Source organism: Aromatoleum toluclasticum ATCC 700605 (assembly GCF_000378245.1).
In the GTDB taxonomy this organism is placed as follows: Bacteria; Pseudomonadota; Gammaproteobacteria; order Burkholderiales; family Rhodocyclaceae; genus Aromatoleum; species Aromatoleum toluclasticum.
In genome coordinates this window covers 1-654,221 of sequence record NZ_KB899491.1, presented here as the reverse complement: position 1 = coordinate 654,221, position 654,221 = coordinate 1, and the positions used below count along the sequence as shown (strand labels likewise).

The window sequence follows — 654,221 nt, the reverse complement described above, 5'->3', positions numbered from 1 at the left end:
CCCACTCGCCGAGCGAGTTGCTGGTAGCACCAAACACAGCTCGCCTTGAAAGCACTTTCCAGCGTTTGGTCATTGTTCCAGTTGGCAATCTCGTATGGGGTTCCATCCCATTGAAAGATGGCGTCTGCCCCAGAAATGACTCCCTCCTCAAGCGCAATCAAGGTATTGAGTACCTTGAACGTCGAAGCGGCCGTGAAGGGTTGTTTTGAGCGAGGATCGTTATGGACGAAACGCTGTCCCGTGCTGACAGATTCGATCACGATGGTTCCGTCGATACCCGCACTGCGAAACAGTTGTTCGATTGCCGAATCTTCGGCACGCACAAAGAACGAGAGACAGAGGCTACAGGCCAGAAGAATGAGTTTTGCCATTGCGTCAGCAGGGGGTGTGCAACTGAGGATGCGAAATTGTACTGGGTTCAAATGTAACTACCATTGCCCACTTCTTGCCGGGTCGAGCCAAGGCGGTGCCCAAGTTCGCCGCCGGAAACCGGCCATCCACGTGCAGTCGAGTGACGAAGATTCCGAGCCGACCACGAACGGCCGGTTGTGGCCGTAGCCGGCCACCGGCTCGCCGCAAGCCGCAAACCGCAAACGGAACGAAGCAGGAACTCTCCGCTCACCCCGCTACACTCAACCCTTGTCGATTTCGAAGCCGGACGCCCCACCACGATGTTTGCCAACCTGAAGGACCTGTTCAACGCACTCACCGATGCGCCCGCCGCCGCGGCGAAGGCCGGTGGCCCCGATCACGCGCTACAGCTTGCGACAGCGGTACTCCTCGTCGAGGTGATGAGGTCGGATGCGGACTACTCGCCGGCCGAGCGCACGACCGTCGTGCAGGCCCTGCGCGACAAGTTCAAGCTGGGTGACGACGAGATCGCGCGGCTGATGGAGCTTGCCGACGCCACGTCGCGCGATGCGCCCGACCTGTACAGTTTCACGTCGCGGCTCAACAAGGGCTTCAGCATCGAGCAGAAGCTGCGCATGGTCGAGTACCTTTGGCAGGTGGCCTACGCGGATGGCACCTTGAGCCATCACGAGAACCACCTCATGCGCAAGCTCGGCGACCTGCTCTACATTCCCCGCGGCGATTTCGTCGCAGCCAAGCAGCGTGGCCGGGCTGCGGCCGGCGTGGCCGAACCGGAGTCCCCGGCGGAATAGTCTCGTCGCCTGCCGCGCGCGGCGCTCATTGATGACGCTGGCGCGCGAGCGCGTCGCGATCCTGCGCCGACAGCCGCAACCCCAGCGGCGCCAGGCGGCGCAATGCATCGTCGATCTCCCACGGCGCTGCGACCATGCGCTTGTGCCCGTTGCGGAACTCCACGTGCAGCCAATAGGCATCGACGTCCGACGCGTGCCGCAGATAAAGCCGAGCCACGTCCTGCGGCCGGCTCTCCAGCCACGCGAGCCCTTCCTGCTTGCGCGTGCGCCCGAGGAAGCAGGCGGCGGACACGAAGGTCAGCACGGCAGCGGTAACGCCAAGGAGTTCGGACATCGTGGGCCTCCAATTCTGAACGACGAAAATCGAAGTGGAGGATACCGCGCACTCGCGTTATTAGAACCCCTTAATCTTATTGCCAATAGCTATATAACGACATCAGGACGAGACCACGCCCGGGCCGGCGGAATCAGCTTCTCGAATTCCTCGACGGCCAGCGGGCGATGGAACAGGTAGCCCTGGCCCATCTCGCAGTGCCGCTCCTTCAGGAAGGCGAGCTGCGACTCGGTCTCGATGCCTTCGGCGAGCACTTCGATCCCGAGCGCGTGGGCCATCTCGACGATCGCCACGATGATCGAGCGCTTGCCCGCCTCGCCCGCGATGCCCTGCACGAAGCTCTGGTCGACCTTGAGCTCATGCACCGGCAGGCGGGTGAGGTAGGACAAGGACGAGTAGCCGGTCCCGAAATCGTCGATGCTCACCGCGATGCCCTGCCGGGCGAGCCGCTCGAACATCCGCGCCGTGCCGTCGATGTCCTCGAGCAGCGTCCCTTCCGTCAGCTCGAGGCAGATCGCGCCGGCCGGCACGCCCTGCTGTTCGAGCCGGCGGCACAGCTGCTCGACGAAACCCGGCTCGCGTAGCTGCTGCGCGGCGATGTTGATCGAAATGCGCGGCGGCTCCAGCCCACGCATCCGCCACAGCGCGATCTGCGCCAGCACCTTGGCCATCACGATGTCGTTGATCGACACGATCAGGCCGGCCTCTTCCGCCGCCGGAATGAAACGCGACGGCGGCACGTCGCCCAGCTCGGGATCGTGCCAGCGCACCAGCGCCTCGGCGCCGACGAGACGACCGGCCTCGAGGCGGTATTGCGGTTGATAGACGATGCGGAAGCGGTCGCCTTCGATCGCGGCCCGCAAGCCCGTGCCAAGGCTCATGCGGGCGCGCGCCTGATCCTGCATGCCGGCAGCGAAGAAGCGGCAACGATTGCGACCGAGCGCCTTCGCCTCGTGCAGTGCGGTGTCTGCATTCTTCATCAGCACCGACGCGGTGTCGCCGTCGGCCGGGAACACGGCAATGCCGATCGAGGCCGCCGCGAACACGTCCTGCCCCTCGATGCAGAACGACGCGCCCAGATAGTCCAGCGTGCGCGCGACCAGTCCGCCCAAGGCCTCCACACCCTGCCCTTTCAAGACCGCCGCAAACTCGTCGCCGCCGATCCGGGCAAGCGTGTGCGCATCGGCCAGGCAGCGTCGCAGACGGTCGGCCACCTGTTCGAGCAGCAGGTCGCCGAAGTCGTGGCCGAGGGTGTCGTTGATGTCCTTGAAGTTGTCGAGGTCGATCAGCAGCACCGCCACGCCCTCCGCCGGATTGAGGTCCTGCGCGAGCGAGTCGGCGAGCCGCTGCGCGAGCAGCCTGCGGTTCGCCAGGCCCGTGAGGCCGTCGTGCGTCGCCAGGAAAGCGAGCCGGCGCTGCAGGACCTCGACGGCGTCGCCCATCCGTCCGCCGCTCCCGGACACCGGACGCACTGCCGGCGCCCCCGGCACGACGGTCCTTGCCGACGGCGAGGACGCCCGGACGCCGGCATCGACTTCACCGCCGACCGGCGCGCGCATCGGCGGCTCGGGCAGGGAGACGACATAACCCAGCAGGCGCCGCCCGCGGAACACCGGCTCGAGCCGGTCGGCGAGCAGCCGCGCCGGCAGGAAGCGGTCGGCCTCGGGCTCCGGCACCGCACGCCCGGCGACGGGGATGCGGGTCTCGGCGCTCAGCACGACGCCCTCCGCGGCGAGCACCGGCGCCGCACGCGCGTTGGCCTTCACGAGCCGACCGCGCGCATCGAAGAGCACCACGCCGCTTGCCGCCCCGAGCGCCGCGACACTCGCCTCGAGCAGCTGGAAACGCTCCTCGAGCGCGATCTGCGCGAGCCGGTTCTCGATGCTGTTGGCCGTCGTGACGACGAGCGGCAGCGAGTGCGACGAATAGTCCCGGCTCATCCCCGAGATGTCGAGCGCGCCGACGACCGAGCCGTCGACCGGATCGCGGATCACGGACGCGGAACACGTCCAGCGCTGGATCGGCTCGCAGAAGTGCTCGGCGCCATGAACCTGAATCGGTTGCGCAAGCGCGAGCGCAGTGCCGATCGCGTTCGTGCCGATGCCCGATTCGCTCCAGCTCTTCCCCGGCGTCATGCCGAATTCGCCGATCGCCGTGCGCAGGCGCGGATCGCCCTCCACGTCGAGGACAACGCCCATGGGGTCGGTGAGGACCATCACCGTGCCCGTCTGCGCGAGCTGATCGCGCGACTGCATCAGGAAGGGGGCACTTGCCGCGATCAGCCGCTCGTTGGCGGAGCGCAGCGTGTCGAGATCATCGTGCTCGACGCGCGCCGGCGCCTCGCCGCACGCCGGATCGACCCGCCCCAGCAGACAGCGCCGCCACGACTCGCCGATGACGTCCCGCAGCACCCCGTTCGCGGCATGATGCGCTCCGACCAGCAAGTCGTGCCAGGCGGTCTTCACCTGCGGATTGTTCTCCGGCCGGGATAGTCCAGTCCCTCGCACGCACGTCTCCCAATGACTCGCGAGCTCGGCGGCCCGCTTCACACCCTCGCTCTCGGTTTAGCACCGGCCATGCCGGCACGAAACCCTGTTGCAAGCCGGGAGCAATTACGGAGCCGGGCGCGACTGGCTAGGAGACTGCCGCGATCGCGGGCAGCGCCGACATCACCAGATAGGCACCGATCGCCATCAGCAGCATGAACACGAGGCGGCGCATCGTGCGCGCCGCGAGCGGCGGCGGGTACCGGCGCCCGACGATCGTCATGAGGGCCACCACCGGCAAGGCGAGCGCGAACACGACCCAGATCTCCGCATCGAGCCGGCCCTGCACGCCGAGGTAGACCGAGCGCGTCGCGGACGTGACCGAAAAGAGCAGCAGGAGAATGTTGCGCACCGCCACCGCATTCATCGGCTGGCGATAGAACTGGAAGATCAGCGGCGGCCCCGCGACGCCGAAGAGCCCGCCGCTCAGCCCGGAGAAGAAGCCGCTGGCGACGAAGCTGAAGTCCGACGAGCGCTCGTCGAGTTGCACCGGGCGCAAGGCGAAGCCGATGCTGCCCTGCACGATGACGATGCCGAGAAGAAGCTGCAGGATGCCGGCCGCCGTGGTGCTCAGGAAATCGAGCAGCACCACGCCGGCAACGATCGCGGGCAGGATGCCCAGGGTAGCCGCCCGTGCCGCGCGCCAGTCGATGCCGTGCATGCGCCCGGGCAGCGCGACGACGCTGTTCGCGAGCGACACCAGGCTCACGACCGCCGCGACCGTCGCGACCGAGGCGAGCTGCATGCCGCTGGTGGCCCCCATCACGATCATGCCGAGGCCGAAGCCCGTGATCGTCTGGAAATAGGTGGCCACCGCGACGATCAACAGCAGCGCAATCAGCGTCCCGCCGTCCATCTCACACCGCTGCCGCCGTCTCGCGCCGCCGCGCTGCGTCCGACGCGTGAGCCTGCACGACCGTCACCGCGATCACGTAGAAGATGTCCTCGGCGCTGCAGCCACGCGACAGGTCATTGGCCGGCTTGTCCAGCCCCTGCAGCAGCGGCCCGATCGCGACCGCGCCGCCGACCCGCTCCGCCAGCTTGTAGCCGATGTTGCCCGCTTCGAGGTTGGGGAACACCAACACGTTCGCCCGCCCCTTCACCTGCGAGCCCGGCAGCTTGCGGTTCGCGATCTCCGCGACGATTGCCGCATCGAGCTGCACGTCACCGTCGATCGCGAGCTCCGGTCGCATCTCGCGCACGCGCTGCGCGGCGGCCACCACCTTGTCCACGGCCGCGTGCTTCGCGCTGCCGCTGGTCGAGAAGGACAGCATCGCGACGCGGGGCTCTTCCATCAGCAAGCTGCGCGCGCTGTCGGCCGCAGCCAGCGCGATCTCCGACAGCTCCTCGGCATCCGGGTCGACGACGAGCCCGCAGTCCGAGAAGATCAGGCCGCCCTTCAGGCTGTGGAAGGGTTCGCACAGCATCATCAGGAAGAAGCTCGACACGAGCTTGAACGCCTTGTTCGGGCCGATGATCTGGATCGCGGTGCGCACCACGTCGGCGGTCGTGCGTACGGCGCCCGATACCGTTCCGTCGGCGTGACCGAGGCGCACCATCAGGTTCGCGAAACACAGCGGGTCGAGCACGTCGCGCTGCGCCTGCTCCAGCGTCATGCCCTTGTGTGCGCGCAGGCGCAGCAGCACCCGCACGAAACCCTCGGTGAGATGCGAACGCGCCGGATCGACCAGCTCGATGCCCGCCAGATCCAGCCCCTCACGGAAGGCACAAGCCTCTATCGCGGCGCAGCTGCCGACGAGGACGATCTTCGCCGTACCTTCGCGGGTCGCGCGCACCGCGGCCTGCAGCACGCGGGGGTCGTCGCCCTCGCTGAGAACGATCCGTCGGGGCTCCGCGCGTGCAGTCTCGATGATGCGGTTGATCGCTTTCATTCCATTCACCAAAAAAATGCCGGAACCGCAGGGGTTGGGAGAAGACTCGGTTCCGGCCAGGTAGCGGCCCCGTCCGGGTATGCGGGGCCGTGGAGGAAAATACCAAGGATGGAGCACCGTCGGACAAGCGACGCAGGTCACGCGCCCGCCGACGTCGCCAACCGCATGCCGGTCTGGCACGAGGGCGGCAACACGCATCAACAACTTCAATTACGAAAATTTCGATACGTTTAGTTCCGTTATTCGAAACTAAGTCGAACTCTAGATACAAAGCCGAGGGCAGTCAACTAACATTCTTATAAACCGGTACGTGGTGTATTATTTATCGAAACTCATCCCCGCGAGATCATCATGAAGATCACCCGCAGCTCCGGCCCGGAGCCCGCCCGCATCGATGGCGACACCCCGACCATGCGGCTTTTCAGCCTGCTGGAAGTCATCGCGGCCAAGGATCAGACCTTCTCGCTGCAGAGCCTCGTCGAGGAGACGGGACTGCCCAAACCCACGCTGCACCGCATGCTGCAACAGCTTGAATCCGAGGGCCTGCTGCATCGCGAAGGCGATGGCCGGCACTACAGCACCGGCGTGCGCCTGCGCCGCCTCGCGGAGAACCTGCTCCTCAACAGCACCACCCACGGCGCGCGCCATGTCGTGCTGCGCCAGCTGGTCGAAGAGGTCGGCGAGAGTTGCAACATCACGGCCTTCTCGGGCAGCGAAGTGATGTACCTCGACCGGCTCGAATCGACGGCACCGCTGCGTTTTTACCTGCATCCGGGTTCGCGCGTGCCGGCCCACAGCTCGGCCACCGGCAAGCTGTTCCTCGCCCAGATGACGCCCGCCCAGCGCCGGCGCCTGCTCGCCTTCGCGCCCCTGGAAAAGTTCACGCCGAACACGATCACCGACCTGGATGCGCTCGAACGCGAGATCGACGAGGTCAAGCACAACGGTTACGCGCTCGACAACGAGGAATTCCTGCCCGGCCTGCTATGCATAGGCGTACTTGTTCCGACGCAACGCAAGCAGTCCAACATGGGCCTCGCGATCCAGGCGCCGATCATGCGGCTCACGCGCGAAAAGGCCTTGCAGTTCCTGCCAGCCCTGCAGCGCGCGGCGACGGCGCTCGCCAGCATCGAAGGAAACGGGTCGGACGCACACGAGGCCGACGCCTGAGGCCTTCCCGCTGCGCCGTCACGACGCGCCGGTCCGCAGCCCAGCGCTTTCGAGCCCCCTACCGGAGCGCCCCGGACAGTCAGGATCGCGCAGAAGGATGCCGTCCCGCCCGCGCAGCCCGCCGGCCCCACACCAGCATGTATTGGGCGCCGGACCACACGATGGTGACGAAGGTCGCCAGCGTCAGCACGACGAGCCAGGCCCCGCCATCCACGAGCTCGGCGCCGATGGCGAGGATGCTCGCAAGCAGCAGGAATTCGAGCGCGGTGTTGAGCTTCGACACCACGCTCGGAGCCATCTCCACCGTGCCGATCAGATAGTGGTATGCCAGCGCACCGCCGACGATCACGAGGTCCCGCGTCACGACGGCGGCGGCGAGCCACCACGGCAGCCGCCCGTCGAAGGCCAGCAGCAGGGTCACCGTGAGCATCGTCAGCTTGTCGGCGACCGGATCGGCGATCGCGCCGAAGCGCGTGCGCAGGTTCCAGCGGCGCGCGATCACGCCGTCGGCAAGGTCCGACAGGGCCGAGACGACAAACAGTACCAGCGCGAATCCGAACTCCCCCTGGCGCAGCAGCACGGCAAGCGGCGGAATCAGCGCGACACGCAGCAGCGTGATGGTGTTGGGAACGTTGGGCATCGGGCCGGACCATCGTGGGCTTTGTCGCCCACATTATGCATGGCCGGCCGGCGCGCCCCGCCGACCCGGCGGCGCGCTTCCCGGTACTAACGCACGAAACGCCTGCTTTCGCGCACCACCGCGTCGAGCAACTCCTTCTTGTCGGCCAGCACCTGCTTGCCTTCGTCGCGCCCGACCGGATGATCCTGCGCGTCGAACACGCTGTAGCGGAAGAAGGAGCTGCGCGTGTAGGGGAAGGAGATCTTGTGCTCGCCGTCGGCGATGCCCATGAAGTCGTACTCGCCCAGCACGAGGTTTTCCGCGGTGTGATCGAGCGTATCCGCCGAGCTGTAGCTGCGCGACGGCGCGGTGACGCCGAGGTACTCGAGGAGCGTCGGGGAGATCTGCAGGTGCGAGGTGCGATGCGTGACGACCTGCGGTTGCTGGCCGGGCATGCGGATCACCAGCGGCACGCGGATCTGCTCCTCCGGGAAGGTGTTGCCGTGACCGTGGCCCCAGTGACCCTTTTCCAGGAACTCCTCGCCGTGGTCGCCTGTGAACAGGATCACCGTGTTGTCGAGCTCGCCCTGCGCCCGCAGGTGGTCGAGCAGACGTCCGATCTGCGCGTCGACGTGATGGGCGGCGTTGATGTAGCGCGCGTGGATGCCGTCGATGTTGTCGCGCAGGTTGAGCTTCAGGTAGTCGAGCTCGCGCAGGTAGTCCTGGCGCAGCGCGGTCTCCTCCGGGAAGGTGTAGGGCGCATGGGTCGACTCGAAGAACATGAAGCCGTAGAAAGGCTTGCCCGCGTTGCGGCGGTCGAACTTGCCGATCAGGTCGTCGATGTTCTGCACGTCGCGCCGCCACGGTTCGCCCTGCTTCAGCTCCTGCAGGTTGGCCTCGGGCACGCCCGTGAACAGGGTGTGGCGCAGTTCCGGATAGTCGAAACTCTGGCTCGTGTGGATCGCGAGCTGGTAGTCGTGGTCACGCAGGAAGTTCATCAGCGCCGGTGCGACGCGCTGCTGCTCGAAGCTGTACCAGTACGGCGCGTACAGGCCGTAGAACATCGAGAACAGGCCCATGCGCGTGCGGTTGCCGCCGCTGTAGTGCTGCTCGTAACGCGAGCCTTCCTGCGAGAGCTTCCACAGGTTCGGCGTGATCTCCGGGCTCAGCAGATCCCAGCGGAAGGATTCGCCGACCAGCATGATGAGATTGGGCCGCTTCGCGACCTCCTTCGCGGGCAGGTCATGGCCCGGATACTCAACCTTGCCGCCCGCGAGGCGCAACTCCTTCACGGCGGCCTGCTCGATGCCCATGCGCTTGAACACCTGGCGCGCCCCGGTGTGCAGGTGGAAGGGGATCGCCTCGGCCGCCTGCAGGTAGTCCTCCTTGCCGACGTGTTCGCTGTACGCATACACCACCTCTTCCACCGTGAGCAGCGAAAACAGCACCAGCACGGCCGCGACGAGCGTACGCGGCGACGGCGCCCAGCCGTGCGTCACGTGGCGGTACAGCAGTGCAAGCGCAGCCCCGCACGCGATCGGGAAGATCGACACCTGCATCGCCAGCGAACGCGTCGTCGCCTCGGTCGCACCCAGCGCCTCGATGCCGCCCGACGTCGTGAGCAGGTTCCACACGAAGGCGTTGAAATGGAACTGGTACAGGTCGTACAAGCGGTAGTCCGCGAAGATCGCCAGCAGCACGGCGCTGCCGCCGAGGAAGGCCACCGCGTAGGGCACGCGCACCCGCCATCCGGGAACGCTGCGCAACAGCCGGCCCAGCGCGGAGCTGAGAATCCACAACGGCGCAACATACAAGGCCGCGTAGCCCGCCGTCGCCGCAACGAGGAACAGGCGCGCGCCGGACGTCGCAACCTCGGCGTTCGGCCAGAAGAGCCCGATCATCGCGAATACCGCGACGTAGAGCAGCGCGTAGTAGCGTCTCAGCACGAGCTGGGTCTGGGTGAAAGGCATGGGCGGCTTCCCGTTGCGTGGATAGGACGGTTCTACAATCGCAACAGAATGACGCCGAGGCCGTCAAACACCCGTCGAACACATGTCAAGACACCGTGAAACTCGCCGGCCGCGGGACGCGCGCTATCCCGCCCGGGTCGCCAGCAATGTCAGAGCATGCAGGACCAGGCCGATGGCCCCGCCGACCAGCGTGCCGTTCAGGCGGATGAACTGCAGGTCGCGCCCCACGCTCAGTTCCAGCTCGCGCACCAGGTCCTCGTCCTTCCACCCGCGGATCGTCGACTCGATATGGTCCGCCAGCCCGTCGCGGAAATCGTCGGCGAGCGCGACGACCGCCGACTGCAGGTGATCGTCGAGCGAATCGTGCAGTGCCGGATTGGCGGCGAGCGCCGCCCCGAAGGCCACCGCGGCGCTGCGCAGCCGGGTGGCGAGCAGCGAGTCGGCACGCTGCAGGTCACTGCGCAGCCAGCGCTTCATGTCGTCCCACAAGCCGTTCAGGTACTCCGCCATCGCCGGGTGCGCGAGCATGTCGCGCTTGGCGGCCTCGATGCGCGCGGCCAGGTCAGCGTCCGTCTTCAGGCGTTCGATGAATTCCACGACGGATTCGTCGAACGCCTGCCGGCGCGGATGCTGCGGGTCGTCGCCGATGTCGTGCAGCCAGCCGTTGATGCCACGCACCAGGCTCGCCGCGATGCGACGCGAGAACTCCTCGGTATCGGTCACGAGCCCCACCGCCCGCAGCACCTTCGGATACTCCTTGCCGGCCACCTCGACGATCATCGCCGCGAACGCCGCCTGCACGTCCGGGTCGTCCAGCCATCGCGCCAGGCGAGCGAGCGCGGCATCCAGCACCTCCTGATGGCGATCGTCGGCCGTCATTGCGTCGAGGATCCTGCCCGACACCGCGGACAGATCGACGTCCTTCAGCCGCGCGCGGATCGCCGCGGCGAGGAAGCGGCGCACGCGCGCATCGTCGATGAAATCGAGCCAGCCGGCGAGCGCCGACCCCAGCTTGCCGGCAATCATCGCCGCGTTGTCCGGCTGCTGCAGCCATACCGCCATGCGGCCGGCCGGATCGAAGGCGCGCATCTTGCGCACGATGGTGTCCGTGGCGAGGAACTTGTCGCGGATGAAGGCCGCCAGGTTGCCGGCGATGCGATCCTTGTTCGCCGGAATGATCGCCGTATGCGGAATCGGCAGGCCCAGCGGATGGCGGAACAGCGCGACGACGGCGAACCAGTCGGCCAGCGCGCCGATCATCGCCGCCTCGGCGAAGGCCGCGACCCAGCCCCAGATGCCCGCGCCGTGCTGCAGGCGCGCGAGCACGAACAGCAGCGTCACCGTCGCGAGCAGCGCGAGCGCCACGCGCTTCATCTTCGCCAGCTCGCGGGCCTTGACCGCGGCCCCGTTCATTCGCGCCCCTCGGGTCCGACCCCGGTACACACTTTCACAGTCCTGGAAAGCAGACCTGCCATACTCCCGCGCTCCATGCCGCCGCACCATGCATTCAGCTTACACGCGCACGCACCGAACCGGGCAGCAACCGGTTTTCGCGGCACCGGGACGGATCGCTCGGCGCGCCTTCCTTACGTCGCACGCCGGATGCCATTCGTCGGCGACAAAGTTGTAACAGGAGTCCCGTCGCGATACATAGCGAAGGCTGCAGACCGCGCTTCACATGCATTTCAGGCCTGCGGCAGCGACACCGGAGGGGACACCATGCGGTCGCCGGGAACTTGAAACATTTGCTTGCATTCTCAACTAGCCCCTCTCCGATTGAGGATTACACTAGCACTTGCAAATACGCGGGAATTTTTACCACACGCCTACATCGGCCGAATGGGACCGGCGATCCACGCCACCCGCACAAACAAACAAACAAACGGCCACCACCGGTGAGCGCCCGCAAAGACCAATCGGCATCACCTTTCGAACAACCCTGTAGAACCTTGTTGGGAGACTGCACATGGCAACGATCACCACTACCCTGACCCATGACCAGGTTGAAGATCTGGTCGGCGACATCAGCGCCACTACCGTCCTGTCGTCCTCGACGACGTCGATCACGCTCGGCCTGACCTATCAGGGCGATGACCTGCCGCATGCGAGCACCCTCGTCATCACCGGCACCTTCCCGACCAGCGACTTCACCAGCGGCACCATCACCAGCCTCGACTTCCGCGATGCGGGCGATGCTTCGCTGCTTCTGGTCGCGGATGTGTCTCTGACGACGACCGATTTCAACGCAATGATTGCCGACACGGAGCTGTTCGAGGACTTCATGGACCACCTGGTCCCCGGCCTTGAATTCGAAGACCACGGCGGCCAGCACGATGACGACACCTTCAACGGCACCGGCGGCGACGACACCGTCCACTATGACGATTCCTCGAAGAGGGTGACGGTCGACCTCACGTCCGGCACGTCCCGCGGCCAGGGCAATGACACGCTCGTCAGCATCGAGAACGTCGTCGGCTCCCGCGGCAGCGACAACATCACCGGCAGTGACGTCAACAACGAACTCGACGGCAACGACGGCAACGACAAGATCTTCGGCCTGGGCGGTGACGACGACATTCTCGGCGGCAAGGGCAATGACCACCTCGACGGCGGCACCGGTGACGACGTCATCAGCGGCGGCGACGGTAACGACAAGCTCTTCGGCCGTGAAGGCTTCGACGACCTGATCGGCGGCAAAGGCAATGACCACCTCGACGGCGGCGCCGATGACGACTTCCTCGACGGCGGCGACGGCAACGACAAGCTCACCGGCGGCGACGGCAACGACGAGATCCACGGCGGCAACGGCAACGACAACATCATCGCCGGCAATGGCGCCAACGACATCTTCGCCGATGCCGGCAACGACAAGATCACCGCCGGTGACGGCGACGACGTCATCGACGGCGGCGCGGGCAACGACGTCATCATGGCCGGTGGCGGCAACGACACCATCTTCGGCGGCGACGGCAAGGACAACATCAAGGCCGGCGACGGCAATGACATCATCGATGGCGGCAACGGCGCCGACAACATGGCCGGCGGCGCGGGCGACGACACCTATGTCGTGTCCGAAGCCAAGGACAAGGTCGTCGAGCAGGCCAACGGCGGCAACGACACCGTCATTTCGTCATCCGACTTCAGCCTCGCCAAGTTGGTCAACGTCGAGAACATCACGCTGACCGGGTCGGCCAACAGCGCCGCCACGGGCAACGCCGGCGACAACGTCCTGAACGGTAACGAGGGCGCCAACGTCCTGACCGGCGGCGCGGGGGCAGACACCTTCGTGTTCGACAATCTCGGCGGCGTGGACACCATCACCGACTTCGTCCATGGCACCGACACCATCGCGTTCGACAACAGCGTGTTCACCGCCCTGACGACGGATGGCGACCTCGCGGCCGGCAACTTCGTGAGCGGCGCCGGTGCCGTCGCCCTCGATGCCGACGACTTCCTCGTCTTCGACACCACCAGCGGCGCGCTGTACTACGACGCGGACGGCAACGCCGCCGGCGCAGCGGTGCTCATCGCCAACGTCAACGTCGGCTCGGGCCTCGCATTCGACGACGTCACCGTGATCTAAGTCGCGACAGGCACACTCCGGGGCAAGCCCTCCCGCCACATCCGGCGGAGCGCTTGCCCCGTTTCCGTTCACGGCAGGGCTATCCTCAAGCCCCGCGCTCCTCGCCCGCGGTTTCCGCCGCTCCCGCAGCCCGGCGCAGCGACAGCACGATCGCGCCCCCGATGATCATCGCCACGACGACGAGCGACACCAGTGCCGGAATCTTGATCACGTCGATCAGCAGCATCTTGGTGCCGATGAACACCAGCACCAGCGCGAGGCCGTACTTCAACAGCGAGAAGCGGTCCGCCATGCCCGCCAGCAGGAAGTACATCGCCCGCAGGCCGAGGATCGCGAAGATGTTCGACGTCAGCACGATGAAGGGGTCGGTGGTGATCGCGAAGATCGCGGGAATCGAATCGACGGCGAAGATCACGTCGGAGATCTCCACCAGCACCAGCGCGAGGAAGAGCGGCGTCGCATAACGCACGATCCGCCCGCCTTCGCGGCGCATGACGAAGAAACGCTCGCCCTCGAGGTGGTCGGTGATGCGCATGTGCCCGCGCAGCCAGCGGATCAGCGGGTTGTTCGCAAGATCCGGCTGCGCCTCGGCGAACCACCACATCTTCACGCCGGTGAAGAGCAGGAAGGCACCGAACACGTAAAGAATCCAGTGGAACTTCGCTATCAGCCACACGCCGGCAAAGATCATCGCCGTGCGCAGCACGATCGCGCCGAGCACGCCGAACGCCAGCACGCGCTTCTGCAGTTCCAGCGGCACCGCGAAGAAGCCGAACAGCATCAGCCACACGAACACGTTGTCGACGGCCAGCGACTTCTCGATCAGGTAGCCGGTCAGGAACTCCAGCGCCTTCCGGTTCGCGATCTCTCGCCCCAGCGTGCCATCGAGATAGCCCCACAGACCCGCCGCAAAAGCCAGCGAGACGGCCACCCAGACAGCCGACCACGTCGCCGCTTCGCGAAAGCTCACGCGATGCTGCCGGCCGCCGCCGACGACGAACAGGTCCACCGCGAGCATCGCCAGCACGATGCCGAAGAAGCCCGCCCACATCCACCCTGTACCGATCGTTTCCATGAGTACCCTCCTTGCCGGATCCGCAAGTCCGTCCTGCCGTCGCCGCGGGCGCACAAAACAGAACGGCCCTTTGTCCAGCGAGGACGAAGGGCCGTGGATCTGACACAAGGGACCTCCGCCATCGCGGCAAAGGTCTTGCTCGCAGCCGTATGGAAACGACTGCCCGGGCGCCGGGCACCCCCTGCGCGGGGACTACCGGATTGACGACGCCGCGGCGGAGAGCTACTCCCCCTTGGGACGTAGGAAACATAGAACGCCCGGTGGCATCAGTCAAGCAGCGCCGGCATTGCGCCGTCGACAGGCAGCACGAGTTCGACGGCGAGGCCCGGGTCGGCGTTGCGCGCCGACACGCGCCCGCCGTGGGCTTCGACGATGCCCCGCACCAGCGCCAGCCCGACGCCGGCACCGTCGGCCGCGCTGCGGCTCTCGTCGAGGCGGAAGAAGCGTTCGAAGAGCTTCGGCAGCGCGGCGTCGGGCACCCCCGCGCCATGGTCGCGCACGCGCAGCGCGACATCGCCCTCGCCCGCCGCCAGTTCCAGCGCGATCGTGCCCGCCCCGTGTTTCAGCGCATTCTCGATCAGGTTCTGCAGCACCTGGAACAGCAGGTGCGGGTCGCCGCGCACCGTCACCGGAGCAAGCGTGCCGACGAGCTCCCTGCCCTCGGCCGCGGCGAGCGGTTCGTAGAGCTCGATGGCGTCGGCCACGAGCGCGGCGAGATCGACCGGCTGCCACTTCGGCCCGAGCGCGCCGGCTTCGATGCGTGCGAGGCTCAGCAGCGCCGCGAAGGTGCGCAGCAATGCGTCGGTCTGCGCGCCCAGCCCTTCGAGCCGCTCGCGCAGGATGCGGTCCGCGGCGGCGGCCTCGCGCGCCTCGTCGATTGCCCGCCGCAATGCGATCAGGGGCCGGCGCATGTCGTGCGCGATCGCGCTGGAGACGTGCCGGGACGCGTCGACGAGCCGCTCGATCTCGTCGAAGGCGCGATTGAAACGCCGCGCCAGCGCATCCAGCTCGTCGTTGCGCGCACTCAGGCTCAGGCGCTGCGCGAGGTGCCCCTCCTGGATGCGGGCCGCCTCGCGCGCCAGCGTCTCGAGCCGCCGGTGCAGGTGCTGCATGAAGAACCATCCGATCGAGGCCGCCACGACAATGATCAGCACCGCAGAGCCCCACAGGCGGGCCGTCATGCGCTCCTGGTAGGACTCCAGCGGCGAGTGGCGACCGACGAGCAGGCGGTCGCCACCGAACAGCACGAACACCTGCCCTTCGAGCGTGCCGCCGTCGGCCGTCCGGACGTGGAACCATGCCTCGTCGGCCGCCGGCACGCCGTCGGGCCAGCCGGCCAGATTGCCGACCACGACCCGGCCGTCGCGGTCGGTCAGCAGATACACCGCATCGCGGTCCGCTGCGGAATCGATCCGGCGCTGCAGGGCGTCGCGCAACGCGGTCAGCCCGCGCTCGTGGACCTGCTCGTCCAGGCCGTTGATCTCCAGCGCGATCGCAGCACGCACCTCATTGCGGATATGCCCTTCGGCCTCGCGGAAGAGGGGGTAGAAGATTGCCCCGACGATCAGCGCGATCGCGGCGGGCAGGACGATGGCAAAGCGGTGGAACGGGCTGCTGAACCAGGCGCACAGCGCGCCCCATCGGGCCTCAAGCGACATCGGCACTCAGGCGATAGCCGGCGCCTCGCACCGTATGGATGAGGGGCGACAGCCCCGGCAGATCGATCTTCGCGCGCAGGTTGGAGATATGCACGTCGATGACATTGGTCTGGGGATCGAAATGGTAATTCCACACGGCCTCGAGCAGCATCGCGCGCGTGACCACCTGCTCCGAATGACGCAGCAGGAACTCCAGCAACTGGAACTCTTTCGGCTTGAGGTCGATCTTGCGTCCCCCGCGCGTAACGCTGCGGCGCAGGAGATCCATCTCCAGGTCGGCGACGGCGAGCCGCGTGTTCGGCGTGCCTTCCCTGGACGCCGCCCCCCTTCGCGCCAGCGCTTCCAGGCGCGCGACGAGTTCGATCAGCGAGAACGGCTTCACAAGGTAATCGTCGCCGCCGGCGCGCAGGCCGGCGACCCGGTCATCGACTTCGCCCAGCGCGCTGAGGATCACGACCGGCGTCGCAACATTCGACGCGCGCAGAGTGCGCAGTACCGTGAGGCCATCCACGCGCGGCAGCATGCGATCGAGGACGAGGACGTCGTAGCTTTCGGTGGTGGCAAGAAACAGCCCGTCGCGCCCGTCGGCGGCGACGTCGACGATGTGCCCGGCTTCCTGCAGGCCCTTGCAGATGTAGGCGGCCTGCTGCGGGTCGTCTTCGACGAGGAGTATCTTCATTTGGTCCTGCGCGGTCCGGCGTCGTGGATCAGGCGGACGACCACGCCCCCATCCGGGGTGATCGCACTCGCGCGCAGTTTATTCCGGTCCGCACGCAACAGGCTATCGATCGCACATTCGCCCGCAGGAAACACGATGCGGTCGCGACCGGGAACGAGGTGGTTGTCGCGCAGGACGAGCACCAGAGGCGCCTCCTCGGCGGCCACACTGCAGGCACCCTTGAGCCGGATCACGTAAGGCTCGTCGACTCCCAGCCAGATCACGCCGACATGCGGCTCGAGCGTGCGCCAGCCGTACACGCGAGACACGCGCACCGCCCGCTGGGGGCCGGAACCGCTTGCCGCGAGCTCAGTCGAGCTGGCGGCCGGCTCGCCCGCGACCGGCTCCCATCCGGCCGAAGGGGCGCTCGCCTGAAGCGCGAGCACACCCAGCAGGGCAAGCCTCGACCAGTTGGCCGCAAGGCGCAACGGCCTTGTCGCGAGGCGGGACGGAGCCATGCGCATGCGGCCGGGCACGACCGGACGGACATCCCCACGAGTCCGTACCGGTCACGCCCGAGACGATCAGTTGGCTGCCGGAGCGGTCTTCTTGGCAGCGGCCTTCTTGTGGGTGGCCTTCTTGGAGGTGGCCTTCTTGTGCTTCACGACCTTCTTGGCCGGCGCGGTGGCCATGGCCTGGTCGGCGGGCGCGGCGGCGTCGGCCGGAGCGGCGGAAGCGGACATGGCGAAGGCGGCAGCGCCGGCAACGATCAGGGCTTTCAGGTACTTTGCGTTCATGGTGACTCTCCTGTGCGGTTAGTGACGACGGTTGCGTCGTGAGGAGAGTCTGTGCCCGCGAGCATTAAGCGCGATCTCTCGCAGGATTAAGAAAAAATCATATTCCGGATCACTGCATTCACTGCCGCCGGACCATCTCGCGAATGATCGCGGAAAACTGCTCGGCGGTTTCGTGGCGCACGAAGGACGGGCCGAGCAGCGGCGGCAGCCAGAAGTCGGGTTGCACTTCGGCGTGGTAGCGCAGCAGCGTGCCGCCCTGTTCGGCTTCGAGCCGCATCAGGCTTTCCATGCGCTTCACGTTGCCCCCGACGCCCTGCGCGCGGATCTCGTTCGGCGGCGAGAAACGGATCTCGCGCATCGATTCGAAATTCGTCCAGAACACGCCGTAGCGCGCGGTTCCGGTCTGGTGCACGCGCACGAAGGAATCGCCGCGCTCGGTCACCCGGCTCGTCCGCAGGTTCGGGACGAAACTCGCCATGTGGTCGAAATCGGTCAGGACTTCCCACGCCAGCGACGGTTGCACCGGCGCATGGGCGAGCATGTCGACGGTAAAGCTGCCCGCGGTGCGCTCGACGCGCACATCCTTGTCCGCGACCGCCACGTCGTCGAGCGCCGGAGCGCCCGGTGCCCAGGACAAGCTCAGCATGAGCGGCAGCCAGCGACGGAGAAAACGGTACATGGCGGACATCCGGACAGAAGGTGGGTGGCCCACGACACCGGCCAGGCGTGATTGCAGGCAAGCGTAGCGCAGTGCCCCGATGTGCGGCAGCGCGATCGCTTAGAATATTCGAAAAGCGTCCGCCTGCCCTTCATTCGCGACCATGAGACTGCTGCTGATCGAAGACGACCCCATGATCGGCGCCGGCGTGCAGCAGGCGCTGCGCCAGGACGGCTATGCCGTCGACTGGGTGCGCGACGGCGTGGCCGGCGAACTCGCGACACGCGACACCGCCTACGACCTGTTGCTGCTCGACGTCGGCCTGCCGCGCCGTGACGGCATCGAGTTGCTGCAGCGCCTGCGCGCGGCCGGCCACGCGATGCCGGTGCTCGTGCTCACGGCCCGCGATGCGGTCGCCGACCGCATCCGCGGGCTGGATGCCGGCGCGGACGACTACCTCGTCAAGCCCTTCGACCTCGACGAACTCTCGGCGCGTGTGCGCGCGCTGCTGCGCCGCCAGCGCGGCCAGGCCAGTCCCGTGCTGACGCTGGGCGCGCTGCAGGTCGATCCCGCCAGCCACGCCGTAAGCCTCGCAGGCGAGCCGGTGCGGCTCTCGGCGCGCGAATTCGCGCTGCTGTCGGCCTTGCTGGAGCACCCGGGCCGGCCGCTGTCGCGCAGCCAGATCGAAGAGCGCATCTACGGCTGGAACGAGGAAGTCGAGAGCAACGCCGTCGAGGTGCATATCCACTCGCTGCGCCGCAAGCTGGGCGCCGACTGGATCCGCAACCTGCGCGGCGTCGGCTATTACGTGCCGGAGCGGCCATGAACTCGCTGCGCCGCACGCTGCTGTTCTCGCTGCTCGGTGCCCTGGTGTTCGTGTTCGCCATCGGCGGGGTCGCAACCTACCGCATGGCGCACAACGAGATCGACGCGCTGATGGACTACAACCTGCGCCAGTTCGCGCTCTCGCTGCGCGACCGGCGCCTGTCGGGACCGAACGTCGGCCCCCTCGCGCCGCCCGAGGAGTCGCTGGATCTCGTGATCCAGATCTGGGACGACACCGGCGTGCGCCTCTACCTCTCGCACCCGCACACCGCCCTGCCCGCCCGCGCGCAGCTCGGCTACACGACGGTCACCACCTCCGAGGGCGACTGGCGCGTGTATTCCATTCCGCTGCTCGACCACGTCATCCAGATCGCCCAACCGATGGCCGTGCGCAGCCGCCTCGCCGCACATGCGGCGCTGCGCACGCTGATCCCCCTGGTGGCGCTGATGCCGCTACTGGGCGCGCTGATCTGGTATCTGGTCGGCCGCGGCCTGCGCCCGCTGGAGCGGCTCGCGCTGGAGGTGGGCACGCGCCGTGCCGATTCGCTCGACGCCCTGCCGCTCAAGGGCATCCCCGACGAGGCGCAACCGCTGGTGCGCGCGCTGAACGAACTGCTCGAACAGCTGCGGCACGCGCTCAGCGCGCAGCGTGCCTTCGTCGCCGACGCCGCGCACGAGCTGCGCACGCCGCTGGCGGCGCTGCAGATCCAGCTGCAGCTGTGCGAACGGGCGCGCGATGACACGGCACGCAGCGCGGCGCTCGGGGAACTGCGCACGGGCCTGGCGCGTGCGGCGCACCTGGTGCAACAGCTGCTGACGCTGGCCCGCCAGGAGCCGGGAGAAGGCGTCGCAGCGCAGCACGAGCGCGTCGTGCTCGCCGACATCGCGCGCAAGTCGCTCGCCGACCACACCGCCCTGGCACACGAACGGGACATCGATCTCGGCGCCGACCTGCTCGACGATGCGCTGGCAACGCGGGGCGATCCCGCCGCACTACGCACGCTGGTGGGCAACCTGATCGACAACGCGATCCGCTACACGCCCCGCGGCGGCCGTGTGGACGTCTCGGTGGGCAAGGGCGAAGGGCGGTGCTGGCTGCGCGTCGATGACAGCGGGCCGGGCATCCCGCCCGAGGAGCGCGACCGCGTGCTGGACCGTTTCTACCGTCCGGCCGGCCAGCAGGAATCGGGCAGCGGCCTCGGGCTGGCGATCGTCGACAGCATCGCCCGGCGCCATGACGCGCGCGTCGTCCTGAACGCCTCGCCGCTCGGCGGCCTGCGGATCGCCGCGGGATTCCCGCCCGCCTGACCGGCCGCAAATTCAGCACTTCCTTAAGTTTGACTTAAGTCAAAGTCCCGTAAAGTGCCACCATCGTCCCGCTCCCTCGATGCGGGATGGGAGGAATCGGATCATGAAATTACAGGCGCTCAAGTTTCCCGTCATTGCCGCGGCGATCATCACGACGCTCTGGGGCGGGTATGAAATCGGCCGCTCCGTCGACCCGTCCCCCGCGGCGAGCACTGCCGCGGTCGCACGAAAAGCGGGTCTGCCGCATGTGGCCGAATCGCTGCCTGACTTCGGCAGCATCGTCGAATCCTACGGTCCCGCCGTTGTGAACATCAGCGTCGAGGGCACCGTGAAGACCGCCGCGCGCGGGCGCACGCCCTTCGGCCAGCTCGACCCGGACGACCCGTTCTCCGAGTTCTTCCGCCGCTTCGCCCCGCGCGGCCAGGGCAAGCCGGGCGAGCAGATCACCCACGGCCAGGGCTCGGGCTTCATCGTGAGCGCGGACGGCATCGTGCTCACCAACGCACACGTCGTTGCCAATGCCGATAATGTCACGGTGAAGCTCATCGACAAGCGCGAGTTCACCGCCAAGGTGATCGGCATCGACAAGCCGACCGACATCGCGGTGCTGCGCATCGACGCGCAGGACCTGCCGACCGTGCCGCTCGGCGATCCCTCGGACATGCGCGTCGGCGACTGGGTGCTCGCGATCGGTTCGCCCTTCGGCTTCGAGAACAGCGTCACCGCAGGCATCGTCTCGGCCAAGTCGCGTTCGCTGCCCGACGAGGGTTACGTGCCTTTCATCCAGACCGACGTCGCGATCAACCCCGGCAACTCGGGCGGGCCGCTGCTCAACCTGAAGGGAGAAGTCGTCGGCATCAATTCGCAGATCTACAGCCAGTCGGGCGGCTACCAGGGTTTGTCCTTCGCGATCCCGATCAACGTCGCGGCGCACGTGAAGGATCAGCTGCTCGCGCAGGGCAAGGTCACGCGCGGGCGCCTGGGCATCGCGATCCAGGATCTGAACCAGGGCCTGGCCGATTCCTTCGGGCTGTCCGTCGCCCGCGGCGCGCTCGTGAGCCATGTCGAACCGGGAAGCCCCGCCGCAACGGCCGGGATCGAGCCGGGTGACGTCGTGCTGAAGTTCAACGGCGAGGCGATCGCGTCGTCGGCCGAACTGCCGCCGCGCGTCGCCGTCATCACGCCCGGCAAGCCGGTGAAGCTGGAAATCTGGCGCAAGCGCAAGGCGCAGGAGATCACCGTCACCGTGGGCGAGCAGCAGCCCGACAAGGTGGCAGCCGCGGAAACCCCGCCCGACGACGGCGGACGTCTTGGCGTTTCGGTACGCCCGCTCACCGCGGACGAACAGAAGGAGGTGGAAACGCGGGGCGGACTTCTGGTGCTGGACTCGTATGGACCGGCGGCCCGCGCAGGCATCGAGGAGGGCGACGTGATCCTCGCCGTGAACGGCAAGCGCGTGAATCGCGTGGACGAGCTGCGCAAACAGCTCACCGACGCCGGCAAGCACGTCGCGCTGCTGATCCAGCGCGGTGACGCGCGCATCTTCGTGCCGATCGAACTGGGCTGAGGCCGCACCGCCACGACTCACGATTGCCGACTGTCGCCCTGCGTCAGTGCCCCGGGGGATGACAGCTTGTTAGCCGCAGGGGCACCGCATGGACGGCCGGGCAGGCGTCGCCCCCCCTGACGCCTGCCCGGTCGAGTCCTGCAGCGTGCAAACGGACGGCAGGTACGCACCGGGCCGGAACAACAAACGCCACCGCCTTCCGCCCCCCGCCACGCAACGTCCCCGCAATTTCCCCGCATGCTCGTCGCCCGCATCGAAGCCCTGCTCTATCGCATCCTGCGCTTCGCCGAGGCCGGACATCGCCTGCTGCTCGCCTGCATCGGGCTTTCCTTCCTCGGCACGCTGACGGCGGCCTGGCCCGTAACCGCGGTGGTCGTGCCGGCAACGCTGATGGCCGCGGGGCGCTGGCGCGCAATCGCCGGGGTGTCCGCGCTGGGCAGTGCGATCGGCGCGACCGTGCTGATGCTGGTCTTTCACCACCTCGGCTGGACGCAGCTTTACGAACGCTTCCCGGAACTCGCGACCAATTCGTCGTGGGCACAGGTCGTCGACTGGGGAAGACGCTACGGCACCGCCGCGCTGTTCCTGATCGCCGCATCGCCGCTGCCGCAGACCCCTGCGCTGATTTTCTTCGGCGCGGTACGCCCGGATTACGTCGGCGTGTTCGTCGCGATGCTCGCCGGCAAACTGATGAAGTACGGCACCTTCGCGTGGGCTTCCAGCCACTTCCCCGAGCGCGTGGGCAAGTCGCTCGGCGCCCTGCTGCGGCGCGGCCGCAGGCAGGGCACGGACGACGGCGAAGTGTAGCCCGCCTCAGGGCTTCACGCCCTCCTGCGGATCCTCGATCTCCTCCCAGCCGGTGATCATCGCCTTGAGCTGGCTGCTCCAGGTGTCGCCGGTAGTGATCACATACACATGCACGACGAGGAAGGCCAGCATCAGGAAGGCGCCGATCGTGTGCAGCATCGCGACGAGGCCCAGGTCCAGCCCGAAGCCGGCGGCGTTGATCTCGTTGTAGTAGAGATACGCGAGCCCGCTCAGCCAGATCAGCGGATTGATCATCAGCTTCACGCCGAGGTAGGCGAGGCGCTGCAAGGGGTTGTGCTTCGTCAACCGGGTCGGGTGGAAGGGATGCGGCGCATGCGTGAAGATACCGCTCAGGTAGTAGCGCAGCATCGCGACGAGGTTCTCGGTGGTCGGGATGTACTGCCGCCATTCGCCGGTCGTGAAGTGCCAGAAGATCGCGAACAGCCACAGCGCGATCAGCGCCCACGCCGCGCTGGTGTGCAGTTCGCTGGCGTCGCCATAGCCCAGCAGGGACCAGGAGCCGTGGATCTCGAAGCCGGTGACCATCATCAGGATGATCAGCAGCGCCTGCGACCAGTGCCAGAAGCGTTCGAAGCGCTTGAAGATGTAGATGCGTTCCATGGTGATCTCTCCTTGGCTTCGCTCAGCCATTGCGCCGCACGATGCGCAGCCCGCCGTGCACCAGCGCGCCCAGCAGCGCGCCGCCCGCCATCAGCCAGCCGACGAGGTCGATGAGGGGATTGGCGTCGCGGCCCGGGATGTACACGCCCCCGACCTTCTCCAGGCGCCCGCCCTTCATGTGGCATTCGCCGCAGCGCACCGCGTCTTCCTTCGGCGCGACCATGTGCGTGATCGGCCACGACATCTCGGTGCGGACGAAGTCGACCTGGCCCGAGAACGGCGCGCCTGACACCTGCATGCCGGTCTTGATCGCCTTTTCCCAGCCGAAATTCTTCCAGTAGGCCGTGTCGTCGTTGCCCGCGGTGTGCGGCGTGACCAGCGTGTGGTTCACCGGGTCGTAGGGCTGCACGCCGACGAACACCTTCATCGGCCAGATCAACGATCTGCCGTCGCTCGCGCTGCCGCCCAGGCGGTTGATGCGCGTGACGCCCTCGCCCTGGTCGACCCGGTCGCCCAGCAGCGTGTAGGTGACCTCGCCGTTGAACCAGCGGTATTCGGGCACGACGTTCTCGCCGAGCACGAAATCGCCCTTCTTCGAGTCGTAGATCACCCGCCCCGCTTCGTCCTTCTTGAGCATGGGCTTGCCGTCGGGGCCCATCTGCCCGGCCGTGGACCAGTCCCAGCTCATCTTGGTCGCAACCCCGCCGCGTGCGATCTGCGGGATGTGGCAGGTCTGGCACGCGACGACGTCGACATGGTCGTTGAGCTTCGCCGCATGCCCGCCGCCCTTGTGCGGCACCTGGCCATGGCACGCGGGGCAGGTGGCCGGCAGCGAATCGTCCTGCCGGCCGGGGATGTGTGCGCCCTCCGTGTCGCGCGCGACTGGCGTGTAACGGCTGCCCGGCACATCGTGGCTCGCCGTGCGGTGGCAGGTGCCGCAGGTGAAGTCGAGACCCGTGGCGTCCATGTGCACGTCCAGCGCCTTGTCCGGCGCCGCGAGCGAGGAGTCCATGTCGCCATGCTTGACGCCGTCGCCCCCGCCACCGAAGAAGTGGCACGCACCGCAGGTGTCGCGGCTGGTCTTGCCGACCTTCTGCGCCACCTTGGTCAGGTCCACCGCCTTCGCGAACTTGCCCGATCCCGGCGGGATCTCCGTGTCCTGGTAAGGGGGGTGGCCGGCAAGGCCGGGCAGCTTGCGGTAGCTGCCGGTCGTGTCGTGGCACACGAGGCAGTCGACGTTCTCTTCGGCGGTGAAGTCGAAGTTGGCGTCTTTCCAACCGTAGCCGACGTGGCAGCTGGTGCAGAAGGGGTAGTTCGACGGGATCGAGATACAGAAGTTGTTGATGACGTTCTTCTTGCCGAGCTTCTGCCCGTTCTCGGGATTCAGGAATTCCCAGGTCCAGTGCTTGGTCTTGTGCACCTGCTTCGCCGCCTCGGTGTGGCAGATCAGACAGGCCCTGGTGACCTCGGGGCCGGATGCGAAGCCCTGCTGCAGCTCCTTGAACTTGGCGTGGTCGGCGGTGCTCGCCTTCGTCGCAGCGAGCACCACGCCGCCCTGGAATGCGGCACCGGCGACCGCGGCGGCCAGCAGCGCGGCCCGCCAGGACAAGGCACGCCACGACAAGGCACGCCACGACAAGGCACGCCGATTCGATCGATTCGTCTTCATGGCGATTCCCCGCTGATTAGTTCTTCTCGACCATCGTGTAGCTGCCGTCGCGCGCCCACTTGATGTCGGCATTGAGGAAGAAGGTCTTCAGCGCCGGCTTGTAGAGCTGCACCATGTCGTGCGCCTCGCCGCTCCGTCCGCCGGCGCCGCAGAAGAACACGATGGGCTTGTCGGCCGGCAGCTCGTCGATGCGCTTCTCGAGCGTGTTCACCGGGATGTTGCTCGCCCCCTTGAAGCTGCCCGCGGCAAACTCGTTCGGCTCGCGCACGTCGATCAGGTGGATCGTGTCGGGTGCATCCCTGTAGATCTTCTCGAAGGACGCGACGGTGATCGTGCCGCTCTCCTTGCCCGCCTGGATCGCCGGCTTCGCCGCGCCGCCTTCCGCGGTCGGCCCTGCGCCGTACAGGCGCTCCCATTCCGGGTAGCCTTCGGGCACCACCTTCACCTGCGTGTAGCCAAGCTTCACCGCCTTCGCGGCGGAATCCGAACTCAGCCTGCAGCTGAGCCCTTCGCAGTAAAAATACAGCGGACTCGCCTTGTCGGCAGGCAGGCGGTCGGCAAGCTTGTCGAACTGCGAGTCGGGCAGACTGATGGCGCCGGGGATGTGGCCCTTGTCGTACTTGCGCTCCTTCGGCCGCGAGTCGACCAGCGTCAGCGGTGAGCCTTCGTCCATCAGTTTCTTCAGCTGCGGCACCGAGACCGCCGCCATGTGGCCGTTCTTCACCCAGTCCGGAAAGCCCGCCGCATACACGCGGATGTTGGTGTAGCCGAGCTTCTCCGCGCGGAAGGCCGAGTTGTGGCTCAACATGCACTCCGTCCCGTCGCAGTAGAAGATCAGCAGCGTCGCCTTGTCCTGCGGCAGCTTGTCGGCGAGCTTGTCGAACTGGCTGTCCGGGAGGCTGAGCGCGGTCGGGATGTGGCCCGGATCGTACTTGCGCGCGGTCGGGCGCGAATCGATGATCAGCACGCCTTCCGGCTTGGGCAGCACGGCATGGCGGGCGACGAAGTCGGCGTCGACGAGCTGGCCGTACCAGCCGGCCTTCGCCTCGGAGGTGGCGGAAGGGGCCGGGGCATCGGCGGCGAGGGCCAGCACAGTGGAGAACGGAGACGGGGCGGCACCCAGCGCCGCGAGCATGGCCGCGAAGGCCAAGGTGCGATGGAGTTTCATGATGGCTCCCTGAACGATGGCGGGCGCCTCCCGCGGCGCGCGCGGGCGAGCGTCCGAAGATGCGTGAAAGCGGGTGATCAGCTGCAGCTGGCCGGAGCGTCGCCGTCCTTGGCGCCCTTGATGACGAAGGCCTTGACGTCCTCGAACAGCTCGGCGTCGGGCACGTCGGCGAACTTGTCGGCCGCCTTGTTCTGCGTGCGGATGCTGGCGCGGTATTCCTTGCCCACGTACTTCTTCAGCGAGTCCTTGCCGGCGGCATGCTTGTCGGCCTTCAGGTAGCTCTCCCACTGCGCCATCGTCATCGTGCTGGGGGCGATGGAGCCGCCCGCCTGGGCGGCGTGGCAGGCGGTGCAGACGCTGCGGTAGTAGATGCGGCCGCGCTTCCAGTCGGCGTCGTAGGCGGCAGCGCCGAGGCTCAGGCCGAGCAGGCCTGCCGTGAGGATCATGTGCAGCAGATGGCGGGATTTCATGGCGTGATGCTCCTGTTTGCGGAAACTGTCTTCGCCTGCCCGTCGGCCCGCTTCCAGGTCGCAGCCCGGGGAACCCAAGGGCATACGAAATCTGGAGTCATTCTATCAGCATTAAATTCGCATTTAATTATTCTCTTATTTAACTGTGACCCAGATCACTCGGGCGCGCGTTTTGCCGGCAAACCCGGGGGATCGGGTGTAAAATTTCGGGTTCTTGTGCACCGCAACGAGTCAGCCGGAACCGGCAGCCCGACCCGGCTCATGTGCGCCACCGGCCGCCACCAGCACCGCCCCTTCCATGCGTATCGAACACCTCCGCCAGCGACTGCGCGACCTCGGCGCCAAGCCCTGCCACGAACAGGCGATCCTGCGTGCGTGGGCCCAGGCGCGGCCGCTCGACAGCGGCCGCAAGCGCGCCGACGGCTTCCTCTCGCCGCGCATCCTTAGCGCCCTGCCGGCGCTGAGCGCCGAACTGCAAGGACTGGCGCGGGTGCTCTCGGAGCATCCCGGCGAGGACGGCTCGGCACGCCTGCTGGTGCAGCTCGAAGACGGGCAGTCGGTCGAAAGCGTGCTGCTGCCGCGCGACGGCGTGTGCGTGTCCTCGCAGGTCGGCTGCGCGGTCGGATGCACCTTCTGCATGACCGGTCGCGACGGTCTCATCCGCCAGCTCGGCAGCGCCGAGATCGTCGCCCAGGTGGTGCTCGCGCGTGCGCGCCGCTTCGTGAAGAAGGTTGTGTTCATGGGCATGGGCGAGCCGGCGCACAACATCGACAACGTGCTGGAAGCGATCGACTTCCTCGGCACCGAAGGCGGCATCGGGCACAAGAATCTGGTGTTCTCGACGGTGGGTGACCCGCGCGTGTTCGAGCGCCTGCCGCAGGGGCGCGTGAAGCCCGCGCTCGCGCTGTCGCTGCACACGACGCGCGCGGAACTGCGCGAACAGCTGCTGCCACGCGCCCCGCGCATCACCCCCGAGGAGCTCGTCGAACGCGGCGAGGCATACGCGCGCGCGACCGGCTACCCGATCCAGTACCAGTGGACGCTGCTCGCCGGCATCAATGACAGCGACGAGGAGATCGACGGCATCGTGCGTCTGCTCGCCGGCAAGTACGCGATCATGAACATGATCCCGTGGAACAGCGTCGAAGGCTTCGGCTTCGCACGCCCCGAACGCGAACACGCCGAGGCGATCGCACGCCGGCTGCACGAGCGCGGCGTGCTGACCAAGCTGCGCCAGTCCGCGGGGCAGGACGTCGACGGCGGCTGCGGCCAGCTGCGCGCGCGCGTCGTCGCGCCGCGCACGCCGGCGGTGCTGCGACGCCTTCCCGCAACCGACGCGGACCTGCGGGCGGACTGAGCCGCTCCCGGCGCCTCTGGGCGCTCAGTGCTCCTTGCCGTCCACGCGCGGCGCGAGCAGGAAGGGGATGTAGCGCCAGCCGAGGATCGCGAAGCACGCAAACCACGCCGTGGCGGCGAGATGGATCCAGCCCGTGTAGGCGCCCGGCGCGAGCTGCGGCAGCACGACGCGCGCGAAGAGGCCGGCCATCATGATCCACAGCAGGAGCTTGTCGCCCGCGTCGAAAACGACCTTGCGCCCGGTATGCCCCTTCGAGATGCGCACCAGCATCGCGGGGATGATCAGCCCCATCACGCCGAACGTGAAGACGTGCACCGACAGGCTGCCGACCCAGGCGGGCGATGCATGCAGCGCCGTGAATTCGAGCAGCAGCTGCACGACGATCGCGGCGTAGCCGAGGTACATCACCGCGAGGTCGAGCCGGCGCATTGCGAGCTGCGGCTTCCAGAAGACCAGGCGCGCAAAGAGCAGGAACGCGAGCACCACCAGCAGGGCTCCTGCGATCGCCACGGGCATCCACGCGACGAAGACCAGCAACAGTGCGGTCAGCTTGATCGGGTTGTCCAGCAGCGGATGGCGCAGGATCTCGGCCTGGAACACGCCCTTCATGAATTGCGTCAGCGTGCGTTCGAGCATTACGAGGAAGGCGACGCGAAAGAGCCCGATCGCCATCGTCACGCCGGACTGGAAGCTGTCGCCACCCAGCATCAGCAGCTTCGCGGCGATGAAGAGCGGCAGCGCGACGAGGAAGAAGTAGTTGTCGCGGAAACTATCCTGGCTGCGGTAGCGGATCAGCGTCCATAGCAGCATCGCGACGATGGAGCCGAGAAAGACCGTGTTCGACAGCCAGAACAACGCCGCCGGCCACGCGCCGCCCCAGGCCATGCCGACGCGCTCGAACAGCCACGCCGCGACCAGCCACATCAGCGCGGCCCCGTGGTAGCCGCGGATCTGCACCCAGTTCTTCGACGCCGTCAGCAGGAAACCGCCCATCACCGCCCAGCCGAAGCCGAAGAACATCTCGTGCGCGTGCCACTGCACGGGGGTGAATCGCCCCGCAGGCGCCGCAATCGCCCCGCTGAACATCAAGGCCCACAGCAGCGGCAGGCTCAGGCCGGCGAGGCACGCGAGGCTGAAGAAGGGGCGGAAACCGACGAGCCAGAGGGGGTGGGAGACGAGCTTCATGGGAAGGGGCTGAGGGCGCGGGAGACAGATGACCGGGAGATGACCGGGCGAAACCGCGGCCGATTGTGGACGCCCGGGAAATCCATCTCCTTGATCTGCGACATTTCGCGCGCCTGTCATTTCACCATCCCGTACCGCATGACAGAATGCCGGCAACGATTCGACCCGGTACCGCACCATGAATGACGCATCGCCCGCACCCTCCCCCGCCTCCGTCCGGCCAAAGCTGCCGGCCGCGATCTGGATGCTCGGCTTCGTCAGCCTGCTGATGGACGTGTCCTCCGAGCTGATCCACAGCCTGCTGCCGGTGTTCCTCGTCACCTCGTTCGGCGCCGGCGCGCTCGCGGTCGGCCTCATCGAAGGCGCGGCGGAAGCGACCGCGCTGATCGTCAAGGTGTTCTCCGGCGCGCTGTCGGACTACTGGGGCAAGCGCAAGCCGCTCGCAGTGCTCGGCTACGGCCTCGGGGCGATCTCCAAACCGCTGTTCGCGCTGGCGACGGGTTCGGGCATGGTGCTCGCCGCGCGCCTGATCGACCGCGTCGGCAAGGGCATACGCGGCGCGCCACGCGATGCGCTGGTGGCCGACATCGCCCCGCCGCAGGTGCGCGGGGCGGCCTTCGGGCTGCGCCAGTCGCTCGACACCGTCGGCGCCTTCCTCGGCCCGCTGCTGGCGATGGGGCTGATGCTGCTGTGGGCGAACGACTTCCGCGCGGTATTCTGGGTCGCGATCATCCCGGGCTTCCTCTCCGTCGCCCTGCTGTTCTTCGGCGTGCGCGAACCCGAGCGCCCGGCGGGAACGCCGGTGCTCAACCCGATCCGCCGCGAGAACCTGCGCCTGCTGCCGCGCACCTACTGGTGGGTCGTCGGCGTCGGCGCGCTGTTCGCGCTGGCGCGCTTCTCGGAAGCCTTCCTCGTGCTGCGCGCGCTCGACGCCGGCCTGCCAGTCGCGTACACGCCGCTGGTGCTGATCGGCATGAACGTCGTCTATTCGCTCACCGCCTACCCCTTCGGACGGCTCGCGGACGGCATGAGCCACGCGCGCCTGCTCGCGCTCGGGCTCGTCGTGCTGATCGCGGCCGACCTCGCGCTGGCGCAAGGCGCCGACTGGCCCTGGCTGGTCGCCGGCATCGCGCTGTGGGGCCTGCACATGGGCATGAGCCAGGGCCTGCTCGCGACGATGATCGCCGACACCGCACCGGCCGCGCTGCGCGGCACCGCCTACGGCGTCTTCAACCTCGTCAGCGGCATCGGCCTGCTGCTCGCGAGCGCGCTCGCGGGCCTGCTGTGGGAGCAGTTCGGCGCCGCCTGGGCCTTCGTCGCCGGCGCCGCGCTGGCGGGCGCGACCCTGCTCGTCGTGCTCGTGCGCCGGCGCTGACCCGCGGGGGCGAAACCCGGTTCCGTGGGAGCGGCTTCAGCCGCGAATGGGCGTCTGGTGGGTGCAAGCCGGTTGATTCGCGGCTGAAGCCGCTCCCACGGCCGGACTGCACTGCGCTGGGCGGGACGGGTTTTCAGCCCCACAGGAATTGGTGCGATTGCCCTCCCCCGTGCCGGAACCTTCTCGGGTCGGGCACGTTTCATCGCTACAATCGCGGCCTCAGCCCTGCTCACGCGCCCGACCGATGCATCCCCCCGCCCTGCTCCTCCTCGGCCCCACCGCCAGCGGCAAGACCGCCTCCGCGCTCGCGCTCGCACGCATCCTGCCGATCGAGATCGTCAGCGTCGACTCGGCCCTCGTCTATCGCGACATGGACATCGGCACCGCCAAACCGACGGCGGAAGAGCGGGCGGCCTGCCCGCACCACCTGATCGACCTCGTCACGCCGGAAGAAAGCTACTCAGCCGCGCAATTCCGCGCCGACGCCCTGCGCCTGATGGACGAGATCACCGCGCGCGGCCGCATCCCGTTGCTCGCCGGCGGCACGATGCTGTACTTCAAGGCGCTGCGTGACGGCCTGTCCGAGCTCCCGGCCGCCGACGCCGCACTGCGCGCGGAGATCGACGCCGAGGCGGCAAAGCACGGCTGGCCGGCGCTGCATGCGGAGCTTGCGCGTCTCGACCCGGAGGCCGCTGCGCGGCTTGAACCGGGCGACTCGCAACGCATCCAGCGCGCGCTGGAGATCGTCCGCCTCACCGGCCGACCGCTCGCCGACAGCTACGCGCGGCGCGACATGGCGCCGCCGCCCTTCCGCCTGCTGCCGATCGCGCTCGCGCCGTCCGACCGCGCGGTGCTGCATGCGCGCATCGAACAACGCTTCGATGCGATGCTCGCCGCCGGCCTCATCGACGAGGTGCGCAAGCTGCGCGAACGCTACCGCCTGGAGCTGACGATGCCCTCGATGCGCTGCGTCGGCTACCGGCAGTCGTGGGAATACCTCGACGGCGTGGACGACTACGACACGATGCGCTTCAAGGGCATCGCCGCGACGCGCCAGCTCGCGAAGCGCCAGCTCACCTGGCAGCGCCAGTTCCGCGACACCTGGCCGGAACTGGTCGAACTCGACTGCCTGCGCACGGAACTCGCCGAGACGGTCGCCGCGACGGCACAACGTCTGCTCGACGCCTCATAGCAGCCCGCGCAACGCCCCCACGACAATCAGCCACAGCGACGCCAGCACATAGCTCGCCACGCAATAGCGCAAATTGCCGCGCGCCAGGCCGGGCGCCGACAGGCCGAAGCGCCCCTGCAGCGACAGATGCACGCCCGCCATCGGATTCAGCGCGAGGCCGATGCTCCAGGCCATCAGGAAGATCTGCGCAAGCAGCATCGGATCGGGCGACAGCGGTGCGAACCAGGTCGCGGCGATCACGATGGTGATCACGGTGTGCACGCCGATCGCCGCGAGCGCGACCATCGCGCCCAGCACCAGCGCCGCCTCGACCGGACCGAAGCGATCGAACGGCGTCCAGCCCGTATCGCCCTGCATCAACGCCTGCAGGCCGGTGGCGAAGACGCCCGCCGCGAGGAACAGCATCAGCTCCCCGGACATCGCCGGCAGACGACGCAGCGCATGCGCCGAAAGTCGCTCGGCGCCATCGACCGGCCCGCTCGCCACCAGCACCGACACCACACCGAGCGCCAGTGCCGAGCCGCTGATCACCGCGAGCGACGACCAGCCGGGCAGCCACACGAGTCCCGCCGACACCATCGCCGTCAGCGCCAGCGGCAACCACAGCGAGGACGCGCGCATCGGGAAGCCGACGAATCCGCCCTCCGTCTCACCCGCCGATAGCGGCAGGGTGCGCGTGATCAGCCACAGCAGCACCACGGCGAGCGGCAGCCCGGCCAGCACCAGATCCTCCAGCCGCGCGCCCGGCGCATAGGTCAGCGCCACCGCCATCGCGCCGAAGAACGGCGACCACAGCGCCGCGAGGAGGAAGCCGCGCGCGAGCAGCGCCGCCTGCGCCGCGCTCAGGCGTCCGCCCTGCGCGATGCGCTCGGCGATGATGAACACGACCGACATGTTGATCACCGCCCCGAGCACATGCACGCCTGCGAGCGTCTGCCACAGCGCGCGGCGCCCGCGCGGCAGGGGCCGCTCCCCATCCTTGCCGACACCGACGAGCTGCAGGAAGCTCACGGCCGCCAGCATCCCGAGCAGCGCCGTGTTCTGCGTCAGCAGGCCGCTCCACGCCGGCTGCGCACCGCGCCATACCGCCGCGGCCAGCGCCAGCGCCCCCAGTCCGCACAGGATCAGCGCGAAGCGGCGCTGCCCCGCATCGAGCCGCGGCCACAGCGCGACGCCCGCGCCCCACGCGGCGACGCCCGCCGGCCATGCCGGCAGTCCGGTGCGCGCGCCATGCGCGAACGCCAGCAGCACGAGCCCGGCCATCAGCCACGCGGCGAGGACCGTGCGCGGGCGGGAAAGCGTGTGGAGATGGACGTCGGACACGTCGCGGACGATCAGGCCGAAGCGGGCGCGCCGTCCTCGACCGCGAGCGGATTGCGTTCGCGTCGCGCGAGCAGCGTGTAGACGGTCGGCACGACGAACAGCGTGAAGAAGGTCCCCAACAGCAAGCCGCCGACGATCACCCAGCCGATCTGCTGGCGGCTCTCCGCGCCGGCGCCGGTCGCGAGCGCGAGCGGGATCGAACCCAGCACCATGGCGCCGGTGGTCATCAGGATGGGGCGCAGGCGCAGCACCGACGCTTCGACGACCGCGTCGCGCAGGGCGGCGCCCCGGTCGCGCAGCTGGTTCGCGAACTCCACGATCAGGATGCCGTGCTTGGTGATCAGGCCGACCAGCGTCACCAGCCCGATCTGGCTATACACGTTGAGCGTGCCCCCGGCCAGATACAACGCCGCGAGCGCCCCGGTCATCGACAGGGGCACCGTCAGCATGATGATAAAGGGATCGCGGAAGCTCTCGAACTGCGCCGCCAGCACGAGGTAGATAAAGGCGAGCGCGAGCACGAAGGTCAGCGCGAGGCTCGCCGAGCTGGTCTTGAACTCGCGCGACTGGCCGTCGTAATCGACCGCATAGCCGGCCGGCAGCACGCCCGCGGCGGTTGCGTCGAGCCACGCGAGCGCCTCGCCCATCGCGAAACCGGGCGCGAGGTTGGCGGAGATCGTCACCGAGCGCCGCTGGCCGAAGTGGTTCAGCTCGCGCGGGCTGACCCGGTCCTGCACCTTGACGACGTTCGCCAACGGCACCATCTCGCCGTTCCTGGCGCGCACGTAGATGTCGCGGATGTCGCGCGCGACCGCCCGGCTAGGCGCCGCCACCTGCACGATCACGTCGTATTGCTCCGCATCCCGCTTGTAGCGCGTCACCTGCCGCCCGCCCAGCATCGTCTCCAGCGTGCGCCCGATCACATCGACGGGGATGCCGAGATCGGCCGCCTTTTCGCGATCGACGTCGACCGCCAGTTCCGGCTTGGTCAGCTTCAGGTCGGTATCGGGCGACACGAAGCCCGGCTGCTTGCGCATCTCGTCGAGGATCCGGTCCGTGTTGCGCGCCAGCTCGTCGTAGGACTCCGAGGTCGTGATCACGAAACTGATCGGCCGCGTGCGCGGACTCTGGCCGAAGGACGCCGGCAGCACGGGGAAGACCTGCAGGCCGGGGATCGCCGCCATCTTCGGCCGCATCTCGCCGGCGATCGCGGTCGCATTGCGCTCACGCGCCGCCCAGTCGGTGAAACCGGCAAACGAAATCCCCTGCGACACCGTCGGGTTGCCGGAAATCACGAGGTAACGATCCACCTCGGGAACCTTCGCGTAGATCCCTTCGAGCTGCGTCGCGTAGCGCGCCATGAAGTCGATCGTCGCGCCCTCCGGGCCGGAGAAGATGCCCACGACGCGCCCGCGGTCCTCGACCGGCGCGAGCTCGGTCTTCAGCGTCTTCAGCAGCAGCAGCGACGAGCCCGCGACCAGCGCGAACGCGACCATCACGACCCAGCGCAGGTTCAGCGCGATCCCGAGCACACGCCGGTAACTGGCCGTGAGCCAGCCGAGGAAGCCTTCGATGGCGTTATACACACGGCCGTGCTTCTTTTCGTGGCGCAGCAGCTTCGAGCACATCATCGGCGACAGCGTCAGCGCGACGAAGCCCGACACGATCACCGCCCCGGCGAGCGTCAGCGCGAACTCGGTGAACAGCTTGCCGGTGCGCCCGGTCATGAAGGCCACCGGCGCATACACCGCCGCCAGCGTGATCGTCATCGCCACCACCGCGAAGCCGATCTCCCGCGCTCCGCGGAAGGCCGCCTGCAGCGGCTCCATGCCCTCCTCGACGTGGCGGTAGATATTCTCCAGCACCACGATCGCGTCATCGACGACGAGGCCGATCGCCAGCACCAGCGCCAGCAGCGTCAGCGTGTTGATCGAAAAGCCGAACATCAGCATCAGCGCGAACGCCCCCACCAGCGACACCGGGATCGTCACCAGCGGAATCAGCATCGCGCGCCAGTTGCGCAGGAAGAAGAAGCAGATCACCGCGACCAGCAGCACCGCCTCCCAGATTGTGCTGAACACCGACGCGATCGAGCGGTCGATGAACACCGTCGTGTCGTTGGCGATGTTCATGCGCATGCCTTCGGGCAGCTCCGCCTCCAGCACCGGCAACATTTCCACGAGGCCGCGCTTGAGATCCAGCGGATTCGCCACCGACTGCTTGATCAGCCCGATCGACACCGCCGGCTTGCCCATGAAGCGCACCAGCGTGCGCTCACTCTGCGCCGCGACCTCGACACGGCCGACGTCGCGGATGCGCACCGCGTAGCCGCCGGCCGCCGGCGGCTGGCGCACGACGATGGACTCGAACTCGCGCGGCGTCGCCAGATCGGTCTGCGCGACCACCGCGAACTCGCGCTCGCGGCTCTCGATGCGCCCCGCCGGCAGCTCCACGTTCTGGCGCCGGATCGCATCCTCGACGTCCTGCGGCGTCAGCCGGAAGGCGGCGAGCCGCTCGCGGTCCAGCCAGATGCGCATCGAATAGCGGCGCTCGCCGAACATACGCGCGTCCGCCGCGCCGGACAGCGTCTGCAGGCGCGGCTTGACCACGCGGCTGGCGAAATCGGAAAGTTCCAGCGGCGAATGGCGGTCCGACGAGAACGCGATCCAGATGATGGGGTTCGCATCCGCCTCCACCTTCGAGATCACCGGCTCGTCGATGTCGTCGGGCAGGCGCCGGCGCACGCGCGACACCCGGTCGCGCACGTCCGCGGCGGCGCTGTCGGCGTTGCGCTCGACGCGGAAGCGCACCGTGATCTGGCTGCGCTCCTGGCGGCTGATCGACTGCAGCACGTCGACGCCCTCGATGCCGGCGAGCGAGTCTTCCAGCGGCTTCGTCACCTGCGACTCGACGATCTCCGCGCTCGCACCAGTATAGGTGGTGTCGACGGTCACCACCGGCTCGTCGATATTGGGGTACTCGCGCACGGTCAGGCGCGAATACGACATCAGCCCGATCAGCAGCACCAGCAGCGACAGCACCGTCGCGAACACCGGGCGCTTGATGCAGATTTCCGACAGGATCATGACCGCCCCCTCAGCTCGCCGGCTTGGCGGTGCCCGCTTCGGGCGCGACCGGAGCCTCAGCCCCCACGACCCTCACCGCCGCCCCGTCGCGCAGCTTGAGCTGCCCGGCGGTCACGACCAGGTCGCCCGCCTGCACGCCCTTGACGATCTCCACCCGCGTGCCGCGCCGCGCGCCGGTCTTCACCTCGACGCGCTGCGCCTTGCCGTCGACCACGCGATACACGAACTGCACGTCGCCCGGCGCCGGCACCAGCGCCTGCTCGGGCACCACCGCGACGTTGGCGCGCTCCTGCAGGATCAGCCGCACGCGCGCGAACATCCCGGGGCGCAAGCGCAGGCCGTCATTCTGCAGCGTCGCACGCATCACCACCGCCCGCCCCTGCTCGTCGACGAGCGGATCGATCGCGCTGACCACCGCGGCGAAGCGCCTGCCCTCCACCGCATCGGACGCGAGCTCCAGCTTCTGCCCGGGGCGGATCTGCGCGAGGTAGATCTCGGGCAGCCGGAAATCGACCTTGAGCGTCGCGATGTCCTCCAGATTGACGAGCTCCTCGCCTTCCTTGACGTAATCGCCGACGCTCACGTTGCGGATGCCGACGATGCCGGCAAAGGGCGCGCGGACGCGCATCTTGCCCAGGCGCGCCTCGGCCAACGCCATGTTCGCGTGCGCCACTTCCAGCCGCGACGCCGCCTCGTCGCGCGCGCTCTGGCTCAGGAACTTGCGGTTGAAGAGATCCTCGGTGCGCCCGAAATTGGCCTGCGCCAGCGCCAGGTTCGCCTTCGCCTGCTGCACCTCGGCCCGCTGCACCGCGGCATCGAAGTCGACCAGCACGTCACCGCGACGCACCGGACTGCCTTCACGGAAGCGGATCGCCTCGATGCGCCCGGCGACCTCGGGGCGCAGGACGACGGACTCGTTCGAGCGCAGCGTGCCCACCGCGCTCACGTCGTCCGCCATCGACTCGGCCGCGACCGTCGCCGTCTCCACGTCCGCTGGCCCCTGCGCAGCTGCCGCACCGGCGCCCGCGGCCGGCTTCGCGCCGGACGCCGGCAGGGCCGTGCCGGCACTGCGGTTCGCGAAGTACGCATAACCCGCGAGGGCGGCGATTCCGGCAAGGCTTACGGCGGCAATCAGGCGACGGCGGGCGGGCATCTTCGGCGAGCACTCAAACTGGAACGGGGTCCGGAAAAAAAACGAGCGCACCCCGTTTGGTGCGCTCCCTGCATACAGCTGACAAGCCCCCCGGCACCAAAGTTGCGCGGAAGGCAGGGCCCCGCATCGCGCGCGGCCCCGGCGAAACTCAGGCGACCGTCGTCTGCGCCGCGCCTTCCGCGCGCGCCTCGATGCGGCCGAGGCGATACACCGTCTCGCCTGCTGCCTCGAGGTTCGCGACGGCCGCATCGGCCTGCTCCGGCGACACGATCACGACCATGCCGACGCCGCAGTTGAACACGCGGTACATCTCCTGGTCGGCGACGTTGCCTTCCTGCTTCAGCCACTGGAACAGCGGCGGCAGCGTCCACGACGACGCCTCCAGGCTCGCCGTCAGATGCTCGCCGAGGATGCGCGGCACGTTCTCCAGCAGGCCGCCGCCGGTGATGTGCGCCATGCCCTTCACGACGCCCGGGATCGCGCGCATCAGGCCCAGCATGGACTTCACGTACAGGCGCGTCGGCTCCAGCACCACGTCGCGGAAGGGGCGGCCGTGGAAATCGGCGTCGAGATCCGGGTTCGCGCGCTCGATGATCTTGCGGATCAGCGAATAGCCGTTCGAATGCGCGCCGCTGGACGCCAGCCCCAGCACCACGTCACCCGGCTTGATGGTCGAGCCGTCGATGATTTCCGACTTCTCCACCGCACCCACCGCGAAACCGGCCAGATCGTACTCGCCGTCCGGGTACATGCCCGGCATCTCGGCCGTTTCGCCGCCGATCAGCGCGCAACCCGACAACTCGCAGCCGCGCGCGATGCCGCCGACGACCGCCGCGGCGGTATCGACATCAAGTTTGCCGCAGGCGAAGTAATCGAGGAAGAACAGCGGCTCGGCACCCTGCACGAGGATGTCGTTCACGCTCATCGCCACCAGATCCTGGCCAACCGTGTCATGCTTGTTGAGCTGGAACGCGAGCTTCAGCTTCGTGCCAACGCCGTCGGTACCCGACACCAGCACCGGCTCGCGGTACTTCTTCGACAGCTCGAACAGCGCGCCGAAACCGCCGATGCCGCCCAGCACTTCGGGGCGCATGGTGCGTTTCGCCAGTGGCTTGATGCGGTCGACGAGGGCGTCGCCGGCATCGATATCGACACCGGCATCACGGTAGGAAAGGGAAGGTTTCGGGGAGCTCAAGATCGTTCCTCAGGCTTGCTGGATGCGCATTCGGGCCGCTGCCGCGGACGGCCGAACTTGAGGCCGCCACGCCAAGTGGCTACATTTACGGGTTTCGCGGGTCACCAGGTACCCGCGCCAAGTCCGCGATTTTACTCGAAATGAACCCTTCCCGCGCCGACCGTCTGCAAACTGCCGCTTGGGCCGGCGTCGCGCTGGCGCTGCTCGCGCTGTTCTACGCCCTGTCGCCCATCCTCGCGCCCTTCGCGATCGCGGCCGTCTTCGCCTACATCTGCGATCCGGCAGTGAACTGGATGGTCGCGCGCCGCATTCCGCGCCCCGCCGCCGTGCTGCTCGTGATCCTCGGCGCCGGACTGCTGCTCCTGCTGCTGTTCCTGATCCTCGCCCCCATGATCTGGCGCGAGGCGATCGCGCTGGTCCGGCGCCTGCCCGACCTCATCGAGCTCATCAACACCCACGTCGCGCCCCTGCTGCGTACACGCTTCGACCTCGACTTCCAGCTCGACGCCGCCTTCGTGCGCACCTGGATCGCCGAACACTGGGACAGCGCCCAAGACCTCGTTCCCGTGATCCTCGGCCAGCTGCGCCAGGGCGGCCTCGCGCTGGCGGGCGCCGCCGCCAGCGTCTTCCTCGTGCCGGTCGTGATGTTCTATCTGCTGCAGGAATGGCCGCACATCCTCGGCGGCCTGCAGACCGTCATCCCGCGCCCCATGCTCGAGCGCACGATGCGCATCATCAACGACATCGACCGCGTGCTCTCCGAGTTCCTGCGCGGCCAGCTCTCGGTGATGCTGCTGCTGGCCGTCTTCTACAGCGTCGGCCTGTGGATCGCCGGCCTCAAGTTCGCGCTGCCCGTCGGCGTCATCACCGGCCTGCTCGTCTTCATCCCCTACATCGGCTTCGGCGGCGGCCTGCTGCTCGCCATCCTCTCCGCGCTGCTGCAGGCCGAAGGCTGGCCACCGCTGATCGGCGTCGCCATCGTCTTCGGCCTCGGCCAGCTCATCGAAAGCTTCGCGCTCACGCCCTACCTCGTCGGCGAGCGCATCGGCCTGCACCCGCTTGCGGTGATCTTCGCGCTGATGGCCTTCGGCCAGCTCTTCGGCTTCGTCGGCATCCTCGTCGCCCTGCCCGCGAGTGCCGCGATCCTGGTCGGCCTGCGCGAAGTGCGCACGGCCTGGCTCACGAGCCGTGTCTATCTCGGCGACCCTCCTGCCGACGCCCCCCCGCAATGAAACAGCTCGTCCTCGACATCCGCCCCGACGCACCGCCCACCCTCGACAACTTCGTCGTCGGCGGCAACGAAGAACTCGTCGCCACCCTGCGCGCCATTGCCGCCCCTGCGGAAACACCGCTGCCCGGCCACCTCTACCTGTGGGGCCCTGCCGGCAGCGGCCGCAGCCACCTCCTGCGCGGCACGCTCGCCGCCGCCGGCGGCCGGCCGACGGCCTGCATCGGCGCCGACGAGGTCGGCCACGAACTGCCGCAGACGCCCGGCCTGCTGCTGGCCATCGACGACGTCGACCGCCTCGGCGACGACGCCCAGATCGCCCTCTTCAACGCCTTCAACCGCTCGCGCAGCCTCGGCCAGACGCTGCTGCTCGCCGGCGGGGAAGCACCGCGCCAGCTCGCCCTGCGCGAAGACCTGCGCACCCGCATCGGCCAATGCCTGATCTACGAGGTGCGCCCGCTCGACGACGAATCGCGCGCCGCCATCCTCGCGACGCTGGCCGCGCGCCGCGGCCTGCGGCTGGCCGACGAGGTCATCGACTTCCTGATGCGCCACGGCCGCCGCGACCTGCCCAGCCTGCTCGCGGTGCTCGACGCCCTCGACAATGCCTCCCTCGAACGCAAGCGCGCCGTCACGCTGCCGCTGCTGCGCGAAATGATGCAGGCCGGCCTGGACATCTGAGCCGGCTCCTCAACCCAAGGAAACACAGTGGATCTCGTCCTTTTCGACCTCGACAACACCCTCCTCGCCGGCGACTCGGATTTCGAGTGGGCGCAGTTCCTCATCGCCCAGGGCGTGCTCGACCGCGAAGTGCAGGAAGCGAAGAACGTCCGCTTCTACGAGCAATACAAGGCCGGCACGCTGGACATCTTCGAGTTCCTCGACTTCCAGCTCGCCCCCCTCGCCCGCCATCCGCGCGAGCAGCTCGACACCTGGCACCGCCAGTTCATGGCCAACTCGGTCGCCCCCATGATCACCGAGAAGTCCCGCGCGCTCGTGCGCCAGCACCTCGACAGCGGCGCGCTCGTCGCCGTCGTCACCGCCACCAACAGCTTCGTCACCGGCCCCATCGTGCGCGAATTCGGCATCCCGCACCTCGTCGCGACCATCCCCGCGCAGGAAAGCGGCGCCTTCACCGGCAAGCCGCGCGGCATGCCCGCGTTCAAGGCCGGCAAGATCGAGCGCGTCGACGCCTGGCTCGAATCGCTGGGCCTGTACATGGGAAGCTTCGGCCGCTCGTGGTTCTACAGCGACTCGCACAACGACCTGCCGCTGATGGCGCGCGTCACCGACCCCATCGCCGTCGACCCCGACGACACCCTGCGCGCGCACGCCCAGTCTGCCGGCTGGCCCGTCATCTCACTGCGCTGAACGCCCCCGGCCGGGCGGACCGGAGGTCGCACGCCACCGGAAAGCTGCGCGGCAAGGGAATAATCCCCGGCGCAGGCGTGTTCATGCATCAACAGCCGCATCGAGGACCCCGATCATGAACACGCACCGCCTGCCTGCCGTCATCCGCCCCTGACCGCCGCCCCGCATGTTCTCCGACGACGCCCTTCTCGCCGAAATCCCGCGCCTGCGCCGCTATGCGCGCGGCCTGACGGGCGACGCCGCACGTGCCGACGACCTCGTGCAGGACACCCTGGAGCGCGCGCTGCGGAAAGGCCGTCTGTGGCGCCCGGGCAACCTGCGCGCCTGGCTGCTGACGATGATGCACAACGTGTTCGTAAACCAGTACCGCGCCTCGGGCGCGATGGACTTCCGTCCCCCCGAAGACCTGCCCGAGGTCGCGGTACGCCCCCAGCAACTTGACGGCATCGAACTGCGCGAACTGGAACGCGCGCTGCAGCAACTGTCCCCCGAGCAGCGCGAAGTGCTGCTGCTCGTCGCGCTGGAGGACATGAGCTACGAGGACACCGCCCGCATCCTCGGCACGCCCATCGGCACCATCATGTCGCGCCTGTCGCGTGCGCGCGAGCGCCTGCGCCAGGTGCTCGCCGGGCAATCCGCAGTACCCGATTACCTGAAGGTTGTGAAATAGCCATGCCCCGCCCGATCTGCGAAGACGATCTGCATGCCTGGGTCGACCGGCGACTCGACGCCGCCCGCCGCGCCGAGGTCGACGCATGGCTGGCCGAGGATCCGGCACGTGCCGCGCGCGTCGCGGAATGGCGCTCGGACAGTGATGCGCTGCGCGGCGCCTACGATCCGCTCCTCGACGAGCCCGTCCCGGCGCGACTGCGCGCCTCGCTCGAACGGCGCCGGCCGATGCGCACCCTCCGCTTCGCCGCCGTTGCCGCCTGGATGACCGTCGGCGCGCTTGCGGGCGCGGGTGTCGGCTACCACCTGGGCCAGTCCTCCGCCCCGGACGGCGACACCCTCGCATCCCTGCCGCATCGCGCCGCGGTCGCCCACGCGGTGTATTCGCCCGAAGTCCGCCATCCCGTCGAGGTCGGCGCCGACCAGGAACAGCATCTCGTCGCCTGGCTGACGAAGCGCCTCGGCGCACCGGTGAAGCTGCCCGACCTGCGCGAGCAGGGCTTCGCACTGCTCGGCGGACGCCTCCTGCCCGCAGCCGACGGCCCCAGCGCCCAGTTCATGTACGAGAATGACGGCGGCCGCCGCCTCACGCTCTACCTCAGCGTGCGCGACGACGGCGCCGGCACGACCGCATTCCGCTACGCGCAGCAGGGCGAAGTGGGCGTGTTCTACTGGGTGGACGGGCGCTTCGCCTACGCCCTGTCCGGCCAGTTCGGCCGCGACACGCTGCTGCCGCTCGCGAACAGCGTCTATCACCAGATCGCTCCCTGACGGTCGCCCCGGCACAAGCGGGTCAAATTCCCCGATCGACCGGAACTTCGGCACCCTGCGGATGCCGAACGAACAGCTTTTTCACCCAGAGACGTGACGCGATGCGAATCCTCAGGCCCAGCGACATCCTGCCATCGGAAATCACTCCACGAGCCCTGTTCGAGGACCGGCGGCGCTTCCTCCTCGGCGCCGGTGCGACCCTCGCCGCCGGCGCTGCGATGTGGGCCGGCCTGCCGTCCGAGGCACGCGCCGCCGCGGCGAAGCTCGGCCCGCTGGCACGCTCGCCCCTCAGCAGCGACGAGCCCCAGACGCCCTACAAGTCGGTCACGACCTACAACAACTACTACGAATTCGGCACCGACAAGGAAGACCCCGCGGCGAATGCCGGCAAGCTGGCCGTGCGCCCATGGACGGTGCGCGTCGAGGGGCTGGCCGGCAAGCCGCGCACTTTCGACATCGACGAGCTGCTCAGGCTCGCCCCGCTCGAGGAACGCGTGTATCGCCTGCGCTGCGTCGAGGCGTGGTCGATGGTGATCCCCTGGGTCGGATTTCCGCTGTCGGCGCTACTCAAGCAGGTCGATCCGCAGGGCAGCGCGAAGTACGTCGAGTTCGTCACCCACTACGACCCGAAGATCATGATGCGCCGCCCCGTGCTCGACTGGCCCTACACCGAGGGCCTGCGCATGGACGAGGCAATGCATCCGCTGACGCTGCTCACGCTCGGCCTGTACGGCGAAGTGCTGCCGAACCAGAACGGCGCCCCGGTCCGCGTCGTCGTGCCATGGAAGTACGGCTTCAAGAGCGCCAAGTCCATTGTCGCGATCCGCCTCGTCGAGAAGGAACCCCGCACCGCATGGAACAAGTCCGCGCCGAGCGAGTACGGCTTCTATTCGAACGTGAACCCGAACGTCGACCATCCCCGCTGGAGCCAGGCGACCGAACGGCGCCTCGGCGAATTCCGCAAGCGCCCGACGCTGATGTTCAACGGCTACGCCGAGCAGGTCGCCAGCCTGTACCAGGGCATGGACCTGCGCAAGTCCTTCTGACCCGCGTTCCGCCCCGCGCGCCGACCTGAATGCCGCCCCTGCCCGCCTCCATGACGAAGACCCCGTCCGCCGCCCAACTCACCGCCATCAAGGCCGCCCTGTTCGCGCTGTGCCTCGTGCCGTTCGCGCTCTACGCGCGGCGCTGGTTCGACGACGCCCTCGGCGCCAACCCCATCGAGGCGATCACGCGCGGCAGCGGCGACTGGACGCTGCGCTTCCTGCTGATCACGCTCGCCGTTACGCCGCTGCGCAAGCTCACCGGGCTCAACTGGCTGCTGCGCCTGCGCCGCATGCTGGGCCTGTTCGCCTTCTTCTACGCCAGCCTGCACTTCACGACGTATTTCTGGCTCGACCAGTTCTTCGACCTGCAGTCGATCGCGCACGACATCATGAAGCGGCCCTTCATCACCGTAGGCTTCTCGGCCTTCGTGCTGCTGATCCCGCTCGCCCTCACGTCGAACAACTACGCGATCCGGCGCCTGGGCGGTCGCCGCTGGCAATCGCTGCACCGTTCGGTGTACGCGATCGGCATCCTCGCGATCGTGCATTACTGGTGGCTGGTGAAGGCAGACATCCTCGAACCGATGATCTACGGCCTGATCCTCGCCGCCCTGCTCGGCGTGCGCGGCTGGTGGCGCGAGCTGGAACGCCGCCGCCAGATCGCCGCGAGCATGCCGCGCCCGATGCCGGGCGCGAAGGTCATCCCGCTCGTCGCGAAGTCGCCGCGCTAAGACTGCAACTCAGCCCTGCTTCGGGCGGATCGCGTTCTTCGGTCGGAAGGCCTTGATCACCGCCTCGTCGGTCTCGACGTAGGGGCCGCCGATGAGATCGATGCAGTAGGGAATCGCCGCGAAGATCCCGACATGCGCGACCGAACCGTCGGCGGCACGCAGGCCTTCCAGCGTCTCGCGGATCGACTTCGGCTGCCCCGGCAGGTTCACGATCAGCGACTTGCCGCGGATCACCGCGACCTGGCGCGACAGGATCGCCGTCGGCACGAAGTTCAGGCTGATGCGGCGCATCTCCTCGCCGAAACCGGGCATCTCCTTCTCGCCCACCGCCAGCGTCGCCTCCGGCGTCACGTCGCGCACCGCCGGACCCGTGCCGCCGGTCGTCAGGATCAGCGAGCAGCCCACGGTGTCGGCCAGGTCGACCAGCGTGCGCTCGATCATCGGCCGCTCGTCCGGAATCAGCCGCGTCACCGCACGCCACGGCGAAGTCAGCGCCTTGGCGAGCCAGTCCTGCAGCGCCGGGATGCCCTGGTCCTCGTAGGTCCCGTCGGAAGCCCGGTCGCTGATCGAGACCAGGCCGATGGTGATTTCGTCGCTCATTGCGTCTCCCTCATTGCGTCCTGATCGCTCATTCTTCGGCGTCGTCGTCAACCGCGGCGTCGGCCGCGTCACCACCGCCCGCCCCGGCGTCGAGATCGCGCAGGATGCGGAAGATCTCGCGGAACGCGCGCGGCGGCTTGTTCAGCTCGCGCTCCTTGAGCGCGTTGCGGCGCAGCGTGCGCAGCTGCTGGAAGTCGGCCTCCGGCCACTGCTCGCCGATCGCCTGCAGCGTCTTCTCGTCCTCCAGCAGATCGGTGCGCAGGCGCTCGAGCCGGTGCTGGCGTGCGATCTCCGCCTTCGAGATGCCGTTGAAGACATCGAGCTGCGCCTGGATCGGCGCCGGATCGACGTTGCGCATCAGCTTGCCGACATACTGCATCTGGCGCCGGCGCCCCTCGTGGCTGGTGATGCGCTTGGCCTCGCGCACCGCGTCGGCGAGCGACTCGGGCAGCGGCACCTTCTTCAGCTGGTCCAGCGACAGCGCCACCAGCTCCTCTCCGAGTGCCTGCAGCGCATGCATGTCGCGTTTGCGCTGGCTCTTGCTGGGCGGCTCCGGAACGCCCGAATCGTCGTCCGGAAGCATCTCGTCGTGGTGGGCGTGGCTCATGAAAAGTACAGTCGGTGGGAACGGGGTAAGATTATAGCCTTTGCTCAACGGTCTCCCGCCCATGTCCGATCAAGGCTTCTCCTTTCCCCCCGACCGCCTGCAGGAAATCGCCAGCGACATCCTCAAGTTCGCGAAGAAGCGCGGCGCCTCGGCCTGCGAAACCGACGTCTCCGAAGGCTTCGGCCAGTCCGCGACGGTGCGCAAAGGCGAAGTCGATACGATCGAGTACAACCGCGACAAGGGCATCGGCGTCACCGTCTACCTCGGCCAGCAGCGCGGCCACGCCAGCACCTCGGACTTCTCGAAGGCGGCCCTGAAGGCCACCGTCGACGCAGCGGTCTCGATCGCGCGCTTCACCGCACCCGACCCCTGCGCCGGACTCGCGGACGCCGTGCTGATGGCGAAGGACTGCCCCGACCTCGACCTCCATCACCCGTGGCGCCCCAGCGTCGAGGACGCGATCACCGCGGCGCGCCGCTGCGAGGACGCCGCCTTCGCCATCAGCCCGAAGATCACGAATTCCGAAGGCGCCAGCGTCTCGACGCAGGAATCGCACTTCATCTCCGCCAACAGCAACGGCTTCATGGGCGGCTACGCCAGCTCGCGCCACAGCCTGTCCTGCTCGGTCATCGCCGGCGAAGGCGACGGCATGCAGCGCGAGTACTGGTACGACACGCGCCGCGACGCCGCCGAGCTGATGTCGGCCGAATCGGTCGGCCAGCGTGCCGCCGAACGCGCCCTCGCCCGCCTCGGCGCGAAGAAAATCAAGACCTGCGAAGTGCCCGTGCTGTTCGACGCGGCGCTCGCCGTCTCGCTGATCGGCAACTTCGTCTATGCGGTGAGCGGCGGCTCGCTGTACCGCAAGTCGTCCTTCCTGCTCGACAGCCTCGGCCAGCCCGTGTTCTCGCCCGTCGTGAACATCTCGGAGCGCCCGCACCTGCCCAAGGCCTTCGGCTCCAGCGCCTTCGACAGCGACGGCGTGGCCACGCACGACCGCGAAGTCGTGACCGACGGCGTGCTGCAGGGCTACTTCCTGTCGACCTACTCGGCACGCAAACTCGGCATGGAGACCACCGGCAACGCCGGCGGCTCGCACAACCTCATCGTCAAGCCGGGCGACATGGACTTCGCCGCACTGGTCAAGCACATGGACCGCGGCCTCGTCGTCACCGAACTGCTCGGCCAGGGCGTCAATTACGTCACCGGCGACTACTCGCGCGGCGCGGCCGGCTTCTGGGTCGAGAAAGGCAAGATCAAGCACGCCGTGGAAGAAATAACCATCGCCGGCAACCTGCGCGACATGTTCCGCAATATCGTCGCCATCGGCAACGACGCCCTGCCGCGCGGCGCGAAACTCTGCGGCTCGGTCCTCATCGAGCGCATGAAGATCGCCGGACGCTGAGCGTTTCCGGCGCGTGAACGCCACCGCACGGCGGTGGCAATTTGATCGTGCTGGGCTATGATTCGGCGCGCGATCCGGCGCGACTGCCTCACCCCCCGGATCATCTCAGGGTCATCGTCTCGATTCCAGCACGGATAACAAGGAGAGATCGTGGAACGTCGCAAGTTTCTCAAAGGGGCCGGCATTGCCGGCGTGCTCGCCAGCGGCACCGCACCGGCAATCGTTCATGCGCAGGAAAACATCCGCTGGCGCCTCGCCTCGAGTTTCCCGAAATCGCTCGACACCCTGATCGGTGCCGCCGAAGTGTTCGCCAAGAACGTCGGTGAGGCGACGGGCGGCAAATTCACTGTCACCGTCCATGCTGCCGGCGAACTCGTCCCCGCCTTCGGCGTCGTCGACGCGATCCAGCAGGGCACGGTCGAGTGCGCCAACACCGCGCCGTACTATTTCTTCGGCAAGGACGAGGCCTTCGCCTTCGACTGCGCCATCCCCTTCGGCATGAACGAGCGCCAGCTCAACGCCTGGATGTTCGAAGGCAACGGCATGAAACTGCTGCGCGAGTTCTACGCGCCGTACAACATCATCAGCTTCCCGATGGGCAACACCGGCGCACAGATGGGCGGCTGGTTCCGCAAGGAAATCAAGTCGGTCGCCGACTTCAACGGCCTCAAATTCCGCGTCGGCGGCTTCGGCGGCCGCGTGCTCGCCAAGCTCGGCGTGGTGTCGCAGAACATCCCCGCCGGCGAAATCTACTCGGCGCTGGAAAAAGGCGCGCTCGACGCGACCGAATTCGTCGGCCCGCACGACGACCTCAAGCTCGGCCTCTACCGCGTCGCCCCCTACTACTACTACCCGGCATGGTGGGAAGGCAGCGCCCAGACCACCCTCTACGTCGGCGCCAAGGCATTCAACGGTCTGTCGAAGGAGTACCAGGCCATCGTCCGCCAGGCCGCAGCCGAGTCGCATGTCATCACCCAGGCCCGCTACGACGCGCGCAATCCGCCCGCGCTCAAGCAACTGATCTCGGAAGGCGCCAAGCTCCGCCGCCTGCCGAAGGACGTGATGGATGCAGCCTTCAAGGCTTCGCGCGAAGTCTATGCGGAACTCAACGACAAGAATCCGCACTGGAAGAAGATCTACGACGACTACTCCCGCTTCATGAAGGAGCAGTACCAGTGGTCGGCGATCGCCGAGAGCAGCTACGACCAGTACATGTCGGCACAGAAACTCTGAGCCCGACACAGGGCGCCCCTGACCAGGGCGCCCGAGTGGTGCGCTGTTCAGCGCCGGCCTTGCGACGAAGGCCGCAGCACATCCGCACCACACCATACGGCCGTCTCACCACGGTTTGTTAGGGTTTTCCGCGGCTTTTTCAGTCCACTCCAAACGGAGTACCCTCGCCGCCATTAAAACCAGCAACAAACGTGAGAGGAGACAACTCGTGGAACGTCGCAAATTCCTGAAGAACGCCGGGCTCGCCGGAATCATTGCTGCAGGCACTGCGCCTGCGATCGTCGGCGCACAGCAGGCCATCCGCTGGCGCCTGGCTTCGAGCTTCCCCAAATCGCTGGAAACGCTCTTCGGTGGCGCGGAGACCTTTGCGAAGAACGTGACCGAAGCGACGGGCGGTAAGTTCACCGTCAGCGTGCATGCCGCCGGCGAACTGGTCCCGGCCTTCGGCGTCGTCGATGCGCTGCAGCAGGACACCATCGAGTGCGCACACACCGCGCCCTATTATTTCTTCGGCAAGGACGAGACCTTCGCACTCGACTGCGCCATCCCCTTCGGCATGAACGCACGCCAGATGGCCGCGTGGATGAACGAAGGCAACGGCATGAAGCTGCTGCGCGAGTTCTACGCCCAGTTCAACATCGTCAACTTCATGATGGGCAACTCGGGCGCCCAGATGGGCGGCTGGTACCGCAAGGAGATCAAGTCGGTCACGGACATCAACGGCCTCAAGATCCGCATCGGCGGCTTCGCCGGCCGCGTGATCTCGAAACTCGGCGCCGTGCCGCAGAACATTCCGGCGGGCGAGATCTACCAGGCGCTGGAGAAGGGCACCGTGGATGCCGCCGAATGGATCGGCCCCTACGACGATCTGCGCCTGGGCCTGCACAAGGTCGCCAAGAACTACTATTACCCGGCATGGTGGGAAGGCAGCACGCAGTTCTCCCTCCTCGTGAATGCCAAGGCCTACAGCGGCCTGTCGAAGGAATACCAGTCCATCGTGCGGCAAGCCGCCGCCGACGCCCACATCGAAGTGCTGGCACGCTATGACGCGCGCAACCCCACCTCGCTGAAGCAACTGATCGCCGAAGGCGCCAAGCTCCACCGCCTGCCGAAGGATGTGATGGACGCCGCCTTCAAGGCCTCGCGCGAAGTCTATGCGGATCTGAACAGCAAGAACCCGCATTGGAAGAAGGTCTACGCCGACTACTCGCGCTTCCTGTCCGACGCCTACCAGTGGCAGGGCATCGCGGAAGGCAGCTACGACCAGTACATGGCCGCGCAGAAGCTCTGACATTCAACGCAAACGGCCCGCCTCGGCGGGCCGTTTGCACTTCCGCCGCAGGCTGCAGCACGGTAGCATCCGATCCCCGGCGAGCCCGGCCCGATGGTCGGCATCTTTGCCCCAAACGTTTCAGGCGAATACCCGATGGGAACTCTGCTCAATTTATCAAAATCGATTGACGCACTCAGCCGACTCATCGGCAGGATCGTCATCTGGTTCATCTTCGCCACTGCGGTGATCAGCGCATTGAACGCGGTCGCACGCAAGGCGTTCAACGTCGGCTCGAACGCCTTCCTCGAAATCCAGTGGTATCTGTTCGCCGCCGTGTTCATGCTCGGCGCCGGATATGCGTTCCTGCAGAATGCCCACGTGCGGATCGACGTCCTGGCCGGGAAGCTGAGTGCGCGCATGCGCAACATCATCGACGTCATCGGCATCATCGTCTTCCTGCTGCCGCTGTGCTACTTCATGATCAGCTTCTCATGGCCGGTGGTGCACGGCGCCTACGTCTCGGGCGAAGTCTCATCCAACGCCGGCGGCCTGATCCGCTGGCCGGTGTACGCGCTGGTGCCGGCCGGCTTCGGCCTGCTTGCCCTGCAGGCCGTTTCCGAGCTGATCAAGCGCATCGCCTTCCTGACCGGCAAGGGCCCCGACAGCATCGCCCACTCCGGTGCAGATACGACCGAAGACCATGTTCACGCCGCAGTCGGCGACTCCACCCAGACCAACACTGCCGGCGAGTCACAGAAATGACAGCATTCATTGCCGCCAACATCGCCCCGATCATGTTCGGGGTCATCATCTTCTTCCTGCTTTCGGGCTTCCCGGTCGCCTTCTCGCTGTCGGCCTGCGGCCTGTTCTTCGGCTTCGTCGGCCTTGAACTGGGCATCATTCCCTCGACGCTGTTCCAGGCCCTGCCGCTGCGCGTGTTCGGCATCATGCAGAACGACACCCTGCTGGCGATCCCGTTTTTCACGCTGATGGGGCTGATCCTCGAACGAAGCGGCATGGCCGAGGACCTGCTGGAGACGGTCGGCCAGGTGTTCGGCCCGGTGCGCGGCGGTCTCGCCCTCGCAGTCATCTTCGTCGGCGCCCTGCTCGCCGCCACCACCGGCGTCGTCGCGGCCTCCGTGATCTCGATGGGCCTGATCTCCCTGCCCATCATGCTGCGTTACGGCTACAGCCGCCCGATTGCGGCCGGCGTCATCACCGCGTCCGGCACGCTCGCGCAGGCCATCCCGCCCTCCCTCGTGCTGATCGTCATGGCCGACCAGCTCGGCCGCAGCGTCGGCGACATGTACAAGGGCGCCATGATCCCGGCGCTCTCGCTGGTCGGCCTGTACGCATTGTTCATCGTCGGTCTCGCGATCTTCAAGCCGAAGATGGTGCCGGCCCTGCCGCCCGAGGCGCTCGCCTACCGCGAACCGGATGGCAGTTCCGGCCTGCGCTCGCTCGGCATGCTGGCCGTCGTCGTCACCGGGGCATCGATCCTCCTCGGCTACCAGTACGGAGCGGTCCACGCCTGGCTGAAGGGGGCGGACGCGATCGCACCCGCGCTCGATGAGGTCATCGTCGTCGCACTGACCTTCGGCACTATCCTCGCGCTCGTCCTGGCCCTCATCAACAGGGGCCTCAGGCTCGGCCTGCTGTCGCGCATCGCCGAACGCGTCACATTCGTACTGATCCCGCCGCTGATCCTGATCTTCCTCGTGCTCGGCACGATCTTCCTCGGCGTCGCAACGCCGACCGAAGGCGGCGCGATGGGTGCTGTCGGCGCCATGATCATGGCCGTGTCGCGTGGTCGCCTCGACTTCAAGACCCTCGTGCAAGCGCTCGAATCGACCTCGCGGCTGTCGATCTTCGTGCTCTTCATCCTCGTCGGCTCGACGATCTTCAGCTTCGTGTTCACCGCGGTCGACGGCCAGAAGTGGGTCGAGCACCTGTTCGACCGGCTGCCCGGCGGCCAGCTCGGCTTCCTGCTGTTCGTGAACGCCGTGATCTTCTTCCTCGGCTTTTTTATCGACTTCTTCGAGATCGCGTTCATCCTGATGCCGCTGCTCGGTCCGGTCGCCGACAAGATGGGGATCGACCTGATCTGGTTCGGCGTCATCATCGCACTGAACCTGCAGACCTCCTTCCTGACCCCGCCGTTCGGTTTCGCACTGTTCTACCTGCGCAGCGTCGCGCCGGCCAAGGCCTACCTCGACCGCATCACGAACAAGCGTATCGAAGACTTCAAAACCGGCGACATCTACCGCGGCTCGGTCGCCTTCGTGATCATCCAGATCTTCATGGTCGGCCTGGTCATTGCCTTCCCCGAACTGGTCACGGGCGGCCTCGACGAGAAGTCCAAGGTCGATCTCGATACCATCCAGATCCAGCAGCCGACAGGCGGCGACAGTGGCTGGGGCGAGAGCGGTGGTGGAGGCGCATGGAAGTGAGGCCTACCCGCCTGTGCCTCGTGCGGCACGGAGAGACCGCGTGGAACGTCGAGCACCGCCTGCAGGGCCACCTCGACGTCCCGCTCAACCCGACCGGCGAGGCGCAGGCCCTCGCCACCGCCGCCGGACTCGCGACCGTTCATTTCGCCGCGGTGTACTGCAGCGACCTGCAACGCGCACGCCAGACGGCCGTGGCGATCACGCGGGATCGTGAAGGCAGGGTCGAATTCCAGCCCCGCCTGCGCGAGCGTCATTACGGCGTCTTCCAGGGCCTCACCTACACCGAGGCCGAGGCGCACTTTCCCGACGATTTCCGCCGCTTCAAACAGCGTGATCCGCATTTCACCTTTCCCGGCGGCGGAGAAAGCCTCACCGAGTTCGCAGGCCGCGTCGAACACGTCCTCGCCGACCTCGCCGCCACCCATCACGGCGAACAGGTCCTGATCGTCACGCACGGCGGCGTACTAGACATCGTCCATCGCCTCGCGGCCGGCAAGGCCCTCGACGCCCCGCGCGATTTCGCGATTCCGAACGCCGCGCTCAACTGGATCGAATACGACGGCACGCGCTGGCACCTCGTCAGCTGGGCCGACAAGCGCCACCTCGCCGCGGCGCGCGACGAACTGCCGAACGCCTGAAGCCGTGCTCCACCGCACCAGGTGCCGGCGAGCATCGCAGGCTCCGGCCTGCGTTTCATGCGTACTCCCGTGCGTGCTAATATTCGCCTTTAATCACCCCTTCGAGACCGTTTCATGTTCTCTGCGCAAGACACCCTCGCCAAGGTCGATCCGGAACTGTGGGCAGCCATCCAGGCCGAAAACCGCCGTCAGGAAGACCACATCGAACTCATCGCCTCGGAAAACTATGTTTCCAACGCCGTGATGGAAGCGCAGGGTTCCCAGCTCACCAACAAATACGCCGAAGGCTATCCGGGCAAGCGTTACTACGGTGGCTGCGAGCACGTCGACGTCGCCGAACAGATCGCGATCGACCGCCTCAAGAAGCTCTTCGGCGCCGACGCCGCGAACGTGCAGCCGAACTCCGGCTCGCAGGCCAACCAGGCCGTGCTGATGGCCTTCGCCAAGCCCGGCGACACCATCATGGGCATGAGCCTCGCCGAAGGCGGCCACCTCACCCACGGCATGCCGCTGAACATGTCGGGCAAGTGGTTCAACGTCGTCGCCTACGGCCTGAACGAGAAGGAAGAGATCGACTACGACCAGATGGAGCGTCTCGCGCGCGAGCACAAGCCGCGCATCATCGTCGCCGGCGCCTCCGCCTACTCGCTGCACATCGACTTCGAACGCTTCGCGAAAGTCGCGAAGGAAGTCGGCGCGATCTTCTGGGTCGACATGGCCCACTACGCCGGCCTGATCGCCGCGGGCTACTATCCCAACCCGGTCCCGCACGCCGACGTCGTCACCTCGACCACGCACAAGACGCTGCGCGGCCCGCGCGGCGGCATCATCCTGATGAAGGCCGAGCACGAGAAGGCCATCAACTCCGCGATCTTCCCCGGCCTGCAGGGCGGCCCGCTGATGCACGTCATCGCCGGCAAGGCGGTGGCCTTCAAGGAAGCGCTGGGCCCGCAGTTCCGCAACTACCAGGAACAGGTCATCGCCAACGCCCGCGTGATGGCACGCGTCCTCGGCGAGGAGCGCGGCCTGCGCATCGTCTCCGGCCGCACGGAAAGCCACCTCTTCCTGGTCGACCTGCGCGCCAAGAACATCACCGGCAAGGCTGCCGAAGCCGCGCTGGGTGCTGCGCACATCACCGTGAACAAGAACGCCATCCCGAAGGATCCGGAAAAGCCCTTCGTCACGTCCGGCATCCGCATCGGCTCGCCGGCCATGACCACGCGCGGCTTCACCGAGATCGAAGCCGAACAGATCGCGCACCTGATCGCCGACGTGCTCGACGCCCCCGAAGACGAGGCCGTCCTCACCCGTGTTCGCGGCAAGGTCGCGGAACTGTGCGCCAAGCATCCGGTGTATGGGAAATAATCCGCAGACAACGAGTCCTGCGTGAACAACCGGGGTGTGCCGTCCTTGCACGGCACACCCCGTTTTTTTGTGCGAGTTGAGAAAGGCCGACACACACCATGAAGTGTCCGTTCTGCGGCGACCCGAACACCCAGGTGACCGACACGCGCGAGAACGAAGATGGCGAAGTCGTCCGCCGTCGGCGCCGCTGTGCCCACTGCGACAAGCGCTTCACGACCTACGAGCGCATCGACCTCAAGATGCCGCACATCATCAAGCGCAACGGCATACGCACCGAATTCGACCACGACAAGCTGACGGGCAGCCTGAAGCTCGCGCTGCGCAAGCGGCCCGTCACGCTCGAAGCGCTCGAAGCCTCGGTCGACCGCATCGAGGCGAAACTGCTGTCGATGGGCGAAACCGAAGTCCCGAGCGAGAAGATCGGCGAACTGGTGATGAAGGAGCTGAAGAAGCTCGACAAGGTCGCCTACATCCGCTTCGCATCGGTCTATCGCAATTTCGCCGACGTCGACGAATTCTCCGAAGTGATCCGCGAAGTGCAGACGCGCCCGAAGCGCGGACGCAAGGACAACCCCGACCCCGGCGGTACCGAGAATGACCTTTTCGGCAACTGACCACCGCGCGATGGCCCGCGCGCTGCAGCTCGCCGCACGCGGCCTGGAAACCACCACGCCCAACCCGCGCGTCGGCTGCGTGCTGATGCGCGAGGACGAAATCGTCGGCGAGGGCTGGCACCGGCGCGCCGGCGAGGCACATGCCGAGATCGAAGCCCTCAAGCTCGCCGGCGGCGCGGCACGCGGCGCGACCGCCTATGTGACGCTCGAGCCCTGCGCCCACCACGGCCGCACCCCCCCCTGCGCCGAGGCACTGATCCGCGCCGGCATCACCCGCGTCGTCGCGGCGATGGAGGATCCCAACCCGCTCGTCGCCGGCCGCGGCATGGCCATGCTGCGCGAGGCGGGCATCGCGGCGAGCAGCGGCCTGCTGGGCGACGAGGCACGCGAACTCAACATCGGCTTCATCTCGCGCATGACCCGTGGCCGCCCGTGGCTGCGTCTCAAGGCGGCGAGCACGCTGGACGGCAAGACCGCGCTGAACAACGGCGTCAGCCAATGGATCACCGGCGACGCGGCACGGCGCGACGGCCATCGCTGGCGGGCGCGGGCGTGCGCCGTGCTCACCGGCATCGGCACGGTGCGCGGAGACGACCCGCAGCTCAACGTGCGCGCGGTTGCCTGCGAGCGCCAGCCGCAGCGCGTCCTGGTGGACGCCCGCCTCGACGTACCGCTCTCGGCCAGGCTGCTGCAGGACGGGAAGTGCCTCGTCGCCGCAGCCGTTGCGGACGAAGGCAGGATTGCCGCACTCGCCGAACGCGGCATCGAGGTGGTCGTGCTGCCCGATGGCGCAGGCAAAGTGGACCTGACGGCCCTGATGCTGGAGCTCGGGCGGCGTGGCTTCAACGAGGTCCATGCCGAAGCGGGCTTCAAGCTCAACGGCTCGCTGCTGCGTGAAGGCTGCGTCGACGAGCTCCTGCTCTACATGGCCCCCATGCTCGTCGGCGACGCCGCCCGGGGGCTGTTCAACCTGCCCGAACTCGCGGCCCTCGACAAGGCCGTGCGGCTCGATCTGCGCGACGTGCGCCGCATCGGCGGAGACCTGCGGGTCATCGCCCGCCCGCTCGCAGCCTGACGGCCGCGGGACTCAGGCTTCGCCGCGACCGGCGCACACGGCGCAGTCGGGATCGCGGCCGAGCGTCACGCTACGCCATTCCATGCCGAGACCATCGAGCAACAGCAGCCGGCCGTCCAGCGTCGTCCCGCAACCGACCAGCAGCTTCAGCGCCTCGGCGGCCTGGGTTGCGCCGATGATCCCGGTGAGCGGTGCGAACACCCCCATCACCGCGCAGCGGATCTCCTCCACCTCCTGCCCCTCGGGGAACAGGCAGTGGTAGCACGGGCTCTCGGCCTGGCGCAGGTCGAAGACCGAGACCTGGCCGTCGAAGCGGATCGCCGCACCCGACACGAGCGGCTTGCGATGACGCACGCACGCGCGGTTGATCGCGTGACGCGTGGCGAAGTTGTCCGAGCAGTCGAGCACCACGTCGGCGGCCGCGACCTGCGCCTCGAGCGCATCCCCTTCCAGGCGCTCGGCCACCGTTTCGACGCGGGCAAACGGATTCAGGCGCAACAGCGTGTCACGTCCCGATTCCACCTTCAGGCGCCCCACGCCCTCCGCACTGTGCAGGATCTGGCGCTGCAGGTTGGTGAGATCCACCGTATCGCCGTCGCACAGGACCAAGGTACCGACGCCTGCCGCGGCGAGATACATCGCGGCCGGCGAACCGAGGCCGCCCGCACCGACGACGAGTACTCGCGCGGCAAGAATCGCCTCCTGACCTTCCACACCGATTTCAGGGAGCAGGATGTGGCGGCTGTAGCGGAGAAGCTGATCGTCATTCATCGGGACAATAACCCACACGGTACCGGCTGCACTGCCGGCACATCAACGCCCAATCGTCGGATCGGGCTCACTTGTATTCACGGAATTCCGGCGGCGTATCGTCGTGATCGCCGTGGAGGTGATGCTCATACACCTTCACGTAAACCTCGTTCGACTTCTTGAGCAGTCGCTCCGGCGACTCGACGTTGTGCCGCTGCGTTTCCTCGCAGAAGTACACGACGGCGCGCGTCAATTTCACGTAGAGCGAGTTGTCGAGATGGAACCCGGCATCGCGCAGCGCGTTTTCCAGCACCTCGAGCGAGAGCTCGAGCACAGAATAGGAAACGACGATGGAATACCGGCGTTCATCGTGGGGCGCGGCATGCAGCCCCTTGAGCATGCTCAGAGACCGCAGCGCCTGCTCCGCCTGGCGGGGCGGATATTCGGCGAAGCGGATCTCCCGCTCCTTGTAAAGACCCGCCGCCGCCACAGGGTGGTCATGATGACGGCCGGCCAGTTTGTAGGCGGTTTCTCGGCGCATCCCAGCCTCCCCATCAAATAGGCCTTATAGGCTCATTGTTTTTTATTCTGGACGATCTGCAGACCTTTGAGAAGATTCACGGCCTGGCCGAGCTGATAATCGTCCTTGCCCGCCAGTTCGAAGCGATGGGGCGATGCCGCCTCGTCGTCGCCGGCCGGCGCCTTGCCGCCTTCCGCCGGTTGCTGGCTCGTCGCCTTGGCCTTGCGCTCGGCGTCCGGGTCCTTGTCGTTGCCCAGATGCCCGTCGAGATCGGCCTCGCGCAGACGACGCGAGGAACCGTTGGCGCTTTCCTCGACGACGATGTCCGGCTCGATGCCCTTGGCCTGGATCGAACGGCCGCTCGGCGTGTAGTAGCGCGCCGTCGTCAGCTTGATCGCAGTGCTGGCGTTGAGCGGCAGGATGGTCTGCACGGACCCCTTGCCGAAGGTCTGCGTGCCCATCACCACCGCGCGCTTGTGGTCCTGCAGTGCGCCGGCGACGATCTCGGACGCCGACGCGGAACCGGCATTGACCAGTACCACCATCGGCAGGGTGCGCGCACCCTGCGGCAAGGCCTTGAGGAAGTCGTCACGCGTGCCACGCAGGTAATCCTCCGGGCTCGCACGGTATTCGCGCTTCGCGTCCTCGGTGCGGCCATCCGTCGACACCACCAGCGTATTCGTCGGCAGGAAGGCAGCCGCCACGCCCACGGCGCCGTGCAGCAGGCCGCCCGGATCGTTGCGCAGGTCGAGGACCAGCCCCTTCAATTCGTTGCCCTTGGCCAGTTTGCCGAGGTGCTCGACCACCGCCTGCGCGGTGTTCTCCTGGAACTGCGCGACACGCACGTAGCCATAACCCGGTTCGACGACCTTGGACTTGACGCTCTGGACCTTGATCACCTCGCGGGTGATCTTCAGCACGATGGGCTTCTGCTCGCCCTTGCGCGCGATCGTCAGCGTGATGTCGGTCTTGGGCTTGCCGCGCATGCGCTTGACCGCGTCATTGAGGTTCATGCCCTTGACCGGTGTGTCGTCGAGTTTGACGATGAGGTCACCCGCCCTCACCCCGGCGCGATAGGCCGGCGTGTCCTCGATCGGCGAGATGACCTTGACGAAGCCGTCTTCCATGCCGACCTCGATGCCTAGGCCCCCGAATTCGCCGTGCGTGCCGACCTGCAGTTCCTTGTAGGCTTCCGCGTCGAGATAGGCGGAGTGGGGGTCGAGCCCGCTCAGCATGCCGCTGATGGCGTGATTGATGAGCTTCTTGTCCTCGACCGGCTCGACATAGCCCTGCTTGATCGCGTTGAAGACGTCGGCGAATGCGCGCAGTTCTTCCACCGGCAGGGGTGCCTGCGTGACCTTGTCGGCACTGGCGGAAAAATTGAGGCTGATCAGCACGCCGGCGACTACGCCGGTCATCACCAATCCTGCTTTCTGAAGCTTGTTGCGCATGAGCACTCCATCGAGGAAACGTCGCCCGGCCCACGCCGGAAAATCTAGTTGAACTGCACCCACTTCAGGGGATCGAGCGGCTGCCCCCGATGACGGATTTCAAAGTATAAACCCGATTCGCTGCCGCCTCCGCTGGCGCCCACGCTCGCGATCGGGTCGCCGCCCGCGATGTTGTCACCGAGTACCTTGAGCAGCGCATCGTTGTTGCCATAAATGGTCAGGTAGTCGCCGCCGTGGTCGACGATGATGAGGTTGCCGTACCCGCGCAACCAGTCGGAGAAGACCACCTCCCCGGCCGCTACCGCACGTACCTGGGATCCTCCCGCCGCACGGATGAAGACGCCCCGCCACGTCGTTCCGCCTTCCGCCCTTGGAGCGCCAAAACGCCCCACGAGTTCTCCACGCACGGGAAATCTCATCTTGCCGCGCAACTGCGCAAAGCTCACGCCCGTGGGAGCTGGCCCAGCCGACTGACGGATCTCGCCGACGACGGGCTCGGACCGGGCCGGGCCGGTTCGAGCCTGGCGGCTTTCCCGGGCGGACTCGGCGACGGCCCCGCTCGCGGTGCCTGTGCGAGCGGAAGCCTGTGCGGCCCCATCCCCGGGAGAGTCGTTCCTCGCCGCCTGTTCGCGTGATGCCTGTTCCCGTGAAGCCTTTTCCCGAGCGACCAGCTCACGTGCAGCCTGCTCGCGCGCAGCCTTCGCCGCGGCGGCGGCGCGTGCCGCTTCACGCTCGGCCGCACGCCGCGCCAGCACGGCGACCAGCCGCCCGAGCCGCTCCTGGTCCTGGCGCAGGGTCTGCTCCTCCTTGCGCTGCGAGCGCAACTGCGCCGCGAGGCCGGTCACGGCTTCCTTGCGCCGCGCCTGCACCGCCTCGAGCTCCTTGCGCCGCGCCTGCTGCTCGGCCTCGAGCGCGACCAGCCTGTCCCGGCGCGCGACGATCGCCTCGCCCAGGCGGCTCTTTTCCTTGAGATCCGTGCGCAGGGTATCGATCAGCTCGATGCGGGCCTTGCCGAGGTGTTCGAGATAGTACGCATCGCGCGCGAGTTGGTTCGGGTCCCGCGTCGACAGGAAGGGGGCAACGCCGCCGGCCGCGCCATGCATGTAATGCCGCCGCAGCCAGTCCGCGAGTTCCGACTGGCGTCCGGCGATGCGCTCCTCCACCGCCTGACGTTCGGCCTCCAGCACGGCGAGGTTCCTTTCCGCCGCGACGCGGTTCGACGTCAGCTGCTGCAACTCGCGCTGCACCCGCGAGACGGCCCGCTCGGCCTCCGCGAGCTCCTCGGAGGCGCTCGAACGCGATTCCTCGGTATCGGCGATCTCCTTCTGCAGTTCGCGGATGCGCTGGCGCACCTCCTCGAGGTCGGAGCGCTTCTGCACGACTTCCGGGGCATCGGCCCCGTGCGCGACGGCACCTGCAAACAAGGCGCACGCGGCCAGCGCAAGGCGCAGCCTACGCAGGCGCGAATTTCCCTTCATCGGCAATTGCAGTCTCAGCTCCCGGCCTTGCCGTGGGCAGCCACAGCGGCCTGCGCCGCGCGCACCGCATCCTCGCCGGCCAGGTAATAGCTCTTGATCGGGCGCAGATTCGCGTCCAGTTCATACACCAGCGGCTGCGCCATCGGGATCTCGAGGCCGGCGACGTCCTCGTCCGGAATATTGTCGAGATACTTGGCGAGGGCACGCAGGCTGTTGCCGTGTGCCGCGATCAGGATGCGGCGACCGGCGAGGATCTGCGGGACGATGACGGTTTCCCAATACGGCGCGAACCGGACCAGCGTGTCCTTCAGGCATTCGGTGCGGGGAAACTGCGCTCGCGGCAACGACGCATAGCGCGGATCGTTCATCGTGAGGCGCTCGTCGCCTTCGGTCAGCGGCGGCGGCGCAACGGCGTACGAGCGGCGCCATGCGAGAACCTGATCCTCGCCGAACCTGGCGGCGGCATCGGCCTTGTCCAGCCCTTGCAGCGCGCCATAGCTACGCTCGTTCAGGCGCCAGGAATGCTCGACCGGCAACCACAGCGCATCGAGCTCCTCGAGCACGAGGTTGAGCGTCTTGTTGGCACACTTGAGCACCGACGTGAAAGCGAGATCGAAGGTGTAGCCCGCGCTCCTGAGCAGCCGCCCCGCGGCGCGCGCCTCCTCGACGCCCTTCTCGGTGAGATCGACGTCGGTCCAGCCGGTGAAACGGTTTTCCTTGCTCCAGGTCGATTCGCCGTGACGGAGCAGAACGATTCTGTACATGCGCGCTCAGAGGATGAGTTGGGAGCAAAAAGGGCCAATGCCCCGGGCCGACGCCCCGGGCCGGCACCACGCGGACGCCCGGAACGCGCTGGCTGCGCACGGAAGCACCGATGGCACGCTTTTACGGGCCGCGGTATTTTATACTACTCGCTTGAACTGCACTTCCCGCCATCGTGGACACCAAGAACATCATCGACCTCATCGACAAGCACGAGCACATTGAAACCGCTGCGCGCGCGCTCAAGGCCATCGCCCACCCGCTGCGCCTGAAGATCCTGTGCGTGCTGGGCGAGAGCGAGGTGTGCGTCCAGGACATCGTCGAGGCGGTCGGCACGTCGCAAAGCAACATCTCGCAGCATCTCGCGATCCTGCGCGACAAGGCGGTGCTGCAGACCCGCAAGGATGCCAACCGCGTCTATTACCGCATCTGCGACCAACGCACACTTCAGCTCATCGCCCTGATGCGCGAAGTGTTCTGCAACGACCAGCCCGGCCGGAACTGACAGCCGGGCAGGCGGCGCCCCCTGCCACACACAGGCCGCCACACGACAAGAAAAGAAAACGGAGCAAACCCAAGTGGAATTCCTGCAGCAAAACTGGTACTGGGCCGCGCTCGCGGCAGCAAGCGGCGCATGGCTGCTGTTCGACCTGGCGCGCAGCCAGGGCGACAAATCGCAGCTCTCGCCCGTCGAGGCAACCCTCCTGATCAACCGCGAAGATGCCCAGCTCATCGACGTGCGCGACCAGGGCGAATTCGCCGGCGGCCACATTCCGAACGCCCGCCACATCCCGCTCGCAGAGCTCGAACGCCGCAACAGCGAACTCGAAAAGTTCAAGGAACGCCCGATCATCCTGTGCTGCGCGACGGGCAGCCGGTCCGCGGCAGCGCTCGCCACCCTGAGAAAGGCCGGCTTCGAAAAGATCTTCAACCTGCGCGGCGGCATCGCCGAGTGGGAAAAGGCCGGCCAGCCGCTCAGCCGCAAGAGGAAATGACGATGCAAGCGAAGATCCGGATGTACTCCACCGCAGTGTGTCCCTACTGCGTGCGCGCCGAGCAGCTGCTGAAACGCAAGGGCGTGCAGGACATCGAGAAAGTCCGTGTAGATCAGGATCCCGCCCGTCGCGACGAAATGATCAGCCTCACCGGCCGCCGCACCGTGCCGCAGATCTTCATCGGCGACACGCACGTCGGCGGCTGCGACGATCTCTACGAACTCGAACACCAGGGCAAGCTCGACGCACTGCTGCAGCAGGCCTGAGCGCCCTGCCCTCCAGTTTCATTCACCCTTTTCAACATTCCCCAGGCACTCACATGTCCGAAAACGCCCAAGCCCCCGTCTTCTCGATCGAAAAGCTCTACGTCAAGGATCTGTCGCTGGAGGTGCCCGGCGCCCCGCGCATCTTCCTCGACCGCGAAAATCCGCAGATCAACGTGCAGTTGCGCACCGAGGCAGCCAGCGTCGACGAGGGCGTCTACGAAGTCACGCTGACCGTCACCGTCTCGGCCAAGCTCGCCGACGAACGCACCGTGTTCCTCGTCGAAGTCGCCCAGGGCGGCATCTTCCAGATCCGCAACATCCCCGAAGGCGACCTCGAGCCGGTGACGATGATCGGTTGCCCGAACATCCTTTTCCCGTATGCGCGCGAGGCGATCTCGGACGCGATCACGCGCGCCGGCTTCCAGCCCGTGGTGCTGGCCCCGGTCAATTTCGAGGCGCTGTACCAGGCGCAACAGCAGCAGCAACCCGAAGCCCGCGAACCGGGCGAACTGCCGATCCAGTGATCCCGATGCGCACCCTGCTCCGCTGCATCGCGCTCGCCGCCGCCCTTGCCCTGCCGGCGGCGGGAGCGCACGCCATCGAGTACCGCTCGGTTGCGGAATCCGCAATCCTGTACGACTCGCCGTCGGACAAGGGCAAGCGGCTGTTCATCGTCGCACCCGGCACACCGCTCGAAGTCGTCGTAAACCTCGAAAAGTGGGCCAAGGTGCGCGATGCCGGCGGCTCGATCAACTGGATCGAGCGTCGTGCCCTGTCCGACAAGCGGACGGTGCTGGTGACCAGCGCCCGCGCCGTGGTGCGCCAACGCGCTGCAGCCGACGCCCCGGTCGCATTCGAAAGCGCGAAGGACGTGGTCCTCGAGGTCACCGGAAACGCGAACGAGGGCTGGCTCCCCGTGCGCCACAAGGACGGCGTGAGCGGCTTCGTCCGGGTGACCGAGGTCTGGGGGCTTTGAGCCCGACCCGCATTGCCGTGTTCGGCTCCGGCGCATGGGGCACCGCGCTGGCGCTGGCCTTCTCGGCACAACATCGCGTGATCCTGTGGGGGCGCGACGCCGATCACATTGCCACGCTCGCCGACGCGCGAGTCAACACCCGCTATCTTCCGGACGTGCCGCTGCCGCAGGCGCTCGAACTGACATCGGATTTCGAGGCCGCGGCACGCGGCGCCGACCTTCATCTCGTCGTCACGCCGCTGGCCGGACTGCGCCAGACCGCGCGCCGCCTTCATGACGTCCAGGGACAGACGCCGCTGATCTGGGCATGCAAGGGACTTGAAGCAGGTAGCGGACGCCTGCCGCACGAGATCGTCGCAGCGGAGCTCGGCACGGACGCGCCCTGCGGCGTGCTGACCGGCCCCAGCTTCGCCGCGGAGGTCGCCCGCGGCATGCCGACCGCGGTCACGCTTGCGGCGGCGGACATCGACTTCGCCCGCAAGTGGGTGCATACCTTGCACCAGCCGCGGCTGCGCATGTACGCGAACAGTGACGTCGTCGGCGCCGAAATCGGCGGCGCGATCAAGAACGTGCTCGCGATCGCCGCCGGCGTTTCCGACGGGATGGGCTTCGGCCTCAACGCGCGCGCGGCGCTGATCACGCGCGGACTCGCTGAGATTGCGCGCCTGGCCACGACACTCGGCGGCCGCGCGGACACGCTGATGGGCCTGGCGGGCATGGGCGACCTGATCCTGACCTGCACGGGCGACCTGTCGCGCAACCGCCGCGTCGGGCTCGCGCTCGCCCAGGGCAAGACCCTCCCCGAGATCCTGCACGAACTGGGACACGTCGCCGAAGGCGTCTCCACCGCGCGCGAGGTCGCAAGCCTCGCCGCCCGTCGCGGCGTCGAGATGCCCTTGTGCGCCGCGGTCGACGAACTGCTCCACGGCAACCGTCTCGGGCCGCGCGAAGTGGTCGAGCAACTGCTGTCGCGCGAACCGCGGCAGGAATAGCCCGCGGCGCCTGCGCCGCTACCTAGCGCGCGGCGCCAGCGAACCCCAGCTGCCGCCACGCCTCGAACACGACCACGGCCACGGCGTTCGACAGGTTCACGCTGCGGTTCGACGGGCACATGGGGATGCGCAACGTACTCCCCTGCGGCAGCTTCGCCAACACATCGGCCGGCAGCCCGCTGGTTTCCCGCCCGAACAGCAGCACGTCCCCTTCGCGGTACTCGACCGTGTCGTAACGCTGCGCGCCCTTCGTACTCAATGCAAACATGCGCCGCCCGGCGAGGACACGGCAGCACGCCTCGAAGTCGTCGTGCACGCTGACGTTCGCAAGGTCGTGGTAATCGAGGCCCGCACGCGCCAGCTGCCGGTCTGAGAGATCGAAACCGAGCGGGCGGACCAAATGCAGATGGGCGCCCGTGTTGGCTGCGAGACGGATGGAATTGCCCGTGTTGGGGGGAATTTCGGGTTGGTAGAGGACGATGTGGAGCATGTCAGACCGGCGATGGAGTACGCGCGACGACCCGGTTCTCGACACGGGCAGCGCCGTGCGATTTTAACGTACGCGCGAGCTCGTCGAGCGTCGCGCCGGTGGTCATCACGTCATCGACGACCACGACCGTCCGGCCTGCGAACGAGCCGTGGCAACGAAAGGCGCCGCGCAGGTTGCGCCGCCGCTCCAGCCACGGCAACGAGGCCTGCGGCGCCGTGTCGCGCACTCGCTCGACTGAAGCCGTTTCGAAGGGCAGCCCCCATGCGCGGGCGAGCGGTCGGGCAATCTCGGCCGCCTGGTTGAAGCCGCGCTCGCGCAGGCGGCCCGCGTGGAGCGGCATCGGCACCACGACGGCCGGGCCTTGCGGCGGCGCGAACGGCTCCAGCAGACCGGAGAGGAAACGCGCCAGCGCCAGACGGCGTCCGTATTTCAGCGCCTGGACCAGGCGGTCGACCGGGAACACATAGGGCAAGGCCGCCACCGTCGCATCGAAGGCGGGCTGCGCGCGCTGGCAACTGCCGCAGATCAGGTCTTCGCCCGACGGGATCGCACACACCGGGCACACCGCCGCCAGCTGCGGCAGGCCCGCGCGGCACGCCCCGCAGACCAGCGCGGAACCTGCGCCCTGGCCGCATACGAAGCACTCGTTCGGCATGAGCCGGACCGCGAGGGTTCGCGCCGCCGCTTCCATACGGTGAAGTACGTTTGACAAGTTTTCGCCGAATGAAGGAATATGGGAAGCTTCGTATTACATCCCGGAACCGCTTTCATGACAATGACTTCCGCGTGCCGCAACGTCGACACCCAGCCCGCCGCCAACGCCTCCGCCCGCAGGAAATGGAGCGTCGTCGAGGCCGAAGCATTGTTCGAACTGCCGTTCATGGATCTTGTCTTCCGCGCCCAGCAGTTGCACCGCGAGAACTTCGACGCCAATGCCGTGCAACGCTCGACGCTGCTGTCGATCAAGACCGGCGGCTGCTCCGAGGATTGCAGCTACTGCTCGCAGTCGGCCCGCTACAAGACCGGCCTCGACCGCCAGCAGCTGATGGCAGTGGCCGAGGTCGTCGAGAAGGCCAGGGAGGCCAAGGCCAAGGGCTCCAGCCGCTTCTGCATGGGCGCAGCCTGGAAGGGGCCCAAGGAGCGCGAGATGGAAACGGTCCTCGCGATGGTGCGCGAGGTCAAGGCGCTGGGTATGGAAACCTGCGTCACCCTGGGCATGCTCAAGGGCGACCAGGCGCAGCAGCTCAAGGAAGCCGGCCTCGACTACTACAACCACAACGTCGACACCGCACCCGAGTACTACGACAAGGTGATCACGACGCACTCCCTCGCGGATCGTCTCGACACCATCGACCAGGTGCGCAATGCCGGCATCAACGTGTGCTCGGGCGGCATCGTCGGCATGGGCGAAGGTCGCAGCGGACGTGCCAGCCTCCTCGTGCAGCTCGCGAACATGGATCGTCCGCCGGAATCCGTGCCGATCAACAACCTCGTGGCGATCCCCGGCACCCCGCTCGCCGACGCCGAGAAGCTCGATCCCTTCGAATTCGTGCGCACGATCGCCGTGGCGCGCATCATGATGCCGGGCAGTTTCGTGCGCCTGTCGGCGGGCCGCGAGCAGATGAGCGACGAGCTGCAGGCCCTGTGCTTCATGGCCGGCGCGAATTCGATCTTCTACGGCAACCGCCTGCTGACGACGGACAACCCCGAAGCTGACCGCGACGAGACCCTGTTCGCCCGCCTCGGCCTGCGTCCGATCTGAGCGGTTCGCAAGGGATGACCGGCGACGCCGACTTTGCGCTCGACCGCAAACTCCTGATCCGGCGCTTCGGGCGCGCGGCGGCGAGCTGCGACGAGGTTGCCGTGCTCGCGCGCGAGGTCGCGCGGCGCATGGACGAGCGGCTCGACTACATCCGCATCGAACCGAAGCGCATCCTCGACCTGGGTTGCGGCACCGGAGCCGATCTCGATGCGCTCGGACGACGTTTTCCGACCGCGCAACGCATCGGCGCCGACTTCGCGCTGCCGATGCTCGCCCGCGCCCGCGGCGCGCGCGGCCTGCTCGACCGCCTGCGTGCGCTGGGAAAACCCCAGGGCCCCTCGTTCGCCTGTGCCGACGCCGCGGCGCTGCCCCTTGTGCGTGCGAGCGTGTCGCTCGTGTGGTCCAACCTGATGCTCAACTGGCTCGCCGATCCGCTGCCCGCACTGCGCGAAATGCATCGTGTGCTGGAAGTGGACGGCATGCTGATGTTCTCGACGCTGGGTCCGGATACGCTGCGCGAGCTGCGCGCCGCGCTGCCCGTCGCACAGGGCGAGCGGGTACACCGCTTCATCGACATGCACGACCTGGGCGACGCCCTGGTTCAGGCCGGCTTCTCCGACCCCGTCATGGACATGGAAGTGCTGACGCTGACCTACGCGGACCTCGACGAACTGCTGCGCGACCTGCGCCTGTCGGGCAGCGCCAACGCGAGCGCCGCACGCCCGCGCGGGTTGTCCGGAAGAGGCGGCTGGGATGCCGCCCGGCGCGCCCTCGAAGCGATGCGCCAAGAGGGCCGCCTGCCCGCGACCTTCGAGGTCGTGCAGGGCCATGCGTGGAAGGCCCAGCCGAAGACGACCGAGGACGGCCGCGCCATCGTCCGCTTCCAGCCGCGCCCCGACAGGGGCTGAACGGCACGTGCGAAGACCGTGCGCCGGGCCGGTGTGGCTCTTCGACCTCGACAACACGCTGCACAACGCCAGCGCGCACATCTTCCCGCACATCAATCTGAGCATGACGGCCTACCTCGCGCGGCACCTCGCGCTCAGCGAGGAGGACGCCAATGCCCTGCGAGTGCGCTACTGGCGGCGCTACGGCGCAACGCTGACCGGCCTCATGCGCCATCACGGCGTGAATCCGCACCACTTCCTCGAAGAGACGCACCGCTTCGAACGCCTGCACGCGATGATGGTCTTCGATCGCGCACTCGGCGCGCTGCTGCGCCGCCTGCCGGGGCGCAAGATCGTGTTCTCGAACGGACCGCAGCGCTATGCCGGCGCCGTGCTCGAAGCGATGGGGATCCGCCGCCATTTTGCGGCGGTATATGGCATCGAGCGGATGCGCTTCCACCCCAAACCGCAGCCGCGCGCCTTCCGCCACCTGCTGCACGATCTGCGCCTGCGGCCGCAGTGCTGCATCCTGGTCGAGGATTCTGCCGAGAATCTGCGCACCGCCCGCCGTCTGGGCATGAAGACGGTGCTGGTCGGCCGCGGCATGAAAAAACCGGCCTACGTCGACGTCAGGATCGCATCGATCCTCGATCTGCGCCGCGCGGCCGGCCGCCTGCTGCCCCGGTAGGAAATACCGGGGCCGGGCAGCACCGGCCTCAGCCGGCGGCCTTCATCCAGCGCGCCGCGTCGAGCGCGAAGTAGGTCAGGATGCCGTCGGCGCCGGCGCGCTTGAACGACAGCAGCGCCTCCATCACGCACGCCTCTTCCGCCAGCCAGCCATTGGCGATGGCCGCCTTCAGCATCGCGTACTCGCCGCTTACCTGGTAGGCGTAGGTCGGCACCTGCAACTCGGTCTTCACACGGCGCACGATGTCGAGATAGGGCATGCCGGGCTTGACCATGAACATGTCGGCGCCCTCGGCGATGTCGAGCGCGACCTCGCGGATCGCCTCGTCGGTGTTCGCCGGGTCCATCTGGTAGGTGTACTTGTTGCCCTTGCCGAGATTGCCCGCCGAACCCACCGCGTCGCGGAAGGGGCCGTAGAAGCTCGACGCGTATTTCGCCGAATAAGCGAGGATGCGCGTGTAGATGCGATTGTCGCTGTCGAGTTCGGCGCGGATGCGCGCGATGCGCCCATCCATCATGTCGGACGGGGCGACGACGTCGGCGCCCGCCTGCGCATGACACAGCGCCTGTTTCGCGAGCGCCTCGAGCGTCTCGTCGTTGAGCACGTAGCCGCGCGGGTCGTCCGGGTCGATCAGCCCGTCCTGGCCGTGACTGGTGTAGGGGTCGAGCGCGACGTCGGTGATCACGCCGAGTTCCGGGAAGCGCTCCTTGAGCGCCTGCACGACGCGCGGCACGAGGCCGTCCGGGTTCCACGCTTCCTCGGCGCCCGGCGTCTTGCCGGCGACATCGATCACCGGGAAGAGCGCCAGTGCGGGAACGCCCAGCGACACGGCCTCTTCGGCAACACGCAGCAGGTTGTCGAGCGACACGCGCGTCACGCCCGGCATCGACGGCACGGTCTGCGTGACCTGCTTGCCTTCGAGCACGAACACGGGATAGATCAGATCGTCGGCCGACAGGCGCGATTCGCGCATCAGGCGGCGGGAGAATTCGTCGCGGCGCATCCGCCGCATGCGGGTCGCGGGAAAAATTCCGGTAGGACGCATGTTCAATCCAGCTCCAGTTCAGTTAATCAACACGAAACATAAGGTAACGAAGTCGGGTGGGAACTTATCCAAAGTCCATTTACTCTGAACGTTCGGATGGTGACGAGCCGTCCCCCGCTTCACCTCCCTGAGCGGGTGCCTTAATCCCGTTAAGGCGTTTGACCCCGGGCTTTATCCCCTTTAGCCCGGGGTCTTTTATTTTCCGGCCCCGCCCAGGCGCGCCGCCGCCGGAATCGCAGGCAGCTCCTCCCGAGGCAGATTCAGCCAGCCCGCCACGGTGTGCTCCACCTCCTCCGCCCCGACCTTCTTCAGGCTGGAGAACAGCTGGACCGTGACCTGCGGTCCCAGCGTCGCCAGTTCGCGGCGCACCGCGGCCAGCGTGGCCGCCGCCTCGTTGCGCGTGAGCTTGTCCGCCTTCGTCAGCAGCGCGTGAATCGGCCGCCCGCTCGGCAGGAACCAGCCGATCATCTGGCGGTCCAGCGGCGTCAGCGGGTGGCGCGAATCCATGATCAGCACGAGCCCGACGAGACTCTCGCGCCGGCTCAGGTAGTTCTCCAGCAGGCCCACCCACTGCCGGCGGATCGCCTCGGGCACCTTGGCATAGCCGTAACCCGGAAGGTCGACCATCACCGCCCCGCAGTCGAGACGGAAGAAGTTGATCAGCTGCGTACGCCCGGGCGTCTTCGATACGTATGCCAGACGCGTATGATCGGCAAGCGTATTGATGGCGCTCGACTTGCCGGCGTTCGAACGGCCGGCGAAAGCGATCTCGGGCCCGTCCGGAACCGGTAAATCACCCGGTTTTGCGATGGAAATTTCGAATTTTGCGTTGCGGAAGAGGGACATCGGAAAGGACGGGAAAATGCTGATGGTTATGCCGGACGGCCCACATTGCATCGCGCAAATCCGGCCAGCTGTTATAGAATACCGCGTTTGCAATATCCACTCACGGCTTTCTGAGGACACCATGATCAAGCGTTCCCTGCTGCTCTCGCTGCTGCTGGTTACGGGCGGCCTTCATGCCCAGGACCAGGCTCCCGACCTCGCCAAGGCGAAACAGACTGCAGAAACCCTCTGCGTCGGGTGCCACGGCGCCGACGGCAACAGCCCGATTCCGGTCAACCCGAAACTGGCCGGCCAACATGCCGATTACCTCTTCAAGCAACTGAAGAACTTCAAGGGCTGGAACGGCAAGCCCGCGGAACGCGAGAACCCGATCATGGTCGGCATGGTCGCTGCACTCGAGGAAGCGGACATGAAGGCGCTTGCCATCCACTTCTCGTCGCAGACGCTGCAGCCCGACTCGGCCAAGAACGCCGACCTCGCCAAGCTCGGCCAGAACATCTGGCGTGCGGGCCTCCCGGCCAAGGGCGTTCCCGCCTGTGCCGGCTGCCACGGCCCTGCCGGTGCAGGCCTGCCGGCCCAGTTCCCGCGCATCGGCGGCCAGTATGCCGATTATACCGAGGCGCAGCTGAAGGCCTTCCGCGACGGCGTGCGCAAGAACGACCCGGCGCAGATGATGCAGACCATCGCGCTGAAGATGACCGACCCGGAAATGAAGGCGGTCGCCGACTACGCCGCCGGCCTGCGCTGATCGTCAGACGCTGCACCGGTCTCGAAGGGGGTGGCCAGCGCCACCCCTTTTCTTTTTCCGGCACCGGACGCGTGGTCACCCTCGCGCCGCCGTTCGCACGGCACGCAAGATCGGACGATAATGCGTTCTTCCGCAAGACCGAGCGAACGCCGCATCCAGGAACGAAAACCATGGCTCAGACACCCGGGAACCCGACCTCCGCCCGTTCGCCCAACTACACCGCCGCCCAGGCCAGGCAGGCCATTCTCGACCGGCTGACGCCGGTCGGAGGCTGGGAGCGCGTCAACGTCCGCAGCGCCCTAGGTCGTGTGCTCGCCGAGGACGTGATCGCGCCGTGCAACGTGCCGGCCCACGACAACTCGGCGATGGACGGCTACGCGGTGCGCCACGCCGACCTCGCGCCTCAGGGCGAAAGCACCCTGACAGTGGTCGGCACCGCGTTCGCAGGCAAGCCCTTCTCCGGCATCGCCGGCGCCGGACAGGCTGTCCGCATCATGACCGGGGCGCCGATTCCGGAGGGTGCCGACACGATCGTCGTGCAGGAAGTGGCGCGCGCCGCCGACGGCAAGGTGCATGTACCGGCAGGACAGCGCGCCGGACAGAACCTGCGCCGCGCCGGCGAGGATCTGGCACTGGGCGGCGTCGCCCTGCCCGCGGGCAAGCGCTGCGGTCCGGCCGAACTGGGCCTCATCGCCTCGCTCGGCATCGCCGAGGTCACGGTGCACCGCCGCCTGCGCGTGGCCTTCTTCTCCAGCGGCGACGAGCTCGCGTCGATCGGCAAGCCGCTCGCCCCCGGCGAGGTGTATGACAGCAACCGCTACACGCTCTTCGGCGCGCTCTCGCGCCTGGGCTGCGACCTCATCGACATGGGCGTCGTGCGCGACGACCCGCAGGCGCTGGAAAAGGCCTTCCGCGACGCATCGGCGAACGCCGACGTGATCCTGACGAGCGGCGGCGTGTCGGTCGGCGAAGCGGATTTCATCCGCGAACTCGTGAATCGGCTCGGTGAGGTCGCGTTCTGGAAGATCGACATCAAGCCCGGACGACCGATGGCCTTCGGGCGCGTCGGCGATGCGTGGCTGTTCGGCCTGCCCGGCAATCCGGTCGCGGTGCTCGTGACCTTCTACCAGTTCGTCCAGGATGCCCTGCAGGCCTTGTCCGGCGTGTCGCCCCTGCCCGAGCCGGCGCTGATCCACGTCGAATGCGCGGAAACCATCCGCAAGCAGCCCGGACGACGCGAATTCATGCGCGGTCGCCTGGCCCTCGCCGAGGGCCGCCAGACGGTGCGCCTCGCGGGCGCCCAGGGTTCGGGCGTCCTGCGCTCGATGTCGGAAGCCAACTGCTTCATCGTGCTGCCGGAAGAGCGCGGCGACGTCCTCGCCGGCGAGACGGTGCAGGTGCAGATCTTCGACGGCCTCGTATAAGACCCACCCACAGGAATACCTCATGAATCAGGATGAACTGAAGAAGGCCGCAGCGCACGCGGCGCTGGACTACGTCGAGGACGGGATGATCGTCGGCGTCGGCACGGGCTCGACGGTCAACCATTTCATCGACGGGCTGGCCGGGATGCGCGACCGCATCGCCGGTGCCGTTTCGAGTTCGGAGGCGAGCGCACGCCGGCTGGAGGCGTACGGGATCCCGTTGATCGCGCTGAATGACGTGACTGGCCTGCAGCTCTATGTCGATGGCGCGGACGAGATCGACGGCGGTTTTGCGATGATCAAGGGCGGCGGCGGTGCGCTGACGCGCGAGAAGATCGTCGCGGCGGTGGCCGACCGCTTCGTGTGCATCTGCGACCAGTCGAAGCTGGTGAGCTGCCTGGGCGCGTTCCCCCTGCCCGTCGAGGTGATTCCGATGGCACGTGCCTACGTGGAGCGCCGCCTCGCACAAATCGGCGGCCGGCCGGTGCTGCGCGAGGGCTTCGTGACCGACAACGGCAACCTGATACTGGACGTGCATGGCCTGCGCATCCCCGCGCCCCGGCAGCTGGAAACCGAGATCAACCAGATCACCGGCGTCGTGACCAACGGCCTGTTCGCGTTGCGCGGCGCCGATCTGCTGCTGCTCGCCACGCCCGACGGCGTCGAGCGGCGCGTTGCGGTGACTTCCTGAACTACATGCATCGGTGCAATATTTTCGTCACATTGAACTGCTAGCCTCGCGGACTCTCGGGACCGGAACATGAAAATGAGCAAGCACACCTACACGCAGTTTGACAACGAACTGGAAGCCATCCGCAAGCGCCTGCTGGAAATGGGCGGCCTGGTGGCCCAGCAGCTGACGCGTGCGATCGAAGGGCTCGGGACGGGCAACCACGAATTGCTGGAACAGGTCATCGCGGATGATCGCAAGGTCAACGACGAGGAAGTTGCGCTCGACGACGCCTGCATCCAGGTCATCGCACGTCATGCGCCCGCCGCCGGGGACCTGCGCATGGTCATGACGATGATCCAGATGATCACCGACCTCGAACGTATCGGCGACGAGGCCAAGAAGATCGCCAAGGCCGGGCGCCAGATCATCGACTCGGACGCCGCCTTCGTCCCGAAGGTGGAATTGCGTCACGTGTCGACGATGGTCGTCGAGATGCTGCAGGGCGCGCTCGATGCCTTCGCCCGCATGGACCCGACGGCGTCGCCCGAAATCGTGCGGCGCGACAAGGAGGTCGACGCGATATTCAAGGGCATCATGCGCCAGCTGATCACCTACATGATGGAAGATCCCCGCGTGATCACGCGCTCGCTGGACGTGCTGTTCATCGCCAAGTCGATCGAGCGCATCGGCGACCACACGAAGAACCTCTCCGAATACGTCGTGTACATGGTCAAGGGCCGCGACGTGCGCCACGAGGGCGTCGAGGCGCTGGAACGCGCTTCCGGCCCCAACTGAGGGCCATCACGCCGCCCCGACGCGGCCGATGCAAAAAGGGATGGCCGCGGCCATCCCTTTTTCATTCACGCACGCCGCATTCCGCGGCGGACGCTCACGCCGCCGGCGGGACGTAGCCGCCGACCTGGTCCGCGCCGCCCTCGAAGAAATGCTTCTCCATCTGCTCCGCCAGGTACTTGCGCGCGCGCGCATCCATCAGGTTCAGGCGATTTTCGTTGATCAGCATGGTCTGGTACTTGACCCACTGCTGCCAGGCTTCCTTCGAGACGTTGTCGAAGATGCGCTTGCCCAGCGCACCGGGAACCGGGGGCAGGTCCAGCCCTTCCGCCTCGCGACCAAGCTTGATGCAATTGACCATACGGGCCATCGTTCAGTCCTCTCTTCTGCAATCGGGTTCATCGGATTCGGTGGCGCTCATTCTAGCGGATTCCCCCACGCTGCTCCCGGCCATGGTCCATTGATCGCGGCCACCGCTCTTCGAACGGTACATGGCCTGATCGGCCGCCGCGATCAGTTGTTCTGCGCACGGGGCGTGGCGCGGATAGATCGCGATGCCGAGGCTCGCGGTGATGCCGACGCTGCGGCCGCCGAATTCGAACCGCAGCCCTTCGATCACCTCGATGATGCGGCGCGCCAGCTCGCACAGCTCCTTCTCCCCCGCATCGGGCACCACCACGCCGAATTCGTCGCCCCCCAGACGGCAGAACATCTCGTTGCGGCGGATGACGTCGCCGACCTTGTCCGCCAGGGCGACCAGCACCTCGTCGCCGGCCTGGTGGCCGAACTCGTCGTTGATCGGCTTGAAGCCGTCGAGGTCGATCGCCACGAGCCCGACCTGACTGTCACGGCGCGAGGCGTCCGCGAGCTGCCGGTCGAGCTCCTCGTGGAAACGGCGGCGGTTGTAGAGGCCGGTCAGCGGATCGTGCTCCGCCAGCTCGACCAAGCGTTGCGCGGTGCGGCGCTGCTCGGTGACATCCTCGTAGATCCACACACGTCCGATGCCGCGGCGCCCCTGCACGGCCTCGACCAGCGCGGCGATGTCCGTGACGATGCGGCCATCCTTGAAATGCACTTCGTGGGGCTCGCTGACGACATAGGTGCGCACCACTCCGTCAATGTGTTCGAAGTAGGCCTCGGGCTGCTCGATCAGCTCGGCGACGCGGCTCTGCAGCACGACGTCGCGCATGCCGATGAGGTTCTCGTCGGGGGGGAAGCCCCAGATGTCGAGCATCGCGCGGTTGTAATAGAGCACGCGGTGATCGCGGTCCATGAACAGGATGCCCAGCCGGATGACGTTGAGCAGCGCGGACAGGCGCTGGCGCTCGTCGTTCGAGCGCGCGAGGTAGCGCTCGCGCAGCGCCTGGGCACGCCGCAGCTCGGTGACGGTTTCGAGGAGCTTGTATTCGGCTTCCTTGCGCGCCTGGATGTCCTCGGCCGACATCCTGAGGCCGGCCGGCTGCCCGCCCTCCCGGCCGAGCGGCCGCCAGTGGCAGGCGACCCAGCAGATGTGGCCATCCTCGCGCAACAGGCGCATCTCGAAATCCTCGCCGGGACTTCCCTCGGCGACGCGCTGCGCCATGCGCTGGCAATAGCGGCGGTCCGATTCGTGCACCAGCAGGGCGAGCGCATCGGGCGCCTGGAGGCAGGCAGAGGGATTCCAGCCCGTCAGCCGTTCGATCGAAGGGCTGATCCAGGTCAGCCGCCCGCGCATGTCGAACAGGGCTTCGACGCCATGCACGCCTTCGGCGATCTCGCGCAGTCGGGAAACCCCGACGGCGACCGCATCCAGGCGCTTCGCATAATCCGCGGGCGCCTCGCCGCCGCCCGCTCCGGCCGATAGGCGCACGACGCCGTCCAGCGCATCGAGACGCGACGCGATGGCCGCGTCGTCACCCGTCTGGCGGCGAACGGCGGCGCTGGCCTGGAGATACACGGCCGCGGCACTCAGCCCCCCGGCCGCGAGAATGCCGAGCGCCAGCAGCCCCCATTCGCCGGCAATGCCGAAACGCGCACCGGCCAGCGCGCCAAGGCCCGCGAGGAGGGCTCCGGCCACGCCCGCGAAGACCGGCGCCGCCCGCGATGGGGCGTCCTTCCCGTTCACACGGCCTCCGCACGCACGCAGCGCACACACCGTCGGCCGGACAAGGCGCGCGCGTCCGTCATAGCGTCTTCACGAAAACCTTGGAGCGCCGCTGGTAGTTGTACAGCTCGCGCTTTTTCAGCGGCAGCGCCTCGGGGCCGATCTCGCTGAAACCGCGTTCGCGGAACCAGTGCGCCGTGCGCGTCGTGAGCACGAAGAGGCGCTCGAGGCGCTGCTTGCGCGCGCGCTGCTCGATGCGACGCAGCAGCTGGTCGCCGAGTCCGGCGCGGCGGTATTCGGGCGTGACGGCGAGACAGGCGAGCTCCGCGGCGCGCTCGTCGGAAAACGGGTACAACGCCGCACAGCCGACCAGCACGCCGTCGTGCTCGACGACCGAGAAGCGGTCGATCTCCTGCTCCAGCAGTTCGCGCCCGCGCCGCACCAGGGTGCCGTCCGCCTCCATCGGCGAGATCAGCGCGACCAGCGCGGCGACATCCTCGACACTCGCGTCGCGCAGACGGAACAGCGGATCACGCGACACGACAGTGCCTACCCCGGCGTGGGTGAAGAACTCCAGCAGCAGGCCGCCGTCCTTGTCGTGATCGATGAGGTGAACGCGCGCGACGCCGCGGCGCACCGCGCGGATCGCGCACGGCAGGTAGAGGTCGAGGTCCTCGGTGAGGCCTTCCCCGGCATTGAACATGCGCTCGGCCTCGTCCGCCGTCACCGAATCGATCAGGCGCTGGTCCGCGTCGAGGAGGCCCGGCGCGTCGCACAGGTAGATCAGCTTCTCGGCCTTCACGGCGACGGCGACGGCCTCGGCGACCTCCTCCATGCTGAGGTTGAAGATCTCGCCCGCCGGCGACACGCCCATCGGCGAGATCAGCACGACGTTCTGCTGGTCGAGGTCGGCGTTGATCTCCTCTGCGATGATCTTGCGCACGGCGCCCGTGTATTGATAGTCGACGCCGTCGACGATACCGACCGGGCGGGCCGTGATGAAGTTGCCGCCCGTCACGCGCATGTAGCTGCCTGCCATCGGCGTGTTCGGCAGCCCCTGCGACAGCAGCGCCTCGACTTCGAGGCGCGTCACCGCCATCGCGGCCTTCACGCACTCGAGCGCATCGGCGTCGGTGACGCGCAGTCCGTTGTGGTAGCGCGGCTCCAGCCCGCGGCGGGCGAGTTCGGCTTCGATCTGCGGCCGGGCACCATGCACGAGCACGAGGCGGATGCCCAGCGCGGCCAGCAGGTTGCAGTCGTAGGCGAGGCTCTGCGCGCGCGCGCCGGCCGCGACTTCCCCGCCGAAGGCGATGACGAAGGTGCGGCCGCGAAAGGCATGGATGTAGGGCGCGGCCCCGCGCACCCAGGCCACGAACTGCTCCGTCGACGCCGCGATGTCGGATGCCGCGGGATTGGGGTTGGGGTTGCCGGAGTTGGAATGGCCGCTCAAATCATCACCATCAGGAAATCGGAAAGCTCGCCGGACGCGGCACATGGCACGCATGCCCGGTCCATTCTAGCGGAATACACCACACATCGCGGCGCGACCTCCGCACGCGATCGGGCCATCGGCGCAGTCCCGTTCGTCAGCGTCGCAATGCGGACTCGAGCCGCTCGCACAAGGTACGCAACACCTTGATGCGGGCAAAGAGCTTGTTGTCCGCCTCGACCAGGGTCCACGACGAGTTCTCGGTGCTGGTACGGTCGACCATGTCGCACACGGCGCGGCCGTAGTCGTCCCATCGTTCGCGGTTGCGCCAGTCCTCGGCGGTGATCTTGAAGCGCTTGTGCGCTTCGGCTTCACGCTCGCGAAATCGTTCCAGCTGCTCGTCCTTGCCGATCTGCAGCCAGAACTTGACGACCACCGCTCCGGCGTCGGCCAGCTGATCCTCGAAGTCGTTGATCTCGGAGTACGCGCGCATCCAGTCCGCCTCCGAACAGAAGCCCTCGACGCGCTCGACGAGGACACGGCCGTACCAGGAGCGATCGAAGATCGCCACCCGGCCCTGGCGCGGCAGGTGCCGCCAGAAACGCCACAGATAGGGCTGGGCACGTTCTTCCTCGGTCGGCGCGGCCACCGGCACGACGTGGTACTGGCGCGCGTCGAGCGCGGCGGTGACGCGGCGTATCGTGCCACCCTTGCCCGCGGCATCCGCGCCTTCGAACACGAGAACGAGGGACCGGCTGCGGAAGGCCTCATCGCGCGTGAGCAGCGCGAGCCGCCCCTGATAGCGCTCGAGGAGCTCCTGATACTCCTTCTTGTCCAGCGGCTGCCGCAACTCGAGGCTGCCGAGCAGGTTGCGCGCGTCGGGCGCGGGCGGCAGCGGAGGCGCCGTCTGGCGTGCCACCCAGTGGCGCGCGTCGGCATCGAGACGCTTGCGCAAGGCATTGTGCAGGGTGCGCGCAACGAGGAGCTCGCGATAGCACGGATCGGAACCATCGACGATCATCCACGGCGCATCGCCCGTACTGGTGTGGCGCAGAGTATGTTCGGCCACTTCACGATAGCGGTCGTAGCGCTCGTAGGCATGCCAGTCCTGCTCGGTGACCCGCCAGCGCGTACGCGTATCCTTTTCCAGTGCCTTGAGGCGTTTGCGCTGCCCGTCCTTCGAAAGATGGAACCACAGCTTGAGCAGCAGCACCCCTTCGCGCACCAGCATCGCCTCGAAGCGGTTGATCTCATCGAGGCGCTGGTCGAGGTCGGCCTTCTTCGACACCTTCTCGACGCGCTCGCGCATCGGGTCCGTGTACCAGTTGCCGAAGAGGATGCCGATGCGCCCGCGCGGCGGCAGCGCGCGCCAGAAACGCCACATGAAGGGGCGCTCGGCCTCGTCGGTGGTCGGCGAATCGAAGGCTTGCGTCTGGATATGGCGCGGGTCCATCCACTCGTTGAGCAGATTCACCGTCTCGCCCTTGCCGGCGCCGTCGATGCCGTTGATCAGCACGACGACGGCAAAGGATTTCGCTTCGAGAAGGTCGAACTGCGCGTCGAGCAGCTGCGCGCGCAGCTCCGGTTCGGCGGCGTCGTATTCGTCCTTGTCCACCTTGTGGCCCAGTTCAGCCGATTCGAACATCGCCCAGCTTCCTCAAAAATCGCCCCACACCGCCTGCAGCGCCGCCATCGCGGCCAGCCCCGCAGTCTCGGTGCGCAGTACGCGCGGCCCCAGGCCCATGCCGGCACAGCCCGCGCTGCGACAGGCCGCAAGCTCGTCGTCGGACCACCCCCCTTCCGGACCGATCAGCAGGTGCACCTCCCCCGCCGGACGCCCGGTGTCGAGCAGACGCTGCGTGGCCGCAGGATCGAGGATCAGGCGTACGCCGGCACAGGGGCGGGCGAGATAGTCGCGCAATCCGGCGATCGGCGCGACAGCCGGTACGCGGTTGCGTCCGCTCTGCTCGCACGCCGACACGGCGACCTGCTGCCAGTGCTCGACGCGCTTCGCCGCACGCTCGCCGGCAAGCCGCAGCACGGAACGCTCCGCCTGCACCGGCACGATCGCGGCCACCCCCAGTTCGACCGCCTTCTGCACGATCCAGTCCATCTTGTCGCCGCTCGCGAGGGCCTGCACCAGCACCAGCCGCAGCGGCGACTCGCGCTCGACCTCACGCCGCTCCTGCAACTCGGCGAAGCACTGCTTGCCGCGCAGCCGCAGCACGGCCGCGACCTCGCCGCCCGTGCCGTCGAACAGGATGACGGGATCGCCGTCGCGCAGGCGCAGCACGCGCGACGCATGATGGGCCAGCGCCTCGGGCAGCTGGGTCTCGCCGGAAGCCGGCAGCGGAAGGGGGCAAAAGAAGCGCGAAATCATCGTGGTGTATTATAAGGACACTGCATTCCCGCGAGACCCGCGCGCGACACGGCCATGATTTCCAGCGTTCCCGACCACCCTTCATACGCCGCCCCTGCGCCAGCCGGCACGGCGCGCCGGAATGCATCGCCCCCCAAAACCGCAACCGTCGCGAGGCGCCGCTGATGCCCACGGCCAGCCAACGGCTCGCGCAGGCGCGGGCGCTCGAATCGCTGGCGCGCGACATCGCCCGCGAGGTGATCCTGCCGCGCTACCTCAAGACTGCACGCAACCGCAAGGCGGACGGCACGCTGTTCACCGAGGCCGATCTCGAATCGCAACGCCGCTTTTCCGAAGAGTTGCCCAAGCTGGCGCCCGGCGCCGTGCTCGGCGAAGAGATGAGCGCCGCGGAGCAGGCCCATTTGTGGAGCGAGGGACGACGCGGCATGTGGTGTATCGACCCGATCGACGGCACGACGAACTTCGCCAACGGAATTCCCTTCTTCGCCGTTTCGATCGCCTATCTGGTCAATCACGAGACGCGCTTCGGCGTCGTCTACAACCCGGTCACCGACGAATCCTTCTACGCGGCCAAAGGCGCCGGCGCTTTCCTGAACGGCGTGGAACTGCCGCTGCGGGTGGCCGCGGCACAGCTTTCGGACGCGGTGGCCGGCATCGACTTCAAGCGCATCAGCCACCACCTGGGCGACGAGCTCGCGGTGCGGCCGCCTTATTTCTCGCAACGCAATTTCGGCTCGAGCGCGCTCGAATGGTGCTTCGTCGCCGCCGGACGACTCGACGTGTATGTGCATGGCGGACAGATGCTGTGGGACTACGCGGCCGGCAAGCTGATCCTGGAGGAAGCGGGCGGCACGGCGACCGCGCTGGACGGGGGAACGCTGATCGCGGGACCGTCGATCAAGCGCGGCGTGATCGCGGCCGCCAGCCCCGGGCTGTTCACGGACTGGCGCAACTGGGTCAGCGCCCACTCCTGATCGGCCGATTCCAGGCGCCCCGCCCGCCCCCCCATCCGGACAGACCCATGACTTCGCCCGCCACCGCACGCTCCGGCTTGCAGGAACGCCGCTCGCACCAGCACGTGCGCGAGATCTTCGTCGAAGCATGCGAACTGATCACGCCCTTCTTCGCCCGGGAGAACCGCTGGGGCAACTCGACGCTCGACCACCTCGCCTACCGCGTGCTGCGCGACCATTACCCCGAACTCTCCTTCGAGGAAGTTCACGTGCTCGTCGTCGCAGCCCACCGCGTCCATTCCAGCCGGGGCTCGCGCCCCGCCGACGCCTGAAAGCGGCGCCTTTGTCCACGACCTCCCCGCAACGGCCTCCATCATGTCGACCAAACATCCCATCATCGCCGTAACCGGCTCGTCGGGTGCCGGCACCACCACGGTCAAGCACACCTTCGAGGCGATCTTCCATCGCGAGAACGTGAATGCTGCCATCGTCGAGGGCGACAGCTTCCACCGCTACACGCGCGACGAGATGACCAGGCTGATCGAGGAAGCCGAACGGGCGGGCCAGCGGGGCATCAGCCATTTCGGTCCCGAGGCGAACCTCGTCGAAGAGCTGGAGGCCCTCTTCCGTGCCTACGGCAAGTCCGCAACGGGGCGCCACCGCAACTACATCCACGACGCCGAGCGCGCCGCGCGCACGGGCCTGCCGATGGGCAGCTTCGGTGAATGGGAGGATCTCCCCGTCGGCACCGACTGCCTGTTCTACGAGGGCCTGCACGGCGCACTCGTGACGGACAAGTTCGACGTCGCCCGCCATGTCGATCTTTTGATCGGCGTGGCACCGACGATCAACCTCGAATGGATCCAGAAGCTGCACCGCGATACGCGCGAGCGCGGCTACTCGCCCGAGGCGGTGCAGGACACGATCCTGCGGCGGATGTACGACTACGTGCATTACATCGTCCCGCAGTTCTCGCGCACGCATATCAACTTCCAGCGCGTGCCGGTCGTCGACACCTCCAATCCCTTCATCGCACGTGAAGTCCCCACGCTGGACGAGTCGATGGTCGTAATCCGCTTCAAGGACCCGCGCGGCGTCGATTTTCCCCACCTGCTGCGCATGATCCACGACGCCTTCATGTCGCGCGCGAACAGCATCGTGATCCCCGGCGGCAAGCTCGATCTGGCGATGCAGCTCATCCTCACGCCGCTGATCTGGAAGCTGATGGAGCGCCGGCGCGAAGCGATTTGAGCCCCCGGAGGGCGCGCGCCGGCGCGATATTTGGCCTGCGCGCACAGGGAGTTGGCCCTTTTTGCAGCGCAGCAGACGCTACCCAAGCCCCCCGTTTTTCGGCGATAATCCGGCCTTTTCCCAGCCGGCCAAAGGCCCGAGAGATCCATGCAGGCAGCCCGCAACGACAACCCGCGCAACGTGCGGCCCCCGGTCTTCAACCCCGTCACCGGCGCGATCCGCGCCCTGGCGATGGATGCCGTCCAGCAGGCCAACTCGGGCCACCCGGGTGCTCCGCTGGGCATGGCCGAGATCGCCGAAGTGCTGTGGCGCCATCACCTGCGCCACAACCCGGCAAACCCGACGTGGGCCGACCGCGACCGCTTCGTGCTGTCGAACGGCCACGGCTCGATGCTGATCTACGCGCTGCTGCATCTCACGGGCTACGACCTGCCGATCGAGGAACTCAAACGCTTCCGCCAGCTGCACAGCAAGACGCCGGGCCACCCGGAGTACGGCTACACGCCGGGCGTCGAGACGACCACCGGCCCGCTCGGCCAGGGCATCACCAACGCAGTCGGCATGGCGCTGGCCGAGAAGATGCTGGCCGCGGAATTCAACCGTGACGGCCACGCCATCGTCGACCACCACACCTACGTGTTCCTCGGCGACGGCTGCCTGATGGAAGGCATCTCGCACGAAGCCTGCTCGCTCGCCGGCACGCTGGGCCTGGGCAAGCTGATCGCCTTCTACGACGACAACAACATCTCGATCGACGGCCATGTCGACGGTTGGTTCACCGACGACACGCCCAAGCGCTTCGCAGCCTACGGCTGGCAGGTGATCGCGAACGTGCAGGGCCACGATCCGGGCGAGATCGACGCCGCGATCCGTGCCGCGCAGGCCAACACCGCGCAGCCGACGCTGATCTGCTGCAAGACCGTGATCGGCGCGGGCGCCCCGAACAAGCAGGGCAGCCACGACGTGCACGGCGCCCCGCTGGGTGCCGCCGAAATCGCCGCGACACGCGAGCACATCGGCTGGACGCATGCCCCGTTCGAAGTGCCGGCCGACGTCTACGCCGCGTGGAATGCGCGCGAGAAAGGCAAGACCCTCGAAGCCGGCTGGAACGAGCGCTTCGCCGCCTACGCCAAGGCCTTCCCCGCCGAAGCCGCCGAATTCACCCGCCGCATGGCGGGCGAGTTGCCCGCCGACTGGTCGGCCCACGTCGACGCGGTGATCGCGAAAGTCGTCGACAAGGCCGAGACCATCGCCACCCGCAAGGCGAGCCAGAACAGCATCGAGGCCTTCGCGCCCAAGCTGCCCGAGATCGTCGGCGGCTCGGCCGACCTCGCCGGCTCCAACCTGACCCTGTGGTCGGGCGCCAGGGGCGTCACGAAGGAAGCCGGCGGCAACTACATCTACTACGGCGTGCGCGAGTTCGGCATGGCCGCCATCGCCAACGGCATCAGCCTGCACGGCGGCCTGATCCCCTACACCGCCACCTTCCTGATGTTCAGCGAGTACGCGCGCAACGCCCTGCGCATGGCCGCGCTGATGAAGATCCGCCAGATCTTCGTGTTCACGCACGACTCGATCGGGCTGGGCGAGGACGGCCCGACGCACCAGCCGGTCGAGCAGACCGCGACGCTGCGCCTGATCCCCAACATGGACGTGTGGCGCCCCTGCGACACCACCGAATCGGCCTTGGCCTGGGCCAACGCGATCGAGCGCAAGGACGGCCCCTCGGCACTGCTGTTCTCGCGCCAGAACCTGCCCTTCCAGGCGCGCTCGGCCGAGCAGATCGCGGCGATCCGCCGCGGCGGCTACGTGCTGTCGGAAGCCACCGGCGGCAAGCCGCAGGCGGTGATCATCGCCACCGGCTCGGAAGTCGCCCTCGCGGTCGCGGCACAGAAGTCGCTCGCCGAAGCCGGCATCGCGGTGCGCGTCGTGTCCATGCCCTCGACCAACGTGTTCGACCGCCAGGACCGCGCCTGGCAGGCTGAAGTCCTGCCCGCGGGCCTGCCGCGCGTCGCCGTCGAAGCGGGCGTCACCGACGGCTGGCGCAAGTACGTCGGCCTCGAAGGCGCGGTGATCGGCCTCGACCGCTTCGGCGAGTCCGCCCCCGCCGGCGAGCTGTTCAAGTATTTCGGTATCACTGCAGACGCGGTCGCAGAAGCCGTGAAGCAGATCGTGAAGTAAGCGTCGTCGCCGCGCTCCCGGCGCAGTCGGCGCCGGCAGTCCGCGGCGCCGACTTTCAGATTGTGCTGTTCGTATCATTGCTCCGGGAGAATCCTCGATGACCATCAAACTCGCCATCAACGGCTACGGCCGCATCGGTCGCTGCACGCTGCGCGCCCTGTACGAACTGGGTCTGCGCGACCAGTTCGAGATCGTTGCGATCAACGCCTCCGGCGATCTGGCTACCAACGCCCACCTGACGAAGTACGACACGACCCACGGCCGCTTCGCCTTCCCGGTCGAGACCGAAGGCGACAACGTCATGATCGTAAATGGCGACCGCATCCCCTTCTTCTCGACCAAGGATCCGCTGGGCGTGAACTGGGGCGACCTGGGCGTCGACGTGCTGCTCGAGTGCACCGGTGCCTACACCGCCAAGGCCAAGGCCGAGGTGCTGCTCAAGCAGGGCGCGAAGAAGGTGCTGATCTCCGCTCCCGGCGGCGATGACGTGGATGCGACGATCGTCTATGGCGTGAACCACGACGTGCTGACCGCGGCGATGACCGTCGTGTCGAACGCCTCGTGCACGACCAACTGCCTCGCACCGGTCGCGAAGGTGCTGCAGGACAACATCGGCATCGAGAAGGGCCTGATGACGACCGTGCACGCCTACACCAACGATCAGGTACTGGTCGACGTGCGCCACAAGGATCTGCGCCGCGCCCGCGCCGCCGCGCAGAACATCATCCCGACCAAGACCGGCGCCGCCAAGGCCGTCGGCCTGGTGCTGCCCGCGCTGAAGGGCAAGTTCGACGGCTTCGCGCTGCGCGTGCCGACGATGAACGTCTCGCTTGTGGACCTCACCTTCACCGCCAGCCGCGCGACCTCGAAGGACGAGATCACCGCGTTGATGAAGGAAGCCGCCAAGGGCGCGCTGAAGGGCATCCTGGCCGTCAACGAAGACCCGCTGGTGTCGATGGACTTCAACCACGACCCGCACTCCTCGATCTTCGACGCCACCCAGACGCGTGTGATGGACGGCAACCTCGTCAAGGTGCTGGCCTGGTACGACAACGAGTGGGGCTACTCCTGCCGCATGCTCGACGCTGCGCGCGCATTCCACAACGCGAAGTAATACACCCGTACCAAAGCAATCCGACGCCCTGCCTCAGCGGGGCGTTTTCACATCGGGAACGAATCCATGCAAGTCAAGAAACTCGTCGACCTCAACGTCGCCGGCAAGCGCGTCTTCATCCGCGCCGACCTCAACGTGCCCCAGGATGAAGCCGGCAACATCGTCGAAGACACCCGCATCCGCGCGTCGCTGCCCTCGATCAAGTACTGCCTCGACAACGGCGCCGCGGTCATGGTCACTTCGCACCTCGGCCGCCCGACCGAAGGCGAATGCCGCGCCGAAGACACGCTCGCGCCGATCGCCGTGCGCCTGGGCGAACTGCTCGGCAAGCCGGTGCGCCTGATCCGTGACTGGGTCGAGGGCGGCTTCGAGGTGAAGCCGGGCGAAGTCGTCCTGCTCGAGAACTGCCGCTGCAACAAGGGCGAGAAGAAGGACAACGAAGAGCTCGCGACGAAGATGGCCGCGCTGTGCGACATCTACGTCAATGACGCCTTCGGCACCGCCCACCGCGCCGAGGCGACGACCCACGGCATCGCCCGCTTCGCGCCGGTCGCCTGCGCCGGCATGCTGATGGGCGCCGAGATCGACGCCCTCACCAAGGCCACGGAATGCCCCGCCCGCCCGCTCGTCGCGATCGTCGGCGGCGCCAAGGTGTCGAGCAAGCTGACCATCCTCAAGACCCTGGCCGAGAAGGTCGACCAGCTCATCGTCGGCGGCGGCATCGCCAACACCTTCCTGCTCGCTTCGGGCCACCGTATCGGCGACTCGCTCGCCGAACCGGAACTGGTCAAGGAAGCGCAGGCCGTCATGGACATCATGAAGGCCCGCGGCGCCGAAGTGCCGCTGCCGGTCGACGTCGTCGTCGCCGACGAAGTCTCCGCACTGGCGCGTGCGAACCGCATCCCGGTCGAGGAAGTCGGCCCGCACGACCGCATCCTCGACGTCGGCCCGAAGACCTCGGCGAAGCTCGCCGAGATCATCGCCCACGCCGGCACCATCGTGTGGAACGGCCCGGTCGGCGTGTTCGAGCACAACCAGTTCGCCGGCGGCACGAAGATGATGGCTTCGGCGATTGCGCACTCGGACGCCTTCTGCATCGCGGGCGGCGGCGACACGCTCGCGGCGATCGCGAAGTTCCACATCGCCCAGGACGTCGGCTACATCTCGACCGGCGGCGGCGCCTTCCTCGAGTTCCTCGAAGGCAAGACGCTGCCGGCGATCGCGGCGCTGGAAGGGCGCTTCAACGACTGAGTAAGCCCTCGCGCGAGGCGGGCCCGACAACACCCCGGGCCCGACATGAAAACGGCCACCGCGAGGTGGCCGTTTTCATTGCTGCAAGGGTGCCGGACGCTCAGCCGCAGCTGCAGCTCCCGCAACCGCCGCACTTCTGCTTGCGCGTGACGAGATACACCGCGATCTGCTCACGGTCGAATTCGAACTCGTCGCTGCTCCCGTAACCGATCCCCGGCTGGAAGGTCTGACCGTCGATCACGATGGTCAGCGCGTGCAGGTCGCTCGCGGGATCGTGGGCGACCGAAAGGTCGTAGCTGCCGCCACGCGGCAGGCTGTCGAGCAGGGAGCGGGTAACGTCGTCGATCATGGGCGCTTCATCCTTCAGGGGGTAATCGTTCGCCGAACGGCATGGCACTGCATCCGACGGCGATGCATTCTCCCGGATCGACCTCCGCGGGATATTGTCGGAGGTCAACCGGATGCGTCAGCGCGTGTAGTAACCGACGCCGACCAGCATGTCGTCCACGCGCCGGATGAACGAATGCTTGGTCTCCAGCTTGTCGGTAACCGGGTTGCGCCACGCGTAGTCGAGTTCCCCCTCGCCCTTGCGGCTGACGATATTGACCATGTCGGCAACGATCGCCTTGCCCTTGGGATCCCGCACCGCACGTCCGTCGCTGCCGACCAGCTTGGGCATCGCGCCGTGCGCGAGGAAGCGCTGCGAATTCATGTCGATCGCGAACACATACAGGTCGTCCTGCACGAAGCCGCCGTCGAGCGCGTTGAAGGCCGCCACAGCCGCCTGGGCGCCCTTGTCCTTCACCGCCGCGACCGCGCGTTCCAGCAGTTCCTTCGCCTGAGCGGGCATCGCGCGCGGCACGTAATAGCCGACGGCGATGATGCGCTCGCCGACCTTGCGGAACAGCGTCACCTTCGGCTCCTCGCGGTTGTCGACCCGATTGAGCCAGCGATACTCGACGCGCCCGGCCTCGCTTTTCGCCGCGACATCGAGCATTTCGCGGAAGAAGGGCTTGCCCGCAGCGTCCTGCATGGTCGCCACGTTGCGCCCCACCAGGGCCACCGAGGAACCGCCGCTCGCAAGCATGGTGCCGTCCGTGCCCAAGGCGTACACGTACAACTCGCGGTCCTTGAACTGCGGCGCACGGTTGAACTCGTCGAACGCCGCATCGCCGACTTCGCGGAAACGCGCCACGGCCTTGTCGAGCAGGCGCTGGCTGCGGTTCTCGTCGGCGCGCTGCACGAGGGCGCCCTGTGCCGACGCGGGCACGGGGTCGGCGGCAAGCACGGGTTGCGCCATCAGGACGAGCGCGCACAGCGAAGCGACGGGAGCGAGTTTCATGGTGTTCGGAAGTCCGGTGATTTAATTGATGAAGGTAAAATTATAGGAAGCTTCAGCATATGTCGAGAGGCCGGCGCGGGCGCGGCGGAGAAGCCGCACCACCGCGGGGGTGAACGAGCCCCGCCCGACGGCGAAACGCCGCGCATCGCGGCCACGTCGGCCCCGTCGCCCGGGCGCGCGCAGGTAGAATCGTATCCTCGGATGCATATCGCCACGGAGACAACATGCCGCGCCACACGAAAATCGTCGCCACCCTGGGTCCGGCCTCGTCCGATCCGCAAGTCCTGGAACGCATGGTGCATGCGGGGATCGACGTTGTGCGCATGAATTTTTCGCACGGCAAGGCAGAAGACCACATCGCCCGCGCCACGGCGATCCGCGAGGCATCCGAGCGGGCCGGCCGGCCGGTGGGCATCCTCGCCGACCTGCAGGGCCCAAAGATCCGCGTCGGGAAATTCGCCGGCGACCGGGTCCACCTGCACAAGGATGCGGAATTCATCCTCGACGCGCACTGCGAACTGGGCGACGCGACGCGCGTCGGCCTCGATTACAAGAACCTGCCCAGGGACGTGAAGACGGGCGACGTGCTGCTGCTCGACGACGGGCGCATCAAGCTGGTCGTCAGCCGCGTCGTCGGCGCCGAGATCCACACCACGGTTCGCGTCGGCGGCGAACTGTCGAACAACAAGGGCATCAACCGTCAGGGCGGCGGCCTGACCGCCCCTGCGCTGACCGCGAAGGACATGGACGACATCAAGACGGCCGCCCTGATCGGGGTCGACTTCGTGGCCGTCTCCTTCCCCAAGAGCGCGGCCGACATGTACATGGCGCAGCAACTCCTGCGCGCGGCGGGCAGCGAAGCCTTCCTGATCGCCAAGATCGAACGCACCGAGGCGGTCGCCAACCTCGACGAGATCCTGGACGCCTCCGACGGCATCATGGTCGCCCGCGGCGACCTCGCGGTCGAGGTCGGTGACGCGGCCGTCCCGGCGCTGCAGAAGAAGATGATCCGCGCCGCACGCGACCGCAACAAGCTGACGATCACGGCGACGCAGATGATGGAATCGATGATCGGCAGCCCGGTGCCGACGCGCGCGGAAGTGTCCGACGTCGCCAATGCGGTGCTGGACGGCACCGACGCGGTGATGCTGTCGGCCGAGACGGCGTCGGGCAAGTATCCGGTCGATGTCGTCGAGGCGATGAGCCGCGTGTGCCTCGAAGCGGAGAAGTCGGCCGAGGTCACGCTCGACCGCGAAGTGCTCGACCGCGTGTTCACCCGCATCGACCAGTCGATCGCGATGGCGGCGATCTGGACCGCGTGGCACCTGAAGGTCAAGGCGATCGCCTCGCTCACGCAGACCGGCTCGACGGCGCTGTGGATGAGCCGCCTCAACAGCGGCGTGCCGATCTATGCGCTGACGCCCGAGTTGGCAGCCCGCAACCAGATGACGCTGTACCGCGAGGTCTTCCCGCTGCTGATGTCGCAGACACACCAGGACCGCGACCTGATGCTGTGGGAGGCCGAACAGATCCTGCTCGACCAGGGCGTCGTCGAGCACGGCGACCTCATCGTGCTGACGATCGGCGAGCCGATCGGCGCCTCGGGCGGCACGAACACGCTCAAGATCGTGCGCGTCGGCGAACACCCGGCGCCGCACCTGAGCGACCAGTGAGCGTGCAAATCCACGCACGCGGGTGCTAGACTCGCGCGCTTTGCATGACGCCTCCCGGTGCCTGCGATCCGCAGGAGAATCGGGAATGCGGTGAGGCGGCGCCTTCCGGGGCGCTCCGATTCCGCGACGTGCCCAACGCTGTAAGGGGGACCGCCGCCGCACGATGCCACTGACCCTCGGGTCGGGAAGGCGCGGCGCGGGATGAACCCGAGTCAGAAGACCGGCCGGGAGGCAGATCAACGGCGGACTGGTCCGTTCGCCGTCCACTGCGCTTCACAAGGGGAATCAATGAAGAGCGCCACACCCGGCCACCAGGCCCACCACCACTTCGACGACGCCGAACGCGCCACCGTGTATCGCAACATCCTGGCGCGACGCGATGTGCGCGGCCAGTTCCTGCCCGATCCCGTCGCCGACGACATGCTCGCGCGCATCCTCACCGCCGCGCACTTCGCGCCCTCGGTCGGCTTCATGCAGCCGTGGAGCTTCGTCCTCGTCCGCGACCAGGCGGTCAAGGCGCGCGTCCATGACGCCTTCACGATCGCCAACGCCGAAGCCGCGCAGATGTTCGAAGGCGCGCAGCGCGAAGTCTATTCCGGCCTGCGCCTGCAGGGCATCCTCGAAGCGCCGATCAACCTGTGCATCACCTGCGACCGCGACCGCGCCGGCCCGGTCGTGATCGGCCGCACGCACATCAAGGCGATGGATATCTACAGCTCGGTGTGCGCCGTGCAGAACCTGTGGCTGGCTGCCCGCGCCGAAGGGCTGGGCGTGGGCTGGGTGAGCATCTTCCGCCAGTCGGCGATCCGCGAGATCCTGTCGCTGCCCGAACGGGTCATGCCGGTCGCCTACCTGTGCATCGGCCACGTCAGCCACTTCCTCGACCAGCCGGAGCTGCAGACTGCCGGCTGGCGCCCTCGCCTGCCGCTCGATGAGCTCGTGCATTTCGACGGCTGGGGCGGCGACAGCGCGGACGCCGGATCGCTGCGCGAAGCGCTGCGCGCGGCCCAGGCACTTGCGGCGCAGGGCCTGCCGCCGCTCTGACGGCAGGGCGCGGCGGCGGGTATTTGCATACCGTTTCCTTCGCCGGACCCACCGCCGCCCAACAAACGCTAAAATGCGTGCCAATTCGCAACCCGGCACGCACCCCGTGCCTGCACTTGATACCGGAGAAGGACAATGCCCCTCGTTTCCATGCGCCAGCTGCTCGATCACGCCGCCGAAAACGGCTACGGTTTGCCGGCGTTCAACGTCAACAACCTCGAGCAGGTCCAGGCGATCATGGAAGCCGCAGCCGAATGCGACAGCCCCGTGATCATGCAGGCCTCGGCAGGTGCCCGGAAGTACGCCGGCGAAGCCTTCCTGCGTCACCTGATCGACGCCGCCGTCGAGGCCTATCCGCAGATCCCCGTCGTGATGCACCAGGATCACGGCCAGTCGCCGGCCATCTGCATGGGCGCGATCCGTTCGGGTTTCTCCAGCGTGATGATGGACGGCTCGCTGATGGAAGACGGCAAGACGCCGTCCTCCTACGAATACAACGTCGCGGTGAGCCGCGAAGTGGTGAAGTTCTCGCATGCCATCGGCGTGACGGTGGAAGCCGAACTGGGCTGCCTCGGCTCGCTCGAGACCGGCCAGGCCGGTGAAGAGGACGGCATCGGCGCGGAAGGCACGCTGGACCACTCGATGCTGCTCACCGACCCCGACCAGGCGGCGGACTTCGTCAAGCAGACGGATTGCGACGCGCTCGCGATCGCGATCGGCACGAGCCACGGCGCCTACAAATTCACGCGCAAGCCGACCGGTGACATCCTCGCGATCGACCGCATCAAGGCGATCCACGCGCGCCTGCCGAACACCCACCTCGTGATGCACGGCTCGTCGAGCGTGCCGCAGGAGCTGCTCGAGATCATCCGCCAGTACGGTGGCGACATGAAGGAAACCTACGGCGTGCCGGTCGAGGAGATCCAGACCGCGATCAGGTTCGGCGTGCGCAAGATCAACATCGACACCGACATCCGCCTCGCGATGACCGGCGCGGTGCGCAAGTTCCTGGTCGAGAACCCGTCCAAGTTCGATCCGCGCGACTTTCTCAAGCCGGCCCGCGAAGCGGCCAAGCTGGTGTGCAAGGCACGCTTCGAGGCCTTCGGCTGCGCCGGCCAGGCGAGCCGCATCAAGCCGCTGTCGCTGGAAAAAATCGCCACGCGCTACAAGGCCGGCGAGCTCACGCAGGTCGTCCGCTAAAGCCCTTTGCCCGGCTCGCGCCTTCGGGCGCGGTGCCGCCTGCACCGCCCATGTCCAAGGCAAACCTGAAGCTCACCGTCGGCTTCGAGTTCGAACTCGAGGCGCCTCCCGCTTTTCTCGACGCCAGCCACGAAAAACTGTGCAAGGCCGTCCAGGAATTGCTTGGTGCGATGGTGCTGCAAGGGATGCCGACGGTGACGGCAAAGCAGCTCGGGAAGGCGGGTATCTCGGTGCTTTCCCACCACCATCACCTCGACGTCCTGAACACCGCTGTAGCGGCGGCTCCCCGCCAGGAGCTGGTCGCCGCCGGCCCGCACCTCACCGACGACGAACTCGACCAGCTCGCACGCCGCTCGGCCGGGCGCGTTCCTCCCTCCGACGCCGAGCGCGCGCGCTTCCTGCGCCGGCACGCGCTCGCGCTCGTGGGCGAATTCCGCATGGTGCCCTGCGTGGTCGGGGCGCGCCTGAGTTCGGGCAAGGACGCCACCCTCAACGCACGACTGAATCTCACCAACGGCAGCGTCCTGGTGAGCGAACAGGACCGCCACAGCCGCCTGCAGGCCAACCAGGAAGGGTTGGTGGTGGCGCTCCAGGGATCGGACGTACGTCTGCGCGGCGCCTGTGCCGGACACACCTTGAGCGGCCCGGTGATCGAGGTGGCGCTCGGCGAGCTCTCCGCCCACCGCGACGCCCTCATCGCCATCTGGCAGCAGAACGGCTGAACCCGCCGAGAGGGTAAGGGCCGGCCTGCAGCGGGCGATCCCGCTGCGACACGCCCGTCAGCCGCCGTTCAATACGAGTCGGCGTGCCCTTCCCACATCTCCGACCTGAAGCGCACGACGCGGTTGCGCCCATCGTCTTTCGCACGATATAGGGCCACGTCCGCGAACTTCACGGCCTGCCAGAAGGTTTCGCTGTCCTCGGGGAACATCGCGAGGCCGATCGAAATCGTCTTCTGCAGCACTGCGCCGCCGATCTGGATCTTCAGGTCCTCGACGGTCGCGCGGATGTTCTCGGCGACACGCAGCGCATTCTCGGCCTCGGTTTCCTGCAGGACGATGAGGAACTCCTCCCCGCCGAAGCGGATGACCATGTCGGACGCCCGCACCGAGGTCCGCAGCACGACGGCCAGCGACTTGAGCACCATGTCGCCGGCGTCATGACCATAGGTGTCATTGACCATCTTGAAGTAATCGATGTCCAGCACCAGGAGCGCCAGCTCGATCTTGCGCCGGCGTGCGGTGGCGACCAGGGTATCGACGTATTCCTCGAGGAAGCGGCGGTTGTTCAGGCCCGTCATCGCATCGCGCAGCGAGGACTCGCGCAGCGTCTCGGTCAGGCGCTTGGCCTCCAGCACCGGCGCCATCTCGCGCACATAGACGTTCACGTACGGCACCTGCGCATGGAAGCGCGCGGCCTCCGATTCGCGCACGACGAGCTGGAGGATGCTGCCCACCGAGCCCGACTGCATGATGGGCACGCAGTAGTGGCGCCGCGGCTCGCCGGTATTGTCGGGCTGCTTGAACGCATAGCAGATGCCCGGCTGGGTCAGGCCGTCGACGGTGTGGCCGGAGCGCTTGCCGCGGCACATACCGCTGCGCAGGAGGATCTGCGGATCGCACCAGCGGCAGGGACTGCCCTGCACGCTGTCCACCATGAAGGGTTCGAGCTGCTTCGGCCCGGAAGTCTCGTAGATCGAGAATTCGCGGATGCCGAACTGGTCGGTCAGCACGCGGCCGAAGCGGTCGAATATCTCGGCCTTGGTCTCGTCCTCCTCGATCGCCTGCTTGAAGCTGGACGCGTCGGCCAGGCCGTTGACCATGTCGATCGCGACCTCGAGCTGGTTGTCGTCCTGCCGCAGGGTGCGTCCGGTGAGCTGGACGACGCGCTGGCTGATGCGCGCGAGGCCGTCGTCGAGGAAGGTGAGAAGGTTGTTGGTCTCGCTCGCGATCTGTCCGATCTCGTCATCGGTACGTTTCTCGACACGCCCCTTGAAGTCGCCCTTCAGCGCACGCTGCACGGCGCGCTCCACCGCCTGCGCGGTAGAGCCGACCGGCAGGATCAGACGCCGGGCGAGAACGATCGAAAGCGCCGCGAACACGGCCATCGTGACGCTGATCCAGCTCACCGTCGTGAGCGCCTTCTCCTTGAGTTCGGTGAGCGACAGCTCCATCGTGACGGCGCCGAGCACCGTCCCCTCGCTGACCTTGTGGCACTGCAGGCAGTTGGGCGTGCCGCGCGACGAGGCGGCGAACGGGATGGTGCCGCGGAACACCGACTCGCCGCGATCATCGCGGATCTCGTAGCGGGGCTGGCCGTCGGCGAGGACGAGCTTCTCGATCTCGTCCGCGTTCATTTCGCGGTTCATGCCCACGCCGAACTGCTCGTTCACGTACGACGAGCGCACGACCCGCGCCGTGCGCAGGCCCTGCACCTCGAGCAGGCGGTTGAGGAACTGTTCGCGCTTGTTGATGACCCCCTGGATCATCGACTCGGTCAGATGCACGCGGACCATTTCCGCGGCCGTTCGCACGTGTGCGGTCGACGAGGCGATCGAATAGCTGCGAAAAGCATAAAGGCTGATCAGGATCAGCATCACCAGTGTCCCCACAGCGATGCCGCCGAACAGCAGGGTCATCTTTCGATTCAGATTCATTCGGACTCCGGGGGTGCGCGCCTCCCCGCGTGATGATTTCGCCGGGGTGCAATTATGCCCGGAAAAACTTTGTAACACCCGACAAAGCGGGTACTTATGCTTGCTCATGGCATCGCCGCTGCGCACCCGGTCTTCGGCGAACTCACCCGGACGGTCCGGCCCCCCGCGCTGGAATTTCCACAAGTACGTGGTGGATCGCAACGGCAAGGTGATCGCGTCGTTCCCGAGCCGGGTCGAGCCGGATTCGCGCGAATTGCGCGAGGCGATCGAGCGGGTGCTGCAGGACGGCAAGGCCGCAGTGCGCCCTGCCCGCACCCGATGACCCGTACGGGCAATCGTGACATCATCCCGGGCGCAGCGGGATCCGCCCGCAGGCCACCTCCGCGAGGACGCCCATGTCACCCCCCTCCGCCGCACAGCTCGGCACCCTCGTCGCCGCGTGGGTGCTGTACGGGCTGATCCATTCGCTGCTGGCCTCGTTCATGGTGAAGGGCATCGTCGCACGGCACTGGCGCGCCGCGGCGCGCGGCTACCGGCTGGCCTTCAACGCCATCGCGGCCCTGCTGCTCGTACCCCCCGCGTGGCTCACCTTCGAACTGCGCGGCCCGCTGCTGTGGGAATGGTCCGGCGCGTGGGCGTGGCTGGGCAACGGGCTGGCACTCGCGGCGCTGGCGGGTTTCGCGTGGACGACGCGCCATTACGACATGGGAAGCTTTTCGGGCTTTGCGCAGTGGCGCGCGCGAAGCCATCCGCCGCCGCACGAGGAAGGGCGCCTGCAACTGTCGCCGCTGCATCGCATCGTGCGCCACCCGTGGTACTTCCTGGGCCTGCTGATCCTGTGGACGCGCGACATGGATGCCGCGCGGCTGACCTCGTCGCTGTGCGTCACCGCCTACCTGTGGATCGGCTCGCTGCTCGAGGAGCGCAAGCTCCTCGCCCTGCACGGCGCGCCCTACGCCCGCTACCGCGCCGCCGTCGCCGGGCTGGTCCCGCTGCCGGGCCGATTCCTCACTCGCGAGCAGGCCGAAGCACTCCTCGCGGAAAGCGATACCCCTGCCCCGGCCAAGGCTTTCCGTAATGGGGGAGGGGGAGTATAGTCCGCGGAAATTTCCGTTTTGTTACGCGTTATTACACTTCGCCTCGGGCGTCGGACCGGTCCCCGGCGGTGACTGCGTGCGACGTCCGCAAAAGTCCGGGATCGCCCCACGCAATGACTCCGATCAAGACCATCCGCGGACTCCTGCTGACTGCTGCCGTCGTTTTCTCGACCTTGCTCGCGGTCGCCACCCAGTACGTCGTATCCGGCCTCTACGAGCGCTCGATCCGCGAAGAAGCGATGCGCCATGCGAACACCTTTGCGGAAGTGACCTTCCAGTCGATGTTCCAGCTGATGCGCACCGGCTGGACGCGCACGCAGCTCGAGGAATTCATCCGCGCGATCGAGCGCTCCGTGGACAAGACCCCGCACCAGATCGCGATCTACCGCGCACCGCGCGTCGCCGAACTGTTCGGGGAAATCAAGCAACGCGAAATGGATGCCGCGATCCTCGAGGTGATCGCGAGCGGCGAGAGCCTGCGCCTGGACCGCGGCCCGGAAGTTCGCTTCATCAACGCCCTGCGTGCCGAGGCCGAATGCCGGCAATGCCACACGAACGCAAAACCCGGCGAGGTGCTGGGCGTCATCGACGTGCGGCAGGATGTCCGACCGCTCCTCGAGGCGGGCAATCGCCAGTTCCTGTTCGCCTTCGCGCCGGTGGTGCCGATCGCGATCGCGGCGACCTTGCTGATGGTGGTGTATATCCGCCGCCGGCTGAACAAGGCGATCGCGGGCTTTGCGACGAACATCCGCTCGATCAACCGGCTGTCCGATCTGAAACAGCTCGAAAACGCTTCGCTCGATTTCGGCTTCAGCGAGTTCAGTCCGGTTGCGACCGAGGTCAGGCAACTCACCGAGCGCGTACGCAGCGTGGCCGTAGACAAGGAGATGCTCGAGTTCGAAATCCGCCTGCTGGAGAAATTCATCCTCACGTCCGACGTCGTCAAGGACTGGCGCGAGTATGTGAATCGCCTGCTGATCGACATCGACGGCGTGATGCCGGCCTACGCACTGTTCTCGATCTTCAAGACCGGTGACGACGTCTTCGACCTCGAGGTGTTCTGGCGCTGCACGCCGTCGTCGGAAAGCCGCCAGCTGTTCGAGGAGACCGTGCGCGAATCGCTGCGCCGGAACCCCTACTTCGCCGAAGGCTACGCCGTGACCATCGAGCACAACATCGCCGACAGCACGCGCAACGCACCCGAGCTGGTGCGCTGCGACATCGAGGTACAGACGAAGTCCCTGCTGGTCGAGGCGCCCAAGATCGGCGGCATCGTCGGCATCGGCATGCAGGCCCAGGCCGGCACGGATGCCACGCGCTGGCTGGTGGTCGAGAGCATCCTGTCGACACTGCTGAACGTGGTCGGCTCGGTGAAGGCAATCGACAAGTACACGAAGGATCTCGAGTACTACGCGACGCGCGACCCGCTGACCAACCTCTACAACCAGCGCGTGTTCTGGGAGCTGCTCGACAGCGAGGCCACGCGCTCGGGTCGTCACGGCTACAAGTTCGGGCTGCTGATGATCGACGCCGACAACTTCAAGTCGGTGAACGACACATACGGCCACGGCTTCGGCGACGTGTTCCTGCAGGAGGTGGCAGTGGCCATCCGCCGTGCGATCCGCGAAGACGACCTGCTCGCGCGCTACGGCGGTGACGAATTCGTCGCGATCCTGCCCGAGACCGACCTCGCCGGGACGCTCGAGGTGGCCCAGCGCATCATCGACACCGTCACGTCGCTGTCGATCGAGACGCCCGACGGCGCGCGTGTCAGCGGCTCGCTGTCGGTCGGCATGGCGGTCTATCCGGACCATGCCATCGAGACCAAGGACCTCTTCCTGTTCGCCGACAGCATGATGTATCGCGCCAAGGCCGATGGCAAAGGCCGGGTCGCGGTCCCCACCGAGCAGGACGTGGTCGAGGTGTTCCGCTCGCTGTCCGAGAAGAGCATGCTGATCCTCGCGGCGGTCGAGGCGCGCGGCGTGATCCCCTACTATCAGCCCATCATCGACCCGAAGACGGGCAAGGTCGAGGCGCTCGAAGTGCTCGCGCGCATCCGTCTCGAGGATGGCTCGATCCTGGTCGCCGACGCCTTCGTCGCGATCGCCGAGAAGATGGGTCTGATGCACAAGCTCGACTACATCCTGATGGAGCGCGCGCTGGAGGCCGCCACCGCGGCCAACTACCAGGGCCTGCTATTCCTCAACATGTCGCCGCGCGCGCTGGTGCTGAACGATTTCGTGCAGGAGACGCGGCGCATTGCCAGTGCGTCGGGCTTCGACCCCTCGCGCATCGTGTTCGAGATCACCGAGCGCGAGACGATCAAGAACATGGCGCTGCTCGAACGCTTCATCAACACCTTGCGGAGCGAAGGCTTCCGTCTCGCGATCGACGATTTCGGCTCGGGCTTCTCCTCCTTCCACTACGTGAAGCGCTTCCCGATCGATTTCCTGAAGATCGAAGGCGACTTCATCGTGGGCATGAAGCAAAACGACAAGGACCGCGCGCTCGTGCGCAGCATCGTCGCGCTCGCGCGCGAGTTGGGTATCCGCACCGTGGCGGAGTACGTCGAAGACGCGGAAGTGCTCGACAAGGTCATCGACCAGTCGATCGACCTCGCGCAGGGCTATCACATCCAGCGTCCCACGCCGTCCATCGAACAGGCCATCAGCATCAGCACCTGAACCCTGCACATTTACAATTCGTTATGCTTCCCGGAACCCCCGCCGGGCGGAGGCGCTCAAAATAGGGCTGTTCGCCCTTTTCAACCCAGGAGGCAATAATGAAAAAAACATTGATCGTCACGGCCTTGTCGATCCTCACGGTCGCCGGTTGTGCGCAGAACCCCTTTTACGGCGAAAACGCGCAAACCGCCCGCGGAGCGGCCATCGGCGCCGGTGCCGGTGCGATCCTCGGCAACGTCGTCGCAGGTTCGGGCAACCGCACGACGGGCGGCCTGGTCGGCGCCGCGATCGGCGCGACCGTCGGCGGCCTGGTCGGTCGCCAGATGGACAAACAGGAAGCCGATTTGCGCCAGCAGATGGCCGGCACCGGTGTGCAGGTGCAGCGCCAGGGCGACACGATCCGCCTGCAGGCGCCCGAAAACATCACCTTCGACACCGGCCGCGCCGACGTGAAGCCGCAATTCCAGCCGGTGCTGACGCGCGTCTCCCAAAGCATCCAGCAATACCCCGACACCGTCGTGCAGATCGAGGGCCATACCGACTCGACCGGCTCGGCGAGCTTCAACCAGACGCTGTCCGAGAACCGCGCCGAGGCCGTGCGCAGCTACATGGGCCAGCGCGGCGTGGACGCTAACCGGCTGGTGGCCGTGGGCTACGGCGCATCGCGCCCCGTCGCCGACAACAGCACGCCGCAGGGGCGCGCACAGAACCGCCGCGTCGAAGTGCTGATCGTGCCCGCGCAGGCCCAGCAGCCCGGCACGATGCAGCCGGCGCCCGCACCACGCTACTGATCGCAACGCCCCTGCAGCCCCGCCCTGCCCGCGGCAGCCATGCCCGGTGCGGCGGGGCTTTCGTTATCGCCCCGCGGCAGCTAACCTAGCGCGTCCAACCCCTCCGCCGCTCCATGCCCTTGTTCGACGAATATCCGCTACGCCAGAAACTGAACGACGAAGTCCATGCGCGGCCTCCGGTCACGCTGGAAACGCCGGAGTTCGTCACTTATCTCGCGTTCCTGCACGTCGATGGCAGCGCCGAACGCGAGGCGGACCACCTGCACCTGCTCGCCGAACAGTTCGAATTGCGGCCACCGGACACCTCGTCCGGGCACGTCTTCCTCGATGCCGGCGGATTCCGCCTGAAGTGGGAACGCCACAACGAATTCACCAGCTACACCTTCGTGCGCCGGATCGACTTCAGCGGCGCGAGCGACGACCATCCGCTGCTCGACGTGCCTGCCGCATGGCGACGCGAGATCCCCGGCCAGCTGCTGGTCGCGACGCACGTCGAGCTGCGCGGCGTCGAGGAGGTCGCCCCCGAGACGGTGCTCGCACAGCTTTCGCCGACGGGCACGACCTCGGTCGCATCGCAGATCGCCGACGGCGCGGGCTGGGTCTTCACGGACTTCCAGATCGCCGACGGCTTCTCGCGCTTCCTCGTCCTGGACGCTTCGCTGACTCCGCGCCAGGCGGGCCGCACGGTGCAGCGCCTGCTCGAGATCGAGACCTACCGCGTGATGGCCCTGCTCGCCTTTCCGGTCGCGAAGGAGGTCGGGCGCCTGCTCGCGCTCGCCGAGGACGAACTGGCCGACCTGATGGATGCGATGGGCGCGGCAAACACCCCCGAGGACGACCGCCAGGTGCTCGCCCGCCTGACACGACTCGCCGCGCACGTCGAACGTTCGGTTGCACGCACGACCTACCGCTTCGGCGCAGCGGCCGCCTATTACCGGCTGGTGCGCCAGCGCATCGACGATCTGCGCGAGCTGCGCGTCAAGGGCTACCCGCCGGTACGCGAGTTCATGGAGCGGCGCCTGACGCCGGCGATCGACACCTGCGCGACGGTCGCGCGGCGGCAGGAGGATCTGTCGAGCCGCATCGTGCGCAACTCGCAGCTGCTGCGCACGCGCGTGGAGATCGAGCTCGAGCGCCAGAACCAGGAGCTGCTCGGCCAGATGAACCGCCGCGCGAAGCTGCAGCTGCGCCTGCAGGAGACGGTGGAAGGCCTGTCGGTCGTCGCGATCACGTATTACGGCTCGCAGCTCGTGCAATACCTCGCGAAAGGGGTGAAGGACTACATCCACCCGGCCACGCCCGAGCTCGTGACGGCGGCGTCGATACCGCTGATCGCCGGCCTGGTCGCCCTGGGGCTGCGCCGCATGCGCCGCCAGCTCGCGGCGGAGGAAGGCGGGCACTGAGCGCGCCGGCGCGGCCCGCCGTGGGAGCGGCTATGTGGGAGCGGCTTCAGCCGCGAATCGGCCCCGGGAGCGCCCAGCCGGTGAATTCGCGGCTGAAGCCGCTCCCACAGATACCCCCCAGCGCCGCGTGCGTGCGATTGCCTGGAATCAGCTCACAGAGATCTTTGAGTCTCAGTCTCCCGTCCCGCGTGCGCGCGATCGCCTCGGCTTCGCTGCGGCCGGAGAGACGAGTAGCTTGCAAGCTGTCCTATAATCGCGTTTTGCCCTGAAAGAGCTTCCCATCGTGGCCACTCCCCTGTTCGAATCCTCCATCAAGAGCCTGCAGCTGCTTGGGCGCGGCAAGGTGCGCGACATCTACGCCGTCGATGCCGACAAGCTGCTGATCGTCACCAGCGACCGGCTCTCCGCCTTCGACGTGATCCTGCCGGATCCGATTCCGGACAAGGGCCGCGTGCTGACCGCGATGGCGAACTTCTGGTTCTCGCGCCTCGGCCACATCGTGCCGAACCAGCTCACCGGCATCGATCCGGAGTCGGTGGTGGCCGCCGGCGAGCGCGAACAGGTGCGCGGCCGCGCGCTGGTCGTGAAGCGCCTGAAGCCGCTGCCGATCGAGGCCGTCGTGCGCGGCTACGTGATCGGCTCGGGCTGGAAGGACTACCAGGACACCGGCGCGATCTGCGGCATCAAGCTGCCGGCGGGCCTCAAGCAGGCGGCCAAGCTGCCGGCACCGATCTTCACGCCCGCCTCGAAGGCCGACGTCGGCGATCACGACGAGAACATCTCCTTCGAGCAGGCACAGACGCGCTGTGCCGCAGCGCTCGTCGACGAGCTCGCGGGGACAGGCAAGAACGGCGCCCAGCTCGCCAGCCAGGCGCGCGACGCGGCGATCGCGCTGTACACCGAGGCGTCCAACTACGCTGCGGGGCGCGGCATCATCATCGCCGACACCAAGTTCGAGTTCGGCGTCGATGCGGCCGGTACGCTGCACCTCATCGACGAGGCGCTGACGCCCGACTCCTCGCGCTTCTGGCCGGCCGACAGCTACCGCGAAGGCATCAGCCCGCCGAGCTATGACAAGCAGTACGTGCGCGACTACCTCGAGACGCTGACCTGGAACAAGAAGGCGCCGGGACCGTCGCTGCCCGCGGAAGTGATCGCCCGCACCGCCGCGAAATACCGCGAAGCCTACGAGCGCCTGACCGGCCAGACCTTGTCCTGAGCCTGCGGCCGGCGCCCGGCCCGTCCTTCCCGGCCCACCCTTCCCGGCTCGAGTCCGGGGACGGCGGGCCTTTTCTCGTCCGCCACCCGGCGCGCGAGCCGCACCGTGCCGCTTGCGAACTTGCCCCCCCCCCGGCCGCTCTAAGACTCCACCGGGGGCTTACCCCCATCGCGGCTGCGCTGGACGGCTCCGCCCTCTGGTACTTCCAACCCCAAGGAGGCTGCCATGGACAAGTCCTACAATACCCTCGACCGTCATTTCCACCTGCCCCACGTGCGGCAGGTCGAAGCATCGAGACCGCTCGTGTGGCTGCGCATGGGCTGGGACGACATGCTCGCGAATCCGGGCGCGAGCCTGAGCTACGGGCTGATCTTCGCGGTACTCGGCTACCTGATCCTCGCTTACGCGACGGACATGCCCTATCTGTTCACGGCAGCCGTCTCGGGCTTCTTCCTCGTCGGGCCGCTGGCCGCGGCCGGCCTGTATGAACTGTCGCGCCGCCACGAGCGCGGTGAAGCGGCGGGCCTCATCGACTCGCTGAAGGGGCTGCGCCAGCACGGCGACCATCTGCTGTACTACGGCGCCTTCCTCGCCTTCGTGCTGCTCGGCTGGGAGCGCCTGTCGGCGATCCTGTTCGCGTTGTTCTACCACGGCGACACGCCGGATCTGGCGCACTTCTTCCGCGACGTGTTCCTGTCGGGCAACTACGTGCATTTTGTCGTCTCCTACTTCGTCGTGGGAGGAGCACTTGCCGGCCTGGTGTTCGCACTGTCCGTGGTGTCGGTGCCGATGCTCATGGACCGCAGCAGCGACATGGTAACGGCGATGATGACCAGCGCCCGTGCGGTCGGCTTCAACCTCGGCGCGATGGCGGTATGGGCGGCGCTGATCGTGGCACTGATCGGACTCGGCTTTGCGACGATGATGATCGGCATGGTGCTGCTGCTGCCGCTCGTCGGCCATGCCACCTGGCATGCCTACAAGGATCTCGTCGAGTAAGCCGGCAAGCGCGTTCCCGCGTGCGACGGGGGCGCCGATCCCCGCCACGCCCGCGGGCGCGGCACGGCCCCTGCGGTTAGAATGACCGGCCGGAGCTGTGCGCGCGCCCGACTCGCAGCGCGGCTCCCGCCCATTCCAGAACAATCATTGCGCCAGCCGAGAAACGCATGCCCAATCCCTTGCTCGATTTCACCAGCCTGCCGCGCTTCGACGAGATCCGGCCGGAACATGTCGCACCGGCGATCCGCCAGCTCATCGACGAGGAGCGCGCGCTGATCGCCGAACTCGTCGCCGACGCGGCGCCGCCCACGTGGGCGAACTTCGTCACGCCGCTCACCGAGGAAGGCGAACGCCTGGGCCGCGCCTGGGGCGTGGTCGGCCACCTGCACAGCGTGATGGACGTGCCCGAGTGGCGCGAGGCTTACAACGCGCTGCTGCCCGAGGTGTCGAGCTTTTACGCCGAGGTCGGGCAGAACCTGGAGCTGTTCGAAAAGTATCGCCAGCTCTTCAACAGCGCCGAATACGACCAGCTGCCGCCGGTGCGCCGGCGCATCATCGACCACGAGCTGCGCGACTTCCGCCTCTCCGGCGCGGAGCTGCCCGACGCGGACAAACCGCGCTTCAAGGCGATCCAGGAGGAGATGTCGGCGCTGGCGGCGAAGTTCTCGGAGAATCTGCTCGACGCGACCAACGCCCACGCCGAGTGGATCACCGACGCGGCCGAACTTGCCGGCCTGCCCGCGGACGCAATCGACGCCGCGCGCGACGCCGCCGAGCGCGAAGGCAAGCCGGGCTGGAAGTTCACGCTGCAGATGCCTTCCTACCTGCCGGTGATGCAGTATGCCGACAGCCAGGCGCTGCGCGCGCGCATGTATCGCGCCTACGCGACGCGCGCGTCGGAGCAGGGCAAGGCCGAACTCGACAACGGCCCGCTCATCGGCCGCCTCCTCGCGCTGCGCGCCGAGGAGGCGAGGATGCTGGGCTACGGCAGCTACGCCGAGGTGTCGCTGGTCGCGAAGATGGCGGAATCGCCCGCGCAGGTGCTCGAGTTCCTGCGCGAACTCGCGGCCAAGGCGAAGCCCTTCGCCGAACAGGATCTGGCCGCGCTGCAGGACTTCGCGCGCACCGAACTGGGCCTGGACCCGCTCGAGCCGTGGGACCTCGCCTACGCATCGGAGAAGCTGCGCCAGGCGCGCTATGCGTTCTCCGAACAGGAGGTGAAGCAGTACTTCCCCGAACCGAAGGTGCTGGAGGGGCTGTTCGGCGTGATCCGCAGCCTGTATGACGTCGACATCGTCGCCGAGGAGGCGCCGAAGTGGGACCCGGCCGCGCATTTCTTCCGTATCGAGAAGGCGGGCGAGACGGTCGGACACTTCTACCTCGACCTGCATGCGCGCGAGACCAAGCGCGGCGGGGCGTGGATGGACTCGGCACGCAGCCGTTACTCGAACATGCGCGGCGTGCAGACGCCGGTGGCCTACCTGGTGTGCAACTTCCCCGGCCCGGTCGGCGGCAAGCCGGCGACCTTCACGCACGACGACGTACTGACGCTGTTCCACGAGTGCGGCCACGGCCTGCACCACCTGCTGACGCGCGTCGATGATCTCGCGGTGTCGGGCATCCACGGCGTGGAGTGGGACGCGGTCGAGCTGCCCAGCCAGTTCATGGAGAACTTCTGCTGGGAGTGGGACGTGCTGTCCGGCATGACGGCGCACGTCGATACCGGCGCACCGCTGCCGCGCGCGCTGTTCGACAAGATGATCGCGGCCAAGAACTTCCAGAGCGGCATGCAGATGGTGCGCCAGCTGGAGTTCTCGATGTTCGACCTGCGCCTGCACGGCGAAGTCGATGCTTCCGCCGGTCCCGTGCCGGTCGAACGGGTGATGGCGCTGCTCGACGAGGTGCGGAGCGAGGTCGCGGTGATGTTCCCGCCCGCGTGGCACCGCTTCCCGCACAGCTTCTCGCACATCTTCGCGGGCGGTTATGCGGCGGGCTACTACAGCTACAAGTGGGCGGAGGTGCTGTCGGCCGACGCGTTCGCGGCCTTCGAGGAGGCGGGCGCGGGCAAGGCGACGCTGCTCGACCGCGCGACCGGCGAGCGCTTCTGGCGCGAGATCCTCGCCGTGGGGGGCAGCCGACCGGCGCTGGATTCCTTCAAGGCGTTCCGCGGACGCGAGCCGCGCGTCGATGCGCTGCTGCGCCACAACGGCATGGTGGCCGCTTAAGGGCCCAAGGGGAGCGCTGTGCAGCAGCGCTCCCGGCCCCGCGGATCACTGCAGCGCGGCGTGACCTTCGAACACGCGGTCCTGCACCGGAACGGGAACGCCGCGCTCGGTCATGTTCGTTCGTGCGCTCCCCCGGTCGCCGCCGCGGGCGAGGTACTGGATGATCGTTTCCACGTACTGGCGCATCACCCAGTCGATGCGCTGCTCCGTTCCTTGATGTTCCACGATCGAAATCTCCTGAGGGCAAGCACGAACGCTCGCAGGGCAGGTTGCTGCCCCTCGGCAAGACATGAAGCACGATCTGCGCCACTTGCCGGTAAGTCTTCAGACACACAGATACCAAAAAGTTTCGGGAGTAGAAAGCGAAATGTTTCGGCCTGCGTGCCAAGGTGCGCAGGCAGGCAGCAAAAGCCGCCGGCAGGGCGGATGAGCAGGGGCGCGGCCTCCTCCGCTCCCCGCCCGTGACGGCTCGCACGCCTTACTCAGGCCCGGGCGTCGCCCCAGCGCAATTCGGTGCGGTCGTCGCCGACGTACAACGTCTCGCCCGAGCGGTCCACGCAGTACTGCGGCGAGAGGATCTTCTCGCTGAAGCGCTGCCCTTCGCCCACCCGCGTGTACTCGAACAGGATGCTGCGCTCGACGCGCGAGCCGGCGCGCAGGTGGCTGCCGTGGGCGATCCACGTCGGGCCGATGACGGACACGCCCGGGTCGATGCGCACGCCCGAGCCGATATACACGGGGCCGACGATCTGCACGCTGTCCCATTCGATCGATGTGTTGAGGCCCGCCCACACGCCCGGCCGGACCTCCTTGCCGGGCATGTCCATCTGCGCGACCTCGCCGCGCAGCACGCGCTGCAGCACGGCCCAGTAGTCGGTCAGGCGGCCGATGTCGATCCAGTTGAAGAAGCGGGTCTGCGCGTAGAAGGGGCGCTCCTCGGCGACGAGCAGCGGGAACAGTTCGCTGCCGATGTCGAACTCGCGGCCCGGCGGGATCAGGTCGAAAACCTCGGGCTCGAAGATGTAGATGCCGGTGCTCGCGAGGGTGGACTTCGCGGCGGCAGGCGCGGGTTTTTCCTGGAAGGACTTCACGCGGCCGTTCGCATCGGTGACGACGACGCCGTAGTTCTGCACCTGCTCGCGCGGCACTTCGAGCGTGACCACGCTGGCGAGCGCCTTCTTGTGGCGATGCTCGTCGAGCGCCGCGCCGATGTCGAGGTCGATCAGCGCGTCGCCGCAGATGACCAGCGTGGTCTCGTCGAAGAAGCCGCCGAAGTCCTGGATGCGGCGCATGCCGCCGGCCGAGCCGAGCGCCTTGGGGACGATCTCGCCGTGGTCGCGCACGCCTTCGTAGGAGTAGCCGATCTCGACGCCCCAGCGGTGGCCGTCGCGGAAGTAGTCCTCGATCTTGTGGTGGTTGAAGGCGACGTTGATCATGATCTCCTTCACGCCGAAGCGCGCGAGATGCTCGATCAGGTATTCCAGCACCGGCTTGCCGAGGATCGGCACCATCGGTTTGGGCACGTTCTTCGTCAGCGGGCGCACCCGCGTGCCCTGCCCTGCGGCCAGGATCATTGCTTTTGCCATAAGGGAACCTCTCTCTTGATTGAAAACACGGCCCTCGCCGCGCGGCGGCTTGCGTCGCTCGGGGCGAAGGCTTGTAGCGGATCGACCGGGGACGGGCGGAACGCGCTCAGGCGCGCCCGATGCCGAAGTATTCGATGCCGGCGTCGCGCACGCGCGCCGGCTCGTACAGGTTGCGGCCGTCGAAGATCACCGGCTGGCGCAGGCGGCTGCGGATCGCGTCGAAGTCGGGGCTGCGGAATTCCTTCCATTCGGTGACGATCACGAGCGCGTCGGCGCCTTCGAGCGCGCTCTTCGGCCGCCCGGCGTAGCTGAGGCGCGGGTCGTCGCCGAAGATGCGCTCCGCTTCGCGCATCGCCACGGGGTCGTACGCGGCCACGCTCGCACCGCGGCGGAAGAGTTCCTCGATCAGCACGCGGCTGGGCGCCTCGCGCATGTCGTCGGTGTCGGGCTTGAAGGCGAGGCCCCACAGCGCGAAACGGCGCCCCGAAAGGTCTTCGCCGAAGCGGCGCACGATCTTGTCGACGAGCACGTGCTTCTGCGCCTCGTTGGCCGCCTCGACCGCGGACAGCACATGGAGCGCCCAGCCGTGCTCGGCCGCGGTGCGGATCAGCGCCTTGACGTCCTTGGGGAAGCACGAGCCGCCGTAGCCGCAGCCGGAATAGAGGAAATGCCAGCCGATGCGCGGATCGGAGCCGATGCCCTGGCGCACGAGCTCGATGTCGGCGCCGAGCGCCTCGGCGAGGTTCGCGAGCTCGTTCATGAAGCTGATGCGGGTCGCGAGCATCGCGTTGGCGGCGTACTTGGTGAGCTCGGCCGAGCGCACGTCCATCACGACGAGCTTTTCGTGCTTGCGCTGGAAGGGCGCGTAGAGGCGGCGCATCAGCTCGATCGCGCGTTCGTCGTCGGCGCCGACGACGATGCGGTCGGGGCGCATGAAGTCGTCGACGGCCGCGCCTTCCTTGAGGAACTCGGGGTTGGAGACGACTGAGAACGGCAGCTCCGCCCCGCGCGCGGCGAGCTCTTCGGCGACTGCGGCGCGCACCTTGTCGCCGGTGCCGACCGGGACGGTGGATTTGTCGACGATCACGCGGTAGCCGTCCATGTGGCGGCCGATGTTGCGCGCGGCGGCGAGCACGTACTGCAGGTCGGCCGAGCCGTCCTCTCCGGGCGGGGTGCCGACGGCGATGAACTGGATCTCGCCGTGGCGCGCGGCGCGCTCGATGTCGGTGGTGAAGGCGAGGCGTCCGGCTTCGACGTTGCGCCGCACGATCTCGAGCAGGCCCGGTTCGTGGATGGGGATGCCGCCTTCCTCGAGGATGCGGATCTTGGCGGCGTCGAGGTCGAGGCACAGGACCTCGTTGCCCACGTCGGCGAGGCAGGCGCCGGACACGAGGCCGACGTAGCCGGTGCCGATGACGGTGAGTTTCATTCGGGTCTCCCTGTTATCTGCAATTCATGGATCTGGATTTCATCGCTTCAGCGCCACAGGTCCCACGGGAAGGCGCCGAGGAGCGGGCGCGGATCGAAGGCGAAGGCGGGCATGCCGCCCATCTCCAGCGCCTGCGGGATGGAGCTCGCGTATTCGAAGTCGGTGCGCCCGGTGCCGTAGTAGTAGTCGCGGTACTTGAAGAGGTTCTCGGTTTCGCTGAGGCGCACGTAGCGCGCGGGGATGCCGAAGGCCTCGGCGATCACGAGCCCGTGCAGCGAGCTGGCGAGGACCAGGCGCGCCTTGAGGATCTCGGCGACGACGACGTTCCAGCCTGCGAGCGGCGACACGACGTCGGGCTTGCCGGCGACGAGCCTGAGGTCGTGCAGGTTGGGGACGAACACGTGCGGCTTCTCGCCCGTGGTCCGGAAGCGGCCGGCGAAGAGGTGCGGCACGAGCAGCGCGGGGTCGCCATATACGGACGGTACGCGGTGCCCGCGGCTGCGCAGGAATTCCTCGGTGAGCGGGCCGCGCACCGCGCGGATGTCGAGCCGCTGCGCGGTGAAGGCGGAATCGGGCACCTTGCCGTTGACGCCCGACCCCCACACAACGTCGTCATGGGTCGCGAAGTGCAGGATGGAGCCGATCGCGAGCAGGCGCGCGGACTGCTCGACCTGGTCATCGAGCGTCAGCCCGCGCAGGGCGAGCACGCGCGAGACGAGGACCTGCGCGAGATGGTCGCCGAAGTTCACGCTGCCGTTGGCCGGCCGCCAGTGGAACAGCGAGACGTGGCGGTAGGGCAGCGGCGCGGAGACGGGGGTCTGCGGCACGGGTGCGGGGCCGAAGAGGTTCTTGATCCGTTTGAGCATCGTTCCTTGCGACTGATGTGAGGGTCGGATGGGTGGGGTGGGTGCGCCGAAGGCCCGTTTCTCAGGCGGCACGCAGCAGGCTGCGGCTGCGCAGGACGTCGGTGACGCTGCGGCGGAAGGCCGGCCACAGCGCGAGGAGCAGCAGGAAGGCGGCGAGCATCGTCCCGGCGCCGACCGCGAGGCGGCCGCCGAGCGAGCTCGCCCACGTCAGCGACAGCGCCGCCGAGGCGAGGCCGCACAGTCCGTAGGCGAGCATCGCGCGCAGGGCGTTGCCGCCCATCGCAGCGACCGGCGCGCCGGAGCCGCGCAGCCACACGAGGCCGCCGAGCCACGCGAGCGCGACACCGAGCGAGTAGGCCGTCGCCACCCCCTGTGTGCCCCACTGCGCGCCGAAGACGATGCCGGCGATCAGCAGGACGCGGGAGACGAGCGTGAAGCGCAGGTTGGAGCCGGTCAGCCCCTTCGACAGGAAGACCCAGTAGCTTGCCTGCGCGGCGACCTGGAAGGCGCCGCCGGCGGCGAGGATCTGGAAGATCGGCACTGCCGCGGCCCATTGCGGGCCGAGCACGAGCACGATGAGCGGTTCGGCCTGCGCACAGGCGAAGGCGAAGATCGCCACCGTCGCATGCAGCATCACCGACTGCCCGTGCAGCAGGAAGCGCGCGTAGCGTGCCGGGTCGTCGTTCAGGCGCGACAGCACCGGCAGCGCGATCGAGGTCGCCGGCACGTTGATCTGGTTGAGCGGCAGCATCAGCAGTTGGTAGGCGCGGTTGTAGAGGCCCAGCAGCTCGGCGCCGAAGCGCTGGCCGATGAGCAGCGCGTCGATGTTGCGGCTGGCGTAGACGACGAGCTGGGTGCCCATGAGGTTGCTGCCGTAGCGCAGGAAGGCGCCCATGTCGGCGCCACGGCTTGGCAAGCCGGGGCGCCAGCCGCTCGTCACGGCGAGGAGCAGCAGGGTCGCCAGCGCCTGGCCGAGTTGCTGGGCGACGAGCGCCCAGTGGCCGTGACCGCGCAGTGCGAGCGTGACGCCGGCGGCGAGGCCGAACGCCTGCCCGCCGACCTCGGCCACGGCGAGCCGGCCGAAGCGCATGTCGCGGTTGAGCTGGGCGCGGAACTGGGTGGCGAATCCGTTGAGCAGGAAAGTCGGCGCGAGCGCCTGCGCGATCGGCTGCAGCGCGGGCTGTCCGTAGAAGGCCGCGATCGCCGGCGCCGCCGCGAACACGGCGAGTGCAAGCAGCAGGCCGATCGCGCTGTTGATCCAGAAGAGGTTGCTGCGCTGTGCGGCCGAGACGCTGGGCGCCTGCACGGCGGCCGACGAGAGCCCGAAGTCGCGCAGCACCTCGCCGATGCCGACGATCGCGGTGACCATCGCGAGCAGGCCGTAGTCGCCGGGCGACAGCAGGCGCGCGAGCACGACGATGCCGCCGAACTGCAGCAGGATCTTGCACGCCTGCCCGCTCATCGTGAGCAGCGCGCCGCGTGCGGCAAGCCGGCCCAGCGGGGCGGAGGGCGGGGACGCTGCCACGGTCGCCGCGGCGGAGACGTTGCCGGCGCTCATTCAGCGCTCGACCGGTTCGCCGCCGAGCGCGGCGAGGTAGCTGCGGTAATGGCGCTCACCGGCGTCCACCCAGTCGCGCCGGGAGAGATCGGGCATCGGCGCGCGCGGGGCGTTGCGCACCTGCCACAGCGCGCCGAGCAGCACGTCGCCGTCGAGGTCGCCGTCGTACATGAGCACCCAGCCTGGACCGACCTCCTCGGCCAGTGCCTCGTTGGCCTCGTTGCGCGGCACCAGCACCGGACGGTTGAGGGACAGCGCGAGCAGCAGCGAACCGGAGTTGAGCATGCGCCGGAAGGGCAGCACGACGAGCTCCGCCTGGCCGATTTCCTTCGCCAGGATCGCGTCATCCACATAGCCGAACAGGGCGCCGATGCGCGGGTCGACGTTGCACGCCTCGACGATGTGGCGGCGCAGCGTTTCGGCGGAAACATTCCCGACGATACGCAGCTCGGCCTCGGGCGCGAGCCCGGGGTCCAGGGCGACGAAACTGTCGATCAGGGCCTCGACGCCCTTGTAGGGCCGGATCAGGCCGAAGTACAGCAGACGGCCGGGCACGGGGTCGGGCACCTCGAGCTCCGCGAACCAGTCGCGGTAATGGCCGTGCAGGATCGTCACGGTCTGCGGCGCGCGGTCTGCCGTGACGGCGTTGAGGCGGATCCACATGCGCGTGCGCCGGTCGAGGAGTTCCAGCAGAAAGCGTTCGAACCGGCTCGCGCCCTCGTGCGGCTCGAGGTTGTGCAGCGTGCGCACGACCGGGCGGCCCGACACGGCGATGCGCGCGATCAGCGCGAGGAACAGCGCGTACTGCAGCGGCCGGCGGCGTTCGGGCGAGCGCAGCAGGAACTCGGGCCAATGCACGTGGAACACGTCGTAGCGCCCGAACAGCGCCGCGCGCCAGGAGAACCAGGAAACGTCGGCGTGCCGGGCCACGGCCGCGACGACCTGCTTCACGTAGGGGTTGTCGTCGGCCTGCTGACGCAGTGATTGCAGCACGCGGATGGGCGCTGGAGTGGTGTCGATTGCAAGGCTGGCTCCCATTGATGTCTCCGGATATTGTCGTCCCGGCCCGGTTGCGGGCTCAGAACTGGAAGTAGATGAACGAGGCCCCGCCGGAGGAGAAGGCCAGCAGGACGAGCGCGAGACCGGCGAGTGCCCCGCCCTGCAGCACCACCGGCGCACGCAGGTAGCCGCGCGCGGCATGCTCGAAGAGGCGCGGGGGCAGGTAGTGCAGCAGCACGGCGACGAGCAGGGTCGCGAGGCCGACGGCGGTGAAAGGAGCGGCGCCCGCGGCGAGCGGCTGCAGCATCGCTGCGACATAAGCGGCGGCGCTGTCGAGGTCGGGTGCGCGGAACAGGATCCGCGACAGCGCGACGATCTGGAAGGTCAGGAGCATCGCAACGAGGCGCGCCGCCGCCCCCTGCGGTTCGGCGGGCAGTCCGCGCGCCTCGCGCCGGCCGCGGCGCCAGCGGTCGAAGCACACGCAGCTGCCGTGGATGACGCCGTACAGCACGAAGTTCCAGCCCGCGCCGTGCCAGCAGCCGATCGCGATGAAGGTGATGTAGAGGTTCACATAGACGTTGCCATGTTTGGAGCCGCCGACGCCGAAGTACAGGTAGTCGCGGAAGAAGCCCGACATCGAGGTGTGCCAGCGCTGCCAGAAGTTGGACACGCTGAGCGCCTGGTAGGGGCGGTCGAAGTTCGCCGGCAACTCGAAACCGAGCAGCTTGGCGACGCCGCGCGCGATGTCGGTGTAGCCCGAGAGATCCATGTAGAGCTGGAAGGTGAAGGCGTAGACGGCGACGAGCAGGAACAGCGGCGAGTAGTCGGCCGGCGACGCGAAGGCGGGGTTCACCAGCTGCACGGCGAGCACGTCGGCGAAGGCCATCTTCTTCACGAAGCCGCGCAGGATCAGCACCAGGCCTTCCTCGGCACGCTCGCGGCTGTCCGGCAGCGGCTGTTCGAGCTGCGGCAGGAACTGGCGCGCGCGCGTGATCGGGCCGGATAGCACGGTCGGGAAGAAGGCGACGAAGAGGGCGAAGTCGCGGAAGCTCGCGGTCGCGCGCTCGCGCCCGCGGAAGATGTCCAGCGTGTAGGAGAGGCTCTGGAAGGTGAAGAACGATATCCCGACCGGCAGCAGCAGCTGCAGCACCGGCAGGTCGGCCTCGAAGCCGAAGGACGCGGCAAGGCGCGCGGCGCTGTCGATGAAGAAGTTCAGGTACTTGAAGCAGGCCAGCACGCTCAGCGAGACGGCGAGCGCGAAGGCGAGCCAGCGCTTGCGGCCGCGGGGCGTGGGGCTGTCCTCGATCCCGCGCCCGGCGACGAAGTTCACCGCGCTCATCAGGAGCAGCAGGCCCGCGTAGCGCCAGTCCCAGCACATGTAGAAGTAGTAGCTGGCGGCGAGCAGGACGTTCTTGCGCGCGTCGAGGCGCTGCAGGAAATGCCGGTTCAGCGCGAACACGACGCACAGGAACAGCAGGAAATGCAGGGACTGGAAGGACATTGCGGGATCAGGCGCCGGGCAGGCCGCGGCTCACGAGGAAGGCGAAGATGGTGTCGGCGGCGAGGCGCTCGCCCGCGAGCGTGAAGTGGCTGGCGTCGGCGAAGTACGCGCGCCCGCCGGGGATGCGCTCGTGCAGCGGCAGCACGGGCACGCCCAGGCGGCGGCCGGCGTCGAGAATCTCGCCGTTGTGGCGGTCGTAGAGCGCGTTGAGGCCGGCCACGTCGAAGCACGGGTTGAAATAGCGCGCCTGCTCGGACAGGCGCATCTGCTCCTCGAGCGGCTGCTCGGGGCGGTAGGCGCGCGCGTTGGTCGCGAGCAGCAAGGGCACGCCCGCGCCGCGCGCGGCGGCGACCAGGCCGTCCAGCCGCGCGCGATAGGGGGCGAGGTCGACCTCGGCCGGGTCGCGCATGGCCTGCCTGCCGGGCGAGGCGGCGCGCAGGAACACGGTGTGGCGGCGCACCGCGTCGATGCTGAGCAGCCAGCCGGGCAGGCTCAGCAGCGGCAGGCCCTGGCGCGACGCCGTCGGCGCGGAGGCCGCGTCGCGGCAATAGTCGGCGAAGTCGTTGAAACCGGGATAGACGATGACGAGGTCCGGCCGCAGCGGCAGTACGACCTTTTCCAGCATGCGCAGTTGGTCGGCGAGGCGAGCGCCGGAGATGCCGGCATTCACGACCTCGACCTTGCGCTGCGGGTAGCGTGCGCGCAGGCGCTCGCCGAGCAGGGCCGGGAAGGTGCCTTCGTTGCGCCGTGCGAGCTCGCCCATCACCGTCGAGGCGCCGACCACCGCGACGCGCAGGCTGCCCGGCTCGCGCGCGGGCAAGACCTCGGGGCTGCGCAGGCCGAGGCTGTTGGTCCGGATCTCGACATCCTGCCCCGGGAAGACCCGGTTCGGACGCAGCAGCTTGAGCCCCGTGCGTTCGTCCTCGACGTAGCGCGTCTCGCCGCGCAGCGCGTTGAACACGCTCTGGCCGAAGCGCAGCTGCGAGCGCACCTGCAGCGCGGTCTCGAGGGCGACGAAGATCAGCGCGGCCGAGAGGACCACTGCGCCGATGCGCCGGCCGGTTCCGGCTGCGCGCTTCATCGTGCCCATGCCGCCCGGCAACGCCACGCCCGCAGCATGAACAGCGGGTTGCCGATGACGTAGCGGTGGAACAGGCGGCGCGGTTCGCGCACGAGGCGGTAGGCCCATTCCATGCCCGCGCGCCGTACCCAACGAGGCGCGCGTTCGACCTTGCCGCCGAGGAAATCGAGGATGGCGCCGCCGCACACGATCAGCGGCCCGCCCGTCGCGGTCGCCCGCAGGAGACGGGCGACGCACTCCTGCCGGGGCATGCCCATGCCGAGCACGATCAGCTCGGGCCTGGCGCGCCGCACTGCGTCGCAGTAATGGGCGGGCGCATGGAAACCGTTCTCGCACGACACGATCTCGACACCGAATTCGGCCTCGCAGCGCGCGGCGGCGGCGGCGAGCCAGCGGTCGCGCGTTCCCCACAGGGCGACGCGCCGACCGCGATACGCTTCGAGCAGGCGCGGGATGAAATCGGTGCCGTTCATGTTCAGCCCGGGCTCGCCGCCGAGCATGCGAAACAGCATCGCCATGCCCGAGCCGTCGCGCAGCAGCACGTCCGCATCGCACAGCGCCTTGTAGAACTCGAAGTCGCCGACGGCGGAATTCATCGCGTGGGCATTGACGAAGGCGAGCATGCGCGGCTGCCGGCCGGCGGCCAGTTCGTCGGCGAGCCGGATGGCGTCGTCTTCCGAGGGGATGGTCAGCAGGCGATTCAGGACCTGCGACCAGCGCGCCTGCACGTCGGATGGCGGATTCATGGGACATCCCTGCGGGAGCGCACCCAGTCGACCTGGCGGCGGACGAGGAAGCGCAGGTAAAGCGGGATCTTCGACAGCGCATACAGCGGCGCACGGACGAGATCGGCGAAGGAAACGATGTCGCGCCCGCAGGCGGCCCAGGCCAGCAGCACGGCCGCCGCAAGCAGCGCGCAGGCGAGCGCGGCCAGCGCGAAGGGCAGGACCAGGCCGGACACCGCGGCGAGCACGCCGGTGAGCGCGAAGGCCGCCACGACGGTGAGCGTCAGCAGCGCGAGCGGCGGCACGCACAGGTCGAGCACCAGTGCCGCGAGGCGTCCGTTGCGGCGGGCGAATGCCACGCGCAGCAGGCGCGGCGCGGCGCCGGCGATCATCGCGAGGTGGCCGTGCTCCCAGCGCGTGCGCTGGGAACGTACGCCCTCGATCGAGCGCGGGAATTCGCTGCCCACCCGCGCGTCGGGGCAGAACAGCGGCGCCTGGCCCGCTTCGGCCAGCTCGAGCCCCAGCTTGAGGTCCTCGACGATGTGGCCGCTCGCGAGCTCGGCCGCGCGCAGCGTCGCCCACGGGAAGACCATGCCGGAGCCCATCAGCTGACACGGCAGGCCCAGCCGCGCATAACCGAGCGGGCGCAGATGGTTCTTCACCGCCCACGCGAACTCGGCGATGCGCGCCTTGAGACCGGCGCCGGGCGGCGCGTACATCAGGTACAGCGCCTGCACCGGACGTCCGCTCGCGCCGCAGGTGCGCGCGAGACGGTCCAGCGCCCCGTCGGCGAGGCGGCAGTCGGCGTCGACGATCGCGACCACCTGCGGCGGCGCGACGTCCAGGTAACGCATGCCGAAGTCGAGCGCATAGCCCTTGCCGCGGCGCTGCGGATCCTCGCGCACGATGACCTCGGCGCCGGCCTCGCGGGCGAGCACGGCGGTGTCGTCGCGGCAGTTGTCGGCGACGACCACGACGCGGTCGCCGTCGGCGAGCTGGGCACGGATGTTGCGGACCGTCGCGGCGATGCCGATGGCTTCGTCATGGGCCGGGACCAGCACCGCGGCGCGCGGCCTCGCCGCAGCCGGAACCGGCCGGCGCCGGCGCGGCGGCAGTGCGGCGAGGACCTGCACGAGTAGCAGGGCCACCGGCACGAGGAGCAGCGCGGGGAAGCTTGCGAGGACGGTCGCGAGGAGCGCGGACACGATGCTCATGCGCGGGCCCCGTAGAAGTAGTTACCGAGCTTGGCCGCCTCGCGATCGACGTCGTGACGTTCGAGCACCCGCCGGCGCCCCGCCTCGCCCATGCGTTCGATTTCCGCGGCCGGGGTCGCCAGCACCGTCTCGAGCGCAGCGGCCAGCGCATCGACCGAACCGGCGGGAAACAGCCAGCCGTTCTCGTCGTGCCGAACCAGTTCCGGGATGCCGGCGACAAAGGTGGTGGCGACCGGCCGGCGCAGCGCCAGCGCCTCCATGATCACCACCGGCAGGCCTTCGGCAAAGCTCGGCAGCACCAGCGCGCGCGCGGCGAGGATCTCGTCGCGCACCTGCTCGCTGCTGATCCACCCAGTGACGCGGACGCTGCGCTGCAGGCCGTGCCGGGCGACGAGCGCCTCGATTTCACCGCGCAGCTCGCCGTCGCCGGCCAACACCATCTCGAAGTCGATGCCCTTCTCCGCCAGCCTGGCGAGCGCCTCGACCAGCAGCAACTGCCCCTTCTGCTCGCACAGGCGGCCGACGCACACCAGGCGCGGCGCGGCCGGCAGCGGCGTCGGCGGCACGGTGTGGAAGGCCGGCTCCAGCCCGCAATGCACGATCTTCACGCGATCCCAGTCGCGGTGCGCAGCCCAGCGGAAGAGCTGGCTGCGGCCGAAGGAGCTGATCGCGACGACGAAGGCCGAACGCCGGATCTTCTCGCCGGTGCCGAGGAAGCCCGGCTTGTCGAATTCCTCGGGGCCATGCACGGTGAAGCTGTAGGGCACGCCCGCGAGCGCCTCGATCAGCATCGCGACCTCGGCCGGGTTGGTGCCGAAGTGCGCATGCACGTGGCGCACTTCGAAGTCGCGCAGCGCGGGCAAGGCGCGACAGGCCTCGGCGAGATAGATCAGGTGGTAGGGCCACGGCCGGTCCGCGCGCCGCCCCATGCGCAGCGCGAGACGCAATGCGGCGAAGAAGCGGCCGGGACTGTGCAGCGCGGCCTGCATGACGGCCTTCGCCAGCGCCCCCATGCCGTCCTGCAGCAGGTAGGTCGTGCGTGCCTGCTCGCTGCGATCCTCGGCGTCGACCAGCTCCGCGTCCCAGCCGCGCACGGCCACGCGCAGCACGTCGAAGCCCTGCCGTTCGAGCGCGAGGATCTCGCGGCGGATGAAGCTGTGGCTCACCTTCGGGTACTGGTTGATCAGGTAGGCGATCCTCAACGTCCGCCCTCCGCGACAAGTGCGACGCCTTCCACGCCTTCCACGCCGTTCCTCTCCTGTTCCGTGTCGGGCCGCGGCGCCGCGCGTTCCCTGACGATGCGCGCCGGCGCGCCCACCGCGGTCGCGCCGTCGGGCACGTCGCACAGCACCACCGACAGCGCGCCGATGCGCGCGCCCTTGCCGATGCGCACGCCCCCCAGCACCTGTGCGTAGGCGCCGAACTCGACGTCGTCGCCGATCACCGGCGCCGCGCCACCCTCGTGACGATTGCCGATCGTCACGCCCTGGCGCAGCGTGCAGTTGCGCCCGATCACCGTCGCCGGATGCACGAACACGCCGCCGAAGTGCCAGATGCGCAGCCCGCCGCCGATGCGCGCGGCCTTGGGCAGGCTGATGCCGGCCAGGGTCTCGACAAAGCGGAAGGCGAGCCAGTAAGCCGCGGTCAGCAGCCGCTTCGCGCCCCCCTGCGCCCGCGCATCGACCCTGCGGCCGAAGCGGTACACGGCGACCGCCCAGATCGACTGTTCCTTCAGGAAGGGACGGCGCTGGCCGTAGCGGCGCAGGTCCGCGGCCCAGTCGGGATCCGCATGGATCACGCGCTGCTTCATTGGCCGGTCCTCAGCAGTTCGCCGCGCACCGTCGAGGCGCCCCCCGCACCGCTGATCGCGCTCACCACCGGCGTCACCGTGCCGGCAGGCCACACGAAATCGGCCACTTCGTCGTTGTTGAGCTCCTTGCTGTCGAACAGCGTCGCGCCGCTCGCCTTGTCGCGCAGCTGCAAGCGCAGGCGCGCACCGCCGGTCGCGATCGCGCGCAGCCGATAGCCCTGCCCGGCGACCGGCAGCGCCCACGCGACCGGATGCAGGCTGCGGCCGCTGCTGTTCACCATCACCGTCGTGCCCTCGGCCGGCGCGAACACGACGGCCTGCTCCCAGGTCTCGAAGCTGCCCGACGCCGTGCCGCTCTGGCGCGTCCAGGGGCCGCGCATGGAGAGCAGGTTGAGGTTCGCATCGGGCTCGACCGGGCGCTCGCTGCCATCCACCCAGCCCTCCACCGACACGACCTGCCGCAAGCCCATGCGGATGCGCTCGAGGTCGGCCGCGGCGACGGTGTTCCAGCCGCCGCGATGCAGGCTGAAGCCCGAACCGTTCTCGACGTAGATCACATAGGGCGTGCCGCGGTTGCGGTCGACGATGTAGGCGCCATACGTCTTCAGCGTCTCCGCGACCTTGCGTACGGCCGCGGTGCGGATGGTCTGCACGTCGAACTCCGGCGGCAGCATCACCAGCGCGCCCTCGGGAATCTGGCCGGTGTTGGTCGTTGCGGCGTCGCGGTCGGCCGAGGTGGCCGGGAAGACGTAGGTCGGGTTCGGCGACAGCGCGTTGTAGGTCAAGGACATCGCCAGCGCATGGCGGTAGAGCGGCCGCCCGTCATCGATCTCGTGCTTGCGCATGAGACCGCCCGAGGTCGGCACCGCGGCCGCGCGCGCGCCCTGGAAGTAGTGCGCCGGGTCGCCCCAGCCGCGGCCGTCGAGGCGCGTCCAGGCGTACTGCGCGGCCATCCACTGCCCCTCCGACTGGCGCAGCTTGTAGAAGGAGTGGACGATGCCGGCGAGCGGGTCGACGATGTCGGCATGGCCGTCCGCGGCGCTGGCCGGAATCACCCCTTCCGGCCAGCGCGGAATCGCGACCGTGCGATACACGGCGGCGTCCGGATCCCACACCCCCTTGCTGTTCGGCAGCCCGACCACCGTCACCGGCGCATCGTCGGCGCCGGCGAGGAACACCCCGGTCGACCACGCGCCTTCGGCGATCGACGGGTAGTAGTCCGACTTCGGGATGACGAAGTCGCCGAACCGCGGCCCGACCGGGCGGCTGTTCCACGCCGACGTCGCGGCGAAGGGCGTCTCGTAGCTGCCCCACGCCTGGCCGTTGGATTGCGCCCCCGCGTTGCCGCCGACGACCGCCAGCGCGGCGCCGCACGCGAACAGCCAGGCTGAACAGGCCCGGCGCACGGGCGTGCGCCCGCGGATGATTTCCCTCATGCCCTGTCTCCTTCCATGTGCGTCGTGCCCTTGCCGGTTTCCGCCCGGCTCAGCGCGACGGCACACGCTGCGCCGAGCACGAACCAGACGTACCAGTTGAAGGCGAGATAGGCGAGGACGTTGTCCGACGCCGAAATGATCAGGTACTCGACCACCAGCGCGATCGCGACGAAGGCGCCCAACCGGTCGACCACTGCCATGCGCCGCAGCGTCCCGAACAGGCGTGCGAACAGCCACGCGAAGGCCGCGAGCCCGAGCGCGCCGAGTTCGAACAGGATCTGCACGTAGATGTTGTGCGCGCCGAAATTGACCCCGCCCGAGTAGGGGAAGAACACCGGCGCGAAGTGCTTGAACGCACCCAGGCCGTAGCCGAGCGGCAGGTGATCGGGACGGATCCAGCGCAGGCCGTACTCCCAGATCTGCAGGCGCCACGCGAAGGAATTGAGCTTCGCGTACTGCACGATCTCGTTGCCGCTGCCCAGTTCCAGCACGCGTTCGCGCACGCCCGGCACGAGCAGCGCGAGCGCCGGCGCGAGCATCAGATAGATGAGGTAGCGGCGCTCGAACAGCAACGCATACAGCGCGAAGATCGCGAAACAGGCGACCCAGGCGCTGCGCGTCTGCGTCAGCAGCAGCAGCCCCAGCAGCAGCGGCACGTAGGCCGTAAGCAGCGTGCGGCGCAGCGGCCTCAGCACCACCGCGGGGCTCTTCAGCGCGTACAGCGCCACCAGCAGCACCAGCGTGAGGTAGAACGCGAAGATGTTGGGATGGGCGAAGGTGCTCTTCAGCCGGAAGGCGTGCAGGCCACCGGCCGCCCCATGCAGGCCGAGTTCCACCAAGCCGTAGGCAGCCGGCAGCAGCGAGGACAGCAGCACGAGCTTCACGCACACCTTGAAATCGCCCTCGCCCTTCACAAAGTAAAAGGCGCTGACGAAAACCGCGAAATAGGACAGCAGGCCGAGGTAGCCGCGCACCGCTTCGCCGAGATTGGGCGCAATCCCCACTCCGATCAGCGCAGCGATCAGGAAGGCCGCCCACGGTGCGGCGATGCGCCGCGGGAAGCGGTCCGGCCGCGCCGCGACCAGCAGCACCGCGATCAGGATCACGAAGGCATTCACCAGCCCGCCGAAGCCGATCGCGAGCCCGCCCAGCTCCACGCGGGTGCTCTCGAACACGAGGTCACCCGCCGCGCGGAACAGCAGGACCAGCGCAAGCAGCAGGACCCGGTCGTACAGGAACAGGATCGCGAGCACCAGCAGCGCCGGCAGGGCCAGCAGGCGCACGGCGCTCCCGGACATCGCCTCCGCGTAGAGCGGCAGCGCCATGCCGACCGCCAGCGCGACGATCAGCGCGCCACCGGTGAGCAGGACAGGAGAAGGCGACTGCACCGCGTAGCCCACGTCAGTACCCGAAGCGCCCCGTCATGCGGCGCTTCGCCGCACGCACCAGCGCGACGCCGCACTGCAGGAGCGCCTCCGGGCGGCGCGTCGTCGCGGCCATGCGGCGCCCGAGGCGCAGCACGTCCTCGAACGACCCGGCGCCCGCGAACACGTCGAGGAAGCCCCGCAACGCCTGCGCCGCCTGCCTGCGCGGCAGGCGCGCATAGTCGTCGGAAAACTTCTCCAACATGCGCCGGTGGCCCTGGATGAGCGAGGCGGGATTCGACGAAATGCGGTGCTTGTCCGCGCCGTTGTGGAAGTACGAAACCAGGTAATCCTCGACGCAGCAGATCTTCGTCACGCGGCTCAGGCGGATCGACAGGTCCCAGTCCTGGCAGCTGCGCAGCGTCTCGTCGAGCCCGCCGACGTGCTCGAACACGTCGCGCCGCACGACGATGCTGGAGAAGGTGCCGACATGGTTCGCGACCAGCAGCGCCTCCGCGACGCGGCCGTCCAGGCTGCGGTCCGAGCGCGACACTTCGCGGCCGTCCTTGTCGCGGCCGATGAACCACGTGTAGGCGAGGCCGTACTCCGGCCCGCGCTCGCCCAGCAGCGCGATCTGCCGCTCGAGCTTGCGCGGCGACCAGCTGTCGTCGCTGTCGAGGAAGGCGATGAAGTCGCCCGTCGCCGCCCGCACGCCGGTGTTGCGCGCCGCCGCCCCGCCGCGGTTCGTCTCGTGCGCGACGTAGCGCACGCGCGGATCGGCGATCGCCGCAACGCGCTCGCGCGTGTCGTCGGTCGAGGCGTCATCCACGACGACGATCTCGAAATCCTCCAGCGTCTGCGCCAGCACGCTGGCGATGCACGCGCCGATCGCGTGCCCGCGGTTGTACGACGGGATCACCACGCTCACGAGCGGCGCGGGCGCAGGGCGCAACCACCGCTGCGCAGCGGCGATCCCGGGGTCGTCGGTCAGGCGGCTCACGGCTCAGTCCCCGTTCATCACCGAGCCGGCCAGGCCCACGCCGGACTCGCGCAGGCGCTCCGCGTAGCGGCGCACCGCCGCCATCCGGCTCGCGTTGCGACGGGCGACCATCAGCGCCGCACGCGCCCGCGCCGCGACCATCACGCCGTCGGCGCAGCGCTCGCCCGCGGCGGTATCGAGGATCACGACATCGAAGGCCGTCGTGTACTGCTGCAGCAGCTGGCCCAGCAAGGGGCGCGACAGCAGCTCCTGAGGGTTCGGCGGCACCACCCCGGCGGGCAGCACCGCCAGCGAACGCAGCCCGGCCACGCGCCGGATCGCGTCCGGAGCGTGGCGGCCGAGCAGCAGCGCGGAGAGTCCGCTGCGGTTGTCGAGGCCGAACAGCGCATGCTGCGAAGGCCGGCGCAGGTCGGCATCCACCACGAGGGTGCGCAAGCCCAGCTGCGAGAACGCGACACCGAGGTTCGCCGCCATCCACGAGCGCCCCTCCCCGCGTGCGGCGCTCACCACCGCCAGCAGCTTGCGCCCCGCGGTCGGGTCGAACCAGCGCAGCATCAGCTGGCTGCGCAGCGCGCGCAGCGCCTCCACCTGCACCGAGAACGGGTCGAACGCGGCGACCACGCTGCTCGACACCTTGCTCTCGTCCGCCTGCAAGCAGTCGTATTCGAACTGCCGCGCCATCGCGTAGCGGATGTCGTGCTCGCTCGCGAGGCCCAGCTCGACCGCCGCCTCGCCGAAGCGCAGGCCCTTGTCGCGCTGCAGGCGCACGATGCGTTCGTTCTCGTCCACGCGCAGGCGTCCGGCCGCCATCAGGATCGCGCCGATCGCCTGTTCGCCCTTGGGATCCAGGGTGCTGCTCAGGGGTGCATTCATGGGATCAATAAGCTCCGGCAATTCGATTCGACACTCGCCCCCGGGATACCCGGCGGGTCCCGCTCCGGCCCGGCACGCTGCCGAGCACCGGCATGCCCGGCAGCCCGTCGAGGTCGTCCTCGCCGCGCACACGCCGGTCCATCAGTTCGATCAGCAGGGCGCTGCCCACGCCCAGCACCACGCCCACGACCAGCGCCAGCACGAGCTTGATCAGCAGGCGCGGGCCCGACGGCCACAACGGCGCCGTCGCGGGGGTCAGCACCGCCACGTTGATCTGCTGCGCCTGGCTCTCCAGGTTCGTCGCGGACAGGCGCTGCGCGACCTGGTCATAGGCCTTCTGCGCGCTCTCGACGTCGCGCTGCAGCACCGCGATCTGGTCGCGATGCGCCTGCAGCTGCATCACACGCGCCTTCTGCGCCGCGACCGCCGCGGCCACCTCCGCCTCGCGCGCCGCGCTCATGCGGCTCGAAGTGCCCAGCGACGCGGCGATGCGCTGCGTCTCGGCGCCGATGCGCGCCCGCAGCGAATCGATCACCGCGGCAAGCTTGCCGACCTCGGGGTGGTTCGGCCCCAGCCGGCCGAGCATCTGCTGGCGTTCGCCCTCGCGCCGCGCCAGCTCGCCCTTCAGGTTCGCGATCAGCGGGTTCTGCGTGACCTCGGGCAGGGACTCGGCCGAACCGGACTGGCTGAAGCGCGACCGGCTCTCGGCCCGCTGCCCCTGCACCTGCACGAGCTGCGTCGACAGCTCCGCGAGCCGCGCCGTCTCGACGTCCAGCCGCCCGTCGGCCGAAACGATGCCGTATTTCTGCTGGTAGTCGGACAGGCGCTTCTGCGCCGCCTCCAGCTCCTCGCGCAGGCCGTGCGTGCGCTCATCGAACCACTGCGCGTACTGGCGCGCGGGCTCCACCTTCAGCTCCAGCCCGATCTCCATGTAGGCCTGCGCGAAGGCGTTGGCGATCATCGCCGCAAACTCAGGCTGCGAGGCCGTGTAGCGGATGCGCACGACATTGCTCTCGCGCCCCGGCGTCACGTCCAGGCGCGAAAGCAGCACGTCGGCGATCCACTCGCGGATGTCGCCTGCCCCGCCGGTAGCCTCCTGCCATTGCTGCTGGAACTGCGGCATTGCGGCGAGCCCGGCCGCGTCCACGACGCGCAACGCGACCCGATCCGAGTCGATGATGTCGACCTGCGTGGCGATATGGTTCGCGATCAGCTGCGACGGCATCACCCCGCCCGCGATCGGGTCGGAAGACTTCGCGTCGATGACCAGCGCCGTCTCGGCGAGGTACTTCTGCGGCAGCACGAGACTCACCGCCACCGCGGCCGCCGTGACGACCAGCACGACGGCGCACACCAGTCCGAAGCGCGCACGCAGGATGCGCAGGAATTGTCCAGGATTCATGATTAGCCCCGCCTCAGAACAGGCTTTCCTTCACGTAGATGATGTCGTCGGGGCGCAGGCGGTCTTCCAGCGTGGGCTCGATCACCGCCACCTTGCCGTCGCCACCGCGACGGTGGATGCGCAACCCGCGCACCGTGCCGCGCAGCGTCGGCCCGCCGCCCGTCGCCAGCGCCTGCATCACCGTCATGTTGCGTTCGAGACGGAACGAGCCCGGCTTCTGCACCTCGCCGTAGATGTAGAACACGTCCGCGCGCCGGACATAGATCACGTCGCCCGGCGACAGCATCGTGTCCGCATCGCCATCGCCGCGCTGGAACAGCGCCGGCAGATCCAGCTCCTTGCGGACGCGCTGGCCGTCGCGCGTGCCCACGAGCACGATCACGTCATCGCCGCCCGCGGCAACCCCGCCTGCGTTCGCGAGCATGTCGGTCACGCGCACGTTGAAGGTATCCAGCGGATAACGCCCGGGCTTGTTCACATGCCCCAGCACCGCCACCTGGTTGCCGCGGATCTGCACCGGCAGCACGGTCACCTGCGGCTGCAGCACGAATCCCCCCTGGCGCAGGCGCTCCGCGATCAGGGCCTCGGCGGCCGACACCGTGCGCCCGCCCAGCGGCACGCTGCCGATCAGCGGGAAGGTCAGCGCACCGGTTTCCGACACGCGCCCTTCGGTCGTCAGGTCGGGATTCTGGAACACGCTGATGCGGACGATGTCCCCCGGCCCGAGCACGTACTCGCGCGCTTCGTCGGCTGCCGGAGCGGGCGCGGCCACCGCAACCGGCGGCGGCACAACCGGTTGCGGCGCAGCCGCCGGTGGCATCTGCGCCGCGGCCCAGGCAGGCACGCAGGACAGGCACATCAACAGGGCAATTCGGAACGGTCTCGACAACGGCATGGACGGTGATCCTCGATCAATGGGTTTCGGGCGCGGGCAGCGCCTGTGGCGTCTCCGCTTCGGCAAGCCCGGGCTCCGCCCCGGGCCGGCTCGGCGCCAGCGGCGCATACTCGATGCGTGCGCCATCACGCAGGCGCTCCAGCTCGGCTTTCGCCAGCGCGCTCTTGCGTGCATTCGCCAGGTAACGCTCGATCATCGGCCGCGCAGCCCCCGCGTCGAGCGGCTGCGCACGGGCGGAGACGAGATGAACCAGAAGGGCACCCGCCGGCGTCCGGCTCAGCACCATCTGCCCGTCCCGCATGCGCGCAAAGCCCTTCAGGCTCTCCAGCGGCAGCTGCTCGGCCGGCTTCACGGCAGCGGCGAGCTGGAACTCGATCCCCTCGCGCGTGAGCCACTCCTTCACCTCATGCAGACCCGCCGCGCGTGCACTCACACGCTCGAGCTCCTCGAAACGCTCGGGCGGCAGGCGGATCTCCAGCTCCTGCAGGCTGTAGATGCGGCGCCGCGCGAACAGCTCGGGATTGGCCGCATGGAAGGCTGCGATCTCCTCGTCGCTCGGCGGCGCAACCTGCCCGGTCACCTGCTCGAGGTAGGCCCGCGCCAGGATCTCCCGCTGCGCCGCCTCGAAGGACTGCAACACGCGCGGGTCGCGATCCAGCCTGCGCTCGCGCGCCTGCTGCACCATCAGCTCCTGGTCGATCAGGCGCTCGAGCGCGCCCTCTTCCGGCGTCCCCTGCGAAGAGGCGAGCGCCGCGATCGAATTGAGTTCATTCGCCTGGATTGCCTGCTCGTTCACCTTCGCAATAACCTCGAACGCGGGCTTCCCTTCCGCCTCGCCCTTGCTGCAGGCATTGAGGAAAAAGGCGGAAAGCAGGACAACAGGAAATGCAATGCGTGCCGTCGAAGACATCGACCTGACCGGATGCTGGCTCAAGATTCAAATCGACGATTCATGGCGCAATGCGCCACGCAATCGCCGCAATTGAAGATTCATTGGAATATCGGCGAATGCCGCGAGCGCGACATCGCAGAGATCCGCTGGCGCACAATCAGCGCGAAAAGTGCCAAACCGGCCAACACCAGCGATTCGAATCCACCCTCGCCCGCGCCGGCTCCACCAAGCGAGAACTGCAGGGCAACGCCTTCTGCAAACGAACGCGGCGTCGCTTCACCCCCAAGGCTTGCAACATCCGCGAAAGCCGCGCCCGACGCGGGTTCCCGCACCGCCGCAGTGGAATCGAAGCGGGCACCGGCCACGCTCGCCGGCGACGTCATCAGCCCGGTCGCGATCAGCGACGGCGCACCCGTCACGGCAGACGCCTTGTCCTCGTAGCGGATCGTCACCCCATTGCCCGACAGCGTCACCGTGTCGGCATGGGCGGCGGAAATACAGCCGGACAGGAGCACGGCAAAACCGACCATTTTTCCATTGATCATGGACATGGGCACCACCTCTCTATTGGAATGCAGGCGCTCGCAAAAACCTGCATTAATCGTGTCGTCGTTTGCCCACGACGACCGCTTTATTCAAACCTGTTGATTCAGCGAATCGGCTTTATTGCTGCGCACCATAACGACTTGCGAAAACACCGTCAATAAACCGAATATTCGCTTTCAATTCGAAATCCGACTGTAACGATCATGAATTTTATTCTTTCAATTGCCGCACCTGTTTCGTGCGCCGCCGCACCCCGAACGTGCGCGAACGGCTCGCGCCGGTGCCCCGCTCATTCCCGATAATGCATCGGCAACCCGGGTCATTTTCAAAAGCGGAATCGCATCGACAAATCCGCCGTATTGGCGGAATACCCCCCCAGAGAGCGCGAACCGTCACGCTCCTGGCGCTGCACGCTGAATGCAAAACTCAGCGCGCGCTGCGGCCTGTATTCCGCATGCAGGCCATAGCGGTAGCTGCTGTCGGTCGGCTTCTCGCGCGTCCCCCCTGTCCGCACCAGCTCGGGATCGCCGCGATAGTCGCGCCGGCGCCACTCGAGCCCGGCACCGAGGCTCACCTTCTCGGTCACGTTCCACTTCGGGGCCAGCCGCACCGCCTCGGTCACGGCGTAATTCGCGGCAAGGTCCTGCTGGGCACCGATCTCGCGCCGCACGCTCAGGTCCACCGACGTCTTCGCCGTCGTGTCCCAGACCAGTCCGACGCGTCCGACGGTGCCCCGGAAGTCGCGCTCCGGCGCCAGCCGATATTCCACACGGGTTCGCCCGATGAAACCCGAAACCCGCGTCGCGCCTGACAAACGCCACTCTCCGCCGAGGCGTACCTCCTGCTGCCGGTAGTCGCGGATCGAGCCCGGCGCGGCGGGGCGATTCACGTACTCGCCGTCCGTATCGCGCAGCGTCAGCACCGCGCGGTTGCCCGTCGGCGGACGGTAGGTCAGATTCAGGTCGACCGTGTCCGCGTCGAACTCCGCCAGGTCCGCATCATCGCGATCGAAGCGGCTTCTCGCGTGCGCAAACCCTGCACCGACGGCCCAGCGGGGGTGCCACCAGAAGTCGGCGCTCACATGGCTCCGGGTGTAGGCATTCATGTTGCGCTCGGTACCGCCGGCCTCGTCGAAGGGCGTCAGCGTCTCGCGATACGCATGACCCAGTTCGCCACTCCATCGGTCACCCAATTGCCAGTCCCAGGCAAGTCCGGCGTCAGGCCGGTCATGATCGAGATCATTGTGAATTGCATAACGCGCACTCACGAGATTCAAATCGGCGAGAAAGCGCTGGCGCCCGTAGCGCCGATCGAATTTCATTCCGACGCCCGTCTCGCTCACCGTATCGTGCGCCTTGTTTTCGGGCGCGCGCTCGCCATCGTCGAGCCGAAAAAGATTGCTTTCGTATCGGATCGACTGGCTGACGCTGAAATTCAGCGCGTCTCCTTCATCGGCGGCAGCCCCTTCGTGCAACATGGCCGATGACAGGGCAAGCGCGCACATAATGGATTTGGAAGGTTTCATATCCGTTGCGCCATTCATTCCGGCATAAGCGTAGTCGAATCACATCGCCACGGAAAAAACCTTGTAAGCATATTAAAACGTGCGCGAGCGGCAGGTCGCCGCCAAATCCGCGAAGTGCGGAAGTTGCCACAACCAGCCATTAAACCTCTTCGATATCGTGGTTAATGGAACGAACAATATGATCTGCAACAACTTTTTTACGCCGCGACGCGGCCACCTGGCATGTCACGATACGAACGTCATACTGACGAGAGCCTGCCCGCGAACATTTGAACAAATATGTTTTTTTACACTCGCGCGGGCACTTGCCGGTCCGTTCCGTAAGATCTCCCCCGGCCCCTCCGACAAACGCGCACGCGCCTCCGTTGCGGCACAGAATCCTGCGAACGGACGGCGTTTTGCAACGCACAAATTCAATTCCGTGAATTCATGATTGCAGCCCTGGATAGACAAGGAAGCCTGTTGCGCGGCAGTTTCACGCTGAGTGGCGCGATCGAGGCATTCATCGATCCGCTCACCGTCGTCGCCGTCTTGTATGCCTGCGCCGCCTGGCATGGCGAACGCCTGATGAGCCCGCCGTACATGATCCTGGGCGCACTCTCCTTCGCGCTGACGTTTCCCGGAAATGTCGGCCTGCACGAATCGGCGCGGACCATGATGCGCAAGGTCGCCACCAACTGGCTGCTGTTCGTGGCGGCCACGGGCGCCTTCGGCTACGCGAGCGGCTACCTCCACTACTTCCCGCACACGATGCTGGTGACGTGGGTCGCCACCACCCCGCTCGCGCTGGTTGCGGTCCATGCCGTGGCCCGGCAGGCGCTGCCGACATGGCTGGCGATCGGCGACAACCAGCGCATCGCCGTCGTCGCCGGCGTGAACGACATCGGCCTGAAGCTCGCGCGCGAATTCCGCGACCACCCCTACCTCGGCACCCGCGTCGTGGGCTTCTTCGACGATCGCCCGCGCTCACGACTGCCCGAAAGCGGCGGCATACCGGCGCCGGTACTCGGCCCGCTCTCCGGCCTCGCCGAGTTCGTCAAGCGCCGCCGCGTCGAGGCCATCTACCTGGCGCTGCCGATGGCCCCGCAGCCACGCATCCTCGCCCTGCTCGACGACCTCAAGGACACCACCGCGTCGATCTACTTCGTCCCCGACATCTTCGTCACCGACCTCATCCAGGGGCGGGTCGACAACGTCGGCGGCATGGCCGTCGTGGCCGTGTGCGACACCCCCTTCACCGGCCTCAACAACGTCGTCAAGCGCAGCTCCGACTTCATTCTCGCGCTGCTCATCCTGCTGCTCCTCACCCCCGTGCTGATCGCCCTCGCCGTCGGCGTCAAGCTCTCCTCCCCCGGGCCGGTCGTCTTCAAGCAGCGGCGCTACGGCCTCGACGGCCGCGAGATCCTGGTCTACAAGTTCCGCTCGATGACGGTCTGCGACGATGGCGCTGCCGTGCGCCAGGCCACGCGCAACGACAGCCGCATCACCCCCTTCGGCGCCTTCATCCGCCGCACCTCGCTCGACGAGCTGCCGCAGTTCATCAACGTGCTGCAGGGGCGCATGAGCATCGTCGGCCCGCGGCCCCACGCGGTGGCGCACAACGAGGCCTACCGCAAGCTCATCAAGGGCTACATGATCCGCCACAAGGTCAAGCCGGGGATCACCGGCTGGGCGCAGGTCAATGGCTACCGCGGCGAAACCGAGACGGTTGACAAGATGGAGAAGCGCATCGAGTACGATCTCGACTACCTGCGCAACTGGTCGCTCGGCCTGGACCTGTGGATCATCGCCCGCACCGCCCTGATGGTCGTGCGCGACCCCAACGCCTACTGAGGCGCACGAGCGTGCACGCGGCGCCCAATCCCGGCCGTCGCACGCGCAGGAACCTCCCGCGCCGCCTGCCGTCAAACCGCCGTTTCGAGACGCCCGATCATGATCCGCAGCCGCTATCGCCCCCTCCTCCTCATCCTCGGCCTTGCCGCCACGGGCATCGCCTGCGCGGCCCAGCCGGCCGGCATCCGGCCCGGCCTGTGGGAATTCCGCTCGACCCGGCTCAACATCGGCGGCCTGCCCGACATGTCCTCGCAGATGGCGCAGGCCCAGCAGTACATCCGCAGCCTGCCGCCGGACATGCGCCGCATGGTCGAGCAACAGATGGCCGCGCGCGGCGTCAGCCTCGGCAACGACGGCAGCGCGCGCAGCTGCATCACGCCCGAACAGGCAAAGTCCGACACCGTCTATTCGGGCAAGACCGAAGGCAACTGCACCCTCGACAAGGTCGTGAAGGCCGACGCCACGGTGCGCGGCCACCTCAACTGCACCCGGCCGGACGCAAGCGGCGACTTCGAAGCCCGCATCCAGTCGCCGGAACACTTCACGACCCGCGTCAACATGACTTCCCGCAACGGCAACCTGCAGGTCGACACCGACGCGCGCTGGCTCGCCGCCGACTGCGGCGCACAAGGCCACGGCTGAGCGCGCGGCGCGTTTCCCCACAGAGTCGGCGAGCTCGGGCAGAATGCCTGCATTGCAGGCGCCGCGTCCTCGCGCGCCCCGCGCCAACACACCGTCATCCCCATGAAAATCGCCACCTGGAACGTCAACTCGCTCAAGGTCCGCCTGCCCCACGTGCTCGACTGGCTGGCCGCCAACCAGCCCGACGCCCTGTGCCTGCAGGAGCTCAAGATGGAGGACAAGGTCTTCCCCGCCGCCGAGCTCGAAGCGGCCGGCTACCGGGCGGTGTTCAACGGCCAGAAGACCTACAACGGCGTCGCTATCCTCAGCCCGCAGGCCCCGGATGCGACGATCCGCGACATCCCCGGCTTCGCCGACGAGCAGAAGCGCATCATCGCCGCGACCATCGGCGGCGTGCGCGTCGTCAGCGCCTACTTCCCCAACGGCCAGGCCGTCGGTTCCGACAAGTTCGAATACAAGCTGCGCTGGCTTGCCGCCCTCACCGACTGGCTGCGCGAGGAGCTGAAGAGCCATGAACGGCTCGTGCTCGCCGGCGACTTCAACATCGCCCCCGAGGACCGCGACGCCCACCCGGACTGGAAGGACGAGATCCACGTCTCGCAGCCCGAACGCGCCGCCTTCGCCGCGCTGATCGAACTGGGCTTCGCCGACGCATTCCGCCTCTTCGAACAGCCGGAGAAGAGCTTTTCGTGGTGGGACTACCGCATGGGGGCATTCCGCCGCAACTTCGGCCTGCGCATCGACCACATCCTGGTCTCGCAGGCGCTGCGCGCCAGCTGCCGCAGCTGCGTGATCGACAAGACGCCGCGCAAGCTCGAGCGCCCCTCCGACCACGCGCCGGTCGTCGTCGAGCTGGCCCTGTAGTGGCCCCCGAAGCGCCGTCCCCCATGAGCACGCCGACCCCGGATCCCGCCCTCGCGGCTGCACGCTACCCGATGATCGCAGCGCTGCCCGACGCCGCGCGCCTGCGCCTGCTCGCGGCGGGCCGCTGGGCGCGCGTGCCGGCCGGAACGCTGCTGTTCGACGACCGCCAGGCCTGCGAAGGCTTTCCCTTCGTCGTCGAAGGCTCGGTGCGCGTCGTCAAATGCGCACCGAACGGCCGCGAGCTGCCGCTCTACCGCGTCACGCCGGGCGAGACCTGCATCATCTCCTCGTCCTGCCTGCTCGGACACGAGGACTACAACGCCCGCGGCGTCGCCGAGACCGACACCGTGCTGCTGATGCTGCCCAAGTCCGACTTCGACGCGCTGCTCGGCGAACCGGCCTTCCGCAGCTTCGTGTTCCACCTCTTCGCCGAGCGCATCGCCGACCTGATGCAGCTCATCGAGGAAGTCGCCTTCCACCGCCTCGACCAGCGCCTTGCCGGCCTGCTGCTCGGCAAGGGCCGCCTCCTGCACACCACGCACCAGCATCTCGCCGACGAACTCGGCAGCGTGCGCGAGTTCGTCAGCCGCCTGCTGAAGGGCTTTGCCGCGCAAGGCCTGGTGAAGCTGTCGCGCGAACAGATCGAGATCCTCGACCCCGCGGGCCTGCGCCGCATCGCAAGCGACGGACGCCAGGGCTGAACCGCGGGCTCGGGGCTGTGTAACCAAGGTTACAGACCCACGGGGATGGGGGTGGTGAAATACGCTCACCAACCCGGACAACCCCCACGGAGAAAATCATGAATGCAAACGTCGGCGGCATCGACAAGATCCTTCGCATCGCCGCAGGCCTGGTCCTGATCGCTCTCGCGATCATGGGCGTCGGCACCCCCTGGACCTGGATCGGCGTCGTGCCCCTCGCCACCGGCCTGATGGGCTGGTGCCCGGCCTACTCGATCTTCGGCCTCAACACCTGCCCGATGAAAAAGGCCTGAGCGTCCTTCGCGACTTCGCAAAAAAGCCGGGGCGACCCGGCTTTTTCGTTTCTCCGGCACGGCAAAAGAGCCGCCGCCGCGAAACACCCGACGGGCAGACCGTGGAGCTCCGAACGTAGGGCGGGAGGAGCGCAGCGCATCCCGCCAGCGCGCCTCATGCTTGCGCGAGGCGCGCCTTCCTCGCGACGTGGTTCGCGATGGCGACGTAATCCGCGACGCCGAGGCGCTCGCCGCGCAAACCCGGATCGATACCGAGCGCCGCGAAATCCGCTTCATCCAGGAAATCGCGCAACGTGTTGCGCAGCGTCTTGCGCCGCTGGCCGAAGGCCGCCGCGACGATGCGGCCGAGAAGCTCCTCGTCCTGCGCGCCGAGCTGCTCGGGCGGCAGCGGCACCATGCGCACGATGCTCGATGTCACCTTCGGCGCCGGCCGGAACGCCCCCGGCGGCACATCGAAGAGCCGCGCCATGCGGAAGCGGTACTGCAGCATCACCGACAGCCGCCCGTAGTCCTCGGTGCCCGGCTCGGCCACCATGCGCATCACGACCTCCTTCTGCAGCATGAAAGTCATGTCCGAAACGCTGTCTGCGAAGGCGGCGAGGTGGAACAGCAGCGGCGTCGAGATGTTGTACGGCAGGTTGCCCACCACGCGCAGCGGCGCCCCCAGGCTGCCGAAATCGAACTTCAGCGCATCGCCCTCGTGGATGGTCAGGCGCTCGGGCGTGTAGCGCTCCTTCAGGCGCGCGATCAGGTCGCGGTCGATCTCGACCACGTGCATGTGCCCGAGGCGCTCGACCAGAGGATCGGTCATCGCCGCAAGGCCCGGACCGATCTCGACGATCGTGTCGCCCACGGCGGGGCGGATCGCATCGACGATCTTGCGGATGATATTGGGGTCGGACAGGAAGTTCTGCCCGAAACGCTTGCGCGCGTGGTGCTCGGTCATGTAAGGCTCTGAATTGAAATATGCGGCGCACGGCCGCTCTGCGCTCCGTGCAGGGGCGCGGCTTCAGCCGCGCGCACCGGCCATCGCGATCGCCAGTTCCACGGCGGCGAAGAGGCTGCCGGGGTCGGCACGCCCGGTTCCGGCCAGATCCAGCGCCGTGCCGTGATCCACCGACGTCCGGATGATCGGCAGACCGAGCGTCACGTTCACGCCGCCGCCGAAGCTCGCGTGCTTGAGCACCGGCAGGCCCTGGTCGTGGTACATCGCCAGCACCGCGTCGCCCTGTTCCAGCGTATGCGGCACGAACAGCGTATCGGCCGGCAAGGGGCCGGCGAGCCGCATGCCCTCGCCGCGCAGCTTCTCCAGCACCGGCGTGATCACCTCGATCTCCTCGCGCCCCATGTGGCCGCCCTCGCCGGCGTGCGGATTCAGGCCCGCGACGAGGATGCGCGGCGCCGTCAGGCCGAAATGCCGCATCAGGTCGGCGTGCAGGATGCGCAGCGTCGCCTCCAGCAACTCGCGCGTGATCGCCGCCGGCACCGCCGCCAGCGGCAGGTGCGTCGTCGCCAGCGCCACGCGCATGCCGCCGCCGACCAGCATCATCACGACCAGCGGCGTCGCGGTGTGCTCGGCGAGGTACTCGGTATGCCCGCTAAACGCGACGCCCGCATCGTTGATCACGCCCTTGTGCACCGGCGCCGTCACCATCCCGGCGAACTCGCCGCTGCGACAGCCCGCCAGCGCGCGGTCGAGCAGCGCGAGCACGTAGGAGGCATTCGCCACGTCGAGCACGCCGGCGCGTGCCGGCACGGCCAGCGGAACGTGCAGCACCTCGAGAGCACCGGCCGGCCCCGCGTCGCACGCGGCGTCGAAGGGCACGACTGCGGCACGGTCACCGGCACGTTCGCGGATCAGCCCGATGTCGCCGAGGACGACGGCACGCACCGGCCAGTCGCGTCCGGCCAGATGCGCACACAGCTCCGGTCCGACGCCGCCCGGCTCGCCGCTCGTGACGGCGAGAATTGGCAACCGCGCCGTCAGGCGCACAGGCGATGCCACGGACAGCCCCGGCACGCCGCCTTACTCCTTCTCCGTGCGGTACTCGACGTAGGTGCGGTCGCGCAGCTGCCGCAGCCATTCCTCGTAAGCCTCGTCGGCCTTGCGCTCGCGCAACGCATTGCGCGCGGCGGTGCGCTTGCGCTCGTCGGTGACGTCCTGCATACGGCGCTCCTCGACCATGATGAGGTGCCAGCCGAAGGGGGACTTGATCGGGGGGCTGACTTCACCCGGCTTCAGCGCGTCCATCGCACGCTCGAACTCCGGCACCGTGTCGCCCGGATTGACCCAACCGAGGTCGCCGCCCTTGGCGGCCGACAGGTCGGCCGAATTCACCTTCGCCAGTTCCGCAAAATTCCCGCCGTTGACGACGCGCTCGCGCAGGCCGTTCAGGCGGCTCTCCGCGTCCGCGTCGGTCACGATCTCCGAGGTGCGGATCAGGATGTGGCGCGCGCGCGTCTGCTGCATCTGCTGCAGCCCTGCCGCCGCTCCGCCGCGGCTCTCGATGAGCTTGACGATGTGGAAGCCCGCCGGGCTGCGCATGACCTTGGACACCTCGCCCGGCTTCATCTGGCGCACGGCATCCGCGAACAGCACGGGCATACGATCGCGCCCGCGCCAGCCCAGGTCGCCGCCGCTCAGGCCGTCCGGCGCGTCCGAAACCGAGGCCGCGAGGCGGCCGAAATCCTCACCCGCACGCAGACGCTCGACGGCACTCTCGGCGCGCGCCATGCGCTCCGACTGTTGCTGCATCGTCGCGTTTTCGGGCACACGCACGAGGATGTGGGCGACGTGGAACTCCTCGCCCGACAGTGCGTCGGCATTGTTCGCGAGGAAATTCTCGATCTCCGCGTCGGTCACGACGATGCGGCTGTCGACGTCGCGCTCGCGCAGGCGCGTGAGCAGGATTTCGGAACGGATCTGGTCGCGGAAGCGGTTCCAGGTGATGCCGTCCTTGTCCAGCGCGAGGCGCAGGTCGGTCATGCTCATGCGGTTGTTTTCGGCAATGCGGCCGATCGCGCGGTCCAGCGTCGCGTCGTCGACCTTGAGCGAGGTTTCCGCTGCGAGCTGCATCTGCGCACGCTCGAGCACGAGCCGCTCGAGCACCTGACGCTCGAACACGTCGGCCGGCGGCAGTGCCGTGCCCTGGCGCGCGAGCTGGCGCTGCGCCTGCTGGACGCGCTCGCGCAACTCCAGCGTGGTGATGACCTCGTTATTGACGACGGCGACGATGCGGTCGACCGCCACCGGGCGCGCGGACGCCGCATGCGCGGGAAACAGCGCCGGAGCGCCGGCGAGGCCGAGAATCAGGGCGATGCCCAGGCGCGAGGGGATTCGGATCATGTTTTGTCGTGTGTCGATGTTGAGGCGCTCACTCGGCGCCGAAAACGCGGTTGGAAACGGGATCGTTGATCTTCCCATAACCAGCGACGCTGCGTTTGAGCAAGGTGATCGGGCTGGTACCCAGACTGGTGAGGTCGTTGAGCTCGAGCTGCACGAACACGGCCTGGGTCACGTCGTCGGGATTGGTCGCGAAGCGGTGCACCGCGGTACGCACGACCCAGCAGCCGCCATCGTACTCGATGCCCGCGATCGCCTCGGTGACGCGGTCTTCCTTCAACGAGCGCGTCACGCGCCCGACGCCGTACCAGCCGCCGCCCAGCGGCCACTGGCCGGACAGGGAGAGATCCTTGATCCTGTCGCTCTCGTCGGCAAGCCGGCCGCGCGAATAGCGGTAGGAGAGGTTCAGCGCCTTCGCGAAGTCCGGCTGGTAGCGTACGCCCATGTTGAAGCGTTCGGTCCAGTTGTCGCGCGGGTTGTACTGCACGGTCGAGTCGAGCCAGGTCTTCTGCATCACGTAGCCGCTGAAGAGGCCCAGGACGTCGGCGCGGCGGCCGGTGCGCGGCTCCTCGCCGGGCAGCGTCACGCGCTGATCATCGAAGTAGAAGCGCTGGCCGACGGTCGCACGCAGTCGCTCGCCGCCCGATTCCGGATCGATCAGGCGCGAGGTCACGGCCGCGGTCACCTGGTTCGAATCGGCGATGCGGTCGCCGCCCGAATACTGGTTCTCGGAGAAGATCTGCGCGAGGCCGAAGTCGTAGCGCGACGAGTCGAACACCGGGATGTCGCTCTGGTCGCGGAACGGCGTCTTGACGTAGAACACACGCGGTTCCAGCGTCTGCACGAAGTCGCGGCCGGCCAGGTTGGCGTCGCGCTCGAAGAACAGGCCGCTGTCGACGGAGAAGATCGGCAGGGAACGCGTGATCGACCCTTTCGCGCCGGTGAGGTCGCGATCCAGGTCGTACTGCGTGTGATGCAGGCCGACCTTGGGCGTCACGTAATAGCCGGCACGCTCGAAGGGAAGCGACAGCTGGGGATACAGCGTGAAGCGGCTACCCTCGGGGCGGCTCGCATCCGGGTGGTCGAACTGGACCATCTCACCCTTGAACGCGAACGTCGTCCCCCCCGGCAGTTCGCTGCGGTTCGCGTTCAGCTGCAGCTGCGGCATGAGGCGATAGGGCTCGCCGCCCGACAGCGTCTGGTAGCTCTGGACCGTCGCCGAAGCATTCCACCAATCGCTGCCGGCGTAGGTCAGCACGCCCTTGCGCACCAGGTTCGCGCGCGACGCGACGGAAACACGCGAACTGAGGTCCTCGAAATACTCCTTGTCGCTGACGCCGTTCCAGTCGACCAACGCGAACAGGCTCGGCGTGATGACCTGCGAATGCTGGAACGAGCCGAGCGCGCGCTCCTCGCCGGTGACGTTGTCGCGCGGCAGCCACTCGACGCGGCTCTCGCCGTGCTGCGTCGGCGTCAGGTAGCGGAATTCGGTTGCCAGCTGCACCCCACGCCGGCCCATGAAGCGGGGCGCAATGGTCGCGTCGTAGTTCGGTGCGATGTTCCAGTAGTACGGCGCGGAGATATCGAGACCGACCTTGTTCGACATGCCGAAGGTCGGTGCCAGGAAGCCCGACTGGCGCTGGCCGGCGAGCGGGAATTCCGCCCACGGCCACCACAGCATCGGCACGTCCTGGAACATGATGGTTGCACCGTTCGCGGTGCCGAGGTCACGGTCGTAATCAAGATGCAGGTCGTTGGCCTTCAGGTACCAGTCGGGATCGCTCGCTTCGCAGGTCGTCCAGGTCGCGTTCTTCAGCCGGTATTGGTTCTCGCCCTCGAAGTACATCACGTCCGCACTGCCGCCGCCAGCGACCTCGCGCGGCGCCTCGCCCGGCTGCACGGGCTGGGTCGACTGGCGCTTGATGCGATAAACGGGCGATTCGAACGAACCCAGGTGCTCCTCCAGCTTGAGCCGCGCCTCCGGCCCGCTCATGCTGTCCTGCCCGCTCGCCAGGCGCACGTTGCCTTCCGCATGCGCCTCGTCGTCAAGCTCGCGGTAGGTGATCTTGTCGGCAGACAGCAGCATGTCGTCGCGCTGCAGCTGGGCGTCGCCTTCGGCGAGCAGCTCCACGGAACGCGTGCCCCGGATGCGTTGTGCGCGCACTTCGGTCGCGCCCTGCGGCAACGCGGCACCCGCCTGCGCGGGCGGCTGCTTTGCCGGCGTCTGCGTGGCAGCAGCGGGCGCAGAAGCGGGCATCTTCGCCGCTGGGCGAGCGCCGGCCGCAGGCTGCCCGGACTCGGCCGGCGTGGCGGCGGGTGCGGGCTTCGTCGGCGCACGGGGGCTGCTGCCACCGAGCAGATCCGGCGACACGACCAGCGGCGGCAGTCCGGCCGCCAGGGCCGAGCCCGAGAAACAGCACAGCAGCAGCGGGATCGCCCGCAGCTGCGTTCTCAATCGCATATCGCGCAAAGCGCTTTCCCCAATCCTGGTTTCATCGCCATCAACCCGTGCCCGGCACGGTCCCGGCCTTTTGATAAACTCGCGGATTTTACACGAAGCGTTGCGGAGAACCCGGTGCACAGACTTGCCCAACTGAACGACTGGCTGGCCACCCGAATGTCCGGAAAGGCTTTCGAGCTCACGCCCGCATCGGCCGATGCCAGCTTCCGCCGCTACTTCCGCGTGAACTTCGCCGATGGCAGCCCCAGCCTGGTCGTCATGGACGCGCCGCCCGAGCGCGAGGACTGCCGCCCCTGGCTGAACGTCGAGGAGCTGTTCCGCGCCGCCGGCGCCCACGTCCCGGAAGTGCTCGCACAGGATCTCGACCAGGGCTTCCTGCTGCTCTCCGACCTCGGCAGCACGACCTACCTCGCTGCGCTGAACAAGGACAACGCCGCCCACCTCTACGCCGACGCGCTCGGCTCGCTGATCGCGATCCAGCACGCGAGCCGCCCCGACGTGCTGCCCGAATACTCGCGCGAACTGCTGCTGCGCGAACTGATGCTCTTCCCCGAGTGGTACATCGAGCGCCACAAGGGCGTCACGCTCGACGACCGTCAGCGCGTCACGCTGATGGACACCTTCGACCGCATCCTCGCCGTGAACCTCGCCGAACCGCAGGTCTTCGTGCATCGCGACTACCATTCGCGCAACCTGATGTACCTCCCGGAGCAGGCCAACCCAGGCATCATCGACTTCCAGGACGCGGTGTACGGCCCGCTCACCTACGACCTCGCATCGCTGTTCAAGGATGCCTACATCCACTGGGAAGAGGACTTCGCGCTCGACATGCTCGCGCGCTACTGGGAAGCGGCGCGCAAGCTGGGCCTGCCGGTGCGCGAGGACTTCTCCGAGTTCCACCGCGACTACGAATGGATGGGCGTGCAGCGCCACATCAAGGTGCTGGGCATCTTCGCCCGCCTCTATCACCGCGACGGCAAGGACGGCTACCTGCGCGACATGCCGCTGGTGATGGACTACCTGCGGCGCGCGTGCAAGCGCTACCGCGACCTCGGGCCGCTGCTGAAGCTGCTGGACCACCTCGACCCCGAGCCGGTCGAAGTCGGCTACACCTTCTGATGCGCGCGATGGTCCTCGCCGCCGGGCGCGGCGAACGCATGCGCCCGCTGACGGACGCCTGCCCCAAGCCCCTGCTGCAGGCGGGCGGCAAGCCGCTGATCGTGTGGCACATAGAGCGCCTGCGCGACGCCGGCTTCACCGACATCGCGATCAACCACGCCCACCTCGGCGCGATGATCGAGGCCGCCCTCGGCGACGGCAGCGCCTTCGGCGTGCGCCTCCGCTACTCGCCCGAGGCCGAGGCGCTCGAGACTGCCGGCGGCATCCGCCAGGCCCTGCCGCTGCTGGGCGACGCACCCTTCCTCGTCGTGAACGGCGACGTTTTCTGCGACGCCGACATCTCCGCCCTGCGTGCGGCGGGCGAAGGGCTGGCCGCCGACGGCGATCTCGCCCACCTGCTGATGGTACCGAACCCGTCCCACCACCCGGACGGCGACTTCCGCCTCGCCGACGCGCGCCTGCACCGCGACGGAGCACCCCGCCTGACCTTCTCCGGCCTGGGCGTGTATCACCCCGACCTCTTTGCCTCCCTCCCCGCCGGCACCCGCGCCCCGCTGGGCCCGCTGCTGCGCGACGCGATGGACGCCGGACGCGTGCGCGGCGCGCTGCACGCCGGCTACTGGCTCGACGTCGGCACCCCGGCGCGGCTCGCCGAGCTCGACGCCCGTCTGCGCGGAATCCGCACCTGAACGCGCTCCGGCAGGTCCGGTCGAATCCGACACCAGCCCACATGCCATAATCTGCCGATGAATACGCCCCTCGACCGCCCCACGTTCGACACCGCCCCCTTCCGCGCCCGCCGCGAGCGTCTGCTCGCCCGCATGAACGCACTCGGCGGCGGCATCGCCGTCGTGCCGACCGCCCGGGAATACGCGCGCAACCGCGACACGCAGTACCCGTTCCGCTACGACAGCTATTTCCACTACCTCACCGGCTTCGGCGAACCCGAGGCGGTGCTCGTACTGATCGGCGGCGATTCGCCCCGATCGATCCTGTTCTGCCGTGAGAAGAACGAGGAGCGCGAGATCTGGGACGGCTACCGCTACGGCCCTGACGCGGCATGCGAGCGCTTCGGCTTCGACGAGGCCCGCACCATCGGCGACCTCGACCAGCGCCTGCCCGACCTGATGTCCGGACAGCCTGCACTGTGGTGCAGCCTCGGCCACGACAACGACTGGGACACCCGCGTGCTGCGCGCCCTCAACACCGTGCGCGCCAATGCCCGCGCCGGCGCGATCCCGCCGCATGCGATCCGCGACGTGCGCGCCGAGCTCGACGAGATGCGCATCCTCAAGGACGCATCGGAAATCGCGATCATGCGCCGCGCAGGCGATATCTCCGGCGAGGCCCACCGCCGCGCGATGGCCGCGACCCGCCCCGGCCGCTTCGAGTACGAGATCGAGGCCGAGCTGATCCACGCCTTCCGCCGCGCCGGCAGCCAGGCCCCCGCCTACCCGTCCATCGTCGCCAGCGGCGCCAACGCCTGCGTGCTGCACTACATCGAAAACGACCGCTGCATGGAAGACGGCGAGCTGCTGCTGATCGACGCCGGCTGCGAGCTCGACGGCTACGCCTCCGACATCACCCGCAGCTTCCCCGTGAACGGGCGCTTCAGCGGCCCGCAGCGCGACATCTACGAACTCGTGCTCGCCGCCCAGGACGCCGCGAAGGCCGCGATCCGGCCCGGCGCGCACTGGAACATGCCGCACGACGCCGCTGTCGAGGTGCTCGCGCAGGGCATGCTCGACCTCAAGCTCCTGTCCGGCAGCCTCGCCGAAGTCCTCGAACAGGGCCACTACCGCCGCTTCTACATGCACCGCACCGGCCACTGGCTCGGGCGCGACGTACACGACGCCGGCGAATACAAGCTCGACGGCGACTGGCGGCCGCTGGCACCGGGCATGGTGCTGACCGTCGAACCCGGCTGCTACATCCGCCCCGCCGAAGGCGTGCCCGAAGCGTTCTGGAACATCGGCGTGCGCATCGAGGACGACGCCCTGGTCACCGAGGACGGCTGCGAATACATCACCGAAGCCGCGCCGCGCACGGTCGCCGATATTGAGGACGTGATGCGCGAGGCCGCCGATGGCGCGGCATGACCTGCTGATCGTGGGCGCCGGCCCGGTCGGCCTGTCGCTCGCCCTCGCACTCAAGGACAGCGGCCTCGCGATCGCGCTGGCCGACACGCGCGCGCGCGATGCCGTCGTCGCCGACCCGCGCGCGCTCGCGCTGGCCCACGGCTCGCGCCTCACGCTCGAACGCCTGGGCGTGTGGCACGATCTGCCGGCGACACCCATCCGCCACATCCACGTGTCGCAGCAAGGCGGTTTCGGCCGCACCCGGCTCGAGGCGGACGACTACGGCCTGCCTGCACTCGGCTACGTCGTCCAGGCCGGCGCGCTGGCCGGCGCCCTGCGCGACGCCGTCGATCGCGCCGGCATCACGGTCATGGACCAGACCGAAGTGGCCGGCCTGGCTGCGGGCCCCGACTCGGTGACGGCAAGCCTCGCCGGCACCGGTGCGGCCATCCACGGCACCACCGCCGGCGCACGCCTCGTCGCCTGCGCCGAAGGCGGCCTGCAGGCCGGCGCGCCGGACATCGTCGAGCGCGATTACGGCCAGCACGCGCTCATCGCCCACGTGGGCATCACCGGCAGCCACGGCGACACCGCCTTCGAACGCTTCACCAGCGAGGGACCGATCGCCTTGCTGCCCCATGGCGACGAGTACGCCCTGGTGCATGTCGCCTCGCCCCGGCGCGCCACCGAACTCCTGGCCCTGCCCGACGCAGCCTACCTCGAACACCTCCAGCACCGCTTCGGCAGCCGCGTGCACCTCGCGCGCGTCACCGGCCGGCTGCGCTACCCCCTGGTGCTGCGCTACCGCAGCGATCCCGTCGGCCAGCGCACCGTGTGGCTCGGCAATGCCGCACAGACCCTGCACCCGGTCGCCGGCCAGGGCTTCAACCTCGCGCTGCGCGACGTGTGGGCGCTCGCTCGCACCCTCCTCGATCACGGCGGCGACCCCGGCCTCGCCGGCACGCTCGCCGCCTGGCGCGACGCCCGCCGGGTCGACCGCTTCGGCGCGATCAACTTCACCGACAGCCTCGTGCGCATCTTCAGCAACGACTCCGCGCCCCTGCACCACGCGCGCGGTGCCGCCCTGTTCGCGCTCGACATGCTGCCGCCGCTGCGCCACTTCATCGCCCGCCGCATGATGTTCGGCGCCCGCGCCTGGCCTTGACGCGCGCGGCACCGGCCCCGCCGCCAACCCACCGCCAACCCACCGCTAACCCACCGTTATATGATTGCGTCCGAACAATCGCGGTGCTGACGTTCCATCACATGAACAAAAACATGCGGATTCGCTACAAGATCACCCTCGCGGTCGGCATTGCGGTCACGGTCGTGCTCGTGGCGATGGCGTTCTTCTACACGCACTTCCAGGAACAGTCAGTCCTGAGCCAGAACGAGCGCACGATGGAAAAGCTCACCGAAAGCGTGGCTCAGGGCCTGCAGGCGGTGATGCTGGCGGGTTCCGCGGACATCGCCGAGTCCTATGCGGACCGCCTGAAGAAGGTGACCGACATCATCGACTTCCGCATCCTGCGGACCAACGGCGACGAAGCCTTTCGCGACAACAAGACCATCCACGACGTGAATCGCCGCCGCGGCGAGGAAACCTTCACACCGCGCGACCACGAACAGCAGATCCCCGTGCTGTCGGCCGACGACCCCAACCTGCTCGCAACCGTCAGCGACGGCCGCACGCTCGCCGTGTACGAACCCGGGCCGGACGGCCACCGCAACCTGACCTTCCTCGCACCGATCAAGTACATCGAGCCCTGCAGCAAGTGCCACGGCACCGCGAACAAGGTGCGCGGCGTGATCAAGCTGACGACCTCGCTCGCCGCCGTCGAACGCGACATCTACGAGGTGCGCCAGTACGCAATCGGCGGGCTTGCGCTGGCACTGATGGCGACCATGCTGCTCACCGGCTACATGCTCGGCCGCACCATCGTCGAGCCGCTCGAGAAGGTCACCCACGCGATGACCCGCGTGTCGGACGGCGACCTCGACCATCAGGTGCCGATCCACAGCCGCGACGAAATCGGCACCATGGCCAACAGCTTCAACCGCATGACTTCGGAGCTGAGGACCACCTACGACGGACTGCGCCGCGAGCAGGACAAGCTCACGACCATCATCCACGGCGCAGGCGAAGGCATCGTCGTCACCGACAGCGCCGGCGAGATCGTGCTGGTCAACCCCGCGGCCGAACGCCTGCTCGAAAAGCCCGCGGGCCAGATCGCCAGGGAAGGGTTCTACTCGCTGCTCGACGACGAAGAGCAGATGCGCCTGTGGCTGTCCGATCCCGAGCAGGGCGGCGCGATCACGACCACCTACAAGGAGCGCGTCCTGCAGGTCTTCGCCTCCACGATCTTCGGCAACGACCACAACGTCGTCGGATCGGCCGCGCTGCTGCGCGACATCACCGAAGAGAAACGCCTCGAGGAGGAATTGCGCCGGCTCTCGACCACCGACGGCCTCACCGGCCTCTTCAACCGCCGCCACCTCGACGCCACGCTGGACACCGAATACAGCCGCGCACAGCGCACCGGCAACCCGCTCGCGGTGCTGATGTTCGATATCGACCACTTCAAGAAATTCAACGACACCCACGGTCACGACCAGGGCGACCGGGTGCTGCAGGCGGTCGCGAAGAATTTCCACGACGCGCTGCGCAAGTACGACCTCGCGTGCCGCTACGGCGGTGAGGAATTCGTCGGCATCCTGCCCAACACGACACTCGAGGGTGCGTTCTGCGTCGCCGAGCGCTTGCGTGCCGAAATCGAAGCCACCGAAGTCGACGGCCTCAAGGTCACCATCAGCGTCGGCGTCGCGGCTTCCCCCGAGATTCCCGTCTCGAGCCCGGAGGGCCTGATCGAGGCCGCCGATGCGGCGCTCTATCGTTCGAAGGAAGGCGGACGCAACCGCAGCACGCGCGCGCTTCCTCCCGAGCCGACGACACCACCGACGACGGGCGCGGATACCACACCGGTGTGACGCAGTCGCTGTCCGGGGCGAGCATTCCCCTGCTCGCCCGGCGCGGCATGGGGTAAAATCCCGAACTTTCCCCCGCAACACGCCCCGCCCATGCAGTACGCCGGTTTCACCCTGCGCAACAACCTTTTCGTCGCCCCCATGGCCGGCGTCACCGACCGCCCCTTCCGCCAGCTGTGCAAGAAGCTCGGCGCGGGCGTCGCCGTGAGCGAGATGGTCACGTCCAACTCGCTGCTCTACGGCAGCGCGAAGACGCTTCGGCGCGCCAATCACGAGGGCGAGGTCGATCCGATCTCGGTGCAGATCGCCGGCGCCGACCCTCGGATGATGGCCGAGGCCGCCCGCCACAACGCGGACAGCGGCGCGCAGATCATCGACATCAACATGGGCTGCCCGGCCAAGAAGGTGTGCAACGTGATGGCGGGCTCCGCGCTGATGCAGGACGAGCCCCTCGTCGCCCGCATCCTCGAAGCCGTCGTCGCCGCGGTACCCGATACCCCGGTCACGCTCAAGTTCCGCACCGGCTGGAGCCGCCAGCACCGCAACGCGCCGATGATCGCCCGCATCGCCGAGGAATCCGGCATCCGCGCGATCGCGATCCACGGCCGCACGCGCGCCGACCAGTACATGGGCGAGGCGGAGTACGACACCATCGCGCACGTGAAGACCCTGGTGAAGATCCCGGTCATCGCCAACGGTGACATCACCTCGCCCGAGAAGGCGAAGTACGTGCTCGACTACACCGGCGCCGACGGCGTCATGATCGGCCGCGCCGCCCAGGGCCGGCCGTGGATCTTCCGCGAGACCGAACACTACCTCGCGACCGGCGAGCTGATGCCGCCGCCGCTCGTCAGCGAGATCCTCCACGTGTGCCGCGAGCACCTGGCCGACCTGTACGCCTTCTACGGCGAAGACACCGGCGTCAAGGTCGCCCGCAAGCACATCTCGTGGTACACGAAAGGCCTGGTCGGCTCGGCCGCCTTCCGCCGTGCGATGAACCAGCTCCCCGACGTCCGTTCCCAGACGGCTGCCGTCGAAGACTTTTTCGGCCAGCTGGCCCAGCAGGACGCCCGCCTGCGCTACGAAGAAGACCTCCCGCAGGAACTTGCCGCATGAGCCGCCCCAACGAAATTGCCGATTCGGTGCACCGCACCCTCGACCAGTATTTCCGTGACCTCGACGGCGAGAAACCGGCTGCGATCTACGAGATGGTGATCCGCAACGTCGAACGCCCGATGCTCGAATTCGTCCTGCGCCAGGCCAACGGCAACCAGACCGTCGCCGCGGAGATGCTCGGCATCAACCGCAACACGCTGCGGCGCAAGCTCACCGAATACGAACTGCTGTAACCCGACTCCCCGCGGCGCCGCGCATTGCGGCGGCGCGCCAGGCCTTTCCGACTCCTTCCTGCGACCCGAACGATGAAAGTCTCCCAAGCCCTGATCAGCGTCTCCGACAAGCACGGCGTCCTCGCATTCGCCCAGGCCCTGCACGGCCTCGGCGTGAAGATCCTGTCGACCGGCGGCACCGCCTCAATGCTGCGCGATGCAGGCCTGCCGGTCACCGACGTGTCCGAGCACACCGGCTTCCCCGAAATGCTCGACGGCCGCGTCAAGACGCTGCACCCGACGGTCCACGGCGGCATCCTTGCGCGCCGCGACCTGCCCGAGCACATGGAGACCATCGCCGCGCACGGCATCTCGCGCATCGACCTCGTCGTCGTGAACCTCTACCCCTTCGCGCAGACCATCGCCAAGCCCGACTGCACGCTGGAAGACGCCATCGAGAACATCGACATCGGCGGCCCGACCATGGTGCGCGCCGCGGCGAAGAACCACGGCGACGAGCAGGGCGGCGTCGGCATCGTGACCGACCCCGAAGACTACGCGGCCATCGTCGACGAACTGAAAGCGAACGGCGGCGAACTGAGCTACAAGACGCGCTTCGCCCTCGCGGTGAAGGCCTTCACGCACACCGCACGCTACGACAGCGCGATCTCCAACCACCTCACGTCGCTGACCTTCGGCGACAAGGGCGAAGTCGCGAAGCAGGCCTACCCGGAGCGCTTCCAGATCGCCTTCGACAAGGTGCAGGACCTGCGCTACGGCGAGAACCCGCACCAGTCCGCGGCCTTCTACCGCGAACCGAAGGCGCCCGAAGGCGCCATCGCGTCGTACAAGCAGCTGCAGGGCAAGGAACTCTCGTACAACAACATCGCCGACGCCGACGCGGCCTGGGAATGCGTGAAGGCCTTCGAGGCCGCCACCCCCGCCTGCGTCATCGTCAAGCACGCCAACCCCTGCGGCGTCGCGGTCGCCGAGTCGCCCCTCGCCGCCTACCGCAAGGCCTTCTCGACCGATCCGACCTCGGCCTTCGGCGGCATCATCGCCTTCAACTGCGAAGTGGACCGCGCCGCGGCCGAAGCCGTCTCGGCGCAGTTCCTCGAACTGCTGATCGCCCCGTCCTACACGGCCGATGCGCTCGCGCTGCTGACCGCGAAGCAGAACGTGCGTGTGCTCACTTGCCCGCTCGGCAAGCCCGCGGGCGCGCTGGACTACAAGCGCGTCGGCGGTGGCCTGCTGGTGCAGAGCGCCGACGAGGCCCGCATCGCCGTGGCCGACCTCAAGGTCGTCACCAAGCGTGCCCCGACCGAACAGGAACTGGGCGACCTCCTCTTCGCCTGGCGCGTCGCCAAGTACGTCAAGTCGAACGCCATCGTCTACTGCCGCGACGGCATGACCATCGGCGTCGGCGCCGGCCAGATGAGCCGTGTCGACTCCGCGCGCATCGCCGCGATCAAGGCCGAAAACGCCGGGCTCACGGTCAAGGGCACGGTCGTCGCGTCCGACGCCTTCTTCCCGTTCCGCGACGGCCTCGACGTGCTCGCACAGGCCGGCGCGACCGCCGTCATCCAGCCGGGCGGCTCGATGCGCGATGCCGAAGTCGTCGCCGCGGCCGACGAACAGGGCATAGCGATGGTGTTCACCGGCTTCCGCCACTTCCGCCACTGATCGGAGCGCAGGAAACAGCATGAAAGTCCTCGTCATCGGCTCCGGCGGCCGCGAACACGCGCTGGCCTGGAAGCTCGCGCAATCGCCCAAGGTCACGCGCGTGCTGGTCGCGCCGGGCAACCCTGGCACCGCACGCGAGCCGCTGCTCGAGAACGTCGCCATCACGGCGATCCCCGAGCTCGTCGAACTGGCGAAGCGCGAACAGGTGCAGTTCACCGTCGTCGGCCCCGAGGCGCCGCTGGCCGCAGGCGTCGTCGACGCCTTCCGCGCCGCCGGCCTGCCGATCTTCGGACCGACCAGGGCCGCCGCGCAGCTCGAGAGCTCCAAGGACTTCGCCAAGCGCTTCCTGATCCGTCACAACATCCCGACCGCGAAGTACCAGACCTTCTCGGATGCGGCGGCTGCGCACGACTACGTGAACACGGAGGGCGCCCCGATCGTCATCAAGGCCGACGGCCTCGCCGCGGGCAAGGGCGTCGTCGTCGCGATGACGCTCGACGAAGCCCACGCCGCGATCGACATGATGCTCACCGACAACCGCATGGGCGTCAGCTACGGCGAGGCGGGCGCGCGCGTCGTGATCGAGGAGTTCATGACCGGCGAGGAAGCGAGCTTCATCGTGCTCGCCGACGGCCGGCATGCGCTGGCACTCGCGACCAGCCAGGACCACAAGCGCCTCAAGGACAACGACGAAGGCCCCAACACCGGCGGCATGGGCGCCTACTCGCCCGCCCCGGTGGTCACGCCGGAAGTGCACGCGCGCGTGATGCGCGAGATCATCGGCCCGACGCTCGCCGGCATGGCGGCCGACGGCCTGCCCTACACCGGCTTCCTGTACGCCGGCCTAATGATCGACGACGCCGGCCAGCCGCGCGTGGTCGAGTTCAACTGCCGCATGGGCGACCCCGAGACGCAGCCGATCATGCTGCGGCTCAAGACCGACCTCTCCGACCTGATCGAAGCCGCGATCGGCGGCAAGCTCGACACGGTCGAGGCCGAATGGGACCGCCGCGTCGCGCTCGGTGTCGTGCTCGCGGCCGAAGGCTATCCCGAATCGCCGCGCAAGGGCGACGCCATCACCGGCCTGCCGACGACGGAAGACGAGGACGTGCACGTGTTCCACGCCGGCACCGGCGAGCGCGACGGCCAGATCCTCACCACCGGCGGCCGCGTGCTGTGCGTCACCGCGCTGGGCGACAACGTGCGCAGCGCGCAGAAGCGCGCCTACGATGTCGCCGACGCGATCGTCTTCGACGGCCGCCAGTTCCGCCGCGACATCGGCCACCGCGCCGTCGCCCGCAAGGGCTGAGGGTCCGGCCACAATGAGCGCGCCTGACCGTTCCCTCGTCAAGGATTACCTCCTCGGCCTGCAGCAAGGCATCGTCGCTACGCTGGAAGCGTTCGACGGCGAAGCCTTCCGCACCGACGCCTGGGACCGCCCGGGCGGAGGCGGCGGCATCACCCGCGTCATCGAGGAAGGCCGCTTCTTCGAGCGTGGCGGGGTGAACTTCTCGCACGTGATGGGCGCCGGCATGCCGGCCTCCGCGACGGCGCACCGCCCCGAGCTCGCCGGCCGCTCCTTCGAGGCGATGGGTGTGTCGCTGGTGCTGCACCCGCGCAACCCCTACTGCCCCACCGCGCACATGAACGTGCGCTTCTTCATCGCGCTGCCGCCGGCGAACGAGCCCGATGCAACGCCGATCTGGTGGTTCGGCGGCGGGATGGACCTCACGCCCTACTATCCGTTCGAAGAGGATGTGCGCCACTTCCACCGCAGCTGCAAGGCCGCGGTGCTGCCTTTTGGCGGCGAGACGGAATACCGTCGCCTCAAGGAATGGTGCGACCGCTACTTCTTCCTGAAGCACCGCAACGAGCCACGCGGCGTCGGCGGCCTGTTCTTCGACGACCTGGGCGCTGACGGCAAGATCGACTTCGAGGCCGGCTTCGGGCTCATGAAGAGCGTCGGCGACGCTTTCGTGCCGGCCTACCTGCCGATCCTCGAACGCAGGAAGGATGTCACCTACGGCGAGCGCGAGCGCGACTTCCAGGCCTACCGTCGCGGCCGTTACGTCGAATTCAACCTCGTGTTCGACCGCGGCACGCTGTTCGGGCTGCAGTCGGGCGGACGCACGGAATCCATCCTGATGTCGTTGCCGCCCATCGTGAAATGGCGCTACGACTGGCAGCCGGAGGCAGGCAGCGCGGAGGCGAAGCTCTACGACGAGTACCTCAAGCCGCGCGACTGGTGCTGAGTTCCGGCGACTGCCGGCAGGGATGAACGACGGCCGCTCCGCCCGGGGCGGCCGTTTCGTTTTCAGGCGGCGGAACGCTCCGCCGCGGCGCGGTAGTGCGCCTGGGCCTCGTCGTTCCGCTCGAGCCGTTCCAGCAGCCCCGCCAGCGCGAGATGCGTCTCGACCGAGGGCGCGAGGTTGAGCGAGGCCTCGAGGTAGCTCTGAGCCTTGCCCCACAGCTGCGCATTCAGGCACAGGCGCCCCAGCGCGAACAGCAGGCCGGCGTCCTTCGGATGCATGCGCAGCCATTTCTCGCCGCGGGCGAGGCAATCGACGGCGTCACCCTCGCAGCAGTAGCCATACAGACGTGCGAGGCCGCCGTCCCATTCCGCATCGAGCAGGCGTTCGATCGTCCTGCGGGCGAGCGCCCCCTGCCCGGCGGCGGCGAGATAGGGCACCGCGCGCTCGACCATCCGCCGGTCCACGAGCTCGTCGGCGGGAATCCCCTTCCAGCAGGCCGCCAGCCCTTCGGCGTCGCCGTCGAGCTCGCGCATGCGCTCCAGATGAGCACGCCGCACCACCGAGCGCATCTGCTCCTCGGACATGGCATTGTGCTTGTGCAGCTGGCGCGCCGTGCGCAGCACCTCCTCCCAGCGTGCGAGCGCCGAAGCGACCCGCAACGAAAGGCGCAGCACGGCGATATGGCGGTGCCCTGCGAGGCGCAGGTTTTCCAGGCGCTCGGCAGCCTCCTCGAAACGACGCCCCTCGATCGCCAGCTCCGCCTCCGTCATCAGGCGTGCGACGCGCGACTCGTCTTCCTGCTCGGCGGCCTTGCCCAACCAGATGCGATAACGCGTGTCGTCTCGCATCGCGTGTGCCGACCGGGCGGCGACGAGTGCGGCCATCGAACGGTTGTCGCCGTCGGAAAACGCCGCGCCGGCGAACTTCACCGACTGCGCGAAACGCCCTTCGAACAGCGCCCGCAGCGCGTCGCGCAGCGCGCGGCCGGCCTTTTCCTTGCGACGTCGCTCGCGGTACTGGACGACACGGCCGGGCAGCGCCATTGTCCGGCGAACGATCCGCAACACCGCGTACGCACTGAAGAACGCGACGATCAGTCCGACGATCAGCAGGTTGAGCGAAAGCTGGACGCGCCACGGCGGAACGACGACCAGAACATAGCCTTCATTGATGCTCGCGAGCATCGCGACGCCGGCCGCGAGCGCGAAGATTCCGATGAGCCAGATCAGTGCACGCATGAACGGCTCCTCAGCGCGTGGCGCCGGCAGGCTGGCGGGCAGCATTCCCCTTCGCCGGCTCGTCGGCGGGCGGGACGGCGGCGGCCGGAGCTTTCCGGTTCGCCTCGCCGGCACGCGCCTGCAGCAGGCGCAGCGCGGCGATGCTCTCGGTCGGCGCAGGCTGCTCCACCTTGACCGGCATGGCCGCGAGGCTCGCCAGTTCGGACAGGGTCTCCTGCACCTTGCGGTCGCGCTTGTCGAAGAATCGACCGACCCAGTTCTGCGCCTGGGCGAGATCCGCCGAGAAGGTACGCCCGTCACGCGCCAGCAGCGCCAGGCGGGCGGTCAACAGCCGGATCTTGAGATTCTCGCGCAGATAGGTGCTCTGGGCCGGCGCGAGCAGGATCGGCTCGGGCTGGTCGAGACGCTCGATGCGCACCAGCGCGAGGATCTCGTGCCAAACCTCGTGTGCCACACCCTTGATGAAATCCATCGGCGACGGAGCGGCCGCAGCCGGTGCCGGTGCGACGGCATTGCCGCCATCGACGGCCGGCTGCGCAGAAAGCTCGCCGGCGAACGCCAGCGGCAGGCTGTCTACACGTTCGAGCAGTCCTTCGAGGCGCAGCGCGATGCCCGGGACATCCACCTGCGGCGCGGCTTTCAGCATTTCGATATCGCGGGCCAGCGCGCGCCGCAGCGGTAGCAGCTGGCCGGCATCCTGTGCGGCGATGCGCGCCTCGGCCCCTTGCAGGGCGATCAGCGCGGCTTCGGCATTACCGGCGAGCTGCAGCTGCTGTGTCGCCATCACGACGGCGTATTCCGCCTCGGCGATGACACGATCCTCGCGCGTGCGCGAGAACTGCTGGTATAGCGTTTCGAGCGCCGCGGCCTGGCCCTCGGTGGCTGCCACCTGGGCCTCGAGGGCGCCGAGCTTGCCCTGCAGCGCGGCGATCGTTTCCTGCTGCTGGCGACCGAGCGCGCGATACTCGGTCGCAGCCGACTCGCCCGCCGCGAGGCGCTGGGCGACTTCCTCACGCACGGTGGCAACGCTGCCGCGCATGTCATGGACGTACCAGCCGAGCACCCCGGTGGCAACGAGTGCCATCACGGAGATCGCAGCGGCAAGTCCGCCACTGGCGCTACGGCCGGAGGCGGACGACCTCCCGGCCGCTTCACGATTGGGCGCGGAAGCGGAAGCGGAAGCAGATTCGGACTGGCTGGTTTGGGTGAGCGCAGGTTGTTCTTGGGTCATGGCCTGAGTGTAACCGAGGGGAGCCGAAAATGAGACTCGAGGGCGCCAACCAGCCCCTCGTCGCCCGCCGGCGTTTCGAGGACGAGTTCGAAACCTGCCGTGCGTGCGTGCTCAACGATGCGCGGATGAGGCGCGAAAACGGCGACCGTGCGCAACACCGGCCAGCCGTCGTCACCAGCCATGATGCGCAGGTTGCCGACCCCTTCGCTGCTCGTGAGCGTGATCGCATCAAGGCGTCCGTCGGCAGCGAGACGCAGCAAGGGCGCCGGGTCGATGTCGGGGCAGTAGCGCCGATAACACGTGATGTACTCGACGGTCGCACCCCGTTCACGCAGGGTTTCGCCGAGGAGGTCGCGCCCGCCGTCTCCGCGGAAGATCACGACTCGCCTGCCGACGACCGCGTCCGCCCGGAATTCGGGCAGGGCCAGCACGGACTCGCTGTCAAAGCCGCTCTGCGGCGCAATGACGTCGCGGAAGCCGAATTCCGCCAGCGCCCGCTCGCTGCCCTTGCCGACGGTGGCGACGCGCAGGCCGACAGGCCATGCGCGGCGCGCGAGGATGGGCCCGAGGGCGTGACTCACGGCATTCGGACTGACGAAGAACGCGAGATCGAACCCGTCCAGCCGGGCGATGACCTCATCCAGGGCCCGGCCGTCCTCGGGTTCGCCGATCGCAAGCACCGGAAAGCGCAGCGCGATGCCGCCGCGGGCCTCGATCGCCGCGCACAGGCTGTCGGCCTGCCCGGACGGCCGGGTCACCACGATGTGGCGCCCGGACAGCGTTGCCGTACTCATCCCCTACACCGTCGCAGCCGGCCTCAGCCGATCTGGGCGAGGATTTCCTCGGCCCCCTGCCCGCGCAGGTCCGCCGCCAGCGCCAGACCCAGCGTCTCGCACTCCGCGGGATTGCCTTCCAGCTCGGCGCGCACGATGCGGCTGCCGTCGGGCAGCGCGACGAAGCCGCGCAGCCACAGCTTGCCGGCACGGATTTCAGCGTAGGCGCCCAGCGGCACCTCGCAGCTGCCGGCGAGCGCGCGCGACACGGCGCGCTCGGCGCGCACGCACGCGGAGGTGTCGGCGTCATTCAACGGCGCGAGCCAGGCGGCGACGTCCTTGCGGCTGGCGAGGCATTCGATGCCCAGAGCGCCCTGCCCGGCGGCCGGCAGCGACACCGCAGACGGCAGTTCGCAGCGGATACGGTCGCCGAGGCCGAGGCGCTTCAGGCCGGCCGCCGCGAGGATGATCGCGTCGTACTGGCCCTCGTCGAGCTTGCGCAGACGCGTGTCGAGGTTGCCGCGCAGGCTGGTCACGGCCAGCATCGGGTACATCGCATGCAGCTGCGACTCGCGGCGCAGCGAGGAGGTGCCGACGACCGCGCCCGGGGGCAAGTCGTCGAGACTTGCGTACTTGGGCGACACGAAGGCGTCGAGCGGGACCTCGCGCTCGGAGATGCAGGGCAGCGCGAAGGGCTCGGCGAGCTGCATCGGCACGTCCTTCATCGAATGCACCGCGATGTCGGCACGCCCTTCGAGCAGCGCAGCTTCCAGTTCCTTGACGAACAGGCCCTTGCCGCCGACCTTGGCCAACGGGCGGTCGAGGATCTGGTCGCCGCGGGTCGTCATGCCCAGCAGCTCGACGCGGCAGCCGGGGTACAGCGCCTCGAGGCGGGCCTTGACGTGCTCGGCCTGCCACAGCGCGAGACGGCTTTCGCGGGTGGCGATTACGATGCGTTCGGGCGGGTTGAATTCGGCGGAAGTTGCGCTCACGGTAAACGGACTCGTCGGCAGATGATTTAGGATCCTGAAAGGCGCGGCACATGCCGCGCTGCAGCATCAGGGTTCGCGCCAATGGCGCTGCAGCAAAACAGCATTCTAGCATGGACGTCCGAGCACACCTCTCGCCCCCCGAACCCAACACCGCCACGGAAAAATCATGACCCAGGACAAGGACGCACCACTGCGCGAAGACATCCGACTGCTCGGCCGCATGCTCGGCGACACCGTGCGCGACCAGCAGGGCGAGGCCGTGTTCGGCCTCATCGAACGCATCCGCCAGACCTCGGTGCGCTTCCGCCGCGACGACGACCGCGCCGCGCGCCAGGAGCTCGAAGGCATCCTCGATGCGCTGTCGCGCGAACAGACGATCCAGGTCGCGCGCGCGTTCAGCTATTTCTCGCACCTCGCCAACATCGCCGAGGACCAGCACCACATCCGCCGCAGCCGCGCCCACCTCATCGCGGGCTCGACCCCGCGCGAAGGCAGCCTCGCACATGCCCTCGCACACGCCTTCGCCGGCGGCCACGAGGCCTCGGAACTCGCCGCCTTCTTCGACACCGCGTCGATCTCGCCGGTGCTCACGGCCCACCCCACCGAAGTCCAGCGCAAGAGCATCCTCAACTGCGAGACCGACATCGCCCGCCTGCTCGACCGGCGCGACCGCATGGTGCTCACCCCCGAGGAGCGCGAGCACAGCGACGAAGCCATGCGCCGCGCGGTGCTCATCCTGTGGCAGACGCGCATGCTGCGCCCGGCAAAGCTGTCGGTGGTCGACGAGGTGGCCAACGGCCTCTCCTACTTCGACGCGACCTTCCTGCGCGAAGTGCCGCGCCTCTACGCCAGCCTCGAGGACCAGCTCGCGAAGCGCGACCCGGCGCTGGGCGCGCTCGAACTGCCCGCCTTCCTGCGCGTCGGCAGCTGGATCGGCGGCGACCGCGACGGCAACCCCTTCGTCACGGCCGAGGTGCTCGAACGCGCGCTGGCGATGCAGGCCGGCGCCGTGCTCGGCTTCTATCTCGACGAGCTGCACACGCTCGGCGCGCGCCTGTCGCTCGCGGCAGGCCTGGTGAGCGCCTCCGACGCGCTACTCGCCCTCGCCGCCCGCTCACCCGACCAGTCCCCGCACCGCAAGGACGAACCCTACCGCCGCGCGATCTCCGGCATCTACGCGCGCCTCGCGGCGACCCACCGCATGCTGCTCGGCAGCGAACCGCCGCGCCATCCAGTCGCGGACGCGGCCCCCTACCTGATTGCGTACGAGCTGTCCGAGGACCTCGACATCCTCCACCGCTCGCTCGTCGCCAATGGCTCGGCGGCGCTCGCGCGCGGCCGCCTGCGTCTGCTGCGCCGCGCCGTGCGCGTGTTCGGTTTCCACCTCGCGCCGATCGACCTGCGCCAGAATTCCGACGTGCATGAGCGCGTCGTCGCCGAACTGCTCGCGACCGCCCAGCCCGGCACCGATTACCGCGCACTGGACGAGACCGACCGCTGCGAGGTGCTGCTCAACGAACTGGCGACGCCACGGCTGCTTGCCTCGCCGCACGTACGCTACTCCGACGACACCGAAGGCGAGCTGGCGATCTTCCGAGCAGCCCGCAATGCGCACCTGCGCTTCGGCACGGACGCGATCACGAACTGCATCATCTCGAAGACGGACGACGTCTCGGACATGCTCGAACTCGCGCTGCTGCTGAAGGAAGCGGGCCTGCTGCGCCCGCACGAGCAGGCGCTCGACGTGAACATCATCCCCTTGTTCGAAACCATCGAGGACCTCGCGAACGCGCCCACCGTCATGGACCGCCTGTTCGCGCTGCCGGCCTACATGAGCCTGCTGGAATCGCGCGGCCGCATGCAGGAGATCATGCTGGGCTATTCGGACAGCAACAAGGACGGCGGCTTCCTGACCTCCGGCTGGTCCCTGTACAAGGCCGAGATCGGACTCGTCGAAGTGTTCGCCAAGCACGGCGTGCACCTGCGCCTCTTCCACGGCCGCGGCGGCTCGGTCGGCCGCGGCGGCGGCCCGAGCTACCAGGCCATCCTCGCGCAGCCGGGCGGCGCGGTGCAGGGCCGCATCCGTCTCACCGAGCAGGGTGAGGTCATCGCCGCAAAGTACAACAACCCGGAAGTCGGCCGGCGCAACCTCGAGGTGCTGGTCGCCGCGACCCTGGAAGCCAGCCTGCTGACCGATCGCGCGCCGGCTCCGCGCGCCGAGTTCCTCGACACCATGCAGGCGCTGTCCGACGAAGCCTTCACCGCGTATCGCGGCCTCGTGTATGAAACCGAAGGTTTCGAGCGCTATTTCTGGGAGTCGACGGTGATCTCGGAGATCGCCGAACTCAACATCGGCTCAAGGCCGGCCTCGCGCAAGAAGGGCACGCGCATCGAGGACCTGCGCGCGATCCCGTGGGTGTTCAGCTGGGCGCAGTGCCGCCTGATGCTGCCGGGCTGGTTCGGCTTCGGCGCGGCGGTGAAAGCCTGGCGCGCGGCCCACCCCGACGAAGGGCTCGCGCGCCTGCAAGCGATGTACAAGGAGTGGTCCTTCTTCGCGACGCTGCTGTCGAACATGGACATGGTGCTGGCGAAATCCGACCTCGCGATCGCCTCGCGCTACGCCGGCCTCGTGAAGGATCCCGCATTGCGCGACGCGATCTTCGGCCGCATCCGCACGGAATGGCAGGACACCGTCGACGCCCTGCTCGCGATCACCGGCCAGAAGGAGCTGCTCGACGACAACCCGCTACTCAAACGCTCGATCCGCAACCGCTTCCCCTACCTCGACCCGCTCAATCACGTGCAGATCGAGCTGCTGCGCCGCCACCGCGACGGGCACGACGACGCGCGCGTGCGGCTAGGCATCCACATCTCGATCAACGGGGTCGCGGCAGGCCTGCGCAACAGCGGATAAAGCCGCCACGCGCGCTACAGGCGCAGATCGGTTGCGGCGCGCGGCAGGAGGTACTTGAGGTCGTAGAGCACGTGCGCGGGCTTGCCCGCCGCACGGATGCGCTCCACGCCCATCTGCGCGAACTCGGCGTGGGCCACGGCGAGGACGATCCCCTCGTAGGCCGCCGCGTGAAGCTCGCGGATGGGCGTGATGCCGTATTCGTGGCGGGCCTCGTCCTCGCTGACCCACGGATCGTACACATCCACCGCGATGTTGTAGTCCGCCAGCTCCCTGACGATGTCGACGACGCGCGTGTTGCGCAGGTCCGGGCAGTTTTCCTTGAAGGCAAGCCCCATCACCAGCACGCGCGCGCCATCGACCTGGATGCGCCGCTTCACCATGGCCTTGACGAGCTGGGACGCGACGTAGGCGCCCATGCCGTCGTTGAGCCTGCGTCCGGCGAGGATGATCTCGGGGTGGTAGCCGATCGCCTGCGCCTTGTGCGTGAGGTAGTAGGGATCGACGCCGATGCAGTGGCCGCCCACCAGCCCGGGGCGGAAGGGCAGGAAGTTCCACTTCGTGCCGGCGGCCCTCAGCACGGCTTCGGTGTCGATGCCCATGCGATTGAAGATGATTGCCAGCTCGTTGATCAGGGCGATGTTGAGGTCGCGCTGGGTGTTCTCGATGACCTTCGCGGCCTCCGCCACCCGGATGCTTTCCGCCTTGTGCGTGCCGGCAGTGATGATCTCGCGATAAAGGGCGTCGACGAGCTCCGCCACCTCCGGCGTCGAACCCGAGGTCACCTTCCGGATGCCCGGGAGGCGGTGCTGCTTGTCGCCGGGGTTGATACGCTCCGGGCTGTAGCCGGCGAAGAAATCCTCGTTGTAGCGCAGGCCCGACAGGCGCTCCAGCACCGGCACGCAGTCCTCCTCCGTCGCGCCGGGATACACCGTCGATTCATACACGACCACGTCACCCTTCTTCAGCACCTTGCCGACCGACTCCGACGCACTGATCAGCGGCCCCAGATCGGGACGCTTGTGCTCGTCGATGGGCGTGGGAACCGTGACGATGAAGAAGTTGCATTCGGCGAGGTCGGCCAGGTCGGCCGTGAATCCCAGGCCGGAGGCTGCCGCAAGGTCGTCGTCCTCGACCTCCAGCGTCGCGTCGTGACCGGCCCTGAGCGCCTCGATGCGCCCGAGGTTGATGTCGAAGCCCACCACCGCGCGCCGTTTGCCGAATTCGACCGCCAGCGGCAACCCGACGTAGCCGAGGCCGATGACCCCCAGTTTGATGTTTTCGAGACTGAGCATGCTCTCCCGCTCTTCAGGTTCTTCGTCCGTGCGCGCGACCGCGCGCTTCACAAGCCCAGCATCTGCTTCACCGTCGCCCACTGCCGGCGGCTTACCGGTAGCCCCTCGGCCAGCCCGGCCAGCAGGATGTCCCAGTGCGGCTCTCCCTCATGCTCGCCTGCACGTTCCACGCCGACCACGGCCGCGCGGGCGACGAGGCAGTTGCGATGGACGCGCAGGAAGCGGCCGCAGAATTCCTGCTCCAGCTGCACCAGCGACTCGTCGAGCAGGTATTCGCGCTCCACCGTCCGCGCCGTCACGTATTTCAGTTCCGCACGCAGGAACAGCACCTCCGCGACGGGCACCAGCAGGATACGGCCGCGCTCATTGACGCCGAAATGCTGCCGCGCACCGGGCGCCAGCGCGGCGAGTGCGGCATCCGGCAGCGGCTGGCGGCGGCGCACCTTCGCCAGCGCATCGGCGAGGCGCTGCGCCCGCACCGGCTTCAACAGGTAATCGACCGCGGACAGTTCGAAGGCCTGCACGGCGTACTCGTCGTAGGCCGTCGTGAAGATCACTGCGGGGGGTTTCTCCAGGCGGCCGAGGTGGCGGGCGAGCTCGACCCCGTCCATGACCGGCATGCGGATATCGGCCAGCACGACGTCCGCCGGCTCGCTCTCGAGCAGCCGCAGCGCCTCGACGCCATTGGCCGCGACACCGGCAAGGGCGGTCGGCTGCTCGTGTGCGATGTCGCCGAGCAGGTCGCGCAGGCGCGCGCGCGCGGGGGCCTCGTCATCGACGATCACCACGCGCAAAGGCTGTACCGACTCCATCGAGGAACCTCCACCTTGTTGCCCTCCGACCCAATACCGTTCGGGCTGAGCCTGCCGAAGCCGTGCTGAATCATGGCCTTCGACAAGCACAGGGCGAACGGCCATGGCCCTGCCGTCCCCCGACTCGGGGACAACCCCTGCCCTATCCCAAGCCGTGCAAGGCTTTTGCTTTATAATTTTGGCCTGTTTGCGCGACGCCAGCGACAACCGGCGCCCGCCCCTCGCCGGCCGCAACCGGCCGCGCCATACCATAGACGGACATTATGACAGACACCACCTCCTCGCAGCCGGCCAAGGCCTGGTCGGGCCGCTTCACCGAGCCGGTCTCGGATCTCGTGAAACGCTACACCGCCTCGGTGTTCTTCGACCAGCGCATGGCGCGCCAGGACATCCGCGGCTCGCTCGCGCACGCGAAGATGCTCGCGCGCCAGGGCATCATAGCCGCGCAGGACCTCGCCGACATCGAGCGCGGCATGACGCAGATCCTCGGCGAGATCGAGCGCGGCGAATTCGCGTGGAACCTCGACGACGAGGACGTGCATCTCAACATCGAAAAGCGCCTCACCGCGCTCGTCGGCGATGCCGGCAAGCGCCTGCACACCGGCCGCAGCCGCAACGACCAGGTCGCGACCGACATCCGCCTGTGGCTGCGCGACGCGATCGACCAGATCCTCGCGCTGATCGGCGACTTCCAGAAGAACCTGCTCGACGTCGCCGAAGCCAACGCGGCGACGGCGATGCCCGGCTTCACACACCTGCAGGTCGCCCAGCCGGTGACCTTCGGCCATCACCTGATGGCCTACTTCGAGATGAGCCGCCGCGACGCCGAGCGCTTCGCCGACTGCCGCAAGCGCGTGAACCGCCTGCCGCTCGGCAGCGCAGCGCTCGCGGGCACCAGCTACCCGATCGACCGCGAATTCGTCGCGCAGGAACTGGGCTTCGACGAGGTCTGCTACAACTCGCTCGACGCCGTCAGCGACCGCGACTTCGCGATCGAGTTCTGCGCCGCCTCGGCGCTGCTGATGACGCACCTGTCGCGCTTCTCCGAGGAGCTGATCCTGTGGATGAGCCCGCGCGTCGGCTTCATCGACCTCGCTGACCGCTTCTGCACCGGCAGCTCGATCATGCCGCAGAAGAAGAACCCGGACGTGCCCGAGCTCGTGCGCGGCAAGACCGGCCGCGTGAACGGCAGCCTGATCGCGCTCCTGACCCTGATGAAGGGCCAGCCGCTCGCGTACAACAAGGACAACCAGGAAGACAAGGAACCGCTGTTCGACACCGCCGACACGGTGATCGACACGCTGCGCATCTACGCCGACATGATCACCGGCATCCGCGTGAAGGCGGACGCGATGCGCGACGCGCTCAAGCAGGGCTACGCGACCGCGACCGACCTCGCCGACTACCTCGTCAAGAACGGCCTGCCCTTCCGCGACGCGCACGAGGCGGTCGCGCTCGCCGTGCGCGCGGCCGACGTGAAGGGCTGCGACCTGCCGCAGTTCTCGCTCGACGAGCTGCGGGCCGCGATGGTGCACGTTCCCGGCGCCGCCGAACGCGTGAAGGACGACGTCTTCGGCGTGCTCACCGTCGAAGGTTCGCTCGCCTCGCGCAAGCACATCGGCGGCACGGCCCCCGAGCAGGTCCGCGCGGCGATCGCGCGGGCGCGCACTCAGGGCTGATGGCCGCGTGGCGCCACGCCTGCTCGGGGGTGGCGCCACACAAAACGACAAGCCCGCCTCGGGGGCGGGCTTTGCAACACGCAGCGCGCGGCAACTGCCGCGCGGTTGACGCTTAGTTGGTGCTCAGTTGGTGCCGACTTCGGCGAGCATCGTCTTCAGCTCACCGTTCTCGTACATCTCGCGCATGATGTCGCAACCACCCACGAACTCCCCCTTGATGTACAGCTGGGGAATCGTCGGCCAGTTCGCGTACTCCTTGATGCCGTTGCGGATGTCCTCGTTCTCCAGCACGTTAACCGAGAACAGATTCGTGACGCCGAGATTCTTCAGGATCTGCACCGCCGTCGCGGAGAAACCGCACATCGGGAACTGCGGCGTACCCTTCATGTAAAGCACGACGGGGTTGCCGGTGACTTGTTCGCGGATGACGTTCTGGATGTCCATGTTGCGCGTTCCAAAAGTTGAGTATTTAACTCGGGAAATTCTATGGATTACGGCCTTGCTCGTCAACAGCCAAGCTGCTGACAAACATTCAGCGCGCTTCGCCCCGACCCAGCCACTGGCCACCCGAAACGCGCTCGATACCGCCGAGATCCTTCCACGAGGCAATGGCCGAAAAACCCGCATCGGTCAGTAATCCGCGCACGGCCGCAGCCTGGTCGTAACCGTGCTCCATGAAGAGCCAGCCGCCGGGCTCGAGATGGCGCGGCGCCTGCGCGGCGATCGTCGCCAGGTCATCCAGCCCCTGCGGCCCCGCCGCGAGCGCCGTACCCGGCTCGAATCGCACGTCGCCCTGGTCCAGATGCGGATCACCCGCCGCCACGTAGGGCGGATTCGCCACAATCAGCTGGTAGCGGTCGCCGCCCAGTTGCGAAAACCAGTCGCCGAGCACGAAGGACACGCTCGCCTTGAGGCGCGCGGCATTGGCCATTGCCACCAGCAAGGCCTCGCGCGAGCGATCGACCGCCGTCACGTCGGCATCGGGCAGTTCGAGCGCCAGCGTCACCGCGAGGGCGCCGCTGCCGGTGCCGAGGTCCAGCACCCGCGCCCTCGGCTTGTCGCCGAAATGCGCAACCGCGAGTTCAACCAGCAGTTCGGTATCCGGACGCGGGATCAGGACTGCAGGCCCGACCATGAACGGCCGGCCGTAGAATTCCCGCTCGCCGGTCAGGTAAGCCACCGGCTCGCCGGCCTCGCGACGCTCGATCAGGCTCCGGAACTCGGCCCATTCCCGTTCTTCGAGTTGCGCTTCGGGATAGGCCGCGAGGCGCGCGGCGGAACACTGCAGCACGTGCCGCAGCAGAATGCGCGCATCGACGACCGCGACGCGCGCACGTGCCCAGTTCAGCGCAGCGCCGATACTGGGTGCCGTATCAGGCGTCTCCACCTCAGTCACCTGCGAGCGCCGCCAGCAGCTCGGCCTGATGTTCCGCAGTGAGCGCGCCGATCAGCTCGTCGAGCTCGCCCTGCATGACCGCATCCAGCTTGTACAGCGTGAGGTTGATGCGGTGGTCGGTGACGCGCCCCTGCGGGAAGTTGTAGGTGCGGATGCGTTCCGAACGATCGCCGCTGCCGACGAGGCTCTTGCGCGTCGCGGCCTCGCGGGCCTGTTGCTCGCGCATCTGCATGTCGTGGATGCGCGCGGCGAGCACCGACATCGCCTGCGCCTTGTTGCGGTGCTGCGAACGGTCGTCCTGGCATTCGACGACGATGCCGCTTGGCAGGTGGGTGATGCGCACGGCCGAATCGGTCTTGTTGATGTGCTGCCCGCCCGCGCCGCTCGCGCGGAAGGTGTCGATGCGCAGGTCCGCGGGGTTGATATTGACGGCCGCGAGCTCGTCGGCCTCGGGCATCACGGCAACCGTGCACGCGGACGTATGGATGCGCCCCTGCGTCTCTGTCGCCGGCACCCGCTGCACCCGATGCCCGCCGGATTCGAATTTCAGCTTCGAGTACGCACCGCCGCCCACCACGCGCACGATGACTTCCTTGTATCCGCCGAGATCCGATTCGCTCGCCGACACGACCTCGACCTTCCAGCGCTGCCGTTCGGCGTAGCGCGTATACATGCGCAACAGGTCGCTGGCGAACAGCGCTGCCTCGTCGCCGCCGGTCCCGGCGCGAATCTCGAGGAACAGATTGCGCTCGTCGTCCGGGTCGCGCGGCAGCAGCGCGCGCTGCAGTTCAGCCTCCAGCTCCACGATCCGCTCCGCGCAGGCCGCCAGCTCGATTTCCGCAAGCTCGCGCATCTCCGCGTCGGTCAGCATCTCGCGGGCGCTCGCCGCATCGCCCTCGGTCCTGCGCCATGCGTCGTACAGGGCCACGACGGGCTCGAGCTCCGCGCGCTCGCGCCCGAGTGCCCGAAAGGCATCCATGTCGCGTGCGGCATCCTCGGAGGCGAGCTCGCGATCCAGTTCGACCAGTCGACTGCTCAGGAGATCGAGCTTTTCGCGGATGCTGTGCTTCATCGGGAACCAGGAGGGGAGCACGACGGACGGCAGCGCGCCCGCTGCGGGCGCGCGCTCGCCTAGTCGTGCGAATTGAGATTGAAGAGCTGCTGCACCAGCCGCGCAACGTCGGCCTGGTGCTCGCCCTCTGACTGATTGAGGAAGCGGGTCGGGCCGTGCATCAGCTTGTTGATCAGCCCGTGGCTCAGCGCATCGAGCACCTTGTGCGGATCCTCGCCCTTCGCCAGCAGCCTGCTCGCACGCTCGAGCTCGACGGTTCGCAGCATCTCGGCATGCTGGCGCAGCGCCTTGATCGTCGGCACGGCATCGCGCGCCTGCATCCAGTGCAGGAAACCATCCACGCGCGAATTGATGATCTCCTCGGCCTCGATCACCGCCTGCTGGCGCGACTCCAGGCCGGCGTCGACGACCTGGGCAAGGTCGTCGACCGTATACAGGAAGACGTCGTCCAGCGCGCCCACCTCGGCCTCGATGTCTCGCGGCACGGCCAGGTCGACCATCACCATGGGTTTGTGCCGACGTGCCTTGATGGCCCGCTCGACCATGCCCAGGCCGACGATAGGCAGGGGGCTGGCCGTACAGGACACCACAATGTCGAATTGCGCCAGCACGTCGCCGATCGCATCCAGTCGCATCACCTGGGCGCCGAAGCGGCTCGCCACCACCTGGGCGCGCGCCTCGGTACGGTTGGCGACAACCATCTCCCTAGGGGTCGCCCCGGCGAAATGCGCGGCGCACAGCTCGACCATCTCGCCCGCGCCGATGAACAGCACGCGCTGGTCCGAAATGCGCTCGAAGATGCGCTCGGACAGATGCACGGCGGCGGCGGCCATCGACACGATGTTGGCGCCGATCGCGGTCGTCGAGCGCACCTCCTTGGCGACCGCGAAGGTATTCTGGAACAGCTTGTGCAGCAGGGTTCCCATCGTCCCCGCCTCTTCCGCCCGCCGCGCCGCATCCTTGACCTGGCCGAGGATCTGCGGCTCGCCCAGCACCATCGAGTCCAGGCCGCTGGCGACGCGGAACACGTGACGGATCGCGTCACGCTGCGGATAGGTGTAGAGGTAGGGCGACACTTCCTTCAGCGACAGCTGATGGAAGTTCGCCAGCCAGTCGGCCGCATGCTGCGGCTGCTCGGTGGCGAAGTAGAGCTCGGTGCGGTTGCAGGTCGACAGGATCGCGGCCTCGCGCACCGTGCGCGCATGCGTCAGGTTGTGCAGGGCATCGTCCAGCCGCTCAGGCTGAAACGCCACCCGCTCCCGGATATTGAGCGGCGCGGTGTGATGATTCAGGCCGAGAGCATAAAGTTGCATGCGCGATCGCGAAAGGGAAGCTTGATTTTGCGGATTATAGCACCGCGAAAAACGCCACAAGATTGCGCAAAATCAGACGTTTCTGTTGCGCATATTGCAACGTTAACGAAAACGGGCCGACAAAAGCCGACCCGTTCCTCGAGACCGGTGCCGAGTTTAGCACGGCAAAGACCCCGACAGTACCGCGCCTTTCGTCGCGCGCGCCCTGCACGCCGCCGCGCGGAGAGCATTGCTGTCAGAACACAAGCCAAAAAGCACTTAGCCCAGCTTTTCGGGCTGGGCTAAGTGCTTGAAATCCGTTGGTGGCCAGGGACGGAATCGAACCGCCGACACGCGGATTTTCAATCCGCTGCTCTACCAACTGAGCTACCTGGCCGGTGGAGACGCGCATTATAGCGAGTCTCGGCGAAGTGTCAAAGATATTTTCGCCACGACACTGAAATACCGCCAATACGCAAAAAACATGGGGCAGCCGTGGCTGCCCCGAATCATTCGCCCGGCCACCGGCCCGAAGGCCGGCGGCGTCGCGGATCTTAGTGGCCGGAAGCACCTTCGGCGCCAATGCCGGTTTCCGAACGCACCTTCTGCGCGAGGTAACCTGCACGGTCTTCCTTGGCACGGGCGCTGTTGTCGAGAATCGAGAACAGCCAGATGCCGATGAAGCCCGCGGCCATCGAGAAGAGCGCCGGCGAGGTGTAGGGGAACAGCGCCGAACCCTTCGGGTTGCCGAGCGTGGCTTCCCACACCGACGGCGACACGACGGTCAGGGCTACCGCGGTGATCAGGCCGAGGAAACCGCCCAGGCATGCGCCCTTGGTCGTGCAGTCCTTCCACAGCACCGACATGAACAGCACCGGGAAGTTGGCCGAGGCTGCGATTGCGAACGCCAGGGAGACCATGAACGCGATGTTCTGCTTCTCGAACGCGATACCAAGGATGACCGCGATGATGCCCAGGACGATCGTCGTCATGCGCGAGACACGCAGTTCCGAGGCCGAGTCGGCGTTGCCATGCTTGAACACCGTGGCGTACAGGTCATGGGACACCGCCGAAGCACCCGACAGCGTCAGGCCCGCCACCACCGCCAGGATCGTCGCGAAGGCGACCGCGGAGATGAAGCCGAGGAACACGTTGCCGCCGACCGCGTTGGCAAGGTGGATAGCGGCCATGTTGCCACCGCCCATCAGACCGCCCTTGGCGTCGAGGAACTGCGGGTTGGTCGACACCATCACGATCGCGCCGAAGCCGATGATGAAGGTCAGGATGTAGAAGTAGCCGATCCAGGTGGTGGCCCAGAACACTGACTTGCGGGCTTCCTTCGCATCGGGAACGGTGAAGAAGCGCATCAGGATGTGCGGCAGGCCGGCCGTGCCGAACATCAGCGCCATGCCGAAGGAGATCGCGGAGATCGGATCCTTGATGAAGGAGCCTGGTCCCATGATCGCCTGGCCGATGATGCCGGCTTCCTCGGCGGTCTTGCCGCCGGCCATGGCGACGCCCGCCTTGACCTTGACCGAAGCGGCGAACAGTTGCTCCGGCGAGAAGCCGTACTTCAGCATGACCATGAAGGCCATGAAGGACGCGCCAGCGAGCAGCAGGCAGGCCTTGATGATCTGCACCCAGGTCGTCGCGGTCATGCCGCCGAAGAGCACGTACACCATCATCAGCGCGCCGACGATGACGACTGCGATCCAGTACTCGAGGCCGAACAGCAGCTTGATCAGCTGGCCGGCACCGACCATCTGTGCGATCAGGTAGAACGCGACGACGACCAAGGTACCCGAGGCCGCAAACGCGCGAATCGGGGTCTGCTTGAAGCGGTAGGCGGCGACGTCGGCAAAGGTGAACTTGCCCAGGTTGCGCAGCTTCTCCGCCATCAGGAAGGTGATCACGGGCCAGCCGACGAGGAAGCCGATCGAGTAGATCAGGCCGTCGTAGCCGTTGGCCATGACCGCGGCGGAAATACCGAGGAAGGAGGCAGCCGACATGTAGTCGCCCGCGATCGCCAGACCATTCTGGAAGCCGGTGATGCCACCGCCGGCAGTGTAGAAGTCAGCCGCAGACTTGGTCTTGGCCGCCGCCCACTTGGTGATGTAGAGGGTGCCGACGACGAAGATCGCGAACATGGTGATCGCGGTCCAGTTGGTCGCCTGCTTTTCGGCCTGGCCGAGGTCTGCGCCGGCTGCGAGGGCAGCTCCAGTCGCCAGCGCGAGCAGGAGCCCGGCGCCGATTTGCATGAAGCGGCCGCTCATTTGCTGCTCTCCTTGACGATTTCCTGCGTCAGCGCGTCGAACTCGGAGTTCGCGCGACGGACGTAGATGCCGGTGATGATGATCGTGAACACGATCACGCCGAAACCGACGGGAATGCCCACGGTCATGACGCCCTCGCCGAGGCGCTGCGCGAACAGGCCCTTGTTGAACGCGATGATCGCGATGTAGCCGTAGTACACGATCATCATGATCGCCGTGAGTATCCAGCCATATGACGAGCGCGTGCTCACCAGCTGCTGGTACTTCGGGTTGGCGACGATTTTTGTCACCATATCGTTTTGCATGTCTCCCTCCTTCAAACGGTGGTCGGCCGGGATTTTTCTCCGGTTGCTGCCACCTTAATACGGGAGACTTACGATGCCCTTACGAGCTCTTACATGAGCGCATCCGATCGCAAGCCGGTCTAGCCCAGAGGGAAATCGCCGTACACCTGGATCGGCGGCGGCGGGACATGACCGCGCGGGAAGACGACCTGCACGATCGTACCCCGCCCGCCGGGATTTGGATTGAGCGTGACGGCCGCACGGTGCAGTTCGGCGATCTCGCGCACGATCGGCAAACCCAGACCGGAGCCGTCCTCGCCGCTTCCGAGCACACGGTAGAAACGCTCGAACACGCGCTCGCGGTCGGCCTCGGGGATACCGACGCCGGTGTCCTCGACTTCCAGGATCGGCGCCCCGGCGTAGCGCGTGCGCGCAGTGACGCTGCCGCCGGCGGGCGTGTACTTGATCGCGTTATCGACGAGATTCTTGATCATCTCGCGCAGCAGCACGGGGTTGCCCTCGACCGTCATCGGGTCGGAACCGCCCTCGACGCCGAGGTCGATGTTCTTCGCCTGGGCACGCGGAAAGAGGTCGAGCGCGACGTCACGCACGAGCGCGCGCAGGTCGATGGTTTCGACCGCGTAGAGCTTCTCGAAGCTTGCCTCGGCCCGGGCCAGCGAAAGCAGCTGGTTGATGAGGTGGCTCGCGCGCTCCGTGCTCTGGGCGATGCGCGACAGCGACTCGTGCAACGCGACCGGGTCAGGTTCCTGCAGCGCGAGTTCGGTCTGCATGCGCAGCCCCGTGAGCGGCGTGCGCATCTGATGCGCAGCGTCTGCGATGAAGCGCTGCTGCGCCTGCAGGTTCTCCTCGAGACGGGCCATCATGTCGTTGAAGGCGACGATCAGGGGACGCACCTCCTCGGGCACGCTCGCCGCCGCGATAGGCGAGAGATCCGTGGGGCGGCGGCGGCGGATCAGGCTCTGCAGGCGGTTGAGGGGCGCGATGCCGCGCGAGAGACCCACCCACACCAGTATGACCGCGAGCGGGATGATGGCGAACTGCGGCAGTAGCACTCCGGTAACGACGCGCGACGCGAGGTCGCTGCGCTTGTTGCGCGTTTCGGCGACCTGCACTAGCACCAGGGGACTGGCGGGCTCCGGCCACGGGCGCAGGAACTGGTACGCGATGCGCACCTCCTCGCCATGGATCACGTCATCGCGATAAAGGACGTCCTCGGGGATCAGGACGGGAGGCGCCGGCGTCCAGCCGATTTCGCGATCCCCGGTGACGAGGTCGCCGCCCTCGTGCGCGACCTGATAGTAGACGACGTCGTCCTGGTCGGCCCGGAACAGTGCCCGCGGTGGCGCGGGGAAATGCACCGCGACCTTGCCCTCCTCGACCGACACCAGGCGCGCCAGCGCGCGCACGCTGTCGGCGAGCGCGCGGTCGTAGGGCTGGTTGGCGATGTTGTCGGCGACGTTGTGCGTGACGATGATGGAGATCGGCCACAGGAACAGCAGCGGCGCGAGCATCCAGTCGAGGATCTCGCCGAACAGCGAATTCGGCTGCGTCGACGAGCGTCCGCCCGCCGCCGTCTTGTCAGGCTTTCGCCGCCTGACCCGCATCCACCGTTTCCAGGCAGTACCCCAGGCCGCGCACCGTCACGATGCGCACGCCGCTGTCCTCCAGCTTCTTGCGCAGGCGGTGGACATAGACCTCGATGGCGTTGCTGGAGACTTCCTCGCCCCAGCCACACAGGTGATCGACGAGCTGGTCCTTACTGACGAGGCGCCCTACCCGCAGGACGAACACTTCGAGCAGGCCGATCTCGCGTGCGGAGAATTCGACCACCTGGCCGCCGATCTTGACGACGTGGTCGGCCTGGTCGTAGGACAGGCTGCCGATCTCGATGCAGCGCGCCTGGCCGGTGCCGCGACGGGTGAGCGCACGCACCCGCGCCTCCAGCTCCGGTAGTGCGAAGGGCTTCGTCAGGTAATCGTCGGCGCCGGCATCGAGGCCGCGCACACGATCCTCGACGCCGTCCTGGGCGGTGAGGATCAGCACCGGGATGGTCGACTTGCGCGCCCTCAGGCGCTTCAACACCTCGATACCGGGAAGCCTCGGCAGGCCCAGATCGAGGATCACGAGATCGTAGGGCTGCGATGCCAGCGCGGTATCCGCCTCGATGCCGGAAGCCACATGATCGACCGCAAAACCGCCACGCCTGAGCGCTCGACACAGACCGTCCGCAATGACGGCATCATCTTCCGCAAGCAGGATGCGCATGGAATCAGGATGTAAGTTATATGTAAGCGGGCGCGCCTAGATTTACACCCGCTGTTCTCCTTTACCCGGTCAGAGGAATGGCCGCGCCGCCAGCGCGCCCGCTCCCGGGAGCTTCCGGTCGAATTCTCCGGAAACTCCCGACCGTTTTTTTCCGCCGATTTCATTATCACATGCTTCGAGCGCCGCTGCGCGTCGAGGCCCGCACGCATGCAGACCGCGTGCATAGAATCGGGATAGAGGCGGTCGGGATACCTGGCCGCTCCCCTCCCGCACCACCCGGCATGCGGGTCCGCGCAGGGCGGTTCGAGTAGTTGAGGTCACGAGAGTCGGGGTGCGCCAAGCCGGTCGAAGTAGGCGACAGGCATCGCCCGGTTCAGCCTCAGGCGGCCGTTTCGCCATCAGCACCGACAGTTCGCGGCGACCTTGCCGACATCCGTCTCGAGGCGCGCAGCGCCAACTTCCGATCCACCTCGTCCGGCAGCACGTGGCCAGCAACGGCGACAGCGGGCCGCCTTGCGGCGTCCCCTCATACGGCTGCGGGACCTCCTTTGCTGCACAGCCGCCGGATTCACACCACCTCGCCTTGATCACGAGAGCTTCACGTTTGCTTGCCCGCTTGCCCTGCTCGGCAGTGCCTTCTCTCCGGTTCTTGACCATCGGCTCGCAGCTTACGCTCCACGCGCCCTTCCCACGCTCGCCCTCCCTCACGCATTTGCACTGTAGTCAACTTACGGCGGGACTTGCACTCGCAGGAGTGCGCCCTTGCAGGGCGCACCAAAAAAAAAACGGGCGCCGAAGCGCCCGTTACGATCACACGATCCGGGAAGGATCAGAAGTTGTGACGCAGGCCGACGCCGAACGAGGTGTTGTCCAGACCCAGCCCCGTTCCCGACAGGAAGCTGTATGCGCCACCGCCGTTGTATGCATCGCCGTTATCGATCGACGACTTCTGCTTGTCGTTGTCGATCTTGGTCCACTGCGCATAGACCTTGGTACGCTTCGACAGGTTGTAGTTATAACCCAGCGTGATCTGCTTCGCACCGGTGTCGTTGGTGCTGCTCCAGTCGCGCGCGACGCCGTAGTTCACGTGGAACTCGTTCGCACCGACGGGCAACATCGCGGAAACGCGATAGTGGTTGCGATGGTGGTCGCCGGTGAGGCCGGAGATGTCCTGAAGACCACCGTTGTCCGACTTGTTACGCTCGAACAACCCGCCGATCACAAACGACTTGAAGTCATACACGGCGGCCATGGTCAGAGCGCTGTCCTTGCTCTTCCCTTCGTCGAAGTTGTAGAACTTGTTGGTGCGGGCGTAGCCGAAACCGACATGCAGCGGGCCGTTGTCGTAGTTCACGGTTGCCGAATAGTGCGTCGGGCGAGCGCTGCGATTGAGCGCGACGGAGTCGGTAGCCTGTTCGTTCAGCGCGGAGTATTGCGCCTCGAAGACGAAGCCGCCGCCGAAGGTCGGGCTGGCATAGGTGATCGAATTGCGCAGATAGAACTTCTCAGGATCGTAGGCCGACAGCCACAGGAACGCATCCGACGACGTGCCGGTGTCGTGGTTCGACATACCGAGGTAGTCATGCGTGGCGTAATACAGCGGGCTGGTGATGTAGCCGAGCTTGATCGTGCCGAGGTTGCTCTTCAGGCCGACGAAAGTGTCGCGGGTCGCGAGATTGCCGCCGCCGGCATCGGAGTTGAAGCCGCTTTCGATCTGGAACAGGGCAGACATGCCGCCACCCAGGTCCTCGTTGCCGCGGAAACCGATACGCGAGCTGTTGTTGATCATCTTGGTGACGCTATCTTCACCCTCGATCTTGGTCTGCTCCAGCGAGGTATTCACACGACCGTAGATGGTCACGTTGGATTGCGCCTGAGCGGCGCCGGCAACTCCAATGGCAGCCAGCGCGATGGCCAGCGTCTTGACGTTCTGCATTGATTCGACTCCCCACTTGTAATGGATTAATTGTCGGCTTTCCGCAACAAGGCTAATCCGGAACCCGGGTAGGGATCCGCGGCCGCTGCGGAGGCACGCGGCGATTATAGGGGGGCTTCAAATCCGTGCATCAAGGAGATGCGATCTGCGCAAGGAAACTGTCGCATGCGCGCAACAGCTCTGAAAACAAAGTCAAAACCGGAACGTCCGGCAAGAAGTCCACACTTCCGCCGCAACCCAATTCGGGTAGTCGAAAACGCTCGCACGCCAAGCGTCGTGAACGAAAAAACGGGCGCCGAAGCGCCCGTTTCGGGTAATTCCGGAAAAGCCGGAATTAGAAGGTGTGACGCAGGCCGAGACCGAAGCCGGTCGCATCCTGACCGTCGCCGAGCAGACCGGTCGAGCTGATGCTGCTCAGGTAGAAGTCGGCACCCGAATCACGCTCGTTGTTCAGACGGGTGTAGTACGCCTTGACCATCGTGCGCTTGCTCAGAGCGTAGGTGTAGCCCAGGGTCCACTGCGAGAAACCGGTGCGATTGCACTCGACCACGTCGCAAACGTCGCCCTTCAGGTCACGCGAGCGCGAGTACTGCAGGTAAGCGGCCTGATTGCCAGCGAACTTCTGCTCAGCACCGACCAGCCAGGCGTTACGCTTGACGTCAGCCTTGCCATCAACAGCCGAAACTTCGTACTTGCTGCGATCCCACAGAGCCGACACGGTGGTGTTGCTCGGGAACGTGTACTTGGCAGCAATACGCGCCGTCTTCAGCTTGTCGCTGTAACCACCGATGGTGTCGGCGAGGTCAGCGGCGGGGACGTCCGCAGCCAGTGCAGCAGCGGTAGCGAGCTGAAGGTCCTTCTGCAGCGCGTAGCCGGCCGAGACGTACAGCGGGCCATTCTCGTAGGCGCCAGCAAGCTGATAGCCCTGGGCGTTGATGCTCTTGCCGTCGAGGTTTTGTGCCGACGACTTGCGGTTCTCACCAGCCGTGTAAGCCAGCTGGGCGTTGAAGCCGCTGAAGCTCGGGGTGGTGTACATCACCGAGTTGTTGATGCGCTCATCCACGCCGGTCTTGATGCCGCCGATCGTGCCGTAGGTGGCAGCCTGGAAGCCGATGCCGGTTGCGGCCGGGTTGAAGTCAACCTTGGCGCCAGCGGTACGCATGATCGTGGTCAGCTTGCCCAGTTGCAGCGTACCGAAACCGCCGGTCAGGCCGACGAAGGTGTCACGCGTGGCCAGGCCACTGGTGGAGCTCGACCCGTCAGCAGCGAAGCCGCTTTCGACCTGGAACAGGGCCTTGAGGCCGTTACCCAGATCTTCGGCGCCGCGGAAGCCGAGCAGCGAGCTGTTCGAGGTGACGCGGTTGCGGTTCTTGAGATCTTCGGCATCTCCGCCCTTCGCGCGAACGTTCTCGAGCGTGACGTCAACAACACCGTAGACGGTCACGTTGGTCTGCGCGAAAACCGGAGCGGACGCCAGGCCGGCGATGGCCAGGGCGATCAGTTTCTTTTGCATGTATTTCTCCTCTAATTGAAGCTGAAGCCGCGGTCGCAACCCCGGCCCGACTTACCTCTCAAGCGAGAAGTTGCCACGATTGTGCTTAACCGGCCGGCAGCGGCGCAAGAATCGTTCGCCTCGAACACTGCAAATGGATAAAAGTTGTTGCATGGGTGCAACAAGCACGGGGGCGTGCAGCCACCTGTACTTGCCGGACCTGCACCGACTTCCCCGCAAGACCCTTTCCTGGCACCGGTTCACCCCACGAGACAATCCCGAAGGGATAGCAGGGGGCGGAATTTCCACATGGAAGGCATAGCCGAAAGCATTGTGCGAGGAACTCTTTTCCTCCCTTAGCACTCGGAGTCGTTGAGTGCTAAAATCACGCGCATGGAGGAATACCGTACATGAGCCAAGCCCTGTCCTTCCCCGTCCCGTCGGCCGTCGGCAGCATCGATCAGTACATTCAGTCGGTGAATCGTGTTCCGATGCTTACCGAACGCGAGGAGGTCGACCTTGCGACGCGTCTGCGCGACGAAGGCGACGTGGAGGCTGCGCGGCGCCTGGTGATGTCGCACCTGCGCCTGGTGGTCGCGATCGCGCGCGGCTACCTCGGCTACGGGCTGCCGCATGCCGACCTGATCCAGGAAGGCAACATCGGCCTGATGAAGGCTGTGAAACGCTTCGATCCGGCACGCGGCGTGCGGCTGGTGTCGTTCGCGATCCACTGGATCAAGGCCGAGATCCACGAATATGTGCTGAAGAACTGGCGGCTGGTGAAGATCGCGACGACGAAGGCGCAGCGCAAGCTGTTCTTCAACCTGCGCAGCATGAAGCAGGACTCGACGACCTTGAGCGGCGACGAGATCCACGCAGTGGCGGCGCAGTTGGGGGTGAAGCCCGAGGAAGTCGTCGAGATGGAGACGCGTCTGACCGGACGCGACATCCCGCTGGAAGGCGACAACGACGACGATGACGAGCGCTTCGCGCCCATCGCCTACCTGCCCGACCCGCATGCAGAACCGCTGGAGGTGCTGGAGCGGGCCGAGCTTGCCCACCTGCACGAGGTCGGATTGCATGAGGCGCTCGCGAGCTTGGACGAGCGCAGCCGCACCATCGTGCAGCGACGCTGGCTGACGGAAGGCGGCAGCGCAACCCTGCACGAGCTCGCGGCGGAGTATGGGGTTTCCGCCGAGCGCATCCGCCAGATCGAGGCGAAGGCGATGCAGAAGATGCGCGGGCTGCTGACGGCTTGAGGTCTTGTTGCGGCCGGGATTCGTGGATCGGCCGCAGGCGCGAATCGACGGGGATTGCAGCCGCGGCAAGTCCGCGCGCGGGGCGGGATGTGCTTCGCTCCTCCCGCCCTACGGATCCGTCCCTCCCCATAGGTTTCCACAGGCAATCCGACGACAAGCGCTGATGCGGTCACCCTCCGCATTGAAGGGGACCGAAACTGGCGATCAGCTTCCGGTCATCTCTCGGTGACCGGACTCGACGGCGGCTCGCCGAACCGCGCGAAGGAAGCGGGTTTCCGGTTCATTTCGCGGCGAGCAGCGTGCGGATGTCCGCGGTGATGTTGTCTGCCGTTTCGCCGTGCTTCACATACAGCCGGACGCGGCCCGTGGAGTCGAAGACGTAGGTGCCGGTCGAGTGATCCACCGTGTAGCTGCTGCCCGACGTGTCGCCGCTCTTCTGGTAGAAAACGCGGAATTCCTTGGCGACCGCCGTCGTCTGGGCGGCGTCGCCGCGCAGCGCGATGAAGCGCGGATCGAAGGCCGGGATGTACTGGGCGAGGAGTTGCTGCGTGTCGCGCTCCGGGTCAACGGTGACGAAGAGCACCTGCAGGCGCTCCGCGTCGGGACCGAGCTGGCGCATGACCTCGGCCATCGTCGCGAGATTCGTGGGACACACGTCCGGGCACTGCGTATAGCCGAAGAACAGTGTGACGACCTTGCCGCGGAAGTCGGCGAGCGTGCGCTGCGCGCCGGTGTGGTCGGATAGTGCGAATCCCTTGCCGTAGTCCGCGCCGGTGATGTCGGTGGCGCGGAAGGTGGTCGTGGCGGACGGGTTGGAGCAGGCAGCGAGGCTCGCGACTGCGAGGGTTGCGGCGACGATCAGGGCGCGAAGCATCTTTCCTGGACAAACGGTTAAGGCAGCAATGAAATACGTGTCCGTTCCGCCCCGTCGAAGGGCGATCGCCAAGCCCCGACGGAGCTGTGCTCAGCAGCCTCGAAGGGCTCAGCCCGAACGGTATTCCGGCAGCCGGTTGATAGGGCGTGAATCAGAAACGCAGGTAATGATCCGCCAGCAGGGCCGCGAAGAGCAAGAACAGATACAGGATGGAGAAGCGGAAGGTGCGTCGCGCGCGGGCGTCGCTGTAGTCGACGTACAAGCCCCATGCGCGCCCAAGAAAGCAGCCGCCGAGCGTGATCGCGGCGACAAGGTAGGGAACGCCGCTCATGCGCGTCGCGAACGGCAGCAGCGTGACGCCGAAGAGGATGCATGTATACAGCAGCACCGACAGGCGTGTGAATTCGGAGCCGTGGGTGACGGGCAGCATCGGCAGTCCGGCGCGCGCGTAGTCGGCACTGCGGTAGAGCGCGAGGGACCAGAAGTGCGGCGGGGTCCACGCGAAGATGATGAGGAAGAGGAGCAGCGCATCGGCGCTGACCTCGCCGCTGACGGCCGCCCAGCCAAGCACCGGAGGCATGGCGCCGGAGGCGCCGCCGATGACGATGTTCTGCGGCGTGCGCGGCTTGAGGAAGATGGTGTAGATGACCGCGTAGCCGACGAAGGTGGCGAGCGTGAGCCACATCGTGAGCGGATTGACGAGCTGGTGCAGGATCAAAAGGCCGCTGCCGCCGAGCGCGCCTGCGAACGCGAACGTTTCGCGCGGAGTGAGCTCGCCGCGCGGCAGGGGGCGCCCGCAGGTGCGCGTCATGCGGGCGTCGATATGCGCTTCGATCAGGCAGTTCATCGCCGCCGCGGCACCGGCGACACATGCGATGCCGACAGTGGCGGCAAGCACGATGGCAGGTGACGGCAGGCCGTCGGGGATGGCGAGGAACATGCCGATGATCGCGCAGAAGACGATCAGCGAATTCACGCGCGGCTTCGTCAGCACGTAGAAGGCGTGCAGGCGGGCTGTTGCGGCGTGCGATTCAGGCGTAAGAATTTTCGCGGCCGGCATGGCCTTCCCTCCTGTGCGCAGCCGATGCGGGAACGCGGACCCCGCGGAGGCTGTGGGTGATCCAGACCATCACGATGACCAGCACCGCAGCGCCGGCGTTGTGAGCGACCGCGAGTGGCAGCGGAAGCCCGGACACGACGTTGGCGATACCGAGGGCGAGCTGGGCGGCGAGCGCGGCCAGCAGGACGGCGCCAAGATGACGGGTCACGGAGCGGCGCAGCAGTGATCCGGCAAGCGCCGCGAGCACCGTGGCGGCAAGCAGGGCGCCGATACGATGCGACCAGTGGATAGCGGTGAGCGCCGCCAGCGGGAGCACTTCGCCGTCGGCGGTCATGCCGAGCTCGCGCACGACATGGAAGGCATTCGCGTAGTCGGCCGCGGGCCAGAGGCTGCCCTGGCAGGTGGGGAAGTCCGTGCAGGCGAGCGCGGCGTAGTTGGTGCTGGTCCAGCCACCGAGCGCAATCTGCACCGCGAGCAGGGCGAATGCCGCACGCGCGAGGGTGATCAGTGAGATGGGGCCGCGCGGGACTTCGACTTGCGCCCCCGCGCGGGCGTGCAAGGCAAGCCAGGCGAGCAGCGCGAGGGTGGTGAGCCCGCCCAGGAGGTGGGCCGTGACGATGGCGGGCTTGAGAAGCAGCGTGACGGTCCATTTGCCGAGCAAGCCCTGGAAGATAACGACGCCGACGAGGGCTGCGGCAAGCCGCGGGGCGGCTCCCGGGGCGCCGCGGCGGCGCCAGGCGAGGAGCGCGATGGCGAGGATGAGCAGGCCGAGCGTGGCGGCGAGGTAGCGATGGATCATTTCCTTCCACGCCTTCGGGAGGCTGACCGGCCCCTGGGGGTCGGCGGCGTGGGTCTCGCGGATGTCGGCGGCGGCGTGAAGGGGGCTGAACTGGCCGTAGCAGCCGGGCCAGTCGGGACATCCCAGACCGGCATCGGACAACCGGACGTAGGCGCCGAACACGACGACGAGGGTCGCGAGCGCAAGTGCGAGAAGAATCAGGCGGCGGTAGGCGGTCATCAATCAGCCTCCACCCGTTCGCCCTGAGCCTATCGAAGGGCTGAAGCTCCGCGGGGCGTCGACAGGCTCAGCCCGAGCGGTTTCCGGTTGCCGGGCGGCAAGACGGGACGTTTGCCCCCGCCCGAGGGCGGAATACTTGAGCAGGCGTTGCAAGTCCTTGATGACGCGGCGCGGTTCGGCGCTCTCGGGGAAACGCATCATCACGTTGCCGCGCGGGTCGACCAGATAGACATGGCGTCCGCGCTCGGCGGCGGGCAATTGCGCGAGCCATGCCGGCGCGGCGCGGGCAAGGCGCAATCCGTCGTGCGCCGCGAGCAGTTCGGCAGCAGGCGTCGCGGCGTCGGAGAGCAGCCACAGGCGCGCGACGCGCTCCATCTCCTCGCCCTGCGCAAGGCGCGACTGGCGCATCAGGTACAGGGCATCCGCACAGGCGCGGTCGCATGCGCCGGACGCGGCGAACAGCAGGGTCCAGCGGCCTTCAAGTTCCTTGCGCGCGAAATCGGGCTGACCTGGGACGCCCGGCAACACGGCTTCGGGCAAGGCAGCGGGAACGAGCAGTTCGCCGTAGTTGGCCCGCCCTTCCGGCTGCCAAACGTAATAGGCGAAATAGGAGGCGAGGACAGGCAGCACGCAGACGAAGGCGAGCAGCGCTAGCGTGCGGCGTCCGGCACGGGCGCGCGCGACGACGTCCGGGGCGGGGGCTGGCGAGGGCTCAGAGAGGCTTGCGCTGGTCATGCCGGGGACTCCGGAAGGCGTTCCACAGGTACCACAGGGTGAGGGCTGCCGCGAGCGCCGCGAGGGCGTACCACTGGAGGGCATAGCCGCGGTGGCGCTCGATGCCGGCGTCGGGCTCGGGCCAGTTGCGGATCAGGCCGTCGTCGGCGGGGCTGGTCTGCTGCAGGTAGAAGTCGGCCACGGGCAGTCGCGTTTCGCTACGGTAGCGGGCGAGATCCAGCGTCTGCCAGACACTACCCGAGGGTGAATCCGCAGCGAGCATGAAGGGCTTTTCGCCGGGATGACGCACTCGGCCGGTGACGGCGGTCTCGCCAGGCGGATTGGCGATCCGGGGGGGCGGTTGCGAGCGGTCGGCGCCGGCCCCGATCCAGCCGCGGTTGACCAGCACCACGCCCCCCTGCCCTTTGAGCTGCAGCGGCGTGAAGACATGGTAGCCCGCGCGTCCCTCGTGGACGCGGTTGTCGATCAGGATGCTGCGCCCTGGGAGCCATTCGCCGCGGAGTTCGAGACTTTGCCACTCGGAGGGGGGCGTTGAACCGAGGGGCTGGGCGGGGCGCTCGGCCGCGGCGCGGTATTCGGCCTGCAGTTCGGCCTTTTCCGCTGCGCGGCGCGTCTGCCAGTTGCCCAGTTGCAGCGTGAGTAGCGCAAGCGCCACGCCCGCGAGAAGCGGCACGGGATGCAGGCGGGCGGCAGGACGCAGGCTCATTCGGTGCGGCCGGTTACAGCAGGTAGACGACGAGGAACAGCATCAGCCATACGACGTCGACGAAGTGCCAGTACCACGCGGCAGCCTCGAAGCCGAAGTGGCTGTCGGGCGTGAAATGGCCGGCCAGCGCGCGGCCGAGCATCACCGTGAGCATGATGGCGCCGACCGTGACGTGCATGCCGTGAAAGCCGGTGAGGAAGTAGAAGGTGGAGCCGTAGATGCCGGTGTCGAGGCGCAGGTTGAGTTCGGCATAGGCGTGGCGGTATTCGTAGATCTGCAGGCTGAGGAAGAGCACGCCGAGCAGGATCGTGATCATCAGACCGAGCTTGAGCTGGCCGCGCTTCTCGTGGCGCAGGCCGTGGTGCGCCCAGGTGAGGGTTGCGCCGGAGCTGAGCAGGATGAGGGTGTTGAGGGCGGGAATGCCCCAGGCGGTCATCGGCGTGAAGGGGTCGGGCTTGTCGGGGCCGGCCGTGGGCCAGCCGCCCGCGAAGCCCTGCCACAGCAGTTCCATGGTGTCGCCGGTGGCGAGCCAGGGCACGGCGAGGACGCGGGCATAGAACAGCGCGCCGAAGAAGGCGGCGAAGAACATGACCTCGGAGAAGATGAACCAGCCCATCGACCAGCGGAAGGAGCGATCGACCTTGCGGCCGTACTTGCCGCCCTCGGACTCGTGCACGACCTGGCCGAACCAGCCGAACAGCATGATGACGAGCACGGCGATGCCGAGAAAGAAGATCCACGGCCCGGCCTTGACGCCGTTGAGCCACATCGCGGCACCGCTGCCGAAGAGCAGCAGCGCGATCGAGCCGAAGATCGGGTACTTCGACGGTTCTGGGACAAAGTATTTTTCGAAGGTTTGCGTCATGTGCGTACTCCCTCCTCTTCCATTCCCTAAGAGCCGACCACCAGGCGCACGACGGCGACGAGGGTGAGCACGAACACGAGCCCCGCGAGCAGGCCGGCGACGACTATGGCGCGCGGATCGAGCGAACGGGCGTCGTGTTCGTAGTCGTGGCGGCGACGCACGCCTATGAAGGACCACAGCACGGCGCGCAGCGTCGCGAGGAAGCCGGCGCGCGGCGGCGCGGCGGGATCGTTGCGGGGTGGCGTGGCGCGCGGGTCGAGTTTCTGCATGGCGATCACGAACGGCCTCCCGCGCCGTCACCGGCGACCCGGCGCCCGGCTATTTCGAAGAAGGTGTAGGAGAGCGTGATGATCTTGACGTCCGCGGGCAGGCCGGGATCGACGACGAAGGCGACGGGCATGGTGCGTCTTTCGCCTGCGGCGAGCGTCTGTTTGGCGAAGCAGAAGCATTCGAGTTTGCGGAAGTGCTGGCCGGCAAGTTGCGGACCGTAGCTGGGGACAGCCTGGCCGGTGACGGGTTCGCTGCGGGTGTTGGTGACTTCGTAGGCGACGGTGGCGAGTTCGCCGGGGTGGACCTTGATTTCGGTCTGCAGCGGCCGGAACTGCCACGGCAGGTCGTGGATGTTGGCGTCGAACTGGATGGTGACGGTGCGCGTCAGGTCGACCTGGGTGTTGGCGGCGGCGTCGGGCTTGAGCAGGTTGTTGATGCCGGTGACTTCGCAGATCTTCTCGTAGAAGGGCACGAGCAGGAAACCGAAGCCGAACATGACGACGGCGGCGACGGCGAGGCGCACGAGCAGGCGGCGGTTTTCCGCTGCGATGCGGGTTTGCGCGCTCATGGGGCGAGGCCCTTGAACTTGAAGAGTGCCGCGACGAAGAACGCGAGCGCGACGGCCGCGAGTACCAGGGCGGCACGGCGATTCGCGGCGCGGCGGACGGGGTCGGGATGCGGCATCGCTTGTGGGACAGTCATCGTCGGGACTGACACGGTTATGGCTTTAATCCGCGGCGCGCCGGGTATCCGCTCTGCGGGCTCAGACAGTCCTCGCCCGCGCCGCGGATACCCGACACGCCGCTCGCGTGGGTGCTTGTCCGGAGGGTGGCGAGGCAGAGGGAGCTCATCTCACCACCGGCGCTTCTTCGAAGGTGTGGTGCGGTGCGGGCGACGGGACGGTCCATTCCAGACCTTCGGCGCCTTCCCACGCGCGTGCGGCGGCCTTTTCGCCGCCACGCACGCATTTCACGACGGCGTAGAGGAAGATGAGCTGCGAGAGGCCGAAGCCGAAGGCGCCGATCGAGGCCAGCATGTTGAAGTCGGCGAACTGCAGCGCGTAGTCGGGGATGCGGCGCGGCATGCCGGCAAGCCCGAGGAAGTGCATCGGAAAGAAGGTGACGTTGAAGAAGACGAGCGAGCACCAGAAGTGCACTTTGCCGATGCGCTCGTCGGGCATGTGGCCGGTCCACTTCGGCAGCCAGTAGTAGGCGCCGGCGAAGAGCGCGAAGAGGCTGCCGGCGACGAGCACGTAGTGGAAGTGGGCGACGACGTAGTAGGTGTCCTGCACCTGGATGTCGATCGGGGCGATGGCGCAGATGAGTCCGGTGAAGCCGCCCATCGTGAACACGAAGATGAAGCCGACCGCGAACAGCATCGGCGGCTCGAAGGTCATCGAGCCGCGCCACATCGTCGCGACCCAGTTGAACACTTTCACGCCGGTGGGCACGGCGATGAGCATGGTCGCGTACATGAAGAAGAGCTGGCCGGCTGCTGGCATCCCGGTGGTGAACATGTGGTGGGCCCACACGCTAAAGGAGAGGATCGCGATCGACGCGGTGGCGTACACCATCGATGCGTAGCCGAAGAGGGGCTTGCGCGAGAAGGTGGGGATGATCTGGCTGATGATGCCGAAGGCCGGGAGGATCATGATGTAGACCTCGGGGTGGCCGAAGAACCAGAAGATGTGCTGGTACATGACCGGGTCGCCGCCGCCCGCGGCGCTGAAGAAGCTGGTGCCGAAGTGGCGGTCGGCGAGCACCATGGTCACGGCGCCGGCGAGCACGGGCATCACGGCGATGAGCAGGTAGGCGGTGATCAGCCAGGTCCAGCAGAAGAGCGGCATCTTCATCATCGTCATGCCGGGCGCGCGCATGTTGAGGATGGTCACGACGATGTTGATCGCGCCCATGATGGAGCTCAGGCCCATGATGTGGATCGCGAAGATCGCCATGTCCATGCCCATGCCCATCTGCACCGAGAGCGGCGCGTAGAGCGTCCAGCCCGCCGCGGTGGCGCCGCCGGGGACGAAGAAGGAGCCGATGAGCAGGAGCGCAGCCGGCGGCAGCAGCCAGAAGCTCCAGTTGTTCATGCGCGCGAAAGCCATGTCGCTGGCGCCGATCATCATCGGGATCTGCCAGTTCGCGAAGCCGACGAAGGCGGGCATGATGGCGCCGAACACCATCACGAGGCCGTGCATGGTCGTGAGCTGGTTGAAGAACTCGGGCCGAACGACCTGCAGGCCGGGCTGGAACAGTTCGGCCCGAATCGTCAGCGCCATCACGCCCCCGGAGAGGAACATGATGAAGCTGAAGACCAGGTACATCGTGCCGATGTCCTTGTGGTTGGTCGTCGTGATCCAGCGCATCACGCCGGTCGGGCCGTGATGGGCGCCGTGCGCGTGATCGGACATGACTGCCGCCATGCTGCCTCCTTGACGATTCGGTCCTGCTATCGGATTCGCCTGCCTTCGGCCGGCGTCACTTGCCCCGTGCCGCCGCGATCTGCGAGGGCTGGATGGCTTCACCGGTCTTGTTGCTCCAGGTGTTGCGCGTGTAGGTGATGACGGCCGCGATGTCGGCGTCGGACAGCAGCTTGCCGAAGGCCGCCATCGGCGTTCCCGGACGACCGTTGAGCACCACCGCGATCTGCCCGGCTGCCTCGCCGAGCACGACCTTCGAGCCGTCGAGCGGCGGGAAGGCCGGTGGCAGGCCCTTGCCGTCGGCCTGATGGCAAGCGACACAGTTCGTAGCGAAGACTTTTGCGCCGTGCTCGACAAGTTCAGCCAGCCCCCATTCGCGCGCACCCGCGCTTGCGGCAGCGGCTGTCTCGGCCTGCTGGTCGGCGACCCACTTGCTGTAGGCCTGCTGCGACACGACATGCACCTCGATGGGCATGAAGCCGTGGTCCTTGCCGCACAGCTCGGCGCAGTTGCCGCGGTAGACGCCTTCCTTGTCGGCACGGAACCAGCTGTCGCGGATGAAGCCGGGGATGGCGTCCTGCTTAACGCCGAAGGCCGGCAGCCACCACGAATGGATCACGTCAGCCGCGGTCGTCAGCACGCGGACCTTCTTCCCGACCGGGACCACGACGGGGTGGTCGACCTCGACGAGGTAGTGCTCACCCTTGGCGCTCTTGCCGTCGACCTGCTCGCGCGGCGTCGACAGATTGGACACGAAGCGGATGCCCTGCCCTTCGCCCTGCAGGTAGTCGTAGCCCCACTTCCACTGGTAGCCGGTAGCTTTGATGGTGATGTCGGGGTCGCGCGTGTCCTTCATCTCCAGCACGGTCTTCGTCGCCGGCCAGGCCATGCCGAGGAGGATGAGGATGGGGATCACCGTCCAGGCGATCTCCACCGCGGTGTTCTCGTGAAAATGGGCTGCGACGGCTCCCTTCGACTTGCGGTGATGGACCACCGCCCAGAACATCACGCCGAAGACGATCACGAAGATGAGCAGGCAGATCAGCAACATGAGCGTGTGCATGTCGTAGATCTGCGCGGCGATGCCCGTCGCAGGAGGCTGAAGGTTGTACCGGCTTTGGGCCAGGACGGCCGGCGACGCGAGCGCGAGGGATACGGCGACTGCATGACGACCGGCAAGACTCATGTCCCAACCCCCATCGAATGCGGCGGCTCGTGTGAACCGTATTTCAGCGAATTCGAATTGATCATGCCATAGCAAAATTGGCACTGGCAACACGGATATTGAGTATTATCAATATATTGCAGCGCAATATATGCTAGATCTCGCCACCTGCACGACATTGACCGCGGGATCAGGGTTTTCCCGGACGAGGGCGGCGCCGGCATTCCGGCAGCCCCGCCGCCAGCGACCGAAGCCGCGGCACGGGAAGATACACGTGGCCGAACGGAGCGCTCCCGCACTAGAATCGGCGCAACCTGCGTCATGCGGCAGCGGCGCGCCCACCTTACTTATTTCACGAATCCCGATGAGCTACCCACGCCCCGGCTTTGAAGCCAAGATCTGCCCCCCCGATGCGCTCGCCGCGCGTGCCGCGACGCTGCCCCGCCCGCTGGTATTCACCAACGGCTGCTTCGACATCCTGCACCGCGGGCATGTGACCTATCTCGCGCAGGCACGCGCGCTTGGCGCGGCGATGGTCGTCGCGCTGAATACCGACGCCTCGGTGAAGCGGCTCGGCAAGGGCGACGACCGCCCGGTGAATCCGCTCGAGGATCGCGCCGCCGTGATGGCCGCGCTGGAATGCGTCGATCTCGTGACCTGGTTCGACGAGGACACGCCGCTGCAACGCATCCTCGATGCACGCCCCGAAGTGCTGGTGAAAGGTGGCGATTGGCCGGTCGACAGGATCGTCGGCGCGGGCGAGGTGCGCGGCTGGGGCGGGACGGTGCATTCCATCCCCTTCGAACACGAACGCTCGACAACCGCGCTGCTCGGCCGCATCCGCGGCGCCTGAAGCGCCGCTGCGCTCAGGCGGCCGGCCGGGCTGCGACGGCCTCGGCCGAGTCCTCGACGAGCGGAGCCGTGCACGGCGCGATGCGCGGCAGGCGCACGCGCATCGTCGTACCCACGCCCGGCTCGCTGTCGACCGAAATCGTGCCGCCGAGCACATTCGACAGCAGGCTATGCACGATGGGCAGACCGAGGCCGCTGCCGCCCTTGCCCAGGTGCGACGTGAAGAAGGGCTCGAAGATGCGCCGCTGCAGTTCCGGCGCAATGCCGCAGCCGTCGTCGGTGACTTCCAGCACCGCCCAGTCGGCGTCCTCGGCGCGGCCGACGATGCGCACTTCGCCCTCGTCCCGCCCTTCCAGTCCGTGCAGTACGGCATTATTGATGAGGTTCGTGAGCACCTGACCGAGCGCGCCGGGGTAGCTGTCGAGCCGCAGGGACGCGTCGACCTCGGTCACGAGGCGGAACGGCAGGCGCCTGAGCGACGGACGCAGCGTCATGACGATCTCGTCCACGACCTCGCCCAGGCCGAATTCGCGCCGCTGCGCGCTCGACTGGTCCACCGCCACCTGCTTGAAGCTCGCGACCAGTGCCGCGGAACGCTCCAGGTTACGCTCGATGATCGCGTTGCCCGTCTCGGCGTCTTCGAGATAGCGCTCCAGCGTGGAGCGCCGCAGGCCGGATTCGAGTTCGCGCCGCAGCGCCCGCGTCTGGTCGCGCACGGTGTTTGCAGCGATGAGGCTGTTGCCGAGCGGCGTGCCGAGTTCGTGCGCGACACCGGCAACGAGCGCGCCGAGCGCGGCCATCTTCTCGGAGCGGACCAGTTCCTCCTGCGTCCGGCTCAGGGTTTCGAGTGCCCCCGAAAGCTCCCCGTTGCTCCGGTGCAGTTCCACCGTCCGTTCGGCGACACGCGCCTCCAGCGTCTGGTTGAGCTCGTGCAGGGCTTCCTGGCTCGCGACGATAGCGGCCTCGCGTTCGCGGATCACCTGCCCCATGTGCTGGAACGCCGCGGCGAGGCGATTGAACTCGCGCACCCGCGAAGTCCGCCACGCGAGGTCGTAGCGGCCGCGCTCGACGCCGCGCGCGAAGACGGAGAGATCGCGGAACAGCCGCGCGAAATACCCGGACTGGATTGCGGCACCGACGAGGCCCACGATCCATGCCGTCGCCAGACCCACCAGCATGATCAGCTCGGCCGTCTGCGACGCCCGGAAGGCCTCGCTGCGCGGGCGCATCACGTGGACCTGCCAGCCGATGGGCGACACCGGCACCGAGCTGCCGACCATGTCGATGCCGCCGACACGCAGGCTTACCTGGCGGCTGCCGTCGTCGTGTTCGTGCCCGTCGTCGTGTTCGTGCCCGTCGGGATGGCGCTCATCGACGATCCTGGGGAGCGTCCCCGCGGGCAGGCCCGCGGTGTCCCCGATCACTGCGCCGCGCCGATCCAGCAGCAGGGTGCGCAAACCGCCATCGTCCATCACGCGCGCAACGGCCAGCATGAGCGGCGCGGGCGACAGCTCGCCGAGCAGCGTCACACCGCCATGCCGCACGGCGACCACTGCCGCCACTTCCGCGCTGACCGGGGACAGCGCAACGTCGGACCAATGCACTCCGGGCGCCCCCTGCGCGGCATGGAACAGCGCTTGCGCGGAAAAATCCATACCAGTCAGATCGCCGCGCAGCGCGCGGCGCGAGGCCGGGAGCCCGACCGCGAAGACCCGGCCACGCTCGTCGAGCGCGTAGATCGCCGAGAGGCTCCCGTTGTCATCGACGAGGCGGTCGAGCAGGCCGGATACGGCGTCGGGGCTCCACGGATCGGCCGACACGAGGACGCGCGAAATCGCCCGCACGGCCACCTCGGGGCGCATCACCAGGGCCTCGAGCTGCGCCGCAAGGGCGTGCGCGATCTGGTGTTGCCGCAGGCTCGTATCACGGTCGATCTGCGGCAGCAGCCAGACGTTCATCAGCAGATAGACGACCGCGAACGTCAGCGACGCCACCGCCAGCGAACGCAGGAACAGCAGGCGGGACAGGCGGACGGGACGCATCACCGTACGGTCGGCGTGCGACAAGCGCGGTCAGCGGCCGCCGTGAGCATGCGCATCAAGCCACGCCCGCCAATCCTCGGCCGGCATGGGTCGCGCGAAGTGGTAGCCCTGGCCGAGCTGGCAGCCCATCGCCAGCAGCCGCGCGGCCTGCCCGGCCTGCTCGATGCCTTCGGCGATCAGCTCGATGCCCAACCGGGCGCCCAGCCCGCACACGAGGTCGGCAATGTCGCCGCCCTTGCCCTCGCCGCCGATGTCGTTGATGAAGGCGCGGTCGATCTTGAGGCGATCCACGTTCATGCGCTGCAGGCGGCTCAGGGACGAGAAACCGGTACCGAAGTCGTCGATCGCAATGTCCAGCCCCATCGCCTTGACGCGCCCGAAGAGCTCGATCATGCGGTCACCCTCGCTCATCGCGACCGACTCGGTGATCTCCAGCTCGATCTGCTGCGGCGACACACCGCTGTCCTCGATCGCGGCACGCAGGCGTCCGAGGAAGTGCGGGTCGCGGAACTGGATCACCGAGACGTTGATCGCCATGCGTACCGAAGCGTGGCCGGCCCGCGCCATGCGCGCCGCCTCCTCGCAGGCACGGCGCAGCACCCACTCGCCGATCGCCACGATCAGGCCGGAACGCTCGGCGAGCGGGATGAAGCGGTCGGGCGGGATCATCGTCCCGTCGCCGGTGCGCCAGCGCAGCAAGGCTTCGGCGCCGACGCAGCGGCCGGTCGCGAGTTCGATCTGCGGCTGGAACGCGAGTGAGAGCTCGCTCGCGCCGAAGGCGCCGCGCAGGTTGTGCAGCAGGTTCACGCGCCCGCGGATTTCCTCGCTGACGCCGCGGTTGTAGCGCGCAACAGAACCGCGCTCGGCCTGCTTGGCGCGTTTGAGGGCAAGGTAGCCGTCCTCCAGCGCCTCGCTGCCGTCTCCGGCGACGTCGTCGAGGCGGACGATGCCCACGGTCACGGTCACGATGACGCTCTCGCCTTCGACCTCGAGCGGATCGAAGAACAGGCCGTCGAGGCAGCTCACGTCCGCATCGTGGGCCGTCCAGAACACCGCGAAGCTGTCGCTGCCCACGCGCGCGACGCTGGCACTCGCGCCGCATCCGGCGACGATGCACGCCGCCACCCCCTTGAGCAGCGCGTCGCCGTAGTGATAGCCGAAGGCGCCGTTGATCTCGCCGAAATGGTCGACATCCACGACGGCCAGCACGCCGCGACGGCCGTCACGCTCGCACAGATGGACGTCGAGCAGCTCCAGCAGCTGGCGCCGGTTGGGCAATTGCACGAGCGGATCGAAGTAGGAGTACTCGTTGAGCCGCTGCACGAGGTCTACGTTGTCCAGGCACACCGACACGTTCGCACAGAACACCTCGAGCAGGCTCGGATCGAGCTCATCGGCCAGGTAACCGGTTTCCACGTAGGCGGCCAGATCGCGCCCAGGCCGCGAACCGAAGTACAGTGCGATGCCCAGCCCCGGTTCGACGACGTTCGCACGCTGCATCAGCGCGCGCTCGAGGATAGCGCGGATGGCGGGATCCTGCAGCGCTTCGAGCGGCTGGCGGCAGGCATGGCCGAAGCGGCCGGCCGCCGCGATGACCTCGCACGGCGCGCCGGCGTCGCGGCGCGCGCACACCAGCCCCTCGGGCGGCAAGGCGAGCAGCCCCGCGATCTGCGTGATGACGCCGCCCGCGAAGTCGGCGAGCCCCTCGCAGCGCAGCAGTTCGGCGCTGCCGCGCACGATGTGCGCGAGCCCCGTACGGCTCGCGTTGACGATGCGGATCTGCTGGTAGGCACGGATCGCCGCCGTCAGCGCCGCGTACAGCCGCGTACGGGACAGCTCCGACTTGTTCTTGTAGTCGTTGATGTCGTAGTCGCGGATCGCATCGAGTTCGGGCGCGTACCCGGGCTGGCCGGTGCGCAGGATGATGCGCACGTCGTGCATGTGGAAATGGTGGCGGATCTCGTCGACGAGTCGCAGGCCGGCATCCTGCGTTTCCATCACCACGTCGAGCAGGATCACCGCAATGTCGCGCTCTCCGGCGAACAGCGCGCGCGCCTCGGCGGCGGAACGGGCATGCAGGAAGGCGAGCGGACGCCCCAGGATCTCGGTGTCGGCGAGGCTCAGTTCGGTGCTGCGATGGACGTCTTCGTCGTCATCGACGATCGCGACCTTCCACCGGGTAGAGACGGTGACAGGTGCGAGCTGCGCTTCGGCAGCGAATTCGAGCAGATCGTCATCGGGATGATTCATCTACGGCACGTCACCCCTGGATTCCCCGCCGCAACTCGCCCACGGTGTCGCGCCAGTCGGACGTGATGCTTTCCTCGAACTGGGGAAATTCGTGATCATGCTCCATCAGCAGGAGGAGGATCGTGCGCGCATGGTCACCGGGAAATCCCCTCCGCTGGCCGTCGCGCGTATCGTTCATGAGCCGGTTGATGAACTCGCGGCAGTCACGCGTCCCCCACAACTCGTCGATCCGCCTGAGGTGCGGATAGGCCTCGTAGAGCTTCGAAACGTTAGTCTTCCGCATGGGACCTCCCGCCGTGCAAAACCCGCGACTTTCGTAATAGTGAAACGATAACATCGTCATCGTCCTGCGTCGAATCCCGCCCCGCAACCCCGCCCGCATCGATGCCGAACGCATCACCATGAAGATCGGTGATATCGCTTCCCGGCCTGTTTCGACCCCGGCTGCACCGGTAGAATGGCAGCGATGACCGCGCACACCTCGACTTCCCCGCTCCACGTCCTCGAACACGTCTTCGGCTACACCGCGTTCCGCGGCGAACAGCAGGCCGTTGTCGAGCACGTGACGGCAGGCGGCGACGCGCTGGTGCTGATGCCCACCGGGGGCGGCAAATCGCTGTGCTACCAGGTTCCCGCCCTGCTGCGCCCCGGCACCGCCGTGGTGGTGTCGCCGCTGATCGCGCTGATGCAGGACCAGGTCAGCGCCCTGCAGGAAGCGGGCGTGGCGGCAGCCTACCTGAACTCGAGCCAGGCCGCCGACGAATCCGTCACGGTGGAACGCGACCTGGTCGGTGGCCGGCTGGACCTGCTGTACGTGGCACCGGAGCGCCTGCTCACCGGGCGCCTGCTCGCGACGCTGGACCGCCTGCACGAGGCCGGCCGCATCGCGCTGTTCGCGATCGACGAGGCACACTGCGTGTCGCAGTGGGGCCACGACTTCCGCCCCGAGTACCTGCAGCTCTCGGTGCTGGCCGAACGCTACGCGGGCGTGCCGCGCATCGCACTGACCGCGACGGCCGACGCCGAGACACGCGAGGAGATCGCGCAGCGGCTGGGGCTCGCCACCGCGCGCCGCTTCATCTCCAGCTTCGACCGGCCGAACATCCGCTACCGCATGGTCGACAAGGACAACCCGCGCAACCAGCTGCTCGCCTTCATCCGCGACGACCACGCAGGCGATGCCGGCATCGTCTATTGCCTGTCGCGGCGCAAGGTCGAGGAGACCGCCGCGTGGCTGGAGGAACAGGGGATACGCGCGCTGGCCTATCACGCGGGAATGCCGCAGGACGTGCGTGCGGCGAACCAGAGCCGCTTCCTGCGCGAGGACGGGCTGGTGATGTGCGCGACGATTGCCTTCGGCATGGGCATCGACAAACCGGACGTGCGCTTCGTCGCCCACCTCGACCTGCCGCGCTCGATAGAGGGCTACTACCAGGAAACCGGCCGCGCAGGCCGCGACGGCCTCGCCTCGCAGGCGTGGATGGCCTGGGGGGCGCAGGACATCGTGCAGCAACGACGCATGATCGACGAATCCGAGGGCAGCGAGGACTTCAAGCGCCGCGCGCGCGCCCGCCTCGACACGCTCGTTGGGCTGGTAGAGGCGACCGGCTGCCGCCGACAGCATCTGCTCGCGCATTTCGGCGAGGGGGGCGAGCCCTGCGGGAACTGCGACAACTGCCTGGAGCCGCCCAGCACCTGGGACGCGACGGACGCCGCGCGCAAGGCGCTGTCGGGCGTGTTCCGCACCGGGCAGCGCTTCGGCGCCGGCCACGTGATCGACGTGCTGCGCGGCGAGCTCACTGACAAGGTGCGCGACTGGGAGCACGACAAGGTGAGCACCTTCGGCATCGGCGCCGACGTGGATGAGAAGACCTGGCGCACGCTGTTCCGCCAGCTCGTCGCGCGCGGTTTCCTCGCAGTCGATCACGACCGTCACAATGCACTCACGCTGACCGATCTCGCACGGCCGCTTCTGCGCGGCGAGACCGGGTTCTCCTTGCGCCTTGTGCCCGAGAAGCGCCGCACGAAACGCACGCGCAGCAACCGCATGGAGATCCTCGACGGCGTACCGCTGACGCTGTTCGACCGGCTGCGGGCGTGGCGTGCGGCGACCGCCCGTGAACGCAATGTGCCGGCGTATGTAATCTTTCACGACGCCACGCTGCGCGAAATCGCGCTCGCGCGGCCGGCATCGATCGAGGAACTCGCGCATATCTCCGGCATCGGCGACCGCAAGCTCGAAGCCTACGGGACGAGCATCATCGTCGAGATCGCGCGCGAAATCTGACCCCGCCCGGCTGTCAGGCCGTCAGCAGGGCCGGCCGGGCGAAGAAATAGCCCTGGAAGAGATCGAATCCGAGCTCGATGCAGCGGCGGGCACGCTCCGGCGTATCCACCTTCTCGGCCAGCAGTTTCGCCGGATGCAGCCGCAGGCGGCGGACCAGTTGTTCGAGCGCGGCGGGATCGAGCTGCAGGATGTCGATCTTCACGACATCCACGATGTCCAGCAGCGGCTCCATCTCGCGGCTCACGCCGCAGACGTCGTCGAGGGCGAGGCGGTAGCCGAGGTGCTTCAATTCGGAACAGCGCTCCACGACGGCACAGTCGATCGCGATGGTTTCGAGCAGTTCGAGCACCACGCGATTGCGCGGCAGGCTTTCGATGCGGCCACTCATCAGCATTTCCGCATCGACATTGACGAAGCCGGCACTGCCGCCGATCACGCTGTTCAGCCCCAGGCGTCCGAAGGCATGCGCGATGACCTGCGCCGTCGCCCGGGCATCGTCGGTGACGCGGGCTTCTCCCGACTCGTCCTCGCGGAAAAGCAGCTCGTAGGCGGCAACCTTGCGCTGCCGGTCGAAGATCGGCTGGCGGGCGAGAAAAACGTCGTTCCTGGATTTCATGGCTGCCTCCTCCGCGGGCGAGTTTCGTGCCCCGCAACCGTAACGAGCAAAACTCGTGCCGCACCCCGACCGGCCACGCCGGCCTTGGGCCCCGCCGGGGAGGGCTGCTGCCTGCCCCCGACGCCACCAGCGATTCGGGTCATATTCCCCACCCTTAGTGGGGAACACATCACCCACCTGCGCCTTCGGCAACGGCCCCTGGCAATCTGTTAACGGCTGACCGGCCCTAAAGGATCCGGGCACGCTGGCTGCGATTGGTAAAACTATGTTGCAGAGCCGGCCTTCGGCCGATCTGCCCCGCCTGCAGGCGAGGAATGGGCGCCCGAGGAAACGCACCCGCCATCTCAAGCAGCGCCGCGCCTCACCGCTACAGATCCGGGCGCGCGACCTGTGCCCGTGGCCGTCTCAGTCGGCCGGCTCCACATGCGTCGTCAGGCGCGCGCCGGCCTGCGTCTCGACCGCCCGCTCGACTTCGTCGGCCAGCGCATGGGCGCGGGCAACCGTCCAGTCGCCCGGCAGGCGGATGTCCACATGCGCGAAATGCATCGCGCCGGCAACGCGCGTCTTGAGGTTCGCAAAACGGCAGCCCCGCACGGTGAATGAGGCGAGCACCGCTTCGATACGCTCGATTTCGTCGGCGCCGAGCGCCCGGTCCATCAGGCCGTCCACCGAGCGATGTATCAGCCCCCAGCCCTCGCGCAGGATGTTCAGCGCGACCGCTGCGGCGATGAGCGGATCCAGCCACCCGAGGCCGCTGGCGCTCGCGAGCGCCACGCCGATGACCACGCCGGCGGTGGTCCAGACGTCGGTCATCAGGTGGCGGGCGTCGGCCTCCAGCGCCAGCGAGCGGTGCGCGCGTCCGACTTCGAACAGGATGCGGGCGACGGCGAAGTTGACGAGGCTCGCCCCGACCGACAAGGCTGTGCCGATGCCCAGTTCGCCCAGCGGCTGCGGATGGAGCAGGCGCTCGCCGGCGGCGAACAGGATCGCCAGCGCGGCGATGAAGATCATCACCCCCTCGAAGGCGGCTGAAAAATACTCGGCCTTGCCATGCCCATACGGGTGCTCGGGGTCGGCCGGCGCCCGCGCGAAGGACACCATCAGCAACGCGAAGGACGCGCCGGCGAGGTTGACGAGGGACTCGAGGGCATCCGAGAGATAGCCGACCGAACCGGTGAGCCACCACGCTCCGGTTTTCATCCCGATGGTCGTAAGCGCGGCAAGGAGGGAGATCAGCAGGGCCTGCTGGGGGGTGAGCGTGCGCATGAGGTCAGTAGGAACGCGATGCCCGACATGGTAAACCAAGGGAAATCGCCGCGCCCGGCCATGCTTGCGGAATGACCCGAAAGAGCAAACAATCGTCACCCTGTCGCAAACGCCAGGGAGACCGAAATGGGACTGTTGGACGGATTGGCCGGCCAGGTGCTGGGTAGCGTGCTGGGCGGAGGGCAACAGCAAGGAGAGCAGGGAACGGGCGGCGCGCTGCTGCAGATCGCGATGAACCTGTTGCAGAACCAGCCGGGCGGACTCGCGGGCCTGCTGCAGCAGTTCCAGAACGCCGGGCTCGGCGATGCGGCCGCGTCGTGGGTCGGTACCGGCCCGAATACTGCAATCGACGGAAATCAGCTTTCGAACGCGCTCGGGGCGGACGCGATAGGCGGCATCGCGAACCAGCTGGGCATGCCGCAGCAGGAAGCGGCCGGCGGACTTGCGGCACTGCTGCCGCAGCTCATCGATCAGCTCACGCCGCAGGGCCGCCTGCCGGACGACAATGTGCTGTCGGGAGGCCTGGCGGACCTCGCGTCGAAGTTCCTGCGCGGGTAATCAGGCTCACCGTTGCCGGCCCCTCCGCCATCGGAGGGACCGGCAACGGATGAACGGCCGGTCAGCGCTTGAAGCGCTCTTCGGCGATCGCGTCGGCGACTTCCCCGGTCGGGCGCTCTTCCTTGCGCGCGCGCGCGAAGATTTCCATCAGGTTGTCGTAGATGCTTTCGATGTGCTTGGTGAGCGCCGCGCGGTCGAAGTTGGCGGTGCGCTCGTAGTAGACATCGATGATGCCGCCGGCGTTGATGACGTAGTCGGGCGCGTACAGGATGCCCTTGTTCATCAGCGCGAGGCCATGGCGCGGCTCCGCGAGCTGATTGTTGGCGGCGCCGGCGATGACCTTGGCCTTCAGCAGCGGGAGGGTCTGGTCGTTGATGATCGCGCCCATCGCGCAGGGAGCGAAGACGTCGACGTCGAGGCCGAAGATCTCGTCCGGCGCCACGACCGTCGCTTCGAGCTCCTTGCCGGCACGAATCAGCGGCTCGCGGTGGATGTCGGTGACCCACAGCTGCGCACCGGCTTCCTTGAGCTGGCGGGCGAGGTCGAAGCCGACGTTGCCCAGACCCTGCACAGCGACCTTGAGCCCTTCGAGCGAGTCGCGGCCGAGGCGCTCCTTGACGGCGGCCTTGATGCCGACGAAGGTGCCGTAGGCGGTCGCGGGCGACGGGTCGCCGCTGCGGGTGCCGTTCTCAGCGGGCTTGTCGATGATGCCGGCGACGTGGTCGGTGAATTGCGACATGAACTTCATGTCGTCGACGCCGGTACCGGAGTCTTCCGCGGCGATGTAGCGGCCATTGACGCGCTCGACGGCCTGGGCGAAGGCCTTCAGCAGCTCGGGCGTCTTGTCGGTGCGCGGGTTGCCGATGATCACGGACTTGCCGCCGCCGAGCTTGAGGTTGGCCATCGCCGACTTGTAGGTCATGCCGCGCGACAGGCGCAGCACGTCGCGGATCGCCTCCTCCTCGGAGGCGTAGGGCCACATGCGGCAGCCGCCCAGCGCCGGGCCGAGGTTGGAGTTATGCACCGCGATGATGGCCTTCAGGCCGCTCTTCTCGTCGCTGCAGAAAACGACCTGTTCGTGGTCGGCGAAATCGCTCAGGGAAAAAACGCTCATGATGTCTCCTTCATTGGTCTGGAAAGGGTGCAGCGGGCCCTCCGCCACGACTCGTGGCCGTGACGGAAGGTTTGCTGCGGTGAAAAAAGGGGTTTCGCGGAGCACCGCTTCGCGCCTGTTGAACGGCGGAGCGAAGCGGAGACTCCTATGGTCTTACCCTGGGATGACGGCGATGGTCTTGCGGACATTGCCGGCGGACGTACCGGTCGGACGCTCCTTGCGGCGGAAGGCCGCCAGCAGCTCGCCTTCGCGCATCCTTGCATTGCGCAGGTAACGCTCGCGGATGTGGCCGAAGCCGCGGATCTGCTCGGGCAGGTTCGCGAGTTCGACGGCGGTCTCGAAGTTCGCCTGTTCGAGGCCGACGAGGATCTCCTCGACCACACGCTCGTAGTCGGCGATCAGCTGACGGTCCAGCTTGCGGTCGTGCGTGCGGGCGAAGGGGTCGAGCATCGTGCCGCGCAGGCCCTTCATCTTCGCGAGCTGGCGCATCGCCTTGAGCATCCACGGGCCGTACTTCTTCTTCTGCAGCTCGCCAGTCTGCGGGTCCTTGTCGGCGAGCGTCGGCGGGGCGAGGTGGAAGACGAGCTTGTAGTCGCCTTCGAACTGCTCCTCGACGCGCTTGAGGAAGTCGCTGTCGGTGTAGAGGCGCGCCACTTCGTACTCGTCCTTGTAGGCGAGCAGCTTGTGGTAGCCGCGCGCGACCGCTTCGGTGAGCAGCGTCGTGCCGGGTTGGACCTTGGCTTCGGCGGCGCGCACGCGTTCGACGAACTTCGCGTAGCGCTCGGCGTAGGCGGCGTTCTGGTAGTCAGCGAGGAAGGCCTTGCGGCGGGCGACCACCTCATCGACCGACACTGACAGCTTGTGATGCTCCGGCGTGCCGTGCTGCGGCTTGGCGGCCTTCGCGACTGCATCCGGGTCAACCGCGGCGCGGCGGCCCCACTGGAAGGCGGACCTGTTGGCCTCGATCGCGGCGCCGTTGAGCTCGATCGCGCGCAGGATCGAGTCGCGGGTCAGCGGCACGAGGCCACGCTGCCAGGCGAAACCGAGCATGAAGAGGTTGGTCGCGATCGAGTCGCCAAGGATCGCCGTTGCGAGACGCGAGGCTTCGAGGAACTCGACGTTCTGGTTGCCGACGGCGTCGACGATCTGGCTTTCCATCGAGCCGGACGGGAACTGCGGGTCCGGGTGCTTCGCGACGTTGCCGGTACGCGCCTGAGCCGCGAAGCCGCGGACGAACTCGCTGGTGTTGCTCTGGTCGCGGTTGATGACGACGCGGGTGTGGTTGGTGCGCATCTTCGCAAGCGATTCGTCGCTGGCCGAAACCACCAGGTCGCAGCCGATCACGACGTTGGCTTCACCGGCGGCGACGCGCGCGGCGAAGATGTCTTCCGGACGGTTCGCGATCTTGACGTGCGACCACACCGCCCCGCCCTTCTGCGCGAGGCCGGCCATGTCGAGGATGGACACGCCCTTGCCTTCGAGATGCGCGGCCATGCCGAGCAGCGCACCGATGGTCACGACGCCGGTGCCGCCGACGCCGGTGATGAGGATGCCCCACGGAGCGTTGGTCGCCGGCAGAGTCGGTTCGGGCAGCGACGCGAACACGTCCGCCACCGCGGTCGCGGCCTTGCCCTTCCTGAGCTTGCCGCCCTCGACGGTGACGAAGCTCGGGCAGAAGCCCTTCACGCAGGAGAAGTCCTTGTTGCAGGCGGACTGGTCGATCGTGCGCTTGCGGCCGAACTCGGTCTCGACGGCAGCCACCGACATGCAGTTCGACTTCTCGCTGCAGTCGCCGCAGCCTTCGCAGACGAGATCGTTGATGACGACGCGCATCGCGGGATCCGGGAACTTGCCGCGCTTCCTGCGGCGGCGCTTCTCGGCGGCGCAGGTCTGGTCGTAGATGATCGCGGTCACGCCCGGCACTTCGCGCAGCTCGCGCTGCACCGCGTCGAGCTCGTCGCGATGGCGGATCGGCACGCCGTGCGGCAGGTCGGCCGGACCGTAGGCGCGCGGGCCGTCATTGACGACGATGATGTTGCCGATGCCTTCGGCCTGCAGCTGGCGGGCGATGATCGGCACCGACAGGGTACCGTCGTGCGGCTGGCCGCCGGTCATCGCGACGGCGTCGTTGTAGAGGATCTTGTAGGTGATGTTCACCTTCGCCGCCACCGCCGCGCGGATCGCGAGGATGCCGGAGTGCATGTAGGTGCCGTCGCCAAGGTTCGCGAAGACGTGCGGGGTCTTCGTGAAGGGCGCCTGGCCGACCCAGGGCACGCCCTCGCCGCCCATCTGGCAGAAGGTCTGCGTCGTTTCGGGCGACAGCCAGGTCGCCATGTAGTGGCAGCCGATGCCGGCGATCGCGCGCGACCCCGCGGGGACCTTGGTCGAGGTGTTGTGCGGGCAGCCGGAACAGTAGTGCGGCACGCGCTGGATCGACAGGCGGGGCTTTGCGAGCGCGGCTTCCTTGGCGTCGAAGAAGGCGAGGCGCGCCTTGATTTTGTCCGAGGTGTAGAAGCGCGCGATACGGGCCGCGATGACGCGGGCGATCATGGCCGGGGTGAGATCGCCGGCGGCCGGCAGCATCCACTCGCTGTGCGGCAGTGACCATTCGCCCTTCTCGTCGAACTTGCCGATCACGCGCGGACGCACGTTCTCGTTCCAGTTATAGAGCTCTTCCTTCAGCTGGTATTCGAGGAACTGGCGCTTCTCCTCGATCACGAGGATTTCGTCGAGGCCGTTCGCGAACTCGCGCACGCCTTCGGCTTCGAGCGGCCACACCATGCCGACCTTGTAGAGGCGGATGCCGATCTCGGCGGCAAGTTGCTCGTCGATGCCGAGGTCTTCGAGCGCCTGGCGCACGTCGAGGTAGCTCTTGCCGGAGGTGATGATGCCGAGCTTGGCGTTGGGGCTGTCGATGATGGTCTGGTTGAGCTTGTTCGCGCGGCAGTAGGCGAGCGCGGCATACAGCTTGTGGTGCACGAGGCGCTTTTCCTGCACCAGCGGGGGATCGGGCCAGCGCAGGTTGAGACCGTCGGGGGGGATCGGGAAGTCCGCCGGGATGATGGTCCGGACCGCGAAGGGGTCGATGTTCACCGAGGCCGAAGTCTCGACGGTGTCGGTCAGCGCCTTGAACGCGACCCAGCAGCCCGAGTAGCGCGACAGCGCGAAGCCGTGCAGGCCGTATTCGAGGTAGTCCTGGATGCCCGCGGGGGCGAGCACCGGCATCATCATCGACTTGAAGATGTGCTCGGTCTGATGCGGCAGCGTCGAGGATTTGGCGCCGTGGTCATCGCCCGCAATCACGAGCACGCCGCCGTGCTTCGAGGTGCCGGCGGCGTTGGCGTGGCGGAACACGTCGCCGGTGCGATCCACGCCCGGTCCCTTGCCGTACCAGATCGAGAACACGCCGTCGTACAGCGCGTTCGGGTCGAGGTTCACCTGCTGCGTACCCCACACGGCGGTCGCCGCGAGGTCTTCGTTGAGGCCGGGCTGGAAACGGACGTGATGCGGTTCGAGGTATTTCTTCGCTTTCCAGAATTCCTGGTCGACGTTACCCAGCGGCGAGCCGCGGTAGCCGGTGACGAAGCCCGCGGTGTTGAGCCCGGCGGCCTGGTCGCGCAGGCGCTGCATGATAGGCAGGCGCACCAGGGCCTGGATGCCGGTCATGTAGGCGCGGCCGGAAACGAGCGTGTACTTGTCGTCGAGCGAGACGGTCGACAGGGGGGCGGAAGCCTGCGGGGAGTGAGTACTCGAACGGGTATTCGACATGGCGTGTGAACCGTCGCAGCCCTTGGACGCGCGGCGCTCGTGACGCCCCGCTCCGGCCTGCCGACGTTGTCTCCTGTATGGTTGCTGTTATGTGCGTCCGCGGCATCGAACGCGAGTGAGCATCGTAAGGAGACGGGGTCGGGGAGTTTTTTCTCGTTGCAGCGGAAATCAGCAGACCGGGAAAGAATTTTTCGCAAACCGCCCGTTTCGCGAAATGCGGCACGCACCCACCCGATTGCACCGCAGCATGTGGCGATGCGCGGCAGGGTTTTTCGGCAAAGCTGCCCGGCAGGCCGGCGGCTGATCAGCGTACTGGTTTCGACGATGCGCCCGCCGCAATGCACCAAAACAGTGCAAGTTGCGCAACGGCCTTCAATACTCATCCTCGCAAGCGAGCAATGATGCAAGGAGGAGGTGACGCAATGATAACGATGACGTCTGCACTCGGCTGGCAGGAATTCTGGCTACCCACCATGCTGTTCGCGCTGGCAACCTCGGCCTCGCCGGGGCCGGTCAACATTGCGGCAGCCTCGTCGGGCATCGCTTTCGGGCTGGTGCGAACCTTGCCGCAAGTACTGGGCGCAACCATCGGGTTTTCATCGCTGCTGGTGGCCATGGGACTGGGGATGCATGCGCTCGTTGCCAGCGTGCCGGTCATCCAGTCGGTGCTTAAAGGCGCGGGCAGCGTGTTTCTAGCGTACCTGGCTTGGAAGCTGTGGCATGCGTCCGACACCCCATCCGAGATCGTCACCAGCAAGCCGCCCGGCATGCTGGAGGGCGCAATTGCTCAGTGGGTCAATCCTAAAGCGTGGATCGTGGCAGCGTCCGGCATTGCCACTTACACCTACCCGGGCGAGGCTTATGGCACCAGCGTGATCGCAATGTCGATCGTGTTCCTGGTGATCTGCTTTCCGTCAGTGGGAGCCTGGGCCCTGTTCGGTGCGGCGACGCGCAAGCTGCTGAGAACCGAGCGTGCCGTCAGGCGCCTGAACATGGCGATGTCGATGCTCTTGCTGGTTTCGATCAGCACGTTGTTCCTGTAGCGGGACGCGGGACGGAAACCCCGCCGGTTCAGCGGCGCAGGATCACCTTGCGCAACCGCCCCGGCGTCACCCCGAACACCGCTTTGAATGTCCGTGTAAAGTGGGCTTGATCGGCAAAATGCAGAAGCAGCGCCAGGTCGGATAACGAAGCCTGTTGTTGATTCAGCACAAAACGCGCCTTGAGCGCCCGCAACTGGCGCAGGTACGCGGACGGAGAGAGCCCGGTTTGACTGCGGAAAGTTCGAAGCGTATGCCATCGGCTATGCGGCGAACGTTCGACCAGTTCCCCCGCGTCCACGTCGGACTGCCACAGGCGGTGCATGGCATTTTGGAGCGGATGCAGTTCACGCTCCCGCACGCAGGTTTCCTGCGGCGAAGGCAGGAGTGGGGCGAGTGCCCTCAGCAATGCATTGACTCTGGGCGTGTCGACATGATGCGCGCTCAACGAAGCAATGTGCCCGGCGAGTGCCGGAGCAGTGAATACCCGCGAGCTTGCGTTCGCCAGCGCCGAAAATCGACCGGTGTCTATTTTCTGCAAGCAGGCATCGCCGATGTACAGCACCCTGTATTGCACATCTGACGAAGCCGCTGAACAGGCATGCACCTCGAACGGCGGGATCAGGAACAGGTCGCCTTGCCGGGCCAGATATTCACGGTTGTTGGAGTGAAAACTGCACGTACCGTCCAGGATTGCGCCGATAGACCAGGCATCATGAAAGTGGCTATCCAATCCACATGGCCCCATGCTGGCGCTAACAACCTCTATGTCATCTCGTGCCGGCATTGCCCATTCGGTGATGTGCTTATCGCTCTTGCTCACAATCGTTCCATCGCGAATTCAACCGTAGCGGCGCGCCGCCTCGACCGCCAGCCCGGCGCCGATGCTGCCGTACAAGTCGCCCTCGACGCTGCGCGCCTGCGGCAGCTCGGCAGCGATGCGCGCCCGCAGCTGCGGCACCGCGCTGCCGCCACCGGTGAAATAGATCGTGTCGACCTGCTCGCGCCGCACGCCCGCCTCGTCCAGCAGCGCACGCACGCAGGCCGCGACACGGTCGACCAGCGACAGCGTGGCGCGCGCGAAGTCGGCATCGGTAATCGTGTGGCCGAGGCCCGCTTCGAGACGCTCCAGATCCATGCTCGCCGCCGGCGCCGCCGACAGATCGATCTTCGCCTGCTCGACCTGCAAAGCCAGCCAGTGGCCTTCGCGCGCGCTGATGAGTTTGGCGAGGCGGTCGAGTTCGGTGCGGGCGCTCGCGTCGCGATAGATGTTCTGCAGGTCCCCCCACGCCTGTCGCGTGTAGGCAAAATTGATCGTGTGCCAGGTCGCGAGCTGGAAGAAAACGCTCGACGGCAGTTCCGCGCCGCTCTTCATCCGGCTGCGGTAGCCGAGCAGCGGCATCACACATTCTAGGCTCAGCGCGCGGTCGAAGTCGGTGCCTCCTATATGCACGCCGCCGTTGCCGAGCAGATCCTCGCGTCGGTCGTGCTCGTCGTGCGAACGGCGCGCACGCTCGGGCGACAACCGCAGGAGCGAGAAGTCCGCCGTGCCGCCGCCGATGTCGGCGATCAGCACCAGCTCCTCGCGCGCGAGCGACAGTTCATAGTGCAGCGCCGCGCCGATCGGCTCGAACTGGAAGCTGACATCGTGGAATCCGACCTGTGCCGCGATCTCGGCCAGCGTCTGCTGCGCCTTCAGGTCGGCGGCATCGTCATCATCGACGAAGCGCACCGGACGGCCGAACACCGCCTTGTCGAAACTGCGCCCGGCCTGCGCCTCGGCTCGTGATTTCAGCTCGCCGATGAAACTCGCGAGCAGGTCGCGAAAACGCAGCGCCCGCCCCTGCACCTCGGTCTGCCCGTCGATCAGGCTGCTGCCGAGCAGGCTCTTCAGCGCACGCATCAGGCGGCCTTCATAGCCTTCCAGGTACTCCGCCAGCGCTGCCCGGCCGAAGGCAGTCGTCTCCTCGTCGGCATTGAAGAAGATGGCAGACGGCAGTGCCGACTTGCCATCCTCAAGCACGAGCAGGGTCGCCGCGCCCGGGCGTACCCAGCCGACCGTGGAGTTGGAGGTGCCGAAATCGATGCCGCAGGCGCGGGCGGGTTGGTCCATGAAGCAAGTATCCGCAGGATGGGTCCGCGATGCTACCGGAGCACCGTGCCGGCAGGAACTTTCGGGCAAGGAAATGGCGGCCGCGGAGGGGGGCTTGTTGCACCGCGCCACATCCTTTCAGTACGAATTCCGCCGAAACCGCCACCAACCGGAAAATTTTTCCTCGCTGTCTACGTAAAACCCACAAAAGCCGCAAAACAATTCCGCACTGCCGTCCGTACCATTCATCACCTCGCAACCGCCCCACGAACGGCTGCGAAAAAAATACAGGCAGGAGACAAACCATCGTGAATAGCCCGGTTGCCGCGCGAGCGGCCGGTGTCCCTTCGTCTCCGCCGCGCCTGTACTGCAGTACCCGCGCACCGCCCACAAGGAGGAGACACCCATGAAGCAGAACAAACTGATTTTCGCCCTCGCCGCTGCGAGCCTCGTCGCCGGAGCCGTCCAAGCCAAGGAAGTCGTCGTGCGCATCGGCCACGCCGGCCCGCTGACCGGCCCGGCCGCGGCCTTCGGCAAGGACGGCGAGAACGGCGCGCGCCTCGCGATCGAGGACGCCAACGCGAAGGGCATCAAGATCGGCGGCGACACGGTCAAGTTCGAGCTCGTCAGCGAGGACGACCAGGCCGACCCGCGCACCGCGACCACCGTCGCGCAGCGCCTGACCGACTCCGGCGTGAAGGGCGTGGTCGGCCACGTCACCTCCGGCGCATCGATCCCCGCCTCGCGCATCTACGAGCAAGCCGGCATCCCGGTGATCACTCCGTCCTCCACCAGCCCCAAGCTCACGCAACAGGGCTACAAGATGACCTTCCGCGTCATCGCCAACGACCTGCAGCAAGGCAACGCGCTGGGCAAGTACGCGGTCGATCAGCTCAAGGCGAAGAAGATCGCCGTGATCGACGACCGCACCGCCTATGGCCAGGGCCTTGCCGACGCCTTCGCGAACTCGGTGAAGGTTTCGGGCGGACAGATCGCAGGGCGTGAATTCACGAACGACAAGGCGACCGACTTCATGGCGATCCTCACCAAGATCAAGGCCACGAACCCGGACGCGGTGTTCTACGGCGGCATGGACGCGCAGGCCGCGCCGCTCGCGCGCCAGATGAAGCAGTTGGGCATGACCGCCAAGCTGCTGACCGGCGACGGCGGCTGCACCGGCGAGATGATCAAGATGGCGGGCGATGCGCTGTCGGCGACCACCTTCTGCACCCAGGCCGGCATCCCGCTCGACAAGATGCCCGGCGGCGCGGCCTTCCGCACCCAGTTCAAGCAGCGCTTCGGCAACGACATCCACGTCTATGCCCCCTACGCCTACGACGCGATGATGTCGGTGATCGAGGCGATGAAGACGGCGGGCTCGGTCGAGCCGGCCAAGTACCAACCCGCACTGCGCAGCCTCGCCTACCAGGGCGTCACCGGCCCGGTCGCGTTCGACGACAAGGGCGACATCAAGGGCGGTGCGATCACCGTCTATAACTTCGACGCCGGCAAGTGGGCGCCGCTGCAGACCATCCAGTAACAGTTCTCCTCGCGCCGGCCGGCAGTTCCGCGGTCGGCGCACCTCTTCCCCAGATCACGACGCAAGCCCTGCGTCCGCCTGTCGGCGGAGGCGGCGGACGCGCTCGTCCGGCAATCCGGCGGCGCCTGCCGTCGGGGTGTGCGCAACACCAAGGGTGAATCGATGGAAACCTTCCTGCAACAAACACTCAACGGCCTGGTGTCGGGCAGCATCTACGCGCTCGTCGCGCTCGGCTACACGATGGTCTATGGCATCCTGGGCCTGATCAACTTCGCCCATGGCGAACTGGTGATGATCGGCGCGCTGGTCGCGCTGCAGACGGTCACCGCCCTCTCCGGCGCATTCCCCGGCCTGCATCCGGTGATCCTGCTGATCGCCGGCGTGGCCGTCGCCGTACCCGTATGCATGGCCGTCGGCTACCTGATCGAGCGCATCGGCTACCGGCGACTGCGCAACGCGCCGCGCCTCGCGCCGCTGATCACCGCGATCGGCGTGTCCTTCCTGCTGCAGACGCTGGCGATGATCATCTGGGGCCGCGAGTTCCACGTCTTCCCTCAGCTCGTGTCGACCACCCCGATGCAGCCGATGGACGGCGTCGTCGTGTCGCCGCTGCAGATCTTCACGATCGTCGTCGCCTTCGCGCTGATGGGCGGGCTGATGCTGCTGGTGAACAAAAGCCGGCTGGGCCGCGCGATGCGTGCGACCGCCGAGAACCACCGCGTCGCGGGCCTGATGGGCATCAACGCCAACGGCGTGATCGCAGCGACCTTCATCATCGGCTCGGGCCTCGCTGCGCTCGCCGGCGTGCTCTTCGCATCGAACTACGCGATCGCACATTACGCGATGGGCTTCACGCCGGGCCTGAAGGCCTTCACCGCCGCAGTGCTGGGCGGCATCGGCAACCTGCCGGGGGCGATGGTCGGCGGCCTCGTGCTGGGCCTCGTCGAGAGCTTCGGGGCGGGCTACATCGAGCACCTGACTTTCGGCTTCCTCAACTCGAGCTACCAGGACATCTTCGCCTTCATGATCCTCGGCGCCGTGCTGATCTTCCGCCCGTCCGGCCTCCTCGGCGAACGCGTCGCGGACCGCGCCTGACCCCACAGGAAAGAGACCATGACCACGAACTCCACCGCCCTCCCATTGCCGGCGAGCTTCGCGCTCGACCGCCGCATCCAGCGACCGCTCGTCATCCTGCTCGCGCTCGCCGCCCCCCTCGTCGCCCTGTCGATGGGCAAGAGCTGGGTGCGCGTGCTCGACTTCGCGCTGCTGTACGTATTGCTCGCGATCGGCCTCAACCTCGTCGTCGGCTTCGCCGGCCTGCTGGATCTCGGCTACATCGCGTTCTATGCCGTCGGCGCCTACACCTGGGCCTTCCTCGCGTCCCCGCACTTCGGCATCCACCTGCCGTTCTGGATCGTGTTGCCGCTCGGTGCGGCCTTCGCGGCGCTCGCGGGCATCGCGCTGGGCTTCCCGACCTTGCGATTGCGCGGCGACTACCTCGCGATCGTGACGCTGGGCTTCGGCGAGATCATCCGCATCTTCATGAACAACCTGAACCAGCCGATCAACATCACCAACGGCCCGCAAGGCATCGACTCCATCGACCCGCTGACCATCGCCGGGCTCGACCTGTCGAAGGACCTCGATCTGTTCGGTTTCCAGATCCCGTCGCTGACGCTCTACTACTACGCCTTCCTCGCCTGCGTCGTTGCCGCGATCATCCTCGTGCGCCGCCTGCAGATCTCGCGCATCGGCCGCGCGTGGGCCGCAATCCGCGACGACGAGCTGGCGGCCAAGGCGATCGGCATCGACACGCGCATGATGAAGCTGCTGGCCTTCGGGCTGGGCGCGACTTTCGGCGGCGTCTCGGGCGGGCTCTTCGCGGCCTTCCAGGGCTTCGTCAGCCCGGAGAGCTTCAGCCTGATGGAATCCATCGTAGTGCTGACGATGATCGTGCTCGGCGGCATGGGCAACCTCGCCGGTGTCATCGTCGGCGCGATCATGCTCACCGCGCTGCCGGAACTGCTGCGCCACTTCGCAGTGCCGATGCAGATGGCGCTGTTCGGCAAGACGCTGCTCGACCCGGAAGTGCTGCGCATGTTGCTGCTGTCGCTGGCGATGATCGTGATGATGCTCGTCCGCCCCGCCGGCCTGCTCCCCGCCCGTACCCGCTATGCCCACCGTGATCGGAGGAACGCATGATCACCCTGCTCGAATCCCGTGCCGTCAATAAACGCTTCGGCGGCCTGAAGGCGCTCACCGACGTCTCGCTGACGATCCGCAAGGGCGAGGTCTATGGACTCATCGGCCCCAATGGCGCCGGCAAGACCACCTTCTTCAACGTGCTCACGGGCGCCTACGCGATCGACGGCGGCGAGTTCGTCATGAACGGCGCGGAATTGCCCTCGGCCAAGCCGCACCTGGTCGTGCAGCACGGCATCGCGCGCACCTTCCAGAACATCCGCCTGTTCCGCGAACTCACCGCGCTGGAGAACGTGATGGCCGGCCACCACATCCGCTCGTCGGCGGGCGTGTGGGGCATCCTCACGCAGAGCCGCGCCGCGCGCGAAGAAGAGCGCCTGATGCAGGAGCGCGCGCTGGAGATCCTCGACTACGTCGGCATCGGCCGCCACGCCGACACGGTCGCGAGGAACCTCTCCTACGGCGACCAGCGCCGCCTCGAGATCGCCCGCGCGCTGGCCACCGAGCCGCAACTGCTGGCGCTCGACGAGCCGGCCGCCGGCATGAACGCGACTGAAACCGCGGGGCTGCGCACGCTGGTCGATACGATCCGCGGCGACGGCATCACCGTGCTGCTGATCGAACACGACGTGAAACTCATCATGGGATTGTGCGACCGCGTCGCCGTCCTCGACTTCGGCAAGAAGATCGCCGAAGGCACGCCGGCCGAAGTCCAGCGTTGCCCCGACGTCATCAAGGCTTACCTGGGAGGCCACCGTGCGCACTGAGAACACCACCCCCATCCTCGAAGTCCGCGGTCTCAAGGTCGCCTACGGCGGCATCCAGGCCGTCAAGGGCATCGACCTGCAGGTGCGCGAGGGCGAGCTCGTGTCGCTGATCGGTGCGAACGGCGCGGGCAAGACGACCACGCTCAACACGCTGGCCGGCGTCGTGCCGCACAACGGCGGCGAGATCCGCTACGCGGGCCAGGACGTCGGCAAACTGCCCTCGCACCTGCGCCTGCGCAAGGGCCTCGCACTGGTACCCGAAGGCCGCGGCATCTTCACGCGCCTCACCGTCGCCGAGAACCTGCAGACCGGCGCCTACACGCGCCGCGACACCGACGGCATCGCCGCCGACATGGAGAAGGTGTTCACGCTGCTGCCGCGCGTGAAGGAGCGCCTCAACCAGGTCGCCGGCACGCTGTCCGGCGGCGAGCAGCAGATGGTCGCGATCGGCCGCGCACTCTTGTCGCGCCCGCAGGTGCTGCTGCTGGACGAGCCGTCGATGGGCCTCGCGCCGCTCGTCGTCGAGAAGATCTTCGAGGTGATCCACTCGATCACGCGCGAAGGCATGGGCGTGCTGCTGGTCGAACAGAACGCCAACCTCGCGCTCGAAGTGTCCGAACGCGCCTACGTGATGGAAGGCGGGCTCGTCACGCTGGAAGGCACCGGCAAGGCGCTGCTCGACGACCCGAAGGTGCGCAGCGCGTATCTGGGCGAGGAGATCGACCAAGGACTCGCCGCCTGAATCCGTCGCAGGGCGGAAAAGCGCAGCGCCTTCCGCCGCATGTGCCGCGTCACGCATACCCGTGCGGCGGCTCATTTTGCAGATCGGGCCTTCGGCTCATCCGCCCTGCAAGTCCTCAATCGCAGCACAATTGTGACACAATGAAGCTCCATCCCCAGACGGGAGCGATCATGAGCACGACCACCATTCGCCTGCCGGACGAACTCAAGGCCAGAATTGCCGCAGCGGCTCAGCGCGTCGGCAAGACCTCGCACGGTTTCATATTGGACGCCATCGCCGAAAAGACCGCCGACGCCGAACGGCAGGCCGAATTCGATGCCTTGGCCGATGAGCGTTATGCCACGCTGCTCGATTCCGGAAAAACCATTCCCTGGGACCAGATGCGCGAATATCTGCTCAAGCGCGCCAAGCCCGCCCGCTGAGCATGGCGCACATCGAACTCGCACCCGAAATCGCTGACGACTTCGAGCGCATTCTCGAACACCTCGCAAACTGGCAGATCGAGCGGCCCGAAGAGCGCGTCCGCGAAATCGTCGAAGCGATCGACATCCTGTCGCACAGTCCGCTGATCGGACGGCCCGGCCACGCCGGCAAACGCGAACTCGTGATTGGACGCGGCAGCCACGGGTATGTCGCGCTTTATCGCTACCACGCGGAAATCGACACTGTCTTCGTGCTCGCGATCAAGAGTCAACGGGAAGCCGGCTACTCGCACGGCTGAGCCCCTCTTGATCGACGAACGGGCGATGCCCGTGTCGCAGGGCGGAAAAGCGCAGCGCCTTCCGCCGCATGTGCCGCGTCACGCATACCCGTGCGGCGGCTCATTTTGCAGATCGGACCTTCGGCTCATCCGCCGAGCAAGCTCGACGCCCCCAAAATGCGTAGCGCCTACCCGGGCGAGGACGTCGAACAGACGGCCCCTGACGCGCAGCCCGCAGCGCCCTGGTCCGGACCCGATTTTTGCACCGCAAAATTCCCCTGGTATTTTTGATGCACATCATTTTTCGGCCGGCCGCGTAGGGCTACCGTACGCGTCGTACATGCATTGATGCACTATGCATAGCATGTTCGGGCAAAACAAAAAGCGCTTATTGCCGTTCCGTCGGGCGAAGGCGTATCGCGAACGCATTTCTGGGGAGCTGCGGCCATGCGATTTTTCGGACTCGGCAAGTACCGGGTCATCGTACTCACGGTCGCGATGTTCCTGGTCTTCGACCTTGGCGTGCTGGTGCTCAACTTCGTCATCTCGTCACAGATCGCCGCCGACGCACTGGCGGTGAACATGGCGGGGCGCCAGCGGATGCTGTCGCAACGGGCGGCCAAGACACTGTGGCAGATCAGCGAAAGGGCCGCAGCGGGGCAGCCGGCAGGCGGCGAAACGGCGGAGCTCGCCGAAGCCGTCTCGCTGTTCGACGAAACCCTCACGGCCTTCCTTCAGGGAGGGAGCATCCGCGGCGGGGCCGGCACGACGGTGACGCTGGCGCGCATCGACGACGCGGACGGAATCGCCATCCTGCAGCGCGCGAACGCCGTCTGGGCGCCCTATCGGGCGCGCATCACGACCCTGCTCGCGAATCCCGCGCCTAGCGTCGACGAGGTCCGCTCCACCCTGGATGTGGCGCACAGCGCCAACCTCGAACTCCTGAAGCTGATGAACGAGCTGACCAGCCAGGTGGAAGTCACCGCAGCGGCCAAGGCAACCACGCTGCGCGCAGTGCAGATCGGCGGCATCACGCTGGCAACCGCCAACTTCGTGCTCATCCTCTTCCACTTCCTGCGCAAGCTGCGGCAGGGCGATGCGTTGCTGGAGCAGGCGAAAAAGGAAACCGACGACATCCTCGTCACCGTGAACGAGGGCCTGTTCCTGCTCGGCCGCGATTTCCGCATCGGCTCCCAGCACTCCCAGGCACTCGAAGCGATCCTCGGGCGCAAGGATCTGGGCGGAGCGGATTTCGTCGACCTGCTGCGCGGCATCGTCACGGAAAAGACCGTCGGGATGTCCCGCGACTACCTCGACCTCCTGTTCGGAGAACGCGTCAACGAAAAGCTCGTGAGTTCGCTCAACCCGCTGGACGTGGTCGAGGTGCACTTCGACGACCAGCGCGGCGGCTTCGTCACCAAGTACCTGGAGTTCCGCTTCAACCGCGTACGCGAAGGCGGCGTCGTGGCCCACCTGCTGGTGACCGCCAACGACGTGACCAAGCGCGTGCAGCTCGAACGCGCGCTGAAGGAAGCCCACGAGCGCGCGAAGGGTCAGATGGATCTGCTGGTCGAAGTGCTGCAGGTCGAGCCCGACGCCTTGCGCGACTTCCTCGCCGCCGCTGCCCTGTGCCTGGACAAGGTGAATACGCTGCTGCGCGAACGAACCGCATCGGCCACCGACCGGCGCGAAGCCGTCATCGCGATCTACCGGCTGCTCCACGGGCTGAAAGGCGACGCCAGCGGAGTCGGCCTGTCCGGCCTCGCCGAAGCGATCCACGACGTCGAGGACCTGGTCGTAGCGTTGCGGGAGAAGCACGCGAGTCTCGACGGCAACGACTTCCTTCCGCTCGCCGTGCGTCTCGAACGTCTCTTTGCCCAGGTCGATGCCTTGCGCGGTGTCGTCAACCGCTTCGCCCAGATCCGCGGTGTCGTAGCCGTGGAGCCCGCGCGCCCGGCAACCGAAACGGACGCTGCCCAGGCACCCCTGGTTGTCCGCTGGCGCGAGTTCGCCACGCGCCTGGCGGAGAAGCACGGCAAGCACGTGCAGTTCCACTATCACGGCATCGATCCGGGGAAGCTGGCGAGCCCCTACCGCGAAGCCTTGCCCACCGTGATCAACCAGTTCATCCGCAACGCCGTGGTGCATGGGGTAGAGGCCCCGGCGCAACGGCTGATCCAGGGCAAACCGGCAGTCGGAAACCTCGCCCTGTATCTCGCCGCCCGCGACGACGGCGGCGTCGACCTCAGTTTCCGCGACGATGGCGCAGGCTTGCAGCTTGCGGCCATTCGGCAAGCCGCCATCGACCGTGGCCTGCTCAGCGCGGCCGAGGCAGATGCCTGCGACGCGCGGCGCCTGGTGGAGCTCATCTTCAAGCCGGCATTTTCGACCCGCGCCTCGGCCGACGAGGATGGCGGCCGCGGTGTCGGCCTCGATGTGATCCGGGCCCACGTGAATGAATGGGGCGGCAACATCCGCATCGGCAGCACGCCGCGCGAATACTGCCATTTCCGCATCAGCCTGCCCCGCCCGTCACCGCAACTGTCGGCCGGCGCCGCCCCGGCCCACGGAGAAGCCGCATGAAACTGCTCATCGTCGATGATTCGAACATCATCCGCAGCAAGATCGCCCGCGCGCTGGGCAGCCGCAACCTGGAGGTCGTCGGGCTGGCCCGCAACGGCCACGAAGCGGTAAGCCTCTTTGCCCGCACCCGGCCGGACGTCGTGACGATGGACCTCACCATGCCCGAGATGGACGGCATCGAATGCATCCGCCGACTGCTCGAACTCAATCCGGACACCCTGATCCTGGTGGTGTCGGCACTGGCGGACAAGGCCACCGCCATCGAAGCGCTCAAGCTCGGGGCCCAGGGATTCCTGTGCAAGCCCTTCTCCGAGGAGGATCTGGCCGAAGCAGTGGAGGAACTCATAAAAGGAGCCGTTCATGGATGAGCAGAACATCCAGATCTTCATCGACGGGGTGAAGAACTATTTCCTGCAGCAGACCGGGGTCGCTGCCGAGGTCGGCACGCCCTACCTGAGCGACGCACAGGCACGGGTGGCCTATGAATACACCGGCATCATCGGTATTTCCGGCAGCAGCCGGGGATGCGTCTACTACACGGCCCCGGGCGCGCTCCTGCGCGACGTGCTGCTGCGCATCGGCGAGAGCGACGTGACGCCGGCCAACCAGAGCGACCTCGCCGGGGAAGTGGCCAACACGATCGCCGGCAATGCACGCCGCGAATTCGGCAAGGATTTCATGATCTCGGTGCCGGTGGTGGTGAGCGGCGGCGCGGAGCGCATCTCCCTGCCGCCCGACCTGCGCGCGATGGTCGTGCCCATCCTCTGGCGCAAGCACGCCGCCGCCCTGGTGGTGGCGCTGGCCGGCACGTCGTAACGCGGCAATCGGATACACCGTTCGCCCTGAGCCGATCGCAGGGCTTCGATCGGGCTTCGACAGGCTCAGGCGCAGCCGAACGACATCCTTGTGCCGGCTCCACAAGCGGCACAAGGGCGCCCCCGCGAGCTACAGCGGCAGCGCCGTCTCGTTCTTGATCTCGCGCAGCGCTACGCTGGAATTCGTGACGTCGACCTCGGGGATCTTCAGCAGGAAGTTGTGCATGAAGGACGACAGCGCCTCGAGGTTGGGCAGGTAGAGCTTCAACAGGCAGTCGGTCTCGCCGAGCAGCTCGTAGCACTCGATGACCTCGTCACAGCCCTTCACCGCCTGCTCGAAACGGTCGAGCACGTCGGCGCTGTGTTTCTTGAGCTTCACGCGAACCCACACGCAGGTCTCCAGCCCCAGCTTCTTGCGGTCGAGCAGCGCGACGTAGCCGCGGATCAGTCCCGCCTCTTCGAGTTCGCGCACGCGCCGCCAGCACGGCGACGAGGACAGCCCCACCTTCTCGGCAAGATTCTGCGTGCTGATCGTCGAATCCTTCTGCAGCAACGCGAGAATACGCCGCTGGACCGGATCGAGTTTCATGTCTCCCCTTTTTCTTGTAATCGCGCCGTCAAGGACGGATGTGGGAGCGGCTTCAGCCGCGAATGCGCTGTGCCCGGCAGTAGCGCTGCTTCGCGGCTGAAGCCACTCCCACGAGGCTGATCCGGGTCAGACCGGGTCAGAAAACCTTCAGCAGCTCGACTTCGAACACCAGGGTCGCGTTCGGCGGGATCACGCCGCCCGCGCCGCGCGCACCGTAGCCCAGCTCGGGCGGGATCGTCAGCTTGCGCTTGCCGCCTTCCTGCATGCCCTGCACGCCCTCGTCCCAGCCGCGGATCACGTGGCCGGCGCCCAGCGGGAAGTCGAACGGGTCGTTGCGGTCCTTGCTCGAATCGAACTTGCGGCCGTCGGTCAGCCAGCCGGTGTAATGCACCGACACGCGCTTGCCCGCGGCGGCGGTGGCGCCGCTGCCGACTTCCAGTTCCTCGATGACGAGGCCGCTGGCGGTGGTGGTTTGGGACATCGGAACTCTCCTGCGGGGTTAAAACCGCGATTCTAACCGCCCCGCTTGCGCCGGTTGGCGAACTTCTCGCGGAACTTCGAGATCTTCGGCGCGACGATGTACTGGCAGTAGGGCTGGTCCGAGTTATTGGCGTAGTAGTCCTGATGGCCGTCCTCGGCCGGCCAGAAAGTGGCCGCGCGCTCGACCTTGGTGACGATCGCGCTCGGATACAGGCGCGCCTCCCCCATGTGCTCGATGAGATCCAGTGCCGTGTGCAGCTGATCGTCGCTCGTCGCGAAAATCGCCGAGCGGTACTGCGTGCCGATGTCGTTGCCCTGGCGGTTCAGGCTCGTGGGGTCATGGATGACGAAGAAGATGTCGAGCAGGTCGCGGTAGCTCACCACCGCCGGGTCGAAGACGATCTGCACCGCCTCGGCGTGGCCGGTGCCGCCGTCGCACACTTGCCGGTAGGTGGGCGCCTCGACACGCCCGCCGATGTAGCCCGAAGTCACCGACTCCACGCCATCGACTTCCTTGAAGACCGCTTCGAGGCACCAAAAACATCCCCCCGCGAGAATGGCGGTCTCGCGTGCTGCGGGTGTTTCGCTCTTCGTCATGCACTTGTCTCCGTCGTTGCCCGCGATTAAGACAGCATCGTCGGGCCGCGATTCCCGTCATTCAAACGAGATCGTGTAATAGATATCGGCGGCGTTGTCGCTGCCGCCGCGCGCGACCAGCGAAACCCTGCGACTGAGCTGGTAAGTCAGCTTGACGAGGCTTTCGGCCCCGCCCAGGCTCTGCTCGAAGGACAGCACCAGATCCGACGAAAGGCGCTTGCCCAGCGTCAGGACCTGCCCGCCGACGTTGTCGCCTCCACGTACGATGGTACCTTCTCCAACAACGCGACTGGTGGCACTTCGGGTGACACCGCCAACTTCTCCCTGTCCGATCGTCAATTCGTCGAAGCCCAGGCTGCGCGACAGCTGGTCGGTCATGCCTCCGCCCGGTCCGCCCAGCAGGGCCTGCGCTGCCGGCAGCAGCAAGCCCATGTCCCCGCCGCCGCCCGCGCTCGGCGCACGCCCGAGCACGATCCAAGACAGCTTCTCCGGGTCCGGCACGTTCGGCTCCGACACCAGCCTGATGCGGGGGCGCCGCGCACTGCCCGAGATCTCGATGCCCGCCTCGACCGCCAGGCCCTTGCGCAGCGCGACGACGTTGAGCCCCGGGTTGTCGGGCGCGCCCTGGAAGTTGATCCGCCCCCGCTCGATCGACAGCAGCTGGCCGTAGCCGCGATAGGTGCCGCCGGCCGTCGCGATCGTGCCGATTGCGCTCGGCGGCACGCCGTCGCGCAGGCGCAGCCGCAACCCGCCGGTGAGGCGCGTGTCGACGCCCAGCGCCGACAGGTAGAAATGATCCCCCAGCGCGATCGCGACGTCGGCCGCCACGCGCAGCCCTTCGCCGTTGGTGCGCGCTTCGCGGCCGAGGATCACGACGTCGTCCGAGAGACTGGGTGCGGGCGTATCGGACGCCTCGATGTAGCCCGCGTCGGCCTGCAGGTTCGCGGCGAGATCCACGTGCGTCCAGGTGCTGTTGGCCGCGCCGACGCCGGACAGGATCAGCCAGCGATCGCTGCGCTGCAGGATCGGCAGACGCTCGGCCTCGAAGGAGAAATGGCCCTTGCCGCTGTCGAGCGCGATCTCGCCGCTCGCGCCGAGGCGCCCCGGCGTGGCGGTGAGCCGTACCACCGGGAGACGTCCGTCGCGCGGACGCACCCGGTTGGGCGATGCGAATTCGAGGCGCGTGAGCCTCAGGCGGTCGCGATCGAACTCCGCGAGCAAGTCTCCGCCCGACAGGTGCAGCCCCTGATCCACCAGCGCCAGCGACAGCTCCCGCCCCGTGATCGTCCCGCTTGCACGTGGTGCGGCCGGCGTGCCGGCGAGCGCCAGGCTCGCACCGACACTGCCACCGGTGACGACGTTCTCCTGCATCAGCCGACCGACCCAGGCCACGGATGGCATCGCCAGATGCGCCGAACCGAGCAGCGCCGCATCGGGCGCGAGACGCCAGCCGCCGCCCGGCGTCCGCTCCGCCTGCGCGGTCGCGGCGCCGGCCAGCTCTCCCAGTTCGCTGCCGCGCGCCTCGAGCGCCAGCGCAAGGCGGTTGTCGTGAGCCCCGAGGCGCGCCTCCAGATGCTCGAGTCCGAGACGCGCCGGAATCTCGCCGGTCACGGTCAGGTCGCCCGCCTCGCGGAACACGCGCGCCGAACCCTGCGCCACTTCACCCAGCGTCAGATCCCACTCCGCGCCGAGCACCAGCGGCCCCGGGCCGCGACGCGGACGTCCGTCGGGACGCGAGACCAGGCCGAAGGCGAGACCGGTCAGGGAACCGCGCGCGACGATGCGCTGCGGCGACCAGCTCGTTTCGTCGAGGCGGATGCGGCCGCGTTCGCCGGCATCGAGTGCGGCCGCGCCCAGCATCACGCGCCGCGGCCCCAGCTCCAGCGGCGCGGACGCGGTCAGGCGCGCGGGCCAGCGCCCTGCCGTCTCCAGTGCGGCCAGACGTCCACGCCATGCGACGCTTGCGTCCGCCGTGCCGCCAGCCGGCGCGTCGCCCGCGAGACCGCCTTCCAGCCGCAGGCGCAGGCTGTCGCCCCCCAGACCGGCGGCGGCGACATCGACGGCATGGGCACGACGGGTCCCACCAATCCGCAGGCTCGCCTCCGTCACCCAGTCCGGCTCGTCGGCGGCCCGCCCAGCGGCCGCCGCCTTCTGCGCCTCACGGGCAACGGACTTCAGCCCCCGCAGCGCCATCGCAAGCCGGACCTCGCCGTCCGCCCCCGCGGCGAGCAGCCCCTCGCCGTCGGCCGACGCGATACGGACATCGCCCGGCAGGCGCAGCGCCTCGGCGGAAAACTTCAGGCTGCCCGCGGGCTGTGCAGCGCCCCCGGAAAGACTTCCCGCGAAGCTCAGCCGGCCGCCGAGCCGCGGATCGAGCGCTGCGAGCGCCGGGGCGTCCACGTCCACCTTCAGCACATCCCGGGGTGCGCCCCAGGCACCTCGCGCGCGAACACGGTTGCCCGCAACATCCGCATCCAGGTCCCCTTCGACGAGGCGTGCCCCTGCCCCTGCCCCTGCCCCTGCCCTTTCCTTTTCCCCTTCCACGACCGCGCGCAGCTTCCCGCGCACGGGCTTGCCACGCAGTTGTCCGGACTGCAAGTCGACGGCGGCCTCGTAGCGGGAGACATCGCCCAGCGTCGCAGCGAGGCGGAAATCCACGTTCAGCTTCGCCTCGGGGGCGTCCGCGATGAAGATGCGGGGATCGAAGGACGACACCTCGCCGCTCGCCGCAAGGCTGCGCACCCCTGCTTCCCCCTGCGCGGTCACCACCGCCTCGCCACGCATGCGCATCTCCTTCACGCGCAGGTCTAGCTCGGCACTCTGACGCTCGCGGTCACCATCCGCGTGCAGCCGGCCCGCGAGTACCGAGGGCGGCAGGCGTCCATCGAGACGCTGCAGCTCGACGCCCGCCAACTGCAGCGTGGCGCTCAGACGGCCGAGCGGATCGGCCGCGGGGAGCGCCCGTGCCGCCATTTCGGCGCCCTCCGCGGGCGCCGCGCCGCGCTCCCCCGGCCGCCAATCCGCGTCGCCCGTGACCCGCCCGGCGCCCGCGAGCTGAAGCACCAGCGCTTCGGCTCGCACCCACTCCGGCGCCCAGTGCAGCCGCGCGGCAAGCTTCGTGAAGGGCAGGCCCTGCCGGTCGATCGAGTCGGGACGAAGATTTTCGACCGTTACCGGCCCCGACAAGCGCCAGGCGCCCTGCGCCTCGTCCTGCGCCGACAGATCCGCCGCGATGCGCAAGGCCGCGCGCGGCGCGGAAGGCGCGAACACAGCGGGATCGAGATCGCCCAGTGCGATGCGCAGCCGGCGCACGGGCACCGACTCGAACGGGGCAGCAAGCACTTCACCGTCGCCGCTCAGACCCGCCCCTTCGGCCTCGATCCGCAGTTGCGGCGCAAGCAGGTCGCCGGCCGCGGCGAGCTTCAAGCGGTATGCGTGCCCGTTATTCGTCCCGATCAGCGCCGCGCTCGCCGACAGCGCGAAGGGCGCACGCCCGTCGATCTCGCCGGCGAGCTCGGCCCGCCCGAAGGGCAAGGTCGCCGCAAGGGATTCGATGTGGTGGCGGCCGCCGTCGCTACGCGCGCGGGCCGCGAGGTCGCCAATCTCGAAGGCGGGCTCGGCCGCGGCGAGTTCGCCGTCCGTCCATTCGTGCAGCACGAGCCGGCCGACGCTGAGGGACTGCGCCGCCAGGGAAACCGGCAGCGCGAGGGATGCGGGCGGCGTCCGCGGTGGAGGCTCCTCCTGCGGACGCGAGGCGATGTCGACCCGCTCCGCCGAGAGTTCGTCGATGGCGATGCCGCCATCGAACAGCGCGTCCGGCCGCCAAGCCAGCGCCAATCCCTCGACCCGCACGCGCAGGTCGGGGCTGTCGATGCGCAACACCCCGACGCGCAACGGCCCCGCAAGGCGACCGGCGGGAGAGTCCAGCACCACCCGGCCGCCGCTCAGGACACCCGCAAGGGCGACCGCCGCCCGCAGGCCGGACTCGGTCAGCACCAGCCACGCTGCAGCCAGTACGAGCAGCGCCGGCAGCGCGAGCGCCACCAGCCACAGCCGCACCGCCCGCCTGCGCGAAGACCCGGATCTGGCGGGGACCGGCGACGTCATGCGCGCCCGTTCAACCGAACAGCGCGCGCAGCTCCTCGCCCGGGTCCGGCGCACGCATGAAGGCTTCACCGACAAGGAAGGCGTGCACGGCGTTCGACCGCATCAACGCCACGTCCTGCGGCTTGAGGATGCCGGACTCGGTGACGACGAGGCGCCCGGCAGGGATACGCGGCAGCAGGTCCAGCGTCGTCTGCAGGCTGACCTCGAAGCTGCGCAGGTTGCGGTTGTTGATGCCCACGAGCGGCGTCGCGAGCTGCAGCGCGACGTCGAGCTCGGCCGCGTCATGCACCTCGGCCAGCACCGCCATGCCGAGGCTGGTCGCGATCGCTTCCATCTCCTGCATCTGCGCGAGATCCAGCGCCGCGACGATCAGCAGGATCGCGTCCGCGCCCATCGCGCGCGCCTCGTACACCTGCCACGCATCGACGAGGAAGTCCTTGCGCAGCGCCGGCAGCGCGCACGCGGCACGCGCCGCCTGCAGGTATTCGGGCGCGCCCTGGAAGAACTGCCGGTCGGTCAGCACCGACAGGCAGGCCGCTCCGGCGCGCTCGTACTGCACGGCGATCTCCGCGGGGCGGAAATCCGCGCGGATCACGCCCTTCGACGGGCTCGCCTTCTTCACTTCGGCGATCACCGCAGCGTTGCCGGCGGCGATCTTCGCGCGCATCGAGCCGACGAAGTCGCGCGCGGCCGGCGCCATCTCGGCCTCCGCTCGTACGCGCTCAAGCGGGCGAAGCGCCTTGCCCGCCGCCACTTCCTCGGCCTTCACGGCGAGGATCTTGTTCAGGATGTCGCTCATGCCCGTGTCTGCCTCACGCGAATTGCCGGTTGAAGGCGAGGAACTCCTCGAGCTTCGCCCGCGCCGCGCCGCTCGCGATGATCTCGCGCGCACGCACGATGCCGTCGGCGATCGAGTCGACCAGATTCGCCGTGTACAGCGCCACGCCCGCATTCAGGATCACGATGTCGCGTGCCGGGCCCGGCTTGTTGTCGAGCACGCCGAGCAGCACGGACTTCGACTCCTCGGCGCTCTGCACCTGCAGGTTGCGCGTGCCGGCCATCGCCATGCCGAAGTCCTCGGGGTGGATCTGGTACTCGCGGATCTCGCCGTCCTTCAGTTCGCCGACCATCGTCGCGGCGCCCAGGCTCACCTCGTCCATGCCGTCCAGGCCATACACCGCCAGCACGTGTTTCGCGCCGAGGCGCTGCATCACGCGCGCCTGGATGCCGACGAGGTCGGGGTGGAACACGCCCATCAGGGTGTTCGGCGCGCTGGCCGGGTTCGTCAGCGGACCGAGGATGTTGAAGATCGTGCGCACGCCCATCTCGCGGCGCACCGGCGCGACGTTCTTCATCGCGCTGTGGTGGGCCGGCGCGAACATGAAGCCGATGCCGGTCGCCTCGATCGAGGCCGCGACCTGTTCGGGCGTCGCGCCGAGCTTCACGCCCAGTGCCTCCAGCACGTCCGCCGCGCCGCTCTTCGACGACACGCTGCGCCCGCCGTGCTTGGCGACGCGCGCGCCGGCCGCGGCGGCGACGAAGATCGTCGTCGTCGAGATGTTGAAGGTATTGGCGCCGTCGCCGCCGGTGCCGACGATGTCGAGGAAGTTCTGGTCCGGCCCCGCGACCTGCACCTTGGTCGACAGCTCGCGCATCACGGTCGCCGCGGCGGTGATCTCGCCTATCGTCTCCTTCTTCACGCGCAGGCCGGTGAGGATCGCGGCGGTCATCACCGGCGAGATCTCCCCGGCCATGATCTGGCGCATCAGCGACAGCATCTCGTCGTAGAAAATCTCGCGGTGGTCGATCGTGCGCTGCAACGCGTCCTGGGCAGTAATCGTCATGGCAATCCTTGTCTGTTCACGCAGACCATCGGCCTGCGCTCGGGTTTCACCCCGGTTTCAGTTCGCGCGGCTCTGGTCGAGGAAATTGCGCAACATCGTGTGACCGTGTTCGGTCAGGATGGACTCGGGGTGGAACTGCACGCCCTCGACTGCGAGCGTCTTGTGACGCACGCCCATGATCTCGCCGTCCTCGGTCCAGGCCGTCACTTCCAGACAGTCGGGCAGGCTCTCGCGTTCGATCGCCAGCGAATGGTAGCGCGTGCAGGTAACCGGATTCGGAAGCCCCCTGAACACGCCGACGTCTTCGTGATGCACCGGCGAGGTCTTGCCGTGCATCAGGCGCTTGGCATGCACGATCCTGCCGCCGAAGGCCGCGCCGATACTCTGGTGGCCCAGGCACACGCCGAGGATGGGGACCTTGCCCGCGAACTCGCGGATCGCCGGCACCGAGATGCCGGCCTCGGCCGGCGTGCAGGGCCCCGGCGAGATCACGAGCTGCTCGGGCTTCATCAGCGCGATCTGTTCGAGGGTGATTTCGTCGTTGCGGTACACCTTCACCTGCGCGCCCAGTTCGCCGAAATACTGCACGAGGTTGTAGGTGAAGCTGTCGTAGTTGTCGATCATCAGCAGCATGGGGCGTTCCTCAGTCGATCCGGGTGTCGAGGCCGGACTCGGCCATCTCGGCGGCACGCAGCATTGCGCGCGCCTTGTTCTGCGTCTCGGTCCATTCGGAGTCAGGATTCGAGTCGGCGACGATGCCCGCGCCGGCCTGCACATGGATGTGACCGTCCTTGATCACCGCCGTGCGGATCGCGATCGCGAGGTCCATGTCGCCGTGGAAGCCGATGTAGCCCGCCGCGCCGGCGTAGATGCCGCGCTTCACGGGCTCCAGCTCATCGATGATCTCCATCGCGCGCAGCTTCGGCGCCCCCGACACGGTGCCCGCGGGGAAGGCCGCGCGCAGCACCGCCAGCGCATTGAGGCCGTCCTTCAGCCGCGCCTCGACGTTCGACACGATGTGCATCACGTGCGAGTAACGCTCGACCGTGAACTGGTCTGTCACGCGGACGCTGCCGGTCTCGGCGACGCGGCCCGCGTCGTTGCGCCCGAGGTCCAGCAGCTGCAGGTGCTCGGCGCGCTCCTTCTCGTCGGCGAGCAGGTCGGCTTCCAACGCCTCGTCCTCGGCCGGCGTCGCACCACGCGGGCGGGTGCCGGCGATCGGGCGCACCGTCACGCGCTTGCCCTGCCCGTCCTCGTCGAGGCGCACGAGGATCTCGGGAGAGGCGCCGACGACATGGAAGTCCTCGAAGTTGAAGTAGAACATGTAGGGCGAGGGGTTCAGCGAGCGGATCGCGCGATACAGCGCCATCGGGCTGGCCGCATAGGGCTTGCTCATGCGTTGCGACAGCACGACCTGCATGATGTCGCCTTCGATGATGTACTCCTTGGCGCGATTCACCGCCGCCTTGAAGGCTTCCTCGCCGAAGCTCGACACCGCCGGCTGCGATTCGACGCGCACGTCCTGCGGGATCTCGACCGGCGCGCGCAGCCGCGCGAGCAGCTCGCGCAGGCGCTTCTTCGCACGCTTGAAGGCGCCCGGCACCTCGGGCTCGGCATACACGACCAGCGTGAGCTTGCCCGAGAGGTTATCGACGATCGCGATTTCCTCGGACAGCAGCAGCAGAATGTCCGGCGTGCCTATCGTGTCGGTCTTCTCGCCTTGGGCGAGGCGCGGCTCGATGTAGCGCACGGTGTCGTAGCCGAAGCAGCCCACCAGGCCGCCCGCGAAGCGCGGCAGGCCGTCGCGCGGCGGCACCTTGATGCGCTCCATGAACTCGGCGACATAGTTGAGCGGATCGCCGTAGTCGCGCCGCTCGACGAGGCGGTTGCCGGTCAGCAGCAGCGCGGAGCGGCCATAGACCTCGATGCGCGTCGAGGCCGCCAGCCCGATCATCGAATAGCGGCCGAAGCGCTCGCCGCCCTGCACCGATTCGAGCAGGTAGGAATACGGTTCGTTGGCGAGCTTCAGGTAGATCGACAGCGGCGTGTCGAGGTCGGCGAAGGTTTCGAGCGTGACCGGGATGCGGTTGTAGCCCCGCGCGGCCAGCGCGTTGAATTCCTGCTCAAGCATGGAGACTCCACAGAAAACGGTTCGATTCGGCAAGGGGTGCGGGCGCGTCGTGGCCCGCGAAGCAGTCGCGTATTAGTGGCCCGCAGGCCACGAGCGCCAGCCGCGCCAGCGCAACTGCGCGGCGACAAACTGGATGCTTTCCTTTACCGAATCCCGGTTCCTGTAGGTCACGATGTCTCAATCGGATGATGGTGTCTTGCGGCGTTTCTTGCCGAGATGCGCCGGAACTTCACGCCGCCTCGATGCGGTCGAGCGCCCCGGTAGCGATCGATAGTAGCCCATCGCATTCTATGGTGTCCACCGCCATGCCTTCGCTATATCCATAGGTCACGAGCAGCACCGGCATGCCCGCGCCGCGGGCGGCGAGCGCGTCGTTGGCCGAATCGCCGATCATCAGCGCCTGGGGCGACGGCACGCCCAAGAGCTCGCAGGCGTGGTGCAGCACGGCCGGATCGGGCTTCTTCACCGGCAGCGTGTCGCCGCTCACGACCGCGCCGAAGTACGACGTCAGCCCCATGCGCTCGAGCAGCGGCAGGGTGAAGGCTTCGGCCTTGTTCGTGACGCAGGCCAGCCGCAGCTCCATCCCGCGCATCGCCTCCAGCGTCTCGATCACGCCGGGATAGATGCGCGTACTGCGGCCGTTGACGTCGGCATAGTGGCGGCGGAACACCGCAACCGCCTGCTCGATCTCGTCCTCGCCGGCCTCGGCGTCCTCGGTCATGCAGCGGCGCACGAGGTTGGGGATGCCCTTGCCGACGAAGGAGTGGATCTGCTTCAGCGGTCGTGCCGGGCGACCCACTTCGCCGAGCATCAGGTTGGCCGCGTCGGCCAGGTCGTGAATGGTGTCGAGCAGCGTGCCGTCGAGGTCGAACAGCACCGCCCGCACCGGGAAGCGCGCGGTGCTCACGGCCGTGCCTTGGCGAGTTCGGCACGCAGCGCGGCGATCACGCTGTCGTAACGGTTGGGATCGGAATCACGGCCGGCGCCGAACACTGCCGAGCCGGCGACGAAGGTGTCGGCTCCCGCGGCGGCGATCTCGGCGATGTTGTCGACCTTCACGCCACCGTCGATCTGCAGCAGGATGTGACGCCCGCTCGCCGCCTCGTAGGTGTCGAGCCGCTCGCGTGCCGCGCGCAGCTTGGCCAGCGTGCCGGGGATGAACTTCTGTCCGCCGAAGCCGGGGTTCACGCTCATCAGCAGCACCATGTCGATGTCGTCGAGCGCGTGGTCGAGGTAGTGCAACGGGGTGGCCGGGTTGAACACCAGGCCGGCCTTGCAGCCGTGGTCGCGGATCAGCGCGAGCGTGCGGTGGATGTGATCGGACGCTTCCGGGTGGAAGGTGATCACGTTCGCACCGGCCTTGGCGAAGTCGGGAATGAGGCGATCGACCGGCTTCACCATCAGGTGCACGTCGATCGGCGCCTCGGTATGCGGGCGGATCGCCTCGCACACCAGCGGCCCGATCGTGAGGTTCGGCACGTAATGGTTGTCCATCACGTCGAAGTGGATCCAGTCCGCGCCGGCGGCGATGACGTTGCGCACTTCCTCGCCAAGGCGGGCGAAGTCGGCCGAAAGCAGGCTGGGGGCGATGCGGTACATTGTTATGTTCTCCAGGGGGGCCGGAACGCCATTTTAGCGCGCGAACCTTGTACCCTGTGGGAGCGGGCTATGTGGGAGCGGCTTCAGCCGCGAATCGGCGCCCATTCGCGGCTGAAGCCGCTCCCACAGGAAAATCGCGCCGGACGTCAGCGCACGCACACCCGCCGCACCTGCTCCATATCGGTGACGCCCGCGAAAACCTTCTCGATGCCATCCTGGCGCAGCGTACGCAAGCCTTCGGCCAACGCCAGCGCGAGGAGCTGGGCGACGCGCGCACGCTCCTGGATCAGGCGCTTGACCTCGTTCGAGGCAACCATCAGCTCGTGCAGGCCGACGCGCCCGCGATAGCCGCCGTTGCACTCCGTGCAGCCCACCGGGCGGTACAGCGTGAATTGGCCGTCCGCGCCGCCATGCTCGGCCTTCAGCCGGGCCAGCACCGCCGCGCGCGCCGCCGCCGGATCAGCGCGGAAATCCGGCGTCGCGGCCATGTCCTCGCAGTACTCGTCGAGGATCTGCTCCACTTCGCCGTCTTCCGGGCGATAGGCTTCCTTGCACTTGCACAGCCGCTTGGTCAGCCGTTGCGCCAGCACGCCGAGCAGCGCGTCGCCGAAGTTGAACGGGTCCATGCCCATGTCGAGCAGGCGCACGATGGATTCCGGCGCGCTGTTCGTGTGCAGCGTCGAGAAAACGAGGTGGCCGGTCAGCGAGGCTTCGATGCCGACCGAAACGGTCTCCTTGTCGCGCATTTCGCCCACCATGATCACGTCCGGGTCGGCACGCAGGAAGGAGCGCATCATCGTCGCAAAGTCGAGACCGGCCTTGCGGTTCACCTGCACCTGGCGCAGACCCTTCTGCGTGATTTCGACCGGGTCCTCGGCGGTCCAGATCTTCGTCTCGGGCGTGTTGATGTGGCCGAGGATGGAATGCAGCGTGGTCGTCTTGCCTGATCCGGTCGGGCCGCACACGAAAAACAGACCGTAGGGCTTCACGATCACCGATTTCAGACGCGCGAGGTTGTGCGGACTGAGCCCCAGCTTGTCGAGCGGCAGCGGCTCGCTGTTGGCGAGCACGCGCATCACGACGTCTTCCATCCCGCCCGCGGTCGGCACCGTCGCGACGCGCAGCTCGATGTCGAGCGGCGCGAACTTGCGGAACTTGATCTTGCCGTCCTGCGGCCTGCGGCGCTCGGAGATGTCGAGGTCGCACATGATCTTGATGCGCGTCACGAGCGGATTGCGGTAGCTCGCGGGGATCTGGATGTAGGGCACGAGCGTGCCGTCCTTGCGGAAGCGGATCAGCGTCTTTTCCTTGCCCGGACGCGGCTCGATGTGGATGTCCGAGGCGCCCTGGCGGTGGGCGTCGATGATGATCTTGTTCACGAGCTTGACGAGCTCGTTGTCGGCCGCCGCGGAGACGTCGTCGGCGACCGAGCCCTCCTGCTCGTCGTCCATGAGGTCGTGCAGCAGATCATCGACCGAGCCGCTCTCCATCGTCGGCTCGAAGTAGTGGTCGACGGTCTGCTCGAACTCGCACTGCGTCGTGACGCGGTAGGCGAGCTTCTTCCGCGGGAACACGTTCTCGGCGACACGCGACACGCGCACCTGCTCGGGGTCGTAGGTAAGCAGGACGACGCCCTCGTTGGTCTCCTCCAGCGGCAGCCACCGGTTCTGCTGCACGTATTCGCGCTTGATGTTGCGCAGCAGGTCCAGCTGCTTGACGCGATCGGAGCGGAACGGCTCGTACGCGACGTTGAAGAAACGCGCCGCCGCATCGCCGATCTGCGGCAGCGTGAGGCCGTATTTTTCCACCAGCACGTCCTCGACGTGGGCCCCGGTCTCGCGCGAGATGCGCGTCGCGTCATCGAATTCGCCCACGACGACACGCCCGTCGGCGATCAGCGCATCGTAGCGCGAGCGCAGTGCCGCCGGCGCGTTGCTGCGCTGCGCGAAAGCCACCCCCAGCGTCTGCGCCAACCCCAGCAGGCCTTCCTTCGCGACGGGCGAGAAGTCCGCCCCACTTTCGGGGTTCATCACCTGGATGACGCCGTGCAGCTTGCCGCTGTTCGGATCAATGATTGGCGCGCACAGCATCTGCCGCGTGCGCACCCCGGCGAGGTTGTCGCTTATCGTGCGGAAGCGCAGCGTCGGCGAAATCGCGGCGAGCTCCGCGGCATCGTAGACGTCGTGCAGATTGAGCGTCTCCCCCGTCTGCGCGACATAGCCCGCGATGCTGCTCCCGTCGATGGCCAGACGTGCCCCCGGCACTGCACCGTGACCGGTCTTCACGCGCGCCTCGAGATACGTCCCCGACTTGCTCACGACGAAGAAGGACAAGCGTTCGGCCGCAAACAGCGAGCACAGCTCGGGCGACAGCTCGGACACGATCTCGTCGATATCCTTGCTCGCGTGGATACGTGCAGTGATCGCCTGCAAGCCCTTGAAGAAGGCCAGCCGCGTCGCGACTTCTCCTCCGGCTCCGGGCTTTCCTTGCATCGTGCTGATGGACATGCGGGCACCTGCTGTGCGGGACGGTTGAACGGCAAACATTCTGAACCGGCCATTCTAGCGGTACCCGGGCAGCGCGAGAATCAGAACTCGATGACCTGCCCCTGGCGCAACGCGGAGGCGTGCAGACGCGCCCCCGCTGCCGCGATCTGCGCCATGACGCGCTCGCCCTGCCCCGGCTTGATATGACTGATATGTACTTCGGGGGCGCTCGTGATTTCGTTGAGGAAGGCCGCCACCATGCCGGGACTCAGGTGACGTGCCGCCAGTGCGAGGCCGTGCTGCTCGTCGGGAAAGGCCGTCTCGATGATCAGATGGCGCAGGTCGCGACAACCGTTGATTGCCGCAATCAGTTCCGGTGAGTACGCGGTGTCTCCCGAATACACCAGCTGGCCGTTCCCGGCGTCGAGGCAATAGGCCACGGCGGGCACACTGTGCAGCGCCGGCAGCGGCGTGATCGTGCGCTTGCCCAACTTGATTTCCTCGCCGACCTTGATCGGCTGCAGGCGCAGGAAGGGCCGGCGGCGGTCGGGGATGGCCGTGAAATCGGGCCACACCAGCCAGTTGAAGATGTGGGCGCGCAGGATGCGCAGGACTTCCGGGATGGCATACACGGTAATCGGCACGCCGCGCATCTCGCCGACCGCATCGACGATCAGCGGAATCGCCGCGATGTGGTCCATGTGGGAGTGCGTGACGAAGATGTGGTCGATGGCCGCGAGCGCGTCCAGCGCCAGGTCGCCAACCCCGGTGCCGCAGTCGATCAGGATATCGTCGTCGGCGAGGAAGGCAGTCGTGCGGGCCTCGGGTCCGCCAATGCCTCCGCTGCAGCCGAGCACCTTCAGCTTCATCGTTCCCCGCGGATGCAATGCCGCCCGACCCGATGGCTCAGCGGCTCGTTTTGTGTTTCCGATACGCTAGCACCAGCCCTGCGGAAAGGTCGTGCAGTAAGGCACATGGCCCGACTCAGTCTGCGAGCGAGAACGCCATGCGCACGCTGGCGATCTCGAGGATGTCGCCGTCGTTCAGCGGATGCGCACCCGCCTCGATCGGACGGTTGTTCACCTGAGGAAAACTCTCGCCCTCGGCGGGGGCGATGAAATACCCCTGGGCGCGCCGCGTGATCACGGCAACCTGCACGCCGGGTTTTCCCAGCGTGGTCATCGCCTTCGCGAGCCGCAGTTCGCGACCGGCCGTGGGGCCGGTCAGGACCTTCACGATCCCGAGCCGGGAGTTTTCCCCGTCCGCATCCGCCGTCAAGCCCGCGAGGACTTCGGGCGGCAGCATCTGGGTCGCGTCAGCGCGCTGGTCCGCGCCTGCGGCCACCGCGGACGAACGCAGCGAAGCGGACGGCTCAACGCGATCCCCACGCGAACGGCGCTGCACATCGGCGATGAACTTGAGCCGATATTTGCCGAGTTCGATCACGTCGTTGTTGCGCAGCACGCACTTCTTGACCGGCTGACCGTTCACGTAGCTGCCGTTCGTACTGTTCTGGTCCTCGAGGAAGGAGTCATCGAGGATGGTTGTGATCAGCGCGTGCTGGCCGCTGATCGCGAGATTGTCGATCTGGATGTCGTTGTTGGGCTTTCGCCCGATCGAAATTTTCTCCTTGTCGAGCGCGATTTCCTTGAGTACCAGACCGTCCATGCTGAGGATGAGCTTCGGCATCGTTACCTTTCCTTCGTCCACGCGGCGCTCATGTCACCATGCGCGCCAGAATCACCGAAATATTGTCGCGCCCGCCCCGCGCGTTTGCCAGCGCCACCAGACGGTCGGCGGCCTCTTCGAGACGAGCCTCCCGCGACGTGACCGGCTGCAGCACCGCAGCGATCGCATCGTCGTCGAGCATGTCGGTCAGCCCGTCGGAACACAACAGGAAGACGTCATCGGGCCGGGCGGAATGGCTTCCCGGCTCGGGCAGCACCAGCGGCAGGACGCCCAGGCCGCGGGTCAGCAGGCCGCGAAATTTCGAATGCCCGGCTTCCTCCGGCGCGAGGATGCCCGCATCCACCAGTTCCTGCAGCATCGTGTGGTCGCGCGTCAGTTGCTCCAGCACGCCGCCACGCAGCCGGTACATGCGCGAATCGCCGACATGCGCGGTCACCACGCAATCGGCGAGAAACGCCGCAACCACCAGCGTCGAACCCATGCCTGACAAATCGGGATCGCGCCCCGCCGCGGCCCGGATCTCGGCATTGGCATCGTGCACGGCGGCCTCGAGCACCGCCGCGACGCGCCCCGGCTCACCGCCATCCGGGGCGACAAGCTCGCGCGCCAGGCGCTGCAAGCTCACCTCCACGGCCACCCGCGACGCGACGTCGCCGCCGCGATAGCCTCCCATGCCGTCCGCCAGCACTGCCCAGCCGCGACGCTCGTCCGCCGCGAGCGAATCCTCGTTGCGCTTGCGCACCCGCCCTACGTCGCTGCGCGCGCAGAACTCGATGCGGATCGGCGAAACGGCGGACATGATCTGGCGTGCCCCGATCAGCCCCTCAGTAGGGCAACTCGCAACCGAGGCCGCGCTCGCGCGCGAGCGCGACGACACGGGCCGCGACCGCAATGTCCTGGATCGCCATGCCCTGCGACTCGAACAGCGTGATCTGCGCAGGCGAGGTACGCCCCGGCCGCACGCCTGCGATCACTTCCCCCAGCTCCACCCAGCGCCCCGGCTGGGTGCGTCCCTTCTCCAGCAGCGGCATCAGGTCGCCCGCCTCGCGCACTGCGATCTCGCGCGAATCGACGCAGATCACGCCGGCCCGCCGCACCGCCGCCTCGGACAGCTCCTGGCGGGCCAGGCTGTTGGAGCCCGCAGCGGTGATGTGCGTGCCCTCCTCGAGCCAGTCCGCATCGAACAGCGGCTTCGGCGATGTCGTGATCGTCACGACCACGTCCGACCCGCGCACGGTCTCCTCGGCACTCGCCGCCGGCACGACCTCGCGCCCGGTCGCGCGGCTCATCTGCGCGCAGAAAGCCGCCAGCCGCTCCGGGTTGCGCGCGAATACCTTGACGCGCTCGATCGGCCGCACCGCGCACAGCGCGAGCACCTGCCCCTGCGCCTGCCAGCCCGATCCGAACACGCCGGCGACGCGTGCATCGGCCCGCGCCAGCCACTTCGCTGCAATCCCGCCGGCCGCGCCGGTCCGCATCATGCCGAGGCGGTCCGCCTCCAGCACCGCGACGGGGTCGCCGCTGGTCGCGTCGAACAAATGGACCCAGAAGCGGTTGCGCCCACCCGCAGAGGTGTAGACCTTGAGACCGGAGAGGTTCAGATCCGGCACTCCGCCCTGCAGCAGATGCGTCATCGACGCCGGCAGACGCACGCGCTGGCGCGGATAATCAACGGTTTCGCCGCGCCCGTGGGCGGCCATGACCTGCTCCACGGCATCCAGCACCATCGGCATGTCCAGCAGACTGCCGACCTCTTCTTCCTTCAGGTAGATCGTCATTTGCGCGAAGTCTTCCTTTAACGATGAGGCCGCGCACGGCCGATGGGTCAGTCTACTCCAGACTGGTGCAGGCGAAAAAAAGCCCGCCGGAAAGGGGCGGGCTTTTCCTGGAGCGCCGGGGCGCTACATCATGCCGAGCGCCCTGGGCAGCGCCAGCGAGATAGCCGGCACGTAGGTCACGAGGACGAGGAACACCAGCATCGACATCAGCCACGGCCACACCGCCACCGTCAGCTCGGTGATCCCCATCTTGGTGATGCCGGAGGCGACATAGAGGTTCAGGCCGACCGGCGGGTGGCACATGCCGACTTCCATGTTCACGACCATGATGATGCCGAAGTGCACCGGATCGATGCCGAGCTTGATCGCGATCGGGAACAGGATCGGCGCCAGGATCAGCACGATCGACGAGGGCTCCATGAAGTTGCCGGCGATCAGCATCAGGATGTTGGCCATGATCAGGAAACCGATCACACCCACGCCGCTGCCGATCATGAAGTCCGCCATCGCCTGCGGGATGTTCTCGTGCGTGAGCAGGAAGGAGAACAGCACCGCGTTGGTGATGATGTAGAGCAGCATCGCGCTCATGTTCGCGGAGTTCAGCAGCACCTTGGGCACGTCCGACATGCGCAGGTCCTTGTACACGAACACCGCGACGAAGAACGCATACACCGCGCTCATCGCGGCGGCCTCGGTCGGCGTGAAGATGCCGGTGTAGATACCGCCCATCACCACGACGATCAGGAACAGGCCCCACGCCGACTCCTTGAACGCGCGCAGGCGCTCGGCCCAGCTCGCCTTGGGCTGGCGCGGATAGTCGAACTTGCGCGCGCGGTACCAAGTCGTGAAACCGAGGAAAAGCGCGAGCAGCAGGCCCGGAATCACGCCGGCCATGAAGAGCGCCCCGACCGAGGTGTTGGTCGACACCGAGTACATGACCATCACGATCGACGGCGGGATCAGGATGCCCAGCGCGCCCGAGGTCGTGATGATGCCGGCGCCGAATTTCTGCGGGAAGCCCTGCTTCACCATCGCCGGCAGCAGGATCGCGCCGATCGCGACCACCGTCGCCGGGCTCGAACCGGAAACCGCCGCAAACAGCGCGCATGCCATCACGCCGCCCAGGCCCAGGCCGCCATACCAGTGGCCGACCATCGCGGTCGCGAAGTTGATCATGCGTCGCGCCACGCCCCCGTGGGTGAGGAAGTTGCCCGCGAGGATGAAAAACGGGATCGCCATGATCTCGAACTTCTCGATGCCCGTGAACAGCTTCAGCGCAACCGACTCGATCGGCACCTGGGTCATCGTGAACAGGAAGGTCAGGACCGTCAGACCCAGCGAGATCGAGATCGGCATGCCGGTGAGCATCAGCACCAGCAGGATCACGAAGATGATTGCGGCGCTCATTGCTTGCCTCCCTTGACGTCGCGGCCTTCGCCGATCTGTGCGTGCTTCAGGTCGTGCGGATGCAGGTTGTCCCCCATGTCGAGGTAGTTTGCGTCGAGCGGGATGTTCTCCTCCTCGATGCCCTCGACGTGACCGTGGTCATGGTGCGGCAGCTCGCCGGTGCGGATGAAGGACACCATCACCTGCAGGAAGCGGAAGCACATCAGGTAGGAGCCGCAGGGGATCGCGGAGTACACGATCCAGGTCGGCCATTCGAGGTCGGGCGTCGTCGGACCTTCGTAGAGGTCGCCGGTGTCCATGCCGAACCAGGTCAGGAACTGGTAATGCGCACCGTTCTCGAGCACGAAAGTCAGGCCGAGCGTGCCGACGATACCGGTGAACAGCGCCCCGGCGCCGAGGCCGATGACGACGAACTTGGCCCGGTTTGCATCCGACAGGCGGTTGATCAGCACATCGACGCCGACGTGGATACCGGTGCGCACGCCATAGGCCGCACCGAACTTCGCCATCCACACGAACATGATGATGGTGAGCTCCTGGGCCCAGCCCAGGTTCAGCGACAGCAGCCAGTCCTGCACGCCCGGAATGGACAGGCCGGAACCGTAGCGGTGGAGGACGGACACGAAGATGATGAGCGTGGCCGCACCCATGAGGAAGGTGATGAGCCACTCCTCGAGGTGATCGAGCACTTTGAGCATGGGATTCTCCCGTCGCGCGACGACGTCCCCGCTGCGCGCGAACGCGGCGGGGACGAAGCGGGATCAAATGGGGGTCGTGACGTTACGACGGAGCGATTACAGCCTGGACGGATCGAACCCGGTGTCTTTGTAGATGGACTGGATGGTCTCGGCACCGATGCGCGATTCCATCTTCTTGTGCACCGGCACGAGCGCCTTCTTGAACGCCAGCTTCTCGGCGTCGGTCGGCTTGTAGATCTGGGTCTTGCCGGACGCGCGCACTGCCTCGAGCGCCTTGTCGTTCTCTTCCTTGGCGATCTTGTTCGCGTACTCGGTGGACTCCTTCATCGCCTGCTCGAGCTGGCCGCGCACTTCGGCGGGAAGACCGTCCCAGAATTTCTTGTTGGTGATCACCGCGTAACCCAGGTAACCGTGGTCGGTCAGGGTCATGTGTTTCTGCACCTCATGCATTTTCTGGGTGTAGAGGTTCGAATGCGGGTTCTCCGTGCCATCCACAACGCCCGTCTGCAGCGCTTGGTAAACCTCGGAGAAGGCCATCACCTGCGGGATCGCGCCGAGCGCACGCATCTGCTCCTCGAGCACCTTGGACGACTGCACGCGCAGCTTCTTGCCCTTCAGGTCCTCGGGCGCCTTGATCGGCGTGTTCGCCGACAGCGACTTGAAGCCGTTGTCCCAGAACGCGAGCCCCTTGATGCCACGCGCCTCGAGCTTGCCGAGGAGCTGCTTGCCGACCGAGCCCTGGGTGACCTTGTGCAGATCGTCATAGCCGTCGAAGATGTAGGGCAGGTCGAAGACCTCGAATTCCTTGACGCCCAACGGCCCGAACTTCGCCAGCGAGGGCGCGAGCATCTGCACGGCGCCCAGCTGCAGCGCCTCCATCTCTTCCTTGTCCTTGTACAGGGTGCTGTTCGGGTAGACTTCGACCTTGACGGCCCCCTTGGTGTACTTCTCGGCAAGTTCCTTGAACTTGTCTGCAGCCTTGCCCTTGGGCGTATCGTTGGCGACGACGTGGCTGAACTTGATTACGACGGGATCGGCGGCGACCGCAGCGGCGGACAGCCCCATGGCGACAAGACCGATGAACAGGGCGCGGAATTTCATTCCCGTATCTCCTCCAAATTGCATAGTTATTTACCTGACCCATGTCCGGGCGGGTGCCGTGCGGCGACCAAAGGCGCCGGACACTTTCAACAGTTTATGAAGCCGCGCGCCTCTATTACATTGTGGACATCCACAACACCGGACACGGACGCCCGCACATGAGTCCCCCGCAGACGACCGCCCTCTCCGTCCGGCAGCGCTGGCTCACCGCCGTGCCCTACCTGACGGTGCTGCTGTTCCTCGGCGTGATCGCCGCCCTGGTCTGGTTCACGCGCAGCTACGACGAAGAGGAGCAGCGCGCCACGCTCATCAGCGACGTGCTGTGGATGGAGCAGAACCTCCAGTTCAAGCTCGAACGCAACGCCGCGCAGCTCGCCCAGATCGGGCAGGAAATCCTTGCCGCGGACCGCCACACGTCCCAGGCGGTCGCCGCATTGCGCCAACTCGTGCGCGCAGAGAACGGCCTCGTGCGGGTGATGTGGCTCGACGCCGCCGGGCGGCTGCAGGGGGCGCTGCCGCCGATCGGCGACGGCGAGATGATCGGCGAGACGCTGGGCGCACAGTCGGTTTCCACCCTCCGCCTCGCCCAGGCCCTGGAGCGGCGCGTCTACAGCCAGGTCTATGCGGCCGCGGGCGACCGCCAGCAGTTCGAGGTGCATGTACCGATTTACGCCGAAGACGGCTTCGCGGGCGCGATGATCGGCGTGTACTCGCTGCACGACCTCGTCACCAACGAACTGCCGTGGTGGTTCGCCGAGCGCTATCGCGTGAGCGTGCTCGACAGCGACGGACGCGAGCTCGTCGCGAAGTCCAAGGTCGCCCCGCTGTCGGACCGCCAGAGCTATTCGATGGCCTTCGACCCCCCGGGCGGCGGCCTCACGCTGCAGGTCACGGCCTACCAGGGCGAGACGCGCTGGGTGCAGGTGCTGCTCATCGGCTCCATCCTGCTGCTCGGTGGCATCCTGATCTGGAGCGTGCTGCAGCTGCGCCGCGAACTGCAGCGCCGCCACCGGGCCGAGCAGGCCCTGCGCAGCGAATCCCTGTTCCGCCGGGCGATGGAAGATTCCATGCTCACCGGCCTTCGCGCGCGCGACCTCGACGGACGCATCACCTACGTGAACCCCGCCTTCTGCAGGATGGTCGGCTACAGCGCCGAGGAGCTCGTCGGCCACACGCCGCCCATGCCGTACTGGGATCCCGAGTTCCTGCAGCAGACGCAGGAGATCCACGACCGCATCCTCGGCGGCGACGCCCCGCCGGAAGGCTTCGAGCTGCGCCTGCGACGCAAGGACGGCGAGCGTTTCGACGCGCTGATCTTCGAGGCCCCCCTGATCGACGCCGCCGGCCGCCACACCGGCTGGATGGGCTCCATGCTCGACATCTCCGCGCAGAAGCGCGCCGAAGAACTCGCGCGCCAGCAGGAAGAGCGCCTGCAGGCCACCTCGCGCCTGATCACGATGGGCGAGATGGCCTCGACGCTGGCCCACGAACTCAACCAGCCGCTCGCCGCGATCGCCAGCTACAACACCGGCTGCGTCAACCGCCTCGAGCAGCCCGAAATCGACCGCAGCGAGCTGAAGGACATCTTCGACCGCATCGGCCGGCAGGCACGGCGCGCCGGCGACATCATCCGCCGGGTACACGACTTCGTGCGCCGCTCCGAGCCCAAGCGCGAGCCGCTCGACATCAACCTGATGATCCGCGAAGCGATCGGCCTCATAGAAGCCGACTCCGCCAAACGCGGCATGCGCATCGAGACCGAGCTGGAGGAATCGCTGCCGGCCGTCGCCGCCGACCCCGTCATGATCGAACAGGTCATCGTGAATCTCGTGCGCAACGGCATGGACGCGATGCGCGACAATCCCCCCGCGCGGCGCACCGTGCGCGTCAGCACGCGGCGCGAGGGCGACACCCTCGTCGTGCGCGTCGCGGACAACGGCACCGGCATCGATGCCGAAACCGGCCGCCGGCTGTTCGAACCCTTCTTCACGACCAAGGCCGAAGGCATGGGCATGGGCCTCAACATCTGCCGCTCCATTGCCGAACTGCACCACGGCCGGCTCGGTTTCGAAACCAACCCCGACGGCGGTACCATCTTCACCCTGTCGCTACCCGTGGAAACTCCATGACCCTGCCCTGCGCCCACATCATCGACGACGACGAAGCGATCCGCGACGCCCTGCAGTGGCTGTTCAAGACGCGCGACGTCGCGTGTGCCACGTGGCCGAGCGCCGAGAGCTTCCTCGCGGCGCTGCAGCCCGGCTGGCGCGGCTGCGTCGTGCTCGACATCCGCATGGAAGGCATGAGCGGCCTGGAATGCTTCGACGTGTTGCGCCAGCGCGGCAACCAGCTGCCCGTCATCTTCATCACCGGCCACGGCGACGTGCCGATGGCCGTGGCCGCACTGAAGAAAGGCGCGTTCGACTTCATCGAGAAGCCCTTCAACGACAGCGATCTCGTAGACATCGTCATGCGTGCGCTCGAAATCGACGCAAAGAACCAGCACGCCGAGGCCACGCGCGAGACGGTCGAAGCGCGCCTCGCCCTGCTCACCGCGCGCGAGCAGGAGGTCATGGAACTGATTCTCGCGGGCAAATTCAACAAGGTCATCGCCGACGACCTGTGCATCTCGATGCGCACTGTGGAAGCGCACCGCTCCAAGATATTCGAGAAGATGGAAGTGCGCTCCGCCGTCGAACTCGCGCAACTCGTCAATCTGGTCCGCAGCCGCGGCACCCACTGAACCCGACGGAACCCGCGCCACCGTGCCCCCCTCCGATCTCACCTCCGACCGCCACTCGGCCGCCGAGCGCATGCGCATCGACAAATGGCTGTGGGCCGCGCGCTTCTTCAAGACCCGCTCGCTCGCCAACCAGGCCATCGAAGGCGGCCATGTCAAGCTGAACGGGCAGACGGTGAAGCCCGCACGCGAACTGCGCATCGGCGACAGCCTCGACATCGTCGCCGGGGGCGCGCAGTGGACCGTCATCGTGCGCGGCCTCAACGAACAGCGCCGCCCCGCCGTCGAGGCGCAGCAGCTATACGAGGAAACGCCCGAGAGCAGCACGCGCCGCGCGGCGGAGAAGGAAGAGCGGCGCCTCGCCCCCGTGCCCGGCAGCGACCTGCACGGCCGCCCGACCAAGAAGGCTCGCCGCCAGATGCGCGGCTTCAACGAAGGCTTCTGAACGCGAGACGCCGTCCGCAGGCCGCCTTCAGCGCCGCCACACCGGCACGACACCCGGCTCGCCGGGCGCACAGCGAAACTCCGCCGCGACGCCGACCTCCCCGATCCACGCCGCCGCCCCGTCCACCTTCAGCACCGGCAGGCCGTCACGTAGCCACGACGGGATCCCGGCTTCCTGGCACAGGTTCTTGAAGCTGCGGCGCGGCCGGCCGACGCCTTCGCGCAACGCGAGCCCGGCCCAGCGCGGCCCCAGCACCACCTCCTGCGCACGCTCCAGGGCCGCCCGGCTCAGCCCGGCACCGACCGCCGTCGCAAGAACCACCGTGCCGGCACCCCACGGCAACTCCGCCTCGCCATGCCAGACGGTCGCCCCGGGAACCGCCACCGCCCCCTCCGGCTCCAGCCACAGCCTGCCGCGATAGGCACAACACACGGCAGCCCCCAGCGGCAGGCGCAAGGCCTGCTCCGGCGCCTCCCGCAGTTGCCGAACCGCCTCGACGAGCCGCGCCCGTGCAGGAGCCTCCAGTCCCATCGCGCGGATCCGCCAGCGCAGCAGGTTGCGCACACGCTCGTCGGACAGCAGCAACAGTTTCGCGCGCTCCAGCGTCGCGTCGCCGCAGGCCGCCTCGTCGAGCCGCGCCAGATCCCCGAGCAGGGCGTCCGCCTCGCGAAACTGCGCGCTCGCACGCGCGAGCACCGCCACCGCGCCAGGGAAAGCCTCTTCCAGCACGGGCATCACGCGGTGACGCAGCAGGTTGCGCGTATAGCGCTGATCGGAGTTGCTCTCGTCCTCGACCCACGCCAGCCCGTGCGCCCGCGCCCAGGCGACGATCTGCGCACGCCGCAGGCCCAGCAGCGGCCGCAACCGCCCCGGCGCTCCCGGCGCTCCCGGCTCCACCGCTGCCATCGCACCCGCTCCGCGCACCCCGGCTCCCCGCAGCAGGCGGAACATCAGCGTCTCGGCCTGATCGTCCTGATGGTGCCCGAAGGCCAGCCAGGCGCACGGCACACCAGCAAGCGCGGCATGACGCGCGGCGCGGGCTGCAGCCTCCGGCCCCGCCGGATCGTCGCGCCGGACATGCACACGAAAGGCGTGGAAGTCGACGCCGAGGGCATCGCAGCACGCGCGACAGGCTTCCAGCCACGCGTCGGCGTTGGGGCTCAGGCCATGGTGGACATGCGCAGCCGCGAGCGTGAAGCCGCCGCGCTCGCGCAGGCGCACCAGGATGTGCAGCAGCACGGTCGAATCGACCCCGCCGCTCAGCGCCACGCACACGGTCTCACCCGGCGCGACGCCGGCCGTCGCCAGCACCGCAGCGACGGCCTCTTCCGCGGCCGGATCAGGCGGCGTTCTGTTCCTTGTAGCGGCCATAACTCATCAGTCGCTCAAAACGCTTCTCGACGAGTTCGGCCGGCGACAGGTCTGCGACCTGGCGCAGCGCATCCTGCAACGCCCGCTTCAGCGACTGCGACATCGCGCGATGATCACGGTGCGCACCGCCCAGCGGCTCATTGATGACGCGATCGATCAATCCGAGCGACTTCAGGCGCGCGGCGGTGATACCCATCGTCTCGGCCGCCTCGGAGGCCCGCTCGGCACTCTTCCACAGGATGGACGCGCACCCCTCGGGCGAAATCACCGCGTAGGTCGAATACTGCAGCATCATCACCTGGTCGCCGACCGCGATCGCCAGCGCGCCGCCCGAACCACCCTCGCCGATCACCGTGGCGATGATCGGCACCTTGAGCTCGGCCATCACGTAGAGGTTGCGGCCGATCGCCTCCGACTGGCCGCGCTCCTCAGCGCCGATACCCGGATACGCGCCCGGGGTGTCGACGAAGGTGAACACCGGCATCCCGAACTTCTCAGCCATGCGCATCAGGCGCAGCGCCTTGCGGTAGCCCTCGGGACGAGGCATGCCGAAGTTGCGCAGGATCTTTTCCTTCGTGTCGCGCCCTTTCTGGTGGCCGATCACGATGCAGCTCTGCCCGTTGAAGCGCGCCAGTCCGCCGACAATCGCCTTGTCGTCGGCGAACGAGCGGTCACCGTGCAGCTCCTGGAAATCGGTGAAGATATGGCGCGCGTAGTCCAGCGTATAGGGACGCTGCGGGTGGCGCGCCACCTGCGCGATCTGCCAGGGCGTGAGCTTGGCGTACAGGTCCTTCGTCAGCGACGCGCTCTTGGCTTCGAGGCGAGAAATTTCCTCGGAGATATCCACCGCCGAGTCGTCCTGCACGAATCGCAGCTTCTCGATCTTCTCTTCGAGATCGGCAATCGGCTGTTCGAAATCCAGAAAGGTGGTCTTCATCCGACCCGTTCCAAGTAACCAAAACGCGCCATTGTAACGCTTCGTACGCCGGCATCGCATTGCGGCCTTCACCCGGGGGCGTGACAGCGACTGCACCACTGATGCATCATGGTGCCGTTCAGCACACAAGGAAGGAGTAGCGGGATCTGCACGAACCCCGCGCTATGGGTAGTCGAATTTCGCCTCATCCACGCCGCAGGCCCCGCCTGGCGAGCCCTCCGGGCGCCAGCGCCTTGCCCGGTCGATGTTGTCCGGCGCACTCCGCCACCCGGCTCGCCCGGGCACACGGACTGCCCGCATGCCTTGCTCAGCGCAGGCATCCCTTCCCGACGGCAGCCCGATTGCTCCCTGCCGTAACGGCAGCACACCAAGCGGTTTTCCCCGCACGTCCGCCGTGCGTGCCGGCACGCGACGCGCGCCCCTGTTCCGCATAGCCCGCAAAAATGGAAATCATCATTCTCGTCGCCCTGATCCTGCTCAACGGGGTCTTCGCCATGTCCGAGATCGCCCTCGTCACGGCACGTCGCGCACGACTCTCCCGGCTTGCCGAAGACGGAGACGCCGCGGCAGCGGTCGCCATCAAGCTTGGAGAGGAGCCGACGCGTTTCCTCTCCACGATCCAGATCGGCATCACCTCGATCGGCATCCTCAACGGCATCGTCGGCGAAGCCGCGCTCGCCGCGCCGCTCGCCCGCTGGCTGCAGGAACTCGGCCTCGCACAGCACCCCAGCGAAATCGGCGCCACCGTGCTGGTCGTCGTCGTCATCACCTACGTCTCGATCGTCGTGGGCGAACTGGTGCCCAAGCGTGTCGGCCAGATCAACCCCGAGGGCATCGCGCGCCTCGTGGCCCGGCCGATGAACGCGCTCTCCGTCGCCTCGCGCCCCTTCGTGCGCCTGTTGAGCTGGTCGACGGTGCTGCTGCTCACCCTGCTGGGCAAACGCGACGAGGCTGCCCCCGGCGTCACGGAAGAAGAGATCCACGCCCTGCTCGAGGAAGGCTCCGAAGCCGGCGTCATCGAAAAGAACGAGCACGAGATGGTGCGCAACGTGTTCCGCCTCGACGAACGCCAGATCGCCTCGCTCATGGTCCCGCGCTCCGACGTCGTGTGGCTGGACATCAACCTGCCGCTCGACGACAACCTTGCGCGCATGGCCGAATCCGAGCACTCACGCTTCCCCGTGTGCCGCGGCGGCCTCGACGACATCCTCGGCATCATCTCGTCGAAGCAACTCTTCAACCAGACCCTCAAGGGCGGCGCGCCCGATCTTACGAAACAGCTCGAACCCGCGATCTACGTCCCCGAATCGCTCACCGGCATGGAACTGCTCGACCAGTTCCGCGCCTCCAGCACCCACATGGTGTTCGTGATCGACGAGTACGGCGAGATCCAGGGCGTGGTCACCCTGCAGGACGTGCTCGAAGCCGTCACCGGCGAATTCCGCCCGTCCAGCCTGGACGAGGCGTGGGCGGTGCAGCGCGAGGACGGTTCCTGGCTCCTCGACGGCATGATCCCGCTCCCCGAACTCAAGGACCGTCTGGAGATCAAGACCGTCCCCGAAGAAGACAAGGGCCGCTACCACACGCTGAGCGGCATGGTCATGTGGCTGCTCGGCCGCATCCCGCATACCGGCGACGTTACGACCTGGGAAGACTGGCGGCTCGAAGTCGTGGACCTCGACGGCAAGCGCATCGACAAGGTACTTGCGACGCGCCTGGTCGAGATCTCGGCCGAACAGGAAGCCCCCTCGCAGGCCGACACACCGCCCGCCGATTGACGCCGGCGCGGCCCGCCGCCGCGCCGCCTGCGCGAGGACAGTCCGGCGATGAACTCCGAAACGCTGTGGCACACCCGATGGCACACCCTCGGCCGCGCGGCCACGGCGGCCGCCCTCGAAGTCGATCCTGAGCGCGGGCTCGCCAGCACGGATGCCGCCGAGCGCCTGGCGCGCGTCGGCGAAAACCGCCTCGCCGAGGCGCCGCCTCGCCCCGTCTGGCTCAAATTCCTCGACCAGTTCCGCAGCTTCCTCATCGTCGTGCTGATCTTCGCGTCGGCGCTCGCCTGGGCCATCGGCGAGCTCAAGGACGCGCTCGTCATCCTGGTCGTCGTTTTCCTGAACGCGAGCCTCGGCTTCTGGCAGGAGCACCGCGCCGAACGCACGCTCGCGGCGCTCAAGGACATGCTTGCCGCACACGCCCGCGTGCGTCGCGACCGCCATCAGATGGAAGTCGACGCGACGAGCCTGGTGCCCGGAGACCTGGTGCTGCTCGAAGCGGGCGACCGCGTGCCTGCCGACGGGCGCCTGCTCGTCGCGCACAACCTCGAGGTCGACGAAGCCGCACTGACCGGGGAGTCCCAGGCTGTCGGCAAGGTCACCGACACGCTGGATACACCCGAACTCGCCCTCGGCGACCGCGTGAACATGCTCTACATGAACACCGTGGTCACCCGCGGCCGCGCCGAGATGCTGGTCGTCACGACCGGCATGGCGACCGAGATGGGCAGCCTCGCCGGCATGATCGCCGACACTGCGCACAGCGAGACCCCCTTGCAGCGCCAGCTCGACATCCTCGGCAAGCGCCTCGCGCTGGCCGCGGGGATCGTCGTCGCGGTGATCTTCGCGCTGGATGCCGCGCGCGGCCTGCCCTGGATCCAGGCAGCAATGACCGCCATCGCCCTCGCCGTCGCGGCGATTCCCGAAGGACTGCCGGCGGTCGTCACCGTCACCCTCGCCATCGGGATGTGGCGCATGGCACAGAACGGCGCGATCCTGAAGAAGCTCGCCGCGGTGGAGACCCTCGGCTCGACGACGGTCATCTGCTCGGACAAGACCGGCACCCTCACGCTCAACCAGATGACTGCCCGCGCCGGGTGGGTCGCGGGCCGCCGCTTCACCGTGGATGGCGAGGGCTACCAGGCGAACGGCTGCATCTGCGGCGAAGGGCTCACGGACCTGCGTCCGCTGCTCCTGCCGATGGCCCTGTGCTCCGACTCCAGCGTGCGCGAGGCCGCACTGGTGGGCGACCCGACCGAGGGCGCGCTGTGGGTTCTGGCGCAGAAAGGCGGCATAGATCCGCTCGCGGAGCGCGAACACACTCCGCGCATCGCCGAAATCCCCTTCGATTCGGCACACAAGTTCATGGCGACCTTCCACCACCGCGGCGATTGCGTGGAAATGTTCATCAAGGGCGCTCCAGACGTGCTGCTCGCACACTCGTCGACGTGGCACTCCGGCGACGAGTGTGCGAGCAGCAGCAGCCTCAACGACGACGTGCGCGCCACGATCGCCGCCGAGAACGAGCATCTCGCCGGACAGGCCCTGCGCGTCCTGGCAGTCGCGCGGCGACAGATCCCCGCGCGCGACTTCGACCCCACCGGCGACCTGTGGGCATGGGCGCGCGACTGGACCTTCGTCGGCATCGCCGGCCTCATGGACCCGCCGCGTGCCGAAGCCGCCGCCGCGATCCGGCGCTGCAGCCAGGCCGGTATCCGCGTCAAGATGATCACCGGCGACCACAAGGCCACCGCCGCCGCGATCGGGCGCGAACTCGGCCTCAAGGGTGAAGTGACGAGCGGCGCGGAACTTGACGCGATGGACGATGCGACGCTCGCCCGCCGCATCGATTCGATCGCGGTCTTCGCCCGCGTGTCGCCGGCACACAAGGTCCGCATCGTGAAGGCGTTGAAAGCGGACGGGCACGTCGTCGCGATGACCGGCGACGGCGTGAACGACGCCCCCGCGCTCAAGGCCGCCGACATCGGCATCGCGATGGGCATCACCGGCACCGCGGTCACGCGCGAAGCGGCGACGATGGTGCTCACCGACGACAACTTCACGACCATCGTGCGTGCCGTCGAGGAAGGGCGCGTGATCTTCGACAACATCGTCAAGTTCGTGCGCTTCCAGCTGTCGACCAACATCGGCGCCATCCTCACCGTGCTCGCGGCGACGCTCGCCGGCCTGCCCTCGCCCTTCACCGCGATCCAGCTGCTATGGATCAACATCATCATGGACGGGCCTCCAGCGATGACGCTCGGCGTCGAACCCGCGCGCCCCGGCATCATGCGCGCCCCGCCGCGCCCGCAGGCCGCCCACATCCTCACCCTGCGCCGGCTCGGCCGCCTCGCCCTGTACGGCGCCACGATGATGGTCGGCACCCTGTGGCTCTTTCACGGCGCGCTCGACACGCGCGGCGAACAATACGCGCTCACACTGGCCTTCACGACCTTCGTGCTGTTCCAGTTCTTCAACGTGTTCAACGCCCGCCGCGAACACGGCAGCGCCTTCAACCGCCAGTTCCTGCGCAACGGCCGGCTGTGGCTCGCGCTCGGCGGCGTCCTCGCGCTGCAGGTCATCGTCGTCAACTGGCCGCCGGCGCAGGCCATCTTCGGCACCGTCGCGCTCACCACCGACGACTGGCTGCGCTCCGCCCTGGTCGCATCCAGCGTCCTGCTGCTCGACGAAGCGCGCAAGCTCCTGATGCGAATCATGGGAAAGACGCGCCGGGCGTAAGAGCCCCCGCGGAAGCCCCCCCACGCACAAAACAAACGGGGCGCCCCGCAGGGCGCCCCGTCCTTCACTCCCACGCCCGCCCGCGAGGGGCGCAGCGACATCAGTCGTCGTTCATGACCCCCAGCAGGTGCAGCAGGCTGGTGAAGAGGTTGTAGATCGACACGTACAAGGTCACGGTCGCCATCACGTAGTTCGTCTCGCCGCCGTGGATGATGTTGCTGGTCTCGTACAGGATCAGGCCCGACATCAGCAGCACGAACATCGCCGACACCGCCAGTGACAGGCCCGGCATCTGGAAGAACACCGCGCCGAGGCCGGCGAGGAAGGCGACGAGGATGCCGACCGTCAGGAACCCGCCCATGAATGAGAAATCCTTGCGCGTCGTCACCGCGTAGGCCGACAGACCCAGGAAGATCGCCGCCGTGCCGCCCATCGCCTGCATCACGATCTGGTGGCCGTTGGGCAGCGCCAGGTACTTCGACACGACCGGCCCCAGCGTGAAGCCCATGAAGCCGGTCAGCGCGAACACGAACAGCACGCCCAAGCCGCTGTCGCGGAACTTGGTCGTCAGGAACAGCAGGCCGAAGTAGCCCACCAGCGTGATGATCAACCCCGGATGCGGCAGGCCGAGCGCCATCGAAAGCCCCGCGGTTGCTGCCGAGAACGCCAGCGTCATCGACAGGAGCATGTAGGTGTTGCGGATGACCCGGTTGGTCGAGAGGACCGAGGCCTCCGGGCGGGTCATTGTTGCGATGCGGTTTTCCATCGAGTGATTACCTCCGTTGTTCGAGTTTTGGGTGAAATCCGTCAGGCGCCGGCCGGCACTGCTTCCGGCAGGAGTTCGCGCACGATGCGGCGCTGGCGTTCGAGCCGGCGAGCCAGCACCTGCGATACGCGTTCGGCCGCGCGATCGATCGCCGAGCGTGCCTCGACTTCGGTGATCGAGAAGATCACGTCGGGCAGGTTGCGCAGGCGCAGTTGTACCACGCAACGCTTATCCACGCCGCCCCGCGGCCCATTCACGTCAGCCACCTTGATCCGCGCCCACTTGATTTGATCGCGGAAGCGGCCGATTGCGAATTTCATCCGCCGTGCGACGTATTCACGTAGACCGGCAGGGGGTTCGACACCGTTACATTGCAGATCGATTCGCATTGCACCATCTCCTTCGTGATGAGCCGGCAAGCCGGCCCGCAGAAGAAGTATGGACGCCCGACAATTTCCAAAAAAGAAGATTGGAAATGAACGAAGTTCAGTTTTTTACGAACTTGAAATTATCTACCCCTGCTCTCGCCGGTGCGCGGTGACGCTGCACGGCGCAGGACATTCGCTCACAAACGACGCGGCGAGTACCGCCACGAGGAAGGAATGTCGAACAGGAAGGGGACAGACAGGAGACCGCGCAGCCGCATTGGCGTTCCGCGAACTCTGCTAGAATCCGCGACCTTTGCTGCGCTTTCCGCTGGAGAAAGACTGGTGCCGGGAGTGGGACTCGAACCCACACACCTTGCGGCGGCGGATTTTGAATCCGCTGCGTCTACCGATTCCGCCATCCCGGCCCGGGAAGCGCCGCATTATCCATGAAAGCCCCTGCAAGCGGCAAGCGCATGTCCCTTACTCTCGACGATTTCGATTACCTGCTTCCTCCTGAACAGATCGCCCAGGCGCCGCTCGCGGAACGCTGTGCCAGCCGCCTGCTCGTGCTCGCCGGTGGCGAACTGGCCGACCGCGGCTTCTGCGACCTGCCCTCGCTCGTCGAGCCGGGCGACCTGCTCGTCTTCAACGACACGCGCGTGATCCATGCCCGCCTGTACGGGACCAAGGAAACCGGCGGGCAGGTGGAGGTGCTGATCGAACGTGCGATCGGCCCGCACGGGGCGCTTGCCCAGATACGCGCGAGCAAGTCGCCGCGCGCCGGGGCGCGCCTGCGCCTGGCCGACGCCTTCGACGTCACGGTGCTGGGCCGCGCCGGAGAGTTCTTCCACCTGCGCTTCCCCGAAGGCGAAGATCTCCATGCGCTGCTGGAAAGACACGGCAAGCTGCCTCTGCCCCCCTACATCGACCGCGCCGCGGACGACCACGACGAGTCGCGCTACCAGACCGTCTATGCACGCGAACCGGGCTCGGTCGCGGCACCGACGGCCGGCCTGCACTTCGACCAGCAGATGCTCGCAGACCTCGCCCGCCAGGGCGTGAACGGCGCCTGGGTCACGCTGCACGTCGGCGCCGGCACTTTCCAGCCGGTACGCGTCAATGACCTCGGGGAACATCACATGCACCGCGAGCGCTATGTGATCCCGCAGGAAACGGTCGACGCGATCGCGCGCACGAAGGCCGCCGGCAAGCGGGTCATCGCGGTCGGCACCACCAGCCTGCGCGCGCTCGAAGGCGCGGCACAGGACGGCGAACTCGGGGCCGGAGTAGGCGAAACGGAACTCTTCATCCTGCCCGGCTACCGCTTCCGCGTCGCCGACGCCCTGATCACCAACTTCCATCTGCCGAAGTCGACCCTGCTGATGCTCGTGTCGGCCTTCGCCGGCATGGACCCCATCCGTCGCGCCTACGCCCATGCGGTGCGCGAAGGCTACCGATTCTTCAGTTACGGGGATGCCATGTTCATTACCCGCCGCAACGATGCAATTTGACCTGATCACCCAGCACGGCGCCGCCCGCCGCGGCCGTCTCACGCTCGCCCACGGCGTTGTCGAAACCCCCGTCTTCATGCCGGTCGGCACCTATGGAACGGTCAAGGCGATGACGCCCGCCGCGCTCGACGACATCGGCGCGCAGATCTGCCTCGGCAACACCTTCCACCTGTGGCTGCGGCCCGGTCTCGAGGTCGTGGCCGCACATGGCGGCCTCCACGGCTTCATGGGCTGGAACAAACCCATCCTCACCGACTCGGGCGGCTTCCAGGTGTTCAGCCTGGGCGCGCTGCGCAAGATCAGCGAGGAAGGCGTGAAGTTCGCCTCGCCGATCGACGGCGCGAAGCTCTTCCTGACACCCGAGATCTCGATGCAGATCCAGCACACGCTGAACTCCGACATCGTGATGATCTTCGACGAATGCACGCCCTACCCGGCGACGCGCGACGAGTCGGCAAAATCGATGCGACTGTCGCAACGCTGGGCCAGGCGCTCGCGCGACGAATTCGACCGACTGGGCAACGCCAACGCCCTCTTCGGCATCGTGCAGGGTGGCATGTACGAGGACCTGCGCGACGAGTCGCTCGCCGCCCTCGAGGACATCGGCTTCCACGGCTACGCGATCGGCGGCCTGTCGGTCGGCGAACCAAAGGAAGACATGGAGCGCATCCTCGCCCATACCGCGCCACGCCTGCCGCAGCACAAGCCACGCTACCTGATGGGCGTCGGCACGCCGGAGGACATCGTCGCGGGAGTGGCCGCCGGCATCGACATGTTCGACTGCGTGATGCCCACGCGCAACGCGCGCAACGGCTGGCTGTTCACGCGCTTCGGCGACATCAAGATCAAGAACGCGGTCCACAAGCAGGACACACGCCCGCTCGACCCCTCGTGCGACTGCTACACCTGCCGCAACTTCAGCCGCGCCTACCTGCACCACCTGCACCGCGCCGGCGAAATCCTCGGCAGCATGCTCAACACCATCCACAACCTGCGCTACTACCAGGTCCTGACCGGGGAAATGCGCGACGCGATCGCCGCCGGCGGCTTTGTGGACTACCTCGCCCGCTTCCGCGCCGAACGCGCGACCGGGACCGCCTGAACGACCGGCGTCGCCCGACCGTGGAGCGGCTTCAGCCGATCATGCGATTTCCCGGCTCCGCTTCGGCTTGCCACAGGCGCGCCAAGGCCTGCTGCTATAATCGGCCGCTTTAAGCAACCACCCGGAGTCACCCGTGTTCATTTCCAACGCATACGCCCAGGCTGCGACCGGCGGCGATCCCACCGGCGGCCTGATGGGCATGCTGCCGCTGATCCTGATGTTCATCGTCCTGTGGTTTCTGATGATCCGTCCGCAGATGAAGCGCGCGAAGGAACACAAGGCGATGGTCTCGGCGCTCGCGAAGGGCGACGAGGTCGTCACCCAGGGCGGCATCGCCGGCCGCGTGACCCAGGTCGGCGACAGCTTCCTGCGCATCGAAATCGCGGACAACGTCAATATCCTCGTGCAGAACCAGGCCGTCACCACCGTGCTGCCGAAGGGCACGCTGAAGACCCTGTAAGGTCGCGCGTCATGCGCCGGCCACGCCGGCGCTGCGCAACCGCGACGCTCCGTCGCCTCCTCTTTCCAGCCCCTCCAAGTCATGAACCGCTATCCGCTCTGGAAGAACATTCTCATCGGTCTGGTCCTGATCCTCGGCCTGATCTACACCCTTCCCAACTTCTACGGTGAAGTACCCGCGGTCCAGGTCTCCAGCGGCAAAGCCACGCTCAAGCTCGATGCCTCGCTCAACGGCACGATCGAGCAGACGCTCCGGGATGCCGGAATCGAACACACCGGGCTGTTCATCGACGTCAACAGCATCCGTGTGCGCGTCGCCAATACCGACGTGCAGCTGCGCGCGAAGGACGTCATCGAAAAGCGCCTGAACCCCGATCCGCGCGACCCGTCCTATGTCGTTGCCCTGAACCTGCTTTCCGCCTCGCCGAACTGGCTCACCGCGATCCACGCCCTGCCGATGTACCTCGGTCTGGACCTGCGCGGCGGCGTGCACTTCCTGCTCCAGGTCGATATGCCCGGTGCGATCACGAAGCGCCTGGATGCGACCGCCGCCGACCTGCGCACGCTGCTGCGCGACAAGAACGTGCGCCACGCCGGCATCACGCGTGAAGGCAACAACGTCGTGCTGCGCTTCCGTGATGCCGAACAGCGCGAAGCCGCGCGCAGGGCGGTTGCCGGCAGCACCGCGGATCTGCAGCTCGCCGACCGCGACGACTCCGCCGACGATCTCAGGCTGGTCGCGACGCTGTCCCAGGCTGCGCAGAAAAACATCCGCGATTTCGCGATCAAGCAGAACATCACCACGCTGCACAACCGCATCAACGAGCTCGGCGTCGCCGAACCGGTGATCCAGCAGCAGGGCGTCGACCGCATCGTCGTGCAGCTGCCCGGCGTGCAGGACGTCGCGAAGGCGAAGGACATCCTCGGGCGCACCGCGACGCTCGAGGTCCGCCTCGTCGACGAGACGCCGGGCGCGCTCGAAGGCGCCCTTGCGGGCAGCGTGCCGCTCGGCACCGAGATCTACAACGAGCGCGGCGGCTCCCCCATCCTCGTGCGCAACCAGGTGGTGCTCACCGGCGACCGCCTCACCGATGCCCAGCCGGGCTTCGACGGCCAGACGCACGAACCCGCCGTACACCTGACGCTGGACGCCGCCGGCAGCCGCATCTTCCGCGACGTCACGCGCGAGAACGTCGGCAAGCGCATGGCCATCCTGTTGATCGAGAAGGGCAAGGGCGAGGTCGTCACGGCGCCGGTGATCCGCACCGAGATCGGCGGCGGACGCGTGCAGATCTCGGGGCGCATGACGACCCAGGAAGCGAGCGACGTCGCACTGCTGCTGCGCGCCGGCAGCCTCGCCGCGCCGATGGAGATCATCGAGGAACGCACCGTCGGCCCGAGCCTCGGCGCCGAGAACATCGCGAAGGGCTTCCACTCGACGCTGTGGGGCTTCGTCGCGATCGCGATCTTCATGAGCGTGTACTACATGCTGTTCGGCCTCGTGTCGGTGATCGCGCTGGCCGCCAACCTGCTGCTGCTCGTCGCCCTGCTGTCGCTGCTGCAGGCGACGCTGACACTGCCCGGCATCGCGGCCATGGCGCTGACCCTGGGCATGGCGATCGACGCGAACGTGCTGATCAACGAGCGCATCCGCGAGGAGCTGCGCAACGGGGTCTCGCCGCAGGCTGCCATCCATGCAGGCTACGAACGCGCCTTCGACACGATTCTCGACTCGAACATCACGACGCTGATCGCCGGCATCGCGCTGCTCGTCTTCGGCTCCGGACCGGTGCGAGGCTTCGCGGTAGTGCACTGCCTCGGCATCCTGACCTCGATGTTCAGCGCCATCCTGATCTCGCGCATGCTCGTGAACATCATCTACGGTCGCCGCCGCAAGCTCGAGTCGGTGTCGATCGGGCAGATCTGGAAGCCGGGCAACTGAACGCCGCGCACGTACAAGGCTGAATACAGGGCTGAATCATGGAATTTTTCCGTATCAAGAAAGACATCCCGTTCATGCGCCATGCGCTCGTGTTCAACATCATCTCGTTGATCACGTTCGTGCTGGCGGTGTTCTTCCTCGCGACGCGCGGCCTGCACCTGTCGGTGGAATTCACCGGCGGCACCTTGGTCGAGGTCACCTATACCGAGGCGCCGCAACTTGAACCGATCCGCTCTGCGCTCGCCACCAGCGGCTACCCGGACGCTCAGGTGCAGAACTTCGGCAGCGCGCGCGACGTACTGATCCGCCTGCCGAACCGCGACGACCTCGACACCGCCAAGATGTCCGAGCGCACGATGGCGACGCTTCAGTCCGTGGGCGCCACACCGGAGCTGCGGCGCGTCGAATTCGTCGGCCCGCAGGTCGGCAAGGAACTCGCCTCGGACGGTGCGATGGCGCTGCTGCTCGTGATCTTCGGCATCGTCGTGTACCTGGCGGTACGCTTCGAGTGGCGCTTCGCGGTGTCCGCGATCATCGCCAACCTGCACGACGTCGTGATCATCCTGGGCTTCTTCGCCTTCTTCCAGTGGGAATTCTCGCTGCCGGTGCTGGCTGCCGTGCTCGCGGTGCTGGGCTATTCGGTCAACGAGTCGGTCGTCGTCTTCGACCGCGTGCGCGAGACCTTCAAGAAGAAGCGCGGCCTGACGACTCCGGAAGTGCTCGACCACGCCATCACCTCCACGATCTCGCGCACCGTCATCACCCACGGCAGCACGCAGATGATGGTACTGGCGATGCTGCTGTTCGGCGGCGAGACCCTGCACTACTTCGCGATGGCGCTGACGATCGGCATCCTCTTCGGCATCTACTCCTCGGTGCTGGTCGCGAGCCCGCTGGTGATGTGGCTGGGCGTTTCGCGCGAACAGTTCATGAAGCCGAAGAAGGAAAAGGAAGAAGCGGTCGTCTGACCCCTTCCCCTACACGGCGATGAACGAGTTCCTGCAGGCCTTCGTCAGCCTTCTGGCGATCACGAACCCGATCATCGCTGCACCGATGTTCCTCGGCATCGTCGCCGGCATGCCCGTCGCCGCACGCCGCCGCGCGGCCGGACAGGCTGCGATGGCCGTGCTGGCCATCCTCGCCGGGGCCGCCATCGGCGGACGCTACATCCTCGAACTCTTCGGCATCTCGCTCGACGCCTTCCGCACCGCCGGCGGCCTCGTCATCATCCTGGTCGGGCTCGACATGCTGCGCGGCAGCCCCAGCGGCATCCAGCGCGACGAGGCCTCGCCCGAGGACGCCGAGGACCGCATCGTCGTTCCCTTCGCGATGCCGCTGATCGCCGGCCCGGGCGCGATCACGACCGCGATCACGCTGTCGGTCGCCTACCCGTCGCGCCTCTACCTGCCGGTCATCGCACTGTTTGCGTCGGTCGCGACCGCTGCCGTGCTATGGGCGACGCTGCGTCTCGCGCTCGTCCGCCAGCGGCTGGCCACACCGCGCGTCGAGCGCATCTTCACCCGCTTCATGGGCCTGATCCTGGTCGCCATCGGCTTCCAGATCGGCATGCTGGGTATACGCGACTTCTTCGGCCTGGGCGGCGCCTGACGGGCACCAGCGAGGCTCCGTCCCGCAAGTCAGTCCCGTTCGCCCCGAGCCTGTCGAAGGGCGTTTGCTGGGCTTCGACAGGCTCAGCCCGAACGGCAGTGGGTTACCGGGAGTTCAGACCGCGAATACCTGCTTCACGCGCAGCACCTCGCCACGCTCGATGATCCCGATCAGCCGGTCGATATTCGGGTGCTTGCCCGGATTCGCACGCGCGTCCTCGGTGTGCTCTGCATACAGCTCCAGCCCCTTCTTCGCCGCCTCGGCGTTGATCGAGCCGTAGAGCTGTGCGAGGTGGTTATACACCGCCAGCGAGCCGGCCTGACCGGCCTTGTTCTCGATAGTCGCGACGAGCGCACCATCGGCGTCGAGGAGGTTGAGGGCCGCCAGGTGCGACACCTTGGGCAGCGGCTTGAGATTGTCGGCAAACGCCATTCCAGTTTCCTTTCCGTCGTCTTAAATGAAACGCCACCCGCAGGTGGCGTTCTTCGTTGCGTACCGTGCCGGCCGCCGCCGGAGCGCGCGTTCAGATGCGCTTCGCGAGCTCCACGGCCTTGCCCACGTAGCTCGCCGGCGTCATGTCGAGCAGGCGCTGACGATCGGCTTCCGGAATCGCCAGCGTGCGGATGAATTCCTGCAGCGCCTCGCGCGTGATGCCCTTGCCGCGCGTCATGGCCTTCAGCTGTTCGTACGGATTTTCGATGCCGAAACGGCGCATCACCGTCTGCACCGGCTCCGCAAGCACTTCCCACGCACCGTCGAGATCGGCGGCAAGACGCAGCGGATCGGCCTCGAGCTTGTTCAGGCCGCGCAGGCAGGAATCGAGCGCCAGCACCGTATGGCCGAAGCCCACGCCCATGTTGCGCAGCACGGTCGAATCGGTGAGGTCGCGCTGCATGCGCGACACCGGCAACTTTTCGGTGAAGTGGCGCAACACCCCGTTGGCGATGCCGAAGTTGCCTTCGGCGTTCTCGAAGTCGATCGGGTTGACCTTGTGCGGCATCGTGGACGAACCCACCTCGCCCTCCTTCAGTTTCTGCTTGAAGTAACCGAAGGAGATGTACATCCAGATATCGCGGCAGGCGTCGATGAGGATCGTGTTGGTGCGCGCGATCGCGTCGAAGAGCTCGGCCATCGCGTCGTGCGGCTCGATCTGGATCGTGTACGGATTGAACTCCAGCCCGAGCGATTCGATGAAGCGGCGGTTGAAGCCTTCCCAGTCGAATGCCGGCCAGGCCGACAGGTGGGCGTTGTAGTTGCCGACCGCACCGTTGAACTTCGCCGTCAGCGACACCGCGGCGATCGAAACACGGGCGCGGAGCAGGCGTGCGGCGACGTTGGCCATTTCCTTGCCCAGCGTGGTCGGGCTCGCAGGCTGGCCATGCGTGCGCGAGAGCATCGGCAGATTGGCATGCAGGTGAGCGAGCTCGCGCAGGCGCGCGATCACCTTGTCGAGCACGGGCAACAGCACTGCATCGCGGCCTTCGCGCAGCATCAGCGCGTGCGAGGTGTTGTTGATGTCTTCGGAGGTGCAGGCGAAGTGGATGAACTCCGACACTTTCGTGACTTCGGCGTTGTGGCCCAGGCGTTCCTTGAGCCAGTATTCCATCGCCTTCACGTCGTGGTTGGTCGTCGCCTCGATGGCTTTCACCGCCGCGCTGTCGGCCGGGGAGAATTTCGCGACGACGCCGTCGAGCTCCGCCACGGTCGTCGCCGAGAACGGCGCAATCTCGGCGAGCCCCGGCTCGCCCGCCAGAGCCTTGAGCCATTCGATCTCGACGCGCACGCGATTGCGGATCAGACCGTGCTCGGAGAAATGCTCGCGCAGGCCAGCGACCTTTTCGTGGTAACGGCCGTCGAGCGGGGAAAGTGCGGTCAGAGGTGAAACGGACATGGCGGTATTTCCGGACAAAAGTGCTATTTTAACCTCCTGCGCCGTCGTCGAGTGTTCGACGACCCCGAGCGCCTTGGGCAACCTCGCCCACCACAGAGATCCCGTCAATGAGCGAATCGGAAAAATACCGGATCAAGGTTACCGCTGTAGCCGAATACGTGCCCGGCCAGTCCGCGCCGGAAGAAGAACGCTACGTGTTCGCCTACCACATCACGATCAGCAACACCGGCACCATCGGCGCGCAGCTCCTCAGCCGCCACTGGGTCATCACGGATGGCGCCGGAAAGGTACAGGAAGTGCGTGGCCAGGGCGTGATCGGCGAACAGCCGGCGCTCGCCCCCGGCGAGCAGTTCAGCTATTCGAGCGGCTCGGTGCTCGAAACGCCGGTCGGCACGATGCAGGGCAGCTACCAGATGCTCGCGGCGGACGGACATCGCTTCGACGCCGAAATTCCGGCCTTCGTGCTCGCGATGCCACGCGTGCTGCACTGAGTTCCGGCACTACTCGGCACCGCCCTCCTTGAGCAGTTGCACCGGCAGCACGACCTGCACGGCCGTGCCCTTGCCGGGCTCCGATTCGACGCGTACGTGCCCGTCGTACAGGTGGGTCATGGTGTGCACTACGGCCAGCCCCATGCCCGTTCCCTGTCCGACGTCCTTGGTCGTAAAGAAGGGTTCGAACAGTTTCTCGCGGTGCTCGGGTGCGATCCCCACGCCGACGTCCGTCACCGTGATCGCCACATAGGCTCCCCTGAACTCGTGACCACAGGAGTCGCAGCGCTGCGCACCGTCGAAGGACACACGGCGGGCCGTCAACCGGATGGTGCCGATGCCGGCGATCGCATCGCGCGCGTTGATCAGCAGGTTCATCATGATCTGGTGAAGATGTGCCGGATCAACGGATAGCCGCGGCAGACCGGGATCGATATCGGCAACCACCGCGAGCGTGTCGGGAAGGGTCGCGCGCAGCAGGCCGACGGCCTCGCGGCCGATCACGGCGAGCTCGGCGCTGCCCTGCTGCACCGCGCCGCCGCGGCGGAAGCTCAGGAGCTGCTGGATCAGTTCGCGCGCACGCTGGCCGGCCGAGCGAATCTCCTCGACGTACTTCAACACGCGCGCCTGCCCGCCGTCCTGCTTGAGCTGCGTGGCCGCCAGCTGCGAGTAGCCGAGGATGGCAGCGAGGACGTTGTTAAAATCGTGCGCGATGCCCCCCGCCAACGTGGCGACGAGCTCCATGCGCTCGAGCCGCGCAACGCGCTCGAACAGTTCGTGGCGCCTGCGCTCGTCCTCGCGCAGCTGCGTGATGTCTTCCTTGAGCGCGACGAAATGACGGACCTCGCCGCTCTCGTCCCGCACCGGTGACACGGATACCGCCTCGCGGATCAGCTTGCCGTCGCGGCTGCGATTCGACATCTCGCCGCGCCAGGCCTCCCCGGCGAGGATAGTCCGCCACAGGCTTGCATACTCCTCCTGCGTCGTCTCTCCGGACTTGAAAATGCTCGGCCGCTCTCCGATAAGCTCATCCTCGGAGTAGCCGTAGGCCTTGCAGCAGGCAGGATTCACGTATTCGATACGCCCGTCGCCATCGGTGATGATGACCGAACAGCCGGACTGCGCGATCGCTTCGGCGAGCGTCCGGTTGCGCGCCTCGCTCGCCCGCAGGGCGTCTTCCGCACGCTTGATCGGCGTGATGTCGGCGAAGCTGGTGATCACCGACGTGATCCGGCCCTCGGCATCGGCAATCGGCTGGCTGTTCACCTGGATCCACACCGGATCCTTCCCCGGATGGGCAATTCCCATCACCACGCCGCGCTGGGGCTGGCCCGTGCGCAAGGTGACCATCGCCGGGTGCAGGTCCGGCGGACAGGAAGAGCCATCCTCGTAGAGGAAGCCGACCGGCAGGCTCGCCGCCGTGTGGCCTTCGAGTTCGGCAGCAGAGAGTCCGTAGATCTGTTGCGCCGTGCGATTGCATGCGGTGATGCGGCCCGCACCGTCGCGCACAACCACCCCTTCGAGCATGATGTCGAACAGGGGCGAGAGGTCGTTCTGACCCCGCGATTGGCGCATCGACTGCTGCTTGTCTGCCATCTTGATCCGGGCCGATCCGTTTCCCGGATTATACGTACAGCATAGCAATGCAGCCAGTGCGCGATTTGCACCGAAACATCAGCTGCGGTAGTCGGCGTTGATCTTCACGTAGTCGTAAGAGAAATCGCAGGTCCACACCGTGGCGCGCTCGAGGCCGCGCCCGAGATCCACGCGCACGGTGATTTCGGACTCCTGCATCACGCGCGCCCCGGCCTCTTCGCGGTACGTTGCCGCACGGCCGCCGTTCTCGGCGACGAGCACCTCTTCGCTTGCGCTACCCAGCCACACACGCAGCCCGCTCACGTCGAGATCGTCGATGCCCGCATAGCCGATCGCCGCAAGAATGCGTCCGAGGTTGGGATCGGAGGCGAAGAAGGCGGTCTTGACCAGCGGCGAATGGCCGATCGCATAGCCCACCTTGCGGCACTCGGCACGGTCCTTACCGCCCTCGACGGCAATCGTCATGAACTTGGTGGCACCTTCACCATCGCGCACGATCGCCTGCGCGAGCCTGATCGAGACGTCGATGATCGCTTCGCGCAGCGCGCGGAAGTCTTCGCCCAGCGGATCGTTGATCTCGGCGTTGCCGGCCTTGCCGGTCGCGATGATGATGAAGGAATCGTTGGTCGAGGTGTCGCCATCGATGGTGATGCTGTTGAACGACAGGTCGGCCGCCTCGCGTGCGAGCGCGTCCAGCAGGGACTGCGAGATCGCCGCGTCGCAGGCGAGGAAGCCGAGCATCGTTGCCATGTTGGGCTTGATCATGCCCGCGCCCTTGCTGATGCCCGTCAGCGTGACCGTGCGCCCCGCGATCGTCACCTGGCGCGACACGGCCTTGGCCACGGTATCGGTCGTCATGATCGCGTGCGCGGCATCGAACCACCCGTCGGCACGCAGATTGGCCTGCGCAGCGGGGAGGCCGGCCACCAGTCGGTCTACCGGCAGCGGCTCGAGAATCACGCCGGTCGAGAACGGCAGAACCTGCTCGGGCTCGATCCCCATCAGCCCGGCCACGGCAGCACAGGTGGCATTGGCATTCGCCAGTCCTTCCGCGCCCGTTCCCGCGTTGGCGACACCGGTATTGATCACGAGCGCGCGGACTTTGCCGCCGGGAAGGTGTTCCTTGCACAGCTGGACCGGCGCGGCGCAAAAACGGTTGAGCGTGAACACCCCCGCCACGCGGCTGCCGGCCGCCACTTCGATGAGGGTGAGGTCGCGACGGTTCAGCTTGCGGATCGCGGCTTCGGCAACCCCGAGGCGAACGCCTGCGACCGGACGCAGCTCCGAGGCAACCGGGGTCGAGAGGTTAACGGGCATGACGGGTCTCCATCGGGCAAAGGGCGGCCGGCGCCGCCGTGGTTTCATTGGACGTCGGCAAGGACATCACTGCAGGGCCTCGCATCAACCGTTCTGACGCGACGACGAAGCTGCCGTGACGGCGAGCGAGACCTGCTGGGCGAACAGCTGGAAGGCCTCGAAACGTTCGTCATCGATACCCTCCGCCGGATGGGTGCGGTCGGCGTAGAAAAGGCCGATCGGGCGTCCCTGCGCGAGGATGGGCGCGATGCAGGCACAGGGGGCATCGGTCACCTGCAACAGGCGGTCGAGCCGGATTTCCGGCGACGTCTGACCAGGACCGAAACGCATCGCGCGCGGGTTGCGGAAGAATTCGTTGAACAGGTCACCGGGCGTGCCGTCGAGGGAAAAGATGAAAGCCTGCCGCAAGGCCTCGGCGCCGCTACCAAGCGATGTTTTCCCTACCAGTTGCAAGCGGTTCTGCGACATCAGGGCGAACAGCACGCGGTCGAAGCCGACGCCGCGATAGATGCCTTCGAGCACAAGTTGCAGGATTTCGTTAAGGTTCGCGCCCGCCGCGATGCGGCCCGAAATCTCCCGCAGGATCCTCAACTGGAGCTGCGGATCAGGCTCCATCGCGAGCACTTCCGCCGCCTCGGCCTCACCGGCCTCCGGGGGTCCCACGGCGGGAGCGGGCCGCGGAATCAGTTCACCGGCTTCGGCTGCGCCGAAATATCCGGCAATGCGCGCGGCCTCGACGCTGTTGGCTGCAAGCTCCTCGCGCATCGCCTCGGACGAGAGTCCGGCGAAGATCGCCAGGCTGCAAACGAGCTTTTCCAGGCCCGGGCTATCCCAGCCGTTCTCGACTTCGACGGCGAACCGGTGGGCAAAGTGGATTGCCTGCTCCGACACGCCCGGGCGACCGCTGCCATCGAGCACGGACTGGAGCAGCGGCCCGAGCTTCCACTCGCGCGCCAGCCCCTGTGAAAGCTGGCGCAGGCGAAAGCCGAGTACGCTCATCTGCGCCTCGTCGTCGGATTGGCCGGCGGCGAGGGCTTCATCCAGCCGCTGCGCGAGCTTGCCGCCGAAGCACCAGAAGGCCATCTCGCCGACGCGGGACAGCAGCGCGGCGATGAAGACCTCTTCGCTGCGCCCATCGCGCCGCAGAGCGGCCAGTGCGCGCGCCTGCACGGCCGCATGGAACACGTGCGCCATCTCGTTCACGACGCGCTGCCGGACACCGCCGGCGAGCAGCGCATCAATCACGCGGATCGCAACCGCAATCTCCGCGACGGCATTGAAGCCGAGCACGACGATGGCGCGACTGATCGTGCTTACGCCGTGGCGTGTGGGGTTGTACAGGACGCTGTTGGCGAGCTTGAGCACCTTCGCCGTCATTGCCGCGTCCTGCAGGATGGCCTGGGCGAGTTTCCCGGTCGGGGATTTTTCGTCCTCGGTGACGGAATGGATCAGGGCTACCGTCGCGCCGAGCGCAGGCATCTCCTGGTCGCGAATGAAGGCGACCCACTCCCCAAGGCCGCGTGGGTCGCGCACCCCCTGCTCCGCGGCATCCTCCGGAACGCCGAGTTGCAGCTCCGGAAACAGTGCGGGCTCGCCGGGGCGCCGGCCCTTGGAATCAGCCGGGCCGCTCATGTCAGGAAACGCTTCGCGTTAAGCCAAGAACGGCCCGCGGGGGGCCGTTCGGAAACATGGCGGGAACGCGTCGTGCCGCCCATCGTTTCTCAGCTCAGCTTGCCGTGGCAGTGCTTGTACTTCTTCCCCGAGCCGCAGGGGCAGAGGTCGTTGCGCCCGACCTTCGGGGCCTGCGCAACGGCAACACCGCCTTCCTGCTCCTGCGCCGCGGCACCGAGCGCCTCGTCGTAGTCGGCGTGGTGGTACTGCACATTGTCCAGCTCGGGCGGACGTTCGGCCTCCTCGAGCTGCGACTCGGTGCGGACCTGCACGGTCATCAGCAGCTTGGAGACTTCGCTGCGCACGGTCTCGAGCAGGCCCTCGAAAAGCTCGAAGGCTTCGCGCTTGTACTCCTGCTTCGGGTTCTTCTGCGCGTAACCGCGCAAATGAATGCCCTGACGCAGATGATCCAGCGCGGCCAGATGTTCGCGCCAGTGCGTGTCGAGGCTCTGCAACATCACGTCACGCTCGAACTTGTGCCACGCCCCCACGTCGACCTGCGCGATCTTTGCAGCATAAGCCTCGTCGGCCGCGGCGAGGATGCGCTTGAGAATGGTCTCGTCATCCAGATTCGATTCGGCCTTCAGCCACTCGCCCACCGGCAGGCGGAGCTGGAATTCCGCCGCGAGGGCCTGCTCCAGCGCCGCGATGTCCCACTGTTCCTCGACGCTATCGACCGGCACGTAGATGCGGAAGGCATCGTGCAACACCCCCTGGCGCATTGCATGGATCGTGTCGGCGATGTCCTCGCTCTCGAGCAGCTCGTTGCGCTGCTGGTAGATGACCTTGCGCTGGTCGTTGGCAACATCGTCATATTCAAGCAGCTGCTTGCGGATGTCGAAGTTGCGTTGCTCGACCTTGCGCTGGGCCGACTCGAGCGAGCGCGTGACCATCGCGTGCTCGATCGCCTCGCCTTCGGGCATCTTCAGCCGCACCATGATCGCATTGAGCCGCTCGCCGGCGAAGATCTTCATCAGCGGGTCTTCGAGCGAGAGGTAGAAACGCGAGCTGCCCGGGTCGCCCTGGCGGCCAGCGCGGCCACGCAGCTGATTGTCGATGCGCCGGGACTCGTGCCGCTCGGTACCGACGATGTGCAGCCCGCCCGCCGAGAGCACCTGCTCGTGCACTTTCTGCCATTCCGAACGCATCTCCGCGATGCGCGCATCCTTCTGTTCCTGGGGCAGCGCTTCGTCGTCGCGGATCGCGGCGATCTGGCGCTCGATGCTGCCGCCGAGCACGATGTCGGTACCGCGGCCGGCCATGTTCGTGGCGATCGTGATGACCCCGGGACGACCCGCCTGCGCGACGATCTCGGCTTCGTGTTCATGCTGCTTGGCGTTGAGCAGCTGATGGGGCAGCTTTTCGCGCTGCAGCAGGCCGGAGAGGAATTCGTTGATCTCGATCGAAGTCGTGCCGACCAGCACCGGTTGGCCGCGACCGACGCATTCGCGGATGTCGCTGATCACCGCATCCCACTTTTCTTTCGCCGTGCGGTACACCTTGTCGTTGTCGTCGCGACGCTGCATCGGCCGGTTGGTCGGGACCACGACCGTTTCCAGGCCATAGATCTGGTGGAACTCGTAGGCTTCGGTGTCGGCGGTGCCCGTCATGCCGGCGAGCTTGCCGTACATACGGAAGTAGTTCTGGAAGGTAATCGACGCGAGCGTCTGGTTCTCGGCCTGGATGCGCACGCCTTCCTTGGCCTCGACAGCCTGGTGCAGCCCCTCGGACCAGCGACGACCGGCCATCAGGCGGCCGGTGAATTCATCGACGATCACCACCTCGTTGTTCTGCACGACGTAGTGCTGGTCCTTGAAGTACAGCGAGTGCGCGCGCAGTGCCGCGTAGAGGTGATGCACGAGCAGGATGTTGCCCGGGTCGTACAGGCTTGCGCCCTCCGCCAGCAGGCCCATGCGCGTGAGGATCTGCTCGGCGTTCTCGTGCCCCTGTTCGGTCAGCAGCACCTGGCGCGCCTTGAGGTCCAGCGTGTAGTCGCCGGGCTTGGTGACCTCCTCACCCTCGCCTTCCTGCTGCGTGAGCATCGGCGCGACCTGGTTGAGCTTGAGGTACAGCTCGGTGTGGTCCTCGGCCTGGCCGGAAATGATCAGCGGCGTGCGCGCCTCGTCGATCAGGATGGAGTCCACTTCGTCGACGACCGCGAAGTTGAGGCTGCGCTGCACGCGCTCACTGGTGGAATACACCATGTTGTCGCGCAGGTAATCGAAGCCGAATTCGTTGTTCGTGCCGTAGGTGATGTCAGCGCCGTAGGCAGCCTGCTTTTCCTCGTGCGACATGCGCGACAGGTTGCACCCCGTCGTCAGTCCGAGGAAGCCATAGATGCGCCCCATCCAGTCCGCATCGCGGCTCGCGAGGTAGTCGTTGACGGTGACGACATGCACACCCTTGCCACTGAGCGCATTGAGGTAGGACGGCAGCGTCGCAACCAGCGTCTTGCCTTCGCCGGTGCGCATTTCGGAGATCTTGCCGTTGTGCAGCACCATACCGCCGATCAGCTGCACGTCGAAGTGGCGCATGCCGTGGACACGCTTCGCCGCCTCGCGCACGACCGCGAAAGCTTCGGGCAGCAGGCTGTCAAGGCTTTCGCCGTTGGCGACGCGCTGCCTGAATTCGTCCGTCTTGGCCCGCAGGGCCTCGTCCGTCAAGGCCGAGATCGTCGGCTCCAGCGCATTGATGGTGCGTACCGTCTGGGAATACTGGCGGATGAGGCGGTCGTTGCGACTACCGAAAATCTTCTTGAGCAGGCCGGAAATCATGTGGGTATCTGATGGGACCGATTCGGCAAAAAGGGAAGTTTAGCATGCCGGCCGCAAGGCCCCGCAGCGGATGCGGCGACGGGGTACGGGCACGCTATTGAAGATCCACGCTTGCGGCCGAGGACTGCCCGACCTACCATCAGGGCGCAATCCGACTTCGGCACCTCAATGACCCAGCTCATCCAGCGCTTCCTGGGCACCGGCGACGCTCTTGCGCGCCTGAAGGACCACGCGGCGCGCCTGGTGCGCCTGCAGAACCTGCTCCAGCAACACCTCCCGCCCGCGCTTGCGTCGGCCTGCTCGGTCGCCAACCTGAAGGGCGACACGCTGGTGCTGCTCGCCAACGGTGGCGCCGCGGCCGCACGCCTGAAGCAGATCGCGCCTTCGCTGATCCAGCAATTTGGCGCTGTCGGGCTGCCTATCAAGACCGTGCAGGTGAAGGTGAAGGTGCTCGAGACGCACGAGGAACGGCGCCCTCCGCCGCAACGCACGATTTCGGAGGACGGCAGCCGCAGCATCGCGGATTTCTCGGCCACGCTGCCTGCGGATTCGCCGCTGCGCGAGTCGCTCGAACGCCTGGTGCGACGCAGTCGCCGCGACTGATCATCCGCCAGACCATCAACCGGCTTCGCTCGCACCCGAGCTGCCGAATGTCGGCGACAGCGCTTCGGCAGCCCCCGCCCGAGCCCATCCCCTGCCGGGAGGAGGCTAGACGAAGGGCACGAACACGCGTTCGAGCGCGAACAAGGCGAGGAACACGAACAGCACGGCAATCCCGGCGCGGAGGCAGTTCCACGCCCAGACGCGGTACTTGGGATTGCCCGTGAGCATCCACGCGACGAGCGATCCGCCGATGCCGATCACTGCAAGGATGGCAAACAGCCGGATCACCAGCATCGCCGGGCGCTCAGACAGCGAGGGAGAGTTCGAACTGGTGGCTGACCGCCGCCGGGGTCGCTGCGTCCTGCTCGAACGTCACGATTTCCCATGCGCTGCTGTCTTCCAGCAGCACGCGCAGCACCTGGTTGTTCAACGCATGCCCGGCCTTGTGTGCGGAATACCGGGCAAGGAGCGGGTGACCGCACAGGTAGAGGTCGCCGATCGCATCCAGGACCTTGTGCTTGACGAACTCGTCCACGTAGCGCAAGCCTTCGGCATTGAGCACGCGGTATTCGTCCATCACGATCGCGTTGTCCAGGCTGCCGCCCAGCGCCAGGCCGTTGGCGCGCATGAACTCGACGTCCTGCATGAAGCCGAAGGTGCGCGCGCGCGCGACGTCACGGACGTAGGAGTGTTCGGCGAAATCGATGCTAACCTGGGTCGAGGTCTTGTCGATCGCAGGGTGGTTGAACACGATGGAGAAATCCAGCCGGAAACCGTCGTAGGGTTCGAGACGCACCCACTTGTCATCCTCACGGTATTCGACGGCCTTCTTCACGCGCAGGAAGCGTTTCGCGGCCTTCTGCTCCTCGATGCCAGCCGACTGCAGCAGGAACACGAAGGGACCTGCACTGCCGTCAAGGATGGGGAGTTCAGGTGCATCGACGTCGACGTGCAGGTTGTCGATACCCAGGCCGGCGAGGGCCGACATCAGGTGTTCGACGGTGCCGACCTTGGCGCCGCCGCGCTCGAGGCCAGAACACATGCGCGTGTCGCACACCGAATAGGGGTCGGCCGGGAAGTCCACGGGCGGATCGAGATCGACGCGGTGGAAGACGATGCCCGTATCGGGCGCGGCCGGACGCAACACCAGCTGGACCTTGCGTCCGCCGTGCAGACCAACACCGGTGGCCTTGATGAGCGATTTGAGGGTGCGCTGCCTGATCATCGTTAAATTCCCGTTACACGACAGCAGTTTAGCACGCAGGCACGGCGTCACGCGGCAAGTTTCGCTGCATCGCAACATGCAACACAGCGTTGCTATGTGATGCCATCACGCCTCTGCTGCGTCGACGGAAACAGAAACGGGCGCGTGCCGCAGACCGGAGGCGACGGTCCACAGCACGCGCCCGTCATGGGCGGAGCCGGTTATGCTCAGTCGGCCTGCTTGCGCAGGAAGGCCGGGATGTCGTACGTACCCATGCCGTTCGCGCTCATCGCCTCGACCGTCGTGCGGCGGTTGGTGCGAATGACCGCCGGAACGTCCAGGTTGGTGAGATCGATACCGCCGACCGAAGGACCGTAGGTGCCCGTGCCCTGCACGACCTGCATCACCGGCTGGCGCGCGGCGCGCGGCATGCCGAGGCCGGTCGCGACGACGGTGACGCGGACGCGGTCTTCCATCGACTCGTCGAACACGGTGCCGTACTTGACGAAGGCTTCGGGCGCGGCGAAGGCCTGGACGGTCTTCACGGCATCGCGCACTTCGGACATCTTCAGCGAGCGGCTGGCGGTGATGTTGATCAGCACGCAGCGCGCGCCGGACAGTTCCGTACCCTCGAGCAAGGGGCTCACGGCGGCCTGCTCGGCGGCGATGCGTGCGCGGTCCATGCCGGAGGCTTCGGCCGAACCCATCATCGCGCGCCCCATCTCGCCCATCGCGGTACGCACGTCCTGGAAGTCGACGTTCACCAGGCCGGGCACGTTGATGATCTCGGCGATGCCGCCAACGGCGCTGCGCAGCACGTTGTCCGCCGAACGGAAGCAGTCCTCGAAGCCGGCGTCGTCGCCGTACACTTCGAGCAGCTTGTCGTTGAGGACGATGATCAGCGAGTCGACGTAGCGGGTCAGTTCCTCGACGCCGCTTTCCGCAACGCGCAGGCGGTTCTCGAAGTCGAAGGGCTTGGTCACGACCGCAACGGTCAGGATGCCCATCTCCTTGGCGATCTCGGCCACGACCGGCGCTGCACCGGTGCCGGTGCCGCCACCCATGCCGCCGGTGATGAAGCACATGTGGGCGCCGTCGAGCGCCGCCGCGATCGATTCGCGCGAATCCTGCGCGGCGGCACGGCCGGCCTCGGGCTTCGAGCCCGCACCCAGACCCGAGTCGCCCAGCTGGATCTTGTTCGGGGCGAGGCAGCGGTTGAGCGCCTGCGCATCGGTGTTGGCGACGATGAATTCGACGCCCTGCACCCCTTCCCGGATCATGTGATCGACGGCATTGCCGCCGGCACCACCGACACCGATCACCTTGATGATCGTGCCGGTCTGCTCCTTCTCAATGATTTCAAACATTTGCCTCGCCTCCTGAGAAACAACCCCAATATGCACCGAGCTGCCGCCGAGTCTACATCTAGTAATAAATCAAAAGTTTACAACTAAATACGGGGACCTGATCAACAACTCATTCAATTTGGCTGAAAAATTCACGCCATTCCGTCAAAAATTCTTTTCGAACCACGATTTCATGCGGCCGAACACCTGCCGCACGCTGCGCGTCTCGCGCGCCAGCATGCCGCGACGGCGCTGGGCGTGGCCTTCCATGACCAGGCCCATGGCCGTGGCATAGCGTGGGTGGCACACGACATCCGCGAGGCCGCCCGAGTACTGCGGCGCACCCACGCGCACCGGCATGTGGAACACTTCCTCGCCGAGCTCGACCATGCCGAGCATCACGGACGAGCCCCCGGTGAGCACGATTCCCGAGGACAGCAGCTCTTCGTAACCGCTGCGGCGCAGTTCGGCCTGCACGAGTTCGAACAGTTCGGACACGCGCGGCTCGATGACGTCGGCAAGACGCTGGCGCGACAGCGGGCGCGGCGGGCGGTCGCCGACACCGGGCACCTCGATCATCTCCTCGGGGTCGGCCAGCGTGTGCATCGCGACGCCGTGGCGGATCTTGATCTCCTCGGCTTCGGAGGTCGGCGTACGCAGCGCCATCGCGATGTCGTTGGTGATCTGGTCGCCCGCGACCGGGAGCACCGCCGTGTGGCGGATCGCGCCGTGCGTGAAGACCGCGATGTCGGTGGTGCCGCCGCCGATGTCGACGAGGCACACACCCAGTTCCTTCTCGTCCTCGGTCAGCACCGCGTAGCTCGATGCGAGCGGCTGCAGGATGAGATCCATGACTTCGAGCCCGCAGCGGCGCACGCACTTGATGACGTTCTGTGCGGCCGACACGGCGCCGGTGACGATATGCACTTTGACTTCGAGTTTGACGCCGCTCATGCCGATCGGCTCGCGCACCCCGCCCTGCCCGTCGATGATGAACTCCTGGGTGAGGGTGTGCAGGATCTGCTGCTCGGCCGGCACCGGCATCGCGCGGGCAACCTCGATCACGCGCTCGACGTCGAGCGGGGTGACTTCCTTGTCCTTGATCGCGACCATGCCATTCGAGTTGAAACTCTTGATATGGCTGCCCGCGATCCCCGTATAGACGTCGCGGATCTTGCATTCCGCCATCAACTCGACTTCCTGGATCACGCGCGAGATCGCATCGACCGTGGCCTCGATGTTCACGACTACGCCGCGTTTGAGGCCGCTGGCCGGCTGCGTGCCGACCCCGACGACATTGATCCGCCCGTCGGGACGAACCTCCGCGACCATGCACGTGACCTTGGCGGTACCGATGTCCAGCCCGACGATCAGGTCCTTGTATTCCTTGCTCATTGCTTGCCTTTCGCTGCCTTGAAGTCCCCCACCGGGGTGAGGGCGAATCCGCTCGGATAGCGGAGGTCCGCTACCGCCACCTGCACACCAACCTTGTCCCGCGCCTGCGGCCAGGCGCTCACGAAACGTTCCAGGCGCTCGCCGATCGGCGCCTTTTCCTGGTCGCGTCCGAGCATGATGACCATGCCGTCGTCGAGCTTGAGCTGCCACGCCTCGCGCGCCGACAGTGCGAGACCGACGAGCCTGCGGCCGAGCGGCTCGAGCATCGCGCCGAATTCGCGATGCTTCGCCTGGATGTAGGCCGCCGAGCCCTGGGGCCCCGAGAAGGAAGGCATGGCGGCATTGCTCGCTGCGACGAAGACTTCGCCCTGGCGGTTCACGAGCTGCGAGTCGCCACTTCCGGACACGGTCCAGTACGCCACGGCCTGATGTTCCTCGAGGCGCAACTCCAGCACGTCGGGCCAGCGGCGGCGGACTTCGGCACGCCGGACCCAGGGCAGTTTCTCGAAGGTTTCACGCACGGTTTCGAGGTCCACCGAGAAGAAATTGCCGTGGATCGCGCTCCGGGCCACGTATTCGAGCTGCTCGTTGGTCACCTGCGCCGGCGGCGTCAGCACGACGACCTCGCGCAGCGGAAACAGCGGACGCGACAGGAACCACGCGACGAAGGCATAGCCGAACGCAACCGCAGCGAACAGCATCAGGAGGTCCGAAAACAGGTTCAGCACAGCCGGCCGGTGCCACACACCCTCGCGCTCATGCGTGCGGCCGGGAATCCGGCTGGTGCCGGAAAGCCCGCGCGCGGCAAGCGGAGAGCGGAGGCGGAATTCAGCCAAGGCGGGCATCCTCGAGGATCGCGAGACACAGTTGGGTGAAGTCCATGCCAGCCACGCGTGCCGCCATCGGCACCAGCGAATGGCCGGTCATGCCCGGGCTGGTGTTCATTTCGAGTAGATAGGGGCGTCCGTCCTCGGTCAGGATCAGGTCGGCACGGCCCCAGCCGCGGCAACCGAGCACGCGGGCGCTCTGCATGATCAACGCCTGCAGGGCCTGCTCTTGCTCGGCGGGCAGCCCGCAGGGACACAGGTAGCGCGTATCGTCGGTGAAGTACTTGTTCTGGTAGTCGTAGTTGCCACCGGGCGCTTCGATGCGGATCAGCGGCAGGGCCCGGTCATGCAGGAAGGGCGCGGTCAGTTCCGCACCGGAGATGAACTCCTCGGCGATCACGAGATTGTCGTAGCGGGCCGCGAGCTCCCATGCGGCCCTCAGCTGGCCGGGCTCGGTGACCTTGGTCGCGCCCATGCTGGAACCTTCATGCACCGGCTTGACGAAGATCGGCAGGCCCAGGTCGGCCGCGACCGCATCCCAATCGGTATCGGCGTTCAGGATCGCGTAGCGCGGGGTCGGCAGGCCGCAGGCCGCCCACACCATCTTCGTGCGCCACTTGTCCATCGCCAGCGCGGACGCCATCACGCCGCTGCCCGTGTAGGGGATCTTGAGCAATTCCAGCATGCCCTGCACCGTGCCGTCCTCGCCGCCGCGGCCGTGCAGCGCGATGAAGGCGCGGTCGTAGCCCTGCTCCTTGAGAACGTGGAGGTCGAGCTCGGCCGGGTCGAAGCCATGTGCATCGACGCCCGCAGCACGCAGGGCCGCGAGCACGGCGCCGCCCGACATCAGCGAAACGTCCCTTTCGGCCGAAGTGCCGCCCAACAGCACCGCAACCTTGCCGAATCTGGCACGCATGGCCGGATCGACCACCGCCTTGTCCATCACTTCGCCGCTCACGCCACTTCCTCGTTGTTCGCCAGTTTTCCGGGCACGGCGCCGATCGAGCCCGCCCCCATCGTGATCACCACGTCGCCGTCGCGCGCAGCCGAGAGGATCGTCGCGGGCATGTCGCCGATGTCCTCGACGAAGACCGGCTCGACCTTGCCCGACACGCGGATCGCACGCGCCAACGAGCGCCCGTCCGCCGCGACCACCGGCGCCTCGCCAGCGGCATACACTTCCGCCAGCAGGAGGGCATCGACGGTCGACAAGACCTTCACGAAGTCTTCGAAACAGTCCCGCGTGCGGGTGTAGCGGTGCGGCTGGAAGGCAAGGACGAGACGGCGGCCGGGGAACGCGCCCCGCGCGGCCGCAAGCGTCGCGGCCATCTCGACCGGGTGGTGGCCGTAGTCGTCGATAAGGGTGAAGCTGCCGCGCTCGCTGCCATCCTCGCCGCGCAACGCAATCTCGCCGTAGCGCTGGAATCGCCGCCCGACGCCCTTGAACTCGGCGAGCGCCTTGATGATCGCTTCGTCCGGCACCTGCGCCTCGGTCGCCACGGCGATCGCGGCGAGCGCATTGAGCACGTTGTGCAGGCCCGGCAAGTTCAGCTCGATCGGCAGGCGGCTCGTCGTGCCGTTCACGCGCACGGCGTCGAACAGCATGCGGCCGCTCTCGGCGCGGATGTTCTCGGCGCGGATGTTGGCGGTCTCCGACAGGCCGTAGCGGACGATCTGCTTCGACACCAGCGGCATGATCGAGCGCACGTGCGGGTCGTCTTCGCACAGCACCGCGACGCCGTAGAACGGCAGGTGCTGGAGGAAGTCGACAAAGGCCTGCTTGAGGCGGGCGAAGTCATGTCCGTAGGTATCCATGTGGTCGGCGTCGATGTTCGTGACAACCGAGATCACAGGAGTCAGCAGCAGGAAGGAGGCATCGGACTCGTCCGCCTCGGCGACCAGGAAGTCGCCCTTGCCGAGACGCGCATTCGCGCCGGCTGCATTGAGCTTGCCGCCGATCACGAAAGTGGGGTCCAGGCCACCCTCCGCGAGGATGCTCGCGACGAGCGAGGTCGTCGTGGTCTTGCCGTGGGTGCCCGCGATCGCGATGCCCTGCTTGAGGCGCATCAGCTCGGCGAGCATCTGGGCGCGGGGCACGACCGGGATGTGGCGTGCTCGCGCGGCCGTCACTTCCGGGTTGTCGTTGCGCACCGCGGTGGAGATCACGACGGCATCGGCCTGGGCAACATTCTCGGCAGCGTGGCCGGAAACGACATGCGCACCGAGCGCGCGCAGGCGGCGTGTCGCTGCGTTTTCGCCGAGATCCGAGCCGCTCACGGTGTAGCCGAGATTGACCAGCACCTCGGCAATGCCGCTCATGCCGGCGCCGCCGATGCCGACGAAATGGATGCGCTTGACTTTGTGCTTCATTGCTTTCTCCCGGCCGCGAGGTCTTCGCAGACTTTCGCGACCGCCTCGGCGGCGTTCGGCTTTGCCAGCGCGCGCGCCTTTGTGGCCATGTCGAGCAGGCGCGTGCGATCGAGGCTCGCCAGGATGCCCGCCAGCCGCTCGGCGTTGAGTTCGGTTTGCGGGAGCAGATAGGCCGCTCCCTGATCGGCGAGGAAGCGCGCGTTGCCGGTCTGGTGATCGTCCACCGCATGCGGGAACGGCACCAGCAGGCTCGCGGCACCCGCAGCCGCCAGTTCCGCGACGGTCAGCGCACCGGCGCGGCAGATGACGAGATCGGCTTCGGCGTATTTCGTCGCCATGTCGTCGATGAAGGGCAGCAGCTCGCCCTCGACGCCGGCCGCGGCGTAGGCGCTGCGCAGCGCGTCGATCTGTTTCGTGCCGGCCTGGTGCGTGACGAGCGGGCGCTCGCCCGGCTTCATGCGCGCGAGCGCCTGCGGCACCGTTTCATTGAGGACCGCAGCCCCCAGACTGCCGCCGACCACCAGCACCTTGAGCGCACCGCTCCGGCCGGCAAAGCGCTCGGCAGGTGCGGCGACGGCCGCGATGTCGGCACGCACGGGGTTGCCGACCCAGGCAGCCTTCTTCAGCACCTTCGGGAAGCCGGCGAGAACCCGGTCAGAAACACCGGCGAGCACGCGGTTCGCAAGCCCCGCAACCGAATTCTGTTCGTGCAGAAGCAAGGGACGACCCGTGAGCGCGGCCATCATGCCGCCCGGGAAGGTCACGTAGCCGCCCATGCCCAGCACGACGTCGGGGCGGATGCGCCCCAGTTCGCGCAGCGCCTGCCAGAACCCGCGCAGCAGGTTCAACGGCAGCAGTAGCTTGCGCACGATGCCCTTGCCGCGCAGCGCGGTGAAGCGCACCCATGCGGTCTCGTAGCCCCGCTCCGGGACGATGCGCGCCTCCATGCCGTCGGGGTTGCCCATCCACACGATGCGCCATCCGCGCGCGCGCAGCACTTCCGCCACGGCAATGCCGGGGAAGATGTGACCGCCCGTGCCTCCGGCCATGACGAGGAGCGTCTTCATGAGCGCCCCCGCATCACTTGGCGGTTCTCCCAGTCAACGCGCAGCAGGATCGCGAGCGCGACACAGTTCGCGACGATGCCCGAGCCGCCGAAGCTCATCATCGGGAGCGTGAGCCCTTTGGTGGGCAACAAACCCGTATTCACCCCCATGTTGATGAAGGACTGCACGCCGATCCACAGGCCGATACCCATCGCCACGAGGCCCGAGAAATAACGTTCGAGCTTGATCGCCTCGCGCCCGATGAGCATCGCGCGGTGCACGAGGATCGCGAACAGCACGACGATGGTCAGTACACCAACGAAACCGAGTTCCTCGGCGATCACCGCAAGCAGGAAGTCGGTGTGCGCTTCGGGCAGGTAGAAGAGCTTTTCGACGCTCGCGCCGAGGCCGACGCCGAACCACTCGCCGCGTCCGAACGCGATCAGTGCGTGCGAGAGCTGGTAACCCTTGCCGAAGGCGTCCTGCCACGGGTCCATGAAGCCGAACAGACGGTCCCGGCGGTAGGGGGAGAGCCAGACCAGCAACGCGAGGCCGATCACCGCGACGATCGCAAGCAGCACGAACACGCGCACGTTGATGCCGCCGAGGAACAGCACGCCGAACGCGATCGCGGCGACGACGACGAAGGCGCCGAAGTCGGGCTCGCGCAGCAGCAGGAATCCGACGAGAACGATGGTGACCGCCATCGGCAGGAAGCCGCGGCGGAAGCTGCCCATGTCCGGGAGCTTGCGCACCGTGTAGTCCGCTGCATACAACGCGGCGAAGAGCTTCATCAGCTCGGAGGGCTGCAGATTGACCGGGCCGAGCGGCAGCCAGCGCTGCGCGCCATTGACTTCCCGACCGACCCCGGGGATCAGCACCACGACCAGCAGTGCGAGGCCGGCAAGGAACAGCAGCGGCGCAAACTGCTGCCACTGGCGCATCGTCACCTGAAAGGCCGTCAGGCCGCCGATCACGCCGATCGCGAGGAAGATCGCGTGGCGGATCACGAAGTAGTACTGCTGGTAGCCGGTGAACTTGCTGCCTTCGGCGATCGCGATGGACGAGGAATAGACCATCACGAGACCGATGAGCAGCAGCGCGGCCGCGGACCAGATCAGCAGCGGATCGAGGTCGCGCGCGGGGGTCTGCGGGCGCATCAGGCGATTGACCGCGCGGCTCGTGTCCGAACCGATGCCACCGGCGTTGCGCGAGGTGATCCAGCCGCTCAGGGCCGACACGAATTTCATGTCGCGCTCACCCCCGATTGACGAAGCACCGCGGCAACGAACACTTCTGCGCGATGCGCATAATTTCGGAACATGTCGAGGCTTGCGCAGGCGGGCGAAAGCAGCACGACATCGCCCGGCTGCGCGAGCGCCGCGGCGCGGGCAACGGCCGCATCCATGTCTGCCACACGCTCGGTCGGCACGCCCGAACCGGCCAGCGCCGTATCGATGAGTGCGGCGTCGCGGCCGATGAGCATCACGGCACGCGCGTGGCGCGCAACGGCCTCGCGCAGCGGCGAAAAATCCTGCCCTTTCCCGTCACCGCCGGCGATCAGGACGACCCGCCGGCCCAGTCCTTCCAGAGCGGCCAGCGTCGCCCCCACGTTGGTGCCCTTGGAATCGTCGTAGAACACCACGCCGTCGGCCCGCCGTGCAACGGGCTCGACGCGGTGCGGCAGCCCGCGGAATGCCTTCAGGCCCGCGATCAGCGCCGGATAGGGAAGATCGATCGCGCGCGCGAGCGCCAGTGCAGCCATGGCGTTCGCCGCATTGTGCGCACCGGCGATCGGAAGTTCGGCGACACGCAGCAGGCTCTGCCCGCCGCAGGCGAGCCATTCGGCACCTTCCGCGTCGGCGACGATGCCGTAATCGTCGGGGCCCGCCGGTGCGTCCGTGCCGAAGGACACGACACGCCGCCCGGATTGCGCCATCGCCATCACGCGCGCGTCCTGGCGGTTGAGCACCTGCACGCCATCGCCGTCGAAGATGCGCGCCTTGACGGCCGCGTAGCCGTCGAGGTCGCCGTGGCGGTCGAGATGGTCGTCGGTGACGTTCAGCACCGTCGCACCTTCGGCATTCAGACCGGCGGTGGTTTCGAGCTGGAAGCTCGACAGCTCCAGCACCCAGCAGTCGGGGAGCGCAGCACCGCGATCGAGCCGCTCCATGAGCACGGTCAGCGCGGCGGGGCTAATGTTGCCCGCGGCGACGGCATCCAGTCCGGCCGCGCGGCACAGCGCCGCCGTCAGCGCGGTAGTCGTGGTCTTGCCGTTCGTGCCCGTGATCGCAAGGATTCGGGTGCGGGCCCGCGCCAGCCCCGCGAGCGCGTCGGCAAGCAGCGTCATCTCGCCGACCACCGCGATGCCGCGGCGACGCGCCTCGACAAGCACCGGCGTGCGTGCGTCGATGCCCGGACTGAGCGCAATGCGCGCGACGCCGTCGAGAAGACGGTCCGTGAACTCGCCGAGGACGATCTCGGCCGCCGGCACGCTCGCCCTGAGCACCGAGAGACCCGGCGGCTCGCTGCGGCTGTCGGCCACGCGCACGCGCGCACCCTGCCGTGCGCACCACTGCGCCATCGCCAGGCCGGACTCGCCGAGCCCGAGAACCAGTACGAGCTTGTCGGATGCGGCGCTCATCTCAGCTTCAGGGTCGAAAGGCCGAACAGCACGAGCATGATCGTGATGATCCAGAAGCGCACCACGACCTGGGTTTCCTTCCAGCCACCCAGTTCGTAGTGGTGATGCAGGGGCGCCATGCGGAAGATGCGCTTGCCGCCGCTGTACTTGAAGTACAACACCTGCGCCATCACCGACATCGTCTCGGCAACGAAGAGACCACCCATGATGAAGAGCACGATTTCCTGGCGCACGACGACCGCAACCGTTCCCAGCGCGGCCCCCAGCGCCAGCGCGCCGACGTCGCCCATGAAGACTTCCGCGGGGTAGGCGTTGAACCACAGAAAGCCGAGGCCCGCCCCGCACAAGGCGCCGCAGAACACGGCGAGTTCACCCGCACCGTTGATGTAGGGCACGCCGAGATACTTCGAGAAACCGGCATGGCCGGCGACGTAGGCGAAGATCGCGAGCGCGCCGGCGACCATCACGGTCGGCATGATCGCGAGGCCGTCGAGACCGTCGGTGAGGTTCACCGCGTGGCTCGTGCCATTGATGACGAAGTACGAAAGCGCGATGAAACCGTAGATGCCCAACGGGTACGAGACGGCCTTGAAGAAGGGCACGATCAGTTCGGTCTGTGCCGGCTCGTGCGCAGTGAGCCCCAGAAACAGCGCCGCGGCCAGCGCGATCAGAGAGGTCCACAGATACTTCCAGCGGCTCGGCAGGCCCTTCGGGTCGCGACGCACGACCTTGCGCCAGTCATCGACCCAACCGACCGCGCCGAAGCCCAGCGTGACGAACAGTGTCACCCAAATGTACTGGTTGCGCAGATCGCCCCACATCAGCGTCGTGACCGCGATCGCGATGAGGATCAGCGCGCCGCCCATCGTGGGAGTGCCGGCCTTGGTGAGATGCGATTTCGGGCCGTCATCGCGCACAGCCTGGCCGATCTTTTTCGCCGCCAGCCAGCGGATCAGCGACGGACCGAAGACAAAGGAAATGATCAGCGCGGTGAGCGCCGCAAGGACCGTGCGCAGCGTGATGTAGCCGAACACGTTGAAGGTGCGGATATCCTGACCCAGCCAGAGGGCGAGTTCGAGCAGCATGGCCTAATGAGACTCCTGTGAAGGGGCGCCATTGTGCACCGCCGCAAGCCCGTTCGCCACCCGCTCCATCCGCATGAAACGGGAGCCCTTCACCAGCACCACCGTGTTCGCATCGAGTCGCGGCGCCAGCGCAGCCAGCAGAGCCTCGGCGGTGGCGAATTTCTGCCCGCCTTCGCCGAAGTTGTGCGCTGCAACCGCGCTCATTTCACCCAGGGCGTAGAGCTCATCCACGCCCTTGCTCTTGGCGTAGCCTCCGACCTCGTCGTGCAGTTGCGCGCTGGTCGTGCCGACTTCGCCCATGTCGCCCAGCACCAGTACGGTATGCCCGGCCGTCGAGGCCAGAACGTCGATCGCCGCGCGTACCGAGTCGGGATTCGCGTTGTAGGTGTCGTCGATGACCAGCGCTCCGTTCAGACCCGCACGCCGCTGCAGGCGGCCCGGCGCCCCGCTGAAGCCGGAAAGCCCCTCGACGACCGCAGCCTGCGATGCACCGGCGGCAAGGCAGGCCGCAGCGGCACCCGCCGCGTTGCGCACGTTGTGCTCGCCCGGCACCGGCAGGTCGAACTCGACGCTGCCCGCCGAGGTGGTCAGCGTGAGGCGGGCGCCGAGCCCGTGAAAATCGGCCTTCGCGTTCACATCCGCCGCGTGACTGGCGGAGAAAGTCACTACGGGGCGTCCGCGGTTCAGCTCCCGCCACAGCGCGCAATGGGGATCATCGGCATTCACCACGGCAATGCCCTTGTCGCCCAGGCCGCCATAGATGGCACCCTTCTCCTTCGCGATCCCGACCAGCGAACCCATGCCCTGCAGATGGGCACGCTGGGCGTTCGTGACGATCGCCACGGTCGGTCGGGCAAGGGCAGTCAGGTAGCCGATCTCGCCCGGGTGGTTCATGCCCATCTCGATCACCGCGGCACGGTGATGCTCACGCAACTCGAGCAAGGTCAGCGGCAGACCGATGTCGTTGTTGAGATTGCCGGCCGTCGCGAGCACGCAGTCCGCTGCATGGCCGTCATGCATGGCCTGGGCGCGCATGATCGCGGCGCACATCTCCTTGACCGTGGTCTTGCCGTTGCTGCCGGTCACGCCGATCAGCGGGATGTCGAAGCGGCTGCGCCAATGCGCCGCGAGGGCACCGAGCGCGATGCGGGTATCGCTCACGACCAGGCGCGCAAACTCGACGTCCTCATGTTCGCGCTGCCATGCTTCATCGACCAGCGCGGCAACGGCACCTGCCGCCGCGGCCTGCTCGACGAAGTCGTGGCCGTCGAAATGCTCGCCGCGCAGCGCGACGAACAGCTGGCCGGGCAGGATGCGCCGGCTGTCGGTGCCAACGCACGAGAAGGTCGCGTCGCCAAGCACGCGGAATCCGGCGAGTCGTCCCGCTTCCGCGAGGCTCAGCATGCGCCCGCCCCCCTGGCCAGGGTCCATTCGCGCAGGGCGATGTGCGCCTGCTCGACATCCGAAAAGGGCAGACGCACGCCCAGGATCTCCTGATAGGGCTCATGCCCCTTGCCGGCGAGCACGACGACATCGTTGGCACCGGCCTCGGCGACCGCGATGCGGATCGCCTGCGCCCGGTCGACCACCCGCTCGGCCTGCGAACCCGCACCCTGCATGATGGCATCGATGATCTTCGCCGGATCCTCGGAACGCGGATTGTCGCTGGTGACGATCACCCGATCTGCACGGTCCCGCGCGGCCTCGCCCATCAGCGGGCGCTTGCCCGGATCGCGGTCGCCGCCGCAACCGAACACGCACACGAGGCGCCCGCCACGCGTCGCGACGGTGGCGCGCACGGACTCGAGCACTTTCGCCAGCGCGTCCGGGGTATGCGCGTAATCGACGACGACCAGCGGCTCGGCAACACCGCCCACAAGCTGCATGCGCCCCTGCGGCGGCGTCAGATGCGCGATCGCATGCACGATCTCGTCCAGCGGCAAGCCGCGCGCGAGCAGCGCCCCGGCAACCGCGAGCAGGTTGGACACGTTGAACGGTGCCACCATAGGCACGTCCAGTTCGCGCCGTGCGCCTTCATGAGCCATGACGAAGCGCAAGCCCGATGCCGACATCCGGACATCCTGCGCGCACAGCAGGCGCACGCCCTGCACGGGCGTCGCCGCGACAGACTGGGTATAACCGATCACCGGCAGCCCTGAGCCGGCGAGACGACGCGCCTGCCCCAGGCCAAAGGCGTCGTCGACATTGATCACCGCGCAACCCAGGCCGGGCTGATCGAACAGCCGGGCTTTCGCGGCACCGTAGGCTTCCATCGTGCCGTGATAGTCGAGATGGTCGCGGCTCAGGTTCGTGAACACGGCGACATCGAAAGCGACGGCGTTGACGCGCTCCTGGTCGAGGCCGATCGACGACACTTCCATCGTCGCCGCGCTCCCGCCCGCAGACAGGAAGTCACCCAGCACGCGGTGAACTTCGAGCGCATCCGGCGTCGTGTTCAGCGTATCGGCGAGCTGCCCCGGAAAGCCGTTGCCCAGCGTTCCGATCACGCCGCATTTCTCGCCCAGGCGGGCAAGGGCGGCAGCCAGCCACTGGGTGACGGTGGTCTTCCCGTTGGTGCCGGTCACTCCGACGACCCACTGCCTGTCGGACGGGCAACCATGAATCAGGTGCGCGAAATAGCCCCCGAGGCTACGCAGTTCGGCGACCGGAATTGCCGGCACCGGCATCCCTTCCGCGCGGAATCCGCCGCGGTCGTCCCACAATACTGCGGCAGCGCCGCGTTCGACCGCGGCACCGATGAACTTGCGTCCATCCGAGCTCAACCCGGGCCACGCGGCAAACAGGTCGCCAGCCTGCACGCGGCGCGAGTCCGCCGTGATGCCGGTCGGCGCGACGCCGGCCTGGTGTAGGCGTTCGAGGATCGCGGATGCGAGTGCGAGGCTCACATGCGCTCCCGCACAGGCACAACCGCCCCCTGCTTCTGTGCGAGCTGCAGCGGCACCAACGGAGCGTCGGGCGCCACGCCGAGCGCGCGTAGCGCTCCTTCAGTAATCTGGGCAAACACGGGCGCCGCGACTGCGCCGCCGTAATACTGTCCCGCAGAGGGTTCGTCGATCATCACGGCAACGATAAGCCGCGGATCGGAGGCGGGAGCCAGTCCGACATAGGACGAAACATATTTGTTGGTGTAGTGCGCACCATCCAGCTTGATTGCCGTGCCGGTCTTGCCCGCGACGCGGTAGCCGGCGATCTGCGCCTGCGGCGCCGTGCCGCCCGGCCCGGACGCTAGTTCGAGCATCCCGCGCATGTCGCGCGCCGTCGCCGCCGAGAAAATATGCTTGCCGCCAACCGGTGGCGCATCGAGGCGCGTCAACGACAGGGGCACCAACTCGCCGTCGCGAGCGAACACAAGGTAAGCGTGCGCCATCTGGATAAGGCTCACGGAAATACCGTGGCCGTAGGACATCGTCGCCTGCTCGATCGGCTTCCACGTCTTCGCCGGACGCAGGCGCCCGCCCGCCTCGCCCGGGAAGCCGAGGTTGAGCGGCTTGCCGAAACCCAGGTCGTCGTAAAGGCGCCACATTTCGTCGGGCGAGAAGTTGAACGCAACCTTCACCGTGCCGATATTTGACGACTTCTGAATCACCTGTGCCACCGTCAATGCGCCGTGACGGTGCGAATCGGAAATCGTCGCACGGCCGATCGTCAATCGACCGGGAGACGTGTCGATGATGGTCCCGGGCTGCACCTTGCCGCGCTCGAGAGCCAGGCTCACGATGAACGGCTTCATGATCGAGCCCGGCTCATACACGTCGGTGAGCACACGGTTGCGCAGTTGTGCACCGCTGAGATTCGTGCGATTGTTCGGGTTGTAGGTGGGCGCATTGACCAGCGCCAGCACCTCGCCGGTGCGCGCATCGAGCACCACCGACGCACCGGCCTTCGCCTTGTGCGTCTGCATCGCCTGGCGCAGCGCCGAATAAGCGAGGTACTGGATCTTGGCGTCGATCGACAGCGCGAGATCCTGCCCGTCGCGCGGCGCACGGATGGCCTCGACGTCCTCGATGATCTGCCCGCGACGGTCGCGGATAACGCGCCGCGCGCCCGACTTGCCGGCAAGGATGCCGTCGAACGCGAGCTCGACGCCTTCCTGCCCCTTGTCATCGACACCGGTAAAACCCAGCACGTGAGCCATCACCTCGCCGCCGGGATAGTAGCGGCGGTATTCCTGCTGCTGATGGATGCCGGCGAGCTTGAGGTCGGCGATCTGCTGTGCAGTCTCGGGCGACAGCTGGCGTTTCAGGTAGACGAAATCGCGACCCGCGGCGAGACGGCGGTTGAGTTCCTGGACGTCCATTTCCAGCAGGCCCGCGAGCTTGCGCGCGTCCGGCGGAGTGAGATTCACGTCGGTGGGGATCGCCCAGATCGAACGCACCGGGGTGCTCACCGCCAGCATGTCGCCATGGCGGTCCGTGACGCGGCCGCGCGTCGCCGGCACCTCGAGCACCCGTGCGTAGCGCGACTCGCCCTTCGCCTGCAGGAACTCGTTATTGACCCCCTGCAGGTACATCGAACGTCCGATCAGCGCCAGCGAGCAGGCCATCAGAGCCAGCATCACGGCCCGCGGACGCCAGGTCGGCAGGCCGTGCCGCAGCAAGGGGTTGTGATTGAAGGTCACCGTCCGCTGTTTGCTCATTTGGCCCCCTCGATCGAAAAGACCTGCCCCGGCACCGGAGCACGCATCCCGATCCGCTCGCGGGCGATCTTCTCGACGCGCGCATGGGCAGCCCAGGTGCTCTGCTCGAGCTGCAACTGGTCCCACTCCACTTCGAGGCCGTGAGCGCGGGTCTGCTCGCGCTCGAGCTCCGAGAACAGCTTGCGCGCCTGGTGCTGCGACGCGACCACGCCCAGCGCGCTCGCCACCGCCACCGCGACGAGGAAGGCATCGGTGCGGATCACGCCTGCGCCTCCGTGCGCTCGGCCACGCGCATCACGGCGCTGCGGGCACGCGGATTGGCCGCAACCTCGGCCTCGCTCGGGCGGGCGGCCTTGCCGACCAGCGCCAGACGCGGCTTGGGCAGGTCCGCGGCACGCACCGGCAACCGCGAGGGCAGCTGCGGCGGTCGCGACTCGTCACGCATGAAACGCTTGACGATACGATCCTCGAGCGAATGAAAGCTGATCACCGCGAGCCGCCCGCCCGGCTTCAGTCGCGCCACCGCATCCGGCAGGATCAGCGAAAGCTCTTCGAGCTCCTGATTGATGAAAATCCGTAGAGCCTGGAAACTGCGGGTCGCCGGGTGCTGCCCCGGCTCGCGTGTGCGGACCGCCTTTTCCACGATCTCGGCAAGCTGTCGAGTGGTTGCAACAGCCCCCCCTGTCCGAGCAGCTGCAATCGCCTTTGCAATCGCATAAGCAAACCGTTCTTCCCCATAATCCCTGAGTACCTCCGTGATTTGCGCGACAGACGCATCTGCCAGCCATTGCGCCACGGTCTGCCCGCGGCTCGTGTCCATACGCATGTCGAGCGGCGCATCGAAACGGAAACTCATGCCCCGCTCCGGCTCGTCGAGCTGCGGAGAGGACACGCCAAGATCGAGTAGCACGCCGTCAACCCGGCTGACGCCGAGGTCGTCGAGTTCCTCGGCAAACGAGCTGAAAGGCGCATGGACGAGGGTCAGACGGGAATCGGCGATCTCACGCCCGACCTCGATCGCCGACGGATCGCGATCGAAGGCGATGAGCCGCCCCTCCGGCCCCAGCGCCGCGAGAATCGCCCGGCTATGACCACCGCGACCGAAGGTGCCGTCCACATAGACACCGTCGGGCCGGATCGCCAACGCATCGACAGCTTCGGAAAGGAGCACGGTCACGTGCTTGGGCTGAAGGCTCACAGCGCTAGGCTCTCGAATCCTGCCGGCAGGGCGGCGCCGGAAAGCGCCAGCATCGCCTCCTGCTGCTTCTGCCAGCCGGCATCCGACCACAATTCGAAGTGGGTTCCCTGCCCGACCAGCCACACCTGCTTGTCCAGCCCGGCCCACTGACGCGACGACGGGGCGATCAGCACACGCCCCGCGCCATCGAGCTCTTCCTCCTGGGCAAAACCGATCAGCAGACGCTTGAGCGCGGCAGCGGCGGGATCGAGGCCGGGCATCGCCGCGACCTGCGCGCGGATCGGCTCCCAGACCGCTTGCGGATAGACCAGCAGACACTTGTGGGGATGGGCAGTGACGACCAGCGGCGCCCCGTCGGGAACGAGGGCGTCACGATGCCGCGCGGGGATCGCAACGCGACCCTTGGCATCGAGACTGAGCGCAGCGGCTCCCTGGAACATTCCACCCCCTGATTTTGCCCGCCGAGGCAGCATGCATATGCCACTTCGACCCACTTTTCACCACCAGACCCCACTTTAGAGTAAAGGAATTGGGGGGTCAAGCCGCGCGCAGGGAGTTTTCCGTTGCTACACAATGACTTATGAACGAGCGAAGCGCCGCCATAAACCCTGAAAAATCAAGGCAGATAGCGCAACTTCATGAGAAAAACGTAGAGACTCGAGCGCCGGACGGACCCGAAGTGGGGAAGTGTGGGAAAACGCACACTAAAGTGGCGAAAAACAGCTCGGCGGGAGAAGGGAAGTTCGCCGATAAGCCGGGTTCTGTCGAACGGCCGCGACCTGGGTCGCGACCGCCGGGCAGTCATTCCTCTGGGGGCCATGTTGCCATGGCGCTCTAGCAGCCTACCCGGGAGCAGCGCGAGCCACGCCATTGCTCCCCTATTTGGCCTTGCCCCGGATGGGGTTTGCCGTGCCAGTCCTGTCGCCAGTCCTGCGGTGGGCTCTTACCCCACCATTTCACCCTTACCTGAGCCTGCGAACAGGCCATCGGCGGTTTGCTTTCTGTTGCACTTTCCGTCGCCTCACGGCGCCCGGCCGTTAGCCGGCATCCTGCTCTGCGGGGCCCGGACTTTCCTCCACGCACACAAGGTACGCAGCGACTGCCTGGCGAACTTCCCGCTGCGGATTATACGCGACGCGCGCTCACTTGCCCGCGGGAATGAAGGTCGCAACGCCGTCCTTGAAGCGGAAGGTCCCGAGCGCAGCGCCCGGAGCCGAACCCGCGGCATTGTCCCAGTCCTGCACCTGGCACTTGTCGGTCCCGACGAGGTACCAGCGACTGCCCTGGCGGAGCGCCCACAGGCGGTCCCCCGCCTCGAACACCTCCATCGGTGTCAGTTCGGTACCGTCCGGATGAATCGGAATCCGCCTCTGGCAATGCGGCAGACGCGACGCGATGAGCGCCTGATTGACCGTGCTCTGCCAGAAGTACGGCTTCTCGCGCACCAGAATCAGAGCGTGCTGGCTCCCCTCGATCATGAAGGCGGTCGCACTGTTCTCGCACGCGGCAAGCATGGGCAACATCGCCAGCGCAGCAATCGCTTTCGTCCGGGCACTCGGCATATGGACTCCCGATCAGAGCAGACGCCAGGCGATGGTCTCGCCGGCACGCAGGGGCACCAGCGGATCGCCGGCAAGATAATCGTAGGCGGCCGGAACCTCCCACACCTGCTTCACCAGCGTGATACGCGCGGAATTGGGCTGCAAACCATAGAACGCCGGACCATTGAGGCTCGCGAACGCCTCGAGTCGGTCGAGCGCCCCAGCCTGTTCGAAGACCTCGGCATACAACTCGATCCCTGCGTGCGCGGTGTAACAGCCTGCACAGCCGCAGCCGGCCTCTTTCGTCGAGCGCGCATGCGGCGCCGAGTCGGTGCCGAGGAAGAACTTCGCACTACCGGAGGTCGCCGCCTCGACCAGCGCGCGCCTGTGGGTCTCGCGCTTGAGCACGGGCAGGCAGTAATGATGCGGCCGAATGCCGCCGGCGAAGATCGCGTTGCGGTTGAGCAGCAGGTGGTGGGCGGTGATCGTCGCACCGACGTTGTCGCCCGCCGCATTCACGAACTGGGCGGCATCGGCGGTCGTGATGTGCTCGAACACGACGCGCAGTCCGGGAAATCTCTGTGTCAGCGGAGCGAGCACACGGTCGATGAACACCTGCTCGCGGTCGAAGACATCGACGTCGCCTTGCGTCACCTCACCATGCACGCAGAGCACCATCCCGACGCGCTCCATCCGCTCCAGCACCGGATAGACCTTCTCGATCGCGGTCACGCCCGCATCCGAATTGGTCGTCGCGCCTGCCGGATAGAGTTTCACCGCCACCACCGCGCCGCTCGCGCTGGCACGGTCGATTTCGTCCGGCGCCATGTTGTCGGTGAGGTAGAGACTCATCAGCGGCTCGAACTCGACGCCGGCCGGAACCGCCGCGCGGATACGGTCGCGGTATTCGAGGGCCTGTGCCGTGGTGGTCACGGGCGGCCGCAGGTTGGGCATGATGAGCGCGCGGCCGAAGCGCTGCGCAGTGTGCGGCACGACAGTCGCGAGCGCCGCGCCGTCGCGCACGTGCAGGTGCCAGTCGTCGGGGCGGATAAGGGAAATGGTGTGCATGGGGCTCCGGGATCGGGATGCGGGCGCCTTCGATTGCGCCAACGACTTGCGCCAATTATATATGCGGGCTCAACTGCCCTTCAGCTCCAGCGCGCGCGCATACAGCTGCTTGCGCGGCGCGCCGGTGATGTCCGCGGCAAGCCGCGCGGCTGTCTTTAGCGGTAGTTCCTCCAGCAGCAGCGCCAGGGTGCGTTCGGCATCCGCACCGAGCCCCTCGGCAGCGGGCGCACCGGCAACGATCAGCACGAACTCACCGCGGCAACGGTTCGCATCGGCCGCCAGCCACGCCGGCGCCTCACCCAACGGCATGCGGGCGATCTGCTCATAGATCTTCGTGATTTCGCGCGCGATCACGATGTCGCGCGACGGCTCCAGCACGGCCGCGAGATCGTCGACGCATTCGGCGATGCGATGAGGCGATTCGTAGAAAACCAGCGGCACCTCCTGCGCACGCAACTCCTCGATCCGGGCACGCCGCGCGGCCTGCCTGGCCGGCAGGAAGCCGACGAAGCGAAAACCGTCGTCGACAAAACCGGATGCGGACAGCGCCGCGATGGCCGCACACGGACCGGGAACGGGCACCACCGGGAAGCCCGCCTCGCGTACGCGCGCGACGGCCCGCGCACCGGGGTCCGAGATAGCCGGCGTGCCGGCGTCGCTGATCAGCGCGACGTGCTGTCCCCCTTCCAGCATCCGGATCACTTGCCCGACGGCGGCCTGCTCGTTGTGCTCATGCAGCGGAAAGAGCCGCGTGTGGACGTCCAGCGCGTCGAGCAGGCGCTGACTGTGACGCGTATCCTCGGCGGCGATCGCGCCGACCTCTGCCAGCACGCCCCGCGCACGCATGCTGACGTCCTGAAGGTTCCCGAGCGGCGTCGCCACCACATACAATGACGGCGTACTTGAAAGCGGAGACGGGCTGGTCGACATGGACACCGGAAAAAGCAGCAGAAGGGAAGGCATTGTCAGGCGGCCGACGCCTCCCGCGCAAGGGCGCGGCAAGGCAGCCGAGGAGCTCGCCGGACGGTTCCTCGCGCGCAAGGGCCTGACGGTGATCGCACGCAACGTGCACTGCCGCGGCGGCGAAGTCGATCTCATCTGCCTCGACCGCGGCACGGCGGTGTTCGTCGAGGTCCGCCTGCGCAGCAATCCCGGCTTCGGCGGCGCGGCGGCGAGCATCACCGCGACGAAGCGCCGGCGCATCGTGCTCGCGGCCCGCTGGTGGCTCGCGGGCGACGGCCGCCGCTACGCGCAAAACCCCTGCCGCTTCGACGCGGTCCTGATGAGCGCACTCGACGAAAGCAGCATCGAGTGGCTGCGCGGCGCCTTCGACGCGGGCGCGTGGTAAGCGTCTGTAAGGAGGGCCCCACAACCGAACAGCCCACGGCACACTAGCGCCGCAAAGCGGCCGCGACAGGGCCGGTGGCCGCCTCATGCTAGACTTTTGTCCCCGACAGAAGTGACCCGAGCCTCTCATGGACCTGATTCACCGCATCTCCCGACAATTCGAAGACAGCGCCCGCACCAAGCTCGATTCGCTGGAAGCGCTGGCCGCCCCGATCGCGGGAGCCGTGGAGATCATGACCGGCAGCCTGCTCAACAACGGCAAGATTCTCGCCTGCGGCAACGGCGGCTCGGCGGCCGATGCGCAACATTTCGCCGCCGAACTGGTCAACCGTTTCGAGATGGAGCGACCGCCCCTCGCGGCGGTGGCGCTGACGACAGACACCTCCACGCTGACCTCGATCGCCAACGATTACGACTACAACCAGGTATTCTCCAAGCAGGTACGCGCACTCGGGCAACCGGGCGACGTCCTGCTCGCAATCTCGACCAGCGGCAACTCTCCCAACGTCATCGCCGCAATCGAAGCCGCCCACGAACGCGAGATGCGCGTCATCGCGCTGACCGGCAAGGGCGGGGGCAGGATGGGGGAAATGCTCGGCGACGGCGACATCCACCTGTGCGTCCCCGCCGATCGCACGGCACGCATTCAGGAAGTGCATCTGCTCGTCCTGCACTGCCTGTGCGACGGCATCGATTGTCTGTTACTCGGAGTTGAAGACTAATGAACAACAAGACCCTCCAAGCCAGCCGGCGCACCCTGCTTCTCGGCCTGGCCGCAGCGGCGACGCTGCCGCTGTTGCAGGGCTGCTTCCCGCTCGTCGCGGGCGGAGTCGGAGCGGGCGCGGCCCTGGTCGCCGACCGCCGCACCTCGGGCGCCTACGTCGAGGACGAAGGCATCGAATGGCGCACCTCGAGCGCACTGCGCGATCGTCTCGGCGACGCGGTGCATATCAACGTGACGTCCTTCAACCGCAACGTGCTACTCACCGGAGAAGCCCCCTCCGAGGCGCATCGCGCCGAAGCCGAGCGCGTCGCCAGCGGGATCGCCAACGTCAAGGGTATCGTCAATGAGATCCAGGTCGCCGGCACGTCGTCGATGACCTCGCGCGGCAACGACTCGCTTCTCACATCGAAGGTGAAAGCCCGCTTCGTCGATTCAGCGCAGTTCAGCGCGAATCACGTCAAGGTTGTGACCGAAGCCGGCACCGTGTTCCTGCTCGGCATCGTGACGCGCCGCGAGGCAGACGCAGCCACCGAGGTGGCGCGCCGCACGGATGGCGTACGCAAGGTCGTGAAGGTGTTCGAATACATCACCGACCAGCAGGCCCGCCAGCTCGAAGGCAAGAAGGACTGAAGTCAGGCCCGGGCGCTTGCGGGACGCCGATCCCGCAAGCGCCGCACATCACCGTGCCTGCAGCGCGGCGAGCAGCTTGTCGTGCACGCCGCCGAAACCACCGTTGCTCATGACCAGCACGTGATCGCCGGAGCGCGCCTCGGCGACGACCGCAGCGACCAGCTCTTCCAGCGAATCGAAGGCGCCGGCCCGCCCGCCCAGTGGCGCCAGCGCTTCGCCTGCATCCCAGCCCAAGCCGTTCGCGTAGCAGAAGACGCGATCGGCCAGCGCCAGGCTTTCCGGCAGCCGACTCTTCATTACCCCTAGCTTCATTGTGTTCGAGCGCGGCTCGAGCACCGCGAGGATGCGCCCCTGCGATTCACGTTTGCGCAGCCCTTCGACCGTCAGTGCAATCGCCGTCGGATGGTGGGCGAAATCGTCATAGACGGTAATCCCGCCCACACTCCCGCGCACCTCCATGCGACGCTTGATCCCCTGGAAACGCGCAAGGCTCGCGATGGCCTGCGTCGGCGTCACGCCGACATGGCGGGCCGCAGCGATGGCCGCCAGCGCATTGCCGCGGTTGTGGCTCCCGGACATCGGCATCGCGATACGCCCGACCTCCTCCCCGCGCAGCCTGAACACGGCCTCGCCCTCATCCGCACCCGGCTCGGCCGACCACTGCGACGCATCGCCGAACCACTCCAGCTCGGACCAGCAGCCGCGCGCCAGCACGCGCTTCAGGCTCTCTTCGGCAGCATTGGCGACGATACGGCCAGATGTCGGAATCGTGCGCACGAGATGATGGAACTGCGTCTCGATCGCCGCGAGGTCCGCAAAGATGTCGGCGTGGTCGAATTCGAGATTGTTGAGGATCGCCGTGCGCGGACGGTAATGCACGAACTTCGAGCGCTTGTCGCAGAACGCGGTGTCGTACTCGTCCGCTTCGATGACGAAGAAGGGCGAATCGGTGAGGCGCGCCGACACGCCGAAGTTGCCCGGCACGCCGCCGACGAGGAAGCCGGGATTCAGCCCTGCGTCCTCCAGCATCCACGCGAGCATGGAGGTTGTCGTCGTCTTGCCGTGCGTGCCCGCGACGGCCAACACCCAGCGCCCCTGGAGGACGTGCTCGGCGAGCCATTGAGGACCGGACACGTAGGGGAGCCCGCGCTCGAGGATGGCCTCCAGCAGCGGATTGCCGCGCGAGATGGCATTGCCGATGACGAACACGTCGGGCGCAAGGTCGATCTGCGACGCATCGTAGCCTTCCGTCAGGCCGATGCCCTGCGCTTCGAGCTGGACGCTCATCGGCGGATAGACGTTCGCGTCGCAACCGGTCACCTTGTGACCGGCCGAACGCGCGAGCAGCGCCACGCCACCCATGAAGGTGCCGCAGATTCCAAGGATGTGGATGTGCATCGAAACTCCGGGACTGACGGACCGCTGCAATGTGCCTGAAACCGGTCCGTGTAGAATGGTGCGCATTCTACACGGACCCTCAGCCGGACTCGCGACCATGACATTCCGCGTGCCTCCATCCCGCTCCGCGACCCTGAGGCGTGAAATCGCCGCCGCGGCGGCCCGCATGATGGCCGAAGACGGCATCTCCGATTTCGGCTTCGCCAAGCGCAAGGCCGCACGGCAACTCGGTGCATCCGACACCGATTCCCTGCCCAACAACGCCGAGATCGAAGCCGAGCTGCGCGCCTGGCAGGCGCTCTACCAGGACGAGGAACAGGCCGAACGCCTGCTCGAGATGCGCCGCGCCGCCGTCGGCGTGATGCGCCTGCTCGACGAATTCCGCCCCTACCTCACCGGCGGCGCGCTCGACGGCACCGCGGGCCGCTACACCGAGGTCGATATCGAGCTGTTCCCGGAAAGCGCCAAGGAAGTCGAGATCTTCTTCCTCAACCAGGACATCGCCTACGAACACCGCGAACCGCGCCGCCCCGCGCCGCACGCGCCGGAAGCCATCCTGAGCTTCGACTGGGAGCAGGTTCCGATCCGCCTGTCGATCTATCCGGCCGACTCCGAACGCTCCAACCGGCGACACGCCGAAAGGGCGCGCCTGCCGGCGGTCGAGGCCCTGCTGGCCGCCGGTGGCAGCGAGACCGCAGCCGAACCCGTGCGCTGAACCGGTCACGACATGAAGCCACTCGTCCGCAACACCTTGATCCTCGCCGTCGCCGCAGTGGCAGGGTTCGCCGGTTATCTCACCCGGCACGCGGCTTCGCCCTCCCGTCCTGCGCCGCCACAGGTTGCGCGCGACGCCGGCGCTCCGATACTGGCCCTCGAGCTGCCCGACAGCAACGGCCAGCCGCAGGCACTCGCGCAGTGGCGCGGCAAGGTGCTGGTCGTCAACTTCTGGGCGACGTGGTGTCCGCCCTGCCTGCGCGAGATCCCCGAATTCGCCGCCGTCAGCCGGCGCTTCGCCGATGCGCCGGTGCAATTCGTCGGCATCGGCATCGACCAGCCGGACAACGTGCGCAGATTCTCCGAGGAAAACAAGGTTCCCTACCCGCTACTGATCGCCCCGCTGCAGACGCTGGCCGTGACGAGCGCACTCGGAAACACCTCCCAGGCCCTCCCATTCACCGCGATCTTCGATCGGCAGGGCGAACTGGACTTCGTGAAGCTGGGCACCTTGAATGAAGCGGAACTTGAGGGCAAAATTCGCGCACTCCTCGCTTCGCGCTGACGCCGTCGAACCGTCTCCACTGGACAAAGTGCTGCGATTTGCGGCAAACTTGCTGTCATGACGCGCTCAAAACGCAGCAAAACCACCGAGGCTCCACCGCCTCCGCAGACCCGAATCCTGGTTCTACACGGCCCCAACCTGAACCTCCTCGGCACTCGCGAACCCGATGTCTACGGCCGCACCACGCTGGCTGACATCCATTCGGCAATGGACGCCCGCGCCCGTGCAGCCGGCGTCGTCGTCGAGTCCTTCCAGAGCAATCACGAAGGACAACTCATCGACCGCATCCAGGCTGCAGCCGTGGAAGCAGTCGACTACATCATCATCAACCCGGCCGGATACAGCCACACGAGCGTCGCCCTGCGCGACGCGCTGGCCGCGGTGGCGATTCCCTACGTGGAAGTGCACCTGTCCAACATCCACGCCCGGGAACCGTTCCGGCATCACTCCTATTTTTCCGATCACGCCATCGGCGTGATCTGCGGACTGGGCGCATACGGCTACATGGCCGCACTCGAATTCGCCCTCACGCAACTGCGGAAAAGCTAAACACAAAACCCCTCTGGCGGCGCCCCGGATGCGCCGCATTGTCCGGAGAACAACAGCATGGATCTGCGCAAGCTGAAGAAGTTGATCGACCTCGTCCAGGAATCGGGCATTTCCGAACTGGAGGTCACCGAGGGCGAAGAGAAAGTACGCATCGCCAAGCACATCGCAGCCCCCACGGCCCCCGCCTACCTGGCGGCCGCGCCGATGGCCGCTCCCGCGGCAGCCCCCGCCACCAATGTCGTCGTGGCGCCCGCTGCCGATGCGCTGCCCGACGGCAACGTCGTCAAGTCGCCGATGGTCGGCACCTTCTACCGTGCGACCGCGCCGGGCGCGAAGCCGCTGGCCGACGTCGGCCAGAGCGTCGCCGTCGGCGACCGCCTGTGCATCATCGAGGCGATGAAGCTCATGAACGAGATCGAGTCGGAGTTTACCGGCACGATCAAGGCGATCCTGGTCGAAAACGGCCAACCGGTCGAGTACGGCCAGCCGCTGTTCGTCATCGCCTGACCGGCACGCCATGTTCGAAAAGATCCTGATCGCGAACCGCGGAGAGATTGCCCTGAGGGTGCTGCGCGCCTGCCGCGAGCTCGGCATCCGCACCGTCGCCGTGCATTCGGTCGCGGACACCGAAGCCAAGTACGTGAAGCTCGCCGACGAGTCGGTGTGCATCGGGCCGGCCGCCTCGGCGCTGAGCTATCTCAACGTTCCGGCCATCATCTCGGCGGCGGAAGTCACCGACGCCGAGGCAATTCACCCCGGCTACGGCTTCCTGTCGGAAAACGCCGACTTCGCCGAACGCGTCGAGCAGTCGGGCTTCGCGTTCATCGGCCCGCGCGCCGAAACGATCCGCCTGATGGGCGACAAGGTCAGCGCGAAGGACGCGATGAAGGCCGCGGGCGTACCCTGCGTGCCAGGCTCCGACGGCGCCCTGCCGGAAGATCCCAAGGAGATCGTCAAGATCGCGCGTACGGTCGGCTATCCGGTGATCATCAAGGCCGCCGGCGGCGGCGGCGGCCGCGGCATGCGCGTGGTCCACACGGAAGCCGCGCTGCTCAACGCCGTCGCAACGACCCGCGCCGAAGCGCAGGCCGCATTCGGCAACCCGGTCGTCTACATGGAGAAGTTCCTCGAGCACCCGCGCCACGTGGAGATCCAGGTTCTGGCCGACGAACACGGCAACGCGGTATATCTGGGCGAACGCGACTGCTCGATGCAGCGCCGCCATCAGAAGGTCATCGAGGAAGCGCCCGCCCCCGGCATCGACCGCAAGGCGATCGCCAAGGTCGGCGAACGCTGCGCGGAGGCCTGCCGCAAGATCGGTTACCGCGGCGCCGGCACCTTCGAATTCCTGTTCGAAAACGGCGAGTTCTACTTCATCGAAATGAACACGCGCGTGCAGGTCGAACACCCGGTCACCGAGCTGATCACCGGCATCGACATCGTGCAGGCGCAGATCCGCATCGCGGCGAACGAAAAGCTGTGGTTCAACCAGAAGGACATCACCTTCCGCGGCCACTCGATCGAATGCCGCATCAACGCCGAAGATCCGTTCAAATTCACGCCCTGCCCCGGCAAAATAACCAACTGGCACACGCCGGGCGGGCCGGGCATCCGTGTCGATTCGCACGTCTACAACGGCTACACGATCCCGCCGCACTACGACTCGATGATCGGCAAGCTGATCGCCTACGGCGACACGCGCGAGCAGGCGATCCGCCGCATGCGCATCGCGCTGTCGGAGATGGTCGTCGAGGGCATCAAGACGAACGTGCCGCTGCACCAGGAGCTCATGCTCGACGCACGCTTCATCGAAGGCGGCACCAGCATCCACTACCTGGAGCACAAGCTGGCCGACCGCAACGAAGTCAAGAAGAGCTGACGAGCCGGAGCCGCCGCTCATGTGGATTTCCGTGACCCTGCAGGCCGAGGCGCAGAAGGCCGAGGCGCTGTCGGACGCGCTGATGGAGGCGGGAGCGCTCTCCATCAGCATCGAAGACGCTGACGCCGGCACCGATGCGGAGAAGCCGCAGTTCGGCGAGCCGGGCCATCACCCGGTGGGCCTGTGGGACCACAGCCGCGTGATCGCACTGTTCGACGCCAATGCCGACCTCGCGGTCGCTCTGGCGCAGGCTGCCGCCGACGCCGGCTTCGACGCGGTACCCCCCTTCACGCTGGAAGATGTCGCGGAACAGAACTGGGTGCAGCTCACGCAAAGCCAGTTCGACCCGATCCGCATCACCGACCGGATGTGGATCGTCCCGTCCTGGCACACCGCCCCCGATCCGGCTGCGATCAACATCGAACTCGATCCCGGCATGGCCTTCGGCACGGGCTCGCATCCCACCACGCGCCTGTGCCTCGAATGGCTGTGTGAAGCCGTCACGCCCGGCGCCGGCGTACTCGATTACGGCTGCGGCTCGGGCATCCTCGGCATCGCCGCGGCAAAACTGGGCGCCGCCGACGTACTGGGCGTCGACATCGACGACAAGGCACTCGAGGCCGCGCACGACAATGCGCAGCGCAACGGCGTGACGATGCGCCTGCAACATTCGCGCGCAGCGCTCGACGTGCAGTTCGACGTCGTCGTTGCAAACATCCTCACCAACCCGCTGTGCGTGCTCGCGCCCCTGCTGGCCGCGCGCGTGGCGCCCGGCGGACGGATCGCGCTGTCGGGCGTGCTCGACACCCAGACCGATCAGGTCATCGCTGCCTACGCCCCCTTCATCGCACTGCGCGTCGGCGCGACCCACGAGGGCTGGGCGCGACTGGAAGGCACCCGGCCCGCCACCGGGGCCGGCAAGGACTGATGCTCGCCCGTTGCCCGGCCTGCCACACGGTATTCCGGGTGCGGAGCGAACAGTTGCGCACACACCACGGCCAGGTGCGCTGCGGCAGCTGCCTGGTACCATTCGACGCGCTGAAAAACCTGATCGAGGAGCCCCTCCCTCCGGAAGCCCCGCGAACGCCCGAAACGGCACCGGACCGCTCCGATCGCTTCTTCGTGCTCGAAGACAAGGCGGCGGACGCGTTCTCGGACCAGCTCGACTTCGAATTGCCCGACGCGCTCGTCCCGCAGCGCGCGGCGCAACGCGAGGCAGAGGACGCGCGCCAGGAACCCGCGGAACACCCCCCTCCGCCGCCGCTTCCGCCCGATTCGGCAAAAGATGAACGCCGCGCGGCAGCCGTGCCATCTGCGCCCCCGGAGAACCTGAACCCCGTCATCGACGCACCGCGGACACCGGGCGGCACAGACGGGTCGCTGCGCGAACCTGCGCACCCAGGCGAAGAAAAGATTGACAACGCCGCACGCCGCAAAGGCGTCCGGTCGTGGCGGGATATCGATTATCGCGAGGAACCGGAGCCGGCCGAGGAAGCGGCTCCTGACACCTTGATGCCGAGCTTTGCATCACCGGACAGGATCGAACCTGGCATCCCGACGCTGCCAGACCCCGAAGAAGATTTCCCTGCCGAAGAATCCAGGCCCGCGCCCGCCGAACCGCCGACGGACACCGAGGACGACTTCGCCGACTACGCCCCGCCGGCGCGCGCCCCTGCCCGCCGCGCCCTCACCGGCCTCGCCATCGGCCTGCTGGGCGGGATGCTCGCGGTGCAGTTGCTCTATCTATTCCGCGCCGACTTCGCACGGGAATGGCCGTCCTTGAGGCCTGTACTGGTAAAGGCGTGCCACGCCCTGGGCTGTACCGTCGAACTGCCACACATCGCCAGCTTGATCAGCGTGGAATCCTCGGACTTGCAGTCCGAGCCCGGCAAGGCGGCCCACTTCGTCCTGAACGCAGCGATCCGCAACCGCGCGCCCCATCCGCTGGCTTGGCCGCACCTCGAACTGACCCTGACGGACGCGCGGGATCGCCCTCTCGTCAGGCGAGTGCTCACGCCGCAGGAATGGTTTCCGGGCGCGGATCTCGAACAGGGATTCGCCGCCGGACGCGACATTGCCGTCACCCTGCCCTTTGCGGCCGACGGACTGGGTGCGACCGGATACCGGATCTACGCCTTCTACCCCTGACCCACACGCGACGCCCCCATGACCCAGCCGCCCCGCGAGCATCACGAAAGCCCCTTCAAGGGCAAGACCGGACTCACCCGCCTGTTCAACGCGCTGCGCTACTCGTTCGACGGCTTGAGCGCAGCCTTCCGGCACGAGGACGCCTTCCGCCAGGAGTGCATCCTCGCCGTGATCCTCATCCCGCTCGCGCTGTTCATGCCCGTCACGGGCACGGGCAAGGCCCTGCTCATCGGCAGCGTGCTGTTCGTGATGATCGTGGAACTGATCAATTCGGCGATAGAGGCGACCGTCGATCGGGTTTCCCTCGAACGCCACCTGCTCGCCAAGCGGGCGAAGGACATCGGCAGCGCCGCCGTCCTTCTAGCGCTCGTCAATCTTGCCTGCGTGTGGGGACTGGTCCTGCTCGGCTAATCCTTCGGGAGCACGCTCAGCGCGTCACGCGGGTAGTCGATCCGTCGCGCACGACGCGGACCGAATCGCCGGAACGGAAATCCTCGCCCTTGTCGTCCTGGACGACCGCCATGAGCTGATTGTTCTCGAACCGGACCGTGACCTCGACGCCCTGGGAGCGCGTTGCGCCCTCCTCGATCGCCGAACCGGCAAGGCCGCCTGCGACCGCACCGATCACCGTCGCGATCGCGGCACCGCGTCCTTCGCCGATGCCACTGCCCGCAATGCCGCCGACCGCCGCACCCCCTAGCGCGCCGATCGGGGTCTTGGTTCCCTCGAGCTTCACGTAGCGAACTGATTCGACCACACCGTACTGCACCGTCATTGCCCGGCGCGCTTCGCCGCGCGAATAGGTCTCGCCGCCCAGACCCGTCGCGCAACCACCCAGCCCAAACCCAAGCACCGCCACGGCAAATGCCGCAGCAAGGGCACGCTGCCTCATATCCATCACCATAATGCCTCTCCAAATGCCTTCGTATAACGCGCCCCAATCTCCGCGCGGTCCGGCGCGTGATTCTGCCCCCCGCGGCTCGCGATCTTGATCGATCCCATCAGGGACGCCAAGCGCCCGGTCCGGGTCCAATCGTAACCTTCTGCAATTCCGTACAGCAGCCCCGCCCGGTAGGCATCACCACATCCGGTCGGATCGACCACCTCATCGGCCTGCACGCAGGGAATCTCGATGCATGCCCCGCCGGCGTAAATGCGCGAGCCCTCGGGCCCGAGCGTCACGATCAGCGCCTCGACCTTGCCCGCCAGCTCGTCGAGCGAACACCCGGTCCGCTCGCACAACAGGCGCGCTTCGTAATCATTGACCGTGCAATAGCTCGCCTGGTTCAGGCAATGGAGCAACTCCTCGCCCGAGAACAGCGGCATCCCCTGGCCCGGATCGAACACGAAGGGAATGTCCGCATCGGCGAACTGCGCGACATGGGTCAACATACCCTCGCGACCGTCCGGCGACACGATGCCGAGCTTCACGCCGTTCGTATCCTGCACCCGGTTGAGGTGCGAATGGTTCATCGCCCCGGGGTGGAAGGCCGTGATCTGGTTGTCGTCGAGATCGGTGGTGATGAAGGCCTGCGCGGTGAAGCTTTCGGGTACGTGCCTGACGTGATCCTGGCGCAGCCCGAGGCGCTGCAGGCGCTGGCGATAGGGCTCGGCGTCGTCGCCCACCGTCGCCATGATCAGCGGATCGGCGCCCAGCAGTTTCAGGTTGTAAGCGATGTTCCCGGCGCACCCGCCGAACTCGCGCCTCATGTCGGGCACGAGGAAGGACACGTTCAGGATGTGGATCTGATCAGGGAGAATGTGGCGCTTGAAACGATCGTGGAACACCATGATCGTATCGTAGGCCATGGAGCCGCAAACGAGGATGGACATTCAGGAATCCGGGTGGATAAATCCCGCCATTATAGGGCGCCGCGCCAAATATCCGCGGCGCAGCGCCGGTCGTCTCCTGTGGGAGCGGCTTCAGCCGCGAATGGGCCACTCAGCGAGCGATGCCGCCGATTCGCGGCTGAAGCCGCTCCCACACCCCCACACCACCGCTCCGCCCCTCACATCGCCGCACGCAGCTTCGCCGCCATCTCCTCGAGCGCCTCGCGCGGCGGGTTCTTCGCCGGCCACGCCAGCGCCATCCCGTCACCCTCCCAGCGCGGCAGCACGTGGATATGGAAATGAAACACGGTCTGCGCACCGGCCTTCTCGTTCGCCTGGAAGAGCGTCACCCCCTCGCAGCCGACGGCCGCCTTCACTGCACGCGCCATGCGCGCGGCGGTGCGGAACACCGCCCCGGCCAGTTCGTCATCGAGTTCGTAGATGTTCGCGCGGTGCGGCTTCACGACCACCAGCACGTGTCCGGGATTCACCGACTGCAGATCCATGAACACGATCGTCGACTCGTCCTCGAACACCTTCGACGCCGGCAGCTCACCCTTCACGATGCGGCAGAACACACAATTTTCCATCAACTCCCCCAAAGCGTATCGAACTCGATTTCGTCACCCCATCGTAACGCCCTCGTCATGGCGCCGCAACGCAGCATTTCGACAATGCGTGACACACGCCTGAACGAGGAATTGCCCCATGCTCCAGAAACAAGCACAGATCGCCGAACGGCGCGGACGCAGCCTGCACGTGGGGCTGGCCACCTGCGAAACGGAAATTCTCGAAGCGCAGAAACTGCGCTACCGCGTCTTCGCCGACGAAATGGGCGCCCGCCTGCCGAGCCGCACCCCGGGCGTCGATCGTGACATCTACGACCCCTACTGCGAACACCTGATCGTGCGTGACGAGTCTGCCGGGCGCATCGTCGGCACCTACCGCATCCTCTCTCCGGCAGCAGCGCGCAAGGTCGGCGGCTACTACTCGGAGAACGAATTCGACCTCACCCGCCTGCAGCACCTGCGCAGCCGCATCGTCGAAATCGGCCGCTCCTGCATCGACGCCGACTACCGCAGCGGCGCGGTCATCGCCCTCCTGTGGGGCGGCCTCGCCCGCTACATGCAGGAGAACGGCTACGATCACCTGATCGGCTGCGCCTCCATCAGCATGGCCGACGGCGGACACACCGCAGCAAGCCTGTACAATCGGCTCAAGGACGAACACGCCTCGCCGCTTGAATACCGCGTGTTCCCGCGCTGTCCGCTGCCGCTCGAACACCTGCGCTCCGACCTGCCGGGCGATGCGCCGCCGCTGATCAAGGGATACCTGCGTGCCGGCGCGTGGATCTGCGGCGAACCTGCATGGGACCCCGACTTCAACACCGCCGACCTGCCCATCCTGATGCCGATGACCAAGGTGGACGGCCGTTACGCCAAACACTTCATGGGACGCAAAGACTGAATTCCGCAGCCCCCATCCCAGCCGCCCGGCCGACGACCGGACGCCTCGTCCGGTCCTGGCGCTACCTGCGGCTCGCCCTGCACATCGCCCGGGGCTTGTTGACGGTCCTGACGGTCTATCCCCTGACCGGGCAGTCCACACACCTCAGCCTGTGCCGACGCTGGTCGCAACGCCTGCTCGCGATCCTCGGCGTCGAACTGCAAACGAAAGGTACGGCGGTGGAGCCCGGCTGCATGCTCGTCGCCAACCACATCTCGTGGCTCGACATCTTCGTCATCAACGCAATCGCGCCATCCGCCTTCGTCTCGAAAGCCGAGGTACGCGCCTGGCCGCTCATCGGCTGGTTCGCAGCGAAGAACGAAACCGTGTTCCTGCGGCGCGGCAGCCGCGGACACGCGAAGATCATCAACGCGGAGATCGGCGCCCTGCTCGACGCAGGACGCAACGTCGCGCTGTTTCCCGAAGGCACGACCACCGACGGCAGCCACGTCCTGCACTTCCACGCTGCACTGCTGCAGCCGGCGATCGAATCGGGCCACGCGATCCAGCCGATTGCGATCTCGTACCACCACCCGGACGGTTCTCCGTCCCGCGCCGCCGCCTACGACGGCGATCTCACGCTGGGTCAGTGCATCGCGAACATCATCGCCACGCAAGGACTCATCGCCAGCCTGCACGTGGGAAGGCCGCTCGACAGCCGGGGCATCCACCGTCGCGATCTCGCCCACACCGCGCGCGAGGCAATCATGGGGGCCACCGGCATCGATGAAGGGAAGCCCGAACAGGAAGGGGCTGACGAAGGCTCAGGGCGCGACCTGCCTGCCACCGTCGATTGACCCGTACCTGCGTCACGACATTGGGCAGCCGTAATTGCCCGCGGCCTAGGCCTGCACCTGAAACACCGCATCGTCCTCTAGCCGCACGGCGGTAAGCTTCCCGCCCCACACGCAGCCCGAATCGAGCGCGATGAGGCCGGGCGTGCGATAAAAGCCCAGTGCCGACCAGTGGCCGCAGACGATGGTATGCGAACGGCTCAGCCTGCCGGGCACCAGGAACCACGGCATCGTCCCGATCGGAGCCTTCATCGGCGGTCCCTTCGCCTGCAATGCCATACTGCCGTCGGCCGTGCAGAAACGCATCCGCGTCAGCGCATTCACGATCACCCGATAGCGATCCCAGTCCACGAGTTCGTCTGACCAAGTTTCTGGCTCGTTGCCGCCCAGGTGCAGCAACAGATCGTTCGCCGCGGGCCCCGCAAGCACCTCGCCCACCTCGGCCGCGAGCTGCTGCGCCCGCGCAATCGTCCAGCCGGGGAGCACGCCCGCATGCACCATCGCGAACCCGCCCTCGACGTGCAACAACGGGCGGCTCGCCACCCACGCCAGGAGATCGTCGCGATCCGGCGCTTCCAGCACCTGGAACAAGGTGTCGTCGTCATCGAGCCGCTTGTGGCCCGCACCGACCATCAGCAGGTAAAGATCGTGATTGCCGAGCACGACCGTGGCCGCATCGCCCAGTCCGCGCAGGAAGCGCAGCGTCTGCACCGACTCCGGCCCGCGGTTCACCATGTCGCCGACCACCCACAGGCGATCGACAGCAGGGTCGAACGCAATCCGCTCCAGCAAGCGCTGCAGCACCGAGTAACAACCCTGAATATCACCTACCGCGTAAATCGCCATCGAGAATCAGGCGCCTCGCCGACGTCGCGAACACGAAGCACCAGCCCAAGAACAAAACGCTGTAATTCTATCTTGCGAAAGCAGTTCCCTCGAAGCGACGCAGGTACAACACGCTCCCGCGCTCTCCAGCGCTGCAACACACGTAGGTTCGCGCACTATTGGCCTTCTGATTGACCGGCGCGTACCGTTGTTCCTGGTAGCACGAATTCGTCGGGCGGGAGGAGCGCAGCGTATCCCGCCAGTCCCGGGTCGGAAGCGGCCCAAGGGCCGCATGGCGGGAGATGCCTTCGGCTCCTCCCGCCCTACATGGGTTCGTCCGATTGCCCTGCGGCCACGCGCAACTCGCGTTCAGAGCGCTTCTGCAGGATGCCTAGCGGCGCGCGCGCACCGAGTTCTGCTCACGCGACTCGACCACACGCAAAGCTGGCCGCCCCCCCATCGGGACATACTCCGGCACCCAGCGCAACAACGCGCGGCGCACCTCGTCATCGCCGAGGCAGTCCTTCTGCGCAAACCATCCAGCCAACTCGGCAAGGAGCGATGACGCTGCCGGCACGGAGCGCGCAATCCGCAGCTTCGGATGCGGGGTTTCGCGTGTCTCCTCGCTGTCGGCCAGGAGTTCCTCATAGAGCTTTTCGCCTGGACGCAGCCCCGTGAACTCGATCCGGATCTCTTCCTCGGAATACCCCGACAGCCGGATCATGTTGCGCGCAAGATCGACGATTTTCACCGGATCGCCCATGTCCATGACGAAGATCTCGCCACCCTGCCCCATCGCCGCCGCCTGAAGGACCAGCTGTGCCGCCTCGGGGATGGACATGAAGTACCGATTGATCTCCGGATGGGTGACCGTAATCGGCCCACCCCGCGCAATCTGCTCCTGGAATTTCGGAATCACGCTGCCGGTGCTCCCGAGCACGTTGCCGAAACGCACCATTTCGAACTGCGTGCCCTGGACCCGCTGCTGCAAAGCCTGACAGACGAGTTCAGCCAGACGCTTGCTTGCTCCCATCACGTTGGTGGGGTTCACCGCCTTGTCGGTCGAGATCAGGATGAAGCGCCCCGCGCCATGACGCTGCGCCGCCTCACCTACGCGCAAGGTCCCCAGCACGTTGTTCCGCACCGCCTGCCATGCATTGGCCACCTCCATCAGCGGCACGTGCTTGTAGGCGGCGGCATGAAACACGACCTCGGGGCGCCACGCAGCAAACACCTCGTCGAGACGCGCAACATCCTTGACGTCGCCCGCGAGGGGCACAATCTCGATTCCCTGAGCATTATTCGCGAACCACTGCTCGACGTTGTACAGCGCGAACTCGTTCAGTTCGTACAGCACCACGCGACGCGGAGCGAATCGCGCCAACTGCCGGCAAAGTTCACTACCGATGGACCCACCGGCCCCGGTGACCAGGACGACCTTGTCCTTGAGCATCGCCTCGACGTGCGGCGTGTCGATCCACACAGGCTCACGCCCCAGCAGATCCTCGATATCGACGCGACGGATGGCGGACACCGCAACGCGCCCGGCCATCACATCTTCGAGCCCGGGAACCGTAAAAACCTTCGCTCCGGCGCGCACCGCGAGATCCGTCGCCGCACGCCGGACCTTCGTCGCAGCCGACGGCATGGCCAGGATCACGTGCTCGACGCGTTCAGCCACAAGTATCTCGGATAGCGCACCGACCGGCCCGAACACCGGCAAACCGAGGAGCTCCCGCCCCCACTTGTCCGCGTCGTCATCTACCAGCCCGATCACCCGCCAATCCGGGCTACGCTGAAGTTCGCGCAACAACATGGCTCCACCACGCCCTGCGCCGACCACGACCACCGGTTTGCCCTTCGCGATCAGGCCGCCATACAGCCGATGCTCCTTCCACATGCGGTAAGCCGCCCGCCCCCCCGCCATGATCAGGACGAGCAGCATCGGATAGAGAACCAGGGTCGAACGCGGCACCCCCGGCGAGGCCCGATACAGCGCCACAAACGCCCACACCGCGAGGGACGAAATTGCAACCGCGCGCAGCACGCGCGCCAGGTCGGGCAGGCTGGCGAACACCCAGATGCCACGGTACAGACCGACCCGCGTGCATACGGTCGCGTGAACCGGCAGCAGAACAAGCAGGCCCAAGGCTATCTGGGCCTCATATTCCGCCGGCCACTCGAAGTTGAACCGCAGGAAGTACGTTGACACCCACGCCGCACACGCGGCAAGCAGGTCAAACAGCAGGACGAGGGCGGAACGGCTCAAGCGCTTCATTCTGAACGGCTCCTCCTGACGAAGTTGGGGTATGCAGCAATGCCGTTTGCGATTCTAGCGGATATCCGTCGCCACTTTCCGCAGCGCAACATTCAGGTACAAGACAAGTACCCAAAAAGAGCAACGCCGGCAACGCTCGACGTCAGCGCTTCGACACGTCGGACTTTCCTGCCCCCAGAACGATCTCAGCGCCAAACAGGGGAGCATATGCTATTCCAATCGCCACGACTCCATCAAGCAATCCTGCGCCGACGCACAAGGCTATCGGCAGCAGCCAGAAGATGTTGATGGCTCCAACGCCCAGGGTCACGGGTAGATGCCCCCCCCATCGCCGGCTCGCGCGCTGGTAGGCATGGCTGCGATGCGCCTCATACACACGCTCGCCGCGAGCCATGCGCCGCAACAGCGTCCAGGTCGCGTCGACGACGAACACGCCAAGCAGGACCAGCCAACTCCAGAACAGGGCCGGAGACACCCAAGCCGCCTGCAGCGAGAAGATGCCGAGCACGATGCCCAAGAAACCGCTGCCGGCGTCGCCCATGAAGATCTTCGCGGGCGGGAAGTTCCAGCAGAGGAACCCTACGACGGCGGCGGCCAGCAGCAAGGGCTCGGCCATCAAATCTGCGCGTCCGACAAACCAGTACAGGACAGCCCCTCCCGCGCAGACCGAGATCGCCTCGACACTGGCGATCCCATCTATACCATCCATGAAGTTGTACAGATTCAACAACCAGATGAGATAGAGCGCCGCGAGCGCAGCACCGAGCCACCCTAAATCCAAAACGGAGCCGAACCAGTCGAGGCGCGGCGGCCCGCCAAGCGACATGAGCACCCAGACAGCCGCCACGAAATGCGCAGCAAGGCGCCAGCGTGCCGCAAGGTGGCGATGGTCGTCGATAAACCCAACCGCAGCGACCAGCGCGCCGGCTCCAAGAATCGCCCACGCCCCCCCAGACTCCGCCCGCCCCCCTGCCATCAGCACCGACACCGCGCACAAGAAACTCAGCACGATGGCGACCCCGCCGCCGCGCGGCGTGGGCACCGAGTGGGAACTGCGGGCATTGGGGACGTCCATGAGGCTGCGCGCGAGCGCGTAATGCCGCAAGCCCCAGGTCATTAACCCCGCAGACACGGCGACGAGGGCGACCAGCCACCCAAGACCCGTCACGTCAGCAACCCGGCTGCCGCTCGCCGCAACCCCTCATCGACGGATATCGGGGGCCTCCAGTCAAGCAGTTGCCGTGTCGTGGAGATATCCACCTGAAGACTTCCGCACAGCTTCTGAAAGAGCGCGTTCCGGCCAGCCAACTTCGCACCCACATGCAGTGCCCACACCGGAACGGGCAGCAAGCGCGCAGGCACGCCCATCGCCGCAGCCAGTCGGCGCAGCAACTCGCTCGTCGCGAGATCGATTCCGTCGGACACGAGAAATGTCCGGTTTGCCGCAGCGGGATGATCCAGACAGGTCACAATCAGATCCACAAGATTGTCCAGCGCTACCATCGAGCGGCGATTGTGCTCGACCGCGCCCAGCGGCAACGGCACGCCCCTCCGCAGCCAGCGCATCATGCTCAGAAAATTTGCCTTCACGCCCGGCCCGTAAACCAGCGGCGGACGGATGATGACGACTTCCATGCCGGTCTCCGTGGCAAGGACCCTCAACCCTGACTCCGCCTCGGCCTTGGACATGCCATAAGGGTCCAGCGGCGCCGGCTCGTCATCGGCGGTAAAGGGCCGCCCCGGTGCCGTCTCCTCGCCATTGACCTTGATCGAGCTGATGAACACGAAGCGCCACACACCGGCGGCGGCTGCCTGCCGGGCGAGGTTCAGGGTTCCCTCGACGTTCGCGGCACGATATGCATTCAGCGGGTCGGACGCCGAATCGCGCATCACGTGGACGCGCGCTGCGGTGTGCACGACGACACCACAGTCCTGCAGCAACTGCGACCAGTCAGCAACGCCCTCGAGGGCAGGGCCACGTACGCAGTCGCTGCCAGGCACCTCATGGCGCGCCACGCCCAGCACTGGCACCTGCGCGTGACGCAATCGCGCAAGCACTGCGGAGCCGACGAAACCGCTGCCGCCGGTCACCAGCGTGCGAACCGTCATGTATTTCTCCGTGCTTCAAGCACCCGCGTGCTCAGGCGGATACCACCGTGCGATGTAGACAACGTGTATGCGGACAGAATCAACCGTTTCCCACCTCACGGAACAACGCAGCGTATTCGCGCCCCAGCGCCTCCCCCGAAAACAGTCGCTCGTAGCGCGCCCGCGCAGCCACGCCCAGGCGGGTGGTGAGCACGTCGTCGGCGAGAAGATGGTTCATGGCATCCGCCAGCGCAGCCGGCTTGTCCGGTTCAACCACACAACCCGTTTCCCCATCGGCATTTACGAAAGATGTCCCGGTACCAATCTCGCACGAGATCATCGGCTTGCCAAGCATGGCAGCCTCGACCAGGACCATGCCGAAGGCCTCGGAGCGCAGGTGCGAAGGCAAGACCAGGGCACGGCAACACCTTATCAAGGCCGTCTTCTCCTCGTCCGACACTTGCCCGGCGAAGATCACGTTCCTAGCCCCGACGCTCGCGACAAGGCTGTGCAGCGAGCGCCCCTCGGGCCCTGACCCGGCGATGACTATTTTTGCGCCGACGCTCCCCGCTGCCTGCACCAGATTGTGCAGCCCCTTGTAATAGCGCAGCACGCCGACAAAGAGAAAGAACGACTCCCCTTCAGCAAGCTGCAACCTGCCGAGAATCGCCTCGTCGCCGCACTGCGCGCAGGATCGCTCGTCGATCCCTAGCGGGACCACCCGGACACGATCACGGATCGCAGGATTGGACAGCACCGGACTGGTCTGTGCGTACGCGGGCGCATTCGCCACAATGGCCCGCATGTCATGCAGGGTCTTCCACATCAAGGGCGAATAGAGCTTGCCTATCCACTGCTGACGCACGATGTCGGAAATGTAGGTCAATACTGCCGGCTTTCCCGGCGGCGCGGCGCGGTGAAGCAAATCCCCGAATGGCCACGGGAAAAGGTAATGAATGACATCAGCCTCGGCGGCGAGTCGCCGAAACCGCCCGAACGCAGCCACGCCGCCCAGATCACACGATGCCGGCGCCGCCCACGAGCGCTGCCGCACGACCCGAGCCTCGGGCCGAATAAGCTCCGCAGGATCCGGAGTGGGAGAAAGGGTGAAAATCGTATTCTCAATGCCAAATGGCTGCACCGACAGACAAATCTGTCGGATTGCCTCCTGAAGCCCGCCGGGTGGATCCGGGAAATAGGTGCGATAGACGTGCAAGACCTTCACTGATCGATCCGCGCAACAGTCAGAGTTCGACGGCCGCACGATATGCGGCAACCGTTTCCTGAGCACATCTCTTCCAACTGAATTGCTGCGCCCTATCCAGCCCCTTCCGAATCGCCTCGCCACGCCATGCATCATCCTCCAGCCCGCGCGCGATCAGACGACCCAAGGCATCCACGTCCTCGGCCGGACACATGGCCGCGGCGTCGCCCACCACCTCAGGAAGCGAGGAAGAGTCAGAGCACACGACAGGCACGCCCGACGCCATCGCCTCCAGCACCGGCAGGCCAAAGCCTTCGTACAGGGATGGGAACGCGAACAGACGCGCGCCAGCATACAGCAGCGGCAGATGCTCGGCCGGCACGAACCCGAGATAACGCGCCCAGCCGGCCCGTTCCGCTTCCGTGATACGCGAGTGAATTCCTTCGCTGCGCCACCCCTTGTACCCGGAAAGCACAAGTGGCCACCTCCGGCGCACACACTCGGGGAGCGATCCATACGCATCAAGCAAGGCGTCGAGATTCTTCCTCGGCTCGATCGTGCCTGCGTAAAGACTATATCCGCCGGCCACCAAACCGTATGTCCCCAAGGTATGCGACAGTTCCTCCTCGTTGCGCGGCCGGAAGTCCGGCGAGCACGCGAGCGACACGGCGCGAATACGTTCGATCGACCAGCCGAAATAGGCGGCGAGCTCGCGACGCGTGAACTCCGAATCGGTAATCAGTACGGCAGCGCGCTTCAGGGACTGTCCGATTTCCGCCTGCATGTATCGCACCCTCTCGGGGGGGTGACAGTGGGCCCATGTGAACGGCGACAGGTCGTGCATCGTCACAACCCCTCGGCCGCGAAACGGTGGCAGGTAGAAATTCGGGCCATGAAACACATGGCCCTCCAGTCCTCGCAGGGCACGTGCCTTGAGCCTGGGGGCGAGAAACCGATAGAGCTCGACGATCACTCGGCTCTTCAAGGCACTCCTGCGAACCCCCTCTCCCGCGTGAGACGGGACGCCAACCGGCGACGGTGACGGCAACGCATCCGCAAACCGCCTACCGAAAAAAAAACGGAGATCCGTGACCTCCGGCAGCTGTTGAAGATGACTCGCCAGCTCGTAGGTGTAGCGACCGATTCCGGTCAGCGGATACCGGATCGCGTCGATGGAAAGAATCACCTTCAATCGGCAACCCCTTGAAGCATCCACTGCAGCGTCTCTTCAAGCGGAGGGCTATCCCAGTCGCCGATCAGCCTACGCAACTTTGCTGGATCACCACACAGGCTTCGCACCTCATTCGCACGGACAAACGCCGAATTCACTTCCGCGCGCATCGCGTGCCCGGTAATCGCCTCCGCCATCGCCAAGGCCTCGCGTAGCGAATGCGTGCGCCCCGAGCACACGTTGACCGTATCACCCACGGGACGGACTTCGAGCAGGCGACGGTAGGCGCGAGCCACCGCACGCACATCCGAAAAATCGCGCCAGACATCCAGGTTACCCAACTCGATGGTCTCCGTCCGCCGGCGGAAATGCGCGACGATCTTCGGCAACAGAAAGGATTCGGCCTGCCCCACGCCCGTGTAGTTGAACGGGCGCGCGATCACGATCGGCAATCGGTCCATCCACAAACGCGCCATCCACTCCATCGCAAGCTTGCTGACCGCATAGTCGTTGGCCGGATTCGGCAGCATCGACTCGTTCAGGACCCCTTCGGTCGCGTTGCCGTAGACGTTCGCGCTGCTCGCCAGCAGCACACATTCAGGCCGCTGCTCAGCGGCAGCCAGCGCGGCCAACAAGTTGCGCGTGCCGATCAGATTGACGCGATAGAAGGCGTCGGCATCGCCATGCCCGACAAAGGCAATCGCCGCGAGGTGCACCACCGCATCCGGCCGCACCTCGGCGATCACCTCTCGCAGGCCGGCGACGTCCGCCAGGTCGACGTGCCGATACAGGGCATCTCCGGCTTCGTCGTCGTGCGCGCCCGTGCCCCACACTTCCCAGCCGTGTGCCTCCAATTCCGCAGCCACGTACCGGCCGGTAAAGCCCTTGACGCCGGTAATCAGCGCTCGCTTCATCGCATGCACGGTCAAAACGAGAATCCGCGCTCATTGCGGCGGATGTCCCCCTCGACCATCATCTGGCACAACTGCTCAAGCGTCGTCGTGGGCTCCCAACCCAGCTCGCGTTTGGCCTTCTCAGGATTGCCGATCAGCAGATCCACTTCAGCAGGACGATAGAACTTCGGATTCACTCGCACGAGCGTGCGGCCCGAAACGCGGTCAACGCCGATTTCCTTGTCCTCCTTGCCCTCCCACCGCAAGTCGTAACCGGCCGCTTTGCCGGCCATCGTCACGAAATCGCGCACCGTGACGGTGCGATTCGTCGCCAGCACATAGGTGTCGGGCGTGTCGGCCTGCAACATGCGCCACATCCCTTCGACGTATTCCTTGGCGAATCCCCAGTCGCGTTTCGCATCGAGGTTGCCAAGCTCCAGCACATCAAGCTTGCCGAGCTTCATCTTGGCGATGCTGTCCGACACCTTGCGGGTCAGGAACTCACGCCCGCGCAGCGGCGACTCGTGGTTGAACAGGATGCCGCTAGCGCCGAAAATTCCGTAACTCTCACGGTAATTTATTGTCATCCAGTGAGCGTAGAGCTTGGCTACGCCGTATGGGCTACGCGGATAGAAAGGCGTCGACTCGGCCTGCGGAATCGCCTGCACCTTGCCGAACATCTCGGACGTGCTGGCCTGATAGAAGCGAATCTTTGGGTTCACGATGCGAATCGCTTCCAGCAGATTCACAGGACCGATGCCGGTGATCTCAGCCGTCGTGATCGGCTGTTCGAACGAGACACCGACAAAGCTCTGCGCTGCTAGGTTATATACCTCGGTTGCTTCCGACATTTGCAGCAAGCGGATACTTGATGACAAATCAGTCAGGTCGTACTCAACAAGGTGCAGGTTCGGGTGCCGCTCGATCCCCAACTCCTCGATCCGCCAGAAGTTCACCGAACTAGTGCGACGATATGTACCGTAAACGGCGTAACCCTTCTCAAGCAGCAACTGCGCCAAGTAGGCACCATCCTGCCCTGTAATACCAGTGACAACTGCCTTCTTCATTTCCTGACCTTTCCTCAATTCATCAAAGCGAAAGTCATGCCTACAACCCCTCGCCAACACCCCTAACACTCGCCCCTAAAACCAGCGAGCACTCTCAGACCTCAGTTTCCATCCATCATAAAATCCAGCCAAGCCATTCATGGCGTAACGACTGCAATTGCACCGCGATTTTCGATCACAACCCTCTATTGGCGCACGACCACTCACGCCCCACCGCATTTTCTTTCAGTTATCGCCAAACAGATCCCGACTGTAGACCTTTTCTTCAACCCCCCTTAGGTCATCCGTGAGTCGGTTTGCCACGATTACGTCAGCTTCATTCCTGAATGCATCCAAGTCATTTACGACTCGCGACTTAAAGAATTCGCTACCTTCCAGGACTGGTTCATATACGATGACCTCAACTCCCTTCGCCTTGATGCGTTTCATGATGCCCTGAATACTGGAAGCCCGGAAATTATCCGAACCAGCCTTCATGATCAACCGATACACACCGACAACCTTCGGATTACGCTTAAGAATGCTGTCCGCGATGAAGTCTTTTCGCGTCGTGTTTGCCTCTACGATGGCGTGAATAAGATTCTGCGGAACATCACGATAGTTCGCAAGTAGCTGCTTAGTATCTTTAGGCAGGCAGTACCCCCCGTAACCGAAAGAAGGGTTGTTGTACCCTTTCCCAATACGCGGATCGAGCTCGGCTCCTTCTATAATCTGCCTCGTATCCAGGCCGTGACTCGCCGCGTAAGTGTCCAGCTCATTGAAAAACGCCACCCGCATGGCCAAGTACGTGTTGGCGAACAACTTTATCGCCTCGGCTTCTGTCGGATCGGTAAACAGCGTGGGAATATCCTTCTTCAGCGCCCCCCGCTTCAACAGCTCGGCGAACACATGTGCCCGCTGCGAACGCTCCCCGACGACGATGCGAGACGGGTAAAGGTTGTCATGCAGTGCGCGCCCTTCACGCAAGAATTCCGGCGAGAAAATCAGGTTTTCGCAGCCGAACTTTGCCTTCATCTTGACGGTAAACCCGACTGGCACGGTAGACTTGATAACCATAACCGCACTGGGAGTGATCGTCATCACATCTCGAATGACAGACTCTACGGACTCAGTGTTGAAGTAATTGGTTTCTGGATCGTAGTCCGTAGGAGTTGCAATAATGACGTACTTGGCCCCCAAGTAAGCATCACGCTTATCAAGCGAAGCGCGCAAATCCAGAGAACGTCTCTGAAGATATTCTTCGATTTCCGAATCGACGATAGGAGACTGTCTGCGATTGAGCATTTCAACTCTCTCGGACGCAATATCTAGGGCGACCACCTCGTTGCTCTGCGCGAGCAAAACAGCATTTGAAAGCCCGACATAGCCCGTACCCGCAATAGCGATCTTCATTATCTATCTACATGCCATTAAAAATAATTCGAAGTAACATTTACTCGCTTCGCCACCAACCCGATCATGGCACGTTCCGAATAGCCGCTCGGCGCCACACGAGCAGCGATCAAACAAGGGACCCATACACTGACCGGAAGTCACCACATCAACACATACGACGGCCCATATCCCTTTGTCATCAAAACTCCGCCAGCACAAGCGGCTATCATCGGCTCACGATAACAATCGTACGAAATCGTTGCCACCTGCACACCACGATACAAAATTATTTCACGGCACATACTTGACAGAACCAGACGAACATCGCCCTCACTCGAAGGATACCGCCCTCAGCCCCACGGCAATACGCCTTTGATCCGAATTAACGCCGAGACTCTGTGGCGACGCCGCCTGCGGAAGATGCAACCGTAGCGAAAGCAATTTTTTTCCATCAAAGACATTTGGATTTGACAGCTGGACCGTAACAGTGCTCAGTTCGACCAACTCCACCCGGTCCACTTCTACATCGTCAACGTAAATTTTTACGCCTTGGGACGTAAGACTTCCCGCAACAAATGGTTGCAGCTCCAAGGAGAGCCTCTCAACTGCAGAAGAGGGGACAAATCTAATTTCCGCTACGTTGCCTTCAGACCAGACACCCCACTCTTCAAGTTCTGACCATCCGCGCCCTAGCACGCCCCCGGAATTTCCGGCTTTAATTTCCACGCGTTGTCCGGCGTTAACGATGGCCATCGGCAACACCTTCACCTGCTTTCCTGGCCAATATTGAAATCTCTCAAAATGGCATTGCCTGTGAACGTCGGTTCTCTTGAACGCCCAACTATCATACTTCGCCCTGACAATCCGCATCGCTTGGCATGCATCGCTCCCCCACATCGACTGATCGAGAAGTAGATCGCGCTCCTTAGAATAGGATCTGATCACATAGCTCCCTGAGACGAGAAATAGGGGAACACACAAAAGCGTCACAAACCAGTTGTTCCACCCCCTCTTTAAAAGGGCCTCCCTCCCCACCATCGACGCCAAATCATCCTTAGGGTGACGAGACCCCGTGAAAATCACAATAATGAGACCCGCAATCGCCGCCGGAATAATTAGTCTATTACCCCACCCCTCCCACCCGAATGGAGTCCACCACCGAGAGAAAGCCCCGAGCTGAAGAAGCAATATCCCAGCTGCTAACCACAAGGCGCCTCGTGAGAAACAGTAACCGACTGAACGACCTATTATGAACAACACACAAACCGATAACGACCACGCCACCAAGACTCCGCCGCTCGGTGAAAAAATGGATGCCAAAAAATAAACGCTGCTAAGCCTGAGATCTGGGGACGCCTCCGCAGCTTCAACCATATAGGGCACAGGCAGATACGATGCATATCTGAGATAATTGTAGGCAACCGCAACTATGATCGCGATCAACGCCCCGAAAGCAAATGCTATGACTAACTTCCTTTCAGCGACAAAAGTCTTCACGAACCCCATGCCGGACGCCTTCGCACGCCACGCGTAGACACTGCAAATGGCTGCACACATCACCAAGATGTTTGTATCTTTGTACCAAGGACCGACCAAGGAGCAAAGAAATAAGGCAGGAACAAATAAGGTCGACTTCTGCCGATAGACGACGGACAAAACAATCAAAACGACAAACAACCCAAGTATTACGCCGGACTGCACTTCAAGCCCGCCTGAATACAAATAAAACGGCGGCACCACTGATGAAAGGATCGCCGCCGTATAGAGAAGAGTTCCCGCCTTGGCAAGCCGAATATCCAGAATTCTGAAAGCAAGAGCTACGGGCAGCAAGAGAAAAGCAACATTGAGACTAAACAGCAGCACCTTGCTAGCGGAACCGCCACCTAGCAGCGAAACAATGAAGGAAACTGCGAGATATGCAACAGGAAATTTACTGAGCGCGCCGCACTCATTGTTCTCTCGTAGCTTACATACGAATTTTGACCAATCCCCTCCCCACGCTGGGAAGTCTACAGCCGAAAACATGGGAGGCCACACCATTATGCCAAGAGCGAGGCACCCAATAAGAAGCATAAGCGTTACGACAGCGAGTTGAGCCATCGTGACGGACTTTATAGACGCACTCATTTGCACAGATATTGAGGTTGTTCGATTGAGGTGCGAAACGGATCTGTGAGATCATCCGAATACCCACCCATGAGAAGACGTTCCCTTGGCAAGAAATTTCGCCTAAACATCCGACTAAAGGATGCAAGCTTGTCGCCCTTCGCTGTCAACTTCACGCATCCATCCCTTATAACAACCGTCCCCGACTCTTGTTGCTCGGTCAGCCTGACGTCAACTAACCGGTGCTCCCGAACGTATTCCTTTGTGAATACATATTCGAAAGCATCCTGCCTAATTCCCCCACCGCGCTGCTGAAGCTTTTCGAGAATGTAAAACGACAAAGACCTGTCAATAACCGTCGGAACAGAAATTGCGAAACCATAGCCGGCAAGCAGCCAGATCACGACGAGCTGGGTTCTCTCAAACTTGTTTAACGAGGAAAAATAGGGGGTCGCGAACAACACCACACCGGAGATCGATGCTGCCAAAACGCCGTCCGCAATAGCTGAATAAAAAACAACGTCAACCTTGAGGTAGGCAATATGCAGCCAATAGATCAGAACCAGCAAGACCACGAATAGCACAGTGGCCGCCGTCGCACGGCTTATTTTCATACGTTGAACACCATTCTTCTATTACCGACATAGCTCAGTGCGACCTGGATTAGCGTGGCTATCAGAAAACCCGCGCGGTGGTCATACCGCATCCAGTCCGTCCAGACCAGCAATATCACCCCGTGCAGGACAGCTATCGCGCCATACAGACCGCTGAACTTCATCGCTTGCAGCAAGAGCGAACCATCAGCCTTCTGAAAGACGAAATAACGGCTACCGAGAAAGGAAGCTGTTATACCGAAGAGTGCGGCGACTAGATTAGCCAGCCCGGCGGATGAGAACTCGAGTACGCGCAAATTAATCGTCAGGACGCCATAGTGCACCGCTGTTGCGACGACGCCGTTGATCGCATATCGCATCAACTCGCTCTGGTGGTATTTCACGCGCTTCTTGCCAGAAGAGAGACTTTCGTTTCAATCACGTAGTCCACGAACTCGTGGTACGCAATTGCCGTTGTCACCGTTCCGCCCCGCACTACGCCTGTCAGCATCAACGTCATCAGCGCAAGCGCACCGGTCTGAAGGAACATCAAGACCAGTATCCCCAGTGCCACCGAGAACCATCCTGGCGTGGAGAAGCCGAGCAGTTTCAGGATGACCGCGGCGACGGCACCGAGAACGGAGAGCGTCGCAATAATCGCACACGCGATGCCCACGCGCACAAGAACGTCCTCGGCAAAGACCATCAGCCCCTTGAACCCATGCAAGGCCAGCCCGACAAAATTCATCTTTGATTGGCCCGCATACCGGGGCCCGCGATTCAGCGGGCGCGTTTCTGTGCGGAGTTTTGAGGCCAGTACCGCTCCTGCAACGTGTATCGACAACTCCTGCATGGCCACGAGCCGCTTCACCGCATGAGCCTTGAGCGCCATGAAGTTGCCGAAGCTGATCGCCCTGCCGGTCATCAGCCCGAAAAAGCTCTTGTAGGCCGCATAAAATGCCTTGAACCGAAAGGTTTCGACGCGGCTCTTGCGTTGCGCAACGACGACGTCGACATCGTCGGCAACCAATCGCTCCAGAAGCTCAGGAATCGTACCCGGCAGATCCTCACCATCGGAGTCCATGACGACCACCCGCTGATGTGGCTGTATGCGCTCCGAGACGTACCCCAGCCCAATCGCGATCGCCCGCTGGTGGCCCACGTTACGCCGAAGCTTGAGAATCACCCCTTCGATGCACGCGCCTTCGAGGCTGGAGACGTCTAGCGGCTGCTTCACCGAGCCGTCGTCCACCGCAACGACAAATACGTCATCGTTGAATTGGGCCGACAGTTCTTTGAACAATCGGCTACTCGCCTCGACGTCCTCGTAAACCGGCGTGACGATGATCACCTGATGCTGACCGAAACTCATAGCGCGAGGAAGTTCCGAAAGTAACCGACTGTCTTTTCAAGCCCCGCTTCGAGCCTCACGCGGGGTTCCCACCCAAGTGTTTCTCTTGCGAGCGTAATGTTCGGCTGCCGCTGTTTAGGATCGTCTTGCGGCAATGGTTTGAAGACGAGCTTTGACTTTCCGCCGACCATCTTCAAGACGGTCTCCGCAAGCTCTCTAATCGTGAACTCAACTGGATTGCCCATGTTGATCGGACCGGTCACGTCCTTCGGGCTTCCCATCATGCGGACAAAGCCTTCGATCAAGTCATCAACATAGCAGAAGCTTCTGGTTTGCAACCCATCGCCGTAAATGGTGATATCGTCGCCACGCAACGCCTGAACGATGAAGTTACTCACAACACGGCCATCGTTCGGATGCATCCGTGGTCCATAGGTGTTAAATATTCGGACAACTTTAATTTCCAGTCCGTGTTGCCTGTAGTAATCGAAAAACAGCGTCTCTGCGCAGCGCTTTCCCTCATCGTAGCAGGACCGAATACCAACCGGATTGACATGCCCCCAATAACTTTCCTGCTGCGGATGAACCTCTGGATCGCCGTAAACCTCACTGGTTGAGGCCTGCAAAATCTTCGCCTTTGTACGTTTAGCCAGGCCCAGCATGTTGATCGCGCCATGAACGCTAGTTTTTGTGGTCTGAACTGGATCCCACTGGTAATGGATTGGCGATGCCGGACATGCCAGATTGTAGATTTCGTCGACTTCTACATAGAGGGGGAAGGTTACATCGTGGCGTATCAGCTCATAATGCGGATTACTCATTAAATGAGCAACATTATCCTTCGTCCCGCTGTAAAAATTGTCCACGCAAAGAACGTCGCACCCGTCTTCTAGCAATCTCTCACACAGATGCGACCCCAAGAAGCCCGCACCACCAGTGACCATCACCCTTTTTCTATTAGCAACTCGCATGTTTAACAACCTTTCTTTAGAGTTCAATTTGTCTTTCTTACAAGCCCTACAGGCCACGTTACTTTCTAACGAGTGAGTGTGGCGCGGAGTACCGTCGCCATCACCTCGCAACAAGCCCAGACTTCTCGCCCATCCAGTGGAATTCCGTCGTTCAGGAATAAACGCACTTTGTTGAAAGAAAGAACCTAACTAGGCTATTTCGCCAACCTTCGCAAGACTTCGCACTTCGCAGGAATTCGAAGCGGCCATCTAGCCCGAAGTTGTAAGCACTACTTTAGCGCCCGTTGTCACGGGAGAGGGTGCGAGAAAAGCCCGCACAACAATTCGAACATAACGTCTGCATAGTTATTGTCATAATAACGCCGAGCTCATCGTCAAACCCTGAGCAGCGCTAAGAACCGCAGCTCCAGTCTGTTGCCAAGACGTATCACGGTAGCGTCGCACAATCTCGGATTCACGAGTTGCCACTACTTCAGGATTCTGCAAATACCATAACAACCGCGCCGCCCACGCAGCGTCGTCAAGCGGCTCGACATATTCAATCAGCCCCCCCCCGACCTCTGGGATTGAGGCGGCACTGGAGGCCAAACAAAACTTTCCATGCGCAAGGCTTTCGGCCACGGGGAGACCCCATCCCTCATATAGTGATGGATAGACCGTAAACATACATTTCCGATATAGATAGACAAGATCGCTATCGGAAACATGGTCGAGGATTCGAACATATGATCGCACTTGTGCATCACCACGAAGAAGTTCCATCAACGTTTCGACCCCCCACCCCTGCATCCCAACAAAGACAAGCAGCGGCAAGTCCTCAGCTCCTTGTTCTTGAAGACGCTTGTAGGCACGGCACAAAATTTCGTGATTCTTACGACCCTCTATGGTCGACACAAACAGAATGAAGCGCTGCTCACCAAGCTCCCCTACTGCGGTGGACGGTGGCGCGTCAGGATGCGGGCGTATATTATTTCCAAGTCGCACAATATCAAGGGCTGGAACGGGTGCGCCAACAGTCTCCAGAAATTCCGTTAAATCTCTTCGGGAGCAATTAGAGATACAAAGAATCTTGTCCGCACACCAAGCTGCATCCACAAAATATCGCGGAAATTTCTCCGCAACACCTGAAACGCAATATGTCGGCAGAAGAATCGGAATAATGTCATAACAAAATAGCAACACCTTCAATTTTAGTCGCTGCTTCAACTCGTACAAAAACTCCAAATCCTTCTGATCCCAATCTAAACCGAGGGAAACGTATACATCTCCTGCGTTAAAGGGCTGTACACACCCTCTCGGCAGAGTAAGCATTGACTGCGGGGTGCGTGGATCGGGCGAAATCGCTTGCGTCGGGGCAGGAGACGCGCCCGTGTCAAGCCGCTCCAATGCCGTACGGATGTCGCCATACGGAACCTCTAGGTAGCTTCCCGCTTCTGCGTCGAAGTGGCAGAATCGCACGTCCGATGTTCCGGAGTTCAAGAAATGCCTAGCGGTCTCCGCTTCGACACGTACGATCCCCAACGCTGGACGTCGCCATCCGAGCGTGGTAGTCACGTCGAGCCAAATGCTCATTGTGCGCCCCCTTGAATACCCAATATTCGTGACACCTCCTCCGGTAGCACGCGCAGACTTACGTCCCATAACAACTGCCGTCGCAAAGTGTCATCTGTTTCAATTTCGCGCTCTGTCCGTCCACTTACGCCGAGTACTGTGCGAATCGCCGCCTGAAATTCTCTTGGCGTGTCTGCGACCCACACACTTGGCATCGAGCGATACGCATCGAACCCACGAAGCGCCACACTAGTGCAAATTACCTGTTTACCTGAATATAGCGCCTCTGCAGTCTTAATATTCGACCCGCCGCCTGCACCTATTGGTAGTAGAAAAGCGTGAGCTAAACTTTTTACTGCCGAGAGGTCGGCGTCATCAAGGACCCCGAGCACAAGCAAGCGCGATAGATTCAGATCGCGCCAACGAGATTTTGAAAATTCCTGCATAAGGCAGGGACCGACGCCGCCAACGACGACTAGTTTCGACCCAGGCGGAATACATGCAAGAGCGTCTCCGAGCGAGTCAATGAATCCGGTGAAATTTGGCGGATGCGCGCTCGCAATAAAAAGCGGCCAAGGACGACTAGGCAACTTCGCCCGCCATGCCTCTCGCCTCTCGGAACTCGCAACCCAAGGGCTTATCCCGTTCCGCGCCACGATCACATTTGCCGCCCCGTAACCACGCAATACCTCCGCATCTTCATTCGTAACGGCCACGCTGAGATCGGACTCTTGCGCTGCCGCGCGCTCCAATGCTGAAATATCCGCAATTGCCAAGCGCGCTAGTTCGCTATCCGTCGCAGACTCAAGAATCTGCTGTTTCATTGGCGCTTCAATATTCTGTGAACTAAAGACGACGACCGAATTTCGACATCGCGGCACCTCACGCTTAAGCCGCTTCGCAAGCGGATAGAACCATGGCTGCTCTACGACAATTACGTCGACGTCAACGTCAACGCAATTTGCAACTCTGCGGAAAATTTCTTCATCTGACACAGCAAAATCTGCCATAAGAAAATCAGACAGTGCAGGAAGGACTTTGCCGCGGTAGAGGCGGAATCGACTATCGGGAGGAAACTCAATATCAAACGGACCAAGATCTTCCCGACTATATGCCTCGGATTGGTAAAATCCGACGACGCGCACTTTATTCCCGACCTCTTCGAACGCCTTTCGGACTGCATCCGTCCGCAATTGCCCACCATGACGGGGCCTACGGATCGGGTAAGGCGACAGAAGAAGGACACCCGGACGACGATCTCCGCCCATTCGGGAACGTTTCGCGGCGATCACCCGCTCATCGTCCGTTCCACGATTTCCCAACCGCTCCTCATCTCCAAGTATCGCTGCAATCAACTGCTGGGCGCTCTCGGCCCAGGTCAACGATTGGATCCTTGCCGATGACGGCGCCCGTCCTTCATCGTGCGCGGACAGCCACTCTGCGATCGCTGATCGAAGTGCGTCAGGAGCTGTTCCATTGAAATAAAAAGCATTTTCACCAGCAATCTCCCGAAAGACCGGAAGATCCCGAGCAACTATTGGCAATCCATGTTGTGCTGCTTCAATCAAGGGCAAGCCAAATCCCTCACCCTCTGACGCCATAAGCAAACAAGTAGCAACGGAATAAATTTTTTCAAGGTACTCGTCACTTATTCCCTCGAGCCAAAACAGACGCTTACCGCGCTGAGCGTGCGCCTCAAGAGACGCCACTAAGAGGTCAACCGCCCACCCACGCTTGCCCACGATAACTAATCCGAGGTCGTTGCCTTGTGCCCACAACGATTGAAATGCAGCTAAGGCCTGCGCGTGCCCCTTCCGAGGTTCGACGGTACCAACCATCAGGAAAGTCGGTCTTGATCGGATTACTTCCAAAACTTTATCGGCTTCCGGGGGCAGCCCTTGGGTCGGTGCCGAATTCCGTATATCAGCGCCTAGGTGGAACCACCTCAACGCAAACGGGCGACTACACAACTTAAGCTTGGAATTCATCCAGTTGCGCAAATCGTCCGCAACGGCCTTAGAGATGCAAACCACGCCATCTGCTTCGGTCACGACCTCTAGCCAATGAAGATGGGACTCGCTCGCCCCCACTGGAAATGAACTTGGATGACTTATTGGAAGCAGATCATAAACCACGAAGAAAACCTGAACACCTTGATGGCGCAGCGATTGATAGTAATCACGACATTCAGGGACTATCTGTGGCTGGAGGTCAAGCCCAATAAATATATCTCCTGATTGTGGCTCAAGGACGCTATCCGGCTCATCGATCAAGACGTCACCAAAAAAACCACGCGTAAAAGTATTTGCTTGTCTGTACGTTCCGCTACCTACTGTCGAGTAAACTGCTTGAACAACGTATCCTGCCGGAGGATTTGAAAGTAGTTCCCACAAAATGGCCCGCGTAACGCGCTGAATGCCCGTTCTAGCGTCGCGCCGCACCAGTTCGGAAACATCGACATAAATTCTGCGTCGACGCTCTGGATCGGGATGGTTCCTTGCGATTGCGGCCGAGATGCTTACGCAGTCGGCGTCACTTAGATTCGTCGCATCGTTCCCACATGCAATAGCGCGAACCAATCTGGAAACAATTTCTCGTTGTTTAAGTTTCTGCGGCACGACGTTGCGCGTCCGTTCGTATAATCGCTCAAACGCGACAATCGCACGTCTCGCACTCGAATCCCACGAAAAACGTTTCGCCTGAGCAAGGCTGTGAGCCTCAAGGTCACGACGAAATGCCTCGTCTGACAATGCTTGCTCCATCTTTCCCGCAATACTCATGACATCGTACGGATCAAACAGGGCGTCTTCTCGCCCAATGACTTCGGGCAGACTGGAGGTATTCGCACCGATTACTGCAGCTCCGCACGCCATGGCTTCGAGCGCTGGAAGACCAAAGCCTTCGTGCCACGACGGGAATACAAAAAGTTCGCAGTGATTATAAAGCCCGATGAGCTCTTGGTCGGTGATGTAGCCAGTAAACCGAAGTTCATCATCATCCAGACCTGCGACGGAAGCATGGCTCAACAATATGCTGATATCACCTTCGGAAAATTTTCCGGCCAGAACTAGCTGGTAAGATTTTCTTAGAATCCTAGGCAAGCATGCATACGCTTGAATCAGGCGAGGGAGATTTTTTCGTTCGTCTGACCCGCCCGCATATAGCACAAAAGGACGAGAAATTCCATTCTTTTTTTCTACGAACTTTGCATCCTCATTCACAATGCCTAACGATTTGAAACAATCGTCAACCGCAGTACCAATGTTCACGGCATCGAAACTTGGAACATCCAGATACTCAAGCGCTTCACGGCGGGAGAAGTCTGAAATCGCAAGCCACGCATCAGCGCGCGCGAGATCCTTTAATTTACGGAAATAAAACTTCTCGTAGGTCGGATTTGGCCTGAGGTAATGATCAGGATTCAGTAACGGAATGAGGTCATACAGCGACACGCTGACTAAGGTGGACTGATCGAAACGGCCGACGCTCGTAACCGCATCGTCAATATAGCCCTCGAAGAGGCTGGTAACATGGATAACGTCCGGCCTCAGACTAGCCAGAAATGCTTCACGAATGAGCTCAGCCGCGGCCCTGCGCCGAGTATTATTCGATTCCATTTCACGAACAGGGCCGGGAGCATGCCACACACGAATGTTTTCTTGCGGCAATACGCTGTCGAATACGGCTCTAATGCGCTCGATCGTATCGGGAAATAGTCCGCTTAGTGCAAGTATAACTTCGTGGTCATTTCGGTTTCGTGCGATCGCCAAGGCAAGCGACATAGAATAACGACCGATGCCGCGAAATCGACTCTCTGTCTGCGCGCCCTGCATATCAATTACGATGCGCATCAGCTATTCCTCTTCTTGGCTTCGATGGCAACCTTGAGATCCACATAGATCTGCCTCGCCGAAGCGGTCATATGCGCCAACTCCGGGTTGAACGTCTCATGCAAAAGCTCAGTACCGGGGGAGTTAGTCACTGGATCTGCTTTTCGGTGTGCTGTTAGCGCGACAGTGCTTGCGTCAGGCATAAGACCTGCGTTACGCACGAACAGCACAAGGTGCTGCCGCAGGCCAGGATACTTGCGGAGGGACGTGCTGATCTTGTGACGCAGCCTCGGCTGATTCAACACGATACGAGCGGCAGCGACTGCTGGCCGACGCAGAGCCCTCCGAACTCCCGTCACAGCCCATCCGGCAGTCCGTCGCATTGGCGAAAGATCGCCTTTGACGACCCGCTTCAGTGCCCGAATCGGGGCTGTTATCCTCCATGAACTGCTGCGATGAACGGACAAGAGCCGTTCGTGCCACTGATCGGACTCCAAACGCCAGTAGTGGACACTACCCCGCGTTTCCGCCAGCATCCGCTGCAATTCATCGCGCTCAGCATGGAGGACGCCCACCAATGCAGCTTCGTGCTGCCACTTCTCCTCAGCCGCCGTGAACCTGTTACCCATCTCCGCGGACGTCGCTTCGGCCACCGCCGCCCGACGAGCGAGTTCCTCGGATCGCCTCGTAGCAGCAGCAAGTCCATTTCGCAACTCCGCAAGGAGTGCCTCCGCTTTCACGGCTCGCTCCTCTGCGGAACACGTGCGCTGTTCCAGCACCCGACTCTGCTCTGCGAATTGCGAGCGCAACTCGACCTCACGGCGCTCACCCGTTAGGACCAACGCCCGTGCCCGATCGGCGTCTCGGATTGATCCTCCACAAGTTGCGCGCGCGGCGCACTCGCGCCAAGTTAGGGGTTCGGAACTTCGGCGTAACGTCAGTAATTGGTCGAGTTCGCGCTGCGTCGTTCCTGACAAAAGCAGCAGTCCGTGCGCCTTGTCCTCAATGCGTTCAAAAAATTCTCGATCACCGTCGCCATAGCAGGTTTGCGGCACCGAACAGTCCGAGAAATTGAGTCCCTTTGCCCCACTCGCCAGCAGCTTACTCGCAATCTCGTTCCGGTATTCCGCACTGTCGCTCATGCGGTCGATGTTCAGCAACAGATTAGCGTTGGCTACCGCCTCTCCCAACCCTAGAATCCAAAGTACATAGAAGATAAGGTAGGACTGTTCGGGCGCAAGACGCCTCTTGATGAACCAATCTATCTGGGCACTCAGATCGTCCGATTCGAATCCTTCGAACGCGATTTCGCGACGCAGCCGCTCAATCACAGGAGGACGCGAGGGCGCATTTAGAAACAGTTGGCTCGTCGCATCAAAATAATCGGTGACCTTATAGGACCACCACTCATCCCAAGGATTGCGCCACAAGTAAATATGATAGCCCCCGAGGGCATTCTTCATCGCTCCAATTCGCGATGAGGTACGACATTCCTGAATTACCGGACGCCCCTTTGCCGCAGCGATAAGCGCCGCCCAGTAATTCAGCCCAAAATCACCGACACAACCGAAATATCCATCATAGATAGCCTCTTTCGAAAGCTTATCCAGACAGGCGTCAGACACATCGTAAAGCTCACGAAAGTAGGACACCTCGATGGCCGGATGTCTCAGATGCTTAACATACTCACCGCGAAACGCCAAAAGGTTTTCGGGGTTTGCACGCGCGAGTAGCGCAACCTCATGTAAAGGTTCCTGATAACACCAATACCCGTCACTTGACCGCCGAAAGACGTTGAATAGGTACGTACTTCCGGCGCGAAACAACGAGTGGATGAATATTGGGGCCAACGTTTCCCCAGCGAGTGTCGTGTGGTCTGTCATGCTGAAGCCAACTCGAATGCAGCGACGGTATTGATCACGCCGGATTTTACAAACGTGAGCTCATCCGACTTAACACGAAAAAGTACCGAATCCACCCTGCGATGCAGGAATACCGGCGGATCGGCGCTATCGTCGCGAATACCACAATTGATATAGTAAACCCCTGGAGCAAACGCGTTTTCTAGTTCAAAGCGTGCGATGAAGATATCTCCGAGGGCAAACGCACGGCCGTTAATTTCAGGCATGTGCGACGTATCCATGCCGAACAACGCGACCCCATCGCGCGTCTTAGCCATAAATGCGAACGCGATCCGGCCGACCGCTTCGTTAAAGCGTACGCGGTATTTCAAAACAAGCAGACCACGACTGCCAAAGACATTCGCACGCTCGCCCCGCTCATTCTCCAGCCAGATCGCTTCGATTACCGCACGACCGTCGCCGTAAGCGACTTCGCAATTACTCATCAGGCTTTCGTCGACAAGAGGTTCCAATAGGCGTGCGTCTATGTCTACACCCGCTGAAATACCCTCTAACCCTCCGAACAAAGCCTTTTCGTACATATCGCAGACGGTCTTGGCGACGCCGAACGCAGCGACGCACCCGTCTTTCAAAAAAAGCGCTTTGCTGCAGAGCTTCTTAACACAGTCGACATCGTGACTAACAAAGAGCAGTGTTGTCCCTTGCGCACGGAACTCCTCGATCCGCCGAAAGCACTTGCGCTGAAATGCGGCATCGCCAACGGCAAGAGCCTCATCGACGATAAGAATGTCGGGCCTGAGCGCAGTCGCAACGGCAAAAGCGAGGCGCACCTGCATGCCACTCGAGAAGACGCGAACGGGCTGGTCTATGTAATCGCCTATATCCGCAAACCGTTCGATTTCCGGCATGAGCTCCATCAGTTGCCGCACCGTAAGCCCTTGTAACTGGCCGGCCATGAACACGTTCTGCCTACCCGTGAAATCGGGATGAAACCCCATGCCGAGTTCAAGCAACGCAGCGATTCGTCCGTTGACATGGACACCGCCGGTGGTGGGTTGCGTGGTGCCGGTAATCATCTTTAGCAGCGTGCTCTTGCCCGCACCGTTCACGCCGACTATACCGACCGATTCGCCCGGTTCAACCGAGAAGGAGACGTCCTGCAGCACCCACCGCAGGGTGTGGTGCGGCTTGTGGCCCGGGGTGATCCACTCCAGCAGACGGGACCAGCGTGTGGGGTACTGCTTATATGCCTTGCCGAGATTGCTTACGGAGATGCTACCCATCAGAGTTCGTCCACCATTTCACCGACATGGCGGCGGAAGAGCCCCAGCCCGGTTACGCACAGAAAGAGCGCCAACAGCGTTATGGGCCACAGGTTTTCCCATTGGGGCCAGCGGTTGGCGATGAAGATCTGCTGGAATCCCTCCATCAGCGCTGCCATCGGATTCCAGACCATGGCGTCGCGAATTCCGTCCGACAGAGCCGACACGGGATAGACGATGGGCGTGAGCCAGAACCAGAAGGTGATGAAGATTCCGAAAAACTGACCAATGTCGCGAAAGAACACGTTGAGCACGCCCAACGTAATCCCGAGCCCGATCGAAAACAGTACGAGGATAGCCAGAAGGGGCAGCATCGCCAGGAAGGCATCACCCGGAAAATTACTGGAGACCAGCAGGAAAACCGTAAACAAGCCGAAGACGATGGCGAAGTTGAGCAGTGCGCTCAGGATGATGACCACCGGCAGGCACATGCGCGGGAAGCTGAGCTTCTTCAGGAGGTTCGCGTTCTCGAGAAAGACGTTCTGACCGCGTCCGATGATCTCGGCGAACAGGCCCCAGGTGAGAAGGCCCGCGCACAGGTAAATGCTGTAGGCAAAGCCATTGTCGACACCGGGGAGCCTGGCGCGCATGACCTCGGCGAAGATCACGGTATAGACGAGAATCATCGCCAGAGGATTGAGCACGGTCCAGGCTGCGCCCAGCAGCGAGTTGCGGTATTTCGACTGGAACTCACGCTTGACGCTGCCGAGGATGAAACCACGGTAGTTCCACAGCGCTCTGAGCATTGCACTCATCGATTCGCTCCCTGGATCAGGGTTTCGAGCGCTGCAACGTGCCGCTGGATGGCGCCTGCATCGCCGCGGGTCTCCACATTGAGTCGCAGCAGGGGTTCCGTATTGGACCCGCGCAGATTGAAGCGCCAATCAGCGAAATCCATGCTGAGACCGTCGGTCATATCGACCGTCGAATTCTCCGGCGCGAAGTGCGCGCGGAGGCGGTCGATCGCGGCGGGGATATTCTCGACGCGGTAGTTGATCTCGCCGCTGCAAGGGAAGGCAGCGATGCGTTCATCGACGAGCTGGGCCAGCGTCTTGCCCGATTCGGACATCAGCGCGGCCACCAGCAGCCACGGGATCATGCCGCTGTCGCAGTAGGCGAAATCGCGGAAGTAGTGATGGGCGCTCATCTCGCCGCCGTAGATGGCGTCTTCGAGGCGCATGCGCTCCTTGATGAAGGCGTGGCCCGTCTTGGACTGGATGGCGATGCCGCCTGCCTCGGCGACCTGCGCCTGCGTGTTCCAAGTGAGCCGCGGGTCGTGGATGATCTTTGCGCCGGGGTGGCGCTTGAGCATCATTTCGCCCAGCAGGCCGACGAGGTAGTAGCCCTCGATGAAGCGGCCTTCGGCATCGAAGAAGAAGCAGCGGTCGAAGTCGCCGTCCCATGCCAGGCCGAAGTCGCAACGGTTGGCAAGCAGGGCCTTGCGCGTGAGCTCACGGTTTTCCGGCAGCAGCGGATTGGGGACGCCGTTGGGGAAGTTCCCGTCGGGTTCGCGGTTGATGAAGATCCAGCGGAACGGCAGGTGGCGGGAGATTTCCTCGACCACGGGGCCCGCCGCGCCGTTGCCCGGGTCGGCGAGGATGGTGAAGGGCTTGAGCGCGCCGGCGTCGACATAGCTTAGGAGATGGCGGATGTAGGCGGACTTGTCCGCCTTGTGCTGCACGGTGCCGGGGCGAGTTGCGCGGGACCCGAGGTTGCCCGCTGCGACACGCTCGCGGATGGCGGAGAGGCCCGAGTCGCCGCTGATGGGCTTCGACTTTTCGCGCACCAGCTTCATACCGTTATAACCCTTGGGGTTATGGCTGGCGGTGACCATCACGCCGCCGTCGGCGCGCTCGTGGCTAGTGGCGAAGTAGACCTCCTCGGTGCCGCAGAGGCCGATGTCGATGACGTCGGCGCCAGCGTCGGTGATGCCGCGCGTCAGCGCCTCTGCAAGCAATGGGCTTTCGATGCGCATGTCGCGGCCGACGACGATGGTCGCGGCGGCGAGCTCGACGACGAGGGCGCGGCCGATGCGGTAGGCGATATCGGCGTTGAGTTCATCGGGAACCCGGCCGCGGATGTCGTAGGCCTTGAAACAATTGACTGCGACCCGCGCGCACGCCAGGCCGGGATCGATTTCGCTCATCGTGGAGATCTGCATCAGTTCGGCGCGCGACCGTAGGTGTCCTCGAAACGCACGATATCGTCCTCGCCGAGGTAGCTACCGGACTGGACCTCGATGATCTCGAGCGGGACCTTGCCAGGGTTCGCGAGGCGATGGACATGACCGAGGGGGATGTAGGTGGATTCGTTTTCCGACAGAAGGAACACCTTTTCGCCGTTGGTGACTTCGGCGGTGCCCTTGACGACGATCCAGTGCTCGGCGCGGTGGTGGTGCATCTGGAGGCTCAACTTGGCGCCGGGCTCCACGACGATGCGCTTAACCTGGAAACGATCGCCGAAGTCGATCGAGTCATACCAGCCCCAAGGGCGGTAGATCTTGCGGTGCGAGTCGGCGAGCGTACGGCCTTCGGCCTTGAGGCGAGTAACGATCTTCTTTACATCCTGCGTGCGGGACTTGTCGGCCACAAGGACAGCATCGGGGGTTTCCACGACGATGACGTCCTTCAGGCCAACGCCGGCAACGAGGCGCCCGCCACCATACAGCAGGCTGCCCTGGCAGCCTTCGACGATGGTTTCGCCGAAGGCTGCATTTCCGTTCTCATCCTTCTCCATCACGTCCCAAAGGGCGTCCCACGCACCGACGTCCGACCAGCCTGCGGACATGGGGATTACAACGCCGTCGATACCCAGACCAGCGTGAGTCGCCAGCTTTTCCATCACAGCGTAGTCAATGGAGTCCGAAGGGCAGGCCTCGAAGGATTGCGGATCCACGCGCAGAAAATCAGTGTCCTGCTTTCCTGCAGCAAAAGCCTCCTTGCAGGCGAGCGACATTGACGGATCAAGCGTGTCCAGGGCCTTGAGCCAGACGCTGGCGCGCATCATGAAGAGGCCGCTGTTCCAGAGATACTCACCGGAAGCAACGTACTCGGTCGCCCTGTCAAGGTTTGGTTTTTCGACGAACTTGACCAGCTTAAGCGCGCCGTCGTCGCGACGAACGCCGGTGCGGATGTAGCCGTATCCCGTTTCGGGGCGGGCAGGAACGATTCCGAAGGTTACGATTGCCCCATTGGTCGCTGCAGGCAGGCCGCTTGCTACCGCGGACTGGAATGCATCACGGTCGGTGACCACGTGATCGGCCGGCATCACGAGAAGGATCGGATCCTCACCATCCACGCAGGAGGCAGCCAAAGCGGCAAGCGTCAGCGCCGGTGCGGTGTTTCGTCCGACCGGTTCAAGAATAATGCGCGGCGCTGCGATACCGACAGATCGAAGCTGCTCGGCAGCCATGAAACGGTGCTCGTTATTGCATACAACGATGGCCGGACCGGTACCCTGCCCCTGCATGAAGCCCTCGAGACGCAAGGCCGTCTCCTGCAGCATGGTGCGTTCGCCGGTCAGCGCGAGGAGTTGCTTGGGCTGCAATTCGCGGGACAAGGGCCAAAGCCTAGTACCCGAACCACCAGAGAGGATCACAGGAGTTATCATGTTCTACCGTGCAAATATTTGACTTGGGCTAAAAATAAAATCTGGAGTACGCTCGTCGCTGAACTAAGCGACCATTCCGAACCGGCGACGATACTTCAATGGTGCACGTGCGATCTGTGAGCAAAAGCTCGAATTATTGCACTGCAGAACGCCAACTACTATTCGACCAAAGTAATATTGCGTTACAAACCGTAGTAACTCCGGTACCAGCCGATAAAGCGCTGCACACCTTTTTTCACGCTCGTAGCCGGAGCAAAACCCGTCCAGGCATTGAGTTCCGTCGTGTCCGCATAGGTGGCGGGCACGTCGCCGTCCTGCATCGGCAGAAAATTCTTCTCCGCCTTCCGTCCAACCGCCTCTTCGATCGCATCGATGAAACTCATCAGCTCGACGGGATCATGGTTGCCGATGTTGAACACGCGGTAGGGGGCGGCGCTGCGACCCGGATCGGGCTGAAGGGGATTGAAGGCGGGGTCAGATTCGGCGACGTGATCGAGGGTGCGGATGACGCCTTGGACGATGTCGTCGATATAGGTGAAGTCGCGCTTCATCTTGCCGTGGTTGAAGACGTCTATCGGGAGCCCTTCGAGGATGGCCTTCGTGAACAGGAAGAGCGCCATATCGGGGCGACCCCAGGGGCCGTAGACGGTGAAGAAGCGCAGTCCGGTGGTGGGTAGGCCGTAGAGGTGGCTGTAGGTGTGGGCCATCAGCTCGTTGGCCTTCTTCGTTGCGGCGTAGAGGCTGACGGGGTGGTCGACGCTGTCGTGCTCGGAGAACGGCATCTTGGTGTTGCCGCCGTAGACGCTGGAGCTGCTGGCGTACACGAGGTGCTGCACCTTGCTGTGGCGGCAGCCTTCGAGGACGTTGATGAAGCCGACGAGGTTGCTGTCGACGTAGGCGTGCGGGTTCTGCAGGGAGTAGCGCACGCCGGCCTGGGCGGCGAGATGGATGACGCGGTCGAACTTTTCCTCGGCGAAGATGCGTTCCATGCCGGCGCGATCGGCGACGTCGAGTTTGACGAAGCGGAATGCAGGGTGCGGAGTGAGGCGCGCGAGGCGGTCGAGCTTGAGCTGCGGGTCGTAGTAGTCGTTGAGGTTGTCGAGGCCGACGACTTCGTCGCCGCGGGCGAGGAGCACCTCGCTGGTGTGCATGCCGATGAATCCGGCTGCACCGGTAACCAGGATCTTCATACGCCTTCCGAATTTACGTGGGAAATTTGACCGCAGATTATCCCATGTCCGGGGGGCGCTTTCGTTACAGGAAGTGAGAAGCGGACAACCATCTCATCGAGTTGGCCTTGGCCGGCGGGACCGATGCGATCGTCACGCACAACATCCGTGACCTCGAGCGGGGAGAGTTGCAGTTGGGCAGATTGCGCGCCATGACGCCCGCACAGTGTCTGGAGGAATACAATGAGTGCTTTGACGATCCGGCTACCGGACGACACGGCGCTTCGCCTCAAGCAATTGGCACGGGCGCGTGGCCAGCGCATGAACAAGCTGGTTGAAGAATTGAGCGCTCAAGCTTTGGCTGCGTGGGACACGGAGAACCATTTCCGCGCGCTTGCTGCCACCGGGAACGTGAGCCGGGCCCTGGCTATCCTCGATCGGCTCGATGCTCGGGATGGCAAATCCGCCGGATAGCCTGCGGGCTGCCGGCAGGCCGGGCCAAAGTTTTGGTTGATCGCGCCTTTCCAGGAAGGGCGTGATCAACCAAGAATGATTAGCGCATTGCTACCGTTTTGACCCGCCCTGCCCTACTCCCGGCCGGTCGTGGCGACGGGCGACGATATACTTGGCGGCTTGCCAGAACCGGACGCCCCATGCTCGCCAGATTGTCCTATGCCTTGCTGTGGCTGTGTGCCCTGCCCTTCGTGCTGCTGCGCCTGGCGTGGCGCGCGCGGCGGCAGCCTGCCTACCTGAAGCATCTGGGCGAGCGCTTCGGGCATTACGCGGTCCGCGCACCGCTGCCTGTGATCTGGGTGCATGCGGTGTCGGTGGGGGAGACGCGCGCGGCGGAACCGCTGGTGCGTGCGCTGCTGGCGCGTTGGCCGGATCACGCGGTGCTGCTGACGCACATGACGCCGACGGGACGGGAGACGTCCGAGAACCTGTTCGGCGGGGAGCCCCGCGTGCTGCGCGGCTATCTGCCGTACGACCTGGGGCCGGCCTGTCGAAGCTTTCTGTCGCACTTTCGTCCGCGCGTCGGCATCGTGATGGAGACGGAACTGTGGCCCACGCTGTTGGCCAGTTGTTGCGCGCGCGGGGTGCCGGTGCTGCTTGCGAATGCGCGGCTTTCCGAGCGTTCGGCGCGGCGCTATGCACGCTGGCCCGCCCTGACACGCATGACCGTGGGTGCGCTTGCCGGGATCGGCGCGCAGACCGAGGCGGACGCACGGCGTCTGGGGGACTTGGGCGCGAGCGAGGTGGCGGTGACGGGGAACATCAAGTTCGACATTTCACCACCGGATGCGCTGTTCGCGCTTGGGGCGAGTTTCCGCCAACGCCTTGGCGGGCGTCCGGTCCTGCTCGCGGCGAGCACCCGCGAGGGGGAGGAGACGCTGATTCTCGAGGCGTTCCGGGCGCAGGCACCTGACGACGCGCTGCTCGCACTGGTGCCGCGGCATCCGCAACGCTTCGATGAGGTTGCGCGTCTGGTCGAAGCCGGCGGATTCAAACTGCAGCGGCGTTCGGACGAGGCGGCGGTCGAGGCTGAGACGCGCGTGTGGCTGGGTGATTCGATGGGCGAGATGTTTGCGTATTACGCGGCGGCCGATGTGGCGCTGATCGGCGGCAGCTGGCTGCCTTTTGGCGGGCAGAACCTGATCGAGGCGTGCGCAGTGGGGACGCCGGTGGCGCTGGGGCCACATACCTTCAACTTCGCGCAGGTTGCGGAGCTGGCGGTTGCCGCAGGGGCGGCGCGGCGCGCGGCGGACGTCGATGAGGGGATGCAGGTCGCGGTCGCGTTGCTTGGCGACAAGCAGGCTCGCATTGCAGCGGGTGAGGCGGGACGGAGTTTCGCTGCTGCGCATCGGGGGGCTACGGCGAGGACGATGGCGATCGTAGAGCGACTATTTGCCGGCTCTTGATTCGTGGCTATCCTGAATTCGTGATTGGAGAGCAGCATCGCCGGACTCGTGTCGGGCGTACGGGAGCAGTTTGACTGTGCGGGGCAATCGCACGAACCCGCGTAGGGCGGGACGAGCGCAGGGCATCCTGCCAGTCCCGGGGTCGGAAGCGGCCCAAGGGCCGCATAGCGGGATACGCCTTTGGCTCCTCCCGCCCTACGTGTCCTGCGCCGAAACTGCGTTTTCCACCCTTGTACGGCTTCTTGAATCAGAAGTGTTTGGGCAGGCCGGCCTCACGCAGTAATCGCTTCAGCTCCGGGGCGAAATTTCCGCCCACCATCGGACACCGCGGCGAACGACGGCGAATTTCCAGGCCAACAGCTCGAAGGGGACTCCGGACCGTCAGGGTAGCGGCGAGTTCGTATGATCGCCCGAATTACTCTGCCAGCAGCGCGTCGATGAGCTGGACGTCTTCCTCGCCAAGGGTACCGGCGGCGGCCTTGAGGCGCAGTTGGGCGAGGATGGTGTCGTAGCGGGAGCGGGCGAGCTGACGCTGGGTGTCGGCGAGTTGGGACTGGGCGTTGAGGACGTCGATGTTGATGCGGACGCCAACTTCGTAGCCGAGACGGTTGGCTTCGAGCGCGGAGGTCGATGAGACCTGGGCGGCTTCGAGGGCCTTGACTTGCGCCATGCCGCTAGTGACGCCGAGGTAGGCCTGACGTGCGGCGAGGGCGGCGGAGCGGCGGGCGTCGTCGAGGTCGGCGTCGGCCTTGACCTTGAGGGCGGCCGCTTCGCGTTCGCGCGACGAAACGGCTCCGCCGGCGAAGATGGGGACATTGAGCTGCAGGCCGACGGTGTTGGCGTCGGTGCGCGTCGAGCCGCCTGCAGCGCTGGAGCTGAAGCCTGCGCTGTTGTGGCTGCGGGCGGCGACGACGTCGAGGGTCGGGTAGTGGCCGGCGCGGTTGCGCTCGACTTCGCGTTCAGCAATTTCGCGCGCGATCTGTTGCGCCTGCACCGCGTAGCTGCCCTGTTCCGCGGCAGCTGCCCATTCCGCGATGCTGTCGGGCTGCGGGCGGGACAGCGAGACGCCCTGCCGCAGGCCGGCGAGCGGCGAGGGATCCTGGCCGACGATCTGTACGAGGGTCTGGCGGCGTACATCCAGGTCGTTCTGCGCGGCGATTTCCTGCGCCGACGCGAGGTCGAAGCGCGATTGCGCTTCGTGCACGTCGGTGATCGTGACGGTGCCGACCTCGAAGCTGGCCTTCGCGAGTTCGAGCTGCTCGGAGGCGGCCTTCTTCAGCTGGGACTGCGCCGCGAGGACGTCCTGGGCGTTGAGGACGTCGAAGTAGGCTTGCGAGACTCGCAGGATCAGATCGTGCCGCGCCTGTCCGAGCTGGACTTCGGCGAGCGCGGTCTGGAGTTCGCCCTGCTTGTACTGGATCCAGTTCTGCCAGCGGAACAGCGGCTGCGTGAGTTGCACGCCGTAGCCGTTGCTGTTGTATTCGCGCGTGCCGAAGACCCGGGTATGCGTGTCGACGTCGTTCCAGGTGGTGTTGGCGCTGGCGCCGATGCTCGGCAACAGTCCGGCCCGGCCCTGTACGACCCGTTCCTGGCCTGCATCGTACTGGGCGCGGGCTGCGGCGAAGCGCGCGTCGTTGGCGAGCGCGTCGCGATAGACCTGCAGGAGGTCGGCCGACCACGCGCTGGCGGAACATAGGGTAACGAGACTGAGGGCAATCACGCGCTTCATCGGCTTCTCCGGGGCAAGTCGCTGTGGTTTCGGCGCTGTGGCGTCAGTACCGCGGCATGGCCGGGTCGACCTGGGCGGCCCAGGCCGCGACCCCGCCCGCAAGGTTGATGACCCTGGAGAAGCCCTGACGCTCGAGGAACATGCACACCTGGGCACTGCGGCCGCCGTGATGGCAGATGACGACGATCTCGTCGTCGGGATCGAGCTCGGTCTGGCGCGCCGGCACGGAGGCCATCGGCATCAGCGTCGAACCTTCGATGCGACAGATCTCGAACTCGATCGGCTCGCGTACGTCGAGCAGGAATGGTTTGCCCCCTTGCGGGGCGGCAAGCCGTTCGGCGAGTTCGGTGGCGGTGATCTGTCGCATGCGGTGATTCCTCAGAAGCGGAATTCGTCCTTGCGCTGCGCATTCTTCAGCATCGGGACGACAGTTTCGAAAACGTCTTCGGTCTGGTACTGGTCTTCCGAGACGCGCGTGATCAGGCGGCCTTCCATGACCGGAGCCTCGCCGACGAAGGCGAACATGCGGCCTCCGACCTTGAGCTGGTCGAGCAGGCTTTGCGGCACCATCGGCAGACCACCCGTGACGACGATGACGTCATACGGCGCACGGCCGCTCCAGCCGCGAGCGGCGTCGCCTTCCTCGACGATGACGTTCTCGACACCGGCGCGGTTGAGGTTGTCGGTCGCGAATTTGGCGAGTTCGGGCTCGATCTCGACCGAGCGGACCCAGTCGGTGCGCGCGGCAAGCAATGCGGCGAAGTAGCCGGAGCCGGTGCCGATCTCGAGCACCGAATCCGAACGCTTGAGCGGCAGCGCCTGCAGGATGCGGCCCTCGATGACGGGCTTGAGCATGGTCTGGCCGCAGCCGATGGGGATCTCGACGTCCGCGAAGGCAAGCGTCTTGTGCGCGGGAGGAACGAATTCCTCGCGCTTGACCGTCATCAGGAGGTCGAGGACGTCCATGTCCAGCACATCCCAGGGGCGGATCTGCTGCTCGACCATGTTGAAGCGGGCGCGTTCGAAGTTCATGGCATTGGCTTCCTGTGCAAATATTAGCACACGCTAATTTAGTGCGCGATAAGTAAACTTGTGCATTTTAGCGTACTTGCTGCGGTGCGGGCTGCCCGTCTTCCCCGCCTTTCCGCGGTTCGCGCCGCACGCGGTACCACGCTGCATACAACGCGGGCAGGAAGATCAGGGTGAGCACGGTGGCGACGGTGAGGCCGCCCATGATGGCGACGGCCATGGGGCCGAAGAAGGCGCTGCGCGAGAGCGGGATCATCGCGAGGATCGCCGCGGCGGCAGTGAGCATGATGGGGCGGAAGCGGCGCACGGTCGATTCGACGATGGCATCCCATGCGCTGCGGCCGTGCTCGCGGTCCTGGCCGATCTGGTCGATGAGGATCACGGAGTTGCGCATGATCATGCCGGAGAGCGCGATCGTGCCGAGCATGGCGACGAAGCCGAAGGGTTTGCCGAAGGCGAGCAGGAAGGCGGTGACGCCGATCATGCCGAGCGGAGCCGTGAGGACCACCATCGCGACGAGCGAGAAGCTCTGCAACTGCAGCATGAGCACGGTGAGCACGGCGATGAGAAAGAGCGGCATACCCGCGGCGACGGACGTACCCCCCTTGGCGCTCTCCTCTACTGCGCCGCCGACCTCGACGCGGTATCCCAAGGGCAGCGCGGCTTCGATCGACGCGATCTGCGGGGCGAGATCGGCGACGACGACAGCCGGTTGGACGCCGCCGTACAGGGTCGCGCGGACCGTGACGGTGGGGACGCGGTTGCGGCGCCAGACAACGCCCTGCTCGAAACCGTATTCGGCAGTCGCGACCTGGGCGAGGGAGACGCTGCGGCCGCCGCCGACCGGGATCGCAAGGTCCGGCAGCAGCCCCAGATGCACGCGCTCGGATTCGGCGCCGCGCAGCATCACGTCGATGGTCTCGGTGCCTTTGCGGAACTGGGTGACGGCGAATCCCTGCACCGAGGTGTTGAGCAGCGTCGCGATGTCCTGCGTAGTGAGACCGAGAAGTCGCGCCTTGTCCTGATCGACCTTGAGGCGCACACGCTTGGAGGGCTCTTCCCAGTCGAGATGGACATTGGAGAGTTGCGGGTGGGTGCGCATGTTCGCGGCGACCTCGTGCGCGATGCGGCGCAATTCGTCGAGATCCTGGCCGCTGACGCGATACTGCACGGGGAAGCCGACCGGCGGGCCGTTCTCGAGCCGATTGACGACACCGATGAGTTCGGCCGGTGCTTCGTCGAACAGCGCGATCAGCTTGGTGCGCAAGGCTTCGCGCGCTTCCGGGCCTGCGGTCAGGATCACGAACTGGGCAAAGCTCGTTTGCGGAAGCTGCTGGTCGAGCGGCAGGTAGAAGCGCGGACTGCCGCCACCGACCCAGGCGACGTAGTTTTCGATGCCTGTTTGGGTGTCGAGAAAGGTTTCCAGACGCCGAACGGCGCGCTCCGTCGCCTGATGGGAGGCGCCCTCGGAAAGGCGCAGGTCTACAAGCAGTTCCGGGCGGGTCGACTCGGGAAAGAACTGCTGCGGCACGAAACGCCCGAACACGACCAGTGAAGCGGCGAAGACGAGCAAGGTCAGTGCAATGACGATCCAGCGGTGCGCGACACAGGCATCGACGACCGCACGCAGGCGCGTATAAAAGGACGAGTGGTAGATCGCGTATTCGTCGTGCAGTTCGTGAGCATGGGCGTCGCGTTCGGCGAGACGCGTTCCGAGCCGCGGCGACAGACGGCCGAGGAGACGCGCGAGCACCGACGGTTTGCCGCGCTGCGCTTGGAAGTCGGGCAGGATGTGGTAGCCGAGCCAAGGCACGAAGAGCACCGCCGCAACCCACGAGACCAGCAGCGCGATGACCGTGACCTGGAAGATCGAGCGCGTGTATTCGCCCGTTGCCGATGCTGCGGTCGCGATCGGCAGGAAGCCCGCCGCGGTCACGAGCGTACCGGAGAGCATGGGCATCGCGGTGGAGACGTAGGCGGCACTTGCGGCCTTCGCGCGCTCCCAGCCCTGCTCCATCTTCGTGGCCATCATCTCGACGGCGATGATCGCGTCGTCGACGAGCAGGCCCAGCGCGAGGATCAGCGCACCGAGCGATATCTTGTGCAGGCCAATGCCCAGGATGTTCATGAAGAGGAAGGTGATCGCAAGCACGACGGGGATGATCACGAGCACGACGACCCCCGTGCGCAGGCCGAGCGAGAGCAGGCTCACCGCCATGACGATGACGACCGCCTCGGCGAGTACGCGGACGAACTCGCCGACCGAGCGCGCGACCGCGCGCGGCTGATCGGCGACGCGCTCGAGGCGGACTCCGACGGGAAGTTGCGCGTCGATGCGCGCGATGGCCTGATCGAGGTGGCGGCCGAGTGCGATGATGTCGCCGCCTGATCGCATCGACACGCCGATGCCGAGGGCGTCCTCGCCCTTGAAGCGCATGCGCTCGCGCGGCGGGTCGGCGAAGCCGCGGCGCACTTCGGCGACGTCGCCCAGGCGGAAGCTGCGCCCCTGGGCGCGGATGACGGTGTCGCGGATCGCGTCGAGGTCCTCGAAAGCGCCGCTCGGGCGCAGCCACACGCGCTCGTCGCCGGTATCGAAGAAACCGGCGCCGGTGGTCGCGTTCTGGCCCGCGAGCGCGCCGGCGATGTCGCGCACCGACAGGCCGAAGGTCGCGAGCTTGATGTTCGACAGCTCGATGTACACGCGCTCGGGCTGCTCGCCGAAGAAACTGACCTTCGCGACGTCGGGCACGCGCAGGACTTCGCCGCGGATCGCCTCGGCGTAGCGCTTGAGCTCGGCGTAGTCGAGGCCCTCGCCAACCAGCGCGAAGATGTTGCCGTAGGTGTCGCCGAATTCGTCATTGAAGGTCGGTCCGACGATGCCCTGCGGCAGGGTGTGGCGCATGTCGCCGACCTTCTTGCGCACCTGGTACCAGACTTCGGGCATCTCGCGCGCCGGGGTCGAATCCTTTGCGACGAAGAACACCATCGACTCGCCCGGGCGCGAGAAGCTGCGCAGCACGTCGACCTGGGCGACTTCCTGCAGCTTCTTTTCGATCTTGTCGGTGACCTGGCGCGCGACCTCTTCGGCGGAAGTGCCCGGCCACTCGGTGCGGATCACCATCACCTTGAAGGTGAAGGGCGGGTCCTCCGACTGGCCGAGACGGGAATACGAGTAGAGGCCGATCACCGCCAGCACGGCCATGAAGTAGGCCACCAGCGTCTGGTGGCGCAGGCCCCAGGCGGAGATGTTGAAGCGCCCTTCGTGAAAATCCCGCGGGGCGGTCATTTGCGTACGTCCAGCGCCACCGGCGCGGCCTCGTCGACCGCGCGCACGGTTTCGCCCGCGACCAGGCGATGCACGCCCGTGAGCACGACGCGCGAACCCGCGGCCAGCCCGCCAACGACCACGCCGTCTTCGCGGAACGCCCGTGCATCCACGGCGAGCGGCGCGAGGTGCGAAGCCTCGTCGACAACCCACACCGTCGCACGGCCATCGACGCGGGTCACCGCGGCCAGCGGAAGAATCGTCTGCGCGGCATCGTGGACCTCCGTGAAGGCGACGCTCGCCGTTGCGCCGAGCGGCAGGGCGTCGTCGGCCTCCGCCACGCTCACGCGCACGGCGTAGGAACGGGTCGCGACATCAGCCGCGGGGGCAATTTCGCGGACCGTCGCGGCGTAAGTGCGCGCCGGATTTGCCCACGCGCGCACGGCAGCGGGCGAACCCGGCTGCAGTTCCGCGATCCGGCCTTCCGGCACGTGGATCAGGATTTCGCGTTCGTCGGGGCGCGCGACGCGCAGCACCGGCTGGCCAGCCGCGACGACCTGCCCGGCTTCCGCGAGGGCGGCGGTGACCACACCCTCGTCGGCAACGCTCAGGGCCGCATAAGCAGCCTGATTGCCGGCCGTCGCGAGTTGCGCACGGGCCTGGCGCAACCGCGCTTCGGCCGCCTGCTGCGCGGTACGCCGGCCATCCAGCGCGGAAGCACTGACGAAGTTGCGTGCGTGCAGGTTCTGCACGCGCTCGAATTCCGCACGCGCCAGCGCGACCTCGGCCTCCGCCGCCGACACTTGCGCCGCGGCCGCCTGTTCGGCGAGCCTCACGTCCTGCGGGTCCAGGCGCGCGAGCACCGCGCCGGGCCGCACGCGCGCGCCGACATCGACGTTGCGCTCGACGAGCTTGCCGCCAATGCGGAATCCGATGTCCGCCTCATGGCGCGCGCGCACCTCGCCGGTGTATACGCGCAGCTGCGGCTCGGACGCGGCACTCCCGATGGTGCGCACCAGGACGGCGCGGGGAGGCTTGTCGATGGGTGCCGGACCGGAACATCCGGCAAGCAGGGCGGCCAGGGAGAGGGCCCTCAGTGTCGTCTTCATCGCGCATCTCCGCTTGGCGCCCCGGCCAGCAGGCCGTTCAGGATCAGGTCGAAATAGGTGTGCAGGTACTGCGCCGTGTCGGTTTCCTGTCCGCAGGCGGGACCAAAGGACTGTCGCCACATCGCCCGATAGACGAGCGGCGCGATCAGGACACTGCAGATCGCATCGGCGTCGACCTGCCGGAACACGCCGCGCTCGATGCCGAGCGTGACGGCCTTGCGCAGGAGCGCCGTGCCGCGCTGCAGGACTTCCTGCTGGTAATAGAGGGCAACGTCGGGGAAATTGCGTGCTTCGGACATCATCAACTTCGGGATGCCGCCCAGTTCGGTATTGCCGATACGCTCCCACCAGCCCAGCAGGATCGTGCGCAACAGTTCCAGCGGATCGTCGTACTCGTCGAACAGCGCTTCGCCCGCGTGCAGCGCAGAGACGATGCCCTCCTTGATCACGGCCTTGAACAGCGCGTCCTTGCTGTCGAAATAGAGGTACAGGGTGCCCTTGGAGACGCCTGCGCGTTCGGCGATGTCATCGAGCCGCGTCGCCGCGAAACCCTTCTCGACGAAGAGCGACAGCGCGGCGGCGGTGAGCTCCTGCGGGCGCGCCTCCTTGCGGCGTCGGCGTGCTGGCGGGCGGATGGAGTCGGACATGCGGGCGGGGAACCGGCGAACTGCGCCGTATTAATGACTAACCAGTCAGTAATTTAGGATGTTTCGCGGGCAAATACAAGGCACCTCGGATTCATTTACTCGCCGCTGAGCTGACGGGCACGCGGCCGCCCGATAACGTCCAACCCGCAACGACCGCGTCATACATGTCAAAGTGCTATGCTATTGGTCTTTTAAAATCTCTGCCGGTTCCAGACTCGACGAAATGCCCCTACTCGCCGCATGCTCCCGCCTGTACGACCTGCACTGGCACACGGACGGCCCGCCGCTCGCGGTCGAGGCCTGGTGGGGACGCGAAAGCCTGTCGGGCGGCTTCGAATTCCATCTCGACACACTGTCGCAGGACGCCTTCCTCGCCCTCGAGCCGATGCTCGGGCAGGCGGTGACGCTGCGCACCGCGCTCTCCGACGACAGCCGCAGCGAGCGTTCGGGCCTCGTGCGCACGGCCGCACAACTCGGCAGCGACGGCGGCTGGGCGCGCTACCGCCTGACCGTGGTGCCATGGACCTGGCTGCTGACGCGCGGACGCCACAACCGCGTGTTCCAGGACAAGTCCGTGCCCGAGATTCTCGACGCGGTGTTCGCCGATTACCACGAACACGCGGCGTGGCACTGGCACGAGGACGTCGCTCCTTTCCTCGCGACCGCCCGTCCGCGCAGCTACTGCGTGCAGTACCGCGAATCGGACTACGCCTTCGTGTCGCGCCTGCTCGCCGAGGAAGGGCTTGGCTGGTGCATCGAGGAGGATGCGGACAGTCCGGCCCGCCACCGCATGCGCCTCTTCGCCGACAGCACGCGCTTCCCGGAAGATCCCCTTTCGGCGCATGCACTCGGCGGACGCGGCATCCGCTTCCACCGTGCCGACTCGCAGGAAGACCAGGACAGCATCGTCGCCTTCGGCGCGCAGCACCGCCTCGCGCCCACCCTCGGCACCGTGCTCGGCTACGACTACCACGCCAAGCGCTCGATCGCGGCGAGCGTGCCGACGGCGCACCGCGTCGGCAGCGCGGATCTGCCGCCGCTCGAACACTACGACTACGCCGGCCAGTACGCCCATGCGAGCGTGGCCGAGGCCGAGCGCTACCAACGCCTCGCGATGGAGGCCGCGGAGGCGCGCGCGAGCACCTTTCTCGGCCGCGGCACCGTGCGCAGCCTGCGCCCCGGCAGCTTCGTCGCGGTGAACGGGCTGCCGCTCGACCCCGCTACAGCGCCCGCCCCCGAAGGCGAGCGCTTCGCCGTGCTCGACGTCCTGCACGTCGGCATCAACAACCTCGACGCCGAGCGGATCGATGCGATCGCGGCGCGACTCGCGCAGAACCTGTCCTCCGAGGATGAGGACGCGCTTGCGACCGGCGACGCGCTCGAACCGGCGCAGGCGCCGCGGGAGCTTCCCGCCGCCCTCGTCGAACTCGCACGCAGGCGCGGCTACGGCAACGCCTTCGACGCGCTGCGCGCCGAGCTGCCGTGGCGCCCGGTGCTCGCGGACGACACCGGCACGCGCATCAACCCGCGCCCGACCGCGCCCGGCCCGATGAGCGCCATCGTCGTCGGCCCACAGGGCGAGAGCGTGCCGAACGGCGCCGACGAGCTGTGGTGCGACGCGCTGGGCCGCATCAAGCTGCGCTTCCACTGGCAGGAAGGCAAAGCCGCTGACGACCGTTCGAGCTGCTGGGTCCGCGTCGCCAGCCGCCAGGCCGGTGCGGGCATGGGCTGGCAGTGGCTGCCGCGCATCGGCCAGGAAGTGCTGGTCGGTTTCCTCGGCGGCGACATCGATCGCCCCGTCGTGCTCGGCGCCCTCTACAACGGCCGCGGCGAAGGCGGCATCGCTCCCACGCCGGGCGGACGCGCCGGGCCGGCATCCGACACCGGCGTGTTCGACGGCGCGAGCGACCATCGCGCGGCCGGACAGGGCAACCTCACAGGAGGCAACAGCCCCGCCTGGCACGGCGCCGCGGCAGCGGGCCACCGCCACCCGGATGCCCTGAGCGGCTTCAAGAGCAAGGAATTCGGCGCCCGCGGCCCCAGCGCCGGCTACAACCAGCTCGTCTTCGACGACAGCGACCAGCAGTTGCGCGTGCAGCTCAAGAGCACGCAGCATGCCTCGGAGCTCAACCTCGGCCACCTCATCCACCAGGCCGGCAACTACCGCGGATCCTTCCGTGGCAGCGGCGCCGAGTTGCGCACGGATGCCTGGGGCGCGCTACGCGCCGGCCGCGGCATCGTCATGAGCACCTGGCCCGCCCGCCACGCGGGCGAACCGGCCGGCGACTTCGCGCCCGGCATGGCGCTACTGAAACAGGCCTGCACGCTCGCCGACACCCTGTCGCACGCGGCCGCGACACACCAGACTGTCAAGCTCGCGGCCGCGATCGGCAGCACCGCGGCCCGCACCAGCGCCGCCGATCCCGACCACCCGCCCCTCGCGGCCCTCAGCCGCCTCGCCGGCGGCATGGTCTCGGCGCGCGATCCGGCCGAGGCCACCGCTGACGCGGACGCCGGCAACACCGCCGTCACCGGCCAACGCGTCCCCCACCTCGCCGCCCCCGCGATCCTGCAGGTGGCCCAGGCCGGCATCGGCCTCGTCGCCGGCCAGAGCGTGCAGATCGCCGCCGGCGATACCGCGACCCTCATGAGCGGCGCGGACACGAACCTCGCAGCGGCCGGAGCCGCGCGCATCCACGCGGGCCAGGCGATCGGCCTCGTCGCCGGCGCCGTCCATGCGGGCGAGAGCAACACCGGCATCCGCCTCATCGCCGCGAAGGACGACATCACGCTGCAGGCGCAAAGCGACGAACTCAAGCTCCTCGCCCGCGACGAGATGAAACTCGTCAGCGCCGGCACGAACATCGACTTCGCCGCGGCGAAGAAGATCGTGTTGAGCGTCGAAGGCGGCGCCAGCATCACCATCGACGGCGGCGTCACCGTCGCGTGTCCGGGGACGATCACGGTACATGCGTCGAAGAAGAGCTTCGGGGGGCCGGTGCAGGAGGAATACGGTTTACCGCTGTTCCCGAAAAGCGTATGCAAGGAATGCCTGCTCGCGGCCGTACGGTCGGGCTCTCCGTTCGCCACCGCGCAGTAATCCACTTCATGCCAACCTACCTGCAAGACCCCCACCAACCTGAGCTTGCGCCGGCGCTATGCGCCTGGCTTGCCGCGCCGCGCCCGCCCGGCTTCCAGTTGTGGGCAATCGCTGACCTGAGCATCCTGGGCGCAACGGCCCTGCGCAAGATCGAGCGGTCGGCATCGCCCACCGTCGCCCTCCTGGATGGAACCCCTTATGCGGCCTACGAGGAAATCGGCCCGTGCCTGATTTCCGTACAGGGAGTTTCAGAGCAGTTCCTCGAACGTCTGCTCACCATGGCAAACGCCCTGCCTGCATTGTCGTTCGTCGAGTTGAAGACCGACGGGACGATGCCCCGGCGCGAAGAACTGGCAAAACTCGCGTGCGTGGAAACCCCAGACGGCCTGCAGCTATATTGCCGGTTCACGGATACGCGCGTACTACCGGGCGTGCTTCGAGTTCTGGGCCACAACCAGCGAAGCGGGTTGGCGCAAACGGTGCGCCGCTGGGCCTGGATCGGTCGTGACGGTCATCTCGAAACACAGTACCTCGCCGACGCGGCCACGGGCGGCGGCGAAACTCGAACGCTGCTCACCCTGAACGACGACCAATTCACTGCCCTGATGCAGGCAGCCGAACCCGACATTCTGTTCGGGCAGCTGAGCGAAATTTCCCCTGAAATCACCCCGGCGCAAGCGCCCTCCACGATACACGCCCGCCTCGCGTCGCTTGTCGAGGTTGCGCGGCAATATGGGATTACCGACACGCCGGATCAATTGCAGTTCGTAACCATAGCTTGGAGCACTTCCGAGAAGTTTCACGAACTCGCGAGTCTCGCAGAAACCTGGAGCACAACGCGCAGCGGCAAACTTCGCTTCCGCGATGCAGTAATGCGATGGACCGATGATCAATGGAACGAGCTTGAGGCGATGAATTCACGCCTGGTTAGTGCCCTTTATTGAATTGAAACCCGGATAACTCCATCCAATGGAGCGACATATGTATAAGACAACCACCTTGACCGGATGGCTTTCAGACCTTCTCGGGCAAGCACTTCTGTTAGGGCTCCTGGCCTTCGCACTCACCGGGTGTGATGTCGCCACGCGCGACGCACATGACGACACATCCAGCGCAAGCGGACTATCCGCGTACAACTACACTACGGAAGGAATTCAGGAGTTTTACCTGGACGGTGCGTGGGGGAGCGGCGTGGGTATTGGAGGCGGTGGCGGCGTGGTTTGCTGCGTGGCTCTCCCGAAATACTGGCATGCCGGGCTGAGCACGACGATCGAATGGCGTCGGAGCGACTGCGGCAAGGGCGTCGACGAGAACGGATGGAGCAACTGCCGCAACGACCCGGCTAACCCCACGCGGGCACTCAAGAAAACCATCCTGATCGAGCCGTATGAAAAGCCTGAGGACCTACAGGTATTGTTTTTGCCGGATGACGAGATCAGGATTTACGTTACCGGCTTGTCACCCTCCCATCCTGAGCACCCCGCCCGCATAGGTACGGCAAGGCCGCTCTCGGCCGACGACGTCACGAGGATTTTCGGAAAATGACCGTCCAAACGCCCGACGCCCGTATTCCGACCCTGACCAGCGTGTCTGTGCGTGATCGCTGCAGCCGTGCTGCAGCCTATGGCGGCGTGCCGGCGAATTCACAGCCGGATTGCCGCAAGCCTATCTGGGTGGGGATGTTCTTTGACGGAACCAACAACAACAAGAAACGAGACAAGGAAGATATTGCGAATCCGGCAAAGCGCAGTCATTCCAACGTGGTCGTTCTCCACGACGCGTTTCGCGCCGACGCCGATTCAGGGTATTTCCGATACTACATTCCGGGAGTCGGTACGACCTTCCCCCAGATAGGTGAGGAGGCAGAGAGTTCGAGCGGGAAATCGATGGCGCAGGGTGGAGAGCCTCGCCTTCACTGGGCGATGATTCAGCTCTACAACGCCGTTCATTGGGCGGCCCACAAACGCAATCTCGTCGACACCGACGAGTCAAGGAAGTCCATCAACCGTCCCGATGCGCTCAAGAACGCCTGGACGCTGGATTCCGGCAAGCGCCGCAGTTTTTTCATGGGCCTCGAATCACGACTCAAGCGCGCCATTGCGAACCGCAAGTCCGAGATTGTGCAAATCAATCTATCAGTCTTCGGTTTTTCGCGCGGCGCGGCCGAGGCTCGCACCTACTGCAACTGGATTCTCGAGTGCTGCACAAAGCAGATCGACTCATACGTATTCTGTGGCATTCCGATCCGCCTCCAGTTCGTGGGTCTGTTCGACACAGTTGCCTCCGTCGGCCTTGCGGACTCGTCGCCCGTCGGCGGAGCCGGTCTGATGGATTGGGCAGATGGAACGATGGCAATCCCCTCGGCCGTGGAGCGTTGCGTGCACTACGTGGCAGCCCACGAGATCCGCAAATCCTTTCCGCTTTCGTCGGTTCGCCAAGGCCGGATCTATCCGGCCAATTGCACCGAAATTGTCTATCCCGGCGCTCATTCGGATATCGGCGGCGGCTACGCACCCGGTGAGCAGGGGAAATCGATTGGAGCCCGCAACCGGCTTGCGTCGCAGGTTCCTCTGCTGAACATGTACCACGAGGCGCGAAAGTCCGGAGTTCCTCTCTGGGATATCGCGAAACTCACGGCAATCGAGCAAAGGGACGTTGCCGACGATCTAGATATCTCCCCCGATCTTGCCCAACGTTTCCGTGATTACGCCATATGGTCCCGCGTCTCGTCCGTTTCCGTCGAGGATCTCCTTTTCCAGCACATGCGCCTCTATTGGCGCTGGCGCCTCAAGACCGCGCCGCACTTCGAGGAGCTTGCCAGCGTCCAGCAAGCGAATCCGCAGGACAGGGAGGACCTCCGCGCCAGCGAACGCGATTTCCAGCGCGACATGCAGCAGGTGATACAGCGCAAGCGTCAGATCGAATTGGTCCGACAACGCCGTGGGACCACTCCGCCACCACTCTCGCCGCTGTACGCGGCCGCCGCCGAGGAGGCGCGGGCAATCGACAAAGTACCGCAGGCTGTACATGAATTCTTCGACGGATTTATCCACGACTCCCATGCCTCGTTCTATCTCGCGGGCCCGGTAACGGCCCACGATAAGTCCGAGAAGCTCAAACTCGTAAAGGAAAAACAAAGGCGGGGAAATACGCTCACGCCCTTCGAGCAACGCATGCTCGAAGTTGACGCGACGCAGCCCGGCGAATTTCCGGTCATGACCGACGGGGATTTCGAGGATCTGCTCGACCTCGAAAGCGCATCCACCGAGGCGGTGGTAAAGGTCATGACCACGACGCGGCGTGAAAGCGATGGACATTTGCGCGTCAGGGTGGTGTTCGACCGAAGCTGAGGGGTTTTGACCGCGCCTGTTCATGACCACCAACCCTTTCGGCGAGAGTCTCAACGGCCACTCGAACTGCTGGATGCGCGTCTCCAGCCATCAAGCCGGAGCACACTACATCCAATTCGTCATCGACGACAGCGACGAACAATTGGGCGTGCGACTCAAGCCGCCGTGAAGGCCTCCCCTTGGCGGGTATTCGCTGACAATGCGGCTCGTCAGCGCGACTCGAGGATCAGTCTTCCGTTGTGCGGCTGGATCGGGCGGCCGTTGCGGGCGTAGAGGCGCGCGAAGATCGCGAGCTGTTCGGACGAGAGGTGGAGCGGCTCCTTCATCACCGCCCACAGCACGCCTTCGGTGCAGGGCGGGGATTCGAGCGAGCCCATGAAGAGGTAATGCCCCGAGGACGCGGGCAGCAACTGGGCGGGGTCGATCGTCACCGTCGGCGTGTAGTCCATGCCGCGCTCCAGTGGCAGGTTGTTCCATAGGGTCTGGATCAGCGGGTGCGGACGCTCACTGCCTTCGAGCAGCACGGCGACGATCGCGATGTTGCCGGCGGCGTCGCGATGACGGAAGTGCACGACCATGTCGGAGGCTTGGCCGCCGATGCGTTCGACCGAGGGGCGGTGGAATTCGAAGGATTCCAGCTCGTAGCGCTGGCCGCGCAGCACCACGCCCATGCCGGCACCGACGTGCACGCGCAGCGTGCGGCCGGTATCGGCGATGCGGAAACCGGTTTCGCGGTAGTCGAAGCGCGGCGCTTCGAGGTCGACCTTGATGCCGTTGCGCAGGTCGATCGGCGACTGGCGCTTGCCTTGGGCGCAGACGGCCCAGTCCGGGCGCAGCGCGGCCCATTTGTCGGGGCCTGTGTCGCCTTCGTAGCTCCATTCGGGACGCCGCAAAGCGAAGTCAGGGACGGACGACAGCCGGGACGGCGCAGGCGCGAGCGCAGCGACGGCCTCGGAGGAAGGTGCCGCACTGCGTCGCGGCGATGATGCTTTCTTCGCCGAAGGCGAGGGTTCCGCCGGTACGGCTTTCGTCTCGGTTGCCGGCACCCGACTCCGCGCCTGACGAGCGATGCGCTCGGTCTCGCGCGCGGGGGTGTCGGTCGGCACGGCCACCGAACGGCTAAGGGGCACCAGCGGGGTGACGTCGGCGTTCGCGGCCTCGGCAATCGCGGTCACGTCGCGCGCAATTTTCTTCAGTTCGGAGACCGAAGGCGGTTTGCACACCTCCTGCCACAGGCGTTCGTCCACGCTGTTGCGTGCCGCCAGCACAGGGCTCTCGTCGAGGCCGCCCTCCTCGCGCAGGACGACGTGGCGCTCGTCCATGTACACGCGCTTGAGCGTGAAGAAGCTGCGGTTGTAGCAGTCGTAGCGGTTCATCGCCTTCACCGACACGTAGCCCTCGATCGCGGCACGTTCGGGCGACAGGACGATACGCGCCCAAGCGACCTTCTGGCCGCCGTCGGACTGGATCACGCTCGATCGGTCGATCTCGACCGTGCGTTCGCGGTCGCGCACGACCAGGTCCCAGGTCTGCTCGGCCGAAGCGAAACCCGGCAGCAGGAGGGCCGCGATCAGTGCGTAACGGACGGGGAAGCGAGCAGTCATGGCGGGCAGGAAGTCGGACAACGCGATGGATCGATCTTAGGGTCAGACACGCCCGTTCGCCCTGAGTGTATCGAAGGGCGCTGACAGGGCTTCGGCACACTCGGCCCGAACGGAATTTTGTCGGGATTCATCAACGGACCCGGCAACGGCCGGATCCTCCATGCGGAGATCTTCGGCAGCAATCCGCGAATCTTTAGCCTCACCTGCACGCGTCCCTTCCCTTCACTGCGGGCATGCGGTTACAATCCGCGCCGTCATTAGGGAGTAGCCGCCTCCGAGCCCTTCGGAGGGACCACGTCAACAAACTTGCCCATCCGGGCATGGCGTGGCCAGTCCTCGGACCTGGCGAGACTTTTGACCGCATGCTCTCCGATTGTTCGGGCCGGGGAGGCGTGCGGTCATCGGTCATGCGCCGGCCCGGAGAACCTGATGAACTTCCCTCTCGAACCCCTTGCAGTCTCCACCGGCATCGTCGCGCTCGCCGAAATCGGCGACAAGACGCAATTGCTCGCATTCATGCTCGCCGCGCGCTTCCGCCGCCCGTGGCCGATCATCGCCGGCATATTCATCGCCACCATCGCGAATCACGCCTTCGCCGGCGCGGTCGGCACCTGGATCACCACCCTGCTCGGCCCGGACGTGCTGCGCTGGGTGCTGGGGCTCTCATTCATCGCGATGGCGGTGTGGATGATGATTCCGGACAAGCTCGACGAAGACGAGATCACCGCACCCAAGCTCGGCGTGCTCGCCACGACCATCGTCGCATTCTTCCTCGCCGAGATGGGCGACAAGACACAGATCGCGACCGTCGCGCTGGCCGCACAATACGACGCGTTTGCGGCGGTCGTTACCGGCACGACACTGGGCATGATGATCGCGAACGTGCCGGCCGTGCTTCTCGGCAACGGCGCCGCCCAGCGCATTCCGGTGAAGCTCGTGCACGGCATCGCGGCGGCGATCTTCGGCGCACTCGGCGTTGCGGCGCTGATCGGCGTCGGAATGCGCTGAGGCGCCACCAACCTCGGCATGGAGCTTCACGCAGACTTGAGCCGCTTCCACAGGGTCGTGCGCGACATGCCGAGACGCCGAGCGGCTTCGGCCTTGTTGCCGCCCGACTCTTCGACGACGCGAAGGATCTGCGCGCGCTCTTCGTCTTCAGTCAGGCGTGACGCGTAATAGCGGGTCAGCGGCACGGCGGCGGGAGGCGGTGCCGCAACGGACACCGCCAGTTCCCGTTGCAGGTGCCGCGGCAGGATCGCCGGGCCGTCGGCGTTGACGACGGCGTATTCCAGCGCGTTGAAAAGCTGGCGCACGTTGCCCGGCCAGACGAAGGATTCCATCATGCCGATGGCCTCGGGCGACAACCGCAGGTCGGGCCGCCGGTAACGTTCGCCCAGCTCGCCGAGCAGCCTGCTCGCGAGCAGCGGAATGTCCTCGCGGCGCTCGCGCAAGGCCGGCACGTGCAGCGGCAGCACGTGCAGGCGGTAGTACAGATCCTCGCGAAACTCTCCGCAGCCGACCATCGTGGCGAGGTCGCGATGCGTTGCGGCGACGACACGGACGTCGACCTTGCGCGGGTGGTTCTCGCCGACACGCACGACCTCGCGCTCCTGCAGCACGCGCAGCAGCCGCGTCTGCGTCGCGGGGGAGATTTCGCCGATTTCGTCGAGCAGCAGCGTGCCGCCGTTGGCCGCTTCGAAACGACCGATCCGCGCGGCCGTAGCACCGGAAAAAGAGCCCTTCGCATGGCCGAACAGTTCCGACTCCTGCAGGCTCTCCGGCAGCGAAGCGCAATGCACGGCGACGTACGGCCCCTTCGCACGGACCGAGTTGTCGTGCAGCGCACGGGCGACGAGTTCCTTGCCGACACCGCTTTCGCCGGTGATCAGCACGTTGGCCTCGCTCGCCGCGACGCGCAACACCTTCTGGTAGAGCTCCTGCATGGCACGGCTGCGGCCGGTGAGTCCGCCGAGCTGCCAGCGGTCGCGCACTTCGGCTTCGAGTTCGAGTTCGCGTGAACGGTCGCGCAGGATGATCGCGCAGTACAAACCGGAATCGTTCGGCGGCAGCAACATCGCCCACATGCGCAGCGGGATGTCGAGGCCCGCGGGGTTCTTGAGGACGATGTCCTGCACCTTGTCGTCCTCGCCCTTCGCCGGGGTCAGCGAACATTGGCCGCGCGCTTCGCATGCGCGCGCGCATTCGGTGCCGAAAAAGAGCGTCGGGCACAGCTGATCCACAACGCTTGGATTGTCGCGTCCGATCATGCGGCCGGCCGCACTGTTCATTTCCAGCACACGCCGGTCGGCATCGAGAAACAGGACGCCTTCTTCGAGGCTGTCGAGGAACACGCGCAGGGTGGCCAGGCTCGGCATGTGATTGCCTTCCGTTCAGATTGAACGTTCGCAATGAACGTTCAGTGTGGATCGATGAACACATTTGAACATCGCCGCCGCTCCTGAAAAATGATTGGTATCAATCAGTTGAAAAAGATGGCACGGCACTGGCTATACACGTCCCAAGGGGACACCTCGTCCCGATCGCAACCACCTGGACAGGAGAACCCATCGTGCAACCCATCGCCTGGCAGCTATCACTTGCGCTGATGACGCTCGTGGCGTTCGGCTTCGCCTTTGTCGCCATCAATTCCGGCCGACGGCAGGACGACTACACGCCGCTGCAGAAGCGCGCCTACCGCCTGCGCACCCGTCTCTTCTGGGGCCTCGTGCTGGTGTTCGGACCAGCCATGATCTACACGCTCATGGATCTGCCTTATGACGCCGCGCGTGCCCGAAGCGGCTCGGGACCCGTGCAGGTCGTCGAGGCCACCGGCTACCAGTGGCGCTGGGAACTGAGCCAGGACCACGTCACCGCCGGCCAGCCGGTCGAGTTCCGCGTCACCAGCGCGGACGTCAACCACGGGTTCGGCATCTACGACGCCAACCTGCATCTGGTAGCGCAGACGCAGGGGATGCCCGGCTACACCAACACGCTGCGCCACGCCTTCGAGGAGCCGGGGACGTACCGCATCCTGTGCATGGAGTACTGCGGCGTCGCCCACCACAACATGATGACCGAAATCCGCGTCGACGCTCGGTAAGGGGACACGAACATGGCGACCTACGCATACGAACACCGCCCCGACCACGGGGCGAAGGCCGGCGTGCTGGCCTACCTGGCGACCTCGGCGGCGGTGCTGCTGCTGATGATGGTCTTCGGCCTGCTGATGCGCCTCGAACAGGCGCAGTGGATCTCGATCGGCGCAGACCGTTTCTACCAGCTGATGACCCTGCACGGCGCCGGCATGGTGGGCATCGCGGCGATCGCCGGTGCGTCGGTGATGTGGCACTTCCTGCGCCAGTACGTCGATCTGTCGTCGCGCATCTTCATCGCGAACCTCGTGCTGTTCCTCGCCGGGGTCGTGATGATCCTCGCGAGCGTGCTGCTCGGGCATTTCCACGGTGCATGGACCTTCCTGTTCCCGCTGCCCGGCAAGTCGATGGGCATGTGGAGTGCGGACGCAGCGGCGCTCTTCATGGGCGGACTGCTCGTGATCGGCGTCGGCTTCCTGCTGCTGCACCTGGACGTCGCCCGCGCGATCGTCGCGCGCTACGGCAATTTCGCCCGCGCGCTCGGCTGGCCACAGCTCTTCGGCCACGACGACGGCAAGGCGCCGCCGCCGACGGTGGTGGCGAGCGCGATGGTCACGATCGTCAACGTCATCGGCCTGGTCGTCGGCGCGAGCATCCTGACGATGATGCTGGTGAACCTCTACGTGCCCGGCTTCGCCATCGATGCGCTACTGGCGAAGGGGATGATCTACTTCTTCGGCCACGTCTTCATCAACGCGACGATCTACATGGCGGTGATCGCGGTCTACGAGATCCTGCCGCGCTACACGCAGCGGCCGTGGAAGTCGAACAAGGTGTTCCTCGCCTCGTGGACCGCGTCGACGCTGATGGTGCTGTTCATTTTCCCGCACCACCTGCTGATGGACTTCGCGTTCCCGAAGTGGATGCTGATCATGGGCCACATCATCGGCTACCTGAACACCGTGCCTATCCTCGTCGTCACCGGCTATGGCGCGCTGATGATCGTCTATCGCTCTGGCATCCGCTGGGACATGGCATCAAAGCTGCTATTCCTGTCGCTGTTCGGCTGGGCCGCGGGCGCGATGCCGGCATTCATCGACGGCACGATCACGGTGAACTACGTGATGCACAACACGCTGTGGGTGCCGGGACACTTCCACACCTATCTGCTGCTCGGCATGGTCGCGATGGTGTTCGGCTTCATGTACTACCTCGGCAAGCCGGACCACGAGGCCGACGACCGCCTGATCGACCGCATCGCGTTCTGGCTGTTCACGTCGTCGGTGCTCGGTTTCACGCTGAGCTTCCTGTATTCCGGCAAGGAAAGCGTCGCCCGCCGCTACGCCGCCCACCTGCCCGAATGGGTGCCGTACGACCGCATCGCGTCGGTGTTCGCCGTGCTGGTGATCGCCTCGTCGCTGCTGTTCGTCGGCCGCTTCTTCGCCCGCATCGGCCTGGCGCGGCACGACTACCAGCGTGCGCCGGTCGCACGCAGCGCGGTCGCGTGAAACCGCTGGCGTGAGTCGCCGCGCATGAAAGCGATCGCGCGCACCGTCCTCGTCACGACGCTGGTGACCGTCCTCGGCGCCGGCGTTTTCTGGCGGGGCACCGACGGCTTCACCGCCTTCACCGCCGAAGCGGCGCGGCGGGCGGACATCCTGCGCAGCCCGCGGGCGCTGCCCGCGGCGGTCCTCGAAGACCAGGACGGCCGCGTCTTCAGTCTCGACGACTACCGTGGGCGGCTGCTGGCGGTCGAATTCATCTATACGCGCTGCACGACGATCTGCCGCAGCCTCGGCGTGGCGTTCAAACAGCTCCGCGACCGCCTGCCGCCCGACGCACTCGGGCGCGATGTCGCCTTGCTCAGCATCAGTTTCGACCCCGCCCGCGACGACCCGCCGAGCCTCAAGGCCTACGGCCGCAGCCACGGCGCCGATGGCGAACACTGGCGGATCGCGCGCGTGAGTGACACGGCGCAGCTCGAGGCGCTGCTCGCCGCCTTCGGCATCGTCGTGATTGCCGACAAATTTGGCGAATTCGAGCACAACGCCGCGATCCATCTCGTCGGCCGCGACGGCCGGCTCGCCGAAATTGCCGATCTCGACGCACCGGACCGCTTCGCCGACCGGCTGCGGGAGGCCCTGTGAGGCTCTTCATGATGCGCGCCGACCTCGGGCTTCGGGCGCTCTGCCTGCTGTACCTGCTGCTCGCGACGCCGGCGGCGCGCGCATGGCTCGAAGCGACGATGAGCGGCCACATGCTGGTGCAGATTCCGCTGCTCGCGGCGCTCGGTTTCGCCGCCTGCCGCCTGCTCCCCAATGCATGGCAGGAAACGCTGCTCGCTGCCGCGGGCGGCCCGGTCCCGCACGTCGTCGTCGCGCTGTTCGCATCGACCTGGTGGATGCTGCCACGCGCGCTCGACGACGCGCTCGCCAGCCCGCTCGTCGAAGCGGCGAAGTTCGTCAGCCTGCCTGCGCTCGTCGGCCTGCCGCTCGCGCTCGCGTGGCGGCGGCTCGGCGCGATCGGCCGTGGCTTCATCTGGACCAACTTCATCAGCATGCTCGCCGTGCTCGGCTGGCTTTACATCGCCGCCCCGCTGCGGGTGTGCAACAGCTATCTGGTCGACCAGCAGGCAAGCGCCGGTTGGCTGATGGTGAAGCTCGCTTTGCTGCTGTTCGCCGGGTGGCTCGCCTCGCTGTTCGTCGGCGGCGACCCGGAGTGCGACAGGTCACGCGCGGCGCCTGCGAATATTATCAGCCGCTAACACACGCAAGACGGCGCACCTCCTTTGGGCAGAAAAGCGCTTGCCTGCACGGACCGGCTCGGGTAACGTTCAAAGTTCCGTTAGGGGTGCCCGCACGTATCGGATGTGCGGGCTGAGACAGTCCCTTTGAACCTGATCCGGGTCACGCCGGCGTAGGGAAACGCATTCATGAACACCCGCAAGTCCGTTTCATCCCTCCCCGCTTCGAGTCGCTCGTCCGTCCGCTGCATGCGTCTGGTGCGCCGATGAGCCGCGCGATCCCGAACGTCGTCTCCATCGCCGGCGTCGACCCCAGCGGCGGCGCAGGGCTGCTCGCCGACCTCAAGGCCTTCTCGGCGCTCGGCGCCTACGGCTGCGGCGTCGTCGCGGCGCTCACCGCGCAGAACACCCAGGCCGTGACCGGCATCCACACGCCGCCGACCGACTTCCTGCGCCTGCAGATCGACACCCTGTTCGCCGACGTCAGGATTCACGCGGTGAAGCTCGGCATGCTGGGCAGCGCGGACATCGTCGCGACGGTGGCAGACCGGCTCGCGCATTTCGACGCGCCGAACGTCGTGTGCGACCCGGTGATGGTCGCGAAGAGCGGCGATCACCTCCTCGCCCGCAACGCCGTCGCGATGCTGATCGAGGCGCTGCTGCCGCGCACCTTCCTGCTGACGCCAAACCTGCCCGAAGCCGGCGTGCTGCTCGAACAGCGCCCGCCAGAGACGGTCAAGGAAATGTACCGCGCGGCCGAGCGCCTGCGCGAGATGCTGCCGCTCTCAAGCGAGCGCTGGGTGCTGCTCAAGGGCGGCCACCTGCCGGGGAGCGAAGTCGTCGATCTGCTGTTCGACGGCGACCGCATGATCGAAATGCCCTCGCCGCGCATCGAGACCAAGAACACCCACGGCACCGGCTGCACGCTGGCCTCGGCGATCGCCGCGCTGCTGCCGCAGCGTGTCGGCGGCCTGCGTCCCGTGGAGTCCGCCGTGCGCGATGCGCGCGACTACCTGCTGCGGGCGATCGCCGCCTCCGGCGCGCTGTCGGTCGGCAGCGGCCACGGCCCGGTCCATCACTTCCACGCGCTGTGGCGCGGCTGAGCATCGCCGGCCCACGCTATCCGAATACCGCCCCCGCCGCTCCGTGCGGCATCCGTCCCCCGAACCCAATAAGCCGTCAAGCGAATCCCCCAGGAGACAGCACCATGAACGCCACCGAAAAATTCATCGCCGCGAAGGCGCACGTCGACGAGGCCGCGATCGCGCCGCTGCCGAACTCGCGCAAGATCTACGTCGAAGGCTCACGCCCCGACGTCCGCGTGCCGATGCGCGAGATCTCGCAGGCCGACACGCCGACCGCCTTCGGCGGCGAGAAGAACCCGCCGATCTTCGTCTATGACACCTCCGGCCTGTACACCGACCCGACGGCCAAGATCGACATCCGCTCCGGACTGCCTGCGCTGCGCCAGCAGTGGATCGAGGAGCGTGGCGACACCGAGGTCCTCGCCGACCTGTCGTCGGAATTCGGCCGCCAGCGCGCCGCCGACACGAGCCTCGACGAGTTGCGCTTCCCCGGTCTGCACCGGCATCCGCGCCGCGCCAAAGCCGGCGCGAATGTCAGCCAGATGCACTACGCGCGCAAGGGCATCATCACGCCCGAGATGGAATACGTCGCGATCCGCGAGAACATGAACCGCGCGGCCTATGTCGAGACGCTGCGCGCCACCGGCCCCACCGGCGAGAAGCTGGCGAAGCTGCTGACCCGCCAGCATCCGGGCCAGCATTTCGGCGCATCCATCCCCGAGGAGATCACGCCCGAGTTCGTGCGCAGCGAAGTCGCCCGCGGCCGCGCGATCATCCCCAACAACATCAACCACCCGGAAAGCGAGCCGATGATCATCGGCCGCAACTTCCTCGTAAAGATCAACGCCAATATCGGCAACTCGGCGCTCGGCTCGTCGATCTCCGAGGAAGTCGACAAGATGACCTGGTCGATCCGCTGGGGCGGCGACACGGTGATGGATCTTTCCACCGGCAAGAACATCCACGAGACGCGCGAGTGGATCATCCGCAATTCGCCCGTGCCGATCGGCACGGTGCCGATCTACCAAGCGCTCGAGAAGGTGAACGGCAAGGCCGAGGACCTGACCTGGGAGATCTTCCGCGACACGCTGATCGAGCAGGCCGAGCAGGGCGTCGACTACTTCACGATCCACGCCGGCGTGCTGCTGCGCTATGTGCCGATGACCGCCAACCGCATGACCGGCATCGTCTCGCGCGGCGGCTCGATCATGGCGAAGTGGTGTCTCGCGCACCACAAGGAAAGCTTCCTCTACACGCACTTCGAGGACATCTGCGAGATCATGAAGGCCTACGACGTGGCCTTCTCGCTCGGCGACGGCCTGCGCCCCGGCTCGATCTACGACGCCAACGACGACGCGCAGCTTGGCGAGCTGAAGACGCTCGGTGAGCTCACCGACATCGCGTGGAAGCACGACGTGCAGACCATCATCGAAGGCCCGGGCCACGTGCCGATGCATCTCATCAAGGAGAACATGGATCTCCAGCTCGAGCACTGCAAGGAAGCGCCCTTCTACACACTCGGACCGCTCACCACCGACATCGCCCCGGGCTACGACCACATCACCAGCGGCATCGGTGCGGCGCAGATCGGCTGGTACGGCACCGCGATGCTCTGCTACGTGACCCCCAAGGAGCACCTGGGCCTGCCCGACAAGAACGACGTCAAGGAAGGCATCATCACCTACAAGCTCGCCGCGCACGCCGCCGACCTCGCGAAGGGCCACCCCGGCGCGCAGATCCGCGACAACGCACTCTCCAAGGCGCGCTTCGAATTCCGTTGGGAAGACCAGTTCAACCTTGGCCTCGATCCCGACAAGGCGAAGGAATTCCACGACGAGACGCTGCCCAAGGAATCGGCCAAAGTCGCGCACTTCTGCTCGATGTGCGGCCCGCATTTCTGCTCGATGAAGATCACGCAGGACGTGCGCGACTTCGCGGCAAAGGAAGGCCTCAAGGACGAAGAGGCGCTCGCGAAGGGGATGGAAGTGAAGTCGGTCGAGTTCGTGAAGGCCGGCGCCGAGGTGTATAGCAAGATCTGAGGCATCACCGACGTACGAGGACGGGCCGCCAGGACGCAGGACTGGCGGCCCGTTTTTTTGCCTCGTCCGCGCACCGGGGCAGCCGCCCCGAACCGCGCCCGCTCATCGCCACCACTCGCGAAGCGGCGGCGCAATCCATTGATCCATAGAGGTAAACCCCGAGCCCAAACCGGGCATTCGAGCCGTTCCAGCTGTTGTATTCGGCAGGTCGAGTAGATAGAGTCATATAAGCATTTAATAATTTATTTACACGACAGAGAGGAAGCTTCATGGAAGCGCGTATCACCACGACGGCCCTCGGGCTCCTGCTTGCCGCGGCGCCGGCATTTGCCCAGGAAGCCCAGAAAGTCAGCCTGATCGACCGCCCGGCCCCCACGCTCGAGGCGCTGCCGCACGACGCCTACGGCGAACTCGTGCGCTACGGCCACGAACTCACGACCCGCACTTTCGCGGTCATCGGGCCGGAAGTGCAGGATCGCAAGATGCGCCTGGCCGGCAACAACCTCGCCTGCACGTCCTGCCACCAGAACGACGCGACCAAACCCTACGCGATGCCATGGGTCGGGGTCGCCGCGACCTTCCCGCAGTATCGGGCACGCGAGGATGCGATCAGTTCGGTCGAGGAGCGCGTCAACGGTTGCATGGAGCGCAGCATGAACGGCCGGCCGCTGCCGCTCGACTCGCGCGAGATGAAGGCCTTCGCAAGCTACATCCACTACGTGTCCCGCGGCCTGCCGATCGGCGCGAAGCTGGAGGGTGCGGGCGCCAAGCCGATCAAGGCGCCCAACCGCCGCGCCGACCTCGCCGCCGGCGAGGCCGTGTACGCGAAGAATTGCGTCGCCTGCCACGGCATCGACGGACAGGGCCAGCGCCGCGGCAAGGTCGGCGACGCCGAGGGCTATGCGTTCCCGCCGCTGTGGGGCAAGGACACCTTCAACAACGGCGCCGGCATGAACCGCATGCTGACCGCTGCCGCCTTCATCAGGCACAACATGCCGCAGGGCACCACCCACCAGACCCCGGTTCTGAGCGACGACGAAGCCTTCGACGTCGCCGGCTACGTGCTGTCGAAGCCGCGCCCGATCAAGGCCGGCCTTGACAATGACTTCCCGGCACGCTGGAACAAGCCGGTGGATGCCGCCTTCCCGCCCTATGTCGACGGTGCCTCGGCCGACCAGCACCGCTATGGCCCCTATCCGCCCTTGCAGGACCTCGCGAAGCAGCGTGCCGACGCGCTGAAGACCGCCCGCGAAACCGCCGCGGCGCGCTGAGGTCCGGTTGCCCCGGTCCGCGGCGGGTCGAACTTCGCACCCGTCGCTCCCTCCAATATCTGCGTCCCGCCGGCACCGGCCGCAGCGGCGGCGGGCCGGGGGCGCTGTCGATGGAGGATTCCGCAATGCGCAGATTGCTTACAGTCCTGTTCACGGCCCTCATCACGGCCCTTCTCGCGACCGCCACCGGATGCGCGACAACCACGAAGGACGGCACGTCGTCCTCGAGCCCCTCGCGCGACAGCATGCGGGGCGGGGGCGGCGGCTACTGACAGAGGCATGGCGAGGGACCACGCGTCCGCTGTTTCGCACGAACGCCGTGGGGTGAGACAATGACGGATCACCCACGCGCTCCGCCGCCATGACCACCGACCCGCTCCTGCCGATCGCCGCCATCGTCTATCGCCCCTCCGACCACATCGAACCGGTGCTCCTCGAGGCCGCGCGCGCGCTCGCCGGCGCGGGCGTGCGGCTCGGCGGCATTCTGCAGCACGACATCCCGACGACAATCGACGATCCCTGCGGCATGGAACTTGAGGATCTCGCATCCGGCGAGCGCTTCGCGCTGTCGCAGGACCTGGGCAGCGGCTCCGAGGCCTGTCGCCTCGATCCGGATGCGCTCGCGCATGCCGCAGTCGCGGTGCGCGGTGCGCTCGAACACGGCGCGGAACTCGTATTCATCAACAAGTTCGGCGCGCAGGAAGTGAGCGGTGCGGGACTGCGGACCGAGATGGCGATGGCCGTGACAAGTGGCGTGCCGGTCATCACCGCCGTGGGCGAGCGCTTCCTTGCCGAATGGCAGCACTTCACCGGCGGCCAATCCACGCTTCTCGAACCCAGGGTCGAGGACATCCTCGCCTGGTGGCGTACGCTGCCAGCGCACGCCTGAAAAATGGAATGCCGCCCGGCCTGCGCGGCTTGCTGCATCGCGCCGTCGATCTCCAGCGCCATCCCCGGCATGGAAAACGGCAAGCCCGCGGGCGCGCGCTGCATCCAGCTCGACGAAGCCGACCGCTGCCGCCTCTTCGGCGATCCGCGCCGCCCTGCGGTATGCGGCAGCCTGGCGCCGAGTCAGCAAATGTGCGGCGCGCATCGCGAGGCGGCGATCCGCTGGCTGGGCGAACTCGAAGCACTCACTGCTCCCTGAGCGCCCCCTGAACCTTGCACGTCGCACTCTGCAACTGAATGCAATTTAACTTTCGTGCCACGGCCCGCGGGTATCATGCTCGGTTTCGTCCGGAAGCCAGCCCCCCGATCCATGGACCTGTCCCACTACCTCGTCGCACTGATCCTCGGCATCATTGAAGGTCTCACCGAATTCCTGCCGATCTCCTCGACCGGCCACCTGATCATCTTCGGCGATCTGCTCGGCTACAACGACGAAGCCAGCAAGGTGTTCAAGATCGTGATCCAGTTCGCGGCGATCCTCGCAGTGTGCTGGGATTATCGCGAGCGCCTGGTGCGCGTCGCGACCGGTGTCGTCAACAATCCCGGCGCCCGGCGCTTCGTCGGCCTGCTGATCGTGGGCTTCCTGCCCGCGGCCGTGCTGGGCGTGATGTTCCACTCGAAGATCAAGGAATTGCTCTTCAACCCGCTCACCGTCGCCACTGCGCTGATCATCGGCGGCTTCGTGATCCTGTGGCTGGAAAAGCGCAGCTACCATCCGCACATCAATGCCGTCGAGGAGATGCGCTGGCCCGACGCACTGAAGATCGGCTTCGCGCAGGCATTGGCGATGATTCCCGGCACCTCGCGCTCGGGCGCGACCATCATGGGCGGGCTGGTCTTCGGCCTGTCGCGCAAGACGGCCGCCGAGTTCTCGTTCTTCCTCGCGATCCCGACGATGTTCGCGGCGACCGTGTACGACCTCTACAAGGCGCGCGACCTGCTCCACGCCAGCGACCTGCCGGTGTTCGCGGTCGGCTTCGTCGCCTCCTTCGTCGCCGCGATGTGGGCGGTGAAGACCTTCATCCGCTTCGTGTCGAACCACACCTTCATCGCCTTCGCGTGGTACCGCATTGTCTTCGGCCTCATCGTGCTGGCGACGTGGAAGTTCGGCCTCGTCGCCTGGAGCGAGGCGTGAGCGACCGGAAAGCCGCCGTACGTGGTTAAACTAGGGGCTCCGTTCCTGCCCCTGCATACGCGATGATCATCTACCTGCACGGTTTCCGCTCCGCTCCCGCGTCGATCAAGGCGCAGGCACTGCAACGCCACATGCGTGCGAAGGGGCTGGACGAGGAATTCTGGTGCGGGCTGCTGCCGCCCGAGCCGGACGCCGCGATTGCGCTGGTCGAGCGCCGGATCGCGCGTTGCCGTGCGGAACGCCCCGAGGTCCCGCCCACGCTGGTCGGCAGCTCGCTGGGCGGCTACTACGCCACACACCTCGCCGAGAAGCACGACCTCAAGGCCGTGCTCGTGAATCCGGCCGTCGTCGCGCCGCTGTCGCTGGAAGCCTACGTCGGCCCGCAGACCAATCTGTACACGGGCGAAACCTTCGATTTCAAGCACGGCTACATCGCCCAGTTGCGCGCGATGGACGTCGCGACGATCGCGCGCCCGCAGAATTTCTGGCTGATGGTCGAGACCGGCGACGAGGTGCTGGACTACCGCGACGCCGTCGCGAAGTACGCCGGAGCGCGTCAGACGGTGCTCGAAGGCGGCGATCACGGCTTCTCGCGCTGGACGGACTACCTCGACGACGTGATCGCCTTCGCCGGGCTCGCCGCACGATGAGCGCGCCCGCCGACTTCGACGCGCGCCGCTTCAAGGCGCAGGAGCGCGCCGGTTTCAATCGCATCGCCGAACGCTACGCCGAAGGCGCCCACCTGCGCGCGGACCTCGCGACGGCGCTGCTCGACGCGGCGGACCTCGCACCGGGACAGACCGTACTCGATCTCGCCAGCGGCCCGGGGCTCCTCGCCCGCGACGCCGCTGCGCGCATCGCGCCCGGCGGCTGGGTGCTTGCGAGCGACATCGCCGACGGCATGCTCGCCGAAGGCGCCCGTCGCACGGCTGCCGAGGGCAAGGCCGGCGCGCTCGGCTTCGCCGCCGCCGACGCCGAACACCTGTGCCTGCCCGACGCGAGCTTCGACCGCGTGCTTGCCGGCCTCGCGCTCTTCATGTTCCCGCACCCGCAGCAGGCCCTCGCCGAGATGCGCCGCGTGCTGCGGCCGGGCGGACGGATCGCACTCTCCGTGTGGGGGCCGCGCGAGGCCGTGCCGCTGATTTCGCGCGCGCAGGACTGCATCGCCCGGATCCTCCCGCCGCCCAGGGTGGCCCGTCCCTCGGTGTTCCGCTTCGGCGAAGCCGCCACGCTGGCGGCCGCCCTGACCGGGGCGGGCTTCTCGGATGTGCGCATCGCGCCCTGCCCCTTCCATTGCCGCTTCACCGACGCGGAAAACTACTGGCAGGCCTTCCTCGACCTCGCCGGCGGCGCGGCCGAGGCCTTGTCGCGCCTGCCCGAAGCGACCCGGCACACCCTGCGCGCAGCCGTCGCGGCCGACCTCGAAGGCCATCGCAGCGCCGACGGCAGCAGCTACACCGTCGACGCCCTCGCGCTCGTCGCGACCGCCGTCGCATGAGCGCCGCCGCCGATTCGCACCGACGCCGCCAGGGCGTCATCGCGACGCTGATCGCCTTCACGATCTGGGGGCTGATGCCGCTCTACTTCAAGGCGGTCGGCAGCGTGTCGCCCGGCGAAATCGTCGCGCACCGCGTGCTCTGGTCGGTCGTGTTCCTCCTCGCGCTGCTCGCGCTGTGGCGCGGCTTCGACGGCCTGCGCCGCCTCGCCGCCCAACCGCGCCTGATCGGCCTGCTCGCGCTGTCCTCCACTCTCACCGGCAGCAACTGGCTGGTCTTCGTGTGGGCGATCTCGGCCGACAAGCTGCTCGAAGCGAGCCTCGGCTACTTCATCAATCCGCTGGTGAGCATCCTGCTCGGGCGACTGGTCCTGGGCGAACGCCTGCGACCGCTGCAGCAGGCCGCGGTCGCGCTCGCCTGCGCCGGCGTCGCGTGGCGCGTGTGGCAGGTCGGCACCCTGCCGTGGATCGCGCTCTTCCTCGCGATCACCTTCGGCCTGTACGGACTGCTGCGCAAGCGCGCCCCGGTCGATGCGATCAACGGCCTCTTCGTCGAGACCCTGGTCACCGCGCCGCTCGCGATCGGCTGGCTGGCCTGGCTCGCCAGCCGCGGCACCCTGCAGTTCGGCCAGGCGCTTGCCACCGACGCGCTGCTGCCGCTCGCCGGCGTGCTCACCGCCGTGCCGCTGATGCTGTTCGCGATCGGCGCGCAGCGCCTGCCGCTGTCGACGGTCGGCTTCGTGCAATACCTCGCGCCCAGCATTAATTTCCTGCTCGCGGTGTTCGTCTTCCACGAGCCCTTCGACGCCGGCCAGTTGGCGGGCTTCGCACTGATCTGGGCCGCACTCGCCGTCTATTCCGTGGACATGCTGCGGGCGAACCGCGCGACACGATAGTCGGCGCCCCCTCTGCGCCCGACGGTCGAATCCATTAAACTGTCGGGCTTGCTCTTGTATGGCGGTTCAGATGTTTGTGCTGTTCGAAGAGGATGGGGCCTTCAAGGCCGGCAGCATCCTCGCTGATAACGATTCCTCGCTGCAGGTCGAGACCTCCCACGGCAAGCGCGTGAAGCTGAAAGGCAGCCACGTGCTGATGCGCTTCCGCGAGCCGTCGCCGGGCGAACTGCTCAACCGCGCCGAAGCCGGCGCCGAGGAGCTGGACACCGCCTTCCTGTGGGAAGTGTGCGGCGACGACGAGTTCACCTTCGACGAGTTCGCCGCCGAATACCACGGCCACGCGCCGAACGCCGTCGAATCCGCCAGTGTCTTGCTGCGCCTGCACTCGGCACCGATCTACTTTCACCGCAAGGGCCGCGGCCGCTTCCGCAAGGCGCCCGCCGACATCCTGCAGGCCGCGCTCGCCGGCCTGGAGAAGAAGCGCCAGCAGGCCGAGGCGATCGAGCGCATGCGCGCCGAACTGGTCGCGGGCCGCATGCCGCCCGAGATCGCCACGATGCTGCCGCAGCTCCTCTACCGCCCGGACCGCAACCGCGTCGAGACCAAGGCCTTCGAAGCCGCGTGCGTCGATGCAGGGCTGTCTGCGCCGCGCCTGCTGCTCAACTGCGGCGCCCTCGCGTCGAGCTACGACTTCCACTACAACCGCTTCCTGTTCGAACACTTCGAGGACGGCACTGCCTTCCCGGCCTTCGACAAGCCGCTCGATCCCGCGGACCTTCCGCTCGCGCGGGTCGCCGCATTCTCGATCGACGACGCCACCACCACCGAGATCGACGACGCCTTCTCGGTGACACCGCGCGAAGGCGGCGGCTGGCGCATCGGCATTCACATCGCCGCACCCGCACTCGGCTTCGCGCGCGGATCCTCGCTCGACGCCATCGCGCGCCGGCGCCTGTCCACCGTGTACATGCCGGGCAACAAGATCACGATGCTGCCCGATGCCGTCGTCGAGACCTTCACGCTCGCCGCCGGCCGCGACTGCCCCGCCGTATCGCTGTACCTCGACGTCACTGCGGCGCTCGCCGTCCAGCGCCACGAAACCGTCGTCGAACGCGTGCCCATCGTCGCCAACCTGCGCCACCACGACATCGAGCCGCTGTTCAACGAACAGATCCTGCACGACCACGGCGACGGCCCGGACTTCCAGTGGAAGCGCGAGCTGACCCTGCTGTGGGATCTCGCCAACGTGCTCGAAGCCGGCCGCGGCAAGGCCGAGGACAACCGCAACCAGATCGACTTCAACTTCTACGTCGACTGGCAGACGCACACCGCGGACGGTCCCGGCCACGTCACCATCACCCAGCGCAAGCGCGGCTCGCCGCTCGACAAGCTGGTGGCCGAGATGATGATTCTCGCCAACTCCACCTGGGGCAAGCTCCTCGACGAAGCCGGCATCCCCGGCCTGTACCGCGTGCAGAGCGGCGGCAAGGTGCGCATGTCCACCGCCGCCGGCCCGCACGACGGCCTCGGCGTGGACTGCTACGCGTGGTCGAGCTCGCCGCTGCGCCGCTACGTTGACATGGTCAACCAGTGGCAGATCGTCTCGGTGCTGCGCGACGAAGCGCCCGCGTTCGCGCCGAAATCCGCCGACCTGATGGCGGCGATGCGCGACTTCGACGTCACTTACGCCGCCTACGCCGACTTCCAGCGCCAGATGGAGCGCTACTGGTGCCTGCGCTGGCTGCGCCAGCAACCCGGCGTCGCCGTCGACGGCAAGGTGTTGCGCGACAACCTCGTACGCCTCGATGCGATCCCGCTGATGGTCAAGGTGCCCTCGCTGCCGGTCATGCTGTCGGGCACGCGCGTGCGCCTGACGGTCGAGCACAGCGACCTGCTCGACGTCGACATCAGCGCACGCTTCGTCGAGATGCTCGCCGAGCCCGATCCCGACGAAGCTGCAGACGCAGCGCTCGAAGGCAACTGAACACCGGACGGCATGGACCGCAACAACGACCTTCGCACCCCGCACACGGCCGGCGGCCCGGCACGCCCCGCGGGCATGACCGCCGCTCCCCTGCCCGCCGGACGCGCAAGCGGAGTCCTGCAGGGCGACATCCTGCTCGCGATCGCCTTCCTGCTGTCCGTCGCGATCCATGCCCTGGTGCTGTCGGTCGGCTTCAGCATGGACCGCGGGCCGCGGCCGCGCGAACTCGACCGCGGACTGGAGGTCGTGCTGGTCAACGCGCGCCACGCCCGTGCCCCGGAAAAGGCCGACGTCCTCGCCCAGGCGAACCTCGATGGCGGCGGCAACAGTGAGCAGAACGCACGGCCGAAGTCGCCGCTGCCGCCCCAACCCACCCAACGCGACGGCGACACCCTCACGGAGTCCCACAAGCGTACTTCGGATCGCAGCGCCGCGCGCCCCGAGGTCATGACGGCGCAGAAGTCGGCAGTGCAGACCCAGGCCGCCGTGCAGCAGCCCGACCCGGCCGCCATCGACCCCAAGCCCTCGGGCCTCGACCTGCTCGACAGCGCAGCCGCCGCCGCGCGCCTCGAGGCCGAGATCGACCGCAAGCTCGACGAGTACGCCAAGCGGCCGCGCCGGAAGTTCATCGGCGCGAAGGCCAAGGAATACCGCCTCGCACAGTACGTGGAAGACTGGCGCCAGAAGATCGAGCGCGTTGGCACCCTCAACTACCCCGATGCCGCTCGCGGGCGCCTGTACGGCAGCCTGCTGCTGCTCGTCGCAATCCGCGCGGACGGGTCGGTCGAGCGCATCGAGGTGCAGCGCTCGTCGGGCGAACCCGTGCTGGACGAGGCCGCCAAACGCATCGTCACGCTCGCCGCCCCCTTCTCCGCCTTCCCGAACGACATCCGCACCGACACCGACATCGTCGAGATCGTCAGGACTTGGACCTTCACCAACGCCGACCGGCTTACCGCCAACTAGACACGCCCATGGACCGCTACGCCGTCATCGGAAACCCCATCGCCCACAGCAAGTCCCCGGTGATCCACACGGCGTTCGCAGCCCAGACCGCGCAGACGCTGACTTACGAGGCGCTGCTCGCGCCGCTCGACGGCTTCGCCGCGACGGTCGCCGACTTCCGCGCCGCCGGCGGGCGCGGCTGCAACGTCACGGTCCCGTTCAAACTCGAAGCCTTCGCCCTCGCGCAGCGCCGCTCGCCGCGCGCGCAGGCCGCCGGGGCCGTGAACACCCTCAAGTTCGACGCGGAAGGCATCTACGGCGACAACACCGACGGCGCGGGCCTCGTGCGCGACCTCACGCACAACCTCGACTGCCCGCTCGCCGGCCGCCGCATCCTGTTGCTCGGTGCAGGCGGCGCCGCACGCGGAGTGATGCTACCCCTGCTGTCCGCCGGCCCTGCCGGCCTCACGCTCGCGAACCGCACCGTCTCGCGCGCCGAGGCACTCGTCGCCGAATTCACCGCTGCCGCCGGCGACACGCCGCTCGCAGCCGGCAGCTTCGCGGACCTCGCCGGCTCGCAGTTCGACGTCGTCATCAACGCGACCGCCGCAAGCCTCGCCGACGAGGCGCCCCCGCTGCCGCCCGGCCTGTACACCCCGGGCGCGCTGGCCTACGACATGATGTACGGGCGCGGCGACACCCCCTTCCTCGTCGCCGCCCGCAATGACGGCGCGGCTCGCCTTGCCGACGGCCTCGGCATGCTCGTCGAGCAGGCTGCAGAAAGCTTCCTGCTGTGGCGCGGCGTACGCCCCGCCACGGGCCCGGTCCTCGCCGGACTGCGACGCCAGATCGAAGGCAGATGAAGACGCTCCTGCGGCGCGCCGGCTGGGTGGGCGTGGCGCTCATCGCCGTCTTCCTGCTGTACCAGGTCTGGATCTTCGCGCTGGTCCTGTGGTGGAGCCACTTCAACCCGTCCAGCACCAGCTTCATGGACATCCGCCGCGACGAGCTGCAGGAGAAGCGCCCCGATGCCGAGTTGCGCCACGAGTGGGTGCCCTACGAACGCATCTCCGTCAACCTCAAGCGCGCCGTGATCGCCGCGGAGGACGACAGCTTCGTCGACCATGAGGGTTTCGACTGGGAAGGCATCCAGCGCGCGCTGGAGAAGAACCAACGCAAGGGCCGCGCGGTGGCGGGCGGCTCGACGATCAGCCAGCAACTCGCGAAGAACCTGTTCCTGTCGCCGACGCGCAGCTACTTCCGCAAGGCGCAGGAAGCGGTCATCACCGTGATGATCGAGGTCGTGTGGAGCAAGCGTCGCATCCTCGAGGTGTATCTCAACGTCGTCGAGTGGGGCACCGGCATCTTCGGTTGCGAAGCGGCCGCCCGCCGTTACTACGGCATTCCCGCCGGTCGGCTGGGTCCCGACGAGGCCGCGCACCTCGCAGTGATGCTGCCCAACCCGCGCAAGTACGAGAAGCAGTTCGGCCCGCGGCTGGCAGCCCACGCGTCACGCATCCGCGGGCGCATGGCCTACGCCCAGGTGCCCTGAACGCGGCCTCCGGGGCCGCGCGACAGCGGGCGGCTGACGCGTTGCAACATTTTCGGCTTTCCGGGGTCGCAAGAGCATCGCGAAATCCGTAGAATTCGCGCCTTACGACCGAACCCCACACCACCCGGAGGCGCCGATGAGCGAGCAGGACGAACGCCACCCGGACGACATCCAGCAGCACCTGCGCGAAGTCCAGGAGCTGCTGGCACGCCACAAGGTGGTGGAAGATCTCGTCCATCGGCAGGACATGCCCCGCCACGAGCTGGTGGAGAACCTCGTCCACAAGCAGCACGTCGCCGAACTCCAGACCAAGCTCGATTCGCTGCACCCCGCGGACATCGCCTACATCCTCGAGGCGCTGCCGCACCAGGACCGCCTCTTCGTGTGGGACCTCGTCAAGGCCGAGCGCGACGGCGACATCCTGCTGGAAGTCTCCGATGCGGTGCGCGAGTCCCTCATCGAGACGATGGACCCGCACGAGCTCAAGGCCGCGGCGGAGACCCTCGACGCCGACGAGCTCGCCGACCTCGCGCCCGACCTGCCGCCCGAGGTCATGCTGGACGTGTTCCAGTCCCTCGACAGCGAGGAGCGCGAACAGCTGCGCGCGGCGATGTCCTTCCCGGAGGAATCGGTCGGCGCGCTGATGGACTTCGACATGGTGACGGTCCGCGAGGACGTCACGCTCGAGGTCGTGCTGCGCTACCTGCGACGCTTCGACGAGCTGCCGGACCACACCGACAAGCTCTTCGTGATCGACCGCGAAGACCACCTGAAAGGCATCCTGACGCTTGAATCGCTGCTCATCAACGACCCCGAGATGGTCGTCGTCGAGGTCATGCACCGGGAAAACGTCATCAGCTTCGAACCCGAGGACGAAGCCGACGACGCGGCCCAGGCCTTCGAGCGCTACGACCTTGTTTCCGCGCCGGTGATCGACGCCGAGAAGCGCGTCATCGGCCGCCTGACCGTCGCCGACGTGGTCGATTTCATCCGCGAGGAATCCGAACACGAGATCCTCAGCCAAGCCGGTCTGCGCGAGGAGGAAGACATCTTCGCCTCCGTATGGGATTCGGTGAAGAACCGCTGGGCGTGGCTGGCGATCAACCTCGTCACCGCCTTCGTCGCCTCGCGCGTGATCGGCGCCTTCGAGGGCTCAATCGAGAAGCTGGTCGCGCTGGCCGCGCTGATGCCCATCGTCGCCGGCATCGGCGGCAACTCGGGCAACCAGACGGTCACGATGATCGTACGCGCGATCGCGATGGGCCAGGTCGAACAGACCGCGATGCAACGCCTGATGCGCAAGGAGATGGGCGTCGCGCTGGTCAACGGACTTCTGTGGGGCGGGCTGCTCGGAATCCTCTCATGGTTCCTTTACGGCAGCGCGTCGCTCGGCGCGGTGATGACTGCCGCGATGACCCTGAACCTGCTCCTCGCGGCCTGTGCGGGCGTGCTGATCCCGATGGTGCGCCTGCGCTTCGGTGCCGACCCGGCCATGGGCGGCTCCGTATTGATCACCGCCCTCACCGATTCGGGCGGCTTCTTCATCTTCCTCGGGCTGGCGACGCTGTTCCTGCTGTAGGACGCCTGCCCCTTCGGGGGAGGGGCTTCAGCCGCGAAAGGGCGCCAATTTTCCTGTGGGAGCGGCTTCAGCCGCGAATCAGCCCGGCAACGGGCGATACCGCCCATTCGCGGCTAAAGCCCCTCCCACATAGCCGCGCGCCCCTCAGCCCACCCGTCCAAATACCTCGCGCGCCGCCGCAATCGTCGCCTCGATATCGGCAGCCGTGTGTGCCGCCGACACGAAGCCCGCCTCGAAGGCGGAGGGTGCGAAGTAATGGCCCGCCTCCAGCATCGCGTGGAAGAAGCGGTTGAAGGTGTCGCGATCCGAGGCCATCACTTCCGTATACGAACGCGGCACGCGCGCGGCGAAGTACAGCCCGAACATGCCGCCGACCGAATCGGCGCAGAAGCTCACGCCGGCATCGAGCGCGGCCGCCGAAAGCCCCTCCACGAGCTGCGTCGCACGCGCAGCGAGCTTGTCGTAGAAGCCCGGCTCGCGCACGAGCTTGAGCGACGCCAAGCCCGCCGCCACCGCGACCGGACTGCCCGACAGCGTGCCGGCCTGATACACCGAACCCAGCGGCGCGATGTGGTTCATGATGTCGCGGCGCCCGCCGAAAGCGCCCACCGGCATGCCGCCGCCGATCACCTTGCCCAGCGTCGTGAGATCCGGCGTGATGCCGTAAAGGCCCTGCACGCCCTGCGCCCCGACGCGGAAGCCGGTCATGACTTCGTCGAAGATCAGCACCGCACCGTACTTCGTGCACAGCTCGCGCAGCCCTTCGAGGAATCCCGGCAGCGGCTTGATCAGGTTCATGTTGCCCGCGACCGCCTCGACGATCACCGCAGCAACCTCGTTGCCACGCGCCTTGAAGACGTCTTCGATCTGCCCCAGATCGTTGTAGTCGAGCACGATCGTGTGCTTCGCGAAGTCCGCCGGCACGCCGCCCGACGACGGATTGCCGAAGGTCAGCAGGCCCGAGCCCGCCTTCACCAGCAGGCTGTCGGCGTGACCGTGATAGCAGCCCTCGAACTTGATGATCGCATCACGTCCGGTGAAGCCGCGCGCCAGACGGATCGCGCTCATCGTCGCCTCGGTGCCCGAACTCACCAGCCGCACCATGTCGATCGACGGCATCAGCTCGCAGATCAGCTCCGCCATCTCGACTTCGGCTTCGGTCGGCGCGCCGAAGGACAGCCCGCGCAGGGCCGCTTCGCGCACCGCCTCGACGATGGCCGGGTGGGCGTGACCGGTGATCGCCGGCCCCCACGAGCCGACGTAGTCGATGTAGTCCTTGCCGTCCGCATCCCATACGCGCGCGCCCTGCGCACGCTCGATGAAACGCGGCGCACCGCCGACCGAGCGGAAGGCCCGCACGGGCGAATTGACGCCACCGGGGATGGTTTTCTGGGCACGCTGGAAGAGGACTTCGTTCTTGCTCGTCATGTCGGTTTGCACTCGTCGATTGGCAAAGAGGAAAGAGGAAAGTGTTTGAAAAGGGGAGCTGCTGGAAAACGGCGGCGAACCGCCCGGGAGACTCAGCCGGACAGCCCGAAGGCCGCTCGATACGCGGCCGCGCGGCCGCCCGGATCGGGATGATCGAAAACGTCGGAGATCACCGCCAGCAGGTCGGCTCCGGCAGCGATCGCCTGCGGCGCATTGTCCAGCGTGATGCCGCCGATCGCCGCGACCGGCAGCTTCAGCTCACGGCGCGCTCGGGTCAGCAGTTCCAGCGGCGCATGCACTGCGGCGGGCTTGGTCGGCGATGCGAACACCGCACCGAAGGCGACGTAGTCGGCTCCCGCGGCGGTCCCCTCCTCCGCCCTCGCCCATTCGTTGTAGCAGGTCACGCCGAGGATGCGCTCCGGTCCCAGCGCAGCGCGCGCCGCACGCAGATCGCCGTCGTCGCGCCCGAGATGCACGCCGTCCGCCCCCACCGCGAGGGCGAGTTCCAGGCTGTCATTGACGATGAAGGGCACACCGGCCTCGCGGCACAGCGCCGCGATCGCCGCCGCCTGCCGGCGCCGCAGCGATGCATCGGCATCCTTGCTGCGGTACTGCAGCAAGGCGGGCCGCCCCGCGAGGGCGCGCCGGACCCCGATCAGCAGGGCCGCACTGTCGGTCGTGTCGGGAGTGATCAGATACAGGCCGCGCAAGGCGTCGTCACGCTTTGCCATCGTCATCCTCGTTCGCCCTCGCCCAGAAAAACCGGTCCGGAATGGCCATGCCCATGCCCGGCCGATACCCGCCGGACAGCGCCTGCCAAGTGAATTCCTGCGCCTCGCGCACCGCCTCGGCCACCGTCATGCCGTGCGCCAGCGCGCCCACGAGCGCGGCGGCCAGTGTCGCGCCGGCGCCGAGGAAGCGGCCCGGCAGGCGCTCCCATGCATCCGTGCGCACGACGCCCTCGCGCCCCACCAGCACGTTGATGAGCTGCGGCCCGGGCTCGCCCGCGCCGGTCAGCAGCACGTACTCCACGCCCCGTCCGAGCACGCGCGCGATCGCATCCGCAAGCGACAGGGCGTCGTCCTCATCCTCGCCCGCGTCTTCATCGTCGGCCTCGTCCTCGCCCACGTCCGCGCTCGCGCCCTCGAAGAGCTCGCCGAGTTCCCCGAACTCGTCGGCGTCGACGGCCTCGCCGCCCTCGTCGTCACCCTCATCCGGGGGCGTCAAGGCGGCCAGCTGCAACACCTCGCTGCGGCTCGCGACCAGCACCGTCACGTGCGGGAGCACCAGCTCCACGAGCGCCGCCAGCATGTCCTCGCCCGCGGCGTCCTCGCCATCCACGATGGACAGCGCCGGTTCCAGCACCAGCGGGACATCGGGATAATCGGAAAGAATCTCGGCGATCGCGGCAACATTCTCGACGCTGCCGAGCATGCCCAGCTTGAAGGCCTGAACCGGGATGTCCTCGAGCAAGGCGCGCGCCTGCGAATCGACGGCGTCGGCATCCAGCGCCAGCAGCTCCTCGACGCCGCGCGTGTCGCGCACCGAGATCGCCGCCACGACGGACAGGGGATGACATCCCATGCTCGCCAGCGTCAGGACATCCGACTGGAGGCCGGAGCCGGCAGTCGCGTCGCTGGTCGCAAAGCACAGCACGACAGGGGGAACGGCGGTAAATCCGAGGGGCATGTGGGAATCTGCCGGCTACGCCAGACGCCTGTTCTGGCACGGCAGGAAAAATGCGGTAAGATGCGGCGGATTTTACAGCCAATTCGCCCGGAGCATGCTTATAGATGGCCAATACGCGCCCCCATACCGGAAGCATCCGGCGCGCGCGCTCATCGGCCACCCCGGCGGGCGCCGTTGCGCCTGCGGCAAGGTCGCGGCCCCGGCCACGAAAGGGAAAGCAAGTATGCACCTCGCATGCAGCCGGTTCGAAGCCGCGCCTTCGCAGCATGCTCAGAACGACATGCGGATATGCCGCCGCACCAGACCGGACGGCCTGTCGCAGCGGGTGCGCGATGCAGCACCGCGCGCGCTGCGGCCACGCCGGCCCCGCCAGCAAGGATTGATGCCATGGATCTGACCGGACTCAAGGTGATGGTGATCGACGACAGCAACACCATCCGCCGCAGCGCCGAGATTTTTCTCACGAACTCCGGCTGCCAGGTGCTGCTGGCCGAAGACGGATTCGACGCACTCGCGAAGATCGCCGACCATCATCCCGATGTGATCTTCGTCGACATCATGATGCCGCGCCTCGACGGCTACCAGACCTGCGCGCTGATCAAGAAAAACGCGCAGCTCGCCGCGACGCCGGTGATCATGCTGTCGTCCAAGGACGGCCTGTTCGACCGCGCACGCGGCCGCATGGTCGGTTCCGACGAATACCTCACAAAGCCCTTCACCAAGGACAGCCTGCTCAAGGCGGTCGCGACCCATGCCGCCCGCAAGGCCGGCACGAATCATTGACTGGAGCCTCAACGCAATGCCGATCAAGAAAATACTCGTGGTCGACGATTCTCCGACCGAGCGCCTCGCCCTGACCGAACTGCTGACCGCCAAGGGCTACCAAGTCGTCACCGCAGAAAGCGGCGAGGACGCCATTGCGCGCAGCAAGAGCGAAAAACCCGATCTCATCCTGATGGACGTCGTCATGCCCGGCATGAACGGCTACCAGGCCACGCGCACTATCTCGCGCGACGAGGCGACGAGCGGCATCCCGATCATCATGTGCACCAGCAAGGGGCTCGAGACCGACCGCATATGGGGCATGCGCCAGGGCGCGCACGACTACCTCGTCAAGCCCGTCGATCCGGTCGACCTCATCGCGCGCATCCAGGCGCTGGGCTGACGCCCGATGACCAAGCGACTCAGCCTGCGCGAATTCCAGGAAGACCTGGTGCGGCGCTTTGCCGAAGCACAAAGCGGCAACCGCCGCGCACTGCTGGGTGTGCGGGCGGGGCGCGAAAACTGGCTGATCAACCTCACCGACAGCGGCGAGATCCTGCCCGCTCCGCCGCTGGCATCCGTACCGCTCACACACGAGTGGTTTCGCGGCCTCGCGAACGTGCGCGGCACCTTGTTCAGCGTCGTCGACCTCTCCGCCTTCCACAACGGTCCGATCACCGTTCCTGGCGGACCGGCGCGCCTGCTGCTGGTCGGCGCTCGGCACGGCACGAACTGCGCACTGCTGATTTCGAACGCCCTCGGGCTGCGCAACCCGGACGACTTCCGTACCGATCCCGGCGGCGGCGCAGACGAGCGACCATGGGTCGCCGAGCGCCTGTTCGACGCCCGCGAGCAGCAGTGGTTGCGGCTCGACGTGCCGACGCTGCTTGCGCACCGCGGCTTCCTCCAGGCCGGACTCGAGTGAGCACGCACGCCCCTCCTTACGGCAACTTTCACGGCAACCCATCATCCGATCTCGCGGAGCACACACCATGGCCCTCAAGCTTCCGACGCTGAACTTCAAGAAAAAGAAGAAGGCTGACGCGGAAGGCGCGCCAATCGCCACCACGATCATGGAGGCGGCCCCGCCTCGGCGCAGTCCCGAACCCGCTGCGTCCAAGGGCGCAGCGAAGCGGTCCAACGGCTCCGCCAACCGGTTCGGCATGCTCGCCACGATCTTCGCGGCGGCATCCTTCGCAGGTCTGGGTCTGCTCTACTACCAGTACCGCCAGTCGGGCAACGCCACGGCCTACATCGCAGCGGCGGGCGAAATGGAAACCACGTCGCAGCGCATCGCCAAGTCTGCCCAGCTCGCCCTACAGGGCAACGCACAGGCCTTCGCCGAGCTGCGCACGAGCACGAACCGCTTCACCAGTCTGCTGGAAGCGCTCGCCAACGGCGGCAACATCGAAGGTCGCGACCTCCCGGCCGCGCCCGCAGGCGTCCAGCCACAGGTGGAAGGCCTCGCGGCGAAATGGCGCCCCACCGCCGAACTCGCCAACCAGTTGATCGCCCAGGAAAAAAATCTCCTCGTGCTCAACCAGTCGGTGGCCACGATCAACCAGCAGAACGAGTCCCTGTACGAACAGGCACGGCAGATCGTACACACCCGGCTCGGAAGCAACGCACGCGATGTTTCGGCCGCCACCACCAGCGTCGTGCTGACCCAGCGCATCGCGAAGAACGCGAATGCGCTGCTGGTCGCCAACGCGATCGATCCGGAAACCGCCTTTGCGCTCGGCAAGGATGCGAAGTCGCTCACCGAGGTTATCAACGAGCTGCGCACGACGATCACCGACACCGAGGGACGGCGTCGCGTGAATGAATTCGCGACCGGCGCGACCGAGACCCTGGATGCCGTCGACGACATCCTGCAGCACATCCAGACCCTCGTGCAGGCGAAGAAGGCCGGCAGCGACATCTTCGGCGTGTCCGAACCCCTGTCGACCAGCGCGCGCGAGCTCTCCGCCGCCCTGTCCGGCACCACCGGCGGTTTCTCCCCCGCCACGCTCGGCATCGCGCTTGCCGCGGTCATCGGCCTCATCGCGCTGAGCCGCATGGCACAGGTGAACAACCGCGAACTCGCCGCGCGCCAGCACGAAGCGGAGCAACATCAGCGCAGCGCCGAAAACGAGCGCAACCTCGCGCAGCAGGCGATCCTGCGCCTGATGAACGAAATGGGCGACCTCGCCGACGGCGACCTGACCGTGCGCACCACGGTTTCGGAAGACATCACCGGCGCGATCGCCGACTCGGTCAACTACACCATCGAGGAACTCTCGGTGCTCGTGCGGCGAATCAACGACGCCGCGACGCGCGTGACCCAAGCGACCGAATCCGCGCAGAAGACCTCCACCGAACTGATTGGCGCAACCGAACGGCAGTCGCGCGAGATCGAGGAGGTCGGCAGCACCGTCGAACAGATGGCCAAGACCATGACGGAATCGTCCGAACGCGCCCTGCGCTCCGCCCAGGTCGCACGCCGCTCGCTGGAATCCGCGCGCAAGGGCGCGGGCGCGGTGGAGAACACCATCAAGGGCATGAACGGCATCCGCGAGCAGATCCAGGAAACGTCGAAGCGGATCAAGCGCCTCGGCGAATCCTCGCAGGAGATCGGCGAGATCGTCGAACTGATTTCCGACATTACCGAACAGACCAACGTCCTCGCGCTGAACGCCGCAATCCAGGCGGCCTCGGCAGGCGAAGCGGGCCGCGGCTTCACCGTCGTTGCGGAAGAAGTGCAGCGCCTCGCGGAACGCTCCGCCGAGGCGACCAAGCAGATCGCGGCGATCGTGAAGACGATTCAGACCGACACCAAGGACGCTGTCGGCTCGATGGAAAACGCGACCCGCGACGTGGTCGAGGGTGCCCAGCTGTCCGACGCCGCGGGCCAGGCGCTGGCCGAGATCGGCGAGGTCTCGACCGAGGCCGCGCGCCTCATCGAACAGATTTCCAGCGACACGCAGCACCAGGCCGCCACCGCGACCCGCGTCGCCGCAACCATGAAGGAAATTCTCGCGATCACCGAACAGACCGCGAACGGCACGCGCCAAACCGCGGTCTCGGTCGGCCAGCTCGCCGACCTCGCGGTCGAACTCAAGGGCTCGGTATCGGGCTTCAAGGTCTGACGCACTCGCCCCTCGCTCGGGAACCGGCCATGACGCACCCCTCTGAACTGGATCTGGGCCCACTCACCTGGGTCAAGAACGAAATCGACCTGGCGCTCACGCGGGCCGACGAATCGCTCGAACAGGCGCTGTCAGCGTCCGATGCGCCCGTACGCGTGCAGTTCGCGCTGACCCACCTGCACCAGGTGCGCGGCGCGCTCTCGATCGTCGGGCTGGACGGCCTCACCCAGTTCGCCTCCTCGCTCGACCAGTCGCTCGGGCTGTTTGCCCGGGGCGAGCGCCCTATCGACGCCGCCGCCATCACCCTCGCACGGCGCGCGCTCGCGACGATGGGCAACTATCTCGAAGAGCTCGTGCATGGCACGCCCGACCAGCCGCTGCGCCTGCTGCCGCTGTACCGGGAAATCGGCGCCATCCGCAACACGGACCCGGTTTCGCCGGCGGAGCTGTTCTTCCCCGACCTCACGCAACGTCCGCCACGCCGGCAGCTCGCGAGCATCACGCTGTCCGACGACGCCCGTCTGGGGCAACTTCGGGCGCAGCGCGCACTGTTCCAGCGCGGCCTGCTCCAGTGGCTGCGCACCGCGAACGACCCCGCGGGCCCCGCGGCCATGCTCGACGCAGTCAAGGGCATGGAGGTACTGCATACCGGCACCCCCGTCACCAACCTGTGGTACGCCGCGCAGGCCTTCCTCGAAGCCCTCGTAAACGGCGACCTTCGGGCCCAGCCTGAAGTCAAGCGCCTGTGTTCGCAGCTCGACGCACAGCTCAAGCGGCTGGCCGAAGTGCCGGCCGCAGTACCGGAACGCTTCATCCGCGAACTGCTGTACTGGACCGCGCAGGCTCCGGCGCGCACCGCCCAGCAACAGGCCGTGCGCGACACCTGGCACCCGCACGCCCTGATCCCCGAGGCGGGCTCGACTGTCAGCGTCACGCCACTCGCGCCGCTGCTCAGGTCGCTGCAGACCTTGATGGCCGCCACCAAGCACGCCTGGGACGAGTTCTCGGAAGGTCATGCAGCCGCCTTGCCGCGCTTCGCCAGCAGTCTCGCCGACCTTGCCGCCCAAGCGCCACAACTCGGCCGACCCGCGCTCGACCGCCTGCTCGAAGCCCTGATCGAGTTCGTCCGCTGGCTGCGCAAGGATCCGCTGCAGAATACCGACAAGGTCGCCATCGAGGTCGCCACGGCACTGCTGCTCGTCGAAGGGGCGCTCGACCGCGTCGTGCCGGACACCGGCTTCTCCACCCAGGTTGCCGACACCGTCAGCCGCCTGGGCGCGGTCACCCGCGGCGAGGCCGTCGAGCCCGCCGAGCATTCGCCGACGGTCGAGACCGCGCGCCGCCTGCACGAACGCGAGGCCGTCGGTCAGCTGGCACGGGAAATCCTTTCCAGTCTGGCGCAGGTCGAACAGATCCTCGACGACTTCTTCCGCAATCAGCAAAAGCGCGCGCCGCTCACGAACCTCGCGACCCCGCTCAAGCAGGTCGAAGGAGCGCTCACCCTGATCGGCGACCCCGATGCGATCGCGCTCGTGCACGACGCCGCAACGACGGTCGCCCGACTCGCGGAAACCGACGCCACGCCCGAATCCGGTCAATTCGAGGGACTCGCGCAACGGCTTTCGGCCCTGGGATTCTACGTCCAGGCCCTGCAACACGGCCCGGCAAGTCTCCAGCCCTTCCTCGATCCGGCCACCCGACGCGAACGGACCTCCGCCGAGGCACCCGCCCTCAGGATCGACCTGCCGCGCTTCGCCGAAGAGATTCCGCCAGCGGCGAAGGCCGGCCCGGCTGCAGCCCCCGCCGTGGCGCCGATCGCGCAGCCCTTCGCAGCACTGGAACCGGCCGTCGAAGAGTCCGCAGCGGCGCCCGATGTGCCCGCGACTGCGGCAAGTGAAATTCTGCCGGCAGAGGAGGCCACGACCGAGCCCTCCGTGCCCATCGAGGAAGTCGAAACCGATCTCAACTTCCAGCCGCCGCTCGAACCCGCCGAACCCGCCGCACCCGAGATCCGCATCGACTTCGCGCCGATCGAGTTACCGCCCGAAACACCGGCGCCCGCTCCAGCGGCCCCGCAGGCAGCCCCTGCCTCCGCACCGGTCGCACCGGCGCCGAGCGCTGCGGAAATCGACGCGGAACTGCTCGAAATCTTCATCGAGGAAGCCCACGAAGTCCTCGCCAACGTCGCCGAACAGCTCGATCTCCTGCGCACGGCACCGGGCAACGTCGAGCACCTCACGTCGATCCGGCGCGGCTTTCACACCCTCAAGGGGAGCGGCCGCATGGTCGGCCTGCGCGATCTCGGCGAAGCCGCATGGGGCGTGGAACAAACGCTCAACCGCTGGCTGCAGCTGGAATGGCCCCCCACTCCGGCCCTCCACCACCTCCTCGGGGACGCAGGCCAGGTCTTCTCCGAGTGGGTTTCGGACCTGGAGGCCGGAGGCAACCAGGCACGCGATGTCGCCGCCCTGATGGCCGAGGCCGAACGCCTGCGCGGCAGCGACACGCCGATCAGCGAACCGGCGCCCCAGGCGATCCCGACGTCCGCAGCCGAGCCCGTCGCAGCAGAGGAAGCCGCTCTCGGCTTCGCGACGCTCGAACAGGCCGAGAGCGGCGAGATCCTGCCCGTCGCAGCGCCCGCGGCCGAAGAGGAGATCGCCGTCGAGGAATCGCTCGAAGCGCTGGAACTCGAAGACCTGGGCGAAGAGATCGCGCTCGAGGCGCTGGAAGCCGGTGAAGGCACCGAGTCCGCTATCGCGATTGAATACGTGCCGGAGACGAGCCCGCTCGCAGCGCTCGAGACGGCCGGCGAGATCCCCCTGACGGAAGAAACCCGGTCGATCGAGGAACTGTCCCTCGAACCCGGCGCGGAGCAATCGGCCGAACACGAGCCTGTTCCCGCTCCGGTCGCCGAGGAAACGTTCGTCCTGGAGGAACTCGAAGAGGCGCCGTCGGCCGGAATCGGCGGCGAATTCGAATTTCCGCTCGAGCTTGGCGAGGAACTGCCCGCCCCGCCCGCCGCCGGAACGGGCGGAGAGGCCGCAACCACGGCCGCCTCGGAGGACATCGAACTTCCGCCTACGGTCGAACTGGCCGCAGCGGCCGAAGAGCAGATCACACTCGAGACCCCGCCCGAATTCGAACTCCCCTCCGTGGTCGAGGAGCTTCCCTCATTCGACGAAACCGTCGCGCTCGAGCAGACGGCCGGGGTAGAGGCGCCCCTCGAGCTGCCCGAGACGACAGAAGCCGCGGAAACGGAAAGAGTCGAGGAACTGGCGGAGCTCGAAGAACTGGCCGAATTCGAGGAGGTAGTGGATCTCGAGGACACGATCGATCTCGAGGAAGCCGTCGAACTGGAGGAAACCCTCCCGGCGGAAACGCCCGCCGTCGCCGGGTCTGTCGACCTCGAGAAAGCCGACGCCCTCGAAATGCCCCTCGTCGCGGAAGGTGGCGTTGCAGCCGAAGCGCCGGAGGAACCGCAAGCGCCCGCCGTCGTCGCCGAAGACATTGAAGAAGCAACCGTCGACCTCGAGGAAACCGAGGCGCCGATCGAACGCGACGTCGTGTACGTCGGCGACAACGAGATCAGCCGCCCCCTCTACGACCTGTATCTCGGCGAGGCACGGCACCACCTGGGCACCCTGCGGGACGAACTCCGCCGCCTCGCGGCCAATCCGACCCTGATCCCGGCCGAGGCCGCATTGCGCGCCGCGCACACGCTCGCCGGCATCTCCGGCACCACGCGCCTGATGAGCGTGCAGGCGCTCGCCCGCGCGCTCGAACACGCGATCGAGCGCCTGCGCGAGAGCGCCCACCCGCCGACCGAGGAACAGTCGGCGGTCATGAAGAGCTCCAACGACACGCTCGAGGCGATGGTCGCCCAGATCGCGCTGCGCCAGATGCCGCTCGAGGTCCCCGAACTGACCGAGCAACTCGACGGCATCGGCCGCACGATCGCGCTCGATGCCGACTTCGAGGCCGAAGTCGGCATCGAGGAGGCGGCGCCCGAACGGCCGTCCGCCGCAGCGGAAGCCGCGGAGGGCGCGACCCACGCGGCGACGGTCGCCGACGACCTCGACGAGCAGCTCCTGCCGGTCTTCCTCGACGAGGGTGCGGAGCTGCTCGCCGACCTGCACGCGACGCTGCGGCGCTGGAGCAGCGGCGACGCCTCGTCCGATCACGCGAAGGCAACGGCCCGCCTGCTGCACACGCTGAAGGGCAGTGCGCGCATGGCCGGAGCAATGAGCCTCGGCGAACATGTGCACCAGCTCGAATCGCAACTTGAGGCGGGCCGTGAGGCCGGGCGCGATGCCGTCGAACTGATGGACGAGCTGCTCGGCGGGCTGGACCACACCGAGCGGATGATGAGCGCACTCACCGGCGCTCCGGCCCCTGTTGCTGCAACCACCAGTGGAGCAGCCGAAGTCGCGGTCTCCCTCGCGGCACCCGAAACGGTGCCGACAGAGGGCGAAGGCAGCGCGACGGCCACGCTGCGGGTGCGCGCCGACACCGTCGACCGCTTCGTCAACGAAGCCGGCGAGATCGGCATCGCACGCACGCGCATTGCCGGCGAGCTGCGCACGCTGCGCCGCTCCCTGCTGGACCTGACCGAAAACGTCATCCGCCTGCGCAACCAGCTGCGCGAGGTCGAGATCCAGGCCGACGTGCAGATGCAGTCGCGCATCGCCCACACCGGCACCCACGAGGGGGAATTCGACCCGCTGGAGATGGACCGCTACACCCGCCTGCAGGAACTCACGCGGATGATGGCGGAGAGCGTCGGCGACGTCACGACCGTGCAGCAGAGCCTGCTGCGCAACCTCGACGGCGCCGAACTCGCACTGAGCAGCCAGGCCCGCCTGTCGCGCGACCTGCAGCAGGCGCTGATGCAGGTGCGCATGGTGCCCTTCGACAGCCTCGCCGACCGCCTCTACCGCGTGACGCGCCAGACGGCCAAGGACCTCGGCAAGCGCGCGAACCTCGACCTGCGCGGCGGGCGCATCGAAATCGACCGCAGCGTGCTCGAACACATCACCGCTCCGCTCGAACACCTGCTGCGCAACGCCATCGCACACGGCATCGAGAACCCCGATGTGCGCCGCGCGGGGGGCAAGAACGAAATCGGCCAGATTACGCTGAGCGTCAGCCAGGAAGGCAACGAAATCGCGATCAGCCTCTCCGACGACGGGTCGGGACTCGATTACGAGCGGATCGCCGAACGGGCCCGTGCACACGGCCTGCTCGGGCCGGCCGAAATCGCCGACGAGCGCCGCCTGACGAACCTTATCTTCCTGCCCGGCTTCTCGACCGCCAGCAACGTATCGACCGTGTCCGGCCGCGGGGTCGGCATGGACGTCGTGAAGTCCGAGACCGCAGCGGTCGGCGGGCGCATCGACATCCGCTCGACGCACGGCGCCGGTACGGAATTCCGCATTTACCTGCCGCTCACGCTGGCCGTGACGCAGGCCCTGCTGGTCAGCGCGGGCGGGCGCACGTTCGCGATTCCGTCGAGCATGGTCGCCCAGGTGCTGGAGCTGAAGGTAGGCGGGCTGCAGGAGCTGCGCGCCGCCGGCGGCACGGACTGGCAGGACATCCACTTCAACTATCGCTACCTGCCACGCCTGCTCGGCGACCCGACGAGCCAGCCCGAGGAGCAGCGCTTCAACTGGGTGCTGCTGCTGCGTGCCGGCGCCCAGACGCTCGCGCTGCACGTCGATGCCCTGCGCGGCAACCAGGAAATCGTCGTCAAGAACGCCGGCCCGCAACTCGCGCGCGTCGTCGGCATCTCCGGCGCAACGGTATTGGGCGACGGAGAGATCGTGCTGATCCTCAACCCCGTCGCACTCGCCAGCCGCGGCCTCGCGGAGACCGCCGAATCGCTCGCAGGGGCGACACCGGGGACGACGCAACCGGCCGAGGCAGCGGCGGTCCAGCCGACCGTGATGGTCGTCGACGACTCGCTGACGGTGCGCAAGATCACCGGCCGCCTGCTGGAACGCGAAGGCTACCGCGTGATCACGGCCAAGGACGGCGTCGACGCGCTGGAGCGCCTGATCGAGTCGGTGCCCGACCTGATCCTGTCGGACATCGAGATGCCGCGCATGGACGGCTTCGACCTGCTGCGCAACATCCGCTCCGATGCGCGCACGCGCGACGTGCCGGTGATCATGATCACCTCGCGCCTGGCGGACAAGCACCGTCAGCTCGCCGAGAAGATCGGCGCCAACGAGTATCTCGGCAAGCCCTACGAGGAAGGCGAGCTGCTCGCCCTGCTGCAGCACTACACCGCGAAGGCGCCCGTGGAGGCCTGAGCGGGGAAAAAGGCGCGCCACCCGCGCGGTAGGGCAGGATGGAATCCCGCCCTACGCGTCCCTAGCCACGGCAAAGCGCGCCAGCGTGCGCTCGCGCGCTGCGGCGTGATCGACGACCGGCGCCGGATAATCCCGGCCGACGCGCACGCCCGCGGACGCCTGCTCCGCCGCACCCATCGTCCACGGCGCATGGATGTACTTGTCCGGCACACGTGCCAGCTCGGGCACGTAGCGGCGGATGAAGCGCCCCCCGGGATCGAAACGCACCGACTGTGTCACCGGATTGAAGATGCGGAAATACGGCTGCGCGTCGCAGCCCGTAGACGCCGCCCACTGCCATCCGCCGTTGTTCGCCGCTAGGTCGTAGTCGATCAGCTGATCGGCGAAGTGGCGCTCGCCGCGGCGCCAGTCGATGCCCAGGTCCTTGGTCAGAAAAGACGCGACGATCATCCGCAGGCGGTTGTGCATGTAGCCCGTCGTGGCAAGCTGGCGCATCGCCGCGTCGACGAGCGGATAGCCAGTGCGCCCGTCACACCACGCGGCGAACAGGTCCGGCGCCGCATCCCACGCGATGCGGTCGTACTCGGGCCGGAAGCACGCTGACACGACGCGCGGGTGGTGCCACAGGATCATGTGGTAGAAGTCGCGCCACACCAGCTCGCCGAGCCAGCTTTGCGCGCCACCGCCGCCGTCGGCCCACGCGAACGCCGCCAGCTCGCGGATCGACACGGTGCCGAAGCGCAGGTGCGCGGAGAGATACGACACCCCCTTCACGGCCGGATAATCGCGCGCCTCCCGGTAACGCCCGATGCGGCCGGCGAAGTCCGCGAACAGCGCCCTGCCTCCGGACATGCCGACGGGCAGGCGCAGTTCGGAAATGTTCGTCGACACGAAACCCAGCTCGTCGAGGCCGGGCACGCACTCTCCCTCCGCCTTCGGCACAAGCCGCGCGGCGTAGCGCTCGACGGGATAGGCCTGCACGTAAAAGCCGTCGAGCTTCTTCAGCCACGCGTTCCTGTACGGTGTAAATACGCTGTAGGGGTGTCCGCCCTGGGTGAGGATCTCGTCGCGCTCGAAGATCACGTGGTCCTTGCAGTCCTCGAAACCGATCCCCGCTGCGGCGAGCCGCCCGGCCACCCGTTGGTCACGCGCGATCGCGGCGGGCTCGTAGTCACGATTGGTCAGCACGGCCGCCACCCCCAGCTGCGCGGCCAGGGCCGGGATCAACTCGTCGGCGCGCCCGTGCCGCACGACGATCCCCGCCCCGCTCCCGCCCGCCCTGCGCGACAAGGCATCGAGCGCCGCGTCCAGTTCCTGCAGGCTGCGCCAGATGAACTCGACACGCCGATCGCAGCGGCTCGGCAACGCGTCGAGGATCTCCGTGTCGAAGACGAATGCGCAGTGCACGCGCTCGAAGCGGCGCAGCGCGTGATACAAGGCCGCGTGATCGTAACTGCGCAGGTCGCGGCGGAACCACACGAGGGCGGAATGCATCGGGGAAGAAAGCCGGCGAATGCGGAAAGTCGCATTGTGACGCAACCATGCCGCGCAGGTTCCTGCTCAATGCTCCGCGCGAGAGGCTAAAATGCAGTCATGAGCGAAATCACGTCGAACCTCACGCACCATTTTCTGATCGCCATGCCCGGCATGGCCGATCCGAATTTCTCGCGTACGCTGACCTACATCGCCGAGCACAACGATCAGGGCGCACTGGGGATCATCGTCAACCGGCCGATCGACATGACGCTCGGCACCCTCTTCGAACGTGTCGAACTGCCGCTCGATGCCGCGGGTTTCGCCGAGCAGCCGGTGTATTTCGGCGGCCCGGTGCAGACCGACCGCGGCTTCGTGCTGCATCGGCCCGCGGGCGAATGGCACTCGACCCTGAACGTGAACGACGAGGCCGGCCTGACGAGTTCGCGCGACATCCTGCAGGCGATCGGCAGCACCGGCCAGCCGTCCGACGTGCTCGTGACGCTGGGCTACGCCGGCTGGACCGCCGGCCAGCTCGAACAGGAGATCGCCGACAACGCGTGGCTCACCGTGCGCGCCGATCTCTCCATCATCTTCGGCCTGCCGCCCGAAGAGCGCCTTGCCGCCGCGATGCAGAAACTCGGCATCGATTTCACGAACCTCAGCGAGACGGCAGGGCATGCCTGAGGCGGCCTCGCCCGAACCCCGGCCAGCCCCGGACCTCCCCGCGCGCGGCACCCTGCTCGGCTTCGATTTCGGCCTCGCACGCCTCGGCGTCGCCGTCGGCGAACTCGAAACCGGCCAGGCCAGCGCCCTCGTGACCATCAGCGGCGAGGCCAACGCGCCGCGCTTTGCCGCAATCGAAAAGCTCATCGCCGAATGGCGCCCCGTCGCCCTCGTCGTCGGCCTGCCCAGCCACCTGGACGGCACGCCGCACGAGATGACCGCGCGCTGCCGCCGCTTCGCGAACCAGCTGCACGGCCGCTACGGCCTCCCCGTCATGGAAAGCGACGAACGCCTGTCCTCCGCCGCGGCCGAAGCCGCGCTGGAGGAGGCGGGACAGCGCAGCTGGCGCGAACGCAAGCCCGTGCTCGACGCCGTCGCGGCCCAGATCATCCTGCAACACTTCCTGGACACCCTCCAACATGCAAAAGCTTGATGCCGAAGCGCTCTTCCAGACCCTGGTCGAGCAGATGCGGCCGCACGTGACGCCCGACACCGCGCTGGTGGGCATCCACACGGGCGGCGTCTGGCTGGCCGAACGCCTGCACCAGGCCCTGGGCCTGAAGCAGCCGCCCGGGTCGATCGACGTGTCCTTCTACCGCGACGATTTCGGCTCCAAGGGCCTGCACCCCCAGCCCAAGCGCACCGAGATTCCGTTCGACGTCGAAGCTGCCCACGTGATCATCGTGGACGACGTCCTCTACACCGGCCGCACGACGCGCGCCGCGATCAACGAGCTGTTCGACTTCGGCCGCCCGGCGCAAGTCGATCTCGCAGTACTGGTCGACCGCGGCAGCCGCGAACTGCCGATCGCCGCGCGCTACTGTGCCCTCACCCTGCCCCAACCCCTGCCCGCAAGCCAGAGCCTGCAGCTCGAGACCAACGCCGCCGGCATGCTCACCCTGAGGCTGATCGATGCATAACCCCCAACTCAACAAACATGGCGAACTGCAGCACCTGCTGACGATCGACGGCCTGCCGCGCGACATCATCACGGCGATCCTCGACACCGCCGCCCCGTTCACCGAAGTCGCCGAGCGCGAAGTGAAGAAGCTGCCGCTACTGCGCGGCAAGAGCATCTTCAACCTGTTCTTCGAGAACTCGACGCGCACGCGCACCACCTTCGAGATCGCCGCAAAGCGCCTGTCCGCCGACGTTGTGAACCTCAACGTGTCGACCAGCTCCACCGCCAAGGGCGAGAGCCTGCTCGACACCGTCGACAACCTGTGCGCGATGCAGGCCGACATGTTCGTCGTGCGCCACGCCGCCAGCGGCGCACCCTTCCTGATCGCGCAGCACCTGCTCGCGACCGGGCGCGACCACATCCACGTCGTCAACGCCGGCGACGGACGCCATGCGCACCCGACGCAGGGCCTGCTGGACATGTACACGATCCGGCACTACAAGCGCGATTTCACGAATCTCACGGTCGCCATCGTCGGCGACGTGCTGCACTCGCGCGTCGCGCGCTCGCAGATCAGCGCGCTGACGACGCTGGGCGTGCCCGAAGTGCGCGTCATCGGCCCCAAGACTCTGTTGCCGACCGAGGTCGAGCGCATGGGCGTGCGCGTCTTCCACGACATCCGCGAAGGCCTCAAGGGCGTCGACGTCGTCATGATGCTGCGCCTGCAGAACGAACGCATGAACGGCGCGCTGCTGCCGACCCCGCAGGAGTACTACAAGGTGTGGGGCCTCACCGCCGAGAAGCTGGCGCTGGCCAAGCCCGACGCCATCGTCATGCACCCCGGCCCCATGAACCGCGGCGTCGAGATCGACTCCTCCGTCGCGGACGGCACGCAGGCCGTGATCCTGCCCCAGGTCACCTTCGGCATCGCGGTGCGCATGGCCGTCATGAGCATGCTGGCCGGCCAGCAAGGGAGCAACAAGCAATGAAGATCCGCATTACCAACGGCCGCCTCATCGACCCGGCGAACGGCCTCGACGACAGGCGCGACCTGTATCTCGCCGACGGCAAGATCGTTGCCACCGGCCAGGCCCCCGACGGCTTCAGCGCCGAACGCACGATCGACGCAGCCAATCTCGTCGTCGCTCCGGGCCTCATCGATCTGGCCGCGCGCCTGCGCGAGCCCGGCTTCGAATACCGCGCGACGCTCGAATCCGAAATGGACGCGGCGATGGCCGGCGGCGTCACCAGCCTCGCGATCCCGCCCGACACCGACCCCGCACTCGACGAGCCGGGTCTCGTCGAGATGCTCTGCTACCGTGCGAAGAAGCTCAACCGCGCGCACGTCTACCCGGTCGGCGCGCTGACCATCGGCCTCAAGGGCGAACGCCTGTCGGAGATGGCCGAACTGGTCGAGGCCGGCTGCGTCGCCTTCAGCCAGGCGAACGTCCCCATCGTCGACAACAACGTGCTGATGCGCGCGCTGCAGTACGCCGCGACATTCGACTTCCGCGTGTGGCTGCAGCCGCTCGCCCCCTTCCTCGCGCGCACCGGCGTCGCGCACGACGGCGAAGTCGCCACCCGCCTGGGCCTGCCGGGCATTCCCGTCGCGGCCGAAACGATCGCGCTGTACACCTACATCCAGCTCGCCCGCACGACCGGCGCGCGCCTCCATGTCACGCGCCTGTCGAGCGCCGCCGGCCTCGCGCTGGTCGAACAAGCCCGCGTCGAAGGCATGGACATCACCTGCGACGTCTCGATCAACCACCTGCACCTGTCCGACATGGACATCGGCTACTTCAACAGCAACTGCCACCTCGTGCCGCCGCTGCGCAGCCAGCGAGACCGCGACGCGCTGCGCCAGGGGCTCGCCGATGGCCGCATCAACGCGCTGTGCTCCGATCACACGCCGGTGGACGACGACGGCAAGCTCACCCCCTTCAGCGAGTCCGAGCCGGGCGCGACCGGCCTCGAACTCCTGCTGCCGCTCACGCTCAAGTGGGCGCAGGAGTCGGGACTACCGCTGGTGAAGGCGCTTGCGCGCGTGACCTCGGACGCCGCGCGCATCGTCGGCATCACCAAGGCCGGCCACCTCACGCCAGGCGCGCGCGCCGACCTGTGCCTGTTCGACCCGGCCGCACACGTCACGGTGAGCCGAGATCAGCTGCGCAGCCAGGGTAAGAACACGCCCTTCCTCGGCATGGAGCTGCCCGGCCGCGTGCATTACACGCTGGTCGAGGGCCAGGTCATGCACGAGCTGAGCTGACAACGCCCAGCGGGGCGCCGGCCTCAGCCGAGCGCCCGCAGTCGTGCGAGCACCTCTGCTGTCGCGCCGTCCACTCGCACTCTTTTCGCCCGCGAGGTTTCGCCGCTAATCAGCGCCACGGCGGATTTCGGTACATTGCAGAAGGCGGCGAGAAACGCGCACAGCGCCGCATTTGCCTTGCCATCCACCGGCGGCGCGGCAAGCCGGATCTTCATCGCCTCGCCGTGCAGGCCGACGAACTCGGTCTTCTTCGCGCCCGGCTGGACGTGTAGCGTCAGCACGAGGCCGCCGTCAGCCGCCTCGCGCAGCCAGTCCGCGCTCACCCGACCAGCAGCGACGCGAAGGTGCCGCGCAGGCTGCCCAGCACCATCAGCACGATCTGCAGCACCAGCAGGAGCACCAGCGGCGACAGGTCGACGTTGGCGATCGGCGGGAGGATGCGCCGGAACGGCCGCAGGAAAGGCGCGGCGAGGTTGTGGAAGACCGGAGCGGCCGGCGCATGCGGGCTCACCCACGACAGGATCGCCGACATCAGCACGACGCCGAACACCAGATAAATCGCCATGCGGGCGACTTCCAGCAAGCCCAGCCCCCACAGGCCGAGAATCAGGGCGCCGGGACTACCGCCCAGCGACACGCCCCGCAGTTGCAGTTCGATAAACACGAACAGCGTCTGGAACAACCACGCCGGCAGCAGGCTCGCGATGTCCAGCCCCAGCACGCCAGGAATCACCCGACGCAGCGGACGCACGACCCAGTCCGTGGTCGCGACGACGAAAGCGCCCACCTGGTTGCGAAAGGACACGCGCTGCCACTGCATGAAGAAGCGCGCCAGCAACATCAGCGTTATGAAGCCGACGGCCGTGTCGAGAACCATGAGCAGTACATTGCCCAGCATCGCGCTCAATCCTTGCCGAGTTGTTCGCCGAGCTCGCGCCCGCGCACCTCGGCGGCCTTCACCGCGGTCACGATGGTGTCGAAGAAACCCGACGCCCTCATGCTCGCCAAGGCCGCCTCGGTCGTGCCGCCCTTCGAGGTTACGCGCTCGCGCAGCACGCCCGGCGCCTCGTCGGAAGCGGCCGCGAGCTTCGCCGCGCCGAGCACCGTGTCGATCGCGAGCTGTCGTGCGGTGGCCGCATCGAAACCGAACGATGCGCCGGCCGCCTCCAGCGCCTCGATGAAGTGGAACACGTAGGCCGGTCCGCTGCCCGACACCGCGGTGACCGCATCCATCTGCGCCTCGTCCGCGATCCACACCGTGCTGCCGACCGCCGCCAGCACGCGTTCGGCCGCGGCGCGCCCGGCCGCATCCACCGACGGATCGGCGTACAGACCCGACACCCCCGCACCGATCAACGCCGGCGTATTCGGCATCACGCGCACGAGGCGCGTGTAGCCGCCCAGCCAGCGGCCGATGTCCGCGAGCCGCAGGCCGGCCGCAATGCTCACGACCACCTGACGCGCCAGCCGGCCCGCCAGCGGCGCCAGCGCCGCCTTCATCTGCTGCGGTTTCACCGCCAGCACCAGTACATCGCAGTCCAGCAGCGCGTCATCGACCGCGCCCACCGCACGCACCCCGAAGCGCTCCGCCAGATGCTTGCGCCCGTCTTCCTGCAGCTCCACGACCTGGATGTCGGCCGCGGCGAACCCGCGCTCGAGCATGCCGCCGATCAACGCCGACGCCATGTTGCCGCCCCCCAGGAAACTGATCCTGATCCGTTCCGCCCTGTCCGTTCCCGTCATGTCTGTTCCTCACGCAGTTTGCGTGTTCCGAAAATCGCGGTACCCACCCGCACCATGGTCGCCCCTTCTGCGATCGCCAGTTCGAGATCGTGCGACATCCCCATCGACAGCGTATCGAGCGCGAGGCCAGCCGCGTTGAGTTCGTCGCGCAACCGGCGCAAGGTCGCGAAGCGGCTGCGCAGCAGCGGCTCGCCCCCCTCCGGCTCCGGGATCGCCATCAGTCCCCGCAGCCGCAGCCGCGGCAGAGCCGCCACCTGCCGCGCGAGTTCGGGCACTTCTTCCGGAGCGACCCCGCTCTTGCTCGCCTCGCCGCTCACGTTCACCTGGATGCACACGTTGAGCGGCGCCATCTCCGCAGCCCGCTGCTCGGACAAGCGCTGCGCGAGCTTCAGGCGGTCGACCGAGTGGGCCCAGTCGAAGTGCGCAGCGACCGGGCGCGTCTTGTTGCTCTGGAGCGGTCCGATGAAATGCCATTCGAGCGCACGCGCCTTCAACTCGGCGATCTTCGCGACACCTTCCTGGACGTAGTTCTCCCCGAACAGCCGCTGCCCGGCATCGGCGGCGTCGGCCACGCAATATGCCGGCCAGGTTTTGCTGACGGCCAGCAGGACGACCTCCTCGGGCCGGCGCCCCGCAGCGATCGCAGCGTTGGCGACGCGCTCTCGCACGGCTTGCAAGTTGGCGGCGATTGTTGTCATATAGCGGCGACACTGGTCTCGAAAATCCGGCCCCGGCGAGTATAGCACCGCGCACAGGCCGGCCTTTCCGCACGCTCCTTCCCGAATTCCGTCGAAGAATCCATGGACATCACCGAACTGCTGGCCTTTGCGGTCAAGAACAAGGCCTCCGACCTCCATCTCTCGTCCGGCCTGCCGCCCATGATCCGCGTGCATGGCGACGTGCGGCGCATCAACCTGCCGCCGATGGAGCACAAGGACGTGCACTCCATGGTGTATGACATCATGAACGACCAGCAGCGCAAACAGTACGAAGAGGTGCTGGAGTGCGACTTCTCGTTCGCGGTGCCCAACCTCGCGCGCTTCCGCGTCAACGCCTTCAACCAGAACCGCGGCGCGGCCGCCGTGTTCCGGACCATTCCGTCCAAGGTGCTGTCCCTCGAAGAGCTCAACTGCCCCAAGATCTTCAAGGACATCTCCAACCAGCCGCGCGGCATCGTGCTTGTCACCGGCCCGACGGGTTCGGGGAAGTCCACGACGCTCGCGGCGATGGTCGACCACATCAACGACAACGACTACGGCCATATCCTCACGATCGAGGACCCGATCGAATTCGTGCACGAATCGAAGCGCTGCCTGATCAACCAGCGCGAGGTCGCGCGCGACACGCTGTCGTTCAACAACGCGCTGCGCTCGGCGTTGCGCGAGGACCCGGACGTGATCCTCGTCGGCGAACTGCGCGACCTCGAAACGATCCGCCTCGCGCTGACCGGTGCCGAGACGGGCCACCTCGTGTTCGGCACGCTGCACACCTCCTCGGCCGCCAAGACCATCGACCGTATCGTCGACGTCTTCCCGGCAGCAGAGAAGGAGATGGTGCGCTCGATGCTGTCCGAGTCGCTGCGCGCAGTCATCTCGCAGACCCTGCTGAAAACCAAGGACGGCCAGGGACGCGTCGCCGCGCACGAGATCATGATCGGCACCCCCGCCATCCGCAACCTGATCCGCGAGAACAAGATCGCACAGATGTACTCGTCGATCCAGACCGGCCAGAACGTCGGCATGCAGACGCTGGACCAGTGCCTGCTCGACCTCGTGCGACGCAACATCGTCTCGCCAGCCGAAGCCAAGCTCAAGGCGCAGAACAAGGACAATTTCGGCTGATCGCCGCGCCACGGACCGGCCACCAAGTCACAGGCGCATCCCGCTCGCCGCGCCGTTCACGCGGGCGCACGCGAGGCACATAATTCCACTTCGCAACACCTCGAAATTCCGCTGGAGCGCAACACATGGAACGCGATCAGGCCCTCAAGTTCATGCAAGATCTGCTCCGGCTGATGGTGCAGAAGAACGGCTCCGACCTGTTCATCACCGCCGGCTTCCCGCCCGCGATCAAGGTCGATGGACGCGTCATCCCGCAGTCGAACCAGTCGCTCACCCAGCAGCACACTGCCGAACTCGCGCGCGCAGTCATGAACGACCGCCAGGCCGCGGAGTTCGAATCGACCAAGGAATGCAACTTCGCCATCTCGCCGGCCGGCATCGGCCGCTTCCGCGCCAACGCCTTCATCCAGCAGGGCAAGGTCGGCCTCGTGCTGCGCACGATCGCGCAGAAGATCCCGACCTTCGACGACCTGGGCATGCCCACGGTGCTGCGCGACGTCGCAATGGCCAAACGCGGTCTCGTGATCTTCGTCGGCGGAACCGGCACCGGCAAGACGACTTCGCTCGCGGCGATGGTCGACTTCCGCAACGAACACTCCTACGGCCACATCATCACCGTCGAGGACCCGATCGAATACGTGCATCTGCACAAGAACTGCATCGTCACGCAGCGCGAGATCGGCATCGATACCGACAGCTGGGAAGCGGCGCTGAAGAACACCCTGCGCCAGGCTCCCGACGTGATCCTGATGGGTGAAATCCGCGACCGCGAAACCATGGATTACGCCATCGCGTTCGCCGAAACCGGCCACCTGTGCCTAGCCACGCTGCACGCCAACAGCGCCAACCAGGCGCTGGACCGGATCATCAACTTCTTCCCCGAAGACCGGCGCCAGCAGTTGCTGATGGACCTGTCGCTCAACCTGCGCTCGCTGATCTCGCAGCGCCTGCTGCCGAAGAAGTCCGAGAAGGGGCGCGTGCCCGCGGTCGAAGTGCTGCTCAACTCGCCGCTGATCTCGGACCTGATCTTCAAGGGCGAGGTGCCGGGCATCAAGGAAGTCATGAAGCGCTCGCGCGAACTCGGGATGCAGACCTTCGATCAGGCGCTCTTCGACCTCTACGAGGACGAGAAGATCACCTACGAGGACGCGCTGCGCAACGCCGACTCGGTGAACGACCTGCGCCTGCAGATCAAGCTCAACAGCAAGCTCGGCGAAAAGGACCTCGTGTCCGGCATCCAGCACCTCGACATCGTTTGAGTCAGGCCTCTTCCGCCGCCTTCCGCCGGTTGGTGCCCGCGACCATCTTGTACTCGAACACGCGGCACTCCAGCGCGCCGTTGAAGAGCGGCGTGCGCTTGCTCGCCTTCAGGCCGATCAGCTTGGGCAGCGCCAGGTCCGCCGACAGGAAGTAGCAACGCCAGCCGCTCCAGCGCTTCTTCAACGCGTCGCCGAACTGCGGATACAGCGCCGCCAGTTCCTCCGCCTCGCCGATGCGCACACCGTAGGGCGGATTGGTCACCATCACGCCCTCCTCCGCCGGCGCCTCGCGCGCCAGGAAGTCCGCGCGATCGAGCGTTACGCAGTCCGCGAGCCCCGCGGCCTGCAGATTGACGCGCGAGCGCCGCACCTGCTCGCCGACCACGTCCGAGCCGTAGATACGCAAGGGACGCGGCGACTTGCGCCGCGCCTCCGCGGCCTGGCGGATGGACGCCCACGCCGCGCGGTCGAAGTGCCGGAAGCGCTCGAAGGCGAACCTGCGCCCGAGACCGGGTGCGATGTCGAGCGCGATCTGCGCCGCCTCGATCAGGAAGGTGCCGCTGCCGCACATCGGATCGATCAGCGCCTCGCCCGGCCGCCAGCCGGTGATGCGCAGGATGCCCGCGGCAAGATTTTCCTTCAGCGGCGCCTCGACGGCGGCGGGCTTGTAGCCGCGCTTGTACAGCGGCTCGCCCGAAGTGTCGAGGTAGAGCGTGACGCGGTCGCGCGTCAGGAAGGCGTGAATGCGCACCGCCGGGTCCGCCGTGTCTACGCTGGGCCGCTTGCCGGTCACGGTGCGGAAGTGGTCGCACACGGCGTCCTTGATCTTCAGCGTGACGAACTCGAGGCTCCTCAAGGGCGACTGCTTCGCGGTCACGTAGATCCGGATGGTGTCGTCGACGGTGAACCATTTCGCCCAGGTGGCGCCGTAGGCGAGCCGGTAGATGTCCTCCTCGGACTGGTAGCGCCCCTGCGCGAGGCGCCACATCACGCGGGTGGCGATCCGGCTCTCGAGGTTGGCGCGGTAGCAGGTCTGCCAGTCGCCGGAGAAACCGACGCCGCCGTGCGTCGCCTCGACGTCCCGCGCGCCGAGCGCGGTGAGTTCCTCGGCGAGCATCGACTCAAGACCGCGCGGACAGGGGGAAAAGAAGGATTCGGACATGGGGGACGAAGAAAGTTGAAGTCGGACGGGACTGGAAATGGCTCGAGCCCCGTACAGGAAACGATTCCGGCGCGGACGACGCCGATCAGAAGGGCTTCAGCACGACGAGGAATACGACCGCGAACAGCACCAGCACCGGAACCTCGTTGAACACACGGTACCACTTGTGGCTGCGCGTGTTGCGCCCGGCGGCAAAATCGCGCAGGACCCTGCCGCAGTAGAGGTGGTAGACAATCAGGAGACTCACAAGCGCCGTTTTCGCGTGCAGCCAGCCACCGATCGCGATCATGTCGCCGTAGCCGAACCACAACCAGAAGCCGAGCACGACGGCAAGGATCCCCAGCGGCGTCATGAAGCGATACAGCTTGTGCTCCATCAGCGCCAGCCGCTCGCGCGTCGCCACATCTTCCACCATCGCATGATTGACGAACAGGCGCGGCAGGTAGAACAGGCCGGCAAACCAGGCGACAACGAAGGAAATGTGCAGGGCTTTCACTACCAGCATCGAATACTCCTAACTTGATTGTTTGCGCTTGAGCGCCGCGGCGAAGCCTTCGCGCACGCTCGGGTACAGCAGCCGGGCACGCAGCTCCCGCCGGATGCGGCGATTGTCGAGTTGCCGCGACTCGCTCATGAAGGACAGGGCCATCGGCGATATCCGGGTCGCGAGCTCCGCACGTGACAGGCGCTGCGGCCGCGGCAGGCCGAAGCAGTCGGCAGCGAAGTCGAAATAGTCGCCCATCTTCATGCACGTATCATCAACGGCATTGTAGACGCGTCCGGTGCCGGCGCGAAAAAGCGCGAGGCACGCGAGGCGCGCCAGGTCCTCGGCGTGGATGTGGTTGGTATAGACATCCTCTTCGGCACGCAGCACCGGCTCGCCGCGCTCCAGTCGCGCCACCGGCAGGCGGTCGCCCGCGTAGATGCCCGGTGCACGCAGCACGCACACCCGCGCCCCGGTCCGCACGCCGAAGCGCCGCAAGCGGCGCTCGGCATCGACGCGACGCTGCGCCCGCGCGGTCTGCGGACGGCACGGCTGGCTCTCGTCGATATGCCGTCCGCCGCAATCGCCATACACGCCCGTCGTACTTATATAGACGAGACGCTGTGGTAGACTCGACGCGCACGCAAGTGCCGCCAGCAGCTTTGCCGTACGCGTATCGTGCGTGCCGCGGTCGGGGGGAGGCGCGAAATGCATGACGGCATCCGCGATCCCGGCCAGGCGCCGCAGGCTGCGCCGATCGTCGAGATCGGCGAACACCGGCGTCGCACCGAGCGCGCGCAATCCGGCGAGCCCCTCTGCATTGCGCACCAGAGCGAACACCCTGAAGCGCCGCACGAGCCACGGAATCGCGCGCCGGGCCACGTCGCCGCTGCCGACGATCAATATTCTTTTCATCGACGGATTATCTCACGCCCGATGTCGTTCCAGATTTCACTCGAACCCGGTGGCCAGCAGTTCCAGGCCGATGCCGACCAGACCATCCTCGAAGCGGCCCTCGCGGCGGGCCTGGTGCTGCCCTACGGTTGCCGTGACGGCGCCTGCGGCGCCTGCAAGGGCAAGGTCATCCAGGGTGAGGTCACCCTCGCCGGCTCGGCGACCGCACTCAGCGATGCCGACCGCGCTGGCGGCATGACCCTGTTCTGCAGTGCCCATGCGCGTTCGGACCTGGTGCTCGAGGCACGCAACGTGAGCCGCGCCGGCGACATCCCGATCAAGAAGCTCCCGTGCCGCGTGCAACGCCTGACCCGCGCCGCACCCGACGTGATGGTGATCGAGCTGAAGCTCCCCGCGAGCGAGCCCTTCCGCTTCCGGGCCGGGCAGTACATCGACTTCCTGCTCGCCGATGGCAGACGTCGCAGCTTCTCGATCGCGAATGCCCCGCATCGCGAGGATGCGATGGAGTTGCACGTACGCCTCGTGCCCGGCGGCGGATTCACCGAACACGTCTTCAACGGCATGAAAGAGCGCGACATCCTGCGATTCGAGGGGCCACTCGGCAGCTTCGGGCTGCACGAGGACTCGCAGGCGCCTGTCGTGCTGCTCGCCGGCGGCACCGGCTTTGCGCCAATCAAGAGCATCGTCGAACATGCGATCCGGGCCGGCATCACGCGACCGATGACCTTGTACTGGGGTTCGCGCAACCGCGCCGGCCTTTACATGGACGAACTCGCGCGGTCGTGGGAGAAGATCTTTCCCGGCTTCCGCTACATTCCGGTATTGTCCGAAGCCGGAGCGGCGGACGACTGGCACGGCCGGAGCGGCCTCGTGCATCGCGCCGTCATCGAGGACCTGCCCGACCTGTCGGCGCATGAAGTCTATGCTTGCGGATCGCCGGCCATGATCGATGCTGCGCGCAGCGAATTCACTGCGCAGTGCAGCCTGCCGCCGGACGCGTTCTTCGCAGACGCCTTCACTTTCGCCACCGACGCTCGTTGACGCCATGACCCAGACCACGATCCTTACCCGCGAACCCGTCGTCAACCGGAATCGTGCGATCACGGCCAACCGGCTCATTGCCCACGGACCGAACATCGGCGCCGTGGTCGACACGCTGAACGGTCTTGCCGACATCTGGCCGACGCATCACACGGTGTTCGTGTGCCTGGGACGGCTCGTTCCCACTCCCGAGCTGATGAGCTGGCAGGCGCCGCCCAACGCGATGATCGAAATCCCGTCGCAGGCGCTCGCGCACCCGCAGACGCAGGCGCTGCTGCCGCAGCTGCGCGACGCGGGGATCAGCATGTGCCTGAGCTGGTTCGCCCCGGGGACTGCCCTGCCGCCCGACTGCGACTGGCGCTTCGTGCTGATGGACCGCCGTAGGCATGCGACGCCGGCCGGCTCGCCCGGCATCACCCTCGCTTGGGGTCTGCCCAACGTGAACGCCTTCCAGGAATCCGTCCAGGCGGGCTTCGACGGCGCCTCGGGCTGGTTCTTCCTGTACGGCAATCCGGCAGCCAAGGAGCTGTCACCCGCGCATGCCCAGATCGTGCGCCTCCTCAACCTCGTGCGTAACAATGCCGACATCAAGGAGATCGAGGCGGTACTGCGCCAGGACGTCGCGGTGTCGTACAAGCTGCTGCGCTACATCAACTCGGCGGGCTTCGGCCTGAGCTGCGAGATCCAGTCCTTCCGCCACGCGGTGACCATCCTCGGCTACACCAACCTGAACAAGTGGCTGTCGCTGTTGCTGGTCAGCGCGAGCCGCGATCCCGGCGCACCGGCGATGATGCAGACCTCCATCGCACGCGGACGCTTCATGGAACAGATCGGCGCATCCTTCTTCGACAAGTCGGAGCTCGACAACCTGTTCATCACCGGCGCGTTCTCGCTGCTGAACGCGCTACTGGGCACGTCGATGCAGACCGTCCTCGATGAGATGCACCTGCCCTCGGCGATCACCGACGCGCTGCTGTTCGAACAGGGCCCCTACGCCCCCTTCCTCAAGCTCGCCTGCCTGTGCGAGTCCTTCGACGCGACCGAACTGCAGAAGCAGGCAACCGAGCTGCAGCTCGCGCCCGAGCAGATCAACCGCGCGATCGTCGGCGCGCTGGGCTTCGCCGACAGCCTGCAGTCCTGAGCACCCGAGAAGCGGGCGAAAAAAAGCCAGCCCGCAGGCTGGCTTTTTTGTATCGACCGGAGTCGATTACTTCTGCGACAGGACCCAGGCAGCCAGGGTCTTGGCTTCTTCGGGGCTGACCTGCGGGTTGGCCGGCATCGGCATCGTGCCCCAAACACCCGAACCACCCTTCTGGATCTTCTCGGCCAGCTTGGCGGCCGCGCCAGCGTCACCGGCGTACTTCTTGGCCACTTCCTGGTAGGCCGGGCCGACCAGCTTCTTGTCTACGGCGTGACAGGCCAGGCAGTTCTTGGCTTTGGCCAGTTCCATGGAGGCGAAAGCCGGAGCGGCGGAGAGAAGGCCCGCAGCAACCGCGGCAGCAACGAAAACTTTCATGCTCTTTTCCTTTAGATGGTGGTGTAGAACCGGCCGGATATTAAACCAAGCTTCCCCGCCTTGACTACCCGGAAAACGTGTCTTGCACTTTGGCGTCCCGGGCCGCCTCGCAGGATCGTCCGACCCAAGCATTTAACGCCGCGCCCCCGCGGGGCGTTGACACGGACGGCCGCGCCTCGGAACTCCCACGCACTGCCGACATTTGGCGACGGTGCGGTCGCAGCCCCGCCCGACCGCACCGATGAAGCGCACACGATCGCGCCCGAGCGACGAAAATCCCCGTCCGCGAGGGGCTACTGGCGGACCTCGGCGTCGTTGTCCGGCGGGGGGAAGTGACCCGTCGAGCGGAAGGGGTTGATGTCGAGCCCGCCACGGCGCGTATAACGCGCCCAGACCGCAAGTTCGCGCGGCTTGCAACGCTGCAGGACGTCGCAGAAGACGCGCTCGACGCATTGCTCGTGGAACTCGTTGTGCTTGCGGAACGAGACGATGTAGCGCAACAGGCCTGCGCGGTCGATCGCCGGTCCGGTGTAGCGCACGACGATGCAGCCCCAGTCGGGCTGGCCGGTGACGAGGCAGTTGGACTTGAGCAGATGGGAGTGCAGCGTTTCGCCGACCTCGTCTCCGCCGCTCGCCGAGGACAGGAAATCCGGACATGGCTGGTAGGTGTCGATGTCGATGTCGAGCTCGTCGAGCGACTCCCCGGGCGGCGGCGCGATCACGCGCACCGGCGCCGAAGCCAGCGGGCGGATGTCCACGGCGACCGGTGCACCGGCGGCTTCGGAAAGGTCGCGCGCGAAGGTCGCACGCACGGCATCGGCACTATCGAAGCGGGTCTGGTTGCAGGAATTGAGGTAGAGCTTGAGCGACTTCGACTCGATCAGGCGCGGCGAATCGGCCGACACGCGGAAGGTCGCGAGTGCGACGACGGGTTTGCCGCGCGGATTGAGCCAGGACAGTTCGTACGCGTTCCACAGGTCCTCACCGACGAAGGGCAGCCTGCCGGGGACGATGCCGATCTCGTCGCGCTTGATCTGGCGCGCGATCGGGAACAGGAGGCCGGGAGAATAGGTGTCGCAGTAGTCGGCGGGCTTGCCTAACGGCGAAGACTCGGCACCATGCGCAGGGGAAACGGAAGGATTCATGCGGCGGATTGTACGGGATCGCGCCCGATGGACAGGCGGCGCGACAGATCGTTCCAACGCGCCGGATGCTCGTCACGGATACAGAACCGCCGGCCCCCGTGAGGAGGCCGGCGGCAACGGCTGTCGGCCCTCGCTTGCGTGCTTACCTGCTTGCTTACTTGCCCTTGGTGCCGGCCGGGGGCACCGAACCCGCAGCCTTCATCGCTTCGGACAGCAACGCCGCCTTGTCGATGCTCATCGGCACCGGCGAGTCGGGCGGGCACATCGTCTCGGGATCGATGCCGCTGCGGTCCTGGCCGAGATCTGCCGGCGTCGGCAGATCCTCGCGGACGACGCCCAGCGCTCCCATCAGCTGACCCATGCCCGACAGTGCGCGCGCCTGCGCGATCACCTGGTCGTAGCCCGCATTGACGTATGCGCGCCGAGCCTGGAAGTACTCGTTCTCGGTATCCAGCAGGTCGAGCAGCGTGCGTTGTCCGATGTCGAACTGGCGGCGATAGGCTTCGCGGGCCTTTTCGATCGACAGCTGATGCTGGTCGAGGTAACGCATCTGTTCCTGCAGACGTTGCACGTCGTTGTAGGCGATGGCCAAGGTCTGACGCAGGTCGCGGCAGGCTTTCTCGCGCAGGTCCTTGGCCTGATTGCTCAGGTCGCCCGCCTGCCGCAGCCGGGCGTCGTCGGCGCCGCCGCGGAAGATGTTGTAGCTGAGCACCAGCTCGACCACCGCTTCGCGCGAATGCCCGTCGAACCCGTCGAGCTTGTAGTCGAGCGCCTGGCGCGCACGCAGGTCCAGGCGGGGGTGGAAGGCGGCGCGACGCGAATCGATGAGCGCCTGGCTGGCGCGCACGTTCTCGACCACCGCATTCAGGGCGGGGCTGGTGTTGAAGGCCGTGCGCAGGGCGTCCTTCGCGGTGGGCGGGATCTGGCCGATCGCGGTGCCGACGGGCAGGCCGGGCATGGCGTCCAGCGGCACCTCGCCGACGATGCGCAGGTAGCGCGCGCTCACGTCATGCAGGTTCGACACTTCGGTGAGCAGATTCGACTCGGCGAGCGCCAGACGCCCGGTTGCCTGCTCGAGGTCGACGCGACGGCCGACCCCGGCACCGGCGCGTTCGGCGATCTGGTCGTAGATCTGCTTGTGCTGCACGTAGTTGGCCTGCGCGAGGCGGGTGAGTTCGCGATAGCGCATGACGTCACCATAGGCGCGCACCGCCTCCAGGGCAGCACCTTCGGACGCTTCGATCAGTTCGTAGTAGCGCGTCAGCTTGGCATAACCGAAGCGCGCGACTTCGCTGCGGGTGAAGAAGCCGTCGTAGACCATCTGGTTGAGCGACAGCGTCAGGTTGCGATGGGTGAAGGTATCAGTGCCATCGAGGCCTTCACCCGAGTGGTGCTGTTGCTCGCGACCGATGCTCGCGACGGCATCGACCTGGGGCCGATAGCCGGCACGTGCAACCTCCTGGTCTTCGCGCGCTGCACGGAACGTGTCCCATTGCGCCTGGACTTCGGGGTTGGTCACCACCGCCTTGCGCGCGGCGTCGCGCAAGGCATCCGGGGCGGCGCCGACAGCAACGAATGGCAGTGCGGCGAGAACGGCCATCGCGATCACGGATCGACAGGTTTTCATTTTTCTTCCTCCAGCCATGCTTGCCATTATTCATTGGGGATATCTGAAGATCGCCTCGCCGAGCACGCCCCGGCTATGCGATCAGGCTTCGTAACAGAATACTAATGCCCCCATCGTCAGGAGAACGCCAAATACGCAACACTCATGGCGAGAAATTCGGAGAAAACGCCGCACGACGGAGCTGGCGGCGCTGTCCATGAACCATAATGCAAACCAAACATTGCCTCCGGACGCGATGACAGCAGCCACCCGCCAGCGCTCAAGACGCCCCCTGCCGGACGTCATCGCCACGCTCGTGCGCAGCCTGGCGATGCTGGCAGTGGTGGTGTTCGGCCTGTCTTCCGCGGCGCCGGACCTGGACCGCATGCAGCGACTGGCGAGGGAGCGCTTCGGCCCCGAAGCGGGCGAATCCGTCAGCGCCTGGCGTCAGATGCTCGGCGACGCGGCCACGCTCGACGAGCAGGAAAAGCTGCAGCGCGTGAACACCTTCTTCAATCGCCGCACCGCGTTCGAAGACGACATCGTGATCTGGCAGCAGAAGGATTACTGGGCCACGCCCCTGGAGACGCTCGGACGCAGGGCCGGCGACTGCGAGGACTTCTCGATTGCCAAGTACATGAGCCTGCGCCTGCTGGGCATCCCTGCCGACAAGCTGCGCCTGATCTATGTGCGGGCCACCATGGGTGCGCCCGGCAGCGGCATATCCCAGGCTCACATGGTGCTCGGTTATTACCCCTCGCCCGCGGAGGATCCGCTGGTGCTCGACAACCTCATCGGTGACATCCGCATCGCCTCGCGCCGGCCCGACCTGTTCCCTATCTTCAGCTTCAATGCCGAGGGCCTGTGGGTGGGCGGCGCCAGCAGTTCGTCGGCCGACCCGACGACGCGCCTGTCGCGCTGGCGCAACGTGCTCGAACGCATGCGCGAGGACGGCTTGCCATGATCGGCGCCACAGCCAGATTTTCCGGAGACCCATTGTCATGTCCCTGATCAAGCAGCTTTGGATCGCCATCGCGATCGTGACGCTCATCGCCTTGGGCGGCAGCCTGATCGTGAGCACGCTGTCCGCCCGGCATTACCTCGAGCAGCAACTGCAGGTGAAGAACCTCGACAACGCGACCTCACTCGCGCTGTCGCTGTCGCAGATGCCGAAGGATCCGGTCACGGTGGAGCTGCAGATCTCGGCCCAGTTCGATGCGGGACATTACCGCCTGATCCGGCTGACCGGCCCGACCGGAGAAATTCTCGCGGAGCGCGAGTATTCCGGTGCGCTCGACGGCGCTCCGGAATGGTTCATCCGCCTGATCCCGATCGAGCCGCATGCGGGCGTCGCACAGGTACAGGACGGCTGGCACCAGTTCGGCACGCTCACGCTGGAAAGCCACAAGCGCTACGCCTATGCGGCGCTGTGGCAGGGGACGCTGCAGCTGCTGGGATGGTTTGCGCTGGGCGGGATCCTGACCGGCCTCATCGGCACGCAGATCATCAAGCACATCACGCGCCCCCTCGGTCGCGTCGTCGAGCAGGCCGAGGCGATAGGGGGACGCCGCTTCGTGACGACACCCGAACCCAGCACGCGGGAGTTCCGCAGCGTCGTGCGCGCGATGAACACCCTGTCGGAACGCGTCCGCACGATACTCGCGGAGGAGTCGCGGCGCCTCGAACAGCTGCGGCGACAGACGCAGCACGACGAGATGACCGGGCTGCTCAATCGCAGCCAGTTCCTGAACCAGCTCGATTCGGCACTTTCGCGCGACGATGCGCATGCGGCCGGCACCCTGGTGCTGGCGCGCGTGGGCGATCTCGCGGGACTGAACCAGCGCATCGGCCGCGAGGCGACCGACCGCCTGCTGCGCGACCTCGGGGAGCGGTTTGCCGAGTTCACCACCGGCAGCGGAAACTGGGACGCCGGCCGCATGAACGGCAGCGACTTCGCCCTGCTGGCGCCCGGCCGCGAGGATGCGGGCGAACTTGCGAACGAACTGGCACGGAAGCTCCACGAGACGCTCGACACGCACCTGAAGGACGTTCTGGTGGCCCTGCCAGTCGCGGCGACGAGTTACACCACCGGCGAAACGCGCTCGCAGGTTCTCGTCCGTGCGGACGGGGCCCTCGCGACGGCCGAGCAGACGGGCGACCGCAGCCTGCGCGTCGAAAGCAGCGGCACCCCCGCGCCCTACCCCGACCTCCAGTCGTGGCGCGCCGCCCTGTTGTCGGCGATCGAGCACGACGGCGTGCGCCTGGGCGCCTATCCGGTCGTCACCAATGACGGACGCCTGCTGCACGACGAAGCGCCGGTCCGCATCCTGCTCGACGGCGACTGGCAACCCGCGGGGTATTTCATGCCGCACGCCGCTCGCCTGGGCCTGATGCCGCGCTTCGACATCGCGGTCGTGCATACGGCCTTGCGCGCCATCGCGCACGACGGCAGGGAACGCGGCATCAACGTGTCGGCCGAATCCCTGCGCGACGCGAACTTCCGCGGCGAACTGTTCACCTTGCTGCAGACAGATCCGGCAACGGCAAAGCGGCTATGGATCGAGGTGCCGGAGTACGGTGCGCTGCGCCACCTCGCCGAGTTCCGCACGCTATGCGTCGCCTTGCAGCCGCTGGGCTGCCGTGTCGGCATCGAGCACGTGGGCGCGCATTTCGGCGAACTGGGCGACCTGCACGAACTGGGGCTCGACTACGTGAAGATCGACTCGGCAATCGTCCGGGGCATCGACAGCAACGCGGGCAACCAGGCCTTCCTGCGCGGACTATGCATGATCGCGCATTCGCTGGGGCTGATGACGATCGCCGAAGGGGTGGGATCGGCGGCGGAACAGGACGCATTGCCCTCGCTCGGCATCGACGGCATGACGGGACCAGCCGTGCGCGAGGGTTCAGCGGCCTAGCGCCCCATCGAGGGCGACGCGCGGACGGCGGCTCAGATCACGCCGTCGTCATCGAGCAGGCTCAGGTGCTGCAGGGCCTCACGCGCGCCGCGACGCTCCATGAGCTTGTGCTGGGCAGGCACCGGCAGGTCGGTGAAGCGGATCAGCGAGCGCTCGACGAGGAGCTCGATCAGGTCCTCGAGCACGCGCACGAGGCCGAGGTCGGAGGCCCCCATCGGGTTTGCGCCTTCGATGATGTCGCGCCCGAATCCGAGCAGGTCGGCGTCATCCTCGCCGGCGGCGCTCCACCCGTCGCCGTCAGCCGGTTCGCGGCTCACGGCGATGATCTTTCCCTGCTCGTCCCGTCTTATGTACATCATCAATGCACCGGCAGCGACACGTCGCGATGTTCGGACAGGCGCAGCACCAGCTGCAGCCGGTCGCGCACCCCGAGCTTCTCGAAGATCGCGCCCATGTGGGCCTTCACGGTGCGCTCGGTGATGCCGAGTTTGGCTGCGATTTCCTTGTTGCTCAGTCCGTTGACGACCTCATGGGCCACTTCGGCCTCGCGGCCCGACAGCAGGGGCTGCGACGCCTCCGCGTGCGGTGCGAGGGCGCGGCCGGCGGCGCCGACGACACGGGCCATCAGTTCGGGCCCGACCCACAGCCCGCCGTGGCGCACGACCAGTTCGACGTCCCTGAATACGGATGGCACGGCCAGCGCGTGACAGTAAGCCCGGGCACCGCGATCGAGCGCGGCGACCGCCTCGGCACTGTCGGGCGTCATGCTGACCACAACGAGGTGACAGGCGGAGAACGTCTGCACGAGAGTGGCGAGATTTTCCAGCCAGTCGCCGTGGCCGGCTTCGACCCATATCACGTCGCCCGGCCGGGCCGCGTCGGCGAGGGTCCGCTGCTCATGACAGCCCCCCTCGGGAAACGCGTCCAGCCAACGCGTCGACGGGCGGACCGTTTCGGAGCAGAGAAAGATGTTCTGGCTCATCGTTCGGACAGTGCGTTGGCCTTGGCCCGCAGAACGGGCTTCAGCAGGTAGGAAAGAATGGTCTTCTTGCCGGTAAGGATGTCGATTTCGGCCACCATCCCGGGGATGATCGGCAGGCTTTCGCCCAGGCTCGATTTCAGGGTCCTCACGCGCACAGTGTAGAAGGCATTGCCCTTCTCGTCGGTGACGGTATCCGCACCGATATGCTCGACGACCGCATCGAGGCCGCCGTAGATCGCGAAATCGTAGGCCGTGAACTTGACGAGGGCGCTCTGACCGGGGCGCAGGAAAGCGATGTCCTTGGGCTTGACCTGTGCTTCGAGGATCAGCGCATCGTCGAGCGGCACGATCTCGACCACTTCCTTGCCCGGCTGCACGACGCCCCCGACCGTATTCACGAGCAGGCGCTTGACCGTTCCGCGCACCGGGGAGCGCACTTCGGCGTGCTTGACGCGGTCGGCGAGCGCGCGCCCGCCTTCTGTCAGGGCGCCAAGCTTGGCCATCGTGTCGGAGAGTTCGTTGCGCTGCAGGTTGCGCACGTTCAACTCCACCTCCTGGACCTTGCGCGTAGCCTCGGAGATCGCCGAATGGATGCGCGAGATCTGTGCCGAGGCCTGATCGCGCTCGCCCCGCAGGCGTGCGACGTCGCGCTGCAGGCGCAGGATCTCGACCTCGGACACGGCCCCGGACTTCACCAGCGGCCGGGTGACGTTCAACTCCTGCTGCACCAGATCGAGGCCGCTACTGCTCTGCTCGTAGCGTGCGCGAACCTCGTTGAGCTCCTGCTGGCGCTGCGCGAGCTGCTGACGCGCGATCGACAGCTGGGCATCGAGCTCGGCGACGGTCGAATCATACAAACGCCGCTCATGCGCCGCGATCTCGGGCGTCTCGCGCAGCACGTCGCGCGGCATGTCCAGCGCCGTGCCCGCGGTGAGCGCCTCCAGCCGCGCAGCCTTGGCGCGCAGGGCGAAGTACTGCGAACGGTTTTCCGCCAGCGACGCCACGAAGCGCGTCGGGTCGATGCGCAGGAGGAGAGCCCCGGCCTCGACGATCTGGCCTTCGCGCACCGGCATTTCCTCGACGACCCCGCCATCCACGCTCTGGATGATCTGCACCTGCGAGGACGGGATCACTTTCGCATCGCCGCGCGTGACCTCGTCGACCGACGCGAAGGCCGACCACAACAGCAGCAGGACAAGGCCGAGGGCAACGACGCGCAGCAGCATGCGCGCGCGCAGCGGCTCCTCCTGGATCAGCGCCCAGTCGGCATCCGCGGCCCAGTCGAGGCGCCCGTTTGCGGACGCGTCGGGAATGAAGCGCGCGAAGATCCGGTCGAGCCACGGCCTGAGCGGCCTGCCGACCCGCTCCGATACATCGCCGATACGCTGGAACGACTCCTGGCCGATCTCGCTCATCACTTGGCCCTCCCGACCCGACCCTGGCGCAAGGCATCGACGACCTGATCCTTGGGACCGTCGGCGACGATCCGCCCGCCGTCGATGACGATGATGCGGTCGACCAGTTCCAGCAACGAAGTCCGGTGCGTGACGATGAGCATCGTCCGGCCCTGTGCATAACCGCGCAGGCGGCGCTTCAGTTCCTCCTCGCTGGTGAAGTCCATCGATGCAGTGGGCTCGTCGAGGAGCAGCATGGGCGGATGATGGATCAGCGCACGCGCGATCGCGACGCACTGCCGTTGCCCGCCCGACAGCGACGCGCCGCGCTCGCCGACCTGCATGTCGAACCCCTGCGGATGCGTGTTGGCGAACTCCGTCACGCCCGCCGTCTCCGCTGCGCGCAGGACTTCGGCATCGTCCGCGAGCGGGCTGGCCAGCGTGATGTTCTCGCGCAGGGTGCCGTAGAACAGGGTCACGTCCTGCGGCACGTAGCCAATGTGGCGGCGCAGCTCGGCCGGATCGAGCTGGCGCTGGTCGATACCGTCGATCAGGATCGCTCCCGAAGTCGGGCGGTACAGGCTCAGGATGAGTTTTTCCAGTGTGGTCTTGCCCGAACCGACCCGGCCGATGATGCCCACATGCTCGCCCGCGCGAATGCGCAGCGAGATGTCGGACAGCGCGGCGGTTTCCTGCCCGGGGTACTGGAAGCCGACGTTGCGGAACTCGATCTCGCCGCGGAAGCTCTGGCGGCTGATGAAGCTGGTGTCGTCCGGACGCTCCACCTCCTGGTTCATCAGCTTGTCGAGGGAGGTCAGCGCGGTCGCCGCATTGTGGTACTGCACGAGCAGGCCCGCGACCTGCCCGATCGGCGCCATCGCGCGCGACGACAGCATGTAGCATGCGATCAGGCCGCCCATGCTGAGTTCGCTGTCACGGATGAGGTAGACGCCGAGCACGATGATCGCAACGCTGACCGCCTGCTGCACCCACGCGGCGCCATTCATCGCGGTCGACGACAGCAGGCGCAGCTGGGTGCCGACCCGCGCCAGCAGGGCCGCACTCTTCTCCCACTTGCGCTGGATCGGCCCCTCGGCACACACCGCCTTCACCGTCTCCATCGCGACAAGCCCCTCGACGAGCGTCGCGTTGCGTTGCGCACCCGCGCGGTAGGTCGTTTCGGCGAGTTCGTGCATGCGTCCCTGCACCGTCATTGCATACACGAGCAACACGGCGACGCCGACGAGGAAGGGCAAGACTAGCGGCCAGCCGATCCAGCCGATGACGACCAGGAAGACCAGCGCGAAGGGCACGTCGATGAAAGCCACCACGGTGGCCGAGCTGATGAAGTCGCGCACCGACTCGAAGGCGCGCAGGTTCGCAGCGAAAGAGCCGGCCGACTCGGGACGCTGCTCCATGCGCAGCCCGAGCACGCGCTCCATGATCGCTGCCGACAGCTTCACGTCGGCACGGCTGCTCGCGAGATCGACGAAGTAGCCGCGCATCGTGCGCAGGATGAGATCGCCGGCGAGCACGATCAACACGCCGACGCCGAGCACCCACAGCGTTTCCATCGCGTGATTGGGCACCACCCGGTCGTACACATTCATCACGAACAGCGGCATCGCGATCGCGAACAGGTTGATCATGAAGGCCGCGAGCAGGACGTCGCGATACAGGGGTCCGTTTTCCGCGATCACGCCCCAGAACCAGTGCTGGCGCCTGACCGGGCGCACTTCGGGCGTGCGTGCATCGAAGCGGAACATCGGACGGACATAGATCGCGTAACCGTCGTGCCGCGCCGCGAGTTCGGCACGCGTCAGCTCGACCGAGGCCTCGCCCAGCTCCGGGAACACCACCCGCGCGCGCTCGCCGTCATCGCTCCACCCGAGCAGCACGCAGGCCTTTTCACCCTTCAGCAGGAGCACGGCGGGCAGCAGGGAGGGATTCAGCTTTTCCGGCGCACAGCGCACATGCTTGCTGCTCAGCCCGGCACGCCGCGCCGCGCGCGCGAACAGCGCAGGATTGAGCCGTCCGTCTTCCAGCGGCAGGCCGGCCAGCGCGGCATCCGGCGTCGTCGCCGCACCGTGCGCCCTGGCGATCAGCAGGAGACAATCGAGGAGCGCATCGGCATCAGCATGCATCTCTTTCGCAGTGCTTTCCGGGCGCGCGAACACGCCATTGAGGTCTAACACTTCTGCCACGCAATTTCTCGCTATGTGATCACGATGACTCGCACGCGGTCGCGTCTGCTCGCGTCTGCAATTCTCGCAGCAATCGTAACAATTTGCGTCATCCGGGTGGATTTTCCCACTTACCCGGAAAACGGTACGTGACAGGCTGCTCAGACTCCACACTGCGCGACGAATCCGGGGCGCGGCTCCACGTGCCGCGCGGCACACTTGCGACGACCGCGAGTCCGCTCCAGAATTGAGCGCCGGCGCACGTTTGCACGGCCCAATCATGCATTTCGCAAGGACTCTGCCATGCCGCAAGCGCAACGCAGGCATTTCTCGCGCATCCGCTTCAACACCGGGGCCCGTCTTCTGGCCGGCGACCGCGAATACCCTTGCGAAGTCCGCGACCTGTCGCTCAAGGGGGCCCTGATCCGCTCCGCATCGGACCTGCTCCCCGGCCCGGGCGAGCGCTGCCTGCTCGAAATCGCGCTCGACGAAGAAGGCACCGCGATCCGCATGGAGGGTGACGTCGCACACAGCGAAAATGGCTGCGTCGGACTCGCCTGCCGCGAGATCGATCTCGACAGCATCACCCATCTGCGCAGGCTGCTGGAACTCAATCTCGGCGATCCGGGGCTGCTGCAACGCGAGCTCGGCGTGCTGCAGGCGAACTGAGCAGGGCGATCGCCCCGGAGGACCGAGCGGCCCGGCAGCGGGTCGGGGGCAGTTAATGCTACAATGTTGCATTAACTGCCCCCGACCCGCGATGCCCACCCCGGATACTTCCCCTGCCGCCCATCTGATTGCCGCCTGCGGCGGTCGCGTCACGCGCGCGCGCATCGCCGTGCTCGAGATCCTGCAGAACAGCCCACGCTCGCTGAATCACGACGATGTCGCGGCGCGGCTTGCGGAGGACGGCATGCCCCACGACCGGGTGACGCTGTACCGCACGCTCGACTGGCTCGTCGAACAGGGACTCGCACATCGCGTGATCGGCCCCGATCGCGCGCGACGCTTCAAGGCCGGCGGCGAAACACGCAGCCATCACGCGCACTTCCACTGCGACCGCTGCGGGCACGTGCTGTGCCTCGAATCGATCCGCCCCGAAGAACAATTCACGCTGCCGGCCGGATATCAGCCGGAACGTGCCGAACTGGTGTTCCACGGCACCTGCGCCGATTGCGGCCGCCAGCGAGGGACAAAGATCTGAGCCCCCCGGCCCGGCCCCTCGATACAACAATGACCCGACCCGACGAGACCATGCCCGCCATATCCAGCGATGCGCTACCGCACACGCATCAGCACCACGACCACGGAAGCGGCCATTCGCACGGCACCGCTTCCGCGAGCCCTTTCGCCCCCGCCACCGCGCTGCAGCTCGGCGTCGGCGCCCGCATCACCCTTGCGGCGGCGGCCGCCGCCGTGCTGTGGCTCACCGTAGGCTGGGCGCTCGCATGAACACGCACGACGCCATCCTCGAACTCGACAACCTCACCCTCGGCTACGACCGCCACCCGGCCATTCACCACCTCCGCTGCCGCATCGCCCGCGGGGCGCTGGTCGCGATCGTCGGCCCCAACGGGGCGGGAAAGTCCACGCTTTTCAAGGCGCTGACCGGCGAACTGCAACCCCTGCAAGGGCATTTCCGCGTCAACGCGGGCAAGGAAGGCATTGCCTACCTGCCCCAGCAGAGCGAGCTCGACCGCAGTTTTCCCGTGTCAGTCTTCGACATGGTGTCGATGGGTCTGTGGCGCGAGATCGGCGCATTTCGCGGGCTCAGCCGCAGCCAGGCGGAGCGCGTGCGCACGGCCCTCGCCGCGGTCGGTCTGTCAGGCTTCGAGGCGCGCCAGATCGGCACGCTTTCCGGCGGCCAGCTGCAGCGCGCGCGCTTTGCGCGGATGATGCTGCAGGACGCCAACCTCCTGCTGCTCGACGAACCCTTCAACGCGATCGACGCGCGCACCATCGAGGATCTCGTCGCCCTGATCCTGCAGTGGCATGCCGAAGGCCGGACCATTCTCGCAGTCCTCCACGACCTCACGCTGGTGCGGCACCACTTCCCGGAAACCCTGCTGCTCGCCCGCGAATGCGTCGGTTTCGGCCCGACTGATGAGATCCTCACCCCCGAACACCTCGCCACGGCCCGTCGTCTCGCCGGCGAGTTCGACGCCACCGCTCCGGTGTGCCACCGCCCCGAAGCGGAGGCCGCATGATCGCGGAAGCCCTGTTCGCGCCCTTTGCCGATTTCGAATTCATGCGTCGTGCGCTCGCGGGCTGCCTCGCCCTCGCGCTGGGGGCAACGCCTGTGGGCGTGTTCCTGCTGCTGCGGCGCATGAGCCTGATGGGCGACGCGATGGCGCACGCGATCCTGCCGGGCGCCGCGCTCGGCTACCTCGCCTTCGGCCTGTCGCTCGGTGCGATGACCGTCGGCGGGATCGTCGCCGGGCTCGTCGTCGCACTCGCGGCCGGCCTCGTCGCACGCTCGTCCATCCTCAAGGAGGATGCCAGCCTGGCTGCCTTCTACCTGCTGTCGATCGCCACCGGCGTGATGATCGTGTCGCTGCGCGGGCGCAACCTCGACCTGCTGCACGTGCTGTTCGGCTCCGTGCTTGCACTCGACGACGCCTCGCTGCTGCTGATCAGCGCGATCTCGACCGCGACGCTCGCCGCGCTCGCGCTGTTGTATCGCCCGCTGGTGCTCGAATGCTTCGATGCGGCCTTCCTGCGCGGCGTCAGCGCCTCCAGCCCGATCGCGCACTACGGCTTTCTCGTGCTCGTGGTCCTGAACCTCGTCGCCGGCTTCCACGCCCTCGGCACGCTGATGGCGGTCGGCATCATGATCCTGCCCTCGGCGGCCGCGCGCCTGTGGGTCAAGCGCCTGCCCGCAATGCTCGGCCTCGCCGTCCTCATCGCCTTCATCAGCGGTGTCGGCGGACTGCTCGCCTCCTTCCACGCCGACGTTCCCGCCGGGCCGGCGATCATCCTCGCGGCCGGCATCGTGTACGTGCTGTCGCTCATCCTCGCGCCGGGCGGCATGCTGGGCGCCCGCCTCGACCGCCGCCCCCACCTCGAATCCTGAACTGCTGCACGATCGCATGCGCCACCTCCTGCACCGCCTCTCCCCCTCCCTCCTCGCCCCCCTCCTCGCACTGTTCGGCCTCGCCGCCCATCCCGTGCAGGCAGCCCCCCTCGAAGTGGTCACGAGTTTCAGCATCCTCGGCGACTTCATCCGCCAGGTCGGCGGCGACAGGATCAAGGTGACGACGCTCGTCGCCGCCGACCAGGACGCACACAACTTCCAGCCGCGCCCCTCCGACGCACGCCGCATCGGTACCGCGCAACTGGTCGTCGCCAGCGGTCTCGGATTCGACCCCTGGCTCGAACGGCTGGCGCAGACCGCCGGTTACAAGGGCCGCTTCCTCGTCGCCAGCCAGGGCGTCGAGCCCATCGCTGCCGCCGACGAGCACGACGACGCGCATGGCCATGGCAAGGGATCCCATCAGGACGCCGTCGATCCGCACGCATGGCAGGACGTGGCGCGCACGCAGCGTTACGTCGCGAACATCGCCGACGCGCTCGTGCAGGCCGATCCCACGAACGCGAAGGCCTATCGGGACAATGCCGCGCGCTATGGCGCCGAGCTGAAGGCGCTGGACGGCGAAATCCGCACTGCCCTCGCCGCGGTCCCGGCCGAGCGGCGCAAGGTCGTCAGCGCCCACGACGCCTTCGGCTACTTCGCCCACGCCTACGGCGTGCGTTTCCTCGCCCCGGCCGGCATCAGCAACCAGTCGGAGCCTTCGGCGGCCGGGGTCGCGCAGCTCATCCGCCAGTTGCGGCGCGAGAACGTGCCCGCGGTATTCGTCGAGAGCGTCAGCGACCCGCGGCTGATCGAGCGCATCCGCAAGGAAAGCGGTTCGCGCCTCGGCGGCACGCTGTATTCGGATGCGCTGTCGGCGGCAGACGGCCCGGCGCCGACCTACGTGGCGATGATGCGCCACAACCTGCGTACGCTATTGGACGGAATGACCCCGGGTAGCCGCGATTGAGACCGGCGACCCGGGACCGTTCGGGCCGAGCCTGTCCTGAGCGAAATCGAAGGACTCGGGGCGAACGGTTGTAATTGATCGCCCCGACCGCCTCAGCGCGAGGACGCCGCGAGCAGCGAGCCCGCCGCGACGAACATCCCGCCGAACACGCGGTTCTGTGCCTTCATCATGCGCGGGCTGCGCAGCCAGCGGCGGCAGCGCCCGGCCAGCAGTGCGTAGCAGGACATCACGATCATGTCGACCCCGACCATGGTCGCCGCGATGATGAAGAACTGCGGCCACTGCGGCAGCTGCGGGTCGATGAACTGCGGCACGAGCGCGACCATGAAGACGATCGCCTTGGGATTCGTGAGGTTCACGAGCACGCCCTGCAGATACATGCCGCGGGCGTCGCGCGCCTCCGCACCGTCTTCGAGCAGTTCGACCGGCGCGCGCCATTTGCGCACGCCGAGCCAGATCAGATAAGCGGCCCCGGCGATCTTCACGACCAGGAAGGCCGTCGCCGACGCCGCCAGCACGGCGCCCAGGCCGAGCACGACGATCGCGAGCTGGATCAACAGCGCCGTCTGCAAACCCAGGATCGCGCGCAGCGCGACCGGATAGCCGTGACGCAACCCCGTCGCCATGCTCAGCACCGCACCAGGCCCAGGCGAAACAGCGATCACCACCGACGCGGCAAGAAACGCCAACCACATGTTCCAGCTCATCGCATCCGCTCCCTCTGGTCCTTGTCGCCGTTCAGAAGAACAGCGCGTGCATCATCTTCGCCGACAGCAGCATCAGCACGCCGGCAAAGATCTTTCTCAATACCGCGACCGGAAGCCGGTGCGCGAGCCGAGCGCCCAGCGGCGCGGTCCAGGTGCTCACGACGCTGATCAGCACCAGCGCCGGAAGGTAGATGAAACCGAGGCTGTACGAGGGCATTCCCGTGCTGCCCCAGCCGTTCACCAGATAGCCGACCGTGCCCGCCAGCGCAATCGGCAGGCCGATCGCCGCCGAGGTGCCGATCGCCTGATGCACCTTCACGTTGCACCAGGTCATGAAAGGCACCGACAGCGAACCGCCGCCGATCGCCACGAGCGCGGAAATCCCGCCGATACCGGCCCCCACCGCACTCATCCCGACCGGCCCGGGCAGCTCGCGCGAGGGCTTGGGCTTGACGTTCGCGAGCATCTGCAGCGACACGTAGGCCATGAAGCATGCGAAGAAGATCGCCAGGGGCTTGGACGCTATCCGCGAAGCGATGAAGGTTCCCGCGAAGGTTCCGGCGAGGATCCCCGGCGCGATGAAGCGCACCACGTCCCAGCGCACCGCGCCGTGCTTGTGGTGAGCGCGCAGGCTCGCGATGGAGGTCATCACGATCGCCGCCATCGAGGTGCCGAGCGCCAGATGCACGACACTCTCGCGTGGCATCCCCTGCGCGACGAACAGCGAAGTCAGGACCGGCACCATGATCCCGCCGCCACCGACCCCCAGCAGGCCGGCGAAAAATCCGACGAAGGCCCCCAGCGCGAGGTAGCTCAGCCACCAGACATCGAAATCCATCAATTCCCTTCCCGAGGCTGCGCGGAATCCGCTCCGCGGCGCTCCGGCTCCGGCGCCGGACAAAGCAAAAACAAAAGCAAAAAAGAGGCGCGGACCGAAATCCGCGCCTCTCTCGTTTGGCCCCCGCAGTGTCGCCTCCGTCGGCATCCTGAACCTGGGGTTCAGGGAGGTCGCTTTCCTTCCGCATCAGGCTCACCCGGCTAGGGGCATGCACACCTGCGGTATCCATGGTCCGCGACCAAGTCTCTCGACATTGGTCCAAGGAATCTACGACTTCGACGACACAGCGGGGATTGACCTTACATACACACCAATCCGCGCTAACTACCTGTTAGAAAAGCTTTTCCTGCTGCGCTAGGACTCCATCGAGTCGCGCATTCACGAGACCGATTCTACGCTTCGCGGCCTGCATGTCAAACCCGCCGGAGTGCTGAAACTGCAAAAATTCGTGCGCGATATTCAGCGCGGTCATGACAGCCAGTTTCTCGCCGGACGCGTTGGTGCGCGCCGCAAGGCTGTTCAGCTTCTCTTCGAGGAAGGCGATGGCCGCGAGCAGTCCTTCGCGATCCTCCGGGCGGCAGGCGACGGAATAGGTCTTGCCCAGCAGCGAGATGTCGAGGGTGTCGGTGGGCATGTCAGGATTCCGGCAGTTGCGCGAGCAGTCCTTCGAGTTTTTCCGTCGCGAGACGGACCTTTTCGGCCAGCGTGCGGTTCTCGGCCTCCAGCCGCACGACGCGCGTGCGCAGCTCGCGCCCTTCCGCCCGGCACGATTCGAGCAGGCCGACTATCTGTTCGACCTGATGCTCCAGCTTGTTCAGTTCAGCGTCCATCGGCGGGATGGTAGAGGGCACCTGCGGGGCGGTCAAGGCAGAGGAAGACGCTCACACTGCATCCGACGGCCCCCGTCGGACACATTCCATATGCACGCGGATCACATTCGCCGTGCAAAACCGCCTGGCATCCGGGGATGCCGCCGCCGCAGTCCGCTCGGGATTGCGGCGGCGGCTATCGTTGCGTCAGCGTTGCACCTGGGTGACGTCGCGCACAGCGCCGGTGTCGGCGCTGGTCGTCAGCGCCGCGTAGGCTTGCAGCGCAGCCGACACGACACGCTGGCGATTTGCCGGCTTCCAGGCCTGGCTACCCTTCGCCTCCATCACGGCACGGCGCCGGGCGAGCTCGTCGTCGCTCACCGCCAGGCGGATGCTGCGATTGGGGATGTCGATCTCGATGGTGTCGTCTTCCTCGACCAGCGCGATCGCGCCGCCGCATGCCGCTTCCGGCGAGGCATGGCCGATCGAGAGGCCGGAGGTGCCGCCGGAGAAGCGGCCGTCGGTGAGCAGCGCGCACGCCTTGCCCAGCCCCTTGGACTTCAGGTAGCTCGTCGGGTACAGCATCTCCTGCATGCCGGGGCCGCCTTTCGGACCTTCGTAGCGGATGATCACGACGTCGCCCGCCCCGACCTTGTCGCCGAGGATGCCTTCGACCGCGGCTTCCTGGCTCTCGAACACGCGCGCCTTGCCGGTGAATTTCCAGATCGACTCGTCGACGCCGGCCGTCTTCACGATGCAGCCCTTCTCGGCGATGTTGCCGTACAGCACGGCGAGGCCGCCGTCCTGGGTGAAGGCGTTGGCGCGGTCGCGGATGATGCCCTTGGAGCGGTCCATGTCGAGCTCGTTCCAGCGGCGGTTCTGCGAGAACGCGACCTGGGTCGGCACGCCGCCCGGCGCAGCCTTGTAGAATTCGAACACGGCGTTGTCGTGCGCCTGCATGATGTCCCAGCGCGCGATCGCTTCGCCCAGGGTCTTGCTATGCACGGTCGGCACTTCGGCGTGCAGCAGCCCGGCACGATTGATCTCGCCGAGGATGCCCATGATGCCGCCGGCACGATGCACATCCTCGATATGCACGTCGGCCACCGCGGGCGCAACCTTGCACAGGCAAGGCACCTTGCGCGAGACGCGGTCGATGTCGGCCATCGTGAAATCGACCTGAGCCTCGCGGGCGGCGGCCAGCAGGTGCAGCACGGTGTTGGTCGAACCGCCCATCGCGACGTCGAGGCTGATCGCGTTCTCGAAGGCCTTGAAGCTCGCGATCGAGCGCGGCAGGACCGAGGCGTCGTCCTGCTCGTACCAGCGGCGCGCCATGTCGACGATCGTGCGGCCGGCCTTGCGGAAGAGCTGTTCGCGGTCGGCGTGGGTCGCGAGCACGGTGCCGTTGCCCGGCAGCGACAGGCCCAGCGCCTCGGTGAGGCAGTTCATCGAGTTGGCCGTGAACATGCCGGAACACGAGCCGCAGGTCGGGCAGGCGGAACGCTCGACGGCGTCGACTTCCTCGTCCGAGCAGGCGCTGTCGGCGGCCTTGACCATCGCGTCGACGAGGTCGAGCGAGATCACCTTGGCTTCCCACTTGACCTTGCCCGCCTCCATCGGACCGCCCGAGACGAAGATCGCCGGGATGTTGAGGCGCAGCGCGGCCATCAGCATCCCCGGGGTGATCTTGTCGCAGTTCGAGATGCACACCAGCGCGTCGGCCGTGTGCGCGTTCACCATGTACTCGACGCTGTCGGCGATCAGCTCGCGCGAGGGCAGCGAATACAGCATGCCGCCGTGGCCCATGGCGATACCGTCATCGACGGCGATGGTGTTGAACTCCTTGGCGACGCCGCCCGAGGCTTCGATCTCGCGCGCGACGAGCTGGCCGAGATCCTTCAGGTGCACATGCCCCGGGACGAACTGCGTGAAGCTGTTGGCGATGGCGATGATCGGCTTTTCGAAGTCGCCGTCCTTCATGCCGGTGGCGCGCCACAATGCGCGGGCGCCCGCCATGTTGCGGCCGGCAGTGGAGGTACGGGAACGATACTGGGGCATGGTGTCCTCTACTCAGGGTTCGGGCGCACGCTGCATCGGCGATGCGTCACGCGGAATCAAGTCTTGGAATTCTAACCGAAGGGAAACGGCGCTCGGCTATCATTGCCCACCCAAGCCCCTGCCCCGACACCCACGATAACCATGACCGAGCAAAGCGCCTCCGACTCCGCCACCGAGGGTTTCGACCTCGATCCGATAGAAATCCGCGTGCTAGGCGTGCTGATCGAAAAAGCCTTCGTGACGCCGGACGCCTATCCCTTGTCCCTGAACGGCATCGTCACCGGCTGCAACCAGCTTACGGGGCGCGAGCCCGTGATGAGCCTGTCGGACGGCGAAGTCCAGGCCGCGGTCGACAGCCTCATGACGCGCAAGCTGGTGTCGCGGCGCGATCAGGCGAGCGGACGCGTGTCGAAGTACGAGCACCTCGTGCGCCTGCGCCACTCGCTGCCGCCTGCCGAACAGGCCGTCCTCGCGGTGCTGCTGCTGCGGGGGGCGCAGACGGCAGGTGAAATCCGCCAGCGCGCGGAACGCATGCACCGCTTCGACGACATCGGCGCGGTCGAGGCGGTGCTGGAGCACCTCGCGGAAAAATACCCGCCCATGGCCGACGCCCTGCCGCGCGCACCGGGCACGAAGGAGACGCGCTACGCGCACCTGCTGGGCGGAACGGCGGCCTTCGAGGCGATGGGCGAATCGCTGGCTGGCGCACCCGCCGGAGGCGTGGCACGCGGACGCACGAGCGAACTGGAAGAAGAGGTGCGCTGCCTGCGCGAGGAACTCGACCGCCTGCGCAGCGAATTCGACACCTTCCGCGCCCAGTTCGACTGAAGCGGAGGGCGTGTCGACCATGCTGATCCATCCGCAGTTCGATCCCGTCGCACTGTCGCTCGGCCCGCTGTCGGTGCGCTGGTACGGCTTGATGTATCTCGTCGCGTTCGTGCTGTTCATGGTGCTCGGGCGCATTCATGCGCGCCGCCGTCCCGAAACGGGATGGACGCCGCAGCAGATCGATGACCTGCTGATGTACGGAATGCTGGGCGTCGTGATCGGCGGGCGGCTGGGCGAAGTGCTGTTCTTCCAGCCGGCTTACTATCTGGCCCGTCCGGCCGAGATCCTCGCCGTGTGGAAAGGGGGCATGAGCTTTCACGGCGGCTTCCTCGGCGTGCTGGTCGCGATGTGGCTGTACGGCCGACGCACGGGCAAAGGGTTCTGGAACGTCACGGATTTCATTGCGCCGCTCGTGCCGACCGGCCTCGCCGCGGGGCGCATCGGCAACTTCATCAATGGCGAGCTGTGGGGCCGGCCGGTGGACGGCGACCTGCCCTGGGCGATGATCTATCCGTGGGTCGACAATCTGCCGCGCCATCCTTCGCAGCTGTACCAGGCCGCCGGCGAGGGCCTGCTGCTGTTCGTGCTGCTGTGGCTGTATGCGGCAAGTCCGCGCCCTGCGAGGGCTGTGTCGGCGATGTTCCTGGTCGGATACGCAATTCTGCGCTTCACGGCGGAATTCTTCCGCACCCCGGACCCGGGGATTTTCGGCATTCTCTCGATGGGGCTGTCGACGGCACAGTGGCTGTGCGTGCCGATGTTGGTCGCCGGGGTGTGGTTGCTCGCGGCGAGTCATGGCAAAGGGGCGGGCGCCCGCTGAGGAATCGACAGCACCGGCGCAGCCGGGTGCAACAGAATGACCGGATGACATGAGCAGCATGAAAGCTCCGTGCGAAAGTTCGCACGATGACATGTACATTTCTGGCACGATGACGCAAAGGAGAGTGCAGATGGCACCCGGATTGGTATCGCGCAGTCTTTCGAAAGTCCGCGAAATCGTCGCCGGCGCTGCCGCCCGCAACGGCGAACCGACCGAGAAGCAGCTGGGCCGGATTCGGCGGCTGCTGCACGAATGCGCGGAAAACCGCGGCGGCGAGGTGTCGACGCGCGTCCGCGCGGCCCGCCTTGCCGACACCTACCTGAAGCTCGACGACGCCGGCCGCCATGCCTTCCTGCGCATCATCGCACTGGAGTTCGGCCCTGAGCCGGCACGCATCGCCAAGGCGCACGAGGCTTATCAGGCAGCCGTCGGCACGCCGAAGCAGTGGGATGCGGAGGCGCAGCTGCGCGCGGCGATGCGCTCGTCGCGCATCCGCATCCTGACCCAGTTCAACGCGATTCCCCAGGGGGTGAAGTTCCTGGTGGACCTGCGCGCCGACCTGCTGCGCTTCCTCGACGACGACAAGGAACTGAAGTCGCTCGACCGCGAACTCGAGGCGCGCCTCACGGCGTGGTTCGATGTCGGCTTCCTCGAGCTTGCGCGGGTGACGTGGAACTCGCCCGCGGCGCTGCTGGAGAAGATCGTCCAGTACGAGGCGGTGCACGAGATCCGCTCGTGGAAGGATCTGAAGAACCGGCTCGGCTCGGACCGCCGCTGCTATGCGTTCTTCCATCCGCGCATGCCGCAGGAACCGCTCATCTTCGTCGAGATCGCGCTGCTCGACGCCCTCGCCGACAACGTCCAGAAGCTGCTCGACGAGAACGCGCCGGCAGCCGACACCGAGCGTGCCGACACGGCGATCTTCTATTCGATCAGCGCCACACAGGACGGGCTGCGGGGAGTTTCCTTCGGCAATTTCCTGCTCAAGCGCGTCGTCGACGACCTGCAGCGCGATTTCCCCCGCCTGAAGACCTTTGCGACGCTGTCGCCGATCCCCGGCCTCGTGAAGTGGGCGACGAAGAATCGCAAGGAGATCGTGGCCGCGTTCGGCGAAGAGGACTGGAAACGCCTCGCAGCCGCCGGCATCGAAGGGCCTGAATCCCCCCTCCTCGCCCAGGTGTTTGCCGGCAACCCCGGGTGGGCCGACGACGCGAAACTCACCCGCGCGCTGCGCGATCCGTTGCTCAAGGCCGCCGCCACCTACCTCCTCGAAGCCAAGCGCGACAAGCTGCCGCTGGATTCGGTCGCGCGCTTCCATCTCGGCAACGGCGCCCGCGTCGAGCGGCTCAACTGGCTCGCGGACACCTCCGTGAAGGGGCTCGACCAGTCGTGGGGCGTCATGGTCAATTATCTGTACGATCCTGACCGCATCGTCGCCAACGTCGAGTCCTTCGTGGACACGGGCCACATCGACGCCGCCACAGGGGTCAGGCGCCTGACCCGACGATAAGCACAGGAACCGCTCCGATCGTGAAGCTCTCGCTCCGTCTCAGCTCGATCCGCATGCGACTGCTGCTCGCCAGCACCGTGGTGCAGGTCGTGCTGTTGACGCTGCTGCTCGCGAACAGCGTCCGCCTGATGAACCAGGCGACGAACGCGAGCCTCAACACGCTCGTCAACCAGAACGCCACGATGCTGCATGCGATGGCGGTCGCGTACGGCGACATGGGCGAGTTCGACGCCCTGCAGGACGTGCTCGGCGAACTACTGAGCGAAGCCGACGAAGGCCTCATCTATGTGCGCATCGTCGCGCCGGACCGGCGCGTGCTCGTCAATGCCGGGTTGCCCGACACGCAGGCATTGCCCGACGTAGACCAAGGCAACGCGCGGGGCGGCACCGGCGGAGGGGTCGTGCACGTGCGCCGGCCGCTGTTGCTCGAACGCAACGAAGTCGGGTTCCTGCAGTTCGGCGTATCCGTGTCGGTCCTAGCGGCGGCGCGCAAGGCGATCACCGAACAGGGCGCGGCCATTGCTCTGGCGGAGCTCCTGCTGACCTTCGGCCTGCTTTCGGGCATCGGCTACCTGCTGACGCGCAACCTGAGCCGCCTGCTCGCGGGCAGCGAGGCGATTGCGGCGGGCAAGCTGGATCACCGCCTGCCCGAAAACGGCCACGACGAACTCGCCCGCCTGGCACGGCGTTTCAACGTGATGGCTGCGAACCTGCAGGACCGCATCGGCGAGCTGCAGGACTCGGCCGAGCGCCTGAAGGCGAGCGAACAGCGCTACGAGCTGGCGATCCATGGTGCGCACGACGGACTGTGGGACTGGAACATCACCGAGGGGCAGGTCTACTGTTCGCCGCGTTACTGCGAGATCGCGGGCCTGACGGCCGGGCGCCTTTACCACAGCCCCGACGAGGTCCTCGCCGGCATCCATCCCGACGATGCGCCGGGCTACCGGGCGAAGATGATCGAGCACCTGAAGGGCTTCAGTACCCAGTTCAAGTGCGAATACCGTGCGCGCCAACAGGACGGCAGCCACCGCTGGGTCATGACGCGAGGAGTCGCCGTGCGCGGCGGCGACGACCGCGCGGTGCGCATGGCCGGATCGATCAGCGACGTGCACGATCACAAGCTGGCACAGGTCCGCCTGCAGTACGACGCCCTGCACGACGGCCTGAGCGGGCTGCCGAACCGCGCCCTGTTCCTCGAACACGTGCGCAGCGCCCTCGGGCAGCAGCGCCGTGTGGGCGGGCAGGACTTCGCGGTGCTGGCGATCAACCTGCAGCGTTTCCGGCTGGTGAATGACAGCTTCGGTCACGAGGCGGGCGATGCGCTGCTGCGCCAGGTTGCGCGCACGCTCCAGGAAACGCTGCGCTACGGCGACATCGCGGCACGAGTCGGCGGCGACCAGTTCGCGCTGCTGCTCAACCGCATCGAGAATCCCGCCGAGGCCCTGCGCCTTGCCGAAGCGCTGCGCGAGCGCCTGTCCAAGCCGACCAGTGTCGCGGGCCAGATCCTGTATCCGAAGTTCCGCATCGGCATGGCGCTGAGCAGCGACTACCAGGACAGCGAAAGCGGCGACACGATGTTGCGCGACGCGGACAACGCCTTGCAGCGCACCCGCCAGCGCGGCGGAGACTCGGTGGCGATCTTCCATGCCTCCATGCACGCGCAGGCGCTCGAAAGCCTGCAACTCGAGGGCGACCTGCGCGACGCGCTGACACGCAACGAGCTCAGCGTACATTTCCAGCCCATCGTCGCGCTCGACAGTGGCTCGATCGCGAGCTTCGAGGCCCTGGTGCGCTGGCGCCACCCCAGCCGCGGCATGCTGCCACCGAATCTCTTCGTGCCGCTGGCCGAAACGCTGGGGCTCATCCATGAACTCGACATGCTGGTGTTGACGCGCGCCTGCGAGCGCATCGCCCAGTGGCGAGAGCGCGCATGCAGCGACGCCGCATTACCCAGGGTCAGCGTCAATCTCTCGGCGACGCAGTTCGCGCGCCCGGACCTGGCCGGCGAGATCATCGCCGAGGTGGACCGCCACGGACTGCCGCGGGAAATGCTGCGCTTCGAGGTCACCGAAAGCGTACTCGCCGAGCCGGAAGGGCCCGCCGCCGAGATACTGCAGAAGCTGCGCACGGCAGGCATGTCGGTGTTGATCGACGACTTCGGTACGGGCTACTCGGCGCTGAGCTACCTGCACACGATTCCCTGCGACCTGGTGAAGCTCGATGGATCCTTCGTGCGTTCGCTGGAACACGACGAGCGCCTGCGTGCGATCGTCGCATGGAGCATAAAACTCGCCCACGACCTCGGCATGCGCGTGGTCGCGGAGTGCATCGAAACGACGCGTCAGGCCGAACTGCTGCTCGGGATGGAATGCGATTACGGCCAGGGCTACCTGTTCGCGCGCCCGCTCGATGAAGACGCCGTCGAACAATTGCTGTTCGGCCAACAGTTGGCCCAGGAGGCCAGTGCATGAGCTTGATGAGGCTGCTCCGCCGCAGCGTCGCGATGATGCTCCTCGCGGTCGCCGTCGCACCCGCACATGCCGAAGCGGACGCGCCGGCCTACCCGCCGCGGTTCGAGCTGTCCGGCTTCGGCACGCTCGGCGCCGTGACCACGGACAACAAGGACGTCTGGTTCATGCGCTACGGCGTCAATTACCCGGGCAAGAAGGATCCGGACTTCAGTCCGGACAGTCTCGTAGGCATACAGGGCAGCCTGCGCCTCACGCCCTACAACGACATCACGCTGCAAGGACTGGTGCGCGAGGACGGTGACGCGAGCCAGGATCCGCAACTCACGCTCGCCTTCTTCCGGCAGACGCTCGCTCCGGGCCTGTCGGTGCGCGTCGGGCGCGTTCGCGTGCCCTTCTTCATGCTGTCGGATTCGCTCTATGTGAATTACGCGAATCCGTGGGTGCGACCGCCGGTGGAAGTCTACGGACTCAATCCGTTCAACGACCTCGACGGCCTGGACTTCATCTACAACGCGCGCCTGGGCGCTTTCGACATCGAGGTCCATCCCTATTACGGCGGCGGCCGCATTCCGTTTCCCCAAGGCAGGGCGCGCCTGAAAGAGGCCCTCGGCCTGAACCTCGGGCTGAGCCGCGGCGATTTCTCGCTACACTTGGGCCACGGCGAAGGCAGGTTCACGCTCGAGCGCGGCGACACGCTGTTCCTCGCGGTCTCGAACATCCTGCAGCGGACCGGCCAGGGCGAGGTGATCTCCGACCTGTCGGGCACGCAGGGCCGCACGAGCTTCGATTCGGTCGGCGTGCAATGGGACGACGGCAGCTGGCAGCTCATCGGCGAGTACGCGCGGCGCAAGACCAACCGCTATGCGGCAAGCGCGCACGGCTGGTACCTGAGCCTGGGCCGGCGCTTCGGCCCGGTGATGCCGTACATGGTGGTGGCCCGCCAGACGCTGGACGACCAGTTTGCCGAGGCCACGCTGCCGCCCGGGCGACTTGCGGCGCTGTGGAACCTGTTTCTGGTATCGCGTAACAACGCCCAGCGCAGCATCACCCTCGGCGCCCGCTGGGAGCTCGCCGCCTTCGCTGCAGTGAAGGCCGAAGTCACGCAGGCGAGGCCCGACGCCGACTCCTGGGGTTCATATGCGCCGCGCTTCGATGCGCAGACGACGCGCATCGGCGGCCGCACGCTGAACACATTCAGCCTGTCGGTTGACGTGAGCTTCTGAGGGGATGCCGGTGATCCGCATCGTTCGCATCTGTTTCCTCGCCTTCTCGCTGCTGGCACCGCCCTGCGTGTTCGCGCAGATCGTCATCGTCGCGGGCGCCCACAGCCCCCTGCCGGAACTTGCGCTCGAACAGGCGGAACAGTTCTACCTCGGCCGCGCACACACGCTACCCGACGGCAGCGTCGTGACCCTGGCGGACCTGCCTCCGGGTTCGATCCGCGATCACTTCTACCAGCAGCTGACGCGCAAAAACTACAGCCAGATCCGCGCCTATTGGTCACGGATGGTGTTCACCGGGCGCGCGCTGCCGCCCCAGCAAGCCGACAGCGTGGCCGAGCTGCGTCAATGGCTCGCGGCGCAACCCAACCTCATCGGCTACATGCCCGCCGCCGAGGCGGACGGGCGCGTGAAGGTGCTGTTGCGCCTGCCCTGACGCGCACTCCCGCCCTGAACCCGCGACGGACCCGGGTAGCCCGGGGATCTCAGCGTGGCGCGACGACCTGAAGCGCCAGTTCGCCGACACCGGCGACGACGCCACGCAAGCGGTCGCCAACGACGACCGGACCAACGCCCTCCGGCGTCCCCGTGAAGATCAGGTCGCCCGCCTCCAGCCGGTAATAACGTGAGAAGAAGGCGATGATTTCGGGGATCGTCCAGATCATGTCGGAGATGTCGCCACGCTGGCGCGTCTCGCCGTTGATGTCGAGGCGGATATCACCCGCCTCGAGGACCTGCCCCGCAGCGGGGACGATCTGCGAGATCGGCGCGGCGCAGTCGAAGACCTTGCCGCTGTCCCATGGCCGGCCGTGGGCCTTCGCTTCGGCCTGCAGGTCGCGGCGCGTCATGTCCAGCCCCACGGCATAGCCCCAGATGCAGGCACGCGCGGCCTCGGGCGTGAGATTGCTGCCGCCGGCCCCCAGCGCGACGACGAGCTCGATCTCGTGGTGCACGTCCTTGCTTGCCGGCGGGTAGGGAAACTCGCCGCAATTTCCCGCGGACACGGGCAGCACGGCATCGGCCGGCTTGGTGAAGAAGAAGGGCGCCTCGCGGCTCGGATCGCCGCCCATTTCACGCGCATGCGCCGCGTAATTGCGCGCGATGCAGTAGATGCGACGCACGGGGAACAAGCCGCCCCCCGCAACGGGTACGGCGGGACGCGGGCCGGGTTCGATCACATAGGCTTCGGACATCTCTCGTTTCTCCGGAATCCACCACGGGCTTCCGCCCCGGGACGGAACACGGAGGGCCCTGGCTGGCGGGACATGACGGGTGGCGATCAGAACACAGGGGAGTTGACCGGGCAAGCGCCTGATGTTGTAATGCGAATCGTTCCTATTTGCTTTATCGCTCAAATCATGCCGGCTCAGGACACTCCGCACTGCCTCCCTCCCCGCTCGGCGGAAGCCGCGTCGTACGCCCGCGCTGCCGGCGATCCGGCAAGCACCGTGATTCCCAGCGAACGGCTGCTGCTGGGCCAGACCTGCGTGACGATCGACCATGACGGCACCCGCTACGTGTTGCGCGCAACGCGGGCCGGAAAGCTGATCCTGACGAAGTAATCCGTTCAGACCACCACGACAAACGGAACAACGAGGCTAGACTATGTATGTCTGTATCTGCAACGCCGTGACCGAACGCCACATCGACGAGGCAGTCAGCGACGGCGTGTCGACCCTGCGCGAACTGCGGACCCGACTGGGTGTTGCAGGTGAGTGCGGCCGCTGCGCAAGCTGCGCACGCGACTGCCTGCGCGCGGCGATGGCGGATCAGACGACGACAGCGAAACAGGCGATGGCCACATTCGCGCCCTCGTATTCCCTTGCCGTGGAGGCCGTATGAAAGGCGATAAGAAAGTCATTCAATACCTCAACAAGCAGCTGACCATCGAACTCACCGCCATCAACCAGTACTTCCTGCATGCGCGCATGTACAAGAACTGGGGCCTCGGGAAACTCGGCCATCACGAGTACGAAGAGTCGATCGAGGAGATGAAGCACGCCGACAAGCTGATCGAGCGCGTGCTGTTCCTCGAGGGACTGCCCAACCTGCAGAACCTCAACAAGCTGCTGATCGGCGAAAACGTTCCCGAATGCATCCAGGGCGACCTCAAGCTCGAACAGGGCGGACGCACGGAGCTGATCGAGGCGATCGCGTACTGCGAGTCCTGTAAGGACTACGTGTCGCGCGAGATCTTCGAGGAGATCCTCGAAGATACCGAGGAGCACATCGACTACCTGGAAACGCAACTCGAGCTGATCGACAAGGTCGGACTGCAGAATTACCTGCAGTCGCAGATGGGCAGCGCGAGCTGACGCGCGTCCATCCGTCGCGCCGGGCCCGGTAGCGCCGGCGCAAGCAAACACCGCAAGCCAGTTCTCCCGCAGAACGAGCCAGCACCAATGATCTAACGGAGAACTGGCAAGCATGCATACCCGACGCTTGGGCGAATTGAACGATTCCTCGTTGCGGCAAGGCCCGGCCTTTGCCGCACACCGCCTCGCGCTGTACGCGGCGTTCGCGGCGCTGATCTTCGATCAACTGCTCCGCTGAACGCAGCGCCCGGTTCCGCGCGATGTCGCACTCCCATGCCCTGCCTTCGGCTTCCGCCCTGCCTTCGGCTTCCTTTACGCCGCCACGCAGCGCAGCCGGCCGCCGGTCGCTGAGCTTCGCCCCGCCCGACGAAGGCATGCTACCCGAGCAACCGCCCCGCCTGCGTCGCCGCACCCCGCGCGGCGAGCGCGCCGCGGCCCTCGCGCTGGTAACGGTCGCACACATCGCGGCGCTCGCCGGGCTGGCACGTTTCGCACAGCGCCCCGTCGCCGTGCCGGAAACACCGATTTCGGTGGCCCTGATAGAACTGCCGGTACCGCTGCCGACCGTCGCCCCGACACCTCCGAAACCCGTCGTAGAGCCGCCGCCGAAACCGACCCCGCGCCCGCGCCCGCAGGCACTCCCCCCGAAAGCGGCACCGAAGACGGTGACCGAAGCGCCGACCGCGATCCGCCCCGAAACGCCTCCGCCGCAAGCGGCGCCGGAACCGGTGCGCGAGGCCGTCGCACCAACGCCTCCGGCACCGCCCGCGCCCGCTCGCCCCGCGCCCGAGGCGCCGCCCGCCGTGGTCGCTGCCCGTTTCGACGCGGCCTACCTGAACAACCCCGCGCCCGCCTATCCGCCCCTGTCGCGCCGCATGCGCGAGGAGGGCAAGGTGATGCTGCGCGTGCAGGTCAGCGCAGAGGGCTTGCCCGCGCGAGTCGATCTGGCAGAGAGTTCGGGCTTCGCGCGCCTCGACGCCGCGGCCCGCGACGCGGTGCAGCGCTGGCGCTTCGTGCCGGCGAAACAGGGCGGGCAGCCCGTCGCCGCCGCAGTCATCGTCCCCATCGTATTCAAACTCGAAGGAAACTGAACATGCTGACCGACACTTTCGGACTGTCCCACCTCTGGGCCCAGTCGGATATCGTCATCAAACTCGTCGCCTTCACCCTCGTGGTGATGTCGGTCGCGAGCTGGTATCTGATTGCGGTGCGCACGACGCGCCAGTTGCGCGCGCGCCGCTTCGACAGCGCGATCGAGGGCTTCTGGAGCGCCGCCAATCTCGACGAGGGCCTGCGCCGGGTGTCGCAGGTCGCGCCCGATTCGCCCTTCGAGGCGCTCGCGCGCCAGGGCGCGGCTGCGGCCGAGCACCTGCGCCGCCACACCGCCGCGGACACGCTGGGCGGCAAGCTGGACGCGGACGAGTTCGTCACGCGCGCGCTGCGCAAGTCGATCGCCCTGTCGACCGCGCAGCTCGAGTCGGGGCTCACGGTGCTCGCCTCGATCGGCTCGACCGCGCCCTTTGTCGGCCTGTTCGGCACGGTGTGGGGCATCTACCACGCGCTGATCGGCATCAGCACTTCGGGCGCGGCGACGATCGACAAGGTCGCCGGACCGGTGGGCGAGGCGCTGATCATGACGGCCTTCGGCCTGTTCGTCGCGATTCCGGCCGTGCTCGCATACAACACCTTCACGCGGGCGAACCGGCTGGAGCTTTCCGAACTGGACGCCTTCGCGCACGACCTGCACGCTTGGTTCACCACCGGGACGCGCCTTGCGAGTGCGCCCGCCGAGCAGTCGCCGCGTGCTGTCGCCCCCGGTGCGTCGGCCAAGCTCGCGGGAGCTGCGTGATGGCCTTCGGCAGCTTCAACGAGCAGGGCGGCTCGGCCCCGATGAGCGAGATCAACATGGTCCCCCTCATCGACGTGATGCTGGTGCTGTTGATCGTGTTCATGATCACCGCGCCGTTGCTCACGCACTCGGTCAAGATCGACCTGCCGACGGCGGCGAGCCAGGCGAGCAACGAGAAGCCCGACAACGTGACGCTGGCGCTCGACGGGGCGGGCATGCTGTACTGGAACGACCAGAAGATCGGCGACGAGGAGCTGGGCGCGCGGCTCGCCGCGGCGGCGGCCCAGCCGGTGCAGCCCGAGCTGCACCTGCGCGCCGATCGCGAGACGCGCTACCAGAAGCTCGCCGAGATCATGTCGGCGGCGCGCGCCGCAGGCATCCAGAAGATGGGCTTCATCACCGTTCCCGCGCACTGACCGACGGGGGCCTGACGGCCCCCGCTGCGTTTCATCCCCCCCGCCTTCCCGGCAAGCTCCCGCCGCCCGCAGCCGCCTGTGCCGCGGGGAACCCCGCGCTGCAATACGATACAAAGCACAAGCGGGCATTCGCTATCCTTCGCGCTGTGATCTCCATGCGTACACGGCCCCGCGCCAGCGCAGCGGAATATCCATTTGCCAAGCGGCAGCCCTGCGGCGAAACTTCAATGCTCGAACCAACAACTTGCCTGACCCATACATGACTGCCACCCCCGCGCCCAAGCCGCGCCGACTGCGCCGCGCCGTGATTGCCCTGGTCACCCTGGGCGTGCTGGGAGCCGGCGGATGGTTCGTATGGAACAGGTATTTCGCGCCGCCCGACGAGATGGCGCGCTACCAGTTCGCAACCGTGACGCGCGGGGACATCGAGGACGTCGTCACGGCCACCGGCACGTTGCAGCCGCGCGACTACGTCGATGTCGGCGCGCAGGTCTCGGGCCAGCTGAAGAAGATCCACGTCGAAGTCGGCTCCGAGGTCAAGGCGGGCGAGCTGCTCGCCGAGATCGACCCCGTCGTGCTGCAGAGCCGCGTCGACGCGACCCGCGCGCAGTTGCGCAACCTGCGCGCGCAGCTGATGGACCGCGAGGCGAGCCGGACGCTCGCCGAGGTGCAGGTGAAGCGCCAGCGCAACCTGATGGCCGAGGACGCCACCACGCGCGAGAGCCTGCAGAATGCCGAGGCCGCGCTGCAGTCCGCGCAGGCGCAGGTCGAGGCGATCAAGGCGCAGATCGACCAGACCGAATCGAACCTGCGTGCGGACGAGGCCAATCTGAACTACGCACGCATCTACGCGCCGATGTCCGGCACCGTCGTGTCGATCACCGCGCGCCAGGGCCAGACGCTGATCGCAAGCCAGCAGGCGCCGGTGATCCTGCGGGTTGCGGACCTGTCGACGATGACGGTGCAGACCCAGGTATCGGAAGCGGACGTGAGCCGCCTGCGCCTCGGCATGGACGCCTACTTCACGATCCTCGGCGGCGAAGGACGGCGCTGGGAAGGCAAGCTGCGCAAGATCGAGCCGACGCCCGTGGTGCAGAACAACGTAGTGCTCTTCAATGCGCTGTTCGACGTCGCCAACCCCAACCAGGCGCTGATGACGCAGATGACGGCGCAGGTATTCTTCGTCGTCGCCGCGGCGAAAGACACGCTGCTCGTGCCGATGTCGGCGCTGGCGGCCGGCCGCAGCGGGCGAGCGGAACGCGTAAAGACTGCGGCGACGGGCGGGGATGCGCGCCCCTCCGGCGCACCGGGCGCGGGCAGCCCCGGCGGGGACGCACCGCGGGGGGCGGAACCGAAGAAGGGCGCAGGCGGCGCGCCGCGCACGGTGACGGTCAAGGTTGCCCCGGCGGAAGGGCCACTGCAGGACCGCCAGGTCGAGATCGGCGTGCGCAGCCGCATCCAGGCCCAGGTGCTGTCCGGCCTCGAGGAAGGGGAGCGGATCGTGTCGGGCATGGCCACCGCGGACAAGGGCGGCAACGGCAGCGCACCGCGCCGCACGCCACGCATATGAAAGCCGAACCGCTGATCGCCGGACTGGACGCGGATTCGCCACGGCGCCAGCCGTCGGGCGAGCCGCTGATCGAGCTGTCCGGCATCACCAAGACTTTCCGCAGCGGGGAGCTCGCCGTCGAAGTGCTGCACGGCATCGACCTGACGATCTATCCGGGCGAGTTCGTCGCCATCGTCGGCAGCTCGGGTTCGGGCAAGTCGACGCTGATGAACATCCTCGGCTGCCTCGACCGCCCGACCACCGGCACCTACCGCTTCATGGGCCGCGACGTCGCTGCCTTCGAGCGTGACGAGCTCGCGCGCCTGCGGCGCGAGACGTTCGGCTTCGTGTTCCAGAGCTACAACCTGATCGGCGGCGCCAGCGCACGCGAGAACGTCGAGGTGCCGGCAGTCTACTCGGGCATGCCACCGGCCGAGCGCCATGCGCGCGCGACCGAATTGCTGACGGCGCTGGGCCTCGGTGAACGCACGAAAAACCGCCCCAGCCAGCTGTCCGGCGGCCAGCAGCAGCGCGTGTCGATCGCCCGCGCGCTGATGAACGGCGGGCGCGTGATCCTTGCCGACGAACCGACCGGCGCGCTCGACAGCAAGAGCGGCGCCGAGGTGATGCAGCTCCTGCGCGAGCTCTCGGCGGCGGGGCACACGATCATCCTGATCACGCACGAGCGCGAAGTCGCCGACCAGGCGCAGCGCATCATCGAGATCCGCGACGGCAGCGTCGTTTCCGACCCGGGGCCGCGGCCCCCCGTGGCCGCCGAGCCGGACTTCGCCCCGCACATCGACCGCACCTCGCACCTGTCGGACCTCGTCGAGGCGACCCGCACGGCGCTGCGGGCGCTGCGGGCGAACCTCTTCCGCGCGGCGCTCACGCTGCTGGGCATCGTCATCGGCGTCGCGGCGGTGATCGCGATGCTGGCGATCGGCGACGGCGCGAAACAGGACGTCATCGACCGCATCAGCTCGATGGGCACGAACCTCCTCACGGTGCGACCCGGCGCACCCAACCAGCGCGGCCGCGACACGACCGCGACGCTGGTGCGCGAGGACGTGGCGGCCATCATCGAGCTGCCCAACGTGCTCGCCGCGGTGCCGGAACAGAGCACCGGCATAACGGTGCGCTACGGCAGCGCCGACCACCGCACCTCGGCGACGGCGACCGGCGCCGACTACACGATCGCGCGCGACTGGCCGGTCGCACGGGGCACCTTCTTCAGCGCCGCCGACGAGCGCCGCTATGCAACCGTCGCCGCGATCGGCCAGACCGTCGCGCAGGCCCTGTTCGGCGACGAGGATCCGATCGGCAAGTACGTGCTCGTGAATAACCTCGTGTTCCAGGTGGTCGGGGTGATGGGACCGATGGGCGCAACGCCGTGGGGCTCGGACCAGGACGACGTGATCTTCGTCCCCTTCACGACCGGCAGCCTGCGCCTGACCGGCCAGCGCCACCTGCGCAGCGCCATCGTCGCGGTGGAGGACGTCGAACAGATCGACGACACGCAGGAGGCCGTGCGCGCGCTGCTGCAGACGCGCCACTCCGGCATCGAGGACTTCCAGATCCGCAACATGGCGCAGGTGATCGAGAGCGCATCGGAGACGCAGAACACGCTGACGGTGCTGCTCGGCACCGTCGCGGCGATCTCGCTGCTGGTGGGCGGCATCGGCGTCATGAACATCATGCTGGTGTCGGTCACCGAGCGCACGCGCGAGATCGGCATCCGCATGGCGACCGGGGCGCGCATGAAAAACATCCTGCAGCAGTTCCTGATCGAGGCGCTGGTCGTTTCCGCGCTGGGGGGCCTGATCGGCGTCGCCGTCGGCCTGGGCGCCGCGGCCGTCATCGAGGCCTTCGACAAGCCCGTCGTCTATTCGCTGCCGCCCGTGCTGCTCGCCTTCGGTTGCGCCTTCGCGACCGGCCTGATCTTCGGTTACCTGCCCGCGCGCAAGGCCGCCCGCCTCGACCCGGTCGTCGCCCTTGCGTCGGAGTGATCCCTCCATGAGCCCCCCCCTTCCCCGCCCCCCCCTCGGCCCGCTCCGTTCGCGCCGACTCGTGCCGGCGCTCGCCGCCAGCCTCGTGCTCGCGCTGTCGGCTTGTGCCGTGACCGAGCCCGCGACGCGCGCGGACATCGCGCTTCCCGCCACCTGGAGCGAACCCGCGGGCGGTACCGAGCGCCCCGACCCGCAGTGGTGGCAAAGCTTCGGCTCGAACGAACTGGCCAGGCTGATCGCCGCCGCGGTCGCGGACAACCCCGATTTCCGTGCCGCCGTCGAACGCGTCCGGCAGGCCGAGATCGCGCTGCGCGTGGCCGACGCCTCCCTGCTGCCCGCGGCGAACGTGGGCGGCAATACCGGATGGCGGCGCAGCGATCCCGGCGACGGCGCGCGTGTCGTGGACAGCGAATCGTCCGGCGCCAACCTGACTATCAGCTACGAGGTCGACCTGTGGGGCCGACTCGCGGCGGACGTGCGCGGCGCCGACGCGAGCTTCGCCGCCAGCCGCCACGATCATGATGCCGCACGCCTGACGCTGGTCGCGGGCGTCGCGAACACCTGGTTCGAATTGCTTGCCGCACGCGACCGCCTCGTCATCGCACGCGACAACCTCGCGATCGCCGAGCGTGTGTTCGGCATCGTCGAGACGCGCTACCGCAACGGCGCGGCGTCCGCCCTCGACGTGAGCCGCCAGCGCAGCACGGTTCTAGCGCAGCGTGCGGCCCTGCTGCCGCTCGAGACGCTGGAGCGCCAGACCCTCGGCGCGCTCGCCCTGCTCGTGGGCCGGCCGCCACAGGATTTCCGTGTCGCGGACGAGGCTCTTGCGTCGCTCGCCGTTCCGTCGGCCGCGCCGGGACTGCCCGCCGAACTGCTCGTGCGCCGCCCCGACCTAGCGAGCGCCGAGGCCCGCCTCGCCGCGGCCGATGCCGACGTCGCGGCCGCCCGCGCCGCCCTGCTGCCGCGCATCGAGCTCTCCGGCTCCGCCGGCCTCGCGAGCACGGCCCTGCTTTCGCTGGCGAATCCCGCCAGCACCGTGGGCCTGAGCGCGGGACTCGCCCACACGCTGTTCGACGGCGGCCGGCTGCGCAGCGAAGTCGAGGCGACGCAGTCGCGGCGGCGGGCGCTGGTCGAGAACTACCGCTCGGCGGTGCATGTCGCCCTGAAGGAAGTCGAGGATGCCCTCGGCAACGCCGAGCGCGACCGCCGGCTCGAAGACAGCCAGCAGGAGATCCGCAGCGAGGCGGCACGCAGCCTGCGCCTGGCGGAGTTGCGCTACCGCGAAGGCGCCGACGAGCTGCTGACGGTGCTCGACGCGCAGCGCACGCTGTTCCAGGCACAGGACCAGCTCGCGCAGCTGCGGCTCGCGCGCCTCAATGGCGCGGTGACGCTGTACAAGGTGCTCGGCGGCGGCTGGTCCGCCGCGAGCGCGAACCCGCTCGCGCCTCCGGGCTGAAGGGCGCTTCCGGCCGCACGAAAGCCAGTCCCCGCCCATCGGCGCCCGGTCCCGCGCATTCGGGGTGACGTCGTCACCGCGTCCCGCCTCCGCCGCCCCCGGCCCTGCGAAATCCCGTGCGCGAGCGGCTTCGGCCGCGAAATCGGCGTCTGGCACACCCCCACCGCTTGATTCGCGGTTGAAGCGGCTTCGACGAAGAAAAGCCCCGCCTTGCCCGCTGCATATCCTGCCGTACGGGCCATGCGACTGCGGCATAGTGCATTTTCGTACTTGCGATTGATTCGCATTATCCTTATTATTCCCATCGATCCTGATCGAATGCGCCGCGTTGCTTCTCGCGGACACAAACCACAAGGAAAACCCTGCATGTCCCGCATCCCGTTCCGCCCCCTGGCCCTAGCCGCCCTCGCCTCGCTGTCCTTCGCCGCACACGCCCTCGAATACCCCATCGGCACGCCGCAGCAGCGCAACGGGATGGAGATCGCGGCAGTCTACCTGCAGCCGATCGACATGGAGCCGGAAGGCATGATGAAGAAGGCGTCCGAAACCGACATCCACATCGAGGCCGACGTCCGTGCGCTGGCGAACAACCCGAACGGCTTCGAGGAAGGCAGCTGGATTCCCTACCTGACGGTCAAGTTCGAGATCTCCAAGGTCGGCAGCGACTGGAAGCTCGCCGGCGACTTCATGCCCATGGTCGCGAGCGACGGCCCGCACTACGGCGACAACGTCAAGCTCGCCGGTCCGGGCAAGTACAAGGTCAAGTACACGATCCTGCCGCCGGGCGCCGACCACGGCAGCCACTTCGGCCGCCACACCGACCGCGCCACCGGCGTGCGCCCGTGGTTCAAGGCCTTCGAGGTCGAAAACGAATTCACCTACGCCGGCGTCGGCAAGAAGGGCGGCTACTGATGCGGGCAGCACGCATTGCCCGCACGGCGATCGCGGTCGCCGTGGCAGGTCTGTCGTGCGCCAGCCAGGCGGCACCGACGGCGCAGGACAAGCTCCTCGCCGAACTGAAGCGGCTCGCCGAGCGCGTCGAAAAACTCGAGAAGCGCAATACCGAACTTGAAGCGAAGCTCGCGGCGGGCACTGCTGCGCCGGCCCCCGGGCTGGCACAGCGGGTTCAGGCGCTGGAGCAGGCGAACCAGGAACTGGCCGCCAGCCTCGAGAGCGACCGCATCAGCGAACGCGAACCGGAGATCGCGATCCGGCTCAAGGCCATCGAGGAGCGGACCAACTCGATGGGCGCACCGACGCACCTGGCGAAGACGCTGGAAGGCATCTCGGTCGAAGGCAGCGTTGTCGCGGTGGCCCAGCAGATCAACGGCCGCGCGCGCGACAACGGAGAGAGGGAATCGCAGCTGTCGTGGCGCGGCGACCTGGGCATCACGCTGCCGGCCGGCGACATCGGCGCCGGCAAGGGCGAGTTTTTCACCCAGCTGCGCATGGGCCAGGGCGACAGCTTCACGCGCCTGAATCCCACCTTCACCGGCGCCTTCAACAGCCTCGCGTTCCAGCCGCAGAACAACCCCCCGGACAATACCTACGCGATCGTCGCGCAGGCCTGGTACCAGCTCACGACGCCCCTGGGCGACGCAGCGAACTCGCCGCACAGCCTGCAGTTCACGGTCGGCAAGATGGACCCCTTCGTGTTCTTCGACCAGAACGCGATCGCCGACAACGAGGCGGAGAAGTTCCTCAACAACGTCTTCGTGCATAACCCGATGCTGGATTCGGGCGGCGCGGTCGGCGCCGACAGCTATGGCTTCACGCCCGGCATGCGCCTCGCGTACCGCAACGAGATGGACAAGCCGGACTGGTGGCAGGTCTCGCTCGCGGCCTTCGGTGCGGGCGAAGGCGCAAAATTCGGGCGCAGCTTCAACCAGCCCTTCGTCATCGGCCAGCTCGAATACGGGCGCAAGAACTACGGCTTCAACGGCACTTACCGCCTGTACGCCTGGCGCAACGGACAGTACGAGGGCTTCGACGGCTCGCGCGATTCGACGACCGGCTGGGGCGCCAGCATCGACCAGCGCGTGCATGAGGACGTCTCGCTGTTCGCGCGCTACGGCCAGTCGACCTCGGGCAAGACGGCCTTCGATCGCGCCGTTACCGTGGGTGGAGAGCTGACCGGCGACGCCTGGGGCCGCGGCGCCGACAGCGTCGGCCTCGCGTGGGGTTGGCTGCGTGCAAGCAAGGACTTCCGCCGCGAAGCCGCCGACCTGCAGGATGGGGACGGCAACTTCCTGTTCGGCTACACCCCGAGCGGGGCCGAACAGGTCGCCGAGCTGTACTACCGCTGGCACCTGAACGATCAGCTGTCGCTGACGCCCGACCTGCAGTACGTGCGTCGCGCCGCTGCGAACCGCGACGCGAAGAACATGACCGCGTTCGGAGTACGCGCCCTGTATGCGTTCTGAGCGCCGACGCGCCTGCCGCCCTGCCCGGTTTCCCGCCGGGCGGGGCTTTTGCATTTCCACGGTGAGAACCCGCCAGCCATGAAGATTCCAGCCAGCCTGCCCGCCTCCGTCCTGGGCATGACCCTCGCCGCCGCCTTCCTCGCCGCGCCCGCCGCGGCACGCGCCGACATGCCGACCTTCGAGGTCGTCGCGGAAAACGGGCGTTTCACGCCCGACACGATCGAAGTGCCCGCCAACACCCGCTTCCGCCTGCAGCTGACGAACCGCAACGTCGGCCCCGAAGAGTTCGAGACGAGCACGCCGTTCAAGGAGCTCGTGGTCGGACCGGGCGTCTCGCGCACCACGATCTTTCCGCCGCTGAAGCCGGGCACCTACCCCTTCTTCGGCGAATTCCATCCCGAGACGGCGAAGGGCCGTTTCGTCGCGAAGTAAGGTTTTCCGGAGGCAGGCATCATGGGCAACGCACTGTTCATCGTGTGGCGCGAGAGCGTCGAGGCGATCCTGATCATCAGCATCCTGCTCGCGTGGATCCGCGAACGCGGCGACACCCGGATCGGCGTACATCACCTGTGGGCGGGCGTCGCCGGCGGGCTGGTGCTGGCAGGCTTCATCGCGCTGGCGATGCTGGGCGTGCATGGCTGGCTCGCGGCCGACGCGCTGGAGCTGTTCCAGACCGCGATCGTGTTCGCGGCGGCGGGCCTGATCACCCATATGGTGTTGTGGATGCGCTCGCACGGGCGCCACATGAAGCGCGAACTGGAGGCCGGCCTCTCACGCGCCGCGGATTCGGCCGGCGGCGCCTCGGTCGCGTTGCTCGCGGCGATCGCCGTGGGCCGCGAGGGGGCCGAGACGGTGCTGTTCCTGTACGGCCTGGCGATGGAGCAGTCCGGCGACACGCTCGCACGCCTGTTCGGGGGGGCCGGCATCGGCTTCGCGCTGGCGCTCGCGACCGCGTGGGTGATCCTGTCGGGGGCGCGCAGGCTACCCGGTCGCCTGTTCTTCCGCGTGAGCGAGGTGGTGCTGCTACTGCTCGCCGCCGCCCTGCTGGTGTCCGGCGTCGAGCGCCTGATCGACCTGGAATGGCTGCCGCCGCTCATCGAACCGGTGTGGGACAGTTCGGCGCTGCTCGAGGATGGCAGCACCGCGGGCGGCATCGCCGCGGCCTTTGCGGGCTATCGCGCCCAGCCCTCGCTGATGGTGCTGATCGCGTGGCTGAGCTACTGGGGCGTGGTTGCGCTGCTCGGGCGCCTGCAGCGGAGGTCCGCGACATGAACACCTGCGCGGCCCCAGCTCCCTCCTCGCCGCGCCTCGCCCGCGTGGGCGAGCTGATGCGCCGCCATCGCGGCTGGATCCTCGGCGCGCAGTGGGTGATCCTCGCGGCCTACCTGTTCCTCGTCATCACACCCGCCTTCCTGCCGTTGCCGGACTCCGGCGCGCACCTGTGGAACAACCTGACGCTGCTCGCGCAGTTCGCGTTCTGGGGCATCTGGTGGCCCTTCGTGCTGGTGTCGATGATGCTGATGGGACGCGTGTGGTGCGGCGTGATGTGCCCGGAAGGCTTCCTCTCCGAACAGGTGTCGCGCTTCGGCCTCGGCCGGCCGGTGCCGCGCTGGATCAAGTGGGGCGGCTGGCCCTTCGTCGCCTTCCTCGGCACGACGGTGTATGGCCAGCTCGTGAGCGTGTACGAGTATCCCAAGGCGGCGCTGCTGGTGCTGGGCGGCTCGACCGTCGCCGCGGTCGCGATCGGTCTCGTCTATGGCCGCGGCAAGCGCGTGTGGTGCCGCCACCTGTGCCCGGTCAATGGCGTGTTCGGGCTGCTGTCGCGCCTCGCGCCGGTGCATTTCCGCACCGACCGCGCGGCGTGGGAGTCCTTCGGCAACGGCGAACGCGCGAAGAAGGTGATCCCGATCAACTGCGCCCCGCTGGTGGACATCCGCCGCATGGAAAGCGCCGCCGACTGCCACATGTGCGGACGCTGCGCAGGGCATCGCGACGCCGTGAGCCTTGCCGCGCGCGTGCCCGGCAGCGAGGTCGCGCAGCTCGACGCGCAGGACGCCGACCGCTGGGAAGTGCGCCTGCTGGTGTTCGGCATCATCGGCACGGCGATCGGCGCCTTCCAGTGGTCGGCCTCGCCGTGGTTCGTGCGCGCGAAGCTCGCCGCCGCGGAGTGGCTGGTCGAGCGCGACGCCTTCGCGCTGCTCGGCGACGACATCCCGTGGTGGCTGCTGACGCATTACCCGGAAGCCAACGACGTGTTCACGTGGCTCGACGGACTGCTGATCCTCACCTACATCGGCTTGACGGCGCTGGTGCTCGGCGGCTGGATCACGCTGTGGCTGCGCGTCGCCGCCAACCTGCTGGGCGACGCCCCCGCGCGCCTGCGGCTCGCCTACGCGCTGATCCCGCTAGGCGGCGCCGGCGTGTTCCTCGGGCTCTCGGGCCTGACCGTGACTCTGCTCTCGGCCGAAGGCGTGATCCTCACGGCGCTGCCCGAAGCGCGCGGCACACTGCTCGCGGTGGCGGCCCTGGCGAGCCTCGCCCTCGCCATCAGCCACGTCCGCCGCACTGCGGCACCGACGCTGCGGCGCCTCGGCGCACTGTCCGCCTTCGCCGCCGCCGCCGCCGCGGCAGTCGTGCCCTGGGTGCTCATGTATTACATCTGGTAGGACAGACGGGTCGATCTTGCCACGCAAATAATCTAACCTGTGGGTCATCGGCATCCCGGCCAGAGAGCGGGGCCGCCCCCACAGGAGATTGCAGATGACCCGATTCATCCTCAACGGGCACAAGGTCAACACCGCCATGCCCGAGGACACCCCGCTGCTATGGGTGCTGCGCGACGGACTGGACCTCACCGGCACCAAGTTCGGCTGCGGCATGGGGCTGTGCGGCGCATGCACGGTGCATGTCGACGGCGTCGCGGTGAAGTCCTGTTCGACGCCGGTGTCGGCGGTTGCCGACAAGCACGTCACGACCGTCGAGCAGGTCGGCCGGAACCGTGTCGGCGCCGCGGTGCAGGCGGCGTGGCAGAAGCTAGACGTCGTGCAGTGCGGCTACTGCCAGTCCGGCCAGATCATGGCGGCGACGGCCCTGCTGGCGAAGACGCCGCGGCCGAGCGACGCCGACATCGACGCGGCGATGGCCGGCAACCTGTGCCGCTGCGCGACCTACGTGCGCATCCGCGCCGCGATCCACGAAGCCGCGAAGAGCCTCGCGGGGAGGGGCGCAGCATGACGACCCGCATCGAGAACGTGTCGCGCCGCGACTTCCTCAAGGCCGGCGCCGGCCTCACGCTCGGACTGGTGCTGCCGGGCGCGCATTCCGCGCGGGCTGCCGCGGTGACGGAGGCGCACGACGGCGAGGCCGCCTTCGCGCCGAACGCCTTCGTCCGCATCGGCACCGACAACCGGGTGACGGTGATCGCCAAGCATCTGGAGATGGGCCAGGGCACCTACACCGGCCTCGCGACCCTGGTCGCCGAGGAGCTCGACGCGGACTGGGCGCAGGTCGCCGTCGAAGGCGCGCCGGCCGACGCCAAGCGCTACAACAACCTGCTCTTCGGTACGGCGCAGGGCACCGGCGGCAGCACCGCGATCGCCAATTCCTTCGAGCAGATGCGTCAGGCGGGCGCGAGCGCACGTGCGATGCTGGTGCAGGCCGCGGCCGCGCGCTGGAAGGTGCCGGCCGGGGAGATCCGCATCAAGTCGGGCATCGTCAGCCACGCGAAGAGCGGCCGCAAGGCGAGCTTCGGCGAACTGTCCGAGGCCGCAGCAAAGCAGCCGGTGCCGCAGGAAGTTCGCCTCAAGGACCCGAAGGACTTCACGCTGATAGGCCGCCATGTACCGCGCAAGGACAGCGTCGCGAAAACCACCGGGCGCGCGCAGTTCACGCAGGACGTGAAGCTGCCGGGAATGCTCGTCGCGGTCGTCGCGCACCCGCCGCGCTTCGGCGCGACCGTGCGCACGGTCGATGAACGGGCAGCGCGCGCGGTGGCGGGCGTGCTGCGCGTCGTGACCATCCCGCGAGGGGTCGCGGTGCTGGCGCACGACTACTGGACCGCGAAAAAGGGGCGCGACGCGCTGCAGGTCGAGTGGGACGACAGCACCGCCTACCGCGGCAGCTCGGAGCAGATCTTCGCCGACTACCGGCAGCTTGCCGCGACGCCGGGGGTGGTCGCGCGCCGCGACGGCGACGCCGACAAGGCCCTCGCCGGGGACACGAACGCGCTGGAGGCGGAATACACCCTCCCCTACCTCGCGCACGCGCCGATGGAGCCGCTCAACTGCGTCATGCGCGTCGATGCGCAGGGCTGCGAGGTGTGGAACGGCGAGCAGCTCCAGACCAGCGACCAGTACAACCTGGCCTCGTTCTTCAACCTGCGGCCCGAGCAGGTGAAGCTCAACATGCTGTTCGCCGGCGGCAGTTTCGGCCGGCGCGCGAACCCGGCCGCAGACTATTTGCTCGAGACGGCGCAAATCGTGAAGGCGATCCGCGGCGAGGCGCCGGTGAAGCTGGTGTGGTCGCGCGAGGACGACATGCGCGCGGGCTACTACCGGCCGCTGTACCTGCACCGCCTGCGCGCCGCACTCGACGCGCAGGGCAAGCCGCTCGCGTGGTCGCAGCGCATCGTCGGCCAGTCCATCCTCGCCGGCACGCCGTTCGAGAGCGCGATGGTCAAGGACGGCGTCGACGCGACCTCGGTCGAAGGCGCGGCGAACCTGCCCTACGCGATTCCCAACCTGCAGGTCGAGCTGCACACGACCAGCAAGGACGTGAAGGTGCCGGTGCTGTGGTGGCGCTCGGTGGGCTCGACGCACACGGCGTTCGCGGCCGAGGTCTTCCTCGACGAGCTGGCCACGGCAGCGGGCGCGGATCCGGTCGCCTACCGGCTTGATCTCCTCGGCGCGCATCCGCGCCACGCGGGCGTACTGAAACTCGCGGCCGACAAGGCCGGCTGGAGCAAACCGCTCGCACCGGCGAAGACCGGAACGCGCGGTCGCGGCGTCGCGGTGCACGAATCCTTCCGCAGCTACGTCGCCCAGGTGGTCGAGGTCACCGTCGCGCCGGACGGCAGCTTCAAGGTCGACCGCGTCGTGTGCGCCGTGGATTGCGGCATCGCCGTGAATCCCGACGTGATCCGCGCGCAGATGGAAGGCGGCATCGGCTTCGGCCTCGCAGCGGCGCTCGCCGGGGCGATCACGCTCAAGGACGGCGTCGTCGAGCAGTCGAACTTCCACGACTACCCTATCCTGCGCATCGACCAGATGCCCAATGTCGAGGTGCATATCGTGCCCTCGGCGGAAAAACCGACCGGGGTCGGCGAACCGGGGGTGCCGCCGATCGCGCCGGCGTTGGTCAATGCGCTGTTCGCCGCCACCGGCAAGCGCATCCGCACGCTGCCGATCGGTAAACAGTTGAAGGCGTAACGGGAAATCGCACTAACCTGCGCAGGGCGGGAGGAACGACGTGGATCCCGCCATTCCTCCCGCCGGAATCCAACACTCCGGCCGCCGGGATCCGCTCGGCCGCCGTGTGGCGGGATACGCTGCGCGGCTCCCGCCCTACGACTGCTGCCCCTGTGAATAAGGAACGGGCGCCGCAAGAGGCGCCCGTTCCCGTTCATGCCGCGGCGCTCAGAAGGCGTGCGTCAGCGTCAGCTTCGCGTTGAGCGGCGCCCCCGGGCTGATGTTGGTGTCGCTGTGCGCGGTCGGGAAGTACTCCTTGTCCGTCAGGTTCTCGACGTTGAGCGCGACGCGCGTCCTGCCGCCCGGGAAGCTGTAGTACAGCGCGCCGTCGACGCGCGTGAAGGCCGGCAGCTTCACGGTGTTGCTGAAGGACGTGTAGCTCGAGTCCTGATGGATCACGCCCAGACCGGCCCCCCAGCCGTGGCCGAGCTCGAAGCGGTTCCACAGCGAGACCATCTGCTCCGGCACGAGGCCGACCTTGCGGCCCTTGGGCGCGCTGGAGGTCGTCTTCGTGATCTCGGAATCGAGGTTCGCGTAGCCCGCGAACACCTGCCACCACGGCGTAAGCTTGCCCTGCAGGCCGATCTCGACCCCTTCGGTGCGCTGCTCGCCGGTCTGCACGAGGCGGCCGCTGGCCGGGTTGGTCGGATCGCTGGTCTTCATGTCCTCGCGCGTGAGGCGGAATACGGCAGCCGACAGCGTGAGGTCGGGGTTCAGATCCCAGCGTGCACCGATCTCGTGGTTGATCGCCTTCTCGGGCTTCATGTCCTCGGTGTTCGCAGCCAGGCTCAGTTGCTCGCCTGAGGGCAGGAAGGCGTAACTGTAGCTCGCGTAGTAGGTCTGGGCCGGCGTCGGCGTCCACACCAAGCCGAAGCGCGGGCTGACTTCGGTATCGGTGCGTGAAAGATCCCGACGCGTGGTCGTCGTGCGCTTGTCGTCGAGATCGACCTTGAACTGGTCCCAGCGCAGGCCGGCAAGCACCTTCCACTGCTCGCTGAGCGCGACCTGGTCCTGCAGGTAGGCGGCGACGGTGTCGGACTCGACCGTGTTATTCGCGTCGGAGCCGTTGAAGCGGAAGCTCGTCGCGGTCGCGATCGGATTCGCTGCGGACACGGTCGCGCTCGTCGAGCTGCCGAAGAAGCCGGTATGACGCTCGTTGTCGCTGTCCTGATGCCCCAGCTCGATGCCGGCGAGCAGCGTGTGCTTGAGGTCGCCGGTGGCGAACTTCGTCGTCAGGTCGGTCTGGTTGAACACGTTGGTGCGCAGGTTGGAGCTGTTGTAGGCCGAGATGCGCACATTGCCCGCGCCATTCACGGCCCCGCCGGCGAAGACGTTCTGGTAGAACTTGTCGTACTGCGTCACGCTCAGGGTGTTCTTCAGCTGCACGCCGCCGAAGTCGTGCTCCAGCACCGCGGACAGCGCATCGACCATCGCGCGCGACTTGCTCTGGTCCGCGTTGCCGAAGAAGGTGCTGCGCTTCGTGTCGAAGGGCCGGTCGCCCTGCGAGGGGATGCCGCGGTCGGCGGTACGCTCGTCGTACAGGCGCTCGTAGGCGAGCGTCAGCGCGGTGTTGCCGCCGGGCGTGAAGGTGACCGACGGATTGAAGGCGTAGCGCTTGGCATCCACGCCGTCGCGGAAGCTGTCCGCGCGCTCGGCCATCGCGTTCAGGCGCCAGGCCGCCTTGTCGCCGAGCTTGTCGCCGACGTCGACCGTGCCGCGCAGCTGGTCGAAGCTGCCCAGCGTCACACTCGCCTCGCCGACGTGTCCGAACACCGGGCGCTTGGTCACGCGATTGACCACGCCGCCCGCGCCGCCGCGGCCGAAGGTCATGCCGCCCGGTCCCTTCAGCACTTCGACGCGCTCGACGTTGTACAGGTCGCGGAAGATCTGCGCGTCATCGCGGATGCCGTTGACGAAGAAGTCGGCCGTCGTGTTGTTGCCGCGGATCACGATCTGGTCGCGGTTGCCCTCGCCCTGCGCAGCGGTCGTGCCCGGCACGTAGCGCAGCACGTCGGAGATGCTGCGCATCGCCTGGTCCTCGATCACGCTCCTCGGTACGACGGTGATCGCGGCCGGGACTTCCTTGAGCGGGGTATCGGTCTTCGTGAAGGTGGCCGAGCGCGTGGCGCGGTAGCCCTGCACGGCCCCGTCGGCGCGCTCGGCCTGGTCCTGGACGAGCACCGGGGCGAGCACCGCGTCGGCGGCAAAGGCGGCATTGCCGCAAACACTTGCGGCGAGCATGGCGAAGACGACCGGTCTGAGCCGGGGACGGAAGGACATCTTTCTACTCCTGTATGGACCCGGGCTGGCTGGGTAGAAAGATGCCTGGCTTGCCGTGAATGAAGGTTTGACGCCCCACGTGCGCTGCGCGTGCCCGCACACCGGGCTTGCAAACGTCACACCTGAGAACAGCTCGCATCGTAAATGAGATGCATTCGCAACACAATGTATCAGCGTACATGCACCGTCGGATTTGTGGCGTAAAAACAACGAATCTCATTTGCGATTGATTCGCATTTACATGCTGAAATAAACTCCTTCCGTCAGCCAGCCACTCCGCCGCCCGCGGCCGGACGCCAGCCAGAACCATTTCCCACTGGAGTTCCCATGCGTCCGACCACTCTCGCCGTGGCGATCGCGGCTGCGCTGCCCGCCCTTGCCGCCGCCCAGGCCACCCTCCCGACCGTCACCGTCACCGCCGAACAGGGCGCCGCCGCCCCGTCCTACAACCCGCTCGTGTCGTCATCGGCAACCAAGGGCACCGCGCCCCTGCGCGACATCCCGCAGACCGTGAACGTCGTCGGCCCCGAGCTGATCGCCGACCAGGGCGCACGCTCGCTCGCCGACACGCTGAAGAACGTGCCGGGCGTGACGCTCAACATGGGCGACGGCCAGCGCGACCAGTTCGCGATCCGCGGCTTCACGGCGCTCGGCGACACCTTCATCGACGGCGTGCGCGACGACGCGCTGTACTACCGCGACCTGTCGAACACCGAACGCATCGAGGTGCTGAAAGGCCCCGCAGCGGTGCTGTACGGCCGCGGCTCCTCGGGCGGCATCATCAACCGCGTGAGCAAGCTGCCGACGACGCAGGCCCTGCGCGAGATCACCGTGCAGCTCGACACGGAAGGCGAGAAGCGCATCAGCTTCGACACCGCGGGGGCCATCGGCGAGGGCGGCCACGCCTTCCGCCTGACCGGCGCCTTCGAGGACTCGACGGGCTTCCGCGACGAATCCTTCCTCAAGCGCGAGGCGATCGCCCCCTCCGTCGACCTCAAGCTCGGCGAGGACACGCGCCTGCTGCTGCAGCTCGCGCACAACCGCGACCGCCGCCCGACCGACTTCGGCATCCCCGACAACAACGGCCGCCCGCTCGACGTCGACCACGACACCTACTACGGCTCGGGCAATGCCGACCGCGACGACACCACCACCGCGACGATGAACACCGCGACCGCAACCCTGTCGCACCGCTTCAACGCCGACTGGTCGCTGCGCAACGTGCTGCGCTACTACGACTTCAAGCTCGACCGCGACAACACCCTGTACCGCTCCGGCAGCGCCTACACACTGCAGAACGGCCAACTGATGATGCAGCGCACCCACGGCCACGTCGTGCGCGACGAGGAAGGCTGGTTCAACCAGCTCGAACTCACGCAGCGCGTGAAGCTCGGCGGCATGCAGCACACGCTGCTGTACGGCCTCGAAGTCGGCTCGCAGGACAAGGGCCTCGACATCGACAACTGGATCGGCATCGACCGCGTGCCGCTCTTCAATCCCGCCGGCGCGATCCCGCCCTACGCGACGCGCGCGCCCAACTCGCGCACCATCGACAACGTCACGACGCAGGACAGCACGGCCTTCTACCTGCAGGACCAGATCGCACTCGGCGAGCAGTGGAAGGCGCTGCTGGGCGTGCGCCACGACGCATACCGCCAGAAGACTACCGAACCGGGCAAGCCCGACTTCGAGCGCACCGACCGCGAGTGGAGCCCGCGCGCCGGCCTCGTGTGGCAGCCGGATGCGAGCCAGGCCTACTACGTCTCGGTGTCGCGCTCCTTCCAGCCCTCGGGCGAGCAGTTCCAGCTCAACGCGGGCAACGTCGACGCCGATCCCGAGATCACGACCAATCACGAGATCGGTGCGAAGTGGGACTTCCTCGGCGGCGCGCTGTCGGCCGGTGCGTCGATCTTCCACCTCGTGCGCGAGGACATGAAGATCACCGACCCCGCCACGCGCCAGACGATCAACGCCGGCGAGCAGCGCACCGACGGACTGGAACTCTCCATTTCCGGCCGCCCCGCGCCCGGCTGGCAGGTGCACGCCGGCTACGCTTACCTCGACACCGAGATCGTGAAGTCCACCGCCACAGGCGGCGCGAACTTCGGCACCCGCCGCGTCACCGTGTCCTTCGAAGGCAAGGACGCCGCAATCACACCACGTCACAGCGGCTCCGTCTGGGTCGTGCGCGAGCTCGGCCGCGGCTGGAGCCTCGGCGGCGGCGTCCATGCGCAAGCCTCGCAGTACGCCTCGCCCGACAATCTCGTGCGCCTGCCCGGCTTCGCGGTGTTCGACGCGGCGCTGCTCTACCGCAGCAAGGCCTACGACCTCGCGTTCAACCTGAAGAACGCCTTCGACCGCGAGTACTGGGCCACCGCGCACGGCAGCGTCAACGGCCTGAACCAGCCGGGCGCCCCGCGCACGCTGCAAGCGACGGCGACCTACCGCTTCTGATCCCTCCCTGCCCGCGCGCGACCGCCAGGCCGGCGGCCCGCGCGCCGGCTTCGATTGCCCAACACACGAACCCAGCCAGCCATGCGCACCCGACTCCTCGCCCGCCTGATCCCCGCCGCCCTGCTCGCCGCCTGCGGCGCCGCCCACGCCCAGGAAAAACAGCTCGAAACGGTCGAGGTGTTCGCCACCGAATCGAGCTGGCAAGCCGGCAGCGTCGGCGTCGGCACCTTCCGCGACACCCCCGCGAAGGACGTACCGATGACCATCAACGTCGTCGACCGCGACCTGCTCGATGCGCAACAGGCCAACAGCCTGTACGAGGCGATGAAGAACACCGCCGGCGTCGCCCGCGCGCAGCTCGGCGCGACCGCCTACGACAACCTGTCGATCCGCGGCCTGCTGGTCGAGAACCGCTCCAACTACCGCCTCAACGGCGGCCTGCCGGTGGTCAACCTCATCGACCTGCCGCTCGAGAACAAGGAGCGCGTCGAAGTGCTGAAGGGCGTGGGCGGCCTGTACTACGGCTTCGTGCCGCCGTCCGGCATCATCAACCTCGTCACCAAGCGCGCCGGCAGCACACCAGTCACCGCCGTGCAGTTTTCCACCGACGACAACGGCAGCGCCGTCGCCGGCCTCGACGTCGGCCGCCGCTTCGGCGCGGACGGACAATTCGGCGCGCGCGTGAACATCGTCGGCGGCCAGCTCGAAAGCCCCGTGCGCGACGCCGGAGGCGACCGCCACCTCTACGCCGGCGCCTTCGACTGGCAGGTCACCGACCGCTGGCTGCTCAAGCTCGACGTCGAGGACATCGCCAAGGACGTCGTCGAGCAGTCGAGCATCAAGACGCTGAATGCCGTGAACGGCAAGATTCCGCTGCCGCACATCCCGGATCCGCGGAAGCTCATCGCGCCCGACTGGGCCAACTACGACGCGAAGGCGCAGAACGTGCAGCTACGCAGCGATTTCGCCATCGACGACAACTGGATCTGGACCGTCGAAGCCGGCCGCGCGTACCTCGAACGCGACCGCAACTTCTCGCAGATGGAAAACTACAACCTCGCGACCGGCGAAGGCCGCCTGCGCATCTCGCGCACCAAGGACCAGGACTACACCAACCGCAACCTGCGCACCGAACTCGCCGGGCGCATCACCACCGGAGCCGTCACCCACGACCTGACCTTCGGCTATGCGCAGAACACGCTCAACCAGACGCTCGGCACGACCCGCCAGGTCACGGTCGCGCAGAACCTCTTCAATCCGCGCGACATCGCCAAGACCGCCGTGACCTATCCGGCCATGCAGCCGCATTTCGACACGCGCGACAAGGGCTGGTACGTCTTCGACCGCGCGGGTTTCGGCGACTGGCTGCTGATGGGAGGCCTGCGCGCCAGCGAGTTCGGCTACGACCACCCGACGACCGAGTACACCAAGCACAAGGTCACCCCGACACTCGCCGCCGTGTACAAGCTCACACCCGCCACCAACCTTTACGCCGGCTACCTCGAAGGGCTGGAGGACGGCGGCTCGGCGCCCCTCGGCACCGTGAACGAGTTCGAGCCGCAGAAACCGATGGTCACGAAACAGTGGGAGGGCGGCATCAAGACCGAATGGCAGGGCCTGCAGGCGAACGCCGCGCTGTTCCAGATCGAGCGCCCGATGAACGGCGTAAACCCGAATGGCACGACCAGCACGGCCGACGACCGTTACGAGCGCCTGGGCGAAGGGCGCTACCGCGGCGTCGAAGTGTCCGCCGGCGGCCGCATCGCGCCGCGCTGGAGCCTGTTCGCCTCGGCCCAGTGGCTCGACGCCGAATTCACCGAGGCCGAGAACGACCCTCGCCTCGTCGGCAACCGCCCGGCGAACACCCCGCGGGTCACGGCCAGCCTCTTCGTCGAACACAGCCTCGCCGCCGTGCCGGGCCTCGCGCTCTCCGCCGGGGCCTACTACACCGGCAAACGCGAAGTCGATCCGCTCAACCAGGCTGCGGTCGACGGTTTCACCCGTTACGACCTCGGCGCGCGCTACCGCACCAAGCTCGACGGCAAGCAGCTCGACCTGGTCGCGAACGTGGAGAACGTCACCGACGAACGCTACTGGGCCGCGGCCGGCGACAGCCGCGTGAACTCGAACAGCCCCTTGCTCGCGGTCGGCATGCCGCGCACGCTACGCCTCTCCGCAAAACTGAGCTTCTGAGCCCGACGTGATCCACCTCCACCACCGCCCGCCCAGCCACCGCGGCAACTCGCAGAAGTGGCTGCGCCGCATCCACGCCTGGTTCGGAATGGCGCTCGCCGCGATGCTGCTGCTGTTCGCGACCACCGGTTTCCTGCTGAACCATCGCGCGGTCATGAAGATCCCCGCGCTGGACCGCAAGGAGGTCACGCAGCTGCTGCCGGTGGAGGCGACACCTGCCGACCCGGCCGCGCTCGCCGCGGCGCTCGCGCCCGCGTTGGGGCTCGACGCGGCGTCGTTCAAGCCGCGCGTCGAGCCGGCGAAGGCGGTGGGCTGGGGTGAGGGCGACATCCGCCAGCCCGAACGCTGGATCCTGCGCGCCGACACGCCGTCCGAAACCGTGCAGATCGACTACTGGGCCGGCAGCCGCCAGGCCGAAGCCAAGCGCACCAAGCCCAACCTGTGGCTCTACCTCGCGCGCCTGCACATGTCGATCGGCACCGGCCCCTCGTGGGTGCTGATGTCCGACGCCGCCGCGCTGGGCCTCGCCTTCCTCGGCCTGTCCGGCTTCTGGCTGTGGGGCCGGCTGCACGGCTCGCCGCGCCGGCTCGCGCTCTTGGCAAGCGGTGGCCTCGCCACCGCCACCGCGCTCGCGTGGATCGCCGGCTGACCGCACGTCGACCGATGAACCCGTAGGGCGGGAGGAGCGCAGCGCATCCCGCCGAACCACGCGCCACATCCCCCCCCACCGCCCTACGGCGGGATACGCCTTCGGCTCCTCCGCCCTTCAAAACCGTCCGAGTTCAGGCTGTAGGACTGGCTGCATGGCTCGCGCTATTGGCGAGCGGCGGCTTCAAATACAAGCATATGCTAATATGACGAACTCCACCCCGCGCGGCCTGTCTCACTGCCCGCAAGCACCCGACGAATCCCGGAGTTCCTCATGTCCATCGCCCTCTCCCTTACCCGCCGCCGCACGCTCCTTGCCGCCGCGGCGGCAATCCTCCTGCCGCTCGGCCCCGTGTTCGCGCAGCAAGCCGTGCCCGAAATCACCCCTGCCGAGGCACAGGCGCAGGCCAAGGCCGGCAAGATCACGCTGATCGACGTGCGCACGCCCGACGAATGGCGCGAAACCGGCGTCGCGGCGGGCGCCACGCCGATCAACCTGTACCACCCGGGCGGAGCGGAAGGCTTCGTCAAGGAAGTGGTCGCGAAGGTCGGCGGCAAACGCGACACCCCGATCGCCTTCATCTGCCGCAGCGGCAACCGCAGCGGCCAGGCGCAGCGCCTGCTCGCCGCCCAGGGCTTCACGAACGTGTTCAGCGTCCGCGAAGGCATGAGCGGCAGCGCCGCCGGCCCCGGCTGGATCAGGAGCGGCCTGCCGGTCGAAACCTGCAAGACCTGCTGAGCGGGGCTCGACGGAGTCGCGGATCACGGCTCCGTCGCACCGCCGCTGCACTGCAGCAAATTTCACCCAGAAGACTCGCGAAACCTGCGAGAATCGGGCCTCCCGTCGCATCCGCGACCCACCCGCACCCGCCGTGATCCTCCGTCCCCGCCCGCACTGGTTCCGCCTGCTTTTCGTCCGCCGCGGATCCCTCGTCCGGCGCATCCTGTCGCAGCAACTGTTCATCTTCGCGCTGTCCTGTGCCGTCGTGCTGCTGCACGGACAGCTCTTCCACTGGAAGGTCACCCTTACGGCCGCGCCGTTCTCGTTGATGGGTGTGGCCTTCGCGATCTTCCTCGGCTTCCGCATCAACGCGAGCTACGACCGCTACTGGGAAGCGCGCAAGCTGTGGGGCACGGTACTCGTCGAAGCGCGCAACCTCTCACGCCAGGCGCTCACCCTCGCCGCACCGCGCGAGACGCAGCGAGTGTTCGTGCTGGGACTGGTGGGTTTCGCGACGGCGATGCGCAACCACTTGCGTGCCCGTCCGCGCGACACCGACCTCGCCGGACTGCTGCCGGCCGAACTGGTCGAGCGCGTGCGCACTGCGCGCTTCGGCCCCGCACTGATCCTGCTGTGGCTGGGCGAATGGCTACGCGAGCGGCGCGCCGCAGACGAACTCGACGCGATCACCGCGCAGCAGATGGAGCAGTCCCTCAACGAACTCTCCAACGCGCTGGGCGGCTGCGAGCGCATCGCCGGCACGCCGCTACCCTTCGCCTATTCGGTGATCCTGCATCGCACCGCGTATTTCTACTGCATGCTGCTGCCCTTCGGCCTGGTGGACTCGATCGGGATCATGACACCCCTGATCGTGTGCTTCGTCTCCTACACCTTCTTCGCTCTCGAGGCGCTCAGCGACGAAATCGACGACCCCTTCGGCATGATGGCCAACGACCTCGCGCTCGACGCGCTGGTCGCCGGCATCGACGCCAGCCTGCGCGAAATGCTCGGCGAAATCCCGCCGCCCGCCCCCGTCCCCGACGCGAACTACCTGCTGACCTGAGCGCCGGGCCCGACCACGCCGGTCGGGGCCCCGATCGTAGGGCGGGAGGAGCCGAAGGCGTATCCCGCCATGCGGCGTTCGGGGGGATCCCGGCGCCTGGAGTGGCGGGATGCACTTCGCTCCTCCCGCCCTGCAGCCTGTCACGGCGCTACCAGCCCAGCCCCTTCCTCAGCACCAGCAGCACGCCCATGCCGGCGATGAAGGGCAGCCACGGGCTACGCGAACGCATTGCGGCGAGCGCGACGACGATACCGGCGGCGAACTTGGGATTCACCGGATCGAACGCCCCTGCGTCGAGCAGCAGGTCCGGCGTGATCAGCGCCGACAGCGCCGCGGCGGGTGCATAGCGCAGCGCACGCTGCAGCGCCGGCGGCAGGCGTGCGCCCTCGCCACTGAGCACGAAGCTGCCGCGCGTGAGAATCGTCGTCGAGCCGATCGCCAGCAGCGTCAGCCACAGCCATACCCCCTCTACCATGCCTGCCTCCGCTTCTCCGTCCAGCGCTCGGCAACGAAACCAGCCGCGATGCCGAGGGCGATCCCGGCGATGACACCGAGCCTGAGCGGCAAGCCGCGCAGCAACACGGCGCCCAGGCCGCCGACCAGCGTCGCGACGAGCATCGCGCGCTGCCGCACCATCGGCACCAGCATCACCATCAACGCGATGGTCGTCATGAACTCCAGCGACCAGTCCTTCGGGAACACGCCCGCCCCAAGAATCCCGGCGATGCCGCCGAGCTGCCACATGCTCCAGCACAACAGCGCCGGTGCCACGTAGAAACCCCAGCGCCAGTGCGGATCGTCGGCGCGCAGCAGGCGATCCGCACACAGCACGAACAGCCCGTCGACGAGCAGATAGCCCGACAGCAGGCGCTTCGACCACGACGCGCCGTGGAAGGCCGGCGCAAGTGCCGCACTGAAGATCACGAAGCGCAGGTTGAGCACCAGCGCAGTCACGAAGATCAGCCACAGCGGCGCGCCGGCGGCGATCAGCGGCAGCGTGCCGAGCTGGGCGGTGCCCGCATAGACGATCAGGTTCATGCCCAGCGACTCGACCACGGACAGGCCCGTCGAGCGCATCGCCACGCCAGTGACGATGGCCCACGGGATGAGGCCGACCGACATCGGCAGCATCAGTCGGACACCTTCGCGGGCGCCGCGTTTGAAGGACTCGTTCATGGGGGGATGCTTTGACCTGAAACGGAAAAAGCAGCCTAGGATACCAGCGCATTTGCCGCGCCGGCATACGGAACTTCCCTCAGCGACCTTGCTGCGCCATCTGCGCACGCGCGGCCCACACCTCGGCCGGCCAGCGGCTCTGGATGAAGGCGAGCGTGCTGCGGATCTCGTCGTCGGACAGCACGCGGGCGAACGCCGGCATGTCGCTCGCGTAGCCTTCGGGCGCCCACGGCGGCACCATGCCCTCGCGCACGATGTTCACGAGCAGCTCGTTCGGATGGTGCCAGGTGTGGCCGGACGCATCGTGCGGCGGCGCGGGCAGGCGCCCGTCGGCCTTGCGCTGGCGCCAGTCGGGCTGACCTTCGCGATTCGCGCCGTGGCAGGCTGCGCAGTGCTGCCGGTACAGCGCCTCGCCGCGCGCGACCTGCGCACCGTCCTTCGGATCGATCCCGCCGTCGCCCCCGCCGCCGCAGCCCGACAGGGCAACGAGTACGGCCGCGGCGAGCGTTGCCTGCCGCAGCAGGCGCGGGCCGGCCTTACGGATCACGCCGGTCGCCGCAGGGGTGGCGGTCCGCCCCGCAGTAGTGGAAGTCGCCGAGCGGGCGGTTGAAGGTGTATTCGAAGGGCTTGCCGACGAGTTCGTGCGCGGCATCGCCGGCGGAGCCCGTCGGCAGCGTGAAGGGCAGCGCGACGACGAACACCGCAGCGCCGATCACCGTGCCGACCAGGCCGAGCGGACGCACCAGGAGCAGGTCCGCCGTCATGTCGCCGGCGCGGTCACCCGTCACGGTGCCCGCCTGCTGCGCGGACACGCCCGCGCTCATCGTCAGCAAAACGGCCGCCCCCAGGGCGGCGGCGAGCTTCCTGCTCATGTCGACTCTCCGGTGCCCCTCGGCACGGGGCTCAATGGCTGGCGAAGACGCTGGTCTTGCCGTCGGCAGCGACGCTCACGACCTTGTAGCGGTCCGCGGGATACGGCCCTTCCATCCCGGGCGAACCCTGCGGCATGCCCGGCGCCGAAATGCCGACGACCTTCGGCTTCTCCGCCAGCAGGCGCTTCACGTCGGCCGCAGGCACATGCCCTTCGACGAAATACCCGCCGACTTTTGCAGTATGGCAGGAGGTCTGCGCCTGCGGCACCCCCGCCTCGCGCTTGATCGTGCCCATGTCACTGCTGCGGACCTCCTTCACCTTGAAACCGGCCTCGCGCATGTGCTCGGCCCATTTGCCGCAGCAGCCGCAGTTGGGATCCTTGTACATCACGACTTCCTCGCCGGCAGCCAGCACCGGCGCGGAGAAGGCCGCGGCCAGCGCCAGCGCGGCGAGGGCGGAGAGGGCGGCGAAGGGACGGCGGGCGGAACGGGACGGGGTGTGCGACTTCATGGTTTTCCTCTGACTCAGACGGTTACCGACGTTTGGCCGCTTGCGGAAGACGGAGGTTCCGTCCCGCCCGGCCCGCTTGCCGCCATGCGCGCATCGGCGGACGCGAGCGGCAGATACAGCGTGAAGGTGGTGAGGCCGCCGACCGATTCGACTACGACGCGGCCACCATGCGCTTCGGCGATCGAGCGCGTGATCGCCAGCCCCAGCCCCGCACCATCGCCCTGACGGGTGCGCGACGGGTCGACGCGGTGGAAACGGTCGAAGATGCGCGAGAGGTGCTCGGGCGGGATGGTCTCGCCGGGGTTGCCGACCGCGAGCCGCGCCTCGTCCCCTGCCGTGTCGATTGCGATGCGCACGACACCGCCCGGTGCCGCATGACGCAGCGCGTTCGACAGCAGGTTCGACACCGCGCGCCGCAGCATCAGCCGGTCGCCCTGCACGCGCGCATCGCCGCCGACCTCGATCCGCAGCCCCTTCTCCTCCGCCAGCGCCTCGTAGAACTCGGCCAGAGCCCCCGCCTCCCCGGCGAGCGACAGCGTCTCGGCCGGCCGCGGCAGCAGGCCGTTGTCCGCCTGCGCGAGGAAGAGCATGTCGGCGATCATGCGAGCGAGCCGCTCGTACTCCTCCAGGTTCGACTGCAGGATCTCGCGATACTCGTCCGCACCGCGTGCGCGTCCGAGCGCGACCTCGGTCTGCGTCATGAGGTTGCTCACCGGCGTACGTAGTTCGTGCGCGATGTCCGACGAGAATTCGCTCAGGCGCCGGAAACCGTCTTCCAGGCGCACCATCATCGCGTTCAGTTCGCCCGCCAGCGATTCGAGCTCGACCGGCAGCCTGCGCGTATCGATGCGCGCGGTGAGGCGCTGCGCCGACACGCCGCGCGCGACCTCGGCCATCTTGCGCAGCGGCGCGAGCCCACCGCGAGCGGCGACCGCACCGAGCAGGCCCGTCGCCACGATCGCAAGCGCCACCGCGAACCACAGCGAACGCTCGAAGTCGCGCATGAAGGCGCGGTGATGCTCGATGTCCATCGACACCACGACGCGGGCCGCCGGGGCCCCGGCAATGCCCGTGGGCGCGCTCGCCACCACACCGCGGTAGATGTGCCCGCCCTGCTCCCAGGTGTGGGCTGGCGGAAAGGCGGTCGCATCGGAACCGGGATCGACCCGCACCGCCTGCACAGGGAAATCCGCCCCCGACGACGCGAACAGGATCTCGCCGCGCCCCTCGTCCCTCAGCACCGCGATCGCCAGGCTGTGGTGCCCCACCAACGCGCTGTCGAGCTGCTGCGCGACGTTCGCGAAATCGCCCTCCTCGCCCACCTGCGCGAGCACCGAACGCGCCAGTTCGAGCTTGCCGTGCAGTTCGACGAGATCGCCTTCCTCGAAATGACGCTCGACCGTCGCCGAGATATAGATGCCCAGGCCCAGCAGCACCGCGGCGAAAAGCCCGCCGAACAGCAGCGTCAGGCGCAAGGTGAGCGAAAACCTCTGCATCACGGTGCCTCGAGGACGTAGCCCATGCCGCGCACGGTGCGGATCAGCTTGGGCTCGAACGGGTCATCGACCTTGGCGCGCAGGCGGCGCACCGCGACCTCGATCACGTTGGTGTCGCTGTCGAAGTTCATGTCCCATACCTGCGAGGCGATCAGCGAACGCGGCAGCACTTCCCCCTGCCGGCGCAGCAGCAACTCCAGCAGGCCGAACTCCTTGGCGGTCAGGTCGATGCGCTGGCCCGCCCGCGTCACCCGCCGGCGCAGCAGGTCGAGTTCCAGGTCCGCCGCGCGCAGCAGCTCCGGCTCCTTGGTCTTGCCCCGCCTGAGCAGCGTGCGCACGCGCGCCAGCAGCTCGGAAAACGCGAAGGGCTTCACGAGGTAGTCGTCCGCCCCCAGCTCCAGTCCGCGCACGCGGTCCTCGACTTGGTCGCGCGCGGTCAGGAACAGCACCGGCATCTCGCGCCCCGCGCGGCGCACCGTCTGCAGCACGCTCCAGCCGTCGAGGCCGGGCAGCATCACGTCGAGAATGACTAGATCGTAATCGCCGGTCAGCGCGAGGTGCAGCCCGTCCATCCCGTCGCGCGCGAGGTCGACGACGAAGCCCGCCTCGACCAGCCCCTGGCGGAGGTAGTCGCCCGTCTTGATTTCGTCCTCGACAATCAGGATCTTCACTTGCGCGTCCCTCGGTTCCTGCTCTTGCGGCGCATTGTGCCCCCCCGCCCCGGACCCGCGCTCATGATTACAAAGATGTAATCTTCGCGTCAGCCTCGCGTCGCCGACGCCTCCCCATCATCTCGACAAGCACATCATCCCAGGACCCGGCATGCCGACCTTCCGCTTTTCCGCACGCATGAACGGACTGCTGCTCGCCGCCGCGGCCGCCACGCTCCCGCTCGTCGCCAGCGCCCATGGAACCGCCACGCACGAGGCGAAGATCGACGACTCCGTCATGCGCGAGCAGCAGGACTGGGGTGTGGCCGGCCTGCGCCGCGAGGCCGTGCGCACGATCACGATCCGCATGGACGACCGCATGCGCTTCACACCCGAACGCATCGAAGTGCGCGAAGGCGAAACGGTACGCCTGGTCGCACGCAACGACGGCACGACGCTGCACGAACTGGTGCTCGGCACGCGCAAGACCCTGGTCGAACACGCCGAACTGATGAAGAAGTTTCCCGACATGGAGCACGACGCCCCCTGGATGGCGCATGTGCCGCCCGGCGGCACGGTCGAGATCGTATGGACCTTCAACCGCCCCGGTCCGTTCGAGTTCGCCTGCCTGATCGCGGGCCACTTCGACGCCGGCATGGTCGGCACGATCGACGTCAAGCCCGCCGCCCGCGCCCAACGCGCGAAGAACCACGCCAAAGCCGGCTGACGCTCCCGCCCCACGAACCCCTCACGAGACCGACATCATGAAAATCAAACTCCTCCTGATCGCTGCCGCCTGCCTGAGCGCCCCGGCGGCATTCGCGCAGAACACTCACGATGCGCACGGCAGCCACGGCGCGCACATGATGGCCGACGCATCGGCGAAACCGGTGGCGCCGACCGAAGGCACGGTGCGCAAGGTCGACAAGGCCGCCGGCAAGATCACCATCGCCCACGGCCCGCTCGAAAACCTGGGCATGCCCGGAATGACGATGGCCTTCCGTGCGGGCGACGCGGCGATGCTGGACCAGGTCAAGGCGGGCGACAAGATCCGCTTCGTCGCCGAACGTGTCGACGGCGCGTTCAGCGTCAAGCAGCTGGAAGTACTGAAGTGAACCCCGGCCTCGCGGACAAGGCGTTCGCGAGGCCGCCAGCTGTCCCCAGCTTTCACGCGAACCGATGCTGGCAAAAACAACAACCTTTTAGCAGAGTCCAGACGATGACTTCGTCCCTGACGAGGACCGGACCGCGGCACCTGTGCGCCACCGTCCTCATTGCGGCGCTCACCTTTTCAGGCGCCGCCGCCCACGCACAGGACGACCCCGGCTCGCTGCCCCCGAGTTTTCCCGTCGCAACGCCCGCGGCCGCCTCCCTGCCCGCTTCGCCCGCCCTCGGCGCAGACATCGCCGGCCTGCTCGAACACGCCCGCGCCAGCAACCACGGCTTCGCCGCCCAGCGCGCCGAAACCGCGGCCGCGCGCGAACGCACGGACTCGGCCGGCGCCCTGCCCGACCCGAACGTCCAAGTCGAGCTGATGGACTTCACCAACCAGATGCGCGGCGGCGGCACGACGCTCGTCCCGGGGCGCGTCGGCGAGACCCGCTACCGCATCATCCAGGCGCTCCCCGGCTGGGGCAAGCGCGACCTGCAGACGCGCACCGCGACCGCCAAGGCCGATCAGGCCGCCGCCGGGCTGGACGCGGCCTGGCTCGATCTCGCCGCGGCGGTCAAGAACGCGTGGCTGCGCTACTACGCCGCCGACCGCGAAGCCGCGCTCGCACGCGAATCCCTCGCGCTCCTCGGCGGACTCGAGGAAGCGACCCTCGCGCGCTACCGCCAGGGCCTCGTCCCGCAGCAGGCGGTGCTGCGCGCCCAGCGCGAGATCACCACCCAGCGCATCGCGCAGGTCGGCATCGAGCAGCGCCGGCGCAGCGCGGCTGCCGCCCTCAACGGCATCCTCGCACGCTCGCCCGACGCGCCGCTCGCCGCGCCGGCGGAGCCCCCCGCGCTGCCCTCGGCGCTTGATCTTCCCGCGCTGATCGCCCGCGCCCGCGCGGCCAACCCCGCGATCATGGCGGACGAGCGCGGCATCGAAGCCGCGCAGCTCGAACGCGAACGCACCTTCGCCGACCGCTACCCGGACTACTCGGTCGGCCTGACCAACAACCGCCCGCGCGGCGAGGATCAGTCCTGGGACGTGATGTTCGAGGTCATGATCCCGCTGCAGCAATCGGCACGCCGTGCGCGCGAGCGCGAGGCGGCACAGATGCTCACCGCCGCCGACGCCCGCCGCGAGGCAACCGCCTCGCGCCTGGACGGCGAACTCGGCACCGCCTGGTCGATGTTCACCAGCGCGCAGGAAACCCGGCGCCTGATCCGCGGCACGCTGCTGCCGCAGGCGCAGGCCACGCGCGACACCACCCGCGCGGCCTTCGAGACCGGCCGCGTCGACTTCGACGCCGTGCTCGAAGCCGAGCGCCAGCTCGTCGACACCCGCAGCAGCCTGCTGCAGGCCGATACCGAAGCCCGCACGGCCCTGTTCGAAATCGAGAAACTGGTCGGAGACGCCCTGTGACACCCGCCGCACGACTCACCCTCACCACGCTCGCAGTCGCCGTCGCGCTCGCCGCCGGCTACTTCGCCGGCACCCGCAACGCGGACCACGCCGCCCCCATCGCGCCCACCGCATCCTCCGACTCGAACCCCGCGGCCACCGCCCCGGGAGCGAAGAAGATCCTCTACTACCGCAACCCGATGGGCCTGCCCGACACCTCGCCGGTGCCGAAGAAGGACTCGATGGGCATGGACTACATCCCGGTGTACGAAGGCGAGGACGCCGGCGCGGACGACAGCGGCGCCGTCACCGTCAGCCCCTCGCGCCTGCAGACGCTGGGGGTGCGCACGGCCGTCGCCGAGCTGCGCACGCTCGGCGAACCGGTGCGTGTCGTGGGCCGCGTCGCGATCAACGAACGCACGACCGTCGACGTCGCGCCGCGCTTCGAAGGCTGGATCGAGCGCCTGCACGTCAACGCCAGCGGCGACCCGGTGCGCCGCGGCCAGGCGCTGTTCTCGGTGTATAGCCCGGAACTCCTCTCCGCCGGCTCCGAACTGCAGATCGCCGAACGCCTGCAGCACGACGCCGCGAACGACCCCGCCGCCGCGGACTCCGCAAAGCGCCTCGCCGACGCGACGCGCGCGCGCGTGTCGAACTGGCAGATGAAGCTGCCCGAAGGCGCGAAGGCTGCCGGTGGACGCCTCACCTTCACCTCGCCCGCGAACGGCGTCGTGCTGGAGAAGAAGGCCGTCGAAGGCATGCGCTTCATGCCCGGCGATGCGCTCTACCGCATCGCCGACCTCTCCACCGTCTGGGTGCTCGCCGACGTATATGAACGCGACCTCCCGCGCGTGAAGGCCGGCCAGCCTGCGACGGTCACGCTCGACGCCTTCCCGGGACGCAGCTTCACCGCGAAAGTCGCCTATCTCTACCCGACGCTGGACGCCGCGACGCGCACCACGCCCATCCGCCTCGAACTGGCGAACCCCGACGGGCTGCTGCGTCCCGGCCTCTTCGCGCATGCCGAAGTCGCGACCGGCACCACCGCCCCGGCGCTGACCGTGCCCACGTCCGCGCTGATCGACAGCGGCGAGCGCCAGGTCGTGCTCGTCGCGCAGGGCGAAGGCCGCTTCGCGCCCAGACCCGTCAAGGTCGGCCGGCGCGGCAGCGAGCATGTCGAAATCCTCGAAGGCGTCGCGGCGGGCGATTCCGTCGTCGTCTCGGCGAACTTCCTCATCGACGCCGAAAGCAACCTGCGCGCTGCACTCGCGACCTTCACCGCGAGCAAGGACAGCGGCACCGCCGCGACGCAACACTACTCCGCCGAAGGCACGCTCGACGCGATCGACACCTCGGCCGGCACCGTCAGCATCACCCACGGCGAGATCCCCGCGCTGAAGTGGCCGCCGATGACGATGGACTTCAACCTGGCCTCGCCCGAGGTCGTCAAGGGCATCGCCCCGGGCAGCGCGATCCGCTTCGAGTTCGAACAGCATGTGCCGGGCGAATTCGCGATCACGCGCGTCGAAGCCGCCGCACCGGCATCCGCCGGCCACAAGGGACACTGAGGGGTCCAGAATGCTCAACCGCCTCATCGACTGGTCCGCGCGCAACGTCTTCCTCGTCCTGCTGGCGACGCTGTTCGTCAGCGCCGCCGGCATCTATGCGCTGAAAAAAACACCCGTCGACGCCCTGCCCGACCTCTCCGACGTGCAGGTGATCGTCTACGCCGACTACCCCGGCCAGGCGCCGCAGGTCGTCGAGGACCAGGTCACCTACCCGCTCACCACCGCGCTGCTGGCCGTGCCCAAGGCCAAGGTCGTGCGCGGCTTCTCGATGTTCGGCGCGTCCTATGTGTACGTAATCTTCGAGGACGGCACCGACATCTACTGGGCGCGCTCGCGCGTGCTCGAATACCTGTCCTCGGCCGCCGGCCGCATGCCCGCCGGCGTCGCCCCGCAGATCGGCCCCGACGCGACCGGCGTCGGCTGGGTGTACCAATACGCCCTCACCGGCAAGGACCGCTCGCTCGCCGAACTGCGCAGCCTGCAGGACTGGTACGTGCGCTACCAGCTCACCAAGGCGCACGGCGTCGCCGAAGTCGCGAGCCTCGGCGGCTTCGTCAGGGAATACCAGGTCACCGTCGACCCGCACCGGCTCGCCACCTACGGCATCCCGCTCGACCGCGTCTCCCAGGTGATCCGCGCCTCCAACCGCGACGTCGGCGGGCGCGTCGTCGAACTGGCCGAAACCGAGTACATGGTGCGCGGCCGCGGTTACCTCAGGAACACCGAGGATATCGGCAACCTTGTGCTCAAGAGCGAAGGCGGCACGCCCGTGCTGGTGCGCGACATCGCGCGCGTCGAGATGGTCCCCGCCGAGCGGCGGGGCATCGCGGAGCTCAACGGCGAAGGCGAAGTCGCGTCCGGCATCGTCATGGCGCGCTTCGGCCAGAACGCGCTAGACGTGATCGCCAACGTCAAGGCCAAGATCAGCGAGATCTCCGCGGGGCTTCCCGAAGGCACCTCCATTGTCCCGGTCTACGACCGCTCGGCGCTGATCGAGCGCGCGATCACCAACCTCAAGGGGACGCTGCTCGAGGAAAGCCTCATCGTCGCCGTCGTCTGCATCGTATTCCTGATGCACGTGCGCAGCGCGCTGGTCGCGATCATTACCCTGCCGATCGGCATCCTCATCGCCTTCATCGCGATGCGCGCGCTCGGCCTCGGCTCCAACATCATGAGCCTGGGCGGCATCGCGATCGCCATCGGTGCGATGGTCGACGCCGCCATCGTGATGATCGAGAACGCCCACAAGCGCCTCGAACGCCTCCCCCACGACGCGGGCACGGCGGAACGCGCCGAGACGATGATCCGCGCATGCAAGGAAGTCGGCCCGGCGCTGTTCTTCTCGCTGCTGATCATCACGGTGTCCTTCCTGCCGGTGTTCACGCTCGAAGGCCAGGAAGGCCGCATGTTCTCGCCGCTCGCCTTCACCAAGACCTTCGCGATGGCGGGCGCCGCGCTGCTGTCGGTGACGCTTGTGCCGGTGCTGATGATGCTCTTCATCCGCGGCCGCATCATGCCCGAGGCGAAGAACCCGGTGAATCGCGTGCTGATCTGGCTCTACCGCCCGATCATCGCGTGGGTCATGCGCCACCGCTGGCTCACCCTGATCGCCGCGGCGATCTCGATGGCGATCACCATTTTCCCCGCCAGCCGCATCGGTTCGGAGTTCATGCCCACACTCAACGAGGGCACCCTCTTCTACATGCCCGCCTCGCTCCCCGGCATGTCCGTGACCAAGGCCGGCGAACTGCTGCAGACTACCGACCGCATCATCAAGACCTTCCCCGAAGTCGAATCCGTGTACGGCAAGGCCGGTCGCGCCAGCAGCGCCACCGACCCCGCCCCGCTCGAAATGTTCGAAACCGTCATCAACCTCAAGCCGCAGGCCGAATGGCGCCCCGGCATGACGACCGACAAGCTCATCGCCGAGATGGACGCCGCACTGAAGTTCCCCGGCGTCGCCAACTCCTGGACCATGCCGATCAAGGCCCGCCTCGACATGCTCTCGACCGGCATCCGCACGCCGATCGGCGTCAAAGTCTTCGGCAAGGACCTCACCGTCATCGAACGCCTCGCGCGCGAAGTCGAAGCAGCCGTGCGCGACGTCCCTGGCACAACCAGCGCCTACGCCGAGCGCGTCACCGGCGGCTTCTACCTCGACATCACCCCCGACCGCGCCCAGCTCGCACGCTACGGCATCACCGTCGACGACTTCCAGATGGTCGTCGCCACCGCGCTCGGCGGCGACCCGGTCACGACCACCGTCGAAGGCCTCGAACGCTACACCGTCGCCGTGCGCTACCCGCGCGACCTGCGCGACGACCCGCGCCGCATCGCCGCCGAGGTCTTCGTGCCGCTCCCCGCCGGCGGCAACCTCCCGCTCGGACAGCTCGCCAAGGTCTCGCTCACCAAGGGCGCGCCCGCCATCCGCACCGAGAACGCGCTCCTCACCGCCTACGTGTTCGTCGACATCCGCGACCGCGACATCGGCTCCTACGTCGCCGACGCGCGCCGCGCCGTCACCGAAAAGGTCGACTTCCCGCCGGGCTACTACGCCACCTGGAGCGGCCAGTTCGAATACATGGAGCGCGCCAAGGAAAAGCTCGTCGTCGTCGTCCCGCTCACCCTCGCGATCATCTTCGTGCTGCTGTACTTCAACTTCCGCCGCCTCACCGAAACCCTGATCGTCATGCTCTCGGTCCCCTTCGCGCTGGTCGGCGGCATCTGGCTGATGTGGTGGCTCGGCTACAACATCAGCGTCGCCGTCGCCGTCGGCTTCATCGCGCTGGCCGGCGTCGCCGCCGAAACCGGCGTCGTCATGCTGATCTACCTCGACCAGTCGTGGCAAACGATCAAAGCCCAGCGCCAGGCCGAGGGCCGGCTACCCGATGCGGCCGACCTCTACCACGCGATCATGGAAGGCGCCGTCGAACGCGTCCGCCCCAAGATGATGACCGTGGTCGCCATCATCGCCGGCCTGCTGCCCATCATGTGGGGCAGCGGCACCGGCAGCGAAGTCATGAGCCGCATCGCCGCGCCCATGGTCGGCGGCATGCTGTCATCGACGGTGCTCACGCTGGGCGTGATTCCGGCGATCTATGCGCTGGTGAAGGAATGGGAGCTGCGGCGGGGGATGGAATCGGGCGCCACCGTCGCCTCCCCGGAACCGGACAGAGCCTGATGGATGCGCAGGATTTCCTTCATCGGCGCGTAGATAACGTCACGCATTCAGACAAGGCGAGAACAAGCGCGGCAACATTGCTCTGAACTGCGCAGGATTCTCCCCTATCAAACGATCCGGGTAATTCAAAGCTCAGGCCACCTGATCCGCGCCTTTTCCTGAAAGCCAGCCCAACTGCTCCAGCCTGGCGAAGCGATCGAGCGCCGCCATCGACGCAACCTCCTCGCCCAACGCGCGTAACACCGCCGGCATGAGTCGCGCCCCCATGTCATCCTGCAGTCGCAGATAGCGATAGGCGAACTGATCAAGAAGACGGCGGTCATCCTTTCCAAGCGCTTCAAGGTCCGCGCCGCACAACGCACGCAGCGCCAGATCGTCCAGCGCATCGCGCACGCCCGTCTCATGCAGCCGGCAATTCTCGAGAGCCTGCCGAAGCGCCGGCAACTCCGGGGAGAGGGTCACAGCCGGACTCCCGTTTGATGCGCGACGCGCACGATGGGGCGCTCATCGCCCGGTGCCTCGATCACGACGTCAACCTTGCGCTCGCCGAGACAGCGCTCCAGGCACGCCAGAAACCGGATCTTGCGCAACAAGCGCTCCTGCGCATCCAGGCGCACCGGCGACACCAGCAGATCGATGTCTCCGCCGCGCCTGGTGTCGTCCGCACGCGAACCGAACAACCATACGCCCGCCTCGTCGCCGAAGACCTCGGCGGCGGCTTGCCGGATCACCCTCGCTTGCTCCGTACTGAGTCTCATGGGGTCAGTCCCGTGGGAACCTGTGCCGGTTCATCCTACATGGCACTGGGGCGTCTGCCCGATCAATACGGTGCATCGCCACTCTCACGCATCCACGCGGGGATGTCCCGCGTCCCATGCAGCACGCGCCAGACATCGATGTGGTCAGCGTGTTCGACGTCGAAGGAATCGGGGTCTGACCCCGTTTTCCTGCCGCCGCTACAGGCTGCCTCGTCCAAATGGCTTCGAGGCTGGGCGAGCAGTAGCGGTGGGGCGTTTCGGAGCTTCCGGAAGGGTAAGTCGAGGCCTGCCGGTTCCGTTCGGTGACATTGTCAATGCTTGACAATTTCCGCTGTCATCCTGTCGGCTGTTGACGCATTTTGTGACAATTGTCACGGAATGACCGGATGCGGAACGACAGGCCCACGGCCTGCGCAACTTCCTAAGCAATTGTTTTAATATTGTTTTCAGTGAACTTGCGCGCCCAGATGGAGAGCCGAAAAAAAGTGGCACGCGCGTTGCAACAGGGAAGCCAAGCGGGTTTTCCGTGGTTTCCATCAAGGAGAGCATCATGAAAAAGGTTCAACAAGGCTTTACCCTGATCGAACTGATGATCGTTGTGGCGATTATCGGTATTTTGGCGGCGGTGGCGATTCCGCAATATCAGGATTATGTTACTCGCGCGAAGTATCAAGATGCCATGGCGGCGATTGAATCCACAAAAACCGCAACGGGTATTTGCATTCAGGAAAACGGTGGCGATCCCACCGCTTGCAATGACGACACTAAGATCGGAACCACGATGCCGACCACCGCATCCAAAGGCGCCGTCGCGATTACGCGCGGCACCTTTACCGCTGGAACAAATGGGATCGGTGGAACGGCAATCTACATTCTTACTGGCGATGCAACTCTTAGCAGCTGCACGATTACCGCAACTGGTACCGTTGCACAGGCAAACATCAATTGGACATACGCGACCGGCGGAGGCTGCACGAAGGCGAAGACCGGCGTGTGATTCAGCTAGCGTAGGGCGGAAAAGCGAAGCGCCTTCCGCCGCATGAAAGAAGGGACCGCCTCGGCGGTCCCTTCTGCTTTTCAGATAGCATCATGAAACAAAGGACATGAAACAAAGGGACACCCACTTTGTTTTAACTTCGTTTTACCCTCCTTGATATGCTTTAAACATATATCGAGAAGCACGACTCTTGACTCGCCCGCGCACCGCTCTCGTCTGCCTCGCCGATACGCCCTGGTATCACATCGTCTCACGCTGCGTGCGGCGCGCGTTCCTGTGCGGCAAGGACCATTACACCGGTCGATGCTTCGAGCATCGCCGCGGCTGGATCGTTGATCGAATCAGGCAGACTGTCCGCAGTCTTCGCCATCGATGTCGCCGCGTATGCGGTCATGAGCAATCATTTCCATCTCGTCGTCCGCGTCGACACTGAACGCGCCACCAACTGGTCCCGCGACGAGGTGCTGCGGCGCTGGACGCAGCTCTTCGACGGTCCGCCTGCAGTGCGAGACTTTCTGGCAGCCCGCAGCGGCACACCGGCCGCAACCACCTTGCATGTCATTGACCAACTCGTCGAAAAATACCGGTCGAGGCTGAAGGATCTGTCGTGGTTCATGCGGATGCTCAATGAATCCATCGCGCGACAGGCCAACGCCGAAGACGACTTCACGGGGCGGTTCTGGGAAGGACGCTTCAAGAGCCAAGCGCTGCTGGACGAGCAAGCCATCCTGTCGGCGATGACCTATGTCGACCTGAATCCCATTCGCGCACAAATGGCCGACACGCCGGAACGTTCAGAGTTCACGTCCATCGCGGAACGCATCACTGAACTTACGCGAAGGGAAAATAGGGCGAAGGGAAAATAGGGGACAGACCACGATTTTCCTGACTTCCCCTACCCCCGAAGGAGACCGCTGAGGCGGTCTCTTTTTTTTTTTTGCAACCTCGGGGGCACAGCCCCCAGACCCCCAGCCCCCTCGGAGACCCTCACTCCATCCCCCACTTCTGCAGTCGGTAGCGCAGCTGCCGAAGCGTCATGCCCAGCCGGCGCGCCGACTCGCTGCGGTTCCAGCGCGTTTCGTCGAGCGTTCGCAGGATCCGCACGCGCTCGTCCTCGCCGTCCTCGGTCGCATCGGCATCCGGATCGGCGACGAAGGTGTCCGCCGCCCCGAAAGCGCAGAACGGTTGGGCGATGCCTTCCGTGGGGTGCAGGTCGACGTCGCCGGCGCCGATCTCGTCACCCTCGCACAGCGCGCACGCGCGTTCGAGGAGGTTTTCGAGCTCGCGGACGTTGCCGGGAAAGGGGTGCTGCTTCAGGGCAGCGACGGCGTCGGGTGCAAGACGGTGCGGGGGGACGCCATCGCGCTCGGCGAGCCGCGCGAGGATGTGCGCGGCCAGTTCGGGGATGTCTTCCGGCCGTTCACGCAGCGGGGGCACCCGCAGCGTGATGACGTTGATGCGGAAGTAGAGGTCCTGGCGGAATTTGCCGTCGGCGACGAGTTGCGCGAGGTCGCGGTGCGAGGCCGAGAGGATGCGTACATCGACGGATTCTTCGGCGTGGGCGCCGACCGGGCGCACGGCACGCTCCTGGATTGCGCGCAGCAGCTTCACCTGCATCGCCAGCGGCAAATCGGCGACCTCGTCGAGAAACAGGGTACCGCCACGTGCGGCCTGGAAGAGGCCATCCTTGTCGAACACGGCGCCGGTGAAGGCGCCCTTGCGATGGCCGAAGAACTCGCTCTCCATGAGCTCGGGCGGAATCGCGCCGCAGTTCACCGGCACGAAGGGCGCCGACGCACGCGGACCGAGGTCGTGGATGAGGCGGGCGATCACTTCCTTGCCTGTGCCCGATTCGCCCTGGATGAAGACCGGCGCCTGGTTGCGCGCTAGCTTGGCGATCTGTGCGCGCAGGTGCTCGAGCGCCGGGGAGCCGCCGATGAGGGTGCGCGTCGCACCGCCGGCACCGGACGCCGGTGTGGCGTCGGTCTGCAGCTTCAGCGCATGGCTGACGAGTTCGCGCAGTGCCTTGAGTTCGACCGGTTTGGTGACGAAGTCGAAGGCGCCGCACTTCAGCGCACGGATTGCTGTTTCGATGCTGCCGAAGGCGGTGACGACGGCAACGGGCAGGCCCGGTGCGTGCGCCTGGATGTGCGCGACGAGTTCCAGCCCGTCGCCGTCGGGCAGGCGCATGTCGGTGAGGCACAGGCGGTAGGTCTTCTCCGCGAGCAGGCGGCGCGCATCCGCCACCGTTCCCGCGGTGTCGCACGCGAGCCCCATGCGCAGCAGCGAGAGCTCCAGAACTTCGCGGATGTCCTCTTCGTCGTCGATGACCAGGACGTCGACTCCGGCGGGGCGGTTGCGTCGTTCGTGTGTGTTCATGGCTGACTCCGTCCGGTGAGCACGAAATGGGCGCCGGGCGCATTGTCGCGCAATTCGAGCGTGGCGCCATTGGCTTCGGCCAGTTCGCGGGAGATGTAGAGGCCCAGCCCGGTGCCCTTGGGGTGCGTCGTGAAGAAGGGCTCGAACATGCGCGGAAGGTCTGCTGCGGCAATGCCGGGGCCGTCGTCGACGACGTGCACGGCCACCCTTCCGCCAGCCTCGACGCGGGCGTACACGTGCACCGAACCGGGCCCGCCGGAGCAGTAACGGCGGGCGTTGCGGATGAGGTTGTCGAGGATCTGGTGCATGTGGGCACGGTCGACGGCGAAAGTCGCATCGCCGGGGATGTCGATCGCGAAAATCGCACGCTCGGCGCCGCCGCGCAGGGCGAATTCGTCGATCAGGCCGCACGCGAAGGATGCCAGCGGCAGCGCCTCGGGCAAGGTCTCGTCACGCCGTCCCAGCGCCAGCACGTCGCGGATCATGTGCTCGATGCGGCGCGCGTTGTCGTTGATGATGCGCACGAGGCGGACCTGGACGTCGCCGCGCTTCTCCTCCGTCAGCAGCTCCGCCGCCTGCGTGACGGCGGAAAGCGGATTGCGGATCTCGTGCGCCATGCTGGCGGTGAGACGCCCCAGCGCGGCGAGCTTGAGCTGCTGGATGTGGGTCTGGATTTCCTCGAAATCGGTGAGATAGATCACCGTCTCGCCCCCCGCGGCACCCTGCCCGTCCGCGCGATCCTGCTCATCCTTCTGCGCGCCGACAGCACGGCAACGCAGCAGCTTCCCGGCCGGCCCGAGGCGGCGCAGGCTGCCTTCGGGCCCGCTGCAGCAGTTGGGGACGTCGGCGAAATTCTCGTCGACATCGGTCAGACGCAGTCCATCGACACTGCTCAAACCCAGCAGCTCGGCGGCACGTGGATTGGCCTGGCTGACGACGCCGTCCGCCGCGACCACCAGCACGCCGTCCTGCATGTCATGGATGATGCGCTCGTTGACCGCCTGCTGCTTTACGAGCGCCTCGCCGCGCTGCACCGCGAGCGATTCGTTGGCCTTCGCGCGCAACGCGAGGAAACGCGCGGTGATGGCGATGCCGAAGAAGGCGGTGCAGACGAAGGCGACCTGCAGGAAGTCCGCCGCCCGCTCCCCGGCGACGAAACGCCACACGTTCTCGGTCAGCACGGCGACCGTGGCAAGCGCGGCGTAGAAGAGCACCATGCGCCCTTCGGCGACGAGGCCGACACCGGCCAGAACGACCATCATCAGCACCGGCATGCCGCTGCGGTATCCGCCGCTGGCCCACATCATCGCCGTCAGGACGCAGATGTCGATGACGGCCTGCATCGTGATGATGCGATCTACGCCAAAACGCCGCGCGGCATCGGGGAAGCCGAAGGCGAGCACGGCGGCGAGGTAGGCGAAGGCCGCAGCCTTGAAGACTTGCGGGGCGTCCGTGCCCAGATTGAGCTCGAGACCCGCGACGACGAACAGCCCGGCGAGGATCAGGCGGAAGAGGTTGAGGTAGCGCAGGGGCCCCCGGCGCGCGAGATCGCGACGTTCCTCCGCAGCGACACGCATCCTCAGGGTTCCTGGCGCCGAGCGCCGAGCCGGCGATGCTCCTCGCAACAGAAGAAGCGCTCGCCATCGCGCACGCCTTCGCTCTCGGGGACGTGGATGCCACAATGGTCGCAGCCGAGCATGCGTTCGGGGGAGTTGCCGCGGCCCGCACCGCGCCCTTTGCTCCCCGCTCCGCTCCCGTCATTCGGGCGGTTCAGAGCGCGGCGCACCCACCAGATGCCGATCAGGACGAGGATGAATAAGAGCAGGTTTCGCACGATGGACGATGTGAGCGGTATATCAGCCGGGGAAGTTTAGCACGTGCCCGGTGTCACACCTGCCGCAGGCGCTCGCAGGCTGCCGCCAGCGTCGCCTCGTTCTTCGCGAAGCAGAAGCGGATCACGCGCTCGTCGCGGCCGTCGGCGAAAAAGGCCGACACGGGAATCGCCGCGACGCCCGTCTCGCGCGTGAGCCGCTGCACGAAAGCGGTATCGGGTTCGTCCGAAATCGCGTGGTAGCGCGCGAGCTGGAAATAGGTGCCGGACGACGGCAGCAGCTCGAAGCGCGAACCGGCGAGCGCATCGCGGAAGAAATCGCGCTTGCCCGCGTAGAAAGCCGCGAGCTTCTCGTGACGCGAGGCGTCCGCCATGTAGTCGGCCAGCGCGAGCTGCACCGGCGTATTCACGGTGAACACGTTGAACTGATGCACCTTGCGGAACTCCGCCATCAGCTCGCGCGGCCCGACGACGTAGCCGACCTTCCAGCCGGTGATGTGATAGGTCTTGCCGAAGCTCGACACGATGAGGCTGCGCGTGGCCAGGTCCGCATGACGGGCGCAGCTCTCGTGGCGCAGGCCGTCGAAGACGATGTGCTCGTAGACCTCGTCCGAGACGACCACGATGCCGGTGCCGTGCGTCAGCGCCGCCAGCCGCGCCATGTCGCCTGCGGTCCACACCGTCGCGGTGGGGTTGTGCGGGCTGTTGATCATGATCATGCGCGTGCGCGGCGTGATCGCCTCGGCGACCGCGCCCCAGTCCGGCCGGTAGTCGGGCGCCGTCAGTTGCATGCGTACGACGCGCCCGCCCTGCAGCTCGATCGCGGGCGCGTAGGAGTCATACACCGGCTCGAACACGATGACCTCGTCGCCCGGGCGCACCAGCGCGGCGATGGCGGTGAACAGCGCCTGTGTGGCACCGGCCGTCACCGTGACCTCGGTTTCGGGATCGTAGTCCGTGCCATACAGCGCCGACACCTTGTGCGCGATCGCTTCCCGCAGCGGCGCGACACCGCCCATGGGCGCGTACTGGTTGTGGCCCGCACGCATCCAGTGCGCGACGCGCTCGAACAGCACGTCCTCGGCGTTGAAGTCCGGGAACCCTTGCGACAGGTTGATCGCCCCGCATTCCTGCGCGAGGCGCGACATGACGGTGAAGATCGTCGTGCCGACATGCGGCAGGCGGGATTCGAGGGGCGCGGGAAAATGCGGCATGGTTTCAGGCTCTTGTTCGGCGAATCGAAACATTTTGGCAGAGCGCAAACCGATCACCAATTGCGAAAAGGAAAACGCGGCAGCTCGTTTTTTTCCCTGTGGGAGCTCCCACGACAAAACGACCGCCTGCCAGCTTCCGGACGAAACGCTGCAGGCTAAAATACTTTGATGTTCACCCAGCCCATTCCCACGATCCGCCGCGACGGCGCCGCCGTCGTCATCCTCGACCAGACCCTGCTGCCGCACGCATGCGAGCTGCGCCGCCTCGCCACGCTCGAGGAGGTCGCGACGGCGATCCACTCGATGCAGGTGCGCGGCGCCCCCCTGATCGGCGCGACCGCGGCCTACGGCGTCGCGATCGCCCTCGCTACCGATGCCAGCGACGCGCGCCTCGACCATGCGCTGACGACGCTCGCCGCGACCCGGCCGACCGCCGTCAACCTGCATTGGGCAATCGGGCAGATGCGCGAACGCCTGCGCCACCTCGCGCCTGCCGAGCGCCTGGCTGCGGCCTGGCGCGAAGCCGAAACCATCCACCGCGACGACGCCGGAATGTGCGCCGCGATCGGCGGGCACGGCCATGCGATCCTCGAACGCCTCGCTGCCGGGCTCGGCCGCCCGCTGCGCGTGATGACCCACTGCAACGCCGGCTGGCTCGCGACCTGCGGCGCCGGCACGGCGCTCGCGCCGGTGTATGAAGCGCAGGCGCGCGGCCTCGCGGTCGAGGTGTGGGTGAGCGAGACGCGCCCGCGCAACCAGGGCCTGCTCACCGCGTGGGAGCTGCGCGAGGCCGGCGTGCCGCTGCGCCTCATCGCCGACAACGCGGCGGGCATCCTGCTCGCGCGCGGCGAGGTCGATGTCGTCATTACCGGCGCGGACCGAGTCGCGGCCAACGGCGACGCCGCGAACAAGGTCGGCACCTATCTCAAGGCGCTCGCCGCGCGCGAACATGGCGTGCCCTTCTACATCGCTGCCCCGTTCTCGACCGTAGATTTCGGCTGCGCCGACGGCAGCGCGATCCCGATCGAGGATCGCGGCCCGATCGAAGTGTGCACGGTGCTCGGACTGGACAGCGACGGCGCGGTGAAGACGCTGCGCCTCGCGCCCGAAACCACCGCCGCGGCCAACCCCGCCTTCGACGTGACGCCCGCCGGCTGCATCACCGGCATCATCACGGAGCGCGGCGTGTGTGCGCCCGGACGCTTGCGCGACCTGTATCCGGACGCTGCGCGATGAAGCTTTCGGTCCATAAGGAACTGCGGGAACTGCGCGAACGCCTCCTCGCCACCGCGCACGCGATGAGCGCGGCCGGGCTCAACAAGGGCACCGCGGGAAACGTCAGCGTGCGCATCGACGGCGGCATGCTGATCACGCCCAGCGGGATGCCGCCTGCCGCATGCGGTCCGGACGACATGGCGATCGTCGGCGAGGACGGCACAGCCAGCGGCCCCCTGGCGCCGTCGAGCGAATGGCGCTTCCACCACGATCTCTACGCGCGACGCCCGGAAGCGGGTGCGATCCTGCACGCGCACGCGCCCTTCGCGACTTCGCTCGCGTGCCAGCGCATCGGAATCCCGCCCTTCCATTACATGATCGCGCGCTTCGGCGGCAACACCGTGCGCTGCGCGCGCTACGCGACCTTCGGCACGCAGGCGCTGTCGGACAACATCCTCGCCGCGATGGACGGGCGCTCGGCCTGCCTGATGGCGAACCACGGCATGCTGGTGTTCGGACGCGATCTCGACAACGCGCTGGATCTTGCGATCGAGTTCGAGACCCTGTGCGAGCAGTACTGGCGTACGCGCCAGCTCGGCGAGCCGGTGCTGCTGTCGGATGCGGAGATGGCCGAGGTCGTGGAGTGCTTCCGCTGGTACGGCAAGCCGCGGGCGAGCTGACGGAGCGAATCGTAGGGCGGGAGGAGCGCAGCGCATCCCGCCAATCCAATGGTCGCCGACATCCCGGCCGCCGCACGGCGGGATCCGCCTTCGGTTCCTCCCGCCCTGCGACTGCCGCGGACGCACTACGGGTTGGCGAGGGAGAGCAGCACCAGCAGGGCGATCACGAGGAACAACATCACCCCGCCCGCATAGCGCAGCCAGCGCACCCAGCGCCACTTGCGCGCGGCCTTGTCGCCGAGCACGTCGGCGACATAGGCGCCGACGAGGCCCGAGAGCGGATCGTCACTCATCGCCGCGCCCGGACGCGCGCTCCAGCACGCAGAGCAGGCTCGACGTGTCGCTATGCGCGCCACCCTGCGACATCAGCGCGTTGAGCTGCTGCCACACCTGTGCCGCGACCGGCAGCGGCGTGCCGAGGCGCGCGGCCTCGTCCATCAGGATGCCGAAGTCCTTGTGATGCAGGCGCGCCTCGATGCCGGCCGCGAAATCGCGGCGGATCATGCGCTCACCCATCACGTCGAGCATGCCCGAGGATGCCGAGCCGCCCATCAGCGCCTCGCGTACCTTCGCGGGATCGACGCCGTGCGCCTGCGCGAGCAGCATCGCCTCGGCGCAGGCCTGGATCGCCGCGACCATCACCATCTGGTTGCACGCCTTGGCGACTTCGCCCGCACCGTTGTCGCCGACATGCACGACGGCACGCGCGAAGCATTCCAGCAGGGGACGGACGCGTTCGAGCACGGCCGCGTCGCCGCCGACCATCATCGCGACCGTCCCCGCCTCCGCGGCGACCGATCCGCCCGACACGGGCGCGTCGAGCATCGCGGCACCCCGCGCCGCCAGCGCGCTGGCGACCCGGCGCGTCGTGCCCGGGGCGATGGTGCTCATGTCCACATGCACCCAACCCGGCCGCGCGCCCTCGATGAAGCCGCGCTCGCCCAGCGCGACGCGCGCGACGTCCTCGCTGGTCGTGATGATCGTGAACGCGACATCGGTCGCCGCGGCGACTTCGGCCGGCGTCGCATGCACGACGACATCCGTGCCTGCGAACGGCGCGACGCTCTCCGGGCGGCGTGCCCAAAGGTGCAGGCGATGGCCGGCGCGTTGCAGATGCTGCGCCATCGGGCGCCCCATCGCGCCCAGGCCGACGAATCCGACGTCCATCAGTCCTGCCCTTCCCCGCCGCTCATGCGTTCGAGGAGCTTGAGCATCGCGATCGAGTCGTTCTCGCCCAGGCCGCTGCCCACCATCGCGTTGAGCATCTGCGCGGTCGCCGCGGACGTGGGCAGCGCGAGGCCGAGGCGGTGCGCCTCTTCCATCACGATGCGCAGGTCCTTCTGGTGCATCCAGGCCTTGAAGCCGGGCTTGAAGTTGCGGTCGAGCATGCGCTGGCCGTGGTTCTCCAGCACGCGCGAGTAGGCGAAGCCGCCGAGCAGGGCCTCGCGCACCTTCGCCGCGTCCACGCCGCTCTTCTTCGCGAAATTCATCGCCTCGGCCACCGCGGCAACGCCGACGCCGGTGAGGATCTGGTTGCACGCCTTGGCGACCTGGCCGGCACCGCTTGCGCCTATCAGCGACACCGTCTTGCCTATCGCCTCGAAGGCGGGCTTCACACGCTCGAACGCGGCCGCATCGCCGCCGACCATGATCGTCAGCGTCGCGTTGATCGCGCCGATCTCGCCGCCCGACACCGGTGCGTCCAGCATCTCGATGCCGCGCGCCTTGAGCTTCGCGGCAATCGCTTGCGCCGCGGCCGGGGCGATGGTGCTCATGTCGACGAAGACCAGGCCGGGACGTGCGCCGTCAGCAACGCCCTGCGGCCCCAGCGCGACCTGTTCGACGTCGGGCGCATCGGCGACCATGCTGATGACGACTTCGGCGCGCGCCGCGACCTCCGCCGCGCTCGCGCAATCCCCCGCGCCCGCGTCGAGCAGCGGCTGCATCGACTCGCGCCGACGGCTCCACACATGCACCTTGTGCCCTGCCTTCATCAGGTTCAGCGCCATCGGGCGCCCCATCAGGCCGAGGCCGACGAATCCGACTTCCATTTCGATTCTCCTGTGGCTGGAACGCGCATGGCGACGCATAATCGCCGCCATGACCTACGCCCCCATCATCAAGGAAATCGGCCGCGGCGCCAAGGGTGCGCGCGACCTCGACGCCGCGCAGGCGGAGCAGCTGTTCGGCGACATGCTGGACGGCAGGGTGCCGGACCTGGAGCTCGGCGCGATCGTCGTGTCGCTGCGCATCAAGGGCGAGTCGCGCGACGAGTTGCTGGGCTTCAAGCGCGCGATCGACGCCCGCTGCCCGCAGCTCGCGGTGCCGCCGGGCCCGCGCTGCGTGATCCTGCCGACTTACAACGGCGCACGCCGCCAGGCCAACCTGATGCCGCTGGTCGCGCTGCTGCTCGCGCGCGAGGGCGTGCCGGTGCTGATCCAGGGGCGGCACGATTTCGAGTCGCGCACGAGCCCGTTCGAACTGCTCGCGGCGCTCGGCATCCATCCGGCGCTCGGCATCGGCGAGGCGCATCGCGAAATTGCCGAAAAGCGCATCGCCTGCCTGCGCCTGGACGAGCTGCTGCCGGGGCTGGACCGCCTGCTCGCGCTGCGCCTGCGCCTGGGTGTGCGCGGCAGCGGGCACACGATGGCGAAGCTCGTGGATCCGTGCATGGGGCGCAGCGTACGCGTCGTCGCCGTGACCCACCCGGAGTACGTCGAGCGCATGCACGAATTCCTCGTCGCGGACGGCGGACGGGCGATGTTGATGCGTGGCACCGAGGGCGAGGCCTACGCGAACCCGCGCCGGCGGCCGGCGATGCAGGTGTTCCGCGATGGCGCGGCGGAACTCGCGTGGCCCGCGGAGGAAGGCGGCGCACCGCCGCTGGAAGGGCTGCCCGACGCACCGGGCGTGGACGAGAATGCGGCGCTGATCCGCGCGATGCTGGCCGGCAAGGTGGCGGTGCCGCAGCCGGTGCTCGATCAGGCCGCGCTGCTGGTGCGGCTCGCGAACGACGCCTGAAAGCTGCGTTCTCATGATGCGATAGCGGCCGGCATCCTGTGGGAGTGTCTTGCAGGAAGAGAAGCGGAGCATGGCGACGAAGACCACGCCCGGCAGGAGAGACTTCAACCACGGCGAAAGCTCAGGGAGGGGAAACTCCCGCCGTAGCTAAAGCCTCTCCTGCCGGGCGCAGGACAGGCGGTGCGGCTCGGGGTCAGCCGGCGATCGGCGCGAAACGCCCGTCGCGGTAATCCGCCAGCGCCTGGTGGATCTCGGCCTGCGTGTTCATCACGAAGGGGCCGTACTGCGCGATCGGCTCGCCGAGCGGCTGCCCGGCGATCAGCAGCACGCGCGCCGGCGCCTCTCCGGCTTCGATCACGACCCCGTCCGCTGCAGCATCGTTGGCGAGGATCGCCATGCGCTGCACCGCCACTCGCGTGCCGCCGACCGAGGCGTCGCCGCGATACACGTAGACAAAGGCGTTGTGCCCGGCCGGCAGGGACTGCGCGAAACGGGCGCCCGCGGGCAGGTGGATGTCGAGATAGAGCGGAGCGGTCGCGTCGCGCGTCACCGCCCCCGCGACGCCGTGGCTCTCGCCGGCGATCACGGTCACCTCCGCACCGGCACCGGTCGTGAAGGTGGGCAGGTCGCCCGCAGCGAAATCCCGGTACCACGGTGCGCACATCTTGTCGCGCCCCGGCAGGTTCAGCCACAGTTGGAAGCCTTCCATCACGCCCTCTTCCTGCTCGGGAAGCTCGGAATGGACCACACCGCTTCCGGCGGTCATCCACTGCACGCCGCCGTTCTCGAGCAGGCCTTCATGACCCGCGCTGTCGCGGTGGCGCATGCGGCCGGCGATCATGTAGGTGACGGTCTCGAAGCCGCGGTGCGGATGATCCGGGAAGCCGGCGATGTAGTCGCCCGGATCGTTGCTGCCGAAGGCGTCGAGCATCAGGAAGGGGTCGAGGCGGCGCTGCAGCGGCTGGGTCAGCACGCGGGTGAGCTTGACGCCGGCGCCGTCAGAGGTAGCCTGCCCGGCCACGAGGCGCTCGACGCTGCGCGAGCGGGTGACGTCTTCACTCTTGCGTTGCTGTTTCGTGTCGGACATGGTCTGGTTCTCCTGTCGGGGTCAGGGGTGCTCTCTGTGTTTTTTCCGGCGCCGGATCTATCTGTCCGGCGTCCGGGTGTGCAAGGCAGCGCGACGCTTACGCGAAAGCCGCCTCGATGTCGCGTTGGGCGTCGGCGAAGGCCTGTTGTTCCGCTTCCGGACCCATGGCGAGGCCTTCGGCGAAGACGAAGCTGATGTCCGTCATGCCCAGGAAGCCGAGCACGGTCTTCAGATACGGCACCTGCGAGTCGCCCTCGGTGCCGCGATACTTGCCGCCCCGCGCAAACGCGATATACACCTTCTTGCCCTTCAGCAAGCCTTCCGGACCGTTCGCGGTGTACCGGAAGGTCACATTGGCGCGGGCGATCGCGTCGATCCAGTTCTTGAGCTGAGCCGGCACGCCGAAGTTGTACATCGGCACACCCAGCACGACGGCGTCGGCAGCCTGGATCTCGGCGATCAGCGCGTCGTCGAGGGCGACGCGGGCAGCCTGCCCGGACGTGCGCTGGTCGGCGGGCGTGAAGAGCGCGCCCAGCGCGGCTTCGTCGAGGATGGGATGCGGGTTGCTGGAGAGATCGCGGACGACCAGGTTGGCACCGGGGTTTCCGGCACGCAGGCGCTCGACGATGCTGTTGGCAACACGGGAGGAAGCGGAAGCGGCGGCACGGGCGCTGGAATTGATTTGCAGGATGTTCATTAGGTTCTCCATCGATGTGGTTTGTCGATGGGGTCACTTTAGGGGAAGCATTGTTGCGGAAAAATCCGGAAAGCTGCACAACACTATTGCTCGATCCGCTTCAAATCGCCTTTTCCGTGCCACCCATGCGCCCGCCGGCATTCCATCAGGGCTGCATCGGGACGCAGCACTGAACTTTTTCCGCCCGCAAGCGACGAACCGCGCGGACTGACCTACAATCGCGCCTCACTCACCCGCTCACGCCCATGATGAATTCATCCGCATCGTCATCCCGCACCCTCTTCCTCGGGCTGTTCGCCGCCTGCGTCGGCCTGCTCGGGTTCGGGCTATACCTGCAGCACGTCATCGGCCTGGAGCCCTGCCCGATGTGCATCATGCAGCGCTATGCATTCATCGCGATCGCGCTCTTCGCGCTGGTCGCGGGCCTGCACAATCCCGGGCGCACGGGCACGCGCGTCTATTCGGGGCTGATCCTGATCGCAGCCCTTGCCGGTGCGGGCGTGGCAGCGCGTCAGACGTGGATCCAGATCTATCCGCCGGAAATCGCCGAGTGCGGCCCCGACCTCGAATTCATGCTCGGCAGCTTCCCGCTCGCGGATGCGCTGCCGATGATCTTCCAGGGCGCGGGCGACTGCTCCAAGATCGACTGGAGCTTCCTGGGACTATCGATCGCGAACTGGTCGCTCGTGATGCTGACGCTGGTCGCGATCGGGGCGGTCACGCTGATCGTGCGCGGAAAACTCCGCGGCTGATTTCCCGGATGGTGCGCGTCAGCCGACGACGCGCACGGTCGTGCCGCCGATCTCGTACAGGCCCTGCCCCAATGCGTGGCAGCGCTTGACCTCCAGCCGAGTCACCAGCGGCGGACGCGCGACCGAGCCGTTGCCGGGCACCGCCACCGTCACTTCCAGCACTTCGGCCTGTCCGGGCACGTAGGGCGCACGCAGCGTCATCCCGCCGACGCTGATCTCGACGCATTCCCCGCGTATCGTCTCGCCGGTCTTCAGGCGGATCGCGGCCGGGCAGCCGAGCGGGATGCGGCGGTCGAGACGACGTTCGATATGGGACGTGCGATCGTTCATGGGCCAGGCGGGCGGCGGGGTCGATGACATGCCGATTGTAGCCCCCGCCCGTCATCCACGCCGAATCGTTTTACCGACCCGGCTCCGACGCAGGAAAAGCACAACGCATCCCGCCACGGCGACATGCACGCGGGGCGTCATCGTCCGATGGCGGGATACGCCTTCGGCTCCTCCCGCCCTACGAGTTCGCGATGCCGTTCATGTGCCCGGTTCAGCGGCAGCTGCCGCCGTCCGGCACGCCAGCCTTGCGCAGGAAGATCTCCAGCGGGCAGAAGCGCGTGAAGCCGCTCTGGAACAGGTTCGCGCCGACGAAGGCGGTGAACCACAGGAAGTTCTTGCTCACGAACAGCGGCGAGCCCTCCACGCCGAGCGCGAGCGAGATCAGCACGAAGGCGCCGGCGAAGATGCGGACGAACTGGTTGACGGTCAGCGTCATGGTGTTTCTCCTTGCAGTTGCGCGATGCGGCCCCGCATCGCGGCGAAATACAGCACCGGGATGACCACCAGCGTCAGCACGGTGGACACGAAGATGCCGAAGATCAGGCTGATCGCCAGCCCGTTGAAGATGGGGTCGTCGAGGATGAAGAGCGCCCCGATCATCGCCGCGAGCGCGGTCAAGCCGATCGGCTTGGCGCGCACCGCGGCGGCGCGGATCACCGCCTCGCCGAGTTCGACGCCCGCGCGCACCTGCTGATTGACGAAATCGACCAGCAGGATGGAGTTGCGCACGATGATGCCGGCGAGCGCGATCATGCCGATCATGGAGGTCGCGGTGAAATGCGCGCCGAGCAGCGCGTGGCCGGGCATGACGCCGATGATCGTGAGCGGGATCGGCGCCATGATGATGAGCGGCACGAGGTAGCTGCGGAACTGCGCGACGACCAGCAGGTAGATCAGGATCAGGCCGACCGCGTAGGCCGCGCCCATGTCGCGGAAGGTCTCGTAGGTGACCTGCCATTCGCCGTCCCACTTCACGCTGTAGCCCGCATAAGCCTCCGTAGGCTGGCGGATAAACCATTCGCCCAGCGTGCCGCCGAGCCCCGGCCCTTCGAGCGCCATGCCGTTGATCTGCGAGCGGATGTCGAACATGCCGTAGAGTGGCGAATCGAGCCGCCCGCTCATGTCGCCGGTGACGTACACGACCGGCAGCAGGTCCTTGCGGTAGATCACCTGCTCGCGCGTGGTGTCCTGCACCGTGACGAGCTCGGACACGGATACCAGCGTGCCGTCGCGCGCGCGCACCTTCAGCGCGAGCAGCGCATCGACGCTGCTTTGGCGCTCGGACGGGAGCTGAATGCGCACCGGGATCTCGTACTTGTTGTCGCCGCCGTGGATGGGCGTGACGTTCTCGCCCGACAACCCCAGGCGCACGACCTCGACGATGTCGGCCTGTGCGACGCCCATGCGCGCGGCCTTGGCCTGGTCGACGCGCAGCACGAGCTTGGGCGCCGCCTCGTCGACGGTGTCGTCGACGTCGACGATGTCCGCCGTGCCCTCGAAGGCCGCCCGGATCTTGCGCGCGGCGGCGGTCTGCCCGGCGTAGTCCGGCCCGTACACCTCGGCGACGATGGGCGAGAGCACCGGCGGGCCGGGCGGCACTTCGACGGTCTTCGCGTTGCCGCCCGCCGCGCGCGCGATGCGTGTGACTTCGGCGCGCACCGCCGTCGCGATCTCGTGGCTCTTGCGGCTGCGGTGCTTCTTGTCGACGAGGTTCACCTGGATGTCGCCGACCTCCGGGCCGCTGCGCAGGTAGTACTGGCGCACCAGGCCGTTGAAGTTGATCGGGCTCGCGGTGCCGGCATAGGCCTGCCAGTCGCTGACCTCCCCGACCGTGCCGAGGTATTCGCCGATCTCGCGCAGCACGCGCGCGGTTTCCTCGACCGGAGTGTCGACCGGCATGTCGAGCACGACCTGGAATTCGCTCTTGTTGTCGAGCGGCAGCATCTTCAGCGCGACGAGCTTGAACACCGGCAGCGCGACCGACACGACGATCAGCGCGACGACGATCAGCCACAGTTTTAGGCGCGCGCCGCCGCCGCGCACGGGGTCGAGCATCGGCGTCATGACGCCGCGGAAGACGCGGTCGAGGCGCGCCGTGAGCTTGTCCTCGCCCTCGTGGTGATGTGCATCCACGGATTTGAGCAGGCGCTGCGCGAGCCAGGGCGTAACGACGAAGGCCACCGCGAGCGAGATGAACATGCCCATCGACGCGTTGATCGGGATCGGGCTCATGTACGGCCCCATCAGGCCGGTCACGAAGGCCATCGGCAGCAGCGCCGCGATTACCGTGAAGGTCGCGAGGATCGTCGGTCCGCCGACTTCGTCGACGGCGCGCGGGATCAGCTTCCACAGCGGCGAATCCGGTTCCAGGGTGTGCCAGCGGTGGATGTTCTCGACCACGACGATCGCATCGTCGACGAGGATGCCGATCGAGAAGATCAGCGCGAACAGGCTTACGCGGTTCAAGGTGAAACCCCACGCCCAGGACGCGAACAGCGTCGCCGCGAGCGTCAAGCCCACCGCGACCCCGACGATCAACGCCTCGCGCCGGCCGAGCGCGAAGAACACCAGCAGCACGACCGCCGAGGTCGCGAACACGAGCTTGCCGATCAGGGTGTTGGCCTTGTCGTTGGCAGTCTGGCCGTAGTTGCGCGTGACGGTGAAATTCACCCCCTCAGGGATCAGCTCGCCGCGCAACGCCTCGGCGCGCGCCAGCACTGCATCAGCGACATCGGCGGCGTTGGCGCCGGGCTTCTTCGACACGGACAGCGTCACCGCGGGAAACACGCCGTTCTCCGCGATGCCGGCCTGCGCCGCTGCCGCGCCGGTGCCGAACCAGACGTACTGCGACGGCTGATCCGGCCCATCCTCGATGCGGGCGACGTCGCGCATGTACACCGGCTTGCCGCCGGCCGCGCCGACCACGAGGCTGCGCACGTCATCGGCCGATTCGAGATAGGTGCCGGTCTGCACCAGCACCTCACGGTTGCCGGCGACGAGGCTGCCCGCAGGCTGCGAGGCATTCGCGAGCTGCAGCGCGGCGCGCACGTCCTGCGCGGTGACGCCATGCGCGTTCATGCGCTGCGTGTCCATCAGCACGCGCACGACATGACCCGGCCCGCCGATGGTCGCGACGTCGCGCGTGCCCGCGATGCGCTTGATCTCGAGCTCGACCGCGCGCGACACCTGCTGCATGTCGAAGCCCGTGCGCTGAGGGTCCTCAGTCCAGAAGGTCAGGCTCACGATGGGCACGTCGTCGATGCCCTTGGGCTTGACGATGGGCTCGCCGACGCCCAGCTGCGGGCTCAACCAGTCCTTGTTCGAATGCACGGTGTCGTACAGGCGCACCAGCGCATCCTGGTTGGGCACGCCGACCTCGAACTGCACCGTGATCACCGCCATGCCGGGCCGCGACACGGAATACACATGCTCGACGCCCGCCATGCGCGACAGCACCTGTTCGCCGGGGCGCGCGACCAGCGCCTCGACGTCGCGCGCGGAAGCGCCGGGGAAGGGCACCAGCACGTTGGCCATCGTGACGTCGATCTGCGGCTCTTCCTCCTTGGGCGTCACCAGCGTCGCGAACACCCCCATCAGCAGCAGGATCAGCGCGAGGAGAGGCGTCAGCGCGTTGCGCTGGAAGGCGCCGGCGATACGGCCGGAGATGCCGAGCGGAGCGCTCATGGCCGCCCCCTCAGCGCGCGGCGCCGTTGCGGGCGGCACGTGCGACGATGCCCGCCTGCACCGGATCGAGCGCGACTTCCTCGCCCCCGGCGAGCCCCGCCAGCACCTCGACGCTGCCGTCCGCGAGCGGCTCGCCTGCGCGGACCTGACGCAGCGCGAAGCCGCCCTTGCCGTCGGCGACATATACGCCGGTCACTTCGCCCCGGCGCAGGATCGCGCCGGCGGGAACCGCGATGCGCGAACCTTCGCCGGTCGCGAAATGCACGCGTGCGAAGGTCCCGGGCACGAGCCCTTCGGCGTTCGCCGGCAGATCCACGCGCACGCGCACGGTGTGGGTGCGCGGATCGGCGGCCGGCAGCACCGTGACACTCGCGGCATCGAGCCAGCGGCCCGAATCGGGAAGCTCGACGCGCGCCCGGATCTGCCCGGACGCAAGGCCGGCGAGGCGCTGCTGCGGCACGTCGACCACGGCACGCATCGCGGCGGGGTCGTAGACGGTCACGAGCTGCCGCCCCGGCTGGGCCATCTCGCCCTGCTCGACATGGCGCGCCGCGACCAGCCCCGCCAGCGGCGCGACGATCGTCGTATAGCCCTGCACCGTCGCCGCCTGCCCGCGCCCCGCGCGCGCCGCGCGCAGCTGGGCCTCGGCCGCGTCGAAGGACGCCTTGGCCTGGTCGAGTGCCGACTGGCTGACGAACTTGCGCTCGACGAGGCTCTTCGTGCGCTCGTAGGCCGCTTTCGCGTTGATCTGGTTGGCCTGCGCCTGCGCGATGCCCGCCTCGGCGCCGGCGACGGCCTGGCTCGCCTCCGCGGCGTCGATGCGCAACAGCACCTGCCCCTTTGCGACGCGGTCGCCGGCGTCGACCCTGAGTTCGACGATGCGGCCGGGCACCTGGGCCGCGAGCGTGGCCTGGTGCACCGCTTCGAGCGTGGCCTCGGCGGGATGGGTCAGGCCGACCGCACGCGCCTCGATGCGCTGCGTGGGCACCTGCGCCTGCGCGAGGTTTGCGAGGGCCAGCGCAAGCGCGGGCAAAGCGATCCGGATGATGGAATATCTCGTCATGAATATAAGTTTATTCTTATATTCATCCAAGTCAACGGGACCACCGCAAATGATGGAGGCGGCAACGCGGTGCCGCAGTTCGCCCTGCGCTCCTCGAAGGGCTGGAACAGGGCTTCGACAGGCCTGTCCTGAGCAAAGTCGAAGGGCTCGGCCCGAACGGTATTCGTGGCCGATCAATCCCCGCCGGGAGACATCCCGCTGCACTGCAGCGCGAAGGTGGCCATCGCGGCGATCACGCCGTCCGCCTCCCCGACCGCCGGTGCGAGCGAGATTTCGCAGCCGGGATGGAGCGCGCGCGCGGCGCCGATGAGTTTGGGCACGTCGCTTTTCAGGTGCCCACCCTGCGCGATGAACATCGGCACGACGGAAATGTGCCGGACGCCGTCGCGCACCAGCGCGTCGATGGCCTCCTCCAGCGTCGGCGTCATGAATTCGAGGAAGGCCAGTTCGACCCGCAGCGCGGGGGCCTGCGTGCGCAGATGATCGCGCGTGCGCAGCATCGGCCGCGCCCATTCGGGATCGCGGGCGCCATGCCCGAACAGCACCACCGCATTTGCATCGCTCATGATTCGCTCTCGACAGTTTCCGGACTGGGGTCGACCGGCGGCGCCAGCAGACGTTCGATCGCGCGCGCTGCCGCGAACATGCCGACCGATGCCGTCACCGCAACGCTCGAACCGTAGCCCGCGCACGCCAGCCCCTGCGGTCCGTGTGGCAGGTCGCACGCGAGGTCGTCGAGGCGCAGCGGCTCGCACGAATACACCGCCTCGATGCCGAACGGGCGCTTCGGGTTGCGCGGAAAGCCGTGCTCGCTGCGCAGGCGCTTGCGCACCTTGGCGAGCAGCGGGTCCTGCTCGGTGCGCGACAGGTCATCGACGCGGATGCGCCCCGGATCGGTCTTGCCCCCGGCACCGCCCGCGACGATCAGCGGGATGCGCCGCCGCCGGCACACCAGTACGATCGCGACCTTCGCACGCACGTTGTCGATCGCGTCGACGACGACGTCGAAGTCGTGCAGCAGATCGGTCGCGTTATCGGGCGTGACGAAGTCCTCGATCACCTCGACACGCGCATGCGGATTGATCGCACGGATGCGCTCGGCCATCGCCAGCACCTTGGCCTGCCCCAGGGTCGGGTCCAACGCATGGATCTGGCGGTTGATGTTGGACTCGGCGACATGGTCGAGATCGATCAGCGTGATGCGCCCCACCCCGCTGCGCGCCAGGGCTTCGGCGATCCACGAGCCCACGCCGCCCACGCCGATCACGCACGCATGCGCGGCTTCCAGGCGCGCGGGCGCATCGGCCCCGTACAGGCGGGCGATGCCGCCGAAACGGCGCTCGCGATCGACTTCGACAGGGGATTCGGGACTCGGGCCGGACATGGCGATTACCGTTGCACGCAGAAGCGCGGATGTTACCGCAGCACGGCCGCGATGAACTCGCCCGCACGCTTCCGCTCCAACAAGCCATTGGAGGACCCACGATGCGCCATCTGGCATGCCGTACGATGCTGGCCGCCGGCCTGCTCGGGGCCGCAACCGCCCACGCCGATAACACCCCCCCTGCCGCGCTGGCGCAGAGCGCGGTCAGCGCCTACGAGGCCGGCCGCCTGGAAGAAGCGGCGCAGCTGTTCGACCGCGCTGCACGCGCCGGCAACCGCCTCGCGCAATTCAACCTGGCGATGATGCTGTACCGCAAGGAAACCACCGCACCGGAACCCGATGCCGCGTGGCGCTGGCTCAGGCGCGCGGCCGGCGCGGGGCTGGCCCAGGCGCAGTTCAACTTCGCGCTGCTGTACGACCACGGCAACGGCGTCGCGAAATCGCTCCCCACGGCGGCGGAGTGGTATCGCCGCGCAGCCGAGCAGGGGCACACCGAAGCCCAGGTCAGCCTCGCGACCATGTACTACGTCGGCCACGGCATGCCGCAAGACCTCGCCGAAGCGGCGCACTGGTACCTCGCGGCAGCCCGCGCGGGACACGCCGGGGCACAGTACATCATCGCGTCGATGTACGAATCGGGAGAAGGACTGCCGGCCGATCTGCGGCAGGCCGAACACTGGTACGGCCAGGCGGCCTTGCAGGACGACCCGGCCGCCCGGGCGAAGTATGAAACGCTGCGGGCGGGCCCCCGCGACGAGCCGCGATAGGCCCCGGGCCCGCTACGGATCAGGCCGTGCTCAGTTCGCGCAAGGCGCAGTCGTCGAGCCAGATCCCCAGGCCCTGCGCATTGAGCTCGAGATCGGTCCGCAACACCCGGAAGATTTCCTCCTCCGACAGCGGCCAGCCATGACGCTCGGCCTCCTCGCGCACGATCTGCTCCAGCCCGGCCAGGATCTCGACATGGCGGGCGACCCCTTCGCCGCGCGCCGCGCATGCCACGGCGATCTGTGTATCGATCAGCCGGTGCAGGTCGGCCGCGAGCCGGTCCACGCCGGTCACGCGGCTGTAGTGGGTCAGGTACATCGCGTCGGGACGATAGCTCACCAGGCGGTGGATCGAATCGTGCAGCGCATCCGGATCGAACTGCGTGGGCGTCGTTGTCGGGAATACCGAGGGCCGGCCATCGACGTCGAACTCACGATAGGACAGGCCGAAGGTGTCGCCGGCGAAGAAGGCGCGCGCGGTCTCGTCCCAGATGCAGATATGGTGCTTCGCATGTCCGGGCGTGTGCAGGATGCGCAGCTTGCGCGAGCCCAGGTCGAGCACCATGTCCTCCTCGGTCGCGACGATGCGTTCGGCCTCGACCGGCGCGAGCCGGCCGTACAGCGCGAAGGCACGCTCCGCGCCATACACGGCCGAGGTGCCTTCCCACAGCTTCGCGGGATCGATCATGTGGCGCACGCCGCGCGGATGCACGACGAGCTTCGCGTTCGGGAACGCGCACATCAGGCTACCGGCACCGCCGGCGTGATCGAGGTGGATGTGCGTCAGGATCACCCACTGCACGCGCTCGGGCGGGATCGCCGCAGCGGCCAGCGCCGCCAGCACACGCGGCACCGAGGCATTGGTGCCGGTGTCCACGACGGCCGCACGCCCCTCGTGGATGATGACGTGTATGGCCGCAAGGCCGGGGTGGCAATAGCCCGAATCCACCGCAAGGATGCCATCGGGGTGGGCCGTGAGGTGTTGCACGATTGTCTTCCTCCAACGCCAGCGGGTCGTTTTGTGTAATTGTATCCCTCGCCCACGGACAATTCCCGAAGGGAAATCCCCAACTCACCTAATCCGCAACACTCCGCCACCAAGGATCCGCAACGATGTCGCCCGCGCCATTCGATTTCGACCACGTTCCCGACCGCAGCGCCGTGCCCGGCGAAAAATGGGGCCGCTACGCCGGACGCGACGTCCTCCCGCTGTGGGTTGCCGACATGGACTTCCCGGCGCCACCGCCGGTCATCGACGCGATCCGCGCGCGCATCGACCACCGCGTCTTCGGCTACACCGATCCCTGGCCCGGTCTCGCGGAAGCCGTCATCGACGGCATCGCCCGCGACCACGCGTGGCGCATCGAGGCGGACTGGATCGTGTGGCTGCCGGGTGTGGTCTCCGGCTTCAACCTCGCCTGCCGCGCGACCGGCGAAGCGGGCGACGAAGTATTCACCGCGACACCCGTGTATCCGCCCTTCCTCACCGCGCCGGGCAACAGCGACCGGCGCCTGGTCACGCGCCCGCTCAGGCTGGAGAACGGCCGCTGGGGATGGGATCGCGCCGCAGTGGAGGATGCCATCACCGCGCGCACTCGCCTGCTGATGCTGTGCAACCCGCACAACCCTGTCGGTCGCGTGTTCGACCGCGACGAACTCGAATGGCTCGCCCGGCTCGCCGAGCGGCACGACCTGACGATCTGCTCCGACGAGATCCACTGCGGCCTCGTCCTCGACCCGGCCATGCCCCACATCCCGATCGCCGCGCTCGACGAATCGACCGCCCGGCGCACGATCACGCTGATGGCGCCGTCCAAGACCTGGAACATCCCCGCGCTCTACTGCGCCTTCGCGATCATCCCCGACCCCGCGCTGCGCCGGCGCTTCCGCCACGAGATGCGCGGCGTCGTGCCGCACAACAACCTGCTCGGCCTGGTCGCCGCCGAAGCCGCCTACCGCGACGGCGGCCCGTGGCGCGCGGCCTTGCTCGACTACCTGCGCGGCAACCTCGACCTGGTGATGGATGCCGTCGCCTCCATGCCCGGCCTCGCCACGACCCGCCCCGAAGCGACCTACCTCGCGTGGATCGACTGCCGCGGCGCCGTCCTCGAAGAACCGATGCGCTTCTTCGAGGACGCCGGCGTCGGCCTGTCCGATGGCGCCCCCTTCGGCATGCCCGGCTTCGTGCGCCTGAACTTCGGCTGCCCGCGCGCGCTGCTCACCGAAGCGCTGCAGCGCATGCAACGCGCCCTGCGCGCGCGCACGGCTCAGGCGTAGCAGCGCAGGCGGCGCGAGAAATCGCGCAGCGCAGCGATCCCGCTCGCCTCCGCGGACTGGCACCACTCCTCGAGCTGGCGCACGAGCTGCTCCTTCGAACCGACCGAGCGCTCCCACAGCGCCGCGAGGTCGCGCCGCTTGGCGGCGATCGTGCGCAGCACCGGGCTCGATTCGAGCGCGCGCTCGAGCGCCTCGCGGTCCGTCGCGGGGAGCGCTGCCGCGTCGCGCTGCAACCACAGCCGCAACGCCCGCAGCACGCGTCGCTCCTCGATACCCGGCACCGCACGGGCTCGCAGGGCGCGGATCTCGGCCGCGGCCGTACGCCGCAGGGAACGTGCATAGGTCGACAACACGTCGAAGCGGTGCGTGATCACCGCCTGCACCGTCTCGGCATCGCACACGTCCTTGCCCCGCCTGATGCGCAACCGCGGCGCGACGCGCAGCACCTTCGCGAAGCCCAGCGCCTGCAGCAGGCGGATGTACATCCAGCCGATATCGAATTCCCACCAGCGGTTAGACAGCCGCGCCGACGTGCTGTAGGCGTGGTGGTTGTTGTGCAGCTCCTCCCCGCCGATCAGGATGCCCCACGGCGCGATGTTGCGCGACGCATCGCCGGTCGCGAAACTGCGGTAGCCCCAGAAATGCCCGACGCCATTCACGACGCCGGCGGCAAAGAACGGGATCCACATCATCTGCACCGCCCACATCGTCAACCCGATCGGCCCGAACAGCACGAGGTCCGCGACCAGCATCAGGGCCACGCCCAGGATCGGGTGGCGCGCGTAGACCCTGCGCTCCAGCCAGTCGTCGGGCGTGCCGCGGCCGTACCGGCTGATCGTATCCGCGTTCTGCGCCTCGGCGCGGTAAAGCTCCGCGCCCATCCATAGCACGCGGCGGATGCCGTACAGCTGCGGACTGTGAGGATCGCCCTGGTCGTCGCAGCGCGCATGATGCTTGCGATGGATCGCCACCCACTCGCGCGTCACCATGCCCGTCGTCAGCCACAGCCAGAAGCGGAAGAAATGACTCGTCGCCGGATGCAGCTCGAGCGCGCGATGCGCCTGATGGCGGTGCAGGAAGATCGTGACGGCAGCGATCGTCACGTGGGTGAGCGCAAGCGTCACCGCGATGTAGGCCCACCAGGAGAGTTCGAAGACGGCTTGCAGCATGGGGGAGTCCTTCGTACAGGTCTGCTGCGCCCGGCCCGGGGGCCGGCACAGCCCGCCGTCGGCGCATCGCGCGCGACGACACACTCGTCGCACCGAACACGGGACCGTCCACGCAGGCCGTCAGCCAGCGCCCTTCCCCGCATTCGCCGGACAAGCTGGTCAGAGCCCGGCGCGAGACAAAGATTCCCCGCCCGCGAAAGTTTCGCCGCACGCCCTGCCGCGGGTTCGAACACACAGGGTGAAAAAAAACGAACCGGTCGCCCGGTTCGCCGCGTCAGGAAAGGAAACGTGCGGACGGCGCCTCAGCCCGCGCGCACCCGTCCGATGTCGTGCTCCAGCCCGTACAGCTTCACCTTCTGGTACAGCGTGCTCTTGGCGATGTCGAGCTCGCGTGCGGCACGCGTGAGGTTGCCGTGGGTGGCGGCGATCGCGCGGCGGATGAGTTCCACCTCGCCTTCCGCGATGCTGCCGACCGGCACGTTCGTCGCGAGCGCGCCGAGGGCGGTCGCGACCGGCGCGCTGACCGGCGAATCGGCCATGCCGAGCAGCTCCGGCGGCAAGGCGTCGATGCCGACGCATTCGCCGTCGCTCATCAGCAGCACGCTCTCGACGACGTTCCTCAGTTCGCGCACGTTGCCCGGCCAGCCGTAGCTCTCGAGCCGGGCGAGCAGATCCTCGTCGAAACGGCGCGCCCCGAGCTCGTGCTGCTTCGAGAAGCGTTCGACGAAGTGCCGGGCGAGCTCGCGCACGTCGCCGACGCGATCGCGCAGCGGCGGGATGCGGATCGAGGTCACCGCAACGCGGTAGAAGAAGTCCATGCGGAAGCGGCCGTCGGCGACTTCCTTGCGCAGGTCGCGGTGGGTCGCGGCGATGAGGCGGAAGCTGACCTTGCGCGGCACGTTCTCGCCCAGGCGGTAGATCTCGCTCTGCTCGAGCACGCGCAGCAGGTGCGGCTGCAGGTCGAGCGGCATCTCGCCGATCTCGTCGAGGAACAGCGTGCCGCCGTTGGCGGCCTCGATCTTGCCGACCATGCCGCCGCGTCGCGCGCCGGTGAAGGCGCCGTCGACGTAGCCGAAGAGTTCGCTGGCGAGGAGTTCGCGCGACAGGCCGCCGCAGTTCAGCGCGACGTAGGGACCGTCGCGGAAGGGGCTGGCCTTGTGCAGGCCCTGGGCGAATTCTTCCTTGCCGACGCCCGTCTCGCCCAGCAGCAGCACCGGGACCTTGGAGCGCGCGAGCTGGTCGGCCTTGCGCACGGCTTCGCGCAGCGCGGCGTCACGGGTGATGATGGAGGTGAAGCCGGAGGGCATGTCGTTCGCCGCCACCACCGACTCGCTGGCGAGGCGGCGTGCGCCCTCCCCCGAGATGGCGCGCCCGATGCGCGGCAGCGGCAGGACGAGCAGAGTGCCGAGGCGCTGGCGCTGTGCGCCGTACACCGGCTCGAGCCATTCGGGCCGCAACCAGGCGGGCAGCGCCGGCGTGCGCACGAGTTCGCCGTTGTCGCCGATCGCCAGCGCCGTGACGCGGCGCGGCGCCGAGAGGTCGAGGTCGGCACCGAGCGAGGTCATCGCCGCCTGGGCGATCTCGTTGGCGCGCACCGGGTAGCCCCGACGGTCGAACAGCACGAGGCCGTCGGTGCCGTTGGACCAGCGCTGCAGCGAGGCTTCGAGCAGGTGGTAGCGCCGCTCCATCTCGCGCATCGCGATCTTGTTCTCGATGCGGCTGGCGGTCGTCACGACCAGCGCGAGGCTCTGGCGGTTGTAGGTTTCGGACAGGCCCGAGACGTCGACGACGCCGATGATCTCGCCATCGTGCGGATGCCGGATCACCGTCGCCGAACAGGTCCAGCGCTTGATGCCGGCGCAGTAGTGTTCGGCCGAGTGGATCTGCACCGGTTCGCCGACCGCCAGCGCCGTGCCGATCGCGTTCGTGCCGCAGATCCGTTCGCTCCAGGAGACGCCCGGCAGCAGATGGATGCTCTCGGCGGTCCCGATCGTCGGATTGTCGCCCTCCATCGTCAGGATCGTACAGCTCGTATCGGCCAGCGCCATCACGGTGCCGGTTTCCGCGAGAAAATCGCGCGCACAGGCCATGATCGGGGCGCTGGCCTGCAGCAGCTCGCCGTGGTGCTCCTTCATCGACGCCAGCATCGACTCTTCCACCGGCGGCGGCGCGCTGCGCTTGTCGGGATCGACGTTCTGCTCCTGGCAACGCTGCCACGAACGGTCGACGAGCGTGCGCAAGGAATCGGACGGCCGGCTTGCGCCATCGAGAAAGCGTTCCCACGCCGCCATCACGGCGGCGTCGCTACCCGGGTCGGAAAACATCTGCCCTTCGGGCACCCGTGTCATCAAGTCTCTCCTCCTGTGAGCGCTCTTCGCCGCGAGCCGCGTCGTGCGCAGCCGATTGGACGGGGTCCTGTAGGTTCTGCAGGCGAGAGCGCGTTGTGTGTGTGTTTTGCGGTGCGTGAAATCTCCGGCGAATTCGCGTGCAACAAAGTGCTCGCGCCTAGGAAGAATAGCAAAGGAGGTGCCAGAAACAGGACTTACTTTAGTTGTAATCCCGCCTGCCCCGCAGAACGCGGTCGCGGGCGAAATGCCCCGATCCCGGCCGCGGAGGACTGCCCCACCCGGCGGCATCCATTGTGCGCCGACCGTACGATTTCCGGACGCTTTCGTCCGGCCGGCGTTCGAAAATCGTACGGTCGGCCGGACGACTCAGCCGGATACCAGTTCGCCCGACTCGATCGGTGCGCCGGTGCAGGCAAGCACGTCGCCGACGTCGACGCCCGGCGCGGTCTCGACGAGGCGCAAGCCGGTGGGCGTGACATCGAGCACGCACAGATCCGTGATGATGCGATTGACGACGCCGACGCCGGTGAGCGGCAGTTCGCAGCGGCGCAGGATCTTCGGCGCGCCGTCCTTGCTGCAGTGCTCCATCATCACGATCACGCGGCGCACGCCGGCGACGAGGTCCATCGCCCCGCCCATGCCCTTCACGAGCTTGCCTGGGATCATCCAGTTGGCGAGGTCGCCGTGCTCGCTGACCTGCATCGCGCCGAGGATCGCGAGGTCGATGTGGCCGCCGCGGATCATCGCGAAGGAGTCCGCGCTGCTGAAGATGCTGCTGCCGGCGAGCGTCGTGACGGTCTGCTTGCCGGCGTTGATGAGGTCGGCGTCGACCTCGGCTTCGGTCGGGAACGGCCCGATGCCGAGCAGGCCGTTTTCCGACTGCAGCCACACGTCCATTCTGGGAGGGATGTGGTTCGCGACCAGGGTCGGCATGCCGATGCCGAGGTTCACATAGAAGCCGCTGCGCAGTTCCTGCGCAGCGCGGCGCGCCATGTCGTTGCGTGTCCAGGCCATGATCACTCCTGCCGTGTGGTGCGTTGTTCGATGTGCTTCGCCGGGCGCGGATTGACGACGATGCGCTGGACGAAGACGCCGGGGGTGTGGATGTGGTCGGGGTCTAGGGTGCCGGTTTCGACCAGTTCCTCGACTTCGGCGACGGTGATGCGGCCGGCGGTGGCGACGACCGGGTTGAAGTTGCGCGCGGTCTTGCGATAGACGAGGTTGCCGGCGCGGTCGGCCTTCCACGCCTTCACCAGCGCGATGTCGGCAGTGAGCGAACGCTCCAGCAGGTAGCGCTTGCCGTCGATGTCGCGCTCCTCCTTGCCTTCGGCGACCAGGGTGCCGACGCCGGTACGCGTATAGAAGGCGGGGATGCCGGCGCCGCCCGCGCGCAGCTTCTCGGCGAGCGTGCCCTGCGGCGTGAGCTCGACCTCGAGTTCGCCCGACAGCAGCTGGCGCTCGAACTCCGCGTTCTCGCCGACGTAGGAGGCGACCATCTTGCGGATCTGCCGCGTGCCGAGCAGCAGGCCGAGGCCGATGCCGTCGACGCCGGCGTTGTTGCTGATGACCGTCAGGTCGCGCGCTTTGGAGTCGCGCAGGCCGTGGATCAGCATCTCGGGAATGCCGCACAGACCGAAGCCGCCGACGGCGACGGTCTGACCGTCGCGCACGACGTCGGCCAAGGCCGTCGTCGCGTCCGGGTAGAGTTTGCTCATGAGTTTCTCCTGGGGTGGGGATCAGGTGGGCAGCGCGTCGGCAGGAACGGGGCGATGCGCGCCGAGTTCGCCGACGGCGGCGATGGCATCGGGGTTCTCGATCGCGGACAGGTCGCCGAGAGCCGAGCCGAGGTAGGCTGCACGCATCACGCGGCGCACTGTCTTGCCGTTGCGGGTCTTGGGAATCGCGTCCACGCGATGCACGCGGGACGGTCGGAGCGGCTTGCCGAGCAGGCGGCCGACGTGCTCGACGAGCTCGGCTTCGCAGTCGTCCCACGATCGTTGTGAGCGCTGTGCGGAGTCGGCGACGGTGACGAAGCACACGACCGCTTCGCCCTTGAGTTCGTCCGGCACCCCGACCGCGACCGCCTCGACGACCAGCGGATGCGAGACCAGCGCCGACTCGAAATCGGCGGGGCCGACGCGCTTGCCGGCGACCTTGATCGTGTCGTCGCTGCGCCCGTGCACGAACCAGTGACCGTCCTCGTCGACGCGTGCCCAGTCGCCGTGCGCCCAGACCTCCGGCCACACCGACCAGTAGGCCTCCTGGTAGCGCGTCGCATCGCGCCAGAAGCCGTTGGTCATTCCTGGCCAGGGCTGGCGGATCGCGAGTTCGCCGACCGTGCCGCGCACCGGCTGTCCCGCGGCGTCGAGCACGTCGGCAGCGACGCCGGGGATCGGGCCGTTGAAGGAGCCGGGTTTCTGCGGCAGGCCGGGGAAGCAGGCGAGGATGCCGCCGCCGATCTCGGTGCCGCCGGAGTAGTTGATGATGGGGCGGCGCGAACGGCCGGCTTCCTCGAACAGCCAGCGCCACGGCGCCTCGTTCCAGGCTTCGCCGGTCGAGCCGAACAGACGCAGCGTCGCGATCGAGTGCGGCGCCGGGAGGCTGCCTTCGCGCGCCATCAGCAGACGCACCAGCGTCGGCGACAGGCCCAGGTGCGTGACGCCGTGGCGCTCGACGACCTGCCACAGGCGGCCGGCGTCGGGGTGGTCCGGCGTGCCTTCGAAGAACACCAGGGTCGCGCCGAGCATCAGGCCGCCGTAGACCATCCACGGCCCCATCAGCCAGCCCATGTCGGTGACCCACATCAGGGTGTCGTCGGCGCGCAGGTCGAACGCCATCAGCAGGTCCTGCGCCGCCTTCACCGGGAAACCGGCGTGGGTGTGCACGACGCCCTTGGGCTTGCCGGTGGTGCCGGAGGTGTAGATCAGCATCAGCGTCTGGTCGGCAGGGAAAGCCGTGAGCGGGCAGCTCGACACGGTCACCGGCAGGCGGCGGTAGTCGAACTCGATGCAGTCGCCAGCACCGCCCGCATCGGGCGAGATGCCGCTGCCAAGGCGATCGACGACGACGAGCTGGCGCAGCGACGGGCATTGGCGTACCGCTGCGCGGGCGTCCGCCAGCATGTCGACGCGTTTTCCGCGGCGGTAATAACCGTTCGCGCACACCAGCACGCGCGCCTCGCAGTCCTGCACGCGCTGCGCGACGGAATCCGCGCCGTAGCCGGAGAAGAAGGGAATGAAGATGGCCCCGATGCGCGTCGCGGCAAGCATCATCACGGCCGCTTCGGGGATCATCGGCAGGTAGAGCGCGATGCGGTCGCCCTCGCCCACCCCCAGCGCGCGCAATCCGGCTGCGACGCGCTCCACTTCGGCGGCGAGTTCCGCGTAGCTGATCGTGCGCAGTTCGCCGCGGTCGCCTTCCCAGCGGATCGCGATCTTCGTCGGCGTCGCGCGGGCGTGCTTGCCGACGAGGTTGTCGACGAGATCCAGGCGGCCGCCGACGAACCATTTCGGCCACATCACGCCGCCGGCAAGATCCAGCGTCTGCCTGTAGGGCGTGACCCAACGCAGGTCGATGGCGTCGAGGACCTGGTCCCAGAAGCGCTCGGGCTCGCGGACTGCACGTTCGCGCAGTGCGTCGAGGTCCGCGTCGCCGTGGCGGCGCATGAAGCGCGCGAGCTGCGTCGAGTCCCGGTCGCAACCGGTCGCGGTGTAGGTGTTCATGGCAAGGTTCTCCGTCTTGAGGTCTCGCTGCTGCGGCGCGCCTTCCCCCGGGAAAAGCGTCCGCCCCGAACCTGATTGGGGCGGACCAAGGGGGAGACTTCGGTATCGGCGCGCTCGCGGCGGCGCGGTCAGCGACCGGCGCCGGTCGCGACCTCCTCCAGGACGTTCAGCGACACGTCGGTGTCCTTCACGCCTTTCGGGTTCGATTTCATGTTCGACGACCAGTTGGTGGCGTGCCCGCGCTTGACGTCGATGATGTGGCCGACCACCGGCATGACCGCCTTGTAGCCGTCGTCGCCGGTGTCGGGCCGGTTCTGGAAGATGAACATCTTCCAGAACTCACCCTTGCGGTCGAGCGCGTAGCCCAGATACGGCCGCGGAAAATCGACCTCGATGTAGGCCACCTTCTTGCTGTACGGGTGCTCCGCGGGCGGCGTGCCTTCGACGACATACACCTCGCGCGGCTCCCATTCGACGTCCTTGGCCGGATTGGCAAACGGCGGCTCGGCCATGTTGATGCGCGGGAAGCGCTTCTGCGGCTCCGACCAGGGCTGCGTGGTGTCGACGCTGACGTCCGGGCTGTGCGCGATCGCCAGAACCCAGCGCTTCTCGATCAGCTTGTTCTGCGTGTACTTGGTCGGCCACGCGTCCCAGATGTCCCAGTCGTCGTAGAGCTGGTCGGTCCCGCCGATCGGGTCCATCCACGCGCCGCCGGACAGGCGCCGGGTGCGGCGCACCGACTTCAGGTAGGCGTAGGAATCGTCCGGCTTGGCCGAGTCGGGCTGGTTGTAGCGCATGGAAAAGGTACCCAGGCCGCGAATGTCCTGCGGGTAGTGCGCGACGAAGTAGGTCTTCTGCGAGACGTCGCCGTCGCCCACGGAGACCGGGCCGCCATCGAGCCGCCCTTCCATGTAGTAGCGCCGCGACTGGAAGGCCTGCACACGCTCGTAGCCCTTCTTCGCGTCGAGGAACACCCACGCGATGTCGCGCAGGTCCATCGTCGCGCCGTAGGTCGCCGCACGCAGGTTCCAGATCACCTTGTCGCCCGCGTTCGGGTCGTCCATCTTGATCGCCTCGGGCGGGAACAGCATGCCCGCCTTCCAGCCGGTGACGGTGCGATCGGCCGGGTTGAACTTCACGTCCTTCGACCACTTCTTCGTCGCCTCGACGTACTTCGGATCCATCTCGATCTTCTTCGAGTGCGCGATCTTGATGGTCAGGCCGTAGTTCGTGATCATCCACTCGAGCTTCTCGGGGATCATGCTCGCGATGGTCTTGCCCTCGAAGGTGTCGTCCTTGATGCTCGCAAGGTTGTCCTTCGTGATGATGAAGCCGGGCTCGAGGACCTTGGCGTTTGCGCCGTGGGCCGCGAACAGGAGCATCAGACCGAGGGTGCCGCCGGTCGCGAGTTGCCGCACCGAGGGACGGACGGCGGGTCGGAAAATCTTCTGCATGGTGTGTCTCCTCTCTTTTAGAACTGCCGGGTCAGACGGAAAACGAGCTGGCTGGCCTTGTCGAAGTAGCCGAAGAGCTGCGAACGCTGGCCGCTGAAGGCGACCTTGTTCGAGCGGTCGCCGCTCCAGAAGAGGTCCGCCTCGATGCGGGCCAACCACTTGTCGTCGAGCGTCAATGACACGCTGGGAATCGCGAAGCCGCCGCCGTGGCTGAGATCGAAGCCGACCGCGAAGCCCGGATTGATCGTGTCGTTGCGGTAGTTCAGCGTCGTGAACGCGGTCAGGATGGTGTTGTGCTCGGTGAGCGGCGTGCCGTACGCGAACAGGCGCACGAGGTCGTCCGACTCCTTGAAGTTCAGCACCTGCGTGTCGAACAGCTGGATCGACGAGAACGAGGGCCGCGAGGTGCCGAAGATGCCCTGCAGGTCGAGGTCCTTATCGACGCGCAGCATCGTCGTCAGCGTGTCCTTGAGCTTCACGCCGCCGAGACCGATCCCCACGTTGCCGGGCACGGCCGGATCGAGGAAGGCGCCGGTGCCGACGTTGTACGGCTGGTCCTTGGTGTAGGCCATCTCGGCACTGAGCACCGCACCCAGCGTCGCGCTGTAGCCGCTCACCGTCATGCCATAGACGTCGATCTGGGGGTGGATGAGATCGAACACCGCACCCGACGGGGCCTTCTTGTAGGGTCTGAACGCGGAGTTGGCGACCGGATCGGCCGAGAAGGTCGTGAGCCACGCGAAGGAGTAGTTCAAGCCGAAGGCCTCGCCCGACCAGCGCACGCCCCCGGTGATGTCGCGGTAGTCGCCGGCGGGATGGTCGCAGTCCTTGTTCGTGACCGCCGTAAGGTCGAAGCCGCGATAGGGCTGGAAGAACCAGCGCCCGCCCTGGATATCGTAGGTATTGCCGATATCCTCGCAACGGTCGACGCCGGGCCGGACGTAGGCCGCGAGCATGCCGTCGGCCTCGGGCACGCGGATCTTGGTCGAGATCAGCGTCAGCGGCTTGCGCCATTCCTCGTTCTCGCCCTCGAAGAACAGGCGCCACGACAGGTCGTAGCCATGCACGAGGTCCATCGCGTGAAAGAAGTCGGACTCGCCCCACACCAGCTGCTGCTTGCCGGCCTTGACCGTGACGCGGTCGCCGAACGGGATCTCGGCCCAGAACTCACGTACTTCGCCATGGTTGTAGTTGTCCAGGATGCTGCTCGCGTGGCCGCCGCGGTCGGTGCCGTTGGTCGCGCGCAGGCGCTCGAGGTCGTTCAGGTAATCGGTCTTGTACTCGCGGTCGACGCGGCCAATCGCCTTCCATTTGATCGCCCCGGTCTTCGCATCGGCGTCGAGCAGCAGCGAGCCGCGCACCATCGACAGCTTGCCCTTGCTGTCCTCGCCGATCGCCTTCAGCTCCGGCTGGTCCTGCAGGTTCACCGACACCCAGCCGCGCGCGTAGCCCGACAGGTTGAAGCTGAAGTCGTCGGCGGCCCAGGACTTCGCGGGCGGGTCGCCGATCCCCAACGCTGCAATCTCGTAGTTCCCCGTTTCTGCGCCCCGCGCGGGGCTCCCGGCCATGCCGGCGAGGGCCGCGGCCACCGCCAGCACCGACGCCCTGAATTTCGCTACTCCCTTGCTCCTCATCTCCTCGCTCCTTTTGGTTTTGTCACTGCTCTGAAGGGGTCACGGGCGGACGCGGTGGGTGTGCCGTCGCGCCCGCGGGGTATGGATCAGCCGACCAGCACGGGTTCGGCCTGCTCGATGGGATGGCGCTTGCTGCCGACGATGAATTCCGGCCGGAACACATAGACGAGGGCCGGCATGATGAAGAGCGCGCTGAACGCCGAGATGAACAGCCACAGCGCGATCAGCACGCCCATGTCGGCCTGCAGGCGCAGCGACGAGAAGTGCCACAGCACGACGCTGGTGATGAGCGTCATCGCCGTGATCAGCACGCCCTTGCCCGGCCCCATCAACGCATTGACGATCGCGCGCTCGACGTTGTGCGAGCGGTGCAGGTTCTCGCGGATACCATCGACGATGTAGAAGGTGTAATCGACACCCAGCCCGATCCCCAGCGCGACCACCGGCAGCGTGTTGATGTTCATGCCGATGCCCTGCCACGCCATGTAGCTGAAGGTGATCGTGTTCGACAGCAGCACGGGGATCATGAAGAACACGCCCGCGACCGTGGAGCGGTAGGTGACCGTGCAACACACGACCAGCACCAGCAGCGCGAGCGCGATGGCCTCGATCTGGCCCGCGAGGATCACCTCGTTCACCGCCGCCAGCACGCCGACCAGTCCGCCCGCGAGCAGGTAATCCGCGCCCTTCACCGGATGCTGCTCGACGTAGTCGCGCACCCGCGCCACTGCCGTGCGGATCGTCTCGCCCTGGTGGTCGCGGAAGAACAACGTCACCGCCCCGTTCTTCGCGTCGGCGTCGGCGTAGCGGTCCATGTCGCCGGGGTCGGAGCCCGACACGAACATGTACATCAGCTCGGCGTTCTCCTCCGCGCTCTTGCCGAGCTCCTGGTACATGGGGTTGCCCTCGCGCAGCACGCGATTCACCTGCGGCAGGATGTCCGCGAGCGAGACGCTGCCGCCGACCTCGGGCTGCGCCTCCATGTACTTCTGGAAGCGCGTCATGCTCGACAGCACCTCGGGCTCGCGCAGCGCCCCCGGCTCCTTGCCGGCGACGACGACGAACATCCGGTCGGAGCCCTGGAACTGGCGGTTGATCTCGGCGGCGTCGCGGTTGTAGCTGGAGTCCGGCCACAGGATCGGCGAGCCGGGATTTGCGTCGCCCACCTTCAGGTTGAAGGCGTACAGCCCGGACATGACGAACACCACGCCCGCCATGCCCAGCACCGCGAAGCGCCAGCGCGTCGTGACAATCGCCGAACACAGGCCGAGGATGCGCATCAGCAGCGGGTTGATATTCACCGGATGGATGAAGCGCTGACGCGAGCCGAACCACGACAACATCACCGGCGTGAGGATCAGCGCGCTGATGGCGATGGTGAGCACCCACACCGTGCCGATGAAGGAGATCTTCTGCAGCAACGGGATCGGCGTCAGCGCAACCACCAGCACACAGCCCGCGTCCGCGACGATCGCGAGCATGCTCGGCTTGAACAGGTTGCGTGCACTGGCCCGCGCGGCCGCGGCTGCACCCGGCGTGCCCTGCCGCGTCTCGTCGTCGAAACGGGCGATGAGCTGCACCGAGTTCGAGATCGCCTGCGCGGTGATCAGGAAGGCCACGACGACGACCAGCGGATCGAGGTGGAAGCCCATCAGGCGCGCGGCGCCCAGTGCCCAGATCGCGCTGACGAGTCCCGCCAGCAGCGGCAGCACCGTGCCGTGCCAGGTGCGCGTGATCAGGCACAGCAGCACGACCAGCGCGGCGACGGCGGCGAAGAAGATCGTCAGCGTCTCGTGCAGGTAGTGATTCACCCAGCCGTACAGCACCGGCTCCCCGACGATGCGCACCTCGACGCCGTCGCCCGCGGTCTCGTCGACCAGCTTCATCAGCTGGTTGAAGGCGCGCGTGTAGTCCATGTTGCCGTCGCTGAAATCGATGGTCACCAGCGTCGCCTTCAGGTCGGTCGACACGTATGGGCCATACACCAGCGGGTTGTTGAGCACCGCCGCCTTCAGCGCCGCGAGGCCCGCCTCGCCTTCGGGCAGATCCGGCCACATCAGCGGCCGCGACTCGACGCCTTCGGTGGAGGCGCGTACCTCCTTGATCTTCTTCGACGCGAGCGAAATGATCTGGTAGGTGTCGATGCCTTCGACCTGCTGCAGGTCGACCGTGAGCTTCTGCACCTTGCCGAGCACCACCGGGTCGAAGATGTCGCCCTGCTTCACCTCGAGCATGATGCTGACCATGTTCGAGCCGCCGAAGGTCTGCTTGAAGCGCTGGTTCACCTCGACATAGGGATGGTTGCGGGGCAGGAGATCGCTGAAGACGGTCTTCACCTCGATCTGGCTCGCCTGCCAGCCCATCGCGAGCGTCACGAGGGCGACCGCGGCGACCACCAGGGCGCGAAAGCGGATGAGGTAGGCGAAGGTCGCGTCGACCTTGCCGAACGTGGAGTTCTTCATTGGGGTCCCCTCACATCCGCGAGCGACCGGCGACGCGGAGCGCGCCGTCGTCGAGCACGGCGAGGTTGCTGCCGGCGAGGAAGTAGCGCGATCCGGCGCGAGCAATCTGCGTGCGCCACGACACGTCGCCCTCGGCCACGCGCCCGAGCTGCCACTGCGCCGCGGCCGCGTCGGCGCTCGCCATCACGCCCTTGTCGCCGACCGCCAGCCAGCGGCCCTCGTCCCACACCACGCTGTAGAAGTGCTCGCGCGTCAGGGCCGGCACCTGCTTCCAGCTGTCGCCGCCATCGCTCGTCACGAGCAGCGTCCCGGCCAGCCCCACCGCGACGCCGTTGCGCGCGTCGCGGAAGGCCACGCTCATCAGGCTCACCTTGTTCGGCATCTCGACCGGGTTCCACGTCGCACCGCCGTCCGTGCTCTTCGTCAGCGCGCCGAACTCCCCGACCAGCCAGCCCGAGTCCCCAACGAAGGCGATGTCGTTCCACGCGCGGTCCTCCTCGGGCAGCACGCGAGTCCAGGTCGCGCCGCGGTCCGTGGAGCGCAGCAGCGCGCCGAACTCGCCCACCGCCCAAGCCGAGTCGCCGGCGATGCGAACGCGGAACAGCTTGTTCGGATTGTTGCTGCCGGGGATCTCCGCCCGGGTCCAGGTGGCGCCGCCATCGCTCGTCGCGACGACCACGCCGCCGTTGCCGACCGCGACCGCCGTCTTGTCGTCCCACGCGGCGATACCCTGGAGGTTCGCGTCGATGTTCAGGGACTGGCGCACCCACGAATCCCCGCCGTCTTCGCTGCGCACGATCTTGCCGCCCGCACCGACAGCCCAAACCGTCCGCTCGTCCGGCGCCGCCACGCCGTAGAAGGCGTCGCGCCGCTCGATGGCCGGCGGCTCGACCTTCTGCACCACCGCCTCGGCCTTCACGAACAGCCCGGCGTACAGCAAGCCACCGACAATCACCAGCGGCGCGGACGACGTCATCAACGTGACGACGCCGCGGGCGCCGCCTCCATATTTCCTCAATCGACGCAGCATCACTCTCTCCTCCACGCCGGGGGACGGCGCGCGACTTTCGTTTTTTTGCGTAGCCGAGGCCCTGCAGGGCTCGCGCTCCGCATGGGTGTCGGTGAATTCGGGAAAATGTCGGGGCCTGCAAGCCCCGGGGGCCCCGGCCGGCACCTCCGTCATGGAGGCACCGGCCCGCAGGCGCCGGGCCTACCGCCCGGCAGTGACGGCTCAGGCCGCTTTTTCCGGGACGGGCAGATCCACCCATTCCTTGTAGAACGCCTCGATGTCCGGCTCGAAGTCGTGGATCACCGGGTACCACGGGGTCGGCGCCTCGACGTCGTGCATCGTGCCGCAGGTCGGGCAGTAGTACTCGCGATACACCTGCCACTGCGTATCCGGCGCCATCAGCTTGGGATACACCTCGGTCATCGACTCCTCGGTGTCGCGCACGTAGATCGCCGCGTTCAGCTTCCAGTTCTCGCGGTAATCGCCGAAGTCGTGGCCGCAGTCGCACATCGTGACCCACTGCTTGGTCTTCGCGTCCTGCACGATGTAGAGGTGGGGCCCCAGCGGCAGCACGATCTTGTGGGGGAACGAGACCTTGGCCTGCAGCGCCTTCACGTACTGCTCGAAGCGGCTGTTGTCCTTGGGCATCGACAGCATGCGGAAGGTCGTTTCCCAGTCGAGCGAGCCCTCGACGAGGTGTGAGACCTGTTCATTGGTGTAGGTAGTCATTTCCGGCTCCTTGATTCGGTGATCACTCTTCGACCTGGACGACGGTCGTGACGTCGGGCAGCAGGGACAGGTCCATGCGGTGCTTGGAGCCGTAGGACGGCACGCCCAACTCGGTCTCCAGCAGCTGCCATTCGGCGGGCAGGTTCCAGAAGGCCTTGAACTCGTTCGTGAATTTCTCGGACAGCGCGAAGCTCGTCGCGAACATGTGCTGCACCTGCACAGCGGCATGCTTATTCACGATGCGTTCGCGCTCTTCCTTCATCCACTCGCGGGTCGGCAGCGCACGGGCGAGGCGCTCCTTGCGCATCTCGGCACGGCGGGCCTGGGTCTTGGCCGGATCGACCGCGAACACGCCCTTCGCGTCCTGCGTGAAGACCGCGCCATAGACCTTCTGCGCGTATTCCGGCAGCAGGAACTTCTGGTTCAGGTCGGCCTCGATCGCCTTCGGGTCACGATCGATCGGGTCGCCGAAGCCGGGGCCACCGCGCAGGTAGTTCAGGTACAGGTCGTGGTTGTCGTAGCAGTCCTCGGTCGTCATGCACTGCTTGTCGCGCTTGACGGTCGCGGTGGCGTCGATGTGGCGCTCGTAGTCCGGGGCGGAAGGATCGAGATCGCCGCCCAGGGGCAGCGAGTCGCCGATCGCGATGCGCTGCTCCAGGCCGGTCTTGTGCGCTTCGAAGCGATAGCCGGTCGCCGACGGGTAGCCGCCCATCATTCCCCAGTCGCTGTTCATGAAGCCGTTGCCCATGAAGAACATCGTCCAGTCCTGGGCGTTCCACACCATGCGCAGCGTCTCGAAGCCGCAACCACCGCGATACTTGCCGTAACCACCGGAGTTGGCCTTGACGTTGCGGCCCAGATACAGGAGCGGCTCGGCCATCTCCCAGATCTCGATGTCGCCCATGTCGCCTTCCGGGTTCCAGATCGCAGCCGCGTGGTTCAGGCCGTCCTTCACGGCGCAGGCACCGGTGCCGCAGCTCGAAGCTTCGAAGCTGTTGACCGCGTGGATCTCGCCGTCCTGGTTGATGCCGCCGCCCTGCAGCCAGTTGGAGGTGTTGGCGTTGCCGGCGTTGACTTCTTCCAGATAGCCGCGGCTGAAGTAGGACTGGCTCAGCCCGCGCCACAGCGCCGCCCAGCCGGAGACCAGGAAGTGCCAGGCGTAGGCGTGGCCGGTGCGACGGTCGTCCGGGTTGCACCACGTGCCCTTGGGCAGGCGGAACTCGGTCGCGTAGTAGGCCCCGTCATTGATGCGCTGGGTCGGCACCAGGGTCTGGCACATCATCACCCAGATGCCCGACGTGAAGGCCACCTGGTGGGCGTTGAAGGTATGCCAGCCCCAGCGGCTCGCACCCTCGAAGTCCAGCCTCCACTTGCCGTCCGGCTTGATCGTCATCTCGCACGGCGAGTGCATGATCGAGTCGAGCTTGGCGAAGGCGTTCGACACCTGCACGTCCTCGTGCTTGAAGGGCACATCGACGAAGGACACCTTGCGGTACTTGCCCGGCAGAGTCATCGCCTTGATGCGGCTCATCAGCCCGCGGCGGCCTTCCTCGATGACTTCGAAGGCGAACTTCTCGTAAGCCTCGATGCCGTCGGCGCGGATCACGTCCTCGACCAGCTCTCGGATCATGTGGCAGCCAGCGATGCGGGTCTTCTCGTCGAGGATCCAGTACTTGGGCGTACGCACCGAACGCTGCGACTCGTGCAGCCAGTCGCGCAGCGGCTCATCGTTCACGCCGGTCTTGCGGCAGGTGATCATGTAGCCGTCGCCGAAGCGCTGCGTCTGGCCGGTGGACATCGAGCCCGGCGTCACCGCGCCGGTGTCGATCACGTGCGTCACGCCGCCGACCCAGCCGATCAGCCGACCTTCCCAGAAGATCGGGACGATGGTCGCGATGTCGCACGGGTGCACGTTGCCGATCGCGCAGTCGTTGGTCGTGAACATGTCGCCGGGATTGATGCCGGGATTGCCCTCCCAGTTGTTCTCGATCATGTACTTGATCGCCGCGCCCATCGTGCCGACGTGGATGATGATGCCGGTCGAAGTCAGCACGCAGTCGCCCGCGGCGTTGTACAGCGTGAAGCACAGCTCGCCTTCCTGCTCCACGATCGGGCTCGCGGCGATCTTCTTCGCGGTTTCGCGGGCATGCACCAGACCGCCGCGCAGCTTGGAGAAGAGCTTCTCGTAGCCGATCGGATCGGCATCGCGTAGCTCCAGTTTTTCCAACCCGTTGTAGTGGCCGCTGGCCTTCGTGCGCTCGATGATGCCGTCGCGGAACTGCTTCAGCGTCTGGCCGTTCTTGAGCAAATCGGCAAAGCCGAGTTCCTTGTTTGTCATCATGTTCATGGCGGTCTCCTCGATTACTTCACTTCTTTGAGATGGAACAGGCGGTGCTTGTCGACCGTCGTCTCGAAGCCGTCGGGCACGACGAAGGTCGTCGCGTCCGATTCGATGATCGCGGGACCGACGATGTGATTACCCGCCTTCAGCGACTCCATCTTCCACAGCGCGGCCTCGACCCAGCGCTTGTGGCGATAGAACGGACGGGTGCCGAGGTAGGCTTCCTTCGGCGGCGTCGGGCCGCAGTCGGGGTCTTCCGGCAGCACCGGCTTCTGCGTGACGACCATGCCGCGCAGGATCGCGCCGGTGATCGAGAAGCCCAGCTCGGGCGAACGTGCCGAGTTGGCATAGACGCGGCCGTAGGTGGTCTCGAAGGCGTCGATGATCTGGTTCCAGTCGGCCGCCGTCGCCGCCGTGGACACCGGCGACACGATCTCGAGGTCGTTCAGCTGGCCCATGTACTGCATCTTGTAGCCGGGGATCAGCAGCACGTCCTCGGGCTTGTAGCCGTTGATCACGAACTCGTCGATGACCTTGACCGCCAGTTCCTCCCACGCATCCTGCAGGCTCGCGCAGGCCGCCGCCTTGTCCGCGTCGGGCGCGAACTGCGCGACGCCGAGGTCCACCGACTTGTCATAGCGGTACTCGAAGTCCGCGCAGGCGCAGCCGAAAGCCGAGAAACCCGCTGCCCACGCCGGCACGACGACGTCCTTGAAGCCGACGCCTTCGGTGTAGCCGTAGGTATGCACCGGGCCCGCACCGCCGTACGAGAAGCACGTGAACTCGGCCGGGTTGTAGCCCTTCGCGCTGATGTTGGCACGCAGGTACTCGGAGAGCGTCAGGTCGAGCAGCTCGATGACGCCCGCCGCCGCATCTTCCACCGACAGCCCCAAGGGGTCCGCGATCTGCGCCTTGATGTGGTCGCGGGCGCGCTGCACGTCGAGCTTGATCGCACCGCCGAGGAAGTTGTTCGGGTTCAGGTAGCCCAGCACAACGTGGCAGTCGGACACCGACACCGTGTCCAGGCCACTTTCCGGCCAGCAGGTACCGACGCGGTAGCCCGCGCTGTCCGGCCCCAGCTTGATCGACTTGCTGTACGGGTCGAGACGCACGAAGCTTCCCGCGCCCGCGCCGACCGAGTCCATCGCCACCAGCGGCAGCGACAGCACCAGGCGCGCCATGTCCGGGTCGGACTTGATCGCGAAGCTGCCCTTGGTGATCAGCGCGACGTCGAAGGAGGTGCCGCCGATGTCAGAGCACGCGATGTTCTCGTCACCCAGGTACTCGCCCAGCAGCTTCGAGCCGATCACGCCGCCGATCGGGCCGGAGACGATGGTGCGCGCCAGTTCCTTGGCCTTCCACGAGATCGTGCCGCCGTGCGTCGCCATCACCCGCAGGTCGAACTTCGCGCCGTGCTTCTTGAAGCGGTCGCTGACCTTCTTCAGCGTCTGACGCGACGGCTCGGCACCATAGGCTTCGAGGATCGTCGTGTTCATCCGGTGGCTTTCCTTGCGCGACGGGTAGTAATCCACCGACGCGAACACCGGGATATCGACCTTCAGCTTCGCCAGCTCGTCCTTCACGACATCGCGGGCGCGCTGCTCGCTGCTCTCGTTCTTGTGCGACTGCAGCAGGCAGATCACGATCGCCTGCGAGCCGGCTTCGACCAGTTCGCGCGTCGCCTGGCGCACTTCCTCCTCGCGCAGCGGGATCACCACCTTGCCCTGCACATCGGTGCGCTCGGTCACGCCGCGGGTACGCGATACCGGCACCAGCGGCTCGTCGTAGCGATGCGTGTTGAGGTGGATGCGGTCTTCCAGCGCGTAGCCGAGATAGCTCTGCAGCGCGCGCCCCATCGAGTGGATCTGCTCGAAGCCGCGGTTGCAGATCAGGCCCACGTCGAGGCCCTTGCGCATCAGGATGCGGTTAAGCATCGCGGTGCCGGAATACACGCAGGTGACGAGCTCGGGATAGACCTCGTCCACCTCGCGGCCCCAGTGGGCCAGTGCATCGACAGAGGAGTTGTAGATCGCCAGCGACTCGTCGCCGGGGTTGCTCTGCGCCTTGCCGACGACGAAGCGGCCGTCTTCCCGCACGAAGAAGGTGTCAGTCATCGTGCCGCCGGCATCGATGCCCATCACCTGTACCTGTGATGCTGCCTGTTGGACTTCCATGTTTGTCTCCATCATCTCCTGGATTGTCGAGTCGCCGATGCTGCCGGCCCCCGGGAGACCTCTTGCAGCGGCCGTGCCAGATATCGGCCGCTGCAACGCAGCAAGCCGATGCGCCTGCAAATGAGGGAGAAACGCCACGCACGCCGTGCACCGCAACAAGCAACGATGCGCGGAACGTACGACCAGAAAATGGAGACCGTCCGGAAGTCGAACGGACGCACCGGTCACCCGTCAGGGCGTCCGGACGATACGAAACAGGAGAAAACGGAAAAAGGCGGACACCGTCCAAGTCGGCACGGCCGGCGCAGACGGTCCCGCTCATGCGCACGGGCGGGACACGCACCGAGCCCCACCGCCGTTCCGCACGGCACAAAAGAAAACGCGAAGCCACAAGGGCTTCGCGTTGGATACTCAGTGCGTCAGGAAGCGATGCGTTTCAGAACGGAATATCGTCGTCGAAGTCCCCAAAACCGCCGCCGCCCGACTGGCTCGGAGCCTTCTGCGCAGGAGCCTGCTGCGGAGCTTGGCGTGCAGGCGCCGCAGCCGGGGCATCATAGCCGCCCATCGGCGCATCGCCACCACCGCCGCCCTGACGCGAACCCAGCATCTTCATCTCGTCGCCGCGGATTTCCGTCGTGTAGCGATCCTGGCCGTCCTTGTCCTGCCACTTGCGCGTCTGCAGGCGCCCTTCGACGTAGATCTGGCTGCCCTTGCGCAGGTACTGCGCAGCGATCTCGGCCAGCCGCCCGAAGAACACCACGCGGTGCCACTCGGTCGCCTCCTTCTTCTCGCCGCTTTGCTTGTCCTTCCACGTCTCGGTGGTCGCCACGGTGATGTTGCAGATCGCGTCGCCGCTCGGCGCATAGCGCGTTTCCGGATCCCGGCCCAGATTGCCGATCAGGATGACTTTGTTCAGGGAAGCCATGAGGTTCTCCTCCGATGTTTCAGGTTAGTGTGCCGCCGACGCCGGCGTCACGCGGCGGGCGGGCGGATTCATTGAGGCGACCAACAGCAGCCAGATCACGGCGAGCACGCCGCACACCAGATTCACGGCGCCGCTGCCGAAGTGTTCGGCCAGCCAGCCCCCCAGCGTTCCACCGAGGAACAGCCCGATCGACTGCAGCGTGTTGTACAGGCCGAGCGCCGTGCCTTTCGCGTGCGCCGGCGCCACCTTGGAGATCCACGACGGCAGGATCGCCTCGAGTACGTTGAAGGCGACGAAGAACAGCGTCAGCCACAGGCCCAGCGTCACGGCGCTCTGGCCAAAAGCGAACAGCCCCGCCTGCACGACCACCAGCAGCGCGACCGCGGCGCCGAACACCTGCTTCATGAGATTGCGCCGCTCTGCCGCAATCACCGCCGGCACCATCGCCGCGAACGACAGCAATACGGCGGGCAGATAGACCTTCCAGTGCTCCGGCAGGGGCAGGTTTGCACCGCTCACCAGCGCGGCCGGCACCATCACCCACATCGCCGTCTGGATCAGGTGCAGCACGAAAACCCCAACGTTCAGCCGCATCAGCTGGCCATCGCGGAACACCTCGCCGAACAGCCCGGTCGGTGCCCGCGGCACCGGCGGCGCCGCCGGCACGACGTACAGCACCACACCGATCGCCGCAGCCGCGAGCACGGCCGTCAACCAGAAGATCCCACTCATGCCGATGACATTATACAGAATCGGCGCCGCCACCATCGACAGCGCGAAAACCAGTCCGATGCTCGAACCGATCATCGCCATCACCTTGGTGCGGTGCTGGTCGCGCGTCAGGTCCGCAGCAAGCGCCGTGACCGCCGCCGAGATCGCGCCCGCCCCCTGCAGCACGCGCCCCGCGATCACCGTCCCGATATCTCCGGCGACTGCCGCGACGGCGCTGCCGATCACGAACAGCACGAGTCCGAACACGATCACCGGCTTGCGGCCGAAGCGGTCCGACGCCACGCCATAAGCCATCTGCAGGAAAGCCTGCGTCAGGCCATAGGCGCCGATCGCCAGGCCCACGAGGGTCAGATTGTCGCCGCCCGGAAGATGATGCGCGTGCACCGAAAAGACCGGAAGGATCAGGAACAGCCCGAGCATACGCAGCGCGAAAATCGCGGCAAGGCTCGCACCAGCCCGGCGTTCTGCGGGGGTCATCGGATCGTGCTCGGGTCGGGCCATCTGTCTTGGGGCTGGAACAAAACGGCGATTCTAGCACCCGTCGCCCGCCTGTTTGGCTTGCGTCGACGTTCTCTCGTATAGTGGCACGTTACCCTTGGTCAGCCCGCCCCATGGACGAAATCCGCATTCGCGGCGCCCGCACCCACAATCTCAAGAACATCAGCCTCGAGCTGCCGCGCAACCGGCTGACCGTGATCACCGGCCTGTCCGGCTCCGGCAAGTCCTCGCTCGCGTTCGACACGCTCTACGCCGAGGGCCAGCGCCGCTACGTCGAATCGCTGTCGGCCTACGCGCGCCAGTTCCTGCAGCTGATGGAAAAGCCCGACGTCGACCTGATCGAGGGGCTGTCGCCTGCGATCTCCATCGAGCAGAAAGCCACCAGCCACAACCCGCGCTCCACGGTCGGCACGATCACCGAGATCCACGACTACCTGCGCCTGCTCTACGCACGCGCCGGCACGCCGCATTGCCCCGACCATCCCGAGCGCCCGCTCGAGGCGCAGACCGTCTCGCAGATGGTGGACCACGTCCTCGCCCTGCCCGAAGACACGCGCCTGATGATCCTCGCGCCCGTCGTCGCCCACCGCAAGGGCGAGCAGAGCGACCTCTTCGCCGACCTGCGCGCGCAGGGCTTCGTCCGCGTGCGCGTCGATGGCCGGATCGCCGAACTCGACACCATGCCCGCGCTCGAAAAGGGCCGCCGTCACACTGTCGAAGTCGTCATCGACCGCCTCAAGGTCCGCGCCGACCTGCGCGGCCGCATCGCCGAATCCTTCGAAACGGCGCTGACCCACGCCGACGGCCGCGCCATCGCGGTCGAGATGGACAGCGGCACCGAGCACCTCTTCTCCGCCCGCTTCGCCTGCCCGGTCTGCAGCTACGCGCTAGCCGAACTCGAGCCCCGCCTGTTCTCGTTCAACAACCCGGCCGGCGCCTGCCCCAAGTGCGACGGCCTCGGCCAGGTCGAATTCTTCGACCCGACACGCGTCGTCGCCCACCCCGAGCTCTCGCTCTCCGCCGGCGCCATCCGCGGCTGGGATCGGCGCAACCAGTTCTACTTCCAGATGCTCGCAAGCCTCGCCGACCACTACGGCTTCGAGATCGACACCCCCTTCTGCGACCTGCCCGACGAAGTCCGTCAGGTCGTCCTGCATGGCTCGGGCCGCCACAAGATCGCCTTCCGCTACCTCTCCGACAACGGCCGCATGGTCGCCAAGGAACACCCCTTCGAAGGCATCGTCCCCAACCTGGAGCGACGCTACCGCGAGACCGACTCCACCGCCGTGCGCGAGGAACTCACCAAGCTGCGCGCGACCCAAGCCTGCCCGAGCTGCCACGGCACCCGCCTGCGCACCGAGGCGCGCCACGTCCTCATCGGCGACCGCACGCTGCACGCGGTGAGCCGCATGCCCCTGGGCGAATGCAAGGACTTCTTCGACGGCCTCGCGCTCACCGGCCACCGCGGCCTGGTCGCAGCCAAGATCGTCAAGGAAATCTCCGACCGCCTGAGCTTCCTGATCAACGTCGGCCTCGACTACCTCTCGCTCGATCGCTCCGCAGACACCCTCTCCGGCGGCGAGGCGCAGCGCATCCGCCTCGCCAGCCAGATCGGCTCCGGCCTCACCGGCGTCATGTACGTCCTCGACGAGCCCTCGATCGGCCTGCACCAGCGTGATAACGACCGTCTCCTGGGCACGCTGCACCAGCTGCGCGACCTCGGCAACACCGTGATCGTCGTCGAACACGACGAGGACGCCATCCGCTGCGCCGACTACGTCGTCGACATGGGCCCCGGCGCGGGCGTGCACGGTGGCGAAATCGTCGCCCGGGGCACCCCCGCCGACATCGTCGCGAGCGAAGCCTCGCTCACCGGCGCCTACCTCGCCGGTCGCTACACCATCCCCGTCCCGGCGCGCCGAGCCCCCCCGGATCCCGAGTTCCAGCTGCGCCTCGAAGGCTGCACCGGCAACAACCTCAAGAACGTCGACCTCGCCATCCCCATCGGCCTCTTCACCTGCATCACAGGCGTCTCCGGCTCCGGCAAATCGACTCTCATCAACGATACCCTGTACGCGCTGGCCGCCAGGCACCTCTACGGATCGACGACCGAACCCGCCTCCTTCGCGGCGGTACATGGCCTCGATCATTTCGACAAGGTCATCAACGTCGACCAGAGTCCCATCGGCCGCACCCCGCGCTCCAACCCCGCGACCTACACCGGCATGCTGACACCGGTCCGCGAACTCTTCGCCGGAGTTCCCGACGCCCGCGCCCGCGGCTACGGCCCCGGCCGCTTCTCCTTCAACGTCAAGGGCGGCCGCTGCGAAGCCTGCCAGGGCGACGGCATGATCAAGGTGGAAATGCACTTCCTGCCCGACATGTACGTCCCGTGCGACGTCTGCCACGGCCGGCGCTACAACCGCGAAACGCTGGAGATCCGCTACAAGGGCAAGACCATCTGCGAGGTGCTCGACATGACCGTCGAGAACGCCCTCGGATTCTTCAACGCCGTGCCTACCGTCGCACGCAAGCTCGAAACGCTGATGGACGTCGGACTCGGCTACATCCGCCTCGGCCAGAGCGCGACGACCCTCTCAGGCGGCGAAGCGCAGCGCGTGAAGCTCGCGCTCGAACTGTCCAAGCGCGACACCGGCCGCACCCTCTACATCCTCGACGAACCGACGACCGGCCTGCACTTCCGCGACATCGAACTGCTCCTCGGCGTCCTCCACCGCTTGCGCGACCACGGCAACACCGTCGTCGTGATCGAGCACAACCTCGACGTCATCAAGACGGCCGACTGGCTCATCGACCTCGGCCCCGAGGGCGGCGACCGCGGCGGACGGATCCTGTGCAGCGGGCCACCCGAAGCGATCGCCGCCCACCCCGAGAGCCACACCGGCCGCTATCTCAAACGCATGCTAAGCGCGCAAGCTTGAATCCGGGGGAGAAAACACCTCCGATCGCACTTACAATTTGAAGCAAACCCACCACGAGTATTCCGGACAATACGGCGATCGCCTCATGGCACCGCCTGCAAGATGAAGGAGAAACTCATGCCCGCAGTCCCCAACGACGTCCAGAGCGTATTCCTCGACCGCATCGAACGCCGCGTAAAGATCCTCAAGACCCTGCTCGAGGCCGGCCTTGGCGTCTATCAGGCAACCGAGGAGCAGCAGCGCAAACGTGCCATCGAACAGGTCGTGCGCCTCACGGCGCGCACCAGCGAACTGCCGCAACTCACCGCGGAAACTCTCGCGAAGGCCAGCGACATCGTCGCGGCACACCTCGAACCGATGCAGAAGGTCCTCCCGCACGACGTCCAGTACCGCAACCGGCTGCGCAAATCCTGGTAAGCCGCGCGCCCCTTCTCGCTTGAGCCGTACACTCCGAAGCGGTCCTCAGTCCAGATAGCCGTTCGGGTTCTGCGATTGCCATCGCCACGCATCGCGGCACATCGCGTCCAGATCGAACCGCGCCTCCCACCCCAGCACTTCGCGTGCGAGCGCAGGATCCGCCCAATATGCGGGCACGTCGCCGGGTCGGCGCGCCGCGATGCAGTACGGCAGCTTCCGCCCGCATGCACGCTCGAAAGCGTGCAGCACATCCAGCACGCTATAGCCGCGCCCCGTGCCCAGATTCACGCAACTCACCCCGGGCAAGCCGTCCATGCGCTCGACCGCCGCCACATGCCCCGCCGCGAGGTCGCCAACGTGGATATAGTCGCGCACCCCCGTTCCATCGGGCGTCGGATAGTCACCGCCAAAAATCCTCAGTTCGGGCAGGCGCCCCACCGCCACCTGGCTCACGTACGGCATCAGATTGTTCGGCTTTCCGCCCGGATCCTCGCCGATCAACCCACTCGGGTGGGCCCCGACCGGATTGAAGTAACGCAGCAAAACGACCTGCCAACGCGGGTCCGAGGCGCCAACGTCGCGCAGCACGTCCTCGCACATGAGTTTTGTGCGTCCATACGGATTTTCCGGCGCGGTCGGAAAATCCTCGCGGATCGGCACCGTCGCCGGATCCCCGTACACCGTCGCCGAGGAACTGAACACTAGCCTACGGACACCCGCCGCCTCCATCGCCTCGACCAGCGAAAACAGCCCGCCGACGTTGTTCTGGTAATACGCCAGCGGATGCGCAACGGACTCGCCGACCGCCTTCAACGCAGCGAAGTGAACCACCGCATCGATGCGATGCGCCGCAAAAACCCGCCCCATCTCGGGCGCATCGCGAACGTCAGCCTGGTAGAAGCCAAGTAGCCCGCGCCGCGCGATCGACTCGACCCTGTCGAGCGACGTCGCCTTGCTGTTACACAGGTTGTCGACCACCACGACGTCGTGGCCCGCTTCCAGCAAAGCCACGCAGGTGTGCGTTCCAATGTATCCCGCCCCGCCCGTCACAAGCACCGTACTCAAAGCACCACCTCCGTATCACGCATCGATCGACTTCACTGCGTCGCCCGCACAAAAAAAAATGGGCCGCAGAACGGCCCATTTTCGATGACACTTCGGTCGCGAAGCGACTTGTTACGCTGCCACGGCTTCCTGCACCTCGGCTGCGACGTCGCCCTCAGCAGCACGATCCACCAGTTCGACCAGCGCCATCGGCGCGTTGTCGCCGTCGCGGAAGCCGAACTTCAGGATGCGCAGGTAGCCGCCGTTACGGGCAGCGAAGCGCGGACCCAGCTCGTCGAACAGCTTGACGACCATCTCGCGGTCGCGCAGGCGATTGAACGCCAGGCGACGATTCGACAGGCTGGGCTTCTTGCCCAGGGTGATCAGCGGCTCGACCACGCGGCGCAGTTCCTTGGCCTTGGGCAGGGTCGTCTTGATGACTTCGTGACGCAGCAGCGAATTGGCCATATTGCGGAACATCGCCTGGCGATGCGCGCTGGTACGGTTAAGCTTGCGAAGACCGTTGCGGTGACGCATTTCTATTCCTCACTCAACTGCGCCGACTCAACCGAGCTTCTCGAGCCCGGCCGGCGGCCAGTTTTCCAGTTTCATGCCGAGCGTAAGCCCACGCGAGGCCAACACTTCCTTGATTTCGTTCAGCGACTTGCGGCCGAGGTTCGGGGTCTTCAACAGCTCGGTTTCCGTACGCTGGATCAGATCGCCGATGTAGTAGATGTTCTCGGCCTTCAGGCAGTTGGCCGACCGCACGGTCAGCTCGAGGTCGTCGACCGGGCGCAGCAGCACCGGATCGATCACCTGCGCCGCAGTCACTTCCGCGACCGGCGCCGTACCTTCCAGATCCGCGAACACCGACAGCTGATCCATCAGCACGCGCGCGGCGTAACGGATAGCCTCCTCGGGATCGACCGCGCCATTGGTCTCGATATCGATCACCAGACGATCGAGGTCGGTACGCTGCTCGACACGAGCGCTCTCGACCAGATAGCTCACCCGGCGCACCGGGCTGAACGAAGCGTCCAGCACGACGTGACCGATGCTCTTGCTCTCGCCGGCAGCCGGACGCACGTTGCCCGGCACGTAACCGCGGCCTTCCTCGACCTTGATCTGCATATCGAGCTTGCCGCCCGGTGCCAGATGCGCGATCACGTGATCCGGGTTGATGATCTCGACGTCGTGACCGGCCTCGATGTCGCGCGCGGTGACGACACCGTCACCGGACTTCGACAGGCGCAGCATCGCTTCACCGCGGTTGTGCAGCTTCAGCACAACACCTTTCAGGTTCAGCAGCAGGTCGACGATATCCTCGCGCACACCGTCCAGGGTCGAGTACTCGTGCAGCACGCCCTCAATCGAGACTTCCGTCGGCGCATAGCCCGGCAGCGAGGAAAGGAGGATGCGCCGCAGCGCATTCCCCAGGGTGTGACCAAAACCACGCTCGAACGGCTCCATCGTCACGCGCGCCTGAACAGGCGAGACGGATTGGACGTCGATGATGCGGGGTTTCAGCAGTGAATTGCTTTGCATCAGCAGTTCCTCGGATCTTTGAGTCTTCAGGCGAGCCCGTTAGCGGGAGTACAGTTCGACGACGAGACCTTCGTTGATCGTCGGCGGCAGCTCCGAGCGCTGCGGATACGCCTTGAACACGCCCTTGCCGGCCTTGGCATCGACTTCCAGCCACTCGGGAAAACCACGCGCAGCGGCGGCCTCGAGTGCGGCCTTCACGCGGAGTTGGCCACGCGCACCTTCGGTGAGCTCGACCGTCTCGCCCGGACGCACTACGTACGACGGGATGTTAACGCGCTTGCCATTCACGAGAATGCCGTTGTGACGGACCAGCTGACGACTTTCGGCGCGCGAGCCACCGAAACCCATACGATAAACGACGGAATCCAGGCGACCTTCGAGCAGCTGCAGCAGGTTCTCGCCGGTCTGGCCGCGACGGCGATCCGCCTCCGCGTACACCTTGCGGAACTGCGCCTCGAGGACACCATACAGACGGCGGATCTTCTGCTTTTCACGCAGCTGAACACCGTAGCCGGACAGACGCTGTCCGGAACGCTGACCATGCTGGCCAGGCGCATACGAGCGACGCTCGATAGCACACTTGTCGGTGAAGCACTTCTCGGCCTTCAGGAACAGCTTTTCGCCTTCGCGACGGCACTGACGGCACTTGGGATCCAGATTACGAGCCACGTTTCAACTCCTTGTCAGATACGACGCTTTTTCGGCGGACGGCAGCCGTTGTGCGGAATCGGCGTGATGTCGGTAATGCTGGAGATCTTCATACCCAGCGCGTTCAGGGCGCGAACAGCGGATTCGCGGCCCGGACCGGGCCCCTTGATGCGCACTTCCAGGTTCTTGACCCCGCATTCCTGCGCGGCCTTGCCGGCAGCTTCGGCGGCAACCTGTGCGGCAAACGGCGTGCTCTTGCGCGAACCCTTGAAGCCCGCGCCGCCCGACGTTGCCCACGACAGGGCATTGCCCTGCCGATCGGTAATCGTAATGATGGTGTTATTGAAGCTCGCATGAACGTGCGCGATACCTTCGGCAACGTTCTTTTTGACTTTCTTGCGAACCTTCGCAGCAGTTTTAGCCATTATCAGTCCTTATCACTTCTTGCCGGCGATCGCCTTGCGCGGTCCCTTGCGGGTGCGGGCGTTAGTCCGGGTCCTCTGACCGCGCAGCGGAAGGCCGCGACGGTGACGGACACCACGATAGCAACCCAAGTCCATCAGGCGCTTGATATTCATCGTCACTTCACGGCGAAGATCGCCCTCGACGACAAACCGACCAACCTCGTCACGCAGACGCTCCATGTCCGACTCGGTGAGATCCTTCACCTTGACGGAACGTGCGACGTTGGCGGAATCACAGATTTTCTGAGCACGCGAACGGCCAATTCCATAGATGGCGGTCAGCGCAATCTCGGCATGCTTGTGATTGGGAATGTTTACCCCAGCAATACGGGCCATTCGATTACCCCAAAAAGCTAAACATTAAATTTTAATCCTTGAGCGCCCTAAGATCAACCCTGGCGCTGCTTGTGCCGCGGATCCACGCAGATCACACGGACCACACCCTTGCGGCGAACGATCTTGCAGTTGCGGCAGAGCCGCTTAACCGAAGCCTGAACTCTCATTTCCTTGCTCCTGTTTCTTGATTACTTGGTCCGGAAAACGATCCGGGCCTTGGTCAGGTCGTAGGGCGTCAACTGCACGGTGACCTTGTCACCAGGAAGAATGCGGATGTAGTGCATACGCATCTTCCCGGAGATATACCCGAGGACCATGTGTCCGTTTTCTAGTCGGACGCGGAACGTTGCGTTGGGGAGGTTCTCGGTAACCTCGCCCTGCATCTCGATGACGTCTTCCTTCGCCATAACTTACCGGATCGGAAGGCCCGCCCCCTTGAAGTTCGCCTTCTTGAGCAGACTCTCGTACTGGTGCGACATGACGTAAGCCTGAACCTGTGCCATGAAATCCATCGTCACCACCACGATGATCAGCAGCGACGTCCCGCCGAAGTAGAACGGAACGTTCCACTTCAGGATCAGGAATTCGGGGAGCAGGCACACCAACGTGATATATGCAGCACCTACCAGCGTCAAACGCGTCAGGATCTTGTCGATATAGCGCGCCGTCTGGTCGCCCGGTCGAATACCCGGCACGAATGCCCCGCTCTTCTTCAGGTTGTCCGCGGTCTCCCGTGCATTGAACACGAGCGCGGTGTAGAAGAAGCAGAAGAACACGATCGCCACTGCATAAAGCATCACATAAACCGGCTGCCCCGGCGCAAGCTTCGCCGAAAGATCCCGCAGCCAGACCATGCTCTCCGACGAACCGAACCACTGGCCCAAGGTCGCGGGGAACAGGATTATGCTCGACGCAAAAATCGGCGGGATTACGCCAGACATGTTGAGCTTGAGCGGAAGATGCGAACTCTGCCCGCCGTAGATCTTGTTGCCGACCTGACGCTTTGCATAATTCACGAGAATCTTGCGCTGCCCCCGCTCGACGAAAACCACGAACGCCGTGACAAGCGCCACCAATACGCAGATCAGCAGCGCCGTGAAGGGATGCATCGCCCCGGTACGCACGAGCTCGAACAGCCCGGCAATCGAACCCGGCAACCCCGCTGCAATACCGGCGAAGATGATGAGCGAAATACCATTGCCGAGCCCGCGTTCCGTAATTTGCTCACCGAGCCACATCAGGAACATCGTACCCGTCACCAGCGTCGCAACCGTCACGAAACGGAAGGTGATACCCGGGTCCAGCACCAGCCCCGCCTGCCCCTCGAGAGCAATCGCAATACCGAGGGACTGCGCCAGTGCCAGAATCAGCGTACCGGCGCGAGTGTACTGCGTAATCTTGCGCCGACCTGCCTCACCCTCCTTCTTCAGGGCTTCGAGCGACGGCACCGCAACGGTCATCAGCTGCATGATGATCGACGCCGAAATGTACGGCATGATCCCCAGCGCGAAGATGGTGAAGCGCGACAACGCACCGCCCGAGAACAGGTTGAACACGCCGAGAATTCCCCCCGATTGCGACTGGAACAGCTCAGCCAGCCGACTGGGGTCGATTCCGGGCACCGGGATGTGCGCACCGATCCGATAGACGATCAGCGCGCCGACCAGGAACATGAGTCGACGCTTCAGATCGCCGAAACGACCGGGAGTGCCCAAGGTGGCAGCGGGATTGGCCACAGCTGGGTTCCTGCTTACTCAGAGACGACCGAACCGCCGGCCGCCTGAATTGCCGCAAGCGCACCCTTGGTCGCACCAACGCCGCGCAGAGTCACCTTGCGACCGATGCTGCCGGACAGCACGACCTTCGCGGAAAGCGCATCGGCCGCCACGACGCCGGCCTGCTTCAACACCAGCAGATCGACCTCATCCACAGGCAGCTTGTCCAGCTCCGACAGGCGAACTTCGGCGTTGCGCGACCCCGTCAGCGAGACGAAGCCACGCTTCGGCAGACGGCGCTGCAGCGGCATCTGGCCGCCTTCGAAGCCGACCTTGTGAAAGCCGCCGGCGCGGGACTTCTGACCCTTGTGGCCGCGGCCGCAGGTCTTGCCCAGGCCGCTGCCAATGCCGCGTCCGACGCGTTTGGCGGCGAACTTCGAACCAGCCGCAGGTTTAATCGTATTCAGACGCATCTCAACCCTCACACTTCACCAGGTAGGACACCTTGTTCACCATGCCGCGAACTTCAGGCGTGTCCTGAAGCTCGACGGTATGGTTCAGGCGACGCAAACCGAGCCCGCGCACCGTCGCACGGTGCGACTGCTTCGTACCGATCACGCTCTTGACCAGCGTAACCTTGATCGTTTTCTCGGCCATGGCTTACCCCAGAATCTCTTCGACGCTCTTGCCACGCTTGGCGGCGATCTCCGCCGGCGTATTGATCGCCAGAAGACCGTTCAGCGTTGCACGCACGACGTTGTAAGGATTCGACGAACCGATGCACTTGCAGGTCACGTCCGTCACACCCATGACTTCGAACACTGCACGCATCGGGCCGCCGGCAATGATGCCGGTGCCGCTCGGCGCGGGCTGCATGAGAACCGACGAGGCGCCATGCTTGCCGATCACGGAATGCTGCAGCGTGCCGCTCTTCAGCGAAACCTTCACCATCTTGCGGCGAGCTTCATCCATGGCCTTCTGCACGGCCACCGGCACTTCGCGGGACTTGCCCTTGCCCATGCCGATCCCGCCGTCTCCATCACCAACCACCGTCAGCGCCGCGAAACCGAGGATACGACCACCTTTCACGACCTTCGTCACGCGGTTGATGGCGACCATCTTTTCGCGCAGGCCGTCGTCACGCTCCTCGGAAGCCTGCGGACGCTTGCTTTGTTGCTTAGCCATACGATTCCTCGCTTAGAACTTGAGACCGCCTTCGCGGGCGGCCTCGGCCAGCGCCTGGACGCGACCGTGATACTGGAAGCCGGCGCGATCGAACGCGACAGACTCGATACCCGCGGCCTTCGCACGCTCGGCGATCAGCTTGCCGACGATCACGGCAGCGGCCTTGTTGCCGCCGTGCGACAGCTGCGAACGCACGTCCGCCTCAACCGTGGAGGCAGCCGCAAGCACGCGCGCACCGGAACCATCGATGATCTGGGCGTAGATGTGGGAATTGGAACGGAATACAGTCAGACGAACCGTTTTCAGTTCCGCGATTTTGGCTCGGGTTTTACGAGCGCGACGCAGACGAACCACTTTCTTGTTCATATCGAACCGCCCTTACTTCTTCTTGGTTTCCTTGAGCACGACCACCTCGTCCGAGTAACGGACGCCCTTGCCCTTGTAGGGTTCGGGAGCGCGGTATGCACGCACTTCGGCAGCGACCTGACCGACTTGCTGCTTGTCGATGCCTTTGATGACGATTTCCGTCTGCGTTGGCGTTTCCACCTTCACGCCCGCCGGCATCTGATGCACGACGGGATGCGAAAAACCGAGCGTCAGGTTGAGCTTGTCGCCCTGCGCCTGCGCACGATAACCGACGCCGACGAGGTTCAGCTTGCGCTCGAAACCCTTCGTCACCCCGGTGACCATGTTATTCACGAGCGCACGCACGGTACCCGACATCGCACGGCCGTTGGCGGCGCCGGCAACGGCCCCGAACACCAGCGCATCGCCTTCACGCTGCACGGACACGGAGTTGCCGATGTACTGCCTTGCGGTACCCAGCGGCCCCTTCACGGAGACTTCGCCAGCCGCAACGGTGACATCGACGCCCTGGGGGATTGCCACCGGATTCTTAGCTACACGAGACATGAGACCCCCTTAAGCGACGTAACAGATGACTTCGCCACCCACGCGTCCGGCACGTGCAGCACGGTCGGTCATGACGCCACGCGGCGTCGACACGATCGCAACACCGAGACCATTCAAGACACGCGGCAGATCATCACTGCCCTTGTAAACACGCAGACCAGGGCGGCTGACACGCTCGATACGCTCGATGACAGGACGGCCGGCGTAGTACTTCAGCACCACATCCAGCTGAGCCTTGCCTTCGGCATCGCGCACGGCGTAACCGTCGATGTAACCTTCATCCTGCAGGACCTTGGCAATCGCAACCTTCAGCTTGGAGCTGGGCATCGACACGCTCTGCTTCTGAGCCTGCTGACCATTGCGGATGCGGGTCAGCATATCGGCGATCGGATCGGACATACTCATTCGATAATCTCCTTACCAGCTCGCCTTGGTCATGCCCGGCACTTCACCGCGGAACGCGAGGTCACGCAGTTTGTTGCGGCACAGCCCGAACTTGCGGAACACGCCACGCGGACGACCCGTCAGGGCGCAGCGATTGCGCTCGCGAACGGGGCTTGCATTGCGCGGAAGCTGCTGCAGCTTCAGACGAGCAGCCATGCGCTCTTCTTCAGGCAACTTGAAATCGTTGATCTGAGCGATCAGCGCGGTACGCTTTGCGGCGAACTTCGCCACCAGCTTGCGACGCTTCTCTTCTCGATTGATCAGAGCCAGTTTTGCCATAACACCCTCAATTCTTGAACGGGAACTTGAACGCCGCGAGCAGAGCGCGAGCTTCCTGATCGGTTTTGGCCGTCGTCGTGATGCTGATGTTCATACCCCGCAGAGCATCGATCTTGTCGTACTCGATCTCGGGGAAAATGATCTGCTCTTTGACGCCCAGGTTGTAGTTGCCGCGACCGTCGAAACCCTTGCCGGCGATACCACGAAAGTCGCGGATACGCGGCATGGCGATCGTCACCAGACGATCCAGGAATTCGAACATCTTCTCGCCACGCAAGGTCACCATGCAGCCGATCGGATAACCGTCACGAATCTTGAAACCCGCGATCGACTTGCGCGCCTTGGTTACCACCGGCTTCTGACCCGCGATCTTCTGCATGTCACCAACCGCATGCTCGAGAATCTTCTTGTCGCCAACCGCTTCGCCGACACCCATGTTCAGCGTAATCTTCGTGATGCGAGGTACTTCCATCACGGATTTGTACCCGAACTGCTTCAGCAAATCGGGAGAAATCGTTTCCTTGTAGTACTGCTGCAAGCGCGCCATCACCACTCCTTACGCGTTCACCAGTTCGCCGTTCGACTTGAAGAATCGCGCCTTGCGACCATCCTCAAGCACACGAATACCCACGCGATCACCCTTCTGGGTGGCGGGATTGAACAGCGCAACGTTCGAAACGTGCAGCGGCATCTCTTTCTCGACGATGCCACCCACTTCCCCTTTGAGCGGATTCGGACGCACGTGCTTCTTCGCGCGATTCACACCCTCGACCACCAGGCGCTCCTCATCGACCCGACGCAGCACGACACCGCGACGACCGCGATCCTTGCCCGTCAGGACAACAACCTCATCACCCTTGCGGATCTTGTTCATCTCGATAACTCCTTAGAGCACTTCAGGCGCCAGCGAGACGATCTTCATGAACCGCTCGGTACGCAGCTCGCGCGTCACCGGCCCGAAGATACGCGTGCCGATCGGCTCGAGCTTGTTATTCAGCAGGACGGCCGCATTGCCATCAAACCTCACCAGCGAACCATCCGGACGACGGACGCCCTTCGCGGTACGCACCACAACGGCACTGTAGATGTCACCTTTCTTGACGCGACCCCTCGGCGCAGCATCTTTCACGGTCACCTTGATGATGTCGCCAATGCTCGCATAGCGACGCTTCGACCCACCAAGAACCTTGATGCACATCACCGAACGCGCGCCGGTATTGTCGGCGACGTCCAGAATGGACTGCATTTGAATCATGAATTTATCTCCAACTTGCCCCGCTACAGCGGTCAGTCTTGGAACCCGTACGGGTAGGGAGCCCCGAAGAGCGAAAAGCAAAGAAAGAAAATTATAACAGCTTGGCAGTGACCTGCCAAGCTGTCCACAGCAGTAGCCCGTACTCTGCTTAGATAACGCGCGCTTTCTCGAGCACCTTCGCGACGCGCCAGGACTTGGTCTTTGAAATCGGACGACATTCCTCGATTTCGACCAAGTCACCGGCGGCAGCGATGCCGCCCTCGACATGCGCATGGTACTTCGCCGAGCGCGTGATCACCTTACCGTACAACTCGTGCTTGACGCGACGCTCAACCAACACGGTGACCGTGTTCTGCATCTTGTCACTGACGACACGACCGACGAGGGCGCGACGCACCTTTTCGATTTGTTCGCTCATTTCTGCCCTGCCTTTTCACGCAGAACGGTGCGCGCACGCGCGATGTCGCGACGCACCTTCCCGAGTTGGCTCGTGTTGCTGAGCTGCTGCGTAGCAAGCTGCATGCGCAGCGAGAACTGCGCCTTCAGCAGCTCGAGCAATTCCTGATTCACTTCACCGACGCTCTTCGCGCGGAGTTCACTCGCTTTCATGATTACCCCAACAGACGGTGAACAAACACGGTCTCGAACGGCAGCTTCGCCGCAGCGAGGCGGAACGCCTCGCGCGCCAGGGCTTCATCGACACCATCCATTTCGTAAAGGACCTTGCCAGGCTGGATCTCGGCGACCCAATACTCCGGGTTACCCTTGCCGTTACCCATACGCACTTCGGCAGGCTTCTTCGAAATCGGCTTGTCCGGGAACACACGGATCCAGATGCGACCGCCACGCTTGATGTGACGGGTCATCGCACGGCGCGCTGCCTCGATCTGACGGGCAGTGAGACGACCGCGACTGATAGCCTTGAGACCGTACTCGCCGAAGCTCACCTTCGCACCGCGCGTAGCAACGCCGGTGTTGCGGCCCTTCTGCTCCTTACGATATTTCCTTCTGGTCGGCTGCAGCATCATTCACCCCTGCTTTCTTGCGCCGGCTTGGCCTGTCCTTCAGCCCCGCCCCGCCGAGCGGGACGGCGACCGGGACGACCCTCGCCACCTTCGGGACCACGCGGAGCCCCGCGACGGCCACGGCGAGCCTCGTTCTCGTTCTCGACGACGACCGGACGCTCATTGCGACCGAGCATCTCGCCCTTGTACACCCACACCTTGATACCGATGATGCCGTAGGTCGTGCTCGCCTCGGAAACACCGTAGTCGATGTCGGCACGCAGCGTGTGCAGCGGAACGCGCCCTTCGCGGTACCACTCGGTACGCGCGATTTCGGCCCCGTTCAGACGGCCCGCGCTCATGATCTTGATACCTTGCGCACCGAGGCGCATGGCGTTCTGCATCGCGCGCTTCATTGCGCGACGGAACATGATGCGCTTCTCGAGCTGCTGGGCGATCGAGTCCGCGATCAGCTTCGCGTCAACTTCCGGCTTGCGCACTTCCTCGATATTGACGTGCACCGGCACGCCCATGATCTTCTGGAGTTCGCGCTTGAGCAGTTCGATGTCTTCGCCTTTCTTTCCGATGACGACACCGGGACGCGCACTGAACAGCGTGATACGCGCGTTCTTGGCCGGACGTTCGATAATGATGCGACCGACCGAGGCGTGCGCAAGCTTCTTCTTCAGGAAGTCGCGAACCTTGATGTCCTCGTGCAGCATCTTGGAGTAGTCGCGGCTCGAAGCAAACCAGCGCGAACTCCAGTCACGTGTGACCGCGAGACGGAATCCGGTCGGATGAATTTTCTGACCCATAATTACCCCTTATTCCCCGACGGTCACGTAGACATGGCAGGTCGGCTTCAGGATGCGGTTGCCGCGCCCTTTTGCGCGCGCCGTGAACCGCTTCAGCGACGTACCTTCCTCGACGTAGATCGTCTTCACCTTGAGGGTGTCGATGTCTGCGCCATCGTTGTGTTCGGCGTTTGCGATCGCCGACTCGACGACCTTACGGATGATCTGGGCGCCCTTCTTCGGCGAGAAGGCAAGAATGTTCAGGGCCTGATCAACCGGCTTGCCCCGCACCTGGTCCGCAACCAGACGACCCTTTTGGGCCGACAGGCGAACACCGCGGAGGATTGCTTTGGTTTCCATGGTGACTCCTTACCTCTTCGCCTTCTTGCTCGCGGCGTGCCCCTTGAACGTACGGGTCAGCGCGAACTCGCCCAGCTTGTGGCCAACCATGTTCTCGGAGACGAACACCGGAACGTGCTGGCGGCCGTTATGCACCGCGATCGTGAGACCGACGAAGTCGGGCAGCACCGTCGAACGGCGCGACCACGTCTTGATCGGACGCTTGTCGTTGCTTACCCGCACGGCGTCGACCTTCTTCAGGAGGTGCGCGTCGACAAACGGGCCTTTTTTGATAGAACGTGCCATCTGTTACCCCTTAACGCTTGTGACGACGCTGCACGATCATGGTATCGGTGCGCTTGTTGCTGCGCGTACGATAACCCTTGGCCGGCTGACCCCACGGGCTGCGCGGAACGCCACCCTCGCCGGTGCGGCCTTCGCCGCCGCCGTGCGGGTGATCCACCGGGTTCATCGCCACACCGCGAACGGTCGGACGAATACCACGCCAGCGGTTGGCACCGGCCTTGCCGATCTTGCGCAGACCATGCTCCTCATTGCCCACCACGCCGATCGCGGCGCGGCACTCGACATGCACGCGGCGAACTTCGCCGGAACGCAGACGAACCTGGGCATACGCGCCTTCACGCGCAAGGAGCTGCACGGAGGTGCCGGCAGCGCGGGCGATCTGCGCCCCCTTGCCAGGCATCATCTCGACACAGTGGATCGTCGAACCAACCGGAATATTGCGGATCGGCAGGACGTTACCCGGCTTGATCGGGGCTTCAGCGCCGCTCATGACCTGGGCACCGACTTCCAGACCCTTCGGGGCGATGATGTACGCACGCTCGCCATCGGCGTAGCAGATGAGCGCGATGTTCGCCGAGCGGTTAGGGTCGTACTCGATACGCTCAACGCGCGCAACGATACCGTCCTTGTTGCGCCGAAAATCGACAAGACGGTAGTGCTGCTTGTGACCGCCGCCCTTGTGGCGGACGGTGATGTGGCCGTTGTTGTTACGGCCGGCATTCTGCGACTGCTTCTCGACGAGCGAGGCGAGCGGACGACCCTTGTAGAGATCCGCATTTACCACCTTGACCATCGCACGACGGCCGGCAGACGTAGGCTTGAGTTTTACCAATGCCATGACTATTACTCCCCGGCCGCGAAGTTGATTTCCTGGCCCGGCTTCAGGCACACGAACGCCTTCTTCCAGCCCTTGCGGCGACCGGTCATCTTGCCGAAGCGCTTGACCTTGCCCTTGACGTTCGCGATCTGGACCGACTTGACCTCGACCTTGAAGAGCAGCTCGACAGCGGCCTTGACTTCAGGCTTCGTAGCGCACGAGGCGACCTTAAACACGACTTGCTCGTTCTTGTCGGCGACAAACGTCGCCTTTTCGGAGATCTGGGGCGCGAGCAGCACCTGCATCAGACGCTCTTGGCTAAATCCGCTCATTGCCAGGCCTCCTCCATCTTGGCCAGCGCACCCTTGGTCACGATCACGCGATCGTAATGCACCAGGGCCACCGGATCCGTCTCGCTGACTTCAAGCACCAGCACCTTGTGCAGGTTACGCGACGACAGGAACAGGTTCTCGTCGAACTGATCCGTGATCACCAGCACGGAGTCCAGCCCCATGCCCTTCAGCTTCTGCGACAGAAGCTTGGTCTTCGGCGCCTCGACGCTGAAATTCTCGACCACCGCCAGACGGTCTTCACGCGCCAGCTGCGACAGGATCGACGCAACGCCCGCACGGTACATCTTGCGATTCAGCTTCTGGGAGAAGTTCTCTTCCGGCGAATTCGGGAAGATACGACCGCCGCCACGCCACAGCGGGCTCGACGCCATACCGGCACGAGCACGACCCGTACCCTTCTGGCGCCATGGCTTGCGGGTCGACTTCTGAACCTCGGAGCGACCCTTCTGCGCGCGATTGCCCGAACGTGCGTTGGCCATATAGGCAACGACGACCTGGTGGATCAGCGCCTCGTTGTAATCGCGCCCGAAGAGCGCATCAGAAGCCTGCAGCGTCGCCGCCTGCACGCCCTGATCGTTCAATACTTTAAGTTCCATCACGTCCTCGCTCAGCCACGGGCCTTGACGGCGGGACGGACGATAACATCGCCGCCCTTCGAACCAGGCACAGCCCCCTTGACCAGGAGCAACTGACGCTCGACATCAACGCGAACCACTTCGAGACTCTGCGTCGTGCGGGTCACATTGCCGTATTGGCCTGCCATACGCTTGCCCGGGAAAACGCGACCCGGATCCTGCGCCATACCAATCGAACCCGGAGCGTTATGCGACACCGAGTTACCGTGCGACGCACGGTTCGACGAGAAATTGTGACGTTTGATGACGCCCGAAAAACCCTTACCGATCGACGTACCGGTCACATCGACCTTCTGACCGACGGCAAAGAGTTCCACGCTGATCACGTCGCCGGCCTTCAGGCCAGCCAGCTGCGCCGGCTCGACAGTGAATTCGCGGAGGGTATGACCGGCTTCGACGCCAGCCTTGGCGAGATGCCCGGCGAGCGCCTTATTGACGCGACTCGCACGGCGCTTGCCAAAAGCCACCTGAACGGCGGCATAACCGTCGCTTTCAGGCGTCTTGACTTGGGTAACGCGGTTATTGGCAACGTCAAGCACCGTCACCGGGACGCTACGACCGTCCTCGGCGAAAATGCGAGTCATGCCAACCTTGCGTCCTACAAGGCCTAGACTCATTTTTTTCTCCTGATCCCCGGTTACGATTGACCGGGCCCTATCACATGAATTGCGCAAAAAGACGCAAAGGCCGGATTATACCGGCCTTTTTTCAAACTCCGCAAGCGCGGAAGACTTACTGCAGCTTGATCTCGACGTCTACGCCAGCAGGCAGATCCAGCTTCATCAGCGCGTCGACCGTCTTGTCGGTCGGATCGATGATGTCCATCAGACGCTGATGGGTACGGATCTCGAACTGGTCGCGCGACGTCTTGTTGACGTGAGGCGAACGCAGAAGGTCGAAGCGCTCGATCCGGGTCGGCAGCGGGACGGGGCCGCGAACGACGGCACCGGTGCGTTTGGCGGTATCGACGATTTCGAGAGCCGACTGATCGATCAGACGGTAGTCGAAAGCCTTCAGGCGGATACGGATCTTCTGGTTTTGCATGTTGCAGTCCTTAAAAGAGCAGAAACCCCGGGGCAACAACCCCGGGGGAATTTAACGAGGCAATTACTCGATGATCTTGGCGACGACGCCGGCGCCAACGGTGCGACCGCCTTCGCGGATCGCGAAACGCAGACCTTCTTCCATGGCGATCGGGGCCAGCAGCTTGACCGTGATCGACACATTGTCGCCCGGCATGACCATCTCGGTGCCTTCCGGCAGCACGATCGAACCGGTCACGTCGGTGGTACGGAAGTAGAACTGCGGACGGTAGTTGTTGAAGAACGGGGTATGACGGCCACCCTCTTCCTTCGACAGCACGTACACTTCGCCCGTGAAGTGGGTGTGCGGCTTGATCGAGCCCGGCTTGCACAGGACCTGACCACGCTCGACGTCTTCACGCTTGGTGCCGCGCAGCAGCACGCCGACGTTGTCGCCTGCCTGGCGACAAAAAGCGCCGGTGCAGATGGTCTTGACCGTGGGCTTGATGCCGACAATCTCGACTTCCTCGCCGACCTTGACGATGCCGCGCTCGACACGACCGGTCACGACGGTGCCGCGACCCGAGATCGAGAACACGTCTTCGATCGGCAGCAGAAAAGGCTTGTCGATGGCACGCTCGGGCGTCGGGATGTAGCTGTCGAGCGCCTCGGCCAGCTTCATGATGGCGCCTTCGCCCAGGTCACCCTTGTCGCCTTCGATCGCCTTCAGCGCCGAACCCTTGACGATGGGGATGTCGTCGCCCGGGAAGTCGTACTTCGACAGCAGCTCGCGCACTTCCATCTCGACGAGCTCAAGCAGCTCCTCGTCGTCGACCATGTCGCACTTGTTCATGAACACGATGATGTACGGCACGCCGACCTGACGGGCAAGCAGGATGTGCTCGCGCGTCTGCGGCATCGGGCCGTCAGCAGCCGACACGACCAGGATCGCGCCGTCCATCTGCGCGGCGCCGGTGATCATGTTCTTCACATAGTCGGCGTGGCCCGGGCAGTCGACGTGGGCGTAGTGACGGGCCGCCGTTTCGTACTCGACGTGCGCGGTGTTGATCGTGATGCCGCGCGCCTTCTCTTCGGGCGCCGCGTCGATCTGGTCGTAGGCCTTCGCCTCGCCGCCGAACTTCGACGACAGGATCGTCGTGATCGCTGCGGTCAGGGTCGTCTTGCCATGGTCAACGTGGCCGATCGTCCCAACGTTTACGTGCGGTTTCGTCCGCTCAAACTTGCCTTTAGCCATAGTGAGAATCCTCGCTTGAGTTCTGTTACTTGCTACGATTGCTGATCACTGCCTCCGCAACGCTCTTCGGCGCTTCGGAGTAGTGCTTGAATTCCATCGAATACGTGGCGCGCCCCTGCGACAGCGAACGCAGCTGCGTCGCATAGCCGAACATTTCGGCCAGCGGAACCTCAGCCTTCACTTCCTTCATGCCGCCGGGCAGGTCGTCCATACCCTGGACGATGCCGCGACGCCCGGACAGGTCACCCATGACGTTGCCCATGTAGTCTTCGGGCGTCTCCACGACCACCGCCATCATCGGCTCAAGCAGAACCGGGCTGGCCTTGCGCATCGCGTCCTTGAACGCCATCGACGCAGCCATCTTGAACGCGTTCTCGTTCGAATCGACGTCGTGGTAGGAACCGTCGAACAGCGTGACCTTCACGTCGACAACCGGGAAGCCTGCAAGCACACCGTTCGGCAGCGTCTCCTGCAGACCCTTGTCGACCGCGGGGATGTACTCGCGCGGCACCGTGCCGCCCTTGATCGCATCGACGAATTCGTAGCCCTTGCCCGCCTCGTTCGGCTCGAGCTTGATCCACACGTGACCGAACTGACCGCGACCACCGGACTGCTTGACGAACTTGCCTTCCTGCTCGACGGCCTTGCGGATCGCCTCACGATAGGCAACCTGCGGCGCGCCGACGTTCGCCTCGACGTTGAACTCGCGCTTCATGCGGTCGACGATGATCTCGAGGTGGAGTTCGCCCATGCCCGAGATGATCGTCTGACCCGATTCCTCGTCGGTACGCACACGGAAGGACGGATCCTCGGCAGCCAGACGGCTCAGCGCGATACCCATCTTTTCCTGGTCGCTCTTCGTCTTCGGCTCGACCGCGACGTGGATCACGGGTTCCGGGAAGACCATGCGCTCGAGGATGATCGGCGCGCTCGGATCGCACAGCGTCTCGCCCGTCGTCACTTCCTTGAGGCCCACGCACGCAGCGATATCGCCGGCGAGAACTTCCTTGATTTCGTGACGCTCGTTGGCGTGCATCTGCAGGATGCGGCCAATGCGCTCCTTCTTGCCCTTGACCGAGTTCAGCACAGTCTCGCCCGACTGCAGGACGCCGGAATACACGCGCACGAAGGTCAGCTGACCAACAAACGGGTCCGTCATCAGCTTGAAGGCCAGCGCCGAAAACTTTTCGGAATCATCCGCCCTGCGAACGACCGGCTTCTCGTCATCATCGGTACCCGCGACCGGCGGGATGTCCACCGGAGAGGGAAGCAACTCGATGACCGCGTCGAGCATGCGCTGGACGCCCTTGTTCTTGAACGCCGTGCCGCACAACATCGGCTGGATTTCGCAGGCGATCGTGCGCTGGCGCAGCCCGGCGTTGATCTTCTCGACCGACAGATCGCCGTTCTCGAGGTACTCGTTCATGAGCTCCTCGCTGGCCTCGGCCGCCGCTTCGAGCATCTTCTCGCGCCACTCCAGCGCATCCGCCTGGAGCTCCGCGGGGATGTCGCGATACTCGAACTTCATGCCCTGGCTGGCTTCGTCCCAGTAGATCGCCTTCATGCGGACAAGATCGACGACACCGACGAACGCATCCTCAGCTCCGATCGGGATCACGATGGGCACCGGATTTGCCTTCAGGCGGGTACGCATCTGCTCGTACACCTTGAAGAAGTTGGCGCCCTGGCGGTCCATCTTGTTCACGAACGCGAGACGCGGCACCTTGTACTTGGTCGCCTGACGCCACACGGTCTCCGACTGCGGCTGAACGCCACCGACCGCGCAATAAACCATGCACGCACCGTCAAGGACGCGCATCGAGCGCTCGACCTCGATCGTGAAATCCACGTGTCCCGGGGTGTCGATGATGTTGAAGCGATGCTCGGGGAACGACAGGTCCATACCCTTCCAGAAGCAGGTCGTCGCAGCCGAGGTGATGGTGATACCCCGCTCCTGCTCCTGCTCCATCCAGTCCATGGTCGCAGCGCCATCATGAACTTCACCGATCTTGTGGTTCACACCGGTGTAGAAAAGAATGCGCTCGGTCGTCGTTGTCTTGCCGGCGTCGATGTGAGCGGAGATACCGATATTGCGGTAGCGCTCAATGGGAGTCTTGCGAGCCACGGTTTACCCTGCCTTCCAGAATTCGCGCCAGGCGCGAAAGTCCAAGTGTCTTGTTACAAAACAATCGAGCCCTTGCCAGGGCCCGATTTACCGCTGCCTGAAACTGCTTAGAAGCGGTAGTGCGAGAACGCCTTGTTCGCCTCGGCCATGCGGTGCACTTCTTCGCGCTTCTTCATCGCGGCACCACGGCCTTCAGCGGCCTCGAGGAGCTCACCGGCGAGGCGCTGGGCCATCGACTTCTCGGCACGCTTGCGGGCAGCTTCACGCAGCCAGCGCATCGACAGCGCCATGCGGCGCGACGGACGCACTTCGACCGGAACCTGGTAGTTGGCACCACCAACGCGGCGGCTCTTGACTTCAACCACCGGCTTGACGTTCGCGACTGCAGAGGAAAAGACCTCCAGCGGGTCTTTCCCGGCCTTGCCGGAGATGTGCTCGAACGCACCATAGACGATGCGCTCAGCAACCGACTTCTTGCCGGACTGCATGATCACGTTGATGAACTTGGAAACGTCCTGCGAGCCGAACTTCGGATCCGGCAGGATTTCACGCTTGGGTACTTCGCGACGACGGGGCATGGCAACCTCTAGCTATTTCTGAATGCCGACAATTAGGATTTCTTCGGACGCTTGGCGCCGTACTTCGAGCGCGACTGCTTACGATCCTTGACGCCCTGCAGGTCGAGCGAACCGCGCACGATGTGATAACGCACACCCGGCAAGTCCTTCACACGACCACCGCGAATCAGGACCACCGAGTGCTCCTGGAGGTTGTGACCTTCGCCACCGATATACGAGATCACCTCGAAGCCGTTGGTCAGGCGAACCTTCGCAACCTTACGCAGCGCGGAGTTCGGCTTCTTCGGCGTAGTGGTGTAGACCCGGGTGCAAACGCCGCGTTTCTGCGGACAAGCATCGAGCGCCGGCACTTTGCTCTTGACGACTGCAAGTTGCCGGGGCTTGCGGACGAGCTGATTAATTGTTGGCATAGCTTGAGAATTTTCCATTATACCGGGGCAGCCCCAAAGGCCGCCCCGGGCGGTTGATTCCGGCAGAGGCTGACTACGATTGGTCAGTCCACAAAAAGAGGCCGGATGTTATCCCGACAAGCCGGCAAAAGTCAACCGGCCTGCACATCTTGCGAGACGCCGTCGGGCACTTCCGACGGTTGTTCCTGCATCGCCGCCCACGCATGCTCGGCTGCGAGATCCTCGCCCGCCGACTGCGCACGGCGGTTGCGGTGGTACGCCATGCCGGTACCGGCGGGAATGAGCCGGCCGACAATGACGTTTTCCTTGAGCCCGCGCAGTTCGTCGCGCTTGCCCATGATGGCCGCTTCGGTCAGCACGCGCGTGGTTTCCTGGAAGGAAGCCGCGGAGATGAACGAGTCGGTGGACAGCGATGCCTTCGTGATACCCAGCAGGACGTTCTGGTACTGGGCCGACAACTTGCCTTCGCCATCGATGCGGTCGTTCTCGTCGAGGACTTCGGAACGTTCGACCTGTTCCTCGCGGATGAACTTGGAATCGCCGGAGTCCATGATGACGACGCGGCGCAGCATCTGGCGGACGATCACCTCGATGTGCTTGTCGTTGATCTTGACGCCCTGCAAACGATACACGTCCTGGACTTCGTCGATGATGTAGCGGGCCAGCGCCTCGATGCCCTGCAGACGCAGGATGTCGTGCGGATCGGCCGGACCGTCGACGATCAGCTCGCCCTTGTTGACGACCTGTCCGTCGTGCACCATCACGTGCTTGTCCTTCGGGATCAGGAACTCGTGCGCCGTGCCGTCGGCTTCGGTGATCACCAGACGCTGCTTGCCCTTGGTGTCCTTGCCGAACGAAACGGTACCGGTGTACTCCGCGAGCACGCCTGCGTCCTTCGGCGGACGGGCTTCGAAGAGTTCCGCGACACGCGGCAGACCGCCGGTAATGTCGCGGGTCTTTGCGGATTCCTGGGGAATGCGCGCGAGGATGTCGCCGACGCCGATGATCTGGCCGTCCTTGACGGTAATCAGCGAGCCCACCTGGAAGGTGATCGCCACCGAGTGGTCGGTACCGGCGATCTTCACCTCCTCGCCGTTCTCGTCAAGGAGCTTCACCTGCGGGCGAACACCCTTCGACGACGAACCCGACGTGCGGCGCTTGCCATCGATGACAACCAACGTCGACAGACCGGTCACTTCGTCGATCTGCTTCGCGACGGTGACGCCTTCCTCGACGTTCTCGAATTTCACGGTACCGGCATATTCCGTCACGATCGGACGAGTATGCGGATCCCAGGTCGCGAGCATGACACCGGCCTTGATCGCGGCGCCGTCGTCGACCAGCAGGGTCGCGCCGTACGGCAGTTTGTGACGCTCACGCTCACGACCCATGTCGTCAGCGACGACGATCTCCGCCGAACGCGCGATGATGACTTTCTCGCCCTTCACGTTAGAGACGTAACGCATATTGCCGGCGAAGCGGATGGTACCGGCCGACTTCGACTCGACACCGCTCGCTGCGGCCGCTCGGGATGCGGCACCACCGACGTGGAAGGTACGCATCGTCAGCTGGGTGCCAGGCTCGCCGATCGACTGCGCGGCGATGACGCCGACGGCTTCGCCGACGTTGACCATGTTGCCGCGACCGAGGTCGCGCCCGTAGCACTTGCCACACAGGCCGTAGCGCGTCGCGCAGGTCAGCGCGGTGCGGACCTTCACTTCGTCGATGCCCAGCCTTTCGATCAGATCGACGGCATTTTCGTCGAGCAGCGTGCCGGCCTCGAATACCGTTTCCTGGGAGTCCGGGTTGACGACGTCTTCGGCACAGACACGGCCGAGGATACGCTCGCGCAGCGCCTCGATGACTTCACCGCCCTCGATGAGCGCCTTCATCACGAAGCCGTCGCGCGTGCCGCAGTCGTCTTCGGTCACGACCAGATCCTGGGTCACATCGACCAGACGGCGGGTCAGGTAACCGGAGTTCGCGGTCTTCAACGCGGTATCTGCTAGACCCTTACGGGCACCGTGGGTCGAGATGAAGTACTGCAGAACGTTCAGGCCTTCGCGGAAGTTCGTCGTGATCGGCGTCTCGATGATGGAGCCGTCCGGCTTCGCCATCAGGCCGCGCATGCCGGCGAGCTGGCGGATCTGGGCGGCGGAACCTCGCGCACCGGAGTCGGCCATCATGTAGATGGAGTTGAACGACTCCTGCTTGACGTTCTCGCCCTTGCGGTTGACGACGTCCTCCTGGCCGAGCTGGTCCATCATCGCCTTGGCGACCTGGTCACCGGCACGACCCCAGATATCGACGACCTTGTTATAACGTTCGCCGTCCGTCACGAGGCCGGACGTGTACTGGCGGGCAATCTCCTTGACCTCCTGCTCGGCCGCGTGGATTAGCGAGTCCTTCAGGGTCGGGACGAGCATGTCCTTCACGGCGATCGAGATGCCGGCGCGCGTTGCGAGACGGAAGCCGAACTGCATCAGCTTGTCCGCGAAAACGACCGTCTCCTTGAGACCGCAACGACGGAACGAGGCGTTGATCAGCCTGGAGATTTCCTTCTTCTTCAGCGGCTTGTCGATCACGCTGAAGGGCAGCCCCGGCGGCAGAATCTCCGACAGCATCGCGCGCCCCGCCGTCGTGTTGTAGCGGGTGATCTTCTCGCGGCGCTCGCCGTCTGCCCCGACCTCGATTTCCTTCAGGCGGACCGACACCCGGGCATGCAGCGACAGCTGCTTGGACTCGTAGGCGCGCTTGAGTTCGCCGACGTCCGCCAGTGCCATGCCCTCGCCAAGCACGTTCACGCCTTCGCGCGTCGCGTAGTACAGGCCGAGAACGATATCCTGCGACGGGACGATGATCGGCTCGCCGTTGGCGGGCGAGAGCACGTTATTCGACGCCAGCATCAGCGTGCGCGCTTCCATCTGCGCCTCGAGGGACAGCGGCACGTGGACGGCCATCTGGTCACCGTCGAAGTCGGCGTTGAACGCGACACAGACTAGCGGGTGCAGCTGGATCGCCTTGCCTTCGATCAGCACGGGCTCAAAGGCCTGGATACCAAGACGGTGCAGCGTCGGCGCACGGTTCAGCATGACCGGATGCTCGCGGATCACCTCTTCGAGGATGTCCCACACCACCGGCTCCTGGCTCTCGACCATTTTCTTCGCCTGCTTGATGGTCGTAGCCAGCCCCATCAGCTCGAGCTTGTTGAAGATGAAAGGCTTGAACAGCTCGAGCGCCATCAGCTTGGGCAGGCCGCACTGGTGCAGCTTGAGCTGCGGACCGACCACGATGACCGAACGGCCCGAGTAGTCGACGCGCTTGCCCAGCAGGTTCTGACGGAAACGGCCGCCCTTGCCCTTGATCATGTCGGCCAGCGACTTGAGCGGACGCTTGTTCGCACCGGTCATCGCCTTGCCGCGGCGGCCGTTGTCGAGCAGTGAGTCGACAGCTTCCTGCAGCATGCGCTTCTCGTTGCGCACGATGATTTCGGGCGCCTTGAGCTCGAGCAGACGCTTCAGACGGTTGTTCCGGTTGATGACGCGGCGATACAGGTCGTTGAGGTCGGAGGTCGCGAAGCGGCCACCGTCCAGCGGCACCAGCGGACGCAGGTCCGGCGGCAGCACAGGCAGGACCTCAAGGATCATCCACTCGGGCTTGATGCCGGACTGCTGGAAGGCCTCGAGCACCTTCAGGCGCTTCGAGAACTTCTTGATCTTGGCTTCCGAGTTGGTCGTCTCAAGATCGCCCCGCAGCTTCTCGATCTCGAGCTGCACATCGAGCGTGCGCAGGAGGCCGCGGATACCCTCGGCGCCCATCAGCGCGTCGAACTCGTCACCGTACTCTTCGACCTTTGCGAGGTAGTCGTCCTCGGTGAGCAGCTGGGCGCGGTTGAGCGGGGTCATGCCGGGCTCGACCACCACGAATGCTTCGAAATACAGCACGCGCTCGATGTCGCGCAGGGTCATGTCGAGCACCATGCCGAGGCGGCTCGGCAGGCTCTTCAGGAACCAGATGTGCGCGGTCGGGCTCGCGAGTTCGATGTGCGCCATGCGTTCGCGGCGCACCTTCGACAGGGTCACCTCGACGCCGCACTTCTCGCAGATCACGCCGCGGTGCTTGAGGCGCTTGTACTTGCCGCACAGGCACTCGTAGTCCTTGACCGGCCCGAAGATCTTGGCGCAGAACAGGCCGTCACGCTCGGGCTTGAACGTACGATAGTTGATGGTCTCGGGCTTCTTGACCTCACCGTACGACCACGAGCGGATCTTGTCCGGCGATGCGAGGCCGATCGTGATCGCGTCGAACTGGTCTTCGTTCGGCAGGGTTTGCTTGAACAGGTCAGCGAGCAGGCTTTTCATAAATCACTCCGTCCGGGTTGCTTCGTGGGCATTCACCCGGTTCAGTACGTGTCCAGATCGATGTCGATCGCGAGCGAGCGGATTTCCTTCACCAGCACGTTGAAGGACTCGGGCATGCCGGCGTCGATCTTGTGCTCGCCCTTGACGATGCTTTCGTACACCTTGGTACGACCGGTCACGTCGTCGGACTTCACGGTGAGCATTTCCTGCAGCGTGTAGGCCGCGCCGTAGGCTTCGAGTGCCCACACTTCCATTTCGCCGAAACGCTGGCCGCCGAACTGCGCCTTGCCGCCCAGCGGCTGCTGGGTGACGAGGGAGTACGGGCCGGTCGAGCGCGCGTGCATCTTGTCGTCGACCAGGTGGTGCAGCTTCAGCACGTGCTTGTAGCCGACCGTGACCTTGCGGTCGAAGGCCTCGCCGGTACGGCCGTCGAAGAGCGTGACCTGTCCGCCGGGCTCGATCCCGGCCAGGGCGAACATGGCCTCGATCTCCTCTTCCTTCGCACCATCGAACACCGGCGTAGCAAACGGAACGCCCTTGCTCAGGTTCGAAGCAAGCTCGACGACTTCCTTGTCGTTGAGGCTGGCGATGTCCTCGGGATGACCCTTCGTGTTGTAGATCTGCTCGAGCAGGTCGCGGATCTCCGCCGCTGCAGTGTTCGCGCGGACCATCTGTCCGATCCGGTTGCCGAGCGCCTTCGCCGCCCAGCCGAGGTGGGTCTCGAGGATCTGGCCGATGTTCATCCGCGACGGCACGCCCAACGGGTTCAGCACGATATCCACCGGAGTACCGTCGGCCATGTGCGGCATGTCCTCGACCGGAACGATGCGCGACACGACACCCTTGTTACCGTGACGGCCCGCCATCTTGTCGCCGGGCTGCAGGCGACGCTTCACGGCGAGGTAGACCTTGACCATCTTCTGAACGCCCGGGGGCAGTTCGTCGCCCTGGGTGAGCTTCTTCTTCTTGATCTCGAAGGCCTGCTCGAAGTCCTTGCGGGTCTTCTCCAGACCCTCGCGGACTGCCTCGAGCTGGGTCGCCAGTTCCTCGTCCGCCATACGGATGTCGAACCAGTGGTAGAACTCCAGCGAGTCGAGGTATTCGGCGTTGATCTCGGCGCCCTTCGCGAGCTTCTTCGGTCCGCCATTGGCCTTCTGGCCGGTGATCAGGCGGCGGATACGTGCGAACGCATCGCGCTCGACGATACGCATCTGGTCGGCGAGGTCGGTCTTGAAGCTGCGCAGCATGTCGTCGATGATCGACTGGGCGCGCTTGTCGCGCTCGATGCCTTCGCGGGTGAACACCTGCACGTCGATGACGGTGCCGTTCATGCCCGAAGGTACGCGCAGCGAGGTGTCCTTGACGTCGGACGCCTTCTCGCCAAAGATCGCGCGCAGCAGCTTTTCTTCCGGAGTGAGCTGGGTCTCGCCCTTCGGCGTGACCTTGCCGACGAGCACGTCGCCGGCGTCGACTTCGGCGCCGATGTACACGATGCCCGACTCGTCGAGTCGCGACAGCTGGGCCTCGCCCAGGGACGCGATGTCGCGGGTGATTTCCTCGGGCCCGAGCTTGGTGTCACGCGCGACGACCGTGAGTTCCTCGATGTGGATCGAGGTGAAGCGGTCCTCGGCGACGACGCGCTCGGAGATGAGGATCGAGTCCTCGAAGTTGTAACCGTTCCACGTCATGTACGCGACCAGCATGTTCTGGCCCAGTGCGAGCTCGCCGAGGTCGGTCGAGGCACCGTCGGCGATCACGTCGCCCTTGCCGATGAGGTCGCCGACCTTGACGATCGGACGCTGGTTGATGTTCGTGTTCTGATTCGAACGCGTGTACTTGATCATGTTGTAGATGTCGACGCCGACTTCGCCCGCGAGGGTCTCGTCGTCGTTGACACGCACCACGATCCGGTTCGCGTCGACATAGTCGACCATGCCGCCGCGCATTGCCTGCACGGCCGTGCCCGAGTCCACCGCGACGGTGCGCTCGATGCCGGTGCCGACCAGCGGCTTTTCCGGGCGCAGGCAGGGAACCGCCTGACGCTGCATGTTCGCGCCCATCAGCGCGCGGTTCGCGTCGTCATGCTCGAGGAACGGAATCAGCGAAGCGGCAACCGAGACGATCTGGCCCGGCGCAACGTCCATGTACTGGACCTGATCCGACGTCGCGAGCGTGAATTCGCCCTTGTGGCGGCACGAAACCAGGTCGCCGCGGAGGATGCCGTCGTCACCGACGTCCGCGTTCGCCTGCGCGATCACGTACTGACCTTCCTCGATCGCGGAGAGGAAATCGATCTGGTTAGTGATCTTTCCGTCGGAGACCTTGCGGTACGGCGTCTCGAGGAAGCCGTGGCGGTTGGTCCGCGCATACACGGCCAGCGAGTTGATCAGGCCGATGTTCGGACCTTCCGGCGTCTCGATCGGACACACGCGGCCGTAGTGCGTCGGATGCACGTCGCGCACCTCGAAGCCGGCGCGCTCGCGCGTCAGACCGCCCGGGCCGAGGGCCGAGACGCGGCGCTTGTGCGTGATCTCGGACAGCGGGTTGGTCTGGTCCATGAACTGCGACAACTGGCTGGAACCGAAGAACTCCTTGATCGCAGCCGAAATCGGCTTCGCATTGATCAGGTCGTGCGGCATCAGGTTGTCGGACTCGGCCTGCGACAGGCGCTCCTTGACTGCGCGCTCGACGCGCACGAGACCGGCACGGAACTGGTTCTCGGCGAGCTCGCCGACCGAGCGCACGCGGCGGTTGCCGAGGTGGTCGATGTCGTCGATCTCGCCGCGGCCGTTGCGCAGTTCGACCAGCACGCTCATCACGGCGAGGATGTCCTCGTTCGAGAGGGTCGCGGGCCCTTCCTCACCGCGGGCGCCGACGACTTCGTAGAAACGCTTGAGCCAGCCCGGCGCCTTGTCCTCGATCTTCTCGGGATACGCGCGGCGGTTGAACTTCATGCGGCCGACCGACGACAGGTCGTAGCGCTCTTCCGAGTAGAAGAGCCCCTGGAACAGCGCCTCGACGGCCTCCTCGGTGGGGGGCTCGCCCGGGCGCATCATGCGGTAGATCGCGACGCGCGCGGCCCACTGGTCGGCCGTCTCGTCGATACGCAGCGTTTGCGAAATGTAAGGACCGCGATCGAGGTCATTGACGTACAGGGTCTGCAGGTCCTTGACACCGGCGTCATGCAGCTTGCCGAGCAGATCCTCGGTGATCTCGTCGTTGGCGCGCGCGATCAGCTCACCGGTTTCGGGGTCGACGACGTTGCGGGCAACGATGCGACCGAGGATGAAATCGTCGGGCACGACCATGCTCTTGAGGCCGGCCTGCTCGAGTTCGCGGATGTGTTTCGCCGTGATGCGCTTGTCGCGCGCGACAATGACCTTGCCGTCACCATCGATGATGTCGAACCTGGCGACATCGCCACGCAGGCGATCCGGAACCAGCTCGAAGGCGAGTTCTTGCCCCCTGAAATGGAAGGTGTCGAAGTCGTGGAAGGTCTCGAGGATCTGCTCCGGCGTCATGCCGATGGCGCGCAGCAGGATCGTCGCGGGCATCTTGCGACGGCGGTCGACCCGGAAGAACAGGCAGTCCTTCGGATCGAATTCGAAGTCGAGCCAGGAACCGCGGTAAGGGATGATCCGTGCCGAGAACAGAAGCTTGCCCGACGAGTGGGTCTTGCCACGGTCGTGCTCGAAGAACACGCCCGGCGAACGGTGGAGCTGCGACACGATGACGCGCTCGGTACCGTTGATGACAAACGAGCCGGTGGAGGTCATGAGCGGAATCTCGCCCATGTACACTTCCTGCTCCTTGACTTCCTTCACCGTCTCCTTCGGCGCGTCGCGGTCGAGGATCACCAGGCGCACCCGGGCGCGCAGCGGCGACGCGAAGGTCAGGCCGCGCTGCTGGCATTCCTTCACGTCGAACGCCGGTTCGCCGAGCATGTACTGGACGAATTCCAGGCGCGCATTGCCGCTGTGGCTCACGATCGGGAAAATCGACGTGAAGGCGGCCTGCAGCCCTTGGTTAAGGCGGGTCAAGGGCGGCGTTTCAGCCTGCAGGAACGAGGCGAACGACTCGATCTGGGTGGCGAGGAGGAAAGGTACGTTCAGCACCGCCGCGCGCTTGGCGAAGCTCTTGCGGATACGTTTCTTTTCGGTGTAGGAATACGCCATGGATGCTCCGGGTAGAGGTCGGACGTCAAAGAGACAGAACACAGCGCCCCGAGGAGAACGGGCCAGGCGATAGGCTTGTGGACACCATATCTCGCGCTGGGTTCTGACTTCTTGGATTTACAAAGCACGAAAGGGCTGGCGCCCGGATGAGCGCCAGCCCCGAAAGACAACTCGGTATTACTTGATCTCGACCTTCGCGCCAGCGTCTTCGAGTTGCTTCTTGATCGCCTCGGCGTCGGCCTTCGGAGCCGCTTCCTTGACGGTCTTGGGCGCGCCATCGACCAGGTCCTTCGCTTCCTTCAGGCCCAGGCCCGTGGCAGCGCGGACGACCTTGATCACTTCGACCTTCTTCTCGCCGGCGGCAAGCAGAACGACGTCGAATTCGGTCTTCTCTTCAACGACCGCAGCGGCAGCGCCGCCAGCCGGAGCAGCAACCGCCATCGCGGCAGCGGAAACGCCGAACTTCTCTTCGAACGCCTTCACGAGGTCGTTCAGTTCCATAACGGTCATCGAGCCAACGGCTTCGAGGATGTCTTCTTTGCTGATAGCCATGTCAAATCACTCCTAAATCGAAACTTTTTCGGAAAACGGTCAGGCAGCTGCCTCTTCCTCGCGCTTCTTGGCGAGGGCGGCCATCGCGCAAGCGAAGCCGGAAACCGGCGCCTGCATGACGCCCAGCAGCGTGGCGAGCAACTCTTCGCGGCTCGGGATCGACGCCAGCGCCTGCACGCCGGCCTTGTCGAGCGTCTTGCCCGCATAGGAACCGGCCTTGAGCACCAACTTGTCGTTGCCCTTGGCGAAGTCGTTCAGCACCTTGGCTGCGGAAACCGGATCTTCCGAAATGCCATAGATCAGCGGACCAGTCAGCTGATCCGACAACCCGGCGAACGGGGTTTCGGCGATCGCACGGCGCACCAGGGTATTCTTCAGCACACGCAGGTACACGCCAGCTTCGCGGGCCTTCGCACGCAGCACAGTGAGGTCACCCACTTCAATGCCGCGATACTCGGCCACCGCGATGGTCTGAGCGTTGGCCACCTGTGCCGACACCTCTGCCACTACGGCTTTCTTGTCATCAAGATTGAGACCCACAGGTCTTTCCTCCTTTCAAGTCCACACGCGAACCACACTTCACGGTTCGCACCCACGGCGACCTGGATCAGGAGCGCGACCGACGAATCGGCCAAAATCCTGTTCTGGGCACACCGTCTGCGCAGGCCATCCGTGGATGCTTAAACGGTCGCCGGAGCGACCGCACCTGCGGTCTTTGACGATCCGCTCCGCACTTGCGCGCGGAGCGTCCCAAAGTTCGTTATGCAGCCCGATCAGGCCGCGGTGATGCTCGACGGTTCGACGCGTACACCGGAACCCATGGTGCTCGACACGGCGACGCGACGCAGATAGACGCCCTTCGCGGCAGCGGGCTTAGCCTTCTGCAGCGCTTCGACGAGCGCGCCGAGGTTCTGCTGCAGCGACTCGACCGAGAACGAGGCACGGCCGATCGTGGCGTGCACAATGCCGGCCTTGTCGGTGCGGTACTGGACCTGACCGGCCTTGGCGTTCTTGACGGCGGTGGTGACGTCCATGGTCACGGTGCCGACCTTCGGGTTCGGCATCAGGCCGCGCGGACCGAGGATCTGGCCCAGCTGACCGACGACGCGCATGGCGTCCGGCGTGGCGATGCAAAGGTCGAAGTCGATGTTGCCGGCCTTGACCTGCTCGGCGAGATCGTCGAAACCGACGACGTCGGCGCCGGCGGCGCGGGCGGCTTCAGCCTTGTCGCCCTGGGCGAACACGGCCACGCGCACGCTCTTGCCGGTACCGGCCGGGAGCACGACGGAGCCGCGCACGACCTGGTCGGACTTGCGTGCATCCACGCCGAGATTCACGGCGATATCGACCGACTCGTCGAACTTGGCAGTCGCGCATTCCTTCACCAGCGCGAGAGCCTCGGCGATGGGGTAGACGCGGTTGCGGTCAACCTTGGCGCGCAGCGCCTGAACTCGTTTCGAAAGCTTCGCCATGATCAGAGACCCTCCACCGTGATGCCCATGCTGCGCGCGGAACCGGCAATGGTACGCACGGCGGCATCCATGTTCGCAGCGGTCAGGTCAGGCATCTTGGCCTTGGCGATCTCTTCGACCTGAGCGCGCGTGATCGAACCGACCTTGTCGGTGTGCGGCTTAGCCGAACCGGACTTGATGCCGGCAGCCTTCTTGATGAGGACCGTCGCAGGCGGGGTCTTCATGATGAAGGTGAAGCTCTTGTCGGCGTAAGCCGTGATCACCACGGGAATCGGCAGACCGGGCTCCATGCCCTGAGTCTTGGCGTTGAACGCCTTGCAGAATTCCATGATGTTCAGGCCGCGCTGACCGAGCGCCGGGCCGATCGGGGGACTGGGGTTGGCTTTACCAGCTGGCACTTGCAGCTTGATATAGCCGATGATCTTCTTTGCCATCGCGGCTAGCTCCTAGTATGAGTACAAGCGCGCCGGCCGCAGCCGACGCTCCTCGCCTTCACCCGCGCGAAGCGGGCATCTACGGGCCTTGCGGCCCACCTGCATCAGGTCTTCTCGACCTGACTGAAATCCAGTTCAACCGGCGTGGCGCGACCAAAGATGGTCACCATCACGCGCAGCTTGCTCTTGTCGTAATTGACATCTTCCACGGAACCGTGGAAGTCGGTGAACGGCCCTTCCTTGACGCGCACGACCTCGCCCATTTCCCACAGCACCTTCGGACGCGGCTTGTCGACGCCTTCCTGCATCTGCTGCATGATCTTCTCGACTTCCTTCTCGGAAATCGGGGTGGGCTTGTTGGCGGTACCGCCGACAAAGCCGGTGACCTTGGGAGTGGACTTGACCAGATGCCAGCTCTCGTCATTCATGTCCATCTCGACGAGCACGTAGCCGGGGAAAAACTTCCGCTCGGAAATGCTCTTCTGCCCGCTCTTCATCTCGATGACTTCTTCGACGGGCACGAGGATCTGCCCGAAGGAATCCTGCATCCCGGCGCGCGCAATGCGCTCGACAAGCGCGCGTTGGACAGACTTCTCGAAGCCCGAATAGGCATGCACCACGTACCAGCGCTTCGTCATGATTACTTCCAGCCCAGGATGAGGTCGTAGAGCACCCACTCGAGGCTCTTGTCAGTCAGCCAAAGAAACACCGCCATCACCACGGCGAAGGCGAACACTATTCCGGTTGTCTGCACCGTTTCCTTGCGCGAAGGCCACACGACCTTCTTCGCCTCGGTGATCGCCTCACGCGCGAACTCGACGAAACGGCGGCCAGGCTCGGATTGCCATGCGACCGCCGCACCAGCCGCAACACCGGCAAGCACCGACAGCACGCGCAACACCAGCGCCTGCTCGGAAAGCTGATAAAAGCCGACTACGCCGGCTGCAAGCAGGGCGAGAGCCAGCGCAAACTTGAACTTATCGGCCATCTAGATATTGAAAACCCGGAATTGAGTGGCAGGGGCAGAGGGAATCGAACCCCCAACCTTCGGTTTTGGAGACCGACGCTCTGCCAATTGAGCTATACCCCTGCAGCAGAGACTACAAGGCACCCCGGCTTTCGAGGCGCCTTCGATCAAGCAATTGCTTCGGTTTTCAGCCGCAATTACTCGATGATCTTGGCGACGACGCCGGCGCCAACGGTGCGACCGCCTTCGCGGATCGCGAAACGCAGACCTTCTTCCATGGCGATCGGGGCCAGCAGCTTGACCGTGATCGACACATTGTCGCCCGGCATGACCATCTCGGTGCCTTCCGGCAGCACGATCGAACCGGTCACGTCGGTGGTACGGAAGTAGAACTGCGGACGGTAGTTGTTGAAGAACGGGGTATGACGGCCACCCTCTTCCTTCGACAGCACGTACACTTCGCCCGTGAAGTGGGTGTGCGGCTTGATCGAGCCCGGCTTGCACAGGACCTGACCACGCTCGACGTCTTCTCGCTTGGTGCCGCGCAGCAGCACGCCGACGTTGTCGCCTGCCTGGTTTTTTGGTTCGCCGGTGCAGATGGTCTTGACCGTGGGCTTGATGCCGACAATCTCGACTTCCTCGCCGACCTTGACGATACCGCGCTCGACACGACCGGTCACGACGGTGCCGCGACCCGAGATCGAGAACACGTCTTCGATCGGCAGCAGAAAAGGCTTGTCGATGGCACGCTCGGGCGTCGGGATGTAGCTGTCGAGCGCCTCGGCCAGCTTCATGATGGCGCCTTCGCCCAGGTCACCCTTGTCGCCTTCGATCGCCTTCAGCGCCGAACCCTTGACGATGGGGATGTCGTCGCCCGGAAAGTCGTACTTCGACAGCAGTTCGCGCACTTCCATCTCGACGAGCTCGAGCAGCTCCTCGTCGTCGACCATGTCGCACTTGTTCATGAACACGATGATGTACGGCACACCGACCTGACGGGCAAGCAGGATGTGCTCGCGCGTCTGCGGCATCGGGCCGTCAGCAGCCGACACGACCAGGATCGCGCCGTCCATCTGCGCGGCGCCGGTGATCATGTTCTTCACATAGTCGGCGTGGCCCGGGCAGTCGACGTGGGCGTAGTGACGGGCCGCCGTTTCGTACTCGACGTGCGCGGTGTTGATCGTGATGCCGCGCGCCTTCTCTTCGGGCGCCGCGTCGATCTGGTCGTAGGCCTTCGCCTCGCCGCCGAACTTCGACGACAGGATCGTCGTGATCGCTGCGGTCAGGGTCGTCTTGCCATGGTCAACGTGGCCGATCGTCCCAACGTTTACGTGCGGTTTCGTCCGCTCAAACTTACCCTTAGCCATGCCAGTACCTCTTTGACAGATTCAGAAAACCGGACCGAACAGATCGACCACAACAACACGAAAAACCGTGGTGCCCATGACGTGGATTGAACACGTGGCCTCTCCCTTACCAAGGGAGTGCTCTACCACTGAGCTACATGGGCTCCGTAAAAACCTTAGCGCGCCAAGCCTGGAGCGGGTGAAGGGAATCGAACCCTCGTCATAAGCTTGGAAGGCTTCTGCTCTACCATTGAGCTACACCCGCATACAACGCAGACGAAACGCTTTACACCCTGACCGGCCCGAACAGCGAGCCAATCTCAGAAACTTGGTGGAGGGGGAAGGATTCGAACCTTCGAAGGCAGAGCCGTCAGATTTACAGTCTGATCCCTTTGACCGCTCGGGAACCCCTCCAAACGGAGACGCGCACTATAGGGGATCATTTTGTGCGTGTCAAACATCATTCGAACTTTTTTTTCAGAAGGTCCGCGTCTTTCGGTCGTTGGCACGGATGCTCATGCGGCGGCGCGTCGTGCGACCGGGAAGAAAATCGCGGAAGATGGCGCATCTTTTCCCTGGAGTCGATGCAATGGCGCTCCCCGCCCCCGGTTCCCGCGAGCCGCTTCCGACCGGCTTTGTTGCAGCGATGCGCGCTCGCTTCGGCGAGCGCTTTTCGACGGCAGAGGCCGTGCGTGCGCATCACGGCCATGACGAGTCGCACTTCCCGGACATGCTGCCGGACGGCGTGGTTTGGCCGCGGTCGACCGAGGAGGCGGTGGAGATCGCGCGTGCGTGCCATGCGCATCGGGTGCCGATCGTACCGTTCGGGGTCGGCAGCTCGCTGGAGGGGCATGTGCTCGCGCTGCATGGCGGGCTCAGCGTGGATTTCGCCGAGATGAACGGGGTGCTCGCGGTGCACGGCGATGACATGGATGCAGTGGTACAGCCGGGGATCACGCGCAAGCAGCTCAACGCCGCGCTGCACGGCACGGGGCTCTTCTTTCCGGTCGACCCGGGCGCCGATGCGAGCCTGGGCGGGATGGCTTCGACGCGCGCCTCCGGGACGAATGCGGTGCGCTACGGGACGATGCGCGACAACGTGTTAGCAATGGAGGTGGTGCTCGCGGACGGGCGGGTGATCCGTACCGGCGGACGCGCGCGCAAGTCCTCGGCGGGCTACGACCTGACGGCGCTGATGGTCGGCTCGGAAGGGACGCTGGGGCTGATCACGGCGCTGACGGTGCGGCTGCACCCGCTGCCGGAGGCGGTTTCGGCGGCGGTGTGCGCCTTCCCGGATGTCGATGATGCGGTGCGCACGGTGATCCAGACGATCCAGCTCGGGGTGCCGGTGGCGCGCATCGAGCTGCTGGACACGCTGACTGTGCAGGCGATCAACCGCTACAGCAAGACCACGCTGCGCGAAGCGCCGATGCTGTTCTTCGAGTTCCACGGCTCGGCGGCGGGCGTGGAGGAGCAGGCGCAGACGGTGCAGGAGATTGCGCGCGAGAACGGCGGTCAGGACTTCGAATGGGCGACGCGCCCGGAGGACCGCAGCCGGCTGTGGGCGGCGCGCCATGACGTGTATTTCGCGTCGATCAACCTGCGGCCGGGCTGCCGCGGCGTCACCACCGACGTGTGCGTGCCGATTTCGCGCCTCGCGGACTGCATCGCCGGGGCGCGCGAGGACATCGCCGCGAGCGGATTCATCGCGCCCATCGTCGGTCACGTCGGCGACGGCAACTTCCATACGGTGATCCTGGTCGATCCGGACGACCCCGACGAGATCGCGCGCGCCGAGGCGCTCAACCGCAAGATCGTCGAGCGGGCGCTGGCGATGGACGGGACGTGCACGGGCGAACACGGGATCGGCTTCGGCAAGCAGGATTTCCTCGCCGCCGAACACGGGGACGCCGCGGTCGCGGCGATGCGGGCGCTGAAGTTGTCGCTGGATCCGCACAACCTCATGAATCCGGGCAAGGTCATTCCCGCGGGCTGAACCCCGCCCCATTGCCGCGTCCGACGCGAGGGGCTAGGCTGCCCGGATCGCGGCGACTTGTCCGCGCGGTGTTCCGGAAACGCAGTTCTTGCGCAGGGAGTCGCCATGGCCGAAACCGATCCGGGCAGCCGTTCATCGACGGCGGGGAGCGTGAGCCTCGAGGACAAGTACACGCAGGCGTCGGGGCGCGTGTATCTGACGGGCTACCAGGCGCTGGTGCGCCTGCTGATGATCCAGAAGGAGCGTGACCGCGGGGCGGGGTTGAATACCGCCGGCTTCGTGTCCGGCTATCGCGGCTCGCCGCTGGGCGGGCTGGACCAGACGCTGTGGAAGGCGAAGACACACCTTTCCAGCCACGACATCGTGTTCCAGCCGGGCGTCAATGAGGATCTCGCGGCCACCGCGGTATGGGGAACGCAGCAGGTGAACCTGTCGCCGCAGGCGAAGTACGACGGCGTGTTCGCGATGTGGTACGGCAAGGGGCCGGGGGTCGACCGCAGCGGCGACGTGTTCCGCCACGCGAATGCGGCCGGGACCTCGCCGCATGGCGGCGTGCTGGTGGTGGCCGGTGACGACCACGCGGCGAAGTCTTCGACGCTGCCGCACCAGACCGACCATTACTTCAAGGCGATGATGATGCCGGTGCTGGCGCCGGCGGGCGTGCAGGAGTATGTCGACTTCGGCGTGCATGGCTACGCGCTGTCGCGCTATTCGGGCTGCTGGGTGGCATTCAAGGCGCTTGCGGACACGGTGGAGACTTCGGCGTCGGTGGATGTGGATCCGCGCCGCGTGGAGGTCGTGATCCCGGCCGATTTCGCGCTGCCTCCCGACGGCCTCAACATCCGCTGGCCGGATCCGCCGCTGGTGCAGGAGAAGCGGCTGCTGCACTACAAGCTGTACGCGGCGCTGGCATACTGCCGCGCCAACGGGCTGAACCCCATCGTGATCGATTCGCCAGCGCCGCGGCTGGGGATCATCACCTGCGGCAAGTCGTATCTCGACGTGCGCCAGGCCTTCGACGACCTCGGCATCGACGCGGCGCTCGCGGCCGAGATCGGCATCCGGCTGTACAAGGTGGGCATGGTGTGGCCGCTGGAGGCCGAGGGGGTGCGCCGCTTCGCGCAGGGGCTGGACGAGATCCTCGTGATCGAGGAGAAACGCCAGCTGCTGGAGTACCAGTTGAAGGAGGAGCTGTACAACTGGAGGGAGGATGTCCGCCCACGCGTGGTCGGGAAGTTCGACGAGAAAGGCGAATGGGCGATGATCCCGCAGGAAGGCGGCGTGGTGGATCACGGGGAATGGCTGCTGCCGGCCGCGGGCGAATTGACGCCGGCGATGATCGCGCAAGTGATCGCGGCGCGCGTCGGGCGATTCTTCACGTCCACACGCATCGAGGCTAGGCTCGCCTTCCTGCAGGCGAAGGAGAAGGCGCTGTCGGATCGCTTCTTCGCGATCGACCGCGTGCCGACTTTCTGCCCCGGCTGCCCGCACAATACGTCGACGAACGTCCCCGAAGGCAGCCGCGCGGTGGCCGGCATCGGCTGCCACTACATGGCGACGTGGATGCCGGAGCGGCGCACCGGCACCTTCACGCAGATGGGCGGCGAGGGCGTGCCGTGGGTCGGGCAGGCGCCGTTCACGAACGAGCAGCACGTGTTCGCGAACCTCGGCGACGGCACCTACTTCCACTCGGGCGTGCTGGCGATCCGCCAGGCGGTGGCTGCGCGGGTGAACATCACCTACAAGATCCTGTTCAACGACGCGGTGGCGATGACGGGCGGGCAGCCGCTGGACGGCGGGCTGACGGTGCCGAAGATCGTGCGCCAGCTGCAGGCCGAGGGCGTGAGCAACATCGTCATCGTGACCGACGGCACCGAGCGCCATTACGGCCCGGCGGACGTCCCGCACGTCCCTCTGCTGCATCGCGACGAGCTCGACGCGGTGCAGCGCGAGCTGCGCGCCTCGCCGGGCGTCACGGCGCTGATCTACGATCAGACCTGCGCGGCCGAGAAGCGGCGGCGCAGGAAGCGCGGCGCCTACCCCGATCCGGCGCGGCGCGTGTTCATCAACGAGGCGGTGTGCGAGGGCTGTGGCGATTGCGGCGTGCAGTCGAACTGCATGGCGGTGGTGCCCGTCGAGACACCCTTCGGGCGCAAGCGCCAGATCGACCAGTCGGCATGCAACAAGGATTTTTCGTGCCTCAAGGGCTTCTGCCCGAGCTTCATCACGATAGAGGGCGGGCGTTTGCGCAAGGGCGGCGCACAGGCGGGCGACGACGCATGGATCGCCGCGCTGCCCGAACCGGAGCTGCCGGGGACGGCCGCGCCCTTCGGCATCCTCGTGACCGGCGTGGGCGGCACCGGGGTGGTGACGATCGGTGCGCTGATCGGCATGGGGGCGCACATCGACGGCAAGGGCGTGACGGTGCTGGACATGACCGGTCTCGCGCAGAAGGGCGGCTCGGTGTTCAGCCACATCCGCGTCGCCGACCGGCCCGAGGATCTGCACGCGGTGCGCATCGCTGCGGGCGAGGCGCAGGCGGTGATAGGCGGCGATCTCGTCGTGACGGCGAGCGTCGAGGCGCTGGCGAAGATGGCGGCGGGGCGCACGCGGGCGATCGTGAATACGACGGAAACGCCGACCTCGGAATTCGCGCGCAATCCGGACTGGTCATTCCCGATCGGCCGCATGGAGCGCGCCATACGCGAGGCGGTGGGGGACGGCCCCGGGCGGCAGGCGGCGGACTTCATCGATGCGCAGCGGATGGCGACGGCGCTGATGGGCGACGCCATCGCGACGAACGCCTTCCTGCTCGGCTACGCGTGGCAGATGGGCATGGTGCCGGTGACGCGCGCGGCGCTGCTGAAGGCGATCGAGCTCAATGCGGTGGCGGTCGCGATGAACGCGCTGGCCTTCGAGTGGGGACGACGGGCGGTGGTCGAGCCCGAGGCGATCGCGCGGGCGCTGGAACCCGCACAATCCGCCCCGAGGGAAACGGAGACGCTCGACGGGTTGATCGCGATGCACGAGGCGACGCTGACGGCGTACCAGGATGCGGCTTACGCGGCACGCTACCGCCGCCTCGTCGACCGGGTGCGGGCCGCGGAGATGGGCGTCGCCGGCGATGGCGCGACGCTGCGGCTCACGGAGGCGGTCGCGCGCAGCCATTTCAAACTCATGGCTTACAAGGACGAATACGAGGTCGCCCGTCTCCACACCGACCCGGCCTTCTGGGAGCGCGTCGGGGCGACTTTCGAGGGGGACTACGAGGTGCGCTTCCATCTCGCGCCGCCGCTGCTCGCGCGCCCTGATCCCAACACGGGAAAACTGCGCAAGAAAGCCTACGGCGCGCGCATGCTGAAGGCGTTCCGCTGGCTTGCGCGCCTGCGGCGTCTGCGCGGCACGGCGTGGGACATCTTCGGCTACAGCGCGGAGCGGCGGGCCGAGCGGGCACTGATCGCGCAGTACGAGCACGACATCGTCGAGTTGCTGGAGACGCTGTCCTTCCTGCGTCTGCCGGCGGCGGTCGAGATCGCGAAACTGCCCGAGCAGATACGCGGATACGGTCACGTCAAGGCACGCAACATTGAGCAGGCGGCGACGCGAAGGGCGGAACTGCTGGCAGCCTGGCGCGAACCCATCGACGCGGGGCATGCGGCCACCTCGCGGGCTGCCTGACGGGTCGCCGGGGGGCGCGGTATGATCGCGCTCCCCTGCCCTTTCTCGCGCCCGGATGCCGCCTGCACTCAAAGCCCTGTTCGCCCAGATTGCCGGCTGGGCATGCGCCTTCCTGTTCGCGGGCGCCGGATGGCTGCCGGCGGGCATCTGGCCGCTGGCCGGCATGCAGGCGCTGGGCGCGACGGCCGCGGCGGCGGCGATGCGCAGCGCGCGCTGGTGGCTGGCGATCCATGCGGCGTTCGCGCCGCTGCTCGTTGTCGCCGGGCGGGCGGGAATCGCACCGGCGTGGTATCTCGCCGCGTTTGCGCTGCTGCTCGTCGTGTATTGGACGAGCTTTCGCACCCAGGTGCCGCTCTACCTGTCGAACCGCGCGACGATCGCCGCGCTGGCCGGCCTGTTGCCAGCCGGGCGGCCGGTGCATATGCTGGACTTGGGCAGCGGCACGGGATCGCTGCTCCGCGGGCTCGTGCGCCTGCGCCCCGACTGCCGCTGCGACGGTGTGGAGGCCGCGCCCGCGCCGTGGCTGCTGAGCCGCCTGCTCGCCCGCACGACGGCGCAGATCGTCGTGCGGCGCGGGGACTTCTTTACGGCGTCGTGGGAGCCCTACGACCTCGTCTATGCCTTCCTGTCGCCGGTGCCGATGGCACGCGTATGGGCCAAGGCGCAGCAGGAACTCACGCCCGGCGCGCTCGTCGTAAGCAACAGTTTTCCGATTCCCGGCCGTATACCGGACAGGGTCGTCGAGGTGGACGACAGGCGGGCGACGCGGCTGTACGTGTATCGGGTGGCGGACGGGCAGGCGTCGAAATAGCGGGCGTATCCGGGCGCTTTTTCACCCCTTGCGCCCAGCCTCCCGCGCCGATAATGCAATCGTGCGGCGAGGAGGCCGCGAGTGAGGAACACCGGCATGGCTGAAATCATCTGTGTGATCGGTAACAAGGGGGGTACGGGCAAGACCACCCTGTCGCACATGCTGTCGCAGGGACTGGGCCTGTTGGGCCACCGCGCCGCCTGCGTGCTGACCGACACGTCGCGCGAACCGCTGAGTCCGGCGGGGCGCCGCTACATCACCGCCGATGCGCGCACGCGCGAGGCGCTCACCAAGGTCGTCGACAAACTGCGTTCGCTCGAAGGCTGGCTGGGCGTGATCGACGGCGGCGGCAACCGCACGGAGATGGACCGCAAGCTGTACGCGATGTCGGACATCGTGCTGCTGCCCTTCCGCGAGTCGCATGAAGATATCCGCACCGTCGTACGCGACCTCGAGATGTTCCCGCGCGCCTATGCGGTGCCGACGCAGTGGCCGACCAACGCGTGGCAGCGCGAGGCGGTCGACCGCAGCGTCGCGCAATTGATGGGTGCATACCGCCACCGCATCCTGAATCCGGTGCTGGCGCTATCGGGCACCAAGCTGTTGCTGCAGAAGCAGATCCCGGAACACCTGCCGACGGCGGTGGCGAACGCTTGCCGTGCGCTGGCGCGGCAGGTGCTCGATGTCATGGACATCGAGCATGCGGAGACAACGACCGCAGCGGACGACGAGGATGAACCACAGCTGAGCGGCCGGCTGTCGCCGGCCGACATGCCGCTGCGCCTGCAGGCGAACCGGCGGACCCACTAACGCGGCTTTGCCGCGGCATCCACCAACGCGGCTGCGCCGCGCCGCCCGCGGATCAGAGCCGCGAACCGTGGCGGGCGATGACGATCAGCGCCTGGGCGCGGCTGCTGACGTTGAGGGCGCGGAAGATCGCCGACATATGCACCTTCACGGTGCCTTCGGACAGGCCGAGCAGGTCGGCGATCTCGCGGTTGGTCTTCCCCTGGGCGAGGAGTTCCAGCACGCGGGTCTGTCCGGCGGTCAGGCCGAAGCGTTCGCTCACGGGCGCGCCGGAACGCTTGGCGGCCGAGTCATTGCCGATGTCGGGCGCATACACGCCGCCATCCAGCACGCAACGCACCGCTGCGCGCAGCGTGTCGCCCGAATCCGCCTTGGACACGAAGCCCGAGGCGCCGCCCTTCATCGCACGCCGGATGGACGCGGAGTCGTCGAGGGCGGAGACGACGATCGTGGGAACGTCGGGGAAGCGCTTCGCGAGCACGCCCAGCAAGGAAAACCCGTTCAGGTCCGGCAGCATCAGGTCGATCACCGCGAGGTCCCAGTCGGGATTGGCCTCCAGCTTGGCGAGCGCATCCTCGGAACCCTTTGCCTCCACGCACTCGACGCCGGGCTCAAGGCGCGCAAGGGTCTGCGCCATGGCTTCACGTACAAGGGCATGGTCTTCGACGATGAGAATCCGGGTCACGACGCGCTCCGTTATGCTGCAATTCCAAAGGCGTGAGGATAGCACGCGGGAACTGTCCAAAAAGATAGGAGCAATTTCCCCCCATGCAGGCAAAAATTCGGGGAAAATTACCCTGTTATATTCCAACGCCCCATCATCACAACCGCCACGCGGACATCACGCATTGTCATACCGTGCGTTCGGAAACTATCATCAGTCGATGAGCATACGAGCTCCGCATCCGGCCCGGCTTTGGGCGACGCCTGCCGCGACATCCGCGCGCGGGGGCGGAACCCGTCGTTCACCGGCGTTTCCCGGGGATTGCCCACGCCGTGCAACGCTCGCGGGACGGCCCCGCTGAAGCGCCGATGCTGCAGCTCGACCATCGCCTTCTGCGCACCTTGTTGCTGGCGCTTGCAATCCTTGCCGTCTGTTGCGGTCGCGCGTTCGCCGGCTCGCGCGTGGTGGTGGTCACTGCCGAACGCAGCGGCGCCCACGAAGAAACCCTGGTCGCCCTGCGCACTGCACTGGCTCCGGACGTTCCCGAGGGCGACATGGAGGTCCTGGGCCTACGTGAGCTCGACCGCGAGACACTGGCCGATGCGCGCATCGTCGTCACGATAGGCACCCAGGCGGCAAAGGCCGTCGGCGCCCGCATGCCTGCGGTACCCGTGCTGTACACGCTGATCCCCCGCGACGCGTTCGACCTCATCCAGTACGGGCCGCATGCCGACCGGTATTCGGCGATCTTCCTCGACCAACCCGTGCATCGGCAGATCGCGCTGCTGAACATCGCCCTGCCGCACAAGCCCAACCTTGCCCTGCTCGCGAGTCCCGCCTCGAATGATCTGGCGCGCCGCTTGGCGGCGGTCGCACGGGAACAGCAACTTCCGGCAACCATAGAGAAGATCTCCACCGCGGACGAGATCTACCCCGCACTGGAGCGTCTGCTGGCCGAACCCGCAGTCCTGCTGGCTTTGCCCGACAGCACGCTGTTCAACAGCTACACGATCCAGAACGTGCTCCTGACGAGCTACCGCCACCGCGCGCCGCTGGTCGGATTCTCGCCCGCATATGTCCGGGCGGGAGCGCTGCTGGCGCTGTATTCGACCCCGGCGCAGATCGCCCGCCAGGCCGCCGATGCCGTGCGGCGCGTACTTGCCGGCGGAGGCTTGCCCCCGCCGCAGTCGCCGCGCGAGTTCGAGGTCGCGACGAACCCCAATGTCGCCCGCTCGCTGTCGATCGGGCTGGACTCGGCGGAGCGCATCGCCGCCCGCCTGCGCCAGCGCGAAGGGCGCCCGGAGGTGAAGCCATGATCGACACCTGGGGAGTCCGCGCACGGGTGATGCTCGTGGCCGTGCTGCCGATGCTGGTGCTGGCCATCGTGCTCACGGCCTTCTACACTCGCTCGCGCGTTGCCGATCACGAAGAGGCCTATCACGCGCGCGGGCAGGCCTTTGCCCGGCAGCTCGCGGCGGCGAGCGAGTACGCGCTGTTTTCGGGCAACCGCGACACGCTGCAGCGCCTCGCATCCGCGATGCTTGCCGAAGACGACGTGACGGGCGTGCTGATCGTCGACCGCGGCGGCGAGGCGCTGGCGCGCAGCGGTTACCTGGACGAGTCGCTCCCCTTGCTCTCGCAGCTGACGCCTTCGCGACGCCTGCTCGACGCGCCGAACACGCTGCGCATCATCGAACCGGTCGTTCCGAGTACGCTCGACCTCGATGACGACCTTTCCGGGCACTCGCCGGGCACCGCGCTGGCAGCCGCGCCGCCGCCGATGCTGGGGGCGGTGGTCGTCGACATGTCGCGCGCACGTCTCGACGACCGCCAGCGCGAATTGCTGCTCACAGGAAGCGTCGCGATCGTGCTCGTCCTCCTCGGCAGCATGATGCTGGCAAACTACATGAGCCGGGGCGTGACCGGCCCGATCCGCCAGGTCGCGATGACGGTGGAACGCATCGGCAGGGGGCAGTTCTCCGCCCGCGTCCCCCCCGTCGGCGGCGGCACGCTGCGCACGCTGACTGACGGGGTGAACCAGATGGCGGCACAGCTCGCGAGCGCACATGACGACATGAGCCGCCAGATCGCCGCGGCAACGTCCGAGTTGCGCGCAAGCAAGGACGAGGCCGAGCGGGCAACGCAGTCGAAATCGCGCTTCCTGGCGGCGGCGAGCCATGACCTGCGCCAACCGATGCACGCGCTGGGCCTCTTCATCGCGGAGTTGGCGCAGCACGAACACGCATCGGATGCGCAACGGCTCGTCGAGCGCATCGCCGCCTCCGCGGCGGCGATGGAGAATCTGCTCGACAGCCTGCTCGACATCTCGCGCCTGGACGCCAACGTGGTGCAGCCCAATGTCCGGTCCTTCCCGCTGCAGCCCCTGCTCGACCGCATCGCGGCCGACGAGCGCCCCGGGGCCGACGCCCGCGACCTCGAACTGAAGGCGCTGTCCACGGATGCATGGATCAGCAGCGACCCCGTCCTGTTCGAGCGCATCCTCAGCAACCTCGTGAGCAATGCCGTGCGCTACACGCGCAAGGGGCGCGTGCTGGTGGCGTGCCGCAGGCGCGGTGACCGGCTGCGCATCGAAGTACGCGACAACGGTGTCGGCATCCCGGCCGAATCGCATGAAGCGATCTTCCAGGAGTTCGTACAGCTGCATAACCCGGAGCGTTCCCGCGACAAGGGCCTGGGACTCGGCCTGCCCATCGTGCGGCGCCTGACCGAACTGCTCGATCACCATCTGACGCTGCGCTCCAGCCCGGGACTGGGCTCGGTTTTCGCGGTCGAGGTGCCGCTTGCGAAGCCCGAAGCGGCACCGGCCGCCAGCGAGGGTCCGCGCATGCCAGGCGACCTGGGCGGCTTGCACGTGGCATTGGTGGACGACGATCCGCTGGCGCGCAGCAGCATGCAAAGCCTGCTCACGTCGTGGGGCTGCAAGGTCGCGGCCGCCGGGGACACCGAATCGCTCGTCGATCTGCTGAACCGGGAGCAGGCCATCCCGGAACTGATCATCAGTGACTTCCGGCTCGACGGCCGCTGCAATGGCATCGATGTGATCCGCAGCCTGCGTGCGTGGAAGGGTACGGAAATTCCGGCGGTACTCGTGACGGGCGATACGGGGCCGGAAACGCTGCGTCAGGCACAGGAGGAAGGCCTGCCCCTGCTGCACAAGCCTGTGCGGCCCGCACGCCTGCGGGCTTTGCTGAATCGCCTGCCCAAACGTCACGATTAGCCGCCGCGCAGTCGGAACAGGGCTCGTCCCGCCGATACGCAGGAGGAGTAATATGAAGACGTATTCAATCGAGGGGGAGAGGCATGGCGAATGACAACTCGGCGAAGGATCCGCTCGAATTCGTGCGCGGCATGTGGAACAACATGGGTTTCTCCCTGCCCGGCATGATCACGCCGACGCTGGACGTCGGCGAGCTCGACAAGCGCATTGCCGACCTGAAAGCGGTCGAGAACTGGCTCAAGATGAACCTCAGCATGCTGCAGATGACGACGCAGGGGTTGGAGGTGCAGCGCGCGGCGATAGCTGCCGTGCAGGCGATGAGCCAGCAGGCGCGCGAATCGGGCACTCAGGGACAGGGCGAAGCACAGGCCAATCCGTTCGCGTCGGCAGCCATGTGGCCGTGGGCCGCGATGACCGGGGCCCAGGCTCCCGGCGCTCAGGCGAGTGCTGCGAGCCCTGCCGCAGCCGGCACCGGTCCGGCGACGGGTCCGCGCAAGTCCGCAGCGGAAAGGAAATAAGCCAACTGAAGGGCGGACGCCACGGCGCCGCCCCGCTTCCTGCCATTCACAGGAGGTGCAGCCAGAATGTCAGCGAGGGAACGGCGAGGAGCGTGGTCGCCGAGATCAGCCACGCGACGCCGGCACCGTCCCCCCCCATGCGCATCGCGAGGATGTAGGCGGAACTCGCGCTCGGCAGCGCGGCGAACAACACCAGCATGGCGAAGGCGACGCCTTCGACTCCCAGCGCGCGGCCGATCTGCCACGCGACGGCGGGCAGGAACAGCAGTTTCACCGCGATGATCCATGCGGAGCCTGACCAACGCCCGCTCACCATCTCCCAACGCAATGCGGCACCGACCGCAAGCAGCCCCAGCGCCACCGCGGCATCGCCGAGGCGCTTCAGGAAGGATGTCAGCGGGCCGGGCAATTCGAGTCCCGCAAGGTTGAACAGCAATCCGGCGAGCGTCGCGAGCACCAGCGGGTTGCGCGACAGTTCACGCAGCAGGCTGCCCTGGCCGTGCCGCGCGAGCATGCCGACGGCCATCACGTTCGCGAACGGCACCATCGCGCCGCACAGGCCGCCCATCAGCGCGATGCCCGCTGCGCCGTGCAGCTTGCCGGCGATCGCGATGCCGATGTAGGTGTTGAAGCGATAGGCGCATTGCAAACGGGACGCGAAGCCCATCGCATCGAGCCCCATGAGGCTGCGCCCGATCAGGCCGAGCAGGAAGCCCGCGACCATCGTGCCGAGTCCTGCGAGGAAGAGCGGCAGCGCGCGGCCGGGGTCGATGTCGGCGGTCGCCAGCGCATTGAACAGCAGCGCAGGGAAAAGCACGAAGTAGACCAGTTTTTCGACGCCTGTCCAGAAGGCCTCGCCATCGACGAGGTGGCGGCGCAGGACCGCGCCGAGCAGGATCAGGGAAAAATCGGGAAGAAGCAGGAGCAGGCTTTGCATCGGTGAAGCTTAACCTGCGGCCGGCAAGGCCGCGATTACGGGTTATACCCGCTGCCGGCCTTCCGAGCCTCCTCCTGCGGACGGCTCAGATCACACCGGCTGCGCGCAGACGTGCGATTTCCTCCGCATCCATGCCGAGTGCGGCCAGCACCGCTTCGCTGTCGGCCCCGGCCTGCGGCGCGGGCGCGAACGGGCCGGGCTCGAATCCCGACAGGCGCACCGGAGGGCCGAACTGGCGCACGCCCTCCACTTCCGTGACCATGCCGCGCGCGAGGAGCTGCGGATTCTCAAGGCTTTCCTCAAGACGCAGGATGGGCGTCACGCAGCAGTCGACGCCGTCGAAGATCGCCGTCCATTCGGCCTGCGTGCGGCAGCGGAAGATTGCCGCGAGCTCGGCGCGGGCGCGAGCCCCGTCTTCGCCCGTCGCGAGATGCGCGGGCTTGAGGTCGGGGCGGCCGAGGGTATCGCAGACGAGGTGCCAGAACTTCTCTTCGAGCGATCCGACCGCCATGTGCCGTCCGTCGGCGGTCTCGTACACGCCGTAGCAGGGCACGCCGCCGGTGAGGAGGTCCTCGCCGCGGGGCCTCACGCCGCCGTGCGCGAGCACTTCGGCGAGCGGGAAGATCGCATGCGCCATCGCGGCGTCGGTCATCGCGACGTCGACGTGCCGGCCCTGCCCGCTCGCGCGCGCGTCGATGATGGCGACGAGGAGGCCGAACAGCGCGGACATCGTTCCGCCGAGCAGGTCGCCGATCTGCAGGTTGGGGATCGAGGGCGCGCTGCCCGCGACGCCGATCTGGTCGAGCACGCCGGCGTAGCCGATGTAGTTGATGTCGTGGCCGGCGCGCAGCGCGTAGGGGCCGGTCTGGCCGTAACCGGAAATGCTGCACACGACGATCTTCGGGTTGCGCGCGGAGAGCGCGTCGTAGCCGAGGCCCAGCTTGTCCATCACGCCGGGGCGGAAACCCTCGACGACGACGTCGGCGGTGTCGACGAGGCGCAGGAACAGCTCGCGGCCCGCGGCCTGCTTGAGGTCGAGGCGCACGCTCTTCTTGCCGCGGTTGCACACCTGGTAGAAGAAGCTCGTGTCGCCGTTCATCGAGCCCATCGTGCGGGCGTAGTCGCCGGCGCCGGTGTCCTCGACCTTGATGACCTCGGCGCCGTAATCGGCGAGGTGCTGGGTCGCGAGCGGGCCGGGGAGGAGGCGCGTGAGGTCGAGCACGCGCAGGTTCGCGAGGGGTTTCTGTCTCATGCTATACGGGATCGTTGGCGTTGGAGACCGGATTCTAAGCGGTTTCGCGGCTGGAACCGCTCCCACGGGCGGGCGGGGGCGGCGGACGCCCCGACCGTACGGATTCATCGACGGCTGCGTGGCGGGATTCGCTGCGCCGCTCCCGCCCTACGGGCCCCCGTTGCGTTCAGTCGTATTTCCGGATGTCGTCGATGAGCTTGCCGTCGTTGGCGAGGCTTCCGGGGGCACAGAAGCGCACTTCGCCGCGCAGCTTCGTGAGTTCGCGGATGCTGTCGGCGACGGCGGCGGCGAGGGCGTCGCCAGGCTGCGCGCTCTCGCAGTGCAGCGTCATGCCGTCGGCGAGGTCGGGGTTGTCGACGACGAGGCGCACGCGGGCGAGCTCGGGATGGCGTTTCGCGACGGCCGCGACCTGGCCGGGATGCACGAACATGCCCTTGACCTTGGTGGTCTGGTCGGCGCGACCCATCCAGCCCTTGATGCGCACGTTCGTGCGGCCGCAGGGCGAGGCGCCGGGCAGCACGGCCGAGAGGTCGCCGGTGCCGAAGCGGATCAGCGGGTAGTCGGGGTTGAAGGTGGTAACGACGACTTCGCCGACCTCGCCCGGGGCGACCGGGTCGCCGGTGCCGGGGCGGACGATCTCGACGATCACGTCCTCGTCCAGCACCAGGCCCTCGCGCGCCGGCGTCTCGTAGGCGATGAGGCCGATGTCGGCGGTGGCGTAGGCCTGCGCGGTAACGATGCCGCGCGCGGCGAAGAGCTCGCGCAGCGCGGGCGGGAAGGCTTCGCCGGAGACGAAGGCCTTCGTGAAGCCGTGCGCGATGCCCGATTCCTCGGCCTTGTCGAGGAGGATGCGCAGGAAGGACGGCGTGCCGACGTAGGCGTTGGGCCGCAGGTCCGCGATCGCGGCGAGCTGCTGTTCGGTCTGGCCGGTGCCGGCGGGGAAGACGGTGCAGCCCAGCGCGTGCGCGGCCGTCTCCATCATCGAGCCGGCGGGCGTGAAGTGGTAGGAGAAGGTGTTATGCACGAGGTCGCCCGCGCGAAAGCCCGCGGCATGGAAGGCGCGGGCGAGGCGGTAGTAGTCGGGGCGGGCACTCTCGGGTTCGTACAGCGGGCCCGGCGACGCGAACACGCGGCGGCAGCCCGGGCCCCAGGCGGTCGCGGCGAAGCCGCCGAAGGGGCGTGCGGCCTTCTGGCGTTCGAGCAGTTCCGACTTGCGCGTCACGGGCAGGCGCGCGAGCGCGTCGCGGCTCGTGACCGACTGCGGATCGACGCCTTCCAGCAGCCCGGCGAAGGCCGGCGCGTTCGCCTTGGCGTGGGCGAGCTGCGCGGGCAGGCGGGCCATCAGTTCCCGCTCGCGCTCGGCGGGGTCACGGGTTTCTCTGGCGTCGTAGTAAGTCATTGGTAGATCCTTGATGCAGCAAGAGCCCGGCCGGATGCATGACAGGCGAGATGCATCGCCGGAGGAACGGTGACGTGGGAGCGGCTTCAGCCGCGAATCGGCCGTGCGGTGCGGCGTCGCCCATTCGCGGCTGAAGCCGCTCCCACAAGGCCAATCGGCATCCATTTACGGCGGAGATCGCTCTCACCAGGCCGCTCGATTCACGTTGCTCGCGTCGCACGGGCTCTCGGCCGCGACGCCCCGTCGTCAAGACAGCCAGCGCTTGCGGCGGCGGTAGTGCTTGACGTCACGAAAGCTCTTTCGGCCCTCGCCCGAGATGCCGAGGTAGAACTCCTTGACGTCCTCGTTATCGGCCAGGCTCTTCGCCTCGCCTTCCATCACGATGCGGCCGTTCTCGACGATGTAGCCGAAGTCCGAATAGCGCAGCGCGACCATGGTGTTCTGTTCGGCGAGCAGGAAGCTCACCTTTTCCTTCACGTTCAGGTCCTTCACGATCTCGAACACTTCCTCGACGATCTGCGGCGCCAGCCCCATCGAGGGCTCGTCGAGCAGGACCATGCGGGGGTTCGACATCAGCGCGCGGCCGATCGCGCACATCTGCTGCTCGCCGCCCGAGGTGTAGGCGGCCTGGCTGGTGCGGCGGGTCTTCAGGCGCGGGAAGTACGTGTACACCTTGTCGAGGTTGGCGGCGATCTGGCCCCTGTCCTTGCAGGTGTAGGCGCCGGCGAGCAGGTTTTCCTCGATCGTCAGGTGAGCGAAGCAGTGCCGCCCCTCCATCACCTGCACGACGCCACGGCGCACGAGATCCGACGGCGACAGGCTCTCGACGCGCTCGCCCTGCAGCTCGATCGTGCCCTTGGTGACTTCGCCGCGCTCGCCCTTGAGCAGGTTGGACACCGCACGCAGCGTCGTCGTCTTGCCCGCGCCGTTGCCGCCCAGGATCGCGACGATGCGGCCTTCGGGCACCTGCAGCGACACGCCCTTCAGCACCAGCGCGACGTGGTTGTAGATCACCTCGATGCCATTCACATTAAGGAGAAGGTTCGGCGTATTCATCGATTCATCCGCTAAGTCGGTTTCGCTGCGGCCATGCACCGGCATGGCCGCTCCGCGGAAAGCCCGCGCGCGGCAGCCCGCAACCGGGCTGCGCACACGCTTGCTCCCGTCAGGCGTTGCAGTCGCTCGCGTCGCGACGCTTGATCTGCTTGTCGGTCGCGTACTTGTCCGCGGCCTCCTTGACCAACGGATCGATCACGCTCTTGTCGGCCTCGTACCAGTCCGGCTGCATCTTCCACGTCGTGCCGTCCCAGCTGTGGACTCGCACGGCGGTCGACCCCATGTGGTCGGTGCAGCTCGTCTTGATCGGACGGATCAGCCCGGCCAGCCCCAACTCGCCGATGCGCTTCTCATCGACGTTGAGGTTCTCGAGGCCCCAGCGCACCTGCTCGCCGGTCATGACCTTGCCCTTGCCGAACTTCGCCTGCGCCGTGCGCACCGCCTCGACCTCCAGCATCTGGATCAGCAGGCCGCGCATGTACAGCACCGTGCCCACCTCCTCGCGCGGGCCGCTGCCCTGGCCTCCGTCATGCACCTTCTTGAGGATGTCCTTGATCAGCGGCGAATCCGTGCCGTGCGGGTTGAGCGCCAGCGCGCTGTAGCCCTTGGCATTGGCTCCGACATCCTTCACGTCCGGCTCGGAGCCCGACCACCACACGCCGAAGAGCTTCTCGCGCGGATAACCGGTCGCGACGGCTTCCTTGAGCGCGGTCGAGTTCATCACGCCCCAGCCCCACAGCAGTGTGTAGTCCGGGCGCTGCTGACGCACCTGCAGCCAGGTCGCCTTCTGCTCGACGCCGGGCGCCGTGACGGGCAGCAGCACGAGCTCGAAGCCGTGCATCTGCGCGCGCTTTTGCAGCAGCGGGATCGGCTCCTTGCCGAAGGGCGAGTCGTGATACACGAGCGCGATCTTCTTGCCCTTGAGCTTGTCGAGCCCGCCTTCCTTCTTGCCCAGATGCTGAATCAGCGCGTCGGCCGCCGTCCAGTAGCTGCCCATCAGCGGGAAGTTCCACTTGAACACGCCGCCGTCCTGCGACGCGGCGAGGCCGTAGCCGAGCGTGACCAGCGGGACCTTGTCGACCGGCGCCTTCTCGGTCAGTGCGAAAGTGATACCGGTGGCCTGCGGGTCGATCACCGTGGGTTTCTTGCTTTTCAGGCGTTCGTAGCATTCGACGCCCTTGTCGGTCGCGTAGCCGGTCTCGCATTCCTCCCAGCCGATCTTCACGCCATTGATGCCGCCGGTGGCGTTGACGTACTTGACGTAATCCTGCTTGCCGTTGGCCCAAGGCGTGCCGTTGGGCGCATAGGCGCCGGTGCGATAGACGAGCAACGGGAAGAACTGGTCGCCTTCCTGCTGCGCCGCGACGGGCGCGGACAGGGTGCCGGCACCGAATGCCGCCAGCGCGGCGACGAATGCGAAAGTCTTGCGTTTCATGGTGTCTCCTCCTCTATTTTGGATGGCACTTTCGGCGTGCCTGCCGTTCTTTTGCGGTATCACGACTACGTTGAACCGGTAGCGACGCCCGTCAGTGCGGGAAGGGCCACAGGCGCAGCTTCTGCTTGCCGATGCTCCACAGCTTCGCCAGCCCGTGCGGCTCGACGATCAGGAAGAACACGATCAGCGCGCCGAAGATCATGTGCACCAGATGCGAGGTCGTGGCCGTCGATAGCGGGATGCCGAGCAGGTGCGGCACCTGGTCGAGGATGATGGGCAGGACGACGATGAAGGCCGCGCCGAAGAAGGCGCCCATGATCGAGCCCAGGCCTCCGATGATGACCATGAAGAGCAGCTGGAAGCTGCGGTCGATGCTGAACGCGGCCGGCTCCCACGCGCCCAGGTGCACGAAGGCCCACAGCACACCGGCAACGCCGACGATGAAGGAGCTCACCGCGAACGCTGTCAGCTTCGCGTACACCGGGCGGATGCCGATCACCGCCGCGGCGACGTCCATGTCGCGGATCGCCATCCACTGCCGGCCGGTCGCCGTGCGGGTGAGGTTCTTCGCGGCGAGTGCGAACACGCACACGACCGTCAGGCAGAACAGGTACTTCGCGACCGGCGATTCGATCGGCATGCCGAACACGTTCAGGCCCGCGACGCTCACCGAACCCGAGGTCGAGTTGTTCGTGAACCAGCTGATGCGCAGGAAGGCCCAGTCGGTGAAGAACTGCGCGGCGAGCGTCGCCACCGCGAGATACAGGCCCTTGATGCGCAGCGAGGGAACACCGAACAGCACGCCGACGACGGTCGCCGTCAGGCCGCCGAGCAGCATCGCGCCGATCAGCGGCATGCCGTCGATGCGCACCAGGAAGTTGTACGCCGCGTAGGCCCCGACCGCCATGAAGGCGCCCGTGCCGAGCGAGATCTGGCCGCAGTAGCCGACCAGGATGTTGAGCCCCAGCGCCGCGAGCGCGAGGATCAGGAAGGGGATCAGCACGGCGCGGAACAGGTATTCCGAGCCGGCCATCGGCATCACGACGAAGGCGACGAGGAGCAGCAGGCCGATCGCGAGGCGGTCCTGCGCGATCGGGAAGATCTGCTGGTCGGCCGCGTAGCTCGTCTTGAACTGACCGTTTTCTCTGTAGAGCATGTGGAAACTCTCCCGGATTGGCAGCCGCGTCAGACGCGGTCGATGATTTTTTCGCCGAACAGGCCCTGCGGACGCACCAGCAGGAAGCCCAGCGCCAGGACGTAGGCGAACCAGATCTCGATGCCGCCGCCGAAGAAGGAGCCGAGGTAGATCTCGGACAGCTTCTCGCCGACGCCGATGATCAGCCCGCCCAGGATCGCGCCCGGCACCGAGGTCAGGCCGCCCAGGATCACGACCGGCAGCGCCTTCAGCGCGACCAGCGAGAGCGAGAACTGCACGCCGAGCTTGGAGCCCCAGATGATGCCGGCGACCAGCGCCGCGAAGCCCGCAACCGACCACACGATGACCCAGATGCGGTTCAACGGGATGCCGATCGACTGGGCCGCCTGGTGGTCGTCCGCCACCGCACGCAACGCGCGGCCAGTCGAGGTTTTCTGGAAGAAGAGCGCCAGCGCCAGCACCAGCGCCGCGGCGATCAGCGCGGCCACGAGGTCCTCCTTGCTGATCAGCAGGCCCCCCTCGAACATGCCTTCGAGGATCATCGCCGGCTCCTTGGGCATGCCGACGTTGATGCTGTAGATGTCGTTGCCGAACAACGTCTGGCCCAGGCCGTCGAGGAAGTAGCTGATCCCGAGCGTCGCCATCAGCAGCGTGATGCCTTCCTGGTTCACGAGCCTGGACAGGCACAGGCGCTCGATCACCCAGGCCAGCACCACCATCAGCGCCATCGCGACGACGAAGGCCAGCAGGTTGGCAACGATCAGGTTGTCGAAGCCCAGCCACTTCGGAATCCACTCGGCGAAGCGCGCCATCGCCAGCGCCGCGAACAGCACCATCGCGCCCTGCGCGAAGTTGAACACGCCCGAGGCCTTGTAGATCAGCACGAAGCCGAGCGCGATCAGCGAATACAACATGCCGGCCATCAAACCGCCGAACAAGGTTTCAAGAAAGAATCCCATTGCGAAGCTCCCGCTCAGTGCGACGTGCCGAGATAGGCACGGATCACGTCTTCGTTGGCGCGCACCTCTTCGGGCACGCCGTCGCCGATCTTCTTGCCGTAGTCGAGCACCACGACGCGGTCGGAGATGTCCATCACGACCCCCATGTCGTGCTCGATCAGCACGATGGTCGTGCCGAACTGGTCATTCACGTCGAGGATGAAGCGACACATGTCCTGCTTTTCCTCGACGTTCATGCCCGCCATCGGCTCGTCGAGCAGCAGCAGGCTGGGCTCGGCGGCGAGCGCGCGGCCCAGCTCCACGCGCTTCTGCAGGCCGTAGGGCAGCGCGCCGACCGGCGTCTTGCGGATGTCCTGGATCTCGAGGAAGTCGATGACCTCCTCGACCTTCACGCGATGTTCGATCTCCTCCTTGCGGGCGCGCCCCCAGTACAGCGCGTTCGCGAGCAGGCCGCACTTCATCTTCAGGTTGCGCCCGGTCATGATGTTGTCGAGCACGCTCATGCCCTTGAACAGCGCGATGTTCTGGAAGGTGCGCGCGATGCCCTGCGCGGCCGCCATGTGCGGCTCCATCCTGCGGCGCTCCTCGCCGCGGAACAGGATGCGGCCTTGCTGCGGGTGGTAGACGCCGTTGATCACGTTCAGCATCGAGCTCTTGCCGGCGCCGTTGGGGCCGATGATCGAGCGGATCTCGTGCTCGCGCACGTCGAAGCTGATGTCGGTCAGCGCCTTCACGCCGCCGAAGGACAGCGAGATGTTCTGCAAGTCCAGCACCACGTCGCCGGTGCGACGCGCGGCGCTTTGCTCCTGCACGGCCTGCGGCATGTCGTTCATCATCATCGCCCTCCCCCTCACGCCGCCTGCTTCGCGGCTTGCGGCGCGAAGGTCTTCACTTCCTCGATGCGCAGGTCCGCGCTGATGCGCCCCTCGCGCCCGTCCTCGTACTTCACGACGGTGTCGATGTGCTGCGTCGTCTTGCCCTCGAACAGCGCCTCGATCAGCTCCGCGTAGCGCTCGGCGATGAAGTTGCGCCGCACCTTGCGCGTGCGCGTGAGTTCGCCGTCGTCGGCGTCGAGCTCCTTGTGCAGGATCAGGAAGCGCTTGATCTGCGAACCGCTCATCTGCGGGTCGGCGGCGAGGTCGGTGTTCACCTTCTCGACGCAGTCCCGGATCAGCTCGTACACAACCGGCTGGGCCGCGAGGTCGGTGTAACCGGAATACGGCAGGCCGCGCCGCTCGGCCCAGTTGCCGACCGCCTCGAGGTCGATGTTGATGAAGGCGGTCACGCAGTCGCGGCCGCTGCCGAAGGTCACGGCTTCCTTGATGTGCTGGAAGAACTTGAGCTTGTTCTCGATGTAATTGGGCGCGAACATCGAACCGTCCGTGAGCTTGCCGACGTCCTTGGCGCGATCGATGATCCTGAGGTGCCCGTCCTCGTCGAAATAGCCCGCGTCGCCGGTCATGAAGTAGCCCTCGGCGTTGATCGATTCGGCGGTGGCATCCGGGCGCTTGTAATAGGCCTTCAGCAGCATCGGTCCCTTCACGAGGATCTCGCCGTTGTCGGCGAGCTTCACTTCGACGAAGGGCGCCGGCTTGCCGACCGAGTCGAACTTGATTGCACCGTCGGGCTGCAGGCACACGTAGGCGCAGGTCTCGGTCTGGCCGTAGAACTGCTTGAGATTCACGCCAATCGAACGGTAGAAGCGGAAGAGGTCCGGCCCGATCGCCGCGCCCGCCGTATAGGCGACGCGGATTCGGCTCATACCCAGCACGTTCTTCAGCGGGCCGTAGATCAAGAAGTTGCCGAGCGCATACTGCAGTCGGTCACCCGCCGACACCGGCTTGCCGTCCAGGATGTCGGCGCCGCAACGACGCGCGACGCCGAGAAAATGGTGGAACAGCTTGCGCTTTATCGCGCCTGCGTCTTCCATGCGGATCATGACCTGCGTGAGCAGGTTCTCGAACACGCGCGGCGGCGCGAAGTAGTAGGTCGGCCCGATCTCGCGCAGGTCGGTCATCACGGTGTCGCCGGATTCGGGGCAGTTGATCGTGAAGCCCGCGACCATCGCCTGCGCGAACGAGAACAGGTGGTCGCCGACCCAAGCCATCGGCAGGTAGGACAGGATGTCCTCCGCGTCGGTGAGGCCGTCGACCTGCATGCCGCCCTGCGCCGCGGCGATGAAGGCCCCGTGCGTCTGGCATACCCCTTTGGGCTTGCCGGTCGTGCCCGACGTGTACAGCATCACCGAAACGTCGTCGCCCGCGCCCTTGTCGATCTCCGCGTCGAGGAAGTCGGAGTGGTTGCGATCATGGATCAGGCCCATCTCCTGCAGCTCGTCGAGCCCCTTCAGCATCGGCTGGCTGTAGTGGCGCAGGCCGCGCGGGTCGTCGTAGATCACATGCTCGAGGAAGGGCACGTCGGGGTGGATCTCGAGCATCTTGTCGACCTGCTCCTGATCCTCGACCACGGCGAAGCGGATCTCGGCGTCCTGCAGCACGTAGGCCATCTCGGGCGCCACGGCGTCCTGGTACAGCATCACGGGAATGCCGCCGAGGCACTGGCAGGCCGTCACCGACCAGTACAGGCGCGGGCGGTTGTCGCCGATGACTGCCAGCCGGTCGCCACGCTTGAAGCCCAGCTCCGCCAGCCCGCAGGCGATCGCACGCACGTTGCGCGCGACTTCGGCCCACGTATACGTCTGCCAGATGCCGAATTCCTTCTCGCGCATCGCGGGCCGGTCGGGTCGCACGGCCGCGTGCTGCATCAGCAGCCGCGGAAAGGTGTCCAGGGCAGCCGGTTGCTCGGCTTGCCCGTTCCTGTCGGACATACCACCTCCTCCTTTGGTTTTTATCCTGCGTCTCCACCCGGCCTGGTTGTCGTTATCGGGTCCGGGGTCCGGCGCAATCGCGTGCGCCGCAGCGTCGGCGGCAGCCTCGGGGCGGCCGCTCGCGCTTTTGTGTGTGTGCAGTCTCGCAAGCCATGTTTGCGCAACTGTTTGTGAAATGTAGTGAACTGTATCAACGGGTCGAAACACCGCCGCGCCGGGGCGTGAACGAAAAAAAGGGGAGGTCGCCCTCCCCTTTTCCGTTACCGCTTCAGCCAGCGATCAGCTGAAGAAACCCGTCACCACCAGCACCAGCAGCACGAGGCCGAAGGTGATCAGCGTCAGGCCGAGAACCACCGAGCCGACATGCAGCTGACGCGAGGGCGCATCGACCACGTACTTCTCCAGCTCGCCCGACTCGACCAGGCGCTGGTACTGCGCCGGGTGCTCGCGCTGGAACTCTTCCAGCGACTGCGTGCCGGTGAACATCACCACGTCCGGCGGCGGCAGCTTGTCGGGGCGGAAGTGGTTGTTGAAGAAGTGCACCGTGAAGAGGAACACCGCCGCAAGGAAGGCTTCCTCGCCATGCACCAGCGTGCCGACGTTGAACACCCAGCCCGGCAGGAAGCTCGCCGTCACATGCGGGAAGGCCAGCATCAGGCCGCTCCAGCCAATGATGTTCACACCCCAGAACACCGCCCAGTAGTCAAACTTCTCGAAGTAGGTCCAGCGGTCGAACTTGGGCTTGGGCCCCCTGCCGAAGAACCACTTGAACATGCCCCAGCAGTCGGCCAGGTCCTTCCAGTTCGGGATCAGCGAATCCGGCCCGAACCAGCGGAACTTGCGATCGCGCAGCAAGCGCGACATCACGTACACGAAGTGGATCAGGAAGATCCCGACGAAGAGCGCGGCAGCGGTGCGGTGGATGATGCCCATCACCTTCGGCCCGCCGAGCAAGGCGGCTACCTTCGGCGCCCACGCGCTGTCGGCGAACATCACGGTCGTGCCGGTCAGAACCAGGGTCATCGTCACCAACGCGAAGCACAGGTGCCCGACACGCCAGCCCCACGCGAAGCGCACGAAGTGCTTGCCCTCGCTCACGCCGAGCGCGCCGGTGCGCACGTGCGCCACGGTCTTGCGTTCCTTGCGCTCCTGCCACTCGCGGTAGTACCACAGGCCGCTATGCAGCCAGAAGAAGGCGAACACGCCGATCAGCAGCGCCGTCATGAACGTGCCCGCGATCCACATCTTCGGATACTTCTCGAAGTCGTGGGTGTTGGCATGCGGGCCGAAGGTCACGAAGCCCGCGGTTGCCTTGACCATGCCCGGCTTCTTGTCGTCGTGGCACTTCTGGCAGGTCTTCAGACGGTTGTCCGGATGGACGCGCGACTTCGGATCGTCGCCCGCCTTGATGCCGTGGCTGCCGTGGCAGTCGGCGCACTTGGCGGTGTAGACGAAGCCGAGCCGGTTCACCTGCCCGTGGTAGGTGTCGCGGTAGCTGTGCAGCTCTTCCTGGTGGCAGTCGCCGCAGGCGAGCACGTTCTTGAGCTTGAAGGCCTCCGACGACGAGTTGCGGATCTCGTGCGTCGTGTGGCAGTCGATGCACACCGCGCCCTTCGGGTCGCCCTTCTCGATCAGCTTGCCATGCACGGAGCTCTTGAAATCGTCGAGCTGATCTTCGTGACAGGACGCGCCGCAGGTCTCGGGGATCGTCATGCGCCACTTTTCGCGCTCGGGCGTGCCGGCAACGGGCACGGCGAAGTCGTGCGTCGCGTGGCACTGGTTGCAGTAGGCCTTGGGACGATCCGGATTGTCCGCATCGGGGCGGGCGTGGAAGGACTCCTTGTACGCGGCGATGTTCTCGGCGACGATGCCCAGGCGCTCCTTGCTCGCCGCCTGGTTGTTCTTCTTCGCCTCGTCCCACAGCTTCTCGTGGCAGGCGGCACAGTCCGGCTTCGCGGAGCTGGCGGCCTTCTCGTGCTTTTCCTTCGCGTCAACGATGTCGGTGTGGCAGGCGACGCAGTCCAGCTTCGCGTGCACGCCATTCGCGAGTTTGCCAGTGTCGACCGCGGGCAACTTCACCTTCTCGCCTTCCGCGTCCTCGATCTGGATGGCCGGCTTGCCCGTCTGGTGACAGTTGAGGCAGGTCGCGTTGTCGAGCTTGGCCGGTGCATCGCCCCCGCCGGCCGCCAGGCCGGACAACGGCCAGAGCAGCGCGACAGACGCGGCCGCCGCCAGCAGGCCCCGAATGTTGCGTATTTTCACGTTGATGCTCCCGTTTTGCGGCGCAGCCCGCGCGTCGCAGACAAAAAAAAAGGGGGCCGGCACGTCGCACGCCAATCTTCAGACGCACAAGCGTCATATGTGCTAGTGGCCCCCCTGCCCGGCGGTTTGTTGCCCCCGGACCAGGCCGGGCCGCCCGCGGCCCGGCCGTTGCTGCCTTCAATCAGAATGCGTGTGAAACCGTCACCGCTATCACGCGCGTTATCTGATCAGGATTCACGAGGACTTTCGTCCCGTCCGAGTAAGTCCAGCTCGACCACGTGTAGTCGTCCAGCTCGCGCCGATCCCAGACATAGTCTAAACGAATAGCCGTAGCCTTGGTAAGGGCATACCGAGCGAAGAGCCGCAGGGTATTCAGCGTGTACTCGGTATCCGGGAGGATCCCCGCCCCCTGGCGGATCGACGACAGCGCACCGGCATCCGCGTAGGAGATGTCGTACTTGTTCACGTCGCGGCTGTACAGGTATTGCCCGCCGACCGAGAACTTCGAACTGATCTGGCCGTCGAATCCGGCGCCAACCGCATTCGAGCTCAGCTTGAGGTCGGCACCCCACGGTACGCAGGTGTAGGCGAGCGTCGTGCCGTCGCACTTCGAACCGTAGGTGCTGTTCAGCGACTTCTGCTCGATGTCGTTGGTGGCGTGCGAATACCACAGGTTCGCCTTCCAGCGGTCGTTGAAGCGGTATGACGCATCGAGCGAGAACAGCTCCGAACGGCCCTCGTTCAGACCGATGTCGAAGATACGCGTCTTGTAGTCGTCCATCGCGTACTCGTAGGCGAACTGGACCGACAGGGGATCGACCGGCATCCAGTCAAGCATGAGCTTGAGCTTGTCGCGCTCGCGGTCGGAGAACTGCGCCGGCGCCGTCCAGTGCTCGCCCACGGCCGTCGTGGCGGTCTTGACGAGGACCGGCGTGGTGCCCCAGCGGGAACCGTCACGCTCGCTGTGGGCGAGGGTCACGCTGCCGTTCAGAGTGTCGCTGAGCGACTTGCGCAGGTCGATGCGGTAGGTGTTCTCCGTCATTTCGTCGCGGTACAGCTCGTCCATGCCCTCGTACTTCCTGAAGTCATAGTCGTAGCCGGCCGTCAGGTTGTAACCCTTCGGCAGGCGGTAGCTCGCCTCGAACTTGCCGCGATGCGTCGTCTGCGACTCCGGGTTGTTCTGCAGGATCTTTCCGTTGTAACTCGCATAATCGAGTTGCGGCGTCCGGTCATCCCGGTCCTCGTACGCCCACGACGCAAGCAGGTTGAGCTTGTCGGTGATGCGCGAGGTCAGCGACGCGAACGCGTTGGTCGTATCCAACTTGCCGCCGAGATCGCTGCGGGTCATGCCGGGCAGGTAGGGCACGACGGAGGACGGCAGGAAGCTGTCGTCTTGGGTCGCGAAGCTCTTGCTCACCTTGAAGTTGGCGCGCGTGTCGCGGCTGAAGTTGTAGCCGCCGGCCAGCGCGATCTGGTGCATCTGGTTGTCGGGCGCGAGCGACAGCGGGCTCATCTGGGTCGGCGTGCCCTGGACGGCAACCGGATTGCCCGTACCGCCGGTGGTGCCGTAATTGACGAACAGGCCCTTGCCCGCCTTGTTCTCGTAGAAGCTGGCGTAGTAGCTGCCCGAGACGTAGAACTTCTCGGTCGCGTAGTCCAGCGAGGCCTCGATCTGCTTGTGATTGGAATCGATCGGCTCGGGCGCGAACAACTGGCCGAGGTAGCCACCGACGTTTCCGTTCGAACCGAACAGGCGCTCGCCCTTCTTGTCCTCGTTCTTGAACGTGACGTTCGCCTGCAGGTTCTTGCTGATGAACTTGGTGGCGGTCAGGGACGTGGCGGTGCGCTCGGTCTTCAGGTCCTTGTCGTCGAAGCGGGTGCCGAGGTTGAGCGTGTCGTGGCCGATGCCGGTCACGCGCGTCGAGACCTCGAACGGTGCGTAGCGCGGGATCTGGTTGTAGTCGATACCGAGCTTCCAGTCGCCCTGCTGCTCGATCGACGCGCCGAATTCCTGCGTGCGCAGACCCAGGTCACGGCCCTCGATGCGCAGCCAGCGACCCTCGTCGGAGCGGCGGATGACCTTCAGGTCGGCGCTGCCGTGCACACCATCTTCGTTAATGCCGTAGTACTGCCGGTAAAGCGGATTGACCTCGTTGAGGTGCTGCAGCTTGATGCTCGCTTCCGCGACGCTCGGGCTGATCAGTTCCGCGACCTCGTCTTCCTGCGCGAGGGCGGACGAGACGGGGAAGGCCATCGACACGGCCAGCGCCAGCACCGTCCGCTTGAAAATGCGATTGTTGTCCATTTCGTTCTCCCTGACTCTTAACGCCAGAAGCGGGCAGCCTTCGAGCTGGCCGACGGACTATTGCTGCCATGGATTTCGGTGTGGCAGTTCAGGCAGGCACGCCCCTGGGTAACACCGACCGAGTTGAGGCCGTTGTTCTGGCTTGCCGGCGAAGCGATCGCCGTGCCATTCACGTTGCGGCTGAGATCGGTATTCGCCGCAACACCCGGAATCGTGCCGAGGTGGTTGGCAGGGTCATGGCACTGCTGGCACAGGAAGGGCGGACGGGTCTTGAGCATCGCGTCGGCGACGGTGCCGTGCGGGTTGTGGCAGTTGGCACAGTCTTCGGTCACCGGTGCATGGTTATGCACGAAGGGGCCGCGCTTCTCCGCGTGGCAGGTGTAGCAGGTCGCATTGGTGCTGTCCTTCACGAGCAGCTTGGGACCGGTGGTGCCGTGCGGATTGTGGCAGTCCGAGCAGGACATCTTGCCTTCGGGGATCGGGTGGTGCGACGGGCGGTTGATCTGCGCGCGCTGCTCCTTGTGGCACGCGAAGCAGACTTCGGCCTGGGTGCGCTTGTCGCGGACCTTGTCGTTGGCAGTGTGCGTGTCGTGACAGGAACTGCAGGCCACGTCGCGACGCTCGTGCGTGCTGCCGGCCCACAGGTGGCGCTTCGGGTCGGTCTGGTGACAGGACAGGCAGGCGGCGTTGCGGTCTGCGACGGGGGTCGCCGACTTCTGGTCGAAAGTGCGATCGGGCTTGGGCGGCTTGTCGCTGCCCTTGTGGTTCACGTGTTTGTCGCTGTCGCCGTGACAGTCGGTACAGGTCGGCGTGCGACCGTCGGCGCGCGTGCCGTGTTTCGTCTTGCCGATGTGCAGCACGCCCGGCGCGTCCGCTTCGTCGTGACAGGACGTGCACTTGGCATCGCCCTTGAGCACGATGTCCTTGGGCGCCTCTTTCGGCGCATCGGCGGCGAACACCGCGCCGGAGCAGATGCCGCCGATACAGGCCAGCACCGCCAGCAAGCTTCGCATTTTTTTCATGTTACCCCCTTGGTTCCGAACGTCATTGCTGCGCCGCCCGTATGAGCGGCGCGATTCAGGACACGCTGATTACTGCGAAAGGATCCACTGCATCAGGTTCTTGATCTGGGCCTCGTCCTTCGTGTTGATGATCTTGTGATCCTCTTCGGTCCCATCCTCGAGTTTCACCTTCGGGCCGGTCGTGATGTTCTTGCGGATCTTCTCGAAGCCTTCCGCCTCCTTGCCCTTGTACTTGTCGGCGATCTTCTTGTACGAGGGCCCTTTCTTGGTCTTGTCGATGGCGTGGCACTTGAAGCAGTCGTTCTCCTTCGCGAGCGACTTGGCGGCGTCCGCATCGACGGCAAAAGCGGAGGACGAAGCGAAGATTGCGGCAGTGGCGGCAACGAGCAGCGACATGCGGTTGAGACGGAATTGCATTTGGGTTCTCCTGTTGAAGCTGAAATTTAGTCGTATGGACCGCAACCACGGGCGCAGCCCGACGTGACCGAATTTTCGCCAATTCGCGCAATCCCCCATATCGGACAGGGTTTAAATTGCGTGTAGGAAAATTCCTACCGCGCGGACGATCCGCGAACGCGTGACAGGCCTGCACGCGCAGGACGCGCGCAGGTACTCCGCGGCCTTCACGGCGCGGCGGACGGGACAGGAAGTAAGGGGTGGGGCGGGGGGAAAGCTGGAGGCGCCGCGCGGGGGCGGCGCAGGCTTACACGTCGGTGGACTTCACCAGGTGGTGCGCGACCGCGTAGCGGATCAGCTCGGAGGTGTTCGTCATCGACATCTTCTGCAGGATGCGCGTCTTGTGCGTGCTGATGGTCTTGACGCTGAGCGACAGCTCGTTGGCGATGTCGGTGAGGCCCTGGCCGAGCACGAGGCGGTGGAAGATCTGGTATTCGCGGTCCGACAGGGCGGTGTGCGGCAGCTCGTTCGCGGCGGGCATCAGGCCGCGCGCCATCAGCTCGGCGACGGTGCTGCTCACGTACACGCCGCCGCCCGCGACGCGGCGGATCGCGTGTACGAGCAGGTCGGCGTCGCTCTCCTTGGTCAGGTAGCCCGCTGCGCCCGCGTGCAGCGCGCGCACGGCGTACTGCTCCTCGTGATGCATGCTCAGGATCAGGATGGGGAGCTTGGGTTTCTCGTCGTGGATCAGGCGGATGAGGTCGAGGCCGCTGCGTCCGGGCATGGAGATGTCGAGCACGACGACGTCCCAGTCCTGATCGCGCACGAGCTGCAAGGCCTCGTTGCCGTTGGCCGCCTCGCCGCACACCGCGAGGTCCTCGGTGTCGGCAAGGATCTGCTTGAGGCCGTCGCGGATGATCGCGTGGTCGTCGGCGAGCAGTACCCGGAGTTTTTCCATCATGCCAACCTCATTGCCGGACCGGGACGGTGACGTCGATCGTCGTGCCGTCGCCGGGCGTGGAGTGGATCGCGAAGGTTCCTTGCACCAGGCGGATGCGCTCGCGCATGCCGAGCAGGCCGAAACCCGCCTGGTTCGCCGCATCGAGCACGAAGCCGACGCCGTCGTCGCGCACGGTCAGGCGCCAGTCGTCGTCCTCGCGCCGGCACGCCACCCATACGGTACTCGCTTGCGCGTACTTCGTGACGTTGGTGAGGGATTCCTGCAACACGCGGAACAGCGTCGTCGCCTCGGCGCTGCCCCGCTCGGGTTCGTCGTCGTCCTGATCGAGCACCAGCTCGATGTTGGTCCGTTTCGAGAAATCGTCCGTGAGCCATGAGATCGCGGCACGCAGGCCGAGGTCGTCGAGAATCAGGGGCCGGAGCTCGTAGGTGATGCGCCGCACCGAGGCGATGGTCTGGTTGAGCTGCTCCTTGATGACGCCCACCTTGTCCTGCAGGTCGCCACGCTCGCCCGGCAAACGGCCGCCCAGCCACGAGAGTTCGAGCTTGATCGCGGTGAGCCGCTGTCCGAGTTCGTCGTGCATTTCGCGCGCGATGCCCGCCCGTTCGTCCTCGCGCACCCGCTGCAGCGCCGTGGACACTTCCTGAAGCTGGCGATTGGTTTCGCGCAGATGGGTCTCGATGCGCTTGCGTTCGGTCAGGTCGCGCAGGACCACGGTAAGGAAGCGCCGCCCCTGGGTTTCGGTGGACGAAAAGGTGGCGTCGGCGGGGAATTCGCGGCCGTCGGCATGGCGGGCGGTCAGTTCGGCACGACCGCGGCGCGCGTGCCGCGGCTCGCCCGAATTGCGCCGCCGCCCGACGATGGCGTGGTAGGCACCGCGCGACTCGCTCCCGAGCAGGCGATCGAAGGGTTTGCCGAGCGTCTCGTCGGCACGGACGCCGAACATCTGCTCGGCCGCGCGGTTGAACAGCACCACGGACAGGTCCTCGTCGATCGTGACGATCGCATCCATCACCGATTCGACCATCTCGCGCAGGCGCTCTTCGCTGTCCTGCAGCGCACTCGCCATCAGCGCACGCCGGCGCATGCTCCACGCGACACCGCAGGAGGCCGCCAGCAGCAGGGCGGCGACGATGCCCGCGCCCGCAACGATGGGACGCGCGGTCATCGGCCAGGACACCAGCGCCGAAGTCTGGTCCACGGCGACGCCGATGAGGAACGGATAGCGCGGCACGGGATGGTAGGCGACGAAGCGGTTCTCGCCGTCCAGGGTCTCGGTGACGAGGATTGTGCCGGACGGATCGGCGGCCTTCGCGGTGAGCCGCGGGAGCCCCTTGACCGGTTGATCGACCTTGTCCATGTCGCTGGGAAAACTCGCGACCAGGTTGCCGCGCGCGTTGATCAGCTGGACCTGCTTGCCGAAGCGCAGATCCAGCCGGCGATAGAAGGATTCGAAATAGTTCGCTACGACTGCCGAAGCGACGACGCCACGGAAATTCCCCGCTCCATCGACGAGCCGCGCGCTAAGGTAGAAGGTCCACTCGCCGTCGAAGCGGCGGCGGTACATCTGGCTGACAAAGAGCCCTTCGTCCTTGCGCACGAGACTCGCGAAGTAGTCGCGGTCCGCTTCGTTGAAGCCGGGACGGGTGCCGAGCAGGGTCGAGTTCATGACGACGCCGCTGGCATTGACCACGAACATCGACGAGTACTGCGGCAATCCTTCGGCGCGGGCCTTGAGGAGCGCCTGGACGGGGAAGCTGTCGAGTTCGAGTTGCAGGCCGATTCCGTCGGAGAGCCTTTCCTGGGCGCCACGCAGCGCCATCGCGACGCCGTCGAGCGTGCGCCCGGTCTGCTCCGCGAGGATGCTGCTCAGGGTCGAGATCTCGCTGCGCGCGTATTCGATTTCGCGCTGGCGCATGTCGTAGAGCAGGAATGCGGTGCCGCCGGCAAGCACGGCGAGCATCAGCGCGGTCAGCAGCATCACCGCGCGCACGGGCGGCTCGATCCAGAACTTGCGTAACAGGCCTGACATCCGGAAATTCCCGAGATAAGGCCGGCGCGCCCTTCCGACCCGATCATCGGTCACGACCCGCCGGTGCGGGCGGACTATAGAAGGCGGGGCGTCGCTCGGCAAGTTTGAAACAAACAATTCATCGTGGCGTTTCCGGCAACAATCGGCCGCGACAATGCAGCATTGCGCGATTGCTTCACGGCGTCCGCACCCGGCATTCCGGTCGCCGGCCCGCGTGTCGGGTAGAATTCCGGCCTTTCCCCCTGCGCGCACCTCCATGGAATTTCTTGCTCCGCTGCTCGACATCGTCCTTCACCTCGACAAGCACCTCGAAGCGCTCGTGAGCGCGTACGGCATCTGGATCTACGCGATCCTGTTCGCGGTGATCTTCAGCGAGACCGGGTTCGTCGTGACCCCCTTCCTGCCCGGCGACTCGCTGCTTTTCATCGCCGGCGCGCTGGCGGCGCTGGGCAACATGGACATCTCCCTGCTGATCCTCACGCTGACGGCCGCCGCGGTGCTCGGCAACACGGTCAACTACTCGATCGGCCGCTACTTCGGCCCCAAGGTTTTCCACTGGGAGAACTCGCGCCTCTTCAACAAGGCGGCGCTGATGAAGACGCATATGTTCTATGAGAAGCACGGCGGCAAGACGCTCGTGATCTCGCGCTTCCTGCCCCTGTTCCGCACCTTCGCGCCTTTCGTCGCGGGCATCGGCAGCATGAGCTACGCGCGCTTCACGCTGTTCAACGTCGTCGGCGCGGTGGCGTGGGTGGTGTCGCTGACGTTCGCCGGCTACTGGTTCGGCAACATGCCGTGGATCAAGCAGAACCTCACGCTGGTGATCGTGGGCATCATCGTGTTGTCGCTGCTGCCGGTGGTGATAGGCGCACTGAAGGCGCGCTCGACCGCGTCCTGAGCGTGACGGAAGTGGCGGCGCAGCGTTGCGCCGCCGCGCTGCGGGCACTAGGATGAATTGCCGCCGACGCAAGCGCGCGTTGCCGGCACGGCAATCGGGCAAAAGGACGCCGTCGCGTTGCACGCGCAAGGGAGAGCGTCATGAGCTACGCCGAACGCGCGCTGCGCACGCTGAGCGCGGGCAACCGAACGCTGTTGCGGGCGCAGGACGAAGCGACACTGCTGCAGGAGATGTGCCGGGTGATCGTCGATCTCGGCGGCTACCGCATGGCCTGGGTGGGTTTTGCCGAGCACGACGAGGCGTTGACGATCCGGCCGATGGCCCACAAGGGCTTCGAGGAAGGCTTCTTCGAGATCGCGCATTTCACCTGGGCGGAAGGGGACTCCGAAGACTCGCGCGGCCCGACGTCGCAGGCGATCCGCAGCGGCAAGCCGGCCGTGGTGCAGGACACGACCAAGCTCTCCAGCTCGCAGCTTCCCATCCCCCTCGCCGAGACGCTCAGGCGCGGTTACGCCTCCATCGCAGCCTTTCCCCTGATCATCGAGGGCGAGACGATCGGCAACCTGACGATCTTCGCCGCCGAGCCTGATGCTTTCGATGATTGCGAGACCGGACTCCTGGCCGAAATGGCGGACGACCTCGCCTTCGGCATCGCGACGCTGCGCATGCGCGAGCGCCACCGCCAGTCGGAGGAAACGATACGCCACATGGCATTCTTCGACGCGCTGACCGATTTGCCCAACCGCAGCTCGGTCAGCGAAGCGCTCACGGTGGAGATCACGCAGGCACAACTGGAAAACCAGTCGATGGCGGTGCTGCTGGTGAAGATAGGGCGCTTCCAGGAGATCAGCGACACGCTCGGCTACCAGGAGGGCGACCACCTGATCGTCGAGATGGGCACCCGCCTGCGGCAGATTGCCGGCCCGAACAAGTCGGTCGCGCGCGTCGGCGAAGACGAGTTCGCGATCATCATGCCGCGCTCGAGCGCGGAAGCCGCGATGCGTGTCGCGCACCATGCAATGCGCGAGGTGTGCGACCCGGTGATCTTCGCCGGCATGGCGATGGATCCGCATGCCCATATCGGCATCTCGCTGTTCCCCGGCCACGGCAACACGCCCGAGGCGCTGCTGCGGCGGGCGAAGATCGCCGCGGTGCAGGCGCGCAGGACGGCGTGCAAATACACCCTCTACAAGGGCACGGAAGACCGCGAGAGCACGCGCCGGCTGGAGCTGATGAGCGAGCTGCGCAGCGCGATCGACCAGAACGAGCTGCTGCTGTATTGCCAGCCGAAGGTCTCCATCGGTAGCGGCGAGATCTGCGGCGCCGAGGCGCTGGTGCGCTGGCAGCACCCGCAGCACGGCATGATCGCGACCGGCGAATTCATCGCGCTCGCCGAACACGCCGGCCTGATCATGCCGCTGACGCGCTGGGTGCTGGAAGCGGCCTTCCGCCAGTCCTACGCGTGGTACGAAAGGGGGATCAGGCGGCCGTTGTCGGTGAACCTGTCGGCGCAGGATCTGCGCGATCCGCGCCTGATCGACCGCATCAGCGGCCTGTTCGCGACCTGGGCGCTGCCACCCGAGCTGGTGCAGTTCGAGCTCACGGAGAGCGCGCTGATGGAGGATCCGGCGGGCGCGCTGGAAACGCTGGACCGGCTCAAGGAGCTTGGCGTCGAACTCTTTATCGACGACTTCGGCATCGGCTATTCCAGCCTGAGTTACCTGCAGAAGCTGCCGGTCGATTCACTCAAGATCGACCATTCCTTTGTCACCAGCATGCTCACCAACGAGGGCTCGGCCGTGATCGTGCATTCGACGGTGGAGCTGGGACACAACCTCGGGCTCGGCGTCGTCGCCGAGGGGGTCGAGAGCGAGGCGCTGTGGGACCGGCTGCAGGCGCTGGGCTGCGACACGGCGCAGGGTCATTTCGTCGGCCGTCCCTTCCCCACCGCGCAGTTCGACGAGTGGGAGGCGCAGTCGCCGTGGAGTCATCGCCCCCTGAGCGGCGCCACTGCCCACTGAGGCACCGGGGCTGTCGCGCCGGGGAGCCGGACGGGGGAATGCTTGCGGGCGTGGAACCCATCCCCATCCTGTCCCGGGAGCCTCCCCTTTGGTCCGTCGCCCGGACGGCGCAGAGCAGTGCTCCGCGAATTCCCGACCTCGCCCCCGAAGGGGAAGGGATCCTCCGGCTGGCGCCCGGACTGATGCCCGGGCCCCGCTCCGAAAGGATCAGATCACGCCTTGCGCCAGCATCGCGTCGGCGACCTTCACGAAGCCGGCGATGTTGGCCCCGTCCACGTAGCTGATCGTGCCGTCCGGACGGCCGCCGTGCTGCACGCAGGCGTCATGGATGCTGTGCATGATGCCGTACAGGCGCGCGTCGACCTCCTCGCGCGGCCACGACAGACGCATCGCGTTCTGGCTCATCTCGAGGCCCGACGTCGCGACGCCGCCGGCGTTGCTGGCCTTGCCCGGCGCGTACAGCACGCCACCTTCCTCGAACACGCGCACCGCCTCCGCGGTGGAGGGCATGTTGGCGCCTTCGGCCACGCATTTGACGCCGTTCTTCACGAGCAAGCGCGCGTCGGCCCCGTCCAGTTCGTTCTGCGTCGCACACGGCAGCGCGACGTCGACCGGCACGTTCCACGGCGACACTCCCGGCTGGAAGTTGGCCTTCACACGCTGCGCGTAGTCGCTGACGCGGCCGTACAGGTGGTTCTTCACTTCCATCAGCTCGGCGAGCTTCTCGGTCGTGAAGCCGTCCTCGTCGACGACCGTGCCGCTCGAATCGGACACCGTGACGACCTTCGCACCGAGCGCCATGGCCTTCTCGACCGCGTACTGCGCGACGTTGCCCGAGCCTGACACGCTCACGCGCAGGCCGTCGAAGGACATGTCGCGGCGCTTGAGCATCTCCTCGGCGAAGTAGACGGTGCCGTAACCGGTCGCCTCGGGGCGAATGAGCGAGCCGCCGAAGGCCATGCCCTTGCCCGTGAATACGCAGTCGGCGCGGTTCGAGAGCTTCTTCATCATGCCGGCCATGAAGCCGACTTCACGACCGCCGACGCCGATGTCACCCGCGGGCACGTCGGTGTCGGAACCGACATGGCGGAACAGCTCGCCGACGAAGGCCTGGCAGAAGCGCATCACCTCCGCCGGGCTCTTGCCCTTGGGGTCGAAGTCCGAGCCGCCCTTGCCGCCACCCATGGGCAGCGTGGTCAGCGCATTCTTGAAAGTCTGCTCGAAGGCGAGGAACTTGAGGATGGAGAGGTTCACCGAGGGGTGGAAGCGGAGCCCGCCCTTGTAGGGACCGATCGCCGAGCTGTGCTGGATGCGGTAGCCGCGGTTGACCTGCACGTCGCCGTGGTCATCGACCCAGGAGACGCGGAACATGATCACGCGCTCGGGCTCGACGAGACGGTCGAGCAGGCCCTGCTCCGCATACTTCGGATGACTGGAAATGAAGGGCCACAGGCTTTCGATCACCTCGGTGACGGCCTGCAGGAATTCGGGCTGGCCCGGGTTGCGCGCAGCAACGTGTTCCAGGAAGTTTTCGAGCGACTGGCATTTCATCGAATTCCCCAAAATGGTGCATTAAATACACAGAAAATGATTCCGCCCGCCTTTATGCACCAATTTCAGGCATTCGATCAACGCCTTTCATTAATTTCTCTTAATAATCGCCCCATTTCGGTGCGTTAATCGACGCCCGGCTGGCGTGAGCGCCAAAGAAAACGGCGCCGAAGCGCCGTTTTCGATCGATTTGCGGACGAAGTTCGCTTACATGCTGCGGCGATACTGCCCGCCCACCTCGTACAGCGCACTCGTGATCTGGCCGAGCGAGCAGTAGCGCACCGCATCGACCAGCACCTCGAACACGTTGCCGTTCTCGATCACGGTCTGGCGCAGCCTGGCCTGCCACTTCGGCGCCTCGGCCTTGTTGCGGGCGTGGAAGTCGGCGAGGCGGGTGAGCTGGCCCTGCTTTTCTTCCTCGGTCGAACGGGCAAGCTCGATTTCCTGCTGTGCCTGACCCTTGGGGTTGAGGAAGGTGTTCACGCCGATGATGGGGTAGGAGCCGTCGTGCTTCTTGTGCTCGTAGTAGAGCGACTCCTCCTGGATCTTGCCGCGCTGGTAGCCGGTTTCCATCGCGCCGAGCACGCCGCCGCGGGAGGCGATGGCCTCGAACTCCTTGAGCACGGCTTCCTCGACGAGGTCGGTCAGCTCGTCGATGATGAAGGCGCCCTGGTTCGGGTTCTCGTTCTTCGCGAGGCCCCATTCGCGGTTGATGATCAGCTGGATCGCCATCGCGCGGCGCACCGATTCCTCGGTCGGCGTGGTGATCGCCTCGTCGTACGCGTTGGTGTGCAGCGAGTTGCAGTTGTCGTAGATCGCGATCAGCGCCTGCAAGGTCGTGCGGATGTCGTTGAAGTCCATCTCCTGCGCGTGCAGCGAGCGGCCGGAGGTCTGCACGTGGTACTTCAGCTTCTGGCTGCGCTCGTTCGCGCCGTACTTGTTCTTCATCGCCACGGCCCAGATGCGGCGGGCGACGCGGCCGATCACCGAGTACTCGGGGTCCATGCCGTTGGAGAAGAAGAAGGACAGGTTGGGCGCAAAGTCGTCGATGTGCATGCCGCGCGCCAGATACGACTCGACGTAGGTGAAGCCGTTCGACAGCGTGAAGGCGAGCTGCGAGATCGGGTTCGCGCCGGCTTCGGCGATGTGGTAGCCGGAGATCGACACCGAGTAGAAGTTCTGCACCTTGTGATGGACGAAGTATTCCTGGATGTCGCCCATCATCTTCAGCGCGAACTCCGTCGAGAAGATGCAGGTGTTCTGACCCTGGTCTTCCTTCAGGATGTCGGCCTGCACCGTGCCGCGCACCGAGGACAGCGTCCATTCCTTGATCTTCTGGAACTCGGTCTCGGTCGGCTCGCGGCCGTTGTCGGCGCGGAACTTCGTCACCTGCTGGTCCATCGCGGTATTGAAGAAGCACGCGAGGATGATCGGCGCGGGGCCGTTGATCGTCATCGACACGGACGTCGTCGGGGCGCACAGGTCGAAGCCGTCGTACAGCACCTTCATGTCGTCGAGCGTCGCGATCGACACGCCGGAGTTGCCGATCTTGCCGTAGATGTCCGGACGCGGATCGGGGTCGCAGCCGTACAGGGTCACCGAGTCGAAGGCGGTCGACAGGCGATGGGCAGGCATGCCTTCGGACACGCGCTTGAAGCGGCGGTTGGTACGGAAGGCGTCGCCCTCGCCGGCGAACATGCGCGTCGGATCCTCGCCTTCGCGCTTGAACGCGAACACGCCGGCGGTGTAGGGGAAGGAGCCGGGGACGTTTTCCTTCATCAGGAACTTCAGCGACTCGCCATCATCGTCGAAGCTGGGCAGCGAGACCTTGCGGATGCGGGTGCCCGAGAGCGAATCGGAGGTCAGCTTGGTGCGGATCTCCTTGTCGCGGATCTTCACGACGTACTCGTCGGCGGCGTACAGCTCCTTGGTCTGCGGCCACATGTCGAGCAGCTTCTTCGCCGCGGAGGTCAGCTCGCCGTCCTTCCAGTCGATCATCTCGGCGAACGAGCCCGCTTCCTTGCCGCACTGTTCGAACAGCCCCTTGGCGATCTTCAACGACTGGCGCTCGCGCGCGACGCGGGCCTGCTGCTGCACGTGCTTGTGGTAATCACGCACGCTGTCGGCGATCTCGGCGAGATAGCGCACGCGCTCGGCCGGAACGATCGCGCGGCCGCGGCTCGACGCCTTGATCGTGACTTTCGGGAGGGCTCCAGGCTTGGCCTTGAGGCCCTTCTCGACCAGGCGCGGGAACATCGCCTGGTACAGCGCGGTGATGCCGTCGTCGTTGAAGCGGGCAGCCATCGTGCCGAACACCGGCATGTCGTCGGTCGGCGTGGAGAACAGTTCGCGGTTCCTCTGGTACTGCTTGCGCACGTCGCGCAGCGCGTCCTCGGCGCCCTTGCGGTCGAACTTGTTGATCGCGACAAAGTCGGCGAAGTCGAGCATGTCGATCTTCTCCAGCTGGCTCGCGGCGCCGAATTCGGGGGTCATCACGTACAACGACAGGTCGACGTAGGGCACGATCGCGGCGTTGCCCTGGCCGATTCCCGAGGTCTCGACGATGACGAGGTCGAAGCCGGCGAGCTTGGCGGCGGCGATGACTTCGGGCAGCGCGGCGGAGATCTCGGAGCCGGTGTCGCGCGTCGCCAGCGAGCGCATGTAGATGTTCTCGTGCTCGATCGCGTTCATGCGGATGCGGTCGCCCAGCAGCGCGCCGCCGGTGCGCTTGCGCGACGGATCGATCGACACGATGCCCACGCGCAGCTTGTCGTTCTGGTCGAGACGGAAGCGGCGCACCAGCTCGTCGGTGAGCGAGCTCTTGCCCGCGCCGCCGGTGCCGGTGATGCCCAGCGTCGGGGTCTTGATCTTGGCGGCGGCTTCGACGAGCGCCTTCTTGACGTCATCACCATAGGCGCCGTTTTCCAGCGCGGTGATGATGCGCGACAGGCTGCGCAGCGACGCCTTGCGATCGCTGCCGGTGAGCGCCTTGACGACTGCCTCGGCCGACGCTGGAGCGGCGGAGGTCAGGTCGAAGTCGGAGTTCGCCACGAGGTCGTTGATCATGCCCTGCAGGCCCATCATCGCGCCGTCTTCGGGCGAGTAGATGCGCGTGACGCCGTACTCGTGCAGCTCCTTGATTTCGGACGGCACGATCACGCCGCCGCCGCCGCCGAAGACCTTGATGTTCTCGCCGCCGTTGGCCTTCAGCAGGTCGATCATGTACTTGAAGAACTCGACGTGACCGCCCTGGTAGCTGGTGATCGCGATGCCCTGCACGTCTTCCTGCAGCGCCGCGTTGACGATCTCGCCGACCGAGCGGTTGTGGCCCAGGTGGATGACCTCGGAGCCGGTCGATTGCAGAATCCGCCGCATGATGTTGATCGACGCATCGTGGCCGTCGAAGAGCGCCGCTGCGGTGACGAAACGCACCTTGTGCTGCGGCTTGTAGGCGACGAGCTTCTTGGCTTCGCTGAGATTGGTCATGCCTTCTTCCCTCTGGTTGGCGCCCGGGCGGCGCTCGCTCATGTTTGTGGGCTTAATGTTAGAAGGCGGACGGCACCTTTGCCATTGTGCGTACCGACGACAATCGTGCAAAATCTGCCAATCTCTCTTCGCCCGTCAGGAAGCTTCCGCATGCCCATCCCCCTGCCGCCCTCCGGCACCGATGCGGCGCCGCTTCGCCCGAAGCGCGCCACGGTGGCCATGGGTTTCGTGACCGGGATGCTCGCCGGGCTGCAGCGCCGCGGACGCGATCCGGCGCCCTTTCTCGCCGCCGCCGGCATCGAGCTTGCAGACTCCGCCACGCGGGTGCCGATCGACCGTTACGCACGGCTCTACAACGACATCACGCGCGCGCTCGACGACGAGGGCTTCGCGCTGTTCGCGCAGCCGATGCGCTGCGGCAGCTTCGAGTTCCTGTGCCGCGGCATGCTGGGCGCGGCGACGCTGGGCGAGGCGCTCGACCGCGCGTCGCGCTTCCTGCGCATCGTGCTGCCCGACCTCGCGGTGAGCGTGCGCCGCGCCGAGGATCCGGAGGACGAACGCGCCGAACTGCGCATCTCGGAGACACGGCGCCTCGCGGACTGGCGCGGCGACCCGGCGCGCGTGTTCGCCTTCGAATGGCTGCTGCGCCTGATCCACGCGGTGGCGTGCTGGCTGGCCGGGCGCGGGCTGGCGCTGGATTCGGTGCATTTCCCCTATCCGCGCCCGGCGCATGCCGATGATTACGCGCTGGTCTACACCGAACTTTCCTTCTTCGACGCCGGCACGCTGGTCGCTCGCCTGCGCGACAACCTGCTCGACCTGCCGGTGCGCCGTGACGAGGCGGCGCTCAAGGCCTTCCTCGACGGCGCACCGGGCAAGATCACGATGCTCTACCGGCGTGACCGCGACATGGTGCTGCGCGTGCGCGACCTGCTGCGCGACGCGCTCCCCCTGAACCTCGCGCTCGAGGACGTCGCCGCGCGCCTGCACCTGTCGCCGCGCACGCTGCACCGCCGCCTGGAGGACGAGGGCGCGAGCTTCCGCTCGATCAAGGACGCGCTGCGGCGCGACATCGCGTTGTCGCGGCTGACGAAGACGCAACTGCCGATCGCGACGATCGCCGCCGAGCTGGGCTATGCGGACCCGTCCGCGTTCTACCGTGCGTGCGTCGCATGGACCGGGCAGTCGCCCGAACGCTTCCGCCAGCAATTGCACCATCAGCCGGCCGGCCGCCGCAGCGCCTAGCGCGTGTGGGGTCGAGAGTCCGCGCCACGACCGGGTCCTGCTCTAGAATGGCGCAGCCTCCTCCGAAGCCGATCCGATAATGCTACGCAACACCCCCCTGCCCGACCCCGGCAAGCCCCCCTCCCGCATGTCCTCGCAGGAGCTGCGCCGCTACGACCTGCTGCTCGCCGGACTGGATCTCCTCGACCAGGCGATCGCGGTGTTCGACGCGACACCCAAGCTCGTGACCTGGAACAAGGCCCTGCTCCGCCTGCTGGATTTCCCGGAGAAGCTGGTGCGGGTCGGCACCCCCTTCGAGGAGTTCGTGCGCTTCAATGCGGAGCGCGGGGAGTACGGCGACGGCGAGCTTGAAAAGCTGGTGTCCGAGCGCATGGCGGCGGCGCGCGCCTTCCTGCCGCACTATCTGGAGCGCGAACGCCCGAACGGCAAGATCCTCGCGGTTCGCGGCGTGCCCATCCCCAACCTCGGCTTCGTCTCGTTGTGGACCGATGTCACCGAGCAGCGCCGCGCCGAGGCGGTGATCCACCAGCAGAATCTCGAGCTCGAAGGCCGCGTCAAGGCGCGCACGCAGGAGCTCGAGAACGCCAACGCGCGGCTCGCGCACGCCAATGCCGAGATCGACCAGATCGCCGACGCGCTGCGCCACAGCGAGGAAAAGCTCAAGACCATCATCGACTCGATCCCCGCGCTAATCGCCTACGTCGGCCGCGACGAGGTGTACCAGTTCGCCAACCGCGGCTATGCGGAGTGGTTCGGGCTGAGCAAGGACGAGATCGTCGGGCGCACGATCCTGAGCGTGTTCGGCCCCGAACTCTATCCGGTCGTCCGGCAGCGCCTCGCGGTCGTGGACCGCGGCGAGCGCGTGAGCTACGAATATGCGCGCAAGCTCGCCAACGGCCGCACCGTGCACGCGCGCAGCGTGATCGTGCCGGAGATGTCCGCACAGGGCGACGAGAGGGGTGAAGGAAGGGGTGAAGTGAGGGGCTACTTCGTCCTGTCGACCGACATCACCGAACAGAAGGCGAGCCAGGCCGCGCTGATCCAGGCGCAGAAGATGGAGGCCGTGGGGCAGCTCACCGGCGGCCTCGCGCACGACTTCAACAACCTGCTCACGATCATCATCGGCAACCTCGCCGCGCTGCAGGCGCAGGCGCCCCCCGGCACGCTCACCGAACACCTCGACCCCGCGCTGCATGCGGCCCGCCGCGGCGCGGAACTCATCAAGCGCCTGCTCACCTTTTCGCGCGGCCAGGCGCTGGAGCCGCGCGCGGTCGAAGTCGGCGCACTGGTGCAGGACATGGCGCAACTGCTCGCGCGCTCGCTGACCGAGAACGTGCGCCTGCATACGAGCCTGCCCGGCGCGCCGCTGCACGCCTTCGTCGACGCCCACCAGCTGGAGAACGCGCTGCTCAACCTCGCCCTCAACGCGCGCGACGCGATGCCCGACGGCGGCGACCTGAGGATCGCGATCAGCGAACGCCACATCGACGAGGGCGTCGCCGCGCTCACCGAGCTGCAGGCCGGCGACTACGTGCAGATCGACGTCGCCGACACCGGCAGCGGCATCGACCCGGAACTCATGCCGCGCCTGTTCGAGCCCTTCTTCACGACCAAGCCCTTCGGGCGCGGCAGCGGACTGGGGCTTGCGATGGTGTACGGCTTCGTGCGCCAGTCGGGCGGCAACATCCGCATCCGCAGCACGCCCGACCAGGGCACCACGGTCACTTTCGTGCTGCCGCGCGCCGAAGGGCCCGCGGTCGCGGACGAGCGTGCCGCGACGCTCGCCCTGAATCCCGTGCGCAGCGTGGCCGGGCCGGTCCTGCTGGTCGAGGACGAGCCCGAGGTGCGGCGCATCATCCGCCTGCAGCTCACCGCGCTCGGCCACACCGTGATCGAGGCCGCCGACGGCGTCGAAGCCTGGCTGCTGCTCGAAGCAGTTCCCGACATCGCGCTCCTCGTCACCGACACCATCATGCCCGGCGGCATCGGCGGGCGCGAACTGGTGACGCGCACGCGCGCCTTGCGTCCCGACATGCCCATCCTCATGATTACCGGCTACGCGAGCGACAACGCGCTCGCCGGCACCGCCGAACTCGACGTGCCCGTGCTGCGCAAACCCTTCGACCAGGCTGCGCTCGCGGCCGCGCTCGATGCGCTGCCCGACTACAACAGGACAGGTTCCGCAGAGGGAGAGACGCCCCGCACATGACCGGACAAGAGACTTCCTCGCCGCTGATCCTCGTGCTGGAGGACGAACCGGACATCGCACGCATCATCTGCAGCGCGCTGTCCGGCTACGGCTTCCGCAGCGAACACCTGCGCACCGGGCGCGAGCTGCTCGCGCGGGCGCACCAGACCTCGCCCGACCTCGTGATCGTCGACCTCGGCCTGCCCGACATGGACGGCATGCAGGTCGTGCGCGAACTGCAGGACGGCAGCCCCTGCGCAGTGCTGATCCTCACCGGCCGCAACGACCTCACGGACCGCGTGCTGGGCCTCGAACTCGGCGCCGACGACTACATCGTCAAGCCTTTCGAACCGCGCGAACTGGTCGCCCGCGTGCGCTCCATCCTGCGCCGCTACACGCGCGCCGCCGCGCCCGATGCGCCCGGCGACGCGGCGCCGCCGGAGCGCACCGTCGCCCGCTTCGGCAACTGGCAGTTCGACACGGGGCGCCATTCGCTCGTACACACGGACGGCAGCGAAACCAGCCTGTCATCGGCCGAAGCCGCCCTGCTCCTGACTCTGGTACGTCGTCCGAACAAGATCCTCAGCCGCGAACAACTCCTCGGCGAGCGCGACGTCGATCCCTTCGACCGCAGCATCGACGTGCGCATCTCGCGCCTGCGCCGCAAGCTCGGCGACGACCCGCACAGCCCGAAGCTGATCAAGACCGTGTATGGCGCGGGCTACCTGTTCGCGGCCCAGGTCGGCTGGGAGTAGGCGCACCGGGGTGACGTGAAGGGCGCCCGCCATCGCGCACGGGCAGCCCTCCTCCGGCGCCGTTCAGCGGACCTCGGCCGGCACCGCGGCCGGCCGTGCCGCAGCCGCCCCCACCAGCGCGCAGGCCGCCAGCGTCCACACGATCACCGCGCCCGAAGGCAGATCGAACACTGCCGACAGCGCCAGCCCGACTGCATAGCCGGTCGCGCCGAGGGCATAGGCGACGCCATAGCGCCGCGCCCCATAGTGCGCGCGCGTGCCGAGCGCCGGGATGATGAGGCTCGAAAACACGAGATACACGCCGACGAGCTGCACGGACGCCGTCACCGCGAGCGCGAACGCGGCGTAGAAACCGAAACGGCCGAGCCGGCGGACCAGCCCCAGCCACATCGCCGCGAGCAGCAACGCCGACACGGCCGCCAGCCACAGCAGCTGCGTCGTGCTGACCCACAGGATCTGCCCGACCAGGAGATCCTTCAGGTGTTCGCCGCCGTGCGGGTTGCCCGCGAGGAGCAGGATGCCTGCGCAGGCCGCGAGGATGAACATCACGCCGATCAGCGCCTCCTGCTGACGCGGCGCCCGCCGTTCGGTCCAGGTGAGCAGCAGCGCGCCGAGGAGCGCCGCACCGACGGCCGCGAACTGCACCGCGACGCCCCCCTCGGGCATGCCCAGCGCGTCGGCGGCAATCACGCCGAGTCCGGCAATCTGCGCAATCGCGAGATCGATGAACACGATGCCGCGGTCAAGCACCTGCGTGCCCAGCGGCACGTGCGTCGCGAGCACCAGCAGTCCTGCGGCGAGCGCGGGTCCGAGGATGCCCCAGTCGAACGCGCTCCAGTTCATTGCTTGCCCCCGGCGGCGAGCAGACGGGCCACGGTATCGTCGAACAGACCGAAGAGGTCCTTCGCACCCTCGCTGCCGCCGACGGTGAAGGGTAGCTTCACCGCGGGGACCCCCGCATTGGTATTGAGCCATTCCGACGCGCGCGAATCCTGGTATGCGGCATGGATCACCATGCGTACCGGCGTGCCCTTCAGCGCGGACAACACCCCTTGCAGATGCGATGCGGTAGGCTCCACGCCGGGCTTGGGCTCGAGCACGGCGACTTCCTTCAGGCCGAGCCAGTCGTAGAGATAGGTGAAGGCCTTGTGCTGCGACACCACCGGCGCGCCCTTCAGCGGCGCGGCCTGCGCGCTCCAGCGCGCGATCGCCTGCTGCCAGCGCTGTGCGAAATCGGCCTGCCGCCGGGCGTACTCGCCCGCGTGCGCCGGATCGACCTGCTGCAGGCGCGTGCCGAGCGCGGTCGCGACCTGGGCGATGTTGCGCGGATCGGTCTGGATGTGCGGATTGCCGGCGGCATGCACGTCGCCCTGCGAGCGATCGAGCTGGCCCGGCACGTCGAGCTTGCGCACGTAGTCGGCCGCGGCGAAGTTGCCCGGCTGGCCGGGCTGCACCTTCGCGTTTCCGGACTGCTGCAGCAGTATCGGCAGCCAGCCGATCTCCAGCTCGGCGCCCGTGCACACGACGAGATCGGCGTTGCGGGCACGCGCAATCAGGCTCGGCTTGGCCTGGATCTGGTGCGGGTCCTGCAGTGCGCCGGTGGCAACCGACACCTCGACCAGGTTGCCGCCGAGTTCCTGCGCGAGCGCACCCCACTCGGGCTCGCAGGCGAAGACGCGCAACGCCGCGTCGGCGGGGCCCGCCAGCAGCGCGAGGGGCGCCGCAAGCAGGGCGATGAGGGCATTTCGGATCATCATGGTGTATTCCTCGTCGACTAAGGACATGTCAGTAGCCATGCGCGCCGTGCGCGCCCAGGCTCATCTGGTACTGGATGAAGAACTGGTTGTCGGTGACGCCCTCACGCGAGCGGTCACGCGCGAACTGCAAGCGCACGCGCGAGAACTCGCTCGGGTTGTAGTCGAACATCAGCGTGTTCTTGCGCGGCCGGTAATTGCCAAGGTCCAGCGCCGCCGCGTTCGCACCGAAGCGGGACGAACCGGGATCGAGCTGCTCAGTGCGCAGGCCGACCCGCCAGCCCGGCATGAACTGGTAGATCCCCTGCAGGTACCAGCCCGACTGCACCGCGCGGTAGTCGGCCGCACTGGCGACGTTATCGACGTCGTAGACGAGGTCGCCGTCGCGCGTGCTGCGCAGGTATTCCCCCTGCAGCTTGAAGCTGGTGCGCGTCGCATTGCCGTTCGGCGCCCATTTCCACACGGCGTCGGCCACCCACACGCGCGTCTTGCCGCTGAAGGCGTTGGTCACGCTGTTTCCGGCGGTATCCATCGCGTCGAGCTCCTGGTCCTTGGCCCTCGCGTGCAGCACGGACAGTCCGGCGCGCCAGCTGTGACTCGCGCCGATGTCGCCGCCGGTATGCGCCGTCAGCGCGACCATGCCCGCGCCGTTGCGCGAAGTATCCGTACCGGGGAAGCTGCGTCCCCGGCCGACTTCGGCACCCAGTTCGAGGTACTGGTCGATCGGCGCGAGCCATGTCAACTGCACGCCGTCGTCGCCGAACTGGGTGCCGAGCATTGCCTGGTAAGCGAGCGGGTTGTCGACGAAATCCCAGCTGTGCGCGTGCTGCTGGTTCAGATAGCCGATGCCGGAAAAGAAGCGGCCTGCCTTCAGCGACGCTCCGTGGCCGAGCGAGGTCGTCTGGACATAGGCCTCCTCGACCGAGACTTCGTTGTCCGGATGAAGGGCGATCGCAGTACTGCCGCGCCACCAGGGGTCGATGTTGGCCGAGATCCCGAGTTCGGTTTCGGCCAGGCTCAGGCCGCGCGTTCCCGGCCCTACTTCCGCGTCGGTTGGCAGCTGGAAGCCGGAGATCGCGAAGTGCTCGGGGTCTCGCGACGTACTCGTATACAGACCCGAGAGAATCAACGATATGGCCGGATTGAAGGCGTTGGCGCCGCCACCCGACGTCAACGGGGCCGGCGGAGGTGGCGCGCTCGCGACCACGGCAGCGGCCGGTGCCGCAGTGGCCCCCGGAACGGTGGCGGAGTTTGCCGCGGCGGCTTCCGCGGCCTTCAAGCGCGTTTCCAGCGCCTCAAGGCGTGCCTCGTAGGCGGCACGCATGGAGTTGATCTCCTGACGCAGCGTGGCGAGATCGGACGGGGATTCGGCCAGCGCGCAATAAGGCGTGGCCAGGGCGAGCGCGAGGCTCGCCGGCAAAAGCTTGTGCATGAGTTTCCTGCTCCGGCAAGGACGTCGAGAAGCACCCGCTCGCAATCGATTGCGGGCGGGCGCAAGAGGCAACAATCAGTGCGGAACGAGGAAGGGAGGCGCGCGGCTGAGGTAGGCCCGCGCGTGCAACGGCAGCCATGTGCCGTCGAGCGCGGCCTGCGGCACTTCGTGGCGCGCCGTCAGGTCCGGCGGAGGCGGTGGCACTCCACGCAGGCCGCCCCCGCCGAGGGCGGCCGCAATCAGGCACAGATCGCAGGCCTTGTCGGGCAGGCCCTTCTCGCGCCCGGCCTGACGACTCGTTTCCTCCGACACATGCGTTACCGCATGGCACATCGCTGCCAGCTGCCCGATGGGCAGCAGCAGCGCGAGCCAAAGCAGCCACGCCAGATGGCGCGGCGCGGCGGTTCGGGAACGAGGGGTGTGTTCGGTGGAGAACACCGATCTATCTCAGCCTGATCGTGTTGCCAGAGACGTGCAAGGGAATGGACGCGGGTGCGTCGCCGGCCCGATTGTACCGGCCATTCGCATCGCCGGGGACACCACAGCCCTCTCGACGCTCAGGCGTGAAATAGCCATAATTATGAATTCTTAATCCAAACTCCCCACGGAGATATTTCCATGACGCAGCGCCCGTTCAAGATCCTCGGTATCCAGCAGATCGCCATCGGCGGCCCGAGCAAGGACAAGCTCAAGACCCTGTGGGTCGACATGCTCGGACTGGAAGTGACCGGCAACTTCGTGAGCGAGCGCGAGAACGTCGACGAGGACATCTGCGCGATGGGCAAGGGCCCGTTCAAGGTCGAAGTGGACCTGATGCAACCGCTGGACCCGGAAAAGAAGCCGGCCGTGCATGCGACGCCGCTCAACCACGTTGGCCTGTGGGTGGACGATCTGCCGAAGGCGGTGGAATGGCTCTCCGCGAACGGCGTGCGCTTCGCCCCGGGCGGCATCCGCCGAGGCGCCGCGGGCTACGACATCACTTTCCTGCACCCGAAGGGCAACGACGAGTTCCCGATCGGCGGCGAAGGCGTGCTGGTCGAGTTGGTGCAGGCCCCGACGGAGGTCGTCGAGGCCTTCGCGAAGCTGGCGGGCTGAGTCGACATCCACCGGCGGCTCGCGACGCTGATTGCCGTAGCCGCCGATTTCGTGGTGGGAGCGGCTTCAGCCGCGAATCGGCGGTGTCGCAGTGGCGCGGCCCATTCGCGGCTGAAGCCGCTCCCACAGGGCCGTTCCCTAATGGCCGTCTCCGGCGAAATCCTGACTAAAGCTTCGCAGTATTGAAGGTATCGCAGGACTTCAGCGCGCCCTTCTCCAGCCCGATGCGGAACCAGCGCACGCGCTGTGCGGAACTGCCGTGCGTGAAGCTGTCGGGCATCACGCGCCCCTGCGACTGCTGCTGCAGGCGGTCGTCGCCGATCGCGGTCGCGGCGCCGAGCGCCTCCTCGACGTCGCCGGCTTCCAGCACCTGACGGCTGCGGTCGGCGTGGTGGGCCCACACGCCCGCCAGGCAGTCGGCCTGCAGCTCCAGGCGCACCGACAACTGGTTGCCCTGGCGCTCCGACACACGCTCGCGCGCCTGCTGCACCTTTTCCGAGATCCCGAGCAGGTTCTGCACGTGGTGGCCGACCTCGTGCGCGATCACATAGGCTTGGGCAAAGTCGCCGGGTGCGCGGAAACGGTTCTTCAGCTCGTTGAAGAAGGACAGGTCGAGATAGACCTTCTGGTCCGCGGGACAGTAGAAGGGGCCCATCGCCGCCTGCCCGACGCCGCAGGCGCTGCGCGTCGCGCCGGTGTACAGCACCATGTGCGGATCCTTGTAGCGCCCGCCGGAGGCCTTGAAGATCGTCCCCCAGGTGTCCTCGGTATCCGCCAGCACCATCGATGCGAAGCGCGCGAGTTCGTCCTCCGCGGGCGAACGCGGGGCCGAACGACGCACCGCCTCGGCCGGCCGCGGCTGCGTGACGCTCGCGGTGTCCAGCACCACACGCGGGTCGATGCCGAAGTACATCGCCACCAGCGCCAGCACGACGGTGCCGACGCCGATGCTGCGGCCACCGCCGAAGCCCCCGCCGCCCCCATCGTCGCGTCGATCCTCGATGTTGTCGCTCTCGCGGCCGTTGCGAAACAGCATGCGCCTTCCCCGTCCTTCAATGACCCGTAAAAATCATATTATGGACCAGCGTGCCCCGCCCTCCGCTTGCGGCGCGTAACGAGGGGTGAGCGGCCGGGCGCCCGCGCCTCAGTTGCCCGGCTGCAGCGTCACCGACAGGCTGAGCTCCTTGCCCTCGCGCAACACGCCGAGCTTAACGGTGTCGCCCACGCGATGGTCGTCGAGGCGGGCCGTGAGCTTCGCGACCGAGTCGACCGCCTGCCCGTCCAGCGACACGATGATGTCGCCCGGATAGAAACGGCCGTCGCGCTCCTGCCGGATCCCTCGCAGGCCGGCCTTGTCCGCAGCCGAACCGGGCATCACACGCAGCACCACGACGCCCTCGACCTCAAGTTCTTCCAGCAGGCGCGCGTTCACGTCCTCGTCGATCTGAATGCCCAGCACCGGGCGGACATACAGGCCGTGCTTGATGAGTTGCGGCACGACGCGCATCACGGTATCGACGGGTACGGCGAAGCCGATGCCCGCCGACGCCCCCGACGGGCTGTAGATCGCGGTGTTGATGCCGATCAGCCGGCCGTTCGAATCCAGCAGCGGACCGCCCGAATTGCCCGGATTGATCGCCGCATCGGTCTGGATCAGATGCTCGATCGTGGTTTGGCCATCCTCGCCGGGCAAGGATCGATCCAGCGCCGAGACGATGCCGGTCGTGAGCGTCCAGTCGAGACCGAAAGGGTTGCCGATCGCGAACACCTTCTGCCCCACCTTGAGGTCGCCGCTCGTGCCGATCGGCACCGGCGGCGGCCGCTTGAAGCCCACGCCTATCCGCAGCACCGCGATATCGTGCGCCGGACTCACCCCGACCAGCGCCGCCTGGTAGTCGCGTCCGTCGGCAAGCTTGACGGTCGCCTGCGAGGCGCCCCGGATCACGTGGAAATTCGTCACGACGTGGCCGGCCTCGTCCCAGATGAAGCCGGAGCCCGTGCCGCGCGGCACCTGCGTCACGTTGCGCGTCCACGCATCGCGCACCAGCTGGGCCGTGCTGATGAAGACGACCGAATCGCGCGTGTGCTCGAACAATTCGATCGTCGACTTCTCGTCCGCGGCCAGGTCGCCGCGCGGCGTGACCGTGCGCTCCGCCGCCTGCTTCGGGCTGAACCAGTCCTCGATGACCGGCTGCAGCCGCCACAACATCATCAGCGCGGCCACGGCGAGGGTCACGAGTAGCAGGCGCCGCAGGAAACGGTCGCGCACGGGCGCGGAATGGGGGTATCGGTAATCGGGTCTCATGATTGCACGAGGTAGGAGAATGCACGGGAGCCGGCCGCGAGCACCGCCGCCCTCGCCCTTCAGTGGCGGGCGATCGACTCGGCCACCTTCGCAAAAGCGGCGACGAGTTGCGCACGCAGTTCCGCGTCGGCGACCTGCTCCTCGAGCGCGCGCGTCATGCACAGCATCCACGCGTCGCGCGCGGCGCCATCGACGCCGAACCGGGCATGCGCACGGCCCAGCCGCGGCGGGCCGTGGCGTTCCGCATACAGGGGCGGTCCGCCCAGCCAGCCCGACAGGAACATGAAAAGCTTGTCCTTCGAATGCCCGAGATCCTGGGGGTGCATCGCCCGGATCGCCACCGCCTCGGGCAGTTCACCCATGAGTTCGTAGAAGCGCTCAACCAGGCGGCGTACGCCGGGCTCACCGCCGAGCTTCTCGTAATGCGGATTTGCGTTGACAACGACTTTCGGTGAATGCGGGTGCATCGAGAAAACCTCAAGGGACGACTCGGGATTGGCAAACGGCACGCGCTGCCCGCGCACGTCCCTCACTTTACGCGGCAGCGGCAAGGACCTGCACGTGAACGTGCAGGTCGGAGGACGCCGGATCAAGTCCGGAGTCCTCCGGTCGAGGGTGTCCGACCAGGATTAGCAGTTTCCCTTCTTCGCCTGTCCCGGCGGACAGAAACCGCCCCCCGGCCCCCCGGGGCCGCCCGGGTCGACCACCACCGAACCAGCCGGCGTATACACGGCACATGCGCCGAGGAGTGATGCCAGCCCAATCAGGGCAAGAAACCGCTTCATGTAACCTCCGCAAATCAAGGAATGTGGCGCAATCATAGCGCGGCATCGGGCCGGCCTTGGGGCACGGACTCGTTGCGGATGATTTCAGTCGGGCTCGCGCTCCGCCAGTGCGCGTGCCGCCGCGATGCGTTCGGCGCCGTCGGGATGCGTGCCGAGGAAGGCGAAACGCTCAGGCTGTCCGCTGGTGGAGAGCTTCTCGAAAAATCGCACTGCCCCCGCGGGGTCGTAGCCCGCGCGCCGCATGTACGCGATACCAGCCTCGTCCGCGGCGCGCTCGTCGTCGCGGCTATACCCGTTCTCGGCCATGTTGGTTGCGAATTCGGCGAAGATCGGCGTCAGCGGAAAGCCCACCACGGTCAGAAGCACGCTCGCGATGGCCACCATGCCGCCGGTATCGTTGCGGCGCGACAGCCGCTGCTCCGAGTGGTGCAAGTTCAGGTGCGCCAGTTCGTGCCCGATCAACGCCGCCCACGCGGCCTCGTCCGCGCCGAGCAAGTCGACCATCCCCGTATGGATCCCGATCACGCCGTCCCGGCCGGAGCGTATCGCGAAGGCGTTGGCGCCGGGGTCCTCGACCAGCAGGTATTGCGGACGCGCACCCGTCGTCGCCGTCGCCACGCGTTGCGCCGCCGCCCACGCTGCGCGCAAGGCCTGCGCGTCGAACCAGCGCACGCCGCCCTGCACCGGCACGCCGACCCGCCGCCCCTCGGCGACGCCGAGCTCCGCCAGCGGCCACGCCGTCGCGTGACCATCGTGTCGCGGCCCCTTGCTCCGCGGGGGCGGGTTCTCTGCAGGCGGCTGGCCTGCCGGCGGCTGCACGGCACAGCCGCCCGCCAATGCCAGCAACAACGCCAGCGCACACTTTCGACCAAGGGCAGCGACGTTCATCATCCGGACGGGCAAACCATGCGCCAATACATTCCCGCAGCATACACAAAGAATGTCAACCGGGGGCGCACGAAGAACCGGTAGCCGCTCAACGCGCCTCCTGTCATTAATGCAGCAATCACATGCAACCGTTCGCCATCTCCGCGATGTAGTGCTTCATGGCGGGCGTGTTCCAGCGTGCAACGGCCTCGCCGCGTGCGGACACGGCGATGATCCCGCCGGCGCCGCCGTCGGCGGCGATCATGGCAAGGACCTCATCGACCGCCTGCCCGAGCGGCACGTGCGCAAGCCGCACGCGAGCGGCAACCTCGTGGGCAGCGGCGACGCGGATGAAATATTCGCCGACACCGGTGCAGCTCACCGCCACGGCATCGTCGGCCCAGGTTCCCGCCCCGATCAGTGCGCTGTCGCCGATGCGGCCGGCGAGCTTGCCCATTGCCCCCCCGGTCGAGGTTGCGGCCGCCAGCGCACCGCTCCGGTCCAGGGCGACGGCACCGACCGTGCCGTGCGGCGATCCGCCCTCGTCGGCGGCCGGCAGCGCCACGAAGTACTCGGCCGGGCTCCCTATCGTCCGCAGCCCGAGATCGTGCGCGAAGCGGTCGGCGCCCGCACCGGCAAGAAGGACGTGCAGGGTGTCCTGCATGACCCGGCGCGCGACTCCGACCGGCGAGAACACGCTGCGCGCGCCGGCCACCGCGCCGGCCCGCCGCGTGGCGCCGTCCATGATGGACGCATCCATCTCGAAGTCGCCGTCGCGATTGGGCCGGCTGCCGCGACCCGCGACGTACAACCCGGAAGCCTCCATCTCCGCGACCGCATACTCGACGACGTCGAGCGCAGCGACGCCACTTTCGAGCATTGCCTGGCATCGCCCCCCGAGACCGGACAGGTGCGCACTGGAGCGCCCGTCGTCCGAAGCGGCGGCGCCCGCACCGCCGTGCAGAACGAGGCGTGTTGTTTGGTTCATCGACGTGGCCCGCCCCGATTTCGGCGCCGCCAATTTCCCCGGCCTACTTCTCAGGCAAGGTCTGCGACAGGGCCAGCAGATCGGCGATCATCGCATCGGGCTGCGTGATCAGCGAGATCATCGGGATTCCCGGTTGGCCGAAACGCGCCTTGTGCATGAACTCCCACGGGTTTTCGCGGGCGATCGTGCCGACGTACTCCGGGTCCTCGGGCGTTCGAAAATTCAGGGTCTTGCCGTCGAAGCCGTGACATACCGCGCAGATCGTCTGGTAATACGGCGCCCCGCGACCGGCTTCGCCGCGCGACTTGCGCGTGGCGCGATCGATATGCAGGTCCATGTCGATTTGCCCCAGGCTGACGAAGAGCGCCAGTTTTTCCATCTCACCCCGACCGATCATGTCCTCGGTGTAGCGATGGGTGTTGTCGGTGAGGATCTTCACGATCGCCTTCGGATCGGCGCCGACCATGGCTCGCAGCCCCTTGATTCCGGTCTGGTGCGAACCCTTCGCGTAGGCACCGTCGGCGCCCTTGTAATCCCAGCCGTGACATTCCTTGCAGCGCCAGGTCGCGTCGCCCTTCTGCTTGCCGGTGCTGGGATACGCCGGGTGCGTCTCCTTCGGCAGCTCCTTGCCGAGCACCTTGGCCCAGTTGTCGTAGAGCTGGCCGCCGCGCGCAATGTCCCAGACCTGGCTGCGGGTACCTCCCTCGTCGGCCATGGCAGGCACGGGGAACCCTGCCGTCACGGCAAGGGCCAAGCCGCCCACGACAGCAGCCGAAATCTTCCGAACGCATTGCGTCATGATTTTCCCCTCGATCCGGACGATGCAATCGACACTCACCCTTTATGTCTTTAGCACGGCCGGAGGGCAAACGACAGGGAGCCGGACGGCACGCCGTGCATATGTACCGGATCTTGCCGCCCGCGGGGACGCCCCCGATCGTGCGGGCCGGCCGGTGAACAGCTGTCTGCGTGGAGCTGCGGTTCTGCCGACCCAGACAGAAAAGCCTGCTTGCGCAGGCTTTCCGGATACTGCTCATGGCGCCGCCGCGGATGCGGCGGCGGTCGTCCCGATCACTCGAACTCGATGATCACTTCGTCGACGGAGAGGCTCGCACCCGGCTTCGCGACGAGCTTGCTGACCTTGCCGTCCTGCTCGGCCTTCAGCACGTTCTCCATCTTCATCGCCTCGATGATCGCAAGCTTCTCGCCCGCCTTCACTTCCTGGCCTTCGACGACGCAGATGTCGCGCAGCAGGCCCGGCATCGGCGACAGCAGGAACTTCGACATGTCCGGCGGCAGCTTCTCCGGCATCATCGTCAGCAGCTCGGCGGCGCGCTCGGTCATCACGATCGGCTCGACCTGCAGGCCGAAGTGCGAGATGCGGTAGCGCAGGCCGCGACGCTCGATCTGCAGGCAGATCGGCGCGCCATTCACGGAGCCCTGGAACAGCAGGTCGCCGAACTTCCAGTCGGAGACGATGCGGTAGGTCTTGTCGCCGTGCGTGATGTCGAGGCCGTTGGCCGAGTGCAGCACGGACATCGGATACTGCTTGCCGCCCATCACGACCACCCAGTCGCTGCCCACCTTGCGGCCGTGGCCGGCGAGCTGGCCGTCGATCTGCACGGCACGGTCGATATAGCGCAGGCGCGCGAAGGTCGCGACCGCCGCGAGCAGCGCGGGATCGTCGTGCGGCACCATCGACGCGTCGAAGCCCTGCGGGTATTCCTCGGCGATGAAGCCGGTGTTGAAGTTGCCCGAGCAGAAGCGCGGATGCTGCAGCAGCGCAGCCTGGAACGGGATGTTCGAGCTGATGCCGCGGATCACGAAGGCGTTCAGCGCGTCGCGCATGCGCTCGATGGCCTGCTCGCGGTTCGCGCCATGCACGATCAGCTTCGCGATCATCGAGTCGTAGAACATCGAGATCTCGCCGCCCTCATACACGCCGGTATCGACGCGCACCTGGCCCGGCACTTCCGCCGGCGCCTCGAATTTCACGAGGCGACCGGTGGAGGGCAGGAAGCCGCGGAACGGGTCTTCCGCGTTGATGCGGCATTCCATCGACCAGCCATTGATCTTCACGTCGGCCTGCGAGATCGGCAGCTTCTCGCCGTTGGCGACGCGGATCATCTGCTCCACGAGGTCGAGGCCGGTGATCAGTTCGGTGACCGGGTGCTCCACCTGCAGACGAGTGTTCATCTCCAGGAAGTAGAACTCCTTGGTCGCGCCACTGACGACGAACTCGACTGTGCCGGCCGATTCGTAGTTCACCGCGCGCGCCAGCGCCACGGCCTGCTCGCCCATCGCCTTGCGCATGTCGGCGTCGACGAAGGGGCTCGGCGCCTCCTCGATGACCTTCTGGTGACGGCGCTGGATCGAGCAGTCGCGCTCGTTCAGATACACGTAGTTGCCGTGCGAGTCGCCCAGCACCTGGATCTCGATGTGGCGCGGCTCGAGCACGTACTTCTCGATGAACACGCGATCGTCGCCGAACGAGGCCTTGGCTTCATTGACGCAAGACGAGAAGCCTTCGAAGGCCTCCTGGTCGTTGAACGCGACGCGCAGGCCCTTGCCGCCGCCACCGGCGGAGGCCTTGATCATCACCGGGTAACCGATCTTCTTGGCGATCTCGACCGCCTCGGCCGGGCCGGCGATCGCGTCGTTGTAGCCGGGGATGGTATTCACGCCGGCTTCGATCGCGAGCTTCTTCGACTCGATCTTGTCGCCCATCTTGGCGACCGAGTAGTGCTTCGGCCCGATGAACTTGATGCCTTCCTCTTCCAGGCGGCGCGAGAACTCCGCGTTCTCCGACAGGAAGCCGTAGCCCGGATGGACCGCCTCGGCGCCGGTCTGCTTGCAGGCGGCGATGATCTTGTCCATGACGAGGTAGGACTCTTTCGACGGCGCCGGCCCGATGCACACGGCCTCGTCCGCGAGCTCGACGAAGAGCGCGTCCTTGTCGGCCTCGGAATGCACGGCGACGGTGGCGATGCCCATCTTGCGGGCGGTCTTGATCACGCGGCAGGCGATTTCGCCGCGGTTTGCAATGAGAATCTTCTTAAACATATTCCTCAGTCTCCCTGGGCGATCAGAGCGGGATGTTGCCGTGCTTGCGCCACGGGTTTTCGAGTTCCTTGTTCTTCAGCATCGACAGCGAGCGGCACACGCGCTTGCGCGTCTCGTGCGGCATGATCACGTCGTCGATGAAGCCGCGCGCACCGGCCACGAACGGGTTGGCGAAACGCGCCTTGTATTCGGCCTCGCGCTGGGCGAGCTTCGCCTGGTCGTCCTTCTCGCCGCGGAAGATGATCTCCACCGCGCCCTTCGGGCCCATCACCGCGATCTCGGCCGACGGCCACGCGAAGTTCACGTCGCCGCGCAGGTGCTTCGAGCTCATGACGTCATAGGCGCCGCCATAGGCCTTACGCGTGATGATCGTGACCTTCGGCACCGTGCACTCGGCGTAGGCGTAGAGCAGCTTGGCGCCGTGCTTGATGATGCCGCCGTATTCCTGAGTGGTACCCGGCATGAAGCCCGGGACGTCGACCAGCGTCACGACCGGGATGTTGAACGCGTCGCAGAAGCGCACGAAGCGCGCCGCCTTGATCGAGCTCTTGATGTCGAGGCAGCCGGCCAGCACCAGCGGCTGGTTCGCGACGATGCCCACCGGGGCGCCTTCCATGCGCGCGAAGCCGATGATGATGTTCTTGGCGTAGTCCGGCTGCAGCTCGAAGAAGTCGCCGTCATCGACCATCTTGAAGATGACTTCCTTCATGTCGTACGGCTGGTTCGGGTTGCTCGGTACCAGCGTGTCGAGCGACATGTCAAGGCGCTCGGCGGCGTCGATCGCCGGCACGGTCGGGGCCTTCTCGCGGTTGCTCGACGGGATGAAACCGATCAGACGGCGCGTCATCATCAGCGCCTCGACGTCGTTCTCGAACGCGAGGTCGGCCACACCCGACTTGGTGTTGTGGGTGACCGCGCCGCCCAGTTCCTCGGCCGTCACTTCCTCGTGGGTCACGGTCTTCACGACTTCCGGACCGGTCACGAACATGTAGGACGAATCCTTCACCATGAAGATGAAGTCGGTCATCGCCGGGCTGTACACCGCGCCGCCGGCGCAGGGGCCCATGATCAGCGAGATCTGCGGCACGACGCCAGAGGCGAGCACGTTACGCTGGAACACGTCGGCATAGCCGCCGAGCGAATCGACGCCTTCCTGGATGCGCGCGCCGCCCGAGTCGTTGAGGCCGATCACCGGAGCCCCGACCTTCATCGCGTGATCCATGACCTTGCAGATCTTCTCGGCGTGGGTCTCCGACAGCGAGCCGCCGAACACCGTGAAGTCCTGCGAGAACACGAACACGAGGCGGCCGTTGACCGTGCCGTAGCCGATCACCACGCCGTCACCCGGAGTGTGGTCCGCTTCCATGCCGAACTCGGTGCAGCGGTGCTCCTTGAACATGTCCCACTCTTCGAAGCTGCCCTCGTCGAGCAGCAGTTCGATGCGCTCGCGCGCCGTGAGCTTGCCCTTGGAATGCTGCGCGTCGATGCGCTTCTGGCCGCCGCCGAGGCGGGCCTTGGCGCGCTTTTCGTCCAGCTGACGAATGATGTCGTGCATTGATGACCTCCTTGACTTGTTCTGCTGTCCCCGGCCTTGTCCCGACCGGGCCTTCAACTTCAAATTCTGTTCGGGCAGCCTCGATTGCTCTTGTAGGGCGGGAGGAGCAAAGCGCATCCCGCCATCAACCGCCGAGTGGCGGGATACGCCTTCGGCGCCTCCCGCCCTACGTTCTAGCCCGCACCCTTCTCTACGTAACCGAGCAATCGCAACGCGGCGGCCGAAGGCGTCGTCGTGCCCTCCTCCACCGCGCGCGCCAGCCCGGGCAATTCGTGCTTCACCTGCGCGTGGCCACGGAAATGGCTGCGCAGCCCCGCGTCGATCAGCTCCCACATCCACGCCAGCGCCTGGTGGCGCCGCTTCGCCTCGAACTCGCCCGAGGCCTGCATCGCCTTGCGGTAGTCCGTCACCGCCGTCCAGAAATCGGCGACGCCCTGCTTCTGCAGCGCCGACAGCGTGAGCACCGGCACCGTCCAGTTCGGGCTCGCCGGTCGCAGCATGTGCAGCGCCGTCTTCATCTGCGACTTCGCGCGCATCGCAGCACCGGCGTCGATGTCCGCCTTGTTGATGACGATCAGGTCGGCGATCTCCATGATGCCTTTCTTGATCGCCTGCAGGTCGTCGCCCGCGTTCGGCAGCTGCAGCAGGCAGAAGATGTCGCTCATGCCCGCGACCGCGGTCTCGCTCTGCCCGACGCCGACCGTCTCGATGATGATCACGTCGAAGCCTGCGGCCTCGCACACCAGCATCGTCTCGCGCGTCTTCTCGGCGACGCCGCCGAGGCTGCCCGCGGACGGGCTCGGGCGGATGAAGGCCGCCGGGTTCTGCGACAGTAGCTCCATGCGCGTCTTGTCGCCGAGGATCGATCCACCCGTCAGCGACGAGGACGGATCCACCGCCAGCACCGCAACGCGCAGGCCCTGCTCGATGAGGTACAGGCCCAGCGCCTCGATGAAGGTCGACTTGCCCACGCCCGGCACGCCCGAGATGCCCACCCGCATCGCGCCGCCCGTGTGCGGCAGCAGCGCCTCCAGCACGTGACGCGCACGCGCCTTGTGATCCTCGCGTTGCGACTCGATCAGCGTGATCGTCTTCGCGAGCGGGCGCAGCTGGCGCGCGCGCACACCGTCGACCAGCGCCTGGTCGGCGGCGTCGAGCACGGGCAGATGTTCGGGCTTGTTCATCGGCATCGAGGCGTCAACGAGGCGGTTCACGTAGGGCGGGAGGAGCGAAGCGTATCCCGCCATTCCGACGATGAAAACGGGTTCGAACGGGGTGTGGCGGGATGCATTTTGCACCCCGCCCGCCCGACATGAAGATCAGGCCTTCGCCGCGCGGATCTGCTTCAGCACTTCGCGCGCAGCCGCCGGAATCGGCGTGCCCGGCCCGAAGATGCCCTTGGCGCCGGCAGCATACAGAGCACCATAGTCCTGCGCCGGGATCACGCCACCGACGAAGACGACGATGTCGTCCGCGCCGAGCCGCTTCAGCTCGTTCACGATCTGCGGCACCAGCGTCTTGTGGCCCGCGGCGAGGCTGGAGCAGCCGACCGCATGCACGTCGTTCTCGACGGCGTGGCGCGCGGCTTCTTCCGGCGTCTGGAAGAGCGGGCCGATGTCGATGTCGAAGCCCAGATCCGCGAACGCCGACGCAACCACCTTCGCGCCGCGGTCGTGGCCGTCCTGGCCGAGCTTGGCGATCATGATGCGCGGGCGGCGGCCCTCTTCGGCGACGAAGGCTTCGATGTCGGCCTTCAGTTCCTTCCAGTCGGCATCGTTTTCCACGACGGCTCCATACACGCCGGACACGGCTTGCGGGTTGGCACGGTAGCGGCCGAAGACCTTCTCCAGCGCGTCCGAGATCTCGCCGACGGTCGCGCGCAGGCGCACCGCCTTCACGGCGAGGTCGAGCAGATTGCCTTCATTGGTCTCCGCGCACTTCGTCAGCGCGTCGAGCGCCGCCTGCACCGCGGCCGCATCACGCGTTGCGCGGATCTTGTTCAGGCGCGCGATCTGCGAATCGCGCACGGCGTGGTTGTCGATGTCGAGGATCTCGATCGGATCTTCCTTCGCCAGCTTGTACTTGTTCACGCCGACGATCACGTCCTTGCCCGAATCGATGCGCGCCTGCTTGTCGGCCGCGCATTCTTCGACCTTCATCTTGGCCCAGCCGGACTCGACCGCCTTGGTCATGCCGCCCATCGCCTCGATTTCCTCGATCAGGCTCCAGGCCTTGTCCGCCATGTCCTGCGTGAGCTTCTCCATCATGTAGGAGCCGGCCCACGGATCGACGACGTTACAGATGTGAGTCTCTTCCTGGATGATGATCTGGGTGTTGCGCGCGATGCGGGCCGAGAACTCGGTCGGCAGCGCGATCGCTTCGTCAAGCGCGTTGGTGTGCAGCGACTGCGTGCCGCCGAAGACCGCGGCCATCGCCTCGATCGTCGTGCGCACGACGTTGTTGTACGGGTCCTGCTCGGTGAGCGACCAGCCCGAAGTCTGCGAGTGCGTGCGCAGCATCATCGACTTCGCGCTCTTCGGGTTGAACTGCTTCATGATCCGCCACCACAGCAGACGCGCCGCGCGCATCTTGGCGATCTCGAGGTAGAAGTTCATGCCGACTGCCCAGAAGAAGGACAGCCGGCCGGCGAAGGTGTCGACGTCCATGCCGCTGTTGATGCCGGTGCGCACGTACTCCATGCCGTCGGCGAGCGTGAACGCGAGTTCGATCGCCTGGTTCGCGCCCGCTTCCTGGATGTGATAGCCGGAAATCGAGATCGAGTTGAACTTCGGCATGTGCTGCGCCGTGTACCCGAAGATGTCGGCGATGATCTTCATCGACGGCGTCGGCGGATAGATATAGGTGTTGCGGACCATGAACTCCTTGAGGATGTCGTTCTGGATGGTCCCGGACAGCTTGTCCTGGCTCACGCCCTGCTCTTCGGCAGCGACGATGTAGCCGGCGAGGATCGGCAGCACGGCGCCGTTCATCGTCATCGACACCGACACCTTGTCGAGCGGAATCTCGTTGAAGAGGATCTTCATGTCCTCGACCGAGTCGATCGCCACGCCGGCCTTGCCGACGTCGCCGGTCACGCGCGGATGGTCCGAGTCGTAGCCGCGGTGGGTCGCGAGATCGAACGCAACCGACACGCCCTGGCCGCCGGCGGCGAGCGCCTTGCGGTAGAAGGCGTTGGATTCTTCGGCGGTCGAGAAGCCGGCGTACTGGCGGATGGTCCACGGCTTCACCGCGTACATCGTCGGCTGCGGGCCGCGCAGGAAGGGCTCGAAGCCGGGCAGCGTGTCGGCATGCTGCAGGTCGGCGGTATCGGCCTTCGTATACAGCGGCTTCACCGCGATACCTTCGGGCGTCACCCAGTCGAGCTTCGCCACGTCGCCACCCGGCGCCTGTTTCGCGGCAGCCTTGTTCCAGGCTTCCAGGTCCGACTGGGGATAAGCCGGCATCTTGTCGTTCGGCATGACAAACCCTCTCTGATTCCATGAGCCGCCGGAAGGGCGGCATTACGATGTCTGGTGCTGCTTGTTGTTGCTGCTACAACCGTTCGCCCTGAGCCCATCGCAGGGCATCGACGGGCTCAGGGCGAACGGCGGTATCGGATCCTCGATAACTGTTTGCGGCTTCGTCCGCTGCGACGACGAGACCGCCCGCAGTCCGAGGACTGCAGGCGGTCGCCGGCGCTCCCTTGCTTTCGGCGCAGCTCCCTCTCCCTCTTGTTGCGCACGCGGACATTTCATCCGCGTACACAACCTCCCATTCTGCGCCGTGCTCGGGAAGTTGACTTGTACCGCCGCACGAATAATACTTTATCCATAATTATGAATGCAACTGTCCGCGAGTCGGGATTTCGACGACAATCCGGCCCGCAACATTTCCGCACCGAACAGCACCCATGATCGCCACCCGCATCGCCCCGCTCGCGCTGTACCAGGAAGTCGCCGAGCGGCTGCGCCAGCTCATTTTCTCGCACGAACTGCCTCCCGGCACCTGGGTCGACGAGCAGGCGCTGGCGGACAACTACGGCATCTCGCGCACGCCGCTGCGCGAGGCGCTGAAGGTGCTCGCCTCAGAAGGGCTCGTCACGCTGAAGCCGCGCCGCGGGTGCTACGTCACCGAAATCTCTGAGCGAGATCTCGACGAGATCTTCACCGTGATGGCCCTCCTCGAGGGCCAGTGCGCCCAGACCACCGCGCACAAGGCCACCGACGCGGACCTCGACCGTCTGCGCACGATCCACGCCGGACTCGAGAAAGCCGCCGCGGCGGAAGACATCAACGGCTTCTTCGAAGCGAACCAGGCCTTTCACCTCGCGCTGCAGGAAATCGCCGACAACCGCTGGCTGCAGCACGCGATCGAGGATCTGCGCCGCGTGATCAAGCTGTCGCGCCACCACTCCCTGTTCGGCGAAGGCCGCCTCGAACAATCGCTCGCCGAGCACCGCGAGATCCTCGCCGCGCTCACCGCGCGCAACGCAGACGACGCGGAACGGCTGATGCGCGCCCACATCAGCAGCGGCCGCGCCGCCCTCGGGCGCATCGCCAAGGCGCGTAACAAGGTGGCGTAAGCGGCCGCGAGGGGATCACGCTTCCCCGTGGGAGCGGCTTCAGCCGCGAATCGGCGGTACCGCACACGACGCGGCACATTCGCGGCTGAAGCCGCTCCCACAAGGCAAACCCAAGGCAGCTTCCCGAAAACAGCGTCTGGGAAGCCGCTTCCGCAAAGCTGCTCCCGCCTTCACGCCTCTCCCTGCCCCTCACTCGCCCGGCCGCGTCATCACCTCGGGATCCACCCACTGCTCGAACTGCTCCGCACTCACGTACCCGCTCGCGAGCGCCGCCTCGCGCAGCGACAGGCCTTCGTGGTGCGCCTTCTTCGCAATCTCGGCGGCACGGTCGTAGCCGATGTGGCGGTTGAGCGCCGTCACGAGCATCAGGTTCTTCTCCAGATTCTCGCGGATGCGCGGCAGGTTCGGCTTCAGGCCGCGTGCGCAATGCGCCTCGAAGGCGTCGCACGCATCCGCGAGTAGCGCGATGCTCTCCAGCACGTTATGCGCCATCACCGGCTTGTAAACGTTGAGCTGGAAGTTGCCCTGCGTGCCGGCGAACGCAACCGCGGCATCGTTGCCGAACACCTGAACGCACACCATCGTCAGCGCCTCGCACTGCGTAGGATTCACCTTGCCCGGCATGATCGACGAGCCCGGCTCGTTCTCCGGGATCAACAACTCGCCGATACCGCAGCGCGGCCCGCTTGCCAGCCAGCGCACGTCGTTCGCCATCTTCATCAGGCCGCCCGCCAGCGTACGCAGCGCCGCCGAAGTCTGCACCAGCGCGTCATGCGCCGCCAGCGCGAAGAAACGGTCCGGCGCGCTGCGGAACGGATGGCCGGTAAGCTGCGCGATCCGTGCCGCCGCACAATCGCCAAAACGCGGATGGGCGTTGAGCCCCGTACCGACCGCCGTGCCGCCGATCGCCAGCTCGTGCAGCCCCGGCAGGCTCGCCGTCACCGCGGCGAGGCCGAAGTCGATCTGCGCCACCCACGCGCCGATCTCCTGGCCGAGCGTCACCGGCGTCGCGTCCTGCAGGTGGGTGCGCCCCGTCTTCACGATCTCCTCGCAGGCCTTCGCCTTTCCCGCCAGCGTGTCGCGCAGGCACCGCACGGCAGGCACCAGGCGGGCCACGAGTTCGCCGACGATCGCGACGTGCATCGCGGTCGGGAAGGTGTCGTTCGACGACTGCCCCCGGTTCACATGGTCGTTCGGATGCACGGGCCTCTTCGACCCGATCGTCCCGCCCGCAAGTTCGATGGCGCGGTTCGCGATCACCTCGTTGGCGTTCATGTTCGACTGCGTCCCGGAGCCGGTCTGGAATACGACCAGGGGGAATTGCGCGTCCAGCTCGCCCGCAATCACCTCGTCCGCCGCGCGCTCGATCAGCCCCGCGATCTCCGGCGGCAGCTCTCCGAGTTCGGCGTTCGCCTGCGCCGCCGCCTTCTTGAGGATGCCCAGCGCCCGGATCATCGCCCTCCCCCAGCGGAAGCGATCCGTACCGATGGGAAAGTGCGCCAGCGAGCGCTCGGTCTGCGCTCCCCAGTAGCGGTCCGCCGCAACCTCGACGGGTCCCATCGAATCGGTTTCGGTACGCGTCGCATTCATGCTCTTCTCCCGGCCGTCCGCCGGCCACACCTCCGGCCCGCACGTTTCTTTGACGCCCCCGGCCTGCGCGGATTCCCGCAGCGCACACACTCGCAGGCTTCCGTGATTTTGTAACTTCCCGCAACAATCCCGCACTCACTAACATCCGGAAGCGGGCAAGGGAACGCCGACTCCCCGAGCGCGAACGCGGCCCGCCCCGGAGGAAGACTGCACGCGATGCCACGCAGCCAGAGCGACTCGAACACGCCCGTTCGCAAGAACGGGGCGACTGCACGCGCCGACAACAGCCCCGAGCTGCGGCGCGTGCTGGCGAACATCCGTGTGCTGATCGCCATCGTCGCCGCCACCGAGGCCGTATCCCTCTCGGCCTCGACCCGCCCGACGATGATGCTCGCCGTGCTCGGCTACGCCGCTTGGGCCGGGTGGCTATGCTGGGTCGAGCTCGAGGGCAGCCGCTCCATCCGCTCCCCCCTCACCTCATGGATCGACGCCGTCTGGATCCTGCTCTTCGCGGGGCTTGCCGGCACCCAGAGCACCATCTACACGCTCCTGCTGCTCTTCCCCGTCCTGTTTTCCGCGCTCAGTTTCGGCTTCCTGTCGGGGCTGGCCGTATCGCTGTTCTCCGCGTCTGCAATTGCCGTCGAACTGATGCTCCGCGACCAGCACCTCAGCAAACCGAGTATCGAAGTCCTCCTGCAGCCGCTCTCGCTCCTCATCCTCGGCCCCCTAGTCGCCGGCCTTGCGCAGGCCGGCATCCAGATGAACGAGCAGATCACCGTCGCCGACCGCCTGCTCGGCCTCGCCGACCCGCGCCAGGGCGTCAAGCGCGTCGCGGCAACGCTGCTGCAAGGGCTCGCGCACCACTTCTCCGCCGACTTCGGCCTCCTGCAGATCTCGCTGCCGGGCAGCGACGCGCGCCTCTTCCGCACCGACCGCAACGGCAACTTCGTCGAAGTCACCGGCGAGCTGCGCGCCACCCTGGTCGAAACGCTCGATCGCCTCCCGCCCGGCATCGCCAGCGTGCACCACCGAAGCCACGTCTTCGGCCGCTTCCCGCTGCGCTACACGACCGGCTTCGACATCGTGACGAAGGCGGCCACGGCCGCCGCACGCGCCGCCACCGAGGAACTCGCCGAACTGCTCGACGCACGCTCGCTGCTCGCCATTCCCGCTTGCCGACGCCGCCCCCGGCCCTGCTGCCTGGTGCTCGAATCAGGCGAACGCCGCTACCGCTCGCGCGACGCCGAACTGCTCGGCGCCATCATGGACCAGCTCACCCCGGTGATGGAAAACGCCGGCCTGCTCGAACGCCTCGCCGACGAGGCCATGGCCACGGAACGGGCGCGTATCGGCCGCGACCTCCACGACACCGCAATCCAGCCCTACCTCGGGCTCAAGTACGGCATCGAGGCGCTCGCGCGCAAGGCTGCAGCGGACAACCCCCTGCGCAACGACATCCACGCCCTGCAGGAAATCGCCGTCGACGAACTGCACCGCCTGCGCGAACTCGTCAGCGGCATGCGCGACGGCAGCGGCGGCGAAGACGCCCTGCTCCCCGCGCTGCAGCGCCAGGCCAAGCGCTTCCGCGAACTCTTCGGCATGGACGTCTCCGTGCAATGCGAAGGCGAAATCGCCATGCGGCGCAAGCTCGCCGCCTCCATCTTTCCCATGGTCAGCGAAGCGCTCACCAACATCCGCCGCCACACCGCCGCCACGCACGCCGAAATCCATGTGCGCAACCACGACGACACCTATGTCGTCGACATCCGCAACCCGCACGACGCCAATGCCCCGCCACCGCAATTCGTTCCCCGCTCCATCGTCGAGCGCGCGGAATCTGTAAACGGATGTGTCGTAGTCGACATTCGCCCGGAGGGCTTTACTGATCTAATCATCACAATTCCGAAAACAGCCTGAGCGACGACGATCATGGTCGAAGTCATCGAACGCACGATCCGGGTCTTCCTGGTCGACGACCACCGCGCCACCCTGTGGGGCCTGGAGCAGCTCATCAACGCGACGCCCCGCATGCAGTTTGCCGGCAGCGCCACCAGCATCGCCGAACTGCTCGCCTCGCCCGCCAGCCTCGAAGCCGACGTCATCGTCATCGACCTCGACCTCGGCGGACAGGACTCCAGCGAATCCTTCGCCGAAGTGCTGCGCACCCACGGCGCCAAGGTCCTCGTGCTCACCGGCTCGCGCGACCTCGACTCGCATCGTCGCGCCGTGCTTGCCGGCGCGCGCGGCGTCGTGCGCAAGGAAGAGCCCGTCGACGTGCTGCTGCGCGCGATCGAAAAAGTCCATGAAGGCGACGTGTGGGTCAACCGCGCCCTCATCGGCGACATCATGAACATGCTCACCGGCGCCCGCCAGGCCGCCCCCAGCCCCGACGACGCCCGCGTCGCCACACTCACCCCGAAGGAAATCGAAGTCATCACCGCCGTCGTCCGCCACAAGGGTGCCAAGAGCCTCGTCATCGCCGACGACCTCCGCATCAGCGAACACACCCTGCGCAACCACCTCACCACGATCTACCACAAGCTCGAAGTGCATGGCCGGCTCGAGCTCTACGTGTTCGCCAAGGAACGCCGGATCGGCGCCGAAGCCCACTCCTGAGCCGGGTTCGGCAATCGCGCATCGAGCAGGGCAAAAACCGCAATTCCGGCGTAGGTAGGGCTGAGCGCAGCGAAGCCCGACATTCGGCGTGATCGAAGCCGGCGTCGTTGCACCCCTTGGACGAACATCCCCAACCGCCCCGGCATGCGTGACATTTGTCACGCCCATCAAGGGCAGCACTGACCGCGCGCCCTGCACGTCTCCGAACTAGAGTAAAGGGTGCACGCAGGCAACAGAGCCCGCCGACCGCACCCGCGTCATCCGCCGCGGCGTGAGGGACGATTCTCGCCTCGCCCATGGCTCCCGTCGCCCCTTCGGAGGACAGATCATGCGCCACGCCGCCATCCTCGCCACACTGCTCGCTGCCGCATTGTCACTCGTGCAAGGACTCACCCATGCGGGCGGACTCCCCGAAGGCGTCCCGCCGCCACCGCGCTTCGCGCCCGACCAACTGCTGGTCGCCTTCCGCCCCGGCACGCCGGGCGCCGACATCGCGCAGGCACACGCCACGGCGGGCGCTCAGGTACTCAAACGCTTCGACGCCATCGGCGTGCACTTCCTGAAGATCCCCTCGGGCACGGTCGAGGCCACCGCCGCACTCTACGAGCGCAACCCCAACGTCCGTTACGCCGAGCCCAACTTCCACCGCCCCCTGATCCTGCCCACCGAAGGCCGGGATCCCCCGCCCCCGACCGGCCTGGGCATCGACTACTTCGCTGAACAATGGGGCCTCAACAACACCTCCCAAGCCCTCTACGACCCCGACACCGGGGGCACGCTGAAGGGCAGCATGGACGCCGACATCGACGCCCCCGAGGCCTGGGACATCACCCAGGGCAGCGAAAACATCCGGATCGCCATCCTCGACAGCGGCGTCGAATGCACCCATGTCGATCTCCTCGGCAAATGCGTGGAGCAGCGCAACTTCACCAACAGCTCCACGCCCGCCGATCTCATCGGCCACGGCACCCACGTCGCGGGCATCGCTGCCGCCAACACCAACAACGGAGTCGGCACTGCCGGCGTCGGCTGGGCCGCAAAAATCGGCTCGCTCAAGGTGTGCCACGAATACCCTTCCGAGTCCTTCCCCCTGATCGGCATGTGCGACCTTGCCGACTCGGTCGCCGGCCTAATTTATGCCGCCGATCACGGCTACCGCGTCGCCAACATGAGCTACGGCAGCGACCCCGACCCCTACTCGCCCTCGCAGGCCGAAGCCGACGCCATCAGGTACGCCTGGAACAAAGGCGTCGTCCTCGTCGCGGCCGCCGGCAACGACTACGCCGACACCCCCATCTACCCTGCGGCCTTCCCTGAAGTCATCGCCGTAGCCGCCACCGACCGCCACGACAACCTCGCGTTCTTCTCCACCTTCGGCAAGAGCTGGGTCTCCGTCGCCGCCCCCGGCCACAACATCCTCTCGACCTTCCCCAATTCCGCCTGCGGCCTCCCCGCCGACGACAAGGAAGGCTGCTACAACTGGCTGTCCGGCACGTCCATGGCATCCCCCCACGTCGCGGGCGTTGCGGCGCTGGTGCTCGCTCATACGCCGGGCCTCACCAACGCCCAGGCGCGTGGCTACATCGAAAACAACGCCGACACCACGGGCGCCCTCGGCCAGAACTTCGGTGCCTGGGTGCAGCACGGCCGCGTCAACGCCCGCCGCGCACTCGACGGCCAGAACCCGCCGCCCCCCGCTGCCACCATCACACTCGCCGCCACCGGCTACAAGATCAAGGGAAAACAACTGGTCGACTTGACATGGAGCGGCAGCACGGCGCAGCAAGTCGATATCTGGCGCAACGGTACGAAGATCGTCGCCGGCCAATCCAACGGGAGCGGCACCAACACCTACACCGACCCCATCAACAAGACCGGCGGCGGAACCTACACGTACAAGGTATGCGATGCAGGCACCGCGAGTTGCTCAAACGAAGCCGTTGTCGTCTTCTGAGGCTGCACCGTCCCGGATGCCTCGGATGGTGTCCGCAGAGCGGCGGCCGATGCGTATTTCCATCGCTCCTCCCGCCCTGGACTATGAAAAAAGCTCCGCGTGCGTACCGCTGCGAACGAAAACCACCAAGCCATGCTTTCCGGCGTCATCGAGCGTGTAGATGAGCAGGAAGTCACCGCCGATGTGGCATTCGCGATGCCCCTCCCATCAGCCGTCAGCCGTCAGCCGTCAGCCGTCAGCGCATGATCCAGCCACTCCGGCGGAAGCGGACCATTGTTGGCAATCAGCAGCGTCATCGCTTCCTTGAGCCGGTTCATGTCGTACCTGCCCGAGTGCGACAGACGCTGCACGTCCTTGAGGAACTCCCTGGTGTAGTCGGAAGCGCGCGGTAGGCTCGCCCGCTTACTTGCGGCTATTCTTTTCGATGTCATCAATCAGGGAATCTGCTGTTGCGAAGCGAGCACGGCGATTCTTGATGATCTCACCGGCCTCCGCCATTGCGGCGCGGCTGCTGGCGTTCGGTGCTTTGATCGCAAACGGCCGCTCCCTGTCGGCCACGACGCGGGTCAAGAAGACACGGATCGCGTCGGAAACGGTTAGCCCCATCGAGGCCAAGGTTTCCGCAGCCTGCGCCTTGATGTTCTCGTCGACGCGGACGTGAATCATAGTAGTAGCGATCACGATAGGGTTCCTGCAGAGACTAGTTGAGATACAAAGCATCGCAAAAAAACTCCTACCACAAGAGGTTCCGACACAGGCACCTGCTTCCCTGTCGTCAAGCTCTCAGACCTCACCGGGGCTCCGACCGAAGACTGGCTCTGCCCTGCGCGAAACTGAATCCGGGTAATTTGTCACGGATTGTCCGTGCGCCTCTTCCTATAGGCGACGCTACCCGACACACGGTATGTTGTAGCCATCGCGGCCCGCGCCGCACGTGTGGAGCACGCCGTCGTGCCCTGCCTCACCCTCGCCCCTCCGATCGAAGTGCTGCTCGTCGATGATCAGCGCGCAATCCTCGCCGGAGTACGCGCGCTGATAGAGAGCGAAGGAGAAGCGATGCGCGTCTCCGGCTGCGCAACCACCGGCGGCCAAGCCCTCGACTTGGCCCGCAGCCTCAACCCCGACGTGATCGTCCTCGATGTCGATCTCGGCGACGAGGACGGCCTCGCACTGATCCCCCAACTCAACAGGGCCTGTTCCGCCTCCATCATCGTCTTCACCTGCCACTGCGACACAGCCACGCTCCAACGCGCACTCGCTCTGGGTGCTGCCCGGCTCGTCACGAAAACCGCTCCGGGTGAAGACTTGCTGGCCGCCATCGTGGAAGCGGCCGAAGCGTCCGCCTGAACCGCCACCAACCAGGACAAGGTGTACCGTCGATACCTTGCAGTTGCGTACTGCAAGGCGTGCAAGAGCCAGAACGTTCGCCTACTGCTGTTTGGACGCTTCCGGAACCAAAGCCTGCGGTTCGCGCATATGGACTACTGCGACATCGTCGCCATATACCCTCCGCCAACCCGGCAGGCGGTCAAGAAGCGCCAACGCGGGGACCCCCGGTTCAAACAGCGTCCAACCGATGCGAAAATCCGCAAGCAGCTGCGGCAATTTTTCAGAATCCTGCAAATTCACCGCCGCCAGGTATCGCTGCAAGAGCGGATCACCATACATGTCGGCACGACCGTCGATGAACACCGGAACCCCCCTGAAGATGAGGTGCCCCCCGAAGTTGTAGGAATTGAGCACTGCCCCACTCACCCCTGCCTCCCGCGCCGCCTGCAACGCGACATCCGGAGTCCGTGCAGGAATGGACGTGAACCGCTCGGACCGCAGTACATCACCTGCACCCAAAGCGACCAACAGCCCCGCCCCCACCAACGCGCCACGGCGCGCCGGTGCAGCGAGTGCTGCGAAGATACGGTCGAGCGACTCCACATCGCGCCCACCGCCCTTTGTCTCTCGCCAACAAGCCGCCAGCGCTGATGCCATCAACAATGGCGACACCAATCCGAGCACCGAAACATGCCGTGCGTGCTTCAACGCCAGATGTGTCAGCCCCAAGATGAGGAGCAGACGCAACATGGGCAGGCGTACCCGGCCAAGGCATGCAACAAGCAGCAGCAGCATTAGCCAAACTTCCAGAGGCTGAAATGTCCTGAAATCGGGAACGCCCCACTCGGCAATGGCGCGCAACGCAACAGTCATGCTGGTAAGCTCGAACGGGTACGCGAGCCCATGCCACCCCCAAGGGGTAAGCATCGCTGCAAAAACCGTCGAGACGACAAACCCTCCCCAACGAACTGACGAGGCTCGACGGGCATCCGGAAGGCATCGCAGAACCGCATCGAGCGCGAGCGCCATCCCCAGCAGCAAGCCAAGCATGAAGCTTCCGTGAAGATTCGCCCAAACGGCCATCACCGGCACAAGCCACCACGGGGGGGAGCCGCCCCGCTCGCTCTTATCGACGAGAGTTCCGACCCAAAGGAGCAGCAGAGGCCAGACGAGTACGTGAGGCCTTACCAACAGGCTCCCCATCGACATCCCCGCAGCCAGGGCAGTAAGGAGCAATGCGTGCGCAGGCTCCACGCGCTCGAGCAGGAATCGCAGAAGGTACGCCACGGTTCCAGCGAATACCACCGAGATTAGCAGCGCCAATCCCCCCCAGCCCGCGGCCTCGTAGGCACCGGTAAGAATGACCTCGGAAAGCCACTCGTGGGCGATCCACGGCACTCCGGGCATGGAGTGCGAGAACGGATCTGCGCGTGGTATCGCGCTGTTTTCCAGCATCCAGCGCCCCGCGGCAATGTGCCAGTAGGTGTCCGGGTCACCAAAGATCGCTTGCCGGAAAGGAGGGGCATATAACACCCCGAAAAAAGCAATCACGGCAACGAGCAACGGCCATGACACACCAAAGGTTCTAACGTTCGGCATGGCAGGTTTTTGCACAACCTTGATGACATCAACGTCGGGCATGGCGAGCGTGGTCCACTTGGCAAACATATAAATGAAATTAACAGGGACTTGTTCACGGAACGCGGCAGCATTCACGCGCCACCGATCCTCCGCATGGCAACACCGTGCAAGCCCGGCCGATCACACGGGCTGATCAAACTTTCCGGTCGATGATGTAACGTGGTCGTCCCTTGCTTTCCATGTAGATTTTCGCCACGTATTCACCGATCACGCCAAGACTCAAGAGCTGTATGCCCCCGAGGAAGAACAGCGGAACCATCGTCGACGCCCATCCGGGCACAACCCCCTCGCCGTGAACGAAGCGGGCCCACAATGCCCACAATCCTCCGGCGAAGCTGAGCACCGACACGCACAATCCAAGCGCCGTGATTGCCCGCAACGGTGCCGCCGAAAATGACGTCACGCCTTCCACCGCCAGCGCCAGCATTTTCCGAAACGGATATTTCGTGACGCCGGCCGTCCGCGCAACACGGTCGTAATAGACCACCGCGCTATTGAACCCCAGTTGCGGCACGATGCCGCGGAGGACGATATTGCGTTCCCCATACTGCGCCAAAGCATCGATCGCACGGCGGGACAACAGCCTGTAGTCCGCATGATTGAAAACGATTTGCACGCCGAGCCGCGCAAGCAGCCGGTAATACGTCTCGGCACTGATCCGTTTGAACGCGGTGTCCGCTTCCCGTCGCCGCCGCACCCCGTATACGACCTGCACCCCGCCGCGATGTGCCGCAAGCATCTCGCGGATCGCATCGGGATCGTCCTGCAGGTCCGCATCAATGCTCACGACCGCATCACCCGGCACCGAAAACAATCCGGCAAGCAGGGCATTCTGGTGACCGCAGTTTCTCGACAGCTTGATCCCGTGGCTCGAAGGGTCGTCCCGTGCCAACCCCTCGATGATGTTCCACGTACGGTCCGACGATCCGTCATCGACGAAGTACACGCTGCTCCCCTCGCTGACCTCACCATGCAGTTTCAGATCCAACAGCAGTGCCCGCAAACGCTGCGCGGCCCCGGGAAGAACCTCTTCCTCGTTGTAACAAGGCACGATAATGGCAAGCCTTGTCATGTCGATCCTCTCGCCCCCCTCAGTCTGAGCGGCGAAGGACGCCGACACGTCCGCTTTTATCGCTTCCTGGCGCATATGCGATATTGCGCCCCAAGGGGCACGCCCGTTAACAGGCCCTCAAGCGGCCGCAGAACACGGAGTTGCCGCGGAAAAAAGATCCGGTACGCTACCGATATCCGCCGGAACCCCGCCGCAACCAGCCGTTCCTTCAGCGTGCGCGCAGCGATCAGGATGGCGTTCTCATCGAACGGGCACGTATCGACAGCGCGTCGCGTCAATGGGTTGTATGGATTGTGCTCGAATATGAACAATGCCCCATCATCCGCGAGCACGCGATATAACTCTCGCAGCAACGGCACCTGCCGGGTGGGCTCGATGTGATGGAACACACAAGCCGCAAAGGCCACGTCGAACGTGCGCGCTGCAAAGGGAACCGTCCGGCCGTCGAAGCTACGGAATTCCGCGGCTTCGCGGTAACGTTCCCGCGCAATCGCTAGCGAACGCTCGGAAACATCCAGGCACGTCAGGGACGCCTTCGGAAATGCATCACGCCAGTGCGGGACTGACGCCCCCACTCCTGCCCCGAAATCCAGGATACGCCCGGGGCCTTGCGCCCCCAAAACGCGGGCCACATCCTGTACCTTGTAGCGAGCGAAATATTCGGGAGACTCACCCGAAACCCGGATGTTCTCGGCGTGCTGCTGTTCGTATTCGTCGGCAAATCGATCGAATTCGACACGCTCCATCTTCGCTCCCCTCACAATCCGGTGCGCCCCACCGATAACCGCCAAAGCGGAATTCGCATACGCGGCGCAAGCGGGAATTCTGTCACGCGCGGGACACACCCTCGAAGGCAACTCCAGCCCGATCACTGTACGATCAAGGGCGTTGGCTGGAGGGGTCCGGCACACTACCCACGCAGCCAGAACCCTAGCAAGCGCCCCCGCTCAGGTCGCGGCAGCATGTCACGGAATCCATCGTGAGCAGTCCTGCTCTCATGCCCCGACTCGTACCGGGGAAACTGTTGCGCGCCTCACGGACAGCGACACCGATAGCCGCCCGAAATTGGTCGTGCACGCTACTTTCGTAACCAAGGCAGCGAATCGAATGGGCTCCTCCGACAGCGTGACACCAGGGACCCGAGCACCGGCCACCGAGTCCCCTCTGGCACGCGATGCGCGTTGGAGCATGGCGGTCGCCGCCGCGATCGCTACGCATTTCGTCGTGACTTTATCGGTCGGATTGACGCGGCACTGGGGACTGCTGACTTCGATCAACGATCTCGGAGCGTTCGATCAGGCGATATGGGGAATCCTCAACGGAGCCCCGTTCATCAACACCCCCATTTACCCGGACAGCGGCCGCATCAACTGGCTCGGCCATCATTTCACCCCCATCCTGTTCCTGTTCGCCCCTTTGTACGCCCTTGCGCCGGCCGCCGAATGGCTCATCGGCGCTCAGGCCCTCGCCCTGTCGCTCGCAGCGTGGCCATTGTTCCTGCTGGCCCGCCTGGTAAGCGGATCGAGCAAGACCGCTTTCCTGTGGGCACTCGCCTACCTCGCAAACCCTTTTCTCACTTCTGCATCCGTTTGGGATTTCCATCCGGTAACGCTCGCCGTCCCGATGATCGTGCTTTCCCTCTACGCTATCGAGACGAAGCAAAAAAAGCTCATGCTCGGGATGTGCATGCTGCTGCTGCTCGTACAGGAACAGATGGGTCTTACCGTCGCAGGATTCGGGATTCTGTGGGGAATCCGGAACAAGACATGGTGGTTTGCAGCGCTCATCACACTGCTTGGAATCGCCACCGCCTCTGCTGTCATCGGCATCCTCATGCCAGCTCTCTCACCAACCGGCAACCATCCGATGCTCGCGTCGGAACTTGGGCAGTTGAGCCGCTACGACTGGCTCGGCCATTCGGCCTTGGATGTCGTCGAGACTGTTGTGCGGAACCCCATAAGGATCATGCAGGTTGTGTTTGGGGTCTTTGAGGGATGGATCTACGTTTTCGTCCTTTTCCTGCTCGCCTTCTTCCTGCCCTTCGCGGCGCCCGAGTTCTTGCTGCCTGCCTTTCCGGATTTGGCGATCAATCTCCTATCTGCGAATCCGATGCCTCGCAGTATTTTCGCCTACCACACTATAACCATAGTCCCCGTCCTCGCCATTGCAGCAATCCACGGCAGCATGAGGCTTAGGCAACTCGTGAAGCGCTACACGCCAACCGAAATTGCTGGTGCGGTCGCCCTTGCGAGCATCGTTGGGGGCTACTGTGTGTTTCCGCTCCCGTTGCCCGGCATGGCCGACTATTGGGCGCCACGGCGCTTTGCGACGGAACGTCCGTCCGACGTGGTCAAAATCATGAAAATTATTGGCGACAAGGCAGCCGTTTCCGTACAGGCAAATGCGGGCCCGCATTTTACAATGCGGCCAGCCATCTACAAATTTCCCGACCGGAATCTGGACACCGACTTCATAATTCTGAACCTTCAGGCACCAACAAAACGGATCACTCCAGACGATCTGACTTCGATCGGAACTCTGTCCTTCCACCTTCAGATGAACACGTCTGAGTATCTCGATATGGTTTCCAACCTGTTATCCCACGGTCGCCATGAAGTAATATATTGGAACAACTCGTGGCTCGTTCTGAAAAGAACAACCCAACAAGCATTTCCTCAGAATGACATAATCGTCGAACACATCACGGCACTTCGAAAGAACTGGGGATCTGGCCGCATCGACGAATCCCCGCCCATAGAGGCCCTTGATGTCCTCACCCGAAGCCCTTGACGCTTCGCCTGGGACAATTGTCCCGGAACAAACCGCCGGCACGAGCGCAAAGCCCGTCTCGACGACTCTGCCGCTTGCAGCGACCGAATCTCGCCAGGATCGCGCAGCACCAACTGATCGTTTCCGCGTTACTGCCCCAGGACGCGACCGGGAACGATCCCGAAGCCGACGACGCACCCCGCCACGAGACCTACGGTTGCGCTCTCTTAACCTCCTTGCGGTATCGTCTCCAGGCAATTTGTCACGGGTAGTCGGCGCATTTATTCCTATGTGCGACGGATCAACTCGACGGTATCCTGACCCCATTGCGGCTGCAGGCGTCAGAACGAGGCCATACCAGAAGGGGCGAAAATGACGAAAGAACGACACCCCATAATTCTTCGACACCCGGAATTTCTGGCGATACTGCTCTTTCTTGCTGTTGATACGGTCTGGTCAAGTATATTAGGCATCAATTTCATTGACTATGGCCGAATATTGGCGGCCACCTCAGGATTGCTTCTGATCGGGAGCTATTATGGATTCTCGGGCCGAAGCGAACGTCTCGCAGAGATGGGCTACTACGGAGCGGCATGGATCAGCTTCAGCGCAACCGGCGCAGTGCTGACATATCTTGCCGCATACATGCGGACGCCTCTTTATGACTCGGCATTTGCCGAAATCGATGCCGCTCTCGGATTTTCATGGCCCATCTGGTTTGAGCTGGGAAGTACAAACGTCGTCATTGACCTGCTTCTGCGCATCGCGTATCACAGCCTCATTTTTCAGATCCTTGGCTCGATCATATTTTTCGCCCACACTAAACGCACAGACCGAAACAAGGAGTTGTTTTGGGCAGCCGCCATTTCCCTGGCAATCACTTCAGCAATAGCATATGCGTACCCTGCCGTTGGCGCTTTTTATCATTTCAAGATCGAAGTTCAACGTGCGGTTCACCTGCAACACGTCTTCGACTTGATCGCAGGGACGCAGCCGATCTATTCATTTCGCGACATGCAGGGAATCGTCACTTTTCCGTCTTACCACGCCGCACTCGCCGTGATATTCATGTATGTCTATCGCGGCTTCCGCCGCGCATTCCCGTTCGCTGTCGCCTTGAATACATTTATGCTGATATCGACACCCGCCAATGGCGGTCACTACCTGATAGATGTAATTGCCGGCAGCGTCGTCGCAGCGGTTTCCGTTCTTCTGCTGCGACATGCGGCCCCTCGCCTGAGCCGATCCACTTTGCACATGCGCCTGGTGCCGCAAGCGGCTTCCAATCCATTTCTGAACAGCTCTTCTCATCGCGGGGCCGCAGATTGCCTGAGCAACGAAGTACGTGATACGCGCTGACTGACGCGGCACTTTCGACTCCGTCAAAGGAACATAAACGCCAGAACCGCTCATCCAGAACAACACTTAGACTCGCCACACCCCATCTGCCCATGCAGTTTCAGCTTCTTCTCGCGATGCTGCGCAACCCGGCTGCCACCGGCGCGCTGTTACCCTCGTCGAGAGCACTCGCGAACGCGATGGCGAGCGCCGCAACGGGAGCCGATCTTGTCGTCGAGCTCGGCGCAGGAACCGGCCCCGTTACCGACGCGCTGGTGCGAAAATTACCTGGCGTGCCGCTGATCGCCGTGGAAATGCAGGCTTCGCTCGCTTGCCGGCTCCAACGCAGCTATCCGTCGATGGACATCCGATTGACGTCGGCCAAGCAGGTCGTCGACAGCTTGATGGATCGCCCCGGCAAGATCGTACTCGTGTCGAGCCTACCCTTCCGCTCCCTGCCGCGGCAGGTCGCGACCGAAACCGCGCATAGCCTCTGCCAGTTTCTCGCACACGACACCGGGCGCAAGCTAGTCCAGTTCACCTACCACCCCCGCGCGCCGTTTCCCACCCCTGGGCACCTGCCATGGAAACGCACCTCGGTCGTGTGGCGCAACACTCCACCTGCAGGAATCTGGGAACTGCGACTGGAGAGCTGAACAAGCACCACACTTCTGGCGCCCCTACCTGAAATCCCGGCCCACGCAGGTGCGCGCATACATTCGCTCGGGCGACGGCTGACGAGGTGCGCTCGGTTTCGGGGTCGAGCACAGCAGACCCCCACAGCATTCCTGCGGCACGCAGGCACCATGTTGCGTGCCTTGGGCGACCGGGGCGCACGTCTAGACGCCCCGCTGGTACAAGACCATGACAACTGTCATGTACCTCCCCGGCACATGTGCCTATCCGAACCGGGCGCAAACACCGATGCCCGAAAGGCGCCGTGTGCCTAATCTGCAAGCAACGGGAACAGAAGCGGAGCAATGCGATGAAGGCCGCCCAGATCGGAAAAATGTTGAGCACGCTCTGGACCGACGAGGACGGCGTGACGGCGATCGAATATGCATTGCTTGCGTCGCTCATCGCTACAGTGATTGTCGGCTCGGTAATCGTCATTGGAACGGCAGTGTTGGCTCTGTACGAATTGGTCGTCGCCGCATTTCCGTAGACACGCGCCACCACAGCTGGAATTTTCGACTTGCATTTCCGGAACGGGCCTCCCGCTCCGGGTCTTAGCCGGGAGGTCCGGCATTTCTTGATGAAGGAGATGATCATGTTGGAAATGATGAAAAAATTCGTTCGGGACGAGGAAGGTGTGACCGCGATCGAGTATGGCCTGATTGCCGCCCTTATCGCCGTCGTCATTGTCGGAGCCGTTGCAATTATCGGGACGCAGCTCAACATCGTCTTCACAAAGATCGGCACTTGTCTCTCAGCGCCGGCCAGCTGCTAGTGATTAAACGTCCTTGAAAAATCGCGGAACCAGTTGTGGGCGCGGACCGGGTTCGTACCCACACTGGCTTTCGGTTAGTTATTTGAGCTACTCGCCTGGATGGATGGGAAATGGACATCGGGCTCGCGGCGCTGATGTGTGCACTGGCGGTTGCCGTCGTCACGGACATACGACAGGCCAGGGTGCCTAACCTCCTCGTGGTTCTTGGGACAGTGGCTGCCGTTCTGTACCACGGAATCTCCGTATATGGCGGAGGCGTACTGCATGTCTTGTCGGGGAGTATCGGATTGATTTCCCTCCTGGAAGGGATGATGGTCGGATTCGTCTGCCTGCTTCCTCTTTATGCGCTCCGGGCAATGGGCGCAGGCGACGTCAAGCTGATGATGATGGTCGGCGCCTTTCTCGGCCCGCTCCAGACCCTCGGCGTCGTCATGCTGACCTTTGTCGCCGGTGGAGTCCTCGCAATCGTAATGGCCTTATGGCAGCGCTCGTTCCGCCAGGTCGCCTTGAACCTGCGCTTCATGCTGACGACCTACGCCGTGCGCGCGGCCGGCGGCGGCGCCCTCGAAGTGGCCCCCTTGCAGCAGACCGCCGCCCGCATGCCCTACGCCGTCGCCATTGCCGCGGGCACCCTCCTGCAGCTCGCCCTCGTCCGCTCCGGAGGCTGGGCGTTGAGCTGACTTCATTCGTCTCTCGGAGCACTGCCATGAACGCACCCACCAGCGCCCGGATCGTCCCGATGGATGATTCCGGCACCTTTCCGCGTGCGCCGCGCACGCTGGACGAAACCGGCCTGCCGCTGCTTTTCCTCGTGGAACTCGCGACGAAACTGCTGTTCCTGCGCGGGCAGATGCGGCTGACCGAAATTTCGCATCACCTCCACCTGCCCGCGAGCGTGCTCGAAGCGCTGCTCGCCTTCATGCGCACCGAACGCGTCTGCGAGGTGGTGCGGCGGGGCGAAACCGACGGAGACATCCTGTTCGGGCTGACCGACGCCGGGCGGGCACGCGCATCCGAGTTTCTGGCGCGCTGCAAGTACGCGGGCCCCGCTCCAGTCAGCCTCGCGGACTACACCGAGCAGACCGACCGGCAGTCGGTGACGAAAATGCGCATCACGCGGGAGGACGTGAATGACGCCTTCCGCGACCTGATCATCAATCCCGAGGTCCGCGACCAGCTCGGCGCCGCGATGGGTTCGGGCCGCGCGATGTTCCTCTACGGCCCGGCAGGCGCCGGCAAGACTTACCTGGCCGAACGCCTGTCCCTGCTGCTGGAAGGCAATGTCGCGGTACCGCACGCCATCATGGTGGACGGCGAAATCATCCAGGTCTTCGACCCCCTCATCCACACGCCCGTGGACGACGGGCAACGCCCCGCAGGCCTGGACAACCTGCAGCGCGCGGACCTGCGCTGGGTACGCTGCCAGCGCCCCGTGGCAATCACCGGTGGCGAGCTGACCATGCGCATGCTCGACCTGCACTACGACATGAGCACCGGCTACTACCAGGCGCCCCCGCACGTGAAGGCGAACAACGGCATCTTCGTCGTGGACGACCTCGGCCGCCAGCTCGTCAAGCCTGAACAACTGATGAACCGCTGGATCGTTCCGATGGACCGCCGTCACGACTACCTCGCGCTGCACAGCGGCACGAAGTTTTCGCTGCCCTTCGACGTTGTCCTCGTCTTCTCCACCAACCTCATGCCCTCGGAGGTCGCCGACCCCGCCTTCCTGCGCCGCCTCGGCTACAAGATCCACATCGGGCCGATGAATGAAGACGAATACAGGAACATATTCACACGCGTCTGCGAGGAACGCGGCGTACCTTATGACGAAACAGCCTTCCGGACGCTGCTGGACGATTACCACAAGGTCCACAAAAAGCCGCTTCTGGCTTGCTTTCCGCGGGACATCATCGGCCAGATCGCCGACCTCGCCCGCTATCGCGGCGAGCCCGCAAGGCTGACGCCGGACGCTCTTCACTGGGCCTGGCACAACTACTTTGCGTCGCGCTGACCGGCGCGTCGGAGTAACGGAGCCCGCCATGGCGGGCATTGGCAGGGCCGCAAGCCGCGCGTCGGCGGCCCGGAAACAAGGGGACGCACATGAAGGCCAAAGGTCTCGTCTTTCTCTTCGTCGCAGTGCTCGCCGGTCTTGCCGCCGTGGTACTGGGAACACGGTGGCTGGAGTCGGTGGCCAAGCCGGGCGACAACCGCATTGCCGTCGCAGCGGTCGAACTGCAGCTCGGGGGGCGTATCACGCCCGACACCGTCCGCATGGTGGACTGGCCGTCAGGCAGCGTGCCCACGGGAGCATTCAAGGATGCGGCCTCGCTCGACGGGCGCATTGCGGTCTCCAGCCTCCTGCCCGGCGAACCGATCCTCGAATCGCGGCTCGCGCCCGTCGGTACCAAGGGCGGACTGTCTTCAGTGGTACCCGAAGGAAAGCGGGCGATCACCGTGCGTGTGAATGACGTGATCGGCGTCGCTGGCTTCGCGCTGCCGGGCAACTACGTCGACATCATGGTCAACACCGAGAAGGCGGACAACGCCCGCGGCGGCGGCGAGGACAACATGATCTCCAAGATCGTCCTGGAGCGCATTCTCGTGCTGGCCGTGGCGCAGGAAGCCAACCGCGACGAAACCAAGCCCAAGGTCGTGAACGCCGTGACGCTCGAGGTCACGCCCGAGCAGGCCGAACGGCTCGACCTCGCGCGCAGCGTCGGCACCCTGTCGCTGGTGCTGCGCAACCAGGTGGATTCGGATTCCGCGAAAACCGCCGGCATCACGAAAGCCGAACTGCTGCGCACCTCGGTGCTGGTGCCGCCGACCCCGGTTCCGCCTCCGCCCGTCGCGGCGAAGAAACCCGTCGCAAGCCGCCCGCGCCAGCCTGCACGGACTCCGGCCCCCTCGACCGACAAGGTGGAAGTCATCCGCGGCCTGCAGCGCTCCACGGCCGAGTTCTGAGCACGCAGCGAATCTCGTACTGTAGGGAGCAACAACAATGAAAAGCCTATCTGCCGTACTTCGTGCCAAGCCCCGCTCCAGCCAACTTGCCGCTTTGATCCTGGCCGCGGGCCTGTGCATCCCGATGTCGGCAATCGCCGCCAAGGCCGCCCCCGCCGCGGCGCCGAACCGGGGAATGGAACCTGTTTACGCCGAATCGGCGGAAATCGGGCCGGTAATGAACCTCATGCTCGGGAAGTCCACGCTACTGCGGCTGCCCGGCGCGATCGACCGGATCTCGGTGGGCAATCCGAACGTGGCCGACGTGACGCTTATCAGCGCGCGCGAGCTGTACCTGCTCGGCAAGACCGTCGGTTCAACCAACGTCATCCTGTGGCGCAAGGGCGGCGCGACGACCATCATTGATGTGTCGGTGAACGTGGATGCCGGCCGCCTGGAGTCGCGCATCCATGAACTGCTGCCCGAGGAAAAAGGTATCCGCGTCACCTCCGCCGCGGAATCCATCATTCTCACTGGCGAGGTGTCCAACTCGATGCGCGCAGAAGAGGCCGTATCGATCGCGGATGCCTATGTGCGCAACCTCAATCGCGGTCTCGTCTTGCCGGTAGTCGCAGGTGGCGGCCAAGTGGCGTCGGGCACGACGATCACCGTCGGTGAATCGCGCAGCGCTGGTGGCGCCGGCGGCGCGGTGCGCGCGGCGGGCTCCCAGGTCGTCAACATGATGCGCATCCGCTCGCCCCAACAGGTGATGCTCGAGGTGAAGGTCGCCGAGGTCTCAAAGACACTACTCGACAAGCTGGGCGCGGAGTTCCGCTTCTCGGCGACCAGAGGCGACTGGACCTACTCCATCATCAACAGCATGCTGACCGAAAGCGCGGGCCTGCTGACGGCCATCAAGAGCCCCAACAAGCTGCTCGCACTCGACGCCGAAAAGCGCGACGGTCTGCTGAAGATTCTCGCCGAACCCAACATCGTCGCGATCAGCGGGCAGGAAGGTAGCTTCCTGGCGGGGGGCAAGATCTTCATTCCGGTCGCACGCTCCAATGCAACGACCGGCGGAACGACCATCACGCTTGAGGAAAAGGAGTTCGGCGTCGGCCTCAAGTTCACGCCGACGGTGCTGGATGGCGGCCGCATCAACCTGAAGGTCGCCCCGGAAGTGTCCGAACTGTCGCAGACCGGCTCGCCCTTCACAACGATAGACGGCACCACTGCGATCCTGCCGAGCTTCACGGTCCGGCGGGCGCAGACGACGGTGCAGCTGATCGACGGCCAGAGCTTCGCGATCGCCGGCCTGATCAAGAACAACGTCACTGAATCGGTGAAGCGCTTCCCCGGCCTCGGCGAGATTCCCATCCTCGGCGCACTATTCCGCAGCAGCGAATTCCAGACCGACCGCAGCGAACTGATGTTCGTGATCACGCCGCGCCTAGTGAAACCACTGGCGACCAACTACTCGCTGCCGACCGACGGCTTCGTGCCGCCGTCACGCGGGGAATTCTTCCTGGAAGGCAGGATGGAAGGCCGCCCCTCGTTCGACGAAACGCCCGCAGGCAACCCACCGTCCGCCCCGGCTGACGGCGGATTCCAGACCCGATAGGAGGAGATGGCCATGCTCAGAGCACTTACCGCCCTCGTGTTCGCTGCCTCGTCCATCGCGACAGGATGCGCGACCACCACCCCCAACCTCGATGCGAAGTTCGGACATGCGGTCACCGCTGCGCGCGCGCTGCAGACGATTAATCCGGACGCGTCCCGCAACACCGACCCGGTCGCCGGCATAGACGGCGAATCGGCTGGGCACAGCATCGACCGCTACCACGACAGCTTCAAGGCGCCGCCCTCCACCTTCTCGGTGATCAACATCGGTGAAGGCATCAGCAGCGGCGGTCAGTGAGCCCCGCAGGGGCTAGCGCAACCAGGAGAATCGCGGCAATGGCACCGACACTCCCGTTCAGGCACCGCCAGCGCGGTGTAGTGGCCGTCATGGCCGGGCTGACTGCCGTGACGCTTTTCGCTTTTGGAGGAATCGTCCTCGATCTGGGGCATCTCTACATCGCGAAGTCCGAGTTGCAGAACGCTTCCGACGCAGCTGCGCTGGCAGGCGCGAAGGAGCTGAACAACAAGCTGACCGGAGTGAACGCCGCAGTTACCCGGGCCATTGCGACTGCCGCGCAACACAAATACAACTTCAATGCCGCCGTGACGATCACGATCGCAAACATTCGCCTCGGCACTTGTCCAAATGCAAACAACCTCAATACTTGGAAGCGCCCCGGCGTTCGTACGCCAACCTGCACCTTCGTACCCGCGGCGAGCGTCACCAGCGACGCCTTGGCGTCCGGATTGACGTTCATGGAGGTGGATACGGGCGACCAGAGCCTGAACAGCTACTTGATGCGGGTCGCGAGTGCAGAGTTCAAGACAACGCAAACCGCGGGATATTCCGTTGCGGGACGTTTCTTCACCAACGTGACGCCCATCGGGGTCTGTGCGGTCGATCCTGACCACCTCACCCGTAGCTACGTCTACCCGGATGGAAGCACCGAACTGATCGAACTGGGCTTCCGCCGCGGCGTGAGTTACAACATCATCGAGCTCAACCCTCTTGGCGGGGCATCCGGCACGCCCATGCTTATCAACCCGGTGGACGCCCCCCCGGGCGCCTGCGACCCCAATCATTCGAGTGCTAATTTCACCGCGCCGTTCGTCTGTCAGGGCAACAGCGCGGTTGCCAACAATGTTGGCACGGGTAGCAAGGTTTATGTGAACACCGGTTTTTCCGTCGGACCGATCCAAAGGGCACTCAACAGCCGCTTTGCCGATTTCGGCGGAGGTTCCCCTTGTGACCCGGCAACCGCACCGTCAGACAGCAACATCAGATATTTTGAGAAGAGCCCTCCTCCGCCCGCAGTTGGCCGCCCCCGCGACTGGATGGAAAAGGACTTGGACGTCCTGCCTAATCGTCAAACGGTAAGGCTGAACCAGGATGCAACCGGTAACTTGACCGGTCTGCACGAACCGGACTACTGGCCGTACGCCGTACCGCCTTCGCTGGCTGCGAATCCGTTCGCTCCCAACCCGCCACCTGCGACGCCGACCTTGCCCTTCGACCGATATGGCGCTCTCTGGACGTACTCGCGGCCAACCCAAGTTGACGGGAGCAGTCCGCCCAAAGCCGGAACTCCTATCAGTGCGACGAACCTGAATTGGGCGAAACTTTACAACGCGGGCAACGCCCAGACTCCCGCCGGAAAGGACTTGCTGGACGAGTCTGCATATCCATTTTCCATTGGTGGAAAATTTACGGCGGCTAACCCTGCCTCGCCATCACCATACAATCAGACCAACGGCAACTACTTCGATCCTCCTCCGGCCAAATACGCCCCGGGCAAAACCAATCGGCGGGTTCTAAACATCGTCATCGTCGATTGCAGGACCTTTGTTGGCAAGAGCGGACTGTCCTGCGAAGCGCTCCCCGTAAAGGCTATCGGGAAATTCTTCATGCAGGTGCCGGCCGACCTCAACGGCTCGCCTAAAAAAATAGAAACCGAATTCGCCGGACTTGTAGATCCTGTTCCCACTTCAGAAATCATGCTGTATCGGTGAAGCCATGAACGGACGCAGTCTTCATTGTTGTCCAGTGGGTAAGCGCGAGGCGGGCGTCGCCGCTGTCGAGTTGGCCTTCGTGATCTTTTTCCTGCTGCTGCTGGTGGCGGGGATCGTCGAGTTCGGGCGGGCCTTCTGGTATTACGACGCGCTGACGAAGGCAACGCGCGACGGTGCGCGACTGCTTAGCGTCGCCGAGCGCGCAAACTTCACGAGTTTCATCGACACGGCGCAGACCCGTGTCATGACTGTCGCAAACGCTGCGAATCTCAACCCGGCCCTGGCCAAATCCAACGTTGCGGTAACCTGCCTGAACAAGGATTTTGGCGAGATCGGCTGCAGCAATGGGACCAGCGCACCGGAAAACGTCCGGGTCGCCATTTCTGGCTACGCAATCGACATTGGCGGAATGTTTCCGTTCATTCTGCCGGGCACCGCAACAGTATTCGCGGGAATTCCCCTCGCGCCGCACACGACGATGCCCTACATGAAGTGAGGCGTGCGATGAAAAAGACTATTTACAGACTACAGATTGCGCGGCGGGAAAATGGCACGACGGCGGTGGAGTTCGCGATCGTTGCGATGGTATTTCTTCTGATCGTGCTCGGCATCATGGAATTCGGCCGCCTCTTGTATGTCTGGAATACCGTGCAGGAGGTTACCCGCCGCGCAGCGCGTGAAGCCGTAGTTCGGACGGCTGACGACGCGAGCCTGATTGCCCGCATGGCAGTATTTCACAACGAAACCAGTAGCGGCACTGTCCGCCTGCCCGCCGGACTCGAAATCAGCAACGCGGAAGTGAAACTCAATTATCTGCGGGCCGATCTTAGCGCTCCCAGTCCGATGCCCGTGGATGCGAGCGGCCACTTTGATCCGGCAAAAAACCTCGCCGCATGCAATAGTGCCGACCCCAACGAACTGGCAAGCTGCGTCCGATTCGTCGAGGCGTGCCTGGCCACGGACGGAGCATGCGCGAACACTGTGAAATACGCGCCGATGATCAATCTTTTCCCATTTCTTGCGATCGACATTCCTGTATCGCGCGTGCTCATGCCCGCCGAAAGCCTCGGCTTCAATATTTCCGAATAGCATAATTCATGGCCGCCCCCAAACAGGTTCCGAAAATGAGCAAAACGCGCATCACAGTCGCATCCCTGGACAAGCAGCATCTCTCCGAGATTACGAGCATCCTGGAACAGGACTCCTCGTTCGGCGAGGTCGTTGCGCTCCAGTGCCAGGCAGAGGGACTCGACGCAATCAAGACCGCGCCGGACGTCCTCATCCTCAACGGCAACCTGCCCGAAACGGGCGGACTGGAAAGCCTTGAACGGCTGCATCTGCGGAGCCCCGAAACCGGGTTCATCGTCATCAGCGACAACAAGACCCCGGAATTCCTGCTGCGCGCGATGCGCGCGGGCGTGCGCGAAGTGCTACCGAAGCCCGTGACCGACATGCAGTTGCGCGCGGCAATCCACCGGGTGGCCCCCCGGCGCAAGGTCAGCGAAGAGGGGAAGATTCTCGCACTGACGTCGTGCAAAGGGGGAAGCGGGTCGAGTTTTCTGGCAACCAACCTGGCGTGGATGCTCGCGGAACAGTTCGGCAAACGCGTCGCGCTGATCGATCTGAACCTCCAGTTTGGCGACGCGACGATGTATGTCACCGACCAGAAGCCGGCGAGCAATCTGGCGCTCGTGTGCCAGCAGATCCATCGCCTGGATGCCGCCTTCCTGGAAGCGGCGATGATTCAGGTGACGCCTCGCTTCAGCCTGCTCGCAGCCCCCGACGACCCGGCCCAGGCGGTCGACGTCCGCGCCGAGCATGTCGAGGCGATCCTGAAGGTTGCGCGGGCGAATAACGATTTCGTCGTCGTCGACGTGGGACGCTCGCTCGACGGTGTGAGCCTGAAGCCCTTCGACATGGCAGACATGATCTTCCCGGTGGTGCAGTTGACGCTGCCTTTCATCCGTGAGGGCAAGCGTCTGGTCCAGGTGTTCCAGTCCCTCGGATACCCGATATCGAAGGTCGGTCTGATCGTGAATCGCTACGACAAGTCCAGCGAAATCGGCCTGGAGGATGTCGAGCGCACGATAAATGCGAAGGTGTTCAAGGCAATTCCGAATGCATACGAGGCGGTCGCCGCATCGGTCAACCAGGGGCAGCCGATCGCGCTGCTGGCGAAGAACAGCCCGGTGACGAAGGCGCTACGCGAGATTGCGGAATCGCTCACCAACGATTCCCCGAAAGCCGAGAAGCGCTGGTTCTCGCGCCTGTTTGCTTCAAATTGAGATATTGAGCGGGGAGAACTGAAATGAGCTTGCGTCAGCGTCTCGAATCGGTATCGGCAGAAACCGCCCCGCACGCGTTCGGGGCCCCCGATGCCACGAACGGCCGGGCCTACCAGGCCCTGAAGTTGCGTATCCACCAGTTGCTGCTCTCGCGCATCGACCTCGAGGCGATGGAGAACCTCGCGCCCGAGCAGTTGCGCGACGAGTTGCGGCTAATGGTGGAGCGCCTGCTGACCGAAGAAAACATCGTCGTCAATACAAACGAACGGCGTGATCTGGTTCGCGACATCCAGTACGAGATGCTGGGTCTGGGACCGATCGAGCCGCTGCTGGCCGACCCATCGGTATCGGACATCCTGATCAACGGGTCGCAGCATGTCTATGTCGAGCGTCACGGCAAGCTCGAACGCACCACAGTGAGTTTCAGCGACGACGCGCACCTGATGAAGATCATCGACAAGATCGTGTCGCGGGTCGGGCGGCGGGTCGACGAGTCCAGCCCCATGGTGGATGCACGCCTGCCGGACGGCTCGCGCGTGAACGCCATCATTCCGCCGCTTGCGCTCGACGGCCCGATCGTCTCGATCCGCCGCTTCGCCGCGACGCCGCTGACGATGATGAAGCTGATCGACTACAAGACGCTCACGCCGCCGATGGCCGAGCTTCTCGCCGGACTCGTGCGTTCGAAGGTGAACATCCTGATCTCGGGCGGCACCGGCAGCGGCAAAACGACGCTGCTGAACATCCTGTCTGGCTACATCCCGGTCGATGAGCGCATCGTCACGATCGAGGACGCGGCGGAACTGCAACTACAGCAGCCACACGTGGTACGCCTGGAAACCCGCCCGCCCAACATCGAAGGCAAGGGCGAGGTGACGCAGCGCTCCCTCGTGCGCAACGCGCTGCGCATGCGCCCCGACCGCATCATCCTCGGCGAGACGCGCGGCGCGGAGGCCTTCGACGTGATGCAGGCAATGAACACCGGCCACGAAGGCTCGATGACCACGGTGCACGCGAACTCGGCCCGCGATGCATTGGGCCGCATGGAAAACATGATCGGCATGGCCAACGCCAATCTGCCGCCCAAGGTCGCCCGTTCGCAGATTGCGAGCGCGATCGGCGTTGTCGTGCAGACGAACCGCCTGACCGATGGCAAACGCAAGCTGACTAGCCTGCAGGAAATCACCGGAATGGAGGGCGACGTGATCACCATGCAGGAAATCTTTACCTTCCGTCAGACGAACATCTCCGACACCGGCGTGGTCGACGGGTATTTCACCGCAACCGGGGTACGCCCGCACTTCGCCGACCGGCTGCGCACCTTCGGCGTAACGCTTCCCGAAGACATGTTCAACCCCGCGCGCCGCTTCGAGTGAGGTAGCCATGGACATCCTGAACGTCCTCTTTGCCCTCGCAGTATTTGTCGCAGTGGTGCTGGCCCTGGAAGGAGGCTTCCTGTGGTGGAACGCCACCCGCGGCGCGGAAGCGCAGCGCCTGAGCCGACGGCTGGAGGAAGTTGCGACCGGCATAGCGCAGGAACGCCCCCGCGCACTCTTCAAGGATGCAAAGGGAACCGGCTCGGAGTTCGCCGACCGCCTCATGGAGGCGATTCCGCACCTGCACGGGCTTAATCGCCTCATCGTGCAGTCGCGCCTCAACCTCACCTTCACGCAGTTCGTAGGCTGGACCCTTGCGCTGGCAGCGCTGGGGTTCATAGCAGCGCTGGTCCTCAAGCAACACATCGTGGTGGCGGCGATCGCGGCGGTGTTGTTCGGAATCATGCCCCTGATCTACGTGGCCCGCGCGCGCGCGAAACACATGCAAACCTTTGAGCGCCAGCTTCCAGAGGCCCTGGACTTGATGGGGCGGGCGCTGCGCGCCGGTCATGCCTTCCCGACGGCGGTGAAGATGGTCGGCGATGAAATGAAGGACCCGATCGGCGGCGAGTTCCGCATCCTGTTCGACGAAACGAACTACGGGGTGCCGCAGCAAACCGCCCTACTTAACCTCGCTTCGCGCACCGACAGCACGGACCTGAGCTACTTCGTGATCGCGGTGCTGATCCAGCGCGATTCCGGGGGCAACCTCGCCGAACTGCTCGACAACATCAGCGCCATCATCCGCGCGCGCCTGAAGCTCTACGGCGACATCCGCACGCTGTCTGCCGAAGGGCGCCTGTCGGCATGGATCCTGGGCCTGCTGCCGTTCGCCACGGCTGCACTCATCAACGTCGTGAATCCGGGCTTCATGAAAGTGCTTTGGCAGGACGCAGCCGGCCTGAAGATGATAGGGATTGCCCTGACGATGATGGTGATCGGCGTCCTGTGGATGCGCAAGATCATCCGGATTCGCGTCTAGCGCGGCGATAACAGAGGAGATTCCGGATATGGATTACAACCAGATCACCTTCCTGGCGCTGCTGTTCATTGCCGTTACGGCCGGTGCTTTCTTCCTGATGTCGCTGTTCACCCGTTCGGCGACCGCCGAACGCCTGCAGGCCCTCGGCGGCGGGCACAAGCCCGCTGCGTCGTCCGTGTCCGACAACTGGATCGAACGCACGGTCAAGCTCACCGGCCCGCTCGCGAAGCTCTCCACGCCCGAGGACGGTGAGTATGTATCGGCGCTTCGCATCCGCTTTCTGCACGCAGGCATCCGCAATCAGGCAGCGCCCTACGCCTATTTCGGCATCAAGACGGTGCTTGCGCTGGCGTTCCCGCTGCTGGCGTATTTCACGGTTCTCATCACGACGCCCGAGCTGAAATTCCAGGGCACGCTGCTTGTGATCCTGCTGACCGCGGCGATCGGCTACTACCTGCCCAATCTGGTTCTGGAACGGATAATCTTCCTGCGGCAGAGGGAGATCTTCGAGACCTTTCCCGATGCCCTGGACCTGATGACCGTGTGCGTCGAGGCCGGCTTGGGCATCGAGGCGGCGCTCGTGCGTGTCGCCGACGAAATGCAGCACAAGAGCGCGGCACTGTCCGAGGAACTGCATCTCGTCACGCTCGAACTGCGCGCAGGCATGGAGCGCGCGCGCGCGTTGCGCAACCTCGCCATCCGCACGGGGGTCGAAGAAGTCGAAGGTTTCGTCGCGATGATCATCCAGTCCGAACGCTTCGGCACCAGCATCGCGTCGTCGCTGCGCGTGCATTCGGACATGCTGCGCACGCGCCGCCGTCAGCGGGCCGAGGAAGCCGCGGCCAAGATTGCGCTGAAGCTCCTTTTCCCGCTGATCTTCTGCATCTTCCCGTCGCTGCTCCTCGTCCTGCTCGGACCGGCGATGATCCAGATCTACCGCATCCTGTTGCCGACCTTCGCCGGCACGACAGGCGGATGACACCCAGGGGAGTTACGATGACAACGAACAAAATCGTATTCGCACTGAAACCCGTGCTTGCGGCGATGGTGCTCGGCGCGTGCTCCACCGCGCCGACGATGCCGCCCAAAGCATGGTCGGTCGATCCGGTGCTCGAAATCCAGCACTCCGGCCGCGATGCCGACACCTACTATCAGCTCGGCCGTTACCACGACGGACAAGACAGGCTCGGCGTTGCAATCGCCGCCTATCGCGTCGCAGTCGCCGCAAACGTGCAGCACGGCGCGGCATGGAATGCGCTCGGAACCGCGCTCGCCAAGAGCGGGAAGCTCGCGGAGGCCATCGACGCGTTCGAGAAGGCTGCGGCAATCACACCCGATGCGAGCCACGTCCAGAACAACCTCGGTTACGCGCTCATGCTCGCGGGACGCGACCGGGACGCCGTTGTGCCACTGCGCCGCGCGGTTGACCTCGACCGCGACAACCGCCATGCCTGGCGCAACCTCGAAACGGCGTACGCCCGCACCGGCGAGCGCGAGCAGGCGATGGTGGCCAAGGGGTTCGCGGACGTGGGCCAAGCGCCGGCTGCCTCTCCGCAGCCTCCCGCTCCGGCAACGCAGGCCGTCGCGGCAAACGAAACCCAGGCCCAAACGGGCAGCGTGCTCGTGCAGCTTGCGGACAACGTATTCGAATTGCGGGCGCCGACCTTGTCCCGCACCGAGACCGTGGCAGAGGCCGCGACCATCATCAAGGCGGCCGTCGCCCCTGCCGCGAGTGCTCCTGCTGCAGTGGTCTATCCGGTACGAACAGCGGGCGAAACCGTCCGCACCAGCGCGTTGACGCCCGAGCCCCGAACCCCGGCGCCGGTCCGGTCCGTTACCTCAGACCCGTCCATTACCCCCGCTAGATCCGCAACCCCGACCCTGGCTACCACCCAGATCCCGACTGCGGTAGCGGTTCCGACTGCTGTAACGGCCCCGGTGGCCGTCATGGTTCCGGCCGCTATCGCGATCCCGGCCCCGCAGAAGCCGCAGCTCATCGCGCGCATCATCCGCTACGAAATCACCAACGGTCAGGGCGGCGAAGGACTCGCCCGGCGGCTCGCCGCGCTATTGGGACGCGAGGGGGGCGAGCGTCCCCGGCTCACGAACCACAAGCCGTTCGACCAGATGCTGTCCTACGTCGAGTATCGCGAAGGCTATCGTGAGGCTGCTGCGGCCTTCGCCAAGCGTCTGCCCTTCCGTGCCGAACTGCGCGCCGCACCCGCCAATCTCGTCGTGACCGACGTGCGGCTGATGTTGGGCAAGGATCTGAACATCAGCGATGCCTGCTCGGCGCTGGGGCTCTGCGCCAGATACGCACGCAATGCGGCGCCGGCTCCGCAGGCGCAAAAGGGCGGATTCACTCGCACCAACGAGGAAACCAGGCAGGAGCAACGCCGACCTTCCGATCCGGTCTATTAACCCGGCAACCAGGACGGAAAGACGCAGCGCCTTCCGCCATGCAGTGGTCGATCCCCCACCGCTGCGTGGCGGAAGGCGCCTTCGGCTGTCCGCCCTGCGAGTTGCAGGCAGCCGGGCTCAGCTTCGTTTCAGGTCTCGGTAGAAGTTCTCGTGCGGACCAACGGATTCCAGATAAATCAACCTGACTTGCTCCGCGACCGTGTACCCAAGCAGGTAGAGTTGCCCCTGGCTTCGAAACTTGACGACCAGCAACTCCGCCAGATCTCCCTTCTTGCGTTCGCCTATCGCCGGGTCTTCCGCGATTGAGGCGACTGCGATGTCGACATCGGCGACGACGTTGTCGTGCAGCTTCTTGTACTGTCTCGCGAATCGGCGTGTCTGCTGGACGCCATAGGCGCTCACTGTGCACGACTCCGCGGCACGAAGGGGGTGGCGTCTTCGCGTGCCTCGGCCATCGAAGCGAGAGATTCGGCAATAAAACTCACCGGCAAGTCGGGGTTGTCGAGTGCAGCGCGGCCCACCTTTGCCCAGAACTCGATCTGGCCGGCAATGGTGCGATGCTCGGCCGCGGCATCGGCCTTGGCCTGGTTGTAGAGCGTTTGGTCGATTCGGATCGAGGTGGTGGCGGGCATGGCGGAACTATTACTACAATTGTGGTAAGACATCCTAGATCCAAACGCCGCTTCTGTCCACACGCCGAAAAGAACAAACCCCCGCGCGGCGTGGGCCTCGCGGGGGTTTGCGTATCAGGGTGCGACACCTGGCGTGCCGCGGACTTCCAGATGATGCTTAGTGCGACGCTGCCGTCGCTGCGCCCACGCCCGTCTGCGCGCGCACGTACTGGTCGTCGAAGGCTTCGATTTCCTTCTGTGCGGCGACGCTGGAATCCATCTTCGACACGAGGATCGCGAGGATGAAGGCGATCGGCATCGAGAACAGAGCCGGCTGGGTGTAGGGGAAGATCGGCGCAGCGTTGTGCAGCACGTCCACCCACACCGACTTCGACAGCACCACGAAGGTCACGGCGCTCGCCAGACCCGAGTAACCGCCGAAGAGCGCGCCGCGGGTCGTGAGCCCCTTCCAGTACATCGACAGGATCAGCACCGGGAAGTTGGCCGAAGCGGCGACGCCGAAGGCGAGCGCGACCATGAACGCGATGTTCATCTTCTCGAAGGCCATGCCGAGCAAGACGGCGACGATGCCGAGGCCGATGGTGGCGAACTTCGACACCTTCAGCTCGGTCGTTTCCGACGCCTTGCCCTTCATGATGACGCGGGCGTAGATGTCGTGCGAGATCGCCGATGCGCCGGCCAGTGCCAGACCGGCGACGACCGCGAGGATGGTCGCGAAGGCCACGGCCGACAGGAAGCCCAGCAGCAGGTTGCCGCCGACCGCCTTGGCGAGGTGCATCGCGATCATGTTGCCGCCGCCGATGACCTTGCCGCCGAGTTGGCCGGCTTCGAAGAAGTCCGGGTTCTGGCCGACGATCAGGATCGCGCACAGGCCCATGATGGCGATGACGTTGAAGAAGTAGGCAACGATGCCCGAGGCGTAGAGCACCGACTTGCGTGCTTCCTTGGCGTCCGTCACGGTGAAGAAGCGCATCAGGATGTGCGGCAGGCCGGCGGTGCCGAACATCAGGCCGAGGCCGAGCGAGATCGCGGTGACCGGGTCGGCGAGCAGGCTGCCCGGGGCGAGCAGCTTGCCACCCAGCTTGTGCACTTCCATCGCGCGCGTCGTCAGCTCGTCGAAGCTGAAGCCGAACTGGCTGAATGCGAGCAGCATTACGGCGGTGCCGCCGATCAGCAGCATGCAGGCCTTGATGATCTGCACCCACGTCGTTGCGACCATGCCGCCGAAGGTGACGTACACCATCATCAGTGCGCCGACCACGAACAGCGCGATGTTGTAATCGAGGCCGAACAGCAGCTTGATGAGCTGGCCGGCGCCGACCATCTGCGCGACGAGGTAGAAGCACACCACGGTCAGCGAGCTGACGGCGGCCATCGTGCGCACCTTGCCCTGGTCGAGGCGGTAGGCGGTGATGTCGGCGAAGGTGAACTTGCCGAGGTTGCGCAGGCGTTCGGCCATCAGGAACAGGATGATGGGCCAGCCGACGAAGAACGCGATCATGTAGATGTACGCGTCGACGCCTTGCGTGTACATCATGGCGGTCAGGCCGAGCAGGGTCGCTGCGGACATGTAGTCACCGGCGATCGCCAGGCCGTTCTGCCAGCCGGTGATGCCGCCACCGGCCGTGTAGAAGTCGGCGGTCGACTTGGTGCGCGATGCGGCCCAGTAGGTGATGACCAGGGTCATCATCACGAACAGGAAGAACATCCCGATCGCGTGCAGGTTGAGGCCCTGCTTTTCCGTCTGGGCGATGGCATCGCCGGCAACGGCCGAAGCGGCCAGGGAAAACGAGAACAGGCCGGCGGCCAGGCGCGAGGTCACGGAGGCTTTCATTATTTTTCCTCTTTCCACGCGGCGCGCACGATTTCGTTGTTGATGTCGTCGAACTCGCCATTGGCGCGACGCACATAGACCAGGGTCAGCACCCAGAAGAACACGAACTGGAACAGGCCGACCGCGACGCCGATGGTCAGGTTGCTGCCTTCGGACAGACGCTTCGCGATGAGCTCGGGCGCGAACGCGACGAGCATCACGAAGCCGTAGAAGATCGTCAGGACGACGATCGACAGGATCGTGGCAAAGCGGGTCCGCTTCGCGACGAGTTCCGCGAAACGCGGATTGCGCCTTATGTGCGCATACATTGAAACTGACATTCCCTCTCCCTCCAAGAAAAGCAACGGTGTAACGCTGCCCCGCCACACACCTCCTTCTGCCGCCCCGATGTCTGCCGCACCGGTGACGACGGGCGGATGATATATCATCTAGAAGACTCCATACCATAACGTATGGAGTTTTTTTAATTGTTTGATAAATTGAATTTTTCTACCATTTTGACCACTTTCCGAAACGACGAACGGACCCCGGCCATGAGCGGCGAGATACTCTTTTCCACCGATGGCGACATCGCCACGCTGACCCTATCCAACCCCGAAAAACTGAACGCGATCGACTCCGCGATGTGGGTCGCGCTACGCGAAGCCTTCGAGCGCATCGCCGCGAGCCCCGCACTGCGCTGCGTGGTCCTGCGCGGCGCGGGCGACAAGGCCTTCGCGGCCGGCGGCGACATCGAGGAGTTCCTGACGGTGCGCGCGACCGTCGACGACGCGCTGCACTACCACGACACGCTGGTGGCGGCGGCGCTGGACGCGATCCGCGCCTGCGCGATTCCAACCGTGGCCGCGATCCAGGGCGCCTGCGTCGGCGGCGGGCTGGAGATCGCCGGCTGCTGCGACCTGCGCATCGCCGGCGAGTCGGCGCGCTTCGGCGCCCCGATCAATCGCCTGGGCTTCTCGATGTATCCGGGCGAGATGGCAGGCCTGCTCGATCTGGTCGGCCCGGCGGTGTTGCTGGAGATCCTGCTCGAAGGGCGCATCCTCGACGCGCGCGAAGCGCTGCAGAAGGGCCTGCTAACACGGGTCGTCGATGACGAGAAGGTGCTGGACGAGGCCCGCGCAAGCGCAGCGCGCATCGTCGCCGGCGCCCCGCTGGTTGCGCGCTGGCACAAGCAGTGGGTGCACCGCTTGATGCGCGGCAACGCCCTGAGCGGGGAAGAAAAGCGCGCAGCGTTCGATTTCCTTGCGACGGACGATTACAAGGAAGGGCTCGAAGCCTTTTTCGCCAAGCGCAAGCCGGTGTTCAAGGGGCGTTGAGCGGCACGCCGACGAAAGCCCCGGTGGGAAAAACACCAGGTCGGCGGAATGCGATCACGCAAGCCAGGCCTTCGGTAGCACCGTCGAGAGATCCAGGCTCACCGCGACGCTGTCGGCGAGGCGATCGAGGTCGGCCTCCCGCCGCGCCGCGAGATCGACCGTTTCGACCTCACCTGCCCCGGCCCAGGCGAGCAGCGCGGACAGGGCTTCCGGCGCGTCGAAGAGGCCATGCAGGTAGGTTCCGAGGATCTGCCCGTCGGCCGAGAGCGCGCCGTCTGCCCGACCGTCGTCGAAGCGTAGCGCGGGGCGGTCGAGGGCTGCGCCGCGGCTCACGCCCATGTGGATCTCGTAGCCGGCGACGGCAGCACCGCCTGGCAGGCACAGATTCCCGCTGCGGTTTTCGAGCTGCTTTTCGGCTTCGAGGACGGTTTCCATGTCGAGCAGCCCGAGGCCCGGCACGGTGCTCGGCGCGCCTTCCAGCCCGTGCGGGTCAGCGAGGCTCGCGCCCAGCATCTGGAAGCCGCCACAGATGCCTGCGACCTTGCCGCCATAGCGCAGGTGCCGCTTGATCGCAGCCTCCCAGCCCTGCGCACGCAGCCAGGCGAGGTCGGCCTGCACGCTCTTGGAGCCGGGCAGCACGATCAGGTCGGTGGGAGGGATCGCCTGTCCCGGTCCGATCCAGCGGAAATCGACCTGGGGATGGAGGCGCAGCGCGTCGAGGTCGGTGTGGTTGGAGATGCGCGGATAGACCGGCGCCGCCACGCGCAGGCGCGCCTCGCCCTTGTCGACGCAGGCGTCGCCGAGCGCGTCCTCTGCGTCGAGGAAGAGGCCGTGCAGGTAGGGCAGCACGCCCAGCACCGGCCTTCCGGTGCGTTCCTCGAGCCAGTCCAGACCGGACTGCAGCAGACCGATGTCGCCGCGGAAACGGTTGATGACGAAGCCTTTCACGCGCGCCTGCTCCGACGGCGACAGCAGTTCGAGCGTGCCGACGAGATGCGCGAACACGCCGCCACGGTCGATGTCGGCGACTAGGATCACCGGCACGTCGGCCGCTTCCGCGAAACCCATGTTGGCGATGTCGCGATCGCGCAGGTTGATTTCGGCCGGGCTCCCGGCGCCTTCGACGAGCACGCAGTCGTAGGCGCTCGTGAGGCGATCCCAGGACTGCATCACGGCCTTCATCGCGGTCGGCTTGTAGGCATGGTAGTCGCGCGCCGACAGGTTGGCGGCGACCTTGCCGTGGATGACGACCTGCGCACCGATATCGGTGGACGGCTTCAGCAACACGGGATTGAAGTCGGTGTGCGGCGCGACCCCGGCGGCGAGCGCCTGCAGCGCCTGCGCGCGACCGATCTCGCCGCCGTCGGCCGTCACCGCCGAGTTCAGCGCCATGTTCTGCGGCTTGAAAGGCGCGACACGCACGCCGCGACGGGCGAGCAGGCGCGCAAGTCCGGCGACCAGCGTGCTCTTGCCAGCGTCGGAGGTCGTTCCCTGCACCATCAGGGTGATTGCTTGCGGCATGGCGTAGAATCCCGGCTCGTTCAAAGCGGCGGATTATCGCCGATTACTAACCGGGCGACTAAACAGCGTCGGGCTGAGCCTGTCGCAACCCTGCCAATGCCCTTCGACAGGCTCGGGGCGAACGGTTGTGTTTGATTTGATTTCCGCCTTGATTGCTTCGCGCCGATGATTTCCCCGCTCGTCAAATTCCTCGCCGGCATCACGCTCGACGCCCTGCGCAGGGCAGCCTGACGTGCAACTCGACCACTACGTCAACACGATAGGCCGCCACCTGCGCGCCCGCTTCGGCGAACGCGTGCACAAGCTGCCGCTGCACGCGAACTTCACCTGTCCCAACCGCGACGGCACGCTCGGGCGAGGCGGCTGCACCTTCTGCAACGTGCGCGCCTTCAGCGACGAGGCCGAGGCGCCGATCGCGCAGCAGCTCGACGCCGGCCGCGTCCGCGCCGACCGTGCGCGCCGCTACCTCGCCTACTTCCAGGCCTACACCAGCACCTATGCGGAAGTTGAGACGCTGCAGCGGCTGTACGAGGAGGCGCTCGCCGGCGCGGACATCGTCGGGCTGTGCATCGGCACGCGCCCCGACTGCGTGCCCGACGCGGCCCTGGACCTCCTCGCCGGATACCGCGAGCGCGGCTACGAGGTGTGGCTGGAGCTGGGCCTGCAGAGCGCCTTCGACGACACGCTCGCACGCATCAATCGCGGCCACGGCTTCGCGGCCTACGCGGATGCGACGGCGCGCGCCCACGCACGCGGGATTCCGGTGTGCACGCACCTCATCGTCGGCCTGCCGGGCGAGTCGCCCGAGCGCAGCCTGGACACGCTGGAGCACGTACTGGCGCTCGGCGTCGAGGGGCTGAAGCTGCACCCGCTGATGATCGTCAAGGGCAGCCGCCTCGCGGCCGCGTGGCGCCGTGGCGAGGTCGCGCCGCCCGACGCCGCGCATTACGCCGAAGTCGCCGCGGAAATGATCCGGCGCACGCCGGCAAGCGTCGTCTATCACCGTGTGTCCGCGACCGCCAACGCGCCGACGCTGCTCGCGCCCGCGTGGTGCGCGGCGCGATTCGAGGGTATCCACGAGATCGCGCGCCGGCTCGCCGCGATCGGCGCGCAGGGCAGCCTGACGACGCAGCCCCTGGCGCCTCCTTCCCTGGCGTCGGGGGCAGACCACCCCGCCGCCCGCACGGCGATCCGCCCGAACTGAGAGACCTATGCCGCAACACCCAGCCCTGTTCCACCGCCTGCGCCCCATCTCCGCAGTGATCCTCACCGCAGCCTCGCTCGCGGCAACCAGCGCACTGGCGGAGATCGCGATCCGCGACGACACCGGCCGCGACGTCAAGCTTGCCCGCCCGGCCGCACGTATCGTGAGCCTCGCCCCGCACGTCACCGAGCTGTTGTTCGCGGCGGGAGCCGGGGAGCGCGTCGTCGGCGCGGTCGCATACAGCGACTACCCGGAGGCGGCGCGCAGCCTGCCGCGCGTGGGCGGCTACGCGAACGTCGACATGGAGGCGGTCGCGGCACTCAAGCCCGACCTGGTGATCGCGTGGAAGAGCGGCAACCGCGACGCCCACCTGGACAAGCTCGCGGCGCTGGGCATCCCCGTCTTCATGAACGAACCGCGCAACCTGGACGACGTCGCGCGCAGCCTGGAAACGATCGGCAGGCTCGCCGGCACCGAGGCCGCAGGCCGCGCCGCCGCCGACGCGTTCCGCGCGCGCAAGGGAGCGCTCGCGGCGCGGTTCGGACAGCGCCCGCGCGTGCGCATGTTCTACCAGATCTGGGACAAGCCGCTGATGACGATCAACGACGAGCACCTGATCTCGGACGTGATCCGCCTGTGCGGCGGCGAAAACGTGTTCGGCAGACTCACGCAGCTCGCACCGACGATAGGCGTGGAAAGCGTGCTGGCAGCCGACCCCGAGGTGATCGTCGCGAGCGGCATGGGCGAGGCGCGCCCGGAATGGCTGGACAACTGGAAACGCTGGCCCAAGCTCGTCGCGACGGTGCGGGACAACCTCTATTTCGTGCCGCCGGAGCTGATCCAGCGCCACACACCACGCATCCTCGACGGGGCGACGACGCTGTGCGAGCAGCTGGACAAGGCGCGCGGCAAGCGCCCCGCCGGGAATTGACGCGCCCCGGCCGCGCTCAGGCGCGGCGCGCGCGCTCGTAGCGCTGGCGCCAGTCGCGGCGCGAATCCTGCCACCATGCGCGGTCGAACACCCACGACAAGGTCGGCAGGATAGGGCCGAGATAGGTGTTCGCGAGCGACTCGCCACCGCTCACGGGGACGGCGGGATCGACGCGCAGCACCCGCAGGCGTTCGGCCAGCGTGGGGTGGAAGTCGACCTCGGACGCGGCGCCGCCGAACATGTCGTGGATATTCATCGGGCCCGGATCCGGCCGGCGGAAGCCGGCAAGCACGCCCAGGCCCATCTCGCGGAAGGGGCGGATCAGCGGCTGGGGCGTGGTGCGGCTTTGCGCCATGATCTTGCGCCAGTAGTCTTCATTGAGGAAGCGCTCCTTCAGCGCGACCTCGACGAGCGCCTCACCGACCCGCTGCGCACCGACCACGCGCGCCGCGCCGGCGTCGGCTTCGAACTCTTCGAGCCGCGACAGGCGTATCGCGGCGCGCAGGTCGCCCGCGGTCCAGTTGTCCAGTGCGCCACCGAGGCACGGGGAATCCTCGATGCAGCGGTCGAGGGTGCGGAACCACCAGGCGCGCAGGTGTCCCCACCAGGCGTCCAGCCCGCGTCGCTGCGCCGCCAGATGGGCGAACTCGTGCGCGAGGATCGCGCCGAACTGGCGCCGCGTCACGCTGTGGGCCAGCGGCAGGCCGATCATCAGATGGGTTTCCAGCGGACCGACCCAACCCCAGCGCGGGCGCTGCAGGATCGCGGCGTTCATGTCGCCGACAACCCACACGGCGTCGATGCGGATCCCGCCGAAACGCTTGCCGGTGCGCTCGATGAGGCGGAACAGCCCTTCCGCGAGTTCCTGCGGCAGACGCACGCCGTCGGGCCGGGCGACCGGCGCGAACAGCCAGCCGCACACCAGCACGCACAAGGCCGTCGCAATCAGGAAGCTGACGACCGCAACCATGGCCATTACCACGTTACCCGCAACCAGGGCAGACCAGGTCGACTCCACCAGCAACGCCACGACGACGCCCAACGCGCCCGCAAGCAACCCCATTACCGAGAGCCCCACGGTGGCGCGCAGGCCGAGCCTACGTGCAAGACGTGCGCGAGTGCGCGAGAGGCGGTTTTGAGCAGCAGCCATGGGGGGCACCCCGAAAAACCATGATCGAAACGCGGAATATACTTAACAAGAAGTAAGTGCAACATTGCACCTTAGTAATACATGCACCAACAATTTGCATATAAATCAATACGAAAGCCGCGCAGACCGGAGGGGATCGCCTCACAGGATCCTTGTTGCGCCGCACGAAAGGTGTGTACAATTACAACACCTGTGTCCTTGGCCAATCGGCCGCAGGCCCTCCGATAACACCCTGTGGCGACCATTTCCGGTCGCACTACCCCGCCCGCCTCGATTGGTGTCGCTTTAACGCAGCGACAGGCCGTCGCTGGAGCATCTTTCTTGATCACTTCCGAAGTTTCCTTCACCAGTCTCGGACTGGCCGAACCCCTTTTGCGCGCCATTTCCGAGTCGGGCTACACGCAGCCGACGCCGATCCAGGCGCAGGCAATTCCCCTGGTGCTGGCCGGCGGCGACCTGCTCGCCGCAGCCCAGACCGGCACCGGCAAGACCGCGGGCTTCACGCTGCCGCTGCTGCACCGGCTGTCCGCAGCGCCGGCCAGCGCCCCCAAGGCCGGGCGTCCCCGCTGCCTGATCCTCACCCCGACGCGCGAGCTCGCGGCGCAGGTCGAGGACTCCGTGCAGACCTATGGCAAGCACCTGCCGCTGACCTCGATGGTCATGTTCGGCGGCGTTAACATCAATCCGCAGATCGCGGCCCTGAAGAAGCGCGTCGACATCCTCGTCGCGACGCCGGGCCGCCTGCTGGATCACGCCGGCCAGAAGACCGTCGACCTGTCGGGGGTCGAGATTCTCGTCCTCGACGAGGCCGACCGCATGCTCGACATGGGCTTCATCCGCGACATCCGCAAGGTGCTCGCAATGCTGCCGAAGCAGCGCCAGAACCTGCTGTTCTCGGCGACCTTCTCGGACGAGATCCGCTCGCTCGCCAACGGCCTGCTGAACAACCCGGGCTGCGTCGAAGTCGCACGCCGCAACACGACGACCGAGCTGGTCGAGCAGTCCGTGTACTTCGTGCCGCAGAAGCAGAAACGCGACCTGCTGGTGCATCTGGCCAAGGAGCAGAACTGGCATCAGGTGCTGGTGTTCACGCGCACCAAGCATGGCGCCAACCGCCTCGCCGAATATCTCGGCAAGCACGGCATCCCGGCTGCCGCGATCCACGGCAACAAGAGCCAGGCGGCACGCACGCGTGCGCTGTCGCAGTTCAAGGACAACTCGCTGCCGGTGCTGGTCGCGACCGACATCGCGGCGCGCGGCCTGGACATCGACCAGCTGCCGCAGGTGGTGAATTTCGAGCTGCCGAACGTGCCGGAAGACTACGTGCACCGCATCGGCCGCACGGGCCGCGCGGGCTCGACCGGCAAGGCGCTTTCCTTCGTCGACAGCGAGGAGAAGCCCTACCTCGCGTCGATCGAGCGCCTGATCAAGCGCACGATCGAACGCGCGACCGTGCCGGCGTTCGTGACCCACGCCCCCGACCCGGGCGACAACGAACGCCCGCCGCGCGACCCGCGCCAGTCGTCGGGCCGCCGCAACGATGACCGTGCGCCGCGCCAGCCGCATGCAGAACGTCCCGCGCCGCGCGCGCAGGCTCACGGAGCGAACCGCCAGCCGGCACGGCAAGGCGCGCAGGGCGATGGCGGCCAGCCGGCAAACCGCCCGGCCCGCAACGGGGATGCGCAAGGCAATCGCAATGCGCGCAACGGCGAGGCGCCCAGGAACGGTGCGCCGCGCAGTCAGGAAGCGGGTGGCAATCGTGCGCCGCGCACGGGTGACACGGCGCGCGCGCCGGCACGTCCGGATGCGGGGCGCCGCCCCGCCCCGCGCGCTGCGCTGTTCAGCGGAAAACCGGGCAGCCGCGGCGACTGAGCGTCACCGCGACGGGCGCGGCTGCTCAGCCGCACCGCACCCCGACCAGCTTCTGGTAGAGACCACCGAACAAGGTGGTCTTTTTCCATGTAAACGCCTCGCCCAAGGGCGAAAGGGCCGTGATATCGGCGTCCAGCAGCGAAGGGGCAAAAGGCTCGAGCCAGCGGAACACCTGCGCCATGACGGGACGCAGGGGGTGCCACGGGCGGGTGCGGTGGTAATCGACGAACACGATCTTTCCGCCCGGCTCGACCGCGCCGAGGAGGTTATGCACGATGCACGCGCGCTCGACCGGGGGCACTTCGTGCAGCAGGAAGAAGCAGCACACGGCGTCGTGCGACTCCGCCGCAAGGCAATCGGGCCGCGCCAGATCCCCCTGGCGCACCGCTGCGTGCGCGAGACCATCGAGCTTGCGGCTGGCGTTGGCGACCTGGATCGGCGCGACGTCGATGACTTCGAGGGCGCCGTTGCCGCCGACACGTTCGGCGAGCAGGCGCGAGAACGGGCCGTACACACAGGCTGCCTGCAGCAGACGCTGCCCGGGCGAGAACTCCTCGACCGCCGCGCGCATCAGGCGCGCCGCATTGCCCCACAGGATGGCCGAAACGACCCATTCCCGGTCCAGCCAGGGCAAGGTGCGATGACTGAGATAGGCCCAGTGATAGGTGCGCGACAGGTAGGAAGGCACGGCACAGGCATTCGTCACGGACGGCATCATGGCGGGATCGGCTGGAAGCAATGTCATGCCCGCCAGCATAACCGGATCCGCAACAGCGTGGAACGCCGGCTGCATACGCTGGGCGTATTCGCGGAAATGCGGACTACCCGGCTTGGGTAAGCGGCGCGCAGGCGGGATGCCGAATGACGCGACGGCAACTTGCGCGCCCGGGACGCTTCGCCTATCCTCCACCTGATATCGATCCGGGTTCCCCGACGCGCGACCGCGCGACGGGGTGAAACGGGAAGTCCGGTGAAGTCCGGGGACACGTTCCCCCGACCAGTCCGGCGCAGCCCCCGCTGCTGTAAGCCTGACGGAACCGCCACACGCCACTGAGCCTCGCGCTCGGGAAGGCGGCGGTATCCGGTGGAAGGCGAGCCAGAAGACCGGCCCGATCGATGCGGAAGTCCTGTATCGCGATCCAGCGATGCTCCGACTTCCGGAAGTAGGTTTGTGCCCCGGGGTGTGGGCTTGCCGACTGGTATCCGATCGCGTCCGCCGCGGGCTCTCGCCCGTCCGCCTCGCCTCATCGACCCAGCCACAAGTTGCACTCGATCGCGCCTGTTCGCCGGCGTTGTCGACTGCTGCCATCCCCCGGTGCGTGTTCAATGCACTCGCGGGGAAGCGTCATGCATTCCAATTCCGCGCCGGGAACCGTGTGGTTCGTCGGCGCCGGTCCGGGCGATCCGGACCTGATCACCGTCAAGGGCCGCCGCCTGCTGGAGCAGGCGGGCGGCATCCTGTTCGCCGGCTCGCTCGTCGACCAGGCGGCGACGCTTTACGCGCCCGACGGCTGCACCATTCGCGACTCGAAAGACATGACGCTCGAGGAGATGGGCGCCTGGCTGATCGACGCGGCATCGCGACATGAGACGGTCGTGCGGCTGCAGACCGGCGATCCGGGCCTGTACGGAGCGCTGGTCGAGATGACGCGGCTGCTCGACGCCGCGGGCGTGCCGTGGAAGGTGGTGCCGGGCGTGTCCTCGGCGATGGCCTCGGCCGCCGCGGCGGGCGAGACGCTGACGCTGCCGGAAGTCACGCAGACGGTGATCCTCACGCGCGTCGCGGGCCGCACGCCGATGCCGCCGGGCGAGGAGCTCGACGCGCTCGCCGCGCACCGCACGACGCTGTGCATCTTCCTGTCGATCACGCTGCTGCACGAGGTGCAGGACGCGTTGCGCCGCGCCGGCTGGCCGGAGGACGCGCCCATCCTCGTCGTGCAGAAGGCGAGCTGGCCGGGCGAGGAGAAGATCGTGCGCGGCACGCTCGCCGACATCAAGAAGAAGTGCCAGGCCGAGAAGATCGCCTCGCAGGCGATGATCATCGCGAGCCCCGCGCTGGGCGCGCGCGACTGGCCCGAGATCGCCCGTTCAAAACTCTACGACCCGGCTTTCAGCCACCGCTTCCGCCGGGCCACCGTCACGGAAGACGCATCATGAAAGACACGACGATCCTGCTGGTCGGCCACGGCTCGCGCAACCGCGCGGGCAACGACGAGATCGAACGCTTCGCCGCCGAGTGGCGCGCGCGCCGACCCGAGTGGCGCATCGAGGCCTGCTTCATCGAGTACGCCGACGTGCTGCTCGACGCCGGGCTCGACCGCGCCGCGCAAGGCGCCAGGCGCGTGGTCGTGATCCCCTTCATCCTCAACGCCGCGGGCCACGTGAAGATGGAAATCCCGGCCGCGATCGAGGCCGCGCGCGAACGCTACCCGGAAGTGGCCTTCGACTGCACCCGCCATCTCGGCATGGGGCGGGAGATCTTCGACGTGCTGATGGGGCAGCTCGACCGCCTGATGCACGCGCTGAACATGCCCGATCCCTGCACCACCAGCGTGATCCTGCTCGGGCGCGGCTCGTCGGACGCGGGTGCGAACGGCGAGCTCGCGAAGATGGCGCGCTGGATGTTTGAAGCCACCGACCACGAGCTGGTCGATCTCGCCTTCACCGGCGTGACCTGGCCGCGGCTCGAGACGGCCGTGCAGCGCCAGGTGCGCCTCGGCATGACACAGATCGCGGTGGTGCCGGTGTATCTCTTCACCGGCGTGCTGATCGAGCGCATCGACGCGCAGCTCGCGCGCCTGCGTGCGCAGTATCCGCAGATCGCGTTCGCGCTCGGCACGCATTTCGGCTTCGACAAGGGGATCTTCGAGCTGGTCGAAGCGCGCGCCGCCGACGCGCACAGCGATGAAGAGGCGCTCCTCGAATGCGACGGCTGCAAGTACCGCCTCGCTGCCGAAGCCGAGCACCTGCACGACCATAGCCATACCGCAGGCCACCACGACCACGATCCTCACCACGGCCACAGCCATGAGCACCACGACCACGATCATGGCCACGGCTGCGCCCACAACCCATCTACCAACAATCGGCCGCACGCCGGCTGCGCCCACCACGCCCACGCCTGAAACCATGAACAGCAACGTCGTCACCGAACAGCTCACCGCCGCCGGACGCGCGATCGAGCACGATTCCTTCGCGATCATCGACGCCGAGGTCGGCCGTCACGACTACCGGCCGGAGCAGTGGCCGATCGTGCGTCGCATGATCCACGCGAACGCGGACTTCGAATTCAACGGCCTCACCGACTTCCACGCTGATGCGGTCGCGGCGGGGCTGGAAGCGATCCTCGCCGGCGGCACGCGTGTCGTCGCCGACGTCGAGATGATCTGCGTCGGCCTGTCGGCGTCGCGCCTCGCGCACTTCGGCATCACGACCCACCAGTTCATCTCGGACGCCGACGTGATCGAGCAGGCGAAGGCCGAGGAGACCACGCGCGCCGTGCAGGCGATGCGCAAGGCTCACCGGCAGGGGCTGCTCGACGGCGCGATCGTCGGCATCGGCAACGCGCCGACGGCGTTGATCGAGGTCGTGCGCCTGATCCGCGAGGAAGGCGCGCGCCCGGCGCTGGTGATCGGCATGCCGGTCGGCTTCGTGTCGGCGGCCGAGTCGAAGGATCTGATGGCAGAAGTCGCGGACGTGCCGTGGATCGTGATCCGCGGCCGCAAGGGCGGCTCGACGCTGGTCGTCGCGGCGATCCACGCGCTGCTGGGTCTGGCCGAAGCGCGCCAGCGCGAACAGCAGGCGTCGGCAGCCTGAACCAGCAACCAACGGAGTCGAATGATGGCAGCGGGCCACGCCGTGCCGGAGAAAGTGCGCAAGGGCGACGCGAAGCGCGAGCGCGGCAATCGCTCGGGTTTCACGACCGGTGCGAACTCGGCCGCCGCGGCGACTGCGGCGACACTCGGCCTCGTGCACGGCGAAGTGCCGGCCGAGATCGAATGCGTGCTGCCGAATACGACGCACGTGACTTTCCGCATCACCGACGGGCGCGTCGACGGCGACTGCGCGCACGCGGTGAGCATCAAGGACGCGGGCGACGACCCGGACGCGACCGACAAGGCGCATCTGACCGTCGACGTGCGCCGCATCCGAGACGGCGTCGGTGAGGTGATCCTGAAGGGCGGGCCGGGGGTGGGCGTGGTCACGAAACCGGGCCTCGGGCTCGACGTCGGCGGCCCCGCGATCAACCCGGTGCCGCGCAAGAACATCTGCGAGAACGTCGCGCGCGCCGGTGCCGAAATACTGGCCGCGGGCGACAGCCTGGAGGTGACGATCTCGGTGCCCGGCGGCGAGGAGATGGCGAAGAAGACGCTCAATGCGCGCCTCGGCATCCTCGGCGGGATCAGCATCCTCGGCACGACCGGCATCGTGCGCCCGTTCTCCACCGCTGCCTGGCGGGCGAGCGTGGTGCAGGCGATCGAAGTCGCCGCAGCCCAGGGCCAGACAACCGTGGTGCTGACCACCGGCGGGCGTACCGAGAAAGGCGCGATGCGCGTGTTCCCCGAACTCGACGAAGCCTGTTTCGTCGAGTTCGGCGACTTCGTCAAGGCCGCCTTCACCACCGCGGTAAAGCTGGGCATGCGCCACATCGTGCTCGGTGCGATGGTCGGCAAGCTGACCAAGATCGCGCAGGGCCTGTCGGTGACGCACGCGTGGCGCGCGGAGATCGACCGCACGTTGATCGCCGACGCCGCCATCGAAGCGGGCGCGCCGGAGGAGATCGTGGAGCAGATCCGCGCCGCCGAGACCGCGCGCTTCGCCGCCGAAAGCCTCGCCGAACTGGGGCTCACCGTGCCCTTCCACCGCGCGCTCGCACTGCGCGCGATCCGTACCCTGCGCGAACGCTATCCCGGCCCGCACCGCCTGACCGTGCTCGCATTCAACTTCGAAGGCGCGCCCATCGTTACCGTGGAGGAATCCGAATGCCAGACCATCGCTGCCTGATCCTGGGCATCCTCGACGACGGCTGGGAGGGGCTTTCCGCCACCGGCCGCGCGCGCCTCGCCGCGAGCCGCGTCGTGATCGGCGCGCGCCGCACGCTGGATCTCGTCGCACCGCATCTGGGCAGCGACGTCGAGTTGCGCGACATGGATGGCGCGCTCGGCAGGACGCCCGAATGGGTGCGCGCAGCGCTCGCCGATCACCTGCCGGTGACCGTGCTCGCGACCGGCGACCCGCTGTGCCACGGCATCGGACGCTTCCTGATCGACAGGATCGGTGCGGCGAGCGTGGAGGTGCTTCCCGCGCCGTCGACGATCGCGATCGCGTGCGCGCGCCTGAACAAGACCTGGCAGGACGCGGCGATCCGCTCCTGCCACGGCGCGGACGCCGGGGAGTGGTGCGACGGTGCGACGCCGGAGCACGGGCTGTACCCCGTCGTGCGCGCGGTCGCCGAGCACGGTCGGGTCGTCAGCTTCACCAGCCCCGCAAACAGCCCCGACCGCGTCGCGCGCGCCTTGCTCGCGGCGGGCTATGGCGAGGACGTGCGCATCTCGGTCGCCGCACGCCTGTGCCTGCCCGACGAGACGATCTTCGCCGACCTCACGCTCGCGGAGGCTGCGGCGCGCCGCTTCCCCGATCCCAACATCATCGTCATCGACCGTGTCGCAACGCCCTCGCAGCGCGCCGTGTTCGGCTTCGAGGACGGCGACTTCGTGCAGCGCCAGCCCGAGAAGGGCCTGATCACCAAGCTCGAAGCGCGCGCCGTGTCGCTCGCGAAGCTCGGCCTGCGCGCCGACAGCCTCGTCTGGGACATCGGTGCCGGCTCGGGCTCGGTCGGGCTGGAGGCCTCGCGCATCGCGCGCCTCGGCCACGTCTGGGCAATCGAGAAGAACACCGGCGATGCGGCCAACGCACGCGAGAACGCCCGCCGCCTGCAGGCGACGAACTACACGCTCGTCGAGGGCAAGGCGCCCGACGGCCTCGACGCCTGGCCCGATCCGGATGCGGTCTTCATCGGCGGTTCGGGCGGCGAACTCGCGGGCCTGATCGAGCTGATTCTCGCGCGTCTGAGACCCGCCGGGCGGCTGGTGATGAACTTCGTCACGATCGAGAACCTCGCCACCGCGACCGCCGCGCTCGCTGCCGCCGGTGCCGCATGGGACGTGACGATGCTGTCGGCCGCGCGCAGCCAGCCCATCCTCGACATGCACCGCCTCGCGGCGCAGAACCCGGTGTGGATCGTGACCGCGCACAAGAACACTCCCCAAGCAGAGAACAACAATGAATGACGCTCTCCCCACGCCCCGCTACGGCCGCCTGATCGGCGTGTCGCTCGGCCCCGGCGATCCCGACCTGATCACGCGCCGCGGCTGGACCGCGCTGCAGTCGGACGCACGCTGGACCTATCCGGTGAAGAAGGCCGAGGAACGCTCCTACGCGCTCGACATCGTCGTGCGCGCCGGCCTAGCCGTGCCGGCCGACGCGGTCGAACTGGTGTTCCCGATGACGCGCGACGCCGTGGCGCTCGCGAAAGCCTGGGCGCGCGCCGCGGCCCGCACCGCCGAACTCCTCGCCGAAGGGCGCGACATTGCCTTCCTCGTCGAGGGCGACGCGTCGACCTACTCGACTTTCCGCCACCTCGCCCGTGCCGTGCGCGAGCTCGCGCCCGAAGTCGAAGTCGAGACCATCCCCGGCGTGAGCTCCTTCGCCGCCGCAGCCGCCTGCGCCGACATCGCGCTCGCCGAGGAGGACGAAACGGTCGCGGTGATCCCGGCGGCCTACGGCGTGTCGGTGATCGACCACCTCCTCGACGAGTTCGACACGCTGGTGCTGATGAAGGTGAAGCCGCTCCTCGACGAGGTGCTCGATCTCCTCGAAGCGCGCGACCTCGTCGCGACGAGTTGCTTCGTCGAGAAGGTCGGTTCGCCCGAGGAGCGCGTCGTCAAGGACGTCGCGAGCCTGCGCGGCGAGAAGGTCAATTACCTGTCGCTGCTGCTGGTGCAGAACCCCAAGCGCGCGCGCGGCGAGCTGCGTCGAGGCTGCCGCAAGCGCGCGGCGGCCACCGAAAGCACAGAGGCCACCGCATGAGCGCGCAACTCCCCTTCCCGAACGAACGCGTCGCGGTCGTCTCGATCACCAAGCACGGCATCGCGCTCGCCGGCCGCGTCGTCGCGGCGGTCCCCGGTGCCCGCCTCTTCGCGCCGGAGAAATTCCGCGCCGAAGCCGAAGCCGCCGCGCCCGGCGCCGCCGCCTGCTACACCGGCAAGACCGGCGACCAGATCCCGGCGCTCTTCGCGGGCTTCGACGGCATCGTCGCGATCGTCTCGCTCGGCGCCGTCGTGCGCCTGATCGCGCCGCACCTGAAGGCCAAGGAGCAGGACCCCGGCATCGTCGTGCTCGATGAGGGCGCCCGCTACGCGATCCCGATGCTGTCCGGCCACCTCGGCGGCGCGAACGCGCTCGCGGGCGTGCTCGCCGCGGCGCTCGGCGCGCAGTCGGTGCTCACGACCGCGTCCGACGCGCGCGAGACGCTCGCCGTCGATCTCCTCGGCCGCGAACTGGGCTGGACTTTCGACGCGAGCCACGACGAGATCGTGCGCGCGAGCGCCGCGGTCGTGAACGACGAGCCCGTCGCGCTCGTGCAAGAAGCCGGCAGCGGCGACTGGTGGGCGCGTCACGCGAACGGACGCAGTGGTCCGCTGCCCGCGAACCTCAAGCGCTTCGAGCGCCTCGAGGACGTCGATCCGGACCAGTTCGGCGCCGTGCTGTGGATCAGCCAACGCGATCTGCCCGCCGGCTGGAGCGAACGTCTCGCCGGCCGCCGCGTGATCTACCGCCCGCCGCTGGAGGCCGCGTGACGGCCTCCGTCGGTCCCGTCGCCCTCGGCCTCGGCTGCGATCGCGGCACGCCCGCGGAGACGATCGCGCGCGCGATCGACGAGGCCCTCGCCCAGGCGGGCGCGAGCCTCGCCGACGTGTGTGCGGTCGCGAGCATCGATCTCAAGGCCGATGAAACCGGATTGCTCGACGTCGCCTCGCAGCGCGGCTGGACCATCGCCTTCCACCCCGCGGCGACGCTCGCGGCCGTGCCCGTGCCGAACCCCTCCGAGACGGTGCGCCGCTACACCGGCACGCCGTCGGTGTCGGAAGCCGCAGCCCTGATCGCGGCCGGCACGGACCTCACGCAACTCGTCGTCGAAAAACACAAGCTGCGCGGCCCGGACGGCCGCAACGCAACGGTGTCGGTCGCCCGCATGCCGGCATCCCACTGAGTTTCACACCCTGTCACACCATCAAAAAAGGAGAACCACCATGCAACAGCAAGCCACCCTGCAAATCGCCCGCCCGAAGAGCGCCCTGCTGGCAATCGCGATGCCCGTCGTCACCGCCGTGTTGCTCGGCGCCGTGATCGTCTACGGTGTGGGCTTCAGCCACATCGCCGCGGCCCACAACGCCGCGCACGACACGCGTCACTCCAACGTCTTCCCCTGCCACTGAGCCCGGAGCCGGACATGCTGTTCCGCCGTATCGTCCTCTGCGCCCTGCTGGTCGGGGCGCTCGCCGGCCTGCTCGTGAGTGCCGTTCAGCACTGGCAGGTCATCCCGATCATCGCCGCCGCGGAAGTGTTCGAAGGCTCGGCCGAAGCTCCTGAAGCCGCCGAACCCGCTGCCGCGATGGCTCATGACCACGACGACGCCCATGGCGCCGCCCACGTCCATGAGGAAGCAGCCTGGGAGCCCGCAGACGGCACCGAACGGCATGTCTGGACCGCGATTGCCAACGTGATGACCGCGATCGGCTTCAGCCTCGTGCTGATCGCCGCGATCACGACCTGGGAACACCTGCGCGGCCGCCGCGTCGCCTCGGCACGCACCGGCCTCGTGTGGGGCGCCGCCGCCTGGCTGTGCGTCTTCGCTGCGCCCTCGCTGGGCCTGCCGCCCGAGATCCCCGGCACCGCCGCTGCAGCGCTGGAAGCGCGCCAGACCTGGTGGCTCATCGCCGTCCTCTGCTCCGCGACCGGCCTCAGCGTCCTCGCCTTCGTCCCCGGCCGCCTGCGCTGGCTCGGGATCGCCCTGCTGGCCCTGCCCTACGCGCTCGGCGCACCGCACATCGACGGTGCCTTCGCCGCCTACAGCGACGAAGTGGCACGCCGGATGGAAGTTCTGACCGGCCAGTTCGCCATCGCCACCGCAATCTCCAGCGCGATCGAATGGCTTGCCCTTGGCAGCCTCGCCGGCTGGGCGGTCGCCCGCTGGGTGCGCCCGGCGCTCGCGACGCTGGGAGCCGCGGCCACCGCCCGCGCGTAGGGCGGAAGAGCGAAGCGTCTTCCGCCGCATGGATAGTCATCGACGACACATGCGGCGGATAAGGCTCTTGCACCACATTTGACACGCGACCGTCGGCCACCCGGCGGAAAACGGCGGGATTTCATCCCGCCCTACGCCCTCAACAAAGAGAGAACACCATGAGCACAGGCAAGATCATGCTGGTCGGCCTCGGGCCCGGCAGCGTCGAGCACATGAGCGGGCGGGCGCGCGCCGCCATCGCCGAGGCCGACACCATCATCGGCTACGTCACCTACATCCGCCTCGTCGCCGACCTCGTCGAGGGCAAGGAAGTCGTCAAGAAGTCGATGACCGAAGAGCTCGACCGCGCGATCGAAGCGCTTGACCGCGCCCGGCAGGGCAAGAAAGTCGCGCTGATCTCGTCGGGCGACGCCGGCGTCTACGGCATGGCCGGTCCGACCTTCGAAGTGCTGTTCCAGGCCGGCTGGACGCCCGACTCGGAGATCGAAGTCGAGATCGTCCCCGGCGCCTCCGCCTTGAACACCTGCGCGGCCCTGGTCGGCGCCCCGCTGACGCACGATTTCTGCGCGATCTCGCTGTCCGACCTGCTGACGCCGTGGCCGGTCATCGCGCGCCGCCTCAACGCCGCCGCCGCCGCAGACTTCGTCGTCGCGCTCTACAACCCGAAAAGCGGCCGCCGCGCGCGCCAGATCGTCGAAGCGCAGCGCCTCTTCCTCGCGCACCGCCGCGCCGACACCCCGGTCGCGATCGTGAAGTCCGCCTACCGGCCCAAGCAGCGCATCGAGTTCACGACCCTCGACAGGATGACCGAGTGCGACATCGGCATGTTGAGCACCGTGCTGATCGGCAACTCCAACACTTTCGTGCGCGACGGCCTGATGGTCACGCCACGCGGCTACGCGAACAAGTACGACGTCGAGTCGGGCACCACCCGTGACGGCGAGAAGGCCGGCCGCTCACTGTCGACCGGCCTCAACGGCTGGCTCGAAAGCCTGCGCGAAAGCGGCGAGAGCGCCGAGGAGCTCGCCCGCCACCACGGTCTGCCGGTCGACTACATCACCGCTGCGCTCGCCGACGTGGTCGTCGAAGACGACACCGCCGACGAAGGGGAAGCGCTCGCATGAGCCCCCCCGGGGATGTCGCACGGCGACACGAGGGTAGTCCGGCGCGCGACGCCGCAAAGCCGAAACTCGGCAGCTACCGCCGCCACCTGCTGGTGTGCACCGGGCCGCGCTGCACGCAGAACGGCGAATCGCAGGCGCTGTTCGACAGCCTCGGCGACACCTTCAAGGCTGCCGGCCTCGACCAGGGCGAGCTGCGCGTCAAGCGCACGCGCGTGTCCTGCTTCGCCGCGTGCAAGGGAGGCCCGGTCGTGTGCGTGCAGCCCGACGGCGTGTGGTACTACAACGCAACGCCCGACAACATGCGGCGCATCGTCGATCAGCACCTCGTCGGCGGCGAGCCGGTCGAGGACCTGATCTTCCACCGCGGCCCGGGCCTGGCCACGAACGGCGGGGAGGGTGCACCGACCGGCGGTTGACGAGTTTTTCACCCCATTTTCCAGCAGGTGCCCGCCAGAACGGCGGGTGAAACGGGAACAGGGTGCGCCGGCAGAATTCCCCGCCGGCCATGCCCTGGCTGCCCCCGCAACGGTAGGCGAGTGCGGGCGGATCACGGGCCATCTCCCCGATGGCCCATCCACTGTGTCGAAAGCGTGCAGCCCACGAGGCCTAGCGCACGGCATGGGAAGGCGATCCGTCAAGACTCGCGAGCCCGGAGACCGGCCCGCTGGTATTCGACCCCCGTCGCGCAATTCCGCGCGCGGGGATCAACCATGCGACCGGCCGCGGGGATGCGGACGGAGCAAGGCCAGCGCGACCCACCGCCGACCGCCTGACCGTGGAAGGTTGTCGCCCCCGCTCCGCGAGGACGCCGCGCCCCTGCTTCGCCTGCCCGTCCGGTCGCATCACGACTGGAGTCATTGCATGCAGAAGCACCGTAGTTCCCTCGTTTGCGGTTCCCCGTTCGCTCTTCGCCCGCTCGCCGCGAGCCTCGTGCTGGCCCTGTCCGGCGGCGGCGTGCAGGCCAACGACAAGGTGTTGACGGCAGTTCAGGTGTCGGCGCGCACCGAGCCCGAAGCCGGCCTCGATCTCGACCGCCCCGGCGCCACCGGCTCGCGCCTCGGCCTGAGCCTGCGCGAGACGCCTGCGAGCGTCGACGCGCTCGACGTCGAGACGCTGCGCACACGGGGCGACCGCAGCGTCGCCGAAGCCGCGACGCGGGCCGTCGGCCTGAGCTTCATCGGCACGCCCGGCAGCGGCCAGTCCTATTCGAGCCGCGGCTTCACCGGCAACAATTCCGTCGCACAGGCGGAGAACGGCGTCCGCCTCGCGACCGGCGCCGGCACCCAGACCTATCCGTCCGACACCTGGGGCTACGAGCGCATCGAAATCCTGCGCGGCCCCGCCTCAGTCCTTTTCGGCGACGGCGCCGTCGGCGGCATCATCAACCTGATCCGCAAGGCGCCGGCGCGCGAACGCAGTCTCGACACGAGCCTCACCGGCGGTAGCCGCGGCGAGTACCACGTGGGCATCGGCGGCAGCACCCCCCTGGGCGAGGCCGCTGCGCTGCGCGTCGACGCAGCCGTCGCGGGCGGCGACGGCTACATACACCGCGGCGATCACGACAGCCGCAAGCTGATGAGCACGCTGCACCTTGCGCCACGCGAAGACCTGCAGATCGACATCAGCGCCGACCTCTCGCGCGAGAACCCGACGGCCTACTTCGGCACCCCGCTGCGCGACGGGCGCATCGCCCGCAATCGGCGCCGCGAGAACTACAACATCGACGATCCGCGCTACGCGCTCGACGACGACCGGCTGCGCGCCCGCGTCGAATGGCAGGCGGGCGGCGGCTGGACGCTGCGCAACGAGACCTATCGCTTCGCCGCCGACCGCCACTGGCGCAACGTCGAGCAATACGCGCTCGACAGCGCCGCCGACGCGGTCACTCGCACCGGTTATCTCGAAATCCTCCTTCGCCTCGAACAAGCGGGCAACCGGCTCGAACTCGCGCACGACGGCACCCTCGGCGGCATGCGCAACCGCTTCCACGTCGGCGGGGAATTCATGCAGGTCGACTTCCGCCACACCAACAACTCGCCCTACCGCGGGAAGTCCGTCGTGCCGGCGAAGGACTTCGAACCGGGCCGCTTCGACAGCCCCGATCCGACCCGTCCGAAGTTCGACACCGAGACGCGGCAGCAGGCCGTGTTCGTCGAGGATGCGCTGCGCGTCGGCGAGACGCTGACCCTGGTGGCAGGCCTGCGCCACGACCGCATCGCCGTCGCGCGCGACGAACTCGTGTCCGGCCAGGATTTCGACAAGCGCTTCAATGCCAACGCCGTGCGCCTCGGCGCGGTCCATGCGCTAACGCCGGCAACGAGCGTGTACGCGCAGGCGAGTACTGGCTCGGATCCCGTCACCAGCGTCGTGTCGCTGAACCTCGCCAACCGCAACTTCGACCTGACCCGCGCGCGCCAGACGGAAGTCGGCGTGAAGCAATCGCTCGACGCGCTGCACGGCGAATGGACGGCAGCGGCCTTCCACATCCGCAAGGACGACATCGTGACGCGCGATCCGTCGAACCCGGGCATCAGCGTCCAGGGCGGCACCCAGTCCTCGCGCGGCATCGAAATCGCCGCGAGCATCGAGCCCTTGCGCGCGTGGCGCATCGACGCAAACGCGACGGTCCTCGATGCACGCTTCGACGAACTGGTCGAGGCCGGCGGCGCCTCGCGCGCCGGCAACACGCCCGCGAACGTCCCCGAACGCCTCGCGAACCTGTGGGTGAGCCACGTCGGCGCGGGCTGGGAGGCCGGCATCGGCGCACGCTACGTCGGCCGGCGCTACGGCAACAACGCCAACACCCTCCGGCTCGACGCCTACACGCTGCTCGACGCCACGCTGAGCTGGCGCCTCGACCCGCGCACGACACTGCGCCTGAACCTGCGCAACCTCACCGACAAGCTCTACGCGACGGCGGCCTACGGCAGCACCCAGGTGCTGCTCGGCGCGCCGCGCAGCGCGGAGCTGACCGCCGACCTGCGCTTCTGAGGTCCGCCGTGCGCCTGCCCCGCCTGCTCCACCTCGCGCACCGCTGGCTGGGCATTGCGCTCGGCCTGCAGATCCTCCTGTGGTTCGTGTCCGGCGTCGTGATGCTCTACCTGCCCTTTCCCGAGCTCACCGCGGCCGAGCGGCTGCAACACCGGCGCCCGATCCCGGCCGCTTCCGTCGGCGTGCCGCCGTGGCAGGCGTGGTCGGCGCTCGGCCTGAATGGCAGCCCGGACGAGCTGCGCCTCAGCGCGGCGCCGCAGCGTCCGGCCTACCATTTCCTCACCGATGGCCGTTGGCAAAGCGTCTGGGCCGACAGCGGCGAGCCGCGCGCGCCGCTGTCGGCTACCGAAGCCGAGGCGGCCGCCCGTGCGTTCGCCGCGGGGCCGGTCGGCGCGGCGACCCTGCTGACACAGGACCAATGGTCCGTCGGACGCAGCCTCGACCCCTACCGCCCGCTCTATCGCGTAGCGGTCGGGGACGCGGCCGCCACCGAGCTTTACGTGTCGGCCCGCACCGGCGAAGTGGTACGCGACACGACAGCGGTCGAGCGATTCTGGAACTGGCCGGGCAGCATCGTGCATTGGATCTATTTCAGCCCCCTCCGCATGCACGCCGAACTGTGGCGCCAGGTGGTGCTGTGGCTGACCGCAGCCGCCGGCCTGCTCGTGCTCACCGGCACCTGGCTCGGCGTGCAGCGCCTGCGCCTGCGCCGGCGCTATCCCGGCGGACGCACGACGCCCTACCTGGGGTGGAAGCGCTGGCACCACCTCGGCGGACTCGCGGCCGCACTGTGCACGCTCACCTGGCTGCTGAGCGGATGGCTCTCGCTCGCGCCCTTCGGCTGGGCGAAAGGTAGCGCACCCAGCCGCGCGGATCATCTCGCGCTCGCCGACGGCCCGCTGCAACGCGAGGAACTCGCGACACTGCCGGGCCCGCTGATCGCGCGGCACGCGGACGTGCGCGAAGCGCTGTGGCAGCGCTTCGACGGCCGCGCGCTGCTTCTGCTGCACCGGCCGGACCATCTCCTGCGGCAGCCGCTCGACGGCGGCGCGGCCGAAACCGGCCCGATTCCCGTCGCGACGATGCTCGCCGCCGCCCGGCGCCTGCGCCGCGACGACCGCATCCACGACGCCGAGCGCCTCGACGAGGGCGACCGCTACTACTACGGGCAGCATCGCAATCTGCCCTTTCCGGTGCTGCGCGTACGCTTCGACGACGCGACGAGCAACGTCTTCTACCTCGACCTCGCCACAGGGCGCATCGCCGCGCGCCTCGACGACGACGGCCGGCGTCGCCGCTGGCTCTTCAACGCCCTCCATCGCCTCGACTTTCCCCCGCTCGACGCGTCCCGCGCCTTGCGCTACGCTCTTGTCATCGCCCTGTCCGCGCTCGGCGCCGCACTCGGCGCCAGCGGTTGCGTGCTGTCGTGGCGCCGAGTGCGGCGCCACCGTGGAAGCGCAGGCGGCACTCGCAATACGCGCGAATGCGCCAACCATGAGCCATCCATACGCATGCGTATGGATACGCGTATAATCGCGCCCGAATCGATACATAGATAGTCGAAGCCAGGGAGAGGAAGGACATGAGCGTACAGACCCAATACCAGCAAAAGAGGATGAGCGCCGCGAACGCCGCGGGGCTCGTGCAATCCGGCGACACCGTCGTCGTACCGACCGGCGTAGGCGAGCCGCCCGCGCTGCTCGAAGCACTGTCCGCACGGCGCCACAGCCTGGAGGGCGTCGTCGTCAGCCAGATCCTGCCGCTGCGCAAGTACGGCTACTTCGACCCCGAGACGGTCGCGAACGTGCGCCACAGCGCCTACTTCTTCGGCGGCGCCTCGCGCCCGGGCGGACAGGCCGGCTGGGTGGACTTCATGCCCAACTACTTCTCCGAGATCCCGCAGCTCATCGACCGCGGCCTGACGCCCGCCGACGTCGTTTTCTCGATGGCCTCGCCGATGGACGAGCACGGCTTCTTCGCGCTCTCGCTCGGCCCGGACTACACGATGGCCGCCGTGAAGAAGGCGCGCGCGGTGGTCCTCGAAGTGAATCCGAACGTCCCCTTCGCGTACGGCGACTGCCACGTGCACGTCTCACAGGTCGCCGCGCTGGTCGAGAGCGACGCACCGCTGTTCGAAGTCGGCCTGCCCAAGATCGGCCCGGTGCAGGAAGCGATCGGCAAATACGTCGCCGACCTCATCGACGACGGCGCGACGCTACAGATCGGCTACGGCGGCATCCCCGACGCCGTGGTGATGCAGCTCAAGCACAAGCACGACCTCGGCATCCACACCGAGATGATCGGCGACGGCATCCTGTCGCTGATCGAATCGGGCGCAGTGACCAACCGCCGCAAGACGCTCAAGCCCGGCAAGATGCTCGCGACCTTCGCGCTAGGCTCGAACAAGCTCTACCAGCACATGCACCGCAACCCGACGCTCGAGATGCATCCGGTCGACGTCACCAACGATCCGTATTACGCCGCGCAGAACGACAACCTCGTCGCCATCAACGCGACCATGCAGGTCGACTTCCTCGGCCAGTGCGGCTCGGAAAGCCTCGGCCCCTCGCCCTACTCCGGCACCGGCGGCCAGGTCGACTTCGTACGCGCCGCGAACCGCTCGAAGGGCGGCAAGGCCTTCATCGTGCTTCCCTCGACGGCCAAGGACGACACCATCTCGCGCATCGTCCCGACGCTCACGCCGGGGACGCATGTGACGACGAGCAAGAACGACATCAACTACGTCGTCACCGAATTCGGCGTCGCCCAGCTGCGCGGCAAGACCGCCAAGCAGCGCTGCGAGGCCCTGATCGGCATCGCGCATCCGGACTTCCGCGGCGAACTGCGCGAGCAGGCGAAGCGGATGAACCTTATGTAATCGGCGGATGCTGGGCGGGAGGAGCGTAGCGCGTCCCGCCACTCCGCCGGTCCGGACCTTCCCCACGGCCGCACGGCGGGATACGCCTTCGGCTCCTTCCGCCCTGCGGTTCGGCGGCACGCCAACCATGTCGGCCGCGAATGCCGCAAAATATCTCCCTGTTACCCGGCAGCAAAATGCCGTTCGAACCGCGCTCATCAAACCGCGGCCCTTCGACCGGCGCCGAGCGACCGCCGCCTCGAGACCGACAAGACGGAAACCCCATGCACGCCCACCGCTACCTCGACGACTTCACCCCCGGCGAACGCTTCAACACCGCCGGCATCACGCTCACCGAAGGCCAGATCATCGACTTCGCGATGGTGTATGACCCCCAGCCCTTCCACCTCGACACCAACGCCGCGGCGCAGTCCCCTTACGGCGGCCTCATCGCCAGCGGCTTCCAGACCGTCGCCCTGACCTTCCGCCTCTTCATCCAGACCGGCATCATCGCCGACTCCAGCATCGGTTCGCCCGGCATCGACGAACTGCGCTGGCTCGCCCCCGTGCGCCCCGGCGACACCCTGCACGCCGAACTCGAAGTGCTCGAAGTGCGCCCCTCGCGCTCCAAGCCCGACCGCGGCATCGTCCGCATGCTGTACAAGACCATCAACCAGCACGGCGACACCGTCGCGTCCTACATCGGCAACCACCTGCTCAAGCGCGCCCCCCAACTCGCAGAGTGAACTGGCGGCGAACGCCGCGCCGCCCTTGCACCTCCTGTTCTTCCGAGGCACCCGGTTTGCCGATGCCGCCAATCAGTTCCCCGGCCACGCCGACGTCCACGCGCACACCGAGCGATTCGGTATGGCGCACCACAGCCGCAACGGCCGCATGGGCGGCTTGCCAGGACACAGTGGCAGGACTGCGACTTTCGTCGACGACTCTCCCGGAAGCGATATGCGACATCGGGCTCAAGGTAATTCCGCGCAATTTCGCCCTCAACATATAATCTCGATTTTTTTCAGCTGCGCGGATGAAGCGCGTCGGCTAGAATTTCCTGACCCCTCCTTGAACTTCCGGTCGCCATGATCGATGTTACTGTTCCCGACACCCGCGAGGCCGACGAACCCAAGACCCTCGTCGAGGCCGCCTACAAGCGGCTGCGGCGCGACATCATCGAAGGCATGCACCCGCCGGGCGAGAAGCTGCGCGTCGAGCACCTGAAGGAGCAGTACGACGTCGGCGCCGGCACGCTGCGCGAGGCGCTGCTGCTGCTCGTCACCGACGCGCTGGTGGTCGGCCAGGGGCAGCGCGGCTTCCGCGTCGCGCCGATCTCGCTGGCCGACTTCGAGGACATCACGCGCACCCGCGTGCTGCTCGAAACCGAGGCGTTGCGGCAGGCGATCGCGCGCGGCAACGAGGAATGGGAAGCCGGCCTGGTCGGCGCCTTCCATCGCCTGTCGCGCGCCGAACAGAAGCTCGCCGAGCACGATCCCGGCGCCACCGAGGACTGGGAGAAGCGCAACCGCGCCTTCCACGAGGCGCTGATCGCCGCCTGCCCGTCGCGCTGGATCCGCCACTTCCAGCACA

The 654,221-nt window shown here is 66.5% G+C and carries 602 protein-coding genes, 6 tRNA genes, 1 other RNA gene, 2 pseudogenes and 5 riboswitches; of the genes and pseudogenes, 265 read left to right on the top strand and 346 right to left on the bottom strand.

All coding sequences use genetic code 11. From position 1 onward, the window contains the following. On the bottom strand, positions 1–371 hold a 371-nt coding region (locus F464_RS30195; RefSeq protein ID WP_269744893.1), incomplete at its 3' end, for a penicillin-binding transpeptidase domain-containing protein. Between the two features lie 300 nt (positions 372–671). On the opposite strand from F464_RS30195, the gene F464_RS0103055 reads away from it, so the two are divergent. Then, positions 672–1,163, top strand: coding sequence for a tellurite resistance TerB family protein (locus F464_RS0103055; protein ID WP_018988304.1), 492 nt, complete (start codon positions 672–674; stop codon positions 1,161–1,163). A 25-nt stretch (positions 1,164–1,188) separates the two neighbouring features. Here the strand turns inward: F464_RS0103055 and F464_RS0103050 are convergent, their stop codons facing one another. The 4 genes from F464_RS0103050 to pta all read right to left on the bottom strand — a co-directional run bounded on the left by F464_RS0103050 (position 1,189) and on the right by pta (position 5,935). Beyond that, complete coding sequence (locus F464_RS0103050) at positions 1,189–1,497, bottom strand: hypothetical protein (RefSeq protein WP_018988303.1); 309 nt, start codon at positions 1,495–1,497, stop codon at positions 1,189–1,191. An 89-nt stretch (positions 1,498–1,586) separates the two neighbouring features. Beyond that, positions 1,587–3,962: an EAL domain-containing protein gene (locus F464_RS27765; RefSeq protein ID WP_018988302.1), complete on the bottom strand. Its 2,376-nt coding sequence runs from the start codon at positions 3,960–3,962 to the stop codon at positions 1,587–1,589. A 169-nt stretch (positions 3,963–4,131) separates the two neighbouring features. Then, entirely contained in the window at positions 4,132–4,899 is a 768-nt protein-coding gene (locus F464_RS0103040) for a TSUP family transporter (protein ID WP_018988301.1), read from the bottom strand. Between the two features lies 1 nt (position 4,900). After that, positions 4,901–5,935, bottom strand: a complete 1,035-nt coding sequence (gene pta, locus F464_RS0103035) for a phosphate acetyltransferase (RefSeq protein ID WP_018988300.1) — start codon at positions 5,933–5,935, stop codon at positions 4,901–4,903. Positions 5,936–6,286: 351 nt separating this feature from the next. On the opposite strand from pta, the gene F464_RS0103030 reads away from it, so the two are divergent. After that, positions 6,287–7,105, top strand: a complete 819-nt coding sequence (locus F464_RS0103030; protein WP_018988299.1) for an IclR family transcriptional regulator — start codon at positions 6,287–6,289, stop codon at positions 7,103–7,105. Between the two features lie 79 nt (positions 7,106–7,184). Here the strand turns inward: F464_RS0103030 and F464_RS0103025 are convergent, their stop codons facing one another. The 3 genes from F464_RS0103025 to F464_RS0103015 all read right to left on the bottom strand — a co-directional run bounded on the left by F464_RS0103025 (position 7,185) and on the right by F464_RS0103015 (position 11,107). Then, positions 7,185–7,745: a CDP-alcohol phosphatidyltransferase family protein gene (locus F464_RS0103025; RefSeq protein ID WP_018988298.1), complete on the bottom strand. Its 561-nt coding sequence runs from the start codon at positions 7,743–7,745 to the stop codon at positions 7,185–7,187. A gap of 86 nt (positions 7,746–7,831) precedes the next feature. After that, positions 7,832–9,694: a sulfatase-like hydrolase/transferase gene (locus tag F464_RS0103020; protein WP_018988297.1), complete on the bottom strand. Its 1,863-nt coding sequence runs from the start codon at positions 9,692–9,694 to the stop codon at positions 7,832–7,834. Between the two features lie 123 nt (positions 9,695–9,817). Beyond that, the gene (locus F464_RS0103015; protein ID WP_018988296.1) at positions 9,818–11,107 is read right to left on the bottom strand and encodes a DUF445 domain-containing protein; all 1,290 of its coding nucleotides are present in this window, start codon (positions 11,105–11,107) and stop codon (positions 9,818–9,820) included. 553 nt (positions 11,108–11,660) lie between these two features. On the opposite strand from F464_RS0103015, the gene F464_RS0103010 reads away from it, so the two are divergent. Then, complete coding sequence (locus F464_RS0103010) at positions 11,661–13,277, top strand: calcium-binding protein (RefSeq protein ID WP_018988295.1); 1,617 nt, start codon at positions 11,661–11,663, stop codon at positions 13,275–13,277. A gap of 85 nt (positions 13,278–13,362) precedes the next feature. Here the strand turns inward: F464_RS0103010 and F464_RS0103005 are convergent, their stop codons facing one another. The 6 genes from F464_RS0103005 to F464_RS0102980 all read right to left on the bottom strand — a co-directional run bounded on the left by F464_RS0103005 (position 13,363) and on the right by F464_RS0102980 (position 18,144). Further along, positions 13,363–14,352: a TerC family protein gene (locus tag F464_RS0103005; protein WP_018988294.1), complete on the bottom strand. Its 990-nt coding sequence runs from the start codon at positions 14,350–14,352 to the stop codon at positions 13,363–13,365. A 266-nt stretch (positions 14,353–14,618) separates the two neighbouring features. After that, positions 14,619–16,010 carry a sensor histidine kinase gene (locus F464_RS0103000; protein WP_018988293.1) on the bottom strand — a complete coding sequence of 464 codons (1,392 nt, stop codon included), beginning with the start codon at positions 16,008–16,010 and terminating at the stop codon, positions 14,619–14,621. Then, positions 16,000–16,689 carry a winged helix-turn-helix domain-containing protein gene (locus F464_RS0102995; RefSeq protein WP_018988292.1) on the bottom strand — a complete coding sequence of 230 codons (690 nt, stop codon included), beginning with the start codon at positions 16,687–16,689 and terminating at the stop codon, positions 16,000–16,002. Before F464_RS0102995 ends, F464_RS0103000 begins: the two co-directional genes overlap by 11 nt. Continuing rightward, entirely contained in the window at positions 16,686–17,186 is a 501-nt protein-coding gene (locus F464_RS0102990) for a DUF6491 family protein (RefSeq protein ID WP_157353520.1), read from the bottom strand. Before F464_RS0102990 ends, F464_RS0102995 begins: the two co-directional genes overlap by 4 nt. A 66-nt stretch (positions 17,187–17,252) precedes the next feature. Beyond that, positions 17,253–17,465: a hypothetical protein gene (locus F464_RS0102985; protein ID WP_018988290.1), complete on the bottom strand. Its 213-nt coding sequence runs from the start codon at positions 17,463–17,465 to the stop codon at positions 17,253–17,255. Positions 17,466–17,583: 118 nt separating this feature from the next. Continuing rightward, positions 17,584–18,144, bottom strand: a complete 561-nt coding sequence (locus tag F464_RS0102980) for an SRPBCC family protein (RefSeq protein WP_018988289.1) — start codon at positions 18,142–18,144, stop codon at positions 17,584–17,586. 142 nt (positions 18,145–18,286) lie between these two features. On the opposite strand from F464_RS0102980, the gene F464_RS0102975 reads away from it, so the two are divergent. The 4 genes from F464_RS0102975 to F464_RS27760 all read left to right on the top strand — a co-directional run bounded on the left by F464_RS0102975 (position 18,287) and on the right by F464_RS27760 (position 22,630). Further along, positions 18,287–18,949 carry a response regulator gene (locus tag F464_RS0102975; protein WP_018988288.1) on the top strand — a complete coding sequence of 221 codons (663 nt, stop codon included), beginning with the start codon at positions 18,287–18,289 and terminating at the stop codon, positions 18,947–18,949. After that, positions 18,946–20,256, top strand: coding sequence for an ATP-binding protein (locus tag F464_RS0102970; protein WP_018988287.1), 1,311 nt, complete (start codon positions 18,946–18,948; stop codon positions 20,254–20,256). The genes F464_RS0102975 and F464_RS0102970 overlap by 4 nt, the downstream gene beginning before the upstream one ends. 103 nt (positions 20,257–20,359) lie before the next feature. Beyond that, positions 20,360–21,823, top strand: a complete 1,464-nt coding sequence (locus tag F464_RS0102965) for a DegQ family serine endoprotease (RefSeq protein ID WP_018988286.1) — start codon at positions 20,360–20,362, stop codon at positions 21,821–21,823. 237 nt (positions 21,824–22,060) lie between these two features. Beyond that, a complete protein-coding gene (locus F464_RS27760) occupies positions 22,061–22,630 on the top strand; it encodes a hypothetical protein (protein WP_018988285.1) in 570 nt (189 codons plus the stop codon). A gap of 6 nt (positions 22,631–22,636) precedes the next feature. Here F464_RS27760 and F464_RS0102955 read toward each other — a convergent pair whose 3' ends face one another. From F464_RS0102955 to F464_RS0102940, 4 genes are all read right to left on the bottom strand, one after another. Next, on the bottom strand, positions 22,637–23,251 hold the full coding sequence (locus tag F464_RS0102955) for a cytochrome b/b6 domain-containing protein (protein ID WP_018988284.1): 615 nt from the start codon (positions 23,249–23,251) through the stop codon (positions 22,637–22,639). 22 nt (positions 23,252–23,273) lie between these two features. Continuing rightward, positions 23,274–24,920 carry a tetrathionate reductase family octaheme c-type cytochrome gene (locus tag F464_RS0102950; RefSeq protein WP_018988283.1) on the bottom strand — a complete coding sequence of 549 codons (1,647 nt, stop codon included), beginning with the start codon at positions 24,918–24,920 and terminating at the stop codon, positions 23,274–23,276. Between the two features lie 16 nt (positions 24,921–24,936). Then, on the bottom strand, positions 24,937–26,088 hold the full coding sequence (locus F464_RS0102945; RefSeq protein WP_018988282.1) for a rhodanese-like domain-containing protein: 1,152 nt from the start codon (positions 26,086–26,088) through the stop codon (positions 24,937–24,939). Between the two features lie 77 nt (positions 26,089–26,165). Then, positions 26,166–26,558 carry a hypothetical protein gene (locus F464_RS0102940; RefSeq protein WP_018988281.1) on the bottom strand — a complete coding sequence of 131 codons (393 nt, stop codon included), beginning with the start codon at positions 26,556–26,558 and terminating at the stop codon, positions 26,166–26,168. Positions 26,559–26,856: 298 nt separating this feature from the next. Here F464_RS0102940 and F464_RS0102935 point away from each other — a divergent pair, with 298 nt between their 5' ends. Then, a complete protein-coding gene (locus tag F464_RS0102935) occupies positions 26,857–27,915 on the top strand; it encodes an RNA methyltransferase (RefSeq protein ID WP_018988280.1) in 1,059 nt (352 codons plus the stop codon). A 24-nt stretch (positions 27,916–27,939) separates the two neighbouring features. Here F464_RS0102935 and F464_RS0102930 read toward each other — a convergent pair whose 3' ends face one another. Further along, positions 27,940–29,100, bottom strand: coding sequence for an NnrS family protein (locus F464_RS0102930; RefSeq protein ID WP_018988279.1), 1,161 nt, complete (start codon positions 29,098–29,100; stop codon positions 27,940–27,942). A 178-nt stretch (positions 29,101–29,278) separates the two neighbouring features. Here F464_RS0102930 and F464_RS0102925 point away from each other — a divergent pair, with 178 nt between their 5' ends. Continuing rightward, a complete protein-coding gene (locus tag F464_RS0102925) occupies positions 29,279–30,475 on the top strand; it encodes an MFS transporter (RefSeq protein WP_040394236.1) in 1,197 nt (398 codons plus the stop codon). A 244-nt stretch (positions 30,476–30,719) separates the two neighbouring features. After that, on the top strand, positions 30,720–31,667 hold the full coding sequence (gene miaA, locus F464_RS0102915) for a tRNA (adenosine(37)-N6)-dimethylallyltransferase MiaA (RefSeq protein WP_018988277.1): 948 nt from the start codon (positions 30,720–30,722) through the stop codon (positions 31,665–31,667). Here the strand turns inward: miaA and F464_RS0102910 are convergent. The 4 genes from F464_RS0102910 to purM all read right to left on the bottom strand — a co-directional run bounded on the left by F464_RS0102910 (position 31,662) and on the right by purM (position 38,424). Beyond that, positions 31,662–32,990 carry a hypothetical protein gene (locus F464_RS0102910; protein WP_018988276.1) on the bottom strand — a complete coding sequence of 443 codons (1,329 nt, stop codon included), beginning with the start codon at positions 32,988–32,990 and terminating at the stop codon, positions 31,662–31,664. The two genes, miaA and F464_RS0102910, sit on opposite strands and share 6 nt — an antisense overlap. A gap of 11 nt (positions 32,991–33,001) precedes the next feature. Next, positions 33,002–36,076 (bottom strand): efflux RND transporter permease subunit, encoded by a 3,075-nt coding sequence (locus tag F464_RS0102905; protein ID WP_018988275.1) that lies wholly within the window; start codon positions 36,074–36,076, stop codon positions 33,002–33,004. A 10-nt stretch (positions 36,077–36,086) separates the two neighbouring features. After that, on the bottom strand, positions 36,087–37,229 hold the full coding sequence (locus F464_RS0102900) for an efflux RND transporter periplasmic adaptor subunit (protein WP_018988274.1): 1,143 nt from the start codon (positions 37,227–37,229) through the stop codon (positions 36,087–36,089). A gap of 148 nt (positions 37,230–37,377) precedes the next feature. Continuing rightward, the gene (purM, locus tag F464_RS0102895; RefSeq protein WP_018988273.1) at positions 37,378–38,424 is read right to left on the bottom strand and encodes a phosphoribosylformylglycinamidine cyclo-ligase; all 1,047 of its coding nucleotides are present in this window, start codon (positions 38,422–38,424) and stop codon (positions 37,378–37,380) included. Positions 38,425–38,564: 140 nt separating this feature from the next. Here purM and F464_RS0102890 point away from each other — a divergent pair, with 140 nt between their 5' ends. From F464_RS0102890 to F464_RS0102860, 7 genes are all read left to right on the top strand, one after another. After that, positions 38,565–39,656: an AI-2E family transporter gene (locus F464_RS0102890; RefSeq protein ID WP_018988272.1), complete on the top strand. Its 1,092-nt coding sequence runs from the start codon at positions 38,565–38,567 to the stop codon at positions 39,654–39,656. Further along, entirely contained in the window at positions 39,653–40,333 is a 681-nt protein-coding gene (gene hda, locus F464_RS0102885; protein ID WP_018988271.1) for a DnaA regulatory inactivator Hda, read from the top strand. Before F464_RS0102890 ends, hda begins: the two co-directional genes overlap by 4 nt. A 27-nt stretch (positions 40,334–40,360) precedes the next feature. Continuing rightward, entirely contained in the window at positions 40,361–41,023 is a 663-nt protein-coding gene (locus tag F464_RS0102880; protein WP_018988270.1) for a histidinol-phosphatase, read from the top strand. A gap of 166 nt (positions 41,024–41,189) precedes the next feature. After that, positions 41,190–41,693, top strand: coding sequence for a sigma-70 family RNA polymerase sigma factor (locus F464_RS0102875; RefSeq protein ID WP_018988269.1), 504 nt, complete (start codon positions 41,190–41,192; stop codon positions 41,691–41,693). A gap of 2 nt (positions 41,694–41,695) precedes the next feature. Continuing rightward, a complete protein-coding gene (locus F464_RS0102870) occupies positions 41,696–42,463 on the top strand; it encodes an anti-sigma factor family protein (RefSeq protein WP_018988268.1) in 768 nt (255 codons plus the stop codon). A gap of 101 nt (positions 42,464–42,564) precedes the next feature. After that, on the top strand, positions 42,565–43,509 hold the full coding sequence (msrP, locus tag F464_RS0102865; protein ID WP_018988267.1) for a protein-methionine-sulfoxide reductase catalytic subunit MsrP: 945 nt from the start codon (positions 42,565–42,567) through the stop codon (positions 43,507–43,509). A gap of 50 nt (positions 43,510–43,559) precedes the next feature. After that, complete coding sequence (locus F464_RS0102860) at positions 43,560–44,240, top strand: protein-methionine-sulfoxide reductase heme-binding subunit MsrQ (protein WP_018988266.1); 681 nt, start codon at positions 43,560–43,562, stop codon at positions 44,238–44,240. Positions 44,241–44,249: 9 nt separating this feature from the next. On the opposite strand, the gene mog is transcribed toward F464_RS0102860, so the two are convergent. Then, positions 44,250–44,840, bottom strand: a complete 591-nt coding sequence (gene mog, locus F464_RS0102855; protein ID WP_018988265.1) for a molybdopterin adenylyltransferase — start codon at positions 44,838–44,840, stop codon at positions 44,250–44,252. 28 nt (positions 44,841–44,868) lie between these two features. Continuing rightward, positions 44,869–45,447: a ribosome biogenesis factor YjgA gene (gene yjgA, locus F464_RS0102850; RefSeq protein ID WP_018988264.1), complete on the bottom strand. Its 579-nt coding sequence runs from the start codon at positions 45,445–45,447 to the stop codon at positions 44,869–44,871. Between the two features lie 61 nt (positions 45,448–45,508). Between yjgA and pmbA the strand changes: the two genes are divergently transcribed. The 9 genes from pmbA (at position 45,509) to ribD (ending at position 55,497) form a co-directional block, all read left to right on the top strand. After that, a complete protein-coding gene (gene pmbA, locus F464_RS0102845) occupies positions 45,509–46,849 on the top strand; it encodes a metalloprotease PmbA (RefSeq protein WP_026295694.1) in 1,341 nt (446 codons plus the stop codon). Between the two features lie 150 nt (positions 46,850–46,999). Further along, complete coding sequence (locus tag F464_RS0102840; RefSeq protein WP_018988262.1) at positions 47,000–48,082, top strand: TRAP transporter substrate-binding protein; 1,083 nt, start codon at positions 47,000–47,002, stop codon at positions 48,080–48,082. A 208-nt stretch (positions 48,083–48,290) separates the two neighbouring features. After that, on the top strand, positions 48,291–49,373 hold the full coding sequence (locus tag F464_RS0102835; protein WP_018988261.1) for a TRAP transporter substrate-binding protein: 1,083 nt from the start codon (positions 48,291–48,293) through the stop codon (positions 49,371–49,373). 135 nt (positions 49,374–49,508) lie between these two features. After that, entirely contained in the window at positions 49,509–50,117 is a 609-nt protein-coding gene (locus tag F464_RS27755) for a TRAP transporter small permease subunit (RefSeq protein WP_018988260.1), read from the top strand. Then, the gene (locus F464_RS0102820; protein WP_018988259.1) at positions 50,114–51,805 is read left to right on the top strand and encodes a TRAP transporter large permease; all 1,692 of its coding nucleotides are present in this window, start codon (positions 50,114–50,116) and stop codon (positions 51,803–51,805) included. The genes F464_RS27755 and F464_RS0102820 overlap by 4 nt, the downstream gene beginning before the upstream one ends. Next, complete coding sequence (locus tag F464_RS0102815) at positions 51,796–52,443, top strand: histidine phosphatase family protein (protein WP_018988258.1); 648 nt, start codon at positions 51,796–51,798, stop codon at positions 52,441–52,443. The genes F464_RS0102820 and F464_RS0102815 overlap by 10 nt, the downstream gene beginning before the upstream one ends. A gap of 114 nt (positions 52,444–52,557) precedes the next feature. Next, complete coding sequence (gene glyA, locus F464_RS0102810) at positions 52,558–53,808, top strand: serine hydroxymethyltransferase (RefSeq protein WP_018988257.1); 1,251 nt, start codon at positions 52,558–52,560, stop codon at positions 53,806–53,808. Between the two features lie 98 nt (positions 53,809–53,906). Continuing rightward, entirely contained in the window at positions 53,907–54,422 is a 516-nt protein-coding gene (gene nrdR / locus F464_RS0102805) for a transcriptional regulator NrdR (RefSeq protein ID WP_018988256.1), read from the top strand. Then, positions 54,403–55,497 carry a bifunctional diaminohydroxyphosphoribosylaminopyrimidine deaminase/5-amino-6-(5-phosphoribosylamino)uracil reductase RibD gene (gene ribD / locus F464_RS0102800; RefSeq protein WP_026295692.1) on the top strand — a complete coding sequence of 365 codons (1,095 nt, stop codon included), beginning with the start codon at positions 54,403–54,405 and terminating at the stop codon, positions 55,495–55,497. The genes nrdR and ribD overlap by 20 nt, the downstream gene beginning before the upstream one ends. Before the next feature lie 12 nt (positions 55,498–55,509). Here the strand turns inward: ribD and F464_RS0102795 are convergent, their stop codons facing one another. The 5 genes from F464_RS0102795 to gpmA all read right to left on the bottom strand — a co-directional run bounded on the left by F464_RS0102795 (position 55,510) and on the right by gpmA (position 60,460). Further along, the gene (locus F464_RS0102795; RefSeq protein WP_018988254.1) at positions 55,510–56,268 is read right to left on the bottom strand and encodes a HesA/MoeB/ThiF family protein; all 759 of its coding nucleotides are present in this window, start codon (positions 56,266–56,268) and stop codon (positions 55,510–55,512) included. Between the two features lie 67 nt (positions 56,269–56,335). Beyond that, the gene (locus F464_RS0102790) at positions 56,336–56,788 is read right to left on the bottom strand and encodes a hypothetical protein (RefSeq protein WP_018988253.1); all 453 of its coding nucleotides are present in this window, start codon (positions 56,786–56,788) and stop codon (positions 56,336–56,338) included. A gap of 32 nt (positions 56,789–56,820) precedes the next feature. Then, positions 56,821–58,218, bottom strand: coding sequence for a S41 family peptidase (locus F464_RS0102785; RefSeq protein ID WP_018988252.1), 1,398 nt, complete (start codon positions 58,216–58,218; stop codon positions 56,821–56,823). Between the two features lie 44 nt (positions 58,219–58,262). Further along, complete coding sequence (locus F464_RS0102780) at positions 58,263–59,696, bottom strand: murein hydrolase activator EnvC family protein (RefSeq protein ID WP_018988251.1); 1,434 nt, start codon at positions 59,694–59,696, stop codon at positions 58,263–58,265. 14 nt (positions 59,697–59,710) lie between these two features. After that, positions 59,711–60,460, bottom strand: a complete 750-nt coding sequence (gene gpmA / locus F464_RS0102775) for a 2,3-diphosphoglycerate-dependent phosphoglycerate mutase (RefSeq protein ID WP_018988250.1) — start codon at positions 60,458–60,460, stop codon at positions 59,711–59,713. 173 nt (positions 60,461–60,633) lie between these two features. Here gpmA and F464_RS0102770 point away from each other — a divergent pair, with 173 nt between their 5' ends. The 6 genes from F464_RS0102770 (at position 60,634) to F464_RS0102745 (ending at position 63,687) form a co-directional block, all read left to right on the top strand. After that, on the top strand, positions 60,634–60,963 hold the full coding sequence (locus F464_RS0102770; RefSeq protein WP_018988249.1) for an ArsR/SmtB family transcription factor: 330 nt from the start codon (positions 60,634–60,636) through the stop codon (positions 60,961–60,963). 73 nt (positions 60,964–61,036) lie between these two features. After that, positions 61,037–61,453, top strand: coding sequence for a rhodanese-like domain-containing protein (locus F464_RS0102765; protein WP_018988248.1), 417 nt, complete (start codon positions 61,037–61,039; stop codon positions 61,451–61,453). Between the two features lie 2 nt (positions 61,454–61,455). Next, the gene (gene grxC / locus F464_RS0102760) at positions 61,456–61,719 is read left to right on the top strand and encodes a glutaredoxin 3 (RefSeq protein WP_026295691.1); all 264 of its coding nucleotides are present in this window, start codon (positions 61,456–61,458) and stop codon (positions 61,717–61,719) included. Between the two features lie 53 nt (positions 61,720–61,772). Then, on the top strand, positions 61,773–62,243 hold the full coding sequence (secB, locus tag F464_RS0102755) for a protein-export chaperone SecB (RefSeq protein WP_018988246.1): 471 nt from the start codon (positions 61,773–61,775) through the stop codon (positions 62,241–62,243). 5 nt (positions 62,244–62,248) lie between these two features. Beyond that, the gene (locus F464_RS0102750; protein WP_026295690.1) at positions 62,249–62,695 is read left to right on the top strand and encodes an SH3 domain-containing protein; all 447 of its coding nucleotides are present in this window, start codon (positions 62,249–62,251) and stop codon (positions 62,693–62,695) included. Next, positions 62,692–63,687: an NAD(P)H-dependent glycerol-3-phosphate dehydrogenase gene (locus tag F464_RS0102745; protein ID WP_018988244.1), complete on the top strand. Its 996-nt coding sequence runs from the start codon at positions 62,692–62,694 to the stop codon at positions 63,685–63,687. The genes F464_RS0102750 and F464_RS0102745 overlap by 4 nt, the downstream gene beginning before the upstream one ends. A 22-nt stretch (positions 63,688–63,709) precedes the next feature. Here F464_RS0102745 and F464_RS0102740 read toward each other — a convergent pair whose 3' ends face one another. After that, entirely contained in the window at positions 63,710–64,177 is a 468-nt protein-coding gene (locus F464_RS0102740; RefSeq protein WP_018988243.1) for a tRNA (cytidine(34)-2'-O)-methyltransferase, read from the bottom strand. Position 64,178: 1 nt separating this feature from the next. Continuing rightward, positions 64,179–64,889: a ComF family protein gene (locus tag F464_RS0102735; RefSeq protein ID WP_232428817.1), complete on the bottom strand. Its 711-nt coding sequence runs from the start codon at positions 64,887–64,889 to the stop codon at positions 64,179–64,181. Between the two features lie 57 nt (positions 64,890–64,946). On the opposite strand from F464_RS0102735, the gene bioB reads away from it, so the two are divergent. The 3 genes from bioB to F464_RS0102720 are packed head-to-tail and all read left to right on the top strand — an operon-like array spanning position 64,947 to position 67,514. Further along, positions 64,947–65,939, top strand: coding sequence for a biotin synthase BioB (gene bioB, locus F464_RS0102730; RefSeq protein WP_040394230.1), 993 nt, complete (start codon positions 64,947–64,949; stop codon positions 65,937–65,939). A gap of 14 nt (positions 65,940–65,953) precedes the next feature. Further along, positions 65,954–66,847, top strand: coding sequence for a methyltransferase domain-containing protein (locus F464_RS0102725; protein WP_018988240.1), 894 nt, complete (start codon positions 65,954–65,956; stop codon positions 66,845–66,847). Between the two features lie 7 nt (positions 66,848–66,854). Further along, positions 66,855–67,514, top strand: coding sequence for a pyrimidine 5'-nucleotidase (locus F464_RS0102720; protein WP_040394227.1), 660 nt, complete (start codon positions 66,855–66,857; stop codon positions 67,512–67,514). A 28-nt stretch (positions 67,515–67,542) separates the two neighbouring features. Here the strand turns inward: F464_RS0102720 and hemB are convergent, their stop codons facing one another. Beyond that, positions 67,543–68,559, bottom strand: coding sequence for a porphobilinogen synthase (hemB, locus tag F464_RS0102715; RefSeq protein ID WP_026295689.1), 1,017 nt, complete (start codon positions 68,557–68,559; stop codon positions 67,543–67,545). A 195-nt stretch (positions 68,560–68,754) separates the two neighbouring features. Then, on the bottom strand, positions 68,755–69,405 hold the full coding sequence (yihA, locus tag F464_RS0102710; protein ID WP_018988237.1) for a ribosome biogenesis GTP-binding protein YihA/YsxC: 651 nt from the start codon (positions 69,403–69,405) through the stop codon (positions 68,755–68,757). Between the two features lie 121 nt (positions 69,406–69,526). Here yihA and F464_RS0102705 point away from each other — a divergent pair, with 121 nt between their 5' ends. The 4 genes from F464_RS0102705 (at position 69,527) to phoU (ending at position 73,045) form a co-directional block, all read left to right on the top strand. Further along, positions 69,527–70,153 carry a c-type cytochrome gene (locus tag F464_RS0102705; RefSeq protein WP_018988236.1) on the top strand — a complete coding sequence of 209 codons (627 nt, stop codon included), beginning with the start codon at positions 69,527–69,529 and terminating at the stop codon, positions 70,151–70,153. A gap of 170 nt (positions 70,154–70,323) precedes the next feature. Continuing rightward, positions 70,324–71,577: a molybdopterin molybdotransferase MoeA gene (gene moeA, locus F464_RS0102700; RefSeq protein ID WP_018988235.1), complete on the top strand. Its 1,254-nt coding sequence runs from the start codon at positions 70,324–70,326 to the stop codon at positions 71,575–71,577. 22 nt (positions 71,578–71,599) lie between these two features. Continuing rightward, positions 71,600–72,268: a ribose-5-phosphate isomerase RpiA gene (gene rpiA / locus F464_RS0102695; RefSeq protein ID WP_018988234.1), complete on the top strand. Its 669-nt coding sequence runs from the start codon at positions 71,600–71,602 to the stop codon at positions 72,266–72,268. Between the two features lie 75 nt (positions 72,269–72,343). Continuing rightward, complete coding sequence (phoU, locus tag F464_RS0102690; protein ID WP_018988233.1) at positions 72,344–73,045, top strand: phosphate signaling complex protein PhoU; 702 nt, start codon at positions 72,344–72,346, stop codon at positions 73,043–73,045. A gap of 94 nt (positions 73,046–73,139) precedes the next feature. Here the strand turns inward: phoU and F464_RS0102685 are convergent, their stop codons facing one another. From F464_RS0102685 to F464_RS0102665, 5 genes are all read right to left on the bottom strand, one after another. Then, complete coding sequence (locus F464_RS0102685) at positions 73,140–73,412, bottom strand: oxidative damage protection protein (RefSeq protein WP_026295688.1); 273 nt, start codon at positions 73,410–73,412, stop codon at positions 73,140–73,142. 3 nt (positions 73,413–73,415) lie between these two features. Continuing rightward, on the bottom strand, positions 73,416–75,146 hold the full coding sequence (locus tag F464_RS0102680) for a sensor domain-containing diguanylate cyclase (RefSeq protein WP_018988231.1): 1,731 nt from the start codon (positions 75,144–75,146) through the stop codon (positions 73,416–73,418). 58 nt (positions 75,147–75,204) lie between these two features. Next, positions 75,205–76,575 (bottom strand): amino-acid N-acetyltransferase, encoded by a 1,371-nt coding sequence (gene argA, locus F464_RS0102675; RefSeq protein WP_018988230.1) that lies wholly within the window; start codon positions 76,573–76,575, stop codon positions 75,205–75,207. A 136-nt stretch (positions 76,576–76,711) separates the two neighbouring features. Beyond that, on the bottom strand, positions 76,712–78,199 hold the full coding sequence (pap, locus tag F464_RS0102670) for a polyphosphate:AMP phosphotransferase (protein ID WP_018988229.1): 1,488 nt from the start codon (positions 78,197–78,199) through the stop codon (positions 76,712–76,714). Positions 78,200–78,211: 12 nt separating this feature from the next. Then, entirely contained in the window at positions 78,212–78,934 is a 723-nt protein-coding gene (locus tag F464_RS0102665) for a 16S rRNA (uracil(1498)-N(3))-methyltransferase (protein ID WP_018988228.1), read from the bottom strand. Positions 78,935–79,098: 164 nt separating this feature from the next. On the opposite strand from F464_RS0102665, the gene F464_RS0102660 reads away from it, so the two are divergent. The 6 genes from F464_RS0102660 to F464_RS0102635 all read left to right on the top strand — a co-directional run bounded on the left by F464_RS0102660 (position 79,099) and on the right by F464_RS0102635 (position 85,684). After that, positions 79,099–79,908, top strand: coding sequence for an inositol monophosphatase family protein (locus F464_RS0102660; protein ID WP_018988227.1), 810 nt, complete (start codon positions 79,099–79,101; stop codon positions 79,906–79,908). Positions 79,909–79,955: 47 nt separating this feature from the next. Next, on the top strand, positions 79,956–80,219 hold the full coding sequence (locus F464_RS0102655) for a hypothetical protein (protein ID WP_018988226.1): 264 nt from the start codon (positions 79,956–79,958) through the stop codon (positions 80,217–80,219). A 43-nt stretch (positions 80,220–80,262) separates the two neighbouring features. Beyond that, positions 80,263–81,138: a phosphoribulokinase gene (locus F464_RS0102650; RefSeq protein ID WP_018988225.1), complete on the top strand. Its 876-nt coding sequence runs from the start codon at positions 80,263–80,265 to the stop codon at positions 81,136–81,138. Positions 81,139–81,285: 147 nt separating this feature from the next. Then, positions 81,286–83,319: a transketolase gene (gene tkt / locus F464_RS0102645; RefSeq protein WP_018988224.1), complete on the top strand. Its 2,034-nt coding sequence runs from the start codon at positions 81,286–81,288 to the stop codon at positions 83,317–83,319. A gap of 97 nt (positions 83,320–83,416) precedes the next feature. Continuing rightward, positions 83,417–84,433 carry a type I glyceraldehyde-3-phosphate dehydrogenase gene (gap, locus tag F464_RS0102640; RefSeq protein WP_018988223.1) on the top strand — a complete coding sequence of 339 codons (1,017 nt, stop codon included), beginning with the start codon at positions 83,417–83,419 and terminating at the stop codon, positions 84,431–84,433. A gap of 66 nt (positions 84,434–84,499) precedes the next feature. Next, positions 84,500–85,684, top strand: a complete 1,185-nt coding sequence (locus tag F464_RS0102635; RefSeq protein ID WP_018988222.1) for a phosphoglycerate kinase — start codon at positions 84,500–84,502, stop codon at positions 85,682–85,684. Between the two features lie 100 nt (positions 85,685–85,784). On the opposite strand, the gene F464_RS0102630 is transcribed toward F464_RS0102635, so the two are convergent. Both F464_RS0102630 and F464_RS0102625 read right to left on the bottom strand, forming a co-directional pair. Continuing rightward, the gene (locus F464_RS0102630) at positions 85,785–86,033 is read right to left on the bottom strand and encodes a hypothetical protein (protein WP_018988221.1); all 249 of its coding nucleotides are present in this window, start codon (positions 86,031–86,033) and stop codon (positions 85,785–85,787) included. 117 nt (positions 86,034–86,150) lie between these two features. Beyond that, entirely contained in the window at positions 86,151–87,026 is an 876-nt protein-coding gene (locus F464_RS0102625; RefSeq protein ID WP_018988220.1) for a cache domain-containing protein, read from the bottom strand. 224 nt (positions 87,027–87,250) lie between these two features. Between F464_RS0102625 and pyk the strand changes: the two genes are divergently transcribed. The 4 genes from pyk to F464_RS0102605 all read left to right on the top strand — a co-directional run bounded on the left by pyk (position 87,251) and on the right by F464_RS0102605 (position 91,665). Next, positions 87,251–88,699 carry a pyruvate kinase gene (gene pyk / locus F464_RS0102620; protein WP_018988219.1) on the top strand — a complete coding sequence of 483 codons (1,449 nt, stop codon included), beginning with the start codon at positions 87,251–87,253 and terminating at the stop codon, positions 88,697–88,699. 38 nt (positions 88,700–88,737) lie between these two features. Next, positions 88,738–88,942, top strand: a riboswitch (cobalamin riboswitch). 45 nt (positions 88,943–88,987) lie between these two features. Beyond that, on the top strand, positions 88,988–89,743 hold the full coding sequence (gene bluB, locus F464_RS0102615; RefSeq protein WP_018988218.1) for a 5,6-dimethylbenzimidazole synthase: 756 nt from the start codon (positions 88,988–88,990) through the stop codon (positions 89,741–89,743). 135 nt (positions 89,744–89,878) lie between these two features. Continuing rightward, positions 89,879–90,943: a class II fructose-bisphosphate aldolase gene (gene fba / locus F464_RS0102610; protein WP_018988217.1), complete on the top strand. Its 1,065-nt coding sequence runs from the start codon at positions 89,879–89,881 to the stop codon at positions 90,941–90,943. 50 nt (positions 90,944–90,993) lie between these two features. Continuing rightward, a complete protein-coding gene (locus tag F464_RS0102605) occupies positions 90,994–91,665 on the top strand; it encodes a hypothetical protein (RefSeq protein WP_018988216.1) in 672 nt (223 codons plus the stop codon). Positions 91,666–91,733: 68 nt separating this feature from the next. Here F464_RS0102605 and F464_RS0102600 read toward each other — a convergent pair whose 3' ends face one another. Beyond that, on the bottom strand, positions 91,734–93,599 hold the full coding sequence (locus F464_RS0102600) for a diguanylate cyclase (protein WP_018988215.1): 1,866 nt from the start codon (positions 93,597–93,599) through the stop codon (positions 91,734–91,736). 106 nt (positions 93,600–93,705) lie between these two features. Between F464_RS0102600 and F464_RS30795 the strand changes: the two genes are divergently transcribed. The 8 genes from F464_RS30795 (at position 93,706) to F464_RS0102560 (ending at position 104,017) form a co-directional block, all read left to right on the top strand. After that, complete coding sequence (locus F464_RS30795) at positions 93,706–93,921, top strand: hypothetical protein (RefSeq protein WP_157353519.1); 216 nt, start codon at positions 93,706–93,708, stop codon at positions 93,919–93,921. Between the two features lie 73 nt (positions 93,922–93,994). Further along, positions 93,995–94,696, top strand: coding sequence for a methyltransferase family protein (locus F464_RS0102590; RefSeq protein ID WP_018988214.1), 702 nt, complete (start codon positions 93,995–93,997; stop codon positions 94,694–94,696). Positions 94,697–94,809: 113 nt separating this feature from the next. After that, complete coding sequence (locus F464_RS0102585) at positions 94,810–97,380, top strand: putative bifunctional diguanylate cyclase/phosphodiesterase (RefSeq protein WP_018988213.1); 2,571 nt, start codon at positions 94,810–94,812, stop codon at positions 97,378–97,380. A 98-nt stretch (positions 97,381–97,478) separates the two neighbouring features. After that, the gene (locus tag F464_RS0102580; RefSeq protein ID WP_026295685.1) at positions 97,479–98,171 is read left to right on the top strand and encodes an OmpA family protein; all 693 of its coding nucleotides are present in this window, start codon (positions 97,479–97,481) and stop codon (positions 98,169–98,171) included. A 113-nt stretch (positions 98,172–98,284) separates the two neighbouring features. After that, positions 98,285–99,574: a DUF3422 family protein gene (locus F464_RS0102575; protein WP_018988211.1), complete on the top strand. Its 1,290-nt coding sequence runs from the start codon at positions 98,285–98,287 to the stop codon at positions 99,572–99,574. A gap of 283 nt (positions 99,575–99,857) precedes the next feature. Beyond that, entirely contained in the window at positions 99,858–100,793 is a 936-nt protein-coding gene (locus tag F464_RS0102570) for a phosphoribosylaminoimidazolesuccinocarboxamide synthase (RefSeq protein WP_018988210.1), read from the top strand. Positions 100,794–101,018: 225 nt separating this feature from the next. Next, positions 101,019–101,792 (top strand): DUF2189 domain-containing protein, encoded by a 774-nt coding sequence (locus tag F464_RS0102565; protein ID WP_018988209.1) that lies wholly within the window; start codon positions 101,019–101,021, stop codon positions 101,790–101,792. Positions 101,793–101,959: 167 nt separating this feature from the next. Continuing rightward, the gene (locus tag F464_RS0102560) at positions 101,960–104,017 is read left to right on the top strand and encodes a M3 family metallopeptidase (RefSeq protein WP_018988208.1); all 2,058 of its coding nucleotides are present in this window, start codon (positions 101,960–101,962) and stop codon (positions 104,015–104,017) included. Positions 104,018–104,062: 45 nt separating this feature from the next. On the opposite strand, the gene F464_RS0102555 is transcribed toward F464_RS0102560, so the two are convergent. The 21 genes from F464_RS0102555 to epsL all read right to left on the bottom strand — a co-directional run bounded on the left by F464_RS0102555 (position 104,063) and on the right by epsL (position 126,719). Then, positions 104,063–104,242, bottom strand: a complete 180-nt coding sequence (locus F464_RS0102555) for a hypothetical protein (RefSeq protein WP_018988207.1) — start codon at positions 104,240–104,242, stop codon at positions 104,063–104,065. A gap of 257 nt (positions 104,243–104,499) precedes the next feature. After that, positions 104,500–105,591, bottom strand: coding sequence for a sugar phosphate nucleotidyltransferase (locus F464_RS0102550; protein ID WP_018988206.1), 1,092 nt, complete (start codon positions 105,589–105,591; stop codon positions 104,500–104,502). A gap of 118 nt (positions 105,592–105,709) precedes the next feature. Then, the gene (locus tag F464_RS0102545; protein ID WP_018988205.1) at positions 105,710–107,032 is read right to left on the bottom strand and encodes a UDP-glucose dehydrogenase family protein; all 1,323 of its coding nucleotides are present in this window, start codon (positions 107,030–107,032) and stop codon (positions 105,710–105,712) included. A gap of 47 nt (positions 107,033–107,079) precedes the next feature. Further along, entirely contained in the window at positions 107,080–107,898 is an 819-nt protein-coding gene (locus F464_RS0102540; protein WP_018988204.1) for a polysaccharide pyruvyl transferase family protein, read from the bottom strand. 61 nt (positions 107,899–107,959) lie between these two features. Next, the gene (locus F464_RS0102535) at positions 107,960–109,456 is read right to left on the bottom strand and encodes a lipopolysaccharide biosynthesis protein (protein WP_018988203.1); all 1,497 of its coding nucleotides are present in this window, start codon (positions 109,454–109,456) and stop codon (positions 107,960–107,962) included. Continuing rightward, positions 109,457–110,494, bottom strand: a complete 1,038-nt coding sequence (locus tag F464_RS0102530; RefSeq protein WP_018988202.1) for a glycosyltransferase — start codon at positions 110,492–110,494, stop codon at positions 109,457–109,459. A gap of 40 nt (positions 110,495–110,534) precedes the next feature. Then, on the bottom strand, positions 110,535–111,956 hold the full coding sequence (locus F464_RS0102525; protein WP_018988201.1) for an MBOAT family O-acyltransferase: 1,422 nt from the start codon (positions 111,954–111,956) through the stop codon (positions 110,535–110,537). A gap of 7 nt (positions 111,957–111,963) precedes the next feature. Further along, positions 111,964–113,037 (bottom strand): SGNH/GDSL hydrolase family protein, encoded by a 1,074-nt coding sequence (locus F464_RS29795; RefSeq protein ID WP_157353518.1) that lies wholly within the window; start codon positions 113,035–113,037, stop codon positions 111,964–111,966. Beyond that, positions 113,034–113,783: a WecB/TagA/CpsF family glycosyltransferase gene (locus tag F464_RS0102515; protein ID WP_018988200.1), complete on the bottom strand. Its 750-nt coding sequence runs from the start codon at positions 113,781–113,783 to the stop codon at positions 113,034–113,036. Before F464_RS0102515 ends, F464_RS29795 begins: the two co-directional genes overlap by 4 nt. After that, complete coding sequence (locus tag F464_RS0102510; protein ID WP_018988199.1) at positions 113,780–114,976, bottom strand: glycosyltransferase family 2 protein; 1,197 nt, start codon at positions 114,974–114,976, stop codon at positions 113,780–113,782. Before F464_RS0102510 ends, F464_RS0102515 begins: the two co-directional genes overlap by 4 nt. Then, the gene (locus F464_RS0102505) at positions 114,973–116,178 is read right to left on the bottom strand and encodes a glycosyltransferase (protein ID WP_018988198.1); all 1,206 of its coding nucleotides are present in this window, start codon (positions 116,176–116,178) and stop codon (positions 114,973–114,975) included. The genes F464_RS0102510 and F464_RS0102505 overlap by 4 nt, the downstream gene beginning before the upstream one ends. Beyond that, a complete protein-coding gene (locus F464_RS0102500) occupies positions 116,175–116,786 on the bottom strand; it encodes a serine O-acetyltransferase (RefSeq protein ID WP_018988197.1) in 612 nt (203 codons plus the stop codon). Before F464_RS0102500 ends, F464_RS0102505 begins: the two co-directional genes overlap by 4 nt. Then, positions 116,783–118,222, bottom strand: coding sequence for a hypothetical protein (locus F464_RS0102495; RefSeq protein ID WP_018988196.1), 1,440 nt, complete (start codon positions 118,220–118,222; stop codon positions 116,783–116,785). The genes F464_RS0102500 and F464_RS0102495 overlap by 4 nt, the downstream gene beginning before the upstream one ends. After that, on the bottom strand, positions 118,219–119,622 hold the full coding sequence (locus F464_RS0102490; protein WP_018988195.1) for an O-antigen ligase family protein: 1,404 nt from the start codon (positions 119,620–119,622) through the stop codon (positions 118,219–118,221). The genes F464_RS0102495 and F464_RS0102490 overlap by 4 nt, the downstream gene beginning before the upstream one ends. A 1-nt stretch (position 119,623) precedes the next feature. Further along, positions 119,624–120,586, bottom strand: a complete 963-nt coding sequence (locus tag F464_RS27745) for a glycosyltransferase family 2 protein (RefSeq protein ID WP_018988194.1) — start codon at positions 120,584–120,586, stop codon at positions 119,624–119,626. A 3-nt stretch (positions 120,587–120,589) separates the two neighbouring features. Then, complete coding sequence (epsG, locus tag F464_RS0102480; protein WP_018988193.1) at positions 120,590–121,459, bottom strand: chain length determinant protein tyrosine kinase EpsG; 870 nt, start codon at positions 121,457–121,459, stop codon at positions 120,590–120,592. A 4-nt stretch (positions 121,460–121,463) separates the two neighbouring features. After that, positions 121,464–122,861, bottom strand: a complete 1,398-nt coding sequence (gene epsF / locus F464_RS0102475; RefSeq protein ID WP_018988192.1) for a chain length determinant protein EpsF — start codon at positions 122,859–122,861, stop codon at positions 121,464–121,466. A 13-nt stretch (positions 122,862–122,874) separates the two neighbouring features. Then, on the bottom strand, positions 122,875–123,756 hold the full coding sequence (gene epsE, locus F464_RS0102470) for a polysaccharide export protein EpsE (protein WP_157353517.1): 882 nt from the start codon (positions 123,754–123,756) through the stop codon (positions 122,875–122,877). 16 nt (positions 123,757–123,772) lie between these two features. Next, the gene (locus tag F464_RS0102465; RefSeq protein WP_018988190.1) at positions 123,773–124,666 is read right to left on the bottom strand and encodes an EpsD family peptidyl-prolyl cis-trans isomerase; all 894 of its coding nucleotides are present in this window, start codon (positions 124,664–124,666) and stop codon (positions 123,773–123,775) included. An 80-nt stretch (positions 124,667–124,746) separates the two neighbouring features. After that, positions 124,747–125,199: a hypothetical protein gene (locus F464_RS0102460; protein WP_157353515.1), complete on the bottom strand. Its 453-nt coding sequence runs from the start codon at positions 125,197–125,199 to the stop codon at positions 124,747–124,749. Positions 125,200–125,519: 320 nt separating this feature from the next. Further along, positions 125,520–126,719, bottom strand: a complete 1,200-nt coding sequence (gene epsL, locus F464_RS0102455) for an XrtB/PEP-CTERM-associated polysaccharide biosynthesis outer membrane protein EpsL (RefSeq protein WP_232428814.1) — start codon at positions 126,717–126,719, stop codon at positions 125,520–125,522. A gap of 429 nt (positions 126,720–127,148) precedes the next feature. Between epsL and F464_RS0102450 the strand changes: the two genes are divergently transcribed. The 5 genes from F464_RS0102450 to F464_RS0102430 all read left to right on the top strand — a co-directional run bounded on the left by F464_RS0102450 (position 127,149) and on the right by F464_RS0102430 (position 131,052). Continuing rightward, positions 127,149–128,552 (top strand): undecaprenyl-phosphate glucose phosphotransferase, encoded by a 1,404-nt coding sequence (locus F464_RS0102450; protein WP_084600404.1) that lies wholly within the window; start codon positions 127,149–127,151, stop codon positions 128,550–128,552. A gap of 99 nt (positions 128,553–128,651) precedes the next feature. Then, on the top strand, positions 128,652–129,194 hold the full coding sequence (locus tag F464_RS0102445; protein WP_018988186.1) for a DUF3617 domain-containing protein: 543 nt from the start codon (positions 128,652–128,654) through the stop codon (positions 129,192–129,194). A gap of 102 nt (positions 129,195–129,296) precedes the next feature. Further along, positions 129,297–130,058: an exodeoxyribonuclease III gene (gene xth, locus F464_RS0102440; protein ID WP_018988185.1), complete on the top strand. Its 762-nt coding sequence runs from the start codon at positions 129,297–129,299 to the stop codon at positions 130,056–130,058. 23 nt (positions 130,059–130,081) lie between these two features. After that, positions 130,082–130,759 (top strand): Crp/Fnr family transcriptional regulator, encoded by a 678-nt coding sequence (locus F464_RS0102435; protein ID WP_018988184.1) that lies wholly within the window; start codon positions 130,082–130,084, stop codon positions 130,757–130,759. A gap of 98 nt (positions 130,760–130,857) precedes the next feature. Beyond that, positions 130,858–131,052 carry a YgaP family membrane protein gene (locus F464_RS0102430; RefSeq protein WP_018988183.1) on the top strand — a complete coding sequence of 65 codons (195 nt, stop codon included), beginning with the start codon at positions 130,858–130,860 and terminating at the stop codon, positions 131,050–131,052. A 154-nt stretch (positions 131,053–131,206) separates the two neighbouring features. Here the strand turns inward: F464_RS0102430 and rsmA are convergent, their stop codons facing one another. The 4 genes from rsmA to lptD form a co-directional block, all read right to left on the bottom strand. Then, positions 131,207–131,998 (bottom strand): 16S rRNA (adenine(1518)-N(6)/adenine(1519)-N(6))-dimethyltransferase RsmA, encoded by a 792-nt coding sequence (gene rsmA / locus F464_RS0102425; RefSeq protein ID WP_018988182.1) that lies wholly within the window; start codon positions 131,996–131,998, stop codon positions 131,207–131,209. Between the two features lie 63 nt (positions 131,999–132,061). Beyond that, positions 132,062–133,072, bottom strand: coding sequence for a 4-hydroxythreonine-4-phosphate dehydrogenase PdxA (pdxA, locus tag F464_RS0102420; protein ID WP_018988181.1), 1,011 nt, complete (start codon positions 133,070–133,072; stop codon positions 132,062–132,064). Between the two features lie 6 nt (positions 133,073–133,078). Beyond that, positions 133,079–134,398 carry a peptidylprolyl isomerase gene (locus F464_RS0102415; protein ID WP_018988180.1) on the bottom strand — a complete coding sequence of 440 codons (1,320 nt, stop codon included), beginning with the start codon at positions 134,396–134,398 and terminating at the stop codon, positions 133,079–133,081. Between the two features lie 28 nt (positions 134,399–134,426). Further along, positions 134,427–136,856 (bottom strand): LPS-assembly protein LptD, encoded by a 2,430-nt coding sequence (gene lptD, locus F464_RS0102410; protein WP_018988179.1) that lies wholly within the window; start codon positions 136,854–136,856, stop codon positions 134,427–134,429. Positions 136,857–136,970: 114 nt separating this feature from the next. Here lptD and F464_RS0102405 point away from each other — a divergent pair, with 114 nt between their 5' ends. The 10 genes from F464_RS0102405 (at position 136,971) to hemF (ending at position 148,301) form a co-directional block, all read left to right on the top strand. After that, positions 136,971–137,975: an aminoglycoside phosphotransferase family protein gene (locus F464_RS0102405; RefSeq protein WP_018988178.1), complete on the top strand. Its 1,005-nt coding sequence runs from the start codon at positions 136,971–136,973 to the stop codon at positions 137,973–137,975. Positions 137,976–137,983: 8 nt separating this feature from the next. Next, the gene (gene murU, locus F464_RS0102400) at positions 137,984–138,664 is read left to right on the top strand and encodes an N-acetylmuramate alpha-1-phosphate uridylyltransferase MurU (RefSeq protein WP_026295676.1); all 681 of its coding nucleotides are present in this window, start codon (positions 137,984–137,986) and stop codon (positions 138,662–138,664) included. A 57-nt stretch (positions 138,665–138,721) separates the two neighbouring features. Further along, positions 138,722–140,074 (top strand): aminopeptidase P N-terminal domain-containing protein, encoded by a 1,353-nt coding sequence (locus F464_RS0102395; protein ID WP_018988176.1) that lies wholly within the window; start codon positions 138,722–138,724, stop codon positions 140,072–140,074. Continuing rightward, the gene (locus F464_RS0102390; RefSeq protein ID WP_018988175.1) at positions 140,061–141,218 is read left to right on the top strand and encodes an FAD-dependent monooxygenase; all 1,158 of its coding nucleotides are present in this window, start codon (positions 140,061–140,063) and stop codon (positions 141,216–141,218) included. Before F464_RS0102395 ends, F464_RS0102390 begins: the two co-directional genes overlap by 14 nt. A gap of 113 nt (positions 141,219–141,331) precedes the next feature. Then, positions 141,332–143,041 (top strand): sensor domain-containing diguanylate cyclase, encoded by a 1,710-nt coding sequence (locus F464_RS0102385; RefSeq protein ID WP_232428812.1) that lies wholly within the window; start codon positions 141,332–141,334, stop codon positions 143,039–143,041. Positions 143,042–143,131: 90 nt separating this feature from the next. Further along, entirely contained in the window at positions 143,132–144,154 is a 1,023-nt protein-coding gene (dusB, locus tag F464_RS0102380; protein ID WP_018988173.1) for a tRNA dihydrouridine synthase DusB, read from the top strand. Next, the gene (locus F464_RS0102375) at positions 144,151–144,387 is read left to right on the top strand and encodes a helix-turn-helix domain-containing protein (RefSeq protein ID WP_018988172.1); all 237 of its coding nucleotides are present in this window, start codon (positions 144,151–144,153) and stop codon (positions 144,385–144,387) included. Before dusB ends, F464_RS0102375 begins: the two co-directional genes overlap by 4 nt. A gap of 72 nt (positions 144,388–144,459) precedes the next feature. Beyond that, positions 144,460–146,049: a bifunctional phosphoribosylaminoimidazolecarboxamide formyltransferase/IMP cyclohydrolase gene (gene purH / locus F464_RS0102370; protein WP_018988171.1), complete on the top strand. Its 1,590-nt coding sequence runs from the start codon at positions 144,460–144,462 to the stop codon at positions 146,047–146,049. A 19-nt stretch (positions 146,050–146,068) separates the two neighbouring features. Continuing rightward, a complete protein-coding gene (gene purD, locus F464_RS0102365) occupies positions 146,069–147,358 on the top strand; it encodes a phosphoribosylamine--glycine ligase (RefSeq protein WP_018988170.1) in 1,290 nt (429 codons plus the stop codon). A gap of 13 nt (positions 147,359–147,371) precedes the next feature. After that, a complete protein-coding gene (hemF, locus tag F464_RS0102360) occupies positions 147,372–148,301 on the top strand; it encodes an oxygen-dependent coproporphyrinogen oxidase (protein ID WP_018988169.1) in 930 nt (309 codons plus the stop codon). 62 nt (positions 148,302–148,363) lie between these two features. Here hemF and F464_RS0102355 read toward each other — a convergent pair whose 3' ends face one another. From F464_RS0102355 to hemC, 4 genes are all read right to left on the bottom strand, one after another. Then, positions 148,364–149,539, bottom strand: coding sequence for a heme biosynthesis HemY N-terminal domain-containing protein (locus F464_RS0102355; protein WP_026295675.1), 1,176 nt, complete (start codon positions 149,537–149,539; stop codon positions 148,364–148,366). 10 nt (positions 149,540–149,549) lie between these two features. Then, the gene (locus F464_RS0102350) at positions 149,550–150,623 is read right to left on the bottom strand and encodes a uroporphyrinogen-III C-methyltransferase (RefSeq protein WP_018988167.1); all 1,074 of its coding nucleotides are present in this window, start codon (positions 150,621–150,623) and stop codon (positions 149,550–149,552) included. 143 nt (positions 150,624–150,766) lie between these two features. Next, a complete protein-coding gene (locus F464_RS0102345) occupies positions 150,767–151,564 on the bottom strand; it encodes a uroporphyrinogen-III synthase (protein ID WP_018988166.1) in 798 nt (265 codons plus the stop codon). A 23-nt stretch (positions 151,565–151,587) separates the two neighbouring features. Further along, a complete protein-coding gene (hemC, locus tag F464_RS0102340; RefSeq protein ID WP_018988165.1) occupies positions 151,588–152,535 on the bottom strand; it encodes a hydroxymethylbilane synthase in 948 nt (315 codons plus the stop codon). Positions 152,536–152,701: 166 nt separating this feature from the next. Between hemC and ppc the strand changes: the two genes are divergently transcribed. After that, complete coding sequence (gene ppc, locus F464_RS0102335; RefSeq protein WP_018988164.1) at positions 152,702–155,449, top strand: phosphoenolpyruvate carboxylase; 2,748 nt, start codon at positions 152,702–152,704, stop codon at positions 155,447–155,449. A 14-nt stretch (positions 155,450–155,463) separates the two neighbouring features. Here ppc and tviB read toward each other — a convergent pair whose 3' ends face one another. Beyond that, complete coding sequence (tviB, locus tag F464_RS0102330; protein WP_026295673.1) at positions 155,464–156,741, bottom strand: Vi polysaccharide biosynthesis UDP-N-acetylglucosamine C-6 dehydrogenase TviB; 1,278 nt, start codon at positions 156,739–156,741, stop codon at positions 155,464–155,466. 47 nt (positions 156,742–156,788) lie between these two features. Then, the gene (locus F464_RS0102325) at positions 156,789–157,553 is read right to left on the bottom strand and encodes a LytR/AlgR family response regulator transcription factor (RefSeq protein WP_018988162.1); all 765 of its coding nucleotides are present in this window, start codon (positions 157,551–157,553) and stop codon (positions 156,789–156,791) included. 263 nt (positions 157,554–157,816) lie between these two features. Here F464_RS0102325 and argH point away from each other — a divergent pair, with 263 nt between their 5' ends. Then, a complete protein-coding gene (gene argH, locus F464_RS0102320) occupies positions 157,817–159,232 on the top strand; it encodes an argininosuccinate lyase (protein WP_018988161.1) in 1,416 nt (471 codons plus the stop codon). Between the two features lie 123 nt (positions 159,233–159,355). Here the strand turns inward: argH and grxD are convergent, their stop codons facing one another. From grxD to F464_RS0102265, 11 genes are all read right to left on the bottom strand, one after another. Further along, positions 159,356–159,676: a Grx4 family monothiol glutaredoxin gene (gene grxD, locus F464_RS0102315; protein ID WP_018988160.1), complete on the bottom strand. Its 321-nt coding sequence runs from the start codon at positions 159,674–159,676 to the stop codon at positions 159,356–159,358. 88 nt (positions 159,677–159,764) lie between these two features. Next, positions 159,765–160,628 (bottom strand): peptide chain release factor N(5)-glutamine methyltransferase, encoded by an 864-nt coding sequence (gene prmC, locus F464_RS0102310; RefSeq protein WP_018988159.1) that lies wholly within the window; start codon positions 160,626–160,628, stop codon positions 159,765–159,767. Further along, entirely contained in the window at positions 160,621–161,700 is a 1,080-nt protein-coding gene (prfA, locus tag F464_RS0102305; RefSeq protein ID WP_018988158.1) for a peptide chain release factor 1, read from the bottom strand. Before prfA ends, prmC begins: the two co-directional genes overlap by 8 nt. 59 nt (positions 161,701–161,759) lie before the next feature. Next, a complete protein-coding gene (gene hemA, locus F464_RS0102300) occupies positions 161,760–163,013 on the bottom strand; it encodes a glutamyl-tRNA reductase (protein WP_018988157.1) in 1,254 nt (417 codons plus the stop codon). 300 nt (positions 163,014–163,313) lie between these two features. Beyond that, positions 163,314–163,389, bottom strand: a tRNA-Phe gene (locus F464_RS0102295). Between the two features lie 157 nt (positions 163,390–163,546). Beyond that, complete coding sequence (locus F464_RS0102290; RefSeq protein WP_018988156.1) at positions 163,547–165,265, bottom strand: cation acetate symporter; 1,719 nt, start codon at positions 165,263–165,265, stop codon at positions 163,547–163,549. Then, positions 165,262–165,570, bottom strand: a complete 309-nt coding sequence (locus tag F464_RS0102285) for a DUF485 domain-containing protein (protein WP_026295672.1) — start codon at positions 165,568–165,570, stop codon at positions 165,262–165,264. The genes F464_RS0102290 and F464_RS0102285 overlap by 4 nt, the downstream gene beginning before the upstream one ends. Before the next feature lie 119 nt (positions 165,571–165,689). Continuing rightward, positions 165,690–167,174, bottom strand: a complete 1,485-nt coding sequence (locus F464_RS0102280; protein ID WP_018988154.1) for a sensor histidine kinase — start codon at positions 167,172–167,174, stop codon at positions 165,690–165,692. Beyond that, positions 167,149–167,790 carry a response regulator transcription factor gene (locus F464_RS0102275; RefSeq protein ID WP_232428823.1) on the bottom strand — a complete coding sequence of 214 codons (642 nt, stop codon included), beginning with the start codon at positions 167,788–167,790 and terminating at the stop codon, positions 167,149–167,151. Before F464_RS0102275 ends, F464_RS0102280 begins: the two co-directional genes overlap by 26 nt. An 874-nt stretch (positions 167,791–168,664) precedes the next feature. After that, a complete protein-coding gene (locus F464_RS0102270) occupies positions 168,665–169,771 on the bottom strand; it encodes a porin (protein ID WP_018988151.1) in 1,107 nt (368 codons plus the stop codon). A gap of 334 nt (positions 169,772–170,105) precedes the next feature. After that, positions 170,106–171,284, bottom strand: coding sequence for a porin (locus F464_RS0102265; protein WP_018988150.1), 1,179 nt, complete (start codon positions 171,282–171,284; stop codon positions 170,106–170,108). A gap of 389 nt (positions 171,285–171,673) precedes the next feature. Here F464_RS0102265 and rpoH point away from each other — a divergent pair, with 389 nt between their 5' ends. Then, complete coding sequence (gene rpoH / locus F464_RS0102260) at positions 171,674–172,522, top strand: RNA polymerase sigma factor RpoH (RefSeq protein WP_018988149.1); 849 nt, start codon at positions 171,674–171,676, stop codon at positions 172,520–172,522. Positions 172,523–172,802: 280 nt separating this feature from the next. Here the strand turns inward: rpoH and F464_RS0102255 are convergent, their stop codons facing one another. From F464_RS0102255 to coxB, 11 genes are all read right to left on the bottom strand, one after another. Next, positions 172,803–173,396 (bottom strand): SCO family protein, encoded by a 594-nt coding sequence (locus tag F464_RS0102255; RefSeq protein ID WP_018988148.1) that lies wholly within the window; start codon positions 173,394–173,396, stop codon positions 172,803–172,805. A gap of 151 nt (positions 173,397–173,547) precedes the next feature. Then, positions 173,548–174,456: a heme o synthase gene (gene cyoE, locus F464_RS0102250; protein ID WP_018988147.1), complete on the bottom strand. Its 909-nt coding sequence runs from the start codon at positions 174,454–174,456 to the stop codon at positions 173,548–173,550. After that, the gene (locus tag F464_RS0102245; RefSeq protein WP_018988146.1) at positions 174,428–175,474 is read right to left on the bottom strand and encodes a COX15/CtaA family protein; all 1,047 of its coding nucleotides are present in this window, start codon (positions 175,472–175,474) and stop codon (positions 174,428–174,430) included. The genes cyoE and F464_RS0102245 overlap by 29 nt, the downstream gene beginning before the upstream one ends. 3 nt (positions 175,475–175,477) lie before the next feature. Next, positions 175,478–176,209: an SCO family protein gene (locus tag F464_RS27740; RefSeq protein ID WP_018988145.1), complete on the bottom strand. Its 732-nt coding sequence runs from the start codon at positions 176,207–176,209 to the stop codon at positions 175,478–175,480. Continuing rightward, positions 176,187–176,915: an SURF1 family protein gene (locus F464_RS0102235; protein WP_018988144.1), complete on the bottom strand. Its 729-nt coding sequence runs from the start codon at positions 176,913–176,915 to the stop codon at positions 176,187–176,189. The genes F464_RS27740 and F464_RS0102235 overlap by 23 nt, the downstream gene beginning before the upstream one ends. A 13-nt stretch (positions 176,916–176,928) precedes the next feature. Next, positions 176,929–177,780, bottom strand: a complete 852-nt coding sequence (locus F464_RS0102230) for a cytochrome c oxidase subunit 3 (protein WP_018988143.1) — start codon at positions 177,778–177,780, stop codon at positions 176,929–176,931. A 26-nt stretch (positions 177,781–177,806) separates the two neighbouring features. After that, the gene (locus F464_RS0102225) at positions 177,807–178,049 is read right to left on the bottom strand and encodes a DUF2970 domain-containing protein (RefSeq protein ID WP_051092238.1); all 243 of its coding nucleotides are present in this window, start codon (positions 178,047–178,049) and stop codon (positions 177,807–177,809) included. A 5-nt stretch (positions 178,050–178,054) separates the two neighbouring features. Then, positions 178,055–178,618 (bottom strand): cytochrome c oxidase assembly protein, encoded by a 564-nt coding sequence (locus F464_RS0102220; RefSeq protein WP_018988141.1) that lies wholly within the window; start codon positions 178,616–178,618, stop codon positions 178,055–178,057. Then, positions 178,615–178,752, bottom strand: a complete 138-nt coding sequence (locus F464_RS30790; protein WP_157353513.1) for a cytochrome oxidase small assembly protein — start codon at positions 178,750–178,752, stop codon at positions 178,615–178,617. Before F464_RS30790 ends, F464_RS0102220 begins: the two co-directional genes overlap by 4 nt. A 145-nt stretch (positions 178,753–178,897) precedes the next feature. Beyond that, entirely contained in the window at positions 178,898–180,475 is a 1,578-nt protein-coding gene (gene ctaD, locus F464_RS0102210) for a cytochrome c oxidase subunit I (protein ID WP_018988139.1), read from the bottom strand. A gap of 55 nt (positions 180,476–180,530) precedes the next feature. After that, the gene (gene coxB / locus F464_RS0102205) at positions 180,531–181,658 is read right to left on the bottom strand and encodes a cytochrome c oxidase subunit II (RefSeq protein WP_018988138.1); all 1,128 of its coding nucleotides are present in this window, start codon (positions 181,656–181,658) and stop codon (positions 180,531–180,533) included. 343 nt (positions 181,659–182,001) lie between these two features. Between coxB and rfaE2 the strand changes: the two genes are divergently transcribed. Further along, positions 182,002–182,490 (top strand): D-glycero-beta-D-manno-heptose 1-phosphate adenylyltransferase, encoded by a 489-nt coding sequence (gene rfaE2, locus F464_RS0102200; protein ID WP_018988137.1) that lies wholly within the window; start codon positions 182,002–182,004, stop codon positions 182,488–182,490. 13 nt (positions 182,491–182,503) lie between these two features. Here the strand turns inward: rfaE2 and F464_RS0102195 are convergent, their stop codons facing one another. The 3 genes from F464_RS0102195 to F464_RS0102185 are packed head-to-tail and all read right to left on the bottom strand — an operon-like array spanning position 182,504 to position 187,064. Beyond that, positions 182,504–184,531, bottom strand: coding sequence for a sensor histidine kinase (locus F464_RS0102195; RefSeq protein WP_232428821.1), 2,028 nt, complete (start codon positions 184,529–184,531; stop codon positions 182,504–182,506). A gap of 30 nt (positions 184,532–184,561) precedes the next feature. Continuing rightward, complete coding sequence (locus F464_RS0102190) at positions 184,562–186,781, bottom strand: putative bifunctional diguanylate cyclase/phosphodiesterase (RefSeq protein WP_018988135.1); 2,220 nt, start codon at positions 186,779–186,781, stop codon at positions 184,562–184,564. A 10-nt stretch (positions 186,782–186,791) separates the two neighbouring features. After that, positions 186,792–187,064: a hypothetical protein gene (locus F464_RS0102185; RefSeq protein ID WP_026295669.1), complete on the bottom strand. Its 273-nt coding sequence runs from the start codon at positions 187,062–187,064 to the stop codon at positions 186,792–186,794. Between the two features lie 174 nt (positions 187,065–187,238). On the opposite strand from F464_RS0102185, the gene recQ reads away from it, so the two are divergent. Beyond that, the gene (gene recQ, locus F464_RS0102180; protein ID WP_018988133.1) at positions 187,239–189,068 is read left to right on the top strand and encodes a DNA helicase RecQ; all 1,830 of its coding nucleotides are present in this window, start codon (positions 187,239–187,241) and stop codon (positions 189,066–189,068) included. Positions 189,069–189,081: 13 nt separating this feature from the next. Here the strand turns inward: recQ and F464_RS0102175 are convergent, their stop codons facing one another. Beyond that, complete coding sequence (locus F464_RS0102175) at positions 189,082–189,684, bottom strand: EAL and HDOD domain-containing protein (protein WP_018988132.1); 603 nt, start codon at positions 189,682–189,684, stop codon at positions 189,082–189,084. A gap of 405 nt (positions 189,685–190,089) precedes the next feature. Further along, positions 190,090–190,950, bottom strand: coding sequence for a cation diffusion facilitator family transporter (locus tag F464_RS0102170; protein ID WP_018988131.1), 861 nt, complete (start codon positions 190,948–190,950; stop codon positions 190,090–190,092). A 108-nt stretch (positions 190,951–191,058) separates the two neighbouring features. On the opposite strand from F464_RS0102170, the pseudogene F464_RS0102165 reads away from it, so the two are divergent. Beyond that, positions 191,059–191,508: pseudogene (locus F464_RS0102165) on the top strand (YidB family protein); the annotation flags it as partial. Positions 191,509–191,569: 61 nt separating this feature from the next. On the opposite strand, the gene F464_RS0102160 reads toward F464_RS0102165, so the two are convergent. Together F464_RS0102160 and F464_RS0102155 are read right to left on the bottom strand one after the other, a co-directional pair. Beyond that, a complete protein-coding gene (locus tag F464_RS0102160) occupies positions 191,570–192,622 on the bottom strand; it encodes a Glu/Leu/Phe/Val dehydrogenase dimerization domain-containing protein (RefSeq protein WP_018988129.1) in 1,053 nt (350 codons plus the stop codon). Between the two features lie 153 nt (positions 192,623–192,775). Continuing rightward, on the bottom strand, positions 192,776–196,390 hold the full coding sequence (locus F464_RS0102155; RefSeq protein WP_018988128.1) for an indolepyruvate ferredoxin oxidoreductase family protein: 3,615 nt from the start codon (positions 196,388–196,390) through the stop codon (positions 192,776–192,778). A 422-nt stretch (positions 196,391–196,812) separates the two neighbouring features. Here F464_RS0102155 and F464_RS0102150 point away from each other — a divergent pair, with 422 nt between their 5' ends. Beyond that, positions 196,813–197,433 (top strand): LysE family translocator, encoded by a 621-nt coding sequence (locus tag F464_RS0102150; RefSeq protein ID WP_018988127.1) that lies wholly within the window; start codon positions 196,813–196,815, stop codon positions 197,431–197,433. Between the two features lie 28 nt (positions 197,434–197,461). On the opposite strand, the gene F464_RS0102145 is transcribed toward F464_RS0102150, so the two are convergent. Then, positions 197,462–198,253 carry an AraC family transcriptional regulator gene (locus tag F464_RS0102145; RefSeq protein ID WP_157353509.1) on the bottom strand — a complete coding sequence of 264 codons (792 nt, stop codon included), beginning with the start codon at positions 198,251–198,253 and terminating at the stop codon, positions 197,462–197,464. Between the two features lie 18 nt (positions 198,254–198,271). Continuing rightward, positions 198,272–199,543, bottom strand: coding sequence for an Hsp70 family protein (locus F464_RS0102140; protein WP_018988125.1), 1,272 nt, complete (start codon positions 199,541–199,543; stop codon positions 198,272–198,274). Between the two features lie 385 nt (positions 199,544–199,928). On the opposite strand from F464_RS0102140, the gene F464_RS0102135 reads away from it, so the two are divergent. The 10 genes from F464_RS0102135 (at position 199,929) to F464_RS0102090 (ending at position 208,872) form a co-directional block, all read left to right on the top strand. After that, positions 199,929–201,062, top strand: coding sequence for a branched-chain amino acid ABC transporter substrate-binding protein (locus tag F464_RS0102135; protein ID WP_018988124.1), 1,134 nt, complete (start codon positions 199,929–199,931; stop codon positions 201,060–201,062). A 162-nt stretch (positions 201,063–201,224) separates the two neighbouring features. Continuing rightward, positions 201,225–202,157: a branched-chain amino acid ABC transporter permease gene (locus F464_RS0102130; RefSeq protein ID WP_026295666.1), complete on the top strand. Its 933-nt coding sequence runs from the start codon at positions 201,225–201,227 to the stop codon at positions 202,155–202,157. 18 nt (positions 202,158–202,175) lie between these two features. Then, complete coding sequence (locus F464_RS0102125; protein WP_018988122.1) at positions 202,176–203,264, top strand: ABC transporter permease subunit; 1,089 nt, start codon at positions 202,176–202,178, stop codon at positions 203,262–203,264. Next, positions 203,261–204,031 (top strand): ABC transporter ATP-binding protein, encoded by a 771-nt coding sequence (locus F464_RS0102120; protein WP_018988121.1) that lies wholly within the window; start codon positions 203,261–203,263, stop codon positions 204,029–204,031. Before F464_RS0102125 ends, F464_RS0102120 begins: the two co-directional genes overlap by 4 nt. After that, positions 204,021–204,773, top strand: a complete 753-nt coding sequence (locus tag F464_RS0102115) for an ABC transporter ATP-binding protein (protein ID WP_018988120.1) — start codon at positions 204,021–204,023, stop codon at positions 204,771–204,773. The genes F464_RS0102120 and F464_RS0102115 overlap by 11 nt, the downstream gene beginning before the upstream one ends. Positions 204,774–204,943: 170 nt before the next feature. Then, positions 204,944–205,195 (top strand): DUF1778 domain-containing protein, encoded by a 252-nt coding sequence (locus tag F464_RS0102110; protein ID WP_026295665.1) that lies wholly within the window; start codon positions 204,944–204,946, stop codon positions 205,193–205,195. 2 nt (positions 205,196–205,197) lie between these two features. After that, positions 205,198–205,494 (top strand): type II toxin-antitoxin system RelE/ParE family toxin, encoded by a 297-nt coding sequence (locus tag F464_RS0102105; protein ID WP_018988118.1) that lies wholly within the window; start codon positions 205,198–205,200, stop codon positions 205,492–205,494. Between the two features lie 426 nt (positions 205,495–205,920). Next, complete coding sequence (locus F464_RS0102100; protein ID WP_018988117.1) at positions 205,921–208,056, top strand: type IV pili methyl-accepting chemotaxis transducer N-terminal domain-containing protein; 2,136 nt, start codon at positions 205,921–205,923, stop codon at positions 208,054–208,056. Beyond that, entirely contained in the window at positions 208,053–208,424 is a 372-nt protein-coding gene (locus F464_RS0102095; protein ID WP_018988116.1) for a response regulator, read from the top strand. Before F464_RS0102100 ends, F464_RS0102095 begins: the two co-directional genes overlap by 4 nt. Beyond that, positions 208,417–208,872: a chemotaxis protein CheX gene (locus F464_RS0102090; RefSeq protein ID WP_018988115.1), complete on the top strand. Its 456-nt coding sequence runs from the start codon at positions 208,417–208,419 to the stop codon at positions 208,870–208,872. Before F464_RS0102095 ends, F464_RS0102090 begins: the two co-directional genes overlap by 8 nt. Before the next feature lie 129 nt (positions 208,873–209,001). Here the strand turns inward: F464_RS0102090 and F464_RS0102085 are convergent, their stop codons facing one another. The 18 genes from F464_RS0102085 to F464_RS0102000 form a co-directional block, all read right to left on the bottom strand. After that, the gene (locus tag F464_RS0102085) at positions 209,002–209,460 is read right to left on the bottom strand and encodes an Lrp/AsnC family transcriptional regulator (RefSeq protein WP_018988114.1); all 459 of its coding nucleotides are present in this window, start codon (positions 209,458–209,460) and stop codon (positions 209,002–209,004) included. Positions 209,461–209,596: 136 nt separating this feature from the next. Next, positions 209,597–209,941, bottom strand: a complete 345-nt coding sequence (locus F464_RS0102080; RefSeq protein ID WP_018988113.1) for an FKBP-type peptidyl-prolyl cis-trans isomerase — start codon at positions 209,939–209,941, stop codon at positions 209,597–209,599. 32 nt (positions 209,942–209,973) lie between these two features. After that, positions 209,974–210,537 carry a peptide-methionine (S)-S-oxide reductase MsrA gene (msrA, locus tag F464_RS0102075; RefSeq protein WP_018988112.1) on the bottom strand — a complete coding sequence of 188 codons (564 nt, stop codon included), beginning with the start codon at positions 210,535–210,537 and terminating at the stop codon, positions 209,974–209,976. A 57-nt stretch (positions 210,538–210,594) separates the two neighbouring features. Beyond that, the gene (locus F464_RS0102070; RefSeq protein ID WP_084600403.1) at positions 210,595–214,644 is read right to left on the bottom strand and encodes a translocation/assembly module TamB domain-containing protein; all 4,050 of its coding nucleotides are present in this window, start codon (positions 214,642–214,644) and stop codon (positions 210,595–210,597) included. A gap of 10 nt (positions 214,645–214,654) precedes the next feature. Beyond that, complete coding sequence (gene trpC, locus F464_RS0102065) at positions 214,655–215,443, bottom strand: indole-3-glycerol phosphate synthase TrpC (protein WP_018988110.1); 789 nt, start codon at positions 215,441–215,443, stop codon at positions 214,655–214,657. Between the two features lie 13 nt (positions 215,444–215,456). Next, positions 215,457–216,488, bottom strand: coding sequence for an anthranilate phosphoribosyltransferase (gene trpD / locus F464_RS0102060; protein ID WP_018988109.1), 1,032 nt, complete (start codon positions 216,486–216,488; stop codon positions 215,457–215,459). Positions 216,489–216,545: 57 nt separating this feature from the next. Continuing rightward, the gene (locus F464_RS0102055) at positions 216,546–217,121 is read right to left on the bottom strand and encodes an aminodeoxychorismate/anthranilate synthase component II (protein ID WP_018988108.1); all 576 of its coding nucleotides are present in this window, start codon (positions 217,119–217,121) and stop codon (positions 216,546–216,548) included. A 10-nt stretch (positions 217,122–217,131) separates the two neighbouring features. Next, on the bottom strand, positions 217,132–218,619 hold the full coding sequence (gene trpE / locus F464_RS0102050; RefSeq protein WP_018988107.1) for an anthranilate synthase component I: 1,488 nt from the start codon (positions 218,617–218,619) through the stop codon (positions 217,132–217,134). Between the two features lie 229 nt (positions 218,620–218,848). Then, positions 218,849–219,526 carry a phosphoglycolate phosphatase gene (locus F464_RS0102045; protein WP_018988106.1) on the bottom strand — a complete coding sequence of 226 codons (678 nt, stop codon included), beginning with the start codon at positions 219,524–219,526 and terminating at the stop codon, positions 218,849–218,851. Beyond that, complete coding sequence (rpe, locus tag F464_RS0102040; protein WP_018988105.1) at positions 219,523–220,218, bottom strand: ribulose-phosphate 3-epimerase; 696 nt, start codon at positions 220,216–220,218, stop codon at positions 219,523–219,525. The genes F464_RS0102045 and rpe overlap by 4 nt, the downstream gene beginning before the upstream one ends. A gap of 146 nt (positions 220,219–220,364) precedes the next feature. Further along, entirely contained in the window at positions 220,365–222,725 is a 2,361-nt protein-coding gene (locus F464_RS0102035) for a GspE/PulE family protein (protein WP_018988104.1), read from the bottom strand. A gap of 80 nt (positions 222,726–222,805) precedes the next feature. Beyond that, positions 222,806–223,573, bottom strand: coding sequence for a 3',5'-cyclic-nucleotide phosphodiesterase (locus F464_RS0102030; RefSeq protein ID WP_018988103.1), 768 nt, complete (start codon positions 223,571–223,573; stop codon positions 222,806–222,808). Between the two features lie 115 nt (positions 223,574–223,688). Continuing rightward, complete coding sequence (locus F464_RS0102025) at positions 223,689–224,393, bottom strand: FHA domain-containing protein (protein ID WP_018988102.1); 705 nt, start codon at positions 224,391–224,393, stop codon at positions 223,689–223,691. Between the two features lie 28 nt (positions 224,394–224,421). Next, the gene (locus tag F464_RS0102020) at positions 224,422–225,192 is read right to left on the bottom strand and encodes a PP2C family protein-serine/threonine phosphatase (RefSeq protein ID WP_018988101.1); all 771 of its coding nucleotides are present in this window, start codon (positions 225,190–225,192) and stop codon (positions 224,422–224,424) included. 25 nt (positions 225,193–225,217) lie between these two features. Beyond that, the gene (locus F464_RS0102015) at positions 225,218–226,171 is read right to left on the bottom strand and encodes an ornithine cyclodeaminase family protein (RefSeq protein ID WP_018988100.1); all 954 of its coding nucleotides are present in this window, start codon (positions 226,169–226,171) and stop codon (positions 225,218–225,220) included. 123 nt (positions 226,172–226,294) lie between these two features. Next, entirely contained in the window at positions 226,295–227,578 is a 1,284-nt protein-coding gene (locus F464_RS0102010) for a TRAP transporter large permease (protein ID WP_018988099.1), read from the bottom strand. After that, positions 227,575–228,276, bottom strand: a complete 702-nt coding sequence (locus F464_RS0102005) for a TRAP transporter small permease (protein WP_018988098.1) — start codon at positions 228,274–228,276, stop codon at positions 227,575–227,577. Before F464_RS0102005 ends, F464_RS0102010 begins: the two co-directional genes overlap by 4 nt. Before the next feature lie 96 nt (positions 228,277–228,372). Continuing rightward, positions 228,373–229,377, bottom strand: a complete 1,005-nt coding sequence (locus F464_RS0102000; RefSeq protein WP_018988097.1) for a TRAP transporter substrate-binding protein — start codon at positions 229,375–229,377, stop codon at positions 228,373–228,375. Positions 229,378–229,535: 158 nt separating this feature from the next. Here F464_RS0102000 and F464_RS0101995 point away from each other — a divergent pair, with 158 nt between their 5' ends. Genes F464_RS0101995 through F464_RS0101985 form a run of 3 tightly spaced genes read left to right on the top strand, consistent with a single transcriptional unit; the run spans position 229,536 to position 232,562 of the window. Beyond that, positions 229,536–231,506: a two-component system sensor histidine kinase NtrB gene (locus F464_RS0101995; RefSeq protein ID WP_051092236.1), complete on the top strand. Its 1,971-nt coding sequence runs from the start codon at positions 229,536–229,538 to the stop codon at positions 231,504–231,506. Further along, positions 231,503–232,120 (top strand): response regulator transcription factor, encoded by a 618-nt coding sequence (locus tag F464_RS0101990; protein WP_018988095.1) that lies wholly within the window; start codon positions 231,503–231,505, stop codon positions 232,118–232,120. Before F464_RS0101995 ends, F464_RS0101990 begins: the two co-directional genes overlap by 4 nt. A 22-nt stretch (positions 232,121–232,142) precedes the next feature. After that, the gene (locus tag F464_RS0101985) at positions 232,143–232,562 is read left to right on the top strand and encodes an RNA-binding S4 domain-containing protein (protein WP_018988094.1); all 420 of its coding nucleotides are present in this window, start codon (positions 232,143–232,145) and stop codon (positions 232,560–232,562) included. Between the two features lie 27 nt (positions 232,563–232,589). Here the strand turns inward: F464_RS0101985 and tilS are convergent, their stop codons facing one another. Continuing rightward, positions 232,590–233,933, bottom strand: a complete 1,344-nt coding sequence (tilS, locus tag F464_RS0101980; protein WP_051092225.1) for a tRNA lysidine(34) synthetase TilS — start codon at positions 233,931–233,933, stop codon at positions 232,590–232,592. Next, the gene (locus tag F464_RS0101975; RefSeq protein ID WP_018988092.1) at positions 233,902–234,870 is read right to left on the bottom strand and encodes an acetyl-CoA carboxylase carboxyltransferase subunit alpha; all 969 of its coding nucleotides are present in this window, start codon (positions 234,868–234,870) and stop codon (positions 233,902–233,904) included. Before F464_RS0101975 ends, tilS begins: the two co-directional genes overlap by 32 nt. 443 nt (positions 234,871–235,313) lie before the next feature. Here F464_RS0101975 and F464_RS0101970 point away from each other — a divergent pair, with 443 nt between their 5' ends. Together F464_RS0101970 and F464_RS0101965 are read left to right on the top strand one after the other, a co-directional pair. Further along, on the top strand, positions 235,314–236,648 hold the full coding sequence (locus F464_RS0101970) for a hemolysin family protein (protein ID WP_018988091.1): 1,335 nt from the start codon (positions 235,314–235,316) through the stop codon (positions 236,646–236,648). Positions 236,649–236,696: 48 nt separating this feature from the next. After that, on the top strand, positions 236,697–239,384 hold the full coding sequence (locus F464_RS0101965; protein ID WP_018988090.1) for a cation-translocating P-type ATPase: 2,688 nt from the start codon (positions 236,697–236,699) through the stop codon (positions 239,382–239,384). Between the two features lie 100 nt (positions 239,385–239,484). Here F464_RS0101965 and F464_RS0101960 read toward each other — a convergent pair whose 3' ends face one another. From F464_RS0101960 to F464_RS0101950, 3 genes are all read right to left on the bottom strand, one after another. Then, positions 239,485–240,150: a Bax inhibitor-1/YccA family protein gene (locus F464_RS0101960; protein ID WP_018988089.1), complete on the bottom strand. Its 666-nt coding sequence runs from the start codon at positions 240,148–240,150 to the stop codon at positions 239,485–239,487. Between the two features lie 41 nt (positions 240,151–240,191). After that, positions 240,192–240,539, bottom strand: coding sequence for an HPF/RaiA family ribosome-associated protein (locus tag F464_RS0101955; protein WP_026295663.1), 348 nt, complete (start codon positions 240,537–240,539; stop codon positions 240,192–240,194). Between the two features lie 319 nt (positions 240,540–240,858). Beyond that, positions 240,859–240,943: transfer RNA gene (locus tag F464_RS0101950), tRNA-Leu, on the bottom strand. 48 nt (positions 240,944–240,991) lie between these two features. On the opposite strand from F464_RS0101950, the gene queA reads away from it, so the two are divergent. From queA to F464_RS0101920, 6 genes are all read left to right on the top strand, one after another. After that, positions 240,992–242,029, top strand: a complete 1,038-nt coding sequence (gene queA, locus F464_RS0101945; RefSeq protein WP_026295662.1) for a tRNA preQ1(34) S-adenosylmethionine ribosyltransferase-isomerase QueA — start codon at positions 240,992–240,994, stop codon at positions 242,027–242,029. Then, positions 242,019–243,131 carry a tRNA guanosine(34) transglycosylase Tgt gene (tgt, locus tag F464_RS0101940; protein ID WP_018988086.1) on the top strand — a complete coding sequence of 371 codons (1,113 nt, stop codon included), beginning with the start codon at positions 242,019–242,021 and terminating at the stop codon, positions 243,129–243,131. The genes queA and tgt overlap by 11 nt, the downstream gene beginning before the upstream one ends. Before the next feature lie 133 nt (positions 243,132–243,264). Further along, positions 243,265–243,591, top strand: a complete 327-nt coding sequence (gene yajC / locus F464_RS0101935; RefSeq protein WP_018988085.1) for a preprotein translocase subunit YajC — start codon at positions 243,265–243,267, stop codon at positions 243,589–243,591. A gap of 81 nt (positions 243,592–243,672) precedes the next feature. Beyond that, positions 243,673–245,532, top strand: a complete 1,860-nt coding sequence (gene secD / locus F464_RS0101930) for a protein translocase subunit SecD (protein WP_018988084.1) — start codon at positions 243,673–243,675, stop codon at positions 245,530–245,532. Positions 245,533–245,570: 38 nt separating this feature from the next. Beyond that, entirely contained in the window at positions 245,571–246,500 is a 930-nt protein-coding gene (gene secF / locus F464_RS0101925) for a protein translocase subunit SecF (protein ID WP_018988083.1), read from the top strand. A gap of 19 nt (positions 246,501–246,519) precedes the next feature. After that, positions 246,520–247,140: a MarC family protein gene (locus tag F464_RS0101920; protein ID WP_018988082.1), complete on the top strand. Its 621-nt coding sequence runs from the start codon at positions 246,520–246,522 to the stop codon at positions 247,138–247,140. 114 nt (positions 247,141–247,254) lie between these two features. Here the strand turns inward: F464_RS0101920 and F464_RS0101915 are convergent, their stop codons facing one another. Both F464_RS0101915 and purB read right to left on the bottom strand, forming a co-directional pair. Then, positions 247,255–247,572, bottom strand: coding sequence for a DUF2322 family protein (locus F464_RS0101915; protein WP_018988081.1), 318 nt, complete (start codon positions 247,570–247,572; stop codon positions 247,255–247,257). 91 nt (positions 247,573–247,663) lie between these two features. Then, positions 247,664–249,031: an adenylosuccinate lyase gene (gene purB / locus F464_RS0101910; RefSeq protein WP_018988080.1), complete on the bottom strand. Its 1,368-nt coding sequence runs from the start codon at positions 249,029–249,031 to the stop codon at positions 247,664–247,666. Positions 249,032–249,138: 107 nt separating this feature from the next. Between purB and apaG the strand changes: the two genes are divergently transcribed. Continuing rightward, the gene (gene apaG, locus F464_RS0101905) at positions 249,139–249,522 is read left to right on the top strand and encodes a Co2+/Mg2+ efflux protein ApaG (protein ID WP_018988079.1); all 384 of its coding nucleotides are present in this window, start codon (positions 249,139–249,141) and stop codon (positions 249,520–249,522) included. Positions 249,523–249,531: 9 nt separating this feature from the next. On the opposite strand, the gene F464_RS0101900 is transcribed toward apaG, so the two are convergent. The 4 genes from F464_RS0101900 to secA all read right to left on the bottom strand — a co-directional run bounded on the left by F464_RS0101900 (position 249,532) and on the right by secA (position 256,880). Further along, a complete protein-coding gene (locus tag F464_RS0101900) occupies positions 249,532–251,118 on the bottom strand; it encodes a hybrid sensor histidine kinase/response regulator (protein WP_018988078.1) in 1,587 nt (528 codons plus the stop codon). 78 nt (positions 251,119–251,196) lie between these two features. After that, on the bottom strand, positions 251,197–252,435 hold the full coding sequence (gene argJ, locus F464_RS0101895) for a bifunctional glutamate N-acetyltransferase/amino-acid acetyltransferase ArgJ (protein WP_018988077.1): 1,239 nt from the start codon (positions 252,433–252,435) through the stop codon (positions 251,197–251,199). 84 nt (positions 252,436–252,519) lie between these two features. Beyond that, a complete protein-coding gene (locus F464_RS0101890) occupies positions 252,520–254,067 on the bottom strand; it encodes an HDOD domain-containing protein (protein WP_018988076.1) in 1,548 nt (515 codons plus the stop codon). 89 nt (positions 254,068–254,156) lie between these two features. Continuing rightward, positions 254,157–256,880, bottom strand: coding sequence for a preprotein translocase subunit SecA (gene secA, locus F464_RS0101885; protein ID WP_018988075.1), 2,724 nt, complete (start codon positions 256,878–256,880; stop codon positions 254,157–254,159). 168 nt (positions 256,881–257,048) lie between these two features. Here secA and F464_RS0101880 point away from each other — a divergent pair, with 168 nt between their 5' ends. Then, the gene (locus F464_RS0101880; protein ID WP_018988074.1) at positions 257,049–257,483 is read left to right on the top strand and encodes a DciA family protein; all 435 of its coding nucleotides are present in this window, start codon (positions 257,049–257,051) and stop codon (positions 257,481–257,483) included. Positions 257,484–257,588: 105 nt separating this feature from the next. Here the strand turns inward: F464_RS0101880 and F464_RS0101875 are convergent, their stop codons facing one another. The 21 genes from F464_RS0101875 to rsmI all read right to left on the bottom strand — a co-directional run bounded on the left by F464_RS0101875 (position 257,589) and on the right by rsmI (position 278,794). Beyond that, positions 257,589–257,777, bottom strand: a complete 189-nt coding sequence (locus tag F464_RS0101875; protein WP_018988073.1) for a hypothetical protein — start codon at positions 257,775–257,777, stop codon at positions 257,589–257,591. 10 nt (positions 257,778–257,787) lie between these two features. Then, positions 257,788–258,708, bottom strand: a complete 921-nt coding sequence (gene lpxC / locus F464_RS0101870) for a UDP-3-O-acyl-N-acetylglucosamine deacetylase (RefSeq protein ID WP_018988072.1) — start codon at positions 258,706–258,708, stop codon at positions 257,788–257,790. 206 nt (positions 258,709–258,914) lie between these two features. Further along, the gene (gene ftsZ, locus F464_RS0101865) at positions 258,915–260,054 is read right to left on the bottom strand and encodes a cell division protein FtsZ (RefSeq protein WP_018988071.1); all 1,140 of its coding nucleotides are present in this window, start codon (positions 260,052–260,054) and stop codon (positions 258,915–258,917) included. A gap of 144 nt (positions 260,055–260,198) precedes the next feature. After that, complete coding sequence (gene ftsA / locus F464_RS0101860) at positions 260,199–261,428, bottom strand: cell division protein FtsA (protein WP_018988070.1); 1,230 nt, start codon at positions 261,426–261,428, stop codon at positions 260,199–260,201. After that, positions 261,425–262,273 (bottom strand): cell division protein FtsQ/DivIB, encoded by an 849-nt coding sequence (locus F464_RS0101855; RefSeq protein WP_018988069.1) that lies wholly within the window; start codon positions 262,271–262,273, stop codon positions 261,425–261,427. Before F464_RS0101855 ends, ftsA begins: the two co-directional genes overlap by 4 nt. After that, on the bottom strand, positions 262,257–263,171 hold the full coding sequence (locus F464_RS0101850; RefSeq protein WP_026295661.1) for a D-alanine--D-alanine ligase: 915 nt from the start codon (positions 263,169–263,171) through the stop codon (positions 262,257–262,259). Before F464_RS0101850 ends, F464_RS0101855 begins: the two co-directional genes overlap by 17 nt. Before the next feature lie 38 nt (positions 263,172–263,209). After that, positions 263,210–264,625 carry a UDP-N-acetylmuramate--L-alanine ligase gene (gene murC, locus F464_RS0101845; RefSeq protein ID WP_018988067.1) on the bottom strand — a complete coding sequence of 472 codons (1,416 nt, stop codon included), beginning with the start codon at positions 264,623–264,625 and terminating at the stop codon, positions 263,210–263,212. Beyond that, positions 264,622–265,692 carry an undecaprenyldiphospho-muramoylpentapeptide beta-N-acetylglucosaminyltransferase gene (gene murG, locus F464_RS0101840; RefSeq protein ID WP_018988066.1) on the bottom strand — a complete coding sequence of 357 codons (1,071 nt, stop codon included), beginning with the start codon at positions 265,690–265,692 and terminating at the stop codon, positions 264,622–264,624. The genes murC and murG overlap by 4 nt, the downstream gene beginning before the upstream one ends. Continuing rightward, the gene (gene ftsW, locus F464_RS0101835) at positions 265,689–266,921 is read right to left on the bottom strand and encodes a putative lipid II flippase FtsW (protein WP_018988065.1); all 1,233 of its coding nucleotides are present in this window, start codon (positions 266,919–266,921) and stop codon (positions 265,689–265,691) included. Before ftsW ends, murG begins: the two co-directional genes overlap by 4 nt. Beyond that, a complete protein-coding gene (murD, locus tag F464_RS0101830; RefSeq protein WP_018988064.1) occupies positions 266,918–268,315 on the bottom strand; it encodes a UDP-N-acetylmuramoyl-L-alanine--D-glutamate ligase in 1,398 nt (465 codons plus the stop codon). Before murD ends, ftsW begins: the two co-directional genes overlap by 4 nt. Then, positions 268,312–269,400 (bottom strand): phospho-N-acetylmuramoyl-pentapeptide-transferase, encoded by a 1,089-nt coding sequence (mraY, locus tag F464_RS0101825; protein ID WP_018988063.1) that lies wholly within the window; start codon positions 269,398–269,400, stop codon positions 268,312–268,314. The genes murD and mraY overlap by 4 nt, the downstream gene beginning before the upstream one ends. A gap of 3 nt (positions 269,401–269,403) precedes the next feature. After that, a complete protein-coding gene (locus F464_RS0101820) occupies positions 269,404–270,804 on the bottom strand; it encodes a UDP-N-acetylmuramoyl-tripeptide--D-alanyl-D-alanine ligase (protein ID WP_026295660.1) in 1,401 nt (466 codons plus the stop codon). Further along, positions 270,798–272,306, bottom strand: a complete 1,509-nt coding sequence (locus F464_RS0101815) for a UDP-N-acetylmuramoyl-L-alanyl-D-glutamate--2,6-diaminopimelate ligase (protein ID WP_018988061.1) — start codon at positions 272,304–272,306, stop codon at positions 270,798–270,800. The genes F464_RS0101820 and F464_RS0101815 overlap by 7 nt, the downstream gene beginning before the upstream one ends. Further along, positions 272,303–274,057 (bottom strand): peptidoglycan D,D-transpeptidase FtsI family protein, encoded by a 1,755-nt coding sequence (locus tag F464_RS0101810; protein ID WP_018988060.1) that lies wholly within the window; start codon positions 274,055–274,057, stop codon positions 272,303–272,305. Before F464_RS0101810 ends, F464_RS0101815 begins: the two co-directional genes overlap by 4 nt. Continuing rightward, positions 274,054–274,320 (bottom strand): cell division protein FtsL, encoded by a 267-nt coding sequence (gene ftsL, locus F464_RS0101805; protein WP_018988059.1) that lies wholly within the window; start codon positions 274,318–274,320, stop codon positions 274,054–274,056. The genes F464_RS0101810 and ftsL overlap by 4 nt, the downstream gene beginning before the upstream one ends. Then, complete coding sequence (gene rsmH / locus F464_RS0101800; RefSeq protein WP_018988058.1) at positions 274,317–275,255, bottom strand: 16S rRNA (cytosine(1402)-N(4))-methyltransferase RsmH; 939 nt, start codon at positions 275,253–275,255, stop codon at positions 274,317–274,319. The genes ftsL and rsmH overlap by 4 nt, the downstream gene beginning before the upstream one ends. Next, positions 275,252–275,695: a division/cell wall cluster transcriptional repressor MraZ gene (gene mraZ / locus F464_RS0101795; RefSeq protein ID WP_018988057.1), complete on the bottom strand. Its 444-nt coding sequence runs from the start codon at positions 275,693–275,695 to the stop codon at positions 275,252–275,254. Before mraZ ends, rsmH begins: the two co-directional genes overlap by 4 nt. 294 nt (positions 275,696–275,989) lie before the next feature. Continuing rightward, an RNA gene (gene rnpB, locus F464_RS29800) (RNase P RNA component class A) lies at positions 275,990–276,370 on the bottom strand. 27 nt (positions 276,371–276,397) lie between these two features. Continuing rightward, positions 276,398–276,817, bottom strand: coding sequence for a hypothetical protein (locus F464_RS0101790; protein WP_018988056.1), 420 nt, complete (start codon positions 276,815–276,817; stop codon positions 276,398–276,400). Between the two features lie 12 nt (positions 276,818–276,829). Further along, positions 276,830–277,864: a dihydroorotase gene (gene pyrC / locus F464_RS0101785; RefSeq protein WP_018988055.1), complete on the bottom strand. Its 1,035-nt coding sequence runs from the start codon at positions 277,862–277,864 to the stop codon at positions 276,830–276,832. 69 nt (positions 277,865–277,933) lie between these two features. Next, the gene (gene rsmI / locus F464_RS0101780) at positions 277,934–278,794 is read right to left on the bottom strand and encodes a 16S rRNA (cytidine(1402)-2'-O)-methyltransferase (RefSeq protein ID WP_084600402.1); all 861 of its coding nucleotides are present in this window, start codon (positions 278,792–278,794) and stop codon (positions 277,934–277,936) included. Here rsmI and F464_RS0101775 point away from each other — a divergent pair. The 3 genes from F464_RS0101775 to F464_RS0101765 all read left to right on the top strand — a co-directional run bounded on the left by F464_RS0101775 (position 278,793) and on the right by F464_RS0101765 (position 280,565). Next, entirely contained in the window at positions 278,793–279,212 is a 420-nt protein-coding gene (locus F464_RS0101775; RefSeq protein WP_018988053.1) for a YraN family protein, read from the top strand. The two genes, rsmI and F464_RS0101775, sit on opposite strands and share 2 nt — an antisense overlap. A 127-nt stretch (positions 279,213–279,339) precedes the next feature. After that, a complete protein-coding gene (locus tag F464_RS0101770; RefSeq protein ID WP_018988052.1) occupies positions 279,340–279,933 on the top strand; it encodes a phosphoheptose isomerase in 594 nt (197 codons plus the stop codon). Continuing rightward, entirely contained in the window at positions 279,933–280,565 is a 633-nt protein-coding gene (locus F464_RS0101765; protein WP_018988051.1) for a BON domain-containing protein, read from the top strand. The genes F464_RS0101770 and F464_RS0101765 overlap by 1 nt, the downstream gene beginning before the upstream one ends. A 48-nt stretch (positions 280,566–280,613) precedes the next feature. Here the strand turns inward: F464_RS0101765 and mpl are convergent, their stop codons facing one another. Then, a complete protein-coding gene (gene mpl / locus F464_RS0101760) occupies positions 280,614–281,963 on the bottom strand; it encodes a UDP-N-acetylmuramate:L-alanyl-gamma-D-glutamyl-meso-diaminopimelate ligase (RefSeq protein ID WP_018988050.1) in 1,350 nt (449 codons plus the stop codon). Between the two features lie 166 nt (positions 281,964–282,129). Here mpl and F464_RS0101755 point away from each other — a divergent pair, with 166 nt between their 5' ends. The 8 genes from F464_RS0101755 to F464_RS0101720 are packed head-to-tail and all read left to right on the top strand — an operon-like array spanning position 282,130 to position 288,229. Next, positions 282,130–282,678, top strand: a complete 549-nt coding sequence (locus tag F464_RS0101755; RefSeq protein WP_018988049.1) for a hypothetical protein — start codon at positions 282,130–282,132, stop codon at positions 282,676–282,678. A 12-nt stretch (positions 282,679–282,690) separates the two neighbouring features. Continuing rightward, positions 282,691–283,242 carry a TlpA family protein disulfide reductase gene (locus tag F464_RS0101750; RefSeq protein WP_018988048.1) on the top strand — a complete coding sequence of 184 codons (552 nt, stop codon included), beginning with the start codon at positions 282,691–282,693 and terminating at the stop codon, positions 283,240–283,242. Between the two features lie 57 nt (positions 283,243–283,299). After that, positions 283,300–283,791: a type II 3-dehydroquinate dehydratase gene (gene aroQ / locus F464_RS0101745; RefSeq protein ID WP_018988047.1), complete on the top strand. Its 492-nt coding sequence runs from the start codon at positions 283,300–283,302 to the stop codon at positions 283,789–283,791. Between the two features lie 57 nt (positions 283,792–283,848). Further along, positions 283,849–284,298: an acetyl-CoA carboxylase biotin carboxyl carrier protein gene (gene accB / locus F464_RS0101740; protein WP_018988046.1), complete on the top strand. Its 450-nt coding sequence runs from the start codon at positions 283,849–283,851 to the stop codon at positions 284,296–284,298. 10 nt (positions 284,299–284,308) lie between these two features. Beyond that, entirely contained in the window at positions 284,309–285,670 is a 1,362-nt protein-coding gene (gene accC, locus F464_RS0101735; protein ID WP_018988045.1) for an acetyl-CoA carboxylase biotin carboxylase subunit, read from the top strand. 19 nt (positions 285,671–285,689) lie between these two features. Continuing rightward, entirely contained in the window at positions 285,690–286,598 is a 909-nt protein-coding gene (gene prmA, locus F464_RS0101730) for a 50S ribosomal protein L11 methyltransferase (protein ID WP_018988044.1), read from the top strand. Then, positions 286,598–287,818, top strand: a complete 1,221-nt coding sequence (locus tag F464_RS0101725; protein WP_018988043.1) for a zinc-ribbon and DUF3426 domain-containing protein — start codon at positions 286,598–286,600, stop codon at positions 287,816–287,818. Before prmA ends, F464_RS0101725 begins: the two co-directional genes overlap by 1 nt. Before the next feature lie 18 nt (positions 287,819–287,836). Continuing rightward, on the top strand, positions 287,837–288,229 hold the full coding sequence (locus F464_RS0101720; protein ID WP_018988042.1) for a diacylglycerol kinase: 393 nt from the start codon (positions 287,837–287,839) through the stop codon (positions 288,227–288,229). 16 nt (positions 288,230–288,245) lie between these two features. On the opposite strand, the gene F464_RS0101715 is transcribed toward F464_RS0101720, so the two are convergent. The 3 genes from F464_RS0101715 to F464_RS0101705 all read right to left on the bottom strand — a co-directional run bounded on the left by F464_RS0101715 (position 288,246) and on the right by F464_RS0101705 (position 290,238). Then, positions 288,246–288,710 carry an outer membrane lipoprotein gene (locus F464_RS0101715; RefSeq protein WP_228217762.1) on the bottom strand — a complete coding sequence of 155 codons (465 nt, stop codon included), beginning with the start codon at positions 288,708–288,710 and terminating at the stop codon, positions 288,246–288,248. A gap of 5 nt (positions 288,711–288,715) precedes the next feature. Further along, complete coding sequence (locus tag F464_RS0101710) at positions 288,716–289,651, bottom strand: carbohydrate kinase family protein (RefSeq protein ID WP_018988040.1); 936 nt, start codon at positions 289,649–289,651, stop codon at positions 288,716–288,718. 176 nt (positions 289,652–289,827) lie between these two features. Then, positions 289,828–290,238, bottom strand: a complete 411-nt coding sequence (locus F464_RS0101705) for an HIT family protein (protein ID WP_026295657.1) — start codon at positions 290,236–290,238, stop codon at positions 289,828–289,830. 118 nt (positions 290,239–290,356) lie between these two features. On the opposite strand from F464_RS0101705, the gene F464_RS0101700 reads away from it, so the two are divergent. Both F464_RS0101700 and F464_RS0101695 read left to right on the top strand, forming a co-directional pair. Next, entirely contained in the window at positions 290,357–291,115 is a 759-nt protein-coding gene (locus F464_RS0101700; protein ID WP_018988038.1) for a GNAT family N-acetyltransferase, read from the top strand. A gap of 98 nt (positions 291,116–291,213) precedes the next feature. Continuing rightward, the gene (locus tag F464_RS0101695; RefSeq protein ID WP_232428811.1) at positions 291,214–291,951 is read left to right on the top strand and encodes a lysophospholipid acyltransferase family protein; all 738 of its coding nucleotides are present in this window, start codon (positions 291,214–291,216) and stop codon (positions 291,949–291,951) included. A gap of 45 nt (positions 291,952–291,996) precedes the next feature. Here the strand turns inward: F464_RS0101695 and F464_RS0101690 are convergent, their stop codons facing one another. The 22 genes from F464_RS0101690 to F464_RS0101575 form a co-directional block, all read right to left on the bottom strand. Next, positions 291,997–292,794, bottom strand: coding sequence for a symmetrical bis(5'-nucleosyl)-tetraphosphatase (locus F464_RS0101690; protein WP_026295656.1), 798 nt, complete (start codon positions 292,792–292,794; stop codon positions 291,997–291,999). Positions 292,795–293,164: 370 nt separating this feature from the next. Then, positions 293,165–295,051, bottom strand: coding sequence for a polysaccharide biosynthesis protein (locus F464_RS0101685; protein ID WP_018988035.1), 1,887 nt, complete (start codon positions 295,049–295,051; stop codon positions 293,165–293,167). Positions 295,052–295,193: 142 nt separating this feature from the next. After that, a complete protein-coding gene (locus F464_RS0101680) occupies positions 295,194–296,168 on the bottom strand; it encodes an MraY family glycosyltransferase (protein WP_051092234.1) in 975 nt (324 codons plus the stop codon). Positions 296,169–296,215: 47 nt separating this feature from the next. Further along, on the bottom strand, positions 296,216–297,160 hold the full coding sequence (locus F464_RS27735) for a UDP-glucose 4-epimerase family protein (protein WP_040394211.1): 945 nt from the start codon (positions 297,158–297,160) through the stop codon (positions 296,216–296,218). Between the two features lie 79 nt (positions 297,161–297,239). Then, the gene (locus F464_RS0101670) at positions 297,240–298,364 is read right to left on the bottom strand and encodes a glycosyltransferase (protein WP_018988032.1); all 1,125 of its coding nucleotides are present in this window, start codon (positions 298,362–298,364) and stop codon (positions 297,240–297,242) included. 19 nt (positions 298,365–298,383) lie between these two features. Beyond that, the gene (locus F464_RS0101665) at positions 298,384–299,529 is read right to left on the bottom strand and encodes a glycosyltransferase family 4 protein (RefSeq protein WP_232428819.1); all 1,146 of its coding nucleotides are present in this window, start codon (positions 299,527–299,529) and stop codon (positions 298,384–298,386) included. A 2-nt stretch (positions 299,530–299,531) separates the two neighbouring features. Then, positions 299,532–300,428 carry a GDP-mannose 4,6-dehydratase gene (locus F464_RS0101660; RefSeq protein WP_040394303.1) on the bottom strand — a complete coding sequence of 299 codons (897 nt, stop codon included), beginning with the start codon at positions 300,426–300,428 and terminating at the stop codon, positions 299,532–299,534. A gap of 11 nt (positions 300,429–300,439) precedes the next feature. Next, positions 300,440–301,474 (bottom strand): GDP-mannose 4,6-dehydratase, encoded by a 1,035-nt coding sequence (gene gmd / locus F464_RS0101655; protein WP_018988029.1) that lies wholly within the window; start codon positions 301,472–301,474, stop codon positions 300,440–300,442. A 225-nt stretch (positions 301,475–301,699) separates the two neighbouring features. Next, complete coding sequence (locus F464_RS0101650; RefSeq protein ID WP_018988028.1) at positions 301,700–302,866, bottom strand: nucleotide sugar dehydrogenase; 1,167 nt, start codon at positions 302,864–302,866, stop codon at positions 301,700–301,702. 312 nt (positions 302,867–303,178) lie between these two features. After that, the gene (locus tag F464_RS0101645) at positions 303,179–304,873 is read right to left on the bottom strand and encodes a hypothetical protein (protein WP_157353505.1); all 1,695 of its coding nucleotides are present in this window, start codon (positions 304,871–304,873) and stop codon (positions 303,179–303,181) included. Positions 304,874–304,971: 98 nt separating this feature from the next. Beyond that, positions 304,972–305,568, bottom strand: a complete 597-nt coding sequence (locus F464_RS0101640; RefSeq protein ID WP_018988026.1) for a hypothetical protein — start codon at positions 305,566–305,568, stop codon at positions 304,972–304,974. After that, on the bottom strand, positions 305,565–305,951 hold the full coding sequence (locus F464_RS0101635) for a GtrA family protein (protein ID WP_018988025.1): 387 nt from the start codon (positions 305,949–305,951) through the stop codon (positions 305,565–305,567). Before F464_RS0101635 ends, F464_RS0101640 begins: the two co-directional genes overlap by 4 nt. Continuing rightward, the gene (locus F464_RS0101630) at positions 305,948–306,919 is read right to left on the bottom strand and encodes a glycosyltransferase (RefSeq protein ID WP_018988024.1); all 972 of its coding nucleotides are present in this window, start codon (positions 306,917–306,919) and stop codon (positions 305,948–305,950) included. The genes F464_RS0101635 and F464_RS0101630 overlap by 4 nt, the downstream gene beginning before the upstream one ends. Next, positions 306,916–307,896, bottom strand: coding sequence for a UDP-glucuronic acid decarboxylase family protein (locus F464_RS0101625; protein ID WP_232428810.1), 981 nt, complete (start codon positions 307,894–307,896; stop codon positions 306,916–306,918). The genes F464_RS0101630 and F464_RS0101625 overlap by 4 nt, the downstream gene beginning before the upstream one ends. A gap of 324 nt (positions 307,897–308,220) precedes the next feature. Beyond that, positions 308,221–309,441 carry a glycosyltransferase family 4 protein gene (locus tag F464_RS30185; protein WP_157353502.1) on the bottom strand — a complete coding sequence of 407 codons (1,221 nt, stop codon included), beginning with the start codon at positions 309,439–309,441 and terminating at the stop codon, positions 308,221–308,223. Then, complete coding sequence (locus tag F464_RS30180; protein ID WP_084600400.1) at positions 309,438–313,271, bottom strand: glycosyltransferase; 3,834 nt, start codon at positions 313,269–313,271, stop codon at positions 309,438–309,440. Before F464_RS30180 ends, F464_RS30185 begins: the two co-directional genes overlap by 4 nt. Beyond that, positions 313,271–315,133 (bottom strand): hypothetical protein, encoded by a 1,863-nt coding sequence (locus F464_RS0101600; RefSeq protein WP_157353500.1) that lies wholly within the window; start codon positions 315,131–315,133, stop codon positions 313,271–313,273. Before F464_RS0101600 ends, F464_RS30180 begins: the two co-directional genes overlap by 1 nt. Continuing rightward, positions 315,130–316,395 carry an ABC transporter ATP-binding protein gene (locus F464_RS30175; RefSeq protein ID WP_018988017.1) on the bottom strand — a complete coding sequence of 422 codons (1,266 nt, stop codon included), beginning with the start codon at positions 316,393–316,395 and terminating at the stop codon, positions 315,130–315,132. The genes F464_RS0101600 and F464_RS30175 overlap by 4 nt, the downstream gene beginning before the upstream one ends. Further along, positions 316,395–317,189 carry an ABC transporter permease gene (locus F464_RS0101590; RefSeq protein ID WP_026295654.1) on the bottom strand — a complete coding sequence of 265 codons (795 nt, stop codon included), beginning with the start codon at positions 317,187–317,189 and terminating at the stop codon, positions 316,395–316,397. The genes F464_RS30175 and F464_RS0101590 overlap by 1 nt, the downstream gene beginning before the upstream one ends. After that, positions 317,186–318,580, bottom strand: coding sequence for a phosphohexomutase domain-containing protein (locus tag F464_RS0101585; RefSeq protein WP_051092232.1), 1,395 nt, complete (start codon positions 318,578–318,580; stop codon positions 317,186–317,188). The genes F464_RS0101590 and F464_RS0101585 overlap by 4 nt, the downstream gene beginning before the upstream one ends. Before the next feature lie 14 nt (positions 318,581–318,594). After that, a complete protein-coding gene (locus F464_RS0101580; RefSeq protein ID WP_026295652.1) occupies positions 318,595–320,043 on the bottom strand; it encodes a mannose-1-phosphate guanylyltransferase/mannose-6-phosphate isomerase in 1,449 nt (482 codons plus the stop codon). A gap of 182 nt (positions 320,044–320,225) precedes the next feature. Then, positions 320,226–321,233 (bottom strand): NAD-dependent epimerase, encoded by a 1,008-nt coding sequence (locus tag F464_RS0101575; protein WP_018988013.1) that lies wholly within the window; start codon positions 321,231–321,233, stop codon positions 320,226–320,228. A gap of 222 nt (positions 321,234–321,455) precedes the next feature. On the opposite strand from F464_RS0101575, the gene F464_RS0101570 reads away from it, so the two are divergent. Together F464_RS0101570 and waaA are read left to right on the top strand one after the other, a co-directional pair. After that, complete coding sequence (locus tag F464_RS0101570) at positions 321,456–321,686, top strand: ribbon-helix-helix protein, CopG family (RefSeq protein WP_018988012.1); 231 nt, start codon at positions 321,456–321,458, stop codon at positions 321,684–321,686. 179 nt (positions 321,687–321,865) lie between these two features. Next, the gene (waaA, locus tag F464_RS0101565; protein WP_018988011.1) at positions 321,866–323,131 is read left to right on the top strand and encodes a lipid IV(A) 3-deoxy-D-manno-octulosonic acid transferase; all 1,266 of its coding nucleotides are present in this window, start codon (positions 321,866–321,868) and stop codon (positions 323,129–323,131) included. A 415-nt stretch (positions 323,132–323,546) separates the two neighbouring features. Here waaA and F464_RS0101560 read toward each other — a convergent pair whose 3' ends face one another. The 6 genes from F464_RS0101560 to F464_RS0101535 form a co-directional block, all read right to left on the bottom strand. Beyond that, positions 323,547–324,860, bottom strand: a complete 1,314-nt coding sequence (locus F464_RS0101560) for a TolC family outer membrane protein (protein WP_018988010.1) — start codon at positions 324,858–324,860, stop codon at positions 323,547–323,549. A gap of 43 nt (positions 324,861–324,903) precedes the next feature. Beyond that, entirely contained in the window at positions 324,904–325,227 is a 324-nt protein-coding gene (locus F464_RS0101555; protein WP_018988009.1) for a rhodanese-like domain-containing protein, read from the bottom strand. 11 nt (positions 325,228–325,238) lie between these two features. Beyond that, positions 325,239–325,892, bottom strand: a complete 654-nt coding sequence (locus tag F464_RS0101550; protein ID WP_018988008.1) for a protein-L-isoaspartate O-methyltransferase family protein — start codon at positions 325,890–325,892, stop codon at positions 325,239–325,241. Between the two features lie 67 nt (positions 325,893–325,959). Further along, a complete protein-coding gene (locus F464_RS0101545; protein ID WP_018988007.1) occupies positions 325,960–329,175 on the bottom strand; it encodes an efflux RND transporter permease subunit in 3,216 nt (1,071 codons plus the stop codon). Beyond that, positions 329,172–330,263: an efflux RND transporter periplasmic adaptor subunit gene (locus F464_RS0101540; RefSeq protein WP_018988006.1), complete on the bottom strand. Its 1,092-nt coding sequence runs from the start codon at positions 330,261–330,263 to the stop codon at positions 329,172–329,174. The genes F464_RS0101545 and F464_RS0101540 overlap by 4 nt, the downstream gene beginning before the upstream one ends. Continuing rightward, the gene (locus F464_RS0101535) at positions 330,260–330,910 is read right to left on the bottom strand and encodes a TetR/AcrR family transcriptional regulator (protein ID WP_018988005.1); all 651 of its coding nucleotides are present in this window, start codon (positions 330,908–330,910) and stop codon (positions 330,260–330,262) included. Before F464_RS0101535 ends, F464_RS0101540 begins: the two co-directional genes overlap by 4 nt. Positions 330,911–331,133: 223 nt before the next feature. On the opposite strand from F464_RS0101535, the gene F464_RS0101530 reads away from it, so the two are divergent. From F464_RS0101530 to F464_RS30785, 5 genes are read left to right on the top strand one after another with little or no spacing between them, the layout of a single operon-like run. Then, entirely contained in the window at positions 331,134–334,010 is a 2,877-nt protein-coding gene (locus F464_RS0101530) for a type VI secretion system Vgr family protein (RefSeq protein ID WP_018988004.1), read from the top strand. A gap of 8 nt (positions 334,011–334,018) precedes the next feature. Next, positions 334,019–334,954, top strand: coding sequence for a DUF4123 domain-containing protein (locus F464_RS29785; RefSeq protein WP_157353498.1), 936 nt, complete (start codon positions 334,019–334,021; stop codon positions 334,952–334,954). A 37-nt stretch (positions 334,955–334,991) separates the two neighbouring features. Next, positions 334,992–335,555: a DUF3304 domain-containing protein gene (locus F464_RS29780; RefSeq protein ID WP_051092224.1), complete on the top strand. Its 564-nt coding sequence runs from the start codon at positions 334,992–334,994 to the stop codon at positions 335,553–335,555. Beyond that, the gene (locus tag F464_RS27720) at positions 335,552–337,360 is read left to right on the top strand and encodes a T6SS phospholipase effector Tle1-like catalytic domain-containing protein (protein WP_084600398.1); all 1,809 of its coding nucleotides are present in this window, start codon (positions 335,552–335,554) and stop codon (positions 337,358–337,360) included. The genes F464_RS29780 and F464_RS27720 overlap by 4 nt, the downstream gene beginning before the upstream one ends. A 22-nt stretch (positions 337,361–337,382) precedes the next feature. Next, entirely contained in the window at positions 337,383–337,529 is a 147-nt protein-coding gene (locus F464_RS30785; RefSeq protein ID WP_018988000.1) for a hypothetical protein, read from the top strand. A gap of 40 nt (positions 337,530–337,569) precedes the next feature. Here F464_RS30785 and F464_RS0101505 read toward each other — a convergent pair whose 3' ends face one another. Next, a complete protein-coding gene (locus tag F464_RS0101505) occupies positions 337,570–338,964 on the bottom strand; it encodes a surface-adhesin E family protein (protein WP_026295651.1) in 1,395 nt (464 codons plus the stop codon). Positions 338,965–339,211: 247 nt separating this feature from the next. Next, positions 339,212–339,392: riboswitch (yybP-ykoY riboswitch) on the top strand. A gap of 1 nt (position 339,393) precedes the next feature. Here F464_RS0101505 and F464_RS0101500 point away from each other — a divergent pair. After that, positions 339,394–339,972, top strand: coding sequence for a TMEM165/GDT1 family protein (locus tag F464_RS0101500; protein WP_018987998.1), 579 nt, complete (start codon positions 339,394–339,396; stop codon positions 339,970–339,972). Between the two features lie 26 nt (positions 339,973–339,998). Here F464_RS0101500 and F464_RS0101495 read toward each other — a convergent pair whose 3' ends face one another. Next, positions 339,999–341,339, bottom strand: a complete 1,341-nt coding sequence (locus F464_RS0101495) for a sigma-54 interaction domain-containing protein (protein ID WP_018987997.1) — start codon at positions 341,337–341,339, stop codon at positions 339,999–340,001. Positions 341,340–341,533: 194 nt separating this feature from the next. On the opposite strand from F464_RS0101495, the gene F464_RS0101490 reads away from it, so the two are divergent. From F464_RS0101490 to mgtE, 19 genes are all read left to right on the top strand, one after another. Then, positions 341,534–342,064, top strand: coding sequence for a cupredoxin domain-containing protein (locus F464_RS0101490; RefSeq protein WP_018987996.1), 531 nt, complete (start codon positions 341,534–341,536; stop codon positions 342,062–342,064). Positions 342,065–342,076: 12 nt separating this feature from the next. After that, on the top strand, positions 342,077–343,564 hold the full coding sequence (locus F464_RS0101485) for a cbb3-type cytochrome c oxidase subunit I (RefSeq protein ID WP_018987995.1): 1,488 nt from the start codon (positions 342,077–342,079) through the stop codon (positions 343,562–343,564). A 24-nt stretch (positions 343,565–343,588) separates the two neighbouring features. Continuing rightward, entirely contained in the window at positions 343,589–344,203 is a 615-nt protein-coding gene (locus F464_RS0101480; RefSeq protein WP_018987994.1) for an SCO family protein, read from the top strand. Positions 344,204–344,211: 8 nt separating this feature from the next. Continuing rightward, on the top strand, positions 344,212–344,820 hold the full coding sequence (locus tag F464_RS0101475; protein WP_018987993.1) for a hypothetical protein: 609 nt from the start codon (positions 344,212–344,214) through the stop codon (positions 344,818–344,820). A gap of 72 nt (positions 344,821–344,892) precedes the next feature. Beyond that, positions 344,893–344,996, top strand: a riboswitch (TPP riboswitch). A 69-nt stretch (positions 344,997–345,065) separates the two neighbouring features. Continuing rightward, positions 345,066–345,902 carry a bifunctional hydroxymethylpyrimidine kinase/phosphomethylpyrimidine kinase gene (thiD, locus tag F464_RS0101465; protein ID WP_018987991.1) on the top strand — a complete coding sequence of 279 codons (837 nt, stop codon included), beginning with the start codon at positions 345,066–345,068 and terminating at the stop codon, positions 345,900–345,902. Positions 345,903–346,006: 104 nt separating this feature from the next. Further along, positions 346,007–347,923, top strand: coding sequence for a phosphomethylpyrimidine synthase ThiC (gene thiC / locus F464_RS0101460; RefSeq protein WP_018987990.1), 1,917 nt, complete (start codon positions 346,007–346,009; stop codon positions 347,921–347,923). 269 nt (positions 347,924–348,192) lie between these two features. Continuing rightward, on the top strand, positions 348,193–349,194 hold the full coding sequence (locus tag F464_RS0101455) for a c-type cytochrome (protein WP_018987989.1): 1,002 nt from the start codon (positions 348,193–348,195) through the stop codon (positions 349,192–349,194). 125 nt (positions 349,195–349,319) lie between these two features. Further along, positions 349,320–349,466, top strand: coding sequence for a hypothetical protein (locus F464_RS30780; RefSeq protein WP_018987988.1), 147 nt, complete (start codon positions 349,320–349,322; stop codon positions 349,464–349,466). Between the two features lie 89 nt (positions 349,467–349,555). Beyond that, a complete protein-coding gene (locus F464_RS0101445; RefSeq protein ID WP_018987987.1) occupies positions 349,556–350,083 on the top strand; it encodes a DUF2478 domain-containing protein in 528 nt (175 codons plus the stop codon). A 3-nt stretch (positions 350,084–350,086) separates the two neighbouring features. Next, complete coding sequence (locus tag F464_RS0101440; protein WP_018987986.1) at positions 350,087–350,341, top strand: YkgJ family cysteine cluster protein; 255 nt, start codon at positions 350,087–350,089, stop codon at positions 350,339–350,341. A gap of 111 nt (positions 350,342–350,452) precedes the next feature. Beyond that, positions 350,453–351,277 (top strand): undecaprenyl-diphosphate phosphatase, encoded by an 825-nt coding sequence (locus F464_RS0101435; protein WP_018987985.1) that lies wholly within the window; start codon positions 350,453–350,455, stop codon positions 351,275–351,277. A 62-nt stretch (positions 351,278–351,339) separates the two neighbouring features. Further along, positions 351,340–351,927 carry a YqiA/YcfP family alpha/beta fold hydrolase gene (locus tag F464_RS0101430; RefSeq protein WP_018987984.1) on the top strand — a complete coding sequence of 196 codons (588 nt, stop codon included), beginning with the start codon at positions 351,340–351,342 and terminating at the stop codon, positions 351,925–351,927. Continuing rightward, the gene (locus F464_RS0101425; RefSeq protein ID WP_018987983.1) at positions 351,924–352,775 is read left to right on the top strand and encodes a class I SAM-dependent methyltransferase; all 852 of its coding nucleotides are present in this window, start codon (positions 351,924–351,926) and stop codon (positions 352,773–352,775) included. The genes F464_RS0101430 and F464_RS0101425 overlap by 4 nt, the downstream gene beginning before the upstream one ends. Continuing rightward, positions 352,772–353,668, top strand: coding sequence for an EamA family transporter RarD (gene rarD, locus F464_RS0101420; RefSeq protein ID WP_018987982.1), 897 nt, complete (start codon positions 352,772–352,774; stop codon positions 353,666–353,668). Before F464_RS0101425 ends, rarD begins: the two co-directional genes overlap by 4 nt. Positions 353,669–353,738: 70 nt before the next feature. Beyond that, the gene (locus F464_RS0101415) at positions 353,739–355,652 is read left to right on the top strand and encodes a ribonuclease catalytic domain-containing protein (protein ID WP_026295649.1); all 1,914 of its coding nucleotides are present in this window, start codon (positions 353,739–353,741) and stop codon (positions 355,650–355,652) included. A gap of 12 nt (positions 355,653–355,664) precedes the next feature. Beyond that, entirely contained in the window at positions 355,665–356,618 is a 954-nt protein-coding gene (locus F464_RS0101410) for an energy transducer TonB (protein WP_018987980.1), read from the top strand. Between the two features lie 8 nt (positions 356,619–356,626). Then, the gene (aroE, locus tag F464_RS0101405) at positions 356,627–357,460 is read left to right on the top strand and encodes a shikimate dehydrogenase (RefSeq protein ID WP_018987979.1); all 834 of its coding nucleotides are present in this window, start codon (positions 356,627–356,629) and stop codon (positions 357,458–357,460) included. Beyond that, a complete protein-coding gene (mtgA, locus tag F464_RS0101400; protein WP_018987978.1) occupies positions 357,457–358,149 on the top strand; it encodes a monofunctional biosynthetic peptidoglycan transglycosylase in 693 nt (230 codons plus the stop codon). Before aroE ends, mtgA begins: the two co-directional genes overlap by 4 nt. Positions 358,150–358,285: 136 nt before the next feature. After that, positions 358,286–359,728, top strand: coding sequence for a magnesium transporter (gene mgtE / locus F464_RS0101395; protein WP_018987977.1), 1,443 nt, complete (start codon positions 358,286–358,288; stop codon positions 359,726–359,728). Between the two features lie 144 nt (positions 359,729–359,872). Here mgtE and hemL read toward each other — a convergent pair whose 3' ends face one another. The 3 genes from hemL to thiD (F464_RS0101380) form a co-directional block, all read right to left on the bottom strand. After that, on the bottom strand, positions 359,873–361,156 hold the full coding sequence (hemL, locus tag F464_RS0101390) for a glutamate-1-semialdehyde 2,1-aminomutase (RefSeq protein WP_018987976.1): 1,284 nt from the start codon (positions 361,154–361,156) through the stop codon (positions 359,873–359,875). A 92-nt stretch (positions 361,157–361,248) separates the two neighbouring features. Continuing rightward, complete coding sequence (gene thiE, locus F464_RS0101385; protein ID WP_018987975.1) at positions 361,249–361,893, bottom strand: thiamine phosphate synthase; 645 nt, start codon at positions 361,891–361,893, stop codon at positions 361,249–361,251. Continuing rightward, a complete protein-coding gene (thiD, locus tag F464_RS0101380) occupies positions 361,874–362,845 on the bottom strand; it encodes a bifunctional hydroxymethylpyrimidine kinase/phosphomethylpyrimidine kinase (protein ID WP_018987974.1) in 972 nt (323 codons plus the stop codon). Before thiD (F464_RS0101380) ends, thiE begins: the two co-directional genes overlap by 20 nt. 387 nt (positions 362,846–363,232) lie before the next feature. Here thiD (F464_RS0101380) and F464_RS0101375 point away from each other — a divergent pair, with 387 nt between their 5' ends. The 5 genes from F464_RS0101375 to F464_RS0101355 all read left to right on the top strand — a co-directional run bounded on the left by F464_RS0101375 (position 363,233) and on the right by F464_RS0101355 (position 373,046). Next, positions 363,233–363,628 carry a response regulator gene (locus tag F464_RS0101375; RefSeq protein ID WP_018987973.1) on the top strand — a complete coding sequence of 132 codons (396 nt, stop codon included), beginning with the start codon at positions 363,233–363,235 and terminating at the stop codon, positions 363,626–363,628. A gap of 16 nt (positions 363,629–363,644) precedes the next feature. Next, positions 363,645–364,010 (top strand): response regulator, encoded by a 366-nt coding sequence (locus tag F464_RS0101370; RefSeq protein ID WP_018987972.1) that lies wholly within the window; start codon positions 363,645–363,647, stop codon positions 364,008–364,010. Positions 364,011–364,016: 6 nt separating this feature from the next. After that, entirely contained in the window at positions 364,017–364,532 is a 516-nt protein-coding gene (locus F464_RS0101365) for a chemotaxis protein CheW (protein ID WP_018987971.1), read from the top strand. Between the two features lie 67 nt (positions 364,533–364,599). Next, positions 364,600–366,735, top strand: a complete 2,136-nt coding sequence (locus F464_RS0101360) for a methyl-accepting chemotaxis protein (protein ID WP_018987970.1) — start codon at positions 364,600–364,602, stop codon at positions 366,733–366,735. Between the two features lie 29 nt (positions 366,736–366,764). Next, positions 366,765–373,046 (top strand): hybrid sensor histidine kinase/response regulator, encoded by a 6,282-nt coding sequence (locus tag F464_RS0101355; protein ID WP_018987969.1) that lies wholly within the window; start codon positions 366,765–366,767, stop codon positions 373,044–373,046. A gap of 51 nt (positions 373,047–373,097) precedes the next feature. Here the strand turns inward: F464_RS0101355 and F464_RS0101350 are convergent, their stop codons facing one another. Continuing rightward, entirely contained in the window at positions 373,098–374,540 is a 1,443-nt protein-coding gene (locus F464_RS0101350) for a cryptochrome/photolyase family protein (protein ID WP_018987968.1), read from the bottom strand. A gap of 99 nt (positions 374,541–374,639) precedes the next feature. Here F464_RS0101350 and F464_RS0101345 point away from each other — a divergent pair, with 99 nt between their 5' ends. Genes F464_RS0101345 through F464_RS0101325 form a run of 5 tightly spaced genes read left to right on the top strand, consistent with a single transcriptional unit; the run spans position 374,640 to position 378,412 of the window. Next, the gene (locus tag F464_RS0101345) at positions 374,640–375,206 is read left to right on the top strand and encodes a YqgE/AlgH family protein (protein WP_018987967.1); all 567 of its coding nucleotides are present in this window, start codon (positions 374,640–374,642) and stop codon (positions 375,204–375,206) included. Beyond that, positions 375,199–375,678: a Holliday junction resolvase RuvX gene (ruvX, locus tag F464_RS0101340; protein WP_018987966.1), complete on the top strand. Its 480-nt coding sequence runs from the start codon at positions 375,199–375,201 to the stop codon at positions 375,676–375,678. The genes F464_RS0101345 and ruvX overlap by 8 nt, the downstream gene beginning before the upstream one ends. After that, the gene (gene pyrR, locus F464_RS0101335; protein WP_018987965.1) at positions 375,665–376,165 is read left to right on the top strand and encodes a bifunctional pyr operon transcriptional regulator/uracil phosphoribosyltransferase PyrR; all 501 of its coding nucleotides are present in this window, start codon (positions 375,665–375,667) and stop codon (positions 376,163–376,165) included. The genes ruvX and pyrR overlap by 14 nt, the downstream gene beginning before the upstream one ends. Further along, the gene (locus tag F464_RS0101330) at positions 376,158–377,135 is read left to right on the top strand and encodes an aspartate carbamoyltransferase catalytic subunit (protein ID WP_018987964.1); all 978 of its coding nucleotides are present in this window, start codon (positions 376,158–376,160) and stop codon (positions 377,133–377,135) included. The genes pyrR and F464_RS0101330 overlap by 8 nt, the downstream gene beginning before the upstream one ends. Further along, the gene (locus tag F464_RS0101325; protein WP_018987963.1) at positions 377,132–378,412 is read left to right on the top strand and encodes a dihydroorotase; all 1,281 of its coding nucleotides are present in this window, start codon (positions 377,132–377,134) and stop codon (positions 378,410–378,412) included. Before F464_RS0101330 ends, F464_RS0101325 begins: the two co-directional genes overlap by 4 nt. Before the next feature lie 23 nt (positions 378,413–378,435). Here F464_RS0101325 and F464_RS0101320 read toward each other — a convergent pair whose 3' ends face one another. The 4 genes from F464_RS0101320 to F464_RS0101305 are packed head-to-tail and all read right to left on the bottom strand — an operon-like array spanning position 378,436 to position 380,853. Continuing rightward, on the bottom strand, positions 378,436–378,735 hold the full coding sequence (locus F464_RS0101320) for a DUF167 domain-containing protein (RefSeq protein WP_018987962.1): 300 nt from the start codon (positions 378,733–378,735) through the stop codon (positions 378,436–378,438). Next, on the bottom strand, positions 378,732–379,310 hold the full coding sequence (locus tag F464_RS0101315; protein WP_018987961.1) for a YggT family protein: 579 nt from the start codon (positions 379,308–379,310) through the stop codon (positions 378,732–378,734). The genes F464_RS0101320 and F464_RS0101315 overlap by 4 nt, the downstream gene beginning before the upstream one ends. A gap of 5 nt (positions 379,311–379,315) precedes the next feature. Beyond that, complete coding sequence (proC, locus tag F464_RS0101310) at positions 379,316–380,128, bottom strand: pyrroline-5-carboxylate reductase (RefSeq protein WP_026295646.1); 813 nt, start codon at positions 380,126–380,128, stop codon at positions 379,316–379,318. Positions 380,129–380,151: 23 nt separating this feature from the next. After that, positions 380,152–380,853 (bottom strand): YggS family pyridoxal phosphate-dependent enzyme, encoded by a 702-nt coding sequence (locus F464_RS0101305; RefSeq protein ID WP_018987959.1) that lies wholly within the window; start codon positions 380,851–380,853, stop codon positions 380,152–380,154. Between the two features lie 102 nt (positions 380,854–380,955). Between F464_RS0101305 and F464_RS0101300 the strand changes: the two genes are divergently transcribed. Together F464_RS0101300 and F464_RS0101295 are read left to right on the top strand one after the other, a co-directional pair. Beyond that, entirely contained in the window at positions 380,956–381,996 is a 1,041-nt protein-coding gene (locus tag F464_RS0101300; RefSeq protein ID WP_018987958.1) for a type IV pilus twitching motility protein PilT, read from the top strand. A 125-nt stretch (positions 381,997–382,121) separates the two neighbouring features. Continuing rightward, positions 382,122–383,255 carry a PilT/PilU family type 4a pilus ATPase gene (locus tag F464_RS0101295; RefSeq protein ID WP_018987957.1) on the top strand — a complete coding sequence of 378 codons (1,134 nt, stop codon included), beginning with the start codon at positions 382,122–382,124 and terminating at the stop codon, positions 383,253–383,255. Between the two features lies 1 nt (position 383,256). On the opposite strand, the gene F464_RS0101290 is transcribed toward F464_RS0101295, so the two are convergent. The 3 genes from F464_RS0101290 to F464_RS0101280 form a co-directional block, all read right to left on the bottom strand. Continuing rightward, positions 383,257–384,417, bottom strand: coding sequence for a THUMP domain-containing class I SAM-dependent RNA methyltransferase (locus tag F464_RS0101290; protein ID WP_026295645.1), 1,161 nt, complete (start codon positions 384,415–384,417; stop codon positions 383,257–383,259). Between the two features lie 85 nt (positions 384,418–384,502). Beyond that, entirely contained in the window at positions 384,503–384,922 is a 420-nt protein-coding gene (locus F464_RS0101285; protein WP_018987955.1) for a CopD family protein, read from the bottom strand. A gap of 9 nt (positions 384,923–384,931) precedes the next feature. Further along, positions 384,932–385,816 carry an NAD-dependent epimerase/dehydratase family protein gene (locus F464_RS0101280; protein WP_026295644.1) on the bottom strand — a complete coding sequence of 295 codons (885 nt, stop codon included), beginning with the start codon at positions 385,814–385,816 and terminating at the stop codon, positions 384,932–384,934. A gap of 21 nt (positions 385,817–385,837) precedes the next feature. On the opposite strand from F464_RS0101280, the gene F464_RS0101275 reads away from it, so the two are divergent. Together F464_RS0101275 and F464_RS0101270 are read left to right on the top strand one after the other, a co-directional pair. After that, positions 385,838–386,857, top strand: coding sequence for a CDP-6-deoxy-delta-3,4-glucoseen reductase (locus F464_RS0101275; protein WP_018987953.1), 1,020 nt, complete (start codon positions 385,838–385,840; stop codon positions 386,855–386,857). 4 nt (positions 386,858–386,861) lie between these two features. Then, positions 386,862–387,998 carry an EAL and HDOD domain-containing protein gene (locus F464_RS0101270; protein WP_018987952.1) on the top strand — a complete coding sequence of 379 codons (1,137 nt, stop codon included), beginning with the start codon at positions 386,862–386,864 and terminating at the stop codon, positions 387,996–387,998. Between the two features lie 66 nt (positions 387,999–388,064). Here the strand turns inward: F464_RS0101270 and F464_RS0101265 are convergent, their stop codons facing one another. The 3 genes from F464_RS0101265 to F464_RS0101255 all read right to left on the bottom strand — a co-directional run bounded on the left by F464_RS0101265 (position 388,065) and on the right by F464_RS0101255 (position 391,145). After that, the gene (locus F464_RS0101265) at positions 388,065–388,373 is read right to left on the bottom strand and encodes a c-type cytochrome (RefSeq protein ID WP_018987951.1); all 309 of its coding nucleotides are present in this window, start codon (positions 388,371–388,373) and stop codon (positions 388,065–388,067) included. Positions 388,374–388,666: 293 nt separating this feature from the next. Next, on the bottom strand, positions 388,667–389,518 hold the full coding sequence (gene queF, locus F464_RS0101260; RefSeq protein WP_018987950.1) for an NADPH-dependent 7-cyano-7-deazaguanine reductase QueF: 852 nt from the start codon (positions 389,516–389,518) through the stop codon (positions 388,667–388,669). 154 nt (positions 389,519–389,672) lie between these two features. Next, on the bottom strand, positions 389,673–391,145 hold the full coding sequence (locus tag F464_RS0101255) for a TolC family outer membrane protein (RefSeq protein WP_018987949.1): 1,473 nt from the start codon (positions 391,143–391,145) through the stop codon (positions 389,673–389,675). Positions 391,146–391,380: 235 nt separating this feature from the next. Here F464_RS0101255 and F464_RS0101250 point away from each other — a divergent pair, with 235 nt between their 5' ends. Together F464_RS0101250 and F464_RS0101245 are read left to right on the top strand one after the other, a co-directional pair. Continuing rightward, positions 391,381–392,088: a transglutaminase-like cysteine peptidase gene (locus F464_RS0101250; protein ID WP_018987948.1), complete on the top strand. Its 708-nt coding sequence runs from the start codon at positions 391,381–391,383 to the stop codon at positions 392,086–392,088. Positions 392,089–392,125: 37 nt separating this feature from the next. After that, positions 392,126–394,042: a bifunctional diguanylate cyclase/phosphodiesterase gene (locus tag F464_RS0101245; RefSeq protein WP_018987947.1), complete on the top strand. Its 1,917-nt coding sequence runs from the start codon at positions 392,126–392,128 to the stop codon at positions 394,040–394,042. A gap of 32 nt (positions 394,043–394,074) precedes the next feature. On the opposite strand, the gene F464_RS0101240 is transcribed toward F464_RS0101245, so the two are convergent. Genes F464_RS0101240 through F464_RS0101225 form a run of 4 tightly spaced genes read right to left on the bottom strand, consistent with a single transcriptional unit; the run spans position 394,075 to position 398,562 of the window. Next, positions 394,075–394,401, bottom strand: coding sequence for a hypothetical protein (locus tag F464_RS0101240; RefSeq protein WP_018987946.1), 327 nt, complete (start codon positions 394,399–394,401; stop codon positions 394,075–394,077). Further along, positions 394,401–395,024 (bottom strand): response regulator transcription factor, encoded by a 624-nt coding sequence (locus F464_RS0101235; protein WP_018987945.1) that lies wholly within the window; start codon positions 395,022–395,024, stop codon positions 394,401–394,403. Before F464_RS0101235 ends, F464_RS0101240 begins: the two co-directional genes overlap by 1 nt. Then, complete coding sequence (locus F464_RS0101230; RefSeq protein ID WP_018987944.1) at positions 395,021–396,439, bottom strand: HlyD family type I secretion periplasmic adaptor subunit; 1,419 nt, start codon at positions 396,437–396,439, stop codon at positions 395,021–395,023. The genes F464_RS0101235 and F464_RS0101230 overlap by 4 nt, the downstream gene beginning before the upstream one ends. Next, on the bottom strand, positions 396,439–398,562 hold the full coding sequence (locus F464_RS0101225; protein WP_084600397.1) for a type I secretion system permease/ATPase: 2,124 nt from the start codon (positions 398,560–398,562) through the stop codon (positions 396,439–396,441). The genes F464_RS0101230 and F464_RS0101225 overlap by 1 nt, the downstream gene beginning before the upstream one ends. Before the next feature lie 342 nt (positions 398,563–398,904). Here F464_RS0101225 and F464_RS0101220 point away from each other — a divergent pair, with 342 nt between their 5' ends. The 6 genes from F464_RS0101220 to F464_RS0101195 all read left to right on the top strand — a co-directional run bounded on the left by F464_RS0101220 (position 398,905) and on the right by F464_RS0101195 (position 402,641). Next, on the top strand, positions 398,905–399,270 hold the full coding sequence (locus tag F464_RS0101220; RefSeq protein WP_018987942.1) for a PilZ domain-containing protein: 366 nt from the start codon (positions 398,905–398,907) through the stop codon (positions 399,268–399,270). Positions 399,271–399,361: 91 nt separating this feature from the next. Then, entirely contained in the window at positions 399,362–399,805 is a 444-nt protein-coding gene (locus tag F464_RS0101215; RefSeq protein ID WP_018987941.1) for a Fur family transcriptional regulator, read from the top strand. Positions 399,806–399,834: 29 nt separating this feature from the next. Further along, positions 399,835–400,053: a hypothetical protein gene (locus F464_RS27715; protein ID WP_018987940.1), complete on the top strand. Its 219-nt coding sequence runs from the start codon at positions 399,835–399,837 to the stop codon at positions 400,051–400,053. Continuing rightward, positions 400,050–400,808, top strand: coding sequence for a zinc ABC transporter ATP-binding protein AztA (gene aztA / locus F464_RS0101205; protein WP_018987939.1), 759 nt, complete (start codon positions 400,050–400,052; stop codon positions 400,806–400,808). Before F464_RS27715 ends, aztA begins: the two co-directional genes overlap by 4 nt. After that, complete coding sequence (locus F464_RS0101200; protein WP_018987938.1) at positions 400,805–401,674, top strand: metal ABC transporter permease; 870 nt, start codon at positions 400,805–400,807, stop codon at positions 401,672–401,674. Before aztA ends, F464_RS0101200 begins: the two co-directional genes overlap by 4 nt. A 16-nt stretch (positions 401,675–401,690) precedes the next feature. Further along, positions 401,691–402,641 carry a metal ABC transporter substrate-binding protein gene (locus tag F464_RS0101195; protein ID WP_018987937.1) on the top strand — a complete coding sequence of 317 codons (951 nt, stop codon included), beginning with the start codon at positions 401,691–401,693 and terminating at the stop codon, positions 402,639–402,641. Positions 402,642–402,733: 92 nt separating this feature from the next. Here the strand turns inward: F464_RS0101195 and rhtB are convergent, their stop codons facing one another. From rhtB to ilvD, 5 genes are all read right to left on the bottom strand, one after another. Beyond that, positions 402,734–403,348, bottom strand: a complete 615-nt coding sequence (gene rhtB, locus F464_RS0101190) for a homoserine/homoserine lactone efflux protein (RefSeq protein ID WP_018987936.1) — start codon at positions 403,346–403,348, stop codon at positions 402,734–402,736. Positions 403,349–403,379: 31 nt separating this feature from the next. Beyond that, on the bottom strand, positions 403,380–404,186 hold the full coding sequence (locus F464_RS0101185) for a sulfite exporter TauE/SafE family protein (protein ID WP_018987935.1): 807 nt from the start codon (positions 404,184–404,186) through the stop codon (positions 403,380–403,382). A gap of 331 nt (positions 404,187–404,517) precedes the next feature. Continuing rightward, positions 404,518–404,820, bottom strand: a complete 303-nt coding sequence (locus F464_RS0101180) for a cell division protein ZapA (protein WP_018987934.1) — start codon at positions 404,818–404,820, stop codon at positions 404,518–404,520. Between the two features lies 1 nt (position 404,821). Continuing rightward, positions 404,822–405,016: a hypothetical protein gene (locus F464_RS0101175; RefSeq protein WP_018987933.1), complete on the bottom strand. Its 195-nt coding sequence runs from the start codon at positions 405,014–405,016 to the stop codon at positions 404,822–404,824. A 186-nt stretch (positions 405,017–405,202) separates the two neighbouring features. Continuing rightward, positions 405,203–407,053, bottom strand: coding sequence for a dihydroxy-acid dehydratase (gene ilvD / locus F464_RS0101170; protein WP_018987932.1), 1,851 nt, complete (start codon positions 407,051–407,053; stop codon positions 405,203–405,205). A gap of 141 nt (positions 407,054–407,194) precedes the next feature. Here ilvD and F464_RS0101165 point away from each other — a divergent pair, with 141 nt between their 5' ends. From F464_RS0101165 to F464_RS0101140, 6 genes are all read left to right on the top strand, one after another. Then, positions 407,195–407,881 (top strand): YceH family protein, encoded by a 687-nt coding sequence (locus F464_RS0101165; RefSeq protein ID WP_018987931.1) that lies wholly within the window; start codon positions 407,195–407,197, stop codon positions 407,879–407,881. A 19-nt stretch (positions 407,882–407,900) separates the two neighbouring features. Then, the gene (gene lgt, locus F464_RS0101160; protein WP_018987930.1) at positions 407,901–408,701 is read left to right on the top strand and encodes a prolipoprotein diacylglyceryl transferase; all 801 of its coding nucleotides are present in this window, start codon (positions 407,901–407,903) and stop codon (positions 408,699–408,701) included. A 130-nt stretch (positions 408,702–408,831) separates the two neighbouring features. Next, entirely contained in the window at positions 408,832–410,211 is a 1,380-nt protein-coding gene (locus tag F464_RS0101155) for a malonyl-CoA decarboxylase (RefSeq protein WP_018987929.1), read from the top strand. A 20-nt stretch (positions 410,212–410,231) separates the two neighbouring features. After that, positions 410,232–412,685 (top strand): EAL domain-containing protein, encoded by a 2,454-nt coding sequence (locus F464_RS0101150; RefSeq protein WP_018987928.1) that lies wholly within the window; start codon positions 410,232–410,234, stop codon positions 412,683–412,685. Then, positions 412,682–413,908 (top strand): hypothetical protein, encoded by a 1,227-nt coding sequence (locus tag F464_RS0101145; protein WP_018987927.1) that lies wholly within the window; start codon positions 412,682–412,684, stop codon positions 413,906–413,908. Before F464_RS0101150 ends, F464_RS0101145 begins: the two co-directional genes overlap by 4 nt. A gap of 4 nt (positions 413,909–413,912) precedes the next feature. Then, complete coding sequence (locus tag F464_RS0101140; protein WP_018987926.1) at positions 413,913–414,341, top strand: hypothetical protein; 429 nt, start codon at positions 413,913–413,915, stop codon at positions 414,339–414,341. Between the two features lie 49 nt (positions 414,342–414,390). Here the strand turns inward: F464_RS0101140 and F464_RS0101135 are convergent, their stop codons facing one another. Then, complete coding sequence (locus tag F464_RS0101135; RefSeq protein WP_018987925.1) at positions 414,391–415,098, bottom strand: fumarylacetoacetate hydrolase family protein; 708 nt, start codon at positions 415,096–415,098, stop codon at positions 414,391–414,393. A gap of 255 nt (positions 415,099–415,353) precedes the next feature. Here F464_RS0101135 and hemP point away from each other — a divergent pair, with 255 nt between their 5' ends. From hemP to F464_RS0101050, 17 genes are all read left to right on the top strand, one after another. Continuing rightward, complete coding sequence (gene hemP / locus F464_RS31490; protein WP_228215997.1) at positions 415,354–415,467, top strand: hemin uptake protein HemP; 114 nt, start codon at positions 415,354–415,356, stop codon at positions 415,465–415,467. Between the two features lie 43 nt (positions 415,468–415,510). Then, complete coding sequence (locus F464_RS0101125) at positions 415,511–415,747, top strand: (2Fe-2S)-binding protein (protein WP_018987923.1); 237 nt, start codon at positions 415,511–415,513, stop codon at positions 415,745–415,747. After that, positions 415,744–416,220 (top strand): bacterioferritin, encoded by a 477-nt coding sequence (bfr, locus tag F464_RS0101120; RefSeq protein ID WP_018987922.1) that lies wholly within the window; start codon positions 415,744–415,746, stop codon positions 416,218–416,220. The genes F464_RS0101125 and bfr overlap by 4 nt, the downstream gene beginning before the upstream one ends. 112 nt (positions 416,221–416,332) lie before the next feature. Next, complete coding sequence (locus tag F464_RS31870; protein ID WP_018987921.1) at positions 416,333–416,458, top strand: hypothetical protein; 126 nt, start codon at positions 416,333–416,335, stop codon at positions 416,456–416,458. Positions 416,459–416,480: 22 nt separating this feature from the next. Continuing rightward, positions 416,481–417,311: an energy transducer TonB gene (locus F464_RS0101110; protein ID WP_228215998.1), complete on the top strand. Its 831-nt coding sequence runs from the start codon at positions 416,481–416,483 to the stop codon at positions 417,309–417,311. Between the two features lie 2 nt (positions 417,312–417,313). Beyond that, positions 417,314–418,069 carry a MotA/TolQ/ExbB proton channel family protein gene (locus F464_RS0101105; protein ID WP_018987919.1) on the top strand — a complete coding sequence of 252 codons (756 nt, stop codon included), beginning with the start codon at positions 417,314–417,316 and terminating at the stop codon, positions 418,067–418,069. Beyond that, positions 418,069–418,485 carry an ExbD/TolR family protein gene (locus tag F464_RS0101100; protein WP_018987918.1) on the top strand — a complete coding sequence of 139 codons (417 nt, stop codon included), beginning with the start codon at positions 418,069–418,071 and terminating at the stop codon, positions 418,483–418,485. The genes F464_RS0101105 and F464_RS0101100 overlap by 1 nt, the downstream gene beginning before the upstream one ends. Before the next feature lie 259 nt (positions 418,486–418,744). Further along, complete coding sequence (locus F464_RS0101095; RefSeq protein ID WP_018987917.1) at positions 418,745–420,055, top strand: efflux RND transporter periplasmic adaptor subunit; 1,311 nt, start codon at positions 418,745–418,747, stop codon at positions 420,053–420,055. Further along, entirely contained in the window at positions 420,052–422,040 is a 1,989-nt protein-coding gene (locus tag F464_RS0101090) for a MacB family efflux pump subunit (protein ID WP_018987916.1), read from the top strand. The genes F464_RS0101095 and F464_RS0101090 overlap by 4 nt, the downstream gene beginning before the upstream one ends. Positions 422,041–422,047: 7 nt before the next feature. Next, positions 422,048–423,496, top strand: coding sequence for an efflux transporter outer membrane subunit (locus F464_RS0101085; protein WP_084600396.1), 1,449 nt, complete (start codon positions 422,048–422,050; stop codon positions 423,494–423,496). A 366-nt stretch (positions 423,497–423,862) separates the two neighbouring features. Next, on the top strand, positions 423,863–424,408 hold the full coding sequence (locus F464_RS0101080; RefSeq protein ID WP_018987914.1) for an iron transporter: 546 nt from the start codon (positions 423,863–423,865) through the stop codon (positions 424,406–424,408). Further along, positions 424,408–425,919 (top strand): carbohydrate porin, encoded by a 1,512-nt coding sequence (locus F464_RS0101075; RefSeq protein ID WP_018987913.1) that lies wholly within the window; start codon positions 424,408–424,410, stop codon positions 425,917–425,919. The genes F464_RS0101080 and F464_RS0101075 overlap by 1 nt, the downstream gene beginning before the upstream one ends. Positions 425,920–425,997: 78 nt before the next feature. Beyond that, positions 425,998–426,351, top strand: coding sequence for a cupredoxin domain-containing protein (locus F464_RS0101070; RefSeq protein WP_018987912.1), 354 nt, complete (start codon positions 425,998–426,000; stop codon positions 426,349–426,351). 21 nt (positions 426,352–426,372) lie between these two features. Then, complete coding sequence (locus tag F464_RS0101065) at positions 426,373–427,191, top strand: FTR1 family iron permease (RefSeq protein WP_018987911.1); 819 nt, start codon at positions 426,373–426,375, stop codon at positions 427,189–427,191. Beyond that, the gene (locus F464_RS0101060; RefSeq protein WP_018987910.1) at positions 427,188–428,585 is read left to right on the top strand and encodes a 4Fe-4S binding protein; all 1,398 of its coding nucleotides are present in this window, start codon (positions 427,188–427,190) and stop codon (positions 428,583–428,585) included. The genes F464_RS0101065 and F464_RS0101060 overlap by 4 nt, the downstream gene beginning before the upstream one ends. 94 nt (positions 428,586–428,679) lie before the next feature. Beyond that, positions 428,680–429,153, top strand: coding sequence for a (2Fe-2S)-binding protein (locus F464_RS0101055; RefSeq protein ID WP_018987909.1), 474 nt, complete (start codon positions 428,680–428,682; stop codon positions 429,151–429,153). Then, a complete protein-coding gene (locus F464_RS0101050) occupies positions 429,150–431,345 on the top strand; it encodes a xanthine dehydrogenase family protein molybdopterin-binding subunit (protein ID WP_018987908.1) in 2,196 nt (731 codons plus the stop codon). Before F464_RS0101055 ends, F464_RS0101050 begins: the two co-directional genes overlap by 4 nt. A 207-nt stretch (positions 431,346–431,552) precedes the next feature. Here F464_RS0101050 and F464_RS0101045 read toward each other — a convergent pair whose 3' ends face one another. After that, on the bottom strand, positions 431,553–433,664 hold the full coding sequence (locus tag F464_RS0101045; RefSeq protein WP_018987907.1) for a TonB-dependent receptor: 2,112 nt from the start codon (positions 433,662–433,664) through the stop codon (positions 431,553–431,555). A 327-nt stretch (positions 433,665–433,991) separates the two neighbouring features. Here F464_RS0101045 and F464_RS0101040 point away from each other — a divergent pair, with 327 nt between their 5' ends. From F464_RS0101040 to F464_RS0101020, 5 genes are all read left to right on the top strand, one after another. Continuing rightward, the gene (locus F464_RS0101040; RefSeq protein WP_018987906.1) at positions 433,992–436,118 is read left to right on the top strand and encodes a TonB-dependent receptor; all 2,127 of its coding nucleotides are present in this window, start codon (positions 433,992–433,994) and stop codon (positions 436,116–436,118) included. An 81-nt stretch (positions 436,119–436,199) separates the two neighbouring features. Then, positions 436,200–438,311, top strand: coding sequence for a TonB-dependent siderophore receptor (locus tag F464_RS0101035; protein ID WP_018987905.1), 2,112 nt, complete (start codon positions 436,200–436,202; stop codon positions 438,309–438,311). Between the two features lie 7 nt (positions 438,312–438,318). Beyond that, positions 438,319–438,960: a PepSY-associated TM helix domain-containing protein gene (locus tag F464_RS0101030; protein WP_018987904.1), complete on the top strand. Its 642-nt coding sequence runs from the start codon at positions 438,319–438,321 to the stop codon at positions 438,958–438,960. 273 nt (positions 438,961–439,233) lie between these two features. After that, positions 439,234–439,698, top strand: a complete 465-nt coding sequence (locus F464_RS0101025) for a rhodanese-like domain-containing protein (RefSeq protein ID WP_018987903.1) — start codon at positions 439,234–439,236, stop codon at positions 439,696–439,698. A 133-nt stretch (positions 439,699–439,831) separates the two neighbouring features. Continuing rightward, positions 439,832–440,743, top strand: a complete 912-nt coding sequence (locus F464_RS0101020; protein WP_018987902.1) for a bestrophin family protein — start codon at positions 439,832–439,834, stop codon at positions 440,741–440,743. A gap of 148 nt (positions 440,744–440,891) precedes the next feature. On the opposite strand, the gene F464_RS0101015 is transcribed toward F464_RS0101020, so the two are convergent. The 7 genes from F464_RS0101015 to F464_RS0100985 form a co-directional block, all read right to left on the bottom strand. Then, positions 440,892–441,218: an AzlD domain-containing protein gene (locus F464_RS0101015; protein WP_018987901.1), complete on the bottom strand. Its 327-nt coding sequence runs from the start codon at positions 441,216–441,218 to the stop codon at positions 440,892–440,894. Continuing rightward, complete coding sequence (locus F464_RS0101010) at positions 441,212–441,919, bottom strand: AzlC family ABC transporter permease (protein WP_018987900.1); 708 nt, start codon at positions 441,917–441,919, stop codon at positions 441,212–441,214. The genes F464_RS0101015 and F464_RS0101010 overlap by 7 nt, the downstream gene beginning before the upstream one ends. Positions 441,920–441,998: 79 nt before the next feature. Beyond that, a complete protein-coding gene (locus tag F464_RS0101005; RefSeq protein ID WP_018987899.1) occupies positions 441,999–442,466 on the bottom strand; it encodes a c-type cytochrome in 468 nt (155 codons plus the stop codon). After that, complete coding sequence (locus F464_RS27710) at positions 442,456–442,791, bottom strand: hypothetical protein (protein ID WP_018987898.1); 336 nt, start codon at positions 442,789–442,791, stop codon at positions 442,456–442,458. Before F464_RS27710 ends, F464_RS0101005 begins: the two co-directional genes overlap by 11 nt. 31 nt (positions 442,792–442,822) lie before the next feature. Continuing rightward, a complete protein-coding gene (locus F464_RS0100995; protein ID WP_018987897.1) occupies positions 442,823–443,302 on the bottom strand; it encodes a DUF411 domain-containing protein in 480 nt (159 codons plus the stop codon). Between the two features lie 14 nt (positions 443,303–443,316). Continuing rightward, on the bottom strand, positions 443,317–444,798 hold the full coding sequence (locus F464_RS27705; RefSeq protein ID WP_018987896.1) for a heavy metal sensor histidine kinase: 1,482 nt from the start codon (positions 444,796–444,798) through the stop codon (positions 443,317–443,319). Next, a complete protein-coding gene (locus F464_RS0100985) occupies positions 444,798–445,469 on the bottom strand; it encodes a heavy metal response regulator transcription factor (protein ID WP_018987895.1) in 672 nt (223 codons plus the stop codon). The genes F464_RS27705 and F464_RS0100985 overlap by 1 nt, the downstream gene beginning before the upstream one ends. A gap of 151 nt (positions 445,470–445,620) precedes the next feature. Between F464_RS0100985 and F464_RS0100980 the strand changes: the two genes are divergently transcribed. The 5 genes from F464_RS0100980 (at position 445,621) to F464_RS0100960 (ending at position 452,751) form a co-directional block, all read left to right on the top strand. Then, positions 445,621–446,175: a cupredoxin domain-containing protein gene (locus F464_RS0100980; RefSeq protein WP_018987894.1), complete on the top strand. Its 555-nt coding sequence runs from the start codon at positions 445,621–445,623 to the stop codon at positions 446,173–446,175. 37 nt (positions 446,176–446,212) lie between these two features. Further along, complete coding sequence (locus tag F464_RS0100975) at positions 446,213–446,563, top strand: copper-binding protein (protein WP_018987893.1); 351 nt, start codon at positions 446,213–446,215, stop codon at positions 446,561–446,563. 104 nt (positions 446,564–446,667) lie between these two features. Further along, positions 446,668–448,023: a TolC family protein gene (locus F464_RS0100970; protein WP_018987892.1), complete on the top strand. Its 1,356-nt coding sequence runs from the start codon at positions 446,668–446,670 to the stop codon at positions 448,021–448,023. After that, positions 448,020–449,570 (top strand): efflux RND transporter periplasmic adaptor subunit, encoded by a 1,551-nt coding sequence (locus F464_RS0100965; RefSeq protein ID WP_018987891.1) that lies wholly within the window; start codon positions 448,020–448,022, stop codon positions 449,568–449,570. The genes F464_RS0100970 and F464_RS0100965 overlap by 4 nt, the downstream gene beginning before the upstream one ends. A 10-nt stretch (positions 449,571–449,580) precedes the next feature. Further along, positions 449,581–452,751, top strand: a complete 3,171-nt coding sequence (locus F464_RS0100960) for an efflux RND transporter permease subunit (protein ID WP_018987890.1) — start codon at positions 449,581–449,583, stop codon at positions 452,749–452,751. Positions 452,752–452,883: 132 nt separating this feature from the next. On the opposite strand, the gene F464_RS27700 is transcribed toward F464_RS0100960, so the two are convergent. Continuing rightward, the gene (locus F464_RS27700) at positions 452,884–453,213 is read right to left on the bottom strand and encodes a hypothetical protein (RefSeq protein WP_018987889.1); all 330 of its coding nucleotides are present in this window, start codon (positions 453,211–453,213) and stop codon (positions 452,884–452,886) included. Further along, positions 453,210–453,509 carry a nucleotidyltransferase family protein gene (locus tag F464_RS0100950; protein WP_026295638.1) on the bottom strand — a complete coding sequence of 100 codons (300 nt, stop codon included), beginning with the start codon at positions 453,507–453,509 and terminating at the stop codon, positions 453,210–453,212. Before F464_RS0100950 ends, F464_RS27700 begins: the two co-directional genes overlap by 4 nt. Positions 453,510–454,059: 550 nt before the next feature. Between F464_RS0100950 and F464_RS32000 the strand changes: the two are divergent. Further along, positions 454,060–454,171 (top strand): annotated as a pseudogene (locus F464_RS32000) (pilin); the annotation flags it as partial. Between the two features lie 17 nt (positions 454,172–454,188). Then, positions 454,189–454,506 (top strand): type IV secretion system prepilin, encoded by a 318-nt coding sequence (locus tag F464_RS31865; protein WP_408605225.1) that lies wholly within the window; start codon positions 454,189–454,191, stop codon positions 454,504–454,506. 250 nt (positions 454,507–454,756) lie between these two features. Here F464_RS31865 and F464_RS31290 read toward each other — a convergent pair whose 3' ends face one another. Beyond that, positions 454,757–454,900, bottom strand: a complete 144-nt coding sequence (locus tag F464_RS31290; RefSeq protein ID WP_018987886.1) for a hypothetical protein — start codon at positions 454,898–454,900, stop codon at positions 454,757–454,759. Between F464_RS31290 and F464_RS27695 the strand changes: the two genes are divergently transcribed. Continuing rightward, complete coding sequence (locus tag F464_RS27695) at positions 454,899–455,372, top strand: hypothetical protein (RefSeq protein ID WP_018987885.1); 474 nt, start codon at positions 454,899–454,901, stop codon at positions 455,370–455,372. The two genes, F464_RS31290 and F464_RS27695, sit on opposite strands and share 2 nt — an antisense overlap. Before the next feature lie 121 nt (positions 455,373–455,493). On the opposite strand, the gene F464_RS0100935 is transcribed toward F464_RS27695, so the two are convergent. Genes F464_RS0100935 through F464_RS0100920 form a run of 4 tightly spaced genes read right to left on the bottom strand, consistent with a single transcriptional unit; the run spans position 455,494 to position 459,930 of the window. Then, positions 455,494–456,885 carry a sigma-54-dependent transcriptional regulator gene (locus F464_RS0100935; RefSeq protein WP_018987884.1) on the bottom strand — a complete coding sequence of 464 codons (1,392 nt, stop codon included), beginning with the start codon at positions 456,883–456,885 and terminating at the stop codon, positions 455,494–455,496. Next, positions 456,882–458,462, bottom strand: a complete 1,581-nt coding sequence (locus F464_RS0100930) for a sensor histidine kinase (protein WP_018987883.1) — start codon at positions 458,460–458,462, stop codon at positions 456,882–456,884. Before F464_RS0100930 ends, F464_RS0100935 begins: the two co-directional genes overlap by 4 nt. Before the next feature lie 2 nt (positions 458,463–458,464). Further along, positions 458,465–458,719 carry a PP0621 family protein gene (locus F464_RS30160; protein ID WP_084600395.1) on the bottom strand — a complete coding sequence of 85 codons (255 nt, stop codon included), beginning with the start codon at positions 458,717–458,719 and terminating at the stop codon, positions 458,465–458,467. 53 nt (positions 458,720–458,772) lie between these two features. Next, complete coding sequence (locus F464_RS0100920) at positions 458,773–459,930, bottom strand: pyridoxal phosphate-dependent aminotransferase (protein ID WP_026295637.1); 1,158 nt, start codon at positions 459,928–459,930, stop codon at positions 458,773–458,775. A 168-nt stretch (positions 459,931–460,098) separates the two neighbouring features. On the opposite strand from F464_RS0100920, the gene mtnA reads away from it, so the two are divergent. Continuing rightward, positions 460,099–461,166 (top strand): S-methyl-5-thioribose-1-phosphate isomerase, encoded by a 1,068-nt coding sequence (gene mtnA, locus F464_RS0100915; protein ID WP_018987880.1) that lies wholly within the window; start codon positions 460,099–460,101, stop codon positions 461,164–461,166. Beyond that, positions 461,163–461,825, top strand: a complete 663-nt coding sequence (locus F464_RS0100910) for a class II aldolase/adducin family protein (protein WP_018987879.1) — start codon at positions 461,163–461,165, stop codon at positions 461,823–461,825. Before mtnA ends, F464_RS0100910 begins: the two co-directional genes overlap by 4 nt. A gap of 125 nt (positions 461,826–461,950) precedes the next feature. Here the strand turns inward: F464_RS0100910 and F464_RS30775 are convergent, their stop codons facing one another. The 3 genes from F464_RS30775 to F464_RS0100895 are packed head-to-tail and all read right to left on the bottom strand — an operon-like array spanning position 461,951 to position 463,876. Further along, a complete protein-coding gene (locus F464_RS30775; RefSeq protein ID WP_018987878.1) occupies positions 461,951–462,118 on the bottom strand; it encodes a hypothetical protein in 168 nt (55 codons plus the stop codon). After that, complete coding sequence (locus F464_RS0100900; RefSeq protein ID WP_018987877.1) at positions 462,111–462,992, bottom strand: NAD(P)-dependent oxidoreductase; 882 nt, start codon at positions 462,990–462,992, stop codon at positions 462,111–462,113. Before F464_RS0100900 ends, F464_RS30775 begins: the two co-directional genes overlap by 8 nt. After that, positions 462,992–463,876 carry a 2-hydroxy-3-oxopropionate reductase gene (locus F464_RS0100895; protein WP_018987876.1) on the bottom strand — a complete coding sequence of 295 codons (885 nt, stop codon included), beginning with the start codon at positions 463,874–463,876 and terminating at the stop codon, positions 462,992–462,994. Before F464_RS0100895 ends, F464_RS0100900 begins: the two co-directional genes overlap by 1 nt. Before the next feature lie 49 nt (positions 463,877–463,925). Between F464_RS0100895 and ybiB the strand changes: the two genes are divergently transcribed. Next, complete coding sequence (gene ybiB / locus F464_RS0100890; protein WP_018987875.1) at positions 463,926–464,846, top strand: DNA-binding protein YbiB; 921 nt, start codon at positions 463,926–463,928, stop codon at positions 464,844–464,846. A 193-nt stretch (positions 464,847–465,039) separates the two neighbouring features. On the opposite strand, the gene F464_RS0100885 is transcribed toward ybiB, so the two are convergent. Next, positions 465,040–465,933, bottom strand: a complete 894-nt coding sequence (locus F464_RS0100885) for a pirin family protein (RefSeq protein WP_018987874.1) — start codon at positions 465,931–465,933, stop codon at positions 465,040–465,042. 97 nt (positions 465,934–466,030) lie between these two features. Then, positions 466,031–466,630, bottom strand: a complete 600-nt coding sequence (locus F464_RS0100880; RefSeq protein ID WP_018987873.1) for an FMN-dependent NADH-azoreductase — start codon at positions 466,628–466,630, stop codon at positions 466,031–466,033. Between the two features lie 245 nt (positions 466,631–466,875). Here F464_RS0100880 and F464_RS0100875 point away from each other — a divergent pair, with 245 nt between their 5' ends. Continuing rightward, positions 466,876–467,382 carry a disulfide bond formation protein B gene (locus F464_RS0100875; RefSeq protein ID WP_018987872.1) on the top strand — a complete coding sequence of 169 codons (507 nt, stop codon included), beginning with the start codon at positions 466,876–466,878 and terminating at the stop codon, positions 467,380–467,382. A gap of 18 nt (positions 467,383–467,400) precedes the next feature. Here the strand turns inward: F464_RS0100875 and F464_RS0100870 are convergent, their stop codons facing one another. From F464_RS0100870 to F464_RS0100845, 6 genes are all read right to left on the bottom strand, one after another. Then, positions 467,401–467,712, bottom strand: coding sequence for a PilZ domain-containing protein (locus F464_RS0100870; RefSeq protein ID WP_018987871.1), 312 nt, complete (start codon positions 467,710–467,712; stop codon positions 467,401–467,403). Positions 467,713–467,923: 211 nt separating this feature from the next. After that, complete coding sequence (locus F464_RS0100865) at positions 467,924–468,148, bottom strand: YgaP family membrane protein (protein WP_018987870.1); 225 nt, start codon at positions 468,146–468,148, stop codon at positions 467,924–467,926. Then, positions 468,145–471,396 carry an efflux RND transporter permease subunit gene (locus F464_RS0100860; protein WP_026295635.1) on the bottom strand — a complete coding sequence of 1,084 codons (3,252 nt, stop codon included), beginning with the start codon at positions 471,394–471,396 and terminating at the stop codon, positions 468,145–468,147. The genes F464_RS0100865 and F464_RS0100860 overlap by 4 nt, the downstream gene beginning before the upstream one ends. Before the next feature lie 10 nt (positions 471,397–471,406). After that, positions 471,407–472,459 (bottom strand): efflux RND transporter periplasmic adaptor subunit, encoded by a 1,053-nt coding sequence (locus F464_RS0100855; RefSeq protein ID WP_018987868.1) that lies wholly within the window; start codon positions 472,457–472,459, stop codon positions 471,407–471,409. Between the two features lie 173 nt (positions 472,460–472,632). Beyond that, entirely contained in the window at positions 472,633–473,025 is a 393-nt protein-coding gene (locus F464_RS0100850) for a sirohydrochlorin chelatase (RefSeq protein WP_018987867.1), read from the bottom strand. Next, complete coding sequence (locus F464_RS0100845) at positions 473,022–473,843, bottom strand: tRNA threonylcarbamoyladenosine dehydratase (protein ID WP_018987866.1); 822 nt, start codon at positions 473,841–473,843, stop codon at positions 473,022–473,024. Before F464_RS0100845 ends, F464_RS0100850 begins: the two co-directional genes overlap by 4 nt. A 101-nt stretch (positions 473,844–473,944) precedes the next feature. On the opposite strand from F464_RS0100845, the gene F464_RS27690 reads away from it, so the two are divergent. After that, a complete protein-coding gene (locus F464_RS27690) occupies positions 473,945–474,610 on the top strand; it encodes a tetratricopeptide repeat protein (protein WP_018987865.1) in 666 nt (221 codons plus the stop codon). Between the two features lie 19 nt (positions 474,611–474,629). Here F464_RS27690 and F464_RS0100835 read toward each other — a convergent pair whose 3' ends face one another. Then, positions 474,630–475,595 carry an MBL fold metallo-hydrolase gene (locus F464_RS0100835; protein WP_018987864.1) on the bottom strand — a complete coding sequence of 322 codons (966 nt, stop codon included), beginning with the start codon at positions 475,593–475,595 and terminating at the stop codon, positions 474,630–474,632. 125 nt (positions 475,596–475,720) lie between these two features. Here F464_RS0100835 and F464_RS0100830 point away from each other — a divergent pair, with 125 nt between their 5' ends. Further along, positions 475,721–476,884, top strand: a complete 1,164-nt coding sequence (locus F464_RS0100830; protein WP_018987863.1) for a MalY/PatB family protein — start codon at positions 475,721–475,723, stop codon at positions 476,882–476,884. On the opposite strand, the gene F464_RS0100825 is transcribed toward F464_RS0100830, so the two are convergent. The 14 genes from F464_RS0100825 to F464_RS0100760 form a co-directional block, all read right to left on the bottom strand. Then, positions 476,875–478,053 carry a DesA family fatty acid desaturase gene (locus F464_RS0100825; RefSeq protein ID WP_018987862.1) on the bottom strand — a complete coding sequence of 393 codons (1,179 nt, stop codon included), beginning with the start codon at positions 478,051–478,053 and terminating at the stop codon, positions 476,875–476,877. The two genes, F464_RS0100830 and F464_RS0100825, sit on opposite strands and share 10 nt — an antisense overlap. 302 nt (positions 478,054–478,355) lie before the next feature. Then, positions 478,356–480,401: a sigma-54-dependent Fis family transcriptional regulator gene (locus F464_RS0100820; protein WP_018987861.1), complete on the bottom strand. Its 2,046-nt coding sequence runs from the start codon at positions 480,399–480,401 to the stop codon at positions 478,356–478,358. A 366-nt stretch (positions 480,402–480,767) separates the two neighbouring features. Further along, on the bottom strand, positions 480,768–481,415 hold the full coding sequence (locus F464_RS0100815) for a CoA transferase subunit B (RefSeq protein WP_018987860.1): 648 nt from the start codon (positions 481,413–481,415) through the stop codon (positions 480,768–480,770). 2 nt (positions 481,416–481,417) lie between these two features. Continuing rightward, complete coding sequence (locus F464_RS0100810; RefSeq protein WP_018987859.1) at positions 481,418–482,116, bottom strand: CoA transferase subunit A; 699 nt, start codon at positions 482,114–482,116, stop codon at positions 481,418–481,420. Between the two features lie 21 nt (positions 482,117–482,137). Continuing rightward, entirely contained in the window at positions 482,138–484,123 is a 1,986-nt protein-coding gene (locus tag F464_RS0100805) for an AMP-binding protein (RefSeq protein WP_018987858.1), read from the bottom strand. Between the two features lie 128 nt (positions 484,124–484,251). Then, positions 484,252–485,577 (bottom strand): DUF1329 domain-containing protein, encoded by a 1,326-nt coding sequence (locus tag F464_RS0100800; RefSeq protein WP_018987857.1) that lies wholly within the window; start codon positions 485,575–485,577, stop codon positions 484,252–484,254. A 17-nt stretch (positions 485,578–485,594) separates the two neighbouring features. Continuing rightward, on the bottom strand, positions 485,595–487,211 hold the full coding sequence (locus tag F464_RS0100795) for a DUF1302 family protein (RefSeq protein WP_026295634.1): 1,617 nt from the start codon (positions 487,209–487,211) through the stop codon (positions 485,595–485,597). A gap of 86 nt (positions 487,212–487,297) precedes the next feature. Beyond that, positions 487,298–489,673 carry an efflux RND transporter permease subunit gene (locus tag F464_RS0100790; protein ID WP_018987855.1) on the bottom strand — a complete coding sequence of 792 codons (2,376 nt, stop codon included), beginning with the start codon at positions 489,671–489,673 and terminating at the stop codon, positions 487,298–487,300. A gap of 10 nt (positions 489,674–489,683) precedes the next feature. Continuing rightward, entirely contained in the window at positions 489,684–490,703 is a 1,020-nt protein-coding gene (locus tag F464_RS0100785) for a WD40/YVTN/BNR-like repeat-containing protein (protein ID WP_026295633.1), read from the bottom strand. 201 nt (positions 490,704–490,904) lie between these two features. Continuing rightward, positions 490,905–491,411: an acetone carboxylase subunit gamma gene (locus tag F464_RS0100780; protein ID WP_018987853.1), complete on the bottom strand. Its 507-nt coding sequence runs from the start codon at positions 491,409–491,411 to the stop codon at positions 490,905–490,907. A gap of 22 nt (positions 491,412–491,433) precedes the next feature. Beyond that, a complete protein-coding gene (locus tag F464_RS0100775) occupies positions 491,434–493,758 on the bottom strand; it encodes a hydantoinase B/oxoprolinase family protein (protein ID WP_018987852.1) in 2,325 nt (774 codons plus the stop codon). Positions 493,759–493,772: 14 nt separating this feature from the next. Next, the gene (locus F464_RS0100770; RefSeq protein ID WP_018987851.1) at positions 493,773–495,926 is read right to left on the bottom strand and encodes a hydantoinase/oxoprolinase family protein; all 2,154 of its coding nucleotides are present in this window, start codon (positions 495,924–495,926) and stop codon (positions 493,773–493,775) included. Positions 495,927–496,362: 436 nt separating this feature from the next. Further along, a complete protein-coding gene (gene ssb, locus F464_RS0100765) occupies positions 496,363–496,851 on the bottom strand; it encodes a single-stranded DNA-binding protein (RefSeq protein WP_018987850.1) in 489 nt (162 codons plus the stop codon). 24 nt (positions 496,852–496,875) lie between these two features. Continuing rightward, on the bottom strand, positions 496,876–498,060 hold the full coding sequence (locus F464_RS0100760) for an MFS transporter (protein ID WP_018987849.1): 1,185 nt from the start codon (positions 498,058–498,060) through the stop codon (positions 496,876–496,878). 134 nt (positions 498,061–498,194) lie between these two features. Between F464_RS0100760 and uvrA the strand changes: the two genes are divergently transcribed. After that, positions 498,195–501,023 (top strand): excinuclease ABC subunit UvrA, encoded by a 2,829-nt coding sequence (gene uvrA, locus F464_RS0100755; RefSeq protein ID WP_018987848.1) that lies wholly within the window; start codon positions 498,195–498,197, stop codon positions 501,021–501,023. Between the two features lie 117 nt (positions 501,024–501,140). Continuing rightward, on the top strand, positions 501,141–501,440 hold the full coding sequence (locus F464_RS0100750) for a hypothetical protein (protein WP_018987847.1): 300 nt from the start codon (positions 501,141–501,143) through the stop codon (positions 501,438–501,440). 45 nt (positions 501,441–501,485) lie between these two features. Here F464_RS0100750 and galE read toward each other — a convergent pair whose 3' ends face one another. From galE to F464_RS0100520, 47 genes are all read right to left on the bottom strand, one after another. Beyond that, entirely contained in the window at positions 501,486–502,505 is a 1,020-nt protein-coding gene (gene galE / locus F464_RS0100745) for a UDP-glucose 4-epimerase GalE (protein ID WP_026295632.1), read from the bottom strand. Between the two features lie 111 nt (positions 502,506–502,616). Further along, on the bottom strand, positions 502,617–503,021 hold the full coding sequence (rplQ, locus tag F464_RS0100740; protein WP_018987845.1) for a 50S ribosomal protein L17: 405 nt from the start codon (positions 503,019–503,021) through the stop codon (positions 502,617–502,619). 27 nt (positions 503,022–503,048) lie between these two features. Next, a complete protein-coding gene (locus F464_RS0100735) occupies positions 503,049–504,029 on the bottom strand; it encodes a DNA-directed RNA polymerase subunit alpha (protein WP_018987844.1) in 981 nt (326 codons plus the stop codon). Between the two features lie 39 nt (positions 504,030–504,068). Further along, positions 504,069–504,698, bottom strand: coding sequence for a 30S ribosomal protein S4 (gene rpsD / locus F464_RS0100730; protein ID WP_018987843.1), 630 nt, complete (start codon positions 504,696–504,698; stop codon positions 504,069–504,071). 14 nt (positions 504,699–504,712) lie between these two features. Beyond that, positions 504,713–505,102 (bottom strand): 30S ribosomal protein S11, encoded by a 390-nt coding sequence (gene rpsK, locus F464_RS0100725; RefSeq protein ID WP_011237995.1) that lies wholly within the window; start codon positions 505,100–505,102, stop codon positions 504,713–504,715. A gap of 12 nt (positions 505,103–505,114) precedes the next feature. Next, the gene (gene rpsM / locus F464_RS0100720) at positions 505,115–505,477 is read right to left on the bottom strand and encodes a 30S ribosomal protein S13 (protein ID WP_018987842.1); all 363 of its coding nucleotides are present in this window, start codon (positions 505,475–505,477) and stop codon (positions 505,115–505,117) included. Positions 505,478–505,530: 53 nt separating this feature from the next. Beyond that, positions 505,531–505,644 (bottom strand): 50S ribosomal protein L36, encoded by a 114-nt coding sequence (gene rpmJ, locus F464_RS30155; protein WP_084600394.1) that lies wholly within the window; start codon positions 505,642–505,644, stop codon positions 505,531–505,533. Between the two features lie 21 nt (positions 505,645–505,665). After that, the gene (infA, locus tag F464_RS0100715) at positions 505,666–505,884 is read right to left on the bottom strand and encodes a translation initiation factor IF-1 (protein WP_015437563.1); all 219 of its coding nucleotides are present in this window, start codon (positions 505,882–505,884) and stop codon (positions 505,666–505,668) included. A 3-nt stretch (positions 505,885–505,887) separates the two neighbouring features. Beyond that, positions 505,888–507,213, bottom strand: a complete 1,326-nt coding sequence (gene secY / locus F464_RS0100710; RefSeq protein ID WP_026295631.1) for a preprotein translocase subunit SecY — start codon at positions 507,211–507,213, stop codon at positions 505,888–505,890. 14 nt (positions 507,214–507,227) lie between these two features. Continuing rightward, complete coding sequence (gene rplO / locus F464_RS0100705; protein WP_018987840.1) at positions 507,228–507,665, bottom strand: 50S ribosomal protein L15; 438 nt, start codon at positions 507,663–507,665, stop codon at positions 507,228–507,230. A gap of 1 nt (position 507,666) precedes the next feature. Beyond that, positions 507,667–507,849, bottom strand: a complete 183-nt coding sequence (rpmD, locus tag F464_RS0100700) for a 50S ribosomal protein L30 (RefSeq protein ID WP_015437566.1) — start codon at positions 507,847–507,849, stop codon at positions 507,667–507,669. Positions 507,850–507,852: 3 nt separating this feature from the next. After that, complete coding sequence (rpsE, locus tag F464_RS0100695; protein ID WP_018987839.1) at positions 507,853–508,377, bottom strand: 30S ribosomal protein S5; 525 nt, start codon at positions 508,375–508,377, stop codon at positions 507,853–507,855. Positions 508,378–508,389: 12 nt separating this feature from the next. Then, positions 508,390–508,743 carry a 50S ribosomal protein L18 gene (gene rplR, locus F464_RS0100690; RefSeq protein WP_018987838.1) on the bottom strand — a complete coding sequence of 118 codons (354 nt, stop codon included), beginning with the start codon at positions 508,741–508,743 and terminating at the stop codon, positions 508,390–508,392. A gap of 12 nt (positions 508,744–508,755) precedes the next feature. Further along, entirely contained in the window at positions 508,756–509,289 is a 534-nt protein-coding gene (gene rplF, locus F464_RS0100685) for a 50S ribosomal protein L6 (protein ID WP_026295630.1), read from the bottom strand. Positions 509,290–509,298: 9 nt separating this feature from the next. After that, positions 509,299–509,694 (bottom strand): 30S ribosomal protein S8, encoded by a 396-nt coding sequence (gene rpsH / locus F464_RS0100680; RefSeq protein WP_018987836.1) that lies wholly within the window; start codon positions 509,692–509,694, stop codon positions 509,299–509,301. A gap of 12 nt (positions 509,695–509,706) precedes the next feature. After that, complete coding sequence (gene rpsN, locus F464_RS0100675) at positions 509,707–510,012, bottom strand: 30S ribosomal protein S14 (protein WP_018987835.1); 306 nt, start codon at positions 510,010–510,012, stop codon at positions 509,707–509,709. A gap of 7 nt (positions 510,013–510,019) precedes the next feature. Further along, positions 510,020–510,559, bottom strand: a complete 540-nt coding sequence (rplE, locus tag F464_RS0100670; protein WP_018987834.1) for a 50S ribosomal protein L5 — start codon at positions 510,557–510,559, stop codon at positions 510,020–510,022. A 9-nt stretch (positions 510,560–510,568) separates the two neighbouring features. Further along, positions 510,569–510,886 carry a 50S ribosomal protein L24 gene (gene rplX, locus F464_RS0100665; protein ID WP_018987833.1) on the bottom strand — a complete coding sequence of 106 codons (318 nt, stop codon included), beginning with the start codon at positions 510,884–510,886 and terminating at the stop codon, positions 510,569–510,571. 12 nt (positions 510,887–510,898) lie between these two features. Beyond that, complete coding sequence (gene rplN / locus F464_RS0100660) at positions 510,899–511,267, bottom strand: 50S ribosomal protein L14 (protein WP_018987832.1); 369 nt, start codon at positions 511,265–511,267, stop codon at positions 510,899–510,901. Between the two features lie 148 nt (positions 511,268–511,415). Further along, on the bottom strand, positions 511,416–511,685 hold the full coding sequence (rpsQ, locus tag F464_RS0100655) for a 30S ribosomal protein S17 (RefSeq protein WP_018987831.1): 270 nt from the start codon (positions 511,683–511,685) through the stop codon (positions 511,416–511,418). Beyond that, entirely contained in the window at positions 511,682–511,876 is a 195-nt protein-coding gene (gene rpmC / locus F464_RS0100650; RefSeq protein WP_018987830.1) for a 50S ribosomal protein L29, read from the bottom strand. Before rpmC ends, rpsQ begins: the two co-directional genes overlap by 4 nt. 2 nt (positions 511,877–511,878) lie before the next feature. Beyond that, positions 511,879–512,292, bottom strand: coding sequence for a 50S ribosomal protein L16 (gene rplP, locus F464_RS0100645; protein WP_026295629.1), 414 nt, complete (start codon positions 512,290–512,292; stop codon positions 511,879–511,881). Then, complete coding sequence (gene rpsC / locus F464_RS0100640) at positions 512,292–513,086, bottom strand: 30S ribosomal protein S3 (protein WP_018987828.1); 795 nt, start codon at positions 513,084–513,086, stop codon at positions 512,292–512,294. The genes rplP and rpsC overlap by 1 nt, the downstream gene beginning before the upstream one ends. Before the next feature lie 9 nt (positions 513,087–513,095). Next, entirely contained in the window at positions 513,096–513,425 is a 330-nt protein-coding gene (gene rplV / locus F464_RS0100635) for a 50S ribosomal protein L22 (protein ID WP_018987827.1), read from the bottom strand. Positions 513,426–513,434: 9 nt separating this feature from the next. After that, positions 513,435–513,710, bottom strand: a complete 276-nt coding sequence (rpsS, locus tag F464_RS0100630) for a 30S ribosomal protein S19 (protein WP_018987826.1) — start codon at positions 513,708–513,710, stop codon at positions 513,435–513,437. 10 nt (positions 513,711–513,720) lie between these two features. After that, a complete protein-coding gene (gene rplB / locus F464_RS0100625; RefSeq protein ID WP_018987825.1) occupies positions 513,721–514,548 on the bottom strand; it encodes a 50S ribosomal protein L2 in 828 nt (275 codons plus the stop codon). A gap of 5 nt (positions 514,549–514,553) precedes the next feature. Next, positions 514,554–514,859, bottom strand: a complete 306-nt coding sequence (gene rplW / locus F464_RS0100620; protein WP_026295628.1) for a 50S ribosomal protein L23 — start codon at positions 514,857–514,859, stop codon at positions 514,554–514,556. Further along, positions 514,856–515,476, bottom strand: coding sequence for a 50S ribosomal protein L4 (rplD, locus tag F464_RS0100615; protein ID WP_026295627.1), 621 nt, complete (start codon positions 515,474–515,476; stop codon positions 514,856–514,858). Before rplD ends, rplW begins: the two co-directional genes overlap by 4 nt. An 11-nt stretch (positions 515,477–515,487) precedes the next feature. After that, positions 515,488–516,132, bottom strand: a complete 645-nt coding sequence (gene rplC / locus F464_RS0100610) for a 50S ribosomal protein L3 (protein ID WP_018987822.1) — start codon at positions 516,130–516,132, stop codon at positions 515,488–515,490. A 115-nt stretch (positions 516,133–516,247) separates the two neighbouring features. Beyond that, positions 516,248–516,559 carry a 30S ribosomal protein S10 gene (rpsJ, locus tag F464_RS0100605; protein WP_018987821.1) on the bottom strand — a complete coding sequence of 104 codons (312 nt, stop codon included), beginning with the start codon at positions 516,557–516,559 and terminating at the stop codon, positions 516,248–516,250. Between the two features lie 63 nt (positions 516,560–516,622). Continuing rightward, entirely contained in the window at positions 516,623–517,792 is a 1,170-nt protein-coding gene (gene tuf, locus F464_RS0100600; protein ID WP_018987820.1) for an elongation factor Tu, read from the bottom strand. Between the two features lie 25 nt (positions 517,793–517,817). Further along, entirely contained in the window at positions 517,818–519,917 is a 2,100-nt protein-coding gene (fusA, locus tag F464_RS0100595; RefSeq protein WP_018987819.1) for an elongation factor G, read from the bottom strand. A 107-nt stretch (positions 519,918–520,024) separates the two neighbouring features. Further along, positions 520,025–520,495: a 30S ribosomal protein S7 gene (gene rpsG, locus F464_RS0100590; protein ID WP_018987818.1), complete on the bottom strand. Its 471-nt coding sequence runs from the start codon at positions 520,493–520,495 to the stop codon at positions 520,025–520,027. Between the two features lie 32 nt (positions 520,496–520,527). Then, on the bottom strand, positions 520,528–520,905 hold the full coding sequence (rpsL, locus tag F464_RS0100585) for a 30S ribosomal protein S12 (RefSeq protein WP_018987817.1): 378 nt from the start codon (positions 520,903–520,905) through the stop codon (positions 520,528–520,530). Between the two features lie 131 nt (positions 520,906–521,036). Next, positions 521,037–525,266: a DNA-directed RNA polymerase subunit beta' gene (gene rpoC / locus F464_RS0100580; protein ID WP_018987816.1), complete on the bottom strand. Its 4,230-nt coding sequence runs from the start codon at positions 525,264–525,266 to the stop codon at positions 521,037–521,039. A gap of 41 nt (positions 525,267–525,307) precedes the next feature. Beyond that, positions 525,308–529,441, bottom strand: a complete 4,134-nt coding sequence (rpoB, locus tag F464_RS0100575) for a DNA-directed RNA polymerase subunit beta (RefSeq protein WP_018987815.1) — start codon at positions 529,439–529,441, stop codon at positions 525,308–525,310. A 177-nt stretch (positions 529,442–529,618) separates the two neighbouring features. Continuing rightward, positions 529,619–529,993: a 50S ribosomal protein L7/L12 gene (gene rplL / locus F464_RS0100570; RefSeq protein WP_018987814.1), complete on the bottom strand. Its 375-nt coding sequence runs from the start codon at positions 529,991–529,993 to the stop codon at positions 529,619–529,621. Positions 529,994–530,032: 39 nt separating this feature from the next. Then, complete coding sequence (rplJ, locus tag F464_RS0100565; protein ID WP_018987813.1) at positions 530,033–530,533, bottom strand: 50S ribosomal protein L10; 501 nt, start codon at positions 530,531–530,533, stop codon at positions 530,033–530,035. Between the two features lie 233 nt (positions 530,534–530,766). After that, a complete protein-coding gene (gene rplA / locus F464_RS0100560; protein WP_018987812.1) occupies positions 530,767–531,465 on the bottom strand; it encodes a 50S ribosomal protein L1 in 699 nt (232 codons plus the stop codon). 2 nt (positions 531,466–531,467) lie between these two features. Further along, positions 531,468–531,899, bottom strand: coding sequence for a 50S ribosomal protein L11 (rplK, locus tag F464_RS0100555; RefSeq protein WP_018987811.1), 432 nt, complete (start codon positions 531,897–531,899; stop codon positions 531,468–531,470). Positions 531,900–532,003: 104 nt separating this feature from the next. After that, positions 532,004–532,537 carry a transcription termination/antitermination protein NusG gene (nusG, locus tag F464_RS0100550; RefSeq protein ID WP_018987810.1) on the bottom strand — a complete coding sequence of 178 codons (534 nt, stop codon included), beginning with the start codon at positions 532,535–532,537 and terminating at the stop codon, positions 532,004–532,006. A gap of 2 nt (positions 532,538–532,539) precedes the next feature. After that, complete coding sequence (gene secE / locus F464_RS0100545) at positions 532,540–532,887, bottom strand: preprotein translocase subunit SecE (protein ID WP_018987809.1); 348 nt, start codon at positions 532,885–532,887, stop codon at positions 532,540–532,542. Positions 532,888–532,913: 26 nt separating this feature from the next. Beyond that, positions 532,914–532,989 (bottom strand) — tRNA-Trp (locus F464_RS0100540). Between the two features lie 74 nt (positions 532,990–533,063). Beyond that, positions 533,064–534,233, bottom strand: coding sequence for an elongation factor Tu (gene tuf / locus F464_RS0100535; protein ID WP_018987808.1), 1,170 nt, complete (start codon positions 534,231–534,233; stop codon positions 533,064–533,066). Between the two features lie 68 nt (positions 534,234–534,301). Continuing rightward, positions 534,302–534,376, bottom strand: a tRNA-Thr gene (locus tag F464_RS0100530). 27 nt (positions 534,377–534,403) lie between these two features. Then, positions 534,404–534,477: transfer RNA gene (locus F464_RS0100525), tRNA-Gly, on the bottom strand. A 64-nt stretch (positions 534,478–534,541) separates the two neighbouring features. Beyond that, a tRNA-Tyr gene (locus F464_RS0100520) sits at positions 534,542–534,626 on the bottom strand. 175 nt (positions 534,627–534,801) lie between these two features. Between F464_RS0100520 and F464_RS0100515 the strand changes: the two genes are divergently transcribed. The 4 genes from F464_RS0100515 (at position 534,802) to F464_RS0100500 (ending at position 541,507) form a co-directional block, all read left to right on the top strand. Further along, positions 534,802–536,208, top strand: coding sequence for an FAD-binding oxidoreductase (locus tag F464_RS0100515; protein WP_018987807.1), 1,407 nt, complete (start codon positions 534,802–534,804; stop codon positions 536,206–536,208). A 105-nt stretch (positions 536,209–536,313) separates the two neighbouring features. After that, positions 536,314–539,886: an indolepyruvate ferredoxin oxidoreductase family protein gene (locus F464_RS0100510; protein ID WP_018987806.1), complete on the top strand. Its 3,573-nt coding sequence runs from the start codon at positions 536,314–536,316 to the stop codon at positions 539,884–539,886. 55 nt (positions 539,887–539,941) lie between these two features. Then, the gene (locus F464_RS0100505; protein ID WP_018987805.1) at positions 539,942–540,697 is read left to right on the top strand and encodes a class I SAM-dependent methyltransferase; all 756 of its coding nucleotides are present in this window, start codon (positions 539,942–539,944) and stop codon (positions 540,695–540,697) included. Positions 540,698–540,793: 96 nt separating this feature from the next. Next, a complete protein-coding gene (locus F464_RS0100500; RefSeq protein ID WP_018987804.1) occupies positions 540,794–541,507 on the top strand; it encodes a P-loop NTPase family protein in 714 nt (237 codons plus the stop codon). Between the two features lie 52 nt (positions 541,508–541,559). Here the strand turns inward: F464_RS0100500 and F464_RS0100495 are convergent, their stop codons facing one another. Then, positions 541,560–542,189, bottom strand: coding sequence for a response regulator transcription factor (locus F464_RS0100495; protein WP_026295626.1), 630 nt, complete (start codon positions 542,187–542,189; stop codon positions 541,560–541,562). Between the two features lie 311 nt (positions 542,190–542,500). Between F464_RS0100495 and F464_RS0100490 the strand changes: the two genes are divergently transcribed. The 3 genes from F464_RS0100490 to F464_RS0100480 all read left to right on the top strand — a co-directional run bounded on the left by F464_RS0100490 (position 542,501) and on the right by F464_RS0100480 (position 545,924). Further along, positions 542,501–543,484 (top strand): ABC transporter substrate-binding protein, encoded by a 984-nt coding sequence (locus tag F464_RS0100490; RefSeq protein ID WP_232428809.1) that lies wholly within the window; start codon positions 542,501–542,503, stop codon positions 543,482–543,484. Then, complete coding sequence (locus tag F464_RS0100485) at positions 543,481–545,406, top strand: hybrid sensor histidine kinase/response regulator (protein ID WP_018987801.1); 1,926 nt, start codon at positions 543,481–543,483, stop codon at positions 545,404–545,406. The genes F464_RS0100490 and F464_RS0100485 overlap by 4 nt, the downstream gene beginning before the upstream one ends. An 83-nt stretch (positions 545,407–545,489) precedes the next feature. Beyond that, positions 545,490–545,924, top strand: a complete 435-nt coding sequence (locus F464_RS0100480; RefSeq protein WP_018987800.1) for a PhaM family polyhydroxyalkanoate granule multifunctional regulatory protein — start codon at positions 545,490–545,492, stop codon at positions 545,922–545,924. Between the two features lie 46 nt (positions 545,925–545,970). Here the strand turns inward: F464_RS0100480 and F464_RS0100475 are convergent, their stop codons facing one another. The 15 genes from F464_RS0100475 to F464_RS0100405 form a co-directional block, all read right to left on the bottom strand. Next, on the bottom strand, positions 545,971–546,861 hold the full coding sequence (locus F464_RS0100475) for an AEC family transporter (RefSeq protein WP_018987799.1): 891 nt from the start codon (positions 546,859–546,861) through the stop codon (positions 545,971–545,973). An 85-nt stretch (positions 546,862–546,946) separates the two neighbouring features. Next, positions 546,947–548,113 (bottom strand): CaiB/BaiF CoA transferase family protein, encoded by a 1,167-nt coding sequence (locus F464_RS0100470; protein WP_018987798.1) that lies wholly within the window; start codon positions 548,111–548,113, stop codon positions 546,947–546,949. A gap of 166 nt (positions 548,114–548,279) precedes the next feature. Next, positions 548,280–549,512 (bottom strand): phenylacetate--CoA ligase family protein, encoded by a 1,233-nt coding sequence (locus F464_RS0100465; RefSeq protein WP_018987797.1) that lies wholly within the window; start codon positions 549,510–549,512, stop codon positions 548,280–548,282. A gap of 246 nt (positions 549,513–549,758) precedes the next feature. Further along, positions 549,759–550,568: an ABC transporter ATP-binding protein gene (locus tag F464_RS0100460; protein WP_026295625.1), complete on the bottom strand. Its 810-nt coding sequence runs from the start codon at positions 550,566–550,568 to the stop codon at positions 549,759–549,761. A gap of 109 nt (positions 550,569–550,677) precedes the next feature. After that, a complete protein-coding gene (locus F464_RS0100455; protein ID WP_018987795.1) occupies positions 550,678–552,003 on the bottom strand; it encodes an ABC transporter substrate-binding protein in 1,326 nt (441 codons plus the stop codon). Between the two features lie 91 nt (positions 552,004–552,094). Continuing rightward, positions 552,095–553,159, bottom strand: coding sequence for a branched-chain amino acid ABC transporter permease (locus F464_RS0100450; protein ID WP_018987794.1), 1,065 nt, complete (start codon positions 553,157–553,159; stop codon positions 552,095–552,097). 29 nt (positions 553,160–553,188) lie between these two features. After that, a complete protein-coding gene (locus tag F464_RS0100445) occupies positions 553,189–554,118 on the bottom strand; it encodes a branched-chain amino acid ABC transporter permease (RefSeq protein ID WP_018987793.1) in 930 nt (309 codons plus the stop codon). Between the two features lie 14 nt (positions 554,119–554,132). Beyond that, positions 554,133–554,957: an ABC transporter ATP-binding protein gene (locus F464_RS0100440; RefSeq protein WP_018987792.1), complete on the bottom strand. Its 825-nt coding sequence runs from the start codon at positions 554,955–554,957 to the stop codon at positions 554,133–554,135. Positions 554,958–554,968: 11 nt separating this feature from the next. Beyond that, the gene (locus F464_RS0100435) at positions 554,969–556,945 is read right to left on the bottom strand and encodes an AMP-dependent synthetase/ligase (protein ID WP_018987791.1); all 1,977 of its coding nucleotides are present in this window, start codon (positions 556,943–556,945) and stop codon (positions 554,969–554,971) included. A gap of 279 nt (positions 556,946–557,224) precedes the next feature. Continuing rightward, on the bottom strand, positions 557,225–559,207 hold the full coding sequence (locus tag F464_RS0100430) for a cytochrome c (protein WP_018987790.1): 1,983 nt from the start codon (positions 559,205–559,207) through the stop codon (positions 557,225–557,227). Positions 559,208–559,388: 181 nt separating this feature from the next. Beyond that, the gene (locus F464_RS0100425; protein WP_018987789.1) at positions 559,389–561,512 is read right to left on the bottom strand and encodes an MtrB/PioB family decaheme-associated outer membrane protein; all 2,124 of its coding nucleotides are present in this window, start codon (positions 561,510–561,512) and stop codon (positions 559,389–559,391) included. 17 nt (positions 561,513–561,529) lie between these two features. Continuing rightward, complete coding sequence (locus F464_RS0100420) at positions 561,530–562,525, bottom strand: DmsE family decaheme c-type cytochrome (protein WP_018987788.1); 996 nt, start codon at positions 562,523–562,525, stop codon at positions 561,530–561,532. A gap of 78 nt (positions 562,526–562,603) precedes the next feature. Then, entirely contained in the window at positions 562,604–562,951 is a 348-nt protein-coding gene (locus tag F464_RS0100415; RefSeq protein WP_018987787.1) for a c-type cytochrome, read from the bottom strand. Between the two features lie 286 nt (positions 562,952–563,237). After that, complete coding sequence (locus tag F464_RS0100410; protein WP_040394265.1) at positions 563,238–563,888, bottom strand: response regulator; 651 nt, start codon at positions 563,886–563,888, stop codon at positions 563,238–563,240. A gap of 10 nt (positions 563,889–563,898) precedes the next feature. Then, entirely contained in the window at positions 563,899–565,923 is a 2,025-nt protein-coding gene (locus F464_RS0100405; protein WP_018987785.1) for a PAS domain S-box protein, read from the bottom strand. Positions 565,924–566,179: 256 nt separating this feature from the next. On the opposite strand from F464_RS0100405, the gene F464_RS0100400 reads away from it, so the two are divergent. Both F464_RS0100400 and F464_RS0100395 read left to right on the top strand, forming a co-directional pair. Then, positions 566,180–566,821 carry a DedA family protein gene (locus F464_RS0100400; RefSeq protein ID WP_018987784.1) on the top strand — a complete coding sequence of 214 codons (642 nt, stop codon included), beginning with the start codon at positions 566,180–566,182 and terminating at the stop codon, positions 566,819–566,821. A gap of 140 nt (positions 566,822–566,961) precedes the next feature. Then, positions 566,962–568,842 carry a putative bifunctional diguanylate cyclase/phosphodiesterase gene (locus tag F464_RS0100395; protein ID WP_018987783.1) on the top strand — a complete coding sequence of 627 codons (1,881 nt, stop codon included), beginning with the start codon at positions 566,962–566,964 and terminating at the stop codon, positions 568,840–568,842. 207 nt (positions 568,843–569,049) lie between these two features. Here F464_RS0100395 and gdhA read toward each other — a convergent pair whose 3' ends face one another. Then, positions 569,050–570,393 carry an NADP-specific glutamate dehydrogenase gene (gene gdhA, locus F464_RS0100390; protein WP_018987782.1) on the bottom strand — a complete coding sequence of 448 codons (1,344 nt, stop codon included), beginning with the start codon at positions 570,391–570,393 and terminating at the stop codon, positions 569,050–569,052. Positions 570,394–570,600: 207 nt separating this feature from the next. Further along, entirely contained in the window at positions 570,601–573,879 is a 3,279-nt protein-coding gene (gene icmF, locus F464_RS0100385) for a fused isobutyryl-CoA mutase/GTPase IcmF (RefSeq protein WP_018987781.1), read from the bottom strand. A 150-nt stretch (positions 573,880–574,029) separates the two neighbouring features. Between icmF and F464_RS0100380 the strand changes: the two genes are divergently transcribed. The 3 genes from F464_RS0100380 to F464_RS0100370 all read left to right on the top strand — a co-directional run bounded on the left by F464_RS0100380 (position 574,030) and on the right by F464_RS0100370 (position 578,067). Next, positions 574,030–575,124 carry an AraC family transcriptional regulator gene (locus F464_RS0100380; RefSeq protein WP_018987780.1) on the top strand — a complete coding sequence of 365 codons (1,095 nt, stop codon included), beginning with the start codon at positions 574,030–574,032 and terminating at the stop codon, positions 575,122–575,124. 79 nt (positions 575,125–575,203) lie between these two features. Next, positions 575,204–577,333 (top strand): PAS-domain containing protein, encoded by a 2,130-nt coding sequence (locus F464_RS0100375; protein WP_051092222.1) that lies wholly within the window; start codon positions 575,204–575,206, stop codon positions 577,331–577,333. After that, a complete protein-coding gene (locus F464_RS0100370) occupies positions 577,330–578,067 on the top strand; it encodes a response regulator transcription factor (RefSeq protein ID WP_018987778.1) in 738 nt (245 codons plus the stop codon). The genes F464_RS0100375 and F464_RS0100370 overlap by 4 nt, the downstream gene beginning before the upstream one ends. A gap of 63 nt (positions 578,068–578,130) precedes the next feature. On the opposite strand, the gene F464_RS0100365 is transcribed toward F464_RS0100370, so the two are convergent. The 4 genes from F464_RS0100365 to F464_RS0100350 form a co-directional block, all read right to left on the bottom strand. After that, the gene (locus F464_RS0100365; protein WP_018987777.1) at positions 578,131–578,910 is read right to left on the bottom strand and encodes a metal ABC transporter permease; all 780 of its coding nucleotides are present in this window, start codon (positions 578,908–578,910) and stop codon (positions 578,131–578,133) included. After that, entirely contained in the window at positions 578,907–579,824 is a 918-nt protein-coding gene (locus tag F464_RS0100360; RefSeq protein WP_018987776.1) for a metal ABC transporter substrate-binding protein, read from the bottom strand. The genes F464_RS0100365 and F464_RS0100360 overlap by 4 nt, the downstream gene beginning before the upstream one ends. A gap of 28 nt (positions 579,825–579,852) precedes the next feature. Beyond that, a complete protein-coding gene (locus F464_RS0100355) occupies positions 579,853–581,253 on the bottom strand; it encodes a hypothetical protein (protein WP_018987775.1) in 1,401 nt (466 codons plus the stop codon). Positions 581,254–581,328: 75 nt separating this feature from the next. Continuing rightward, complete coding sequence (locus F464_RS0100350; protein WP_018987774.1) at positions 581,329–581,691, bottom strand: hypothetical protein; 363 nt, start codon at positions 581,689–581,691, stop codon at positions 581,329–581,331. 180 nt (positions 581,692–581,871) lie between these two features. Here F464_RS0100350 and F464_RS0100345 point away from each other — a divergent pair, with 180 nt between their 5' ends. After that, on the top strand, positions 581,872–582,348 hold the full coding sequence (locus tag F464_RS0100345) for a VOC family protein (protein WP_018987773.1): 477 nt from the start codon (positions 581,872–581,874) through the stop codon (positions 582,346–582,348). A gap of 166 nt (positions 582,349–582,514) precedes the next feature. Here the strand turns inward: F464_RS0100345 and ypfJ are convergent, their stop codons facing one another. The 10 genes from ypfJ to scpA all read right to left on the bottom strand — a co-directional run bounded on the left by ypfJ (position 582,515) and on the right by scpA (position 595,390). Next, positions 582,515–583,384, bottom strand: coding sequence for a KPN_02809 family neutral zinc metallopeptidase (ypfJ, locus tag F464_RS0100340; protein WP_018987772.1), 870 nt, complete (start codon positions 583,382–583,384; stop codon positions 582,515–582,517). A gap of 108 nt (positions 583,385–583,492) precedes the next feature. Then, positions 583,493–584,653 (bottom strand): S1C family serine protease, encoded by a 1,161-nt coding sequence (locus F464_RS0100335; protein ID WP_040394171.1) that lies wholly within the window; start codon positions 584,651–584,653, stop codon positions 583,493–583,495. Positions 584,654–584,712: 59 nt separating this feature from the next. Further along, the gene (locus F464_RS0100330; protein ID WP_018987770.1) at positions 584,713–585,120 is read right to left on the bottom strand and encodes a group II truncated hemoglobin; all 408 of its coding nucleotides are present in this window, start codon (positions 585,118–585,120) and stop codon (positions 584,713–584,715) included. 402 nt (positions 585,121–585,522) lie between these two features. Then, entirely contained in the window at positions 585,523–586,329 is an 807-nt protein-coding gene (locus tag F464_RS0100325; protein WP_018987769.1) for a M48 family metallopeptidase, read from the bottom strand. 115 nt (positions 586,330–586,444) lie between these two features. Continuing rightward, on the bottom strand, positions 586,445–587,293 hold the full coding sequence (locus F464_RS0100320) for an isoaspartyl peptidase/L-asparaginase family protein (protein ID WP_026295623.1): 849 nt from the start codon (positions 587,291–587,293) through the stop codon (positions 586,445–586,447). 43 nt (positions 587,294–587,336) lie between these two features. After that, complete coding sequence (locus tag F464_RS0100315) at positions 587,337–588,092, bottom strand: hypothetical protein (RefSeq protein WP_018987767.1); 756 nt, start codon at positions 588,090–588,092, stop codon at positions 587,337–587,339. A gap of 272 nt (positions 588,093–588,364) precedes the next feature. Next, the gene (gene accC / locus F464_RS0100310; RefSeq protein ID WP_018987766.1) at positions 588,365–590,356 is read right to left on the bottom strand and encodes an acetyl-CoA carboxylase biotin carboxylase subunit; all 1,992 of its coding nucleotides are present in this window, start codon (positions 590,354–590,356) and stop codon (positions 588,365–588,367) included. Between the two features lie 22 nt (positions 590,357–590,378). Beyond that, entirely contained in the window at positions 590,379–591,911 is a 1,533-nt protein-coding gene (locus tag F464_RS0100305) for an acyl-CoA carboxylase subunit beta (RefSeq protein WP_018987765.1), read from the bottom strand. 173 nt (positions 591,912–592,084) lie between these two features. Beyond that, complete coding sequence (gene meaB / locus F464_RS0100300; RefSeq protein WP_026295621.1) at positions 592,085–593,101, bottom strand: methylmalonyl Co-A mutase-associated GTPase MeaB; 1,017 nt, start codon at positions 593,099–593,101, stop codon at positions 592,085–592,087. A gap of 129 nt (positions 593,102–593,230) precedes the next feature. Then, positions 593,231–595,390, bottom strand: a complete 2,160-nt coding sequence (scpA, locus tag F464_RS0100295) for a methylmalonyl-CoA mutase (protein ID WP_018987763.1) — start codon at positions 595,388–595,390, stop codon at positions 593,231–593,233. A 431-nt stretch (positions 595,391–595,821) separates the two neighbouring features. On the opposite strand from scpA, the gene F464_RS0100290 reads away from it, so the two are divergent. Further along, positions 595,822–596,493, top strand: a complete 672-nt coding sequence (locus F464_RS0100290) for a GntR family transcriptional regulator (protein ID WP_018987762.1) — start codon at positions 595,822–595,824, stop codon at positions 596,491–596,493. A gap of 189 nt (positions 596,494–596,682) precedes the next feature. Here the strand turns inward: F464_RS0100290 and fumC are convergent, their stop codons facing one another. Beyond that, positions 596,683–598,083, bottom strand: a complete 1,401-nt coding sequence (gene fumC, locus F464_RS0100285; protein WP_018987761.1) for a class II fumarate hydratase — start codon at positions 598,081–598,083, stop codon at positions 596,683–596,685. Between the two features lie 216 nt (positions 598,084–598,299). Between fumC and F464_RS0100280 the strand changes: the two genes are divergently transcribed. The 3 genes from F464_RS0100280 (at position 598,300) to F464_RS0100270 (ending at position 602,653) form a co-directional block, all read left to right on the top strand. Beyond that, the gene (locus tag F464_RS0100280) at positions 598,300–600,000 is read left to right on the top strand and encodes a sensor histidine kinase (RefSeq protein ID WP_018987760.1); all 1,701 of its coding nucleotides are present in this window, start codon (positions 598,300–598,302) and stop codon (positions 599,998–600,000) included. A gap of 12 nt (positions 600,001–600,012) precedes the next feature. Further along, the gene (locus F464_RS0100275; protein WP_018987759.1) at positions 600,013–600,699 is read left to right on the top strand and encodes a response regulator; all 687 of its coding nucleotides are present in this window, start codon (positions 600,013–600,015) and stop codon (positions 600,697–600,699) included. A gap of 328 nt (positions 600,700–601,027) precedes the next feature. Beyond that, complete coding sequence (locus tag F464_RS0100270; protein WP_018987758.1) at positions 601,028–602,653, top strand: S8 family serine peptidase; 1,626 nt, start codon at positions 601,028–601,030, stop codon at positions 602,651–602,653. Between the two features lie 81 nt (positions 602,654–602,734). On the opposite strand, the gene F464_RS31860 is transcribed toward F464_RS0100270, so the two are convergent. The 3 genes from F464_RS31860 to F464_RS0100260 are packed head-to-tail and all read right to left on the bottom strand — an operon-like array spanning position 602,735 to position 603,334. Next, positions 602,735–602,815 (bottom strand): hypothetical protein, encoded by an 81-nt coding sequence (locus F464_RS31860; protein WP_269744894.1) that lies wholly within the window; start codon positions 602,813–602,815, stop codon positions 602,735–602,737. Positions 602,816–602,874: 59 nt separating this feature from the next. Next, on the bottom strand, positions 602,875–603,084 hold the full coding sequence (locus tag F464_RS31855; RefSeq protein WP_269744892.1) for a type II toxin-antitoxin system mRNA interferase toxin, RelE/StbE family: 210 nt from the start codon (positions 603,082–603,084) through the stop codon (positions 602,875–602,877). Then, the gene (locus F464_RS0100260; RefSeq protein WP_232428807.1) at positions 603,056–603,334 is read right to left on the bottom strand and encodes a type II toxin-antitoxin system RelB/DinJ family antitoxin; all 279 of its coding nucleotides are present in this window, start codon (positions 603,332–603,334) and stop codon (positions 603,056–603,058) included. The genes F464_RS31855 and F464_RS0100260 overlap by 29 nt, the downstream gene beginning before the upstream one ends. Positions 603,335–603,604: 270 nt before the next feature. On the opposite strand from F464_RS0100260, the gene F464_RS0100255 reads away from it, so the two are divergent. Next, positions 603,605–604,000, top strand: coding sequence for a response regulator (locus F464_RS0100255; RefSeq protein ID WP_018987755.1), 396 nt, complete (start codon positions 603,605–603,607; stop codon positions 603,998–604,000). Positions 604,001–604,081: 81 nt separating this feature from the next. Here F464_RS0100255 and F464_RS27680 read toward each other — a convergent pair whose 3' ends face one another. Genes F464_RS27680 through F464_RS0100240 form a run of 3 tightly spaced genes read right to left on the bottom strand, consistent with a single transcriptional unit; the run spans position 604,082 to position 607,441 of the window. After that, entirely contained in the window at positions 604,082–605,698 is a 1,617-nt protein-coding gene (locus F464_RS27680) for a hypothetical protein (protein WP_051092221.1), read from the bottom strand. 58 nt (positions 605,699–605,756) lie between these two features. Beyond that, the gene (locus F464_RS0100245; RefSeq protein ID WP_018987753.1) at positions 605,757–606,770 is read right to left on the bottom strand and encodes a glycosyltransferase family 2 protein; all 1,014 of its coding nucleotides are present in this window, start codon (positions 606,768–606,770) and stop codon (positions 605,757–605,759) included. Continuing rightward, a complete protein-coding gene (locus F464_RS0100240; RefSeq protein WP_026295619.1) occupies positions 606,752–607,441 on the bottom strand; it encodes a class I SAM-dependent methyltransferase in 690 nt (229 codons plus the stop codon). The genes F464_RS0100245 and F464_RS0100240 overlap by 19 nt, the downstream gene beginning before the upstream one ends. Before the next feature lie 361 nt (positions 607,442–607,802). Between F464_RS0100240 and F464_RS27675 the strand changes: the two genes are divergently transcribed. The 18 genes from F464_RS27675 to F464_RS27660 all read left to right on the top strand — a co-directional run bounded on the left by F464_RS27675 (position 607,803) and on the right by F464_RS27660 (position 625,889). Further along, complete coding sequence (locus F464_RS27675) at positions 607,803–609,485, top strand: DUF2079 domain-containing protein (protein WP_157353490.1); 1,683 nt, start codon at positions 607,803–607,805, stop codon at positions 609,483–609,485. 351 nt (positions 609,486–609,836) lie between these two features. Further along, positions 609,837–610,823: a phosphatase PAP2 family protein gene (locus F464_RS27670; RefSeq protein ID WP_157353489.1), complete on the top strand. Its 987-nt coding sequence runs from the start codon at positions 609,837–609,839 to the stop codon at positions 610,821–610,823. Between the two features lie 92 nt (positions 610,824–610,915). Continuing rightward, a complete protein-coding gene (locus tag F464_RS0100225) occupies positions 610,916–611,458 on the top strand; it encodes a class I SAM-dependent methyltransferase (protein ID WP_018987749.1) in 543 nt (180 codons plus the stop codon). Between the two features lie 329 nt (positions 611,459–611,787). Beyond that, positions 611,788–611,967 (top strand): Flp family type IVb pilin, encoded by a 180-nt coding sequence (locus F464_RS0100220; protein ID WP_018987748.1) that lies wholly within the window; start codon positions 611,788–611,790, stop codon positions 611,965–611,967. Between the two features lie 105 nt (positions 611,968–612,072). Beyond that, positions 612,073–612,252 (top strand): Flp family type IVb pilin, encoded by a 180-nt coding sequence (locus tag F464_RS0100215; protein ID WP_198292222.1) that lies wholly within the window; start codon positions 612,073–612,075, stop codon positions 612,250–612,252. A 110-nt stretch (positions 612,253–612,362) separates the two neighbouring features. Continuing rightward, complete coding sequence (locus F464_RS0100210) at positions 612,363–612,932, top strand: A24 family peptidase (protein ID WP_018987746.1); 570 nt, start codon at positions 612,363–612,365, stop codon at positions 612,930–612,932. A 26-nt stretch (positions 612,933–612,958) separates the two neighbouring features. After that, positions 612,959–614,266, top strand: coding sequence for a 5-methylcytosine-specific restriction endonuclease subunit McrB (locus F464_RS0100205; protein ID WP_018987745.1), 1,308 nt, complete (start codon positions 612,959–612,961; stop codon positions 614,264–614,266). Positions 614,267–614,355: 89 nt separating this feature from the next. After that, a complete protein-coding gene (gene cpaB / locus F464_RS0100200) occupies positions 614,356–615,216 on the top strand; it encodes a Flp pilus assembly protein CpaB (protein ID WP_018987744.1) in 861 nt (286 codons plus the stop codon). Positions 615,217–615,253: 37 nt separating this feature from the next. Further along, the gene (locus tag F464_RS27665) at positions 615,254–616,816 is read left to right on the top strand and encodes a type II and III secretion system protein family protein (RefSeq protein WP_051092220.1); all 1,563 of its coding nucleotides are present in this window, start codon (positions 615,254–615,256) and stop codon (positions 616,814–616,816) included. Between the two features lie 12 nt (positions 616,817–616,828). Beyond that, a complete protein-coding gene (locus tag F464_RS0100190) occupies positions 616,829–617,113 on the top strand; it encodes a hypothetical protein (protein WP_018987743.1) in 285 nt (94 codons plus the stop codon). A gap of 38 nt (positions 617,114–617,151) precedes the next feature. Next, on the top strand, positions 617,152–618,825 hold the full coding sequence (locus F464_RS0100185; RefSeq protein WP_018987742.1) for a pilus assembly protein TadG-related protein: 1,674 nt from the start codon (positions 617,152–617,154) through the stop codon (positions 618,823–618,825). A gap of 4 nt (positions 618,826–618,829) precedes the next feature. Continuing rightward, positions 618,830–619,321 (top strand): TadE/TadG family type IV pilus assembly protein, encoded by a 492-nt coding sequence (locus F464_RS0100180; RefSeq protein ID WP_157353487.1) that lies wholly within the window; start codon positions 618,830–618,832, stop codon positions 619,319–619,321. A gap of 8 nt (positions 619,322–619,329) precedes the next feature. Then, positions 619,330–619,914, top strand: a complete 585-nt coding sequence (locus F464_RS0100175; protein WP_040394169.1) for a TadE/TadG family type IV pilus assembly protein — start codon at positions 619,330–619,332, stop codon at positions 619,912–619,914. A 35-nt stretch (positions 619,915–619,949) separates the two neighbouring features. Beyond that, a complete protein-coding gene (locus F464_RS0100170; protein ID WP_040394248.1) occupies positions 619,950–621,110 on the top strand; it encodes a response regulator in 1,161 nt (386 codons plus the stop codon). Between the two features lie 23 nt (positions 621,111–621,133). Continuing rightward, entirely contained in the window at positions 621,134–622,486 is a 1,353-nt protein-coding gene (locus F464_RS0100165; RefSeq protein WP_018987738.1) for a CpaF family protein, read from the top strand. Positions 622,487–622,493: 7 nt separating this feature from the next. Beyond that, positions 622,494–623,468 carry a type II secretion system F family protein gene (locus F464_RS0100160; protein ID WP_018987737.1) on the top strand — a complete coding sequence of 325 codons (975 nt, stop codon included), beginning with the start codon at positions 622,494–622,496 and terminating at the stop codon, positions 623,466–623,468. 28 nt (positions 623,469–623,496) lie between these two features. Beyond that, positions 623,497–624,447 (top strand): type II secretion system F family protein, encoded by a 951-nt coding sequence (locus F464_RS0100155; protein WP_018987736.1) that lies wholly within the window; start codon positions 623,497–623,499, stop codon positions 624,445–624,447. Continuing rightward, positions 624,444–625,889, top strand: a complete 1,446-nt coding sequence (locus tag F464_RS27660) for a LytR C-terminal domain-containing protein (RefSeq protein ID WP_084600391.1) — start codon at positions 624,444–624,446, stop codon at positions 625,887–625,889. The genes F464_RS0100155 and F464_RS27660 overlap by 4 nt, the downstream gene beginning before the upstream one ends. Before the next feature lie 117 nt (positions 625,890–626,006). On the opposite strand, the gene F464_RS0100145 is transcribed toward F464_RS27660, so the two are convergent. The 4 genes from F464_RS0100145 to F464_RS0100130 form a co-directional block, all read right to left on the bottom strand. Then, positions 626,007–626,291 (bottom strand): type II toxin-antitoxin system RelE/ParE family toxin, encoded by a 285-nt coding sequence (locus F464_RS0100145; RefSeq protein ID WP_018987734.1) that lies wholly within the window; start codon positions 626,289–626,291, stop codon positions 626,007–626,009. Next, a complete protein-coding gene (locus F464_RS0100140) occupies positions 626,288–626,521 on the bottom strand; it encodes a ParD-like family protein (RefSeq protein ID WP_018987733.1) in 234 nt (77 codons plus the stop codon). The genes F464_RS0100145 and F464_RS0100140 overlap by 4 nt, the downstream gene beginning before the upstream one ends. 157 nt (positions 626,522–626,678) lie before the next feature. Continuing rightward, entirely contained in the window at positions 626,679–628,355 is a 1,677-nt protein-coding gene (locus F464_RS0100135; RefSeq protein WP_018987732.1) for a cation acetate symporter, read from the bottom strand. Continuing rightward, the gene (locus F464_RS0100130) at positions 628,355–628,675 is read right to left on the bottom strand and encodes a DUF485 domain-containing protein (RefSeq protein WP_228216114.1); all 321 of its coding nucleotides are present in this window, start codon (positions 628,673–628,675) and stop codon (positions 628,355–628,357) included. The genes F464_RS0100135 and F464_RS0100130 overlap by 1 nt, the downstream gene beginning before the upstream one ends. A gap of 213 nt (positions 628,676–628,888) precedes the next feature. On the opposite strand from F464_RS0100130, the gene F464_RS0100125 reads away from it, so the two are divergent. Then, positions 628,889–629,671, top strand: a complete 783-nt coding sequence (locus tag F464_RS0100125) for an enoyl-CoA hydratase/isomerase family protein (protein WP_018987730.1) — start codon at positions 628,889–628,891, stop codon at positions 629,669–629,671. Positions 629,672–629,725: 54 nt separating this feature from the next. Here F464_RS0100125 and F464_RS0100120 read toward each other — a convergent pair whose 3' ends face one another. Beyond that, complete coding sequence (locus F464_RS0100120; protein ID WP_018987729.1) at positions 629,726–631,192, bottom strand: cobyric acid synthase; 1,467 nt, start codon at positions 631,190–631,192, stop codon at positions 629,726–629,728. A 232-nt stretch (positions 631,193–631,424) separates the two neighbouring features. Here F464_RS0100120 and F464_RS0100115 point away from each other — a divergent pair, with 232 nt between their 5' ends. Next, a complete protein-coding gene (locus F464_RS0100115) occupies positions 631,425–632,396 on the top strand; it encodes a TIGR01212 family radical SAM protein (RefSeq protein WP_018987728.1) in 972 nt (323 codons plus the stop codon). A gap of 7 nt (positions 632,397–632,403) precedes the next feature. Then, positions 632,404–633,327 carry a cobalamin-binding protein gene (locus F464_RS0100110; protein ID WP_018987727.1) on the top strand — a complete coding sequence of 308 codons (924 nt, stop codon included), beginning with the start codon at positions 632,404–632,406 and terminating at the stop codon, positions 633,325–633,327. A gap of 16 nt (positions 633,328–633,343) precedes the next feature. Here the strand turns inward: F464_RS0100110 and F464_RS0100105 are convergent, their stop codons facing one another. Continuing rightward, positions 633,344–634,477, bottom strand: coding sequence for a M48 family metallopeptidase (locus F464_RS0100105; RefSeq protein WP_026295617.1), 1,134 nt, complete (start codon positions 634,475–634,477; stop codon positions 633,344–633,346). A gap of 321 nt (positions 634,478–634,798) precedes the next feature. Here F464_RS0100105 and F464_RS0100100 point away from each other — a divergent pair, with 321 nt between their 5' ends. Continuing rightward, a complete protein-coding gene (locus tag F464_RS0100100; protein WP_018987725.1) occupies positions 634,799–636,349 on the top strand; it encodes a DEAD/DEAH box helicase in 1,551 nt (516 codons plus the stop codon). A gap of 25 nt (positions 636,350–636,374) precedes the next feature. On the opposite strand, the gene rquA is transcribed toward F464_RS0100100, so the two are convergent. Further along, complete coding sequence (gene rquA / locus F464_RS0100095) at positions 636,375–637,067, bottom strand: rhodoquinone biosynthesis methyltransferase RquA (RefSeq protein WP_040394244.1); 693 nt, start codon at positions 637,065–637,067, stop codon at positions 636,375–636,377. A gap of 187 nt (positions 637,068–637,254) precedes the next feature. After that, a riboswitch (cobalamin riboswitch) is annotated at positions 637,255–637,476 on the top strand. Positions 637,477–637,696: 220 nt separating this feature from the next. Here rquA and cobM point away from each other — a divergent pair. The 17 genes from cobM to F464_RS0100005 form a co-directional block, all read left to right on the top strand. Continuing rightward, positions 637,697–638,506, top strand: coding sequence for a precorrin-4 C(11)-methyltransferase (gene cobM, locus F464_RS0100090; RefSeq protein WP_018987723.1), 810 nt, complete (start codon positions 637,697–637,699; stop codon positions 638,504–638,506). Continuing rightward, positions 638,503–639,474 (top strand): sirohydrochlorin chelatase, encoded by a 972-nt coding sequence (locus tag F464_RS0100085; RefSeq protein ID WP_018987722.1) that lies wholly within the window; start codon positions 638,503–638,505, stop codon positions 639,472–639,474. Before cobM ends, F464_RS0100085 begins: the two co-directional genes overlap by 4 nt. Positions 639,475–639,478: 4 nt before the next feature. Further along, positions 639,479–640,165 (top strand): precorrin-8X methylmutase, encoded by a 687-nt coding sequence (locus F464_RS0100080; RefSeq protein ID WP_018987721.1) that lies wholly within the window; start codon positions 639,479–639,481, stop codon positions 640,163–640,165. 24 nt (positions 640,166–640,189) lie between these two features. Continuing rightward, entirely contained in the window at positions 640,190–641,353 is a 1,164-nt protein-coding gene (locus F464_RS0100075; protein ID WP_018987720.1) for a cobalt-precorrin-5B (C(1))-methyltransferase, read from the top strand. After that, positions 641,332–642,639, top strand: coding sequence for a precorrin-6y C5,15-methyltransferase (decarboxylating) subunit CbiE (cbiE, locus tag F464_RS0100070; RefSeq protein WP_018987719.1), 1,308 nt, complete (start codon positions 641,332–641,334; stop codon positions 642,637–642,639). The genes F464_RS0100075 and cbiE overlap by 22 nt, the downstream gene beginning before the upstream one ends. Continuing rightward, positions 642,632–643,438, top strand: coding sequence for a precorrin-2 C(20)-methyltransferase (gene cobI / locus F464_RS0100065; RefSeq protein ID WP_018987718.1), 807 nt, complete (start codon positions 642,632–642,634; stop codon positions 643,436–643,438). Before cbiE ends, cobI begins: the two co-directional genes overlap by 8 nt. Then, on the top strand, positions 643,435–644,208 hold the full coding sequence (locus F464_RS0100060) for a cobalamin biosynthesis central domain-containing protein (protein ID WP_018987717.1): 774 nt from the start codon (positions 643,435–643,437) through the stop codon (positions 644,206–644,208). Before cobI ends, F464_RS0100060 begins: the two co-directional genes overlap by 4 nt. After that, the gene (locus F464_RS30725; RefSeq protein ID WP_018987716.1) at positions 644,205–644,621 is read left to right on the top strand and encodes a cobalamin biosynthesis protein; all 417 of its coding nucleotides are present in this window, start codon (positions 644,205–644,207) and stop codon (positions 644,619–644,621) included. The genes F464_RS0100060 and F464_RS30725 overlap by 4 nt, the downstream gene beginning before the upstream one ends. Before the next feature lie 40 nt (positions 644,622–644,661). Beyond that, complete coding sequence (locus F464_RS27655; RefSeq protein WP_018987715.1) at positions 644,662–644,847, top strand: CbtB domain-containing protein; 186 nt, start codon at positions 644,662–644,664, stop codon at positions 644,845–644,847. 14 nt (positions 644,848–644,861) lie between these two features. After that, positions 644,862–645,656 (top strand): CbtA family protein, encoded by a 795-nt coding sequence (locus F464_RS0100045; protein WP_018987714.1) that lies wholly within the window; start codon positions 644,862–644,864, stop codon positions 645,654–645,656. 158 nt (positions 645,657–645,814) lie between these two features. Further along, positions 645,815–646,780, top strand: a complete 966-nt coding sequence (gene cobJ, locus F464_RS27650) for a precorrin-3B C(17)-methyltransferase (protein ID WP_018987713.1) — start codon at positions 645,815–645,817, stop codon at positions 646,778–646,780. Continuing rightward, complete coding sequence (locus F464_RS27645; RefSeq protein WP_018987712.1) at positions 646,777–647,196, top strand: (2Fe-2S) ferredoxin domain-containing protein; 420 nt, start codon at positions 646,777–646,779, stop codon at positions 647,194–647,196. The genes cobJ and F464_RS27645 overlap by 4 nt, the downstream gene beginning before the upstream one ends. 8 nt (positions 647,197–647,204) lie before the next feature. Continuing rightward, a riboswitch (cobalamin riboswitch) is annotated at positions 647,205–647,459 on the top strand. A gap of 182 nt (positions 647,460–647,641) precedes the next feature. Beyond that, positions 647,642–649,771 (top strand): TonB-dependent receptor, encoded by a 2,130-nt coding sequence (locus F464_RS0100030; RefSeq protein WP_018987711.1) that lies wholly within the window; start codon positions 647,642–647,644, stop codon positions 649,769–649,771. A gap of 8 nt (positions 649,772–649,779) precedes the next feature. Then, positions 649,780–651,330 carry a PepSY domain-containing protein gene (locus F464_RS27640; RefSeq protein WP_018987710.1) on the top strand — a complete coding sequence of 517 codons (1,551 nt, stop codon included), beginning with the start codon at positions 649,780–649,782 and terminating at the stop codon, positions 651,328–651,330. Between the two features lie 23 nt (positions 651,331–651,353). After that, entirely contained in the window at positions 651,354–652,649 is a 1,296-nt protein-coding gene (locus tag F464_RS0100020; RefSeq protein WP_026295615.1) for an acetyl-CoA hydrolase/transferase family protein, read from the top strand. A gap of 263 nt (positions 652,650–652,912) precedes the next feature. Further along, positions 652,913–653,374 (top strand): MaoC family dehydratase, encoded by a 462-nt coding sequence (locus tag F464_RS0100015; RefSeq protein ID WP_018987708.1) that lies wholly within the window; start codon positions 652,913–652,915, stop codon positions 653,372–653,374. A gap of 342 nt (positions 653,375–653,716) precedes the next feature. After that, positions 653,717–654,221, top strand: a 505-nt coding sequence (locus F464_RS0100005; protein ID WP_018987707.1) for a GntR family transcriptional regulator, incomplete at its 3' end; no start/stop codon positions are given.

Bases quoted from the DNA above. Each gene is read 5' to 3' on its own strand.
- F464_RS0103055 (WP_018988304.1), top strand. From the start codon at position 672: ATGTTTGCCAACCTGAAGGACCTGTTCAACGCACTCACCGATGCGCCC.
- F464_RS0103050 (WP_018988303.1), bottom strand. From the start codon at position 1,497: ATGTCCGAACTCCTTGGCGTTACCGCTGCCGTGCTGACCTTCGTGTCC.
- F464_RS0103040 (WP_018988301.1), bottom strand. From the start codon at position 4,899: ATGGACGGCGGGACGCTGATTGCGCTGCTGTTGATCGTCGCGGTGGCC.
- pta (WP_018988300.1), bottom strand. From the start codon at position 5,935: ATGAAAGCGATCAACCGCATCATCGAGACTGCACGCGCGGAGCCCCGA.
- F464_RS0103030 (WP_018988299.1), top strand. From the start codon at position 6,287: ATGAAGATCACCCGCAGCTCCGGCCCGGAGCCCGCCCGCATCGATGGC.
- F464_RS0103025 (WP_018988298.1), bottom strand. From the start codon at position 7,745: ATGCCCAACGTTCCCAACACCATCACGCTGCTGCGTGTCGCGCTGATT.
- F464_RS0103020 (WP_018988297.1), bottom strand. From the start codon at position 9,694: ATGCCTTTCACCCAGACCCAGCTCGTGCTGAGACGCTACTACGCGCTG.
- F464_RS0103015 (WP_018988296.1), bottom strand. From the start codon at position 11,107: ATGAACGGGGCCGCGGTCAAGGCCCGCGAGCTGGCGAAGATGAAGCGC.
- F464_RS0103010 (WP_018988295.1), top strand. From the start codon at position 11,661: ATGGCAACGATCACCACTACCCTGACCCATGACCAGGTTGAAGATCTG.
- F464_RS0103005 (WP_018988294.1), bottom strand. From the start codon at position 14,352: ATGGAAACGATCGGTACAGGGTGGATGTGGGCGGGCTTCTTCGGCATC.
- F464_RS0103000 (WP_018988293.1), bottom strand. From the start codon at position 16,010: ATGTCGCTTGAGGCCCGATGGGGCGCGCTGTGCGCCTGGTTCAGCAGC.
- F464_RS0102995 (WP_018988292.1), bottom strand. From the start codon at position 16,689: ATGAAGATACTCCTCGTCGAAGACGACCCGCAGCAGGCCGCCTACATC.
- F464_RS0102990 (WP_157353520.1), bottom strand. From the start codon at position 17,186: ATGGCTCCGTCCCGCCTCGCGACAAGGCCGTTGCGCCTTGCGGCCAAC.
- F464_RS0102985 (WP_018988290.1), bottom strand. From the start codon at position 17,465: ATGAACGCAAAGTACCTGAAAGCCCTGATCGTTGCCGGCGCTGCCGCC.
- F464_RS0102980 (WP_018988289.1), bottom strand. From the start codon at position 18,144: ATGTACCGTTTTCTCCGTCGCTGGCTGCCGCTCATGCTGAGCTTGTCC.
- F464_RS0102975 (WP_018988288.1), top strand. From the start codon at position 18,287: ATGAGACTGCTGCTGATCGAAGACGACCCCATGATCGGCGCCGGCGTG.
- F464_RS0102970 (WP_018988287.1), top strand. From the start codon at position 18,946: ATGAACTCGCTGCGCCGCACGCTGCTGTTCTCGCTGCTCGGTGCCCTG.
- F464_RS0102965 (WP_018988286.1), top strand. From the start codon at position 20,360: ATGAAATTACAGGCGCTCAAGTTTCCCGTCATTGCCGCGGCGATCATC.
- F464_RS27760 (WP_018988285.1), top strand. From the start codon at position 22,061: ATGCTCGTCGCCCGCATCGAAGCCCTGCTCTATCGCATCCTGCGCTTC.
- F464_RS0102955 (WP_018988284.1), bottom strand. From the start codon at position 23,251: ATGGAACGCATCTACATCTTCAAGCGCTTCGAACGCTTCTGGCACTGG.
- F464_RS0102950 (WP_018988283.1), bottom strand. From the start codon at position 24,920: ATGAAGACGAATCGATCGAATCGGCGTGCCTTGTCGTGGCGTGCCTTG.
- F464_RS0102945 (WP_018988282.1), bottom strand. From the start codon at position 26,088: ATGAAACTCCATCGCACCTTGGCCTTCGCGGCCATGCTCGCGGCGCTG.
- F464_RS0102940 (WP_018988281.1), bottom strand. From the start codon at position 26,558: ATGAAATCCCGCCATCTGCTGCACATGATCCTCACGGCAGGCCTGCTC.
- F464_RS0102935 (WP_018988280.1), top strand. From the start codon at position 26,857: ATGCGTATCGAACACCTCCGCCAGCGACTGCGCGACCTCGGCGCCAAG.
- F464_RS0102930 (WP_018988279.1), bottom strand. From the start codon at position 29,100: ATGAAGCTCGTCTCCCACCCCCTCTGGCTCGTCGGTTTCCGCCCCTTC.
- F464_RS0102925 (WP_040394236.1), top strand. From the start codon at position 29,279: ATGAATGACGCATCGCCCGCACCCTCCCCCGCCTCCGTCCGGCCAAAG.
- miaA (WP_018988277.1), top strand. From the start codon at position 30,720: ATGCATCCCCCCGCCCTGCTCCTCCTCGGCCCCACCGCCAGCGGCAAG.
- F464_RS0102905 (WP_018988275.1), bottom strand. From the start codon at position 36,076: ATGATCCTGTCGGAAATCTGCATCAAGCGCCCGGTGTTCGCGACGGTG.
- F464_RS0102900 (WP_018988274.1), bottom strand. From the start codon at position 37,229: ATGCCCGCCCGCCGTCGCCTGATTGCCGCCGTAAGCCTTGCCGGAATC.
- F464_RS0102890 (WP_018988272.1), top strand. From the start codon at position 38,565: ATGAACCCTTCCCGCGCCGACCGTCTGCAAACTGCCGCTTGGGCCGGC.
- hda (WP_018988271.1), top strand. From the start codon at position 39,653: ATGAAACAGCTCGTCCTCGACATCCGCCCCGACGCACCGCCCACCCTC.
- F464_RS0102875 (WP_018988269.1), top strand. From the start codon at position 41,190: ATGTTCTCCGACGACGCCCTTCTCGCCGAAATCCCGCGCCTGCGCCGC.
- F464_RS0102870 (WP_018988268.1), top strand. From the start codon at position 41,696: ATGCCCCGCCCGATCTGCGAAGACGATCTGCATGCCTGGGTCGACCGG.
- msrP (WP_018988267.1), top strand. From the start codon at position 42,565: ATGCGAATCCTCAGGCCCAGCGACATCCTGCCATCGGAAATCACTCCA.
- F464_RS0102860 (WP_018988266.1), top strand. From the start codon at position 43,560: ATGACGAAGACCCCGTCCGCCGCCCAACTCACCGCCATCAAGGCCGCC.
- mog (WP_018988265.1), bottom strand. From the start codon at position 44,840: ATGAGCGACGAAATCACCATCGGCCTGGTCTCGATCAGCGACCGGGCT.
- yjgA (WP_018988264.1), bottom strand. From the start codon at position 45,447: ATGAGCCACGCCCACCACGACGAGATGCTTCCGGACGACGATTCGGGC.
- pmbA (WP_026295694.1), top strand. From the start codon at position 45,509: ATGTCCGATCAAGGCTTCTCCTTTCCCCCCGACCGCCTGCAGGAAATC.
- F464_RS27755 (WP_018988260.1), top strand. From the start codon at position 49,509: ATGGGAACTCTGCTCAATTTATCAAAATCGATTGACGCACTCAGCCGA.
- F464_RS0102820 (WP_018988259.1), top strand. From the start codon at position 50,114: ATGACAGCATTCATTGCCGCCAACATCGCCCCGATCATGTTCGGGGTC.
- F464_RS0102815 (WP_018988258.1), top strand. From the start codon at position 51,796: ATGGAAGTGAGGCCTACCCGCCTGTGCCTCGTGCGGCACGGAGAGACC.
- glyA (WP_018988257.1), top strand. From the start codon at position 52,558: ATGTTCTCTGCGCAAGACACCCTCGCCAAGGTCGATCCGGAACTGTGG.
- nrdR (WP_018988256.1), top strand. From the start codon at position 53,907: ATGAAGTGTCCGTTCTGCGGCGACCCGAACACCCAGGTGACCGACACG.
- ribD (WP_026295692.1), top strand. From the start codon at position 54,403: ATGACCTTTTCGGCAACTGACCACCGCGCGATGGCCCGCGCGCTGCAG.
- F464_RS0102795 (WP_018988254.1), bottom strand. From the start codon at position 56,268: ATGAATGACGATCAGCTTCTCCGCTACAGCCGCCACATCCTGCTCCCT.
- F464_RS0102790 (WP_018988253.1), bottom strand. From the start codon at position 56,788: ATGCGCCGAGAAACCGCCTACAAACTGGCCGGCCGTCATCATGACCAC.
- F464_RS0102785 (WP_018988252.1), bottom strand. From the start codon at position 58,218: ATGCGCAACAAGCTTCAGAAAGCAGGATTGGTGATGACCGGCGTAGTC.
- F464_RS0102780 (WP_018988251.1), bottom strand. From the start codon at position 59,696: ATGAAGGGAAATTCGCGCCTGCGTAGGCTGCGCCTTGCGCTGGCCGCG.
- gpmA (WP_018988250.1), bottom strand. From the start codon at position 60,460: ATGTACAGAATCGTTCTGCTCCGTCACGGCGAATCGACCTGGAGCAAG.
- grxC (WP_026295691.1), top strand. From the start codon at position 61,456: ATGCAAGCGAAGATCCGGATGTACTCCACCGCAGTGTGTCCCTACTGC.
- secB (WP_018988246.1), top strand. From the start codon at position 61,773: ATGTCCGAAAACGCCCAAGCCCCCGTCTTCTCGATCGAAAAGCTCTAC.
- F464_RS0102750 (WP_026295690.1), top strand. From the start codon at position 62,249: ATGCGCACCCTGCTCCGCTGCATCGCGCTCGCCGCCGCCCTTGCCCTG.
- F464_RS0102740 (WP_018988243.1), bottom strand. From the start codon at position 64,177: ATGCTCCACATCGTCCTCTACCAACCCGAAATTCCCCCCAACACGGGC.
- bioB (WP_040394230.1), top strand. From the start codon at position 64,947: ATGACAATGACTTCCGCGTGCCGCAACGTCGACACCCAGCCCGCCGCC.
- F464_RS0102725 (WP_018988240.1), top strand. From the start codon at position 65,954: ATGACCGGCGACGCCGACTTTGCGCTCGACCGCAAACTCCTGATCCGG.
- hemB (WP_026295689.1), bottom strand. From the start codon at position 68,559: ATGCGTCCTACCGGAATTTTTCCCGCGACCCGCATGCGGCGGATGCGC.
- yihA (WP_018988237.1), bottom strand. From the start codon at position 69,405: ATGTCCCTCTTCCGCAACGCAAAATTCGAAATTTCCATCGCAAAACCG.
- F464_RS0102705 (WP_018988236.1), top strand. From the start codon at position 69,527: ATGATCAAGCGTTCCCTGCTGCTCTCGCTGCTGCTGGTTACGGGCGGC.
- moeA (WP_018988235.1), top strand. From the start codon at position 70,324: ATGGCTCAGACACCCGGGAACCCGACCTCCGCCCGTTCGCCCAACTAC.
- rpiA (WP_018988234.1), top strand. From the start codon at position 71,600: ATGAATCAGGATGAACTGAAGAAGGCCGCAGCGCACGCGGCGCTGGAC.
- phoU (WP_018988233.1), top strand. From the start codon at position 72,344: ATGAGCAAGCACACCTACACGCAGTTTGACAACGAACTGGAAGCCATC.
- F464_RS0102685 (WP_026295688.1), bottom strand. From the start codon at position 73,412: ATGGCCCGTATGGTCAATTGCATCAAGCTTGGTCGCGAGGCGGAAGGG.
- pap (WP_018988229.1), bottom strand. From the start codon at position 78,199: ATGTTCGAATCGGCTGAACTGGGCCACAAGGTGGACAAGGACGAATAC.
- F464_RS0102665 (WP_018988228.1), bottom strand. From the start codon at position 78,934: ATGATTTCGCGCTTCTTTTGCCCCCTTCCGCTGCCGGCTTCCGGCGAG.
- F464_RS0102660 (WP_018988227.1), top strand. From the start codon at position 79,099: ATGCCCACGGCCAGCCAACGGCTCGCGCAGGCGCGGGCGCTCGAATCG.
- F464_RS0102655 (WP_018988226.1), top strand. From the start codon at position 79,956: ATGACTTCGCCCGCCACCGCACGCTCCGGCTTGCAGGAACGCCGCTCG.
- F464_RS0102650 (WP_018988225.1), top strand. From the start codon at position 80,263: ATGTCGACCAAACATCCCATCATCGCCGTAACCGGCTCGTCGGGTGCC.
- tkt (WP_018988224.1), top strand. From the start codon at position 81,286: ATGCAGGCAGCCCGCAACGACAACCCGCGCAACGTGCGGCCCCCGGTC.
- gap (WP_018988223.1), top strand. From the start codon at position 83,417: ATGACCATCAAACTCGCCATCAACGGCTACGGCCGCATCGGTCGCTGC.
- F464_RS0102635 (WP_018988222.1), top strand. From the start codon at position 84,500: ATGCAAGTCAAGAAACTCGTCGACCTCAACGTCGCCGGCAAGCGCGTC.
- F464_RS0102630 (WP_018988221.1), bottom strand. From the start codon at position 86,033: ATGATCGACGACGTTACCCGCTCCCTGCTCGACAGCCTGCCGCGTGGC.
- F464_RS0102625 (WP_018988220.1), bottom strand. From the start codon at position 87,026: ATGAAACTCGCTCCCGTCGCTTCGCTGTGCGCGCTCGTCCTGATGGCG.
- pyk (WP_018988219.1), top strand. From the start codon at position 87,251: ATGCCGCGCCACACGAAAATCGTCGCCACCCTGGGTCCGGCCTCGTCC.
- bluB (WP_018988218.1), top strand. From the start codon at position 88,988: ATGAAGAGCGCCACACCCGGCCACCAGGCCCACCACCACTTCGACGAC.
- fba (WP_018988217.1), top strand. From the start codon at position 89,879: ATGCCCCTCGTTTCCATGCGCCAGCTGCTCGATCACGCCGCCGAAAAC.
- F464_RS0102605 (WP_018988216.1), top strand. From the start codon at position 90,994: ATGTCCAAGGCAAACCTGAAGCTCACCGTCGGCTTCGAGTTCGAACTC.
- F464_RS0102600 (WP_018988215.1), bottom strand. From the start codon at position 93,599: ATGAATCTGAATCGAAAGATGACCCTGCTGTTCGGCGGCATCGCTGTG.
- F464_RS30795 (WP_157353519.1), top strand. From the start codon at position 93,706: ATGGCATCGCCGCTGCGCACCCGGTCTTCGGCGAACTCACCCGGACGG.
- F464_RS0102590 (WP_018988214.1), top strand. From the start codon at position 93,995: ATGTCACCCCCCTCCGCCGCACAGCTCGGCACCCTCGTCGCCGCGTGG.
- F464_RS0102585 (WP_018988213.1), top strand. From the start codon at position 94,810: ATGACTCCGATCAAGACCATCCGCGGACTCCTGCTGACTGCTGCCGTC.
- F464_RS0102580 (WP_026295685.1), top strand. From the start codon at position 97,479: ATGAAAAAAACATTGATCGTCACGGCCTTGTCGATCCTCACGGTCGCC.
- F464_RS0102575 (WP_018988211.1), top strand. From the start codon at position 98,285: ATGCCCTTGTTCGACGAATATCCGCTACGCCAGAAACTGAACGACGAA.
- F464_RS0102565 (WP_018988209.1), top strand. From the start codon at position 101,019: ATGGACAAGTCCTACAATACCCTCGACCGTCATTTCCACCTGCCCCAC.
- F464_RS0102560 (WP_018988208.1), top strand. From the start codon at position 101,960: ATGCCCAATCCCTTGCTCGATTTCACCAGCCTGCCGCGCTTCGACGAG.
- F464_RS0102550 (WP_018988206.1), bottom strand. From the start codon at position 105,591: ATGATCCTGGCCGCAGGGCAGGGCACGCGGGTGCGCCCGCTGACGAAG.
- F464_RS0102545 (WP_018988205.1), bottom strand. From the start codon at position 107,032: ATGAAACTCACCGTCATCGGCACCGGCTACGTCGGCCTCGTGTCCGGC.
- F464_RS0102540 (WP_018988204.1), bottom strand. From the start codon at position 107,898: ATGCTCAAACGGATCAAGAACCTCTTCGGCCCCGCACCCGTGCCGCAG.
- F464_RS0102535 (WP_018988203.1), bottom strand. From the start codon at position 109,456: ATGAGCGCCGGCAACGTCTCCGCCGCGGCGACCGTGGCAGCGTCCCCG.
- F464_RS0102530 (WP_018988202.1), bottom strand. From the start codon at position 110,494: ATGGGAGCCAGCCTTGCAATCGACACCACTCCAGCGCCCATCCGCGTG.
- F464_RS0102525 (WP_018988201.1), bottom strand. From the start codon at position 111,956: ATGTCCTTCCAGTCCCTGCATTTCCTGCTGTTCCTGTGCGTCGTGTTC.
- F464_RS29795 (WP_157353518.1), bottom strand. From the start codon at position 113,037: ATGAAGCGCGCAGCCGGAACCGGCCGGCGCATCGGCGCAGTGGTCCTC.
- F464_RS0102515 (WP_018988200.1), bottom strand. From the start codon at position 113,783: ATGAATCCGCCATCCGACGTGCAGGCGCGCTGGTCGCAGGTCCTGAAT.
- F464_RS0102510 (WP_018988199.1), bottom strand. From the start codon at position 114,976: ATGAGCATCGTGTCCGCGCTCCTCGCGACCGTCCTCGCAAGCTTCCCC.
- F464_RS0102500 (WP_018988197.1), bottom strand. From the start codon at position 116,786: ATGAAGCAGCGCGTGATCCATGCGGATCCCGACTGGGCCGCGGACCTG.
- F464_RS0102495 (WP_018988196.1), bottom strand. From the start codon at position 118,222: ATGAGGGAAATCATCCGCGGGCGCACGCCCGTGCGCCGGGCCTGTTCA.
- epsG (WP_018988193.1), bottom strand. From the start codon at position 121,459: ATGAATGCACCCCTGAGCAGCACCCTGGATCCCAAGGGCGAACAGGCG.
- epsF (WP_018988192.1), bottom strand. From the start codon at position 122,861: ATGAATCCTGGACAATTCCTGCGCATCCTGCGTGCGCGCTTCGGACTG.
- epsE (WP_157353517.1), bottom strand. From the start codon at position 123,756: ATGCCGTTGTCGAGACCGTTCCGAATTGCCCTGTTGATGTGCCTGTCC.
- F464_RS0102465 (WP_018988190.1), bottom strand. From the start codon at position 124,666: ATGTCTTCGACGGCACGCATTGCATTTCCTGTTGTCCTGCTTTCCGCC.
- F464_RS0102460 (WP_157353515.1), bottom strand. From the start codon at position 125,199: ATGTCCATGATCAATGGAAAAATGGTCGGTTTTGCCGTGCTCCTGTCC.
- epsL (WP_232428814.1), bottom strand. From the start codon at position 126,719: ATGAAACCTTCCAAATCCATTATGTGCGCGCTTGCCCTGTCATCGGCC.
- F464_RS0102450 (WP_084600404.1), top strand. From the start codon at position 127,149: ATGATTGCAGCCCTGGATAGACAAGGAAGCCTGTTGCGCGGCAGTTTC.
- F464_RS0102445 (WP_018988186.1), top strand. From the start codon at position 128,652: ATGATCCGCAGCCGCTATCGCCCCCTCCTCCTCATCCTCGGCCTTGCC.
- xth (WP_018988185.1), top strand. From the start codon at position 129,297: ATGAAAATCGCCACCTGGAACGTCAACTCGCTCAAGGTCCGCCTGCCC.
- F464_RS0102435 (WP_018988184.1), top strand. From the start codon at position 130,082: ATGAGCACGCCGACCCCGGATCCCGCCCTCGCGGCTGCACGCTACCCG.
- F464_RS0102430 (WP_018988183.1), top strand. From the start codon at position 130,858: ATGAATGCAAACGTCGGCGGCATCGACAAGATCCTTCGCATCGCCGCA.
- rsmA (WP_018988182.1), bottom strand. From the start codon at position 131,998: ATGACCGAGCACCACGCGCGCAAGCGTTTCGGGCAGAACTTCCTGTCC.
- F464_RS0102415 (WP_018988180.1), bottom strand. From the start codon at position 134,398: ATGATCCGAATCCCCTCGCGCCTGGGCATCGCCCTGATTCTCGGCCTC.
- lptD (WP_018988179.1), bottom strand. From the start codon at position 136,856: ATGCGATTGAGAACGCAGCTGCGGGCGATCCCGCTGCTGCTGTGCTGT.
- murU (WP_026295676.1), top strand. From the start codon at position 137,984: ATGGTCCTCGCCGCCGGGCGCGGCGAACGCATGCGCCCGCTGACGGAC.
- F464_RS0102395 (WP_018988176.1), top strand. From the start codon at position 138,722: ATGAATACGCCCCTCGACCGCCCCACGTTCGACACCGCCCCCTTCCGC.
- F464_RS0102390 (WP_018988175.1), top strand. From the start codon at position 140,061: ATGGCGCGGCATGACCTGCTGATCGTGGGCGCCGGCCCGGTCGGCCTG.
- F464_RS0102385 (WP_232428812.1), top strand. From the start codon at position 141,332: ATGCGGATTCGCTACAAGATCACCCTCGCGGTCGGCATTGCGGTCACG.
- dusB (WP_018988173.1), top strand. From the start codon at position 143,132: ATGCAGTACGCCGGTTTCACCCTGCGCAACAACCTTTTCGTCGCCCCC.
- F464_RS0102375 (WP_018988172.1), top strand. From the start codon at position 144,151: ATGAGCCGCCCCAACGAAATTGCCGATTCGGTGCACCGCACCCTCGAC.
- purH (WP_018988171.1), top strand. From the start codon at position 144,460: ATGAAAGTCTCCCAAGCCCTGATCAGCGTCTCCGACAAGCACGGCGTC.
- purD (WP_018988170.1), top strand. From the start codon at position 146,069: ATGAAAGTCCTCGTCATCGGCTCCGGCGGCCGCGAACACGCGCTGGCC.
- hemF (WP_018988169.1), top strand. From the start codon at position 147,372: ATGAGCGCGCCTGACCGTTCCCTCGTCAAGGATTACCTCCTCGGCCTG.
- F464_RS0102355 (WP_026295675.1), bottom strand. From the start codon at position 149,539: ATGCGTGCACTGATCTGGCTCATCGGAATCTTCGCGCTCGCGGCCGGC.
- F464_RS0102350 (WP_018988167.1), bottom strand. From the start codon at position 150,623: ATGGCACTCGTTGCCACCGGGGTGCTCGGCTGGTACGTCCATGACATG.
- F464_RS0102345 (WP_018988166.1), bottom strand. From the start codon at position 151,564: ATGAGTACGGCAACGCTGTCCGGGCGCCACATCGTGGTGACCCGGCCG.
- ppc (WP_018988164.1), top strand. From the start codon at position 152,702: ATGACCCAGGACAAGGACGCACCACTGCGCGAAGACATCCGACTGCTC.
- tviB (WP_026295673.1), bottom strand. From the start codon at position 156,741: ATGCTCAGTCTCGAAAACATCAAACTGGGGGTCATCGGCCTCGGCTAC.
- F464_RS0102325 (WP_018988162.1), bottom strand. From the start codon at position 157,553: ATGGAGTCGGTACAGCCTTTGCGCGTGGTGATCGTCGATGACGAGGCC.
- argH (WP_018988161.1), top strand. From the start codon at position 157,817: ATGACAGACACCACCTCCTCGCAGCCGGCCAAGGCCTGGTCGGGCCGC.
- grxD (WP_018988160.1), bottom strand. From the start codon at position 159,676: ATGGACATCCAGAACGTCATCCGCGAACAAGTCACCGGCAACCCCGTC.
- prfA (WP_018988158.1), bottom strand. From the start codon at position 161,700: ATGAAGCACAGCATCCGCGAAAAGCTCGATCTCCTGAGCAGTCGACTG.
- hemA (WP_018988157.1), bottom strand. From the start codon at position 163,013: ATGCAACTTTATGCTCTCGGCCTGAATCATCACACCGCGCCGCTCAAT.
- F464_RS0102290 (WP_018988156.1), bottom strand. From the start codon at position 165,265: ATGAGCGGCCGCTTCATGCAAATCGGCGCCGGGCTCCTGCTCGCGCTG.
- F464_RS0102285 (WP_026295672.1), bottom strand. From the start codon at position 165,570: ATGCAAAACGATATGGTGACAAAAATCGTCGCCAACCCGAAGTACCAG.
- F464_RS0102280 (WP_018988154.1), bottom strand. From the start codon at position 167,174: ATGCGGGTCAGGCGGCGAAAGCCTGACAAGACGGCGGCGGGCGGACGC.
- F464_RS0102270 (WP_018988151.1), bottom strand. From the start codon at position 169,771: ATGCAGAACGTCAAGACGCTGGCCATCGCGCTGGCTGCCATTGGAGTT.
- F464_RS0102265 (WP_018988150.1), bottom strand. From the start codon at position 171,284: ATGCAAAAGAAACTGATCGCCCTGGCCATCGCCGGCCTGGCGTCCGCT.
- rpoH (WP_018988149.1), top strand. From the start codon at position 171,674: ATGAGCCAAGCCCTGTCCTTCCCCGTCCCGTCGGCCGTCGGCAGCATC.
- F464_RS0102255 (WP_018988148.1), bottom strand. From the start codon at position 173,396: ATGCTTCGCGCCCTGATCGTCGCCGCAACCCTCGCAGTCGCGAGCCTC.
- cyoE (WP_018988147.1), bottom strand. From the start codon at position 174,456: ATGCCGGCCGCGAAAATTCTTACGCCTGAATCGCACGCCGCAACAGCC.
- F464_RS0102245 (WP_018988146.1), bottom strand. From the start codon at position 175,474: ATGACCGCCTACCGCCGCCTGATTCTTCTCGCACTTGCGCTCGCGACC.
- F464_RS27740 (WP_018988145.1), bottom strand. From the start codon at position 176,209: ATGACCAGCGCAAGCCTCTCTGAGCCCTCGCCAGCCCCCGCCCCGGAC.
- F464_RS0102235 (WP_018988144.1), bottom strand. From the start codon at position 176,915: ATGAGCCTGCGTCCTGCCGCCCGCCTGCATCCCGTGCCGCTTCTCGCG.
- F464_RS0102230 (WP_018988143.1), bottom strand. From the start codon at position 177,780: ATGACGCAAACCTTCGAAAAATACTTTGTCCCAGAACCGTCGAAGTAC.
- F464_RS0102225 (WP_051092238.1), bottom strand. From the start codon at position 178,049: ATGCAGAAACTCGACCCGCGCGCCACGCCACCCCGCAACGATCCCGCC.
- F464_RS0102220 (WP_018988141.1), bottom strand. From the start codon at position 178,618: ATGAGCGCGCAAACCCGCATCGCAGCGGAAAACCGCCGCCTGCTCGTG.
- F464_RS30790 (WP_157353513.1), bottom strand. From the start codon at position 178,752: ATGACTGTCCCACAAGCGATGCCGCATCCCGACCCCGTCCGCCGCGCC.
- ctaD (WP_018988139.1), bottom strand. From the start codon at position 180,475: ATGGCGGCAGTCATGTCCGATCACGCGCACGGCGCCCATCACGGCCCG.
- coxB (WP_018988138.1), bottom strand. From the start codon at position 181,658: ATGAGTCTTGCCGGTCGTCATGCAGTCGCCGTATCCCTCGCGCTCGCG.
- rfaE2 (WP_018988137.1), top strand. From the start codon at position 182,002: ATGAGCTACCCACGCCCCGGCTTTGAAGCCAAGATCTGCCCCCCCGAT.
- F464_RS0102195 (WP_232428821.1), bottom strand. From the start codon at position 184,531: ATGCGTCCCGTCCGCCTGTCCCGCCTGCTGTTCCTGCGTTCGCTGGCG.
- F464_RS0102190 (WP_018988135.1), bottom strand. From the start codon at position 186,781: ATGAATCATCCCGATGACGATCTGCTCGAATTCGCTGCCGAAGCGCAG.
- F464_RS0102185 (WP_026295669.1), bottom strand. From the start codon at position 187,064: ATGCGGAAGACTAACGTTTCGAAGCTCTACGAGGCCTATCCGCACCTC.
- recQ (WP_018988133.1), top strand. From the start codon at position 187,239: ATGGCAGCGATGACCGCGCACACCTCGACTTCCCCGCTCCACGTCCTC.
- F464_RS0102175 (WP_018988132.1), bottom strand. From the start codon at position 189,684: ATGAAATCCAGGAACGACGTTTTTCTCGCCCGCCAGCCGATCTTCGAC.
- F464_RS0102170 (WP_018988131.1), bottom strand. From the start codon at position 190,950: ATGCGCACGCTCACCCCCCAGCAGGCCCTGCTGATCTCCCTCCTTGCC.
- F464_RS0102160 (WP_018988129.1), bottom strand. From the start codon at position 192,622: ATGAGCGTTTTTTCCCTGAGCGATTTCGCCGACCACGAACAGGTCGTT.
- F464_RS0102155 (WP_018988128.1), bottom strand. From the start codon at position 196,390: ATGTCGAATACCCGTTCGAGTACTCACTCCCCGCAGGCTTCCGCCCCC.
- F464_RS0102150 (WP_018988127.1), top strand. From the start codon at position 196,813: ATGATAACGATGACGTCTGCACTCGGCTGGCAGGAATTCTGGCTACCC.
- F464_RS0102140 (WP_018988125.1), bottom strand. From the start codon at position 199,543: ATGGACCAACCCGCCCGCGCCTGCGGCATCGATTTCGGCACCTCCAAC.
- F464_RS0102135 (WP_018988124.1), top strand. From the start codon at position 199,929: ATGAAGCAGAACAAACTGATTTTCGCCCTCGCCGCTGCGAGCCTCGTC.
- F464_RS0102130 (WP_026295666.1), top strand. From the start codon at position 201,225: ATGGAAACCTTCCTGCAACAAACACTCAACGGCCTGGTGTCGGGCAGC.
- F464_RS0102125 (WP_018988122.1), top strand. From the start codon at position 202,176: ATGACCACGAACTCCACCGCCCTCCCATTGCCGGCGAGCTTCGCGCTC.
- F464_RS0102120 (WP_018988121.1), top strand. From the start codon at position 203,261: ATGATCACCCTGCTCGAATCCCGTGCCGTCAATAAACGCTTCGGCGGC.
- F464_RS0102110 (WP_026295665.1), top strand. From the start codon at position 204,944: ATGAGCACGACCACCATTCGCCTGCCGGACGAACTCAAGGCCAGAATT.
- F464_RS0102105 (WP_018988118.1), top strand. From the start codon at position 205,198: ATGGCGCACATCGAACTCGCACCCGAAATCGCTGACGACTTCGAGCGC.
- F464_RS0102100 (WP_018988117.1), top strand. From the start codon at position 205,921: ATGCGATTTTTCGGACTCGGCAAGTACCGGGTCATCGTACTCACGGTC.
- F464_RS0102095 (WP_018988116.1), top strand. From the start codon at position 208,053: ATGAAACTGCTCATCGTCGATGATTCGAACATCATCCGCAGCAAGATC.
- F464_RS0102090 (WP_018988115.1), top strand. From the start codon at position 208,417: ATGGATGAGCAGAACATCCAGATCTTCATCGACGGGGTGAAGAACTAT.
- F464_RS0102085 (WP_018988114.1), bottom strand. From the start codon at position 209,460: ATGAAACTCGATCCGGTCCAGCGGCGTATTCTCGCGTTGCTGCAGAAG.
- F464_RS0102080 (WP_018988113.1), bottom strand. From the start codon at position 209,941: ATGTCCCAAACCACCACCGCCAGCGGCCTCGTCATCGAGGAACTGGAA.
- msrA (WP_018988112.1), bottom strand. From the start codon at position 210,537: ATGACGAAGAGCGAAACACCCGCAGCACGCGAGACCGCCATTCTCGCG.
- F464_RS0102070 (WP_084600403.1), bottom strand. From the start codon at position 214,644: ATGACGTCGCCGGTCCCCGCCAGATCCGGGTCTTCGCGCAGGCGGGCG.
- trpC (WP_018988110.1), bottom strand. From the start codon at position 215,443: ATGAGCGACATCCTGAACAAGATCCTCGCCGTGAAGGCCGAGGAAGTG.
- trpD (WP_018988109.1), bottom strand. From the start codon at position 216,488: ATGACGATTACTGCCCAGGACGCGTTGCAGCGCACGATCGACCACCGC.
- F464_RS0102055 (WP_018988108.1), bottom strand. From the start codon at position 217,121: ATGCTGCTGATGATCGACAACTACGACAGCTTCACCTACAACCTCGTG.
- trpE (WP_018988107.1), bottom strand. From the start codon at position 218,619: ATGCTTGAGCAGGAATTCAACGCGCTGGCCGCGCGGGGCTACAACCGC.
- rpe (WP_018988105.1), bottom strand. From the start codon at position 220,218: ATGTACCGCATCGCCCCCAGCCTGCTTTCGGCCGACTTCGCCCGCCTT.
- F464_RS0102035 (WP_018988104.1), bottom strand. From the start codon at position 222,725: ATGTCCATCAGCACGATGCAAGGAAAGCCCGGAGCCGGAGGAGAAGTC.
- F464_RS0102030 (WP_018988103.1), bottom strand. From the start codon at position 223,573: ATGAAGCTGAAGGTGCTCGGCTGCAGCGGAGGCATTGGCGGACCCGAG.
- F464_RS0102025 (WP_018988102.1), bottom strand. From the start codon at position 224,393: ATGCCGAAGCTCATCCTCAGCATGGACGGTCTGGTACTCAAGGAAATC.
- F464_RS0102020 (WP_018988101.1), bottom strand. From the start codon at position 225,192: ATGTCCGCCGTTTCGCCGATCCGCATCGAGTTCTGCGCGCGCAGCGAC.
- F464_RS0102015 (WP_018988100.1), bottom strand. From the start codon at position 226,171: ATGACGATCTACCTGAAGGAAGAAGAGGTCGGCAGTCTGCTGGACATG.
- F464_RS0102010 (WP_018988099.1), bottom strand. From the start codon at position 227,578: ATGAGCGCCGCAATCATCTTCGTGATCCTGCTGGTGCTGATGCTCACC.
- F464_RS0102005 (WP_018988098.1), bottom strand. From the start codon at position 228,276: ATGCTCAAAGTGCTCGATCACCTCGAGGAGTGGCTCATCACCTTCCTC.
- F464_RS0102000 (WP_018988097.1), bottom strand. From the start codon at position 229,377: ATGAAATTCCGCGCCCTGTTCATCGGTCTTGTCGCCATGGGGCTGTCC.
- F464_RS0101995 (WP_051092236.1), top strand. From the start codon at position 229,536: ATGAGTCCCCCGCAGACGACCGCCCTCTCCGTCCGGCAGCGCTGGCTC.
- F464_RS0101990 (WP_018988095.1), top strand. From the start codon at position 231,503: ATGACCCTGCCCTGCGCCCACATCATCGACGACGACGAAGCGATCCGC.
- tilS (WP_051092225.1), bottom strand. From the start codon at position 233,933: ATGGCCGCTACAAGGAACAGAACGCCGCCTGATCCGGCCGCGGAAGAG.
- F464_RS0101975 (WP_018988092.1), bottom strand. From the start codon at position 234,870: ATGAAGACCACCTTTCTGGATTTCGAACAGCCGATTGCCGATCTCGAA.
- F464_RS0101970 (WP_018988091.1), top strand. From the start codon at position 235,314: ATGGAAATCATCATTCTCGTCGCCCTGATCCTGCTCAACGGGGTCTTC.
- F464_RS0101965 (WP_018988090.1), top strand. From the start codon at position 236,697: ATGAACTCCGAAACGCTGTGGCACACCCGATGGCACACCCTCGGCCGC.
- F464_RS0101960 (WP_018988089.1), bottom strand. From the start codon at position 240,150: ATGGAAAACCGCATCGCAACAATGACCCGCCCGGAGGCCTCGGTCCTC.
- F464_RS0101955 (WP_026295663.1), bottom strand. From the start codon at position 240,539: ATGCGAATCGATCTGCAATGTAACGGTGTCGAACCCCCTGCCGGTCTA.
- queA (WP_026295662.1), top strand. From the start codon at position 240,992: ATGTCCCTTACTCTCGACGATTTCGATTACCTGCTTCCTCCTGAACAG.
- tgt (WP_018988086.1), top strand. From the start codon at position 242,019: ATGCAATTTGACCTGATCACCCAGCACGGCGCCGCCCGCCGCGGCCGT.
- secD (WP_018988084.1), top strand. From the start codon at position 243,673: ATGAACCGCTATCCGCTCTGGAAGAACATTCTCATCGGTCTGGTCCTG.
- secF (WP_018988083.1), top strand. From the start codon at position 245,571: ATGGAATTTTTCCGTATCAAGAAAGACATCCCGTTCATGCGCCATGCG.
- F464_RS0101920 (WP_018988082.1), top strand. From the start codon at position 246,520: ATGAACGAGTTCCTGCAGGCCTTCGTCAGCCTTCTGGCGATCACGAAC.
- F464_RS0101915 (WP_018988081.1), bottom strand. From the start codon at position 247,572: ATGGCGTTTGCCGACAATCTCAAGCCGCTGCCCAAGGTGTCGCACCTG.
- purB (WP_018988080.1), bottom strand. From the start codon at position 249,031: ATGTCCGTTTCACCTCTGACCGCACTTTCCCCGCTCGACGGCCGTTAC.
- apaG (WP_018988079.1), top strand. From the start codon at position 249,139: ATGAGCGAATCGGAAAAATACCGGATCAAGGTTACCGCTGTAGCCGAA.
- F464_RS0101900 (WP_018988078.1), bottom strand. From the start codon at position 251,118: ATGGCAGACAAGCAGCAGTCGATGCGCCAATCGCGGGGTCAGAACGAC.
- argJ (WP_018988077.1), bottom strand. From the start codon at position 252,435: ATGCCCGTTAACCTCTCGACCCCGGTTGCCTCGGAGCTGCGTCCGGTC.
- F464_RS0101890 (WP_018988076.1), bottom strand. From the start codon at position 254,067: ATGAGCGGCCCGGCTGATTCCAAGGGCCGGCGCCCCGGCGAGCCCGCA.
- secA (WP_018988075.1), bottom strand. From the start codon at position 256,880: ATGATTTCCGGCCTGCTCAAGAAGATTTTCGGTAGTCGCAACGACCGC.
- F464_RS0101880 (WP_018988074.1), top strand. From the start codon at position 257,049: ATGACCCAGCTCATCCAGCGCTTCCTGGGCACCGGCGACGCTCTTGCG.
- F464_RS0101875 (WP_018988073.1), bottom strand. From the start codon at position 257,777: ATGCTGGTGATCCGGCTGTTTGCCATCCTTGCAGTGATCGGCATCGGC.
- lpxC (WP_018988072.1), bottom strand. From the start codon at position 258,708: ATGATCAGGCAGCGCACCCTCAAATCGCTCATCAAGGCCACCGGTGTT.
- ftsZ (WP_018988071.1), bottom strand. From the start codon at position 260,054: ATGTTTGAAATCATTGAGAAGGAGCAGACCGGCACGATCATCAAGGTG.
- ftsA (WP_018988070.1), bottom strand. From the start codon at position 261,428: ATGAGCAAGGAATACAAGGACCTGATCGTCGGGCTGGACATCGGTACC.
- F464_RS0101855 (WP_018988069.1), bottom strand. From the start codon at position 262,273: ATGCCCGCCTTGGCTGAATTCCGCCTCCGCTCTCCGCTTGCCGCGCGC.
- F464_RS0101850 (WP_026295661.1), bottom strand. From the start codon at position 263,171: ATGCGTGCCAGATTCGGCAAGGTTGCGGTGCTGTTGGGCGGCACTTCG.
- murC (WP_018988067.1), bottom strand. From the start codon at position 264,625: ATGAAGCACAAAGTCAAGCGCATCCATTTCGTCGGCATCGGCGGCGCC.
- murG (WP_018988066.1), bottom strand. From the start codon at position 265,692: ATGAAGACGCTCCTCGTCATGGCCGGAGGCACGGGCGGTCACATCTTC.
- ftsW (WP_018988065.1), bottom strand. From the start codon at position 266,921: ATGAAATTCGTGTCGGCCCTGAGCGGCTGGATCACCTCGCGCAACGCC.
- murD (WP_018988064.1), bottom strand. From the start codon at position 268,315: ATGAGCGCCGCATCCGACAAGCTCGTACTGGTTCTCGGGCTCGGCGAG.
- mraY (WP_018988063.1), bottom strand. From the start codon at position 269,400: ATGCTGCTCGAACTCGCCCTCTGGCTGGGTCAGGATATCCGCACCTTC.
- F464_RS0101820 (WP_026295660.1), bottom strand. From the start codon at position 270,804: ATGCTGAGCCTCGCGGAAGCGGGACGACTCGCCGGATTCCGCGTGCTT.
- F464_RS0101810 (WP_018988060.1), bottom strand. From the start codon at position 274,057: ATGAGCAAACAGCGGACGGTGACCTTCAATCACAACCCCTTGCTGCGG.
- mraZ (WP_018988057.1), bottom strand. From the start codon at position 275,695: ATGTTCCAGGGAGCCGCTGCGCTCAGTCTCGATGCCAAGGGTCGCGTT.
- F464_RS0101790 (WP_018988056.1), bottom strand. From the start codon at position 276,817: ATGCCGAGTGCCCGGACGAAAGCGATTGCTGCGCTGGCGATGTTGCCC.
- pyrC (WP_018988055.1), bottom strand. From the start codon at position 277,864: ATGCACACCATTTCCCTTATCCGCCCCGACGACTGGCACCTGCACGTG.
- F464_RS0101775 (WP_018988053.1), top strand. From the start codon at position 278,793: ATGGACACCGGAAAAAGCAGCAGAAGGGAAGGCATTGTCAGGCGGCCG.
- rsmI (WP_084600402.1), bottom strand. From the start codon at position 278,794: ATGTCGACCAGCCCGTCTCCGCTTTCAAGTACGCCGTCATTGTATGTG.
- F464_RS0101770 (WP_018988052.1), top strand. From the start codon at position 279,340: ATGGACCTGATTCACCGCATCTCCCGACAATTCGAAGACAGCGCCCGC.
- F464_RS0101765 (WP_018988051.1), top strand. From the start codon at position 279,933: ATGAACAACAAGACCCTCCAAGCCAGCCGGCGCACCCTGCTTCTCGGC.
- mpl (WP_018988050.1), bottom strand. From the start codon at position 281,963: ATGCACATCCACATCCTTGGAATCTGCGGCACCTTCATGGGTGGCGTG.
- F464_RS0101755 (WP_018988049.1), top strand. From the start codon at position 282,130: ATGATGGCCGAAGACGGCATCTCCGATTTCGGCTTCGCCAAGCGCAAG.
- F464_RS0101750 (WP_018988048.1), top strand. From the start codon at position 282,691: ATGAAGCCACTCGTCCGCAACACCTTGATCCTCGCCGTCGCCGCAGTG.
- aroQ (WP_018988047.1), top strand. From the start codon at position 283,300: ATGACGCGCTCAAAACGCAGCAAAACCACCGAGGCTCCACCGCCTCCG.
- accB (WP_018988046.1), top strand. From the start codon at position 283,849: ATGGATCTGCGCAAGCTGAAGAAGTTGATCGACCTCGTCCAGGAATCG.
- accC (WP_018988045.1), top strand. From the start codon at position 284,309: ATGTTCGAAAAGATCCTGATCGCGAACCGCGGAGAGATTGCCCTGAGG.
- prmA (WP_018988044.1), top strand. From the start codon at position 285,690: ATGTGGATTTCCGTGACCCTGCAGGCCGAGGCGCAGAAGGCCGAGGCG.
- F464_RS0101725 (WP_018988043.1), top strand. From the start codon at position 286,598: ATGCTCGCCCGTTGCCCGGCCTGCCACACGGTATTCCGGGTGCGGAGC.
- F464_RS0101720 (WP_018988042.1), top strand. From the start codon at position 287,837: ATGACCCAGCCGCCCCGCGAGCATCACGAAAGCCCCTTCAAGGGCAAG.
- F464_RS0101715 (WP_228217762.1), bottom strand. From the start codon at position 288,710: ATGAGGCAGCGTGCCCTTGCTGCGGCATTTGCCGTGGCGGTGCTTGGG.
- F464_RS0101710 (WP_018988040.1), bottom strand. From the start codon at position 289,651: ATGTCCATCCTCGTTTGCGGCTCCATGGCCTACGATACGATCATGGTG.
- F464_RS0101705 (WP_026295657.1), bottom strand. From the start codon at position 290,238: ATGGAAAATTGTGTGTTCTGCCGCATCGTGAAGGGTGAGCTGCCGGCG.
- F464_RS0101700 (WP_018988038.1), top strand. From the start codon at position 290,357: ATGCTCCAGAAACAAGCACAGATCGCCGAACGGCGCGGACGCAGCCTG.
- F464_RS0101690 (WP_026295656.1), bottom strand. From the start codon at position 292,794: ATGGCGATTTACGCGGTAGGTGATATTCAGGGTTGTTACTCGGTGCTG.
- F464_RS0101685 (WP_018988035.1), bottom strand. From the start codon at position 295,051: ATGAAGCGCTTGAGCCGTTCCGCCCTCGTCCTGCTGTTTGACCTGCTT.
- F464_RS0101680 (WP_051092234.1), bottom strand. From the start codon at position 296,168: ATGACCTGGGGCTTGCGGCATTACGCGCTCGCGCGCAGCCTCATGGAC.
- F464_RS27735 (WP_040394211.1), bottom strand. From the start codon at position 297,160: ATGACGGTTCGCACGCTGGTGACCGGCGGCAGCGGTTTCGTCGGCTCC.
- F464_RS0101660 (WP_040394303.1), bottom strand. From the start codon at position 300,428: ATGAAGCGAGCGCTGATTACCGGCGTCAAGGGCTTTACCGGCCGGTAC.
- gmd (WP_018988029.1), bottom strand. From the start codon at position 301,474: ATGAAGAAGGCAGTTGTCACTGGTATTACAGGGCAGGATGGTGCCTAC.
- F464_RS0101650 (WP_018988028.1), bottom strand. From the start codon at position 302,866: ATGAAGATCGCTATTGCGGGTACGGGCTATGTCGGGCTTTCAAATGCT.
- F464_RS0101645 (WP_157353505.1), bottom strand. From the start codon at position 304,873: ATGTTTTCGGCTGTAGACTTCCCAGCGTGGGGAGGGGATTGGTCAAAA.
- F464_RS0101640 (WP_018988026.1), bottom strand. From the start codon at position 305,568: ATGAAAATAAGCCGTGCGACGGCGGCCACTGTGCTATTCGTGGTCTTG.
- F464_RS0101630 (WP_018988024.1), bottom strand. From the start codon at position 306,919: ATGAGTTTCGGTCAGCATCAGGTGATCATCGTCACGCCGGTTTACGAG.
- F464_RS30185 (WP_157353502.1), bottom strand. From the start codon at position 309,441: ATGAGCATTTGGCTCGACGTGACTACCACGCTCGGATGGCGACGTCCA.
- F464_RS30180 (WP_084600400.1), bottom strand. From the start codon at position 313,271: ATGCGCATCGTAATTGATATGCAGGGCGCGCAGACAGAGAGTCGATTT.
- F464_RS0101600 (WP_157353500.1), bottom strand. From the start codon at position 315,133: ATGACAGACCACACGACACTCGCTGGGGAAACGTTGGCCCCAATATTC.
- F464_RS30175 (WP_018988017.1), bottom strand. From the start codon at position 316,395: ATGGGTAGCATCTCCGTAAGCAATCTCGGCAAGGCATATAAGCAGTAC.
- F464_RS0101590 (WP_026295654.1), bottom strand. From the start codon at position 317,189: ATGAGTGCAATGCTCAGAGCGCTGTGGAACTACCGTGGTTTCATCCTC.
- F464_RS0101585 (WP_051092232.1), bottom strand. From the start codon at position 318,580: ATGAGCGAAATCGATCCCGGCCTGGCGTGCGCGCGGGTCGCAGTCAAT.
- F464_RS0101580 (WP_026295652.1), bottom strand. From the start codon at position 320,043: ATGATAACTCCTGTGATCCTCTCTGGTGGTTCGGGTACTAGGCTTTGG.
- F464_RS0101575 (WP_018988013.1), bottom strand. From the start codon at position 321,233: ATGAAGATCCTGGTTACCGGTGCAGCCGGATTCATCGGCATGCACACC.
- F464_RS0101570 (WP_018988012.1), top strand. From the start codon at position 321,456: ATGAGTGCTTTGACGATCCGGCTACCGGACGACACGGCGCTTCGCCTC.
- waaA (WP_018988011.1), top strand. From the start codon at position 321,866: ATGCTCGCCAGATTGTCCTATGCCTTGCTGTGGCTGTGTGCCCTGCCC.
- F464_RS0101560 (WP_018988010.1), bottom strand. From the start codon at position 324,860: ATGAAGCGCGTGATTGCCCTCAGTCTCGTTACCCTATGTTCCGCCAGC.
- F464_RS0101555 (WP_018988009.1), bottom strand. From the start codon at position 325,227: ATGCGACAGATCACCGCCACCGAACTCGCCGAACGGCTTGCCGCCCCG.
- F464_RS0101550 (WP_018988008.1), bottom strand. From the start codon at position 325,892: ATGAACTTCGAACGCGCCCGCTTCAACATGGTCGAGCAGCAGATCCGC.
- F464_RS0101545 (WP_018988007.1), bottom strand. From the start codon at position 329,175: ATGACCGCCCCGCGGGATTTTCACGAAGGGCGCTTCAACATCTCCGCC.
- F464_RS0101540 (WP_018988006.1), bottom strand. From the start codon at position 330,263: ATGAAGACGACACTGAGGGCCCTCTCCCTGGCCGCCCTGCTTGCCGGA.
- F464_RS0101535 (WP_018988005.1), bottom strand. From the start codon at position 330,910: ATGTCCGACTCCATCCGCCCGCCAGCACGCCGACGCCGCAAGGAGGCG.
- F464_RS0101530 (WP_018988004.1), top strand. From the start codon at position 331,134: ATGCCCCTACTCGCCGCATGCTCCCGCCTGTACGACCTGCACTGGCAC.
- F464_RS29785 (WP_157353498.1), top strand. From the start codon at position 334,019: ATGCCAACCTACCTGCAAGACCCCCACCAACCTGAGCTTGCGCCGGCG.
- F464_RS29780 (WP_051092224.1), top strand. From the start codon at position 334,992: ATGTATAAGACAACCACCTTGACCGGATGGCTTTCAGACCTTCTCGGG.
- F464_RS27720 (WP_084600398.1), top strand. From the start codon at position 335,552: ATGACCGTCCAAACGCCCGACGCCCGTATTCCGACCCTGACCAGCGTG.
- F464_RS30785 (WP_018988000.1), top strand. From the start codon at position 337,383: ATGACCACCAACCCTTTCGGCGAGAGTCTCAACGGCCACTCGAACTGC.
- F464_RS0101505 (WP_026295651.1), bottom strand. From the start codon at position 338,964: ATGACTGCTCGCTTCCCCGTCCGTTACGCACTGATCGCGGCCCTCCTG.
- F464_RS0101500 (WP_018987998.1), top strand. From the start codon at position 339,394: ATGAACTTCCCTCTCGAACCCCTTGCAGTCTCCACCGGCATCGTCGCG.
- F464_RS0101495 (WP_018987997.1), bottom strand. From the start codon at position 341,339: ATGCCGAGCCTGGCCACCCTGCGCGTGTTCCTCGACAGCCTCGAAGAA.
- F464_RS0101485 (WP_018987995.1), top strand. From the start codon at position 342,077: ATGGCGACCTACGCATACGAACACCGCCCCGACCACGGGGCGAAGGCC.
- F464_RS0101480 (WP_018987994.1), top strand. From the start codon at position 343,589: ATGAAAGCGATCGCGCGCACCGTCCTCGTCACGACGCTGGTGACCGTC.
- F464_RS0101475 (WP_018987993.1), top strand. From the start codon at position 344,212: ATGATGCGCGCCGACCTCGGGCTTCGGGCGCTCTGCCTGCTGTACCTG.
- thiD (WP_018987991.1), top strand. From the start codon at position 345,066: ATGAGCCGCGCGATCCCGAACGTCGTCTCCATCGCCGGCGTCGACCCC.
- thiC (WP_018987990.1), top strand. From the start codon at position 346,007: ATGAACGCCACCGAAAAATTCATCGCCGCGAAGGCGCACGTCGACGAG.
- F464_RS0101455 (WP_018987989.1), top strand. From the start codon at position 348,193: ATGGAAGCGCGTATCACCACGACGGCCCTCGGGCTCCTGCTTGCCGCG.
- F464_RS30780 (WP_018987988.1), top strand. From the start codon at position 349,320: ATGCGCAGATTGCTTACAGTCCTGTTCACGGCCCTCATCACGGCCCTT.
- F464_RS0101445 (WP_018987987.1), top strand. From the start codon at position 349,556: ATGACCACCGACCCGCTCCTGCCGATCGCCGCCATCGTCTATCGCCCC.
- F464_RS0101440 (WP_018987986.1), top strand. From the start codon at position 350,087: ATGGAATGCCGCCCGGCCTGCGCGGCTTGCTGCATCGCGCCGTCGATC.
- F464_RS0101435 (WP_018987985.1), top strand. From the start codon at position 350,453: ATGGACCTGTCCCACTACCTCGTCGCACTGATCCTCGGCATCATTGAA.
- F464_RS0101430 (WP_018987984.1), top strand. From the start codon at position 351,340: ATGATCATCTACCTGCACGGTTTCCGCTCCGCTCCCGCGTCGATCAAG.
- F464_RS0101425 (WP_018987983.1), top strand. From the start codon at position 351,924: ATGAGCGCGCCCGCCGACTTCGACGCGCGCCGCTTCAAGGCGCAGGAG.
- rarD (WP_018987982.1), top strand. From the start codon at position 352,772: ATGAGCGCCGCCGCCGATTCGCACCGACGCCGCCAGGGCGTCATCGCG.
- F464_RS0101415 (WP_026295649.1), top strand. From the start codon at position 353,739: ATGTTTGTGCTGTTCGAAGAGGATGGGGCCTTCAAGGCCGGCAGCATC.
- F464_RS0101410 (WP_018987980.1), top strand. From the start codon at position 355,665: ATGGACCGCAACAACGACCTTCGCACCCCGCACACGGCCGGCGGCCCG.
- aroE (WP_018987979.1), top strand. From the start codon at position 356,627: ATGGACCGCTACGCCGTCATCGGAAACCCCATCGCCCACAGCAAGTCC.
- mtgA (WP_018987978.1), top strand. From the start codon at position 357,457: ATGAAGACGCTCCTGCGGCGCGCCGGCTGGGTGGGCGTGGCGCTCATC.
- mgtE (WP_018987977.1), top strand. From the start codon at position 358,286: ATGAGCGAGCAGGACGAACGCCACCCGGACGACATCCAGCAGCACCTG.
- hemL (WP_018987976.1), bottom strand. From the start codon at position 361,156: ATGACGAGCAAGAACGAAGTCCTCTTCCAGCGTGCCCAGAAAACCATC.
- thiE (WP_018987975.1), bottom strand. From the start codon at position 361,893: ATGACGATGGCAAAGCGTGACGACGCCTTGCGCGGCCTGTATCTGATC.
- thiD (WP_018987974.1), bottom strand. From the start codon at position 362,845: ATGCCCCTCGGATTTACCGCCGTTCCCCCTGTCGTGCTGTGCTTTGCG.
- F464_RS0101375 (WP_018987973.1), top strand. From the start codon at position 363,233: ATGGATCTGACCGGACTCAAGGTGATGGTGATCGACGACAGCAACACC.
- F464_RS0101370 (WP_018987972.1), top strand. From the start codon at position 363,645: ATGCCGATCAAGAAAATACTCGTGGTCGACGATTCTCCGACCGAGCGC.
- F464_RS0101365 (WP_018987971.1), top strand. From the start codon at position 364,017: ATGACCAAGCGACTCAGCCTGCGCGAATTCCAGGAAGACCTGGTGCGG.
- F464_RS0101360 (WP_018987970.1), top strand. From the start codon at position 364,600: ATGGCCCTCAAGCTTCCGACGCTGAACTTCAAGAAAAAGAAGAAGGCT.
- F464_RS0101355 (WP_018987969.1), top strand. From the start codon at position 366,765: ATGACGCACCCCTCTGAACTGGATCTGGGCCCACTCACCTGGGTCAAG.
- F464_RS0101350 (WP_018987968.1), bottom strand. From the start codon at position 374,540: ATGCATTCCGCCCTCGTGTGGTTCCGCCGCGACCTGCGCAGTTACGAT.
- F464_RS0101345 (WP_018987967.1), top strand. From the start codon at position 374,640: ATGAGCGAAATCACGTCGAACCTCACGCACCATTTTCTGATCGCCATG.
- ruvX (WP_018987966.1), top strand. From the start codon at position 375,199: ATGCCTGAGGCGGCCTCGCCCGAACCCCGGCCAGCCCCGGACCTCCCC.
- pyrR (WP_018987965.1), top strand. From the start codon at position 375,665: ATGCAAAAGCTTGATGCCGAAGCGCTCTTCCAGACCCTGGTCGAGCAG.
- F464_RS0101330 (WP_018987964.1), top strand. From the start codon at position 376,158: ATGCATAACCCCCAACTCAACAAACATGGCGAACTGCAGCACCTGCTG.
- F464_RS0101325 (WP_018987963.1), top strand. From the start codon at position 377,132: ATGAAGATCCGCATTACCAACGGCCGCCTCATCGACCCGGCGAACGGC.
- F464_RS0101315 (WP_018987961.1), bottom strand. From the start codon at position 379,310: ATGCTGGGCAATGTACTGCTCATGGTTCTCGACACGGCCGTCGGCTTC.
- F464_RS0101305 (WP_018987959.1), bottom strand. From the start codon at position 380,853: ATGACAACAATCGCCGCCAACTTGCAAGCCGTGCGAGAGCGCGTCGCC.
- F464_RS0101300 (WP_018987958.1), top strand. From the start codon at position 380,956: ATGGACATCACCGAACTGCTGGCCTTTGCGGTCAAGAACAAGGCCTCC.
- F464_RS0101295 (WP_018987957.1), top strand. From the start codon at position 382,122: ATGGAACGCGATCAGGCCCTCAAGTTCATGCAAGATCTGCTCCGGCTG.
- F464_RS0101290 (WP_026295645.1), bottom strand. From the start codon at position 384,417: ATGTCCGAATCCTTCTTTTCCCCCTGTCCGCGCGGTCTTGAGTCGATG.
- F464_RS0101285 (WP_018987955.1), bottom strand. From the start codon at position 384,922: ATGCTGGTAGTGAAAGCCCTGCACATTTCCTTCGTTGTCGCCTGGTTT.
- F464_RS0101280 (WP_026295644.1), bottom strand. From the start codon at position 385,816: ATGAAAAGAATATTGATCGTCGGCAGCGGCGACGTGGCCCGGCGCGCG.
- F464_RS0101275 (WP_018987953.1), top strand. From the start codon at position 385,838: ATGTCGTTCCAGATTTCACTCGAACCCGGTGGCCAGCAGTTCCAGGCC.
- F464_RS0101270 (WP_018987952.1), top strand. From the start codon at position 386,862: ATGACCCAGACCACGATCCTTACCCGCGAACCCGTCGTCAACCGGAAT.
- F464_RS0101265 (WP_018987951.1), bottom strand. From the start codon at position 388,373: ATGAAAGTTTTCGTTGCTGCCGCGGTTGCTGCGGGCCTTCTCTCCGCC.
- queF (WP_018987950.1), bottom strand. From the start codon at position 389,518: ATGAATCCTTCCGTTTCCCCTGCGCATGGTGCCGAGTCTTCGCCGTTA.
- F464_RS0101255 (WP_018987949.1), bottom strand. From the start codon at position 391,145: ATGAAAACCTGTCGATCCGTGATCGCGATGGCCGTTCTCGCCGCACTG.
- F464_RS0101250 (WP_018987948.1), top strand. From the start codon at position 391,381: ATGACAGCAGCCACCCGCCAGCGCTCAAGACGCCCCCTGCCGGACGTC.
- F464_RS0101245 (WP_018987947.1), top strand. From the start codon at position 392,126: ATGTCCCTGATCAAGCAGCTTTGGATCGCCATCGCGATCGTGACGCTC.
- F464_RS0101240 (WP_018987946.1), bottom strand. From the start codon at position 394,401: ATGATGTACATAAGACGGGACGAGCAGGGAAAGATCATCGCCGTGAGC.
- F464_RS0101235 (WP_018987945.1), bottom strand. From the start codon at position 395,024: ATGAGCCAGAACATCTTTCTCTGCTCCGAAACGGTCCGCCCGTCGACG.
- F464_RS0101230 (WP_018987944.1), bottom strand. From the start codon at position 396,439: ATGAGCGAGATCGGCCAGGAGTCGTTCCAGCGTATCGGCGATGTATCG.
- F464_RS0101225 (WP_084600397.1), bottom strand. From the start codon at position 398,562: ATGCATGCTGATGCCGATGCGCTCCTCGATTGTCTCCTGCTGATCGCC.
- F464_RS0101220 (WP_018987942.1), top strand. From the start codon at position 398,905: ATGCCGCAAGCGCAACGCAGGCATTTCTCGCGCATCCGCTTCAACACC.
- F464_RS0101215 (WP_018987941.1), top strand. From the start codon at position 399,362: ATGCCCACCCCGGATACTTCCCCTGCCGCCCATCTGATTGCCGCCTGC.
- F464_RS27715 (WP_018987940.1), top strand. From the start codon at position 399,835: ATGACCCGACCCGACGAGACCATGCCCGCCATATCCAGCGATGCGCTA.
- aztA (WP_018987939.1), top strand. From the start codon at position 400,050: ATGAACACGCACGACGCCATCCTCGAACTCGACAACCTCACCCTCGGC.
- F464_RS0101200 (WP_018987938.1), top strand. From the start codon at position 400,805: ATGATCGCGGAAGCCCTGTTCGCGCCCTTTGCCGATTTCGAATTCATG.
- F464_RS0101195 (WP_018987937.1), top strand. From the start codon at position 401,691: ATGCGCCACCTCCTGCACCGCCTCTCCCCCTCCCTCCTCGCCCCCCTC.
- rhtB (WP_018987936.1), bottom strand. From the start codon at position 403,348: ATGAGCTGGAACATGTGGTTGGCGTTTCTTGCCGCGTCGGTGGTGATC.
- F464_RS0101185 (WP_018987935.1), bottom strand. From the start codon at position 404,186: ATGGATTTCGATGTCTGGTGGCTGAGCTACCTCGCGCTGGGGGCCTTC.
- F464_RS0101180 (WP_018987934.1), bottom strand. From the start codon at position 404,820: ATGCCCACCGACACCCTCGACATCTCGCTGCTGGGCAAGACCTATTCC.
- F464_RS0101175 (WP_018987933.1), bottom strand. From the start codon at position 405,016: ATGGACGCTGAACTGAACAAGCTGGAGCATCAGGTCGAACAGATAGTC.
- ilvD (WP_018987932.1), bottom strand. From the start codon at position 407,053: ATGCCCCAGTATCGTTCCCGTACCTCCACTGCCGGCCGCAACATGGCG.
- F464_RS0101165 (WP_018987931.1), top strand. From the start codon at position 407,195: ATGACCGAGCAAAGCGCCTCCGACTCCGCCACCGAGGGTTTCGACCTC.
- lgt (WP_018987930.1), top strand. From the start codon at position 407,901: ATGCTGATCCATCCGCAGTTCGATCCCGTCGCACTGTCGCTCGGCCCG.
- F464_RS0101155 (WP_018987929.1), top strand. From the start codon at position 408,832: ATGGCACCCGGATTGGTATCGCGCAGTCTTTCGAAAGTCCGCGAAATC.
- F464_RS0101145 (WP_018987927.1), top strand. From the start codon at position 412,682: ATGAGCTTGATGAGGCTGCTCCGCCGCAGCGTCGCGATGATGCTCCTC.
- F464_RS0101140 (WP_018987926.1), top strand. From the start codon at position 413,913: ATGCCGGTGATCCGCATCGTTCGCATCTGTTTCCTCGCCTTCTCGCTG.
- F464_RS0101135 (WP_018987925.1), bottom strand. From the start codon at position 415,098: ATGTCCGAAGCCTATGTGATCGAACCCGGCCCGCGTCCCGCCGTACCC.
- F464_RS0101125 (WP_018987923.1), top strand. From the start codon at position 415,511: ATGTATGTCTGTATCTGCAACGCCGTGACCGAACGCCACATCGACGAG.
- bfr (WP_018987922.1), top strand. From the start codon at position 415,744: ATGAAAGGCGATAAGAAAGTCATTCAATACCTCAACAAGCAGCTGACC.
- F464_RS31870 (WP_018987921.1), top strand. From the start codon at position 416,333: ATGCATACCCGACGCTTGGGCGAATTGAACGATTCCTCGTTGCGGCAA.
- F464_RS0101110 (WP_228215998.1), top strand. From the start codon at position 416,481: ATGTCGCACTCCCATGCCCTGCCTTCGGCTTCCGCCCTGCCTTCGGCT.
- F464_RS0101105 (WP_018987919.1), top strand. From the start codon at position 417,314: ATGCTGACCGACACTTTCGGACTGTCCCACCTCTGGGCCCAGTCGGAT.
- F464_RS0101100 (WP_018987918.1), top strand. From the start codon at position 418,069: ATGGCCTTCGGCAGCTTCAACGAGCAGGGCGGCTCGGCCCCGATGAGC.
- F464_RS0101095 (WP_018987917.1), top strand. From the start codon at position 418,745: ATGACTGCCACCCCCGCGCCCAAGCCGCGCCGACTGCGCCGCGCCGTG.
- F464_RS0101090 (WP_018987916.1), top strand. From the start codon at position 420,052: ATGAAAGCCGAACCGCTGATCGCCGGACTGGACGCGGATTCGCCACGG.
- F464_RS0101085 (WP_084600396.1), top strand. From the start codon at position 422,048: ATGAGCCCCCCCCTTCCCCGCCCCCCCCTCGGCCCGCTCCGTTCGCGC.
- F464_RS0101080 (WP_018987914.1), top strand. From the start codon at position 423,863: ATGTCCCGCATCCCGTTCCGCCCCCTGGCCCTAGCCGCCCTCGCCTCG.
- F464_RS0101075 (WP_018987913.1), top strand. From the start codon at position 424,408: ATGCGGGCAGCACGCATTGCCCGCACGGCGATCGCGGTCGCCGTGGCA.
- F464_RS0101070 (WP_018987912.1), top strand. From the start codon at position 425,998: ATGAAGATTCCAGCCAGCCTGCCCGCCTCCGTCCTGGGCATGACCCTC.
- F464_RS0101065 (WP_018987911.1), top strand. From the start codon at position 426,373: ATGGGCAACGCACTGTTCATCGTGTGGCGCGAGAGCGTCGAGGCGATC.
- F464_RS0101060 (WP_018987910.1), top strand. From the start codon at position 427,188: ATGAACACCTGCGCGGCCCCAGCTCCCTCCTCGCCGCGCCTCGCCCGC.
- F464_RS0101055 (WP_018987909.1), top strand. From the start codon at position 428,680: ATGACCCGATTCATCCTCAACGGGCACAAGGTCAACACCGCCATGCCC.
- F464_RS0101050 (WP_018987908.1), top strand. From the start codon at position 429,150: ATGACGACCCGCATCGAGAACGTGTCGCGCCGCGACTTCCTCAAGGCC.
- F464_RS0101045 (WP_018987907.1), bottom strand. From the start codon at position 433,664: ATGTCCTTCCGTCCCCGGCTCAGACCGGTCGTCTTCGCCATGCTCGCC.
- F464_RS0101040 (WP_018987906.1), top strand. From the start codon at position 433,992: ATGCGTCCGACCACTCTCGCCGTGGCGATCGCGGCTGCGCTGCCCGCC.
- F464_RS0101035 (WP_018987905.1), top strand. From the start codon at position 436,200: ATGCGCACCCGACTCCTCGCCCGCCTGATCCCCGCCGCCCTGCTCGCC.
- F464_RS0101025 (WP_018987903.1), top strand. From the start codon at position 439,234: ATGTCCATCGCCCTCTCCCTTACCCGCCGCCGCACGCTCCTTGCCGCC.
- F464_RS0101015 (WP_018987901.1), bottom strand. From the start codon at position 441,218: ATGGTAGAGGGGGTATGGCTGTGGCTGACGCTGCTGGCGATCGGCTCG.
- F464_RS0101010 (WP_018987900.1), bottom strand. From the start codon at position 441,919: ATGAACGAGTCCTTCAAACGCGGCGCCCGCGAAGGTGTCCGACTGATG.
- F464_RS27710 (WP_018987898.1), bottom strand. From the start codon at position 442,791: ATGAGCAGGAAGCTCGCCGCCGCCCTGGGGGCGGCCGTTTTGCTGACG.
- F464_RS0100995 (WP_018987897.1), bottom strand. From the start codon at position 443,302: ATGAAGTCGCACACCCCGTCCCGTTCCGCCCGCCGTCCCTTCGCCGCC.
- F464_RS27705 (WP_018987896.1), bottom strand. From the start codon at position 444,798: ATGCAGAGGTTTTCGCTCACCTTGCGCCTGACGCTGCTGTTCGGCGGG.
- F464_RS0100980 (WP_018987894.1), top strand. From the start codon at position 445,621: ATGCCGACCTTCCGCTTTTCCGCACGCATGAACGGACTGCTGCTCGCC.
- F464_RS0100975 (WP_018987893.1), top strand. From the start codon at position 446,213: ATGAAAATCAAACTCCTCCTGATCGCTGCCGCCTGCCTGAGCGCCCCG.
- F464_RS0100970 (WP_018987892.1), top strand. From the start codon at position 446,668: ATGACTTCGTCCCTGACGAGGACCGGACCGCGGCACCTGTGCGCCACC.
- F464_RS0100960 (WP_018987890.1), top strand. From the start codon at position 449,581: ATGCTCAACCGCCTCATCGACTGGTCCGCGCGCAACGTCTTCCTCGTC.
- F464_RS0100950 (WP_026295638.1), bottom strand. From the start codon at position 453,509: ATGAGACTCAGTACGGAGCAAGCGAGGGTGATCCGGCAAGCCGCCGCC.
- F464_RS31865 (WP_408605225.1), top strand. From the start codon at position 454,189: ATGGCGGCGATTGAATCCACAAAAACCGCAACGGGTATTTGCATTCAG.
- F464_RS27695 (WP_018987885.1), top strand. From the start codon at position 454,899: ATGAGCAATCATTTCCATCTCGTCGTCCGCGTCGACACTGAACGCGCC.
- F464_RS31290 (WP_018987886.1), bottom strand. From the start codon at position 454,900: ATGACCGCATACGCGGCGACATCGATGGCGAAGACTGCGGACAGTCTG.
- F464_RS0100935 (WP_018987884.1), bottom strand. From the start codon at position 456,885: ATGAACACACACGAACGACGCAACCGCCCCGCCGGAGTCGACGTCCTG.
- F464_RS0100930 (WP_018987883.1), bottom strand. From the start codon at position 458,462: ATGCGTGTCGCTGCGGAGGAACGTCGCGATCTCGCGCGCCGGGGGCCC.
- F464_RS0100920 (WP_026295637.1), bottom strand. From the start codon at position 459,930: ATGCCGCATTTTCCCGCGCCCCTCGAATCCCGCCTGCCGCATGTCGGC.
- mtnA (WP_018987880.1), top strand. From the start codon at position 460,099: ATGTTCACCCAGCCCATTCCCACGATCCGCCGCGACGGCGCCGCCGTC.
- F464_RS0100910 (WP_018987879.1), top strand. From the start codon at position 461,163: ATGAAGCTTTCGGTCCATAAGGAACTGCGGGAACTGCGCGAACGCCTC.
- F464_RS30775 (WP_018987878.1), bottom strand. From the start codon at position 462,118: ATGAGTGACGATCCGCTCTCGGGCCTCGTCGGCGCCTATGTCGCCGAC.
- F464_RS0100900 (WP_018987877.1), bottom strand. From the start codon at position 462,992: ATGGACGTCGGATTCGTCGGCCTGGGCGCGATGGGGCGCCCGATGGCG.
- F464_RS0100895 (WP_018987876.1), bottom strand. From the start codon at position 463,876: ATGGAAGTCGGATTCGTCGGCCTCGGCCTGATGGGGCGCCCGATGGCG.
- ybiB (WP_018987875.1), top strand. From the start codon at position 463,926: ATGACCTACGCCCCCATCATCAAGGAAATCGGCCGCGGCGCCAAGGGT.
- F464_RS0100885 (WP_018987874.1), bottom strand. From the start codon at position 465,933: ATGTCCGACACGAAACAGCAACGCAAGAGTGAAGACGTCACCCGCTCG.
- F464_RS0100880 (WP_018987873.1), bottom strand. From the start codon at position 466,630: ATGAACATCCTGCAAATCAATTCCAGCGCCCGTGCCGCCGCTTCCGCT.
- F464_RS0100875 (WP_018987872.1), top strand. From the start codon at position 466,876: ATGATGAATTCATCCGCATCGTCATCCCGCACCCTCTTCCTCGGGCTG.
- F464_RS0100870 (WP_018987871.1), bottom strand. From the start codon at position 467,712: ATGAACGATCGCACGTCCCATATCGAACGTCGTCTCGACCGCCGCATC.
- F464_RS0100865 (WP_018987870.1), bottom strand. From the start codon at position 468,148: ATGACGCTGACCGTCAACCAGTTCGTCCGCATCTTCGCCGGCGCCTTC.
- F464_RS0100860 (WP_026295635.1), bottom strand. From the start codon at position 471,396: ATGAGCGCTCCGCTCGGCATCTCCGGCCGTATCGCCGGCGCCTTCCAG.
- F464_RS0100855 (WP_018987868.1), bottom strand. From the start codon at position 472,459: ATGACGAGATATTCCATCATCCGGATCGCTTTGCCCGCGCTTGCGCTG.
- F464_RS0100850 (WP_018987867.1), bottom strand. From the start codon at position 473,025: ATGAGCGATGCAAATGCGGTGGTGCTGTTCGGGCATGGCGCCCGCGAT.
- F464_RS0100845 (WP_018987866.1), bottom strand. From the start codon at position 473,843: ATGTCCGGCCCGAGTCCCGAATCCCCTGTCGAAGTCGATCGCGAGCGC.
- F464_RS27690 (WP_018987865.1), top strand. From the start codon at position 473,945: ATGCGCCATCTGGCATGCCGTACGATGCTGGCCGCCGGCCTGCTCGGG.
- F464_RS0100830 (WP_018987863.1), top strand. From the start codon at position 475,721: ATGTCGCCCGCGCCATTCGATTTCGACCACGTTCCCGACCGCAGCGCC.
- F464_RS0100825 (WP_018987862.1), bottom strand. From the start codon at position 478,053: ATGCTGCAAGCCGTCTTCGAACTCTCCTGGTGGGCCTACATCGCGGTG.
- F464_RS0100820 (WP_018987861.1), bottom strand. From the start codon at position 480,401: ATGACACGGGTGCCCGAAGGGCAGATGTTTTCCGACCCGGGTAGCGAC.
- F464_RS0100815 (WP_018987860.1), bottom strand. From the start codon at position 481,415: ATGGCCTGGACACGCAACGACATGGCGCGCCGCGCTGCGCAGGAACTG.
- F464_RS0100810 (WP_018987859.1), bottom strand. From the start codon at position 482,116: ATGAGCAAACTCTACCCGGACGCGACGACGGCCTTGGCCGACGTCGTG.
- F464_RS0100805 (WP_018987858.1), bottom strand. From the start codon at position 484,123: ATGAACACCTACACCGCGACCGGTTGCGACCGGGACTCGACGCAGCTC.
- F464_RS0100800 (WP_018987857.1), bottom strand. From the start codon at position 485,577: ATGCAGAAGATTTTCCGACCCGCCGTCCGTCCCTCGGTGCGGCAACTC.
- F464_RS0100795 (WP_026295634.1), bottom strand. From the start codon at position 487,211: ATGAGGAGCAAGGGAGTAGCGAAATTCAGGGCGTCGGTGCTGGCGGTG.
- F464_RS0100790 (WP_018987855.1), bottom strand. From the start codon at position 489,673: ATGAAGAACTCCACGTTCGGCAAGGTCGACGCGACCTTCGCCTACCTC.
- F464_RS0100785 (WP_026295633.1), bottom strand. From the start codon at position 490,703: ATGCTGCGTCGATTGAGGAAATATGGAGGCGGCGCCCGCGGCGTCGTC.
- F464_RS0100780 (WP_018987853.1), bottom strand. From the start codon at position 491,411: ATGACTACCTACACCAATGAACAGGTCTCACACCTCGTCGAGGGCTCG.
- F464_RS0100775 (WP_018987852.1), bottom strand. From the start codon at position 493,758: ATGAACATGATGACAAACAAGGAACTCGGCTTTGCCGATTTGCTCAAG.
- F464_RS0100770 (WP_018987851.1), bottom strand. From the start codon at position 495,926: ATGGAAGTCCAACAGGCAGCATCACAGGTACAGGTGATGGGCATCGAT.
- ssb (WP_018987850.1), bottom strand. From the start codon at position 496,851: ATGGCTTCCCTGAACAAAGTCATCCTGATCGGCAATCTGGGCCGGGAT.
- F464_RS0100760 (WP_018987849.1), bottom strand. From the start codon at position 498,060: ATGACCCCCGCAGAACGCCGGGCTGGTGCGAGCCTTGCCGCGATTTTC.
- uvrA (WP_018987848.1), top strand. From the start codon at position 498,195: ATGGACGAAATCCGCATTCGCGGCGCCCGCACCCACAATCTCAAGAAC.
- F464_RS0100750 (WP_018987847.1), top strand. From the start codon at position 501,141: ATGCCCGCAGTCCCCAACGACGTCCAGAGCGTATTCCTCGACCGCATC.
- rplQ (WP_018987845.1), bottom strand. From the start codon at position 503,021: ATGCGTCACCGCAACGGTCTTCGCAAGCTTAACCGTACCAGCGCGCAT.
- F464_RS0100735 (WP_018987844.1), bottom strand. From the start codon at position 504,029: ATGCAAAGCAATTCACTGCTGAAACCCCGCATCATCGACGTCCAATCC.
- rpsK (WP_011237995.1), bottom strand. From the start codon at position 505,102: ATGGCTAAAACTGCTGCGAAGGTTCGCAAGAAAGTCAAAAAGAACGTT.
- rpsM (WP_018987842.1), bottom strand. From the start codon at position 505,477: ATGGCCCGTATTGCTGGGGTAAACATTCCCAATCACAAGCATGCCGAG.
- rpmJ (WP_084600394.1), bottom strand. From the start codon at position 505,644: ATGAGAGTTCAGGCTTCGGTTAAGCGGCTCTGCCGCAACTGCAAGATC.
- infA (WP_015437563.1), bottom strand. From the start codon at position 505,884: ATGGCGAAGGAAGACGTCATCGAGATGCAGGGCGAGGTTACCGAGAAC.
- rplO (WP_018987840.1), bottom strand. From the start codon at position 507,665: ATGCGTCTGAATACGATTAAACCTGCGGCTGGTTCGAAGTTCGCCGCC.
- rpmD (WP_015437566.1), bottom strand. From the start codon at position 507,849: ATGGCCGAGAAAACGATCAAGGTTACGCTGGTCAAGAGCGTGATCGGT.
- rpsE (WP_018987839.1), bottom strand. From the start codon at position 508,377: ATGGCTAAGCAACAAAGCAAGCGTCCGCAGGCTTCCGAGGAGCGTGAC.
- rplR (WP_018987838.1), bottom strand. From the start codon at position 508,743: ATGAACAAGAAAGTGGTTCGTCTGCGTCGCGCTCGTAAAACCCGAGCC.
- rplF (WP_026295630.1), bottom strand. From the start codon at position 509,289: ATGTCTCGTGTAGCTAAGAATCCGGTGGCAATCCCCCAGGGCGTCGAT.
- rpsH (WP_018987836.1), bottom strand. From the start codon at position 509,694: ATGAGTATGTCCGATCCGATCGCCGATATGCTGACCCGCATCCGCAAT.
- rpsN (WP_018987835.1), bottom strand. From the start codon at position 510,012: ATGGCAAAACTGGCTCTGATCAATCGAGAAGAGAAGCGTCGCAAGCTG.
- rplE (WP_018987834.1), bottom strand. From the start codon at position 510,559: ATGGCGCGCTTGCAGCAGTACTACAAGGAAACGATTTCTCCCGATTTG.
- rplX (WP_018987833.1), bottom strand. From the start codon at position 510,886: ATGAACAAGATCCGCAAGGGTGATGAGGTTGTTGTCCTGACGGGCAAG.
- rplN (WP_018987832.1), bottom strand. From the start codon at position 511,267: ATGATTCAAATGCAGTCCATTCTGGACGTCGCCGACAATACCGGCGCG.
- rpsQ (WP_018987831.1), bottom strand. From the start codon at position 511,685: ATGAGCGAACAAATCGAAAAGGTGCGTCGCGCCCTCGTCGGTCGTGTC.
- rpmC (WP_018987830.1), bottom strand. From the start codon at position 511,876: ATGAAAGCGAGTGAACTCCGCGCGAAGAGCGTCGGTGAAGTGAATCAG.
- rplP (WP_026295629.1), bottom strand. From the start codon at position 512,292: ATGCTGCAGCCGACCAGAAGGAAATATCGTAAGGAGCAGAAGGGCCGC.
- rpsC (WP_018987828.1), bottom strand. From the start codon at position 513,086: ATGGGTCAGAAAATTCATCCGACCGGATTCCGTCTCGCGGTCACACGT.
- rplV (WP_018987827.1), bottom strand. From the start codon at position 513,425: ATGGAAACCAAAGCAATCCTCCGCGGTGTTCGCCTGTCGGCCCAAAAG.
- rpsS (WP_018987826.1), bottom strand. From the start codon at position 513,710: ATGGCACGTTCTATCAAAAAAGGCCCGTTTGTCGACGCGCACCTCCTG.
- rplB (WP_018987825.1), bottom strand. From the start codon at position 514,548: ATGGCATTGGTAAAACTCAAGCCTACGTCTGCCGGCCGTCGTGCGATG.
- rplW (WP_026295628.1), bottom strand. From the start codon at position 514,859: ATGAGCGGATTTAGCCAAGAGCGTCTGATGCAGGTGCTGCTCGCGCCC.
- rplD (WP_026295627.1), bottom strand. From the start codon at position 515,476: ATGGAACTTAAAGTATTGAACGATCAGGGCGTGCAGGCGGCGACGCTG.
- rplC (WP_018987822.1), bottom strand. From the start codon at position 516,132: ATGAGTCTAGGCCTTGTAGGACGCAAGGTTGGCATGACTCGCATTTTC.
- rpsJ (WP_018987821.1), bottom strand. From the start codon at position 516,559: ATGCAAAACCAGAAGATCCGTATCCGCCTGAAGGCTTTCGACTACCGT.
- tuf (WP_018987820.1), bottom strand. From the start codon at position 517,792: ATGGCTAAAGGCAAGTTTGAGCGGACGAAACCGCACGTAAACGTTGGG.
- rpsG (WP_018987818.1), bottom strand. From the start codon at position 520,495: ATGCCCCGTCGTCGCGAAGTACCCAAGCGTGAAATCCTGCCGGATCCG.
- rpsL (WP_018987817.1), bottom strand. From the start codon at position 520,905: ATGCCAACAATTAATCAGCTCGTCCGCAAGCCCCGGCAACTTGCAGTC.
- rpoC (WP_018987816.1), bottom strand. From the start codon at position 525,266: ATGAAAAGCCTGCTCGCTGACCTGTTCAAGCAAACCCTGCCGAACGAA.
- rpoB (WP_018987815.1), bottom strand. From the start codon at position 529,441: ATGGCGTATTCCTACACCGAAAAGAAACGTATCCGCAAGAGCTTCGCC.
- rplL (WP_018987814.1), bottom strand. From the start codon at position 529,993: ATGGCTATCAGCAAAGAAGACATCCTCGAAGCCGTTGGCTCGATGACC.
- rplA (WP_018987812.1), bottom strand. From the start codon at position 531,465: ATGGCGAAGCTTTCGAAACGAGTTCAGGCGCTGCGCGCCAAGGTTGAC.
- rplK (WP_018987811.1), bottom strand. From the start codon at position 531,899: ATGGCAAAGAAGATCATCGGCTATATCAAGCTGCAAGTGCCAGCTGGT.
- nusG (WP_018987810.1), bottom strand. From the start codon at position 532,537: ATGACGAAGCGCTGGTACGTGGTGCATGCCTATTCGGGCTTCGAGAAG.
- secE (WP_018987809.1), bottom strand. From the start codon at position 532,887: ATGGCCGATAAGTTCAAGTTTGCGCTGGCTCTCGCCCTGCTTGCAGCC.
- tuf (WP_018987808.1), bottom strand. From the start codon at position 534,233: ATGGCTAAGGGTAAGTTTGAGCGGACGAAACCGCACGTAAACGTTGGG.
- F464_RS0100515 (WP_018987807.1), top strand. From the start codon at position 534,802: ATGGCGCTCCCCGCCCCCGGTTCCCGCGAGCCGCTTCCGACCGGCTTT.
- F464_RS0100510 (WP_018987806.1), top strand. From the start codon at position 536,314: ATGGCCGAAACCGATCCGGGCAGCCGTTCATCGACGGCGGGGAGCGTG.
- F464_RS0100505 (WP_018987805.1), top strand. From the start codon at position 539,942: ATGCCGCCTGCACTCAAAGCCCTGTTCGCCCAGATTGCCGGCTGGGCA.
- F464_RS0100500 (WP_018987804.1), top strand. From the start codon at position 540,794: ATGGCTGAAATCATCTGTGTGATCGGTAACAAGGGGGGTACGGGCAAG.
- F464_RS0100485 (WP_018987801.1), top strand. From the start codon at position 543,481: ATGATCGACACCTGGGGAGTCCGCGCACGGGTGATGCTCGTGGCCGTG.
- F464_RS0100480 (WP_018987800.1), top strand. From the start codon at position 545,490: ATGGCGAATGACAACTCGGCGAAGGATCCGCTCGAATTCGTGCGCGGC.
- F464_RS0100475 (WP_018987799.1), bottom strand. From the start codon at position 546,861: ATGCAAAGCCTGCTCCTGCTTCTTCCCGATTTTTCCCTGATCCTGCTC.
- F464_RS0100470 (WP_018987798.1), bottom strand. From the start codon at position 548,113: ATGAGACAGAAACCCCTCGCGAACCTGCGCGTGCTCGACCTCACGCGC.
- F464_RS0100465 (WP_018987797.1), bottom strand. From the start codon at position 549,512: ATGACTTACTACGACGCCAGAGAAACCCGTGACCCCGCCGAGCGCGAG.
- F464_RS0100460 (WP_026295625.1), bottom strand. From the start codon at position 550,568: ATGAATACGCCGAACCTTCTCCTTAATGTGAATGGCATCGAGGTGATC.
- F464_RS0100455 (WP_018987795.1), bottom strand. From the start codon at position 552,003: ATGAAACGCAAGACTTTCGCATTCGTCGCCGCGCTGGCGGCATTCGGT.
- F464_RS0100450 (WP_018987794.1), bottom strand. From the start codon at position 553,159: ATGCTCTACAGAGAAAACGGTCAGTTCAAGACGAGCTACGCGGCCGAC.
- F464_RS0100445 (WP_018987793.1), bottom strand. From the start codon at position 554,118: ATGGGATTCTTTCTTGAAACCTTGTTCGGCGGTTTGATGGCCGGCATG.
- F464_RS0100440 (WP_018987792.1), bottom strand. From the start codon at position 554,957: ATGATGATGAACGACATGCCGCAGGCCGTGCAGGAGCAAAGCGCCGCG.
- F464_RS0100435 (WP_018987791.1), bottom strand. From the start codon at position 556,945: ATGTCCGACAGGAACGGGCAAGCCGAGCAACCGGCTGCCCTGGACACC.
- F464_RS0100425 (WP_018987789.1), bottom strand. From the start codon at position 561,512: ATGGACAACAATCGCATTTTCAAGCGGACGGTGCTGGCGCTGGCCGTG.
- F464_RS0100420 (WP_018987788.1), bottom strand. From the start codon at position 562,525: ATGCGAAGCTTGCTGGCGGTGCTGGCCTGTATCGGCGGCATCTGCTCC.
- F464_RS0100415 (WP_018987787.1), bottom strand. From the start codon at position 562,951: ATGCAATTCCGTCTCAACCGCATGTCGCTGCTCGTTGCCGCCACTGCC.
- F464_RS0100410 (WP_040394265.1), bottom strand. From the start codon at position 563,888: ATGGAAAAACTCCGGGTACTGCTCGCCGACGACCACGCGATCATCCGC.
- F464_RS0100405 (WP_018987785.1), bottom strand. From the start codon at position 565,923: ATGTCAGGCCTGTTACGCAAGTTCTGGATCGAGCCGCCCGTGCGCGCG.
- F464_RS0100400 (WP_018987784.1), top strand. From the start codon at position 566,180: ATGGAATTTCTTGCTCCGCTGCTCGACATCGTCCTTCACCTCGACAAG.
- F464_RS0100395 (WP_018987783.1), top strand. From the start codon at position 566,962: ATGAGCTACGCCGAACGCGCGCTGCGCACGCTGAGCGCGGGCAACCGA.
- gdhA (WP_018987782.1), bottom strand. From the start codon at position 570,393: ATGAAATGCCAGTCGCTCGAAAACTTCCTGGAACACGTTGCTGCGCGC.
- icmF (WP_018987781.1), bottom strand. From the start codon at position 573,879: ATGACCAATCTCAGCGAAGCCAAGAAGCTCGTCGCCTACAAGCCGCAG.
- F464_RS0100380 (WP_018987780.1), top strand. From the start codon at position 574,030: ATGCCCATCCCCCTGCCGCCCTCCGGCACCGATGCGGCGCCGCTTCGC.
- F464_RS0100375 (WP_051092222.1), top strand. From the start codon at position 575,204: ATGCTACGCAACACCCCCCTGCCCGACCCCGGCAAGCCCCCCTCCCGC.
- F464_RS0100370 (WP_018987778.1), top strand. From the start codon at position 577,330: ATGACCGGACAAGAGACTTCCTCGCCGCTGATCCTCGTGCTGGAGGAC.
- F464_RS0100365 (WP_018987777.1), bottom strand. From the start codon at position 578,910: ATGAACTGGAGCGCGTTCGACTGGGGCATCCTCGGACCCGCGCTCGCC.
- F464_RS0100360 (WP_018987776.1), bottom strand. From the start codon at position 579,824: ATGATGATCCGAAATGCCCTCATCGCCCTGCTTGCGGCGCCCCTCGCG.
- F464_RS0100355 (WP_018987775.1), bottom strand. From the start codon at position 581,253: ATGCACAAGCTTTTGCCGGCGAGCCTCGCGCTCGCCCTGGCCACGCCT.
- F464_RS0100345 (WP_018987773.1), top strand. From the start codon at position 581,872: ATGACGCAGCGCCCGTTCAAGATCCTCGGTATCCAGCAGATCGCCATC.
- ypfJ (WP_018987772.1), bottom strand. From the start codon at position 583,384: ATGCTGTTTCGCAACGGCCGCGAGAGCGACAACATCGAGGATCGACGC.
- F464_RS0100335 (WP_040394171.1), bottom strand. From the start codon at position 584,653: ATGAGACCCGATTACCGATACCCCCATTCCGCGCCCGTGCGCGACCGT.
- F464_RS0100330 (WP_018987770.1), bottom strand. From the start codon at position 585,120: ATGCACCCGCATTCACCGAAAGTCGTTGTCAACGCAAATCCGCATTAC.
- F464_RS0100325 (WP_018987769.1), bottom strand. From the start codon at position 586,329: ATGATGAACGTCGCTGCCCTTGGTCGAAAGTGTGCGCTGGCGTTGTTG.
- F464_RS0100320 (WP_026295623.1), bottom strand. From the start codon at position 587,293: ATGAACCAAACAACACGCCTCGTTCTGCACGGCGGTGCGGGCGCCGCC.
- F464_RS0100315 (WP_018987767.1), bottom strand. From the start codon at position 588,092: ATGACGCAATGCGTTCGGAAGATTTCGGCTGCTGTCGTGGGCGGCTTG.
- accC (WP_018987766.1), bottom strand. From the start codon at position 590,356: ATGTTTAAGAAGATTCTCATTGCAAACCGCGGCGAAATCGCCTGCCGC.
- F464_RS0100305 (WP_018987765.1), bottom strand. From the start codon at position 591,911: ATGCACGACATCATTCGTCAGCTGGACGAAAAGCGCGCCAAGGCCCGC.
- meaB (WP_026295621.1), bottom strand. From the start codon at position 593,101: ATGCCGATGAACAAGCCCGAACATCTGCCCGTGCTCGACGCCGCCGAC.
- scpA (WP_018987763.1), bottom strand. From the start codon at position 595,390: ATGCCGAACGACAAGATGCCGGCTTATCCCCAGTCGGACCTGGAAGCC.
- F464_RS0100290 (WP_018987762.1), top strand. From the start codon at position 595,822: ATGATCGCCACCCGCATCGCCCCGCTCGCGCTGTACCAGGAAGTCGCC.
- fumC (WP_018987761.1), bottom strand. From the start codon at position 598,083: ATGAATGCGACGCGTACCGAAACCGATTCGATGGGACCCGTCGAGGTT.
- F464_RS0100280 (WP_018987760.1), top strand. From the start codon at position 598,300: ATGCCACGCAGCCAGAGCGACTCGAACACGCCCGTTCGCAAGAACGGG.
- F464_RS0100275 (WP_018987759.1), top strand. From the start codon at position 600,013: ATGGTCGAAGTCATCGAACGCACGATCCGGGTCTTCCTGGTCGACGAC.
- F464_RS0100270 (WP_018987758.1), top strand. From the start codon at position 601,028: ATGCGCCACGCCGCCATCCTCGCCACACTGCTCGCTGCCGCATTGTCA.
- F464_RS31855 (WP_269744892.1), bottom strand. From the start codon at position 603,084: ATGACATCGAAAAGAATAGCCGCAAGTAAGCGGGCGAGCCTACCGCGC.
- F464_RS0100245 (WP_018987753.1), bottom strand. From the start codon at position 606,770: ATGCGCCAGGAAGCGATAAAAGCGGACGTGTCGGCGTCCTTCGCCGCT.
- F464_RS0100240 (WP_026295619.1), bottom strand. From the start codon at position 607,441: ATGGAGCGTGTCGAATTCGATCGATTTGCCGACGAATACGAACAGCAG.
- F464_RS27675 (WP_157353490.1), top strand. From the start codon at position 607,803: ATGGGCTCCTCCGACAGCGTGACACCAGGGACCCGAGCACCGGCCACC.
- F464_RS27670 (WP_157353489.1), top strand. From the start codon at position 609,837: ATGACGAAAGAACGACACCCCATAATTCTTCGACACCCGGAATTTCTG.
- F464_RS0100225 (WP_018987749.1), top strand. From the start codon at position 610,916: ATGCAGTTTCAGCTTCTTCTCGCGATGCTGCGCAACCCGGCTGCCACC.
- F464_RS0100220 (WP_018987748.1), top strand. From the start codon at position 611,788: ATGAAGGCCGCCCAGATCGGAAAAATGTTGAGCACGCTCTGGACCGAC.
- F464_RS0100215 (WP_198292222.1), top strand. From the start codon at position 612,073: ATGTTGGAAATGATGAAAAAATTCGTTCGGGACGAGGAAGGTGTGACC.
- F464_RS0100210 (WP_018987746.1), top strand. From the start codon at position 612,363: ATGGACATCGGGCTCGCGGCGCTGATGTGTGCACTGGCGGTTGCCGTC.
- F464_RS0100205 (WP_018987745.1), top strand. From the start codon at position 612,959: ATGAACGCACCCACCAGCGCCCGGATCGTCCCGATGGATGATTCCGGC.
- cpaB (WP_018987744.1), top strand. From the start codon at position 614,356: ATGAAGGCCAAAGGTCTCGTCTTTCTCTTCGTCGCAGTGCTCGCCGGT.
- F464_RS27665 (WP_051092220.1), top strand. From the start codon at position 615,254: ATGAAAAGCCTATCTGCCGTACTTCGTGCCAAGCCCCGCTCCAGCCAA.
- F464_RS0100190 (WP_018987743.1), top strand. From the start codon at position 616,829: ATGCTCAGAGCACTTACCGCCCTCGTGTTCGCTGCCTCGTCCATCGCG.
- F464_RS0100185 (WP_018987742.1), top strand. From the start codon at position 617,152: ATGGCACCGACACTCCCGTTCAGGCACCGCCAGCGCGGTGTAGTGGCC.
- F464_RS0100180 (WP_157353487.1), top strand. From the start codon at position 618,830: ATGAACGGACGCAGTCTTCATTGTTGTCCAGTGGGTAAGCGCGAGGCG.
- F464_RS0100175 (WP_040394169.1), top strand. From the start codon at position 619,330: ATGAAAAAGACTATTTACAGACTACAGATTGCGCGGCGGGAAAATGGC.
- F464_RS0100170 (WP_040394248.1), top strand. From the start codon at position 619,950: ATGAGCAAAACGCGCATCACAGTCGCATCCCTGGACAAGCAGCATCTC.
- F464_RS0100165 (WP_018987738.1), top strand. From the start codon at position 621,134: ATGAGCTTGCGTCAGCGTCTCGAATCGGTATCGGCAGAAACCGCCCCG.
- F464_RS0100160 (WP_018987737.1), top strand. From the start codon at position 622,494: ATGGACATCCTGAACGTCCTCTTTGCCCTCGCAGTATTTGTCGCAGTG.
- F464_RS0100155 (WP_018987736.1), top strand. From the start codon at position 623,497: ATGGATTACAACCAGATCACCTTCCTGGCGCTGCTGTTCATTGCCGTT.
- F464_RS27660 (WP_084600391.1), top strand. From the start codon at position 624,444: ATGACACCCAGGGGAGTTACGATGACAACGAACAAAATCGTATTCGCA.
- F464_RS0100140 (WP_018987733.1), bottom strand. From the start codon at position 626,521: ATGCCCGCCACCACCTCGATCCGAATCGACCAAACGCTCTACAACCAG.
- F464_RS0100135 (WP_018987732.1), bottom strand. From the start codon at position 628,355: ATGAAAGCCTCCGTGACCTCGCGCCTGGCCGCCGGCCTGTTCTCGTTT.
- F464_RS0100130 (WP_228216114.1), bottom strand. From the start codon at position 628,675: ATGTCAGTTTCAATGTATGCGCACATAAGGCGCAATCCGCGTTTCGCG.
- F464_RS0100125 (WP_018987730.1), top strand. From the start codon at position 628,889: ATGAGCGGCGAGATACTCTTTTCCACCGATGGCGACATCGCCACGCTG.
- F464_RS0100120 (WP_018987729.1), bottom strand. From the start codon at position 631,192: ATGCCGCAAGCAATCACCCTGATGGTGCAGGGAACGACCTCCGACGCT.
- F464_RS0100110 (WP_018987727.1), top strand. From the start codon at position 632,404: ATGCCGCAACACCCAGCCCTGTTCCACCGCCTGCGCCCCATCTCCGCA.
- F464_RS0100105 (WP_026295617.1), bottom strand. From the start codon at position 634,477: ATGGCTGCTGCTCAAAACCGCCTCTCGCGCACTCGCGCACGTCTTGCA.
- rquA (WP_040394244.1), bottom strand. From the start codon at position 637,067: ATGATGCCGTCCGTGACGAATGCCTGTGCCGTGCCTTCCTACCTGTCG.
- cobM (WP_018987723.1), top strand. From the start codon at position 637,697: ATGCATTCCAATTCCGCGCCGGGAACCGTGTGGTTCGTCGGCGCCGGT.
- F464_RS0100085 (WP_018987722.1), top strand. From the start codon at position 638,503: ATGAAAGACACGACGATCCTGCTGGTCGGCCACGGCTCGCGCAACCGC.
- F464_RS0100080 (WP_018987721.1), top strand. From the start codon at position 639,479: ATGAACAGCAACGTCGTCACCGAACAGCTCACCGCCGCCGGACGCGCG.
- F464_RS0100075 (WP_018987720.1), top strand. From the start codon at position 640,190: ATGGCAGCGGGCCACGCCGTGCCGGAGAAAGTGCGCAAGGGCGACGCG.
- cbiE (WP_018987719.1), top strand. From the start codon at position 641,332: ATGCCAGACCATCGCTGCCTGATCCTGGGCATCCTCGACGACGGCTGG.
- cobI (WP_018987718.1), top strand. From the start codon at position 642,632: ATGAATGACGCTCTCCCCACGCCCCGCTACGGCCGCCTGATCGGCGTG.
- F464_RS0100060 (WP_018987717.1), top strand. From the start codon at position 643,435: ATGAGCGCGCAACTCCCCTTCCCGAACGAACGCGTCGCGGTCGTCTCG.
- F464_RS27655 (WP_018987715.1), top strand. From the start codon at position 644,662: ATGCAACAGCAAGCCACCCTGCAAATCGCCCGCCCGAAGAGCGCCCTG.
- F464_RS0100045 (WP_018987714.1), top strand. From the start codon at position 644,862: ATGCTGTTCCGCCGTATCGTCCTCTGCGCCCTGCTGGTCGGGGCGCTC.
- cobJ (WP_018987713.1), top strand. From the start codon at position 645,815: ATGAGCACAGGCAAGATCATGCTGGTCGGCCTCGGGCCCGGCAGCGTC.
- F464_RS27645 (WP_018987712.1), top strand. From the start codon at position 646,777: ATGAGCCCCCCCGGGGATGTCGCACGGCGACACGAGGGTAGTCCGGCG.
- F464_RS0100030 (WP_018987711.1), top strand. From the start codon at position 647,642: ATGCAGAAGCACCGTAGTTCCCTCGTTTGCGGTTCCCCGTTCGCTCTT.
- F464_RS0100020 (WP_026295615.1), top strand. From the start codon at position 651,354: ATGAGCGTACAGACCCAATACCAGCAAAAGAGGATGAGCGCCGCGAAC.
- F464_RS0100015 (WP_018987708.1), top strand. From the start codon at position 652,913: ATGCACGCCCACCGCTACCTCGACGACTTCACCCCCGGCGAACGCTTC.